General features: G+C 72.0%; 664 protein-coding genes, 2 tRNA genes, 15 pseudogenes and 2 riboswitches (1 of these 683 cut by a window edge). Of the genes and pseudogenes, 297 read left to right on the top strand and 384 right to left on the bottom strand.

From position 1 onward, the window contains the following. Nucleotides 1-425, top strand: a pseudogene (locus SACTE_RS32525) (alkene reductase); the annotation flags it as partial. A 484-nt stretch (nt 426-909) separates the two neighbouring features. After that, nucleotides 910-1,086, top strand: a pseudogene (locus SACTE_RS32520) (DinB family protein); the annotation flags it as partial. 240 nt (nt 1,087-1,326) lie between these two features. Here SACTE_RS32520 and SACTE_RS33615 read toward each other — a convergent pair. Next, a complete protein-coding gene (locus tag SACTE_RS33615) occupies nt 1,327-1,503 on the bottom strand; it encodes a hypothetical protein (protein ID WP_019993909.1) in 177 nt (58 codons plus the stop codon). Nucleotides 1,504-1,750: 247 nt separating this feature from the next. Between SACTE_RS33615 and SACTE_RS34725 the strand changes: the two genes are divergently transcribed. Both SACTE_RS34725 and SACTE_RS32515 read left to right on the top strand, forming a co-directional pair. Next, entirely contained in the window at nt 1,751-1,924 is a 174-nt protein-coding gene (locus SACTE_RS34725; protein ID WP_014050271.1) for a hypothetical protein, read from the top strand. A gap of 110 nt (nt 1,925-2,034) precedes the next feature. After that, nucleotides 2,035-3,525 carry a hypothetical protein gene (locus SACTE_RS32515; protein WP_014050270.1) on the top strand — a complete coding sequence of 497 codons (1,491 nt, stop codon included), beginning with the start codon at nt 2,035-2,037 and terminating at the stop codon, nt 3,523-3,525. Nucleotides 3,526-3,772: 247 nt separating this feature from the next. Here the strand turns inward: SACTE_RS32515 and SACTE_RS32505 are convergent, their stop codons facing one another. Beyond that, the gene (locus tag SACTE_RS32505) at nt 3,773-4,525 is read right to left on the bottom strand and encodes an MgtC/SapB family protein (RefSeq protein WP_014050268.1); all 753 of its coding nucleotides are present in this window, start codon (nt 4,523-4,525) and stop codon (nt 3,773-3,775) included. A gap of 1,202 nt (nt 4,526-5,727) precedes the next feature. Then, nucleotides 5,728-6,525: an SDR family oxidoreductase gene (locus SACTE_RS32495; protein ID WP_014050267.1), complete on the bottom strand. Its 798-nt coding sequence runs from the start codon at nt 6,523-6,525 to the stop codon at nt 5,728-5,730. Nucleotides 6,526-6,629: 104 nt separating this feature from the next. On the opposite strand from SACTE_RS32495, the gene SACTE_RS32490 reads away from it, so the two are divergent. Together SACTE_RS32490 and SACTE_RS32485 are read left to right on the top strand one after the other, a co-directional pair. Then, nucleotides 6,630-7,187, top strand: a complete 558-nt coding sequence (locus tag SACTE_RS32490) for a TetR/AcrR family transcriptional regulator (protein WP_014050266.1) — start codon at nt 6,630-6,632, stop codon at nt 7,185-7,187. Between the two features lie 322 nt (nt 7,188-7,509). Next, nucleotides 7,510-7,779 carry a GlsB/YeaQ/YmgE family stress response membrane protein gene (locus SACTE_RS32485; RefSeq protein ID WP_014050265.1) on the top strand — a complete coding sequence of 90 codons (270 nt, stop codon included), beginning with the start codon at nt 7,510-7,512 and terminating at the stop codon, nt 7,777-7,779. A gap of 322 nt (nt 7,780-8,101) precedes the next feature. Here SACTE_RS32485 and SACTE_RS32480 read toward each other — a convergent pair whose 3' ends face one another. Further along, entirely contained in the window at nt 8,102-8,581 is a 480-nt protein-coding gene (locus SACTE_RS32480; protein WP_014050264.1) for a carboxymuconolactone decarboxylase family protein, read from the bottom strand. 180 nt (nt 8,582-8,761) lie between these two features. On the opposite strand from SACTE_RS32480, the gene SACTE_RS32475 reads away from it, so the two are divergent. Further along, nucleotides 8,762-9,694: an RNA polymerase sigma-70 factor gene (locus tag SACTE_RS32475; protein WP_014050263.1), complete on the top strand. Its 933-nt coding sequence runs from the start codon at nt 8,762-8,764 to the stop codon at nt 9,692-9,694. 394 nt (nt 9,695-10,088) lie between these two features. Here SACTE_RS32475 and SACTE_RS32470 read toward each other — a convergent pair whose 3' ends face one another. The 4 genes from SACTE_RS32470 to SACTE_RS32455 all read right to left on the bottom strand — a co-directional run bounded on the left by SACTE_RS32470 (nt 10,089) and on the right by SACTE_RS32455 (nt 14,630). Continuing rightward, nucleotides 10,089-11,051, bottom strand: a complete 963-nt coding sequence (locus tag SACTE_RS32470) for a serine hydrolase (protein WP_014050262.1) — start codon at nt 11,049-11,051, stop codon at nt 10,089-10,091. Nucleotides 11,052-11,614: 563 nt separating this feature from the next. Beyond that, the gene (locus SACTE_RS32465) at nt 11,615-12,211 is read right to left on the bottom strand and encodes a transglycosylase SLT domain-containing protein (RefSeq protein WP_019993913.1); all 597 of its coding nucleotides are present in this window, start codon (nt 12,209-12,211) and stop codon (nt 11,615-11,617) included. A 629-nt stretch (nt 12,212-12,840) separates the two neighbouring features. After that, nucleotides 12,841-13,584: a 3-keto-5-aminohexanoate cleavage protein gene (locus SACTE_RS32460; protein WP_014050261.1), complete on the bottom strand. Its 744-nt coding sequence runs from the start codon at nt 13,582-13,584 to the stop codon at nt 12,841-12,843. A gap of 32 nt (nt 13,585-13,616) precedes the next feature. After that, nucleotides 13,617-14,630, bottom strand: a complete 1,014-nt coding sequence (locus SACTE_RS32455; protein WP_014050260.1) for a helix-turn-helix transcriptional regulator — start codon at nt 14,628-14,630, stop codon at nt 13,617-13,619. Nucleotides 14,631-14,751: 121 nt separating this feature from the next. Between SACTE_RS32455 and SACTE_RS34440 the strand changes: the two genes are divergently transcribed. From SACTE_RS34440 to SACTE_RS32405, 11 genes are all read left to right on the top strand, one after another. Then, entirely contained in the window at nt 14,752-14,901 is a 150-nt protein-coding gene (locus SACTE_RS34440) for a hypothetical protein (protein WP_014050259.1), read from the top strand. A gap of 3 nt (nt 14,902-14,904) precedes the next feature. Continuing rightward, entirely contained in the window at nt 14,905-16,134 is a 1,230-nt protein-coding gene (locus tag SACTE_RS32450) for a hypothetical protein (protein ID WP_014050258.1), read from the top strand. Nucleotides 16,135-16,291: 157 nt separating this feature from the next. Then, nucleotides 16,292-17,290 carry a hypothetical protein gene (locus tag SACTE_RS32445; protein WP_014050257.1) on the top strand — a complete coding sequence of 333 codons (999 nt, stop codon included), beginning with the start codon at nt 16,292-16,294 and terminating at the stop codon, nt 17,288-17,290. A gap of 5 nt (nt 17,291-17,295) precedes the next feature. After that, complete coding sequence (locus SACTE_RS32440; protein ID WP_014050256.1) at nt 17,296-18,033, top strand: SDR family oxidoreductase; 738 nt, start codon at nt 17,296-17,298, stop codon at nt 18,031-18,033. 40 nt (nt 18,034-18,073) lie between these two features. Then, nucleotides 18,074-19,414, top strand: coding sequence for an aminotransferase (locus SACTE_RS32435; protein WP_014050255.1), 1,341 nt, complete (start codon nt 18,074-18,076; stop codon nt 19,412-19,414). A 16-nt stretch (nt 19,415-19,430) separates the two neighbouring features. Continuing rightward, nucleotides 19,431-20,414, top strand: coding sequence for a beta-ketoacyl-ACP synthase III (locus tag SACTE_RS32430; RefSeq protein WP_014050254.1), 984 nt, complete (start codon nt 19,431-19,433; stop codon nt 20,412-20,414). Between the two features lie 34 nt (nt 20,415-20,448). Continuing rightward, complete coding sequence (locus SACTE_RS32425; protein ID WP_014050253.1) at nt 20,449-21,642, top strand: acyl-CoA dehydrogenase family protein; 1,194 nt, start codon at nt 20,449-20,451, stop codon at nt 21,640-21,642. A 48-nt stretch (nt 21,643-21,690) separates the two neighbouring features. Next, the gene (locus SACTE_RS32420) at nt 21,691-22,959 is read left to right on the top strand and encodes an MFS transporter (RefSeq protein ID WP_014050252.1); all 1,269 of its coding nucleotides are present in this window, start codon (nt 21,691-21,693) and stop codon (nt 22,957-22,959) included. Beyond that, nucleotides 22,956-24,095: a GNAT family N-acetyltransferase gene (locus SACTE_RS32415; RefSeq protein WP_014050251.1), complete on the top strand. Its 1,140-nt coding sequence runs from the start codon at nt 22,956-22,958 to the stop codon at nt 24,093-24,095. Before SACTE_RS32420 ends, SACTE_RS32415 begins: the two co-directional genes overlap by 4 nt. Before the next feature lie 9 nt (nt 24,096-24,104). After that, nucleotides 24,105-24,530: a hotdog domain-containing protein gene (locus SACTE_RS32410; RefSeq protein ID WP_014050250.1), complete on the top strand. Its 426-nt coding sequence runs from the start codon at nt 24,105-24,107 to the stop codon at nt 24,528-24,530. Between the two features lie 48 nt (nt 24,531-24,578). Continuing rightward, on the top strand, nt 24,579-24,923 hold the full coding sequence (locus SACTE_RS32405; protein WP_014050249.1) for a peptidase inhibitor family I36 protein: 345 nt from the start codon (nt 24,579-24,581) through the stop codon (nt 24,921-24,923). A 492-nt stretch (nt 24,924-25,415) separates the two neighbouring features. Here the strand turns inward: SACTE_RS32405 and SACTE_RS32395 are convergent, their stop codons facing one another. Next, nucleotides 25,416-26,879 carry an alpha/beta hydrolase gene (locus tag SACTE_RS32395; RefSeq protein ID WP_014050248.1) on the bottom strand — a complete coding sequence of 488 codons (1,464 nt, stop codon included), beginning with the start codon at nt 26,877-26,879 and terminating at the stop codon, nt 25,416-25,418. Nucleotides 26,880-27,079: 200 nt separating this feature from the next. Between SACTE_RS32395 and SACTE_RS32390 the strand changes: the two genes are divergently transcribed. Continuing rightward, on the top strand, nt 27,080-28,258 hold the full coding sequence (locus SACTE_RS32390; RefSeq protein ID WP_014050247.1) for a histidine kinase: 1,179 nt from the start codon (nt 27,080-27,082) through the stop codon (nt 28,256-28,258). Further along, nucleotides 28,259-28,936 carry a response regulator transcription factor gene (locus SACTE_RS32385; RefSeq protein ID WP_014050246.1) on the top strand — a complete coding sequence of 226 codons (678 nt, stop codon included), beginning with the start codon at nt 28,259-28,261 and terminating at the stop codon, nt 28,934-28,936. A 54-nt stretch (nt 28,937-28,990) separates the two neighbouring features. Here the strand turns inward: SACTE_RS32385 and SACTE_RS32380 are convergent, their stop codons facing one another. After that, the gene (locus SACTE_RS32380) at nt 28,991-30,352 is read right to left on the bottom strand and encodes a hydroxymethylglutaryl-CoA reductase (RefSeq protein WP_014050245.1); all 1,362 of its coding nucleotides are present in this window, start codon (nt 30,350-30,352) and stop codon (nt 28,991-28,993) included. A 609-nt stretch (nt 30,353-30,961) separates the two neighbouring features. On the opposite strand from SACTE_RS32380, the gene SACTE_RS32375 reads away from it, so the two are divergent. Then, a complete protein-coding gene (locus tag SACTE_RS32375; RefSeq protein ID WP_226995250.1) occupies nt 30,962-31,543 on the top strand; it encodes an NUDIX hydrolase in 582 nt (193 codons plus the stop codon). A 97-nt stretch (nt 31,544-31,640) separates the two neighbouring features. Then, complete coding sequence (locus SACTE_RS32370; protein ID WP_014050243.1) at nt 31,641-31,862, top strand: hypothetical protein; 222 nt, start codon at nt 31,641-31,643, stop codon at nt 31,860-31,862. Nucleotides 31,863-32,019: 157 nt separating this feature from the next. Here the strand turns inward: SACTE_RS32370 and SACTE_RS32365 are convergent, their stop codons facing one another. After that, nucleotides 32,020-32,526, bottom strand: a complete 507-nt coding sequence (locus SACTE_RS32365) for a DUF4232 domain-containing protein (RefSeq protein ID WP_014050242.1) — start codon at nt 32,524-32,526, stop codon at nt 32,020-32,022. A gap of 445 nt (nt 32,527-32,971) precedes the next feature. Between SACTE_RS32365 and SACTE_RS33605 the strand changes: the two genes are divergently transcribed. Beyond that, nucleotides 32,972-33,882 (top strand): IS5 family transposase gene (locus tag SACTE_RS33605; RefSeq protein WP_264371053.1). Its coding sequence is split into 2 segments (ribosomal slippage): nt 32,972-33,320 and nt 33,320-33,882, totalling 912 coding nucleotides; the frame shifts between segments, so codons are not numbered across the junction. On the opposite strand, the gene SACTE_RS32350 is transcribed toward SACTE_RS33605, so the two are convergent. After that, a complete protein-coding gene (locus SACTE_RS32350; RefSeq protein ID WP_014050240.1) occupies nt 33,879-34,481 on the bottom strand; it encodes a restriction endonuclease in 603 nt (200 codons plus the stop codon). The two genes, SACTE_RS33605 and SACTE_RS32350, sit on opposite strands and share 4 nt — an antisense overlap. A 404-nt stretch (nt 34,482-34,885) precedes the next feature. Here SACTE_RS32350 and SACTE_RS32345 point away from each other — a divergent pair, with 404 nt between their 5' ends. Further along, nucleotides 34,886-35,416, top strand: a complete 531-nt coding sequence (locus SACTE_RS32345) for a CrcB family protein (protein ID WP_014050239.1) — start codon at nt 34,886-34,888, stop codon at nt 35,414-35,416. Further along, nucleotides 35,413-35,787 carry a CrcB family protein gene (locus SACTE_RS32340; protein WP_014050238.1) on the top strand — a complete coding sequence of 125 codons (375 nt, stop codon included), beginning with the start codon at nt 35,413-35,415 and terminating at the stop codon, nt 35,785-35,787. Before SACTE_RS32345 ends, SACTE_RS32340 begins: the two co-directional genes overlap by 4 nt. Nucleotides 35,788-35,870: 83 nt before the next feature. On the opposite strand, the gene SACTE_RS32335 is transcribed toward SACTE_RS32340, so the two are convergent. The 3 genes from SACTE_RS32335 to SACTE_RS32325 all read right to left on the bottom strand — a co-directional run bounded on the left by SACTE_RS32335 (nt 35,871) and on the right by SACTE_RS32325 (nt 39,248). Continuing rightward, nucleotides 35,871-36,788 (bottom strand): hypothetical protein, encoded by a 918-nt coding sequence (locus tag SACTE_RS32335; protein WP_014050237.1) that lies wholly within the window; start codon nt 36,786-36,788, stop codon nt 35,871-35,873. A gap of 82 nt (nt 36,789-36,870) precedes the next feature. Then, nucleotides 36,871-37,563: a response regulator gene (locus tag SACTE_RS32330; protein ID WP_014050236.1), complete on the bottom strand. Its 693-nt coding sequence runs from the start codon at nt 37,561-37,563 to the stop codon at nt 36,871-36,873. After that, nucleotides 37,560-39,248, bottom strand: a complete 1,689-nt coding sequence (locus SACTE_RS32325) for a sensor histidine kinase (protein ID WP_014050235.1) — start codon at nt 39,246-39,248, stop codon at nt 37,560-37,562. Before SACTE_RS32325 ends, SACTE_RS32330 begins: the two co-directional genes overlap by 4 nt. Before the next feature lie 258 nt (nt 39,249-39,506). Here SACTE_RS32325 and SACTE_RS32320 point away from each other — a divergent pair, with 258 nt between their 5' ends. The 3 genes from SACTE_RS32320 to SACTE_RS32310 all read left to right on the top strand — a co-directional run bounded on the left by SACTE_RS32320 (nt 39,507) and on the right by SACTE_RS32310 (nt 42,315). Then, a complete protein-coding gene (locus SACTE_RS32320; RefSeq protein ID WP_014050234.1) occupies nt 39,507-40,322 on the top strand; it encodes an ABC transporter ATP-binding protein in 816 nt (271 codons plus the stop codon). Further along, nucleotides 40,312-41,214 (top strand): ABC transporter permease, encoded by a 903-nt coding sequence (locus SACTE_RS32315; protein WP_014050233.1) that lies wholly within the window; start codon nt 40,312-40,314, stop codon nt 41,212-41,214. The genes SACTE_RS32320 and SACTE_RS32315 overlap by 11 nt, the downstream gene beginning before the upstream one ends. 72 nt (nt 41,215-41,286) lie before the next feature. Next, the gene (locus SACTE_RS32310; RefSeq protein ID WP_014050232.1) at nt 41,287-42,315 is read left to right on the top strand and encodes an ABC transporter substrate-binding protein; all 1,029 of its coding nucleotides are present in this window, start codon (nt 41,287-41,289) and stop codon (nt 42,313-42,315) included. A gap of 96 nt (nt 42,316-42,411) precedes the next feature. Here SACTE_RS32310 and SACTE_RS32305 read toward each other — a convergent pair whose 3' ends face one another. The 4 genes from SACTE_RS32305 to SACTE_RS32290 form a co-directional block, all read right to left on the bottom strand. Further along, the gene (locus tag SACTE_RS32305; protein ID WP_014050231.1) at nt 42,412-44,220 is read right to left on the bottom strand and encodes a beta-galactosidase family protein; all 1,809 of its coding nucleotides are present in this window, start codon (nt 44,218-44,220) and stop codon (nt 42,412-42,414) included. Beyond that, nucleotides 44,217-45,098, bottom strand: coding sequence for a carbohydrate ABC transporter permease (locus tag SACTE_RS32300; protein ID WP_014050230.1), 882 nt, complete (start codon nt 45,096-45,098; stop codon nt 44,217-44,219). The genes SACTE_RS32305 and SACTE_RS32300 overlap by 4 nt, the downstream gene beginning before the upstream one ends. Continuing rightward, nucleotides 45,095-46,057: a sugar ABC transporter permease gene (locus SACTE_RS32295; RefSeq protein WP_019993702.1), complete on the bottom strand. Its 963-nt coding sequence runs from the start codon at nt 46,055-46,057 to the stop codon at nt 45,095-45,097. The genes SACTE_RS32300 and SACTE_RS32295 overlap by 4 nt, the downstream gene beginning before the upstream one ends. An 82-nt stretch (nt 46,058-46,139) precedes the next feature. After that, nucleotides 46,140-47,435 carry a sugar ABC transporter substrate-binding protein gene (locus SACTE_RS32290; RefSeq protein WP_014050228.1) on the bottom strand — a complete coding sequence of 432 codons (1,296 nt, stop codon included), beginning with the start codon at nt 47,433-47,435 and terminating at the stop codon, nt 46,140-46,142. A gap of 233 nt (nt 47,436-47,668) precedes the next feature. Between SACTE_RS32290 and SACTE_RS32285 the strand changes: the two genes are divergently transcribed. Next, nucleotides 47,669-48,718, top strand: a complete 1,050-nt coding sequence (locus SACTE_RS32285; protein ID WP_014050227.1) for a LacI family DNA-binding transcriptional regulator — start codon at nt 47,669-47,671, stop codon at nt 48,716-48,718. A gap of 137 nt (nt 48,719-48,855) precedes the next feature. Here the strand turns inward: SACTE_RS32285 and SACTE_RS32280 are convergent, their stop codons facing one another. The 4 genes and pseudogenes from SACTE_RS32280 to SACTE_RS32265 all read right to left on the bottom strand — a co-directional run bounded on the left by SACTE_RS32280 (nt 48,856) and on the right by SACTE_RS32265 (nt 53,403). Further along, the gene (locus SACTE_RS32280; RefSeq protein WP_014050226.1) at nt 48,856-51,339 is read right to left on the bottom strand and encodes an RICIN domain-containing protein; all 2,484 of its coding nucleotides are present in this window, start codon (nt 51,337-51,339) and stop codon (nt 48,856-48,858) included. A 702-nt stretch (nt 51,340-52,041) separates the two neighbouring features. After that, a pseudogene (locus tag SACTE_RS33845) lies at nt 52,042-52,191 on the bottom strand (sugar kinase); the annotation flags it as partial. Continuing rightward, nucleotides 52,188-53,165 (bottom strand): ROK family protein, encoded by a 978-nt coding sequence (locus tag SACTE_RS32270; RefSeq protein WP_014050225.1) that lies wholly within the window; start codon nt 53,163-53,165, stop codon nt 52,188-52,190. The pseudogene SACTE_RS33845 and the gene SACTE_RS32270, both read right to left, overlap by 4 nt. Then, nucleotides 53,158-53,403 carry a hypothetical protein gene (locus SACTE_RS32265; protein ID WP_014050224.1) on the bottom strand — a complete coding sequence of 82 codons (246 nt, stop codon included), beginning with the start codon at nt 53,401-53,403 and terminating at the stop codon, nt 53,158-53,160. The genes SACTE_RS32270 and SACTE_RS32265 overlap by 8 nt, the downstream gene beginning before the upstream one ends. Nucleotides 53,404-53,707: 304 nt before the next feature. Here SACTE_RS32265 and SACTE_RS32260 point away from each other — a divergent pair, with 304 nt between their 5' ends. Next, nucleotides 53,708-54,505: a DeoR/GlpR family DNA-binding transcription regulator gene (locus SACTE_RS32260; RefSeq protein ID WP_014050223.1), complete on the top strand. Its 798-nt coding sequence runs from the start codon at nt 53,708-53,710 to the stop codon at nt 54,503-54,505. Nucleotides 54,506-54,679: 174 nt separating this feature from the next. Further along, entirely contained in the window at nt 54,680-54,856 is a 177-nt protein-coding gene (locus SACTE_RS35315; RefSeq protein WP_226995200.1) for a hypothetical protein, read from the top strand. 158 nt (nt 54,857-55,014) lie between these two features. Here SACTE_RS35315 and SACTE_RS32250 read toward each other — a convergent pair whose 3' ends face one another. Both SACTE_RS32250 and SACTE_RS32245 read right to left on the bottom strand, forming a co-directional pair. Then, a complete protein-coding gene (locus tag SACTE_RS32250) occupies nt 55,015-55,992 on the bottom strand; it encodes a TIGR03557 family F420-dependent LLM class oxidoreductase (protein ID WP_014050222.1) in 978 nt (325 codons plus the stop codon). Nucleotides 55,993-56,520: 528 nt separating this feature from the next. Beyond that, complete coding sequence (locus SACTE_RS32245) at nt 56,521-57,054, bottom strand: DoxX family protein (protein ID WP_014050221.1); 534 nt, start codon at nt 57,052-57,054, stop codon at nt 56,521-56,523. On the opposite strand from SACTE_RS32245, the gene SACTE_RS35650 reads away from it, so the two are divergent. From SACTE_RS35650 to SACTE_RS35310, 3 genes and pseudogenes are all read left to right on the top strand, one after another. Continuing rightward, nucleotides 56,993-57,709, top strand: a complete 717-nt coding sequence (locus SACTE_RS35650; RefSeq protein ID WP_309251274.1) for a cupin domain-containing protein — start codon at nt 56,993-56,995, stop codon at nt 57,707-57,709. The two genes, SACTE_RS32245 and SACTE_RS35650, sit on opposite strands and share 62 nt — an antisense overlap. Beyond that, nucleotides 57,706-58,264 (top strand): annotated as a pseudogene (locus SACTE_RS32235) (GNAT family N-acetyltransferase). The gene SACTE_RS35650 and the pseudogene SACTE_RS32235 overlap by 4 nt, the downstream one beginning before the upstream one ends. 141 nt (nt 58,265-58,405) lie before the next feature. Further along, nucleotides 58,406-58,663, top strand: a pseudogene (locus tag SACTE_RS35310) (GNAT family N-acetyltransferase); the annotation flags it as partial. A 22-nt stretch (nt 58,664-58,685) separates the two neighbouring features. Here SACTE_RS35310 and SACTE_RS35305 read toward each other — a convergent pair. Beyond that, complete coding sequence (locus SACTE_RS35305) at nt 58,686-58,844, bottom strand: hypothetical protein (protein ID WP_226995249.1); 159 nt, start codon at nt 58,842-58,844, stop codon at nt 58,686-58,688. Nucleotides 58,845-59,404: 560 nt separating this feature from the next. Between SACTE_RS35305 and SACTE_RS32225 the strand changes: the two genes are divergently transcribed. Continuing rightward, nucleotides 59,405-60,124 carry a DinB family protein gene (locus SACTE_RS32225; protein ID WP_014050218.1) on the top strand — a complete coding sequence of 240 codons (720 nt, stop codon included), beginning with the start codon at nt 59,405-59,407 and terminating at the stop codon, nt 60,122-60,124. An 88-nt stretch (nt 60,125-60,212) separates the two neighbouring features. On the opposite strand, the gene SACTE_RS32220 is transcribed toward SACTE_RS32225, so the two are convergent. From SACTE_RS32220 to SACTE_RS32205, 4 genes are all read right to left on the bottom strand, one after another. Next, nucleotides 60,213-61,235, bottom strand: a complete 1,023-nt coding sequence (locus tag SACTE_RS32220) for a GNAT family N-acetyltransferase (protein ID WP_014050217.1) — start codon at nt 61,233-61,235, stop codon at nt 60,213-60,215. 212 nt (nt 61,236-61,447) lie between these two features. Next, on the bottom strand, nt 61,448-61,996 hold the full coding sequence (locus SACTE_RS32215; protein WP_014050216.1) for a hypothetical protein: 549 nt from the start codon (nt 61,994-61,996) through the stop codon (nt 61,448-61,450). Between the two features lie 12 nt (nt 61,997-62,008). Beyond that, a complete protein-coding gene (locus tag SACTE_RS32210; RefSeq protein WP_014050215.1) occupies nt 62,009-64,174 on the bottom strand; it encodes a helix-turn-helix transcriptional regulator in 2,166 nt (721 codons plus the stop codon). Between the two features lie 48 nt (nt 64,175-64,222). Then, entirely contained in the window at nt 64,223-65,041 is an 819-nt protein-coding gene (locus tag SACTE_RS32205; RefSeq protein WP_014050214.1) for a helix-turn-helix transcriptional regulator, read from the bottom strand. An 86-nt stretch (nt 65,042-65,127) separates the two neighbouring features. On the opposite strand from SACTE_RS32205, the gene SACTE_RS32200 reads away from it, so the two are divergent. Continuing rightward, nucleotides 65,128-65,925, top strand: coding sequence for a sulfite exporter TauE/SafE family protein (locus SACTE_RS32200; protein ID WP_019993709.1), 798 nt, complete (start codon nt 65,128-65,130; stop codon nt 65,923-65,925). Nucleotides 65,926-65,974: 49 nt separating this feature from the next. On the opposite strand, the gene SACTE_RS32195 is transcribed toward SACTE_RS32200, so the two are convergent. The 4 genes from SACTE_RS32195 to SACTE_RS32180 form a co-directional block, all read right to left on the bottom strand. Further along, nucleotides 65,975-66,502, bottom strand: a complete 528-nt coding sequence (locus SACTE_RS32195; RefSeq protein WP_014050212.1) for a hypothetical protein — start codon at nt 66,500-66,502, stop codon at nt 65,975-65,977. 107 nt (nt 66,503-66,609) lie between these two features. Continuing rightward, complete coding sequence (locus SACTE_RS32190) at nt 66,610-67,698, bottom strand: chitinase (protein WP_019993710.1); 1,089 nt, start codon at nt 67,696-67,698, stop codon at nt 66,610-66,612. A 210-nt stretch (nt 67,699-67,908) separates the two neighbouring features. Then, the gene (locus SACTE_RS32185) at nt 67,909-68,499 is read right to left on the bottom strand and encodes a lytic polysaccharide monooxygenase auxiliary activity family 9 protein (protein ID WP_014050210.1); all 591 of its coding nucleotides are present in this window, start codon (nt 68,497-68,499) and stop codon (nt 67,909-67,911) included. Nucleotides 68,500-68,732: 233 nt separating this feature from the next. Next, entirely contained in the window at nt 68,733-69,179 is a 447-nt protein-coding gene (locus SACTE_RS32180) for a hypothetical protein (protein ID WP_014050209.1), read from the bottom strand. Between the two features lie 245 nt (nt 69,180-69,424). On the opposite strand from SACTE_RS32180, the gene SACTE_RS32175 reads away from it, so the two are divergent. After that, nucleotides 69,425-70,000, top strand: a complete 576-nt coding sequence (locus tag SACTE_RS32175; RefSeq protein WP_014050208.1) for a hypothetical protein — start codon at nt 69,425-69,427, stop codon at nt 69,998-70,000. 269 nt (nt 70,001-70,269) lie between these two features. Further along, entirely contained in the window at nt 70,270-71,247 is a 978-nt protein-coding gene (locus SACTE_RS32170; RefSeq protein WP_014050207.1) for an aldo/keto reductase, read from the top strand. A gap of 34 nt (nt 71,248-71,281) precedes the next feature. Here SACTE_RS32170 and SACTE_RS32165 read toward each other — a convergent pair whose 3' ends face one another. The 3 genes from SACTE_RS32165 to SACTE_RS32155 all read right to left on the bottom strand — a co-directional run bounded on the left by SACTE_RS32165 (nt 71,282) and on the right by SACTE_RS32155 (nt 74,915). Next, nucleotides 71,282-72,712, bottom strand: coding sequence for a PLP-dependent aminotransferase family protein (locus tag SACTE_RS32165; protein WP_014050206.1), 1,431 nt, complete (start codon nt 72,710-72,712; stop codon nt 71,282-71,284). Nucleotides 72,713-72,983: 271 nt separating this feature from the next. Next, a complete protein-coding gene (locus SACTE_RS32160) occupies nt 72,984-74,102 on the bottom strand; it encodes an AI-2E family transporter (protein WP_014050205.1) in 1,119 nt (372 codons plus the stop codon). A 102-nt stretch (nt 74,103-74,204) separates the two neighbouring features. Then, nucleotides 74,205-74,915 (bottom strand): dienelactone hydrolase family protein, encoded by a 711-nt coding sequence (locus SACTE_RS32155; RefSeq protein WP_014050204.1) that lies wholly within the window; start codon nt 74,913-74,915, stop codon nt 74,205-74,207. Nucleotides 74,916-75,239: 324 nt separating this feature from the next. Between SACTE_RS32155 and SACTE_RS32150 the strand changes: the two genes are divergently transcribed. Then, nucleotides 75,240-76,058, top strand: coding sequence for a hypothetical protein (locus SACTE_RS32150; RefSeq protein ID WP_014050203.1), 819 nt, complete (start codon nt 75,240-75,242; stop codon nt 76,056-76,058). Between the two features lie 186 nt (nt 76,059-76,244). After that, the gene (locus SACTE_RS32145; RefSeq protein WP_014050202.1) at nt 76,245-76,463 is read left to right on the top strand and encodes a hypothetical protein; all 219 of its coding nucleotides are present in this window, start codon (nt 76,245-76,247) and stop codon (nt 76,461-76,463) included. 12 nt (nt 76,464-76,475) lie between these two features. Here SACTE_RS32145 and SACTE_RS32140 read toward each other — a convergent pair whose 3' ends face one another. The 4 genes from SACTE_RS32140 to SACTE_RS32120 form a co-directional block, all read right to left on the bottom strand. Further along, nucleotides 76,476-77,249, bottom strand: a complete 774-nt coding sequence (locus tag SACTE_RS32140; RefSeq protein ID WP_014050201.1) for a DUF4097 family beta strand repeat-containing protein — start codon at nt 77,247-77,249, stop codon at nt 76,476-76,478. A 533-nt stretch (nt 77,250-77,782) separates the two neighbouring features. Then, nucleotides 77,783-78,010: a DUF5133 domain-containing protein gene (locus SACTE_RS32130; RefSeq protein ID WP_014050199.1), complete on the bottom strand. Its 228-nt coding sequence runs from the start codon at nt 78,008-78,010 to the stop codon at nt 77,783-77,785. Nucleotides 78,011-78,975: 965 nt separating this feature from the next. After that, nucleotides 78,976-79,431 carry a hypothetical protein gene (locus tag SACTE_RS32125; RefSeq protein ID WP_019993714.1) on the bottom strand — a complete coding sequence of 152 codons (456 nt, stop codon included), beginning with the start codon at nt 79,429-79,431 and terminating at the stop codon, nt 78,976-78,978. Nucleotides 79,432-79,513: 82 nt separating this feature from the next. Next, entirely contained in the window at nt 79,514-80,218 is a 705-nt protein-coding gene (locus SACTE_RS32120; protein ID WP_014050197.1) for a TetR/AcrR family transcriptional regulator, read from the bottom strand. Nucleotides 80,219-80,316: 98 nt separating this feature from the next. Here SACTE_RS32120 and SACTE_RS32115 point away from each other — a divergent pair, with 98 nt between their 5' ends. The 3 genes from SACTE_RS32115 (at nt 80,317) to SACTE_RS32105 (ending at nt 85,157) form a co-directional block, all read left to right on the top strand. Continuing rightward, nucleotides 80,317-81,084: an SDR family NAD(P)-dependent oxidoreductase gene (locus SACTE_RS32115; RefSeq protein ID WP_014050196.1), complete on the top strand. Its 768-nt coding sequence runs from the start codon at nt 80,317-80,319 to the stop codon at nt 81,082-81,084. 489 nt (nt 81,085-81,573) lie between these two features. Further along, nucleotides 81,574-83,418, top strand: coding sequence for an NAD(P)/FAD-dependent oxidoreductase (locus SACTE_RS32110; RefSeq protein WP_014050195.1), 1,845 nt, complete (start codon nt 81,574-81,576; stop codon nt 83,416-83,418). Beyond that, the gene (locus SACTE_RS32105; protein WP_014050194.1) at nt 83,415-85,157 is read left to right on the top strand and encodes a hypothetical protein; all 1,743 of its coding nucleotides are present in this window, start codon (nt 83,415-83,417) and stop codon (nt 85,155-85,157) included. The genes SACTE_RS32110 and SACTE_RS32105 overlap by 4 nt, the downstream gene beginning before the upstream one ends. A gap of 52 nt (nt 85,158-85,209) precedes the next feature. Here SACTE_RS32105 and SACTE_RS32100 read toward each other — a convergent pair whose 3' ends face one another. Continuing rightward, on the bottom strand, nt 85,210-86,406 hold the full coding sequence (locus SACTE_RS32100; RefSeq protein ID WP_014050193.1) for an MFS transporter: 1,197 nt from the start codon (nt 86,404-86,406) through the stop codon (nt 85,210-85,212). A 416-nt stretch (nt 86,407-86,822) separates the two neighbouring features. Then, nucleotides 86,823-87,758, bottom strand: a complete 936-nt coding sequence (hemC, locus tag SACTE_RS32095) for a hydroxymethylbilane synthase (RefSeq protein ID WP_014050192.1) — start codon at nt 87,756-87,758, stop codon at nt 86,823-86,825. Nucleotides 87,759-88,144: 386 nt separating this feature from the next. Between hemC and SACTE_RS32090 the strand changes: the two genes are divergently transcribed. After that, complete coding sequence (locus SACTE_RS32090) at nt 88,145-88,960, top strand: SAM-dependent methyltransferase (RefSeq protein WP_014050191.1); 816 nt, start codon at nt 88,145-88,147, stop codon at nt 88,958-88,960. A gap of 39 nt (nt 88,961-88,999) precedes the next feature. On the opposite strand, the gene SACTE_RS32085 is transcribed toward SACTE_RS32090, so the two are convergent. Together SACTE_RS32085 and SACTE_RS32080 are read right to left on the bottom strand one after the other, a co-directional pair. After that, on the bottom strand, nt 89,000-89,908 hold the full coding sequence (locus SACTE_RS32085) for a helix-turn-helix transcriptional regulator (RefSeq protein WP_014050190.1): 909 nt from the start codon (nt 89,906-89,908) through the stop codon (nt 89,000-89,002). A gap of 88 nt (nt 89,909-89,996) precedes the next feature. Continuing rightward, nucleotides 89,997-90,233, bottom strand: coding sequence for a DUF397 domain-containing protein (locus SACTE_RS32080; protein ID WP_014050189.1), 237 nt, complete (start codon nt 90,231-90,233; stop codon nt 89,997-89,999). Between the two features lie 223 nt (nt 90,234-90,456). Between SACTE_RS32080 and SACTE_RS32075 the strand changes: the two genes are divergently transcribed. Further along, the gene (locus SACTE_RS32075; RefSeq protein WP_014050188.1) at nt 90,457-90,972 is read left to right on the top strand and encodes an ATP-binding protein; all 516 of its coding nucleotides are present in this window, start codon (nt 90,457-90,459) and stop codon (nt 90,970-90,972) included. 63 nt (nt 90,973-91,035) lie between these two features. Here SACTE_RS32075 and SACTE_RS32070 read toward each other — a convergent pair whose 3' ends face one another. The 3 genes from SACTE_RS32070 to SACTE_RS32060 form a co-directional block, all read right to left on the bottom strand. Further along, nucleotides 91,036-91,674, bottom strand: a complete 639-nt coding sequence (locus tag SACTE_RS32070) for an SGNH/GDSL hydrolase family protein (RefSeq protein WP_014050187.1) — start codon at nt 91,672-91,674, stop codon at nt 91,036-91,038. 78 nt (nt 91,675-91,752) lie between these two features. Beyond that, nucleotides 91,753-91,914, bottom strand: coding sequence for a hypothetical protein (locus SACTE_RS33835; protein ID WP_019993716.1), 162 nt, complete (start codon nt 91,912-91,914; stop codon nt 91,753-91,755). A gap of 215 nt (nt 91,915-92,129) precedes the next feature. Continuing rightward, nucleotides 92,130-92,540 (bottom strand): organic hydroperoxide resistance protein, encoded by a 411-nt coding sequence (locus SACTE_RS32060; protein ID WP_014050185.1) that lies wholly within the window; start codon nt 92,538-92,540, stop codon nt 92,130-92,132. Nucleotides 92,541-92,650: 110 nt separating this feature from the next. Here SACTE_RS32060 and SACTE_RS32055 point away from each other — a divergent pair, with 110 nt between their 5' ends. From SACTE_RS32055 to SACTE_RS32045, 3 genes are all read left to right on the top strand, one after another. Then, nucleotides 92,651-93,130: a MarR family transcriptional regulator gene (locus SACTE_RS32055; RefSeq protein WP_014050184.1), complete on the top strand. Its 480-nt coding sequence runs from the start codon at nt 92,651-92,653 to the stop codon at nt 93,128-93,130. A 72-nt stretch (nt 93,131-93,202) separates the two neighbouring features. Beyond that, complete coding sequence (locus SACTE_RS32050; protein ID WP_014050183.1) at nt 93,203-94,036, top strand: PP2C family protein-serine/threonine phosphatase; 834 nt, start codon at nt 93,203-93,205, stop codon at nt 94,034-94,036. Between the two features lie 69 nt (nt 94,037-94,105). Continuing rightward, the gene (locus SACTE_RS32045; RefSeq protein WP_106707983.1) at nt 94,106-95,095 is read left to right on the top strand and encodes an MASE1 domain-containing protein; all 990 of its coding nucleotides are present in this window, start codon (nt 94,106-94,108) and stop codon (nt 95,093-95,095) included. A 61-nt stretch (nt 95,096-95,156) separates the two neighbouring features. Here the strand turns inward: SACTE_RS32045 and SACTE_RS32040 are convergent, their stop codons facing one another. Continuing rightward, nucleotides 95,157-96,476 carry an FAD-binding protein gene (locus tag SACTE_RS32040; RefSeq protein WP_176724346.1) on the bottom strand — a complete coding sequence of 440 codons (1,320 nt, stop codon included), beginning with the start codon at nt 96,474-96,476 and terminating at the stop codon, nt 95,157-95,159. Nucleotides 96,477-96,874: 398 nt separating this feature from the next. Between SACTE_RS32040 and SACTE_RS32035 the strand changes: the two genes are divergently transcribed. The 3 genes from SACTE_RS32035 (at nt 96,875) to SACTE_RS32025 (ending at nt 100,874) form a co-directional block, all read left to right on the top strand. Continuing rightward, nucleotides 96,875-97,069: an antitoxin gene (locus SACTE_RS32035; RefSeq protein WP_014050180.1), complete on the top strand. Its 195-nt coding sequence runs from the start codon at nt 96,875-96,877 to the stop codon at nt 97,067-97,069. Between the two features lie 223 nt (nt 97,070-97,292). Further along, nucleotides 97,293-98,876 (top strand): sigma-70 family RNA polymerase sigma factor, encoded by a 1,584-nt coding sequence (locus SACTE_RS32030; protein ID WP_014050179.1) that lies wholly within the window; start codon nt 97,293-97,295, stop codon nt 98,874-98,876. A gap of 240 nt (nt 98,877-99,116) precedes the next feature. Continuing rightward, the gene (locus SACTE_RS32025; protein WP_014050178.1) at nt 99,117-100,874 is read left to right on the top strand and encodes an FUSC family protein; all 1,758 of its coding nucleotides are present in this window, start codon (nt 99,117-99,119) and stop codon (nt 100,872-100,874) included. 84 nt (nt 100,875-100,958) lie between these two features. On the opposite strand, the gene SACTE_RS32020 is transcribed toward SACTE_RS32025, so the two are convergent. The 3 genes from SACTE_RS32020 to SACTE_RS32010 all read right to left on the bottom strand — a co-directional run bounded on the left by SACTE_RS32020 (nt 100,959) and on the right by SACTE_RS32010 (nt 103,780). Continuing rightward, nucleotides 100,959-101,300: a hypothetical protein gene (locus tag SACTE_RS32020; protein ID WP_014050177.1), complete on the bottom strand. Its 342-nt coding sequence runs from the start codon at nt 101,298-101,300 to the stop codon at nt 100,959-100,961. 40 nt (nt 101,301-101,340) lie between these two features. After that, complete coding sequence (gene ctaD, locus SACTE_RS32015; protein ID WP_014050176.1) at nt 101,341-103,071, bottom strand: cytochrome c oxidase subunit I; 1,731 nt, start codon at nt 103,069-103,071, stop codon at nt 101,341-101,343. Between the two features lie 157 nt (nt 103,072-103,228). Further along, nucleotides 103,229-103,780, bottom strand: a complete 552-nt coding sequence (locus tag SACTE_RS32010) for a glycoside hydrolase family 25 protein (protein ID WP_014050175.1) — start codon at nt 103,778-103,780, stop codon at nt 103,229-103,231. Between the two features lie 161 nt (nt 103,781-103,941). On the opposite strand from SACTE_RS32010, the gene SACTE_RS32005 reads away from it, so the two are divergent. Beyond that, nucleotides 103,942-104,625 carry an NAD(P)-binding domain-containing protein gene (locus tag SACTE_RS32005; protein WP_226995247.1) on the top strand — a complete coding sequence of 228 codons (684 nt, stop codon included), beginning with the start codon at nt 103,942-103,944 and terminating at the stop codon, nt 104,623-104,625. Between the two features lie 246 nt (nt 104,626-104,871). Here the strand turns inward: SACTE_RS32005 and SACTE_RS32000 are convergent, their stop codons facing one another. Further along, a complete protein-coding gene (locus SACTE_RS32000; protein WP_014050173.1) occupies nt 104,872-106,248 on the bottom strand; it encodes a radical SAM protein in 1,377 nt (458 codons plus the stop codon). A gap of 155 nt (nt 106,249-106,403) precedes the next feature. Here SACTE_RS32000 and SACTE_RS31995 point away from each other — a divergent pair, with 155 nt between their 5' ends. After that, nucleotides 106,404-106,934 (top strand): SRPBCC family protein, encoded by a 531-nt coding sequence (locus SACTE_RS31995; protein WP_014050172.1) that lies wholly within the window; start codon nt 106,404-106,406, stop codon nt 106,932-106,934. 9 nt (nt 106,935-106,943) lie between these two features. Here the strand turns inward: SACTE_RS31995 and SACTE_RS31990 are convergent, their stop codons facing one another. Then, nucleotides 106,944-107,813 (bottom strand): pentapeptide repeat-containing protein, encoded by an 870-nt coding sequence (locus SACTE_RS31990; RefSeq protein WP_014050171.1) that lies wholly within the window; start codon nt 107,811-107,813, stop codon nt 106,944-106,946. Between the two features lie 130 nt (nt 107,814-107,943). Here SACTE_RS31990 and SACTE_RS31985 point away from each other — a divergent pair, with 130 nt between their 5' ends. The 5 genes from SACTE_RS31985 to SACTE_RS31965 all read left to right on the top strand — a co-directional run bounded on the left by SACTE_RS31985 (nt 107,944) and on the right by SACTE_RS31965 (nt 113,910). After that, complete coding sequence (locus SACTE_RS31985) at nt 107,944-108,435, top strand: hypothetical protein (protein WP_014050170.1); 492 nt, start codon at nt 107,944-107,946, stop codon at nt 108,433-108,435. A gap of 85 nt (nt 108,436-108,520) precedes the next feature. Continuing rightward, complete coding sequence (locus SACTE_RS31980; RefSeq protein ID WP_014050169.1) at nt 108,521-108,748, top strand: hypothetical protein; 228 nt, start codon at nt 108,521-108,523, stop codon at nt 108,746-108,748. Nucleotides 108,749-109,057: 309 nt separating this feature from the next. After that, the gene (gene rhaI / locus SACTE_RS31975) at nt 109,058-110,224 is read left to right on the top strand and encodes an L-rhamnose isomerase (protein WP_014050167.1); all 1,167 of its coding nucleotides are present in this window, start codon (nt 109,058-109,060) and stop codon (nt 110,222-110,224) included. A gap of 78 nt (nt 110,225-110,302) precedes the next feature. Beyond that, entirely contained in the window at nt 110,303-112,348 is a 2,046-nt protein-coding gene (locus tag SACTE_RS31970; RefSeq protein WP_014050166.1) for a bifunctional rhamnulose-1-phosphate aldolase/short-chain dehydrogenase, read from the top strand. Between the two features lie 77 nt (nt 112,349-112,425). Then, nucleotides 112,426-113,910: a rhamnulokinase family protein gene (locus SACTE_RS31965; RefSeq protein WP_014050165.1), complete on the top strand. Its 1,485-nt coding sequence runs from the start codon at nt 112,426-112,428 to the stop codon at nt 113,908-113,910. Between the two features lie 49 nt (nt 113,911-113,959). Here the strand turns inward: SACTE_RS31965 and SACTE_RS31960 are convergent, their stop codons facing one another. Then, nucleotides 113,960-115,024 (bottom strand): enoyl-CoA hydratase/isomerase family protein, encoded by a 1,065-nt coding sequence (locus tag SACTE_RS31960; RefSeq protein ID WP_014050164.1) that lies wholly within the window; start codon nt 115,022-115,024, stop codon nt 113,960-113,962. A gap of 77 nt (nt 115,025-115,101) precedes the next feature. Between SACTE_RS31960 and SACTE_RS35300 the strand changes: the two are divergent. After that, nucleotides 115,102-115,356, top strand: a pseudogene (locus SACTE_RS35300) (protein phosphatase); the annotation flags it as partial. 59 nt (nt 115,357-115,415) lie between these two features. Here SACTE_RS35300 and SACTE_RS31950 read toward each other — a convergent pair. The 4 genes from SACTE_RS31950 to SACTE_RS31935 form a co-directional block, all read right to left on the bottom strand. Further along, nucleotides 115,416-116,066, bottom strand: coding sequence for an LAETG motif-containing sortase-dependent surface protein (locus SACTE_RS31950; RefSeq protein ID WP_014050163.1), 651 nt, complete (start codon nt 116,064-116,066; stop codon nt 115,416-115,418). Between the two features lie 244 nt (nt 116,067-116,310). After that, nucleotides 116,311-116,799, bottom strand: a complete 489-nt coding sequence (locus SACTE_RS31945) for a GNAT family N-acetyltransferase (RefSeq protein ID WP_019993724.1) — start codon at nt 116,797-116,799, stop codon at nt 116,311-116,313. Between the two features lie 54 nt (nt 116,800-116,853). After that, nucleotides 116,854-117,876 (bottom strand): DUF6397 family protein, encoded by a 1,023-nt coding sequence (locus tag SACTE_RS31940; RefSeq protein ID WP_014050160.1) that lies wholly within the window; start codon nt 117,874-117,876, stop codon nt 116,854-116,856. A 123-nt stretch (nt 117,877-117,999) separates the two neighbouring features. After that, entirely contained in the window at nt 118,000-118,410 is a 411-nt protein-coding gene (locus tag SACTE_RS31935; RefSeq protein ID WP_014050159.1) for a roadblock/LC7 domain-containing protein, read from the bottom strand. A gap of 133 nt (nt 118,411-118,543) precedes the next feature. Here SACTE_RS31935 and SACTE_RS31930 point away from each other — a divergent pair, with 133 nt between their 5' ends. Next, on the top strand, nt 118,544-118,972 hold the full coding sequence (locus SACTE_RS31930; RefSeq protein WP_014050158.1) for a PPOX class F420-dependent oxidoreductase: 429 nt from the start codon (nt 118,544-118,546) through the stop codon (nt 118,970-118,972). 233 nt (nt 118,973-119,205) lie between these two features. Here the strand turns inward: SACTE_RS31930 and SACTE_RS31925 are convergent, their stop codons facing one another. Beyond that, nucleotides 119,206-120,276 carry a glycoside hydrolase family 43 protein gene (locus SACTE_RS31925; RefSeq protein ID WP_014050157.1) on the bottom strand — a complete coding sequence of 357 codons (1,071 nt, stop codon included), beginning with the start codon at nt 120,274-120,276 and terminating at the stop codon, nt 119,206-119,208. Between the two features lie 256 nt (nt 120,277-120,532). On the opposite strand from SACTE_RS31925, the gene SACTE_RS31920 reads away from it, so the two are divergent. Further along, nucleotides 120,533-121,132 (top strand): methyltransferase domain-containing protein, encoded by a 600-nt coding sequence (locus SACTE_RS31920; protein ID WP_014050156.1) that lies wholly within the window; start codon nt 120,533-120,535, stop codon nt 121,130-121,132. Nucleotides 121,133-121,182: 50 nt separating this feature from the next. On the opposite strand, the gene SACTE_RS31915 is transcribed toward SACTE_RS31920, so the two are convergent. Next, nucleotides 121,183-122,088, bottom strand: coding sequence for an oxygenase MpaB family protein (locus SACTE_RS31915; protein ID WP_014050155.1), 906 nt, complete (start codon nt 122,086-122,088; stop codon nt 121,183-121,185). Between the two features lie 224 nt (nt 122,089-122,312). On the opposite strand from SACTE_RS31915, the gene SACTE_RS31910 reads away from it, so the two are divergent. Further along, nucleotides 122,313-123,221 (top strand): hypothetical protein, encoded by a 909-nt coding sequence (locus SACTE_RS31910; protein WP_014050154.1) that lies wholly within the window; start codon nt 122,313-122,315, stop codon nt 123,219-123,221. Nucleotides 123,222-123,360: 139 nt separating this feature from the next. Here the strand turns inward: SACTE_RS31910 and SACTE_RS31905 are convergent, their stop codons facing one another. Both SACTE_RS31905 and SACTE_RS31900 read right to left on the bottom strand, forming a co-directional pair. Beyond that, nucleotides 123,361-123,543, bottom strand: coding sequence for a hypothetical protein (locus SACTE_RS31905; protein ID WP_014050153.1), 183 nt, complete (start codon nt 123,541-123,543; stop codon nt 123,361-123,363). A gap of 87 nt (nt 123,544-123,630) precedes the next feature. Next, nucleotides 123,631-124,692 carry an acyl-CoA desaturase gene (locus SACTE_RS31900; RefSeq protein ID WP_014050152.1) on the bottom strand — a complete coding sequence of 354 codons (1,062 nt, stop codon included), beginning with the start codon at nt 124,690-124,692 and terminating at the stop codon, nt 123,631-123,633. Between the two features lie 246 nt (nt 124,693-124,938). On the opposite strand from SACTE_RS31900, the gene SACTE_RS31895 reads away from it, so the two are divergent. From SACTE_RS31895 to SACTE_RS31880, 4 genes are all read left to right on the top strand, one after another. After that, nucleotides 124,939-127,812 (top strand): DEAD/DEAH box helicase, encoded by a 2,874-nt coding sequence (locus SACTE_RS31895; RefSeq protein WP_014050151.1) that lies wholly within the window; start codon nt 124,939-124,941, stop codon nt 127,810-127,812. Next, nucleotides 127,809-129,107: a hypothetical protein gene (locus SACTE_RS31890; protein WP_014050150.1), complete on the top strand. Its 1,299-nt coding sequence runs from the start codon at nt 127,809-127,811 to the stop codon at nt 129,105-129,107. Before SACTE_RS31895 ends, SACTE_RS31890 begins: the two co-directional genes overlap by 4 nt. 184 nt (nt 129,108-129,291) lie before the next feature. Continuing rightward, nucleotides 129,292-129,873 carry an N-acetylmuramoyl-L-alanine amidase gene (locus tag SACTE_RS31885; protein WP_014050149.1) on the top strand — a complete coding sequence of 194 codons (582 nt, stop codon included), beginning with the start codon at nt 129,292-129,294 and terminating at the stop codon, nt 129,871-129,873. A gap of 41 nt (nt 129,874-129,914) precedes the next feature. Then, a complete protein-coding gene (locus SACTE_RS31880) occupies nt 129,915-131,396 on the top strand; it encodes an ornithine decarboxylase (protein ID WP_014050148.1) in 1,482 nt (493 codons plus the stop codon). 13 nt (nt 131,397-131,409) lie between these two features. Here the strand turns inward: SACTE_RS31880 and SACTE_RS31875 are convergent, their stop codons facing one another. The 13 genes from SACTE_RS31875 to SACTE_RS31820 all read right to left on the bottom strand — a co-directional run bounded on the left by SACTE_RS31875 (nt 131,410) and on the right by SACTE_RS31820 (nt 140,058). Then, on the bottom strand, nt 131,410-133,077 hold the full coding sequence (locus SACTE_RS31875) for an MFS transporter (protein WP_014050147.1): 1,668 nt from the start codon (nt 133,075-133,077) through the stop codon (nt 131,410-131,412). 122 nt (nt 133,078-133,199) lie between these two features. Next, entirely contained in the window at nt 133,200-133,868 is a 669-nt protein-coding gene (locus tag SACTE_RS31870; RefSeq protein WP_014050146.1) for a lytic polysaccharide monooxygenase, read from the bottom strand. Between the two features lie 118 nt (nt 133,869-133,986). After that, nucleotides 133,987-134,142, bottom strand: a complete 156-nt coding sequence (locus tag SACTE_RS34715) for a DUF6131 family protein (RefSeq protein ID WP_014050145.1) — start codon at nt 134,140-134,142, stop codon at nt 133,987-133,989. A gap of 208 nt (nt 134,143-134,350) precedes the next feature. Next, nucleotides 134,351-134,632: a gas vesicle protein K gene (locus tag SACTE_RS31865; RefSeq protein ID WP_014050144.1), complete on the bottom strand. Its 282-nt coding sequence runs from the start codon at nt 134,630-134,632 to the stop codon at nt 134,351-134,353. Continuing rightward, nucleotides 134,629-134,856, bottom strand: coding sequence for a gas vesicle protein (locus SACTE_RS31860; protein WP_014050143.1), 228 nt, complete (start codon nt 134,854-134,856; stop codon nt 134,629-134,631). The genes SACTE_RS31865 and SACTE_RS31860 overlap by 4 nt, the downstream gene beginning before the upstream one ends. A 3-nt stretch (nt 134,857-134,859) precedes the next feature. After that, the gene (locus SACTE_RS31855) at nt 134,860-135,696 is read right to left on the bottom strand and encodes a GvpL/GvpF family gas vesicle protein (protein ID WP_014050142.1); all 837 of its coding nucleotides are present in this window, start codon (nt 135,694-135,696) and stop codon (nt 134,860-134,862) included. Further along, nucleotides 135,693-136,055: a gas vesicle protein gene (locus SACTE_RS31850; protein ID WP_014050141.1), complete on the bottom strand. Its 363-nt coding sequence runs from the start codon at nt 136,053-136,055 to the stop codon at nt 135,693-135,695. Before SACTE_RS31850 ends, SACTE_RS31855 begins: the two co-directional genes overlap by 4 nt. After that, nucleotides 136,048-137,220, bottom strand: a complete 1,173-nt coding sequence (locus tag SACTE_RS31845; protein ID WP_014050140.1) for an SRPBCC family protein — start codon at nt 137,218-137,220, stop codon at nt 136,048-136,050. The genes SACTE_RS31850 and SACTE_RS31845 overlap by 8 nt, the downstream gene beginning before the upstream one ends. A gap of 6 nt (nt 137,221-137,226) precedes the next feature. Further along, the gene (locus SACTE_RS31840; RefSeq protein WP_014050139.1) at nt 137,227-138,207 is read right to left on the bottom strand and encodes a histone H1-like repetitive region-containing protein; all 981 of its coding nucleotides are present in this window, start codon (nt 138,205-138,207) and stop codon (nt 137,227-137,229) included. An 8-nt stretch (nt 138,208-138,215) separates the two neighbouring features. Next, on the bottom strand, nt 138,216-138,488 hold the full coding sequence (locus tag SACTE_RS31835; protein WP_014050138.1) for a gas vesicle protein GvpG: 273 nt from the start codon (nt 138,486-138,488) through the stop codon (nt 138,216-138,218). Nucleotide 138,489: 1 nt separating this feature from the next. Continuing rightward, nucleotides 138,490-139,239, bottom strand: coding sequence for a GvpL/GvpF family gas vesicle protein (locus SACTE_RS31830; protein WP_014050137.1), 750 nt, complete (start codon nt 139,237-139,239; stop codon nt 138,490-138,492). A gap of 3 nt (nt 139,240-139,242) precedes the next feature. After that, on the bottom strand, nt 139,243-139,701 hold the full coding sequence (gene gvpJ, locus SACTE_RS31825) for a gas vesicle protein GvpJ (protein WP_014050136.1): 459 nt from the start codon (nt 139,699-139,701) through the stop codon (nt 139,243-139,245). Nucleotides 139,702-139,737: 36 nt separating this feature from the next. Beyond that, nucleotides 139,738-140,058: a gas vesicle protein gene (locus SACTE_RS31820; protein ID WP_014050135.1), complete on the bottom strand. Its 321-nt coding sequence runs from the start codon at nt 140,056-140,058 to the stop codon at nt 139,738-139,740. A 130-nt stretch (nt 140,059-140,188) separates the two neighbouring features. On the opposite strand from SACTE_RS31820, the gene SACTE_RS31815 reads away from it, so the two are divergent. From SACTE_RS31815 to SACTE_RS31780, 9 genes and pseudogenes are all read left to right on the top strand, one after another. Further along, nucleotides 140,189-140,632, top strand: a complete 444-nt coding sequence (locus tag SACTE_RS31815) for a hypothetical protein (RefSeq protein WP_014050134.1) — start codon at nt 140,189-140,191, stop codon at nt 140,630-140,632. 2 nt (nt 140,633-140,634) lie between these two features. Continuing rightward, nucleotides 140,635-141,654, top strand: coding sequence for a PHP domain-containing protein (locus tag SACTE_RS31810; RefSeq protein WP_014050133.1), 1,020 nt, complete (start codon nt 140,635-140,637; stop codon nt 141,652-141,654). A 93-nt stretch (nt 141,655-141,747) separates the two neighbouring features. Then, entirely contained in the window at nt 141,748-142,710 is a 963-nt protein-coding gene (locus SACTE_RS31805; protein ID WP_014050132.1) for an iron-containing redox enzyme family protein, read from the top strand. A 91-nt stretch (nt 142,711-142,801) separates the two neighbouring features. Further along, a complete protein-coding gene (locus SACTE_RS31800; RefSeq protein WP_014050131.1) occupies nt 142,802-143,488 on the top strand; it encodes a HemK2/MTQ2 family protein methyltransferase in 687 nt (228 codons plus the stop codon). Beyond that, a pseudogene (locus SACTE_RS33585) lies at nt 143,472-143,660 on the top strand (CDGSH iron-sulfur domain-containing protein); the annotation flags it as partial. The gene SACTE_RS31800 and the pseudogene SACTE_RS33585, both read left to right, overlap by 17 nt. A gap of 22 nt (nt 143,661-143,682) precedes the next feature. After that, nucleotides 143,683-144,573 (top strand): SDR family oxidoreductase, encoded by an 891-nt coding sequence (locus tag SACTE_RS31795; protein WP_014050130.1) that lies wholly within the window; start codon nt 143,683-143,685, stop codon nt 144,571-144,573. A 35-nt stretch (nt 144,574-144,608) separates the two neighbouring features. Further along, a complete protein-coding gene (locus tag SACTE_RS31790; protein ID WP_014050129.1) occupies nt 144,609-145,274 on the top strand; it encodes an HAD family hydrolase in 666 nt (221 codons plus the stop codon). Nucleotides 145,275-145,374: 100 nt separating this feature from the next. Further along, complete coding sequence (locus tag SACTE_RS31785; RefSeq protein WP_014050128.1) at nt 145,375-145,812, top strand: SRPBCC family protein; 438 nt, start codon at nt 145,375-145,377, stop codon at nt 145,810-145,812. A 3-nt stretch (nt 145,813-145,815) separates the two neighbouring features. Further along, the gene (locus SACTE_RS31780) at nt 145,816-147,432 is read left to right on the top strand and encodes an NAD(P)/FAD-dependent oxidoreductase (RefSeq protein ID WP_026359225.1); all 1,617 of its coding nucleotides are present in this window, start codon (nt 145,816-145,818) and stop codon (nt 147,430-147,432) included. Nucleotides 147,433-147,475: 43 nt separating this feature from the next. Here SACTE_RS31780 and SACTE_RS31775 read toward each other — a convergent pair whose 3' ends face one another. Continuing rightward, nucleotides 147,476-148,708, bottom strand: a complete 1,233-nt coding sequence (locus SACTE_RS31775; RefSeq protein WP_014050126.1) for an aromatic acid exporter family protein — start codon at nt 148,706-148,708, stop codon at nt 147,476-147,478. Nucleotides 148,709-148,835: 127 nt separating this feature from the next. On the opposite strand from SACTE_RS31775, the gene SACTE_RS31770 reads away from it, so the two are divergent. Further along, nucleotides 148,836-149,054, top strand: a complete 219-nt coding sequence (locus tag SACTE_RS31770; RefSeq protein WP_014050125.1) for a DUF6480 family protein — start codon at nt 148,836-148,838, stop codon at nt 149,052-149,054. Then, complete coding sequence (locus SACTE_RS31765; protein WP_014050124.1) at nt 149,051-149,692, top strand: endonuclease; 642 nt, start codon at nt 149,051-149,053, stop codon at nt 149,690-149,692. The genes SACTE_RS31770 and SACTE_RS31765 overlap by 4 nt, the downstream gene beginning before the upstream one ends. A 9-nt stretch (nt 149,693-149,701) precedes the next feature. Here the strand turns inward: SACTE_RS31765 and SACTE_RS31760 are convergent, their stop codons facing one another. From SACTE_RS31760 to SACTE_RS31725, 7 genes are all read right to left on the bottom strand, one after another. Next, nucleotides 149,702-150,451 (bottom strand): hypothetical protein, encoded by a 750-nt coding sequence (locus SACTE_RS31760; protein ID WP_014050123.1) that lies wholly within the window; start codon nt 150,449-150,451, stop codon nt 149,702-149,704. Between the two features lie 156 nt (nt 150,452-150,607). Further along, nucleotides 150,608-150,802: a hypothetical protein gene (locus SACTE_RS31755; RefSeq protein WP_014050122.1), complete on the bottom strand. Its 195-nt coding sequence runs from the start codon at nt 150,800-150,802 to the stop codon at nt 150,608-150,610. 390 nt (nt 150,803-151,192) lie between these two features. Next, nucleotides 151,193-152,326 carry an acyl-CoA dehydrogenase family protein gene (locus SACTE_RS31745; RefSeq protein WP_014050120.1) on the bottom strand — a complete coding sequence of 378 codons (1,134 nt, stop codon included), beginning with the start codon at nt 152,324-152,326 and terminating at the stop codon, nt 151,193-151,195. Next, nucleotides 152,323-153,513 carry an acyl-CoA dehydrogenase family protein gene (locus SACTE_RS31740; protein ID WP_014050119.1) on the bottom strand — a complete coding sequence of 397 codons (1,191 nt, stop codon included), beginning with the start codon at nt 153,511-153,513 and terminating at the stop codon, nt 152,323-152,325. Before SACTE_RS31740 ends, SACTE_RS31745 begins: the two co-directional genes overlap by 4 nt. Beyond that, entirely contained in the window at nt 153,510-154,478 is a 969-nt protein-coding gene (locus tag SACTE_RS31735) for an NADPH:quinone oxidoreductase family protein (protein ID WP_014050118.1), read from the bottom strand. The genes SACTE_RS31740 and SACTE_RS31735 overlap by 4 nt, the downstream gene beginning before the upstream one ends. Nucleotides 154,479-154,579: 101 nt before the next feature. Then, nucleotides 154,580-155,179, bottom strand: a complete 600-nt coding sequence (locus SACTE_RS31730) for an XRE family transcriptional regulator (protein ID WP_014050117.1) — start codon at nt 155,177-155,179, stop codon at nt 154,580-154,582. Continuing rightward, the gene (locus tag SACTE_RS31725) at nt 155,176-156,171 is read right to left on the bottom strand and encodes a helix-turn-helix domain-containing protein (RefSeq protein WP_014050116.1); all 996 of its coding nucleotides are present in this window, start codon (nt 156,169-156,171) and stop codon (nt 155,176-155,178) included. Before SACTE_RS31725 ends, SACTE_RS31730 begins: the two co-directional genes overlap by 4 nt. Before the next feature lie 300 nt (nt 156,172-156,471). Here SACTE_RS31725 and SACTE_RS31720 point away from each other — a divergent pair, with 300 nt between their 5' ends. Next, a complete protein-coding gene (locus SACTE_RS31720) occupies nt 156,472-156,927 on the top strand; it encodes a membrane protein (protein WP_014050115.1) in 456 nt (151 codons plus the stop codon). Beyond that, complete coding sequence (locus SACTE_RS31715) at nt 156,924-157,184, top strand: hypothetical protein (RefSeq protein WP_014050114.1); 261 nt, start codon at nt 156,924-156,926, stop codon at nt 157,182-157,184. The genes SACTE_RS31720 and SACTE_RS31715 overlap by 4 nt, the downstream gene beginning before the upstream one ends. 13 nt (nt 157,185-157,197) lie before the next feature. On the opposite strand, the gene SACTE_RS31710 is transcribed toward SACTE_RS31715, so the two are convergent. Then, nucleotides 157,198-157,929 carry a PIG-L deacetylase family protein gene (locus SACTE_RS31710; RefSeq protein ID WP_019993732.1) on the bottom strand — a complete coding sequence of 244 codons (732 nt, stop codon included), beginning with the start codon at nt 157,927-157,929 and terminating at the stop codon, nt 157,198-157,200. A 202-nt stretch (nt 157,930-158,131) separates the two neighbouring features. Between SACTE_RS31710 and SACTE_RS31705 the strand changes: the two genes are divergently transcribed. Then, nucleotides 158,132-158,704 (top strand): rhodanese-like domain-containing protein, encoded by a 573-nt coding sequence (locus SACTE_RS31705; RefSeq protein ID WP_014050112.1) that lies wholly within the window; start codon nt 158,132-158,134, stop codon nt 158,702-158,704. A 22-nt stretch (nt 158,705-158,726) separates the two neighbouring features. Here SACTE_RS31705 and SACTE_RS31700 read toward each other — a convergent pair whose 3' ends face one another. Continuing rightward, the gene (locus SACTE_RS31700) at nt 158,727-160,028 is read right to left on the bottom strand and encodes an alpha/beta fold hydrolase (protein ID WP_014050111.1); all 1,302 of its coding nucleotides are present in this window, start codon (nt 160,026-160,028) and stop codon (nt 158,727-158,729) included. 105 nt (nt 160,029-160,133) lie between these two features. On the opposite strand from SACTE_RS31700, the gene SACTE_RS31695 reads away from it, so the two are divergent. After that, nucleotides 160,134-161,297 carry an ATP-binding cassette domain-containing protein gene (locus SACTE_RS31695; protein ID WP_014050110.1) on the top strand — a complete coding sequence of 388 codons (1,164 nt, stop codon included), beginning with the start codon at nt 160,134-160,136 and terminating at the stop codon, nt 161,295-161,297. 120 nt (nt 161,298-161,417) lie between these two features. Beyond that, complete coding sequence (locus tag SACTE_RS31690) at nt 161,418-162,242, top strand: aldo/keto reductase (RefSeq protein WP_014050109.1); 825 nt, start codon at nt 161,418-161,420, stop codon at nt 162,240-162,242. Nucleotides 162,243-162,322: 80 nt separating this feature from the next. Here the strand turns inward: SACTE_RS31690 and SACTE_RS31685 are convergent, their stop codons facing one another. Continuing rightward, nucleotides 162,323-162,598 (bottom strand): DUF2087 domain-containing protein, encoded by a 276-nt coding sequence (locus SACTE_RS31685; protein ID WP_014050108.1) that lies wholly within the window; start codon nt 162,596-162,598, stop codon nt 162,323-162,325. Nucleotides 162,599-162,753: 155 nt separating this feature from the next. On the opposite strand from SACTE_RS31685, the gene SACTE_RS31680 reads away from it, so the two are divergent. Together SACTE_RS31680 and SACTE_RS31675 are read left to right on the top strand one after the other, a co-directional pair. Further along, nucleotides 162,754-163,905 carry a Gfo/Idh/MocA family oxidoreductase gene (locus SACTE_RS31680; protein WP_014050107.1) on the top strand — a complete coding sequence of 384 codons (1,152 nt, stop codon included), beginning with the start codon at nt 162,754-162,756 and terminating at the stop codon, nt 163,903-163,905. Then, nucleotides 163,902-164,828: a PmoA family protein gene (locus SACTE_RS31675; protein ID WP_014050106.1), complete on the top strand. Its 927-nt coding sequence runs from the start codon at nt 163,902-163,904 to the stop codon at nt 164,826-164,828. Before SACTE_RS31680 ends, SACTE_RS31675 begins: the two co-directional genes overlap by 4 nt. A gap of 4 nt (nt 164,829-164,832) precedes the next feature. On the opposite strand, the gene SACTE_RS31670 is transcribed toward SACTE_RS31675, so the two are convergent. From SACTE_RS31670 to SACTE_RS31650, 5 genes are all read right to left on the bottom strand, one after another. Beyond that, nucleotides 164,833-165,792 carry an ABC transporter substrate-binding protein gene (locus tag SACTE_RS31670; RefSeq protein WP_014050105.1) on the bottom strand — a complete coding sequence of 320 codons (960 nt, stop codon included), beginning with the start codon at nt 165,790-165,792 and terminating at the stop codon, nt 164,833-164,835. Next, nucleotides 165,789-166,466 carry an ABC transporter permease gene (locus tag SACTE_RS31665; protein WP_014050104.1) on the bottom strand — a complete coding sequence of 226 codons (678 nt, stop codon included), beginning with the start codon at nt 166,464-166,466 and terminating at the stop codon, nt 165,789-165,791. Before SACTE_RS31665 ends, SACTE_RS31670 begins: the two co-directional genes overlap by 4 nt. Further along, nucleotides 166,463-167,140 carry an ABC transporter permease gene (locus SACTE_RS31660; RefSeq protein WP_014050103.1) on the bottom strand — a complete coding sequence of 226 codons (678 nt, stop codon included), beginning with the start codon at nt 167,138-167,140 and terminating at the stop codon, nt 166,463-166,465. Before SACTE_RS31660 ends, SACTE_RS31665 begins: the two co-directional genes overlap by 4 nt. Nucleotides 167,141-167,258: 118 nt before the next feature. Next, nucleotides 167,259-167,603: a hypothetical protein gene (locus tag SACTE_RS31655; protein ID WP_014050102.1), complete on the bottom strand. Its 345-nt coding sequence runs from the start codon at nt 167,601-167,603 to the stop codon at nt 167,259-167,261. A 101-nt stretch (nt 167,604-167,704) separates the two neighbouring features. After that, nucleotides 167,705-168,148, bottom strand: a complete 444-nt coding sequence (locus SACTE_RS31650; RefSeq protein ID WP_014050101.1) for a nitroreductase family deazaflavin-dependent oxidoreductase — start codon at nt 168,146-168,148, stop codon at nt 167,705-167,707. Between the two features lie 298 nt (nt 168,149-168,446). On the opposite strand from SACTE_RS31650, the gene SACTE_RS31645 reads away from it, so the two are divergent. The 3 genes from SACTE_RS31645 to SACTE_RS31635 all read left to right on the top strand — a co-directional run bounded on the left by SACTE_RS31645 (nt 168,447) and on the right by SACTE_RS31635 (nt 170,829). Beyond that, entirely contained in the window at nt 168,447-169,808 is a 1,362-nt protein-coding gene (locus SACTE_RS31645) for an FAD-dependent oxidoreductase (protein ID WP_014050100.1), read from the top strand. Nucleotides 169,809-169,912: 104 nt separating this feature from the next. After that, nucleotides 169,913-170,533 carry an L-threonylcarbamoyladenylate synthase gene (locus tag SACTE_RS31640; protein ID WP_014050099.1) on the top strand — a complete coding sequence of 207 codons (621 nt, stop codon included), beginning with the start codon at nt 169,913-169,915 and terminating at the stop codon, nt 170,531-170,533. Between the two features lie 104 nt (nt 170,534-170,637). Next, nucleotides 170,638-170,829, top strand: a complete 192-nt coding sequence (locus tag SACTE_RS31635; protein WP_014050098.1) for a DUF6381 family protein — start codon at nt 170,638-170,640, stop codon at nt 170,827-170,829. Nucleotides 170,830-170,890: 61 nt separating this feature from the next. Here the strand turns inward: SACTE_RS31635 and SACTE_RS31630 are convergent, their stop codons facing one another. Together SACTE_RS31630 and SACTE_RS31625 are read right to left on the bottom strand one after the other, a co-directional pair. Continuing rightward, a complete protein-coding gene (locus SACTE_RS31630; RefSeq protein WP_014050097.1) occupies nt 170,891-171,898 on the bottom strand; it encodes an MsnO8 family LLM class oxidoreductase in 1,008 nt (335 codons plus the stop codon). 47 nt (nt 171,899-171,945) lie between these two features. Continuing rightward, entirely contained in the window at nt 171,946-173,094 is a 1,149-nt protein-coding gene (locus SACTE_RS31625) for a winged helix DNA-binding domain-containing protein (protein ID WP_014050096.1), read from the bottom strand. A gap of 152 nt (nt 173,095-173,246) precedes the next feature. Between SACTE_RS31625 and SACTE_RS31620 the strand changes: the two genes are divergently transcribed. After that, entirely contained in the window at nt 173,247-174,608 is a 1,362-nt protein-coding gene (locus SACTE_RS31620) for a GAF domain-containing SpoIIE family protein phosphatase (RefSeq protein WP_014050095.1), read from the top strand. A 159-nt stretch (nt 174,609-174,767) separates the two neighbouring features. Next, the gene (locus SACTE_RS31615) at nt 174,768-176,978 is read left to right on the top strand and encodes an AAA family ATPase (RefSeq protein ID WP_019993734.1); all 2,211 of its coding nucleotides are present in this window, start codon (nt 174,768-174,770) and stop codon (nt 176,976-176,978) included. A gap of 74 nt (nt 176,979-177,052) precedes the next feature. Here the strand turns inward: SACTE_RS31615 and bla are convergent, their stop codons facing one another. Next, a complete protein-coding gene (gene bla, locus SACTE_RS31610; protein WP_014050093.1) occupies nt 177,053-177,988 on the bottom strand; it encodes a class A beta-lactamase in 936 nt (311 codons plus the stop codon). A gap of 233 nt (nt 177,989-178,221) precedes the next feature. Between bla and SACTE_RS31605 the strand changes: the two genes are divergently transcribed. Both SACTE_RS31605 and SACTE_RS31600 read left to right on the top strand, forming a co-directional pair. Further along, a complete protein-coding gene (locus SACTE_RS31605) occupies nt 178,222-179,469 on the top strand; it encodes an arsenic transporter (protein WP_014050092.1) in 1,248 nt (415 codons plus the stop codon). A 107-nt stretch (nt 179,470-179,576) separates the two neighbouring features. After that, the gene (locus SACTE_RS31600; protein WP_014050091.1) at nt 179,577-180,020 is read left to right on the top strand and encodes an SRPBCC family protein; all 444 of its coding nucleotides are present in this window, start codon (nt 179,577-179,579) and stop codon (nt 180,018-180,020) included. 87 nt (nt 180,021-180,107) lie between these two features. On the opposite strand, the gene SACTE_RS34710 is transcribed toward SACTE_RS31600, so the two are convergent. After that, nucleotides 180,108-180,383 (bottom strand): hypothetical protein, encoded by a 276-nt coding sequence (locus SACTE_RS34710; protein ID WP_176724348.1) that lies wholly within the window; start codon nt 180,381-180,383, stop codon nt 180,108-180,110. 125 nt (nt 180,384-180,508) lie between these two features. On the opposite strand from SACTE_RS34710, the gene SACTE_RS31590 reads away from it, so the two are divergent. From SACTE_RS31590 to SACTE_RS31575, 4 genes are all read left to right on the top strand, one after another. Further along, the gene (locus SACTE_RS31590; RefSeq protein ID WP_014050089.1) at nt 180,509-180,949 is read left to right on the top strand and encodes a GNAT family N-acetyltransferase; all 441 of its coding nucleotides are present in this window, start codon (nt 180,509-180,511) and stop codon (nt 180,947-180,949) included. 99 nt (nt 180,950-181,048) lie between these two features. Beyond that, nucleotides 181,049-182,845: an ABC transporter ATP-binding protein gene (locus tag SACTE_RS31585; RefSeq protein WP_014050088.1), complete on the top strand. Its 1,797-nt coding sequence runs from the start codon at nt 181,049-181,051 to the stop codon at nt 182,843-182,845. 244 nt (nt 182,846-183,089) lie between these two features. Continuing rightward, nucleotides 183,090-184,190, top strand: coding sequence for a serine hydrolase domain-containing protein (locus tag SACTE_RS31580; protein WP_014050087.1), 1,101 nt, complete (start codon nt 183,090-183,092; stop codon nt 184,188-184,190). Between the two features lie 146 nt (nt 184,191-184,336). Beyond that, nucleotides 184,337-185,428, top strand: a complete 1,092-nt coding sequence (locus SACTE_RS31575) for a polyprenyl synthetase family protein (RefSeq protein ID WP_014050086.1) — start codon at nt 184,337-184,339, stop codon at nt 185,426-185,428. A 49-nt stretch (nt 185,429-185,477) separates the two neighbouring features. Here SACTE_RS31575 and SACTE_RS34705 read toward each other — a convergent pair whose 3' ends face one another. Continuing rightward, nucleotides 185,478-185,654: a hypothetical protein gene (locus SACTE_RS34705; RefSeq protein WP_014050085.1), complete on the bottom strand. Its 177-nt coding sequence runs from the start codon at nt 185,652-185,654 to the stop codon at nt 185,478-185,480. Between the two features lie 118 nt (nt 185,655-185,772). Continuing rightward, nucleotides 185,773-186,639: an isocitrate lyase/PEP mutase family protein gene (locus SACTE_RS31570; protein ID WP_014050084.1), complete on the bottom strand. Its 867-nt coding sequence runs from the start codon at nt 186,637-186,639 to the stop codon at nt 185,773-185,775. Nucleotides 186,640-187,032: 393 nt separating this feature from the next. On the opposite strand from SACTE_RS31570, the gene SACTE_RS31565 reads away from it, so the two are divergent. From SACTE_RS31565 to SACTE_RS31535, 7 genes and pseudogenes are all read left to right on the top strand, one after another. Then, on the top strand, nt 187,033-187,440 hold the full coding sequence (locus tag SACTE_RS31565) for a TOBE domain-containing protein (RefSeq protein ID WP_026359228.1): 408 nt from the start codon (nt 187,033-187,035) through the stop codon (nt 187,438-187,440). A 75-nt stretch (nt 187,441-187,515) separates the two neighbouring features. Then, a pseudogene (locus tag SACTE_RS33580) lies at nt 187,516-187,799 on the top strand (hypothetical protein); the annotation flags it as partial. Between the two features lie 133 nt (nt 187,800-187,932). Next, nucleotides 187,933-188,481 (top strand): molybdopterin-dependent oxidoreductase, encoded by a 549-nt coding sequence (locus SACTE_RS31555; RefSeq protein WP_014050082.1) that lies wholly within the window; start codon nt 187,933-187,935, stop codon nt 188,479-188,481. A gap of 31 nt (nt 188,482-188,512) precedes the next feature. Continuing rightward, a complete protein-coding gene (locus tag SACTE_RS31550) occupies nt 188,513-188,908 on the top strand; it encodes a helix-turn-helix transcriptional regulator (protein ID WP_014050081.1) in 396 nt (131 codons plus the stop codon). A gap of 98 nt (nt 188,909-189,006) precedes the next feature. Beyond that, nucleotides 189,007-189,813: a molybdate ABC transporter substrate-binding protein gene (modA, locus tag SACTE_RS31545; protein ID WP_014050080.1), complete on the top strand. Its 807-nt coding sequence runs from the start codon at nt 189,007-189,009 to the stop codon at nt 189,811-189,813. A 220-nt stretch (nt 189,814-190,033) separates the two neighbouring features. Beyond that, entirely contained in the window at nt 190,034-191,992 is a 1,959-nt protein-coding gene (locus tag SACTE_RS31540; protein ID WP_014050079.1) for an ABC transporter permease, read from the top strand. Between the two features lie 88 nt (nt 191,993-192,080). Continuing rightward, a complete protein-coding gene (locus tag SACTE_RS31535) occupies nt 192,081-192,848 on the top strand; it encodes a methyltransferase domain-containing protein (protein WP_014050078.1) in 768 nt (255 codons plus the stop codon). Nucleotides 192,849-192,938: 90 nt separating this feature from the next. Here the strand turns inward: SACTE_RS31535 and SACTE_RS31530 are convergent, their stop codons facing one another. The 30 genes from SACTE_RS31530 to SACTE_RS31390 all read right to left on the bottom strand — a co-directional run bounded on the left by SACTE_RS31530 (nt 192,939) and on the right by SACTE_RS31390 (nt 224,131). Next, nucleotides 192,939-194,405, bottom strand: a complete 1,467-nt coding sequence (locus tag SACTE_RS31530) for a multicopper oxidase domain-containing protein (RefSeq protein WP_014050077.1) — start codon at nt 194,403-194,405, stop codon at nt 192,939-192,941. A 235-nt stretch (nt 194,406-194,640) separates the two neighbouring features. Further along, nucleotides 194,641-195,561, bottom strand: a complete 921-nt coding sequence (locus tag SACTE_RS31525) for an alpha/beta hydrolase family protein (RefSeq protein WP_014050076.1) — start codon at nt 195,559-195,561, stop codon at nt 194,641-194,643. A 20-nt stretch (nt 195,562-195,581) separates the two neighbouring features. Continuing rightward, nucleotides 195,582-195,710, bottom strand: coding sequence for a hypothetical protein (locus SACTE_RS31520; protein WP_014050075.1), 129 nt, complete (start codon nt 195,708-195,710; stop codon nt 195,582-195,584). 26 nt (nt 195,711-195,736) lie between these two features. Then, the gene (locus tag SACTE_RS31515) at nt 195,737-195,994 is read right to left on the bottom strand and encodes an acyl-CoA carboxylase subunit epsilon (protein WP_014050074.1); all 258 of its coding nucleotides are present in this window, start codon (nt 195,992-195,994) and stop codon (nt 195,737-195,739) included. After that, nucleotides 195,991-197,595, bottom strand: a complete 1,605-nt coding sequence (locus SACTE_RS31510) for an acyl-CoA carboxylase subunit beta (protein ID WP_014050073.1) — start codon at nt 197,593-197,595, stop codon at nt 195,991-195,993. The genes SACTE_RS31515 and SACTE_RS31510 overlap by 4 nt, the downstream gene beginning before the upstream one ends. Nucleotides 197,596-197,600: 5 nt before the next feature. Beyond that, a complete protein-coding gene (locus SACTE_RS31505) occupies nt 197,601-199,121 on the bottom strand; it encodes an MFS transporter (protein WP_014050072.1) in 1,521 nt (506 codons plus the stop codon). A 43-nt stretch (nt 199,122-199,164) separates the two neighbouring features. Beyond that, complete coding sequence (locus SACTE_RS31500) at nt 199,165-201,471, bottom strand: SDR family oxidoreductase (RefSeq protein WP_014050071.1); 2,307 nt, start codon at nt 201,469-201,471, stop codon at nt 199,165-199,167. A 4-nt stretch (nt 201,472-201,475) separates the two neighbouring features. Further along, entirely contained in the window at nt 201,476-202,420 is a 945-nt protein-coding gene (locus SACTE_RS31495) for an aromatase/cyclase (RefSeq protein WP_014050070.1), read from the bottom strand. 31 nt (nt 202,421-202,451) lie between these two features. Then, nucleotides 202,452-203,237, bottom strand: a complete 786-nt coding sequence (fabG, locus tag SACTE_RS31490; RefSeq protein WP_014050069.1) for a 3-oxoacyl-ACP reductase FabG — start codon at nt 203,235-203,237, stop codon at nt 202,452-202,454. Nucleotides 203,238-203,303: 66 nt separating this feature from the next. Continuing rightward, complete coding sequence (locus SACTE_RS31485) at nt 203,304-203,582, bottom strand: acyl carrier protein (protein ID WP_014050068.1); 279 nt, start codon at nt 203,580-203,582, stop codon at nt 203,304-203,306. Between the two features lie 112 nt (nt 203,583-203,694). Then, a complete protein-coding gene (locus SACTE_RS31480; protein ID WP_014050067.1) occupies nt 203,695-204,909 on the bottom strand; it encodes a ketosynthase chain-length factor in 1,215 nt (404 codons plus the stop codon). Then, nucleotides 204,906-206,177: a beta-ketoacyl-[acyl-carrier-protein] synthase family protein gene (locus SACTE_RS31475; RefSeq protein ID WP_014050066.1), complete on the bottom strand. Its 1,272-nt coding sequence runs from the start codon at nt 206,175-206,177 to the stop codon at nt 204,906-204,908. The genes SACTE_RS31480 and SACTE_RS31475 overlap by 4 nt, the downstream gene beginning before the upstream one ends. Next, complete coding sequence (locus SACTE_RS31470) at nt 206,174-206,503, bottom strand: TcmI family type II polyketide cyclase (protein WP_014050065.1); 330 nt, start codon at nt 206,501-206,503, stop codon at nt 206,174-206,176. Before SACTE_RS31470 ends, SACTE_RS31475 begins: the two co-directional genes overlap by 4 nt. A 42-nt stretch (nt 206,504-206,545) precedes the next feature. Further along, the gene (locus SACTE_RS31465; protein ID WP_014050064.1) at nt 206,546-208,015 is read right to left on the bottom strand and encodes an FAD-dependent monooxygenase; all 1,470 of its coding nucleotides are present in this window, start codon (nt 208,013-208,015) and stop codon (nt 206,546-206,548) included. Nucleotides 208,016-208,051: 36 nt separating this feature from the next. Next, on the bottom strand, nt 208,052-209,002 hold the full coding sequence (locus SACTE_RS31460) for a questin oxidase family protein (RefSeq protein ID WP_014050063.1): 951 nt from the start codon (nt 209,000-209,002) through the stop codon (nt 208,052-208,054). A 6-nt stretch (nt 209,003-209,008) separates the two neighbouring features. Then, nucleotides 209,009-210,763, bottom strand: coding sequence for a biotin carboxylase N-terminal domain-containing protein (locus SACTE_RS31455; protein WP_014050062.1), 1,755 nt, complete (start codon nt 210,761-210,763; stop codon nt 209,009-209,011). A 1-nt stretch (nt 210,764) separates the two neighbouring features. After that, entirely contained in the window at nt 210,765-211,244 is a 480-nt protein-coding gene (locus tag SACTE_RS31450; protein WP_019993266.1) for a flavin reductase family protein, read from the bottom strand. Between the two features lie 170 nt (nt 211,245-211,414). After that, a complete protein-coding gene (locus SACTE_RS31445; RefSeq protein ID WP_014050060.1) occupies nt 211,415-213,100 on the bottom strand; it encodes an FAD-dependent monooxygenase in 1,686 nt (561 codons plus the stop codon). 40 nt (nt 213,101-213,140) lie between these two features. Then, on the bottom strand, nt 213,141-213,971 hold the full coding sequence (locus SACTE_RS31440) for an SAM-dependent methyltransferase (protein WP_014050059.1): 831 nt from the start codon (nt 213,969-213,971) through the stop codon (nt 213,141-213,143). A gap of 86 nt (nt 213,972-214,057) precedes the next feature. Then, nucleotides 214,058-215,248: an acyltransferase gene (locus tag SACTE_RS31435; protein WP_014050058.1), complete on the bottom strand. Its 1,191-nt coding sequence runs from the start codon at nt 215,246-215,248 to the stop codon at nt 214,058-214,060. A gap of 170 nt (nt 215,249-215,418) precedes the next feature. Further along, a complete protein-coding gene (locus SACTE_RS35495; protein ID WP_019993265.1) occupies nt 215,419-215,541 on the bottom strand; it encodes a hypothetical protein in 123 nt (40 codons plus the stop codon). Between the two features lie 617 nt (nt 215,542-216,158). Next, the gene (locus SACTE_RS31430) at nt 216,159-216,815 is read right to left on the bottom strand and encodes a hemerythrin domain-containing protein (RefSeq protein WP_014050057.1); all 657 of its coding nucleotides are present in this window, start codon (nt 216,813-216,815) and stop codon (nt 216,159-216,161) included. Nucleotides 216,816-216,922: 107 nt separating this feature from the next. Next, nucleotides 216,923-218,260, bottom strand: a complete 1,338-nt coding sequence (locus SACTE_RS31425; protein WP_014050056.1) for a cation:proton antiporter — start codon at nt 218,258-218,260, stop codon at nt 216,923-216,925. 181 nt (nt 218,261-218,441) lie between these two features. Continuing rightward, nucleotides 218,442-219,032, bottom strand: a complete 591-nt coding sequence (locus SACTE_RS31420; RefSeq protein WP_014050055.1) for an NAD(P)H-dependent oxidoreductase — start codon at nt 219,030-219,032, stop codon at nt 218,442-218,444. Nucleotides 219,033-219,041: 9 nt separating this feature from the next. Beyond that, nucleotides 219,042-219,443 (bottom strand): nitroreductase family deazaflavin-dependent oxidoreductase, encoded by a 402-nt coding sequence (locus SACTE_RS31415; protein ID WP_014050054.1) that lies wholly within the window; start codon nt 219,441-219,443, stop codon nt 219,042-219,044. Nucleotides 219,444-219,556: 113 nt separating this feature from the next. Further along, on the bottom strand, nt 219,557-220,027 hold the full coding sequence (locus SACTE_RS31410) for an ester cyclase (protein ID WP_014050053.1): 471 nt from the start codon (nt 220,025-220,027) through the stop codon (nt 219,557-219,559). Further along, nucleotides 220,024-220,617: a nuclear transport factor 2 family protein gene (locus SACTE_RS31405; protein ID WP_014050052.1), complete on the bottom strand. Its 594-nt coding sequence runs from the start codon at nt 220,615-220,617 to the stop codon at nt 220,024-220,026. The genes SACTE_RS31410 and SACTE_RS31405 overlap by 4 nt, the downstream gene beginning before the upstream one ends. Next, entirely contained in the window at nt 220,614-220,985 is a 372-nt protein-coding gene (locus tag SACTE_RS31400) for a hypothetical protein (RefSeq protein WP_014050051.1), read from the bottom strand. Before SACTE_RS31400 ends, SACTE_RS31405 begins: the two co-directional genes overlap by 4 nt. A gap of 207 nt (nt 220,986-221,192) precedes the next feature. Beyond that, a complete protein-coding gene (locus SACTE_RS31395) occupies nt 221,193-222,239 on the bottom strand; it encodes a methyltransferase (protein ID WP_014050050.1) in 1,047 nt (348 codons plus the stop codon). A 473-nt stretch (nt 222,240-222,712) separates the two neighbouring features. After that, nucleotides 222,713-224,131, bottom strand: coding sequence for an MFS transporter (locus SACTE_RS31390; protein WP_019993263.1), 1,419 nt, complete (start codon nt 224,129-224,131; stop codon nt 222,713-222,715). Nucleotides 224,132-224,329: 198 nt separating this feature from the next. Here SACTE_RS31390 and SACTE_RS31385 point away from each other — a divergent pair, with 198 nt between their 5' ends. Continuing rightward, nucleotides 224,330-225,199: a MarR family transcriptional regulator gene (locus tag SACTE_RS31385; protein WP_014050048.1), complete on the top strand. Its 870-nt coding sequence runs from the start codon at nt 224,330-224,332 to the stop codon at nt 225,197-225,199. Here the strand turns inward: SACTE_RS31385 and metF are convergent. The 3 genes from metF to metK are packed head-to-tail and all read right to left on the bottom strand — an operon-like array spanning nt 225,190 to nt 228,385. Next, on the bottom strand, nt 225,190-226,161 hold the full coding sequence (metF, locus tag SACTE_RS31380) for a methylenetetrahydrofolate reductase [NAD(P)H] (protein ID WP_014050047.1): 972 nt from the start codon (nt 226,159-226,161) through the stop codon (nt 225,190-225,192). The two genes, SACTE_RS31385 and metF, sit on opposite strands and share 10 nt — an antisense overlap. Further along, nucleotides 226,158-227,138 carry a carbohydrate kinase family protein gene (locus SACTE_RS31375; RefSeq protein WP_019993262.1) on the bottom strand — a complete coding sequence of 327 codons (981 nt, stop codon included), beginning with the start codon at nt 227,136-227,138 and terminating at the stop codon, nt 226,158-226,160. The genes metF and SACTE_RS31375 overlap by 4 nt, the downstream gene beginning before the upstream one ends. Before the next feature lie 35 nt (nt 227,139-227,173). Continuing rightward, nucleotides 227,174-228,385: a methionine adenosyltransferase gene (gene metK, locus SACTE_RS31370; protein ID WP_014050045.1), complete on the bottom strand. Its 1,212-nt coding sequence runs from the start codon at nt 228,383-228,385 to the stop codon at nt 227,174-227,176. Nucleotides 228,386-228,989: 604 nt separating this feature from the next. Between metK and SACTE_RS31365 the strand changes: the two genes are divergently transcribed. Beyond that, the gene (locus SACTE_RS31365; protein WP_014050044.1) at nt 228,990-229,652 is read left to right on the top strand and encodes a ScbR family autoregulator-binding transcription factor; all 663 of its coding nucleotides are present in this window, start codon (nt 228,990-228,992) and stop codon (nt 229,650-229,652) included. 58 nt (nt 229,653-229,710) lie between these two features. Here the strand turns inward: SACTE_RS31365 and SACTE_RS31360 are convergent, their stop codons facing one another. Continuing rightward, nucleotides 229,711-230,349 (bottom strand): ScbR family autoregulator-binding transcription factor, encoded by a 639-nt coding sequence (locus SACTE_RS31360; RefSeq protein WP_014050043.1) that lies wholly within the window; start codon nt 230,347-230,349, stop codon nt 229,711-229,713. A gap of 220 nt (nt 230,350-230,569) precedes the next feature. Between SACTE_RS31360 and SACTE_RS31355 the strand changes: the two genes are divergently transcribed. Both SACTE_RS31355 and SACTE_RS31350 read left to right on the top strand, forming a co-directional pair. Further along, nucleotides 230,570-231,523 carry a ScbA/BarX family gamma-butyrolactone biosynthesis protein gene (locus SACTE_RS31355; protein WP_014050042.1) on the top strand — a complete coding sequence of 318 codons (954 nt, stop codon included), beginning with the start codon at nt 230,570-230,572 and terminating at the stop codon, nt 231,521-231,523. Further along, nucleotides 231,520-232,524 (top strand): NAD-dependent epimerase/dehydratase family protein, encoded by a 1,005-nt coding sequence (locus tag SACTE_RS31350; RefSeq protein WP_014050041.1) that lies wholly within the window; start codon nt 231,520-231,522, stop codon nt 232,522-232,524. The genes SACTE_RS31355 and SACTE_RS31350 overlap by 4 nt, the downstream gene beginning before the upstream one ends. 7 nt (nt 232,525-232,531) lie before the next feature. On the opposite strand, the gene SACTE_RS31345 is transcribed toward SACTE_RS31350, so the two are convergent. Beyond that, the gene (locus SACTE_RS31345; protein ID WP_014050040.1) at nt 232,532-233,293 is read right to left on the bottom strand and encodes a response regulator transcription factor; all 762 of its coding nucleotides are present in this window, start codon (nt 233,291-233,293) and stop codon (nt 232,532-232,534) included. Between the two features lie 458 nt (nt 233,294-233,751). Here SACTE_RS31345 and SACTE_RS31340 point away from each other — a divergent pair, with 458 nt between their 5' ends. Together SACTE_RS31340 and SACTE_RS31335 are read left to right on the top strand one after the other, a co-directional pair. Further along, the gene (locus SACTE_RS31340) at nt 233,752-234,468 is read left to right on the top strand and encodes a hypothetical protein (RefSeq protein WP_226995198.1); all 717 of its coding nucleotides are present in this window, start codon (nt 233,752-233,754) and stop codon (nt 234,466-234,468) included. Next, nucleotides 234,465-234,704 carry a MerR family transcriptional regulator gene (locus SACTE_RS31335; protein ID WP_014050038.1) on the top strand — a complete coding sequence of 80 codons (240 nt, stop codon included), beginning with the start codon at nt 234,465-234,467 and terminating at the stop codon, nt 234,702-234,704. Before SACTE_RS31340 ends, SACTE_RS31335 begins: the two co-directional genes overlap by 4 nt. Nucleotides 234,705-234,950: 246 nt before the next feature. Here the strand turns inward: SACTE_RS31335 and SACTE_RS31330 are convergent, their stop codons facing one another. Then, on the bottom strand, nt 234,951-235,547 hold the full coding sequence (locus SACTE_RS31330) for a TetR family transcriptional regulator (protein WP_014050037.1): 597 nt from the start codon (nt 235,545-235,547) through the stop codon (nt 234,951-234,953). Nucleotides 235,548-235,610: 63 nt separating this feature from the next. Here SACTE_RS31330 and SACTE_RS31325 point away from each other — a divergent pair, with 63 nt between their 5' ends. Beyond that, nucleotides 235,611-236,489 carry an NAD(P)H-binding protein gene (locus SACTE_RS31325; RefSeq protein WP_019993259.1) on the top strand — a complete coding sequence of 293 codons (879 nt, stop codon included), beginning with the start codon at nt 235,611-235,613 and terminating at the stop codon, nt 236,487-236,489. A 35-nt stretch (nt 236,490-236,524) separates the two neighbouring features. On the opposite strand, the gene SACTE_RS31320 is transcribed toward SACTE_RS31325, so the two are convergent. The 9 genes from SACTE_RS31320 to SACTE_RS31280 form a co-directional block, all read right to left on the bottom strand. Then, a complete protein-coding gene (locus SACTE_RS31320; RefSeq protein ID WP_014050035.1) occupies nt 236,525-237,205 on the bottom strand; it encodes an SMI1/KNR4 family protein in 681 nt (226 codons plus the stop codon). A 55-nt stretch (nt 237,206-237,260) separates the two neighbouring features. Continuing rightward, complete coding sequence (locus tag SACTE_RS31315) at nt 237,261-238,745, bottom strand: MDR family MFS transporter (RefSeq protein ID WP_014050034.1); 1,485 nt, start codon at nt 238,743-238,745, stop codon at nt 237,261-237,263. Then, complete coding sequence (locus SACTE_RS31310; RefSeq protein ID WP_014050033.1) at nt 238,742-248,707, bottom strand: non-ribosomal peptide synthetase; 9,966 nt, start codon at nt 248,705-248,707, stop codon at nt 238,742-238,744. Before SACTE_RS31310 ends, SACTE_RS31315 begins: the two co-directional genes overlap by 4 nt. 1 nt (nt 248,708) lies before the next feature. Beyond that, nucleotides 248,709-249,494: an ABC transporter ATP-binding protein gene (locus SACTE_RS31305; protein WP_014050032.1), complete on the bottom strand. Its 786-nt coding sequence runs from the start codon at nt 249,492-249,494 to the stop codon at nt 248,709-248,711. Beyond that, complete coding sequence (locus SACTE_RS31300) at nt 249,491-250,465, bottom strand: iron chelate uptake ABC transporter family permease subunit (RefSeq protein ID WP_014050031.1); 975 nt, start codon at nt 250,463-250,465, stop codon at nt 249,491-249,493. Before SACTE_RS31300 ends, SACTE_RS31305 begins: the two co-directional genes overlap by 4 nt. Nucleotides 250,466-250,482: 17 nt before the next feature. Continuing rightward, nucleotides 250,483-251,508: an iron chelate uptake ABC transporter family permease subunit gene (locus tag SACTE_RS31295; RefSeq protein WP_014050030.1), complete on the bottom strand. Its 1,026-nt coding sequence runs from the start codon at nt 251,506-251,508 to the stop codon at nt 250,483-250,485. Further along, nucleotides 251,505-252,506 (bottom strand): ABC transporter substrate-binding protein, encoded by a 1,002-nt coding sequence (locus tag SACTE_RS31290; protein ID WP_014050029.1) that lies wholly within the window; start codon nt 252,504-252,506, stop codon nt 251,505-251,507. The genes SACTE_RS31295 and SACTE_RS31290 overlap by 4 nt, the downstream gene beginning before the upstream one ends. 102 nt (nt 252,507-252,608) lie before the next feature. After that, nucleotides 252,609-253,463: a siderophore-interacting protein gene (locus SACTE_RS31285; protein WP_014050028.1), complete on the bottom strand. Its 855-nt coding sequence runs from the start codon at nt 253,461-253,463 to the stop codon at nt 252,609-252,611. Beyond that, nucleotides 253,460-253,699 (bottom strand): phosphopantetheine-binding protein, encoded by a 240-nt coding sequence (locus SACTE_RS31280; RefSeq protein WP_014050027.1) that lies wholly within the window; start codon nt 253,697-253,699, stop codon nt 253,460-253,462. The genes SACTE_RS31285 and SACTE_RS31280 overlap by 4 nt, the downstream gene beginning before the upstream one ends. 529 nt (nt 253,700-254,228) lie before the next feature. Here SACTE_RS31280 and SACTE_RS31275 point away from each other — a divergent pair. The 4 genes from SACTE_RS31275 to SACTE_RS31260 all read left to right on the top strand — a co-directional run bounded on the left by SACTE_RS31275 (nt 254,229) and on the right by SACTE_RS31260 (nt 259,223). Further along, nucleotides 254,229-255,059, top strand: coding sequence for a 2,3-dihydro-2,3-dihydroxybenzoate dehydrogenase (locus SACTE_RS31275; RefSeq protein WP_014050026.1), 831 nt, complete (start codon nt 254,229-254,231; stop codon nt 255,057-255,059). Nucleotides 255,060-255,133: 74 nt separating this feature from the next. Next, entirely contained in the window at nt 255,134-256,339 is a 1,206-nt protein-coding gene (dhbC, locus tag SACTE_RS31270; RefSeq protein ID WP_019993256.1) for an isochorismate synthase DhbC, read from the top strand. Nucleotides 256,340-256,950: 611 nt separating this feature from the next. Continuing rightward, a complete protein-coding gene (locus SACTE_RS31265; RefSeq protein WP_014050024.1) occupies nt 256,951-258,156 on the top strand; it encodes a S1 family peptidase in 1,206 nt (401 codons plus the stop codon). Between the two features lie 191 nt (nt 258,157-258,347). Continuing rightward, nucleotides 258,348-259,223 (top strand): hypothetical protein, encoded by an 876-nt coding sequence (locus SACTE_RS31260; protein ID WP_019993255.1) that lies wholly within the window; start codon nt 258,348-258,350, stop codon nt 259,221-259,223. Between the two features lie 58 nt (nt 259,224-259,281). Here the strand turns inward: SACTE_RS31260 and SACTE_RS31255 are convergent, their stop codons facing one another. Together SACTE_RS31255 and SACTE_RS31250 are read right to left on the bottom strand one after the other, a co-directional pair. Continuing rightward, nucleotides 259,282-259,473 (bottom strand): (4Fe-4S)-binding protein, encoded by a 192-nt coding sequence (locus SACTE_RS31255; protein ID WP_014050022.1) that lies wholly within the window; start codon nt 259,471-259,473, stop codon nt 259,282-259,284. Between the two features lie 20 nt (nt 259,474-259,493). Then, the gene (locus SACTE_RS31250) at nt 259,494-260,711 is read right to left on the bottom strand and encodes a cytochrome P450 (protein ID WP_014050021.1); all 1,218 of its coding nucleotides are present in this window, start codon (nt 260,709-260,711) and stop codon (nt 259,494-259,496) included. A gap of 107 nt (nt 260,712-260,818) precedes the next feature. Here SACTE_RS31250 and SACTE_RS31245 point away from each other — a divergent pair, with 107 nt between their 5' ends. The 7 genes from SACTE_RS31245 to SACTE_RS31220 all read left to right on the top strand — a co-directional run bounded on the left by SACTE_RS31245 (nt 260,819) and on the right by SACTE_RS31220 (nt 268,349). Then, nucleotides 260,819-261,487: a TetR/AcrR family transcriptional regulator gene (locus SACTE_RS31245; protein ID WP_014050020.1), complete on the top strand. Its 669-nt coding sequence runs from the start codon at nt 260,819-260,821 to the stop codon at nt 261,485-261,487. Between the two features lie 337 nt (nt 261,488-261,824). Then, entirely contained in the window at nt 261,825-261,920 is a 96-nt protein-coding gene (locus SACTE_RS35645) for an Ms4533A family Cys-rich leader peptide (protein WP_311659627.1), read from the top strand. Nucleotides 261,921-262,150: 230 nt separating this feature from the next. Then, nucleotides 262,151-263,875 (top strand): ABC transporter substrate-binding protein, encoded by a 1,725-nt coding sequence (locus SACTE_RS31240; protein ID WP_014050019.1) that lies wholly within the window; start codon nt 262,151-262,153, stop codon nt 263,873-263,875. 2 nt (nt 263,876-263,877) lie between these two features. Next, nucleotides 263,878-264,861 carry an ABC transporter permease gene (locus SACTE_RS31235; RefSeq protein WP_014050018.1) on the top strand — a complete coding sequence of 328 codons (984 nt, stop codon included), beginning with the start codon at nt 263,878-263,880 and terminating at the stop codon, nt 264,859-264,861. After that, entirely contained in the window at nt 264,858-265,847 is a 990-nt protein-coding gene (locus tag SACTE_RS31230) for an ABC transporter permease (RefSeq protein ID WP_014050017.1), read from the top strand. The genes SACTE_RS31235 and SACTE_RS31230 overlap by 4 nt, the downstream gene beginning before the upstream one ends. After that, complete coding sequence (locus tag SACTE_RS31225; protein WP_014050016.1) at nt 265,844-267,463, top strand: ABC transporter ATP-binding protein; 1,620 nt, start codon at nt 265,844-265,846, stop codon at nt 267,461-267,463. The genes SACTE_RS31230 and SACTE_RS31225 overlap by 4 nt, the downstream gene beginning before the upstream one ends. Nucleotides 267,464-267,683: 220 nt before the next feature. Further along, nucleotides 267,684-268,349, top strand: a complete 666-nt coding sequence (locus SACTE_RS31220; protein WP_014050015.1) for a TetR/AcrR family transcriptional regulator — start codon at nt 267,684-267,686, stop codon at nt 268,347-268,349. 207 nt (nt 268,350-268,556) lie between these two features. Here SACTE_RS31220 and proP read toward each other — a convergent pair whose 3' ends face one another. Continuing rightward, nucleotides 268,557-270,062 (bottom strand): glycine betaine/L-proline transporter ProP, encoded by a 1,506-nt coding sequence (proP, locus tag SACTE_RS31215; RefSeq protein WP_019993252.1) that lies wholly within the window; start codon nt 270,060-270,062, stop codon nt 268,557-268,559. A 330-nt stretch (nt 270,063-270,392) separates the two neighbouring features. Next, entirely contained in the window at nt 270,393-270,863 is a 471-nt protein-coding gene (locus tag SACTE_RS31210; protein ID WP_014050013.1) for a hypothetical protein, read from the bottom strand. 182 nt (nt 270,864-271,045) lie between these two features. On the opposite strand from SACTE_RS31210, the gene SACTE_RS31205 reads away from it, so the two are divergent. Beyond that, a complete protein-coding gene (locus tag SACTE_RS31205) occupies nt 271,046-271,444 on the top strand; it encodes a VOC family protein (protein WP_014050012.1) in 399 nt (132 codons plus the stop codon). 65 nt (nt 271,445-271,509) lie between these two features. On the opposite strand, the gene SACTE_RS31200 is transcribed toward SACTE_RS31205, so the two are convergent. The 4 genes from SACTE_RS31200 to SACTE_RS31185 form a co-directional block, all read right to left on the bottom strand. Next, the gene (locus SACTE_RS31200; RefSeq protein WP_078492708.1) at nt 271,510-273,174 is read right to left on the bottom strand and encodes a DUF4157 domain-containing protein; all 1,665 of its coding nucleotides are present in this window, start codon (nt 273,172-273,174) and stop codon (nt 271,510-271,512) included. A gap of 288 nt (nt 273,175-273,462) precedes the next feature. Then, nucleotides 273,463-274,917 carry a glucose-6-phosphate dehydrogenase gene (gene zwf, locus SACTE_RS31195; RefSeq protein WP_014050010.1) on the bottom strand — a complete coding sequence of 485 codons (1,455 nt, stop codon included), beginning with the start codon at nt 274,915-274,917 and terminating at the stop codon, nt 273,463-273,465. A gap of 20 nt (nt 274,918-274,937) precedes the next feature. Next, nucleotides 274,938-276,404, bottom strand: a complete 1,467-nt coding sequence (locus SACTE_RS31190; RefSeq protein ID WP_014050009.1) for a sugar porter family MFS transporter — start codon at nt 276,402-276,404, stop codon at nt 274,938-274,940. A 203-nt stretch (nt 276,405-276,607) separates the two neighbouring features. Next, nucleotides 276,608-278,692 carry a SpoIIE family protein phosphatase gene (locus SACTE_RS31185; protein ID WP_014050008.1) on the bottom strand — a complete coding sequence of 695 codons (2,085 nt, stop codon included), beginning with the start codon at nt 278,690-278,692 and terminating at the stop codon, nt 276,608-276,610. Between the two features lie 255 nt (nt 278,693-278,947). On the opposite strand from SACTE_RS31185, the gene SACTE_RS31180 reads away from it, so the two are divergent. Beyond that, nucleotides 278,948-279,559 (top strand): YetF domain-containing protein, encoded by a 612-nt coding sequence (locus tag SACTE_RS31180; RefSeq protein WP_014050007.1) that lies wholly within the window; start codon nt 278,948-278,950, stop codon nt 279,557-279,559. A 72-nt stretch (nt 279,560-279,631) separates the two neighbouring features. Here the strand turns inward: SACTE_RS31180 and SACTE_RS31175 are convergent, their stop codons facing one another. Further along, on the bottom strand, nt 279,632-281,365 hold the full coding sequence (locus tag SACTE_RS31175) for an alpha-glucosidase (protein ID WP_014050006.1): 1,734 nt from the start codon (nt 281,363-281,365) through the stop codon (nt 279,632-279,634). Between the two features lie 453 nt (nt 281,366-281,818). Between SACTE_RS31175 and SACTE_RS31165 the strand changes: the two genes are divergently transcribed. Beyond that, entirely contained in the window at nt 281,819-282,667 is an 849-nt protein-coding gene (locus SACTE_RS31165) for a DUF3626 domain-containing protein (protein WP_014050005.1), read from the top strand. A gap of 194 nt (nt 282,668-282,861) precedes the next feature. Next, on the top strand, nt 282,862-285,750 hold the full coding sequence (locus SACTE_RS31160) for a phosphatase PAP2 family protein (RefSeq protein ID WP_014050004.1): 2,889 nt from the start codon (nt 282,862-282,864) through the stop codon (nt 285,748-285,750). Nucleotides 285,751-285,945: 195 nt separating this feature from the next. Here the strand turns inward: SACTE_RS31160 and SACTE_RS31155 are convergent, their stop codons facing one another. Then, nucleotides 285,946-286,890 carry a hypothetical protein gene (locus SACTE_RS31155; protein WP_014050003.1) on the bottom strand — a complete coding sequence of 315 codons (945 nt, stop codon included), beginning with the start codon at nt 286,888-286,890 and terminating at the stop codon, nt 285,946-285,948. Between the two features lie 169 nt (nt 286,891-287,059). On the opposite strand from SACTE_RS31155, the gene SACTE_RS31150 reads away from it, so the two are divergent. The 6 genes from SACTE_RS31150 (at nt 287,060) to SACTE_RS34700 (ending at nt 291,138) form a co-directional block, all read left to right on the top strand. Next, on the top strand, nt 287,060-287,458 hold the full coding sequence (locus SACTE_RS31150; RefSeq protein WP_037759018.1) for a MerR family transcriptional regulator: 399 nt from the start codon (nt 287,060-287,062) through the stop codon (nt 287,456-287,458). Between the two features lie 507 nt (nt 287,459-287,965). Beyond that, a complete protein-coding gene (locus SACTE_RS31145; RefSeq protein WP_019993248.1) occupies nt 287,966-288,574 on the top strand; it encodes a sporulation delaying protein family toxin in 609 nt (202 codons plus the stop codon). Nucleotides 288,575-288,681: 107 nt separating this feature from the next. Then, nucleotides 288,682-289,275 carry an SdpA family antimicrobial peptide system protein gene (locus tag SACTE_RS31140; RefSeq protein ID WP_014050000.1) on the top strand — a complete coding sequence of 198 codons (594 nt, stop codon included), beginning with the start codon at nt 288,682-288,684 and terminating at the stop codon, nt 289,273-289,275. Nucleotides 289,276-289,286: 11 nt separating this feature from the next. Beyond that, complete coding sequence (locus SACTE_RS31135) at nt 289,287-290,294, top strand: sporulation-delaying protein SdpB family protein (RefSeq protein WP_226995197.1); 1,008 nt, start codon at nt 289,287-289,289, stop codon at nt 290,292-290,294. Between the two features lie 287 nt (nt 290,295-290,581). Beyond that, on the top strand, nt 290,582-290,938 hold the full coding sequence (locus SACTE_RS31130; protein WP_014049998.1) for a PRC-barrel domain-containing protein: 357 nt from the start codon (nt 290,582-290,584) through the stop codon (nt 290,936-290,938). Between the two features lie 29 nt (nt 290,939-290,967). After that, nucleotides 290,968-291,138 (top strand): hypothetical protein, encoded by a 171-nt coding sequence (locus SACTE_RS34700; protein WP_014049997.1) that lies wholly within the window; start codon nt 290,968-290,970, stop codon nt 291,136-291,138. Between the two features lie 363 nt (nt 291,139-291,501). Here the strand turns inward: SACTE_RS34700 and SACTE_RS31125 are convergent, their stop codons facing one another. The 5 genes from SACTE_RS31125 to SACTE_RS31105 form a co-directional block, all read right to left on the bottom strand. Further along, the gene (locus tag SACTE_RS31125) at nt 291,502-292,401 is read right to left on the bottom strand and encodes a TauD/TfdA family dioxygenase (protein ID WP_014049996.1); all 900 of its coding nucleotides are present in this window, start codon (nt 292,399-292,401) and stop codon (nt 291,502-291,504) included. 60 nt (nt 292,402-292,461) lie between these two features. Next, a complete protein-coding gene (locus tag SACTE_RS31120; protein ID WP_014049995.1) occupies nt 292,462-293,280 on the bottom strand; it encodes an ABC transporter ATP-binding protein in 819 nt (272 codons plus the stop codon). Continuing rightward, nucleotides 293,267-294,316 (bottom strand): ABC transporter substrate-binding protein, encoded by a 1,050-nt coding sequence (locus SACTE_RS31115; protein ID WP_014049994.1) that lies wholly within the window; start codon nt 294,314-294,316, stop codon nt 293,267-293,269. The genes SACTE_RS31120 and SACTE_RS31115 overlap by 14 nt, the downstream gene beginning before the upstream one ends. Nucleotides 294,317-294,367: 51 nt before the next feature. Then, on the bottom strand, nt 294,368-295,228 hold the full coding sequence (locus SACTE_RS31110; protein WP_014049993.1) for an ABC transporter permease: 861 nt from the start codon (nt 295,226-295,228) through the stop codon (nt 294,368-294,370). 606 nt (nt 295,229-295,834) lie between these two features. After that, on the bottom strand, nt 295,835-296,677 hold the full coding sequence (locus SACTE_RS31105) for a helix-turn-helix transcriptional regulator (RefSeq protein ID WP_014049992.1): 843 nt from the start codon (nt 296,675-296,677) through the stop codon (nt 295,835-295,837). A 129-nt stretch (nt 296,678-296,806) separates the two neighbouring features. Here SACTE_RS31105 and SACTE_RS31100 point away from each other — a divergent pair, with 129 nt between their 5' ends. Both SACTE_RS31100 and SACTE_RS31095 read left to right on the top strand, forming a co-directional pair. Further along, nucleotides 296,807-297,097, top strand: a complete 291-nt coding sequence (locus tag SACTE_RS31100) for an Atu4866 domain-containing protein (RefSeq protein WP_014049991.1) — start codon at nt 296,807-296,809, stop codon at nt 297,095-297,097. Beyond that, nucleotides 297,094-297,954: an oxidoreductase gene (locus tag SACTE_RS31095; RefSeq protein ID WP_014049990.1), complete on the top strand. Its 861-nt coding sequence runs from the start codon at nt 297,094-297,096 to the stop codon at nt 297,952-297,954. The genes SACTE_RS31100 and SACTE_RS31095 overlap by 4 nt, the downstream gene beginning before the upstream one ends. A gap of 508 nt (nt 297,955-298,462) precedes the next feature. Here SACTE_RS31095 and SACTE_RS31090 read toward each other — a convergent pair. Then, complete coding sequence (locus SACTE_RS31090; protein ID WP_014049989.1) at nt 298,463-299,326, bottom strand: helix-turn-helix transcriptional regulator; 864 nt, start codon at nt 299,324-299,326, stop codon at nt 298,463-298,465. Between the two features lie 189 nt (nt 299,327-299,515). On the opposite strand from SACTE_RS31090, the gene SACTE_RS31085 reads away from it, so the two are divergent. The 8 genes from SACTE_RS31085 (at nt 299,516) to SACTE_RS35295 (ending at nt 307,344) form a co-directional block, all read left to right on the top strand. Further along, nucleotides 299,516-300,277, top strand: coding sequence for an SDR family NAD(P)-dependent oxidoreductase (locus tag SACTE_RS31085; protein WP_014049988.1), 762 nt, complete (start codon nt 299,516-299,518; stop codon nt 300,275-300,277). Nucleotides 300,278-300,444: 167 nt separating this feature from the next. Next, nucleotides 300,445-300,573, top strand: a riboswitch (cobalamin riboswitch). Nucleotides 300,574-300,715: 142 nt separating this feature from the next. Beyond that, nucleotides 300,716-301,759 carry an iron ABC transporter permease gene (locus tag SACTE_RS31080; RefSeq protein ID WP_026359121.1) on the top strand — a complete coding sequence of 348 codons (1,044 nt, stop codon included), beginning with the start codon at nt 300,716-300,718 and terminating at the stop codon, nt 301,757-301,759. A 64-nt stretch (nt 301,760-301,823) separates the two neighbouring features. Further along, nucleotides 301,824-302,585 carry an ABC transporter ATP-binding protein gene (locus SACTE_RS31075; protein ID WP_014049986.1) on the top strand — a complete coding sequence of 254 codons (762 nt, stop codon included), beginning with the start codon at nt 301,824-301,826 and terminating at the stop codon, nt 302,583-302,585. Nucleotides 302,586-302,603: 18 nt separating this feature from the next. Beyond that, the gene (locus SACTE_RS31070; RefSeq protein WP_014049985.1) at nt 302,604-303,611 is read left to right on the top strand and encodes an ABC transporter substrate-binding protein; all 1,008 of its coding nucleotides are present in this window, start codon (nt 302,604-302,606) and stop codon (nt 303,609-303,611) included. 576 nt (nt 303,612-304,187) lie between these two features. Then, the gene (locus tag SACTE_RS31065; RefSeq protein ID WP_014049984.1) at nt 304,188-305,234 is read left to right on the top strand and encodes an acyl-CoA/acyl-ACP dehydrogenase; all 1,047 of its coding nucleotides are present in this window, start codon (nt 304,188-304,190) and stop codon (nt 305,232-305,234) included. After that, nucleotides 305,231-306,001 carry a PIG-L family deacetylase gene (locus tag SACTE_RS31060; RefSeq protein ID WP_014049983.1) on the top strand — a complete coding sequence of 257 codons (771 nt, stop codon included), beginning with the start codon at nt 305,231-305,233 and terminating at the stop codon, nt 305,999-306,001. Before SACTE_RS31065 ends, SACTE_RS31060 begins: the two co-directional genes overlap by 4 nt. After that, the gene (locus tag SACTE_RS31055) at nt 305,998-306,615 is read left to right on the top strand and encodes an SAM-dependent methyltransferase (protein WP_014049982.1); all 618 of its coding nucleotides are present in this window, start codon (nt 305,998-306,000) and stop codon (nt 306,613-306,615) included. The genes SACTE_RS31060 and SACTE_RS31055 overlap by 4 nt, the downstream gene beginning before the upstream one ends. A gap of 279 nt (nt 306,616-306,894) precedes the next feature. Then, on the top strand, nt 306,895-307,344 hold the full coding sequence (locus tag SACTE_RS35295) for a hypothetical protein (protein WP_226995196.1): 450 nt from the start codon (nt 306,895-306,897) through the stop codon (nt 307,342-307,344). Between the two features lie 80 nt (nt 307,345-307,424). On the opposite strand, the gene SACTE_RS31045 is transcribed toward SACTE_RS35295, so the two are convergent. The 3 genes from SACTE_RS31045 to SACTE_RS31035 form a co-directional block, all read right to left on the bottom strand. Next, complete coding sequence (locus SACTE_RS31045; protein ID WP_014049981.1) at nt 307,425-307,742, bottom strand: transcriptional regulator; 318 nt, start codon at nt 307,740-307,742, stop codon at nt 307,425-307,427. Continuing rightward, nucleotides 307,742-308,206 (bottom strand): hypothetical protein, encoded by a 465-nt coding sequence (locus SACTE_RS31040; RefSeq protein WP_014049980.1) that lies wholly within the window; start codon nt 308,204-308,206, stop codon nt 307,742-307,744. The genes SACTE_RS31045 and SACTE_RS31040 overlap by 1 nt, the downstream gene beginning before the upstream one ends. Nucleotides 308,207-308,406: 200 nt before the next feature. Then, nucleotides 308,407-309,093 (bottom strand): TetR/AcrR family transcriptional regulator C-terminal domain-containing protein, encoded by a 687-nt coding sequence (locus SACTE_RS31035; RefSeq protein ID WP_014049979.1) that lies wholly within the window; start codon nt 309,091-309,093, stop codon nt 308,407-308,409. Nucleotides 309,094-309,215: 122 nt separating this feature from the next. On the opposite strand from SACTE_RS31035, the gene SACTE_RS31030 reads away from it, so the two are divergent. Both SACTE_RS31030 and SACTE_RS35290 read left to right on the top strand, forming a co-directional pair. Further along, the gene (locus tag SACTE_RS31030) at nt 309,216-310,349 is read left to right on the top strand and encodes an NAD(P)/FAD-dependent oxidoreductase (protein WP_014049978.1); all 1,134 of its coding nucleotides are present in this window, start codon (nt 309,216-309,218) and stop codon (nt 310,347-310,349) included. Between the two features lie 428 nt (nt 310,350-310,777). Beyond that, nucleotides 310,778-310,939 (top strand): annotated as a pseudogene (locus SACTE_RS35290) (YdcF family protein); the annotation flags it as partial. 408 nt (nt 310,940-311,347) lie between these two features. On the opposite strand, the gene SACTE_RS31025 reads toward SACTE_RS35290, so the two are convergent. The 6 genes from SACTE_RS31025 to SACTE_RS31000 all read right to left on the bottom strand — a co-directional run bounded on the left by SACTE_RS31025 (nt 311,348) and on the right by SACTE_RS31000 (nt 317,119). After that, nucleotides 311,348-311,854 carry a nuclear transport factor 2 family protein gene (locus SACTE_RS31025; RefSeq protein ID WP_014049976.1) on the bottom strand — a complete coding sequence of 169 codons (507 nt, stop codon included), beginning with the start codon at nt 311,852-311,854 and terminating at the stop codon, nt 311,348-311,350. Then, the gene (locus SACTE_RS31020) at nt 311,851-313,317 is read right to left on the bottom strand and encodes an FAD-dependent oxidoreductase (RefSeq protein WP_014049975.1); all 1,467 of its coding nucleotides are present in this window, start codon (nt 313,315-313,317) and stop codon (nt 311,851-311,853) included. The genes SACTE_RS31025 and SACTE_RS31020 overlap by 4 nt, the downstream gene beginning before the upstream one ends. Then, nucleotides 313,310-314,146: an SDR family oxidoreductase gene (locus tag SACTE_RS31015; protein ID WP_014049974.1), complete on the bottom strand. Its 837-nt coding sequence runs from the start codon at nt 314,144-314,146 to the stop codon at nt 313,310-313,312. Before SACTE_RS31015 ends, SACTE_RS31020 begins: the two co-directional genes overlap by 8 nt. A gap of 98 nt (nt 314,147-314,244) precedes the next feature. Then, complete coding sequence (locus tag SACTE_RS31010; RefSeq protein ID WP_014049973.1) at nt 314,245-315,060, bottom strand: SDR family oxidoreductase; 816 nt, start codon at nt 315,058-315,060, stop codon at nt 314,245-314,247. After that, nucleotides 315,057-316,400, bottom strand: coding sequence for an MFS transporter (locus SACTE_RS31005; protein WP_014049972.1), 1,344 nt, complete (start codon nt 316,398-316,400; stop codon nt 315,057-315,059). Before SACTE_RS31005 ends, SACTE_RS31010 begins: the two co-directional genes overlap by 4 nt. 263 nt (nt 316,401-316,663) lie before the next feature. Further along, complete coding sequence (locus SACTE_RS31000; RefSeq protein WP_014049971.1) at nt 316,664-317,119, bottom strand: nuclear transport factor 2 family protein; 456 nt, start codon at nt 317,117-317,119, stop codon at nt 316,664-316,666. Between the two features lie 203 nt (nt 317,120-317,322). On the opposite strand from SACTE_RS31000, the gene SACTE_RS30995 reads away from it, so the two are divergent. Further along, entirely contained in the window at nt 317,323-317,985 is a 663-nt protein-coding gene (locus SACTE_RS30995) for a helix-turn-helix domain-containing protein (RefSeq protein WP_014049970.1), read from the top strand. 94 nt (nt 317,986-318,079) lie between these two features. Here SACTE_RS30995 and SACTE_RS30990 read toward each other — a convergent pair whose 3' ends face one another. Further along, entirely contained in the window at nt 318,080-318,751 is a 672-nt protein-coding gene (locus SACTE_RS30990; protein WP_014049969.1) for a helix-turn-helix domain-containing protein, read from the bottom strand. A 436-nt stretch (nt 318,752-319,187) separates the two neighbouring features. Here SACTE_RS30990 and SACTE_RS30985 point away from each other — a divergent pair, with 436 nt between their 5' ends. From SACTE_RS30985 to SACTE_RS30965, 5 genes are read left to right on the top strand one after another with little or no spacing between them, the layout of a single operon-like run. Next, nucleotides 319,188-320,390 carry a homogentisate 1,2-dioxygenase gene (locus SACTE_RS30985; RefSeq protein ID WP_014049968.1) on the top strand — a complete coding sequence of 401 codons (1,203 nt, stop codon included), beginning with the start codon at nt 319,188-319,190 and terminating at the stop codon, nt 320,388-320,390. Beyond that, nucleotides 320,387-321,274: a hypothetical protein gene (locus SACTE_RS30980; RefSeq protein ID WP_014049967.1), complete on the top strand. Its 888-nt coding sequence runs from the start codon at nt 320,387-320,389 to the stop codon at nt 321,272-321,274. Before SACTE_RS30985 ends, SACTE_RS30980 begins: the two co-directional genes overlap by 4 nt. Further along, entirely contained in the window at nt 321,271-322,476 is a 1,206-nt protein-coding gene (fahA, locus tag SACTE_RS30975) for a fumarylacetoacetase (RefSeq protein ID WP_014049966.1), read from the top strand. Before SACTE_RS30980 ends, fahA begins: the two co-directional genes overlap by 4 nt. Then, the gene (locus SACTE_RS30970) at nt 322,476-323,228 is read left to right on the top strand and encodes a CoA transferase subunit A (RefSeq protein ID WP_014049965.1); all 753 of its coding nucleotides are present in this window, start codon (nt 322,476-322,478) and stop codon (nt 323,226-323,228) included. The genes fahA and SACTE_RS30970 overlap by 1 nt, the downstream gene beginning before the upstream one ends. Next, nucleotides 323,225-323,857 carry a CoA transferase subunit B gene (locus tag SACTE_RS30965; RefSeq protein WP_014049964.1) on the top strand — a complete coding sequence of 211 codons (633 nt, stop codon included), beginning with the start codon at nt 323,225-323,227 and terminating at the stop codon, nt 323,855-323,857. The genes SACTE_RS30970 and SACTE_RS30965 overlap by 4 nt, the downstream gene beginning before the upstream one ends. Before the next feature lie 138 nt (nt 323,858-323,995). Here SACTE_RS30965 and SACTE_RS30960 read toward each other — a convergent pair whose 3' ends face one another. Both SACTE_RS30960 and SACTE_RS30955 read right to left on the bottom strand, forming a co-directional pair. Beyond that, complete coding sequence (locus SACTE_RS30960; protein WP_014049963.1) at nt 323,996-325,516, bottom strand: sugar porter family MFS transporter; 1,521 nt, start codon at nt 325,514-325,516, stop codon at nt 323,996-323,998. Between the two features lie 631 nt (nt 325,517-326,147). After that, nucleotides 326,148-327,113, bottom strand: coding sequence for a pirin family protein (locus SACTE_RS30955; RefSeq protein ID WP_014049962.1), 966 nt, complete (start codon nt 327,111-327,113; stop codon nt 326,148-326,150). Between the two features lie 120 nt (nt 327,114-327,233). On the opposite strand from SACTE_RS30955, the gene SACTE_RS30950 reads away from it, so the two are divergent. Further along, nucleotides 327,234-327,611 carry a tetratricopeptide repeat protein gene (locus SACTE_RS30950; protein WP_014049961.1) on the top strand — a complete coding sequence of 126 codons (378 nt, stop codon included), beginning with the start codon at nt 327,234-327,236 and terminating at the stop codon, nt 327,609-327,611. A gap of 64 nt (nt 327,612-327,675) precedes the next feature. Here SACTE_RS30950 and SACTE_RS30945 read toward each other — a convergent pair whose 3' ends face one another. The 3 genes from SACTE_RS30945 to SACTE_RS30935 form a co-directional block, all read right to left on the bottom strand. Then, nucleotides 327,676-328,593 carry a metallophosphoesterase gene (locus SACTE_RS30945; protein WP_014049960.1) on the bottom strand — a complete coding sequence of 306 codons (918 nt, stop codon included), beginning with the start codon at nt 328,591-328,593 and terminating at the stop codon, nt 327,676-327,678. A gap of 212 nt (nt 328,594-328,805) precedes the next feature. After that, complete coding sequence (locus SACTE_RS30940; RefSeq protein ID WP_014049959.1) at nt 328,806-329,768, bottom strand: serine/threonine-protein kinase; 963 nt, start codon at nt 329,766-329,768, stop codon at nt 328,806-328,808. A 112-nt stretch (nt 329,769-329,880) separates the two neighbouring features. Continuing rightward, complete coding sequence (locus tag SACTE_RS30935) at nt 329,881-330,237, bottom strand: hypothetical protein (protein ID WP_014049958.1); 357 nt, start codon at nt 330,235-330,237, stop codon at nt 329,881-329,883. A 357-nt stretch (nt 330,238-330,594) separates the two neighbouring features. On the opposite strand from SACTE_RS30935, the gene SACTE_RS30930 reads away from it, so the two are divergent. Together SACTE_RS30930 and SACTE_RS30925 are read left to right on the top strand one after the other, a co-directional pair. Next, complete coding sequence (locus SACTE_RS30930) at nt 330,595-332,010, top strand: NAD-dependent succinate-semialdehyde dehydrogenase (RefSeq protein WP_014049957.1); 1,416 nt, start codon at nt 330,595-330,597, stop codon at nt 332,008-332,010. 82 nt (nt 332,011-332,092) lie between these two features. Further along, the gene (locus tag SACTE_RS30925; RefSeq protein ID WP_014049956.1) at nt 332,093-332,920 is read left to right on the top strand and encodes an aldo/keto reductase; all 828 of its coding nucleotides are present in this window, start codon (nt 332,093-332,095) and stop codon (nt 332,918-332,920) included. A 148-nt stretch (nt 332,921-333,068) separates the two neighbouring features. Here the strand turns inward: SACTE_RS30925 and SACTE_RS30920 are convergent, their stop codons facing one another. Further along, complete coding sequence (locus SACTE_RS30920) at nt 333,069-334,505, bottom strand: NAD(P)/FAD-dependent oxidoreductase (RefSeq protein WP_014049955.1); 1,437 nt, start codon at nt 334,503-334,505, stop codon at nt 333,069-333,071. 115 nt (nt 334,506-334,620) lie between these two features. Here SACTE_RS30920 and trxA point away from each other — a divergent pair, with 115 nt between their 5' ends. After that, nucleotides 334,621-335,010: a thioredoxin gene (gene trxA / locus SACTE_RS30915; RefSeq protein ID WP_014049954.1), complete on the top strand. Its 390-nt coding sequence runs from the start codon at nt 334,621-334,623 to the stop codon at nt 335,008-335,010. 103 nt (nt 335,011-335,113) lie between these two features. Here the strand turns inward: trxA and SACTE_RS30910 are convergent, their stop codons facing one another. Both SACTE_RS30910 and SACTE_RS30905 read right to left on the bottom strand, forming a co-directional pair. Continuing rightward, nucleotides 335,114-335,443, bottom strand: coding sequence for a hypothetical protein (locus tag SACTE_RS30910; protein WP_019993238.1), 330 nt, complete (start codon nt 335,441-335,443; stop codon nt 335,114-335,116). 56 nt (nt 335,444-335,499) lie between these two features. Further along, a complete protein-coding gene (locus SACTE_RS30905; RefSeq protein ID WP_014049952.1) occupies nt 335,500-336,528 on the bottom strand; it encodes a LacI family DNA-binding transcriptional regulator in 1,029 nt (342 codons plus the stop codon). A 197-nt stretch (nt 336,529-336,725) separates the two neighbouring features. On the opposite strand from SACTE_RS30905, the gene SACTE_RS30900 reads away from it, so the two are divergent. Next, entirely contained in the window at nt 336,726-337,190 is a 465-nt protein-coding gene (locus SACTE_RS30900) for a type II toxin-antitoxin system PemK/MazF family toxin (RefSeq protein ID WP_014049951.1), read from the top strand. Here the strand turns inward: SACTE_RS30900 and SACTE_RS30895 are convergent. Then, a complete protein-coding gene (locus SACTE_RS30895; RefSeq protein ID WP_014049950.1) occupies nt 337,175-338,011 on the bottom strand; it encodes a TIGR02452 family protein in 837 nt (278 codons plus the stop codon). The genes SACTE_RS30900 and SACTE_RS30895 overlap by 16 nt on opposite strands. Nucleotides 338,012-338,159: 148 nt before the next feature. Here SACTE_RS30895 and egtA point away from each other — a divergent pair, with 148 nt between their 5' ends. From egtA to egtD, 4 genes are read left to right on the top strand one after another with little or no spacing between them, the layout of a single operon-like run. Beyond that, nucleotides 338,160-339,461 carry an ergothioneine biosynthesis glutamate--cysteine ligase EgtA gene (egtA, locus tag SACTE_RS30890; protein WP_014049949.1) on the top strand — a complete coding sequence of 434 codons (1,302 nt, stop codon included), beginning with the start codon at nt 338,160-338,162 and terminating at the stop codon, nt 339,459-339,461. Further along, nucleotides 339,458-340,801 carry an ergothioneine biosynthesis protein EgtB gene (gene egtB, locus SACTE_RS30885; protein ID WP_014049948.1) on the top strand — a complete coding sequence of 448 codons (1,344 nt, stop codon included), beginning with the start codon at nt 339,458-339,460 and terminating at the stop codon, nt 340,799-340,801. The genes egtA and egtB overlap by 4 nt, the downstream gene beginning before the upstream one ends. Beyond that, nucleotides 340,801-341,556: an ergothioneine biosynthesis protein EgtC gene (gene egtC / locus SACTE_RS30880; RefSeq protein WP_014049947.1), complete on the top strand. Its 756-nt coding sequence runs from the start codon at nt 340,801-340,803 to the stop codon at nt 341,554-341,556. The genes egtB and egtC overlap by 1 nt, the downstream gene beginning before the upstream one ends. Then, the gene (egtD, locus tag SACTE_RS30875) at nt 341,553-342,515 is read left to right on the top strand and encodes an L-histidine N(alpha)-methyltransferase (RefSeq protein ID WP_014049946.1); all 963 of its coding nucleotides are present in this window, start codon (nt 341,553-341,555) and stop codon (nt 342,513-342,515) included. The genes egtC and egtD overlap by 4 nt, the downstream gene beginning before the upstream one ends. Before the next feature lie 106 nt (nt 342,516-342,621). Here the strand turns inward: egtD and SACTE_RS30870 are convergent, their stop codons facing one another. After that, the gene (locus SACTE_RS30870) at nt 342,622-343,875 is read right to left on the bottom strand and encodes an extracellular solute-binding protein (protein WP_014049945.1); all 1,254 of its coding nucleotides are present in this window, start codon (nt 343,873-343,875) and stop codon (nt 342,622-342,624) included. Between the two features lie 202 nt (nt 343,876-344,077). Here SACTE_RS30870 and SACTE_RS30865 point away from each other — a divergent pair, with 202 nt between their 5' ends. Then, the gene (locus SACTE_RS30865) at nt 344,078-344,293 is read left to right on the top strand and encodes a dodecin (protein WP_014049944.1); all 216 of its coding nucleotides are present in this window, start codon (nt 344,078-344,080) and stop codon (nt 344,291-344,293) included. 54 nt (nt 344,294-344,347) lie between these two features. Here SACTE_RS30865 and SACTE_RS30860 read toward each other — a convergent pair whose 3' ends face one another. Further along, nucleotides 344,348-344,836 (bottom strand): nucleotidase, encoded by a 489-nt coding sequence (locus SACTE_RS30860; RefSeq protein WP_014049943.1) that lies wholly within the window; start codon nt 344,834-344,836, stop codon nt 344,348-344,350. A 131-nt stretch (nt 344,837-344,967) separates the two neighbouring features. On the opposite strand from SACTE_RS30860, the gene SACTE_RS30855 reads away from it, so the two are divergent. Beyond that, a complete protein-coding gene (locus SACTE_RS30855; protein WP_014049942.1) occupies nt 344,968-345,540 on the top strand; it encodes a type 1 glutamine amidotransferase domain-containing protein in 573 nt (190 codons plus the stop codon). A 59-nt stretch (nt 345,541-345,599) separates the two neighbouring features. On the opposite strand, the gene SACTE_RS30850 is transcribed toward SACTE_RS30855, so the two are convergent. Beyond that, nucleotides 345,600-345,878 (bottom strand): hypothetical protein, encoded by a 279-nt coding sequence (locus SACTE_RS30850; protein WP_014049941.1) that lies wholly within the window; start codon nt 345,876-345,878, stop codon nt 345,600-345,602. 154 nt (nt 345,879-346,032) lie between these two features. Here SACTE_RS30850 and SACTE_RS30845 point away from each other — a divergent pair, with 154 nt between their 5' ends. Both SACTE_RS30845 and SACTE_RS30840 read left to right on the top strand, forming a co-directional pair. Continuing rightward, nucleotides 346,033-346,224, top strand: coding sequence for a DUF6381 family protein (locus tag SACTE_RS30845; RefSeq protein WP_014049940.1), 192 nt, complete (start codon nt 346,033-346,035; stop codon nt 346,222-346,224). 113 nt (nt 346,225-346,337) lie between these two features. Continuing rightward, a complete protein-coding gene (locus tag SACTE_RS30840; protein ID WP_014049939.1) occupies nt 346,338-348,767 on the top strand; it encodes an excinuclease ABC subunit UvrA in 2,430 nt (809 codons plus the stop codon). A gap of 36 nt (nt 348,768-348,803) precedes the next feature. Here the strand turns inward: SACTE_RS30840 and SACTE_RS30835 are convergent, their stop codons facing one another. Genes SACTE_RS30835 through SACTE_RS30825 form a run of 3 tightly spaced genes read right to left on the bottom strand, consistent with a single transcriptional unit; the run spans nt 348,804 to nt 352,205 of the window. Beyond that, nucleotides 348,804-349,550: a succinate dehydrogenase/fumarate reductase iron-sulfur subunit gene (locus SACTE_RS30835; RefSeq protein WP_014049938.1), complete on the bottom strand. Its 747-nt coding sequence runs from the start codon at nt 349,548-349,550 to the stop codon at nt 348,804-348,806. Beyond that, complete coding sequence (locus tag SACTE_RS30830; RefSeq protein ID WP_014049937.1) at nt 349,547-351,496, bottom strand: fumarate reductase/succinate dehydrogenase flavoprotein subunit; 1,950 nt, start codon at nt 351,494-351,496, stop codon at nt 349,547-349,549. The genes SACTE_RS30835 and SACTE_RS30830 overlap by 4 nt, the downstream gene beginning before the upstream one ends. Nucleotide 351,497: 1 nt before the next feature. Continuing rightward, nucleotides 351,498-352,205, bottom strand: a complete 708-nt coding sequence (locus SACTE_RS30825; RefSeq protein WP_078492673.1) for a succinate dehydrogenase — start codon at nt 352,203-352,205, stop codon at nt 351,498-351,500. A 95-nt stretch (nt 352,206-352,300) separates the two neighbouring features. Here SACTE_RS30825 and SACTE_RS30820 point away from each other — a divergent pair, with 95 nt between their 5' ends. Then, nucleotides 352,301-353,230, top strand: a complete 930-nt coding sequence (locus tag SACTE_RS30820; RefSeq protein WP_019993235.1) for a LysR substrate-binding domain-containing protein — start codon at nt 352,301-352,303, stop codon at nt 353,228-353,230. Nucleotides 353,231-353,250: 20 nt separating this feature from the next. Here SACTE_RS30820 and SACTE_RS30815 read toward each other — a convergent pair whose 3' ends face one another. Together SACTE_RS30815 and SACTE_RS30810 are read right to left on the bottom strand one after the other, a co-directional pair. Continuing rightward, the gene (locus SACTE_RS30815; RefSeq protein WP_014049934.1) at nt 353,251-355,425 is read right to left on the bottom strand and encodes an EAL domain-containing protein; all 2,175 of its coding nucleotides are present in this window, start codon (nt 355,423-355,425) and stop codon (nt 353,251-353,253) included. Further along, nucleotides 355,422-356,240 (bottom strand): SAM-dependent methyltransferase, encoded by an 819-nt coding sequence (locus SACTE_RS30810; RefSeq protein ID WP_014049933.1) that lies wholly within the window; start codon nt 356,238-356,240, stop codon nt 355,422-355,424. The genes SACTE_RS30815 and SACTE_RS30810 overlap by 4 nt, the downstream gene beginning before the upstream one ends. 706 nt (nt 356,241-356,946) lie before the next feature. On the opposite strand from SACTE_RS30810, the gene SACTE_RS34465 reads away from it, so the two are divergent. From SACTE_RS34465 to SACTE_RS30795, 3 genes are all read left to right on the top strand, one after another. Next, nucleotides 356,947-357,456 carry a hypothetical protein gene (locus SACTE_RS34465; RefSeq protein ID WP_162097914.1) on the top strand — a complete coding sequence of 170 codons (510 nt, stop codon included), beginning with the start codon at nt 356,947-356,949 and terminating at the stop codon, nt 357,454-357,456. Nucleotides 357,457-357,485: 29 nt separating this feature from the next. After that, a complete protein-coding gene (locus SACTE_RS30800) occupies nt 357,486-358,253 on the top strand; it encodes a DUF4239 domain-containing protein (protein WP_014049931.1) in 768 nt (255 codons plus the stop codon). A gap of 166 nt (nt 358,254-358,419) precedes the next feature. Next, nucleotides 358,420-358,956 (top strand): hypothetical protein, encoded by a 537-nt coding sequence (locus SACTE_RS30795; RefSeq protein ID WP_014049930.1) that lies wholly within the window; start codon nt 358,420-358,422, stop codon nt 358,954-358,956. Nucleotides 358,957-359,051: 95 nt separating this feature from the next. Here the strand turns inward: SACTE_RS30795 and SACTE_RS30790 are convergent, their stop codons facing one another. Continuing rightward, complete coding sequence (locus tag SACTE_RS30790) at nt 359,052-359,669, bottom strand: hypothetical protein (protein ID WP_014049929.1); 618 nt, start codon at nt 359,667-359,669, stop codon at nt 359,052-359,054. Between the two features lie 313 nt (nt 359,670-359,982). Here SACTE_RS30790 and SACTE_RS30785 point away from each other — a divergent pair, with 313 nt between their 5' ends. Then, entirely contained in the window at nt 359,983-360,645 is a 663-nt protein-coding gene (locus tag SACTE_RS30785) for a class F sortase (protein ID WP_014049928.1), read from the top strand. A 13-nt stretch (nt 360,646-360,658) separates the two neighbouring features. Here SACTE_RS30785 and SACTE_RS30780 read toward each other — a convergent pair whose 3' ends face one another. Continuing rightward, on the bottom strand, nt 360,659-361,504 hold the full coding sequence (locus SACTE_RS30780) for a polysaccharide deacetylase family protein (RefSeq protein ID WP_014049927.1): 846 nt from the start codon (nt 361,502-361,504) through the stop codon (nt 360,659-360,661). 168 nt (nt 361,505-361,672) lie between these two features. On the opposite strand from SACTE_RS30780, the gene SACTE_RS30775 reads away from it, so the two are divergent. Further along, nucleotides 361,673-362,134, top strand: a complete 462-nt coding sequence (locus tag SACTE_RS30775) for a universal stress protein (RefSeq protein WP_019993230.1) — start codon at nt 361,673-361,675, stop codon at nt 362,132-362,134. A gap of 15 nt (nt 362,135-362,149) precedes the next feature. On the opposite strand, the gene SACTE_RS30770 is transcribed toward SACTE_RS30775, so the two are convergent. Next, a complete protein-coding gene (locus SACTE_RS30770; RefSeq protein WP_014049925.1) occupies nt 362,150-363,361 on the bottom strand; it encodes a CapA family protein in 1,212 nt (403 codons plus the stop codon). Nucleotides 363,362-363,627: 266 nt separating this feature from the next. Between SACTE_RS30770 and SACTE_RS30765 the strand changes: the two genes are divergently transcribed. Continuing rightward, nucleotides 363,628-364,197 carry a sigma-70 family RNA polymerase sigma factor gene (locus SACTE_RS30765; protein ID WP_014049924.1) on the top strand — a complete coding sequence of 190 codons (570 nt, stop codon included), beginning with the start codon at nt 363,628-363,630 and terminating at the stop codon, nt 364,195-364,197. Here SACTE_RS30765 and SACTE_RS30760 read toward each other — a convergent pair. Next, on the bottom strand, nt 364,131-364,328 hold the full coding sequence (locus tag SACTE_RS30760; protein WP_014049923.1) for a zf-HC2 domain-containing protein: 198 nt from the start codon (nt 364,326-364,328) through the stop codon (nt 364,131-364,133). The genes SACTE_RS30765 and SACTE_RS30760 overlap by 67 nt on opposite strands. A gap of 113 nt (nt 364,329-364,441) precedes the next feature. On the opposite strand from SACTE_RS30760, the gene SACTE_RS30755 reads away from it, so the two are divergent. Continuing rightward, a complete protein-coding gene (locus SACTE_RS30755) occupies nt 364,442-364,951 on the top strand; it encodes a hypothetical protein (protein WP_014049922.1) in 510 nt (169 codons plus the stop codon). Nucleotides 364,952-364,969: 18 nt separating this feature from the next. On the opposite strand, the gene SACTE_RS30750 is transcribed toward SACTE_RS30755, so the two are convergent. The 9 genes and pseudogenes from SACTE_RS30750 to SACTE_RS30710 all read right to left on the bottom strand — a co-directional run bounded on the left by SACTE_RS30750 (nt 364,970) and on the right by SACTE_RS30710 (nt 374,381). Then, on the bottom strand, nt 364,970-366,157 hold the full coding sequence (locus SACTE_RS30750; RefSeq protein WP_014049921.1) for a histidine kinase: 1,188 nt from the start codon (nt 366,155-366,157) through the stop codon (nt 364,970-364,972). Further along, complete coding sequence (locus SACTE_RS30745; protein WP_014049920.1) at nt 366,154-367,644, bottom strand: cation acetate symporter; 1,491 nt, start codon at nt 367,642-367,644, stop codon at nt 366,154-366,156. Before SACTE_RS30745 ends, SACTE_RS30750 begins: the two co-directional genes overlap by 4 nt. Beyond that, nucleotides 367,641-368,003, bottom strand: coding sequence for a hypothetical protein (locus SACTE_RS30740; RefSeq protein WP_014049919.1), 363 nt, complete (start codon nt 368,001-368,003; stop codon nt 367,641-367,643). The genes SACTE_RS30745 and SACTE_RS30740 overlap by 4 nt, the downstream gene beginning before the upstream one ends. Nucleotides 368,004-368,066: 63 nt before the next feature. Beyond that, on the bottom strand, nt 368,067-368,819 hold the full coding sequence (locus tag SACTE_RS30735; RefSeq protein ID WP_014049918.1) for a LytTR family DNA-binding domain-containing protein: 753 nt from the start codon (nt 368,817-368,819) through the stop codon (nt 368,067-368,069). A gap of 42 nt (nt 368,820-368,861) precedes the next feature. Beyond that, nucleotides 368,862-369,722 carry a DNA-formamidopyrimidine glycosylase family protein gene (locus SACTE_RS30730; RefSeq protein ID WP_014049917.1) on the bottom strand — a complete coding sequence of 287 codons (861 nt, stop codon included), beginning with the start codon at nt 369,720-369,722 and terminating at the stop codon, nt 368,862-368,864. Between the two features lie 40 nt (nt 369,723-369,762). Then, nucleotides 369,763-370,644 (bottom strand): amidohydrolase family protein, encoded by an 882-nt coding sequence (locus SACTE_RS30725; RefSeq protein ID WP_014049916.1) that lies wholly within the window; start codon nt 370,642-370,644, stop codon nt 369,763-369,765. After that, a complete protein-coding gene (locus tag SACTE_RS30720; RefSeq protein ID WP_014049915.1) occupies nt 370,641-371,630 on the bottom strand; it encodes an aldo/keto reductase in 990 nt (329 codons plus the stop codon). The genes SACTE_RS30725 and SACTE_RS30720 overlap by 4 nt, the downstream gene beginning before the upstream one ends. Nucleotides 371,631-371,693: 63 nt before the next feature. Next, nucleotides 371,694-372,122: pseudogene (locus SACTE_RS30715) on the bottom strand (WS/DGAT domain-containing protein); the annotation flags it as partial. A 192-nt stretch (nt 372,123-372,314) separates the two neighbouring features. Next, nucleotides 372,315-374,381: a SpoIIE family protein phosphatase gene (locus tag SACTE_RS30710; protein ID WP_014049914.1), complete on the bottom strand. Its 2,067-nt coding sequence runs from the start codon at nt 374,379-374,381 to the stop codon at nt 372,315-372,317. Between the two features lie 130 nt (nt 374,382-374,511). On the opposite strand from SACTE_RS30710, the gene SACTE_RS30705 reads away from it, so the two are divergent. Genes SACTE_RS30705 through SACTE_RS30695 form a run of 3 tightly spaced genes read left to right on the top strand, consistent with a single transcriptional unit; the run spans nt 374,512 to nt 377,312 of the window. Continuing rightward, nucleotides 374,512-375,348, top strand: coding sequence for a YndJ family protein (locus SACTE_RS30705; RefSeq protein WP_014049913.1), 837 nt, complete (start codon nt 374,512-374,514; stop codon nt 375,346-375,348). Next, entirely contained in the window at nt 375,345-375,854 is a 510-nt protein-coding gene (locus SACTE_RS30700) for a DUF1990 domain-containing protein (RefSeq protein ID WP_014049912.1), read from the top strand. The genes SACTE_RS30705 and SACTE_RS30700 overlap by 4 nt, the downstream gene beginning before the upstream one ends. Nucleotides 375,855-375,875: 21 nt before the next feature. Continuing rightward, the gene (locus SACTE_RS30695) at nt 375,876-377,312 is read left to right on the top strand and encodes a lipase maturation factor family protein (protein WP_014049911.1); all 1,437 of its coding nucleotides are present in this window, start codon (nt 375,876-375,878) and stop codon (nt 377,310-377,312) included. A gap of 69 nt (nt 377,313-377,381) precedes the next feature. Here the strand turns inward: SACTE_RS30695 and SACTE_RS34425 are convergent, their stop codons facing one another. From SACTE_RS34425 to SACTE_RS30685, 3 genes are all read right to left on the bottom strand, one after another. Continuing rightward, nucleotides 377,382-377,555 carry a hypothetical protein gene (locus tag SACTE_RS34425; protein WP_014049910.1) on the bottom strand — a complete coding sequence of 58 codons (174 nt, stop codon included), beginning with the start codon at nt 377,553-377,555 and terminating at the stop codon, nt 377,382-377,384. A gap of 346 nt (nt 377,556-377,901) precedes the next feature. Beyond that, nucleotides 377,902-379,392: an SDR family NAD(P)-dependent oxidoreductase gene (locus SACTE_RS30690; RefSeq protein WP_014049909.1), complete on the bottom strand. Its 1,491-nt coding sequence runs from the start codon at nt 379,390-379,392 to the stop codon at nt 377,902-377,904. A 147-nt stretch (nt 379,393-379,539) separates the two neighbouring features. Beyond that, nucleotides 379,540-381,003, bottom strand: a complete 1,464-nt coding sequence (locus tag SACTE_RS30685) for an MFS transporter (RefSeq protein WP_014049908.1) — start codon at nt 381,001-381,003, stop codon at nt 379,540-379,542. 246 nt (nt 381,004-381,249) lie between these two features. Here SACTE_RS30685 and SACTE_RS30680 point away from each other — a divergent pair, with 246 nt between their 5' ends. From SACTE_RS30680 to SACTE_RS30655, 6 genes are all read left to right on the top strand, one after another. Beyond that, on the top strand, nt 381,250-382,146 hold the full coding sequence (locus SACTE_RS30680) for an RNA polymerase sigma factor SigF (RefSeq protein WP_014049907.1): 897 nt from the start codon (nt 381,250-381,252) through the stop codon (nt 382,144-382,146). 159 nt (nt 382,147-382,305) lie between these two features. Beyond that, nucleotides 382,306-383,532, top strand: a complete 1,227-nt coding sequence (locus SACTE_RS30675) for a SpoIIE family protein phosphatase (RefSeq protein ID WP_050986425.1) — start codon at nt 382,306-382,308, stop codon at nt 383,530-383,532. Beyond that, the gene (locus tag SACTE_RS30670) at nt 383,529-385,145 is read left to right on the top strand and encodes a sensor histidine kinase (RefSeq protein WP_014049905.1); all 1,617 of its coding nucleotides are present in this window, start codon (nt 383,529-383,531) and stop codon (nt 385,143-385,145) included. Before SACTE_RS30675 ends, SACTE_RS30670 begins: the two co-directional genes overlap by 4 nt. A 14-nt stretch (nt 385,146-385,159) precedes the next feature. After that, a complete protein-coding gene (locus SACTE_RS30665) occupies nt 385,160-385,603 on the top strand; it encodes a response regulator (protein WP_014049904.1) in 444 nt (147 codons plus the stop codon). Between the two features lie 100 nt (nt 385,604-385,703). Continuing rightward, a complete protein-coding gene (locus tag SACTE_RS30660; protein ID WP_014049903.1) occupies nt 385,704-386,159 on the top strand; it encodes an ATP-binding protein in 456 nt (151 codons plus the stop codon). Between the two features lie 238 nt (nt 386,160-386,397). Beyond that, a complete protein-coding gene (locus tag SACTE_RS30655) occupies nt 386,398-387,471 on the top strand; it encodes a DMT family transporter (protein WP_014049902.1) in 1,074 nt (357 codons plus the stop codon). On the opposite strand, the gene SACTE_RS30650 is transcribed toward SACTE_RS30655, so the two are convergent. Further along, on the bottom strand, nt 387,461-388,744 hold the full coding sequence (locus tag SACTE_RS30650) for a transglycosylase family protein (RefSeq protein WP_014049901.1): 1,284 nt from the start codon (nt 388,742-388,744) through the stop codon (nt 387,461-387,463). The two genes, SACTE_RS30655 and SACTE_RS30650, sit on opposite strands and share 11 nt — an antisense overlap. A 242-nt stretch (nt 388,745-388,986) precedes the next feature. Between SACTE_RS30650 and SACTE_RS30645 the strand changes: the two genes are divergently transcribed. Next, the gene (locus SACTE_RS30645) at nt 388,987-390,108 is read left to right on the top strand and encodes a LacI family DNA-binding transcriptional regulator (RefSeq protein WP_014049900.1); all 1,122 of its coding nucleotides are present in this window, start codon (nt 388,987-388,989) and stop codon (nt 390,106-390,108) included. A gap of 28 nt (nt 390,109-390,136) precedes the next feature. Here SACTE_RS30645 and SACTE_RS30640 read toward each other — a convergent pair whose 3' ends face one another. After that, nucleotides 390,137-391,471: an ROK family transcriptional regulator gene (locus SACTE_RS30640; protein WP_014049899.1), complete on the bottom strand. Its 1,335-nt coding sequence runs from the start codon at nt 391,469-391,471 to the stop codon at nt 390,137-390,139. A gap of 191 nt (nt 391,472-391,662) precedes the next feature. On the opposite strand from SACTE_RS30640, the gene SACTE_RS30635 reads away from it, so the two are divergent. Further along, on the top strand, nt 391,663-392,052 hold the full coding sequence (locus tag SACTE_RS30635; RefSeq protein ID WP_014049898.1) for a hypothetical protein: 390 nt from the start codon (nt 391,663-391,665) through the stop codon (nt 392,050-392,052). A gap of 12 nt (nt 392,053-392,064) precedes the next feature. On the opposite strand, the gene SACTE_RS30630 is transcribed toward SACTE_RS30635, so the two are convergent. The 6 genes from SACTE_RS30630 to SACTE_RS33565 form a co-directional block, all read right to left on the bottom strand. Then, a complete protein-coding gene (locus tag SACTE_RS30630; RefSeq protein ID WP_014049897.1) occupies nt 392,065-392,958 on the bottom strand; it encodes an alpha/beta hydrolase in 894 nt (297 codons plus the stop codon). Then, a complete protein-coding gene (locus SACTE_RS30625; protein ID WP_014049896.1) occupies nt 392,955-393,395 on the bottom strand; it encodes a TetR-like C-terminal domain-containing protein in 441 nt (146 codons plus the stop codon). Before SACTE_RS30625 ends, SACTE_RS30630 begins: the two co-directional genes overlap by 4 nt. A gap of 156 nt (nt 393,396-393,551) precedes the next feature. Then, complete coding sequence (locus SACTE_RS30620; protein WP_014049895.1) at nt 393,552-394,664, bottom strand: DUF1996 domain-containing protein; 1,113 nt, start codon at nt 394,662-394,664, stop codon at nt 393,552-393,554. Nucleotides 394,665-395,248: 584 nt separating this feature from the next. Continuing rightward, nucleotides 395,249-396,385: a S1 family peptidase gene (locus SACTE_RS30615; protein ID WP_014049894.1), complete on the bottom strand. Its 1,137-nt coding sequence runs from the start codon at nt 396,383-396,385 to the stop codon at nt 395,249-395,251. 650 nt (nt 396,386-397,035) lie between these two features. Beyond that, entirely contained in the window at nt 397,036-398,508 is a 1,473-nt protein-coding gene (locus SACTE_RS30610; RefSeq protein ID WP_014049893.1) for a UDP-N-acetylmuramoyl-L-alanyl-D-glutamate--2,6-diaminopimelate ligase, read from the bottom strand. 442 nt (nt 398,509-398,950) lie between these two features. After that, on the bottom strand, nt 398,951-399,709 hold the full coding sequence (locus SACTE_RS33565; protein WP_226995195.1) for an ATP-binding cassette domain-containing protein: 759 nt from the start codon (nt 399,707-399,709) through the stop codon (nt 398,951-398,953). A 158-nt stretch (nt 399,710-399,867) separates the two neighbouring features. Here SACTE_RS33565 and SACTE_RS30600 point away from each other — a divergent pair, with 158 nt between their 5' ends. The 3 genes from SACTE_RS30600 (at nt 399,868) to SACTE_RS30590 (ending at nt 403,855) form a co-directional block, all read left to right on the top strand. Beyond that, nucleotides 399,868-400,401, top strand: coding sequence for a DUF5709 domain-containing protein (locus SACTE_RS30600; protein WP_014049891.1), 534 nt, complete (start codon nt 399,868-399,870; stop codon nt 400,399-400,401). 179 nt (nt 400,402-400,580) lie between these two features. Continuing rightward, a complete protein-coding gene (gene gndA / locus SACTE_RS30595; protein WP_014049890.1) occupies nt 400,581-402,023 on the top strand; it encodes an NADP-dependent phosphogluconate dehydrogenase in 1,443 nt (480 codons plus the stop codon). Between the two features lie 422 nt (nt 402,024-402,445). Then, nucleotides 402,446-403,855 carry a hypothetical protein gene (locus SACTE_RS30590; RefSeq protein ID WP_014049889.1) on the top strand — a complete coding sequence of 470 codons (1,410 nt, stop codon included), beginning with the start codon at nt 402,446-402,448 and terminating at the stop codon, nt 403,853-403,855. 445 nt (nt 403,856-404,300) lie between these two features. On the opposite strand, the gene panD is transcribed toward SACTE_RS30590, so the two are convergent. The 5 genes and pseudogenes from panD to SACTE_RS30565 all read right to left on the bottom strand — a co-directional run bounded on the left by panD (nt 404,301) and on the right by SACTE_RS30565 (nt 407,729). Then, nucleotides 404,301-404,723, bottom strand: coding sequence for an aspartate 1-decarboxylase (gene panD, locus SACTE_RS30585; RefSeq protein ID WP_014049888.1), 423 nt, complete (start codon nt 404,721-404,723; stop codon nt 404,301-404,303). Between the two features lie 372 nt (nt 404,724-405,095). Further along, nucleotides 405,096-405,806, bottom strand: a complete 711-nt coding sequence (locus SACTE_RS30580) for a type 1 glutamine amidotransferase domain-containing protein (RefSeq protein ID WP_014049887.1) — start codon at nt 405,804-405,806, stop codon at nt 405,096-405,098. A gap of 69 nt (nt 405,807-405,875) precedes the next feature. Continuing rightward, nucleotides 405,876-406,061, bottom strand: a pseudogene (gene gabD2, locus SACTE_RS30575) (succinic semialdehyde dehydrogenase); the annotation flags it as partial. Between the two features lie 61 nt (nt 406,062-406,122). Next, nucleotides 406,123-407,049: an acetoacetate decarboxylase family protein gene (locus SACTE_RS30570; RefSeq protein ID WP_014049886.1), complete on the bottom strand. Its 927-nt coding sequence runs from the start codon at nt 407,047-407,049 to the stop codon at nt 406,123-406,125. Between the two features lie 104 nt (nt 407,050-407,153). Further along, complete coding sequence (locus tag SACTE_RS30565; RefSeq protein ID WP_014049885.1) at nt 407,154-407,729, bottom strand: TetR/AcrR family transcriptional regulator; 576 nt, start codon at nt 407,727-407,729, stop codon at nt 407,154-407,156. A 394-nt stretch (nt 407,730-408,123) separates the two neighbouring features. Here SACTE_RS30565 and SACTE_RS30560 point away from each other — a divergent pair, with 394 nt between their 5' ends. After that, nucleotides 408,124-409,044 (top strand): NAD-dependent epimerase/dehydratase family protein, encoded by a 921-nt coding sequence (locus tag SACTE_RS30560; protein WP_014049884.1) that lies wholly within the window; start codon nt 408,124-408,126, stop codon nt 409,042-409,044. Here the strand turns inward: SACTE_RS30560 and SACTE_RS34195 are convergent. Both SACTE_RS34195 and SACTE_RS35285 read right to left on the bottom strand, forming a co-directional pair. Next, nucleotides 409,008-409,157, bottom strand: coding sequence for a helix-turn-helix transcriptional regulator (locus SACTE_RS34195; protein WP_226995194.1), 150 nt, complete (start codon nt 409,155-409,157; stop codon nt 409,008-409,010). The two genes, SACTE_RS30560 and SACTE_RS34195, sit on opposite strands and share 37 nt — an antisense overlap. A 44-nt stretch (nt 409,158-409,201) precedes the next feature. Beyond that, nucleotides 409,202-409,434 (bottom strand): annotated as a pseudogene (locus SACTE_RS35285) (IS5/IS1182 family transposase); the annotation flags it as partial. Nucleotides 409,435-410,292: 858 nt separating this feature from the next. Between SACTE_RS35285 and SACTE_RS35640 the strand changes: the two are divergent. Beyond that, nucleotides 410,293-410,670 carry an AQJ64_40280 family protein gene (locus tag SACTE_RS35640; protein ID WP_014049883.1) on the top strand — a complete coding sequence of 126 codons (378 nt, stop codon included), beginning with the start codon at nt 410,293-410,295 and terminating at the stop codon, nt 410,668-410,670. 290 nt (nt 410,671-410,960) lie between these two features. Here SACTE_RS35640 and SACTE_RS30550 read toward each other — a convergent pair whose 3' ends face one another. Continuing rightward, nucleotides 410,961-411,725 carry an SDR family oxidoreductase gene (locus SACTE_RS30550; RefSeq protein WP_014049882.1) on the bottom strand — a complete coding sequence of 255 codons (765 nt, stop codon included), beginning with the start codon at nt 411,723-411,725 and terminating at the stop codon, nt 410,961-410,963. A gap of 127 nt (nt 411,726-411,852) precedes the next feature. On the opposite strand from SACTE_RS30550, the gene SACTE_RS30545 reads away from it, so the two are divergent. Both SACTE_RS30545 and SACTE_RS30540 read left to right on the top strand, forming a co-directional pair. Continuing rightward, the gene (locus SACTE_RS30545; protein WP_014049881.1) at nt 411,853-412,191 is read left to right on the top strand and encodes a helix-turn-helix domain-containing protein; all 339 of its coding nucleotides are present in this window, start codon (nt 411,853-411,855) and stop codon (nt 412,189-412,191) included. Nucleotides 412,192-412,789: 598 nt separating this feature from the next. Beyond that, nucleotides 412,790-414,298 carry an aldehyde dehydrogenase family protein gene (locus tag SACTE_RS30540; protein ID WP_014049880.1) on the top strand — a complete coding sequence of 503 codons (1,509 nt, stop codon included), beginning with the start codon at nt 412,790-412,792 and terminating at the stop codon, nt 414,296-414,298. 42 nt (nt 414,299-414,340) lie between these two features. On the opposite strand, the gene SACTE_RS30535 is transcribed toward SACTE_RS30540, so the two are convergent. Beyond that, the gene (locus SACTE_RS30535; protein ID WP_014049879.1) at nt 414,341-414,967 is read right to left on the bottom strand and encodes a TetR/AcrR family transcriptional regulator; all 627 of its coding nucleotides are present in this window, start codon (nt 414,965-414,967) and stop codon (nt 414,341-414,343) included. A gap of 102 nt (nt 414,968-415,069) precedes the next feature. On the opposite strand from SACTE_RS30535, the gene SACTE_RS30530 reads away from it, so the two are divergent. Further along, nucleotides 415,070-416,209 (top strand): acyl-CoA dehydrogenase family protein, encoded by a 1,140-nt coding sequence (locus SACTE_RS30530; protein ID WP_014049878.1) that lies wholly within the window; start codon nt 415,070-415,072, stop codon nt 416,207-416,209. Nucleotides 416,210-416,283: 74 nt separating this feature from the next. Here the strand turns inward: SACTE_RS30530 and SACTE_RS30525 are convergent, their stop codons facing one another. The 3 genes and pseudogenes from SACTE_RS30525 to SACTE_RS33550 all read right to left on the bottom strand — a co-directional run bounded on the left by SACTE_RS30525 (nt 416,284) and on the right by SACTE_RS33550 (nt 420,109). Next, entirely contained in the window at nt 416,284-418,116 is a 1,833-nt protein-coding gene (locus SACTE_RS30525; RefSeq protein WP_014049877.1) for an AMP-dependent synthetase/ligase, read from the bottom strand. A gap of 150 nt (nt 418,117-418,266) precedes the next feature. Beyond that, nucleotides 418,267-419,292, bottom strand: a complete 1,026-nt coding sequence (locus SACTE_RS30520; RefSeq protein WP_026359118.1) for an LLM class F420-dependent oxidoreductase — start codon at nt 419,290-419,292, stop codon at nt 418,267-418,269. Then, a pseudogene (locus SACTE_RS33550) lies at nt 419,292-420,109 on the bottom strand (CoA transferase). Before SACTE_RS33550 ends, SACTE_RS30520 begins: the two are co-directional and overlap by 1 nt. Nucleotides 420,110-420,360: 251 nt before the next feature. Between SACTE_RS33550 and SACTE_RS30515 the strand changes: the two are divergent. The 4 genes from SACTE_RS30515 (at nt 420,361) to SACTE_RS30500 (ending at nt 424,108) form a co-directional block, all read left to right on the top strand. Continuing rightward, entirely contained in the window at nt 420,361-421,098 is a 738-nt protein-coding gene (locus SACTE_RS30515) for a TetR/AcrR family transcriptional regulator (RefSeq protein WP_014049876.1), read from the top strand. Between the two features lie 123 nt (nt 421,099-421,221). Continuing rightward, the gene (locus SACTE_RS30510; protein WP_014049875.1) at nt 421,222-421,719 is read left to right on the top strand and encodes a DUF4334 domain-containing protein; all 498 of its coding nucleotides are present in this window, start codon (nt 421,222-421,224) and stop codon (nt 421,717-421,719) included. Further along, nucleotides 421,716-422,807 carry an NAD(P)-dependent alcohol dehydrogenase gene (locus SACTE_RS30505; RefSeq protein ID WP_014049874.1) on the top strand — a complete coding sequence of 364 codons (1,092 nt, stop codon included), beginning with the start codon at nt 421,716-421,718 and terminating at the stop codon, nt 422,805-422,807. Before SACTE_RS30510 ends, SACTE_RS30505 begins: the two co-directional genes overlap by 4 nt. A 116-nt stretch (nt 422,808-422,923) precedes the next feature. Beyond that, nucleotides 422,924-424,108: a TetR/AcrR family transcriptional regulator gene (locus SACTE_RS30500; RefSeq protein WP_014049873.1), complete on the top strand. Its 1,185-nt coding sequence runs from the start codon at nt 422,924-422,926 to the stop codon at nt 424,106-424,108. Nucleotides 424,109-424,220: 112 nt separating this feature from the next. Here SACTE_RS30500 and SACTE_RS30495 read toward each other — a convergent pair whose 3' ends face one another. Both SACTE_RS30495 and SACTE_RS30490 read right to left on the bottom strand, forming a co-directional pair. Beyond that, nucleotides 424,221-425,420: an oxygenase MpaB family protein gene (locus SACTE_RS30495; protein WP_014049872.1), complete on the bottom strand. Its 1,200-nt coding sequence runs from the start codon at nt 425,418-425,420 to the stop codon at nt 424,221-424,223. Between the two features lie 278 nt (nt 425,421-425,698). Further along, nucleotides 425,699-426,220 (bottom strand): GNAT family N-acetyltransferase, encoded by a 522-nt coding sequence (locus tag SACTE_RS30490; RefSeq protein WP_019993212.1) that lies wholly within the window; start codon nt 426,218-426,220, stop codon nt 425,699-425,701. Between the two features lie 118 nt (nt 426,221-426,338). On the opposite strand from SACTE_RS30490, the gene SACTE_RS30485 reads away from it, so the two are divergent. After that, nucleotides 426,339-426,854 carry a hypothetical protein gene (locus SACTE_RS30485; RefSeq protein WP_019993211.1) on the top strand — a complete coding sequence of 172 codons (516 nt, stop codon included), beginning with the start codon at nt 426,339-426,341 and terminating at the stop codon, nt 426,852-426,854. Between the two features lie 75 nt (nt 426,855-426,929). On the opposite strand, the gene SACTE_RS30480 is transcribed toward SACTE_RS30485, so the two are convergent. Further along, nucleotides 426,930-427,859 (bottom strand): NADP-dependent oxidoreductase, encoded by a 930-nt coding sequence (locus tag SACTE_RS30480; protein ID WP_176724300.1) that lies wholly within the window; start codon nt 427,857-427,859, stop codon nt 426,930-426,932. Nucleotides 427,860-428,147: 288 nt separating this feature from the next. Between SACTE_RS30480 and SACTE_RS30475 the strand changes: the two genes are divergently transcribed. The 3 genes from SACTE_RS30475 to SACTE_RS30465 all read left to right on the top strand — a co-directional run bounded on the left by SACTE_RS30475 (nt 428,148) and on the right by SACTE_RS30465 (nt 431,178). Beyond that, nucleotides 428,148-429,182 carry a helix-turn-helix domain-containing protein gene (locus tag SACTE_RS30475; RefSeq protein WP_014049868.1) on the top strand — a complete coding sequence of 345 codons (1,035 nt, stop codon included), beginning with the start codon at nt 428,148-428,150 and terminating at the stop codon, nt 429,180-429,182. A gap of 344 nt (nt 429,183-429,526) precedes the next feature. Continuing rightward, nucleotides 429,527-430,552 (top strand): NADP-dependent oxidoreductase, encoded by a 1,026-nt coding sequence (locus SACTE_RS30470; RefSeq protein WP_014049867.1) that lies wholly within the window; start codon nt 429,527-429,529, stop codon nt 430,550-430,552. Between the two features lie 236 nt (nt 430,553-430,788). After that, a complete protein-coding gene (locus tag SACTE_RS30465) occupies nt 430,789-431,178 on the top strand; it encodes a MerR family transcriptional regulator (protein WP_014049866.1) in 390 nt (129 codons plus the stop codon). A 63-nt stretch (nt 431,179-431,241) separates the two neighbouring features. Here SACTE_RS30465 and SACTE_RS30460 read toward each other — a convergent pair whose 3' ends face one another. Both SACTE_RS30460 and SACTE_RS30455 read right to left on the bottom strand, forming a co-directional pair. Beyond that, nucleotides 431,242-432,426, bottom strand: a complete 1,185-nt coding sequence (locus SACTE_RS30460; protein WP_014049865.1) for a zinc-dependent alcohol dehydrogenase — start codon at nt 432,424-432,426, stop codon at nt 431,242-431,244. 136 nt (nt 432,427-432,562) lie between these two features. Continuing rightward, nucleotides 432,563-432,784 (bottom strand): DUF6480 family protein, encoded by a 222-nt coding sequence (locus SACTE_RS30455; RefSeq protein WP_014049864.1) that lies wholly within the window; start codon nt 432,782-432,784, stop codon nt 432,563-432,565. A 508-nt stretch (nt 432,785-433,292) separates the two neighbouring features. Between SACTE_RS30455 and SACTE_RS30450 the strand changes: the two genes are divergently transcribed. From SACTE_RS30450 to SACTE_RS30440, 3 genes are all read left to right on the top strand, one after another. Next, nucleotides 433,293-434,519: a cytochrome P450 gene (locus SACTE_RS30450; RefSeq protein WP_014049863.1), complete on the top strand. Its 1,227-nt coding sequence runs from the start codon at nt 433,293-433,295 to the stop codon at nt 434,517-434,519. A 79-nt stretch (nt 434,520-434,598) separates the two neighbouring features. Next, on the top strand, nt 434,599-435,246 hold the full coding sequence (locus SACTE_RS30445) for a LysE family translocator (RefSeq protein WP_014049862.1): 648 nt from the start codon (nt 434,599-434,601) through the stop codon (nt 435,244-435,246). 173 nt (nt 435,247-435,419) lie between these two features. After that, on the top strand, nt 435,420-436,310 hold the full coding sequence (locus tag SACTE_RS30440) for an SDR family oxidoreductase (protein ID WP_014049861.1): 891 nt from the start codon (nt 435,420-435,422) through the stop codon (nt 436,308-436,310). 158 nt (nt 436,311-436,468) lie between these two features. Here the strand turns inward: SACTE_RS30440 and SACTE_RS30435 are convergent, their stop codons facing one another. The 3 genes from SACTE_RS30435 to SACTE_RS30425 form a co-directional block, all read right to left on the bottom strand. Beyond that, a complete protein-coding gene (locus tag SACTE_RS30435; protein ID WP_014049860.1) occupies nt 436,469-437,545 on the bottom strand; it encodes a DUF916 domain-containing protein in 1,077 nt (358 codons plus the stop codon). A 76-nt stretch (nt 437,546-437,621) separates the two neighbouring features. Then, the gene (locus tag SACTE_RS30430; protein ID WP_014049859.1) at nt 437,622-439,598 is read right to left on the bottom strand and encodes a metallophosphoesterase family protein; all 1,977 of its coding nucleotides are present in this window, start codon (nt 439,596-439,598) and stop codon (nt 437,622-437,624) included. A 138-nt stretch (nt 439,599-439,736) separates the two neighbouring features. Beyond that, nucleotides 439,737-440,948 carry a HupE/UreJ family protein gene (locus tag SACTE_RS30425; RefSeq protein ID WP_014049858.1) on the bottom strand — a complete coding sequence of 404 codons (1,212 nt, stop codon included), beginning with the start codon at nt 440,946-440,948 and terminating at the stop codon, nt 439,737-439,739. Between the two features lie 239 nt (nt 440,949-441,187). On the opposite strand from SACTE_RS30425, the gene SACTE_RS30420 reads away from it, so the two are divergent. From SACTE_RS30420 to SACTE_RS30390, 7 genes are all read left to right on the top strand, one after another. After that, on the top strand, nt 441,188-441,856 hold the full coding sequence (locus tag SACTE_RS30420) for a hypothetical protein (RefSeq protein WP_014049857.1): 669 nt from the start codon (nt 441,188-441,190) through the stop codon (nt 441,854-441,856). Between the two features lie 259 nt (nt 441,857-442,115). Continuing rightward, nucleotides 442,116-443,012, top strand: a complete 897-nt coding sequence (locus SACTE_RS30415) for a TIGR03619 family F420-dependent LLM class oxidoreductase (RefSeq protein ID WP_014049856.1) — start codon at nt 442,116-442,118, stop codon at nt 443,010-443,012. A 184-nt stretch (nt 443,013-443,196) separates the two neighbouring features. After that, complete coding sequence (locus tag SACTE_RS30410) at nt 443,197-444,726, top strand: ABC transporter substrate-binding protein (protein WP_014049855.1); 1,530 nt, start codon at nt 443,197-443,199, stop codon at nt 444,724-444,726. 1 nt (nt 444,727) lies between these two features. Next, nucleotides 444,728-445,672, top strand: a complete 945-nt coding sequence (locus tag SACTE_RS30405) for an ABC transporter permease (RefSeq protein ID WP_014049854.1) — start codon at nt 444,728-444,730, stop codon at nt 445,670-445,672. Continuing rightward, complete coding sequence (locus tag SACTE_RS30400; protein WP_014049853.1) at nt 445,669-446,517, top strand: ABC transporter permease subunit; 849 nt, start codon at nt 445,669-445,671, stop codon at nt 446,515-446,517. The genes SACTE_RS30405 and SACTE_RS30400 overlap by 4 nt, the downstream gene beginning before the upstream one ends. Next, nucleotides 446,505-448,109: an ATP-binding cassette domain-containing protein gene (locus SACTE_RS30395; RefSeq protein ID WP_014049852.1), complete on the top strand. Its 1,605-nt coding sequence runs from the start codon at nt 446,505-446,507 to the stop codon at nt 448,107-448,109. The genes SACTE_RS30400 and SACTE_RS30395 overlap by 13 nt, the downstream gene beginning before the upstream one ends. Then, nucleotides 448,106-448,888, top strand: a complete 783-nt coding sequence (locus SACTE_RS30390) for a class I SAM-dependent methyltransferase (protein WP_014049851.1) — start codon at nt 448,106-448,108, stop codon at nt 448,886-448,888. The genes SACTE_RS30395 and SACTE_RS30390 overlap by 4 nt, the downstream gene beginning before the upstream one ends. 49 nt (nt 448,889-448,937) lie before the next feature. Here SACTE_RS30390 and SACTE_RS30385 read toward each other — a convergent pair whose 3' ends face one another. The 3 genes from SACTE_RS30385 to rpmB form a co-directional block, all read right to left on the bottom strand. Beyond that, the gene (locus tag SACTE_RS30385; RefSeq protein ID WP_014049850.1) at nt 448,938-449,462 is read right to left on the bottom strand and encodes a DUF1648 domain-containing protein; all 525 of its coding nucleotides are present in this window, start codon (nt 449,460-449,462) and stop codon (nt 448,938-448,940) included. Nucleotides 449,463-449,700: 238 nt separating this feature from the next. Further along, complete coding sequence (gene rpsN, locus SACTE_RS30380) at nt 449,701-450,006, bottom strand: 30S ribosomal protein S14 (RefSeq protein ID WP_014049849.1); 306 nt, start codon at nt 450,004-450,006, stop codon at nt 449,701-449,703. Further along, nucleotides 450,006-450,242 carry a 50S ribosomal protein L28 gene (gene rpmB, locus SACTE_RS30375; RefSeq protein ID WP_014049848.1) on the bottom strand — a complete coding sequence of 79 codons (237 nt, stop codon included), beginning with the start codon at nt 450,240-450,242 and terminating at the stop codon, nt 450,006-450,008. The genes rpsN and rpmB overlap by 1 nt, the downstream gene beginning before the upstream one ends. A gap of 69 nt (nt 450,243-450,311) precedes the next feature. Between rpmB and rpmG the strand changes: the two genes are divergently transcribed. From rpmG to SACTE_RS30350, 5 genes are all read left to right on the top strand, one after another. After that, a complete protein-coding gene (gene rpmG, locus SACTE_RS30370) occupies nt 450,312-450,476 on the top strand; it encodes a 50S ribosomal protein L33 (protein ID WP_014049847.1) in 165 nt (54 codons plus the stop codon). 26 nt (nt 450,477-450,502) lie between these two features. Beyond that, nucleotides 450,503-450,757, top strand: a complete 255-nt coding sequence (locus SACTE_RS30365) for a type B 50S ribosomal protein L31 (RefSeq protein ID WP_014049846.1) — start codon at nt 450,503-450,505, stop codon at nt 450,755-450,757. Then, a complete protein-coding gene (locus tag SACTE_RS30360) occupies nt 450,754-451,911 on the top strand; it encodes a GTP-binding protein (protein ID WP_014049845.1) in 1,158 nt (385 codons plus the stop codon). The genes SACTE_RS30365 and SACTE_RS30360 overlap by 4 nt, the downstream gene beginning before the upstream one ends. 39 nt (nt 451,912-451,950) lie before the next feature. Further along, a complete protein-coding gene (rpsR, locus tag SACTE_RS30355) occupies nt 451,951-452,187 on the top strand; it encodes a 30S ribosomal protein S18 (RefSeq protein ID WP_014049844.1) in 237 nt (78 codons plus the stop codon). A gap of 129 nt (nt 452,188-452,316) precedes the next feature. Further along, nucleotides 452,317-453,180: an oxidoreductase gene (locus tag SACTE_RS30350; RefSeq protein ID WP_014049843.1), complete on the top strand. Its 864-nt coding sequence runs from the start codon at nt 452,317-452,319 to the stop codon at nt 453,178-453,180. Nucleotides 453,181-453,241: 61 nt separating this feature from the next. Here SACTE_RS30350 and SACTE_RS30345 read toward each other — a convergent pair whose 3' ends face one another. Then, nucleotides 453,242-454,108 (bottom strand): helix-turn-helix transcriptional regulator, encoded by an 867-nt coding sequence (locus SACTE_RS30345; protein WP_014049842.1) that lies wholly within the window; start codon nt 454,106-454,108, stop codon nt 453,242-453,244. 140 nt (nt 454,109-454,248) lie between these two features. Here SACTE_RS30345 and SACTE_RS30340 point away from each other — a divergent pair, with 140 nt between their 5' ends. The 3 genes from SACTE_RS30340 (at nt 454,249) to SACTE_RS30330 (ending at nt 456,829) form a co-directional block, all read left to right on the top strand. Beyond that, a complete protein-coding gene (locus tag SACTE_RS30340; RefSeq protein ID WP_014049841.1) occupies nt 454,249-454,662 on the top strand; it encodes a cupin domain-containing protein in 414 nt (137 codons plus the stop codon). Nucleotides 454,663-454,714: 52 nt separating this feature from the next. Continuing rightward, nucleotides 454,715-455,701: a zinc-binding dehydrogenase gene (locus tag SACTE_RS30335; RefSeq protein WP_014049840.1), complete on the top strand. Its 987-nt coding sequence runs from the start codon at nt 454,715-454,717 to the stop codon at nt 455,699-455,701. 90 nt (nt 455,702-455,791) lie between these two features. Then, a complete protein-coding gene (locus tag SACTE_RS30330) occupies nt 455,792-456,829 on the top strand; it encodes an alcohol dehydrogenase catalytic domain-containing protein (RefSeq protein ID WP_014049839.1) in 1,038 nt (345 codons plus the stop codon). Between the two features lie 70 nt (nt 456,830-456,899). Here SACTE_RS30330 and SACTE_RS30325 read toward each other — a convergent pair whose 3' ends face one another. The 9 genes from SACTE_RS30325 to SACTE_RS30285 form a co-directional block, all read right to left on the bottom strand. Then, a complete protein-coding gene (locus tag SACTE_RS30325) occupies nt 456,900-458,051 on the bottom strand; it encodes a cytochrome P450 (RefSeq protein WP_176732111.1) in 1,152 nt (383 codons plus the stop codon). 102 nt (nt 458,052-458,153) lie between these two features. Continuing rightward, complete coding sequence (locus SACTE_RS30320; protein WP_014049837.1) at nt 458,154-459,209, bottom strand: NADP-dependent oxidoreductase; 1,056 nt, start codon at nt 459,207-459,209, stop codon at nt 458,154-458,156. Next, nucleotides 459,206-460,975 (bottom strand): NAD(P)/FAD-dependent oxidoreductase, encoded by a 1,770-nt coding sequence (locus SACTE_RS30315; protein WP_014049836.1) that lies wholly within the window; start codon nt 460,973-460,975, stop codon nt 459,206-459,208. Before SACTE_RS30315 ends, SACTE_RS30320 begins: the two co-directional genes overlap by 4 nt. Next, nucleotides 460,972-462,660 (bottom strand): NAD(P)/FAD-dependent oxidoreductase, encoded by a 1,689-nt coding sequence (locus SACTE_RS30310; RefSeq protein ID WP_014049835.1) that lies wholly within the window; start codon nt 462,658-462,660, stop codon nt 460,972-460,974. The genes SACTE_RS30315 and SACTE_RS30310 overlap by 4 nt, the downstream gene beginning before the upstream one ends. Beyond that, nucleotides 462,650-472,105: a non-ribosomal peptide synthetase/type I polyketide synthase gene (locus SACTE_RS30305; protein ID WP_014049834.1), complete on the bottom strand. Its 9,456-nt coding sequence runs from the start codon at nt 472,103-472,105 to the stop codon at nt 462,650-462,652. The genes SACTE_RS30310 and SACTE_RS30305 overlap by 11 nt, the downstream gene beginning before the upstream one ends. 110 nt (nt 472,106-472,215) lie before the next feature. Further along, nucleotides 472,216-473,157 carry a sterol desaturase family protein gene (locus tag SACTE_RS30300; protein WP_014049833.1) on the bottom strand — a complete coding sequence of 314 codons (942 nt, stop codon included), beginning with the start codon at nt 473,155-473,157 and terminating at the stop codon, nt 472,216-472,218. A gap of 611 nt (nt 473,158-473,768) precedes the next feature. Then, nucleotides 473,769-475,373, bottom strand: a complete 1,605-nt coding sequence (locus SACTE_RS30295; protein WP_014049832.1) for an MDR family MFS transporter — start codon at nt 475,371-475,373, stop codon at nt 473,769-473,771. A gap of 56 nt (nt 475,374-475,429) precedes the next feature. Next, nucleotides 475,430-476,035, bottom strand: a complete 606-nt coding sequence (locus tag SACTE_RS30290; protein ID WP_014049831.1) for a TetR family transcriptional regulator — start codon at nt 476,033-476,035, stop codon at nt 475,430-475,432. Nucleotides 476,036-476,105: 70 nt separating this feature from the next. Next, the gene (locus SACTE_RS30285; protein ID WP_014049830.1) at nt 476,106-476,576 is read right to left on the bottom strand and encodes an MSMEG_6728 family protein; all 471 of its coding nucleotides are present in this window, start codon (nt 476,574-476,576) and stop codon (nt 476,106-476,108) included. A 353-nt stretch (nt 476,577-476,929) separates the two neighbouring features. Here SACTE_RS30285 and SACTE_RS30280 point away from each other — a divergent pair, with 353 nt between their 5' ends. Continuing rightward, nucleotides 476,930-477,325 carry a hypothetical protein gene (locus tag SACTE_RS30280; RefSeq protein WP_014049829.1) on the top strand — a complete coding sequence of 132 codons (396 nt, stop codon included), beginning with the start codon at nt 476,930-476,932 and terminating at the stop codon, nt 477,323-477,325. Between the two features lie 138 nt (nt 477,326-477,463). After that, nucleotides 477,464-478,951, top strand: coding sequence for a SulP family inorganic anion transporter (locus SACTE_RS30275; RefSeq protein ID WP_014049828.1), 1,488 nt, complete (start codon nt 477,464-477,466; stop codon nt 478,949-478,951). Between the two features lie 73 nt (nt 478,952-479,024). Here SACTE_RS30275 and SACTE_RS30270 read toward each other — a convergent pair whose 3' ends face one another. The 6 genes from SACTE_RS30270 to SACTE_RS30245 all read right to left on the bottom strand — a co-directional run bounded on the left by SACTE_RS30270 (nt 479,025) and on the right by SACTE_RS30245 (nt 485,812). Further along, entirely contained in the window at nt 479,025-480,065 is a 1,041-nt protein-coding gene (locus SACTE_RS30270; protein ID WP_014049827.1) for an NAD(P)-dependent alcohol dehydrogenase, read from the bottom strand. 153 nt (nt 480,066-480,218) lie between these two features. Continuing rightward, complete coding sequence (locus SACTE_RS30265) at nt 480,219-480,995, bottom strand: SDR family NAD(P)-dependent oxidoreductase (protein ID WP_014049826.1); 777 nt, start codon at nt 480,993-480,995, stop codon at nt 480,219-480,221. A gap of 15 nt (nt 480,996-481,010) precedes the next feature. Beyond that, a complete protein-coding gene (locus tag SACTE_RS30260; RefSeq protein WP_014049825.1) occupies nt 481,011-481,673 on the bottom strand; it encodes a TetR/AcrR family transcriptional regulator in 663 nt (220 codons plus the stop codon). Nucleotides 481,674-481,995: 322 nt separating this feature from the next. Beyond that, nucleotides 481,996-482,964 (bottom strand): adenosine deaminase, encoded by a 969-nt coding sequence (gene add / locus SACTE_RS30255; protein ID WP_014049824.1) that lies wholly within the window; start codon nt 482,962-482,964, stop codon nt 481,996-481,998. A gap of 9 nt (nt 482,965-482,973) precedes the next feature. Continuing rightward, complete coding sequence (locus SACTE_RS30250) at nt 482,974-485,091, bottom strand: MMPL family transporter (RefSeq protein WP_014049823.1); 2,118 nt, start codon at nt 485,089-485,091, stop codon at nt 482,974-482,976. A gap of 226 nt (nt 485,092-485,317) precedes the next feature. Further along, nucleotides 485,318-485,812, bottom strand: a complete 495-nt coding sequence (locus tag SACTE_RS30245; RefSeq protein ID WP_014049822.1) for a MarR family transcriptional regulator — start codon at nt 485,810-485,812, stop codon at nt 485,318-485,320. A 130-nt stretch (nt 485,813-485,942) separates the two neighbouring features. Here SACTE_RS30245 and SACTE_RS30240 point away from each other — a divergent pair, with 130 nt between their 5' ends. From SACTE_RS30240 to SACTE_RS30225, 4 genes are all read left to right on the top strand, one after another. Beyond that, nucleotides 485,943-486,947 carry a sporulation protein gene (locus SACTE_RS30240; protein ID WP_014049821.1) on the top strand — a complete coding sequence of 335 codons (1,005 nt, stop codon included), beginning with the start codon at nt 485,943-485,945 and terminating at the stop codon, nt 486,945-486,947. Between the two features lie 137 nt (nt 486,948-487,084). Continuing rightward, entirely contained in the window at nt 487,085-487,384 is a 300-nt protein-coding gene (gene tatA, locus SACTE_RS30235; RefSeq protein ID WP_014049820.1) for a Sec-independent protein translocase subunit TatA, read from the top strand. Between the two features lie 268 nt (nt 487,385-487,652). Then, on the top strand, nt 487,653-489,158 hold the full coding sequence (locus SACTE_RS30230; protein ID WP_014049819.1) for an SDR family oxidoreductase: 1,506 nt from the start codon (nt 487,653-487,655) through the stop codon (nt 489,156-489,158). After that, entirely contained in the window at nt 489,155-490,534 is a 1,380-nt protein-coding gene (locus SACTE_RS30225) for a deoxyribodipyrimidine photo-lyase (protein ID WP_014049818.1), read from the top strand. The genes SACTE_RS30230 and SACTE_RS30225 overlap by 4 nt, the downstream gene beginning before the upstream one ends. Before the next feature lie 46 nt (nt 490,535-490,580). Here SACTE_RS30225 and SACTE_RS30220 read toward each other — a convergent pair whose 3' ends face one another. Continuing rightward, a complete protein-coding gene (locus SACTE_RS30220) occupies nt 490,581-491,423 on the bottom strand; it encodes a DUF1206 domain-containing protein (RefSeq protein ID WP_078492670.1) in 843 nt (280 codons plus the stop codon). 153 nt (nt 491,424-491,576) lie between these two features. Beyond that, complete coding sequence (locus tag SACTE_RS30215; protein ID WP_014049816.1) at nt 491,577-492,110, bottom strand: DoxX family protein; 534 nt, start codon at nt 492,108-492,110, stop codon at nt 491,577-491,579. 269 nt (nt 492,111-492,379) lie between these two features. Here SACTE_RS30215 and SACTE_RS30210 point away from each other — a divergent pair, with 269 nt between their 5' ends. Continuing rightward, a complete protein-coding gene (locus tag SACTE_RS30210) occupies nt 492,380-494,395 on the top strand; it encodes an NADPH-dependent 2,4-dienoyl-CoA reductase (RefSeq protein ID WP_026359117.1) in 2,016 nt (671 codons plus the stop codon). 32 nt (nt 494,396-494,427) lie between these two features. Then, entirely contained in the window at nt 494,428-494,958 is a 531-nt protein-coding gene (locus tag SACTE_RS30205; protein ID WP_014049814.1) for a PadR family transcriptional regulator, read from the top strand. 60 nt (nt 494,959-495,018) lie between these two features. Here SACTE_RS30205 and SACTE_RS30200 read toward each other — a convergent pair whose 3' ends face one another. After that, the gene (locus tag SACTE_RS30200) at nt 495,019-495,972 is read right to left on the bottom strand and encodes a DMT family transporter (RefSeq protein ID WP_014049813.1); all 954 of its coding nucleotides are present in this window, start codon (nt 495,970-495,972) and stop codon (nt 495,019-495,021) included. Continuing rightward, complete coding sequence (locus SACTE_RS30195; RefSeq protein ID WP_019993203.1) at nt 495,969-496,868, bottom strand: phosphatase PAP2 family protein; 900 nt, start codon at nt 496,866-496,868, stop codon at nt 495,969-495,971. Before SACTE_RS30195 ends, SACTE_RS30200 begins: the two co-directional genes overlap by 4 nt. 162 nt (nt 496,869-497,030) lie before the next feature. On the opposite strand from SACTE_RS30195, the gene SACTE_RS30190 reads away from it, so the two are divergent. The 5 genes from SACTE_RS30190 to SACTE_RS30170 all read left to right on the top strand — a co-directional run bounded on the left by SACTE_RS30190 (nt 497,031) and on the right by SACTE_RS30170 (nt 500,873). Beyond that, complete coding sequence (locus SACTE_RS30190; RefSeq protein ID WP_014049811.1) at nt 497,031-497,657, top strand: TetR/AcrR family transcriptional regulator; 627 nt, start codon at nt 497,031-497,033, stop codon at nt 497,655-497,657. A 198-nt stretch (nt 497,658-497,855) separates the two neighbouring features. Further along, the gene (locus tag SACTE_RS30185; protein ID WP_014049810.1) at nt 497,856-498,863 is read left to right on the top strand and encodes a cadherin repeat domain-containing protein; all 1,008 of its coding nucleotides are present in this window, start codon (nt 497,856-497,858) and stop codon (nt 498,861-498,863) included. Continuing rightward, the gene (locus tag SACTE_RS30180; RefSeq protein ID WP_014049809.1) at nt 498,860-499,759 is read left to right on the top strand and encodes an inorganic polyphosphate/ATP-NAD kinase; all 900 of its coding nucleotides are present in this window, start codon (nt 498,860-498,862) and stop codon (nt 499,757-499,759) included. The genes SACTE_RS30185 and SACTE_RS30180 overlap by 4 nt, the downstream gene beginning before the upstream one ends. A 51-nt stretch (nt 499,760-499,810) precedes the next feature. Further along, entirely contained in the window at nt 499,811-500,299 is a 489-nt protein-coding gene (locus tag SACTE_RS30175; RefSeq protein ID WP_014049808.1) for an NUDIX domain-containing protein, read from the top strand. Nucleotides 500,300-500,378: 79 nt separating this feature from the next. After that, nucleotides 500,379-500,873 carry an FBP domain-containing protein gene (locus SACTE_RS30170; RefSeq protein WP_014049807.1) on the top strand — a complete coding sequence of 165 codons (495 nt, stop codon included), beginning with the start codon at nt 500,379-500,381 and terminating at the stop codon, nt 500,871-500,873. An 85-nt stretch (nt 500,874-500,958) separates the two neighbouring features. Here the strand turns inward: SACTE_RS30170 and SACTE_RS30165 are convergent, their stop codons facing one another. Genes SACTE_RS30165 through SACTE_RS30155 form a run of 3 tightly spaced genes read right to left on the bottom strand, consistent with a single transcriptional unit; the run spans nt 500,959 to nt 503,890 of the window. Beyond that, a complete protein-coding gene (locus tag SACTE_RS30165) occupies nt 500,959-501,783 on the bottom strand; it encodes an ABC transporter ATP-binding protein (RefSeq protein WP_014049806.1) in 825 nt (274 codons plus the stop codon). Nucleotides 501,784-501,788: 5 nt separating this feature from the next. Beyond that, nucleotides 501,789-502,883, bottom strand: coding sequence for an iron ABC transporter permease (locus tag SACTE_RS30160; RefSeq protein WP_014049805.1), 1,095 nt, complete (start codon nt 502,881-502,883; stop codon nt 501,789-501,791). Continuing rightward, nucleotides 502,880-503,890, bottom strand: coding sequence for an iron ABC transporter permease (locus SACTE_RS30155; protein WP_037759006.1), 1,011 nt, complete (start codon nt 503,888-503,890; stop codon nt 502,880-502,882). Before SACTE_RS30155 ends, SACTE_RS30160 begins: the two co-directional genes overlap by 4 nt. 234 nt (nt 503,891-504,124) lie before the next feature. Between SACTE_RS30155 and SACTE_RS30150 the strand changes: the two genes are divergently transcribed. From SACTE_RS30150 to SACTE_RS30135, 4 genes are all read left to right on the top strand, one after another. Further along, nucleotides 504,125-505,108, top strand: coding sequence for an iron-siderophore ABC transporter substrate-binding protein (locus SACTE_RS30150; RefSeq protein WP_014049803.1), 984 nt, complete (start codon nt 504,125-504,127; stop codon nt 505,106-505,108). A gap of 220 nt (nt 505,109-505,328) precedes the next feature. Next, a complete protein-coding gene (locus SACTE_RS30145; RefSeq protein ID WP_014049802.1) occupies nt 505,329-506,531 on the top strand; it encodes an isochorismate synthase in 1,203 nt (400 codons plus the stop codon). Then, nucleotides 506,528-508,198 carry a (2,3-dihydroxybenzoyl)adenylate synthase gene (locus SACTE_RS30140; protein ID WP_014049801.1) on the top strand — a complete coding sequence of 557 codons (1,671 nt, stop codon included), beginning with the start codon at nt 506,528-506,530 and terminating at the stop codon, nt 508,196-508,198. The genes SACTE_RS30145 and SACTE_RS30140 overlap by 4 nt, the downstream gene beginning before the upstream one ends. A 35-nt stretch (nt 508,199-508,233) precedes the next feature. After that, complete coding sequence (locus SACTE_RS30135; protein ID WP_014049800.1) at nt 508,234-508,866, top strand: isochorismatase family protein; 633 nt, start codon at nt 508,234-508,236, stop codon at nt 508,864-508,866. A 43-nt stretch (nt 508,867-508,909) separates the two neighbouring features. Here the strand turns inward: SACTE_RS30135 and fes are convergent, their stop codons facing one another. The 6 genes from fes to SACTE_RS30105 form a co-directional block, all read right to left on the bottom strand. After that, the gene (gene fes / locus SACTE_RS30130; protein WP_014049799.1) at nt 508,910-510,169 is read right to left on the bottom strand and encodes an enterochelin esterase; all 1,260 of its coding nucleotides are present in this window, start codon (nt 510,167-510,169) and stop codon (nt 508,910-508,912) included. Between the two features lie 146 nt (nt 510,170-510,315). Next, nucleotides 510,316-511,398, bottom strand: coding sequence for an Ldh family oxidoreductase (locus SACTE_RS30125; RefSeq protein ID WP_014049798.1), 1,083 nt, complete (start codon nt 511,396-511,398; stop codon nt 510,316-510,318). Between the two features lie 19 nt (nt 511,399-511,417). Further along, on the bottom strand, nt 511,418-513,127 hold the full coding sequence (locus tag SACTE_RS30120; protein ID WP_014049797.1) for a thiamine pyrophosphate-dependent enzyme: 1,710 nt from the start codon (nt 513,125-513,127) through the stop codon (nt 511,418-511,420). Nucleotides 513,128-513,140: 13 nt separating this feature from the next. After that, nucleotides 513,141-514,001, bottom strand: coding sequence for an amidohydrolase family protein (locus SACTE_RS30115; protein WP_014049796.1), 861 nt, complete (start codon nt 513,999-514,001; stop codon nt 513,141-513,143). A gap of 123 nt (nt 514,002-514,124) precedes the next feature. Then, nucleotides 514,125-515,336 carry an L-2-hydroxyglutarate oxidase gene (gene lhgO / locus SACTE_RS30110; RefSeq protein ID WP_014049795.1) on the bottom strand — a complete coding sequence of 404 codons (1,212 nt, stop codon included), beginning with the start codon at nt 515,334-515,336 and terminating at the stop codon, nt 514,125-514,127. Between the two features lie 42 nt (nt 515,337-515,378). Next, nucleotides 515,379-516,827, bottom strand: coding sequence for an aldehyde dehydrogenase family protein (locus tag SACTE_RS30105; protein WP_226995193.1), 1,449 nt, complete (start codon nt 516,825-516,827; stop codon nt 515,379-515,381). A gap of 202 nt (nt 516,828-517,029) precedes the next feature. Here SACTE_RS30105 and SACTE_RS30100 point away from each other — a divergent pair, with 202 nt between their 5' ends. Then, entirely contained in the window at nt 517,030-517,317 is a 288-nt protein-coding gene (locus tag SACTE_RS30100; protein ID WP_014049793.1) for a putative quinol monooxygenase, read from the top strand. A 59-nt stretch (nt 517,318-517,376) separates the two neighbouring features. Here SACTE_RS30100 and SACTE_RS30095 read toward each other — a convergent pair whose 3' ends face one another. From SACTE_RS30095 to SACTE_RS30040, 12 genes are all read right to left on the bottom strand, one after another. Then, entirely contained in the window at nt 517,377-518,426 is a 1,050-nt protein-coding gene (locus tag SACTE_RS30095; RefSeq protein WP_014049792.1) for a methionine synthase II (cobalamin-independent)-like protein, read from the bottom strand. Between the two features lie 3 nt (nt 518,427-518,429). Further along, nucleotides 518,430-518,900, bottom strand: coding sequence for a heme-binding protein (locus tag SACTE_RS30090; RefSeq protein WP_014049791.1), 471 nt, complete (start codon nt 518,898-518,900; stop codon nt 518,430-518,432). Next, nucleotides 518,897-519,688: an alpha/beta hydrolase gene (locus tag SACTE_RS30085; protein ID WP_014049790.1), complete on the bottom strand. Its 792-nt coding sequence runs from the start codon at nt 519,686-519,688 to the stop codon at nt 518,897-518,899. Before SACTE_RS30085 ends, SACTE_RS30090 begins: the two co-directional genes overlap by 4 nt. A gap of 31 nt (nt 519,689-519,719) precedes the next feature. Continuing rightward, nucleotides 519,720-520,091, bottom strand: a complete 372-nt coding sequence (locus tag SACTE_RS30080) for a VOC family protein (RefSeq protein WP_014049789.1) — start codon at nt 520,089-520,091, stop codon at nt 519,720-519,722. Nucleotides 520,092-520,120: 29 nt separating this feature from the next. Beyond that, on the bottom strand, nt 520,121-520,909 hold the full coding sequence (locus SACTE_RS30075; protein WP_014049788.1) for a fumarylacetoacetate hydrolase family protein: 789 nt from the start codon (nt 520,907-520,909) through the stop codon (nt 520,121-520,123). Nucleotides 520,910-520,915: 6 nt separating this feature from the next. After that, a complete protein-coding gene (locus tag SACTE_RS30070; protein ID WP_014049787.1) occupies nt 520,916-522,364 on the bottom strand; it encodes an NAD-dependent succinate-semialdehyde dehydrogenase in 1,449 nt (482 codons plus the stop codon). 36 nt (nt 522,365-522,400) lie between these two features. After that, entirely contained in the window at nt 522,401-523,327 is a 927-nt protein-coding gene (locus SACTE_RS30065; RefSeq protein WP_014049786.1) for a VOC family protein, read from the bottom strand. 165 nt (nt 523,328-523,492) lie between these two features. Then, a complete protein-coding gene (locus tag SACTE_RS30060) occupies nt 523,493-524,404 on the bottom strand; it encodes a LysR family transcriptional regulator (RefSeq protein ID WP_014049785.1) in 912 nt (303 codons plus the stop codon). Between the two features lie 149 nt (nt 524,405-524,553). Then, the gene (locus SACTE_RS30055) at nt 524,554-525,513 is read right to left on the bottom strand and encodes a sugar ABC transporter substrate-binding protein (protein WP_014049784.1); all 960 of its coding nucleotides are present in this window, start codon (nt 525,511-525,513) and stop codon (nt 524,554-524,556) included. A 32-nt stretch (nt 525,514-525,545) separates the two neighbouring features. Beyond that, the gene (locus SACTE_RS30050; RefSeq protein ID WP_014049783.1) at nt 525,546-526,556 is read right to left on the bottom strand and encodes an ABC transporter permease; all 1,011 of its coding nucleotides are present in this window, start codon (nt 526,554-526,556) and stop codon (nt 525,546-525,548) included. Continuing rightward, nucleotides 526,553-528,091: a sugar ABC transporter ATP-binding protein gene (locus SACTE_RS30045; protein WP_014049782.1), complete on the bottom strand. Its 1,539-nt coding sequence runs from the start codon at nt 528,089-528,091 to the stop codon at nt 526,553-526,555. Before SACTE_RS30045 ends, SACTE_RS30050 begins: the two co-directional genes overlap by 4 nt. Nucleotides 528,092-528,129: 38 nt before the next feature. Beyond that, nucleotides 528,130-528,723, bottom strand: a complete 594-nt coding sequence (locus SACTE_RS30040) for a carboxymuconolactone decarboxylase family protein (protein ID WP_014049781.1) — start codon at nt 528,721-528,723, stop codon at nt 528,130-528,132. Between the two features lie 185 nt (nt 528,724-528,908). On the opposite strand from SACTE_RS30040, the gene SACTE_RS30035 reads away from it, so the two are divergent. Next, nucleotides 528,909-529,313 carry a cupin domain-containing protein gene (locus SACTE_RS30035; RefSeq protein WP_014049780.1) on the top strand — a complete coding sequence of 135 codons (405 nt, stop codon included), beginning with the start codon at nt 528,909-528,911 and terminating at the stop codon, nt 529,311-529,313. A gap of 503 nt (nt 529,314-529,816) precedes the next feature. Here SACTE_RS30035 and SACTE_RS30030 read toward each other — a convergent pair. The 7 genes from SACTE_RS30030 to SACTE_RS30000 all read right to left on the bottom strand — a co-directional run bounded on the left by SACTE_RS30030 (nt 529,817) and on the right by SACTE_RS30000 (nt 540,363). Beyond that, nucleotides 529,817-531,988, bottom strand: a complete 2,172-nt coding sequence (locus tag SACTE_RS30030) for a catalase (protein ID WP_014049779.1) — start codon at nt 531,986-531,988, stop codon at nt 529,817-529,819. 249 nt (nt 531,989-532,237) lie between these two features. Continuing rightward, complete coding sequence (locus tag SACTE_RS30025; RefSeq protein WP_014049778.1) at nt 532,238-534,265, bottom strand: CocE/NonD family hydrolase; 2,028 nt, start codon at nt 534,263-534,265, stop codon at nt 532,238-532,240. Nucleotides 534,266-534,317: 52 nt separating this feature from the next. Further along, nucleotides 534,318-535,634, bottom strand: coding sequence for an ATP-grasp domain-containing protein (locus SACTE_RS30020; RefSeq protein ID WP_014049777.1), 1,317 nt, complete (start codon nt 535,632-535,634; stop codon nt 534,318-534,320). A gap of 454 nt (nt 535,635-536,088) precedes the next feature. After that, entirely contained in the window at nt 536,089-536,715 is a 627-nt protein-coding gene (locus SACTE_RS30015) for an alpha-ketoglutarate-dependent dioxygenase AlkB (protein WP_014049776.1), read from the bottom strand. Between the two features lie 56 nt (nt 536,716-536,771). Then, nucleotides 536,772-537,608 carry a phosphatase PAP2 family protein gene (locus SACTE_RS30010; protein WP_014049775.1) on the bottom strand — a complete coding sequence of 279 codons (837 nt, stop codon included), beginning with the start codon at nt 537,606-537,608 and terminating at the stop codon, nt 536,772-536,774. Continuing rightward, nucleotides 537,609-538,562, bottom strand: a complete 954-nt coding sequence (locus SACTE_RS30005; protein ID WP_014049774.1) for a YihY/virulence factor BrkB family protein — start codon at nt 538,560-538,562, stop codon at nt 537,609-537,611. Between the two features lies 1 nt (nt 538,563). Next, complete coding sequence (locus tag SACTE_RS30000; RefSeq protein ID WP_014049773.1) at nt 538,564-540,363, bottom strand: diacylglycerol kinase family protein; 1,800 nt, start codon at nt 540,361-540,363, stop codon at nt 538,564-538,566. A gap of 436 nt (nt 540,364-540,799) precedes the next feature. On the opposite strand from SACTE_RS30000, the gene SACTE_RS29995 reads away from it, so the two are divergent. Beyond that, on the top strand, nt 540,800-541,261 hold the full coding sequence (locus SACTE_RS29995; protein WP_014049772.1) for a DUF5709 domain-containing protein: 462 nt from the start codon (nt 540,800-540,802) through the stop codon (nt 541,259-541,261). Nucleotides 541,262-541,393: 132 nt separating this feature from the next. Here SACTE_RS29995 and SACTE_RS29990 read toward each other — a convergent pair whose 3' ends face one another. Genes SACTE_RS29990 through SACTE_RS29935 form a run of 12 tightly spaced genes read right to left on the bottom strand, consistent with a single transcriptional unit; the run spans nt 541,394 to nt 553,817 of the window. Further along, nucleotides 541,394-542,311, bottom strand: coding sequence for a glycosyltransferase (locus SACTE_RS29990; protein WP_014049771.1), 918 nt, complete (start codon nt 542,309-542,311; stop codon nt 541,394-541,396). Then, nucleotides 542,308-543,216, bottom strand: a complete 909-nt coding sequence (locus SACTE_RS29985; protein WP_014049770.1) for a glycosyltransferase — start codon at nt 543,214-543,216, stop codon at nt 542,308-542,310. The genes SACTE_RS29990 and SACTE_RS29985 overlap by 4 nt, the downstream gene beginning before the upstream one ends. Beyond that, the gene (locus SACTE_RS29980; protein WP_019993198.1) at nt 543,209-544,228 is read right to left on the bottom strand and encodes a glycosyltransferase family 9 protein; all 1,020 of its coding nucleotides are present in this window, start codon (nt 544,226-544,228) and stop codon (nt 543,209-543,211) included. The genes SACTE_RS29985 and SACTE_RS29980 overlap by 8 nt, the downstream gene beginning before the upstream one ends. Before the next feature lie 5 nt (nt 544,229-544,233). Next, nucleotides 544,234-545,670: a D-glycero-beta-D-manno-heptose 1-phosphate adenylyltransferase gene (gene rfaE2, locus SACTE_RS29975; protein ID WP_014049768.1), complete on the bottom strand. Its 1,437-nt coding sequence runs from the start codon at nt 545,668-545,670 to the stop codon at nt 544,234-544,236. Further along, nucleotides 545,667-546,317, bottom strand: coding sequence for an SIS domain-containing protein (locus SACTE_RS29970; RefSeq protein ID WP_014049767.1), 651 nt, complete (start codon nt 546,315-546,317; stop codon nt 545,667-545,669). The genes rfaE2 and SACTE_RS29970 overlap by 4 nt, the downstream gene beginning before the upstream one ends. After that, nucleotides 546,314-547,549, bottom strand: coding sequence for a glycosyltransferase (locus tag SACTE_RS29965; protein ID WP_014049766.1), 1,236 nt, complete (start codon nt 547,547-547,549; stop codon nt 546,314-546,316). Before SACTE_RS29965 ends, SACTE_RS29970 begins: the two co-directional genes overlap by 4 nt. Further along, nucleotides 547,546-548,508 (bottom strand): glycosyltransferase, encoded by a 963-nt coding sequence (locus SACTE_RS29960; protein ID WP_014049765.1) that lies wholly within the window; start codon nt 548,506-548,508, stop codon nt 547,546-547,548. The genes SACTE_RS29965 and SACTE_RS29960 overlap by 4 nt, the downstream gene beginning before the upstream one ends. After that, complete coding sequence (locus SACTE_RS29955) at nt 548,505-549,512, bottom strand: glycosyltransferase family 9 protein (protein ID WP_014049764.1); 1,008 nt, start codon at nt 549,510-549,512, stop codon at nt 548,505-548,507. Before SACTE_RS29955 ends, SACTE_RS29960 begins: the two co-directional genes overlap by 4 nt. Continuing rightward, entirely contained in the window at nt 549,509-550,117 is a 609-nt protein-coding gene (locus SACTE_RS29950; protein ID WP_014049763.1) for an HAD family hydrolase, read from the bottom strand. The genes SACTE_RS29955 and SACTE_RS29950 overlap by 4 nt, the downstream gene beginning before the upstream one ends. Continuing rightward, the gene (locus SACTE_RS29945; protein WP_019993197.1) at nt 550,114-551,142 is read right to left on the bottom strand and encodes a glycosyltransferase; all 1,029 of its coding nucleotides are present in this window, start codon (nt 551,140-551,142) and stop codon (nt 550,114-550,116) included. Before SACTE_RS29945 ends, SACTE_RS29950 begins: the two co-directional genes overlap by 4 nt. Before the next feature lie 20 nt (nt 551,143-551,162). After that, on the bottom strand, nt 551,163-552,797 hold the full coding sequence (locus SACTE_RS29940; RefSeq protein ID WP_014049761.1) for a carbamoyltransferase C-terminal domain-containing protein: 1,635 nt from the start codon (nt 552,795-552,797) through the stop codon (nt 551,163-551,165). A 12-nt stretch (nt 552,798-552,809) separates the two neighbouring features. Further along, the gene (locus tag SACTE_RS29935; protein WP_014049760.1) at nt 552,810-553,817 is read right to left on the bottom strand and encodes an NAD-dependent epimerase/dehydratase family protein; all 1,008 of its coding nucleotides are present in this window, start codon (nt 553,815-553,817) and stop codon (nt 552,810-552,812) included. A 168-nt stretch (nt 553,818-553,985) separates the two neighbouring features. On the opposite strand from SACTE_RS29935, the gene SACTE_RS29930 reads away from it, so the two are divergent. Next, nucleotides 553,986-554,930 carry a polysaccharide pyruvyl transferase family protein gene (locus SACTE_RS29930; RefSeq protein ID WP_014049759.1) on the top strand — a complete coding sequence of 315 codons (945 nt, stop codon included), beginning with the start codon at nt 553,986-553,988 and terminating at the stop codon, nt 554,928-554,930. A gap of 129 nt (nt 554,931-555,059) precedes the next feature. Further along, a complete protein-coding gene (locus tag SACTE_RS29925) occupies nt 555,060-556,304 on the top strand; it encodes a cytochrome P450 (protein WP_014049758.1) in 1,245 nt (414 codons plus the stop codon). Between the two features lie 25 nt (nt 556,305-556,329). Here SACTE_RS29925 and SACTE_RS29920 read toward each other — a convergent pair whose 3' ends face one another. After that, complete coding sequence (locus tag SACTE_RS29920; RefSeq protein WP_019993196.1) at nt 556,330-557,427, bottom strand: glutamate--cysteine ligase; 1,098 nt, start codon at nt 557,425-557,427, stop codon at nt 556,330-556,332. A 460-nt stretch (nt 557,428-557,887) separates the two neighbouring features. On the opposite strand from SACTE_RS29920, the gene SACTE_RS29915 reads away from it, so the two are divergent. From SACTE_RS29915 to SACTE_RS29905, 3 genes are all read left to right on the top strand, one after another. After that, a complete protein-coding gene (locus SACTE_RS29915; RefSeq protein ID WP_078492669.1) occupies nt 557,888-559,312 on the top strand; it encodes an MFS transporter in 1,425 nt (474 codons plus the stop codon). A gap of 112 nt (nt 559,313-559,424) precedes the next feature. After that, nucleotides 559,425-559,994 (top strand): type 1 glutamine amidotransferase domain-containing protein, encoded by a 570-nt coding sequence (locus tag SACTE_RS29910; RefSeq protein ID WP_014049755.1) that lies wholly within the window; start codon nt 559,425-559,427, stop codon nt 559,992-559,994. Nucleotides 559,995-560,374: 380 nt separating this feature from the next. Beyond that, nucleotides 560,375-561,574 (top strand): cytochrome P450, encoded by a 1,200-nt coding sequence (locus SACTE_RS29905; RefSeq protein ID WP_019993195.1) that lies wholly within the window; start codon nt 560,375-560,377, stop codon nt 561,572-561,574. A gap of 86 nt (nt 561,575-561,660) precedes the next feature. Here SACTE_RS29905 and SACTE_RS29900 read toward each other — a convergent pair whose 3' ends face one another. Further along, nucleotides 561,661-564,603, bottom strand: coding sequence for a LuxR family transcriptional regulator (locus SACTE_RS29900; RefSeq protein WP_014049753.1), 2,943 nt, complete (start codon nt 564,601-564,603; stop codon nt 561,661-561,663). 580 nt (nt 564,604-565,183) lie between these two features. Between SACTE_RS29900 and SACTE_RS29895 the strand changes: the two genes are divergently transcribed. After that, on the top strand, nt 565,184-566,791 hold the full coding sequence (locus tag SACTE_RS29895; RefSeq protein WP_014049752.1) for a S8 family peptidase: 1,608 nt from the start codon (nt 565,184-565,186) through the stop codon (nt 566,789-566,791). Between the two features lie 241 nt (nt 566,792-567,032). Here SACTE_RS29895 and SACTE_RS29890 read toward each other — a convergent pair whose 3' ends face one another. The 12 genes from SACTE_RS29890 to SACTE_RS29835 all read right to left on the bottom strand — a co-directional run bounded on the left by SACTE_RS29890 (nt 567,033) and on the right by SACTE_RS29835 (nt 580,652). Further along, nucleotides 567,033-568,031, bottom strand: coding sequence for a sugar kinase (locus SACTE_RS29890; protein ID WP_014049751.1), 999 nt, complete (start codon nt 568,029-568,031; stop codon nt 567,033-567,035). Further along, nucleotides 568,028-568,897 (bottom strand): SMP-30/gluconolactonase/LRE family protein, encoded by an 870-nt coding sequence (locus SACTE_RS29885; RefSeq protein WP_014049750.1) that lies wholly within the window; start codon nt 568,895-568,897, stop codon nt 568,028-568,030. Before SACTE_RS29885 ends, SACTE_RS29890 begins: the two co-directional genes overlap by 4 nt. Further along, a complete protein-coding gene (locus SACTE_RS29880; RefSeq protein ID WP_014049749.1) occupies nt 568,894-569,541 on the bottom strand; it encodes a bifunctional 4-hydroxy-2-oxoglutarate aldolase/2-dehydro-3-deoxy-phosphogluconate aldolase in 648 nt (215 codons plus the stop codon). Before SACTE_RS29880 ends, SACTE_RS29885 begins: the two co-directional genes overlap by 4 nt. Further along, nucleotides 569,454-570,398, bottom strand: a complete 945-nt coding sequence (locus tag SACTE_RS29875; protein WP_014049748.1) for a hypothetical protein — start codon at nt 570,396-570,398, stop codon at nt 569,454-569,456. Before SACTE_RS29875 ends, SACTE_RS29880 begins: the two co-directional genes overlap by 88 nt. Beyond that, complete coding sequence (dgoD, locus tag SACTE_RS29870) at nt 570,392-571,537, bottom strand: galactonate dehydratase (RefSeq protein ID WP_014049747.1); 1,146 nt, start codon at nt 571,535-571,537, stop codon at nt 570,392-570,394. Before dgoD ends, SACTE_RS29875 begins: the two co-directional genes overlap by 7 nt. Continuing rightward, on the bottom strand, nt 571,534-572,277 hold the full coding sequence (locus tag SACTE_RS29865; protein WP_014049746.1) for a FadR/GntR family transcriptional regulator: 744 nt from the start codon (nt 572,275-572,277) through the stop codon (nt 571,534-571,536). The genes dgoD and SACTE_RS29865 overlap by 4 nt, the downstream gene beginning before the upstream one ends. 42 nt (nt 572,278-572,319) lie before the next feature. Continuing rightward, nucleotides 572,320-573,078: an SDR family NAD(P)-dependent oxidoreductase gene (locus SACTE_RS29860; protein ID WP_014049745.1), complete on the bottom strand. Its 759-nt coding sequence runs from the start codon at nt 573,076-573,078 to the stop codon at nt 572,320-572,322. A 69-nt stretch (nt 573,079-573,147) separates the two neighbouring features. Further along, complete coding sequence (locus SACTE_RS29855; RefSeq protein ID WP_014049744.1) at nt 573,148-575,250, bottom strand: alpha-galactosidase; 2,103 nt, start codon at nt 575,248-575,250, stop codon at nt 573,148-573,150. Next, the gene (locus tag SACTE_RS29850) at nt 575,247-576,140 is read right to left on the bottom strand and encodes a carbohydrate ABC transporter permease (RefSeq protein WP_014049743.1); all 894 of its coding nucleotides are present in this window, start codon (nt 576,138-576,140) and stop codon (nt 575,247-575,249) included. The genes SACTE_RS29855 and SACTE_RS29850 overlap by 4 nt, the downstream gene beginning before the upstream one ends. Continuing rightward, nucleotides 576,137-577,075, bottom strand: a complete 939-nt coding sequence (locus SACTE_RS29845; protein ID WP_014049742.1) for a sugar ABC transporter permease — start codon at nt 577,073-577,075, stop codon at nt 576,137-576,139. Before SACTE_RS29845 ends, SACTE_RS29850 begins: the two co-directional genes overlap by 4 nt. A gap of 1 nt (nt 577,076) precedes the next feature. After that, a complete protein-coding gene (locus SACTE_RS29840; RefSeq protein ID WP_014049741.1) occupies nt 577,077-578,366 on the bottom strand; it encodes an extracellular solute-binding protein in 1,290 nt (429 codons plus the stop codon). Between the two features lie 174 nt (nt 578,367-578,540). Further along, the gene (locus SACTE_RS29835) at nt 578,541-580,652 is read right to left on the bottom strand and encodes a glycoside hydrolase family 27 protein (protein ID WP_014049740.1); all 2,112 of its coding nucleotides are present in this window, start codon (nt 580,650-580,652) and stop codon (nt 578,541-578,543) included. A gap of 352 nt (nt 580,653-581,004) precedes the next feature. On the opposite strand from SACTE_RS29835, the gene SACTE_RS29830 reads away from it, so the two are divergent. After that, entirely contained in the window at nt 581,005-582,822 is a 1,818-nt protein-coding gene (locus tag SACTE_RS29830; RefSeq protein WP_014049739.1) for a thiamine pyrophosphate-dependent enzyme, read from the top strand. Between the two features lie 73 nt (nt 582,823-582,895). On the opposite strand, the gene SACTE_RS35635 is transcribed toward SACTE_RS29830, so the two are convergent. Together SACTE_RS35635 and SACTE_RS29820 are read right to left on the bottom strand one after the other, a co-directional pair. Then, nucleotides 582,896-583,111, bottom strand: coding sequence for a hypothetical protein (locus SACTE_RS35635; RefSeq protein WP_019993192.1), 216 nt, complete (start codon nt 583,109-583,111; stop codon nt 582,896-582,898). A 199-nt stretch (nt 583,112-583,310) separates the two neighbouring features. Beyond that, the gene (locus SACTE_RS29820; RefSeq protein ID WP_014049738.1) at nt 583,311-584,588 is read right to left on the bottom strand and encodes an MFS transporter; all 1,278 of its coding nucleotides are present in this window, start codon (nt 584,586-584,588) and stop codon (nt 583,311-583,313) included. A 162-nt stretch (nt 584,589-584,750) separates the two neighbouring features. On the opposite strand from SACTE_RS29820, the gene SACTE_RS29815 reads away from it, so the two are divergent. Further along, nucleotides 584,751-585,539 (top strand): helix-turn-helix transcriptional regulator, encoded by a 789-nt coding sequence (locus SACTE_RS29815; protein WP_014049737.1) that lies wholly within the window; start codon nt 584,751-584,753, stop codon nt 585,537-585,539. Nucleotides 585,540-585,632: 93 nt separating this feature from the next. Here SACTE_RS29815 and asnB read toward each other — a convergent pair whose 3' ends face one another. The 4 genes and pseudogenes from asnB to SACTE_RS29795 form a co-directional block, all read right to left on the bottom strand. Further along, nucleotides 585,633-587,462, bottom strand: coding sequence for an asparagine synthase (glutamine-hydrolyzing) (asnB, locus tag SACTE_RS29810; protein ID WP_014049736.1), 1,830 nt, complete (start codon nt 587,460-587,462; stop codon nt 585,633-585,635). A gap of 274 nt (nt 587,463-587,736) precedes the next feature. After that, the gene (locus tag SACTE_RS29805; protein ID WP_014049735.1) at nt 587,737-588,873 is read right to left on the bottom strand and encodes a bifunctional 2-methylcitrate synthase/citrate synthase; all 1,137 of its coding nucleotides are present in this window, start codon (nt 588,871-588,873) and stop codon (nt 587,737-587,739) included. A gap of 28 nt (nt 588,874-588,901) precedes the next feature. Continuing rightward, nucleotides 588,902-589,801: pseudogene (prpB, locus tag SACTE_RS29800) on the bottom strand (methylisocitrate lyase); the annotation flags it as partial. After that, nucleotides 589,801-591,309 carry an MmgE/PrpD family protein gene (locus tag SACTE_RS29795; RefSeq protein ID WP_014049734.1) on the bottom strand — a complete coding sequence of 503 codons (1,509 nt, stop codon included), beginning with the start codon at nt 591,307-591,309 and terminating at the stop codon, nt 589,801-589,803. The pseudogene prpB and the gene SACTE_RS29795, both read right to left, overlap by 1 nt. Nucleotides 591,310-591,520: 211 nt before the next feature. Here SACTE_RS29795 and SACTE_RS29790 point away from each other — a divergent pair, with 211 nt between their 5' ends. After that, on the top strand, nt 591,521-592,954 hold the full coding sequence (locus tag SACTE_RS29790; RefSeq protein ID WP_014049733.1) for a short-chain fatty acyl-CoA regulator family protein: 1,434 nt from the start codon (nt 591,521-591,523) through the stop codon (nt 592,952-592,954). Between the two features lie 307 nt (nt 592,955-593,261). Here SACTE_RS29790 and SACTE_RS29785 read toward each other — a convergent pair. Next, nucleotides 593,262-593,335: transfer RNA gene (locus tag SACTE_RS29785), tRNA-Pro, on the bottom strand. 50 nt (nt 593,336-593,385) lie between these two features. After that, nucleotides 593,386-596,043, bottom strand: a complete 2,658-nt coding sequence (locus SACTE_RS29780) for a tetratricopeptide repeat protein (RefSeq protein WP_014049732.1) — start codon at nt 596,041-596,043, stop codon at nt 593,386-593,388. Between the two features lie 107 nt (nt 596,044-596,150). On the opposite strand from SACTE_RS29780, the gene SACTE_RS29775 reads away from it, so the two are divergent. Together SACTE_RS29775 and SACTE_RS29770 are read left to right on the top strand one after the other, a co-directional pair. Further along, entirely contained in the window at nt 596,151-596,684 is a 534-nt protein-coding gene (locus SACTE_RS29775; RefSeq protein WP_026359114.1) for a DUF309 domain-containing protein, read from the top strand. Between the two features lie 25 nt (nt 596,685-596,709). Further along, nucleotides 596,710-597,177, top strand: a complete 468-nt coding sequence (locus SACTE_RS29770; RefSeq protein ID WP_014049730.1) for a hypothetical protein — start codon at nt 596,710-596,712, stop codon at nt 597,175-597,177. 28 nt (nt 597,178-597,205) lie between these two features. Here SACTE_RS29770 and SACTE_RS29765 read toward each other — a convergent pair whose 3' ends face one another. Continuing rightward, the gene (locus SACTE_RS29765) at nt 597,206-598,051 is read right to left on the bottom strand and encodes a sulfite exporter TauE/SafE family protein (RefSeq protein ID WP_014049729.1); all 846 of its coding nucleotides are present in this window, start codon (nt 598,049-598,051) and stop codon (nt 597,206-597,208) included. A gap of 172 nt (nt 598,052-598,223) precedes the next feature. Between SACTE_RS29765 and SACTE_RS29760 the strand changes: the two genes are divergently transcribed. From SACTE_RS29760 to SACTE_RS29735, 6 genes are all read left to right on the top strand, one after another. After that, nucleotides 598,224-599,390 (top strand): substrate-binding domain-containing protein, encoded by a 1,167-nt coding sequence (locus tag SACTE_RS29760; RefSeq protein WP_014049728.1) that lies wholly within the window; start codon nt 598,224-598,226, stop codon nt 599,388-599,390. A gap of 102 nt (nt 599,391-599,492) precedes the next feature. Next, nucleotides 599,493-600,884, top strand: a complete 1,392-nt coding sequence (locus tag SACTE_RS29755) for an extracellular solute-binding protein (RefSeq protein ID WP_014049727.1) — start codon at nt 599,493-599,495, stop codon at nt 600,882-600,884. A gap of 48 nt (nt 600,885-600,932) precedes the next feature. Continuing rightward, nucleotides 600,933-601,928, top strand: a complete 996-nt coding sequence (locus SACTE_RS29750) for a sugar ABC transporter permease (protein ID WP_014049726.1) — start codon at nt 600,933-600,935, stop codon at nt 601,926-601,928. Beyond that, complete coding sequence (locus SACTE_RS29745) at nt 601,925-602,800, top strand: carbohydrate ABC transporter permease (RefSeq protein WP_014049725.1); 876 nt, start codon at nt 601,925-601,927, stop codon at nt 602,798-602,800. The genes SACTE_RS29750 and SACTE_RS29745 overlap by 4 nt, the downstream gene beginning before the upstream one ends. 71 nt (nt 602,801-602,871) lie before the next feature. After that, the gene (locus SACTE_RS29740; protein ID WP_014049724.1) at nt 602,872-603,900 is read left to right on the top strand and encodes a hydroxyacid dehydrogenase; all 1,029 of its coding nucleotides are present in this window, start codon (nt 602,872-602,874) and stop codon (nt 603,898-603,900) included. Next, on the top strand, nt 603,897-605,807 hold the full coding sequence (locus tag SACTE_RS29735; protein WP_014049723.1) for a DUF2264 domain-containing protein: 1,911 nt from the start codon (nt 603,897-603,899) through the stop codon (nt 605,805-605,807). Before SACTE_RS29740 ends, SACTE_RS29735 begins: the two co-directional genes overlap by 4 nt. Before the next feature lie 8 nt (nt 605,808-605,815). Here SACTE_RS29735 and SACTE_RS29730 read toward each other — a convergent pair whose 3' ends face one another. From SACTE_RS29730 to SACTE_RS29710, 5 genes are all read right to left on the bottom strand, one after another. Beyond that, complete coding sequence (locus SACTE_RS29730; RefSeq protein ID WP_014049722.1) at nt 605,816-606,451, bottom strand: LUD domain-containing protein; 636 nt, start codon at nt 606,449-606,451, stop codon at nt 605,816-605,818. Further along, a complete protein-coding gene (locus SACTE_RS29725) occupies nt 606,448-607,998 on the bottom strand; it encodes a lactate utilization protein B (protein WP_014049721.1) in 1,551 nt (516 codons plus the stop codon). The genes SACTE_RS29730 and SACTE_RS29725 overlap by 4 nt, the downstream gene beginning before the upstream one ends. After that, nucleotides 607,995-608,762 carry a (Fe-S)-binding protein gene (locus SACTE_RS29720; protein WP_014049720.1) on the bottom strand — a complete coding sequence of 256 codons (768 nt, stop codon included), beginning with the start codon at nt 608,760-608,762 and terminating at the stop codon, nt 607,995-607,997. Before SACTE_RS29720 ends, SACTE_RS29725 begins: the two co-directional genes overlap by 4 nt. 354 nt (nt 608,763-609,116) lie before the next feature. Then, entirely contained in the window at nt 609,117-609,878 is a 762-nt protein-coding gene (locus SACTE_RS29715) for an FCD domain-containing protein (protein WP_014049719.1), read from the bottom strand. A 138-nt stretch (nt 609,879-610,016) separates the two neighbouring features. Further along, nucleotides 610,017-610,316: a hypothetical protein gene (locus SACTE_RS29710; RefSeq protein ID WP_014049718.1), complete on the bottom strand. Its 300-nt coding sequence runs from the start codon at nt 610,314-610,316 to the stop codon at nt 610,017-610,019. 245 nt (nt 610,317-610,561) lie between these two features. Here SACTE_RS29710 and SACTE_RS29705 point away from each other — a divergent pair, with 245 nt between their 5' ends. The 3 genes from SACTE_RS29705 to SACTE_RS29695 all read left to right on the top strand — a co-directional run bounded on the left by SACTE_RS29705 (nt 610,562) and on the right by SACTE_RS29695 (nt 613,321). Beyond that, complete coding sequence (locus SACTE_RS29705) at nt 610,562-611,536, top strand: HAMP domain-containing sensor histidine kinase (RefSeq protein WP_014049717.1); 975 nt, start codon at nt 610,562-610,564, stop codon at nt 611,534-611,536. A gap of 2 nt (nt 611,537-611,538) precedes the next feature. Beyond that, nucleotides 611,539-612,216, top strand: a complete 678-nt coding sequence (locus tag SACTE_RS29700) for a response regulator transcription factor (RefSeq protein ID WP_014049716.1) — start codon at nt 611,539-611,541, stop codon at nt 612,214-612,216. A gap of 190 nt (nt 612,217-612,406) precedes the next feature. Beyond that, a complete protein-coding gene (locus tag SACTE_RS29695) occupies nt 612,407-613,321 on the top strand; it encodes a DUF2510 domain-containing protein (RefSeq protein ID WP_014049715.1) in 915 nt (304 codons plus the stop codon). A gap of 81 nt (nt 613,322-613,402) precedes the next feature. On the opposite strand, the gene SACTE_RS29690 is transcribed toward SACTE_RS29695, so the two are convergent. Further along, on the bottom strand, nt 613,403-614,848 hold the full coding sequence (locus SACTE_RS29690) for a glyceraldehyde-3-phosphate dehydrogenase (protein ID WP_014049714.1): 1,446 nt from the start codon (nt 614,846-614,848) through the stop codon (nt 613,403-613,405). Nucleotides 614,849-615,157: 309 nt separating this feature from the next. Between SACTE_RS29690 and SACTE_RS29685 the strand changes: the two genes are divergently transcribed. Beyond that, a complete protein-coding gene (locus SACTE_RS29685) occupies nt 615,158-615,961 on the top strand; it encodes a MerR family transcriptional regulator (RefSeq protein ID WP_014049713.1) in 804 nt (267 codons plus the stop codon). After that, nucleotides 615,958-617,172, top strand: a complete 1,215-nt coding sequence (locus tag SACTE_RS29680; RefSeq protein ID WP_014049712.1) for a glycosyltransferase — start codon at nt 615,958-615,960, stop codon at nt 617,170-617,172. Before SACTE_RS29685 ends, SACTE_RS29680 begins: the two co-directional genes overlap by 4 nt. A 37-nt stretch (nt 617,173-617,209) precedes the next feature. On the opposite strand, the gene SACTE_RS29675 is transcribed toward SACTE_RS29680, so the two are convergent. Then, nucleotides 617,210-618,715, bottom strand: a complete 1,506-nt coding sequence (locus SACTE_RS29675) for a SulP family inorganic anion transporter (protein WP_014049711.1) — start codon at nt 618,713-618,715, stop codon at nt 617,210-617,212. A gap of 283 nt (nt 618,716-618,998) precedes the next feature. On the opposite strand from SACTE_RS29675, the gene SACTE_RS29670 reads away from it, so the two are divergent. Then, on the top strand, nt 618,999-619,403 hold the full coding sequence (locus SACTE_RS29670; protein WP_014049710.1) for a MerR family transcriptional regulator: 405 nt from the start codon (nt 618,999-619,001) through the stop codon (nt 619,401-619,403). A gap of 664 nt (nt 619,404-620,067) precedes the next feature. Then, a complete protein-coding gene (locus SACTE_RS29665) occupies nt 620,068-621,612 on the top strand; it encodes a polysaccharide lyase family 1 protein (protein ID WP_014049709.1) in 1,545 nt (514 codons plus the stop codon). Nucleotides 621,613-621,835: 223 nt separating this feature from the next. On the opposite strand, the gene arsM is transcribed toward SACTE_RS29665, so the two are convergent. Then, nucleotides 621,836-622,678 (bottom strand): arsenite methyltransferase, encoded by an 843-nt coding sequence (gene arsM, locus SACTE_RS29660; protein ID WP_014049708.1) that lies wholly within the window; start codon nt 622,676-622,678, stop codon nt 621,836-621,838. 131 nt (nt 622,679-622,809) lie between these two features. On the opposite strand from arsM, the gene SACTE_RS29655 reads away from it, so the two are divergent. The 4 genes and pseudogenes from SACTE_RS29655 to SACTE_RS35630 all read left to right on the top strand — a co-directional run. Beyond that, complete coding sequence (locus tag SACTE_RS29655) at nt 622,810-623,190, top strand: metalloregulator ArsR/SmtB family transcription factor (protein WP_014049707.1); 381 nt, start codon at nt 622,810-622,812, stop codon at nt 623,188-623,190. After that, a complete protein-coding gene (arsB, locus tag SACTE_RS29650) occupies nt 623,187-624,263 on the top strand; it encodes an ACR3 family arsenite efflux transporter (RefSeq protein WP_014049706.1) in 1,077 nt (358 codons plus the stop codon). The genes SACTE_RS29655 and arsB overlap by 4 nt, the downstream gene beginning before the upstream one ends. Nucleotides 624,264-624,349: 86 nt before the next feature. After that, entirely contained in the window at nt 624,350-624,625 is a 276-nt protein-coding gene (locus SACTE_RS29645; RefSeq protein ID WP_063822193.1) for a YciI family protein, read from the top strand. After that, a pseudogene (locus SACTE_RS35630) lies at nt 624,541-624,714 on the top strand (hypothetical protein); the annotation flags it as partial. The gene SACTE_RS29645 and the pseudogene SACTE_RS35630, both read left to right, overlap by 85 nt. 172 nt (nt 624,715-624,886) lie before the next feature. Here SACTE_RS35630 and SACTE_RS29640 read toward each other — a convergent pair. After that, a complete protein-coding gene (locus SACTE_RS29640) occupies nt 624,887-626,191 on the bottom strand; it encodes a DUF3533 domain-containing protein (protein ID WP_014049705.1) in 1,305 nt (434 codons plus the stop codon). A gap of 313 nt (nt 626,192-626,504) precedes the next feature. On the opposite strand from SACTE_RS29640, the gene SACTE_RS29635 reads away from it, so the two are divergent. Both SACTE_RS29635 and SACTE_RS29630 read left to right on the top strand, forming a co-directional pair. Next, the gene (locus SACTE_RS29635; protein WP_014049704.1) at nt 626,505-627,551 is read left to right on the top strand and encodes a Gfo/Idh/MocA family oxidoreductase; all 1,047 of its coding nucleotides are present in this window, start codon (nt 626,505-626,507) and stop codon (nt 627,549-627,551) included. A gap of 1 nt (nt 627,552) precedes the next feature. Then, a complete protein-coding gene (locus SACTE_RS29630; protein WP_014049703.1) occupies nt 627,553-628,620 on the top strand; it encodes a Gfo/Idh/MocA family oxidoreductase in 1,068 nt (355 codons plus the stop codon). Nucleotides 628,621-628,678: 58 nt separating this feature from the next. Here the strand turns inward: SACTE_RS29630 and SACTE_RS29625 are convergent, their stop codons facing one another. Beyond that, complete coding sequence (locus SACTE_RS29625) at nt 628,679-629,185, bottom strand: potassium channel family protein (protein WP_014049702.1); 507 nt, start codon at nt 629,183-629,185, stop codon at nt 628,679-628,681. A gap of 282 nt (nt 629,186-629,467) precedes the next feature. Next, the gene (locus tag SACTE_RS29620) at nt 629,468-629,722 is read right to left on the bottom strand and encodes a hypothetical protein (RefSeq protein WP_014049701.1); all 255 of its coding nucleotides are present in this window, start codon (nt 629,720-629,722) and stop codon (nt 629,468-629,470) included. A gap of 340 nt (nt 629,723-630,062) precedes the next feature. Here SACTE_RS29620 and SACTE_RS29615 point away from each other — a divergent pair, with 340 nt between their 5' ends. From SACTE_RS29615 to SACTE_RS29605, 3 genes are all read left to right on the top strand, one after another. Continuing rightward, nucleotides 630,063-630,350 (top strand): chaplin, encoded by a 288-nt coding sequence (locus SACTE_RS29615; protein WP_014049700.1) that lies wholly within the window; start codon nt 630,063-630,065, stop codon nt 630,348-630,350. A 185-nt stretch (nt 630,351-630,535) separates the two neighbouring features. After that, nucleotides 630,536-631,972: a molybdopterin-dependent oxidoreductase gene (locus SACTE_RS29610; protein ID WP_014049698.1), complete on the top strand. Its 1,437-nt coding sequence runs from the start codon at nt 630,536-630,538 to the stop codon at nt 631,970-631,972. Beyond that, on the top strand, nt 631,969-632,460 hold the full coding sequence (locus SACTE_RS29605) for a hypothetical protein (protein ID WP_014049697.1): 492 nt from the start codon (nt 631,969-631,971) through the stop codon (nt 632,458-632,460). The genes SACTE_RS29610 and SACTE_RS29605 overlap by 4 nt, the downstream gene beginning before the upstream one ends. 22 nt (nt 632,461-632,482) lie before the next feature. Here SACTE_RS29605 and SACTE_RS29600 read toward each other — a convergent pair whose 3' ends face one another. From SACTE_RS29600 to SACTE_RS29575, 6 genes are all read right to left on the bottom strand, one after another. Continuing rightward, nucleotides 632,483-633,805: a hypothetical protein gene (locus tag SACTE_RS29600; RefSeq protein ID WP_202435317.1), complete on the bottom strand. Its 1,323-nt coding sequence runs from the start codon at nt 633,803-633,805 to the stop codon at nt 632,483-632,485. A 126-nt stretch (nt 633,806-633,931) separates the two neighbouring features. Then, nucleotides 633,932-634,690, bottom strand: a complete 759-nt coding sequence (locus tag SACTE_RS29595; RefSeq protein WP_014049695.1) for a class I SAM-dependent methyltransferase — start codon at nt 634,688-634,690, stop codon at nt 633,932-633,934. Then, nucleotides 634,687-635,346, bottom strand: a complete 660-nt coding sequence (locus SACTE_RS29590) for a DUF2064 domain-containing protein (protein ID WP_014049694.1) — start codon at nt 635,344-635,346, stop codon at nt 634,687-634,689. Before SACTE_RS29590 ends, SACTE_RS29595 begins: the two co-directional genes overlap by 4 nt. Next, nucleotides 635,343-636,062 carry a glycosyltransferase family 2 protein gene (locus SACTE_RS29585; RefSeq protein ID WP_014049693.1) on the bottom strand — a complete coding sequence of 240 codons (720 nt, stop codon included), beginning with the start codon at nt 636,060-636,062 and terminating at the stop codon, nt 635,343-635,345. Before SACTE_RS29585 ends, SACTE_RS29590 begins: the two co-directional genes overlap by 4 nt. A 107-nt stretch (nt 636,063-636,169) precedes the next feature. Continuing rightward, nucleotides 636,170-637,240 carry an NAD-dependent epimerase/dehydratase family protein gene (locus SACTE_RS29580; RefSeq protein WP_014049692.1) on the bottom strand — a complete coding sequence of 357 codons (1,071 nt, stop codon included), beginning with the start codon at nt 637,238-637,240 and terminating at the stop codon, nt 636,170-636,172. A gap of 258 nt (nt 637,241-637,498) precedes the next feature. Then, nucleotides 637,499-638,233: an alpha/beta fold hydrolase gene (locus SACTE_RS29575; protein WP_014049691.1), complete on the bottom strand. Its 735-nt coding sequence runs from the start codon at nt 638,231-638,233 to the stop codon at nt 637,499-637,501. A 168-nt stretch (nt 638,234-638,401) separates the two neighbouring features. Here SACTE_RS29575 and SACTE_RS29570 point away from each other — a divergent pair, with 168 nt between their 5' ends. Then, nucleotides 638,402-638,821 carry a helix-turn-helix domain-containing protein gene (locus SACTE_RS29570; protein WP_014049690.1) on the top strand — a complete coding sequence of 140 codons (420 nt, stop codon included), beginning with the start codon at nt 638,402-638,404 and terminating at the stop codon, nt 638,819-638,821. Nucleotides 638,822-639,316: 495 nt separating this feature from the next. Here SACTE_RS29570 and SACTE_RS29565 read toward each other — a convergent pair. Beyond that, nucleotides 639,317-639,390 (bottom strand) — tRNA-Pro (locus tag SACTE_RS29565). A 128-nt stretch (nt 639,391-639,518) separates the two neighbouring features. Here SACTE_RS29565 and SACTE_RS29560 point away from each other — a divergent pair. Beyond that, nucleotides 639,519-640,220 carry a hypothetical protein gene (locus tag SACTE_RS29560; protein ID WP_014049689.1) on the top strand — a complete coding sequence of 234 codons (702 nt, stop codon included), beginning with the start codon at nt 639,519-639,521 and terminating at the stop codon, nt 640,218-640,220. 40 nt (nt 640,221-640,260) lie between these two features. After that, nucleotides 640,261-641,160: a hypothetical protein gene (locus tag SACTE_RS29555; protein WP_014049688.1), complete on the top strand. Its 900-nt coding sequence runs from the start codon at nt 640,261-640,263 to the stop codon at nt 641,158-641,160. Between the two features lie 281 nt (nt 641,161-641,441). On the opposite strand, the gene SACTE_RS29550 is transcribed toward SACTE_RS29555, so the two are convergent. The 8 genes from SACTE_RS29550 to SACTE_RS29515 all read right to left on the bottom strand — a co-directional run bounded on the left by SACTE_RS29550 (nt 641,442) and on the right by SACTE_RS29515 (nt 648,217). Beyond that, nucleotides 641,442-642,029, bottom strand: coding sequence for a GAF domain-containing protein (locus SACTE_RS29550; RefSeq protein WP_014049687.1), 588 nt, complete (start codon nt 642,027-642,029; stop codon nt 641,442-641,444). Next, nucleotides 642,026-642,646 (bottom strand): ATP/GTP-binding protein, encoded by a 621-nt coding sequence (locus tag SACTE_RS29545; RefSeq protein WP_014049686.1) that lies wholly within the window; start codon nt 642,644-642,646, stop codon nt 642,026-642,028. Before SACTE_RS29545 ends, SACTE_RS29550 begins: the two co-directional genes overlap by 4 nt. Further along, entirely contained in the window at nt 642,624-642,995 is a 372-nt protein-coding gene (locus SACTE_RS29540) for a DUF742 domain-containing protein (protein ID WP_014049685.1), read from the bottom strand. Before SACTE_RS29540 ends, SACTE_RS29545 begins: the two co-directional genes overlap by 23 nt. Before the next feature lie 2 nt (nt 642,996-642,997). Continuing rightward, nucleotides 642,998-643,432 (bottom strand): roadblock/LC7 domain-containing protein, encoded by a 435-nt coding sequence (locus SACTE_RS29535; protein ID WP_014049684.1) that lies wholly within the window; start codon nt 643,430-643,432, stop codon nt 642,998-643,000. Between the two features lie 7 nt (nt 643,433-643,439). After that, nucleotides 643,440-645,371, bottom strand: coding sequence for an ATP-binding protein (locus SACTE_RS29530; RefSeq protein WP_014049683.1), 1,932 nt, complete (start codon nt 645,369-645,371; stop codon nt 643,440-643,442). A gap of 307 nt (nt 645,372-645,678) precedes the next feature. Further along, a complete protein-coding gene (locus tag SACTE_RS29525) occupies nt 645,679-646,410 on the bottom strand; it encodes a polysaccharide deacetylase family protein (RefSeq protein ID WP_019993180.1) in 732 nt (243 codons plus the stop codon). Between the two features lie 58 nt (nt 646,411-646,468). After that, on the bottom strand, nt 646,469-647,395 hold the full coding sequence (locus tag SACTE_RS29520) for a DMT family transporter (RefSeq protein ID WP_014049681.1): 927 nt from the start codon (nt 647,393-647,395) through the stop codon (nt 646,469-646,471). A gap of 6 nt (nt 647,396-647,401) precedes the next feature. Continuing rightward, nucleotides 647,402-648,217, bottom strand: a complete 816-nt coding sequence (locus SACTE_RS29515) for an SDR family NAD(P)-dependent oxidoreductase (RefSeq protein WP_014049680.1) — start codon at nt 648,215-648,217, stop codon at nt 647,402-647,404. A 202-nt stretch (nt 648,218-648,419) separates the two neighbouring features. Here SACTE_RS29515 and SACTE_RS29510 point away from each other — a divergent pair, with 202 nt between their 5' ends. Continuing rightward, the gene (locus SACTE_RS29510; RefSeq protein WP_014049679.1) at nt 648,420-649,532 is read left to right on the top strand and encodes a galactosyldiacylglycerol synthase; all 1,113 of its coding nucleotides are present in this window, start codon (nt 648,420-648,422) and stop codon (nt 649,530-649,532) included. Nucleotides 649,533-649,581: 49 nt separating this feature from the next. Here SACTE_RS29510 and SACTE_RS29505 read toward each other — a convergent pair whose 3' ends face one another. After that, on the bottom strand, nt 649,582-650,826 hold the full coding sequence (locus SACTE_RS29505; protein WP_014049678.1) for an MBL fold metallo-hydrolase: 1,245 nt from the start codon (nt 650,824-650,826) through the stop codon (nt 649,582-649,584). A gap of 93 nt (nt 650,827-650,919) precedes the next feature. Further along, a complete protein-coding gene (locus tag SACTE_RS29500) occupies nt 650,920-651,360 on the bottom strand; it encodes a PPOX class F420-dependent oxidoreductase (protein ID WP_014049677.1) in 441 nt (146 codons plus the stop codon). Between the two features lie 117 nt (nt 651,361-651,477). Here SACTE_RS29500 and SACTE_RS29495 point away from each other — a divergent pair, with 117 nt between their 5' ends. Continuing rightward, complete coding sequence (locus SACTE_RS29495; RefSeq protein ID WP_014049676.1) at nt 651,478-652,113, top strand: TetR/AcrR family transcriptional regulator; 636 nt, start codon at nt 651,478-651,480, stop codon at nt 652,111-652,113. Between the two features lie 138 nt (nt 652,114-652,251). Here the strand turns inward: SACTE_RS29495 and SACTE_RS29490 are convergent, their stop codons facing one another. Together SACTE_RS29490 and SACTE_RS29485 are read right to left on the bottom strand one after the other, a co-directional pair. Then, the gene (locus tag SACTE_RS29490) at nt 652,252-653,253 is read right to left on the bottom strand and encodes a DUF6745 domain-containing protein (RefSeq protein WP_014049675.1); all 1,002 of its coding nucleotides are present in this window, start codon (nt 653,251-653,253) and stop codon (nt 652,252-652,254) included. Nucleotides 653,254-653,351: 98 nt separating this feature from the next. Next, nucleotides 653,352-653,678: a hypothetical protein gene (locus SACTE_RS29485; RefSeq protein ID WP_014049674.1), complete on the bottom strand. Its 327-nt coding sequence runs from the start codon at nt 653,676-653,678 to the stop codon at nt 653,352-653,354. Nucleotides 653,679-653,896: 218 nt separating this feature from the next. On the opposite strand from SACTE_RS29485, the gene SACTE_RS29480 reads away from it, so the two are divergent. The 6 genes from SACTE_RS29480 to SACTE_RS29455 are packed head-to-tail and all read left to right on the top strand — an operon-like array spanning nt 653,897 to nt 660,206. Further along, nucleotides 653,897-654,853, top strand: a complete 957-nt coding sequence (locus SACTE_RS29480; protein ID WP_014049673.1) for an STM4015 family protein — start codon at nt 653,897-653,899, stop codon at nt 654,851-654,853. A 7-nt stretch (nt 654,854-654,860) separates the two neighbouring features. Continuing rightward, complete coding sequence (locus SACTE_RS29475) at nt 654,861-655,841, top strand: STM4015 family protein (RefSeq protein ID WP_014049672.1); 981 nt, start codon at nt 654,861-654,863, stop codon at nt 655,839-655,841. Then, complete coding sequence (locus tag SACTE_RS29470; RefSeq protein WP_014049671.1) at nt 655,822-657,033, top strand: STM4014 family protein; 1,212 nt, start codon at nt 655,822-655,824, stop codon at nt 657,031-657,033. Before SACTE_RS29475 ends, SACTE_RS29470 begins: the two co-directional genes overlap by 20 nt. Before the next feature lie 34 nt (nt 657,034-657,067). Then, nucleotides 657,068-657,880: an STM4013/SEN3800 family hydrolase gene (locus SACTE_RS29465; protein ID WP_093565227.1), complete on the top strand. Its 813-nt coding sequence runs from the start codon at nt 657,068-657,070 to the stop codon at nt 657,878-657,880. Continuing rightward, nucleotides 657,877-659,223 (top strand): STM4012 family radical SAM protein, encoded by a 1,347-nt coding sequence (locus SACTE_RS29460; RefSeq protein ID WP_014049669.1) that lies wholly within the window; start codon nt 657,877-657,879, stop codon nt 659,221-659,223. Before SACTE_RS29465 ends, SACTE_RS29460 begins: the two co-directional genes overlap by 4 nt. Before the next feature lie 47 nt (nt 659,224-659,270). Next, nucleotides 659,271-660,206 (top strand): STM4011 family radical SAM protein, encoded by a 936-nt coding sequence (locus tag SACTE_RS29455; protein ID WP_086021298.1) that lies wholly within the window; start codon nt 659,271-659,273, stop codon nt 660,204-660,206. A gap of 4 nt (nt 660,207-660,210) precedes the next feature. Here the strand turns inward: SACTE_RS29455 and SACTE_RS29450 are convergent, their stop codons facing one another. Together SACTE_RS29450 and SACTE_RS29445 are read right to left on the bottom strand one after the other, a co-directional pair. Then, a complete protein-coding gene (locus tag SACTE_RS29450) occupies nt 660,211-661,032 on the bottom strand; it encodes an SGNH/GDSL hydrolase family protein (RefSeq protein ID WP_026359111.1) in 822 nt (273 codons plus the stop codon). A gap of 172 nt (nt 661,033-661,204) precedes the next feature. Beyond that, nucleotides 661,205-662,125, bottom strand: coding sequence for a M23 family metallopeptidase (locus SACTE_RS29445; RefSeq protein ID WP_014049666.1), 921 nt, complete (start codon nt 662,123-662,125; stop codon nt 661,205-661,207). Between the two features lie 4 nt (nt 662,126-662,129). Beyond that, a riboswitch (cyclic di-AMP (ydaO/yuaA leader) is annotated at nt 662,130-662,301 on the bottom strand. Between the two features lie 409 nt (nt 662,302-662,710). On the opposite strand from SACTE_RS29445, the gene SACTE_RS29440 reads away from it, so the two are divergent. Continuing rightward, nucleotides 662,711-663,520 carry a tyrosine-protein phosphatase gene (locus SACTE_RS29440; RefSeq protein WP_014049665.1) on the top strand — a complete coding sequence of 270 codons (810 nt, stop codon included), beginning with the start codon at nt 662,711-662,713 and terminating at the stop codon, nt 663,518-663,520. A 68-nt stretch (nt 663,521-663,588) separates the two neighbouring features. Here the strand turns inward: SACTE_RS29440 and SACTE_RS34695 are convergent, their stop codons facing one another. The 17 genes from SACTE_RS34695 to SACTE_RS29360 all read right to left on the bottom strand — a co-directional run bounded on the left by SACTE_RS34695 (nt 663,589) and on the right by SACTE_RS29360 (nt 681,744). After that, nucleotides 663,589-663,762 carry a DUF6126 family protein gene (locus tag SACTE_RS34695; protein ID WP_014049664.1) on the bottom strand — a complete coding sequence of 58 codons (174 nt, stop codon included), beginning with the start codon at nt 663,760-663,762 and terminating at the stop codon, nt 663,589-663,591. A 94-nt stretch (nt 663,763-663,856) separates the two neighbouring features. Next, on the bottom strand, nt 663,857-664,468 hold the full coding sequence (locus SACTE_RS29435) for an XRE family transcriptional regulator (protein ID WP_026359110.1): 612 nt from the start codon (nt 664,466-664,468) through the stop codon (nt 663,857-663,859). Nucleotides 664,469-664,553: 85 nt separating this feature from the next. Further along, complete coding sequence (locus tag SACTE_RS29430; RefSeq protein ID WP_014049662.1) at nt 664,554-665,951, bottom strand: aspartate aminotransferase family protein; 1,398 nt, start codon at nt 665,949-665,951, stop codon at nt 664,554-664,556. 125 nt (nt 665,952-666,076) lie between these two features. After that, entirely contained in the window at nt 666,077-667,096 is a 1,020-nt protein-coding gene (hpnH, locus tag SACTE_RS29425) for an adenosyl-hopene transferase HpnH (protein ID WP_014049661.1), read from the bottom strand. Between the two features lie 6 nt (nt 667,097-667,102). Then, nucleotides 667,103-667,753 (bottom strand): hypothetical protein, encoded by a 651-nt coding sequence (locus tag SACTE_RS29420; protein WP_014049660.1) that lies wholly within the window; start codon nt 667,751-667,753, stop codon nt 667,103-667,105. A gap of 4 nt (nt 667,754-667,757) precedes the next feature. Further along, entirely contained in the window at nt 667,758-669,776 is a 2,019-nt protein-coding gene (shc, locus tag SACTE_RS29415; protein WP_014049659.1) for a squalene--hopene cyclase, read from the bottom strand. A gap of 100 nt (nt 669,777-669,876) precedes the next feature. After that, on the bottom strand, nt 669,877-670,980 hold the full coding sequence (locus SACTE_RS29410) for a polyprenyl synthetase family protein (RefSeq protein WP_014049658.1): 1,104 nt from the start codon (nt 670,978-670,980) through the stop codon (nt 669,877-669,879). Then, complete coding sequence (gene hpnE, locus SACTE_RS29405; RefSeq protein WP_014049657.1) at nt 670,977-672,365, bottom strand: hydroxysqualene dehydroxylase HpnE; 1,389 nt, start codon at nt 672,363-672,365, stop codon at nt 670,977-670,979. Before hpnE ends, SACTE_RS29410 begins: the two co-directional genes overlap by 4 nt. Nucleotides 672,366-672,474: 109 nt before the next feature. After that, nucleotides 672,475-673,395 carry a presqualene diphosphate synthase HpnD gene (gene hpnD, locus SACTE_RS29400; RefSeq protein ID WP_176724336.1) on the bottom strand — a complete coding sequence of 307 codons (921 nt, stop codon included), beginning with the start codon at nt 673,393-673,395 and terminating at the stop codon, nt 672,475-672,477. Nucleotides 673,396-673,424: 29 nt separating this feature from the next. After that, nucleotides 673,425-674,345 carry a squalene synthase HpnC gene (gene hpnC / locus SACTE_RS29395; RefSeq protein WP_014049655.1) on the bottom strand — a complete coding sequence of 307 codons (921 nt, stop codon included), beginning with the start codon at nt 674,343-674,345 and terminating at the stop codon, nt 673,425-673,427. Between the two features lie 414 nt (nt 674,346-674,759). Continuing rightward, nucleotides 674,760-675,545 (bottom strand): ABC transporter ATP-binding protein, encoded by a 786-nt coding sequence (locus SACTE_RS29390; protein ID WP_014049654.1) that lies wholly within the window; start codon nt 675,543-675,545, stop codon nt 674,760-674,762. Continuing rightward, the gene (locus SACTE_RS29385; RefSeq protein WP_014049653.1) at nt 675,538-676,467 is read right to left on the bottom strand and encodes an ABC transporter permease; all 930 of its coding nucleotides are present in this window, start codon (nt 676,465-676,467) and stop codon (nt 675,538-675,540) included. Before SACTE_RS29385 ends, SACTE_RS29390 begins: the two co-directional genes overlap by 8 nt. 107 nt (nt 676,468-676,574) lie before the next feature. Beyond that, entirely contained in the window at nt 676,575-677,447 is an 873-nt protein-coding gene (locus SACTE_RS29380) for a glycosyltransferase (RefSeq protein ID WP_019993174.1), read from the bottom strand. Between the two features lie 5 nt (nt 677,448-677,452). Further along, nucleotides 677,453-678,232, bottom strand: coding sequence for a CDP-alcohol phosphatidyltransferase family protein (locus SACTE_RS29375; protein WP_014049651.1), 780 nt, complete (start codon nt 678,230-678,232; stop codon nt 677,453-677,455). Continuing rightward, nucleotides 678,210-679,271, bottom strand: a complete 1,062-nt coding sequence (locus tag SACTE_RS29370) for an iron-containing alcohol dehydrogenase family protein (protein WP_014049650.1) — start codon at nt 679,269-679,271, stop codon at nt 678,210-678,212. The genes SACTE_RS29375 and SACTE_RS29370 overlap by 23 nt, the downstream gene beginning before the upstream one ends. Then, nucleotides 679,259-679,996: a phosphocholine cytidylyltransferase family protein gene (locus SACTE_RS29365; protein ID WP_014049649.1), complete on the bottom strand. Its 738-nt coding sequence runs from the start codon at nt 679,994-679,996 to the stop codon at nt 679,259-679,261. Before SACTE_RS29365 ends, SACTE_RS29370 begins: the two co-directional genes overlap by 13 nt. Further along, nucleotides 679,993-681,744: a DUF5941 domain-containing protein gene (locus tag SACTE_RS29360; protein WP_014049648.1), complete on the bottom strand. Its 1,752-nt coding sequence runs from the start codon at nt 681,742-681,744 to the stop codon at nt 679,993-679,995. The genes SACTE_RS29365 and SACTE_RS29360 overlap by 4 nt, the downstream gene beginning before the upstream one ends. Nucleotides 681,745-682,280: 536 nt before the next feature. Here SACTE_RS29360 and galE point away from each other — a divergent pair. The 3 genes from galE to idi all read left to right on the top strand — a co-directional run bounded on the left by galE (nt 682,281) and on the right by idi (nt 685,413). Next, nucleotides 682,281-683,264, top strand: a complete 984-nt coding sequence (galE, locus tag SACTE_RS29355) for a UDP-glucose 4-epimerase GalE (protein ID WP_014049647.1) — start codon at nt 682,281-682,283, stop codon at nt 683,262-683,264. Between the two features lie 173 nt (nt 683,265-683,437). Next, the gene (locus tag SACTE_RS29350) at nt 683,438-684,379 is read left to right on the top strand and encodes a cation diffusion facilitator family transporter (protein ID WP_014049646.1); all 942 of its coding nucleotides are present in this window, start codon (nt 683,438-683,440) and stop codon (nt 684,377-684,379) included. A 440-nt stretch (nt 684,380-684,819) separates the two neighbouring features. Then, nucleotides 684,820-685,413: an isopentenyl-diphosphate Delta-isomerase gene (gene idi / locus SACTE_RS29345; protein ID WP_014049645.1), complete on the top strand. Its 594-nt coding sequence runs from the start codon at nt 684,820-684,822 to the stop codon at nt 685,411-685,413. A 24-nt stretch (nt 685,414-685,437) separates the two neighbouring features. Here idi and SACTE_RS29340 read toward each other — a convergent pair whose 3' ends face one another. Continuing rightward, nucleotides 685,438-685,893: an ATP-binding protein gene (locus tag SACTE_RS29340; protein ID WP_014049644.1), complete on the bottom strand. Its 456-nt coding sequence runs from the start codon at nt 685,891-685,893 to the stop codon at nt 685,438-685,440. A gap of 350 nt (nt 685,894-686,243) precedes the next feature. Here SACTE_RS29340 and SACTE_RS29335 point away from each other — a divergent pair, with 350 nt between their 5' ends. Further along, nucleotides 686,244-687,053 (top strand): enoyl-CoA hydratase/isomerase family protein, encoded by an 810-nt coding sequence (locus SACTE_RS29335; RefSeq protein WP_014049643.1) that lies wholly within the window; start codon nt 686,244-686,246, stop codon nt 687,051-687,053. Nucleotides 687,054-687,065: 12 nt separating this feature from the next. Here the strand turns inward: SACTE_RS29335 and SACTE_RS29330 are convergent, their stop codons facing one another. Further along, on the bottom strand, nt 687,066-687,701 hold the full coding sequence (locus tag SACTE_RS29330; protein WP_014049642.1) for a DJ-1/PfpI family protein: 636 nt from the start codon (nt 687,699-687,701) through the stop codon (nt 687,066-687,068). 57 nt (nt 687,702-687,758) lie between these two features. Next, nucleotides 687,759-688,715, bottom strand: coding sequence for a GlxA family transcriptional regulator (locus tag SACTE_RS29325; RefSeq protein ID WP_014049641.1), 957 nt, complete (start codon nt 688,713-688,715; stop codon nt 687,759-687,761). Nucleotides 688,716-688,875: 160 nt separating this feature from the next. Between SACTE_RS29325 and SACTE_RS29320 the strand changes: the two genes are divergently transcribed. The 3 genes from SACTE_RS29320 (at nt 688,876) to SACTE_RS29315 (ending at nt 692,593) form a co-directional block, all read left to right on the top strand. Beyond that, nucleotides 688,876-689,739 carry a hypothetical protein gene (locus SACTE_RS29320; protein ID WP_014049640.1) on the top strand — a complete coding sequence of 288 codons (864 nt, stop codon included), beginning with the start codon at nt 688,876-688,878 and terminating at the stop codon, nt 689,737-689,739. A 128-nt stretch (nt 689,740-689,867) separates the two neighbouring features. Beyond that, a complete protein-coding gene (locus SACTE_RS35485; protein WP_014049639.1) occupies nt 689,868-689,996 on the top strand; it encodes an LPFR motif small protein in 129 nt (42 codons plus the stop codon). Nucleotides 689,997-690,148: 152 nt separating this feature from the next. Continuing rightward, entirely contained in the window at nt 690,149-692,593 is a 2,445-nt protein-coding gene (locus tag SACTE_RS29315; protein ID WP_014049638.1) for a Tex family protein, read from the top strand. A gap of 71 nt (nt 692,594-692,664) precedes the next feature. Here the strand turns inward: SACTE_RS29315 and SACTE_RS29310 are convergent, their stop codons facing one another. Further along, nucleotides 692,665-694,305, bottom strand: coding sequence for an ABC-F family ATP-binding cassette domain-containing protein (locus SACTE_RS29310; protein WP_014049637.1), 1,641 nt, complete (start codon nt 694,303-694,305; stop codon nt 692,665-692,667). Between the two features lie 90 nt (nt 694,306-694,395). Between SACTE_RS29310 and SACTE_RS29305 the strand changes: the two genes are divergently transcribed. After that, on the top strand, nt 694,396-695,325 hold the full coding sequence (locus SACTE_RS29305; protein WP_014049636.1) for an FAD-dependent oxidoreductase: 930 nt from the start codon (nt 694,396-694,398) through the stop codon (nt 695,323-695,325). Nucleotides 695,326-695,382: 57 nt separating this feature from the next. On the opposite strand, the gene SACTE_RS29300 is transcribed toward SACTE_RS29305, so the two are convergent. Continuing rightward, nucleotides 695,383-697,122 (bottom strand): BCCT family transporter, encoded by a 1,740-nt coding sequence (locus tag SACTE_RS29300; RefSeq protein WP_014049635.1) that lies wholly within the window; start codon nt 697,120-697,122, stop codon nt 695,383-695,385. Nucleotides 697,123-697,355: 233 nt separating this feature from the next. Here SACTE_RS29300 and SACTE_RS29295 point away from each other — a divergent pair, with 233 nt between their 5' ends. Then, nucleotides 697,356-698,408 (top strand): LacI family DNA-binding transcriptional regulator, encoded by a 1,053-nt coding sequence (locus SACTE_RS29295; protein ID WP_014049634.1) that lies wholly within the window; start codon nt 697,356-697,358, stop codon nt 698,406-698,408. Here the strand turns inward: SACTE_RS29295 and SACTE_RS29290 are convergent. After that, nucleotides 698,371-699,285 carry an oxygenase MpaB family protein gene (locus SACTE_RS29290; RefSeq protein WP_014049633.1) on the bottom strand — a complete coding sequence of 305 codons (915 nt, stop codon included), beginning with the start codon at nt 699,283-699,285 and terminating at the stop codon, nt 698,371-698,373. The two genes, SACTE_RS29295 and SACTE_RS29290, sit on opposite strands and share 38 nt — an antisense overlap. Nucleotides 699,286-699,545: 260 nt before the next feature. Here SACTE_RS29290 and SACTE_RS29285 point away from each other — a divergent pair, with 260 nt between their 5' ends. Then, nucleotides 699,546-700,424, top strand: coding sequence for an oxygenase MpaB family protein (locus SACTE_RS29285; RefSeq protein ID WP_014049632.1), 879 nt, complete (start codon nt 699,546-699,548; stop codon nt 700,422-700,424). 45 nt (nt 700,425-700,469) lie between these two features. On the opposite strand, the gene SACTE_RS29280 is transcribed toward SACTE_RS29285, so the two are convergent. Then, complete coding sequence (locus SACTE_RS29280) at nt 700,470-701,102, bottom strand: TetR/AcrR family transcriptional regulator (protein WP_014049631.1); 633 nt, start codon at nt 701,100-701,102, stop codon at nt 700,470-700,472. A 275-nt stretch (nt 701,103-701,377) separates the two neighbouring features. Here SACTE_RS29280 and SACTE_RS29275 point away from each other — a divergent pair, with 275 nt between their 5' ends. Beyond that, nucleotides 701,378-702,106 (top strand): MerR family transcriptional regulator, encoded by a 729-nt coding sequence (locus SACTE_RS29275; protein ID WP_014049630.1) that lies wholly within the window; start codon nt 701,378-701,380, stop codon nt 702,104-702,106. A 33-nt stretch (nt 702,107-702,139) separates the two neighbouring features. On the opposite strand, the gene SACTE_RS29270 is transcribed toward SACTE_RS29275, so the two are convergent. The 4 genes from SACTE_RS29270 to SACTE_RS29255 all read right to left on the bottom strand — a co-directional run bounded on the left by SACTE_RS29270 (nt 702,140) and on the right by SACTE_RS29255 (nt 707,962). Further along, nucleotides 702,140-704,311 (bottom strand): 3-hydroxyacyl-CoA dehydrogenase NAD-binding domain-containing protein, encoded by a 2,172-nt coding sequence (locus tag SACTE_RS29270; RefSeq protein ID WP_014049629.1) that lies wholly within the window; start codon nt 704,309-704,311, stop codon nt 702,140-702,142. Between the two features lie 36 nt (nt 704,312-704,347). Next, the gene (locus tag SACTE_RS29265; RefSeq protein ID WP_014049628.1) at nt 704,348-705,562 is read right to left on the bottom strand and encodes an acetyl-CoA C-acetyltransferase; all 1,215 of its coding nucleotides are present in this window, start codon (nt 705,560-705,562) and stop codon (nt 704,348-704,350) included. Nucleotides 705,563-705,604: 42 nt separating this feature from the next. Further along, nucleotides 705,605-706,747 (bottom strand): acyl-CoA dehydrogenase family protein, encoded by a 1,143-nt coding sequence (locus SACTE_RS29260; RefSeq protein WP_014049627.1) that lies wholly within the window; start codon nt 706,745-706,747, stop codon nt 705,605-705,607. Between the two features lie 63 nt (nt 706,748-706,810). After that, a complete protein-coding gene (locus tag SACTE_RS29255) occupies nt 706,811-707,962 on the bottom strand; it encodes a CaiB/BaiF CoA-transferase family protein (protein WP_014049626.1) in 1,152 nt (383 codons plus the stop codon). A gap of 260 nt (nt 707,963-708,222) precedes the next feature. Between SACTE_RS29255 and SACTE_RS29250 the strand changes: the two genes are divergently transcribed. Beyond that, the gene (locus SACTE_RS29250) at nt 708,223-709,413 is read left to right on the top strand and encodes a saccharopine dehydrogenase NADP-binding domain-containing protein (RefSeq protein WP_014049625.1); all 1,191 of its coding nucleotides are present in this window, start codon (nt 708,223-708,225) and stop codon (nt 709,411-709,413) included. 58 nt (nt 709,414-709,471) lie between these two features. Here SACTE_RS29250 and SACTE_RS35480 read toward each other — a convergent pair whose 3' ends face one another. Both SACTE_RS35480 and SACTE_RS29245 read right to left on the bottom strand, forming a co-directional pair. Continuing rightward, nucleotides 709,472-709,594: a hypothetical protein gene (locus tag SACTE_RS35480; RefSeq protein ID WP_255310577.1), complete on the bottom strand. Its 123-nt coding sequence runs from the start codon at nt 709,592-709,594 to the stop codon at nt 709,472-709,474. A gap of 106 nt (nt 709,595-709,700) precedes the next feature. Further along, a complete protein-coding gene (locus SACTE_RS29245; protein ID WP_014049623.1) occupies nt 709,701-710,378 on the bottom strand; it encodes an endonuclease V in 678 nt (225 codons plus the stop codon). A gap of 346 nt (nt 710,379-710,724) precedes the next feature. Between SACTE_RS29245 and SACTE_RS29240 the strand changes: the two genes are divergently transcribed. From SACTE_RS29240 to SACTE_RS29230, 3 genes are all read left to right on the top strand, one after another. Next, nucleotides 710,725-711,141 carry an SsgA family sporulation/cell division regulator gene (locus SACTE_RS29240; RefSeq protein WP_014049622.1) on the top strand — a complete coding sequence of 139 codons (417 nt, stop codon included), beginning with the start codon at nt 710,725-710,727 and terminating at the stop codon, nt 711,139-711,141. A gap of 806 nt (nt 711,142-711,947) precedes the next feature. Then, on the top strand, nt 711,948-712,922 hold the full coding sequence (locus SACTE_RS29235; protein ID WP_014049621.1) for an acyl-ACP desaturase: 975 nt from the start codon (nt 711,948-711,950) through the stop codon (nt 712,920-712,922). A 110-nt stretch (nt 712,923-713,032) separates the two neighbouring features. Beyond that, complete coding sequence (locus SACTE_RS29230; protein ID WP_019993166.1) at nt 713,033-713,923, top strand: chitosanase; 891 nt, start codon at nt 713,033-713,035, stop codon at nt 713,921-713,923. A 25-nt stretch (nt 713,924-713,948) separates the two neighbouring features. Here SACTE_RS29230 and SACTE_RS29225 read toward each other — a convergent pair whose 3' ends face one another. From SACTE_RS29225 to SACTE_RS29215, 3 genes are all read right to left on the bottom strand, one after another. Next, complete coding sequence (locus SACTE_RS29225) at nt 713,949-714,203, bottom strand: WhiB family transcriptional regulator (RefSeq protein WP_014049619.1); 255 nt, start codon at nt 714,201-714,203, stop codon at nt 713,949-713,951. 66 nt (nt 714,204-714,269) lie between these two features. Then, nucleotides 714,270-715,067: a VOC family protein gene (locus SACTE_RS29220; RefSeq protein ID WP_014049618.1), complete on the bottom strand. Its 798-nt coding sequence runs from the start codon at nt 715,065-715,067 to the stop codon at nt 714,270-714,272. A 150-nt stretch (nt 715,068-715,217) separates the two neighbouring features. Then, the gene (locus SACTE_RS29215; RefSeq protein ID WP_014049617.1) at nt 715,218-716,099 is read right to left on the bottom strand and encodes a class I SAM-dependent methyltransferase; all 882 of its coding nucleotides are present in this window, start codon (nt 716,097-716,099) and stop codon (nt 715,218-715,220) included. 47 nt (nt 716,100-716,146) lie between these two features. On the opposite strand from SACTE_RS29215, the gene SACTE_RS29210 reads away from it, so the two are divergent. Then, complete coding sequence (locus tag SACTE_RS29210; protein ID WP_014049616.1) at nt 716,147-716,722, top strand: XRE family transcriptional regulator; 576 nt, start codon at nt 716,147-716,149, stop codon at nt 716,720-716,722. A gap of 375 nt (nt 716,723-717,097) precedes the next feature. Here the strand turns inward: SACTE_RS29210 and SACTE_RS29205 are convergent, their stop codons facing one another. Continuing rightward, complete coding sequence (locus tag SACTE_RS29205) at nt 717,098-718,099, bottom strand: multicopper oxidase domain-containing protein (protein WP_014049615.1); 1,002 nt, start codon at nt 718,097-718,099, stop codon at nt 717,098-717,100. 274 nt (nt 718,100-718,373) lie between these two features. On the opposite strand from SACTE_RS29205, the gene SACTE_RS29200 reads away from it, so the two are divergent. Together SACTE_RS29200 and SACTE_RS29195 are read left to right on the top strand one after the other, a co-directional pair. Continuing rightward, a complete protein-coding gene (locus SACTE_RS29200) occupies nt 718,374-720,818 on the top strand; it encodes a ThuA domain-containing protein (RefSeq protein WP_026359106.1) in 2,445 nt (814 codons plus the stop codon). Beyond that, entirely contained in the window at nt 720,815-723,049 is a 2,235-nt protein-coding gene (locus SACTE_RS29195; RefSeq protein WP_014049613.1) for a family 16 glycoside hydrolase, read from the top strand. Before SACTE_RS29200 ends, SACTE_RS29195 begins: the two co-directional genes overlap by 4 nt. 11 nt (nt 723,050-723,060) lie before the next feature. Here the strand turns inward: SACTE_RS29195 and SACTE_RS29190 are convergent, their stop codons facing one another. After that, nucleotides 723,061-724,140: an ABC transporter permease gene (locus SACTE_RS29190; RefSeq protein WP_014049612.1), complete on the bottom strand. Its 1,080-nt coding sequence runs from the start codon at nt 724,138-724,140 to the stop codon at nt 723,061-723,063. Beyond that, nucleotides 724,137-724,598 carry the end of a non-homologous end-joining DNA ligase gene (gene ligD / locus SACTE_RS29185; protein ID WP_014049611.1) on the bottom strand. Its footprint extends 552 nt past the window's final position, so the window shows 462 of its 1,014 coding nt (coding positions 553-1,014); its start codon lies off the right edge, out of view; the stop codon is at nt 724,137-724,139. Before ligD ends, SACTE_RS29190 begins: the two co-directional genes overlap by 4 nt.

Genomic DNA, 724,598 nt, shown 5'->3' with positions numbered 1-724,598 from the left:
TCACCGCGTTCACCCGCTACCGCGCCCATTACCGCGGCGCCGTCATCGCCAACCTCGGCTTCACGCAAGCGAGCGGCAACGAGCTGCTCGAACGGCAACTGGCCGACGCGGTTTCCTTCGGCGCCCCCTTCATCGCCAACCCGGACCTCGTCGATCGGTTCACCCACGGCCATCCTCTCGCCGCCGACAACCGCGACACGCGCTTCGCGGGTGGCGCGGAGGGATACACGGACTACGCCACAATGATCGGCTCCTATGAGGAGTGCTTCGTTAGGTTGGGGTGTGGCACGCACTTTTGCGGCGTTGCCGGCGTCCCCCAGCCTTCGGCCGGGGCGCCCCCAGCGCAGTACCAGCGGCAGGGGTGGTCCGACTCCGGGTCGATGAAGGGTAGCCGCGCCGCGTGCGTCATACCCTCGGCGTCATGAACGACCGAGTTCAAGATCTCCTCCGCCGCAAGGACGGAACGATCAGCCCTCAGCTCGATCCCCTCGTCCAGGCCCTCGCCGGCATCGACAACCTCTGACCCACGACACGGTGGACAACCCGCCCCAGGACGCGGCCGCCCGTCACGTCCGCGAGATCCTCGTCGCCTCCGGTGTCCTGCCCGCCGACAAGAGAACTTCGCCCGTCTCCGACTCTGGCTGGACGCCGCGCTAAAGCCGCTGCCGCCGCACCAGAAGAAGATCATTCGCCCGTTCGCCGAGTGGCACGTGGTCCGCGACGCACGACGTCGCGCCGACCGCGGTCACTACACCTTCTCTGCCGCGGCCGCCGACCGAACCGACATCCGCGTCGCCGACAGAGGGGCTGTCGCGCGTGCGGGCTCGGTGTTCTCGGCGCCTGCGGTATGGATGGGGTAGAGGACGTCGGCGGGCTACTGGGTGTCGGCGAGCGGGCCGTTCACGGGTGGTCCGCGAGCTCTCGGACGCCGACCTGGACAATCCGCCCACCGTGGGTCCCGAGCCGTTTCCCATGGAGAACAGGGTTCTGCACGTCAACAGGGAGCTGATCCATCACGGCGCCGAGATTTCCCTGCTGCGCGACCTCTACCGCTGGCAGGACGGGGCCGTACCGCGCCGAGTGTGACTGATCATCTGTCAGCGTGAGAGCTCGAGGTGGTGAGGATGCGCTCGGCTGCGGGAACCGATCTTCTTCAGGCGGCGGCTCAGCAGATCGGTGCAGTATTCGTTGGTTCTTCGGGACACCGGCAGGCGGCACTGGTAGACAGGGCAGCCGGTGTCCACAGCGAGCTCGTCGATCCCCTTCATGTACACGTCGAGCCAACGGCCGCCGGGGGCATGCCCGTTACGGGCACGGCCCTCGTCCCTACGGTGCGATCTGGAAGCGTCCGTCAGGCAGTTCGCGCAGCCGGCCCCGCCCGGCGAGCTTGCTCAACTTGCCGTGCAGCGGCTCCAGTCCGCCCTTCACCTCGGCCTCGATGCCAAGCTCGACGCCGACGTCCATGGCCCGGACGGGGCCACCGGCGTCCCACTCGATCTTCATGAGCCGCTGGTAGTCCCAGCGCGACAGGGCCTCATCGCCCGCGCCCGCCTCCCGGCGCCACCCCCTCCGCCTGGCGCCGCACGGCTCACTGCGCCCTCACCTGTTCACGGAGGGGAGGCTGGTGCGGTCGAACGGGCCGCGGTGCGCGGTGCGCGGTGCGTACGAGACAGCGTCGACGACAGGCTCGAGGCGGAACGACCGGACTCGTTCAGGGACCAGATCCAGAGCACCCGAGGCCAGGAGTTGGATGGTGCCGACTTTGGCTGTGCGCGGATATATCCACTGCCCGCGCATGGTGATCGATTCGCGCCTGATCCATGGGCACGGGAGCCGCGAGGTCGTCGCCATCGAGCATGTCGACGCCACCCATGAGCACCACGCGGCCGTGCTTGACAACAAACGGCTTGTGAAAGCTCGTTGACGACGCTTTCGTATCCACATGAGTGCCGCCCGACCCGTGGCGGCGAGCCGACATCAGGGGTGGGATCAGCGTTGAGGAACACGTTGGGAAGAGGACGCAGGCTAACGGCGGTGCTGGTGGCCGGCGCACTGGCCGGGTCGGCGCTGACGACGGTGACCGGCACCGCATCCGCGGCCCAGAGGTCCGCCGCTCCGGACACCGCTGCGACGGCCGTGGTGCCGTCGGGCCCGGGCACGGAGTTGTCTGCCGCGTCGTTCACCCAAATGACGGTGGACGACGTCGGCCAGCGCGTGTGGATCGCCGGCGACCGGGTCTATCCGGACGGGTCGCGGGACGGCGAGCTGGTCGGCGTGCTCTACGGGGGCGCCGGACCCGCAGTCGCGAGCGCCCACATGGCCGCTCCCCTGTCCGGCGTCGCGGTGGAGCCGGACAGCACGAAGGTCTATGCCGGGCAGGCGGACCACATCGCGAACTTCTCCCACCGGAACGGGTCCTTGTACCCCCTCGACCCGATTCCGGCGCCGGCCGACGGCTGTGGGCGGGAACTGGTACACACCGGCGGGCGGTTGTTCTTCACCAGCCGGCCGGCCGCGTCGCCAGAGGGCTGCGCCGACGCGCTGGGCAGTGTAGGTGTCGCCGCGACGACCGAGGGCGGCCAGGCCGGGGAGGTCATGTACTCGAGCACCCCCATGCATCTCGAGGGAGGGCCCGGAGGTCTGCTGGTGACCGCTCCGGAGCGCTGGTCCCCGACCGCCGATCCCGACCTGGGGATCTACCGGGTGACGGACGGGGCGGACGGGAGCCTGCTGGAGTTCCTGGGCGAGCGCCGGTTCACCGAGGACGGCACGGACCGGGGCATGGACTTCCGGGACGCCGACTTCTCCGCGGACGGCTCCGTCCTCGCGGTCGCCGACGGGGTCCGGGGGACCGTGCTGCTCAGCGGCCACGACGCCCGCTTCCTCGAGAATCACTACGCGCCGCTGCCGGAGGGCGTGGCGCCCACCGCCGTCGCCTTCAGCCCCGACGGCAAGTGGTTCGCCCAAGGCGGCGCCGCATCGGGCGATACAGCCGACCTCACCCTGGCGTTCGCCGACCCGTCTGTCGAGCGGCAGCCGCTACGCATCAGCTTCGAGGACGAGACCGCGGGCCAACGCGTGGTCCCGCGGGGCATGGAGTTCTCCGGGGACGGACAACAGCTCTTCGTCGTGACCTCCGACCAGGAGGGCACGCGGTTCTGGCTGCACACGATCCAGACCCGGGAGGCCCTGGCCCCGTCGCGCTTCGTGGACGTGACGCACGGCCCGGCCGTCGCCGGGGGGCCGTTCAGGGTGACCGGACGACTGGACCTGGACGGACTGGCACCTACCGAGGCACCGCGGATCACGGTGCAGCGGCTGAATGGCCTGGAGGTCGCCGACCTGCCACCGGTCCCGGTCGCCGAGGACGGAACGTTCGTCCTGGAGGATGTCCTGCCCGACCAGGTCGGGAACGTCCAGTACGTGCTCGGTTACGCGGGTGACGAGGTCCACTACCTCTCGGAGCACTGGCTTGTGGTGGACACGGTCGAGGCGTCGAGCACGGTGACCCGCGGCAACCGGTAGCCGGAGCGCGGCGCTGCGGGCTTCCTCGGCGGCCTGGCGGATCATGTCGAAGGGTGACCCGGAGGTCGGTCCGCGCATGCTCGTCGAGGGCGTGCCCGCTGCGGCCTTGCTGCCCGGCTCCGGGGACACCACCTGGCCGGAGTACAGGCTGTCCCCCGGGCCTCCCAGCCTCCGTTCCGTCACTGACGTCGGCGGCTGGATGCCGCGCCTGCTGCACCGTGGTCCGTGACCGCGGAACACGGCCAAGTCATTCGTCGGCCAGGTCATTTCTGCTGCAGGCCAGCACCCCGGACGTACCGGCGAGTCGAGCGGTGAGAGCGTCCACATCGCCACGCCCCTGGACGTTGAGTGCGATCTCTACCGTCCCTTCGACCGAGTGTGCCACCTCCCGCCTTCGTCGACGGAATGTCCCCGTGCCCTCGGCGGTCAAGGTGGTCAGCTCCGAGATGGCGAACCCGGCGCCGGTGCAGTGGTTGACCAACTCCCGCAAGGTGCCCGTTCCCTCCGTGTAGGTGATCCGGTATCCGATGGAGACGTTGCGCAGGGCTGGAAGCCTATGGGCGAGCGGTCGGACACCATAGGAGACCAGGAAATACGAGAGGGTGGCCAACGCCGCGAGAACAGGAAGACCGGCCCCGGCAGCCGCTCCGATCGCTGCGGTGAGCCAGATGGAAGCCGCCGTGGTCAGGCCCCGGACAGAACCCCGGTGGACGAAGATGACGCCACCGCCGATGAAGCCGAGCCCGGAGACGATTTGCGCCGCCACCCGCGAAGGGTCGAGCACCACACGTCCCTCGAGCAGGACGTCGCTGAACCCGTACTTGCTGACCAGAGTGAACAGGGCCGCGCCCAGCCCGACGATCGTGTACGTGCGCAGGCCGGCTGCCTTCTGGCGGATCTCCCGCTCCAGCCCGATCGCACAGGACAGAACGAACGCGATGCCGAACTGGGCGGCGTGTGTCCAGTTCTGTCCGAACGGTTCATTGATGTCGAGTGCCACCGTCCCTCCCTCTCTGTCCTGTGCCGTCCGATGTAGTGCGCAACGACGGAGATGCGGGCGGAAAAGCTCGCCATCGCGTATACGGCCGCATTGCACCTCGCCGCCATCCTGATCTGGTCCCGCGGGCGACTGGCAGCCGACCTGAGCCCACCTACTGGAGGCGTCTGCTCGTTCGGCGACGCGATTCCCAGCCGGGATGACGGTCTACCAGTGTAAGGAACTCGCTCGTCGGCAAGATCTCGAAATGGTTGGTGTCGACAAGACCGCCGAAGCCAAGACCGTCGAAGCCAGGAAGTACGACGCGGAGGCATGCCCGGGGCCGCGGCGAGACACGCTCCGAGAACTTCCGACGAAATGATCTCCGACGTGGCTGGAACCCTCTGGGACTGGTGATCCGGTGGCGCGGAGCGTCGCGGACGGAACCATGGGAAGCCGACGATGAGCTGTGAGCGGTGATCGAGCCGCTACCGCCCAAGGTCGGGCACCGGGCCCGGCATCGACCTAATGGCGCCGTCCGGCCGAGCGGGCCGAGACTGCTCGGCTACCACTCCGAGACGCGCCGGCTGCGCTACGCGAACAAACACCTGCCGGACATGTTCCCGTACCTGCCGCAGCGCGCGGGCTGCGTCAAACGCCTCTCCTCCGCGCTCGGGCTGGTCAAGCGCATGGGCCGGGAACCGACGATGGACAGCGACTTCTGGTTCGGCAACCTCTGGATCACCGGCTCGACCCCGGCGCCGTGCGGAATGCCGCGCCCGACCGTGCAGCGCTCCAATATCGCGGACTGGGCAGGCTATGGCTACTGCGCCTCCCACACCCGGTTTTTGTCGCGTCCGAGCCCCGACCGGAATTCCGGTTACCTGGGCGCTGGCCAACCGGAAGACGGGGTCGCCGACCATGAGGGCATCGCGCTGATCTCGGACAAGGGCTTCACGTCCAAGCCGTTCGAGAAGGCCTTCGTCGGGCATGTCATCGATCTGCTGCGCCCTCACGCACGCGGGAGAAGCAGCGGTACGGCGAGCCGGTCCTCAAGAAGGTCCCAACTGATCGAGTCGGTCAACGACATCCGCGAGAGTCACTCAGCGCGTCCCGACCCTGGCCCTCGCCGCGGCGATCCGGCGCGACAGCAAAAGGAGTGCGACCCTCACGCGACCACTGCTCGTCTACGCCCACTGAACCGATCAGGCGTTTTTCTCCCCCGGCTAAACCGTCGGAATGCTGCCACCGTCGACCGCATACTGGCTGCCGGTGGTGAACGCCGCGCGGTCGGAGGCGAGGAAGGCGACGAGTTCGGCGACATCGGCGGGCCGACCGGGGCGCCCGAGCGGGATGCCGACCCGGTCGATCAGTTGTCGGCGGGCCGTTTCGGCGTCCTGGCCGCTGTCGGCAGTGATCTGGTCCAGACGCCGGGTGACGGCCGGGGTCTGGATGAGTCCGGGGACGACGGTGTTCACCCTGATCCCGTGCTTGCCGACCTCGTTGGCCAGGCCCTTGCTGTAGACGGTCGTCGCGGCCTTCGCCGCCGCGTACGGGAGCGATGCGGCGCCGGGCAGACGGGCTTGGCCCGACGTGATGTGGATGATGACTCCGCGGTTTTGCGCAATCATCCCCGGCAACAAGGCCCGGTCCAGGCGGACGGCGGACATCAGGTTGGTGTCGAGGTCGTGGTACCAGTCGTCGTCGGCCGCGTCGAGCGCCCCGCCGGGGATGTGCGTCTGGCTGCCGGCGTTGTTGATCAGGACGTCGACTCCTCCGAGCATGTGCGTCACCTGGGCGGCGAGGGTGGCGGTCCCGTCGGCGGTGGAAATGTCGGCGGCGACGAACCTGCCGGTCGACGGTTCGTCGACCGGCGTACGGGCCGCGACGACGACGTCGGCCCCGGCCTCGGCGAACCGGAGCGCGACAGCCGCGCCGATTCCCTTCGTGCCGCCGGTGACCAGGACTCGAACGCCGGCAAACTCGTCGGCCGGCCCGGAGGCGGATACCACGGTGGATGTCATGAGACACAACTCCCTCGTCGAGACGGCGCCGCCTTCCGAGAGTCGGCGGCGGCCGGGCTAGGATGAGCCTCACCCTATAATAAAAACGAGAGGTCGCTCTTTTTATGCCCAAGGTCACCCAGGAACACCGCGCCGCCCGGCGCCGACAGATCCTGGCCGCCGCCCGCGAGGTGTTCACGGACAAGGGCTTCGCCCAGACCTCCACCGGTGAGATCGTCGCTGCCAGCGGACTGTCCACCGGAGCGGTCTACAGCTACTTCCCGAGCAAGAACGACCTGGTGGCGGCCGTCTGCGAGGATGCTGTGGACAACCTCATCGACCTCGCCAGCATCCGTGACGCGGCCGAAATGCTCGACCGGCTCCGCGCCCGCCACGCCGGCCACGCCCGGCTGATGGCGCAGGTCTGGGCCGAGGCCGCCGTCTCGCCCGACCTCGCTGTCCAGGTCCGGGCGCAACTGGCCAAAGACCAGGAGAAGGTCGCCGGGCTCATCCGCCAGGATCGCTGTGCCCGCGGCCTGCCCGACTCGCCGGACCCTTTCGGCGTGGCCGGCTCGCTCCTTGCCATGCTCACGGGCTATTCACAGCGCCTGGCCATCGGCCAGGACATCGACACCGCCGCCTTCCGGCAGGCCGTCCGAACGCTGCTTGGTGACACGACCTGAGCAGATCTGGTCCGACGGCACGCCGTTCCAGCTGCTGGTGGCCAAGGCTGAGGCGGAGCGGATCAGCCCTTTCGCTCCGGCGGCATCAAGGAACAACTCGTCTGGTTGACCGTCGCCAGCCGGTTGAGACTTTCCTTCGGGGGAAGAGCTCCGGCCGACCAGGCGCGGTCCGCTCCAGCTGACACCGCCGGAGCACGGTCGGCTCAGGCCGCCGGACCGTTGTGCCGAGCCCGACGCCACCCGGGCGAGAGGTTTGAAAGCTGCCGGACCGCGCATACGCCGTGTTAACGCAGACTTTATACCAGCAGGCAGGAGACGCATCATGGGCATCATCGCGTGGATTCTTATCGGCCTCATCGCCGGTTTCATCGCCAAGGCCATCATGCCCGGCAAGGATCCGGGCGGCGTCATCATCACGATCCTGATCGGTATCGTGGGCGGCCTTCTGGGCGGATGGCTCGGCAAGGTCATCTTCGGCGTCGACTCCATCAACGGCTTCTTCCACCTCTCCACCTGGATCGCGGCCATCGTCGGCTCCGTCATCCTCCTGGCCCTCTACCGCCTCGTCACCGGCAACCGACGACACACCTGAGCAGCTCTCCCTCCCGGGAGACGCGGCGCGCGAACGGCTCCGACCTTTTCGAAGGCCGGAGCCGTTCGCTGTGGGGAGGTTGTTCCGGGTTGTCGGGTTCAGTCCGTCCCAGGCGATGGTGGGCGATCTGCGGGAGCAGCGTGTTCGTGTCGATGCCTGAGTGTCGGGGGGCGGCGAACCGGAGTGCGTCCGTCACCGGAGCGGGCGCGGGAACGGAAGTGGGCGTGGCTGGGGGTGTGGAGGCTGGGGCGAACGGGCGTCTGTCACGTGCGGCCCGGCCCGGATCGAGCGATCCCGGGCCATGCCGCGTTGCGCCTGTCGGTCAGCTCGACGTACTGGCGAACATGCCGGGCTCGTACGAGCCCCCCGGGTTGTGCACGATCACGTTCATCCGGGTGGCAGCGTTGATCAGGGAGACCAGGCAGACCAGTGCACCGACCTGGTCGTCGTCGTAGTGCTCCCGCACCTGGGTCCAGGTCTCGTCGGACACGCCGTGGTCGCCGAGCCGGGTGCCTTCCTCGGCGAGCGCCAGCGCTGCCCGCTCCGCCTGGGTGAACACGGTGCTGTGTCGCCAGGCAGCGACCAGGTTGAGGCGGAGCGCGGTTTCACCGGCGGCCGCGGCCTCCTTGGTATGGACGTCGACGCAGAAACCGCAGCCGTTGATCTGGCCGACCCGCAACTCCACCAGTTCCCGCAGGGCTTTCGGCAGCGTCGAGCCTTCCAGGGCCAACGAGGCGTTGTAGAACCGCTTGGCGACCTTCGCGGCGGTCGGGCTGTCGAACAGGTTGAAACGGGGTTCCATGGCGTCGTCCTCACTCGTGGTGTTGCGTGGTGCTGTACGGGACGAACACAAGACGCCGGCCGCCCGATCCTTGTGACGGCGCGGTGATGTGGTGTGCGTCACCGGTCGCGGATGTCACAGTCCGGCGGAGCCCGACGTCTGGTGTACGGCGTAGTCGGGAGCGAACGGTAGGAGCCGGCGATGAGCGATCGGACCACGAGCGGCTGGACGAGGGACACATTTGAGCCGAGCGCTCCTGGCGGGCGGATGGACAGCGTCACCCAGGCGTTCGTCGCCCACCGCAACCTGCTGTTCACCGTCGCCTACGAGATGCTCGGCTCGGCCGCCGACGCCGAGGACGTCCTGCAGGAGACCTGGTTGCGGTGGGTGGGCGTCGATCCCGGCATGGTGCGAGATCAGCGTGCGTATCTCGTCCGGATCACCACCCGGCAGGCGCTGAGCCATCTGCGCACGCTCGGCAGGCGCAAGGAGTCCTACGTCGGCCCCTGGCTGCCCGAGCCGCTGCTGACCGCGCCCGACGTGGCCGAGGACGTCGAGTTGGCCGACAGCGTCTCGATGGCGATGCTGCTGGTGCTGGAGACGCTCGCGCCGACCGAGCGGGCGGTGTTCGTGCTGCGCGAGGTGTTCGACCTCGGGTACGACGAGATCGCTGGGGCCGTCGACAAGAGTCCGGCCGCGGTCCGCCAGATCGCCCACCGGGCGCGGGCCCACGTCGCCGCCCGCCGACCGCGCGAGGCCGCCTCCGCTGCCGAGACTCGCCGCACCGTCGAGGCGTTCCGAAGGGCGGTCGAAACGGGCGACCTGCAGTGCCTGCTCGACGTCCTCGCGCCGGACGTCGTCCTGCTGACCGACGGGGGCGGCCTCGTGCGGGCCGCACTGGCGCCCGTCGTGGGGGCCGGCCAGGTGGCCCGCGTGCTGGGCGGGATCGCCGCCGCGATGTCCGTGCAGCCTGCCCAGGTCAACGGCGACCCGGCGCTGATCGTCCGGCTGGACGGCAAGATCGACACCGTCATGACGATGCGCATCGACGACGGTCTCGTCACCGGGCTCTACGCCGTACGCAACCCCCAGAAGCTGTCTCATCTGGCACGGGAGACCGCCTTGCGCCGCTGAGTCCGAGTCCTTCTCGGAAACAGGGACGCCCTACGACCGACAAGCCCGTTTCCAGGTCACGGCGACTGGACCGGACCCATCCCGCATCGTGTATGCCGGAGGGCGGACGCGCGGAAGTGGGCAGCGGGCGGACCTGGCGGCCGAGCAGCTGGCGGACGCCATGGAGCACCTCGCCGCATCGTGTGTCGCCCGGTGAACGCCGAACCCGACGCCCTCACGGGCGCCCTGGGGCCGTCGGCGTACGTTCCGAGCGATCCGCTCACGACCTGTGCGGCTGCGTGGTCCCGGCCCGGCCCACAGGCCGCCCCCCCCACACGTCAAACCGCTTGTCCGCCCTCGCCCGCGGTGGAACTCACCGGTCACAGCACCGGCGGACCGGCCCGACCGGCAACGGTCAGTGGGTGAAGCCCCAGTCGAGCATCTTGGCGGCGTCGGCGAAGACCTCCTGGTCGGCGCCGACGATCGCACCGACCAAGGTGCGGTTGTCCCGCTCGGCGGCGAAGACGAGCGAGTAGCCGGCCTCGGAGCCGCTGCCCGTCTTGACACCGAGAGCACCGTCGTAGGTGCTCAGCAGGTCGTTGGTGGTGTTCCACGTGTAGTACCGGGTACGGCCGTTGGCCGCCGGGGCCTCCGTCTCGTACTGCTCGAGCTTCACGATGTCGGCGAAGACCGGCTTCAGCATCGCGCGCTGGCCGAGCTTGGCGAGGTCGCGCGCGGTGCTGCGGTTGTCGCCGTGCGAGATGCCGTCGAAGGAGTCGAAGTGCGTGCCGGTCAGGCCCAACTGCTGGGCATGCGTGTTCATCTGGTCCTGGAAGTCGGCGATCCGCGCCTCCTGCGTGTCCCCGTTGCCGAAGCTGTCGGCGAGGGCCATCGCGGCGTCGCCGCCCGAGGGGATCAGCATGGCGTGCAGCAGCTGGCGGGCGGTCAGCTTGTCGCCTGTCTGGAGGTCGGCGGTGCTGGCCCCGTTCGCGGTGACGTAGTCCCGGTACTCCTGCTTCACCGTGATCTGCCGGTCCAGCCACTCCGGGTGCTGGAGCACCACGAGCGCAGTCATGATCTTGGTGGTGCTGGCCATCGAGACGCTCTCGTCGGCCTTGGTCCCGGCCCACATGGGCCGCTCCTGGCTGCCGTCGCGGGCGTCGAGCAGGAAGGCGTTCTCGATGGCGACGTCGGGCGTGGCCTGGTCCCCGGTGGCGGGCGCACCCTGGCTCTGGTCGTCCGCGGAGTGCGTGACGGTGGAGGTCGCCGCTTCGGCGAGGCCTCCGGCGGTGATCGGCAGGACGGCGCCGACCAGCGCGACGGTCGCGATGCGGGCTCCGGTGCGGTGGATACGGTTGGGACGGGCGTGCGAACCCACGGGCCTCCCCCTTCTCCCGGCGCGAGGCGCCGGCTCGTGACGAAAATCGGTGTGTAGCGAACCTACTTGCGCACGAACATCCGTTGTCAAGATCGACATGTCATAGCCTGGTAACAGGAACGACAGCCGTGGAGATGCCGTGCAGACCCCTTGTGGAGCCCATGACCTCGGTCGCGCACAGCATCCGGAAGACCTCAAGGCGTCACGGCCCGGGAGGTGCGGTCAGCCACCTCGATGCGGCACGGAGCGTCGCGGATCGGTGGCCGGTCCGGTCGGCAGCGGCCCGTGGGCCTCGTAGGCGCTCACCCAGGAACTCGGGCCCCGGCCGTTGTCGGTGACATCGCCGGTCGGCCGGCAGCGGGCTGCTCAGTCGGGCCGGGCCCGGCGTGGCTGGTGAAGCGGGGAGGGCTGCGGACACGGGAAAGGCCGGTGGCCGGGAAGGACTCGTGGTGAGTCCTTCCCGGCCACCGGCCGTCGGGGGCGCCTGAGTCCCCCTTCCCGCGTCCCCGTTGTGTACGGGTGCGCGGTGGTTCCCCGGAACTCAGGCGGTTCGTGGGGCCGCCTCAGTACGCGGAGTGGACGAGGTCGATGGTGCCGTAGCGGTGGGCGGCGTAGTTCGCGGAGGCGACGATGTTGGCGACCGGGTCGTACTGGTCGTTCTTCGTGCCGGCCACGTGGAACCGCTCGAAGGTGGGCTTGATGATCTGCAGCAGGCCCTTCGAAGGCACCCCGGCGCGGGCGTTGACGTCCCAGTTGTTGATGGCGCGGGGGTTCCCGGAGGACTCGCGCATGATGTTGGAGTGCAGGCCCTTGTAGCTGCCGGGGATGCCCTTGGCGTGCATGATGTCCAGCGATGTGCGGATCCACCCGTCGAGCTGGTTGCCGTACTTCTTGACACCGTTCTTCTGGATGTCGGCCACGGACATGGCCTTGGTCTCGCCGGAGGGCTTGGTCTTGGCGGCGGACTTGGCCTTGGCCGCGAGGTGATCGGCCTGGGCGGCGACGGCCGCAGCAGCGGTGGCGGGCTGGGCGGGCTTGGCCTGCTCGTCGGCGTGGGCCTGGGGCACGAGAGTCAGGGCGATGGCGGCGGCACCGGTGGTGGCGATCGCGGCGGTGGTGGTGGTGGTGCGGAGGTTCAGGGCACGGCGGATGGCAGTCATGGGGTACCTCTCCAAGGGGGGAACGGCATGGGGAGGCCGACTACAGGGTGTGTGTCGGCGACACGGTGCTGTGCGGACCACTACGTCCGCCGCGTGTCATTGGGGCCGGTGTCTGGAGGCGGGCACTGGGCTTCCTGCTCTGGTCGCCCGTGGCCCGGTCCGGCGCTCGGCTCCCCGGTACGTCCACCACCATGAGGAACGGCTCCCCGCCCCCGCAACCATGTGACCTGCGAAGACGCTTCGTAGAGGAGCGACGTGACGGCGTCGGGGCCCCGCGCTGGCGGGCATCCACGCGTCCGGCCACTACTACCCGGCCCGGCTTGTGACCCAGGCCCTATGCATCACTTCACAGAATCGTGGCGTTCTCAGCGTTCCGGACATGCCGGAACGCGACGCGTAGCAGCGGCTTCCGCACTCTGTGTTCCCCTTCCGCAGGCCTCAGGAGCACAGGAGGCGGGCGGATCGGCACCGGGCGGATGCGCGGAACGCGCTGCCCGCCAAGTCCAGGTGACCGCCTCGCCGTCCCACCAGCACGCCGTCCACGACAACGAGGAGTGCGGACTCGCCCACTGCCGGTTCCTGTGCTCCGGGGCCGGACCGGGCCCATGACGCGGCCCGGCGCCTGCGCATCAGGCCGTACGGGACAGCGCGAGGCGGATCAGGGCGTCGTTGTCCGCCACCGGATCGCCGTCCGGATCCGTGAGGGTGTCCTCCAGACCGATACGGGTCTCCAGGCCCAGCGCCAGGGCTTTGTCGAGGACGGGCCAGGTGGACACTCCCTCCCCGTGCAGCAGGACCGGCGGGGCGGAACCGGCTCGCCGCAGCAGGTCCAGGATCCGGTCGGCGCGGTGCAGCGCCTCCGCGGGCGGCAGGTCGATCAGTTCCACCAGGACCCGGATGCAGGAGTCCCCGTGGGAGCCGCCCAGCAGGGTGTGCGCGTCGCGTTCCGACCAGACCCCCGCCTCGACCCCGACGTTCATCTCCGTCAGGATCTCCGCCAGGTCCTCGAAACCGGCCTCACTGAGGTTGACGGACGCGAAGTCGGGCCGGTCCTGCGCCGTGGCCCACTTCAGCACCGTGTCCCGGCGGGCCGCCGCATCGCCTCCGCACATCCACAGGCCGGTCGACACCCCGACCGGCAGCCCGGGGCAGGCCTGCCGCACCGCGCGGACCGCCCGCTCCACCCAGAGGACGTCCAGGCTCTCTTGTCCCTCTTCGTCCCGGGGGTGCATGTGTACGCTGCCGGCTCCGGCTGCCACGGCGGAGCGCGCGGCGGCGGCCAGCTGGTGCGGCGTGAGCGGCACGGCCGAGTGGTCCGCCGTGGTGCGGCGGCCGTTCAGACATGCCTGGATGGGTTCACGGTCGTGGCGCATGGGATGTTCCGCCTCAGGAGGTGTGGACGCTGTCAGGCCCGCGGGGAAGACGTCGTCTCCTGCGAGGCGGGCCGTGGTGCGATCCACCCGTGGGCGACGGCTCTGACCCCGGCCTGGAAACGGCTGTTCGCGCCCAGACGTCGCGTCAGACCGCTGATGATGCGCCGGGTGGTGCGGACCGACATACCGACCTGACGGGAGATGGCCTCGTCCAGCTGGCCCGCCGCCATCATACGGAGAATGGCCTGCTCCGTGCTGCTGAGCTGGTCCTCGTGTCGCGGAGCGGCGTCCGAGGCGGCCTGCCCCCAGTAGAGGTCGAACAGATGGACCAGAAGGGCGACCAGGGGAGGGTCGTGAACCACCACGGCACCCCGGGCGGTGTCCTGCGCGTCCAGCGGTACGACGGCGGTTCTTCGGTCGTAGAGCACCAGACGGGTGGGCAGCAGACCGGTCGTGCGGACCTCGGCGCCGGCCTCGCGCAGCTCGTTCAGATACCGCTGGGTGCCGGGATGGGAGCGCGCCGAGTCGAGGAACAGGCTCCGCAGCGCGACGCCCCGGGCCAACTGTGCCTTGTCCAGCGGGAGAGCCGCCCGGACGGCCGAATCGCTCTGCGCCCCGCCGGGGACCATGGAGTCCACCGAGGTGGTGCACAGGGCGGCGAGCTCGGTCAGGGCGGCCCGTACCGTCTCCAGGCCGTGCAGGGTCTCGACGTGGGCGGCACTGGAGCGCAGACTGCGGGCTTCGAGGTATTCGGCCGTCAGCGCCGTCAGTTCCTCCCTGCGGCGCGCGAGCTCCGTCCGCCGCCGTTCGAGTTCCTTCTCCTCGTCGCCGAGTAAGGCGTCGGCCGCCGCGTGCGGGCTGACGGCCACCCAGGTGTCCTCGTCCACCTGCCTCAACAGCCTCAGCTCCGCCAGGTGTTCCCGTCGGCGTCGCACCTCGGCCGGATCCAGCCCCAGTCCCTGCGCCAGCTCCTCGTCCGTGTACCGGGGTTTCTGCAGCTCAGCTCGGTAGAGCTCGATGTCCAGCGGGTCATAGCTCGAACTCACGCGCTCACGCTCCCCTGTCCAGTAGTGGCCTGACCACTTGCTGTCACACAGGGGTGCGCATGCCCTTCGCGCCTATGGATAACCGTCGGTTGGTCAGACACCGAACACCTAGGAGCAGTTGATGCAACGCATAGGTACGACGGGCGCCGGATCGGTCATCGGCACGGTTCCGCCACCCGCCCCCGTGTTCGTCGGTGACTTGGCGGCGACGAGGGCGTACGTCGGGGACGAGGGCAACATCTGGGACCTCGTCCCGCGGGACGAGGGCTGAGACGTGCGTACCGACATCGTCGTCCAGGACGTCGCCTCGTTCCGCATCGACCCTGCGGTGCTGGTGCGTCCGCACAGGCGTACGTGGCTGATCGCCAGTCCCGCTCAGCACCAGAAGCTGGTCAAGCGCCGCCGCGAGGACGCCTTCTCCCGCGTCGCGGTGCTGGAGGAGTTCACCGCCGACGCGCTCACGGCGTGCGTCGAATCCCTGCGGGCGGCACTGCCCGCGGCCGACCGGGAGGACGTGGCCCTGCTCTGCCACGACGAGTACTCCCTGGGGACGGTGGCCGAGGTGCGGCGCCGGCTGGGGCTGGCGGGCGATCTGCCGGCCCAGCTGGCGCCGTTCGTCGACAAGATCGCCATGAAACGCGCCCTCGACGGGGCCGGCGTCCGTCTGCCGCGCCACCGGGAGTGGGATTCCCGCGCCTATGCCGCCGACCCGGACCGCTGCACGGCCGACCTGGAGGAGACGCTCGGCTGGCCGATGTTCGTCAAGCCGCTGGACGAGTCCGGCAGTGTGGGGGCCCGGCGACTGGACGACGCCGCGGAGCTTGGGGCCTGGGCGGCGACGGCCGACGACCGCAGGTACGAGGTGGACGAGTTCCTGCGGGGCACCCTCTACCACGTGGACACCGCCGTCCAGGACCAAGTCGTCGTGCACGAGGAGGTCAACGCCTACCTCCACCCCTGCTACGACTACGTGCACGGGAAGGTGTGCGCGAGCCACACCCTGCCCGAGGACCACCCCGCCCGTTCCGCGCTCCTCGCATTCAACCGCCGGGTCCTGGAGGCCCTTCCGGACAAGCCCCCGAACGGCGTCTACCACCACGAGATCTACCGGCGTCCCGACGGCGAGCTGGTGTTCCTGGAGATCGCCGCCCGGGCGCCGGCCGCCCTCGTGCCCTCCACGAGCCGCATCCGCCGGGGAGTGGACATCGAGGAGGCGCACTTCCGCCTCCAGCGCGGCGAGGACCTGCCCGGCAGCGAGGGCCTGGGGCCGCACGCGGCCTGGGTCTACTTCCCCAAGGTCGAAGGACGCGTCCGCGAACTACGACGGGCCACCCTGCTCAGCGACCACCACTGGCAGTGGAACGTGGAGACCGGGCAGACCACGACCGCCCCGGAGGACATCCGCGACTTCGCCGCCAGTGTGCTGCTGTGGAACGAGGACTACGAGCTCCTGCTCCAGGACCTGGCGACCCTCGACTCCCACACCGCCGTCATGACCGACTGAACCTCCCGGAGCCGGCCCGGCCGGCTCCGCCCCACGTCGTCGGACCCCCGCACGTCACGGGGGCGTCCGCCGCCGTCCCGTGGCACTCCCTCCGGCGTGCCACTCACCGTTCCCGCCCGTGCCACGGCACCGGCATGCCCTGACGGAAGGACGCACCATGCGACAGATCGACTACGACTTCGTCTTCACCGACGCCGAGCGCGACGGGCTGCGCGAGGTCCTCCTGGAGATCGCCACCAACCCGTACAGCGACTTCGAGAGCTACATGGCCGACATGTCCCGGCTGCGCGGCGACCAGCGGCTCGGCTCCCGTTTCACCGACTTCTGCGAGATGTCGATGCTCCGGGACTTCTCCAAGGCACCGCTGGTGGTCATCGGCAACGCGCCCATCGACCTCGACCTGCCCCGGTTCGGGTCGACGAACCCGGTGGACGAGAAGTACCGGCTGAAGAAGACCTTCGTCGCCGAGGGATTCCTCGCGGCCTACGGAGTCCTGACCGGCACGGAGATCATCGGCCACCTCAGCGTCAACCAGGGCGACTTCTTCCACGACATCTATCCCAAGGAGTCGATGTTCGACTCCCAGTCGCAGAAGACGCTGGGCACCCTGAAGTTCCACCGGGACTTCGCCAACCACTTCGTCAGCCCCGACTTCGTCAACACGCTGACGCTTCGGGACACGCCCACCAACGAGGTGTACTCCACCTTCACCGTCACCGTCCACGCCCTGGACGAGCTCAGCGACGGTGACCGCGAGATCCTGGCCCAGCCCCGGTTCCACACCCCGTTCGACGACGTCTCCACCCGGCAGGGCGACGTCCTCGGCAACCGCCGCGCGCAGGACCACGCCGTTATCAACATGGACGAGGGCGCCCGCGTGTTCGAGGACCGCACCCGCGGCCTCGACGACGAGGCGCAGCAGGTACTGGACCGTTTCGTCGCCGCCCTGCACAGCCGCAAGCAGATGCGGGTGTCCAAGCCCGGCGACTCGGTCACCTTCTCCAACCGGGACGTCATCCACGGGCGGGAGGTGCACGCCATCCACGACCTCGACGGCCTGAAGCAGCGCTGGCTGCTGAAGACCCACAACGTCTACACCCGCAAGGCGTTCGAGGAATTCTTCCTCGGCGACCGCTACGGCGTGGTCAACGGCTGAATCACATGATCATCGTCACGGGTGCGGGCCAAGGCATCGGGGCCGCCATCGCCCGTCGTGCCGCGGTACTGGACCGGCCGGTGTGCGTGAACTACCGGTCCAGTGCCGCGGGCGCCGAACAGGTCGTCCAGGACCTCAGGGAAGCCGGCGTCGAAGCCCTGGCCGTCAAGGCCGACGTCACGGAGGAGGACGAGGTGGAACGCCTCTTCGCCACTGCCGTCGAGAAGCTCGGCCCACTCACCGCCGTCGTCAACAACGCGGGCGTCACCGGCGGACTGGGCCGGGTCGTCGACCTGGACATCCGGCAACTCGACACCGCCTACCGCGCCGTCCTGCGCAGCGTCGTGCTGTGTACCCGCCAAGGACTGCGGCACATGTCCCGCAGTCGCGGTGGCTCGGGAGGCTGCGTCCTCAACGTCTCCTCCACCGGCGCCCGCACCGGCGGCGGCCACGAGTGGGTGCACTACGCCGCACTCAAGGCCGCCGTCAACACCCACACCTGGGGCGCCGCACAGGAGGTGGCCGCGGACGGCGTACGGATCAACGCGGTCGCCCCCGGTCTGATCGAGACCGGTCTGCACCGGGCCAACGGGGTCCCCGACCGTCCCGAGCGGCTGAGGACCTCCGTCCCCATGGGCCGGATCGGCACCCCCGAGGAGGTCGCCGAAGCAGCCGTCTTCCTGCTCTCCCCCAGCGCCTCGTACATCACCGGTTCCGTCCTGGAGGTGGGCGGCGGCCGCTGAGCCCTGCCCACCCCGCCCCGCACACGGAAGAAGCCCTTTCATGCCTGAAGCAATCTCGCACATGCTCGAACCGCACAGCGCCCTCTACCTCGACACCCGGCCGCATGTGATCACCGAGGGGTCCGGCATAGAAGTACGCGACGAGGACGGGCAGTCGTTCGTCGACGGCGTGGCCGGCCTGTGGAGCGTCACCCTCGGCTACAGCGAGCCGCGCCTGGTGGAAGCGGCCACCCGGCAGATGAACAAGCTCCCCTTCTACGGTTCGTTCAACCACCGCACCAACGACGTGGCGCTCGCGCTGGCCGCCGACCTCGTGGACATCGCCCCCATCCCCATGGGCAAGGTCTTCTTCGGCAACTCCGGTTCGGACGCCAACGACAGCGCGATCAAGTTCGCCCGCTACTACCACTGGTCCCAGGGCCGCCCGGAGCGTCGCAAGATCATCTCGCACAGCTGCGGCTACCACGGCACCACCCTCGCCGCCGGCTCGGCCACCGGACTCCCCCACATCCACCACGGCTTCGGCCTGGACACCGGCGACTTCCTCTCTGCCCACTGCCCCAACCCCCTGCACCCCTCCTCGCGGGGCATGAGCGAGTCCGAGCAGGTCGACTGGCTGATGGAGGACTTCGAGAACCTCATCGAGGAGGCGGGCCCGGAGACGGTGGCGGCCTTCATCTCCGAACCCGTCCTGGGTGCGGGCGGCCTCATCATCCCGCCGGCCGGGTACTTCGCCCGCCTCCAGGAGATCCTGGCGCGGCACGACATCCTCTTCATCGCGGACGAGGTCATCACGGGCTACGGCCGCACCGGATCGATGTTCGCCACCACGGAGTTCGGCCTGGCCCCGGACATCATCACCACCGCCAAGGGGCTGTCCTCCTCCTACCTGCCGATCTCCGCCACGTTCGTCGGTGAGCGCGTCAGCGCCGCTCTCGCCGAAGGCAGCAAGCAGATCGGCACCTTCGGCCACGGCTTCACCTACTCCGGCCACCCCGTCCCGGCCGCGGTCGCCCGCGAAACCCTCGCCATCGTGCGCGAACGCGACATCCCGGGCCACGTGCGGGACGTCGCTCCCCGCCTCGCCCGCGGCCTGGACAAGTTCCGGGGCAGCGAGGCGGTCCGCGACGTGCGGGGCCACGGGCTGCTGGGCGGCGTCGAGTTCGACGCGGCGGCCGTCGGACGGGAACCGGGGCAGCTCGGCCAGGCCGTCCTCCGGGCGGCGAAGGAGCGCGGACTCCTCCTGCGGGCCATGGGGGACACCGTGGTCTTCGCGCCCCCGCTGATCATCACCGGCGAGCAGATCGACGACCTGATGGAGCGCTTCACCGCCGCCTACCACGACGTGGTCGACTCACCCCGCCCGCAGCAGGCGGCCTGACACCAAGGAGCGCTCGATGGCCATCGGTATCGTCGCCACCGGCTCGTACCTGCCCGACCACATCGTCACCAACGACGACCTCGCCAGGACCGTGGAGACCTCGGACGCCTGGGTCACCTCCCGGACGGGCATCCGCCGGCGCCGCCGGGCGCACGCGGAGCAGACCACCTCCGACCTCGGGCACCGGGCCGCTCTGGCCGCCCTACGCGACCACGACATCACGGCGGAGCAGCTGGACGCCCTCGTCGTGGCCACCAGTTCGCCCGACCAGATCCAGCCGTCCACGGCCTGCAACCTGCACGCCAGGATGGGCCTGACCCAGATACCGGCGTTCGACGTCGGCGCCGTGTGCAGCGGCTTCATCTACGCCACCGCCGCCGCCGCGGGACTGATGAACACCTTCTCCCAGTACAGCCACGTCATGGTCGTCGGCTGCGAGGCGTACAGCCGTGTACTGGACTACCAGGACCGCGGCACCTGCGTCTTCTTCGGGGACGGCGCCGGAGCCGCGGTCCTCGGCAAGCTGCCCGACGGATACGGCATCCTCGGCTGCGACCTCATGGCCGACAGCACCCAGCTCGACGTCGTCGGCATTCCGGCCGGCGGCGCCCTCGAACCCACCAGCGAACGCACGGTCCGGGAACGACGCCACTACTTCCGCATGGACGGCCGCCGGGTGTGGGACTTCGCCACCCAGGCCGTCCCGCAGGTGGTCAAGGGAGCCCTCGCCTCCGCCGGGCTGGACGTCGGCGACGTCGACCTCCTCATCACGCACCAGGCCAACGCCCGCCTCATCGAGGAGTGCGCCGACCGTTGCGGCGTACCGATGGACCGCGTCCCGATGACGGTGGACCGCTACGGCAACACCGCCGCCGCCTCCGTGCCCATCACGCTGGACGAGGCCGCCGCCGCGGGAAGGCTGCGCCGCGGCGACGTCGTCGTCCTGGCCGCCGTCGGCGGCGGCATGACCGCAGGCGCCCTCGTCATGCGCTGGTACTGACCCACCCACCCCCTCACCTTGGAGACCACCTCACATGACCGCGCCCACCATGGCCCGCACCGGCCAAGTCACCCAGCCGCACACCGGCGCCCCCGCCCGCACGGGCCTCGCGCACGACGACTCGTTCGCCGCGTTCGCACGGACCCACATCGCCCGTCGGGCGGACGCCGCCTACGAGGCCGAGATCCTCGACCGCCTGTCCTGGCAGCGCCTGGCCGACCTCGGTCTGTGGCGCATAGGCGTCCCCGAGGGTCTGGGCGGCATCGGAGGGACCTGGGCGGACCTGGCCGAACACGTCGCCGACATCGCCCGCACGGGTGAGGACCTGGGCTTCGTGCTCTCCCTCATCGCCCACGCCGGCCTCGTACGGGCCCTGGTGGAGCACGGCAACGACTACCACCACCGCTCGGTGCTCCCGCAGTTGATGAACGGCGCCGTCGGCGCGACCGCACTGACCGAACCCCACGGCGGCTCCGACGTCGCCCGCACCCGCACCCTCGCCACCCGCACCTCCGACGGCTGGAGCCTGACCGGCAAGAAGGACCACATCACCAACGCCCCGGTCGCCGACCGGGCGCTGGTCCTCGGCCGCGTGCCCGACCTCGGACGACGCGACATCACCCTGTTCCTGGTCAACCTGCACAGCCCGGGCGTCCGGCGGGGCCCCGCAGAGGAGCTCCTGGGCCTGCGGTCCAGTCCCACCGGTGCCATCGAGCTGCGGGAGGTCGCCCTGCCCGAGCCGGCGGTACTCGGCGCACCCGGCGAAGGCCTGCGCACCCTCTACGACATCATCAGTTTCGACCGCGCCCTCTACGGCCTGGTCATCGCGGCCTTCCTCGAACCGCAGCTCGACAAGGCGGTCGGCTTCGCCCGGCGGCGCGAGGCGTTCGGCACGCCGATCCTCGACCACCAGTACGTCCAGGGACGCGTCACCGACATCCGGATCACCATCGAGATCGCCCGAGCCACCGCCCGGGCGGGCATCGACGCTCTGGTGGCCGGCGATCCCGAGGCCTCCCTGCGGTGCTCCGTCGCCAAGCTCGTGGGATCGGAGGGACTGGTCGAGGCGGCCCAGAACCTGATGCGTCTGCATGGCCACGCGGGGTACATGCGTGGCGCCCAGACACGCATCGTCCAGGACGCGCTCGGCACCCTCATCGCCGGCGGCACCAGCGAAATGCAACGCAAGAACATCCTCAACCAGATGCTGGCCGGCCACCCGGGATGACCCGGCGACGACGCGCTCCCCGTGGACGTTTTCCCGAGTGAGGAAGACATGACCGCAACGCCGACGGCGCCCACCGCCCCGTCCTCGCCCCGCCTCGGGCGGCCGTTCCTCTGGTTGTGGAACGCCTGCGCGGGATCGAATCTGGCGGACGGCATCTACCAGGTGGCCCTGCCGGTCACCGCCGTCCATCTGGGCGGCGGGGCCGGCGGCGTGGCCGTGGTGGCCGCCATGGCGCGCCTCCCCTGGCTCCTGTTCGCCCTCTTCTCCGGGGTCCTCGTCGACCGCTTGGACGAGCGGCGCCTGATGCGGATCGTCAACTCCGCCCGCGTCGTCGTCCTCGGCGCGACCGCACTGGCGCTGATGACGGACCGGGCAGGCATCGCGCTGCTCGCCGCTGCGGCCTTCCTCCTCGGCATCGGCGAGACCGTCTTCGACACCGCCTTCCACACCACCACCCCGAGTCTCGTCCCGCCCTCCTTGCTGGAACGCGCCAACTCACGCCTCCAAGCGGCGGAGATCACCACCAACCAGATGGCAGGCCCCTCCGTCGCCGGCCTTCTGCTGGGACTGTCCGCCAGTATCGCCTTCGGCACCACGGCCGCCCTCTACCTCGCCACCGTGTTCCTCCTCATGGCCCTGCCGGCCGCGCCGAGCCCGCCGGGACACGACGGGGCGGCCACCGCCGCCCACGGCGGAGGCAGTGTCCTTGCCGACGTCCGGACCGGACTGCGCTTCCTCTTCGGCGACACCACGCTGACCGTCTATGCCGTGGGTGTGGGCGCCCTGAACCTCGCCTGGGCCGCCGTCTACGCCGCGCTCCCTCTCCTGGCCCTGCCGCCCGGGCCGCTGGGGCTGAGCAGCACCGCCTACGGGGCCCTCCTGATGGTGGCCGGAGTCAGCGGGCTCGCCGTGGGGCTCCTGGCACCGCTCGCCACCACCCGGCTCGGCAACCGTGTCTGCATGGCCCTGGGGCTGGCGGGCATGGCCATCGGCTTCGCGCTGCCGGGAATCAGCCCCACGCCGCTCGTCCTGGGCATCGGACTCGGCTGCACGGGCCTGCTCATCCTCGTCAACGTGATCACGGTCTCCTACCGTCAGCGCACCGTTCCCCGCGAACTCCTCGGCCGGGTCACCTCCGCGTACCGGCTGATCGCCTTCGGCTGCCTCCCCGTGGGGTCCGCCCTCGCGGGCGTCGTCGGCACCCATCACGGCCCCCGGGCCGTTCTCGTCCTCGCCGGCGGCATCGTGCTCGCCGCCGCCGTCCCCATGACCCTGTCCGCACGTTCCCTCGCGCCTCATGCCCCGGAGACCACGTGACCCTCACCCAGTCGGCCGCCGGCCCCATCGGCACGCACATCACTCCTGGCCCGACGCCCCACACGCTCGACCACCCCCTCGTGCGCCGCTGCCCCCATCTGTACTGCGGCCCCCGGTGGCTGCGGGTGGAGGACCAGGCCCACCCCGGTCCGTCCTTCCACACCTGGATCCACGGTGACGACCTGGCCGCGTACGCCCCCGCCTACGGATTCGACGCCACCAGCAACCCCTGGCCCTTCGCCCGCCCCGACCTGTTCCTGGCGGAAGCCACGGGGGCCGAAGAGGGCCATGACTCGCTGCTGCCCGCCTTCACCATCGGTGGTCGCCGCCCCGGACACAGCAGGTTCTGCACGGCCGGCCCGACCTGGCAACGCCTTCCGGCGCTCACCCGGCTCCTGGGCGCCGCAGCCGAACACAGCGCGGACCGGGGTGCCTCCTGCCTCGCCGCTCTCTACTGCTCGCCCAAGGACGCCGACCTCGCGGAGGCGTTCCGAGCCCACGGAGGCGTCCGGTTCCCCTCCCACGGGACCAACCTCCTCGGCCTGCCCGGCGGCAGCACCGAGGACTGGATGGCGTCGCTCCCCCGCAAGCAACGGGCGAAGGAGAAGGCGGATCTGCGCAAACTCCGCGACGCGGGAGTCGACTTCGAGGTCTCCCCCCTCCGGGAGGCCGACCTCGAACGGATCGTCCCGCTGGAACTGGGCCTGTACAGCAAGCACGGCCATACGTACGCCCTCCAGGAGGCCACCGACCTGCACCGCGCCTACCTCGACCACCTCGGCGACGACGCCGTGCTCGTACGAGCCCTGCGCGACGGCGTACTCGTCGGCTTCACCTCCCTGGTGCGCCACGGCTCGCACGCGTACGTCCGCCAGGCCGGCTTCGACCCCGAGGGCTGTGGTGACGCTCCGGTGTACTTCGGCGCCGCCCTGCACGAGCCCATCCGGTGGGCCTACGACCACGGCGTGCGCTGCCTCGACCTGTCCATCACCGCGGACGCCACCAAGCAGCGACGCGGCGCACGGACCCAGCCGCGTGACGCCTGGTTCATCCCGCTCGACGACGCCGCGCGGCACCACCTGCGCGGCCTCCGGGAACGACACGACCGAGCGGCTTCCACCCCCTCCCCCGCGTAAGGAACCCCCATGACCGCGCCCTCCGCACCCGAACCCCTCGTCGCAGGCATCGACTCCCTCGTGGGAACGAGCGCACAGCTCGTCCACCGAGTCACCGAGCGGGACGCCGCCACCAACTGGGGCAACGACCTGCCGGTGCTCGCCACTCCCGTCCTGTTGTGGCTCAGCGAGATCGCCGCGATGAAAGTCCTCGGAACCGCTGTCCCGGAAGGAGACATGACGGTCGGCCTGGCCCACGACTCGGCGCACCTCGCACCGACGCCCGTCGGCGACGACGTCACCGTCTCCGCCACGTTGAGCCGGGCCGACGACCGCAAGCTCACCTTCGACGTGGAAGCCCGCGACTCCCACGGATCCGTACTGCGCGGACGCCACACCCGGGCCCTGATCGACAGGAAGAGGTTCACCGACAAGCTCAGCCGGCGCACGGCCTGAAATTCCGCTTCCGGGCCCTCCACGGCCCGACGACCTCAAGGAGACCCCGTGTTCCCCACCTTCCGCGCGGCCCGGGCCGGCGTACTCGCCTCGTCGGCGGCGCTCGCCGCCGCGCTGACGGGCGCCGTCCCGGCCACCGCCGCGACCGCCGCCGCCTGCCCCGACAACATGGTGTGTCTCTACAGCGACACCGATTTCCAGGGGCGGGTCCAGATCAGGAACATCTCTCATACCCCCGGCTGCAAGCCGGCCGGCACGGCCCGCTCCGTGGTGAACAACACCGCTCTGCCGGTCCACCTGTACGTCGACGGGGAGTGCACCCAGTACCTCGACCGCCTGGAGCCCGGGGACACCCGCACCGGCCTGGCCGCGGACCCGGCCGCGTTCGAGTGATGCCGCGGCTGCCTCGGGCACGCGTGCCCGAGGCGGCCCGCGCCGCGTCTGGGTGAGCTCTCGCGGGAGACGTCCCGGGGCCCCACGGCTGTGTCCGCGATCGGCCGGTCAGGCAGCTTGAGGTCCCCTGGTGTGGATCTGTGCCGTCGGGGCCGATGTCCGGACGTACGCGGGCACGGCCGAGGCCGCACCCCGACCGTGCCCGCCGGGGACCGGGAAGGCGGCGAGGAGCCTCGACCGGGCGTGGTGCCTGCCGTCGAGGTGCTGGTCCGCCTCGGCTTCCGCGGACGTCCGGTCCTGACCGCGCTCGACGTCCACGGCGTAGACCGGCTGCCCGCCGCCTCCGTCGGGCAGCCGGAGGTAGAACGGGGAGTGGTAGGGCAGCTGCCACCAGCGAAATCGCTTGAGCGGTCGTCAGTCCCCCGGGGAAGCCGCCGGGCGGCCCGCCTGCGTCGCATCTCCTCGAACACGTCCGGCGCCTCCGTCACCCGCTCACTTGCTCGGTTCCGCCGCACAGGCGAGGTCCCGCGCGGGGCGTTCCCCGGTGGTCAGGAACGTCGTCGCCGCGTCGTTGGCGCACGTGTTGCGGCCGTACGGGTAGACGCCGTGGCCGCCTTGGTCTGCCGTCACCATCGTGGCCCGCCCGCCGAGGGCCTGCCTCAGCTTCCGGGCGCCGGCCAGCGGCGTGCCCGGGTCCCGCTCGTTCTGCACCATCAGCACGTTCGACGGGCCCCGGTCGGTGATGCGCACCGGCGGTTCGGTCCGCTCCCTGGGCCAGAAGGCGCAGGGGTTGATGCTCGCCGTGGAGCCGCCCAGCATCGGGTACTTCAGCCGGTCGACCGCGACGTTGCGCTGGTACTCCCGGATCGTCCCCGGCCAGCGCGAGTCACCGCAGACCACGGCGAATCGTGAGGCCAGGAGGTTCTCGATGTCCGTGGTCAGCTTCGGGAGCGGCAACTCCGCGCCGGTGTCGACCGCCTGCCAGAACTCGGCGAGCGCGGGCATGGAGCCGTCGGCGTAGAGCTGTTCGAAGGTGTACCCGCGGAAGGCGATCCCGTCGACGTCCTGGACCGGCTTCGCGTCCAGCCGCTCCACCAGCTCGTAGAACTTGGCGGTGATCTGCCTCGGCGTGGAGCCCAGGCCGTATTCGGGGTGCTCGGCGGCGAACGCGGCGAAGTCGGGGAAGCGGTCCTCCATCCCCCGGGCGAACAACCGCATGGCCGTGACGTCGTAGCCACCGGGGCCCATGTTGCTGTCGAGCACCATCCGGTCGCCGCGCCGTGGGAACAGCGTCGTGTAGACCGCGCCGAGGTAACTGCCGTAGGAGGCACCGAGGTACGACAGTTTCGGCTCGCCCAGGGCTGCCCGGAGACGGTCCATGTCACGGGCGGTTTCGGCGGTGGTGGTGTGCGGCAGCATCCACGCCGTTCGCGAGCGCTCGCACTGTTCGGCGATCTTCCGCGCGTACTCGGCCTCCCGCGTGACGTCGGCCGCGGTGTGCGCGTACGGCGGGAAGTTGCCGCGCCGCTGCTGCGCCTCCGTCAGGTCGCAGGTCACCGGCGTACTGCGGCCGACACCGCGTGGGTCGAAGCCGATGATGTCGTAGGAGTCGAGCACCTCCTGCGGCAGTCCCGAGGCGGCGAGGACGGCCGGGTACGTCAGGCCGGAGCCGCCCGGGCCTCCGGGGTTGGTCAGCAGGATGCCGCGCCGCCGCGCCGGCTTCTGGCTCGCCAGCCGCGAGACGGCGACCTCGATCTGCCGGCCGTCCGGATCGCGGTGGTCCAGCGGGACTTGGAGGGTCGCGCACTCCAGGCGGGGTACGGGGACCTCCCCGGCGCACGGGCCCCACCGGAGGGCGCCGGGCGCCGGTGTCGTCGTCGGCGTTGACGCCGTCGCGGGCAGCGCGGTCATCGCCAACGCGGTGGCGGTGAGAGCGAGGGACAGACTTCTGCGCATGAGGTGTCCTTCTGTGGGGGCTTTTCCGGCACGTGAGCGAGTCTGTTCCTCAGAGGCGGTCGGCACATCGGCCCGGTGGACCGACCCGGCTCCGACCGCGGGTGAGGTGCCTGTCAGACCTGGGTCCAAGGCGTATCGGTCCCCGGCAGGATCCACCGGTCGCACGATGCGGCCACAATGGCCTGGTGAACACGGACGTTATGCCGCGGCTCGGGGTGTGGCAGCAGGCCTGGCGGCTGATGGTGGCCGTGGCCGTCGGCCTGCCGATCTGGCTCTCGACCCTCGCGCTGATGCGGGCCCGGTCCGGCGGCGCGGGCTCCTGGATCCTCGTGGGTGATCCGCTGGTGGCCCTGGGCTGCCTGACGTTGCTCCTGTGGCGGCGGCGGTGGCCGCTCGCGGTCGCTGTCGCGGTCACGGTCGCCTCGACCGTGTCGGCGCTCGCCACCGGTGCCGCCCTGCTGGCACTGTGCTCGGTCGCCACCCGCCGCCGCCCGGTGGAGATCGGGGCCGTCGTCCTGGCCTACGTGACCGCGTCGCAGTTCGCCGTCGAGGTGTACCGGGTGCAGGGTTCGGCCGAGGCGCTGTGGTGGGTCGAGGTCGCGGTGCCGGCGCTGACCGCGGGGATCGCGGTGGCCACCGGCATGGCGGTCGGGGCGCGGCGGGTCGAGGTGTGGTCCCTGCGGGAGCGGGCGGAGAGCGCGGAGCGGGAGCAGAGTGCGCGGGAGGCGCAGGCCCGGGCCCTGGAGCGCAACCGGATCGCCCGCGAGATGCACGACGTACTCGCGCACCGCATCTCCCTGGTCGCCATGCAGGCCGGGGTGCTCGACCACCGCGGTGACCTCTCGGCCGACGAGAACCGCGTCCTGGTCCGCGGTATCGCCGAGGGCTCCCACCAGGCTCTGGAAGAGCTGCGGGAGGTCCTCGGCGTGCTCCGCGCCGACCCCGGCCGCCCGGACCCTCCGCAGCCCTCCCTCGACCGGGTCCCCGACCTGGTGGCCGATGCCCGCGCCTCGGGTCTCGACGTCAGGCTTGCCGACGCCGTGACCGCGACCCCGCCCGACGGCGTCGGGCGGACCTGCTACCGGATCGTCCAGGAGGCGCTGACCAACGCCGCCAAGCACGCCCCCGGCGCGGTCGTACGGGTCACCCTCGGCGGTGCCGCGGGCGGCACCCTGGACGTCGGCGTCCGCAACGGGCCGGCCCCCCGGCGCACCGCACGGCCACCGGACTCCGGCTTCGGCCTGCTGGGCCTCGGCGAACGGATCACCCTCGCCGGCGGCGAACTCGACCACCGTCCCACGCCCGAGGGCGGGTACGTTCTCACCGCACGGCTGCCCTGGCCGGACGACCCCGCCCACATCCACGAAAAGAGCGCATGAATGGAAGCCCGACACGGTCCCGTACGGGTCGTCGTCGTCGACGACGAACAACTGGTGCGCATGGCCCTGCGGCTCGTCATCGACGGCGAACCGGACCTGACCGTCGTGGCGGAGGCGGCCGACGGGGAAGCCGCGCTCGCCGTGGTGGACGAGCAGCGGCCCGACGTGGTGCTGATGGACGTACGGATGCCGGGCCGGGACGGTCTGGACACGACCCGGGAACTGCTCACCCGGCCCGCGCCGCCCCGGGTCCTGATGCTGACCACCTTCGACTCCGGCGACCTGGTGCTCGGGGCGCTGCGCGCCGGAGCGCTCGGCTTCGTCCTCAAGGACACCCCGCCCTCACGCATCCTCGACGCGGTGCGGACCGTCGCGGACGGCAATCCGGTCCTGTCCCCGACGGCCACGGCACGGTTGATCGCCGCGGCCACCGGCCCGGACTCCTCGCACGCCCGGGACCGCTCGCGCGAGGCCGCGCGCGAACGCCTGTCCGTGCTGACCGAGCGGGAGCGGGAGACCGCCCAGGCCATCGCGGACGGGCTGGGCAACCCACAGATCGCCGAGCGGCTGCGCATCACCGTCGCGACGGTCAAGGCCCACACCGGCAGCCTGTTCGCCAAGCTGGCGGTCGAGAACCGGGTACAGATCGCGCTCCTGGTCCGCGACGCGCAGGACTGAGCGGGAGGCTGAGGCGGCCCCGTCGCTCAGTCAGCGGGCCGTGGACGCGACCGTTCAGCTGCTGCCGGTCCGGTCCGGGGCGAGGCCGGGCACGGGTGCGGGTCGAGGGGCGCGGACCGTCGGGGGCGAGGGGCAGTCCACCCGGGATTCGCTGCCTGTTGCCGGTGTGGTGTCCTGTTCGGTGACTTCCCGGGCGGGCGGCCTGTTACGACCGAGGCGTTCGTGAGCGCTGGCGAAGTGGCCCGCGACGGCTGCGGAGACTGTCGAGAGGTCCAGGGCCAGGGCGAAGCCCGCGATGATCTCCGCCAGTCGTGCGGCGCTCCCCGGGCCGGTACAACCCATCATCTTCAGGAGTTCGTGCTGCGCGGGCAGGTGGGTGCCGCCCCCGACCGTGCCAAGTGCCAGACCGGGCAGGGTCATGCTCGCGTAGACACCGTCCCCGGTGCGTTCGAGGATGAACTGCCCCACGCTCGACTCGTGGACGCAGGCGATGTCCTGGCCTGTCGCCGTGAAGATCGCGGCCACGATGTTGGCCGTGTTCGCGTTGGACCCCAGCACCGCGCTGTGGACCGCTCCGGCGGCGATGTGCTGGTACCCCCTGACCAGCTCGTCGGGCGTCGTTCTGAGGACTCGTTCGACGATGCCCGCCGGCAGGTGGCAGTCGGCGGCCACCCTGATGCCGCGGCCTTCCGCCATGGCGAGGGCTGACGCCTTCTTGTCGCCGGATGTGTTTCCTTCGATGATGAAGGATTCGAGTTTCTCGTCCGTGACCAGGTGGGGCTGTCGCAGGATCCACTGGCACGCCTGCCAGGTGCAGACGGTCGTCATGTTCTGCCCTGCCGCGTCCCCGGTGCTGTACCTGAATCGCAGATGAACGGTCCTGCCCAGAACCACGGGCTCGATCGAGTCGAGTACGGCGTGGTCGGACACCTGGCGGATGACCGTGCGCAAAGCACTCAGGTGCCGGCAGATCGCCTCGGCGAAGCGGCTGGCGTCGGCCAGTCGACAGAACGCGAAGACAGGGGCCCGCGTCATCGCCTGCGAGACGGCGTGGGTGCTGACGCCGCCCGCCATCGTGGCGGCCAAGGCTCCCCGTGTCGCGGATGAGACCAGGGCTCCTTCCGTGGTCGCCATCGGGGCGTAGACCTCGCCCTGTACATGCGTCCCGCAGAACAGCAGGGGCCCGGCCACGCCGATCGGGATCTCGACGGTGCCGACGAACCCCTCGATGTTGCCGGTCAGCCTGCCGGCGTCGAGCCGGGTGTGCTGCAAGGAGTCCAACGCCGCTCCGGTCCTGGCGCGAAGCCAGCTCAGCCGTCGCAGTCGCGCCGCCTCCGTGTAGAGCCCCCGGGCGGGTACGTACCTCCCCTGAGGCCGCGACGGACCGGACCGGTCGGGGCTGTCTCCAGAGTTCATACGTCATCACCCTTCTTCTGTGACGGGCACTGTCCCGCTGGGCCGTTTCGAAGGTGTGAGTCCCCAGCCCCCGTGGAAACGCAGGCAAGCGCAGCGCTGGTCACAGGGAAGTCGAACCGTGCCGTCGGGTTCCGCGACAGCGTCCGCGACGGACACCGCCGCCGTCAGCCATCGCCCCACGCTCTGTGTCGAACACGGTCGAACCACTCCCCCACCCCGATGCCGTACGGCAGTCCCGGTCCCAGCTCAACGACGAACCGGCCCCACGGTTACGCACACTCCGGCTTTGCCGGGCGCCGCCATGATCGGTCCTGTGACAGACGGGCGGCGGGTGGCAGCGGTGATCGTCAGGGACCGGCATGTCCTCATGGTGCGTGAGCGGGGCAAGGGCCCATGGGCCGCCACGACGGCCAGGAGTACTGGACGCTGCCAGGAGGCGGGACCGAGCCCGGCCGGTCGCCGGAGGACGCGGTCATCCGCGAGGTGGCCGAAGGGACCGTGCCGGAGGAAGCCGTCCTCGCGCCGCGCGCACCCTACCTGGGTATGACGAGCGAGTTGGCTCCCCGGTATGTCGTGGAAGCTGATGGTCTTCACTTAGCGTCATGGCTCGTGAGCACTTCACGTATGCCCGCTCCTGCGCCCGGCGCGACCGCCCCTCCGCCCTCCGGGAGCCGGCGGTTCGTGGGCCGCCTCTGCGCGGCGGTCACCTTGCTGCCGGGCGGAATTCTGGCGTTCGGCGCGGCCGCCGCGGGGCGCGCGGACACCGGGCGTGCGTTTCTGGGGGCCGGTACGGGCTCCGGAGGCCGGAAGGAGTCGACGCGGCCGGGCGGGGCGCGGGTGATGGGGCATGCCGTACTGACCGTACTGATGGGTGCGCTGTCGCTCGTCCTGGCCGCCTTGTTCGTCCTGGCCGTGGCCCGGGGCGCGCTGTACGGCTTCGTGGATCAGGGGCCCTACGACACGTCGTGGGGCGGTCCGAGCCGAGCCGGGGCCTGGCTCGTGCACTTCGCCGCCGCTACGCCCGCCGGTTGCGCGGCATTGGCCGCGATGTACGGCATCGCGGGTCTGCAGAGGCGGATGACAGCGCCCCTGCGCGGAGAGCGCGGAGTCCGTTGGGCGCTGCCGACGGTTCTCGTGTGCGCGCTGGCCGGGACTCTGTTCGTCATCGCTTTCGTCCGGCAGCTGCCCTGACCCCGCCCTGGCGCACCGAACCGCTTCGAACGTCCCCCTTGCGTCCCGGGGGGCGGACCGGTGGCGCGAGGCGTGCGAGCGGAGGCACCGTGGAGAGATGAACCCGCCTGTCACCGTCCATCACCTCAGCCAGGACGGCGGCCGCCGCGTCTCCGTGCGGAGCTCCGCCGACACCCACATTCTCGGGATCGCCTACAGCGATCACGACGTCATCGAGTTCCTGCGCCGTGCCGGGATGGAGGACCCCGACCTTCTGCTCGATGATCCGGCTTGGGTCCGGTGGGCCGGCGGCAGGCCGCACGAATGGGCCGCGGCGTGAGCGCCCCGGCACTGCGCGGACGTACGACAACGGCGCCGGCGAGAACCGGGCCTTCCCGGCGGGTACGGGCTGTGCCGGTGGGCGGGCGACGGACACGCGGCGCGGTGGCGTTCCGCAGCTGTGGCTCTGCTGCGGAACGCCACCGGGCGCAGGAAGGTCAGGCGCCCTGCCGGACCGGACCGATGAGGGTGCCGGCGGCCACCTTGAGGGTGCCCTCGGCGACAGACGTGCCAGGGATCTCCCCACCCGGAGCCTGGAGCGTGAACGATGCCTCGTCCACAGGCACACCGCGGCCGTCGTTGGGAACCTGGATGTCGAAGTGCACCGGATGGCCCGGGCCGAAGGTCACAGCGGTCTTCTGGTCGCCGTAGCGGCCCGCGCGGATTCCACTGTCCGAGCCGTGGTCCGAGAACCGCACGGCGGTGGGCGAACCGGCCAGCTCACACGGCGCGTAGCCGCGCGGTGCGGTCAGGGTGACGCGGTAGTGACGGTGCCCCGCGCTGTTGTCCGCGTCGGTGACCTTCGCGAGGTGGTTGGCCGGCCGACAGGCGGACGAGGCCGCGTCACCGGCCGCCGACGACGCCTGCGCGGCCCCCGTACCAGCCGCACCCGCCAGCACAGCGGTGGCCAGAACAGCCGCGATCTTACGATTCGTACGCATCATGAACGCTCCTTGCCTTGCTCAATGGACCTGCCGCGTTTCCTCCGTCAGGACCATGGTCGACTCCATCCCTGCCCGCCCGTCCACGCGGGAAATGTCTCAGGACCGCCACAGCCGGGTCACCGGCACTGTGGCGTAGCCGATCCGCCATGCCCGGTGGGTGGCCGCCTGGCATCGGACGAGATACCGACCAGCAAGACAACGGCCGTGTCCTCCACGGCCTGCGCCCTGTGCGTGACTCCGCGCCCCGTCAGGCACCGCTGAACGCTGCGTACCCGGCGTTCACGAGATCCCGGCACGACCGGTGGCGGACCGCCGTCTCCCGCCCCCTGGCGGCTCCGGGCGACAGGCGAGCACCTCGTCCGCCTTCACCGTAAGGGGCCGCGCCCGTAAGACCTGTTGCTGCGTCAGCCGGGGTTGTCCTAGGTCCTGTCTGATAATTGAACTTGTGGTGGGTCGTGGTGAGCTGACGAATGCGGCGTGGGAACGGATCGAGCCCCTGCTGCCGGGTATTGACGGTCGTGGGCGGCCGTGGCGAGATCACCGGCAGGTGATCAACGGGGTGTTGTGGCGGTTGCGGACCGGTGCCCCGTGGCGTGACCTGCCGGAACGCTACGGGCCGTGGCAGACGGCCTATGAACGGTTCGCCCGCTGGGAAGCGGACGGCACCTGGGCCCGTCTGCTCGAACAGGTCCAGGTCCGCGACGACTCCGTCGGAGCCGTGGAGTGGACGGTGTCGGTGGACTCCACGATCAACCGGGCCCATCAGCACGCCGCCGGCGCCCGCAAAAAGGGGCGACGGCGGGGGACGAACTGGAAAATCCGGCACGCGCGTCGGCTGGTCAGGCGCTGGGCCGGTCCCGCGGCGGGGTGACCACGAAAATTCATCTCGCCTGCGACGGCCGGGGCCTGCCCCTGGCCGTCGTCGTCACGCCCGGCAACGTCAACGACTCCACCGTCTTCGACACGGTCATGGACGAGTTGCGGGTGCCCCGGGGCGGTGCCGGGCGGCCCCGCCGCAGGCCCGACGCGGTCATCGCGGACAAGGCTTACTCGTCCCGGGCAATCCGCCGGGTCCTGCGCAGGCGAGGCATCCGGGCCGTGATCCCGGAACGGGCCGACCAGAAGGCCAACCGCCTGCGGCGAGGGAAGGCCGGGGGCAGACCGCCGGCCTTCGATCGCGAGCTCTACAAGGCACGCAACGTGGTCGAACGCTGCTTCAACCGTCTCAAGCAGTTCCGCGCGATCGCCACCCGCTTCGACAAACTCGCCGCCCGCTACAAGGCCGGAGTCCACCTCGCCGCACTCATCCTCTGGCTCCGCGAACCCGCCCAAGATCCTTTGTCAGACAGGACCTAGGGGCGGTCGGCGGGACGTTGCTCCTGCCGGTCGGGGCGGAGCTTGCGGTTCGTGCCGGAGCGGGCGATGTCCAGGTCCAGGAAGGAGGTCAGCGCGGTGCCGTCGTTCCAGAAGCCGAGCAGGTCGATGTCGATGAGCGTCAGGTGGTGGCGGTCGGCGAACGCGCGGGCCGGTTTCGTGAAGACGCAGGAAGCGACGAAGACGGGGACATCGGCGTGGTGTTCGGCGCGGGCGGTGCCGTTGAACGTCTGGATGTCACGGCTGCCGACCGTGCGGTGCTTGGCATAACGCTTGCACTGGATGACGATCTTCCGTCCGTCGGGCAGGCGGCCGATCACGTCGGCCCCCAGATCGCCGGCACCGCCGACCCGTCGCACCTCGGTGCAGCCGTCACGGCGGCACAGTTGGGCGACGTACTCCTCGAACTGGCGGCCGTCCATCGCCCACACCGCCTCCAGCGACCGGCGCGCCCGGCGCTGTGCTTCTTCGGCGATCCGGACCCTCTCGGCGTGCGCTTCACGCCGTCCGGCGCGTACCAGGCCCGTGAGCACGATCGCCGTGACCATGGCGGTCGGCACCACCAGCAGCACTGTCCCCATGCGTGTCCGCTCCTCCCCCACTTCGGTCGTGTGCCGCCTATGTACTCCCCACTCGGCAGGCGCTCCATCCGGCTGACGGGCATCGGGCTCGGGGGTGGCGGGCCGGGGCGGGGGCACTCCCCTCGTCCTGCGGACCGGCGCGTTGCCGCCTCGCCCCCCCTGACGGCCGTTCCCGCTCGGTGCCCGCGTCCGGGCCCGGGCGGCCGGGGGCCCGTCCAACGGCACACCGGCCGCACCGGCGGGCGGGGCATTGTTTATCCTGGTCAGGCAGCCACCTCGTGACGGGCGGCTGTACGGCGGTGGGGCCCGCCGTACCCAACCGCGGCAGCAGCGCCGCCAACGGTCCCTACCTGAACCGCGCGTCCATACCCGCGCACAGCACCTGTTTCAGGTAGGAGAGCTCCGTGACCAGCGAACACGAACACCCCAGCCCCCGGCCGACCGGCTGGCCGGCCGAGCCCGCAGACCCGGACACCGCCGTCGACCCGTGGCCGCCCCGGGCGGGACGGACGCCCGCACGCGAGCGTGCCGGGGTCCTCACCGCGATCGCCGCCGGCGGGGTCATCGGCGCCTGTGCCCGCTACGGCGCCACGCTGATCTGGCCCGTCGCGTCCACCGCGTTCCCCTGGACGACGTTCTGGATCAACGTCACCGGCTGCGCCGCCATGGGCGTGCTGATGGTCCTGGTCACCGAACGTTTCAGCGCTCACCCCCTCGTGCGGCCGTTCCTGGGCACCGGTGTGCTGGGCGGCTACACCACGTTCTCCACCGCCACGCTCGACACCCAGCGGCTCCTCGACGCCGGGCGCCCCGGCACCGGGCTGCTGTACGCGGCCGCCACCCTGACGGCCGCCTTCGCCGCCGTGTGGGCCGCCGCCGCGCTCACCCGCCGCATCGTTCTCCCGCAGGCGGGCGTGGAAGGGGGGCGGCCGTGAACTGGCTGATGGTCATCGTCGGAGCGGTCGTCGGCGCGCCGCTGCGCTACCTCAGCGACCGCGCCGTCCAGGCCCGTCACGACACCGTCTTCCCCTGGGGCACCTTCGGCGTCAACATCGCCGCCTGCGCCGGCCTCGGCTTCCTCACCGGTGCCGCGACCGCCACCACCGTGCCCCAGGCTCTCCAGCACCTCGTCGGCCCCGGTCTGTGCGCGACGCTCAGCACCTACTCCACCTTCTCCTTCGAGAGCCTTCGCCTGGCCGAGACCGGCGCGAAGTACTTCGCCGCCGCCAACGCGGTCGTCAGCGTCGTCGCCGGTCTCGGCACCGCCTATCTCGCCACCGCGCTCGCCACGGCCGTCCTCGGGTGACCCCTTCGGCCGGGGGCCGGTAGGCGGGCACCGGGCGGTCGCGCGTCCGGACGGAGCGGCCACGGATCCTCGGCCCTCCTGGCTCAGGTCCTGTGGTCGATCTTCTTCTCCCGCATCAGTTCCTCCAATTCCGTGTCCGACAGCGGATGCAGGGTGTTCAGGAGACGGCGCAGCCCTGACTCGTCGACGGTCTGGCTGGTGACCTCGGCCTCCGCGCCGCCGTGAAGGCGGGTGAGGGTGACGGCGCGACCGCCGTCGGCCAACTCTCGGACCGTGCGCACCTCGCCGTGGGCGTCCACCGTGCAGGTCACTCCCTTCTCCTCGAACTCCGGGCATCGGGGCGTCGGTGTGAGCGGCGGGCGCACCAGGAGGGACGCGAACGCGTCCTGTCGGACCGTGCGGTAGTCGACGCCGAAGTAGGCGGGGCCGACCTCGGCGCGGGACACCTCCATCCCGGGTGGCACGGCCCCGAGGTACAGCAGCTCCGCGTGCTCCTGGTACCACGCGACCTCCGCCTCGTGCCGGCGGACCTCCGACCGCGCCGGGCCGACGAAGCCTCCGTAGGCCACCGCCACGCCCAGCGCTGCCACCGCTCCCAGCCGTACCCACCGGTTCGGCACGAAGAATGCCGCGGCCACGGCGTACGGCACCCCCGTGAGCACGATCCGGGTGGTGGCGCTCCCCAGGTCGACGTCCCCTCCGTAGGCGGCCAGACCCGCCAGGACGCCGAGCGTGCCGAGGACGAAGACCAGTGCCGCCCAGCCGAACCGCTGCCGTGCGGAGCCGCACAGCGGCACCACGGTCCGTACCGGCAGGCCCGCCGCGGCCAGCAGGCCCACCATCAGCGGAACGCCGACCGCGAAGACCGGGACCGCCGCGCCGGCCCCACCGCTCCAGGCCGACACCAGCAGCCCGAAGCCGAGCGTCGGGACCGCGACCGCCGTCACGGCCCAGACCAGAAGGAGATGCAGGGCCGTCAGCGCCCCTCTGCCACTCGTCATGCCGCGCATCCTGTCAGGCGGCGACCAGCTCGTACATGAGTTCCCGTACGCAGCGAGGAACGACGGCCGTCGCCACGGGACTTCAGGCGGCTCCCGTCCAGGAGTAGAGGTGTTCGGGCCGCCCCGTGTCGCCGTACTTCAGCGTCAGCCTGACGTGTCCGACACCCTCCAGGTACTTCAGGTACCGCTGTGCGGTGGACCGGCTGACTCCGGTCCGCGCCGCGACCTCGTGTGCCGAGAGGGGCAGGGCGCTGCGTGTCAGGGCCCCGCGGATGAGACCGACGGTGGCGGTCGAGTGGCCCTTGGGCAGTGCGGGGCGGACCGGCTCGGCCGTCCTGAACGCGCTGAAGATCCGGTCGATCTGGTCCTGTCCCGCCTCCCTGGCCCGGGCCGTTTCGTCGAGTGAGCGGCGCAGGGCCGCGTAGCCTTCGAGCCGGGCGCGCAGGCCCGAGAAGGTGAACGGCTTGACCAGGTACTGGAGCGCGCCGTAGCGCTGCGCCATCTGTACGGTCGCCAGGTCGCGGGCGGCCGTCACCATGATCACGTCCGTGTGATGGCCGAGCTGCCGCAGCCGGCGGATCAGTGTCACCCCGGTCTCGTCCGGCAGGTAGTGGTCGAGCAGGAGGAGGTCCACGTCGGTGCGTTCCACGCCGAGCAGCGCCTGGGCGGCGTTGTGCGCGCGGCCCACCACGGTGAACCCGGGCACTCGGGCCACATAGGCGGAGTTGATCTCGGCCACGTGGAAGTCGTCGTCCACGACCAGGACGTTGATCATCGCGCCTCACCGGCCGTCGTGAGCACGGCGTCGGCGTGCTCCCCCGTCTCCGGACCCGGGATGATCATCTCGGGCAGGGTCACGGTGAACACCGCGCCGCCTCCCGGGCGGGCGGCCACCCTTGCCGTACCGCCGTAGCGCTCGGCCAGCCGGCGCACCAGGGAGAGCCCGATCCCCCGGCCGTGCGCGGGTGCGCCCCGGCCGCCTGTCGGCTGCGAGGGAAGCACCGAGCCGACCGGGCGTTTGGTGCTGTACCCCTCGGTGAAAATGGCCTCGCGTGAGGCGGGAGGCACCCCGGGGCCGGTGTCGCAGACCTGGAGCAGCACGGTGGCGCCCTCGGCCCACAGCTCCACCTCCACGAAGGGGGCCGGGCCACGCTTCTCCGCGGCGGCGTCGAGCGCGTTGTCGATGAGGTTGCCGAGCACCGTGACGAGGTCGCGTGGGGCGACCAGACGGTCGGGCAGCCGTGTGCGGGAGCAGACGCGCAGTTCGACGGCGCGTTCCGCGGCCACTACGGCCTTCCCGACGAGCAGTGCGGAGACCAGGGGGTCCTGGACCCGTTCGGCGATCTCCTCCGCGGAGCTCCGGTGGTCTCCCACCGCGTGCGTGACGAAGTCGGCCGCCTGGTCGTACCTGCGCAGTTCCAGCAGTCCGAGCACGGTGTGCAGCCGGTTCGCGTGTTCGTGTCCCTGGGCACGCAGAGCCTCCAGAAGTCCCTGCGTACTGTCGAGTTCGCGGCCCAGCAGTTCCAGCTCCGTGCGGTCCCGGAGGGACACGACGGCGCCGCCGTCGGCGGTCGGCATCCGGTTGACCACCAGCACGCGGCCGCCGCTCACGGTGAGGAGGTCGGTGCCCTCGACCCTGCCGGCCAGCACGTCCGCCGTACGGCCGGTCGGGATGACCGTGTCGAGGTCGTCGTCGGTCATGTCGGTGTCCAGCCCCAGCAGCCTGGCCGCCTCGTCGTTGACCAGCCGGATCCTGCCTCGGGGGTCGAAGGCGATCACCCCCTCACGGATCCCGTGCAGCATCGCCTCCCGTTCGTCGAGCAGCGCGGAGATGTCGGAGAAGGCGATGCCGTGGGTGCGCCGGCGCAGGCGCCGGGAGACCGCGACCGCCACACCGGCCCCCACCGCCAGGGCCGCCGCCGCACAGAGCAGGAGCGCGGGGAGTGCTCCGACGAGACGGTGGCGCACGCTGTCGTAGGCGATGCCGACGGACACGGCTCCGACGACGTCTCCGGAGCTGTCGTACAGCGGGACCTTCGCGCGGGCGGAGCGGCCCAGGGTGCCGCTGTCGATCTGTTTGACCTCGTGGCCCGACAGCGGGTCGCTCGGGTCGGTGGACACGTGCCTGCCGATCTCTGCTTCCGTGGTGTGCGACCAGCGCACTCCGTACACGTCCATGGTCACCACGTAGAGGGCCCCGGTGGCGCGGCGGATGCGCTCGGTCTCCTGCTGGACGGGGCCGTCCGGTGTCGGCCGGGTGGTCTGCAGTCCTCGGACGATGGCCGGGTCCGCCGCGGTCGTCTGGGCTATCGCCAGAGCGCGGTGCATGGCCTCCGCGTCGAGCTCCCGGGCGAGGGGCGCGGTGAAAAGGCTGATGGCCAGGACCACGACTCCGGTCGTGATGGCCAGTTGCACCATCAGGACCTGTCCGGAGAGCCGCTGGGGCCAGTGTGGTCGCATCGTCTCCTCCTCTCTTCTTCCGCGGCCGCCCCGGAACTGACGACTCCGTCCCCGTGGGGATCACGTCCGTGCGACGGGCATGTCCTCGCGACACCTGTGTAGCCGCAAGGTAAACGGCTCACGGCCCGCTGCCCAGCCCTGTGCCCCGGAACGCGCTTCCGGGGTGAGCACAACGAGCAGAACAGGTACTACGGGCACAAGGACGGGTTGTGCCCACAAGGGTGCCGCCGTGCCGCGGCCGCTCCTACGGTCCCGGTCATGAGCATTCAGAAACGTCCGGTCATCGAGTTGCGGGGGGCCAGCAAGGTCTTCCGCACCCCCTCAGGTGGCCTGCACACTGCCGTACGCGATCTGAACCTGACCGTCGAGCAGGGTGAGTTCGTCGCCGTGGTCGGGCCCACCGGGTGCGGGAAGTCCACCACGCTGACCCTGGTCAGCGGGTTGGAGGAGGCCACCGAGGGCGAGGTCCTCGTCGCCGGGGCCCCGGTCTCCGGTATCGGCGACAAGGTCGGCTTCGTCTTCCAGCAGGACGCCGTGTTCCCCTGGCGGTCGGTGCTCTCCAACGTGATGGCGGGGCCCCGGTTCCGTGGTGTGCCCAAGGCGGAGGCCAGGGAACGTGCCCGTTCCTGGCTGGCGCGTGTGGGACTCGGCGCGTTCGAGGACCGGTTCCCGCACCAGCTGTCGGGAGGGCAGCGCAAGCGCGTCGCGCTCGCGGCCACCTTCGTGAACGACCCCGAGCTCCTCCTCATGGACGAGCCGTTCTCCGCGCTCGACGTGCAGACCCGGGCGTTGATGTCGGACGAGCTGCTGGACCTGTGGGCCGGGACCGGTGCCTCCGTCGTCTTCGTGACCCACGACCTGGAGGAGTCCATCGCGCTGGCGGACAAGGTCGTCGTCATGACGGCCGGGCCGGCGACCGTGAAGGAGATCTTCACCATCGACCTGCCGCGTCCGCGCCAGGTCGAGGCGGTGCGGCTGGAGCCGCGCTTCGTGGAGATCTACCGCGAGATCTGGTCCTCGCTCGGTGAAGAGGTCCGCATCACCCGTGAACGGAGCGCGTCCGATGCCGCTTGAGAGCACCTCGGCGCCGGCCGGGAAAGCACAGGTCGCGGTCGAGGGTACGGCCACGGCCGGGTCGGCGGGCGGTACACGCGCGCAGGCCCGGGCACGGGCCGCACGCAATCGCCGTATCACCGTCTACAGCACCCGCGTCCTCCTGCTGATCGCGCTGCTGGGCCTGTGGGAGTGGCTGGCCCGCTCCGCCGTGATCGATCCGTTCAACTTCTCGATGCCTTCGAAGATCTGGGACCAGATCGTCCGGTGGGCGACGGACGGCACCCCGCAGGGAACTCTGTGGGAGCAGATCTGGTACACCCTGTACGAGGCCCTGGTCGGCTGGATCATCGGTGTCGTCGCCGGTGTGATCCTGGGGATCGCGCTGGGCAGGGTCCGCTTCCTCTCCGACGTCCTCGGGCCCTACATCAAGGTGCTCAACGCGCTGCCTCGCATCGTCCTCGCACCGATCTTCCTGATCTGGTTCGGTCTCGGCCCGGCGTCGAAGATCGCGTCGGCGGTGGTACTCGTCTTCTTCCCGGTCTTCTTCAACGCCTTCCAGGGCGCCCGTGAGGTGGACCGGAACCTGGTCGCCAACGCGCGCATCCTCGGCGCGAGCAACCGGCAGGTCACCTTCCAGGTGGTCATCCCCTCCGCGACCTCGTGGATCTTCACCAGCCTGCACGTGAGTTTCGGCTTCGCGCTGATCGGCGCGATCGTCGGCGAGTACATCGGTGCCACGAAGGGCCTCGGACTGCTCGTCTCCGCCTCGCAGGGCACCTTCAACGCCGCCGGGGTCTACGCCGCCATGGTGATCCTCGCTGTCGTCGCCCTGCTCGCCGAGGCGCTGCTGTCCTTCCTCGAACGCAGCCTCTTCCGGTGGAAGCCGGCCGACGCCGGCGACGGCCGCTGACCCTCTCGTACTGCCCCGCCCGCACCGCCCTCCCGGCCGGGGAGACCCGACTCTCAGCACAAGGACGTGATCATGCGTAGCCATCTCAAGGCCCCCGCCGCCGCTGCCGCGGCGCTGCTGGCCCTGTGCTCCCTCAGCGCCTGCGGCGGGGACTCCTCCTCGGGGGCGAACGGCGGCCAGATCAAGATCATGGTCGGCGGCCTGGACAAGGTCATCTACATGCCGGCGATGCTCACCCAGAAGCTCGGTCACTTCGAGGCCGAGGGCCTGGACGTCCAGTTGCTGACCGAACCCGCCGGCGTGCAGGCCACCACCTCGCTCATCTCGGGTGACGTGCAGGGCGTCGTCGGCTTCTACGACCACACCCTCGACCTCCAGGTGAAGGGGAAGGAGGTCGAGTCGGTCGTACAGCTCTCGCACACCTCGGGCGAGGTGGAGGTGGTGTCCAACGCCGCGGCGGACGAGATCAAGTCGCCGAAGGACTTCTCCGGCAAGAAGCTGGGCGTCACCGGTCTCGGTTCCTCCACGGACTTCCTCACCAAGTACCTCGCCGTGAAGAACGGCGTGCGGACCGACCGGATCACCCCCGTGGCCGTCGGCGCGGGCCAGACGTTCATCTCCGCTCTCCAGCAGAACTCGATCCAGGCGGGGATGACCACGGACCCGACGGTCACCCAGATCCTCGACAAGAAGGTCGGCAAGGTGCTGGTCGACATGCGTACGCCCGAGGGCTCGCAGGAGGCGCTCGGCGGCCCCTACCCCTCCTCCAGTCTGTACATGAACACGAGCTGGGTGAACGGCAACAAGGAGACGGTCCAGAAGCTGGCCAACGCCTTCGTCAGGACACTGAGGTGGATGGACGGCCACTCGCCCGAGGAGATCGCTGCGAAGATGCCGGCCGACTACGCGCAGGGCGGCAAGGAGCTGTACGCCGAGGCGATCAGGAGCACGCTGCCGATGTTCACCACCGACGGCGTCATGCCGAAGGACGGTCCGGAGACCGTCGAGCGTGTCCTGAAGGCGTTCAATCCCAACCTCAAGGACGCCGAGGTCGATCTGGGCAAGACCTACACCACGGAGTTCGTCGAGAAGGTGGGCTGACGGTCACCGTCGTGCGTCCGGCGCGCTTCCCCGGCACGGTGGTGCCGGGGAAGCGCGTCAAGGTGGTCCGTGCGGCGGGGCGTCCCTTCCGGGTGGTCAGGAGAAGGTCTCGATGTACTCCTCGGGCGGGCCCAGCTCCGGGCCGGTGCGGAGCTCCACGTGGTCGCCGAAGCCTTCCAGTTCGAGCAGGGTCAGGCGGTTGGCGCCGGGGGTGACGAGGGGCGCCGGCACATAGAGCGTGGTCTGGGGGCCGATGTTCCAGTACCGCCCGAGCAGGAAGTCGTTGATCCATACGAAACCCTTGCCGGAGCCCGGGAAGGCCAGGAAGGTGTCGCCGCTCCCCTCCGCGTCGAACTGCGCGGTGGCGAAGCCGGATGCCGCCTCCCCCAAGGGTGCCGCCTCCCCCACGGCCGCCGTCGCCCGTGCGAGGTCGTCGGCCGTCCATTCGTCGAGCGGCAGGGAGCGCATCGTCCAGTGGTGGACCAGCCGGCGCTCGACGCGCACCCCGCCGAGGATGCCCTTGCCCTGTCCCAGGAGCGGCCCGTAGTTGATGCGGCCTTGGTTCTCCACCAGGAGCTCCAGGCGGACCGCCCGCCCGGTGCCCTCCACGGTCAGTGAGGCGGTCTCGCGTTCCAGCACGCCGACGGCGGCGCCGTCGACGAAGACCTGCGCCCGGTCGTGCAGGCCGGTCACGGTCAGCTCGCTCGCTCCGGGCGGGAGCACGGGGTGGGCACGGTAGAGGACGAGCCCGGAGGACTGGCCGAGCTGTCCGAAGGACAGGGGGTGGGGTGAGGCGACGGTGTCGGAGACGGCTTCCAGAGCCGTGAGCAGTCGGGCCCCCCGGGTCAGGGGCAGCGAGCGGGGGGCCAGGAGGGGTCGTGAGCGGGGCAGTTCACGCTCAGCGGCGCCCGTGGCGGCCAGCAGTCTGTCGCGGAAGGCGTGGAACTTGGGGGTGGGAGCGCCGTGTTCCGCGATCGGTGCGTCCGAGTCGTAGCTGGTGACGGTGGGCTGGAGCGCGCCGTCCGCATGGTTGGCGCCCGCCCAGAGACCGAAGTTGGTGCCGCCGTGCGCGGGGTAGAGGCTGACCGAGCCGCCCTTGGCGAGGATCTCGTCCAGGGCCGCGGCGGCGCTCCCCACGGAGCGGGTGTGGTGCTTCTCGCCCCAGTGGTCGAACCATCCGTTCCAGAATTCCGCGCACAGGAACGGCTCACCGCTCCGGCGCGTGCGCAGCAGTTGTGCGGCCTGGTCGGCGCGGGACCCGAGAGTGGCGGTGGCGAGGACGCCCGGCAGGCTGCCTCCGTCGAGCATCAGCTCGGTGGGTCCGTCGGCGGTGTAGAGCAGCTCGGTGACGCCCCGTCCGGCGAGGGCGTCGTGCACCCACCGCATGTAGGCGTGGTCGTCGCCGTAGCTTCCGTACTCGTTCTCCACCTGGACGGCGACGACGGGGCCGCCGCGTGCCGCCTGGAGGTCGGCGATCCTGGGGATGAGGACGTCGAACCAGCGGGCGACCTCGTCCAGGTAGGGGGCGTACGACGAACGTGGCCGCATGCCGGGGCGGTCGGTGAGCCAGGCGGGCAGGCCGCCGTTGTCCCACTCGGCGCAGATGTAGGGGCCGGGCCGGACGATCACGTCGAGGCCGGTCCGCTGGGCCGTGCGCACGAAGCGCTCGATGTCCCGCCAGCCGTCGAAGCGGTGCTCCCCCGTGCGCCGTTCGTGGAAGTTCCAGGCGATGTAGGTGTCCACCGTGTTCAGGCCCATGGCCGCCAGGCGTTCCAGCCTGTCGTGCCACTGATCGGGGTGGACGCGGAAGTAGTGCAGGGTACCGGCGAGGACCTGGTGCGGGCGGCCGGCCCGTAGCAACGTGCCCTCTGAGTAGGTCAGCAGGGCCTGCGGGGTGGGGGTCATTTGACGGCCCCCGCGGTCATTCCCGCGCGCCAGAAACGCTGGAGGGCGACGAAGGCCACGATCAGGGGGACGACGGAGACCAGCGAGCCGATGACGACGAGCGGTGCCGGTACGGCGACGCCGTGGCTGGCGTTCCAGCCGACGAGGCCGACGGTGACGGGCTGGAGCCGGTCGTCGCTGAGAACCATGGCGGGCAGCAGGTAGTTGTTCCAGATGTCGACGAACTGGAAGAGGAAGATCGTCACCAGGGCGGGCAGCATCATGGGCAGGGCGACCGTGCGGAAGATGCGGAATTCGCTCGCCCCGTCCAGGCGGCCGGCCTCGATGACCTCGTCCGGCACGGACTGGGCGGCGAAGATGCGTGCGAGGTAGACCCCGAAGGGGCTGACGATGCTCGGGAGCAGCACCGCGAGCGGGTTGTCGATCAGGCCGATGCCGGAGAACATCAGGTACAGCGGGAGCGTGAAGAGGATCTTCGGGATCAGGACGGCGGCGAGCACCGTGCCGAACAGCGCGTTCCTGCCACGGAAGCGGTATTTGGCCAGGAGATAGCCGGCCATGGCGGACAGCAGGGTGCCCGCGAGTGCGCCGATGCCGCAGTAGAGGACGCTGTTGAGCATCCAGCGCCAGAAGATGCCGTCGTTCTGCTCGGTCAGCCGGCTGATGTTCTCGAAGAGGCCGAAACCGTCGAACCACAGCCCGTTGCCGCTGAACTGCCGTCCGAAGGGCTTGGTGACGGAGACCAGCAGCCACCACAGCGGGAAGAGGAAGTAGACCGTGGAGACCAGTAGGAGGGACAGCGTGACGGCGCGGCTCGCCATGGTCGTCTCCCGCCCGGCTCCGGGGCGGGAGGTGTCCGGTATGTCGGCGGCGGTCATGCGTTCTCACCCCGGCTGGTCAGCTTGAAGAAGACGAAGGACAGAACGCCCACCGTGAGGGCCAGCACGACGGACTGCGCCGCGGCGTACGGGTAGTTGCCGGCGGCGACGGCTGCCTGGGCGGACATGATCGGGGTGAAGGCCGAGGAGATGGCGCCGCCGGAGATGGGCTGCAGCACCGCGGGTTCGTTGAACAGCTGCGCGGAGCCGATGATGGAGAACACGGTGGTCAGGACGAGGGAGCTGCGTACGGCGGGGATCTTGACGCTCCACGCGATCCGCAGCGCGGACGCGCCGTCCATCTTGGCGGCTTCCAGGACCTCGGCGGGGATCGTCTGCAGCGCGCTGTAGATGATGATCATGTTGTAGCCGGTCCAGCTCCACGTGACGATGTTCGCCACGGACCACAGGACCGCGCCGTCCGCGAAGAACGGGATCCGCACGCCGAGCGGTTCCAGCAGATGGTTGATCGGGCTGGACTCGGAGGAGTACATGAAGGACCAGACCAGGGCCGCGCTGACGCCCGGGATGGCGTAGGGCAGGAAGGCACCGAGACGGAAGAAGCCCTTGGCCCGGGCCGACCTGGAGTCCAGGAGCAGGGCGAGGCCCAGGGCGACGCCGAGCATGAGCGGTACCTGGACGACGGCGAAGAGTCCCACGCGTGCGAGGGCGCCGAGGAAGTCGTGGTCGCCGAAGGCCTGCGCGAAATTGTGCAGCGGTTCGAACTCCCTGGTCGGCGGGGCCAGGCCGAGACCGGACCGCTTGACGACGAAGAGGCTGCTCACGGTCGCGTAGAGGAGCGGGGCGATGTACATCGCTGCGAAGAGGACGGCGAACGGGCCGCCGAACAGCAGCAGGGTGCGTAGGCCGAGTGCCGTTTCGCGTCCGCGCCGCCTGCCGGGCGGTGCGGCGCGCTTCGGTGCTGCGGCGGTCTGCTCCGCCGTACCGGTTGGTCTCACGGGTTCTCTTCCCATTCGGGGCTGTGCGGGGACCGGCGGCCGGCCGGCTCGTCCTGACGCGGCCGCCGTTTGCGGTGTGTGGCTACTCGGCGACCTTCAAGCCCTGGTTCTTCAGCTCGGTGACCGTCTTCGCCCGGGTGGTCACCAGCGCGTTCGCGAGGGTGCCCTTGCCGGCCCAGGCCTTGCTCAGTGCGTCGTCCAGGTCGGTGGTGGTCTTGGTCATGATCGGGCCCCAGGTCCAACCGGGTGTGACCTCGGGAGCCGCTTCGGCGAAGACGTCGTAGATCGGCTGCCCTCCGAAGTAGGCGTCCTTCACCTGGAGTTGCGGCAGGTCGAGCAGTCCGACGGCGGCCGGGTACAGCGACGCCTTGGTGACCAGGTCGCCGTAGGCGGTGCGGTCGGTGCCGAGCCAGTGGGCGAACGTCCACGCCGCCTCGGTGGATCCGCAGCCCTTGAGGACGGCGGTGGCCGAGCCGCCCGCGTTGCCCACGGCCTTCTCCCCGGCCTTCCACTGCGGCATCGGGGCGACGGCCCAGTCCCCCGCGCCGTCCTTCGCGCCGCCCTTGATCACGCCGGCCTGCCAGACGGCGCCGACGACGGTCGCGATGTTACCGCTGCCAATTCCCGCGTACCACGCCTGGTCGTACATGGGGGCGCCACTGATCAGACCCTCGTCCACGAGGCCCTGCCAGTAGCCGGCCACCTTCTGGTTGGCCGCTGAGGCGAGGTCGACCTTCCACGAGTCGTCCTTGACCCCGAACCAACTGGCGCCCGCCTGCCAGGACATGCCCGCGTAGTCGTAGTTCAGGTAGGGCGAGGAGATGTAGCGGTCCGGGTCGGACGCGTGGATCCTCTTCGCCTGCTCCTTGTACTCGTCCCAGGTGGCCGGCGGCTTCAGCCCGAGTGAGTCGTAGACCTTCTTGTTGTAGAACAGCGCCATCGGGGCGGTGTCGACCGGCGCCCCGTAGACGGCGCCCCCCAGGCTGACCGACTGCCAGGCGGCCGGCTGGAAGTCCCGCTCGGCCCCCTCGGCCTGCTTCCGCACGTCCTGGAGGGCGCCTTGGGCGGCGAAGCTCGAGAGGGTCTCGTACCCGACCTGGGCCAGGCAGGGCGCGTTGCCGGCCTGGACCGCGTTCAGCATCTTCTGGTACCCGCCCTTGGCGCCGGGCTGCACCTCCTGGTAGGTGACCTGGATGTCGGGGTGGGTCTTGTTGAACGCCTTGACCGCGTCGGCGTAACCGGGCGACCAGCCCCAGAACGTGAGCTCCTTCGACGAACCGCTGCCGGAGCCCTCCCCGGCCGACGAGCAGCCGGTGAGCGCCAGCGCGAGAGCTGCGACCGCAGCTGTTCCGGCGGCATGGGTACGGGATGCCTTCATGGCCCCTCCTTGTGTGCGTGGGCAGGCCGGACCCCTGAAGACGTCGGGGGGTCAGCTGCGTGATCGCTCCGCAACGAGGGCGGCCCAGGCCGTCGTCCTCGCGTTCATGGCCGGAACTATGGCAGAGAATGTTATCGATGCCAACAGTTCAAAACAGTTTTGTTGCACCGCATGGCACGGCGCATGGTGGCGCTATCATTCGCCCAGACATCCAGCGGGAGGAGGCAGGACGCATGGGCACAGCCATGGGCGAGGCGGAGGCCAGGAAGCCGCCGGGCATGACCGACGTGGCGCAGGCGGCGGGAGTCTCGCCGCAGACCGTCTCGCGGGTGCTCTCCGGCCATGCCAACGTGCGTGCGGAGACCCGTGCGCGCGTGCTCGCCGCCGTGGACCGGCTCGGTTACCGCAAGAACAGCGCGGCCCAGATCCTGTCGTCGGGGCGCAGCCGGACGATCGGCGTCGTCAACCTGCAGACGGCGTTCTACTCACGCCTCAACCTGACCTTCGGCATCGAGAACGCCGCGCGTGCGGCCGGGTACTCGGTCTCCATCGCCTCCACCGCGTCGCTGGACACCTCAGCCGTCGAGGCGGCGCTGTCGCGGCTGGCCGACCAGAGCGTCGACGGCATCATCCTCGCCATCCCGCTGATCCACGTGAGCCCGCGCATCGAGCAGCTGACCGGTTCGCTGCCCACCGTGACCGTCGACGGATCGCGCACGCCCGCTTCGGAGGTCGTGGCGATCGACCAGTCGCAGGCGGCCCGGCTCGCCACACGGCATCTGCTCGACCTCGGCCATGAGACGGTCTGGCACGTGTCGGGCCCCGGCGAGTGGCTCGACGCCGTCAACAGGATCGACGGCTGGCGCGAGACGCTGGAAGCGCAGGGCCGTACCGTTCCGCCGATCCTGAAGGGCGACTGGTCGCCCTCCTCCGGCTACCGCAACGGCCTGATCCTGGGCCGCATCCCGGAAGTGACCGCGGTGTTCGCCGCGAGTGACGAGATGGCGTTCGGCGTGATCCGGGCCCTGCACGAGCTGGGGCGGCGGGTCCCGCAGGACATCTCCGTCATCGGTGTCGACGACATCGCGCTGGCCGAGTACTGCTCGCCGTCGCTCACCACGGTGGCTCAGCCCTTCGAGGAGATGGGGGCGCTCGCGGTCAGCCATCTGCTGCGGCACATCAACGATCCGGGAGCGGCGCGTGAGCCCGCCTCCGTCGAGCCGAAGCTCGTCGTCCGCGCCAGCACCGCCCCCGTGGGCGAGCGTGCCGAGGGCAGCAGCTGACGGCTCGTGAGGTGTTGCCGGCCCTTTCCGCACGCCGTTTCGCGGCAAGCCCGCTCGGCGCGGCCGAACGCCGGGGGTCCGGGAGCAGTGGCCGGGGCCCCGGCGTTCAGCCGTGTGTGGCGCTGTGAGCGGCTCGATCAGTTGATCGTCCACTCCTGGAGCGGTGAGCCGGTGTCGGCCTGCTGGGTCACCCGGGCTCCGTCGGTGGAGGAGCCGGTGGTCATGAGGAGTCCGCCGCCGACGGACGCGAGGGCATAGGTGCCGTTCGCCCGCGGGGCGACGGTCCAGCGCTGATTGACGCCTTCCGTGCAGGTCCACTGGATCACCTCGGCGCCCGCCGCGGTGGAGCCCCCGTCGACGTCGGCGCAGAGGCCGGACTCGGCGTTTGCGATCCGGTAGGAGCCGTCGGGCTGCTGGGTGAACGTCCAGTCCTGGTTGGCGCCACCGCTCGGGCTCCAGGTGATGAGCTGGGCGCCCGGGGTGGTGCTGTGGTCGGGACCGTCGAGCGCCTTGCCGCCGGCGACGAGCGTGTGGGTGCCGGTGAGGACGGGAGCCACCGACCATGTGAAGGAGGCCGATCCGCTGGTCGTACCGGAGGAGGCGGTGACCGTGACGGCGTACCGCCCGGGGGCGGTGGGTGTCCCGGAGACGAGGCCCCCGGCGCTGATCGAGAGGCCGGCCGGCAGACCGGCGGCGGTGTAGGTCAGCGGCTTCCCGGCGGAGTCGGTGCCGTCGATCTGCAGGCTGACTGCCTTGCCGACGGTTGCGGCCTGGTCACCGGGCTGGACCACCGTGACCTGTTTCGGCGCGGGGCCGGTGGGCGTGAGGGTCAGGAGCTGCTCGCCCGCGGTACGCGAGCCACCGACGGAATTGCCGGTGGTGTCGGTCCAGCTGCGGGTCGGGGTGGTCTCGGCGAGCCGGCCGGGGGTACCGGACATCCCGATGACGAGGCCGCTGTACCGATTGACGATCTTGTACGAACCGGTGGCGCCGCCGTCGGAGGCCGAGACTCCGGGGATGACGAACCACTGCTGTCCGACGCCGGGGCCGCCGGAGCCGACCGCGGTCACCGTGGGCTCGGTGCCCCAGGCACGGGCGGTGGTGGATGTGGAGGGGACGCCGAGCAGTTGTCCGGTCTCGGCGTTGGTGATGCGGTGCGAGCCGTCGCCGTTGGGGGTGAAGACCCACGACTCGCGGCCGGAGCCGGTGGCCGACGCCAGGGAGGTGGTGGCCGAGCCGCCGGAGGCCTGGGCCAGGACGCGGCCGCCGGCGGAGGAGATCCGGTAGGCCTTGGTGGTGTCGAGGGGCGCGGCGGCCTCGGAGGTGTTGACGGTGAGGTTCGTGTACTCGCCGGAGGAGCCGCCCGAGCAGCCGAAGGAACAGTAGGAGCGGAAGTTCTTTCCGACGATCCCGGAACTCGTCCTGTTCACTCCGTCGAGGAACCAGCGGTACCACGAGGCGTTGGTGTGGGTGCCGGTGTCCCCGAGAAGGAACCACTTCTGCTCGGCGAGGTTGTCGGTGGCGTAGATCTGCTGCGGTGCCGACCCGCTCTGGTCCACCGCCTGGGGCTGGCCGATGTACAGGCCCAGGTGCGCGTTGTAGGTGATGTCCATGACGAACAGGGGCGACGTCGGGGGCATCTTCCCGGCCTCGACCTGCTGGCTCACCGTGCCGCTGTTGAGCGGGTCGTACTCACCCGACACCGGGGTGTACCCCGTGGTGTCGGACGACCCGACGGGCACCATGTTGCTCTCGCGGCCGCCGGTACCGGGTTCGGACCAGGCGCCGTCGTACCACTTCTGCCAGGTGCCGGGCGCCATCTTGCCCGACATCGGGGCGCGGGCCACATGGGCGTGGAAGGCCTTCCATCCGCCGTTCTTGTCGACGACCCGCGAACCGTAGAAGGCGTAGAAGTAGCCCGAGGCGGTGTCCGCGAACAGGCGTGGGTCCCCGTCGCCGTAGTGGTAGGTCTGCTGCGGGAAGGCCGCGGTGTCGCCCCGCTCGGTGCTGTAGGGCGAGGTGATCACATGGTCCTTGATCGCCCAGGTGCGGCCCTGGTCCTTGGAGACGGCGTAGTCGATGCCGTCGTAGTGGACTCCGTCGCCGAAGGGCTGCGGGCTGAACTCGTTGTGCACCAGGCCGTACCAGTCGCCGGTGTCGGGGTCGACCCAGACACCCGCGAGGTCGCAGTAGTTCTTGTGCGCGTAGCTCGAATCGGTCGGCGGCTGGGTGGACTCGAGGCCGGTGGGGCTGTTGTTGCAGCGCCACGTGGTGTCGTTGTTGCGGTCGTTGGAGTTCGCGGGATCGACCGCGTCACTGATCGCGGCGGAGCGGGTGGCCGTGTCGAAGTTCGTACCGGTGAAGAATTCCCATGTGCGGGAGTCCTGCGCACCGTAGAGGGCGTGGGCCTGCTGGAAGTAGAACGTGCCGTCCTTGTCGACGTAACCGGCGGCCGGGGTGTCGTCCGGATGGGTCCAGGGCCCCTTCGACCCGACGGACACGGTGTAGGTGGCGTCGGGCGAGGCCGCCGACGCGGGTAGGGCTGACAGTTGGCCGACGCCGGCCGCAGCCAGAGCCGTGGTGGCGAGCGCGCCGACCAGCCTGTTCTTCAGGGTTGTCACGGATACTCCGTTTCTTGGTGGAGCCGCAGCCGGGTGAGGCGGGGGCCCATGGGGGGCACCTCCCGCGGCACGGGATGCCCGGGCGCGGGCGTCCGGACCGCCGAGGGGGCGAGGTGCGGTGCGGGCGGAGACCCGGTCCGGGGATTCGGGGGCGGAGGGCACGGCCCGGCGCCCTCCGCGGTGCCGCCCCGTCTTCCCAGGGGCGTACGGGGTGCAGCCTCTTCGTCCTCGTCGTGCCGCGCCGGGCTCGTCGGACAGCTGAAGGTACGGCGTCTTCGACCGGCAAAACAAGGGGTGAGTGCAATATAATGCGCGAAGAGTCTGACAAAATTTCTTCTTCAAGCATGACCGTTGACGTGTTGCGTTCTGTTCTCGTGTGCGACTGAGGTAGGGAAGTAATCTGCGGGCCGTCGGCGGCGAGGGGGCCGCCGGAGCGGTGGGGTGCGCATCACCGGCCTTGAGGTGACCGGCGGTCCGGCGCTCTCCGCCCCGGCGTCGACGGCCACGGCACGCCGTTCCGTGCGACGCGCCTCGGTCGTACGGCCCCGAAGGCGTCGGCGCCCACGGTTGCGGCGTACGCGGGTCTCCTGAGCTGGTCAGTGGGGGGGCAGGAGCTCACTTCTCGGCAACGGACGTACGGAACTGCTCGTGGAGGCCGACGTCGAAGTCGCCGGCCAGGGGGCAGGGCACGGCGGCGGGGGCCCCGAGTGCCGACAGGACTCGGGCCGCCTCGACGCCCTTGCCTCCCGCTCGCGAGAACGGCCTGTCGACCCGGTGCGATCCGTACGGAACCAGGGCGTCGACATTGCAGGTGACGTCCAGGGCCGCGTTGAGCGTAACGGTGAGGATCATGACGCGGCCTCCGGCCGCTCCGGTGGAGGACTCCCCAGGGGCATCGCCCCGTCCGCGGTCCGCCACGCGGCGAGTCCGGCGCCCAGGCATCCCGCCATGTCACCGAGCGCGGCGGGGACCAGCTCGGGTCTCCGCTGGAACGTGAGCCGCCGCGCGAGGGAGGCGCGCAGCGGATCGAGCAGCAGAGCGCCGGCTTCGGCGAGCCCGCCGCCGAGCACGACGACCTCGGGCGCGAGCAGGGCCGTAACGGTGGCGAACGCGGTGGCCAGGGCGTCGACGGCCCGGTCCCACACGGCCCGGGCGTCGGGGTCGTCCCGCGCGAGCAGCGCCGCGACCTTGGCGGCGCCGTCGACATGGCGCCCGGAGCGCGCGCTGTAGGTGGCGGCGATCGCCGCGGCCGAGGCGACCGTCTCCAGGCAGCCCCGGGCGCCGCAGGAGCACGGCTCGCCGTCGGGCTCGACGACGACGTGGCCGAGCTCGCCCGCGTAGCCGTGGGCGCGGACCGGGCGCCCGTCACAGAAGACGGCCGCGGATATGCCGGTACCGACGGGCACGAACCAGACGTCCCGCGCACCCCTGGCCGCACCGAGCCGGCATTCGGCGGCTCCCCCGGCCCGGACGTCGTGGCCGAGCGAGACGGGAAGGCCCGAGGCGTCCTCGATCAGGGCGGCGAGCGGCAGATCGCGCCAGCCGAGGTTGGCCGAGTAGACGGCCGTCCGGTTCTCCTCGTCGACGACGCCCGGCACGACCACTCCGGCGCCGTGCACGGTCAGCTCGCGCGTGGCGGCACTCCTGTGGAGGTCGCGCAGCACGGCAGCGGTCTCGGCGATCACCGCGTCCGGGCCCGACCGGCGGGGCGTCGCCCTGCGTACGGTCCTCAGCGGCTTCAGCTCGCGGTCGAGCAGAGCACCCTTCATTGCCGTCCCGCCCACGTCCAGCGCGATGACGCAGTCGCCCACGAAGTCGTCAGGCATGGTGGTTCCCGGGACTGTCGCAGCGGGTCGGGTCGAACGCCCCCGCCGCGCGGCCCGGCCCGGTGACGCCGCTGGTGCCGTGCCGGTACTCCGTGGCCGGATACGCCCCGGCCGCCTCGTCCACGGCACCGAGGGGCAGGACTTCGGCGATGCGGCCGAGGGAGCCCCGGGCCCGCGGCCAGGTGTCCGGTTGGGAGGTGATCTCGACGGCGGTGCGGGGCGGCGCTGCGTCGGACATGGGAAGAGCTCCTTGGGGGGACGGGCGCATGGCAGGAAGACCCGGGCACGCAATGAGTGAAGTGGCACACTAGCCGCTCATTTCGAGCACATTCAAGCATTATTCTTGCGTGAAAGGCGAGGGAGGGCAGCCTGGCGTCCGGGGCCCGGGTGAGGGCGGCCTGCCGTCGGGGAGCCCGGCGCTGCGGATCTTCCCGTTCACGCGTTACGCTCCCCATTCGTCAGTGAGACGGTCCGGCGGAGAGCGCGACGGGCGCACCTGGCGGCACTCACGTGCGTGGATCGAGGTCAAGGAGCTCCGACACATGTCCAAACATGAGCGGTGGAACGCGCTGCTGGAGCTGCTGGCGGCCGAGGGCAGGCTGGATGTCGACGAGACCGCCGCGACCCTGCGGGTCTCCCCCGCGACCGTCCGGCGCGACTTCGACGAACTCGCGGAACAGAAGATGCTCGTCCGGACGCGCGGCGGAGCCATCTCGCACGGCGTCTCCTACGAACTGCCGCTGCGGTACAAGTCCTCCCGGCACGCCTCCGAGAAGCAGCGCATCGCCGCGGCCGCCGCCGAACTCGTCGGTGACGGAAACGTCGTGGGCCTCAACGGCGGGACGACCACCACCGAGGTGGCCCGCTCGCTGGCACTGCGGGCGGGTGGAGGGCGCCGCGGCACGGTCGAGGCCACTGCTCCCGCTCTGACCGTCGTCACCAACGCGCTCAACATCGCGGGTGAGCTTGCCGTGCGGCCCCAGATCAAGATCGTGGTCACCGGCGGCGTGGCCCGGCCCCAGTCGTACGAGCTGGTGGGCCCCTTGACGGCGGGTGTGCTGAAGGAGGTCGTGCTGGACGTCGCCGTCCTCGGGATCGACGGGCTCGACCCCCAGCTCGGTGTGATGGCCCATCAGGAGGACGAGGCGAGTATCAGCAGGCTGTTCGCCGAGCGCGCTCAGCGTGTCGTCGTGGTCACCGACTCGTCGAAGATGGGGAAACGGGCCTTCGCCCGTATCTGCGGGCTCGACGGCATCGACGTCATCGTCACCGATTCGGCCGTGCCCGCCGACATGGTCGCCCGTCTCCACGACATCGGCATCAAGGTGATCACCGTCTGAACGTCCGCCGATCGGCCAGGCCTCGGCGCCGGGGCGGAGTCCTGAGGCCGCTACTTCGCGGGCATCGGGCGGCCGGGAGCACCTGGGCGTGCCCTGTCCGCGCGGCAGGCCGCCAGGGCGCTCGGTTCCGCCCCCAACCGGATGGCGCGCTCGCTGCGCAAGCAGCAGTCCCATGTGACAGCGCTGATCCCCCCGGACATGGAGAACCCGTTCTTCAGCTCACTCGCCCTCGGCTTCGAGGACGCGGCCCAACGCACCAGCCTCTCCGTGGTGTTGTGCAACTCCGACGAGGACACCGAGAAGGAGCGACACAAACCGGAGGTTCCGCTCGGCGACCAGATGGCGGCGTGATCGTGGCGGCCGCCTCTCAGGACGAGACGGATCCGGGGCCGGCAGACGGATCCATGGCCTTCACCTCCGCCCCCGGACTGGAGACCTCCGACGGATAGTCGTGGACAGGCCCCGGCCTGCCGTGCAGCACGGCAGGCCGGTGGCTCGCGGCGTCGCCGTCACCCGGCCTGCCGGGGCTTGAGGGCGCGCAGACGTGTGTCGAGCTCACGGGTGTAGAAGTCGATGAAGCCGTCCGGGTCAGGGCCCGCGTTCTGCATGACGAGCCGGTCGAACCCGGCGTCGACGTAGCTCTGCACGGCGTCGACGTACGGGGCTGCGTCGGGTCCGCAGGCGAACTTCTCCTTGACGTCTTCCAGCCGGACCGTGGAGGTGGCCGCGTCGAAGTTCACCGGATTGGGCAGCTCGCTCATCACCTTCCATCCGGTGAGCGCCCACCGGGAGGTCTCCAGAACGGCTTGCGCGGCGCTCTCCTCGTCGGGCGCCCAGGCGACGGGGACCTCGGCGTACCGGGGCCCGGTACCGCCGGCCTCCCGGTAGTGCCGGACCAGCTCGGCCCTGTCCTCGGTGGCGAACAGCCCGTCGCCGAGCTCGGCGGCGAGTGCCGCCGCGTCACGGCCTCCGGCGGCCACGGCGAGGAGGGGAAGGGAGTCGGGCAGATCGAAGACACGGGCGTCCGAGAGGTGGAGGTACTTGCCCTCGTACGACTGGTAGCCGCCGCTCCACAGGAGCCTGATGATCTCCAGGGCCTCCCGCAGCATGGCCTGCCGGGTGCTGACGGCGTCGGGGAAGCCCCGGCCGACGACGTGCTCGTTGAGTCGCTCGCCGGATCCCAGGCCGAGGGTGAACCGTCCGTCCGACAGAAGGGCGAGGGTGGCGGCCGCCTGGGCGATGATCGCGGGGTGGTAGCGCACCGTCGGACACGTCACGCCGGTGGCCAGCCCGATCCGTTCGGTGCGCGCCGCGATGGATCCCAGCACCGTCCAGGCGAAGGGCGAGTGCCCCTGGTTGTCCAACCACGGATGGTAGTGGTCGCTGATCTCCACGAAATCGAATCCGGCGCGCTCGGCGAGGACCGCCTGGCGCACCAGTTCTCCCGGACCGAAAGCCTCGGCGGCCAGCTTGTACCCGATCTGCATATCTCTCCACTCCTCGTTCTTCTCCGGTCCGTGTCCGCACACGCGTGCCCGCTTTTCGGGGAGGTATCAACCCTTTCGTATCGGCGCGCCCAGGGGGTGCGGCCCGTCGAACCCGGCACATCGGACACCCGGGGCACGGCTCACGCGTGGAGGGTCCGCAGCGTTCGACGACAGGTGCGTACATCGGCAGATACGTACGTCGGTCGGGGAAGGTCGCGTACGGGATCCGGCCGGCCGCAGCGGGTGCTCCGACAGGCGGATGCACAGTCCGGCACACGGCCACAGCGCCAGCTGCGATTCGGTGACGTCCCCCGTGGCCTCACGGAGCCGCCTTGTGCCGCTTTCCCAGCCTCCCACACCCGGTCCCGGGCCGCCGCCGGTGCGGTGTTCGCCGGGGCAGCGGCTCAAACGGGCACTGCGTCCTCTTCGGCCGTATGGGGGAAGAGGCACGTGATGGTCCGTGCGGCCGATGCGGTCCGGACGCCCTCCGGCCGGGGGCGGCGCGAGGTGGTCACGGCGTCATGGCGCTCAGACGCCCAGCTTGGACCGGACGCCACCGGCTGCCGCCGCGGAGCGCGCCGTGGCCCGCACCGAGCGGCGCACGACGCGGGCGTCGTGCCGGACCCCTTGTGCGGCGTGACGGCCACGCCACAGCAGCGAGGGGGAGCCGCCGGTGTCGTCGGCGGCGATCAGGAGGCCGCCCAGCATCGACAGGTTCTTGAGGAAGTGGATGCGCTGCTGGGCCCTGTCGGAGTCGTCCTCCGCCTCCCAGAAGCGGTGGCCCGCCACGGTGGTGGGGACCAGCGTCGCGGCGAGGGCCAGGGCGGAGAGTCGCGGGAAACGGCCGAGGCCGAGCAGGACGCCGCCCGCCACCTGCACGGCGCCGTTGAGTCGGACGAGCTGCTCGGTGCGCTCCGGCAGCACGGCCACGCGGTCGGTCACCGGCCGGACGACGGGTTCGGCCGCCGTGGCCACGTCCTGGGGCCTGCGTACGGAGTTCATGCCGCCGGCGATGAACATCGAAGCGAGGAACGGGCGGCCGACGATACGCAGAAGACTCATGACACTGCCTCCGTGGATTGGGGTGGGGCCTACTGGGATCATCGGGTGCCCCGCCAGGCCTGCGCCATTCGGCGCCCGGCGGAACCGGACAGCCGATGAGGCCGTACCGGGTGGGCCGGACGTGACTCCAGGGGCGGAACGGGCGCCAGGCTTTACCGAACGGTCTCCCACCTCTTCCTCCTGGTCGGATAGGTTTCGAGGCATCCATTGCTCTTTGTGTGCGGCCCCGTTCGGCTCGACCGGCCGGGGCCGTGTGGAGGGGTGTGCCATGCATGGGATCGATCTTGCGGTGACTGCCGCCGCGCTGCCGGAGGCGTGGAGTTCCCGGAGGCTGGGTCTGGTGGACCCGGCCCGCGAGAAGGTGCTGCGCATGGACGGGTCGCCGGTCGAGGAGGAGTGCCACGGCACCACCGAGGCGCTCCTGGTACTCGACGGCCGGCTGGAGCCGGAGGTGGACGGCGTGCCGGTGCCGGTGGGGGCGGGCGAGCTGTTCTTGGTGCCGGCGGGAACCGCGCACGCGGTCCGCCCCAGGGAGCCGGGGCACGCTGATGATCGTGGAACTGCCCGAGGGGTGACGAGCCCCTGCATCCGTTCGCGGAGAATGCCGTCTGCCCGGGTGGACGGCACGTGTGATCCGGGGCCTCCGATAGGTTGACCGCCACGACCGGACTCGCACCCGTCGCCTGGCCCCCCCGCCCCGATACGGACCGAACGCCTCGTCCTGCGCCCGAGCGAGGCCCGAGACCGAACGGCGTTCATCGAGTTGTTCGCATCGGCAGAGGTCGGCGCCTACCTCGGTGGCGCCCGCCCACGAGCTGAGCTCGAACGCATGGTGCCTGAAGTCCCCGGACGGCGCCCTGGCTTGTTCGTGATCGACCTCGACGACACGATGATCGGCATGGTCACTCTCGATCGGCGGGACGCGGAGCGTCCGGGTCACGTCCGTCCGGATGCCGGGGAGGCCGAGCTCGGCTACATGCTCCTCCCGGAGGCCTGGGGTCGCGGGTACGCCGCCGAGGCCTGTGCGGCCGCACTCGACTGGTTCCCCGACGCGCTTCCCGGCGAGCCGGTGGTGCTCTGCACCCGGACGGCCAACGACCGCGCGATGCGCCTCGCGACGAAGCTGGGGTTCACCGAGGTGGAGCGGTTCGAGGAGTACGGTGCCGAGCAGTGGTTCGGCGTGTGGCGCCCGCTCACGCCGTCCCGATGAGTCCGGCGGGTGCGCCGATGCTGCGAGACGCGACCAAGGCCCGGCGCGCAACCGCCGGAGAGGGGCCCCCGGTTGGCCGGACGAGTCGGCCGGACGAATCCACGTGCGGCCCGATCACCCCTCGTGATGATCCTCCCTGCTATGGGCGATCTTGAGACAGCGCGGCTCGTGCTTCATCCGATGTCCGTCGGCGAGGCCGAGCGAGTGGTGGCGGGCGATACGGACGGCGGTGACCGCTGGGTGCCGGGATACCCCTCCGACGGCGACGTGTCCGCCGCCGAACGCCTCCTGAGAGCTTGTGCGGACACAGGCGACCCCCGGCCGTTCGGCAACTACGAGATCCGACGCCGCGAGGACGGTCGGGTGATCGGCGGCGTCGGCTTTCACGCACCCGCCGACGGCCTCGGGAGCGTCGGCGCGGTCAGCGGCCGCAGAGGTGGAACAGCTCGGGGTCACCCTCGTCCAGACCATGCAGCAGCCCCACCGGGCTCCATCCGGCTCGTAGGAGCCGTCGCTGCATCGGCTGGTCGGACACGTTGGTCGAGGTGAGCAGCTTCGGGCTCGTGCAGGAGGCCGCCACCGCGTCCAGCAGGCGACGGCCGACCTCTCTCCACGCACCGCTGGAGCCGCCATCAGCATCGTGACGAAGCCCTGTTCCAAGAAGGTGTGCTCCACCACGCAGTAGCCGAGCCGGCCGGACGCGCCCTCCGCCACCCGCGCCAGGCCGTCCCGGCACCACTTCCCGATGCCTGCCCGGCGGTGGGCGTCGCCTTCGACCGCGACGGCATCGATCCCCACCAGAGCGTCCGACTCCGGCTCTCTCGCACGACGCACAACGACGTCGCCGAGGTCCGATGCGTCCTGGGGCCGTGGGGCCATGGGGCGGCCATGCTGTCAGGTCGCACCGGACGCCCGCCCCGCACTTGGCCTTGGTCGCCCAGGTGTTCGGTGCTCTCGACCGGTGGTGCCATCCGACTCATGCGCACCACTCTTCTCCGGCACGAGGAAGTGAGCCAAGCAGGCGCGCGGCACTCGGAGGCCGGACAGGCCGAGGAAATCGGTCGCGCTCCGCAGGGCGAGCGGTTAACTTCCGTCCGGGCACGAAGAGACATGAAGCGTAACGGCGAAGAGAGGCCATGCATGGAGACCGAGGGCGCGCGGACCGGCCGCCTGGGCCTGCTGCTCGAACAGTTCGACCAGGCCAGGGAGATGGCCCAGGTGCGGCTGGCGGGCCTCGGTGACGAGGAGTACCTGTGGGAGCCGGTGGCCGGGTGCTGGTCGATCCGGCGCCGGGGCGAGGCGGTCACGCCCAAGGCGTACGGGCCCGGCGAATGGGTGCTCGACAAGGGTGCTGCGGACATCCCCGCGAGCGAGTACACCGAGGTCGCCCGGCAGGCTGCCGACGGCATGACGATCGCCAAGATCGCCGAGGACTGGAGTGTGAGCGTCGAGCGGGTCGAGCAGGTCCTCGCCCACACCGGCACGCCGGAGCCCGACGAAACGCCGGTCACCACCATCGCGTGGCGGCTGGGGCACCTGCACTCCGGGCTCGCGGGCCGATGGGAGTGGACCTTCGGTGAACGCCGGCAGGAACCGAGATCGCTGGTCGACTTCACCCCTTCCGCGACCGTGGCGCTCGAAAGGTACTGGGCACTGGTCGACCGGTGGCGCGACAGTGTCGCCGCCGTCACCGAGGAGCAGCTCGACACGGTCGGCTTCTCGCAGTACCCGTACGGCTCGGACCCCGGCGACCGGTTCGCCGGCGTGCTGGCCGGGGAGAACCTCGAGCTCATTCACCACATGGCCGAGATCGCGGTGCTCCGTGACCTGTGGCGGACCCGCTTCACCACGTCCCGGTAGGCCGGGGCGCGCCACGAGGTCCACCGGGCCGTCGCCTGTCAGCCGAGTCGGCAATGCCGGCGGGCTCCGCCTCCGGGGATCCGCTGCGTCAAGGCCGTTGCGGAGCTGCCTCTGTCGGTCGGACGGTGACCGGCTTGCGGTAGCGGACGTGCTCGTTCCGGCGCCGGAACCCTACGCTTTCGTAGAGATCGTAGGACCGGTGCGGATTCGCGGTGCCGGTGTACAGGCGGGCGGTCTCCGCACCGTGCTCGCGAAGGCATCGCAATCCGTCCAGCAACAGGGCCCGCCCAAGTCCCAGGCGCCTCGATCCACTTCGGACGCTCAGTTCTTCGACTTCACCCGCAGTGGGATTCTGCCGACGGATGGAGCACAGGGCGACACCTGCCATGTGTCCCCCGTCCCAGGCGGCCCGCCAGCAGGTCGGGTCGGCCGTGGCGAGGAAGCTCTCGAACGTCCACCTCTCGGTGAAGGCGGCACCCGCATATGAGTCGACGACCGTCTTCCAGGCGGCGCGGTAGCTGCTCGGGGCGATGGCACCGACTCGGGTGCCGGCCGGTAGCGGCCTGTCGGGGAGCTGTCGGAGATCGGCCAGCTCCAGCTCTACCAGGCTGAAGACACGCCGGTATCCAGAGGCGACCAGCAGTGCCGTCGCATCCTGCTCAGAGGCCGTGGCGTTCGCGCCGAGCACGGCCGTCCGTGCGGTTCCATGCCGATGCACGAGTCGGCGGATGCGGCTTTCCGCCCAGTCGAGCATGGCCGAGCCGATGCCCTGACCGCGGTGCTCGGGCAGCAGGTAGCCACGGTGCAGGTACAACCACGTCTCGTCCCGCTCCTGCCACCACCTGATCGTCGAGTAACCGACGATTCCACCGTTGTGCTCCACCAGAACCTGGTTCCGGTACGGGTCGTCCAGCTCGGCGGTGGCTTCGCCGATCTCCGCTGCCGTCGGGAGACCTTCCACGATCGACCGGGCGTCGGTCCGGTCCCGCTCTGCGCAGCCGAGCCGTACAGCGGCCATGGCGCCGTGGTCTTCGTGCCCGTGATACGGCCGGAAGGCGTAGCCAGGCATCCGGGCCGTCGACGCAAGGCCGTCGTCACCGTTCACGCCCATACCAAGGCCCCCCGATTCGTCGGATATGCGGTACCACCGGTCCTGGCAGCCTAGGCCGTGCCGATCGGACGGCGGAACTCGTTTTCCCGCGGGCCTCGGGCCGGCGCATCCCAACACGTTCCGGTCCTCCGGGGTGTCGATACTGCCGATGAGCACTGCGGGAACATGACCGGCCGCCACGGAGGACTTGCCGCTGACGTGCGCCTGCGCGCCTACAGGTCGAATTCGATGTGTTCCAGGTCTGTGTACTCGACGAGGAGTCCCGCGGCGCGGCGGCCGCCTTCCTTGAAGTAGATCTCCTGGAGGCCTTCGGCGGCGATGTTCTGGAGCTGCCGGTCGTCGGCGCCTTGGTCGCGGGCTTCGAAGAGACGTGCGGCGTAGGCGGGCGGGAGGGCGACGGTGAGGTGGCGCAGGCGGGCGTCGTCGGTGGTGCCGGGGGCGGCGGTGTAGCCGAAGCGGGCACGGGTGTCGATGACGATGCCGGTGCTGGTGGCCGCCGCCTGTTTGGCCCTGGCGCGGATCTGGGGCTGCCACCGCTTCTTGACCTCGTTCTCCAGGCGGAGGGCGAGATCCCTGCGGGGCTTCTTGATCTGGTCCTTCACGTAGCGTTCGACGGTGCGCTGGGACACCCGCAGCATCTGCGCGACGGCCCGGGTGCCCTTGTACTGCTTGACGAGGTAACGCATCTGCGCGCCGGCCGACTTCGGGATGGGGCGGGTGAAGGCCCGCTGCACCGCCTTGTCGAGTCCTTCTCCGACCATGCTGCTCACGGTCTACTCCCCCGTGTCCGGTGCGGCGACGTTGCCGTCCTTGATGTAACGGGCGAGGTTGAGCTCGTGGCCGTGCTCCTCGCGTACGCCTTCGGCCCAGAGCACGGTCTGCGTCCCCTCGTGCTTGACCATTCCCGGGCTCACACCGAGGCGGAACCCTCCCGGCAGCGGCTTGCCCTGACGGTAGGGCAGGAAGTCCAGCGGGGACGGCCCGTCGGTGGCGTAGACGGCGCAGTCGGAGAGGACCGCGACCGGGTACGCGCCGGTGAACGCCGCGTGCTTGGCCATCTTGCGGTGCATGTTGACGCGGGTCTTGGCGATGACCGCGGCGCGGATGTCGGGCCGCCAGGTGGGGCGGGACAGGGCGCGCCACGGCTCGCCCGGTTTCCATCCCTCGCCGCGGGGGCGCTCGCGGAGCTTGCCGATGCCGCCCTTGACGGTGGCCTTCACCGCGGACAGGACGACGGCCATCTGCGGATCGCGCTGCCGGTATCCCTCCATCGCCGTCAGGAAGTCGGCCGGTGACAGGTCGCCGGTGACACCGAGGTCGGCCATGGTGGCGACGTAGGCGTCGCGGAGGCGGTTGTACCAGCCGTCGAGGTAACGGCCTTTCTCGTGGCGCACGTAGGCCTCGACCGGGGACACCGGGTGACCGAGCTCCACCGCGTAGGCCACGGTCGGTGTCGCGTACCAGGCCGGGCCCGCCGGGCGGTCGCCCTTCGGCGTGAACGGGGAGGGGAGCCGCTCGTCCAGCTCGATGTGGGAGAGGTCCACCAGCCAGGCCCCGGGGAGCTTCGGGTCGAACTCGGGGCGCCGGACGTGTGTGGGTGCCCCGAGCCCGACGACGGTGCCGTTGGCACCGGCCGCGAAGGCCATGTTGACGTCGATGCCCACCAGGTACCGCTTGGTGTACTCGTCGTCGGTGAGCGGGCGGGCCCAGTCGTACGCCTCTTCCATCAGCATCTCGGCCGGGGTCCGCTGGTGGAACCGGGGCAGGTCCTTGAGCAGGGGGTGGCCGTCGGGGGCCTCGCACGGGGCGCAGTCGACCGGCTCGTCACCGAGCGAGCCCGGGTTGTGCTCCCGATGCCGCTTCCCGTCGGCGTCCGGTTCGGACGCGCGGGTCGGCGGGTGCAGCGCGGTCATCAGCTCCAGGCCCGTCACCGCCGTCGAGCCACGCGGGGTCATCACCCGCGTCGCGTACGTGCCGAGCACCCGGGCGAGGTCGGCCGCCGGGAGGTGCGCGGCGTCGCCCCAGTGCCGGGTGTCGAGGGCGCCCCAGGAGGGGACGCACAGCTGCACACAGGCACGGCGGCCGCCTTGGGCCGGGCGGTAGACGCGGGCCCAGGGGCCGAGCCCGCGCTTGGTCAGCTTCCAGTCGGCGCGGGCCAGTTGCCCGACGGCCTTGTGTCCGTCCGGCAGGCGGCCCGACAGGCGCTCCTCCTGGCTGAGGTGGACCGGCAGTCCGTAGCGCTCGCACGCCGCTTCGGTGAGCACGAGCAGCGGGTCGGCGTCCTTGCCGGGACCGCTCAGCCGGGGCGCGCCGAGCTTCCCCTCGGCCAAGGCCCACTCGATGAGGGACGGGACGGACCTGGCGGGTACGTCGAGGACGAGGCCGCCGACGCAGTAGGCCAGGGTGTGTCCGTCCTCGACGTCGACGACCGCCAGCGGGCCGTTCTCGAAGCGCGGGTCGTGGGTGTCCTTCGGAGCGGCCTTCCTGGCGGCCGGGCGGCGCGACGCCGACGGCCTGGACCCGGTCGACGGCCGGGCGGCGACGGCCTGCCGGGGTGGGTGCTCGACGGTCGGGGCCCCGGTGCCTTCCGGTGCCGGAGGTGGCGTGAACGGGGCGTGCGGCGCGGTGGTCGAGGCGGGGACACCGGACGTCTGAGGCGCCTCCGCCTCGTGCGTGTCCTCCGCGTCGTCGGCCGCTCGGGCGGGGTAGAGCTCGGCGAGCTTCTCCAGCAGCCTCGCGTAGGCCTCGCGCTGCGGCGGTCGCGGCTCCGTCCGTCCGTTCTCCCAGGAGACGACGGTCGGCCGCCGCACCTTGAGCGCGGCCGCCACCTGCTCCTGAGTCAGCCCGTGGGCCTTGCGCAGCCGTTCACGCTCGGCCGGCGGGGGCAACGGTGACGCGGACGCGATCAGGGCGTCGACCGCTTCGAACAAATCGGACATGGAGCACCTCCTACGCCCGATCGTAGCGCGAAAAAGACTTCTTCCCTATCATCCTGCGCACTTTTCGCGTACTTCCGCGTTGCGGAGGTCGGAGCGATGCCCCTGCCGGTTCTCGCCGAAGCGCGAGGGCGGCAGGCCGAAGGCGCGCGTGAAGGCGGCGGTGAAGGCGGCCGGAGAGGCGTAGCCGAGACGGCCGGCGACCTCGCTGACGGACGCGGTGCGCAGCAGCGGAACGGCTGCCAGGAGACGGGCGCGGCTGCGCCATACGGCCGGGCTGTCACCGGTCTCGGCCCGGAAGCGCCGGGTGAAGGCCCGCTCGCTCATGGCCGTCCGCGCCGCCCAGGCGGCGTTGGTGACGCCTGCGTCCGGGGCGGCCAGATACGCACGGCAGAGCCCCGCCAGGTCGGCGGAGACGGGGATCGCCACGTGGAACGGAAGCGGTGCGCGCTCCGCGATCTCGTGGAGGAGGAGCTCGACGATGCTTCCCTCCCGCCCCGCCAGGCTGTAGTCGAGGGGGAGATCCACGGCGACCAGCAGCAGTTCGCGCAGCAGAGGGGGCACCTCCACGACCGTGCAGGTGCCGGGCCACCAGGGAACGGCGCCCGGCTCGATGTAGAGGCTTCTGGTGCTCACCCCCAGCATGCGGACCCTGTGCCGGGTGGCCGCCGGAATCAGCACGGCGCGCTCGGGCGGGACGGTCCAGGTCCCCTCGGCGGTGTCGACGACCATGACGCCGGTGGCGCCGTAGAGGAACTGCGCGCGCCGGTGTCGGTGCCAGTCCAGCACATGGCCGGGCGGGTAGTCGGTGCCGATCGGCAGGACGGCCCGGTCGACATGGTCCACATCGGCCAGCGAGACGTTCTTCACGATGCCCACCTTACGGGCCGAGACTCGAAGGAAGTGTGCCGACCATCGAATGCGGGACAGCGATGCGGGCTGGTGGGGTGGGGAGCATGGATGTCGTGCTGTTGATCGGGGTCGGGCTCCTCACCGGAGTGACGACGGTGTTGTTCGGGTTCGGCGGCGGGTTCGTCGCGGTCCCGGTGGTGGTGTGGGCGGACGCCGGGCTCGGCGCGGACGCGATGAGGGTGGCGACGGCCACCTCGGCGCTGGTGATGGTGGTCAACGCGGGGTTCGCCACGGCGGTCACACCGAGGCGGGTACTCGTCGCACTGCGCGGAAGCGGCCTGCTGCTGATCCTGCTGGCGGTCGGCGCCTGGGCCGGTGCGCTGGCCACGCGTCTCGCCCCGTCCGGCCTGGTGCGCTGGGCGTTCATCGGCTACGTCGCCCTGACCATCGCCGACGTACTCCTGCGGCCCGGCTTCCTGCGTCCGCACAGCCAGGAAGGGACGGCCCCCGGTACCTCACGGCCGCTGCCGGCCGTGGTGGGCGCGCCGGTCGGTGCGGTGGCCGCCTTCCTCGGCGTCGGGGGCAGCGTCATGACCGTCCCCGCGATGCGGCGGGCCGGGCACTCGATGCACACGGCGGCCGCGCTGGCCAACCCGCTCACCCTCGCCATCGCGGTCCCGGCCACCGCCGTGGCCCTGGCCGGGACCGCGATCCCCGCCGCCGCGGACGCGCACCTGGCGGGTCTTGTCGATCTCCGCGCCGCCTCGGCACTGCTCCTCGGGGCCCTGCCGGTGATCGCGGTGCTGCGGCGGCGCCCCCCTCGCATCCCCGATCACGTGTACGCCTGGTCGTACGTCGGGCTGCTCGCCTCGGTGACGGTCGCCATGCTGCCGATGGCCTGACGGACGCCGGGTGGACACAGACGGGGCCCGTCAGGAGTCCGACGGGACGTCAGGAGTCCGGGCAGACGCCTTCGTCGACGGAGAAGCTCACGGATTCGTAGCCCATCTCCAGCTCGCGCTTCAGCGCGTGGACGTCGAGGCAGAAAGCGGTGTCCGTGCCGTCGGCGGTGACGGTGTACCTGGCCTGTTCCGCGCCGCCCTCGAGGACGGCGGACCGGGGCTGCTCGGAGGCGAGCGCGACGCTCAGCCCGTCCGGCGAGCGGTGGCCCGCCTCCGCGATACCGGACCGCAGGATGTCGTCGTACATTCCGCCTCCGCTCCCCGGCCCCAACTGGGCGTCCCTCGACAGTTCGACGGTCGCCGTCGTCACGGCGTCCCGCAGTTCGCTTCCGTTCCAGTCGTGGGAGGCTTCGAAGAGATCAGGGTGGTACAGCAGGTACATGCCCCCGGCGACGAACAGCAGGGACCCGACGATGAGGGCGCGACCGGCAGGGTTGTGCGGGTTGTAGACGTAACGGTTGGTGCCCCACTTGCTGCGTATGAAGATGCGGTCCGCGTCGTCGCTGCTGTTGGTCATGTACCGATTCTCACCCCCCGGCGGCCGTACACGGGTGGGCAGCCCCCGCCGCCGGGGCCGGCGTGGGGCCCGGCGGCGGGGAGAAGGAGTGGCGGACGGACACCGGCTCAACGGCCCTGGAGGTTCTTGACGTTGTCACCGAAGGTCCAGTCGCGTGAACCGTCCCAGTTGATGGACCAGGTCATCAGGCCCTTGAGCCCGCTGTAGGTGTTCCACGCCTGGGCCACCTGGGCGGGTGACATGTGGCCGCCTCCCGCACCCGGCTGGGCGGGCAGGCCCGGGACCTGCTTGTCGTAGGGGACCTTGACTGTGGTGCCCTGCACGACGAGCCCCTTGTCCAGGCAGTCCGTCTGGGCGGTGAATCCCTGGACGGTGCCGGCCTCGTACGAGTCGCCGGAGCAGCCGTACATGCTGCCGTTGTAGTACTGCATGTTCAGCCACCACAGCCGGCCGTTGTCGGCGTACTTCTTGATGACCGGCAGGTAGGCACCCCAGATGGAGCCGTAGACGACGCTGCCGCCGGTGACGTACGCGGTCTCGGGGGCCATGGTCAGGCCGAAGCCGGGCGGCATGGCGGCGAGCACGCCGTCGATGATCCGGATGAGGTTGGACTGGGACGGCGAGAGCTGACCGATGTCGCCGCTGCCGGCGAGACCGGTCTCGATGTCGATGTCGATGCCGTCGAAGTTGTTCGCCTTGAGGATCGGGACCACGGTCTCCACGAACCGGTCGGCCACGGCCGTGGAGTTGAGGTCGATCCCGGCCGTCGCGCCGCCGATGGACAGCAGCACGGTGAGGCCGGACGCCTTGGCCTGGCACATCTCGGCCGGCGTGGGCACCCGCACGGTGGCGTCCATGCCGTCCTCCCACAGCACCGTTCCGTCGGAACGGATGACCGGGAAGGCGGCGTTGACGACGTTGTAGCCGTGGGCGGGAATGAGCGGGTCGGCGATCGAGGTCCAGCCGAAGGGCGGGTGGACGCCGTTGGCGGCTCCGTCCCAGTTCTCCCAGTACCCCTGGAGCACCTTGCCCTGCGGCCGGGGCTTCACGGCGCAGGTGTCGGCCGCGGTCGTGGAGGTGGTGCGGGCGAGCGGGGCGTCCGCCCGTGCGGACGCGGTCGGCACCGTACCGAGCAGGGCCTGCGTCGCGGTCGCGGCGACCGCCAGCGCGACGGCCAGGAACGATGCCTTCCGCATGCTTCTCGTCATGGGTCGGGGCATGGGGGGATCCCTTCTGCGGGCTGCGCCCGGGGGTGAAGAGGGGGCGCACCGGGGGTGCGCCTGGTGGTTGCCGCGGCAACCGGCTCGGCTGCCGTGTGAACGGCGGTGGCCGGGGACGGCGTTGGCCCCTCCCGGCCCGGCACACGTGGGGCGGCACCGGACCGGGAGGGCGTCGGGTCGAGCGGGTCAGAACCGCACGTCGGAGCAGGCGTAGAAGGCGTTACCGGTGTCGGCCACGGTCCAGACGCCGAGGATGATGTGCTTGCCGGTCTTCTGCGGCAGGACTCCCTCGTGGCTGACCGTGGAACCGGGGAGGCGACCGCCGAAGGGCACGGTCAGGAACGGCTGCGGGTCCAGGTCGGCCCTGGTCAACGGCTTGGTGGGGTCGTAGCCGTCCTTCGTGACGTAGTAGCGGAAGTCGGTGGTGGCGTGACGTGCGCTGATACGCCAGACGAAGGTGTGGCTCCGACCCGCGGTGAGCGTGGTGGCGGGCCAGTTCCCTCCGCGCGGGTCGTCCAGCTCGGAGAAGCGGCCGTTGCCGCCCGCGCAGATCTGCCCGTCGGCGGGCCCGCGGGTGGGGAACCCCTTGGGGCCTTCCACGCTCGGCGGCTCCCACTGGATCTGCCCGCAGTTGCGGACGGTGCCGTTGCCGCACAGTTGCTGGCGGCTGACGGGCGAGTCGGTGTAGCCGTGACCCTGGGCACTGCCGGCGGTGGCGACGAACGCGCCTCCGACCAGCCCGAGGCCGAGGAGTAACGACGTGATCTTTCTACGCATGGTGCGCTCCCGTGGTCCTGGGTTCCGGATGTCTGGGCGGACACGCGGCCTCCGGTGCGCCTGCCGGGTGGAGCGGCGGGGACGAGCGCGGCAGGGCAGCGGTGACCGGAGGCAACGCGTCCGCTGCGGTCTAGACCAAGTTCGAGGCTAGACCCACCAGTTGGACATGTCCATACCAATGAAGCGTGACGGGGAGTGCACTGCCCCCGAGCCCGGAAACCGTCGCGTCTGCGTCAAAGAGCCCACCAGCAGTACAGGCGGTGACCGGCCGCCCGTGCGCGTACGGCCACCCCGGACAGCAGCTCCAGGGCCTCGACGGCCGTCTCCGACGTGACTCCCGAAGCCCGGAGTTCTTCGGTCCCGGCCCACGGGCCCGCCGCTTCGACGAGGTCCTCGGGCGAGGCCGACGCCAGCGCCTCGCGCAGCGTGTCGGACACACTCACGACAAAAGCGCTCTCCGCGTCCGGGGACGACAGCAGGCGGCCCGCCCGGGGGCGCCGGGACGCCTCCTCGTAGGTGCAGCCGGTCAGAACCGTCTCGAGTCGAGCCGTCGCCACGACCGGATCCATCCCCTTCAGGGAAACCACGTCGAAGGCCGAGGCGTCCGGCCCTCCGTACTCGTCCAGCACCCGGACCGCCGCGTCGTCGTCGGGCGCCGAGAAGTAGTCACAGATCACCATGAGGTGATCCTCGCAGCCGGGTCCGACAGTGCGGGGCCGCCGACCGCCGCGCACCGGGAGGACGGCCGCGATCTGCGTCAACGCCCCGCCTCTCCTTACCGGTCCGGGTGACTCGGCAGAGGTTCGCGGGCGTGTTGATCTTCCCTCTCGCCATCATCTTGGCCGTGGCAGCCGTGCCGTACGGCCGGACGGCACGGCTGTGCCCCGTGTCAGCACCGTGCTGTCCGAACCCACCAGGAGCACCCATGGCGAACGAACTGAAGTACGGCGACAAGATCTACCTGCAGAACGCCTTCAACGACTACAAGGGCGGCTACCTGGACACCAACGGGCACGCCGACGCGTCCGGCGCCAAGTACGGGGTGTCGACCGCCGAATCACCCACCCGGGGCCAGGGCACGGGAACGTGGGAGATCCTCTCGGCCGGCGGCAAGGCCGTCGGCACCCCGGTCATCAGCGGTGACCTCGTCCAACTGCGCAACCTCTACGGCGGCGACGGCGGCTACCTCGACACCAACGGGCACGCCGCCGCCGCGCAGAAGCAGTCCGGGGCCCAGTACGACGTACTGACCTCGACGGCCAGGGAGCGCGCCGCCGGTTCCGGCACCGGGAACTGGCACATCTTCGCCCGCGCCTCCGCCCCCTCCGACCGGAGTGTCCGCATCGGTGACGTCGTGCACCTGTGGAACACCTACGCCGGCAACGGCGGGTTCCTGGAGACCAACGGCAACGGGCACGTCGCCGGGCAGTACAAGGTGTGCACCAACGTCTACTACAACCGGGCCGCGGACGTCGCCGACTGGAAGATCCACCGCGCCTGACCACGGCGGGGAAGCCGGCGCTCGGCCGGTACCCGCACCCGGCTTCCCCGCCGCGGTCACCGGCGCCTCCCGTCCGGCAGGGCGCCGACGGGCCCGAAAGCCGCCGCTCCACCACCCACGGGTGCGACGACGGGCCACATCGGTCCGGGAAATCCGCTCCTCATCGGACCGGTAGACCGGCCCGTTCCGTACGTAGGTTGCGGTTCCGGGCCGCGGACCACCTGCCGCGGACCGGACGTCAGGATTCACCCGTGGGAAAGGAACGTGCCATGCTGCACCGCCGAATCGCAGGACCGGACGGCCCGGAAGCAAGCGTCCTGGCACTGGGAGCGCTCCCGTTCGGCAGCACGGTGGACGAACGGACCTCGTTCGCGATCCTCGACCGCTTCGTCGAGGCGGGGGGCACCGTGATCGACACCGCGAACAACTACGCCTTCTGGGCCCCGGGCGGGACCGGCGACGAGAGCGAGACCACCGTCGGACGGTGGCTGGCCGCCCGCCCCGGCGTACGGGACGAGGTCATCCTCTCCACCAAGTTCGGGGCCCGGCCGTCGGTCGCGGGCGCGGGGCTGGAGTCGGCCGAGGGGCTCTCCGCCCCGGTCGTGCGGAAGGCCTCGGCGGAGAGCCTCCGCCGCCTGGGCACCGACCGCATCGACGTGTACTGGACCCACATCGAGGACAGGTCGATACCTCTGGAAGAAACCCTCGGGGCGCTCGACGACCTCGTGACGGGCGGAGACGTCCGGGCGCTCGGCTGCTCCAACCACACCACCTGGCGCACCGAACGGGCCCGCGCCGTCTCACGCGCGAACAACTGGACCGGCTACAGCTGTGTCCAGCTGCGCTACTCCTACCTCCAGCCGCGCACCGACGTCCCCTTCCCGGAGTCCGGGCACACGCACGTCTCGCCGGAACTGCTCGACTACGTGCGCGCGGAGGGCGACCTGACCCTCATGGCGTACTCGACGCTTCTGTCGGGCGCCTACGCCCGCCCGGGCAAGCCGCTCTCGGCCCCCTACGACCACCCCGGCACGCAGGCGCGGCTGAAGGCACTGGCGGAGGTGGCGGACGAGCTCGGCGCCACGCCCAACCAGGTCGTCCTGTGCTGGCTGCTGGGCGCGGACCCCGGTGTGCTACCCATCGTCGGCGTCAGCTCGGTCACCCAGCTCGACGAAGCGCTCGCCGCGCTGGACGTGCGGCTCTCCTCCCCGCAGCGGGCGCGGCTGGACCGGGCGGGCAGCATCTGAGGACGGCGGGGCGAAGGGTCCGGAGAGACCGGCCTCATGCCGGAGGGCGCCGGGGAGCCCGCCCGCGCTCCGGGGCCCCGACGGCTTCCGCCAGTGCGCGGACGGCCCCCGGGACCGCGGCGTCGGCGAGGTTGCCGTACCCCAGGACGAGGGCACCGCCCGTGTGACCGTCCGTCACGCGGTATTCGCCGAGCCCGGCCAGCCGTACACCCCGGGCCTCCGCCCGACGCACGGTCCCGGCCTCGTCGTCGTCCGGCAGGTGCAAGAGGAGATGGAAACCGGCCGCCTCCCCGGAGATCCGGCATCCGGGCAGGCTCTTGCCCAGCTCCTCGACCAGGAGATCCCGCCTGCGGCGGTACCGCAGGCGGGACGCCCGTATGTGGCGGTCGTACGCACCGGACCGGAGGAACGAGGCGTACGCCAACTGCTCGACGACGGGAGGCGGGAAGCCGGGCACGGCCCCGGCGATCGCGTCGGCCCACCGGCGCGGCGCACACATCCAGCCGAGGCGCAGGGCCGGCGCGAGTGTCTTGCTCACCGATCCCAGCAGCGCGACCCGGTCGTGGTCCATCCCCTGCACCACGCCCACGGGCCGGCGGCCGTGGCGGAACTCCGCGTCGTAGTCGTCCTCGACGACCAGTCCGTCCACCCGGCGCGCCCAGTCGACCAGTTCGGCCCGCCTGGGCGGGGAGAGCACGGATCCGGTCGGGAACTGATGGGCCGGTGCCACCACGACCGCCCGTACGCCCGCCAGTGCGGCCAGCCGGTCGACCTGGAGCCCTCCGTCGTCGACCGGAACGGGCACGGCCTCCAGCCCGACCGTCTCGATCGCCGACCGCAGCCGTGTCCACCCGGGGTCCTCGACCGCCACCCGTGTGTGTCCTTCGTGGCGCAGCGCCGTGCACAGCCGCACCACGGCGTCCTGGGTGCCGCCGCACACGACCACGCTCTCCGGTGTGGCGGACGCGGCCCTGCCGCGGACGAGATAGGCGGCCAGTTCCCGGCGAAGGAGCGCGTGGCCGGACGCGTCCGGGTAGCCCAGATCGGCCGTTCCCATGGCCGCGACGGCGTCACGTACGGCGTCGGCCCATCGCTTCCGGGGGAAGGCTCTCAGGTCGGGCACGCCGGGCATCATGTCGAACTCCGCCGGCCTGGGCTCCTTCGGCCGCGCGGGCCCGGCACCGGGGGGCGGGACGGCGCCGGCCCGGACCCTGGTGCCCGAGCCGCTCCGTGCCTCGAGATAGCCCTCGGCGATCAGCTGTGCGTAGGCCTCGGTGACGACCCATCGGGAACACCCGAGATCCGCCGCGAGGGTTCTGCTGGGCGGCAGCACGCTTCCCGCCGCCAGCCGGCCGCTCACCACCGCCGAGCGCAGCGCGCGCCGCAGCACGGTGTGCAGGGGCCCGCCGGGCTCCCTGTCGAGGTCCAGCGACGTCGCCCAGGCGAGGCTCCCGTGATCCACCACAGCGCCGAATGCTAGCCGGGGCCGCCGCCCGGCCCAACTCGCTCTGGGGCGGCAGCCGCAGTGGTCCGTCAGGGGCCGGGGTCAGACACAGGTGCTAGGGCTTGTTGCGAAAGTAGCGCCGTCCGCCCGGAGGGCGGGTCCGGCGGCGTCTGGTGCGTGCGATCGCAAGGCGGAGGGTCGCCCCGATACTGGATGTATCGGGGCGATACCGACAACGCAGCGAGCGTGCGTGCCAGGCGTCGCCGGACAGGCGGGACTTTCGAAACAAGCCCTAGGACTGAACGACCGCGTCACCGGGCGGACCGTCGTCGGTCTCCGGCTCCTGCGGCTGGTCGCTCAGCTGCTCACGTACGTAGCTCCACACCACCGCGATCAGTCCGGCGGCCGGTACCGCGAGCAGGCTGCCCACGATGCCGGCGAGGCTGCCGCCCAGCGTCACGGCGAGCAGGACCACGGCGGCGTGGAGTCCGAGCCCTCGGCTCTGGATCATGGGCTGGAACACGTTGCCCTCCAGCTGCTGCACCACGATGATGATCACGAGCACGATGATCGCGTCGGTCAGGCCGTTGGACACCAACGCGATCAGGACCGCGACGAAGCCTGCGAACAGGGCACCGATGATCGGCACGAACGCCGACACGAAGGTCAGGACGGCCAGCGGGAGCACGAGGGGCACTCCCAGGATCCACAGGCCGAGACCGATGAAGACCGCGTCGAGCATGCCGACGAACGCCTGGGAGCGTACGAACGAACCGAGGGTGTCCCAGCCGCGCTCCGCCACGGTGGGGATGTCGGTGGCGAGCCTGCCGGGCAGCTGACGGGTGAGCCACGGCAGGAACCGCGGCCCGTCCTTGAGGAAGAAGAACATCAGGAAGACGGACAGGACGGCGGTGACGACTCCGTTGACCACGGTGCTCAGCCCCGTGACGACGGTGGTGACCGTGCTTCCCAGACTGTTCTGGATGCGGTCGATCCCGGCGTCGAGAGCGTGAGAGATCTGGGCGTCGTCGATGTTCAGAGGAGGTCCTGCGGCCCATTCCCGGAGTTTCTGGATGCCTGCGATCACCCCGTCGGTCAGCTGGCCGGACTGGGACGCCACCGGCACGGCGATCAGCGCCACGATCCCCCCGACCACCAGGAGGAACAGCACGGTCACGACCGAGGCGGCGAGGGCCGGAGGCCAGCCACGCTTACGGAGGAACCGGGCCAGGGGCCAGGTCAGCGTGGTGAGGAACAGGCCGACCACGAGCGGCCAGACGACCGGCCACATCCGGCCCAGGATCCACAGCGTCACCCCGGCCATCACAAGAACCAGCAGCAGTTCGGCGGAGAGGCGCGCCGATGTGCGAAGCGTTGTGCGGGTTTTCGTGGCGTTCAACCTGGCAGACATGGAGTCACCTTATTGGCTCCCCCGGTGCGCTACGACGGCGCGTCCCCGGCGCCCGGGCCGGGGACGCGCCGCACGGGCGGCACGCGGGACGGGCGTGCCGACTCAGGTCAGCCGGCGGTGGAGGAATTCCACGGTGCTGCTCCACGCCTCCTCGGAGGCGTGCGGGTCGTGGGCCTCCGGCCGGCCGTCGTTGAAGAACGCGTGCCCGGCCGGATAGGTGCGCAGGTCGGCGTCGATGCCGGACTGCTCCTTGATCTTCTGGCGGAGTTCACCGAGCGACTCCAGGGGGATCGACTCGTCCCGTTCCCCGTAGTGGCCGAGGATCTCCGCGCGGAGGCCGGAGAAGTCGGGCAGGTCCCCCTGGATGACCCCGTAGAAGGGCACCGCGGCGCCGACCCTGGGTTCGGCCGCTGCCAGGTACAGCACGAAGCCACCCCCCATGCAGAAGCCGACGGCGCCGACGGAGTCGGAGGTGACCTCGGGGCGGTCCAGGAGGTAGTCGACCGCTCCGGAAAGCAGTTCCACGCCTCGCCGGACCGGCAGATCCCGCATCAGGCGGAGGGACTCCTGCGAGTCGTGTGCGACGTTTCCGCCGTAGAGGTCCGGGGCCAGGGCGACGAAACCCTCTTCGGCCAGGCGCCTGGTGACATCGGCGATGTGGTCGGTCAGGCCCCACCACTCCTGGATGACGATGACCCCGGGCCCCCGGCCCGCAGGCGGGAGCGCGAGGTATCCGTGGGCGGTGGCCGCCGAGCTGGGAAACGTGACGTTCTGGTGGACCGGGTTGCCGGTGGACCGAGGTGACTCGGACAAGACGGTTCCTTCCTGGGCTGTGCGCGGGCCTGAACGGTGCCGGACGGGTCCGGCACCCTGCTTCCCCCTCCCCCAACCCTGCCATCTCCGTCGGACCCCGCGAGACGTGGTCCCCGGGTGTCGTCCGCCGCGTCCTCGCGACGGTCCGGAACCGTGCGCGGTGCACACCGTTACCCCGGGCCACGCCGGAAGTTGTTCGGATCGACAGTCGATCAGACCAATCCATACGTCTCTGGCCGCCGAATCCCTGTCGGGAGTCGCAGGGATCACCACCTGACGGGACGCCGGCCTCACGGGCCGATACCAGCGGAGGAACGAACGGATATGCGCGGCGTGACAGCGGGCCGGGACGGCGCGCGGAAGGACCAGGACGCAGGCGCCGACGAGGCGCGGGCCGGGAGAGCCGGCGACGCGGCACCCCGTCACGTCGTGGAGGCCGGGGGCGAGGCCGTCGGCACGATGGCGTCCACGCCGCATGTCCTCGTGCCGTCCCGGAAGGGCCGTACCCGGCCGGCCGGCCCGGTGTTCGTTGACGTCACCGGCAGGCGCGGCCGCACCTGGCGGCGGGCCGGCTTCGTCGCGGGACTCGCGTGTGCCTGCTACGCCGCCGCGGTGGCCGCCGCCCTGGTCGGCGGGGATTCCGGCGCGCCCTTCCTCCAACTCCCGCGTGCCATGGGCGCCGACCGTCCGACGGAGGCACGGCCGTCCCCGACGTCGGGGGGAAGCCGGGAGGTACCGCCCTCGGCGTCCGGGGCCGCGTCCGCCTCCGGGGTACCCGGGGCCGACCGGCCGTCGGTGGCGTCCTGGAGCGGTGTGCCCGACGCGCCCGGAGCCTCGCCCCGGACCACGGACGACGCCCGCGACGAGGTGACACCCACGAGGTCCCTGCCGGGCGGACAGGCCGCCGACGGAACTGCGGACACACCACCGGGCGGCGGGAGCGGCGAAGCACCCGCACCGGCCCCCACCACCACATCCGCGCCCACGCAGGAGACCGGAGGCATAGCACAGCCGACGACCGCGCCCCCGGGGAGCGGGAGCGGATCCGTGGACGAACCGCAGACCGAAGAGGCGGCTCCCTCCGGCGGGCCGCTCGGAAACCTGGTGGGCGGACTGCTGGGCGGGCTGCTGGGCGCCCCCTGACCCGTCGGCGGCGGGGAAAAGCGCACCCGGGGGCCCGAGTCGGCGCGTCACGCCCGGACAGGGTCTCCGCGGAGCGCGGGGCCGACGTAGCCGGTCCTTCCCCGCACACTTCGCCCACCGTACGGCTAATCTCTTGGCAGGAACGGTAGTTCGGTATCCGTGCCGAGTGTCTGCCCAGGGGGGCCCATGATCGCGCTGCTGGTGTTGTTCGGGGTGTTGGTCGCGGTGGCCGTCTCGCTCGTCGTCGTGCTCCTACGACGGAAGCACGCTCCTACCGAGACGGCGGAGGGCCTGCTGATCGAGCAGGAGGCCCGGCTTCGGGCGCACCACTCGCGCGTCTCCTTCAACTCCCGGGTGGCGCACAACTCCACGCCCACCATGGGTGACAGCCACCACCGGCAGTAGTGCACCGCACGATCAGCGGGGCCGGTCGCGGACCGCGTCGACGTCTCCGTTGACGGTGGTCAGGGTCATGCTGTGCCGGGGCTGTTCCCCGGCACCGGGCCCGGGGACCGTGACCGAGGTCCGGCCGTTGCGGGTGGTGGCCTCGGTCCGGTAGAGGGGTGCGTCGTCGGGAAGCGTCACCCGGACCGAGCCGTTGGTCGTGGCGGCGACGAGACGTATCGGCGAGGTGTCGGCAGTGAGCGTCACGTCTCCGTTGACCGTCTCGGCGTGCAGGTTCGCCGAGTCCACGGCGTCGGCGCGCACGGAGCCGTTGCGGGTGGTGAGCCGTACGTCGGCGTCCCGCAGTCCGGAGCCTACGACCGTCACATCGCCGTTGACCGTGGCCAGGTCCATCGCCCCGGCGACCCCTGCCGCGTCGATGCCCGCGTTCCTCGCCTGGACGGTGACGGAGAGGTGGGCCGGGACGTGGACCACCGGCATGCGGGGGCACTCCCGGTCGTGGTCGGGGTGTTCCGGGCAGGACAGGTCCAGAGTCCAGCCGTCGCCGTCGCGGGACCAGCCACCGGTGACGAGACGGTCGACACCGACCCGGTCCGAGTCCGCCGGCCTCAGGCGGACCCCGTTGTCCGTGGTGATCACCAGGTGGGACCGGCCGGACAGGGCAGGCGGGGTGGCCGGGCCCCCGGCGGACTCCCCGCCGCGGGCGGAGCCGCACGCCGCGACGAGGGGAGCGACGGCCAGCAGGACGGCCAGCCGCCGTACGGGGACACGGGAGGCGGAGTTCATGTTCGCTCAGCTGCCCACAAGCGACCGGTTCATGACACCTCGGGGCGGTGCGGGCCGGATCACGCCGCGTCCCGGCGATCCGGGTTCCGGCTCACGGCCCGCGACACCGCGCTCTTCGCCGGCCGGGCCGGCTCCACGGCGCTCCTCGACGAGACGAGTGTGAGGTGCCGGCGGCCGCGAGCGTGGCGTGGTTTCTCGGCCGCGGTGAGCATGCGGTCCTCGTAGCGCCCGAGAAGGACGACGGAGACCAGCAGGAAAGGCGGAAGGAGAAAGACGACAACGATCACAGCAGGCTCCCCGGGATGTATGGGTTCCTTGTTCGCGTTGCCCGCCTGCGCGTCTCCAGTGCCCCGTTACGTGAGGATCGTGTGACCGTCCGTCGATCACCGACCGTTCCCCCGGGGCCTTGCCCCAGGCTCTGCGGCCGGGGGCTGTGTGCCCGGGGCCGCAGTGGCCCAGGACTCCCCGGACCGCTGACAGGCCCCGGGCGAACCCGGGGCCTGTCAGCGCGTCACACGATCAGCGGGGAGGTCTCACGCGGTCAGGAGGGAGTCGTCCTCGGGGCGGGCCCCGGGGAGCTGGTGGCGGGCCGCGATCAGGGCGGCGTCGATGTCCCGGGTGCCGGTGGCCACGCACAGCGTGTAGGAGATGTCGTCCATGCGCTGCCGGACCTCCCCGTCGCTGTTACCGGCGTCCAGGATCCGGAGCGTGTCGTACTCCTGGACCAGGTTCCGGAGGATCGCGGGGTGTGCCATCAGCATCGGGGGTCTCCTTCCACGGGACTCACAAGATCGTGTCTCCGCCCCACTACCCCGGGTCCCCGACGCCATACGTTCCCCGGAGGCCGGGGTGCGACAGGAACGTCACCAAGACCCGGAACGGACGTCCGGTGGCGCTCCGCGCTCCGACGTGATCCCGGACAAGGGGAGGTACGCGCATGAGGGGCGCCCTGCGCCGAGTGCTGTTCACCGCGCTGGTCGCACTGATGACGGCAGGGTGTTTCGCACCGCAGCCATCCACGGTCGGCGACGGTGACGCGGTGCCGCCCGAGGTGTCCCGAGGCCCCCTGTCCGTATGTCCGGGACCGGACGGCACCTGGACGCTCGGCGCGCCCGGCGCCGGGCTCTTCGGCGAAGGCCGCCATGTCGCGCGACTGCGCGACGGGGACCGGCCCGGGTGGCGCGCGGAACCCCCGGCGGAGTTCGACCTGACTTCACGTCAGCCCGGCGAACCGCATTCCGCGCTCGTCCACCGGGGTACGACGGTGCTCGTGGGAGGACGCGAGGGGCGCACAGGGCCGGCCTCGGTCGGCGGCCGGCGCCCGGTGAGTACCTCGTCTCCGAGGGAGCGGGGCAGGAGAACGTCCGCCCAGGGACGCCCCGATCGGCCCCTGTCCGAACACGGCGGGCTCCCCCACCGCCCCGAAGCGGCGACCCCGAAGCGGTCGATCCCGCCACGCGCGCCGTCGGTCCCGGCTTCTGGCAGGACGGACGCCGAGTGGTCCACGTCGCCCGAGGCGACGACGTGCCGGGGCGGGCCGGTCGGACCGCCGGGCCTTCGTGCAGCCGGTGAAGGGCTCGACGGTCAGCCACCGCGCCGAGCGGGCAGTCGGTGCGGCTGGGAGCGGTGCGCAAGGGCTGATCGTCGACGGGCCCTACCGACGCACCGGCACGTGAGGACCCCGGCCGGCCGTTCTCGACAGCCGACCGGGTTCGGTGACACCTCGTCAGCGGCCGTACGTACTGCGGCACAGGTCGAGGATGTCGGTGGAGGCCACTCCGCGGCCCGCCGCACAGACGGTGCGCATGTCGTAGGTCCGCTGCGGAGCGGCCGTACGCGAGGCGGGGCCCGTGCGAGGCGGCGTGCCCGTGCGACGCGCGTCCGGGCGCACCGTGACGGGGTGGCGCGGTCGGCCGGGGGCCTCGGGGCGGGCCGGGGCGACGGGGGCGGCCTGCCGGTCCGGCGCGCGATTCTGCTTACGCCTCTTCCCGCTCCTCTCTTCCGGCTCCCCCTCGGCCTTCCCCAGGGCGTCGTGCACGGGCGGGGGCGCGGTGGCTGTGGACGCCTGTGCGGCGGGCATGTTGCGGGAGTGCCCGGAGGGGCCCGGGGCCGGTCCGTCCGGGCCGGCCGGCACGGACACGCAGCCCGCCGTGCTCAGCAGGGCGACGAGTGCGAGGGACATCGACCGCAGGTTCATGCCCTGGTCAACGACGGTCGGCTCAGCCGGACACGTCCCGTTCGCGCAGGCGGGTGGTGGCCGTCGCTCAGCCGGGCAGGCCGCCCTGGGCGACGCCCAGGGCACGGGCGATGGCACGGGCCGGGGTCGCCTCCGCGGTGTGCGCGCTCCACGCCCACTCCTCGACGGCGACGCGCAGCGCACCGTTGAGCACGGTCGCCTGGACCCGCGGTTCCAAATCGTCGGGGTGGTGGCCGGTGCGCTCGGCGATGACCGCGGCGAAGACCGGCTCGGCGTCGTGGTGGACCTGGAGCCAGACCGTGCGCAGTCCGGGCTCGGTCCGGGTGAGCCGGACCAGGTCGCGCAGCGCGTCCGTATCGGTGGCGGCCGGCTCCTCGTTCGCCGGGGAGCGGGTTGAGGCGACGGCCTCCGCCAGTGGACGGTCACGGGGCCACGACCGCATCAGCTCGGTGGCCGCGTCGAGGGCGTAGGTCAGAAGCGGACGGACGCACAGCTCCTTCGACGGGGTGTAGCGCCACAGGGTGCGCTGCGAGATGCCCACGGCGGCGGCGATGTCGTCGGCCGTCGTCCCGGTGACGCCCTGGTCGGCGAAGAGGCGCACCGCCTCGCGGGCGATTTCCAGCCGGGTGGCGGCCTTGCGGCGCTCGGTCAGCGGAGGGCGGCCGAGGCGGGGCCGGTCGGCGGGGGCGGCGGCTGCGGGGGCGGCGCCCTCGCCCTCGCTCGTGCGCGTGGTCTCCACGGTCCTGGCCACCTTCCGTCCGGCTGCGCCCATGGTATCGACCTCTTTTTATGGCCGGAAAAGCCATCTTGGCAGTGCCCGCCACAAAAGAGTAGCGTGGCCGCCGTACCACCGACAGCTAGGAGCACTTCATGAGCAACGCCACCCGCGGCCTCGGCCGCAGCGTCGTCGTCACCGGGGCCGGGTCGGGGATCGGCCGGGCGACCGCCCTGCGGTTCGCGAAGGAGGGCGCGCGCATCGTGATCGCGGACATCGACGGCGAGGCGGCACAGGCCGTCGCCGAGGAGGTGGCGCAGGCCGGTGGCGCCGCGGTGGCCGTGGCCGGGGACCTGCGGGAGCAGACCGTGGTCGACCGGGTCGTGGCGACGGCCGTGGGAGAGTTCGGCGGGATAGACGTCCTGGTCAACAACGCCGGGATCATGGACAGGATGTCGGCGGCGGCCGATACCGAAGACGACGAGTGGGAGCGCGTCATCGGTATCAATCTCACGGCCCCGTTCCGGCTGACCCGCGCCGCGCTGCCGCACATGCTCGCCGCCGGGAAGGGCGCGGTGGTGTTCACCGCCTCGGAGGCGTCCCTGCGGGGCAGCGCCGCGGGCGCCGCGTACACGGCGTCCAAGCACGGCGTCGCCGGGCTGACCAAGTCCTTGGCCGTCATGTACCGGGACAAGGGGATACGCACCAACGCCATCGCGCCCGGCGGCACCGTCACCAACATCCAGGTCGAGGCGGAGCGGGGCGCGCACGGACCCACCACCCTCGCCGCCTACATGGGGAACGTCGGCACCCCGGCCCAGGCGGACGAGCAGGCGGCGGCCATCGTCTTCCTGGCGTCCGACGCGGCCAGCAACATCAACGGCGTGATCCTCCCCGTGGACAACGGCTGGTCGGCGGTCTGAGACCCCGGCTCGCAGATTGATCCACCCCACCCGCCGAATCCCCTGGGCGCCACTTCCAGCCAACCTTCCGGCCCCGCGCCTCCGCCGGAACTCCCGCGCACCGGCAGAGGTACGAGCGCGGGAGCCGCGCGACCCCTAGGCCCGCACCCCCCGGCCGCACCCTTACCCCGATCCGCACGCCGGTCGTTTCACGACACCTCCTCCATATCTCCCCCTCCGCCACAATATGCATGCACCACATGATGTGTAGCCTGCACGAAAGCGCGCCCAGGGACACCGCGAAAGCCGCAGACGCGAGGGGAGTTGTCCGTCCCCCCTCGCGCCGTCCAGCACCCCGTCACCGACAGCGGGGCAACGACCCGGCGCGCCCGTACCGGTTCCGTGCGACGCGGCCGCCCTCCCGGCGACCGCCCGTCCCACCGGCAGGAACCGGCATCCGGCCGGACAACCGCCCACCCCACCCCACTCCCGAGAGGAACGAGGCCACGTATGCCCGCCCCCCGCACCTCCCCCACCTCCCCCACCCCCACCGGTCCGGACACGCCGGACCTCGGCTTCGACCTCGACGCCGTCCGAACGAAGTACCGCATCGAACGCGACCGCAGGATCCGGCCCGACGGCAGCGCCCAGTACCTGTCCGCCAGCGGTGAGTTCGGCTACTACGACGCCGACCCCCACGCCGACGCGGACTTCACCCGGGAGCCCCTGCACGACCGGGTCGACGCGGTCATCATCGGAGGCGGGTTCGGGGGGCTCCTCGCCGGGGCCCGACTGCGCCAGGCCGGCGTCGAGTCGGTCCGGGTGATCGAGAAGGGCGGGGACTTCGGCGGGACCTGGTACTGGAACCGCTACCCGGGCATCCACTGCGACATCGATTCCTACACCTACATGCCCCTGCTGGAGGAGGTCGGTTACGTCCCGAAGTGGAAGTACGCCCCGGGCGAGGAGATCCGCGAGCACGCCCGGGCCGTCGCGGAGCACTTCGGCCTGTACCGCGACGCCTGCTTCCAGACCGAGGCCACCGAACTGCGCTGGGACGACGCCGCGAATCAGTGGACGGTGAGCACCGACCGGGGGGACCGCATACGGGCACGCTACGTGGTGATCTCCAGCGGGACGCTCAGCCAGGCGAAGCTGCCGGGCATTCCGGGCATCGAGAGCTTCAAGGGCCACACCTTCCACACCAGCCGGTGGGACTACGACTACACCGGCGGCGACCAGAACGGCGGCCTCACCGGACTGGCGGACAAGCGTGTGGCGCTCATCGGCACCGGCGCGACCGCCATCCAGGTCGTCCCGCACCTCGGCGCAGACGCCCAGCACCTGTACGTGTTCCAGCGCACCCCCTCGTCCGTGGACGTACGCGCCAACCGCCCCACCGACCCCGAGTGGGCGGCGTCCCTGAAGCCGGGCTGGCAGCGCCGCCGGATGGACAACTTCCTGAAGGTCGTCACCGGCGGCACCGTCGACGAGGACCTGGTGGACGACGCCTGGACGAGCACGGCCCGCCTCCAGGAGAAGCTCATCCCCACCAACAGCTACGCCGACGTCCCCGCCGAGGAGCGGGAACGCGCCTACGAGCTGGCCGACTTCCAGAAGATGAACGAGATCCGCTCCCGCGTGGACACCTTGGTGGAGGACCCCGCGACCGCCGAGAAGCTCAAGCCCTGGTACCGCTACATGTGCAAGCGGCCCACCTTCAGCGACACCTATCTGCAGACCTTCAACAGGCCCGACGTGACCCTCGTCGACACCGCGGACAGCCACGGCGTCGAACGCATCACGCACAACGCCGTCGTGGTGGGCGGAGTGGAGTACGAGGTCGACTGCATCATCTTCGCCACCGGGTTCGAGGTCGGCGTCTCCGGTGTGCTGGCCGGGAAACTCCCGGTGTACGGCCGGGGCGGTGTCTCCCTGCTGGAGTCCTGGAGCGGCGGCCCGAAAACGCTGCACGGGTTCTACAGCCACGGCTTCCCGAACTTCTTCCAGCTCGGACCGCTGCAGAACGCCAGCTCCGTCAACTACGTGCACATCCTGGACGAGCAGGCCACACACGTCGCCGAGGTCGTCGCCCGGTCGCACGAGCGCAACGCCCGGTGGATCGAGCCGACGACCGAGGCGCAGGAGGAGTGGGTGGCGACCATCCGCCGTAAGGCGGCGAGCCTGCACACGTTCCACGCGGAGTGCACCCCGGGTTACTACAACAACGAGGGCAAGCCCCGGGCTCGCAGCGAGTCGTTCGGCGACGGCCCCGTGGCCTTCCACGAACTGCTGAGGAACTGGCGCGCGGGCAAGGGCCTGGACGACGTCCTGGTCCAGGCGGAGTCGGAGTGAGCGGGCTCGGCGAGGCGATCGGGCAGGCGGCCACGTACCCCAGCAGGTACGACGACGGTACCGGGCACCTGTCCGGTCCCGGCCCCTCGAAGGAGCGCCTGCCCGGTGTCCCGGCCGACCGCCGGGCGGTCGAGCGGCTCAATCCGGCCAACCCTCTCTGGGGGTCCAACGGCATCGCGTTCGGTCCGGACGGGCGGCTGTACGTCGCGGAGTTCCTGGGCGGACGGATCAGCGCGGTCGATCTGGCCGGGGGCGACCTCGACGTGGTCGTGGCCTCGGACGGGCCGGTCCGGTCACCGGACGACCTGGCGTTCGGCGCGGACGGTTCGATGTACATCGCCGATCTGGTCCCGGGACGCGTCTGGCGGCGCAGCCCCCAGGGCGCGTACTCACTGGTGTGCGACGGGCTGAAGAACCCCAACGGCATCACCTGTATCGGCGACCGGCTGTTCGTCAACGAGATGAAGGCCGACGGCAGGCTGCTGGAACTCTTCCCGGACGGCGGTGCACCGGTCGTCCTCACCGAGGGACTCGCCCTGGGCAACGCGATGCAGCGGGGCCCGGACGGCTATCTGTACTACCCGCACATGGTCACCGGTCAGGTCTGGCGCATCCCGCCGGACGGCGGGGTGCCCGAGATGGTCGCTGACCGGGTGGACCGGCCGGTCGCGGTCCGCTTCGACCGGGGCGGTGTGCTGCATGTGCTGTCCATGGGCCCGGAGGGCATCGTGACCCGTGTGGATCTGCACGGCTCGGGTTCCCGTACCCAGGTCGTCAGCGGTGTGGTCGGGCTGGACAACGCCGCGTTCGACGCGGAGAACCGGATGTTCGTCTCCAGCTACGCCAGTGGCGGCATCACCGAGATGAGTCCGGACGGACGGACCCGGTCGATCCTGCCCCGCGGGTTCGACGGCCCGTACGGGATCACGGTCGACCTCGGCGGCACGGTGTACGCGGCCGACCACTACCGCGTCGCCGGCCCGCCGGTGTCCGCCCCGGCCGCGCACGCGAGCGCACCGGTGGAGGACCGTGGCGAGGTCTCCGGGCAGGAAGAGGTGACGAGCCATCTCCTGGCGCCCTTCGTCCACGGCATCGTGGCGGACGGCGAGGTCCTGCACCTCACCTCGCAGTTCGGGGACGTCCGCACCTACGACCCGGGGCCCAGGAGCCTGCGCACGCGGGTGAGCGGGCTGAGTCGGCCCATGGGTGTCACGGTGGATCCGGCCGGATCGCTCGTCGTCGCCGAGACGGGGGGCGGCCGTGTCCTGGCCGTCGGGAAGGACGACACGGTCACCGTGCTCGCCGAGAGTCTCGACCGCCCGGTGGACGTGGCCCTCGACGCGGAGGGCCGGGTCTACGTCAGTGACGAGCGGGCGGGCACGGTGCTCCGGGTCGAGGCGGACGGGACGACGACCGTGATCGCCGACGGACTCGACGCGCCGCAGGGCCTGGCGGTCCTCGGGGACGTGCTGTACGTGGTGGAGACGGGGCGACGCAGGCTGCGCGCGCTCTCCCCGCACACGTCGGCGAGCTGGACCGAGGCCGAGGATCTCCCGGTCGGGGCGCCTCCCGGACTCGGGGCCGGTCTGCCGGAGGAGGAGGCCGAACTGTTCACGCACGGTCTGCCCGGACTGGCCCGCCGGTTCGCGGGAATCGCCGCCGCACCGGACGGTTCTCTCGTCCTCTCGGGCAACGGCGAGGGGACGGTGCTGCGGGTCATCCCCTCCGGGCCCCGCTGACGGGCGTCCCACCGACGGCCGGGCGCGCCTGTACGGGCGCGCCCGGCCACGCTCACGTGTCCGTGCTCGCGGGACGCCGGAGCAGGTAGACGGCGGCGGAGGTCACCAGGGCGGCCATGCAGGCGATGAACACCAGTCCGGCGCCTTCGAGACCCATCGGGCCGGAGAGGACTCCGACACCGATGACGGGCAGGGAGATGCCGACGTACGCCACGACGAACAGTGTGGAGATGACCGCCGCACGCCGGTCCGCGGGGGACGCCGCCGCCACCGCGGACAGCGCCCCGCGGAACGCCAGCCCTTGGCCCGTACCGCCGACGACCGCGCTCAGCACGACCAGCCACAGCTGTTCCCACCCCAGTGCCCCCGCGAGCAGCGCCAGCCCGGCCAGCAGGCAGACGCAGCCCAGCGGCAGCGAGTGTCGCACGCCGAACCGGCCGACCGCCGACTGCCCGGCGATGGAGGCGAAGAAGGCGAGCGCGACGACCAGCCCGCTCACGGCGTGGTCCCCCACGTCCAGGGACTCCGTCAGGAACGTGGGGCTGACCGAGGTGAACACGCCGAACAGGGCGAACCCTACGAACGAGGCGAGGGCGGCGGGGCGGAACACCGCACGTACCTCGGGTGGCAGCGCGGGCCGCTGCGGTCGGACGGTCTTCAGGGGCCTCCGCTCCCGGACCGTCTCCCGCAGGCCCAGCAGGACGACGGCGGAACCGGCCAGGAGGGCGAGGTGCACGGCGAAGGGCAGGTACAGCGGCCAGGGGGCGTACTGCGCGAGGATGCCTGCGAGCAGCGGACCGCAGCCCAGGCCGCCCATGTTGGCGGCTGTCGCGACGAGTGAGGCCCGGGACGACCCCTTGCCGGGTGCCAGCTCCATGACGTACGCGGTGGCCGCCCCGGTGAACAGTCCGGCGGACAGGCCCGACAGCAGTCGGCCCGCGTACAGCCAGCCCAGCGAGGTGGCGCACAGGAAACAGATGGCACTCAGCGCCGCGCATCCGAGGCCCCACAGGAGCACGGGGCGCCGGCCCACGGCGTCGGAGGCGTTGCCGGCCAGCAGCAGCACACCGATGACGCCGAAGGCGTACACGGCGTACACGACGGTCACCATGAGTTCGGAGAAGCCGAACGCGTCCTGGTAGAGGCCGTAGAGGGGGGTCGGCAGGGTGGTTCCGGCCATGCACACGGCGAAGACCGCTCCGGCGAGACAACTGGGGAGCCACCCTCGGCGATCGCGGTCACCGTTCATGCGGTCGACCGTAACCCGCCGGTGCCGTGTCAGGCCGGTCCGGCGTGCCGGAGCAGCCCGGGTGGCGGCGGTGCCGCTCGCCGCCTGCCCGCCTCGGCGCTTCCGCGGTCGGCGAGGTGATCCGCCACGCAGGCGGAGGGCCGTGACCTCGGAGTCATCGCTACGAGGGTGGCGGCACGCCGTCCATGCCGACATCCTCCGGGAGCTCAGGGACGGACCGTGGGGATGAACAGGGGCAACGACGGTAGGCCGCCGGGTGACTCGGCGTGGTGGGCGGCGTACCGTGCCCGGCTGGAGCGCGTGGCCCGGGAGGCAGGGCGGCGGGCGTGACACCGGCGGCGGGGACGTCTCCACCCCGGACGCGCACCGTGCCCTTGATCCCACAAGGAGCGTTCCCGCGCCCGGTGCCCGCCCGTTCAGTGGGCGATGCCGTCGATCAGTTCGCGGGCGCCCTGCCGGAGGAGGGTGACGGCCACCGAGGTGCCGAGGGTCGCCGGGTCGAGGGGCCCCGCCCACTCGTGTGCGTTGAGGACCGTCTTGCCGTCCGGAGTGAACACGCAGCCGCGCAGCGAGAGGTCCCCGTTGCGGTGCGACGTGGCGTAACCGGCGATCGGGGAGTTGCAGTGGCCCTGGAGCACGTGCAGGAACATGCGCTCGGCCGTGATCTCCCGGTAGGTCGCCGGGTGGTTGAGGGCGGCGACGGCGTCGATGGTGGCGGTGTCGTCTTGGCGGCACTGCAGGGCGAGGACCCCGGCCCCGATGGGCGGGATCATCGTCTCGGGGCCGAGGATGTCGCTGATGACGTCGGGGCGCCCGATGCGCCGGAGCCCCGACACGGCGAGCAGCAGGGCGTCGACCTCACCCGCGGCGAGCTTGGCGAGCCGCCGGTTGGCGTTGCCCCGGAACGGGACGCACCGCAGCTCAGGGTGGGAGGCGGCGAGTTGCGCGGTCCGGCGGACGGAAGAGGTGCCGATGCGGGAGCCCGGGGGCAGTTCGTCGAGGGTCAGGCCGTCCGGGTGGACGAGCGCGTCGCGGATGTCGTCCCGCTCCAGGAAGGCGGCGAACGTCGTACCGGCAGGCAGCGGCCGGTCCGCGGGGATGTCCTTGACGCAGTGCACGGCCAGATCGGCCTCCCCCGCGAGGAGGGCGGCGTCGACCTCCTTGGTGAAGGCCCCCTTGCCCTCGACCTGGGAGAGGTCGCCCAGCCAGGTGTCGCCGGTCGTCCTGACCGGGACCACCTCCGTGCGGAGGGCCGGGTACCGGGCCGCCAGTTCGTTCCGGACGCGCTCCACCTGCGCCAGTGCCATGGGCGAGTCACGGGAGACGATGCGGATCAGCTCAGGGACGGACATGGTTCCCACGATAGTGCGCCGGGCCCGCGGGCCGGTCGTGTGCCACGCGGAACGGGCGGCTCCCGCCGGATGTCAGTCGATTTCCGGCCGCTTTGAACGGGGGCCTGCCGGGCGGTCGTTCCCCACCCTGAGCACCGGCACGGCCGGAAGAGGGTCCGCCACCGGCCGTCCACCCCGTGGACCAGCTCCTTTCCCGGAAGAACCGGGACATCGGCGTCCACGCAGAACCGCGCGTGCCCCGTGTCGGGCCCACGGCAGCCGTCCTGCCGAGGTGGCCGATTCACCGCCGTAGGCCCGGCCTCACCCCTTGGAGGGCTGTCCGCTCCACGATCAGGTCCCTAGCATGGCCCCTCACGGCTACGAATCTTTGAACGGGCGAGGGCTGGATGAGCAACGGGGACACCTCCATTCCGAAGAACATCGACGTGAACGTGCCGAGCGTGGCGCGGATGTACGACTACTACCTGGGCGGCAAGGACAACTACCCCTCCGACCGAGTCGCCAGCGAGCAGCTGCTGGAGCGTGTGCCGAGTACGAAGGTCCTGGCGGTGAACAACCGCCGGTTCCTGCGCCGTGTCGTGCGCCATCTCGCGTCCGAGTACGGGATCCGCCAGTTCATCGACCACGGATCCGGCCTGCCGACCCAGGACAACGTCCACGAGGTCGCCCAGCGCGTCGATCCCGAAGCCCGGGTCGTCTACATCGACAACGACCCCATCGTCCTGGCGCACGGCAAGGCGATACTCGAGGAGAACGACAGGACCGCGGTCATCCAGGCCGACATGCGCGACACGGACGGGATCCTCGGGCACCCGGAGACGGTCCGGCTCATCGACTTCGACGAGCCGGTGGCGGCGCTGTTCGTCTCGGTGCTGCACTGCATCCCCGACAAGGACGATCCCGCCGGGCTGGTGCGCCGGGTCGCGGACCGGCTGGCGCCCGGGAGCTTCCTGGTCGTGTGCCAGCTCGTCAGCGAGGACAAGGAAACCCGTGACTTCGTCACCGACTTCATGGCGAAGAGCACCAACGACCAGTGGGGGCGGGTGCGCCGGCCTGAGGACGTGCACGTCTTCCTGGAAGGGCTCGAAGTGCTGGAGCCCGGCCTGGTCGAGGTCTCCACGTGGCGGCCGGACTCGGACCTGACGCCGAAGCAGGCCACCCGTGAGTGGATCGAGTACGGCGGCGTCGGCCGCAAGTGGTGAAGAAGGCCCGCGCGTCGTGAGGGCGGCCCGCGCCGGCGCTCAGCTGTAACGCTCGAGCGCCTGTCTCAGCAGCTTCCTGCTCGCGACGGGGCTCGGGGACTGGGCGCTGAGCGAGTCGAGGATCCAGCGGTACTCGTCCGTGCTCTCCTGCTTGTTCACGGACGTGGCGTTGGTCAGGTGCTCGATGTAGGCGACGTCGGGGAGCTGGCTCATCGCGAACCGCAGATAGGTGATGCCGTTGCCCGGTGACGTGTGGGCGGTGACCTCGAAGGGTGCCACCTGCACGATCACGTGGGGCAGTTCGGTCATGTCCAGCAGGTGGGCGAGCTGCTCACTCATCACCCGGGCACCGCCCGTCGGGCGCATCAGGACCGCTTCGTCCAGCAGGACCCAGAGCTTGGGCGCGTCGCTGCGGCTCAGCAGCTCCTGGCGCTTCATGCGCAGCTCCACCCGTCGCCGGGTGGTCTCCTCCGGTTCGAGGGCGTGCCCGGAACGCACCACGGCGTGGGCGTAGTCGTACGTCTGCAGAAGACCCGGGATGTAGTGGCTCTCGTAGGTCCGGATGGACGCGGCGGCCTCCTCCAGACCTACGAGGGGCTCGAACCAGTCCGGCAGGACGTCGGCGTACGAACGCCACCAGCCGCGCTCCCCCGCCTTGCGCACCAGGTCGATGAACTCGGCCGTCCGGTCCGGTTCGGTGACACCGTAGAGCGCGAGCAGGTCCGCCGCATCGCGTTCCTTGCACGGTGAGTGACCTGTCTCCATCCGGCTGATCTTCGCCGTGGAGCAGCGGATGCGGGTGGCCGCGACATCGGGTGTGATGCCCGCCTCCGTACGCATCCTCCGGAGCTGGGCGCCCAGAACGAGCCGCAGCGCGGTGGGACTTGCCCCGGTGGCCGGGGCGAGCGTGGGCTTCCGTGACGGCTGCAGCGGTTCGATGCCGGGCATGCGGGCTCCTGATGGCGGGCGTCAGGACGCCAGTGTGCCATCAGGAGCCGCCGAGAGGTGCGCTCACGCACGCACGTGCGGTCCGCTTTCAGCCGATCATGCGGTCGAAGTCACCGTCCCTGACCCCGGCGAGGAAGGCGCTCACCTCCGCGCTCGTGTACACGAGCGCCGGGCCCTCTGGGTACCGGGAGTTGCGTACGGCCACGTCTCCGCCGGGGAGGAGCGCCATCTCGACGCAGTTCCCGCTCGGATTGCTGTGATGGCTCTTCACCCACTCGACTCCCGGCAGGGAGCCGGCGGGGACACCGTTGTCGATGTGCTGCATGCGGTCCATTCCTTCGAGGCAGTTGACAGGAACATCCCCCGGCGCGCGGGCCGGGGACCGTGCCGGGGTGTGAACAGGTGTTTCCTGCTCACACCACAGGGTGCAATTCCGGATGCAATTGCACGGATGCGCGGACGGCGAGGATACTAGTGCCCGTCCGGCCGCCACGGCACACGAACTCGGCACCACCAACCGGTCTTTCACCGAAGGGTGAGCAGCGCTCATGCACGCGGAGAACGCATCCCGTCCCGGAGCAGCGACCCGCTGCGCGGATCTGGCCGAAAACGACGGCGTACCGCGGGAGAGATGGGCGCGGGATCTCGGCATCGCCTCCGCCGGGTTCGCCACGCACGGCCTGGACGGGGATCCGGAGACGCTGCGGCGGGCCCGGGCGTTCGTCCGCGCCTCGCTGGAACGGTGGGGGCTGGAGTCCGCCTCCTGTGCGGACGACATGACGCTGGTCGCGGACGAATTGGCGAGCAACGCGGTCTGCCACGCGCTACCGACGGCCGGACGGCCCGTGAGCCGACCGACGGCGTGGCTGGGTCTCGCCCGTCAGGAAGGCGCGCTCGTCTGCGCGGTGAACGATCCGAGTCCGGACGCGCCGGTGCTGCGCACGGACGAGGGGTTCCTGGAACGCGGCCGGGGACTCCGCATCATCGACGCACTGAGCAGTTCATGGGGATGGGCCCCCGCCGGCCCGGGCAAGACCGTGTGGGCCAGGGTGCCCGTGATCTGAGGACCCGGGACAGCGGAGGCGGCCGGAAGCGGTTCACCGCTCCGGCGGGCTCCGCGGCCACTCCTACGCCTTCGTCAGCGCCAGCCAGGCCTGAGCCAGCAGCGTGTGCCCCAACGGAGTCGGGTGGATCCCGTCACCTGCGATGTGCTCGGGCCCGCCCGCGGCGCGTGCGGCCTGGTTGAGCAGCCCGTCCGCCGCCAGCAGCGCGGCGTCGAACTCCTCTGCCAGCCGGCGGACGGCGTGGATGCGCGGGTCGAGGTCCTCGCGCCACGTCCACTGCTCGGCCGTCACGGGGACCAGGAAGGGCTCGACGAGCACCAGCTGGGCGTCCAGACGGTCGCGGACCTGGGCCAGCAGGTCGCGGTAGCCGTCCTCGTAGGCGCGCGGCGAGGTGGTCTCGCCCGCCTCGTAGTGGAACCAGGTGTCGTTCACACCGACGAGGACGGACACCACGTCCGGCGCGGGCTCCACTCCGAGGGTGTCCGCCTGCCACCGGTCGCGGAGGTCCGCCACCCGGTCACCACCGACGGCCCGGTTGACGAACGTGATGCCGCTGCCGGACCGGCCTCCACGCACCAGGTCGGCCACCATCGAGGGGTAGCCGTTGCCCAGCGGTTTCCGGGGGTCCGAGAGGCGGCCGCCTTCGGTGATGCTGTCCCCCTGGAAGAGGACGGTCTCCACGCCACGCAGGGTGAGGGTCACGCGGTGCTCCTGAACGTGAGGGCGCCTGCCGGACCCGGGTGCCCGGCGGCCAGGACGTGACGGTGGCGGGCTCCGCGACTACCGGAGGGTGGCCGGGGGGCGCACCGCGCTGAAGTCGAGTGCGCGGTCCACCTCCCGCAGGGTCTCCTCGGCCACCCGCCGCACCTCGGCCGGGACGTCTCCCTGCTCCTCCACGAGGCCGGCGTAGATCGGTGCTTCGGTTTTGTCTGCGAAACTCACGTCGAAATGCCCATCCATCGGTCCATGCCCGCCAATCAGCGGAAACGGGAGCCGAGTGTACGCGTTGACCGACCGTCCAGGAGGGGCGGACCGGAAAAAGGGTCCGCCCCTCCTCCGGAGAGCCGGAAGCCGGGGCGCCGGTCACCGAATGGGGCACCGCGGGTCCGGGGCGCGTTCGCCCCGACTCCTCCACCTCGGGCCGGGACGGGCAGCGGCTATTCGATCACGAGCTCGACGTCGATGTTGCCACGAGTGGCCTTGGAGTAGGGGCAGTAGGCGTGCGTGGCCTCGACGAGCCGGAGGCCCGTCTCGCCCTCGAGCTCCTGCGGCAGCTCGACCCGCATGACGACGGCCAGACCGAAGCCGTCGCCGTCCTTGCCGATCGAGACCTCCGCCGTCACGGCGACGTCCTTGGTGTCGACCTTCATCTCCCGGGCGACCGAGCTCATCGCACTGGCGAAACAGGCCGCGTACCCGGCGGCGAAGAGCTGCTCCGGGTTGGTCCCCTCGCCGTTGCCGCCCAGGGCGGGCGGCAGGGCGAGCGCGAGGTCGATCCGGCCGTCCGAGCTCACGGCCCGGCCCTCGCGGCCGTTCGCGGTGGCGGCAGCGGTGTACAGCGCGTCCATGTCATTGACCTTCCCGTCAGGGTGACCGCCGAGTCGGCCACCACCAGAAGCATTGCACACAACTTAGTTGCACACAACCAAATGAGGGGTCACCCGCTACGCTGGTTCGTATGACGTCATCACCGGCCCCCTCCCCCGAGCCCGCGGAGCTGCCCGACACCGAGCTCCTGCGCCTGGACCACCAGGTCTGCTTCTCCCTGCAGGCGGCCTCGCGCGCGTTCGGCGGCGTCTACCGCGAGGCACTGCGGGACCTGGGCCTCACCTACCCCCAGTACCTCGCGATGATGGTGCTGTGGGAGCACGGCCCGCTGCCGGTCAAGACCATCGGGGCACAGCTGCACCTGGACTCCGGCACCCTGTCCCCGCTGCTCAAGAGGCTCGAGTCGGCGGGCCTGGTCCGACGCGAGCGGAGCACCCAGGACGAACGGTCGGTCACCGTCCACCTCACGGACTCCGGTACGGAGCTGCGGGTGCGCGCCCTGCCCGTACCGCGCGCGATCCTCCGGGCCACCGGCATGTCGGTCGAGGAGGTCCTGGCCCTCCAGGAGACCCTCGGGCGGCTCACCGAGTCCCTGTCCCGGGCGGTCTGAGGGACCGCAGCACTCGCCCCGCGCACCGGCCCGAAATACGATGCCAGGAACGAACGCACCGCGGAGCGGCCCATGAACCGGCGTCGAACACCCCGGTCGGCGAGCGCCGAGGAACTGCTCAGCACCTTGCAGCACCTCACGGCACGCGCCAGGCAGGAAGTGGGGCTGCACCAGGCCCGCGTCGAGCTGGCCCAGGCCCTGCAGGGAAAGATGCTGCCCGCCGCGCTGCCCTCCTTCCCCGGCATCCGGACCGCCGCCCGCTACGCCCCCGCGCGCGACGGGCTGGACATCGGCGGCGACTGGTACGACGCGTTCCTGCTGCCCGACGGAGCACTCGGCCTCGCCATCGGCGACGTCCAGGGCCACGACGTCGAGGCGGCCGCCTTCATGGGGCAGATCCGGATCGCGATGCGGGCAGTCGCCAGTACGGCGGCCGATCCCGGCGAGGTGATGGCCCGCACCAACGACCTGATCCTCTCGATGGACTCCAGCCTCTTCGCCACCTCCTCCTTCTTCCGGCTGGACCCGGTGACACGGGAACTGGCCGGTGCGCGCGCCGGCCATGTGGCCGGTGTGTGGGCGACGGCCGACGGCCGCTCGGGCATCACCTCGGACGCCGGGGGCCTTCCTCTCGGCATCGAGACCGGGCAGCGCTATCCGGTCACCCGGCGAACCCTGGACGTCGACGGCGTGTTCGTGCTGCTCACCGACGGGGTGATCGAAGGGCCCTCGCTGTCGATCGGCGACGGGCTCGAAGAGGTCCGGCGTCTGGTCAGCGCCCACACCGGTGCCACCGCCGAGGAGCTGGCCGACAGGGTGCTCCGGGCGGCCGTGCTGACCGGGCACGAGGACGACGCCGCCGTGCTGGTCCTGTGCCACGAGGTGACGCCCCGCGACCACGGGTGACGCGTGCCGCGGGGCCCGGCCGCGCGTGTCACGTCCGCCCGCTCCCGCGGGCGGTGTCTGATGAGACGCGTGATCCGCAGCCAGGAAACCAGACACCGGGCCGCCGTAGCCGTGCTGCGGATGCTGGGCATCACCGCCGCCTACTACCTCTCCGGACGGCTCGGCCTGCTCAGACAGGTGAGCGTGGAGGGCTCGGTCGTCACACCGCTCTGGCCGCCCACGGGGATCTCGCTGGCGGCCCTGTTGTACCTGGGCGCCTGTGTCTGGCCGGGCATCGCGCTGGGCGCGCTGCTCACCGTCGTCACCCTCGGCGGCAGCCTCAGCGCTTCCGGCGCCGGAATCGCCGCGGCCAACACGCTGGCCCCGCTGTGCGCCTATCTCGCCCTGCGGGCGGTGGGTTTCCGGCGAGAGCTCGACCGCCTTCGCGACGGCGTCGTGCTGGTCTTCCTGGGCGCGATGGGAGGCATGCTGGTCAGCGCGACGGTCGGTGCGCTCACGCTGGTACTCAGCGGCGACCTCGACTCGCGCCATTTCTGGCAGGTCTGGTCGGCGTGGTGGGCCGGTGACGCCATGGGGGTCCTCATGGTCACCCCCCTGCTGCTCGTGCTGCGCAAGGCCCGGCTGCCCCGGGTCGGCGACCGGTGGATGGAGGCATCGGCCCTCGCCGTCGTCGCGGTGGGGGTCGCGATCGTGGCCACCAGGAGCCCGCTCTCCATGATCTATCTGCTCTTCCCCGTGCTCGTCTGGGCAGCCCTGCGCTTCCAGCTGGCCGGCAGCGCACCCTGCGCGCTGCTGATGTCGGTGATGGCGATCATCGCCGGGACGGGCCGGGTGGGGCCGTTCGCCGGCCACACCGTGCTGGAGGTGATGCTCAACCTCAGCATCCTCAACGGCTGTGTGGCGCTCACCGCGCTGCTGCTCGGCGCGATCGTCACCGAGCACAACAACATCCGGCGGGAGACCGAGCTGGCGTGCGAGGAACTCGCGGCCCTGGTCGAGGAACTCGCGCCACGCCCGGACGCCGAGGGCCGGGCCGACGGCTCGGCCGGGCCGGGGTGAACGAACCGGGTCGAACGGCCCGGGGTGGACGGCCGGGTGACCCTCTGAACTCCCGCGAGGCTCAGCCGGCGGCCCCGTCGTCCTCCGGTCCACCGGCGGCACGCGGGAAGTGGCGCGCCAGGAAGTCGTTGCGGAAGGTCCCCCTGGGATCCCAGCGCTCGGTCAGCCGCTCGAAGTCGGCGTAGTGGTCGTACAGACCGCGCAGGGTGCCGGGCGGAGTGCTGAAGACCTTGCCCCAGTGCGGCCGGGCCGCGAACGGCGCCAGCGCCTCCTCGACCGCGGCGACGACGGGGGCGACGGCCGCACCGTCGGGCACCCAGGTGAAGTGGAACGCCACGCTGTCGCGTCCCTGGGCCGGGCTCAGCCACAGGTCGTCGGCGGCCACCGTACGGATCTCACCGATCTGCAGCAGCGGCGCGATCTGCTCGCGGATGCGGTCCAGGGCCTGGTACGCGGCCGCGGCGTCACTCCGGTCGACGAAGTACTCGGACTGCAGCTCGTCGCCGTTGCTCGGGGTGAACTCGAGGCGGAAGTGGGGCAGCCTGGCGTGCCAGGGACCCGGGGTGCCCTCCTGCTCGGTGCAGTGCCGGGCCGGCATCCCGGGGACGGGGTGCCTCGGTCCCTCGGCGAGCGTCGCCCCGAGCCATCTGCGTGGTGCTGTGCCGGGGGCGCTCGCGCCGGTCCGCCGCTTGAGCCAGACCTGGTCGATCGGGTCGTCGCGCCAGCTGGTGAAGAGGCTGACGCTGTAGGCCTCGGACATCACCTCGTCGAACCGGCCCAGGAGCTGGTCCTGCGGCAGGCCCTCGTACACCCATTGCCGGATCTCGAAGGCGGGCACGAGGTCCAGGGTGACCCTGGTCACCACGCCCAGCGCTCCCAGGGAGACCACGGCTCCGGGGAAGTCCGCGTCGCCGCGGCCGACCTTCGCCAGGGCGCCGTCCGCCGTGACGATTTCCAGGGCACGGACGGCACCGGCCAGGGCTCGGTTGGTCACGCCTGATCCGTGGGTGCCGGTGGCACAGGCGCCGGCCACCGAGATGTGGGGCAGTGAGCCCAGGTTGTGCAGGGCCAACCCGTTGCGGTGCAGTTCGCCGGTGAACTCCCCGAAGCGGAGCCCGGCGCTGACCGTGGCGGTGCGCGCGGACGGGTCGATCTCGACGACTCGGGGCAGTCCGGCGACCGAGACCAGTTCACCCTCGGTGTCGGCCACCGTGTTGAAGGAGTGTCCGGTGCCCAGGGCCCGTATCGCGCTCCCGGTCGCCACGATCTCCTGGAGTTCGGCGACCGAGGCCGGCGTGTGGAGCCGCCGGGCGGCGAAGGTGATGTTGCGGGCCCAGTTCTGTCCGACGGCCGACGGGGCGTGCGCCGAGTGATCGATCATGTCCACCGAGCTTACGCTCCGCGGGGCGGTCCTCCCCAGGGCCCGTGCGCCACCGGCCACACGGCCACACGGCCCCGCGGGCTGCCCCGGCCCGGCTGGACGGGGCCGGGACCGGCCCGCGGGGCCGTCTCGTGGGTGCTGGTCGCCGTGGACTCAGTACGGCAGGGGACGTCCCGACGGTGTGCGCAGGTCGAGCGGAGGCGGCCCCGTGGGAGGCTGCGGACGTCGGACGATCTGGATGCGGCCCATGGCCACCACCCCCTCCTGTGTCATGCGGTATCTGCCCATCCGGACGCCCTTCACACATCCCTTCCGCGGAAGGGGCCGGGCGCGGATGCGGAGTCGGCCGTGTGCGGTGACCCTGGACTGAGGGGGACGCCGAGCCGAGGAGGACATCCATGTCCGCGATGGACAAGATCAAGAGCATGCTCAAGGGCCATGAGGACAAGGCCGGGAAGGGCGTCGACAAGGCCGGTGACATGGTCGACGACCGGACGCACGGCAAGTACGGCAAGCAGGTCAAGACCGGTCAGGACAAGCTCAAGCAGCAGTTCGGTGCGGACGGGGACCAGGACAGGCGACCGCGTTCCTGAGACCGCGTGGCACCCGGCGGCACCTGGGCCGCCGGGTGCCGCCTTTCCCGCGTGCGGAGCCCGTGGCAGCGACCGCTGCCACGGGCTCCGGCGCGTCGCCCGCCTCGATGCTCCCCGGGCCTGACCGGTGGTGACCCGGCCGATTCCTGTTATCGTCCCCGCCGCACCACGTCTCCCGAGTGTGGGAAGTGACGGAACAGGACCCCGGAAGAGTGAGCACAGCATGGGCGAGACACGCGAGACGGCGTTGATCAAGGCGGCGCAGCAGGGGGACGAGCAGGCCCAGGAGCGGCTTGTCTCGTCGTACCTTCCGCTGGCCTACAACATCGTCGGCCGGGCGCTGAACGGTCACGCGGACGTCGACGACGTGGTGCAGGAGAGTGTGCTGCGCATGCTCCGGGGGCTGCCCGGCCTGCGCGCCCCGGAGAGCTTCCGGTCCTGGTTCGTGGCCATCACGATGAACGAGATACGCCGTCACTGGCGTGAGCGCCGGACCGGCGAGATATCCGCCGACCGGATACCGGAGGCGCAGGACGTGGTCGATCCGTCGGCCGACTTCGTCGAGCTGACCATCGTCCGGCTCGGTCTGACGGGACAGCGCCGTGAGACCGCCGAGGCCACCCGGTGGCTGGACGACGACGACCGCGACCTGCTGTCGCTGTGGTGGCTGGAGACTGCCGGGGAACTGACCCGCAACGAGGTCGCCCGAGCGCTGGAGCTGTCCCCGCAGCACACCGCGGTGCGGGTGCAGCGGATGAAGGCGCAGCTGGACGCGTCACGTGTGGTGGTGCGGGCGCTGGCGGCGCATCCACGCTGTGTCCTGCTGGAGGACCTCACCGCTTCCTGGGACGGCGTTCCGTCGGCGCTCTGGCGCAAGCGCCTGGCCCGTCACGCCCGGGACTGCACGGTCTGTTCCGGACACCGGTCCGGCCTGGTCCCCGCGGAGGGCCTGCTCGCGGGTCTCGTCCTGGTTCCGCCCGTGGCGTCGGCGTCCGTCCGGCCGGCGGACTTCCTCCCGGTGTCCGACGTGACGCACACCTCCGGTCCCGGCCGGGCCGAGCGGCGCCGGGGCCGGGCACGCCGGCGCCGCCGGAACACCGTGGTGGCCGCGCTGGTCGCGGTCGGGACGCTGGGCGGCGGCGGTACGGCGGTGCACCTCTACACGGACGACACGGACGAGGGCCCGGCCTCGGCCGTGGAGTCCCTCGCCGGCCCGGCGGACGCGGCGGCCCCGCCCGTGTCCCCGTCGATCTCCGCCTCGGCCTCGCCGTCACCGGCGCCCACGTCCGCCTCCCCGTCGCCGAGTGCGTCCCCGCCGAGGTCCCGCAGCGCCTCCCCCACACCCGAGGCGACCCCGACGAGGCGGCCGCCGTCCTCCCGGCCGTCGGCCCCATCGGTACCCTCGCCCACGAAGCAGGCTCCCGCCTCGGTGGCCGAGGAGGTCACGGCGCTGGTCAACTCCGAGCGTGCCAAGGAGGGCTGCGAGCCGGTGAGTGGTAACAGCCTTCTGGACACGGCGGCTTCCCGGCACTCGGCGGACATGGCGGAACGGGACTACTTCTCGCACACCTCGCCGGACGGCACCGACCCCGGGGACCGCATCACCGCGGCCGGGTACCGCTGGAGCACGTACGGAGAGAACATCGCGAAGGGGCAGACCACCCCGGCCGCGGTGATGGAGTCCTGGATGAACAGCCCCGGCCACCGCGCGAACATCCTCAACTGCGCGTTCAAGGAGATCGGTGTGGGCAGGCAGGACTCCTCCGGTGGCCCGGTCTGGACCCAGAACTTCGGTGCCGCCCTGTGACCGGACCGGACCGGCCGGACCGTCACGCGGCGGAAATGATCGGGTAGCACTGCCTCCATGTACGGGGACTAGGCTGGGGCCACGCCCACAGGCCGAAGGCGTCCGCCGGCGAGAAGACGACTTCCCTGCGCGGACGGGAGCCCGGTGCCACCACCCGCTTTCCTCACAGCCCTGCCTTCCCCTCCCCCGTGGCTCGCTCATGTACTGCGGGCCCAGCGCGGCCCTGTTCCGTGGAACGCGGTGCTGCGCGGGGCCCTGGCCTCGCTGCCCCTGCTGGTGGCGGTGGCCGCCGACCGCCCGGCGTCGGGTGTCCCCGCCGCGCTGGGTGCGATGCTGGCCGGCATCAACGACCGTCCGGGCGGCAGGCGCGCGGCGGTCGCCCGGCTGGGTGCTCCGGCGCTGGCCGGTGGTGCGGGTCTGCTGTTCGGCTCCCTGCTCGCCGCGGCGGCCGGGCCCGGCCGTTCCCTGCTGCTGCTTCCGCTGGTGTTCGGGGTGCTGGGGCTGGCCGCCGGGGCGGTGAGCTCGACGGGGCCGGTCGCCTCGGCGTGCGGTACCCAGGTGCTGGTCGCCGCCGTGATAGGGGCGGGCATGCCGTCACCCGACCCGGGCCCGGTGCGCGCGCTGCTCTTCCTTGCCGGTGCGGGCTGGCTGCTGCTGATCCGTCTGGTGCTGCCGTCCCCGGGGCGGCGGGGCACGGGCCCGTTCCGGCTCGACGGGGAGCGCGAGGCGGTCGCCGCGGTGTACGAGGCGGTCGGCCGTCTGCTGGGGGCGGCGGGCGGCCCGGGGGCTCTGGGTGCGCGGTCGGCGCTGAGCGCCGCCCTGGACCGGGCGCAGGACGCGCTGTCGGGCCCTTGGTTGCGGCGCCACGCGAGCTCCGCGGCGGAACGGCGGCTGCACGCGCGGTATGCGGCGGCCTTCCCGCTGGCGGAGGCGGCGACCGCGCTGGCGTGGGCGGGTGCCCCGTTGCCGGACCGGGTCGTGGAAGGGCCGCGCAGGCTTGCGGACGCTGTCCGCGCGGGCGGCCCCTGCGGGGCGCTGCCCGCCCCGGCGCGTACGGATGCCGGGCTGCGCGCCCTGGACGACGCGCTGCTGGGTGCCGCCGCGGTCTTCGACCGCCCGTCGGGGGTGATACGTCGTCCGCACCGGACGCCCGGTCACATCTCGCTGCCGGCCGGGGCCCTGAGCGCCGCGGGGCGGGAGTACGGCCTGCGGGTCGCGGTGTGCTGTGCGGCGAGTACGTTCGTGGCTCAGTGGCTGCACCACACGCACTGGTACTGGCTGCCGGCGACCACCGTGTTCCTGGTCAAGCCGGATCTGGGGCCGTTGGCGTCCCGGGTGCTGTGCCGGGCGGCGGGCACGGTGGCGGGTGCGGCGGTCTTCGCCGTGCTGGTGCTGTTGCCGGCCGGTTCGGTGCTGCCGGCCGGGGCGGTCGTGCTGTGCGGGGCCCTGCTGCCGGTGGCCACCCGTCACTTCGCGGTGCAGACGGCGGTCGTGACCGTCCTCGTGCTGAGCCTGGTCGTGCTGGGCGGGGAGCCTTCCGCCACCTGGGGGCGGGTCGTGGAGTCGCTGCTGGCCTGTGCGACGGTGCTGCTGGTGGGCCATCTTCCGTTGCCCGGTCGGCGCGGCCACCGCGTACGGGCGGCTCTGGACGTGGCGGTGGCGGCCGCGCACCGCTACCTGGGGCATGTGCTGAACGCCCCGGGGGACGACACGGGCCGGGGCGAGCTGCGGCGTGACGCCTACCGTTCGCTGGCCGCGGCCCGAACGGCGATCGAGGTGTCGGCCGCGGAGCTGCCCGCGGTGGCGCGGCACTCGGCGGGTGCCGAGGGCGTGGCATGTGCCGTGGAACGGCTCGTCGACACGACGACGGCTTGCGCGGTGGAGCTGGACCACCGGTCCGCTCGGTTGCCCGCGTCGCACGCGGAGCGGCTCGCCGCGCAGCTGTCCGAGCTCGACCGGGCCCGCGCGGCGGTCCGCCTCGCCGTGCCGGCCGGATGAGGCCGGCCGACACGCCCCCGGGGGCGGCGAGGTGCACGGCCGCCCCGGGGCCACGGACGGCTTCCGAGTGCCCCGGGGCGACGGTCAGCGGCTGATCAGGGTGAGGGCGGTGCAGGTGCCGCTCACCGCTCCGACGGTCAGGACGGAGGCCGCCACGCAGCGGGCCCTGAGCCGTTCGTAGCGCTCGGTGTATTCGCCCCGCAGTTCGACGGCACGGTCGGCGATCCTGGTGAGCGACTCCCGGCAGAGGTCAACCCGGTCCTTCACGTAGACGCGTTCGACGTCCTCACGCTGGGCGGTGGTGAGCCAGGGCAGCTGTTCGGTGAAGCGGCCCGCCCGGCGGCGGGCCTCCTCGACCTCGGCGTTCCAGAGCAGATAGCCCTCCACCTGGGCCAGGCCGCGGGCACTCTCGTTGTCGGGTTTCACGCAGTCCTCCTCTCCTGGGTCCGTCGTCCCGGCTCGGATCTCACGCCTGCTTGTCCCCGGGGGCCACCGTCACGGACTCGTGCGGGCGGGTGGCCGCGTCGTCGAGGGCGCGAACCGAGGGGTAGTGCAGATCGAACGCGGGGGATTCCGAGCGGATGCGCGGCAGCGTGAGGAAGTTGTGCCGCGGGGGCGGGCAGGACGTCGCCCATTCGAGCGAACGGCCGTAGCCCCACGGGTCGTCCACCTCGACCTTCTTGCCGTACTTGCCGGTCTTCCACACGTTGTACAGGAAGGGGAGCATCGACAGGCCGAGCAGGAACGAGGAGATCGAGGAGACGGTGTTCAGTGCGGTGAAGCCGTCGGCGGCCAGGTAGTCCGCGTATCGGCGGGGCATGCCTTCGGCGCCCAGCCAGTGCTGTACGAGGAACGTGCCGTGGAAGCCCACGAACAGCGTCCAGAAGGTCATCTTGCCGAGCCGCTCGTCCAGCATCTTGCCGGTGAACTTCGGCCACCAGAAGTGGAATCCGGCGAACATCGCGAAGACCACGGTGCCGAACACCACGTAGTGGAAGTGCGCCACGACGAAGTACGAGTCGGACACCTGGAAGTCGAGCGGCGGCGAGGCCAGGATCACGCCGGTCAGACCACCGAAGAGGAAGGTGACCAGGAAGCCGACGGACCAGAGCATCGGTGTCTCGAAGGACAACGACCCCTTCCACATCGTGCCGATCCAGTTGAAGAACTTCACACCGGTCGGTACCGCGATCAGGAAGGTCATGAACGAGAAGAACGGTAGGAGTACCCCGCCCGTCACATACATGTGGTGCGCCCAGACGGTCACGGAAAGACCGGCGATGGCGATCGTGGCACTGATGAGACCCACATAACCGAAGATCGGCTTCCGGCTGAAGACCGGAATGATCTCCGAGACGATTCCGAAGAACGGCAGCGCGATGATGTACACCTCCGGGTGACCGAAGAACCAGAAGAGGTGTTGCCACAGCAATGCGCCGCCGTTCGACGCGTCGAAGATGTGTGCGCCGAACTTACGGTCGACCTCCAGCGCGAGCAGCGCGCCGGCCAGGACGGGGAAGGCGAGCAGGACCAGGACACCGGTCAGCAGCACGTTCCAGGTGAAGATCGGCATGCGGAACATCGTCATGCCGGGGGCGCGCATGCAGATGATCGTGGTGATGAAGTTGACCGAGCCGAGGATCGTGCCGAAGCCGGAGAAGGCCAGACCCATGATCCACAGGTCGCTTCCGACGCCGGGCGAGTGGACGACGTCGGTGAGCGGGGAGTAGGCGAACCAGCCGAAGTCGGCCGCACCCTGCGGGGTGAGGAAGCCGGCCACCGCGATGAGCGAGCCGAAGAGGTACAGCCAGTAGGCGAACATGTTCAGCCGCGGGAACGCCACGTCGGGCGCGCCGATCTGGAGCGGCATGATCCAGTTCGCGAAGCCGTTGAACAGCGGCGTCGCGAACATCAGCAGCATGATCGTGCCGTGGATCGTGAACGCCTGGTTGAACTGCTCGTTCGACACGATCTGCGTGCCGGGGCGGGCCAGCTCGGCGCGCATCACGAGGGCCAGTACACCGCCGAGAAGGAAGAACGCGAACGACGTGGACAGGTAGAGCGTCCCGATCGTCTTGTGGTCGGTGGTGGTGAGCCACTTGATGACCACGTTCCCCGGCTGCCTCGCCCGAACGGGCATCTCGTCCTGGTAGGCGTCATCGGCTTCCACCGATTCTGAGGGGCCCCTCGTCGTCACTGCGGCACTCCTTCGGTCGACGGCCGTTGCTGACTCGCCGACCAGGATGGACTCCCCCACGGCACTACCGCGCGACATCTCCGAGGACTCCGCACCCGTGGCTGGCAAAGGACACTCCATTGGCCGATGCCGGCCGCCCGCGTGTTGACGCCCCTCCTCAGTCCTCGGCCCAGTCGCGCATCGCCTGTTTCGAGGAGAAGTCGGCCACGTTCTTGTCGAGCGGGCTGTCGGTGTACTGGTGGATGCGCCAGGGCGCCTCGATGCGCGGTTTGCCCTTGGACACGTAGTCGGCGATCCAGAGCCCGTCTCCCGCGTACGAGGACGTGTCGTGGGTCCGCCAGAAGGTGCGGTTGCAGTAGAGCAGCACGCGGTGGTGGGGCCGCAGCCGTTTCACCTCGCGGATGAAGCGGTCCTTGTCCTTGCTGCTCGCCCATGTGCCGTCACCGGTCTGTTCCCAGTCGGCCGCGAGGAGGTCACCCGCCTTCTCCGGAGTCCGGGAGACGAAGTACTTCGCCTGGTCCTTCGCGTCCCCCGGCCACAGGAAGTGGTAGAAGCCGACGACGCAGCCCGCGTCCCTGGCGCGTTTGACCTGCCCGTCGAGTTTCGGATTGACATAGGAGCGGCCCTCGGTGGCCTTGATGAAGACGAAGTCCACCCCGTCCGTGTCGAAGTCCGTCTGGTGGGAACTGACATCGATGCCGTGCAGCACGGGCACCACCTCCGACTGAGCACTGTGATTCCGTTCGCTGTCCCATATGTGCCCGCGTGGTCGGCAGCCATCCGCACGCACACAACAGAACCGTTTCTCCACCCCGGAATAGTCACCGCGCGAGCGGAGTTGGTGATCCGGCGAGAGCCTTTACCCAACGCATTCGGTACCGGAAGGTCGGATCCATGAAGATCGGCATCATCGGGGCGGGCAACATCGGCGGCAATCTCACCCGGCGTCTCAGCGCGCTGGGTCATGACGTGTCCGTAGCCAATTCGCGCGGCCCCCACACGCTCAAGGACCTGGCCGAGGAGACGGGCGCCACCCCGGTCACCGCGGACCGTGCCGCCGACGGCGCTCAGGTCGTCGTGGTGACGGTCCCCCTCAAGGCCGTCCCCGACCTGCCGTCGGGGCTCTTCGACCGGGCGGCGGAGGGCGTCGCCGTCATCGACACGGGCAACTACTACCCGCAGCAGCGTGACGGCCGGATCGCCGCGATCGAGGAAGGACTGACGGAGAGCCGGTGGACCGAACAGCGGATCGGTCATCCGGTGGTCAAGGCGTTCAACGGGACGTATGCCCAGGACATCCTCGACAAGGGGCTCCCCCGGGGGACGGCCGGCAGGCAGGCCCTCCCGGTCGCGGGCGACGACGCGGCCGCCAAGCAGGTCGTACGCGAACTCATCGACGAGCTGGGCTTCGACACCGTGGACGCGGGCGGTCTGGACGAGTCGTGGCGCCAGCAGCCGGGGACGCCCGTGTACGGCAACCGGGGTGACGCGGACGCCATCGCCGAGGCACTGGCCAAGGCGTCGCGGGAACGGACCGCGGAGTGGCGCGCCTGACCGTTCCACCGGCCACCGGGCCCGTGCGACCGCGCCGAGACAGCCGCACGGGGCCCGGTGGCCCTGTCGCAGGCCGCTTCCGGCGCGCGATCGGGCGGGCGGGCGCCCGGGGCGTCACGTGCCGTGCCCCGGGCGCCCGGCGTCAGACGGGTTGGCCGACCGGCCGGACCACCACGGTGTCGACGTCCGTGCTCCGCGACGACTGCGGGCACGCCGGGGATTCCATCATTTCGAGCGGGCTCCAAGTCAAGGGCGCCCGGAAGCCGCAGGCGTCCCGGGGGCGAGGCTGTCCATGAAGGAGCTGACGGAGAACACCGCGCGCCCGGGGCCGGCAGGACCGTAACCGGGGGGCGAGGACAGCCCGTACTCCTCCATGGTGGAGCGGTAGGCGTCGAGCAGCCTGATGTGGTATTCGAGCGGTGCCCCGTCGGGGTTGGTCCTGCCGAGCGGCGTGGTGGGTTCGGGACACCAGGTGGTGAAGCGCGGTGTGATGCCGTTCGACATGAAGAACCTCAGGCCTTCTGTCGTGGAGGCGATGGCCTCGTCGACGGTGGTGAAGCCGGCGGGCTGGGCCATCTCCACACCGGCGACGAAGTTGGGGATGACGTTGCGGGCGCCGAAGACGTCCGCGGAGTCGAGGATGCGGCGGTGCCACTCGTCGCGGCCGACGTAGCGCTCCTTGCCCGGGCAGTACAGCTCGAACAGCCTGCGGTCCCACACCTCGTAGTTGGGGTGATAGATCTGCACGCCGTAGTCGTGGAAACGCTGGACGTCGGCCTTGGGCAGCGCCTGGGCGACGACCTTGCCGATCCACCGGCCGGGGAAGCGCTCCTCGATCGCCTTGGCGTACTGACCGTAGAAGTCCGCCTCGTCACGGCCCTGGATGTGCGAGGTGATCGCCCCGCCGGTGAGGGTGTAGGCCGTGGTCGTCCTCGCCGTGTCGTGGCGGTCGATGATCGCGAGGGCCTCCAGGACCTCCTCGACGTCCTTCACGCCCGTGTAGGGGCGGCCCGCCGCCTTGTGCTGGCGCCAGTTGTGGTTGATGTCGCAGTACTGGCACTCCTCCTTGGCGCCGAAGTACTGGCAGACCCGGAAGACCGTGAGATAGACCAGGTAGCCCCACTGGATGGTGGGCGCCACCTCCATCACGGACTTGCCGTTGTCCAGGGTGTGGCGGTAGTAGTCCGGCATCGGAGGCAGGCCGACGTCGCAGATCCGCACCCCGTCGAGGTACAGGCCGAGGACCCCGTCCTCCCCGGCCGCCACCCGGTACGGCGAGGCGGGGTTGACCCGCACCGACACCACCGTGCGGCGCAGGTCGTAGGAGCCACCGGTGAGGACGATCTCCTCGGGGGGCCGGCGCAGCGCGGCAGCGCCCAGCTCCGGCAGGGTGCCGTGGTCGAAGGAGAAGATGAAGTACGACTTCGGCTTGACGTCCCCGTGCTCGTTGTCGCTCAGCGCGGACTCGTCGAAGGCCATACCCCCGCGCAGCAGGTCTTCCTTGATCACCGCTTCACGTGGCACGTGCGGATACCGCTCCATGAGTCCTTCGACCAGGCGCGTGCGGTCGCCCGTGCCCGCACGGGCGGTGCGGGCGGGGCCGGTCTCGGTGGGACGTGCCATGTGCGGGCTCCTCTGGTCCGGTGTGCTGGACACTCCTGCGTGTACGCCACACTGTCCAACGAACCAGCACCGTCAACCGTTCGCACGTGATCCGTCCGGCCTGCCCGCCCGATTCCCGTCGGGGCCGGTCCGGGCGTGGACAGGGAGTGACCCCGATGCCGCGCACCATGTCCGTCTCGGACAGCATTCTGATCGACGCAGCTCCGTCGGTCGTCTACGAACACGTCAGCGATCCCACCGCGATGGGGCGCTGGAGCCCGGAGAACCAGGGGGCACGGGTGCTCGGCGGTCAGCGGGAGACGCACGTCGGCATGGTCTTCGAGGGCCGCAACAAGCGCGGCGCCTTCCGCTGGACCACGAGGTGCACGGTGACCGCCGCCGACCCGGGTGTGCGGTTCGCCTTCCGGGTACACGCGATCGGTGCCCGGCAGCCTCGGCTCCGGGGCGCCATCGCCCAGTGGGAGTACCGCTTCGAGGAGGCCGACGGCGGCACCCGGGTCACCGAGACGTGGACCGACGACCGCCGGACGTGGCCGGACGTCCTCGCCAACGCGTTCGACCGGGTCGCGACGCGCGGCCGCACGTTCGCGGAGTTCCAGCGGGGCAACATCCGTACGACGCTGGAGCGGCTCAAGGCGGCGCTGGAGGAGGCGGAGAGCGGGGGCCGGCCTGCGACGGACGGCTGACCCGGGGCGTCAGGCCTTTCCGGCGCCACCGTCTCCCCGGACGCCCGCCCAGTGCGAGGGCCGGGTCAGCGCCCCGGGGAGCCTGGTGCCGGTGTCGCCCTTCGCCGCGTTCAGCTGGGCCTGGGTGAGGAAGAGGGCGTCGGTGAGGTCGGCGCCGGACAGTTCGGCGTCCCGGAAGTCGGCGCCGATGACGTCGGCCAGCCGCAGGTCGGCGCCGCGCAGGTCCGCCGCGATCAGGAAGGCACCACGCAGGTCGGCGCCCCGCAGGTCGGCGCCGCGCAGCCGGGCGCCGATGAGATCGGCCCCCCGGTGGTTGCGCTTCTTGCGACGGTGGCCGCCGGCACGGACGAGCTCACTGGCACGCAGCAGCAGCGCGGCGATCCGCTCGCGGTGTGCCGACACGTCCAGTTCCGCGAGTTCCCCGGCCGGGGACGAGGTGAGGGCTTCGGTGGTCGCGAGTGCGGCGCGCAGCTGGGGGCGGAGGGGTACGGCGGCGGGCAGGGTGAGGGCTTCGGTGAGGTACCAGAGCAGTTCGTGGAGCTGCCGCATCACCGGGAAGGCCCGGAACATCTGCCGGGCGGTGTCCGGCCGGCGCCGCCAGTCCTCGCCCTGGTAGGTGTGCTGGGAGATCTTCTGACCCGCGCCGAAGCAGTCGTACACCGTGCACCCGGGGAACCCTTCCGTCCTGAGCCGGGTGTGGATGCCGCAGCGGAAGTCGTCCCGAAGGTTGCGGCACGGCGTACCCGCGTCCTTGTCGACGGCGAAGTCCGCCGACGCGGTCAGGGTCAGCGCGACACAGCACAGCCCGAAGCAGTTCGCGCAGTCGGCTCGCAGATCCGCCCGCTCGATGGCGGGCACTGTCGGGTCGGTGTCGGGCACGTGCTGGTTCCTCCGGGTGCGTCGCTGGAGGCAAACCCTATCGGGCGGTCGCCGTGCCTGTGTTCCGGTCGCTGTCAGTGGGCCGGCGCAGACTGGGAGGCGGAGTACCGGACCGGCGAGGGGACAGGATGTGGACGACTCGCGGGAGGCGTCGTTCGAGCCGTCCACCGGGGACGGCCCGCCGCTGTCGGAGCCGCCCGAGAAGCGGGCCGCGGCGGTGCGGACGGCGTTCGAGGGGCTGTTGCAGATCCGGCGGCTCACCCGGGCGGGGCATCCGGACCCCGAAGGCGTGCCGGCCGAGTGGGAGTTGCACAGGCCGGTGCGTGCGGTGGCGCTCGCCCTGGAGGCGGCGGGGATTCCCGCGTCGGCGACCGGGCCGTCCGGTGAGCGCACGGCCGCCGGGTACCGCGTGTGCGCGGGCGAGGCGCCCGGCTCGGTGCGGGTGGAGTGGGCCGGTCCGCCGGGAAGCGGGGCGGCGCACGACGAGGAGGAGGCCTTGGGCCGGTGTCTCACGGTACTGCGGGCGGCGGGCTGGACGCCGTTGCTGTACCGGGGCCCGAAGCGACGGCGCTTCCTCGAGGTCGAGCCCCCGGCCGGAACAGGGCGTGCGCGGGGGCGTTGAGCCGCTCTCCGTACCGTTCACGGGGCATTGTCAGACCGCTGGGGGATGCTTGACGGTCCGACACCTTCGACCGGGAGATGCTGAGATGCGCCATGACGAAGTGATCGCGGCCCAGGCGTACGTGCGGTTACTGGAGGCGACCCGCGCGGTGCTCGCGGATCCGGCCGACGCGCCGTTGTACATGCCGCTGCTGGCCTCGCCGATCGAGGAGGCCGACGAGGCCCTGGGACGCGCGGGCCTCGCGGGGAACGAGGACCGGTTGTTCGCCCTGGTGCGGACGCTCGTACCGGGTGCGGCGGCGCCGGGCCGCTGAGTCCGGCGCGTGACCGCGGCGGCACCGGTTACCGGGGGGGTGGTTAGGCGGCCGCTCGGATCCCGGCAGCGCCCGCCGCGGTCGCGGCGTGCTGCCGGGAGGCGCCCCCTCGCCCCGGTCCGAGGTCACCGGTGTTTTCGCACGCCTCGGTGAATTGATTCAAATCCTGCGGAAACTTGGCCAGCGGCTTGACGGACATGCTGACGAAACCTAGCGTACGTCCCGGATGAAACGATTCATGCTCCCGTTCACGCAGCTCACGTCCTCGATCGCGACCGGTCGCCGGACGGCTCTGATCACGAGGTGTTCATGTCTGATGTGTCGGCCGTCAAGGCGGCTCTGAAGTCGCAGGTCATCGAGACCCCGTCCTGGGGCTACGGCAACTCGGGGACGCGGTTCAAGGTGTTCGCGCAGGCCGGCGTACCCAGGGACCCGTACGAGAAACTGGCGGACGCCGCGCAGGTCCACAGGTACACCGGTGTCGCCCCGAAGGTGTCGCTGCACATCCCGTGGGACAGGGTCGAGGACTATCCGGCGCTGACCCGGCACGCGCGGGACCTCGGACTGCGGATCGGCACGATCAACTCCAACGTCTTCCAGGACGACGACTTCAAGCTCGGCTCGGTGACCCACCCGGACCCCACTGTGCGGCGCAAGGCCGTCGACCACCTGCTGGAGTGCGTCGACATCATGGACGCCACCGGTTCCCCGGACCTCAAGCTGTGGTTCTCGGACGGCACCAACTACCCGGGCCAGGACAGCATCACGGGGCGTCAGGACCGGCTGGCCGAGGCCTTGGCGGAGGTCTACGAACGGCTCGGCGACGACCAGCGGATGCTGTTGGAGTACAAGCTCTTCGAGCCTGCGTTCTACACCACCGACGTCCCGGACTGGGGCACCTCCTACGCCCACTGCCTCAAGCTCGGCCCCAAGGCCAAGGTGGTGGTGGACACCGGTCACCACGCACCTGGGACCAACATCGAGTTCATCGTGGCGTTCCTGCTCCGCGAGGGGAAGCTGGGCGCCTTCGACTTCAATTCGCGTTTCTACGCCGACGACGACCTGATGGCAGGCGCCGCCGACCCGTTCCAGCTGTTCCGCATCATGCACGAGGTGGTCGCGGGCGGCGGGCTGGAGGCACGTACCGGCGTCAACTTCATGCTCGACCAGTGCCACAACATCGAGGCCAAGATCCCGGCGGTCATCCGCTCGGTCACCAACGTGCAGGAGGCGACCGCCAAGGCCCTGCTGATCGACGCCGACGCACTGGCCGCCGCCCAGCGCTCCGGAGACGTCCTCGCCGCCAACGGCGTGCTGATGGACGCCTACAACACCGATGTGCGACCGCTGCTCGCCGAGGTACGCGAGGAGATCGGCCTGGACCGCGACCCGTTCGGCGCCTATCTCGCCTCGGGCAACCAGGAGCGCATCGCCGCGGACCGGGTCGGCGGCGAGCAGGCCGGCTGGGGTGCCTGAACGCCCCTCCCCCGTTCACCCCGCGCGTCCCGCCCCTTCCCGCCCCCGCCCCCGTCCCCGTCCCGCGAAGGAACCCTCATGACGTCCGCGACGCACGCCGAGGTCGCCGCCCTCCTGGAGCGCGCGCACCGGATCGGCGCCGATCCGCGCAACACCAATTACGCCGGTGGCAACACCTCCGCCAAGGCGACGGAGAGGGACCCCGTCACCGGAGGCGAGACCGAGCTCCTCTGGGTCAAGGGGTCGGGAGGCGACCTCGGCACCCTCACCGAGGCGGGGCTCGCGGTGCTCCGGCTGGACCGGGTGCGCGCGCTCAAGGACGTCTACGCGGGGGTGGACCGCGAGGACGAGATGGTCTCCGCGTTCGACTACTGCCTGCACGGCAAGGGGGGTGCCGCCCCCTCGATCGACACCGCGATGCACGCCCTGGTCGGGGCGGCCCACGTGGACCATCTGCATCCGGACTCCGGCATCGCACTGGCCTGTGCGGCGGACGGCGAGAAGCTCACGGCCGAGTGCTTCGGTGACAAGGTGGCCTGGGTGAGCTGGCGCCGGCCGGGATTCCAGCTCGGGCTCGACATCGCCGCCGTCAAGGAGGCCAACCCGCGGGCGGTCGGGGTGATCCTCGGCGGTCACGGCATCACCGCCTGGGGGGACACCTCCGAGGAGTGCGAGCGCAACGCGCTGTGGATGATCCGCACCGCCGAGACCTTCCTGACCGAACACGGCAGGGCGGAGCCGTTCGGCGCCGTGCTGCCCGGCCGGGAGCCGCTGGCCGAGGAGGCGCGGCGGGAGAGGGCCGCGGCGCTCGCACCGGTGATCCGCGCCCTGGCGTCCACGGACCGCCCGCAGGTGGGACACTTCACCGACGCTGAACCGGTGCTGGACTTCCTCTCCCGCTCCGGGCACCCCCGTCTCGCCGCCCTGGGGACGTCCTGTCCGGACCACTTCCTCCGTACGAAGATCCGCCCGCTGGTCCTGGACCTGCCGTCCGACGCGCCGCTGGACGAGGTGACCGACCGGCTCGGGGTGCTCCACGAGGAGTACCGCCGGGCTTACCGCGCCTACTACGAACGGCACGCCCTCCCTGACTCTCCCCCGATGCGCGGGGCGGACCCGGCCGTGGTGCTGGTACCGGGGGTCGGCATGTTCTCCTTCGGCAAGGACAAGCAGACGGCGCGGGTCGCCGGAGAGTTCTACCTCAACGCGATCAACGTGATGCGGGGTGCCGAGGCGGTGTCCTCGTACGCGCCGATCGAGGAGGCGGAGAAGTTCCGCATCGAGTACTGGGAGCTGGAGGAGGCCAAGCTCCGCAGGATGCCTCCGCCGAAGGCCCTGGCCACCAGGGTCGCGCTGGTCACCGGTGCGGGCTCGGGCATCGGCAGGGCCGTGGCGCGGCGGCTCGTCGCGGAGGGGGCCTGTGTCGTCGTCGCGGACCTGAACGGCGAGAGCGCGGCGGCCGTCGCCGAGGAGCTCGGCGGACCCGACAAGGCCGTCGCCGTGACCGTGGACGTGACCGGCGAGGAGCAGATCGTCGACGCGTTCAAGGCCGCCGCGCTCGCATTCGGCGGGGTGGACCTCGTCGTGAACAACGCGGGGATCTCCATCTCCAAGCCGTTGCTGGAGACCACGGCCGAGGACTGGGACCTCCAGCACGACATCATGGCGCGCGGTTCCTTCCTGGTGTCGCGGGAGGCGGCACGGATGATGCGGGCACAGGGGCTCGGCGGTGACATCGTCTACATCACCTCCAAGAACGCCGTGTTCGCGGGCCCGAACAACATCGCGTACTCGGCGACCAAGGCCGACCAGGCGCACCAGGTGCGGCTCCTCGCCGCCGAGCTCGGTGAGCACGGTATCCGGGTCAACGGTGTCAACCCGGACGGTGTGGTGCGGGGTTCGGGGATCTTCGCCGCGGGGTGGGGCGCCCAGCGCGCGGCGACGTACGGCATCGAGGAGGAGAAGCTCGGCGAGTTCTACGCCCAGCGCACGCTCCTCAAGCGTGAGGTGCTGCCCGAGCACGTCGCCAACGCAGTGTTCGCGCTGACCGGTGGCGACCTGACCCACACCACGGGCCTCCACATCCCCGTCGACGCCGGTGTGGCGGCGGCCTTCCTGCGCTGAGCGCACGTGGCGCCGCCCCCGGACGCGGTTCACCGGACCGCTTCCCAGGACGGCGCCGCCTGAACGGATGAGTTCTCATGTCTGCGACTTCACGAGAGGACCCGGTGTTCGCCGCGGTGGACCTCGGTGCCACCAGCGGGCGGGTCATCACGGGCAGGGTCGGTCCCGGCGAGCTGGTCCTGACCGAGGCGCACCGCTTCGCCAACGTCCCGGTGCGGCTCCCGGACGGCCTCCGCTGGGACGTGCTCGCGCTGTACCAGGGGATGCTGGACGGTCTGCGCGCGGCGGCGCGGAGCGGGCCCGTCGCCTCTGTCGGCATCGACACCTGGGCGGTGGACTACGGTCTGCTGGACGCGGACGGGGCGTTGCTCGGTATGCCGTTCCACTATCGCGACGACCGCAACGGCCCGGCCGCCGCGCAGGTGCTGGCCGGTGTCGGCGCCCGCGAGCTGTACGAGGTCACCGGGCTCCAGCACCTGCCCTTCAACACCGTCTTCCAGTTGGCCGCCCATCGCTCCACGGCGCAGTGGGGGGCGGCACGGACGCTGCTGCTCATGCCCGATCTGCTGGTGTACTGGCTGACCGGGACGGTGGGGGCGGAGGTGACCAACGCGTCGACCACGGGCCTGTTCGACACACGGGCCGGACGCTGGTCCGACGCGCTGATCGGCCGGCTGGGGCTGGAGCGCACGCTCTTCCCGGCGCTGCGGGAACCGGGTTCCCGGGCGGGGACCCTGCTGGCGCAGGCCGCCGACTTCACCGGTCTCGCCCCGGACACGCCGGTGACGACGGTCGCCTCGCACGACACCGCGTCCGCCGTCGCCGCGGTGCCGGCGCGGGAGCCCGGTTTCGCCTACGTGTCGTGCGGCACCTGGTCGTTGGCGGGTCTGGAGCTGGACGCCCCGGTGCTGACCGAGGAGTCACGTGCCGCGAACTTCACCAACGAGCGCGGGGTGGACGGTACCGTCCGCTATCTCCGTAACATCATGGGGATGTGGCTCCTGGAGGAGTGCCGTCGCACCTGGGCCCGGCAGGGGCACTCCCCCGGCCTCGGCGCACTGCTCGCGGAGGCGGCGCGCGCACGGCCGTTCGCCGCGGTGGTCGATCCCGACGATCCGGTGTTCCTGGCCCCGGGGGACATGCCGTCGCGGATCGACTCGGTGCTGGCCCGTACGGGTCAGGCGGTGCCGGACGGGCCGGGAGGGTATGTGCGGTGTGTGCTGGAGAGCCTGGCGCTGGCCCATCGAAGGACGCTGCGCCGGGCGGCGGCACTGGCGGGCCGCGAGCTGACCCACGTCCATCTGGTCGGGGGTGGCTCGCGCAACGAACTGCTGTGCCGGTGGACCGCGGATGCGACCGGTCTGCCGGTCACCGCCGGGCCCGCCGAGGCGACCGCGCTCGGCAATGTCCTGCTGCAGGCCCGGGCCCACGGGCTGGTGGGCGACCTCGGCGGCCTGCGTCGGCTGGTCGCCTCCACGCAGGAGTTGCGCCACTACGCGCCCCGGGGAGACCTGGGTGCCTGGGACCGGGCGGCGGAACGCCTGGAGGCGGCACGGGGCTGAGCACTCCGGCACCCGCGCCGCCTCCCTGCGATGACGCCTCACGGCAGGGTCAGGAGGCGGCGGCGTGCAGACCGAGTTCTCCCGCTCCGAGCGGTTCGAAGTGACGGGCGACATCGGCCTCGGTGACGTCACCGAGCTGCGCGGGGTTCCATTTGGGGGCACGGTCCTTGTCGATGATGCGGGCCCGCACCCCTTCCACCAGGTCGTGGCCCTCGAAGGCGCGGCAGGAGACGCGGAACTCCTGGTCCAGTGCCGCTTCCAGCCCTCCGAGCCGCCGGGCCCGGCGCACGGCTTCGAGGGTGACCTTGAGCGAGGTGGGTGACAGGGTCCGGAGTGAGCGCGCGGTCTCCTCGGCCGCCGGCAACCCGGTGTGTGCGAGCCGGTCGATGATCTCCTCGACCGTGTCCGCGGCGTAGCAGTCGTCGATCCACGCGCGGTGCTCCGCGAGTTCCGGGGCGGGTGCCGTACCCCCGTACCGCCGGACCGTCTCCGGCACATCCGCGGGTGCGGTGCACCGGGAGAGCGCCTCGACGAGGTCGGACAGCCGGGCGGAGGGGACGAAGTGGTCGGCGAGCCCGCACGCGAGGGCGTCGGCGGCGTTCACCGGCCTGCCGGTGAGGGCGAGGTGGGTACCGAGCTCCCCGGGCGCGGCGCCGAGCAGATGGGTGCCGCCGACGTCGGGGACGAAGCCGATGCCGGTCTCGGGCATGGCGACGCGGGAGCGTTCGGTGACGACGCGGACGTCACCGTGGGCCGAGACGCCGACGCCGCCGCCCATCACGATGCCGTCCATGAGCGCCACGTACGGCTTGGGGAACCGGGCGATCCGCGCGTTCAGCAGGTACTCGTCGCGCCAGAAGTCCACGGAGGCGCGCCGGCCCGCACGGGCGTCCTGGTAGATCGAGCGGATGTCGCCTCCCGCGCAGAGTCCTCGTTCGCCGGCGCCGCTGATCACGACGGCGACGACCGAGGCGTCGGCCTCGGCCTGGGTGAGGGCCTCGTCGATGCTCCGGACCATGGTGTGGGTGAGGGCGTTCAGTGCCCTGGGGCGGTTGAGGGTGATGTGCAGGGTGTGGCCCTCGGTGTGCAGCAGGACGGACTCGTCGTCGTTCATGTGGTGCGCTCCGGTCAGCCGTGGGTGGTCTCCGTGGGCCATTCTGCGATGCCCGTCCCGGCCTCCCGGAGCCGGGTACGCCGGAGGTCCTGCCGGAGCCGGTGCGGCGTATCCGACTGTCGGTCCAGGACCGTTCCGGTGTCCGGCCGCGACGGTGTGCTCCCGGCGAGACGTCGACGTCCGGACGCGGTCTGCCGCTGCTCGACGCGGTCACCGCACGGTGGGGCGTCGAACCGCGTGGGGAGGGCAAGGCCGTGCGGTGCGAGATCGGCCCGGTGCCGGGGCGGCAGGCCAGGGGGGAACGCGACGGGGGCGTACCGCATCCCATGTGATGCGGTACGCCCCCTCACGGCCTGCCGTCATGTGCCCGGCCGGCCGGTGTGCCGTGACGTCAGTGCTGTGTGGCGCGGCGCTTGCGGACGGACCACAGGATGCCGGCGCCCGCGAGCAGGACCGCTACTGCGGCTCCGCCGATGACGGGCGTGGCCGACGAGGAGCCGGTCTCGGCCAGGTCGCCCTCGCCGGTGCTGGGCTCGGCCGGGGCGGGTGCGGCCTCCGAGGCGGTCTCACTCGGCGTGGCGCTCGGCTCGGGCGTCTCGGTCGCCGGAGGCTCGGTCGCCGGGGGCTCCGTGCTGGGGGCCGGGGAGGACGGCTCCTCGGACGGAGGGAGGTTCTCGTCGCACACCGGGGACGTCTTGGTGCCCTTGAACGAGTACCGGTCGCTGTCGCCCGCCTTGACGACGAGGCTGACGGTCAGTTCCTTGTCGTGCGGCGGCAGCTTGAGAGGCGTCTGGGTGCGGTACTCCCGACCGAACTTCGTGGTGGGAAGCAGCTCGTCACCGCCCTCGATGGAGACGGTCACCTCGTTCTCGGCGGAGGCCGAGTAAGCCGTGAGGTTGAGCGTCACTTCGGTGCAGGTCACGGCCCAGGTGGGGGTATGAGCTGCGGCCGGTGAGGCGAACACGATTCCGCCTGCCAGGCCGGCAACCGCGGCGGCCGCGAACACGCCCGCGCCACGCCGCGATCTCCTGGGTATGGTCATGGATTCTTCCTCCGTACGGATTCACCGCCCAGATGGCGGTGGAGCGCACAGTACTGCCCCCGCTCCCCGGGACCCCACCCGCCCCGGGCGCCTCCGTCGGGACCAACCAGCCGCAGAACACCCCGACTTACGACATGACGGACACCCAGACTTCCGGCGGCGCGCGGCCCCGCGGCCCGAAGATGGCCGGAAGGTGCCGCTGGCATGAGGACGTCGCGGGGGCATGAAGGTCCGAAGACGGCTCTCAGAGCGCCTTGTGCATGATGTGCAGTCCGACATAGCCGTGTGTGGGGTGCTTGAAACCTTCGGGCAGGGTGCCCAGCACCTCGAAGCCGAGTGAGCGGTAGAGCCCCACGGCACGGGTGTTGGTCTCCACGACGGCGTTGAACTGCATGGCGCGGTACCCCTGCGCACGGGCCCACTTCACGGTGTACTCGCACAGCGCCCGGCCCACGCCGCGACCCGAGTGGTCGGGGTCCACCATGTAGCTGGCGCTGGCGATGTGCGAGCCGTTGCCCATGTGGTTGCGGTTCATCTTGGCGGTGCCGAGGACGGTGCCCGTGTCATCGACCGCGACGACCACACGGCTCGGCTCGGGGACGAGCCACCAGCCACGCGCATCGTCCTTCCCGAGCCGCAGGGGGTAGGTGAAGGTCTCCCCGGCGCGGACGATGTCCCGGAAGAAGGGCCAGATGGCAGGCCAGTCGTCCTGGGTGGCTTCTCTGATCAACATGGACGCCAACATGATGCCCCTGCGTGGCCGTTCGCAAGGGATTTACGGTTGGGCTCAGCGGGCGCGGTCGCGTGGCCGGCCCCCGACGAGCCGGGTGAGCAGCCGGAGCCCTGGGCGTCGGCGTCGCGGAGCGGTGCCGCGCCCCGGTCCCCGGCCGACCGCACCGTCGGACGGCCGGCCCGGCACCACGAGCTGACCGGCGGTCACCGAGGCCGCCCCGTACGGTTCGCCGACGCCACCCGGGCGCGGGGCGGCCCGGGACTCCCGAGCGCGGTCCAGCTCCATGGCCAGGTTGACCCGGCACCACAGGATCTCGTCCGGTTCGTCGGCCAGCATCAGCTGCTCCATCGCCTCCCTGCCGGACACGGAGCCCGGGCGCCCGAATCCGGCGGCGGGTCGCATCCGGGCGAGGTAGGCCCGCTCGTAGGGGTCGTCCACCACCTCGGCGAGCTGGACGGGGTCAAGGGCCGCCGCCTGCACGGCGGCCCGCACCCATGGGTCAGCCGTCCGGCCCAGCAGCCGGTCCGTCCTGCGCGCACGCCAGTTTCGCGCCCGCAGGTCTCTGCCGGCCTCCAGCATGGTCCGCATCCCGGCCGGGGCCCTGCCGGTGAGCAGCTCCGGTTCTCTGGCCGCGAATCCGGTGAGCTCCTCCACGAGGTACAGCCAGACCACCGCCCGGTAGCGGTTCAGGTAGAAGGCGACCGGTGCGACACAGCCGATCCGTGCCAGTCCGGTGAACCGGACGGGGCTGATGCCGAGCAGGGAGGCCGCCTCGGCCGTACCCGCCGTACGCATCTTGTCCCGCAGGGACTCGGGGAACCCTGCCGTGGTGCGGAGCCGGTCGATCTCCGCCCGGCGGACCCTCGGAACCCCGCCGCCCGGAGATTCCTCGGTACCGATCAGGCCGAGGAGGACGGCGAGGTCGAATTCTCCGCGCTTCAGTTCGAGTTCCTGTGCGGCTCGTCCGGTGGCGACCGTACCCCTCACGCCGTCCGTGCTCCCGCCGCCGTCGGGGCGGGACTTGCCGGGATGCGTCAGGGTGGTGCGCCCACAGGTGGTGGCTTGCGAAGCGGTCATGGCTGTCTTCCCCGTCAGGTCGGATACTCTCTGTGATCAGAGTAGTCCGGACGGCGATAGCCGCGGCAAGCCTGTGGACAACTCCTCGGATCGAGGCGAATCCGCAGGTCGCAGACGTGTGCGTCAGGGGCGGCCGAAGTGCTCGGCGCTCTGCCGGTCGGTCACGCCGAGGTGCTCCCCCACGCGGTTGACCATCAGCGTCATCTCGTAGGCGACCTGGCCGACGTCGGCCTCCGCCGCACTCAGCACGCACAGGCAGCTGCCGTCGCCCGCGGCGGTGACGAAGAGCATCGCCTCGTCGAACTCCACCATGGTCTGGCGTGCGCGTCCCGCACCGAAGTGCCGCCCCGATCCTCTGGCCAGGCTCTGCAGCCCGGACGAGACGGCCGCCAGATGCTCCGCGTCCTCGCGGGCCAGGCCGGTACTCGCGCCGGTCACCAGCCCGTCGTTCGACAGGACGAGCGCGTGCCGTATGTACTCCACCCGGGTGGTGAGATCGTCAAGGAGCCAGTCAAGTCCCCGGTCCAGCGCCATGTACGCGTCCTCCCCGTTCGTCCGTTCCCCACGTCGTGCGCAAGCCTTGCGCACGCAATCGCCACGGGCAAGCGCCTACCGGTCATCGGGGCGTCGCTTCGCGCCACGGCCGTCCGCGCCCGAGGATGGGCCCATGGCACACCACATGACTCAGGACGAATGGCGGGCGTTCCTCTCGGAGGGGACCCGCACCGGCAAGGTGGCGACCGTGCGGGCGGACGGCAGCCCCCACATCGCCCCCGTCTGGTTTCTGCTCGACGGGGACGATCTGGTCTTCAACACCGGCAAGGAGACCGTGAAGGGCCGCAATCTCGCCCGCGACGGCCGACTGTCGATCTGCGTGGACGACGACCGCCCGCCGTTCGCCTACGCCGTGGTCCAAGGGCGCGCGGAGCTCAGCGAGGACCTCGGCGAGGTCCGTGAGTGGGCGACCGCAATCGCGTCGCGGTACATGGGCCAGGAGGCGGCCGCGGAGTTCGGGGCACGCAACGGTGTGGCCGGGGAGCTCCTCGTACGCGTACACGTCGACAAGGTGCTCGCGATGGCGGACGTCGCCGACTGAGGGCGGTTGCGCACGGCCCGGCGGACCGGCGGCGCGGCCTCACAGCCAGGGACCGGCTTTTCGGGCGCCGGGGCATCGCAGGACAGAGCGACCGCCCCGCATACCGGATGTATGCGGGCGTTACGACGGTGCGGTGAGGGAGACTCCGTGACTGTCGCCGCGCGTCCACCGGGCAGCACGGCGGACGCCGCCGGGAAGCGGTCCGTGCGCGGCGCGGACCGCTTCACCGCCCGCTACTCGAAGAACTTCAGACTCCAGCCGGTGTCGGTGTCCGGACCGGGAACGTTCGCCCGGCTGTAGGTGGTGTCACCCCACCAGCAGAACGTCCCGGTGTACCAGTACCGGTTCTCCCACGCGTACGGCGTCCCCTTCGGGACTCCGTGGAACATCAGGGGAAACGCCGGGCCGGCGGGCGGACTCGTGGCGATGTCGCCGTCGAGCAGGACCATGCTGTGGTGGCCGGGGCCGTCGACGTGCAGCGTCGGGTCCCAGCCGGGCATCATCGTCGCGCGGTCGGACCCGAAGAGGCAGCCGTTCGACTTGTACCAGTCCCACACGTACGTCGGGTCGCCGCCGGACCGCAGCCTCAGGTCGGCCAGGCAGTACCGGTCGCTCCAGCTGCCGTTGGCCGAGTACGTGATGTGCAGCTGCCCGTTCGGGTCCTTGACGGCCTCGGGTCCCTCGTTGATGAAGGGGTCGCCCACCACCCGCTCCCAGCTCTCCCGGGGCTGCGAGATGACGTACCGCGCGCCGGTCGGCGTGGTGGGACTGCTCATCCGGGTGATGTAGAGGTTCTGCTCGACGTTCGTCTCGCCCGCCCATCCCGACCAGACGAACCAGCGCTGCCCCTCGAAGGTGAACAGGGTCCCGTCGATGGCCCACTTGTCGTCCGGCAGCGCGAGCTTGGTCTCGGCGGTGTACCCGCTGTCCGGGGCGGCGGAGCTGATCACGTACATCCGGTGGGCCGCTCCCACGCCGGCCGAGAAGTAGATGTGGTACCGGCCGCCGTCCCTCACGATCTCCGGCGCCCAGACCTCGCCGAGGCCGCGGGTGTCCGACCAGACCTGCCGGGCGGGCGCCGAGGCCAGGGCGGCCGTCGACGGAGCCTGCCGCACGGCGATGCCCCCACCGGTCGACTGCACCGCGACATAGGTCTCCCCCACCCGGATGACGCTCGGGTCCGCCGCCCGCAGGCCTGTCCGGTCCGCCCGTGCGGGCCCCGCGGCGAGCAGGGTCGTCACCGCGACGAGCACACCGGTCAGGGCGAGGACGGCGACACCGGAAAGACGACGGACAAGGTTCATGGTCCCGCTCCGTGCTCGGCCTCCGCTTCGACGCCGCGCCGACGAGGGGCCGGAGGGGAGGGCGTCAGGCCGGGATCGCGTCGGAGGACGCTGTGGGGGGCGACCCAGGCCGCCGGGAACTCCCGGACCACGACCGAGACTTACCGGCTTTACATCGATGGAAGAGCGCTCTCCCAGCATTGCGATGTGCGCGGGACATGTCAATACTCCGGAGGGGTGGCGACAGGGCCACGCCCCGGTACGCGATCATGGCCGTATGGCCGACACACGTAGGCAGGTCCAGGAATTCTTCTCCGCGCGGGCCCCGGGCTGGGACAGCCGCTTCCCCGGGGACGGGCCCGCCTTCGCCACGGCTGTGTCCGCTCTGGGACTGCGCCCCGGGGACGCCGTGCTCGACATCGGCTGCGGGACGGGGCGCGCCTTGCCGGCTCTGCGCGCGGCCGTGGGCGCCGGAGGAACGGTGCTCGGGGCCGACCTGACACCCGCGATGATCGATGCCGCGGTACGGGCCGGCCGGGACTCGGACGGAGCGCTCCTGCTGGCCGATGCCGCGCGGCTGCCGCTGCGTGACGCGGTACTCGACGCGGTGTTCGCGGCCGGGCTGCTCTCGCATCTCGCGCGCCCGGCGGAGGACCTGTGCGAAGTCGCCCGGGTGGTACGCCCGGGAGGCCTGCTGGCCCTGTTCCACCCGGTCGGCCGAGCGGCTCTGGCCGCTCGCCACGGTCGCCCTCTCACCGACGACGACCTGCGGGCGGAGCCCAACCTCACCCCGTTGTTCGCGCGTTCGGGGTGGCGGGTCCGGTCGTTCGCCGACGAGGACGACCGCTACCTGGTCCTCGCCGTCCGGGACTCCTGAGGCGCGCGGTCAGGACCTCCGGCGGCGGGCCGGACCCACGGCTTTCGAGGTCACTCGCCCGGGGTACCGACAGGCCGGCCGTGCGGGACCGGGCAGCCGCGGGCCCCGGGGGTGGGGAACGTGCCGAGTCCGGCGATGTCGTACCCGTCGGGATAGCCCTTGATCTCGGGGTTCTGGCGGGCGTAGTGGGCGGTGGTCCGGGGCGGCAGCAGTCGCACCGCACGGCCTCGCAGGCGCAGGACACCGCGGGTCAGCCCACGGGCGACGGGTCCGGGTCGCTCGTAACGGAAGGCGCGCAGCAGCGAGTCGTCGAGCAGGGCGAGGCCCGCCTTGCGTACGACGGGGGCGAGCGCGGCCGGGTACCAGGAGCCCATGAGGGCGAAGGTGGCGTCGGAGACCTGGCGACCCCCTTGGTCCCAGCCGAAGTTCTCGGCCTCGTAGGAGTCGAGGGTGCGTTCGAAGTCGCCGTACGTCTGCGGCACGTCGCTGATACCCATGTGCGCGCCGAGGGCGCGGTAGTACGCGGCGAAGGCCCGCAGTTCGTGGTCGGAGAGCTTGCGCCAGCCGTAGGCGTCGAGCCAGCGCTTGGGGGTGACCACGAAGGTGCACAGCACGTAGCGCATGTCGTCGTTGCTGATGTCGTAGCTGCGGTGCATCCGGTTGATCCGCCGGATCGCCGTGCGGCCCATCTCGCTGTCGAAGCCGTGCTCGACGACGGCGTCGAGGAGGAGTGCGGTGTCGTCGTACCGCTTCTGTGGACGTTCCGTCAGTTCCGCCGTCTGCGCCAGGAGTCGGCCGATGCTGGGGACGGCATAGGTGCGGTACAGGGCGAATTCGAGAGCGCGGGTGATGTCCCACGGGAACTCGTACGTGACGGTGAGCCGGTAGATCTCCAGGAAGTCCCGCTCCGGGTCGAGTCTCTGGATCTGCTTGAGCCTGTCGTACCGCGTCACCATGCTCGTCCCCTCGTCGGCCGGAACGTCCAACCCTACTGGCGCCGGGCTTCCGGACACCACGGCACGACGGCTCTTCCGGCGTGCCCGGGGGCACGGACAACGGCGGCACCTCACCGTAGGTGACCAGTTGTCAGGGCCTCGACGGCGAGGTTACCGAGTGGTTAAGGTGCGCCGACGCGACCGAGCGGCGAGGGACGAAGCGGACGACGGACGAGGAGGGTGCTGTGGCCGGGACGGACGACACGGTCGCCGACGACGACGCGCTGTACGTGCTGACCGCGGTACTGCTGACCCCCGCCCAGTTCCCGGGCGTGCTGGGGGACGACTACGTGGCCGCGTGCTCCGTGCTGGGGCTCGAGCCGTACGCCGAGGGGTACGGTCTCGTGCTCGGCCAGGACGGCGGCGGCGCCCGGTGGACCGTGGTGGTCGATGACGTGTCGCTGGTAGCCGTCGCCATCGCCTCCTGGGACTGCGGCATGGAGTACGACCTCTCCCCCGACGGCGGTTCGGTGGTGAGCGCGCTGCCCGGCTGGCCGCTGTCGCTGGCGGTCGCCGCGCCGGGCGTGCCCGAGCCGCACGATCCGTCCCCCGAGCCCGGGGCCGAGGGGCCCGCGCCGCTGACACCGCCGGACCCGGCACTGTGGGGCCCGGCACAGCGCCGCCTGGGCGCCGACGAGGTCGCCTCCCAGTGGGCCACGTGGCGCGGGCAGATCGCGGAGAGCGAATTCGCCCAGGGGTCGGCTCCGGTCTCAGGAGCGTCCACGTCCTCCCCCGACCCTGACACTTCTCCGGACCAGGGGCGCTCGGCCGGGACGCCGCCCGGGGAGTCGCCGGGCGGCGACAAGAGGCGTACTTCCGGGCCTCACCCCGGCGTCCGCAGGGCGCTCGCCGAGGCCCGCGCATACGTCACCGAACCGCCCCCGCCCGGCCGGGTACGCTCGGCCTTCGCCCCGGGCGGTGCCAGGACCCTGCGGGCCGACGGTCCCGGCTGGTCGCTGGTCGCCAGGACCGACGACATCGCCTTCGTGCTGCTGGACGAGGAACCAGGGGAGGTCCTGCCGGTCGGCCGTGGTCCGGAACTGCCCGGGCTGCTCCGGTCGCTCGACGAGTTGGCCGTCCGGCCTCTGAGCTGAGAGGCGCTTCCGGCCCGGCGGGACGCCCGCTCCGCCGGGCAGCTAGGGAGGCGAGACAGTCGGTCACCTCGGCCACCGCCCCGGCGCCGGAGCGAACTCCCACGCGCCGGCCCGGCTCACCGGGCGGTGACCGTGCCGGTCAGCGCCCTATCTCCCTGCGGTTGATCCTGCGGAGCCTGCGCCGCTGGGACGGGTCGAGCATCAGGTATCCCACGGCGGGCACTCCGACGAGGACCAGCAGCGACCACCAGAATCCGATGAACGGAATCAGGACGACTGCCGCGACGACTCCCCCGATGGCGATCTTTGCACCGTTCGACATGATCCGTGCCTCCTCCGCGGCCGGAGCCGCTCCTGTAGATGACAACGCCTGGACACGTCCGCCGGTTCCACGGCCCCTGCCCGGCTTCTACCGCAGCGGTTCACCGACGTCGTGCATGTGCCGCAGTGCCTGGCGGTAGGACTCGATCAGACCGGTCTCCGTGTACGGCATCCCGATCTCCGCGCAGTGGGCCTTCACCAGGGGCTGGGCCAGTCGCAGGTGGGGACGGGGCATGCTCGGGAAGAGGTGGTGCTCGATCTGGTAGTTGAGGCCCCCCAGGAACCAGTCGGTGAGCACCGCACCGCGTACGTTGCGCGAGGTGAGGACCTGCCTCTGCAGATGGCCCCAGCGGTCGCCGTCCGGGTCGGGCATCTCCATGCCCTTGTGGTTCGGTGCGAAGGCCATGCCCAGGTGGAGGCCGAACAGCGCGTGGTGGACGAGGGCGAACACGACCGCCTTGCCGGGCGACATCACGGTGAGCAGCAGGGTCGCGTACAGCCCGATGTGGGCGACCAGCAGAAAGCCGGAGAGCAGGCTTTCACGGAGGGGCTGGCGGCGCAGGTACTGGAAGCCGTAGATCTTCAGCGCGATGCCTTCGAGGAGCAGCATCGGGAAGAAGAGCCGCGCCTGGTTGCGGGTGAGCCAGCGGGCGAAGCCCTCCCGCTGGGCGGCCTGCTTCTGGGTCCACACGAGGGCGCCGACCCCGACGTCGGGGTCCTTGTCGATGTGGTTGGGGTTGGCGTGGTGGCGTACGTGCTTGTCGTTCCACCAGGCCTCGTTCATCCCCAGGAGGACGTTGGCGTGGAGGAGCCCGATGGTGCGGGCCGCCGTGCGGCCGCCGGTTATCTGGGAGTGGCCCGCGTCGTGGCTGACGAAGGCCGTCCGGGCCCACCACAGGGCCAGCGGCAGGGCCGACAACAGGTTCCACCAGGTGTCCCCGACGAACACCATCGCGGTGACGACCCCTGCCAGGGCGGCCAGGTTGGCGGCGATGCTCAGGGCGTACCAGCCGGTGCGGCGTTCCAGGAGGCCCTGCCCCTTCACGGTCCTCAGGAGCGGGGCGAAATCACTTCCCAAGGACGCGGGGCGCCCCGGGTTCTCCACTCCGTCGCGTGGGAGTTGTGCGACGGTGGTTACTGCCTGGGGCATGGCGTCTCCGGTCTTCTGGGCAACGGGGGCTGGCCTGGTCAAACGTACGGACAGCGACCGGGGTCCCACCATGGCACTTCCGCCCCGTTCGTAGGGGGGACAACCCCCCTCTCCGAGGTGGTGCCGACTGAACCCAGGGCGAGGAGCGACGGATACATCCCGCGTTTCTCCACACCTGGGCCACCGGTGAGGTACCCTCGGCGCCCTCGACCCTGACTAGTCAAATTTGAGGAATGCGATATCGCTGTGCACACGTTTCCCGCGGCAACGCTCGCCGAGATCGACGAACTGGCCCGCTACTCCGCGGTATTCCTGCCCGCGGATCCGACGCGGACGGGTCTGGTCGCCTTCTGGGACACGGACGGCGGCTCTCCGCCTCATGGTCCGGGCAGCACGCACGAGCTGACCGTCGTCGGCGGCGACGCCCGCCCCCGCACAGTAACAGCGTTGCTGATGTCCCCGGGTGCCGCGCTGCCCGTCCTGACGCGGGCCCGCACGCACCCGGACGCCTCCCCCGCGACCGCCTTCTGGGGTACCGCGGCGCTCATGGCCCTGCAGTTCGCCGCACGCGGGCTGCTGCTCCCGGGGCTGAGCCCCGACGCCCACGACGCGTGGCGCGTCGGCCCGCTGACGGCGGACGACCTGGAGCGTGTCCGAGTCCTGGCGGCGTCGATGCCGCCGACCGCCCACGCGGTGCCGCTCGACGCGACGGCGGATCCGGTCCTGCTGCCCCTGCCGGAGTCCGTACTGCGGTCCTTCGTGGACGCGGTCGCCGACGGGTTGCCGAGGTCCCCCGGTGCCGCCCGGGTCACCGGGGGGCCGGCGTACGCGGTCGCGGCACCGCAGCACCTGCCCGCGCTGCGGCCGTGGGCCACCGATGTGGCGGCGGGCCACGACGCGGGCGTACGGCTGTCGCTGCGCGTCGAGGTGTCCGGCCTCACGCCCCTGGAGGAGGACGGCGCCGCGTTCCGTGCCGTGCTGCAGATCCACAGCGTCCAGGACCCCACACTGGTCGCCGACGCGGCTGACGTCTGGGACGACCACTCCCCCGCGGCTCCGCTGTTCGGCCCCCGGGCCAGGATGGACGCCCTGCTGGCCCTTCGCCGGGCCGCGAGGGCCTGGCCGCCGCTGGCTCCGCTGCTGTCGGCCGCGGTGCCGGACGCCGTGGAACCGGCCGACGAGGAGATCGCGGAACTGCTCGGCCCTGCCGCGCGGGCACTCGCCGCGACGGGTGTGCAGGTCCACTGGCCCAGGGAACTGGCCAGGACGCTCACCGCGCGTGCCGTGATCGGCCCTGCCGACGAGCCGGACGAGGCCGGGGGCAGGGGAAGCGCGCGCCACGACGGCTCCCAGGGGCCTTCCTTCCTGTCGGCGGACGCGCTGCTCGCCTTCGACTGGTGGTTCGCGCTCGGCGACCACAAGCTCAGCCGCGAGGAGCTCGACCGGCTCGCCGAGGCGGGCAGGCCGCTGGTGCGGCTGCGCGACCAGTGGGTCCTGATCGACCCGGAGGAGGCCCGCCGCGCCCAGCGGGCACGGGACCGCAAGGTCACCCCCGTCGACGCCCTGGGGGCCGTGCTCACCGGCACCACCGATGTGGACGGGCGGCGGGTGGAGGTGGCCGCGACCGGCTGGCTGGAACAGCTGCGCTCCCGCATCGCCGACCCGGAGTCCGGGGAGGGGCAGACGGTGGGCCAGCCCCCGGCGCTCGCCGCGGACCTGCGCGACTACCAGCTGCGCGGGCTGAACTGGCTGCACACCATGACGTCGCTGGGGCTCGGCGGCTGCCTCGCGGACGACATGGGGCTCGGCAAGACCATCACCCTGATCGCCCTGCATCTGCACCGCCAAGGCGTCGAGTCGGCAGCGGGCCCGACCCTCGTGGTCTGCCCGACGTCTCTGATTGGCCACTGGCAGCGGGAGATCGAGAAGTTCGCCCCCGGGACACCCGTACGCCGCTTCCACGGCGCGTCCCGCACCCTGGAGGACATCGCGGACGGCGAGTTCGTCCTCACCACGTACGGCACCATGCGGCTGGACGCGGCCCGGCTCGCGCGGACACCCTGGGGCCTTGTCGTCGCGGACGAGGCGCAGCACGTCAAGAACCCGCACTCGGCCACCGCGAAACAGCTGCGAACGATCGGCGGGCGGGCGCGGGTCGCGCTCACCGGCACCCCCGTGGAGAACAACCTCTCCGAGCTGTGGGCGATCCTCGACTGGACCACCCCCGGGCTGCTCGGCCGTCTGGGGACCTTCCGCACCCGGTACGCGAGCGTGGTGGAGGGCGGCGACGACCCGGCCGCCGCCGCGCGACTGGCCTCGCTGGTCCGCCCGTTCCTGCTCCGCCGCCGCAAGTCGGACCCGGGGATCGCCCCGGAGCTGCCGCCCAAGACGGAGACGGACCGCGCGGTCTCCCTCACCCCGGAGCAGACGGGCCTGTACGAGGCGGTGGTACGCGAGACGATGGCCGAGATCTCCGGCGCGGACGGTTTCGCTCGCCGCGGGCTCGTCGTGAAGCTGCTGACCGCGCTCAAGCAGATCTGCAACCACCCGGCGCAGTACCTCAAGGAGGAGGAGCCCCGGATCGCTGACCGGTCGGGCAAGGTCGAGCTGCTGGACGAGCTGCTCGACACGATCCTGGCCGAGGGCGCGAGCGTCCTGGTGTTCACCCAGTACGTGCGGATGGGGCGGCTGTTGGAGCAGCACCTGGCCGTACGCGGGGTACGGACCCAGTTCCTTCACGGAGGCACACCGGTCGCCGAACGGGAGGCCATGGTGAACCGCTTCCAGGCAGGCGATGCCCCGGTGTTCCTGCTCTCCCTGAAGGCAGCGGGCACGGGGCTCAACCTGACCCGGGCCGGTCATGTGGTGCACTTCGACCGCTGGTGGAACCCGGCGGTCGAGGCCCAGGCCACCGACCGGGCGTACCGGATCGGTCAGACACAGCCGGTCCAGGTGCACCGGCTGATCGCGGAGGGAACCATCGAGGACCGGATCGCCGGGATGCTGGCACGCAAGCAGGGACTCGCGGACGCCGTGCTCGGTGGGGGCGAGAGCGCGCTGACGGAACTGACGGACGCGGAGCTGGCCGACCTGGTCGAGCTGCGAGGGGGCGCACGATGAACGACACGAGTGACGAGCCGGAGCGCACGTTCGCGGCGATGCCCCCCGCCCGGGGGCGGGGCTTCGCGTCCTCGTGGTGGGGACGGGCGTGGCTGGAGGCGCTGGAGGGAACCGCACTGGACGGCCGGCAGCTCAAGCAGGGCCGCAGGCTGGCCCGGGAGGGCCGGGTGGGCGCGGTCTCGGTCCGGCCCGGCCGGATCACCGCCATCGTGCAGGACCCCGACTCGACGGCGTACCGGAGCGATGTGCTGCTCCAGCGGCTGAGCGAGGAGGAGTGGGACCGGTTTCTGGACATGGCGTCCGAACGGTCCGGGCACATCGCTGCGTTGCTCGACCGGGAGATGCCCACCCACCTGGTGGAGGACGCGGCGGCGGCCGGGGTCCATCTGCTGCCCGGGATCGGGGACCTCGAGCCCGAGTGCGGCTGCGAGGCATGGGACCACTGCCCTCATTCGGGAGCTCTGTGCTACCAGGTGGCGCGGCTGCTGGACCAGGATCCGTTCGTCCTGCTGCTGGTGCGTGGCCGGTCGGAGCGGCGGCTGCTCGACGAGTTGCAGGCGCGCACCGCCGCCCGGGCCGTCCGTGTTCCCCAGGAGGAGGACCGGGCGATGCCCGCAGGTCCGCCGGCCGGTGTCCGGGCGGACGAGGCCTTCGCCGCCCGGGACATCCTGCCGCCGCTGCCCGCCCCGCCTCCGCTTCCCCAGGCGCCGGGCCCTCCACCGTCGCTGGACACGGAGACCGGTCCGGGGGCCGATGTGGACCCTGCGGCGCTGGAAGTGCTGGCGGCCGACAGCGCGGTACGCGCCTTCGCGATGCTGGTCGACGCCCTGTCCGACGGGCACACGCTGCGTGCGCCCGCCGCGGAGCTGACCGCGGACCAGGACGCGGTGCGGCTGGCCGCGGCGACCCGGCCCGGCCACCACGTCCTGGCCCGCATCGCCGCCGCCTCGGGGCGGCAGCGCGCCGACCTCGACGCCGCGGTGTCGGCCTGGCGGTACGGCGGGACCGCGGCGCTGGCCGTGTACGACGAGGAGTGGACGCCCGGCCCGCAGGAGCTCGCGCGGGCCCGGGCGGATATCGCCGCCGCCTGGGACGACGGCGAGGCCCCGCCGCTGAGGCCGGCGCACAACCGCTGGACGCTGATGGGTGCCGACGCGCAACTGCGGTACGGACGGGACGGCCGCTGGTGGCCCTACCGCAAGGAGCGTGGCCGTTGGGTCCCGGCCGGGCCGGCGGACGACGATCCGGCGGCCGCGCTGGCCGGCGTACCGGCCGATCCGGCGGCGGACGCCTGACAGGCCGGCCCCGACCGGAATGCCGGGCTCCGCGGCAATGCGCGGGCCCGGCGGCCGTCGGTGTCTTCCGCCGACCGCGTCACGGCCGTACGGTGGGGCGGCCCGGAACCGGACGACGCGGTCCGGAGTACGGACACGCTGCCGCAGACGCGACCACGGTCGCCCTCCCATGTCAGGAGCACCGATGAACCGCAGGAGAATCCTTCAGGGCGCCGCGGTCGCGGCCACCGGGGCGCTGTTACCCGCCTCGGTCCGCGCCGTGGCCGCCCCCACGGCCGGGACGGACTACGCCCTGGCGCACTCGGCCCCGGCGTCCACCTCCAACTACACGGTGTCGGACCGGCCTTCCGTCTACCCGGTCGACTTCGTCGTCATCCATGTCGCCCAGGAGACGTTCACGGACACGGTGAACATCTTCAAGAACCCGGCCAAGCAGGTGTCCGCCCATTACGTGGTGCGCTCGGGAGACGGGTACGTCGCCCAGTGCGTGCGCGAGAAGGACGTCGCCTGGCACGCCGGGAACTGGGACTACAACACCCGCAGCATCGGTATCGAGCACGAGGGCTGGGTGGACCAGCCCTCGTTCTTCACCCACGCCATGTACGAGCAGTCGGCCAGGCTCACGGCGGACGTCTGCGACCGGCACGGTCTGCCCAAGGACCGCGCCCACATCATCGGCCACCACGAGGTCCCCGGCAGCGACCACACCGACCCGGGGGTGAACTGGGACTGGGTGCGCTACATACGCCTGGTGAACCTGCTCTGACGCCCTGATTGGCCGGGGGGCGTCGGGGGAAGGCGTCGCACATGCGCATGGATCACACGCAAGCGCCCGTACTGGACGCACTCGCCGCTTACCAGGACGCGAAGCAGCTCGGCTTCTCGCCGCCGGGGCACAAACACGCCCGGGGAGCCGCGCCGGAGGTGCGCGCCGTCCTCGGTGACGCGGTGTTCCTCGGCGATGTGCTGGCCAGTGGCGGCCTGGACGACCGCAGGACGCGGTCCGGAGTCCTTCAGCGGGCCGAGGACCTGATGGCGGACGCCGTCCACGCGGAGCACACCTTCTTCTCCACCTGCGGCAGCTCTCTCTCCGTCAAGGCCGCGATGCTCAGTGTGGCCTGGCACGGGGAGAAGCTCCTGATCGGCCGGGACGCGCACAAGTCGGTGGTGGCGGGGCTGATCCTGTCGGGGATCGAGCCGGTCTGGATCGACCCGCAGTGGGACGCCGGACGTCACCTCGCCCACCCGCCGTCGGCGGAAGCGTTCGAGAGGGCGTTCCAGGAGCACCCCGACGCCCGGGGCGCCCTGGTGACGAGCCCCACCCCGTACGGTTCCGCCGCCGACCTGGCCGCCATCGCCGAGGTGTGTCACCGACGTGGCCGTCCTCTGGTCGTCGACGAGGCGTGGGGAGCACATCTGCCCTTCCACCCCGACCTGCCGTCCTGGGCCATGGACGCGGGAGCGGACGTCTGCGTCACCAGCATCCACAAGATGGGAAGCGGCCTGGAGCAGGGGTCGGTGTTCCACCTCCAGGGCGACCTCGTCGACCATGACACGCTGGCCTCGCGCGCGGATCTGCTGGGCACCACGAGCCCCTCCGTGCTGCTGTACGCCGGGATCGACGGCTGGCGCCGCCAGATGGTGTCGGACGGCCGTGACCTGCTGGCCGAGGCGCTGGATCTCGCGTCCCGGGTGCGGCAGGAGATCGAGGACATCGACGGCATGCACGTCAACGACCGCGCCGACTTCTGCGGGCCCGGCACCGGGGCGGAGTTCGACCCGCTGCCGGTCGTCGTCGACATCACCGGTCTCGGGACGTCCGGGTTCCGGGCGGCCGACTGGCTGCGCGAGAACCACCACATCGACCTGCATCTGGTCGACCACCGCCGGATCAGCGCACAGCTCACCCACGCCGACGACGCGGAGACGGCCGGACGTCTCCTGACGGCCCTGCGCGACCTCGCCCGCACCGCGCACACGCTCGGCCCCGGCCCGGAGATGGTGATCCCCTCCCCCGCAGAGCTGCGGCAGCCCCAGGTGTGCCTGCCGCGCGACGCCTACTTCTCGGCCACCGAGGACGTCCCCGTCGAGGAGGCCGTGGGGCGGGTCGCCGCGGAGATGATGACCCCCTATCCGCCGGGCATCCCGGCGGTCCTGCCCGGCGAGCGGCTGACCGAGCCGGTCCTGGACTACCTGCGTACGGGCATCGAGGCCGGGATGAACGTCCCGGACCCCGCCGACCCCCTGCTGCGTACGGTCCGGGTCTGCGCCGACGGCGAAGGCCCCTGAGACCCGGTCACCGTCACGACCCCGGCGGCTCCTTCCCGCCGCCCTGGTCACCCCCCGGGGCATCACCGGCGGACCTCGAGCCGCCCGGCCCGGCCGCACCAGGGGTCTCCTGCGGGCGTTCGGCCGTGGCCTGCTCGGCCGCCGGCTTCACGGCTCCGCCCCGCAGACGTTCCAGGTCCGAGGCGCGCACCTGGACGACGAAGAGGGCGACCAGGGCGGCGACGACCGCGAAGACGACGGAGACGACGAAGGCGGTAGAGACCCCCGAGGCGAGCACCTGGTCACTCCACGGGGGCGGGAGCTGCCCGGTCCGGCGGAATCGCAGCTGTTGCGCCGGAGTCGCCTCGGACAGGAACCGGGGGATCTGGTCGGTGGCCTCGTTGCGGCTGGCCGTGCCGAACACGGTGACCAGGATCGACAGCCCGAGGGAACCGCCCACCTGCTGAGTGGCGTTGAGGACTCCGGACGCCGCGCCCGCCTCCCGGGGCGCCACGCCCGAGACGGCCATCAGGGTCAACGACACGAACTGCATGCCCATACCGGTTCCGAAGACCAGGATCGGCCCCAGGATGCTCCCGGCGTACGAGCTGTGGACATCGGTGCGCGAGAGCCACGCGAGTCCTCCCGCGACCAGGAGCGCACCCGTCACCATGAAGGGTTTCGGTCCCCACCTCGGCAGCAGCCGTGAGGCGAAGCCCGCGCTGACGGCGATGACCACACTCACGGGCAGGAAGGCGAGGCCTGCACGCAACGGGCTGAAGTCCAGGACGTTCTGCACGAACAGGGTGAGGAAGAAGAACATCCCGAACATCGCCGCGGCGAGGCTCAGCATCATCCCGTAGGCGCCGGCGCGATTGCGGTCACGGAACATCCGCAGGGGCGTGATGGGTTGCTTCGACCGGCGCTCCACCATGAGGAAGAGGGCGAGGAAGACCACGGACCCGGCGAAGGCCGCGACGGTCAATAGATCGCTCCAGCCGTCCTCGGACGCGCGGATGAACCCGTAGACCAGCAGCACCATGCCGAGCGTGGACGTGAGGGCGCCCAGGAGGTCGAAGTGTCCCGGGTGGCGTTCGGACTCTCGGATGTAGCGCGGCGTCGCCAGAGCGATCAGCAGTCCGATGGGCACGTTGACGAACAGGACCCAGCGCCAGTCGAGCCACTCCACGAGCAGCCCGCCCGCCAGCAGGCCGATCGCACTGCCGCCCGCCGACACGGCGGCGAACACCCCGAACGCCTTGTTCCGCTCGGGGCCTTCCCGGAAGTTGGTGGTGATCAGCGAGAGGGCCGTCGGGGACGCGATCGCGCCGCCGACTCCTTGGAGGGCCCGCGCCGCGAGCAACTGCCAGGATTCCTGGGAGAGTCCGCCGAGCAGTGAGGCGAACACGAAGAGCAGGACTCCGAAGATGAAGACTCTCCGGCGCCCGAGGATGTCCCCCAGCCGTCCGCCGAGCAGGAGCAGACCGCCGAACGTCAGGGTGTAGGCGTTGACCACCCAGGACAGGTTCTCGGTCGAGAACCCCAGGGCTCTCTGCATGTGCGGCAGGGCGATGTTCACGATGGTGACGTCGAGGACCACCATCAGCTGGCACGAGGCGATGACGAGCAGCGTCATACCCTTGCCGTGGCCCCGCTCCGGGCTTCCGGCGGTCTTCTGGGATGCCGCGTGGGATTCGGTCATGGCATGCACGCGATTCCGCGGATGAGGGGAAGGGTGTTTTTCCGCTCATCCGACGGTAGGTCCCGCCCGACCACCCCGCCAATCGATCAACGTGGGCCGGCGGAAGGACGGGACCGCGCGGTTCAGCCGAAGTTCACGTCACTGCACAGGAAGTACGTCTGGTCCATGTGCGAGGCCTGCCAGATCGTGTAGACGACATGGCGGCCGGTGTACCCCGACGTACTCACGGGGATCTCGTAGCTCGTACTGGGACCGTAACGTCCGGTCTCCGCCACCAGGTCGAGTGCGCCCCAGGTCAGGGGCTGAGCAGTGGGGTCGAAGCCCTGCTCGGTGACGTACACCCGGAAGTAGTCGGCGCCGTGGCTGGCCTGGTCCTCCAGCCTCACGGTGAAGTCGTCCGTGATGTCCGTGGCCTGCCAGGCGCCCACGGTGTCCAGCGCGTTGTACCGGCCGCCCTCGGTCCGGCCGCCGCTGCACAGCTGCCCGTCGGGGATCACTGCCGGGAAGTTGCCGGCGGACTCGTTGCGGTACAGGCCGTTCCAGTTCCACATGGCGTTCGGGTCGGCCTGCCATGCCTGCCAGCACATGGGGTCTTCCTGCGCCATGGCGGGGTTCTGGAAGTCGCTGCCCCAGCGGAGCCAGCAGCCGTAGTTGCGGGACGCGGGGTCGACGACCGAGCCGTGGGCCTCGGCCGTGCCCGTCCACGGGAGCAGACAGAGCACGGCGGCGACGAACAGACCGCTCAGCCGTGTCGTCCAGCCGCGTAAGTTGATGCGATCATGACAATTCATGCGCGATCTCCAACTCTCGGAGTGGGGGGAATCACCGGCGTGGGAGCGCTCCCGCGCCATCTGGGCTTTGCCCCCCTCACGCGCGTGTCAAACTTCCCGGCGCCGCGCGGCCCGACGGTCACCAGTAGTGCCGACGGCCTCCGATCGCGTGCCCCAGGGTGCCCAGGAGCCACAAGGCGGCCCCGATGACCAACAGAATGATGCCGATCGTCCACAGAAAGCCGATACCGGCCACCAGGCCGATGACGAGGAGGATCGCTCCAACAATGATCATGACTTCCTCCACCTGTACACCCTCAGCAATCCAAGGGTATTTACGAGGATAGTCCCGTTGTGCCCACGCGGCCCGGGATACTGTTCCCCCTGCGCCGGTGCCCGCGCGCCGGTTTCGGGGCGAGCGCCCGCCACACGGCACGGCCGTCGTCGCCGTGCGGTGTGGCGGAAGCGCCGCCACGACGGGACGGACATGCCGCTGTCGGCCGTCAGTCTCGCGGCAACAGGGTCCCCAGGGGGCCGAGGTCGAGGTTGAGGTCTTCCGGACGCACTCCGTGCTGCTCACACAGTTCGGCCATCCGCTGGTCGAGCAGCATGAGCGTGGTCCCGATCTCGTCGACCTGCTGGTCGGTGAGATCGCCTTGGTCGATACGGCGGATGGCCTGACGCTCCATCAGCTGACGCAGGAGCTCCACCACGGTCAGGACCAGGGCGACCAGATCCCGTCCGAGCTCTTCCCGGTCCACGTCGAGTCGGGAGGGCGTTGTCACAAGGGGCCTCCGTCCGCCCACGGTGCGGGGATGCGCTCGCTGACCGACGACAGCAGTGCGTGGAGCGAGAGCCGTACGAGCGGTACGTCCGCGATGGCGATCACCAGATCGCCGCTGACCACCACACCGGTCGCCAGGACCCGGTCGAGCAGATCGACCAGCGGCACCCCGATGGGGCCGGTGAGGGGCTCCGGGTTGTCCCAGGGGACGATGTCGCGGTCCATCGTCTACCCCTCGCCCACGAAGGAGTACGGCACCCAGGGGCCGGACAGTTCGACCTGCGCCCCGGTGCTCTCCTCGAGCGTGCGGGCCAGCCTGCCGAGTTCGTCCGTTCTGTCCTTCGCCACCAGATAGGTCGCGTTGAGGACCTGCACCCGGCGGTCCCCGGCGAGCTCGGGGGCGTGTGACCGCAGTCTGCGAGCCGCGGCGGCGACCTTCTGGAACTCCGCGTCCACCGTCTCGGCGGCACGGATCGCGGCGTCCTGCCGCTGCTCCCGTTCCGCCCGCAGCCCCCGCTTGCGTTCCAGGTAGGCGAGACCCGCTCCCGGAGCGGGACGGCTGGTCCGCTCGGCGGGACGACCGGTGATCACGGCCGGGCCGGAGGGAGGATCCGGTCTGTCCGCGCCTCCGGAACCGGTCGAATAGACCTTGACGCCCCACTCGGCGTGGTCCGCGGTCCGCTCCAGGGCTGCGCGAAAGCGCGCCGTCTCGGCGGCAAGCGCCGAACGGGCCCGCTGCTCGTCGTGGTAAAGGGTGGCCAGCGGCAAGGGCACCACGGGTCCGGCCACTGCGGCTGCCGAGACGACGTGGTGGTGCGCGCGCGCGTACCGCTCGAGTTGCTGTCGGTCTGACAGCCGGGCCTGCCAGGCTTCCTCGGTGAAATCCGCGGCCCGGACGGTCTGGACGACGGCGGTCAGCTCGCCGAACGGCAGAGTTCCTACGGCGTCACCGCCGGGGACCCCCGGCAGGCCCTCGACACCCACCGGGGTGCGTGTGCCGCAGACGGCGAAGACGTAGACGGCGTCGACGTCGGACGATGAAGGTTCGGCGCCCCGCTGCGTCATGTGGTTCGTCTCCCCTTCTCCATCAGGTCCGGTACGGCGTCCGTGTGCCTCTCCTCGAACACCGCCAGGCGCTCGCGCAGTTCACGGTTCTCGTCCTGGAGGGCATTGCGGGCGGCGTGGGAACTCAGCGCCGGGTCGGTCTCCCACCAGTCGATGCCGGCCTTCTTCGCCGTGTCGACGGACGCCACGAACAGGCGTAGCCGAATGGTGAGCAGCTCGATGTCGAGCAGGTCGATCTTGATGTCACCGGCGATGACGATGCCCTTGTCCAGGACACGTTCGAGGATGTCGGCGAGATTGGAGGCCGGCGGTCCGGGGACCGCGTGGGCGGGCTCCGTGAGGTAGGCCGAGTCAGCCACGGCCACGCCTCCTGCTGCTGCGGCGAGAACGAGGTTCGGGCTCTTCTTCCTCTTCCTCTTCCTCCGGCTCCTCCTCTTCCTCCTCCGGCTCTTCGTCCTCGTCCTCGTCCTCGTCCTCGTCCTCCTCCTCAGGCTCTTCCTCGTCCTCCTCCTCTTCTTCGTCCGGCTCCTCCTCGTCCTCCTCGCCCTCTTCGTCCTCCTCCTCTTCGTCGCCCTCAGGCTCCTCCTCGCCCTCCTCGTATTCCTCCTCGCCCTCCTCCGGCTGCTCTTCTTCGTCTGAGCCTTCCGAGTCCTCGGCCTCCTCCCTCTCCATCGCCTCTTCGTGCGTCACCACGACTTCTCCGTCGCGGATCTCGCCACGCCAGCCTTCGGGCTCGTCCTCGGTGAGGGTGACGTAGCGCTGGAAGTGCTTGAAGTCCAGTCGCATGCGCCGGCCCTGGGCTCGCCACAGATTGCCGGTCTTCTCGAAGAACCCCGACGGGTAGTACTCGACGACGAGCACGATCCGCGTCAGGCTCGGCGCCAGTTCGTGGAAGCTGACGACGCCCTTGGTACTACCTTTGGCGCCTTCGGACGTCCAGATGATCCGGTCGTCCGGGACCTGCTCCTGCACGGTGGCCTTGAAGCTGCGAGAGGAGAAAGCGATCTTGACCTTCCAGTCGCTCTCCATGTCGTCGCTCTTCGAGACATTGTTGACGCCCTTGGCGAACCCGCTGAACTGGTCGTACTGCGTCCAGTAGTCGTAGGCCACCCGCAAGGGCACGCCTACGTCGAGCACCTCGATGATGCTCGTGACCTTGGGGCCGCCGGGCTTGCGGCTTCCTCCGCCACCGCCGCCTCCGCCGCCTCCCCCGCCACCGCCTTCTTGCCCCCCGCCGACCGCATCCTTGGCTTTGCCCATGACGCTGTCCTTCAGCCCTTTCGTCTTCTCCGAGATGAAGGCTTTCGCCGGCGATTCCCCTTTGAGGAGACGGGAAGCGATCGCAGGCAGCTGGCCGCCGTTCTCCGCGACGTCCGTCAACTGGCCCGTCAAGTCGGTGAGTTTGCTACCAGCTTTCTCCGTCAGCTTCTCCACCTGCGCGCTGAGGAAATTGGACGCTTCCTCGCGCAGCCGGTCCATGCCCGACTCCGCCGCTTCCGGCTCGTCCTTCTCTGTCTTGGCCATGACTGACTACCTCCGGCGTTCGGAGCGCTTGGACGCTGCTCGCTTGGATGACGTCGACTTCTTGGCCGAAGAGGTCTTCTTGGCCGCGGACTTCTTTGTGGGGGCCGCCTTCTTCGCAGGGGCCTTCTTGGCAGGGGTTTTCTTCGCGGGGGCCTTCTTCGCGGGGGCCTTCTTCGCAGGGGCCTTCTTGGCGGGAGCCTTCTTGGCGGGAGCCTTCTTGGCGGGAGCCTTCTTGGCCGCCTGCTTCCGGGCCGCAGTCCTCTTCTCCGCAGGTGCCTTCTGCGCCGTCTTCTTGGCGGGGGCCTTCTTCGCGGGCGGTTTCTTGGCCGCGGCCTTCTCAGCCGCGCCCTTCTCGGCCGAGGGCGCCTTCTTCGCGGGTGACTTCCGTCCTCGCGCACCACGGTCTTCGGATTCGCCGGAGGGCTCCGAGCCCGAGCGCCGGCGTGACTCCGGCTTCTTCGGCTCCTCTTCCTCGTCCTCGTCCGGCTCCTCCTCGTCCTCGTCCTCTTCCTCGGGCTCTTCCTCGGGCCCCTCTTCCTCCTCGCCCTCTCCCTCCCCCTCCTCTTCCGGCTCTTCCTCCCCCTCAGGCTCGTCTTCCTCCTCGTACTCCTCGTCCTCGTCCTCCGACTCCTCGTCCTCGCCCTCCTCCGGCTCCTCTTCGTCCTCCTCGCCCCCGCCGGAGAGCCGGGCCGTACGGTCACTGAGGGCCTCGGCCAGTGAGTTCATGCCACGATCGGCCGCCGCGGTCAGCGCCTTGCGGCCGGTGTCGAGCACCTCGCCCTTCAGCTGCTCCTGCAAGGCGGCGAACTGCGGCATCTCCCCGAGCCTGCGCATTCCCTCGGCGGCGAGCTGACGCGGCTCCAGGCCGAACCGCCTGCCCGCCAGATAGGTCGCGAGGGTGAGGGCCATCCGACCTTTCTTGGTGCGGCCCAGCACGTATCCGCCGACCACCGCGGCCGCCAGCGTCACCTTGGTCTGATCTTCCATGAGTCCAGTCACCTTCGTTCGTTCGGTGCGGAGCGCCCGCGGGCAGCGGAGCGGAGCTGGGCGACGTGCAGCCTTTCGAGCAGCTCCTCCTCTTCCCGCTCGAACTCCTCCGCGCTGACGTTTCCACTCTCGAACTCCTGGTTGAGGGCGACGAGTTGCGCCCTGAGTGCGCCCGGGTCGTACAGCTCCCGGTCTGCGCAGTCGTTCACCTTCTCGGCCACCCACGCCACGCCTCTGACGGGCGCGAGGGGAAGCAGGAGGATGCCGCTGATCAGTCCCATGTCAGGCACCCGCCGCTGGTGTCCGTACGCGCTTCGGGGTGACGAAGCTGTAGCAGGGCAGCGGCCCGGCGATACGCAGCTCGACGTGCCCGCGATGCGAATCCGCGAGCTTCTGTGCCTCTGTCCTGAAGTGGTCGCCGGCGTGCCGGTCGACGAGGAAGGACACGTTCAGCGCGCACCCCTGGACCTCGGGCCCAGGCACGACCTCGCGGGCCAGCGGTGTGAGCGCGTGCAGGATCTTCTGTCCGGCCTCCGCCGCTCTGCGTGCGAGCGCGGCGGCGACGGCCTCGCCCAGCCGGACGTTCGCCTCGTAACCGGGGCGGCGGCGTACCTCGTCCCGCAGCCTCCGCACCTGCTTCTCCTCGGCGACGACGGCGGCGAGCGCGTCCTGCGACGGGAGGGCCTTGAGGTTGATCTCGACACCGTCGGAGAGGTGCCGTAGAGCGGCGAGGTGGCTCTTCCTCGCTCCAGTCAGCTCACCGCGCACCGTCTCCTCGTCCGGCGCCACCACCCCGAATCGCATGGGCAGCACCGGACGGGTGTCCGTGAGGCGTACGAGCAATTCCTGATGTGCCATCAGGTCCCGGCGTTTGGCCCGTAGTTGTGGCGGTGCTTCACTCACCACAGCGGCGACCGGGCCTTCGCTGAGCAGCCGCAGCGGAGCGGGCGGGGCGCCCACCCCTACGGCCTCGGACGGGAGCGGCCGGCCCGAGGGGATGATCGCGTAGACGTAGACTCCGCCGGCGGCCACGCCTCACGCCTCCACGCGGCGGCGCTTGGCAGCCGTGCCTTGGCGGGCCGGTGCCCGGCGCTTCCTGGGCCGTTCCTCCTGCTCGTCGGCGTCTTCGTCGGCCTCGTCACCGGCGCCGACGACGCTGCGGACGGTGTCACCGACGGACTCGGCGGCCTTGCGCACCTTCCGCTTGCCGACGGCCCTGGCGGCGCCCCCGCCGAACAGCTCGGGGACGGTCGTGCTGCGCGAGTCCTGCTCCAGGTCGAGGCGGTTGCACGCCTCGGCGAAACGCAGATAGGTGTCGACACTCGCCACCACGATGCGGGCGTCTATCTTGAGGATCTCGATGCCTACCAACGAAACCCGGATGAACACATCGATGACCATGCCCCGGTCGAGGATGAGTTCGAGAACGTCGTAGAGGGTGCCGGCCCTCGGAGCGCACGGGACGACTTCGTCGGCATACATGGTCGGGGTCATGGAGCGTCCTTCCGGAAGATGGGGCGACGGCAGGGATCACTCGTCGGCGGCGCCGCGCCGGTACCGGCGGACCCTGCTGTACTCCAGGAGCTCACCGTCCCCGTCCAGCTGCACCTCGTAGGACGCGAGGAGGCTGGTGGTGTCCGGGATACGCGGGACTTCGAGCACGTCCACCACGACATGCCAGCCGTCCTCGCCGCGCCGCACCGAGGAGACGCCCTCCGTGTGGTGGCCGATGAGCTTTTCCAGGCTCTGGCAGGCCGCACGGGCGGCGTGTTCGGGGCCTTGCCGGGACGGGCGGCGGGAGGGGGCCACCTTCTTCGCGTGCCCGGTGCGGGCGCGTGTTTTCTCTGCCATGGGATCCAGTCTGGTGACGGCTGGGTTCCGCGCATCTCGAGCGGACCCGACCGACCGCGGTGGGCGCCGCTCACCCCTTCGGCCCGTCGGCGGGACGCGATCGCCCTTCGCCGGGTGCACAGTCGTAGGCATGGCTGAGACACGTGACGAGAGCGGGGCCGGGGCCGGACACGAGCGCCCGCCGGGGGTCGGCGACACCACCGTGGAGGCCGTCGGCGCGTTGACGGAGGCGCTGGAGACGGTGGAGCGGGCCAGGGGCCACCTGTACGCGTTCCATCAACTGACGGGCCACGCCGACCTGGCGCTGGACCGGGCCGTGGAGCTCCTCCGCATGGCCGGGCACGCGGGCCAGGCGGACCTGGTGCAGCACGAGATCCTGGGCCGCAACGTCATTCCGGGCTGCTGGACCTATCAGGTCGTGGAGGCGTACAACTCGACCTACTACCAACCGTTCGTGGATGTGGAGGCCGGGGTGCGGCGGGATCTCGTGGCAGGGCGGCGGCATCTGTACGAGGCCGAGATGAAGGAGGCCCGGCGGACCCACGGGCACCCCGACCACACCTCCCGGCCCTGACGGTGGACTCCGTCACGGCGCTGCGGCGTATCGCTTTCCTGCTGGAGCGGGCACAGGCGGCCACGTACCGGGTGAAGGCGTTCCGCACGGCCGCGGCCGCCGTCGAGGAGATGGGCGACGGCGAGCTCGCGGACCGGGTGGCGCACGGTTCGCTGGAGGCGGTACGGGGGATCGGTCCGCGCACCGCGGAGGTGATCCGGGAAGCGGCGTCCGGGGCGACACCGCGGTACCTGGAGCGGCTGGAGCGGGAAGCGTCTACGCCGCTCGCCCAGGGGGGTGAGTCGTTGCTGGCCGCGCTGCGCGGTGACTGCCACACACACTCCGACTGGTCGGACGGGGGGAGCCCGATCGAGGAGATGGGCAGGGCGGCGGCGGAGCTCGGTCACGCGTGGACGGTTCTCACCGACCACTCCCCCCGGCTGACGGTCGCGAACGGGCTGTCGCCCGAGAGGCTGCGCCGTCAGCTGGACGTCGTGGCGGAGCTGAACGAGCGGTGGGCACCGTTCCGTCTGCTCACGGGGATCGAGTGCGACATCAACCTGGACGGGTCGCTGGACCAGGAACCCGAACTCCTGGAACGCCTTGACGTGGTCGTCGTCTCCGTCCACTCGAAGCTGCGCATGGACCGGGCGCAGATGACGAAACGACTGCTCGCCGCCGTGCGCGATCCGCACGCGGACATCCTCGGCCACTGCACCGGGCGGCTGGTGAGCGGGCGGGGGCGTCCGGAATCGCAGTTCGACGCGGACGAGGTGTTCGCCGCGTGCGCCCGGTCGGGGACCGCGGTGGAGATCAACTGCCGGCCCGAGCGGCTCGACCCGCCGCGCACGCTCATCCGACAGGCGCTCTCCGCCGGGGCTCTCTTCTCGATCGACACCGACGCGCACGCCCCGGGGCAGCTGGACTGGCAGGTCTACGGCTGTGCGCGGGCCGAGGAATGCGACGTCCCGGCGGAACGGGTCATCACCACATGGACCGCGGACCGGCTGCTGGCCTGGACCCGGGACAAGGCGGTGTCGTAGAGATTCGCTCCGAAGGGCCCGCTCCCGGCCACCGGCGTAGAGTCGGTCCCGATGCCTGTGTGGTTTCCGCAGTTCACGGGGCAGGAGTGGCCCATGTCCGATGAACCCAACGGCCCTTCCCTTCCGAAGGAGCGCGGAGCACTCTCCGCAGGTGTGATCGCCTACCTGCGGGGTGACGGAGCTCTGCCCGATCCCGCCGAGGCCCGGGACGCCGATCCCTACGGCGACGACCTCCAGCTCGCGCTCTATGTGTGTTACGAGCTGCACTACCGGGGTTTCGCCGGTGTGCGGCCGGAGCTGGAATGGGACCCGCCGCTGCTCGCCGTACGCGCGGCGCTGGAGCAGCGCTTCCTCGATGCCCTGCGGCGTGACGCCACGACGACGGAGCCGCTGGACGACGTACTGGCGGATCTGCAGGTGGAGCCGGTGCACGGGACCGGGGTGTCGTGGTTCCTTCAGGAGCGGGGCGAGCTGCGGCACCTGCGCGCGTACGCCGTCCAGCGTTCCCTGTACCACCTCAAGGAGGCCGATCCGCATGCCTGGGTGCTGCCGAGGCTGAGCGGGCGGGCCAAGGCGGGGATGGCGGCGATCGAGTACGACGAGTTCGGGGCTGGACGGGCCGACCGCGTCCACGCGCAGCTGTTCGCGGACCTGATGTCCGATCTGGGCCTGGACGCCACCTACGGCCGGTATCTCGACGAGGGCTGCGCCCCGATGCTGGCGCTGGTCAATCTGATGTCGCTGTTCGGTCTGCACCGGCGGCTGCGCGGTGCGCTCGTGGGCCACTTCGCCGCCGTCGAGATCACCTCCTCGCCCGCTTCCCGGCGCCTGGCCCGGGCCATGAAGCGGACGGGGGCGGGGCCCGCGGCGGAGTTCTTCTACACCGAACACGTCGAGGCGGACGCCGTGCACGAGCAGGTGGTGCGCCGTGAGGTCGTCGGCGGGCTGCTCGAACAGGAACCCGAACTGGCGCCCGACATCGCGTTCGGCGTGACGGCGACCGCCTTCGTGGAGGACCGGTTGGGCGACCGCCTGCTGGCCGACTGGCGGGCCTGACCGCCGAGGGCACCCCGGAAGTGGTGGCCGGACCCGGTCCGGCGGAGTCTTGAACCAGACGTGTGCACCCACCCGTCGCGAGGAGTAGCGGATGTCCGCAGAAGTGATCGAGGAATCAACCCGTCCGGCCCGGCTGGTGACCCTGCCCGGCGTCTACGCACCCCAGCACGACACACACCTGCTGATGGCGGCCGTGAACCGCGAGGAGATCGGGCCGGGCACCGACGTCCTGGACCTCGGGACCGGCAGCGGGGCGCTCGCCCTGCACGCCGCGCAACGCGGCGCGCGCGTCACGGCCGTGGACGTCGCCCGGCGGGCGGTGATGACCGCGCGGCTGAACGCGCTGATCCGCAGGCGGCGGATCAGCGTGCACCGCAGTGATCTGCTCTCGGCCCTGCCCGGCAGGTCCTACGACCTGGTCATCTGCAACCCGCCCTACGTCCCCTCCCCGCTCGGCAGGCTCCCCGCACACGGCGCCGCACGGGCCTGGGACGCGGGCTGCGACGGACGGGCGGTCCTGGACCGTGTCTGCGAGGCGGCTCCGGCGGCCCTGCGCCCGGGCGGCCGTCTGCTGATGGTCCACTCCGGCCTGTGCGACAGCGGCACGACGGTGCGCCGGCTGTCGGAGGCCGGGCTGCTCGCCGAAGTCACCGAACGCGCCCGTGTGCCGCTGGGCCCCGTCCTGCGGTCCCGGCTGCGGTGGCTGAGGGAGACGGGGCTGATGGACGAGGCCGACACGACCGAGGAGCTGGTGGTCATCCGTGCCGAACAGCCCTGAACGGCCTCGTCGGATCCAACTGGCCGACGAAGGGCCGCTACTGGTCGAAGGACCGGTGGAGGTCGTGTGTGCCGACGGTCGGGTGGCCGTCTCGGACCGGTTCGTCGTGGCCCTGTGCACCTGCCGGCGGAGCCGGATGTACCCGTGGTGCGACACCAGCCACCGACGACGTACCCAGCGTGAGGAGAACAGCGATGCCGAACGAAGCCGGACGGCCGAACGATCCGACGACCGCACACCCCCGGCCCGACTTCCCCGGTCAGGAACAGGATCCGCCGGGCCGGACGGAAGCGATGGACCCGCGACCCGATCACGGTGAGGACAGCTACCGGGGCAGCGGGCTGCTCGACGGCCGCCGGGCCGTGATCACCGGTGGCGACTCCGGCATCGGCCGGGCCGTGGCGCTGGCCTACGCCCGCGAGGGCGCGGACGTCCTGTTCAGCCACCTGCCCGACGAGGAGGAGGACGCGCAGGAGACGACGCGGCTGATCGAGTCGGCGGGCAGGCGCGCGGTGCCCGTGACGTGTGACATCCGGGACGAGCGGGAGTGCCGTGCCCTGGTGGAGAGGGCCGTGTCGGAGTTCGGGCGGATCGATGTCCTGGTCAACAACGCCGCGTACCAGATGTCCCGGCCGGAGGGCATCGCGGCCATCTCCACCGAACAGTTCGACCGGGTCGTCCACACGAACCTGTACGGGATGTTCTGGCTGTGCAAGATGGGGCTGCCGCACATCCCGTCCGGTGGCTCCATCATCAACACCACCTCGGTGCAGGCCTACAAGCCGAGTCCGCACCTGCTGGACTACGCGATGACGAAGGGCGCCATCGTCACGTTCACGCAGGGGCTCGCGCAGACGCTCGCCTCGGACGGCATCCGGGTGAACGCCGTCGCCCCGGGCCCGGTGTGGACCCCCCTCATCCCGGCGACCATGCCCGACACCACGGAGTTCGGGAAGCAGAGCCCCCTCGGACGTCCGGCCCAGCCGGCCGAGCTGGCTCCCGCGTACGTGTTCCTCGCCTCCTCCCGGGCGAGTTACATCACCGGCGAGATCATGAACGCCACCGGCGGCACGCCGCTTCCCTGAGCCGGCACCAGCAGAGAGACGGAAGGCGGAACCACATGCCGCACGCGGCCCTGTTCGACGTCGACGGCACCCTCGCCGACACGAATCACCTCCATGTCACCTGCTGGTGGGAAGCCTTCCGCCAGGCGGGGCACCGGGTGGCGATGCGTGACATCCACCAGGCCATCGGGCTGGGTTCCGGCGACCTCATCACCCATCTCCTCGGTGCGGACGTGGACGAGGAGGAGGTCGAGCGGATCGGCGCCGCGCACAAGACCCTGTACGCCACCTACTTCGACCGGCTGGCCGCCTTCGAGGGCGCCGGGGACCTGTTGCGCGCCCTGGCGGGACGCGGTCGGCGCATCGTGCTGGCGACATCCGCGAGCGGGGGCGAGCTGGACGCGCTGCGGGCCGCCGTCGACGCGGACGACGTCATCGCGGGCACGGCGAGTTCGGACGACGTCTCCGAAGGCAAACCCGCGCCGGAACCCGTGGAGAACGCGTTGGACATCGCGGGCTGTTCCGCCGCCGAGGCCGTGTTCGTGGGCGACTCCGTGTGGGACATGCGGGCGGCGACACGGGCCGGGGTACCGGCCGTCGCCGTGCTCTCGGGCGGTATCTGCCGCAGCGACCTGGAGGAGGCCGGAGCGGTGGCGGTCTACCAGGACGTGGCCGATCTGCTGGCCCGCCTCGACAGCAGTCCGTTCGCCCGGACGGAGTAGCGCACCCCCTCTCCCACCACGGCGCGCCGGTCCCGGCGGGCCGTCCTACGCTGGCAGGCGCGGGAGGCATCCGCCCCGCCGCCCGAAGCCGGAGGAGCCCATGGCTGTACGGCAGAAGCTGATCAGGAAGAGCCCGGAGGCCGTCTGGGCGGTCCTTTCCGACGGTGACAGTTACGAGCACTGGGTCGTCGGTCCCTCGGAGTCCGAGCCCGCGGACGGCCGGTGGCCCGAGGTCGGTTCGACCCTCGTCTACACGGTGCGGATCGGACCCTACGAGCTCCACAACAAGACGGTCGTCCGCCGCTGCGAACCACCCCGGATCCTGGAACTCGAGGTGGACAGCGGGCACCTGGGCACCGCGAGGGTCGCCTTCGAGGTCCGCCCCTGGGGCGAGAACACCCTGCTCCTCGTCGACGAACACCCCCTGCGGGGCGCGGGGGCGGCGCTGCACAACGTCGCCGTGGACGCGGTCATCCAGCTGCGTCACCGGGCCATGCTGAACCGGCTGGCCAAGTATTGCGAAACCGGGGGGTGTTGAGCCGTGCCGGATGCCGTGGTGATCGGAGCGGGGCCCAACGGGCTGGTCGCGGCCAACCTCCTGGCCGACGCGGGCTGGAGCGTGGAGGTCCTGGAGGCACAGGACGTCCCCGGTGGCGCCGTACGCCATGACCGGGGGGTCGATCCGGCGTACGTCAGCGACGTGTTCAGTGCGTTCTATCCGCTGGCCGCCGCCTCGCCCGTACTCGCCGGGCTGCGCCTGCACGAGCACGGGCTGCGGTGGAGCCACGCGCCCCAGGTGCTGGCCCATCCGCTGCTCGACGGCCGGTGCGCCGTGCTGAGCCGGAACGTCGAGGAGACCGCGCGGTCCCTGGAGGCGTTCGCCCCAGGGGACGGCGATGCGTGGCGGGCCCAGGTCGACGTCTGGGAGAAGGTGCGGGCCCCGCTGCTTGACGCGCTGTTCACTCCGTTCCCGCCGGTGCGCGCCGGAGCGCGGCTCGCCGCCGCCGTGCGAGGAGCGGGCGGTCTGCGTCTGGCCCGGACCATGCTGCTGCCGGTGCGGCGGCTGGGCGAGGAGGAGTTCGCCGGGGAGGGCGGGCGGCTGCTGCTCGCCGGCAACGCCCTGCACGCGGACCTGGCGCCGGAGGCCGCGGGCAGCGGGGGGTTCGGCTGGCTGATGACGATGCTCGGCCAGACGTACGGCTTCCCGGTCCCGCTCGGCGGTTCCGGGGAGCTCTCGTCCGCGCTGGTGCGGAGGCTGGAGAGCCGCGGCGGGACGCTGCGGTGCGGTGAGCGGGTGACCGGAGTCGTCGTACGCGGCGACCGGGCCGTGGCCGTACGCACCGCCGGCGGGGAGACCGTGCCCGCACACCGGGCCGTGCTGGCCGACGTGTCCGCTCCCGCCTTGTACGGCGAGCTGGTCGATCAGCGGCACCTGCCCGGCCAGCTCCTGGCGGACCTGCGCAGGTTCCAGTGGGACTTCGCCACCTTCAAGGTCGACTGGGCGCTGGACGGGCCGGTGCCCTGGTCCGCCGAGGGGGCGGCCTCCGCCGGAACCGTGCACGTCGCGGACGGGGTCGACGCGCTCACCCGGTTCGCCTCGCAGCTCTCCATGGGACAGGTGCCCGACCGCCCGTTCGCGCTGTTCGGGCAGATGACCACCGCCGACCGCACCCGCTCCCCGGCGGGTACCGAGTCGGCGTGGGCGTACACCCATGTGCCCGGCCGGGTCCGGGGTGACGCGGGGGACGACGGCCTGACCGGGTCCTGGGACCGGCGGGAGGAGGAAGCGATGGCCGACCGGGTGGAGGCCCAGGTCGAACGGATCGCCCCCGGCTTCCGGGCCCGTGTCAAGGCCCGCCGTGTCCTGTCCCCCACGACGATGGAGAACATGGACGCCAATCTCCGGGCCGGGGCGATCAACGGCGGGACGACCGCACTCCACCAGCAGCTGGTGTTCCGGCCGACACCGGGCGCGGGGCGACCGGAGACTCCGCTGAAGGGGCTGTTCCTCGCTTCGGCCGCAGCGCATCCCGGCGGGGGCGTGCACGGTGCTCCCGGCGCCAACGCGGCGCGGGCGGCGCTGCGAGGTCATCGGCGGGGGCTCGTGCCGCGGGTGCAGCGCGCCCTCGCCCGGCCCCCCGAGCACTCCTCCCCCTGACCGTCCGGACGCGGCCGCGTCGTCGCGGCCGCGTCCGGTTCCCTCAGCCCTCGGTCCGCGGCCGGCTCCGCGTCGCCCCGCGCAGCCGGCGCAGCGCGGCCTGCAGGCGCGGGTGGCGCTCGTGCAACTGCGCCGAACGGCGGTCGAGCTCCTCGAAGATGCGTTCGGTTCGCTTGTCGATGTCGAGTTCGTCCAGGATGCGGTCCACCTCGGCGAGCAGGGCCCCGTGGAGCTGCCACTGCCTGGGGTGTTCCTGCACGTCCTCCAGCAGCAGGTCGGCCACCCGGTCGCGTGTCTCGCGGCTGCGGACGAGAGCTTCGGCGAGCCGTTCCTCGGCCTCCTCGCCGCTCGCGGCGATCGGGGTCGTGATCATCACCGCGAAGCCCTCGACGGCGTCGGACATGTGGCCGAACAGTTCCCGCAAGGACACGGCCACGTCCTGCGGGAAGAGCTCCTCCTCGGTACGCGCCTTGGCCAGGTCGGTCAGGGTGCGGGTCAGCACCCGCAGCACCACGGCGCAGATCTCCAGCGTGTCGAGTCCGGTCCGCAGGACCACCCGGTGCAGTACCCGCTGGCGGACACGGGGATTGAGCGTCAGGCTCTCCTCGGCCTGCCGCAGCGAGGCGTCGACCTCCACGATGTCGTGGTCCAGCCGCCGGGCCTCGTGCAGACGTGCGGCGGCCTCCCCGACCGGCTGGTTGCCCTCGATCTCCTCACCCAGCGCCTGGAACATCCTCCCCATCCGCTTCCCGAGACCGCCGATGGAGGCACCGGCCGTCTGGACCCAGACCGGCGGCGCGAACAGGAGATTGAACAGCAGTCCGACCCCCGCACCGATGAGCGTTTCGTACACCCGCTCCAAGGCGGTGTCGGCGACCTGGGAGACGCCGAGGACGAGCATCGCGCTGATGGCCACCTCCGGCACGAACTCGTTGACCCTGACGAGGCGCCCGATGAGCAGCGAGGTGAAGATCGTCAGGCCCAGGCTCCACCAGCTCAGCCCTACCAGGGAGCTGAACCCACTGGCGATCAGTACGCCGACGACGACCGCGTTGACTCGTCGGATCCCCGTGGTGAGGGTCGCGTAGAGGGTCACCTGCACGACGAGCAGGGCGGTGAGGGGCGCGGTCAGTGGCGCCGGGTGCGGATCGGGCAGGGCCCACTCGGCCACCACGAACGAGATGACGGCCGCGGTGGTGGATCTCAGCACCTGCGCCGCGGCCGGCTCGGTGGTGCGTTGTACGAGTTTGACGACGGGGGCGGATACTCCAGGCATTCCTTGACCGTGCCCCGATCCGCGCGACCCCACCGCATCTCGGCCGGTCAAACTCCGTACGGACGTACGCGCACGCGCCTCGCGCACCTGCGATGCGGACGAGGCGGTTCAGGAGGATGGTGGAGGTATGGCTATCTCACCCACCACCCCGATCACACCGCCCCTCAGGCGCGGACTCACTCCCCCGGGCGAGACACCTCCGGCCGAGGGCTCCATCAGCGAGGCGCACGTCGAACGCGCGGACGGCGGCATCTGGGAGCATCCCGTCTTCTGGGCGGCCTTGGTGCTGTTCGGCTCGCTGATCGTCGCCGGCTACTTCGTGGCCCGCGTCTTCGGGTTCACGTGAGCAGCCGCGAGACGCTGGACGCGCTGCTGGAGGAACACGGCACCACGTACGCCGAGGAGGCGGGAATCCGGTTGCGGGACACCCCGCAGCCCCTGTACCAGCTCTTGGTGCTCAGCCACCTGTTGAGTGCGCGGATCCGTGCCTCGGTGGCCGTGGCGTCGGCGCGGGCGCTCTTCTCCCACGGGATGCGCTCGCCGCGCCGGATGGCCGACGCCACCTGGCAGCAACGGGTCGACGCGCTCGGCGAGGGCGGGTACCGCAGGTACGACGAACGGACCGCGACCCAGCTGGGCGACGGCGCCGAGCTGCTGCTCGACGCGTACGGCGGCGACCTGCGGCGGCTGCGCGGGGACGCCGACGGGGACACGGACGCGCTGCGCTCGGGCCTCCGGCGCTTCCCGGGGATGGGTCCGGCGGGCGCGGACATCTTCCTGCGTGAGGTGCAGGCCGTGTGGCCGGAGGCCGCCCCGTATCTCGACTCGAAGGCTCTCCAGGGCGCGGAACGGCTGGGGCTTCCCACCTCGCCGACCGGGTTGCGTCGGCTGGCCGACGGCCGGGAGCCGGCGGTGCTCGCCGCCGCGCTCGTGCGGGCGGCGTTGGACAAGGACGTCGTGGACTCCGTCCGTCCAACCGGCTGAGCGGGTCGGTCAGCGCGGAGGCCTCGGCCTGCCGGGCTTCGTCGAGCGTCCCTCCACCAGGGCACGCCTGATCTGGGCGGCACTTGCCCGTGCGTGGTCGGAGGCGGCGGTGCGGTCGGCCGTCGCCGGGACGAAGCGGTGGGTGGGGTGCATGCAGTGCCGGCACGGGGTGTCGGTGGAGATCAGGTATCCGTCCTCGCACTGCGGCTCGGTGCAGCGCCCGGGACCCACGAGGGCCTCGGCGATCTCCTCCGGCGCCCAGCGGCGGCGGCCGTCCTCGTCCTTCTCGTGGAGGGCGTGGGACCAGCGGACGTTCCATCGGCGCTCCACCCGCTCCAGGAGCTGGTCGGCGGTGCGGCGGCCGAGCTCCTGGTGGACCAGGTCGGGCACGGACCGCGGGGTGCGGTGCCCGAGCGCCTGGAGCAGAGGTTGCGGAAGGGCCTGGAGCACATAGCCGACCGGATCGCGGCCGGCGCGCTCCTTCCACCTGCGGCACGAACAGGGACCTTCCGCGGGGGAGAGCTTCCCGCAACGGCCGCAACGGCCGCGGCACTCGCCGCAGAGCCCTTCGTCGAGGCCGTCCAGGTGGGGCGCGGGGGCCCGGCCGCACTCACGGCAGCAGGAGGCGCAGTACCCGCAGAGACGCTCGTCGCCCTGCCTCGTCGACCACTGGCGCTGCTGGCAGCGGCAGCACAGGGCGCTGTTGCAGTACTCGTGGTGGGCGGCGCCCGAATGCCGTCCGGGGGGCGGGAATGACATCGCTGCGTTCTCCAGGTGCGTGGCGGGGACGTTCGGCTCCCCGCCCGGTCGACGTGGGCCGCTCGGGCCCCGCGCTCGACGTTACCGCTCCGCGCGGCCGGGCGCGGTGCGCCCCGTGCACACCCGTCATTTTCGCGCACTCCTGGGTGCGCGGGGTCAGGGGTGGAGGCCGCTGACCACGTCCGCGGTGGCGGCGATCCCCTCGTGGATGGTAGGCGCCATGCTCGTGCTCGCGAGGAGGAAACCCAGCATGGCGCAGACGATCGCGTGCGAGAGCTTGAGGCCTCCGTTCCGCAGGAAAACCGCTGCGAGGAACAGCAGAAGCAGCACGAGCGAGATCGAGACAACCATGGCCAGCCTCCTCTGCCGCGCCGAATTTGCGGCATTTGGCCGCCAGTGTGGCGTAGCGGGGAGGCCGTCCGGCGCACTGGCGCGTGCGCCGAACGGGTGTTGACGCACGGTGACGGGCCACGCGTCTCCCGCGCGGGTCGGTGGAGATCGCGGCCGTGCCGTTCCCGGCGGCGCAGGAACGTTTCGGGGGCCGTCGGGTCGTCGGTGTCGAGACGGTCATCGCCCGCCACGAGCAGTTCGGTCCGTACGGCGTCCCGCTCCGGCCCCGGTGTGTCGGGAATGCCCTGGACCCTGGCGGCCGGCGGGTCGAGGTACCCCTGGACACGCCGGAGCCGGGGGCGCGCCTCGTGGCGGCGTACCCCCGGCTCCCGTCGCGGTGACGGACGGCCGCTACGGGGCGGGCAGCTCCACCAGCGCGGCGACGGCCTCCCGGTGGCGCCCCGCGCTCCCGTACGCGAGCGAGTCCGCCTTGGCCCGCTTCAGGTAGAGGTGGGCCGGGTGCTCCCAGGTCATGCCGATGCCGCCGTGCAGCTGGACGCACTCCTCTGCCGCGTGGACCGCGACCTTCGAGCAGTAGGCCTGGGCCACCGCCACCGCGAGCGGTGCGTCGGGGCTGCCGGTCGCCAGCGCGTCGGCCGCGTTGCGGGCGGCGGCCCGGGCGGAGACGACCTCGAGCCAGAGCTGGGCCATCCGGTGCTTGAGCGACTGGAAGGAGCCCACCGGCCGGTTGAACTGGTGGCGTTCGCGGGTGTGGCGGACGGTCTCGGTCAGGCACCATTCGGCGAGACCGAGCTGCTCGGAGGCGAGCAGTCCGGCGCCGGTCAGCAGTCCGCGGGCGACAGCGGTCGCCGCGGGCCCGGACTCCGCGAGGAGGGCGCCGGAGGCGCCGCCGAGAGTGACCGTGGCGAGCGGACGGGTCAGGTCGAGCGGGACGAGCGGTTCGACGGTGACGCCCGGACCGGCGCTCTCCACCGCGTACAGACCCTCGGCCGTGGGGACCAGCAGCACATCGGCCGCCGCCGCGTCGGCGACCCCGGTCACCGTCCGTTCGAGGGTTCCGGTCAGGGCGGCCGTGGCGTCGGCGGCGGGTGTGGCGAACGGCAGGGCGAGAACGGCGGTCCTGCGTCCGGCCGCCAGATCCGCGAGGAGCCCGGCCGCCGGGCCCTCCCGCACGTCGAGGGCGAGCAGGACCTCGGTGGCGACCACCGCACTGGTCAGATAGGGGGCCGGCGCGACGCTGCGGCCCAGCTCCTCCAGCACCACGGCGGCCTCACGGTGGCTCGCGCCCTGCCCCCCGAACTCCTCCGGGACCAGCAGCCCCGCCGCCCCGATGCCACCGGCGAGGGACTCCCAGAGCTGCTGGTCGTACGGCGTGTCGGACTCGGTGGCGGCGATCACGGTGGGCGCGTCGGCCCGGGCGGCGAGCAGCGCCCGGACCGCCGAGCGGAGGTCCTCCTCAGCCTCGGAGTAGAGCAGGTCGGGGGCCTGGGCCTGCGGTGCCGCGGGTCCGGTCTGTGTGCTCATCGGGCGAGGTCCTTCCAGGCGACGTCCTTGTCGTTGCGCGGTTCGGCGGGCAGTCCGAGGACGCGCTCGGCGACGATGTTCAGCAGGATCTCGCTCGTGCCGCCCTCGATGGAATTGCCCTTGGAGCGCAGATAGCGGTACCCGGCGTCGCGTCCGGTGAAGTCAACGGTCTCCGGACGGCGCATGGTCCAGTCGCTGTACAACAGACCTTCGTCACCCAGGAGTTCGACCTCCAGACCGCTGATCTCCTGGTTGAGGCGGGCGAACGCCAGCTTCATGCCCGAGCCTTCGGGGCCGGGCTGCCCGGCGACGAGCTGCTGGCGCAGCCGTTCGCCGGTGAGGCGGGCGACCTCGGCCTCCACCCAGAGGGTGAGCAGCCGCTGGTGGAGGTCGTGGGTGCGCAGGGCGGGCCGCTCGCGCCAGGTCCTGGCGACGGTGCCGATCATGCCGCCCTCACGCGGGATGCGGGCACCGCCGATCGAGACGCGCTCGTTCATCAGGGTCGTCCGGGCGACCTTCCAGCCCTCGCCGACCGGACCGAGTCGCCTGCTGTCGGGGATGCGCACGCCGGTGAGGAAGACCTCGTTGAACTCGGCCTCGCCGGTGATCTGGCGCAACGGCCGCACCTCGACGCCCGGGTCGGTCATGTCGCAGATGAAGTAACTGATGCCGCGGTGCTTGGGGACGTCCGGGTCGGTACGGGCGATGAGGATCGCCCAACGGGCCAGGTGGGCGCTGGAGGTCCACACCTTCTGTCCGTCCACCACCCAGTCGTCGCCGTCGCGCACGGCACGGGTGCCGAGCGCCGCGAGGTCGGACCCGGCGCCGGGCTCACTGAACAGCTGGCACCAGACCTCCTCCCCCACCCACAGGGGGCGCAGGAAGCGCTGCTTCTGCTCGTCGGTTCCGTAGCCGAGGACGGTCGGCGCGGCCATGCCGAGACCGATGCCGATGCGGCGGGGGTCGTTGTCCGGCGCCTGGGCGGCGGCCAGTTCGGTGTCCACGACCACTTGCAGGGAGCGGGGTGCGTCGAGACCGCCGAGACCGACGGGGTAGTGCACCCAGGCCAGTCCTGCGTCGAAGCGTGCCCGGAGGAAGGCGGTGCGCCCGGTGGTGGCCGGCGGATGGGCGGCCAGCAGTTCCCGGGTGCGCCGGCGGACGTCGGCCGCGTCGGTCGTCGCGCTCACCGGTCACCTCCTTCCGGCAGGACGACGATCCGTCCGGTGCTGGTGCCGTCGGCGACCCGCTGGACGGCGTTCGCGGCTTCGGCCATCGGGACGCGCTCGCTGACCAGGGGCTTGACGACGCCTTGGGCGGCGAGCCGGGTGAGCTCGTCGTGACAGGCGCGGACCGCGGCCGGGTCCTTCGTGTTGTACAGGCCCCAGTGGAGGCCGACGATCGAGTAGTTCTTCACCAGGGCGTGGTTGAGGCCCGGGGCGGGGATGTCCCCGCTCGCGAAGCCGACGACCACCACCCGTCCCTCGAACGCGATGCACTTCACGGACTTGGCGTAGGCGTCCCCGCCGACGGGGTCGTAGACGACGTCCGCGCCGCGTCCGCCGGTGGCCTCCTTCACCGTCGCGACGATGTCCTCGCTGCGGCGGTCGATGACCAGGTCGCAGCCCAGCCTGCCGGCGATGGCGGCCTTCTCCGGTCCGCCGACGACTCCGATCACCGTGGCGCCGGCGGCCTTGCCGAGCTGGACGGCCGCGCTGCCCACACCGCCCGCCGCCGCGTGGACGAGGAGCGTCTCCCCCGGCTGGAGGCGGGCCCGGCGGTGCAGTCCGAACCAGCCGGTCTGGTAGCCGATGTGCAGGGCGGCGGCCTCGGCGTCGTCCAGGGCGTCGGGCGCGGGCAGCAGTGCCGCCTCGTCGGCCACGACGTACTGGGCGAGTCCGCCCGCGGGCAGGGCCGGCGTGGCGAGCACCCGGCGGCCGTCCTCGCTCTCGCCGCAGATCTCCACGCCGGGGGTGAACGGGAGCGGGGGCCTGACCTGGTACTGGCCCCGGCAGAGCAGCGCGTCGGGGAAGTTGATGTTCGCCGCGCGCACCTTGAGCAGCACCTGCCCCGCGCCCGGGGTGGGCCGGTCCGTCTCCTCGAGCACCATCACCTCGCCCGGCTCGCCGTTCCGGTGCACTCGCCATGCCTGCATGAGGGGCCTCCAAGACCGTCGGCATTACCACTGCTCCGGCGCATACTAAGCGGTCGCTTGCTCCTGTGGGAACACTTTCGGCGCGGTCGGCCGGTGTGCGTTCAGGACCGCTTCGGCCTGGCCCGCACGTGCATGCGCTCCCCCTGGGGCCCGAAGAGACTCAGGTATTCCGCCGGCTCGTCACCCGCGGGTCCGAACCAGTGCGGCAGCCTGGTGTCGAACTCGGCGGCCTCTCCCGGCCCCAGCACCAGGTCGTGGTCGGCGAGGCGCAGCCGCAGCCGTCCCGAGAGCACGTAGAGCCATTCGTATCCCTCATGGGTGCGCTGTTCACAGGGCGCCTCGTCCTTCTTCTCGTGGACGACCTTGTACGCCTGGAGCCCGCCGGGCCTGCCGGTCAGCGGGAGCGACGTCTTCCCGCCGTGCACGATGGGCTTGGCCCTGACCCGCGGGTCGCCGGGGGGCGGCGCCCCCACCAGGTCGTCGAGCGGCACCTCATGGGCGCGGGCGATGGGGAGCAGCAGTTCGAGACTGGGGCGCCGGCCGCCGGACTCCAGCCGGGAGAGCGTGGACACGGAGATGCCGGTGGCCTCGGCGAGCGCGGCGAGCGTCACACCCCGGTCCTTGCGCAGTCGGCGCAGCCGGGGGCCGACCCCGGTGAGTACGGCGTCGAGCTCGGGGTCTTCCTGACTCTTTTCCTTCATCCGCCCATTGCAGAATCGGCAAAGGGCTTTGTCAATTCCGGGCGTTCGGCCGTGCCCCGGAAGGCCCGGCGGTACGCGTGCGGGCTGGTGCCCACCACCCGCTTGAAGCGGTCCCGGAAGGCGGTCGGCGAGCCGAAGCCGACCTGCCCGGCGATACGGTCCACGGAGTGCGGCGTCGTCTCCAGAAGGTGCTGGGCCCGGCGGATCCGCGCCCGGTGGAGCCACTGGAGCGGGGTGGTCCCGAGCTGGTCCCGGAATCGGCGGTTCAGGGTCCGGGTGCTCATGCCGGCCCGGTCCGCGATGTCGTCCAGGCAGAGCTCCCGGCCGGCGTTCTCCTCCAGCCACCGCAGGAGCGGTTCGAGGCCGGCGCCGCCCGGCGCGGGTGGCTGGGTGTGCACGATGAACTGGGCCTGGCCGCCCTCGCGTTCCAGCGGCATGACGGAGAGCCGGGCGGCGTCGGCGGCCACCGCGGAGCCGTGGTCGCGGCGGATCATGTACAGGCAGAGGTCGAGCCCGGCGGCGGCTCCGGCGGAGGTGAGGAACTGGCCGTTGTCGACGTACAGCACGTCGGGGTCGACGTCGACGTGCGGGTGGCGGGCCGCCAGCAGTCCGGCGGCGGCCCAGTGGGTGGTGGCGCGCAGACCGTCGAGCAGTCCGGTGGCGGCCAGCACGAGTGCCCCGGCGCAGACGGAGGCGATGCGGGTCCCGGCGGCGGCGGCCCGGCGCAGCCCTTCGAGGATTTCGGGCGGGACCGGTCGGGTGGGGTCGGCGACGCCGGGGACGATCACGGTGTCGGCGTCGGCGAGCGCGTCGAGCCCGTACGGAGCGCGCAGGGCGAACGCGCCCGCGTCCACCTCGGCCGCGGCGGCGCAGACCCGCACCCGGTAGGCGGGGCGGCCGTCCGGCAGCCGGGCCCGCCCGAAGACCTCGACCGGCGTCGACAGGTCGAAGGCGATGACGCCGTCGAGAGCGAGTACGGCCACGGTGTGCATGACGTCATCCCCTCAGATGCCCGGATCCGGCCGTCGGCCCCGACCTGGCACCCGGCGCCGCGGGACAAGGCTATGCGCAGGTCGGACGGGCCATGACGGCCCTGGCGGGAATCCGTTGGAAGCTGTCACTTTCGCCACTCCCCGGGGGCTGGCGAGCCGCTTAGCGTCGGTGGCGGCCGCATCCGGACCCGATGGACGCGGCATCGCGCACCGCGGGACCGCTGCCCGCCCCGACCGTGCGGCGGGCACCGGCCGCCACCTCCGTGCCGCTCCGCCCACCCGACCTGAAAGTCCTGTCCCGTGACCAAGTTCCTCCTGGCCGTGCACGTACTGGCGGCGATCGTCGCCGTCGGCCCCGTGACCGTGGCGGCCAGCATGTTCCCGCCCGCCGCCCGGCGGGCCCTCGCCCACCCACAGGACGCCCGGGCGACCGCCGTCCTGGAGACCCTGTACCGCATCTGCCGCGTCTACGCGGGCGTCGGCATCGCCGTCCCCGTCTTCGGCTTCGCCACGGCGAGCGGTCTCGGAGTCCTGGGCGACGCCTGGCTCATCACCTCCGTGGTGCTCACCGCGTCGGCGGCCGCCGTGCTGGCCCTGCTGGTCCTGCCGCGCCAGCACACACTGCTGTCGGCCACCGGCCCGGACGCCCCGGCGCTGACGCGTCGGCTCGGCATGTACACCGGCCTGTTCAATCTGCTCTGGGCGACGGTCACCGTGCTCATGATCGTCCGCCCCGGCTCCACGACGGGGGCATGACCGTGCGTGCGCTGCGGATCGCGGCTCGCGCCGAGCTCCTGTCCCTCCTCGTCCTGCTGGCCAACCTGGTGACGGTGCACCTGCCGGCGGTCTCCTCGCTCGCCGGGCCGGTGCACGGCTGCGCCTACCTCCTCGTGGTCGTCCTGGTCTTCCGCACGCCCGGCGCGAGCGGTGCGGCGAAGGGTTGCGCGCTGCTGCCGGGCGTGGGCGGGCTGCTCGCGCTCCGTTCGCTCGGGCGGCCTCCCGCGCGGGCCTGACACCCGCCCGGCGTCATCGCGCGAAGACCTCGAAGGTGACGGCCGGGCGACCACCGAAGCGTTCGGCGGCCGCCTCGGTCATACCGGTCAGAAGGGTCCGGCAGTACGCCTCGGGGTCCTCGTCCGTCAGGACCTCGATGTACGTCCGGTGGGAGAGCAGCGAGCGCACCGACCGTTCGAACCCGGCGGTCGCGTCGACCGCGTGGGTGGGCCGGTCGGTGCCCGCGACGGCGACCCAGCGCACCCCGTCCCACGGTTCCAGCCCCTGCTCGGTCAGCTCGGGGAAGATCCAGCGGTTGCCCGCGTCACCCGCGGCGTCCAGGGTGGCGCGGCCGACCGCACGGTGGTCGGGGGTGTTCCAGGTGGCACCGCCCCAGGTGTCACGGTGGTTGAGGGTGATGACCAGCTCGGGCCGGTGGCGGCGGACGGCCGCCGCGATGTCGCGGCGCAGCGCCGTACCGTATTCGATCACCCCGTCGCGGTGGTCGAGGAACTCCACGGTGCCAACGCCCACGGCGGCGGCGCTCGCGCGCTGTTCCCGCTCCCGCAAGGGGGCGCACTCCTGGGGGGCGATGGTGTCGATCCCTGCCTCTCCGCGGCTCGCGAGGAGGTAGGTGACCTCGCGGCCTTCGTCTGTCCAGCCGGCGACGGCCGCCGCGCAGCCGTACTCCAGGTCGTCGGGGTGGGCAACGACCGCGAGCGCCCGCTGCCAGTCGGTGGGCATGGGTTCCAGCTGCTGTGTCATACCCCGCAGGTTATCGAGGGGGGTGTGCCGCATTCCGGAGGCGGATCAGGGCAGGGGAGCCGGAGGACCCTGCGGTCGGGCCGCCACGCGCGAGCCACCGCCGGGGGACATACCCCTAGGGGTATTCTTCAGGTCCGGGGCGGACGGACCGACGGCAGAGTTCCGGCCCTCTCCCGCCCCGGCGAACGAAAGGAACCCGCTCGTGACAAGCCCCGCCACTCTCTCCCCCGCCCAGGCCGCAGCCCGTCTGGAGGAGTTCACCGTCATCGACGTGCGGGGGCCCGGCGAGTACGCCTCCGGGCATGTGCCCGGCGCCCTGAACGTCCCGCTCGACCGCCTCCCGGAGGCGGTACCCGCTCTGAAGTCCGCCTCGGCCCGAGGTTCCCTGCTGGTGGTGTGCGCCTCCGGCGTGCGCTCCACCCGGGCCTGCGAGATCCTCGCCGACGCCGACATCGAGGCCACCACGCTGGCCGGTGGGACCTCCGCCTGGGAGAGCGACGGGCACGGCCTGGACCGGCCGGAGGGTGCCCGGGCCACCTGGCCGTTGGAGCGCCAGGTGCGGCTGGCCGCCGGTTCACTGGTGGTGGCCGGGCTGCTGGCGGGCCGGCGCCTGCCCGCCGCGCGCTGGCTCTCGGCGGGCATCGGCGCGGGCCTGGTCTACTCCGCGGTGAGCGACACCTGCGGCATGGCGGCGGCACTGTCCAGGCTCCCGTACAACCGCGCGCCGCATGCCGAAGCGGACCTGGACGCGACGCTGGACGCCCTCCAGCGCTGACGCCCCGTCGGTGCGAAGGCGGCTACCGGTCGCTCTCGCCCCGCACGAGGGCGAGCAGCCGGTCCAGCACACGGGGGCCGCCCGCGCGCAGCCCGTCGTGCTCGAACTCGCTGGTCACCCAGGTGCGCAGGCCCCGGATCGAGGCGGCGGTGCGCAGCGCGTGACCCGTGTCCACGTACATGTCGTCGTGGTAGACGGCCGCGGCGACGGGCACCTCGTTGGCCGCGAGCCGGGCGGTGTCGTACAGGGCGGGCCAGTCGGTGCGGGCGGCGAGCAGCTCGGCGGTCTCGCGCAGCGGGCGCAGGGCGGGGTCGACCTCGAAGTGCCAGGGGTGGATGCTCTCGCCGGTGAACAGGACGGGCCCTCGGCCGGCCAGTGAGGCGGCGGCGTCGAACTGCGGGAACTCGGCGCGGACCCGTTCGGCGGACCAGCCGGTGGGCCGCTCGCCCTGGCCGTAGATCGCCTCGTGCATCAGGGCGTACAGCGGGTGGCCGGCGAACGAGGTGGCCGTCCGCACGGCCTCCTGGAAGGTGTCGGAGAGCTCGGTGCCGTGCGGCCCGGTGACGAAGGCGTTCTCCAGGAGGTGGTGGAGCTGATGGCTGCCGGTGCCGCCGCCCAGCAGGATGCCGAGCGACTGGAAGCCCTCGGGGGTCAGACGGTGGCCCGCGCTGTCGGAGCGGTGCTCGGCGAGGTACGCGGTGATCGCGCGGGCCCGCTCGACGTCCTGCGGGTAGTGGGCGTAGTGCGCGGCGACCTTGCGTTCGATCCGGGGGTACGCCGCCCGGTAGACGTCGTCGGCGTGCGCGTCCAGGGACGGCAGTCCGCCCGTGATCAGGACCTGTTCCAGCCCCTCGGGGGCGGCCGAGAGGTAGCGGACGGCACAGAAGCCGCCGAAGGACTGCCCGAGGACGGTCCAGGGCGCGCCCCCGGTGAGCTGCGGGCGGATCAGCTCGCAGTCGCGGACGATGCTGTCCGAACGGAAGTGGGCCAGGTAGTCGGCCTGCTCGCGGGGGCCGCCGCGCAGTGGCAGGGTCTGGCGGTTGGCCGGGGTGGACAGTCCCGTCCCGCGCTGGTCCAGGAGCAGCACCCGGAACTCCTGCACGGCCCGGCCGAGCCAGGCCTCGGTGCCGACGAAACGGCGGGCGCCGAATCCGGGGCCGCCCTCCAGGTAGACCAGCCAGGGCAGGCTCTCGTCCGCCTTGGACGCCGCGACGGCTTCCCGGGCGAAGATCTCGATCTCCTCGCCGCCCGGGTCGTCGTGGTCGAGCGGGACCGTGAACCGGTGGTCGGTGAGGACGAGGCCGGGGTGGCGAAAGCTGTGCAAGGGGGCTCCTGTTTCCGATGGTTCCCGGACAGTTCAGCACACCGCCGTGACCCGGTCGGTCCCGGCCCGTGTGCACGGGGCTCCGGCGACTCCTACCGTGCACACATGATCCGGTTCGAGCAGGTCGGCAAGGTCTATCCGGACGGGACCAGCGCGGTCGACGGGCTGACCTTCGAGGTCGAGAAGGGCGAGCTGGTCACGCTCGTCGGCCCGTCGGGCTGCGGGAAGACCACCACGATGATGATGGTGAACCGGTTGATCGAGCCGACGTCGGGCCGGATCCTGGTGGACGGCGAGGACATCTCCACGGTCGACCCGGTGCGGTTGCGCCGCCGGATCGGCTATGTGATCCAGCAGGTCGGCCTCTTCCCCCACCGGACCGTGCTGGACAACACCGCGACCGTGCCGGCCCTCGTCGGCTGGAAGCGCGACCGGGCGCGCCGACGGGCGGCGGAGCTGCTGGACCTGGTGGGCCTGGACCCGAAGACGTACGGCCCGCGCTATCCCTCCCAGCTCTCCGGCGGGGAGCGCCAGCGGGTGGGCGTGGCCCGGGCGCTGGCCGCGGACCCGCCGGTGCTGCTGATGGACGAACCGTTCGGCGCGGTGGACCCGGTGGTGCGCGAGCGCCTGCAGAACGAGTTCCTGAGGCTCCAGTCGACGGTCAGGAAGACCGTCCTGCTGGTGACGCACGACATCGAGGAAGCGGTCCGGATGGGAGACCGTATCGCGGTGTACGGGAAGGGGCGGATCGAGCAGTACGACCGTCCGGGCGCGGTCCTCGGCACCCCGGCGACACCGTATGTGGCCCAGTTCGTCGGCGCCGACCGCGGCCTGAAGCGGCTCTCGGTCACCGCGATCGAGCCGGAGGACCTGGAGGAGCCGCCGACCGCGCACGTGGGCGAGCCCGCGCGGGCCGCCGCCGAACGGCTCACCGGCCTGGGGGCGCGCTGGGCCGTCGTCCTGAACGAGGAGGGTGACCTGCACGGCTGGGTGGCGGCGGACGCCCTGCACGGTGCCGGGGGCGGCGGGACGGTGGGTGACCTGGCCCGGCGCATGGACGCGTGGGTCCCCGTCGGCGCCCCGTTGAAGCAGGCCTTCAGCGAGATGCTCCAGCACGACGCCGGATGGGTGGCGGTGCTCGACGGGGCACGCTTCCTCGGAGTGCTCACCCCGGCGAAGCTGCACGAGGCTCTCCGGCGGTCGGTCGACGCGGACGCGCGGGGCGTGGGCCGCGGCGAGGTCAGCTTCGACTCGGTCGCCGACGCCTGAGCGTCCCGTCACAGGCACAACAGTGAGCAGCGCTTGCCTTTAACCCGCGCTTGCAACTATTGTCTACGCCTGTAACCACCGCACGCAGATCGGTTCGGCCGATCCCAGGAAGGACGCACCATGCCCTCCTCCCCCACCGTCACGCTCAACAACGGCACGACCGTCCCGCAGCTCGGATTCGGCGTCTTCCAGGTCCCCGACGAGGAGACCACGGCCGTGGTGACCAGTGCACTGGAAGCGGGCTACCGCTCCATCGACACCGCCGCCGTCTACGGCAACGAGGCCGGCGTCGGCCGCGCGCTGGCCCAGTCCGGGATACCCCGCGACGAGCTGTTCGTCACCACCAAGCTGTGGAACGACGACCAGGGCCACGACGCGACGCTCGCCGCCTTCGACGCGAGCCTGGACAAGCTCGGCCTCGACCACGTCGACCTCTACCTCATCCACTGGCCCACGCCCGCCCGCGACCTCTACCTCGACACCTGGCGCGCCTTGGAGAAGCTGGCGGCCGACGGCCGGATCCGGGCGGCCGGCGTCTCCAACTTCCAGCCGGCCCATCTGCGGAGGCTGATCGACGCGTCATCCCTCCTACCGGCCGTCAACCAGATCGAGCTGCACCCGGGCCTCCAGCAGAACGAACTGCGCGCCCTGCACGCCGAGCACGGCATCGCCACCGAGGCGTGGAGCCCGCTCGCCCAGGGCGCGCTGCTCGACGACGAGGTGCTGGTCTCCCTCGCGGAACGCCACGGGAAGACGCCGGCCCAGGTGGTCCTGCGCTGGCACCTCCAGCTCGGCAACGTCGTGATCCCCAAGTCGGTCACGCCCGCCCGCATCCGGCAGAACATCGACGTCTTCGACTTCGAGCTGTCGGACGCCGACATGGCGGCGATCGCGGGCCTGGACCGCGGCATGCGCACCGGACCGGACCCCGACACGCTCAACTGAGCGAGTCGACCGGGCCACTGACACGCCGTCGGGCGCACCCGCGAGGCCGGGCGGCATCCCCCGCGCAGGACGACTGCCACTCATCTGCCGCGCCGGTAACTGCTTCCGTCCCTGGGGCGTACGAGGAAGCCGGCGACCACCAGATAGCGGCGCAGCGCCGAGCAGTCCTCGTGCACGGTACGCAGCGCGTCGTTCACCTCGCGCTCGGTGTAGGCGCGGTCGCGCTCGAACAGGGTCTCGGCCAGGTGCGCCAGCAGCTGTTCACGCCGGGCGGGCTTGCGCGGGATCGCCGTCAGGCGCCCTCGCGAGAAGAGCGCGGCCACCTGGTGCGAACCGCGGGTATCGGTGTCGGACATGCCGGAAGCGTGGCAGGGCCGGGGTGGCGGGGCAACCCGATTTCCCCGGCCCGCCCACCCTCTTGACCGGCCTCTCCCCCGAAGCCTAGGTTTCCGTGGGAAAGCGCTTGCTATCCGGTGGGCGCCACCTCTCTCCGCCTCAGGGGGTGTTCGTCATGCCCGGCCAGGGTTCCGGCCGTGGGCCGGTACGGGTCGCGATCGTCGGTACGGGCGCGATCGCTCGCGTCGGCCATCTGCCCGCGCTGACCGCGCTCGCCGCCGAACAGCCGCTGGAGATCGTCGCCGCGGTCGACGTGGCCCAGGCCGCGGTCGATGCCTTCTGTGCGGAGGCGGGCATCCCCCACCCGTACACCGACCTCGACCGGATGCTCGCCGAGCAGCGGCCGGACCTGGTCTCGCTCTGCACCCCGCCGAGGTTCCACCGCGACCAGGCCGTGGCCGCGCTGCGCGCCGGGGCGTGGGTGTGGTGCGAGAAGCCTCCGTGCCCGTCGCTGGAGGACTTCGACGCGATCGAGGCGGCGGAGGGTCCAGGGGGCGGTGGCCCGTACGCGGCGATCGTCTTCCAGCACCGCTTCGGCTCTGGCGCCGGGCATGTGCGGGAGCTGCTGGCGCGACAGGCTTTGGGACGACCGCTGGTGGCCCACTGCCAGACCACCTGGTACCGCGACGAGGCGTACTACTCCGTCCCCTGGCGCGGGGGTTGGGACAGCGAGGGCGGCGGTCCCGCGATGGGGCACGGCATCCACCAGATGGATCTGCTGCTCGATCTGCTGGGGCCGTGGGCGGAGATCCACGCGATGGCCGGGCGGCTGGTGCACGACGTCGAGACGGAGGACGTCTCCACCGCGCTGGTCCGCTTCCGGAGCGGGGCGATGGCCACGGTCGTCAACAGTGTGCTCAGCCCGGACGAGGTCAGCCGGATCCGCATCGACTGCGAGCGCGCCACGGTCGAGCTCACCCACCTGTACGGACACCGCAACGCGGACTGGCGGATCACCCCGGCCCCCGGCGTGCCTGACGGACTCGCCTCGTCCTGGACGGATTTCGGCGCCGACGTGCCCAGCTCGCACGAGGCGCAGCTGCGCGGCCTTCTCGCGGACCTGCGGGCCGGCCGTCGGCCGCGCAGCAGCGGTGGTGACGGCCGGAAGAGCCTCGAACTGGTCGCCGCCCTCTACAAGGCGGCCTTCACCGGCGCCACGGTGCGGGCCGGCGAGATCGTCCCCGGTGATCCGTACTACAGCGCCCTGCACGGCGACGCCCCCGGCTGGGCGCCCGCACCGCCGCCGACCGCGGAGGCCACGGCGTGACGGACCAACTGGAGCTCGTCCACCATCACGGTGACCACCTGGCGGTGTCGGTCGCGGGCGGGACGGAACTGCTGCGCTACGTCTACCGGCCGGAGGCCGCCTGGGAGGCTCCGAAGCCGTACGTCCACCCGCTGCGCACCCTGGCCGGCCAGGTGGTGACGGACTACCGGCCCCACGACCACCGCTGGCACAAGGGCCTGCAGATGACCGCCTCGCATCTGTCGGGCCAGAACCTCTGGGGCGGCAACACCTACGTCCACGGCGAGGGGTATCTCGCGCTGCCGGAGCGCGTCGGTTCGATGGCGCACGCGGGCTTCGACGAGGTGTCCGTGGACGACGTCGGGGCCCGCTTCACCGAGCGGCTGACCTGGCATCCGTACGGTGGCGGCCTCTGGGCCGTGGAGACGCGCCGGATCGAGGTGCACGACGTCGACCCGGCGGACGGCAGCTGGGCACTGACCTGGTCGACCGCCGTCACGAACCGGCGCGCGGAACCGCTGCGCTTCGGCAGTCCGACGACGCACGGCCGTCCCGACGCGGGGTACACCGGGCTGTTCTGGCGGGGGCCCCGGGCCTTTCGTGACGGGCGGATCCTGGGGCCGGACGCGGAGGGGCCGGAGCTGATGGGACGTCAGGCGCCGTGGTTGGCGTACTGCGGGGAGACGGACGGGGCCGACGGACACGCGACGCTGGTCTTCGCCCATTCCCCCGGCAACGACCACACCGGCGAGGGCGGCGGGCACCCGGCGCACTGGTTCGTGCGTGACTCCCCGTTCGCGGCCGTCGCGCCCTCGCTCGCCTTCCACGAGGAGCTGGTCCTGGAGCCGGGCGCCACGCTGGCCCGCCGCTACCGGGTGCTGGTGGCGGACGGGGTCTGGGACCGCGAACGCGTCGCGTCCCGGGTCGGCGCGTTCCTCTGGTAGGCGGTCAGCCCTTCGGGACGAGTCCCTTGTTCTCCAGGTAGGTGCGGGCGACGTCCTCGGGGAGCCTGCGCCAGCTGTCGACCTGCTCGTTCATCCGGGCCAGGTCGGCGGTGGTCAGGACGGTGTTGAGCTTCCCCAGGGCGTCGCGGACGCCGCCGCTGCCCGCGCGCGCCCGGTTGACGACGGGGACGAGGTAGTCGGCGTTCTGGAGGTGTCGGTCGTCGGCCAGCAGCACCAGGCCGAAGTCGTCGAGGGTGGCGTCGGTGGTGGTGGTCAGGACCATCTGGTCCTGACCGTTCTGGACGGCCTGCTTGGCCTGGGTGGTGCCGACGCCCCTGGGGTCGACGGCGGTGATGTCGATGCCGTACACCTTCTTCAACCCGGGTTCGCAGTAGGGCCGTTTCACGCATTCGTCCCCGGCCGCCAGCCGTACCGGCAGACCGGACCTCCCGAGGTCGCTGAGCGTTTCGAGGCGGTGCTTCGCCGCGTATGCCGCCGCGACCGCGAAGGCGTTCTGGTCGACGGCCCGGCCGGGCGGGAGCACGGTGAGGCCCCGGGGTGCGGCGAGGGCGCGCAGGGCCTTCATGGTGGTGCCCAGGTCGGGCGAGCCGACCGGGTCCGCGTCGGCCCCGTCGGCCTTGGTCTTCAGCCAGTCGGCGAACGTGGCCGCGTACTCCGGGACGACGTCGATCTGGCCGCTCTCCAGGGCCGGTTCGTAGATCTCCCGGTTGGTGACGGACAGGATCCGTGTGGAGTAGCCGGCCTGCTCCAGCAGGAGGGCGTACATCTGGGCGAGCAGGTCGCTCTCGGTGAAGCCCGCGGAGCCGATGGTCAGGTGCTTGCTGTCGCCGGGCGGTGCGGTGACGTCGCCCTGGTTCTCCAGGCTGGGCCCGGTGGTGCAGGCGGTGACGAGCAGCAGGAGCAGCGCGGGCAGGGCCCGGACGCCCGGGTGCCGGCTCGTCATGCCGTCTCCCGCCGACGGAAGCGGGCGGGGGCGAGCCGCTGTCCCGCTTCGAACAGTCCCTCGACCAGCAGGGCGAAGACGGCGACGAGGACGGCTCCGGCGACGACCTGCGGGGTCGAGGCCAGGTTGAAGCCGGCCGTGATGATCCGGCCGAGCCCACCGCCGCCGACCAGGGCGGCGAGGGTGGCGGTGGCGACGAGCTGCACGGCGGCGATCCGTACGCCGGTCAGGACGAGGGGCAGGGCCAGCGGCAGCTCGACCCGGCGCAGCATCTGCCATCCCGTCATGCCCATGCCCCGGGCGGCGCGGACGACGTCGGGGTCGACCTCGCGCATCCCGACGTACGCGTTGGTCAGCAGGGGCGGGATCGAGAAGAGGACGAGGGCGATCACGGTCGGCCACTGGCCGGACGATCCGATCGGGGTGAGCAGCAGGAGGACCAGGACGGCGAAGGTGGGGACGGCCCGGCCGATGTTGGAGATGTTGACGGCGAGTGCGCCTCCCTTGCCGAGATGGCCGAGGACGAGCGCCACGGGGAGGGCGAGGGCGCAGCTGATCAGCAGGCATACGACGGTGAGGAAGAGGTGCTGCCCCAGCCGGGTCCAGATCCCGTCGGCGCCGTACCAGTGGGCGGAGGTGGTGAGCCAGGACCAGGTGTCTCCGAGGACGTTCACGGGGTTCTCCTCGTCCAGGGGGTCAGCAGCCGCTGTGCGCCGAGCAGCAGCAGATCCGCGGCGACGGCGATGACCACGCACAGCACGGAGGCGGTGAGCACCTGGGCCTTGAAGTAGGTGTTCATGCCGGAGTAGATGAGGTTGCCCAGCCCGCCGAAGCCGACGATCGCGCCGACGGTGACCAGTGAGACGGCGGAGACGGTGGCGATGCGCAGTCCGGCCATGGCGGCGGGGAGCGCGAGGGGCAGTTCGACGGTGAGCAGGAGGCGGAGGGGTCCGTAGCCCAGACCGCGCGCGGCCTGCCGTGTCTCCTCGGGCACGGAGCGGAGCCCGGCGAGGATGTTGCGGACGAGCAGCGTGAGCGAGTAGAGGACGAGGCCGGCGACGACGAGCGTGGCCGAGAGCCCGTAGACCGGGAGCAGCAGCGAGAACATCGCGAGCGAGGGGATGGTGTAGAGGACGGTCGTCACGCCGAGCACGGGTGCGGCCGCCCAGCGCCGGTGGCGGGCCGCCAGGGCGAGGGGCAGCGCGATGACGAGGCCGATCAGGACGGAGACGGCGGTCAGCTGGAGGTGCTGGACCGTGGCGTCCATCAGGATGCCGCGCCGGCTGGTGAGGTAGTCGCCGCAGATCCACTCGTTGCGCGCGAGGCAGTCGTCGGGGGGTGCGGTCACCCGTCCATTGGAGCCGGGGTGTGGGCCGGTCGCGCGTACTGTTCGCCTGTTCGGGGCCGGTGGGCGGTCCTGGGGCGTGTGGTGGAAGTCCCGCCCGTCCGGGGCGGGGTGCGCGAGGTCAGGGGGTGTCCGGCAGCCGTCCTCCCAGTCGGAGCTCGGCCCCGTCCTCCCGGTCGGTGACGCCTGCCACGAGCCAGGACCGGGCGGGCAGCGGGGTGCCGGCCGCCGTGCGGTAGCTCTCGACCGCGAGCATCCACGGGTCGTCCGGGCGGACGGGCGCGAGCAGTTCGGCCGAGGCCTGTACGCCGTCGGAGAACTCCAGCTCCAGCGCCCGGGGCCGCAGGGCGGGCGCGGCACCGTGCAGCAGCAGCCGGGCCCCCGGGAACAGATGGGTGTGCCCGGTGCGGACCGCCGCCGGCCCTTCGTCGGCGGCTCCGCCGGTTCCCGGGGTGGACGTGCTCATGGCCGACTCCTGCCGTCCTCGGATCCGCCGACGGGCCTCACGTGTCCGGCACGTGAGGCCCGCTTTGCGTGTGCGACCGCCGAAGCAGGCTCGCCAACGGGTCAGCGGCCGGGCTCGGGGCTGAGCACGAAGACGGGGATCTCGCGGTCGGTCTTCTTCTGGTAGTCGGCGTAGTCCGGGAACGCCTCGACGGCGCGGCCCCACCACACGGCCTTCTCCTCGCCGGTGACCTCGCGCGCGACCATGTCCTGCTTCTTGGTGCCGTCACGCAGCTCCACGTGCGGGTCGGCCCGCACGTTGAAGTACCAGACGGGGTGCTTGGGGGCACCTCCGAGGGAGGCCACCACGGCGTACTCCCCGTCGTGCTCGACGCGCATGAGCGGTGACTTGCGGACCTTGCCGCTCCTGGCCCCGCGCGTCGTCAGCAGGATGACGGGCATGTCCCGCATGGTCATGCCCTCGGTACCGCCGGAGCTCTCGATGAGTTCGACCTGTTCACGGACCCACGGGGTCGGGCTCGGCTCGTACTCGCCTTCGATCGGCATGGGTGCCTGTCCTCTCGTCACGGTCCTGCGGTGTGGGTCCATCATGGTCCCGTCTGCCCCGCAGGGCACGGAAGGACACCCGGATAGCGGCCGCAGCGGTGCCCGCGTGGGATTCCGGTGACTGATTCCGGCACTTTTCCGTTGCCCCTTAAGGCGTTACGTCCCCTTATTTCCGGTATATGGGCCCGCCCCGCTCCCAAGCCTCTTCCGCGCAGGGCATACCGTGGGGGCAGCGGAGTAAGCCAAGCCTTACCGCTGCACTCTGTCCGTGCTCGTTCGCCCGAAGGAACAACACGCCATGACACGCCCCGTCCGCGTCGCCATCGTCGGAGCCGGCCCCGCCGGGATCTACGCAGCGGACGCGCTGCTCAAATCCGAGGTCGCACAGGAGCCGGGTGTCTCGATCGACCTGTTCGAGCGCATGCCCGCCCCCTTCGGTCTGATCCGGTACGGCGTCGCCCCGGACCACCCGCGGATCAAGGGGATCGTCAAGGCGCTGCACCAGGTGCTGGACAAGCCGCAGCTGCGACTGTTCGGCAATGTCGACTACCCGCGTGACATCAACCTGGACGACCTGCGGTCCTTCTACGACGCGGTGATCTTCTCCACCGGCGCCGAGGCCGACCGGGCCCTCGACATACCCGGCATCGACCTCGACGGCTCCTACGGCGCGGCGGACTTCGTGTCCTGGTACGACGGCCACCCCGAGGTGCCGCGCACCTGGCCCCTGGAGGCCGAGAAGGTCGCCGTGCTCGGCGTGGGCAACGTGGCCCTGGACGTGGCCCGCATCCTCGCCAAGACGGCGGACGAGCTGCTCCCCACCGAGATCCCGGCGAACGTGTACGACGGCCTCAAGGCGAACAAGGCGCTCGAGGTGCACGTCTTCGGGCGGCGCGGACCGGCCCAGGCCAAGTTCAGCCCGATGGAGCTGCGCGAGCTGGACCACTCGCCGAACATCGAGGTCATCGTCAACCCCGAGGACATCGACTACGACGAGGGCTCGATCGCCACCCGGCGCGAGAACAAGCAGGCCAACATGGTGGCCTCCACGCTGGAGAACTGGGCGATCCGCGACGTGGGCGACCGCCCGCACAAGCTGTTCCTGCACTTCTTCGAGTCCCCCGTCGAGGTCGTCGGTGAGGACGGCCGTGTCACCGCCCTGCGGACCGAGCGCACGGAGCTGGACGGCACGGGCAACGTCAAGGGCACCGGCCGGTTCACCGACTGGGACGTGCAGAGCGTCTACCGCGCGGTGGGCTACTACTCGGACGAGCTGCCCAAGCTCCCCTTCGACGTCTCCTCCGGCACCGTCCCGCACGAGGCGGGCCGCGTCGTCGCCGGCGGCGAGCACATGGCCTCGGTGTACGTCACCGGCTGGATCAAGCGGGGCCCGATCGGCCTCATCGGCCACACCAAGGGCGACGCCAACGAGACGGTGGCCTGCCTGCTGGAGGACCACGCGGCCGGCCGGCTGCCCGCTCCCGCGGAGCCCGGCCCGGACGCGGTCGTCGACTTCCTGGAGCAGCGCGGCGTCCGGTACACCACCCGGGACGGCTGGCACCGTCTGGACGCCCACGAGCAGGCACTCGGTGCCGAGCAGGGGCGCGAGCGGATCAAGGTCGTCGAGCGCGACGGCATGCTGGACGCGTCCGGAGCCTGACCGACCGCACGGTTCCCGCGCCCCCGCACCCCTTCCAGGGGCCGCGGGGGCGCGGTGGCGTCCGGGGCGTCCGCGTGTCGGCGGCCGACCCGTAGACTCGGCGGATGGCGAAGTATTTCGACGTACATCCCGAGAACCCGCAGCGCCGCACCATCAGCAACGTGGCCGACAGCATCCGGTCCGACGCGCTGATCGCGTATCCGACCGACTCCTGCTACGCCCTGGGGACCCGGCTGGGCAGTCGGGACGGCATCGACCGGATCCGGTCCATCCGCGATCTCGACGACCGCCACCACTTCACCCTCATGTGCCAGAACTTCGCACAGCTGGGGCAGTTCGTGCAGATCGACAACGACGTGTTCCGCACCGTGAAGGCGGCGACCCCGGGCAGCTACACCTTCATCCTCCCCGCCACCAAGGAGGTGCCGAAGCAGCTGCTGCACCCGAAGAAGAAGACGGTCGGCGTCCGGATCCCCGATCACACCGTCACGCAGGCGCTGCTGGAGGAGTTGGGTGAGCCGCTGCTCTCCAGCACGCTGCTCCTGCCCGACGAGGAGGAGCCGCTGACTCAGGGCTGGGAGATCAAGGAGCGCCTCGACCACGTCGTCGACATCGTTCTGGACTCCGGTGACTGCGGCACCGAACCGACCACGGTCATCGACTTCTCCAACGGCGACCTGGAGATCGTGCGGCGCGGTGCCGGGGACGTCTCACGGTTCGAGTGACGGCGGGGGTCCCCCGGCGCTCCGTGCGTGCCCTGCCGAGATGCGCGCACCCCCGTCGGCCTGGTTCCGTGGAGGTGCCGGCCCCGACAGCCCAGGGAGTGATCATGAGCGAGTCAGACGACCTGCACGGACGTGCCCGTCAGATGCGTGACAAGGCCAAGGATCTCCAGGAGTCCGCCGAACAGGCCGCCGACCCCGGGGAGCGCAAGCGCCTCCAGGACAAGGCGCGTCGGCTCGAGGCGGAGAGCGAGCAGGTCAGCGGAATGGCCAGCGGAGACATCTACCCGATGGAGTAGCCGGGCACCGGTGCGGTGCGGATCCTGGGCCTGGCGGGCTCCGGATCCGCACCGCACCGTCTCAGCCCAGGCCGGCGATCCGGGCGAGCCGGGTCATGGAATCGACGAGGGCAGCACGGTCGTACGTGCTGGTGGTGACCAGGAGCTCGTCGGCCCCGGTCTCCTCGACGACCCGGTCGAGTGCGGCGGCCACCGTGTCCTCGGTCCCCGCGAGCTGCCCGCGCAGCCCGTCCTCGAAGAGTCTCCTTTCCCTGGCCGTCATCGTCAGCCCTTCGATCTCCTCGGCGGGCGGGAGCGGCGGGAACGTGCCGTGGGTGCGGGCGTACGCCATGGACCATGCCTCGGGGACGAGCAGGCGGCGGGCCGCGTCGGGCGTGCCGGCCACGGCTACGGTGCCCGCCACGATCACATAAGGTCTCTCGGCCCACGCGGAGGGCACGAAGGCGTCCCGGTAGTCCTCGACGGCACCGGTCAGCCGTTCGCGGTCGCGAAGATCACCGATGACCAGGGGAAGCCCCGCGGCCGCCGCGATCGCGGCCCCCTTCCCGGTCGCCAGGACGTACGGCGGGATGTGCAGCCCCTCCGCGGGCCGGGCGTGCACCTGGGGGTGCCCCTGCTGGCTTCCGTCCAGCCAGCCGAGCAGCTCGGCGAGCTGCCCGGCGAAGCCGTCCGCGTCCCGCTTGTCGCGGCCCAGCGCCCTGCGGACACCGTCCGTGAAGCCGACGGATCGCCCCAGCCCCATGTCGATCCGGCCGGGAAACAGGGAGGCGAGCACCCCGAACTGTTCGGCCACGACGAACGGCTGGTGGTTGGGGAGCATCACCCCACCCGTCCCGACCCTGATGGTGGAGGTCGCGGCCGCGACGGCGGCGGCCAGTACGGTCGGTGCCGAGCCGGCCACTCCGGGCACGCTGTGGTGCTCGGACACCCAGAAGCGGTGGTAGCCGAGCTCCTCCGCCGTACGGGCCAGCCGGACGGTGTCCCGCAGCGCCTGCGGGGCGTCGTGTCCCTTTCTGGTCCGGGAGCGGTCGAGGAAGGAGAGGCGGGGCGGTGCGACGAGAGGGCTCACTTCCTTGTCAACGTCCTGGGCCCGTTGGGATTCCCGGCCGAGGCGGCTCAGGTGCCGGGGAGCAGTCTGGTGTCGACGGCGGGTACCCCCTTGGCCCACCAGTGGTCGTAGCGGCGGTAGGCCGCGGGGTCGCGGTCGGCGAGCAGGGCGGCCAGCGAACTCGCCTCGTCGGCCAGTTCGTCCCAGACGCGCTCCGGCAGCGGGTGGAACGCGCTCACCTCGACGCCCGGACCGAGAGGGCGCCACACCCCCGCGACCCGGCCGTCGACCAGCAGGGTGGGCAGTACGTCGCCGTTCACCCGGATCACCTCCCTGCGGTAGGCGGGCGGGACGACACGGCTCCGGTCGGCGTACGCGAGCAGGACGCTGTCCCACATCGCCATCAGCCGCGGCGGCGCCGGGGTGTCGGCGTCCGGGCGGGGTGCGCCGGGTACGTCGTACAGCACGGTGCCGTCGGGGCCGTCCAGCCGCTCCAGGCGGTCGGCGAGCGTCTGCACTGCGGTGCGCAACCGGGCCCGCCGGACCAGCGTGAACTGCGCCATGTCGGCGAGGGTCGCCGGGCCGAAGCCTTCGAGGTACCGGAGGATCAGGGAGGCGAGGCCGGCGGCGGCCGCGTCGTCGGTCCGGCGGACGGGCGGCGTGCCGGGCGCGACGTATCTCTGCCGGGCGCCGAACGACCACGGCCCCCCGACGGGGGCGTGCCACCAGGGCACGTACTGCCGCAGCATGCGCCAGGCCGCCGGTTCGAGCGGCGTCCCCCGGAGTTCGCCGAGCAGGAGGTGCAACTCCTTCGCGTCGAAGGGACGTTCGGCGTGACGCAGCAGGTCCGGGAGGAGCGCCTCGGCGTCTGCCACGGTGAGCCCCGACTCCCTGAAGCGCCGGTCGCCGAGCCGGGAGCCCCGCAGGGTGGGTTCCATGGCCTCGCGGAAGGCCCGGTAGTCGTCGGCGTGGACCATGTGCAGGGTGATCCGCATCAGCGTCGACCTGACCGCGCGCAGGTGGGCCAGGGCCTCGTCGAGGCTCGCGGGATCGAAGCCGGCGACGCGGTTCCACAGCGCGATGTACGGCGAGGCGGGCTGCTGCGCCTGGAGGGCGACCACGCGCCGCACGGCGTCGGCGGCGTCGAGGTGCTCGCGACGCAGCAGCAACTGCCGGGCGAGCGTGGACCGGTTGAGAGTCGATGCGGAGATGACCATGCGGCGATTGTCCGCGGGTCCACCATCGAGTCGCACCTGTGCGCCAAGTGGCCCACCGGGGTGGGTCCGTCGAAGGGGCGGGGCCGCTCCCGTGGTCCGATGGCCGCAGGCGTACGCCGGACGGTCGGTCCCGGGCGGAAAGGAAACAGCCGGTGGACGAGGACGGGGAGGCGGAGTCATCGCCCCAGGTGCCCTACGAGTCGCTGCTGAACCTGCCGCTGAGCTCGGACCTGGACCGCATCGCCGAGCAGATGCACGCCTTGGCCCGCGCCCAACGCAGCCTCCAGGGACTGCTCGAAGCGGTCCTGGGCATCAGCAGCGACCTCGACCTCCCGACGGTGCTGCGGCGGGTCGTACGGACCTCGATGGATCTGGTGGGCGCGCGTTACGGGGCGCTGGGGGTGCTGGACGACAGCGGTGAGTTCCTGTCGGAGTTCATCCCCCTCGGTCTCGACTCGCAGGAACTGAACGACCTGGCGGGCGTGGAACTTCCCCGGGGCCGCGGCCTGCTGGGCCACCTGATCCGCCATCCGGAACCGCTCCGGGTGCCCGACATCGGCCGGCACCCCGAGTCGGCGGGCTTCCCGCCGGGCCATCCCCCGATGCGGACGCTGCTCGGGGTGGCGATCTCGGGACGCGATCGGATCTACGGCAACCTGTACCTGTCGGACCGGCGGGACGGGAAGCCGTTCGACGCACAGGACGAAGGCGTGATCCGCGCGCTCGCCGGGACTGCGGGCGTGGCGATCGAGAACGCGCGGCTGTTCCTCCAGGTGCAGCGGAGCAGCGAGCGGTTCCAGCGACTGCTGCTGCCACGGCTGCTGGACCTCGGGCCGTTCCGGTCGTGCACGGTCTACCGGCCGGCCAGCGCCCCGGGGCATCTGGGCGGCGACTGGTACGACGCGTTCAAGCTGGACGACGGGTCGTGTGTGGCGGTCATCGGGGACGTCATCGGCCATGACCTCGAGGCCGCCGCCGCGATGTCGCAGATCCGCAGCATGCTGCGGGCCCTGTCGTTCGACGGACCGGCCTCGCCGGGCGCCACGCTGGGCCGGCTGGACCGCATCATGCTGGCGACCGGTGGGCACGCCGTCACCACGGCCTGCGTGTGCCGTTTCGAGCCGGTGCACGACGGGTGGCTGATGCGCTGGAGCAACGCGGGCCATCCCCCGCCGCTGGTGCTGCTGCCCGACGGCGACGCGTGCTACCTGGAGGCGGAGCCCGGTGTCCCGCTCGGGGTGGACGCGGACCTCGGGAGGCCGGACCACACCTACGCCCTGGCCCCCGGCAGCACCGTGATCATGTACACCGACGGGGTGGTGGAGCGCCACGACCAGCCGTTGCAGCGCGGGCTGGACTCGCTCGCGGCGACCGCGCGGCAACTCGTCGGCAAACCGCTGGAGCGGTTGTGCGGCGCGCTGGCCGACCACTACCCCGGTGACGGGCACGACGACATGGCCGTACTCGTCCTCCGCGTCCCCGGGGCGGGCGGTGCGGACGGCAGCCGCTCCTGACCGTACGGAAAAGCCCCGGTCCCGCACATGGCGGACCGGGGCTTTTCTCGCGTATATTGGATGTTTCTGTGTGCCCACAGAAAAGGCCCCGCACCGGGGGCCTACAAGAAACACCATATCCGGCAGGGAGCCGTTTTGTCAACTCGGGAAAGCACCGAATTGCAGCAGGAGCAGGAATTCATCGGCCGGCTCTACGACCGGGTCGACGTGCTGCGCGGGGTCGCCGCCCAAGGCGTGGAGAAGGCGCTGACCCCGGTGGGGAACGGTTTGCAGGCCCGGCTCGAGCGCGATGTGCTCGTCGCCGAACGTTCGGGGCTGCTGGCCGCCCTGAATGCCGTGGACGGCTCGCTGTGTTTCGGCCGCATCGATCTGAGTGACGGCACCGCGCACCATATCGGCCGTGTCGGAATTCGCGAGGACGACACCGACCGCACACCGTTGCTGATCGACTGGCGGGCGCCGGTCGCGCGTCCTTTCTATCTCGCCACCGGGCACACGCCCATGGGGCTGCGGCGGCGCAGGCACATCACCACCGAGGGCCGCACGGTGACGGAGCTGCACGACGAGGTCCTCGACCTCTCGGACGCCGGACGCAGCGGTTTCGAGGACCCGAGCGGCGACGCCGTGCTGCTCGCCGCGCTGAACTCCGCCCGCACCGGCCGCATGGGCGACATCGTGCGGACCATCCAGGCGGAGCAGGACCGCATCATCCGTGCCCCGCACCGGGGTGTTCTCGTCGTCGAGGGGGGTCCCGGGACGGGCAAGACGGCTGTCGCGCTGCACCGGGCGGCCTTCCTGCTGTACGAACACCGCGAGCTGCTCGCGAAGCGGGCGGTCCTGATCGTGGGGCCCAACCCGGCCTTCCTGCGGTACATCGGCGAGGTGCTGCCCGCGCTCGGTGAGACCGGCGTCATGCTGGCCACCCAGGCCGAGCTCTTCCCCGGCGTCCACGCGCGCGGCACCGACACGCCCCGCGCCGCGGCCGTCAAGGGCGCCGAGCTCATGGCCGAGGCCTTGGCCCTGGCCGTGCGCGACCGGCAGCAGCTGCCCGAGCCCGGCGCCCCGCTCGTCATCCCGCACGACGACGGCGACCTGATCCTGGACTGGGAGATCGCCTACGAGGCCCGGGACGCCGCCCGGGAGACCCGGCTGCCGCACAACCTCGCCCGACCGGTCTTCGCCTTCCGGATCATCGACGCGCTCACCGCACAGCTCACCGAGCGGATCGGCGCGGACCCCTACGGGGGCCCCAACTTCCTCGGTCCCGACGACATCGCGCAGCTCGGCAAGGGTGTCGCCGCGAGCGGGGAGGTGCACGCGGCGATCGGTGAGCTGTGGCCCGTGCTGACCCCCGAGGGGTTCCTCGCCGACTACCTGGCCGAGCCCGTGTACCTGCCGGACGAGGACGCCGAGGCGATCCGGCGGGCGCCCGGCGACGGGGAATGGACCCCCGCCGACGTGCCGTTGCTGGACGAGGCGGCCGAGCTGCTCGGCGCGGACGACAGTGCGGAGCGGGCCGCCGCCGAGGCCGAGCGCCAGGAACGGATCGCGTACGCGCAGGGTGTGCTGGAGCTGTCGCGGGGCTCGGAGACCTACGAGTTCGAGGACGAGGAGTCCGAGGTGCTGGCCGCGCACGACATCGTCGACGCCGAGCGGATGGCGGAGCGGCACGAGGAGGCCGACCACCGCAGTGCGGCCGAGCGGGCCGCCGCCGACCGGACGTGGGCGTTCGGCCACATCATCGTCGACGAGGCGCAGGAGCTCTCGCCGATGGCCTGGCGGCTGCTGATGCGCCGTTCGCCGACCCGCTCGCTGACCCTGGTCGGTGACCCGGCGCAGACCTCCGAGGAGGCGGGTGTCGGCTCGTGGGACCGCATCCTGGAGCCGTACGTCGGCGACCGCTTCGAGCATGTGCGGCTCGGGGTCAACTACCGTACGCCCGCCGAGATCATGGAGCTGGCCGCCAGGGTCGTGCGGGCCGAGGACCCCTCGTTCGAGCCGCCCGGCTCGGTGCGTTCCACCGGTGAGACGCCCTGGACGCGGGAGTCCGGTGCGGACCTGGCGGGCGCGGTGGCCCGGGCCGTCGGCGAACTGACCCCCGAGGAGGGGCGGTTGGCGGTGATCGCGCCGCGTGCGCTGCACGAGGAGATCGCCGCTCCGCTCGACGGTGTCACGGCCGGCGCCGAGCCCGACCTCACCCACCCGGTGGTGCTGCTCGACCCGCGCCAGGCCAAGGGGCTGGAATTCGACCACGTGCTGGTCGTGGAGCCCGGCAGGTACGGCACCAGTGACCTCTACGTGGCGCTCACGCGCGCCACCCAGCGTCTGGGCATCGTCCACCGGGAGCCGCTGCCCGCGTCGTTGCGCTGAGGTCACCGGCCCGCCCGGTGCGACGCGCACCGGGCGGACGTACGCCCGCCGGTCAGGCCGCGGCGGCAGGCGCGTCAGGAGAGCGCGCCGGTCACGACGGACGCCGCTTCCGCGAGCAGCCGGTTGTCGTGGGTGTCGTCCTCGCGGTCACGGCTCGTCATGACCGCCACGACGACGGGTGCGCGGTCCGGGGGCCACAGGACGGCGATGTCGTTGCGGACGCCGTACCCGATCCCGGTGCCGGTCTTGTCGCCGACGGTCCAGCCCTTCGGTACCCCGGCCCTGATGACCTCGTCCCCGGTGGTGTTTGTCCGGAGCCAGTGCGTGAGCCGGGCCCGTTCGGCGTCGCCGAGGACGTCACCGAGCACGAACGCGCGCAGGTTCTCGGCGAAGGCCCGGGGAGTGGAGGTGTCCCGGGTGGAGTCCGGGTCCCAGCGGCTCAGATCGGGTTCCAGGCGTTCCATGCGGGTGACGTCGTCGCCCAGTCGCTTCAGCAGGGCGTTCAACGCCTCGGGGCCGCCGAGCTGTCCGAGGAGAAGGTTGGCGGCGGTGTTGTCGCTGTAGCGCACGGCGGCGTCGCACAGGGCGTCCAGGGTCATCCCGGTGTCGACGTGCTTCTCGGCGACGGGTGAGTCGGGGACGACGTCGTCCCCGGAGTAGGTGATCAGCCGGTCCGTCCCGCCCACCGTGTACGTGCGCAGCACGGCTCCCGCGAGCAGCGCCTTGAAGGTGGACACGTAGGCGAACCGCTCGTCGGCGCGGTGCGTCACCTCACGGCCGGTGCCGGTGTCGAGGGCGTACACCCCCAACCGCGCGTCGTACTTGTCCTCCAGCTCCTCGAACGCGCCGGCGGTGTCCGGCACGGCCGGCTCCGCGCCCGGTAACGCCGTGCCCGGTGAGGCACTCACCGGCGGCGCCTCGGCACCTCCCCGGCCGCAGGCCGTGAGCGGGGCGAGGGCGAGGGCGGCGAGTACGCCGGCCACGGCGCGTCGGGCTCGGACGGGGTACATGGTCCAACCTCCTGGGCGCCCCTTCGGACAGGGCGCGTCGGCGCGGGTGCGAGCGGCACGGTCCCGTCCCGGTCCGCGGCCACGCTTCCGGTGTCCGACATGCCGTCAGAATCTGTGCCGCCTCTTCGACACGCACTGTTTCATGTCGTGGCGGCTCGGACGGCCGGGCGCCACACCCTCTGCCCACCAGGGCCGAGAGGCCCGCGCGGGTCCGGGTCGGGGATCATCGGGGCATGATCAGCGAGTTCCTGTCCGTCGCCATGCTGGCCCTGGTGCTGTTCGGTGCGGTGGTGCGCCCCTTCCGCCTGCCCGAGGCGGCGTTCGCCGTTCCGGCCGCCGGAGTGGTGGTCCTGTGCGGTGCCGTCCCGTGGGACCACGTGCGGGAGGAGGCCGGGCGGCTCGGCCCCGTGATCGGGTTCCTCGCGGCCGTCCTCGTCCTGGCCAGGCTCTGCGCGGACGAGGGGCTCTTCCACGCGTGCGGCGGCTGGATGGCCCGCTGGGCCGGTGCGAGCCCCCCACGGCTGCTGGGTGCGGTCTTCGTGCTCGCCTCGGCGGTCACCGCGGTCCTGAGTCTGGACGCCACCGTGGTCCTGCTGACCCCGGTGGTCTTCGCCACGGCCGCCCGGATGGGGGTGCGGCCCAAGCCGCACGTCTACGCCGGCGCCCACCTGTCCAACACGGCTTCGCTGCTGCTGCCCGTCTCGAACCTGACGAACCTGCTCGCGTTCGCCGCGACCGGCCTGTCCTTCACCCGGTTCGCCGTGCTGATGCTGCTGCCCTGGCTGGTGGCGATCGCCGTCGAGTACGCGGTGTTCCGCCGCTTCTTCGCCGCCGACCTGAGCGCGCCGCCTGCCGGGAGCGCACCGGAACGGCGACCGGAGACACCACTGTTCGCCGTGGTGACGGTCGCCGCCACCCTCGTCGGGTTCCCCGTGGCCTCCGTCTTCGACGTGGACCCGGCCTGGGTCGCCACCGCGGGGGCCCTCGTCATGGCCGTACGGGCGCTCTCCCGTCGCCGCACCACCGTGCCCGACATCGTGCGGGCCGCGTCGGTGCCGTTCCTGGCCTTCGTCCTCGCCCTGGGCGTCGTCGTCCGGGCCGTCGTGGACAACGGGCTCGGCGAGGCCCTCGGTCATGTGCTGCCGGACGGGACGTCGCTGCCCGCGCTGCTCGCCACGGCCGGTGTGGCCGCGCTGCTCGCCAATCTCATCAACAATCTGCCGGCCGTACTGGCGCTCGTGCCGCTGGCCTCCGCCTCGGGCCCTGGCTCGGTCCTCGCGGTGCTCGTCGGCGTGAACATCGGCCCCAACCTGACGTACGCCGGTTCGCTGGCCACCCTGTTGTGGCGCCGCATCGCGCACCAGCACGACCACGACATCGGGCTGCGGGAGTTCAGCCGCCTCGGCCTGCTCACCACCCCCGCCGCCCTCGTCCTGGCCACCGCGGCCCTGTGGGCGTCGCTCCGGCTCGTGGGTGCCTGAGGCTCCGGACGTCCGGCCGGCACGGATGGCCGGGCTTGCGTCGCCGGTCACCGGGTACCCGGCAGCGCAAGCACTCCCGTAACCGAATGGAAGCAAGGTGGTTCGCCATGTCCTCCTCCCTCGTCGAGACCGTCGACATCAAGGCTCCCGTCGCCGTCACCTGGGCCCTGTGGAGCGACGTGACGCAGTGGCCGAAGTTCCTGAGCCATGTGCGGCGGGTCGACCCGATGGACGAGCGCCGCTTCTCCTGGCAGCTCGCCCTGCCGGGCGCGGACAAGGCCTTCGTCGCGGAGCTCACCGAGGTCGTTCCGCAGGACCGGATCGCCTGGAAGACGATCGAGGGCGTGCACCACGCCGGTGTCGTGACGTTCCACCGGCTGGACGACACCTCCAGCCGGGTCGCCCTCCAGATCGAGTACGACCCGAAGGGGTTCGTGGAGCGCCTGGGCGCTCTGACCAACCTCGATTCGGTGCTGGCCTCCTACGACCTGGGCGAGTTCCAGAAGCTGGCCGAGTCGACGGCCGCGGGTGACGGCCCCCGGGGGCTCTGACCACCGCACTCGCCGGGTCCCGCAGAACGCCGACGGCCCGTGCACACCGTGGAGGTGTGCACGGGCCGTCGGCGTGCGGACGGGCCGTCAGCGGTGTGACGGCGTCGAGGAGTTCCGCGGGTGCGGATGCGGGTCCGGGTCCTCCACGGCTCCGTGTCGGCGCCGGGCACCGTCCCCCGGCGCGCCGCGCCGGGCCCGGCGCGCGGTGCGCACGGGCGCCTGCGTCCACTCCGCGAACCACCAGACACCGGCCACCACGCAGGCCCACAGCAACCCGGCCGGCACGGCCCTCGGCCACGGCGCCTGTTCCGCCCGGTGCTCCACCGAGGCCAGCACCACCCAGCCGATGAGCAGAACGGTCACCACTCGTACACGCCTATGCCTGAACATGCACGTCCGCTACCCGGTCGGGAAACGATCACGCGATATACCCCGGAGATTCCCCGGGAGGGTTGACGTACAGGGGATGATCAGGCTTCCCTACTACGATGTTCGATCTTCGCTTCGTCGAGCCCGACGGTGGCAGCGCCCTCGAGGACTGGCTGCACGTACACAACTCCGTCATCCCCACACACCTCCTCTCGCTCGACGACGCACGGGACCGCGCCCGGCGCCACAGGCTGGAGGTCGCCTACCTCGGTGACGTCCTGGTGGGGTGCGGCACCGTCCGTCCGCCCGCCGACGGCACGCGAACGGCGACCGTGATCGCCCGTGTGCTCGCCGGCCACCGTGGACAGGGGTACGGCGAGGCGCTGTACGCTCGCGGGCTCGCCCGGGCACGCGAGATGGGCGCCGAGGTGATCGAGACCGTCGCCCTCGCCGCCAACGAGGCGGGACTCCGGTTCGCACACCGGCACGGGTTCGTGGAGACCGAGCGCTATCGGCTGCCCGGGGAGACCGTCGAGTGGGTCGACCTGCGGCTGGCCTGAGAGCGGTGGCCCCGGGCCCGTGGGCGCGGGGCCCGCGGCGGCGTCTCCCCCCGTGGACGGGGGTTGTCGGCGAAGGGCGTGACCGGGTGGGATGACCCTATGGAGAAAGCGCTTTCCCATCGTTTCGGCGAGCCCCTGCCACCCTTCGACCACCTGGATCACCGCTATCGCGGCGAGAACCCGGTCCGCACACTCGGTCATCTCTTCCGCCCCGACCGTGGCCGTCTGGCGCTGGCGGTCTGCATCTTCGTCGTGAAGCACAGCCCCATCTGGCTGCTGCCCCTGATCACCGCCACGGTCCTGGACGTGGTCGTCCAGCACGGTCCCGAGTCGGGGATCTGGAAGGCCACCGGCGTCCTGCTGTTCATCCTCGTGATCAACTACCCGCTCCACCAGTGGTACGTGCGGTTCCTGGGCGGCAGCATCCGGCGCATGGGCACGACCCTGCGCTCGGCGCTGTGCCGCCGCATGCAGCAGTTGTCCATCGGCTACCACGCACGGGTCAGTTCGAGCGTGCTTCAGGCCAAGGTGGTCCGCGACGTCGAGGCCGTGGAGCAGATGGTGCAGCAGAGCTCCGACATGGGTCTGGGCGCGGTCGTCACGCTGGTCGGCGGGCTCGTGGTCATCGGTGTGCGCGTACCGGAGTTCCTGCCGGTCTTCCTCGTGGTGGTGCCGGCGGCCGGCTTCCTGGTGATGAAGCTGCGCGGGCGGCTGCGCAGCCACAACGAGTCCTTCCGCCGCGAGGTCGAGCAGCTCTCCTCCCGGGTCGGCGAGATGACCACCCTGATCCCGATCACCCGCGCCCACGGCCTGGAGTGGACCGCGCTGGTCCGGGTCGACGGCTCACTGCGCCAGGTGTTCGCGGCCGGGCTGCGCCTGGACATGATCAACGGTCGCTTCGGGTCTCTGGCCTGGGTCATCCTCAACACGCTCGGGGTGCTGTGTCTGACCGGGTCGGCGCTGGTGGCGTACCACGGCTGGATGGCCATCACCCCCGGTGACGTGGTGATGCTGAGCTCCTTCTTCACCGTGCTGACGGGGTCCGTGACGACCCTGCTCGGACTGGCACCCGTCCTCACCAAGGGCCTCGAATCGGTGCGTTCGGCGGGCGAGGTGCTCCAGGCGCCCGATCTGGAGAACAACGCCGGCAAGACCCAGGTGGAGCACGTCGTGGGCCGCATCGACTTCGAGGACGTCCGGTTCGACTACGAGGACGGGGAGCCGGCGGTCGAGGGGTTCACCCTCTCGGCGCGGCCGGGCGAGACCATCGCGCTGGTCGGGGCCTCGGGCGCGGGCAAGTCGACGGTGCTCAATCTGCTGATCGGTTTCATCCGGCCCACTTCGGGCCGGATCCTGCTCGACGGCACCGACATGGCGGGGCTCGACCTGCGCACCTACCGGCGCTTCCTGTCGGTGGTCCCGCAGGAGTCGATCCTGTTCGAGGGCAGCATCCGCGACAACGTCACGTACGGCATGGGGGACACCGACGAGGAGACGCTGATGCGGGCCCTGCGGGACGCGAACGCGCTGGGGTTCGTGAACGGACTGCCGCACGGTCTCGACACGGTCGTCGGGGAGCGGGGCGCGCAGCTGTCGGGCGGCCAGAGGCAGCGGCTGGCCATCGCCCGGGCGCTGATCCGCGACCCCCGGGTGCTGGTGCTCGACGAGGCGACCTCCGCGCTCGACAACCGTTCCGAGGCGCTCGTCCAGGAGGCCCTGAGCCGGCTCGTCCACGGCCGGACCGTCTTCGTCGTGGCGCACCGGCTGTCCACGATCCAGGGGGCCGACCGCATCGTGGCGATGGAGGACGGCCGGATCGCCGAGGTGGGGACCCACGCGGAACTCCTCCGGACGGGCGGTGTGTACGCGGGGTTGCAGCCCACGCCTCCGGCGTGACCTCGGGGAGCGGCGGGCGCATACGTGCGCCGGGCGGGAGCACCGCGCCCGCTCCTCCCCGGTCGTGCCGCCCTGCCCTGGCACCGGGCGCCCTGTCAAGGGGGCTGGGAACACTGTCGGTTCGGGGGGCGGGCCGTACTGCCGTCGGGGGGCGGGCCGTACTGCCCCGGCGCCGCAGTCCTGCGAGGCTCGTCGGCGAGCGCACGACCGGCCCGAACCGGGCCACGAACAAGGGGGAACATCTATGCGGCACAAGCGCCTCGCAGCCTCGGTCCTGCTCGCCGTGACTCTGACCGGGGTGGCCGCCCCGGCCGCCTTCGCCCAACGGCCCGACCCGCTCCAGCGGCAGCTGGACCTGCTCGTCGGCCAGGACGGGGTCCCGGGCGCCCTCGCCCACGACGGCGAGGTGACGCGTACCGCCGGGGTGGCGGACCTGGCATCGGGCCGGCCGATGGTGGGCGCGCGGGGACGCTTCCGGCTGGCGAGCAACACCAAGGCGTTCACGGCCACCGCGGTGATGCGCCTGGTCGCGGAAGGCCGCATCGGGCTCGACGACCGGGCGGGCGACCACGTGCCGCAGCTCGCCGAACGGCCGATCACCATCAGGCAGTTGCTCAAGCAGACCAGCGGGCTCCCGGAGTACTCCGCGCTGGTCGACTGGACACACGCCGGGACGCCCCAGGAGTACCTGGCCCTCGCGCTCGACCAGGACCCGGTCTTCCCGCCCGGCACCGGCTGGGGCTACTCCAACACCAACTACCTGGTGCTCGGCATGGTGATCGACGAGGTGACGGGGGTCGGTTTCCGCACCTACGTCGAGCGCACGATCCTGCGCCCGCTCCGGCTGGACGACACGTACTGGCCCTCCCCCGGTGAGTTCAGCCTGCGCGGCGAGCACGCCCGCAACTACGGGGTCCACCCGGCGGATCCGGAGGCGGGGCGGGTGGACGTCACCGAGCTTCCCGGGTACGAGTTCGGTGCGTCCGGCGGGCTCGTCTCCACGCCGAAGGATCTCAACGCCTTCTGGGACGGGCTCTTCGGGGGGCGCCTCCTGCCGGCCTGGGCGGTGCGCCGGATGACCGAGGACACCACCGATGTGGGCGGAACCGACGTCTACCCGGCGGGCAGCCGCTACGGCTACGGTGTCGCGTCGGTCCCGCTCAGTTGCGGTGGCGTCTACTGGGGGCACGGCGGGGATCTGCCCGGTGACTCGGTGGGCGGCGGCCGGGCCACGGGCGGCCGCGGCACCGTGACGGTCTACACCACGACATGGGCGGCACAGGGCGACGGCCTGCGCCACCTCCAGGGGGCGGTGGACGCGGCCCTGTGCGCCGGGCGGCGCTGAGACCCGCCGGGCTCCGTGCGCGTCGGCGGGGCGGTCTGCCCTCGCCCCGGCCGTCCCGGAGGGGGAACCCCGCCCTCCCTCCGGGAGGGTGACCCGCGTCAGGGATGATCTCCTCGACCGATGCGGCGCGAGCAGGAAGTTCCCAGATGACCCACACCACCGGTCCCGTCGAGCGGATGCTGAAGCGTGCCGCCGCGCACGAGCGGCGGTTCAACGCGCTGTTCGAGGAGTACTTCGACACCTTGGACAGGACGCTGGACGCCCCCTCCTTCAGCCGATACGCCCCGGAGTGCGTCCAGCTGCTGCGGGAGCTGTCCATGCGTGGCGGCAAGCGGATGCGGGTCGTGCTGCTCCACGAGGCGGCCGGACTGGTGAGCGCCGAGCCGGCCGAAGGTCTGGACGCCGCGGCCCTGAGCATCGAGCTGCTGCACACCCACGGGCTGGTGCACGACGACCTCATCGACGACAGCCCGACGCGCCGGGGCGGCCCGTCGACGTACTACGCCTACCGCGAGCGCTTCCCGCGGCTCCCCCAGGCGGCGCTCGGTCTCACCGTGCTCGCGGGGGACCTGGCGCTGGGCCTGTCCCTGCGGGTGCTCCTGGAGGCACGGCTGCCCGTCGCGCTGCGTCAGGCGATGGCCGAGGCGCAGACGCGGGCGGCTGCCGACACCTTCGTCGGCCAGATCGTCGACCTGGAGCGTGATTTCACCGGCGCCGTGCCCGGCGAGGACGTCCTGCACTCCGTGGCCGACTTCAAGTCCGCCCGCTATTCCGTCCTCGCGCCGATGCGGCTGGGGCTGCTGGCGGCGGGCGGGCAGCCGGAGGCGTTCGATCAGGAACTACGGCGCTACGCACGGCTGGTCGGGATCTGCGGGCAGATGCGCGACGACTACCTGGACCTGTACGGCGACGCGGAGGTCACGGGCAAGCCGACCGGGACCGACCTCCGCGACGGCAGGCGCAGTTACACGGTCAGTGCCCTGCTGTCGGTCACCGAGGGCGCCGAGCGCGCCGTGGTGGAGTCGGCGCTCGGCGACCCGGCGTGCACGCCCGAGGTCATCGACGCCGTGCGGGAGATCGGTGAGCGCCACGGGGTCGCGGACACGGCGCGCGCCGAGATGCGGCGCCGTGCCGAGGAGGCGTCCCTGGTGGCGGCGGGGTGGCGGTCGCGCTGGCGTGCGGAGGCGGTCACCTTCTTCGAGCACCTGCCGTTGTGGAGCGTCGAGCGGAGCAGGTGACCGTCCCGTGCGGCCGGGCGGGGCGCCGCCCGGCCGCGCGGGACGGCGGTCACGCCATGCGGTCGGCCGCCTGCGACAGGAAGACGTCCAGGACGCCGTGGGTCGTTCCCGTGCCTCCGTCGGGGGCGTCGGACCACGCGGCACTGTCGGTCGACTGCGTTGCGCACAGCACGCCGACCGCGACCGTCCACTCGGCCCGGGTCCCGCGCCCGGTGGACCCCGTCATGCTGTTCCCGCTTCTCCGGCGCGTTCCGCGGTGCGGCTGCCCGCTCTCGTGAGGGACGTGCCGCCACAGGGGGTCGGCCCGGACCCGCTCGCCGGGCCCGGGTCCGCCCGGGTGCGCCTCAGGCCGGAAGGAGACGGGCGCCGGCCGGGTGGTGGCGGCTGATGTTCCGCTCCAGCAGTTCGGTGGAGGCCCGAACCCCCACCGAGGTTGCGGGCGAGAACTCCGGGAGGCGTCCGTCGGCCTCCTTCAGCTCGCTGAGCGCGGTGTCGATGGCGGCGTGCGCGGCGAACAGACAGGGCGTGCTGTAGATGGCCACCTGGCATTCCAGATCGGTGAGTTCGGAGAGCGAGAGCCTCGGGGACCTGCCGCCCGCGATCTGGTTGAAGAGCAGGGGCTTGTCGTCGATGACCTTCCGGATCCGGCGGATCCACTCGACGTCCCGGACACCGTCGACCAGCACCACGTCGGCGTCGGTCTCCGCGAGCGCCTGGGCGCGGCGCAGGATCTCGCTCTCCTCCGTGGCGTCGGTACGGGCCACGACGACCAGGTCCCGCCGGCTCTCCAGGACGAGGTTCAGCTTCTCGAGGTACTCCTCCAGGGGCAGCACCGTCTTGCCGTCGGCGTGACCGCACCGGCGTGGACGCTTCTGGTCCTCGAGGATGACCCCGGAGGCACCGGTCCGCTCCAGCCGCTGCACGACGTGGCACGCCACCTCCGGGTCGACGTATCCGTCGTCGATGTCCACCAGCAGGTGGTGGGCGGGGAAGGCATGCCGGAGCCGTTCGACGAAGGCGACCATGTCCGGCCAGGCGATGAAGCCGATGTCCGGCAACCCGTAGTGGGAGGCGGCGAATCCGAATCCGGAGACGAAGAAGCCGTCGTAGTGGCGGGCCGCGACCGATGCCGAGTACATGTCGTAGATGCCGACGAGCGGAGTGGTCCCGGGGGTGTGGATCTGCTCGCGCAGTGCGCTTCCGTAGCGCATGTCTGTCTCCTTGAGTGCGGCCGTGGGCCGGCCGGGGGCGGGGGTGTGTGCGCACAGTGCGCAGTCGGGTCTGCGCGCGGGTCGGTGCGGGGACGCCGTGGTCCGGGAAGCCCTCGGCGGTACGGGGGCCGCACAGGGTGACGGCGTGCCACTCGCGGGACGTTCTTGATCTCTTTGCAAGTGCTCGCATACATATACCGGCGTTGCCATCGCTTCACCCGCCGACACGCGGCGGTTCGGCCGGCGCCGTGAGGGGCCGTCCAGGCGGCCCCCCGACGCCGACGCCCGGGGCGGCGGAGCGGGTCAACTTCCGTATACGGCAGGAGTGGTGGAAGGTTGAACGAATCGCGCGCCGGCCTGTGCCCGGGGGCGGCGCGCCGTAGAGTTCCCGGGGTGCCCTCGTACAGCATTGGCCAGGCCGCGGAGCTGCTGGCCGTGAGTCCGGAAACCGTTCGCCGGTGGGCGGACGGCGGTCATCTCGCGATGGACCGGGGCGGGTCCGGTCATCGGATGATCGACGGCGTCAGCCTGGCGGGTTTCGCGGCGGAGCGCGCGGCGGGCCTGCACCCGGTGCCGGGTGGGGTCACCACGTCGGTGCGCAATTCGTTCGCCGGGATCGTCACCGCCGTGAGGGTCGACGACATCGTGGCTCAGGTGGAGATCCAGTCGGGGCCGCACCGGCTGGTGTCGTTGATCAGCCGTGAGTCGGTGGAGGAACTGGGCCTGGAGGTAGGGGTTCTGGCGACGGCACGGGTCAAGTCGACCGACGTGCACATCGACCGTCCGGACGGCCGCGGCTGAGCCTCACGCAAGCCCGTACGGGTTCGGCCCCCGCAGATGCCAGGCGATGTGAGCGATGAACCTCTTGGCTGATCCGGCGCGGTCACCACCACCGCGTTCCGGCGGTACCGGTTGCCCGGTACGCCGACATCCCCCGCACCGAGGCGCACTTCGTGGAGACCGAGGACGCGATCGGGCCGCTCGGCGCCAAGTCGATGGGTGAGAGCCCTTTCGACCCGGTCGCCCCTGCCTTCGCGAACGCCCTGCGAGACGCCACCGGCATCCGGTTCACCGAACTGCCGCTGACGCGCGACCGCGTCTGGCCGGCTGTGGACCGGCACGCGAAGGACCGGTCCGGTCCGGCTCCCGGGCGGATGTGACCCCGCGTCCCGTCTACGGGTCACAGACGCCAGGTGAAGACCGGGTACCGCCTCGCAGTCACGGTTCCGCGGGGCCGCTTCTGGGCATACCTTCCGACAGCCGCCCAGCGGACCGTCCGACCGGTGGATTCCCATGGACCCGATCAGCACGCAGCACGGCCTGCCTGCCCGGCGGTCGGCCTCGTTGGCCGTGTCCGGGGACGTCGCGCGACCGGCCACGCTGACCGTGGGCGATCTGCGGAACGGCTGGGAACAGCACCGGGTCGAGGTGGTGTTCGACTGTGCCACCAGCGGCCCCCGCCGGCACCGGTTCGAGGGGCCGCTGCTTCGCGAGGTGGTCCTCGACGCGCAGCCGCTGTTCGACGCCCGCCGGCGCAAGGAGCGGTCCCGCTTCGTGCTGTCGGTCTCCGGCGGGGACGGGCACCACACCGTACTGGCCTGGGCGGAGATCGACGCCGACTTCGGCGGCGCCCCCGTCCTGCTGGCGACCCGGATGGACGACGCGCATCTGGACTTCGCGGGAAGCCAGTTGGTGGTGCCCGTCGACCGGTGCGGCGCGCGCTACGTCAGCGCCGTCACCCGGGTGTGGGTGGGTGCGTGGCCACAGGGGGGACAGACGGGCTTCGGACCATCCTCCAAGGAGGAGCGCATATACCATGGAGCATCCACTAAAACCTTGTAGATGCGAGCAACATCCCCCTATTGTGTCGCACATGCAGTCCTACACCATTGGGCAGGCGGCTCGTCTGCTCGGCGTCAGCCCCGACACGGCCCGCCGCTGGGCGGATGCCGGACGCGTCGCCACCCATCGCGAGGAGAGCGGGCGCCGTCTCATCGACGGCCGGGACCTGGCCGCGTTCTCCGTCGAGGTCGCGCAGAGCGGCACCGGCGAGGACGACCCGTCCTACACGTCGGCCCGCAACGCGTTCCCGGGCATCGTCACCGCGGTCAAGCTCGGTGACGTCGCCGCCCAGGTCGAGATCCAGGCCGGCCCGCACCGCCTCGTCTCACTCCTGACCCGGGAAGCGGTCGAGGAGCTGGGGCTGGAGGTCGGCATGGAGGCCACCGCCCGCGTCAAGTCGACCAGCGTGCACATCGACCGCACCTGATCCAGCGCTCCCCAGCGGCGTCGCCCGTCATCGGCGCGGCTCGTCCCATCCGCTCGGGCGGCATCAGCCGGCCGTGTCCCCAAGGAGTTCCCACCCTCATGTCCCTCACCTTCACCGGCCGCCGCCGTACGGCGGCCGCGATCCTGACCGCGGCCCTCCTCGTTCCGCTGGCCGCCTGCGGCAGCGACGACACGAAGGACTCGGGCGAGAAGGCCACCGCCTCCGCGTCCGGGGCGCCGAAGGCCGACCTGACGGTTCTGGCCGCGTCCTCGCTCACCGACGTCTTCAAGACCGCCGGTACGGCGTACGAGAGGGAACACCCGGGAACGAAGGTGACGTTCTCGTTCGCCGGCTCGCAGGAACTGGCCGCCCAGGTCAAGCAGGGCGCACCCGCCGACGCCCTGGTCACGGCGGACACCAAGACGATGGACGGGCTCAGCTCCGACACCGGGACGCCCACCGTCATCGCCAAGAACCGTCTGGTCATCGCCACGGCCAAGGGCAACCCGGAGAGGGTCGAGAACCTCGAGGACCTCGCCGACCCCGGGCTGAAGGTCGTCCTCGCGGCACCCGAGGTCCCGGTCGGGCGTTACGGCCAGCAGATCCTGGACGCGCAGAAGGTCGACGTGAAGCCGGTCTCCCAGGAGCCCAACGTCCGCGCCGTCCTCAGCAAGGTCGAGCTCGGCGAGGCCGACGCCGGTCTCGTGTACAAGACGGACGCGGCCACGGCCACCGACAAGGTCGACGCCGTCGACATCCCGGACGCGCAGAACGCCGTCGCCTCCTACCCGGCGGCGACCCTGAAGACCTCGAAGCACAGCGAGGCGGCGGCCGCGTTCGTGACGTGGCTGTCGACGCCCGAGGCGCAGAAGATCCTCGCGGACGCCGGCTTCCAGCAGCCGTAGGACGTGTTGCGGAAGCAGCGCCGTCCGCCCGGCGGACAGGCGGCGTCCGGTACGCACGATCTCCCGACAACACGGACGGGAGTCCTCCGGCCCTCGGGGATACGTGCCGGACGCGGCCGGGCAGGCCGGACTTCCGAGACACGCCCCCACAGGCCGTCATCCGTGCGGGCGTCCCGTCTCCGGGCCGCCCGCACGGATCCTCCAGCATCAGGGACCTTCGATGAGACGCCTCCGCAGCCGCACCACCGGCCCCCGCGCGCCGATCGCCCTGGCGATCCCCGCGCTGCTGGCCATCGCCTTCCTGCTGCTCCCGCTGCTCGGGGTCCTGGCCCGCACCTCGTGGCACGACCTGGGCACACATCTGACCAGGCCCGAGACGACCGGGGCGCTCAAGCTGTCCCTGATCGTGTCCGCCTGGGCGCTGGGCCTCTCGGTCGTCCTCGGTGTCCCGCTCGCCTGGCTGCTGGCCCGTGTCGACTTCCCCGGCAAGGCCTTCGTCCGCTCCCTCGTCCTCCTGCCGATGGTGCTGCCGCCGACCGTCGGTGGCGTCGCCCTCCTCCTGGCCTTCGGCCGGCGCGGGCTGCTGGGGCCGTGGCTGGAGGACACCTTCGGGCTGACGCTGCCGTTCCACACCTCCGGTGCCGTCCTCGCCGCGACCTTCGTGGCGATGCCCTTCCTGGTCATCAGTCTCGAAGGGGCGCTGGGCGGACTGCGCCCCCGCTACGAGGAGACCGCGGCCTCCCTGGGGGCCTCACCGGTCCGGGTGTTCTTCACCGTGACCCTGCCCATGGTCGCCCCCGGGCTCGCCGCGGGCGCGGCGCTGACCTGGGCCCGGGCGCTCGGTGAGTTCGGCGCGACCATCACCTTCGCCGGAAACCTCCCCGGTACCACGCAGACCCTTCCGCTCCAGGTCTATCTGCTGCTCCAGGACGACGCGGAGGCCGCCACCTCCGTCTCCCTGCTCCTCCTGGCCATCGCCATGGTGGTGCTCGTCGCACTGCGCGGACGCTGGACCGGCACCCCGGACACCGCCGCCGCGCAGCCCCGGGCCACGGCGAAGGACCCGGGTCCCGGGCCGGCGAAGGACGACCGCCCCGCCCCCGGGGAGCCGTCCGGCCCGGACGGCGGCGACAGCACCGAGGAGAGCTGGCCGCTGCACGCCGCCGTCACCGGTTTCAACCGCCTCACGCTCGACGCGGACGCCGGAACGACCATCGCCGTCGTGGGCCCCAACGGCGCCGGGAAGACGACGCTTCTGCGCGCGCTGCTCGGCCTCACGCCTCGCGCGCACGCCGAACTCCGGCTGGGCGACACGGATGTCACCGCACTGCCCCCGCACCGCAGGGGCGTGGCCTGGGTCCCCCAGGACGGTGCCCTCTTCCCGCACATGAACGCGCTCGCCAACACGGCGTACGGGCTGCGCGCCCACGGTGTGCCGCGCGCGGAGGCCCGTGACAGCGCCCGGCGGTGGCTGGACCGGCTCGGAGTGGGCCATCTCGCGCACCGCAGGCCGGCCGAGATCTCCGGGGGCCAGGCCCAGCGTGTCGCGCTCGCCCGGGCGCTGGCCGCCCGGCCCCGGCTGCTCCTGCTCGACGAACCGCTCGCCGCCCTCGACCAGACCACCCGTGCCCACGTGCGGCACACCTTGCGCCGTCATCTCGACGGCTTCGGCGGCGTGTGCCTGATCGTGACGCACGACCCCGTCGAAGCCGTGGCGCTCGCCGACCGGGTACTCGTCCTGGAGGACGGCCGGGCCCTCCAGGACGCCCCGCCGGCCGAGGTCACCCGTCATCCCCGCTCCCCCTGGGTCGCCCGCATGCTCGGCCGCAACGCCTGGCCCGGCACCGCGACCGCCGACGGCCTCCGGCTCGCCGGCGGCGGCACCCTGGTCGCGGCGGAGCCGGTCCCGCCCGGCACGGACTCCCTCGCGATCATCGCCCCGGAGGCCGTCGCCGTGCACCGGGACAGGCCCAGCGGCAGCCCCCGCAACGTCTGGCCCGGCACCGTACGGGAGATCACCACCAGCGGCAGCCGGCTGCGCGTCCTGATCACCTCGGACGAGGCGCCGGACCTGGTCGCCGAGATCACCCCGCAGGCTGTCGCCGAGCTCCGCCTCGCCGAGGGCGCCGATGTCTGGACGAGCGTCAAGGCGACCGAGGCTACCGTCGTGGCGCTCTGATCGGGTGCCGCCCCCACCGGTCCGGCAGAGACCCGCGAGTGCGGCATCTCCCTCCCCGTTCCCGCTCACGAGGCAAGGCCAAGGCCCCATGGACGCACGCACCCAGGACGGCACCGCCGCGGACGTCGGCCCCGGCCCCATCGCGCGGCGGCCGCGCCCCGACCCCCGTATCGCCCGGTTCGTCGCCGAGGCCCTCGACGGCGCGCGTACCGTCCTCGACGTCGGCGCCGGGGTGAATTCCCAGGAGGGCGCCGCCGACGGCGCGGTGACGGCGGTCGGAGGGTCCGGGCCCGGGCGCGCCCGGCGTCCCGCCCTGCCCGCCCGGGCCGTCGACGCCGTTGCCGGGGATCTGCCATACGCGGACGGGGAGTTCGACGCGTCGATGACCCTCTTCGACGTCCACCAGTGGAGCGACGTCACCGCGGGCCTGCGCGAGATGCGGCGCGTCACCCGGGGCCCGGTCGTCGTCCTGGCCCGTGCCCCGGAGCTGGTACGGGACTTCTGGCTGGGCGCGTACGCGCCCGAGGTCCTGGAGACGGAGGCCCGGCGTCATCCGCCCGTCCGGGACCTGACCGCCGCGCTCGGCGGCACCGGGCGGGTCCGGGCCGTGCCGATCCCGCTGGACTGCACCGACGGCTTCGACGAGGCGTACTACGGTCGCCCCGAGATGCTGCTCGACCCCGCCGCCCGTCAGGCCTGCTCCGCCTGGAGCTTCGTCGGCGACGAGGTCAGGGAACACTTCGACCGGACCCTGCGCCGCGACCTCGCCTCCGGGGCCTGGGACCGGCGCTTCGGCCATCTGCGGACCGAGCCCGTGTACGAGGGGTCCCTCGTCCTCGTACGTGCGATCCCTTGAGTACGGTGTGCGGCCGGGCACGGGAGAAGGCCCGCGTCCGGGGACGCGGGCCTTGGGTCACGCACCGTCCGCCGGCGGTTTCCGGGCCACCTAGGCGATCTTCATGGTGGCCATCATGCCCATGGCGGAGTGATCGAGCATGTGGCAGTGGTAGACGTAGGTGCCCCGGTATCGGTCGAAGGTGGCCTGGAGCTTGACCGTCTCCCCCGGCATCAGGTTGACGGTGTCCTTCAGCCCGGCGTCGGAGGGGGGCGGGGTTCGGCCGTCGCGTTCCAGGATCCTGAACTGCACCAGGTGCATGTGGAAGTTGTGCGGGAACACCTCGTTGGCGTTGACGACGGTCCACACCTCGCTGGCGCCGTACCGCACGAAGGCGTCGATCCGGCCGGGGTCGTACACCTTGTCGTCCATGAACGCCTGCGGCGGCGCCATGGTGAGCTTGACCGTGCGCTCCCCGGTGGGCTCGGGCAGGCGGGGCAGGGAGCGCAGGACGGACGGGACCCGGCTGGCGTCGGGCGCCGTGCGGTCGACGTCGAACCTGAGCACCTGCCCGATCTCCGCCAGGTCCCCGGGAGGCGCGCTGTTCTCCAGGACGATCTCGGTGCCCACCGGGTACCGGGAGAAGTCGATCACCACGTCGGCACGCTCGCCCGACGACAGGAAGATGCGGTCGGTGGTGTGCGGACGCGGCAGCAGCCCGCCGTCGGAGCCGATCCGGATGATGTCCGAACCGTCCGAGAGGCGCAGGTCGAAGGCCCTGATGTTGGACGAGTTCAGCAGCCGGAAGCGGTATTTCCGGGCGGCCACCCTGAAGTACGGATAGGCCTTGCCGTTGGCGACGATCGTCGTCCGCTCCGGGTCGCCCATCGAGAAGGCGAGGTCGCCCGCGCCGTCGATGTGCACGTCCCGCAGGGCGACGGGGACGTCGTACGCCCCGGAGGGCAGGGGCAGTGCCTGCTCGACGGAGTCGGTGAGCAGGTAGGAGCCGGACAGTCCGCGGTAGACGTGCTCGGCCTCCATGTGGTGGGCGTGGTCGTGGTACCAGAGCGAGGCGTGCGGCTGCCGGTTCGGGTAGTGGTAGGTGCGGTCGGCGCCGGGCGCGATCGTGTCCATCGGGCCGCCGTCGTTCTCCTGGGTGACGGCCGCCCCGTGCAGATGGACGGAGGTGGGCATCGTCAGCCGGTTGCGCTGGCGCACGACCACGGGCCGCCCGGACCGTGCCCTGATGGTCGGACCGGGGAAACTGCCGTTGTACGTGAGCACGCCGGTGCGCACCCCGGGGAGGATCTCGCACTCGGCGGGGCGCATCGTGATGTCGTACACGTCCCGCCCTCCTCGGGTCGAGACCGGCCGGAGCACGGGCGGAACGGGCATGGGTACGCGGAACCGGTCGGTCTCGGAGACGGTCAAGGCGCGGGCCGGCGCCTTCGTCCCGGCGCGCGCCGGCTCGCCCTCCGCCCGGTGACGCAGGGCGGTCGGGAGCAGCGCGGCGCCGGTCGTCAGGGTCGCTCCGAGCACGCCCAGTCCGGCACCGAGCGCGGTGCGTCGAGTGGCCACGTGTGTCCTCCAAAAGGGGCGGGGTCGAGACGCGCGGCTCGTGGCGGCGCGGGTTCGGGCGGGGTGCGGCGCGCGGCCGTCGGCGCAGCCGGAAGCCGCACGCGCGAGGGCTGGGCCGAGGGGAAGGGGCGCCCTGGGCCGGGGTGGCGGCCGACGACGGGGGCGCACCCGCCAAAGACGCACCCGTGCCGCCGGCAGAAGCGGGACGGTCGGAGACCGACTCTTCGACTCCCCCTCACACCGCGGCGGTTGGTAACGCCGGTCGGGGCGGCGGAGAGGCTGTCCCGGACCGGGCGAGGCACTCCTCCAGGAAGGCCAGGACCCGCAGGTGGTACGTGCGGGCCGACCACCCCAGACTGATGTTGTGGCCCGCGCCCGGCAGGCGGTCCACGGTGTGCGGCACGGCGAGCGGGCCCGTCAGATCCGCGATGGCCGCGTCGTCGTGGCGCCACCAGGCCTCGTGCTCGGCGAAGGTCAGGCGTACGGGCAGTCGCAGGCGGGAGGCGAGCCGTCCGTAGCGATCCGGCCAGCTGCTCCAGTCGAGGCGTTCGCGGGCCGGCATGGGCGCGACGACGGCCGCGCTCGCGCGGAACGTGCCCGGTGGATAGAGGTGCAGCGGGCCCCAGTTCAGCCGGTGCCCGACCCGGCCGCCGGGCGCCGCGACGTAGCGCGCCGCCTCGGTGACGTACCGCTTCCCGCAGCCGGAGACGTCCAGGCCGATCAGCTCGCCCTCGTCCGTGCCGGCGGCCATGGTGAGGGCCACCTTGCCGCCGTAGGAGTGCGCCAGGAGGAACAGTCCCGCCCCGACGTCGTGCCCGGCGGCGAAGCCGCGCAGCGCGGCGCGCAGGATCACGGACTGCTCGGCCGGTGTCTGCCCGTACGGGACCGCGGCGGCCGACGCCCCGTAGCCGGGGCGGTCCAGGGCGAGGACCGTGTAGCCGAGGCGGGCACCGAGCGCGAGGAGGGAGACGTCGGGGTGGGCCTGGCCGTCGAAGTAGGCGGCGCTCATCCCGCCGCCGTGCAGGCACACCACCACCGCGCGGGTCCGGGCGTCCCGCGGTTCGATCAGCAGTCCCGACAGCGGGACGCCCCCGTGGGCGAGCGTGACGGGACGTACGCCGGCGGAGACAGGGTGCGGATGCGTCGGCACGGTCACGGCCGGTCCCCCAGGGTGTGTCAGTCGATGCCGCGGACGATGTGCGATTCGGCGGTGTCCTCCTGCTCACCGGCCAGCAGCAGCACGGGCGGTGCCGAGCCGGCGCCGCCCGGCGCTGCCGGGGATGGGACGGGGGGTTCGGTGTCCATCGGTGCTCCCCTCTCTCGGCTCCGGGTCAGCGCCTTCCGTCAGGCGCCCACCGGCCGCGCGGGTCGCGGTGGTGGGGTATGCGTTCGGGGCGGCTCCAGCCCGCGGTGGCCGGAGCCGGCTCCCCGTCCGTCCGGGCCCAAATGGCGGCACGGGCGAGCAGCACCGCGGTCAGCGCGGCTATCTCTCCCGCGTCCGCCCGGCCCCTGACGACCCTGATGACCGGACGGGCGCCGTCCTCCCCGGGGCCGGCCGGGGCGTCGGCGGGGCCCTGGTCCGCGCTCACTGCGGGGGGTTGCCGTGTTTGCGGCACGGCAGGTCGACGTGTTTGGCGCGCAGCATGGACAGCGACTTGATCATGATCCGGCGTGTGTCACGCGGGTCGATCACGTCGTCCACCAGCCCGCGCTCGGCCGCGTAGTAAGGGTGCATCAGCTCCGCCTGGTACTCCTTGATCTTCTGCTGCCGCATCTCCTCGGGATTCGGGGCGGCGTTGATCTCCCGGCGGAAGATGACGTTGGCCGCTCCCTCGGCGCCCATCACCGCGATCTCGTTGCTCGGCCAGGCCAGCGCGAGGTCGGTGCCGATGGAGAGCGAGTCCATGACGATGTAGGCGCCGCCGTAGGCCTTGCGCAGTACCAGGGAGATGCGGGGCACCGTCGCGTTGCAGTAGGCGTAGAGCAGTTTGGCCCCGTGCCGGATGATGCCGTCGTGCTCCTGAGCCACGCCCGGCAGGAAGCCGGGCACGTCGATCAGGGTCACCAGCGGGATGTTGAAGGCGTCGCAGAACTGTACGAAACGGGCGGCCTTCTCGCTCGCGTCGATGTCGAGCACACCCGCCAGGGAAGACGGCTGGTTGGCCACGATGCCCACCACCTCGCCGCCCAGGCGCGCGAGCGCGCAGACCACGTTGGTCGCCCAGGCCGCGTGCACCTCGAAGTAGTCTCCGTCGTCGACGATCTCCTCGATGACCCCACGGACGTCGTAGACGGCACTCGGGTCGTCCGGGACCAGGTCGAGCAGTGCGTCGCAACTGCGGTCGACGGGGTCGTCGCAGAGGACGGTGGGGGGCAGTTCGCGGTTGCTGGAGGGCAGCAGGGTGATCAGGTAGCGGACGTCCTCGACGCAGCTGCGGACGTCGGGGTAGACGAAGTGCGACACACCGGAGACGCCGGCGTGCACGTCCGCACCGCCCAGTGCGTCCTGGGTGATCTCCTCACCGGTCACGGCTCGGACGACGTCGGGTCCCGTGATGAACATCTGCGAGATGCCGCGCACCATGAAGACGAAGTCGGTGAGCGCGGGGCTGTAGGACGCACCGCCCGCGCACGGGCCGAGCATGACGCTGATCTGCGGGATGACGCCGGAGGCCTTGGTGTTGCGGCGGAAGATGCCGCCGTAGCCCGCCAGCGCGCTGACGCCCTCCTGGATGCGGGCGCCGGCGCCGTCGTTGAGCGACACCAGGGGCGCGCCGGCGGCGAGCGCCATGTCCATCACCTTGTGGATCTTGGAGGCGTGCGCCTCGCCCAGCGCGCCTCCGAAGATCCGGAAGTCGTGGGCGTAGACGAACACGGTGCGGCCGAAGACCGTGCCCCAGCCGGTGACCACGCCGTCGGTGTAGGGGCGGTTGGCCTGGAGGCCGAAGCCCGTCGCGCGGTGCCGCCGCAGGGGCTCCACCTCGGTGAAGGAGTCCTCGTCGAGCAGCAGGTCGATGCGTTCACGCGCGGTGAGTTTCCCGCGGGCGTGCTGGCGCTCGGTGGCCTCCGGGCCGGGCCCCTGGAGGACCTCCTTCTTGATCAGGCGCAGCTCCTCCAACCGCTCGTCGGTGGTCCATCCGGACCTGTTGCCGTCGGTGGGGCCGGTCAGGGTCCTCTCCCGTGCCGACATGGACGTCACTCTCCTGACTTGGGTTCGGGACGTGCTCCGGGCGTTGCCGCGGCGGCCACCGGTGCGGCCCCGCCTCGGTCGCGACGCGGCCGTACCCCCGCCGCTCCCGCGAGCAGGCCGAGCGCTCCGACGGCGGCCACCAGGACGAGGGCGGGGCGGCAGGCCGCCAGGTACTGCTCCGGTGACGCACCGACGGCGGGGCGGTGGGCGACGAGCAGGGCCGCGACGAGTGCCGGCACGAGTGCCGCTCCGGCCTGGACGGCGCTCTGGTAGAGACCGGACCCCGCGCCCCGGTCCGGCGGCGCCAGCCGCGCCGTCGCCTGTGTGTTCAGCGCGGCGAAGGAGAGTACGAAACCGGCTCCGACCATCAGCGTCGTCGGCAGGACGGCGGTCGCGTAGTCGAGCGGCCACGACTGGCGTAGCTGCCAGAGGTACCCGGCCAGGGGGAAGACGGCCCCCACGGCGATGAGCCGTGCGGTGCCGAAGGCGGCGACCATCCGCCCCGACAGCAGCGCGGTGGCCGCGAGGGGCACGGCCGCCGGCAGGAGGGCGAGCGCGGCTCGCAGCGGGTGCCAGCCGTGCAGCGTCTGCAACTCGTAGGTGAGCACGAAGAGCAGGCCCAGGTACGAGCCGTTCAGCGCGGCGGCGCCCAGGGCCGAGCGGGCCAGTGGACCGTCGGTGAGGAACGCGAACCGCACCAGGGGGTACGGGGTACGCCGTTCGACGCGGACGAAGGCGGCGAACAGCAGCACCGACGCGGCCAGCAGCCCGCCGGAGCGAAGGCCGGTCCAGCCGTGCGCCGGTACGGAGACGATGCCGCCGACCAGGGTGAGCAGCCCCGCGGTGCAGGTGGCGGCCCCCGCCACGTCGTACCGGCGGGGCTCACCGCGGGACCGCCGGCCGGTTCCCGGGTCCGAACCCGGGATCAGCCGCAGGCCGAAGAGGAAGAGCACCAGGACGACGGGGGCGGGGAAGGCGAGCGTCAGCCGCCAGTCGACCGCCGTGAGCACGCCGGACAGCAGGAGACCGGCGGTGAAACCGCTCGCGCCGAACAGGGTGTAGACGGACAGGGCGCGGTCGCGCAACGGGCCCGCCGGGTAGGCGGTCTGGATGATCGCCAGGCCGGTCGGGGCGGTCAGCGCGGCACAGAGGCCCTTCACGACGCGGGTCGCCACCAGCAGCCACAGGCCGTCGGCGAACGCGCCGGCCACCGAGGCCGCGGCGAAGCCGAGGAGCGCGGCGAGATACACCTCGCGGCGGCCCAGGAGCGCGACGACCCGGCCGCCGAACAGCATCAGTCCGCCGAACCCGATGGCGAACCCGGTCATCATCCACTGGGCCGAGGTCAGCGGCAGGCCGAGATCCGCGCCGATCGACGGCAGGGCGACGACCGTCACCGACACTTCGAGCGCGTCGATGAGCATGTTCCCGGCGAGGACGAAGAGCAGCCCCCACAGCCGGAGCGCCGATGCCCCGGCCGGTGCCGCCGTCGGCGAGGGAGTGGAGGCGGAGGACGAACTGCGCACGATGCTCCTTCACTTCGGGCGGGCGAGGCCGCGCCGGGGGCGGTCAGCCGAGGAGGGTTCCGCCGCTGGCGTCGATGAAGGCACCCGTGACCCAGCGGGCGTCGTCCGAGGCGAGGAAGGCGACCACGTCGGCGACGTCCTGGGGCTCGCCGACCCTGTTGAACGTGGACAGGGCCGCCATCTGCTCGACCGCCTCGGGGATGTCGAACACCGGGTTGCCGTTGCGCGTGATGCCCGGTGCCACGCTGTTGACGGTGATGCCGCGCGGCCCGAGGTACTTGGCGTAGTGCAGGGCGAGCATCTCGACGGCGCCCTTGGTCATGGCGTACGCGATCTCGTCGGGGTTGGCGAACCTGGTGAGCCCCGAGGAGATGTTGATGATCCGGCCGCCGTCGGGCATGTTCGGCAGGGCGCGCTGGATGACGAAGAACGGCGCCTTGGCGTTGACGGCGACGAGCCGGTCGAACTGCTCGGGCGTGGTGTCCTCCGGTTTCACGCCGCCCATCACCCCGGCGTTGTTGACCACGATGTCCAGCTCGGTGGAGCCGGTGCGTTCCTTGAGCCCCTGCTCCAGTCCGAGGAACAGCTCGTGGACGCCGCCCGGCGCGCCGAGTTCGGACCGCACCGCGAAGGCCCGGCCGCCGTCGCTCTCGATGCCGGAGACGACCTCTTCGGCGGCCGCCTTGCCGGTCGCGTAGTGCACGGCGACGAGTGCGCCTTCGCGGGCGAGGCGTTCGGCGGTCGCCCGGCCCATGCCCCGGCTCGACCCGGTGACGAGCGCCGTCCTGCCGGTGAGGTTGCCCATGGTGCTTCTCCTGTGGTGTCGACGGTCGGATGAGGTGGTGTGCGCGCCGGGGCGCCGGGCGCCGTGCCGCCGTGCGCCGGCGGTGTCCGCCGGGCTCCCGAACCAGCGGTCCAGCGCGGCGAGCAGGCCTTCTTGGTCGGACCCGGCCCAGGCCACGTGGCCGTCGGGCCGCACCAGGACGGTGGTCCCGCCCGCGGTCGGTCCGGTCGAGGCGGCGTCCGTGACGACGGCGTCGACCCGGTCCGCCCAGGGGGCGGCGGCGTCGGTCAGGCCCGGGCCGGCGGACGCCGGGTGGAGCAGGAGCCCCCGCGCCCGGCGCAGCGTCACGAGGGTGGAGGTGGTCGTCGTGTCCGGGGCCGGTGCGGCGGGCGGCAGGCGTGTCCCGCACAGCGGGTGCCCCCGGCCGGAGCCGTAACGGATGCCGAGGCCGCTGATCGTGCCCGCGAGGTGCCCGCGTACGTCCTCGTAGGCGATCAGTTCGCCCATGACGGAGCGCAGGGACTCGACCTCGGGTCCGCCGAGCAGCAGGCGTGCCTGCGCCCGGATGCCGGACAGCACCTCCCGGCCCACGGCGTGACGCTCCTCGTGGTAGCTCTCCAGGAGCGCGTCGTGGGCGCGGCCGAGCACGACGGCCGCCAGCTTCCAGCCCAGGTTCACGGCGTCCTGGAGCCCGAGGTTCAGCGCCTGGCCGCCGATCGGCATCTGCTGGTGGGCCGCGTCCCCGGCGAGCAGGACGCGCCCCGCGCGGTAGCGGTCGGCCTGACGTGAGGCGTCCCCGAAGGAGTTGACCCACAGCGGCACGCCCGCCGTGATGTCCTCGCCGGTCACCGTGCGCCAGACGTCGGCCAGTTCGGCGTAGTCCGGCTCGGCGGTGCGGTGCCCGGGCGGCCGGCCGAACCGGTGGACCATGACCCGGGTGACTCCGCCGGCTCCGCGCGCGGCGATGGCGAGGCCCTTCTCCAGCCGCTGGAAGCGCCGGTCCTGGATGTCGAGCCCGTCGACGTCGGCCCGGATCAGCTCACGCCCGGCGGAGGTGCCGGGAAAGGGGATGCCGGCCAGCTCCCGCACCGTGCTGCGCTCCCCGTCGCAGCCGACGACGTAGCGTGCCGAGAGGCGTACCGGGCCGTGCGGCCCGTCGGCCCCGACCTCGATCCGGTCGTGGTGCTGTCGGAGGGACCGCACCCGGTGCCCGCCGCGCAGCTCGGCGCCGAGCCCGCGCGACCAGGCGCCGAGCAGTTCCTCGGTCCGCGTCTGCGGGACCTTCCACTGTCCCGCGAAGGGGCTGTCCAGGCGCAGGTCGAGGGGGATGCCGCCGAAGTGGCCCATGGGCACGTGCGGCGGCGTGCCGAGGTCGTCGAGCAGTCCGCGCTGGTCGAACAGCTCCATGGTCCGTGCGTGCAGCGTCGAGGCGCGGGACTCGGTGGTGGGGCCGTCCCGCTGTTCCAGGACGGTCACCTCGGCGCCGCCCAGTCTCAGTTCGCCGGCGAGCATGAGCCCCACGGGCCCCGCGCCGACGACGACCACATCGGTGTCGACGGCCGCCATGGGATCAGCGCCGGGCTTCGGCGTAGTCCTTGGCGTGGCCGAGCGTCGCCCGGCTGTTGGTGCTCAGCGCCGCCCGGACGTAGGCCTTGGCGTCGGCGACCTCGGCCTCCGGCCCCAGCACGGCCGTGATGTTCTCGGGGCGGATGACGACGGTGTGCTGCGAGGAGGCGGCGACCCCGTCCGCCGTCTCCCGGAACGTCCAGTAGCCGGTGTGCAGACTCATCAGCGCCGGGAGGGTGGTCTGCTTGTACGCGATCTTCTCGTGCGGCAGGCACACCCGGTACGACTTGGTGGTGTGCACCGATCCGTCCTTGGCCCGGGTGTCCATCTCCAGCGTCTGGAGTCCCGGGACGTCCTCGGTCAGCCGTACGGTGGCCACGTGCGGCAGCCGCTCGGACCACAGGCCCGCCTCGTTGATGAAGTCGTAGACGTCCTTGGCGGAGCCGGCGATCTCCACGGTGTCCTCGAAGGAGAACGTCAGTTCCTGGGAGGCGGCGACGAATTCGAGGTTGTCCTTGAGGCCGGCCAGTTCGCTGCGCGAATTGCGGTCGACGGCCTCGTCGATCCACTTCAGCTTCTCCGGGTCGTCGTCGACCGCCCGGTAGTCGTGGAGCAGCCGCAGCCGTGACGTCGAGGCGGAGAGCGGCTCGACGATCCAGGTCCCGCCCATCTCCGCCACCGGCGGTGTGGTCACTTCCTGGCGGAATCCGATGCGCAGCCGCTCCGGGTCCAGCACGCGGCGCGACGTCCAGTTCTTGGCCTCGCCGTTGGCGGTGGCCCAGATCCGGATCACCTCCTCGGTGCCGGTGCGTTCCACGTGGTCGACGTAGATGGACGGCGGGAAGAGCCGGGGCCAGTTCTCCACCTCGGCGATGAGCCGGTACACGTCGGCGGCCGGGGCCGAGACCGTGATCTCGTGCTCCACCTCGCGCGGTCCGGACTGAGACATACTCGTGGCTCCTAGGTCGGGGGTGGGCGGCTCAGAAGTTGCCGAGTCCGCCGCAGACGTTGAGCGCCTGCGCGGTGATGGAGGCGGCGGTGTCCGACGCGAGGTAGCCGACCAGCCCGGCCACCTCTTCCGGCGTCGAGTACCGGCCCAGCGGGATCTTGGCGGTGAACCTGTCGAGGATGGTCTCCTCGGTCGTGTCGTACGCGGCGGCGTAGCCCTGCCTCACGCGCTGCGCCATCGGCGTCTCCACGTACCCGGGGCAGACCGCGTTGACGGTGATGCCCGTCGGAGCGAGCTCGTTGCCGAGGGCCTTGGTGAAGCCGACGACCCCGTGCTTGGAGGCCGAGTACGGGGCGCCGAGCACCACGCCCTGCTTGCCCGCGGTGGAGGCGATGTTGATGATCCTGCCGTGGTCCTTGGCGCGCATGCGGCCGGTGTTGAGCACGGCGCGGGTCATCCGGAAGACGCTGTTCAGATTCGTCTCGATGACGTCGTTCCACAGGTCGTCGTCGATGTCGGCGGTGACGCCGCCGCCGCTGCGGCCCGCGTTGTTGACCAGGACGTCGACCGCTCCGAAGCGGGCGGCGGCGGCACGGACGAACTCCTCCGTGCTCTCGGGCGAGCGCACGTCGAGCGGAGCGCCCTCGACGTCGAGCCCTTCGTTTTTCAGCAGTTTGACCGTCGATGCCACGTTCTCGGCGTTCCGCGCGCCGATGAAGACCTGGTGGCCCTGCTGGGCCAGGAGCCGGGCGACGGCCAGGCCTATCCCGCTCGTGGCTCCGGTGACGACGGCCACACGTCGGTTGTGCTCGGACATCTGGTTCCTCCCCTGGGTGAGGTGCCCGTGGGCGGGGCGGCCGGGCCTGCCCCCGCGACGGACGGGTCAGGCCGCGACCTCCGCGGCGGCGGTGATGTGCTCGTTGACGACGGCGATGAGCTGCCGCGGCGTGACGGCGTCCGTCAGGGCCGAGTCGTCGAGCGTGATGCCGTACTCGCGCTCGATGCGGCCGCCGGTCTCCAGCAGGGCCAGGGACTCGTAACCCAGCTCGTCGAAGTACGTGTCGAGGATGTCGCCGTCGAGGTCGACGCCCTCTTCGGCGCCGGCCCCTTCCAGCAGGATGCGTCTGAGGTCGTCGAGGGCGAAGGTGCGCGTGGTGCTCACGTCGGTGCCTTTCGATCGGAGGCCCGTGGCCTCGGTCCGTGTAGGGGGTGCGGGCGCGCCCGTCACCGCCTGCACGGGGGGCGAGGGCGGTGAGGGGCGCGCGTGGTCCGGCTCAGCGGCCGGACGACTCGAGGACCACCGCGGAGTTGAAGCCGCCCTGGCCGCGTGCCAGCACCAGTGCCGTGCGCAGCGTGGCGGGGCGCGGCTGGGCGAGGACCAGGTCCAGCTCGTAGTCGGGCGAGGGCACGACGTTCACGGTGGGCGGGATCAGCCCGTCGTTCATGGACAGCAGGGCGGCGGCCACGTCCAGCGGGCCGGCGCCGGCGTACAGCCGGCCGGTCATGGTCTTGGGCGCGGTGACGGGGACACCGTGCGGGCCGAACACGGCGCCGATGGCCTCCGCCTCGGTCCGGTCGAGATCGGGAAGGCCCGCGGCGTCCGCGAAGACGACGTCCACGTCGCCCGGCGCGAGGCCGGCGTCCTCCAGGGCCAGTTCGACGGTGCGCCGCAGCCCGGGGGCCCGGTCGCTGCCCGGTCGGGGGTCGAAGGTCGCCGCGTAACCGCTGAGCTCTCCGTACGTCCTGGCGCCGCGCCGGCGCGCGGTCTCGGCGTCCTCCAGGACCAGGATCGCCCCGCCCTCGCCGGGCACGTGTCCGCGTGCCTCGGCGTCGAACGGCAGGTACGCGCGGGCCGGCTCGTTGCTGGTGCTGATCCGGCCTCCCGCCAGCTGCGCGACCCAGCCCCAGGGGCAGATCGCGCCGTCGACACCGCCTGAGACGACGAGCGGTGTGCCCTTGCGGATCTGGCGGCGTGCCTGTGCCAGCGCGTCGAGCCCGCCGGCCTGGTCGCTCACCAGGACGCCGGAGGGCCCCTTCAGGCCGTTGCGGATGGAGATCTGACCGCTGTTGACGGCGTAGAACCAGGCGAAGGACTGGTACGCGCTCACGTACTGGCTGCCCTGGCTCCACAGTTTCCGCAGCTCGCCCTGGCCGAACTCGAATCCGCCGGCGGAACTGGCCGTGACCACGCCCATGTCGAACTCGGGCAGTTCCGCCGGGCGTACCCCGGCGTCGGCCAGGGCCCAGTCCGCGGCGGTCAGCGCGAGCCGCGTCATGTGGTCGGTCTGCGGCAGAAGCCTGCTCGGCAGGTGCTCCTCCGCCCGGAATCCCGGTACCTCGCCCGCGAGTTGGGCCGGGTAGCGTGCGGGGTCGAACCGGGTGACGCGCCCGATGCCGCTCTTGCCGCCGCGGGTGGCGGACCAGAAGTCCTGGGTGCCCAGGCCGTTCGGCGAGACGACTCCCATCCCCGTCACGGCCACCGACGTCATGCCAGGCTCCTCTCGGGACGGGCCAGCACCATGGCGCTCTGGAAACCTCCGAACCCGCTTCCCACCGTGAGCACCGTGTCCGTGGTCCACTCACGTGCCGCCAGGGGCACGTAGTCCAGGTCGCACTCGGGGTCGGGGGTGTGCAGGTTCGCCGTCGGCGGCACGACGTTGTGCCGCATGGCGAGGGCCGACGCGGCGATCTCGATCGACCCGATCGCCCCCAGCGAGTGGCCGACCATCGACTTGATGGAGCTCACCGGCACCCGGTAGGCGTGGTCCTTCAGACTCCGCTTGAAGGCGGCCGTCTCGTGCCGGTCGTTCTGCTTGGTGCCCGAGCCGTGCGCGTTGATGTAGTCGACGTCCTGCGGGGCGATCCGGGCCTCGTCGAGCGCCGAGCGGATCGCCTCTGCCATCTCGGCGCCGTCGGGACGCAGCCCGGTCATGTGGTAGGCGTTGCTGCGGGTGGCATAGCCGGCGATCTCCGCGTAGACACGGGCGCCGCGGCGGCGGGCCGCCTCCAGCTCCTCCAGTACGAAGACCGCCGCGCCCTCGCCGAGCACGAAGCCGTTGCGGCTGCCGTCGAAGGGCCGCGAGGCGTGTTCGGGGTCGTCGTGGCGCGGTGTGGTCGCCTTGATGGCGTCGAAGCAGGCCATGGTGATCGGTGAGATCGGCGCGTCCGACGAGCCCGCGATCATGACGTCGGCGCTGCCCTCGCGGATCAGCTCGACGGCGTACCCCACCGAGTCGATGCCGGAGGTGCAGCCGGTGGAGACCACCGTGCTCGGACCTTCGGCGCCGACGGCCCACGCGACCTCGGCCGCGAAGGAGCTGGGGACCAGGTAGTCGTACAGGTGCGGTACCGCGTACGTGTGGTCCACGCAGTCCAGTCGGCCGCCGTCGCTGACGACCCGGTACTCCTGGTCGAGGCCCATGGTGGCGCCCACCGCGCTGCCGACGGTGACCCCCACCCTGTGGGGCGCGTGGGCGTCCAGGGCGATACCGCTGTCGGTGAGTGCCTCCCGGGTGGCGACGACGGCGAACTGCGCGGCCCGGTCCATACGCCGGGTCTCCTGCGGGGTCAGGCCGTGCGCCTCGGCGTCGAAGTCGATCTCGGCGGCGACACGTGAGCGGAAGGAAGAGGGGTCGAAGAAGGTGATGCCCCGGGTGGCGGTGCGGCCCGCGCTGAGCAGGTCCCAGAAGTTCTCTGTCCCCACGCCCCCGGGGGCCAGTACACCGATGCCGGTGACGGCCACGCGCCGCCCGGTCACGCGCCGGTCCCCCACGCGTAGAAGCGCTGGGCGAGCGCGTCGGCGGGCGACCGCCAGGTGGCGGGGTCGTAGGCCTCGACGAACGGCTTCAGGTCGTCGCTGATCCGCACGAACCGCGGGTCGGTCCTGGCCTCTTCGATCAGCCGGCCGCCGTCGTCCGTGTCGAAGTCCTGGAGGTGGAAGTACAGGCCGCGGTAGGCGAAGAGCTGGCGCCGCCGCGTCCCCATCAGGTGCGGCATCTCCGTCCGGTCGAACTCGCCGAACAGGCGGGCCACCTCGTGCTGCGACGCCCCGTCCATACGGGCGACGATCAGTGAGCTGTGCATGGTCTCTCTCCCTGTGAGGGTGCCCGCGGGTGCGAGCGGGCGTCAGATGGCCGGGCCGAACCAGCGCTCCAGGGCCATGGGCAGGTCGCCGTGGCTCCCCGGGGCGGCCCAGGCGACGTATCCGTCGGGCCGGACGAGTACGGCCGAGGTACCCGCGAGCGGGCTGGTCCCGGACAGTTCGCGTGGTCGTGCGGTGATCAGGTCCACCCGGTCGCGCCAGGGCAGGGCCCTGCGGCGGAGCCGCGCGTTGTCGGTGAGGTCGAGGAGCACGCCGCGCGCCGGGCGGAGCGCCTCGATGCTCCGGCCGATCAGCGCGTGGCCGGTCAGCTCCACGTCGGGCATCCGCCGGCCCAGCAGCGGGTGGCTCCCGCCGTCGATGTCGTAGCGGATCTCCAGACCGCTCACCATCGCGGCGAAGTGCCGGCTGACGTCCCCGTACCGGATGAGTTCGGAGATGACGTCGCGCAGCGGCTGCACCTCCGAGCCGCTGAGGAACAGCAGGCCCTGGGCCTGGGTGTTCATCAGCAGCCGTCTGCCCACCGGGTGCCGTTCGGCGTGGTAGGTGTCCAGCAGCGACACGGGGGCGCGGCCCCGCACGACCGCGCCGAGCTTCCAGCCGAGGTTCACCGCGTCCTGGATGCTCGTGTTCATGCCCTGGCCGCCGGCGGGCAGATGGATGTGCGCCGCGTCGCCGGCCAGGATCACCCGGTCGCGGCGGTACTCGGTGGCCTGGCGCGTGGCGTCGCCGAAGGCGCTCACCCACACCGGTTCGGCGTGCGCGATGTCGTCGCCGGTGAGGCGCTGCCAGGCCGCGGCCACCTCCTCCCAGGCCGGCGGCTTCTCCCGGCGCTGCGGCGGGGTGCCGCGCTCGCAGACGATGAGGCGGGTCACGCCGCCGGGCAGCGGTCCCACCATCACCATGCCGCCGGGGAGCGTCTCGCCGATCATCCGGGGTTCGAGGGTGATCCCCCTGACGTCGGCCAGGAACATCTCCATGGTCGCGGCGGTGCCGGGGAAGTCGAAGCCCGCGGCCTTGCGGACCGTGCTGCGGCCGCCGTCGCACCCGACCACGTACTCGGCGCGGGCGGTCCGCACGCCGGAGGGGCCGCGGATCTCGACCTCGACGCTGTCCTCCTTGCCGGTGACGGACAGCACCTCGTGGCCTCGGCGGATGTCGGCGCCGAGGCCGGTCGCCCACTCCTCCAGGACCGTCTCGGTGGCCGACTGCGGCACCGTCTTGGCCGCCTGGTGCGCCCCTTCGAGCACGCCGAAGTCGACCGGCAGGCCGCCGAAATGGCCGACGTCGCTGGTCTCGATGTCTCCGAACCGGGACAGCAGCCCCCGCTGGTCGAAGATCTCCATGGTGCGCGCCGTGAAGCCCAGGCCGCGCGACTCACCGGTGCGCGCGGCCAGCCGCTCCACGACCATGACGTCGACGCCGGCGAGCCTCAGCTCACCGGCGAGCATCATGCCCGCGGGCCCGGCGCCCACGACTATCACTGCGGCGTCCATCTGCCTCTCCTCGGTGTCCGTCGTGTACTTCGGGGTTCATCGCCTGAACCGGGCGATCGCACGGTTCGCCGTGTGGGACGCGGCCGCGTACCGGTGGTCCGGTGCCCGCGAGTCGAGCCGTACGGCGACCTCCGCCAGCTTGATGGCGTGCTCGTCACCGATTTCCACGGCGGTCGCGAAGGCCTCGGCCGCCGAGGGGGCGTCCGCCGGCGGCTCCGGGCGCGTGATCGCGGACCCCGCGGCGAACGTGGACCGCATGACCCGGGTGGCTTCGGCGGTGGCGAGGTAGGACGGCCACCGCTGCCGGGCCGGCACGTACGCGCTCACCAGCCGCACGGCCGCCGGGGTCGTGACGGCGTGGACCAGCGGGACCGGGAAGCGCGGGCGCGCCGTCGCGTAGACGCCCGCGTTGTCCGCGGTCAGCCGGTCGAGCGCCTCCATCGCGTCACCGGCCTCTTCCGTTGCGGCCCCTCCGGTGGCGTCCGGACCCGCCTGGTACCGCGCCGCCCAGTAGCCGAGGCCGTGGGCGAGTTCGCCCCGTTGCAGCCGGTCTTCCTCGCCGGCCCGCTCCAGGGCCCGTACGGCGTGCGCGGTGCGGATCACGCCGTGGCCCAGCATGGACAGGACGCCGGGGATCAGCCGGGGCCACCAGAGGGCCAGTACGTCACGCCAGGGTTCCTCCTCCAGCCTCCGGGCGAACAGGGCGGTCCAGTCCCCCACCCGGCTGAAGTCGCCGAGTGCCGCGCGCCATTCGGCGGGGTCGTCCGGCGACAGCCGCCATCGGGGTTCGGGCGCCTCGTGGTAAACGTGCCTGGTCAGCGTCCGGTCCAGCCACGGGGACACGGCCTCCGTGTAGCCCATGTGTGCCAGTGCCTCGGCGGCCATCGGGGCGTGGTTCACCAGGGTGCGCGTCCCGTGCTCGTAGCCGACGGTGCTCAGCCGCTCCAGCGCCTCGGCCATCGCGTCGTTGTACGTCGGTGCTGCCAACGCCGGTCAGTCCTTGATCTCGCAGATGGTCGCGCCGGTGCCGAGCAAGGCGCCGATGTCGACAGCGAGTCCCTTGACGGTGCCGGAGCGGTGGGCGTTGAGGGGTTGTTCCATCTTCATGGCCTCCAGGACGACGACGAGGTCGCCTTCCTTGACCTCCTGGCCCTCCTCGACCGCGATCTTGACGATCGTGCCCTGCATGGGCGAGGCGAGGGTGTCGCCGGAAGCGGCCGATCCGGCCTTCTTCGCGGCGCGGCGCTTGGGTTTGGCGCCGGCGGCGAGGCCGGTGCGGGCCAGGCTCATGCCGAGCGAGGAGGGCAGGGAGACCTCCAGGCGCTTGCCGCCGACCTCGACGACGACGGTCTCACGGCCGGAGTCCTCGTCCGCCTCCGCTTCCGCGGGGACGGTGAAGGGCTTGATGTCGTTGACGAACTCGGTCTCGATCCACCGGGTGTGGATACGGAAGGGGTCCGAGGTGAACGCCGGATCGACGACGACGGCACGGTGGAAGGGGATGGCGGTGGCCATGCCCTCGACCGTGAACTCGCCCAGCGCCCGCGCCGCCCGCTGAAGGGCCTGCTCACGCGTCGCCCCGGTCACCACCAGCTTGGCCAGCAGCGAGTCCCACGCCGGACCGATGACACTGCCCGACTCCACACCCGCGTCCAGCCGGACACCGGGACCGGACGGCGGGGCGAACAGGGTGACGGTGCCCGGCGCGGGCAGGAAGCCACGGCCCGGGTCCTCACCGTTGATACGGAACTCGAAGGAGTGCCCGCGCACGGCCGGGTCCCCGTAACCCAGCTCCTCACCGTCCGCGATCCGGAACATCTCCCGCACCAGGTCCAGGCCCGTGACCTCCTCGGTGACCGGGTGCTCCACCTGCAGACGGGTGTTGACCTCCAGGAACGAGATCGTGCCGTCCAGACCGACGAGGAACTCCACCGTGCCGGCGCCGACGTAGCCGGCCTCCTTCAGGATCGCCTTCGACGCCCGGTACAGCTCCGCGTTCTGTTCCTGGGTCAAAAACGGTGCGGGCGCCTCCTCCACCAGCTTCTGGTGGCGGCGCTGCAGCGAGCAGTCACGGGTGGAGACCACGACCACGTTGCCGTGGGTGTCGGCCAGGCACTGCGTCTCCACGTGCCGGGGCTTGTCGAGGTAGCGCTCCACGAAGCACTCGCCGCGCCCGAAGGCCGCCACCGCCTCACGGACCGCCGAGTCGTACAGCTCGGGGATCTCCTCCAGGGTGCGGGCCACCTTCAGCCCGCGCCCGCCACCACCGAACGCCGCCTTGATCGCGATCGGGAGGCCGTTCCGCTCGGCGAACTCCACGACCTCCGCCGAGCCGGACACCGGGTCCGGGGTGCCGGCCACCAGCGGTGCTCCGGCGCGCTGGGCGATGTGGCGGGCCGCGACCTTGTCACCGAGGTCGCGGATGGCCTGCGGCGGCGGACCGATCCACGTCAGGCCCGCGTCCAGCACCGCCTGGGCGAACTCGGCGTTCTCCGAGAGGAAGCCGTAACCCGGGTGGATCGCGTCCGCCCCGGAGTCCTTGGCGGCCTGGAGCACCTTGGCCATGTCCAGATAGCTGGCGGCCGGGGTGTCACCGCCCAGAGCGAACGCCTCGTCGGCCGCGCGGACGTGCGACGCATCCCGGTCCGGATCGGCGTAGACGGCTACGCTCGCGATTCCGGCATCCCGGCAAGCCCGAGCGACGCGGACAGCGATTTCGCCACGGTTGGCGATGAGCACCTTGCGCACGTCAGGATGCCTGCCGAGGCGCCAGGGCGAGCTCGCCGTCGAGAGCTCCGAGCGCACCGGCGTAGAAGATGAGCGGGTCCTCGCCCTGTTGCGGTACGCCGAGCTCCACCACCTCACCGACGATGATGTCGTGGTCGCCGCCGGCGTGGACGTCGACGGTCGTACAGGTGAGGAAGGCCAGTGCCTCGCTCAGCACCGGGAGGCCCGTCGACCCCTCGTGGTAGGGCGTGTCCTGGAACCCCTCCGGCCGGCGTCCGGCGAAGGCACGGGCGAGCTTCTCCTGTCGGCCGGAGAGGAAGTTGACGGTGAATCCGCCGCTCACGGTCAGCATCTCGTGCAGACGCGAGCGCCGGTGCAGGCAGAACAGCACCAGGGGCGGGTCCAGGGACACGGAGGTGAACGAGTTGACCGTCGTGCCGTCGGCCTCGCCGTCGGCCGACGTCGTGATGACCGTCACCCCGGTCACGAAGAGCCCGCACACACGACGCAGGGTTCGCGTATCGATCGGGTGTGTCTGGTGTTCGTGCATCAACGTGCGCGCTGCGGACATGTGCTTCCCCTTCACGGGTGGAATCGATGAGAGCGAGGCACGCGTGGCCGGGCCGGGCGGGTGCCACGGCACGCCCGGCCGCGGCCCCCGTCCGGCCTCGCTCAGAGCAGCTTCCTGACCTTCGCTCCGGCCTTCAGAATCCCCATCAGGAACTCCTTGCCCACGTTGTTCATCTCCTCCGGGGCCTGGAACGAGGCCCAGTAGAGGAAGCGGGCCATCGTCAGGGTGGAGGGCGAGACGAACCGCTGGTTCTCGTTCTTCCAGCCGAAGGCGGGGTTGACGATGTCGCAGTCCTTGATCATCTGGAAGACGATGTCGGCCGCCTCGTCGCCCGTCAGGGCACCCGCCTCGTACTTCTCACAGGTCTCGGCGGTCGATTCGAGCAGCGTCTTGAACTTCTCGCTCTCCGGCCACCACAGTCCCGGGAACCGGGTGTCCTCCAGATCCCGGAAGTGCCGCTCGTCGCCGTCCTTCACATGGTTCAGACGGGCACGCGTCAGTCGCATCGTGCCCGGGCTGATGAAGGAGCCCCAGATCCGGAACACCGCGTTCCAGAGGCGGAAGTGGGAGAACGAGATGAAGGAGCTGTTGACGATGTCGTCGTTGTACTTGAGCAGCCCCTGCTCCAGCCGTTCGACGTACTCGAAGCGCTCGGCGGAGAAGTCACCGTCCCCGAGCGCCTCGATCAGCCGCGAGGTCAGGGCGTCCACCACCTCGAAGGTGTTGGACAGACCGCGGGAGAACAGCGGGTCCAGGAAGCCGGCCGCGTGGGACATCAGGCACCAGCGGTCGCCGATCGTCTGCTTCGACGAGTACTGCAACCGGTCGGTGGACACCCACTCCCGTACGCGTGAGGCACCGTCGAACTGCCGCTTGACGGCCGGGTACCGGTCGAGGAACTGGCTGAACTCCTCGTCGGGCGTGAGGTTTTTGGGCTTGGGATACGTGCGCTCGTCCATGGTCAGGCCGACGCTGCACAGCGGGTTGCGCGACTTCTTGTGGTTGTCGAAGGCGATGATCCAGAACCATCCCCGCTCGATGAGGTGGTGCATCGTCCCGGTGTGCCAGTCGGCGGGCGGGCGGAGCTCCTTGGGGTGTCCGCTCACGTCGTCGAAGGGCTTGATCCCGACGTAGTGCGTGAACATCGAGCGCGAGTGGTGCTTGAACCGGGCCGGCTTGTCCCGCAGATCGAACTTCTCCGCGAGCGGGGAACGGAATCCGCTCGCGTCGATCAGGTACTTGCCCCGGAACGCCTCGCCGTCCTGTCCCGTGACGGTCACACCGTCGTCGTCGAAGTCGACATCGGCGGCACGCCAGTTCTGCTTCGCCGTACAGCCGTACTTGACTGCGACGTAGAACATGAAGGCGTCGCTGTCCTGCCGGAACATGTGGCTGTTGTTCAGGAAGATCTTCGGCAGGGCGAGCTGGGTCGCCTCCCTCGGGTCGGGCTCCCGGCCGGGCTCGTGCTTCATGAAGCCGAAGTGGGCCTTCGTACCGAACGTGGGGGCGATGTCGCGGGTGCTGGCGTTGACGCTGGCCAGGCTCTTGAGCTCCGGAATGCGGTGCCGCTCGGCCAGGATGTGGATCCATTCCACCAGTTGCGGTGTCATGGATTCGCCTATCGCGAAGCGCGGGTGGGACGTCGCGTCGATGAGCAGGACCTTGGCGCCGTGCCGCGCCATGATCGTCCCGGCCACCGAGCCGGCCAGTCCGGTCCCCAGGATGATGACGTCGTAGTGCGCCTTCTCGGGAATCTCCGTGGCGTGTGCGGCCGTCTTCGTGTCCATGAGCTGTCTCCCGTCGTTGGGTGCGGTCCGATGGGCGGCGTCAGCTCTTCGTGGCGACGGCGGCGTAGCCCGCGGCGTCCTCGCGCGTGGTGGCCCGGTCGTCGTCGGTCGCCGGCTCCTGCTCGGTCTCCCACTCGTTGGTGGAGACGACTCCGGGGGCGGCCACCGTCCAGCCGGGGGTGGCGAGGAACCGCTCGATCCCCTCGCGGGAGCGCTGGGCCAGCGGCACCCGCAGCTTGGTGTAGATGTCGTCGACGACGACCCTGACCTCGGGCGAGACGTAGTCCGGGCTGGAGTGCGTGAGGAGCACCATGCTGCCGGGGGCCAGCGCCTCCTTGTACCGCTCGACCATGGCGTACGGGTCCTCGTCGTCCAGGACGAAGTGCAGCAGCGCTCCGAAGATCACGCCCACCGGCTGCGAGAAGTCGAGCAGCTCCTTGGTCTCCGGGGCCGAGAGGATGGCGTCGGGGTTGCGGACGTCCTCGGTGACGAAGGCGGTCCGGCCGTCCGAGGTGTCGCCGAGGATCCGGTGCGCGTACTCGGCCACCACCGGGTCGTTGTCGACATAGAGGACGAGGGCGTCGGGTGCGACCTCGTGGGTGGCCTGTGCCGACGGGATGCCGCTGCCCACGTCCAGGAACTGGCGGACGCCGTTCCGGGTGGCGTAGCGCACGGCCCGGTTCAGGACGCGGCGGTTGGCCCGCGCGCCCACCGGGCTGCCCGGCATCTGCTTCACGAATCCCTCGGCCGCCGCGCGGTCGACCGGGAGGTTGTCGTTCCCGCCCAGGTAGAAGTCGTAGATACGGGCCGGGTGGGGACGCTCTTCGGCGGCGGCGCCGGTGTTCCGGGCGGGGTTGGCGGAGTCAGACATGTCCACATCCTTGGTCAGCGGTCGGGTGCACTCGGGCAACGGGCCGGTCCCTGGAACGGTGGACCGGGCCGGGTCGTGCGGAGGGGTCAGCTGGTGCCGACGCGGTCGACAGCGGCGTCCTGGACGGGCGGGGCTGTCCGGGCGCCGTGGCGGCCGGCGGCCCGCGGCCTGCTCCAGTGCCTCATCGCCGGCCGTTCGACGAGCAGGTGCAGTACGTGGGCGGACGCCAGGATCAGGGCCCAGGCCAGCAGGCAGAGGCCGAGGGCGGCCATCGTGCCGAAGGGCCTGTGGTCCGCCAGGAGGACGGCACCACCGGTGAGCACCGAGGCCTGCAACAGGTAGAAGGCGAAGGACACTTCACCGAGCCATGTCATGACCCGGCCCCGGAAGGGGGACCTGCGGCCCTGGACGTCGGCGACGGCGACCGCGGGGATCAGCAGCGCGATCGGGATCGCCCAGGTCGCGGAGAGGGTGTAGAGGAACGGTACGTGGAGGGCCACCACGTAGCCGACGGCGCAGAGGGCGAGTGCGTGGTGGATGCGCACTCCGATCCAGCGGTCGGTGAGCACGATCCGGGCCATCAGCATGCCGAGAACGAACTCCAGCATCCGTACGGGCGGCAGCTGGTAGACGAACCAGCTCTGCACCGCGTTGACCGGCAGGCCCGGCATCGTCGGGCCCCCGGCCAGCGCCGCGTAGGCGAGGGCGGGCAGTGCCATGACGGCGGCGAGGAACGCGCAGGCCCATGCCCACAGGCGCCTGGGTCCGATGCTCCGGATCCAGCGGTACAGCAGGGGGAAGCAGAGGTAGAAGACGAGTTCGCACCCCAGCGACCAGCTCGGTCCGTTGACGCCGAAGGAGACGGCGGGATCCCAGGACCACGTCTGCACCAGGAGGATGTTCGGCAGCCAGGTCTTCCAGCCGGTGGCGCCGGCGAAGACCACGAGGGCCAGGACGAACGTGACGAGGTGGTTGGGGTAGAGCTTGACCAGCCGGCGGCGCAGGAAGCGGCGGGGCGCGTCGTCCGGGCGGGCGGACCAGGTGAGGATGAAGCCGCTGAGGATGAAGAAGAAGGCGACTCCGAGCCCGCCCGCCACTCCCAGGATGCGGCCCGCCTGCTGCGCGGTCCCGCCGCCGAACGGCGTGAGCTGCGAAGAGGTCACGTGGTAGAGGAACACCGCCATGGCGGCGAAGAACCGCAGACCGGTGAGCGAGGGCAGGCCCGACACCCGTGGGGCCCGGTCCTCCTTCGGCCGCGGGGCCGACTGCACGTTCATGGGCGTCTCCTCGCCGATTGGATGCTCGCGTGGGCATGGCGGAGCGCGGCAGGCCTGAGGCGGCCGGCTGCGCGGTGACCGGGTGGTCCCCAGCTACGGGACAAAGGCGGCGCACGGCCGGGCGCCTCGGCGTCACGCCGCGGAGTTCGGGGCTGTTCCGGTGGGCCGGCTCACCCCGCGTGCGCGGCGGGGTGCAGCAGACGGAGCGGGAGAGGGCGCATTCCGTCCGCGCCACCCGGACCGAGCAGTGCGGCGGTCAGCGCCTCCAGCAGGTTCAGGGCGTCCGCCGCCACCGCCGGGTGCCCGCGTCCCGTCTCCGTGAGCTCCAGCGCGTGGCGGGGTCGTGGGTGTCTTGGCCCCGGCGGCGTACGGACCCGGGGTCCACCATTCCCGGACGGGCTGGGACGCGGTGGGCCCGGTGATCGCGAGAGGCGCGACGAGCCGCTGCTGGGCACACGGCCCGAGGTCCCGGAGCCCGCGGAGCGGCCCGTGGTGCCGGATCCGCAGCCCGGTGCCGGCCAGCTTCTCGTCGCCGAGCCGGCCCAGCCGGTGGTGGACCTGAGCCATGAGGTACGCCGGGTGCCGGACGAGGAGCGGCTCCGCGCCCGGCGGCAGCCGGGGCAGCGGGACCTGGTGTTCTCGACCGGGGTCAGGGCGGCGGTCAGGCGGCGTTCCCGGTCGGCGGCCGCGCGGCGCCGGACGGCCAGGGCGCGGTGGCCCTGGGCGGTGAGGGAGAGGACGTGGGAACGCCGGAGGGGCCGGGTGGCACGCCGGAGACGTCCGACGGTCGCCGTACGTCCGTCTCACGGCTGTCCTCCGGCACCGCCGCGCCTCCCCCGCGCACACGCCACCGGTGTGCGGACGCCTGTCCGCACACCGGTCCGGCCGTCCGCGGCCACCGCGCGACCCCTCAGGCCGCGGGCGTGCCCTTCCTCGGGCCCCACAGGTCCAACGCGGCGTACGCCTCCCGCCATTCGGCTTCGTACGCCGCCCTCAGCGGGTCGGGGATGTGGGCGAGGATGGACGCGGCGCGGGCCGCGTCCATCTCGTCGAGGATCCAGGGCAGGTACCGGTGCGCGTAGTCGCCGATGCCGTCGCGCTGGGTGGCGCTGAACGTCATCCACTCCTCCTGCGTCATGGTCCTGTCCATCAGCTCCAGGGCCTCCGCCTCCTCGTGCTTGAGGTGGCCGGAGAGCCCGGTGTGGAGGGTGTCGACGAGTCCGCCGAGCCTTTCGAGGCCCGACGCGCGATCGGCGAGTGCCGCGTCGATGTCGTCGAGCAACGGGTCTATGACCGCGTGCTCGGCCTCCATCGCGTCGAGGAGGGCGAGCTCGTCGGGGCGGCCGGCCAGCTCCCGCTGCATGACGGGCCAGACGGTCACGTCCTCGGACCTGTGGTGGACCTGGAGGAACTTCTTGAAGAGCTCCCAGCCGACTGCCGTGCTCAGGACGTGCCGGGGGTCCTCGTCGACCCGGGCCGTGACCCGTGCGATCCGTTCCAGTTCCCGGCGCAGGGCGTCGTGGATGGCGAACATCATCGTCATGTCGAGCTTGTACTGGTAGCTCATGGCAGTCTCCCTACTTCCACCGACCGTGACACCCAGATTATCGTCACTCAGCCAAACCATCAACTAGCCGAACCATCTCGACACCCGTACACCTTGGCGGGCCACGCCTACGCGGTCTCCGCCGGTTCCTTGGAACGGGCGGTCCGGGCCGCCCCGTCGGGGCCGGAGAGGGTTTCGGCCCCGGACACCGGCGGAACGCCTGACTGGGGCTGGGGCCCGAGGATCCGGGTCAGCAGCGGAGAGGTCATGGCGGTGGTCACGAGCGCCATCACGACGAGGATCGTGAACAGGTCCGTGCCGATGACCCCGAGGCTCAGTCCGATGTTCAGCACCACCAGCTCCGTGAGTCCCCGGCAGTTCATCAGGGCGCCGATGGCCAGGGATTCCCGCCAGCGCTGGCCGGAGAGCCGGGCCGCGACGCTGCCGCCGCCCCACTTGCCGGTCACCGCCACCGCCATCACCGCGAGGGCCCACAGCCACTGCTCCCCGGAGCGGACCAGCACCGCCAGGTCCGTCTTCAGGCCGGTGCTGACGAAGAACAGGGGCAGCAGGATCGGTACGGCCACCGCCTGGAGGCGGGCGGCGGCCCGCTCGACCGCCGGCGAGTCCCTCGGCACCATCGTGCCGAACACGAACGCGCCGAACAGCGCGTGCACCCCGATCTCCTCCGTCGCCAGCGCGGACAGGCACAGGCCGGTGAAGAGCACGATCAGCACCGCGCTGTCCGACCACTTCCGCTCGGCACGGGCGACCCAGCGGGCGAGCAGCGGACGCACCACGTACAGCATGACGAGCATGTAGAGGACCGACAGCCCGACGGTCACGAGGGCCGCCATCGGGGAGCTGCTGCTGGTCACCGCGACGACCACGGCCAGCAGGCACCAGGCCGTCACGTCGTCCACCGCGGCGCACGCCATCGCCACCGCACCCGTCCGCGTGCGGTACAGGTCGCGTTCGGTCAGGATGCGGGCGAGCACGGGAAAGGCCGTGATGCTCATCGAGACGGCGATGAACAGCACGAACGGCAGCTTGTCCACGCCGGCGGGCGCGAAGGTCCCGTACATGCCGAGCGCGAGCGCCGATCCGAGCACCAGGGGCAGCGCGATGCTCATCTGGCTGACGGCGACCGCGGTACGGCTGTGCCCCCGCAGCAGCCCGAGGTTGAGAGCGAGGCCGACCAGGAACATGAACGCCAGCAGCCCCAGGTCACCGAGGGCGCCGATGAACGGCAGGATGCCGGCGGGAAAGAGGCGGTGCTGGAGGCCGGGCCAGACGAGGCCGAGGAGCGACGGGCCGAGGCAGATCCCGACGGCTATCTCTCCGACGACGGCGGGCTGACCGAACCTGCGCACCGCCCACGCGCCGAGCCCCGAAGCCAGTATCACCACGGGGACGACGATGAGCAGTTGGGAGAGCGGATTGCTCGCAGCGGCTGCGATGACCATCGGTACTCCTGCTTGGGTGGTGGCGGGCGCGACCGTCGAGGGCCCGCCGATCGGATCGGCGGGCCCTCGGCGGATCAGGCCGGCCGGGAAGGCCGCGGTGGTCGCGGTGGCGGGTGCGGCGCGAGGTCGCGGGTCGGTACGCCTGGGGGCTGTCCCGTGACACCTGGCGGGACAGCAGCCCTCAGGAGCGGTAGGGGTGCAGCCTCTTGGCGTCGCGCAGGACCCGGCCCCACCAGACGAGTTGGTCGAGCATCACCTTGGCGGCGGCACCGGCCGCCTCCGGGTCGGCCGGGAAACGGCCCTCGGCGTCGTAGTGCTCCAGGACGCGCGGGAAGCTGACGGTGTCCTTGACCCCGACGCAGTGGAACTCGGCGAAGACCTGGCGCAGATGCTCCACCGCCCGCACCCCGCCGGCCATGCCCAGTCCGTAGCCGACGAAGGCCACCGGCTTGGCCTCCCACTCCGCGTCGAAGGAGTCGATGAGGGTCTTCAGCGGGCCGGGGACGCCGCGGTTGTACTCGGGGACGACGATGACGAACGCTTCGGCGGCGGCCAGCCGGGGCCGGAGCGCGACCGTCTGCGGCGCGTCCGGGGCGAGGCTCGCGGGCAGCGGTGCGTCGGCGAGGTCGACGACGTCGGTGACCAGGTCGTCACGCCGGTCGGTCCGGCCCACCAGCCACCGCGCGATGTCGGGCGCGAGCCGACCGTCGCGGGCGGATCCGACGACGACCACCACGCGTACGGGCTCAGGGGAAGCCGGTGCGACGGCCATGGCTCCCCCTCAGCCCTTCGTGCGGGCGGACGCGCTCGCCGGGGTCAGGGCGAGGAACTCCGTGGCCCCCACCCGCGACAGGACGGCCCGGGTGAGCGCCGGCATCGCGGTGCGGCCGTCGTCCGTGAAGACGACCGGGTTGTCCAGGTGGATGCGGTGTCCGCGCGTGGTGATCTCGCAACCCCCCGCCGCCAGCACGTTCTTGACCCAGTCCGACCCGGGTCCGTACGGCAGCGTCACGACGATGTCCGCTCCGCGCCGGAACAGCTTCACCGGGGTGCTGTAGACGCGCCCCGACTTCCTGCCTCGGTGGTGGACCCTGCCGAAGCCGGGCATCCGGCTCAGGACAGGGCCGACGAAGCGGTTCGCCACCCGGCGATTGAAGCGTGCCACCCGCCTGGGGATCGGCATGGTTTCCTCCTTGTGCAGGTGTCCGGAGTTCACGCCCGCGCGGGCGCCGGGCGGCCGCCGGGCCGGGGAGGGCCGGGCGGCCGGCCGGCACCGGGGCCGGGTCGCCGTGCGCGTCAGGCGGCGGGCTTCGCGCCGCCGGGGCCGCCCGGGGTGAGGGGGCCGGCCGGCTTGCCACCGGACTTGAGGAAGCGCTGGAGGGAGAAGTTGTCGACGAGGCCCCACCGCTCGGCGACCTTCTCCCCCTCGAACCGGAAGAAGATCATCCCGTGGTGCTCGATCTGGAGGCCGGTCGCCGGTATCCCGATGAAGGGGCCGGTGTGCCGGCCGTGCATCACCCAGCGGATGGCCGCCTTGTCGCCGTCCGACATGAAGTCGAGGATCTCGTACTTGATGTCGCTGAAGGCACCGCGCTGGATCTTGATCGTGTGCTTGAACGCCTCGGGCCCGCTCATCGCGTCGTCGTGGCTTCCGTTGTTGCGGAAGTCGGGGGTCAGATAGCGGTCGGCGGCGGTGAGGTCCCCGTCGTTGAGGCCTTCGCTGTAGATCCGCTCGATCACTTCACGCTGCTTCTCTGCGGTGGTCATGCCGTACTGCCCTCCAGATGGGTGTCTGTGTACGAACCGGGGTCGCCCGCGTCGAGGCCTGCGGGGAGCGCGCCCGTGCCGAGCGTCTCCTCGTCGACCGATGTGACGGCCGCGGGGGCGGACCCGGTGCTCCAGGTGATCCGCAGCCTCATGCGAGCGAAGCGCCAGCCGTCCGGGGTGCGCCGGACGGACGTGTCGAACCGGCCGCCCAGCTGGAAGTGGTGCGAGGCCGCCGGGGGCCGGGGGGAGCCGAAGTGCAGATGGGAGGCGATCAGGCTCCACGCCACGGTCGCCCGGTCTCCGTCGAGCTCGACCAGGGCGGGAGAGCCGTGGTGGTGCGTGCCGTCCCAGCGTTCCATGATCTGCCGGGTGAACGCCACGGCCCCGGCGCGACCCTGATGGCTGCCCACCGGGAAGACGAGTTCGACGTCCTCCGTGAACAGCGAACGGGCCCACGCGTCGTCGAACGTCCCCGCGTCGAGCGAGGCGAGGTAGCGCTCGGCGAGGTCGCCCAGATCCGCGCGATCGGTCAGGTGGGCGATCCGGGCGTCGGAACCGGCCGTCCGCGCTCCCCCGGGTGCGTCCGTCATGACACCAGCCGGGCGGTCGTCTGCGCGTCCGTGGCGTAGATCACGACCCCGTCGGGACCGTGGACGACGGCCCTGCCGGCACCCGTGAACGTGTCGCCGGTCAGCTCCGCCGTGATGTCGATCTGGATGTAGGCGGCGTGATGACCGTTCGGACTGATCTGCCCGACATCCGGATTGAACACCTCACGGAAGGAGAATTCGAGTGTGTTCTCATCCGTCGCGGTCCACGTGCCGGAACCGCCACTCTTCTTCGTGACGACGGAAAGCGATCCGTCTTCTTCGAAAACGACGGCGTAGTCGTCCGTCTCACCGTCGTGCGAGACCGTCCCCTCCCATTTCCCCGAGAGGCGGGCAGCAGAAATGGACATCGGCTTCACTCCCATGAAAGTAATGACGGGCCTGACTGATGTGCGCGTGCGACGACGGTGCGGCCCGCCGGGAAAAGAAGCCCGGAAAGGAAGGAACGGCCGGCATTCGCGCGGCCGTTCCGTATGGAGCTCCCTCGATTCCGTCCGCGCGCCCGGTGGCCGGTTCCTCGTCCCCGGGCCGCTCGGAGCCGGTCCGTCGTCCCCGGCTCACGTGCGGCCGGCCCTTCCTCCGTCTCGGACGGCGCGGAGCTCGATCACCGAGCGGGTGGCCACCCGCCCGGGGGCCTGGTGCACCTCCACGACCGACAGGCCCGCGGCACGGGCCAGTTCGATGTTGTCCGCCAGTTCGCGCTCCTTGCCGCCGTAGTAGGCGAGCATGCGGACGTTCATCCCGGTGTCGGGCGACTGACCGTCCGCCCCGGTCTCCTCGATGACGAAGACCCGGCCGTCCTCACCCGCCGCCTCGGCGCAGCGCTTGAGGATCGCGACGGAGGACTCGTCGTCCCAGTCGTGGATGACGGAGGAGAGGACGTAGGCGTCGGCCTCGGGCAGCGGGTCGAAGAAGCTGCCGCCGAGCACGGAGGTGCGGTCGGCCAGACCGGCGGCCGCCAGGTACTTCTCGGCGCGCTCGACCGTGCCCGGCAGGTCGAGGACCGAACCGCGCAGCGTCGGGTGCGCCTTGAGCACGGCGCTGAGCAGCACCCCGTTGCCGCCGCCGAGGTCCATGAGGTGCGAGAACTTCGACCAGTCGTAGACCGTGGCGATCTTGTCGGCGTCCTCGCCGATGTTCCCGGCCATCAGGGAGTTGAAGGACTCGGCCAGCGCCTTGTCCGAGGCGAGCTCGTCCCAGAAGGGGACCCCGTAGCGGACGGGGTGGGAGGGCTGTCCGGTGCGCACCACGTGTGCCAGCTCGACGAAGCTCAGGTCGGCCCGGCCGATGGCGCCTTCGAGGTCGATCAGGGCGCGCTGCGGTCCGGGGTGGTCGGAGCGCAACGCCTGGCCCTTGTCGGTCAGCTCGTACTCCGAGTCGCCACCGCTCAGCAGGCCCGCCGTCACCAGGTGGCGCAGGATGTGGTCCAGGGCGACGGCGTCCAGTCCGGCGGCCTCGGCGATGGCCTCCGGCGTCTTCCGTCCGGCCGCGATGTGGTCCCCCACCCGGAAGGTCGCGGCCACCCGCACGGACATCGGGGTGACCAGGTCGGCCATCCGCCAGAGCTCGAGGTCCGGGACGCCGCCGTCGTGGTTCTCTGACATGTGATCTGTCCTCTCTCAGTGCCGGTACCGGTACGACTCCGGGTCGTCCCGAGGTGGTGACGGTGCCCGCTCGGCCGGGAGACGCGCATACGCCCGGGAATGCGGCGCATGCCTCCCGTCCCTCCGATCCTCCACAGGCCGATGCGGCGGCTGCGGAAAACATCTCGGAGGGGCTCATGAAAATGAGCGGAATCATTCAGGAAACACTGCGGTAAAGAAAAGGGCCGCAACTCGGGCGGCCGGCGGGGATTTGACGGGAGCCGCCCGGACTTGGGCACGGCTCGTCCCCCACAAGAAGCGTGACAGACTCGCGAATGAGCGTCAAGGCCCTTTTACGGCACGGGCGTCGGGGAATTGCGAGACCCTTGCTCCCGGCCGCCGAAATGCGATGAGCCGCCCAACCACCCGCCCGGGGCGCGGATACACCACGGGCGGATTCGGCTGGACGGCTCATACGTGCGGGGCGCGAGCGATCACGCCGGCTGAGGCTCCCGCTCCGCGGGCCTGACGCACACGGCCCAGGCGATCGCGGAGAGCAGGTAGAGCAGGGCGGCGCCGATGAGCCCCACGGTGTAGGAGTCGGTCAGCGGCCCGGGCGTCCGCTCGCCGCCGTCGAGCGTGGCCAGGGCGACGGCGGCGAGCGCCGACAGGCCGAGCGCGCCACCGACCTGCTGCCCCGTGTTGATGAGGCCCGCGGCGATGCCGGTGTCCTGCGGGGCGACCCCGCGCACACCGACGATCGTCGCCGTGACGAAGGAGAGCCCGAGGCCGAAGCCGGCGACCAGCTGTGCGGGCAGCAGCACGGCCCAGGCGTTGGTGGTCGGTTCGAGCGCGGCGAACCAGAAGGTGCCGAGGGTGGCGAGCCCGAGCCCCAGCAGCGCCACCGAGCGCTCGGAGGTCCTGGCCAGCAGTTGCGGGCCGACCGCGCCCGCCGAGATCACCATGCCGATCGCGAACGGGAGGTAGGCCAGGGCGCATTCCATCGGCGTGTAGCCCTTCACCACCTGCATGTACAGGGTGAGGAAGTAGAAGGTGGCGGCCATGCCACCCCCCACGAGCAGCATCACGGTGATCGCGCCGATCCGGCCGCGGTCCTGGAAGAGCCGCCCCGGAAGCATCGCGGAGGTGCTGCGGCGCTGGATGACGAGGAACGCGATCAGCAGCACGGCCGCGACGGCGAGCAGCCCGACGGTGCGCCCGCCGGTCCAGCCCTCGGTGTCCGCCTCGTTGATGGCGAAGATCAGCGAGCCGAGGCCGAGCGTGACGGCGATCGCGCCGGGGATGTCGATGCCGCCCTTCTCGCGTTCGCCCTCCCTCAGGGCGGAGACCCCGAACAGCACCAGCACGGCGATCGGGATGTTGACGTAGAGCACCCAGCGCCAGCTCAGGTACTCGGTCAGCACACCGCCGAGCATCAGGCCCACGACGGAGCCGAGCCCGCCGACCGCGCCGTACACGCCCATCGCCTTGTTGCGCGCCGGCCCCGCCGGGAACGTCGAGGCGAGCAGGGACAGGGCGGTGGGCGCGGTCAGCGCGGCTCCCACGCCCTGGAGGGCGCGAGCCCCGATCAGCACGGGTCCGGTCGTGGCCAGACCGCCGATGAGCGAGGCGACCGTGAAGACGACCAGGCCGACGGAGAAGACCTTCCTGCGGCCGAAGATGTCGCCCGACCTGCCGCCGACGAGCAGCAGACCGCCGAAGGCGAGCAGGTACGCGCTCATCACCCAGCTCAGGTCTCCGGCCGCCAGGCCGAGGGAGTTCTGGATGCTCGGCAGGGCGACACCGACGATGGTGGCGTCCAGCACGAGCATGAGCTGGGCCGTGGCGATGACCAGCAGGGCGAGCCCCAGTTTGGGTTCGTCCCTGGGCGGCGCCTGGGCCGCTGAGATCACTTCGGGTCCTTCACTCAGAGTCATGGACTCCTCCACTGTTTCGACGAGGCCAGCCCACTCCCCCGGCCCTCCGCTTTACTCAGGCGAAAGTACCGTGCACCCACCAAACCGTCAACCTTCCAATTAATCACTAGCCCAACTATCACCCTTGATAGACTGAGGGGCTGATCAGGACGCCGACCAGGAATCGAGGCACAGGTGAGCGTCACCAAGGCGACGGAGGCCCAGGGCCGCGACGGGCGGACCCCGGCGAACGGATACTTCGGCGATCTCCTGCGCCGGGTGTTCTCCCGGTTCGCCGCCGACGCGATGGACGACGCCCCGCAGTCACGTGACTTCGTCCTCCTGGACGTGCTGGCGGACGGGGACGCCCGCTCGCAGAAGGACCTCGCCGAGCGACTGGGCATCAACCGGACGGTCATGGTCCGGCTCATCGACCGGCTGGAGGAGCTGGGCCACGTGTCCAGGACCAGGAACCCGGCCAACCGCCGGTCGTACGTCCTGTCGCTGACCGACGCCGGACGCGCCGCACTCGACGAGATGCGCGAGTCCATGGCCCTGCGGAACGCGCGGATCGCCGCGGCCCTGACGCCCCCCGAACAGCGACGGCTGGTGACGCTGCTCGGCCGGCTGCTGCCCGAGACGGAGCAGCCGGCGACACAGAGCATCGAGTACCTCATCACCCAGGCCCACCTCAACCAGCGGCGCACCTTCGACGCCCTGCTCGGCGACCTCGGGCTGCGGGTCAGGCACTTCGGCCCGCTGACGGCGATCGACGAGCTCGGCCCCTGCCCGCAGCAGCGGCTGGCGCAGCACCTGTCGATCACCGAGCCCGCCGCCGCCGAGGTGGTCGACGAGCTGGTGCAGGCGGGGATGGTCTCCCGTGGCAAGGACCCGCACGACCGCCGCCGTTACGCCCTGGAGCTCACCGACCGGGGCCGGGCGCTCAGGCCTTCCCTGTACGAGGCGGGAGAGCGCATGCAGTCGGACACCCGGGAAGCTCTCGGCGCCGATGGCGAGGACGAACTGCGGTCGCTCCTGGGCAGGTTGCTGGAGGCTCAGGCCTGACCGGGGAGCCCCACCGGCGCGCCGCCCGCCGGTAGGGCGCCACGTACGGCGCCGGTTCCGGCCGGAGGCACGGGCCGTGCCGGGGCGACGGTGCGGTGGATGTCCGTGGCCGCGGTGGAGCTGTTGAGGGTGATGAAGTGCAGCCCGGGCGCCCCCTCGGCGAGCAGCCGCTCCGCCATGGCGGTGGCGTGCTCCACCCCGACGCGGTGACCGGCCGCGGGATCGTCACGGGCGGCCTCCAGGGCGTGCGCCAGGTCTTCGGGGAAGGCGCAGCCGCTCAGCTCGACGAACCGGCTGATCCGGCGTACGTCGGTGGCGGGCATGATCTCCGGGATGATCGGGATGTCGCAGCCCGCAGCGGTCACCCGGTCCCGCAGCCGCAGGTAGTCCTCGACGTCGAAGAACATCTGGGTGATGGCGTAGTCGGCCCCCGCCCGGCACTTGGCCACGAAGTGCCGGATGTCGCTCTCCCAGTCGGTCGACCGCGGGTGGCGTTCGGGGAAGGCCGCCACCCCGATGGTGAAGTCCCCCAGTGAACGGATGAGTTCGACCAGCTCGTAGGCGTGGGTGAAGCCGTCCGGATGCGCGGACCAGGCGCCCCGCGGGTCCCCCGGAGGGTCGCCGCGCACGGCCAGCACGTCACGCACCCCTGCGTCCGCGTACCGGCCGACGACGCGGCGCAGTTCGGCGGCGGAGTGCCCGACCGCCGTCAGGTGGGCCACGGGCCGCAACGTCGTCTCGGTGACGACGCGTCGGACAACCTCCACCGTGCGGTCGCGTGAGCTGCCCCCGGCGCCGTAGGTGATCGACACGAAGTCCGGGGCCAGCGGTTCGATCCGGCGGATCGCGTTCCACAGCGCACGGCTGCCGGCCGCCGTCCTCGGTGGGAAGAACTCGAACGAGAACGTGGGCGTGGAGCGCGTGAGCGCCGCCCGCAGCCCCTCGTCGGCCGCCCCGGTCATCCCGTGGCCGCCAGGATCGACTCCAGCTCCCCGGCGACCTCAGGGCCGTAGGCGCGCGCCGCGCGGCCCGCCACGTCGGCGGCGACGATCTTGTACTCCTGCGTCCCGACGGACTCCAGGACGGTGGTGGCCACGACGCAGCCCAGCTGGGCCGCGCGCACCTGGGACCGTCCCCGGGCGACACCCGCGAGGAATCCGGCGCGGAAGGCGTCGCCGGCGCCCGTCGGGTCGACGACGTGGTCCGTCGGTGCGGCCGGCACGCCGACCGGGGTCCGACCGGCTCCGGACAGCAGTACCCCGTCGGCCCCACGGGTGGTGATCCAGGTGCCGACCCGCTCCAGGACCTGCCGCTCGGTCCAGCCCGTACGCTCCCGCAACAGGTCGGCCTCGTACTCGTTGGTGAACAGGAGGTGGGCGCCGTCCACCAGCAGGCGGACCTCGTCCTTCTCCAGCCGCGCCAGTTGCTGGGAGGGATCGGCGGCCACGGGGACGCCCAGTCCGTGAGCGGCGGCGGTGTGCCGCAGCATGGCCTGGGGGTCGTCGGCGCCGACCAGGACGAGTCCGAGGGCCGCCTCCCGTGCCACCCGGCGCAGATCGATGTGCCGGGCCTCGGCCATGGCGCCGGCGTAGAAGGTGGCGATCTGGTTCTGGTCGGCGTCGGTGGTGCAGACGAACCGGGCGGTGTGCAAGGTCTCGCTCACCCGCACCCACGCGGTGTCCACGCCGGCCGCGCGCAGCCAGGCGTCGTACGGGGCGAAGTCCAGGCCGGCCGAGCCCACGAGCACGGGGCGCAGCCCGAGCAGTCCGAGCCCGAAGGCGATGTTCGCCCCCACCCCGCCTCTCCTCACCTCCAGGTGGTCGGCGAGGAAGGAGAGCGACACACGCTCGAGGCTTCCTGGCAGAAGCTGGTCCGCGAAGCGTCCGGGAAAGACCATCAAGTGGTCGGACGCCAGCGAACCGGTGATGGCCATGTCCACAGCGGTCACATCCCCTCTCGGCTGACGGTCGGTGCCTACAGCCCGGCGGCCCGGCGCAACGCCGGCACACGGTCGGTGCGCTCCCACGTGAAGTCGGGGAGCTCACGGCCGAAGTGGCCGTACGCGGCGGTCAGGGCGTAGATCGGGCGGAGCAGGTCGAGGTCGCGGATGATCGCGGCCGGACGCAGGTCGAAGACCTCGGCGACGGCCCGTTCGATCGTGTCGGTGCCCACGGTCGCCGTGCCGAAGGTCTCGATGAAGAGTCCGACCGGCTCGGCCTTGCCGATCGCGTAGGCGACCTGTGCCTCGCACCGGGACGCCAGACCGGCCGCGACGACGTTCTTGGCGACCCACCGCATCGCGTAGGCCGCCGACCGGTCCACCTTGGAGGGGTCCTTCCCGGAGAACGCCCCACCGCCGTGGCGGGCCGTTCCGCCGTACGTATCGATGATGATCTTGCGGCCGGTCAGCCCCGCGTCGCCCATCGGGCCGCCGACCTCGAAGCGGCCGGTCGGGTTGACGAGCAGGCGGTATCCGTCGGTCTCCAGCTTGATCCCGTCCTCCAGCAGCGCCTTCAGTTCCGGTTCCACCACGTACCGGCGGATGTCCGGGGTCAGCAGGGAGTCGAGGTCGATGTCGCTCGCGTGCTGCGAGGAGACGACGACGGTGTCGAGGCGCACCGCCCGGTCACCGTCGTACTCGATGGTCACCTGCGTCTTGCCGTCGGGTCGGAGATAGGGGACGGTGCCGTCCTTGCGGACCCGCGTCAGGCGGTACGAGAGCCGGTGGGCGAGCCGGATCGGGAGCGGCATCAGCTCCGGCGTCTCGTCGCAGGCATAGCCGAACATCAGGCCCTGGTCGCCGGCGCCCTGCCGGTCCAGCTCGTCACGGTCCTCGCCCTCGACACGCGACTCGTACGCGGTGTCGACGCCTTGGGCGATGTCCGGTGACTGCGCGCCGATCGACACCGAGACACCGCAGGAGGCTCCGTCGAACCCCTTGCGCGAGGAGTCGTAGCCGATCTCCAGTATCTTCTGCCGCACCAGCTGCGCGATCGGCACGTAGGCCTTGGTGGTGACCTCTCCGGCGATGTGCACCAGGCCGGTGGTGATCAGAGTCTCCACGGCGACCCGGGACCGCGGGTCGTCCCGGAGCAGCGCGTCCAGGATGGTGTCGCTGATCTGGTCGGCGATCTTGTCGGGATGACCCTCGGTCACTGACTCCGAGGTGAACAGGCGTCGGGACACAGCACTCCTTACCGTTCGTCGCAGGGGGGTGGTGCGTGGTGGCGGCGCGCACATGTCGCCGGAGGGGACGCCGCGCGGAAGGCGAAGCGGCGGGACACGGCCCGCGGGTGCGTGCGGCGCTGCCGGCCGGGGGGAAGAACGGGCCGCCGCGGACAACGGCGTCCCTGGTCGCGGCACTTCCCGCGCCTCCTCAAGGGGGCTCTCCCGGTGTCCGGGCAGGGAAGGACCGGCACGAGTGTGACACGGGCGAGGACGAGGGAGCAATGGCCGGCTGCCCTCCTGCGGGCCGCGCCGATCACCTACGGAGAAGCGGAGTCGACCGTTCTGGGGTACGACCGCCCCACCGGACGTTCAACTACCGGACAAATATTTGCAGTTCAAGCCTATGTTCACCGATTCACGGCGTCTCCGGTCACAGTCATTGACAAGCCGTTCGACCGGTTTCTAACTTCGGTTGCACAAGCAGTCCGTCATGACCACGTACCCGTGCCGTGGAGACGAGCGAGGTCCCGCACCTCGTCGGCGTTCCCTCGACGAGCCGACACGAAGTGGGACGCCGTCCGCAGACCGGGCCCGGCCGGTTCATGCCTACGCGAGGGCGGATATGGGCAAGCACACGCGATCGGAGCACACCCTGGAACTCCTGCTGGTCTCGGCCGCCGAGCAGTTCGCGACGCACGGCTTCGCCAAGGCCACCCTCGCCGACGTCAGCCACGCGGCAGGGGTGACCAAAGGGGCGCTCTTCTTCCACTTCCCGACGAAGGACGCCCTCGCGGACGCCGTGCAGCTGCGTGGACTGGAGCTGGTGGAACAGACCCTGGCGCGACTGCGGGCCGACGAGACGTCCTGCCTGCAGGTGATCGTCGACGTGACACACACCCTCAACCGGCTCCTCCGGGAGGACCTGTTCCTGCGCGCGAGCGTCCGCATCACCCGGGAACTGCCCCGGACCGGGGCGACGGACGGCGGCCGCGCCCACGACTTCTACCTGGCGTGGCTCAGCCGCCTGTGGCCCCTGGTGGACGAGGCGTGCAGGAACGGCGAACTGCCCCCAGGCCGTTCCGTACCGGCCCGGACGGTGGTCACCGCCGCGGTGTCCGGTGTCGAGACGCTCGTCTGGATCGGCCTTCCGCCCCCGGACGTCGAGAAGTGGCTCAGCCATCTGTGGCAGCTGGCGTACGCGGGTACGCCGAGGCGGATCAGGACGACGCCCGCCCGCCCCGAGGCGACGCGCGTACGCGGGGAGAGCCCGGCCGGACACTCCTGACCCCGGGGGGCCGCCCCGTCGCTCCGGGCGGTCCGGCCCCGGGGTCAGCGGGGTCCGCTCATCCCCAGGACTCCAGCTCCTGCGAGCCCGCCGGATCGAACCGGCCCAGACGGCGGGGCGGGACGATCGCGGGGAGGAGGAAGCGCCACATGTCGGTGACCCGGTCGGAGAGATCGGCGCGCCGGGTACGGACGTCGGAGGTGATCTGGATGCCCGTGAACGCGCCGACCAGATAGGTAGCGACGTCGTAGGCGTCGACCTCGGGTCTCACGTCCCCCCGGCCCTGGCCGAACGCCAGTGACACCCGGGACTGTTCGATCCACTCCTCGTACGGGCTGGGGTCGCCGCCGTCGAGCAGGCCGCGCTCCAGAACCAGTCGCACACCCGCTCTCACCCGCACCTCACGGCAGAGCGCGCGGCCCAGGTAGTGGGAGCGGTCGATGACGTTCTGCACGCCGAGCTGTTCGGCGGCCCCCGCCGGATTCACCGCGGCGAACTGCTCCTGCACCAGCGCCTGGGCCAAGGACTCCTTGGACTTGAAGTGGAAGTACAGGGCCCCCTTGGTCACCCCCGCCTGCTGGGCGATGTCGGTCAGGCTTGCGCTTCCGTAGCCGAGGCGGTCGAACGCGGCCGCCGCTCCGTCGAGGATCGCCTGCCGTGTCACCTCGGCCCGTTCCTGTCGCACTCTCGTCGTCATCACCCTTGGTCCGCCCGTGCGCCGGCCCGTGTCCAGCGCCTATTCCGCGGTTCTGCACCCGCGTAACCATGCACTCTACGTATGTGCCGCAGCTCCACCAAAAAAACCAGTCGCCTAGTATGCTTCGTCTCGACGCCATGGGGGGACGCGTGACTTGGCACCTTCGGTGCTGCCCGTCCCCCTTCGTTTGTTGGTGCGCCTCACAGGGGGGACCCCAGAAATGAGTGCACGTCGGCAGGCCTATCTTTCAGACGACACCCGAAGACGAGGCAGCGCGGAGCTGTTCCAGCAGACCGTTCCGCGCGCCCTCGTCCACCGCTCGGCGGTGTCCGAAGTACTGGTGACGGGTGTCAGACACGGCAGTGACGGAGTCCACCAGGTCGGCGCCCAGTGGTCACGGGCGCACAGCTACTACGGACCGGTGGCCGGCCGCTGGCACGACCCGATGCTCTTCGCGGAAACGATCCGCCAGGCGTGCATACTCCTGGCCCATCAGACGCTCGACATCCCTCTCGCCCATCCCTTCCTCACCACCACCCACGCGTTCACCATTCTCACGGGCGGCGCGCGGCTGACGGATCAGCCGGCCGACGTGCTGCTGGAGATATCGCTGCACGACGTCGTCCGGCGCGGCCCACGGGTCTCGGCGTTCGCCTGCTCCATCGACGCCTACCGCGAGGGCGAACCCATCGGCATCGGGAGGAGCAGCGCGAACTGTGTGAGCCCTTCCGTGTACAAGCGGCTGCGGGGCCACCGCTTCGGAGCCGCGTGCCCCGGCCAGGTGCCCGCGCCGCTGCCGCACGAACTGGTCGGCAGGGGCAGGGCGTCCGACGTCGTACTCGGCCGCTCGCCGGAAGCGGGGACGTGGCTGCTGCGGGCGGACACGTCCCATCCGATCCTCTTCGACCACCCCGTGGACCATGTGCCCGGCATGGTCCTGATGGAGGCCGCGCGGCAGGCCGCGCTGCTCACGGTGGGCTGCCCGGACGGCCTCCTCGTCTCCTGCGCGGCCACCTTCCACAAGTACGTCGAGTTCGACGTACCGTGCGTCGTCTCCTCCTCCCCCGTGCGCGAGCTCGCACCCGGCAGGCACGAGCTGACCGTCACGTTCACCCAGGCCGATTCCCTGGTCGGCGCATGCGAGTTGACCGTCCTCGACGGCATGTCGCTGTGAACGCTCCCACGCCGTCCGGGCCCTCGTCCCGGTCCGGCGGTGCGGACGTCCTGGTGGCGGGCGGGACGGGATTCATCGGCGGTGCGATCGTACGGGCGCTGGTCGACCGGTCCGGAGCCACGGCGCCCCGGATCGGGGTCCTGTGCCGACGCCCTCCGCCACCCGGGAGCCGGGCCGCCCGTGTGCGGTACCTGAGGGGAGACCTCGCCGACCCCCGAACACTCGACGGCACGTGCGAGGGCGTGACCACCGTGGTGCACGCCGCCTCGTACGTGGGCGGCGACGCCCGGACGTGCCGACGCGTCAACCACCTGGGATCCCTGGCCCTGCTCGACGAGGCGCGCCGGGCGGGCGTCCGCCGCCTCCTCTACGTCAGCACGGCCTCGGTCTACGGTCCCGGCCCGCACCGCGGCCTCGCCGAGGGCGAGGCGGAGCCGGCGCCCCGGTCGGCCGCCAGCGCGTCGCGCCTGCGGGCCGAGCACGCGGTGCGGCGGGCGGGGGGTGTCGTCCTGCGCCCCCACCTGGTGTACGGCCCGGGTGACCGGTGGTTCGTACCCGCCCTCGCCCTGCTCGCACGGCGGGTGCCGACCTGGTCCCGGGGGCCGTCCGCGCTCGGCTCGGTGGTGCACGTGGACGATCTGGCACGCGCGGTGTCGGCGCTGGCCGTCCCGGACGGGCCGTCCGGGACGGACGGGGTCTACCACGTGGCCCACCCCCGGCCGGAACCCATGCGGGAGGTGGTGGCCACCGTGTGCCGCGAGCTGGGTACACCTCCGCCGGACGGCGCCGTCCCTGTCGAGGAGTTCCGCTCCCTGACGGCACGGGCGCTTCCCGGGCTGTCGGAGCACCAGGTGGACCTGATCGTCCAGGACCACTGGTACGACACCAGCCGGGTCTGGCGTGATGCCGGTGTCACCCCCGGTGCGGGTTTCCGCGAGCGGTTCACGGACTGCTCGGACTGGTACAGGGACCATCTGTCCGGACTGCCGGCCCGGGAATGAGGAGGCCTCAGTCCGCCCGGGGGCCGGGGGCGGTCAGCTTGTATCCGACGCCGCGCACCGTCTGTATCCACTCCGGACAGCCGAGCTTCCCGCGGAGCGAACCCACGTGGACGTCGATGGTGCGGGTGGACCCGAACCAGTTCTCACCCCATACGCGCGAGATGATGTCGCGGCGCTCCAGAACCACGCCCGGATTGGCCACCAGGGCGGCCAGCAGGTCGAACTCCCTGCGGGTGACGCGTACTTCCCTTCCTCCGAGCAGGACCAGGCGTGCGGCCGGGTCCAGGCGTAACTCCCCCACCCGGAGCGCCTGGGTGACCACCGTCCTCGTGGGCGGCGGGGCGTGCTCCGCGTCCCGGACCGCGCCCGTGCCCGTGCCCGTGTGCGTCGCACGTCGTGCGGCGCACACGGCACAGGAGGCGCTGCGCCGCATGAGGGCCTGGATGCGTGCCAGCAACTCGTAGTGGCCGTCGGGCCGTCGCACGATGTCGTCCGCCCCCATGTGGAGGGCCAGCACCCGGTCGAGTTCACTGCCGTCGTCGCTCATCACGATGACCGGGACGCTCGAACTCTCCCTGATGCGGCGGCACACTTCGTGGCCCGCCAGGTCCGGCAGGCCGAGGGCCAGCAGCACGAGGGTCGCACCCGGGAGCTCCCGCAGCGCGGCTCCTCCGGTACTGACCCGCCGGGTGGCGTAACCGTGGCTGGCCAGGGCCTGTTCGAGCAGCTCGGCCGCCTCGTCATTGTCGTCGACGATCAGAACGTTCATGGTTCCGATACCTTCCACATGGGAAGCGCGTTCAACGTGCGGCAGACGCCACATACCAGTTGACCCGTCCTTTTCATTTTTATAATACAAGCCGGTCGACCGGTTATCAACGCATCGCCCCGCCTGCGGGACGGGCGCCGGCCGGGGACCCGGCCGCCGCCCCCACGCCACGACTTTACGTAGTGCTTACCAAATCCGTGCGCAACCGCCAGTTCTGCACAGAGCTCTGATGGGCCCCTGGCATGTGACCGGTTGATGGTCCGGCTCCCGCACGCCGACAATGGCGCTACGGCCGTCCCCCGCCCCCGTCACGGCGCGCCGTCGGCCGGAGCCCACGCACATCGCAGGTCAGCCGCACAGCCATGAGTGCGGCGCTGGTCCCAGGAAAGCATCCGTCTCTCCACACATCAGGACTGATCTCCATGTCGATCGACAAGTCGGGGCATCACACCAGACCTATGGCCGAGCGATTCGGCCGGCCACCACGCACACCGGCGTCACCCACCTGCGCCTCCTCCCGTTGCACACCCTCTCGTCCCGCGGTCCGGCGGGCGGCGTCCACCGCCGCGCGGCTCTGCGCGAACTGCGTCGACCTGCTCCGCGCCGATCTGCGCCGACTGCTGGACGCCTACCGCGAGAGCGACCACGCGCTGACCCCCACGGCACCCCGCCCGGGCGTGCGGGTCAGCGGCACGAAGACGGCGAAGGGCATCGTCCTCGACCAGAGGGCCATGGACCTGCGCACGCGCATGACGGAGACACTCGCCTCATGGGCCCGGCTCGTCGTCGACGAGGCACGCACACCCAGGCCCCGCCGGTGCGAGGTCGGTCCGCTGATCGACTTCCTGTGCCGTCACCTCGAATGGCTGGCCGCCCATCCGGCGGCCGCGGACTTCGACGAGGAGGTCCGCCACCTGCTCGACTCCTGCCGGACGCTGCTCGGTCCGGTACCCGCGCAGCGCACGCCCATCGGCACCTGCCCGGAAGCGGGTTGCCGCAGCACGCTGCACCTCGTCCGGCAGGCGGAGACCGCTACCACGCACACCCGGCACGTCACCTGCGAGGCCGGCCACGCCCTTCCCCCGCAGGAGTGGCTGCGCCACATGAGCGGCTGGAACGCCGCGACGCCGCAGGACGGCAGGGGTCCGCTGGCCGTCGCGGAGGTCGGCCCGTGAGCATCCCCGGTCACTCCGGCCGGCGTTCCGGCCCGCGCACCGTCCCCACGGAGCTCGCCGCACTCGCCGCCGGCGTCTCCCCCGCGACCATCAGGAAGTGGGCCAGCCGCGGAAAGCTGACCCGCCACGGGACGCCCCGGCGGGCCGAGTACGACCTGGAGGAACTGCGCGCCCTGGCGGCCGGGTCGTCCCGCGCCCCTCGGCCCGAGCGGTCTCCCGGGCCCGCGCAGCGATGAGACACGGGACCGGGTCCCCGGGCCGTGTCCGCCCGGACCGAGCCGGGGACCCGGTCCCGACGGCCGCCCCACTCCTTCCCCGCTCCGCACTCACCCGCCCACCGTCCGAGTTCAGCGCGGAGGATGGTGGATCAGCTGCGGCAACACGGCCCGGACGCGATCGGCGCGCACGACACCGCACCTGCCGAACGGTTCCGGCGGAGGGCCCTGACCCCGATGACCGGATCCGCCCGGAGGCACGACCTGTCACCGGAGCCGGTCGAACGCCCGGTCGGCGTCGGCCACCGCCTCGGGGTGGACGTCGTGGGCGGTCCTGCCGTCGGCGACCTTCTGCCAGTTGGTCCGGGCGAGCACCCGCTGGACCGCGAGCACCTGGGCGGCCAGCAGGCGCGCCTGGACGCCTTCGCCCAGGGCGTCCGCCAACGCCTCCTCGTCATCGGCCTGGTACCGCGCGAGCCGTCCCGCCAGGCTCGGCGTGGTGAACACCAGCCGATGGAACGCCACCACCTCGGGGTGATCGCTGAGGCCGGTGACGGGGTCGTGCCGATCGAGTCCGGCCCGGAAGTGCCGGTGCAGCGCCGTCACCGGCTCGATGCCGGACCCGCGGTCACGTACGACCCGTGCCGCCTCGCCCTGGTGGTCCGCGAACCGGTGCAGCACCAGGTCTTCCTTGGTCGGGAAGTACCGGAAGAGAGTCGGCTTGGAGATCTCGGCCGCCGCGGCGACGTCGTTGACCGAGACGCGGTCGAAGCCACGCTCCAGGAACAGCGAGACGGCCGCGTCGCCGATGGCGTCGCGCGTGCGCTCCTTCTTGCGGGCCCGCAGCCCCGTCGTCTCGCTCATCCACCCACCGTAACATTCGTTACCGAGTTGCTTTTATGATCGGGTAACGTTTTTATGAGCGGCATGAACCGGACAGACATCTCTCCCGTACTCGTCACCGGGGCGACCGGCCGGGTCGGCCGCGTCGTCATCGACCGACTCCTCGACGCGGACGTGCCGGTCCGCGCCCTCGTCCGCCGCCCCGAGGCGGCGGCGACACTTCCGCCGCAGGCAGAGGTCTTCGTCGGCGACCTCACCGTGCCCGCGTCGCTCGGTCCCGCGTTGACCGGCGCCGGTGCGGTCCTCCTCATCTGGACCGCCCCGCCTCGGACCGCTGCGGCCGTCGTCGAGCGGCTGGCAGCCCACGTGCGACGGGTCGTCCTGCTCTCCTCCCCGCACCGGACGCCGCACCCCTTCTTCCGGCAGCCCAATCCCGCGGCGGCGCTGCACGCCGACATCGAGCGGCTGCTCGCGGCCACCGGACTCGAGTCGACGATCCTCCGGCCGGGGATGTTCGCGTCGAACTCGCTGGCCTGGTGGGGGCCGGCGCTCCGGGCCGGCGGCATCGTCCGGTGGCCTCACGGCGCCGCCGAGTCGGCACCGGTCGACGACCGCGACGTCGCGGCCGTCGCGGCGCGGACGCTCCGTCAGGACGGGCACGTCGGTGGCGACTACGTCCTCACGGGCCCCGAACCACTGACCCTGGCGGCGCAGGTGGACGTCATCGGTGACGCCCTGGGGCGCCGCATCGCGTTCGAGGAGATGACGCCGGACGAGTTCCGGAGCCGGTCGAAGGGCACGGTGCCCGACGCGGTCGTCGACATGCTGCTCGACGCCTGGAGCGCGGCGGTGGGACGGCCCGCGTACGTCACGACGGCGGTGGCCGACATCCTCGGGACGGCGCCGCGAACGTTTCGCCGCTGGGCCGCCGACCACGCCACCGCGTTCACGGAGCAGCCGTGACCTCGACGGCCGCCGCGGCCCCGGCGGGTGGCGCCCTACGGTGCCGACAGGGCGGTGTGCTCGGCCTTCTCCAGCCAGTCGGTGTACCAGCGGTCGAACCGCACAGGCGTCCCGTCGTCGTGGAGGAGCGGCGCGAGATCCACGTCGTCCGCCCGGCAGTCGGACCAGACCGTGCCGCGGTGGCTGCCGCTGAGGATCAGCCACTCCCTCTGGGCGCAGCCCAGGTGGCAGATCGCGATGGCGCCGACGGTGCGCTCCGGGGCGAACAGGACGGCGTCCCCTCGCTCGTCCCACGCCTCGATCGCGTCGTCGAAGTCCTCGATGTCGTCGAAGCACTCCTCCTCGGGACACTGGGCAAGGAGGTCGTCGAGCAGCTTCGGGTCCGGGCCCCGGTCGGGGAACGGTTCGACGAGCCTCGACAGGTCGGCCAGGTCCGCGCCGTCGCCCTCCCAGCGCCAGCCGCCCCGCACACGCCGGACCGGGAACAGGCCGTACGCGGGGCCGGCGCCACCCGCGCCGACGTGGAGCAGGAAGTCCCGGTACTCCTCCGGCAGCCGCACGCCCGTCTGAGCCTCCAGTTCGGCGAGCTCGCCCAAGGTGAGCGGCTCCTCGACCACCCATCGGTGCCCGAACGCCCCGAACACCTCGCCGCCCCCCGGACCCGCGCCCGCCGCCTCGACCCGCCGGCGCAGGCCCGCCCACCACCGATCAGTCATGCGCAGACGATACGTGCGGCCGCCAACGGCACCGACGGGGGTCCGGGCAGCGGGCTCATCCAGGCTTCCGGGCCTGGGTTCCGGGCAGCCTCGTGGCCCCGGCGGCGGCGAGCAGGCAGAAGCCGAGCACCCACCAGAAGGTGTCGGCGAACGCCGAGGAGATCTCCGGGGCACGCGCGGTCAGCCGTCCCTGGAGGACCACGGCGAGGGCAGCCGTTCCCACCGAACCGCCCACGGTGTTCAGCAGGTTGAGCGCTCCTGCGGCGCGCGGGAGCTGTTCGGGCTCGATGCGGCTGTAGACGATGTTCATCACGGGCGCGCCGACCATCGCCATCCCGAGGCCGCGGACCGCGAGCGACACGGCGATCACGGCGTCCGGGATGCCGTGGCCGAGCTGGGTGAACGGGACCGTGCCCACGAGGATGAGGACGATGCCGGTCACCACCAGGGTCCGTGGCGCCACCTTGTCGATGGTCCGGTTGACCAGTACCGATCCGGCGGCCGCGCCCAGTCCCTGGGGGGCGAGCAGCAGTCCGGCCTGCCATGCCGTCAGGCCCCGGCCGGTCTGGAAGTAGAGCGGCAGCAGGAACATCGTCCCGAACACCGACGCCCCCAGGACCAGCAGCGCGAGGGCGGCGGCCCCGAAGGGCGGCCGGGCGAACAGCCGGGGGTCGACCAGCGGGACGGCGCGGGTGCGCAGCCCGTGCACGGTGAAGCCGGCCAGCATGGCGAGCCCCGCGGTCACACCGACGGCGGCCGGGAGGGTCCGGCCGTGGGCGACCTCGGTCAGCCCGTACACCAGCACGGCCAGGCCGGGTGAGAGCAGTACGGCCCCGCGCAGGTCGAACGCCGTGCGCCGGGTCGCCGGGGGCACCGCGGGCACGTGACGGCGTGCCAGCACGGCGGCGACCGCCCCGATCGGCAGGTTGACCAGGAACAGCCACGGCCAGGGCGCCACGCCGAGGATGGAGCCGCCCACGAGCGGGCCGAACACCGGTGACAGCAGCGGGACGACCGCGACGACGCTGATCACCCGGCCGGTGCGGTTCGGGCCCGCGACGCGTGCCAGCAGGGCCTGCCCGGTGGCGGGCAGGAGTCCGCCACCGAGTCCCTGGATCACCCGGAAGACGATCAGGCTGGTCGCCGACCAGGCCAGCGCGCACAGCACCGAGCCGAGCAGGAAGACGCCGACGGCGGCGAGCCATGTCCGCTTGCCGCCGAACCGGCCGGCCAGCCAGCCGGAGGCGGGTACGGCGGCGACGACGGCCAGCAGATACGCGGTGGTGACCCACTGGATCTCCGCGACCGTGGCGCCGAACTCCTCGGTCAGGGCGTCGATGCCGACGCTGACGATGGTGGCGTCCAGCGTGGCCATGAACGTGCCGAGCACCAGGATGAACGCGACCCGCAGGAGCTGCCGGTCCACCTGCCGGTCTGGCGGTGCCGCCTCCTCGGTCGCCGCTCCCCCGGGGGCGTCGGCGCTTCCCGGCCCTCCCGGGACGTCCCCGCTCGTCGGCCCCCCGGGGGCGTCGGCGCTCATCGGTCCTCCAGGAGTTCGAGCACGTCGGCGTCGAGGTGCTTGTCCAGGGTGCGGAGCAGTTCGAGGAGTTCCTCGGCGAGCCCGTCGACGTCGACACCGGCCCGGTGGGCGAGCACACCGGTCCAGCCGTCGCCGTCCGGCATGACCGTCAGGGTCACCGGGTGGTGGGTGGCCTCACGGAAGCGGGTTCCGACGACCGTGAGTCCGGGGGCCGGTTCGCGGAGGCGGTCCGGGTCGACCGGGTAGTTCTCGAACACCACCATGCTGTCGAACAGCCTGCTGCGCCCGGTCAGCCGTTCCAGGTCGGACAGGGCGGCGTGCTGGTGTTCCACCAGTCCCCGCTGCCGGGCCTGGAGGTCGGTCAGGGTCTCGGCGAGAGTGCCGCCGAGCCGGGCCCGTACGGGGACGGTGTTGGCCAGCAGCCCGATGATCTCCTCGACGCCGTCCAGCTCCGGAGGGCGGCAGGCGACCATGGCGCCGAAGCACACGTCCGTGCGGCCCGAGCGCCGGGCGAGGAGCACGGCCCAGGCGCCCTGCACCAGCGTGTTCCGGGTCAGCCCGCGCCGTGCGGCCAGCGTGCCGAGCTCGGCGACCAGGGCCGCGTCGAACGCGATGATCTCGGGTTCCTGCCAAGCGGGGCCGGGTTCGCCGGCACCAAGGTGGTCGCCCTCGGGCAGCCCGTCGAGCTCGGCCGCCCACGCGGTGAGGTCGGGCTCGTGGTCGGCGCACCAGCGGAGGTAGTCGGCGAACGGCACGGGTGCGGGCAGGCCCGGGGCCTCGGCGTTCACCCGGGCGGTGTAGAGGGCGAACAGTTCGGTGAGGATGCGCGGGGCCGACCAGCCGTCGGAGAGCACGTGATGGGTGGTCAGGACCAGGTCGGCGAGGTCGGGGCCGCGACGGATCACGGTCAGCCGGACGAGCGGGCCGGCCGCGAGGTCGAAGGGCTCGGCCAGGTCCGCGGCCAGCGCCTCCTCGGCCGGCCGGTCGGTCACCCGGAAGTCCGGCCGGGGCGATGCGGGGATCACCCCCAGGTCGGCGGGGAACACGGCGCCCAGGTTCGGGTGGCGGGCCAGCAGGTCGGCGCCTGCGGCGCGCAGGGCGTCGGCGTCGAGCGGACCGGCCAGGGTGAACGCCGACTGCACGGTGTACGGGTCGGGCCGCTCGGTGCGCGAGTGCCGCAGCATCACCTCCTGCAAGGGGGTGAGCGGCTGCACCTCGGCGACGTGGCGGCCCGGGCCGAGGGCCCTGATCTCCGGTGCCGCGGCGGTGCGCAGGAGCGCGGTCCGCAGGTGCTCGGACAGGTCCCCGATCTCGTCGGGGGTGAACAGCGCGGACGGCCAGGTGATCCGCACCCCGAGCGCGTCGTCGCGTACGAGGGCGTTGACCATCAGGCTGTGCGGCAGGGGCATCGCGTCCGAGCCGCCGGAGCCGAGCGGGTCGGCGTCCGGGGGTGCCTGCCACGGCGTCTCCTGGGCCGGGGCGCCGGGGTACTGGCCGAGGTAGTTCCAGGCGACCTCCGGTTCGACGGGCTCCAGCAGGCCCGCCGCGGTGAGGATGCCGTGGCCGAGGCCGTCGCCCTGGGCGCGCAGCCGCTCCCTGACCGCCCGCACGTCGTCGTCCGCGTCGAGCAGTACGGGGTGGACGGCGGTGAACCAGCCGACGGTCTGGGAGAGGTCGACCTCCCGGGGGCGGCCGTGGCTCTCCAGGGCGACCAGCAGCCGCGTCGTCCCGCGCCAGTCCCGTACCGCCTGGGCGAGTGCCGTGAGCAGGACGGCGTCCGGGGTGGTGCGGTAGGCGGCGGGGAGGGTCGTGATCAGGGCGCGCGTCGCGTCGGTGTCGAGCCGTATCTCGTGGTGCCGCGCGGTGGCCACGGTGTCCCGGGCGGGGTCGAGCGGGCGGGTCAGTGTCTGCGTGGTCCGCGTCTCCTGCCAGTGCGGAAGCTCGGCGCGCCGGTCGGCGTCGTGCAGGGTGCGCGCCCAGCCGAGGAAGGACTGGCCGTGCCGGGCCAGTTCCCCGCCCGCGTAGGCGTGCTCCAGGTCGTCCAGCAGGACGCGCCAGGACACCCCGTCGACCACCAGGTGGTGGGCGACCAGGACGAGGCGGCCCGGCCGGTCCGGCCCGGCGTCCACCCATACCGCGCGCAGCAGCGGGCCGGTGCGCGGGTCCATGGCCGCGCGTGCCGCTTCGGTCCCGGAGTCGGCGGCGGCCCGCGGGTCGCCGTCCGCCGGTACGCGGGTCAGTACGCCGGCCCCGGTGACCGTGCCGGCGGGCGGGATGCGCAGGACGTCGCCGGCCAGGTGGGCCCGGAGCACGTCGTGGCGGGCCAGGAGGGCGTCGAACACCGCCTGCCAGGCCGCCTCGTCGCCGCCGGGCGGGACGCAGACCTCCACCCACTGGCAGAATCCGTCCGCGGCGGCCCCCGCACGGCGCAGCAGGTCGCGCATGACCGGGGTGAGCGGGGCGTCCCCGACCGCGGGCACGTCACCGCCGTCGAGGTCCCGGGCGCGCGCGGCGATCCCGGCGACCGTCTCGCCTTCGAACACGTCGCGGGCGGTCAGGCCGAGCCCTTGGCGCCGGGCCCGCGAGACCACTTGGAGCGACACGATGCTGTCCCCGCCGACGGCGAAGAAGTCGTCGTCGAGGCCGACGTCGTCGGTGCCCAGGACATCCCGGAACACCCCGAGCAGCACTGCTTCGGCCTCGGTGGCGGGTTCACGCCGGGCGGCGGCCGTGATCTCGGGTGCGGGCAGCGCGGTGGCGTCGAGCTTGCCGCTGGGGCTCAGCGGGAGCCGGTCGATCGGTACGAGCGCCGTCGGCACCATGTGGTCGGGCAACTCCTGGGCCAGGTACGCCCGCAGCCGCGCGGTGTCCAGGTCGGCGCCGTCGGTCGGGATGACGTAGCCGACGAGCCTGCCCTCCCGCACGATCACGGCGCAGGCGCGCACGTCGGGGTGGCCGGTCAGCGTGGTCTCGATCTCGCCGAGCTCGACGCGGAAGCCGCGGATCTTCACCTGGTGGTCGGCGCGGCCGAGGAACACCAGCTGTCCGTCCGGCCGCCACCGCACCAGGTCGCCCGTGCGGTAGAGCCGCTCCCCCGGCGGGCCGAACGGGTCGGCGACGAAGGTCGCGGCGGTCAGTGAGGGGCGGCCGAGGTAGCCGCGGGCCAGACTGGGTCCGCCGAGGTACAGCTCGCCCGTGACGCCGACGCCGACGGGCTGGAGTCCGCCGTCCAGGACGTAGGCGCGGACGTCGGGGTCGGGGCGGCCGATGGGCAGCGGTCCGGCGTCGTCCGGGTCGTACCGCCATGTCGTGGAGTTGATCGTGACCTCGGTCGGGCCGTAGGCGTTGAAGAGCGCCCGGCGGCCCTGGCCCCAGCGCCGTGCGAGTTCCGGGTCGAGGCGCTCGGCGCCGACGACGAAGAAGACGTCGGGGTCGACGGTGCGGTCGTCCGGCATCGCGGCCAGGAAGGAGGGGAGCAGGTTCACTCCGGTCACCCGCTGCTCGGCGATGTAGTCGAGGAGCTCGTCGCCGGGGACGCGTACCTCCTCGGGCGCGATGACGGACGTTCCCCCGGACAGCAGCGGCACCATGGTCTGCCAGAACGCGACGTCGAAGCTGGTCGACGCGAAGTGCAGGTACCGGTCGCGCTCGGTGACGCCGACGACCTCCTCCTGAAGGGCGATCAGGTCGGGTACGCCCCGGTGGGTGACGCCGACGCCCTTCGGGCGCCCGGTGGTGCCGGACGTGTAGATGACGTAGGCGAGCGCGTCGTCGGTGAGCCGGGCGCGGGCCTCGGCCGGGTCGGTGTCCGGTACGGCGGCGAGGGTGGCCGGGTCGTCGAGACGCAGGACGGGGATCTCGCGGTCGACGGGCAGTTCGGCGCCGGTCGTCACGGCGGCGGCCGGAGCGATGTCCTCGAACATGTAGGCGAGCCGCTCACGCGGGTAGCTCGCGTCCATCGGTACGTACACCGCACCGGCCTTGATCACGCCGAACAGGGCGACGGTCATCTCGACGTCGCGTCCGAGCAGGACGGCGACGGGGTCCTGGGGGCGGACCCCGCGCGCGATCAGCGCGTGGGCCAGCCGGTTGGCCTGCCGGTCCAGCTCGGCGTAGCTGAGGCTGCGGTCCCGGCAGACCAGGGCCTCGGCGTCGGGCCTGCGGCGGACCTGGCCGGCGAACTCGTCCAGCCAGTGGCCGCGTGCCCTGGCGGCGACGACGGCGGTGCCGGTGCCCAGCATCCGCTCCCGCTCGTCGGGGGCGAGCGCGGGCAGCCGGACCGCGGGCCGCGCCGGGTCGTCGACGATCTCCCGCAGGAGGTTGTGCAGCCAGCGGCCGTAGTCGCGGACGGTCGCCTCGGTGAAGGCGCGCGGCTGGTAGCCGAGGCCGATCGTGATCGCGTCGTCGGGGATCACGATGACGGTCAGCGCGTAGTGGGTGGCGTCGGTGATGTCCACGCCGGCCAGGTCGAGTCCGGGGGCGAGCGGGGTGCGCTTCCGGCTGGAGAGCGGGAAGTTCTCCATCACCAGCATCGTGTCGAACAGTTCGCCGATGCCGGTCGCCCGCTGGATCTCGGGCAGACCGACGTGGTGGTGCTCGGCCAGGGCGACGCTCTCGGCGTGCACCCGGGCCATCAGCTCACGGGCCGTCATGTCCCGGCTGTGCCGGACCCGTACGGGGATCGTGGTGCCGAGCTGGCCGATCATCGACTCGACCCCGTCGACCTCGGCGGGCCGCCCGGAGACGGGGCAGCCGAACACGACGTCCAGACGCCCGGTGAGCCTGCCCAGCAGCAGTCCCCACGCCGTCTGGAGCACCGTCGTCAGGGTGACGCCCTCCTCGCGGGCGAACGCGCGCAGCCGGTCGCTGAACTCTCGTCCGAGGCCGACGGTCTCGCGGCCCGGCCGTTCGACGGCGGTGCCGGTGCTCGGGGGCGCCAGCCGGGTGGCGTCGTCGACGCCCGCCAGTGCGTCCCGCCACGCGGCGAGCGACGCCTCCCGGTCCCGGCCGGCCAGCCACCGGAAGTACTCCGACAGCGGCGGGGCGGCGGGCGCGGCGGGTCCGCCGCTCAGCTCGGCGTAGAGGGCGAGCAGGGTGCGGCCGACCAGGGGCATCGACCAGCCGTCGAGCAGGGCGTGGTGGTTGGTGATCACCAGTTTGTGCTCGGCGGGCCCGACCCGGGACAGCAGGAAGCGGATCAGCGGTGGCCGGCTCGGGTCGAAGGGACGCTCCAGGTCGGCGCGCGCCGCTTCGGGGAAGTGGTCGTCCACCCGGAAGTCCAGGGCGACGGCGTCGGGGATCACCTGCACCACGTCGTCGCCCGCCGTGCCCAGGTACACGCGCAGGGCGGGGTGGCGGCGCAGCAGTTCGCGGGCGGCCTCGGCCATCCGGTCCGGGTCGAGTTCGCCGACCAGGGTGGTGACGGCCTGGACGACGTAGACGTCGGTCTCGTCGTCGTCGCGGAGCTGGGTGTGGAAGGAGAGCCCGACCTGGAGCGGGGTGGCGGGCAGGACGTCGGCGATACGGCCGGTGCGTTCGAGGGTGTCGATGGCCCGCTGGTCGAGGCCGACCAGCGGGAGGTCGGACGGGGTGAGGCCGCCCGGGGTGTGGAGCGCGTGCTCGGCCAGGGCCTCCAGTGCCTGGGCCCAGGCACTCTGCAGCGCCGCCACGACGTCGGCGCCGAGCACCTCGGTGGCGGCGGTCCACTCGACGGCGAGCCGGGGCGCGCCCTCCTCGTGGACGAAGCAGTTGAGGGCCAGCACCTGTTCCAGCGCCTTGCCGTCCGGTTCGGTCACGGAGAAGGCGTCGCGCTCGGGCAGCCGCCATCCACTGGCCGTCAGCGGGGCGAAGCGGCCCAGGTAGTTCAGCAGGACGTCCGGGGGCGGGGTGGCCGAGAGTTCGGCGGCGGCCCGGGGGTCGAGGTGGCGCAGCACGCCGTATCCGACACCGCCGTCCGGGACGGCGCGCCGGGCCTCCTTGGCGGCGCGCAGCACCCGCCCCGCGTCGTCGGACGCGGGAACGCGGACCGGGTATTCGCTGGTGAACCAGCCGACCGTGCGGGACAGGTCGAGGTGTTCACGGCCGTGGCCCTCCATGGTGACGGTCACCGCGTCGTCGGACAGCCCCCAGCTCCGCAGGGCGAGCACGAGCGCGGCCAGCAGCACCTCGTCCACCCCGGCCCGGTAGGCGGCGGGCAGGATGGTCAGCAGGGCCTCGGTGACCTCGGGCGAGGCCACGGTGACCGAACGGTGGGCGGTCGAGACGGTGTCCCGGGCCGTGTCCAGCGGCCGGCTGCCCAGCCGGGAGGCCGAGGCGAGCGCGGTGCGCCAGTGGTCGAGTTCGCCGCGGCGCGCGCCGGACGTGCCCTGCTCGGCGAGGAGCAGCGCGTGCCGTCGCCAGGAGGCTCCGACCGGTTCGAGGGTGCCGCCGGTGCAGGCGGTGTGCAGGTCGGGGAGGAGGACGCGCCAGGACACGCCGTCCATGGCGAGGTGGTGGACGACGACGACCAGCCGGTCCGCCGTGCCGTCGCCGGTGCGGAGCAGCGCGGCACGCAGCAGGTCGCCCGTCCTCGGGTCGAGTTCCGCCGCCAGCCGCCGGGCCAGGACGGTCGCGTCCTCGCCGCGCACCTCGTCAACGACGGCCCGTACGGTGCCCCGGGGCAGCACCTCCAGGCCGTCGGCCGCCCGCAGCCGCAGGGCGTCGTGGTGGTCGAGCACGGTCTGCACGCCGGTGACCAGGGCGTCGCGATCCAGGGCGTCGACGCTCAGCGCGGTCCACTGCGCGTATCCGGCGACGGTGTCCACGTCCGGGTGCGGGTCGAGCAGTCCGCGCACGATCGGCGGGGCGGGTACCGGCCCGGTGGGGTCGTCCACCGGCTCGGGCGCGTCGTCCAGCAGTTCGGCGGAGGCGGCCAGGGCGGCGAAGCTGCGGCGCGCCAGCAGGTCACGCGGCCTCAGGCCGAGGCCGGCGGCCCGGAGCCTGCTGCTGATGGTGATCGCGGTGATGCTGTCCCCGCCGAGGGCGAAGAAGTCGTCGTCCACCCCGACGCGTTCGACGTCGAACGCGTCGGCGAGCACGGCGCACAGCACGCGCTCCCGTTCGGTTCCCGGCTCCCGGCCTCCGCCGGTCGATGCGGGCGCGGGCAGGGCGGCGCGGTCGAGCTTGCCGTTGGGGGTGAGGGGCAGTTCGGCCAGCACCACGACCGCCGAGGGCACCATGTGGTCGGGCAGCCGCTCGGCGAGGTACGTCCGCACGGCGTCCCCGGTGACCGAGGCGGACACGACGTATCCGACCAGCCGGGACGACAGCACCCGGGCGGCGGCCGCGGTGACCCCGGGCACGGCGGCGAGGGCCGCCTCGACCTCGCCGGTCTCCACCCGGTGGCCGCGGATCTTGATCTGGCCGTCGCCCCGGCCGCCGTACGCGAGGCCGTGGCCGGGCACCCACCGGGCGAGGTCGCCGGTGCGGTACATCCGCTCGCCGGGTGCGCCGAAGGGGTCGGCGACGAAGCGTTCGGCGGTGGCGCCGGGCCTGCCGAGGTAGCCGCGGGCCAGATGCGGCCCGGCGAGGTACAGCTCGCCCGTGGTGCCGTGCGGTACGGGCTGGAGCGCGCTGTCCAGCACATAGGTGCGGGTGCCGGCGAGCGGGTGGCCGATCGTGGGCTCGCCGTCCTCGATCCGGGCGGTGGTGCTGTCCACGGTCGCCTCGGTCGGGCCGTAGATGTTGCGCGCGTTCGTGCCCGACTCGGCGACCCTGCGCCACAGCGCGGGCGGGGTGGCCTCCCCGCCGAGGACCAGCAGCGCGGGCCGCCGGTCGAGCAGGCCGCCCTCGATCAGCGGCGCGGCCATCGACGGCGTGGTGTCGACGACGTCGATGCCGTCACGGGCGTACGCGCCGAGCAGGGCGTCGGCGTCGCGGATGGTCTCGGCGTCGTAGACGTGCAGTTCGTGGCCGCACAGCAGCCACACCAGGTGGTCGAAGGCGGAGTCGAAGGCGAACGAGTAGGTGTGGGCGGCGCGCAGGCGTCGCCCCGCGGCCTGCTCGGCCTCCGCGACGACGGTGTGGCGCTGGTGGTGCAGCAGCGCGGCGAGTCCGCCGGTCCGGCCGAGTACGCCCTTGGGGCGTCCGGTGGACCCGGAGGTGTGGATCACGTAGGCGAGGTGCTCGGGGTGCCGGGGCGCGGAGAGTTCACCGGCCGTCAGGGGCGCGCCGGACAGGCCGGCGGCCTCGTCGAGCAGGGTGGCCCAGGGCAGCCCGTCGACCGCACCGGCGGTCAGGACCAGCGCGGGGCGGGTGTCGTCGATCAGTCCGCGCAGCCGCTCGGGCGGGTACGCGGCGTCCAGCGGCAGGAAGGCGGCGCCCGCGTCCAGCACCGCGAGCAGGGCGACCACCGAGTCGGCCGAGCGCGGCAGCGCGAGCGCCACGACGTCGTCGGCCCCGATCCCGCGGGCCCGCAGCGCGCGGGCCAGCCGGTGCACCCGGTCCGCCAGCCCGGCCGCGGACAGCCGGTCGTCCCCGCAGACCAGGGCCGTGTTCCCGGGGCCGGCGGCCACCATCGCGTCGAACGCGGCCGGAACGTCGAGGGGGGTGCCGGGGAGCGCGGGCGGGCACCATCCGTCGGGCAGCCGGTCCGCGTCGCCGGTCAGGGGGATCCGCCCGACCGGCAGGCCGTCGGTCAGCCCGGACAGCAGCGCCCGGAGCCCGGACAGCAGGCCGTCGACCCCGGCCTGATCGTTGGTCCGGGCGTCGACCTCGAAGCCGAGCAGGAGTCCGCCGTCCCGGGTCGGCAGGACGCTCAGGCCCATGTCCTCGGGCGGCCCGCCCGCGACGTTGCGCATCACACCGCCCGACCCGGCGAAGTCGATGGCCAGGTCGAACGCCTTGAGGTTGATGCCGCGTCCGTGCAGCAGCGCGCCCGCGCCGGGTACGCCGAGGTCCCTGGGCAGGTCCTCGCCCCTGTACCGCTGGTGCTCGCGCATCTCGCGCATGGCCGAGGCCACCCGACGGCTCAGCTCGCCGAGCCGGTCGCCGCCGCGCACGGTCACCCGCAGCGGCAGCACGTTGACCGCCATGGCGGGGGTGCGGAGCTCGACGGAGCCGGCCCGGCACATCAGCGGCAGGGCGAACACCACGTCGGTGCGGCCCAGCATGCGGTGCAGGAAGGCGGCGTACCCGGAGATCAGCACCTCGCCCCAGGTGACGCCCTCCTCGTCGGCGAACGCGCGCAGCCGGGCCGTCTCCTCGGGCGTGAGGACGGCACGGGCGGTCAGGGTGCGGTCGGGCGTGCCGGCCGCGGTCTCGGGATCGCCGAGGTCGGGCAGCGGGGTGAACCGCTCGACCCAGTACGCGCGGTCCTCGGTGAACCGGTCGCCGTCCCGGTAGGCCTGATCGGCGGCGACGAGGGCGGCGAAGCTGCCGAAGGTGCACTTCGCGGGCTCGGTCCCGCGCACCAGGGCGGTGTAGCGGGCGCCGGTGCGGCGGGCGAGCATCGCGGCGGTGTAGCCGTCGAAGACCAGGTGGTGGCCGAGCTGGGTGTACCAGACCTCACGGTCGGAGAGCCGGATGACGGTACGGGAGTAGAGCGGCCGGTCCACCATCACCCGGCAGTGCTCGGCAGCCCGCGCCCGCTCGGCGTCGACCAGCGCCTGGGCGGCGGCCACGGGGTCGGCCGCCTCCCTGACGTCGAGCACCTCGGGTGGCTCGACCGGGTCGTCACTGATCGCCTGGCGCGGCCCCTGGGGGGTGTCGTACACCCGCAACCGCAGCGTCTCGGCCTCCTGGGTGGTGGCCCGGACCGCCTCCACCAGCGCGTCGACGTCGACCGGCTCGTCGCCGGATATCTCGACCACGTCGCCGACCACGTAGTACGGCGAGTCCGGCTCCAGGCGCTGTGCGTTCCAGATTCCCAACTGGGCGCGGGTCAGGGCGAGAAGGCCGTCCGAGGACACGCTGGCGGTGCTCAACTTACTCTCCTTGAAGTGTGGGAACGACCATCGGTGTGCCGGTCACCGGGTCGGGGACGATGACGCTCGGCAGGTCGAAGACGTCCTTGATCAGCGCGGCGTCCACGACGTCCCCCGGCACGCCCTCGGCGACCACCCGGCCGTCCCTCATGGCGACGAGGTGGTCGGCGAACCGGCACGCCTGGTTGATGTCGTGCAGGACGGCGATCACCGTGCGGCCCTCGTCACGGAGCCTGGCGAGCAGGCCGAGCAACTGGTACTGGTGGGTGATGTCCAGGAACGACGTCGGTTCGTCGAGCAGCAGGTAGGGCGTCCGCTGGGCCAGCACCATGGCCATCCAGACCCGTTGCCGCTGCCCGCCGGACAGCTCCTGCACCGGCCGGCCGGCCAGGTCGCCGACACCGGCGGCGGCCATCGCCTCGGTGACGGCCTCCTCGTCCTCCGGCGACCACAGGGCCAGCAGTGACTGGTGCGGGAACCGTCCCCGGCTCACGAGCTGGCGGACCTTGATGTCGTCGGGGGCCAACGGGTCCTGCGGCAGGAAGCCGAGTTGCTTGGCCAGTGCCTTCGGCGCGTAGTCGCCGACCTCGCGGCCGTCGAGTTCCACGTGCCCGGAGTCCGGGCGCAGCAGCCTCACCAGCGCGCGCAGCAGGGTCGATTTCCCGCAGGCGTTGGGGCCCACGATGGCGGTGAACGCACCGTCGGGGACGTCGAGGTCGAGCCGTGTGGACACGACCCGGTCTCCGTAGCGCAGGGTGATGTCCCGCGCGGTCAGGCGTGCGTTCACGCGCGCCTCACCTCCTTGGTCAGCAGCCAGATCAGATAGCAACCGCCGATCGCGGTACTCACCACTCCCACGGGCAGCGCGACGGGCGCCAGCAGCATCTGGGCGAGCAGGTCGGCGCCTTGGAGCAGAACGGCCCCGGTCAGCGCGGCCGGGAGCAGCGGCACACCGGCCGCGCCGGCGAGCCTGCGGCCGATCTGCGGGGCGGCCAGGGCGATGAAAGCGATCGGTCCGGCCACCGCGGTCACCGTGGCCGTGCAACCGACGCCGACGAGCACCATCAGCAGTCGCAGCCGGTTGAGTCCGACGCCGGTGGTCGTCGCGATCGCGTCACCGAGCGAGGCCTGGTGCATGGCGTGCGCCCGGGTGGTCATGAGGAGGAGGAGTACGGCGATCAACGCGAAGGGGATCCCCACGTCGCCCCAGCCGACACCGTTGAGCGAGCCGGCGCTCCAGCCGACGGCGGCGATGGCCACCTCCAGTTCGGCACGCAGCACGATCCACGAGTTGATCGCGGTCACCATCGCGTTGACGGCGATGCCGATGACCACCAACCGCAGTCCTGAGAAGCCCCGTTGGTAGGCCAGCAGGTAGATCGCGGCGGCGACGAGCAGTCCGCCGAGCACGGATCCCGTGGCCAGTTGCGCGGACGTGCCGGACAGCACGGTGATGGCGACCAGGGCACCGGTGTAGGCACCCGCGTCCAGGCCGATCACGTCCGGGCTGCCCATCGGGTTCCGGGTGAGGTTCTGGAAGATCGCTCCCGCGACGCCGAGCGCGGCACCGAAGACGAGTCCGGCCAGTACGCGCGGCAGTCGCCAGTCGCGGATCACCACGGAGTTCTCCGTGCCGGTCAGGACGGCGAACACCTTGCCCGGGGAGGCCCAGGAGGCCCCGTAGCACAGCCCGAGCAGGCCGAGGCCGAGCATCAGGGCGACCATGACCGCGACCAGTACCGCTGTACGGCGTTCCATCGTGAGTCCATGTGTCTTCACAGCGCCCCCGCCCCGTAGCGGCGGACGGCCCAGATGAGCATGGGGCCGCCGAGGAAGGCGGTCACGATGCCCACGGGTACCTCTCCGGTGGGCAGCAGGACCCGTGACCCGATGTCGGCGACCAGCATGAGGACGGGACCCAGCACCATCGTGTAGAGGACGAGCCAGGGCACCGAGCCCGCGGCCGGCTTGCGCACCAGGTGCGGCACGATGAGGCCGACGAACAGGATCGGACCGGCCACCGCCGTCGCCGCCGCGCAGAGCACGGTGATCAGCACGAGCGCAACGGCCCGTACGCGTCCGACCCCCGCCCCCAGGGTGTGCGCCACGCTCTCGCCCAGCGTCAGCGCGTTGAGCGCCCTGCTCAGCAGCAGCGCGCCGCACAGGCACACCACGATCGCGGTCAACGGCAGTGCCAGCGAAGCCTGTTCACGGGCCGCCAGCGATCCGACCGACCAGAACCGGTAGGTGTCGAAGACGTCCGGGAGCATCAGCCGCAGGCCCAGCGCGACACCGCTCAGCACGGCGGTCAGTGCGACGCCGGTGAGCACCAGGCGCAGCGGTGAGCGCCGCCCGACGGCGGCCACCAGCAGCGCCGCGAGTACGGATCCGATGACGGCGAAGCCGAGTTGGCCCGTCTGCCCGGCGGCCAGTCCCAGCGCGGAGCCGACGGTGACGGCGAACCCGGCACCCGCGGTGACCCCGAGGATGCCGGGCTCGGCCAGCGGGTTGCGGGCGAGCGTCTGGATGAGGGCGCCCGCCACCGCGAGGGCGGCGCCCACCGCGATGGCCAGCAGCGAGCGGGGTCCCCGGACGTCACGCACGATCACGTGGTCGTCGGTGCCCTGGTAGTCGAACAACGCGCGCACGACCTCGGACGGCGGGACCGGGCGGGCGCCGATGCCCATGCTGAGCACGGTGACGACCGCCAGCAGCACCAGTCCCCCGACGAGCAGACCGATCTGCCCCGCGGCGGCCCGCTTGTCCCCCGCCCGTCCCGACGCGCGACCCGCGACGGTCACCGCTTCAGCAGCGGAGCGAACGACGTGTCGATCGCGTCCAGGGTCTTCATGGCCTGCCCGTAGGTCGCGGCCTCGGTGTAGCGGAGCGGGAAGGTCTTGCCCGCCTTGACTGCGGGGAGGTTCTTCCACAGCTTGGAGTCGAGGACGTACTGCACCGCCTCGGGGACGCTGCCGTCGGCGTTGACCGAGTACGTCAGGACGTCGGCCTCGCCGAACGCCTCGGGGAGCTCCTCGACGGACGGGTACTCGCTGACCGCGCTCGAACCGGAGCCGGCCTTCTTGACCTTGCCGTAGTACTTCGCGCCCAGGTCCTCGGCGATGTTGGTGCCCCACGAGCCGCCGAACTCGCGCTGGAAGGTGCCCTTGGCGACTTCGCCGTACGCGCCGACGTGTCCGAGCTTGAGCTGCGGCAGCACGTCCTTGTACTTCGTCGCCAGCTCGGCGGCCTTGGCCTCGTACGCCTTCTGTCCGGCGTCGAACTTCTCGAGGGCGCCCGCGGCGTCGGCCTGCTTGCGGGACAGGTCGCGCCAGGCGGACGGCAGGGTGGGGCCGATCGCCACGACGGGGGCGATGGACTCCAGCCGCTTGACGTCGATGTCGCCGAGCACGGGGGCGGGCACACCGATGACGATCAGGTCGGGCTCGGCCTCGGCGATGGCCTCGTAGTTGGTCTCGGCCGCCTGCTCGCCCGCCACCTTGGTGAGCTTCTTGTACTCGGCGAGGTCCTCGTCGCTCATCATCGGCTCACCGCGCTTCCACGACGAGATCCCGACCAGGGGTGCGTCGGCCTCGATCAGAGCGGGTACGGCGTAGCCGGTTGCCACCACACGCTTCGGGTCGACCGGGATGGTGATCTTGCCGTTGTCCGCGGCGAACACCCGGGTCTTGTCCTTCTCGGAGGCGGCGTCCGAGCCGCCGTCCGACGAGGACCCGCATCCGGCCAGGATCAGGGCCAGCGACACGGCGCCGATCAGGCCGGACGATCTGCGTATGGACATGAAATGCTCCTTGCTCATTAGGTAAGGCTTACCTTAGTTGACGATTTCGCGTCAGGACAACCAGGCAGTGGCGTCACGCCAGTTCCCCGGTCGGCCCGCCGGTCAGTGGTGGTCGTCCTCGTCGAAGTCGGCGACGCCGCGCTTCCAGTAACCGGTGATGTCGTGGTCGGCCTTCTCCAGCCGCAGTTCGTCACGGACCCAGCGGCGCAGCGGCTTGATCTGGCCCGCCTCGCCCGCGACCCACACGTACAGCCGCTCCCCCTCGGGAACGGTCACCCCGGTCACGGCCCGCACCAGCGCGTCGCCGTCTCCCGCCGGCAGGTCACCGCGGTGCAGCCAGCGCACCTCGACACCCTCGGGCGCGGACAGCTCGATCTCCTGTGCCGTGTCCACGACTTCGATGAACGCCCAGCCCTTGGCGGTGCCGGGCAGTTCCTCCAGCCATCGCGCGATCGCCGGCAGGGCCGTGAGGTCGCCCGCGAGCAGATAGCGGTCGTAGGAGTGCGGGACGATCAGCCCGCCGGGCGGCCCCGCTACATGGATGACGGCGCCCGGCCGGGCCTCGCGTGCCCAGTCGGAGGCGAGGCCGCCGTCGTGCAGGGCGATGTCGATGTCGATCTCCCGGGCGTCCGGGTCGTAGCGCCGCACCGTGTACTCCCGGGAGACGACCGCGGGCCGCGGCCAGCGCAGCATCGCCCCGTTCCGCTCCGGCAGCCGCAGCGTGCCGTCCGGGTCCGGGAAGATCAGCTTCACGTGTTCGTCCGGGGCGTGGGCCTCGAACCCCTCGGCGCCCGGCCCGCCCAGCGTCAGGCGCAGCAGTCCGGCGCCGACCATGGCGGTACGCACGACCTCGGTCTCCCGGATGCCGATCGGATAGCCCACCTTCTCGGCGGCCAGACCCGCCCGGACCTCCGCGATCCGGTCCAGGTGACGGCCCCGGTGGTCGACCCGGCTCACGAGGTCCGGCCGGTCAGGAGCTCGGTCCAGTGGCCCAGTTCGGGCTGCTCCGCCAGGTCGGGGAACTCCAGCGCGGCCGCCCCCGCGGCACGCCAGCGGTCGACCAGGACCATCATGCGCACCGAGTCCAGGCCGAGATCGACCAGGTTCTCCTCAGGTGCGATCGAGGCGGGATCGCAGTCGAGCAGTTCCGCGACGTCGGCACGGACACGTTCGGGCGACAGGGTCTGATTCATCGGGCGGCTCCTGCGGGGATGGACGCCGACAGCACGGTCGGCGCGTCGGTGGTGATGGGTACGGCGCCACGGCACGGGGCGACGGACACCTGGTCGCGATGTTCACGGGAGAGAGCCGGCACCGCCGGACGGCCGGCGCTCACGCACCGCCCCGCGCCGTGCCGAACCCGGCCGCCGTGCGGAACGGTTCGGCCTGGCGGTCCGGCCGGTGCGGCGCCTACGCCCCCGCCGGACGGGCGGGCCGTCCGGTCGCACACCGGGGCTCGGGCGCTCCAGCGCGGTACGGGCACGTCTGCGAATCCTTTCTCCGGCACGCAGAGTCGCGCCGTCGTCGATCGCTCCGGACCGACACGCACTCCCCCGCCTAAGACCAGGCAAGGCTAACCTAACTTAATACTTATCCCTACTGGATACGCAAAAGTGGATCAGCGCGCCCACCCGCCCCGAAGTGGCCTTCCGTGACCGGCACCCCACCGAGTGACACCTTGATTTAGGTTACCCTTACCTAACTTCTCGTAGGAGGTTGCTCATGCCTGATCACATACCGGACAGAAGTGGCGAGTTCGAGGGCCGCACCGTCCTGGTGACCGGTGCCGCACAGGGCATCGGGGCCGCCGTAGCCGAGCTGTTCGCCAGCCTCGGCGCCCGGGTGGCCGCCACCGACCGCTCACGGGACGGCATCGACGCCCTGGCCGCGGAGTGGAACCGACGACAGGCGAAGACACCGGAAGGCGAACGCTCGGCCGGCCGCCTGGAGCCATACTGCATGGACGTCACCGACCGGCCCTCGGTGCGGAGCACCGTGGCGCGCGCCGAGCGCGAACTCGGCCCCGTCGACGTGCTCGTGAACGTCGCGGGCATCCTGCGCACCGGCCCCGCGACCGAACTCTCGGCCGAGGACTGGTCGGACACCTTCCATGTGAACACCGACGGTGTCTTCCACGTCTCGCAGGCCGTCGCCCCGCTGATGGCCGAACGGGGCGGCGGCTGCATCGTCACCGTCGGCTCCAACGCCGCCGGGGTCCCCCGCACCGGGATGGCCGCCTACGCCGCGTCGAAGGCGGCGGCCCTGATGTTCACCAAGTGCCTGGGCCTCGAACTCGCGCGCAGCGGCGTACGGTGCAACGTCGTCGCCCCCGGTTCCACCGACACCGCGATGCAGCGCGCCCTGTGGACGGACCCGGGCGCCGAGCAGCGCGTCATCGACGGCGACCCCGCGACCTACCGCACCGGCATACCGCTGGGCCGGATCGCCGATCCCCGGGACATCGCCGACGCCGTCGCGTTCCTCGCCTCGGACCGCGCCCGCCACATCACCATGCAGGAGCTGTACGTCGACGGCGGCGCGACCCTGCGCTGAGCCGCCCGCAGCTCTTCCGTACCCGCCCGCACCCGCCCGCACCCGCCGACGGAACCATCGAGAACGGAGTCCCCGTGTCGACGACATCCCAGGTCGCCACGTCCATGCCCCCGGCCGACCCGGCCCACCCCGTCATAGGGGCGGCCACCTCGCTCCTGGACGCCTACACACCGGGCGCCCGCTTCCTCGCCACCCCCGGCCGCACCCTGCTGGCTCAAGGGGACGCACGCCAGGTGCCGCACGACGAGAGGCCCTTGGACCAGCGGGTGAGGGCCACCCTGGCCGAAGCCGGTGCGGCCGGGCAGGAATCGCCCGTGGTCATCGGCGCCATCCCCTTCGACCACGAGGCGCCGGCCGCTCTGAGCGTGCCGACGGCACTGCGCACCGCCCCGCCGCTCGCCTCCGATCCGCTGATCGCCCTGCCCGTCGGCGTCCCTGATTCGGCCAACTGGCGGATACGCCCGGTGCCCGAGCCCGAGGTGTACGGAGCGGGCGTCGCCTCGGCCGTGGAGCGCATGTGGCGCGGGGAGTTCAGCAAGGTGGTGCTGGCCCGAACCCTCGAACTCACCTCTCCCGCCCCGCTCGATCTGCCGGCGATGCTCCAGCGCCTGGCCCGGCGCGACCCCGTCGGCTACACCTTCGCGCTGCCGACCGGCCCCGGCCGTACCCTGATCGGCGCCAGCCCCGAACTACTGGTCTCCCGCAAGGGGAACCAGGTGACCGCCAATCCGCTCGCCGGGTCCACCCCACGCAGCACCGACCTCGCCGAGGACGTGCGCCGGGCCGCGACGCTGTTGCAGTCCGCGAAGGACCTGCACGAGCACGCCGTCGTCGTGGACGCCGTCCACCAGGCGCTCGCCCCGCACTGCTCGCGGCTGACCGTACCGGCCCGGCCCACGCTGATCCGCACGGCCACCATGTGGCACCTGTCCACCACGGTCACCGGCACGCTCGCGGCCCCGGACACCTCGGCGCTCGCGCTCGCCTGCGCGCTGCACCCCACCCCCGCCGTCTGCGGCACACCGACCACGACGGCCCGCCGGGTCATCGCCGAGACCGAGCCGTTCGACCGCGGCTTCTTCACCGGCGTCGTGGGCTGGGGGAACGCCCAGGGGGACGGCGAATGGGTCGTCACCATCCGCTGTGCCGAGGCCGAGGAGCGCACGCTGCGGCTGTACGCGGGAGCGGGCGTCGTCTCGGCGTCCGAGCCGGAGGCCGAGACCGCCGAGACCGCGGCGAAGTTCCGCACCTTCCTCAACGCGGTGGGCGCCGAGCTGTAGGACCCGGCCTCCTGAGCAGGCGGGGCACACCAGGATCCCGCGCGTTCACCGGCTGTCGCGTACGTCACCGGTGCACGGGCCCGGCCTCACGGCCGGGCCCGAACGCTGTTGCCACGAGACTTCTTCGTTGCTCGGGTGGACGCCGTTGGCAGACCAGGACCTGGAAGACCTGGGCAAGGCGACACTCCCCGAACCGCGTCCTGCCCGACGGGGCACGGCTGTCCAGGTCGACGACGGGCGCGGGTGCCGGCGGCCGAAGGCCCCGATGGCTTCGAAGGAAAGGGAACGGAAAAGGCAAAGGGACCGGATACGTCCTGAACCGCCGGGTGGTGAATCCCCGGTGAGCCTGTTCCGAAGCCGGGGTGACGACCCCTGGAGCGCCCTGCCCTCACCGTTTCACCGACGGTCTTTTTTTACAGTTTCCCCGCCGTTCTGTAAAAAGCTGACGCCTCCGAACTCCTTGTACGTCACCGAGCGTTGGGCCAGGGTTCATTCCGCGGCGAGCCTCACTCTCGCCGCCGGGCAGGAACTCACCCTTCGGCGGTACGCCACCCACGTGTGCCCCGATACACCCCCCGCGAGTTCCTGCCCGCCATTCGGAAGGAATCAGTGTGCGTCATTTCCGTCAGTACAGATTCGCCGCTGTGGCCGCTCTTCTCTCCGCCTCCGCGGTCGTGGGAACCCACACCACGGCCCAGGCCCAGGACGTCGCGCCCTCCTCGCGCTACCAGCCGGAGATGGTGCGGGCGCTCGCCGCGTCGCTCGGTGTGAGCGAGAAGGCCGCGGTCGACCGCCTGGACCGCCAGGACGTCCAGCAGACCCGGCTCGCCGAGCTGGAGAGGAGCGGGATATCCGACGACGGGGCCTTCTTCGACGCAGGCGGCCGGCTGACCGTCAACGCCGGAGACGCCACCGGAGCCGCCAGGATCGAGAAGGCCGGCCTCGTCGCCCGGGTGCCCGCACGCGGCGAGAAGGCACTCGACGACATCAAGGCGGAGCTGGACGCCGCTGCCGCCGAACGCGCCCCCGTCGGCGTGGTCGACTGGTCCGTGGACCTGGCCGCGGACCAGGTCACCGTCAAGGTCAGCAGCGACCGCGGGGCCCCCGCCAAGGCGTTCCTGGCCAAGGCGGCGTCGTACGGTTCCGCCGTCGCGATCGTCCGCGGGCAGGAGAAGCCCGCGGCCCAGGCCGCGATCGCCCCGGGCAGCAAGATGACGATCAACAGCACCACCGGCTGGTGTTCCGTCGGATACGGCGCCCGCGACCGGGCCGGCAACCAGTACCTGGTCAGCGCCGGGCACTGCATCGCCGGTCTGCCCACCCTGCGCTTCGACGGCACCGCCTTCGCCAAGGGCGTCAAGACCCGCTACGCGCTCGGCGCCCGCAGTGTGGACATGGGCATCGCCTCCGTCAACAGCGGCCATTCGATCACCAAGGCCGTCGGCACCTGGAACCAGAGCGGCGACGTGGCGATCAAGGGCAGCAGCCGGGCTGCGGCCGGCAGCGCGATCTGCAAGTCAGGCGCCACCACCGGCTGGACGTGCGGCACGATCGGCTCGTACAACGTCACCGTGACGTACGTCGACCAGAACGGCGGGCCCGACACGGTCATCACGGGCCTGGCCACCTCCAGTGTCTGCACCGAGGGCGGTGACAGCGGTGGCGCGTACATCTCCGGCAACCAGGCCCAGGGCATGACCTCCGGCGGTCCGGTCGGCCAGCGGTGCACCGGTGGCGTCAACTCCCGCGGCTCGTCGTACTTCCAGCCGCTCGACGACGCCCTCGCCTATTACGGGCTGACGCTCGACACCGCCTGAGCAGCCTACGGGGCACGATCGAGGGGGCCGTCCACCGGATAGGGTGGGCGGCCCCTGCCCGCCTGTACGGCCCGAACCCGCCTTCGGGCCCCGTCACCGGAGCGCCGGGCCACCGGCCGAAAGCCGTCGACGGTGTCTTGCGCCCGCTGAAAGACGAAATGCCGAACGCCCCCCACCCCGCAGATCCCGGCGTGACCTTCGCGACCGTGTTCCGCGACGCCCTGCGGCAGCGCGGGCTGCCGCTGGAACGCGTACGCGATCATCTGCGGGCCCAGCAGATCACCGTCAGCCTCGCCACCCTCAGCCACTGGCAGCGCGGGCGCAGCCAGCCCGAGAAGGCCCAGTCGCTGCGCGCCGTCGATGCCCTGGAGCCCCTGCTCAACCTCCCTGCGGGCACCCTGCGCTCGCTGCTGGGCCCCCACCGGCCACGCGGTGGGACCCCGCCGCACGACCCGGCGGCCGTCCGCCACGTCTACGGCGAGGACTCCGACGTGGAGCAGGCGCTCGGCGACGCCTTTCCGCACTTCAACGCCGGGCTCCGGCAGCTGGTGGTCCACGAGTCGGTGAGCCTGGACGAGCACCGCTCCATCGACGAGACGTCCGTCACCACCGTGGTGCGGGCCGTCCGCGACGACGTCCGGCACCTGTCCGTCGTCCACTTCCTGGACGCACCGAAGGCCGGGACGGTCGACCTCACCGTCCGCGACGGGCCGACGCCACGCATCCGGTTCCTGCCGGAGCTGGGATGCGTGGCCGCCGACATCCCGCTCGGCCGTCAGCTGGCCAGGACCGAGACCGCGGTGGTCGGCTACACGCTCCGGTCCAGCGCGGGCGTCTCCCACCAGCACGAGCGGCGCATCACCGCGCCGCTGCGGACCTATCTGCTCCACGTGCGCTTCCATCCACTGGCGGTCCCCTCGAACTGCTGGGGCTACCACCGCACACAGATCGGCGCCGAGCCCCGGCACCGCCACCGCGTCGCCCTCGACGCCTCCCACACGACGCACCTGCTGCCGGCGCAGTGCACGCCGGGTGTGTACGGGCTCGAGTGGTCATGGCCGGACTGAACGGGGCCCGGGCGAGCTGTCGCGAGGTCAGGCACCGGTGTCCCCGGCCCCGCGAGGCCTACTCGACGACGCGTACCGCGCCGGACGGGCACAGCGTGCCGGCTTCGAGCGCCGCCGCACGGCCCGCCTCGCCGGGTTCCGCGGCAAGCACCGTCACCACACCGTCGTCGTCCTGGTCGAAGACCTCCGGCGCCGTCAAGGCGCACAGGCCCGCTCCCACACAGACCTCCCGGTCGGCCGTCACACGCATGGCTGCTCCTTTCGCCGCGGTCACCAGGTGACCGGGAGTTCGTTCACGCCCTGGATCGTCGTGCCCGGGCGCAGGGTCAGCCGGTCCACCGGCACCGCCAGCCGCAGACCGGGCAGCCGCTCGAACAGCGCCGTGAGGATGACCTCCAGTTCGAGGCGGGCCAGGTTCTGGCCGAGGCACTGATGCACCCCGTAGCCGAACGCCAGGTGGTGGCGGGCCTCGCGCCGGACGTCGAAGGCGTCCGGGTCGGCGAAGACGGAGCCGTCGCGGTTGGCGATCGAGTTGGTGACGATGACCCCCTCCCCCGCCCGGATGCGCTGCCCGTCGATCTCGATGTCCGCCGTCGCGATCCGCCCGCCGGCGATGTCGGCGATGGCCAGATAGCGCAGCAGTTCCTCCACCGCGCCGGGCACCAGAGACGGATCGGCGCGCAACGCGGCGTACTGGTCGGGATGTTCGAGGAGGGTGATGACGCTGAGCGACGTCATCGACGCCGTCGTCTCGTGTCCGGCGACCAGCAGCAGGATCGCCGTCGACACCAGCTCCTCCCGGTCGATCGCGCCCTTCTCCAGCTGCTCCCTGACGAGCGTGCTCAGCAGGCCCGGCCGGGCCTCGCCTCGCAGGCTGTCCACCAGAGCGCCCAGATAGCTCTCCAGGTCGTCCCGGGCGGCACGCGCACCCGCCGCGTCCGGGGACTGGATCAGCCGTGCGCTGGCGTCCTGGAAGAAGTCGTGGTCGGCGTAGGGCACACCGAGCAGACGGCAGATCACCAGGGACGGGACGGGCAGCGCGAACTGGCTGACCAGGTCGGCGGGCGGGCCGCCTGCGATCATCTCGTCCAGGAAGCCGTGCACGATCTGCTCGACGTCGGCCCGCATGCCCTTGATGCGCCGGACGGTGAACTCGCTGATGGTCATGCGCCGTTTCGGCCCGTGCTCGGGCGGGTCCAGGCCGATGAACGCCGGCCGGCGGTCCCGGAAGCTCTCCACCCGCCCGGAGGTGGCGGGGAAGTCGGCGTGTGTCCGGTCGGACGAGAGCCGGGGGTCGGCCAGCAGCTTGCGTGCCGTGTCGTACCCGGTCACCAGCCAGGCCTGCCGGCCGTCGTAGAGGGTGACCCGCTGCAGCGAACCCTCCCGGTCCCGGAGGTCGTTGTACCGGTCGGGGAGGTGGTAGGGGCAGGTGCGGTCACTGGGGAAGGCGGGGGCGCCTGATGTGGGCGTCGTAACGGTCTCGGTCATCGGTCCCTCGATGCACTCGACGCTTAAAGAACGGTCAGTTCTCTAACGGAAGGCTAGGCTTGCCCACCCGACGCTCACAACGGGTGCTCGACAAATGGCTGGGAGTCATGCCTCCAACCCACGGGGACGCGCCGGACCGGACGACCGGCGACCATCGAAGAAACCCTCGCCGCCGAGGCGAGGAACTGGAGAGGGCCATCCTGGCCGCGACCCTCGAGGAACTGGCCGAGGTCGGCTACGCGGGACTGACGATGGAGCGTGTGGCCGCCCGGGCCCGTACCGGCAAGGCCACCCTGTACCGGAGGTGGCCCGGCCGTGCCGAACTCGTCGTCGACGCCTGCGCGGCCCACCGGCTTTCCGACGCCGACCTGCCCGACACCGGTGCCCTGCGTACCGATGTCATCACCGCGCTACGGCGACTCTCCGCCAGGTTGGCCGCCTCGCACGGCGACATACTCCGCGGCCTGCTCACCGAGGTCATGCACGACCCCGAATTCGCCCGGCTGGTCCGCGAACGGGTCCACACCGCCGGGCCCGGGGCGATCCAGGCCGTCCTGTGGCGTGCCGTCGCACGCGGCGAGATCGAGCCGTGGGTCCCCGCCTCGCGTCGCGCCACGGTGGCGGTCGACCTGCTCCGCAACCACTATCTGCTCCACGGGGCGCCGATCCCGGAGGAGGTCGTCACCGAGATCGTCGACGACGTCTACCTCCCCCTGCTCCTGGCCCCGCCTGCCGCGCCCCCGCTCCCGTCGCACGGCACCGCCGGGGACACATAGCCGGGCGGCCGGGCGGCCCCGCCGCGGCGGGCCGGCCGTCGGGAAAGGCCGGGATGTGACGTGCCGCACGTCCGGCACCCCGCCCCGGGTCCTGCGAAGAGCCCACGCGTCGCCGATCACCGGCCGCGTCACCCGGTGCCCCAACCAGCCTCACAGGCGCTTCAGTTGGCGTGATCAGGCCCGTTCACCGAGCGGCGCGAGCGCCTCTCCGGGCGACCACGCACAGGCGTCGGAGAGCGGTACCGGAGTCGCCGCCCGCAGCATGCCGTCCACATCCTGAGATAGCGGTCTCAGTCCTTGTTGACACCCTCACACCGGCCCTACGTATATTCCTCGCATGCCGCACAGCCCCGTCATCCCTGAGCACGCCGCCATCGAGCTGGCGCTCATCGGCGTGACCGGGCACTGTGTCTGCGACATCCACTGTTGCTGACGCCTGCCCGAGCGCACTGTCGGCCCACTCCGCCCCCGCCCTGATCCGGCCGGGACGGTCCCTGGAAACACCGTGCGCGGGCGCGCTCCGTCCGCAGGCGCGGCAGTTCCAGTGTTTCCGGTCCTCTCATGCCCCATGGTTCGACCGGTTGTTCCCCACTCCCTCTCGCCGCCTGCCCGGACCCATTTCTTCCGTTCTTCTTCAGGCAGTACTCCGAGAGGTCTCTTCCGATGCGTCAACCGTCCGTCATATCGCGCCGCGTGGCCGCGGCCGCCGTCGTACTCGTCGTGGTCGGGGGAGCCGCGGCCTGCGGCCCCGCCGACAGCAAGGACGCCGACGGCGACTCCGGCGCGGCGGGCAAGCCCCACAAGGGCGGCACCCTCACCGTCCTCAACAGCAGCCCGCAGGAGGACTTCGACCCCGCCCGGCTCTACACCTCCGGCGGCGGCAACGTCCCCTCCCTCGTCTTCCGCACGCTGACCACCCGCAACCGTGAGGACGGCGCGGCCGGTGCGAAGGTCGTCCCCGACCTCGCCACCGACCTGGGCACCCCGAGCAAGGACGCCACCGTCTGGACGTACACGCTCAAGGACGGCCTGAAGTACGAGGACGGCAGCGCCATCACGAGCGCCGACATCAAGTACGGCATCGAGCGCTCCTTCGCCGCCGAGCTCTCCGGCGGGGCGCCCTACCTGCGTGACTGGCTGGTCGGCGGGGCCGACTACGAGGGGCCCTACAAGGGCGGGAAGGGCCTCGACTCGATCGAGACGCCCGACGCGAAGACGATCGTCTTCCATCTCGTCAAGCCCGAGGGCGAGTTCCCCTACCTGGCCACCCAGACCCAGACGACACCGGTCCCGAAGGCCAAGGACACGGGCACCAAGTACGAGGAGCACCCGCTCTCCTCGGGGCCGTACAAGGTCGTCGAGAACGAGGGCGACGGCGAACGGCTCGTCCTGGAGCGCAACCCCCACTGGTCCCAGGCGACCGACGAGGAACGCAAGGCCTACCCGGACCGCATCGACGTGCGCTCCGGACTCGACTCCGCCGTCATCAACCAGCGGCTCTCCGCCTCGCAGGGCACCGACGCCGCGGCCGTCACCACCGACACGAACCTCGGCCCGGCGGAACTCGCCAAGGTCGCCGGTGACAAGAAGCTCTCGGCCCGTGTGGGCACCGGACACTTCGGCTACACCAACTACATCGCCTTCAACCCGAAGGTGAAGCCGTTCGACGACCCGAAGGTGCGCCAGGCGATCTCGTACGCCGTCGACCGCTCCTCCGTCGTCAACGCCGCCGGCGGATCGGCACTCGCCGAGCCCGCCACCACCTTCCTGCCGAACCAGAAGTCCTTCGGATACACGCCCTACGACGCCTTCCCGGCCGGCAGGACCGGCGACCCGGCCAAGGCCAAGGAACTGCTGAAGGAGGCCGGCTACCCGAACGGGCTGACCGTCACCCTGACGCACAACAACGAGAAGAACTTCGCGACCAGCCCGGAGATCGCCACCGCCCTCCAGGAAGCGCTGAAGAAGGCCGGCATCACCGTCAAGCTCCAGGGCCTCGAGGACAACGCCTACTCGGACACCGTCTACAACATCAAGAGCGAGCCCGGCTTCTTCCTCGGCGGCTGGGGCGCCGACTGGCCGTCCGGCGGTCCGTTCTTCGCACCGGTCTTCGACGGACGCCAGATCGTGAAGTCCGGCTACAACTTCAACTCGGCCCAGCTCGACGACCCCGCGGTCAACAAGGAGATCGACGAGATCAACAAGCTGACCGACCTGAGCGCGGCCGCCGAGCGCTGGGGCGCCCTCGACAAGAAGGTCGGCGAGCAGGCGCTGACCGTGCCGCTCTTCCACCCGGTGTACAAGCGGCTGTACGGCAAGTCCGTCAAGAACGTCGTCATCAGCGACTGGACCGGCGTGCTCGACATCTCGCAGGTCGCGGTCAAGTAGTCATGGCTGAGGCACTGCTGGTCAAGGAGGCGGGGAGCGTCACGGTCCCCGCCTCCGGGGCCCGTCCGTTCTGGCGCCGGCTGCGCAGGCGGCGCTCCGCCCTGGTCGCGGCCGTCGTCGTCGCGCTTCTCGTCCTGGTCGCCCTCGCCGCGCCGCTGCTGTCCGGCATCGAGGGCCAGAACCCCACCGCGTACCACCCCGATCTGGTCGACTCGGCCACCGGCGGTGTGCCGCTCGGCTCCTTCGGCGGTATCAGCGGCGACCACTGGCTCGGGGTCGAACCGCTCACCGGGCGCGACCTCTTCGCCCGTGTCGCCTACGGCGCCCGCGTCTCGCTCGGCGTCGCTCTCGGGGCGACCCTGCTCCAGGTGGTCATCGGCGTCGGTATCGGGCTGTCGGCCGGTCTCGGCAACCGCTTCGTCGACCAGGCGCTGAGCCGTCTCACCGATGTCGTGGTCGCCCTGCCCGTCATGGTGATCGCGCTCGGCGCGCTCGCCGTCGTCCCGGCCGGGTTCCCTCGTCCGGTGCTGATCGCCCTGATCGTCGGACTCGTCGGCTGGTCCGGCATCTCCAAGATCGTGCGCGCCCAGACCCTGGCGCTCAAATCGCTCGACCACGTCGCGGCCGCCCGGCTCAGCGGCTGGGGCCCCTGGCAGATCGCCCGCCGCGAACTGCTGCCCGCGCTCGCCGCGCCCGTCATCACGTACGCCGTGCTGCTCTTCCCGAGCAACATCGTCGTCGAGGCGGCCCTGTCCTTCCTCGGCGTCGGCATCAAACCGCCGACGCCCTCCTGGGGACAGATGCTCAGCGACGCCGACACCTGGTACCAGGCGGCCCCCACCTATCTCCTCGTCCCCGCGCTGCTGCTCTTCGTCACCGTGCTGGCGCTGACCGTCCTGGGCGAAGGCGTCCGTACCGCGCTCGACCCGCGTGCCGAGTCCCGGCTGCGGATCGGCACCCGGAGCAAGAAGGAGGCGGGCGCATGAGCTCGTTCCTGCTGCGGCGGCTCGGCGGCGCGGTGTTCGTGCTGCTCGCGCTCAGCATCGTCGTCTACGTCACCTTCTACGTGGCTCCGGGCGACGTCGCCCAGATCGCCTGCGGGCCGCGCTGCTCCCCGGTACAGGTGGCCCAGGTCAGGGAACAACTGCACCTGGGGGACCCGCTGTACACGCAGTACGCGCACTTCGTCCAGGGCCTCTTCGCCGGCCGCGACTACTCGACCGGCACCGGAGTCCTGCACTGCCAGGCGCCGTGCCTGGGGCTCTCCTACCAGAGCGACCAGCAGGTGACCCAGCTGATCCTGGCCAAGCTCCCGGCCACCGCCTCGCTCGCCGCGGGCGCCTTCGTGCTCTGGATGCTGCTCGGTGTGGGCACCGGGCTGCTGTCGGTCTGGCGGCGCGGCCGCGCGACCGAACGCGTCCTCACGGGCATCACCCTGGCGGGCATGGCCACACCGGTCTTCGTCATCGGCCTGCTGCTGATCATCGTCCTGGTCACGGCGCTCCAGATCCTGCCGTTCCCGGACTACGTCCCCCTCACCGACGACCCGGAGCAGTGGGCCTGGAACCTGCTGCTGCCGTGGATCTCGCTCGCCCTCGTCTCAGCGGCCCCCTACGCGCGGATGACCAGGGCTTCCATGCTGGAGACGCTGGCCGAGGACCATGTCCGAACCTTCCGGGCGTACGGGGTGGGCGAGCGCACCATCATCGGCCGGCACGCCCTGCGCGGGGCGCTCGCGCCGGTGATCGCGCTCGGCGCACTCGACATCGGTTCGATGTTCGGGGGCGCCGTGCTCACCGAATCGCTCTTCGGTATCCCGGGTGTCGGCCGTGAACTGGTCGACGCCGTCAAGCACGTGGACCTTCCGGTGGTCGTCGGCCTGGTGCTCGTCACCGGGTTCTTCGTCGTCCTCGCCAATGCCGTCGCCGACATCCTCCAGGCGGCGGCCGACCGACGGGTGGTACTGGCATGAGCCTCGTCGAGGTCTCGGACCTTTCGATCACCTTTGGGGACGTCCGGGCCGTGCGCGGCCTGTCCTTCTCGTTGGAGGCGGGCGGAGCGCTCGGTGTCGTCGGCGAGTCCGGCTCCGGCAAGAGCGCCTCCGCGTACGCCCTGCTCGGCCTGCACCGGGGCACGGGGGCCGAGGTCGGCGGCTCGATCACGGTCGCCGGGGTGGACGTACGGGCCGCGAGCGACGCCCGGTTGCGCGAGCTGCGCGGGGCGAAGGCGGCGATGGTCTTCCAGGACCCGCTGTCCTCGCTCGACCCGTACTACGCCGTGGGCGACCAGATCGCCCAGGTCCACCGCGTCCACCGCCGCGTGAGCCGGCGGGCGGCGCGGGCCCGTGCCGTCGAGGTGCTGGACCGCGTCGGGATCCCGGACGCGGCCCGCAGGTCGCGGTCCCGGCCGCACGAGTTCTCCGGCGGGATGCGCCAGCGCGCTCTCATCGCGATGGCGCTCGCCTGCGAGCCCGAGCTGCTGATCGCTGACGAACCCACGACCGCGCTGGACGTGACGGTCCAGGCGCAGATCCTCGACCTGCTGCACGGGCTGCGCCGCGAGACCGGCATGGGGCTGCTGCTCGTCACCCATGACGTGGGCGTGGCGGCGGAGTCGGTGGACGACGTGCTGGTCATGCGGGCGGGACAGGCGGTGGAACGCGGCCCGGTCGCCGAGGTGCTGGGCACACCGCGCGATCCCTACACCAAGGCGCTGCTGTCGGCGGTCCCGAGGATTCCGGAGGTGGGCGCGGCCGCCCCGTCCGCTCCCGGCGTTCCGAAGAGCGCGGCGTCCGCCGCGAAAGCGAGCGGGGTGGGCGGCACACCGCTCGTCGAAGCCGTCGGTCTGCGGCAGGTGTTCGGCAGGGGGAAGACGGCGCTGACGGCCGTCGACTCGGTCTCGCTCACCGTCAGGGCCGGCGAGACGCTCGGCATCGTCGGGGAGAGCGGCAGCGGCAAGACCACCCTGGGGCGGATGCTCGTCGGCCTCCTGGCGCCCACGTCCGGGCGGCTGACCCGCGCGGGCCGGGTCCAGATGGTCTTCCAGGACCCGGTCTCCTCGCTCAACCCGCGCCGCTCCGTCGGCGAGTCGGTGGCCGATCCGCTGCGGGCGCGCGGCGAGCGCGAAGAGGGGGCGATCCGGGCGCGGGTCGGCGAACTGCTGGGCCGGGTGGGCCTGGACCCGGACCAGTACGACCGCTACCCGCACGAGTTCAGCGGCGGCCAGCGTCAGCGTGTCGGCATCGCACGGGCGCTGGCGGCCGATCCGGAGCTGATCGTGTGCGACGAGGCCGTCTCGGCCCTCGACGTGACCACCCAGGCCCAGGTGATCGCGCTCCTGGCCGAGCTGCAACGCGAACTCGGCCTCGCGCTGGTCTTCATCGCCCACGACCTGGCCGTCGTCCGGCAGGTCAGCGACCGGGTCGCCGTGATGCGGCGGGGCCGAATCGTCGAGGAGGGGCCGGTGGACGAGGTGTACGACCACCCGCGGGACCCGTACACCCGGCAGCTCCTGGCCGCCGTTCCGGCGCTCGACCCGGCGCTCGCGGCGGCGCGGCGGGCGGCCCGCGCCGAACTGGCCGCGGCCTGAGCGTACGCGCACACGGAGGGCGTGCCCTGGGGGGCCGGGACCACGGCGAGGGTCCCGGCCCCTTCGGCGGGGCGTGCCTTTCGAAGCGTGCGGCGCGTCGGTGGCGCGCGGCACCGTCAGAAGCCATGAGGCAGCACGAACCGAGAGGCCGACAGGCGCCGTGATAGCTTCTAACGAAACCTGGACGGCGTATCCACGCGGACGGAGAAAAGGGGCGGGCGTGCCGGAGAAGGACCCCACGACCCCGCGCGAGCGCTATCGCACCCAGGTGCGTGCGGAGGTCAAGGAGCACGCGTGGGAGCAGATCGCCGAGTCGGGGGCGTCCGCGCTCTCCCTCAACGCGATCGCCAAGCGGATGGGCATGAGCGGCCCCGCGCTCTACCGCTACTTCGCCGGCCGCGACGAGCTGATCACCGAGCTCATCCACGACGCGTACCGAAGCCTCGCCGACGCCCTCGGCGCGGCCTCCGCGTCCGGCGCCGACGTGCCGGGACTCGCACACGCCCTGCGCGGCTGGGCCCTGGAGGACCCGCATCGGTACTTCCTCGTCTACGGGACCCCGGTCCCCGGGTACCACGCGCCCGACGAGATCACCGCCATCGCCTCCGAGATGATGGCGCTCCTCCTCGACGCGTACGCGGCACTCGTCCCGGACGGTGCCGCGACACCGTTCGGCACCCACCTGGAGGAGCACCGGGGCTGGGCCGACGGCCACGCCGCTCCGCCCGCGGCCCTCCACCGGGCCCTGAGCTTCTGGACCCGGCTGCACGGCGTCCTCTCCCTGGAGCTCGCCGGCCACTTCACCGGGATGGGCTTCGACCCGGCCCTGCTCTTCGCAGCCGAGTTGGACGACTTGCTGGAGCGGGGCGGCCGGAGCACCACGTGAGGTACCGGCTCGGCCGGCGACGTCCATCCGGCCTTCGCCCACAGCCCTCGACCGGGTGCTCCACGGTGTGGATCCGCGCCGGCGCGGCCCGCCCGCCTCCGAACACCGGCCCTACGCTCGCACGGCCGGAACGGCACGGCCTGCCTTCGCGCGCCGCGGGAGGCTCTTGGAGCTGAACGGCACGCCGGGCCCGTACCGCGTCGGCCCTCATTCCTTCTTGTGGCCTCCGCCCCACGGGTGGCGCCTGCGGATCCACAGATCGCGTGCCTGCCGGCCCGCCCTCGTCCTGCTGCGTGCGACGAGCGTCCGGGCCTGCTCCTGGCTCTCCACCATGGGGCCGGAACCGCGCAGCGGCTTGCCCGCCGTCTCGTGCAGGAAGAAGGTCGCGACGAGACCGATGGCGCCCGCGACCATCAGGTAGTACGCCGGGAGCATGTCGTTGCCGGTCAGCTCCACGAGGGCGGAGGTGAACAGCGGAGTGGTCCCGCCGAACAGCGACACGGAGATGTTGAAGGCGATCGACAGGGCGCCGTAGCGCATGCGGGTCGGGAACAGCGCGGGAAGCGTCGAGGCGGATGTGCCCGCGAAGCAGACCAGCAGCAGTCCGAGGATCCCGCAGCCGATCGCCGGCATCAGGATGCCGCCTTCCCGGATGAGCAGGAAGGCCGGGATCGCGAACACGATGAGCGCGACGCTCCCGGCCATGAACACGGGGCGCCGGCCCCAGCGGTCCGACGACCTGCCGACCACCGTGATGGTCAGCACCACGAGGAGCATCGTGCCGAGGACCAGGAGCTGGGAACTCGTCTCCGGCTCGCCGAGTGTCTCGGACATGTACGTCGGCAGGTAGGACGTCACCATGTAGTTGGTGACGTTGTAGAGCAGCACCAGGCCCATGCAGATGAGCACCGCTTCCCAGTGCCCCGTGAAGATCTCCTTGAGCCGGCCCTTGCCGGACTGCCGTGCCTGCTCGACGGGGTCGCCCTCGGCCAGGGCCGCGGCCTGCGCCTCCTCCTCGCGCTGGAAGACAGGGGTCTCCTCCAGCTTCAGCCGCATGTACAGGCCGATCAGGCCGAGCGGCCCCGCGACGAAGAACGGAATGCGCCACCCCCAGTCCGTCAGCCCGTCCGTGCCGAGTGTCGCGGTCAGCACGGTCACGAGGCCGGAGCCGAGCGAATAGCCGACGAAGGTACCGAAGTCCAGCCAACTGCCCAGGAACCCGCGGCGCTTGTCCGGGGCGTACTCCGCGATGTACGTCGTCGCCCCCGCGTACTCGCCGCCGGTCGAGAAGCCCTGCACCAGACGGCACACGAGGAGCAGCAGCGGCGCGGCGAAACCGATCGCGCCGTAGGTGGGGAGGAAGCCGACGGCGAAGGTGCTCGCCGCCATCATGATCATGGTGAGCGCCAGCACCTTCTGCCGTCCCACCCGGTCGCCGAGCGGCCCGAAGACCAGTCCGCCGAGCGGCCGCACCACGAAGGCGGCGGCGAAGGTCGCGAAGGTGGCCACCACCTGCGCGCCGGGCGAGCTCGACGGGAAGAAGACCTTCCCCAGGGTTCCCGCCAGATAGGCGTAGACGCCGAAGTCGAACCACTCCATGGTGTTGCCGAGCGCCGCAGCCGTCACGGCGCGGCGCACCTTCGGCGGATCGGTGACGGTCACGTCCTCGGCGGCCAGTGCCTTCTTGCGGCGCCGGAGCAACGTCCGCACCATCTGGTCCGTCGCCGACCGCTCCCGCTGGCTCCGGAGAACGCGCGGTTGTCGCTTCGGTCCCGGCATCAGAGTCCTGCCCTCCGCTGTAGCTCCGGCCCCTCCGCCGTACCGCGTAGCGCCGGCCTCTGTCGTCTTCCGGCAGGCCCACCTTCCCCGCCCGCGCCTCTGTATGCCGCATGGCTGGGCCGTGGGGGTGGTCCAAGGAACCCGTACGGGCGAAGCCGGGTGGTGTCCGGACGGTGACGGACGTCTGGGCTCGGACGCCGCGACCTTGACCGTGGGGGACGGCCCGGACGCTCCTCCACGTCACCGGCCGGCGCCGGGCCGGCGTCACTCGTCGTCGTCCTGGGCGGGGCGCCTGGTCAGGACGAGGAGGCTGCCGGCGACGCCGATCACGATGAGCGCGAGGGCGATGCTGATGCCCCCCTCGTCGTCCCAGTACACGTCCTCCAGGCTCAGCAGCAGCGCGGCCTCGTCGATGATCAGGGCCGCGCCCACTCCGTAGCCGAGACCGAGCCAGGACCGCACACGGGGCGACCGCTCCACCACACCCACCCCGCCGACCACGAGCAGGAGCACGATGCCCCAGACGTAATGGTGGATGTGCACACCTCCGGCACTGACGTCGCCCACACCGGCGACATCGATGTGGATCAGCCAGGTCAGCAGTCTCATCAGTCCGAAGGTGACGGTGAAGCCGAACCACGCGAGGACCAGGCCTCTGCGCCCCGGCGTGACGTCGCGCAGCCTTCGGGGCCGGCCGTCGCGTGACGGTGTGGGTGCTCTTGTCGCGGGTGTCATAGCCACATGTTCGAGGACGACACGCCCAGGAGGGGCCCTGACACCCGGGAGCGGCGGGAACACATACCCGGCCCCGGGGGGACACAGCGCGTCGAAGCCGGACGGCGTGTGCGCACGGTCAGGCCGGGGACGGCGCCGTTCCGCCCGCCACCGCCCCGCGCCCGGCCCCTAGGCTGGCCCGCATGCTGAGGATCGGAATTCCCGTCGTCGGAGTCACAGACCTTCCCCGCGCGGTCGCCTTCTGGACACAGGCCCTGGACCTGGTGGTCGCCGAGGAGTGGAAGAGCGAGACGTGGCGGACACTCGACCATGCCGACGGCTCAGGCAGGGCTCTCGGGTTGCTTCGCAGCACCTCGCCCGTGGAACCACGCCCCCGGCTGCACCTGGACCTCTTCACCGATACGACGGAGGAACAGCAGGCCGAGGTCCGACGTCTGGTCGGGCTCGGTGCGCGGACCGTGGACTGGGACCTCTACCCGCCCGAACCGGACTTCGTCGTTCTCGCCGACCCGGACGGCAACATCTTCTGCGTCGTCGACCTGAGCCGCGCCCCCAGTGGCGGCGACCGACCGGCGTCCTGAGGCAGCCGCCGCCCGCCGATCCGGGGTGCCGGGGGTGCCGAAGGAGGAACCCCCGGCACCCCGGGTCAGGACAGGACGATCTCCAGCCAGGGACTCATCATGGTCCCGGAGGCACCGCGGGGCTGCTGGGCCAGCTCCGCCTGCGCCGCCTGCAGGTTCTGTCCCGGCCCCTGCCAGAACGTGTACGGTCCCTCCCCGTTCGCCGGGGGGATCAGCGCCCAGTACTGATAGTGCGTCAGGGTGAGGTAGACGCGCTTGTTGATGTAGTCCAGCACCACCTTGACGTTGTGCTCCCAGTCGCTTCCGGTGCCGGTGTACTCGGCGAAGCCCCGGGGTGCCGTGGCCGCGTTCTGCACCGAGGAACCCGCACCGGACTGCGAGTGAGCGGTGTAGTGGGCGTGCAGCCCTTGGGCGTGCGCGGGGACCGCGGCGGCGTCGAACTGGTTGTCAGGCAGTCTGCCGTAGTCGTCCTGGTGCCAACTACGCAGCGTTCCCGGCTGGTTGGGGCTCTTGTCACGGGCCGCCTTCTGCGCCTCGGTCCGCTCGTCGATCACGGGCTGCTGCTCCCCCGGGCCGGGCGTCTCCAACTGGTAGCGGACGTCGAAGACGAGGTTGAACAGCGGGCGCGGCAGCATGTCGGCGGCCTGGTTCCGCGTGAGCCGGGTGAGCGGCAGGTTCGCACCGCCCCGGGGATGGGCCGCGAGCCTCGGTTGCTCCTGGGGCGCTCCCTCGGCGACGGCCGTGCCGATTGCCTGGCCGGCCTTCTCGCGCATCGTGTCGTCGTCTCCCCAGTACGGCTCGGACTTCCGGGAGAGGGACGTGTGGAAATAGCCGGTGCTCTCGGTGTCCGGCGCCGTCGCGTACCGGGTCTGCGCGTTCGGCACCGGGACCATGGCGCCCGGACCTTCCGGGTGCCCCGGCGGGTTGTGGTCGGGGACGTAGGTCTGCCGCTCCCCGAGGAAGGTGTTCACCGCGCCGACGAGCGTGGCGGTCAGCCGGAGGGCACCTCCCACATCGTCAGGGGAGGCCTTGAGCCTCCGCCTGATGTTCTTGAGGTCCGCCTCGAAGCTGCCTCCGGGGTCGATCGTCTGGGCACGGTTGACCTCGTCCTGCACCGCGATCGCCAGATACCGCATGAGCGCGGGGGCGGTGAGGGTCTGTTCGGTGGCGTCCACTCCCCGCATGTACATGTGGGGAGTGACCTTGACGATCCGCTGCACGGCGGCCGGTCCGTCGGCCCCCGCGTACGCCTCGGAACCGGGGCCCTGCGTCCCGGCCGAGGTTGCCGGGTACCCCGTCATGGCGCGCTGTGCGGTGGCCTCGGCCTCCCGCTCGAACCGGTCGAGGGGGTCCGAGACCTTCAGGCCGTCCCCGTGGTCGGTCCCGGCGACGGCGCCTCGGCGCTGCTGGATCACGTGTACGAGTTCGTGGGCCAGGGTGTGCCGGTCGGCGCCGCCCTCCCCGATGACGACATGACTGCCGGAGGTGTACGCCCGGGCACCCACCTCGGCGGCGGAGGACCGGGCCGCGGCGTCGCTGTGGATCCGTACGTCGGAGAAGTCGGCACCGAGCCGGGACTCCATGTCGGTGCGGGTGGCCTCGTCCAGGGGGCGTCCGGAGGCTCGTAGCACGTCGTGGACGGCGGAGCGCTGTACCTCGGGCCGCTCGTGCCCGCAGTCGGCACCGTGCTCGTGCGGCTCGGCGGGCAGGTGGCCGGCCTGGCGCAGCATCTGCACCACGGCGTCGTTCCCGGCGGCCGCCTGAAGGGCCGCGAGGCTCCGCGGAGCCGCCCGTGGCCCTGCCGCGGCCTGTCCGTCCGGTACTCGGCTCGTACCGGCCCCGGTCGTTCTCGTCCTGGAGTGATCGTGCACGTGTCCTCATCTGGCGGCGAAGCGCGACTCCCTTCTGGATACAGGGCGGGCCGCACGCGCACCAGAGGCGTCAGGGCAGCCCGCGGGGCCGCACGGGCACCTCGGTGTGCCCTCCGAGGCGGAAGGCGCCGGGCGCGGGACGTGGCGTCAGGGAGCGGGGTCCGCACGTCGCGAGCCGCCCTGGTCGTCGTCGAACAGTCGGCGGCCCAACTCGTGCCAGCCCCGCGGGCCGGGAAGCTCGTCGGCCGTCTCCGGGCCCCACGTCCCCGGTGCGTACGCCAAGGGCGGCTCGGCCGGATCGAGCACCGGTCCGACGATGCGCCAGCACTCCAGGACGGCGGGGAAGAAGGCGAAGCATTCGGGATCGCCCTCCACGGCACCGTGGAGGATGTTCTCGTAGGGGAGCTCCTGCCGTCCCAGGACCTGCGCGAAGTCGACCCCGATGGGGACGGTCATCGGTCCGGTGCCGTTCTCGGGCTTGCTCAGCACCAGGTCCGCCCTGATCCCGGTGTCGCCGTCGACGCGGAAGCGGATGAGGTTCGGTGGCGTCTGCGTGTCCTCGCCGCCGAAGAGTTCCAGGGGCGGCTTGCGCAGTTCGACCACGACCTCGGTGGCGGTGACGGCCAGCGCCTTCCCGCTGCGGAGGTGGAAGGGCACGCCTGCCCAGCGCCAGTTGTCGACGAACATGCGGGTCGCGAAGTACGTCTCGGTCGTGGAGTCCGCATCGACGCCCTCGACGTCCCGGTAGCCGTCGTACTGGCCGCGGACGGTGTCGGCGGGGTCCATCGTGCGCGTCGCGTGCAGCACCCGCCACTTCTCCAGCCCCTGCGCCCGGGCGTTGGTGGCGCTCGGCGGTTCCATCGCCAGGAAGGCCAGAACCTGCAGCATGTGGTTCTGGACCACGTCACGCAGGCAGCCCACGGCATCGTAGAAGGACCCCCGGTCGGCGACGTCGAAGTCCTCGGCGAGGGTGATCTGGACGTTGTCCACGTAGGAGCGGTGCCAGATCGGCGCGAGCAGCGTGTTGGCGAACCGGGAGACCATCAGGCTCTCGACCGCGCGGTTGCCCAGGAAGTGGTCGACGCGCAGGAGATGGTCGTCGTCGAAGTGGGTGGACAGCTCGTCCTGCAGCTTCCGCGCGGAGTCGAGGTCGTGTCCGAACGGCTTCTCCACCACCAGGCGGGCGTTGCGGTTCAGGCCTGCCCCGGCCAGGGACGCGGCGACCCGGGTGAACAGCGACGGCGGGATCGCCAGGTAGTGGGTCACGAAGGCGAACCCGGCCACGGCGTCGCGCAGCCGGGCGAAGGTGGCGTCGTCGGTGAAGTCCCCGGTGACGATGGACAGGCCCGCCGCGAACCGGCCGAAGACGGCGTCGTCGATGTCCATGCCCGCGGCGACGACCGCCTCTCTCGCGTGCCCGCGCAGCGTGTCGTCGTCCCAGTCGGTGGCCGCCACCCCGACGACGGGCACGGTCAGCTTGCCGGACTCGGTGAGCCGGTACAGCGCGGGCAGCAGCATCTTCCCGGCGAGGTCGCCGGAGATGCCGAAGATCACCAGGGCGTCGGAGCGTTCGAGGTCGGGAGGGTTGAGCAAGTCGCTCATCCTGGCGTCCTTTCTCGGCCTCAGACGGCCTTCGTGGGCTGTCGGCCGGACGGGTGGCCGAAACGGGACTGCAGGGCGGCCTCGATCTGCTCGGGGTCACGGCCACGGGTCTCGGGCAGGTAGCGGCTGACGAAGAAGAAGGCGAGCACACAGATCCCGGCGAAGATCCAGAACGTCTCGCCCTGGCCGATGGCGGCCGCCAGGGGCAGGAAGGCGAGGCTGACGGCGAAGTTGGCCACCCAGTTGACCGCCGTCGCGACACTCGACCCCTCGGCCCGGACGGACGGCGGGAAGATCTCGCCGAGCAGTGTCCAGAACACCGGGCCGAGGCCGCCCGCGTACGCGGCGATGTAGATGACCATGAACAGCAGCGTCAGTACCGAGTTCATGCCGACCACGAACGCCAGGCCCAGCAGGAAGATCGAGACCGCCATGAGGGCGAGCGAGACGAGGACCATGATCCGGCGGCCCGCCCGGTCGACCAGACGGATCGCCACCAGCGTCATGAGGAGGTTGATCGCGCCGATGAAGACGGAGTAGAAGATGGAGTTCGACGCGTTCAGGCCGGTCTGCTGGATGATGGTCGGCGCGTAGTAGATGATCGTGTTGATGCCGCCGCACTGCTGTACGGCGGCGAGCGTGAGTCCGACGACGAGGGCGGGACGCACGTCGGGGACGAGAAGCCTCTTGATCCCTCCGTCGGCCGCCCCGGAGTCGTGGGGGTCCTTGTCGCCCTGCTCCTTCGCGCGCTCCGCTTCGATGCGGTGCCTGGCCCGCGCGATCAGTTCGTCCGCCGTGGCCTCGTCGGTGAGCGCGGCGATTCCTCTACGCGCCCTGTCGACCTGGCCGTGGGAGATGAGCCACTGCGGCGACTCGGGGAGGAACCAGAGGCTGGCCGCCACCATGAGGGCGGCGGGGACGGCGCCGACGGCGAACATGGCCCGCCACATCCCGCTGCTCGAGAAGGCGAGGTTGACGAGGTAGGCGACCAGGATCCCGACGGTGATCATCAACTGGTTCATCGTGAGCAGCCGTCCGCGGATCTTCGTCGGCGAGATCTCGGACAGGTACACCGGCACGGTCGCCGACGCCGCTCCGACGGCGAGACCAAGAATCACACGGCCCGCCATGAGGACCAGGTAACCGTTCGCCGCGCACGCGATCGCCGTGCCGATGATGAACACCACGCCGATCGCGCCCAGGGCCCTGCGCCGGCCGAACTTCTCGGAGATCCGGCCGGCCGAGGTGGCACCGACCACCGCGCCGATGAGCAGGACGCTGACCACGCTCCCCTGCTCGAAGGAGTTCAGGTCGAAGTCCTGCTTGATGTAGAGGAGAGCGCCCGACACGACCCCCGTGTCGAAGCCGAAGAGGAAACCGCCGAGAGCGATGGCGGCCGCCCACCGGGTGATCTTCCGCCTGCCCTCCGGGGCCACCTCGGCGAGCGGTCCGTGGGTGCCTGGTTCTCTGGAGAAGCCCTGAACCATGTCACTTCCTCGTGTCTCGACGGCCCGTCCGGTCAACATCAGCACTCTTCGGGTGATACCGGTAAAAATGGGAGCAATCGAGTGATGCACACATCACGGAAAGTGACGTGCGCGGTCGCCGTGGCGGATCAGGGCGCCCGACTTCGCCGTGCGAGGCGGCCACCGCTGTCGCGGGGACCGCGGGGCCGTCGGACGGGAGGGCCTCAGGGCACGGCGAGGGGTATCTCGCACCACACGGTCTTGCCGTTGCCGCGTGGTTCGATCCCCCAGGCGTCGGCGAGCTCCTCGACGAGCATGAGGCCCCGGCCGGACGTGTGCAGTTCCGTGGCGGCACGGCGTCGCGGCGAGGCGGGCGACGTGTCGCTGACGGTCAGACGCAGGGCGCGCCCGCCGTTCCGGACCGGCCGGGCCGTCAGGGTGGTGGCGCCGCCCGTGTAGAGGAGGGCGTTGGTGACGAGTTCGCAGGCGAGCAGCTCGGCGGTGTCGCTGAGCGCCTCCAGTGACCAGCCGCTCAGTGCTGTACGCAGCGCGAGCCGGGCGGCCCGCAGCGCGTCGGGGTCGTTGGGCGCGATGTCGGTCTCCCATTGCGGGGCCGGGGAGGGTCTGCTTCGGGAGCGTCGCAGGATCAGCAGCGCCACATCGTCCTCCTCCCCCGTGTAGGCGGCCATGCTGTGCAGCAGGTGGTCGGCCAGGCCGTCGGGGCGCCCCGGTCCTGTGCGCAGGGCACCGAGGAGCCGGCTGCGCCCCTCGTCGATGTCTTCGGTGCGGGCCTCGATGAGTCCGTCCGTACACAGCACCAGCGTCGAGCCGGGCTCCAGGACCGTCTCCGAGGCCGGATACACGGGCTGGGCGCCCGGGGCCGCGAGACCGAGCGGAAGCCCGCCGGGGATGTCGAGCCACGCGCTGGTCCCGTCCGGGCGCCGAAGCACGGGTTCCGGGTGCCCGGCGCGCACGATCGAGGTCATTCCGGTCCGGGGATCGAGCACGGCGATGAGGCAGGTGGCGAAGCGGTCGGTACCGAGTTCCGTCAGGAAGACGGAGGTGCGTGCCATGACGGTGGTCGGCGGGTGGCCCTCGGCGGCGTAGGCGCGCAGGGCGACGCGGATCTGCCCCATGACGGCGGCGGCCGTCACGTCGTGGCCCTGTACGTCACCGATGACCGCGGCGATCCTGCCGTCGGACAGCGTGAGGGCGTCGTACCAGTCGCCGCCGATGCCTCCCCGGGCCCGCGTGGGCTGGTACCGGGTCGCGAGGGTCAGGCCGGGGGCGTCCGGGAGGTGTCCGGGGAGCATCGCCGTCTGCAGTCCGGCGGCGAGCTCGTGCTCCTGGTCGTACAGGAGTGCCCGTTGCAGGGACTGGGCGATGACCTTGCCCAGCGCGGTCAGCACGGTCCGCTCGTCCTGCGGGAAGCCGGCCCTGCCCTCGTAGGTGAGCCCGACGGCTCCGATCGGGGTGTCGTGGGCGATCAGCGGGAGGAAGACCGCCGCTGCGGCCTGCGGGAACTTCGACAGGTAGGGCTCGAGGGCCGGGTACCGGCGGACGAAGTCCGTACGGTCGGTCAGGAAGACCGCCTCGCGGGTGCGGGCCGCGTCGGTGAGGGGCAGGGGATCGTTCAGACGGGACAGGTGGAAGTCGCGGATGAGGTCGTCGGCCACGCCGTTCGCGCCGACCAGTCCCATACGGCCGTTGTCCACCAGGCCCAGGATGATGCTGGAGGCGCCGATCCGGTCCAGAAGCCGGGTGGTGGTCAGCGCCTCGGCGACGTCCTCGACGGTGAGGGTCGGGACGAGGGCGTCGCTGACGTGGCCGACGATGTCGGCCTGGCGGCGCCGGTCGCTCCTGGCGACGCGCAGTTGTTCGGTCTGGTCGACGGCACGCAGTTCCTGGCTGGCGTCCCGGATGATCCCTATGACGCGGACCGGGCGCCCCTGCGGGTCGCAGACGACGTGGCCTTGGGTGTGCGTCCATCGCAGCGCGCCGCCCGGGCGGCGGCGGATCCGGAAGTACAGGCTGAAGCCGGAACGTTCCCTCAGCGCCCGTTCCACCTGCTCCTCGATCGCGGGCAGCTCCACCGGCAGCATCCGCTCTCCGAGTGTGCTGAGACGGCCGTCGAACTCGCCCGGTCCGAACCCCATCACGGCGAGGCCGCCGCGGTCGTAACGCATCTCGCCGCCGACCAGGTCCCAGGTGAAGCTGCCCATGCCGTTGACCGCCAGGGCGACACGGGCGGCGGCCTGCGGACGGCCCTGCGGATCGAGTCCGCCGTTCGGTTCGAAGGAATAGCTCATGGACCTCCTCCCGGCCGGCTCCGCGGTGCTCTCGGAGCGCCGGAACGACGGCCGCGCACCAGGTGGTCGATATGCCCATTCTGCTCGGAAACGCTGAGCAACGCCTGTCCTGGCGCGGACACCCGGGGAGCGGGGGACCGATGACTCCCCCCGGGTCGACCGGCTGCCGGCGGCTCGGTACGCGCGCCCGCAGATACGAAGCGTTCCCCCCGCGGCCGCATATGTTTACGGCACCGACCTCCTCAAGGAGTAGCCGTGTGGCACGACATGCTGACGGTCCAGCTACCGATCGCGGAGAAGGTGCTGCGCACCGTCTTCGTCTACGCGGCGATGGTGGCTCTGTTTCGATTCAGTGGAAAACGCGGTCTGGCCAACCTCAACACCTTCGATTTCGTCGTCATCTTCCTCCTGTCCAACGTGGTGCAGAACGCGATCATCGGCCAGGACAACAGCCTGTTGGGCGGCCTCGTCGGCGCTGTCACGCTCGTCGCCGTGAACGCGCTGATGAACCGGTGGGCAGTGGCCGACACGCGAGTGGCCCGGCTCCTCGAAGGCACACCGACGACGGTGATCGAGGACGGCTCGGTGCTGGAGAACGCGACCAGGCGCCTCGCCGTGCGGCCCACCGAGATCGAACACGCCGTCCGGATACAGAACGGGGAGCGGATCTCCGATGTCGCTTCGGCACGCCTGGAACCGGACGGTCAGCTCATCGTGGAACTCAAACCGTCCGCCGGGAACGCGAGCCGCGGCGACATCCAGCGGCTGGAAGAGCGCCTGGCGTCGATCGAGGGCCTTTTGCGCGCCGCGGCGGACCGGCCTTCGGGCCGAGGAGGCGCACACGACGGGAGGCGCCCCCCGGGGTGACCCTCCGCTCGGCGGTGTCCCGCCCGGGACTCGCCGCCCGTGCGGCCGCGCACGCGACGGTGACGGGGAGGATCAGAGGGTGCGGCGGTGGACGTGCGCCTCCCAGGGCCGCAGGGTGTGCGAGGCGGTGAGGGGCGCGGGGGCGGGGAGATTGGCGATGAGCGTCTCGCTGTCCTCCCATCCGCCGGGCAGCTCGACGGTGAGGTCCGTCGCGCCGAAATTCGCGAGGACCAGCAGTTCGGTGCCGGAAGCGCTGTCACGGCGGGTGAAGGCGTAGAGCTGCTCGTGGTCGGGGTGGAGCATGCGGAAGTCGCCGTGGGTGACGGCGGGTTCGGTGTGCCGCAGGGCGATGAGGCGGCGGTAGTGGTGGAAGACGGAGTCCGGGTCGGCGAGCTGGGCCTCGGCGTTGACGTGGACGTGGTCGGGGTTCACCGCGATCCACGGCGTTCCGGTGGTGAAACCCGCGTGCCGGGTGGCGTCCCACTGCATGGGGGTACGGGCGTTGTCCCGGCCGCGGTCGCGCAACCCCGCCAGGATCTGCTCCTCGTCGACTCCGAGAGCGGTCCGCTCACGGTAATGGTTGAGTGACTCGATGTCGCGGAAGTCCTCGATGGAGGCGAAGGGGGCGTTGGCCATACCGAGCTCTTCGCCCTGGTACACGTAGGGCGTGCCGCGGTGGAGGTGGAGCACGGTGGCGAGGAGTTCGGCGGAGCGGTCCCGGTGGGCGGGGCTGTCGTCGCCGAATCGGGAGACGACGCGGGCCTGGTCGTGGTTGTTCCAGTACAGGCTGTTCCAGCCGGTGTCGCCGAGCCCGGTCTGCCAGCGTCCCAGGCTCGCCTTGAGGTCGGTCAGCCGCAGCGGGCGTACGTCGAACTTCCCGCCGGGCCCCTGGTCGAGGCCGACGTGCTCGAACTGGAAGACCATGTCGAGTTCACGGCGGGCGGGATCGGTGAAGAGCCTGGCTTCCTCGACGGTGACACCGGGCATCTCACCGACCGTCAGCAGCCTGCGCGGGCACGGTGCGATGACCTCGCGGTGCAACTCGGCCAGGTACTCGTGGATGCGGGGGCCGCAGACGTAGAAGGGGCTGCCGTCTCCGTAGCGGCTGCCCTCGGGGACGTGGCCGTCCGGCAGGGCCGGGTCCTTGGAGACGAGGTTGATGACGTCCATGCGGAAGCCGTCGACGCCCCGGTCGAGCCACCAGCGCATCATCGCCTGGACCGCCTGGCGGACCTCGGGGTTCTCCCAGTTGAGGTCGGGCTGCTTGCGGGAGAACGTATGCAGGTAGTACTCACCGCCGGCCTCGTCGTACGTCCACGCGGACCCGGAGAACCACGACTCCCAGTTGTTGGGTTCGGCGCCGGGCGTACCCGGCTCCCTGCCGTCGCGGGCCGGGCGCCAGATGTACCAGTCCCGTCTGCTTCCTTGCCGGCCGCCGTCGCGGGACTCAGTGAACCAGGGGTGCTCGTCGGAGGTGTGGTTGACCACCAGGTCCATGACGAGCTTCATGCCGCGCCCGTGGACGGCCTCCAGTAGCCGGTCGAAGTCGGCGAGGGTGCCGAAGAGCGGGTCGATGTCCTGGTAGTCGCTGATGTCGTAGCCGTTGTCGTCGTGCGGGGACGGTTGGACCGGAGAGAGCCACAGGACGTCGACACCGAGCAGGGAGAGGTGGTCGAGACGCTCGACGACGCCTTGCAGGTCTCCGACGCCGTCCGCGTTCGAGTCGGCGAAGCTGCGTGGGTAGATCTGGTAGACCACCGCCTCGCTCCACCAGGAGTCGGCGGGGGCTCCTTCGTCCAGGGGCATGTCGGACCTCACGATGTGCCGATTGCGGAGCCGGACGCCGGTCGGGGGCGCGCGGCTCGGTCCCGCGTGCCGTGCCCGGGGGCGGCCTGAGGGCGGTCACGACCTGGGGGTCACGCCCAGTCCCTCCGCGAGTCCGTGTGCCGCCGCGCCCTGCTCCAGAGCCCCGGCTTGTCCCGAGCCGCCTCTGCGCCTGAGTGCCGCCGAGCACGCCCCGACCGCGACCGCGAGTACGGCCACGACGGAAAGAACGACGATCATGGGTCCCCCGTTCGTCCGGCGGGACATCCTGTGGCGCCCCGTCATTCCGCATTGTCGCCTGCCCGCCGCTTCCTGGGGAAGCCCCCGCACCCCCGCGCGGCTCCGCGACATTCCTCATGCCCTTCTCCCGTCCCGGGGTTCACCGGCCCGCAAATGCGCGTGCACCGGTCGACCGGCTTGCGGAAGACTGCGCGGATGACCTACGCGGGCTCCCTTAAGGCTCCGGAGCAGGCCCTTCGTCACGTCGCGGGACTGGCGTCGGGCCTTCCGGTGGATCCGATGCTGCGGGTGACCCTCAACTTCCACCCGGACCGTCTGCTGCGCGGCACGCTGCTGCTGGACGCCTTGGCCGAGGACGGCGTCTACCACTCGCAGTTCGTCACGGGCATCGGCAACGGCGGGCTGAGCGCGTATCCCGGTGGTGACAGGTGGCGCTGGGAGAGCCGGATCTTCGGCGGGGCGTACGACGACGCGCCCGCGCACGAGCGGCCGGTCTACGGGGCGCTGGACTTCCGCCGCAAGCCGCTCGGCGGGGCGCCGCGCTTCGGCTCCGCCCACTTCCGGCTGACGGCCGGGACCATGGCGCGGACCACGTTCTGCTACCCGGACAGCTGCCTGGAGCCGTCGGATTTCGCCGTGGCGGACCGCATGGGCCTCATCGGCCTCGCCCTCGACGATCGTCAGGACGACCTCGACGACTACATCGAGGCGCAGATACACGGGCCGGTACGGCTGGACCGCCACGTAGAGGCGCTGGTTCTGGACCCCTGTTACCGAGGCACGGCCGTCGAGGCAGCCTCCCGGCGTCTCGGCTGCCCCGTGGAATGGCACACGGGTGTCCGTCTCACTGTCGGCGAGCTCCGCCGTCATCCCGGCTACCGCGGTCAGGAGTACGTCGACCTGGGCACGCGGATCGCGGTCGACGGCGTGCTCGATCCCCGCGCCATCGGGGACGCGGACCGGACCGGACGCCACGACCCCCAGGCGGTCAAGAAGGTGTGGCACTACCTGGCGCGGTACGGGACGCCCGTGGACGACGGGTGACCGGCCGTCGAGGGCCGCACCGGTGAAGAGCGCGGCCAGGCGGCCCCCACCGGCCGAACGGGACACGCGGACACCGGGTCATTGACATGCTCCCTGCAACCCCTCAGGCTCACTGAGTGATGACAACGTTGTCTGACGGGAAGAGGTGAGTCGTGCGGGTGTTCACCAGACGTGGACGAGGTACGGGAGCCGGTGTGGTCGTGGCCGTGCTCCTGGCGGGCTCACTCGGAGCCGGGTCGGCCACGGCCGACACCGGCCACCGAGCCGGCGCGCCACCGGAGGTGGGCGGGTTCTGGGCCACGTCCTACGAGCCCGGGACGCCCCGGCCCGCCGGATTCCCGGCCCAGGGACACCCCCGGAATCTGCGCGGCGAGACCGCCCGTGTCACCACCACCGTGAGCGGCGTACGCTCCGATCACCCCAACGACACGAGCGCGACGGAAGGCGTCAGGAGCCTCGCCGATCAGGACCCCGGCACCAAGTGGTACGCGCGTGACAGCGGACGGCCCACCGCGGCCGGACCCGTCCACGCGATCTACTCCCTCCGCACTCCGGCGGCCGTCACGGGCTACTCGCTCACCTCCGCGAACGACGCGCCACCACGCGATCCCGCCGCCTGGACCGTGCTCGGCAGCGACAGCGACCTCGCCGCGAAGGACGCGGACCACTCCTCGTGGAAGGTCCTGGACCAGGAGAAGGGACAGCGCTTCGGCGCCCGCGGGCAGAGCAACTTCTACCCGCTCGGCACCGTGCACGCGTACCGCCACTACCAGCTCCGCATCACCGACAACTGCTCCGACCGGTGCGAGGGTCCGGCCGCCGACCGCGAGAAGCTCCAGCTCGCCGACTGGACCCTGCGCAGCTCCGCGGGGTCATCTGCCTCGGCACTGGGGGTAGAGGTCGAGAGCGCCGATGCGGTGGGCGCGGCCGACGGCTCCGCCGCGTTGCGGTACGCGGGCCGCGTCCTCGCGTCCGGACCGGCCTCCTCCACGGTGGTCCTGCGCTCCGGGCTCGACGTCCCGCTCGTGCCCACCTCCCGTCTGAGCTATGCGATCCGCCCGGACGACGCCGCCTCCGCCCACGTCGCGCTCGACGTCGTCCTCACCGACCGGGACGGCCGGCACCCGCGCACCCACCGGGCGGGGTCCGGTGGCACGACGGTCGTCCCGGGTGAGTGGACCACCGTGTCGGCCGACCTCGGTGCCCTCGCCGGTCAGCGCGTCAGTGAGATCCGGCTGCGCTACGAGGACCCGCACGCCACGTCGGGAGCGAAGCCCACCGGCTGGATCGACGACCTCCGCATCGGCAAGGCGGTCGTCGACGAATCGACCACCTGGAGCTACCTCGACACCCCGGATGTCGACCCGGCACGCGGAGGCGGGGACCGCACGGCGTGGACCCGCACCGGCTTCGACCCGGGAGACGTCCCCTGGAAGGAGGCGGCCGGCCCCTTCGGTGCGAAGAACGACGGCACCGACCTCGGCGCCGACTTCCCCGTCCGTACCGGACTGACGCTCCGTAAGGACGCGGGCGACAGCCTCGAGGCGTACTTCTTCCGGACCTCCTTCTCGATGGACCGCACCTCCCTCGACGCGATCACCGGGCTGCTCGGCACGGTCGTCTACGACGACACCGTGACCGTCTATCTCAACGGCCGCCGCGTCGCCGGCCACGGGGACGGCCAGATCGAGAAGAACCTCCAGTACGAGACCCCGGACGGCACGTCCGGCGAGGGCGACCCGGTCACCGCCCACTTCGGCGTCCCGGTCACCGCCCTGCGCGAGGGGACCAACACGCTGGCCGTCGAGGTCCACCAGTGCAACGGCACGAGCTCAGACGCCTACTTCGGGCTCCGCTCACTCGCACAGACCGCCGACTCCCTGCCCTTCACCGACGAACAGCTCGGCACGTCCTACCCCTCCGACACACAGCCCACCGCGCCGGGCGGCGAAGACTACTTCACCTGGCTGCTGCGCTCGTTCGACACCGCCCGGGACACCCCCGCGGTCATGGGGGCCAACGAGACGCTGCCGAAGGGCACGACGTACGAGGAGCTGACCGCGCTCAACGACCGGACGGTCGTCGACATCAACAACGCCCCTTCCGGGCCCACCGATCCCCAGGTGCACAAGGCGCTCGTGGACGGTGCGGGCCGGCCGTACCGGACGATGGCGGACGGACTGGGCGGCACTCTCGGCCGCCTCTACGAACAGGCGCTGAAGAACGGCGAACTGCCCAAGACCGAAGCCCTGTTGTCCGGCCGCGTCGAACACACCCCGGACTCCTCCGCCGACTGGTACCAGACCGCCAAGAACAACTACCGTTACAAGCGCCCCTTCGTCCGCATGGGCTTCCGCAACGACCAGGGCCTCATCGAGCAGTGGGACAGTCCCGGCGGCTACGCCGGTCTCGCGGGCGACGGCTCCTTCCCGAGCGGACACACCAGCCACGGCTATGCGCAGGGCATCGTCCTCGCCACCCTGCTGCCCGAACTGGCGCCGCAGATCCTCGCGCGCGCCTCGGAGTACGGCAACAACCGCATCCTGCTGGCCTTCCACTATCCGACCGACATCATGGGCGGCCGCGTCGTCGGCGAGAAGACCGCTCAACTGCGGTGGTCCGACCCGGGGTTCCGGACGCTCCTGGAGCAGTCGAAGGAGGAGCTGGAGACGGTCCTCGCGCAGAAGTGCCGGGAGGTCGGGGCGGGCGGTCCACCGGCGCGCTGCGCCGCCGCCGGGAAGCCGTACCTGCCCACGGCCGACGCGCTCGGTACGTACAAGCAGCGGTTGACCTACGGCTACCCGCGCGTCGGCGCGGAGGGCCTGCCACCGGCCGTTCCGGACGGGGCGGAGGACCTGCTGCGCACGGCCCACCCGAAGCTCAGCGACAACCAGCGCCGCACGGTCCTCGCCGCCACCCAGCTTCCTTCCGGCTCCGTGCTGGACGAGCAGGGCGACGGGGGAAGCTGGCAGCGGATCGACCTCGCGGCGGCGATGGCCGCCGAGGTCACGGCGCACCGTGACGGCACGCTCACCGTCGACGGAGTACGGGTGAATGCCGAGGGAGTACGCGTCGGACGGTAGAGACCCGCCCGTGGGGTCCGGCGGCCGGCGCCGTCCTCGGGCCGGACGTGGTGGTGGGAGGCCTCGCTGGTCCGACCGGCGGGGCCTCCGCCGGCGTGGTCGTGTGCGGCTTCCGGCGGCTGCGCGGGGCGCTCTCGGCCCCCGCGTCTCCACCGGCCGGTACGACGGGGCCCACCGGGCGGCTTCTCCCGTGCGTCACCTGGATTCGAGCCGGCCCAGCGGATGGTCAACGGCGAGGGCCCGCTGTGCCGCCGTCCAGGCGGCGCTGTCGACGCCGAGAGCGTGGCGGAGGTAGGCCCAGGTGACCTGCTGGACCAGGGCGACGCGGGCGGGGTTCTCGTCGGTGGTCTCCGTGACCTCGTGGCCGGAGATTCCGCCGAGGAAGTGCTCTGCCCCGAAGAGGGTGAGCAGGCTCTTCTCGCCGGGGCTCAGGACGTACGGGTCCGCCGTCCAGTCCGCTCCCCGGACGGTCAGCGCCGAGTCGTCCCGGTCCCCGGCGACCACGAGGGCCGGGGCGGTCATGTGCGTGAAGTCCGGCTTCCTCAGCCACGGCAGGTTCTCCGCCGCGAAGGGGGTCAGGTCGCGTCCGCCCCTGCCCGCGGTGGCGAGCAGCACGCCCGCCCTGACTCGCGCGTCGGAGAGGTCTTCCGCCGCGCCGGTCTCCGGGTCGTGGACGCGCAGTCCCAGCAGGACGCCCGCCGTCTGGCCACCGAAGGAGTGTCCGGCGACGGCGACGCGGCTCCGGTCGGGACGGCCGGCCAGACCGGGGACCGCCGCCTCCAGCGTGTCGAGGTGGTCGAGTACACACCGCATGTCCTCGACGCGGTACCGCCACATCCGCGGCCTGCGGGGGTCGTCCGCGGCAAGGCCCACCGTCCTGGAGTCGAGGTGGGTGGGCTGGATCACGACGAAGCCGTGGGCGGCCCAGTGGTCGGCCAGGGGGCCGTAGCCCTCCAGCGACGAGCCGAATCCGTGTGCGAGGAGGACGATCGGCAGGTCGCGCCCCGTGGCGGGCGCGGAGACCCGTACGCGCAGGTCCTGCCCGCGGTCCGGCGCGGGCAGGACGAGCGGCTTGACCGAGATGACGGGGGTGGCGGCGGTGACGGGAATGCCGGTCGACGCCGTGTCCGCGATCGCCATGAGGTACCTCTTCCTGTTTGCTGCACGTCCGTGCCGTTGGTGGGGATGCCGGGCGGCCCGCGCTGTGGCTTGCGGTGGGGCCTCCCGCGTCACGGGTTACGCTAAAACCTCACACTGACGTCAGGGGCAAGGCGTACGGTCCATCTCGCACAGGAGGCGCGTGATCATGATGCGGATCGGCGAGCTCGCCGGCAGGACGGATGTCAGCGTCCGGGCGCTGCGGTACTACGAGGAGCAAGGCCTGCTCACCTCGGAGCGCAGCCCCAGCGGCCAACGGCACTACGCGGAGAGCGCGGTGGACCGCGTCCGGCTGGTCCAGCAGCTCTACGCCGCCGGTTTGTCCAGCAAAGTGATCACCGAACTGCTGCCGTGCGTCGTCGAGGGCGACGCCACACCGGAGCTGCTGGAACGCCTGGCGGCGGAACGGGACCGCATCGACGGCAAGGTCGCGGAACTGCTCGATGTCCGAAGCAGGCTCGATTCCGTCATCACCGGGGCCACCACCAACCTCCTCACCGGCCGCCCCTGCCGGAACGAGGCCGCCCCGGAGACCGCCCCAGGAGACTGATCGAGCCTTGTACCTCCGCGGGCGGCCCCGCATGTGCCGAGACTGTTGCAGTGGCCGCCCTGTTGGTCTTCTGCCGTACGAGGGGGATGAACGCCCCATGTACCGATCGGGCCGCCGTCCCCGGGCCCGGCGGCGAAGCGGGATGTGACCGCGGCGGATTCGGCACACATGTGGAGCCGCGCGCCCTCCCCCACACCGGCGACGGACAGGGCGCGGCCTCGACCCCCTCCCCGGCCGCAGGCCGTATACCGCCCCCAGCATTGCCGACAAATCATCCCTCGACGGCAGCAAAGCCCCAGACAGTGACCCGTTCTCAAGCCTTTGTTCCGCCCGTGGAGAGCGCATGAGATGTGGCTGAAACAGGTCAGTTCCGACTCAGATGCACCTTGTCCTGACGGCACATCAGCCGCCAGGATTGCGCCGTCTCGCACAAGGTCAACACAACTTCCTCCGAAAGGGGAACGATCTGTGAAGCACTATGGGCGAATAGTGAGCATCGTTGCGGCTGTGGCTGTAACCGGCGCGGCGGCGTTCACCACCATCGGCAGCGCGAACGCGGCACCCACGAGCGTGAACACCACGGCCGAGAGAGCCGGTTCGGCGGCGACGGAGAGACCGAAGCTCTCGGCCACCGAGGACGGCCACCAGCTCTTCGCCGGGCTCTTCTTCGGCCAGGGGCCGGTCGCCGCGAAGCTCGCGGCCGACGGAAATCTCAACGGCATCGAACCGGGTGTGAACGACAACCCCAAGGCCGTCCGTGCCGTGGCGGAGCTGGTCAAGAAGATCGAGCTGAAGTCCCCCGGCATCTTCGCCGACTTCTCGGCCAAGTCACGCAGCGGCGATCCCAGGCTCGTGGACCAGGCCATGACCGCCGTCTCCCAGGTCCTGATCGACGTCTCCGACTCGAACGGATCCGTCCCCGGCGACACGGGAGCCTGCGTGGTCCTGGTCGTCTCCGTGGCGGTAGCCGCGGTGGCCGTCGCCGTGGCGACCGGAGGCTTCTTCATCAACGCCGCCGCCGTCATCAATGTGGTGGTCGACAGCGAGGCACCGATGGAGAACCTGACGAGGGACGAACTCGTGGCGGGGCTGACCAAGGTACTGCGCACCGTCTGACGGAGAGCACCACGTCCACCAGCACGTGCTGGCTCCGGGTACCGGCGCGCCGCCGGCCGGGCCCGGAGCCGGCGCGTACGTCCGGAACCCATGGAGAGACGAACAGTATGTGGTGGAAGGATTCCCCGCCCAGGGCGAGCGGCCGTGTCACCGTGTCCGCCCGGCACGCCGTGGAGGTACCCCGGGCGTGGATCACCGGGACCGCCGCTGTGTGCGTCGTCGTCGCCCTGTACGTGGCGCAGACGCAGCTGCCGAAGAACGTCCTGTCGCTGCCCGGCCAGAAGTCCGTCAAGCCCGTCGCGGTCACCGTCGCACCGCAGGGCTGGGCGTTCTTCACGAAGTCGGCACGGAGCCCGGAATTCGAGCCATTCCGCTGGTCCGGCTCGACCTGGTCGAGTGCCTCGCTCGGCCGCCACTCCGAACATGGATTCAACCGGGTCTCGCGCTCCCAGGGCATCGAGACGGCGCTGCTCCTTCATGAGGCGGGCAAGGCCACCCGTACCGCTTGCGAACTGAGTCCGGTCCCGGAGTGCCTGGAGAAGGCCCGGGCAGCCACCCCGGTCACCAACAGGACACCGGACCCGACTCTGTGCGGGCGGATAGCGGTGATCGAGCAGAAACCCACGCCGTGGGCCTGGCGCGACCTCCTGCCCGCCGCCCACACGCCGGAGAGCGCCATCCTGCTGGACGTCTCGTGCTGAGGGCGATACCGGTGCCCTGGACGAACGTGTACGGGCTGGCCCGCACGCTCCTGGCGCTGGGCACGCTGGGCACCATGGCGTTCAGCAGCACGGGGACCCTGTTCCGTCCCGTGGCGACGCAGGGCGATTATCCCATCTGCACGGGGCCGATGCGGGCCGGAGTGTTCTGTCTGGCGCCCGAGGACGGTCTGACCGCGACCCGATGGCTGTGCGTCCTCGTCCTCCTCGTCGTGGCCTCCGGATGGCGTCCCAGGTGGACCGCGCTTCCGCATGCCTGGGTCTCCTTCAGCTTCTTCTCCGGGATCGCCATCGCCGACGGCGGCGACCAGGTCACCGTGGTCCTGTCCTCTCTGCTCGCCCTCACCGCACTCGGCGACCCCCGGCGCTGGCACTGGCAGGCACTCCAGGAGGGGGCCGCCTCGCGCCACCGCCGGGCCGTACTGCTCGGGGCGACGGGCCTGGTGCTCGTACGCGTCCAGATGTCCTTCCTCTATTTCCAATCCTGTGTCGCCAAACTGCCCCACGCGGAGTGGGCCGACGGCACCGCGATGTGGTACTGGGGGCACAGCCTTGCCTTCGGCGCACCCGGCCCACTCCGGCCCTTGGTCGACCCGGTACTCGCGTCCCCCCTGGGTGTCGCACTGCTCACCTGGGTCCCGCTGCTGATCGAAATCGGTCTGGCGGCGAGCCTGCTGCTCGCGCAGCGCTGGCGCTGGCGTCTGTTCGCCGCGGGAGTCCTCCTCCACCTCTCCATCGCCGTGATGATGGGTCTGTGGAGTTTCGCCCTGGCCATGATCGGCGGACTGGTGGTGCTCTGCTTCCCCCTCGGCTCGCATCTGCACGTCACTCCGCCCGAGGCCGTCCGCGAATTGCTCCGGCGGGGCACCGCCGCCCCCGCCCTCGCGGCAGTGAAGGACGACGCCGTGGAACCGGAGGCGAGGGACGAGCAGGAGCCCCCGCGACACGCCTCGCCCTCAGCGCCTCCAGGACCGTCAGCGCCCGTCGGCTCCGAGCGGTAGGGACCACGTCCTGCTCGCGAACCCGCATCCGCCCTACGCCCCCGTGCGCAGCGCGATGCGATCGCCCGCAAGAAGGCGCCCAGGACGACCGACTACGCTGACAACAGATGCATGACCCGTGATCAGGATCGGCGTACGTGCGCGTGGACGCCTTGACGGCGGGCATTTCTCCGCCTCGTGAACACCGCGAGGCGAAGGGTCCCCGATAGCATGGCGCGATGAGCGGCTGCGCAGTTCAACGGACTGCGGACCCTGCCCGCGCCGGAGCACCTTGGAAAGGCCGAATCGTGATTCGTGCAGCTGACATTCGTGAGTGGCGCAACTACAGTGTCGTCGATGCGAAGGACCGCAAGATCGGCCTGCTCGAGGCGATCTACGTGGACACCAGCACCGACGAGCCGGCCATGGCCACGGTACGCATCGGCCTGCCCACCCGTCACCAGCTGGCCTTCGTGCCGCTCGACGAGGTGACCCTCGGTCCGGACTACGTCCGGGTCTCCTACGACAAGTCGCTGGTGAAGAAAGCGCCGTCCATCGGAATGGACGATGTTCTGCCCGCCGAGGCGGAGGAGGAGATCTTCAAGCACTACGGACTGGACTACCAGCCGGGTGCGGGCGGTGAGCGTCAGCTCGCCCGCCGCTGACCGTCGCGCATCTGAGGAGTTGTCTGTTCGTGGCGATTTTCCTGTTCCTCGTTCTGGTCGCCGTCGTACTCGGGATCGTCGGTGTGGCCGCGGAAGGGCTGGGTTACCTGCTCTTCATCGGCATCGCCGTCCTCGTGGTCGCGGTGGTCTTCATCGCCGTGCGCTGGTCCCAGCGCTCCGGTCGCCGCCCCGTCCGGTAACCGGACCGGTGCGCTGCCGACGGCACTCGTCGCCGACGGGGTGGCGGCCGTCCCCGCCACGGGATCGACGCCGGGCCGGCGAACGGCACCAACTTCCGGGGAACGTGCCGCCTGGTGGCGCGGATGAGCGAGGTGGGGATGCGGGGCAGCGTCGTCACGCTCATCGCGCCCCGCGCCCTACGAGGCCGTCATCGAGCGTTTCGCCCGCACCGGGGACTGGCCGGCCGGACGGCGCGGGTGAGACTCCGGAAAGGCCGTCGGACAAGGCCCTTCCGGAGGACCCCGCCGCGGACCACGCGAAGCGTCCGGAGGCGGAGCCGGCGGTGTCCTTCGAGCGGGATCAGCCCGGACCGGGAGCGGTGTCTACGCGGCTCCGCCTTCACCCGGTACACCGTCCGGGCCCACGGGGATGTCTCCGCGCAGCGTGATCCGGTGCATGACCCGGTGCTGGTCGCCGTAGTCGCGGTTGGCGTAGTGGGCCGTGCTCCGGTTGTCCCACAGGGTGACGTCGCCGGGCTGCCAGCGGTGGCGTACGACGTGTTCCGGCTTGGTGAGGTGGGCGTAGAGGATGTCGAGAATGCCGCGGCTCTCGTGCTCCGACACGCCGACGATGTGCGAGGTGAAGCCGGGGTTCACGAACAGGCCCTTGCGTCCGCTCTCGGGGTGCACCCGTACCACCGGGTGCTCGACGGGGGCCAGTTCGGTGAAGACCTCACCCTCCCACAGGTTGCCCCGGCCCTGCCGGTGCTGGGCCAGGTAGTAGCCGAACTCGCGCGTGCCGTCGTGGACGGCGGTGAGCGTATCGACGTAGGCACGCAGGCCCGGCGAGAGCGACGCGTAGGCCAGCTGGCTGTCGGCCCAGTTGGTGTCGCCGCCGGTGGGCGGCAGCACCACGGCCCGCAGTACGGAGATCGCGGGCGGCCGCCGTACGAACGTCACGTCCGTGTGCCACACGTCGGCGAACCCGTTGTCCTGACTGTCCAGTGAGTACACCTCGGGCGCCACGTCCCGGGAGTCGTGCACCGGGTGTCCGACGGTGACCTCCCCGAGGCGCCTGCCGAACTCGATCTGCGCGGCGTCGTCCAGGCCGTCCTGGCCGCGGACGAACAGCACCTTGTACCGCACGAGCGCCTCGCGGAGCGCGAGGACCTGGTCGTCGTCGAGGCGGCCCAGGTCGATGCCGCGGATCTCGGCGCCGAAGCTCGGGCCCAACGGGGTGAGCGGAAGCTGCTCGACCTCGGGGCGAACGCTGAGGATGCTCATGATGCGTGTTCCTTCCTTCGATTCTCGGGTGGACACGGAGGGTGCGGCAAGGGGGTGGTTTCAGTCCGCGGCCGCGGACTTCACCGCGTGGGCGACCCGGGCTCGCAGTTCCGCGAACTCCCGCGACGTCCGCAGCTCCTCGGCGTCGACGTCACCACGCGGCAGGTCGATCGGCAGGTCCAGGGCGACGGTGCCGGGCCCCTTGGTCAGTACGACGATGCGGGAGCCGAGAAACACCGCCTCCTCGGCCGAGTGGGTCACGAAGACCGTGGTCCGCCCGGTCTGCGCCGCCACCAGGCGGACGTCCTCCTGGAGCCGCTCCCGGGTCAGCGCGTCCAGCGCCGCGAACGGCTCGTCGAGCAGGAGGAGGGGTCTTTCGGCGGCCAGTGCCCGGGCGATCGCGACGCGTTGCTGCTGTCCGCCGGAGATCTCCCAGGTGCGGCGCTTCTCCGTGCCCTCCAGGCCGACCCGGGCCAGCAGCCGCTCCCGGTGCTCGGGCCATCGGGCGCGGTCGACACCTGCGTACCGAAGCGCCAGGTCGATGTTGCCCCGCACGGTCCGCCACGGGAACAGCCGCGGCGTCTGGAAGACGACGCCGGCCGACGAACCGGGGTGCGGTGCGGCGCCGGACACCCGCACGCTGCCGTGGGTGGGCTGTTCGAATCCGGCGATCAGCCGGAGCAGCGTGCTCTTGCCGCATCCGGAGGCACCCACCAGGACGACGAACTCTCCGGCGGGGACGGTCAGGTCGACGGGCCCCACGGCGGTGACGGTCTCGCGGCCCCGACCGTAACGGTGGACGACGTCCTCGATCCTTACGGCGCCGTCGTGTCCGACCGTCGTGCGCTCGGCGGCCGTCGTCGTCTCACTTGAGGACATCGGGCAGTCCCTTGAGGTAGAAGGCCTTGCGGACGGCGTCGGCCGACGGCACGGTGTCGATCTGCTTCTGGCCGGCCAGGAACTTGGCGGTGTCGGTGACGTAGGACAGCAGCTTGCCGGGGTTGCCGTCGGTGCCCAGCCAGTCGGCGGAGGTCACCTGCTCCGGTGTGAGGAACACGCCTTGTGCGAGCTGGGCCCGGGCGTCGTCCGCGCTGATGCCGAGTTCGGCCGAGACGGCCTTGACCGAGCCCTCCGGGTCGGACTTGAGCTGCTGTAGCGCCTCGGCCTGGACCTTCCGCCAGGCGTCGATGGCCTTCGGGTCCCTGGCGATCAGGTCGTCCGACACCACGGCCAGGTCGAGGGTCGGCTTGCCCGCAGCACCGATCTGCTTGCTGCTGGTGAGCTGTGTTCCCGTCTTGCGCAGTTCGTCCAGGGTCGGCAGCCAGACATAGGCGGCGTCGATGTCGCTCCGCTGCCAGGCGGCGAGGATCGCCTGCGGTTGCAGGTCCACGAGCTTGACGTCGGAGGGCTTCAGCCCCGCACCCTCCAGCGCCGCGAGCAGGCTGTAGTGCGAGGTGGAGGCGAAGGGCGTGGCGACGGTCTTGCCCTTGAGTCCGGCCACCTCGGAGACACCGGTGTCCTTCCGGACGACCAGCGCCTCGTTCTCCCCGGCGACATCGAGTATCCAGGCGACCTTGTAGGGGATCGGCGAGGCATCCGAGACGCCCCGGGCGAAAGGACTCGATCCGAGGGCGGCGATGTCGAGGGACTTGCCGAGGAACGCCTGGTTGACGCTGGCTCCGGAGTCGAACTTGACCCATGTGATCGTGTGGTCGGGCAGCGCCTTCTCCAGCAGTTTCCCGTTCTTCACGATCAGGTCGCCGCTCGGGAACGCGAAGTAACCGATGGTCAGCTTCTTGGCGTCACCGGATGATCCGCCACCGTCCGACGAGCAGCCGGCGACGGCCGCCGAGGCGGCGGCGAGGGCGCCGGCGAGCAGCAGTCGACGGGAGGGACCTTGGGGGACTCGGGACATCACGGGGCCGTTTCTGTGCGGGGGACGGGAGTTCGGGACAGCGGGGGGCGGTCAGACGCGGCCGCGCCAGGGGACGCCGGTGCGTTCCAGCCACAGCAGCAGACCGTCGATGACCAGACCGGATACGCCGATGGCGATGATGCCGACGAGCACGACCGGCGTGTTGTTGTAGTTGGCGGCGTCCCGGACCATGCCGCCGATGCCGGGCAGCCCGTTGACCAACTCGGCGGCCACGAGGGAGGAGTAGGCGACGCCGACGGCCAGCCGTACACCGGTGAGCGTCTCCGGCAGAGCGGACGGGACGAGGACGTCCCTGACGACGTCCCATCGCGAGGCGCCGAGGGCACGGGCCGCCTCGACCAGGCTGCTCGGCACGGCGGCGACGGCCGTGGTGGTGGAGACCGCCACCGGCGGGAAGGCCGCGACGGCCAGCAGGGTGATCTTCGGTTCCTCGTTGATGCCGAGCCAGATGATGAGAAGCGAGAAGTACGCCAGCGGCGGCAGCGTCCGCAGGAAGGTGATCCAGGGCTCGAACAGCGAACGCACCCAGCGGACGGTCCCCATGAGCAGGCCGAACACCACCCCGGCGGCGATGCCGATCCCGGCTCCGAGCGCGATGCGCCGCAGACTGATGCCGAGGTGCTCCAGAAGGTAGGTGCCGTTGTAGCCCCGTACACCGTCGTGCGTGGTGGACACGGCGACGAACGCGTCCCAGACCTTGGCCGGCGGCGGGACCAGCGTCTGGCTCCACGTCCCGCTCACGGCAAGCAGTTGCCACAGGACGAGGAAGAGCAGGAGCGATCCGAGCGGAAGTGCGGCTCGGCGTATTCGGGACGGGGCGCCCGGGTGTCGCCGCGCCAGGTCCTTACCGGCGCCGGTACCGGCTTCTCGCAGACGTGTTGCCGAGGACATGGGACGGCCTCCAAGGGGCGCCGGGAACGGTGGTCGAGGTGCCGACCGGCGTGAGCGGGACAGCCCTGGGCGGGAGCGGATCAGGGCGGGGAGAACTGCCCCGTCACTGATGACGGGTGCGGTGCCACAGCGGCTCGGGCGAGATCACCGGCCGGCGGGGAGCGTCAGGAACGCGGGTTCAGCAACAACACGAAGCCGGGCGTCGGCACAGGTCGATGACCAGGCGTCGCACCAAGGGCTCGTCGTTCATAGGGCCCATTTCTACAGCAGCCCCGGCGGCCCACCAAGACTCGTCCCACGTTCTGGACAGGGGCGGGGAGTCGCTGTGCGCCGAGTCCGTAGCCGTCAACGACCGTCCACCCACCGCGAGATGCCGGCTTGCCGTGGGCTCTGCGCGAGCGGGTGGGGGCGGGCTACCCCGGAACCGGGTCCCTTGACGCCGTCCCGCGGGGCGCACGCGGACGGTCGAGAACCTCCACGCGGCACCGGAGACCGGGCCGCCGGTATCCGGGATCACCCGGCGGGGCCCCAGTCCGGCGGTGGCGGTCGATCCGGGCATGTCCGGCGTGTCCAGGGGCGGACGGTGGTCACCAGGGCGAAAGCGTCCTACCGCTCCGCGGAGGGCTCCCTGTGCCGGGTGGCGTGGAGGCTACCGAGCAGGGACAGCGCCTGGGCGCTCGGGCTTCCCGGTTCGGCGTGGTAGATCACCAGCTGCTGGCCCGGCGCTCCACGGACGTCGAAGGTCTGGTAGGTGAGTTCGAGGGGCCCGACGTCGGGGTGCACAAGCTCCTTGCCGTCGCGGGTCTTGCCGTGGACGGTGTGAGAGGCCCACAGGGCGGCGAACTCCTCACTCGCCTCGGTCAGGGAGCGGACGAGGTCGTGCAGGCGCCGATAGTGCGGGTCCACGCCGGTCGCGTGGCGCAGTCCGGCCACGACGGCCTCGGCCGCCCGCCCCCACTGTGCGAAGAAGCTCCGCGCGGCCGGGTCGAGGAAGGTCATGCGGGCCATGTTGTCCATCGTGCCGAACGCCGAGAACAGGGCGACGGCCAGGGCGTTCGAGGCCAGGAAGTCGGTTGCCGGGTTCAGGACGAACGCCGCGGCGCCCGGGTGTCCGTCCAGCAGCTGGCGCAGCGCGGGAGTGACCGTCTCGCGAGGCTGCGGCCGCTGACCTTCCGGGGCGGTGCCCGCCAGCCGGTACAGATGCTCCCGGGTTTCCTCGTCCATGCGCAGCGCGCTGCTGATCGCTTCGACGATCTGCGGCGAGGGGCTGCGTTCGCGGCCCTGTTCCAGGCGGGCGTAGTAGTCGCTGTTCATGCCGGCCAGGACGGCGACCTCCTCCCGCCGCAGCCCGGCCACCCGGCGCGCGCCGAAGGAGGCGAGCCCGACGTCGTCGGGCCGCAGGCGGGCTCGGTGGGCGCGCAGGAAATCTCCGAGGTCGTTGCTGGTCACCTCTCCAGGCTAAGGCGCCCCCTGGCCGCCTGCCTGGGTGCGCCGTACCCAGGCACGACTCGTCCTGGCACCTGCCCCCCGGCCCGCCCACGCTGGTGGTCAGCACCCGCGAGGAGAGAGGAACGCACGATGAGCAACCGGCCGAGCCGGCAGGAGGAAGCCCCCGGGCAAGGGACCGGCGACGTGGACGTGGTCGGGATGTGGGTGACCGCGGACGGACACATCCGGCAGGAGCTGCGCGCCGACGGCCGCTACGACGAGGCACGCGGCAACCGCCCCAGTGCCTACACCGGCCGCTACACCGTGACCGGCAGCCACCTCGACTACGTCGACGACACCGGCTTCACCGCCACCGGCGACATCCGGGACGGTGTGCTCTTCCACGAACACCTCGTCCTGCGCAAGGAGCAAGCAGCGTGACCCGCACGGCCAAGACCTTCCTGATCACCGGCGTCAGCAGCGGCCTCGGCCGCGCCTTCGCCATCGCGGCCCTGGACGCCGGTCACACCGTCGTGGGCACCGTCCGCAACGAGGCCGATGCGGCCGTTTTCACCGCCCTTTGTCCCGAGCGTGCTCACGCACGCGTCCTGGACGTCACCGACGACGAAGCCGTCCTGGCCGTGGTGGGCGAGGTGGAGGAGTCCGTCGGCCCCGTCGACGTGCTGATCGCGAACGCCGGCTACGGCCTGGAGGGGACCTTCGAGGAGACGCCCCTGGCCGCCCTGCGCGCCCAGTTCGACGTCAACGTCTTCGGCGCGGCAGCCACCGTCCAGGCCGTCCTGCCCTTCATGCGCGGGCGCCGACGCGGACACATCCTGGCGGTCACCTCCATGGGTGGTCTGGCGGCCTTCCCCGGGGTGTCCGCCTACTGCGGCAGCAAGTACGCGCTCGAAGGCATCCTCGAAGCCGTCGGCAAGGAAGTCGCCGCCTTCCACATCCACGTCACCGCCGTCGAACCCGGGTCCTTCCGCACCGACTGGGCCGGACGCTCGATGATCCGCGCGCCGCGCCGCATCCCCGACTACGACGCTCTCTTCGAGCCCATCCGCGCCGCCCGCCGACAGGCCGACGGGCAGCAGCTCGGCGATCCGTCCCGTGCGGCCGCCGCCCTTCTGCACATCCTCGACACGCCTGATCCGCCCGCCCACCTCGTCCTCGGCTCCGACGCGCTGCGTCTGGTCCGCGCCGGACGCGACGCCGTCGACGGCGACCTGGATGCCTGGGAGGACCTCTCCCGCTCGACCGATTTCCCCCGGAAAGAGGATACGGGCGAGTAGGCGCCCGGCGGGGACGTAGGGACGGCTCCCTGGGGCGGAGCTGTCCCCTGGCGACTGGCTCGCGGTCGTCGACGGCCGGGCGGTGGGCAGCGGGAAGTCGCCCGGTCAGGCACGCCGGGACGCCCGGCTGTGCGTCGGTGCCCGTCGTGCGCCGGAGCTGATCCGACCTGTGCGGCCGGGGCGACGACCGGCAAGGCCGACGGCGCCGTGCGGTACGCGTGCGACTCTGGGCTATAGTGGATCTTGAGAGCGGCGGACCGTTTCGGCGGTGCGGTTGCCCGTGCGTTGGTCGTCCAAGGAAAGACGTCCCGCTTCCCGCGGGGAGATGCAGGTGCAAGGCCTGCCCAGCGCTCCACGAGAAGACCCGTTCCTGCGATGACAGGAGCGGGTCTTCTTGACGTCGTGGTTCATCGGTTCGAGGCCGGCTTGTTCGTCCGTCACACGACGGACCGTGCACGCACCGGCGGCTCACCGCGCGCGTTCGGACGGCCGGTACGCGCCATGACGTCTACGGGTGCGGGGTGTCCGGCGACTCGCTGTGCGCCGCGCCGGTGGGCCCGGAGTGTGAGAGTGCGGCGAGAAGGCGCAGCTTCTCGTCGCTGCCGCTGTCCTTGTCGGGGTAGTAGACGACGAGGATGACGTCGTCGATGGGGAGTTTGTCGCGGTGCAGCCGTAGGTCTCCGACGACGGGGTGGTGGACGGTGGTCGTGCCTCCGTCGAGGTTGCGGACGTCGTGCCGGGCCCAGAGGGTACGGAACCGCTGGCTGGCCAGCGCGAGTTCTCCGACGAGTTCCACGAACCGGGGGTCGTCGGTGTCGTCCCCGATGGCGGTGCGAAGACCTGCGACGAAGCCGGCCGCAGCTTTCGTCCAGTCCTGGTGGAAGGCCTGTTCCTCCGGATCGAGGAAGAAGGAACGAAGCCGGTTCAGGCCGGGCCGCAGGCGCGGGGAGAGCGCGACGGCCATGGCGTTGGAAGCCAGGACGTCGAAAGCGCGACCTTCGACGAACGCGGGGATCTGCAGGTGGGCGAGGAGCTGGTGCACCCGCGCCGGTACGTGCTCGGGGCGCTTGCGGCGCGGCGGCCTGGGGCGTGCTGCCACGAGGCCGAGCAGGTACGTCCGCTCGACGTCGTCGAGGCGCAGGACCCGTGCGAGTGATTCGAGTACCTGCGGCGAGGGGTTCCTGTCGCGGCCCCGCTCCAGGCGCAGGTAGTAGTCGGGGCTGATGCCGGCGAGAAGGGCCACTTCCTCGCGGCGCAGTCCGGGCACCCGGCGGTTGCCGCCGGGCGGGATGCCCGCCTGCGCAGGGGAGACCAGCTCACGCCGGGCACGCAGATAGCTGCCGAGCCGGTTGCCGGATTCCTCGTCCTTCATACCGACACCGTAATGCGGTGCGCGTGTCTCAGCGGGGGCCCTGACAGGACCAGGGAAGACGGCGGCCCTGCCGCACCCGGCGGATGCCTCCGAGACTGAGGGAACAGCGTTCTGCGAAAGACCGCAGAACATCACCGTGGGCGCCGCAGGCCCGAACCCGCGAGCGCTCTGGACCGAAGGGAAGACCTCATGGATCTCTCCGACCGCACCGTTCTCGTCGTCGGTGGAACCTCGGGTATCGGGCGGGAGCTGGCCCGCAGGTTTTCGGCGGCGGGGAGCACAGTGGCCGTCGGCGGCCGCAGCACGGAGGCACTCTCGGAACTCGCCGGAGAGGGCTTCGGCACCATCCGTATCGATGTCACCGACAGTGACTCCGTCGCGTCCGCCCGTGACACCGTGCTCGCGCGGTATCCCGACCTGGACACCGTGGTGACGATGCCGGGCGTCATGCTCCTGGAGGACCTGCGCGATCCCGCGCACTTCGAGGCGGCAGAGATGACGGTCGACACCAACCTGATGGGCACCATCCGGGTCATCGACGCGTTCACCCCGCATCTGGTCGGGCGAGGCGCCGGCACGTTCGTCACCGTCACGTCCGGGATCGCCTTCCTGCCCTTCCCGCCCATGCCCACCTACGCCGCCTCGAAGGCCGCCGTGCACGCCTACTCCGAGGCACTGCGCGCGCAGCTCGACGGCACCGGCGTCGGTGTCGTCGAACTCGTTCCCCCGGCCGTCGCCACGGCAGGCCAGGAGAAGGTGAACCCGCACGCGCTGCCGCTCGACGACTTCGCCACCGAGGTCATGCACCTGCTCTCGGCTGACCCCACCCCCCGCGAGATCGTCGTGAAGGCCGCACTCATGCACCGCTGGGCGGAGCGCGACGGCAGCTACGACGACCTCGTCGCGCAACGCTCGCAGGCCCTGGCCATGCTGCCCGGCCGCGACAGCTGACTCCCCGGGGCCCAGCGATCGCCGAGCTCGGGCGAGCGGGGCCGGGCGCCCAGGCTCGCGCCGGGGCACCCGCGCACCCAGCCCGGAGGAAGCGGGATACGTCTTCTGGCTCCTGACACGGGAGGGGCGGCATCGGTAAGCGGCATCCGCCTGTCCGGCCCCTGACTCCGGCTTGTTACGCTTCCCGTGCCTCCCGCGGGGGAAGCCGGTGAGAGTCCGGCGCTGTCCCGCAACGGTGTGCGTGGCCCGTGCCGGCCACGCGAGTCCGATCACCCGCGGCAGGTAGGCAACCCGTCAACCGCTCGCCGCGGACTGCGAGCAGGGACCCCTCAGAGCCTTCGGGCCCTCCTGGTGCCCTGTGCGTTCCCCCGGTGACACCGACCCGGAGGATGTGCGCCCGCCTTGCCCCGCACTGCCGTTCCCTCTCCCCCCGCCGACGTGTCGCGCGGGCGCGTACCGACCCCGCCACTGGTCGTCGGACTCGCCCTCGTGTTGGCCCTCTCGCTCGTGTGCGGGGTCGGCCTCGGGGCGACGGGGATGGGCTGGGGCCAGGTGCTGCGGCTCATGTGGGCCGGCCTCAGCGGCGGGAGTCTCGGTGCCGGCGACGTGGGGGCGTACACCATCGTGTGGGAGATCCGCTTCCCGCGCGTCGTGCTCGCGGCCGTGGTCGGCGCGGGGCTCGCAGCGGTCGGTGTCGCGGTGCAGGCGCTGGTCCGTAACGCGCTGGCCGACCCCTTCGTGCTCGGTATCTCCTCGGGCGCGGCCGTCGGCGCCAACGCGGTCATCCTGTTCGGCGCGCTCGCCGGTCTCGGCGTCTGGGCGCTCTCCTTCTCCGCCTTCGTGTCGGCGCTCGCCGCGACCCTGCTCGTCTACGCGGTGGCCCGTTCCCCGCTCGGCCTCAGTCCACTGCGGCTCGTCCTGACCGGCACAGCGCTCGCCTACGGTTTCCAGGCCGTCACCACCGTCATGGTCTTCGGCGCCGAGCGAGGCGAGGCGGCCCGTGCGGCGATGATGTGGCTGCTCGGCAGCCTGGGCGGGGCGACCTGGCCGAAGGTGCCGCTGGCGGCCACGACGGTGCTGGCGGGCTGGCTGTGGCTCAAGCTGCGGGCAGGCGCCCTGGACGCTCTCTCCATGGGGGACGAGACGTCGGCGGCGCTGGGCGTGCCACCCCACCGGCTGCGGCGGGAGCTGTTCGTCGTCACGGCAGCCGTGACGGGCACGGTCGTCGCCGTGAGCGGGGCGATCGGTTTCGTCGGACTGATGGTTCCGCACCTCGTGCGGATGCTCGTGGGCGCCTCGCACACGCGCGTACTCGCGGTCGCGCCGCTCACCGGGGCGGTCCTGCTCGTGTGGGCCGACATCCTGTCGCGGGTGCTGCTGGCGCCCACCGAGCTGCCCGTCGGCGTGGTCACTGCCGCCCTCGGCGTGCCCGCGTTCCTGCTACTGATGCGGCGCGGCGGACACGCGCTCACGGGGCGCTGAACTCGGACGTCCCGCAGCACCACGTGTTGTACCCCGTATCAAGGCCCCATGTGAAGGAGGAGACGTGCGGCTCGACATCGAAGGCGTTTCGGTCGAGGTGGCCGGCACGCGGCTCGTGGACGAGGTCACCCTCGGCGCGGCCACCGGAACCTTCGTGGGACTGGTCGGGCCCAACGGCAGCGGGAAGTCGACGCTGCTGCGGTGCGTCTACCGGGCGCGACGTCCCGACGCGGGAGTCGTCAGGGTCGAGAGCGAGGACGTGCACCGCATGGCGCCCCGGGCCGCGGCGCGCCTGCTCGCCGCGCTGCCGCAGGAGTCGGCCGCGGACTTCGACTTCACGGTCACCGAGGTCGTCGCGATGGGCCGCCTGCCGCACCGCGAGCGCACCGCCGCAGGCGACCGGCAGATCGTCCTGCGGTCCTTGGAGCAGGCAGGGGTGGCGCACCTCGCCACGCGCGGCTTCCTGTCGCTCTCCGGCGGGGAGAAGCAGCGGGTGCTCATCGCCCGCGCGCTCACCCAGCAGCCGCGCGTCCTCGTCCTGGACGAACCCACGAACCACCTCGACATAGCCCACCAGCTCGACGTGCTGCGCCGGGTCCGCACCAGCGGCCCGACCGTGCTCGCCGCCCTGCACGACCTCAACCTCGCCGCCGCCCACTGCGACCGGCTGCACGTCCTGCACGGCGGCCGCGTCGTCGCCTCGGGCCCTCCGGCCGAGGTCCTGTCCCCCGCGCTGCTCGCCGAGGTCTTCGGCGTGAGGGCGCACCGGGTGCGCCACCCCGGAACGGGCGCCACCCAGTTCCTCTTCGATCCGCTGACTCCCTGACACCCCCGGAAGGCCCCTGTGCACAAGCTCGTGTCCACCGCCTCGCTCGGCCTCGCCGCCGTCCTCACCCTGACCGGCTGCGGCGCGAAAGTCGTACCCGCCGACAAGAACACCGAGCCGCAGGCCGTGACCGTCACCAACTGCGGCGAGAAGGTCACTTACGACAAGCGCCCCGAGCGGGTGGTGACCAACGACGTCGGCATCACCGAGCTCATGTTCGCGCTCGGCCTGGAGGACCACATGGCGGGCTACGTCATGCCCGCCGACAAAGGCTCCGTCGACGGCCTGCCCTACGGGGACGCGTACGACAAGGTGAAGTGGCTCTCCAAGGACCGCGTCACCAAGGAGATGGCCCTCTCCGCACACGCGGACCTCGTCTTCGCGGGCTGGAACTACGGCTTCAACGAGAACGCGCTGACGCCGGAGGAGCTGCACGAGGCGGGCATCGACACGTATCTGCTCACGGAGTCCTGCCGCAACGCCCGCACCGGCACCTCGCGCGGCATCATGCCGCCGCTCGACGCGCTCTACACGGACCTGGAGAACCTCGGCAGGATCTTCGGCGTCGAGGAGCGCGCGCAGAAGCTGATCACGCAGTACAAGGCAACGGTTGCCGACGTCCACGCGAAGGCCCCCAAGGACGCGGACAGGCCCTCGGTGTTCCTCTACGACAGCGGCCAGGACCAGCCCTTCACCTCGGGGCGCTATGCCGCACCCGAGCAGATCATCAGCGAGGCCGGGGGCGTCAACCTCCTGCACGACCTCAAGGACTCATGGACGACGGTCGGCTGGGAGACGGTCGTGAAGAGGAACCCGGACGTCATCGTGATCAACGACTACGGCTCGACGAGCGGGCAGCAGAAGAAGGATTTCCTGCTCTCCTACCCGCCGCTGCGCAACGTCTCCGCGGTCAAGCACAAGCGGATCTACACGCTGGACTACGCCGATCTCGTCGAGAGCCCCCGCAACCCTTCGGCCATCGAGCGGCTCGGCGCGTATCTGCGCCAGGTGGCCGACGGTTCCTGAGCGCACGGGCCGGGGCGGGTCCGCCCCGGACAACGCCCCTCGCGTAGTCGGTGCCGGGCCACCGACTACGCGAGGGCACGAGGACGAGGTTGGTCGGCACGGCACCGCTCCGAGCGCCGTAGGCGGCCGGGCCGGCAGCACACCGGCCGGTCGCCGGGAGGGCGGGAGGTGAGCGCGCCTGCCGCACGCCGGGGGGACGGGCCGGCTCGCGATCCCGTCCACTCTGCCTCGCCCGGCCGTGCCCGTCCGGGCTCCTCCGCGTGCCGCCCACGCGCGGAGAGGAGAACGTGGACGCATGGCCGGCACGGCAGTCACCGTCACGGCGGGCACGGGTGAGCGCACGGGCACCCCCCGCTCCGTCCGGACGCCGCGGTGCGCCGGCCAGGATGCGGGCCGCGCGTCCGTGCGGGCCCGGTCCGCTGACGGATCCGCTGTGCCGCCGGGGCCCGGTGGCGCCGCGCGGTGTGAGGCCGTCGTCTCAGCTGGTGGAGCTTCATCCGCGCGTAACCGGGCACTGGTGCGAGGGCGGCCGGCCGAGCAGAGGACGCGACCGGCCCCATGGATGAAGGACATGTGATGACTGAGGACCCCGTACGACGCCCCGTCGTGCCCGAGGCCACGCCCCGGCCCGGCGCAGCCGACGAGTTCGACGCCCGTTCCCTGCGCGCCGAGACCGCGGCGCGCTTCACCGCGGCGGCCGCCGCGATCGACGCGGGCGATCTGAGCTTCCCGCTGCCGGGCGGCGGGGCGACCGCCGAGCGTTTCGCCGCGCTACGGGCCGTGGCCGAGGACGATCTGTGCCTCGCCCGGCTGGTGGAGGGCCACGTCGACGCGTTGGCCGTGCTCGCCGAACTGGGCGGGCCCGCCCCCGCGCCCGGCCGGCGCTGGGGGGTATGGGCGGCCGAGCCCCCGGGCGAGGGACTCACCGCCGTCCGGGACCGGGACGGGCGGTGGAGCCTGAGCGGGCTCAAGCAGTACTGCTCCGGAGCGCACAGCTGCACGCACGCGCTGGTCACCGCCCGCGCCGAGGACGGCCGCCGCCTCTTCGCCGTCGCCTTGACACGAGGGACGTACGAGCCGGTGGAGGGCACCTGGCAGGCGCTCGGTATGGCCGGCTCGGACACGCCGGACGTACGGTTCCACGCGGCCGCGGCCGAACCGGTCGGGGACGTCGAGGGATATGTGAACCGGCCCGGCTTCCAGCACGGCGGCATCGGGGTGGCCGCCTGCTGGCTCGGCGGAGCGCACGCCGTGGCCCGCTCGCTGCGCGCGGCCGGCCGCCGAGGCAGCGGTCCGCACACCGACGCCCACCTCGGTGCCGTCGACATCGACCTGCACACGGCGGGTCTGGTCCTGGAGGACGCGGCGGCCGGGATCGACGCCGACCCGATGGACCGCAAGGGCGGGGCACGGCTGCGCGGCCTGCGTGCACGGGCGTTCGTCGAGGCCGTCTGCGAGCGCACCCTCAGCCATGTGGGCCGGGCCACCGGGGCGGGGCCGCTCTGTCACGACCGGCGGCACGCGCGCGACGTCGCCGACCTCACCGTGTACATCCGCCAGCACCACGCCGAGCGCGACCTCGCCGACATCGGCGCCCTCGTCAGCGGCAGGGACGAACGATGACCGATCTCACCGACGGCACACCTCCGTACGCGGACGCCATTCAGGCTCCCGGTACCGACGAGGGCGTATGGGAGACGTGGCCGGGCTGGGAGAGCCTGCCTGAGTTCACGCTTCCGCCCCCGGGCAGGGTCGTCGTGGTGGCCGCCCACCCCGACGACGAGGTCCTCGGTCTCGGCGGTACGATCGCCCGGCTCGCCGCCGCCGGGCACGGCCTCACCGTGGTCTCAGTGACGGACGGGGAGGGCTCCCACCCTCACAGCAGAGTCCTGCGCCCCCACGACCTCTCCCGTGTCCGCGCCGAGGAGATCCGCACCGCCCTGGACCGGCTCGGCGCCCCTGACGCGGAGATCGCGCGGCTGCACGTCCCCGACTCCGGCGTGGGCCGCCACGAGGAAGAGGTACGACGGGCTCTCGTCCCGCTCTGTTCCGGCGCCGCCCTGGTCGCTGCGCCGTGGACGGCCGATGTGCACAGCGACCACGAGGCGGCCGGTCGTGCGGCACGGGCAGCGGCAGCCGAGAGCGGCGTCCCGTTCGTGGAGTACCCCGTGTGGCTGTGGCACTGGGGGCGACCGGAGGACCCCCGGGTGCCCTGGGACCGGGCCGCACGGCTCCCCCTGTCCGCGGAGGTCCAGGCCCGGAAACGGCACGCCGTCGCTGCCTTCGTCTCGCAGATCCGGCCCCTGGGCCCAGGGCCGGAGGAAGCGGCCGTCCTGCCTCCCGAGGAGCTCGCCCACCACCTGCGACCCCGTGAGGTGGTGTTCCTGTGAGCACCCCCGCCGGATACTTCGAGGACATGTACCAGGGCGTGGACGATCCCTGGCATCTCAAGGAGCGCTGGTACGAGCAGCGCAAATACGCACTGACCCTCGCCTCGCTGCCCAAGCCCCTGTTCCGTAGCGCCTTCGAACCCGGCTGCTCGGTGGGCCAGTTGACCCGGCTTCTGGCTCCGCGCTGCGAGCGCCTGCTCGCCGCCGACCGGATCGCCTCCGCCGTGGACACCACGCGGCGGCGCACCGCGGACCTCGCCCAGGTGGAGGTTGCCCGGCTCGCCGTGCCCGAGGAGTGGCCGGAGGGACGCTTCGACCTCATCGTGCTGTCCGAACTGCTCTACTACTTCGACGAGCCGCAGCTGGCCGAGCTGCTGTCACGGACCACCGGCTCGCTGGAACCGGGCGGGACGCTGGTCACGGTGCACTGGAACCACCCGGTTCCTGAACACCTCTACACCGGAACACAGTTGGCCGACCGGCTCACACAGGAGCCCGGTCTGCTGCTGCGGGCCGAGCACATGGAGGAGGACTTCGTCCTGCAGACCTTCAGCCGCGTCCTGCCCGGTGGGGCCGCACCCCTCTCACCCGCCGCCGCCGAGGGGCTCGTATGACGGACATCGCGGGCATGGCGGTGGTGATACCCGCGCACAACGAGCAGACGCTCCTTCCCGCGGCGCTCTCCGCCGTGTCCCGGGCCGCCCGGCACCCCGCCCTCGCGTCCACCCGGCTGCTCGTGGTGGTCGCCGCGGACGCCTGCACCGACGGGACGCGAACCGTCGCACGGCGGGCCGGCGCTCTGGTCGTCCCGCTGCACGCCCGCAACCCCGGGCGTGCCAGAGCCGCCGGCGTCGCACTGGCGCTCCGCACCCTCCGCCTGGACCCCCGGGAATGTGTGGATCGCGTCCACCGACGCCGACAGCGAGGTCCCGCCCGGTTGGCTCGCCCATCAGCGGGCCCGCGCCGAGCAGGGCTGGGACGCGGTGGTGGGCACCGTCCGCCCCCAGGGGTGGCCTCCCGCGCTCGCCGACGTGATCCGCGCCCACCTACGGGAGTACGAGGCCGCCGGGCGCCACCCTGGAGGCGCGTCGGACCTCCACCCGCATGTCCACGGAGCCAACCTCGGGGTGCGAGCCGACGCCTACCTGCGGTGCGGGGGCTACCCTGCGCTCACCGCCGGAGAGGACCACGCATTGGTCAGCGCCCTCGAGACGGGCGGCCACCGCGTGCTGCGCACCAGGCGCCACCCGGTCCTCACCTCGGCGCGCCTGACGGCACGCGCCCAGGGCGGCTACGGCGACCACCTCGGCCGGCTCGCGGAGCGCGTCCACCTGCCGGGCTGAGGGCGTGACGGGGAGCGCGCCCGGCCGGTGCGTCGCCGGTATGCCGGTGAACCCGTCGCGGCGGCTCCGCCCTCCTCGGGTCAGCCGTCCGGCTCGCCGCCCTGCGGGGCGCGAGCCGTCGCGACGATCCGCTCCAACGCCGCGGCGTGGCGTCGGAACTCCTGCCGGCCGTCAGGCGTGAGCCGTATCAGGGTGCGGCGCCCGCCGGCGTGCTTGTCCTTGCGGACCTCTACGTACCCCTTGGCCGCAAGGGAGGAAAGGTGCTTGGAGAGCGCCGAGTCGCTGGTGGGGATCGCGTCCCGCAGGAAACCGAACTCCGTCCAGCTCGTCGGTGCCAGCAGCGCGACGATCGCAAGGCGCGCGGGGACATGCAGGAACTCGTTGAAGCCGTCATCCATCAGCGACGCCTGCTCCCGTCGATTCCACGCAGTTCACGCGCCACGACCGTGGCTCCCCACCTGTGCGCGGTCAGCACACCCGCCACGCACAGAGCCGCGGCCGACACCATGTGCGGGGCCGGTACGCCGACGGCGCCCGCAACGTCCGAAAGCAACCGGAACAGTCCCACCAGCCCCAGCCCGGCCGCTGCCCCGAGGAGCGCGCCCCTGTAGGTGAGGGGCATGCGGACGGGTGCTCTGCGCAGGTAGACCGCGATCGTGCCCATGGCCAGTAGCAGCGAGGGGAGAAGTACCGCCCCGCCCCATGGATTCGGCAGGTCGTAGGAGGCGAACGCCATGAACACAAGCAGCGCCTCGGCAAGAAGGTAGGGCCAGGAGAGTCCGTGGCGCACGTGCTCGGCACGGGCCTGCGCGCCTCGGCGCCGGACATCGTCCAGTGCGTCCTGCACCTCGTGAAACGTCATGCGACTCCCCCGCCCTCGCCCGGCCGTGTTCTTTCCTCTCGGGAAAGTACCACGTACTTTCCCAAGAGGAAAGAACACGGCGCGCGGCCGCTTCGGCTCACGCGAGCCCGCGTGGCCGGCGATCACCCAGGGATCGTCGCCTGAACCCGCGGACCAGGGTGCCGACCGCCAGCCGCGCGGGGTGCGACGACCGGATCACCTCAGCGCAGGGCCGCCATGCCGGCCAAGAAGATGTCGACGCCGGCGATGAACTGGTCGCGGTCGCTGTGCTCGCGCAACCGTGTTGTCGCCGCGTGCACGAACGGGTACCGGTCGGGGTCCAGTTGCGCCCATCGTTCGGCGGCGTCGTCCAGGAAGGCCGCCCGATCCGTATCGCCACCGGCAAGGCGCCGAGCGTTCTCGGCGTTCTGCCCGGCAACGCCCATGACGTAGTTCACGAGCGCGCCGGCCGCGTCGAAGCGCGCCGACTCGGGGACGTCGAGGGCGTCCAGGAGCCTGCCGATGCTCTCGTAGAAGTCCAGCATCGCGGGCCGCCACGGCTGCCGGGACAGCTCGGCGCCCACCCAGGGGTGCGCGTCGATCGCGTCGAACAGACCCAGCGCGAGACGGCGCAGAGCCTTCTGCGGGTCCGCGTCGCCGACCACGCCGGCCAGCACCCGGACGACGACGTCATCAGTGGCCGCCGCGAGGACGTCGCCCTTGTCCGCGACGTGGTGGTAGATCGCCCCGTAACCCGTGCGCAGACGAACGGTGAGGGCGCGCAACGTCAGCGCGCTCTCGCCGCCACCGTCCAGGAGCTCGGTCGCCGCCTGGACGATCACATCCCTGGACAGGCCCTCCGTACGCCGCGGGGCCCGCGCCGACCCCTTCGCAGTCTTCTTCACCATGCCCCGAGTATCGCATGCATGGATCGGCACTCCAAAGCCGTGCTAGCTTTATTGGAGCGGCGATCCAAAGCGCATCCGGTGCGGATCGACAGGCTTTATCGACAAGCTTTCGGAGGAAGACCATGACGACACCGGTCACGATCATCGGAGCGGGTCTGGGCGGCCTGGTGCTGGCCCGCGTGCTGCACGTGCACGGCATCGAGGCCACGGTCCACGAGGCGGATCCCTCGCCGGACGCCCGCCGCCAGGGCGGCCTGCTCGACCTCCACCCCGGAAGCGGGCAGGCGGCGCTGAAGTCCGCGGGCCTGTTCGAGGGGTTCCGCAAGCTGGTCCTGCCCGGCCGTGAGACGTACCGGGTCCTGGATCAGGCGGGAAACGTGCTGCTCGACCTGCCCGACGACGGCACGGGCGAGCGCCCCGAGGCGCCGCGCGGCGAGCTGCGGCAGCTGCTGCTCGACTCGCTGCCCGACGGTACCGTCCGATGGGGGCACAAGGTCACCGCGGTGCGAGCACTCGGCGAGGGCCGCCACGAGGTGAGCTTCGCCGACGGCACCACCGTCGTCGCGGGCCTGCTCGTCGGCGCCGACGGGGCATGGTCGCGGGTACGCTCGCTGCTCTCCGAAGCGCCTCCCCAGTACGTCGGCGTCTGCAGTGTGGAAACGTTTCTTTTCGACTGCGACACCCGCCACCCCGCCTCCGCGGAGGCGGTCGGAGCCGGGTCGCTGTTCGCGCTCGCTCCCGGGAGGGGACTGCTGGCCCACCGCGAGGGCGGCGGAACCCTGCACACCTACGCGCAGCTGAGGAAGCCCCAGGAATGGTTCGCCCACCTCGACACCGCCGATGCCGCGGCCCTGACCGCCAGGATGGCGAGGGAGTTCGACGGCTGGGCCCCTGAGCTCACCGCCCTGATCACCGACAGCGACACCCCGCCGGTCCTGCGCCCCGTCTTCACGCTGCCCGCCGGACACCGGTGGGACCGCGTACCGGGGGTGACCCTGCTCGGCGACGCCGCCCACCTGAGGGCGCCCAACGGCGAAGGCGCCAACCTGGCCATGCAGGACGGCGCCGAGCTCGGCCAAGCCCTCGCCGCCCACCCTGACGCGGTGGAAGCCGCGCTCACCGCGCACGAACAGAGCATGTTCGCCCGCGTCGCCGCCGCAGAAGCGGACGACGACGACTTCTACACGATCATGATCGATGACCACGCACCCCACAGCCTGCTCGCCCTCATGACCGGAACTGAGCTTGCTTCGTGACTCACGCCACGGATCTACCACGGCTGGGTCATCACGCCTACGGACGAGGGCTGCCACGTCCTGACCGACAAGAACCCCGGAACCCTCCACCGCCACCCACCAGCACCGGGGCGGGGCCTGGCAGAAGCCGCCGAGGCGCAGGCAGCACACGGCCCGCACCCGGGAAGGTAGAGGCGCGGCACAGACCGAGCAGCAACCCCGCGCCGCAGGGTCCTTCGGCACCGGCGGCCCTCCGTCGGCCAGACGGTCCTTCGAGCCCCCGGCATCGCAAACGTTCAGCGCACCGAAGGGCCTTCATGATCTTGGTGACCGCCGCCCGGCAAGGATGGTGCGCCCGCCGCTCGACTGCTCCCCGCTGTGCGCCGGCCCGCGCATGTCCTGCACGGGAGCGCGGAGAAGGCGGAGGGGCGCAGGCGCGGACCATGCCCCGCGCGTACCTGCGGCGACAGCGCCCTGATCCGGCCGAGAAGCTGGTGCGCGCGGAGGACCACCGACCTGGCGAATGGATGGTCGCCAAGCCCCTGTTGGCTCTGTACGGCCTCTGCACGCTCCGCGGGCTCGATGCCGACGAACGGAGGACTTCGCCGTAAACGGCTGCTGTCGCTTCGAACGGTCTCTGCTGCCGTGACGGCGCGGCGCCCTCACGGCAGCAGCGTGACGGCTGTTTGATCGGGTGCAGAGCTTGGGCGCGGGGGGCCGACATACTTGCGGCCGCGGTGCTGTCTGCGACCGGTGCTCCCCCAGAGCTTCGCCTCGGAGGTGCCTCCATGCGTATGCGGACGTCCCTACGCCTTGCGACGCACCGCATCTGACGCCGCACGCCGATCCACCAGGTATGGCGGGATGACGGGACAGCCCCTCAGGGGTATTGACCCGCGGGCCGTATCACCGCGATGGCCCTTCGCCGATACGGCCCGCGACGAAAGTCGGCCGGGACCCGCGCTCCCCCGCGTACCGGGCACCGGGCACCGACGGCGCTACGACCCTGCCGTCACGTCCTACGCGTGGCTCCGGTGCCCCCAGCTGTACACGGGGTCGGATCCGTCACGTCGCGACGCGACCCAGTCGGGGGCCAGGCCCTCGAGCATGCGGACGACGCGCGACTCGTCGAATACGACGACCCGGTCGGCGATGCCCCAGGCACCGTCGCGGCGCTCGAACCGGTCGACGTATCGGCAGCGGATGATCGCCAGGTCCTGATCCCCGCCGGGTTCGGTGGGTGCCTGCCGCAGGAAGCACAGACAGTACGACTCGACGTCGGCGCTGTGCTCCCCCGTGAACTCCACCAGCACGTTGGAGATGAAGTGCTGGGAGGAGTCGATGGTGCGGTGCCGGGCGCGGATGTCCTCGATGAGCCCGGCGGCGTCCCCCGTGTACCCGCCGTGGACATCGACCGCGTCGTCGAAGTAGCAGGCCGCGATGGCGTCGTAGTCCAGTCGGTCCACCGCCCGTGCGTAGCGGAACAGGACGTTCTGGATCTCGAATCGGTCGTCTGCGCGGCTCATGCGGGGCCCTCCTCGGTCCGGGATGCCGACTCGGCCGCACGGGCGGCCGCCTCGCGGCCGGCGACCCGGCCGAGCACCAGTGCGTGGGCGACGGAGTTGCCACCGCCGACGTAGCGTTCGCCGAGGATTCCGCCGGCGGCCTCGCCTGCCGCGTACAGCCCTGGCAGGGCCCGGCCGTCGGTGCCCAGCACTCGGGTCCGGGCGTCCACCTCGAGGCCGGTGTGGGTGCAGACCAGCTCGGCGGGGAGCATCCGCACCGCGAAGAACGGTCCGTGCGCGATGGGGGCGAGGTACGGGTCGGCGCCCTTGGCGGCGAGGGATTCGTGGCGCAGGTAGTCCTCGTCGGTGCCGTCGGCGAACAGGGCGTTGAAGCGGGTGACGCTTGCGCTCAGGTGATCCGGGGGTACGTCCATCAGGCCGGCGAGTTCCTCAAGGGTGTCGGCGCGCAGGACGGTGCCCTTGGCGACCTCCTCCAGGATCCGGTCGGCGTCCCAGTCGGCGTAGCCGGGGGGCAGCGACGTGCGGGCGTCGTCGTCGAACACGGACCAGACCCAGCCGCCGTGGTCCTTGAGGATGCCCGGACTGACGGCGTACGGGGCGTCCTCGTCCATGCAGCGTCGGCCGTCGAGGCCGACATGGATGCGGGAGGCGGGCGGGAATCCGCTCTGCCAGTGGTGGTATCGCTGGAATTCGGCGGTCACCAGGAGCAGGCCCCACCCCTGGCCGAACAGTGCGAGGCCGTGCCGCTCGGCGATGCCGACGTGGTCGCCCCGTGAGCCGGGCGCGGCCACCACGAACAGCGCGTCCCCGGCGGTCTCGGCGTCGGGGAGGAACCGGCGGACCAGGTCGGCGTCGGCCGCGAGGCCGCCGCTGGCGATGACGACGGCCGGTGCGGTCGCCTCCTCACCGTCCAGGAGGACGCCGCGGACGGCGCCGTCCCGTACCACCAGGTCCTCCACCCGGCTGCCGAGGGCCAGGTCCACGTGGAGACGTGCGCGGGCCTTGTCGAGTACCTGCACCAGTCCGTAGCCCTGGTCCTTGGGGACGTGGCCTCGCCAGACGTCCTCCACGCCGGCCCGGGTGAGGCCCGGCTCGTGGGCGCTGCGCGAGACCTGGGCGGGTATTTCGACGCCCAGTTCGAGCAGCCACTCGACGGTGCTGCTGGATTCCTCGCAGAACATCCTGACGGGGCCGGGACGGACCCGCCAGCCGTTGAGATCCATGTAGTGCTGGAACATGCGGAGCGGCGAGTCGTCGACGCCGAGGCTGTTCTGGACGCTGGTGGCCGAGGCGGTCAGCAGCCCGGCGGAGAGCTGGGTGGATCCGCCGATCTCGTCCTCGGCCTCCAGCAGCAGCACGCGTGCGCCCGCCTGGGCGGCCGAGACGGAGGCCGCCAGGCCGGCGCCGCCGGCGCCGACCACGATGACGTCGTAGTCGTGTGCGGTGTCGTGGGGCTCAGACATGCTGCGACCCGCCGTCCACCGGGATGCTGATGCCGGTGATGTACCGGGCGCTGTCGGAGAGGAGGAAGTACAGGGCGGCGAAGACCTCCATGGGCGCGCCGATCCGGCGCAGCGGAACCGTGGTGAGCGCGCGGTCCATCGCTGCCCGGTCCTCGCGGATCCAGCGGGTCATCTCGGTGTCGATGTAGCCCGGTGCGATGGAGTTGACGCGGATGTTGTCGGGGCCGAGTTCGACGGCCATGCAGGTGGTGAGGTGCCGTACGGCGGCCTTCGAGGAGTTGTACGTGGCGCGGGTGGGCCGTGCGCGGACGGCGGCGACCGAGGACATGTTGACGATCGCGCCGCCCCCGACGGTGCGGAAGTGGCGGGCGGCCGCCTGCCCGCCGTACACGACGCCGTTGACGTTGACGCCGTAGGTGAGCGCGAGCTGCTGGGGTGTGATGTCGGTGAACTCGGCCTGCGGGAAGACGCCGGCGTTGTTGACCCACAGGTCGAGCCGGCCGAACTCACGCAGGGCGGTGGCCACCAGTTCGTCGCCGGCGGCCGGGTCGGTGACGTCGGCGCCGACGCCGACCACGCGGCCCGCGCCGCTGGTGCCGGCGAGGCGTGCGTTGATCTTCTCGGCGACGGAGGCCATCTCCTCCTGGTCGAGGTCACCGCCGACGCCGTTGACGCCTCGGCGTGCCAGCTCCTCCAGGAAGAGTGCGCCCATGCCTCGGCCGGCGCCGGTCACGACGACGGTGCGGCCGACCAGTTCGGGGTTGATCGCGGGGAGGGCGTCGTGGTTGACACGGCCGGGGTTGTCGTCGGGTGCCTGGGTGGTGCTCATGGGAGATCCTTCAGGTGGGGTGGGGTGGGTTGCGGACCGGTGCCGACGCGCGTCGGTCGTCGGCGCGCCGGTCTCGGGCCGGTCTCGGTGGGGGCGGTTCACGGCTTGTCGGCCAGTCCCGCGAGGATGCGGTGGTAGAGCCCGCCGGACGTCAGTCCGCCGTCGACGACGACTTCCTCGCCCGTGATGTACGTGGAGTCGTCGGACAGCAGGAACGCGACCACGCGCGCGATCTCCTGGGGAGTCGCGAGTCGGCCGGCCGGGACCGACCGCAGGCTCTCGTCCACGAAGGAGGTGTCGGGGGCCTGGTGGAGCAGGGGGGTAGAGGTGAGGCCCGGGTGCAGCGAGTTCACGCGGATGCCGTGCGCGGCGAGTTCGAGCGCGCCGACCTTCGACAGCCCGCGGACGCCCCATTTGCTGGTGCCGTACGTGGCGGAGAAGTAGCCGACCATCCCGGCGACGGACGAGACGTTCACGACTGCGGCCCCGCCGTCCTGGGCCCCTCGCGCGAGTGCGGGGGTGAGTGTCTTGAGACCGTAGAAGACGCTGGAGAGGTTGATGTCCATGACGCGCTGCCACTGTTCGACGGTGGTGTCGGCGATGCCGGCGCGCAGGCTGACGCCGGCGTTGTTGACCAGGCCGTGGAGCGGCCCGGCGGCCTCCACCTCGTCGGCCAGCGCACTCCAGGAGTCGGCGTCGGCGACGTCCAGGTGGACGGCCTGCCCCGACCCGCCGACCGCCGCGAGTTCGGCGACGAGCGCCTCGGCGGCGGCCACGTCGATGTCGGCGGCCCAGAGGTGCGCCCCCTCGGAGGCCAGTGCCAGGCAGTCGGCCCGTCCCAGGCCCCCGGCGGCTCCGGTGACCAGGACCGCGCGGCCTTCGAACCTGCGTCGGCCGGTCTGTGCGCGGTTCACAGTTCCAGCTCCGTTCCGCGGGTCTCCTTGAGGAAGAAGGTGGCGACGAAGGTCATGAGCGCGGTGGCGATCAGGTATCCCGCCGGCGCCAGGTTGTTGTCGGTGGTGTTGATCAGGAGCGTGGCGATGAAGGGCGCCGTGCCTCCCAGTGCCATGTTGGTGACGTTGTTGCTCATCGCGATGCCGCTGTAGCGGTAGCGCGCCCGGAAGATCTCGGCGTAGGCGGCGAACGAGACGCCGTTGACCAGGCCGATGAAGAAGGTCAGAGAGCACTGGGCGAGGACGGCGGCCACCGGGCTGCCGTCGCGCATCACCATGAAGGCCGGGAGGGAGACGAGGGCGGTGACGCCGCTTCCGAAGAAGAACACGGGCCGGCGGCCGATGCGGTCGCCGACGTATCCGGCGATGGGCAGGCTGATCACCGCGGCGACCATGGCGATGCAGGTGGAGGTGAACGCGAAGTCGGCCGAGCGCCCCCCTTCGGTCTGGAGGTAGCTGGCGGCGTACACGCCGGCCACGTAGTAGCCGCCGACGATCAGCGCCCCGAGGAAGGTGACCAGCACGATCTGGCGCCACGCGTGGGTGAACACGTCGGCGATGGGGTACTTCGCCACCTCGACCGAGTCGCTCTCCTGGACGGCCTCGAACTGCTCGGTCTCGGGCAGTTGCCTGCGGATGTAGAGGCCGATCAGGCCGATCACCGCGCTGAGGAGGAAGGGGATGCGCCAGGCCCAGTCGTGCAGGGTGTCCTCGCTGACGGCCGAGGTCAGCACCAGGGCGACCAGCGAGGCGACCAGCGAGCCGAGGTAGGTGCCGGTGTTGACGAACGAGGTGTGGAACGCCCGCCGGTGGGCCGGGGCGTGCTCGGACACGAAGGCGTTCGCACCGCCGAGTTCGCCGCCGGCCGCGAAGCCCTGGAGGCAGCGGCACAGCACCAGGAGGCAGGTCGCCCAGATGCCGAGCGTGGCGTACGAGGGGATCAGCCCGATGCCGGTGGTGGCGACGGCCATCAGCAGGATGGTCCAGGTGAGCGCCTTCTTGCGGCCGTACTTGTCGCCCATGTGTCCGAAGAGGATGCCTCCGGGCGCCCGGAGGAAGAAGGCGACCGCGAACGCGGCGAAGGTGGAGAGCAGCGCCGAGTTCGGGTCGCTCTCGACGAAGAAGTGCGCCGCGAGCAGGGTGGCCATGTAGCCGTAGATGCCGAAGTCGTAGTACTCGACGACGGTCCCGAGGATCGCCGCTCGGATGACTTTCAGTGTGGCGGCGGGGTTCGTGCCGTCCTTGGACGACGCCTCCCCTGGTCGGTTCGTCGGCGTCGGTTCGGCTGCCAGGTCTGCCATGGATCGGTCCTTAGAACGCGCGAAAGCTTGAGTGGGCACTGAATGCCATGGGGACCGTCGGAGCGCGGTCGCTGTCACATGTCTGAGGCAGTGCGGGGCGGGACGGGTACCGGTGGGCTCGGCCGGAGGGAGTGCCGGTCGTCGCCCGCTTCCCTCGCCGACACTCCGGGGCCGTCGGGCCGGAAGGCGTCGATCCGGCCGGGCGTCGCCGTGGGAGTGTCGTGACACGTGCGGGCACGGCCCGGGTCGTTCAGGCCGCGGCGTCAGGCCTGGGGGTCGGCAGGGGCTCCGTCGCGGCGTACCACGCGGGCGACGATCCGCCAGCCGCTGCCGTCGTGGACGACCCGGTCGGTGAGTGTGGTGAACCGTTCGGTGTGCGGTGTACCGCCGCCGGGTGTCGCGACGATCTGCAGATACGCCTCCACCCGCACGGTTCCGGCTCCGTCGTCGCCGGTCAGGGCCACATTGCTGACCACGTGCCGTCGTACCACGCCGTCGGCGGCGCAGTCGGCGGCGAACCGTTCCGCGAACGCGGTCAGCGCGGCGGTGCCGGTCACCGGGGCGGGATAGGAGGGCGAGGTGAAACTGCCGTCCGCGGTGAAGGTCGCTGCCCATTCCGCGGCGCGACCACCGTCGATGAGGTGACTCTGGAGGTGGTACAGCTGGTGGATTTCGGCCAGCCGGGCGCTGGCGGCAGGCGCGGGCGCATTGGGGTTCATACGAAGATCCGTTCGGCTCGTGTCCTACTCCGGCAGTCGTCCAGCCGCTGAAGAGGAGAGCTTGCGACACATCGAGATTGTGTGCGATATTCGCACCGCCTGTGCGAATAATGGGAGCATAGGTAGCTGGCTGAAACCCGTCAAGGGATGAATTCGTGACTTCACCTTCGCCGACCCGGTCGGTCCCCGAACTCGATGCGGGTATGTCCAAGACGCTCCACCACGGACTGCTGCTGCTCAGAGTCCTCTCGGAGCATCCGCAGGGCCTGACCGTCAGCGAGCTGGCGGACGCCATCTCGGTGCACCGCACAGTCGCGCACCGCCTGGTGCGGACCCTCGAGGCACACCAGCTGTGCCGCCGCGACCACCAGCGCCGGATCGTCCTGGGTACGGGCCTGGTGTCGCTGGCCGAACCCGTACAGCAGGATCTACGCGCGCTGGCCCGTCCGATCCTGGACGAGCTGGCCGAAAGCACCCGGGCCACCGCACACCTGCTGGTCCAGGAGGGCGACGCCCAGATGCGCGCCCTCATGGTGGTGGAACCGCGCGGCGCCCTGGTCCACGTGTCCTTCCGGCCCGGTCAGACCCACTCCATCGAGCAGGGTTCCGGCGGCGTCGCCGTACTCGCCCACGGCCCGTACCGGGAGGGCGAGCGCCTGGAGGTCACCGAGGCCCGCGCCAAGGGGTACGCGGTGACCACGGGCGAAGTCATCCCCGCCGTGACCGGCGTCTCCGCCGCCGTTCCGTCGGGCAACGGGACGGCGGCGGCCAGCATCGGCGTCTCGGTCTTCGAGTACACCGACCTCGACCAGCTCGGCACCATGGTCTCCCGTGCCGCGAGGAGCCTGGGCGAACTGCTCGACTGAAGGTCCTGACCGATCGGCGCCGGTGGGCGCCGCCCGCGGAGGCCGTGAACGCCGTACCCCAGGGCACGGCGTTCGCGGCGTAGACGAGGCGGGTTCAGGCGCGGCTGAGCCGTGCGAGCCGGGCGGCCGCCTCCCTCACCAGCTCCCCCAGGCGATCGACGTCGACCTCCCCCATGGCGACCGTGCCGACGGACGCGCCGAGCAGGTGCGGCACCTCGAAGCCCGCGGCCACCCCGACGGCTCCGTGCTGAAGCTCCCCGGCGGTCACGCTGTACCCGACGTCCCGTGCCTGTTCGACAGCTTCGGAGTCGTTCTCCGCCGGCGGCTGGAGCGCCAGGATGGCGATGCCGTTGGCTCCCCGGTCCAGCGGGTGACCGGCCCCGATGCGGTAGCTGACCTGGAAGATCGTCTGCCGGGCGGGTTCCGCGGACAGCACGGGGACGCACGCGTCCCCTCCCTGGGCCAGGGAGAGGAAGGCGGCCACCCCGGCGGCGTCGGCGAGTTCCTGGAGAACGGGTCCGGCCGCGCGGATCAGCTGCGGTTGGAAGCGGCTCGCGAAGACGACCGCGCCGGCCCCGAGCCTGATCCTCTTTCCCGGGCCCCGGGTCACCAGCGCGTGCTGTTCGAGCGTGTCGACGACGCGGTACGCGGTCGCCCGGTCGGTGCCGAGCCGTGTCGCGATCTCGGCGACCGTGAGCCCCTCGGGGGCGAGGGAGACGAGGCTGAGGGCACGCAGGCCACGGTCCAGACTCTGCAAGGTGGCCACGTGGGCTTCCTCCTGTGTTCGCTCCGCGGGTCGTAGCGCACCGCGGCTCCGAGCATGGAGTGCGGCCACTCGAAGGTTAATCACCCCCGCCGCCCGGCCTGCCGACGGCTCCCGCGTTCGTCGGCACCGCGGTCGCGCGTACACGGCTCCCACCTCGCGGGAGCAGCGGCACAGCAGCTCTTGACCGCGCTCGGGACGCGAACTATGTTGCATCCAGGTTGCGGACACCGCACACAAATGTGCGCCAGGCGCACACTCGGTCGAAGCGCCTTCAGGACACCTTGCTGGGCGTGTCCTCAGGCCGCACAGCCTGCGCGCACGGCCCGGCGCGGCTCGCGGGCCCTCCCCGCGTCGACACCTGCTCCGGCGCCACCGGCGTCCGCCGCCCCGGGTGTTCACCGCCACAGGGCGAACTGCCGACAGGAGATGGACAGGCATGCCGTACTACCGCATGGCGGGGAACGTCCCGCCCAAGCGCCACACTCAGCACCGCGCACCCGACGGGTCGCTGTACTTCGAGGAGCTGATGGGCGAGGAGGGCTTCTCCTCCGACTCCTCGCTGCTCTACCACGTGAACATCCCGTCCGCGATCGCCGCGTACCGGAGCTGGGAGCTGCCGGACCAGTCGCTCGTCCCGAACCATCCGCTGACACCACGCCACCTCTCCACGCACGACCTCTTCGACGAGGGCGTTTCGGGGGTCGACGCGGTGACCGGCCGGAGGTTGCTGCTGGGCAACGGGGACGTCCGGCTCTCCTACGTCGTCGCCGACGCGACCAGCCCGTACTACCGCAACGCGATCGGCGACGAATGCCTCTACGTCGAGGCCGGAGCGGCTCGGGTCGAGACCGTCTTCGGAGACCTGCCGGTGAATGACGGCGACTACGTCGTCATCCCCCGCGCGACGACGTACCGGATCGTCCCGGACGGTCCGGTACGGCTGTACGCCATCGAGGCCAACTCCCACATCACCCCCGCCAAGCGCTATCTCTCCCGTTACGGGCAGTTCCTGGAGCACGCCCCGTTCTGCGAGAGGGACCTCCGCGGCCCCGAGAACCTCGGGGCCGTGGCGGGGCGGGATGTCGAGGTGTACATCAAGCACCGCGGCAACGGGCCGGGGGGAATCGCGGGCACGGTGCACACGCTGCCGCACCATCCCTTCGACGTCGTCGGCTGGGACGGCTGCCTCTACCCGTACGTCTTCAGCATCCACGACTTCGAGCCCCTCACGGGCCGGGTCCACCAGCCGCCGCCGGCCCACCAGGTGTTCGAGGGCGACAACTTCGTCATCTGCAACTTCGTGCCGCGCAAGGTCGACTACCATCCCCTCGCCATCCCGGTGCCGTACTACCACTCGAACGTGGACTCGGACGAGGTGATGTTCTACTGCGGCGGTGACTACGAGGCCCGCAAGGGGTCCGGGATCGGGCAGGGCTCGATCAGTCTGCACCCCGGCGGCCACCCGCACGGACCGCAGCCCGGCGCCTACGAGCGTGCCATCGGAGCGGAGTTCTTCGACGAGCTGGCGGTCATGGTGGACACCTTCCGGCCGCTGGAACTCGGTGAGGCGGCACGCGACTGCGACGACGGCGTCTACGCGTACTCCTGGGCCAAGGGCGGCAAGGAGGCCGGGAAGTGACGGGCGGTCCTCGCGGCGCCGGAACGGTCCCGCCCGAGCTGTTCGCCTCGTTCTGCGACGACGCCGCGGTGTTTCCGCCCGGTGAGATGCCGCTGGCCGAGGCGGTGCCCGCGCACCTCCGGCACGTCACCGCCGCCCACGCATCGCTCGTGGGGCCCCTCGTGGTTCCGCAGGCACGGCTGGCCGAACTGGCAGAGCTGACGACCGCATACGACGCGGGGTCCCTGGAGCTCGCGGTGACGGTGCCCTCACCCGAGGAGGCGGCCAGGGCACTGGCGTCGGTCAGCACGCTGCGGGCGGCTCGGCCGCGATCCCTCGAAGTCGCCGTTCCCGACGGCATGTCCGCCGCGGAGATCGTGCCCCGGCTGTCCACCGCTTTGTCGGGCTCGGACGACCGCGCCCGGGTGACCGTGTACGTGGAGGTGCCGCGCGACGGACGCCGCGCCGAGCTGATCGCCTCACTGGCGGACTCCCCGTACCTGGCGAAGTTCCGCACCGGCGGCGTGCGGGCCGAGCTGTATCCCGACGAGAGGGAGCTCGCGCGCGCCGTGCGCCTCGCGGTGGGCGCCGAGGTCCCGTTCAAGGCGACGGCGGGGCTGCATCACGCGGTACGCAACACCGATCCGCGGACCCTGTTCGAGCAGCACGGCCACCTCAACCTGCTCGCGGCCACCGGCGCCGCGCTCGACGGCGCCGACGAAGGGGAGATCGCCGCGGTCCTGGCCGAACGCGACGCCGCCGCGGTCGCCGGTCTCGTCGGCGCCCTGTCCCCGGAGGTCCGCAAGGCCTTCCGCTCTTTCGGCACCTGTTCTCTCGCCGAGCCCGTCGGTGAGCTCGCGGCTCTCGGCCTGCTCGGCCCGGACCTGACCAAGGACCTCCTGTGACCGCATCCACCACCGTCCGCCTCGACGTGCCCATAGACGACCTGTTCGGCATCCACAACCTGCCCTACGGGGTGTACTCGCTGCCCGGACGCGCCCCCCGCGTCGGCACGCGTTACGGCGAGCACGTCGTCGACCTGGCGACGCTCCTGGGCGACGACGTGTTCGCGGGCCCGTCGCTCAACCCGTTCATGGCCCAGGGCCACGACCGCTGGGTCCAGGTGCGATCCGCCGTCACCGCCGCGCTGAGCGAGGACGTCCCCCGGGCGGCGGTGCACTCCGCCTCCGACGTCTCCCTTCATCTGCCGTTCGACGTGGCCGACTACGTCGACTTCTACGCATCGGAGCACCACGCCGCCAACCTCGGACGGCTGTTCCGCCCGGACAACCCCGAGCCGCTCATGCCGAACTGGAAGCACCTCCCGGTCGGCTACCACGGCCGGTCCGCCTCGATCGTCGTCTCCGGGACCGACATCATCCGCCCCGCCGGACAGCGCAAGGGCCCGAACGACCCGGCACCGGTCTTCGGACCGTCGGTACGCCTGGACATCGAGGCCGAGCTCGGCTTCGTCGTGGGCACCGGCAGCGCGCTCGGTGAGCCCGTCGCGGCCGGGCGGGCGGAGAAGCACCTCTTCGGCGTCGTCCTCTTCAACGACTGGTCCGCCCGGGACATCCAGGCGTGGGAGTACGTGCCACTCGGACCCAACCTGGGCAAGTCGTTCGCCTCGACCGTCTCCCCCTGGGTCGTTCCGCTGCTGGCCCTGGAGGAAGCCAAGGTGCGCACCCCGGTCCAGGAACCGGAGGTCCTCCCCTACCTCGCGCTCGACGAGCCCTGGGGCCTGGACATCGACCTGGAGGTCGAGTGGAACGGCGAGGTGGTCTCCCGGCCGCCGTACGCCGCCATGTACTGGTCGCCCGCCCAGATGCTGGCCCATCTCACGGTCAACGGAGCACCCACCCGCACCGGGGACCTCTTCGCCTCGGGCACCGTCTCGGGGCCGGCCAAGGAGCAGCGCGGCGCCTTCATCGAGCTGACCTGGGGCGGGGCGGAGCCGGTGACGGTCGCCGGGGAGCGGCGGACGTTCCTGGAAGACGGTGACGAGGTGGTGCTGCGCGCCACCGCCCCCGGAGCGGGCGGCACCCGCATCGGCTTCGGTGAGGCGCGTGGGCGCGTCGTCGCCGCGCGACACGGCCGGGAGGTCTGATGGACAAGGTGGTTCCCTCCGCCGCCGAGGCGGTCGAGGACATCGGTCGCGGAGCGACGCTGGCGGTGGGCGGCTTCGGCCTGTGCGGCATTCCCGCCGTGCTGATCGACGCCGTTCTCCGGTCGGGCGCCGACCGGCTCCAGGTCGTCTCCAACAACGCCGGCGTCGACGACTGGGGACTCGGTCTCCTGCTCGCCGCGGGCCGCATCCGCCGCATCGTCGCCTCCTACGTGGGAGAGAACAAGGAGTTCGCCCGGCAGTATCTCGCCGGTGAACTGGAGGTCGAGCTCACACCCCAGGGAACGCTGGCCGAACGGCTCCGCGCCGGCGGCTCCGGCATTCCCGCGTTCTTCACCGCGACCGGTGTCGGCACGCAGGTGGCCGAGGGCGGCCTGCCCTGGAAGTACGACGGCGCGGGCGGCGTCGAGATCGCCTCACCGGCCAAGCAGACCCAGGAGTTCGACGGCGGCACCTATGTGCTGGAGCACGCCGTGGTGGCGGACGCCGCACTGGTACGGGCCGCCCGTGGAGACCGGCACGGCAACCTGGTGTTCGACAAGGCCGCCCGCAATTTCAACCCCCTGGCCGCCATGGCGGGCCGGATCTGCGTCGCGGAGGTCGAGGAACTGGTCGAGCCCGGCGAACTCGACCCCGACCAGGTGCACCTGCCCGGCGTCTACGTACACCGTGTCGTCGCGCTGTCGCCCGAACAGGCCGCCGACAAGCGGATCGAGAAGAGGACGGTGCGATGAGCTGGACCCGCGAGCAGATGGCAGCGCGTGCCGCGGCGGAACTGTCCGACGGTGACTACGTCAACCTCGGTATCGGTCTGCCCACGCTGGTGCCCAACCACATCCCGGCGGGCGTGGAACTGGTGCTCCAGTCCGAGAACGGCATCCTCGGCACCGGTCCGTACCCGACCGAGGAAGAGGTCGATCCCGACCTGATCAACGCCGGCAAGGAGACCGTCACCGTCCGCGCCGGTGCCTCGTTCTTCGACTCCGCGACCAGCTTCGGCATGATCCGGTCAGGCAAGATCGACGCCGCGATCCTGGGAGCCATGCAGGTATCGGCGAAGGGGGACATCGCGAACTGGATGATCCCCGGAAAGATGGTCAAGGGGATGGGCGGGGCGATGGACCTGGTGCACGGTGCCAGGCGAGTGGTCGTCCTGATGGAGCACGTGGCCCGGGACGGGAGCTTCAAGATCGTCGAGGAGTGTTCCCTGCCCCTCACCGGAAAGAGGGTCGTCCAGCGGATCATCACCGACCTGTGCGTCCTGGACGTCACCGCCACGGGCCTGCACCTGGTCGAACTGGCACCGAACGTCTCCGTCGAGGACGTCAGGGCCAAAACGCAGTGCGAAATCAGTTGCGGGTAGCGAAACCCGTGCGACGGGACAGGCCGTCAGGGGCGGGTCAGGAGACAAGTCGTGGCTTGCATCCATGGAGATCGTCGCTCCGATACGGGTCCCGGTCCGCGCATGTGGCCGGCGATCGCGCACCCGGCTCCGTCGATCTCATGACCTGTTCCCTGCCGGCTTGGGCAAAAAGGTGCCGCGCCTCAGGCTCTGCTCGATGGCCTCCAGGGAACGCCCCTTGGTCTCTGGCACGCGGAAGAAGATGACGATCCAGGCGATGACGTTCACCATGGCGTACACCAACATCGCTCCGCCCAGGCTGAGCGTGCTGACGAGGGTGAGTGCGGTGGAGGTGACGAGCAGGTTCGATCCCCACAGTGCGGCTGCGTGCAGGCCGGTGGCCGCGGGGCGGATCTTCAGCGGGTACACCTCCGACCCGATCAGCCAGCCGACGACCTGGATGCCCCCGGTCTGGAAGAACATGAACGCCAGCAGCATGGCCAGTGCGAGCCCCGGGTCGGGCTGATCGTCAGAGACGATGAACAGCAGACCGAACAGCGCGATCGAGATCGCCGAGCCGGGCAGCATGGTCAGCATCAGGCGTCGGCGGCCGATCCGGTCAACCAGCAGCTTGCCGACCAGGGTCATCACCACGTAGACGACGCCGACATAGACATTGGCCTGCAGCGAGAACGTCGACGGGAATCCCACGTCGGTCAGGATGATCGGCGTGTAGTAGATCATCATTTCAAGTCCTGTGAGCTGAGTGAAGATCGCCACCGCGATTCCCGCAGTCAGTGCCGGACGCAGCCACTTCTCGCCCAAGGCCCGCCACGGCCCCTCCTCCGCCTCGCTCTCACGACGCATGACGTCCTGGATGTCCCGCACCTCTCGGTCAGCGGTCCGTCCGTCGGGCCTGACCCACCGCAGCACCCTCCGCGCGGGGTTGATGTAGTTGCGGTGCACCAGCCAACGTGGGCTCTCCGGCAGCAGGAGGATCCCGATGACCAGGATCACCGCGGGGACCACGGCGACCATGATCTTCCAGTGCCAGGCGACGTCACTGAACGCCATGTTCACCAGTGCCGCGCTCAGAATGCCGATGCCGATCGCGACGTTGAAGAACGTGACGAAACCACCGCGACGGTCCGGTGGGGACAGCTCGGCGATGTAGGTCGGGATGGCCTGGGTGCTGCCGCCCACCGCCAACCCCAGGAACAGTCGGCTGCCGATCAGCGTGAGAGGTTCGGGAGACAGACCGGCCAGAATCACCCCTACGGCGAAAATCACAGCGACCGTGACGATCGTGCTCCGCCGCCCGAACCGCACCGTGAAGGGTCCCGCCGTGAGCGCGCCGATCAGGGCGCCGAGCAGGATCGAGGAGGTGATCATCTGCTCGATGCTGTTCCTGGGGATGCTGTTGCCGAACAGCTCGTAGGATTTCGTGATCCCGAAGTCCTGGGCAATCTGGTCCAAGGTGCCGGAGATGATTCCGGTGTCATAGCCGTACAGCAGTCCGCCCAGCGCGGACACGAAGGCCACATAATAGATGTTCCGCGTCGAGGAATTGGAAGTCTCGGAAGGAATTCCCCGAAGCTTCTGCTCCTCCGGCGACAGCTCTGGCTCATCGTCGAATGCTCCGTCCCCGGAATCCTCGGGCTGACCGCCTCGTTCGGGCATACGTGCTCCTCACCGTGGACTGAGCGAAGTGACGACGGATGAAACGATAGCGAGCAGCGCAGCTGGTCACATCGAGGTTCCTCGGCGAGTTGGACAGCTGACCGATGGATGGTTGCTGGGGTATTCGTATCGGGCCTTGTCGACGCGTGAGACAGGCGGAGTCGTTTGCTACGTCAATGACGTGCCATGTATATGCGCAGCTTTGCGACAGTGCGGGATTTTCGTTTTCTGACGTCATCGCGCGGGAAAGGCTGACCGGTCATCCGCTGCGGTATCCCCGAGGCATGCGGCAGGGCGCGCGAACACCGCTGGTGCGTAGCGGCTGGTCGTGCCAGGTCTCGGGCCACGTCGAGGATGCCGCTGTAGCTATCGCCGCCCGTGAGCGCGGTCGGAGAAACGGCCGCGCCCAGCGTGGAGTTGAGCACGCGGGGCCCGACGAAGACCGCCGAGCGGCCGCCATCGGGGGGCACGGCTCCATCGCGCTGACCGGCTCACCACAGTCAGCCACCTGTGGAATGCCGGGCACATGAAACGGGAGCCTCCCTCGTGAGGAAGGACCGATTTCGCTTCTACCCGCAGGACTCGGCTGCCGTGACCAGGAGCGCACCGCCCACATTCAGATCATTGCAGGTCAACGCACCCTTCCTCGTGGCTTCAGCGCCACCGGCGGGAGGTGGGGAGCGGACAGCCGGCCTCCGTCATAGCCCTCCACTTCGCCGAACCGGGCGCTGGTCATCCAGTCCGCACGCGCCTGTGCGATCTCCTCGTGAGACCGTCCGACGAAGTTCCACCACATGACGATCTCCTCCTCGAACGGCTCGCCGCCCAGGAGCATCAACCCCGCGTCCGACGCCGCCCGCAGGGGAAGTTCGGTCCGGCCGCAGCCGAGATAGAGCATCGAGCCCGGCAGTACCGGCACACCGTCGACCTCCACCTCCCCGGACATCGACAGCACCGCGTACTCGAAGTCGGGGTCGAGGGGCAGCCGGGCGTCGGCGCCCTGGGCGAGGGAGAGGTCCGCCCCGACGATCGGGGTGTACGCCGTGCCGGGTGACCTGGCACCGTCCAGTTCGCCCAGGATCACGGTCGCGGTGAGGCCCGGTGCCGTGACGGTGGGCAGGTCGGCGTGGTGCTGGAAATGCGGTTCCACGTTCCGGTGGGCGTCGGGCAGGGCGACCCAGAGCTGGGCGCCGTGCAGGAATGCGGCGTGCGCTTTCGGGCTCTCCTCGGAGTGACTGATGGCCCTGCCCGACGTCATCAGCCCCAGCTCCCTCGGCCGGATCGTCCGTAGGCTGCCCAGGCTGTCGCGGTGCAGGACCTCGCCCTCGTGCAGCCAGCTGACCGTCTGCAGTCCCATATGAGGGTGCGGGGGGACCTGCATCCCGGGCTCGTCGGCGATGTCGTCGGGTCCGTAGTGGTCGACGAAGGCCCAGGCCCCGACCATGCGACGGCCCAGGTTGGGCAGCAGCCGGCGGACCTCCGTCGACTCACCGAGTTGCACGCGGCGCGGGGAGAGAAGCTCCCGCACCGGTTCGGCGACGACGAAACCCCGCCCTCCGCAGACGGTGGGTGTGGCCTGGCGATCGAGATTGCTCATGGCGCTCAACCTATTCCCGCGCGGCGACGGAGCGCCCGTCTCCACGCCGATAATTTAGTGGAATGTTAAACTACTGCACGGTGTTGCACCGTCGTGAGCCGTTCCGGTCAAGGAGGAGAAGTGGACGAGACCTACTACGAGTTCGGTACGCCCGCCGACCGCTGGGACCGGGCGAAGCTGTTCTTCGAAGCGAAGGAGTACGTGACCGCCGCGCGGATCCTCGGCGGGCTCGTCGAGGAGATGCCCGAGCAGGTCGCCCCGCGACTGCTGCTGGCGCGCGCCTACTACCACGCCGCGCGGCTCACCAAGGCGGAGGACGAACTGCGCGAGGTGCTGGAGCGCGACCCGGTCGAGCACTACGCGCGCCTCATGCTCGGCCGCACCCTGGAGCGCCAGGGCCGGCAGACCGAGGCGGCCACCCACCTGCGCCTGGCCGCCGCGCTGGCCGGGGAGTTCGAGCCGCCGGAGCGTAGACCTCAGGGCGCGTTGCGACCCTAGGACGTGTGTCGGGCCTGGGGCCTCATCGAAAGTCCCCACGCGTACGGGAAAGCGGCCCGTCCGGTCATTCCGAACCGTCCGGCACGGCGGGTGCCTCCGCCGTGCCGTCGTACGGGAGGATCTGCCGCAGAAGTCCGCGCGGATGCCCTCTCTTCCGCCACTCACGCGGATAGCCGATGGACACCTCCTCGAACCGCACCCCGTCGTACCACGTGGTGCGGGGGATGTGGAGATGGCCGTAGACGACTGCGGCGACGTTGAAGCGCCGGTGCCAGTCCGCGGTGAGTTCGGTGCCGCACCACTGTGCGAACTCCGGGTACCACATCACGGAAGTGGGCTCGCGGACCAGCGGCCAGTGGCCCGCGATCACCAGCGGGACGTCGGCGTCGTGGGCGGCCAGCCGCCGTTCGGTGAGTGCCACCCGCGCCCGGCACCAGGCGTCCCGGGACGGGTACGGGTCGGAGTGCAGCAGGTACTCGTCGGTGCAGACGACACCGGCCTCGTGCGCACGCTCCAGGGATTCCTCCTTGGTGGACGTGCCCGGCACTCTGAACGTGTAGTCGTACAGGAGGAACACCGGGGCGATCGCCACGGGACCGTCCGTCCCCTCCCACCGGGGGTACGGATCCTCGGGGCTCGTCACGCCGATTTCACGGCAGATCCGGACGAGGTGTTCGTAGCGTGCCTGTCCGCGTAGCCGTACGGGGTCCTTGTCCACGGTCCACAGTTCGTGGTTGCCGGGTGTCCACACCACGTGGGCGAACCGTCCGGCCAGCACCTCCAGCGCACGCGCGACCTCGTCGGCCTGCTCCGCCACGTCGCCCGCCACGATGAGCCAGTCCGCGTCGGACGTCGGGCGCAGCCGGTCGGCGACGGGGCGGTTGTCGGCGATTCCGACGTGGAGGTCGCTCACGGCGAGGAGCCGTCCCCCGTCGACGCGCGGTCGAGGTGCGGGCGGGCTCGGTGGGCTCGGCGGGCTCATGGGCCGAATCTACCCGTCCCGTCCCCCTGCCAGGCGGTTCCCCTCAGCTCCGCCGGGCTGTCGCCTCTCTGCCGACGGAGCCTCCCGGCCGGTCGGGCCGGCGGCCCCCGGTGCCTCGGGGATCCGGTGCCGGTCGGTCGGTCGGGCGACGCCGTCCGGGCGGGGAGGTCCGGTCGAGGCGGTTCGGGGCGGGGCACTGCCCCGGGAGGCGGTCAGCGAGGCTCGGGGCACGGCCGGCGCCGCAGCGCCGTCAGCAGTGCCCGACCGGCGCGCCGGGCCGCCCCCGGGGTACCGGTCCGGTCGGTGGCAGTCTCCGGAACGGGTCCGGCGTGCCCCTCCTCCGCCACGGCGGCCAGCATCCGGAAGCAGTGCGGGGCGTCCGGACGGCTGTGCTCGTCCGGGTCGGTCATGGCGTGCAGCAACTCGGCCAGGCCCGGCGAGAGGTGGGCCGGTATGGCCGGAGGGCGGTGCAGCCGCGCTATGGCGGACTCCAGCGGCGCTCCCCCGTATTCCATCTCCCCCTTGAGGGACTCGATCAGCACCAGACCGAGGCTGTAGACGTCCGAGGCCGGCCCCGCTCCCCTGCCCCGCACCTGCTCCGGTGCCAGGTACGCGGCGGTGCCCACCAGCGGGCCGGTGGCGGTGCGTGCGGCTGCGTCGAGCAGCTTGGAGATCCCGAAGTCGGTCAGGTGCGGACGCCCCGTCTCGTCCATGAGTATGTTCGACGGTTTCACATCACGGTGTACGACTCCGGCCGCGTGCACATGCGCCAGGGCCGAGGCCAGCGCGGACCCGGCCCGGCCGACCTCGGCCGGTGTCATACGGGCCGCCGCGATCCGGCGTCGTAGGGTCGCTCCCCTGATCAGCTGCATCACCAGGTAGGGGCACCCGTCCTCCTCGCCGGAGTCGTACACGGCGACCAGCCCGGGATGTTGGAGCTGTGCCAGCAGGCGGCCTTCGTCGTGGAACCGTTCCTCGGTGCGAAGACCGCTCTCCGGGCGGACGACCTTGATCGCCACCGGTCGCCGCATCCGCAGGTCGAGCCCCTCGTACACGTCGGCCGCGCCTCCGCGTCCCAGCAGGTCACCGAGCCGGTAGCGGTCCGCGAGCACACGGGTGGTCAGCCGGAACTCCGGTCGCGTCGGTGGTCTGGCCGACCACTGCGGGACCTTCATGTGCACCTCCTGTGCTCAGCGGTCACTGACCCGGCCCGTGCGGCCGTCCGTGCGTCCGCGCCCGCCGGGGCGCCGCGGAGACGCTCACGGCCGCGGCCCGGGGGCTTCGCTCTCACTCCGAAGGCGCGGCCATGAGCGACTCGTAGTACGCGCCCAGTCTGCTCAGGTAGAAGAGGTCGCTCGTGTCGTGGTCACGCTCGAACCGCGGCGCCCCCTTGATCTCGTCCTTGGTGCACCTGACCTTGACGGTCCGGGCGGCATGGTCGACAGCGGTCACCAGCCCCGCGGGTACGACCACGCTGCGGCCGAACTTCCACACACCCGCGTCGACCACCAGATGGTCGAAGCCCGGTGTCTGCGACAGCCTGACGACGGAGCCGAGGCTTCCGTCCTCCGCCTCCACGCTGTAATCGATCACGTCCGTGCCCAGCTCGGACGCCGGGCCTTGCCAGATCCATGTCGCATCCATGTTCTTAGTCCTCCGTGCTCTCGGCTTCCGGTACAGGGGCCGGGACCGTCCGTATGCCCCGGGAAGACGGAACGAAAGCAGCGCGCCCGCAGGAGTCCGCGGACGAGAGGCGTGGACCGGCGCGACGGGTCCGCGCGGAGTCCGAATCCGGATCCTTCAGATCAGGGCGGCGGGGCAGGAGCGGAGGAACCGGGTCGCGGTTCCACCCTCCCCGCACATGGCCCCGCCTTTCCGTGGGACCGAAAAAGCCCTTTTGTATGCACTCATACTGTTTTCAGCTCTTCATGCCGGGTACCACGCAGGGAGGAGCGGAACGAAGCATTCCGCCATGCCCTCACCCGTCGCACTGGAGATTCCATGTCGGCTCAGCGCAAGAGTTCGTTCGCCACCGTCAGCCCGTACACCGGGGACACCCTCGCGGAGTTTCCGCAGATCGAAGGCGAGGAGGTCGACTCCGTCCTTGAAACCGCAGGTCACGCGTTCGACGCGTGGCGAAAGCGGCCGATCGGGGAACGGGCCGCGGTGCTCGGACGCGCCGCCGAGCTGATGAGGGAGCGCAGGGAGCCACTGGCCCAGCTCCTCACGCAGGAGATGGGCAAGCTGATCTCCGAGGCCCGCGGTGAGGTGGATCTCGCGGCCTCGATCCTCTCGTACTACGCCGAACACGGCCCCGCCTTCGCCGCCGACGAGCCCCTCGATGTCGAGGAGGGAGAGGCCTACCTCGTCAGCGAGCCGCTGGGCGTGCTGCTCGGCGTCATGCCGTGGAACTTCCCGTACTACCAGGTGGTGCGCTTCGCGGGCCCGAACGTGGTCATGGGCAACACCGTCCTCGTCAAGCACGCCGGGATCTGTCCGCAGTCGGCGCTCGCCCTGGAGACGCTGTTCCGGGACGCGGGAGCGCCCGAGGGCGTGTACACGAACCTGTTCGTGAGCCACGACGAGGTCTCGCGCATCATCGACAGCCCCGTCGTACGGGGCGCCTCGCTGACGGGCAGCGAGCGGGCGGGCGCCCAGGTCGCCGAACGGGCCGGGCGCAACATGAAGCCGAGCCTCCTGGAGCTGGGCGGCAGCGACGTCTTCATCGTCCTGGACGGCGAGGGGCTGGAGCGTACGGTCGGCGCCGCCGTGGCCGGCCGGATGGCGAACACCGGGCAGAGCTGCGTCGCGTCGAAGCGGTTCATCGTGCTGGAGGACGTCTACGACGACTTCGTCGCCGGGATGCGCCGCGCGTTCGAGGCGCTGGAGCCGGGCGACCCGTCGGACGAGGCGACCACCCTGGGGCCCCTCTCCTCCGAGCAGGCGGCGGCGGACCTGGCCGACCAGATCCGCGAGACGGTCGACCAAGGGGCCGAGCTCGTCATCGGAGGCAACCGGATCGACCGCCCGGGCGCCTTCGTCGAACCGACCATCCTCACCGGCGTCAAGCCCGGAATGCGTGCCTACGCGGAGGAACTCTTCGGGCCCGCGGCGGTGATCTACCGGGTGGCCGACGAGGACGAGGCGATCGCCCTCGCCAACGACAGTCAGTACGGCCTCGGCGGCTCCGTCTTCTGCTCGGACGTGGAACGCGCCCGCCGGGTCGCCGAGCGGGTCGAGACCGGCATGATCTGGATCAACCACCCGACCTCGACGCAGGCCGACCTGCCGTTCGGCGGGATCAAGCGCTCCGGCTACGGGCGTGAGCTCTCGAAGCTCGGCATGCGGGAGTTCGTCAACCGCAAGCTCGTACGCGTCCTGCCGCCCGACGCGGAGCTGCACGGCATCGCGGGCTGAGCCGCCCCGCAGGGGGCCGCGTGCCACGGACGGCGCCGACGCCCCCGCCCCTCGACACAACCGACACCAGCAAGGAGCCACCGTGCCCGCAGTACCGGACGTGACCCTCAACAACGGCGTGCGCATTCCCCAGCTCGGCTTCGGGACCTTCCAGATCCCCCCGGAGCAGACCCGCGAGACGACCTCGGCGGCCCTGGAGGCCGGCTACCGCCACATCGACACGGCGCAGATGTACGGCAACGAGAAGGAGGTCGGACAGGCGGTCCGTGACTCCGGGCTCGACCGCACCGACGTCTTCGTGACCAGCAAGCTGAACAACGACGCCCACGCGCGCGACGACGCACTCAAGGCGTTCGACCGGAGCATGGAGGAGCTGGACCTGGACTACCTGGACCTCTTCCTCATCCACTGGCCCCTGCCCGGCAAGGGGGACTTCGTGGAGACCTGGAACGTCCTGGAGGAGATCTACCGTTCCGGCCGGGTCAAGGCCATCGGGGTGTCCAACTTCCAGCCGCATCACCTGCGTCGGCTGCTGGAGGGCAGCGTGGTGGTGCCCGCCGTCAACCAGGTCGAGGTGCACCCCTACCTCACCCAGGACGCCGTCCGGTCCTTCGGGGCCGAGCACGGCATCGCCACGGAGGCCTGGTCCCCCATCGCGCAGGGCAAGGTCCTCGGCGACCCGGTGATCGCGAGGATCGCCGAGCGGGTCGGCAAGTCGACGGCGCAGGTCGCTCTGCGCTGGCACCTCCAGCGCGGGGACATCGTCTTCCCCAAGTCGGCGACCCGGAAGCGCATCGTGGAGAACTTCGACCTGTTCGACTTCGAACTCACCGAAGGCGACATCGGTGAGATCTCCGCGCTGAACCGGGACGAGCGGACCGGGCTGGACCCCGACAGCTTCAACGGCTGAGCGGTCCGCGACGGCCGAGCGGTCCGTCGCACTGAGGGCCCGACCAACCGGTCGGGCCCTCAGTGGCGCCGGGGGCTGAAACGGCCCCAGGTGCACCCGGCAGCGGGCACGATGCCGACTGGAGTGCCGGCCGCGCTCCTGCGGCTGATCAGCCTCGGTAGGTCTCCAGCAGCCGCAACCAGACCTCGCTGATCGTCGGGTACGACGGAACCGCGTGCCAGAGCCGCTCGACGGGGACCTCACCGGCGACCGCGATCGTGGCGGAGTGCAGCAGTTCACCGATGCCCGGCCCCACGAACGTCACGCCGAGCAGCACCTCGCGGTCCAGGTCCACCACCATCCGCGCCTGTCCCTTGTACCCCTGGGCGTACAGCCCGGAGCCGGCGACGGAGGCCAGGTCGTAGTCGACGGCCCGCACCCGGTGGCCCGCCTCCTCCGCCTCGGCCAGGGTGAGGCCGACCGAGGCGGCCTCCGGGTCGGTGAAGACGACCTGCGGGACCGCGGCGTGGTCGGCGGTGGCCGCGTGCGCGCCCCACCGGTCGGTCTCCGGCAGGGTTCCCCGTGCGCGGGCGGCGATCACGTCTCCCGCGATACGGGCCTGGTACTTGCCCTGATGTGTGAGGAGGGCACGGTGGTTGACGTCGCCGACGGCGTACAGCCAGTCGCTGCCCTCCACCCGGCAGCTGTCGTCGACGGTCAGCCACGAGCCGGGCTCGACACCCACGGTGTCGAGGCCGAGGTCGTCGGTGCGCGGCGCGCGACCGGTGGCGAAGAGGATCTCGTCGGCCTCGACGGTGGTGCCGTCGTCCAGTTCCACGGTGACGGGTCCGTCGTGTCCGGCCCGGCTCACCGAGGCCGCCGAGACCCCGGTGAGGATCCGGGCGCCGGCCTCGGTCAGCGCCTCGCCGACCAGTTCCCCGGCGAACGGTTCCATCTTGGGCAGCAGCCCCTTGCCGCGGACCAGCATCGTCACCTGGGCGCCGAGCCCCTGCCAGGCGGTGGCCATCTCCACACCGACCACTCCCCCGCCGACGACGACGAGGCGGCCCGGCACCTCCTTGGCGCCGGTCGCCTCGCGGCTGGTCCAGGGGCGTACGTCGGCGACGCCGGGCAGGGAGGGGACGACGGCTTTGCTGCCCGTGCACACGGCGACGGCGTGCCGGGCGGTGAGCAGCGTCTCCTCGCCGTCGGGGCCGGTGACGGTGACCTCCCTGACCCCTGTCAGCCGGCCCTTGCCGCGGTGGACGACCGCACCGATCCCGTCCAGCCAGGACACCTGGCCGTCGTCCTTCCAGTGGGAGGTCTCCTCGTCGCGGAAGGCGAGGACGGCGTCCGCGTCGAGCGGGCCCCGCACCGCGCCGCTCAGGCCGGGGACCTTGCGGGCGTCGGCGCGGGCCACGACCGGCCGCAGCAGCGCCTTGCTGGGCATACAGGCCCAGTACGAGCACTCCCCGCCGACGAGTTCGGACTCCACCACGGCCGTGCTCAGCCCGGCCGCCCTGGTGCGGTCCGCCACGTTCTCGCCGACGGGCCCCGCACCGATCACCACGACGTCGTATTCGGTCTTCTTCACTGCGTCAGTCATGGGGCCAGTGTGATCGTGAGTGTGCGCTGCGGCCACATGGGCAGGCGGAATAGCGCAAGCGACGTCGCCGTTGTGCGGGACAGGTCCGAACGGACCCAGGAAGAGGTATCAGCGTATGAGCACCGTAGAGCTCACCAAGGAAAACTTCGATCAGGTCGTGACGGACAACGACTTTCTGCTGATCGACTTCTGGGCTTCCTGGTGCGGTCCGTGTCGGCAGTTCGCGCCGGTCTACGACGCGGCGTCCGAGCGCCATCCCGACCTGGTCTTCGCCAAGGTGGACACGGAGGCGCAGCAGGAGCTGGCGGCCGCTTTCGAGATCCGTTCCATTCCCACGCTGATGATCGTCCGTGACAACGTGGCGGTCTTCTCGCAGCCCGGGGCGCTTCCGGAGGCGGCGCTCGAAGATGTCATCGGGCAGGCGCGGAAGCTGGACATGGACGAGGTACGCAAGTCCGTCGAGGAACAGCAGCAGGCCCAGCAGTCCCAGCAGGAGAACCCGTAGGTCCTCCGGACCCGTACGGCGACAGGGGCCGGGCCACATGGCCCGGCCCCTCGTCCGTCCCCGGCCCGGGCGCCCGTCTTCGCGGGCCTGCCCGGCGGGAGCGTCAGCCGGTCTGCCCCGGCTCACCCGCCGCCGCGTCCCCCTGTGCGGCGCGGCGCTCTTCCCGCGTCCCGCCGATGTGTTCCGCGATGCGGACCGTGAGGCCGTAGTCCAGCTCGACGCCGTCCACCAGGAGCGCCTCCACGGTGTGCGTGGCCGGATCGATGTCCGCCTCCACGCCCTCGCCCGTGTAACGCGGGTAGCCCGACGCCCCCGTGTCGCCGGTGGCCGCGACGACCGCCGAGCGCAGGGCGGTACCGGGCTCGGGTGTCCCGGTGGCGTTCTCCTTGTGTTCCGGGACCAGCAGGATCTCGTAACTCTGCGGATGGCTCATGGTGCCGACGCTAGACATACGCCGTCGGCCGCGCACGTCGTGACGCGGCGGCCCGTTCAGCTGGACTCACGCGCCACGGTCTCGGCCCGCAGCAGGTCGTGGCGCTCGGGCGCGCCGCCGGGGTGCCTGACCAGCCGGTCGATCATCTCGGCCGGTGGCTGCGCGGTGGCCAGCTCCATCCTGACGGTGCTGAGCCGGGGTCTGAGCAGTCTGCCGAGCAGCAGGTCCCCGGCTCCGACGACGGCCGTCTCGGCGGGCACCTCGACGCCCGCGTCCTGCAGGGCCCTCATCAGCAGCATCGCGTACTCGTCGTCGTAGGCGAAGACGGAGTCCAGTCCCAGGGCCCGCCACCGCGCGGCGAGTTCGGCGGCCGAGGACTCCTCGTACCGCAGGGGCAGCGGCTGGATCCGGGCACCCGTGGCGGACGTCTCGGCCGCGTGGAGCGCTCCCGCCAGACGCGGCTCGGAGAACAGTGCGAGACCGGCCTCCTGGGGCATGACCACCCCGATCCGCCGGCGGCCGCGGCCGAGCAGATGCCGTACGGCGCCGGCGCCGACCCCCCGCTGGTCCAGGACCAGGGCATGGGCGCCCTCCACGGGCTGCGGGCCGAGGGTGATCACCGCCTTGGCGCCGGAACGTGTCAGCACGGATATGCCCTGGGGGGTGAGCCGCACGCCACCGGGTGCGACGACGGCGACGGGCCGGAGTTCGGCCCAGGCCCGCACGGCCTCGTCGGCGTCGAGACCGGCGCTGCCGTACTGCACGACGGTGTAGTCCAACCGCCGCAGGTCGGACTGCAGATCCGTGAGGAAGCGCTGCTGGAGGGGGACGGCCGGAAGGTGGACGGCGGGCAGCAGCACCATTCTGCTGTGCCCGGCCCGTAGGCTGCGGGCCGCCGCGTGCGGGACGTAACCGAGGCCGGACGCGGCTTCCCTGACCCGTCGGCGGGTCGCGTCGCTGATCCGCACGGTGGTGTTGTCGTTCAGTACATAGGACACGGTGGCCCGCGACACCCCGGCGGCCCGCGCCACATCGGCGCTGGTCGGGACGGAGGTACGGGCGGACTGCTCGGGTAACTGGCTCATGGCGTCGGGCAGTCTTCCAGACCCGGTGAGCGGTCACTCGGACCGGGGCCACCACTTCCGCACCCTGACTCTCACGCTGGAGTCGAGGTCGACGGTTCACCGTGGGGAGACCGCTCGGCCACTCTCCGTACAGGATCCGGCGGAGCGTCACCGGCCCCGCTCCACAGGCCCGTTCCGGCTGGCAATACGGTATTGCGATGACGTTTCACCAGGACCACAGCAGCGACAGCTCCACCGACTTCCCCGGCCGGACCGGCCGGGGTGCCACCACCCAGGCCGACCCCCTCGACGTAGGCCCCGTACGCACCTCGTATGCCCCCGACCGGGACGGCGACCCCGACCCGGGGGAGATCGTGTGGACCTGGGTGCCGTTCGAGGAGAACGACGGGCGCGGCAAGGACCGGCCGGTGCTCGTGGTGGCCCGGGAGGCGACGGGCACGGTCCTGGCGGTGCAGCTGTCGAGCAAGCGGCACGACGAGGAGCATGAGTGGGTGTCGCTCGGGGCCGGGCCGTGGGACAGCTCGGGGCGGCCCTCCTGGGTGGACCTGGACCGGGTGCTGCGGGTGCACGAGGACGGGATGCGGCGCGAGGCCTGCGCCCTGGACCGGGGCAGGTTCGACCTGGTCGCGGGGCGGCTGCGGGAGCGCTACGGCTGGAGCTGAGCGGCGAACACCCGGGTGAACGCGGACCGGACGGGGGCCTGGGGGCCGCGCTCCAGAACGGCGAGAACGACCTGTTCGAAGTGGCCGGCGAACCGTCCCCCGTCGGCCAGCAGGGCGTGGAACGCGCCGGCCACCTCGGCCGGGTCGTTGCGGAACACCCCGCACCCCCAGGCGCCGAGCACCAGCCGGCGGTAGCCGCACACCGCCGCGACCTCGAGCACCCGTTCGGCCCGGCTCGCGAGCGCGGCGGGGACGAGGTGGGCCCGGTGCGGCTCCTGCCGGCGGATGACCCCCGCGTTGGGCGCGGGAGAGGTCAGGAAACCGGCCGTGTACGGGGTGTCGAGGAGACGGCCCCGGTCGTCCCGGAAGACCGGGACCCCGGGCGAGTGGACGACCCGGTCGCTGTAGAACGCGCTGCGCTCGGCGCGGTGGTGGGCGTAGTACTCCGGGGCGCGCAGCAGTGTCGCGTACAGCGCCGAACCGCGGCACAGGGACTCCTCCTGGGCCTGCGCGCCGTTGAGGTAGCCGCCGCCGGGGTTGCGGGCGGAGGCGTAGTTCAGCACGGCCACCTTGCCGGGTGAGGCGGCGGTCATGCGCCGGGCCGCCTGCAGACTGCTCTCGCCCGTCACCTCGAACACCGGGGCGCGGTCGGTGTCCAGGACGGCGACGGGGACCGGTTCGGGCCCGTACATCCGGGTCCCGGAGAGCGCGGCGGACAACGCGCACCCGATCGTCACCTGCCGCCCGGCCTGCGTGCGGTAGTGCCCGGCCTCGACGACGGCCTCCGTCTCGCGCGCGATGCCGCGCAGCCGTGCGCTCATCGACGCTCCCCCGTGTGGTGCATACGGGGCATGCTGGACGCCCGGACGGCATGGACGCAACCGGTTTTCCGTCCTCCAGGGGCACCCTTGCGCGAACTCCGGTTACGAGTTTGGGTGGTAAGGACGCACCCCAAGAGGAGGCCCCAGCATGCCCCTGGACACTCCCGGCGCGCACGGTCCGGCCGTTGAGGCCGAGCCCCTCGACGAGGACGAGGCGCAGGACCGGCTGCGCGGCATATGTTTCAAGACGGGACCGCCGCGGACCGTCGGTGTGGAACTCGAATGGCTCATCCATGACCGCGAGCGCCCCGAGGCCGCCGTCTCCCACGAGCGCCTGACCGCCGCCGCCGACGCGGTGCGCGCCACTCCACTGGACTCGGCTCTGACGTTCGAGCCGGGCGGACAGCTGGAGCTCAGCTCCCGGCCCGCCGGATCCCTGACGGCATGTGTGGACGCCGTGTCCGCCGACATGGCCGCCGTCCGTACCGTCCTCGCCCGGTCCGGGCTCGAACCGGTCGGTCTCGGGGTCGATCCGTGGCAGCCACCCCGTCGGCTGCTGAAGGAACCGCGTTACGCCGCCATGGAGGCGGCGCTCGACCGTTCGGGAGACTCCGGACGCGCCATGATGTGCACGTCCGCCTCCGTCCAGGTCTGCGTGGACGCCGGTGAGGAGGAACCCGGCCCGCTGGGGTTCGGGCGGCGGTGGCAGCTCGGGCACCTGCTGGGCGCGGTGCTCGTGGCGGCCTTCGCCAACTCGCCCTTCCGGCAGGGTGTGCGCACCGGCTGGCGTTCCACCCGGCAGGCGCTGTGGGCCGACCTCGATCCGGCCAGGTCGCTGGCCCCGCCGGTCCGCCGCTCCCCTCGGGACGACTGGGCCGGATATGTGCTGGACACACCGGTGATGTGCATCCGCAGTGATGACGGCACCCCCTGGGCCGTTCCCGAGGGCCTGACGTTCCGGGACTGGATCAGGGGCGGCGGGCCCCGGCCCGCGGTGCGTGCCGATCTCGACTACCACGTGACGACGCTGTTCCCGCCGGTGCGTCCGCGCGGGCACCTGGAACTGCGCATGATCGACGCCCAGTCGGGCCCCGACGGCTGGCTGGTGCCGCTGGCCGTCACCACTGCTCTCTTCGACGACCCGGAGGCGGCCGAAACCGTGTACCGCACCGTGAAACCTCTGGCCGAGACGGCGGGCCCGTCTCCCGCGCCCCGCAATCCGCTGTGGACGACGGCCGCCCGGGACGGGCTCGCCGATCCGGAACTGGCCGCCGCCGCGAAGGTGTGCTTCGCCGCCGCCTCCCGGGCGCTGCCCGGACTCGGCGCGAGCGGTCGTGTGCAGGACGCCGTCGCCGCGTTCACCGACCGCTATGTGGTGCGGGGCCGATGTCCCGCCGACGACCTGACCGACCCGACCCCGATGCGGCACGGAAGGGGACCGGCCCGATGACCGACCACGCACCCGGTCTCCCGCACGGACCGGAACTCGACGCGGAGGCCCTGCGCGAGCGTGCCCTCACCGCTCTCGTCACCGCGCGGGCACGCACCGCCCTACTCACCGACAGCGTCGACGACCACGACCTCACCGCCCAGCACTCCCCGCTGATGTCGCCCCTGGTCTGGGACCTGGCGCACATCGGCAACCAGGAGGAGCTGTGGCTGCTGCGCGCCGTGGGCGGGCTGGAGGCGATCCGCCCGGAGATCGACGGACTGTACGACGCGTTCGAGCACTCCCGGGCCAGCCGGCCCTCACTGCCGCTGCTGCCGCCCGCCGAGGCGCGGATCTACGCCGCCGACGTACGCGGCAGGGCCCTGGACATCCTCGAAGGTGCCCCGCTGCACGGTGCGGGCCGCCCCCTGGAACGTGCGGGTTTCGCCTTCGGCATGATCGCCCAGCACGAGCAGCAGCACGACGAGACGATGCTGATCACCCATCAGCTGCGGTCGGGACCGGCGGTGCTGGACGCGCCGGAACCGCCGCGGCAGACGGACGCGGTCGCGCTCCCGGCGGAAGTCCTGGTCGAGGGCGGTCCGTTCACCATGGGCACCTCCACCGAACCGTGGGCACTGGACAACGAACGGCCCGCGCACCGACGGGACGTGGGCGCGTTCTTCATCGACACCGCCCCGGTGACCTGCGGCGCCTACCAGCGTTTCATCGAGGCGGGCGGCTACGGCGACGAGCGCTGGTGGGCGCCCGAGGGCTGGGCGATGGTCCGCGAGCACGAGCTGTCGGCGCCGCTGTTCTGGCACAAGGACGCCGGACAGTGGCTGCGCCGCCGGTTCGGGGTGACCGAGCCGGTGCCCTCCGACGAGCCGGTGCTGCACGTGAGCTGGTACGAGGCGGACGCGTACGCCCGGTGGGCGGGCCGGCGGCTGCCGACCGAGGCGGAGTGGGAGAAGGCGGCCCGGCACGACCCCGCGTCGGACCGTTCACGGCGCTATCCCTGGGGCGACGGTGATCCGACCCCCGAACACGCCAACCTGGGACAGCGCCATCTGCGTCCGGCGGCCGCCGGGGCGTACCCGGCGGGGCGGTCACCGTCGGGCGCCGGACAGCTGATCGGTGACGTGTGGGAGTGGACGTCGAGTGACTTCCTGCCCTACCCGGGGTTCGTCGCGTTCCCGTACCGGGAGTATTCGGAGGTGTTCTTCGGGCCGGGCCACAAGGTGCTGCGCGGGGGTTCGTTCGCGGTGGACGCGGTGGCGTGCCGCGGCACGTTCCGCAACTGGGACCTGCCGGTGCGCCGCCAGATCTTCTCGGGCTTCAGGACCGCGAGGGACGCCTGATGTGCCGTCATATCGCCTACCTGGGGCCGCCGGTCACCTTGGGCGAGATACTCACCGCCCCGGAGCACTCGCTCGTGCGCCAGTCCTGGGAGCCGCGCCACCAGCGGTCCGGCACGGTCAACGCGGACGGTTTCGGGGTCGGCTGGTACGCGGACGGGGACCCGGTGCCCGGCCGCTATCGCCGGAGCGGACCCGTCTGGGGCGACGAGACGTTCGCCGATCTGGCCCGGGTGGTGCGCAGCACGGCACTGCTCGGCGCCGTGCGGGACGCCACCTGGGCGGGTGCCGACGGCGAGGCCGCCGCCGCGCCGTTCGCCTCGGGCCCTCTGCTGTTCAGCCACAACGGGGCGGTGCGGGGATGGCCCGCTTCCCTGACGCGGCTGGCCGGCACCCTGCCCCCGGAGCGGCTGCTCGACCTGGCGGCGCGCAGTGATTCGGCGCTGGTCTGGGCGCTCGTGCTCCGCCGGGTCGCGGAGGGCGACGAGCTCTCCGGCGCACTGGCGGACACCGTGATCGACATCGCCGCGGCGGCTCCCGGCTCCCGGCTCAATCTGCTGCTCACCGACGGTGCGGTGATCGCGGCGACCGCGTGGGGCGACTCGCTCTGGTATCTGCACGAACCGGGTGTGCGCACGGTGGTGGCCTCCGAGCCGTACGACGACACCCCGTACTGGCACGAGGTCCCCGACCGCACGCTGCTGGCCGCGACCCGTGACGACGTCCTGCTGACCCCGCTCAAGGAGCCCCCCGAGTGAGTCCCTTCCTGCTGACCCGCACCCTTCCGCTGGACGCGACGGACGCGGCGCTGCGCGCCGATGTGCTCGACGGCCTGACCCGGAAGCCGAAGTCGCTGCCGCCGAAGTGGTTCTACGACGCCCACGGCAGCGACCTGTTCGAGGAGATCACCCGCCTGGAGGAGTACTACCCGACCCGCGCCGAACGCGAGATCCTGCGTGCCCGCGCCGGCGACATCGCGGCGGCGTCCGGGGCCCGCACCCTGGTCGAGCTGGGCTCGGGCTCCTCGGAGAAGACCCGGTACCTGCTGGACGCGCTGCCGGACCTGCACACGTATGTGCCGGTCGACGTCAGCGAGAGCGCCCTGACGAACGCGGCCGAGGCGCTGCCGGCCGAGCGCCCCGGGCTCGCCGTGCACGCCCTGATCGCCGACTTCACCCAGACCCTTGAGCTTCCGGACACCCCGGGGCCCCGGCTGGTGGCGTTCCTGGGCGGGACGCTGGGCAATCTGCTGCCGGGCGAGCGCGCCGAGTTCCTGCGGGACCTGCGTGCCCGGCTCTCACCCGGTGACAGTCTGCTGCTGGGGACGGACCTGGTGAAGGACGAGGCGACGCTCGTCGCGGCGTACGACGACGCGGCCGGGGTGACGGCGGCGTTCAACAAGAACGTGCTGTCGGTGGTGGACCGCGAGCTGGGGGCGGACTTCGAGCTCGATGACTTCGACCACGTCGCCCTGTGGGACGCGGAGCACGAGTGGATCGAGATGCGGCTGCGCGCCCGCCGGGCGCTGACGGTGAAGATCCCGGAACTGGACCTGGTCGTGCCGTTCGAGGCGGGCGAGGAACTGCGGACGGAGATCTCGGCGAAGTTCCGTGAGGAGGGGGTGCGCAGGGAGCTGGCCGTGGCGGGGCTGCGGCTGGACGAGTGGTGGACGGACACGGCCGGCCGGTTCGCCCTCTCCCTCTCGACGGCCCGCTGACCGGCCCGTGCACGGGCGGGGTACGGCACGAGCCCCTGAGTTCTCGTGCCGCACCTCTCGGCCGCCCGTGGGACGGGGCGGCCCGTGACGCCGGTGCCGTGCCGGGTCAGCCCGTGATGAGTGTGGACGTGATGCGTTCGGACGCCTCCTTGGCCTCCTCGGCCGGGTCGCCGCCCATCAGCACCGCGGTCATGTACGGCTTGATCGGGTTGACCGCCTCGACGGCCGCCCAGTGCGGCGAGTTGGGGGTGGCGCGGCCCTGGGCGGCGCCTTCGGCCATCGCGGCGGTGCCCTCCTGTCCGTCGATGACGTGCGCGAGGGAGGGCTTGTTGGGGACGTAGCTCATCGTGCGGGCGAGCTCCTTCTGCCACTTCTCCCCCGCCAGCGCCTTGACGACCTCGATGCCCTCTCCGCGCTCCTTGCTCTTCTCCGGGACGATCAGGTCCGAGCCGCCGGTGAAGACGGCCCCCGGCTTGTCGGCACGCTTGCCGGGGATGGGGAAGAAGCCGAGCTTGCCCTTGAGTTCCGGGTTCTTCTGCTCGATGGCCGCGGCCTCGCCCGGAGTGGTGATGATCTGGGCGACGTCGCCCTTGGCGAACACGTCGGTCTGCGGGGGTGTCTCCTCGTCGGCGTCCTTGGGCCCGTCACCGTGCTGCTGGAGCTGCTTGTAGAACTCCATGCCCTTGAGCGCGGCGGGTGTGTCCAGCGCCCCCTGCCAGTCGCCGCCGTTGTCGTCGGCCAGCTCCCCGCCCTCGTCCCAGATGAACCCGGACAGGACGTACCAGTTCTGTCCCGCGAGGTAGATGCCCTGCCGGCCCGAGGTGTTCAGCTTCTCGCTGATCTCCAGCCACTCCTTGCGGGTCCGGGGTGTCTCGGTGATGCCGGCCTGTTCGAAGAGGTCCTTGTTGTAGATGACGACGCGGTTGGCCGCGTACCAGGGGATCCCGTACTGCCCGCCGTTGACGCTGCCGGGCTGTGCGAGACCGGGAAGCCAGTCCTCACCGCCGAGGTCCCGCATCGACTCCAGGGTCAGATCGCGCAGGGCCCCGCTCTGCGCGTACTGGGCGACCTGGGTGTTACCGACCTCGATCACGTCCGGTGCGTCGTTCCCGTCCAGCACCTTCATGACCTTGGGGCCGATGCCGCCCCACTCCTGGATGACGAACTCCAGTTCGACCGAGGGGTGCTCCTCCTCGTACGACTTCGTGAAGCGGTCCAGGAAGTCCTGGGAGACGCTGCCCTTCATCAGCCACACCGTCACCGTGCGGCCGTCGCCGCCCAGGCCGGGAAGGTATCCGCAGCCGCTCAGCGCGAGGGAGGAAACGAGCACGACGGCTCCGGCCAGAATGCGGTTCTTCACGAGGGTCACCTTCTGCGAAACGGCACGACGGAACACAGGACCCGGGTGGGGGGCTGCGGGCGGCGCTCGCACGGGCGTGTGGCTGGATTTTGGTATGGACCAATAGAGAGGTCAAGCCCCGCCGACCGAGGGGGCGACGGCTCCGCAGCCTCGCGCCGCAACGCGGAGTAAGGCACCGTGGAAGGACGAAAGGAGACATTAGATGTCCAATCACACCTACCGGGTCACCGAGATCGTAGGAACCTCCGAGGAGGGCATCGACGCGGCGATTCGCAACGGCGTCGCAAGGGCCTCCGAAACGTTGCACAATCTCGACTGGTTCGAAATGAGACAAGTGCGCGGCCACATCGAGAACGGCCGGATCGCCCACTTCCAGGTGGGCCTCAAAGTCGGCTTCCGGCTCGACGGCGACGGCTGACAGGGGCACGCGATGGCCGGCCCGGATACGCGCCCCGCGCCCGGCGCGAAGCGTTCAGGTACGCCCCTCGCGCTCCTGGGCGTCCCTCATCCGAGGCGAGGGGGCGGCCCAGCGGGCCCGCACGACGGTGAATCCGGAGCGTTCCGCCGCGTCGCAGACCTGTTCGTCGTCGTCGACGAGGAACAGGACGTCGCGGTGCCCGGCCAGCCGTTCCAGGATCTCCAGCTTGGTGTGACGGGCCGGGCGGCGATCGTCGTCGCGGCGCATGTGGACGGCGCCCTTCGGCAGCCCATGGCTCTCCAGCCAGTCCAGTGTGTCCCGCCGGCAGCGCTCGGGCCGGCCGGTGAGGTAGACGACCTCGCACTCCCCGGCACTGGCCAGGGCCAGCTCCACTCCTTCGGCCAGCGGCGGGTCGTCGGTGGCCGCCGAGAAGAACGCCGCCCAGTCGCGGCGCCCTTTCTCCAGGAAGCGCTGCCGATGTCCGGCGTCCGCGAGCGTCCCGTCCAGATCGAACACGGCCAGCGGCCGAGCGTCGTCTCTCACACCGCCCACCCTAAGGGCTGTCCCGTAATCCCTGGCGGGCGCGCGACGGGACTTCACGGACACGACGCTCAAGAGCCCCGGCCCCGCACGTGACCCGAAAGACCGGTCGGAACATCGGAGAGGACAAGAACATGACGGACACCGACCTCGACGGACGCCGCGTTCTGGCGATCGTCACCAACTACGGCGTCGAGCAGGACGAACTCGTCGTCCCGGTCCGGCACCTGCGGGACGCGGGTGCCACCGTGGACATCGCGGCGGTCTCGACGGACGCGATCCGCACACTCGTCGGCGACAAGGACCCCGGGGAGAGCGTGCAGCCCTCCCTGTCACTGGCGGACGCCGATCCGGACGGCTACGACCTGCTGCTCGTCCCCGGCGGCACCCTCAACGCCGACACACTGCGGCTCCAGGACGACGCCCTGGAGATCGTACGGACCTTCACGTCGTCCGGTCGGCCCGTGGCCGCCATCTGCCACGGCCCGTGGATGCTCGTCGAGACCGGGGCCGCCAAGGGCAAGACCCTCACCTCGTACGCCTCGTTGCGGACGGACATCGAGAACGCCGGCGGCAGCTGGGTGGACCGGCCGGTGGTGGCCGACCGGGCCGGGGACTGGCTGCTGATCACCTCGCGCGACCCCGGCGACCTGGAGGACTTCCTCCGCGAGATCGACAAGGAACTGGCCGGCCTGTCCGGTTCCTGAGAGCGCGTGAAGCCCCCGCCGGTCGGAACCGGCGGGGGCTTCGTCGGCCTCCCGGCGCGTCAGCCGGACTGCTCGTCGGGCACCGGGTGTTCGGGGTGGGCCCCGGCCTGCCGCGCCTCTCCGCGGCCCGCCCCCGACTCGTCCAGGCTCGGCAGCCCTTCCGTAGGGTCGGCCGAGCCGCTGCTGCCGCTGTTCCACGCGCCGTCCTCCGGCGGAGGCAGCACGTCGAGGGGATCCTCACCGCGTTGCACCTGCTGGTCGGGCATGTCCCGGGGCAGGGGCGCTCCGACGCCGTACGTCCCTGCGGCCGCGCTCCTACCGGACCGTCGGTCGGTCATGGCGTGCCTCCTGTCGCCCTGCTTGTCGCCGTCGCCGGTCGCCTACCCGGCTGCGCCCCCGCAAACATGTTCGGCCATGCCCGCTCGAGATGCACGCCGGCCCCCGCGCTGCTTCGCTGGGGCTGTCCGCTCCCCCACGGATCCAGGAGGGATCATGAGCGTTGCAGGTGAGTCCGGCGGCCGCGTCCGGCAGATGCGCGCCAAGGCGCAGGAACTGAAGGAGGCCGCGGAGCGCGCCACCGACCCGGAGCAGCGCCGGCGGCTCCAGGACAAGGCCCGTCGCCTGCGGGAGCAGAGCGAGCAGGAGAGCAGCATGCAGGACCGTGGCATGGACCCCATGGTGTAGCCCGCCCCGCATGCCCCGCACTCTGCCGGTGAGCGCCCCGCGGTCGACGCGTGCGGGATGATCACCGGCAGCAGCACGTCCGCGTCACCGATCCGTACGGAGTCCTACCGCCCATGTCCACCACCGACGATCCGTACGTCCGGGTGCGCGGCGCCCGGGAACACAATCTGCGCGATGTCGACGTCGACATCCCCCGTGACACCCTCACGGTCTTCACGGGCGTCTCCGGCTCGGGGAAGTCCTCGCTCGCGTTCGGGACGGTCTACGCCGAGGCGCAGCGCCGCTACTTCGAGTCGGTCGCCCCCTACGCCCGTCGCCTGATCCACCAGGTGGGGGCGCCGGATGTCGGGGAGATCACCGGTCTGCCGCCCGCCGTGTCCCTGGAGCAGCGCAGGTCGGCGCCGGGCTCACGCTCGTCGGTGGGGACCGTGACCACGCTCTCCAACTCGCTGCGCATGCTCTTCTCGCGTGCCGGCGACTACCCGGCGGGCGCCGGACGGCTGGACTCGGACGCCTTCTCCCCCAATACGGCGGCAGGTGCGTGCCCGGAGTGCCACGGGCTGGGGCGGATCCACCGTACGACCGAGGAACTGCTGGTCCCGGACCCGTCGTTGTCGATCCGGGACGGGGCGATCGCGGCCTGGCCGGGAGCCTGGCAGGGCAAGAACCTGCGCGATGTGCTGGATGCCCTCGGGTACGACGTGGACCGGCCGTGGCGGGAGCTGTCGTCCGCGGACCGGGAGTGGATCCTGTTCACCGACGAGCAGCCGGTGGTGACGGTGCACCCGGTGCGCGAGGCGGGCCGTATCCAACGCCCGTACCAGGGCACGTACATGAGCGCCCGGCGGTACGTGATGCACACCTTCGCCGATTCCCGGAGCCGTGCGCTGCGGGCCAAGGCGGAGTCCTTCCTGACCAGCGAGCCGTGTCCGGTGTGCGGGGGGAGCCGGCTGCGGCCGGAGGCCATGGCGGTCACCTTCGCGGGCCGTACGATCGCCGAGCTGGTCGCGCTGCCGCTGGCGTCCCTGGCGGAACTGCTGCTCGCGTCGGGCGGGGCGAGCGGGACGGCCCGGGTGCTCACCGCCGATCTGCTGGCCCGGATCGAGCCGGTGACGGAGCTCGGCCTCGGCTATCTCAGCCTGGACCGTACGGCGCCGACGCTGTCCTCGGGCGAGCTGCAGCGGCTGCGGCTGGCCACGCAGCTGCGGTCGGGGCTGTTCGGCGTGGTCTATGTGCTGGACGAGCCGTCGGCCGGGCTCCATCCGGCGGACACCGAGTCACTGCTCCTGGTGCTCGGCGGGCTGAAGGAGGCGGGGAACTCGGTGTTCGTGGTGGAGCACCAGCTGGAGGTGATGCGGCGGGCGGACTGGCTGGTGGACGTGGGGCCGCTGGCCGGAGAGCACGGGGGCCGGGTGCTCCACAGCGGGCCCCCGGCGGAGCTCGCGGGGGTGGCGGAGTCCGCGACGCGGCGTTTCCTCTTCGACGAGGAACCGGTGCCGTGGCATCGGCCGCGCACCCCGTCGGGGTGGATCCGGCTGCGCGGAGTGGACCGGCACAACGTGCGCGGGGTGGACGCGGACTTCCCGCTGGGGGTGCTGACGGCGGTCACCGGAGTCTCCGGGTCCGGCAAGTCGACCCTCGTGGGTCAGGTCCTGGCCGGGCTGCTGGCGGACCGTCAGGCACCGGAGACGGCCGACGCGGACCGGGTCCGGGCGGCGCGGGGCTGCGCCTCGGCGGAGGGGCTGGAGGCGGTGGACCGGCTGGTGCAGGTGGACCAGAGGCCCATCGGCCGTACCCCTCGGTCCAACCTGGCCACGTACACCGGGCTGTTCGACGTCGTACGGAAGCTGTTCGCGGCGACGGACACCGCGCGGGCCCGTGGCTACCGGGCCGGGCGGTTCTCGTTCAACGTGGCGGGCGGGCGGTGCGAGACGTGCCAGGGCGAGGGATTCGTCTCCGTGGAGCTGCTCTTCCTGCCCAGCACGTACGCCCCCTGCCCGGACTGCCACGGGGCGCGCTACAACCCGCAGACGCTCGAGGTCACGCTCGACGGCCTGGACATCGCGGAGGTGCTGGGCCTCACGGTCGAGGCGGCGGCCGGGTTCTTCGAGGGCACCCCGGCGGCGGAGCGCCCTCTGCGGACGCTGCTGGACGTGGGGCTGGGGTATCTGCGCCTCGGCCAGCCGGCGACGGAGCTGTCGGGCGGCGAGGCCCAGCGGATCAAGCTGGCCACGGAGCTCCAGCGGGCCCGGCGCGGGCACACCCTGTATCTGCTGGACGAGCCGACGACGGGCCTGCATCCGGCGGACGTCGAGGTGTTGATGCGGCAGTTGCACGGTCTGGTGGACGCGGGTGACACCGTGGTGGTCGTGGAGCACGACATGGCGGTGGTGGCGGGCGCGGACCGTGTGATCGACCTGGGTCCGGGCGGCGGCGACCGGGGTGGCCGGATCGTCGCCACCGGGACGCCCCGGGAGGTGGCACGGGCGGCGGACAGCCGTACGGCCCCGTATCTGGCGAAGGCGCTGCGGACGGACGGCTGATCCGCCCGCTCCCGGAGGAGCGGGCGGATCCGTGGATCAGCGGCGGACCTTGCGGGTGGCCCGCAGCCACTCCTTGTTCATCGCGGCGATCGACGGCAGCGGGATGCCCTTGGGGCAGGCCGTGGCGCACTCACCGGTCAGGGTGCACCCGCCGAAGCCCTCGTCGTCCATGGTGGCGACCATGTCCAGGACCCGGGTCTCTCGCTCCGGCGCGCCCTGCGGCAGGACGTTGAGGTGGTTGACCTTCGCCGAGGTGAAGAGCATCGCGGAGCCGTTGGGGCAGGCCGCGACGCAGGCACCGCAGCCGATGCACTCGGCGTGCTCGAAGGCGAAGTCGGCGTCCGGCTTGGGCACCGGGGTGGCGTGGGCGTCGGGCGCGGTGCCGGTGGGGGCGGAGACGTAACCGCCGGCCTGGATGATCCGGTCGAACGCCGAACGGTCGACGACCAGGTCCTTGACCACCGGGAAGGCGGAGGCGCGCCAGGGTTCGATGTCGATCGTGTCGCCGTCCTGGAAGGACCGCATGTGGAGCTGGCAGGTGGTGGTGCGCTCCGGACCGTGGGCGTCGCCGTTGATGACGAGGCTGCACGCGCCGCAGATGCCTTCGCGGCAGTCGTGGTCGAAGGCGACGGGCTCGTCACCGGCGAGGATGAGCTCCTCGTTGAGTGTGTCGAGCATCTCCAGGAACGACATGTCCTGCGAGATGCGGTCGACTTCGTAGGTGGCCATGGCGCCGGGCGTCTCGGCGTTCTGCTGGCGCCAGACGCGCAGGGTGAGCTTCATGCGTAGCTCCGCTGGGTGGGGTGGACGTACTCGAAGACAAGGTCTTCCTTGTGCAGGACGGGGGCCTCGCCGGTGGCGCTGAACTCCCAGGTGGCGGCGTAGGAGAACTCCTCGTCCCGGCGGGCGGCCTCGCCCTCCGGGGTCTGGGACTCCTCGCGGAAGTGGCCGCCGCAGGATTCCGCGCGGTGCAGGGCGTCGAGGCACATGAGCTCGGCGAGTTCGAGGTAGTCGACGATGCGGTTGGCCTTCTCCAGCGACTGGTTGAGCTGTTCGCCGGTGCCGGGGACCTTGATGCGGCGCCAGAACTCCTCACGGATGACCGGAATACGCTCCAGGGCCTTGCGCAGCCCCTGCTCGGTGCGCGCCATGCCGCAGTACTCCCACATGAGTTCGCCGAGCTCCCGGTGGAAGGAGTCCGGGGTGCGGTCGCCGTCGACGGCGAGCAGCAGGCTGAGCCGGTCCTCGGTCTCGGCGAGCGCCTCGGCGACGGCCGGGTGGTCGGCGTCGAGGTCGTCGGTGTGCGGGTTGCGGGCCAGGTAGTCGTTGATGGTCGACGGGAGGACGAAGTAGCCGTCGGCGAGGCCCTGCATGAGAGCGGAGGCGCCGAGCCGGTTGGCGCCGTGGTCGGAGAAGTTGGCCTCGCCGATGGCGAAGAGGCCGGGGATCGTGGTCTGGAGGTCGTAGTCGACCCAGAGCCCGCCCATGGTGTAGTGCACGGCGGGGTAGATCCGCATCGGGGTCTCGTACGGGTCCTCGGCGGTGATCCGGGCGTACATGTCGAAGAGGTTGCCGTACTTCTCCTCGACCTCGGCCCGGCCCATGCGCTCGATCGCCTCGGCGAAGTCGAGGTAGACGCCCTGGCCGCCGGGGCCGACGCCGCGTCCTTCGTCGCAGACGTTCTTGGCGGCGCGGGAGGCGATGTCGCGGGGCACCAGGTTGCCGAAGGCCGGGTAGATCCGCTCCAGGTAGTAGTCGCGCTCGTCCTCGGGGATCTCGCCGGCGGGGCGGTCGTCGCCCTTGGCCTTGGGGACCCAGATGCGTCCGTCGTTGCGCAGCGACTCGCTCATCAGGGTCAGCTTGGACTGGTGGTCGCCGGTGCGCGGGATGCAGGTGGGGTGGATCTGGGTGAAGCAGGGGTTGGCGAACCAGGCGCCCCGGCGGTGGGCCCGCCAGATCGCGGTGGCGTTGGAGTTCATGGCGTTGGTCGACAGGTAGAAGACGTTGCCGTAGCCGCCGCTGGCGAGGACCACGGCGTCGGCGAAGTAGGTGTCGATCCTGCCCGTGATCAGGTCGCGGGCGACGATGCCGCGGGCCTTGCCGTCGACGACGATCAGGTCGAGCATCTCGGTGCGCGCGTGCATCTCGACGTTGCCCGCGGCGATCTGGCGGGAGAGGGCCTGGTAGGCGCCGAGCAGCAGTTGCTGCCCCGTCTGGCCACGGGCGTAGAAGGTGCGCGAGACCTGGACGCCGCCGAAGGAACGGTTGTCGAGGAGGCCGCCGTACTCGCGGGCGAAGGGGACGCCCTGGGCGACGCACTGGTCGATGATCTCGACGGAGATCTCGGCCAGCCGGTGGACGTTGGACTCACGGGCGCGGAAGTCGCCGCCCTTGACGGTGTCGTAGAAGAGCCGGTGGACGGAGTCGCCGTCGTTGCGGTAGTTCTTCGCCGCGTTGATGCCGCCCTGGGCGGCGACGGAGTGGGCGCGCCGCGGCGAGTCCTGGAAGCAGAACTGGACCACGTGGTAGCCCTGTTCGGCGAGGGTCGCGCCGGCCGATCCGCCGGCCAGCCCGGTGCCGACCACGATGACGGTGTGCTTGCGGCGGTTGGCCGGGTTGACGAGCTTGGCCTCGAAGCGCCGGGTGTTCCAGCGTTCGGCGACCGGTCCCGAGGGCGCCTTGGTGTCGGTGACGGGCTCCCCCGTCGTGTACGTCGTGTAGTCGGCCATGTCAGCTCACCAATCCGGTCATGACGGCGACGGGTACGGAGACGAAGCCCGCCGTCAGCACCGCGGCGAGGAGGTTGGCGAGGGTCTTCAGCACCCGGTCGCGGGTCGCGTTGCCCACGCCGAGCGTCTGCGCGGCGCTCCAGAAGCCGTGCTGGACGTGCAGGCCCATCGCGAGCATCGCGACGATGTAGATGACGTTGCCGTACCAGGTCGAGAAGGTGTCGACCACGTTCTGGTAGGGGTGGCCCTCCTGGAAGCCGCCGCTGTGCACGGTGCCGGTCGTCAGGTCCAGGATGTGCCAGACGATGAACAGGGCGAGGATGACTCCGCCCCAGCGCATGGTCCGGGTGGCGTAGCTGGTCCGGGCCCTCTTGTGGACGTACTTCGTGGGGCGCGCCTTGATGTCGCGGCGGCTGAGCTGGTACGCGGAGACCCCGTGCAGCACGACGGCGGCGACCAGCACCACCCTCACGAGCCACAGCCCCCACGAGTAGTGCAGGACGGGCTCGCCCATGGTGCGCAGCCAGTGGGCGTACCGGTCGAACTCGCCGGGCCCGAAGAAGATCTTCAGGTTGCCCACCATGTGGGCGACCAGGTAACCGAGCATGACGAGGCCGCTCACGGCCATGATCGTCTTCTTGCCGACGGACGAGTCCCAGAGCGTACGCGTCATGGACGGCCGTCGGTCCGTCCGCGTTGCCAATGCCATGGACACGACGCTAGGGCCGAAGGGCATCATCAGTCCAAGACATGAACGGACTCATCTCCATAGGGGCTACCTATGGAGGCGGCTATGCTGGCGGTATGCACTTCCAGCAGCTCGCCTACTTCGTCGCCGTCGCCGAGACCAGGCACTTCACCCGGGCCGCCGAGACCGTGCACGTGTCGCAGCCCTCTCTCTCCCAGCAGATCAAGGCCCTGGAGGGCGAGCTGGGCGCCGAGCTCTTCAGCCGGGCCCGGGGCAACATCACCCTCACCGACGCGGGCGAGGCACTGCTGCCGCTGGCCCGCCGGATCCTGGCGGACGCGGACACCGCCCGGCACGAGGTACAGGAACTGGTGCAACTGCGCCGGGGGCGGATCAGGCTCGGCGCCACTCCGAGCGTGTGCACCGGGCTGCTGCCCGACGTCCTGCGCGCCTTCCACGACCTGCACCCCGGGGTCCAGCTCCTGATCGAGGAGGGCGGCTCCCACGACCTGGTACGGCAGTTGGCCCGGGGCGTGCTCGACCTCGCGCTGCTGGTGCTGCCGCTGCCCGCGGCCTCCCCGGTGCTGACGACGGTGGAACTGCTCCAGGAGGACCTGGTGGTCCTCTCGTCGACGGCGCGGCCGGCCCCCGGGGCGGAGGGCACCGTGCGGATCGCCGATCTGCAGGACGAGCCGATGGTGATGTTCCGGCACGGCTACGACCTGCGGGAGCTGACGGTGGCCGCCTGCCGTGCGCAGGGATTCGAACCGCAGTTCACGGTGGAGGGCGGCGAGATGGACGCCGTACTCGGCTTCGTACGGGCGGGTCTGGGGATCGCGGTGATGCCCAGGATGGTCGCCGCCCGGGCGGGCCAGGACCTGCGGGTCACGCCGCTGGCACCGCCCGGGCTGCGGCGCACCATCGCCCTGGCGCACCGCAGCGACGTGGCGCCGCCCCGGGCGGCGCGTGAGCTGCAGAGGCTGCTCCTGGCCCACCGGCCGGACGTCCCCGTCACCGGCGGCGAAGGGGAGCGGGCCGACGGCTGAGGGCCCGTCGGCCGGGGACCTCAGACGGCGTCGGCCAGCAGCAGCGAGTGGATCCGGTCCGGAGCCCCGGGCCGTGCGTAGTACCACCCCTGGGCCGTGTCGCAGCCGATCTGCCTCAGCTGCTCGGCCTGGGCCCCGGTCTCCACGCCCTCGACCGTGACCGCGAGGTCGAGGCTGTGGGCGAGCGAGACGATGCCCTCGACGATCTTCAGGTCGACGGGGTCAACCGGGTGCTGCTGCATCCCCTGCGTGAAGGAACGATCCAGCTTGAGCACGCTCACCGGCAGCCTGCGCAGATTGGCCAGGTTCGAGTAGCCGGTCCCGAAGTCGTCGAGCGCGATGTCCACGCCCATCTCCGCCAGTTGCCGCAGCGGCTTGAGCAGGTCGTCGTCGGCACCGATCAGCGCGGACTCGGTGACCTCCAGGCAGAGGGCGCCGGGCTCCAGCCCCGAGCGCTCCAGCACGTCGACGGTCTCGGCGACCAGCCTGGGGTGGTGCAGCTGGGTCGGCGAGAGGTTGACGTTGATCCGCAACGGGCCGCCGTCGGTGTGCCGTTCCTGCCAGAAGTTGGCCTGGCGTACCGATTCCTCCAGCACCCAGCGGCCGAGCGGCACGATCAGACCGGTGTGCTCGGCGAGCGGGATGAACCGGTCGGGGCCGAGCACACCGTGCTGCGGATGGCACCAGCGCACCAGCGCCTCGGCACCGTGCACGCTGCCGTCGCCGAGGTGGACCAGCGGCTGGTACTCGATGAAGAACTCACCGCGGTCCAGCGCCGTCGGCAGGGCGGTGGTCAGCCCGTGCCGGGTGATGGCCCGGGCATCGGCCTCCGCGTCGGCGAGCGCGAAGCGGTTGCCGCCCGCCGCCTTCGCCCGGTACATCGTGATGTCGGCGCTGCGCAGCACCTCGGCCGCCGTACGTTCGCCCGAGGGCCCTTCGACGACGCCGATGGATCCGCGTACGGTCAGCTCCCGGCCGTCGAGGCGGATGGGGGTGGCGAGCGCGGACAGGATGCGTCCGGCCAGTTCGTGGACCTCCTCCTGGGTGCGTTGCCCCGTGGTCAGGGCCACGAACTCGTCCCCGCCGAGCCGGGCGACCATCTCGCCGGGGGCGGTCGCGCAGCTCTGCAGCCGGTCGGCGACCTCGACGAGCAGCCGGTCCCCCGCCGCGTGCCCCAGGCTGTCGTTGATCGCCTTGAAACCGTCGAGGTCGAGGTAGCAGAGCCCGAAGCGCATGCCCTCCCGGTGGGTGAGCGCCTTCTCCAGCCGTTCGAAGAAGAGCGTCCGGTTCGGCAGCCCGGTGAGCGCGTCGTGCGTGGCCTCGTAGCGCAGCCGCAGGTTGAGCAGCCGTCGCTCGGTGGTGTCCTCCATGAGCGCCAGCTGGTACTCCGGACGCCCCTCGGCGTCGCGCAGCAGCGACACCGTGAGGTTGGTCCAGAGCACGGTGCCGTCGTTGCGGTAGTAGGGCTTCTCGACGCTGTAGTGCTCGCGTTCGCCCCGTACGAGCTCGTCGTAGTACTTCCAGACGTGCGGCGAGTCCTCGGGGTGGACCCACTCGTTGACCCGGTGGCTGCGGACGTGGTTCTCCAGGCCGCCGAACATCCGGGTGAGGGTGTCGTTGATCTCCAGGATGTTGCCCTCGAGGTCGGCTATCCCGATCCCGATGGCCGCGTCCTTGAACACCGCGCGGAAGCGCGCCTCGGTGGCGTGCAGGGCCTGCTCGGCCTGCGAGCGGGCGGCGAGGGCCGAACGGGCGATGGCCTCCTGCTCGGCCAGCGTGCGCTCTCTCAGTGCCTGGGTGAATCCGCCGGCGAGGGCGTGCTGGATCCGCGCGCAGCGGGCCCGGCTGTCCTCCGTCGACAGCTCCACCGGCCCGTTGCCGCCGCAGTAGAGCACGAGGTACGAGTCCACCACGCCGAGGGTGGAGCTCAGCGCGTCGGGGTCGGTGCAGTGCGCCTCGACCAGCGCCGCTCCCACCCGTTGGGCGGGCGTCGCGTCGAAGGGCCGAGCGTGGAGGATACCGCTGAGATCCCGGGCCAGCGGCAGCAGGTGCTTCTCGAACTCGGGCCGGGTCATCGACGTCGCCGTGGACGGGAAGATGGCCCGGCTCCAGATGGTGGCGAATCTTCGGAGCCGGCCCTCGGGCCCGTCCGGTTCCGCGTCCGGGGCGCCGGACGCCTGGGCGGGAATGCTCACGCCTTGCGTCCAACCCCGGCGAAGCCCGAGAAGGCGTACGGGTCTTCCTGGGCCCTCACCTCGGGCGACTCCGGACGCCAGTCGGGCATAGAGACCAGCCCGGGCTCGACCATCTCGTAGCCCTCGAAGAAGCGGCTCGTCTCCGCACGCGACCTCATGATCAGCGGGTTGCGGATGGTGCGGTAGACACCGACCGCTCCCCCGGCCTCCTCCTGGGAGCGCGGGATCCCCTCGTACGAGGCGTGGGTCAGGACGAGGAGGCTGCCGGGGGCGAGCGCCTCGCGCAGCTCGGCGACCGCCGCGTAGGGCTCGTCGGCGTCCTCGATGAAGTGCAGGACCGCCACGAGCAGCAGCGCCACCGGCTTGTCCAGGTCGAGGAGGGCGCGGATGTCCGGGTGCTCCAGGATCTCCTTCGGCCGGCGCAGGTCGGCGGCGGCGACCACGGTCCGGTCGTTGCCTTCGAGCACCGCCTGGCTGTGCGCCACCGCGACCGGATCGTGGTCGACGTAGGCGACCCGGGCCTCGGGGTCGGCGGCCTGGGCGACCTCGTGCACGTTGCCGAACGTCGGTATGCCGGAGCCTATGTCCAGGAACTGGGTGACCCCCGAGGCCACCGCGAAGTTCACGGCCCGCCGCATGAAGGCGCGATTGGCCTGCATGGTCTTGGGAAGCCCCGGCAGGAACTCCATGACCTTGCGGGCCGCTTCCCGGTCCACCTCGAAGTTGTGCGAGCCGCCCAGGTAGAAGTCGTACATGCGAGACACGCTCGGCACCGAGATGTCAATGCCCTGCGGTGCCCAGGCGGGACGCTCCATCGATGTCTCCAACAAGTCGCCACGGCGATCCGGCCATGTTCATGGTCAGTGTGGACCAGAGGCTACTGACCGACCGCCAAGAGAGCGAGTGGAAACGGAAATTAGAGATCCGTTATTGGTCACACACCTGTGGCATGTGCATCCGGCCGTCGCTGCGTGTGCACACGGCGCGACGGACCGACACCACGCTACTCATTTCACCTTGCCGCGAAGGCGTCGGCCGGATTCACGCCGAGCGACGCCGCAGGCCATCTCCCCTTGCTGTCAGGGCTGTTGGGAGCCCGTGAACGGGAACCCGGCACTTCCGGCGAACGCCTTGGCGCCCGGCATTTCCGCGGGCCGCAGCGACTAGTTGGTGAAGCGTTAAACCTTTTTCGCGTCGAAGACGATATCTGCGATTTCGGGGTCGCACGGGCCGAAAAGTCCGGCAGCCGCCTCCTGTTCGGCAGCGGCTGGAACCCTCTCCGTTCGACGGGCCGTTTTCCGTTCCGGCCGCACCGCGGGCGAGCGGCGCCCGACCGCGAACCGGCCCACGCCCCGCCACCCCGCCACGGGACACCCGGCACCGACCGCTCGCGCACCTGTTCCAGTCCCTCCGCGAAGCCGTCCCGGCCCCGCAAACACACCTCCCCCGACGTCCCCTCCATCAGGCGAATCGGGGCCCGTCCTGGCGTGTCGCCCACCGCCGGGGAACATGCTCCCCGGCGTGAACGGATCACGCATACGGCGGCTCGCGGCCGTCGCCGCCCTGCTCTGGCTGCTCGCCGCACCGGCGTCCGCCGCCGGCGACGACTGCGCCGTCGCCTCCATCGGGCAGGGGGGCGGGGGGTCCTCCGTCGCCGTGTCGGGCGGAGGGCGGTGCGAGGCGGTCATAGGCGAACCAGAACCCGCCCCGCCGCCTCCTCCCGCACCACCGCCACCACCACCCCCGCCCCCGCCTCCTCCCCCGCCGGCCCCCGAACCGGAACCGCCGGCGCCCGCACCGGCGCCACCCGCACCGCCGCCGCCCCCCTCACCCTCACCCTCGCCGTCGCCGTCGCCGTCGCCCACGGTGCGTCCCGCCCCGCCCACAGCCCGGCCGGTCGCCATCCCCACCTACCGCAAGGCGTCCCGCAAGGCTCCGCGTTCGGGCCCTTCGCTGGTCTCGACCACGCTGCTCATCACCGCGCCCGCCGTGTTCGCCGTGGCCGTTCTGCGGCCCCGCTCGTCCCGCTGACCGCGCCCCGCCACCCGCGAAGGAGACCCATGTCGGAATGGCTCGTTCTGACCATCGCCATGGCCTCGGCCTGTGCCGTGGTCCTGACCATCGCCATCCTCAACAACCGGCGCGTCGGGGAGGACGACGACCCTTCCCAGACGCCCGACGTCATCGAGTACATGACGATGATGATCGGCGTGGTGTACGCCATCGTGCTCGGCCTGGCCATCGCCGGCGTCTGGGAGGGCCGCAGCGCCGCCCAGGAGTCCGTGCGCCTGGAGGCCCAGGCCCTGCACGAGGTGAGCGCGCGCTCCGCTGTCTATCCGGCCGAGGTCCGCGACCGCATCCGCGCCGACGTCGACGCGTACGTGACCTACGTCGTCGACGACGAATGGCGCACGATGACGAAGCACGGCAACCTCACCGACGAGGGCACCCGTCTGCTGGACAAGGTACGGGCCGACGTCACGCAGTACCGGCCGCGCAACGACCACGAAGGGCAGGCCTACCAGCCCCTGGTGGACCAGGTCGCCGCCGCCGACGACGCCCGGGGGGCCCGGGGACAGAACGCGGGCGCGACCATGCCCGGGGTCGTCTGGTTCGGCCTGATCATCGGGGCGCTGGTCACGGTCGGGCTGATCTTCACGCTCCAGATCCGCAGGACCTTCCGCGAACTGCTGCTGGCCGGCCTCTTCAGCGTCCTCATCGCGTTCCTGCTCTTCCTGATCTGGGACTTCGACGCCCCGTTCGGCCGGGCCATCTCGGCGACGACGGCGCCCTTCGTGGACCTCTTCCCGCACGCCACGGGCGGGTAGTCCGCAGGCCGGACGGGTGAGCCGGGCGGGGGACAACGCTGCCCCATTCGCCTGACCCCGATCGCGGGTGGTATGTGGCGCTTCTAGCGTTTCGCGCATCGAGGTGCATGTCCCATTCCCGCGGAACCGTTCCGCGGCTGCTCCTCGGGGACCCGGAGGATTCACCATGCGCGCGATACGTGTCGCACCCGTCGCCCTGCTGGGCGCAGCTCTGTGCGCCCTGATGGCACCGGCCGCGTCGGCCACCGTGCTCACCGGCGGCACGTCCACCTCGTTCACGCCGACCATCACTCCGTCGGCGGTCGCGCCGGGGGGCCAGGTCACCCTCGGCGCCGTGGGGTGCACCAGTGACGCCACCGCGTTCTCGGGTGTGTTCGACACCATCACCATCCCCCGGGGCAGGTCGGCCACTGTCAGCATCGACCGGGACGCCCGCCGGGGCGCCTCCTACGCGGTGACGTTCCGCTGCGGAACCAGTACGAAGACCGCGAACCTCTCCATCACGGGCGGCGCCACCAGCACGCCCACGACGGCACCCACCACCAGTTCCACCGTCGCCCCCAACGGTGTCCAGGGCGGCCTCGGCGGCAGCGTGGACACGATGGACCCCACCCGGATCGCGGCCGGATCCGCGCTGGTGACCGTAGCGGCCGCCGGCGCCTTCTACGCGTTGCGCAGGCGGCGTACCGCGCACCGGCACTGACCGCCGGACACCTCCCCGCACACGACAGTCGCCCCGGGTCCTGACACAGGACTCGGGGCGACGGGCGTATCGGGCCGGGCGGGAGGTTCGACGCCTCAGGCCGCCGCATTGCTCATCCGGCGCCGGACGACGAGGACGGCACCGCCGAGGGCCGCCGCGGCCACGAGACCGCCACCCACCTGCGTCTCGGTGGAGCTGGGACCCATGGAGCCGCCGAGACCGCCCTGCGCGCCCCGGCTGGGGAGCACGGTGAAGCGTGCGGTCGCGACCGGGTCGTTCCCGTTCCCTCCCTGGTTGCCGCGGTCACCGCCGTTCCCACGGTCACCCGCGTTGCCGCCGTTCCCCCCGTTTCCGCCATTGCCACCGTTGCCGCCGCCGTAGTGGTTGTCGCTCTCGTTGCACTTCACGGACAGGCTGTACTGGCCGGGCGTGGCGTTGTCCCGGATGTGGGCGGTGGCGTAGCCGACCCGGCCCGGCGAGAGGTTCACCGTCGGGAACGCGTTCGACCAGACCTTGCCGCCGGAACGGCCGCAGCCCTCGGCGCTGACCTGCAGGGTGGCGCCCTGGTGGACGCGGGACGGGTTGACGGTGACGTTGGTCGGAGCGTTGACGGGTTCGGTGCCCGGGCCACCGCCCGCGGCGGCCAACGGGGCAGCGAGCCCGACCGCCGCGAATGCGGTCGCGGTCACCGCGAGAGCGCGTGAAGCACGCATCTTTGAACCTCCTGCGGGAAGCGCCCCGGAGTCCTGTCCTCCGGGATCGATCGATGAGGACGCATCCCATGACGAACCATCACCACATGCGCCATATGCTGCATGTCGGCGCTGGTCCAGCCCGGTGAGCCGACACGCCGCAGGACGCCTTTCGGAGCTGACGGAGCCGCAGGTCACGATCCGTCAGAATTTTTATCCGTTCATTACTCCGAACAGCACGGCTGCCGTGCGCACGTCCCCCGTTCGCCTTTCCCTGATCGCCGCCGCCCGGCCTCGCGCCTAGCGTGACGATGTCGCGACGAAGGGAAGAGCCATGGGCCGGGACCAGTGGGACGCCGCACCGAGCAGACGGACGCCGTGGGGCGCGATCGCCTTGGTGATGCTCACCGGGCTCGCCCTGATGCGCAACGGCGTCGATGCCTCCGCCGGACCGCCGCAGCCTGCCGCCGCGGCCTCCGTCGCGGGGCCCCGCGACACGGCGGCCGCCGCACCGGTCGTCGACGAGCCCGTCCAGCCGCTCCCCTACGCCCCCGCCTCCCGGGTGCAGATCCCGTCGATCGAGGTGGACGCGCCGCTGGTGGACGTGAACCTCGACCCGGCCGGCTGGATCGAGGCACCGCCCGCCCAGGACCCGAACCTCGCGGGCTGGTACCAGAACGGCATCGCCCCCGGCCAGCGGGGGACGGCCGTGGTGGTCGGTCACGTCGACAACCTCGCGGGCCCCGCGGTCTTCTACGGCCTGGGCTCCCTCAAGAAGGGCAAGCAGATCGAGGTCGCCCGGTACGACGACCGGGTCGCCGTGTTCGAGGTGTACGGGGTGGAGGTCTTCCCCAAGGACGACTTCCCCGGCCCCCGCGTCTACGGCGACACCGGCTACGCCGAGCTGAGGGTCATCACCTGCGGCGGCGGCTACTCGAAGGCCGACGGCTACGACGGGAACGTGGTCGTCTTCGCCCGGCTCGTGGAGACCCGGTAGCCGCCGCGCGGCCTCAACTGCGGCGCGGCACCGTCGGCCGGTAGCCCTCCTCGATCAGCGCGGGCAGGTATCTCCGCAGGGCGGCGACGGACTGGGACCGGTCGCCGCCCGCGTCGTGCGAGAGCACGATCACCCCCGGCCCCGCGCCCTTCCCCACCCGGCGGACGATGGTGTCGGTGCCCGGGGTCGTCCAGTCCAGGCTGTCGACCGTCCAGGCCAGGGGTTCCATGCCCATCGCGGCCCCGATCTCGAAGGAGTTCCGGTTCCAGGCGCCGTACGGGGCCCGGTACCAGAGCGGCGGCGCTCCGAGCGTCTTCTCGATGACCTCGCTGGTGCTCCCCAGCTCGTCGCGGATCCGGCTCCTGGGCAACGGCGGGATCAGCGGGTGGGACCAGGAGTGGTTGCCCACCACGTGCCCGTCGTCCGCCATCTCTCGCAGCAGGTCCCGGTTGCCGTCGGCCATCTCGCCGCAGACGAAGAACATCGCCCGCACCTCGTACCTGCGCAAGGTGGCCAGGATGTCCGGGGTGTGGAGGGGGTCGGGGCCGTCGTCGAAGGTCAGCACCATGGCGTCCCGCCCCAGCTCGGGCATCTCCTCGAACGGGCGGGTGCGCACCGGTGGAGGCGCGGGGTGGAAGCGGTGCGGGGCCTGCCCCGTCATGGGCCGCAGCCGGTGGGCCGCGGGGCCCGCTCCGGCGTGTGCCGGGGCACCGGCTGCCGGAGGGGCGGGCTCGCCGCCCGGCCGGACAGGCGTGCCGGCCGGGTCGGCGGCGATCAGGCGGACGGCGGTGGCGGCTCCCAGGCCGAGAGCGAGGCGCAGAGCGGTGCGCCGGCTCGTATAAATCTGATGATCTTTCATACTTAACTGCTCGCACGGAGTTCTCCGCGTGCCCGCCGACCACACCGCGCGGACGCCGAGGTGCACCCGATGGATGGAGCGCACCCGCCCTGTCCAGGGACGAAGCGTCGGGCGGTGGGGTGGGACCGGGCGACGGGGCCCGAACGGGGAGGGACTAACCTCGGGGCCGTGACAGAGCAGCAGCACCACCGTTTCGAGCGCGGCACGGACGGCCCCAAGGTGATCGTCGCGGGTATCGACGGGTCCGATTCCTCGATGCGGGCCGCGGCGTACGCGGCGGGGCTCGCCCGCCGCCAGAACGCCATGCTCACCCTGGTCTACGTACAGCCGGTGATGCCGGCCGGTGCGGCCATCGGGGTCTCCATCGCGGAGACGACCGGTGAGGTCGCCGAGGGTCTGGTGAACGAGATCAGGGACGCGACCGAGCGGCTCAAGGACATATGGGACGTCCGCTGGGAGTTCCACACCTTCCACGGTGATCCGTACAACGGCCTGGTGACGGCGGCCGACGAGCTGAAGGCGGACGCCGTCGTGGTAGGTGCCTCCGAGTCCGCGGGCCATCGGTTCATCGGCTCCGTGGCGGTCCGACTGGTCAAGGCCGGGCGCTGGCCGGTCACCGTCGTCCCGTGACGGTGACCCCGCCCGTCACTTCCCTCGTACCAGGCCGGTCTCGGCACCACCGCGGCTGAGGACGACGCCGCTGATCCGGTCGCGGATCTCGCGGAGCCGGCCGGCGGCCTCGGCGGCCGGACCGCCGAGGCCGGTCACCCGCCCGGCGGCGGGGTCGAACCACTGGGGCAGGAACTCGGCCTTGCGCACCGTCCAGCGCTCGCCGGTCCGGGCGGGCGGCGCGAAGGTGAAGCGGGCCATGGAACTCTCGTTGCCGCGCGGCTGCCGGACACCCTCGTCGTCGACCATGGCGCCGGCGATCTGGTCGCCCATCCCGTAGACGACCCAGGTGCCGTTGACCTTCTCGTACGCCTGCGGGACGTGGGCGTGGGTGCCGATGATCAGGTCGATGTCCGGGCGCCCCCCGGTGGCCGAGGCGGTGAGGGCGTGGGCCAGTTCGACCTGGTTCTCGTCGGGGGCCTCCTGCCACTCCGTGCCCCAGTGCAGGGAGGCGACCACCACGTCGGCACCGGCCCGGCGGGCCGCCCGGGCGTCGGCGACGATCGTGTCCTGGTCGAGCACGCCGACGGCCCAGGGCTGTCCGGCGGGTGGCTCGTCGACGTTGGTGCCGTAGGTGTACGCGAGGTGGGCGACCTTCGCGGCGCCCTTCGCCCTTCCGGCCTTCAGGAGGGTGGGGCGGTTCGCCTCGGCGGCGGTGCGGGCCGACCCGGCGTGGGCGACGCCCGCCTTGTCCAGGGCGTCCAGGGTGCGGCGGATGCCGTCGGCGCCGTCGTCCAGGGTGTGGTTGGAGGCGGTGGAGCAGGAGTCGTAGCCGGTGGCCCGCAGGGCCTCGGCCACCTCGGGCGGTGACTTGAAGGAGGGGTAGCCCGTGTAGGGCCCGCCCTGCTGCCCGTACACCGTCTCCATGTGGCAGATCGCCAGGTCCGCGCCCGAGACCGCCGGGGCGGCGCCCTTGAGCATGGGCCGGAAGTCGTAGCCCCGGCCCTTGGCGTCGGTGGCGGCGCGGTCGATGACGGAGGAGTGGGGCAGGACGTCCCCCGACGCCAGCAGGGTGAAGGCGCGTGCGTCCTTCGCCCCTTCGCCGCCCGCCCCGTTCGCGCCCGGGCTCGCGCCCAGCTGGCGCCCGGCGAATCCGGGCGGGGTGGTCTGCGGTCCGGTGCAGGCGGTCGCGGCGGCCATCAGGGCGGCGACGGCGGTCACCGCACCGTGTCGGAGGCGCTTCGTCATCTGCAGGACTCCCGGTTCGGACGATGTCGGCCATCCGAATAGATATATGTTCATACCGGCGAGTTAAGGACAAAGGTAGCAAAGCACCTGAACTACCTGAATCGGCCGTATCGCCGCCTGTCGACCGTTCACCGCACCACTCGTCGCTCCGTGCGACCGCTCGGCGCACGCCTCGGCGCACCGCCTGTTCCCCCGCGCCCCGATGCGTTCGTATACGCCAGGCGGGAGCGACGCGGCAGAGGCCGCTTCGGGAAAGGACGTTCACGATGACCACGGCGACGACCGATGAGCGGACGCTCGCGGAGTTGCAGCGGGAGCACGGACCGGCGCTCCTCCATTTCCTGCTGGGGCTCACCTTCGGCGACCGGCAGCGGGCGGAGGACCTGTCGCAGGAGACGCTGGTGCGGGCGTGGCAGCACCCGGAGGCGTTCGACGCGCCGTACGAGTCGATGCGTCCCTGGCTCTTCACCGTCGCCCGGCGTCTGGCCATCGACGCCCGCAGGTCTCGTCAGGCCCGGCCCACCGAGGTCAGCGACGTGGTGCTGGAGAGCGCACCGGCCCAGGAGAACACCGCCGAGTCGGCGGTCCGGGCGCTCGACGTGCGCGAGGCGGTCAGGACGCTCAGCCCCGAACACCGGGCGGTGCTGGTGCAGATCTACTTCCGCGGGCTGAGCGTGGGCGAGACGGCCGAAGCCCTCGGCATTCCGGCGGGCACGGTCAAGTCCCGTTCGTACTACGCGCTGCGGCTGCTGTCGCGCAACCTGCCCGGCTACTCCAGCAGGTCGCTCTCGTCCAGCAGCGCCAGCAGACAGACGGCGTCGGCCACCTCCACATAGGCCGCGGCGCAGGCGTCGCAGCGCTGGAGGTGCCGGGCGACCGAGCCGCTCTCGGCCTCGGACAGGGCGTCGAGCACGTACGCGCCCAGCTGCTGCCGCACATGCGGGTCGGCACCGCGTTCGGCTGCCATCGCACCTCCTGTCTCCCGACGGATCCTGCCCTTTGGCCCACGCGAGTCACGCGCCCCCGGTTCAATGCTGCGTGAAGCCCGGTGTGCCGAGTCCAAGAAAGAGGCGAGACGGGATGCGTCCCGAAGATCATGACGAGACCGGCGGGGGCGGGCTGCTGGTCCCGATGGCCTGGTTGTACGCGCAGTACGTCGCGGACGGGCTGCTGGAGACCGGCGACCTGATGGAGCCGACGACGCTGGAGTACCGGGCGGGACGCGATGCCCTCGCCCTGACGCTCTTCCTCTCCGAGGGGCCCGTGGCCGACGCGCTGCCGGCCGCCCGGGTGGACGAGCTGCGGCTGCTCACGGCCTACGGGGCCGCGTGGCGGCGATGGGTCTGCGCACGGCTGGAGGCGCGGCGGCGGACGGCGGCCGCCTCGGGGGGCACCGACCCCGATCTGGCGCTGGCGGCCGGGGCGTGGCGGTGGCTGGAGGAGACCGAGCTGCTGGCAGCCGATCCGGAGGCGATCGGCCCTCCGCCCCGGGAGCGGTCCGGGTACGAGGACGACGGCGAGACCCGGGTGTGGACGCCCGCCTGGCAGCTGGGGCTGCCGCTGGGCCATCTGGCGATCCACCTGTACTGACCGGCGTGTGCCCGCGCTTCACGAACCGTGGACGCCGGCACGGTACTTGGGGAGCCGCAGGGTGATCCGCATCCCCGCGCCGACGCCCGTCTCGATGACCAGCCCGTAGGCGTCGCCGTAGACCTGTCTCAGCCGTTCGTCCACGTTCAGCAGCCCGATGCCCGTCGAGGTGCCACCCTCCCCGCGCAGGATCTTCCGCAGCCGCTCGGGTTCCATGCCGATGCCGTCGTCCTCGATGACGACCTCGGCCTCCGCGCCCGCGTCCAGGGCGCTGATCGTGATGCGGCTGGTACGCACGGCCCCTTCGAGTCCGTGTTTGACGGCGTTCTCGACGAGCGGCTGGAGGCAGAGGAACGGCAGGGCGACGGGCAGCACCTCCGGGGCCACCTGGAGGGTGACGGAGAGGCGTGCACCGAAGCGTGCCCGGACCAGCGCCAAGTACTGGTCGATGGAGTGCAGTTCGTCGGCCAGCGTGGTGAACTCACCGTGCCTGCGGAACGAGTAGCGGGTGAAGTCGGCGAACTCCAGCAGCAGTTCACGTGCCCGCTCCGGGTCGGTACGGACGAACGAGGCGATGGCGGCGAGGGAGTTGAAGATGAAGTGCGGCGAGATCTGGGCCCGCAGCGCCTTGATCTCGGCCTCGATCAGCTGCGTCCGGGAGCGGTCGAGCTCGGCCAGTTCCAGCTGGACGCAGACCCAGCGGGCCACCTCCCCCGCCGCCCTGGCCAGCACCGCCGACTCGCGCGGTGCCCAGGCGACGAGCGTGCCCAGCACCCGGTGGTCGACCGTGAGGGGCACGGCGACGGCCCAGCGCAGCGGGCAGTCCAGGTCGCCGCAGTCCGTGCGGAAGGCGGTGTCCCGGCCGCTGTCGAGAAGGCCTCGGACGTGGTCCATCACCTCCCTTCCGTGGTGGTCGCCCTCGCCGTCCCAGACCAGCACCCGGTCCCGGTCGGTGAGGCACAGCGCGTCGGTGCCCAGCAGCGAGCGCAGCCGGCGGGCCGATCGCCGGGCGCTCTCCTCGGTGAGGCCGGCCCGTAGCGGAGGCGCGGCGAGGGACGCGGTGTGCAGGGTCTCGAAGGTGGCGTGCTCGACGGGTGTGCCCACGTCGCTGGTGCGCTGGGGACGGGCGGCGCGGCCCAGCAGGAAGCCGGTGCCCAGGAGCAGTGCGGCGAGCACGGTGACGACGGCGACCCCCGCTCCGGTCATCGCGCCCGCCCCGACGTCAGCGCCTCCGGCAGGTGGAAGCGGGACATCGCTGCGTTGGTGCCCGGCGGGACGCGGCCCGGGGTGGCGAGCGACACCAGGATCATCGCCAGGAAGCCGACCGGCACGGACCAGACCGCGGGCCAGGCGAGCAGGGCGTGCGGCCAGCCCGGCGGGCGCACGGCCCCGCTGACGGTGATGGCGACGGACAGCAGCGCGGAGCCGCCCCCGAGCAGCAGCCCCGCGATGGCCCCGGGCGGGGTGAGCCGCCGCCACCAGATGCCGAGGACCAGCAGCGGACAGAAGGACGAGGCGGAGACGGCGAACGCCATGCCGACCGCGTCGGCCACCGGCACCCGGCCGACCAGGAGCGATCCGCCGAGCGGCACGGCGATGGCGAGGACGGTGGCCAGACGGAAGTGCCGTACGCCGCGCGAGGGCAGGACATCCTGGGTGAGGACCCCGGCGACGGCCATGGTGAGCCCGGAGGCGGTCGAGAGGAACGCGGCGAACGCCCCGCCCGCGATCAGCGCGCCCAGCAGGTCGCCGCCCAGACCGCCGATCATCCGGGCGGGCAGCAGCAGGACGGCGGCGTCGGCGTCGCCGTCGTGGATCAGCTCGGGTGCGTACAGCCGGCCGAGGGCGCCGTAGACGGGCGGCAGCAGGTAGAACAGGCCGATCAGGGCGAGGACGGCGACCGTGGTGCGGCGGGCGTCGCGGCCGTTGGGGCTGGTGTAGAAGCGGACGACGACGTGCGGGAGGCCCATGGTGCCGAGGAAGGTGGCCACGATCAGTCCGTACGTCGCGTACAGCGGGTGGTCGGCGCGGAAGGCGGAGACCTGGTCGTCGAAGCTGACGCGGGGCGCGCCGTCGCTCTGCCAGGCCAGCACCAGGAAGATCGCCGGGACCAGGAGCGCGGTGAGTTTCAGCCAGTACTGGAAGACCTGGACGAAGGTGATGGAACGCATGCCGCCGGCCGCGACGGCGAGCACCACCACCGAGGCGACGAGCACGTCCCCGGCCCAGCCCGGAGCACCGGTGAGAATCGTCAGCGTCAGCCCCGCGCCCTGGAGTTGGGGTACGAGATAGACCCATCCCGCGCCGACGACGAACACGCTGACGAGCCGGCGCACCTGCCGTGACTCCAGGCGTCCTTCGGCGAAGTCGGGCAGGGTGTACGCGCCCGAGCGGCGCAGCGGGGCGGCGACGAACACCAGCAGCACGAGGTATCCGGCGGTGTAGCCGACCGGGTACCAGAGCATGTCGGGGCCGTGCACGAGGACCAGGCCCGCGATGCCGAGGAAGGAGGCGGCGGACAGGTACTCGCCGCTGATGGCCGCCGCGTTGAGGCGGGGCCGCACGGTGCGGGAGGCGACGTAGAAATCCGAGGTGGTACGGGATATCCGCAGCCCGAAGCCGCCGACGAGGACGGTGGCGAGGACGACGAGGGCGACCGCGGCCATCGACGCCGGGTGGTCGGGTGTGCTCACGGGGCGGGGCGGCCTTCCACGAGCCGGGCGAAGTCGCGTTCGTTGCGCTCGGCCCTGCGTACGTACCACCAGGCGGCCAGGGCCAGCGGCGGGTAGGTGGCGAAGCCGAGCACCGCCCAGACGACGGCGTTGCTGTGCAGGGCTTCGAAGACGAGCGGCAGGGTTCCGGCGACGAGTGCGAGCACGGCGAAGGCCGTGAGACCGGCCCGGAGCTGACTGCGCATCAGCGAGCGGACGTAGGCACCGCCGAGCGCGGTCTGCTCGTCTATCTCGGCCTGGGGGCGGTAGCGGGGCAGCGGGCGTACCCGTCGGGGCTCGCCCGTGACCACTTCGCGCCGGGGCGTGCTCTCGTGGGACATGGGCCCGGAGTGTAGGCGTCCGGGGCCCGGCTGGGAAGGGGCGTGGGCGGGAGGGTGCCCAGGTCAGCGGCCGGTCTGCCGCATCAGGAGGTCGCGCAGGGCGCGGGTGTGGCGGCGGCTGACGGCGAGTTCGGCCTCCCCGATGCGCACGCTCATGCTCCCGGCGTCGAGCCGCAGTTCGTCGATCCGGCCCAGTGCGACGAGGTGGCGGCGGTGGATGCGGACGAAGCCCCGGGAGCGCCAGCGCTCCTCCAGGGTGGTCAGCGGGATGCGGACGAGGTGGCTGCCGGTGGGGGTGTGCAGCCGGGCGTAGTCGCCCTGCGCCTCGGCGTACGCGATGTCCTCGACGGGGACGAAGCGGATCACCCCGCCGAGTTCGACCGCGATCTGGTCGGCCGCCGCGTCGTGCACGGGCGCGGAGCGTTCGCCGACCTGTTCGGCGACGCGTCGTACGGCTTCGGCCAGGCGTTCACGGCGGACCGGTTTCAGGACGTAGTCGACGGCCTTGAGGTCGAAGGCGTGCACGGCGAAGCCCTCGTGGGCGGTGACGAACACGATCAGCGGGGGCGCGGCGAACCCCGCCAGCAGTTGTGCCACGTCGAGCCCGGTCAGGCCCGCCATGTGGATGTCCAGGAAGACGACGTCGATGGCCGAGGGGTCGTCCGGCCCGGCGTCGACGGCGCCGCCGATGCGGCGCAGCGCCTCGGTGGCTCCGGTGGCCCCTTCGGCGCTGCGGATCCGGGGATCGGCGCGCAGCAGGTAGAGGAGTTCCTCCAGGGCGGGTTCTTCGTCGTCGACGGCGAGTACGCGCAGCATGGCGGGAGTGTAGATGCTCCACTCGGGGCGGAGGCCGTCACGCTACTTCAGCAGGCGGGACATGCGCCGGTCGGCCAGCGGTTTGCCGCCGGTCTGGCAGGTGGGGCAGTACTGGAGGGCGGAGTCGCTGAAGGACACCTCCAGGATGGTGTCGCCGCACACCGGGCAGGCCTGGCCGGCGCGGCCGTGGACCCGCATGCCGCTCTTCTTCTCCGCCTTGAGGCGTCCGGCGGCGACGCCCCGGGAGCGTTCGACTGCGTCCTTCAGAGTGGCGCGCATCGCCGTGTAGAGGTGGGTGAGGTCGTTGTCGCTCAGGCTCGTCGTGAGCTTGAACGGGGACATCCGGGCGACGTGCAGGATCTCGTCGCTGTAGGCGTTGCCGATTCCGGCGATCAGGGACTGGTCGCGCAGGGCCCCCTTGATCTGCCGCCGCTGGCCGCCGAGCAGCAGGGCGAAGGCGTCCCGGTCGAAGGAGTCGGCCAGCGGGTCCGGCCCCAGACGCGCGACCCCGGGCACGTCGGCCGGGTCGCGCACCAGGTGGACCGAGAGACGCTTGGTGGTCCCCATCTCGGTCAGGTCGAAGCCCTCGCCGTCGGTCAGGACCGTGCGGAGGGCGAGCGGCCCCTTGCCCGGCCGGGTCGGGGCCGCGGGAACGCCGTCCTGCCAGCGCAGCCAGCCGGCCCGCGCCAGGTGGATGAGCAGGTGGAGCCCCCCTGCCGTGATGTCCAGGAACTTGCCGTGCCGGTCCACGGCTGTGACGGTGGTGTCCTGCAGGGCGGTGAGCGGCGGGTCGTACGTCTTCAGGACGCTGATCGCGACCGGCAGGACGCGGGCGATCTCCTTGCCGACCAGATGGTCGCCGAGGAAGTCCCGCAGGGCTTCGACTTCCGGCAGTTCGGGCATGACACCAGCCTGCCTCAGCCGTCCGGCGGATGCCCACCCGTCAGACGCCCGGGTCCGGCAGACCGTAGACGCGTCGCGCGGTGGAGGCGAACACGTCCCGCTGGGCCTTCTGCCCCAGGTGCGCGGTGAGCGCGTGGGCCGCGTCGACGACCTCGGCGTACGAGGCGGCGAGCCGGCAGACCGGCCAGTCGGAGCCGAACATCACCCGGCCGGGTCCGAACGCCTCGACGACGGTGTCGGTGTACGGGCGCAGATCCTCCACCGTCCAGGACCGCGGGTCGGCCTCGGTGACCAGGCCGGAGAGCTTGCAGACGGTGTGGGGCAGCGCCGCCAGCTCCCGCAGCCCGTCGGCCCACGGCACGGTCCGCCGCCCGGCGATCGGCGGTTTGCCGGCGTGGTCGAGCACGAAGGTGAGCCCGGGGAGCAGAGCGGCGGCCCGGACGGCGGCGGGAAGCTGGTGCGGCCGGACGACCAGGTCGTAGACGAGTCCGGCGTCGGCGACGGCGGTGAGTCCGCGCCGGACGTCGGGGCGCAGCAGCCACTCGGGATCGGGCTCGTCCTGGACCTGGTGGCGGATGCCGACGAGCCGGTCGCCGCCGGGCAGGGCGGCGAGCCGGGCCAGGGTGTCGGCCACGTCGGGCGCGGTGAGGTCGGTCCAGCCGACGACGCCCGCGACGAGGGTGTGGCCCTCGGCGAGCGCGAGGAGTTCGGGCGTCTCCTCCGCGACGGTGACGGTCTGGACGACGACGGTGGCGCCGATCCCCGCCGCGCGGGCCTCGGGTTCCAGGTCGGCCAGGGCGAAGGTGCGGCGGAGGGGGGCGAGATCCTCGCCGGTGATCCACGCCTGGTCCCGCACGGAGAGGTCCCAGACGTGGTGGTGCGCGTCGACGGCCGGCGGCCGCTGCTCTCCGCCGGTGCTCATGCCGCCTCCCCGTCCGGTGTGCCCAGCAGCCCTTCGGCGCGCAGCTCATCCCAGAGGGCGTCGGGGACCGGCGTACGGAACAGGGCGGCCGCGTCCCGTACCTCCTCGGGCGAGCGGGCGCCGAGGAGGACGCCGGCGACCGCCGGGTGGCCCAGCGGGTGGTGGAGGGCCGCCGCCCGCAGGGGGACGCCGTGCCGGTGGGCCACCGCCTCCATGCGCAGGGCACGGTCGAGGAGGTGTGCGGGGGCCGCCGCGTAGTCGTACGTGGCACCGGGGCGCGGGTCGGCCAGGAGCCCGGAGTTGAAGACCCCGCCGACGACGACGGCACGGCCGCGGGCGGCGGCCTCCGGCAGGAGCTCGGCGAGGGCGCTGCTGTCGAGGAGGGTGAAGCGGCCGGCGCACAGGACGGCGTCGACGTCCGTGTCGCGCAGGAAGCGGGTGAGCATCGCGGTCTGGTTCATCCCGGCGCCGATCGCGCGGACCACGCCCTCGGCGCGCAGCTTCTCCAGGGCCGGGTAGGCCTCCCGGAAGGCGGCTTCCTCGTGGTCGTCGGGGTCGTGCAGATAGACGGTGTCGACGCGGTCGAGGCCGAGCCGCCCGAGGCTGTCCTCGATGCTGCGGCGGACGCCGTCGGCGCTGAAGTCCCAGCGGCGGCGGTGGGTGGGCGCCACGGCGAACCCCTCGGACAGCGCATCGGCGCCGGCCGCTCCCGGCGGCAGCGGTTCGAGCAGCCGGCCGGCCTTCGTCGACACGGTGTACGCGTCGCGGGGACGGCCGCGCAGGGCTTCGCCGAGTCTGCGCTCGGACAGGCCGAGGCCGTAGTGGGGGGCGGTGTCGAAGGAGCGGACGCCTTCGTCCCAGGCGGCGTCGACGGTGGCGGCCGCCTGCGCCGGGGTCACCTCGGTGAAGAGGTTGGCGATGGCCGCGGCCCCGAAGGAGAGTTCCGTGATCTCGACCGCACTGCGTCCGAGTCTGCTCCGCCGCATTTCCTGCCGCCCCCTGGTGGTCGCTCGGGTGCCGTATCGCCCCGCAAGCGAATATTCATCGGATCACTGAGCGGCGTCAACCGCCTCGGCGGCGCCTGTATCGCGATTTCCGCCACACCTGTCCGATCTATCAGGGCACACGGGTGCGGAGGCGACCGGCACGAGCGCCTGGAGGGCCTCAAGTTCGTCGTGCACCGCCGGTGCCGACCGGTCGAGATCGGGCAGCGCCTCGCCGTCGGTCACCAGCCCGACCTGGACCCGGTCGCCGTACGTGGACAGGGCGACGGCGAGCGACTGCCCCCGGGCGAGGGGCGCCATCGGGTAGACGGCCCGCAGCGGGCAGCCGCCCAGGGAGAGCGCCGAACGCGGCAGGGGCACGCTCGTGACCAGGATGCCGAAGAGCATCCGCGCCGCGTTCCCGGCGAGGGGCGCGCCGAACCGATGGGCCGGGGCGGGGAGCTGGTCGGCCAGGACGGCGACGGCCCCCGCACCCCCGATCCGGTCCAGCGCCGGGCCGGCCGCTTCGTACGGGCCGGGCAGCCGGGAGCGCGGGGGCCCGGTGGCGGGCCGCACCGGTGTCGTCGGCGGCAGACTGCGGGAACACCGTCAGCCCTTGGCGGTCGGTTACGTTCGAGCACGGACACGTCATGTGCTGTCACGGCCGTGCGCGGTCCGCGACGGGGCTCAGCGGTGTTCGACGACGGCGAATTCGCACCACACGCACTTGCCGCCCCCGCGGGCCTCCACCCCCCAGACGTCCGCCAGCAGGTCGACCAGCATCAGCCCGCGCCCCGAGACGCCCGACTCCCCCGCGTCCCTGCGCCGGGGCAGCGCGCTGGACCGGTCCTCCACATCGACCCGGAGGCGCCGCTCGGGTCCGGCCAGTATCCGGATGGTGACGATGGCCCCGCCGTCGGTGTGCATCAGCGCGTTGGTGACCAGTTCGTCGGCCGCCAGTTCCACCTCGTCCGCCCGGTCCCTGGCCCCCCACGCCCGTACCGCCGCCCTGATCATGTGGCGGCAGGAGGTCAGCGCCTCCGGGTCGTTCTGGGCGACGTGCTGCTGGAGCCTCCCGCCGGGGTGCCGGGCGTGCGCGGAGTCGCGGCGCAGGAGCAGCACGGCCACGTCGTCCTGTCCGCCGCGCTCGTCGACGACCTCGCAGAGCCGGTCGGCGAGCCGCTGGAGGTCCTGCGGTCCGTCGCGCACCATCGATTCCAGCAACCGCATACCCTGATCGAAGTCGGCGCCCGGCAGTTCCACCAGCCCGTCGGTGTACAGGACCATGGTCTGGCCGGGGTCAAGGTCGATGGTGCTGACGGGATAGTCCAGCTGCCCGAACTCCGCCGAGAGCCCCAGTGGCAGACCGCCGTCGGACGCCAGCTTGCGACAGCTCCCGTCGACGTCCCGGACGAGCGGGTCGACATGGCCGGCCCGCACCAGCTGCACCACTCCGGTGACGGGGTCGACCTCGGCGTAGGAGCAGGTGGCGAAACGGTCGGTGTCCAGTTCGTGGAGGAAGACGGAGGCCCGCGCCATCACGGTGGCGGGCCGGTGCCCCTCGGCTGCGTAGGCGCGCAGCACGATGCGCAGCTGGCCCATGACGGCCGCGGCGTGTGTGTCGTGGCCCTGCACGTCACCGATGACGGCGCCGACCCGGCCGCCGGGCAGCGGGATGATGTCGTACCAGTCGCCGCCGATGTCCTGGCCCAGCCGTGCGGAGCGGTAGCGGACGGCGACCTGGGCGCCGGCCACCTCGGGGATCCGGCGGGGCAGCATCGCCTGCTGGAGGCCCTCGGCGAGATCGTGCTCCTGCTCGTAGAGCATGGCCCGCTGGAGACTCTGGGCGATGGAGGTGCCGAGGGCGACCAGCAGGTTCCGCTCGTCCCCCGGGAAGCCCTCCCGGTCGCCGTAGAGGAGACCCAGCGCACCGATCGGGCGCGCCTGGGCGATGAGCGGCAGATAGGCGGCCGCGGTGATACCGAGGTGGCTGATGTGCGGCCACAGGATCGGGTAGGAGGCCGCGAAGTCCTCGGCGCTCTCGATGAAACGGGGCTTGAGCGTGCGGATCACCTCGCCCATGGGATAGGGCTCGTCCACCCGCGTGTAGCGGGTACCCGTCACGTAGGCGCCCTCGGGCCCGTCGGCGACGAGGTGGATGCGCGAGCCCTCCAGCAGGCCCATGACCAGGCTGGTGGCGCCGAGGTGCGCGAGCCCCTGGGAGTTCTTCAGTACGTCCGTGACGTCCTTGACGGTCCGGGCGTGGGCCAGGGCCGCCGTCGTGCTCTGCACCAGGCTGGTGCGGCGGCGCCGTTCCTCGTCGACCGTCCGGCGGGCGGCGGAGGCGGCCAGTTCCTGGGTGGCGTCGCGGACGATACCGATGATCCGCCGCGGCCTGCCCTCCGCGTCCCGGCGGATGAAGCCCTGGGTGTGGGTCCATCGGAGCGTCCCGTCACGCCGTCTCCTGCGGAAGTAGGCGCCGTAGTTCTCGCGGCCGCTCTTGAGCGCCTGGGAGACCATGGCGTCGAGCCGGGTCCCCTCCTCGGCCGGGACGCGCGAGGAGAGTGAGCCGGGGCGGTTGTCGTACTCCTCGGCGCTCAGGTCGAACATCTCGAGCGCGGGCTCGTCCATGTGCATGAGTCCGCTGTCCAGATCCCAGTCGAAGCTGCCCATTCGGTTCAGGGCGAGACTGAGATCCGGGTGGGCGGGCCAGTCGTCCGGGAGTGACAGGGCACCCGCAACCCGATCATCCATGTGCGCCACTCTGCCATTATTTGTCCGATTTCTCGACTGAAACTTGCGTCTTGAACGCGTTCAAGAAAGGCCCTAAGGTCTGATCGACAGAACTTGAACGTGTTCAATTCCTCTCGGAACCGGGGGCGTCATGTCCGTACTGGTCGGTCTCGTCGTCACGCTGGGGATGCTGGTGATCGTGCCGGCGGGTCTGGGGCTGGTCGCCGACCCGGCGCTCGAACGGATTCGCCGGCTGTGGCCCCTGTTCGCGGTGCCCGGGGCCCTGTCGCTCTGGCTGCCGCGCGGTGCCGCCGCGACGGCACCGGCCGCCTGCTACGCGCTGGGGACACTGCTGCTGGCCGCTCACGCGCCGCGGCGCCTCGCGCGGACCCGGAGCGCACGCCCGGCGGAGATCGCCCTGCTCACGGCGCTGGTGACCCCGTCGGTGGCCGCACTGGCACTGGTCGCCGAGCGCTGGGGGCACGAGCTGTTCGGCTTCGGGCTCGGCATCCTGGCGCTCACCGTGCCGCACTTCCACTTCGCCGGATTCGCCGCGGCACTCGTCGCGGGCCTGGTCTGCCGGGCCGACGACGGGAGGGCGGGGCGGTTCGCCGCGCTGAGCGTCCCCCTGGGCACCCTGCTCGTCCTGGCCGGATACTTCGTCGGCGACCTGGCCGAGCTGGGCGGAGCACTCGTACTGACCGCCGGGATGTGGGCGGTCGCCCTGCTGACCCGGCGCACCGCTCGCCGCCCGGGCCCGGACCGCACGACCCGGGCCCTGCTCACCGCCTCGGCCGTCGTCCTCGTGGCCACCATGCTGCTCGCCCTGAGCTGGGCGCTCGGCGAGGCCACCGGGCTGCCCCACCCCAGCCTGACCTGGATGGCCGCCACCCACGGAGTGGGCAACGCGCTGGGCTTCGCCCTCTGCACACTGCTCGCCCTGCGCCGTCTCAACGACCGCACACACCCGGAAGGCAGGACCGCATGACCACCCTGACGTACCCCGAGGTCGGAGCCACCCGTCTGGGACCGCTGCCGGAGGGCTACCACCATCTGCACCATCGGGCTGCCGTCGGCCACGGCCGGGCTGACTTCGAGACTGCGGCCGCCGCCGTCACCGAGTGGCGGATGCACCGGGGCGCCGGCGCCGGGGTGCGCGCCACCGCCGCTCGGGCCGACACCGGTGTCGGCGTCGTCGTGTCGCTCGGCGTCGGCCCCCTCCGCCTCAGGGCACACTGCGAGGTCGTCTGGGCGGAGTACGGCGAGACCCGCACCGGCTTCGCCTACGGGACCACCGAGCGGCACCCGGAACAGGGCGAGGAGTCCTTCGTGGTCGAACTGGCCGACGACGCCACCGTGTGGTTCACCGTCACGGCGTTCTCCCGCCCCGCGTGCTGGTACGCCCGGCTCGGCGGCCCCGTGGTGCCCGTCCTCCAGCACTGGTACGCCCGCCGGCTGGGCGACACGCTGCGGCGGAGCTGGTCCGCCGGTTGATCCGGGCCAATACTGGGCCCGGTGCAGTGGTTCACCGCAGACGGGTACTGGCTCAGCCGGCTGGTCTTCCAGCGGGCCCTCGCCGCCGTCTACCTGGTCGCCTTCGTCTCCGCCGCGCTCCAGTTCCGGGCGCTGATCGGCGAACGGGGCATGCTCCCCGTGCCCGAGCTGCTGCGCCGCACCCCTTGGCGGGCCGCTCCCGGCCTCTTCCGCCTCCACTACTCCGACCGCTTCTTCGCGGCGGTCGCCTGGACAGGGGCCGCACTCTCGCTCGCCCTCCTCGCCGGCGTCGACGGGTACGTACCGCTGTGGGCCGCGATGGCGCTGTGGGCGGTGCCCTGGGCGCTCTACCTCTCCATCGTCCAGGTGGGCCAGGTCTGGTACGGCTTCGGCTGGGAATCACTCCTGCTGGAGACCGGTTTCCTGGCCGTCTTCCTCGGCAACGGGGACACGGCCGCGCCGGTGCTCGTGCTGTGGCTGCTGCGCTGGCTGCTCTTCCGGCTGGAGTTCGGTGCCGGGATGATCAAGATGCGGGGCGACGAGTGCTGGCGCCGGCTGACCTGCCTGGAGTTCCACCACGAGACCCAGCCGATGCCGGGGCCGCTGAGCTGGTTCTTCCACCACCTGCCGAAACCGGTGCACCGGGCGGAGGTGGCGGCCAACCACGTCACCCAGCTCGTGGTGCCCTTCCTGCTGTTCACCCCCCAGCCCGTGGCGAGCGTCGCCGCCGGACTGATGGTCCTCACCCAGCTGTGGCTGGTGCTGTCGGGCAACTTCGCCTGGCTCAACTGGTTGACGATCGTCATCGCGCTCTCCGCGATCGACTGGACCCCCCTGGCCGGGCCCGCACCCGCGCAGGCCGCTCCGCCCCTCTGGTACGAGGTGGTGGTCATCACGGCCACCGTGCTCGTGGTGGCCCTCAGCTACCGCCCGGCGCGCAACCTCGTCTCCCGCGGGCAGGTGATGAACCGGTCCTTCGACCCGCTGCACCTGGTCAACACCTACGGGGCGTTCGGGAGCATCAGCCGGATGCGCCTGGAGGTGGTCGTCGAGGGCACGGACGAACCGGTGGTCCACGAGGGCACCCGGTGGCGCGAGTACGGCTTCCGGGGCAAGCCGGGCGACCCGCGCAGGCTGCCGCGGCAGTTCGCGCCGTACCACCTGCGGCTCGACTGGATGATGTGGTTCGCGGCGCTCTCCCCCGCGTACGCGCGCTCCTGGTTCGAGCCGTTCGTCGAGCGGCTGCTGCGAGGCGACCGGGACACCCTGCGGCTGCTGCGCCGCAACCCGTTCCCGGACGGCCCTCCGGCCCACATCCGCGCCAGGGTCTTCCACTACGAGTTCACCGACCGGGACGAGCTGCGGACGACCGGCCGCTGGTGGCGGCGCACCTACGTACGGGACTTCATGCGGCCCGTGGCCCGGCCGGCGCCGCTCCGGCCGCCGGAGCGGCACTGACACGACGAGAACCGGGCCCCGAGGAAGGGGACCCGGTGTCCGCGCCGTACACGTGGGTGGGGGCGAGCGTCAGTCGATGCCGGGCAGGATGTGGGGCTCGGCCAGGTCCTCTTCGTAGCCGGCCAGTCTGATGGGTGCGGACCTGGCCCAGACCTCGATGTTGCGTAGCTTCTCCGGCCGGGCGGCCCGCTGTCCGGTGTGATCGGCCGGGCGCTGCTCGCTCTTGGTCATTTCAGGTGTCACCGCGGACTCCTTTGTGTCGCGTAACCCCGGGGCGGTGGCGACGCTGCGGCTGTGAGAACCGTGTCGACCGCCCTCTGCGGGGCAGGGGCAGAAACAGTTCGGTCGCGGTGGCGCCGTTGCGGGGCGGGGACGGCGGTCTGCTTGAAGACCTGTCCCAGGACGGCCTAGGAAGTTTCGTGGATCCCTTGGTGGCGTCCGTTCGCTCCAGCGTAACCAAATGAGCGGCGTCCCGCTCGACAGAACGTGTGGCCTGGATCACTTTCAGCCAACGGGCGTGTCGGGCGGGACGGCGCACGGCGGCGCGCCCGGGATTCCGGGCGCGCCGCCGTGCGAGTGTCCGCGTCCGTCACCAGCCGGCCGGCGCGTAGTCCTTCAGGAAGCAGCCGTACAGTTCCTCGCCCGCCTCACCGCGCACGATCGGGTCGTAGACCCGGGCCGCGCCGTCGATCAGGTCGAGGGGGGCGTGGAAGCCCTCCTCGGCGAGGCGCATCTTGTCGGGGTGGGGCCGCTCGTCCGTGATCCAGCCGGTGTCGACGGCCGTCATCAGGATGTGGTCCTTCTCGAACATCTCCTGGGCGCTGGTGCGGGTGAGCATGTTGAGCGCGGCCTTGGCCATGTTGGTGTGCGGGTGCCCCGCACCCTTGTAGCCGCGGCCGAAAACACCCTCCATCGCGGAGACGTTCACCACGTAGGCCCGCTCGGCCGCCGTCGCCGCCATCGCCGGGCGGAGCCGGCTGATGAGGATGAAGGGGGCCGTGGAGTTGCAGAGCTGGACCTCGAGGAGCTCGATCGGCTCGACCTCGTCGACGGTCTGGATCCAGCTGTTGGTGTCGTGCAGGTCGGGCACAAGACCGCCCGCGTCGATCGCGGTTCCGGCGGCGATGCGGGCCGGCGAGGCGGATCCGGTGACCAGCGCGAGGCCGGTGACGTCGTGCGCCGTCAGTCCCTGACCCTCCGCGCGGGCGGCCGGGATGGCGGCGACCCGGTCGACGGTGCCGCTGTTGAAGGTGCCGATCACCTGGGCGGCGGGCAGCTCGCCGGCCGGCAGCGGGGCGGACTCGGCGTTCACCAGCTCGCGGTAGGCCTGCGGGGAACGGCGCACCGTCTGCGCGGCGTTGTTGATCAGGATGTCCAGCGGTCCTTCGGCGGCGACCGAGTCGGCGAGCGCGACGACCTGGGCGGGGTCGCGCAGGTCGATGCCGACGATCTTGAGCCGGTGGATCCACTCGTCGCTGTCCGGCATCGCCTTGAAGCGGCGGATCGCGTCGTTGGGGAAGCGGGTGGTGACGGTGGTGTGCGCGCCGTCGCGGAGCAGCCGCAGGGCGATGTACATGCCGATCTTGGCCCGGCCGCCGGTGAGCAGGGCCCGGCGGCCGGTGAGGTCCGTACGGGCGTCGCGGCGGGACCGGTTCTCCTGGGCGCACGGCGGGCAGAGCTGGTGGTAGAAGGCGTCCACCTCGACGTACCGGGTCTTGCAGATGTAGCAGGACCTCGGGCGCTGGAGGATGCCCGCGATCTCGGCGGTCGTGGAGGAGGAGGGGAGCACGCCCTGCGTCTCGTCGTCGATGCGCTCGGCGGAGCCGGTCGCGGTGGCCTCGGTGACGGCCTTGTCGTGCGCGGTCTTGGCGGCACGGCGCTCCTGGCGGCGGCGCTGCTTGACCGTGCGGTAGATGCCCGCGGTGGCCCGGCGCACGGCGATGGCGTCGGGGTGGTCGACCTCGATGGTGTCGAGCTCGTCGAGCACGCTCAGGCAGACGGCCAGCCGCTCGGGGTCGATGCCGGGACCGAACTCGTCGGTACCGGGAGCGAGCTCCGGGCTGTCCTTGGTCACCGTCATGGCCGTTCCTCTGTCACTCGTCACTCGTGCCGCTTGTCGGGCTTCGGTGGGCAGGAGTCCGGCCGGGAGCCGGCGAGGGCAGGCGCGCACGGGCCGGATGCCCCGGTCAAGTCTGCCATGAGTCGGATGCTGCTCCGTTCGGGCCCGTCAGGCGTTCTTCCCCTGCGCGGAGAGGGGGGTGGCGATGCTTTCGAGGGACTTCTGCTCGGCGGAGACCGCGAAGAAGAGGGCGATCAGCCCGCCCGCCACCATCAGGGAGGCACCGATACAGAACGCGACGACGGTGTCGCCCACGACGCCGCTCTGGGTGAGGTCCGCGAAGACCAGCGGGCCGGTGATGCCTCCGGCGGCGGTGCCCACCGCGTAGAAGAAGGCGATGGCCATGGCCCTCGTCTCCATCGGGAAGATCTCGCTGACGGTCAGATACGCGGAGCTGGCACCGGCGGAGGCGAAGAAGAGGACCACGCACCAGCAGGCGGTCATGGTGACGGCGGTCAGCGTCCCGGCGCCGAACAGCGCGGCGGTACCGAAGAGCAGCACGCCGGAGAGGATGTAGGTGCCGGCGATCATCGGCTTGCGGCCCGCTGTGTCGAAGAGCTTGCCGAGGAAGAGGGGGCCCAGGAAGTTGCAGAAGGCGATGACGGCGAAGTAGTAGCCGGTGGCGCCGCTGGAGACGTCGAAGAACTTCACCAGGATCGAGCCGAAGCCGAAGGTGACCGCGTTGTAGAGGAAGGCCTGCCCGATGAAGAGCGCCAGTCCGAGAACGGCCCGCTTGGGGTAGGAGCGGAAGACGGTACGGGCGATCAGCCCGAAGCCGATGCTGTGACGCTGCCGCACGGTGATCTCCTGCTCGGCGGGCGGCAGGGAGCGGCCGGTGTCCTTCTCGACCTCCTGCTCCACCTGCTCGACGAGTTCCTCCGCCGCCTCGTCGTGTCCGTGGATGAACATCCACCGCGGGCTCTCCGGCACGTGGCGGCGCACCAGCAGGATCACGAGTCCGAGGACCACGCCCAGCGCGAAGGTGAGCCGCCAGCCGATGTCCTTGGGGAAGATGTCGGTGTTCAGGGCGAGCACGGAGAGCAGCGAGCCGGCCATCGCCCCGAGCCAGAAGCTGCCGTTGATGATGAGGTCGACGCGGCCCCGGTACTTGCTGGGGATCAGCTCGTCGATGGCCGAGTTGATCGCCGCGTACTCCCCGCCGATCCCGAAGCCGGTCAGGAAGCGGAAGAGGAAGAACCACCACGCCGAGAAGGAGATCGCGGTGAGCGCGGTGGCCGCCAGATAGACGGCGAGGGTGATCAGGAAGAGCTTCTTGCGGCCGAAGCGGTCGGTGAGCCATCCGAAGACCAGCGCGCCGGAACAGGCGCCCGCCACATACAGCGCGGCGGCGATCCCGGTGACCTGGGCGTCGCTGATGGGCAGTCCGCTGCCGTCCTCGGAGAGCCGGCTGGCGATGTTGCCGACGACCGTGACCTCCAGGCCGTCCAGGATCCACACCGTGCCGAGGCCGATCACGATCATCCAGTGCCACCGCGACCATGGCAGTCGGTCCAGGCGTGCCGGGATCCTGGTCGTGACGGTCCGCCCGTTCGCCGTACCGGTGCCGCTCATGGGGCCTCCTCAGCTCTCCGGAAACTCCACAGGTGCCCGGAACGAGGCGTGACTCACACATCCTTCGCCGCCCCCACCGGACAAATGAACACGAAATATGACGAAGCATTACGTCTGTTGGCCGATCGAGGTGTCCACGGCCCGATGAATTCGCCCGGAAGAAGAACACCTTGACTTTCGGTGGCATGACTTCGGTGAGTCAGGGAAGGTGCCGGTCGATACACCGGATCCAGGGAGGGTGACACCATGACGGCCATGTCAGTGCGGACCACCGAAGCGATCGGCACAGCGACCCCGCGGTGCGACGAGGCGGACGCGGATTCCCACGAGGCCGTACTTCCGTGGATCGAGGACGCCGGGAAGGTCGCCCCGCAGGACGCGCGGGCGATGTCGAAGCTCTTCTTCGACCGGCTCCAGACCCTCGAAGAGGGCACCCACGAATACCAGTACGCGCGCAACACCCTCATCGAGATGAACCTCTCACTGGTGCGCTACGCCGCCTCGCGGTTCCGCAACCGGGGCGGGGACGACACCGAGGACATCATCCAGGTGGGCACGATCGGCCTGATCAAGGCGATCGACCGGTTCGACCTGTCCCGTGAGGTGGAGTTCGCCACCTTCGCGGTGCCCTACATCGTCGGTGAGATCAAGCGCTTCTTCCGCGACACCACCTGGTCCGTCCATGTGCCGCGCCGCCTCCAGGAGCTTCGGGTGGAGCTCGCGAAGGCGAAGGAGACCCTGTCGGCACAGCTCGACCGCGACCCGACGGTCGCCGAGCTCGCCACGCACCTGGATCTCCCCGAGGAGGAGATCATCGAGGGCCTGGTCGCCGCCAACGGCTACTCGGCGGGATCGCTGGACACCCCGAGCGCCGACAGCGAGTCCGGCAACGAGCAGCGCGCGTACGCGGACCTGCTCGGCGAGGACGACCCGGGCATGGAGAGCGTCGAGAACCTCCACGCGCTGGCCCCGCTGCTCCGGCAGCTGGACGACCGCGAGCGGACCATCGTCCGCATGCGGTTCGGCCAGGAGATGACGCAGGCCCAGATCGGCGCCGAGCTGGGCGTCTCCCAGATGCACGTCTCGCGGCTGCTCAGCAGGATCGTGCAGCGGCTGCGTACGGGAATGTGCGTCGAGGCCTGAGCGAAAAAGCTCACATTCCGGAAACCTGATGCCCGGCGGACCGCCGGGCATCCTTCACATATGCTTCCAGGCGTTGCGGCGCGGGGTGTCCCCGTGCCGTCCGTCCGTCAAAGGGGATCGAGCGTGATCGAGCTGCCGTTGGGCGCGTCCGCGCGTCTGATGGGGCCCACCGGGATTCCGGCGCAGTACGCGGGCTCCGCCGGCGTGGCCGAATCGTCCGTGTGGGACCTCGGCGCGGCCATTCTCCTGGTCGAGGACGACTCGGGCGACGCTCTCCTCGTCGAGGAGATGCTGGCCGACAGCGAGCTGGACTCCACCCTCACGTGGTGCAAGACGCTGGCGGAGGCGCAGCGGTTCCTGCGTTCCTGCCGCACTCCTGTCTGTGTGCTGCTGGACCTGCACCTGCCCGACTCGCACGGCATCGACGCGGTCAGGCAGCTCGTCGACTCCTTCCCCGACGCGGCCGTGGTGGTCCTCACCGGGCTGGCCGAGACCGAGACCGGGCTGTCGGCCGTGGCACACGGCGCTCAGGACTACCTGCTCAAGGGGCGGATCGACCCCCAGGCACTGAGCCGCGCCATCCGCTACGCCTTGCAGCGCAAGAACGCCGAGCGCGTGGCCTCCGCGATCAGGACGAGCCAGCTCATCGCCCAGGAGAACGCCCGCCTGGAACGTGCGCTGCTGCCCATCCCGCTGCTGCACGGCCACGGCTTCGGTGTCGCGGCCCGCTACGAGGCGGGCCGGGCCCACGGACTGCTGAGCGGCGACTTCTACGACGTGGTCGAGACCGCCGACGGCGCGGTGCACGCCGTGATCGGCGACGTGTCCGGGCACGGGGCCGCGGAGGCGGCGCTGGGCGTCTGTCTGCGGGTGGCCTGGCGCACGGCGGTGCTGACCGGTGTCACGCAGCTCGAGAAGATCGGCCTGCTGGAGGAGATACTCGTCGCCGAGCGGTCCGATCCGCATGTCTTCGCGACAGTGACCACCCTCGTCTTCCCTCCGGAGCGGGACCGCGTCCGCGTCGCCCGGGCCGGGCACCCCGGCATGCTGCTGCGCCGCGGCACGGACGTCAGCTGGGTCGAACCGGACACCGGCATGGCGCTGGGGCTGCTGCCCGGGGCCGGGCGCTGGACCATCACGGAGCTGGACCTCCACCAGGACAGTGAACTGGTCCTCTTCACCGACGGACTGTTCGAGGGCCGCACGGGGCCGCACTCCCGACTGGGCGAGGAGGGGCTGCTGGAGATCGCCCGTGGACACGGGACCCTCGCGCCCCAGGCTTTCATCGACGCACTGGTCGCCGAGGCCACCGAGAGTGCGGCCCCCTACGGCGGCCTCGCCGACGACGTCGCCGTACTGCATCTGGGCTGGGAGAAGAACGTATGAGTTCCGTGAACGACGCTCCGCGGCAAGAGGGAGAGCCGGGATGGCCGACACGACTGTCGGTGCAGAACTGGGTCCACCTGATCCTGGCCGGCTTCGTGCTCGTCATCTGCGGGTGCGTGGCGGTCGCCGGGCTCACGCTGTCCCGGATGTCGGACCGCACCGAGGAACTGGTGGACCGCGTCCAGCCGGCCCGTTCGGCCTCCTACCAGTTGCAGATGTCGCTGCTGGACCAGGAGACGGGCGTGCGCGGTTTCGCGCTGACCGGTGACGAGTCCTTCCTGAGCCCCTACGAACAGGGCATGAAGGACGAGCAGGCCAGGCTGGACCGGGTGCGCGCGCTCGTCGGCGACGACCAGGGGCTCGCCGGTGATCTCGACCGGATCGAACAGTCCGCCGCGCGTTGGCGCACCGAGCAGGCCGGACCGCTCATCGAGGCGGCGCGGGCCGAGGGGCCGGCCGGTGCGTCCTCCGCGCCGATCCTGCGCAGCAAGGAGGCGTTCGACGAACTGCGGCAACTGAACGGCGTCCTGCAGAAGGACCTCGACATCGCGCGCGACCACGCGCGTGCCGAGCTCGACGCCGCGCGCACCACCCGCGACCGGGTGCTGGGCGCGCTCATGGTCGGTGCCCTGCTGGTGGTCATCGCCCTGAGCCTGCTGCTGCACCGTGTGGTCGGACGGCCGCTGAACGCGCTGGCCGCCGCTTCGAGCAGGGTGCGGGCCGGTGCGTTCGCGCGCCGGATCGACGTCACCGGTCCCGCCGACGTCATGGCCGTGGCCGCGGCGGTCGAGAACATGCGCGCGCGGCTCGTGGAGGAACTCGACGCGGCGACGGACCGGGAGAAGCTGCTGGCCGAACAGACGACGGAGCTGCGCCGGTCGAACTCGGAGCTGGAGCAGTTCGCGTACGTCGCCTCCCACGACCTCCAGGAGCCGCTGCGCAAGGTCGCGTCCTTCTGCCAGTTGCTGGAGAAGCGGTACGGCACGGAGCTGGACGCCCGGGGCAAGCAGTACATCGCCTTCGCGGTCGACGGAGCCAAGCGGATGCAGGTCCTCATCAACGACCTGCTGACCTTCTCCCGGGTGGGCCGGGTCCACGACAGCTGGAAGCCGGTGGACCTCGAACGTTCGCTGGACCGTGCGCTCACCAACCTCTCCGCCTCCCTGGAGGACTCGGGCGCCGTCGTCGTTCGCGAGGGGACCCTGCCGGAACTCCAGGGGGACGCGACCTCTCTGGGCATGGTCTGGCAGAACCTGATCGGCAACGCGATCAAGTTCCGTCGCCCGGACGTCCCCTGCCGGATCACGGTGCGCTGTGAACAAGAGGACGACCAGTGGCACATCTCGGTCGCCGACAACGGAATCGGCATCGCGCCGGAGTTCTCCGACAAGGTCTTCGTCATCTTCCAGCGTCTGCACGCCCGCGACGAGTACGAGGGCACCGGTATCGGCCTCTCGCTGTGCCGTAAGATTGTGGAGTTCCACGGTGGCCGCATCTGGCTGGACACCGCACCCGAGGAGGGCACTGTGGTTCACTTCACTCTGCCCGTCGTCACCGACGCACCGACGCGTACCACGGCGGAACTGCTCGATCCCGTCGTACTCACGTCCTAGCCGGGAGGCGCCTCATGAACGAACCCGTCAAGCCCATCGAGGTCCTGCTCGTCGAGGACGACCCGGGCGACGAGCTGATGACCCGTGAGGCGTTCGAGGACAACAAGATCCGCAACACGCTGCACGTGGTGCGCGACGGCCAGGAGGCGCTGGACTTCCTCTACCGCCAGGGCGAGCACACCGACGCTCCGCGGCCGGATTTGGTCCTCCTCGACCTCAACCTGCCGAGGTACGACGGGCGGCAGGTGCTGGAGAAGATCAAGACCGATCCGGAACTGGCGCTGATCCCGGTGGTGGTGCTCACCACGTCCTCCGCCGAGGAGGACATCCTGCGCAGCTACAAACTCCACGCCAACGCCTATGTCACCAAGCCGGTCGACCTGGAGCAGTTCATCGGCGCGGTGCGCCAGATCGACGATTTCTTCGTCAGTGTGGTCCGGCTGCCCGGCCGTGCGTAAGATCTTGCCGATCCCCTGGAGTGGGATCTCTCGACGCGGGTAGACGAACGGCGAGAAAGAGGTCGTGAGACCTCACCCTGCGGCGCCTTGGCTGGAGCACATGAACGAACAGGCCACCTCCCGGCCGGACGCCCCCTGCGCGGGGGCGCCGTCCACGGACGTTCTGCTCACGGCCGAGGTCTTCGCCGGTGAGCCGGGATGCATCGCGCAGGCTCGTGCCCTGGCCGACCGTTTCCTGACGCGGCTCGTGGCGGAGTGGCTGGCGGTCATCGGCGAGCACACCCGCAGCGATCTGATGCTGGCGGTGAGCGAGCTGGTCACCAACGCGGACCGCTACAGCCACGGCCCGTACATGCTGGAGCTGGAGGGCAACGCCGAGCGCATCTGCGTCACGGTGTACGACAGCAGCACGGCGCTCCCGGTCCTCTACTCCCCCGACCCGTCGCGCCTGGGCGGTCACGGCATGGAGATCGTGGTCGCCCTCTGCGACCGGGTCACGGCGGAGCGCGTGCCGGTGGGCAAGCGGATCCGGGCGGAGTTCCAGCTCAGCACCTGAAGAAACCTCACGGCGCCCGTCCCGGACACCTCGTCCCGGGGCGGGCGTCGGCGTCTTCCCGTCCGTTCCCCCGGTACGTCGCCCGTGATCCGGCCGTCCGTCGTGCTGAGCACCGGAGCGGTGAGGACTACCGTCAGGAGGAGGACGTGGGAACGATGGACGTACTACCGGAGCAGTACGCGGAAATGCCGTCTCACGGACGACGACACGGCTGCTCGGACGGGACATCGTGGTGTACATGAGCTCCCTTGCGTTGTCGGTGCTGTTGTCACTGGTCTCCGCGGTCGCCTACGCGGCCGGGGCGATCGTCCAGGAGCGGGTGGCCGCGACCGGTGACCCGCGCGCCTTCGCACCGCTGCGCAGCGGGGTGTGGTGGTGGGCTGTGGCGCTCAACGGCGCCGGGGCGGTGCTGCATGTGGTGGCGCTCGCGTACGGGCCGCTCAGCCTCGTGCAGCCGCTCGGTGCCCTGACGATCGTCTTCGTCCTGCCGATGGCGGCCCTGTTCGTCGGCCGCCGGGCGGGGCGGACGGCCTGGCGCGGTGCGTTGATGGCCACGGTCGGTCTGGGCGGGCTGCTCGCGCTCACCGGAGGTGCGGGGTCGCACGCCCTGTCCGGGACGGACAGATTCGCGCTGACCGTCGGGTCGTTCGGCGCGGTGGTGGCGCTGCTCCTGCTCTCCGCGAGCGTGCGCCGGCGGATGCCCCGCAGCATGGTGCTGGCCACGGGTGCCGGGGTCGCGTTCGGCATGGCCTCCGTGTTCACCAAGACCGTGGCGGTGGAGTGGACGAGTGGCACGGTGGGTTCGGGACTGCCGACGCTGCTGGTCATCGCGGGGCTGGCCACGGCTGGGCTGCTGCTCTCCCAGGCGGCCTACCGGGGCGCCGGGCTGACGGCCCCGCTCGCGACCGTCACCGTCGTCAATCCGGTGGTGGCCGCCGCGGTGGGCATCACCTTCTTCGGTGAGCAGTTCCGCTTCGCGACGACCGGCGCGCTGGTCGCGTCGGGCTGCGGTGCGCTGGCAGCCGCCGGGCTGGTGCTGCTCACCCGCGAGCGGGCGGGGAACGACCACGCTCCTGACCCGGTGGACGCCGCACGGAGGCGTGCGACGGGGCCGGCCGACGCCGCCGGGGGACGTGCGGGCGTGGTGCTGCCCGGGCCCGGGACACCGCTGATCTCCCCGGTGCCGGGACCGTCGGGAACGGTCCCGGCACCGTCACTGCCGCCCGCCGTGCCACTGGAGCACGGCGGGGGACGCGTGGAATGCGGGGCGTCCCCCGCCGGTCCGGTGGCCGGTGGGCTGGTCAGACGCTGACGCCGCCTGCCCGAAGATAGGCCAGCGGGTCGACGTCGGAGCCGTATCCCGGGCCGGTGCGGATCTCGAAGTGCAGGTGCGGACCGGTGCTGTTGCCGGTGGTGCCCGAGCGCGCGATCCGCTGGCCGCTTCCCACCTGCTGTCCCGCGCGGACGTGGAGCGAGGACAGGTGCGCGTACTGGCTGTACTTGCCGTCGGCGTGCCGGATGACGATCTCGTAGCCGTACGCCCCCGCCCAGCCTGCCGAGACGACCTTGCCGGAGGCCACGGCCTTCACCGACGTGCCGGTGGGGACGGGGAAGTCGACGCCCGTGTGGTAGCCGCTCGCCCAGGATCCGGACTGGTGGTACGGGGTGCCGGTGCGGGCGGAGACGGGGGCGCTGAGCCCGGAGCGCTGTTCGGCGGCGGGCTTGCGCTCGGTCTTCTCGGCCTGCTTCGGGGCGGTCTTCTTCGGTGCCGCCCTCTGGGGCGCCGTCTGCTTGGGCACCGCCTCCTTCCGGGCCGCCTGCTCCGCGGGCTTCCGGTCGGTCTTCGGCGTGGCCTTCTGGGTGGACTTCTTGGCGGCCTGCCGCTGGGGGGCGCCGGTCACGTCCAGGGTGAGCCGCTGCCCGGGGATGATGAGGTCGGGGTCGGAGCCGACGACCGTGCGGTTGGCCGCGTACAGCCGCTCCCAGCCGCCCTTGACCCGCTCGGTGGACGCTATGCCGGAGAGCGAGTCGCCTCGGGCCACCGTGTAGGACTCGCGCGCGCCCGGTACGGAGGTCGGGGAAGCGGCCTCGGCCGTCCGTGGGGCGGACTTCGCGGCCCGCGGGGCGGCGGACTTCGACGCGGCCGTCTTCGCGCCGTCCACGGGTCTGCTGCGCTGCGTCTGCGGCGCGATGTCGGGGGCGTCGCCGCCCCGTGCCAGGCCGGCCCGCACCGAGCAGGCCGGCCAGGCGCCCGGCCCCTGCCCGTCCAGCACCTTCTCGGCGACGGCGATCTGCTGGTCCTTGGTGGCCAGGTCGGCTCGTGCGGCGTAGGCGGTCCCGCCGTACGCCGCCCACGTCGACCGGGTGAACTGCAGGCCGCCGTAGTAGCCGTTGCCGGTGTTGATGTGCCAGTTGCTCGTCGACTCGCAGGCGGCGACCTTCTCCCACACATCGGTCGAGGCCGCCCCGGCGGAGGCCGCCGTGAGCAGCGGGAGCGCGATGCCCGCGCCTCCCGCCGTCACCGTGAGCGAGGCACGGTTGATCCGGCTGGGCTGGTATCTGCGGTGCCGTCCGTTCGCGGCCATGACTTGGCTCCCCCACAGGCAGTAGGACACGTCGCAAGCGGCCAACTTATGGGCAGGCAAAGGGCGATGACAAGGGAGCGGCCACCCCTTGACACGCGCGCCCCGGCGCACGCGCGGTGCGACACGGGCACCGCGGAACGGGAAGCAACGCGGGCCAGGGCGGGAGAGCGCAGGGGACAGAGAGGCCGGGACCTGAGGGAGAGCGCTCTCCGTGACGGTTCCCTGATGCTATAAATGCGCTCATGACGGATGCTCTGCGATCGGCCGGTGCGGCGCCCACCCTGGAGGACGTCGCGCGGGCCGCCGGCGTCTCGCGTGCCACGGTCTCGCGGGTCATCAACGGGGTGCGCAACGTGGATCCGACGATCCAGGAGGCCGTACGAGAGGCCGTCTCCGTCACGGGATACACACCCAACCGCGCGGCCCGTTCCCTGGTCACCCGCCGCACGGACGCCGTCGCCCTCGTGGTGTCGGGCACCGGGGTCGAGCCGGCGGAGGGGGCGGACGGGGCGGACGGGGAGCCGCACACGGCGGACGGCGGGGAGCCGCCGGAGGGGGCCGGGGAGGGGTCGTTCACCGCGCGGGTGTTCGCGGACCCGTTCTTCGGCCGGGTGGTCACGGGGGTCGTCGACTACCTGCGGCCGCGCGGGATCCACCCGGTCCTCATGTTCGCCGAGAGCGCCTGGGCCCGGGACGAGGTCGTGGCGTACCTGCGCCAGGGCAGTGCCGACGGCGCCCTGATCGTGTCGACCCACGCGGAGGACCCGTTGCCCGCGCTGGTCGCGGAGGCCGGGCTGCCGGCCGTGCTGTACGCACGTCCCACCCGGCCCGCCCGGATCAGTTACGTCGATCTGGCCCACCGGGACGGCGCCCGGCTGGCGGCCGAACACCTGCTGGCCCGGGGCTGCCGACGGATCGCCACGATCAGCGGGCCGCTGGACGTACCGGCCGGGCAGGACCGGCTCGCCGGATTCCAGGAGACGATGGCCCGGCACGGCCATCCGTACATCCCGGTCGCCGAGGGCGGGTTCACCCAGGAGAGCGGTGAGGCCGCGATGGAGCGGCTGTTGACCGAGCACCCCGGCCTGGACGGGGTGTTCGCGGGGAACGACCTGATGGCGACGGGCGCCTGCCATGTGCTGCGGGACCACGGCCGGAAGGTGCCGGAGGACGTCGCCGTGATCGGGTTCGACGACAGCGGGGCCGCCGCGGCGTGCCGGCCGCCGCTGACGACGGTACGGCAGCCGGTGGAGGACATGGCCGCGGAGATGGCCCGGCTGCTGCTCGACCGCCTGGCGGAGCCGGACCGGCCGGCGACCTCCGTGATCTTCGAGCCGACGCTGGTGGTACGGGCGTCGGCGTAGCACGTACGGCCGCGGTCGCGCCGCCGGCTCACCCCGTCGCGGCGCGGCTGTAGTGGTGGGCGGGCAGGCGTCCCGGGCCGGGAGTGGTGGCGGGGCCGGGGTCCGGTACGGGCCGGGTGCCGCCGCGGGCCAGGAAGTCCGAGAGGGGCAGCGTCGCGGCACCGACCGTCACCGCGTCCGGGCCCAGGTGTCCGAGGTCGATCGTGGTGCGGGCAGCCGCGTGTCCGAGGGCGTACTCCTGGGCGTACGCCCGGATCTGCGGGAGCAGGTGGGGGCCGATCAGCAGGCCCGCCCAGCCGCCGAGCAGGATCCGTTCGGGCAGGAAGAGGTTGATGAGGTCGGCCAGGGCGGCTCCCAGGCATTCGGCCGTCTCGTCCAGGATCGTGGCGGCCACCGGGTCGGGGTCGGGGCCGCCGGGGGCGGGGCGGGCGGCCTCCAGGAGCGCGGCGAGGGCCGTCTCGTCGTCGGTGTCCTCGGGCAGCGGCCCCCCGGCCTCGTACCACCGCTCGCGCATGGCCTCGGCCCCGGCGTACGCCTCCAGGCACCCGATGGACCCGCACCGGCAGCGGCGGCCGCGCAGCTGCACCGTGGTGTGCCCCCATTCCAGGGCCGCGTTGGAGAGGTCCTGGTCGAGCATGTCGCCCCGGTTCACGCTGGCGCCCACGCCCGAGCCGATGAGCGCCACGGCGGCGGACTGGGCCCCCCGGCCGCCGCCGAACCACATCTCGGCCTGCCCCAGGGTCCGGGCGCCGTTGTCGATGAAGAACGGCACCTGTGGCGGCACGTCCACGGCGGCACGGAGGAGGCGTTCGAAGGGGACGGCGCTCCAGCCGATGGTCGGGCCGTGCACGACGGCGCCCGGTTCTCCCACGGCGTCCGGAGCGTCGCGCTCTATGATTCCGGGGACGCCGATACCGATCCCGAGCAGGCGTCCGGGGTCGGCGCCCGCGTCGCGCAGGACGTCCGACACGCCGGTACGGACGTGGCCGACGATGCGCTCGACGTCGTAGCCGTGCTGGGCCAGCAGCCGGTCGGTGCGGGCGAGTTCCGTGAGGGAGAGGTCGAACAGCTCGATGCGGACCCGGGTCTCCCCGATGTCGATGCCGACGAACAGCCCGCCGTCCGGGGCGACCCGCAGCAGCGTACGCGGACGCCCGCCGTCGGAGTCGACGATCCCCGCCTCCTGCAGGAGGCCCTCCGCGGCGAGTTCCGCGACCACGTTGCTGATCGAACCCGAGCTCAGGCCCGTCGCGGGGCCCAGCTCCTGCCGGCTCAGCGGGCCGTCGAAGTACAACCGCTGCAAGACCCTCGCCCGGTTCCCCCTTCGCAGGTCTCGCACGGTCCTTCTGCTGCGCTCAGCCATGATGCTCCCTTCGTACAGGCAACATACCCTGGCCCGGCGGCGCCGCGCGCCCTTCTTTCAGTACTTAAATTGCAGCATAATTTAATGACCGGACCCGCAGACCTCGTGACGGGTGGCGTCGCCCGGCCCGCGACCGGGACACCGCCTTCCCGCGATCCGGTGCACAGGCCCCCGGCGCATATGCTCACCGTATGGAGCAGAGCGAAGTCCTCAAGCGAGTGATCGGCATCCTCACGGAGGCCGGGGAGATGCAGCGCCAGGCGGAGCAGGAGGCGAGCGGGGGCGATGCGGACGCGGGCGGGAGCATCGTGACCACCCTCCTCAACGAGACGATGCCGCACATCGCCATCTCCGCCGACGCGTCCGTCGAGGAGGTGGCCCTCCTGGTCGGACGCGAGGTGGGCGGCGCCGTCGAACAGCTGGTCGGCGCCTTCACCCTGGCGTTCATCGCCCTCGCGCAGGTGCACGACTCCGGGGAGCAGGAGGTCACCTCGGCCGACGTCCTTCAGGACCTGGCCCTGCGCGCGGAGGAGCTGAGCGCCGGCGGTGACGGCGAGAACGGGCCGGAGGAGTCCCTGTAGCCCGGGAGCACGTCACCCGCCCAGCACCTTGCGGAGCATCACCGCGAACGCGGCGGGGTGTTCGACGACTCCGACGTGCCCGCCGGGGAACGCCACCAGCTCGCGTCCGAGCCGCTCCGCGAGGACGCGGACGGGCCGGGCGGTCAACTGGCGGCCGGAGTTCTCCCCCACCGCGGGCACCAGCCGGTCGGACACCGCGGCGAGGGCCGCCTCGTCCGGGACGTACGCCGTGAACGGGCACAGCACGTGCTCCACGAAGACCGGGAAATTGGCCTGCATCCTGGCCAGCGCCTCGGGGCCGATCGGTGGCGGCCCCGACGACTCGGGGGCGTCCTGGGGGTTGTCCTGCCGGGTGGACCCGGAAGTCTCCTCGGGCGTCGGCGGTTCCGGGTCGCCGATCCCCGCACTCATCGTCGCTGCCGCCGCCTCCGCCCCGTCGCGCCGGAACGCCGCACGCACCTCGGTGAACAGGGCGTGGGCGGCCTCCGCGTCGGGCAGCACGTCCACCACCGGCGGCTCGTGCGCCACGACCCGGTCGAGCCGCTCGGGGTGGCGGCCGAGCAGGTCCAGGGCGACGACGGCGCTCGCGCTGGTACCGAAGACCGAGGCCCGCTCGCCGTCCGGGCAGACCTCTTCGATGAGCAGGTGGACGTCCTCGCTGTGGTCCTCCACCCGCTGGTCGGCGACCGGGGCGTCGAGTCGGCTGCGCGAGTAGCAGCGCGGGTCGTAGCTGACCACCGTCCAGGCGTCCGCGAGTTCCTCCGCCAGTACGTCGTAGAGACCGGCGTCGGCGCTGCCGCCCGGCATCAGCACGAGGACCGGGCCCGAGCCGCGGACCTCGTAGTGGAGGGTCGCGCCCGTGACCTCCAGGGTGCCGGGGCGGACTTTCGTGGGCTGTTCGGTCATCGTTCTTGCCTTCCGTGTGTTCCGAGCGCGTCGGGGCCCTCGTGGGCCGGTGCCGCAGGGTGGTGTGCAGGCCTCGACCGTCTGTTTCCAGGACGCCTCCACATCGCGGGGGCGTCGAATCCACCCAGCGCCTCCAGGCTGCCGAAGCCGTGGAAGGTGCTGGGCAACAGGCGTACGGCGTCCGCGAGGTCGGGCTCGCCCTTGCCGGCCCGCCCGGCGACCGCCGCGCCGACCCGGTCGGCGCATTCCTCCCCCGCCGGCAGCGCGAGCCGCGTCCGCAGGTCCCCCAGGTTCTTCACGTGTGAGTGGAGACCGGCGTCCCTGACGCCGAATCCGCAGGCCGGTGCGGAGAGGGTCACGTGGTCGAAGCCGACGGTGTCAGCCGGTTCGGCCGCCGCCCTCACGACGTGTTCGGTGGTGAGCCCGGCCCTGGCCATGCGTCCTCCCCCTCGGCAGCTTCCTGGACCCTCCGGGCGGCGACCTGGAGTACACAGCAGGAATCCGCGGCGGGCAACGGAATTTCCGTGGCCCGCCGCGGACTTCCCGCACCGTCAGCGGGGTCAGGGACGGCGCGGGAGGTACGGGTGTGCCGTTCAGGGCAGCTCGTAGTTCTCGTCCAGGGCGGCGCCCTCGCCGGGATTGTTCTCGTCGTAGCCCCGGGCGTCGCACTGGAGGCCGCCGATGATGCAGTGGTCGACCATGGCGTCCAGCGTGGCGTCGTCCCAGGCGTTGAAGAAGTCGTAGTGGAAGGAGTGACCGGTCCCGCTGGCCAGCCTGACCTGCGACATGTCACCGTTGACCGGCCAGGCCATCTTGAACTCGATCATCGGCAGGGCGACCGGGTGCGTGGCCGGGCAGACGTCCTGGTTGGCTCCCTGGGCCCCCGGGTACGCCATGTGGGACTGGTGGTCGGGGGTGTCCAGGTGGATGCCGTCCCAGCAACTGGGCGCCTGCATGCGCAGGTTGAGCTGGACGTCGGGGCGGGTCGGGCAGGTCGCCGGGATCTCGACGTTGTGGTAGCTCTCGCCGCACTCCCAGCCCTCGACCATGCCGGGGTGGTCGCGGAACTCCTCGGCGGTCTGCATCGGGTTGCCGACGACGAACCGCAGCCCCTTGGGGAACGGGCGGACGCTGGTGTAGTCCGTCACCCCCGACTTGTAGTAGATGGTCTGCGGTCCGACGGGGCGGACCTCCTGGTCCCCGTTGTAGAGGGTCGGCATCCAGTACGCGGACAGGTCACCCGGCGCCTTGCACGCGGTGCCACCCGTGCCGAGGGAGGCCGTGGTGCTGTTCTCGTCCGTGGTGTCGTTGCCCATGAACGTGTGGTTGTGCGACTTGTTCAGCTGACCGGGGAAGACGATCGGGTCGACCGAACCGGTGTGGGTGACCGAGCAGTTCGCCTGGAACTCGTGGAAGTACCGGTGCGGCGGAATGTCGGTGGAGGGCTGTACGCCCGTGACCGGCGGGTTCGCCGGTATGTAGCCGTCGCCGTCGGGGTCGTCCCCCGAGGGGACGGGGGCCGCGGCCATGACGTGTCCCTGCATGGCGTGCGCCGCGTTGGCGGGCTCGGCGGCCGTGCGCGGGGCCGCGTCGGCGGTCGTTCCGCCGGCACCGGTGATCGCGGTGAAACCCAGGAAGACCAGGGCGAGGGACGTGAAGACGATCAGGGCGGACACCACGGTGCTTCTGCTGATTCTTTCGGCCATGCGGACCTCCATGCCGCTCTGCGTCCGCGCACATCGGGTACGCGGTGGGGGGAGAGTGGAGCTGGTGACGCACCGCGGAGGCCACCGCCCGCTGACGCCCGGGGCACGGTACGGACCGGGCCGGGAAACGGTGGGAGAGCGCTCTCCGAAGCGGTGTCAGTGTTGCGCCGTCGTTGAGACCGTGTCAATGGGTGGTGAACGACGCGTGGTCGCGGGGCGAGGGCGAGGGCGCGCCGGACCGGCCGGAGAGAGCCCCCGGGTGCGCTACGGAGCCCGTGGGCGCGGGAGGCGGCGGGTAGGGCCAGGGTCGCGCCGAGGAGCGCGTACAGGCCGGGGTCGTCGGGGAGCCTGCGGAACGGGCCCCTCCCCTGTGCGAGAGGGGCCCGTTCCGCAGGCTCCCGGGCGGTGTGGACCGCCGAAGTGGGCCGGGGCGCCCCGGCCGCCCGCGTTCGGCACACCGGCGCGTGCCGCGGGCCGGTCCGCCGAGGCGGCAAACCGCCCTGCTGCCACGGCGGACCGGCATCGTGCCCCCGCCGGAGCCGGGAGGGCGCCGACGGGGTGGTGGGAGGTGGTGACCGTCGCCGTCAGGCGGTGTGCAGGGTCAGCCCGTAACGGTTGAGGATCTCGTTGATGGGCTGGTACCAGGTCTCACCGCCTCCGCTGCAGTTGCCCCAGCCGCCCGAGGTGACGCCCTGCGCCTGGTCGCCGCTGATGAACGAGCCGCCCGAGTCGCCCGGTTCGGCGCAGACGCTGGTCTTCGTCATCTGATGGACGGCGCCCTCGCTGTAGTTGACGGTCTCGTTCTTGGCCAGGACGTTGCCGCAGTGCCAGTGGCTCGTCGAGCCGGAGCGGCAGATCGAGGCACCGATCGGTGCCTCGTTGGAGCCGCGGACGAGCTGGTCGGAGACCGTGCCCCAGCCGAGGACGACGGGGACGGTCCACCAGCCGCTGCCGACGTTCACCCACGCGTAGTCGTTGTCGGGGAACGACGAGCCCTGGATGTTGCCGATGCCCGAGCCGTCCCAGCCACGGACCTCCTGGCCCGCGCGACCGCAGTGGCCTGCGGTGACGAAGCCGCCGTGGACGGAGAAGCCGATGGAGCAGCGGACGTTGCCCGTGTAGAAGGGGTCGCCGCCGACGGTTCCGGCGGCGAAGGTCCGGGGGGCCTGAGCGGTCTGCCGTACGGTGACCGGGCCCGTCTGCCGCGCCTTGGCCAGGAAGGCGCGGACATCGTTGTCATCACGTTCCGGCGCGACCACGTTCACGACGACGCTGTTCGCCTGCGGGTCGACGTACCAGCTGCTGACGCCGCGCGGTGCCGTGAGTGCGTCGATCCGGGCCTTGGCCGCGTCGAGCTGCCGGGCCGTGTGCGTGACGAGCCGGGTCTGTGCGCCGGTCGCCCGGACGGAGCGGGCGCTCGCGTCGTCCGTGACGGCGACCGTCAGCTTCCCGCTGCCCGCGTCGAACCAGGCCCCGCCGAACGAGGCTCCGGCCGCCTTGCGTGCCGTGCTCTCGAGTGCGGTCGCCGACTTCTCGGCGGTGAGCCGGGCCTCGGCCTCGGTCTTCGTCAGCCCGAGGTCCTTCTGCATCGCCGTGAGGAGGCCCGCCGAGGCCGGGGCTTCGGTGGCTGTGGTGGAGGGATCCGCCGCGGACGCCTGGGTCAGGCCGGCGGTCGCCCAGGTGCCGATGATGAGCAGTGCGGACAGACCGGTCCGCACCATCGTCTTTGGTCTCAAGGGAGGTGCCCCTTCTGTTGTTCCAGCATGTGGGGGTGGAACAGGAAGCGGCCGAGAGCATCTGAGAGCGCTCTCAGGCTGCGCCGTGACCGGACTGTAGCCCAGTTACTCTAGGCAGGTCCATGCCAATGACCGAGGTGGTAAAGCGACCCCGTTCGACCGACGGCCCGTCAGGGGCCCTACCGACAAGAGGAATCGGCGACCGGCGGCGGCTGGGCGCAGGTGATCTTGGCCGGATCACGCCGTGGACGACCGAGACCACGTTCAGGGGGTGCCGTCGCGGGCTCGCTGGGACGACCGTTCGAGACCCGCGGCACACCGGACACCGACGGTGTCCGTCGGTCTGCCGGGGAACTGGCCGAGAAGCGCAGCCCGGACCGGTCAGAACCGGAGGTCCCACCGAGGCACCCGAACCGAAGGTACCGAACCGATGGGACCGAGCCGAGGAGGGCCGCTACGGCGGCGGGGGCGGTCTCGTGGCCCCGGCCATGGGCGGCGGAGTGCACCGCTACGCCCCGGTCGGGACCCTGCCGGGCCCCTCTCCCCGCCCGGCCCGGTTGCCGAGGTCCCCACGGCGGGCCGACGCGGAACTCCGGCCCCGGGCCGCATCACCCCCGGGTCGCGTCGGCCGTGGCTCAGGAGCCGGTGAGCTCGCGCACGGTGGCCATGTCGCTGAACGGGATCAGGGTGTCGCCGACGGTCTGGTGGGGCTCGCTTCCCTTGCCCGCGATCAGGATGATGTCGTCGGGACCCGCCGCCGAGAGGGCGAAGGCGATCGCCGCGTGCCGGTCGGCGATGCGCTCGTAGGGGGTGCCGGTCACGGCGATGCCCGGTGCCACCTGGTCCATGATGTCCTCCGGGTCCTCGTGGCGCGGGTTGTCCGAGGTGAGGACGCACAGGTCCGAGTGCGTCCCGGCGATCGTCCCCATCTCGGCGCGCTTGGTGGTGTCACGGTCCCCTCCGCAGCCGAAGACCGTGACGACCCTGCCCCGCGCGAAGCCGCGAACGGTCCCCAGCACCTTGTTCAGCGAGTCCGGGGAGTGGGCGTAGTCCACGATCACCGAGGTCCCCGCGGCGGTCGTCAGACGTTCGAACCGGCCGGGGATCTGCGGCATCCGTTCGAGCGCCGCGACCAGCCCGGTCAGGTCGTGCCCCAGGACATGGCACGCCGCCACGGTGGCCAGCGCGTTGGCCACCGAGAACCGCCCGGGCGAGGGGATCGCCGCCGGGTACTTGCGGCCCTCGTGGTGCAGCGTGAACCGGCTGCCCGCCGCGTCCACGACCAGATCGGTGGCCCGGTAGTCGGCCTCGGCGTCCAGGGCGTACGTGGTCACCGCGCCCGGCATCATCGCCTGGATCCCCGCCCCCACCGGGTCGTCGACGTTGACCACGGCGTGCCGGCACAGCCCCTGGAACAGCCGGAGCTTGGCGTCCCGGTAGTTCTCCATCGTGCCGTGGTCGTCCAGGTGGTCCTGGCTCAGGTTGGTGAAGACCCCGACATCGACGAAGGTGCGGTCGACCCGGTGCGTCAGCAGGCCCATGGACGTCGCCTCCAGCACCACACTCCGTACGCCCCGGTCGCGCATGCACCCCAGGAGGTACTGGAGGTCGGGCGTCTCCGGGGTCGTCAGGACCGACGGGGGCATCGGGATCGGCTCGTCGCCGATGCGGCTGCCGGCCGTACCGATGACCCCGGCCCTCGTGCCCTCGGAGATGCGGAGCACCGACTCGACCATGTAGGAGACCGAGGTCTTCCCGTTGGTGCCGGTGATCGCCACCACGTCCATCTGCCGGCCCGGCTCCCCGAAGTAGCGTGCGGTGACGAGCGCGGCCGCGGTGCGGGTGTCCGCGACGCGTACGACGCAGGCGTCCCGTGCCGCCGCGGGCAGGACGCAGTCCGCGTCCACCATGACCGCGGCGGCACCCCGGGCCAGGGCGGGGGCGACCGCGCCCGGACCGCCCTCCACGTGTCCCGGCACCGCGATGAAGAGGGACCCCGGGGTGACCCGGTCCGCGTCGAAGGCCGTTCCGGCGGAGATCCATGCCCGCTCGGGGTCACCCTGGAGGACGTGGTGGTCGTGCCCGGCCAGCAGCTCGCTCAGCTTCAAGATATTCCCTTCGAGGGTGGCTCGGGCCGTGGTGGGGCCGTCGCCGGAGCGCGGCGCCGGCGGTGTGCCGGGACCACGGTGGTGAAGTCGGGCTCGCGCGGCGCGCCTGGTGCGGCACGCGGAGCGCGGTACGAAACCTGCGGTACGAGGCGTGCGGCGCGGTGATCGCGGTCCGGCGCGCGGGGAAGGGCCAGCGGGACGGGGCCGTGCCCCGGTCGGGAACCGCTGAGGATCGCTAGCCGTGTCCGGGCGGGACGGTACGGCAGCTCGCCGGCGCGCCGGAAACAGGCCTTCGCAGGCCCTGCCGCGCGACGCCGGTGCGATCCATGAGGCCGAGTGTACGTCCGGGAGGGCCCGCCGGGTCCCCGTCAGCGGTGCGCGGCGGCTCCGCCCCTGGCCGAGGCCGCGCTCAGGGAGACGGTGAACGGGTGGCGCGGCGCGGTCAGGATCTGCTCCCGGTCCCACGGTTCGACCGCCTCGCGCCGTCCATCACCGCGAGCCGCGTGGCCGGGGCCGCGGTGGAGAGGTCGTGGGTGATCAGGACGAGACAGAGCCCGCTCCGCCGCCGGATCCGCGCCGCGAGCAGGTCCAGCAGCGCACGGCGGCCGACCGGGTCGAGGCCCGAGGTGATCTCGTCGCAGACCAGCACCCGGGGCCGGACCAGGAGGGCCCGGGCGAGGGCGGCGCGCCGGGGCTCGCCGCCGGAGAGCTCACCGGGGCGCCGGCGGACGTGCGCCTCCCCAGCCCCAGTCCGGTCAGCGTCCGCCGGGCCTCGGCCGGCGCCTCGGGGCGGGCGACGCCCCGAAGCCGCGTCGCCGTAGGCGCCACCTGGGCCAGGACGGGCCGGTGTTCGTCGAACGCGGCTCAGGCGTCCTGGAAGACGTACCGCACGGCGGCGAGCTGGACCCGGTCCGGTGGCGGAGACTGCGGGCAGGGCCGTCCCGTCGAGCAGGATCAGCCCTTCGTGGTCGGTCGCGAGGGCGGGTTCCTCGTTCATGGGCGCCGGCCCTTTCCGGAGCGGGGTGCGGCCGGAGGTCCCACGGCCGGGCGGCGTGCGGTGTTCCGTGGCGGCGTCGACCAGCAGATCGCTGCCCCTGGTGAGTGCGACGACGAGCAGCGCGGGCACCACGACGGCCCAGGGCCGGACGAGGAGCCCGGTCCTGTTGCGGACCGCACGCACGTTATCGACACTCGTTCTCATGGTCATATGAGTAGGCGTCAGGCCGGGCGGACCTCCGCTTCCGTTGCGCCCCCCGCCGGACCGGAGTGGAATTGCTTACAGGCACCCGGATGGGCGCGACGACCCCGGCGCCCGACGCGGCGGCAGCTCGGGCCCCGGCCGGGCGGAGAGGACACGCGATGACGGACACCGACCGGGAGACCGAAGGGACGACGTGGACCGGCCTGGCCGCCGACGAGTGGGCTGACGACGTCTACCAGCCCCAGCAGCCGGACCAGGCCTCCGACCCCGACGAGCAGCTCGACGCGGACGAGACCCTGGACGACTCGGGACTCGACGACCTCCTCGACCGGGGGTACTCCCCGGTCGAGCGGCCGCTGGCAGTCGACGACCGGGGCACCACGGCGGCGGAGCAGCGCGCCGGGGAGACTCTGGACGACCGCCTGGAGCGGGAGGCGCCCGAGACCCCCGAGGCGCCGGCGGACGGCCCCGGCGACCTGACGGGCGGTGACGGCGAGTTGTACGACGAAGAGGTCGGCACCGACCGGGCGGGGCGGCTCACCCAGGGCGGCGACGGTCACGTGCCGGCCGCGCTCACCGCCCAGGACGTCGGTATCGACGGAGCGGCGGCCTCGGCCGAGGAGGCCGCGATGCACGTGGTCCCGGAGGCGGAGGACCTGCCGCACGACGAACGGCCGCCGTGGATGTCCTGAGCGGCCCGGCCCCGGTACGCCTGGACGCGCCGGTACGGAATCACCGGCCTCCGGCGGCCCGCGCGTCGCGGCGACGGCGACGGGCGGCCTCGGCGGGGCACGCGTAGGAACGGCAATCCGTGGCAGCCGCAGAGACGGCACCACGCATCACATCCCCGACCGGATCGCAGGGAGCACACATGAGCGCCACCGCCCAGATCGGCGTCACAGGGCTCGCGGTGATGGGCCGCAACCTGGCCCGTAACTTCGCCCGCAACGGCTACACCGTGGCCGTGCACAACCGCACCACCGCCAAGACGGACGCGCTGGTCGACGAGTTCGGCGACGAGGGGACCTTCGTGGCCGCGCACACCCCCGAGGAGTTCGTCGCCGCCCTGGAGCGCCCCCGACGCCTGGTGATCATGGTGAAGGCCGGGGATCCGACCGACGCCGTCATCCGGGAGTTCGCCCCGCTGCTGGAGGAGGGCGACGTCGTCATCGACGGCGGCAACGCCCACTTCGAGGACACCCGCCGACGCGAGAAGGAGCTGCGGGAGCACGGGATCCACTTCGTCGGCGTGGGCATCTCGGGCGGCGAGGAGGGTGCCCTCGAAGGGCCCAGCATCATGCCGGGCGGTTCGAAGGAGTCGTACGAGTCCCTCGGGCCGATGCTGGAGAAGATCGCCGCGAAGGCGAAGGACGGCACCCCCTGCACGACCCACATCGGCCCGGACGCCGCCGGGCACTTCGTGAAGATGGTGCACAACGGCATCGAGTACGCGGACATGCAGCTCATCGCGGAGGCGTACGACCTGCTGCGGAGGGTCGCGGGCTACTCCCCCGCGAAGATCGCCGAGACGTTCCGCGGCTGGAACACCGGCCGCCTGGACTCGTACCTCATCGAGATCACGGCCGAGGTCCTGGCCCACACGGACGCCGCGACGGGCAAGCCGTTCGTCGACATCGTGCAGGACCGGGCCGAGCAGAAGGGCACGGGCCGCTGGACGGTGCAGATCGCGCTCGACCTGGGCGTCCCGGTGTCCGGGATCGCCGAAGCCGTCTTCGCCCGCTCCCTGTCCGGCCACGCGGACCTGCGCGAGGCCGCCCGCGAGCTGCCGGGCCCGTCGGCGACCCCGCTGGCAGAGGCCGAGGCTGCCGCTTTCGCCGACCGGGTCGAGCAGGCCCTGTACGCGTCGAAGATCGTGTCGTACACGCAGGGCTTCCACCAGATCAGGGCCGGCAGCGAGGCGTACGACTGGGACATCGACCTGGGCGCCGTCGCCTCGATCTGGCGGGCCGGCTGCATCATCCGGGCGGCGTTCCTGGACCGGATCCGGGCGGCGTACGACAACCGCCCCGGCCTCGTGAGCCTGCTGTCCGACGACGAGTTCGCCCAGGAGATCGGTGCGGCGCAGGACGACTGGCGCGCCGTCGTAGCGGAGGCCGCCCGGCAGGGGGTACCGACCCCGGGGTTCGCCGCGGCGCTCTCGTACTACGACGGGCTGCGCGCCGACCGCCTGCCCGCGGCGCTCACGCAGGGGCAGCGGGACTACTTCGGGGCGCACACCTACCGCCGCACCGACCGTGAAGGGACGTTCCACACGCTGTGGGGCGGCGACCGGTCGGAGACCGTCGCCGAGTGAGCCATGGCGGCGGGTGGAGAGCCCCTCGCGGCAGCGCCCGCGCCGAGGTGCCCGCCCACCCGTCCGGTGCGGGGCCTTCCCCACCCCCTCCTGCCGGGCGCCGCGACCACGCTCGACCGGTACGGCCGTGGCCGAGCCGTGCGTCCCCGTGGCGCGGTGCTCGTATGCTCGGCGCGTGACCAGCAGCCCTCCCCGTGAGCCGGATCGGGTGCTCGGGACCACGCTCCGCGGGGTCCTCGCTACGGCGTCGACCTGGACGGCCCGGACACCCGGCTGCTGATCACCTGGCCGTGCGCCTGACGGGTGATGTCCGACGGCCTCCCCCGACATCCACGGGCGGTTCGTCCGCGCGGCCGCTGATTGCCGTCAGTCTTGTTCCACGCGCCGAAGACCTGGGGGCCGCCATCACCGACTTTCGCCGTATGACCGCGACGCCTTCCGCCCTGTCCACGGATCCGCTTCCGACTGCGCGCTCCGCCCGGTTCGCCGAGGCCCTCCGGCAGGCGGTCGCGGACGGGCTGCTCGGCGAGGACCAGCCCGTCGCCGGCTTCCTGGACGCGCAGGGCGTGCGGCACTCGGTGGCCGCCCTGCGGGACGCCTTCGAGGCGGTGCCCGGCGTGAGTGTGCTCCACACGTTCGCAGCGAAGGCCGCCTCCCTGGTGCCCGTACTGCGCCTGCTCGCCGCGTGCGGCATGGGGTGCGAGGTGGCGAGCCCCGGTGAGCTGCGACTGGCGGTGGAGGCCGGGTTCGCACCCGAGACGATCGTCCTGGACTCGCCCGCGAAGACCCTGGACGAGCTGCGACTGGCGCTGGCGCTCGGGGTGGCCGTGAACGCGGACAGCTTCGACGAACTGCGCCGCATCGGCGAACTGCGTTCGCCGGAATCGGCGTCGGTCCTCGGGCTGCGGATCAATCCGCAGGTGGGAGGCGGCTCCATCGGCGCGATGAGCACGGCGACGGCGGCCTCGAAGTTCGGTGTGCCGCTGCGCGACCCCGGGGTCCGCGAACAGGTCGTACGCTCCTTCGCCGAGCGCCCGTGGCTGACCCGGCTGCACGCGCACGTGGGCTCCCAGGGCTGTCCGCTGGAACTCATCGCGGAGGGCGTCGCCGAGACGTACCGGCTGGCCGAGGAGATCAACGAGGCGGTGGGCGCCCGGCGGATCACGGGCATCGACATCGGCGGCGGCCTCCCGGTCAACTTCGCCGACGAGGAGGACCGGCCCGCCTTCTCCGACTACGTGAACGTGCTCAGGGCGGCGGCGCCGGGACTGTTCGAAGGCCGGTACGGCCTGGTCACCGAGTTCGGCCGGTCCCTGCTGGCCAAGAACGGCTTCATCGGGGCGCGGGTGGAGTACACCAAGGACGCGGGCGGCCGACGTATCGCGCTCACCCACGCGGGCGCGCAGGTCGCCACCAGGACCGTCTTCATGCCCGACGCCTGGCCGCTGCGGATCGGGGCCTTCGACGGGCAGGGCCGCCCCCGCGGTGGTCCGCCGATGGTCCAGGACATCGCGGGGCCGTGCTGCTTCGCCGGGGACGTCGTGGCGCACGCCCGGGAGCTGCCCGAACTGCGGGAGGGCGACTTCGTGGCCCTCTACGACACCGGCGCGTACTACTTCTCGACACCCTGGGCCTACAACAGCCTGCCGCGCCCCGCCGTGTACGGCTTCACCGTCGGCCCCGGCGGGAGCGGGGTGCGGTTCGCCCGGGTCCGGGACGCCCAGTCGCTGGACTCGGTGGCGGCCGAGAGCGGGCTGGCCCACGCCGACGCCCTCACGGGCCTCGGCACAGGCCGCCCGGCCACTCGCCGCGGCCAAGGCCAGGGCCTGTAGGCAGACCCCGCCGGGTCGCGCGTCCCCGCGCCCTGCCGCGCCGTTCGCGGCTCATCCGGCCGGCGAGGGCTCCGGTTCCGGCTCCGGTACGGGGTCGGGGCTGGGCCCGGGCGGCTGCGGAATGGGATCCGGAGCAGGGCCGGGCGGCACGGGCCCCGGCGGTACGGGCGGCGGGGAGGGCACCGGCGTCGGCGGCCCGGGCACGGGCGGGGGCGTCGGCGCGGGCGGTACGGGGTCGGGGTAGGGCTGGGTCATCTCGTCCTCCAACAGCGACGGAACGTACGCGTGGATCTCGTCTCCACCGTCTCTCCGTGCGGCTGCCCTCGCCTGCCGAGTCCATACGTCCGGCGCGGCCGGGTCCCCGGATCAGAGCAGCTCGGGGTGCGACTCGACCTGCCGCACCCCTTCCACCAGCTTCTCCTTGTCCGGTGGCCGGGCCGGCGCGCTACGACGCGGGAACGGCGTGCGGGCTCCGCTCGGTACGACTGCCCGGCACGGGCGCCGAGGCGTCGGCCCCCAGTGCCACGATGCGGTTGTCGGCGTCGACGTGCACGACGCTCGGGACGAGCGCGCGGGCCTCTGCGTCGTCGACCTGGGCGTAGCTGATGAGAATGACCAGGTCACCGGGGTGTACGAGGTGCGCGGCGGCTCCGTTGATACCGATGACGCCGGAACCGCGCTTCCCCTCGATGACGTACGTCTCGAGCCGGGCGCCGTTGTCGATGTCGACGATGTGGACGAGCTCGCCGGGCAGAAGGTCGGCGGCGTCCATGAGATCCGCGTCAATGGTCACGGAACCGACGTAGTGCAGGTCGGCCTGGGTGACGGTGGCCCGGTGGATCTTGGATTTGAACATTGTACGCAGCATCTGGGCACTCCCACAAGTAGGCTCCCTGCCTGCGTTCTTGCAGGTCAAGGGCTGTTTCACCACCCTACAACGAGTCGTATGTCCGGGCGGCTGTCCCCAGCTTCTTCCGGACCGTGCTGACCACCTGCCGACGTCTTCCTACACCCGTCAGGTGGTAGAGGAAGGGCTTCGCCCACTCTCGCGCGGAGCCCACCGTGGCGACGGCCCAAGCCTACTCAGCACCCTAACGGGCGCCCCACCCCTGGTCCCGGACCTCCCGTGACCAGGAGACGGACGCATCCCCGTCATGACCTGTCCCATCGCTGACGTGGAGCGCGGCCTTCGGCGACACCGATCCGGTGTCCTTCCGTCATGGATGGACCGCGTCTCGACTCAGCCTCGCTCCTTCGACGCGTTGCCCTCGACGGCGTCGACGACCTTCTCCGCTGTGGCCTTGGCCGAACCCGGGTTCTGGCCGGTGACGAGGTTGCCGTCGGTCACGACGTAGGAGACGAACGGCAGTGTCGCCTTCTCGTAGAGCGCGCCGCGCTCCTTGGCCTTCTCCTCGGCGTTGTAGGGGACCAGCTTGTCGACGCGGGCGAGGACCTCCTCGGTCCAGGCGAACCCCGTGATCCTGCGACCGGCGATGAGACAGGAGTCGTCGGAGAGCCGCGTGTTGAGCAGGCCGCAGTAGCCATGGCAGACCGAGGAGACGACGCCACCGCGCTCGTAGATCTCGCGGGTGATGCGCTGCAGGCCCTCGCTGTCGGGGAAGTCGTACATCACCGCGTGACCGCCGGTGAAGTAGATCGCGTCGTACTCGGACGCGTCGATCCGGTCCGGGCTCGCCGTGTTCTCGAGCAGCGCCATCTTCCCGGGGTCGGCGCGCCATGCCTTGGCGGTCTTGTCGTAGTTCGGGAACTTCAGCGCACGCGGCTCGAGAGGCACCGCGCCGCCGGCCGGGCTGACGAGCGTCTGCTCGTAGCCGTGCTCCTCGAAGACGTGCCAGGCATGCGTGAGCTCGGACAGCCACAGGCCAGTGGCGTGGGAAGGGTCGTCGTAGTGGCCGACGTTCGTGACGACGTTGAGGACGCGCTTGGTCATGGCTGATCTTCCTTCATGCGGACCGGGATGGCGAGGTGACGGGCCGTCGTAGCCGGAGCCAGAGGACTGTCAGCGGATGCCCAGGGCACGCAGCGTCTTGAACGCCCGCGTCAGGATCCGCGCCCACTGCTCGTGCTTCACCCCGCCGCGCGGGGCGAAGCCCTGGAGGCGCTGATGGGCGACGGCCGAGGCTTCGGTGCGCTTGAGCAGCCCGTCGGCGCCGTGACGGCGGCCGAGGCCCGAGTCGCCCATGCCGTCAGCGATGTCGGGAGGGCGGCCTCGACGCGGCCGGTGTCCGTGGGTGGTCGTCTCGCCCTCAGCTCCGGTCCTGGATGGAGGTGGGCACTGGCATGTGCAGCGCCAACTGGCCCTCGGTGGTGACGTCGAGCTGGATCGTCCGGATCGGCTTCAGCGAGCGCAGGTCGTCGCTCGTCCGGCCTTCGCCGAGCCGCAGGTCCAGGCCGCGGGGGAACCGCGCGGTTCCCGAGGAGAGCAGGTTGATCTGGCTGGTCGTGGAGTGCCAGGCGCCGTCGATCGTGGTGTAGGAGGTCAGGGTCGAGACGTGTTCGCCGGTGGGCCGGGCGGTCTGCTTCGGGGTGGGCGCCGACAGCGCGAGGTCAAGGCCGCCCTGGTCGTTGGCGACCCTGATGGAGGTGCGCGCGGTGTCGATGTCGACGTCGAGTTCGGCGACCCACTTGGGGAACCCGTAGCCGTCGTGGCCGCGCACCTGCGCGATCTCGGTGTTGACCGGGAGCGAGAGGACGTAGGAGTGCAGGGAGTCGTTCTTGAGCCCGGTGACCAGGTCGAGCAGGCCCAGTCCACCGTGCCGGGCCGGCTTCACGGCGATGCCGACCGCGGCCTCGGTGTAGAAGTCGATGTCGCAGACGTCGTACCGAAAGGCCATCACGGAGACGATCCCGAGCCCCGGGACGATCTCGAGTGGGTCCAGCTCCCGGGGCAGACGGGCCCGGATCGTCTTGGTCGGCGCGAGCATCGTGAGCCGGGTCGTGGAGATGCGGTAGTAGAAGTTCGGCGTCAGCGTGGGCCCGATGCGGGAATCAACGCGGCTCTTCGGCATCCGGCGGAAGAAGTCGACGCTGCTGACCCGCGGGTCCCGCTCGACCTCGTCGAGGTCGGTGTCCATGCGGAACCGGTCGTAGAGACCGCCTTCAGGGACGGTGACGAGACGCCCTCCGAGATCGACCTCTACGGTCCGGTCGTTCAGCTTGCCGGTCGATGCCATGGACCGCCCTCCAATGTGAGCACTGCTAACGTCGAGGGTCGCACGGGATGTGAGCACCGTCAACAAGGAGGGATGCGGGGCGTCCGACGGGCGGGTGGCACCCGTCAGGAGCCGACCGACGCGATGGCGAGGAAGGCGTCGCGCACCCGGTCGGCGACCTCCTCGCCCGACGCGGCCTGCAGCTTGCCGTCGAGGTACAGGCAGGCGAGCCCGTGGGCGAGCCCCCACCCGGCCACGGCCAGGGCCGAGGCGTCCGCGTCGGGGAAGAGGCGATGGAGCGCGTCGGCCAGCAGCCGGTGCAGAGCGTCGGCGGCCTTGACCCTCTCGTCGCCGGCGTCGTCGCACGGCTTGCCGAACATCACGCGGAACAGGGCCGGGCGCCGCAGCGCGAAGGCAACGTAGGCGACGGCGAACTCAGCCAGGTCCGGGAGCGAGGCGGGCAGGTCACGCCCGCCACCCAGGTCGGCCAGCAGGTCCCGGAACCCCTCGACGGCCAGCGCGGACTCCAGGGCGTCGCGGTCCCTGAAGTGGCGATACGGCGCGGTCGGCGACACGCCCGCCTGGCGCGCGACGGCGCGCAGCGAGAAGGGCTCGCCACCCTCCAGCATCTCCATCGCGGTCGACAGCAGGGCCGCCCGCAGGTCGCCGTGGTGGTAGCCGCTCTTCCCTGATGTTGACATTGCTTACTTAGCCCTCCTATGCTTGGTTAGCACTGTGAACATAGCGTACGCCCGACGGCCCCGAGCCCTGCGGGAATGGGCCGCATCGCGCTCGACGGGCCGACCGGCGTAGGCGGTCGAGCAGCCGATCACACACCGGCCCTCGCCATCAGCCTGGGCGACGACACGCTGACGCCCGGTCGGGTCAGTCGACGACCTCGCTCATCGCCCCTTCTCGTGCACCTCGGTGGCACGCTGGCACCACACCAGCGACCAGGTGCCCGAAGGTTCGGCCAACGACGACGTCGGCTGGGTCCGCACCCGGCCGCGCTGGTCGACCGCATCCCTGGTGGCACGACGCCACCCGCAGCGGGGCGGTCGTCGGCACCCGCACCATCCACCTCAAGGAGACCCCATGCAGACTGTTCTCGGCGCCGGCGGGCCGATCGCCGACGAGCTCGTGAACGAGCTCCACCGCAACCACACCAAGGACATCCGCCTCGTCAGCCGAAAGCCGTCAAGGGTGAACGACACCGACGAGCTCGTGGCCGCAGACCTCACCGACGCCGACGCCACCAGCCGTGCCGTCGCGGGCAGCGGCATCGCCTACCTCACCGTCGGCCTGCCCCTGGACTCGGAGCTGTGGGAGCGACAGTTCCCCGTCATGATGCGCAACGTCATCGACGCCTGCGCCGAACACGGCACGAAGCTCGTCTTCTTCGACAACACCTACATGTATCCCGGAACGTCGACGCCCCAGACCGAGTCGACGGCATTCGCACCGGGCGGACGCAAGGGACGGGTCCGCGCGGAGCTCGCCACCATGCTGCTCGAGGCCATGCGGGCCGAACGGGTCGAAGCCCTCATCGGACGAGCGCCCGAGTTCTACGGTCCCGGCCGGACGAAGAGCTACACGAACTCGTTGGTGTTCGACCGGATCAAGGCGGGCAAGCGGCCGTTCGTCCCGGTCGACGCCCATGCCGAGCGTTCCCTGATCTGGACCCCCGACGCGAGCCGGGCTCTCGCCCTGCTCGGCAACACGCCCGATGCCTACGGACAGACGTGGCACCTGCCGGTCGATCCGGACCGGCAGTCCTACGCCCAGCTCATCGAGATCGCCGGCGAGGTCACCGGCCGAAAGGTCGGCTACACGGTGCTGCCGATGCTCGCTTTTGGCCTCGGGCGCCGCTTCGTGAAGCCCCTCGACGAGATGTTCGAGCTGCTCGTCCGCTACCGCGACGACAACATCTTCGACAGCTCGAAGTTCACGGCACGCTTTCCCGACTTCCAGGTCACGAGCTATCGGGAGGGAGTGGAGCGGATCCTCGCCGGCTGACCCGTCGAGAGGTCGCCCTGTCGGCCGGCTCGTGCCGCGATGCCGTAGCGGCTCCGGTACTCCGACGGCGTGACCCCCGTGGCGCGCTGGAAGAGCCGACGGAGGTTCGACACGTCGCGCAAGTGCAGTCAGAGTGCAATACGCCGGGTCTTCTGGATCACCCTGACCCGATGAGGATGGCGGCGAGGTAGATGGTGGCGGTCTTGTCGGAGCGGTTGGCCAGGCCGCGCGCCATTGCTTGAGCCTGTCGACGCAGCACTCGACGGTGTGTCGCTGCTTGTGGGCGGTGCGGTCGAAGGCTGGAGGTCGTCCGCCGCGGTTGCCGAGCCGCTTGCGGTTCGCGGCCTGGTCGGCTGGCTGCGGGATTGCCGCCCGGATCCGGCGGCGACGCCCCAGTCGAGGTGTCCGGTCCGGCAGCAACAGCTCGACGCATGCACACTGGGCGTCAGTCAACGGCACGCCCGGACCAACCATCAGATGTTCGGAAGGCTGCCTCTCAACTGCCTTGGATATGTTGACGCTCCCAAAGACGTCGCACATGCCTGGCGTACTGCCCGGCCCGCGACCTCTGGAGCGCGATCGATTGAAAGCGCTTGGGGGTCCGCCGCGCGCTCGTACAGCTCGACTTCGCAGGAGTCCGCGTCAACCTCGACAAGCTGTGCCAAGGCGTCTCGATCCTGCTCAGCCGTCGGACGCACGCGAACCTCGCCCCTTCACACCCACGTTGGCGGCGCGGATGGCGACCGGCGACGACCAGGTGGACGGGTGGACCTTCTGGTCGTTGACGGTGCACGGCAAGCGGCGGTCCACTCCCTCGCAAACTCACGCAACGTTACGAGCGTGGCAGCCGCCAGGACGGTGGGCTGACTTGGTCCCTAAGTGATCCAACGTGAGGGTCTGATCGCGCGGCGCTTCGAACGCACCTTCACCACCTTCGCCTGGAACGTGGGCTCGCAGCCGGGCACCCTCCTGCGCCGGTGGCCGCACCACCACGGGTTTTCGGGTCCGCCCGCCCGGGCAGGGTCGGCGACATGGCCGGCCGCCTCTCGCCGGCTGCTCCTGGCACCCGGTGGGCGCTCGGCGCTCGAACACCCCCGACTTCCTGTTCGGCCACCGCCGCTTGCATACGCTCGAAAGCAACCTTCGCAAGCGCCAAGCGGTCCTGTCAGATGGTCTCTGCCGGGAGGGTCCGTGCAGAGCAGACCTGTCTGCGTTTCGGCGGGCGGAAAGGATGCGGTGAGGGCGGAGATGGCTGATCTCAAAGCCACAGTGACCTGGACAGATGTGCGTGAGGCGCTTCCGCGGGAAGGGGTCCCGGTTGCGGCGGCGATCACCGGGAGATACCCAGCCGGAAGCGGGGATGGTGACGCGGCACCGGGTGAGGAGTTCTGGCTGGTAGCGACGATGTACTTCACCCCCCGTCACTTCGACAACGGTGAAGTGACGCGCGACTGCTTCGTCGACTCCGACGGTGTCATCCGCTTCCCCTGCACCCCCGGCAGCGACGGCGGTGTGACTCACTGGGCCGAGCTTCCCACGCTGCCCGGCACGAGGACGCACTTCCTCGGTGGGGAAGAAGTGGGACCTGCCCTGCGCAACGCCTGGCGTACGGCGAGCGATACCTGATGGGCCCTCAGCTCACTCCGGCACGGTCCGCGATCGCTGAGCCAAGGCCTGAGCCGTCGCGCGACGGCGTGACCAGCCTTCCAGCACAGCCGGCTGGGCAGCAGTGACCGACAACGGCGGATTCTTCGGCCCCGGACGACTCGTGTCCGACCAGCGGCGGATCTCCGACTCAGGTCACTGGACGCCTCCACCGCACACACGGAGGTCTTCGCCTTTGATCGAAACCTCCGCGTCAACGACGCCGCGGTTCGATACACCCAGGCCGTTCGATCCGATCCGGTCGTGAGTACTCAGCCGGCCGGGCCGCCGACGAGGACCGACCAGCCGCCGTCGACCCGCAGAGTCGTGCCGGTGGCCGCGTGGAGTGCGGGGTCGGCGGCCAGCGCCACCGCGGCGGCGACGTCTTCGGGCTCGAGCACCCGTCCCAGCACGGACTCGCGGGCGAGGACAGCGCCGCGCTCGCCGGTCAGGACTTCCGTGGTGGCTGGCGTCCGGACCGTCCCGGGCGCTACGACGAGCACGCTGACGCCGTCGCGCGCGCTCTCCGCAGCGACGTGGCGGGCGAAGGTGGCCAACGCGGATTTCGCTGTGCCGTGCGCGAGCCGGCCTTCGCCGACGTAGTCCGCAGCGGTGCTTCCGATGTAGATGATCCGACCCGCGCCCTGGTCCCGCATGGGCGCGAGGACGCGCTTGGTGATGTGGAAGGCACCGGCAAGCTCGCCGGTGACCTTGGCCGCGAATGCCGACCACGACAAGTCGGCCAGCGCAGCGAACGGCGGCGGAGCGGTATTGGCGTTGACGACGACCGTGTCGATTCGCCCGTGAGTGGCGAGGATCCCGGTCACCAGCTCATCGACGGCGGACGGCTCGGTGACGTCGGCCCTGGCGCTCGACGCGCTGCCGCCGGTGGCCTCGATGTCACGCACGACTTCGGCCGCGTCGGCGCCACCGGTCCGGTAGTTGACGATCACGTGATGTCCGCACGTTCCGAGTTGCCGCGCGATGGCCGCCCCCAGGCCACGGGCGGCGCCGGTGATGAGCGTGGTCTGTGGCATGCTTCCTCCTCGGTCGTAAGCAGGTCACCAACCTACGGAGAGCGCGGGTGTCCCGGAAGGCGCTCACCACGCGGTGGGGTGCTCACCCGGCGGTGAGCCCGCACTCCAGGAGCCCGGGAGAGGTGTGATGGGTGACGTGTTCCACAAGGACTGCCCGGCACGCGAGGTGCTGGGGCACCTCGCCGGCCGGTGGACGATCCTGGTCCTCACGGCGCTGCTGTCCGAACCGCTCCGCTATCACGAGCTACGCACGGTGGTCGCGGGAATCAGCGACAAGAGCCTCGCGGCCACGCTCCGCTCACTCCAGCAGGACGGTCTGGTGCACCGCCAGGTCGGCACAGGACAGCCGCCATCGGTGACGTATTCCGTCACCGGGCTGGGCCGCGGCGCGGCAGCGGCACTGGACCCGCTGCTGCAATGGATCCGCGCCAACGCGGTGGAGATCACGGCACGCCGCGATAAGTGACCGAGCCGTCGAAGCCGCCTGAGGCGACGGAACAACGGACTCACGCGAACCTCCGCAGACGAACACTGCGGTGACTCTCCGCGGCTACTCCCCGAGATCTGCGCCGGAGCCCGTATCGCGTCGCCTTCGCGCAGTCACATCGCTGCGGCTGCCGTCGCATCCGTACAGCCGTCCTCGCGCAGGACGTGGTCGGCCATCCATGCGTTCGTCTCACACGCAGGCGATGTCGCAATGAGGAGCCGGTCCGCCAGGTTCCACCGAATCCGGCACGACGTGGGCGCAGGTGTCGCGGGATCTGGATCCGCCCGAGGGCGCCGCTGGTGTGTCCGGGGTATTGACGCGCCATGAAACAGTTCAATAGTTTCAGTATCTTCGACTCACAGAGGCGCTCCCCCAGGCGTTCGGAGACGACACGGTGCTGATCGCGCGCCAGACGGGCCACCGCGGCCGGAGGCCCTCCGGTCCGCGGCTTCACCTCGGCGGTCCGCGGGCTCGCTCGACGCCGTGGGCGAACCGCCTTGGGGCTCCCGCCCTGCCGCCGGGCGCCGCGTCGGCTGCGGGCCGTCGTCCACCCCCGTGTTCCCCGTCAGGAGACCCGATGACCGACGCCGGCACCCCAGCCGCAGCACCACGCCCCGCCACCTTCACCACGCTCTCCCCCGCGACCCGCGAGCCGATCGCCGAGCACCCGGTCAACGGGCCGGAAGACGTCTCCCGCGCAGTGATCCGGGCCCGGGCCGCCCAGGCCGGTTGGGCGGCACTGCCCGCCGCCCGGCGGCGTGAACACCTGCTGCGCTGGAAGAAGGCCCTCGCCACCGATCTGGACGCCGTGGTCCGCACCATCTCCGAGGAGACCGGGAAGCCGGCCGGCGACGCGGCGCTGGAGGTGGTGCTGACGCTGGAACATCTGAACTGGGCGTCCCGCAACGCGGGACGTGTGCTGCGCAGACGGAAGGTGGGCACCGGACTGTTAACCGTCCATCAGCGGGCCTCACTGGTGCACCGGCCGCTCGGGGTGGTCGGAGTGATCGGCCCCTGGAACTACCCCCTGTACACCCCGATGGGCTCCATCGGCTACGCCCTTGCGGCGGGGAACGCCGTGGTCTTCAAGCCGTCCGAGCTGACCCCGGGCACCGGGGTCCTGCTGGCCGAACTCTTCGACGCCGCCGTACCCGGCCACGCCGGGCTGCTCACCACCGTCACCGGGGCGGCGTCCACCGGGAACGCCCTGGCCCGCTCCGGGGTCGACAAGCTGGCGTTCACCGGATCGCCGGGGACGGCCCGCAAGGTGATGGCGGTGTGCGCCGAGACGCTGACGCCGTTCCTCGCCGAGTGCGGTGGGAAGGACGCGGTGATCGTCACCGCGGACGCGGATCTGTCCGCGGCCGCCGACGCGATCGTGTGGGGCGGGCTCAGCAACGCGGGGCAGACCTGCGCGGGAGTGGAACGCGTCTACGCGGTGCGTGAGGTCCACGCGGCGCTGTGCGAGCAGGTGGTCCAGCGGGCCCGGACACTGCGCCCGGGGACCGAGGCCGACGCCGCCTACGGCCCGATGACGCTGCCGGGCCAGGTGGCGGTCGTCGAGCGGCATGTGACCGGTGCGATCTCGGCGGGCGCCCGGGCCCTGCTGGGCGGGCCCGAGTCGGTCCGCGCCCCGTACGTCGCGCCGGTCGTGCTGACCGGTGTTCCGGAGGGCGCGGCGGCGGTGACGGAGGAGACGTTCGGGCCGGTCGTGGTGATCGAACCGGTCGCAGACGTGGACGAGGCGGTGGAGCGGGCCAACGCCTCGCGGTACGCCCTGGGAGCGGCGGTGTTCTGCCGTGACGGACGCGCGGGTGCGGCGATCGCGGCGCGGCTGTGCGCGGGGGCGGTTTCGGTGAACTCGGTACTGGGCTTCGCGGCGGTGCCGGCGCTGCCGTTCGGCGGCTCGCGGGACTCCGGTTTCGGGCGGATCCACGGCGAGGAAGGGCTGCGCGCCTTCACCTCCGTGCAGTCGACGACGGTGCAGCGGTTCACCCCGCCGATCGCCCTGACGTCCTTCGACGTTCCGGCCGCCACACGGGAACGCGCGGTGCGGCTGGCGCGGGCGCTGCACCGGCGCCGCTGAACGGCCGCTCGGCGCCACCGACCTGACCGGCCGATCGGACGGTCAGGCGTCCAGCAGCGGGGCGAGGTAGCGGCGGGCGAAGGCCCGGGCCTGGTCCTCGTCCTCCATCTCGATGCAGCTGGCGGGGTTCAGCAGGAAGGACACGGCGACGCGCACCATGAGCTCGGCCACCGGCCGCGGGTCCTCGTCACGACGGCCTTCGGCCTGCTGGGCCCGGCGCAGATGGCCCGTCAGATAGGCGACGGTGGCGGAGAGCGAGGAGCCGCCGTCCACGGTCATGTAGGGCAGGACGACCTCGGGTTCGAGGCGCAGCAGACCGCCGAAGAGCGGGTGGGCGCGGGTGTGGCGCAGGGCGACCACGAAGCCCTCGACGACCCGCTCCTCCATGGTCGGCAGCGCTGCCACGGTGGAGTCCAGGCGCTCGAAGAACCGGCTGAGTTCGCGCAGCAGGGTGGCCTCGACCAGCTTGTCCTTGCTCTGGAAGCGCCGGAAGACGGTGACACGGGAGACCCCGGCGCGCTTGGCGACGTCGTCCACGGAGGAGCGGCGCAGGCCCAGGAGGCTGAACTGATCCAGTGCGGCGTCGAGGATCCTCCGCGCCGTACGGTCCTCCGTCTCCGGCCGGGCGAGGGCCTCGGCGAACGCCGAGTCGTTCGTGTCGGTTCTCATGACGCCCACCCTACCGGCGGACATCCCGCGAAGAGACAATGAAACGACTAACATCTCTCAGTAACACTTCTTAGTGGCACCATCCGAATTCCGGAGGATCTGATGGGCAGTCGCCTCACCGAAGAGCAGGCCGATTTCGTCGCGGCCATCCGTGCTTTCGCCAAGCGGGAGTGCGGCACCCGGGAGCAGCGCGACGCGCTGACCGCGGGCGGCCGCGAGGCCCACGACGCCGCGCTGTACGGCAGGCTCGCCGACCTGGGCTGGCTCGGGGTGTGCCTGCCCGAGGAGTACGGAGGCTCCGGCGGCGGACTGGCCGACGCCTGCCTCTTCCTGGAGGAGACCTCGTACGGGATGGTCCCGGCCGGGGGTTTCGTCACCACCGTCATCGCGGCGAAGGCGTACGAGAAGTTCGGCACGGAGCGGCAGCGGCACGACGTGCTCTCCGGCGCTGTGCGCGGCGACGTGCTGTCCATCGCCATGTCGGAGCCGGGGGCCGGGTCGGACGTCGGCGCGCTGCGCTGCCAGGCCCGCCGCGAGGCGGACGGCACGTGGGTGATCGACGGGCAGAAGACCTGGATCTCCAACGCCCACTGCGCGAAGTACGTCCTGCTGGTGGCCCGCACCGGCGAGGACAAGCACGGCGGCCTGACCATGTTCCATCTGCCCGCCGCCACCGCCGGTGTGGAGACCCGGCGCATCGACACCATGGGCGGCCGGGAGGTCAACGACGTCTTCCTGACCGATGTGCGGCTGCCCGCGGACGCGGTCGTCGGCCAGGTGGACCACGGCTGGCGGCAGTTGATGGCCGGTCTCGACCACGAGCGGCTCTTCCTCGCCGCGAACATGCTGGGGCTCGCGCGCCGCGCGTTCGACGACGCGGTCGGCTACGTCCGTGAACGCGAGCAGTTCGGCCGGCCCGTGGGCTCCTTCCAGGCGCTGAGGCACCGGATCGCCGATCTCGCCACCGAGATCGAGTGCACCCGGCTGCTGGTGCGTGAGGTCGCTCTGGACTGCGACGCCCAGCCGGACAAGCCGTTCCCGCGCGAGGCGTCGATGGCCAAGCTGAAGGCGACCGAGATCGCCAAGCGCGCCGCCCTGGAGGGCATGCAGATGATGGGCGGCTACGGCTACACCACGGAGTTCGACATGGAGCGCCATCTGCGGGCCGCCGTGATCTCCACGGTCTACGGCGGGACCAGCGAGATCCAGCGGGACGTCATCGGCAAGACCTACGGCCTCTGAGAGGTGCCCGGACGTGACGGGGAGGCCCACCGGGTGGCTTCCCCGTCACGTCCGGGCAGAGGGGAGCGCCCGGCTCAGTCCTGGTAGAGCCCGGTCAGCGAGTCGGCGTACTTGTCCCGGATGACACCGCGCCGCATCTTCAGCGACGGCGTCAGCTCGCCGGTCGCCGGGCCCCACTCCTCGGCCAGCAGCTCGTACCGCTTGACCTGCTCGCTGCGGTTGAGCCGGGCGTTGGCGGCGGCGACCGCCCGGTCCACCTCCGCACGGACGGCGGGGTGCTCCGCCAGACCGGCCGGTCCCCCCGTCGCCTCGACGCCGTTGGCCGCGGCCCAGGCGGGGGCGGCCTCCGCGTCGAGCACCAGCAGGGCGACCAGGTAGGAGTGGTTGTCGCCGTGCACCATCGCCTGGCCGATCAGCGGGTGTTCCTTGAGGGCGTTCTCCACCAGGGCCGGTGAGACGTTCTTGCCGGTGGAGGTGATGATCATCTCCTTCTTCCGGTCGGTGAGCCAGAGGTAGCCGTCCTCGTCCATCCGGCCGATGTCGCCGGTGGCCAGCCAGCCGTCGGCGTCCAGGGCGGACGCCACCGAGCCGTCCGGCCGGAGGTAGCCGGAGAAGACGGACGAGCCCCGCACCAGGATCTCGCCGTCCTCGGCGACGCGGACCTCGACGGACTCCACCGGGCGTCCCACGGAGCCGAGTCGGAACCCGGTCCGCGGACTGTTGCTGGTGGCCACGCCGCTGGTCTCGGTCAGCCCCCAGGCGTCCATGATGACGACGCCGAAACCGGCCCAGAAGTTCACCACGTCGACCGACATCGGCGCCGACGCGCTGGCCGACCAGGTCACCCGGTCCAGACCGCCCGCGGCCAGCATGGGCAGCAGCACGTCCTCGCGGACGCGGGCGTAGCGTTCCTCCAGTTCGGCGGGCGGCGTCTCGCCGCGCTCGCGGTGTCCGACATGCTCACGGGCGACGTCGAATGCCCGGTCGATGACCTCCCGCTGCTCCGCCGGCATCAGCGAGAGGACGCCCCGCACACCCGCGGACAGCTTCTCCCAGATCCTCGGCACACCGAAGAACTGCGCGGGGCGCACCATGCGCACCACGGCGGCGACGCCCGCCGGGTCGGCACAGAGGTAGACGTGCGAGGCCCGGTGGCAGGGCAGATAGATGCCCAGCATCCGCTCGGCGATGTGGGCGAAGGGCAGGTAGCAGATGTGCTCGACGTGCGGGGGCAGTTCCACCACGGCGTCAAGCGCCAGGGCGTTGGACATCACCTGGCGGTGGGTCAGGACGACTCCCTTGGGCTCGCCGCTGGTGCCGGAGGTGTAGACGACGGTCAGTGGGTCCTCGGGGCGGGCGGCGTCCAGTTCCTCGGCGAACCGCGCCGGCACCGGTTCGCGGAGCAGGGCGGCGTACGGGAAGTGGCTGCCCTCCGCGCCCGCCTCGGCCACCACCAGCCGTTCCAGCGGGGTGTCGGCGTCGGCCAGGATCGGCTCCCACACCACCACCTGCGCCGCACCCTCCACCACGGCGAGGCGGGCCCGGCAGTTCCTGGCGATGTGGGTGATCTGCTCGGGGGCCGCGGTGCCGTAGACGCTGACCGGGACCGCGCCGAGGCGGACCAGCGCCAGGTCGGACAGCCAGTGTTCGGGCCGGTTGGCCATCATCAGCAGGACGCGGTCGCCACGCCCCACGCCGAGGGCTCTGTAGCCCGCGGCGAGGTTCCGGGTCTGCTGGTGGATCTCCGCCCAGCTGGACGTCCTCCAGCCACCGTCCGAGTCCTTCGACTGCCAGGAGAGTGCGGGGAGCTGCGGGTACGCACGCGCGTTGTGGGCCAGCAGTTGCGGCAGGGTCCGGTCGGCCGGGGCGTCGGGCAGGTCGCCGTCGGGGCGGGGGGCTGATGTCATCGGGGCCTCCTTGCGGGGCGGAAGGGACCGGGGCGGTGGGGCCCCGGCGGGCGTGCCGGGCTCGTGGCGGTGGTGCGGGCTCAGCGCCGGGATACGCCGACGGTCGGCCGGACGGTTCGTGGCCGGGGCCGCTGTGACCTCGCCCCGACGTCACAGCCAACTCCTCACGCGTTCGACCAGCCGGGCGGGGTCCGGACCGACGGGGGTGACGTTGAGCATGGTCACCCCCGCCTCGCGGAAGACCTCGATGCGGTCGCGGACGTAGCCCTCGGGCCCGGCGAGGCAGAGCAGCTCCAGCAGCTCGGCCGGTACGGCGGCCTCGGCCTCCTTCTTTCGGCCGGCGAGGTAGTGCTCCTGGATTGCGGCCGCGGCGTCCTCGTAGCCGTAGGAGCAGACCAGGTCGTGGTAGAAGTTGCGGCCGGGCGCGCCCATGCCGCCGACGTAGAGGGCGACGGTGGGGCGCATCAGGTCACGGACCGCCTCGGCGTCGTCGCCGATGGCCAGCAGACCGCCCGCCACGACCGAGAGCGGGCCGAGAGCGGGGTCACGCTCGGCGGTGCCCTCGGTCAGCGGCCGGCCCCAGACCTTGGCGGCGTGCTCGGGGACGTACAGGAACGGCAGCCATCCGTCGGCGATCTCGGCGGCCATCCGGACATTGGCAGGGCCGAGCGCCGCGAGGAAGATGGGGATGGCGTCGCGGACCGGGTGGTTCAGCAGCTTCAGCGGCTTGCCGAGGGTGCCTCCCTTCTCGGGCGGCAGGGGCAGGTCGGTGATGCCGTGGTGCTCGATCACCTCGCGCCGCCAGATCCGCCGGGACAGCTCGATCACCTCGCGGGTGCGGCCCAGCGGGCGGTCGTAACGGCGGCCGTGCCAGCCCTCGACGACCTGCGGTCCGGAGGCGCCGACGCCGAGGACGGCCCTGCCGCCGCTGACGGCGTCGAGTCCGGCCGCGGTCTGGGCGATCAGTGCGGGGGTGCGCGAGTAGACGTTCAGGACGGCCGAGCCGATCCGCATCCGTTCGGTGCTCGCGGCGAGGTATCCCATGACCGTCGGGGAGTCGAAGCCGTATGCCTCGGCCACCCAGACGGCGTCGAGGCCCGCGGACTCCAGGGCGGCGGCGCGGTCCGCGGCGGCGCGCGGGTCACCGGCGTACGTCAGGGGTGAGGACAGTTCCATCAGCGGTGATCCTTCAGCAGTTCGGGCACGTCCCGGTCGCGGGCCACGTCGGGGGTGTGCGCGCCGGGGAGGGCGGGGGGCAGCCGGAGATCCCGGAGAAGCGGGGGGCGGGAGCGGGCTGGGTGATGCCGTACGCCTCGGTGTAGGTGCCACGGCCGGTGAGATGCGGGTGGCCGGCCGCCTGTGCAGCGAGAGCACCGGCACGACGCAGGCGTCGGTACCTGCGAAGACGGTCGCCCACTCCTCGCGTGTGGCGGTCTTGAACCGGGTGGCGGACCCGGCCCGCAGCTCGGGCCGGTTGTGCGGGTCGGCGCGGTCGGGCAGGCCGTCACCGCCCAGGCCCAGCAGGGAGACGAACGCCGCGTAGAACTGGGGTTCCAGGGCGCCGACGGCCATCCCGCCACCGTCGGCGGTCTCGTACCCGCCGTAGTAGGGGCAGCCGCCGTCGAGCAGATTGCGGCCGCGGGCATCCCGCCAGGTGCCTTCGGCGAGCCTGCCCCAGAACATGGTGGTGAGGTGTGGGGCCCCGTCCACGATCTCGGCGCGCTCCGCCAACGCCCGTACCGCAGCGGGCCCTTCGGTCGACTTGAGGTTCGACCAGGACGGAGCGCCTGTTGCGGCTGGTGACGTCGAAGGCGGGATCGCCGCCGAGTGGCGAGGGGCCGGGGCGGTCCACGCGCACCACGTCGGCGCCCAGGTCGGCGAGGAGCGTCGCGGCGAAGGGGCCGGTACCGATTCCCGCCAGTTCGGCCACGCGTACACCGTCCAGCGGGCCCGCCGCGGTGCGGCCGGGAGGGTCGGGAGTGTCATGGCTCATGGGGTTCCTCTCTCGGCGCAGGGCGGACTCGCCACCACTCGACCGGGACCTTACTGAGCGTTCGCTAAGAAGATAGGAGCGCCATGACGGGCGGTCAACTGCCCGTACGGCGTGAGTTTTCACGGGCCGCCATCGGGGAAGTGAACACCGGCAACCAGCTTCACTGATCGAACGCTAAGCACATGGAAGGAGATGATCCGCAGCTACGGCCGTACGATGTCGCCGATCGCCGCACGTCCCGAGGAGAGTCGTTGAGCACCGAGCCGAGCCAAGACACCGCGCCCCCGGCGGAGCACTGGCGCTCCTACGGACCGCTCGACCTGCACCCGATCCTGGTGCACGCCATGGAGGCGTTCAACGAGCACGGCTATCACGGCACTTCGGTCCGGGACATCGCCGGCCGGGTCGGCGTCACGGTGCCCGCACTGTACTACCACTACGAGAACAAGCAGGCCTTGCTGGCCACGCTGCTGGAGACGTCCATCAAGGACGTCCTGGACCGCTGCCGGGCCGCGGCCGGGGAGGCCGGGGACGATCCACTGGCGCGGCTGTGCGGCATGGTCGAGTCGATCGTGCTCTCCATGGCCCACCGCCGGCAGCTGGCCTTCCTCGACACCGAGATCCGCAGCCTGGAACCGCAGAACCGGGCCCGCTACGTCGCCCTGCGCGACTACCTCGAGCACATGCTGCTGAACGCGGTCGAGGCGGGCCGCGCCCAGGGTGTGTTCACCACGCCGATCCCGGCCGACGCGGTGCGTTCGGTGCTCACCATGTGCCAGGGGGTCGCCAACTGGTTCCGCGCGGACGGTCCGCTCACCGCGGAGGAGGTCGCCGAACGTCACGTGCTGCTGTGTCTCGGTACCGTGGGTCACCCCGGCACCGTCACCGGCGACCCCGCGCTTCCGTTCCCACGGCGCTCCGCCCTCAGGTCTTCCTCCCCCGGGCGGACTCCCGTATCCCGCCGCTCCGTTCCGCCCGCCGCCCGGTGACGCCCCCTCCCGGCTCCACCGGTCGGCGGCGACCGGGCCGGCCGCCTCCCGCTGATCCCGCACCGGCGGGATCGTGACGTTGCCCCCCCTGTGGCAGCAGCACCGACGAAAGGACACCCCCGCATGGACGTGATCGTGGCCCGCGCCCGGTTCCAGGAGCTCCGGGAGCGGAGCGGTCCGGTCGTCCCGTCCGAACTGGACGAGATCTGGGCGGCGTTGGACACCGTCCGCCCCGAGGACATACTCGGAGAGTGGAAGGGCGGCGAGTTCCGCACCGGTCATCCCCTGGACGGCACGCTCGCGACAGTCGGCTGGTACGGCAAGACCTTCACCTCCGTGCACGACGCCAAGCCGCTGATCTGCCGGAACTCGGCAGGCGAGCTGTACTCCAACCGCGAACTGGGCAAGGGCGAGGCCAGTCTGTGGACCGTCGAGTTCCGCGGCGAGCCGACGGCCACCATGGTCTACGACGGACGGCCGGTCCTCGACCACTTCAAGCGGGTGGACGGCTCCACACTGATGGGGATCATGAACGTCAAGGGGGTGCCCGCAGAGGGGCCCTTCTTCTACTTCTTCCTGGAGCGCGTCTCCGAGGGCCCACGCGCCGGAGAGGGTTCGTGAGGCGCGTCCGCGCCATGGTCGTCGAGGCGCCCGGCGGACCGTTCACCGTCCGGGACGCGGACCTGGAGGATCCGCGGCCGCGCGAGGTGCTGGTGAGAATGAGCGCGGTCGGCGTCTGTCACACCGACCTGGGGATGCGGGACACCTGGCCCCCGAAGCTCACCCCGATGGTCTTCGGCCACGAGGGCGCGGGCCGGGTCGAGGCCGTGGGCACGGAGGTGACGGGCGTCGCACCGGGGGATCATGTCTGCCTCACCTTCGCCAGTTGCGGCGTCTGCGCGCTGTGCGCGGCCGACCACCCGGCGTACTGCCGCTCCGCGCGGACCCTGAACCTCTCCGGTGCCCGCGACGACGGCACCTCTCCGCTCTCTCTCGACGGGACCCCGCTCCACGCCGCCTTCTTCGGTCAGTCCAGCTTCGCCACGCACGCCGTCGTCCACGAACGCGGCGTGGTCAAGGTGCCCTCGGACCTGCCGGCCGCGGTCGCCGCACCGCTCGGCTGCGGCGGCCAGACGGGCGCGGGCACCGTGCTCAACCGGCTGCGTCCCGAGCCGGGTTCCTCGCTCGTCGTCCTGGGCGCGGGCGGGGTCGGCCTGAGCGCGCTGATGGCCGCGGTGGCCGTGGGCTGCGACCCGGTGGTGGCCGTCGACCCGGTCGCCTCCCGCCGAACCCTGGCCATCGAACTCGGCGCCACGGCGGCCCTGCCTCCCGGCGACGGTCTGGTGACGGCGCTGCGCGACCTCACCGACGGCGGTGCGCACCACGTCGTCGAGACCACCGGCCGTCCGGAGACGGTCCGCCGGGCCGTCGGCGCGTTGCGTCCGCTCGGCCGGCTCGCCCTCGTCGGACTCGGCGGCGAGGTGACGTTCGACGTGATGGGCCTGCTCGCCAAAGGTGTCCGTATCCACGGGGTGATCGAGGGGGACTCCGACCCCGGCCGCTTCATCCCGGAACTCGTCGGCCTGTACGGACGGGGTCTCTTCCCGCTCGACCGGCTGGTCACCACGTTCCCGTTCGAGGACATCGGCGCGGCCGTGGCCGCCATGAGGGACGGCAGCGCGGTCAAGCCCGTCCTCACTTTCGCCTGACCGGCGGACCGTGTCACGGACGGAGGAACCGCCCGGGAAGCGGTGCGGGTCACCCGCGCTGCGCGGCTCCCGTCGGGCGCTCCGGCCGCGTGACAGCGTGTGATTGACTGATCCGCATGGCCTCCGCCTCACCGCCCACCCGTTCGGATACGACCGCGGCCGCTCGGCCCCGCAACCGCAAGCAGCTCATCGTCGACGCGGCCGGGCGGGTCTTCAGTGAGCGCGGCTACCACTCCGCCTCCATGGAGGAGGTGGCCGCCGCCGTGGGCATCACCGCGACCGCCTTGTACCGGCACTTCCCCAACAAGTACGCGCTGTTCGCCGAGTGCGCCGACGTCATGGTGGACGGGCTGGTCGCCGCGCTCGACGAGGTACCGGCCGGGGCGCCCCTGAAGGACGTGCTCACCGCCGTCACCCGGATCACCGTCACGCATCGCGCGTCGGGCGGCGTGTACCGGTGGGAGTCCCGCTACCTCAACCGCGAGGACCTCCGGCGTCTCGGGGCGAAGTTCGGGCGCCTCGTCGCACGGGTCGACGAGGCGGTGCGGCGCGAACACCCGTTGCCCGACGAGCGCCTGCGAGCCGTGGCGGCCCTGGGTGCGATCGGGTCCATCACGATGCACCGCACCTCCATCGCCCAACGCCGGGCCGAGGAACTGCTGTCGGCGTCCGCGCTGCGCGTGGCCGTGACCGATCCCGCGAAAGGCCGGCCGAGCGTCCGCCCCGTCCAGCTGCCCGCCCGGCCGGTGCCGCGTACCCGGCGCGCGGAGATCCTCGCCGCCGCCGTCCCGCTGTTCGCGCGCGACGGGTTCGCTGGTGTCACGAACGGACAGATGGCGGAGGCGGTCGGACTGACCCCGTCCGCGCTCTACCGCCACTACCCCGGGAAGGTCGACATCCTGGCGGCGGCGTGCCTCCAGGCGGCGGGGCTGCTCGCCCAGGGGGTGGAGCAGAGTCTGCGCGGGATTTCCCGTCCGCATGACGCCGTCGTCGCTCTGGCAGCGACGTATGTGGCCTACAGCTTCGAATACACCGAGCTCAACAGTGTCGCCGAGGCCGAGCTCGCCGGCTTGCCGACCGACCTGCGGCGGCCCTTGGTCCTCGCACAGCGGGAGCACATAGCCGTCTGGGAGCAGCAGTTGCGGCTGGCCCGTCCGGAGCTGGACCCGCGCCAGGCCAGGGTGCTGGTGCACGCGGGGTTCGGCGTGGTGGTCGAGGCGGGACGCCGACTGGGGTGGCGGGACAGCCCTGACCACCGCGAGGCCGTGACCGCTCTGGTCGTGGGCTCGCTGGGTCTCTGAGCCCCCGTCAGAACAGGCACGCGACGAGACCCCGCGCCTCTCGCGACGTCACGTGTGGGCCCGCCCCTCAGGCTTCTCCGCCGGGAGGCGGGCCACAGGTCGCGGCGGCGGCTCAGCCCGCCCTGTTTCCGGTGGGGATCGTGATGGGGGTGGTGGACCCGGAGGAACCCTTGTTGAGGAACAGCATGCCCAGGGCGCGCACGAACTGGTCGAACATGTAGAAGGTGCCGGGCATGACGGGCGACAGCCCTTCACGGAACAGGATGTACGCCGGCCAGGCCGTGCGGACCAGGGCCGCCGACACGTAGTCGCGCTTCAGTCCCAGCCAATCGCCGACCTCGTCGCTGAGGACGTAGCGCACGAACTCGTTCAGGAACCCTCGCGTGACGCCGAGGTCGATCTGGGCGGTCAGGCCGAGCAGTTCCTCGGCCAGCGCGATGCCCTCCGTCGACGGGCTGAGGATCGGGGTGAGCACCTGCGCCGACTGCTTCTCGGCGGCCGCCCACGTCCTGGGGATGTGCTCGTAGGGCACGCCGAGCAGGTGGACCGCGACCTGCCACGAGTGCAGGAACGCCTCCTGGTCCGCCACCGGGTACGGGATCTTCCAGTCGAGCAGCTTCCTGTGCACGTAGGTGCCGAGGCTGTGGAAGGTGACCAGGATGTCGGCGGCGCTGATCGGGACGGTCTCGTCGGCGACCGCCCGCCAGTGCGGCGACTGCGGCAGGAGGTGACGCACCGCGGCGTGCACCACGCGCGTCTTGTTGGCGGTGACGACGAACTGCCCCGTCGGCTTGAACGCCCCCAGCTGGGACAGGTCGTAGCCGAACGTGAACGTCTTGGCCGCGCGGTCCTGCATCTGGGCGCCGCCCGCGGACCAGTAGACGCTCTTGGCCTCGCGCGGGATCACGGTGCTCATGATTCCGCTGCCGAGGCCGTAGAGCATGAAGAGGTACATGTCCCTGCGCCGGTTGAAGTCGGCGGCGCGGGTCAGCTTGGCGGGGTCGGCCCAGGAGGGCAGCTGGTTGACCTGCCGCAGGTATGCGGTGAACTCGGCGGGCAGGCCGCCGGGCAGCGGATCGCCGTTGTTCACCCACGACGCCCACGCGGTGTTGATCGCGGGTACGTGCCCGTTGTCGAGCATCGAGACCATCAGAGGATCCGCCACGTCGTCCCAGATCCACTCCGGGCCTGTCCCCTCGTCGGCTCCGGCGGCCGAGCCCGTCGACGCCCATGCCTGGACGGGGTTCGTCACGCCCACGAGGCCGAGAGCGACACCGAGGGACAAGGCTTTTCGTCTGCTGAGATTCTCCATTGACTTTCCTGCTTCCCTGACGAGACGGATGCCCCTAGATGCTTCCAGATACCGCCTGTTGCGTGCCCGAGACCTGGTGGGTCCTGTCATGACGATGTGATTTCTCATTAACATAGCGAGGTGTGTTCCCGTGGGCAATGGTCGTGACCGCAGGGGCAACCGCGACGTGGGCCCGGCCGGTTGCAGACCTGGCCCCCACCAGGCAGGCCGAGACGGGAAACAGCTGAGCGGCGGCCGTCCGGCCGCCGCTCGTCGGGAATCCGCCCCCGGGCAGGGGCTCAGAGGTCTCTTGCCATGAGTACGCACATCGTCTCGTGGCGGCGGACCGACCCTTCGGGCCCTTCCTCGTCCCAGGCGTCGGGTTCGCGGCCGTACGCGACATATCCCAGGCGCTCGTACAGCGCGCGAGCCCGGGGGTTGTCCTCCTCCACGGCCAGTTCGGCCCTGCGCAGTCCGCGGTGCCGCACCCGCTGTTCGGCGGCTCGTACGAGCAGCGTCCCCAGGCCGCGCCCCTGCAGCGCCGGAAGCACGGCCAGCTGCCACAGGGTTCCGGCTCCTTCCCGGGCCTGGTAGTCGATGCCGCCGATCGCCACCGGCAGATCCACCGGCGTGCACACGGCGAGGTAGTCCACCTCACCGAGTGCAGCGCGCGCCAGCTCTCGTTCCACACTGCGCAGGTGCGTGGCCGAGCCGGACCAGGTGCAGGCCGGCAGGTCCCGGGGCGACAGATCGCGCACGCCGACGGGCAGGGTGACGGCGGCGTCGGCAAGGTCGTGTCCAGTGCTCACAGCCTGGAGCATGCCGAGCCCGGCGGTGGCACGCCACCGAATTGTCCCGACGCGGCCATCCGTGGGGACGCCGCCCGTCGATTCCCGGAGGCGCGGTGAGAACGCGCCCCGCCCCGCATAGGCTTCGCGGGTGATCATCAAGCATGCCTCCCGCCTCACCGTCATGGCCGCCCTCTTACTGACAGGGATCGGTGTCTCAGGGTGCACCGGCGACACCGACGACCACCGCCCCTCCGACGCCGCATCGGAAGCCTCCGCGCCCGCCCTCGGTGGAAGTACACCGGCGGCAGGATCGTCCTCCGCGGTGAAACCGGCGTCCACCGCCACCGCCGCCGCGCAGCAGTTCGCCCAGGCCCTCGCCCGAGGTGACGCGGAGCTGGCCTGCGGGCTGGCCGACGCCCGGCTCCGTGCAGTCGCGCCCGGCAACTCCTGCGCCGCGGCCTTCGCCGAGCTCGCGGCGGACGACCGGTACGTCTTCACCCAGGCCGCCTGCGTCGACGCGTCGGCCAGCTACAAGGCCGACGGCGACCCGCAGGACACCGCGGACTCCGTCCGTGTCGACATCGACTGCGCACAGGGCTACACGTGGCTCCGTGTCCACCGCGTCGGTTCCGTCTGGCGCGTCACCGACATCAACAGTCCGTGATCGCCGGGCCGGCCCGCCACGCGTGCTCGCCGACCGGGCGACGCCGCAGCGGGCCGGCCTCCGCATCACTGCGCCTCAGCGAACGGTGATGACGAGCTTCCCCGTCGTACGGCCCGTCTCCCCCTGCGCGTGGGCCCGGGCGCCCTCGGCGAGGGGGAAGGTGCCGGAGACGTGGGCGAGGAGCTTGCCCCGGTCGACGAGATCGGCGACGGCACGCATCCCGGCCTGGTCGTGCTCGACCAGCAGGGTGACGGCGCGGACCCGCGCCCTCTCCGCGGCGGCCTCGGTGTCCTCGGCCCCCGGCAGCAGGGAGACGAGGACGCCTCCGGGCCGGAGCACGCCCACGGAGCGGGTGGCGGTCTCCCCGCCGAGGCTGTCGAGGACGACGTCGTAGCGCTCCTCGGTTCCGGCGAAATCCTCGGAGCGGTGGTCGACGCAGGCATCCGCGCCGAGCTCACGCAGGAAGTCGTGCTTCGGGGCGCTCGCCGTCCCGGTGACGTGCGCGCCGCGCTCCTTGGCGATCTGCACGGCGAGGTGGCCGACTCCGCCGGCCGCAGCGTGGATCAGCACCCGCTGCCCGGCGCGGAGGTCCGCGGTCTCGACGAGGGCCTGCCAGGCGGTGAGCGCGGCCAGCGGCAGAGCGGCCGCCTGGACGTGGTCGATCCCGGCGGGCTTGGCGACGAAGGCGCGGGTGGGGCCGGTCACGTACTCGGCGTGGGAGCCGGCTCCGTACGGGTAGGGCAGCATGCCGAACACCTCGTCACCGGGCCGGAAGAGGGTGACGCCGTAGCCGGTCTCCACCACGGTGCCGGAGACGTCCCAGCCGAGGGTCATCGGCGGGGGCGGCAGGAAGACCTTCTGGGCACGGTGCTTGAAGTCCGTGGGGTTGAGTCCGGCCGCGTGTACGGCGACGAGGATCTGCCCGGGACCGGGGGCGGGCCGCGGAAGCTCGGTCAGCCGCAGGACCTCGGGGCCGCCGAGGTCCGTCTGGTGCAGGGCGAGCATCACGGGGGCGCTGTGCGGGGCCGCGGAGGCCGGGGGTTGCGTGGCGGCCGCCGGGTCCGGGGAATGGGGGGTCTCGGAGGTGTGCGTCGGAGTCATGCCTCGATCCTCGCCGCAGGTCCGCCCCGGGGCGATGGCAAGAAGGTCAGCTTCCGATACATTCTTGCCATGCCTGTCCACCTTACCGCCCACCGCCCTGCCGACACCGACACTCCCGCCGGCCGCCCGTCGTCCGCCGCGCCCTCGCGGGCCCCCGACCCCGCCGGACGCGCTGCCGAACTGGACCGGCTGATGCGGCCGGACCCGCGGCCCGGTGCCCACAAGGTCGTCGTCCTCGCCCTCGACGGCGTCTACCCCTTCGAACTCGGCATTCCGCACCGGGTCCTGGGCTCCGCCGACGGCCGCTACGAGGTGCTGTCCGCGAGTGTGGACGGGCAGCCCGTGCGGACCGACTCGGACCTGACCGTGACCCCCGGGAACGGCCCCGAGGTACTGGCCGAGGCGGACACCGTGGTCATCCCCCCGTACGCGATCTCCCGTGCCTCGGCCGCCGTCCCGGACCCGCAGGCCCTCGCCGCCCTCTCCCGTGTCCGGCCCGGCGCCCGTCTGGTGTCCATCTGCACCGGCGCATTCCTCCTGGCCGCCGCCGGTCTCCTGGACGGGCGCCGGGCCACCACCCATTGGGCGCTCACCGACCACTTCCAGGAACTGTTCCCCCGGGTCGAGCTCGACGCCGGAGTGCTCTTCGTCGACCACGGCGACGTGCTGACCTCAGCCGGGGCCGCGAGCGGTGTGGACGTCTGCCTGCACCTGGTGCGCCAGGACCACGGCAGCGAGGTGGCCAACCAGGTCGCCCGCCGCTGCGTCGTGCCGCCGTACCGGGACGGCGGGCAGGCGCAGTACATCGAGCGGCCACTGCCGCCGACCGGCGGAACAGGCACCGGGCCGACCCGTGACTGGGCACTGCAGCGGCTGGAACTGCCCCTGCTGTTGGAGGAGTTGGCCGCACATGCGGCGATGAGCACCCGTACGTTCGCCCGGCGCTTCCGTGAGGAGACCGGGCTGAGCCCCGGCCGCTGGCTGACCCAGCAGCGGCTGCGGCGGGCGCGGCACCTGCTGGAGTCCAGCGATCTGTCGGTGGAGCGGGTCGCCCACGAGGTCGGCTTCGCCACAGCCACCTCACTGCGGCGGCACCTGGCGGCGGAGGCGGGGGTCGCCCCGTCCGCGTACCGGCGCACCTTCCGCGCCTCGGGTCCGGCCTCCGTGCGCGAATCAGCGGCCGCAACCGGACAGGGCCCGCGCGGACGCCGCCTCACAGGGGCCTGACGACGGCGTGGGTCGAGAATCCGCCCGTCGTGACGCTTCCCACGCTGGGTCACCCTGGGCCTTCACACCGCTCCTGCTGACAGCGGCGGCCCTGGTGGCGATACGGCGCCGGACGTCGCTGAGGGAAGGGAAACAGGGCGAAGGGGAACAGGGCGCACTCGCCTGAGGTGGGACTCGCCGGTGCCGCCGACGGTTCTTCTCCGGCCGTCTCGGCCCGTCCGGTCAGGAAGACCACGCCGGGGTTCCGGCTTGACCCTGACGTGCGCGTCAGGGGTTAGCGTCACCGCACCCGGCGGCCGAGGCACGCCGGGACGCTGCCCCCGTACGTGCCGAGGAGGCCGACCATGACCGCAGCACCGCCCCGCACCGCCCGTGAGGTCCGGCTCGCCGCCGTCCCCGAGGGACTGCCCTCGTCCGAACACTTCGCCGTCGTCGAGACGCCGCTGCCCGAGCCCGGTCCGGACCAGGTTCTCGTCAGGAACCGGTACTTCCTGGTCTTCCCCGGTCTGCGCACATTGGTCGGCAAAGAGGCCGACGGCCTGCCGCTGCCGCCACTGCGCGAGGGGGATACGCTGTTCGGTCCTGCCGTCGGCGAGGTCGTGACCGCACCGGCCGGCAGCCCGCTGCGCACCGGTGACACCGTCGTCCACCTGCTCGGCTGGCGGGAGTACGCCCTGGTGCCCGCCGCCGGGTGTGCCCGCGCGGACGACACCCTCCCCGACCCGGTCGCCCACCTGTCCCCGGGGTCGGCAGCCTACGGAGCGCTGACCCGCCTCGCCGAAGTCCGTCCCGGGGACACCGTCTTCGTCACCGGGGCAGCGGGGGCCGTGGGTTCCCTGGCCGGGCAGATCGCCCGGCTGCTGGGCGCGACGAGGGTGATCGGCAGTACCGGCTCACCGGAGAAGGCCGGACGGCTGGTCGCCGAACTCGGCTACGACGCGGTCGTCCTGCGAGGAGCCGGGCCCGTCGCGGACCAGCTGGCACAGGCGGCCCCCGAGGGCATCGACGTCCTGGTGGACACCGTCGCCGGGGAGCAACTGGTCGCGGCGCTCGGCGCGGCACGGCAGGGCGCGCGGTTCGCCCTGGTCGGAACCCTGTCGGGGCAGATGTCGGCGGAACGGACCGACGGCGGAGCACCGGTGGAGATCGACGCCTTCCGCGTCGTCCTCAAGGGCGTCTCGCTGCGCGGGTACAGCGGCGCGGACCACCCCGACGTGGACGGGGAGTGGACCGGTCGCTTCGGCGCGTGGCTGCGCTCCGGTGAGATCTCCTTCCCGCACACACGGATCTCGGGCATCGACCGCGCACCGGGGGCGTTGCGGGACATGATCGAGGGCAGACATTTCGGGGCGGTCGTCGTGGAGCTCTAGGGCTTGTTTCGAAAGTAGCGCCGTCCGCCCGGAGGGCGGGGCCGGCGGCGTCTGGTGCGTGCGATCGCAAGGCGGAGGGTCGCCCCGATACTGGATGTATCGGGGTGATCCCGACAACGCCGCGAGGGTGCGTGCCAGGCGTCGCCGGACAGGCGGGACTTTCGAAACAAGCCCTAGGACGGCCCGACGACCCGCCACGCGGCTTCGGGCGGACAGAGGGCGGGGAGCGGTTCAGGATGCGGATCGGTGACGCGGCGGCGGCGGTCGGCACGACGCCCAGGGCGCTGCGGTTCTACGAGGAGCGCGGGTTGCTGCCCCCGCCGGCCCGTACCGCCTCCGGTCAGCGTGCTTACGGACCGGAGGAGTTGGCACGAGTCCGTGTCATCCGCGAGCTGCTGGCTCTCGGGTTCACCGTCGAGGACCTGCGCGGCTGCGCCGACCGTCTGCATCTGCTCACCCAGGACCCGCCGCCGCGGTGCGGGTCCGACGCCTCGGGCGCGTCCTCGTCCGGGATCGTCCGGCGCAGACTCGCGGCCCTCGACGCGGAGATCGACAGGCTGGTCGGACTGCGCGAGCGCCTGGCGCGGCGTACGTCCGGGGAGGGCCGACCGTCCGGGGAGGGCTGACCGAAAGTGCTGCCGTGACCACCCGGCACGGGGCGATCACGGCAGCGGGACCTTCCTCGGCGCTCAGGGCACCAGCAGGGTCTTGATCATCCCGTCCTGCTTGTCCTGGAAGGTCTTGTACGCCTGGGGGCCTTCTTCGAGCGGCAGCCGGTGCGTGGCGAAGTCGTCGACGCCCAGCGGGTCCTCGTCGGTGAGCAGCGGCAGGATGTCCTCGACCCACCGCCAGACGTTGGCCTGGCCCATCCGGAGCTGGATCTGCTTGTCGAACATGGTCAGCATCGGCAGCGGGTCGGCCGCTCCCCCGTAGACGCCGGACACCGAGATCGTGCCACCCCGGCGCACCACGTCGATCGCCGCCCGGAGTGCCGCCAGCCGGTCGACGCCCATGGTCTCCATGAGGCGTTCCCCGAGGGCGTCGGGCAGCAGCCCCACCGCGCCGTGCGCGGCCTTGGCGACGGGGGCGCCGTGCGCCTCCATGCCCACCGCGTCGATGACCGCGTCGGTGCCCCGTCCGTCCGTCAGATCGCGGATGGCGTCGCCGATGTCCTTGCCGTGCCGACGGAGATCGAGGCACTTCGCTCCGTGCGCGGCGGCGCGGGTCAGGCGCTCGGGCACGAGGTCGACGCCCACCACCAGACCGGCGCCCCGGTGCCGGGCGATCCGGGCGGCCATCGCACCGATCGGGCCGAGACCGAGGACGGTCACCGTGCCGCCGGGCGGGATCGCCGCGTACTCCACGGCCTGCCAGGCGGTGGGCAGTACGTCCGACAGGTAGACGAAACGGTCGTCGGCCGGTCCGTGCGGAACCTTGATCGGAAGGCTGTTCCCGAACGGGACCCGCAGCAGCTCCGCCTGTCCGCCGGGCACTTGGCCGTAGAGCTTGGTGTAGCCGAAGAGAGAGGCCCCGGTGCCGCGTGCGCGGACCTGTGTGGTCTCGCACTGGGACTGCAGGCCCCGGTCGCACATGTAGCAGTGCCCGCACGAGACGTTGAAGGGGATGACCACGCGGTCCCCGGGGGCGAGGGCCGTCACCTCGGGGCCGACCTCCTCCACGATGCCCATGGGCTCGTGGCCGAGGATGTCCCCCGGGTCGAGGTAGGGGCCGAGGACCTCGTACAGGTGGAGGTCCGAGCCGCAGATCCCGGTGGAGGTGATCCTGACGATGATGTCCGTCGGGTCTTCGATCCGGGGATCGGGAACGGTCTCCACCCGGACGTCCCTCTTGCCTTGCCAGGTCAGTGCGCGCATGATCCGACTCCTTTCAGGAGGTATATCGCGATATTTCGAAATCTCTCGCCACGCGGCTGACCGCCCGCCCCCGGTCGGCGTGTCCGCCTGTCCGCCCTCTCCGGCGGCCGGGCGGGGGCGTGCCCCGCCGAGGGGCTCAGAGGAGCAGGGCGTAGGCGAGGAAGAAGGCGGCCACCAGGACGACGACCACGAGGATGGCGGTCAGCGGCCCCTTGCTCCACCCACCGGGGGACGCGTGCCGGGGCCCCGCCTCCGAGGTGCTTCCCTCGGCCGGCGGCGTCTCGCCCGGGGGGACGCCTCCACCGGGCTCGAGACCGGGTGTGTTGCGCGGGTCGGGGTCGGGATTGCCTGTGCTCATACAGGTGCACGTACCCGATCAATACGGGGCCTACCGGAGTACCCCCGTCCAGACGCGCCGCCTTGGTCTCGGCGGACCCGGTGACGATCTTGTCCTTGCCCGCGAAAAGGGGTCCAGGGCCTGTCGCGCGACCCGGGCGGGGTCGTCCTTGTCCTGCTGTCCGATACGGGTGTCGTCCATGTCGGCGCGGTGGGAGAAGTCGGCCTCGGTGGGGCCCGGCACGGGACGGACGTGCTCGGCCACCCACCTGCCCGGCTTCCCACGGATCACCCCCGCCCGGCACGAGGATCCGGCTGGTCCGCGTCGGCGAGACCGGTCACGAACCATGATGCGCACTCCATCGGCAAGCGGCCAACGATGGACCTGCTCCCCACCGTGTACGGCACCGGTCCGACGTGTGGGGCCGGCCGCCCGAGTTTCGCCTCCGGGGCCGAGGGCACCCGCCGTGACGCGCCCGCAGTGTGCGGCGCGATCGGTACACGGACGACATCTGAGGCACGGAGGCACCATGCGCGACAGTTCGCTCGCCCTGCTGACCAAGGGATACGCCTGGCTTCCCGACCGGCGGCGCAGGAGCGGCTTCGCCCCGGTCCGGACCCGCCTCCTGGGCAAGCCGGCGATCGTCCTGCACGGACCGGAAGCGGTCTCCTTCTTCTACGACGAAGCTCATGTGCTTCGTCGGTCGGCCTTGCCGGAGCCGGTCATCGACACCTTGTTCGGCCGCGGGGCGGTCCACACCCTCGACGGCGAGCAGCACCGGGCGCGCAAGGCACTGTTCGTCTCCCTGCTCAAGGACCGTGGCCGGGTCGCCTCGCTGGCCCGCCACGCCGAGGAGGAGTGGGAGGGTGCGCGGTCCGAGTGGGCGGGCCGGGAGGAGGTCGTGCTCTTCGACGAGATGAGCAAGGTGCTGACCCGGGCCGTCTGTTCCTGGGCGGGCCTACCCGGTGAGATCGGGCGGGACGACGCCTTGGCGGAGGACCTCGTGGCGATGGTGGACGGCTTCGCCACCGCGGGACCCCGGCACTGGCGCGCCCGCCGGGCCCGCGACCGCCAGGAGGACCGTCTGGGTCGGCTGATCAGCACATACCGGTCGCCGGAAGCTCTTGAGGGCGTGCCCGACGGCTCGGTTCTGACAAGCGTGGCCTCCCACCGGGACGACGACGGCGCCCTCCTTCACGTCCGTACGGCCGCCGTCGAGCTCCTCAACGTCATCCGGCCGACCGTGGCCGTGTCCTGGTTCCTCACCTTCGGCGCCCACGCGATGCACCGGTGGCCGTCCGTCCGTGAACGGCTGGCCGCGGGTGACGCCTCCTACGCGCTCGCGTTCGCCCAGGAGGTCCGCCGGTTCTATCCCTTCGCACCGTTCCTCGGCGGCCTGGCCTCCGCGGATCTGCGGTGGCAGGGCGAGGAGATCCCTGCCGGGACCATGGTGCTGCTCGACGTCTACGGCCAGAACCACGACCCGGAGCTGTGGGAGGCCCCGTACGTCTTCTCGCCCGAGCGGTTCGTCGGCCGCGAGCCCGGCCGGGACGAGCTGATTCCGCAAGGCGGGGGCGAGGCCGAGTCCGGCCACCGGTGCCCCGGGGAGGACATCACGCTGGCTCTCCTGTGCGCCCTGGGCCCGAAGCTGGCCCGGCTGGAGTACGACGTTCCCGAGCAGGACCTGCGCATTCCGCTGCGGCGCGTGCCGACCCGGCCCCGTAGCGGTTTCGTGATGAGCGGCGTCCAGGCCTGACAGCAGGCCCAGCGGCAGGCCACGCGTGGCCCGGACGACGCCCCGTCAGACCGACGAGCGGGGGGACGGAGGCGGTGAGATGTCGGTCGATCTCGTGGGATTCCTCGGTGTGGTGCTCGTGGCCTACCTGGTCCCCGGCCCGGATTTCCTCCTCGTCGTGAGATCGGCCGCCGAGCACCCCTCGAATGGGCGCGCGGCGGCGCTGGGCGCGCAGAGCGGCCTGTGCGTGCACATGCTGGCCGCCGCACTCGGGCTGTCCTTCGTCGCCGCCCGCTCCCCCGCCGTCTACGACGCGGTCGCGTACTGCGGGGCGGCCTACCTCGTGTACCTCGGTGTCCGTGCGGTCCTCACCGCCCGGCGGCGGACTGCCGAGAGGGCGGACGGGGCCACAGCGCACGAGGAGGCCGGATCCGGCGGCAACCGTGAGAGAGGTCCGCGCACCGGCTTCGCCCAGGGCTTCCTGACCAATGTGCTCAACCCCAAGGCGGCGCTGTTCTTCCTCGGCGTCCTGCCGCAGTTCGTCGACGGCGGCGGTTCGATGACCCGGGGGATCTTCTTCCTCGGCACCCTCGACGTCCTGATCGGGGTCGCCTACTGGTTCGCCGTGGTCGGCGTCGCCGCCCGACTGCGGGCCCTCCTCGCGCGGCCCGCCGTGCGTCGCCGCTGGGAACTGACCACCGGCTGGCTGTTCATCGCCATCGGCGTCGCCGTCGCCACCGCTGCCTGATCGTCGGGGCCGCCCGCGCACGTGCGGGCGAGGCCCCCGGAGCGAACGGGAGCCGCCCCCCGTGTGCGCCTCTCCGCCCGACGGCGGAGGGGCGCGGGTGCTTAGGTGGGAACACCGCCCGCCGGCCGTCGGCGTGCGGCGCCGCCGGGGGGCAGATCCTTCAGGAGGTACACATGGCGGGTACAACTGATCCGCTGCGGGGCCGCGTCGCCGTGGTGACCGGCGCGGCACGCGGTCTGGGTGCGGCGATGGCGCGGGACCTCGCACGCCGGGGCGCCACGGTGGCGCTGCTCGGGCGCGAGGAGTCCACGCTGGCCGAGGTGCGGGACTCCATCCCGGGTCCGGCGGGCTGCTGGGAGGCCGATATCACCGACGAGGCGCGCATGGCGCGGGTGGCCGACGAGGTGCGGGCCCGTTTCGGTCCGGCGTCGGTCCTCGTCGCGAACGCGGGCGTGGCGGAGGGCGGCCCCTTCGCCGAGTCCGATCCGGTGAGCTGGCGGCGTGTCATCGAGGTGAACCTGATCGGCAGCGCGATCAGCGCGCGTGCCTTCCTGCCCCATCTGCGGGCGACGCACGGCTACTACCTGCAGATCGCGTCCCTGGCGTCCATCGGTGCCGCACCCATGATGAGCGCCTACTGCGCCTCGAAGGCGGGCGTCGAGTCGTTCGCGCACGCGCTGCGCGCCGAACTCGCCCACGAGGGCGTAGGGGTGGGCATCGCCTACCTGAACTGGACCGACACCGACATGATCCGTGACGCCGACCAGCATCCCGTGCTGCGGGAACTGCGGGGCCACATGCCCCGGCCCGCGCGCAAGGTCTATCCCGTGGAGGTGGTGGCGGCGCGCATGGTGCGGGCGGTCGAGCACCGCAGCGCCGCCGTGTACGCGCCCGCCTGGCTCCGTGCCACGCAGTTGGTCAGGGCCGCCATGCCACCAGTGGTCACGATGCTCTCCGAGCGGGAGCTGCCGAGGCTGAAGAAGAAGGCGGCGTTCGAGGCGACGGGGCTGCTGGGCGCGGGCGGACGTGCCGACTTCGACGCGCACGGTGGCGCGAAGGGCTGAAGCTCGTTGTCCGTCGGCGCGCCCCGGCAGACGGAGGGCCGTACCGGGCCGCCGTACAGGAGACCGTCGGGCGGACCGCCCGCGTCCATGAGGCGTTCCGGTCCTCGGCCGCAGGCGCACGGGCGGGCCCCGTAAGCACACCGGGCGTCGGGGCCCGGTCAGGTCTGTCGGCCGGTCTTCTCCCGCAGGGCCTGGTCCACCGCCTCGCGCACCCGCTCGTCCTCGCGCCGTGCGCGGCGGGCGCGGGCCCGCCGGACGAGTACGACCGCCGTGACGGCCGCGGCCAGGAGGAGGAGCAGGAGCAGCAGGAGCGTCCAGGGGACGGCCCAGCCGTGGGCGGTGGCCCGGACGGGATCGAGGGCGGTGGTGGAGCCGGCGGCGTCGGTGATGAGCGGGGTGACGGTGACCGCGGCTTCGAGCCGGAAGGCCGGGGTGACGTCGTGGACCGGGACCGTGACCTTCCAGCGCTCGCCGGGCAGCAGCTCCGGCGGTGCGGCGATGTCGCCGGCGTCCGTGCTCAGCGTTCCGAAGGGGCCCGTGAGGGTGACCTTCTGGGTGCCGGAGAGCAGGGCGTTGCCGGTGTTGTGGAGGGTGTAGGTCACCGTGGCGTCGCCCTGGGCGAACGGGTCGGCGGAGCCCTCGTAGCCGACGCGCAGGTCCTCGACGGCGAGTGCGGGCCGCAGGGCTCCGCTGACGCGCAGCTTGATCCGGATGCCGAGGCGGCGGTCGACCGCGATGCCCTCGGTGTCGCCGGGCTGCTTGAGGGAGGTCAGGATGCCGCCCACGTAGTCGCCGGGGGTGGCGTTGCGCGGGACCTCCACCGTGAACGGGATCTCGGCGCTCTTGCCGGGGGCTATCTCGACGCTGTCACCGGTGGCGTGGACCCAGGTGCCGATGGAGGGAGACTTCTTCTCCTGGGTGAGGAGGTCGAGCTGCCCCTTCTCGGTCGTGTAGCCGTCGGCGGCGTAGACCGCGAGACGCAGCGGGTCGGTGCCGTGGTTGGCGACGACCATGGCGTCCTCGACCTTGCCCCCCGGGTTGACGCCGTAGCTGAAGCTCGGCCGGTCGTCACCGAATCCGTTGGCCGCCGTCCGGACCGTCCAGGTGACCTCGCCCTCGGCCGCCCGGGCCTGCCCGGTGGACGTGCCGGCGAGCGCCAGGGCGGTGAGCAGGGTGAGGAGGACGACGCCCAGGAGGGCGGGGGTGGTACGGCGAGGGGGTGCCACTGCGTGCATCTCGGGTCTCTCTCGGAACGGGGGCGTGGCAGGCTCCGGCGGACCGGAGCCTGCCACGCCGGTGGAGCGGGGACGGTCAGCTGCTCAGCGCGGTGATCGTGAGGGTCGCGCGGTAGCCGCCCTTCTGGACGGAGTCCGGGATCTTCAGGTCCAGGTCGGCGCCCAGCCTGGCCGTGCCGCGGGCGTGCCCCTGGGGGGCGGAGCCGAGGCCGCGGGAGACGGCCAGGCCCTCGCCCTTGCCGTCGTAGCCGGAGGGGACCTGCGCACCGGCCTTGGCACCGGCACCCTGGTCGAGGACGTACGGCGTCCAGCCGAGGTAGGAGCCCGCGAACGTCTTGTCGGCGTCCTTGAAGGCGCTCACGTCCGCCGAGACCGCCCACGGGGAGAGCGAGCGGCGGGTGTCCGACACCAGGATGGGGTTGATCTTGCCGGAGGCGGTGAAGTGGTCGCCGTTCTCCTCCTTGGCGGTGCCGAGGTCCACCAGGCCGTTGTAGCCGTCGATGGTCCAGCCGAACTCGCCCGGAGCCGCCTTGGGCACGTTGACCTGGAGGGACTGGCCGTCACCGTTGTACGGGTGGACGCTCACCTTGTCGACGACCGAGCCGACCGGCTGGGCGGCGGTGGTGTTCTTGCACCAGTCGCCCTGCGAGACCTGGGAGTTGGGGGCGTCGCAGTTGCCGCTGCGGATGTTCTCCACGACGAGCTTCTCGTCGCGTACCTGGACCTTGACGTAGGTGCGGACGTGCTCCTGGTTCTGGACCGAGTTGTACCAGTAGCGGTCCGGGTTCAGCGGGTCGGCGCCGTTGCCCGCGCCGCTGGTGCCGCTGGAGTCGGGCGCGGTGATGTCGTAGTACTTCGAGCCCGAGGCGGAGTTGGCCGTGACGTAGAGGACGCCGCCGGGGCCGGGGTAGACGTCGGCCGCGCCGGGCTGCTCCTCGGGGTCGGCCTTCTCCCCGTTCTTGATGAGGTAGCTGCGCGAGTAGCTGTGGTCATGGCCCTGGAGGACCAGGTCGACGCCCAGCTTGGAGAAGGTGGTGGGGAAGTCGACCCGGCGGGCCTTGTTGTCCTTGTCCTTGGCGTGCGAGGCGGGTGAGTAGATCGAGTGGTGGTAGACGAGCACCTTCCACTTGGCCTCGGAACCGTGCTGGTTGATGACGTCCGTGACGTACTTGGTGTGCGCCTCGTCGCCCCCGCCGCCCTGGGAGGTGGCGTAGCTGTTGCTGTTGAGGTCGATGAACAGCACATCCTTGTAGATGTACCAGTAGTTGCCGCCGGAGGTGTTGGAGGCCGGGTCGCCGTTGGCGTACAGACCGCCCGAGCGGTCCGTGTTCGGCGTCGAGAAGTGCTGCTCGTACGCCTTGCCGCCGACGTCGTGGTTGCCGATGGTGGCCGCCCACGGGTACTGGCGCAGCTGGTCGGGTGCCAGGAAGGAGTTCCACTGGGACTCGTTGTTGGCGCTCTCGACCTGGTCGCCGCCGGAGACCAGGATCTCGGCCTTCGGGTTGGCCTTGGTGGCCACGTCCAGGGTGTCCTGCCAACCGGCCTGGTCCTGTGCCAGGTCACCGGAGGAGCCGATCTGCGGGTCGCCGAGGAACAGGAAGTCGTACTCGCCCTCGAAGTCCTGCGTCGTGAAGGAGTACGCCGGGGACCAGTTGCCCTCGGTGCCGACACGGTAGGAGTAAGCGGTGTTCTCCTTGAGGCCGGTGAGGGTGGCGCGGTGGTTGTAACCGCCGCTGGTGGCGATGTTCTTGGCGCCCAGGGCGTCGAAGGTGGCGGAGTCGGCCGGGAACGCGCCACCGGTGAGCTGCGCGGTGGGGGCGAGCTGGACCTTCTGGGCGGTGTCGGCGGCGGAGTACCAGCTGACGGTGCGCTGGGTCTCGTCGGCACCGACGCCCAGGACGATGCCGGAGGCGGTGGTGGACTCGGCCGCACCGGCGGGCGTGGTCTGCCCGCCCGCGAAGGCGACGGTCAGACCGAGGAGAGCGGCGGTGGCACCGGTGGCCACACGGCGCCGGACGGGCCCGTGGGCCTGTCGGGAGGAGTTCGATCTCATGAAGTGTCGTTTCTTCTATGGGCAAACGGTGCACATGCGGTGCACATGCGTGGAGGACGCCACGGTCTCCGCGCCAGGTGAACGCCGCGCGAATGCGATCTTGGCTGAGGCTGAACATCGCTGTCCGACCTGCGGTTCCTACGCCCCGGTCACCCGCTGCGCGAACCAGACGAGCCCCATGGCGGCCACTCCCGCCGACAAGGCGCCCGTGGCCCACAGCGCCGCCTTCGGGGAGCGGCGCCCGAGGAGCAGCAGGAGGGGGAACAGCACGGCGATGACGGCGAGTTGGACGGTTTCGATGCCGATGTTGAAGACCAGCAGGGACCACAGCAGAGTCCATGACCAGGCGGCCTCGATGCCGAGCGCGCCGGCGAAGCCCAGGCCGTGGACGAGGCCGAAGCAGAACACGACACAGAGCCGGGTCCAGCCCGCCCGGTCGAGGGCGAAGCGGTTTCCGTCGGGCGCCCGGAGGTCCGTGGCCTGGGTGCCGCGCCCGCGGATGCGCCACAGGTGCCAGCCGGCGACCACGGCGATGGACAGCGCGATGACGGGTTCCACCAGCCCCGCCGGGACGTCGACCAGGCCCAGTGCGGCCAGCAGGAACGTCACGGAGTGGGCCAGCGTGAAACCGGTGGCGGCGAGGACGACCTCGCGGGGCCGACGGGAGCCGGCGATGAGGGCGAGCAGGAACAGGATGTGGTCGGTCCCGGTGAGCAGGTGCTCGGCTCCCAGGCGGAAGAACTCCCAGAAGCGCTGCGTCCAGGACTGGCTGATCGAGAAGGACGGGTGACCGGCGTCGAGGGCGGCGCTGCCGGTGTGACCGTCTACGGCGTAGGTGACGATCGTCTTGGTGCCCTTGACGTAGCCCTCGGATTCGGGGAAGAGGCCGCTGCGGACCTCGTACTCCCCGGTGCCGTGTTCGGGGCAGGTCCAGTCGAGGGCCAGCAGCGCGTAGGGCACGTCCTCTTCGCGCCCCGTCCGGAACGCGCCGGAGGGGGCGGGTTCGCAGGTGGTGCCGCCCGCGGTGACCGAGAAGCGCTCGGTGACGTAGCGGACGGCGGCCGTGCGGTGGGCGCCGAGGGCCGCGGCCTGGGCTTCGGCGTCCCCGGCTTCGAACGCGTCGGTCCCGGCGCGGAAGAGCGGGTCGTCCGATCCGGCGTCGGCGGCCGAGACGACGAAGAGGTCGTACTCCAGCTCGAGCTCGGTCCGGAGCGAGCCGTCGCCGCCGGTGGTGACGTGCGCGTAGACGGTCGAGGTGAAGCCATGGGCGGCGGCGGGCCGGACCAGGCCGAGAAGGATGAGAACCGCCGCGGCGAGTGCGAGCAGGGGGCGGCGGACACGAGGTGACATGGGGCTCCTTGAGGTTGCCCGTGCACCGTGCTGGTCGCGGATGAACCGGTGACGACGGATCAGCGAATCATGGGAAAACAAACGTTCGATGACGGGCGGACCGATGGAGATCGCGTGGAGCGAGGGAGCAGGATGGCCCGAAAGCCGCTCCGTACCGGCTCTCCGCCCCGCATCCCGCCGGGTGTCGGTACCACGCCGGCCGCGGTCTCGCCGCGGCCCCTTCCCGGAGGACGATCGTCTTGCACCGCCCGCTCCTGGCCGCCGCTCTGGTGACGGCCGCCGCCCTGCTCACCGGATGCGCCTCGGGTGACGACTGGTCGAAGCCGCGCCCCAGCCCTTCCGCCGTCGGCGTCCTGGACGCGGGATTCATCGGCACGGACGCGCCACCGGCCCCGGAGTCGACCGTCACGCCGAGCCCCGGGTCGTGGTCGGGGGTCCGCCCCTCGCCCGGCACACGCGTCGTCCTGCTCACCGCGGGCCACGACGAGCCGACGAAGACGCTGGTGACGGCGGTGAAGGAGTGGGCGGAGGACGAGGACGTGGACCTGCGGACGGTGACCGCGTCCGGCTCCGCCGATCTGCTCCCCGCCGTCACCAGGGCAGTGGACATGCGTCCGGACCTCGTCGTCAGCGCGGGCAACGACCTCATCGACCCCCTGGCGGCGGTCACACCGAGCCATCTCGCCCAGCGGTTCCTGGTCGTGGGGGCGGAACTCGCCGAACCCACCGAGAACGTGACGGCGGTCGACTGGTCGGGGGCGTCCTTCCGGGGGGAAGGGCTCGGCATGTCCTCGACGTACGATCCCGCCTCCTTCACCGGCGCACGGTGCGCGGCCGCCGTACGCGCGGGAGCGGCGGCGGTGCTGAGCGGGCACACCGGGATCGTGGTGTGGCTGGACGAGTTCTGAGGGCTGTCCCGCGGGGCGGGTTCGCACGTGGCGCCGTCCGCCCGGAGGGTGGGGCCGACGGCGTCCGCGGCCCGGGTGCGCGGCCGGTGCCGGGCCCTGTGCACGGATGAGGAACACGCGGGGCAACTCGGCCGGTCTCGGCGTGGAGCGGCATCCTTCCACGGCTCGGCGGGCACCCTGGTAGCGGCCGGACCGGACCGGCGCCCTCGCCGGTCCGACGGTGTGAGGACCGCTCCCCCGTCTACCCCTGGAGAGCAGCATGCGTATCGGATTCACCCTCCCCCAGATCGGTGCCCTGGCCCACCAGGCCCATGAGGTCGGCCGTTTCGCGAAGGAGGCGGAGGCGCTGGGCGCCGACAGCCTCTGGGTCGGCGACCGGATCCTGGCCCCGGTCGAACCCACCGTCGGCTACGGAGGCGGCGACGGGATCCCGGACACCTTCCGGACCGTCCTCGACCCGTTCGCCGTCATGGCCGTGGCCGCCGCCGCCACGGAACGGGCCGGGATCGGCGCCAACGTCCTTCAGGCCCCCTGCTACGCGCCCGCCCTGCTGGCCCGCTCGCTCACCAGCATCGACCTCATCAGCCAGGGGCGCCTGCTGCCCGGCTTCGGGATCGGCTGGTCCCCGGAGGAGTACCAGGCCGCGGGTGTGCCGATGAAGGAGCGCGGCGCCCGGCTGGACGAGACCCTGGACGCACTGGAGGCATGGTGGTCCACCGATCCGGTGGAGTTCGAGGGGACGCACACGCGGATCCCGGCCACCTATGTGGGCCTCAAGCCCGCCCGTCGCCCCCGCCCTCCCGTTTATCTCGCCGGGTACGCTCCGGCCGCGCTGCGACGCGCCGCCCGCAGGGCCGACGGCTGGCTCCCCGTCGTCCGGCCGGGCTCGGAGCCCTTCGCTCCCGACTCCGTCAACGTACCCATGGCGGAAGTCCGGCGGCTGGCCTCCGAGGCAGGCCGGGACCCGTCCGAACTCGGCCTGATCCTGCGGGTGTACCCGACCCCGGAGACGACCCTCGACGAGGTGGTGGGGACGATCCGGGACGCCGGGCGGGAGACGGACGTCGCCCACTGCTTCGTGGAACTGATGAACGTCGCGCACGACGTCGACCACGCGCTGGAGTGGGTGCGGAAGGTGCTCGACACAGCCCGTTGACCTCCCCGGGGCCGCTCCGGTTCGGCAGCGCGGGACAGGGTGGGCCGCGGGAGGCGAACGGACACCCGCCGCCCACCCCTCCACCCGCGAGGTGTGACCCACGCCACTAGCGGCACTCTTGCACATCACTCGCAACAACACATTGGATGCATATGTAAGGGAAACTCATCAGGAAGGTGCTCCGGTGCCGGTCGTCCCCACCCGCCGAGACGTCCTCCTCGCGGCAGCCGCCGTGGGAACCGGCCTGGTCACCGGCTGCTCCTCGGCCACCTCCGCCTCCTCCCCCACGAAGGGCGGGAGCCTGCGTGCCGCCTTCCCGGGTGCGGGCATCAAGGAGACGATGGACCCGCACGCACAGCGGCAGTTCGTCGACATCGCCCGGCACAAGGCCGTCTTCGACAAGCTCGTCGACCTGGACGCCTCCCTGCGCCCCGTCCCGAGACTGGCCCGCGCCTGGTCCAGTGACGCCTCGGCGCGCGTCTGGCGGTTCGAGCTGAGGTCGGCCCGCTTCCACGACGGGCACCTCCTCGACGCCGACGACGTCCTTTACAGCCTCTCGCGGATCCTCGACCCCAAAGCCGCCGACCACTTGGCGCAGAAGTCCCTCTCCCATGTGGACCTCGCCAACTCCCGCGCCCTGGGCGGGCGGAGTGTGGAGATCCGGCTCACCCGGCCCAACGCCGAGTTCCCCGCCCTGCTGGCGATGACGGGGACCGCGATCGTCCGCGACGGCTGGGACGATCCGAGGCGTCCCGTGGGAACAGGACCGTTCACGTTCACCTCCTTCACCGCGGGACGCTCGTTCGTCGCCCGCCGCTTCGACGACCACTGGAACGGCGCCCCGCACCTGGACGAGGTGCGCATCCTGTCCGCGGAGAGTGAGGCACGGGCCGCCGCCGTACGCAGTGGCGAGATCCACTACGCGCACGAGATGACGCCCACCTTCGCCCGCACGGTCGAGCACGACAGCCGGGTGCGGGTGGTGGCCACCGCGCGCAGCGGCGTCCAGGGTTTCGTCCTGAAGACGGACCGGCCGCCCTTCGACGACCCGGACGCGGCGATGGCGATCAAGCTGCTCGTCGACCGGAGACAACTGGTGGACGTGGTCTGCGCCGGCCGCGCCGAGATCGGCAACGACCTCTACGGCAAGGGCTACACGTACTACCCGGAAGGCCTGGAACAGCGAGAGCGGGATGTGGCGGAAGCGAGGCGCCTGCTGCGGCGGTCGGGACTGATCCACAAGACGGTGCCCTTCTACACGTCCACGGCCTCGGACAGCTTCGCCCAGGCCGCCCACCTCTTCGCCGAGCAGGCGGGCGAGGCGGGGTTGCGGGTGAAGATCACCAACGGGCCGCCCGAGTCGTACTTCACCGATGTGCTGACCACCGGGGCCGTGGCCAACCACCGCTGCGGGGCCATGCCGATCCCCACGTACATCAGCGAGCGGCTGCTGACCGACTCGCCGCAGAACGCCACCGCCTGGCAGCGCCGCGACTTCGACGACGCCTTCGCTGCGGCGCAGGCCGTCACGGACGACGAGCGGCGCGAGGAGCGCTACCGGTCCATGCAGGAGACGCTCCGGGATCGTGGTGGGCTCGTCCTGTGGGCCCACCCCCAGTGGCTGAACGCCGTCTCCCGGGCTGTGCACGGCGTGAAGGAGGCCCAGCCGAACACCGTGGACTGGGCCAGGTTCGACACGGTGTGGCTGGACTGAGGTGCTGCGGTACGCCCTGCGCCGGAGCGGCTGGACCGTCGTACAGCTCGCCGTCCTCAGCGTCCTCGTCTTCCTGCTGACCGACCTGCTGCCGGGCGACGCGGCGACCGTCGGCTTCAACGAGCAGGCCGACCTTGACCAGGTGGCCCGGCTGCGCGAACAGATGGGCCTCGACCGGCCGTTGGCCACACGCTTCGCCGACTGGGCCCACGGGCTGCTCACCGGCGACCTCGGCACCTCACTGGTCGGCGGGGGCCCGGTGGGTGATGTGCTGGCGCACTCCGTCGCGGCGACGGCCGCGCTCGCCGCCGTCACGATCCTGTTGCTGGTCCCGCTGGCGGTGGCCGTCGGCCTGGTGACGGGGCTGCGGGCCGGCAGTCGTACCGACCGCGTGGTCTCCGCCGTGACGCTGACGCTGACCTCCGTGCCGGACTTCGTCCTGGCACTGCTGCTGGTGGCGCTGTTCTCCCTGCGCCTGGGATGGCTTCCCTCCACCTGGGTGGGGGCCGACGACCTGTGGTGGCAGCGCCCGGAGCTGTTCGTGCTGCCGGTGGTGGTCCTGCTGGCCCGGACGGTGTGCGTGCTGTCCCGGCAGATCCGGGCCGGCACCATCACGTCGCTGGGCGCCGGCTACACGGTGCAGGCCCGTCGCCTGGGGGTGCCTCCCGTCCGGCTGGTGCTGCGGCATCTGCTGCCCAACGCGGCGGTCCCGGGCGTGCAGGAACTGGCGCGCACCGGTGACCAGTTGCTGGGCGGGGTGCTCGTGGTCGAGGCCGTGTTCGCCATTCCCGGCACCGCGACGGCGCTGGTCGACGCCGTACAGAACCGCGACGTGCCCACCGTCCAGGCGCTCACCCTCACCCTGGCCGCCGTGGCCTGCCTGCTGAACCTCGCCGCCGACCTGGTCAGCCGGAGGCTGGCCCCGCGTACGGAGGTACTGCGATGAGCGACCGGCGGTCCGGACGTGGCCGGCGCGCGACGCTCGGGGCGCTGCTCCTGCTCCCGCCGGTCGCCGCCGCCCTGATCGGCCCGTTCGTCACGGACGCCGCCGTCCCCTCGAACGGCATGCCGTACGCCATGGGCGACGGGCACCTGCTGGGCACGGACGTCCTGGGACGCGACGTCGTCGCACTGCTCCTGCGGGGCGGGGTCAGCGCGCTGGGGGTGGCGTGCGCCGCCGTGGCCCTGGCCGTCGCCGTCGGCGCCGTACTCGGCCTGACGGCCGCGGCGTCCCGCAGCAGGTGGCTAGACGATCTGCTGATGCGGCCCGTCGAGCTGCTGCTGCCGCTCCCCTCGCTACTGGTGATCAGCGTCGTCGGAATCGGCTGGCGCGGGCATCCGGTCGCTGTGGCGCTGGCGGTGGCCGCTCTCAACGTACCGGCCGTGGCGCGCCTGTTGCGGGCTGCGGCGCTGGACGCGGCCAGCGGTCCCGTCGCGGAGGCGATGCGGCTCCAGGGCGAGTCGTCGGCGCGGATCCTGGTCGGGCACGTGGGACGCGCGGTCCTGCCGGTCGCGGTCGCCGACGCCGGGACCAGGGTCGGGTCCGCGGTCTTCACCGTCGCCGCCGCCAACTTCCTGGGGCTCGGCCTGGACCCGACCTCGCCGGACTGGGGCGTGTCGATCGCCGCGAGCAGGGATGCGCTGTTCGTGCAGCCCTGGGCGGTCTGCGCTCCGGCGCTGATGCTGGTGATGTTCACCGTCGGCGTCAATCTGCTGGCCGACGGGCTGCTGCCGCGCGGGGCCGGACACCGCGAGGGCTCCCAGGGGAAGGCGACGGCATGGAACCGGTGATCGAGGTCCGTGGACTGACGGCGCGTGCGGGGACGGCCGTCCTGCTGGACGACGTCGATCTGGCCGTCGCCCCGGGCGAGGTGACCGCACTCGTCGGGCCCTCCGGCAGCGGCAAGACCACCGTCGCCCTGGCCCTGCTGGGCGAGTCGGCTCCCGGCGTACGGCTCACCGGGACGGTGGGGGTCGCGGGCACCGCGGTCGTGTCCGCCGACGGTCCGACACCCCTCGCTCCGGCCGTGCGCGGCCGGGTGGTCGCCTACATGCCGCAGCACCCGGCCCATGCCCTGAATCCGGCCCGGCGGATCGGGTCGGTCCTGACCGAACTCGCCCGGCTGCACCGGCCGGAAGCCCACCGACGTCAGGCCGCCGCGGAGTACGCGGCCGGAGCCCTGCGTACCGCCGGGATGCCGGACGGCCCCGCGACCCTCCGCCGCTTCCCGCACCAGTTCTCCGGCGGGCAGCGGCAACGGGTGGCACTGGCCCAGGTGCTGGTCTGCGGGCCGCGCGCCGTGGTCCTCGACGAGCCCAGCACGGGGCTGGACACGGTGGCACGACTGCGGCTGGCGGGCGAGCTGGCCCGGCTCGCCGCGCAAGGCATCGCGGTCCTGCTGCTGAGCCACGACCACGACCTGGTACGGGCGGTCGCCGCCCGCACGATTCTGCTGGACCGGGGGCGGGTGACGGACATGGGCGGCACGGCGGCCCTCCTGCCCGTACGTCCCCCCGCCGCTCTCCCGGCTCCCGCGACCGGGCCGTCCCCCTCCTCCGGCGGCAGGAACGCCCTGGAGGCACACGGCCTGTCGGCGTGGCTGCGGCCCGGACGCCGGGGCGAGGTACTCCACGACGTGACGGTGCGGGTGCCGGAGGCCGGCTGCACCGGGGTGGTGGGCCCCTCGGGCAGCGGCAAGACGGTCCTCGCACGGTGCCTCGCCGGACTCCACGAACGCCACGACGGGCGGCTGGCCCTGTTCGGCGAGCCGCTGCCCGTCCTCCGCCACCGGACGCCCCGGCAGATCCGGGCGGTGCAGTACGTGTGGCAGGAGGTACGGAACTCCTTCGACGAGCGGCGCACCGTACTGGACCAGGTGGCCCGCACCGCGGTTCGGTTGCGCGGGCTGTCGCCGCAGGAGGCCGTACGGCGGGCGAGGCAGGTGTGGGAGCGGCTCGGGCTCTCCTCGGAGCAGGCGGCGCGGCACGCCGGAGCGCTCTCCGGCGGTGAGCTGCAACGCGCCGCGCTGGCCCGGGCCCTGCTCGCCGAACCCGACGTGCTGATCTGCGACGAGATCACCACCGCGTTGGACGCCGTCAGCACCCGGCTGGTGACGGAGGAGATCGCCCGGCTGCGCGGGGAGAGCCGGACAGCCGTGCTGTGGATCGGCCACGACCTGCGTCTCGTCGAGCAGTTGGCCGACGACCTGGTGGTCCTCGACCGGGGCGGCGTCGTGGACAGCGGCGACCGCCGTGCCGTCCTCGCCTCTCCGCGCTCGGAGACCACCCGCCTGCTGCTGCGCTCCCGGGATCTGGGATCCGCGGCCGTCACGGGCCCCTCGACGCCGCACGGCGTACAAGGAAAGGAACAACCGCAATCATGACAGCAACGGCCACCACCGACTGGCAGAGCTGGCAAACCAGTTGGGACCGCCAGCAGGAGTGGTACATGCCGGACCGGGAGGAACGCTTCCGGGTCATGCTCGACACGGTCGAGGCCGTGGCGGGCCCCACCCCGCGCGTCCTCGACCTGGCCTGCGGCACGGGCAGCATCTCCGACCGGCTGCTGCGACGGCTGCCCGGCGCGGCCAGCACCTGCGTGGACATCGACCCGGCACTCCTGACCATCGCGCGCGGGCATTTCGCCGGCGACGGCCGCGTCACCTTCGTCGAGGCCGACCTCACCGCCCCCGCCTGGACGGAGCGCCTCCCCCACCCCTCCTACGACGCCGTGGTGACGGCCACCGCCCTGCACTGGCTGGACACCGAACCGCTGCGCCGCCTCTACGGGGACCTGGCCGGGCTGGTGCGAGAGGGTGGGGTGTTCCTCAACGCCGACCATATGGGCGACGACCGCGCACCCCGCATCGACGCGGCCCTCCAGGCCCTGCACACACGGCGCAAGGAACAGCAGCGGCGGCAAGGAGCGCTGGACTGGGCGGACTGGTGGGACGCGGTGGCCCGCGACCCCTCCCTCACCGACGCCGCGGCCAGGCGTTTCGCCCTGCTGGGCGACCCGCGGCAGCCGGCGCCCGAGGCCGGGCGGCGCGACCGCCCGACCCTCACCCGCTGGCACGTCGAGACGCTGCTGGAGCAGGGGTTCGGCGAGGCGCGGCAGGTGTGGTGCTCCGCGAGCGACGCGCTGGTGGCCGCCCTGCGCTGACAAGCGCGTGCGGCACCGGGCGGTGAGGGCGCCCGGCGGCGACGACGGCTCAGCGCTTCCGGTCGCCGAGCGCCGCGACGACCGTCAGGACGGTGCCGGCGAGGATCGGCACCGTCATCGCGGCCAACAGCCAGGCGGACACCTCCGGATCGGGCGTGGAACGCCAGAGGATTCCGCAGCCGATGAGCAGGGATATGCCGACGGACATGTTGAGCAGCAGCAGGGACCGCGCGATCCGGCGGGCGGATTCCCGGCTGCAGGGGCGGTTGACGGACGAGGACGCGCCGACGGCGAACGGAGCGGCGTCCGTGGCGGGCATCTCGTCGCGCGGGGTCACGCGCAGGGTCAGTTCGGCCGTGCCGGCCATCAGCAGCGTGACGGCCGCGTACACGAAGACCAGCAGGAACGCGCTGCCGACGGACCGTTCCGTCCATGCGTCCACTCCGCCGGCGCCGATGTGCTTCGGTATGCGCTCCGGCAGGTGGCTGTAGCGGAGGGAGCCCCACACGCCCATGGCGGCGAGGACGACGGCGCTGGGGAGCAGCCACAGCCGGATCGGAGACGTGAAGACCATGGCACCGATCCTGCGGTGTGGGCGCGCGATTGGAAAGGGGCCGGGGCCGGTCTCCGCGCCGGGAGCAGGCCGGTACGGAGAGCCGGAACCCTGCGGCCCGGCCGCGGGCGCGCCACCGCGTACGGTGACGCGCCCCGCCCACCGGCCCGGGGGCGGGCACGGGGGCGGGGGTGCGAGGTGTGCGGCGGCGCCGGTCTTCCGGTGAACCGCCGCCCGCCCCAGTGCTGTTCCGCAGCGGTCACCAGGACGACTTGGTCACCCCGGGCAGCAGACCGGCGTGCGCCTGCTCCCGCATCCGTACCCGGGACAGCCCGAACTTCCGCAGGTGTCCGCGCGGGCGGCCGTCCACACCGTCGCGGTTGCGGACCCGCGTGGCACTGGCGTCGCGCGGCTGGCGCCGCAGCTCGTCGACGGCCGCGGACCTCTGCGCGTCCGGGGTGCCGGGGCGGCGGATGATCTCCTTCAGCTCGGCCCGACGGGCCGCGTAGCGCTCGACGACCGCCTTGCGCTTCTCGTTCTTCGCGATCTTGCTCTTCTTCGCCATCAGACCTTGCCCCCTCGCGCCCGGATGCGGGCCACCGCTGCCTCGACGCCGATGGTGTCGATCGTCCTGATCGCCCTGGCGCTCAGCGTCAGGCGCACATGGCGCCCCTCACTGGGCAGCCAGTAGCGCTTGCGCTGGATGTTCGGGTCGAACCGACGGGAGGTGCGCCGGTGGGAGTGGGAGATGTGGTTGCCGAAGCCCGGCTGAGCGCCGGTCAGTTGGCAGTGGGCGGACACGGTGTTACCTGCCTCTCATCGATGGGGTTCCGTTATTGAACATGGAAACCATTGCCATATAGTAGCGTCATGGCTCGCAACGAACTACGCCCGGTCGTCAAGCTCCGCTCCACCGCAGGCACCGGCTACACCTACGTGACCCGCAAGAACCGGCGGAACGACCCCGACCGGCTCGTGCTGCGGAAGTTCGATCCGCTGGTCCGCCGCCACGTGGACTTCCGCGAAGAACGCTGACCCGCCCCGACCCGAAGGACACCGCCATGAAGCCCGGAATCCACCCCGCGTACGGTCCCGTCGTCTTCCGCGACAAGGCCGCCGACTTCGCCTTCCTGACCCGCTCCACCCTCACCGGCGAACACACCGTCGAGTGGGAGGACGGCAACACCTACCCGGTGGTCGACGTGGAGATCTCCTCCGCGAGCCACCCCTTCTACACCGGCACCGCCCGTGTCCTGGACACGGCGGGCCGGGTGGAGCGGTTCGAGCGCCGCTACGGCAACCGGGAGAGCCGGTGACGGAGGACGACGGGAAGCTGCCCGTCGTCATCGTCGGCGGACTGCACTCCGAGGCACGCCGCGAGGTGGTGGAGGGACTGCTCGACGACGTCCCCCACAGCGTCGCGCTGCACCACGACCTGGCGACCGCGCGGGGAGGGACCGTGCGCCGTACGGTCCGCGACACCGCGGGCGAGAGGGCGGGCGGTGAGGTACCGCTGGTGAACGACTGCGCCTGCTGTGCCCTGCGGGAGGACCTGATCCCGGAGCTGGAAAGGCTCGCCTCGGACGGGATCACCCGCCTCGCCGTCCTCGAACTCTGGGACTCCGTGGAGCCGAAGGCCATGGCCGAGGTCATCGCCGCCCACGGCGGGGAGTGGGCCGAGGTCAGGGGCGTGGTCACCGCGGTCGATCCGGCCCTCGTCCTGCCGTACCTCGCCAACGGCGACGACCTGGCGGAAGCCGGGCTGGCGGCCGCCGCCTCGGACCAGCGCACCGTCTCGGACACCTGGGCCCGGCAGCTTGAGTACGCCTCGGTGCTGGCCCTCGTCGACAGCGAGACGGCGGACGAGGAGGACCGCGCGCTCATCAGGCAGCTGCACCCCACGGCCCGGCGGGCCGAAGCACGGTCGGACGCCCTGACGAGGCTGGCCCTGGCCGGCTTCGACGTGGAGGCGGCCAGTGCCGCCCAGCACCCCGCCTGCGCGCTCCTCCCCCAGGAGGCCGACGAGTCCGGGGTCAGCACCCTCGTCTGGCGCAGGCACCGCCCCTTCCACCCCGAGCGCCTCTACGAGGCACTGGAGGACCTGTGCTGCGCGGCGGCCCGCAGCCGCGGCCGGTTCTGGCTCGCCGACCGGCCCGACACGCTGCTCTCCTGGGACGCGGCAGGCGGTGCCCTGTGCGTCGAGGACACCGGCCCCTGGCTGGCGTCCCTGCCGGACGCGGCCTGGGAGACGGTGCCGCCCTTCCGCCGGGCGGCCGCCGCCCTCGACTGGCATCCCGAGCACGGCGACCGCTGCCAGCACCTCGTCTTCGTCTCCCCCGGTCTCGACCGCGACGGACTCACCGCACTGCTGGACTCCTGCCTGCTCACCGACGCGGAGTACGAGGCCGGGCACGAGGCGTGGAAGAGCCTCCCGCCGGCCTTCGACTCCCTCCTCGACCCGGTCAGCTGACCACCGCCCACCGCCCACCGCCCACCGCGAGGAAATCCGATGACACGCCGTACCGACCCCCGCAAGCCCCGCCCCAACCCGCTCGACGCGGCCGGGATCACGTACATCGACTACAAGGACACCGATCTGCTGCGGAAGTTCGTCTCCGACCGGGGCAAGATCCGCAGCCGCCGCGTGACCCGCGTCAGCGCGCGGCAGCAGCGACACATCGCCACCGCCGTCAAGAACGCACGGGAGATGGCTCTTCTCCCCTGCTCCGGCCCGTGGAGGGGATGAGACGCCGGGGGGGGCTGTTCCTAGGTACATCCTTCCCTGGTCGAGCGACCCCGACGCGATCAGCATGAGAGGCACCGCACCACACATGCCGGGGGCGCCGTGCCGGGCCCCCTTGTCGGAGGAGTTCACATGACCACGTGGTTCATCACCGGTGCTTCGCGCGGCTTCGGCCGGGAGATCGCACGCCAGGCGCTCGACCGGGGCGACGGCGTCGTGGCGACCGCCCGGAACCCCGAGGCCGTCACGCGGGCGCTGCCCGGGTACGGGGACCGGCTGCTCGCGCTCGCACTCGACGTCACCGACGAGGAGCAGGTCCGTACGGCGGTCGCCGCCGCCGTGGAGGCGTTCGGGACGATCGACGTCCTGGTCAACAACGCCGGGCGCGGCCTGCTGGGTGCCGTGGAGGAGGCGTCGGACGCCGCGGTCCGCGCGGTGTACGACACGAACGTCTTCGGTCTGCTCGCCGTCAGCCGCGCCGTGCTCCCGGTGATGCGCCGGCAGCGGTCCGGGCGGGTGCTCAACTTCAGCTCCCTGGGCGGGTTCAGCAGTTCCGCGGGCTTCGGGATCTACTGCTCCACCAAGTTCGCCGTGGAGGGGATCTCCGAGGCGATGCACGCGGAGCTGGCCCCCTTGGGCATCGGGGTGACGCTCGTCGAGCCCGGGTATTTCCGCACCGACTTCCTCGACGCGGGCAGCCTGCACACCGAGGACACCGTCATCGCCGACTACGCGGCGACATCGGGAGCCGTACGCGGGGCGGTCCCCGGTCTCAACCACGCGCAGCCCGGGGACCCCGTCAAGGGAGCCGCCGCCGTCCTCGCCCTCGCCGACGCGGGCACGCCGCCGGTGCGCGCCCAGCTGGGCAGCGACTGCGTGGCGGAGCTCGAGCGCAAGATCGCGCAGCTCCGCGAGGAGTCCGCCGTGTGGCGGCACCTGGCTCTGTCCACCGACCACGACGACGCCCCTGCCCGGGTCCGGTCGCCCGGAGCGTGACCGTCTCGACGGCGGTCGCCGCGTGGCCGTGACCGTGTACGTGCCCGGCGGTCGGGGGACCTCAGCCGGCCGGCATCGCCGTCAGGGGCTGGTCGGCGGCCCAGGAGGCGAGGATGCGCAGGCCGTCGTGGGTGGGGCCGCCGACCTCGGCGGTCCAGATGACGAGCTGCTGATCGGGGTCGGTCGTGGCGGTGAGGGTGTCCCAGTCCAGGGCCAGTTCGCCGGCCACGGGGTGGTGCAGGGTCTTGGTGCCGACGTTGAGGGCCGCGACGTGGTGACCGGCCCACCAGGTACGGAAGTCCGGGTCCTGCACGGAGAGTTCACCGACAAGCGCGGTCAGGCGGGGGTCGTCGGGGTACTTCGCGGCCTCCATGCGCAGCTGGGCGACGCAGGTGCGGGCCACGGTCTTCCAGTCGGCGTACAGGGTGCGCATGGCCGGGTCGGTGAAGAGGACGCGGACGTAGTTGCGGTCCTTCTCCGGGAGCTTCCCGAAGTCGGTGATGAGCGCCGCGGCGAGCTGGTTCCAGGCGATGACGTCCATGCGGCGGCCCATGACGACGGCCGGGGTGACGGTGAGGTCGTCCAGCAGGCGCCGCAGCTGCGGCTGGACCTTCTGCCGTGTCCGCCGCCTGGGACGGGCGATCTCCTTCCCGGCGAGACCGAACAGGTATCCGCGCTGGTCGTCATCGAGGTGGAGGGCCTGGGCGAGGGAGTCCAGCACGGGGGCGGAGGCCTGCATGCGGCCCTGCTCCAGGCGCGTGTAGTAGTCCGTGGAGATGGCCGCGAGCCGGGCCACCTCCTCCCGGCGCAGGCCGGCGACGCGGCGCGGGCCAGGACTGTCGGGCAGCCCGACGGTACGGGGGCTGAGTTCGGCCCGGCGGGCCTTGAGGAACTCGCCCAGTTCGTTGAGGTGCGCGTCGGGACTCATGGATTCCAGTGTGGCACCGGACGCGTGTCCCTCAGGGGGAGAGTTCTGTCCCAGGATGTTCTGCTCCCCCGAGGAAACTGTCCCCTTTGCGCCTTTGCCCGGTGGTGTGAGCCTGGAGAGGAGCGAAGGAGAGGGACGCGATGGAATTCGTCAAGCCCGGCCCCACCACGAGGGCACCCCGGGACTGGTTCACGGGGGATGTCTGGTTCGATGTCATCTGCGCAGGTCAGGCGCCCTCGCGCATGCGGGTGAACATGGTGCGCTTCTCCCCGGGTGCCCGGACGGCGTGGCATCACCACGCGGTCGGGCAGACCCTCCACGTGGTCGAGGGCGTCGCCCTGATCGGGACGCGCGACGGCACCGTCTTCGAGGCGTACCCCGGCGAGACGGTGGCCTGTCCGCCCGGCGAGGAGCACTGGCACGGCGCCACCGGCGACCGCTTCATGCAGCATCTGGCCATGTGGGAGGGCCCGGACGACGACCGGCCGGAGACCACCTGGCTGGAGAAGGTCACCGACGGGCAGTACGGCGGGCCCCGCACCCGGAACCGCTGATCCCCGCGCCCCGGCGGCGCCCGGCGCCCCGCACGTACGTGAAGGAGTCCCCATGCCCGCGACGATGACCGCGCTGTTCGGCGGCACCGGCCCCGACTGGGAGGCCCGTGAGATCCCGGTCCCGCGGCCCGGCCCGGGGCAGGTGCTGGTGCGCGCCCGGGCGGTGTCGGTGAACAACGCCGATCCCGTCATGCTGGCGGCCGCCGATCCGACGGCCGGGGGCACGGGCCGCGAGTACCGGGCGGGGTACGAGTGTGCCGGTGAGGTCGCTGCCGTCGGGGACGGTGTGCGGTCCGTCGCCGTGGGGGCGCGGGTGATGGGGACCAGCCCCGCCTCGTTCGCCCAGTACGTCGTCGCCGACCACCGGCACGTGCTTCCCGTGCCCGACGAGCTCGGCTACGAGGAGGCCTGCGCCCTGCCGACCGGCCTGCTGACCGAGCACGGCGCCCTGATGGCCGGCGGCTACGAACCGGGACAGGCGGTGCTGATCACGGCGGCGACCTCGGGCATCGGTCTGATCGGCGTGCAGACCGCCCGGGCCCTCGGCGCCGGCCGCATCGTCGCCACCACCCGCAACGCCGCCAAGGCCCCGCTGCTGGAACGGGCCGGGGCGGACACGGTCGCGGTCACCTCGGAGCAGGACCTCACCCGGGCAGTGCTGGACGCCACCGGCGGCCAGGGCGCGGACGTGGTCCTGGACCACGTCGGCGGCCGGACGTTCGCCGCGTGTCTGCCGGCCACCCGCGTGGACGGGGCGGTGGTCAACATCGGCCGCCTGGACACCGCGTCCTCGACCATCGACCTGGACGCCCTCTCCTACCGGCATCTGCGGGTGCGCGGGGTGTCCTTCGGTTTCACCCGCCCCGCGGAGCTCGGTGCGGTGATCGCCGCCGCCGGTGAGCAGCTCCTGCCCGCGGTCGCCGACGGGAGGATCCGCCCCTTGGTCGACAGCACCTACTCGTTCGCCACCGCGGCCGAGGCAGGGCAGCGGCTCCGCTCCCACCGTCCCCACGGAAAGATCATCCTGACCGTCCCCTGACGGGGACCTCGTACATCCGCCCGCCCCCCGCCCGGCCGCGGCCCGGGGCGGGCCCCTCGTTTCGAACGCGACAGAGAGCGAGCCGTCCCCATGCGGGCAGCATTCCTGTACGAAGCCGGAGACATACGCGTCCAGGACGCGCCGGACCCGGTGATCGAGAAGCCGACCGACGCCGTCGTGCGCATCCTGCGCTCCTGTGTGTGCGGCAGCGACCTGCACCCCTTCCACGCGATGGCCGCTGCCGACGGCCCGGCGCCGATGGGGCACGAGTTCCTCGGCGTCGTGGAGGAGCTCGGTTCCGAGGTGTCCGGGCTGAGCCGGGGCGACCTGGTGGTCTCCCCCTTCGCCTTCGCGGACAACACCTGCCCGTACTGCCGTGAGGGCCTGCACACCTCCTGCCCCCAGGGCGGCTTCTTCGCCGCCGGGGGTACCGGCGGGTGCCAGGCCGAGGCCGTACGCGTGCCGCAGGCACAGGGCACACTGGTGAGGCTGCCGGCAGGTGTGGACGCGGCGCTGCTGCCGTCGCTGCTGACCCTGGCCGATGTCTACGGCACCGGCCACCACGCGGCGAAGCAGGCCGGCGTCCGGCCCGGTGACAGCGTGACCGTCATCGGCGACGGGGCTGTGGGCCTCCTGGCGGTGCTGTCGGCGAAGCAGCTCGGCGCGGAACGGATCATCCTCATGGGCCGCCACAAGGACCGCACCGACCTCGGCCGCGAGTTCGGCGCCACCGACGTCGTCGCCGAGCGCGGTGACGAGGGCGTCGCGAAGGTCCGGGACCTGACCGGCGGCCACGGCACCCGCGCGGTCCTGGAGGCCGTCGGGCACATGCCGGCGTACGAGACGGCCGTCGGCGCCGTCCGCCCCGGTGGAGTGATCAGCCGGGTCGGCGTGCCGCAGTACGAGGACGCCCCGGTGGGCTTCGGCAGCCTCTTCGGGCCGAACGTCACCCTGACCGGAGGGCCCGCGCCGGTACGGGCGTACATCGACGAGCTGCTGCCCGCCGTCCTGGACGGCACGGTCGATCCCGGCCGGGTCTTCGACCGCGCCGTGCCGCTGGAGCGGGTTGCGGACGGCTACCGGGCGATGGACGAGCGCCGGGCGCTGAAGGTCCTGGTCACCCCCTGATCCCGCGCGCTCCCGGTGGGCCTGTCCACCGGGAGCGCCGTGCGCGGGGCGACGGTCGGGCGGTGGGCGGCTACCAGGTCACCCTGAGGCTCTGCGGGCTCCGGGAGGTGCTGCCGGTACGCCACGTGACGGCGTCCACCGGTTCCGCGAGGCGCAGGTCCGGGAAGCGGGCGGCCAGGCGGTGCAGGGCGATCTGGAGCTCTACCCGGGCCAGCCACGCGCCGAGGCAGTAGTGGGCTCCCGCCCCGAAGGAGAGGGTGGGCGCCTCCAGCGGGGTGAAGAGCCCGTCGGCCAGGCGGCTCGGGAAGACGTCCGGGTCGCGGTTGGCCATGCCGCAGTCCGCGAGGACGACGGCTCCGGCCGGGATCGTCACCCCGCCGATCACCGCCTGCGCCGAGGCGTGACGTGCCGAGCCCCGGTCGTCCCCCAGCGGGACGAGGTGGATCAGCCGGTCCGCCACCGTCCCGGCCGCCTCCTCGTCGGTGCCCAGCCGGCGCCAGGCGTCGGGCCGTTCTCCCAGGAGGTAGAGGAGTCCGTTGCCGAGCATGGTCATCGTGCTGTCGTGGCCGCCGACGACCAGGCCGCACACCAGGCTCACCAGTTGTGCCTCGGGGATGTCGCCCTCTTCGTCGGCCGCGCGGACGAGGCCGCTGATCAGGTCGTCACCGGGAGCCCGGCGCCGCTCGTCGAGGAGTGCGGCTCCGAACGCGCTGAACTCCCGCAGGACCGACTCCACCTGCTCCCCTTCGTGGGAGCCGTCCGAGAAGGCGTGTTCGGTCCAGTGGCGCAGCCGGCCCCGGACGGACGGGTCGAGCCCCATCAGCCGGCTGATGACGGCCACCGGCAGCGGGAAGGTGAACGTCTCCACCACGTCGGCCGGCCGCGGCTCCCGCGCCATTCCGTCGAGGAGCTGCTCCACGATCTCGGTGATCCACGGCCGCCAGCGGGCGACCGCCCGCGGGGTGAAGGCGCGGCGCAGGGTGCGGCGCAGCCTCAGGTGGTCGGGCCCGTCCTGGTTGAACATCAGGTCGGGGTTGTTCACGATGTCGGGCGCGTCGAAGAGGGAGGGGGCCTCGTCCGCGTACAGCCGCGCCCGGCCGAAGCGGGGGTCGGAGAGCACCTGCCGGACGTCGGGGTAGCGGCTGACCAGCCAGGCGGGGGATCCGTCGGGGAGTTCGGTGGGGCGGGGCGGGCCCGGTTTTTCGAAGTGCAGGCAGTGCATCGGGACGTGAGCCGGGGCTGCGGAGCCGGGGGGCGGGTGTTCGGCGGTGGTCACTGTGCCTCCTTGGCCGTGCCGGTGGGGTTCGTCGAGGGGGCGTGGCGGTCAGAGTTCGACGAGCACCTTTCCGCGGTTGACCTCGCGGTCGCGGTAGAGGCTGTCGTAGGCGGTGGGGATGGCGTCGAAGCCGTGGTGGACGGTGTGGTCGAAGACGACCTCGCCGCGCCGGACCAGGCCGCCCAGCTCGGTGTGGAGGGCCTGCCAGTTCTGTTCGGTGAACCACTCCAGCGAGAAGATCCCCCGTACGGTCGCGCGCGGGAACATGAGGTACGGCAGGAGCCGCGGCCCGACGCCCTCGTTGCCGACCTGGGTCGCCCACTGCCAGCACACGGCCACCTGGCTGCCGATGTTGAGCATCGGGAACACCGCGTCGGTGACGGTGCCGCCCAGGTTGTCGAAGTACCGGTCGATGCCGTCCGGGGCGGCGCGCGCGAGCGCCTTCCCGACGGTGTCGGCGCTGTCTCCGTGCCGGTAGGTGAGGACCGTGTCGAAGCCGAGTCCCGTGAGGTAGTCCGCCTTCTGCGGGGAGGAGGTGGTCCCGACGACCCGGGCGCCCGCGAGGGCGGCCAGCTGGCCGACGAGCGCGCCCACCGCGCCGGACGCCCCGCTGATGACGAAGGTGTCGCCGGGCCTGACCGTCATGTACTTGGTGAGGGTCCCCCAGGCCGTCATCCCGGGGCCTCCCATCACGCTCAGGGCGGTCTCGAGCGGCAGGGCGTCGTCGTACCGGCCGGGGTCCAGCCTGCGGTAGGCGGGGAAGACCATGGGAAAGGTGCCGGTCTGCCAGAGCTCGGCGGCGCCCGTGCTGACCACATGGGAGCGCCAGCCGCCGAATCCCTGGACCAGGTCGCCGGCGCGGTGGGCGGCGAGCGGCCCGGCCTCCAACACCTCCATGACCGAGTCGGCCCCCATGTGGGCACCGAGCGGGGTGTCCAGGGCGATGCCCTGGAGGTAGGGGTCGACCGACACGTAGAGCGTGCGCAGGAGCATCTCGTCGGGGGCCAGGTCCACGTCGAGGTCCTCGACGACCTTCTCGTAGACGCGGTCCACGTCGGGCACGCCCTCGACGTGCTCGCGGACCACCCACTTCTTGATCTTCATGTCGTCTTTCCTGCTTTCCCTGTCGTCCGTGCGCTGGTGGTCCGCCGCCCGTCCGTGGAGCGGGGGTCGGGGCGTGCCGGTACGGGGATGACGCGGTGGGTCGGCGGGGGCGCGGTGCGGTCCACCGACGCGGTGAAAGGCCGGCCGTCGTCGCGGCAGACGAACTGCATGACGTGGCGTCCGGCGGCGGCGGCCCGGATCAGCCCGCCGGTGGTGGCCCATACGCCGGACTGGTAGAAGTTGCGCAGTCCGGGCAGGGTGGGGCCGTTCTTCTTGATCAGCTCCTCCAGTGTCTCCCCGCTCTCCACGAACGGCTGCCAGCCGAGGACCGTGCCGTCGTAGTTGCCCGTGTAGCGGACCTGGGTGAGGGGGCTGGAGACGTCGCGGACGACGATCGCGTCCCGGATGCCGGGGAATCGCTCTTCCAGGAAGTCCACGAGCGCTTCCCTCGCCCGTCGTTTGGCGGCGTAGTAGCCGCGTCCGTGCCGCACGGGCAGGGTGTGGAGTTCCTCGCCGCCGCGGGTCCGGGTGAGCTGCTCCGGGCCTTCGTCCAGGGCCCGCCACGGGGCGATGTCGCAGAAGTAGGTGGCGTAGACGACGGTGGTCCCGCTGGGTGAGAGCTCCGGGTAATGGCGGCTGCGGAACTGGACGTTGATGCTCGCGTGGCGGATGCCGGTGAGTTCGGCCGCCGTGGCCTCGTCGAGCAGGTAGGTCGTGCAGGGATCGCCCTCGGGGAACGGCCGGGAGAGGCCGAGGAAGAGGGTGAAGTAGCCGGGGAAGACCATGCCGGGTTCCTGGATGGTCCGGGTGTAGAGGCGCCGGTAGGTGTCGTCGAGATAGCGGCCGCCCAGGAACTTCATGGTCGTGGTGTATCCGTCGCAGGCCGACACCACGATGTCCGCGCGCAGCTCCCGTCCGTCGCTGAGCCTGACGCCCACGGCGCGGTCGTCCTCGACGATCACGGTCTCGACCTTCGTGTTGTACGAGACCTCGCCGCCGAGACGTCGGTAGCGGCGCTCGATCGACTCGGCCAGCCCCAGCGAGCCGCCCTCGGGCACGCCGGCCGAGAGATTGGCGTGCGAGGCGAGCTGGAAGTGGAACGGCAGTACCGGGAAGGCCGGGTGCTTCTCGTACAGAATGAAGTTGAACGCCTCGCGCAGCAGCGGGTCCTTGAAGCGGGCCGAGAAGTCGGTCATCAGGACGCTGATGGTGGTGCGGACGGCGTTGAAGTAGGGGAGGAACGACGCGAGCATCCGCCAGCGCTCCGTACGGCTCATCAGGCCGACGGGCTTGAGGAAGGGGTAGACGGCCAGCGCCTTGCGGAAGGTGCGCAGCTGGGAGCAGAACGTGCGCACCGTCCTGGCGTCGGCCGGTGAGAGTTCGATGAGGTGCGCCTCCAGCCGGTCGGGGTCGGAGTAGAAGTGGACGGCCCTGCCGTCCTGGCCGCGCACGATGTTGAACACGTCGAAGTGGCGCACCTCCTTGCCCTGCAGTGCGCCCAGTTCCAGCCAGATCTGGTGCATCTCGTTGCCGGGACCGCTTCCGAGGAGCCAGCTGACGCAGCAGTCGAGGGTGAAGCCGCCGCGGTCCCAGGCCGTGCAGCAGCCGCCGGGCAGTTCGTGCATCTCCAGGACCTGGGTGCGGTAGCCGTTCATCTGCGCGTAGCACCCCGTGGACAGTCCTCCGAGACCCGCGCCGATGATGATCATCGTCTCTCTGGGGCTGCCGGAGCCCCCCGGCTCGGTGCTGCTCTTCTCCTCGGTCATGAGCCGGTTCCCTCCCGTGCGGACCAGCGGTCGAGCTGAGGCAGATGCCCCAGCTTCCCCGGATGCCAGGGTTCGGCGGCGGTGCCGTCGCTCTCCCACGCGCGGAACTCCAGGCCCAGTTCGCGGCAGAGGTACTGGGTGGCGAAGCGGCCCGTGGACGCGGCGCGGATCAGGCCGCCCATGCCGACCCACTGGCCGGCCATGGAGAAGCCGCTCAGCCCGGGCAGGCGCATGCGGTCCTTGCCGACCAGCCGGGCCGCGACGTCGTCGGCGTCGGAGAAGGCCTTCCAGGCCAGGATCGAACCGTCGTGGTTGCCGGTGTACCGGTGCGTGGTGGCGGGCGAGGCCACGTCGACGAGTTCGACGCGGCCGGCGAGCCCGGGGGTACGGCGCTCCAGGAAGCGGCGGACGAAGGCGGCCACCTGGCGTTTGCGGGCCCGGTACTCCTTGCGGTCCCTGGTGCGCAGCTCCTTCCAGTAGGCGAAGTCGCTGAAGTAGGTGCAGTGCACGACGCTGTGGCCGGGCGGCGCGAATCCGTCGGAGTAGCGGGACCGCACCTGCACGACCAGGCTGTTCTGCAGGGCGCCGGGCAGCTCGGCCGCGTCCTCGGCGGACAGCAGGTGGGTGGTGCTGTGCGCCTCCTCCTCGCCGAACGGGCCCCGGATGCCGACGAAGGCGGACACGACCGCCGGGAAGAGGGTGCCGGGGCGTTCGATCAGGTCGCCGTACAGCTTCTCGATCCGGGGCCCGGTGTACCGGCCGCCCAGCAGCTTGTACACCGTGGTGTGGCCGTCGCAGGCCGACACGATGTGCTCGGCGAAGTAGCGCCTGCCGTTCCTGAGCTCGACGCCGATCGCCCGGCCGTTCTCCACCAGGACCTTCTCCGCGCGGGCCCGGTAGGTGACCGTGCCGCCGAGGCCCAGGTAGCGCTCCTCGACGGACCGGGCCAGGCCCAGCGAACCGCCCTGCGGGAAGCCGGCGTTGCCGTGGTGGGCGGCTGCCATGTTGAAGAGGTACGGCAGGAGGGGGAAGCCTTCCGGGTCCTGGAAGAAGATGTTGCGGAAGGCCTGGCGCAGGAGCGGGTCCTGGAAGGTGTCGGCGAAGGTGTGCATCGGGGTCGCGGCGGTGCGCCAGAACAGCCGGAAGGCGGGCAGGACCGTGCGCAGCAGAGCGGCCCTCTCCCGTACGGTGCGCAGCGGGGGCGCGGTCAGGAACGGGTACAGGTCGATCCCGGTGAACCGCCTCAGGTCGCGGGTGAACGCCCGGACGGGCGCGGAGTCGGCGGGCGAGACCTCCAGGAGATGGGCTTCGAGGCGGTCCGGGTCGTTGTAGAACGTCACCGACCGGCCGCTCGCGTCCTCGACCTTGTTGAAGAGCTCGAAGTTGGTCATCGTCTTGCCGTCGAACGCGCCCAGTTCACGCCACACCTGGTGGGCGTCGTTGCCGGGAGCGGTACCGATCAGCCATTCGATGCAGTAGTCGAAGAGGTAGCCGTCGCGCGACCAGGCGGTGCAGCAGCCGCCGGGCAGCACGTGCTTCTCGAGGATCCGGGTCCGGGCGCCGCTCATCTGGGCGTAGCAGCCGGTGGACAGGCCGGCCACGCCCGCGCCGATGACGATGACCCGTGGGGGCGTGCCCGGTGCGCGCTCGCGGTCGTTCCAGTCGGTGGGGCCGTCATCCGCCATGGGCCACGTCCCCCGTCAGCAGGGCCCGTACCAGCTCGGCGTTGCGGGCGAGGTGCTTGGGGTCGAGCATGTCGGCGTGGGTGCCCGAGCCGCGCAGCACGGTGGTGGGGCCGGTGGAGCTGCCGTGCCAGGTGCCGCGCTCGCCGGCGGCGTAGAGGGACGCCTTCTCCTCGTCGGTGATGACGCTGACCGCCGCGGTGACGGTGCCGGTGTTGGGGGTGCGTCCGCAGAAGGTCAGGTACTCCGCCGCGTGGGCGAGGGTCTCGCGGGCGACGGCCTCGGACCCGGTGTGTTTGCGCAGGTGCTCGGCGAGCTCTGCCTCGAAGACCCGGATCCCTTCGTCCCCCGGGGCGTACGGCTCCAGGATCCGGCGGGAGTCCAGGACGACGACGTGGGCGACGTGACGGCCGCGGCGTTCCAGCTCCTTGGCCGTCTCGAAGGCGAGGTTGCCGCCGAGGGAGTAGCCGAGGAGCAGGCAAGGGCCTTCGGGCTGGGCCGACTCGATCAGATCGGCGTACCGGACCACCTTGTCGTCGCCCGGGAGGTAGTTGAAGCCTATGACGGCGTACTCCGGGAGGTGGGAGGCGAGGCCGCGGTAGACGAGCCCGTGGCCGCCGGCGGGCGGGAAGGCGAAGACGAGCGGGGACCGACCGCCGTTGAAGGCCAGGAAGGGCAGTTCGTCGGCCGTCGTACCGTGCAGGACCTCCTCCACCGTCGCCGCCATACCGTGCAGGGTGGTCGTGCGGTAGAGCCGGCTGACGGGGACGGTGACGCCGAATTCGGTGCGCAGGTGGTGGAGGAGTTCGATGAGCTTGATCGAACTGCCCCCGGACTCGAAGAAGTCGTCCTCCAGGCCCACCTGTTCGAGTCCGAGCAGCTCCTTCCAGTGCCTGGCCACGCTGACCTCGTAGAGGGTGGCCGGTGGTTCGTGCGGCCGCTCCCGCGTCTCGGCACTCGGAGCGGGCAGGGAGGCGAGGTCGACCTTGCCGTTGGCCGTGAGCGGCAGCGCGGGCACCTGGACGATGTACGACGGGATCATGTACGAGGGCAGGGAGGCGGCCAGGTGGCGCCGCAGCGCCCGCCTGTCCAGCGCGGAGCCGGGGGTCGGCACGCAGTAGGCGCAGAGCGCCGCGTCCCCCCGGCTGTCGGTGCGCACCGTGACCACGGCCCGGATGAGCGCGGGCCACCGGTCCAGGTGCGCCTCGATCTCGCCGATCTCGATGCGGTGGCCGCGCAGCTTCACCTGCCCGTCCGTGCGGCCCAGCAGATGGACCCGGCCGTGTGCGTCCCAGCGGGCGATGTCACCGGTCCGGTAGAGCCGTTCGGGCGCCGCGTCCGGGCGGCGGCTCAGGGTGCGGGTCACGAAGCGCCGGCCGGTCTCCTCCGGGTCGCCCGCGTATCCGAGGGCCACTCCGTCGCCGCCGATCCACAGTTCGCCGGGGACCCCGGGCGGGACGGGCTCGCCGTGCGTGTCGAGGACGTGGAGCGTGCTGTTGGGCAGGGGGCGGCCGATCGGGACCATCAGGCCCGGCTCCAGATCGTCGACGGGGCCCTCGAAGAACGCGCTGTCGACGGTCGCCTCGGTCAGACCGTAGGAGTTGACGAGCCGGGTGGCCGGGCCGCACAGCTCGCTCAGCCGGCGGTACTCCCCCACGTTCCAGCCGTCCGAGCCGACCACCAGCAGCCGCAGGAAGTCCAGCCGCAGCCCTTCCCTGACGCAGTGGTCCATCAGGCCCCGCACCACCGCCGGCACGAACTCGGCGCAGTCCACACCTTCCTGGCGCATCGTGCGGTACAGCCGCGGGGTGTCGAAGAGCAGGTCGCGGTCGGCCAGAACGAGGTTCCCGCCCGAGCACAGCGCGCGGACCAGGTCGCCGGTGAACACGTCGAACGACGGTCCGGCCATCTGGAGGTGCACCCGGACGTCCCGCTCCAGGCGGTAGGTGTCGCGCCACGCGGCGTACGCCGAGGCGAGGTTGCCGTGGCCGACCCGGACCGCCTTGGGCCGGCCGGTGGATCCCGAGGTGGTGATGACATACGCGGGAGAGTCGGGGCGGACCTCCTCGGCGGGGTCGCTCCCCTGTTCCGGCGAGGTGTCCGGCCGGGCCGCGTGCAGCACGTCCAGGGTCACCGTCGCCACGGGCAGTGCGTCGGCGGGCTCCGGCCTCGCGGCGCCGTCGACGACGAGCACCGCGCCCGTGGTCCGCAGGAGGTGCGCCAGCCTGTCGGCCGGCTGGTCGGGCTGGACCGGGAGATAGGCTCCGCCCGCCTTCAGCACGGCGAGGAGGGTGACGATCATCTCGGGCGACTTGTCGAGCCGGAGCGCGACCACCGAACCGTGCGTGACGCCGAGCGCGCGCAGCCGGCGGGCGCACTCGGTCGCCCGGCGCTCCAGCTCCCCGTAGGTCAGCCGCCGGGCGACGCCGTCCGGGGCGGGCGCGGTGACGGCGACGGCCTCGGGGCGGGCGGCGGCGATCCGGCCGATCAGGGTGTGGACGGGCAGGAAGGGCGCTTCGCCCTCGCCGCCGGGGGGCAGGGCGGGCCTGCTCCACAGCCCGGTCAGCCGCTCCCGTTCGCCGTCGTCGAGCATCTCCAGCCGGGACGTGGTCTCCTCGCCCTCCGCCCGGGTCATCCGGTCGAGCAGCCGGGTGTAGTGGGAGGCCATCCGCCGTACGGTCTGCGGGAGGAAGAGGTCGGTGTTGTACTTGAACACGCAGTGGAAGCGGTGCTCCGACTCGTCCTCGTAGGCCGACAGGGTGAGGTCGAACTGGCCCTCCTCTTCGGGAAGTTCGATGTAGTTCAGCCGGTACCCGTACTGCTCGGTGGCCACCTTGTGGGTCAGCAGGATGAACATCGCCTGGAACACGGCCGAGCGGCTGGGGTCGTGCTGGAGGCCCAGCTCCTCGACGAGGAGGACGAAGGGGTACTCCTGGTTGTCGAGGCCGCCGAGCACGGTCCGGCGGACCTGTTCCAGCAGTTCGGTGACGGTCGGGTCGCCCGAGAGGTCGGCGTGCAGCGGGAGCGGGTTGACGAAGTAGCCGTAGACGGAGGCGAAGTCCTGCCGGGTGCGGCCGGTCACGGGGCTGCCGACGACGATGTGGTCCTGCCCGGAGTAGCGGTGGAGCAGGAGGTAGTACGCGCTCAGCAGCACCATGAACGGGGTGACGTGGTGGGCGCGGGCCAGCGCGTGGACGCGGGCGCTGAGCTCGGTGTCGAGCTCGAAGAACTCCGAGGCTCCGTTGTGGGTCTGGACGGCCGGGCGGGGCTTGTCGACGGGCAGGTCGAGGAGCGGGACCTCGGCGGGCAGGTGGGAGCGCCAGTAGTCGAGCATCCCCGCGGCCTCACGGCCTGCCAGGAACTCGTTCTGCTGGTTCAGGAAGTCCAGGTAGCGTGCGCCCACCGGTTCGAGCCGCGGTTCCTGCCCCTGCCGCAGCGCCTCGTACACCTCGAAGAGTTCCTCGATGAAGGTGAACGTGGAGATGGCGTCGGAGACGATGTGGTGGACGGCCTTCATGATGACCCAGCGCTCGGGCCCGCGCTTGAAGAGGCGGAAGCGGACCAGCGGGTCCTGTGCGAGGTCGTACGGCTTGCGGTACTCGGCGACGATCGTCCGGTGGATGGTCTCCCAGTCCTGGTCCTGCACGTCGAAGAGGGCGAGGTCGGGTTCCACGTCCGGGGAGACCCGCTGCACGGCCCGGCCGTCCTCCAGGAGGAAGTTGGTGCGCAGCGACGGGTGCCGTGCGATCAGCCGGCGGACGGCCTCGAACATCAGCTCCGGTTCGAGCGGGACGGTCACCTCGACGGCTCCCCCGATGTTGTAGGCGTAGCCGTCGGGGTTGAGGTGCTTGAGGAACCACAGAGCCTTCTGGTTCTGGGTCAGGGGGTACTGGCGCTCGTCGTGGTGCAGTTCGACGGCGCCGGCGGCCCCGTCGGAGTCGTCGGCGGCGACCAGGGCGGTCAACCCCTCGTGGAGCTGGGCGGCCAGCTCGCCGGCCGAGGTGCCGCTCAGCAGGGCGACCACGGGCAGGGCCACGCCCAGCTCGGCGTGGATCCGGGCACGCAGCTCCATGGCGAGCAGCGAGTCGAGGCCGAGCGTGCCGAGGCCGCTCGCCATGTCGACGCGGTCCGCTCCGGTGCGCAGGACGGCGGCGGCCAGCTCGGCGAACCGGTCGGCCACCATGGAGCGGCGGGTGTCCTCGTCGGCGGCGCCGAAGACGTCGAGGAAGGCGTTGCCCGATCCGGTGGCCGCCTGGGGGGCGGATGCCGCGGCCAGCTCGGTGACCAAGGGCGGCGGGGCCGGGTACCAGGCCAGGAAGACGGGCCAGTCGACGACGGTGGCGACGATCAGCTGTGCGTGGTCCTGGCCGATGACGCGCTCCAGGACGCCCATGCCGGCCGCCGGGGCGAGGGAGCTCATACCGCGGCTGTGCAGGTAGTGGTCGGCCAGGCCGAGTTCTTCGATCATTCCGGTGGCCCAGGGGCCCCAGTCCAGGCTCAGTGCGGGCAGGCCCTGGGCGCGGCGGTGGTGGGCCAGGGCGTCCAGGAAGGCGTTGCCCGCGGCGTAGTTGGTCTGGCCCGCGGTGGTCAGCAGGGAGGCGATCGAGGCGAACAGGACGAAGTGGTCGAGGGGTTCGTCCCGCAGGTGCCGGTGCAGGAGGTAGGCGCCGACGGTCTTGGGACCGTGGACGGCGTCGAAGGTGGCCCGGTCCAGATCGGTGACCAGGGTGTCGCGCACCTGTCCGGCGAGATGGAACACGCCGCGTACCGGCGGCGGACCGGTGCGCCGGTAGGCGTCGAGCCAGCCGGTCAGGGCGTCCTCGTCGGTGATGTCGAGGGGGGCCAGGACGGTCTGGGCGCCGAGGTCCTCCAGCTCCCGCAGGAGGGCGACGGCGCGGCCCTCGGCGGTGGCGGGGTCGGTGCCGCCCCACTTCTCACGGGCGGGGACCGGTGTGCGGCCCACGAGGATGAGCCTGCGGGCCCCTCTGCGGACGAGCGTGCGGCACAGGAGACGGCCCAGCGCGCCGAAGGCACCGGTCACCAGGTAGCTGCCGTCGGCCCGCAGCCTGAGCGGCAGGGGCCGGGTCAGGTCTTCGGCGGGGCGCAGGCGGCTGGTGCGGCGTGCCCCCGCGCGCAGCGCGATCTCCTCCTCGTCGTCGCTCAGCACCTCCCGCAGCAGCGCCTCGGCGTCGGCGCGTACGCCCGGGGGGTCTGGCGGTGTCAGGGGGTCGAGGTCGATCAGCTTTCCCGGGTGGCCGACGAGTTCCTGGTGGCGCAGCACCCGGCCGACGCCCCACGCGGGCGCCCCGAGCGGTTCGACTGTCTCGCCGGGCAGGACGGGCTGGGCGCCCCGGGTCACGATGTGCAGGCGGCCGCCGGTGCCGCGGGCGAGCAGGGTCCGGGCGAGCGCGATCAGTGAGTAAGAGCCCGGGCCGGTGTGGTCGGCGAGTGCCTGCCGGTCGCACCGGGCGAGGTCCGGCCGGTCGAGGTTCCACAAGTGCAGGACGGCTCCGCGGAAGGGGCCGCCCTCCCGGTCCAGGTCGGCGAAGAGGCGCTGCAGATCGGCCGCGGACCCGGGGTCGACGGTGTACGTGCCGCCGGTCCCCGCCGCCGTGTACCGGTCGCCCCGGCGCACCAGACGGCAGCGTTCGCCCCGGGCCTCGGCGAGGGCGGCGAAGGCGTCGGCGACCCCGTGGCCGTCGGCGAGGAGCAGCCAGCCGTGGTCCCGTGCCGCGGCGGCCGGGCCGTCGGCCTCGGCCGGCTCCGACGGGCTCTCGGTCCAGACGGTCTCGGCGAGCCAGGAGTCGATGGTGGTGCGTGCGACGGTGGTCGCCGCCTTCTCCACGTCGGCGGCCCGGAATCCGCTGATCCGGCCCAGCGGCGCTCCGTCGTCGGCGTACAGGGCGATGTCCCCGAGGGTGGTGTCCTCGTCACCGGGGAGCACCGTGGCGTGTACCCAGAGCGGTTGGTCGCCGACGGGTCCCAGCGCCACCTCGCCCACCGAGAGCGGCAGCCTGATGCCGGTGCCCGGCACGGTGCCGTCCTCCAGGATCTGCGGGGTCAGCAGCGACTGGAAGCAGGCGTCGAGCAGGACCGGGTGGAGGTGGTGGCGGGCCGCGTCGTCGCCGATGGCCCGGGGTGGGCGGATCCGGGCGAGCACCTCCCGGGTGCCGACCCAGACCTCCTCGATGGCCTGGAAGGCGGGTCCGTAGTGGTAGCCGAGCCCGGCGAGCGCGGCGTAGCAGGCGGGTTTGTCGAGGTGCCGGTCGGTGCGTGCCAGGATCGCCGGGGCGTCGAGCGGCGGGCCGGCGTCGCGGCGCTGCCCGCTGCGGACCACGCCGCTCGCGTGCACGGTCCGCTCTCCGTCGGGTCCGGCCGGGGAGGCGACGGTGAAGGCGGCGTCCTCCAGGGAGAGCGAGAGCTGAACGGTCCTGTCCTCGGCGTCGGGGAGGAAGAGTGCCTTGCGCAGGTCGATGTCGGCGAGGACGGTGTGGGTGCCTCCGGTGAGCCGCAGGACGGCCTGGGAGGCCATCTCCAGATAGCCGGCGGCGGGGAACACCACGGTGTCCTGGATGCGGTGGTCGGCCAGGTACGGCAGGGTCTCGGTGTCCAGCCGGGCCTGCCAGGTCGGCTCCGCGTGGTCGGTGCGGCGGCCGAGGAGCGGGTGGTCGAGGAGGCCCAGGCGTACCTGGGCGACCGGCGGCGGCTCGGTCCAGTGGCGGTCGCGCTTCCAGGGGTAGCGGGGCAGGGTGACCGGCCTGCCGGTGGGCTGGAGGGCGTTCCAGTCGATGCCGGTGCCGAGGTTGTGGAGGGCGGCGAGTGAGGCGGCGAACCGCTCGCTCTCGTTCTCCTTGCGGCGGATCGAGGACAGGGTGAGGCCGGACGCCCCCTGGGCGTCGAGGCATTCACGGATCGAGTGGCCGAGCACCGGGTGCGGGCCGATCTCCAGGAACACCTGGTGCCCGTCGTCGGCCAGGCGGTCCACGGCCGCCCGGAAGCGCACCCGCTCGCGCACGTTCTTCCACCAGTACGCCGCGTCGAGCTCGGGGCCGTCCGCGGTCCCCTCCTGGCCGGTGAGGTACAGCGGGACCCGGGCCCGGCGCGGGGCGAGCGGGGCCAGCGCCTCGAACAGCTCGTCCTTGATCCGTTCCATGCCGACGCTGTGGTAGGGGACTTCGACGGTGAGGAACTTGGCGAAGAGCTGATCGGCCTTCAGCTCTTCGGCCAGCAGGGCCAGCGCCTCCTCCTCGCCCGCGAGCGTGAGGGAGGTGGGGCTGTTGACCGCGGCGATCGAGACCCGGTCCCGGTAGGGGCGCACCCGGCGCTCGGCCTCGTCCTCCGACAGGCTCACGGCGAGCATGGTGCCCGTGCCGGCCAGGGTCTGCTGGAGCCGGCTGCGGTGCACCACGATCCTGACCGCGTCCTCGAGGGAGTAGACGCCCGCCTCGTAGAAGGCGGCGATCTCCCCGGTGCTGTGTCCCACCACGGCGTCAGGCCGCACCCCGTACGACCGCCACATGGCGGCCAGGCCGATCTGCAGGGCGAAGTTGGCGGGTTGCGCGAGCCAGGTCTCGCTCATGCGCGAGGCGGATTCGCCGGCGGTCATCTCCGCCAGCAGGGACCAGCCGGTGAAGTCCCGCAGGACGCGGTCGCACTCGGTCACGGCTGCCCGGAACGCCGCCTCGTCCCGGAGGAGTTCGCGGCCCATCCCCCACCACTGGGGCCCCATGCCGGTGAAGACCCAGACCAGCCGGCGTTCGTCGGCGGCACGCAGGCGGCCCTGGACGACCCGGGGGTGGGGCTCACCCCGCCGGTACGCGGTGAGCGCCTCCTCCAGACAGGCGCGTGAGGAGTACACGACGGACAACCGCTCGGGCAGGTGCTGGCGGCGGTGTGCCAGTGTGTGGCCGAGGTCGGGCAGCGACACCCCCGGGCTGCCGTCACGGCCGGCCAGTTCGCTCGCGATGTGGCCGGCCATCTCGCCGAGGGCCTCCGGATGGCGGGCGCTCAGCGGCAGGATGCTCCAGCCACGTCCGTCGAGCACGGCGGTCTCCCGGGGCTCCCCCGGCTCGGCCCTCTCGAGGGGAAGCGTCCTCACGGCCGCCAGGGCGGGGGCGTCGGGTGTGCCGGGTGGCGCCTCCTCCAGCACGACGTGTGCGTTGGTGCCGCCGAATCCGAACGAGTTGACCCCTGCCCGGGCGGGCCCCTCGTGCTCCGGCCAGGCGGTCGGTCGCCTGGGGATCTCGTACGGCAGTGCGGCCGCGTCGATGGCGGGGTTGAGGCGCTCCAGGTTGATGTGGGGCGGGATGTGCCGGTGCTTGAGGCACAGCACGGTCTTGATGAGACCGGCGATCCCGGCGGCGGACTCGGTGTGCCCGATGTTGGTCTTCACCGAACCCACGTAGCAGCGGTCGCCCGGGGCGCGTCCGACGGCCAGGGCCCGGGCCAGCGCGTTGGCCTCGATGGGGTCGCCGACGGGGGTCGAGGTGCCGTGCGCCTCCATGTACTGGAGCGCGCCGGGCGTGATCCCGGCCTCGGCGCAGACGCGCCGGATGAGGGAGACCTGCGCCTCGGGATTGGGCACGGTGATGCCGTTGGTACGGCCGTCCTGGTTGACTCCGCTGCCGAGGATCACCGCGTGGATCCGGTCGCCGTCGCGGAGGGCGTCCTCCAGGCGTTTCAGCGCGACCAGACCGACGCCTTCCGCCCGCACGTAGCCGTCGGCGTCCGCGTCGAACGTCCGTGAGCGGCCACCGGGTGACAGGAAGCCGCCCTTCGTCTCGGCGACGGTGTACTGCGGGGCCATGTGCAGGAGCGTCCCTCCGGCGAGCGCGAGGTCGCTCTCCCCCCGGTCCAGCGCCTGGCAGGCGAGGTGCACGGCCACCAGGGAGGAACTGCACGCGGTGTCGATGGAGAGGCTGGGCCCCCGGAAGTCGAAGCAGTGCGAGATGCGGTTCGACACCATCGTCATCATGGTGCCGGTCGCGGTGTGCGCGGCCAGCGAGGTGAAGCCGAGGTCGGCGAACTGGAGGATCTTGTAGTCCAGGGTGAACGCGCCGACGTAGACGGCGACGTCGCTGCCCGCGAGGTCGGCGGGGCGCTGACCGCCGTCCTCCAGGGCCTCCCAGGCCACCTCCAGCAGTTTGCGCTGCTGGGGGTCCATGTGGTCGGCCTCGCGCGGACTGATGCCGAAGAACTCGGGGTCGAACTCGTCGAATCCGTCGATGTATCCGCCGCGGCCGCCGACGAGCCGTCCCGGCTTGTCCCGGTGGCGGCTGCCGAGCGTGGTGACGTCGTAGCGGTCGGGGGGTGTGGGCGTGATGCAGTCCTTGCCCTCCATGAGGTTCCGCCAGAACGTCCGGTGGTCCGAGGCCCCGCCGGGCAGGCGGCAGCCCATACCGATGATCGCCACCTTGCTCCGTAACGGGTTGTTGTTCGCGTCGGCCATGTCGAACCTCTCAAGTCGTCGTGGCGGTACAGGAGATGGGTACGGCGGACGGCGGGCCCGGCCCGGGCGGCACCCGCTCGTGCCCGCGCCCGTGCCGTAGGAGCCGGCGCTCAGTTGGGCCCGCGGTCGGTGGCCGGACGCCGTCTCCAGGGGTGCAGAAGGCTGGCGAGGATCTCCCCGGTGCCGGGGAACGAGGCGGGGTCGACGAGGCCGACCGAGGCCGGTTCGCGGCCGGGGTACCAGGTGAAGCTGCCGAAGAAGTGGTCCCAGCACGACAGGTCGGAGCCGTAGTGGCCGGCCTCGGACAGGTCGGTGCTGTGGTGCAGGCGGTGCTGCTCGGGGCTGGCCAGCAGATGGTTGAACCGCCCGATGCGCACGTCGATGTTGGCGTGGACGAAGTAGCCCTGGGCGGCGACGAAGAGACCCACCACCAGCACGGCCGGGCGCGAGAACCCGATCAGTGCCACGGTCAGCTGGACGAGGCTCTGGGCCAGGACGATGTCCAGCACGTGGTTCACCCCGTTGTTGGCCACGTTCACCTTCTCCGGCACGTGGTGCACGCCGTGCAGCCGCCACAGGATCGGGTTGCTGTGCCCCAGCCGGTGCACCACGTAACCGACGAACGATCCGGTCAGCAGGGCCCCGGGGATCTCGATGCCGAGGTGGTGGGCCGGCTCGGCGGGTGAGATCCAGCCGACGGCGGCCGTGACCAGGAACTGTGCCAGCCCGCTCCCGGCCATGGTGAGCACGAAGTAGGCGCCGTACCAGCGCCACTCGGCGCCTCCCGGGTGCCATTCCCGTTCGTACGGGATGAGCCGTTCGAGGACTCCGAGATAGACGAGGGTGCCGACCAGGAAAAGCGGACTGACCCGCGCCGGATCCCAGTCCAGGCGCAATGCGGCCGCACCGACCAGAACAACGGCCAGCAGAAGAACCGGATAGGCAGTCGTACGGAGAAGCGGGGCCAGTGAATTCCTGACCGTACGCCTCCCCCCGCCCGAAAGGGGAACCGAAGGATTCCCGCCGTCGGCCGGCCGTTCACACTCGTCCACCAGCAACCCTCCGCACGAGATGGTGACCCAGGAGAGAAGACGCATCGGCACAGTTCAAGAGGGCCCGAGGGGGCTATGGGCACCCCAGGGCGTCAGCAGCTCACGCACCGATTGATTTCGGGCGCCCGGTTCCGACGAATCGGGCCCCGTCCAGCTGATGCCCCCCAGTCCCATCAGCCCAGATCATTTATTTCCGATCCCCACTGCTTTAACCACCGGCCGACTCCCGAAATCCGTGACGGACTGGGGTGGCCGGTCATCCGCCCGCCCATTCAAGCGCGTTTCTCCGTGCCGACGGAATAGCGGAAGACCTCGCATCGCCGATGTGAGCTAAATAGTACGAGCAATACGTTCAAGCGGTAATCACACTGCCCCCCGAAAAGCCCCTCGCCATGCGCCACGGCGTACGCCCGCACCTGGAAAAGCTCCGCCGTGGGACGTCTCGCGCCCTGGACCGTGACACAAGCCGGGGCGGAGTACCGGGACACGAGGGGGTCTCCGTGTGCGCCCCCCGGCAGGGCGGGGGAGGCGCATGCGGAACGGGGCCCCGGCTGTACAGCCGGGGCCCCGTTCGATGCGGTGGACCGTGCCGGTCCGTCGCCGTGGATCGCTCAGTGCGTCGGCGTCACCGCCGCCTTGGCCGCATTCTCCTCGGCGAGGCGCTCCATGCCGCTCTGGGTCTTGAGCGGCTTCTCCTTGATGAACAGGACCGCGATCAGCGCGAGGAACGCGAAGGGCGCGCCGACCAGGAAGACGTCCGCGGTCGCGACTCCGTACGCCTGCTCGACCACCTGGCGGGCCGGTTCCGGGAGGGTGGAGAGATCGGGGACGGTGTGTCCGCCGCCGCCCCCGCCGGCCGCCGCGCCGCCGAAGCCCTTCTCCAGTTCGTCGGCCACCCGGTGGCCGAGCACCGCGCCCAGGGCGCTCGTGCCGATGGCACCACCGAGGCTGCGGAAGAAGGACAACACCGAGGTGGCCGCGCCGAGTTCCGAGGCGGGCACATCGTTCTGAGCCGCCAGGACCAGGTTCTGCATCAGCATGCCGACGCCGACGCCGAGCACCACCATGTAGACGCTGAGCAGCCCGAACGAGGAGTCCGCGCTGATGGTGGACAGCAGCCCCATGCCCGCGGTCATGATGACGCCGCCCGCGATCAGGAAGCCCTTCCACTTGCCCCGGGCGGAGATGATCTGCCCGGCGATGGTGGTGGACAGCATCAGACCGAGGATCATCGGAAGGCTCATCAGGCCGGCCGCGGTCGGCGACTTGCCCAGCGAGATCTGGAAGTACTGGGAGAGGAACACCGTGCCGCCGAACATGGCGACGCCGACCAGCATGCTCGCGACGGTCGTCAGGGCCACCGTGCGGTTGCGGAAGATGTCCAGCGGGATCATCGGTTCCGGGACTCGGGACTCGACCACGACCGCGGTGCCCAGCAGGACGACACCGGCGCCGACCAGGGCGGCGGTCTGCCACGACACCCAGTCGAAGTTGTTGCCCGCGAGGGTCACCCAGAGCAGCAGTGCGCTGACGCCGCTCATGATGAGGACGGCACCGACGTAGTCGATCTTCACCTCACGCCGGACCGTGGGCAGTTTCAGCGTCAGCTGGAGCAGCACGATGGCGAGCAGGGCGAACGGCACGCCGATGAAGAAGCACCAGCGCCAGCCCAGCCAGGAGGTGTCCACGAGGACACCGCCGATGAGCGGTCCGGCGACGGTGCCGACGGCGAAGACGGCTCCGAAGATGCCGGAGTAGCGGCCCAGTTCGCGCGGCGGGATGATGGCCGCCATCACGACCTGGGCGAGCGCGGTCAGACCGCCCGCGCCGATGCCCTGGAGCACACGGCTCACGATGAGCAGGGTCACGCTGTGGGAGAACCCGGCGACGAGCGAGCCGACGACGAACATCCCGAGGGAGAGCTGGATCAGCAGCTTCTTGTCGTACAGGTCGGACAGCTTGCCCCAGATCGGGACGGTCGCGGTCATCGCCAGGAGTTCAGCGGTGACGACCCAGGTGTAGGAGGACTGGGTGCCGTGCAGGTCGGCGATGATCCTGGGCAGGGCGTTGGCGACCACGGTGGAGGCCAGGATGGCCACGAACATGCCGGCCATGAGCCCCGACATGGCCTGGAGTATGTGTCTGCGCGTCATGGTCGGTGCGGCCCCCTCGAGCGCACCGGCGGCATCGCTTTCGGGTATGGGAGCAGCGGTCATCGGCTAACGTTCCTCGTTCTCTGCGGACAGGCCCCGGTGCGGGGCTCGGGTGTGCTTCAGCCGCTCAGACCGGCGGCGAGCGAGGCGAACGCCTCGCGGTAGATGCTCAGGAAGGAGCGGGTCCGTCCGGACGCCACCCAGAGCTCGGCGGACGCGCGCACCGCGGCGATCGACGCGTGGGCGAGAAGCCTCGGGCGGAGATCGGACTCGGGATCCTGGCCGAGCCGTTCGGCCAGGACGGCGACCATCGCGCGCTCGTCCGCCCCTTGGGCGGCCAGGAAGCCGGGCAGCAACGAAGGGCTCTTCGTCAGTGCGGCCGTCTGGAGCTCCCAGCGCTCCTGGTCCTCCTCGATGTCGGCGAGTTCCTGGCCGAGCGCCTCGCGCAGGGCGTCGAGCGCCGACAGGTGTGCCGGTGCGTCGAGCACCGCCTGTCGCAGACGGGCGGCGCAACCCCGGTCGGGGCGGGTGATCGCGTCCTCCAGACACGGGAAGTAGTTGAAGAACGTTCTTACGGAGACGCCGACTTCGTCGGTGACCGCCTCCACCGTCACGTTCTCGATTCCCCGCTCGGCGGCGCTGCGCAGTGCCGCGTTCGCCAGGGCGTCACGCGTCGCGCGCTTCTTGCGTTCGCGCAGCCCGAGAGACGACTCTTCGGCACTCATGGGGATGCATACTATGCAAGTTTGCACGGTGTGCAAAACTCTGGTGGTCGCAGGCTCGCGCCGCTCAGCCCTACCCCCGGTCCGAGGCGGGCCAGACGTACGGCAGATCGGGGGGAACGTCCGGGAACAGCGGCCGATAGTACCCGGGATCCTTGCGCACCAGCGCGGAGCGGTGGCTCAGGTGGAACGCCTCGTCACCCAGCCACGGGGGCACTTCGCCCGCGGCGGTGAGATCGGCCTCCGGCCGGACGGTGACCGTCGGGCGGCCGGTCGAGGCGGCGAGGTCCTGGATCAGGGTCGCCGCACAGGTGTCCGCTCTGCCCTCCTCCGTCCAGACGGCACACATCTCCAGGCCGTACCGCACGAGCGCCTCCTGGTATCCGGCCCACATGCGGACCGCCGGATGACGGCGCCACCCGTAGCCCGGAACGGTGAGTCCCCTCAGGACCTGAATCGTCTCGACCCGCTGCTTGCCCAGCCGCCTCGGGTCCAGCGCGAGGGCACTCCGGCGGAAATCGGCGTACGGCAGGAATGTCTGCATGGCTCCTGCCTACCGCATGTGCGCGGATATCGATCCCGACCGGGCCAGGGCGCACCACTCACACGGCGGCTGCATTTCTCGCCGAAAGACGGCGAACTCCTCACCACCGAACCGGTGTGCGAGTGTTCTGATCGGCGTCCGAACAGATGCGCGCAGAAGCCACACGCGCACGCACACCCCCATGCGTCGGTATGTTTCGGGGTGCGCGTCTGCGGGCCGCGGCATTTCCGCCATCTGTTCCCGCGTTCACCCGGCGTCGACTTTCGGACTCTTCACAAGGCGTCAACTCCATAAGTCCTTCGGCCTGTTAGCGTCCCTGGGGAAGCGGGTGAATAGCGGGAGGAGGCGAAAGGGTGCGGGAGACGACGGTCCGGTTCGTCCTCACCCTTCTGGCAGGCCTTCTCCTCGTCGTGCAGTCGCCCCTTCCCGACCGGTCGGCCACCGGCCTCCAGGTGTTCGCCTCCGTCATTCCGGCAGCCGCTTCCCCGGCCGAGACGGCCCGGGAGTCCGAGCGGACGTACGGGGCGTGCGGCACCTCGGAACGGAGCGGCGAGACCAACGGCCTCGCGCATCCACGCGACCGGCGGCGTTCCGCCGCCTCCCCGCTCGATCCGCCTCGGCGCTCCCCCGCGTACGACACCCACGGCGCGCTCCGGCCGGCCGGTGTCCCGGTGCCAGGAGCCGCCCACGACGCGGGCAGACCCGTGCGCACCCCCTCCTGCCCCGTCCTGCAGGTCTTCCGCTGCTGAGCTGACCCGCGGCGCCCGACGGACCGGCTCTCGCCCTCGCACCGAGACGACGTGAGGCCATGTCCTCGTGCCCGCCCGAGCCCGCTCTCGTACGCACGCCGACGCGCCGGGTCCGGCGCGCCAGGAGGAACCGCTGGTATGGAACCCCTCACCGATCCACAGCAATCGAAATTCCCTTTTCTGCGGCAGGATTTCGCCGCCTCACTCGTCGTCTTCCTCGTCGCTCTGCCCCTGTGTGTGGGCATCGCGGTCGCCTCCGGAGTCCCGGCCGAGCTGGGACTGATCACCGGCATCGTGGGTGGTCTCGTCACCGGCGCGATGCGTGGCAGCAGTCTCCAGGTGTCCGGGCCGGCCGCCGGTCTCACGGTCCTGGTCTTCGAGGCCGTCCAGTCCTTCGGGCTGCCCGCTCTCGGGGTGCTCGTGCTGACCGCGGGGCTGCTCCAGCTCGTCATGGGCGCCTTGCGGCTGGGCCGCTGGTTCCGTGCCATCTCCCTCTCGGTGGTCGAGGGCATGCTCGCGGGCATCGGCCTGGTGCTCGTCGCGGGCCAGCTGTACTCGGCGGCCGGTATGGAGGCCCCCGCGTCGGGGACCGGCAAGGTGGCCGGGCTCCCGGGGGCACTCGCCGAGGCCGTCACCAGCACCCAGGCGCTCGCCTCGCTAGGGGTCGGGGCCGGGACCGTCGCGCTGATGGTGGTGTGGAAGGGGGCGCCGAAGCGTGTGCGGATGGTCCCGGGCGCGCTCGCCGCGGTCGTCGTGGCCACGGCCGTCTCGGCCGCCTTCGCCCTGCCCGTCGCCACGGTCCGGGTGGAGGGGCTGCTGGACGCCGTCCAGATGCCGGGCCTCTCCGAGTTCGGCGGGCTGGCGAGCCTGAGCATGCTCGGCACCGTGCTGGCCTTCACCCTGATCGCCTCCGCGGAGAGCCTGTTCAGCGCGGCGGCGGTCGACCGGCTCCACGACGGGCCGCGTACCGAGTACGACAGGGAGCTGATGGCCCAGGGCGTGGGCAACACCGTCTGCGGGGCACTGGGGGCGCTGCCGATGACCGCGGTCATCGTCCGCAGCGCGGCCAACGTGCAGGCGGGCGCCAGGACCAAGGCCTCGCGGGTGCTGCACGGGTTGTGGCTGCTCCTGTTCGCGGCGCTGCTGCCGTCCGCGCTCGAACTGATCCCGCTGCCCGCACTGGCCGGCATCCTGGTGCACGCGGGCTGGAAGCTGATCCCGCTGCGCACGGTCGTGGCCCTGTGGCGGGAGCACCGCGGAGAGGCGCTGATCCTGGTCGTCACCGCCGTCTCGATCGTCGCGGTGAACATGTTCGAGGGTGTCCTGATCGGCCTGGCCCTGTCGGTGGCCAAGGCGGCCTGGGACGCCTCGCACATCCGGCTGGAGGCGGACGACAGCGGTACCGGCTGCGTCCGGGCCCGGCTGTCGGGCAACGCGACCTTCCTGCGGCTGCCGAAAATACTCGACAGCCTGGAGGCCCTGCCGCAGGACCGGCCCGTCGAACTGGACCTGTCCGGCCTGCACCATCTGGACCACGCCTGTCGCACGGCACTGGAGACCTGGGCGCAGCGGCACAGTGCCCCGGGCACCGATCCCGTGCAGCTGACGGGTACGGCGGCGCGGTGACCGGCGCGGCCTGACGTACGACGGCCGCGGGCCGCCGCTCCGACGGGCGGCCCGCGGTCGGGGGGTGCGGCGGTCAGCCGTTGGGCAGGATGACGGCGCGGCCGTTGATCTTGCCGTCGTGCAGCCGTTCGTAGGCGAGGGGGGCCTCGTCGATCGAGTACGTCTCGACGTGGACGTCGACGGCACCGGCGTGAGCGAGTTCGATCACTTCGGCGAGCTCCCGGCGGGTGCCCCAGTACGGTGCGGAGACCGATGTCGAGAACGGCAGGACGCCGAACCCGACGGGGAGCGTTCCGCCACCGATGCCGACGATGGTGACGTCGCTGTCGACAGAGGCGGACGCACCGGCCGTCTTCACGGTCGGCGGGGCTCCGACGAAGTCGAGGACGACCTGGGCTCCGATGCCTCCGGTGAGCTCGCGGACCTCGGCGGCCGCGTTCTCGTCGGAGATCACCGTGTCGTGGGCGCCGACGGACCGGGCGAGGGCCAGCTTCTCCTCGGAGACGTCGAGCGCGATGACGCGGACGGAGGTCATGGCGCGGAGCAGCTGGATGGCCACGTGCCCGAGCCCCCCGGTGCCGATGACCACGGCTGTGGCGCCGGGCACCAGCTTGGGCAGGGAGCGCTTGATGGCGTGGTACGGCGTGAGGCCCGCGTCGGTCAGCGAGACCGTCTTGACGGGGTCCAGGTCGCCGATCGGGACCAGATGGCGGGCATCGTCGACGATCATGTACTCGGCCATGGCACCCGGACTGCCCAGACCCGGCGGGTTGATGCCGAGGTCGGCGGCGCGCAGGCAGTAGTTCTCCCGGCCGTCCGCGCAGTTCACGCAGGTGCCGCAGCCCCAGGGGCCGTAGACCGCGACGGAGTCGCCCACCGCGAAGCCGTGGGCGCCGTCACCGAGCGCGGCGACGGTGCCGACGCCCTCGTGTCCGAGCGTCAGCGGCAGCTCGTAGGGGAATCCTTCGGCGGGCCAGCTCATCACGGCGATGTCCGAGTGGCAGACACCGGCGGCGCTGACCTTCAGCAGGATCTGCCCCGGGCCCGGTACGGGCTCCGGTATGTCGACGACCTCGGGGGCGGCGCCGACGGTGCGGTACTGGACGGCTTTCATGGCTCTCCTTCGTTCTCCTTTACTACCTTTGTGAACCGGGCGGGGGCCTTGCGCCACTCGGGGGCTCTCGCGCCCCCGGGGTTGTTGCGCCCCCGGGGGCGCGAGAGGCCCCCGGGGTCACTTGCGCCCTCAGGGTCGCTCGGGCCCTCCGGTTCAGGAGGCCGAGTAGCCGCCGTCCACCAGGTGGTAGCTGCCGTGGATGAACGACGCGCGGTCGGAGAGCAGGAAGGCGGCGAGCTCTGCGACCTCCTCCGACGTACCGAGGCGGCCGGCCGGGTGCAGGGAGATCAGGTGGTCGCGGGCCGGCCCGTCGGTGTCGCGGAGCAGCGGGGTGTCGATGAAGCCGGGGCCGACCGCGTTGATACGGATGTTGCGGTCCGCGTACTCGAGTGCGGCGGTCTTGGTGAGGCCCACGACGCCGTGCTTGGCGGCGACGTACGCCGGGGAGCCCGCGAAGCCGTTGGTGCCGAGGATCGACGAGATGTTGACGATGGCGCCACCGCCCGCTTCGAGGAGGGCCGGGAGCTCGTAGCGCATCGAGTAGAAGACACCGCTGAGGTTGGTGGCGACGACCCTGTCCCAGTCCTCGACGCCGTACGCGCCGGTGGGCTGCGAGGGGCCGCCGATGCCGGCGTTGTTCACGGCGAGATGCAGGACGCCGAAGGCGTCGACGGCGGAACGCACGCCCGCCTCCACGGAGGCGGGGTCGGTGACGTCAAGGGCGACGGCGGTGGCCTGTGCACCGGTCGCCCGCAGTTCGTCGGCGGCCTTGCGGGCGCTGTCCGCGTGGTAGTCGGCGACGACGACGCTCGCGCCGCTCGCGGCGAGCCGCCGGGAGAGGGCCAGGCCTATGCCGGACGCGCCGCCGGTGACGAGTGCGACCTTGCCGGCGAACTCCGCCTCGTAGGCGGTGGGAAGGGGAGTGCTCATGATGGTGTGCTCTTTTCAGTGCTTTTCAGCGGTGCTGTGGTGCGCCTCCCGCTCCGCCGGGGTTTCCAGCAGTTCCGCGGAGAGGGCGTCGAATGCCTGGCCGACGAACTCGGGCAGGGCGGCCGGCCGGCCGCTCCGCACCCATGCCGCCTGGGCCGCGAGGAGCGCTCCGGCTCCCGCGGCGACGGCCACGGCCGGGCGGAGGTCCCGCCGTGGGTCGACCGCGAGCCGTGCCGCGAGAATCGCGACAGACTCCTCCTGGGCGTCCACCCGGATGTGGTGGAACGCCGCGTACAGGGTGGGCTCCTCCTCGGCCATGACCAGCAGGTCGAAGATGCGCGGCCGTGTGTGCCAGGGCTCGGCCGCCGGATCGCGCAGCCAGTCGAAGACGGCCCCGCGGTAGGCGGTGAGGGGCGGCTCGGCGGCGGGCCGTGCCCGCAGCGCCCGGTTGATCCTGTCGCCGTCGCCCCGTACCGAGTCGAGGACGGCGGCCTCCTTGTTGGGGAAGTGACGACTGAAGGTGCGCCGGTCGACGTCGGCCGCCTGCGCGATCTCCTCGACCGTCACGCTCCGCAGTCCGCGGTCGAGCACCAGCTCGAACGCACACCGCGCAAGCGCGTCCCGGGTCCTGCGCACCTTGCGGCCGCGCCGTTCCGGGGCCTTCTCCGTCGCATCCATAGCTGTAGCTTACACCTTTAAATGTCCCGATGGGACTTCTGTCACCATGAGACACGGAGGCCCGGAGACGCGGCGTGTGCGGAGGCGGCGCGCGGGACTCCCTCCCCGCTCCCCCGGCAGAGGGAGAACGATCACTCGGGCGAGGGAGGGCGCCGGCCTGGCCGGCTGCCATGTTGGACACATGAGCGACAGCACACGGACAGTTCACGGGCCGAGCCGAACCCCAGTGGCCGGCGGGCCCGCCTCGGAGGCGGCCGGAGTCCGCCCGGCGGCCTCCGGCGGCGACCGTCGTCCCTTGACGCCGCGTCAGCGGTTCGCGGAGTCAGACGGGGCGGGCCGTCTCCTGAAGACGCGTCAGCACCTCGTCCTCGCACAGCGCCCCGGCGAGGCCCGCGGCGTAGGCGTGGTCAGCCGTGACTCCGAACCGCGCGGCCAGCTCGTGCTCCTGCCCGAGGTCGGTGCCGAACATCGCCGGGTCGTCCGTGTTGACCGAACAGCGCACACCGGCCGCGTGCAGCAACGGCAGCGGGTGGGCGGCGATATCCTTGACGACACCGGTACGGAGGTTGGACGTCGGACAGACGTCGAGCACCACACCACGGCCCGCGATCTCTTCGAGCAGCCCGGGCTCCTCGACCGCCCGGATGCCGTGCCGCAGCCTGACGGCACCGAGGTCGAGGGCTTCCCTGACGCATTCCGGACCGCCGACCTCGCCCGCGTGCGGCACGAAGGCGAGACCGCCCTCCTGCGCGATGCGGATCGCCTTACCGTAGGGGGCGAGGGTGCTCCGCCGCTCGTCACCCCCGATACCGAGGCCTACGACCCCCCTGTCCCGGTACCGTACGGACACCCGGGCGCACTCCTCGGCCAGCTCCACCGGGCAGCCGCGGTAGAGGTCCGGGGTGAAGCGCACGGCCACACCGAACCTCTCCTGCGCCTCGACGGCTCCCTCGGTGTACCCCGTGAACATCTCGTCCCAGTCGATGGCGTGGCTCTCCACGCGCTCGGCCGGCGAGAAGATCGCCTCGAGATAGACGGCGCCGTGCTCCCGGGCCTCCTGTGCGTAGTTCACCACCACGCGTCGGAAGTCGTCCGCCGTGCGCAGGCAGTTGGTGGTCATGCGCCACACCGAGAGGAAGTGCCGGAAGTCGGTGAAGCGGTACAGCGCCTCGAGTCCTTCGACCGTGTCGGCGGGGAGCACCTCGCCGTTGCGCCGGGCGATCTCCAGCAGCGTTGCCGGGCGTATCGCGCCTTCCAGATGGACATGCAGTTCGATCTTCGCGCTCACCATGGGCTCAGGCTACGGGAGGGGGTTTCGCCGCTCGGCCGATGTGCCGGAGTCCCGGCTCAGGGCGCCCGGCCACCAGGCGACGCGTCCGATGTCCCTCACCAGCGCGGGTACCAGGAGCGAGCGCACGACCAGGGTGTCCAGCAGGACACCGAAGGCGACGATGAACGCGATCTGCACCAGGAACGCCAGGGGGATGACGCTCAGGGCCGCGAAGGTGGCAGCCAGGACGACACCGGCCGAGGTGATGACCCCGCCCGTGGTCGTCAGTCCGCGCAGCACACCTTCCCGGGGGCCGTGGAGCAGGGACTCCTCCCGGACCCGGGACATCAGGAAGATGTTGTAGTCGACGCCGAGGGCGACCAGGAACACGAATCCGTACAGCGGTACGGACGAGTCGGTGCCGCTGAAGCCGAAGACGTGCTGGAAGACCAGCGAGGAGATGCCGAGGGTGGCCAGGAAGTTGAGTGCCACGGTGGCGACGAGGAGCAGCGGCATCAGCAGGGACCGGAGCAGCCCGATCAGGATGACCAGGATGATCACGAGCACCACGGGCACGATGATGTTGCGGTCGTGCTCGGCCGTCTTCTGCGTGTCGTACTGCTGCGCGGTGTAGCCGCCGACCAGCGCGTCCGCTCCGGGCACCGCGTGGACCGCGGCACGCAACCGGGCGACGGTCTCCTTGGCGGCGTCGCTGTCGGCCGCGGACTTCAAGGTGGCATCGACGCGTACGCGGCCGTCCACGACGAGCGGCGTGCCCTGGCCGGGCCGGCCGGACTCCGTCACCACGGAGGCGCTCGAGACGCCGTCCACACCCTTGGCAGCGTCGGCGACCTGTTCGGCGCGGTCGGCGCTCGCGATGACCACGGCGGGGTTGCCCGATCCACCGGGGAAGTGCTTGCTCAGGGTCTGCTGGGCGGCGACGGACGGTGCGTCGTTGACGAAGATCTCCTCCAGGGGGACGCCCTTGGAGTTCAGTGTGGGCATGAAGGCGGCACAGGCGAGGAGCCCGATCAGGGTGAAGGCCCAGACCTTGCGGGGGGCTCGGTCGACCAGGGCGGCGACCTTCGCCCAGATCCCCTTGGAACCGGAGGCCGCGTCGCCCTCCTTCGGCTTGGCGGGCCAGTAGGCGGTCCTGCCGAGCAGGACGAGAACCGCGGGAAGGAAGGTGAGTGCGCTCAGGACGGAACAGACGATACCGATGGCGCCGACCGGCCCGAGTGCCCGGTTGTTGGTCAGGTCGCTGATCAGCAGCGCGAGCAGGCCCAGGGCCACGGTGGCGGCGCTGGCCCCGATCGGCCCGGCCGACTCGCGCAGTGCCGCGCGCATCGCGGTCCACCGGTCGGCGTGCCTGCCCAGTTCCTCCCGGAAGCGCGCGGTGAGCAGGAGGGCGTAGTCGGTGGCGGCACCGATGACGAGGATCGACAGGATGCCCTGCACCTGGCCGTCGACACGGACGACGTCGTGATCCGCGAGGACGTAGACGACCGCGCAGGCCACGGCGAGCGCGAAGACCGCGCCGATGATGATGACCAGCGGCAGCAGGACACTGCGGTACACCAGCAGCAGGATGACCAGCACGGCCACCAGGGCGACTCCGAGGAGCAGCCCGTCGATTCCGGAGAAGGCGTCGGAGAGGTCGGCCTGACTGGCCGCGGGGCCCGCGATCCGGGCCTGGGTGCCGGGCACCCGGTCGGCCGCCTTCTGGATGCCCGCGAGGGCGTCGGGGAGTTCGTCACCGAGGTCGGACCGCAACTGCACGACGCCTTCCAGCGCCTGACCGTCCTTCGACGGCAGCGCGGGAGACACCTCACCCGTCACGCCGGGCGCGCCCTTGAGGCCGGCGAGCGCCGACGTCGCGGCCTCCCGCTGCTCGGAGCCCAGGTCCCCACCGTCCTCGTCGGACGTCCAGACGACGATCGCGGGCACCGTCTCCTGTCGGCTGAAGGCCTTCTGCGCGTCGATGACCTGGGTGGACTCCGCGCTCTGCGGCAGGAAGGAGGCCTGGTCGTTGGTGGCCACCTCGCCGAGCTTCCCCGCGTACGAACCGAACGCCCCGCCGACGGCCAGCCAGACGACGACGAGGAAAACGGGAATCAGCCAGCGAACCGGCCTGGATGCGGTGGACATGGCTCTCCCGGATCGAACGAGTTCACTCAAGCATTGAGTATCTTAATCATTGAGATACAGCGCTCCGTAGCGTGCCCCGCCATCGCCTCCGCATGCCCCCGCGGTCCGTCTCCGACACGCCACGCCACGACGCCGATCCAGCGGCACCCGCGTCACCGCGCGATGCCCGCACCCACCACTGTCAGGTCCCGCGCCCGGGGACGGACCCCTGGAGCGACGAAGGCCTTCAGCGCCGGGGAGACTCCGTACGGGCCAGTGCCCCGTTCATACGGGTGAGAAGGCTGAGCGCGGCGGCCACTTCACCGGGCTCCGACAGCGCTTGGGCCGTGGCGGCGGCCTCGGCCAGGGGCATGAAGAAGGAACGGGCCACCGACTTGGCCGCCGGTTCGTAGTGCAGGTGCACGACACGCCGGTCCGCGCTGTCGCGTGCGCGCCGGACATGCCCGGCGCGCTCCAGACGGTCGAGACAAGCGGTGACGGCGCCGGAGGTCAGGCCGAGGTGTTCACGCAGACGCCCCGGGGTGAGGGGGGCGTCCGCGTCGAGTATCGCCGCGAGGGCCTGCACATCCGTGGCGTGCAGCCCTTGGGCGTGCGCGAAGGCGTGCACCAGGCGGTTGACCTCGCCGTTCATTCGCCGGAGCTGCACAGCGAGCGCCTGGAGCTCGAGGGCGGCGCGCTCGTCGCCGAGCGGCCCGCCGGGGGCGCCGTCCGTACTTTCCACCGGCTCATAGTAGAGCCGCCCGGCTCAGCCACCGGGACCCCGTCTCGGCTCTATGCTTCTACAGTTGTGTAGAAACGCGACCGAACGCGTCACCGTGTTCCCGCGTACGGAAGAAGGAGTGAACGCCACGATGGTGTTCAAGAAGCTGCTCGGTTCCCTCGGTGTGGGCGCCCCGACCGTGGACACGGTACTGGCCGGCGGCGCCGCCGTTCCCGGAGGTTCCCTGAGCGGACAGGTCCGTCTGCGAGGCGGCAGTGCCGACTTCACGGTCGAGAGCATCACGCTCGAACTCGTCGCCCGGGTCGAGGCCGAGCACGAGGAGGGCGAGTCCGAAGGCACGGTCAGCTTCGGCCGCTTCACCGTATCGGGTGGTTTCGTCCTTACGGAGGGCGCGGAGCACAGTATCCCGTTCGACGTGGCCCTGCCCTGGGAGACGCCGATCACGGAGCTGTACGGCCAGGATCTCGGCATCGTGCTCGGCGTACGTACCGAGCTCGCCGTGGCGGGCGCTCGGGACAAGGGGGACCTCGACCGGCTGTCCGTCGCACCGCTTCCCGCCCAGGAGGCCCTCCTCGAAGCACTGGGGCAGCTCGGCTTCGGGTTCAAGTCCGCCGATCTGGAGCTCGGCCACATCCGGGGTACGGGGCAGCAGCTGCCCTTCTACCAGGAGATCGAACTCTCGCCCGCGCCGCAGTACGCCCACGAGGTGAACGAGATCGAGCTGACCTTCCTGGCCGGCCCCGGCGGCCTGGAGGTCGTCCTGGAGGCGGACAAGCGCAGCGGCTTCTTCACCGAGGGGAGCGACTCACTCGGCCGCTTCACGGTCGGTCACCAGGACTACCAGGGGCGGGACTGGAGCGCGGAGCTCGACTCCTGGATCCGCTCGCTGGTGGCGGTCCGCTCGGCCCACGGCACCCCGCCCGCCTACGGACACGGCGACGAGCACGGGCACGCGTACGGGCACGGCGAGAGCCACGGGCACGGCTCCGGTCCCGGGATGGGGACGGCCGTCGCGGCCGGAGCGGCCGGGCTGGCCGTCGGCGTGGCCGGCGGACTGGTGGCGGCGGAAGTCGTCGACGAGGTGGGCGACTTCTTCGAGGACGAGGAGGACGAAGGCGACGGCGGGGAGGGCTGACCACCGGTCGGCGTGCGGCAGGCGGCCAGGAGAAACGGACGCCTGCCGCACCGCTCTACAGTGCTGTAGATTCGTCATGACCGGGGGAAGCGGGCCGTCCGAGGCGGACAGGCCGATCAGGGGAGCAGACAGTCGTCATGTTCGGCATCAGCGAGATCGCGATCCTTCTCATCATCGTCGTCCTGATCTTCGGCGCCAAGAAGCTCCCCGAACTCGCCCGTTCCATGGGTAAGTCGGCCCGCATCCTGAAGAGCGAGGCGCGTGCCCTGAAGGGTGACGGAGACTCCTCGGCGGCACCGCGGGCCGCCTCGCCCACGGTCCGGCGCAACGACTCCCCCGCGAGCCCGCACACCCCCACGCACGAGGACCTGGGCACCGACGCGGACGGTCACCGTGTCATCCGGGGCACGGCCACCGAGCGGCCCGGCACGCTCTGAGCGCCTGACGGGCCCGGGCCCGAGCCCGAGCGCTCAACCCATAGCCCCCAGCCCGCAGCCCTCAGCCCTCAGCCCTCAGCATCCGACTCCCTGAGTCCCTCGGCCACCGCCCCCCGGCGCCCGGCCAGGGCCTCCCGGCTCCCGGGCCGGGGGCCCCCGGGCCAGACGCCCCCAGGCCAGACGCTCCGGGCCAGACGCTCCCGACAAGCGGAACGGTCGCGAGCACGACACCGTGGACGCAGGAGAAGCCACTGAGAACGGAGCGGCCATGGAGACCGGCGACGACCGAAGCGGGCTGCGGTGCCTGGTGACGGGTGCCACGGGGTACATCGGAGGCCGGCTCGTACCCGAACTCCTGGGCGCCGGCCACCGTGTGCGCTGCCTTGCGCGCAACCCCAAGAAGCTGCGGGACCATCCCTGGGCCGACGAGGTGGAGATCGCCCAGGGAGACGTGACCGACCCCGAGTCCCTGGGCGCCGCGATGCGGGACACGGACGTGGCCTACTACCTGGTCCACGCCCTGGGCAGCGGGTCCGGCTTCGAGGCGACCGACCGCAAGGCGGCCCGGGTCTTCGGAGAGCAGGCGAGGGCCGCCGGGGTACGGCGCATCGTGTACCTGGGCGGTCTCACCCCGGCCGACGTCCCCGAGCAGGATCTGTCGCCCCATCTGCGTTCGCGGGCGGAGGTCGGCCACATCCTCCTCGCCTCGGGCGTGCCCACGACCGTACTCCGTGCGGCGATCATCATCGGTTCCGGATCGGCGTCCTTCGAGATGCTGCGCTACCTCACGGAGCGGCTGCCGGTCATGCTCACCCCGAGCTGGGTGTCCACCCGTATCCAGCCGGTCGCGGTGCGCGACGTGCTCCGCTACCTGGTCGGCAGCGCGCTGATGCCCACGGAGGTGAACCGTACGTTCGACGTCGGGGGCCCCGACGTCATGACCTACCGGGACATGATGCAGGAGTACGCGAAGGTCGCCGGGCTCCCCCACCGGCTGATCGTGCCCGTGCCGATGCTGTCCCCGGGGCTGTCCAGCCACTGGGTCGGTCTGATCACGCCGGTGCCGGCCTCGATCGCCCGACCGCTCGCGGAGTCCCTGCGCTACGAGGTCGTGTGCCACGAGCACGACATCGCCCGGTACGTCCCGGACGGCCCGGGCCAGCCGTTCTCCTTCGCCACCGCCCTCTCCCTCGCCCTGCAGCGGGTGCGTGAGGCGAAGGTGATGACCCGGTGGTCCTCCGCGTCGACACCCGGCATCCCCAGCGATTCGCTGCCCACCGACCCCGACTGGGCGGGTGGGAGCCTGTACACGGATGTGCGCGAGATGGACGTGGACGCCTCGCCGCAGGCCCTGTGGAGGGTCGTCGAGGGCATCGGTGGTGACCACGGCTGGTACTCGTTCCCGCTGGCCTGGGCGGTCAGAGGGTGGCTGGACCGGCTGATCGGCGGCGTGGGGCTGCGGCGGGGCAGGCGGGACGCGGAGCGACTGCGGGTCGGGGACTCGCTGGACTTCTGGCGGGTCGAGGAGATCGAGCCCGGCCGGCTGCTCCGGCTGCGCGCGGAGATGCGCCTGCCCGGACTGGCCTGGCTGGAGATGTACGCCGAGGACGGCCCGGACGGCGACGGCCGCTCGCACTACCGGCAGCGTGCGGTCTTCCATCCGGCCGGACTGCTGGGCCACGCCTACTGGTGGAGTGTGTCACCCTTCCACGCGGTGGTCTTCGGCGGCATGGCACGCAACATCGCCCGGGCGGCGGACGGGAGAACGGCATGAGTGTGGCGGTGGTCCTGTTCACCTCCGATCTGAGGCTGCACGACCATCCGCCGCTGCACGCGGCTCTGGCCTCCGCCGACGAGGTGGTACCGCTGTTCGTACGGGACGACGCCGTGGCGCGGGCCGGGTTCTGTGCCCCGAACCGGGAGGCGTTCCTCGCCGACTGTCTCCGCGACCTGGACGCCGGTCTCCGTGACCGGGGCGGCCGCCTTGTCATCCGTTCGGGTGAGATCGTCGACGAGGTCCGCCGGGTCGTCACGGAGACGGGCGCGGGCGAGGTGCACCTGGCCGCGGACGTCAGCGGACACGCGCAGCGCCGCGAGGAACGTCTGCGCGAGGCCCTCGCGTCCGCGGGCTGCCGGCTGCGCGTCCACGACGCGGTGGTCACCGCGGTCGCTCCGGGGGCGGTGGTCCCCTCCGGGTCGGGCAAGGACCACTTCGCGGTGTTCACCCCGTACTTCCGCAGTTGGTCGCAGGTGGGGCTGCGGACGCCGTTCGGTGCGCCACGGGCCGTGCGGATGCCGGACGGCCCGGCGTCCGAGCCGGTGCCCGAGCGGTCGCGGGTGAGCGGGGTGTCGCGCGGGGTGGCCGAGGGCGGCGAGCGGGAGGGCCGCCGGCGTATGACCGCCTGGCGCCGCCAGGGCCTGGGGCGTTACGAGGACCGCCACGACGACCTGGCCGGTGACGCGACGTCCCGGCTCTCCCCGCACCTGCACTTCGGCACGCTGTCCCCCACCGAACTGATCCACCGGGCGCGTTCGGCGGGCGGCGCCGGCGCCGAGGCGTTCGTGCGGCAGCTGTGCTGGCGGGACTTCCACCACCAGGTCCTGGCCGCCCGCCCGGCCGCGTCCCACGCCGACTACCGCACACGGGACGACCGGTGGCGTACGGAACGTACGGCGGCGGGCGACATCGAGGCATGGAAGGAGGGCCGCACCGGCTATCCGCTGGTCGACGCCGCCATGCGCCAGCTGCGCCACGAGGGATGGATGCACAACCGCGGACGGCTGCTGACCGCGTCCTTCCTCGTCAAGACGCTGTACGTGGACTGGCGTATCGGCGCCCGCCACTTCCTGGAGCTGCTGGTGGACGGGGACATCGCCAACAATCAGCTCAACTGGCAGTGGATGGCGGGGACCGGCACCGACAGCCGGCCGAACCGGGTGCTGAATCCGGTGGTGCAGGCGAAGCGGTACGACACGGACGGCGCCTACGTACGCCGTTGGGTGCCGGAGCTGGAGAAGCTCGGCGCTCCCGCCGTCCACGAGCCGTGGAGGCTCACGGGGCGGGAGCGGGCCGCACTGGACTATCCGGAGCCCCTGCTCGACCTGTCCGAGGGGCTGGCCCGCTTCAAGGACGCGCGCGGCCTGGAATGAGCGGCCGGGCGCGGGTGCGGGCGGGACCGGGTAGGCGGACGGCGGTTCAGACCTTGCGGTAGCGGGCGTTGGCCCAGGAGAAGAGGCCGAAGGCCGCCAGCCCCACGGCGACCAGTACCAGCAGCCACGGGCCCACCGGCGTCTGGGTGAACGAGCGCAGGGTGTCGTCCATCCCCTTGGCCTTGCCCGGTTCGTGCTGGACGGCGGCGGCGATGGCGAAGCCGCCCGCCGTGGCGAAGACCCCGCCTCGGACGGCGCCACCGAAAACTCCGACGACGTCCACGGCCTGACGGGTCCGCCTCGTCATCTCGGCCGTCTTCAGGTGCTTGTGGTACTTGCGTGCGATGGCCCGGAAGGCGATCCACAGACCGGCGCCGACCACGACGACTCCGGCGATGCCGACGATCCACTGCCCGCCGGTCCAGCCGAGGGCCTTCGCGGTGACGTCGGCCGTCCGACGGTCGCTCGATCCGCTGCCGCTGCCCTGGACACCGACGGCGTAGGACAGGACGGAGTACGCGACGAAGCCGTAGAAGACGAAGCGCCCGGCGGCGACGGCCCGCTTGCTCGCGTCCCGTCCGTCCGGACCGGCCTGCCCGAACAGCGCCTCGGACAGCCGCCACAGGGCCATGCCGACGAGGGCGATGCCGAGCGCCCACAGCAGGACCTTCCCGAACGGCTGCTCGGCTATCTCCGCGATGGCGCCTCCGCGGTCCGCCTGCTTCCCCGATCCCCCGGCGAAGGCGATCCGGGCCGCCAGCAGGCCGACCAGGAGGTAGATCACCCCCCGGGCGACGAAACCCGCTCGGGCTCCCATGTCCACGGCCCTGCTGTTCGCCGCTCGTCTCGCCTGGGCCTGACCGTTCGCCGACAACGCATTCATATTCATGAAGGCCCGGTTGCCCCTGAAGCGGCGATCAATGCGCGCGCTCTGCGGGGGTGGCCTCCGGGTGGCCCCGGGTCAGGGCCCGTACGAGGAGGCGCTCCTCCTCCGCCCGGACGAGGAGGGCCTACTCCGAGGAGGGCCTACTCCGAGGAGGGCCTACTCCGCCTCCGCGCCGTCCGCGCTCTCCGCCTGCCCTTTCGCGCGGCGGCCGACGACCGTCGCGGCTGCCAGGGCGCTGCCCGCGAAGGCCAGGGCGACCACCCACGGCCGGTCCAGGACGTGGCAGGTGACGTGGTCGAGGGAGTACTCCCCGGGCCCGGTCAGACCGATCGCGGCAGCGGCGAAGCCGAGGAAGGCCGGGTACTCGTAGCCGCCTCCCATGGCGAAGAAGCCCGCCGGCACGTGCACGGCGACGGCACCCGCCATCGTGCCGGCGGCCGCGGCTCCGGCCGCCGGGGTGGCCAGTCCGAGGGCGAGCAGGACGCCGCCGCCCGTCTCGCCGAGCCCGGCGGCCAGGGCGCTGTGCTTGGGCGGGTGGAAGCCCATGGCCTCCATGGCGGCGGTGGTCCCCTTGATGCCGCCGCCCCCGAACCAGCCGGCCAGCTTCTGGGTGCCGTGGGCGGTGAGGACCGCCCCGGTTCCCACCCGGAGCACGAGGAGACCGAGATCGCGTCGGTTGAAGGTGGTCATGGCTGTCTCCCGTCGACGGGAACGAGCGGACGATTCCGTACGGACCCACTGTGTGCTCACCCGGGTGGCGGGGTGCGGTGGTGTTGGGCCATTCGTGGACCGGCCGTGCGGGAGCGGGCCCGGACCGGGTCGGGCGACCGCGCCGGGGATGCGTCGGGCGGTGCGTCAGGGGGCGTCGGGTGCGACGAAGGTCATTGTGCAACTTGTTGCATAAACGAGGGCGGCTGTTCTACAACTGGCACGACGACACCGTGCGCGAGGAGATCCGGATGAGCCCCTACCCGACCCTGCTGAGCCCGCTCGACCTCGGCTTCACCACCCTGCCCAACCGGGTGCTGATGGGTTCGATGCACACCGGCCTGGAAGAGGTCGAGGGTGGCTTCGAGCGGATGGCCGCCTTCTACGCGGCCCGCGCGCGGGGCGGGGTGGGCCTCATGGTCACCGGCGGCATCGCCCCCGACGAGCGGGGCTGCGCCTTCCCGGGCGGCGCCAAGATGACCACCGAGGCGGAGGCGGCGCAGCACGCCGAGGTGACCGCCGCCGTGCACGCGGCCGGCGGGCGGATCGCGATGCAGATACTGCACTTCGGCCGTTACGCGCACCATCCGGACCTGGTGGCGCCGAGCGCGCTCAAGGCCCCGATCAGCGCCTTCACCCCGCATGCCCTCACCGACGACGAGGTCGAGGAGACCGTCGAAAGCTTCGTGCGGGCCGCTGAGCTGGCCCGGTGCGCCGGCTACGACGGAGTCGAGATCATGGGCTCCGAGGGCTATCTGGTCAACGAGTTCGTCGTGGCGGCGACCAACCACCGTGTGGACCGCTGGGGCGGGAGTTACGAGAACCGCGTCCGCTTCCCCGTCGAGATCGTGCGCCGGGTCCGCGAGCGCGTAGGCAGCGACTTCATCGTGATCTACCGGCTGTCCATGCTCGATCTGGTGCCCGGCGGTTCCACGCTGGAGGAGGTGGTGCTTCTGGCCCGTGAGATCGAGGCGGCCGGCGCGACACTCATCAACACCGGCATCGGCTGGCACGAGGCCCGCATCCCCACGATCGCCACCTCGGTGCCGCGCGGCGCCTTCACCTGGGTGACCGAGAAGGTGCGGGGCGCTGTGTCCGTACCGCTGGTGACCGGAAACCGCGTCAACACACCGGAACTGGCCGAGGAGATCCTCGCGTCGGGCCGGGCGGACATGGTCTCGATGGCACGGCCCTTCCTCGCCGACCCCGACTTCGTCGCCAAGGCGGCCGCGGGCCGCGCCGACGCGATCAACACCTGCATCGGCTGCAACCAGGCCTGCCTCGACCACGCGTTCGACCTGAAGATCACCTCCTGCCTGGTGAACCCGCGCGCCTGCCACGAGACCGAGATGGTGCTCTCCGCGACCCGTAGGCGCCGGCGCGTCGCCGTGGTGGGCGCGGGTCCGGCCGGGCTGGCGTGTGCGGTCACGGCCGCCGAGCGCGGGCACACGGTGACCCTGTTCGAGTCGGCCGACCGGATCGGCGGCCAGCTGAACGTGGCACGCCGTGTCCCCGGCAAGGAGGAGTTCGACGAGACGCTGCGCTATTTCCGTACGCGGCTGGCCGAGGAGGGTGTCGAGGTCAGGCTCGGCACCCCGGCCACGGCGGCGGTCCTCACCGGCTACGACGAGGTCGTCCTGGCCACCGGGGTCGAGCCCCGCTCCCCCGCGATCCCCGGTGTCGGCCACCCCTCGGTCGTCAGCTATCCGGACGTCCTGCGTGACGGTGCGCCGGTCGGCGACCGGGTCGCGATCGTCGGGGCGGGTGGGATCGGCTTCGACGTCGCCGAGTGGCTGACGGACGGCGGCGAAGGGGCGAGCCGCGACCCGGAGGTGTTCGCCCGGACGTGGGGCGTGGACACCGCGTACGCGGGCCGGGGCGGGCTGCGCACGCCGAAGCGCCCCGAGCCGCCGCGCTCCGTCTTCCTGGTCCAGCGCAGGACGACCAAGGTCGGGGCCGGGCTCGGCAGGACCACCGGCTGGATCCACCGGACGGAGTTGCGCCGCCGCGGCGTGACGATGATCGCGGGCGCCACCTACGACCTGATCGACGACGCGGGTCTGCACCTCACCGTCGACGGCGAGCGGCGGACCCTGGCGGTCGACACGGTCATTCTCTGCACGGGCCAGGAACCGCGCCGCGAGCTCTACGAAGGACTGCGCGCCGCCGGACGGCCGGTGCGTCTGGTCGGCGGCGCCGACGTGGCCGCCGAACTGGACGCCAAGCGTGCGATCCGGCAGGGCACCGAGGTCGCCGCACGGCTGTGACCAGCACCCGGGCCGTCCCTAGGATGCACTCCATGTCACTCCCGCACGCGATCCTCACCGCCCTGCTCGAGAAGCCGTCGTCGGGGCTGGAGCTGACCCGCAGGTTCGACCGGTCGATCGGCTACTTCTGGCCGTCCACGCATCAGCAGATCTACCGCGAGCTGGGAAAGCTGGAGCGGGCAGGGCACATCCGGGTCCTGCCGGCCGCCCAGCCGGCCCGTGGGCAGAGGAAGGAGTACGAGGTGCTGCCCGCGGGCCGCGAGGAGTTGGCCGCCTGGGTGTCACTGGCCGAGGACCCGCGGCCGGTGCGCGATCCGCTGCTGCTGCGGACGCGGGCGGCGGCGGTGGTCGGGGCACCCGGCCTGGTCGTGGAGCTGCGCAGGCATCTCGCCCTGCACCAGGAGCGGCTGGCGGAGTACCTGGAGATCGAGGAACGGGACTTCCCGCCGGAGCGGACCTCCGAGGAGGACCGCCTGCGGCATCTGGTGCTGCGCGGAGGGATCGATCTGGAGACCTTCTGGACCGGCTGGCTCTCCAGGGCGGTCGACGACCTGGAGGGGTGACGGCCCCGGCCGCCGCGTCGGCGGAACCCGGCGGGGCCGCCGGGCCGCTCTGAACCGGGCTCAGGGCCCCGGGACCGGCTCGGCGCGCAACGGCAGCGTGTCGGTGGCGCGGGTCACGCCGACGGCCTGAGCGGTGACGCCCCGGGACGACGGACGTTCCTCGGGGGCGCGCGGTGCGGCGGCGGAAGCGGTACGGTCCTGCGCGCGGCTGAGCAGGATCACGCCCCGCACGGCCGCCGCGGCTCCGACCAGGGCCGGGACCAGCCCGGCCGCCCCGCCCTGCAGGTGTTCGCCGAGCAGCGCGACGCCGATCGCGGCGGCGGCGACCGGGTTGGCGAGCGTGACCACGGCGAGTGGCGCGCCCAGGCCGCCCCGGTAGGCGGTCTGGGAGAGCAGCAAACCGCCCAGGGCGAAGGCGGAGACCAGCAGGGCCACGGTGACGAGCCGCCAGCTGAGCAGCGGACCGGAACGGTCGGTCGTGGCGACGGTCAGGGTCTGGGTGAGCGCCGAGGCGACTCCGGAGGCGAGGCCGGACGCCGCCGCGTGCCGGAGGCCGGGGCGGGCGCCGGGGCGGCTCAGGACGGCGACGAGTGCCATGGTCACGGCGCCCACGGCAAGGGCCTCGGCGAGGCTGAGCGTGTCGTGCGGGGCGGCGCCGCCCGCGGCCAGCAGCAGGGCACCCAGCCCGAGCAGGGTGAGCACGGTGCCGCGCCACTCGGTCCGGCTGACCCTGCGGCCGGCTGCGCGGGCACCGAGCGGCACGGCGGCGACGAGGGTGAGCGCGCCGAGTGGCTGTACCAGGGTGAGTGGCCCGTACTTCAGCGCGGCGACGTGGAGCAGCGCCCCGGCCGCGTTCAGGCCCACCGCCGACCACCAGGCACCGCGGCCCAGCAGCCGCAGCACTCCCGTGGAGGCCTCGGTACGGCCCGCGAGCCGGGCCTGGGCCACGGCGGCGGCCGCGTAGGCACCGGCCGACACGAGGGACAGCGCGACGGCTGTGAGGGTGGCGTTCATCGGCGTGCTCCGGACCGTGCGTAGGCGCGGGGGGCCTGCGTCGGGAACGCGCGCCCCGGCGGTGTGCGCGTTCCGGGCACCAGGGCCTGGGACGCGTACGCCCCGGCTCCGGCCGGTACGGCCGTTTCCCTCGCCACGGCCGGCCAGGGCAGGTGCCGCCTGGCGGGTGCGTGACCCGGCAGCCGGAGGCCGGCGTACGCGACGGAGATCAGCGCGGTGACCACGATCGCGTCGAGCCAGTAGTGGTTGGCCGTACCCACGATGACGAGCAGGGTGACGAGCGGGTGCAGCAGCCACAGCAGGCGCCACCGGGAGCGGGTCGCGACGACGAGCCCGACGGCGACCGCGAGGGCCCAGCCGAAGTGCAGGGAGGGCATCGCGGCGAACTGGTTCGCCATCGAGTCGGTGGCGGGGGTGTCCCCGTACACCGAAGGCCCGTAGACGCGACCGGTGTCGACGAGGCCCGCGACGGGCAGCATCCGCGGCGGCGCGAGCGGGAAGAGCAGGTGGAGAGCGAGTGCGGCGCCGGTGAGGACGGCCAGGACACGGCGGGACCACACGTAGTGGCGCGGGCGGCGCCAGTACAGCCAGACCAGGAAGAGCAGGGTGGCCGGGAAGTGCACGGTGGCGTAGTAGGTGTTGGCCGCCTGGACCAGCGTGTGGCTGTGCAGCAGGAGGCTCTGTACGGCCCCCTCGCCCGGCAGGCGCAGGGCGCGTTCGAGGTCCCAGACGTGTCCGGCGTTGCGGAATGCTTCCTCGACGTGCCCGTTCGCGGCCAGCCGGCCGAGTTTGTACACGAGGAAGAGTCCCGCGACCAGAAGGAGCTCGCGGACGAGGGGCGGCCGGGCAGAGGTGTCCGGGTCCCGGTCGGCGGGCCCACTGCGGGTGTGCATCACCCCGTGCCCCTTCGCTGACGAAACGCTGTCACGACGTGGGCATGGTCGGTTCCTGCCACATCGATACGCCAGTGTACCGATACGTTCGCGTATCGGTACACGCGCGTATCGGTACACTGGCGTATCGAAGGCCGTCGAGCCAGATCCCAGAGAGGCAGGCAGATGTCGTCGCCCGGTTCCGCACAGGAGTCAGCCCCCGCTTCCCGCCGGTCGAAGATCACACCGGAGCGGGCACAGGAGCTCTACACGGCCGTGCTGGACCTGCTCCGGGAGAGCGGCTACGACTCCCTGACGATGGAGGGTGTCGCCGCCCGCACCCGGTGCGGCAAGTCGACCCTGTACCGCCAGTGGGGATCGAAGCCGGAGCTGGTCGTGGCCGCCCTGCACGCCACGAGCAGGACGCTGCCCTCCACCATCGACACCGGCAGCCTGCGCGGGGACCTGTACGCGGTAGCGGCGACCTTCGACGACACCGACCGCGACACCGCGCTCATGCACGCGCTCACCCACGCCGCACTGCAGAGCCCCGAGCTGCTGTGCGCCCTGCGCGAGACCCTGATCGCACCGTCGATCGCGGCGATCGACACCATGGTCAAACGGGCGATCGAACGCGGCGAGATCGCGGCGGACAACCCGGCGGCCCCGTACGTGGCCGCCCAGCTGCTCGGCATCATGCGGGCCAGGCCGCTGCTGCCGGGGCGGTACGCGGGCGAGGGCTTCCTCGTCCGCTTCATCGAGTGCGCGGTCCTGCCCGCTCTCGGCCTCCCGGCTCCCCCGCCCGGGCCCTGATGAACGTGGGCCGTCGCCGTAGCGGATGACGGCGGCCCGCCGCGCCGCACCGTGGGGACGGGGACGGCGCGATCGACAGTCGGCCGGCGGTTTCCACGGAAACCGCCGGCCGACTGCGTTCCCCACCTTCCTTTTCGTCCTCTTGACGATATCCATCGGCCTGGTTATCGTCATAGCGACGAGAAAGAGGGGTCCGACATGGCCGACATCACCCGGCGTTTCGGCCGGCGGCATCTGCGCTCCGCGCCCACCGCCCACATCCGCCACCACAAGCGCGGCCGGCTCACCCATGACGGTCCGGGGATCAGCTTCTGGTACCGGTCACTGTCCGCCGCGCTCTCAGAGATCCCGGTGGACGACCGCGAGCTGGCGATGGCCTTCCACGCCCGGACGGCCGACTTCCAGGACGTCACCGTGCAGGCCACGGTCACCTACCGCATCAGCGACCCGGCCGAGGCCGCCGCCCGCATCGACTTCTCGGTCGACCCCGACACCGGGGTCTGGCGGGGCGCCCCGCTGGAACAGATCGCCACACTGCTCACCGAGACGGCGCAGCAGCACACCCTGGACGTGCTGGCCCGCACCCCGCTGGCAGCCGCCCTGGTGGACGGCGTCGCCTCGGTGCGCACGAGTGTCGCCACCGGGCTGGCCGCCGAACCGCGACTGCCCGCCACCGGCATCGACGTGGTGGCCGTCCGCGTCGTCGCGATCCGCCCCGAGGCGGAGGTGGAGCGCGCCCTGCGCACCCCGGCCAGGGAGCAGATCCAGCAGGAGGCCGACCGGGCCACCTACGAACGCCGGGCCGTCGCGGTCGAGCGCGAGCGCACGATCGCCGAGAACGAACTCGCCAGCAAGATCGAACTGGCCCGCCGCGAGGAACAGCTGGTGGACCAGCGGGGCACCAACGCCCGCCGCGAGGCCGAGGAGAAGTCCGCGGCCGACGGCGTCCGCACGGAGGCCGAGGCCGCACGCACCGTACGCCTTTCCCGTGCCGAGGCGGAGGCCGCCCGGGACGTCGGGGCGGCGCGCGCCGAGGCCCAGGCGGCATGGCTGCGGGTGCACGCCGAGGTGGACCCGGGCACGCTGCACGCCCTGGCGGTGACCCGGCTGGCGGACAACCTGCCCCGCATCGACAGCCTCACCCTCTCCCCCGACGTCCTCACCGGCCTGCTCGCCAAGCTCGGCAGGCCGGAGGCCGGGGCGTGAGCCTGGCCCCCCGGGCGGTCATCGTCCACCGCAGGACCGAGTACGAGGAGCTCCTGGCCCGGCACGGGACGCACGGGCAGGCCGCGTTCTTCCTCTCCAGCCGCGGCCGGTCCGTCGAGGAGGTGGCCGCGCGGCACCACCGCCATCAGCGGGCCCTCACCGAGGTGGCCGCCGCGGTGCCGTTGCGGTGGCGGCGGACCCGGGTGGAGCGGGCCGACCTGGACCGTTTCCTCTTCGGCCCGGAGGACGTGGTCGTGGTGGTGGGCCAGGACGGCCTGGTCGCCAACGCGGCCAAGTACCTGGCGGGCCAGCCGGTGGTGGGCATCGACACCGACCCGGGCCGCAACCCCGGCGTCCTCGTGCGCCATCGCCCCCGGGACACGGCGGCCCTGTGCCGGGCGGCCACCTCGGCGGGCGGCCGGACGGACGCGCTCACCATGGTGGAGGCCGTCGCCGACGACACCCAGCGGCTGCTCGCCCTGAACGAGATCTGCCTCGCCCCTCCCGGTCACGGCACCGTCCGCTACCGCGTCGGCACCGCCGGAGCGCCCCCGGACGGGGAGCCGCAGGCCTCCTCCGGCGTCCTGGTCGGCACCGGTACGGGCGCCACCGGCTGGCTGCGCTCCCTGTGGACGGAGCGCGCCAGTGCCCTGCCGCTGCCCGCTCCGTCCGATCGGCGGCTGCTCTGGTTCGTACGCGAGGCGTGGCCGTCGCCCGCGACCGGCACCGCGCTGACCTCGGGCGAGCTCGGGCGGACGGAGAGCCTGGCGCTCACCGTGGAGTCGGACCGGATGGTGGTCTTCGGCGACGGGATGGAGGCCGACGCGCTGGAGCTGACGTGGGGCCAGAGCGTGCGGCTGGGAATATCGGAGACCGTGCTCCGCCTGGTCGTGTGAGGATTGACCACCTTCGTACACCGGCCCACGACCCGCAGGGAGAAGCCGCACATGACCACCGGTACCGGGGATTCCCTCACCCGCAACACCCGCCCGCCGCTCGCCCAGGCCGCGTTCGGGGTGGGCGTCGTCGTCCGGGACGGGCAGGGGCGGATCCTGCTGGGCAGGCACCGGGACGGCACCTGGGAACTGCCCGGCGGCAAGGTCGACCCGACGCACGAGTCGGTCGCGGCCGCCGCGGCGCGCGAGCTGCGTGAGGAGACCGGGCTGGACGTCCCCGAGAGCGCGGTGACGGTCTTCGCGATGCTGCACGACGTCGTCGGGGGCATCAACCGCATCAGCATGGGCGCGCTGGTCACGGTGGAGTCCGGCGACGCGGAGGTGACCGAGCCGCACCTCGTCTCCACCTGGCGGTGGTGCGAGGCCGAGTCGCTGCCCGGCGTCCTCTTCGATCCCTCCGCGCAGATCCTGGCCGTCTGGCGGCCGGACCTCGGTATCACGCATCCGCCGGCGCACCACCTGCCCATCGCGGCTCCGTGACACACCGGCACCCCCACCTCCGGGCCTACAGATATTAACTATTTGCCTAAAGCCTATAGGCAGTTTTAGCCTCGTGTTCATGAGAGCCCTCGGTGAGCAGGACATCCGCACGTCGTTCGTCAATTGTTCGAAAGGGGAGGCGAAGCGCCTGCCCCTCCCCCGTGACCTGGAGGAACAGCCCTGGGACGACCTGGATTTCCTGGGGTGGCGGGACCTCTCGGCACCGGACAGGAGCTACATCGTCACGGAGCTGCACGGAGAGCTCATGGGCATCACCCTCCGCTTCCCGTCGCAGCAGCGGGGCTTCCTGCACCGCAGCATGTGCTCGGTGTGCCTCACCACCCATCCGGGCAACGGGGTCTCGCTGATGACCGCCCGCAAGCGGGGCCAGGCGGGCCGGGACGGGAACTCGGTGGGCATCTACGTCTGCACCGACCTGGACTGCTCGCTCTACGTACGCGGCAAGAAGCTGCCGGGGTCGGGCAGGCGCTTCGAGGAGTCGCTGACCGTGGAGCAGCAGATCGAGCGGACCAGGAACAAGCTGGCCGCCTTCCTGGACACCCTGGCCGCCTGAGGCCGGGCCCCGCTCGCCGGGAGCTGTCCGGGCCTGCCCGCCGCACGGCCGCGCGCCGGGTGCGGCAGGGTCTCGGCACAGCGCCTCATGTCGTCGCGGGCCGGCCGCCGCGGGGCACCACGACCGGCGAGCCGTCGCCGGGGGCGCTCAGGATGTCGGCGTCCAGCGCGTAGACCTCCTTCACCAAGGCTTCGTCCACGGTCTCGGCCGGGACACCGCGGGCGACGACACGGCCGTCCTTCATGGCGACGAGGATGTCGGCGTAGCGGGCGGCCGCCGCCAGGTCGTGCTGGACCATGACGACGGTCCGCCCCGTCCCGGCGATCTCGCGGACCAGCTCCATGACGTCCACGGCGTGCCCGAGGTCGAGTGCGCTGGTGGGTTCGTCGAGCAGGACGACCGGGGTGTGCTGGGCCAGGACCATCGCGAGCCAGCAGCGCTGGCGCTGGCCGCCGGAGAGCCGGTCGAGGCGTTCGCCGGCGAGCCCCGTCGTCCCGGTGGCCTCCAGCGCCCCGCGTACGGCCCGCTCGTCCTCCCGCGACCACTGACGCAGCAGGCCCTGGCGGGGGTGGCGGCCGTAGCGGACGAGTCCGGCCACCGTGACCGCCTCGGGCGCGCGTGGTGACTGCGGCAGCAGGGCGACCCGGTGTGCGGCCCTGCGCCGGTTCATCTCCCAGATGTCCTCGCCGCCGACGTGGACGGTACCGGCGTCGGGCCGGTGCAGCCGGGCGATCGTCCGCAACAGGGTGGACTTGCCGCAGCCGTTGGGGCCGACGATCGCGACCACCTGTCCCGCGGGCACGGTGAGGTCGACGTCCTCGACGACGGGGCGTCCGGGGTATCCGGAGCGCAGTGCGCGGACCTCGATGCCGCACGGCGCCGCGCCGGGGACCTGGAGGGTGTCGGTCATGGGGGTCACGCCTTTCCGGTGGCACGGTCCGGGCGGAACAGGACCCAGAGCAGGAAGGGGCCGCCGAGGACGCTCGTGACGACACCGACGGGCAGTTCGACGGGGGCGGCGACGCGTCCCAGCGCGTCGGCCGCGGCGATCAGCACGGCCCCGGTCAGAGCGGAACCGGTGACCGGGACCCGGGTGGGCCCGGCGAGCCGCTGGGCCAGGATCGGGGCGGCGAGGGCGACGAAGGCGATGGGCCCGCCGACGCCGACGGCCGTACCGGCGAGCGCGACGGCGAGCACCAGGGCGCCCGCGCGCAGCCTGCGCAGGTCGACGCCGAGCGAGGCGGCCATGTCGTCGTCGAAGCGCAGCAGTTGCAGCCGGTGCCCGACGGCCAGGGAGAGCGGGACCAGGAGGAGCAGGACGAGCGCGAGGGGCGTACCGGCGCTCCAGTCACGCCCGTTGAGGCTGCCCACGGCCCAGAGGAACACGCCGCCCGCGGTGTTGTCGTTCTGGCGGGACATGATCAGGTCGCTCACGGCGCCGATGAAGGTCGAGACGCCGATGCCGGCGACGAGGACGCGGTAGCCCGCGCCGCCCGCCCCGCCCGCGCACAGGACGACGATCACGGCGGCCACGACGGCGCCGATCGGGCCGAGCCACCAGGCGCCGACCATGCCGGTGGTGGAGCCGGCCGCGGCGGCCACGACGGCTGCCGCGGCACCGTCGTCGACACCGAGAAGGTCGGGGGTGGCGAGACGGTTGCCGGCGAGGGTCTGGGTGAGGCATCCGGCGATGCCGAGAGCGGCACCGACCAGCAACCCCACGGCGATGCGGGGCAGCCGGAAGTCCCGCACGATCATGACGGTGCCGGGATCCCCGGTGCCGAGGAGCCCTCCGATCGTCTCGGACAGTCCCATTCCGGTGGAACTGGCCGTCACCGCCAGGGCGATGACGGTCACCAGGACAGGGATCAGGAGCAGGGCGGCGAGCGCACTGCGGCGCGGCAGCAGCCAGGAAAGCGTCCCGGTACGCAGCACGGTGCTGTCGGGAGGCGTCACATCGGCCGTGCCCTCGGGCGGGACGGCGTCGTGGGGCGAGTGCGGCGCGGTCATGCCCGCGCCCCCGCGGTGGAGAGGCGTGAGGAGCGGGCGATCCAGACCAGCAGCGGGCCGCCCACGAAGGCCAGCAGCACACTGACCGGTGTCTCCCAGGGGCGGATGACGACCCGGGCGAGGATGTCCGCCACGATCATGATGTCGGCGGCGATCAGTGCGGACAGGACGAGTTGGGCCGTCATGCGCGGTCCGGTCAGCGCGCGGGCGGCGTACGGCGCCAGCAGCCCCAGGAAGGCGATGGGCCCGGCCACGGCGACCGCGCAGCCGGCGAGCAGGGAGACCGCTCCCGCGACGACGAGCCGGATCCGGCCGGGGTGGTGGCCGAGCGAGCGGGCGGCGTCGTCCCCGAGGCCGAGCGCCGAGAGGGGGCGCGCACAGCCGAGCGCGGTGATCAGGCCGACCGCGACGAGTGGGAGCAGCGGAAGGAGGTCGGACGTCCCGATCCCGGCGAGCGAGCCGATCGTCCAGTACCGGTAGGTGTCGAAGGTGGAACGCGTCCCGAGCAGCACGTACGAGGTGCAGCCGTGGAAGGTGGCACTCAGCGCGGACCCGGCCAGGACGAGGCGCAGCGGTGAGCCCGCGGTGCGGCCGGACGCGGCGAAGAGCAGGACGACCGCGCTGGCGGCCGTTCCACCGGCGAGCGCCCAGACCAGGACGGCTCCCGGCGAGCGCACACCGAAGAAGGTGAGCCCGAGGACGACGGCGAAGGCGGCCCCGGAGTTGACGCCGAGCAGTCCGGTCTCGGCCAACGGGTTGCGGGTGGCGGCCTGGAGGAGACAGCCCGCCGCGCCGAGGCAGGTGCCGACGAGCACGGCGGCGAGCGTGCGCGGGAGCCGTACGTCCATGACGGCGAGCCGGATCCGGGCGTCGGCGCGGGCGGCCGTGTCACCGGTGAGGAAGTGCCAGGCGCTGCCGACGGAGCTGGTGCCGGTGCCGACGAGGAGGGAGAGCAGCGCGAGACCGAGGAGGAGGACGAGGAGTCCCGCGGCCGCCCACGGGACGATCCGCCCTTCCACCGGCGGTCTTTCGTACGGGCGGCTTTCGGCTGTTCTCGGCCGCCCCCCTTGCACTATCGACATAAGGGTAGCCTAACCTAATCACGAAAGCCCGGTTCCGGTGGGCCCCGGGACTTCGTCATGCCCTGAAACGGCGTCATGTGCGCGGCGTTCTCCGGCATTCCGCCCGAGAGCCCCACCGGAACGGACAACGACATGCAACACAGACGGAGATTTCAGGCCATGGTGCCCAGCTCGCCTCTTTCCCCCGGCCGTCACGCGCGCCCCGTCGCCGCGGCGTCCCTGCTCGCACTCTGCGCCCTGGCGCTGAGCGCGTGCGGGTCCTCCGAGCCGGCCGCGGCCCTTGACGACGCCGGCGGGGCGAGCACCACACGGATCACCGACGCGACCGGCACGAAGGTGGACGTCCCCGGTGAGCCGAAGCGGGTCGTGGCACTCAGCGAGATGGACCTGGACTCCGCACTCACCCTGGGGATACAGCCGGTGGGCCTGACCGCGGGACGTGGCCAGAAGGGCGCCCCCGCCTACCTCGCCGACCGGGCGGAGAGCATTCCGGTGGTCGGTGCGGTCACCGGGCCGGACATCGAGAAGGTCGTCCAGGCAAAGCCGGACGTGATCCTGGCCGGCCAGACGGCCGACGAGCAGGTGCTGGCCCAGCTGCGGAAGATCGCTCCCACGGTCGTCACCATCGACGACACCAAGGACTGGAAGAAGTCCCTGACGCTGACCGGCAAGGCGCTCGGCAGGAGCGACGAGGCCGGGAAGTTCCTCGCCGACTACGACGCCGAGGCGGCGGCCCTCAGGACGGACCTCGGTGACCAGGCCGGTGCGAGCGTCTCCGTCGCCCGCTACTCCGCCAAGGGCACCGCACTCATGCAGCAGGGCGTGTTCATCAGCGACGTCCTGAAGGACCTCGGTTTCGAACGGCCCGGCATCCAGAACGACAAGGGCGAGGGACACTCGACGCCGATCAGCGACGAGAACCTCGACGAGATCGACGGCGACTGGCTCTTCATCGGCACGCTGGACGCCGGGACCGACGCCGACCTGCTCACCGAGCTGGCCGGGAAGCCCGCCTACGCGCAGCTGGGTGCGGTGAAGGACGGACACGCGACGGTGATCGACGGATCGAAGTGGACCAGCCTGGGCGGTGCGCAGGCAGCCGTCTCGGTGCTCGACGACATCCGGAAGGCCATGGTCGGGTGAGCGGCTTCCAGGAGCGCCCGGGGCGTACGGCCTCCGTGACGGGAAACGTCCGGGGCGTCGGCGAGGCAGCGGTCCACGCGCCGGCCGAGCGAGCAGCCCGCGTCCACGTCACCGCGCACGACCTGTACAGGGACGGCGGCCACCGTCCCGCGCGCCTGAGGCGCGCCGTCCCGGAGCCCTTCCCCGGCCCAGTCCGAGTCCACCCACACGGGAGCCCACCATGTCCGCCTCTCCGAGTGTCCCCGCCGACTCCCCTCCGATCGTTTCGCCCGGCGCGGCCACCGCTCTGCTGGAGGCCTACCGCCCCGGCTCGGACCGGTTCCTCGCCACTCCCCGGCACACCTTCCTCGGCAGCGGGACCGCTGCCGAAGTGCCGCACGACGCCCGCCCGGTGGCCCTGCGCGTGCGCGAGGTCCTCGACGCGCGGCGGCGCGCGGGCGACCCCGCGCCCGTGGTCGTCGGCGCGCTGCCCTTCGCCCCGGACGGCGTTCCCGCGCTGGCGGTGCCGCGGTCCGTCCGCCGGGCGCCCGCCCTCCGCGAGGACCCGCTGATCGCCCTGCGCGGGCCGGACGCGGGGCACCCCTCCGACTGGCGCATACGCGAGGTGCCGGCCGCCGGCCGGTACGGCGAGGCGGTGGCCGCGGCGGTCCGGCGCATGAGGGCCGGGGAGTTCGACAAGGTCGTCCTCGCCCGCACCCTGGAACTCACCTCGCCGCACCCCCTCGATCTGCCCGGCATGCTGAACCGGCTGGCGCGCCGGGACCCTGGGGGTTACACGTTCGCGGTGCCCAGCGGTCCGGGCCGCACACTCATCGGGGCCAGCCCCGAACTCCTCGTCGCACGCCGGGGCGGACAGCTCGTCGCCAACCCGCTGGCCGGCTCCGCGCCCCGCAGCGGCGAACTGGCCGAGGACGTACGGCGGGCGGCGGCCCTGCTGGAGTCACCGAAGGACCTGCACGAGCACGCCGTCGTCGTCGACGCCGTCCGGGAGGCACTCGCACCGTTCTGTACGCGCCTGGAGGCACCGGAACGCCCCACGCTGATACGCACGGCGACGATGTGGCACCTGTCCACGACCCTCACCGGGGACCTCACCGATCCGGCCGCCGCCTCCGCCCTGGATCTGGCCTCCGCCCTGCATCCCACGCCCGCGGTCTGCGGCACCCCGACCGAGGCCGCCCGTGCGGTCATCGCCGAGTCGGAGCCCTTCGACCGGGGCGCGTACACCGGCATGCTCGGCTGGCAGGACGCCGAGGGCGACGGCGAGTGGGTCGTGACGATCCGCTGTGCCGAGGCCGAGGGCACCACCCTGCGGCTCTTCGCCGGGGCCGGTGTGGTGGCCCAGTCCTCACCCGACGCCGAGACGGCGGAGACCGGCGCCAAGTTCCGTACTTTCCTCAACGCTGTGGGAGCGACCCTGTGACCCTCACCCCGACGCCCGGCACCGACGCCCCGGAGCCCGACGCGCCTACCTGGCCCGCCGAGTTCGCCGAGCGCTACCGCGCGGCCGGCCACTGGCGCGGCGAGACCTTCGGCTCCGTGCTCGCCGAGCGCGCCGCCGCCCACCCCGACCGGATCGCGGTCGTGGACCCGGCCCCCGAACGCCGGACGTGGACCTACCGTGAGCTGGAGGAGCGCTCGGCCCGGCTGGCCGCCGGATTCGCCGCGCGCGGCATATCCAAGGGCGACCGGGTCGTCCTGCAACTGCCCAACGTCGGCGAGTTCGTCGAGGTCGCCTTCGCGCTGTTCCGCCTCGGCGCCCTGCCCGTGTACGCGCTGCCCGCGCACCGGGAGACGGAGATCGCGTACTTCTGCTCGTTCACCGAGGCCGTCGCCTATGTGATCCCCGACAGGCACGCCGGCTTCGACCACCGCGACCTCGCCTCGAAGGTCAAGGCGGACACCCCGACGCTGCGGCACGTGTTCGTCGTCGGCGATCCGGGCGAGCACACCCCGCTGTCCGACGTTCCGCGCGAGGCGGACGGCCTGCCCGAGGGGCCCGCCCCGGACGACCTGGCGTTCCTCCAGCTGTCGGGCGGCACGACGGGCGTGCCCAAGCTGATCCCCCGTACGCACGACGACTACATCTACTCGCTGCGCGGGTCCGACGAGATCTGCGGGGTCGACGCGGACACCCGGTACCTGGTCGTCCTGCCCGCCGCGCACAACTTCCCGATGAGCTCGCCGGGCTGGCTGGGCACGCTCTACGCCGGCGGCACGGTCGTGCTCTGCCCCCGTCCCGACGCCGCGACGGCCTTCCCCCTCGTGGCCGCCGAGCGCGTCACCATGACCGGCATGGTGCCGCCGCTCGCCCTGCTGTGGACCCAGGCCGCAGAGGACACCGAGCACGACCTCTCCAGCCTCCGCCTGGTCCTCGTCGGCGGCGCCAAGTACAGCGAGGCCGCGGCCCGGCGGCTGGAACCCGCCCTGGGCTGCCGGCTGATGCAGGTCTTCGGCATGGCCGAGGGGCTCGTCAACTACACGCGCCTGGACGACGACGACGAGACGGTCGTCACCACCCAGGGCCTGCCGATCTCCCCGGACGACGAGATCCGCGTCGTCGACGACGCGGACCAGGAGGTTCCGGACGGCGCCTACGGGCACCTGCTGACCCGGGGCCCGTACACGATCCGCGGCTACTGGCGTGCCCCCGAGCACAACGCCCGGTCGTTCACGTCCGACGGCTTCTACCGCACGGGTGACATCGTGCGCCGCACCCCGACCGGTCATCTCGTCGTCGAGGGCCGGGCCAAGGACCAGATCAACCGGGGCGGCGAGAAGATCGCCCCCGAGGAGATCGAGAACATCATCCTCTCCCACCCGTCCGTCCACGACGTGTCGCTGGTGGGCGTCGCCGACGAGTACCTCGGGGAACGCTCCCTGGCCTACGTCATCCTGCGCGAGGGCGCCGAGCCCCTGAAGGCGCCCGCCGTCAGGCGGCTGGTCCGCGAGCGCGGTGTCGCCGCCTACAAGGTTCCCGATCTCGTCGAGTTCGTCGACGCCTTCCCGCAGACCGGCATCGGCAAGGTCAGCAAGAAGGGGCTGCGTTCCGACGCGGCCCCCGGCCCGGCCGCCCCGCTCCAGCACTGAGTCCGCCCCGCGCGGCACGAAAGGTCTTCCCTCCCATGGCACTTCCCGCCATCGCTCCCTACGCCCTGCCGACCGGGGCCGAACTGCCCGCCAACCGCGTCGACTGGGCCGTGGACCCCGCACGCGCCGTGCTCCTCGTCCACGATCTGCAGAACCACTTCCTCGGCGCCTATCCGGCCGGTGAGCAGCCGCTGACCGGGATGCTCGACAACACCGCCCGCATCATCGGGCAGTGCCGCCGGGCCGGCGTCCCGGTGGTCTACTCGGCCCAGAAGGGCGGCCAGACACCCGAGGAACGCGGCCTCCAGCTCGACTTCTGGGGGCCCGGGGCGGCGGACGACCCCACGGCCCTGGCCGTTCCGCCGGCGGTCGCGCCCGCCGACGGGGACATCGTCCTGACGAAGTGGAAGTACAGCGCCTTCGTGCGCACCCGGCTGGAGGACGTGCTCCGCGAGTCGGGCCGCGACCAGCTGGTGGTCACCGGGGTCTACGCGCACATCGGTGTCCTGATGAGCGCCGCGGACGCGTGGATGCGGGACATCCAGGCGTTCGTCGTGGCCGACGCGGTGGCCGACTTCTCGCGTGAGGACCACGACATGGCCCTGCGTTACGCCGCGGGCCGGTGCGCCCGTGTCGTCACCACGGACACCCTGCTCGACGAGATCTGACCCGCCCCGGGGGGCGAGCCGGGCCACCGGACCCGCCCCCCCGTCAGGTCCGGGACAGCAGCTCCACCAGGCCGTCCGCGAGTTCGGTGCGCCAGCACAGGTAGTCGTGCCCGCCGTTGAACTCGTGGTACGAGACGTCGTAGCCCACCGCCGCGAGCGTGTCCCGCAGTCGGCGGGCGGCGGGCAGCGCCACCCACTCCTGCGCGCCGAAGGAGAGCCGGAAGCGGACCGGGAGACGCGGTCCGCGTGCGATCCGTCCGGTCAGCCACTCGGACTCCGGACCGTCGGGCCACCAGAAGGAACCCGACTGGGCCAGGACGCCGCCGAACCGGCCGGGGGCCGAGAGCGCCGCGTGGGCGGCGCACAGCCCGCCCAGGCTCTGCCCGGCCACGACGGTACGGGCCGGGTCGTCCGTGACCGGCAGGGCCGTGGCCGCCCAGGGCAGCAGCTCCTCGGCGAGGAAGACGGCGTACTCCTGACGGCAGGTCATCTCCGCCCAGCGGGTACCGGCGTCCACCGAGTCCGGCAGCAGGGCGACGAGCGGCGGGACGCGCCCGTCCGCGATGAGGTTGTCGAGCAGGTGGGCGAGGCCCAGGTGCTCGTGCCAGTGCTCGCCGTCGAGGAGGACCAGCACCGGAAGATCGCCGGTGTGCCCGGCGGGCAGGGGCGGTTCGTACGCCCACACGCGGCGGGCCCCGTCGCCGAAGGCGCGGGCCGGGACGTCGTGGACGGCGACGCGCCCCCGGGCCACGCCCCGGCGGGGCGCCCAGTCCGTGGCCCGGGGCGCCGCCGGGAGTCCGGCGTAGGAGACCGGGTCCCCGCTCCACCGGCGCGGCAGCGTCCGCGGATTGAGCGGGTCGGGCCGACGACGGGTCCGCAGCCACTGCCAGTACGCGGGGGTCCCCGCCTCGGGGCCGCCCCCCTCGTCGACGTAGAAGTCGTAGGTACCGCGCCAGTCGTGGCGCAGGCGCAGCGTCCAGTGCCAGATGTCGGTGCCGGGATGCCGCTCCATCATGTTGCCCTCGGGGGCCCGGGGGTCGCCGAGCTTGTTGGGGAGGACCTGGACGGCTCGGGTCGCCTCGGTGCCGCGCCACAGAAACGTCACGGCGCGATGGTCGGCACTGCCTCGGGGATCCGGCGAGACGAGCGGACCGCCTCCGTCGCGCACGGCCGCCCAGAACTCCTCGACCCCCTCGGGTGGGGGCAGCGGCCGTGCGGGGACGGCGAGCCGGGGCACACCGTCCGGGCGCGCGGTCCGCGGAGGCCGGCGCGGGGCGTCCTGGGGCGGCGGGAACGTGATCACGGGGGCTCCGAGTGACAGACAGAGACGACTTAGGGTTACCTTACCTCTCACGTCCGGGCCGTCTGTCACCCGCCTTTCGTCCCGGGCCCCCGCGCGGTGCGGGGCCAGGTCCGCACCGCCGGGCCCCGCACCGCGTGCCGGGTCCGTCAGCCGGCGCCACCGAGGGCCCTCGGTGGCGTGACGCCGAACTCCTCTGCCTTCACCAGGAGTTCGCGCCACACCTTCGGCGCCACCGGTATCCCGGTACGGCCGCGTTCGGCCGACAGGGCCGCCGAGCGCTCGCCCGGGTAGAAGACACCGGAGGCATCGTCCGCCACCGGAAGGGCCTTGAGGGTGCTCAGCGTGGTGTCCACCGCCTCGGTGAACGCCTCGGCACCGCCGAACGCGGCCGGGTCCACCGCGATCAGAAGGGCGTTCTGGCGGTGGGTGCGGCCTTGCGGGTCGTCCGAGTGGAAGGACGAGAAGATGGGCGCCCCGACCAGCACGCTGGTGAGCAGTTCGAAGGCGAGCGACATGCCCGAACCCTTGACGCCGCCGAGCGGCAGCGGCATGACCGCCCGTTCCGGGTCGGTCGTCGGCGTGCCGTCCCTGGTGGCCGCGGCGCCCTCCGGCAGCGGTGTGCCGTCGGCCTTCGCCTGGCGGATCTTCCCCAGTGCGATGGTGGCGGTCGCCATGTCGAGGAGCAGGGGGGCGTGGCCGGTCGCGGGTACGGCGACGGCCAGCGGGCTGGTCGCCACGGCCGCGCCCTTGGCACCGGTGTAGCCCATGTTGGGCATACCGGAGACGAAACCGATGCCGACCAGGCCCTGTTCGGCGATCCTGGACACGTAGTAGCCGATGGCGCCGGTGTGGACGGTGCGGCGCACACCCACGGTGGCGATGCCGTACGTCCTGGCCCGGTCCACCGCCTCCCGTGCCGCCCGGGTGAGGGCCACCGGGCCCGGCGCGCGGTCGGCGTCCAGGACGGCGGCGGCCGGCGTCGTGGACTCGACCGTGATCTCGGGCCGGGCGTTCGCCACGCCCTTGGCCAGCAGCTCCAGATAGGCCGGGACACGGGCGGTGCCGTGCGAGTCGACGCCGCGTCGCGCGGCCCAGACGAAGACGTCGGCGGTGGTGCGGGCGTCCTCGGCGCACAGACCTCCCTTCTCGAGGAGGGCCGCGGCGAAGTCCAGCAGGTCGCCGGCGGCGACCAGGGTCGTACCCGGCTTGGAAACGGGGGTGTCGGTCATGGTGGCTGATGCCTCCTGTTCAGCGGGTGACGAGGACGTCGACGACGGCGGTGGTGCCGTCCGCCACCGCCTTGAGCGCGCGCTCCAGGGCGGGGGCGAGCGCGTCGGGCGTGTCGACGGTCTCGGTGTGCATGCCGAACGGCTCGGCGAACGCCGCGAGCCGGGGCAGCCGGTGCAGATCCGTGCCCAGCCATTCACCGGTCTCGGCGGCCGCGCCCTCGGGGTAGAACCTCCGGTGGTTGAGGTTCATCGATCTGTAGACACGGTTGTTGAAGACGACGATCAGCACCGGAAGGCCGTACGTCCGGGCGGCGTCGTACGACGGAATCACCGGGTTGTACGTGAAGGCCCCGTCGCCGACGGTGAAGACCACCGGGCGGTCCCGTGCGGCGAGTTTGGCGCCCAGGGCGACGGCGATGCCCTGTCCGAGCCCGCCCTGCACGTAGAAGTAGGAGTCGGGGCCGGAGGTCTTCAGGTGGCGCTTGACGGTACGGCTGTGCGTGATGGTCTCGTCGACCACGATGGCGTCCGAGCCGTCGAGCAGACGGCGCAGGGTGGCGGCGACCAGGACCGGGTCGGTCCCCTCGGCCCGTTCCGCCCTGGACTCCGCTTCGGCGACGGCGGACTGCTCCGCCGCGTACCGCTCCTCCTGGGCGGCCCGGCGCCGGGCGACGGCCGCCCCGTCGAGGTCTGTCGCCCGCCTGGCCAGCTGGCGCAGGGTGTGGGCGACACCGCCTTCCAGATACCGGTCGGCGAACAGCACCTGGTAGGCGAGGTGCGGGCGCTGCGGCACCTCGTCGATGACGACGACCTTCGCCTTGGCGGGGCGGCGGCTCGGCGGGTAGAAGGGGACGCGGCAGTTGACCAGGAGGATCAGGTCCGCCTCGTCCATCCACGGGCCGATGTCCCCGCCACCGTGCAGCGGATGGGTCCGCGGGAAGTTGCCGCAGACGGCGGAGTCGGGCTCGACGACGGGGATGTCCCACGCCTCGGCGAAGGCGACGAGCGCCTCGAAGCCGCCCGCCTCACGGCCGGCCGTCTCCGTCACGATCACGGGGTTCTCCGCCTCGCGGATCATCCGGGCGACCGAGTCGGCCTCGTCGGGCGAGCTGTGCGTGGAGCCGGGTGCCACGACCGGCTTGGCCTCCCGGCCGTCCCACTCCTCCAGGAGGATCTCCAGCGGGATGTTGAGGTACGCGGGGCCGGCCGGTGCCCGCCGGGCCAGCTCCGCCGACCTGGTGATCATCGTGGGCAGGGTGTGGACGTCGGCGGCCTCGTTGGACCACTTGGTGAAGGGCCGGGCGACGCCGTGCGGGCCGCCCACGATCGAGAGGTTGCGGTACCACTGGCCACCCGGGTCCTGCCCCGGGCCGTCGCCGTAGGTGCTGGACTCCGAGGAGGCGACCACCATGGGGACTCCGGTGAGCAGCGCCCCGTGGATCGCCATCGAGCCCTGGAGCAGGCCGGGGGCGGCGTGCAGGAGGACCCCTTGCGGGCGGCGGGTGACCAGGCCGTACCCGGTCGCCATGCCGACCGCGACGGTCTCGTGGGTGAGGTCGAGGTAGCCCGGCGCCGGTTCGCCGTCGCGGTGGCGCCGGGCCAGGGACTCCCACACGGGGGCCCATTCGGACCCCGACGAGCAGAAGAGGTAGTCGGCGCCCACCGCCTCGAAGGCGGAGACGACCGCGTCACCGCCGTCGGCACCTGGCGTCTGCGTGCTGTCCGTCATCGCAGGGGTGTCCTCAGCCCTCGACCGGCCAGTCCAGGACCTCGCTGATGCCTCGGCCCAGCATCCACTCCAGCTCCTCCGGGGTGAAGTCCCAGTGCTTGGTGAACTGTTCGATGGTGTCGGTGTAGGTGATGCCGTGGCCGAGCAGGCGGGTGATGTCGGTGCCGTAGAAGCAGCGCTGCGGGCCCATCCTGTCGACCATCTCGCGCACGTACTTCTCGATGTTCCTGTTCGGGAAGGGCTCCGTCGAGTACCCGGGCAGGGCCGAGAGCTTGACGTAGATGTTGGGGTGCTTGTGCAGATCGGCGGTCTCGGAGACCCAGTAGCCGATGGCGTCGTCCACGCAGCGGGCCATGATGCCCATGTGGTCGATGATGATCTTCAGCTCCGGGTGCCCGGCCGCGATCTCGCCGAGCTCCTTCTTCCAGATCGGCGCGTGGACCATGGTGGGGATGCGCAGTTCTTCGGCGATCGGCCAGTACCAGTCGTTGGTGCCGTCGATCATCCAGTTGCGGTCCTGCGGCCGGTGGAAGGTCAGGCGCGTCCCCTTGATGTGCGGGTTCTGCGCGAAGTCCTTGAGCAGGGCGGTGCCTTCGGCCTCGTCGTCCTGCGGGACGCGGGCCATGACGCCGAAGCGGTCGGGGTGGGCCTCGCACGCCTCCAGGGCGTAGTCGATGCGGTTGCCCTCCCACGAGGGCGGGAGGATCAGGGCCCGGTTGACGCCGGCCTCGTCCATCAGCTCCAGGGCCTCCTCGTAGGAGAAGGCCTCCTCGCGGTGACCGTTGAGGCGGATGCGCTCGCGGGCCCCGGGGACCCAGGGGCGATCCGGGGTCTCTTCCTTCCAGATGTGGATCTGGGTGTCGACCACGAACATGGTGAGCCTCTTTCGTTTCGAGGGGTGGGGGTGGTGTGCGTCAGACGTTAGGGCCGCGAGGCGGTGTTCGCGCAGAGCCGGGCGTGCAAGCAGTTGTTGCGCGAACAGCCAGGTGGGGCGCGATCAGGGAGCGTCGCCGGCGCCCGCGAAGACGGCGTCGCAGATGTGCTCGGCGATCGCCATGGAGGCGGTGGCGGCCGGGGAGGGGGCGTTGCGTACGGCGGTGACGCGTCCGACGCGGTGGATGCGGAAGTCGTCCACCAGCGAGCCGTCGCGGTCCAGCGCCTGGGCGCGCACACCGGCGCCGCCGCGGACCACGTCGTCGGTGCCCACGCCGGGTACGTAGTCGCCCGCGGCCCGCATGAAGGCGGTGACGGAGAGGGAGCCCCGGTACTCCTTCACGCCGGTCCGCCAGTGCCGGGCGGCCATCTTCCACACCCCGGGGTAGGCCGCGAGCCGGGCGAGGTCCCTCACGGACACGTCGGACAGCTTGTAGCCCTCTCTGGCGAGGGCCAGGACGGCGTTCGGGCCGACTTCCACAGAGCCGTCCACCCGGGGCGTGAAGTGCACCCCGAGGAAGGGGTAACGCGGGTCGGGTACGGGGTAGATCAGGCCCCGGACCAGGTCGGTCCGGTCCGGCTTGAGGAGCATGTACTCCCCCCGGAAGGGCACGATCCGCGGGTCCTTCCGGTCCCGGGCGAGACCGGCGACGGTGTCCGACTGGAGTCCCGCGCAGAGGACGAGCCGGTCGACGCGGACCCGCCGCTCCCCCGAGGCCACCTCGATCCCGCCGGGCACGTCGGTGAGGGAGGACACCGGGAAGCCGAGCTTCACCTCGCCGCCCTGTGCCGCGATGTCCTCGGCGAACCGCCGGGCGACCGCCCGGTAGTCGGTGATGGCGGTACGGGGCGAGTGCAGGGCCGCGATGCCGCCGGCGTTGGGCTCGATCTCCCTGATCTCGTCCCTGGAGATCCGGCGCAGATCGGGTACGTGGTTGTTCCTGGCCCGCTCGTAGAGGTTCTCCATGCGGCCCAGCTCGTCCTCGCGCACGGCCACGACCAGTTTGCCGATCTCCTGGTAGGGCAGCTGCCGGTCCCGGCAGTACGCGCGCAGCAGCGACACGCCCCGTACGCACAGGTCGGCCTTGAGGCTCCCGGGCGCGTAGTAGATACCGGCGTGCACCACACCCGAGTTGTGTCCGGTCTGGTGGGCGGCGACCTGCTGTTCCTTGTCGAACACCACGACCCGGGTGCCCGGACGGCGCAGCGCGATCTCCCGGCCGGTGGCCAGGCCCACGATGCCGGCGCCGACGATGCCGATCGTGTCGTCAGCCATCGGCGTCCTCCTTTCTCGCTGTTCCTGTCGGTCGGCCCGGCGTCACGTGCCGAAGTGGAAGGCGACGGTCTTGACCCGGGTGTAGAAGCGCAGGGCTTCGGTGCCCTGCTCCTTGAAGGCGGAGCCGGAGTCGCGGAAGCCACCGAAGGGATGGTGCACGTCCCAGCCCGAGGTCGTGGTGTTCACCGCGATCTGGCCGCAGTCCGCCTCCTGGGCGAAGCGGTGGGCGGCCCGCAGGTCACGGGTGAACAGGGCGGCCGCCAGACCGAAGTCCGAGTCGTTGACCTCTTCGACGGCCTCGTCGAGTCCGTCGACGGGGCGCAGCACGAGGACCGGTCCGAAGACCTCCTCGCGCCAGACGGCCATCTCCCGGGTCACGTCCCCCAGCACGGTCGGGTTGACGTAGCAGCCGTGGGCGAGTTCCTCGTCGACGGGGACGTCACCGCCCGCCAGGACGGTGGCGCCCTCCCCCACGGCCCGCTCGATGTGGGCCAGGACCCCGCGCCGCTGTCCGGTGCTGACGAGGGGGCCGACGACCGTCTTCCCGGAGGCGCCGGGGCCCGGCCGCAGTGCGGACACCGCCTCCAGCAGCAGACGCGTGAAGTCCTCGTACACGGAGCGCTCGACCAGGACCCGGCTGGTGGCGGTGCAGCGCTGGCCGGTCTGTCCGAACGCGGCGGTCATCAGCGCGGTGACGGCGGCAGGAAGGTCGGCGTCGGCGAGGACGACGGTGGCGTTCTTGCCGCCGAGCTCGCCCTGGAAGCGGACGTTGCGGTCGGCGAGCGCGGCGCGCAGCCCCTCGCCGACGGAGTTGCTGCCGGTGAAGGTGACGGCGGCCAGGCGCGGGTCGTCGAGCAGCGGGCCGGAGATGTCCCGGCCGCGGCCGGTGACCACCCCGAGCACCCCTGCGGGCAGGCCCGCGTCGTGCAGGGCGCGGGCCAGGTGGAGCCCGGACATCGGGGTCTCGGAGGCCGGCTTGAGGACGACGGCGTTGCCGGCGGCCAGGGCGGGCGCCAGCTTGCGGGCGGGCGTCAGCAGCGGGTCGTTCCACGGGGTGACGGCCAGGACGATCCCGACCGGCACGCTCTCGGAGCTCGTACGGGTGTCGGGGCGGGCGTCGTGCAGGAGGGTGCCGTAACCGCTGCGGGCCAGGCCGGCGTAGTACTCGAAGAAGTCGGCGGCCTTCTGGACCTCGCCCCCCGCCTCGGCGACGTTCTTCCCGTTCTCGGTGACCACGTCCGCCGCGACGGCGGCGGCCCGCTCGCGGAGCAGCCGGGCCGTCCCGTGGAAGATCCGGGCCCTCTCGAAGGGGCTGGTGCGCCGCCAGACCTCGAACCCCTTCTCGGCCTCGTCGTACGCGCGGGCGACCTCCCGGGCGTCCAGCGCCGGTACCCGGACGACGAGGGCGCGGGTGTCGGACGGGTCATGGACGGTCAGCCACGCGTCGGCCGCCACCCACTGTCCGCCGAGAAGGGTTTCCATGGTGCGCATCTGGATCATTGCTCCCGTCCGACCGCGGCCACTGCGCGGTGTACAGATGAAACGGTGGGGTCACGACAACACAGGAAGTCCCGGGACGTGACCAGGCCCGCGGCGGCAGACATTGGTTGCGCGCCACGCACGGCCCCGGGCGTGCGAACCGTGCTGGAATCGGCACCGCCCGACGCCGTACCGGAACGAGGAGAGCATCCGCATGGCATTCGCCGTCATCGCCCACTACCGCTGCGCCCCCGAGGACGAGGCCACCGTGCGTGCCGCGCTGCTGAGGACGCGTGAGCACACGCGGGCCGAGCCGGGGAACCTCGGCTACGAGGTGCACGCGGAGGTGGACCGTCCGGGCTCCTTCGTCCTGTACGAGCGGTACGCGGACCGGTCCGGCTTCGACGCGCACGCGGCGGCCGGCTACTTCGACGAGCTGATCGTCCGGACGGTACGGCCGCTGCTGACCGAGCGGACGGTCACGTTCGCCGAGGTCCTGTAGGGAGCTCGCGGCCGGGGCCGAGGGGCGCGCGGGCGCCCGCCGGCCCCGGCCTCGGCCGGTCAGAACTCGTTCCCCCAGCAGTAGCGGGCCAGCGTCTCGACCTGGATCAGCTTGCGGTGCTGGTCCTCGGCGCTCAGCAGCGGCCGGCCGGCCACGTCCTCGAACCCTCGGGACGGGGCCAGGGCCATGTCCTCCAGGTCCTTGGCCTCGGCGGCGGCGTCGATGCGGACCATGACCGCGTCGATCTCCTCGATCTCCGGCACGGTCGCGTCGACCGCGCCCAGGCACACGTCCCGGTCCTCGGGCACCGCCCGGAGCAGGTCGAGTTCGGCTCCGGTGCCCTGGTCGTACGGGAGCACCCAGCGGTCGGCGGGTATCTGCGCGTACAGCCGCTCGGCCCTGGCCCGGTCCACTTCCGTGGGTGCTGCCCAGCCGGGGCAGACGGCGATCCGGACGCCTTCGGGGCGCTCCGATTGCGGCAGGGCCAGTGCCTCGACGGCCAGGGCGTCGTCGAAGGTGAGGGCCCCGACGGCACCGGGTTCGGCGGCCGTGTGGCCGAGCAGGAGCGGGTTGTTCAGCTGGACGAGACGCACGCCCCGGGAGATCAGCAACTCGATCTCCGCACGGACGATCTCCGCCAGGGCCTCACCGAGCTCGCGGGCCGAGGCGGGGCCGCCGGACCCGGTCAGGGCCGGGTCGAAGCAGGTGGCGGCGAGGTGGGCGGGCGAGGGCAGGGACGCCTTGGGCGCGATCTGTGTGAGTTCGCCGAGCCGCGTGGCCCAGTCGGCGAGCAGCGGGCCGTCGGCCTTGGGCAGGGACTCTGCCACCCAGCCGGCCAGGCCGCCGGTCTCCCGGCCGGTGCGCCGGAAGCCGGAGACGTTGTCGAGGACGGCGCTGCGGAAGTCCTCGCGGGGGAAGTCGCCGTCGGTGACGACCGTGGAGCGCAGTCTGCGCTGGAAGGCCACGGCCTCCTTGACCGAGGCGAGTTCGGCGGCGCGCAGCGGATCGGCGTCCCCGTCCCGGGCGGCGCGCTCGCGGGCGGCCGTCAGGGCGGCGGGCCGCACGAGGCTGCCGTGGTGGTCGATGCGGTAGTTGAAGGTGTCGGCCATGGCTCAGGCTTCCTTTCCTGCGGGCGTGCCGGAGACGCCCCAGGCGGCGAACTCCATCTCGTAGCCGAGGGACCGCAGGACGGCGTCGGCGATCCGCTGGTCCTCGTCGGCGGTGCCTCCGGCGATACCGAGGCCCCCGATGACCTCGCCGTCCTTCTTGATCGTGACGCTGCCCTCGGTGGCGAGGATGGGCATGGCCGCGCCGGGCAGCTGGGAGAGCTGGGAGAAGAAGACCGGCTGGCTCTCCTGCCACTTCTTCAGCATGGCGCCGGGCCGCTGCATGATCGCCGCGGTGTACGCCTTGGCCCGGGCGATGTCCGGGGTGAGCGGACGTGCTCCGTCGGCCCGGCGGATGGCGACGGGGAATCCGCCCGCGTCCACGACGGCCACGCTCACCGCCTTGCCGACCTCCTGGGCGTGCCGGTGTGCGGCGTCGGCGATCTCTTCGGCGGCGGCGAGGGTGAGGGTGCTCATGCGGCTTCCTTCGGGGCGGTGAGGGTGCGGCGCAGGCGGGCGACGGCCGCGTTGTACTGCTGGGGGGCCTCCCAGTACATCGAGTGCGGGGCGCCGGGGACGATCTCCAGGTGGGACCCCGCCACCAGCTCGTGGGCGCGGGTCACGGTCTTCACGCCGAGGACCGCGTCCTTCTCGCCGGCGAGGAAGGCGACCGTGACGCCGGACTCCCGGATCTCGTCCAGGCCGGGGCCGTCGGTGTCGAGGTTGCGCAGATCCTGCATGGTGGCGGTGTTGAACGTGCCCATCTGCTGGAAGAGGAAGGTGAGGTCGGCCCGCTCCCGCTGGAACCCCTTGGTGAGCAACCGGTCGATGACGGGCAGCTTGACGGCCTCGGCACGGTCGGCCGCGGCCAGTTCCCTCAGCTCGGGGTGGCTGATGCCTCCGAGGGAGTGGCCGAGGACGACCGAGCCGACGCGGTCCGGGCGCTCCAGGCCTGCGCGCAGCGCGGCGATCGAGCCGATGGACTGGCCGACGAGCATCGCGTCGGTCAGATCCTCCCGGTCGAGGACGGCGACGACGTCCGTGTGGAAGGTTCGGCTGTCGAACTCGTTACGGGGCGCGGCCAGGCGGGTCCTGCCGAAGCCGCGCAGGTCGAGGGTGACGACGGTGAACGCGTCGCGCAGCGCGGCCACCTGCTGCCACCAGATGGCGTGGTGGCCTCCGGAGCCGTGCACGAACACGATCGCGGGGCCGGTGCCGTGGCGCTCGTAGTAGAGGGAGGCTCCGTCGGAATCGACGTAGGGCATGGGAACTCTTCTCCTTGACGGACGCGACGGCTCAGTTCGGGCGCTTGCCGTGGAAGACCAGCTCGATCATGGTGTGGTCGGGGTCGTGGATGTAGCAGAACTTCGACTGGTTCTCGGGGCGTTCGATCGGCCGGGTGTGGCGGATGCCCAGGTCGGTGAGGTGTTCCAGGAAGTCGTCCCAGTCGTCTACCTCGACGGCGAAGTGGTAGGGCGCCATCCGGTCCATCTCCTCGACCGGGGTGAAGTGCAGGTCGAAGTTGCCGCGGGTCATCAGCACGACCCGGGTGTTGGACCTGGGCATGATCCTCTTCATCCCGAAGACCTTGCTGTACCACTCGGCGGTCCGGTCGGGGTCGGTGGTGGGGAAGTTGACGTGGTGGATGTAGCGGGGTTCCTTGCTCACGGCTTGCTGCCTTTCGGGGTGGGGACGGCTCAGGGGCGGACGTTCTCCGCCCGTACGGGGTTCGACAGGACGCCGATCCCGCTGATCTCGATCTCGACGGTGTCGCCGGCGTCGATCTGCGTGGCGGACTCGGCGCCCATCCACAGCACGTCGCCGGGGTGCAGGGTGATGTGCCTGGTGATCTCGACGATGTGGTCGAAGGGGTCGAAGACCATGTCGCCGGTCGGGAACAGGGCGCGTACCTCACCGTTGACCCGCAGCGTCGTGGTCTGCGCGAGGGCGTCGACGTCGGTCTCGATCCAGGGGCCCATCGGCTTGAAGGTGTCGCTGTTCTTGCTGCGCCAGAACGAGCGGTCCGCGTGCTGCCAGGCGCGGGCGCTGACGTCGTTGCCGATCGTCCAGCCGAAGACCGCGTCCTGGGCCTCCTGGTACGTGGCGTGCCTCAGGGTCCGGCCGATGACCGCGACCAGCTCGGGTTCGGCCTCGAACCTGCCCTGGACCCCGGCGGGCTTCACGATCGCCGTGCCGTGACCGGTGAGCGCGCTGTTGGCCCGGTATCCGGGCTCCGGCCGCTCGGGCATGACCCCCGCCCTGTCGCCCAGCAGCCGGGCGTGCTCGATGTGGCGCGGGTAGTTCATGCCGACGGCGTAGAAGACGGGCGGCACGACGGGGGGCAGCCAGCGCGCCTCTTCGAGCGGGACCGTCCCGATGACCGTGGGATCGCCCTCCAGAGGTGATTCGGACAGGAGGAGGACGGCGTCGTCCTCGACGCGTCCCCACACCCCCCGCCCGCCCATCGAGACCCGGGTGTATCTCATCGTGGCTCAGTCCGTCAGCAGGTGGGAGACGCGTGTGGTGACCAGGTAGCCGTCCAGGCCCTCCGGGCCGCCTTCGCGGCCGTAGCCGCTGGCCTTGACTCCCCCGGACGGCGCCTCGTGGACGGACCCTCCGCAGTGGTTGATGGAGAGGATCCCGGCCTCGAACTCGCGGGTGAGGCGCTCGGCGGTGGCGGTGGAGCGGGTGAAGCCGTACGCGGCGAGCCCGTAGGGCAGCGCGTTGGCGATGCGCAGGGCGTCGTCGAGGGAGGTGAAGGGGACGACGGGAGCGAGCGGCCCGAAGGGCTCCTCGGTCATCAGCGCGGCGTCGCCGGGGACGCCGGTGAGGACGGTGGGCGGGAAGAAGTTGCCCGGGCGGGAGAGGCGTCCGCCGCCGGTGAGTACCTCGGCGCCCCGGGACACGGCGTCGGCGACCAGCGACTCCATGGCCCGCAGTCGGCGCTCGTTGGCGAGCGGGCCCATGGTCACGCCCTCGTCGAGGCCGTCGCCGACGACGACGGCCTCGGCAGCCCGGACGAACTCCTCGGTGAACGCCTCGACGAGGCTCTCGTGAACCAGGAAGCGGCTGGGCGAGGTGCAGACCTGTCCGGCGTTGGCGAACTTCGCGACGGCGGCCCGGCGGGCGGCGGTCACCGGGTCGGCGTCCTCGCACACGATCACCGGGGCGTGTCCGCCCAGTTCCATGAGGGACGGCTTCATCTCGGCGCCGGCGGCTGAGGCCAGCAGTCTCCCGACGGGCACGGAGCCGGTGAAGGCGATCAGCCGGGTCACCGGGTGCGCGATGAGGTGGCGGGAGACCTCGGCGGGGTCTCCGAACACGAGGTTGAGGGCTCCCGCCGGCACTCCGGCGTCCTCGAAGCAGCGGACCAGCTCGACGGCGGTGCCGGGGGTCTCCTCGGAGGCCTTGATGACGAGGGAGCACCCGGCCGAGAGCGCTGCGGCGATCTTGCGCATCGGCCCGCCGGCGGGGAAGTTCCACGGGGTGAAGGCGGCGACCGGGCCGACCGGCCGGCGGCGGACGGTCAGCAGCGTGCCCTGCTCGGAGGGGATCACCCGGCCGTAGGCGCGGCGTGCGTCGTCGGCGTCCCAGCGCAGCGCCCCGGCGACGCGCCTGGCCTCGCCGCTCGCCTCGCGCAGCGGCTTGCCCTGTTCCAGGGTCATGGTCCGGCCGACCTCGTCGGCCCGGGAGACCAGCAGGTCGGCGGCCTGGTGGAGGATCGCGGTGCGCTCGGCGACCGGGGTGTCGCGCCAGGTCGCGAAGCCCGTGGCCGCCGCCTCGGCTGCACGGTCGAGGTCCGCGGTGGTGGCGAGCGGCACCTGGCCGATCACCTCCTCGGTGGCGGGGTTCACGACGGGCGCGGTCCGCCCGGTCCCGCTCTCGCACCACTCACCCGCTATGTACATGCGGACGGCGGGATATTCCTGATGGGTCGTCATGGGTGCGTGTGCCCTCTCACGCTCGTCGGATGGGTGTCAGGAGGCGGGGTGGTCTGCCGGTGCGTCGCGGGAGGTGCGCAGGGTCCAGATGTGGTGCGGCGGGGTGGTCTCGTGGACGCGCGTCCCGTAGGAGCCGTCGACCCGGTCCATGTCCGCGGCGTACTCCACACGGCCTCCGCACGGGGCGTGGATGAACCGGAAGACGTTGGAGCCGACGGTGTGCCGGCCGAGTCTGCGGGCCTCCGTCCACCCCTGGGCGATCATGTGGTTGCCGCCCTCGACGACGTCGTCGAAGCCGGGGACCTCGTAGGACACGTGGTTGACACCGGCCCGGTCGGGGCGGTGGCACAGCAGGAAGTTGTGCTGGTCGTCGTCACCCTCGCACTGCATGAAGGTGCCCATCGGCTTGACGACGTCGGTGGGCCGGAAGCCGAGTCGGTCCGTGTAGAAGGCGACGGCCTCCTCCCGGCCGGCCTTGGGGATGTTCAGGGCGACGTGGCACATGCGCAGCGGGCGTACCCGGCCGACGGGGGCGAGCGACTCGTTCCAGCGGTGCACGCTGCCCGTGACGTTCGGCCGGCGCGCCTCGGCCGCGGGGAGCGGGCGGGGCCGGGCGAGCGCCAGGCCCACACCGAAGCCCGTCTCGTCCACGCTGTGGTGGGTGCCGTCGGCGGTGGTGGTGACGTCGCGGTCGGCGGCGACGGCGGCCACCAGCGTCTCCAGCCGCTCGGGGGTGTCCACGCCCCAGACGACCTCCCGCACGGTGGGCCGGTCCTCGAGTGGGGCCGGCAGCGACGGGGCAGGGGCGGTGTCGAGGTGCAGGGTCTGCCCCACGAGCGTCTCGAACGAGGCGCGTGCGCGGGTACGGTCCACGAGCGCGAGACCGAAATCCTCGAAGAAACGCACGCACTGATCGAGATCGGCGACCTCATAGGTCACCGATTCGATTCTCTGGATTCCCATGAACTCCTCATTTCGCGGGCCGTTTCCGTTTCCGTGGAATCCCACGGCCACCGGCCGAGTCGATCGTATTTTTCGGTTCCGCCGGCCTCGACGGACCCGGCGCCCCGGATACCGCAATCGTTTGTTGCGCACCCGGTCGCGTTCACCCGTCATGGCACCCTGCGGTCATCGTGTGATCGCGGGGATGGGATTTCCGGTGAACCACCGGGTGAGGAAGTCCAGGAACACCGTGACCTTGCGCGGGGTGTCCTGGCCGGGGCCGTAGATCGCGTACAGGGGCCTGTCGGGTACGGCGAGTTCGGGCAGCAGGACCTGGAGGGCACCGGACACCAGGTCGTCGTACGCGGACCGCTGGGGCAGCAGGGCGACGCCCCGTCCGTGGACGGCGGCCTTCTGCAGGGCGATGTAGGAGTTGGACGAGAAGGCCACGTTGCGGATCTTGTGCAGGGTGCTGGCGTGTCCGTGGCCGATGCGCCAGACCGGGTCGTTCACATGGACCAGGCAGTCGTGCGCCGCGATGTCGTTGGGGTGGCCGAGGGTGCCGTGGCGCTCCAGGTACTCCTTGGACGCGCACAGGACGAACGGCAGCGAGGAGACCTTCTTGAGGCGGACGCTGGAGTCCCGCAGGTCCCGGGTGTGGAAGGCGATGTCGAAGCCGCTGTCGAGGAAGTCGTAGGTCCGGTCGGACATCCCGCCCAGTTCGAAGCGCACGACGATCTTCGGGTGCGCCGCGGAGAAGGCCGCGATGGCGTCCCCGAGGTCCAGGCTGCCGATCCACTTGGGGCAGATGATGCTGAGGGTGCCCTCCGCCCGGTCGTGGCGCCGCGCGAGGGTGGCGTCCTCCGCATCGATCTCGTCGAGGATGCGGGCGGCGAACTCCGCGTACCGCCGGCCTGGTTCCGTGAGACTGACGGAGCGGGCCGTGCGGTTGACCAGCCGCACACCGATCTGCCGCTCCAGTTCGGCGACGTGGCGCGAGACGAGCGACCCCGAGGAGCTCAGTTGCTTGGCGGCCCCGCTGAAGCTGCCGATGTGGGCGACGGTCACGAAGCTGCGCATGAGGAGCAGACGGTCCATGGGTTCCTCCGGCCCCGTCACGGCCGAAGGCGCCTTGGGCCGTGACAGGTGGGTGGGTGCGGTCGAGCCGTGGGGCCCGTGCGGATCGCGAGGGCGGCAGGGGCGGGGGCCCGGTCGCGGGGTGCGGAGCCGTTCCGGGGGAACGGGTGTCAGGACTTCTTCGCCCCGGCGGAGCAGTACTGGGGGGCGCTGCTGACGTTGTCGGCGGTGATGAGGCTGATCGGCGTCATGGCGATCTTGTCGGTCTTCTTCCTGTCGAGCAGGCTGATCGTGTTGGTGACGGCGATCTTCCCGGTCGTCATCGCGGAGTTGGCGACGGTCGCGGCGAAACGCCCGTCCTTGACCGCGGCGAGACCGTGGTCGGTCCCGTTGACCGTCACGATCCTCACGTCGGCACCGGCGGCCTGGAAGGCCTTGAGCGCGCCGAAGGCCATCTCCTCGTTCGCCACGAAGGCGTAACGCAGCTTCGGGTGGGCCTGGATCATGTTCTCCGCGACGTCCTGCGCCTTGGCCGCGTTGAACATCCCCGGCTGGTTCGCCACGACCTTCGCGTTGTCCGGCAGTGCCTCGGTGAAGCCGTTGACCAGCAGGTCGGACGCGGCGCCGGGTGCTCCGGCGATGACCCCGACCTCGACCCGCCCGCCCGCCGCGTCCTTCTCGACGAAGCCGGCGTCGAGCTCGCCGACCTGCCGCAGGTCGACCACCACCGCGCCCAGGATGTCGCTCGGGTCGTCGGTCACGACGGACGTCAGGAAGATGGGTATGTTCGCGCTCCTGGCCTTGGCGATGTCTCCCTTGAGCGCGTCGACGTTGACCGTCTGCACGATCAGGGCGTCGACGTCGCGCGCGATCATGTCCTCGATGTTGGACAGCTCCGTCCCCGGGTTCTGGTGGGAGTTGGCCGTGTAGAGCTTGGCGTCCCGCGCGTCGGCGGTGTCCTTGACGGATGCCTGGAGACAGGTGTGGAACTCGGTGTCGCCGCCGTTGACGAATCCGAGGGAGACCGCGCCGTCGCCGGAACCGGCACCGGCGCCGCAGCCGCTCAGTGCGAGGGCGAGTCCGGCCGCACAGGCGGCGGTGGCTCTGCGCGAACGGGCAGAAACGTTCATGGAGGGGCCTTTCGAAACGTGCGGGCTGGTGGTCAGTGCGGGGAGGACTTCTTGTGGAGCTGGTTGGCGATCGCGGCGACGAGGAGGACGGCACCGACCGAGATCTGCTGGAAGTAGCTGGAGACCTGGAGGAGGTTGAGCGCGTTGGCCACGACTCCGAGGAGGACCACGCCGAGGCAGGTGCCGACGACGGTGCCGAAGCCGCCGGCGAGCATGGTGCCGCCGATCACGACCGAGGCGACCGCGGTGAGTTGCAGTTGCAGTCCGCCGGTCCCCGGGCTGCTCGCTCCGAGCCGGGACAGCAGCATCAGTCCGGCGAGGCCCGACAGGGCGCCGGCCAGGCTGTAGAGCACCAGCTTCCGCCGGTTGACGTCGATGCCGCTGAGCCGGGCGACGTGCTCGTTGCCGCCGATGGCGAAGGCGTCCCGGCCGAAGACGGTGAACTTCATGACCAGGCCGACCACGAGGAGGACCAGGACCGCCACGATCAGCAGGTTCGGCAGGCCGAGCGTCTTCCCGCCCCCGAGGGCGGACAGGTGGTCCCCGATGGAGACGCTGAGCCCGTCGAGCACCAGCAGCGCGACACCGTCCAGGAGGGTCGCGGTGGCGAGGGTGGCCACGAAGGGCGCCACATCGGTGTAGGTCACGACCAGGCCGTTGACGAGCCCGACGGCGGTGGCGAGGAGCAGCGACACGATCACGGTGAAGGCGGTGGACCTTCCGTCCGCCAGGAACTGGGCGGCGACGGCGGTGGTGACCGCCGCGTTGCTGCCCATCGAGAAGTCCATGCCGCCGGCGGTCATCAGCAGGGTGAGAGCGGCGGCGAGGACGGCGACGACGCTGACCTGCCGAAGGACGTTGACCAGGTTGGTGGAGGTGGCGAAGGAGTCGGTCTCCACACCGGCGAACACGATGACGGCGATCAGGACGGCGATCAGACCGGCGTGCGGCACGCCGCTCAGCCTGCGGAAGGGCCCTGCCGTCCGGGCGCCGTCCGTCGGGTTCTTGGTCGCGGGTGTCTCCGGCGGAGCCGTGATGCTCATCGGGCATGTCCTTTGAGGGCGGTGGCGACGAGTTCGTCGTGGGTGATGGCGCTGACCTCGTGCTCGGCGACCACGCGGCCGGCGCTGACGACGATCACGCGGTCCGACAGGCGCATGACCTCCTCGGCGGACGAGGAGGCGAGCAGCACGGCCACGCCCCGGGAGGCGAGTTGGTCGATCAGCGCGTGGATGTCGGCCATCGCCGCCACGTCGACGCCGTTGGTGGGGTCTTCGAGGAAGCAGGCGACCGGTGAGGTCTCCAGCCACTTGGCCAGCAGGACCTTCTGCTGGTTGCCGCCCGAGAGGCTGCCGACCGCGGGGTTGCGGGTCAGGGAGACGACGCCGTAGCTCTCCCGGCGGGGGGCGGCGCGGCGGGTCGTGTCGGAACGGCGCTGCAACCGCCGCCCGCCGAGCCGGTCGGTGGCGAGCATGAGGTTCTCGTCCAGCGAGAGTCCCGGGATCAGCCCGAGGGCGCGGCGGTCACCGGTGACGCAGCGCAGCCCACTGGCCAGGGAGCGGGGGATACGGCCGAAGGGCACGGCGGTCCCGCCCACCTCCAGCTCTCCGGTGTCGGGCCGCCGCCTTCCGGACAGCAGGTCGAACAGCCGGGACTGGGCGTCACCGGCCGGGCCGAGGACGCCGACGATCTCGCCCGCCCGCACCTGGACGCCGAAGTCGCTGATGTCCCGGCCGTGGGACAGGCCCCGCACGGTGAGCGCGACCGCCGGGGAGGGCGCCGGGCGTTCGGGCCGCCGGGACACCACTTCGCGGCCCACCATGTGCCGGACCAGCCCGGCGGCGTCCGTCGCCGCGGCGGGACCGCTGTGCACGACGGACCCGTCGCGGAGCACGGTGATGCGGTCCGCGACCGACAGCACCTCGTCGATGTAGTGCGAGATGTAGACGACGGCCACGCCCTCGTCCCGCAGCGTCCGCACCAGGGCCCTGATCCGGTCGGCTGCCGCCGCGCCGAGGCAGGCGGTGGGCTCGTCCAGGATCAGGACCTTGCCGCCCCGCCGTACTTCACGGGCCACCTCCACCATCGTCTGTTCGGCGACGGTGAGTTCACCGGCGGTCCGCTTCACGTCGATGTCGATGTCCAGGCGGCGCAGGGCCTGACGGGCCTGGCGCTCGACGGACTTCCACGACACGAGGGACCGGGAGGCGGGAAGGTCCCCGAGCAGGATGTTCTCGGCGACGGTCAGTGCCATGACCAGTTCGCGGCGCTGCGGGACGGTGCAGACACCGAGCCGGCGGGCCCGGCGCGGGGTCAGTCCCGGCCGGTCGCTCCCCTCGATCTCGATCGTGCCGCCGTCCGCCTGGTACGCGCCGGACAGGAGCTGGACCAGGGTGGACTTGCCGGCGCCGTTCATGCCCATCAGGGCGTGCACCTCACCGGGGCGGATGTCCAGCGAGACGCCCCGGAGCGCCACGGCTCCGCCGAAGCGCTTGGTGAGGTCGCGGATGCGGACGACCGGCTCCGCCGTCGCGCGGGCCACGGGACGGGCGGTCCCGAGAGCGGTCGTGGTGGTCACGTCCGTGCTCCCTTTCGTACGTGGCTCGGGGCGGGCTGTCACGGCTGCGACCGGTCCCCGTCACCGGTGACGTGCTCGAAACCGCGGATGTCGGGGAACGGGGGCCTGTGGTCGGCCTGGAGATCGACCTGGAAGGCGTTCAGGCACATGCCGAGCATCGTGAAGTTGCCCAGGGACCCGACGGTGTCGACCAGGGCCTGCGAGCCGAAGATCGCGTGGGCGCGGGCGAAGGTGTCGTCCGAGACGAAGTGGGTCTCCAGCAGTTCCCGGCAGAACGTGTGGAACACGGTGTCCGCCTCGTCGGTGAAGACGGGCTCCCGGCGTTCGGCGATGGCCTCGACCGCCTGGGCGGGGACACCGGCCTCGACCGCGGCTGCCACATGGGCGTTCCAGGAGTACTGCGCGTCGAAATGGCGCGCGGCCATCAGCAGGGTGAGTTCCCGCAGATGCTTCGGCAGGCTCGATTCGAACCGTACGAAGGCACCGAGCGATTCGACCCGCTCACACAGTCCGGGGCTCTGCAGCCATACCCGGAAGGGGCCTCGGACCCCGCCCCGGCGCGCCGTGATCCTCGCGTGGAGTTCCTGCTGATGGTCGTTCATCTCGTCGGCTGCGAGTACGGGAAGTCTCATGGCGCGGCCTGCCTTTCTTCGGTGACACGCATGGTTCGACCGTGTGACGGGAGCCGACCGTACCCCCGAGTCGCCGAGGCTCACCCCTCCCGGAATGCAAGGTAAAACTGCACGCCGGACGCCTCTCGTTTCACGGATCCGGCACCTAACGTCGGACGACGCACCGACGTCGAGAGGGATCGCGCATGACCGTCATCATCAAGTCCGCCACCGTCCGCCTGCTGGACCGGGGAGGTTCGGTCGTGACGACTCCCCTGGTCACGACTGGGGCGGCGAACGGCGAGAACCGGATCACCAGCGGAATGAGCGTGTATCCGGTGGGTTCCGGGGCGCCGATGCACTCGCACAACTGCGACGAGCACGTGACGGTCCTGGAAGGGGAGGCCGAGGTGCTGGTGGAGGGCGAGGTGACCCGCCTGGAGCGCTTCGACACCACCTACATCCCCTCGCCCCTGCCGCACCTCTTCCGGAACGTGGGCGACACCCCCTTGCGCATCCTCTGGGTCTACACCTCGGGGACGGTGACCCGGACGTTCACCGGGACCGGCGTGACGGTGGAACACCTGTCGGCGGCGGACCAGATGGGGTGAGGCGGCGTCCCGCCCGCCCGGCGGGTAAGCGCCGGTCCGGATGAATCCCCCCGAGGGCGCGGTCACTCGGCCGGGGCGGGGAGCCGTTCCCGTGGAGCCGGCGGCCCGTCGCGCGGGACGGTGCGGGAGGCAGCGGGTCGTCCATGTCCGGCTCCTCGGTCGTGCCGGCGGTGGCCCGGACCACGCGGAGGTGCCGGCCGGGACCGGGCCTCGCGCGGCTGCCGGGACCGGCCGCACAGCGGTACGCCCACGGGCGCCGGCACCGCACACGGCCGGGCGGGAGCCCTGCCCGGTGCGGGCGGCGTCAGCTTCTTGGCGGCGACCGTAACCGCATCCGCCGGACGTCGGCAAGATGCCGAACGAGATGGTCACCTGTGAATCCCGGGTGCTCCGGCGGTGCGCCGTGCACGGGGAACCGCCCAGCTCAGCCGGTCCTCACAAGCACGCCGAAGGCGGCGCCGGACATCTCCGGCGCCGCCTTCGTCCTGTGCCGTCGTCGGGGATCAGACCGCGGACGGGAAGCGGTCCCAGACCCGGTGGCCGCCCAGGAGTTCGGTGACCGTCTCCAGCACCTCGGTGCCGGCACCTCCGTCCACCACGCCCGGGGCGTCCAGCGGAACACCGGCGGAGGAGAGCAGCCGCTCGCCTCCGGCCCAGCTCCCGATCGCCTTGCCGTGCCGGAACGCCTCGTCGAGGAGGACCACGAGCCGCGGGTCGACGGCCGGGCTCGCGTCGCCGGGGGCACCGGCGATCAGGACGGCGTCGAACTCGACGGACCGCGCGGTGGCGTAGGTGCGCTGCACGGTGACCGGGTCGCCGTCCTCGCCGATGACGCCCCCGGTGGGGGCGATGACCAGGGGCACCATGCCGGAGTCCTGGACCGCGCCGCACACCGCGCGGACGCCTTCCAGGTCCGCGTCCTTGTCGGCGACGATGCCGATGACGCGGCCGTCGACCGGCCAGACCTTGCCGATCTGCGAGAGGGCGGGGCTCGGCTCCGGGTCGGCGAGCGGTCCGTCCGGCTCGGGGGCGGGGAGGCCGAGACCGGCGGCGACCTGCGCGCACAGCTCGCCGTCGATCCGGGCGAGCACCTTGAGGCCGCGTTCCTTGACGGCCTGCTCGTAGCACTTGCCCAGCTCGAAGGTGTAGGCGGCGATGATGTGCTCGCGCTCCACCGGGCTCATGCTGAGCCAGAAGAGGCGGGGCTGGCTGAAGTGGTCGTCGAACGACTCCGCGGCCTCGCGCACCTTGCGGCTCGCGGCGACCTCGACCGGTACCTCGATGAAGGCGCCGGTGTCGGCGCCCGCGAGGAAGGGACAGCCGCCGTCGAGGGAGTTGGGCCGGTAGGGCGCCACTCCCCGGTGGACGGCGGTCTGGTGCATGCCGTCCCGCAGCATGTCGTTGACCGGGGCGTGCGTCCGGTTGATCGGCAGCTGCGCGAAGTTGGGGCCGCCGAGCCGGGTGAGCTGGGTGTCGATGTAGCTGAACAGCCGGCCCTGGAGCAGCGCGTCGTTGGTGACGTCGATGCCCGGCACCATGTTGCCGACGTGGAAGGCGACCTGCTCGGTCTCGGCGAAGTAGTTCGACGGGTTCGCGTCGAGCGTCATCAGGCCGATCGGCTGGACCGGTGCGAGCTCCTCCGGCACGATCTTGGTCGGGTCCAGCAGGTCGATCCCCTGGAACATCTGCTCGGGGTTGTCGGGGAAGGTCTGGACCCCCAGCTCCCACTGGGGGAAGGCGCCCGACTCGATGGCGTCGGCGAGGTCCCGGCGGTGGAAGTCGGGGTCCACGCCGCAGGCGATCTGGGCCTCTTCCCAGACCTGGGAGTGGACGCCGAGCTTGGGCTTCCAGTGGAACTTGACGAGGGTGGAAACGCCCTCGTCGTTGACGAACCGGAAGGTGTGGACGCCGAAGCCCTCCATCGTCCGGTACGAGCGCGGGATACCGCGGTCGGACATGTTCCACAGGGTGTGGTGGGTCGCCTCGGAGTGGAGCGTCACGAAGTCCCAGAACGTGTCGTGTGCGCTCTGCGCCTGCGGGATCTCGCGGTCGGGGTGCGGTTTGCCGGCGTGGATGACGTCGGGGAACTTGATGGCGTCCTGGATGAAGAACACCGGGATGTTGTTGCCGACGAGGTCGAAGACGCCCTCCTCGGTGTAGAACTTCGTGGCGAAGCCCCGGGTGTCGCGCACGGTGTCGGCCGAGCCGCGGGAGCCGAGCACGGTGGAGAAACGGACGAAGACCGGGGTCTCCACGTCCTTGGCCAGGAAGGCCGCCTTGGAGATCTTCGCCGCGGATCCGTATCCCCGGAAGACACCGTGGGCGGCGGCTCCACGGGCGTGCACCACGCGCTCCGGGATGCGCTCGTGGTCGAAGTGGGTGATCTTCTCCCGCAGATGGTGGTCCTGGAGCAGGACCGGACCGCGCGGACCCGCCTTCAGCGAGTGGTCGCTGTCGTAGAGCCGCGCGCCCTGCGCGGTGGTCAGGTAGGCGCCGCTCTGGGCGTTGCGCGCGGGGTCGTTCCCGGTGGGCTGGCCGGTGGGGCCGACCGTCTCGGGGCCGCTCTGGTCGGGCTTGGGCGGCAGCGGCTCGTGCGGCTCCGTCGGCTCCTCGAGGGTCGGCGGGACGCTGCTCGGCGTGCCCGGGATCGGCTGGGTCTCTCGGTTGTCCGTCATTCGTTCTCCTCCTGAGGTGTCGCCGGTCACCGACCGGCCTGCCGTGCGTGCGATGACACCGGCCCGTGTCGAACCACCCGGTGCGGCCCGGGCCCCGGGCGTGCGTCCGGCCCGCACGACGCCGCGACGGCGCGGGGGCTCCCCTGCCCGGCCACGCGTATACCTGCCGCCGCCGGGGCCCCGTGCCACGGGGCGCGCCGAGCCGTCACTCCTTCGGCAGCGCCCATCGGTGGGCGCCGCCCGGGACGGTCAGACGTTCTCCCTGGGGATCTGTTCGTTCCAGGTACGGGAGAAGACCCGGCGCCCGTCCTCGTAGCCGTCGAGCGTGGCGTCCACGTGGAAGGTGTCCTCGTCCGAGGTCAGGACGGTGCGTGTCTCGACCCGGACGTCCCAGTCGGGGCGCCGGAACCGCATCTCCCAGGCGGTCTCGCCGCGCACGGACCCGAAGTCCTCGCCGACCCAGCTGTAGTTCTCACAGGCCCGCAGCCCGGTCTCGATGCCGTTCTCGTACCGCTGGAGCCCTCGGTCCTTCACGATGTCGAGCACCGACCGGTAGTCGACCAGGTCCCTGGACACGGTCCATGCCTGCTCCGGCTCGCTGAGCCGGGTGACCTCGGGGGGAGCGCAGCCCTCGGGCTCGCCGAAGACCGGCAGCCGGGTGTCGTCCGTCCCTCCGGCGGGGCGGACCGGCAGGGTGAGGGTGCTGCCCTCCTCGTAGACGCTGAGCAGGACCGGCCGCGGGGTCGGCCACACCAGGGGCCAGTACGAGGTGGACAGCGACAGCCGTACGCGGTGCCCGGGCGGGAAGACCTGGGCGACTCCGTGCAGCGGCACACGCACCTGGTAGCGCCTGCCCGGTTCGAGCGGCTCGGGGGTCTCCTCGCTGTCGCGGTGGACCAGGTTGAGCACGCCGTACGTCACCCGGGTCGAGCGCCCGTCCGGGGCGACGTCGGAGAGCCTGACGTTCAGCTGGGCGACGGGGGCGTCCGCCGACACCTCGATCACGGCGACGGGCGAGCCGAGGATCTCGATGCGGTCGTCCAGCGGCGCGGTCTCGAAGACGAGCGAGCCGCCGTCCTCCTCGCGCTGGTCGTAGGGCAGGTCCGGCGGCGCGTTGTACGAGGCCCACTTGCCGGCGAACTGGCCCACCGACAGCGGGGACTGCACGGTGTGCGTCCGCTCCCCCCGCCCGCCGCCGTCCTGCGGAGTGCCCAGGGCGTGGTCGCGCAGCGGGAAGACGGCCTCGCCGACGTTCGGTGAGGGCCAGGACGGCTCGCCGACCCAGCGGCCGGGTCGCTCCTCGTAGGAGGTGGAGGGCGGCACGCTCTCCTGCATCCAGGCCTGGAGCATGGGGCCGTCCATGACCCCGTTGTCGACGCCCTTGAGCCAGTGGTCCCACCAGCGCACGACCTCCTGGAGGTACCCGATGGCCGGGCCCGGCTCGCCGAGGTGCGGCAGCTTGTGCGACCAGGGGCCGATGAGCCCCTTGCGGGGCACGTCGACGTGGCTGAGCAGCCGGGTGACGGCGTTGGAGTAGCCGTCCGCCCAGCCGCTGGAGGCGAGCACCGGGCAGTTCAGGGCGCTGTAGTCCTCGCTGAGGGAGGCGTGGCGCCAGTAGTCGTCCCGCTGCTGGTGGCGCAGCCACTCCAGGACCCAGGGGCGCGCCGCGTCCAGCCTTTCCCGCCACATCTCGCGCCAGCGTTCACCGACGACGGCCGGGTCGGGCGGGCAGGTGGCGTAGGCGAACATGGTGCCGGCCTCGGCCAGGTTGTCGGAGAGCATCGCGCCGCCGAGGTAGTGCATGTCGTCCGCGTACCGGTCGTCGGTGAACGAGGCGATACAGATGGCGCGCAGGCTCGGCGGCCGGCGCGCGGCGACCTGGAGGGCGGCGAAGGCGCCCCAGGAGATGCCCATCATCCCGGTCGTTCCGTCGCACCAGGGCTGCTCGGCGATCCAGGCCAGCACCTCTTCGGCGTCGCGCTGCTCCTGTTCCAGGTATTCGTCGAGCAGCACCCCCTCCGATTCACCGGTCCCCCGCAGGTCGACCCGGACGCAGGCGTAGCCGTGTCCGGCGATGTAGGGGTGGTGGATGGCGTCCCGGGTGGAGGTCAGGTCGTTCTTCCGGTACGGGATGTACTCCAGCACCGCCGGTACGGGTTCGTCGTCGGAGGCGGTGGGGCGCCAGATCCGTGCCGAGAGCCGGGTGCCGTCGCTCATCGGGATCGTGACGTGCTTGTCTTCCTGGGTCGCGTAGGGCAGCTGGTCCACATGGCGCATGCCTGTGCGACCTCCTTTCGTCGTACGGGTCCGGCGTACGGAGCCGCTGTGCTCAGCGGGGGTTCTTGCCGCGCCCGCCGGGCTCCGTGTGGTCGAAGGTGAGGCCGAGCGCGGCCACGCACCGGTCGAACTTGCGGCGGAGGTCGTCCTCGTCGTCGCCGCCGGTGAAGATGTGCGCCACCTCGTAGCTGTAGCTGTCCTGCTGGGAGACCGTGGACAGCTTCTGGCCCTCCTCGGGCACCACGTCCACGCGCACCCCGGGTATCTCGCGCTCGATCTCGGCGATCCGCTCGGCCGACGGCACCTCGTGCACCGTGCCGTCGCCGAACCAGCGGTAGTACCACTTGGCGGCCGTCTTGTACGGCCCCTGGCCGCCGGGCAGCGCCGGGTCGACGCCCTGGGAGAGGCTGAGCATCCGGTGGTGGTTGGGCGCGCCGTCGACGTAGTCGAACAGCTCGGCGTGGGACTGGGAGTGTCGGGGGTTGATCTCCAGGAGGCTGATGTCGCCGGTCTTCGGGTCGTAGAAGTACTCGATGCTGAAGGTGGCCGACTCCATGCCGATCTGCCGCATGGTCCGCTCGCTGACGTCGTGCAGTTTGCGGATCACCGGCGCCGGCAGGGTGCTCGGGTACTGGTGGCGCAGGAAGCAGGACGAGTTGGGGTAGTTGATGGAGTCCAGTACGCCGTAGACGGTCACCTCCCCCTCGTAGACGTAGCCCTCGACCGCGACCTGGATCCCGGTCATCGCCTCTTCGGCCAGGCAGACCTGTCCGCCGACGCCCTCCATCTCCGGAGGCAGGTCCAGCAGGTCCAGCACGGTGTCGAACGGCCGGCCGACCCGGGCGATGCCCTCGCGTATCGCCGCGACGGCCTCCCTGAACTCCTTCATGTCCGAGACTCCGAAGGCGAGCTCGGACGAGTAGGCGAGGGCCGGCTTGAGCCACATCGGGAAGTTGACGCCCTCGGGCGGCTGCGGGTCGTCGGTGTCGAGGTCCACCCGGCCGAAGCGGGGGTACTCGTCGATGACCTTCTGCTGTTCGAGCCGGCTCCAGTACTTGTGCTCGCACTTGACGACGGATTCGAGGCCGGTCGTGCGCACCCCGTACTCCTTGCCGAGCAGGGGTACGAGGATGCTCACCGGGAAGTCCCAGTAGCCGACGATCGCGTCGACGCTGCCGTCGTGCGCGTCCAGGACGGCCCGGGCCCGGTTCAGCAGGTCGGGCACGGAGACCTCGCCCTCCTGGAGCTCCTCGATGCTCAGCAGGCGGTGGAAACGGTACGAGTCGGCCTGCGGGACGGCTTGCAGCGTCGGCAGGTTCGCGTCGTCGAGGCCGATGACGAAGATGTTCTTGGGCTGCCCTTGGGGCACAGGAAGGTCCTTTCGGAAGGGGACGCCCCCGGGCGTGCCGGGGGCCGGTGGGCGGTCGGACGCCGGGCCGGGCGTCTGCGGTCACCGCCGTGGAGCGGGTCGGGCGGCCGGGGTCCGGGGCGGCCGGTGTCAGGATCGCCGGGGCGCTCCCGGGGACGTGGCAGCCGCGCCGGGGAGGAGGCGCCGTGCACGTCCGGGGTAGGCCGTGTCGCCTACGCGGGGTCGGGACCCGGGGGCGTCGCCGGACGAGGCGTGCGCCCCCGGCCGAGGCGTGCGGCGGACGGCCGTACGTCCGGGCCTGGGAGCGCCGGCGAACCGGTGCCCGGGGTGCTGGGGTCGCGGGGGAATTTGTGCATGCCGCTCGCGTGCCCCGTGTCGGCCGCGCAATGCGTGCGCGTCCCCGTGGCCACGGATGATCCCCGGCCGAGGCCGCGCTGACGCCGCCCGGGACCGGTCAGCGCACTCCGTGCGGCCGGTACTGGACGCTGATCCGCGGGCCCCGGGCGTGCGCGGTCTTGGGGACGGCGTGCTGCCAGGTCCGCTGGCAGGATCCGCCCATGACGATCAGGTCGCCGTGGCCCAGCGGCCGACGGACCGTGGCGCCGCCCCGGAGGGGCCGCAGGAGCAGGTCGCGCGGGGCACCGAGGGAGAGGATCGCCACCATCGTGTCCTCGTGCGAGCTGCGCCCGTGTGTGTCGCCGTGCCAGGCCACGCTGTCCCGTCCGTCCCGGTAGTGGCACAGCCCCGCCGTGGTGAAGGGCTCCCCCAGCTCCTCGGCGTAGTGCGCGGACAGCGCGTCGCGGGCCTCGTCCAGCACGGGGCTCGGCAGCGCATCGCCGTCCCGGTAGAAGGCGAGCAGCCGGGGGACGTCGACCGTCCGGTCGTACATCTGACGGCGTTCGGCCCGCCAGGGGACCTCGTCCGCGAGCGCCGTGAAGAGCGCGTCGCCCCCGCTCAGCCAGCCCGGCAGGACGTCGATCCAGGCGCCGTCGCCGAGGACGGTTCTGCGCAGGCCGGTCAGAGAGCCCAGGGCCGGGCGGTCGGCCTGGTCGAAGAGCGAACCCTGGAGATGCGCGGACATGGGCACAGTCTACCGTCGAATAGAACATGCGTTCCCTTGTCGAGCTCCCTGGGTCGTCACCCCTCCGGTCCCTTGCCGGTGTCCTCGCCGACGCGGCCGGGCGGCCCGGGCTCCGCGGCCGGGGACTCGGGGGCGTCGCCGCCCAGTTCGGGCTCCAGGCCCTCTTCGGCCACCTCGGTCCGGCCCAGGCCCGCGTCGGCGCGCCAGGCCTCGAAGGACCAGCCGGTCAGCGCGACCACGGCCAGGCCGAGCGTCCAGCCCCCGACGACGTCGCTGAACCAGTGCACGCCCAGCGCGATCCGGGTGAAGCCGACGCCGACCACCGAGACGGCCGCCACGGCCCAGCACACGGGGCGCAGGCCACGGCGGACCATCGGCAGCAGGACGAGCAGCAGGATGCCGAACGAGGTCACGGCCGTCATCGCGTGGCCGGACGGGAACGAGAAGCCCGGGGCGTGCGCCACCGGGTCCTGGAGGGACGGCCTCGCCCGCTCGACCACCGTCTTGACGAGCAGCCCCGTCAGCCCTCCGGCCACCGCGGTGACGGCCGACCAGGCGGCGAGCCGCCAGGCGCGGCGGTACACCAGCCACAGCGTGAGCAGCGCGACCGCCACGCGCAGGGTGAAGGGGTCCCACACCCCCTCGGAGAGGAAGCGCAGGGTGCCGGTCCACGCCGGATGGTCGAGGGCGGTCCGGTTCAGCCATCGGGCGGCGCCCGCGTCGAGGTGCCGCAGCGGGCCCCAGCCGCTCTCCACCAGGACGAGCAGGAGCCCGAAGAGCACGGCGGCGACCGCGGCGACGGCCGCCGAGGCGAACAGCCGGACGCCGAACCTCCGGTCGGCGTCACGGCGGCGCCGGGTGCGTACGGAACGGTCGGCGGGGCGAGCTGACATTCAGGCTCCCGGATCGGGTTGTACGGGCCCCGGCCGCCTGGCCCGGACCGCTTCCAGCTGGGCGGCGAACGAGAGGCCGAGGAACAGTGCGATGGAGGTGAGGTACGCCCACAGCAGCAGCGACATGAACGCGGTGAGCGGTCCGTAGACGGTGTCGAAGGAGCCACTGACCTCCAGGTAGAGGCTGAGCAGCCAGGTGAGCGTCGTCCACAGCACCAGGTACACGGCGGCGCCGAAGGCCAGCCATGTGTAGCCGGGCTGCCGTCGGCGCGGCGAGCGGCGGAAGATCGCGCTCGCGGAGAGCAGCACCAGGAGCACGCCCGCGGGCCAGCGCAGCAGGTCCCACGCGGACTCGGCGCGGGCCCCGAGGCCGTACACGTCCACGACCGCCGCCACCAGGTCGCCTCCGGCCACCATGGCGACGAAGCCGATGCCGAGCGGGATCCCGGCGGTCACGGACATCACCAGGCCCCGCAGGTACTTGCGGTGGAAGTCCCGGTCGCGCTCGACCCCGTATATCCGGTTGGCACCGCGCTCGATCTGGCACATGGCGGTGGTGGTGTTGGTCAGCGAGAAGACCAGCCCGAACCAGAGGGCGACCTTGGCCCCGTCGTCGGCGTGCCGGCGACTGCGCTCCAGCGCGTCGTCGACCACCTCGGCGCTGGGGCCCTCGGTGATCCGGTGGATCGTCAGTTCCGCAACCCTGCCCAGGTCCTCGGTGTGCATGGCCGAGGACAGCCCGACGAAGGCGATGACCAGCGGGACCACCGCCAGCACCGTCTGCAGGGCGAGCGCCCGGGAGTGGCTGAAGCCGTCCGCGTACCGGAAGCGGACGAAGGAGTCGCGCAGCAGCGGCCAGCGTCCGTAGCGCCGCAGGGTGGCGAGCGCCTCGTCGCCGGAGAGTTCGGTGCCGAGCATGTCCCGGGTCTGCGGGACCCTGGTGGCGGTTCCCATCTCACTCCCCCCGCCCGGGCACGAGCACGGTCAGTGCGCCGGGCCTGACCTCGGCGGTGAGCCGTCGGCCGACGGCCACGGGGTCACCGTCCAGTTCACGCGGCTGCGGCGCGTCGAAACGGAGGTCCGCACGGCGGAACGTGAAGTACTCCACGGAGCGGTGGGCGCCGCCGTCCACGCCCGGCGCCGGTCCCCCGGCCGGCCGGGGGCGCAGCAGCGATCCGACGGCGCTCAGCCAGCCGCCGGGGCCGCGCGGGTCGAGGATCATGAGGTCGAGCAGGCCGTCGTCGGGCCGGGCCGCGGGGACGAGCGCGGCCCCGCCCTGCACCGTTCCGGCGTTGGCGAGCAGCACCATCCGGGCGTCACGGCGCAGCGGCGGTGCCCCGTCGAGCCCGACCGTCAGCCGCATCCGGGGGGCCCGCAGCTCCCGCAGGCCCGCCACGACGTAGGCGGGCCAGCCCCACCGGGCCTTGGCCCGGTCACTGGTGCTCTCCAGCATGGCGGCGTCCAGCCCGGCCCCGGACATCACGGTGAAGTGCGCGGGCGGCAGGCCGTCTCCTTCGATCCTGCCGAGGTCGATCGGGTGCGGTGTACCGCGCAGCGCGGCGGCCAGTGCCTTCTCCGGTTCCACGGGCAGGCCCAGGTTGCGGGCGAGGAGGTTGCCGGTGCCGCACGGCACCACCGCGAGCGGTATACCGGTACCGGCCAGCGCCTCCGCCGCCGCGCGGACGGTTCCGTCGCCGCCGCAGACCACGACGAGCGTGGCCCCGTCCCGCACCGCGCCCCTGGTCTGCCCCTCCCCCGGATCGTCGGCCGTGGTCTCCACGAAATCCGCCCCGTGGTGGCCGTGCCGCTCCAGGACCCGGCGGACGGCCTCGCGGGCCGGTCCGTCGGTGACGGTGGGGTTGAAGACCACCGCGGTACGGCCGGACGCCGGGCCGGTGGACACCGCACCGGCCGCCCCGGGAAGCGCCGCGGCCTCGGACGGGAGCGGGGCCGGCACGTGCGGTCCGGTCAGCAGGGCGCGGCCGACGATCAGCAGGGACAGTCCGCCGTTGAGCAGGCCGCCCGCCACATCGGTCGGATGGTGCATGCCCCGGTACATCCGGCCGACCGCCACCAGGAGGGGCAGGAGGAGCAGCGGTATCGCCAGGGCTCTGCGCCAGGGCCCCTTCACCCGGTGCAGGACGAGGACGGCGAGGCCCGCGTAGAGGGCGGTGGCCGCGCCGGTGTGCCCGGAGGTGTAGCTGGAGGTGGGAGGCGAGGCGTCGAGCCGGTCGACGTCCGGCCGGTTGCGGTCCACCCCCTCGGTGATGACCAGGAAGACCAGCGACTGGAGGGACACGGCGACGGCCAGGAAGACCGCGTCGCGCCACCGGGGCAACCGGGGGACCAGCAGGAGGAGCAGGCAGCTGATCAGGGTGCCGATGACGACCGTGCCCGTGTTGCCCGCCTCGGACACGACGGACGACACCGTGTCGAGGGTGTCCGTACGGACCCGTACCAGCGCGTCGATGACCGCGTCCTCGGACGACACCGGCCATACACGGGCGGCCGGGCCGGTGACCAGGAGTCCCAGCCCCACCATCAGCCCGGCCTGGCAGACGGCCGTCGCCACGATGATCCCGGCCGCGCGGGCGCCGCCGCCCACGCCCCACGCGGCGCGCCCCGGCCCTCCGGCGGTGCCCGTCCGCCCGGCCGGGGCCTGTACCGAGAGGCCAGCGGCCCCGGCCGGGGCGGGCGCGGCCAGGGCCGGCTCGCCGGTGCGGGTCTCGCGTCTCTCCGGTATGTCGGTCGGCATCTCTTCTGGTCCCTTCGCTACCCCGCGGTCACGGGGGACCGGGAGAAGCTCTCCCCCGGCGTCTCGCCGTCTTCCCCCTCCCGGGCCCGCCAGACCTGCCGGATCCACGGACCCCGGGCCCGGCACGCGGCGCGACCGCCTTGCTCCGCAGCCCCGGACGTACGGCGTTGCGCGGTCGCACCGGCCCGGGATCGGCCATAAGCTGCCGGGGCCGTCGGATGGTGGCCGCGATGGCGCTGACCAGGCCTTCCACCCCGCCCGGCGGTCGCACCGCCGCGACAGGGGCACCGACGGGGACCGGACCGGCCGCCTGCGGGAAACCGGCCTCCTGGCATCACTGACCCGCGCTCACGTGGGCAGGAGAGCGACGACGCCGTACGGCCCGTGGATACGGGCGGCGGCGGACACGGCATACCTCAAGGGAAGGAACAGGCACATGTCCGGAGAAGGACGCGGTGACGACGTCTACCAGCCGGATGGTTCGGACGCGGACAACCGGCCGACGGACGAGCTCGATCCGGAGAACGTGATCGACGAGCCCGACCTCGACGACGTGCTGGACACGGGCTACTCCCCGCCGGAGAAGCCCCTGGGGGTGTCGAAGTACGGCACGACCGGCGAGGAGCAGCGCGAAGGCGAGTCCCTCGACCGGCGGCTCGCCCAGGAGGTGCCCGAGGAGGACCCCCTCCAGGAACCCGAGGACGATGACGAGCCGCAGGACAACGGCCCGACGGAGGAGGAGGCCGGCGACGAGCGCGCCGGACGCGTCGCCGCTCCGGAGGAACCCGGCGACGAGCGCCACAACAGGGTGCTCGGCCGCGACGTGGGCATCGACGGAGGCGCGGCGTCGGCGGAGGAGGCCGCGGTGCACATCCAGGACGACGAGTCCGGGGCCTGACCGAAGGCCCGACACGCCCGAAGGCTCTTCCGTGACACCTCGCGGGCGCCGGTGACACCACCGGCGCCCGCGCCTCACGCCTGGATACCGGCCGTCCGGACCGGGCGTCCCCCGGGGATGGAGGCGGGGCCCTCACCCCACGTACCGTCGCGCGCTCCCCCGCCGCTGGGCCCGCTCCAGCGCCGCCAGTCGCGCCTCGACGTCCGGGGGCACCGGGCGCCGCTGCCGCAGGACCCACGGCAGCCCCCGCAACGCCTGTCCGAGCGCCCGCAGCGAGGCCAGGTCCCTGGGGACCGTGGCCAGCAGGTACAGGGTGCGCCGCACCGCCGGTCCGGCCGGGCGCCGCAACCAGGTGAACCACAGCGTGTTGCGCAGCCCGGTCACCCGCCGGGCCGTGCTGTCGCGGACCGCCGAGGCGGCGTGGTGGATCACGGCCTCGGGGAGGTACGCCATCCACCAGCCCGACCGCATCAGGTCCGTGGCCAGCAGCTCCTCCTCGCCGCCGAGCCAGATCCCGGGGTGGAAGCCGCCGGCCTCGCGGAAGGCCCGTGTCCGCATCACCGTCGCCGCCGCGAGGAAGGAGCCGATGGCCGGCCCGGGGAGCCAGTCGGGGCCGGTGAGCGGCGAGTCGCGGAGCTCCGCGACCACCGGGTCGTCCTCGCCCCCCGGTTCGACGACGATCCGTGCCGTCACGGCGGCCAGCCGGGGATGCGCGTCCAGCCGGTCGGCGGCCGTGCGCAGGGAGCCCGGCTCCCACCAGGTGTCGTCGTCGCAGAAGGCCACGTACGGGGTGCGGACCTGGCGGACGGCGAGGTTGCGGCCCACCGCACCGAGGTTCTCCCCGGGGGTGAGCAGCCGGACGCCGGGGAAGTCGTCGGCCACGGCCCGGGCCGTGCCGTCGTCCGAGCCGTTGTCCGTCACGATGACGTCCGGGCGTTCGGGCAGCTGCTCCAGGAGCCTCAGGGTGCGCATGAGTTCGGTGCGGCGGTTGCGGGTGATGACCACGACGGTGGTGCGCGGGTCGGGGCCCGCGGGGGCGGCGGCCGTCATCGGTCCCGCCCTCCCCGCGCGTCGCTCTCCAGCAGGGCGATCTGGCCCTCCACCCAGGCGGGCAGCGGCCGGCGCAGCCGCAGCGCCGCCGGGAATCTGACGAGCGCCTCCCGCAGGGCCCGGCCCGCGTCCGTCCCGCCGTGCGCCCACTCCCCCAGCAGGCGTCCCGTCTCTCGCAGGGCGATCCGAAGGGGCCGCCGGAGCCAGGCCGTCAGCAGGGCGTTACGCCGCAGGGCGACCGCCCGGCCGGGCCGGGGCCCGGTGTCGGGGCCGTGGTGCGAAAGCAGGGACGGCTCGTGGACGACTCCCCACCCGGCCGCCGTCAGGTCGTAGGCGAGCAGGGCCTCCTCGGCCCCGAAGAACAGGAGCGGGTGGTAGCCGCCGGCCGCCAGGAACGCGGACCGGCGCACCACGGCCGCGCAGCCCAGGAATCCGAGCACCGGGGTGCCGGGCAGGTCCGCGCGGGTCGGCAGCGGCGAGTTCGCGAGCAGCGCGTCGATCGGGTCGTCCGTCCCGTCGGGCTCCACCACCGTACGGGCGGCGAGCAGGCCGAGCCGAGGGTAGGTGTCGAAGAGCGCCGCCGCCGCTTTCAGGGATCCGGGCTCCCACCAGGAGTCGTCGTCGCTGAAGGCGACGTACGGCGTCGAGGCCTGACGTACCGCCAGGTTCCGTCCGACGGCCCCGGTGTTGCGGCCGGGCAGCAGCAGCCGGGCCCCGCACGGGTGGGCGCGTACGGCGTCCGGGGTGCCGTCCGCCGATCCGTTGTCGACCACGATGACGGGGGGCCGCTCGGGCAGCGCCGCCAGGTGGTCCAGGGTGCGCAGCAGGCTCTCCCGGCGGTCGCGGGTGATGATGACGACCGTGGTGCGGGCGTCCGCACCGTCCTCACGCCGGCGGTCAGGCATGCGCGGTCACTTCCTCCGTGGTGCCTCCGTGGTCCAGTGCGCCGAGTGCCCGCTCCAGCACCCGGCGGGCGTCGAGCCTCAGCAGCAGCGGGTCCGGCTCCGCCGCGTGCGGGTCTCCCGGGGGGCCCGGGTGCCACAGGGCGGTGTGGCACCGGCCCGGAGGCGGGCCCCAGAGCTCGGGGGAGACGGGCCCGAAGAGGGTGACCGAGGGGGTGCCGTGGGCGAAGGCCAGATGGGCGGGCCCGGTGTCACCGCTGACGAAGAGCCTGGCCCCGGCGATGAGCGCGGACAGCTGGTCGAAGGTCAGCGTGCCGGCGAAGACGTCCCGGCCTCCCATCCCCGCGCCCTCGGCCACCTCGGCGCAGAGCTGCTTCTCCCCCGGGCCTCCGGTGACGACGACCCTCCGCCCGGCAGCCCGCAGTCCCGCGGCGACGGCGGCGTAGCGGCCGGTAGGCCAGCGGCGGGCCCCGGAGTCGGCCCCCGGGTGCAGCACGACGGCTCCCGGGGCCGGCGACGGTACGGCCGGCGGTGCGATCCGCAGCTCCCCGGGGTCCGCCGGGATGCCGTGGGACCGGAGGAAACGGCACCAGCGGTGCCGTTCGTGTTCGTCGGCCCGCCAGCGCGGTGGCGCGGGGTGCCCCGGCTCCGGCCGCGCGTAGGACAGGAGCCGGCCGGGTGCCAGCTCGGCCAGGGCGTCGTGGCTTTCCGGGCCGTTTCCGTGCAGGTCGACGGCGACGTCCGGCGCGGCGTGCCGCCAGTGGACGAGCGAGGGGACGCGGCGTCCGTTCTCCTCGGTCGGGAAGTGGGCGTCGACCGCCCCGGTCGCCCGTACGGCGGGGCCCAGCGAGGCCGGTGCCGCGAGGACGGTCTCGTGGCCGGGGAACGCCCGTCGCACAGCGCGCAGGGCCGGTACCCCCGCGAGCAGGTCACCGAGGCCCAGGGCGCGCAGGATCAGTACGGTGGGCCGACTCCCCGTGGGCCGTGGGAGGGGGGCGGGTCCGAGGTGGGCCACCGCCCTCACCGCCGCGACGAGGGGGCGGAGCGGGGCGCCGCGCCGGGCCCGCGGGAGGCCCGTTCCACCAGCCGGGTGCTGGAGCGGCCGTCCAGGTAGGGCAGGAGGACCACCTGCCCTCCCCAGCTCTCCAGGAGACCGGCCTCGGGGAGGTCGGAGAGCGCGTAGTCGCCGCCCTTCGCCCAGACGTCGGGGCGCAGTTCGCCCAGGAGGCGTTCGGGGGTGTCCTCGTCGAAGACGACGACCGCGTCGACACAGTCCAGGGCCTCCAGCACCCGGACCCGGTCGGCGGCGGTCACCACGGGGCGGCCGCCACCCTTGCGGCGCCGTACGGAGGCGTCGGAGTTGACGCACACGACCAGGCAGTCACCCACCCGGCGGGCGGCCTGGAGGAGTTCGACGTGTCCGGCGTGCAGCAGGTCGAAGCAGCCGCCCGCCGCGACCACGGTGCCGCCGCGTGCGCGGACCCGGCGGACGAGCTCCTGCGCCCCGTGGGCCGGTGCCGCGTCCTGGCCGCCGGGGGCCGACTCGCGCAGGACGCCGTGGGCTCCGCCGTCGGCCACGAACCGGGTCGCGGTCTCGACCGCCTCCCGCAGGGCGGTCTCGGTCAGTTCGCCGTCGGCGAGCCGGCCCGCGGCCGTGGCGGCGAATCTGTCGCCGGCACCGCAGCAGTCGCCGCCCGCCCGGTAGGGCGCGGGCATCAGCAGCGGGGTGCCCCCCTGGTACAGCAGGGCGCCGTCCTCGCCCAGGGTGACGGCGACCGAGGCGACGTCCCACAGTTCCAGCAGCCGCCGGGCGTCGGCGGCCGCCGCCCGCAGTCCGGTGCGCGGGCCCTTGGCGCCGTCCTCGTCCGGCCCGGCCGTCTCGCGCCCCGCGAAGCGCCGGGCCTCCGCGGCGGCGGGGGTGACCAGACGCGTGCCCGGTACCGGCGGCCCTCCCGCGGGGTGCGGGTCCCAGACCACCGGCGCGTGGGCGGCCCGCGCGGTCAGGGCGGCCCGCAGGGCGTCCGCCGTGCCCCGCCCGTAGTCCGCGACCAGAACGGCCGGGGCCCCGGCCACCGCCTCCTCGGCCTCGGGGGTGGCGGCCGCCGCGCGCCCGTCCCCGTCGTCGAGGCGGAGCAGGGGGCGCGCGTCGGCCATCAGCCTCGTCTTGCAGGCGAGTGCCCCCGTGAGCGGGATCTCGACGAGTCGCACCCGGTCCTGGAGCATCCCGCGGACCGTGCGGGAGGACTCGTCGTCGCCGAGTGCGGTGACGAAGGTGACCTCCCGGCCGTCGCCCGCCGCGAGGCAGGCGGCCAGAGCGGCTCCGCCCGGCCGCGCGGAACGCTCGGGCCGGCTGAGAACGGGGACGGGGGCGTCGGGGGCGAGCCGTTCCGCGTGGCCCGTCACGTCACGGTCGAGCAGGGCGTCGCCCACGACCACCAGGGGTGTGCGGGACTTCATGCGCGCTCCTCCCCGGCCGGTGTGCCGTCGGCCGCCTGCGGCCGCTCCGCCCGCACCCGGCGGGTCTCTCGGGCCGTCCGGGCGGCGATCTCGCGGTCGAAGGCCTCGCAGACCATGTGGACGGCGACCAGGTGCAGTTCCTGGACCGTGGCGGACACCTCGGCCTCGACGCACAGCGCCTCGTCGCTCGCCGCGGCCAGCGGGTTGGGCTCGGGGCCGGTCAGGGCCCAGACGGGCATCCCGATCCGCCGGGCCTCCCTCGCCGCGGCCAGCAGGTTGGCACTGGCCCCGCTGGTCGACAGGAGCATCAGCACGTCCCCGCGGCGGCCGTGCGCGCAGGTCTGCCGGGCGAACACCTCCTGGACGCCGTAGTCGTTGGCGATGGCGGTGGTGGAGGAGGTGTCGGCGTGCAGGGCGAGCGCCGAGTACGCGGGCCGGTCGTCCTTGTAGCGGCCGACGAGTTCGGCGGTCAGGTGCTGGGCCTGGGCGGCGCTGCCGCCGTTGCCCGCCACGAGCAGCCGTCCGCCGCCGGGCAGGACGCGGGCCAGTGCGGCGCCCCACCGTTCGGTGACCGACGCGGCGGTGCGGAAGGCCGGAAGTGCGCGGGCCAGGTCGTCACAGTGCCGGCCGGGAGCGATGAGCTTCATCGTGCCACCTCTGAGAGCAGGGGAACGGGACTGAGCCGGGAGTAGACGCGCGCGACACCGTCGGCCACCTCGTCCCAGGTGAAACGGGCGAGCGCGTGCGTGCGGCCGGCCGCCCCGTAGCGGGCGCGCCGGGCCGGGTCGTCGAGCAGGGCGCGGATGACGCCGGCGAGTTCGTGATCGTCGCCCTCGGGAGGCACGTGGATGCCGGTCACCCCGTCGACGACGGTGTCGAGCTGGCCTCCCACGGCCGTGGCGACGACCGGTGTGCCGCAGGCCATGGCCTCGATGGGCACGATGCCGAACGGCTCGTACCTCGGCAGGGAGAGCAGCAGGTCGGCGCTGGAGAGGAGGCCCGGCATGAGGTGCTGCGGGACGCAGCCGAGCATCCGGACGCGTTCGGTCACCCCGTGCTCGGAGGCGACCTTGCGGAGCCGTTCGGCTTCCGGGTCGGCGAACAGCAGCGGTGCCTCGGGTCCTCCGGCGATGACCAGTTCGGCGTCCGGGACCCCGGCCAGGGCCCTGATCGCGCGGTCGAACCCCTTGCGGGGGACGAGCCGCCCCACGGCCAGGAGCCGTCGGGGAGCGTCCGGCCTGCGGGCGGCGGGCCTCGGCGAGAACTGGCCGGTGTCCACCCCGCACGGCACGACCCCGATCCGTGAGCGGTCGACCCCCATGGCGACGAGTTCGTCCACCTCGTCGGCGCAGGTCGCGATGATCGCGTCCGCCTCGGCCCCGATGCGGGCCTCGATCTCGACGCGTTCACGCGGACTGGTGTCCTCGGTGCCCTGGTAGCGCCGCTTCACGGTACCCAGCGCGTGGTACGTCTGGACGACCGGGACACCGGTGTCCCGGGCCCCGGCGAGGGCCGCCAGCCCGGACATCCAGAAGTGCGCGTGGACGACGTCGGGCCGGGTGCGCCGCCACATTCCGGCCAGGTGCGCGCCGAACTCGGGCATCCAGGCGAACAGTTCGTCCTTCGGTACGACGGTGGGCGGCCCGGCCGGCACATGGACGACCTTCACCCCGTGCGGGGTCCGCACGGTGGCCGGGACGTCGGGGCTGTCGCGGCGGGTGTAGACGGTGACGTCGTGTCCGCGCCGGACCAGGTGCCGGGCCAGCTGCGCGACGTAGACGTTCTGACCGCCCGCGTCCGGACCGCCCAGCTCCGCAAGGGGACTCGCGTGCTCGGACACCAGGGCGATCCGGCCGGGGCGCGGCTTGGGCTGCGTCATCGCGTGACCTCTTTCATCAGTCGTTCCCAGTCGTCCAGGAACCGTTGGACGCCGTACCTGGCGCGGGCGGCGGCCCGCGCGCGGTTCCCGGTCCGCTCGGCGTACGCGGCGTCCGCGAGGAAGTGCCGCAGGGCGTCGTCGAGTACGTCGGGCCGGTTGGAGACGACCCCGGCGTCCGGTGGCACCGCTTCGCGGACCTCCGTCGTCCCCAGGGCGACGACGGGCATGCCGAGGAACATCGCCTCCAGGAGGGAGAGCCCGAGCGAGGTCCACCGCACGGGGTGCAGGTAGACCCGGCAGCGGGCCATGGCCGGGTGGAGCCCGCTCTGCGGGAGTTCGGAGGTCCGGCACAGCTCCGGCGGGAGGTCCAGGTGCCGGGCGAGCCCCTCGGTGCCCATGCCGAACACGTGCAGGGGTGCGGCCCTGGCCAGGTGGGGAAGCAGGTCGGTGCCGGTCGTCCGTCCGCGCCGTACGGGTTCGTTGACGACCACGGCGGCTCTCGGCTCGGTCCCCGTCCACAGCTGCCCGGGGTCGATGATCCCGTGTTCGACGACGCTGGTGGGCGCCCGCCCGTTGTCCCACATGAGCCGGTTGAAGTGGGTGACGTGGACGAGCGGGATGTCCGTGCGGCCCGCGACCGGGTGCACGGTGTCCACGGGCGTGTCGTGGGGGCTGTTGTGCTCCACGTACACGGCGGGGACGTCGCGCCCGGGCCGTCGGCCGGTCCACGCGTGGGTGAGTTCGATCTCGTGGGGTCGTTGCAGGACGACGAGGTCGATCTCGCTGTCGCGCAGTTCCTCGGGGGTGCGTTCGACCGCCGACGCGGGCCAGGTCCAGGTCCGGGCGCGGCCCAGGCCGTCGGGTCCGCGGTCGGGAGTCACCGGTACCAGGTAGGTGTGCGGCCCCTGGACGAAGGAGGTCAGCCACGAGCCGTGCACGTGCCAGATGAGGATGTTCATGCGCTCTCCTTCAGGAGCTTGTGCACCGCGCCCACGACGTCGTGGGCGGTGACGCCGTTCAGGCAGGGGTGCCCGGGCACCGGACAGTGCCGGGCCCGGGTCCCGGCGCAGTCGGCGCGCTGGTCGCCCAGGAGCACGGTGGGCACGCCGTAGGGCGCCCAGCGCGAGGCGGGCACGACGGGCGCGAACAGCGAGACGACGGGCGTGCCGACGGCGGCGGCCAGATGGGCGGGCCCGGTGTTGGCGCTGACCAGCGCGTCGGCGCCGCGCAGCACCCCGGCCAGCTCCCGGGGCCCGGTGCGGCCACCGAGGTCGACGGCGTCGTCGCCGCTCACCATGCGGGTCAGGGCCTTCTCGGCGGGGCCGCCGGTGACGACGACGCGGTGTCCGGCGTCGGCGAGCATCCGTACGGCCTCGGCGTGCCGTTCGGCGTCCCAGGAGCGGGCCGGCGCGCTGGCCCCCGGGTGGACGACCACGTAGGGGCCGTTGCCGGTGAGCGCGGCGGTGTCGGGCGCGGGCAGCACGCGCAGCCGGCCGTCGTCTCCGGCGCGCAGCCGGAACCCCATGGCCAGCGCGGTGTCCAGGGCCGCCTCGGCCTCGTGCCGGTCCGGTAGGCGCCGGTGGCGTACGTCGAGCAGCCGGCCGGGGTGGTCGACGCTGTCGGCGCCGATCCTGCCGACGCCCGCGAGGCGGAGCAGCAGGGCGGCCGGCAGCGGGCTCTGGTGGAAGGAGGTGAGGACGAGGGCGGTGTCGAACGACCGTTCGCGCAGTCCGGCGACGAGACCGGGTACGTCGGCCTCCTCCACGTCCGGTGGGTGGACGCCCTCCCACGGCGCACGCCAGACGATGACGTCGTCCACACCGGGGAGCATCCGGGCGGCGGGTTCGCCCAGGGGACCGCAGAGCACGGTGAGGTGTGCGGCCTGTGCGGCGGCCGCCCGTACGGCGGGCCCGGCGAGCAGCACGTCGCCGAAGCTGTCGAGTCGCACGACGAGGACGTTCACGCCGGCCCTCCGCCCGCCGGGACGGCCCGTGCGGCGGGACGGGCCATCAGCCGCCGTACCGCGGTCAGGATGTCGGGGGCCCGCCCCGGCTCGGCCTCGGTCTCCTCCGGCAGGGTCGCCGCGTTGGGGACCAGGATCCCTTCGGCTCCCGCGGCCCGGGCGGCGAGCACGTCCGCCCGGATGTCGCCGATCACCGCGCAGTCCTCGGGGCGCAGCCCGAGCCGTACGGCCGCGTCGACGACCAGGCCGGGGAGCGGCTTGCGGCAGGGGCAGCCCGCCTCGGGCAGGTGCGGGCAGTAGACCCAGACGTCCAGCGGCCCGATCAGTTCGTCGATCCGGGTGTTGACGCGCCGTACGTCCTCGTGGGAGAGCAGACCGCGGCCGATGCCGGACTGGTTGGTGACGACCCCGGTCGGTAGCCCGGCCTCCCGCACCAGCCGTACGGCCTCGGCGGCCCCGGGGACCGGTCGGACGAGGGCGGGGTCGCCGTTGTACGGGACGTCGTGGACCAGCGTCCCGTCGCGGTCGAACAGGACGGCGGTGGGCCGGAAGGCCCGGGGGGCCGTGGGTGTGTCGGGGGTACGTCGTCGTCGGCGTGCTGTCATGACCGGCCTCCCCACGGGGCCGCGCCCCGGTGCCTGAGGTGTCCCGCGAGCCAGTGGCCGACCGCGAGGGGCGGGATGGCGGCACTGGTGGCGAGCATCGTGGTGATCTCGGTGGCGGTGCGGGGGCCCGGAGCGATACGGGCCCACGCGAACTCCGCGGTGCCGGCGGCCCACAGTCCGGCCGCGACCGCCGCGGTACGCCGTCGCCCGGCGAGGGCCAGGACGAGGGCGGCGAGTCCGGCCGCGGTGGTCGCGGCGTGTCCGGGCAGGCGGCCCCGGGGGGCCTCGGCCCTGAACCACCAGTCGGAGCCGTGCAGCCGGCTCATCAGGACGTCGTCGGCGTTGCCGCGCTGGGTGCGCAGGGAGATCCAGCGGTCCGCCGGGCGTACGGGGTGCACGGTGGCGCGGCTTCCGCGCACGAGGCCCCATCCTTCGCCCATCATCCGCAGGGCGAGGTCGGCGTCCTCGCGGAAGGCGCGGGGGAACCGCTCGTCGAAACCGCCGGCCGCGCGCACCGTCCGGGTGCGGTAGGCCATGTCCGCGGTGGCCCAGGCCGCCTCCGCCAGGCCCGCCGTACAGCGTTCCCAGTCGGTGGGCCTGCGGTCGTCGGGCAGCGGCACGGTCAGCCGCCCCTGCACGCCCACCGTCCCGGGGCCGGCTTCGGCCAGGTCCCGGGCGAGGCGGGCGCCCCAGTCGGGCCGCACCGTCACGTCGTCGTCGAGGAAGACCACCCAGGGCGCGGCGACCTCGCGCAGACCCGCGTTGCGGGCGGCGGCCGGGCCGCGGCCGTGCGTGGCGAGGACCCGGACGCGGTCGGCCAGCGGGCCCGCGCCGCTCACGTCCAGCGGGCCGTCGGGGTCCGGACGGTCGTCCACGACGAGTACCTCGTGCGGCGGCGGGTCCGCCGCGGCGGCGAGGGCGCTCAGGCAGTCGTCGAGGCAGCGGCGGCCGATGGTGGGGACGACCACGGAGTAGACCTCCGCGGGGTACGGCCGCTCGCCCTCGGAGCGGGCGTCTCCGGTCATCGGTCCCGGGGCCCCGGCCGTCATGTGAACGCCTTGGAACGGCGGACCAGGAACGGCCCGATGGCCAGCAGGTCGACGGGCGCCGACCCGAAGCACTCAAGTGCTTCGCGGGGATGGTCGACCATGGGCCGGCCCGCGGTGTTCAGGCTGGTGTTGACGACGACGGGCAGCCCGGTGCGCCGTTCGAACGCGGTGAGCATCCTGGCCACGAGGGGTTCGGCGGCGCTGTCGACGGTCTGGATCCTGGCGGTGCCGTCCACGTGGACCACCGCGGGGACGCGGGACCGCCAGGCCTCGGCCACGTCGTGGACGAAGAGCATGTACGGGCTGGGCAGGGGCCCGTCGAAGAGTTCGGCGGCCCGTTCCGCGAGGACCATGGGGGCGACGGGCCTGAACTCCTCCCGCCCCTTAACCGCGTTCAGCCGTTCCAGGTTCTCGGCCCGGCCGGGGTGGGCGAGGAGCGAGCGGTGGCCGAGGGCCCGGGGGCCGAACTCGCTGCGGCCCTGGAACCACGCGACGACGCCGTCCTGGGCCAGCTCCTCCGCCACGGCGACGGCGACGTCCTCCGGTTCCTCGTAGGGCAGTGCCGCCGCCTCCAGCATGCGGCGCAACTCCTCGTCGCTCCACCCCCTGCCGAGCGCCGCCGTGTCCATCGGGCGCACCGGCCCCTGCTCGGCCGCGAGGTGCAGGGCCGCGCCCAGCGCGGTTCCGGCGTCCCCGGCGGCGGGCTGGACCCAGACCTCGTCGAACAGGCCCTCCCGGTGCAGCCGGGTGTTGGCCACGCAGTTGAGTGCCACTCCCCCGGCGAGTGCCAGGCGGGGCGCACCGGTCCGTCCATGGAGCCATCGGGCGATGTCCAGGACCGTCTCCTCCAGGCACCGTTGGGCACTGGCGGCGAGGTCCGCGTGCGCCTCGGTGTAGGGGCCTCCGGGTTCCCTGCGGGGGGCGAAGCGCTCCCACTCGACTCCGGAGGACCGGAACCCTCCGTCGCCCAGCCCGTGCACCTGCTCGGCGATGCGGTCGGCGAAGCGTGGCGTGCCGTAGGAGGCGAGGGCCATCACCTTGAACTCGTCGCTGCTGCGCAGGAATCCGAGGTGGTCGGTGAGGTCCTCGTAGAACAGGCCGAGGGACTGCGGCAGTCGCTGGGTGCCGAGGACGTCCAGCCTGCCGCCGGTGTAGTTGCCGGCGAGCTGGGAGGCGCACTCCCCGCGCCCGTCGAGCACCAGCACCGCGCAGTCGCCCAGCGGGGAGGCTAGCCCGGCGGAGGCGGCGTGCGCCACGTGGTGGGCGACGAAGCGGACCTTGGCCGGGTCGAGGCCGGGCAGCGCCCCGGCCAGGAACTCCGGCGCCCGTCGGGCGTACTCCTGGCGCAGGTGGTCGAAGGGGTCGTCGAGCCCCAGCTGCTGCGCGGGTTCGGCCAGGGCCGGGTCGTAGGAGTACGCGACGGCGTCCAGGTCGGCCGGGGTGAGCCCGGCGCTGCGAAGGCACCAGCGGGCGGCGAGCTCCGGAAGTTCCCACGCCGAGAACGGCACGGGGCGTTTGCCGTGCTTGCGCCTGCTGAAACGTTCCTCCTCAGCGGCGGCGACGGTTCGGCCGTCGATCACGAGGGCGGCCGAGGGGTCGTGGAACAGGGCGTTGATACCGAGCACACGCATGCACAGGCTCCTTCAGAGACTCTCGGCCGGGCGTTCGCCCTGGGTGGCGAGCAGCTCGGAGAAGTACGCGATGGTGCGCTCCAGCCCCTCTTCCCAGGACACGCTCGGCTCCCAGCCGAACATCTCGCGTACGAGTGTGGTGTCGGGCCGTCGCCGCTCGGGGTCGTCGACGGGCCGGTCGATGGAGACGATCCGGGAGGCGGAGTTGGTCAGCTTGACGACCCGGCGGGCGATCTCCCGGACCGTGGTCTCGTCGCTCCCGCCGATGTTGACGGGGCGTACGGACCGGCTGGCGGCCACCCGCATGACGCCGTCGAGGGTGTCGTCGACGTAACACAGCGACCTGGTCTGGCTGCCGTCGCCCGCGATGGTCAGAGGCTCGCCCGCGAGTGCCTGGCAGATGAAGGTGGGGACCGCCCGGCCGTCGTGTGCGCGCATGCGCGGGCCGTAGGTGTTGAAGAGCCGGACGATCCCGGCGTTCGTCCCCCGGGCACCGGCGTGGGCGGTGACGAGGGCTTCGGAGAACCGCTTCGACTCGTCGTAGACGCTGCGCGGGCCGACCGGGTTGACGTTGCCCCAGTAGTCCTCCCGCTGCGGGTGGACCAACGGGTCGCCGTACACCTCGGAGGTGGACGCCAGCAGCAGACGCGCGTCGTCCCTCTCGGCGACGGCCAGCAGGTTGCGGGTACCGAGGCTCCCGACGTCCAGCGTCTCCAGAGGCATCCGCAGGTAGTCGGCCGGGGACGCCGGACAGGCGAAGTGCAGCACGAGGTCGTAGGGCCCGGTGAGCTCCTGGGCACAGGCGGGGTCCGACACGTCGCAGTTCAGGAATCGGAATCCGGCTCTGCCGACGAGGTGCGCCACGTTGCGGGCCGAGCCCGACGAAAGGTTGTCGGCGCAGTCCACCCCGACCCCGCCCTCCAGCAGGCGTTCGCAGAGGTGGGAGCCGAGGAATCCGGCTCCGCCGGTCACCAGTGCGCGTCGCCAGGGCAGGCGTTCGGCTGCTACCGAAGGCGTCATGTGCTGGCTCTCCCTTCCTGTCGGGGCGCGGGGTGGGAACTGCCCTGTCGGCGGCGCCCGGCCGGGCGTGTTCCCGCGCTCGGTTCTCACCTATGGATCCTGCCGAAGGACGGCTCCACTGCATCTCGGGGCATACCGTGGGACCGAACCGAGGAAGGGCAATCGACGATGCGCCACGGTCTTCCCTCCGCACTCGACTCGCTGCTGCGCCCCCGCAGTGCGTCGGGGCGAGCGCTGGTCACCGGTTGGTTCAGCTTCCGCGACGGGGAGGTGACCGCCGGTGACGCGCTCGCGGAACGCGCCGTATCGGACGCGCTCGGCCGTTTGGGTGTCGCCCATGATTCGGCGTGGAGCCCGGTCTTCGCGCCGGGTGAGCTGACGCTGGAGGAGGCGCGGCCGGAATCCTACGAACAGCTGCTGTTCGTCTGCGGGCCGCTGCACGGCGACCAGATCCTCCGGTTGCACGAGCGGTACGCCGCGTGCCGGCGCACGGCGGTCGGGGTGAGCGTCGTGGACGAGCGGGCCCCCGAGGTCACCGGCTTCCACCGCGTCCTGGCCCGTGACCGGGCGGGGGCGGGGCTGATGGCGGACCTGGCGGGTGCCGCCCGGTCCGGACCCGCCCGGCCCCTCGTGGGTGTCGCCCTGACCCATGGCCAGGGCGAGTACGGCGCCCGGCGCGACCACGACCGGGCCGCGGAGGTGCTGGGTTCCTGGCTGGCCGGCCAGGACTGCGCGCGGGTGGAGGCCGACACCCGGCTGGCCCGGGACACCTGGCGGCAGTGCCGGACCGCTGACCAGTACCTCTCCCTGGTCGGCCGGCTGGACCTGATGGTGACCGACCGCCTGCACGGCATGGTGCTGGCCCTGCGGACGGGCGTACCGGCGCTGGTGGTGGATCCGGTCCGGGGCGGCGCCAAGGTGTCGGCCCAGGCCTCCGTGGTGCGCTGGCCCGCGGTGGTCCCCTGCGAGGACCTGTCCCCGGAGGTGCTGGACGACTGGTGGGCCTGGTGCCTTTCGCCCGCCGGGAAGGCGGCGGCCGAGCGGCGTCGGGCGCTGCTGCTGCGGGGCGCGGGCGGTGCCCTCGGCCTCCGGGACCTGGACAGCGGGCACTGACTCGCGCGGCACCGCCCGTACGCGCAGGATCGGCTGCGGGACCCCGCCCGGACGGGCCGGGCGGAGGGGTCCTGCGGGCGGCGCCTCCGTGGGCGGCCCGGATCCGGCTCCCGACCGACGGAGACCCTGATGGCCGACAGCACCCTGCCCCTCCTCCTCAAGGGCTACTCATGGCTGCCCGACCGCCGGCGCGGGAGCGGTGGGGCTCCGGTGCGCACCCGCCTCCTCGGAAAGCGCGTGATCGCGCTGCACGGCCCCGCCGCCGCGCGCTTCTTCTACGACGGGAACCGTGTCCACCGCCGTACGGCGTTGCCTGAGCCCGTGATCGACACGCTCTTCGGGCAGGGGGCCGTGCACACCCTGGACGGGGAGGCGCACCGGGTGCGCAAGGCGATGTTCATGCGGCTGCTGACCGACCCCGTCCGGGTGCGGGCCCTGACGGAGGAGGTCGCCGCCGCGTGGGACCGGGACACCGACGTCTGGGCGGGCCGCTCCCGGGTGGTCCTCTTCGACGCGGTCGCCCTGCTGCTGACCCGTGCCGTCCACGCCTGGGCGGGGGTGCCGCTGCCCGAGGCCGGGGCGGAGCGCACCGCACGGGATCTGGTGGCGATGGTGGACGGCTTCGCGACGCCGGGCCCGCGGCACTTCCGGGCCCGGCGGGCGCGGCACCGGCAGGAGGCCAGGGTGGCGCGGCTGGTCGAGCGGGAGCGTGCCGACGCGGGAGCCGGGCGGACCGGGGCGGCACCGTCCGGCCTGACGCCGTTCCGCGCCGTGGCCCTGCACCGTGAGGCGGACGGCACCCTGCTGGATCCGCGTACGGCCGCGGTCGAGGTGCTGAACATCCTGCGGCCGACCGTGGCCGTCAGCTGGTTCGTGACCTTCGCTGCCCACGCCCTGCACCGGCACCCCGGGCACCGCGCGCCGCTGGCCGCGGACGAACCGGGGTACTCCTACCGGTTCGCCCAGGAGGTCCGCCGTCTCTATCCGTTCGCCCCGTTCATCGGCGGGCTGGCGGCGGAGCCACTCGAATGGCTGGGCAGACCGATCGCACCGGGCACCCTCGTGCTGCTGGACCTGTACGGCCAGAACCACGACCCTGACTTCTGGCCCCGTCCGTACACGTTCGACCCGTCACGCTTCGAGGACGGGCCGCCGCGCCGTGACGAGCTGGTCCCGCAGGGCGGTGGTGACCCCTGGACGGGGCATCGCTGCCCGGGTGAGGACATCACCCTCGCGGTGCTGGCCACCGTGTCGGTCCTGCTGGCGAGGCTGTCGTACCGGACGGTCGAGCAGGACCTGCGGATTCCGCTGAACCGGATCCCGACCGCCCCGCGCAGCGGATTCGTCGTCACCGGCGTCCGCCGACCGGTGTAGGCCCTGCGCGGGGTTCGCGGGACGCTCAGCCGCGGGTCCGGGCGGCGCACTCGGCGACGACCTTGCGCAGGCTGCCGGTCCGCTCCAGCAGCTCCCGCTGGGCATGGGCGCCCGTCCCCCGGGACAGGAGGGTCTTGACGCCCTCTTCGGCCGCGGCGAGGTCGCCGCTGTCCTCCAGGGCGTCCCGTACGTGGGCGAGCAGTGCCTGGACCACCTCGGCCGCGGGCCGGGGGCGCATGGTCGGCGGGTGGAGCAGGCTCTCCTCCAGTCCCGACCGTCCGGCCTGCCAGGCGGCCATCCGCAGCGTGCTGACCGCGACCGGGTCCGGCGCTTCCCCGGCGCGCCAGGCGCGGGCGGCCGTCTCGACCAGGCCCCGCACCAGGGTGGCCATCAGGGCGGTGTCGGCGGCCTCGAGGCAGACGTCGGCCACCCGGACCTCGACGGTGGGGTAGCGGTCGGAGAGCCGCGCGTCGAAGTAGATCATCCCCACGTCGCGCAGCACCTCCGTGTCCAGCAGGGCCTGCACGTGGTCGTGGTAGCCCTGTGCGGAGCCGAAGAGCTCGACCGGGCCCGACGAGGGCCACCGGCCCCAGACCCTGCTGCGGTAGCTGCCGTAGCAGGTGTCCTGGCCCTGCCAGTACGGCGAGTTCGCGCTCAGCGCGAGGAGGACGGAGAGCCATGGGCGGATCCGGTCCAGGACCGCGACGCCCTCCTCGTCCGATTCCACCGAGACGTGGACGTGGCAGCCGCACGTCAGCTGCTCCTGGGTGGTCAGGCCGAAGCGGTCGGCCAGCCACCGGTACCTCTCGCCGGTGCCGATGGTGGGACTGACGGGCAGCGGCGAGGTCGCCAGCGCCACCACCGTGGCCCCGGCCTCCGCCGCGCTCGCGGCGGCCTCGGCCCGCCACCGCAGGATCTCGGCCCGTAGCTCACTCATCGAGCTGCGGGGCTCGGTGGCGAATTCCAGTTGCTGGCGGTGGAGCTCCGCCTCGAAGGCGGAGTCCCCTTCCGCGCGGCGCTCGGCGAGGGCCAGCACCGCTGTCGAGAGCGCCTGGGGCTCGCCGCTCTCCTCGTCCACGAGCAGGAGTTCTTCCTCGACACCGACGGTTCGCACGATGCGCATCCTTTCTGCCGTCGGCGGGTTCCGGCGGCGAGGCGGACCGTCACGACAAACCCGATCGCAGTCGCTCGCATGGGTACATACGAGCGTACGGCGAGTGAGGTCGTCGAGCACGGACCGCCGTCGGCCGGCTGGAGCCGACCGCCGCCCCACCGGTGCGGGGCGGCCGTGACCGTTCTGCTGCCCTGTGAGGCCCCGGCCATGCCTCGCGCCGCCGGCATCCGTGTGAGCAACGACACCGCGTTGCCGACACCCCGCGAAAGATGGGGAGTTGGGGCCCTGGAGGGGCCGAGGGGGCGCGCACACCCTGCCGTCCGTTTCACGGCACTCGCTACCGTTTGTGAAGATGTACGGCGCCGGCACGGCAGGCCCGACCGCGAGGAGGCCGCCCTCCCGGCACCCAAGACTCCGCTCTCCGCTCCTCCGGGGACCGCCGGGTGTCTTGTCCCCGGTCCCGTCCGAAATGTGCTGCGCTGTGCCTCTCCCCCGTGTTCCCGTCCTGCCCTCCGTCCGCTCCGCCGCGCCCCGCCGGAAGCGTGGGGGCAGCCCCTGGCGCTGTCTGCGCACCCCGAGCATGCGCCGGTGGTCCCTGGCCAATCTGGTGTCCAACGCCGGCACCTGGATGCAGCTGACCGTGCAGAACCTGCTGGTCCTCCAGGTGACGGGTTCGGCTGCCGCCACCGGCCTCTCGCTGGCCGTCCAGGCGGGGCCGGGCCTGCTGCTCGGGGTCGTCGGCGGCGCCGCGGTCGACCGGTGGCCCCGCAAGGTCACCGCGGCCGTGAGCCAGGCGGTACTCGGGCTGGTCGCCTTCTCCACGGCCGCCCTGATCGGGCTGGATCTGCTGAGCATGCCCGTCCTGCTCCTGCTGGCCGCGGTCACCGGCATCGTGAACACCATCGACGGGCCCGCCACGGCCCTGCTGGGCAACGATCTGGTGCCGGCCGGGGACGTCCCCTCGGCCATCGCGCTCGGCTCGATGGTGCACAGCGCGGGCCGGCTCATCGGGACGGCGCTGGCCGCGGTGGCGGTCGGCACACTGGGCGCCTCCTCGGCCTACCTGGCGAACGGCGTCTCCTTCCTCTTCGTGGCCGCGATCATCCCCACGCTCAGGCCCGCCGCCCACGCGCTGCGGCAGGCCTCCGCGTCCACCCGCCCGGCCGCCCGGGAGCGGGGACGTCCGGCACCGGCTCCGCACGGCACGGCGTCCACGGGGGCGCGGGCCGGGCTGAGCTACTTCCTGAGCCGTCCCCGGCTGGTCGCGCTGGCCGGGATCACCGGTCTCAGCTCCCTCTTCGGACGCAACTACCAGCTGACCCTGGCCGTCCTGGTCGTCGGGCCGCTGGGTGCCCAGGAGAGCGATTTCGGCGTCGTCTCCACCGTGCTGGCCGTGGGCGGTGTGCTCGGCGCGCTGCTCGCCGGGCGGCTGCTCAGGCCCACGGTCCGGTTGGTGGGCACGCTCGCCGCCTGCGGCGGGCTGCTCCAGGCCGCGGCCGGGCTGTCCCCCGGTCTCGTCGTGCTGGTCCTGCTGGTCGTCCCCATGGCGGTGGTGGAGTCCGTCTCCGACACGGCGGGCGCGACGGTGCTGCAGACCGACCCGGCGCCGGAGATGCGCGGCCGCGTCCTCGGGGTCTGGCGCAGTGCGGGTACGGCGTGGGGGCTGGCCGGCCCGCCCCTGCTGGGGCTTCTGCTGGAGTTCGCGGGGGTCCGTGTGACCCTCGTGTCGGGCGGGCTGCTGATCGCCGGCGCGATCGCCTGCGGCGGCCTGCGCCACCGTGTCCTCGCCCGGCCCGGGGCGGCCTCCCCGCCGGTGGCGGCCTCCGCGCAGGTGTCGGTACCGGTGGCGGCCACGGCCCTCGCTCCGTCGGCGGCGCTCGGCCAGGCGTCCTGACCGCGCCGGGTGGCGGCGAGGACGCATACCCGTGCCGATCAGGGGCACCTCAGGGGCGCGGCCCCGCACCCCGGCGGGCCCGTTCCGAGACATCCGAGGAAAGGTGGCAGCGATGACCGACCACGACCTGAACGGGCGCAAGGTACTGGCCGTCGTCACCAATTACGGCGTGGAGCAGGACGAACTCGTGGTCCCCGTGGAGCACCTCCGTGGTGCGGGTGCCCGGGTCGACGTCGCCGCCGTGACGACGGACGACATCGTGACCCTGGTGGGCGACAAGGACCCCGGCAGGACCGTGCGCCCCGACCTCACGCTGGCCGACGCCGACCCGGCCGACTACGACCTGCTGCTCATCCCCGGCGGCACCCTGAACGCCGACACCCTGCGCCTGCAGAGCTCCGCCGGCACGATCGTCCGCTCCTTCACGGACTCCGGCCGTCCGGTCGCGGCGATCTGCCACGGGCCGTGGGCGCTGGTCGAGGCGGGTGTCGTCGCGGGCAAGCGGCTCACCTCGTACGCCTCCCTGCGGACGGACATCCGCAACGCGGGCGGCACGTGGGCCGACGAGCCGGTGGTGACGGACACCGACGGCGGCTGGCTCCTGATCACCTCACGCAATCCGGGAGACCTGGATCCCTTCATCCGGGAGATGGACACGGCACTCGCCGCCGTACGGTCCTGACCGCCGTCCGGCCGCGCCCGGCACGGCGTCCCGGTCCCGCGGCGCCGCGTGGCCGGGACGCACGGCTCTTCGGCCGGTGAGGCGCTCGGCGGCGGGGTCCCGCCGCGGGACACCGGTGAGAGATTCCGTGGGACGCCTGCGGGGACGGACCGCGTCGGGAAGAATGCCGACCGGCCGACGGGACAAGGGGCTCGGCGGGGGTGAACCGTGCAGGGACCCGACGGACCGTACGCGTGCCGCGCGAAGGGCCACGCCCCGACGTGCGTAGGACGACCCGCGCACGGGCACCCGGGGCCACCCGCCGTCACACCCGCACTCCCGTCTGGAGAGTCCTGTTGCCCACGTCACCGGTGGACCCCGCAGCCGACCGACCTCACCGCATGGACCCGGCGGGCGGCTGCCCGCACGCCGCCAATGCCCGGCTGCTCGCCCGGGGCGCCGTCACACCGGTGGTCCTCCCGGGCGAGGTGGAAGGCATGGCGGTCCTGGGCCATGACGCGCTCAAGGAGTTCCTCGCGCACCCCGACGTCGCGAAGAGCGCCCAGCACTTCGCGGCACTCCAGGCCGGGGAGATCGCCGACGGCTGGCCGCTGAGGACGTTCGCCACGGTGCCGGGAATGACCACCGCCGACGGCGCCGACCACCGGCGGCTGCGGTCCCTGACGAGCAAGGCGTTCACCGCGCGCCGCGTCGAGGAACTGCGGCCCCGCGTCGAGACGTTGACCGCCACGCTCCTGGACGCTCTCGAGGCCGCCGCCGACGGCGGTGTCGTCGATCTGCGCAGACACTTCGCGTTGCCGCTGCCGATGGGGGTGATCTGCGAACTGCTGGGCGTGGACGACCGGCACCAGGACCGGCTGCACCACCTGTCCGACCGGATCGTCGCCACGGACATCGGCCCCGCGGAGGCGACGGCGGCCGACCAGGAGATGGTGCGGGTCCTGAGCGCTGTCGCCGCCGCCCGGGCGGCGGACCCCGGGGACGACCTCACCAGTGCGCTGATCGCGGCCCGTGACGAGGACGGCGACCGGCTCGGTCCGCAGGAGCTGATCGGCACCCTGATGCTCACGATCGTCGCCGGTCACGAGACGACGCTCAATCTGATCACCAACGCCGTCCGGGCCCTGTGCGCCCACCGCGACCAGCTCGCCCTGGTCCGGTCGGGCGGTGCGAGCTGGGCCGACGTGGTCGAGGAGACCCTGCGCTGGGACAGCCCGGTCAGCTACTTCCCGTTCCGCTACCCGACCCGCGATCTGACGGTCGGCGGCACCGTGATCCCCAAGGGGACCCCGGTGCTCGCCGGTTACTCCGCGGCGGGCCGCGACACGCAGGCCCACGGCCCGGACGCCGCACGCTTCGACGTCACCCGTGACAGCACGACCCGGCACCTCTCGCTGGGCCACGGCGCGCACTACTGCGTGGGCGCACCGCTGGCCCGGACGGAGGCCACGGTGGCCTTGGAACAGCTGTTCACGCGCTTCCCCGATCTCGATCTCGCCGTACCCGAGTCCGAACTGCCCCGGCACGCCTCCTTCGTGGGCAACAGCGTGCGGGAGCTGCCCGTACGGCTGCGCCGCTGATCCCGGCGCTGCGCCGACGCGGTCACTCGTGCCGTGCGGTGCCGTCCCGGACCTGCCCGTTCATGTGCCCGTGACGGCGGCCCGCCCTACCGTCCGCCGGTTCCCGCACCGGCCTCGTCCCACCCCACCAGGGCGATGTCCGTCCTGGAGGTCGCGTTCAACTTCCGCATGATCCGCGCCACATGGTGCTCCACGGTCCGGGTCGACAGCACCAGGCTCTCGGCGATGTCCCGGTTGGCCCGTCCCTGGACGACCAGCCGGGCCACCTCCTGCTCGCGCGGGGACAGCTGGTCGCCGTAGCCCAGGCGGCCGCGGCGGTGGGTGGTCACGATGTCGTGGCGGCGCAGCAGTCTCTGGCAACGGGCCACGTCCCAGCGGGCGCCCAGCTCGCGGTAGACCTCGATCACCTCCTGGACGCCACCGGCCGCCGCCTCCCCGCGCAGGCCGAGCAGGCAACGCCCCCGGGCCTCCGCCGCCCGGGCCGCGTCGAAGGGGCGGCCGAGCCGCCGCCACCGCGCCTCCGCCTCGTCCAGCAGGCCGACGGCATCCTCGGGCCGGTCCTCGGCCTCGGCGAGCAGCGCGCGGCACACGGTCAGCGCGGCTCGGGCGGCGGGCGCGTCGCGGTCCGCGGTCCCCGCCGCGAAGTCGGCGACGAGCCGGTGGGCACGCGCGGTCCGCCCGCTGCCGCGCAGTGCCTCCACAGCGGTGGGCAGCACCTCACCGGCCCAGACCCAGCCACCGGTCCGTTCCAGCTGACGCAGGGTCTCCTCGACGGCCTCGCACGCCTGGCCTGGCCGTCCGGCCTCCAGGTGGATACGGGCGGTGGCGGCGGCTGACGCGGTGAGGATGACGCCGGTGTCGTAGCAGGTGACCCGGGCGGCCTCGGCGAGGTCGCGGCGGGCGCGGGGGACGTCGCCGAGCACGTGCAGCGCGGTGAGCCCGCGGACCAGCATGGCCTCGGCCCTCAGGTCGGGGATCTCCTGGTAGAGCCGGGTGGTGCGGTCCGCGGCCGCGTGCAGATTCCGCCAGCCGCCCTCGTGCCAGGTGAGCACGAGGCGGGCGGTCTGGGTGAGCCCTTCCAGGTAGGGGCTGCTGGTGTCGGCGAGCCCGTCGGCGGCCCGGTCGAGGAACGCGCGGGCCCGTACGCCGTATCCGAGGGCGCTGGACGCGTGGGCCAGGTTGGTCCAGCCCCGGGCGTGGTGCGCGCCCTCCATCGCCGTCCCGGCCGGGCCGGCGAGCGCCTCGGCGGCCGCCCAGGCCCGGGGATCGCCGAGCAGCATCAGGGCGGTGGCGCGGTTGGCGGCGATCGCGGCGCGGGCGACCGGGTCGGTGACCCGTCCGGCGAGCGTCTCGGCGCGGTCCAGCCAGGCCCGGTGGCGGTCGACGGGCCAGCCCTTGATGGACGGGATGGCGGCGACCGCCATGGCGCGGGCGGCGGTCTGCGGGTCGGACGCCTCCAGGTCGGGTATGGCGCGGGCGACCTCGTCGAGGCTGTCCAGCGCCCCTCCGCTCTGGTTGCGCAGGACGACGCTCAGGTGCAGCCGGATCTCGCCGCGCAGCCGGGGCGGCGGGTCGTCCTCGTCCAGTACCTGCCGCACGGCGGCCACCACCTGGTCGCCGGCGCGCGACAGTTGGGCGGTGCGGGCCAGCTTCGCGGCGGTGCGGATACGGCCACCGGCGCCCGGGTCGTCGGCGACGGCCTGGGTGTAGAGGCGGGTGGCGGTGGTGTAGTCGCCGCCGTCGGCGGCCCGGTCGGCCGCCGCGACGAGGCAGCGCAGACCTTCCCGTGCCCGTCCGGCCGCCCTGTACAGCCGGGCGAGATCGGCCAGCGGCAGCGGGCCGGCGCCGCCCCGGTGCAGTGCCCGGGCGGCGCGCAGGCTCAGCCGGGCCAGCCGGGGCCCGGGCACCCGTGCCAGCGCGGCCCTGCGGTCCAACGGGTGCCGGAAGACGGGGTGCGGGCCGTCGGCCCGCAGCACGGACCGGCGTACGCACGCGTCGACCGCCGCCTCGGCCCGCCCGGGTGCGACCTGAGCCACCTCGGCGAGCAGGCCGACGGGCACCGCCCGGTCGAGGACGGCCGCCGCCTCCACGATCCGCCACGCGTCCTCGCCGAGCGGCGCGCATCGCCGGGCCATCTCCCGGCGTACACGCGCGGGGACCCCGGCCTCCCGTACGGCGGCGAGGACGGAACCCGCCCACGGGCCGTCCTCCCCCTCGGTGTGCGGGCCGGTCTCTTCGGCCGCCCGCAGCAGTGCCTCGGCCGCCCCGGGCAGTCCGCCGGTCAGTTCGTGCACGAGCGCGGCGAGCTCCTGCCGCTCCTCCGCCCGCTCCGGCCGGGGCGTACCCGGCCACCGCCGGACGAACTCCTCCGTCTCCTCCGGGGTCCAGGGCCGGACGCGGACCTCCGCGAGGCGCGTTGGTCCCGGGACACGGACACCGAGGACGGGCAGCCCGGGCGCGGCGTCCTCGGTGACGACCAGCCGCAGCCGGGGCGGCATCGCTCGCAGCAGACGGTGGAGCAGGCCGAGGGTCGCCGGATCGGCGCGGTGGATGTCCTCCAGGACCAGCACGGCGTCCCCGAAGGCCTCCAGGAGTGTCCCGACCGCGCGGGGCAGCAGTCCGCGCCGGGTCTCCGGGTCGGCCGCCGACGCGGGCGGCGGCGGCAGCAGGCCGGCCAGTTCGGGTACGACGAGTCCCACGGTCCCGGTCACCGGCGGCAGCGGTCTGCGGAGCAGCCCGGGCCGGTGCGGCAGTGCGGCCAGCGCGTCGACGACGGGCCCGAGCGGCGCCGCGTCGGGCGTGTCGGGGCACGCCCCGCGCACCTGCGTCCATCCCGCGAACTCCGCCGCGCCGAGCACCTCGTCCACCAGCCGGGACAGCCCTGCGCCCGCCTCCCCGCGCACCACCGCGAGGGCGGGCCCCGCCCGCAGGACGTCCCGCAGCCGCCGTGCTTCCTCGCCCCGCCCGACGAATCCGCCCTCGTCGGCCGGCCGCGGGTCGTACTCCGCAGCGAAGGAACCTCGCTCCACAGCTCCACCTCCCACCGACCGCTCACATCCGCAGGCCGCCGCGCACCACGGCGGGGCCGTCGGCGGGGCACCGTGGCCCGGTCCGTTCCTCGGCCGGGGCACGGCGCCCGTCGAACAGGTGGTCTACCTGCCGGACGGCCGCGGCCGCAATAGGGGTCCACCACCTACGGAATGCCGGCGGGCCGCCCGGTTCGGCGGTCGTGGGGCACGGCGCCCGTGCTTCCCGCTCTTTGGGTAGCGCTACGGATTGCTGGGCTCCCGCGCCGTGGCCCAAGCTCTGGGCGGTCCGGCCACGCCTTCCCCGTACACCCCGGCCCCCGGCCGACGGGACCGGATGTGCGGGGGCGGCTGCACCCCACGCAGCCGTCCGGTGCGACCGCACCCGTGCCGCACGGAGCCCCCGCTCCGTGCGGCGCGCACCCCTCAGCCCATCGCCCCGGGCACCTGGTCCGAAGGCGGCCTCAGAACCGCCGCTCGCATTGTCATGATCCCGACAGGCAGAGGATGTCCCGGCCGCCGGGGCGACGGGTGCAGCCCTCCGGGCCCGAGCCGGGCCCGGACAGAACTCGGAGGAGAAACCATGGAGTTCGACGTTCGCGTCGTCAGACGCGTGCTCGCCCTCGGCGCCGGTGCCGCCCTGCTCGTCGGGGCCGCCTCCACCGCCGGGGCCGCGTCGGCCCCCGTACCGCCGGTCGGCGGTGAGGGCCGCATCGTCGGCGCGGACCGCCCCGGTGCGGTCGAGGGCTCCTACATCGTCACGTTCGAGGACTCGGTCGCCCGCGCCGACGTCCCCGCCTCCGCGAAGGCGTTGACCGCACGGCACGCGGGCAGCCTGCGGTACACCTACACCGCGGCCCTGCGCGGCTTCGCCGTGCGGATGACACCGAGCGAGGCGAAGGAACTGGCCGCCGACCCGTCGGTGGCCCGGGTGGAGGCCGACGCCGCGGCGTACGCGGTGGACACCCAGACCGATCCGCCGTCCTGGGGGCTGGACCGCGTCGACCAGCGTGACCTCCCGGTGGACAGGAAGTACACCTACGGCACCACCGCGTCGAACGTGAACGCGTACATCGTGGACACCGGCATCCGCATGAGCCACCGCGACTTCGGCGGCCGTGCGGTCAGCGGGTACGACTTCGTCGACAACGACTCCGACGCCTCCGACTGCCAGGGGCACGGCACCCATGTCGCCGGAACCGTCGGCGGCGGTGCGTACGGAGTCGCCAAGGGCGTCAAGCTGGTCGGCGTCCGGGTGCTGAACTGCCAGGGCACCTCGGGTGACACCTGGGCCCCGGTCCTCGCCGGCATCGACTGGGTCACCAGGAACGCCGTGAAGCCGGCCGTGGCCAACATGAGCATCGGCGGCGGCAAGACGCAGTCGGTCAACGACGCGGTGGCGGCCTCCATAGCCTCCGGCGTCACCTGGGTCGTGGCGGCCGGCAACAACAACGCCGACTCCTGTGCCTACTCCCCCTCCTCCACCCCGGCGGCCATCACGGTCGGCGCCACCAACAGCCGGGACGCCCGCGCCACCGGCTGGAGCAACGGACAGGGCTCCAACTACGGCTCCTGCCTGGACATCTTCGCCCCGGGCGACAGCATCACCTCCACCTCCAACTCCGGCGACACCGCCTCCCAGTCGATGAGCGGCACCTCCATGGCCTCCCCCCACGTCGCCGGCGCCGCCGCCCTCCTCCTCTCCGCCAACCCCACCTGGACCCCCGCCCAGGTCCGCGACGAACTCGTCGCGGACGCCTCGTCCGGCAAGGTCACCGACGCCCGCACCGGCTCCCCGAACAAACTGCTCCACACGGGCACCGGAGGCACCACCCCGCCCCCGACCGGCAAGAGGTTCGAGAACACCGACGACTACCGGATCCGTGACAACGCCACCGTCGAGTCGCCCCTGACCGTCACCGGCGTCACCGGCGACGCCCCCGCGAACCTGTCCGTCACCGTGGACATCCGCCACACCTTCCGCGGCGACCTGAAGGTCGAACTGGTCGCCCCCGACGGCACCGCCCACCTGCTGAAGAACTACGACAGCAACGACAGCGCCGACCACGTCCAGGCCACGTACACGGTCAACGCCTCCGGCAGGCCCGCGGCCGGCACCTGGAAGCTCCGCGTGACCGACAACTGGGTCAACGACACCGGGTACGTCAACGCCTGGTCGCTCCAGTTCTGACCCGCACCAGCTGACCGTACGGCCCACGGCACCGGCCCCCTCGCTCCCCCGAGGACGGGCCGGTGTCCCGTCGGATCCGGCCCACGGGCCCCGCCGCCACCCGCTCATCGACACGCGGTCCAGGCCGTACCCCGGTGTCATCGCGGCGCGGACGTCGAGGGAGGCGTGAACTCGCCCCCTCACTCGGCGCGTACACCCCCGTGGCGCGGGCGGGACCGACCGTGGTGCCCCGTCGCCGGGTTCACCACCCGCCTTCCGCCCACCCCTCGGGGGTCCTGTCCAGCAGCTCGGCGAGTCGGGCCCGGTCCGGCAAGGGGCCGTGGTCGCCGGTGACGCGCAGCGCGGCGCCTGCCGTGAGGTGCCCCAGCCGCAGCGCCCGCACGGGTTCCTCGCCGCGGAGCAGCCCGGCGAGGAACCCGGCCGCGAACGCGTCGCCCGCGCCCACCGGTTCGACGACGTCGACCCTGGGGGCGGGCACGGTGTGGACCTCGGAGCCGACGAAGGCGGTCGCCTCCCGTGCTCCGTCCTTGACGACGAGGATCCGCGGTCGCGGCAGCAGGTCCCGCACTGCGGCGGGGTCGGCCGCCGCGTCCCCCCAGAGGTCCTGCGCCTCGTCGAGGCCGACGAACGTGAGGTCCGCCCGCCGGGCCAGCCGGAGCAGGACGTCGGCGGCCGTACCGTCCGGCCACAGCGCGGCCCGGTGGTTGACGTCGAAGCTGACAGGGCGGGGGCGCTCGCCGGGGTCTGCCTCCAGCAGCGCGGTGACCAGGTCCCGGCAGCCTGTGGAGAGCGCCGGGGTGATGCCGCTGAGGTGGACGAGCCCGGCGGTGCGCACCGCGTCGTCGTCCAGGAGGGCGGGGCCCAGGGCCGAGGCGGCGGAGCCGCGGCGGTAGTAGTGGACCCGGGTGCCGTCGGTGCCGGGGTCCTTGACGAGGAGCCCGGTCGGGCGGTGCGGATCGGTCCGTACGCCGCTGACGTCGACGCCCGCCGCGGCCACCTCGGCGCGGATCCGGCGTCCGAACGGGTCGTCGCCCAGCGCGGACACCCAACGGGCGGGTACCCCGTGGTCGGCGAGGTACATCGCCACGTTGGACTCGGCGCCCGCGATCCGTATCCCCAGCACCCCGGCGCCGTCCAGCGGGCCGGCGGGATCCGGGACGAGCGCGGCCATGGTCTCACCGATGCAGGTCACCGGGGGCCGGGCGGCCCACCGGTCCCCCGGGTTCTCGGCCGGCTTCACGCGGAACCCCCTTGCCGGTAGGCGGCGGTGGGCAGGCCCGGGACGTCGACCCGCACGGAGAACACCGCGCCGTCCAGCGGCCCGGGCGCGGCGAGGCCGTGCCGGGCGGTGGTGACGTAGAGCGTGTCCCCGTCGAGGCACAGCCCGGCGGGCTGCTCCGCCGGGAGCCGGACGCACCGGTCCGGGGTGCCGTCGGCGCGGTAGCGGTGGACGGTGCCGGTGCCCCAGACCGCGGTCCACAGGGCGCCCTCGGCGTCCACCGTCATGCCGTCGGGGCTGCCCCGGTCGAAGACGGCGAAGGTCTCCGGCGCACCCGGCAGCCCGGTGTCCGGGTCGACCGGGTAGCGGCGGATGACGCCCTTGGCGCTGTCGGCGAGGTACAGCACGGTGCCGTCCGCGCCGAACGCCGGGCCGTTGGGCACGGTGAGGCCGTCCAGGACGCGGGTCACCGTGCCGTCGTGGTCGACACGGTAGAGCGAGCCCGCGCCGTCCCTGGTGTCGTAGGCCATGCTGCCCGCCCAGAACCTGCCGTGCGGATCGGCGGCCGCGTCGTTCATCCGCATGGGCGTGGCCGCCCCGTCCTCGGGGTGTGCGAGCCACTCGGTCCGCCCGTGCGGGCCGATCAGGCAGACACCGGTCCCGGCGGCGGCGATCCAGGTGCCGGGGCGACCGTGGACGGGGGCGACCGCGCCGAGGGGGACGGACAGCCGGGCGAGTGGCCTCAGCGGGGCCGTGCGGTCCTCGGGGCCGGCCAGCAGCCGCCCGGTGAGGATGTCGACCAGGACGATGCCGCCGTCGACGGGGCGTATGCCTTCGCCGAGCGCCAGCCGGTCCTGCCAGCACACGGCCGGTGCGGCGGCGGTCATCGCCCGGTGTCCGCGGCCGCGGTGGCCCGTACGGCGCCGAGGAAGGCGCGGGCCCGTTCGCGCAGCCCGTCGAGGTCACCGCCGTCCGCCGCGTCGCCGATCAGCGGAGAGCCGACGCCCACCGCGGCGGCGCCGTGCGCGAGATAGGTACGGGCCGCGTCGGCGTCCACTCCCCCGACCGGCACGAACGGCGCGTCGGGGAAGGGGCCGTGCAGCGCCTTCAGATATCCGGGGCCGCCGGCCTGTGCCGCGGGGAAGAGCTTGAAGGCGTCCGCGCCGAGCCGCTGCGCGGCGACGACGTCGGTAGGGGTCATCACCCCCGCCAGCACGGGCAGTCCGAGGCGTTTGGCCTCCGTGACGCTCTCGCAGACGGCGGGGGTGACCACGAAGTCGGCTCCCGCGTCGTGCGCCGCCCGGGCGTCCTGCGCGGTGAGGACGGTGCCCGCGCCGAGCGGCGCACCGGGCCCGAGGGCTGCGCGGGCCCGGCGGATGACGCCGAGCGCGTCCTGTCCGCTGAGGGAGACCTCGATGAGCGCGAGGCGCTCCTCGGCCAGGGTCAGTACGGTCCTGAGTGCGGCGTCCGGGTCCGCGCCGCGCACGATGGCGACGATCCGGTGGGTACGCAGCGCGGGCAGCAGATCCACGTGCGGGCTCCCTTCCCTGTCTGGTTCTTCGGTGATGTTGCGGTTCCTGTCGCCGAGTGCGGTGCCACTCGCGCGCTCACGGTGAGACGCCAGCGGACCTCACCGGCGTGGGGCACGCACGCGGCGTCCCCGTCCCGGGCGGCCGCCAGGTCGAAGACCCGGCCGAGCATGGGCTCGACGCCGACGGACCGGTAGGGCCGCTGCTCGGGGAAGCCGCCGAGGTTGCGCCAGAGCGCGACGGACACCGGCTGGCCCTCGGCCTCGACGGCCATCCGCAGCGTGGCCGTGCCGTCGTGGACGTCGACCCGCCGGGTGTCCACGATCGCGCCGACGGCCGTACCGTCGTCGGGTCCGAGCCGGTCGAGGCCGTCCGTGCGCCCGGGAGGCGACGGCCAGGAGCACGGGGTCCACCGCGCGCCGCCGTCCGGGTAGAAGCGGGCCGGCGTGCCGTCCGCGATCCCGACGCGGGCCTCCTCGGAGAGGTCGAGCAGCGCGTGGGCGGCCCACAGGAAGCGGTAGCCGGGTTCGGCCGTGAGCCGGTAGTCGACCACCGCCCGGTCCCCGTCGGCGCGTATCCGCCGGCTGAGCCGGAAGTCCGCGCAGTCGACGGACTCGGTGCCACAGGCCCGCTGCCAGGGCCGGGCCCAGGCGTCGCCGTGGTCGGGTGTGCCGCGCACGGTCGGTACGCACTCCTCCACCCCGCCGGCGTCGGCGAACGCGTCGCCGGGTACGACGCCGGGGCGGCGCGGCTCGTCGCGGTGCCAGAGCCATTCCCGGCCGCCCGCCCGCAGGGACGTCCAGCGTCCGCCGTGGGCCGGGTCGGTCTCGACGGCGGGCGGGCTCGTCGTGCTCACCATTCGGCGAAGGCGCCGTCGTCGTGCCGCCACACCGGGTTGCGCCAGGCGTGTCCGGTGCGGTCGGCGGCGCGTACGGCGTTCTCGTCGACGGTGACGCCGAGCCCCGGCAGGGCCGTGCGCCGTGCCCGGCCGCCGACGAAGTGGAACGGCTCGGTGTCGACGACGTACGACAGCAGGTCGGCGTCCTTGTTGTAGTGGATGCCCCGGCTCTGCTCCTGGATGAGGAAGTTCGGGGTGGAGAAGGCGACCTGGAGGCTGGCGGCGAGCGCGATGGGGCCCAGCGGGCAGTGCGGGGCGAGCTGCGCGCCGTAGGTCTCGGCGAGCGAGGCGATGCGGTGGACCTCGGATATGCCCCCGGCGTGCGAGAGGTCCGGCTGGGCGACGGCGATGCCGGCGGTCAGGGCGGGCAGGAACTCCGACCGCCCGTAGAGCCGTTCGCCGGTGGCGATGGGTACGCAGGTGGCGCCGACGAGCGCGGGCAGCAGGTGCCCCTGTTCGGGGAGGAGGGGTTCCTCCACGAAGAGGGGGTGCAGGGACTCGACGGCGTGCAGGATCCGGCGGGCGCCGGCCGGGCCGAAGCGGCCGTGCATGTCGATGGCCACGTCGCGGCCGGGGCCCAGGACGTCGCGGGCCGCGGCCACCCGTTCGACCACGGCGGCGGTCTCGGCGGGGGTGGCCAGCGGTGAGGTGCGGCCGGCCGCGTTCATCTTGACCGCGGTGAAGCCGGCTTCGACCTGGGCGGTGATCTCGTCGGCGAGCCGGGCGGGCTCGTCGCCGCCCACCCAGGCGTAGACCCTGACCTCGTCGCGGACCGGGCCGCCGAGCAGGGCGTGGACGGGAGCGCCGTACGCCTTTCCGGCGATGTCCCACAGGGCCTGGTCGATGCCGGCGACGGCGCTGGAGAGTACCGGGCCGCCCCGGTAGAAGCCGCCCTTGCTGAGCACCTGCCAGTGGTCCTCGACGCGCAGCGGGTCCCGGCCGAGCAGGTACTCGGCGAGGACGTCGACGGCGGCGCGGACGACCTCGGCCCGGCCCTCGACGACGGGTTCGCCCCAGCCGACGATCCCGTCGTCGGTCTCGATCCGGCAGAACAGCCAGCGCGGCGGCACGAGGAAGGTCTCGATGCGGGTGATCTTCACCGGGGCCCGGCCTCCCCGTCGGCGGCCGGTGCGGTGCCGTGGACCCGGTCGAGGTCGCGTACGGCCTGGTCGAGCAGGGCGCGCATGGCTCGTTCGGCGGCGTCGGCGTCCTGCTCGCGGACGGCGTCCAGGACGGCGCGGTGGCTGGGTACCGGGTTCTCACCGTGCGGTGAGCTGTGCACGATCTCGTCGCGGCGCGCGAGGCCGGACTCGATGACCATCTCCATGCGTTCGAGCAGTTCGTTGTGGGTGGCCGCCAGGAGCGCGCGGTGGAAGGCGAGGTCCGCCTCGACCGCGTGGGCGGCGCCGCCCTCCTGCTCGCCCATCGCGGTGAGGGCCGCCTCGAGGGCGTCGAGGTCGGCGTCGGTGCGGCGGGCGGCGGCCAGCCGGACGGCGGCCGGTTCGATGATGCCGCGGACCTCGCCGAGGTTGCGCAGCAGTGTCGGGTCGGTACCGGAGTCGGTGCCGACCGCGAACTGCCAGCGCAGGACGTCCGCGTCGAGGAGGTTCCAGTCGGCGCGGGCCCTGACGAAGGTGCCGCGCTTCTGGCGGGCGTCGACGATCCCCTTGGCCGCGAGGACCTTCAGGGACTCCCGCAGCGCGGTCAGGCTGACGTCCAGCTCGCCCTGGAGCGCCACGAGGTCGAGTGTCGCCCCTTCGGGGATCTCGCCGCTCAGTACCCGGCGCGCGAGGGTCTCGACGGTCTGGCCGTGCACTCCGCGGCGCGCGTATGGCGTCATGTCTGTGTGTGCCTTTCTGCTGTGCGATGGGTACGGCGGCGGTCAGGCCGAGGCCTTGACGACGGACCAGCCGCCGTCCACGAGCAGGCTCGATCCGGTGATGTAGGACGCCTCGTCCGCGGCCAGGAACGCGATGGCCGCCGCGGCCTCCTGGGGAGTGCCGAAGCGCTGTGCGGCGGTCTCGGTGACGCTCCTGTCGCGGTCCTCCTCCGAGACCCGGTCCCAGGCCGCGGTGAGGATGGGGCCGGGCAGTACGGCGTTGACCCGTACCTCCGGCCCGTACTCCACCGCCAGCTGTCCGCACAGGGAGAGCAGTGCGCCCTTGGAGGCCGCGTACGCGGGGTGGCCGGGGATGCCCTTGTGGGCGTGGACCGATGAGGTGAGCACCACGGCGCCGCGCCGCTCGCGCAGGTCGGGCAGGACCGCGCGGAAGCCGAGGAAGGCTCCGGTGAGGTTGACCGCCAGCTGACGCTCCCAGGAGGCGACGGACATCTCGTGCGCGGCGGTGACGTCGACCGTGTAGGCGTTGCTCACCAGCACACCGACGGGTCCGAAGGTGCGCGCCGCGGCGACGATCCGCTCCCAGTCCCCCTCGTCCGCGACGTCCGCGCGGACGAAGAGGGCCCGGCCGCCCTGGGCGCGGATGCCGGCGGCGGCGCTCTCGCCGGGGCCCTCGGCGATGTCCGCGAGGATCACCGCCGCGCCTTCCGCCGCGAGCCGCTCGGCGGTGGCCGCGCCGATGCCCGACGCGGCTCCGGTGACCACGGCCACCTTGTCGGCGAAGCGGGTGGTTCCGTTCATGGGGTGGTCGACTCCTCGGGGTTCGTGCACGCTGTCGGCGGCTTCGGTGACGGTACGTCGGGCGGTTGCCTACTGTCTGACCAGGACGACCAGTTCCGCGTCGTACTGCGCGGTCCAGGCGAAGGGCAGGCCGTAGTGGAGCAGATGGGCGCCGCCGTGGACGGTCCCGGTCCGCTCGTCGGCGTAGCGGGCGGCCGGGTCCAGACCGCGCAGCCGCAGCCGGGCGGCGCGCCCGGGGACGAGCGGCGCCCCGTCCAGGCGTCCGGTGTTCCAGGCGGTGACGACGGTCCGGGCACCGTCCTGCTCGTCGTACTGGACGCCGCAGGTGGCGTCGGCCGGGCTGCCCAGCAGCCGGACCTCGCCGCGGTGGACGACGTCGCGGATCTCCTTGTAGCGGCTCACCCACCGGGCCGCCTCGGCGCGCTGTCCGGCGGACCAGTGGCGGATGTCGGCGCCGATGCCGAGGACTCCGGCCATGGCCGTGACGAAACGGAAGGCGAGGGACCGGGGCCGCGGGTCGAAGACGCCGGGCGAGTCGGTGACCCAGGAGCTCATGGTGTGCGGGGCGTGCGCGTGCAGATAGCCGTACTGGATGGCGAGGCGGTCCAGCGGGGCGGTGTTGTCGCTGGGCCACACCACGTCGGTACGGGCGAGGGTGGCGTGTTCGATCCGGCCGCCGCCCCCGGCGCAGCCCTCGACGGTGACGTGGGGGTGGCGGGCGCGCAGATGGTCGAGCACCCGGAGGTATCCGGCGACGTGTGCGGCGTCCAGGTCCTGTTCCTCCACGGGGCCGCCGCCGGGCCGGCCTCGTTCGGTGGGCGGACGGTTCATGTCCCACTTGAGGTAGCTGATCGCGTGGTCGCCCAGGAGCCGGTCGAGGGTGGCGACGACGAAGTCCTGGACGTCCCTGCGGCCGAGGTCGAGCAGGAGCTGCTCGCGCACCAGCGTGGCGGGGCGGCCGTCGATCCGGTAGACCCATTCCGGGTGTTCGGCGTAGAGCCGGGAGGCCGGGCTGACGGCTTCGGGTTCGACCCAGAGGCCGAAGTCCATGCCGGTGGCGCGCACCTCGTCGATGAAGTGGTCGAAGCCGTCGGGGAAGTTCGCCGGGTCAGGGAACCAGTCGCCCAGTCCGCCGGTCTCGTCGTGCCGCCCGGTGAACCAGCCGTCGTCGACGACGAAGAGCTCCGCGCCCATGTCAGCGGCGATGCGGGCGAGTTCGAGCTGGGCGGCGGCGTCGACGTCGAAGCCGGTCGCCTCCCAGGAGTTGTAGAGGACCTTGCGGGTCCTGTCGAGTCGCTCGCCGCTGAGCCGGCGTTCGTAGCGGTGCCAGACCCTGGCCAGCCCGTCGAGGCCGTCCGGGCTGAACGCGCAGGCCAGGCGTGGTGTGGTGAGGGTGGCGCCGGGGGCGAGCCGGACGGCGCCCTCGTGCGGCACCCGGCCGGCCCTGATCCGTACCGCGCCCCCGGGTTCGGCGTCGGCGGCCATGTGCCAGTTCCCGGACCACTCCAGGGCGACGCCGTACGTCGGGGTGGCGCCCTCGGCCGGCTCGGCGGCGTCCTGCACGGCCAGCCAGGGCGCGTAGGCGTGGCCGGGGACGCCCTGGGTGGAGGCCATCTCGAAGCGGCCGCGGGTCAGTTCGAGCTGGGTGCGCCGGAACTCCTGGGACCACTGGCCGGTGAGGTAGGTGAGCCGGGCGCCGTCCGTGACGGGGATGCTGACGGCGGCGGAGTCGAGTCGTTCCAGGCGCAGTTCCTCCTCGCCGGTACAGCTCAGTTCGGTCCAGCGCAGGATGACGTCGGTGCCGGGCACGGTCTCGTAGCAGAGCGCCGCGCGCAGTCCCTGTTCCTCGTCGGCGAAGGTGAGGCGCAGGGCCCGGTCGCCGTCCTGGGTGGCGGAGTCGAAGGTCCACCAGGTGCCGCGTTCCCGGCCGGGACGCCGGACGACCAGGTCGGCGCCGGAGAAGGGGCGCAGCCCGTGGGGGAGGTACTCGGCGGGGGCCGCGTCGGCCGGGGTGACGAAATGTGTGCGGTGCGGCACGGCGAAGGGGGACGGGCCCGTCTCGGTGCCGTGCGGGCCCCAGGAGGCGAGTTCGGCCCACCGGCCCTCGCCCGCGATCCGTACCGCGTAGGTGGTGTTCTCGGTGCGCAGCAGCCACCGGTCGTACGAGCTCACTTCACTGCTCCCAGGTTGAGTCCGGCCACGAAGTGGCGCTGAAATTTGAGGAATACCATGACGGTCGGGGCCGCGGCGATGACGGAGCCCGCGGCGATGACGTTCCACATGGAGACGTACTGGCCCTGGAGGCCGATGAGCGAGGCGGTGATGGGCATCTGGCTGTCCGTGCGCAGGACGGTGATGGCCCACAGCAGGTCGTTGAAGATCCAGGTGAACGACAGGGCGCTGAGCGCGGCCATGGCGGGCTTGGCGAGCGGCAGGACGATCCGTGTGAAGATCTGCCAGGGACCGGCGCCGTCGATGACCGCGGCCTGCTGGATCTCGGGCGGGATGGACCGCATGAAGCCGTGCAGGACGAAGACGTAGAAGCCGATGCCGAAGCCGACCTGGACACCGATGAGCGCGTACAGCGTGTCGTACAGGCCGAGCATCTCGCTGAGTTTGGAGACCGGGACCAGCAGGATCTGCGGGGGCAGCAGGTTTCCGCCGAGCATCAGCAGCAGCAGGGTGCGGCGCAGCGGGACGTCGTAGCGGCTCAGGGCGAACGCGGCCGTCGAGGCGAGCAGCAGTGACAGGAGTACGGCCGGCACGGTGACGAGGAGGCTGTTGATCAGTGCGCGCTGCTGTCCGCCGTCGACCCAGGCCTGGCGGAAGCCGTCCAGGGTGAAGGAGTGCGGCAGGCTGCCGACTCCGTGGGCGGCGACGTCGTCGAACGAGCGCAGGCTGGTGACGAGGACCAGCGCGATGGGCAGCAGCCACAGCGCGGACAGCAGCCCCGCGCTCAGGTGGAAGCCCGCGGTGCCCCAGATCCGCCTGCGCTCGCGCCGCACGGCCGGGACGGGGGCCCGCTCCTCGGTGCGGGGGCTCGGGGCGTGGGTGGCGGTCATGCGTCGGCCTCCCGGAAGGCTCGGACGAGATAGGACGCGATCACTCCGAAGGCCAGCACGAAGATGACGACCGCGAGGGCGGAGCCGTAGCCCAGTCGCAGCGACTGGAACGCGGTGGAGTACATGTACGTGCTGAGGAGTTCGGACGAGTGGTACGGCCCACCGCGGGTGAGCGCCCACACCACGTCGAACGAGCGCAGCGAGTCGATGACGATCACGGACAGGACGACGGCGTTGACACTGCTGAGCTGCGGCAGGGTGATGTGCCGGAACTGTTGCAGGCGGGTGGCGCCGTCCACCTTCGCCGCTTCGTAGAGCACCGGGTCGATGCCCTTGAGCCCGGCCAGGTACAGCACCATCACATAGCCGATCTGGCGCCACAGCGCGGGGACGATCACGGCGTACAGGGCGGTGTCCTGGTCGGCGAGCCAGGCGTGGGTGAGGCCGGAGAGCCCGATCGCTTCGAGGAACTGGTTGATCAGTCCGTCCGGCTGGTACATCGCCTGCCACACCAGGGCGGTCGCGACGAGCGAGAACACCACGGGCAGGAAGAGCGCGGCACGGTAGAAGCCGACGCCCCTGCGTTCCTGCTGGAGCAGGAGCGCCGCCCCGAGGCCGAGGGCCGCGGAGAGTCCGCCGAAGAGCAGCAGCCACAGGACCGTGTCCAGGGCGGCGGTCCGGAAGACGGCGTCGCCGAACATCTCCTTGAAGTTGGCCAGTCCGACGAACTCGGGGGCGGAGACCCCGTCCCACTTGGTGAAGGCCAGGTAGAAGCCCTGGAGCGCCGGCCAGAACACCCAGAAGGCCTCGGCGAGCAGCGGTACGAGGACGAACGCCAGGACGAGGGGCGGGACCCGGGTCGCCCGCTTGCGGGCGGGCGGCCTGCCCGTGGTGTGCTCGCGCCTCTCCTTCCGGGGCGCGGTGAGTACCGCCATGTCACTGGCTCCAGATCTTCTGCGCGTCACGCTGCCATGTGGTGAGGATCGAGCCGATCTCCTTGGGCTTGGCCAGGTAGCGGGTGAGCGCGGTGTCGGCGGTGGGGGCGAGGGCGTCGCTGGAGTCGCGGTTGAAGAACTGGGTGAGGTCCGCGGCGTCCTCGATCAGCTTGCGGCCCTTGGCGACCAGGGGAGTTCCGCTGTCCTTCGCGTCCGGGTGGGCGGGCAGCGAGGTGCCGGATGAGCCCTTGAGGTAGATCTCCTGGGCCTCGGCGGTGGCGAGGTAGCGCAGCAGCTCCTCGGTGGCGTCCTTGCGGCCGGTCCGGGCGCTGGCGAAGTAGCCGTCGGTCGGGGCCTCTTCGGCGAGCGGGATCTTGGGGTCGATGACGGGGAACCGGAAGAAGTCGATGTCGTCGAGCTGGTCCTTGGGAGCGGCGTCGGCGAAGAAGGTGCCGATGAGCATCATGCCGGTGCGGCCCTGGAGCAGGGCCGTGGTCGCGTCCTGGAAGGGCAGCGCGGTCCCGTCGGGGTCGAAGTAGGGCAGGGCCTCGCCCCACCGGTCGAAGACCTTGCGGACCTCGGGGTCGTCGAAGCGGTGCTTGCCGGCGAGCAGGTCACGGTGGTACGCCGCCCCGTTGATCCGGATGTCGAGGTAGTCGAACCACGACGAGGCCACCCAGGGGGTGTTGCCCCCCGCGCCGAGGCCGATCGGTGCGACGCCCTTGCTCTTGAGCTTGTCGCACAGGTCGAGGAACTCGTCCCAGGTCGTGGGCTCCTTGACGTCCCACTTGGCGAAGTGGGACTTCCGGTAGAAGACGCCCCACCAGTAGTAGGTGGTCGGGACGAAGACCTTCCTGCCCGCGGAGTCGGTGCACAGCTTCCTCATCGCGTCGGAGTAGCCCGCGAGTTCGGGCTTCTCCCACAGATCGCTGACGTCGAGCAGCAGGTCCTTGCTCGCGTAGGACTCCGCGACCGATCCCGGGTACCAGGTGTAGAGGTCCGGCGGGTTGGCCGAGGTGAGGTAGGTCGGCAGCTGGGTACGGAAGGTCTCCGAGGCGACGGTGTTGAGCGAACCCTTCGCCCCGCCGCGCTTGTTGAAGGCGTCGACGACCTCCTGCATCGCCGACTTGGCCTGCGGGGAGGAGAGGTTGGACTGCAGGGTGACGGCGCCGCCCGAGGCACCCTCTTTGCCGGTCGACGACGAGGCGACGCAGCCGCTCGTCAGCGCCGCGGCGCCGGCCGCCGCGGCGCCCGCGAGGAAGGTGCGGCGGCTGTGTGCTGTGGTGTTCATGGGACTCCCTATGCGCCCACGGAACGGGGCCCGGCCCCCTGACGACCGGGCCCTCGTTCGGCTGGTACAGATTGACGTGGCGACCGCGCCGCCGTCAAGATTAATTACTAATTTATGTTCTAACGGATCGAGCGGGGCCCTCCTGCCGCGCGGCCACCGCCTCCCGGCCCGGCGTCAGAGCCGGCCCTGGCGGACGACTCCGGCCACACCGCGGAAGGCTGTGAGCACGGCGCCGTCGGGCCCGGCCACGGCGGCGAGTTCGCCGTCGAAGGCCCCGCTGGCGAAGCGCTTCTCCTGCGACCAGTCGCCCCAGCCGGTGCCGGTGGCGTAGGTCCGCCCCCAGAGCGTGTAGTCACCGGCACGTGCGTACAGCCGCACCTGCTGCCCGTCGGCGACGAGGGTGGGGCTGCCGCTCACCGTCCCGCCCAGCGACGACCAGTCCGACCAGGCGCCGGAGGGGTCCTGCACCCGGGTACGGACCGAGTCGTCGTCGGCGCGGACGGCGAGGTGGGTGCGCCCCGCCCCGTCGGTGGCCACCGACGGCCGTCCGTACAACGACGCGTCCTCCGGCCCGTCGAACGAGGTCCAGCCGGTCCGCGGCCCGCGCACCTGGATGCGTCCGTCCGCTCCCCGGGCGAAGAGGGTCCAGCTCCCCGGGTTCTCGTAGGCGACGGCGGGGCTGTCCGCGAGCCGTCCGCCGAGCTTCTGCCACCGGCCCCACCGGCCGCCGGCGTAGGAGAGCCGGTAGGCGGCGTCGTCGGTGCCCCGGACGAAGACGTCGATGCGTCCGTGCCCGTCCGTGTGGGCGACGGGCGCTCCCACGATCCGCCCGTGCGTGGGACCGCCGAGACCGGTGGTCCGCGCGTCCCCCCGCCCCTCGTGCCCGGTCCGCTGCCGCAGCGAACCGTCCGCGCCACGGGTGAACACGCTGACCCTGTCACCGTCCCGCACCAGGGCCGGGCTCGCGTCCGAGCGCACCCCGAGCGAGGCGCCCGGGGCGTCGTCCCGGCCGGTCAGCGTGAGGAACGCGGTGCCGTGGGCGGGGACTTCGACGGTGTACGAGCCGGTGTGCTTCCCGCGGTCCTTCCTGGCCCGCAGGTCCCGCACCCCGACCTTCCCCGCCAGTCCGGCGTCGGCGAAGTCCACCGTGCGCTCGGCGGGCCGGTCGGAGCGGTTGAGCAGCACCACCGCCCGGCGGCCGGAACCCTGGAGCACCTTGCTGTAGACGTCACCGGTCGCGTCCGTGGCGACGCGCACTCCCTGGATCGCGAGGGGGTCCTGGTCGACGGCGATGATCTCCGGGTTGCGCAGGGTGTCGATCATCTGCCGGGGCAGGGTGCGCGGGTCCGAGCCGATGACCAGCGGGGAGCCCATCTCGGCCCACATCACCAGCTGGGTGGTCGACTCCTCGGCGGTCAACTCGTACGAGCCGTCCTGGAGCGTACGCATCGGGATCAGGTAGTCGGGGTCGTTGTAGTGACCCGGCCCCTGTGCCTCGGGGTGCCAGGCGTTGGCGTCCATGTTGCGCAGCACGTTCGGCCACTGGCCGGCGGACGGGGTGCCCCACGCGATGTCGGTGCCCGTCCGCCAGGAGTCGGCGGTCGTCGGCCCGTACACGTAGGCGTTGTGGGCGTCCTGCGCCGGTGTGTGCGGGATCCCCCAGTCGTCGGTCAGCGGGTTGCACAGGTTGAGCAGCATGCGCCGGCCGGACTTGGCGACGGCGTCGCCGAACTCCTTGAACGCGGGTCCCGGATCGAGCTTCTCGGTGATCCCGCAGAGGAAGTCGACCTTGATCGCGTCGACCTTCCAGCCGGCGAACTGCCGCGCGTCCTCCTGATAGTGGCCACGGCTGCCGAGGCCACAGGTCTCGCCGCCGTCGTAGGTCCCGGCGTCGGTGTAGATACCGGCGCGCAGCCCGCGCTCGTGGAGGTAGTCCACCAGGGCGGGGATGCCGGAGGGGAAGCGGTCCGGGTGCGCGACGAGCCGCCCCCGGCCGTCCCGCGGATCGTCGGCCTGCCAGCCGCCGTCGAGCCAGACGATGTCGTAACCGCTGCTCTTCAGGCCGCTGCCGACCAGGAAGTCGGCGATCTCCCTGACCTCGGTCTCCGTCGGGGCGCCGAGGCCGTAGTAGGTGTTCCAGCCCATGTACGGCGTGGCCGCCGGGTTGCTGCCGTGGGACGGCGGCGCGCCCTGGTCGGGCCGCTGGCCGGCGTGTGCGGCAGGCACCGGGACGGCGAGCAGTGCGGCCGCCCCCACAGCGACCGCGGCGCGCCGGGCAGGCGTCATCCTTGCACCGTGCGAAATCAACTGTCTCTCCCAGAGGTTGGGGATGTCCGGCGCCGACCTCCCGTCACCACGGGGCGGCGCCACGGACCGACTGTGACGGCTCGCCCGACCCCTCGTCAATATTTATTACTAATTAAGTGAAACTCGATCTCTCCTCGGTCCTCGCGGACGCCGTCAGGCCTCCCGGACCGGAACCGCCGCGCTCGATCCGCCGGCGTGGACGATGCGTGTCGCTCGTTCCGGTGGATGTACGACGCGCGGCCGTGCCGCACGGAGCCAGGTGGGAGCCATCAGGTGGAACGGTGAGTCTCCGTCTCATGGCGGTGAGGACAGCAAGGGAAAGGGTCTGCACATGAGTGCTCGGTCCGATGCGGGCAGTGGCTCGAAGACCACGTCCGACCTGGTGGTGGAGCGGCTGCTGGAGTGGGGTGTCGACACCTGCTTCGGGATCTGCGGGGATCAGATCAACGGTTTCTTCGAGGCGCTGCGCACCCATCCGCAGATGCGGTTCGTGCACGTGCGGCACGAGGAGGCGGCCGCGCTGGCCTGTGTGGGATACGCCAAGTTCACCGGCCGTCCGGCCGCGTGCGTGGCCACCGCGGGACCCGGGGCGGTCCATCTCCTGAACGGTCTGTACGACGCCCGGATCGACGGCGCACCGGTGATCGCCGTCACCGGACTGTCGTACCACGACACGATCGGGGCGCACTTCCTCCAGGACCTCCCCTCGGACCGGATGCTCGAGCACGCCTGCCTGTTCTCCGAGCGCGTCATGGGACCGGCCCACGCCGTGCCCGCCACGGACCTGGCGGTTCGCAGTGCCCTGATGAACCGCACGCCCTCGCATCTGGCGATCCCCATCGACGTGCAGTCCTTCACCCTGGAGCAGGACACGCCCTCGCCGAAGAACGTGCCGGGCCACCTGTCCCTGGCCGGGCAGCGCTTCACGGTCGTCCCGCCCGAGGACCAGCTGCGCCGGGCGGCGGAGGTCCTGAACGGGTGCCGGCGGGTGGCGATCTGCGCGGGAGCCGGCGCGCGCGGTGCCGGTGATCTTCTCGAACAGGTCGCGGACGTGCTGGGCGCACCCATCGTCAAGGCGGGGCTGGGCAAGGACTGCGTGCCGGACGACAGCCCGTACACCACGGGCGGCATGGGCCTGATCGGTACCCGCGCCTCCCACGAGGCGTTCGAGCGGTGCGACGGGTTCCTCGTCGTCGGCTCCTCCACCCCGTACTACGAGTTCTGGCCGGAGCCCGGGCAGGCGCGGGGGGTGCAGATCGACCTCAACGCCGACCGGATCGGGATGCGGTATCCCGTCGAAGTCGGGCTGGTGGGTCATGCCGACGCCGTGCTGGCGTCCCTGCTGCCGCTGCTCAGGCGGAAGAGCGACCGGTCCTTCCTGGAGCAGGCACAGGACACCTACCGGCGGTGGTGGGACCTGATCGGTGAGCAGGCCGCCGGTTCCGGTACACCGATGCGTCCCCAGGTGGTGACCTGGGAGCTCTCCAAGGCCCTGCCGGACAACGCGATCGTGACGGGGGACGCCGGTACCGTCACCGCTTGGGGCGGCAGGCTCCGGCTGCGCCGGGGTATGCAGTACTCCTTCTCGGGCACCCTGTGCACCATGGGCTCCGCCCTGCCCTACGCGATCGGCGCCCAATGCGCCCACCCCGACCGGCCGGTGATCGCCTTCACCGGTGACGGCTCCATGAGCATGGGCATGGGCGAGCTGGCCACCCTCGCCCAGTACGGCCTGCCCGTCAAGGTCGTCGTACTGCGCAACAACGCCCTCGCCCTGGAGGTGTGGGAGCAGACCGCGCTCCTGGGCAACCCCCAGATGGGCTGCGAACTGCACCCCGTCGACTTCGCCGCCGTCGCCCGCGCCTGCGGGCTGAAAGCCTTCCGCATCGACGCACCGGCAGAGGCCGCCGGCGTGTTCGCCGAAGCGATGGCGTTCGACGGGCCGTGCCTGGTCGAAGCCGTCACCGACCCCGACGAGGCGCCCTTCGGTGAAAGCCTGCAGCCCGCTCATGCCGCACACCTCGCAGAGGCCTTCGGCAAGGGAGAGCCCGCGGCCCGCGACATGGCCCGGAACCTCCTGCAGGAGAAGCGCGTCGCCCTCTCACCCGCGCTGCAGCAGCACTACGACGACCTCGCCCGCTACCGCTGACGCGCCCTTGTCGCAGGTTCTCGCCGTACGCGGTGCGGGTGAGCCGCCCGTCACGTTCCGACGCGTACGGCGTTCAGAGCCACCGCTGGGCCGCCTCGACGCTGACCCCGCCACTGCTGTCGAACGCGACGGCGCCCTGGGGTGCATGACGGCGGATCAGGTTGGCGATCTGCTCGGGGAGCGGCGGCAACCGCTCGGTCCTGCGGATCCCGACGCCGACGACCCCGCCGTCCCACGGGCGCCTGGTCAGCGATGCGACGCGGGCGGGCTCGGCCGACGCGCCGAACACCAGGAGGTCGTCGCCGCGTCGACGCCGTGCCCGGCGAACCGGGCCAACTCCGCGTCGAAGGCGGCGCGAAGGGCTCCGCTGTCGACGCCGGGTACCCCTTGGGGGTCGTAACCGACCACGAATACGGAGGACATGCGGGACAACCCGCCGGGGCCCGTCCGAACGTGAGCCGTCGGACGGGCCGGGGTGCGTGCACGGGTCAGCGCCCGGTCACCGGCGCCCGGCCGGCGAGCACGTGGCGTTCACGGCTCGCGAGCGCTCCGGCCCACATCTGGAGGACGAGCAGGCCGATGAGCGCCATGAGCGGGACGCTCCAGCCCCGCGTCGCGGTGTGGAGTGCGCCGAGGCCGATGGGGCCGAGACCGGCCAGCAGGTAGCCGAATCCCTGGGCCATCATGGAGACGTGGCCGGTGTGCCTGGCATCGGGCGAGCGCCGGACGATGTAGGTGAGGGACAGACTGAGGGAAGCCCCTTGGCCGAGCCCGAGCAGCGTCATCCAGACGTACACCGCCGACGTGGGGGCGGCCGCCAGACCGACGAAGGCGGCACCGGTCGACACGACGGCGACCGCGACGGGGAACCACGTCGGGCGGGCCCGCCTGGCGAGCGCGGGCGTCACGAGTGAGGCGGCGATGGCGGGAAAGGCCGAGTAGGAGAGCATCCAGCCGGCCGTGTGCGCGTCCGTGCCCGCGTCCTGGAGCAGGGTCGGGACCCAGGTGAGGGCCGCGTAGTAGCTCATGCTCTGGAGGCCCATGAGCGCGGTGACGGCGATGGCGACCGGGTCGCGTGTGAGCGCGCGGACGGAGGGCTCGCCGGCATCGGACGGGGCGTCGGCGACCTCATGGGTCAGGGGGTCGCGGACAGGGGGACGCCGCAGCTGCGGGAGGAGGACGAGGAAGGCGACGAGGGCGGGGATCGACCACAGGGCCAGTGTGGTCCGCCAGCCACCACCGGCCGCCGACAGCAACGGCACCGTGGCGCCCGAGGCGAGGGCGGCGCCGGCGGAGAGCGCGGTCGAGTACAGGCCCGTCATCAGGCCGACACGGTGGGAGAAGTCCCGCTTGATCGCGGCCGGCATGACGACGTTGGCGATCGCGATCGACGCCCCGATGACGACGGTGCCGACGAAGAGGCCCGCCAGACCGGGCTGGAGGCGCAGGGCGATGCCGGCGGCGAGCGCGATCATCGTCGCTCCGAGGAGTCGGTGCAGGCCCAGGCGGCGGCTCAGGGCCGGGGCGACGAACGCGAAGGCCCCGAAGGCGACGACGGGAATGCTGGTGAGGAGGCCGACGACGACTTCGGAGAGGCCGAGATCCGCCTGGATCTCCGAGAGCACCGGGCTGATCGAGGCGACCCCGATGCGCAGATTGAACGCGGTCATCAGGAGGCCGACTGCCAGCACGGCCGTACCGAGCCTGCCGGGGGTGCCTCTGCCGCGCCGGGTTCGCGGCTTCGGTTCTTGGAGGAGATCGGTCATTGTCGGACGTCCTTTCGATCCCCGCTCGGCCTGGGTGGTCCCTCCGCCTGGCCGGGTCGTCGCCAGGCATGCGGCGCTGAGCAGGGCCACAGTCCATCCGACGGCGACCAGGGCGGCCAACTGATAATCTGACCGATGATGCCCGAAACCCGCCATACGTCGATGCAGCCCGGACAGTCCCTCCGCGAACACGTCGTCCTGCTCGGGCACGACGAGCGCACTCCCGAGCACAAGCACACGCGCGGACACCTGGTGTACCCGGCTACCGGCGTGCTCTCGCTCGTCACCTCGGTGGGTTCATGGATCGCCCCGTCGAACCGGGTCGTCTGGATTCCCGCGGGCTTCGAGCACCGGCACCGCGCTCACGGCCGGACCGACATGCGCATCGTCTTCATGGCGCCGAGCCTGGCCGCACTGCTGCCCGCACACCCTGCGGTGCTCGTCATGACACCGCTCGCGCGCGAGGCCACCCTGACCCTGACCGGCGCCGAGCGCCGTCCCGCCGGCGCGCGCTCACGTCTGCGCCGGGTGATCATCGACGACATCACCACCGCGCCCGAACAGCCGCTGCATCTTCCCGAGCCCCGCGACGACCGACTCCGCGCCGTCGTGGCGCTGGTGGAGGAGGGGATGTCGGACCCTCTCACGCTCGGCCGGCTCGGACATGAAGTCGGCGCCGGCGAACGCACACTCAGCAGGCTCTTCCAGCGGGAGACCGGGATGAGCTTCCCCCAGTGGCGCACCCAGCTCCGCGTCCACCACGCCCTCCTGCTGCTCGCCGACGGGGGCTCGGTGATCAACACGGCGACCGCCTGCGGGTGGGCGAACCCGAGCGCCTTCATCGACGCGTTCACGGCGCTCGTCGGGCAGACACCCGGCCAGTACCGGCGCTCGCTCCGGGAGGAAGTGGCCCGGCCCGGTGACGACCCCCACGCCGGTCAGGGGCGGTAGCTGACGGAGCCGCCGGCCGGGCACCGCGGGGCGGTCCACGGCCGCCGTGTCCGGCGGGCGGTGGAGCGGGCCGAAGCCCGCTCCACGTCGCGGTCAGACCCGGACGGTCGGGTTGTGGATGTCGAACCACGCCCCCAGGTCGAGGGTCCGCTCCAGCAGCATGCGCTGCTGCTGGTCGAGGTCGGCGGCGGGCCGGGTGGTGGCCTCCGTGAGGCGCTCACGGTTGACCAGCTCCGTCGCCGCGTGCCCGGCTCGCAGCAGGTCGGCCCCCTGGGACTGGATGGCCTCGACATAGGCGGGATCGAACGTGCCCGGATATCCGCTCTTCTTGCGGTTGGCGACCGCCTCGGGCAGAACGTCCCGGGTGGCGGCGCGCAGCAGACTCTTCTCACGGCCGTCGAAGGTCTTCAGGGACCAGGGTGCGTTGAAGACGTACTGCACCAGGCGGTGGTCGCAGAACGGGACGCGGACCTCCAGGCCGACAGCCATGCTCATCCGGTCCTTGCGGTCCAGGAGGCTCTGCACCATCCGGGTCAGATGGAGGTAGCTGACCACCCGCATGCGCTGGTCCAGGCCGGTCTCACCGTCCAGGGCGGGCGCCTCCGCGACAGCCGTGCGGTAGCTCTCGGCGATGTGGTCGCCGAGGCCGAGCGCGGGCTTGAGGTCCTCGCTGATCTGGCTGCCCGAGTCGACCAGCGAGTGCCGGCCGGCGAGCCAGGGGAAGGTCTCGGCGTACCGCCGTTCGTCGTGGAACCACGGGTAGCCGCCGAACACCTCGTCCGCCGACTCGCCGGACAGTGCCACGGTGGAGTGGCGGCGGACCGCGGCGAAGAGCAGATAGAGGGAGTTGTCGCGGTCGCCGATGCCGACCGGCAGGTCGCGGGCGCCGACGGCCGCGCGGCGGACCTCGGGGGCGGCCAGGGCCGCCCCGTCCAGGATGATGTCCTGGTGGTCGCAGCCCACGTGTTCGGCGACGGCGTGGACGTAGGGGGTGTCCTGGGTGGGTGAGACGTCGATGGCCTGGAAGTGCTTGTCCTGGTCGGGGAAGTCGACGGCGAAGCTGCGCACCGTCTCGCCCTGGGGTGCGAGGTGGATCTGCGACAGCGAGGTGAGCGCGGAGGAGTCCAGGCCGCCGGACAGCAGCGTGCAGCGGGGCACGTCGGCGACGAGCTGGCGCCGGACGATGTCGTCGAGCAACGCGCGTACGTGCGCGACGGTCTCGTCCTTGCTGTCGGTGTGCGGTTCGGAACGCAGCTGCCAGTAGGTGCGGCGGCGCATTCCACCGCGGTCGAGGACGATGAGCTCCCCGGGCCGCACCTCGCGCATGCCCTCCCACACCGCGGCGCCGGGGGTCTTGGCGCCGGCGAAGAGCTCACGCAGTCCGTCGAGGCCGACGACGGGGGCGACGGTGGGGTTGGCCAGGATCGCCTTGGGCTCCGAGCCGAAGACGACGCCGTCCTCGGTCTCGAAGTAGTAGAACGGCTTGATGCCCATGCGGTCGCGGACCATCACCAGGCGCTCGGTGCGGGCGTCCCAGATGGCGAAGGCGTACATGCCGTTGAGGTGTTCGACGAGCTTCTCGCCCCACACGACGTAACCGCGCAGCACCACCTCCGTGTCGGAGTCGGTGTCGAACCGCTGTCCGGCGCGGCGCAGTTCCGAGCGCAGCTCGGTGAAGTTGTACGCCTCGCCGGAGTAGACCATGCTGACCGCTCCGTCGGGAGTCTCCACGGTCATCGGCTGAGCACCGCCCGGCAGGTCGATCACGGCGAGCCGCCTGTGCCCCAGGGCGACGTGGGGCGCCACCCACACGCCCGCCGCGTCGGGGCCTCGGCATGACATGGTCTGTGTCATGACATCGATGTCGCTCTGATGTTCCGTCAGGTCACGCCGGTAGGAGACCCAGCCGGTGATTCCGCACATGCGAACCTCGATCCACTCGAAGAGGGCTACTTCGAGGGATTGTTGCCCTGTACACGCAGTTAATCCACGCCAAGTCGCCGATCGCCTGTGTGGTATTTCCGACAGGTAAATTGATGTTAAGTACAGGTTTCATGCGAGGCCGAAAACTTTGAGCCACGCATACGATCTCGTCGGAGTGCGGGCTGCACCGGTTCGTGCGGCGGCCCTGCGCTCAGGCCCGGAAAGGGCGAGGAGGTGCCGGAGACCGGCGGGACTCGGCACCTGTCCGACGGGGCTACGCGGCGCCCGGCACCGCCCGCTGCTCCTGGCCGTCGTACGAGGCCAGCGGGCGGATCAGGGCGTTGTGCGCCAGTTGTTCGGTGATGTGGGCGGTCCAGCCGGTGATGCGGCTCATCACGAAGATCGGCGTGAAAGCGGGAATGTCGAAGCCCATCAGGTGGTAGGCGAGAGCGGCGGGATAGTCCAGGTTCGGATGGATGCCCTTACGAGTGATCATCGCGTGTCGCAGGGCCGCGTGCAGGGTGGCCAGCCGGGTCACCTCGGGGTCGGCGGCACGCGCCACCAGCCGGTCGAGGGCCTCCTGCATGATCGGGACCCGGGAGTCGCCGTGCTTGTACACCCGGTGGCCGAAGCCCATGATCTTCCGCTCGGACGCCAGCGCCTCGTCCAGCCACTCCTCGGCACGCCGCGGGTCGCCGATCTCCAGCAGCATGCGCATCACTGCCTCGTTGGCACCCCCGTGCAGCGGGCCCTTGAGGGCGCCGACGGCCGCGGTGACCGCACTGTAGAGGTCGGAGAGGGTGGAGGTGACCACGCGGGCGGTGAATGTCGAGGCGTTGAAGCTGTGTTCGGCGTACAGCGTGAGGGAGATCTCGAAGCAGCGGACGACGTCGGGGCCGGGCACGCTGCCGAAGCACATGTGGAAGAAGTTCTCCGCGTACCCGAGGGAGGGGTCGGGCGGGATCGGGGCCAGGCCCCGGCGACGGCGCCGGTCGACCGCCACGACGGTGGGCAGCTTGGCCAGCAGGGTGAGGGACTTGGCGCGGTTGGCGGCGAGGCTGCCGTCGTCCTCCGTCGGGTCCTCGGCACCGAAGAAGCTGACGGCCGTGCGGAGCACGTCCATCGGATGGCAGGTCTCGGGCAGCCGGGCCAGCAGTTCCAGCGTCGTGCGGTCCAACGCGCGCAGAGCGCGTTCACGGGCCTGGAAGTCGCGGAGCTGCCCGGCGTCGGGGAGTTCGCCGTGCCAGAGGAGGTGGGCGACCTCTTCGAAGGAGCGGCGCGCGGCGAGGTCCTGGACCGGGTAGCCGCGGTAGGTGAGGGAGTTGGTCTCCTGGATGACGGTGGAGATCTCGGTCGTGTCGACGACGACACCGGCGAGGCCGCGGTGGATCCCGGATGCGGTGGTGGTCATGGGGTGCCCGCCTTCGTGGGTCAGGTGCCGGGGGAAGGGTGAAGTCGAAGACGGCCGAGTCGAAGGCCGAGTAGTCCTCGTAGCCGAGGAGCTCGTACAGGCGGGAGCGGGTCTGCATGCGCGGCAGCAGGGACTCCTGGGTGCCCTCCGCGGCGATCGTACGCAGTCCTTCCTCGACGGCGCCCATGGCGATGCGCAGCAACGTCACCGGGTAGAGGGCGATGTTGTAGCCGAGGCTCTCCAGGGTTGCCGTGTCGAGCAGGGGGGTCCTGCCGAACTCGGTGAGGTTCGCGAGCAGCGGCACGTCCACCGCCCTGCGCATCGCCTCGTACTCGGAGACGTCGGCGAGCGCCTCGGGGAAGATCGCGTCGGCGCCCGCGTCGACGTACGCCTTCGCCCGGTCGATCGCCGCGTCCAGGCCCTCGACCGAGCGGGCGTCGGTACGGGCCATCAGCAGGAAGTCCGGGTCGCGGCGGGCGTCGACGGCGGCGCGGACGCGGCGGACCATCTCCGCGCGGGGCGTGACGGTCTTGCCGTCGAGGTGGCCGCAGCGCTTGGGGGCGACCTGGTCCTCCAGGTGCAGCCCGGCCAGGCCGGCGTCCTCCAGGAGCTGGACGGTGCGGGCCGCGTTCATGGGCTCGCCGAAGCCGGTGTCGGCGTCGATGAGGACCGGCAGGTCGGTGACGCGGGTCGTCTGCTGGGCGCGGGCCGCGATCTCGGTGGCGGTGGTCAGACCGATGTCGGGCAGGCCCAGGTCCGCGGCGAGGACCGCTCCCGACAGGTAGACGGCGTCGAAGCCGGTGTCCTGGATCAGGCGGGCGGACAGCGGATTGATCGCGCCGGGCATCCGCAGCAGCCGTCCGGAGGCGAGTTGCCCACGGAACGCCCTGCGGCGCTCGGCGGGCGTGGTCCGGGTGTGCAGCACCATCAGAACAGTCCCTTCGGCAGGCTCGCGTCGTACGCGGCGACCGCCTCCGTGTCGACGGCCGGGAAGAGACCGCCGAGGTCGTCCGCCGACAGTTCCGCGAGGTGCTCGGCGGCGTCCAGGAAGGCGTCCTGCGCGGCCGGAGTGGCGACGCCCTCGGCGAGGGTGCGGAACTTTCCGGCGTAGGCGGGTCGATCGAAGGGGCGGGCGCCGGCCGGGTGGGCGTCGGCCAGGGCGAGTTCGTCCTCGATCACCGTGCCGTCGTCGAGGGTGATCACGGCGCGTCCGCCGAAGGCGCGGCGGTCCGGGTCGGGGTCGTGGTACCGGCGGGTCCAGGCCGGGTCCTCGACCGTGGTGATCTTCTGCCACAGCTCGACCGTCTCCGGACGGGCGGCGCGCTCGGGGGCGTAGGAGCGCTCGTGGTGCCAGGTGCCGTCCTCCAGGGCGACGGCGAAGATGTACGGCACCGAGTGGTCGAGCGTCTCCCTGCTGGCCGTCGGGTCGTACTTCTGCGGATCGTTCGCACCGGAACCGATCACGTTGTGGGTGTGGTGACTGGTGTGCAGGACGATCGAGCGCACGTTCCCGAGCGGTCCGGACCTCTCCCGCAGCCGCCGGGCGAGGTCGATGACCGCCTGCGCCTGGTACTCGGCCGAGTGCTCCTTGGTGTACGTGTCGAGGATCGCGCGACGCGCCTCACCGGGCTCCGGCAGCAGGACCGTATAGTCCGACTCCGGACCGTCCAGCAGCCAGGCCAGGAAGCCGTCTTCGCCCTCGTAGACCGGCGACGGGGAGGTCTCGCCCCGCATCGCCCGGTCCACCGCCTCGACGGCCGCCTTGCCGGCGAAGGCGGGTGCGTACGCCTTCCAGCTGGAGATCTCGCCCTTGCGGGACTGCCGGGTCGCGGTCGTGGTGTGCACGGCCTGCTGGACGGCCTGGTACACCGTCTCCGTCGGCAGCCGCAGCAGGGCCCCCAGACCGCCGGCGGCGGCCGCGCCGAGGTGAGCCACGTGGTCGATGCGGTGCTCGTGCAGGCAGATGCCCCTGACGAGGGCGACGTGGATCTCGTACGCGGCGACGACGCCGCGCAGCACGTCGGCGCCGGTGCGGCCGGTGTGCTGGGCGACCGCGAGCAGCGGCGGGATGTTGTCGCCGGGGTGGGAGTAGTCGGCCGCCAGGTAGGTGTCGTGGAAGTCGAGCTCGCGTACCGCGGTGCCGTTGGCCCAGGCGGCCCACTCGGGGGAGACTCGCGCCGTGGTCCCGAGGACGGAGGCGCCTGGGGCGGCCCCGCGGTGGGCGGTGGCCTGGGCGCGCGCCACGGCGACCGGGCGGCGCAGCAGGGACGCGACGGCCACCGAGGCGTTGTCGATCAGCCGGTTGATCGCCATGGCGGCACTGTCGGCGTCCAGTTCCTCGGTGCCGGTGGCCACAGCGGCCAGCTTCCAGGCGAGCTGCTCCTCGCGCGGCAGCCGGGCGGCGCTGGGGTGGACACGGACGTGGTGCTCGATCACGGGACTCCTCGCGGGGTGCGGACCATCCTGGTCAGTGCTGACGTGATCGACAGTGCCCGCTCCGGGACCGCCCGGCCACCTCTCCACTCTGCGGAATCCGTACATCCCTGAGCTGCGAATCTGCGAAATCTGCGAAGAACGCGGATGCTATGTTCGCAAGCAGCCTCCACCGGAAACGCCCACTTCCCGGCCTGCGACAAGGATGTGCGCCATGCCACGAGGAGCGGCCGACCGCAAGGTCTACGCCTACGCGAAGCTGCGACGGCTGCGCCGTGAGCACGGCATGAACCAGGTCGACATGGCCCGTGCCCTGGGCATCTCCACCAGTTACGCCAACCAGATCGAGCAGAGCCGGCGTCCGCTGACCGCGTCCGTGCTGCTGCGGATCGCGGAGGTCTTCGGGGTCGACGCGGCGTTCTTCTCCGAGGCCGACGAGGACCGGCTCGCCGCCGATCTGCGGGCCGCGATCGCCGACGAGGCGTGCGGAGTGGCGCCGATCGCCCCCGACGAGATCAGCGAGGCCGCCCGCGATCACCCGGACGTGGCGCGTGCCCTGGTCGCACTGCACCGCCGCTACCGCGACACGGTCGAACAGGCCGCCGCCCTCGGCTCCCCCGGCGGTCCGCTTCCTCCGGCCGAGCCGCACGACGAGGTACGGGACTTCTTCTACGCCCACCACAACCACTTCGAGCCGCTGGACACCGAAGCCGAACGGACCGCCGGCGCACTCGGCCTCCGTCCGGGCAAAGCGGCCGACCCGCTCACCGCGCTGCTCGCCGAACGCCACCACGTCCGCGTCGTCCAGGCCGCACCGGGGCGGACCGGGGACGTGCGGCGCTTCGCTCCCGGGAGCGGGCTCCTCTTCCTGGCCCCCTGGCTCAGCGACGGCCGGCGCGCCTTCCAACTCGCCACTCAGCTCGCCCTGCTGGAGCACGGGCCGCTCCTCGACCAACCGGCGGACAGCGCCACGCAGCTGACCTCACCGGAGTCACGGGCGCTGGCCCGTATCGGGCTGGCGAACTACTTCGCGGGCGCGCTCCTCATGCCGTACACCGCCTTCCACACGGTGGCCGAAGAGGTGGGGTACGACATCGAGTTGTTGTCCGCCCGCTTCGGCGTCGGCTTCGAGACCGTCTGCCACCGCCTGAGCACCCTCCAGCGCACCGGACGGCGGGGCGTACCCTTCTCCTTCCTACGGGTCGACCGGGCCGGCAACATCTCCAAGCGGCAGTCCGCGACCGACTTCCACTTCTCCCGGCTCGGCGGGACCTGCCCCCTGTGGACGGTGTACGAGGCGTTCTCCGCACCCGGCAGGATCCTGACCCAGGTCGCCGAGATGCCCGACGGGAAGCGGTACTTCTGGGTCGCGCGCACCATCACGCGAGGGGGCTTCGGCCATCACTCCCCGCGTGCCGAGTTCGCCGTCGCCCTCGGCTGCGAGCTGCGCCACGCCCATCGGCTCGTCTACGCCGAAGGCGTCGCCCTCGACGACCCCCGGGCCGCCACCCCGATCGGACTCGGCTGCCGGATCTGTGAGCGCCGTGACTGCGCGCAGCGGACCCGTCCACCGGCGGGCGGGCGGCTGGCCGTCGATCCCGACCGGCGGACCTACGTGCCGTATCCGGTGGAGAGCGGTGCTGTGTGAGGGAGGCGGATTCTTCGGGCAGGCGTCCCGCGGTGCCGACGCGACAGCCCGGCGAGGCCCGGCGCAGGTGGTCGGCGCCGTCCTTCGCAGCCGCTCGCCCGGGGCCCGATGCCCGCCGCCGTGCGGAGCACGGCCGGTCCGTGCACAGGATCACCGCCGCGGGGGCGGCCGCCGCTCTCCGCCGGACCCGGTCGTCATGACCCGCTGACACCGGTCAAGGAGGCTGGTTCCCAGCTGGTCCCCGGAAACGACTCAGGGCCGCTCTCGGATTTCTCCGAAACCGGCCCTGATCTGCGACTGTCTCCAGTCGGGACGACAGGATTTGAACCTGCGACCCCTTGACCCCCAGTCAAGTGCGCTACCAAGCTGCGCCACGTCCCGATGCGTTCCCCCCGGTGTTCCCGAGCGGCTCGCGCAGGACAAACATTACCTCACTCCGAGGACCGGATCGACGTCCGTACCTGTTGGGCGCGGGTCGCCAGCATCTCGGCGCCGCACGCCGTGGCCAGTTTCTGGGCGCGGGTGAGCTCCTGCGTGGACCGGATCGCCTTGCCGTACTCGAAGCGGGCCAGCGCGTGCTCGTATGCGGAGGACGAGGACTCCAGGTGTCGGACCGCTTCGGCCAGCAGCCGGACCGCCTCCTCGGGAGGTGAGAACAGGGCGACGCAGCGCAGGGCTTCGCCGATGGCGGTGCCCGTGCCGAAGCGCTCGGCGTGGACACGCGCCGAGGCGGCGATGCGGGCGGCCCTGGCCGGATCGGTGTCGGCCAGGGCGCGGGCGAGGTCGCCGGCCCAGGGTGCCCAGACGCCGTTGAACCTGCCGCGCGGTTCCAGCGCCGCGCCCGCCGCCTCCAGCTCGGCGACGGCCTCCTCGGTGCGGCCTTCGGCCAGCAGCAGCTTCCCGTGGACGCACGGGGCGTCGGGCAGCACCATGGCACCGCTCGGGTAGGGCGGGCCGAAGTCGTACCGGTCGGCGATCCGCCTGGCCTCGGCCGTGCGCCCGCGGGCCAGCAGGGTGTCGACCAGCAGACAGGTCGCGTCCCAGTGGACGGGCAGACCGCTGCCCGCGCGGTCGGCCAGCCGCAGGCCCTCGCGCAGGAAGCCCTCGGCCTCGGCGAGGCGTCCGCGCCGTCGGTGGACCAGGCCCAGCAGGGTGTGGGCGAACGCCAGGTGGGCGCCGCTCCAGCCGGAGATCTCGAAGGCGCGCACCGCCTCGCCGAAGAGTTCCTCGGCCCGGTCCAGACGGTCGGTGAAGGCGTAGGTGATGCCGATCATGGCGGGGAGCTCGAAGCCCCACTCGGTGTCGGTCCAGCCGAGTCCGCGGGCGGGGCGTCCGTCCACCAGGGCGCGGTCGAGGAAGTCGACGACGAGTTCGGCGTTCTCACCGCGGAGCATGGCGTCGAAGGCCCGCAGGGTGAGCATCGCGCGCTCGGCGTTGTCGCGGCCCTTGAGGTGGTCGGCGTTGCGGGCGAGCCCGGCCGAGCGCGCCGGTCCGTCGTCCTCGGTGGCCTGCATGCCCTCCCAGAGGAAGTGGGCCGCCTGCAGGCGCATCAGGCCGGGGCCGGGTGCCGTACGGGCGGCTTCGGCGGCCAGCGAGAGGGCCGCGTCCTTCAGCTGGTTGTTGTGGGACAGCGCGGCCGCCAGCCGGAACGTGGCGTCGATCCGCAGCGGCTCGTCCAGGCCGGGTGTGTCGAGTGCGGCGCGCAGGTGCTGCACCGTGGTGGACGGTGAACTCAGCAGGGTGGCGCAGCCGAGTTCGTACAGGAGGGCGGCCCGTTCGTGCGGACGGGGCGGTTCCGCGAGGGCGCGTTCCAGGCAGCGGCGGGCGGCTTCCGGGGCGCCGACCGCGAGGTGCTGCGACGCCGCCGCACGCAGCTGCGCGACCACTTCCTGGTCGTCGTCCGGGTGGACTTCGAGGAGGTGCCGGGAGGCGGCCGCGGGGCCCATGCCCGCGTTGGTGATGGCCCACGCCGCCCGGCCGTGCATGGCGGTACGGGTGGCCGGCGGGATGGAGCGGTAGACCGCGCTGGCGATCAGCGGGTGGACGAACTCCAGCGGGTCGAAGCCGCTGACGATGCGGGCCTCGCGCAGCCGTGCCGTGCAGTCGGCCGCCTCCGCCGGACTCATCCCGGCCAGCCTCGCGGCGAGTTCCTGGGAGATCTCGGTACCGAGGACGGCGGCCGCCCAGGCGAAGCGGTTGGCGTTGGTGCCGAGCCGTTCGAGGCGGGTTATCAGGCCGCTGCCCCGGGCGGAGGCGCCCAGCTCACGCAGAAGTCCGGCCGAGTCCTCCACCGGCGCCAGCTCGCGGTCCTGCGCCTTGGCGACGAGCTCGACCGCCTCGTACGGATTGCCGCCGGTGACGGCCCACACCTCGCGGCAGAACGGGTCGTCGGCGTGCTCGCCCAGGGCCGCCCGGACCAGCTCGGCGGTGGCGTCCGGGGTGAGCGGGCGCAGGGCCACCCTGGTCAGCGCCGTCCGGCCGCCGCCGCCGGTCTCCGGGTCGCGGGCGTGGGCCCAGTCGGCGTTGCGGTCGGCGAGCTCCTGCGGGCGGTGGGCCTGGACGACGAGGACCGGCAGTTCGGACAGGCGGGCGGTGAACCCGGCGAGCCAGGCGAGGGATTCGCCGTCCGCCCAGTGCGCGTCGTCCACTATGAGCAGTAAAGGGCGATGGCTGAGACGGGAGGCGAGGCGGGACACGAGGAAGTCCAGGCCGTCCCTGACCCCTTGGGGGTCGGGCTGGGGTCCGCTGGGCACGGCGAGGCCCAGGGCGGGCGCGGTGATCTCGAACCAGTCGCCGAACAGGGCCCGGGTCTCGTCCGCGGGGAACTGGTTCAGCGCGGGCTGCAGGAGCTGGCGTACGACGTGGAACGGTACGGAGGTCACGGTCTCCCCGCCGCGTGCCGACCAGACGGTGCAGCGGTCGGCGGCCATGGTGCGGATCTCGTCGAGGAGTGCGGTCTTGCCGATGCCCGCCTCGCCGGTGAAGACCAGCAGCCCGCCGGCTGCTTGCCCGCCGCAGAGGGCGTCCACCGCCTCTGCTGCGGCGGCGAGTTCCGGTTCGCGCTCGTACAACGGCCGGGACGGCTTCATGCCTCCCCTTCCCAAGGTGGTTGCGGAGAGGTCCGAGCCTAGTCGTGCGCGGGTGCCCGCGGACAGGGTTCCCGTGGTTATCCGCAGGTGCGGGGCACAATCGTGGGGTGGACGAAGCACGCAGGGACCGCGACGAGGAAGGGCGGGCGCGCAATGCGCGCCCCCGGGACGGGCTGGGGCGCCCCCTGCCGTACGGGACTCCGGGGGTGGAGCGGCAGCCGGAGGGTGTGGTGCGCTCCCCTCAGGAGACGGTGCGGGAGGCGCAGCGGCTGCTGGACGCGGGCATGCCCTTCCACGCGCACGAGGTGTTCGAGGATGCCTGGAAGTCGGGTCCGGACGCGGAGCGGGAGTTGTGGCGGGGTCTCGCGCAGATGGCGGTGGGGCTGACCCATGCCGCCCGGGGCAACAGCGCGGGCGGGGCACGTCTGTTGCGGCGTGGCGCGTCGGCTGTGGAGGCGTTCGGGGGCCGGGATCCGCACGGGATCGGGGTGGGCCCGCTGGCCGCCTGGGCACGGGAGCTGGCCGGGCGGGTGGAGGCGGCGGGACGGGAGGCGGCGGGTCCCGGCGGTGACGGGGGCGGGGTGGACGCGGCGGCGGAGGCGCCCCGGCTGCGACCGGGCCCGCGGGAGGACGGCCGTTGAGGCCGGTCGGTTACGATCGCGCACCATGACCAACTCTGACCACGCCCCGGGCCACGGAGACGGCCCCACCGCCGAGGCCACCGAGGAGCCCGCCCAGGGCCGCGCCGGGGGCCCGCCCGAAGGGGCCGTACGGGACGGGGAACGGGGCCGGGACCACGACGGGGCCGCCGCCCCGCACCAGGCACCGGCCCCTTCCGAGGACGCCGAGGAGATAGCCGGACCCGCTGTCGGTGACAGCAGACTGACCCCACGTCAGGCACGGCGGCTGCGGATCGTCCTGTCCTCGGTGGGCATGGCGGCGATGGCCGTCGTCCTGGCGCTGCGGATCGCGAGCCGCTCCTCGGTCCTGGTCGTCGGGGTGTACGGGCTCGCGCTCATCCTCTGCGGCGTGGTGATCGAGCTCAGCCGGAACGGCCGGACCCGCCTGGGCAGCTGGCTGCTGGGCATCGGCCTGGTGGCGGCGGTGGCCGCGGACCAGCTGCTCATCCCCTGACCCGGGCGGCGCCGGCCGGAGCGGGCCGTCAGCGCAGCAGCAGCTGGAGGCCGCCCAGCACGGTGGCACCGATCACGATCCGGTCGAACACCTTCTGGTTGATGCGGCCGACGCAGGCCCGGCCCAGGTAGGCGCCCGGGAGGACGAAGAGCACCAGGACGGCGTCCAGCAGGAGCGACGGGCCGTCGATGAGCCCGAGGCCGACGCTGAACGGCACCTTCGACGTGTTGACGATCAGGAAGAACCACGCCGAAGTGCCCAGGAAGCCGAGCTTGCGGAAGCCGGCGGAGAGCAGGTAGAGCGACAGCACGGGACCGCCCGCGTTGGCGACCATGGTGGTGAACCCGCCGAGCGCGCCGTACGAACGGGCCTTGATCCGTCCGGTCCGCGAGGGGGCGCCCCCGGCGGTCGACGACGCATCCCCGTCGGGCGCGGTTCCGTCCGCCGCGCGCACGGCTGCGTCCCCGGCCGGCGCGGCGCCGCTCCCGTCCGGCTTCTCCGCGCGGGCCGCGCCGCGCCGGCGCCACAGGGTGACCGCCGACATGAACAGCAGGACGGCGCCGATCGAGGTGCGCACCGCGTCGTCGCCGGCCCACATCATGAAGACGGTGCCGGCCACCACCCCGGCGGCTACGGCGGGGAAGAGCCGGAGCAGGGTCGGCCAGTGGGCGTGGCGCCGGTAGACCAGTACGGCGAGGATGTCGCCGGCGATCAGGATCGGGAGCAGTACCCCGGTGGATTCGCGGGCCGGGAGTACGGCCGCGAACACCGCGAGGCTGATCGTGTTGGCACCGCTGACGGCCGTCTTGGAGAAGCCGACGAGCAGGGATGCCGCCGCGAGTGCGGCCAGTTGCCAGAGGGTGAGGGTGTCCATCGCAGATCAGATGGTAGACAGACCTTGCGTTCGGCGGATGATCACCCCGGACGCTCGGCGAACCCCTGGCCCCGGTGCCACCCGCCACGCGCCGCGCCCTCGCTATGCTGCGATCGCTCACGAAAACGTTCAAACGAACACAGCACGCCGGTACGGCAAGGGGGCCAGCAGCATGCGGGAGCCGGTTGAACTGAGGCGCAAGCGCATTCTCGCCGTGGTGCACGCACGCGGTTCCGTCAAGGTCAGCGCGCTCGCCGAGGAGTTGGAGGTCTCGGTCGTCACGCTCCGGCGGGACGTGGAGGAGCTGTCCCAGGAGGGGAAGCTCCGCCGTGGCCACGGTGTGGTCCGCCCGGTGGGCGGGAGCGCCGTCCCCGGGGCCCGGGACGGCACGGCCGCCGGGAGCGCGCGCCGCGTCACCAAGGGCCGGGGCGCCCCCGCCGGGGAGTCGGCGGGGGACGGCGGGGCGATCGGCCTGGTCGTGCCCGAGCGGCATTCGTACCTCTACGAGACGCTGCACGGCGCCCGTACCGCCCTGGAGGAGGCGGGCATGCGGATCACGCTGCACATCACGCCCCAGTCGGCCGGTGCCGAGCGCCCGCAGGTGGAACAGGCCCTGGCGGGCGGGGCGCGGGGTCTGCTGATCGCCCCGCGGTGGCGCAGCGCCGCCGGGGAGGAGGCGGATTACGGCTGGCTCTCCGAGGTGGGCGTGCCGACCGTCCTGATGGAGCGGCGGCCGAGACCCGGCAGCGCCCTGCACGCCCTGGACTCGGTCTGCTCCGACCACTGGTACGGCGTCCATCTGGCGGTGGACCACCTGGTCTCGCTGGGCCACCGCCGGATCGTGCTGGCGGCCCGCGACGACAGTCCCACGGCCCGCTCGGTCCGTGCGGCGTTCGCCGAGATCGCCGCCGGCCGGCCGGAGGTGGAGGACTGGACCGTCGTGATCAGCTCCCCGAACGCGGGCCCCGGGGAGCCCGGTTCGCCTCCCCAGGACGCCCCCGACCTCGCCGTGCTGCTCCGGGAGCGGAGGGCGACGGGGGCCGTGCTGCACGGGGACGAGGATGCCCTGATGCTGGTGCAGCGGCTGGCCGAGAGTGGGGTGCGGGTGCCGCAGGACTGCTCGGTGGTGGCGTACGACGACGTGGTGGCCGCGCTGGGCAGCACCCCGCTGACGGCGGTCGCCCCGCCGAGGGGGGAGATCGGCCGGGCCGCGGCCGAGCTGCTGCTGCACCGGCTGGCGCACCCGGTGGGTGCGGGCGGTGCGGTGCGCCGGGTGCAGCTGCTGCCCTCGCTGGAAGTGCGGGGTTCCGCGCAGGAGTTGCCCGGCCCGACAAAGTGAGCGTTTGACCGCTTCAAGCTTCTTTTGATCGATCTATTGACCGCTATCGATCAGCCGATCAGTATTCCCCGTGTCTCGAATCAGGAGCCGCGGGAGGCATCCATGCCTGATCGACAGAGCCGTCGATCCGTGCTCGCCACGATCGCCGCACTGCCCCTGACAGGCGCGCTCAGCGCCTGCGGGGGCGGTGGCGGAGACACACGACCGGGCAGCAGCACGAGCAGTACCGGCAGTACAGGCACGACCGGCAGGACGAGCGGCACCGGCAGGACCGGCCGCAGGACACGCATCACCTTCTGGTCCGCCCTGCGGGGCAGCCAGGAGGTCGTGGACGCGTTCAACGCCGGGCACGACACCATCCACGTCGACTACCAGCAGATCCCTTCGGGAGGCCAGGGCGGTTACGCCAAGCTCAGCAACGCGGCCCGGGCCGGCAACGCCCCGGACGTCGCCACCATCGAGTACCCCCAGGTCCCCGGCTTCGCCATCGACGGGGTCTGCCGCGACCTCACGGACCTGATCAGCGACAGGCTGCGCGCCGCGCTGCTGCCTCAGGCGCTGGGGCTGACCACCTTCGAGAAGCGGGTGTTCAGCATCCCGCTCGACATCGAACCGATGGTGCTGCACTACCGCACCGACCTCTTCGAGCGGTACGGCCTGGACGTCCCGCGCACCTGGGAGGAGTTCGAGGAAGGGGCCAGGACCGTACGCCGCGAGGGCGGGCAGCGGCGCTTCGTCCTGTTCCCCACGGACGGGGCCACCCAGCTCGCCGCGTACGCCTGGCAGGCGGGCGCCCAGTGGTTCGACACCGCGGGCGGCGCCTGGAACGTCTCGCTCGCGGACGCCCCGACGCGGCGTGTGGCGGCGTACTGGCAGCGGATGATCGACGACGACCTGGTCCACATGAACGCGGTGGAGAGCCGGCAGAGCGACGCCCAGATCGCGGGCGGCCTGGTGCTCACCCGGCTCACCGGCGCCTGGGACGCCGGGGCGCAGATCCAGGCCCGGCCGGGGCAGAAGAACCGGTGGGCGATCGCCCCGCTCCCCCAGTGGGACCCGGCCCGCCCCGCCGTCGGCACCCACGGCGGCTCGACGTTCGCGGTCACCAAGGACAGCACGGCTCCCGAGGCCGCGATGGAGTTCATCGAGTGGCAGGTCTCCCACCCGGACGCGCTGCGCGCCCGGCTCTCCAGCGGCACCAGCAGCCAGTACCCGGCCGTACCGGGACTGGTGGACGTGGGCCGCGAGGCCTTCGACCGCGGCTACTACGGGGGCCAGGACATCTACACCCTCTTCGAGGAACAGGCCCGCACGATCCGCGAGGGCTGGATCTGGGGTCCCCGGATGTCGGCCACCGGCAAGGTCATGCAGGACGGATTCGCCCGGGCGAGCGGGGGCCAGAGCTCCCTGATCGACGCGATCCGGGCCGCCCAGGACGGCACCATGCCGGACCTCAAGGCGCTCGGCCTGTCCACCACACAGCGCTCCACCTGAGCCACGACCGCGACCCACTGTCCAGCCGCAGAGAGGCAGGTGACCCCCATGACCAGCGCCACCCCCGTGTCCGTCCCGGCGGACGTGACCGCCCGTCCGGCGCCGAAACGTCCCGCCGCACCACCGGCGCGCGCCACCCGCGCGTCCTCCCGACGGCGTGAACTCGGCGCCTGCGGCGTCCTGATGACGCCGTTCTTCGCCCTTCTGGTGACCGTCTTCCTGATACCGGTCGGCACCGCCGTGTACCTGAGCTTCTTCAGCGACGACCAGCCCGGCCTCGGCTTCGGCCCGGAGCGCACGGTCTTCGCCGGGCTCCGCAACTACACCGCGGTCGTGACCGACCCGACGTTCCTCGGCGGTCTGGGCGTCGTCGCCCTGTACTGCCTGATCTACATCCCGCTGATGGTGGTCGGCGCCCTCGCGCTGGCCCTGCTGCTGGACTCCGGTGTGGTGCGGCTGCGCGGCACGGCACAGCTCGCGCTGTTCCTGCCGCACGCGGTGCCCGGCATCATCGCCGCCCTGATCTGGCTCTACCTGTACACCCCGGGGATCAGCCCGGTCATCGACGTGCTGGCCAAGGCGGACATCACCGTCGACTTCCTGGGGGTGCACACCGTGCTCCCCTCGATCGTGAACATCGCGCTGTGGAGCAACCTCGGTTACAACATGGTGGTGTTCTACGCGGCGCTGCAGGCCGTGCCCCGCGAGGTGATCGAGGCCGCGGTCGTCGACGGCGCCGGGCCGGTACGCACCGCGCTCCAGGTCAAGACACCGCTGGTGCGGCCGTCGATCCTGATGGTCTCGATGTTCACGCTGATCTTCGCGCTCCAGCTCTTCACCGAGCCGATGCTGCTCAGCCAGTCGTCCCAGATGATCAGCTCGCGCTTCTCGCCCAGCATGTACATCTACGACGCCGCGTTCACCAGGAACAACTACGGACTCGCGGCCGCCGCCTCCGTCGTCCTGCTCCTGTGCACGATCGTCCTCTCCTACGGCGTCACCCGCTGGACCAACCGCGCTTCCGCCGAGGAGGCCACCCGATGAGCGCGCCGACCACGCCCCGCTCCGCCTCGCCCCTGCGCCCCCGCCTGCTGGGCCGCTCGGTCGTCAACCTCGTCGTCGGCGTCTCGGTGCTGTACACCCTGCTGCCGGTGCTGTGGCTGGTCCTGGCCTCGTCCAAGGACCGGGACGCCCTGTTCAGCAGCGACATCCTGTCGCTGGGCGACTTCTCCTTCGTGCAGAACCTGAAGGACCTCTTCGCCATGGACGGCGGCCTGTACGCGCGCTGGTACGGCAACAGCCTGCTGTACGCGGTGCTCGGCGCGGCGATCGGCGCGCTGGTCAGCATCGCCTGCGGGTACGCCTTCGACAAGTACCGCTTCGCGCACAAGGAGAAGCTCTTCGGCCTGGTGCTCGCCGCGGTGATGGTGCCGCAGACCGTCCTCGCCCTGCCGCTGTACCTGATGGCATCCGGCACCGGTCTGGTCAACACGTTCTGGGCGGTGTTCGTCCCCGTGCTCTTCAACCCGTTCGGGGTGTACCTCGGCCGGATCTTCAGCCAGGGGTACGTCCCCGACGAGGTGCTGGAAGCGGCGCGGATGGACGGCGCGGGCGAACTGGCGGCCTACTTCCGGGTGTCGCTGCGCATGCTCGGGCCGGGGCTGGTCACCGTGTTCCTCTTCCAGCTCACGACCATCTGGAACAACTTCCTGCTGCCCATGGTGATGCTGTCCGACCAGGACCTGTATCCCGTCAGCCTCGGGCTGTACACGTGGAACAGCGCGGCGTCCGTCTCACCCGAGTACTACCCGGCCGTCATCATGGGCTCGCTGCTGGCCGTGGTGCCGCTGGTCCTCGCCTTCGCCCTGCTCCAGCGCTTCTGGCGGTCCGGTCTGACGGCGGGTGCCGTCAAGTAGCCGGACGCGTAGTCCCGTACAGGAGAACCGGTCCCCCGCCCGGGGGGACCGGACCACCGCACAGGAGAACCATGCCCAGCACTCCCCCCGTACGCCGCCTGCCGCGCGCCGCGCTCGCGATGGGGCCGGACGCCGCAGCCGCGGTGCTCTCCCCCGAGACCCTGGCCGCCCTGGACGCGGTGTGCGCGCGCGGTCCGCATCCCGTCGTCACCGACTTCGACTCCCCGGCGGCCCGGGCCGCCCTCGCCGACGCCGAGGTGCTGATCACCGGCTGGGGCTGCCCGCCCGTCCACGCCGGCGTCCTGGCCGCCGCGCCCGCGCTGCGGGCCATCGTGCACACCGCCGGCTCCGTCCGCGGCCATGTCACGGACGCCTGCTGGGAGCGGGGCATCGAGGTGTCCTCGGCGGCGGCGGCCAACGCGCTGCCGGTGGCGGAGTACACCGTCGCGATGATCCTGCTCTCCGGCAAGCGGGTGCTGGAGCGCGCCCGCGATCTGAGGGCCGCCCGGGTACGCGACGACTGGCTGGCCGTCCCGTCCGACGTCGGCAACTACGGCCGCACGGTGGGCATCCTGTCCGCCTCCCTGATCGGCCGCCGGGTGATCGAGCTGCTGCGCCCGTACGACCTGCGGGTGCTGCTGCACGATCCGTACGTGTCCGACGCCGAGGCCACCGCGCTCGGCGTCCGGCCCGTCACCCTGGACGCCCTGTTCGCCGAGAGCGACGTGGTCAGCGTCCACACCCCGCTGCTGCCCGAGACGACGGGCCTCGTCAGCGGTGAACTGCTCGCCTCCATGCGGCCGGACGCTGTCCTCGTCAACACCTCCCGGGGGGCGGTCGTCGACCAGGACGCACTCGTCGGCGTCCTGCGCCGGGGGCACATCCGGGCCGTCCTCGACGTCACCGACCCCGACCCGCTGCCGCCCGCCCACCCGCTGTGGGACTGCGACAACGCGCTCATCACCCCGCACCTGGCCGGGTCCCAGGGCAACGAGCTGCGCCGGCTGGCCGATCTGGCCGTCGGCGAGGTCGCCCGCTGGGCCGCCGACGACGGTTTCGCCCATCCCGTACGACGCGAAAGGCTGGCATACCTCGCATGAGCACCACGTCCACCGCATCCCCGTACCCCTTCGAACTCCCCGCCGAGGACCGCGAAGCGAGCCCGTACACCGGCTTCACCCGGGCGCACTGGGAGGCGGCGGCGGACGGGCTGCTGCACGCCGCCTGGAAGTGGGCCACCCCCGGCCGGGCCCTGCTCGACCTGCCGGGCCGCCCCTCGCGCTCCGGCGTGCGCTCCGACGGTCTGGAGGGCTACGCCCGTACGTTCCTGGCCGCCGCGTTCCGGGTGGCGGGCGCGGAGGGCGCGGACCCGCACAACTGGCTGGAGCGGTACGCCGACGGGCTGACCGCCGGGACGCGTACGGCCGGCCGGGACGACGCCGAGTCCTGGCCGCTGATCCTGGACCACACGGTCTTCGGCCAGCCCATGGTGGAGTCGGCGTCCGTGGCGATCGGGCTGCGGCTGACCCGCCCGTGGCTCTGGGACCGGCTCGACGCGGCCACCCAGGACCGGGCGGAGGAGTGGCTGCGGGGCGCCCTGCGCCACACACCCGCCCCCAACAACTGGTACCTCTTCCCCTTCTCCGTCGCCGGATTCCTGGAGTCCGTCGGCCGGGGCGACGCGGAGACCGCCCGTGCCCGGCAGCGCGCGCTGGACCTGCTGGAGGTCTGGTACCGCGGCCAGGGCTGGTACGCCGACGGGGACGGACGCGCCTTCGACCACTACAACGGCTGGGCGCTGCACCTGTATCCGGTGCTGGACGCCTACCTGTCCGGCGAGAAGGAGCTGTCCGCGCACCACGGCGGCCGGCTGAGCGAACACCTGGAGGGCTTCTCGCTGATGTTCGGCGCGGACGGGGCGCCCCTGCACTTCGGCCGGTCCCTGACCTACCGGTTCGCGGCGGGCGCGGCGGTCGCGATGGGCGCGGTGTCCGGGCACACCCCGCTCTCCCCGGGCGTCTCTCGGCGGCTGGTCAGCGGATCACTGCGGTACTTCCTGGAGCGCGGCGGGGCGGGGCGGGACGGGCTGCTGAGCCTGGGCTGGCACGGCCCGCACGAGGCGACGCTCCAGACGTACTCCGGTCCGTCGTCGCCGTACTGGGCGTCGAAGGCGTTCGTCGCGCTGCTCGCTCCGGAGGGGCATCCGCTGTGGACGGCGAAGGAGGAGCCCGCCCCCGCCGAGGGCTCCGACCGGGTGCTGTCGCTGCCCGCCCCGGGGCTGCTGGTGCAGTCGACCCGGGACGACGGTGTCGTGCGGCTGCACAACCACGGCAGCGACCACGTGCGGCCGCACGAGGGCGAGACGGCGGCGGTGTCGGACCCGCATTACGCGCGCCTCGCGTACTCGACGGCCACCGGTCCCACGGCGTCCGCGAACACGGCGGACAACCACCTCTCGCTCCGGATCGCGGGGTCGCGCAGCAGCCGGGTCCGCATCCACCCGCTGGGCGCCGGGCACGGGGACGGCTGGGGGTGGGCCGCGTCCTGGCACACGCCGGTCTTCGCCGAGGGCGCGCCGACCGTCCCGGGACTGCGGGTGAAGAGCGTGACGGTGGTCCGGGGCCGGTACGAGCTGCGGGTGCACCGGGTCGTGGGCGCCCCGGCCGGGGCACGGGCGGAGCAGACGGGGTGGGCGACGGCCCCGGACGGCGAGGTGCGCTCCGAGCTGCACGGGCTGTACGGCTGGGACGGGCAGGAGGAGGTCCGGGCCCCGCAGGGCACGGCGTTCGCCCGGTGGGCGGTGCTGCCCCGGCTGGGCGCGGACGTGGAGGGGACGGTGGTGCTGGTGGCGCTGGCCTCACTGACCGGTCGGCCGGACGCCGCCCCGCTCGCGGCGGCGGTGAGCGGGGTGGACGTGGCCGGGGACACGGTCCGGGTCGGCTGGGCGGACGACGGCGCGACGACCCGTATCGCCTTCGCGCCCCTGGAGGTCGACCACACCCGTTGACGGAGCGGTCAGGCGTCGGTGCGGATCACCACCGCGAGGGTGCGGGGGCCGTGCACGCCCTCCACCCGCTCCAGTTCGATGTCGGAGGTCGCCGACGGCCCGCTGATCAGGGTCGTCGGCCGCTCCGGCACCAGGCGGGCGACCGCCTCCGGCACGCCGACGACGACCGTGGAGAGGTCGACGACGCAGACGTGCAGGTCGGGCACGAGGGACAGGGCGCGGCGGCCCTGGTCGGGTGAGCCGTCCAGGAAGATCGTGCCGGTCTCCGCGCAGCTGACGGCCGAGGAGGTCACCACGCCGTCCAGCTCGCCCAGACTCGGCGCCGGGATGTCCGCGGAGTCGGGCCGGACCTCGCCGTCGTAGGCGCCGAGCCACCGCTCGTCCAGCCCGGCGGGCACTCCGACGCGGCGTGCGCCGTGCTCGCGGAGCACCTCGGCGATCACCTCGGCCGTACGGTCGCGGGTGCAGGGGTGGACCCGCGCCTTGTAGTCGAGGAGCCGGTGGGTCAGCAGGGCGAGGCGTTCGGCGTCGGGCAGGGTGCGGCCGGTGCGGTAGGCGCGGGGGACGGCGGGTGCGGGCGCGGGGGCCAGGGCCAGGGCGTCCCTGATCCGGCCGAGCACCGTGTCGCGGGCGGTCGTGGTCACTGCTCCTCCTGGTGGTCGTCGTCGGTGCGGCGGGCGCCCTCTTCGGCGGCGGCCCGCATGGTGGCGGCGCCTTCGGCCGAGGCCAGCCAGGAGCGGAAGGACTGCCGGGGCGGGGCGGCGGTGTCGCGGCTGTCACTCCAGCCGTCGAGCGGGGCGGGCAGGTGCGAGATCGTGCGGTCGCGCCCGCCCACGCCGACCGCCCTGCTGAGAGAGGCGGCCTTCTGCGCTGCCGTGTACAGCGTCGGCCTCTTCATCACGGCGGCGGCGGCCTTCATGGCCAGCTTCTCCGCCGTGGTACCGGCCTGTTCGGTGTTCTGGTGGCGCAGTTCGACGAGCAGGGACGGGATGTCGATCTTGACGGGGCAGGCGTCGAAGCAGGCCCCGCAGAGGCTGGAGGCGTACGGCAGCGAGCTGTTGGGGTCGTCCTTGGCCGCGTGCATCCCGGCGAGCTGCGGGGTGAGGACCGCGCCGATGGGTCCGGGGTAGGTCGATCCGTAGGCGTGGCCGCCGGCCCGTTCGTAGACGGGGCAGACGTTGAGGCAGGCGGAGCAGCGGATGCAGTTGAGGGCAGTCCGGCCGATCGCGTCGGCGAGCGCGGCGGTGCGTCCGTTGTCCAGGAGGACGAGGTGGAAGTCCTGCGGCCCGTCGCCGGGCGTCACCCCGGTCCACATCGAGGTGTACGGGTTCATGCGTTCACCGGTCGAGGAGCGCGGCAGCAACTGGAGGAAGACCTCCAGGTCCTGGTAGCGCGGCAGGACCTTCTCGATGCCCATCACGGTGATGAGGGTGTCGGGCAGGGTGAGGCACATCCGGCCGTTGCCCTCCGACTCGACGACGGACAGGGTGCCGGTCTCGGCGATGGCGAAGTTGGCGCCGGAGACGGCCACCTTGGTCGTCATGAACTTCTCGCGCAGATAGGCGCGGGCGGCGGCGGCCAGGTGGGCGGGCACGTTGTCGAGCCCGGGGTCGACGCCGGGGATGCCGTCGAGGAAGATCTGCCGGATCTCGTCGCGGTTGCGGTGGATCGCGGGGACCAGGATGTGCGAGGGCTTGTCGTGGGCGAGCTGCACGATGAGCTCGGCGAGGTCGGTCTCGTACGGGGTGATGCCCGCGGCCTCGAGGTGTTCGTTGAGGCCGATCTCCTGGGTGGCCATCGACTTGACCTTGATGACGTCGCGGCTGCCGGTCGCCCTGACCAGCCGGGTCACGATCTCGTTGGCCTCCACGCCGTCGCGCGCCCAGTGGACGGTGCCGCCGCACTCGGTGACCTTGCGTTCCAGTTCCTCCAGAAGTTCGGGCAACCGGTGCATCGTGTCGGTCTTGACGGCCGACCCGGCGTCGCGCAGTTCCTCCCAGTCGGGGAGTTCGCCGGTGACGGCGATGCGTTTGGCGCGGATGGTGTGGGTGGCCCGGCCGAGGTTGCGGCGCAGCTGCTCGTTGCGCAGTTCGTCGTGGGCGGCCTTCGGGAACTTCCGCTCGCCGCGCAGGTTTCCCGTCCCGTACGGGGAGCGGGGCGGGGTGGCGGGCATGCCGAGGAACGTGCTCATCGGGCGGCCTCCGTCAGGGCGTACGGCGCGGTGCGGGTGGATCCGAGGATCTGGGCGAGGTGCAGCGTGCGCGTGCCGGACCTGATGCGGGAGAGCCCGCCCCCGATGTGCATCAGGCAGGAGGAGTCGCCGGCGGTGCACACCTGGGCCTTGGTGGCCGTGACGTTGCGCATCTTGTCCTGGAGCATCGCGGTGGACGTGTCGGCGTTCTTGACGGCGAAGGTGCCGCCGAAGCCGCAGCAGGCGTCCGCCTCGGGGAGTTCGACGAGGTCGATCCCCTCGACGGCGCGCAGCAGCCGCAGCGGTTTGTCGCCGACCCGGAGCATCCGCAGGGAGTGGCAGGTGGGGTGGTAGGTGACGCGGTGCGGGAAGTAGGCGCCGACCTCGGTGACGTCGAGGACGTCGACGAGGAGTTCGGAGAGCTCGTACGTCTTGGCCTTGACCGTGGCGACCCCGGCGCGCAGCGCGGCGTCGCCGTAGCGTGCGGCGACGATCTCGTGCTGGTGGCGGACCGAGCCGGCGCACGAACCGGACGGCATGACGACGGCGTCGATCGACGCGTCACCGAACTGTTCGGCGAAGTTCCGCACCAGCGGGACGGGCTCGCGCTGGTAGCCGGTGTTGACGTGCATCTGGCCGCAGCAGGTCTGGCCCGGCGGGAACACCACGTCGTGGCCCAGCCGGGCGAGCAGGACGGCGGTGGATTTCACCGCCTCGGGGAAGAGTGTGTCTCCCAGACAGGTGGCGAAGAGTCCGATGCGCATGGGGTCTCCCCGATCGATTGTTTGGTCGGACCATACTACTCTCAGTCCATTCCAGGAAGCATCGAGCGGCTTTCGGGGGCGAGTGTCTTCCGGGGGGGGCACGGCCGGGTGCACGGGGGGCGGGCGCGCAGGGGGACCGCCCCTGGTGGCTCCGGTGGGCGCCTCGGGTACGCCTGCGTCTCGGCGCGAGGGCGCGGGCACCGCTCGTTCCGCGGGCGCGTGGGCGCTGCCGCGGTAGATGTTCGGCCAGGGCGGGGGCGGTGACGCAGAGGTAGGGCGTGTTCCGAGAAGCCGGCCGGTCCGACGGATCGCGCAACACGCCCTGAGGGCTGCCCGGCCCTCACGGCAGGGTCGTCAGCGTTCCCCGATATGCCCCTCGTCGCCGTCCTCCGGGCGGGGCTCGTCGACCAGGGTGCCGTGGAAGCCCCGGATGTGCGCCTCCGCCAGGTCGGCGGCCTCCTCGCCGCGGCCGGCCCGGACCAGCTCCAGCAACTCCGTGTGCTGGGCGTTGAGTCCGGCGGTGGTCGCCGCCCAGTCGTCCGCCTCTTCGAGCGCCCGCAGGATCAGCGGCCGTACGGACTCGCGCACCGCCGACGTCAGCGTCGAGGTGAGGGCGTTGCCCGAACTGTGGGCGATCTGGACGTGGAACCTGGTGTCCAGGTCGTTGAACTCCTCCGGCCGGACGCCGGGTCGCACCATGCGGGCGAGCAGCGCCTCCGCCTCGTCCAGGTCCGCCGGCTCGGCGTGCCGCGCGGCGGCGGCGAAGCTGGAGCGCTCCAGCGCGACCCGGGCCTCCAGCACGTCGTGCAGGCCGTAGCTGCCGAGCGCGAAGTGCAGGCGGAGCAGGCGGCCCAGCGCGTCGTCCGGGTTGCGGACGATGCGCGCCCCGGCGTCCGGGCCGCGGCCGGGCTGGGCGACCAGCACACCGATCGTCTCCAGCACCCGCAGCGCCTCGCGCAACGCGGAGCGGCTCACCCCGAAGACAGGTGCGAGCTCCCGCTCGGGCGGGAGCCGGTCACCCGCTCTGAGCTTTCCCGCGAACACCTGCTCCTCGATGCTCCGGAGCACGAGCTCATGGGTCCGCGACTGCCGCACGGGCTGCCACTCGACGGGCATCCGCTACTCCCTGGTCCGGCCGATACGCATGGTGCGACTATGTCACACATGACATGTGGTCGGACCAAACAGGACGGAGCGCGCGGGGCCCTTGGACAGGCCCGCCGGGGAGCGGTCGTGCGGGGCGGCGCGGTGCGGTCAAGGCGCGGGCAGGCGGCGGGCGCCACCACCGCGGCGCCCTTCGCGACGGCGGTCCGGGTCGAACAGCTGGGCGGCCGCACCCGCCACCACGAGACCGGCGGCGATGAGCAGTCCGTGGCCGACGGCGATGCCGACCCCCAGCGCGGTGAGTCCCGCGACGAGCCACAGCCAGAGGTGACCGGTGCGGCGCGGGCGTGAGGCGCGTGGGGCGGTACGGGTCGTACGGCCCGCGTCCACCGGGACCTCCCGTTCGGGCAGGTCCTCGTGCGTGCGCAGCCTCTCGTCCTGGTAGGTCATGGTGCCTCTCCTTCCCTTCGGGAAACCGCCGGGGGCCACCGGACTCCCATCCTCCTTCGGAACGCCCGTCGCGGAACATCGGGGTCAACACCCACTTACGGGGGTGTTGACCATGTACGCGGGCGCACCGGCGGGCGTGGGGCGGAGTGGAGGCGCACGCACCGGCCATAGTGGAGGCAGCCGGCCCGCCCGCACAACCGTCCCGACCGTCCGTTCGCACACCCTCTGAAGGAGGCCACGCGGCCTTGTCCCTGTTCTGGCGGATTTTCCTGCTCAACGCCGCGGTCCTGGTCGCGGCGGGGGCCCTGCTGCTGCTCGGCCCGATCACCGTGTCGGCGCCGGTGGTGCTGACCGAGGCTCTGATCCTGGCCGGCGGCATGGCCGCGATGCTGGGTGCCAACGCCCTGTTGCTGAGGCTCGGTCTCGCCCCGCTCCAGCGGGTCACCCGGGCGATGACGACCACCGACCTGTTGAGCCCACGCCCGCGCCCCGAGGTCGCCGGGCACGGCGAGATCGCGGACCTGATCGAGACGTTCAACAGCATGCTCGACCGGCTGGAGGCGGAGCGCGCGACCAGCAGCGCCCGCGCCCTGTGGGCGCAGGAGGCCGAACGGCGCCGGGTCGCGCAGGAGTTGCACGACGAGGTCGGCCAGACCCTGACCGCCGTACTGCTCGAGCTGAAGCGGGTGACCGGCCACGCCCCCGAGCCGCTGCGGGAGGAACTGGCCCACGTCCAGGAGATCACCCGCGGCAGCCTGGACGAGATCCGCCGGATCGCCCGCCGGCTGCGCCCGGGTGTACTCGAGGAGCTGGGGCTGGTCAGTGCCCTGCGGGCGCTCACCACCGAGACCCCCACACCGGGCGGCCTCACGATCAGGCGGTCCATGGACAAGGATCTGCCCGAACTCGGCGAGGAGGCCGAGCTGGTGGTCTACCGCATCGCCCAGGAGTGCCTCACCAACACCGTCCGGCACGCCGGGGCCACCCTGGTCGAGCTCTCCCTGCGCCACGGCCCCGGCGGCGTGGAGCTGCGGATCCACGACGACGGCCGCGGCCTCGGCGACGCCCCCGAGGGCGCGGGGCTGCGCGGTATGCGTGAACGGGCCCTGCTCATCGGGGCGGGTCTCACCTTCGGCACCGGCCCCGCGGGCGGCACGGACGTACGCCTCGTCGTGCCCGTACCCGACATCGATGTGCCCGCAGAGAACGGAAGCGCCTGACCATGCCCGACACGCCGACCACCACCCCGGCCCGCAAGACCCGCATCCTCCTCGCCGACGACCACGCCCTCGTCCGGCGAGGGGTGCGGCTCATCCTCGACGGCGAACCCGACCTCCAGGTCGTCGCCGAGGCGGGTGACGGGGCCGAGGCCATCGAGATGGCCCGCTCCGAGCGGCCGGACCTGGCCGTGCTCGACATCGCGATGCCACGGCTGACGGGACTCCAGGCGGCCCGGGAGCTCTCCCGGACCATGCCGGAACTGCGCATACTGATGCTGACCATGTACGACAACGAGCAGTACTTCTTCGAGGCCCTGAAGGCGGGCGCCTCCGGATTCGTGCTGAAGTCCGTGGCCGACCGGGACCTCGTCGAGGCCTGCCGGGCGGCCATGCGCGACGAGCCGTTCCTCTATCCCGGCGCGGTCACCGCGCTGATCCGGAACTACCTGGACCGGGTCAGGGAGGGCGGCGACGTCCCGGCCCGGGCCATCACCGAGCGCGAGGAGGAGATCCTCAAACTGGTCGCCGAGGGACACTCGTCGAAGGAGATCGCGGGCATGCTCGTGATCAGCGTCAAGACGGTGGAGCGGCACCGGGCCAACCTGCTCCAGAAGCTGGGGCTCAGGGACCGCTTGGAGCTGACCCGGTACGCGATCCGGGCCGGCCTGATCGAGCCGTGACACACACCCGCCGCGACCGGCCCCGGCGGCCCGGCTGAGTGAGAACGTCCGACAAGCGCTCACAGAAACGACGCAACTCGACACATGGCGCCCCATGTCGAACGGTTTCGACAGCAAGAGCGCCCTGATGTGAACGCGAACAGGCTGTGCGTTTCATACGATTCTCACCGAGTGCGCCTACGGTTCTCCCGTGACCCAGACGAGCCCGCCCGGATGGCACCCAGACCCCGGGCATTCAGGAATCGGCCCCGCGCAGGAACGCTGGTGGGACGGGAGCCGATGGACGGACCAGCTCCGCATACCTCCCGCGACCGTGCGGCGCCGCCGGATACGCATCGGCGCCGGCATCGCCGCCGGTGTCGTCCTCCTCGCCGCCGTCGGTGGCGGCGCGTACCTGCTGGGGTCCAGCAACTCCGGTGACGGGCCCGGCAATTCGACCGCGCGCTCGGCCCCTTCGGGCGCACCGGACCGCCCCGGCACACCGGACCGCGGCCAGGACGGCGGCGGTGACGGCCGAGGTGACGAGGGAGGCGAGGGCGGACAGGGCCAGGAGATGCCGCAGAGCGAGGACGGGTACGCCACCGACTTCGCCAGCGGCATCAGCATCCCGGTCCCCGACGGCTGGACCGGCCGCTCCGGGGCCATCGGCGCCGGCGTGACCACCGGCGAGTACGCCTGCCCGGGTGACGAGAGCCAGAGCTGCGTCCGCGGCGGGGTGTTCTCCGCACCGGCCCAGGCCCTGGAGGTCACCGCCACGACGCCGAAGGCGGCGGCGCAGGCCGACATCAAGACCAACGCCGAGGAGGCGTACGGCGAGGAGATCTACGGCGGGATCACCTCGCACGAGCAGCTGAAGTCCGAGTCGGTCACGGTGGCCGGCCAGGAGGGCTACCGGGTGCGTTGGAAGGTGGTGACGAAGAACGGCGACGACGGCTACGTCGAGTCGCTCGCCTTCCCCTCCCCCAACGCCTCGGACACGCTGGTCGTGATCCGCTCCGGTTTCGACGTCAACGACAAGGCGCCGAAGCTCTCCGTGCTGGACGACATCACCAAGGGCGTCAAGAAGGCGGCCGGTTCGGCCGCGGGCCCGGGCCGCACCGCCTGAGCCGACGCGGACACACGCCACGACGGGCGCACCAGGCCGAAGAGGCCGGGTGCGCCCGTCGTGGTCGCGGGCCGCGTCGGCTCAGGCCACCGGCACCGGGAAGGTCGGGTACTCGACGCCGGAGACGTGCTGGACGACCCGGACGACCTGGCAGGAGTAGCCGAACTCGTTGTCGTACCAGAGGTAGAGGATCGCGTCGTCGCCCTCCACCTTGGTGGCGCCCGCGTCGATGATCGAGGCGTGGCGTGAGCCGATGAAGTCGCTGGAGACCGCGTCGGGGGCGTTGGTGAAGTCGATCTGCCGCTTGAGCGGCGAGGTCAGCGACACGTTCCGCAGGTACTCCAGCACTTCGTCGCGGGTGGTCTCACGGGCGAGGCGCAGGCTGAGGATGGCGATCGAGACGTCCGGGACCGGCACCCGGATCGAGCTGCCGGTGATCCGCGCGTCGAGGTCGGGCAGCGCCTTGGCCACGGCGGAGGCGGCGCCGGTCTCGGTGATGACCATGTTGAGCGGCGCGGAGCGGCCGCGACGGTCGGACTTGTGGTAATTGTCCAGCAGGTTCTGGTCGTTGGTGAACGAGTGGACGGTCTCGACGTGGCCGCGCAGCACGCCGTACTCGTCCGCCATCGCCTTCAGCGGCGGGACGATCGCGTTGGTGGTGCAGGACGCGCAGGACAGGATCTGCTCGTCCGGCTTGATCGTCTCGTGGTTCACCCCGTGGACGACGTTGAGGACGTCACCCTTTCCGGGCGCGGTCAGGACGACCTTGTCGATACCGGGGCGCAGGTGCTGGGAGAGCCCGGCGCGGTCGCGCCACCGGCCGGTGTTGTCGATGAGGATGGCGTCCTTGATGCCGTACGCCGTGTAGTCGACCTCGGAGGGGTCGTCGGCGTAGATCATCTTGATCTCGTTGCCGTTGGCGACGATCGTGCCGTTCGCCTCGTCCACGGTGATCGTGCCCTGGAACTGACCGTGGATGGAGTCGCGCCGCAGCAGCGAGGCGCGCTTGACGATGTCCTGGGCGCCGCCCTTGCGTACGACGATGGCACGGAGCCGCAGGCCGTTGCCGGAGCCGGCCTTCTCGATGAGCAGACGGGCCAGGAGGCGGCCGATACGGCCGAATCCGTACAGGACGACGTCGCGGGCCTCACGGCGCTCGATCTTGTTGTCCCCGGTGGCCCCGGCCACGGCCTCGGCGGTGAACTCCTCGACCGTCAGGCCGCGCCCGTCGGTCCGGTGGGTCGCGGCGAGCATGCCGATGTCGATCTGGGAGGGGCCGAGATCGAGGGTGGTCAGGGTCTTCAGGTACGGCAGCGTCTCGGTGACCGAGAGCTCCTCCCCGGCTATCTGCCGGGCGAACCGGTGGGTCTTGAGGATGCTCACCACCGACTTGTTCACCAAGGAGCGGCTGTGCAGCAGGATCGTCACATCCCGCTCACGGTGAAGGTTCCCGATGATCGGAATCATCGATTCCGCGATCTCCTCGCGGTTCTTCCAGTCAGTGAACGAGTCGTCGTTGACAGTCACAGGATTCTCTTTCGAGCTAGGCGGCGCTCATATGCTAACCCGCCCGAAAATGTGGTCGGCCGAAGGGGCGCCCTGGCCCGGACCAGTGGGGGGGAACTCCGCAGGGGCGAGAAGCGGAGCGGCTCGGCGGTACCTCCGTCAGACCCTCGGGTGCGGTCCTGACGGCCCTCGTCGTGGGAGCCGCCCCGGTCACCGCGTCACCGGTCCCGGACGGACGACCGCCGCCTCCCCGCCGGAGGGGTCCGATGCCGGTTTGACCCTCTCCTTACGTCAGGCTCAAGACTGACGGCCGGAAGGAAGGGACAGATCATGGGCTACTCCGTGGGGCAGGTCGCGGCGTTCGCCGGGGTGACCGTGCGTACGCTGCACCACTACGACAGGGCGGGGCTCCTCTCCCCCGGCGACCGCAGCCCCGCCGGCTACCGCCGCTACGGCGACGCGGACCTGGTCCGGCTCCAGCAGATCCTCTTCTACCGCGAACTGGGCTTCCCCCTCGACGAGATCGCCGGGATCCTCGACGGCCCGCAGGCGGACGCCGTGGAGCACCTGCGGTCGCGGCAGCGGCAGCTCCACGAGGAGATCGCCCGGCTCCGGCACCTGGCCGAGGTGGCGGAGCGGGCCATCGAGGTCCAGCGGACCGGGGTGTCCATGACCCCCGAGGAACGCTCCGACGTCTTCGGGGAGATCACCTTCGACCTCAGCTACGCCACCGAGGCCCAGCTGAGGTGGCAGCACTCCCCGACGCACGGCGAGGCGATGGCCCGCGCGTCCGGCCACTCCAAGGAGGACTGGCGCCGCCTCATGGCCGAGGCCGCCGCCTGGCGCGGGGAACTGCTCGCGGCCTTCGACTCCGCGGAACCCGCCGACGGCGAGCGCGCCATGGACATCGCCGAGGCGCACCGCGCCCACCTCACCCGCTGGTTCACTCCCTGCCCGCCCGATGTGCACCGGCGCATCGCGGACGACTTCGCCGCCGACCCGCGGGCCTTCGCCCTCGTCGTACCGGCCTCGGAGCAGCGGCCGGGGCTCGCCGGTTACCTGCGCGAGGCGGTCCACGCCAACGCGGAGCGCCCTGCCCGCCTCCGTACCGACACGAAGAAGGACGACCGATGAGAATCCTGATCGCCACGGCCGGATCGCGCGGTGACGTCGCGCCCTACACCGGGCTGGGGGCGGCCCTGCGCCGCGCCGGGTACGACGTCGCGGTGGCCACCACGGACACGTTCGCGCCCATGGTCCGGGACGCCGGGCTGGGCTTCCGCAGGCTTCCGGCGGACACCCGGGGGCACGCGGGCGTCCGGAGCAACCGCGAGGTCATGCGCGCCGCCGCCGCGTTCACCGCCGAGCTCGGCCAGGGCTTCGCCGACGCCGTGTCCGAGGGGACGGACCTGCTTCTGCTGTCCACCACCACCGCGCCGCTCGGCTGGCACATCGGTGAGGCCACCGGCATACCGAGCCTCGGCGTGTACCTCCAGCCCACCGCGCCCACCGGCGACTTCCCGCCGGTGGTCACCGGTGCGCGCTCACTGGGCAGGCTCGGCAACCGTACGGCGGGGCGCCTCGCCCTGCGCATGGCCGACCGGATCTACGCGGAGGCGGTCGCCGGGCTGCGCGAGCGGCTCCGGCTGCCCCCGCTGAGCGCCGCCGCGATGCGCGCGCGGCAGGAGCGCGCCGGCTGGCCCGTCCTGCACGGCTTCGGCACCGCGCTCGTCCCTCGGCCCGCCGACTGGCGTCCGGGGCTGGAGGTCGTGGGCCCGTGGTGGCCCCACCACGACGCCGGCGAACGCCTGCCGTCCGAGCTGGAGGACTTCCTCGATGCGGGACCCCGCCCCGTGCTCGTCGGTTTCGGCAGCATGGCGGCCGGGGACGGCGAACGCCTGAGCGAGCTCGCCGTACGCGCGCTGCGGCGGGCCGGCCTACGCGGCATCCTCCAGTCCGGCAACGCCGGGCTCGCCGCCGAAGGGGACGACGTCCTCACCGTCGGGGACGTCCCGCACGCGCTGCTGTTCCCCCGGCTCGCCGCCGTGGTCCACCACGCGGGGGCGGGCACCTCGGCGGCCACCCTGCGCGCCGCGGTGCCCTCGGTCGCCGTGCCGGTGACGGCCGACCAGCCCTTCTGGGCCGGGCGCCTGGCCCGCATCGGGGCGGCGCCCGCACCGGTCCCCTTCACGACGCTCACCGCGGACGGCCTCGCCGGGGCGCTCGGCCGGGTCGTGGGCGACGAGGCGTACGCGCGGGCCGCGGAGAAGGCGGCCCGGCACCTGGCGGCGGAGGACGGGGCCGCCCGCGTGGTCGAGGCCGTCCGGCGGCTGACCCGGGCGTGAGCGGCGGGGCCGCGCACGGCCCGGGGCGGCCGCCCGGTCAGTGGCTTCCCGTGAGCTCGCCGCTGAGCTTGTCGTGGATCCGGGCGCTCGGCCCGTTCAGGCCGACGATCTCGACCGTCTTGCCGCGCTGTGCGTACTTGGCCGCGATCGCGTCGAGGGCGGCGACGGACGAGGCGTCCCAGATGTGCGCGGCGGTCAGGTCGATGACGACGGAGTCCGGGTCGGTGGCGTACGCGAACCGGCCGACCAGGTCGTTGGAGGAGGCGAAGAACAGCTCACCCGTGACGGAGTGGACGACCTGGGTGCCGTCGGGATCGATGACGGAGGTGACATCGGCGAGGTGGGCGACGCGCCGGGCGAAGACCACCATGGCCGTGACGGAGCCGACCACGACACCGATCGCGAGGTTGCTGGTGGCCACCACGCAGGCGACGGTGACGAGCATGACGGCGGTCTCCCCGGCCGGCATCCGCCTGAGCGTCTTCGGGGCGACGGAGTGCCAGTCGAAGGTGGCGAAGGACACCATGACCATCACGGCGACCAGCGCGGCCATCGGGATGTCGGAGACGACGGGACCGAAGACGATGCACAGCACCATCAGGAACGCGCCCGCGAGGAACGTGGAGAGCCGGGTCCGGGCGCCGGAGACCTTCACGTTGATCATCGTCTGGCCGATCATGGCGCAGCCGCCCATGCCGCCGAAGAACCCGGTGACGATGTTGGCGATGCCCTGCCCGATCGACTCACGGGTCTTGGAGGAATGGGTGTCGGTGATCTCGTCGACCAGTTTGGCCGTCATCAGCGACTCCATCAGTCCCACCAGTGCCATCGCGAGGGCGTAGGGGGCCACGATCTTCAGGGTGTCCGCGGTGAAGGGCACATCGGGCAGGCCCGGTACGGGCAGAGAGGACGGCAGCTCGCCCTTGTCACCCACGGTGGGCACGGCGATCCCCGCCGCGACCGTGATCGCGGTGAGGACGACGATGGACACGAGCGGGGCCGGGACCACGGTGGTGATCTTCGGGAAGAAGACCATGAGGGCGAGGGCGGCGGCGATCAGCGGGTAGACCGGCCACGGCACGTCCCGCATCTCGGGGACCTGCGCCATGAAGATCAGGATGGCGAGGGCGTTGACGAAGCCGACCATCACACTGCGCGGGACGAACCGCATGAGCTTCGCCACGCCCAGCGCGCCGAGCACGATCTGGAAGACGCCGGCGAGGATCACCGCGGCGATCAGGTAGCCCAGACCGTGTTCGCGGTTGAGGGGTCCGATGACCAGGGCGACAGCGCCGGTGGCGGCGGAGATCATCGCGCGGCGTCCGCCGACGACCGAGAGCGTCACCGCCATGGTGACGGAGGCGAACAGGCCGATCGCCGGATCGACCCCGGCGATGACGGAGAACGAGATCGCCTCCGGGATGAGCGCCAGCGCGACCACCAGGCCGGCCAGCACCTCGGTGCGCCAGACCTTGGGGTCGGACAGCCAGTCGGGTCGCAGACCACGCAGGAGCGCGGCCGGAGTCGGTGAGGACGTGGACAAGGAAGTACCTGTCGGGCTCGGGCACACCTGGCATCACCCAGGGCGTGCGGGGAGGATCGCCGGGCGGCCGGGCGTGCGTACGCGCCCTGCTGCGGGCAGCGGTTCCCGCCGGCGGCGACATCGACTCCGGCAAGGTCGGCGGTCACGGGTGCGGGCGGTCCCGCACCATGGGAGCGGGACACGACGGACGTGCCCCGGAGGGTCCGTACTCTACCCTAACGTTAGAGTAGAGATGGAGGGTGGCCGACGGCGGCCCCCGGATTCGGACAGGAAGGGCGCCCGCGTGAGCAGCGAGCACATGCAGATCGGCGAGGTCGCCACGCGGACCGAGCTGTCGCTGCGCACCATCCGGCACTACGAGGACACCGGCCTGGTCACCCCCTCCGCGCGCTCCCAGGGCGGATTCCGGCTCTACACCGAGGCCGACGTCGCCCGGCTGATGGTCATCCGCCGTATGAAGCCGCTCGGTTTCAGCCTGGACGAGATGCGCGGACTGCTGGAGGCCACCGATCGCCTGGACTCCGGCGAGGAGCTGCCCGAGGCCGAGCGCGAGGCCCTGCTGGACCGCGTGCGCGGGTACGAACGGGCCGCCGCCGAGCAGACGGAGAAGATCCGCGTCCAGCTGGCGCGGGCCGAGGAGTTCGCCGCCGCTCTGCGGGCACGCCTGACGCGCGGGCCGGCGTCCTGATCTGACACCTCATCAGGAGGCCGCCCCGTCCGCGTTTCGGCAGCGTTCCGGCCCCACGGCCCGGCCCCGTCGACCCAGTAGCCCTCGCAACGCCCCACGCGTCCGCGACGGAGCTCGGGCCGCACACGTCACGAGCCTTGCCAGCTCTACGGGGCGGCTCTATTCTCACGGGGAGAAAGCGCTTTCTGAACCCAAGGCCCCGCTCCGGTGAAGGCGAAGTCACCCACCCCCCGCGACTTCGCGCACGAGCCGCCACCGATCCGGTCAGGGCTTCATCAAGGATGCCGACGCGCCGTGGAACGAAGAGGGACTCCACGACGAGGTGACATCATGCCGCCCCCATGGTCTCCACCGGGGGACGGTCTCCCGCGACAGACGGCCGGTCACGCCACCGGCCCCTGCCGCGCCGCCCGGACGGCACCGACGCCCGGGCAGCCGCACGACGACCGGCACAGCGGAAGGGCACGGCCGCGGAGACCCCGCGGCCCACGCCGGCACACCCGCGGAGCCGGCCCGCACGCCCCGGCCGCGACGGAACGCCCGACCCGACGGCACCGAGGAGAGCACCCCGCCCCGGCCAGGACCCGCCCGGCACCCCAGGACTTTGAATGTCATGCCCATGATCAACGCAGCCGTATTCGGCCACGAACGAGGAGAGACGAGCATGAGGAGACCAGTCGCCCTGCGACTCAGCGCGGCGGGGGCCACCCTGGCCCTGGCTGCCGCGACCGGCGCACTGATGGCGATGCCCGAGGCGGCGTCGGCAGCGACCGGCGGCGTCACCGGATACGCGACCCAGAACGGCGGCACCACCGGCGGCGCCGGCGGGCAGACGGTGCGGGCCACCACCGGGACCGCGATCCACGCCGCCCTGTGCGGGCGGGCCAGCAGCTCCACCCCGCTCACCATCCAGGTCGAGGGGACCATCAACCACGGCAACACCGACAAGGTCTCGGGCAGCAGCTGCAACACCGCCGCCGGAGTCATCGAGCTGAAGCAGATCAGCAACGTCACGATCGTCGGCGTGGGCGGCGGCGCCGTCTTCGACCAAGTAGGCATCCACGTCCGCGAGTCCAGCAACATCATCATCCAGAACGTCACCGTCAAGAACGTCAAGAAGTCCGGCTCGCCCACGTCCAACGGCGGTGACGCCATCGGCATGGAGAAGGACGTCCGCAACGTCTGGGTGGACCACACCACCCTGGAGGCCTCGGGCGGCGAGTCGGAGGGCTTCGACGGCCTCTTCGACATGAAGGCCGGCACCCAGTACGTGACGCTGTCCTACAGCATCCTGCGCAACTCCGGCCGGGGAGGCCTCGTCGGCTCCAGCGAGAGCGACCTCTCGAACGGCTTCATCACCTACCACCACAACCTGTACGAGAACATCGACTCCCGCGCCCCTCTGCTGCGGGGCGGCGTCGCCCACATCTACAACAACCACTACGTGGGACTCAGCAAGTCGGGCATCAACTCCCGGGCCGGCGCCCGCGCCAAGGTGGACAACAACTACTTCGAGGACTCCAAGGACGTCCTGGGCACCTTCTACACCGACGCGGCCGGCTACTGGCAGGTCAGCGGCAACGTCTTCGACAACGTGACGTGGTCCGGCCGCAGCAGCGACAACAACCCCGCGGGCCCGGACCCGCAGTCCAACACCTCGGTCAGCATCCCCTACGCCTACACCCTCGACGGGGCGAACTGCGTACCGTCCGTCGTGAGCCGGACGGCGGGCGCGAACACGGGGCTGAAGGTGTCGGACGGCAGCTGCTCGCCGCAGACGCCGGACCCGACCGACCCCACCCCCGACCCGACGCCGGACCCGACCGACCCCACTCCGCCCACCGGGACCAACCTCAGCCTCGGGGCCGGCTCGGACGGCTCCAGCAAGGCGAGCGGGACCAGCTACGGCGACGTGCGGGACGGTGACATGAGCACCTACTGGTCACCGTCCGGCTCGACCGGTTCCGTCTCGATCAAGTGGAGCTCCGCCACCACCGTCTCCAAGATCAACGTGCGCGAGGCGGCGGGCTCCACGGGCTCCATCACCTCCTGGAAGGTCGGCAACGCCGACACCGGCGCCGTCCTGGCCTCCGGCAGCGGGGCGGGCGTCATCACGTTCCCGCAGACCTCGCTGCGCAAGATCACGTTCGAGATCACGGGCTCGACGGGCACGCCGAAGGTCGCCGAGTTCGAGACGTACGCCGGCTGACCGCACGGTCCCGCCGCCACCCGGCGGGACCGTCACCCGCCCGTCTCGCGGCACCTCCGCCGCGCCGTCCCGACCTGTGGGCCCGGGGGGGGGGGGGGACGACCTGTGGGCCCGGGGGGACGACCGCCGCCGTCCCGACCCGTGGGTCCGGGGAGCCGGCCTCCGGTGTCCCGACCGCGAACGCACCTCGCCGCACGTCCGGACGCCTCCTGATCAGCCCGGACTACGGGCGAACACCCGTGCGGCAGGCGGAGGCGGCGTGGTCCGTACTCCCAGACGTCTCGGCCGCCTCGGCCGCCTCGACCGCCTCGGTGGGGGCGGTCCGGGGCTTGACGGCGCGGACCGCGGCCGAGTGCATCCCGTCGGCGACCGGGTGCGCCGGGGCGATCTGCACCTCGGTGAATCCCGCCGCCTCCAGGCCACGGCGGTACTCGGTGAACGAGAGGGCTCCGGCGACGCAGCCGACGTGGTCGCCGCGCTCGGCCCGCTGGTCGGGGGTCAGCGCGTCGTCGGAGACGACGTCGAAGACGCCGAGGCGGCCGCCCGGGGCGAGCACCCGGAAGATCTCGGCGAAGACGGCGGGCTTGTCGGTGGACAGGTTGATCACGCAGTTCGAGATCACGACGTCGATCGTGCCCGCCGGCAGGGGGATCGCCTCGATGGTGCCCTTGAGGAACTCGGCGTTGGTGACGCCCGCCTTCTTCCGGTTGGCGGAAGCGAGGGCGAGCATCTCCTCGGTCATGTCCAGCCCGTAAACCTTGCCGGCGGGGCCGACCCGGCGTGCGGAGAGCAGGACGTCGATGCCGCCGCCGGAGCCGAGGTCGAGCACCCGCTCCCCCGGGCCCAGGTCGGCGACCGCGGTGGGGTTGCCGCAGCCGAGGGAGGCGGCGACGGCTTCGGCGGGCAGTCGCTCGCGCTCGTCGGCGGTGTAGAGGGCACCGCCGAAGCCTTCGTCGACCTCGATCGCGGCCGGTCCGCAACAGGCGGTGCCGCCTTCGGTGACCTGCACGGCGGCGGCGTAACGCATGCGGACGGTTTCGCGCAGATCGGTGGACGGTTCGGTCATGGTCTTCACCCTTCGAAGGCACGGCACGGCACGGCACAGCAAGGCACGGCAAGACACGGCTCTGATCAGCCTGGATCGACGTTTCTCGATGCAAGCTTGCGACGTGGATCGAAAAACGTCAACATAGAAGCATGTCGAAACAAGAACCGGTGACGCTCGCCCAGGGCGGCGCCGAGGGCTGCTGTCCGACCCTGTCGGCCGCCCCTATGTCCGAGGACCGGGCTGTGGGGCTGGCGAAGGTGTTCAAGGCCCTGGGTGACCCCGTACGGCTGCGTCTGCTGTCGATGATCGCGTCGCGGGAGGGCGGGGAGATCTGCGTCTGCGACCTCACCCCGGCCTTCGACCTGTCCCAGCCGACGATCTCCCACCACCTCAAACTGCTGAAGCAGGCCGGGCTGATCGGCTCCGAGCGACGCGGGACGTGGGTGTACTACCGGCTCGTCCCCGAGACCACGGACAAGCTGGCATCGGTCCTGGCCCGCCCCGCCGCGTCCGTCCCGTCGACCTCGTGACGGCCGCCTCTGCCCCGGTCGCGTCCCGCCTGTCGTTCCTGGACCGCTACCTCGCCGTCTGGATCCTGGCGGCGATGGCCGCGGGCCTCGGGCTCGGACGGCTGGCGCCGGGCCTCGGTGACCTGCTGGCCGGGATGACCGTCGCCGGTGTGTCGCTGCCCATCGCGATCGGGCTGCTGGTGATGATGTACCCGGTCCTGGCCAAGGTCCGTTACGACCGGCTCGGCACCGTGACCCGCGATCGGCGGCTGCTGCTGCCCTCCCTGCTGCTGAACTGGGTGCTCGGCCCCGCGCTGATGTTCGCCCTCGCCTGGCTGTTCCTGCCGGACCTGCCCGAGTACCGCACCGGGCTGGTCATCGTCGGGCTCGCCCGCTGCATCGCCATGGTCATCATCTGGAACGACCTGGCCTGCGGCGACCGCGAAGCCGCCGCCGTCCTGGTGGCTCTCAACTCCGTGTTCCAGGTCCTCACGTTCGGGCTGCTCGGCTGGTTCTACCTGACCGTGCTGCCCGGATGGCTCGGCCTGGAACAGTCGGCACTCGACGTGTCGGCGGCGGAGATCGCCCGCAGCGTGCTCATCTTCCTCGGTCTCCCCCTGCTCGCCGGGTTCCTCACCCGCAAGCTGGGCGAGAGGACCAAGGGGCGGACCTGGTACGAGGACCGGCTCCTCCCGAAGACCGGCCCGTTCGCCCTCTACGGCCTGCTGTTCACCATCGTCCTGCTGTTCGCCCTCCAGGGCTACGCGATCGCCTCCCGGCCGTTGGACGTGGCACGGATCGCGCTGCCGCTGCTGGTGTACTTCGGCCTCATGTGGGGCGGATCCATGGCCCTCGGCCGCGCCGTCGGTCTCGGCCACCCGCGCGCCACGACTCTGGCGTTCACCGCCGCCGGCAACAACTTCGAGCTCGCCATCGCGGTCGCCGTCGCCACCTTCGGCGCCACCAGCGGACAGGCCCTCGCCGGAGTCGTCGGCCCACTCATCGAGGTGCCCGTCCTCATCGGCCTCGTCCACGTGGCGCTCGCGGTGCGCCGTCGCTTCCCCCGTACCGAGGAAGGTCCCGCCACCGCCTGACCGTCCGGAGCGGCGCCGTCGCTCCGACTCGGTACGCCGTGGGCCCTGTCGCCGACGGGCGGCACCTGATGAGGAACACCGCGCACGTGGAGTTCTTCTGCTACCACGGCGACCGGTCCGGGTCCCTGGCCCTGCGTCACGAGCTGCTGGAGGAGCACTGGTCCTACATGGACCGGTACACGGCGGAGATGATCGCGCGCGGCCCGACCCTCGCCGTGCCGCCGGGCCGTGACGATCCGATCGCCTACGGGCCGTTGCTCTCCGACGACGGCAGCGCGTGGCTGGGCACGGCCGCGCTGGTCCGGGCACCGGCCCCGGACACCGCGCGCTCCGTCCTGCCCCGCACCCGATCACGCACCTGACCGTGCGCGGCGCCTGGACCGGTCCCGCCCGTCTCGGATTCTTCGCCCACGCGCTCGCGCCGCCGGCCGATCCGCCGGTCCGGGAGACCGTGTCGGCCTCTCACCTGCTCAGCGATCTCCCTCCGGGGCAGCCCGAGGTGGTCCACGACCACCCGGCACGCCGATCCCGCCGGATGCGCGCGGTCGTCCGTCCCGGCGTCCGCGGGCGAGCTCGCCGCCGAGCGCGGCCCGTGCGGCGAAGTCGCGCGGGCCCACGGTGCCTCACCCGGGTTGCGGGACCATGCGGTGCAGGCCCTTGCGGTCGTAGTAGCGGGTCATCGCGAAGCCGAAGACGAGCGCGACGACGAATCCGACCGCGATCATGGTCCATCCCCGGGCCAGACCCGCGTCCCCCCGGGCGTCGAAGTAGAGGATCGCCCGCACACCGTCGGCGACCTGCCGGATGGGTTCGAAGGTGCCGAGGAACCGGTAGAAGCCCGGGACCGCTTCGAGGGGCACGGTGGCCCCGGACGACGGGAGCGCCAGCGCGATGAAGACGAACATGGCCACCAGCTGGCCGATGCCCCCGAAGGCGGCGTTGACGGCCTGGACTCCGAGCCCGACCGTGAGGCACGCGCAGAAGGAGAACATCCACAGCAGCACGAGATGGGGGGCGTCCATGCCCAGGACGCCGATCGTCGCGACCATGATCAGTGTGGTGGTCAGCACGGACAGGCCGGCGGTCATGCCCATCTTGACCAGCAGCGTGCGGGTGCGGTCGATGGGCACGGTGGGGCGACGGGTGTGCCAGGGCCCGATCTCACTGTCCGCGTAACCGAGAGAGGTGTCCACGCCGTTGTGGACGACGTTGGCGCTGATGAACCCGGCGAGCACCAGCAGCAGTGTGTAGTAGAACGCGCTCAGCCCCAGTCCGCTGTGGCCGCCGATGGGGTGGCCCGCCTGGACCCGTACGGCGACCGGGTCGGCGAGCAGGAGCCGGAACCCCGGGGGCTGCCCCGCCGCGGCCTGCGACCCGGTCAGCTCCCGTCCGATGGACGCGGATGCCTCGTTCGCCGCCCGCTGGGTGATCCGCTGGGCCAGGGAGGAGCCGAGGCTGCCCATGCCGGGGTTGGTCAGGACGGTCAGGGCGGGGCGTTCGGTGGCCTCGCCGGTGGTCAGCCGGTCGACGTCGGCGGTGAAGCCGGACGGGATCACCAGCGCGCCGAAGACCTTGCCGGACGCCAGTTCGCCCCGCATCCGGCCCTGGCTCATCCGCCGCCACCGCACCTGGTCGTCCGGGGTGGAGGAGACCACGGCGGCACTGACCCGCGCCCCGAGGTTCTCGCCCCGGCCCGGCGGCGGCGCGCCGGTGTCCGCGTCGACCAGCGCGATGGGCAGCCGGTGCAGGCTGCCGGTCGGGGTGAGGATGCCCCCCATGTACAGGAGCGAGAGCACCAGGGCGACCAGGGCGCTCAGCGCGGCCGGTACGATCCACAGCTTCCACCGCCGCAGCACGCGTCCGGCCGACGCCGGTGCCCCCGGCGCCGGTCCTGCTCCCGGATCGCGTGCGGTGCTCCCGGTCGTCATCTCACTCCACCGAAGTCGCCGACGGCGGTCCCGTCGCTGAACGGATCGCGGCGCGGGGCTGGTTCCTCGCCTCACCCGTGCGTGCGGCGCCGCTGATGTGCGCAGGTCGACCTTAGGCCCGGTGCGAGCAAAGGGGACGAAACGACACCGGACGTACGGACACTGCGTACCCCTCCGCGGGCGCGGCCACGCGCCGCCCCGCTCTTCCGCGATGCCGCCGCCCGGCGGATCACCCACGGCGGCGCGGACACTCAGGCCGGGACATAAGATGTCTGATGTCCTAAGTATGGAAGGTCGCGTGTGAGGAGTCGTGTTGAACCCTGACCCTGTACCTGAGAAGAAGGGGCCGCGCGGTCCCGGGCAGCGGGCCGGTGACCATCGCGTCGCCCTCGTCGGCGCCGGGGCCATCGCCCGCGATCACGTCGCCGCGCTCACAGACGTCCCGCGGATGCGGCTGGCCCACGTCGTCGACCGGCATCCCGAACGGGCCGCCGCGCTGGCGGCCCTCGTCGAGGGCGCCACCTGGTCCACCGACCCGGCGACCGCGTGGTCCGAGGGCATCGACGTCACCGCCGTGTGCACCTCACCCGAGTCCCACGCCGATCTCTCCGTGGCCGCGCTCGGCGCCGGAAAGGCGGTCCTGCTGGAGAAGCCCGCCGCGTTGGGGGTCGCGGACGTCGACCGGATCCTCTCGGCCGCGAAGAGCGCCGGCCGGCCGCTGCTCGTCGCCCAGACCGCCCGCTTCCAGCCCGTCCACCTGGAGATCGCCCAGGCGGTCGCCGACGGCGCCGTCGGCACTCCCCGGCTGGCCCACCTCACCTGGTACACCGGGCACGTCTGGCCCGGTGGCTGGCGGGGCTGGCAGCTGGACCCGGCCCGCTCCGGAGGCCATGTCGCCCACAACGGCGTGCACGCCCTCGACCTGCTGACCTGGCTCATGGACGACGAACCGGTCCGGGTCTTCGCCCGCCCCTGCCGTACGTGGGCGCCCGGGATGCCGACCCCGGACAGCTTCCAGATCCTCGTACGCTTCGCCGGTGGTGCCCTCGCCACCGTCGAGCTCTGCTACGCCCTCGCCGCACGGGGCACGTTCGTCCGCCGTCTGATGCTCTCCGGCACCGCCGGAACCCTGCACCACAGCAGCGAGGACGAGCCACGCGCGCACGCCGCGTCGCCCGTCGCCCCCGCCTCGATCGACGGTGCGATGACCGAGCAGACCAGGCATCTGCGCGACGTGCTCGACGGTTCTGCGGCACCGCTGACCGCGCCCCACCAGATACGTGCCGCACTCGCCGCCGCCCTGGCGGCACAGCTCAGCGCGGACGAAGGACGTCCCGTCGACGTGAAGGAGGTCTGCTGAGATGAGGATCCTCATCGTGTCCGGGGTCCGGCACGCCCGTGACTACGTGCCGTTGCTGCGGTCCCTGCCCGGCGTCGAGGTCATCGGCTGCGCCGACACCGCCGACAGCCCCTTCACCGAGGACAGCGCCGACCTCGCGAGCACGACGGGCCTTCCGCTCCTGGACCTGGACCAGGGGCTCGCCTCCTGCGACGTCGCGCTCGTGTGCAGTGAGCCCACGCGCCACGTCGACCTCGCGGTGAGAGCCCTCGAAGCGGGCCGCCACGTGCTCGTCGACAAGCCCGCCGCCACCGACACGCGTGGCGCACAGCGTCTGTGGGAGGCCGCCGACCGCTCCCCCGGACTGCTGTCCGCCGTCCACCGCCTCCACTCCCCGCAGATCGTCCGCGCCCGGCGCCTCGTGGACTCCGGCGCGATCGGTCTGCCCCTGGCCGTCGACGCGGAGTGGATCGCGGCCGGCGGACTCGACGGAACCACCGTCGAGCGCCCCGAGCTGGTCTGCGACCCCGCGCTGTCCGGAGGCGGCGAACTGGTGAACTTCGGGTGGTATCCGGCCCTGGCGATCCGTCACCTGACCGGTCTGGAGGTCGAGGAGGTCGTCGCCTTCAGCAGCGCCGCGCCCCACGCACCGCTCTTCGGCGGCCCGCACGGCACCTACGGCGTCGAGGACGCGGCCGTCCTCTCGCTCCGCCTGCGCAACGGGGTGGTGGCGACCGCCACCGTGGCCCGCGCGCCCGCCGGAGTCGGCCCCGCTCCCGTCTCCTCCAGCCTGCGCGTGCTCGGTTCGCACGGCCATGTGCTCGCCGACGAGGACGCCCCCTCGGTCACCGTGCGCGCGGCGGACGGCGGCCGTCTCTCCCGTCGGATCGGCGGGCCCGCCGGAGTGACGGCGTTGCGGCGGCTGTTCACCGAGTTCGGTGACGACATCCGCCTCGGACGCACGCCGTCGGTGTCGGCGGCCGACATCTACGCGGCCGTCGCGGTGGTCGAGGCCGCGCTCTCCTCCGCACGCCAGGACGGTGCACCCGTCGTCCCCGCCGCCCGCACGGCGGACACCACCGTGGCCTGACGCGGCCGCCTCGCCCCGGGGGCCGCTTCGGTCTCCCCGGGGCGGCGGCGACCCCGGGTCAGCGGCGCACTCCGGGGCCGGCCCCGCCCTCGCCGCCGATCAGATCCTCGAGCCGGTCGAAGCGGGCGTGCAACGCGCGCAGTTCCTGGTCGGCGTCCGCCCTGCCCCGGGCCCCGGCGTGCTCGACCGCCCGCGCCACCTGGCGGGCGCGGTGCGCGGCACTGCCGACGAACCAGGTGGCCAGGGATGCGGTGACGATGCTGAACACGGAGATCCCGACGAGCATCACGATCCCGGCGATGACACGTCCGGCGGTCGTGACCGGATAGAGGTCCCCGTATCCGACGGTCGTCGCCGTTTCGACGGACCACCACAGCGCGAGCGGGAACGAGGTGATGGTCGCCCGGTGCGCCGGAGCCTCGAACGGGACGATGATCCAGGAACCGACCAGCATGACCAGGACCAGCCCCAGGGCCGCCCACACCGACGCCCGCACGTGATGCTGCCGCCAGCGTTCGTTGCCCAGCAGCTTGCGGAGGAGATAGACGGGCGAAAGTGGAGGCATGGACCGAACGTAACGAGGGAGGCGCCCGCTTCGCGGCAGGACACGGCTCACCGTGTCACCGCGAACGGGGCCGTACGGACACCGACCGGTACGGACGCCGACCGTACGGACACCGGCGCACGAGCGGGACCCCGGGCACTCATGGCCCGGGGTCCCGTGTGGTCAGCCGACTGTTGCCCGACAGGTGCCCGGCCGCGGCACCATGGCGCACACACGCTCACGGTTCCGGTCGGACGGGCCCTTCAGCAGGCCGGGCAACGGCGGCGCCGTTGTGTCAGCCGATCAGTTGCGGCCCTGCAGGTACTGGGCGTAGATCAGGCCGCTCTCGCCCGCGAAGTGGGCCTTGTGGCCCTTGCCGTAGGTGATCCCGTACGGACCGCCCAGGTTGAGGAACTCCCCGGCCTCGTGGGAGCCTTCGACCGCCTCGTAACCGGCGCCCACCTGGCCGCCTTCCCATTCGTCGGCGACGGCCGGGCCGGCGGCGACGAAGCCGGCGGCGGCGACGGTGGCAAGAGTGATGGCAATACGACGAAGCATGAGGGCTTCCTCTCTGGAACGCGGATTGTGCGTAGCCCTCACTGTCACCGCCGACGACGCCGTGCCATGGACACCGCGCCCTCGCAGGTCGAGGAATCCACCTGTTCGGCGTAAGCCAGGACGTCCAGGAGTCCGGCCGCTCAGGCCGCCGGGGGCCCGAGGGCCGTCAGGAAGCGCGCGGACGAGTGGGGCGCGCCTGGGCCGACCGTGTCACCGGTTCGGCTGTTCAGGCGAGCAGGTGGGCGTCGGTCGGGCGCGTCGAACGGCTGGGCGATGGTGCGGCCGCATGGTGGTCCGAGCCGTCGCATCGGGCGACGGCACTCACACTGCGGGAGATTTCATGTTCAAGCTGGGAAGTGCGGCAGTCCTGACCGTCGCCGCGGGCAGCCTGGTGTTCGCCGGTGCGGGTGTCGCCGCCGCCGACGCCGGCGCGAGTGGCGCCGCCTTCGGTTCGCCGGGTGTGCTGTCCGGCAACGTCGTCCAGATCCCCGTCAGCGTTCCCGTCAACGCGTGCGGCAACTCGGTGAACATCATCGCTCTGCTCAACCCCACCGCCGGCAACGCCTGCGTCAACGGCGGCCAGCAGGGCGGGCACGACGACGGCAAGGGCGAGCACGACAGCTACTGAGCCGGCCGTAGCACCTAGGGGTGCCGGGAGATGACGTGCTCCCGGCGGAAGCAGGCGGCGACCGCACTCCGGTCGACGTCCGCGCAACCGGCCTTCGGGGCCGACGAGATGTCACCGGTGTCGCCGGCCTCCGTCCGGCCGGTCGGCGACACCGGGGGCCCTCGCATCTCTTCGCAGGGGGTCCGATGAGCGACGGGGACAGCAAGGACGACGGCCGCGGTTCCGGTCGGGGCGGAGCCGACCGCGCCCCCCGGCGACGCACCGGCGGCGGTGTTCCGCCCCCGGTGGGACGGGGCTCGACGCTCCAGGAACCGGCGCCCTCGTCTCGGGGGTTCAGGGGCTTCCTGCGCACCGGACCGCCCGTCGGACCGACGCGTCCGGAGTTCTGGCGCAGCCCGCTGCGCGGACCGTGGCTGACCTCCGCGTTCGGTGCCGTCCTCCTGATCGGCATTCCGGTGCTGTTCGTGACGGGGCTGCTCTCGTACGCGGCCTACAACCCCGATCTGGGCGCCAACGACAAGACGCCGGACCGAGGTTGGCTGGGCTTCTACCTGTTCGCCTGGCCGACCGACCCGCACTGGCTGTACCGGCTCACCCAGGGGGTCCACGTCACGCTCGGTATCGTGCTGGTCCCGGTGCTGCTGGCGAAGCTCTGGTCCGTCGTCCCGCGCCTCTTCACCTGGCCACCGGTCAGGTCGGTGAGCCATGCGCTCGAACGTCTCTCCGTGCTGCTGCTCGTCGGCGGGGCCCTCTTCGAGTTCGCCACCGGCGTCCTGAACATCCAGCTCGACTACGTCTTCCCCGGCTCCTTCTACCCGCTGCACTTCTACGGCGCCTGGGTGTTCATCGGCGCCTTCGTCGTCCATGTCGCCTTCCGGATCCCCCTCATGGTCCGGATGCTCCGGGGCGGCGGCCTGCGCGAGGAGTTGCGCCACCCCGCCGGACGGGCCGCCCGGCCGGTCCCGGACGGAGGCGGCCTGGTGGCTCCGGACCCCGCCCCGCCGTCGATCTCACGGCGGGGCGCCCTGTCCATGGTGGGCGCCGGGTCGCTGGCCCTGCTCGTGGTGAACGCGGGTCAGAGCATCGGCGGATCCTGGCGCGTCACGGCTCTGCTCGCCCCGCGGGGACAGGACCCCGGGCCGGGCCCCAACGGCTTCCAGGTCAACAAGACCGCGGCCGGCGTGGGCATCCGCGCCCGTGACGTCGGTCCGGCCTGGCGTCTGGTCCTGCGGGGCGCGGGTCAGGAGAGGGTCCTCAGCCGCGCCCAGCTGCTGGCGTTGCCCCAACACCGTGCGGCGCTTCCCATCGCCTGCGTCGAAGGCTGGTCCACCGAGGACCAGTTGTGGAGCGGGGTGCGCCTCCGGGACCTGGCCGCCCTGGTGGGTCATCCCCACCTGCCACCGGGCGTGTTCGTCCAGTCCGCGCAGCGCAGCGGATCGTTCCGGTCGACCACCCTGCGCGACAACCAGGTCCGGGACCCTCGTTCGCTGCTCGCGCTGCGGGTCAACGGCGCCGACCTGTCCCCCGACCACGGTTACCCGGCACGGGTCATCGTCCCGGCCAACCCGGGCGTGCACAACACCAAGTGGGTCACGCGGCTCACCTTCGGGGACGGCACATGAGCTCGTTCGCCACGCGCTACGGCGCCTCACCCCTGCACCTGCTGCTCGTCCTGTGCTCGTTCGCCCTGACCGGATACGCCGGGATCAGGCTGCTGGCCGGTGACCGGCCATGGGCGGTCGTCCTGTGGTTCGTCGGAGCCGCCCTCCTCCACGACCTGGTCCTGCTGCCCCTGTACACCGTCACCGACCGTGCTCTGCGGACCGTGCTGGACGGCCGACCCCGGCACCGGGCCGACGACGCCGGTTCCCGCCCGTCCCGGGGCCGGATCAACTACGTCCGTGTGCCGGCCTTCGTCTCGGGCGTCCTGTTCCTCGTCCACTTCCCGCTCGTCCTGGGCCGGGTCGATCACTTCACCGCGTACACCACTCTTCCCGGCGACGTGTTCCTGGGGCGCTGGCTCCTGATCACCGCCGCCCTGTTCGGGCTGTCCGCACTGGTGCTCCTGCTGCGTCTGTGGCGCTCGGGACCGAGGGCGCGTCACCGCTGACGACCGGGGGCGGGCGCCCGGGTCACCAGCCCGTCCACAGCAGGTGGTTGACCAACAGGGCCACCAGCGCCTGTGCGGCCAGCCAGCCGCGACGGTTCCTGGCGGGCAGCAGGGCGGCCGCGGGCAGGAGCCAGAGGAGGAAGGGCTGCCAGATGCGTTCCGTCTCCGCCTTGCTCATACCGGACAGGTCCGCGACGAGGAGGGCCAGGAGAGCGGCCAGGACGAGCAGCGCCGTCCGCTGGGCCGGGCTCGGGGTGCCGGCCCGCAGCGCGCGTACGGCGGAGGGAACGGTCACGGCGACGCGGCGCATCCCCGCGACGGTGGCGAGGCCGGCGGCGAGCGTGGCGCAGGCGAGGTTTCCCCAGACCCAGTAGGAGAACGGGCGGGTGCCGCCCGCACCCTGGTAGTAGCGCTCAACCAGCAGGTGGTAGCCCTCCCACCAGTTGAACCCGGCGAGGGTGAAGGCGGCGGGGACGACCAGCGCGCCCAGCAGGAAGGGCCCGGCGGGTCGGGCGGTGCGGGCGAGTACGAGCACGGCGAGGAGCGGAGCGGCGATGAGCGTCAGCCCGTAGCTCAGGTAGCACGTCAGCCCGAACAGCAGGCCCGCGCCCAGCGCGGCGGCCGACGGGAACCTCGTCGTACGCGTCGCGGCGAGCGCCAGCAGGGCGACGGACCACGCGGCGACCGCGGCGAAGTACGCGTCGGCGGAGGTGCCGGCCCACACCGCGAAGGGGGCGAGGACGAGGAACGGGGCCGCGCGCCGCGCGATCTCCACGCCCGCCAGGGCGCGCAGGGCGATCAGGGCCGCCACCGCGGCCGAACCGCCGAGCACGATGCACCAGGCGCCCGCCCAGGCCCCGCCCCCGAGTCCGGCCCGGTCCAGGCCGACGAAGGTGAGGGTGGCGCCCGGCGGATGCCCGGCGACGTGGGCGGGCCAGTTGCCCGGAGGTCCGATGACGATGTGGTCGGTGAAGCCGCGCAGGGCGGCCCCTACGTCGTCGAAACGGTCGACGGCACGCAGGTATTCGTGCTTGGTGGTCAGCCTGCGGGCGACACCCCGGTACCAGCCTTCGATCAGCGCCAGCGAGAGGATCCAGGCGAGGGAGGCGGTCCAGCAGGTGAGCAGCAGCCGCCGCCAGGGAAGCCGGGCGGCGAGTCCGGGTCCGTAGGCGATCACGGCCACCGCGACGGCCACGGCGGCGGGTGTGCCGGGGCCCGTGTGGGGGTCCCAGGACGCGAGGAGGGGCGGCCACTGGACCTGGAGGCTGCCGTCGCGGTCCTGGACCGCCCTCCCGACGAGGACGGCCGCGACGATCAGGAGGACTCCCCCTCCTGCGGCGATCAGATCCCGGCGGCGGGCGACACGTTCGCCCGGGCCGGCGGGGTGGGCGGGGCCGGTGGCTTCTGGTGCACGGGGGTCTTCAACGCGTTCCTCGGTCGTCACGCGGGAACGCTACGCACATCCGGCCCGCTACCGGTGGTGCGACGCGGGCGCGTCGCACCACGGCGAGAGGTCGCGAGGGCGCCGGCCCGCCAGGTTCGGGCCCCTGAGCGTACGGGCGTGACGCAGGGCCAGGAAGGGGCGCCCGTCCGCCTCCCACTCGTCGACGGGCTGCCAGTCGCACGACCGTGCGTATCTGAGCAGGGCGGGGGCGCCGACGCGGGCCCAGCGGAAGTGCGGGGCGGTCGCGGCGGCCCCCCGGCCGTCGTCCAGGCGGACCTGGACCCGCTCGTCGACGTCCTGTGGCGTGGCCTCGGCGACGAGGAGTCCCCTCGGAGCCAGCAGCACGGCGACGCGGCGGAGCAGCGCCCCGGGGTCACCGCCGATCCCGATGTTGCCGTCGATGAGCAGGGCGGTGCCCCAACGGCCCTCGGCCGGCAGCGGATCGAAGACGCTGCGGCGCAGCGCCGAGCCGCCCAGTCGCTGGGTGTGGTCGACGGCGGCGTCGCTGACGTCGATGCCGAGCGCGCGGTGTCCGCGTGCGGCGAGTGCCGCGACCAGCCGGCCGGGGCCGCAGCCGATGTCGATGACGGGGCCTTCGCAGCGGTGCAGTGCCGACAGATCGGCGGCGTCGGCGTCCGCGCACCACCGTTCGACGTCCAGGGGCAGCAGCCAGCCGTCCGGCCTGCGCAGGAAGAGCGGACCGCGACCGTTACGCAGCGCGTTCGCGTACGGGTCGGTGGTCCAGGGTGCGTGGCCCGGCCCCGGCGGGGGCAGTGTCGTGCTCATCGGACGGCCGACCTGGTCAGTCGGGTGTGGGTCGCGGCGAACCGTCCGTGCGGTGCCGCGGCGGCGACGTGTGCCGCGTCCTCGGCCGTGTCCACGTCGCGCATCGACGGCAGGTCGCGCACGGTGAGACCGGCCTCGGTCAGGCGCGCCCGTTGCCGTTCACCCGTCGAGGGGAGGGACATCGGCACGCCCCGTACGAGGCGGGGGTCGGGATGGGCCAGGCCCAGGGCCCAGAAGCCGCCGTCCTCGGCCGGGCCGAACCAGGCGTCGCATCCGTCCCAGCCGCCCGGCGTCAGCGCGGGGGCCAGTGCGGCGGCGGTGAGCTGGGGGGTGTCCATCCCGACGAGGAGGGCGGGTCCCGTACAGGCGGCGAAGGCGGCCGCGATGCGTTCGTCGAGGGTGCCGGTTCCTTGGGGGCGTACATGGATGCCCGCGGGGAGCCAGGGCCCCGGCCGGCCGTCGAGGACGACGAAGCGCCGCAGGGCGGGCAGGGTGAGCACGGTCCGCAGCGTGTCGTGGAGAGCGGCGGCGGCGAGCCGGGCGGCTTCGTCCGGGCTGAAGGGAGGCGTGAGCCGTGTCTTGACCCGGCCGGGCACCGGCTCCTTGGCGATGACCAGCAGGGTGGTGGGCCCGGTGGGCGGTGCCGGGACGCTCATCGGGAGACCTCCGCCCGCGCGGCCCGTACGGTCTCCACGGGCGGCTCCCGGAGCACCGCACTCATGTCGCGTACGGCCTGCCAGGTGCCCCGCCAGGTGCCGGTGACCTTGGACTTCCCGGTGCGGGGCAGATACGGCACGTCGGTCTCGGCGATGCGCAGTCCGGCGTCCGACGCGCGGACCACCATCTGGAGCGGATAGCCGCTGCGGCGGTCGGTGAGCCCCAGTTCCAGCAGTGCCTCCCGGCGTGCCGCCCGCATCGGCCCGAGGTCGTGCAGGCGCAGACCGGTGCGTCGGCGGAGCATCAGGGCGAGGGCGAGGTTGCCGGCGCGCGCGTGTGCGGGCCAGGCTCCGGGGCCCTGGGGGCGTCGGCGCCCGAGGAGCAGATCGGTGTCTCCGGCGGCGATCCGGCGGACGAAGGCGGTGAGGAGTGCGGGGTCGAGCGAGCCGTCGCAGTCGCAGAAGCAGACGTACTCCGCGTCGGCGGCGAGCAGTCCCGCGTGGCAGGCGGCGCCGAACCCGCGCCGCGGCTCGTGGACGACGGTCGCCCCCAGCGAGCGCGCGAGCTCCGCGGAGCCGTCGGTGGAACCGTTGTCGACGACGATGGCGCGCCAGCCGTCCGGGACGCGGGCGAGCACCCGGGGCAGGGCGGCCGCCTCGTCGAGGCAGGGCAGGACGATGTCGGCGCGGGCGGGCAGGGCTGCGTCACAAGGCATCTGGTCGGTCACGGCAATCACCCTACGAAGAAGAAACCGACATTTCGTGCTTCATGGCGCGAAGAAATGCGGACGGATCCACCGCGCGCCTCACCCTCGCGCCCGCCTCACGGCGTCCCGCCCCGCAGTGCCGACGTGGCGAACTCCCGCATACCCGCGACGAATTCCGTCTCGGGTTTCCAGCCGAGCTCGTCGCGCAGCCGCCGTGAGTCCGCCGTGACGTGCCGGACGTCGCCGAGCCGGTACTCACCGGTGACCACCGGCGCCGGGCCCCCGTGGGCCGAGGCCAGGGCGCGGGCCATCTCGCCGATGGTGTGCGGCTGTCCGCTTCCGGTGTTGTACGCGTCGAACGTGCCCGGCCCGCGCTCCCGCAGCGCGGCGAGGGCCACGGCGTTGGCCGCCGCCACGTCCCGTACATGCACGAAGTCGCGCCGCTGGCCGCCGTCCTCGAAGACCCGGGGCGCTTCGCCGCGGGCCAGCGCCGAGCGGAAGAGGGAGGCGACCCCGGCGTACGGGGTGTCACGCGGCATGCCCGGGCCGTAGACGTTGTGGTAGCGCAGCGACACGGCCCGGCCTCCGGTGGCACGCGCCCAGGACGCGGCGAGGTGCTCCTGGGCGAGCTTGGTGGCCGCGTAGACGTTGCGGGGATCGGCCGCCGCCTCCTCCGCGACCAGCCCCGGGGTCAGCTCCGACCCGCAGTCGGGGCAGCGCGGTTCGAACCTGCCCGCGTCCAGATCGCTGACCGCCCTCGGCCCCGGCCGGACCCGGCCGTGCCGGGGACAGTCGTAGCGGCCCTCGCCGTAGACCACCATCGACCCGGCCAGTACGAGGTCCCGCACCCCGGCGTCCGCCATCCCGGCGAGCAGTACGGCCGTACCGAGGTCGTTGCAGCCGACGTACTCCGGCGCGTCGGCGAAGTCCTTGCCCAGCCCCACCATCGCCGCCTGGTGGCACACCGCGTCGACCCCGGACAGCGCCGCGGCGACGGCCTCGCGGTCCCGCACATCCGCGATGACGGTCCGCACGCCCGGGACACAGTCGGCGCTCCACGGCTTCTCCCCGCCGTACGCGGTCGGAAGCAGGGCGTCGAAGATCACCGCCTCGTGGCCGCCGGAGGCGAGCGCGCGGACGATGTGTGACCCGATGAATCCGGCTCCGCCGGTGACCAGTACGCGCATGGCCGCCACGCTAGGGGCCGCGCCCCCGGACACCGGCGCGGCACGCCCGGCACGGGGCTGTACGGGGCAGGGCGGCGGAGGACCACACGGCCCGCCGACCCCGTACCCTGAGCGGCACCCGCCGGCCCGCGCGAGAGGGATCGACCCGCGACCGGCGCGGTCACCGGGACGGGCTCTCGCGCAGCCGTGGACGGGGGCAGCGTGGGCAACGGTGCCGCGCGAGGACTTTCCAGGCCGACAGGAAGTCGCCTGCACATGTCAGGGACTGACGGCGGCCTCGAGAAGCAACTCGCTCAGCTCGACGGGCATCGTGATCATGCAGTCGTGGCCGGTCGGCAGTTCCCGCACCCGCGCCGGAGAACCGTTGGGCTGTACCGCGGGGACGGGCGGCAGGGTGAAGCCTTCGGCGTTCCCGCCGTCACAGCGGATGTGGGTGCGCGAAATCGCGTGCGCGGCCGGGTTGTCCAGTCGGGCCGGTTGCTGGAGGCAGCGCACCGGGTGATCCGAGATCACCGTGCGCAGCCACGCGACGTCGGCCGGGTCGGTGACTCCGAACAAGCCGTGCGGGGGCGGCTGTTCGGGGGGCGGCGGAATGAGCCACGGGCTCTCGGTCTTCGCGGCCAGGTCGATCAGGCCCTGCAGTTCGGGCAGGGCGTCGACCGAGGTCTCGCCGTCCTTCGGGGCCGTCGAGTCGACGTACACCAGATGCGCGATCCGGTCCGGCACCTGGTTGGCCGCGGACGAGATGACCGCCCCCGCGTAGCTGTGCCCCACGAGCACCACGCCGGTGAGGTCCGCTTCGTCGATCAGCCGGACGAGATCGTCGACGTGCGTGTCGAGCCCTACTTCCGGGCTGAGCAGATGCGCCTTGTCGCCGTAGCCGGTCAGCGACGGAGCGAGCACACGATGGCCGGCCGACTCGAGCAGCGGAACCACTCGCTCCCAGGACCGTCCACTGTGCCAAGCACCGTGGACCAGGAGAAATACAGACATGACAGAACGATCTTCCTGCTCAAGACGTCGAAGCCACGAGGTACGCGGAACAGGCAGTGGTTACCGTCCGCACCTCGGTACCCTTCGGGAACCGCCATCATCATGGTGCGCCCGACACGGCCCGGGCAATAAGGCACATTTCGGTGCCATGGTTCCCTGGAGGTAACGGTGACCGCGACGGACAGTGAGCCGGAGCCGGTGCGGCAGGACGCGAGTCGGTTCCGCGCCGTCCTCGGCATGGTCGGGGACAAGTGGTCGCTTCTGGTCGTGTGCAACCTCGAAGAAGGGCCGCGGCGCTTCTCCGAACTCAAGCGCAGTGTCGAGGGAATCAGTCAGCGCATGCTCACCGCCACCCTGCGCAATCTGGAACGGGACGGCATCCTGACCCGCACCGTCCACAACGTCATGCCGCCCCACGTCAGCTACGCGCTCACCCCGATGGGCAGCACGCTTCGCGAGGCCACCTTGCCCCTCCTGGAGTGGAGCGCCGAGCACCTGGCGCTCATCGACGATGCCCGCGCGCAATACGACACTCGCGCCGACACGCGCCCGCCGGGTCCGTCGGGAAGCACACCTGATTCCAGGTAGGCCCCAAGGAGACGTGGCGCTCGGTGCGGCGGAGGGTGCGAACCGTCTACTGGCCCCCTTGAGCTCACGGCCGCATGGCAGGGCCGTGGTGCGCGTCGTGGCTGCAGCGGGGTCACAGCCCGGGTGTGCGGGGGGCGATGCCGATGACGAGGATGTCGCGCCGGCCGCTGTGCTTGCCGTCGGCCAGGTGGACGGGGGCGACGTAGTGGCTGACGCGCCCGTGCTACGGCGCCTGCCGCTTCGGCTCCCCGGCCGAACGGCCGAGCCGCGCGGAAACGGCGCCCTCAAGGGCCGCCGTCCTTCGCTCGCGGCCCCCTTCTGTCGCGCTCCCCCGACCGCCGGTTCGCACCGGTGCCGGTGCGCGCCAGCATGTCGACCTCGCCGTCACCCGCTGACGCCGGTCAAGGGCACCGGGCCCCGGCTGATCCCCGAAAAAGATCGAGGGCCGGTTTCGGATGCCTCCGAAACCGGCCCTCGATCTGCGACTGTCTCCAGTCGGGACGACAGGATTTGAACCTGCGACCCCTTGACCCCCAGTCAAGTGCGCTACCAAGCTGCGCCACGTCCCGATGCCCGTCTGACCTGGGGTTTCCCCTGGCCGAACGCGCATGAGAACAATACCGCACTCGGGCGGGTGGTCACGAATCCCCATCGCGCGCTTGACCTGGACCTTGCTTGATGTTCAACGCTGAGCCACATGACGCACACGACCGAAGCACCGGTGTACGGGTACGACGACCTGCGCCGGCTGATGAGCCTGATGACCGGCGACGAGAAGCACGGCCCCGCCGCCCTCTCCACCCTGGACGCGCTGTGGGTGCTGTACGACCGGGTGCTGAGGGTGTCGCCCGGTGCGGCCGACGCGCCCGGGCGCGACCGCTTCCTGCTGTCGAAGGGGCACGGCCCGATGGCGTACTACGCCGTACTGGCCTCCCGCGGCTTCTTCGGCGAGGAACTGCTCCCCGGGTTCGGTTCGTACGACTCACCGCTCGGACACCACCCGGACCGGCTGCTCGTGCCGGGCGTGGAGATCGGCAGCGGCTCCCTCGGGCACGGGCTGCCGCTGGCGGTGGGCAGCGTGCTCGGGCTCCGGGCCCAGGGACTGACCGGACCGCGTGTCTGGGTGCTGACCGGGGACGCCGAACTGGACGAGGGCAGCAACCACGAGGCGATCGCCTACGCGGGCCCCGCCGGTCTGGAGCAACTGCACACCGTGGTGATCGACAACGCCTCCGCGACGTACGCCAGGCCCGGAGGCATCGCCGCACGGTTCGAGGCCGCCGGGTGGTCGGCCTGGACCGTCGACGGCACGGACCACGAGGCGCTCCATGGCGCCTTCGCCGCCCCTCACCCCGGGCAGCCGCACGCGGTGATCGCCCGCGTCGCGTCCAAGCACTGAACACCGCCCCGCCCCGTCACCACACGCCCGGAGGTTTCCCATGGACACCATGCGCGACCGTTTCATCACCACCACCTCACGCCTGCTGGACGAGGACCCGCGCCTCGCCCTGGTCCTCGCGGAGATCAGCCGCGACGGCTTCGACACGGCCGCGCGGGCCCACCCGGACCGGGTGGTCAACGTGGGGATCAGGGAGCAGCTGCTCATCGGTGTGGGAGCCGGGATGGCGCTCACCGGCCTGCGCCCCGTCATGCACACGTTCGCCAGCTTCCTGGTGGAGCGGCCGTTCGAGCAGGTGAAGCTCGACCTGGGGCACCAGGGAGTGGGGGGCGTGCTCGTCAGCTCCGGTGCCTCCTACGACTGGCCGGCCGGGGGGTTCACGCACATGGCACCGGGCGATGTCGCCCTCCTGGACACCCTCGACGGCTGGACCGTCCACGTCCCGGGCCACCCCGACGAGGCGGAGACGCTGCTGCGGCGGGCCGTCGCGACGGACGAGCGCGTCTACGTCCGCCTCTCCGTCCAGGCGAACCGCACGGCGCGCCCCGCGACCGGCGACGCGTTCGTCCCGTTGCGCCGGGGCACGGCCGGGGTGGTGGTCGCCGTCGGCCCGGTGCTCGACGACGTACTCGCGGCGACGGAGGGCCTGGACCTCACCGTGCTGTACGCGACCACCGTGCGGCCGTTCGACGCCGCGGGGCTGCGTCGCGCGGCCGGGGCGGTCACGGCGGCCGACGTGGTGGTCGTCGAGCCGTACCTGGCCGGCACCTCGACGGGTGCGGCCAACGACGCCCTCGCCGACCTCCCCCACCGAGTGCTCGGCCTCGGGGTGTCCCGCACGGAGCTGCGCCGGTACGGAGGGCTGGAGGAGCACCTCGTCGCGCACGGCCTGGACCCGGAGGGGCTGCGCGGGCGGATCACCGGGTTCCTGCGGCGCTGAGGCGTCCGCGGCGGTCACCGAGTGGCGAGGAAGTCGCCGTGCCAGGCGAGGTCCCGTCCAGGGCGCCCCCGAGAGTGTGGGAGCCCGGACGAGCGGCATGACCTCCAGCTGAAGCCCGGGCGGACCTCGTGCCCTCGCCCGGCGAGCGCGGTCCCGGCCGGACCGGCGCCCAGCACGGTGTGCGGGACGGGCGCGGGGGTGGGTGTGGTGGTCACGGTGACTCCCCTTCCGGGTCCGGACGCACCGCTCCGACACCCGTCGCGGCAGCCGGTTGGTCCCGGTCAGCCGTAGAAAGGCCCCGCGTACGCCTCCCGCCCCCCGATGTGCCCGACCAGTTCGCCCGCCAGCAGCTTGATGGTGTGCAGCCCTTCCCTGCCCCAGGCGCGCGGCACGGTGTCCACGGCGCAGACGGTGCCGAGCGCCACCCCCGTCCCGTCGATGAGCGGGGCCCCGAGGTAGGAGCGGATCCCTATGCCGTCGACCACCGGATTGCCGGCGAACCGCGGATAGTCGCAGACGTCGTCCAGCACCAGTGCCTTGCGCCGCGCGAGAACGTGCGGGCAGTAGCCGTGGTCCCGGGCGAGATGACGGAGGTGGGAGCCCGCCGCCGCCCCTCCGGGGCCGTGCCCGCCCCGGGCCCCGGACGGGGTGTGCAGCCCGGCGAAGAACTGCCGTTCCTCGTCGATGAAGTTGACCATCGAGAACGGCGCCGACGTCACCGCGGCCACCCGGTCGGCGAAGGCGTCGAAGCTGTCGAACGAGGCGTCGGGCCGTCGGCCCAGGCCGAGACTGCGCAGCCGCGCTCCCCGGACGGACGCGTCCCGGTCGGCCGGGGTGACCAGGGGCCGCCCCGGGCCGTGAGGGATCACGTACGGGCTCCGTACCCGGAGAGGGACGCCGGGGCCGTGGCGTTGATGAGGTGCTGCACCAGGGTGACCAGCGCACCCGTCCCGGAACTGGCGATCCGGGCGTCACAGAGGACGACCGGCACCTCGGGACCGAGGTCGAGCGCCCCCCGCACCTCGTCGGGTTCGTAGCGGTAGGCGCCGTCGAACTCGTTGACCGCGACGATGAATCCGATACCACGCCGCTCGAAGTAGTCGACGGCGGCGAAGCATTCGGTGAGACGGCGGGTGTCGGCGATGACGACGGCCCCCAGCGCCCCCTTGGAGAGCTCGTCCCACATGAACCAGAAACGCTCCTGCCCGGGGGTCCCGAACAGGTAGAGCACATGCTGGTCGGAGAGGGTGATCCGGCCGAAGTCCATGGCCACGGTGGTCGCCGTCTTGGACTCGACGCCCTCCAGGTTGTCCGTCCCGACACCGACCTGGGTCAGGAGTTCCTCGGTACTCAGCGGAGCGATCTCGCTGACGGCGCCCACGAATGTCGTTTTCCCGACGCCGAAACCGCCCGCGACCAGGACCTTGAGGGCCACGGGGAAGTATCCGGAGCTTCGGGTGCTGTCAGAGCTGTCGTCGTAGACCATCGAGCACTGCCTCCAGCAGGGATCGGTCGGTGGGCATGTCGTGGAAGGCGGGGGCGTGCGCGGTGACCGCGCCGCAGTCGACCAGGTCGCACAGGAGGATCTTGGTGATGGTCGCGGGGAGCCGGAGGTGGGCGGCGACCTCGGCCACGGAGGTCGGGCCCTCGCACAGCTCCAGAGCCACCGTGTGCTCCGGACCCAGCGGGGTGTCGGGCTCGATGCCCGTGGCCATCACCAGGGAGAGCAGGTCGAGTTCGGCGTTCGGCCGCGTCCGGCCGTTGCTGACGGTGTACGGGCGGATGAGCCGGCCGGCCGCGTCGTCGAGCAGGGGCCCGTCCTGCGGGGCCGGCATCCTCACGGCCCCGGGGTGAACGGTGCTCCGGCCGTCTGCCGGACGGGCGTCATCAGATAGGGCCGGACGCTCTTGACCAGCATGGCCATCTCGTAGCCCAGCACGGCGGCGTCCGCCTCCCGGCCGGCGAGCACCGCGAGGCATGTACCCGACCCGGCGGTCGAGACGAACAGCAGCGTCGAGTCGAGCTCGACGACGACCTGGCGTACGTCACCGTTGTCGCCGAAGCGGGCGCCCGCGCTGCGGCCCAGCGAGTACAGTCCCGCGGCCAGGGCCGCCATGTGGTCGGCGCTGTCGGCGTCCATGCCGTGGACGGACTTCACCAGGCCGTCGGCCGAGAGCAGCACGGCACTGCGCGTGTAGGGAACGCGCTGGACCAGCCCGCTCAACAGCCAGTCGAGGTCCGAGACCTGACCGGACGGCATTTCGCTCGTCATGGTGCATCTACTCCTTGAACGTGTTCTCGGTTCTGGGGCCGGGTTCGGTCGGCCGCGGGCCGCCGTAGCCGGATTCGGTCGGCTGCGGCCCGCCGTAGCCCGGTTCGGGCATCGCGCCGGAGGTGGCGGCGGTGGGGCCGCGGACCGGCAGCGGTGCCAGGCCGGAGCGCTGGGCCCCGATCGCCACCGCGGGGCCCGGTGCCGCCTCCTGCGCACCGGGGTGCGGGGCGCCCGCCCGGGTGTACGCCACGGGCTCGGGCTCCTCGGCCGTCTGTGCCTCTGCGAGGTCGACCCCACGGCGGAAGGCGGCCATCAGCCCGGGATCGTGAAGGATGTCGGTGCCCTCGGCCCGGGGCGCGGGCGCGTCCCGGAGCTGTGGCACCAGGTGTTCCTGGTTGCTGCGCCGGGGCAGTCGAGGACGGCCGGCGGCCTCCGTCGCCGCCTGGCCGTCACCGTCCGGTACGGCGGCGGGCTCCTGCCCGGAACCGGGCGGAGCTGTGGCGGAGGCAGGTGCGTCGACCCGCTCGGGGCGCGGCGGCGGCTCTTCCGCCGTCCGCCGGGCCTGACGCGGCGGCAGGTCGGGCCGGACGGCCGCCTGCTCCGCCGGCACGGCCGGGGGGCCCGGGGCGTCCGCCCGTGCGGGAGGCCGGTCCATGCCACCGGCCGGCGGCGCGGGCGCCGTGCCGGGCTGCGCCTCCGGCTGGGCGTCGAGGCCCAGAAGGGCCTGCGGCAGCACCAGGACGGCCTGCGTACCGCCGTAGATGTTGCTCTGGAGTCGTACGGCGATGCCGTGCCGGCGGGCCAGGGAGGCGACGACGAACAGGCCGATCCGGCCGTCCTGGAGCAGATGGGCGACGTTGACCTGGTCGGGGTCGGCGAGCAGGGTGTTCATCCGCTTCTGCTCCGGGCCCGGCATCCCGAGTCCTCGGTCCTCGACCTCCAGGGCGAGCCCGGCGGTCACGCGCTGGGCGCGCAGCAGGACCTGCGTGTGCGGGGAGGAGAACACCGTGGCGTTCTCGACCAGTTCGGCGAGCAGGTGGATGACGTCGGCGACGGCGTGTCCGCGCAGGGTGCCGTCGACGGGCGGGACCAGCTTGACCCTGGGGTACTGCTCGACCTCCGCGACCGCGGAGCGGAGTACCTCGGTCATGCTGACCGGGCTGCTCCACTGCCGCCGCGAGACGGCTCCGCCGAGCACCGCGAGGTTCTCGGCGTGCCTGCGGATGCGGGTGGCCAGGTGGTCGACGTGGAAGAGGCCCTTGAGCAGGTCGGGGTCCTCCACCTCGTGTTCCAGTTCGTCCAGGATCTGGATCTCCCGGTGCACGAGGGACTGGAGCCGCCGCGCGAGGTTGACGAACACCTCGACCTTCTGTTCGTTCCCGGCGCTGCTGAAGAGCTGCGACGCCTCGACGACGGCGCCCACGGCCGCGTCGTGCGCCCGGCCCATGTCCTGTGCGAGCAGGTCGAAGGCGTCCGCCCCGGGGGGCGCGTCCCGCGTGGCCTGCCGGGGCGTGACGGGGACTTCGGCGCGGAGCTGCTCCACGATCCTCTGCAACTCGGCCTGGTGCTCCGCACCGGTACGCCGCAGGGCGAGACAGCGGTCGAGGACGCCGGCGGAGACACGGTGCGCACCGAGGAAGGCCGCGGCCACCGCCGCGACGGCCAGCGCCCCCGAACCGCCGAGCGCCGCCAGGAGGCTGCCGGACGGGCGCACTCCGGAGGACCGGATGGTGAAGATCACGGCCGCGGCCCCGCTCAGCGCGGCGGCGACGGCCGGCAGCAGTGCCGTGCGCAGCAGTTGGGGCCGCAGAGGGGCGTCGGGAGCGGGCTGCGCGGTACGCGGCCGGCTCGCGGCCGAGTGCGAACGGCCACCCGGACGGCCGTGCCGTCCGCCTTCTCGTCGTTCCGGTCGCGCGGTGGGTGCGCGAAGTTGAGACATCATCATCCTCGGTACGTGGGGCACGGGCACCAGGAATCGGCATTCGTGTGGTGACGCCCACGGTGGTCGGTCAGGCCGGGGTCAACGGCTGGGCGGGCTCGGCCGACATGAGCCCACGGTTGACCACCGGCCACACACGGTAGTCGCGAATCGCCCGGCCCCGATGCGCAGTTGTCGAACTTGCCCGCCAGGCGTCCCGCTCTGGTATGAGGCTTCGCATGGGTGGTCGAATACACCCCTGCGTCGGCCCGTCGAGGCGATCGACAAGCGAACAGGTGAGGCATTCACGCGGGCTCCGCCGTCGTCCTCACCCCGGTCGCCGCGCCGGCGCGAGCCCGTGGTCGGCGAGCGGTCCGACGGTCAGGGCCTCCGCCCGGAGGCCGCTCACGAGGTCCGGCAGCATGCCGAGAGCGGGCCGCCAGCGGTCCTCGCCGGACAGGTCGGCGTCGTGCAGCAGGATGGTGTCCCCCACCCCGTGGAGCTGGCCGCGCACGGTCCGCAGGACGCCCTCGGGGGTCGCGTCGGCGGCCCAGTCGCGGCCCCAGGCCGACCACAGCACCGGCCGCAGCCCGCAGCGGAGCGCGCCGGCCCAGCGGCCACCGGTCAGGATCCCGTAGGGCGGCCGGTACCACTGCGGGCGGACCCCCGAGATCCGGCGCACCTCCTCGGCGGCACGGGAGATCTCACGCAGATCCCGGCCGGGGGCGGGCAGCCAGGGCCGGCTGTGGGTCCATCCGTGCACGGCGAGCTCGTGCCCGCGCCGGACGATGTCGTGGCCGAGTTCGGGGTACCGCCTCAGGCTCTCCCCCAGCACGAAGAACGTCGCGCGTACGGAGAGCCGGTCCAGCAGGTCCAGGTAGTGCGGGGTGGAGCGGGGGTCGGGGCCGTCGTCGAAGGTCAGGGCGACGTGGTCGGGGTCGCCGAGGCCCGCCAGGGCGGGCAGGAACGTCCGGCGCACCCCCGGCAGCCAGGTGCCCGCGGGGGCGATGTGCGCGGTGAGCGCCAGGGCGGTGGCGGCCAGCGGGGCTCGGAGCGCCACGGGCGTCCTCAGGTGTCCGGAATGCATCGGGATCAGGTCTCCCCTCGGTCGTCGTCCGTCATCGGCGGCCGCCCCGGGCCGGGCGCCCGGGCGGTGTCGTCGTCGCGTCCCAGCTGCCCGCGACCGCCGGGGAGAGCGAGAGGCCCACCGTGCCCGCGACCAGCAGGCAGCCGCCGAGCACGGCCTGCACCGGGTAGGAGCCCAGGGCGACCCGTTCGTCGAAGAGCACCTTTCCCAGCACCACGCTCACCAGGGCGTCCCCGAGGGTGAGAGCGGGCTGCGAGGCCGCCAGGGAACCGGCGCGCAAGGTGCTCTGGAGCAGCAGCAGGCTCAGCAGTCCGGCGGCGCACGCGGCGTAGAAGTAGCCCGTGGCGAGGACAGCGACGACCCCCTCCGGGATCCGGCCGGTCACCTCTTTGATGAGAGCCGCGGTGCAGGCGAAGCAGACGGAGGTCGCGAGGCCGAGCACCGCTGCGGACGCCGCGCCGCGCAGCACCTGGCCCAGTCCGAACAGGGCGGCCACGGCGCCCGCCACGCAGAGACCGGCGGGCAGCCAGGTGCCCGCCTGTCCCGTCGTGCTGCCGGTCGACGCGCCGGCGGCGCCGAGGAAGAGCCCCAGTCCGACCGCGAGCATGAGGAACGAGAGCCAGGTGAGCCCGCCCGGACGGTGCCGGAAGACGGCTGTCCCCAGCAACAGGGTGAACAGCAGTTCGGAGGCCATCAGCGGCTGGACCACGGACAGACTGCCGACCGCCAGCGCCCCCGCCTGGAATCCCGCGGAGAACCCCAGTGCCGCCGCCCCGGCCAGCCAGTACGGGCGCCGCAGGAGGCGTACCAGCCAGGCGGCCGCCTGCCGTACCTGCCACCGGCGCGGGGGTTCGTCGTGATCCTCGGTCTGCTCCATGACGGCCCGCCGCTGCAGGACGGACGCGGCACCGTTGGCGAGTGCGGCCAGCAGTGCCAGCACCACGGCCAGTGAGTTCATCCCCGGTCAGCCGAAGCGGCCGGCGAGTCGGCGGTAGAGACCCGGGGCGACGGCCCGCACCATGCCGGGCACACGCAGCCAGCCGGGTACGTACACGTCGTCACGCCCGGAGACGACGGCCCTCCAGACGGCGTCCGCGACGCGCTCCGGCGCCATCGGCCGGGGCCACGCACGTACGTACGACATCCCGCGGGTCTCGAAGAACGGGGTGTCGACCACGGCCGGGACCACCAGGGTGACGCGCACGCCCGTCCCCTCGAGTTCCTGGCGCAGCGCGTCCGCGAAGGTGGCGACCGCCGCCTTGGCCGCCGAGTAGACCGCCTCCCCGCGGACGGCCGTGGAGCCCGCCACCGATCCGACCAGCACGATGTGGCCGCGCCCGGCCGCGACCATGTGCGGCAGCAGGAGCCGGACGAGGTGGACGACGGACGCCAGGTCCACGGTGAGGACGCGGTCGACGGCGGCCGCCGGCATGGACAGGAACGGTCCCGCCCAGCCGATTCCCGCCGACGCCACCACCAGATCGACCCGTCCGGCCGCCTCCAGGGCCTCGTCGACCATGCGTTCCATGGCGTCGAGGGACATCAGGTCGGCGTGCAGCGGTGTCGAGCGCGTCGACGCGGCGACCTCCGCGAGCCGGGCGCGGTCGCGCCCGCTGGCCAGGAGCCGCCAGCCCTCCTCTGCCGCGATCCGGCGGCAGACGGCGGCACCGATACCCGAGGAGGCGCCGGTCACCAGAGCCACACCGGCCGGGCTCCTGTGGCCGTCCACCGCGTCGGCGCCCTGCGCGTCCCGGTGGGCGATGCCCGGTACACGTGACATGTCCTCTCCCTGTGTCGGCTCTGTGCGGCGCGGTTCCGCGTTCACGAGGTCAGACATGCGGGACATAACGGCAGGGGGCGGGTAAGGAGTACCCCGGGACCCGCCGAACCCACATCCGAGGTGATCGCATGCGCCGGCCACCACCGCAGACCGACCTCACAACTGGACCCACTCTCTGCCGACGCCCGGGAGCACGCAACCGATGAACGCAGCACAGGGACGCTTCCTGATCCTCAGCGCCGGCATGGGGTCCGGCCACCACGCGGTCGCGGCCGAACTGACCCGCCGTCTGGAGGCCGGCGGCGGACGGACGAGGACCGTCGACGTCCTCGACCTGCTGCCACCCGGTGTCGGGCGGGGGCTGAGCACGTTCTACCGGACGGTCATCTGCCACGCCCCGGCCGTCTACGCGGGGCTGTACGCGGCGTTCTTCCGTGCCGGTGACGGGCCGAGACCGGGCAGCGCCCCGCTGGCCGCGCTCGCGGAGCGCCGGCTCCTGGAGCTCGTCGGACGGTTGCGGCCGGACGTGGTCGTGCCGGTCTTCCATCTGGCCGCCCAGCTGACGGGCAGGCTCCGCGCACGGGGGGCGCTCACCGTGCCGAGCGCGGTGGTCGTCACCGATTTCGCCGTCCACCGGCAGTGGCTGCATCCGGGTAACGACACGTATCTGTGCCTCACGCCGGACCTCGCCGGTGAGGTCGCCCGCGCCGTGGGGCGCCCGGCGGTCGCCTCCGGGGCCTTGGTGGCACCCCGGTTCCGGGGCCCGGCGGGCACGGTGCGGGACTGGCGGCGGCGCCTGGGGCCACCGGACCGCCCGCCGGTGCTGATCTCGACGGGGGCCTGGGGCGCCGGGGCGGGCGTCGCGGGGACCGCGCGGCTGGTGGCTTCGGCGGGTTACCGGCCGGTCGTGCTGTGCGGGCACAACGCCCGGCTGCGGCGGGAGGCGTCACGCGGTGCGCCCGAACACGCCATGGGCTGGGTCGAGGACATGCCGGGGCTGCTGTCGGCCTGCCGCGCGCTCGTCGACAACGCCGCGGGCCAGACCGCCCTTGAGGCCATGGCCGTCGGGGTACCGGTCGTGAGCTTCCGCACCATTCCGGGGCACGGCAGGGAGGGGTCCCTGCGGATGGCGGAGCACGGCTTCGCCGACTACGCGCCGGACGCCGGTGCGCTGATCCGGTCCCTGGACGCCCTGACCCGGCCGGGAGCGGCGCGCGAGCGACGGGTCGAGGCGGCCTCCGGCCTCTTCTCGGGCGAAGGGGTGAGGCCGCTGGAAGCGCTTCTGCGGACGGCGGGGCGGTCCGGTACGGCCTGAAAAACCCGACCGTCTGCGGCCGCCCCGTGACGGGCGGCCGCCGTACCTCTCAGACGTCCGCCACCAGGTCGCCGCTCTCGGCGGCGCGGGGAAGCGGCACGTGCACCGGCGGCCAGTGGCCCCAGCCGGCGGCGGGCTCCTCGGCGACGGCGCGCCACCACGGCTCGACCGGCCGGGGGTCCGCGGGCTCGAAGGGCTCGCCCGGCCGGGGGGCCGCCATCGTCGCTCCGACGGCCTCCATGGCCCGCATGGACCATTCGGCGGGCTCGGCCCACGGGTGGAGGGCGAGATTGAAGGTGCCCCAGTGGATCGGCAGCATGACGCCCGCGGCCGGATCGCCGCCCTGGAGGTCGAGGTGCGCCAGGACCCCCTCGTCCGGACTCATGTGGATGTCGGGCCAGGCACCCGGATCGGGTTTGCCGTGCATCCGGTCCTGAGGCCAGTTGGTCGAGTACGCGCCGATCTGGATCATCGTCGCGTCGAACGGGCCGTGCTCCGCCCCGATCTCCCGGAAGCCGGAGAAGTAGCCGGTGTCGCCGCTGTGGTAGACACGGTGCTCCGGCCCGGCGGCGACCCAGGACGCCCAGAGGGTGTGCTGCTGGTTGCGCAGGGCGCGTCCGCAGAAGTGGCGGGCCGGGGTGGCGGTCAGGGTGATCCCGGCGATGTGCGCGGTCTCGTTCCAGTCGAGCTCGTGGATCCGGTCGGGCGCGACCCCCCAGTGCTCCAGATGGGCACCGATCCCGAGCGGCACCGCGAAGACCGTGCCGGTGCCCGCCAGGGCCTTGACCGTGGGCAGGTCGAGGTGGTCGTAGTGGTCGTGCGAGATGACGACGACATCGACGGAACCGAGCGCGGCCAGCGGTAGGGGCACGGGGTGCAGGCGTTTGGGCCCGGCGAAGGGGAACGGCGAACAGCGCTCGCCCCACACCGGGTCGAACAGCACCCGGGCGCCGTCGATCTCGGCGAGCACGCTGGAGTGACCGAGCCACGTCAGCCGCAGGCCCGTGGCGGGCGGCTCGGCCAGGTCGGCCACGGTGGTGGCGTGGACCGGCACGACTCCGGTCGGTGCCCTGCGGGCCCTTTCCTCCTTGCGGAAATAGGCCCTGGCGAAGTCGAGCATCGAGCCGGACGGGACGGTCCGTGCTTCTTCCGGGTTCTGGAAGACCCCGTCGGCGAAGTGGGGCGAATTGCGGATGCGCTCCATCCGCGCGCCCGCCGGATCGGCACCGAAGGCCGCGGGGCGGATCGAACGGAGTCTCGCACGGAGGGAAGGCTGTTTGTCGGCGCCGGTCACAGCAGCTCCTGGGTGGGTCGGTGTCGGTCGGTCGTGGGGGGTGCGGGGCACATCGGGGTGGCGGAGCCTGACCCGCCCCCGTACGGCCCCGGGTCAGGCACGCGGCTGACCGTACACATGCTCGATCCGCAGGGTGAGGAGGACCCTGCGGTCCCGCACCATCGCCCGACGGTAGTCGTCCCAGTCAGGGTGCTCGCCCTGCACGTCCCGGTAGAGCGTGATCAGCCGCTCCACCGTGTCGTCATGGAGGTCGGCGGCAGGAGGGGAGAGCTCGGCGGTGGCGTCCGCCGCGGTCCACGCCCAGCGGTCGTCGCTGGTCACGTGGTAGGTCGCGCGGGGGTCCCGGCGGAGGTTCCGGGTCTTGGCCCTGTCCTCGGTGATCGACACCCGGATCACCCCTTCGTCGGGGTAGTAGGCGTGGTTCACGTTGGAGAGCTGCGGTCTGCCGTCGCGTTTGAGGGTGACGAGCACACCTCCGTCGTGTTCGCCGATGAGGCGGAGCAGTGCTTCACGTCCGGGTTCGTTGTCGGTCATGCCGACTCCAACGTCCGTGCAGGCCACAGGATTCCGCGTCCGGGGGTCCGGATGGCGTCCGGGCCGCAGCGGATGGGCGGCCGATGATCGTACCGGCCCATTGGTTAGGGTGGCCGGGTGGCAAGAGTCCGGCTGAGCGTGGCGGAGCGGCGCGAGGAGCTCCTGCGCGCTGCCGTCGAACAGATCGAGGTGCGGGGCGTCTCCTCGGTGCGGATCGCCGACGTCGCCTCCGTCCTCGGCGTGAGCAACGCCCTGGTGCTCTACCACTTCTCGACCAAGGAGAAGCTGGTGGCCGCCGCCTTCGCCTACGCGGCCGAGGCCGACCTCGCCCACCTGCGCAGGCTGCTGGCCCGCCGCACCAGCGCGCTGCGACGGCTGCGGGCCGCTGTCCGCTGGTACGCCCCGACCGGTCAGGCCAAGGGCTGGAGGCTGTGGATCGAGGGCTGGGCCGCCTCGCTGCGCGACCCCGCGCTGCGGGAGGTGGCGGGCGACCTCGACCAGCAGTGGAAGGCCGAGCTGGCCGAGGTCATCGAAGAGGGCGCGGCGGCCGGTGAGTTCCTCTGTGACGACCCGGTGTCCGTGGCCTGGCGGCTGACCGCTCTGCTGGACGGCCTGGCCGTGCAGATGACGTCGTACGCGGGTCCGCTCTCGCAGGCCACCATGCTGCGGTGGACCGACGAGGCGCTCGCCCGCGAACTCGGCATCGAGCGCACGGCTCTGACGGCTGACACCCTGCCCGGCCGGTCGGCCTGACACCCCGGCCAGCCGGCGGCGGTGCGTGCCCGGTCCTTCGGCCCGCGGTCGGGCGGCCCCCTCCCCGCACCGGCGCTCCCGGCTGCACCGCCCGCTCCGCGTCCCCCGGGTGCCGGCCACCGCCGACCGGGTCGGCCCTCAGGTCTGACGCAGCGGCGCGTAGGCCTGACCGTCGAGGCCGAACGTCCAGGCGACACCCTCCTTCGCCGTCATCGTCGCGGGCGGCACCCGCAGCCAGTACGTGCGGTGGCTGCCGTCGGGCTCCGGCGTCGAGTTGACCACTTCGACCATGACGACGTCCTCGTCGCCCTCCAGCGCGATCCGCCAGAGGATGCCGGTCTCGTCCCGGTGCACCGGCTCGGCGCCCGATTCGGCGAGGTAGCGGTCGTAGCCGTAGTACTCCAGCATCACGCGCCGCAGTTCGGCGTTCTCCTCGGCACGTATCCGCTCGGGAGTGAGGCTCGCCAGCCCGTCGAGGAATTCCGCCGCTACGGGCATCCCGCGCCAGGCGTGCAGCGCGAAGCCGTCGCGGTAGGCGAGCGCGGGGCCGTCTCCCCGGTCGAGCCGTCCCGCCTCGTCGCGATGGAGGGCGACGGGCCGTTCGCTGATCACCACGGTCCGCTCGTAGGGCCACCACCAGCCGGCGTGCCTGGCGACCTCCGCCAGGCCGGCCAGCCGGTCGCCGCGGCCGTCGAAGGCGGCGAGCCAGGCCGCGTCGTGCTGGCCGAGCACCGCGTCGAGCAGCACGAGCCGTACGTCGGACTCGTCCTCGGGCGCGTGGGCGAGTTCCGCGACGACCCCCGTCCGTATGCGCTCGGCCAGAGCGGCCGTGGTCTCCCACAGCTGGGCCCCGGTCGCGGACCACAGGGCGGACCAGCCGGCCGGGCCCAGTTCGTCGTACATCCGGCGTCGCTCCTCGGCCCAGGGCCGGGTGCGGACCTCCTCGCGCACCGAGCGTCCCGCGTCGGTCAGCTTCTCCACCGCCTCGACGGCCGCCGGCGGCGAGTCCGCCCAGATGATCTGCTCCGGTTCGGCGAGCCCGGCGGCGCGATAGGCCAACCGCACCCCTTCCTCGGCCGCGCCCCGGTCCGCCGGGCCCGTCGCCGCCGCCACGGCCCGCCAGTCCTTCACGTACTGCATCGTTCCCGTCCCCATTCGCTCTCTGCCGACCACACATCACCCGCACGGCACGTCGCCCTGCCGGCGCCCCGCCGTGTCACCTCGTCCGTCCGCTCCGGTCAGTCGGCGACGACGCGCACGGCGCCCGGCGCGTACTCCCGCTGCCGCACCACGCGGAACCAGCCCTTGGGAAGGGGTATGACGGCATGCTCCTCGTGCACGACGCGGCCGCCCTCGGGGAGATGGAGCAGCATCGGCCCGAACGGACCGGCCTCACGCAGGAGCCGGCCGGGTCCCTGCACCGCGTGCGCGTGCCCGGTGACCTCGCCGAGCGCGAGGACCAACCTCCCCCGTCCGTCGCGCAGTTCGCCCGGAGCCTCCAGGAGCTGGGACGGCACCGCCGACTCCTCCAGAGGCATGATCAGCACATCTCCCTGCCGGTACACAGACGTCTCCCCTCCACGGCGGCACCCGCTGTGCCGACCACGCTCCGAACGCTACGACGGGGGTCTGACAACGGCCCCCGGCCGAGGCCCGATCCCGGTCCGTACGCCGCTCGGACCGCTGCGGGGTGCGGTGGGACCGGCCCGGCCACGGCGTTGTCAGTGGGGCTTGATAAACCTGGCCGCACATCAATCGTCTGCATTGTCAGGAGCTCAGTGCCATGTCCGGTGTGGAACACCTGCACGAGTTGCTCGGCCTCCCGGCCGTCGACTTCGACTCCGGGGCCGAGAAGCCCTCGTGGCCGGCCGCCGGAGACGCCGCGTGGCGCATTCGCGTCGACCCGTACGACGACGAGCGCGACCGATCCTGGGAAGAGGAGTTCGCGGAATTCCTGGACACCGTCGACCCCGCCGGGGTCCGTGCGCTGATCATCGGACAGTGGGGGGAGTCGTACGAGGAGGACTCCTCGTACCCCATCGGACTGCTGACGGCGGCGGCCGGCCGGTTCACGTCGCTGGAGGCCGTGTTCGTCGGCGATCTGGAGATGGAGGAGGCCGAGATCTCCTGGATCCAGCAGTCGGACGTGACCGCGCTGCTGACCGCGTTCCCGGGTCTGGTCGAGCTGGGTGTGCGGGGCGGCAGCGAGCTGGTGTTCCCGCCGCTGAAGCACGCGTCGTTGCGGTCGCTGGTCATCGAGAGCGGCGGCCTCCCGGCGCAGGTGGTGCGCGGGGTGCTGGACAGCGAACTGCCCGCGCTGGAGCGCCTGGACCTCTGGCTGGGCGTCTCCGCGTACGGCGGCGACGCGACGTTGCACGACCTCGCGCCCTTGCTGTCCGGCACCCGTTTCCCCCGGCTGCACCACCTCGGCCTGTGCAACAGCGAGCTGGCGAACGAGATCGCGGCCGCCGTCGCCTCCGCGCCGGTCGTGGCCCGGCTGCGGACGCTGGACCTCTCGTCCGGCACCCTCGGCGACGAGGGTGCGGCCGCACTGCTGGAGGGCCAGCCGCTCACGCATCTGACGACGCTGGACCTGCACCACCACTTCCTGACCCCACCGGTGGAGCGCCGGGTCACCGAGGCCCTGGAACCGCACGGCGTGCGGGTCGACCTTTCCGAGCGCTGCGAACCCTGGGACGACCGAGGGGCCGCGGGGCGCTACACCACGGTTGCGGAGTGACGCGGCGATGACCGAGAACGAACACCTCGACACGGATCACCCCGAGTCGTTCCACGGCCTGCGGGTCCACACCCTGCCGCCGCCGGACGACGCGGAGCTCAAGGACCTCCCCGAGCCCGACGCGGTCGCCTGGCGGCTGGAGTCCGGCTGGGAGCGGCCCCCGTTCCCTGAGATGTGGCGGCATTTCCTGGACACGGTGGACCCCGCCCGGGTGCGTGCCCTGCTGATCGGGCCCTGGTGGGAGGACGAGTACGGCCCTCTCGCCCCCGCGCTGGAGCTGATCACCTCCGACGCCGACCGGTTCCCCGCGCTGCGCGGCCTGTTCCTCGCCGATGTGACCGGTGAGGAGTGCGAGGTCTCCTGGCTGCGGATGTGTGACGTCACCCCGGCGCTGGAGGCGTATCCGTTGCTGGAGGAGCTGGTCGTACGGGGTGGCGGTGCCAACGGGCCGCAGGAGGATCTGCGGCTGCGGCCGGTCACCCACCGGTCGTTGAGAGCGCTGCGGTTCGAGTCGGGCGGACTGCCCGGCGAGGTCGTACGCGCGCTCGCCGCGTCCGAACTGCCCGCACTGGAGCGGCTGGAGCTGTGGTTCGGCAGCCAGTGGTACGGGGGTGACGCCACCGTCGAGGACATGCGCCCCCTGCTCTCCGGCGGCGCTCTCCCCCGTTTGCGCCATCTCGGCCTCCAGAACAGCGAGATACAGGACGAGATCGCCGCGGCGGTCGCCTCCGCCCCCGTCGTGGCCCGGCTGGAGTCGCTGGCGCTGTCGATGGGCACGCTCAGCGACACGGGCGCCCGCGCCCTGCTCGAAGGCCAGCCGCTCACGCATCTGTCCCGGCTGGACCTGCACCACCACTACATCGGTGAGCCCCTGGCGGAGCGCATCCGCGAGGTCTGCGCCCGGGCCGGCGTCCATGTCGACCTCGACGAGGCGGACGACGACTGGGACCCCGAGGACGACGAGCGTTATGTCGTTGTCAGCGAATAGCACGGGGCCGCGCCTCGCGGTCGTCGGCAACCCCGGCAACCGCAGGGTCGCCCTCTTCCAGGACGCGGTGCGTGCCGCCGGGCTGCCGCCGGCACGCACCGTGTCCTGGCGTCAGGTGCTGCGGGGCGAGGCGGCCTTCCTGCCCGGGGAGCGGGTCCGGATCGACTCGCCCGGCGAGGACGCCGAGATCGAACGGCTGCTGCGCGGAGTGGACGACCCGACCCGCGTCGAGGGCTCGGCCCTCTGGTACGCCCGATTCACCTCCGCCGTACGGGAGGTGGCGCGGACGGCCGCCGAGGCGGGGGCGGTCCTGCTGGACGGCCCGCGGGACATCGAGGTGCTCTTCGACAAGCGCCTGTGCCACGGTGTCCTGGGCGCCGCCGGGGTGCGCGTCCCGGACTCGCCGACCTCCGGTCCTGCCGCACCGGCGGTGCGGGACTGGGCGGACGTGCGCGGGCTGATGTCGGATCACCGGATGCCGAGGGCGTTCGTGAAGCTCGCCCACGGCTCGTCGGCGTCCGGGGTGCTGGCCGTCGAGACGGCCGGTCCCGGCCGTGTGCGGGCGATGACGTCCGTGGAGCGGGACGCGGCGGGCCGTCTCTTCAACTCGCTGCGGGTGCGCAGGTGTACGACCGAGCGCGAGGTGGCGGCGGTCGTCGACACCCTGGCACCGGACGGCCTGCACGTCGAGCGCTGGCTTCCGAAGGCCTCGGTGCACGGCGGCCGGGTCGCCGACCTCCGAGTGGTCGTGGTCGCGGGCCGGGCCACGCACGCCGTCGTGCGGACCAGTCGCTCCCCCATGACCAATCTGCACCTGGGCGGGGCGCGCGGCGATCTCGACGAGGTGCGGGCCGCGGTCGGGGCGGCGGGCGGCAGCTGGGAGGAGGCGCTCGCCCTGTGCGAGCAGGCGGCCTCGTGTTTCCCGGACACCTCGTGCGTGGGTGTCGATCTGCTCCCGGCCACCGGCTGGCGGCGTTTCGCCGTCGGGGAGGTCAACGCCTTCGGGGACCTTCTGCCGCGTCTGACCGGGCTGCCGGGCAGCGGTGCGGAGGGGCTCGACACCTATGCGGCCCAGGTCGCCGCCGTCCTGCGGTCCGAGACCGAACAGGCCGGCCGGCCGCGGCCGGACGCGATGGACCGGCCCCCGAGAACACGACAGGCAAGGAACCCCCGTGTCACCCCTCTCCCCTGACCCCGCCCGCGTCCAGGACGCCCGCGACCCCGACATGAACACGGTGGTGGGCAGCGACGACCTGCTGCTGGTCACCCTGGACACCCTGCGCTTCGACGTCGCCGAAGAGCTCGCCGCCGCCGGCCGCATCCCGAACCTCGTCCGTCATCTGCCGGGCGGCGTCTGGGAGAAGAGGCACGCCCCGGGCAGCTTCACCTACGCCTCCCATCAGGCGATGTTCGCGGGTTTCCTGCCGACACCGGCCTCTCCCGGCCCGCATCCGCGGCTGTTCGCCGCGCGTTTCGCGGGCAGCGAGTCCACTGCGGACGGCACGTTCGTCCACGACACCGCCGACCTGCCCTCCGGTCTCGCCGGTGCCGGCTACCGCACGGTGTGCGTCGGCGGTGTCGGTTTCTTCAACCGCCGCCCTCCGCTCGGCTCGGTGCTGCCCGCGCTGTTCCAGGAGAGCCACTGGGAACCGGAGTTCGGGGTCGCCTCCCCCACCTCCTTCGAGGAGCAGGTGGCCTGCGCCGAGCGGGTCGTGGCCCGGCTGCCGCCCGAGCAGCGGCTGTTCCTCTTCGTCAACGTGTCGGCCCTGCACCAGCCCAACTGGTTCCACCTGCCGGGCGCCACGGCCGACGCGGGCGACTCCAGGCAGACCCACGCCGCCGCCCTGGAGTACGTGGACCGGCACATCGGGCGCCTCTTCGCCGCGATGAGCAGCCGCCGCAGGTGTTTCGCGATCGTCTGCTCCGACCACGGCACGGCGTACGGGGACGACGGCTACACCGGTCACCGGCTGGGCCACGAGGCCGTCTGGACCGTGCCGTACGCCCAATTCTTCCTCGATCCGGAGGCATCTCGATGACCAGCACCAGGCCGTACCAGAGCTATGTCTACGCCTATCCGCACAAGACGGCCTACCGCCCGCTCGGTGAGCACCCCGCCGGGCGGCCGCCGCTGAGCGAGCTGTGGGCGGACGAGCCCAAGGACGCGCTCTCCCTCTACCTGCACATACCGTTCTGCGAGGTCCGCTGCGGATTCTGCAACCTGTTCACCCGGATCGGGGCGCCGGACGAGCTGACCACGCGTTACCTCGACGCCCTGGACCGGCAGGCCACGGCGGTCCGGGACGCGCTGGGCGACGAGGAACCGGTGCGTTTCGCCGCCGCCGCGTTCGGCGGCGGCACCCCCACCTTCCTGACCGCCGGTGAGCTGGAGCGGCTCTGCGACATCACGGAGAAGCGCATGGGCGCCGATCTGCGGGCCGTCCCCCTGTCGGTGGAGACCTCCCCCTCGACCGCGACCGCGGACCGGCTGGCGGTGCTCGCCGACCGGGGCGCGACCCGCGTCAGCATCGGTGTCCAGAGCTTCGTCGACGCCGAGGCCCGGGCCGCAGTCCGTCCGCAGCACCGCTCCGAGGTGGAGGACGCCTTGGGCCGGATCCGCGACGCCCGGATCCCCGTCCTCAACATCGACCTGATCTACGGCATCGACGGGCAGACCGAGGAGAGCTGGCGCTTCTCGCTGGACGCCGCCCTGGCCTGGCGCCCGGAGGAGCTCTACCTCTACCCCCTGTACGTACGCCCGCTGACGGGCCTCGGCCGGCACCGGACCGCCGCCGACGCCCCGGACCACGCCTGGGACGAACAGCGGCTGCGGCTGTACCGGGCGGGCCGCGACCACCTCCTGGCCCACGGCTACGAGCAGGTGTCGATGCGCATGTTCCGCCGCGCCGGCGTCCCGCAGGCGGGCCCCGAGGACTACGCCTGCCAGACCGACGGCATGATCGGCCTGGGCTGCGGTGCCCGCTCGTACACCTCCTCGCTGCACTACTCCTTCGACTACGCGGTGGAGATGCGGGAGATCCGGGGCATCATCGACGGCTTCACCGCCACCGAGGACTTCTCCCGGGCCGAGGTCGGACGGTACGTCACGGGCGACGAGGCACGCAGACGCCACCTGCTGCAGTCGCTGCTCCAGGCGGAGGGCCTGGTGTCGGCCGACTACCGCGAGCGGTTCGGTACCGACCCGCGGGCCGACTTCCCGTCCGAGCTGGACCGCTTCGCGGAGCGCGGCTGGCTGGACGGTTCGGCGGATCCCGGCCGGCTCCGGCTCTCGCCGGAGGGGCTGGCCCACTCCGACGCGCTGGGCCCGGAGCTGTTCTCCCCCGCCGTACGGGCCGCGATGGCCGCGTACGAGGCGAAGTGAGCCGCCCGATGAACACGGATCCGGCCTCCACGGCCCCGGCGGCCGCCATGACGGCCGCGCCCGGCACCGGCCTGACGGTCCTCTACCGCGGCCCGCTGGCCTCGTGCGACTACGACTGCCCCTACTGCCCGTTCGCCAAGCGCCGGGACAGCGGGGAGCAACTGCGCGCCGACCGCGCGGCCTTGGAGCGCTTCACCGCCTGGGCCGCCGCCCAGGAGGGCGAGCGGCTCTCGGTGCTGTTCACCCCGTGGGGCGAGGGCCTGGTGCGGTCCTGGTACCGGCGGGCGGTGGTCGAGCTGTCCCGGCTGCCGCACGTCGGCCGGGTCGCCGTCCAGACGAACCTCAGCTGTCGCACCGACTGGCTGGCCGGCGCCGACCGGGAGAAGGCCGCCCTCTGGTGCACCTACCACCCGGGGCAGACGCCGTACGAGCGGTTCCTGGGCCGGTGCCGGGAGCTGTCGGATCTGGGTGTGCGCTTCAGCGTCGGGGTGGTGGGTCTCGAGGCCCATCTGGAGGAGGCGAGGCGGCTCAGGGCCGCGCTGCCGTCCGAGGTGTATCTCTGGGTCAACGCGGCCGAGGGCCATACCTATACGGACGAGGAGGCGGACCTGTGGACCGCGCTGGATCCGCTGTTCCCCTACAGCAGGCATCCGCACGCGTCGGCCGGGCTGCCCTGCCGGACCGGCGAGTCGGTCATCTCGGTCGACGGTGACGGGACGGTGCGCCGCTGCCACTTCGTCCGGGCCGAGCTCGGCAATCTCTACGACGGCAGCTACCGGCGTTCACTGGGCCCGCGCGGCTGCCCGCTCGAGGTGTGCGACTGCCACATCGGCTATGTGCACCTGGAGTCCCTGCCGTTGTACGACGTCTTCGCCGGAGGCGTCCTGGAGCGGATACCCGCCCGCCCGGTACGGGCACCCGCGCCTAACGGGCTCGCCGGCGGGGCACCTCACCGGCGGCCACTCCCCCTCGTCACCGGCTGAGCACTCAGAGAGGCAGCAGGTCCGGCCGCTTGGCCGCGACATGGTCCCCGGAGGACTCGCCGCGCAGTCGCCGCCCGATCCACGGGACGAGGTACTCGCGCGCCCAGTGGATGTCGTCGCGCCGCACCTCGAGCGTGCCGCGCTGCGCCTGCGGCGGCCAGGCCTGGTCGGGGTCGGCCGGCACCTCGATACCGAGGACCTGGGCGGCCCGCAGCGCCACCCGGGTGTGCCCCTCGGGCGAGAGGTGCAGCCGGTCGCCGTCCCAGGCGCGCCGGTCCTGCACGGACCGCAGCGACCAGAGGTCCAGGACCGGGCAGTCGTACCGGTCGGCGATGGCCCGGACGTGGGCGGTGTACGTGGCGATCTTGCCGCGCAGATGCCGGAGCACCGGTACACCCCGGGTGTCGAATCCGGTGGTGACCATGACGGTGCCGACCGAACGCGTCAGGTCGGCCACCGCACGCTCGAAGCGTTCGGCCACGTCGTCGGGGTCGGTGCCGGGGCGGATGATGTCGTTGCCGCCCGCGCAGAAGCTCACCAGGTCCGGTGCCAGCTCCTTGGCGCGGGGGACCTGCTCCTCGACGATCTGGTCGAGGAGGCGTCCGCGTACGGCGAGATTGGCGTACCGGAAGTGGGTGTCGCCCGCGGGGCCGGTCGCCGCATCGAGGACGGGGAGCTGGTCCGCGAGGAGGACCGCGAACCGGTCCGCCCAGCCGACGAACGTCCCGTCGGGGCCAGGGTCTCCGACTCCCTCGGTGAAGCTGTCGCCTATCGCCGCGTACGACCCGATGATGCTGTGCTGTCTGTTTCTCGAATCGTCTGCCACGAGCACATATCTTGCACCTACGAATGTGACCTACGCGACCGTAATAAGGGGTTGACGGGTGGTGAGATAAACCACCCGGTCAGATTTTGGTAAAGCAGGAATAAGGAGAGGGGCGGTGCGCAGCCGCGCACCGCCCCTCTCCTTCGGGGGACCGTCGGGTCCGCCCGGTGCGTCAGATGGAGACGCCGTGCGAGCGCAGGTAGGCGATCGGGTCGACGTCCGAGCCGTAGCTCGGGCCGGTGCGGACCTCGAAGTGGAGGTGCGGGCCGGTCGAGTTGCCGGTGGAGCCGGAGAGGCCGATCTGCTCGCCGCCGGTGACGGTCTGGCCGGCCGAGACGCCGAGCGAGGACAGGTGGGCGTACTGGGAGTACATGCCGTCGCTGTGCTGGATGACGATCTCGTTGCCGTACGAACCGCTCCAGCCGGCCGAGACCACGGTGCCCGCTCCGATGGCCCGGACGCTGGTGCCGGAGGCGGCCTGGAAGTCGGAGCCGGTGTGGTAGCCGCTGGACCAGCTGGCACCGGAGGCGCGGTACTGGGTGGTGACGTTCGCGGCGGCCACCGGGGTGGTCCAGCCGGAGCTGTCGCCCTCGGAGGCGGACTCGGAGGTGTCGGCGGCGGTGTTCTGGGCCGGGGCCGAAGCCTTGGGAGCGGGCTCGGTCTCGGGAGCCTGCTCGGTCTTCGACGGGGCGGCCTCGGTCGGAGCGGCCTGGCCGGCCGCCTTCGCGCCGAGGGTGAGCTTCATGCCCGGGAAGATCAGGCTCGGGTTGTCGCCGACGACGTCCCGGTTGTCCTGGTACAGCTTCTGCCAGCCGCCCTTGACGTTCTGGTCGGCCGCGATCTTCGAGAGGTAGTCACCGGAGACCACGGAGTAGGTCTTCGGGGTGCTCGCCTTCTTGGCGACGGCAGCGGCGGGCGCGCTCTGCGCGGCGGCGGCCGCGGGCTTGGCGGCCGGGGCGGCCTGCTCCGCCGCGTGCGCGCCGGTGGCGCCGAGCAGCGGGAGGGCGAGGACGGCGCCGCCGGTCCCGGCGGCCAGGACGCCGCGGGCGATCGGACCGGACGTGGTACGGCGGTGCTTACCCTTTGCGGGCATGGGGAATTCCTCTCCGGCGCCTACGAGGTGAGCTGTCGGGTTCGGGCTGGAGATGCCCGGCCGCGCGGGACGCGACTTGACCCCGAGCCGTTCCGGATGTCTCCGGTCGGCGGCTTACCTGGTTCCCCCGCTCCTGCCACACGTGGGTCGATGCGGATTCCGGGCGGCGGCAGGATTAGGCGTTCCGTCCGGATTGACGGTGACCGTAAGCGAGCCGGAAGGCCGGGAACAAGCCGCCGACCACGGCGGGGAATGCACCGCTCGATTCCGTGCGGGAATTCCGGTCACACTCCGTGGATTACGGATCTTTGCATTCCGCACGGCATACGGAATGGCCGTCGGGATCTCCGCCACACACCGTCACGGATATGATCCCGCTCACCCGCTCCCGACCTTCCCTGCACATGCAGGGCATGTTCTGCTAAATGCACCAATACGGACACACGTCGCCGTCCGATCCGCCTGTCCGCCGATGCGGGCACCGGCCCCGGGACCGAACCGATTGCCCGATGAACCCATGTCGTATCGTCGCGAGCGTGCCCTCGTCGGCGAGCGGCGCCGACGCCAGACACCCCAGGAGTCCTTGTGACGCAGCTGCCAGAGGTTCCGTCGACCGACACCGAACTGACCGGTGTCCGTAACTTCCGCGACGTGGGCGGGCTCGCGACCGTCGACGGCCGCAGGGTGCGGTACGGGCGCCTCTACCGCAGCGGACACCTGGCCCATGCCACCGAATCCGACACCGCCTTCCTGGCCGGCCTCGGCCTGCACACGGTCTTCGACTTCCGCAACGCGGCCGACCACAAGCTCGACGGGTACGACGTGGAGCTGCCCGGCGTCCGCAACGTCAGCATCCCGCTCTCCGACCCGGCGGACGGCGCCGAGTTCTGGCGGCTCGTGCGGGACGGGAACATCCAGCAGCTGCGTTCGATCCTGGCGGGCGACAAGGGGACGGAACGCATGATCGCCTCCTACCGTTCGATCATCACGGACCGCACCGCCGAGCACAGCCGGGTCCTGCACGCGCTGGCCGAGGACAGCGTTCCGGCACTGATGCACTGCGCCGCGGGCAAGGACCGGGCCGGCCTGTCGATCGCCGTCACCCTGCTCGCCGTCGGTGTGGAGCGGGAGGCCGTCGAGGCGGACTACCTCAAGTCCAACGACGCGCACCGCCGGTACAAGGTGCGGCGTAGCGACACCTCGGCGGCGGGCATGTCGGACGAGGTCATGGAACTGCTCAACCCGCTCTTCGGCGCGCGCCCCGAGTACCTCGCCGCCGCGTTCGCCACGATCGAGGAGACCTGGGGCGGCACGGACCGCTATCTCGCCGAGGGGCTGGGGCTCGCCCCGGAGACCCGCGAGAAGCTGCGCGAGCGACTGGTCGAGGACGCCTGAGGCGCGGACCGGTCGCGCACCGGCCGGAGGTACCGGCGCGCCCGCCGTCCCCACCCCCTCCTGAGCGGTCAGCCCTTCCCGGCGACGGTGAACAGGAGGTAGAGGAAGGCGGCGATGAGGTGTCCGGCGACCAGGTAGGCGAAGAGCCGGATGACGACTCCGCGCGGCATCCGGCGCTCCTGCGTGTCCTTGCCGTCCGGACGGTACGGGGTGAGCGGGTCGTAGTTCTCTGAATCGGACATGACAGTCCTCTCTTCCGCCCGCAGGGGGCCGGAGGCTTCCGCCCGCATGGGGTCGGAGGATGGCGAAGGTTTCGGCGGGGCCGCGGGGCGGGCGTCAGAGCCGATGGATCCCGTTGCCCAGGCACAGCTCGGCGGCGGAGCTCTGCAGCAGCGTGTGGACGAAGAGCAGCTGGGCGCCCTCGCGGTCCAGCGCGGCGATCCGGTGCGGGGTGAGCGAGTCGAAGTGCGCGCTGTCCCCGGCCTCCAGGTCGTGCAGCGACTCCCCCAGGGCGACCCGCAGGCGGCCCTCCAGGACGTACAGCCACTCCTCGCCGGGATGGACCCGTACGAGTTCGCTCTCGGTGCCGTGGGGCACGTGGACGCGCAGGGCCTGCATCGCGCGGCCCGATCCGCCCGCCTGCCGGTAGCGCCAGCCGTCGGCCTCGGCGCCCGCGCCGAGGGGGCCGCCGCGGACGATCGCGTCACGTTCGGGCGGCATCTCGCCGAGGAGCTCGGAGACCGTCGTACCGTAGATACGCGCGAGCCCGAGCAGCATCGGGAGCGAAGGCTGCCTGCGGCCCGTCTCGAGCCGGGAGAGGTGTGCCGGGGAGAGTTCTGCCCGGCGGGCCGCGGTCTCCAGGGTGAGACCCCGGTTGCGGCGCAGGTCCCGCAGGCGGGGCGCGACTCCCGGCACCTCGTCGGCCGCCGCTCCTTCAGGGAGGTTCATGTCCTCCATTGAGCCAAAACCTTTCCTCTCAGGCAAATTCCTTACCTGAGAGGCAAAAGTTCTGGCCGGACGGCGAGGACCCGCTTCAGCGGTTGGCCACGGCCTGCTTCACCAGGGTCCTGCCGAAGTCCCACATCAGTCCGCCCCCGCTGTGCGCGTCGTCCATGACGGCCGTGAAGGCGGTCACGAAACGGTCCACCTCCGGCTCGCCGATGATCAGGGGCGGAATCAGCTTGATCACTTCCAGGTGGTCACCGGACACCTGCGTCAGGATGCGGTGCTTCTGCAGCAGCGGCACGACGACCATCTGTGCGAACAGTCCCTTGCGGGCTGCCTGGAGCATCGTCCAGCGGCTGCGCAGCTTCAGCGACGTGGGCCGGCCGAACTCGATGCCGATCATCAGTCCCCGGCCGCGCACCTCGTGCAGCAGTTCGTAGCGGTCGACGAGCGCGGCGAGCCGCTCGCGCAGCAGGTCCCCGGTCCGGCGGGCGTTCGCGACGGTCTCCTCGTCCTCCATCACCGCGAGCACCGCGAGCCCCGCCGCCATGGCCTGGGCGTTGGAGCCGAAGCTCGCCGAGTGGACGAGGACGCGGTCCATGGAGGAGAAGACACGTTTGAAGACCGCGTCCTTGCCGAGCGTCGCGCCGACCGGGACGTAGCCGCCGGAGAGCGCCTTGGCCACACAGACCAGGTCGGGCTCGACGCCCTCCTCGTGCTGGTACGCGTAGAAGTCGCCGGTCCGGCCGAGACCGGTCTGTACCTCGTCGGCGATGAGCAGCGCCTTGTGCCGGTGGAGCAGCTCCTGGGCCTCCCGCAGGAAACCGGGCGGCGGTGTGTGGACGCCCTTGCCCTGGACGGGTTCCACGATCAGGGCGGCCACGTCACCGCGCTTCAGCTCGCGCCGCAGGGCGTCGAGGTCGCCCAGGGGGATCGCGGTGTCGGGCAGGAGAGGGGCGAAACCGTCCCGGAAGCCGTCCTCCCCGTTGACCGAGAGGGAGCCGGTCGTCAGCCCGTGGAAGGCGTGGGCGCAGTAGAGGACGCGCGGCTTCCCGGTGGCGTACCGGGCGAACTTCAGCGCCGTCTCGACCGCCTCGGTTCCGCTGTTGCCGAAGAACACCCGGTCCAGGTGCGGGGTGTGCGCCAGCAGCTTCTCGGCCAGCAGCCCCGGCAGCGGCTGGCAGTCGAAGCGGGTGAGGTCGGCCAGCGACGCGTCCAGCACGTCGTGCAGGGCCTGGCGTACGACGGGGTGGTGCCGGCCGAGCCCCATCACCCCGAAGCCCGCCAGCATGTCGAGGTAGTCGTTGCCGTCCGCGTCCCAGAAGTACGCGCCCTGGGCCCGCTCGTAGACCTTGTCGAAGCCGAGGGTACGGAGCATGCGCGGCAGCTGGTGGTTGAGGTGCCGGGCGTGCAGCTCGTACCGCTCGTCGCCGCGTTCCGCCAGGAGTTTCGCCAGGTCGAAGCCCCCCGGCCCGTTGTCCTTCATTCCCCGCTCTCCTTCGGCATCGTCCGCTCCCCCTGTCCTCTTGTGCCCCTCGGGGCCGCCCGTGTCCGGCCTGCGGCACGGGGGCCGGACGCACCCGGTGCGCCCGGCCCCCGTCACCCGTCACGTCACTTGCTGGGCACGATCGTCTCCCGTGCCGCCCGCAGCGACTCCTTCAGGGACGCCGTGGTGGCGAGCACGGCCGTCGGCTCGTAGCCGCAGTGCGCCATGCAGTTGGCGCAGCGCGGGTCCTTGCCCCGGCCGTACTTCTCCCAGTCGGTGTCCTCGATGAGCTGCCGGTAGGTGGGGACGTATCCGTCGCTCATCAGGTAGCAGGGACGCTGCCAGCCGAAGAGGGAGTAGTTCGGGATCGCCCAGGCGGTGCACGGGAAGTCCGCCTTGCCTTCCAGGAAGTCCAGGAAGAGCGGTGAGTGGTTGAGCCTCCAGCGGGCCCGGTTGCCGCCCGCGAAGGCCTTCTTGAAGAGCTCGCGGGTCTGTTCGACGCCCAGGAAGTGCTCCTGGTCGGGCGCCTTCTCGTAGGCGTAGGCGGGCGAGATCATCATCTCGTCGACCTTCAGTTCGTCGTTGAGGTAGTTGAGGACCTCGATGACCGTCTGCGGGGTGTCGGTGTTGAAGAAGGTGGAGTTGGTGGTGACCCGGAAGCCGCGCCGCTTGGCCTCCTTCATCGCCGCCACCGCCTCGTCGAAGACGCCTTCCTTGGCGACGGACTCGTCGTGCCGCTCCCGCAGCCCGTCGATGTGCACCGCGAAGGCGAAATAGGGCGAGGGGGTGAACTTCTCCAGCTTCTTACGCATCAGCATGGCGTTGGTGCAGAGGAAGACGTATTTCTTCTTGGCCACCAACTGACGCACGATCTCGTCGATCTGCGGGTGCATCAGCGGCTCGCCGCCGGCGATGGACACCATCGGGGCGCCCGATTCGAGCACCGCCCCGACCGCCTGGGCGACGGGCATGCGCTGCTTGAGCACACCGGCCGGGTGCTGGATCTTCCCGCAGCCCTCGCACGCCAGGTTGCAGGCGAACAAGGGCTCCAGCTCGACGATCAACGGGAACTTGTCCCGCTTGCGGAGCTTCTGTTCGAAGAGATACGTCGCAACCTTGATGGACTGACGGAGCGGCATGGCCATCTGGGCTCACCTCCTGGGGAGCAGCAAAGATCGGTGCCATTCGTGAAAAGCCGGAAGGACAGCACGGAGAACGCGGAATGCCGATATTCCACCGCGGACCGTGCCGATGCGGACGAGCTCATGCTCTGGAGCGTCCACGACCACCCGTACGGCCGCAACCGGGCGCGGGCCCGTGCGGACGGCGGTGCGGAGTGTGGCGGCGGACTCCATGTCCACCGCGATGGCGCCGGCCGCCCTGAGGCCGGCGCGTTCGGTTCCCCGGACGACATGGTCGGAGCCGGTCATCGGGCCGGTGTGGACGGTGCGTCCGGGCACCGCCCTGACCAGGGCGTCCACCAGCGCGCCGGTGCCCGTGCAGGGGGTGGTACCGCCGTGGTCCCTGGTCTCCTCGGCGACGACGACGTCCCCGGGGTGCATCCCGGGGACGAGGCCGGCGCAGAAACCGGAGGCCAGTACCGCGGCGTCGCGGGAACCGTCCCGGGCCAGCGCCCGCATGACCGCCGTCTCGGCGGCCCGGGGGCCCATCCCGGTCCGGACGACGGTCACCGGACCCGAGGCGCCGCCCGCCCGGCCCGTGCGCAGGGCGAACAGCTCGATGCCCAGCGCACAGGCGATGACCAGCGGCGGGGAGGCAGGCGGCCTTCGGGGATCGCCCATCGGGTCAGGCCCCCTTGCCCGACGCCGCGCCCGGACCCGTCCCCGCGCCCTTGGCGAACGGATCGCCGTGGACGTAGCGACCGAGTGCGGTCAGCGGGAAGACCTGGCGGTAGAGGTGGTAGTTGATGGAGAAGTCCCACGGGAAGCCGGTCCCGGTGAAGTACGGCTCGTCCCAGGAGCCGTCGGCCTGCTGGGTCTCGGCCAGCCAGGTGACGCCCCGCTGCACCGCCCTGCCCTCACGCTCCCCGGCGGCGAGCAGCGCCAGAAGCGCCCACGCGGTCTGGGAAGCGGTCGAGGAACCGTGGCCGATCCACTTCTCCTCCCGGTAGGAACGCAGGTCCTCGCCCCAGCCGCCGTCGTCGTTCTGCACGGACTCCAGCCAGGCGACCGCCCGGCGGACCGCGTCGTGACCGGTGGGCAGTCCGGCGGCGATCAGCGCGGGCACCACGGAGCCGGTCCCGTAGATGTAGTTGACGCCCCAGCGGCCGAACCAGGCCCCGCACGCCTCCTGTTCGTCCAGCAGCCACCGGATGCCCCGGCGGGTGCGCGGGTCGTCGGCCCGGCCCTCGACGGCGAGCATCTCCACCACGTGCCCGGTGACGTCGGCGGACGGCGGGTCGATGACCTCACCGAAGTCGCAGAACGGCAGCCGGTTGGGGAAGGGGCTGGTGTTGTCGGCGTCGAAGGCGCCCCAGGCCCCGTTGCGGGACTGCATGCCGAGGTTCCAGCGCACTCCGCGCTCGATGGCGGCGTCGACCCGGGGCTGGTCCGGGTGACGGACCCGGCGCAGGGCGAGCGCCACCTCGGCGGTGTCGTCGATGTCCGGGTAGTTGTCGTTGTGGAACTCGAACGCCCAGCCACCGGGCGCCAGTTGCGGTCGGCGTACGGACCAGTCGCCGGGCCGTACGATCTCCTCGCCGAGCATCCAGTCCGCCGCCCGCACCAGGGCGGGGTGGTCGGAGGGCACCCCGGCGTCGGCGAGCGCGATGGTGGCGAGGCAGGTGTCCCAGACCGGCGACTGACAGGCCTCGACCATGCGCGAGCCGTCCTCGCGCCAGACGGTGAAGCGGTCGAGCGAGGCGAGCCCGGCCCGCATCACCGGGTGGTCGAGGTCGTAGCCGAGCAGGTGGAGTGCGATGATCGAATACACCGCGGGCGGCTGGATACCGCCCCAGCAGCCGTCGTTCTCCTGCCGCTCGATGATCCACCGGGCGGCCGCGTTCATCGCGATACGGCGCAGTCGGCGCGGGGCGACCTTGTGGTAGACGTGCAGCGCCTTGTCGAGCCGCTGGAAGACCCCGTCCCAGCTGGCGACGGGCGCGAGCGGCCGGGGCGGGTTCGGCTGCTCCGGGTCGGTGTGCAGCTCGTCCAGCGTGAAGGGCGCGGGGCGTACGGGCCGCTTCGCGGAGACGACGGTGAGCGGCACGATGGTCTGGCGGGCCCAGCAGCCGAAGTCGTAGATGTTGAGCGGTACCCAGGTGGGGAAGAACATCAGCTCCGGCGGGAGCTCCGGCAGGTCGTCCCACTTCCACCAGCCGAAGAGCGCCAGCCAGATCCGGGTGAAGACCCGGGAGGCCGCGATGCCGCCCTGTTCCCTGACCCAGCCGGCCGCCCGGATCATGTGCGGGTCGTCCGGCCGGTCGCCGGCCAGCCTGAGGGCGACGTACGCCTCGATGGTGGCGGAGAGGTCGGCCGGTCCTTCGTGGAAGGTGTTCCAGGTGCCGTCGCCGAGCTGCTCACCCCGGATGAAGCGGGCTGCCGCCTGGACGGTGGCCGGGTCCTGGATCCCGAGGAACTGACGGAGCAGCAGGTCCTCGGCGTCCATGGTGACGTTGGTGGCGAGGTCCCCCTTCCACCAGCCCTGTTCGTCCTGCCTGCCGAGGAGGTGCTCCACCGAGCGCTCCGCGGCCCTGCGCGCGGCGGCGAGGACGTCGTCCGTGTCAATGGTCGGTTCGATCGGATCGCCGAACGGGACCGCGCGAAGGTTCGCGGCCCCGGTGCTTCCGTCGGTCGTCGCTGTCATGGCTTCCCCTTCGTGCAGTTGGTCCTCTGCTGTGCTGGGGTCTCCGTCGGCGGGCGCCCCTCAGGGCACCCGCCGGCGACGCGTCATATCTGAATGGTCATCATCTCTTTCGTACGACAACGAAGTCGGCGAGCGCCGTGAGCTGCGCCCGCACCTGTTCCGGCATGTCGACACCGTGCAGCGCCTCGATGGCGACCGCGTGCTGACGACGGGCTTCCTGAGCGGTCCACTCGCGGCCGCCCGCCTCCTCGATGAGTGCCGCACGGGCGGCGAACTCCTCTTCGGAGAAGCTGTCGAAGTCGTTGCTCTTGGCGTCGGCGGCGAGCAGCTCGCCCAGACGCTCGGAGGCCGGCCCGCCCGCGGCGAGCGCGGCGACGACCGGCAGGGACTTCTTGCGCTGACGCAGATCGCTCCAGGTCTGCTTGCCCGTGGACTCCGGGTCGCCCCAGATGCCCAGCAGGTCGTCGACGGCCTGGAAGGCGAGGCCGAGGTGGTAGCCGTACGCCTCCAGGACGTCGGCGGTACGGTCGTCGGCGCCGCCGAGCACGGCCCCGATGGAGACGGCGCAGGCGAGCAGGGCGCCCGTCTTGTTGCCCTCCATCTCCAGGCACTCCTCGACGGTGACCCGCTCGCGGTGCTCGTAGGAGATGTCCTGGGCCTGCCCGTCGATGAGCTTGCGGGTGGCCGAGGTCAGCCGGCGGGCCGCCCGGCCCGCCTCGACGGTGCCGAGTTCCAGCAGCACCTCGTTGGCCAGGGCGAACAGGGCGTCGCCGACGAGGATCGCCTGGGCCGGCCCGTGCACCTTCCATACGGTGTCGCGGTGGCGGCGCTGTTCGTCGCCGTCCATCAGGTCGTCGTGCAGCAGCGAGAAGTTGTGCACGAGCTCGACGGCGACCGCGCCGGGGATCCCGGCCTCGGCCGGAGCGCCGGCCGCCTCGGCGGACAGCAGCGCCAGCGCCGGGCGGACGGCCTTGCCGCCGTCACCGTCGGCGGGACGGCCGTGGGCGTCGATCCAGCCGAAGTGGTAGGCGGCCACGGTGTCCATGGGCGGCGCCAGCCGGTCCACCGCGGCTCGCAGCACCGGCGCTGACAGGGCCCTGCCGCGCTCCAGAAGCGCGGTGACGTCCGTGGTGTCCGCCACGGTGTCGAAAGCCGGGTTCGCCGGGGTCACAGACTCTCCTTTTGTTCCGGTGGTACTGCTCATGCCGCCTCCTGCAGCGGATGTCGGTGGGGCCTGCCGAGGACGTGGAGCGAGGCGTCCGCGGCGGCGAAACCGCTGCGGACCGCGCCCTCCATCGTGGCGGGCCAGCCGGTGGCGGTCCATGCGCCTGCGAGATGGAGTCCGGGGGCACGGGTGTGCGGACCCGGCCTCAGGCGTCCCACCCCCGGTGCGGGCGCGAAGGTCGCGGTGCGCTCGCGGGTGACGAAGAAGTCGCGGATCCCCGCACCGCGGGCGGCCGGGAGGAGCCGCTCCAGCTCGGGCAGGTAGCGTCCGCGCAGCTCGGCGACGGGCAGGTCGATCTCGTCCTGGGCCGCGGACTGGGACACCGCGAGGTACTGCCCGCCGCCCTGGAGGCCGGAGGACTCGGTGCGGTCGAACACCCACTGGACGGGCGAGCCGAGCGCCGCGAAGAACGGCCTGCGCAGCACCTTGCGGTCGTAGACCACGTGGACGTTCAGGATCGGCGAGTCGGTCATCTCCAGCAGCCGGCCCGGATCCTCCAGCGCGCCCTCGGGCAGCAGGGCGTGGGCCTGGCCCTGCGGGACGGCGAGGACGACCGTGTCCGCCTCGAAGCGCTCGCCGTCGGCCTCGACCGCCCAGCGGCCGTCCTCGGTGCGGGTCAGGCCGGTGGCCCGGCTGCGCACCCGGATGTCGACGCCGGCGGATTCGAGGGCCTTGCGGGCGAGCGTGTCGTGGAGGTCGCCGAGCGGTACGGCGGCCCAGCCGATGTCGGCGGCGCCGGGGTCGGAGAGCAGACCGGTCTTGAAGACCATGGCGGCGAGCGCCATGGAGGCGTCCGGTGCCCGCGCGTTGAGGGTGGCGACGCCGACGAGGTCCCAGAGGGCCTCGACGGTCCGCTCGGACTGTCCGTGCCGGCGCAGCCAGGTCGCGAAGTCGATGCCGTCGAGTGCGGGGTCGGCCGGGTCGAGGCGTCCCAGTGCCAGTGCGGCGCGGGCGACGCCCGCCTTCTCGGCGAGCGAGAGGTGCGGATAGGCGGCCAGCCCGCCGGCCAGGTGGAGCGGTACCGGGAGCCCGGTGCGGCGCAGCCGCCCGAGCCGGGGCCCGGAGTCCCGCCCCACGTCCAGGACGGGTACGTCGAGCCGGCTCTGCAGCGGGGCGAGCGCGGTGCCCTCGATCCGGTCGAGGAACCAGCGGTAGGCGGTGCAGCAGCGCAGGTAGACGTGCTGCCCGTTGTCGACGGACAGACCGCCGCGACGGAAGGAGAAGGCCAGTCCGCCCAGCCGGGGGCGGCCTTCGAGGAGGGTCACCCGGACACCGGCGTCGGCGAGGCGGAGGGCGCCGGTGACTCCGGCGAGTCCGCCGCCGACGACGACCGCTCGGGAGGGGTGCGGGCTCCGGCCGTTCATCCGTCTCCCCTTCGCGGTGTCGTCGTGATCGTCGTGGTCAGGGACGCACAAGGCGGGTGCGGGGTTGCCCGCTCCGCCCCGCCGTCCGGCAGGCCTGTACGCCACGGCATCACACGCGCCCCCTGGCCGTACGGCGCGAGATGTGACGCGCGTCGAGACCCGACAGGCCGCGCACCGCGACATAGGCCTTCTCGTGGCCGGGCAACGAGACGCGGCCGCGCAGCACGGCCTCGGGGTCGCGCTCGATGCGGTCCAGGAGGCGGCGGTAGATACCGGCCATCGCGGCCACACAGGCACCGCTGCGGCGGTCCAGCATCGGCAGCAGCCGGTAGCCCTCGGCGAACAGCGCCCGGGCGCGCCGGACCTCGTAGTGCACCAGGCCCGCGAAGTCGGACCCGGCGGGCGGGGTGGCCCGGTGGAAGCCCTCGGAGCAGCCGAACTTGGCGAGGTCGTCGGCGGGCAGGTAGGTGCGCCCGTTGCCCGCGTCCTCCCTGACGTCGCGCAGGATGTTGGTGAGCTGGAGGGCGAGGCCGAGGGTGTCGGCGTACTCGGCGGCGCGGTCGGCGCCCGGCACTCCGGGTTCCGTACCGAAGACGCCGAGGCTCAGCCGTCCGATGGCGCCGGCCACGCACCGGCAGTACGTCCTCAGGTCGTCCCAGGTCTCGTAGTGCTCGCCGCGCACGTCCATCAGGACGCCGTCGATGAGCTCGTCCAGACCGCCCAGCGGCAGCGGGAACCTGCGGGCGGCGTCGGCGAGCGCGACGGCCACCGGGTCGGTGTCGTCCTCGTCGACGGCTCCTTCGCGGATCCGGTCGAGCAGCTCGCGGGTGCCCTCCAGCCGGGTCCGCTTGGTCTCCGGTTCGAGTGCTCCGTCGCCGATGTCGTCGACCCGACGGGAGAAGGCGTACAGCGCCGACATGGCCTGCCGCTTCGCGTACGGCAGCAGCCTGATGCCGTACGCGAAGTTACGGGCCTGCTGTCCGGTGACGGCCTCGCAGTAGCTGTACGCGGCCTGTACCGGTGCCGACATGTACGTCGTCTGTCCCTCCACGGTCCGGCTCACCTCTCTCTGTGCGCTCTTCGCAGGACTGCTCCCACATCGCGCAGCAGACGGGGCGCGGTGGGCTTGGGCGGTCCGGGCAGTACGTCGAAACCGGCGGCCGAGACGGCGCCGAGGGCGGCCCGGCCTCCGGCCACGAATCCCGCGAGCAGCAGCCGGAGTCTGCCGTGGACGCTGCCCACGAGTGCGGTGCCCTCGTCCAGGAGTTCGTGCGCGCGCTGCGACTCGAAGGCGATCAGCGCGCGCACCGAGGCTCCCGCGGTCGCCGCGGCCAGGTCGTCCTCGCCGACGTGGAAGCGGGCCATGTCCTCGGCGGGCAGGTAGATACGGTCGCGGGCGAGGTCCTCGGCGACGTCCTGGAGGTGCTCGACGATCTGCAGCGCGGTGCACACGGCGTCGGACCGGCGGATGCGCTCGGGGCTCGCGGTGCCGGTGATCTGCAGGACGAGGCGGCCCACCGGGTTGGCGGAGAGCTCGCAGTAGGCCACCAGCTCGTCGTAGGTGGCGTAGCGGCGGACCTTCTGGTCCTGCCGGTTGGCCTCGATGAGCCCGAGGAAGGGGTCGGGGGTGAGCGCGCAGCGCCGCACGGTGGGGCGCAGTGCGCGTAGCAGGGGGTGGTGCGGGCCGTCGCCGGTGTACGCGAAGACGCGGTGCAGGTCGGCCTCGAAGGCGTCCAGCACGGCGAGCCGGTCCTCGCTCCGCTCTGGGTCCACGCCGAGGTGGCGGGCGTCGGCGCCGCCGGGCGCGAGGTCCCCGTCACCGATGTCGTCGACGAGGCGGGCGAAACCGTAGACGGCCATGAGGTCGTCGCGCCAGGCCCGGGGCAGGAAGAAGGGGGCGACGGGGAAGTTCTCGTCAGCTGCCTTGTCGAGGGTGCCGGTCGCGGCGGCGTCGGCGCGCGCCTTCGGGGTACGGGTCACCGCGTACCGCCCGACGCGGGGACGGCGAAACCACGTCGGAGCTGGAGATTTCCCATCATTGCCGTCATATCTCCCGTTCTACACTGCCGACCCAAAACATCCCTTTTCGGACACGCCGCTCACGCTCCCCCGTGCGACTGGCACAAACGATCGACACACCAGGGCGTATCACCGCGAACAGCCGCGAATCAGCACCGGTACAGCTTACGTTGTACGGCTCGCACGGCATCGCCGGGGTGCGGCGCGCCCCGGTACAACGCCCTGCGCCCCGTCAACCTTCCCCGCCCCGGCGCCGATTGGCGTCATCCGCCGGAAGGAGATGACTCATGAACCTCTCCCGCACCCGCTGTATCCGGGGCGGCACGCCGTGGCCCCCGCCGCGTCGGTGCGACGGGGGCCACGGGAAGGCACGTCCTACTTGCCGGTCTCCCGCTCGTAGGCCTTGAGCACCTCGTCGGTGGGGCCGTCCATCAGGAGCTCGCCCTTCTCCAGCCACAGGACCCGGTCGCAGGTGTCGCGGATCGTCTTGTTGTTGTGGCTGACGAGGAAGACGGTCCCGGCCTCCTTGCGCAGCTCACGGATCCGCTCCTCGGAGCGCACCCGGAACTTGCGGTCACCGGTCGCCAGCGCCTCGTCGATCATGAGGACGTCGTGGTTCTTGGCCGCGGCGATGGAGAAGCGCAGCCGGGCCGCCATGCCGGAGGAGTACGTCCGCATCGGCAGCGTGATGAAGTCGCCCTTCTCGTTGATCCCGGAGAAGTCCACGATGCCCTGGTAGCGCTCGCGGATCTCCTCACGGCTCATGCCCATCGCGAGACCGCCGAGCACGACGTTGCGCTCACCGGTCAGGTCGCTCATCAGGGCGGCGTTGACCCCCAGCAGGGAGGGCTGGCCGTCCGTGTACACCTTGCCGCTCTCGGTCGGCAGGAGTCCGGCGATGGCCCGCAGCAGGGTGGACTTGCCCGAGCCGTTGGTGCCGATGAGCCCGATCGCCTGGCCCCGGTAGGCGGTGAAGGAGACCCCGCGCACCGCGTGCACCTTGCGTACGCCGCGCGGCTCCCCCTTGCCCCGGCCGAGCATCCGGCTGAGCGCGGCGGTGGCGCCGCCCTTGCCCGCACTCGTCCCGTTGACGCGGTACACGATGTGTACGTCGTCGGCGATCACGGTCGGGATGTGTCCCTCGGACGTTTCCTCAGCCACGGCCGTACCGCTCCTCTGCCTTCCAGAAGTACACGAAGCCCACGGCGCCCACCACGAGCGCCCAGGCGAGCGCGACGGCCCACACGTGGCTCGGCAGGTTCTCCGAGCCGTAGCCGTCGATCAGGGCGAAGCGGATCAGGTCCATGTAGATGGCCACCGGGTTGTACTGCAGCACGTTGGCGATCCACTGCGGCTTGTCCGCCAGCATCACCGGGATGGAGAACATGACGCCCGAGGCGTACATCCAGGTGCGCATGATGAACGGCATCAGCTGGGCCAGGTCGGGGGTCTTGCTTCCCATCCTGGCCATGATCAGCGCGAGACCGCTGTTGAACACGAACTGCATGGCCAGTGCCGGGATCACCAGCAGCCAGGACAGCGCGGGATAGCTGCCGAAGCCCATCGCGACGGCCAGCAGCACGATCATCGAGAACAGCAGCTGCTGGAGCTGCTGGAGCGAGAACGAGATCGGCAGGGAGGCGCGCGGGAAGTGCAGCGCGCGGACCAGGCCGAGATTGCCGGAGATGGACTTGACCCCGGCCATGACCGAGCTCTGGGTGAAGGTGAAGACGAAGACGCCGGTCACCAGGAAGGGGATGAAGACGTCCTGCGTCATCCCTCGCTTGGTGTTCAGGATCAGCCCGAAGATCAGGAAGTAGACCATGGCGTTCAGCAGGGGGGTGACCACCTGCCACACCTGGCCGAGCTTGGCCTGGCTGTACTGGGCGGTCAGCTTCGCCCGTGAGAACGCCAGGATGAAGTGCCGGCGGCCCCAGAGCTGCCGGATGTACGCGAAGAGCCCGGGCCTGGCACCGCTCACGTCCAGGCCGTACTTGGCGGCCAGCTGGGACGCGCTCAGCCCGTCGTCGGCGGACGGCGGGGTGCTCAGCGCGAGCCCGCCGTCATGGGTCGTGTCACTCACAGTTAAGAACTCTCGTCTTCACGTGCGCAGCGGGAGCGGGCGCGGTCAAGGCGGACAGGGGGTGCCCGTACATATGTCTACGGCTCATGATCTCAGAGGCGAGCCTCTCAGATCACAGGCGGCCGGCCCAGTCTGGTCAGCCGCCACACCGTACGCCACCTCATGGGACGCCGAGGCCCGCAGGGCGTGGTCCAGCCCTCCCGGAAGCCGCCGAACCACGCCTTGAGGGCGGGGCCGGAGGGCCTGCGCACCAGGGTGAGCAGCAGCCAGACCCCGACGTAGACGGGGACCAGTGGCGCGGGCAGGTTCCGACGGGCGAGCCAGACCCGGTTGCGGGCCACCATGCGGTGGTAGACCGCGTGCCGGGAGGGCGCGGTGGTGGGGTGGTTGAGCACCATGTCCGCGCGGTAGTCGATCATCCAGCCGGCGTCCAGGGCCCGCCAGGCGAGGTCCGTCTCCTCGTGCGCGTAGAAGAAGGCGTCGGGGAGCCCGCCGACCTCGGCGATCACCTGGGTGCGGACCGCGTTGGCGCCGCCGAGGAAGGTCGTCACCCGGGACGAGCGCATCGGGTCCGAGGCGCGCAGCCGCGGCACGTGCCGGCGCTGGGTGGCCCCGGTCTCCGGGTCGGCGATCCGGAAGGTGATGATGCCGAGCTTCGGGTCCGCGTCGAACGCCTGCCGGCACAGCTCGGCGGTGTCGGTGTTCGGCAGCAGCCCGTCGTCGTCGAGGAAGAGCAGGGCGTCCACCTCTGCCCCGGACGGCCCGAACGCCTCGATGCCGACGTTCCGGCCGCCCGGGATGCCCAGGTTCTCGGGCAGTTCGACGGTGCGGACGCCCGGGGGGACCTCCGGTACCGGGGCGCCGTTGCCGACGACGACCACCTCGATCCGGTCGCCGTCCTGCGCGGCGACCGAATCGAGGAGGGCACGCAGTTCGTCGGGGCGGTTGCCCATGGTGATGATGACCGCGCCGAGTTTCATCGAGCTCACTTCAGCCTGCTGGACGCCAGGATCGACACGAGGTGCAGGACGGTCTGGAGCAGGGCGATGCCGGCCAGGACCGCGACCGCGAGACGGCTGAAGAAGAGGTCGTCCCTGACCGTGTCGAGGACGGCGACGACCAGGATGACCAGCGACGCCTCGATGCCGAGGATCAGCCGGTGGAACTTGAGCGCACCGGCGGCCCGGCGGGCGAACGCCATACCCGAGGAGCGCGGCTCGGACGCGGACTCCTTGACGGGCGGCAGCCCGCCCTGGTGACGGGCGACCCCGACGAGGTCGGTCTCGGCCTTGATCAGGATGGCGCCCAGCGCGGCGAGCGTGCCCAGGAAGGCCCACAGCCAGTCGATGCGCCCCGGGCCCCACAGGTCGGCGGCGCGCAGGCCGAAGCCCACGAGCACCGCCGCGTCGCACAGGTAGGCGGCCACCCGGTCCAGATAGACCCCGCCCAGCGAGTACTGCTTCTTCCAGCGGGCCACCTCGCCGTCGACGCAGTCGAACAGCAGGTAGAGCTGGACCGCGACCACACCGAGCAGGGCACCGGGGATGCCCGGGACCAGCAGGGCGGGAGCCGCGAGCACACCGGCGACGGTCATCACGTAGGTCAGCTGGTTCGGCGTGATCTTCGTGGTCACCAGGCGCCGGGTGATGCGCAGGGAGACCTCGCGCATGTAGAGCCGACCCGCCCAGTGCTCGCCACTGCGCCGGTCCTTCACGCCCGGAGGGTGAACGACGGGGCGGAGTTCAGCTATGGATGGCTTTTGCATAGTCGGCGTACGCGTCCCTGATCTGGTCGGTGGACAGGTTGAGGTGTTCCAGGATCGTGAAGCGTCCCGGGCGCGTCTGCGGGGCGTACTCGACGGCCCGTACGAATTCGTCGGCGCTGAAGCCGATCTCTTCGGCCAGTACCGGCAGACCGTGCCTGCGCAGGACGGACGCCATGTGCCGTGCCTCCTCGCGGGCTCCCCGCAGATGCATGGCGAAGCAGGCACCGAGTCCGACCTGCTCGCCGTGGCTGGCGGCACGCTTCGGGTACAGCAGGTCGAAGGCGTGGTTGATCTCGTGGCAGCCGCCCGAGGCGGGACGGGAGTCACCGGCGATCGACATCGAGATACCGGTCAGGACCAGTCCCTCGGCGAGGACCTTGAGGAAGGCGTCGTCGCCCACCCCGCCGGGGTGGCGCAGCACGGCCTCGCCGGCCTGCCGGGCCATGGCGGCCGCGAGCCCGTCGATGCCCTCGCCCCGAACCGCGTGTGCGAGTTCCCAGTCGGCGACGCAGGAGATGTTGGACACCGCGTCGCCGATGCCGGAGCGCACGTAACGGGCGGGGGCCTCCCGGATCACGTCGAGGTCGATGACCACGGCGATCGGGGTGGGCACGCCGTAGGAACCGCGTCCGTTGTCGTTGTCCAGGGTCGCGACCGGGGAGCAGAGACCGTCGTGGGAGAGGTTCGTCGCGACGGCGACCATGGGCATGCCCACGCGTGCTGCCGCGTACTTCGCCACGTCGATGATCTTGCCGCCGCCGAGGCCGACCACGGCGTCGTACCGGTTGCCCTTGATGCCGTCGGCGAGGCGCACCGCGGAGTCGATCGTGCCGTCGGCCACCGGATACCAGTCGGCACCCGCCAGCGCCGGGGCGAGCCGTTCGCGCAGCGCCCGCCCGGAGCCCTCGCTGATCGCGACGGCGAGCTTCCCGGAGGCGGAGATCCGCTGGTCGGCCAGGAGGCCGGCCAGGTCGTCCATGGCACCGGGACGGATGTCGACGACGACCGGGGAGGGGATGAGGCGGGTCAGTACCGGCACGCGATCTCCCTGCCCCGGGCGAGGTCGTCGTGGTTGTCGATCTCGACCCAGGTGACCTCACCGATGGGGGCGACGTCCACGGTGAAGCCGCGGTCGACGAGCTCCTGGTAGCCGTCCTCGTAGTAGAGGTCGGGGTCGCGCTCGAAGGTGGTCCTCAGCGCGTCGGCGAGCTCCTCGGCGGCCTCCGGCTCGATCAGCGTGACGCCGATGTACTCGCCGGTCGCCGTGGCGGGGTCCATCAGCTTGGTGATGCGCCGTACGCCCGTCCCGTCCTCGGAGACGACCTTCATCTCCTCGTCGGCGAGGTGCTTGACGGTGTCCAGGGCGAGGATGATCTTCCGGCCCTCGCCGCGCGCGTCCAGGAGGGTCCTCTCGACGGAGACGGGGTGCACGGTGTCGCCGTTGGCGAGGATGACGCCCTGCCCGAGGACCTCACGGGCGCACCACAGGGAGTAGGCGTTGTTCCACTCCTCGGCCTTGTCGTTGTCGATGAGCGTCAGCTTCACGCCGTACGTCGCCTCGAACTCGGCCTTGCGGGCGTAGACGGCCTCCTTGCGGTAGCCGACGACGACGGCGACCTCGGTGAGACCGACCTCGGCGAAGTTCGCCAGCGTCAGGTCCAGGACCGTCTTCTCGCCGTCCACGGGCACCAGGGCCTTGGGCAGGGTGTCCGTGTAGGGACGCAGTCGGCGGCCGGCACCTGCAGCCAGTACGAGGCCGATCATGCGAGTTCTCCTTCGTCGTGTACGGCGGGGGCCGAGGAGGACACCCAGAAGCGGATGGACTCCACGAGCACCACGAGAGCCACGGCGGCCGCGAGCACGGTGAGGGCCGTGGTGAAACCTGAACCTGTGGTGAACAGGGCGGCGAGTACGGCCACGACCAGGGTCCGGCCCTCGTGCCCGCCGACGGCGCGCACCAGCCACCGCGGTGGGGCGCCGGTACCGCCTCGGATGCGGTACACCGTGTCGTAGTGATGGTAGGCGACGGCCGAGACCAGCCCGAACGCCGCGGGAACGGCGTGCGGGGCGTCACTGCGGGCCGCCAGCGCGAGGATCGCGCAGTACTCCGCGGCCCGGAAGGCCGGCGGCACCAGCCAGTCGAGCGCGCCCCCCAGCGGCCGGGAGACGGCGAGGCCCGCGAGGACGGCGTACAGGACCGCGGCGCCGACGACGAGCCATCCGCCGAAGGGTGCGAACACGGCCGCTGCCACCATCAGCGCCCCGGCGACGAGCGCCAGCAGGGGGGCGGTGTAGCCGCCCTTCGGACGCCGGAGCACCGCGGCGACGCCCTGGGCGAGCGGCCCGGAGTCGGCGAGGTCGGCCAGGGCCCGCATGGCACGGTCGGTGCGCCGGGCCTTGCGGGTCAGCGAGCGCAGCAGCCGGCCCGCCGTGGTGTAGCAGGCGGCGAGCGCGCAGCCGACGAGCAGGGCGTAGAAGACGATGCGCGGGGTCGTGAGCGCGGTCAGCACGGCGATCATGGCCCAGCGCTCACCGATGGGCAGGACTATCATCCGGCGCGCCCACACGGTCCAGCCGACGCTGTCGAGGCGGTCGGAGAGGGCTGCGGTGGGGCTGGTGTTGGAGACCGCGTCGTGGTTGGCCTCGTTGAACGAGAAGTCGACGACGTGGCGGCAGGCCTGGAGGACCATCGCCCCCAGCGCGAGCACCCACACGTCGTCGCCGCCGCGCGCGGCGCCGAGGGCCAGGCCCGCGTAGTAGGCGTACTCCTTGGCCCGGTCGAAGGTGGCGTCCAGCCAGGCGCCCATCGTGGAGTACTGGAGCGAGTAACGGGCGAGCTGCCCGTCGGTGCAGTCCAGGACGAACGACAGGAGTAGGAGCACCCCGGCCGCCACATAGCCGCCACGGGTGCCGGTCGCCGCGCTGCCGGCCGCGATCAGGGCGGTGATCAGCGAGGCGGTGGTGACCTGGTTCGGGGTGAGCCCCCGGCGGGCGCACCAGCGCGCGATGTAGCGGGAGTACGGGCTGATGAAGAAGGTGGTAAAGAAGCCGTCGTGGGCCTTGACCGCGCTGCGCAGCCGGACCGCCTCGTCGTCGACGGCGGCGAGTGAGGCCTGCGCGGCGGCCCGCTCGTCGGGGCCGGTGGGCACCGCGGCGGTGAGCGACCCGAGCTCGGGGCGCTGTACGGGGGTGCCCTCGGCGTCCAGGGCCACGGCCAGCCGGCCGGGCACCGTGCGGTCCCCGGCGGCGGACTCGGTTCCGGGTGCCACGGGACTGCCGGACCCGACAGCGACCACGGCCCGCCGCAGGGCGCGGAGCAGCGCGCCCCGGGCCGCGGGCCGGGCGGTGAGGGCGCCGGGGAGGGCGGCGGCGTCGAAGCGGGGGTCGGTCAGTCCGAGCCTGAGGGCGTGGACGTGGCCGACGAAACGGGGGTCCACCAGGGCGACACGCTGGTCGGCGGGGACCGTGGCGAGCAACTCGGCGGCCTGGCCGGCGTCGGCGGCGGCGGTCACGTCGAAGCCGAGCGACCTCAGATCGTCCTCGAGCGACGATCCGGGTACCGGCGCACCGGTGAGGATGGCGGTCGACAGACGAACTCACTCCTTGGCGGTGAACGGGAACGGCGCGCCACGGTGCGACCCTGTGGGCGGGCCGGCGGCTCGTCGGCTGAGAGCCTGCCGGGTGACCTTCGACCGAAAGACGGACGCCGTTTCGGTACCTGCGGTTCCAAGGCGCCGGAACGCCCTCGTAGCGGAGCTACCAGGGCATTTCGGCAACGCGGGAAGCGTACGCACCAGGGCGTGGCCGCCCGGTCAGAGATCACCGACAGGCTCTGAGGCTATCGGATGAACGGGAGGCCGATTTCACCGCCCGTTTGTGCTTCGTTCGGGTGAACCGGCCATCGGTGTTCGAATGAGGCGGACATCCTCCGGCGGCGTTGGTGATCATCATCGTCGATCCGCGTCCGGTCCCACAAACCGCCCCCGCCCCCGCTCCCGGGGGACCCGTCGATCCCGGACATCGGGGGCGGAAGCCTAAGCTGACGCCCATGACGTGGCTGATCACAGGCGGGGCGGGATACATCGGGGCACACGTGGCGCAGGCCATGACCGGGGCCGGGGAGCGGGTCGTCGTGCTCGACGACCTCTCCACGGGCATCGCGGAGCGGCTGGGCGCGGACGTCCCGCTGGTGCGCGGCTCGGCGGCGGACCGGGGGCTGCTGGACCGGGTGCTGGCCGAGCACGGCGTCACGGGGGTGGTGCACCTCGCGGCGAAGAAGCAGGTCGGTGAATCCGTCGAGCGACCGCTGCTCTACTACCGGGAGAACGTGGGCGGCCTCACCGTGCTCCTGGAGGCCGTGGCCGCGGCCGGGGTCCGGCGCTTCGTGCTCTCGTCGTCGGCCGCGGTCTACGGCGTCCCGGACGTCGAGCACATCACGGAGCTGACCCCCTGCGCCCCGATCAACCCGTACGGCGAGACCAAGCTCGCCGGGGAGTGGCTGGTACGGGCGACGGGGCGGGCGCACGGCATCTCCACGGCCTGCCTGCGGTACTTCAACGTGGCGGGGGCCTCGGAGCCCCGGCTCTCGGACACCGGGGTCTCCAACGTCGTACCGATGTTCTTCGACCGGCTCACCCGGGGGGAGGCGCCGCGGATCTTCGGCGACGACTACCCGACACCGGACGGCACCTGTGTCCGCGACTACATCCACGTCACCGACCTCGCCGAGGCGCATCTGGCCGTGGCCCAGGGCCTCTCCGCGCAGGAGGCGGGCCAGGACCTGACGGTGAACGTCGGCCGCGGCGAGGGCGTCTCGGTGCGCGAGCTGGCCGTGATGGTGGGCGAGGTCACCGGCCGGTCCGTCGAGCCCGTGGTCGGACCGCGCCGGCCCGGCGACGCGGCCCGGGCCGTGGCGTCGGTGGAGCGGATGACGCGGGAGCTGGGCTGGACGGCCCGGCTCGGGGTGCGGGACATGGTCGAGTCCGCCTGGGCGGGCTGGTGCCTGAGCCACCCGGAGGCCGCCGCGAGGTGACGGGCTACCCGCACACATCGTGGACCTGCGAACATTTGCGCAGGTCAGAGCACATGACAACGGTGTTCACTGCCGTGTTGCCCGCAACCTGGGAGACGTAGTTCACTGGCCGCATCGGGCGGCCGGTGCCCGAGGTCTACAACCGTGTACGACGGTGTTCGGGAGGCATTCTCATGGGGGCTGGCCACGACCACGGGCACACGCACGCGGGGCCGGCCCCGACTGGGACGGCGGCCGCGGCGTACCGGGGGCGCCTGCGGGTCGCGCTGGTCATCACGCTCGGCGTCATGGTCATGGAGATCGTCGGCGGGCTGCTCGCCGACTCACTGGCGCTGATCGCGGACGCGGCCCACATGGCGACCGACGCTCTGGGCCTGGGAATGGCACTGCTGGCGATCCACTTCGCCAACCGTCCGGCGGGACCCAACCGCACCTTCGGTTTCGCCCGCGCCGAGATCCTCGCGGCGCTGGCCAACTGCCTGCTGCTGCTCGGGGTCGGCGGCTACCTGGTCGTCGAGGCCGTCGAACGCTTCATCACCCCGGCCGAGACCCGGGGCGGGCTGGCCATCGCGTTCGCAGCCGTCGGCCTGGTCGCCAACGTCGTCTCGCTCTGTCTGCTGCTGCGCGGACAGCGCGACAGCCTCAATGTGCGGGGCGCCTACCTCGAAGTCCTCGCGGACACCCTCGGCTCGGTGACGGTGCTGGTGGCGGCGGGCGTCATCATGGCGACCGGCTGGCAGGCCGCGGACCCGATCGCCTCGCTCGTGATCGGCCTGATGATCGTGCCGCGCACGGTGAAGCTGCTGCGCGAGACGCTCGACGTGCTGCTGGAGGCGGCGCCCAAGGGCGTCGACATGGCGGAGGTCCGCGCCCACATCATGGCGCTGGCCGGGGTGCTGGACGTCCACGACCTGCACGCCTGGACGATCACCTCCGGAATGCCGGTGCTGTCCGCCCATGTGGTCGTGCACCAGGAGATACTGGACTCGATCGGGCGCGAGAAGCTGCTGCACGAACTCCAGGGCTGCCTGGGCGACCACTTCGACGTGGAACACTGCACTTTCCAGCTGGAGCCGACCGGGCACGCGGAGCACGAGGCGAGGCTCTGCCATTAGGGCGTGTTTCGAACGCGGCGCCGTCCGCCCGGAGGGCGGGCCCGGCGGCGTCCGGTGCGTGCGATCGCACGGCGGAGGGTCGCCCCGGTACCGGATGTACCGGGGTGATCCCGACAACGCGGCGAGGGTGCGTGCCAGGCGTCGCCGGACAGGCGGGACTCCGGAACACGCCCTCCTGGGAAGCGGTCGGTGTCGGGGTCCGCGCCGAGCCCGGCACCGCGGCTCCTTCGACCTGGTCCGGGCCGAGGGCTCGGCGTACCTCGGGTCGCCCGGCCGGGGGCCTTCGGGGCCTGCGTGACGCCCGCCCCGCCGTGACCGCCCGGTGCGGCGGGACGGACATGCCAGCACCCGAAGTGCGGACAAGCGGCTTTTGTGCGGCAGACTTGACCGGACTCGAGGGGTCCGGCGCACGAGGCCGGTAACCAAAGCGAAGGATGGGTATGCCGACCACACCAGCCACCGCGACGCACAGCTCGTCGAACGGCACAGCAGAAGCGATCATGCTCGAACTGGTCGACGAGAGCGGTACCACGATCGGCACCGCGGAGAAGCTCGCGGCCCACCAGGCCCCCGGTCAGCTGCACCGGGCGTTCTCCGTCTTCCTCTTCGACGAACAGGGGCGGCTGCTGCTGCAGCGCCGGGCGCTCGGCAAGTACCACTCCCCCGGCGTGTGGTCGAACACCTGCTGCGGTCACCCCTACCCGGGCGAGGCGCCCTTCGCGGCCGCCGCCCGGCGTACGTACGAGGAGCTGGGTGCTTCGCCCTCGCTGCTCGCAGCGGCGGGCACGGTCCGCTACAACCACCCCGACCCGGCGTCGGGGCTGGTGGAGCAGGAGTTCAACCACCTCTTCGTCGGGATGGTGCAGGAGCGGGTGCGGCCGGATGCGGAGGAGGTGGGCGAGACGGCGTTCGTGACCGCGGCCGAGCTCGCCGAGCGGCATGCCGCCGCTCCGTTCTCGGCGTGGTTCATGACGGTGCTGGACGCGGCGCGGCCCGCGATCAGGGAGCTGACCGGTCCGGCGGCCGGCTGGTGAACCGGCGCGGCGGGCCGGGGGTGGTCAGAGCCCTGTCCTGAGCGGCAGCGCCGCCCAGATGATCTTGCCACCGCCCGCCGTGTGCTCCACGTCGCAGGCACCGCCCGCCTCCGCGGTGATCTCGCGGACCAGCAGCAGCCCACGGCCGCCCGTCTGTCCGTGGTCGGTGACCAGGGCGGTGGGGCGGTAGGGGTGGTCGTCCTCGACGCAGACGCGGACCCACTCGGCGCCGACGGCCACCTCCACGGCGAGTTCGGGTGAGAGCAGGGCCGCGTGCTTGACGGCGTTGGTGACGAGCTCCGACACGATCAGCAGCAGTCCCTGCATGATGTCGTCCTGGACGGGTACGCCCTGCCTCTTCAGCAGGTCACGGACGGCGTGCCGGGCCTGCGGCACCGAGGCGTCGACGGCGGGGGCGGTGAAGCGCCACACCCCTTCGTAGGGCACGGCGTGGTCCGGGACTCTTTCGCGGCTCTCCATGGACCGGCCACCCGCTCTCGACTCGCCTGCCACCGACCATCGAGTAACGAGTGTCAGGAACTGCGTGGTCCGGCTCCGGTGGCTGACCGGAAGTGCCCACTGATAGCGATGATGCGATCGAGATTGCACAGTGGCGCCCGGTGCGGGGCTACTTCTTGTCCTGTTGCGGGGACCTCTGGTCCGTCCTCGGGCTGACGATGCGTCGGCCGCCGATACCGGTCGCCAGCCCCGGCAGCAGGGGGTCGGTCCGGGCTCGGTCGTGGGTCCGGTCATCGGCGACTCCTCGGGGGCCCGTCCTTCGCGGCCCCTTCCCGATCGTAGGTTCGGCCCCTGGGGATAGCATCCGGCCCATGGGACTCAGGGAGCAGGCGCCGTGCGCGACGCCGGCCGGGCCGCGGCTGGAGCACGGTGTCGCCGACGGCGTGGCCACCGTCGTCATCAGCAATCCCGCCAAGCGCAACGCGATGACCGCGGACATGTGGGAGGCGCTACCCGGGCTGGTGGAGTCGCTGGCCGCCGATCCGGCGGTGCGGGTGCTCGTCCTCACCGGCGCCGGTGACACCTTCTGCGCCGGCGCGGACATCTCCTCGCTCCGGGATCCCGCCGGACGCCCGCAGGAGCTGGCGGTGCGGGCCGAGGAGGCGCTGGCCGCCTTCCCCCGGCCGACGCTGGCGGCGGTGCGCGGGTACTGCGTGGGCGGCGGCAGCCAGCTCGCGGCCGCCTGTGATCTGCGGTTCGCCGATCAGGGGGCGTCGTTCGGCGTCACCCCGGCCAAGCTGGGGATCGTCTACCCGTCCTCCTCGACCCGGCGCCTGGTGGCTCTGGTCGGTCCGGCCACGGCGAAGTACCTGCTGTTCTCCGGTGAGCTGATCGGTGCCGAGCGCGCCCTGCGCACCGGGCTGGTGGACGAGGTGCTGCCACCGGACGGGCTGGAGGAGCGGGTGCGGGACTTCGCGCGGGTGCTGGCGTCACGCTCGCAGCTGACCCAGGGCGCGGCGAAGGAGTTCGCGGCCGGCCGGACGGACCGGGACGCGTACTGGTCGGCGCAGGCGCGCGGCAGCGGCGACACCGCGGAGGGGGTCGCCGCCTTCCTGGAACGCCGCGCGCCCCGCTTCACCTACACGACGGGGCCGGCCGGCCCCTCGCCCACGTCAGGATGAGGCGGCTCCCCGTCACGTCAGGGTGAAGCGGCTCCCCGTACGGAACTCCTCCACCAGCTCGGCCGGTGCCTTCAGCGGCGAGCCCGCGTCGTAGGGCGGCTGGGGGTCGTACTCGGTCAGCAGCTGCACGGCCTGGGCGTGGGTGTCCCCCGCGATCCGCCCGAGCAGGGTCAGCCCCATGTCGATGCCGGAGGAGACGCCGGCGGCGGTGACGTACTTGCCGTCGGTGACGACGCGTTCGCCGGTCGGGTCGGCCCCGTACGTCCTGAGGAGGTCGAGGGCGAGCCAGTGCGAGGTGGCTCGGCGGCCGGTGAGGAGGCCGGCGGCGGCCAGCAGCAGGGAGCCGCTGCACACGGAGGTGGTCCAGGTGCTGGTGGTGTCGGCCGTGCGCAGCCAGTCGAGCAGCACCTCGTTGTCCATCTGCGCGCTCTGCCCGGGCCCGCCGGGCACGATCACCACGTCCGGTGCGGGCAGGTCGGCCAGGGCGCGGTCGGCGGTGAGGGCGAGGCTGCCGGTCTCGTTGCGTACGGGGCCGGGGCGTTCGGCGACGAGGACGGTCTCGGCGCCGGGGGTGCGGCTGAGCATCTCGTAGGGGCCGACCGCGTCGAGTGCGGTGAAGCGGTCGAAGAGGACGATGGCGATCTGCATGGGTGTCCGTCCGTGAGTGGTCGTTGGTTGACGGTTCGTCAGTCGGTCCGGGTCTCGTCAGGCGGGCTGGGTACGGAAGCGGCGGCGGTACTCGGCGGGCGCGGTGCCGAGTGCCTTGACGAAGGCGCGGCGCATGGCCTCCGGGGTGCCGTAGCCGCTGGCCCGGGCGATCCCGGTGATGCCGTCCGTGGTGTCCTCCAGGAGCCGGCGGGCCTGTTCGAGGCGTACACGCTCGACGTAGCGGCCGGGGGTGAGCCCGGTCTCGGCCTGGAAGGCGCGGGCGAAGTGGCGGGGCGAGAGCCGGGCCCTGGCCGCCAGCGCCTCCACGCAGAGGTCCGCGTCCGGGTGCTCGGTGATCCAGTGCTGGACCTCCCGCAGGGGTTCGCGGGCGGCGGTCTGGGCGGTGAGCTGGGCACTGAACTGGGCCTGGTTGCCGGGGCGGCGCAGGAAGACCACGAGGTGCCGGGCGACGGCGAGCGCGACCTCCCGGCCGTGGTCCTCCTCGACCAGGGCCAGCGCGAGGTCGATGCCGGCGGTGACCCCGGCCGAGGTGGCAAGCCGTCCGTCGCGTACGAAGATCGGGTCGGGGTCCACCTCCACCGCCGGGTGTTCCCGGGCGAGCCGGTCGCAGACGGCCCAGTGGGTGGTCACCCGGTGTCCGTCGAGCTGCCCGGCCTCGGCGAGCAGCAGCGCTCCGGAGCAGACCGAGACCAACCGTCCTGCCCGCGGCGCGTGTTCGCGCAGCCATTCGATCAGCTCCGGGTCGGGGGCCCGGGTGCCCCGGCCGCCCGGCACGAGCAGCATGTCCGGCACCGCCGCGTCCTCCAGCGCCCCGTCGGGGACGAGGGTGAGCCCGCTGGTGCAGCGGACGGGTACCCCGCCCGGTGAGGCGGTGCGCAGCTCGTAGGAGACGGCGGGGAATCGGGAGGCGCCCGCGAAGACCTCCATCGGGCCGCTCACATCGAGGCTCTGGACGCCGTCGAAGAGGACGACGAGTACGGTGCGCTGCTTCATGGACGCCATCCTGGGCGGGCCGGCGCGATGGCCGCAATGACGGGCTCCCCACCTTTCCTGCCATCGTGCTCGGGCGGCGGGCTGCGGGCTGCGGGCTGCGGTACATGTCACGTCCGCCCCGGGGTTACGACTCGTACCGACCAGTCGGTAACGTGCTGCCATGAGTACTCTCGCGCCGCGCGCCGGACGCCGCTGCCACAACGCCCTCAACCCGCTGCACTCCTGCGTCTACTTCTCCCCCGATCTGGGCAAGGAGTTCGGCGAGCTGGGCCTCGACGAGCCCGGTGCCGTCTACTTCGCCGCCCGTGGCGCCGCGCTGGGCGCGGTGGGGCCGGGCACGGTCACGGCCACCTTCTACAACTTCAACCACGAGCTGGTGGCCCGCCATCTGCCGGCCGTGTGGTCCGTGGTCACGCCCTCGGCGGCGCTCGAAGCGCGGCTGCGGGCCGCCGACTCGACGCTGCGCCGGGTCCTCGGCGAGGAGGTCCTCGCCTCCCCGGAGATGGCCGAGGCGGCACGGCTCGCCCTGCGCGCCGCCGAGGGCTGCACCCGGCCCGCCAAGCCGCTGTACGCCGCGCACGCCGACCTGCCGGTGCCCGAGGAGCCGCACATGGCGTACTGGCACGCGGCGACACTCCTGCGCGAGCACCGCGGGGACGCCCACCTCGCCGCGCTGCTCTCTGCCGGCCTCGATCCGGTGGAGGCCCTGGTCAGCCACACCGCGACGGGCAAGGGCATGGCTCCCCGGTGGGTCATGGCGACCCGGGGCTGGCGGTCCGACGACTGGGACGCCGCGGTGGAGCGGCTGCGCGTGCGCGGCGTGCTCGACGAGACGGGCGAGCTGGCCGACGCCGGCACGGCGCTCCGGGCCGAGCTGGAGGAGGCCACGGACCGGATGGACGCGGCGCCCTACGAACACCTGGGCGCGGAGGGCGTGGAACGGCTGACGGAGCTGGGCCGGGGCTTCCTGTTCACCGCGGCCGCGGCCGGGGCGTTCCCGGACGACCTGGTCGGAAGGGGCTGACCGGAGCGGTCGCCGGCCGCCGGCCCGGGTTGGCGGCCGGCGGGTCCGGGCGGCCCGGGGGTGTGTTTACGGCGCGCGGATCGGGCCATGCGACCACGCACACACATCCTCACAGAAGGAGACGGACCATGCGTACGCTCGCGGACATCCTCCGTTCCATCGGCTCGGCCGTGGCCACCGTGGTGACGCTGCCCTTCCGTCTGGTGGCCAAGCTCCTCGGCGGCGCGTCGCGCGGCGGCCGGGCCCGCCGCGCCTGACCCACCCGGATCTGCGGGCCCGCGTTCGAGGAGGTCGCGCGACACGGCACCCGGCCACCCGGCACAATGCAGGCGAAGGGGATCACCCGGGTGTGAACCACCCCCGTGGCACAGCCAGCACAGCCAGTACGAGAAGGCGAGTCGGGAAAACCGTGACGACGTCCATCGAAGGCAGGATCGCCGAGGAACTCGGCGTACACGAGCGTCAGGTGAAGGCGGCGGTCGAGCTGCTCGACGGCGGGTCGACCGTGCCGTTCATCGCGCGCTACCGCAAGGAAGCGACCCAGATGCTCGACGATGCGCAGCTGCGCACGCTCGAGGAACGGCTGCGGTACCTGCGGGAGCTGGAGGACCGTCGTACGGCGGTCCTCGACTCCGTACGCGAACAGGGCAAGCTCGACGACGCGCTGGAGGCGCGGATCCGGGCGGCCGACACCAAGGCGCGGCTCGAGGACATCTATCTGCCCTTCAAGCCGAAGCGCCGGACGAAGGCGCAGATCGCACGCGAGGCGGGGCTGGAACCGCTGGCCGACGGGCTGCTCGGCGACCCGTCCGTGGACCCGCTCACCGCGGCGGCCGCGTTCGTCGACGCGGACAAGGGCGTGGCGGACGCGGCGGCGGCGCTGGAGGGCGCCCGCGCGATCCTGACCGAGCGGTTCTCGGAGGACGCCGACCTCACCGGCGAACTGCGCGAACGCATGTGGACCCAGGGCCGCGTCGTGGCGAAGGTGCGGGACGGCAAGGAGGAGGCGGGCGCCAAGTTCGCCGACTACTTCGACTTCGCGGAGCCGTTCACCGCGCTGCCCTCGCACCGGGTGCTGGCGATGCTCCGGGGCGAGAAGGAGGACGTCCTCGACCTGGTGCTGGACCCGGAGGGCCCCGACGCCGCGGAGCGGCCGGGCCCCTCGGTGTACGAGAACATGATCGCCCGCCGGTTCGGGGTCGCGGACCGCGGCCGGCCCGGTGACAAGTGGCTCGGCGACACGGTGCGCTGGGCGTGGCGCACCCGGGTCCTCGTCCACCTGGGGATCGACCTGCGGCTGCGGCTGCGTACGGCTGCCGAGGACGAGGCGGTCCGGGTCTTCGCGTCGAACCTGCGCGACCTGCTGCTCGCGGCGCCTGCCGGGACCCGGGCGACGCTGGGGCTCGACCCCGGTTTCCGTACGGGCGTGAAGGTCGCCGTGGTGGACGCGACCGGGAAGGTCGTCGCCACCGACGTGATCCACCCGCACGTGCCGGCCAACAAGTGGGAGCAGTCCCTGGCGACGCTGGAGCGGCTGGCCCGGGAGCACCGGGTCGAGCTGATCGCCATCGGCAACGGCACGGCGTCCCGGGAGACCGACAAGCTCGCCGGTGAGCTGTGCGAGCGCCACCCGGAGCTGAAGCTGACCAAGGTGATGGTGTCGGAGGCGGGCGCGTCCGTGTACTCCGCCTCGGCCTTCGCTTCGCAGGAACTGCCCGACATGGACGTCTCGTTGCGTGGCGCCGTCTCGATCGCCCGGCGGCTCCAGGACCCCTTGGCGGAGCTGGTGAAGATCGACCCGAAGTCGATCGGCGTGGGCCAGTACCAGCACGACCTGTCCGAGGTGAAGCTGTCGCGTTCGCTGGACGCGGTGGTCGAGGACTGTGTGAACGGGGTCGGCGTCGACGTGAACACCGCCTCGGCGCCGCTGCTTTCGCGGGTGTCGGGCATCGGGGCGACGCTCGCCGAGAACATCGTCACGCACCGCGACACCAACGGCCCGTTCCCCTCCCGCCGGGCGCTGAAGGACGTGGCGCGCCTCGGTCCGAAGGCGTACGAGCAGTGCGCGGGCTTCCTGCGGATCCGGGGCGGCGACCCGCTGGACGCGTCGAGCGTGCACCCGGAGGCGTATCCGGTGGTGCGGACGATGGTGAAGCGGACGGGCGGCGACGTCGCCTCGCTGATCGGTAACACCGGTGTCCTGCGCTCGCTGCGGCCGGACGACTTCGTGGACGAGAAGTTCGGTCTGCCGACGGTCACGGACATCCTCAAGGAGCTGGAGAAGCCGGGCCGCGACCCGCGCCCGGCCTTCCGGACGGCCACCTTCAAGGAGGGCGTCGAGAAGATCGGCGACCTGGCCCCGGAGATGGTGCTGGAGGGGGTCGTCACCAACGTCGCGGCCTTCGGAGCGTTCGTGGACATCGGCGTCCACCAGGACGGTCTGGTCCATGTGTCGGCGATGTCGCGGACGTTCGTCAAGGATCCGCGCGATGTCGTGAAGCCGGGCGACATCGTCAAGGTGAAGGTGAGGGAGGTCGACATCCCGCGCAAGCGGATCTCGCTGACGCTGCGGCTGGACGACGAGGCCGCCACGTCCGGCGACGGTCAGGGGTCCCGGCGCGAGCGCGGCGGCGAGCGCCCGCCGCGGCAGCGGCAGAGCGGCCAGGGGCAGGGCGGCCAGGGACAGTCCGGCCAGGCGCAGCGGCAGGGCGGAGGGGGACAGGGCCGTGACCGTCGTGGAGGCGGCGGTGGCGGTGCTTCCCGACCGGCCGCCGCTCCTGCCAACAGTGCGATGGCGGACGCCCTGCGCCGCGCGGGGCTGACGGGCTCCGACCGAGGCGGCCGCAAGCGCTGAGCGACGACGAGGGCGGACCGGGACGATGTGTCCCGGTCCGCCGTCGGCTTCCCGGCCGCGGAACCGCCGGGTCAGCCGGCCTCGACGACCTTGCCGTCGGTGACCGCGACGCGGCGGGTGGTGCGGACGGCTTCGAGCATGCGACGGTCGTGCGTCACCAGCAGCAGGGTGCCGGTGTAGGCGTCGAGCGCCGACTCCAGCTGTTCGATCGCCGGCAGGTCCAGGTGGTTGGTCGGCTCGTCCAGCACCAGCAGGTTGACGCCTCTGCCCTGGAGGAGGGCCAGGGCGGCACGGGTGCGTTCGCCCGGCGAGAGGGTCGTGGCGGGGCGCAGTACGTGCGCCGCGCGCAGCCCGAACTTGGCGAGCAGGGTGCGGACCTCGGCCGGTTCGGTGTCCGGGACGGCCGCGCAGAAGGCGTCCAGCAGGCTCTCCGTGCCGTGGAACAGCTGCCGCGCCTGGTCGACCTCGCCGACCACGACGCCGGAACCGAGCGAGGCGTGGCCGGAGTCGAGCGGCAGCCGCCCGAGCAGGGCGGCCAGCAGGGTCGACTTGCCCGAGCCGTTGGCGCCGGTGATGGCGACCCGGTCCGCCCAGTCGATCTGGAGGGTGGCCGGACCGAAGGAGAAGTCGCCGCGGACGACGGCGGCGTCCCGGAGGATGGCGACCACGGAGCCGGAGCGCGGGGCGGAGGCGATCTCCATCCGCAGCTCCCACTCCTTGCGGGGCTCCTCCACGACGTCGAGGCGCTCGATCATGCGCTGTGTCTGCTTGGCCTTGGCGGCCTGCTTCTCGCTGGCCTCGCTGCGGAACTTGCGGCCGATCTTGTCGTTGTCGGTGGCCTTGCGGCGGGCGTTCTTGACGCCCTTCTCCATCCAGCCGCGCTGCGTCTGGGCGCGGCTCTCCAGGGCGGAGCGCTTGTCGGCGTACTCCTCGAACTCCTCGCGGGCATGGGAGCGGGCCCGTTCGCGTTCCTCCAGGTAGGAGGCGTATCCACCGCCGTAGAGGTGGATCTCCTGCTGGGCGAGGTCCAGTTCGAGCACCTTGGTGACCGTACGCATGAGGAACTCGCGGTCGTGGCTGACGACGACGGTGCCGGCCCGGAGCCCGGACACGAAGCGCTCCAGGCGTTCCAGGCCGTCCAGGTCCAGGTCGTTGGTGGGCTCGTCGAGCAGGAAGACGTCGTAGCGCGACAGCAGCAGCGAGGCCAGCCCGGCGCGGGCTGCCTGGCCGCCGGAGAGGGCCGTCATCGGCTGGTCGAGGCCGACGGTCAGCCCGAGTTCGGCGGCGACACCCTCGGCGCGTTCGTCCAGGTCGGCGCCGCCGAGGGCGAGCCAGCGCTCCAGGGTCTCGGCGTAGGCGTCGTCCGCGCCGGGCGCCTGGTCGACCAGGGCCTGGGTCGCGGCGTCCATCGCCCGCTGGGCGTCGGCGACCCCGGTACGGCGGGCGAGGAAGTCCCGTACGGACTCGCCTTCGCGGCGCTCGGGCTCCTGGGGCAGGTGTCCGACGGTGGCGCCGGGCGGGGAGAGCCGCAGCTCGCCGTCCTCCGGGCGGTCGAGTCCGGCCAGGAGGCGGAGCAGCGAGGATTTGCCGGCGCCGTTGGCTCCGACGAGCCCGATCACGTCCCCGGGCGCGACGACGAGGTCGAGTCCGGTGAAGAGGGTGCGGTCGCCGTGCCCGGCGGCGAGGTCCTTGGCGACGAGGGTGGCAGTCATCAGGGTGCGATCCTAAGCGAACCGGCGGGCCACCGGGGACCGGCCCCGGGCCGGACGTACAGGGCCCGCGCGGCGACGGGAGTGGTGGGGATGGGTACGAGGGCGGACGTGGTCGTGGTGGGCGGCGGGGTCAGCGGGCTGGCCACGGCGCTGGTGCTGACGGAACGCGGCCACCGGGTGCGGGTGTGGTCGAGGGACGCGGCGGCGGACACCACGTCGGCGGTGGCCGGTGGGCTCTGGTGGCCGTACCGGATCGAGCCCGAGGCGCTGGTCGGCGACTGGTCGCTGGAGACCCTGCGGGTGTACGAGGAGTGGGCGGGGTCGCCCGGGACCGGCGTGAGGGTGGCGACCGGTACGCACGGGGGTGAGCGGCTCGCGTCGCTGGGGCCGTGGGCGGCCCGTCTGGCGGGGGCGACGGAGGTGGCCGAGGGGCTGCGGGTGACGTTGCCCCTGATCGACATGCCGGTGCACCTGGGGTGGCTGGAGCGGCGGCTGACGGCGGCGGGCGGTGTCCTGGAGCGGCGGGAGGTCCGCGGCTTCGCGGAGGCCGCCGCCGAGGCGCCGGTGGTGGTCAACTGCACCGGTCTCGGCGCTCGCACCCTGGTCCCGGACCCCGCGGTGCGGCCGGTGCGGGGCCAGTTGGTGGTGGTGGAGAACCCGGGCGTCGAGGAGTGGTTCGCCGAGGCGGACCCGGCGTCGAGCGCGACGACGTACTTCTTCCCGCAGCCGGGCGGCCTGGTGCTCGGGGGCACGGCGGAGGCGGGCGACTGGCGTACGGAGCCCGACCCGCGGACGGCCGAGGCGATCGTGGCGCGCTGTGCGCGGGTGCGGCCTGAGATCGCCCGGGCCCGGGTCGTGGCACACCGGGTGGGGCTGCGGCCGGCCCGGGACGGCGGGGTGCGGATCGAGGCCGAGGGGCTGCCGGGCGGGGGTCTGCTGGTGCACAACTACGGGCACGGCGGGGCCGGGGTCACGGTGGCGTGGGGGTGCGCCGAGGCCGCGGCCCGGCTGGTCGGCTGAGGGGCGGCCTCCGCCGGGGCCGCCGCCCGGCCCTCCGGGTCGGGCGGCGGCCCGCGCTCAGGCGGAGGGGCCGGGTCTGTGCCGTTCGTCGCTGGTGACCTCGGTGGCGCCGGGCCCGATCCGGATCTCGAAGTCGCCGTCGTACTTGGCGTGGCCCTGGATCACCGCGGACTCCACGGCCTCCACACCGAACTCCCGGCGCACGATCAGGGGGTCGTGCCGCAGGTCGCGCATCAGGGAGACGCACATGCCGATCATCACGACGGTGAACGGCGCGGCCACCAGGATCGTCAGGTTCTGCAGCCCCGCCAGCGCGTCGTCCTGCCCGTTGCCGATGAGCAGCATGACCGCCGCCACGGCGCCGGTGACGACGCCCCAGAAGATCACGACCCACCGGGCGGGTTCGAGGACACCCTTCTGGGAGAGCGTGCCCATCACGATCGAGGCCGCGTCGGCGCCGGAGACGAAGAAGATGCCGACCAGGACCATGACGAGGATGCTCATGAGCGTGGCGGCAGGGAACTGCTGGAGGACGCCGAAGAGCTGCGCCTCCTGGGTGTCGCCGACCCCGCTGAGCCGGCCGGCCTGGTCGAGCCTGATCGAGGAACCGCCGAACACGGCGAACCAGATGAGGCTGACCGTGCTGGGCACCAGGATCACACCGCCGACGAACTGACGGATCGTACGGCCGCGGCTGATCCTCGCGATGAACATGCCGACGAAGGGCGTCCAGGAGATCCACCACGCCCAGTAGAAGACCGTCCAGCTGGCGAGCCAGTCGGCCACCTGCCCCTCCCCGGTGGCCTCGGTGCGCCCGGCGAGCTGGGCGAGGTTGCCGAAGTACGCGGCGATCGAGGTGGGGAGCAGGTCGAGCACGATGATGGTGGGGCCGACGACGAAGACGAAAACCGCCAGGATCAGGGCGAGCACCATGTTGATGTTGGACAGCCACTGGATGCCGCGCTCGACACCGGACACGGCGGAGGCGACGAAGGCGGCCGTGAGGACGGCGATGATCGCGACCAGCAGGCCCGTACCGGTCTTCTCCATCCAGTCGAGCTCCTGGAAACCGCTGCCGATCTGGAGCGCGCCGAGCCCCAGCGAGGCCGCGGAGCCGAAGAGGGTCGCGAAGATGGCCAGGATGTCGATGACCCGGCCGACGCCCCCGTGGGCGTGCCGGGAACCGATGAGCGGCTCGAACACCGCGCTGATGGTCTGCCGCCTGCGCCGCCGGTAGGTGCTGTACGCGATGGCGAGCCCGACGACGGCGTAGATCGCCCACGGGTGCAGCGTCCAGTGGAAGAGGGTGGTCGCCATCGCCGTCTGCATCGCCTCGGCGGATTCGGTGGGACGGGTGCCGGGCGGCGGGTTGCGGAAGTGGGCCAGCGGCTCGCTCACCCCGTAGAACATCAGGCCGATGCCCATGCCGGCGCTGAACATCATCGCCACCCAGGAGACCGTCCGGAACTCCGGCTCCTCGCCTTCCTGGCCGAGCGAGATCTTCCCGTACCGGCTGATCGCGAGCCAGAGGGCGAAGACCACGAAGCCGGAGGCGGCCAGCATGAAGCCCCAGCCACCGTTGTGGATGAGGCCGTTGAGCAGGGTGTTGGACACGTCCTCCAGCGACTTGGTGGCGGTGGAGCCCCAGATCACGAAGGCGACGGTGAGCACCGCCGTGACGCCGAAGACCACCCGGTCGGTCGTGGGCCGACGGCCGTGGCTCGGTTCGGCGGGTAGATCGGCCGTGACCGGGAGATGGTCCCCCCGGTCACCCGTTCTCTGCTCGTCATGCGACACAAATGGCACCTTTCAGGCAATGCGAATATATCGCTCTCCGTAGGCAGTACCACACACGGCGCGCGTCTCCGCGGACCAACAAGCCGGGGCCGCTTGACTGTTTACGAGGGGACATGCCGGGCGACCGGGCCGTCCGGCGGTGCCGAGCGGGCGGTTAGGCTGGCGGGCGTTCGTGCTGACCCCGCTCGTTCCGGCCCATCCCGGCCGGGGCACGCGCGCCCGAGGAGCGTCTCTTGCCCGACCCGATCCCCGATCCGCAGCGTGACGTCCGGCCCACCCTGGAGGCGGTCGCGTCCCGCGCGGGCGTGTCCAGGGCGACGGTGTCCCGGGTCGTCAACGGCGGCGCCGGGGTACGGCAGCCGCTGGTGGACCAGGTGCGCAAGGCGGTCGACGAGCTCGGGTACATCCCGAACCACGCGGCCAGGACCCTGGTCACCCGGCGCAACGGGGCGGTGGCGGTGATCATCGACGAGCCCGAGTTCCGGATCTTCTCCGACCCGTTCTTCTCCCGCCAGATCCGCGGGATCAGCCGCGAGCTCAACGCCCACGACGCGCAACTGGTGCTGCTGCTGGTGGAGGGCAGGGGCGACTTCGACCGGGTCACCCGCTATCTGGCGGGCGGGCACGTGGACGGCGTCCTGGCCTTCTCCCTGCACACCGACGACGAACTGCCCGCGATCATCCGCAGGTTCAGGGTGCCGACGGTCTACGGCGGGCGCCCGGAGCGCCCGGTGCGGGGCGACAGCGCCGGCGCCCCGGTGCCGTACGTCGACTGCGACAACCGGGGCGGCGCCCGTGAGGCCGTGCGCCATCTCGTCTCGCTCGGCCGGCGGCACATCGCGCACATCGCGGGCCCGCGCGACCAGACCTCCGCGCTCGACCGGATCGAGGGCTACCACGACGTGCTGCCGGACGCCGATCCCGCACTGACCGTGGTCGGCGACTTCACCGCCGACGGCGGGGCCCGGGCGATGACACGGTTGCTGGAGGTCCGCCCGGACCTGGACGCGGTCTTCGTGGCGAACGACCTGATGGCGTCGGGGGCCCTGCGCGTGCTGCGCGGGAGGGGGCTGCGGGTGCCGGAGGAGGTCGCGCTGGTCGGCTTCGACGACATGACCTCGGTCGCGGAGGCCACCGATCCCCCGCTGACGACGGTCCGTCAGGACGTGGAGGGCATGGGCCGGCTGATGGTGCGGCTGCTGATGGAGCGGCTGGACAGCGACACCGGCGAGTGGCCCGACTCCGTGGTCACCCCGACCGAACTGATCCGGCGGGCCTCGGCCTGATCGCCCGGGTGCCGCGCTCCGCGCGCCACGCGGCCCGTGCCCTGCGGGCGAGCGGGAGATAGCGCAGCCGCTCGGGCAGGACGGGCACGACGCAGCGCACGAGTGCGCAGAACCTCCGCAGCCGCCGCTCCTCGGCGTCGCTCCAGGCGAGCCCGATGGCCTCGCGGGCCTCCGGCGGCATCAGGCCGACCGTGACGAACCGCCGGAAGCGTGCCAGCGGCGGGAGCAGCAGCGGCCACAGCACCCGGAGCGTGAGCCGCACGGCCGACGGCCCCCGGTCGGGCGGCGGCACGGGGCGGTCGGTGGCCACCAGGTCCTCGACGACGGGAGTGCGTTCGATCTCGTCGGCGAGCACGGACCGGTAGTACGGCCAGAACTCCTCGATCGTCTGCGGCATGTCCCGGTCGTGGATGCCGAGGATCCGTCCGACCTGGAGCCATTCCCGGTACAGCGCCCGCTCCTGGGCCTCGCCGAGTGGGCGCACGAGATAGCGCGCCGCGTGCTGGTAGACGGGGAAACCGGTGGCGTGGACCCAGGCGTAGTTGGCGGGGGTGAGCGCGTGGTAGCGGCGGCCCCGGGTGTCGGTGCCCTGGATGGTGCGGTGCAACGTGCGGAGCCGGCGCCCCTCCTCGGCGGCCGCCTCTCCCCCGTACACCCAGAGCTGGAGCGAGCGCAGGGAGCGTTCGCCGCGCCCCCACGGGTCGGTGCGGAAGACCGAGTGCTCGTCCACCCCCGCGCCGACGGCGGGGTGGGCCACCTGGAGGGTGAGAGCGGCGGGCAGCATGAGCAGCCCCCTGACGTCACCGGCCAGGCTCCACAGGACGCCGCCCGGCGGGGGCGGGACGGGTCCGGTGCGGCCGGTGTCCGTGCTGCTCATCCAGGTGCTCCCAGCGGTATGCGGGCGCCGGCGAAGGCACCCGGCCCGTACGTGTTCCAGTATGCGAGCGCGTGCGCGCGACCGGGCCGCCGGGGCCCCACGCGGCCGTGTCCGCAGTGTTGACGCCCTCGGTGAAACAAGTCAATAGTATTTGTAACTTTGACTCTCCGGGGGCGGGGGAGCCGCTGCGCGCCCCGCACGGGCCTGGCGCCGCGCCCGGAGGGCTTTCCCGCACACCCGAGCTTCAGGAGGTGGCACGGATGGGCCGTTACAGCCGCTTACGCGAGATCCGGCGCATGGATCCCGCACGTGACTGCGCCGAGATCCTCCGGCTGATGGCGCAGTACGAATTCCCCTGGGACTACCGGCAGGGCATCGGCCTCGCCTTCCTCCGCGACTACGGCGTACCCCGGATCTCCGTCCTCCTCGACCGCACCCAGGAGTTCGAACGCCACGGCCAGAAGCGGTACGACGACACCGTCCTGTTCGGCTACGAGATGACGGCCGAGGGCTTCGAGTCGGAGCGGGCCCGAGCGGCGGCCCGCCGTCTCAACCGGATCCACGGCAGGTACCGCATCCCCAACGAGGACTACCTCTACGTCCTGGCCACCACGGTGGTCGGTCCCAGACGGTGGATCGACCGGTTCGGCTGGCGTCCTCTGTGTCCGCAGGAGGTGCAGGCGCTGGCGGAGGCGGGCAGGAGGACGGCAGCCATGATGGGGATAGCGGGTGCGCCGGACACCTATGCCGGTTTCGAGGAGCTGATGGACTCCTACGAGAGGGCGATGTTCGCCTACGACCCGGCGAACCGGCGCGTGGCGACCGCCACCTTCCGGGTCATGGCCCACTGGTACCCGGCCCCGTTGCGCCCGCTGGTGGCCCGCCTCTCGCTGGCGCTGCTGGACGAGCCCCTCCTGCGCGCGCTGGGCTTCCGGCCGCAGCCGCGCTGGGTGCGGCTGGCCGCCGAACACCTGCTGCGCGCCCGGGCGCTCGGCGTGGGGCTGCTGCCGGCCCGCCCCCGGTGGCTGCCGTCCAGGCCCCGGCCGCGGAGCTATCCCTTCGGCTACCACCTCGACGACCTGGGCCCGCACTGGGCCGGGTCTCGGCCGCTGGAGCCCCTGCCCCAGGAGCGCTCCTGAGCGCGGGGCGTACGCCTCGCGAACGGCCCGCGACGCCCGGCGCGGTCACTCGGTGCCGAGCAGCGGCAGCAGGTAGGTACGGGCGAAGGCGCGCACCTGGTCGTCGTCGTCGAGCGCGAAGCAGCTCACGGGGTTGAGGAGGAAGGAGACGGTGATCCGCACCATGAGCTCGGCCACCGGCGTCGGGTCCGTCTCCGGGCGCCCCTCGGCCCGCTGGGCGTCGCGCAGCCGGTCGGCCAGGTAGCCGCGCATGGCGAGGAAGGCGGGGGCGCTCTCCAGGGTGAGGAAGGGGAGCATGATCTCCGGTTCCAGCCGCAGCAGGCCGCCCACCAGCGGGTGTTCACGGATGTGCTTGAGCACGGCCACGAAGCCTTCGACGAGGCGGTCCTGCGTGGTGGGCAGGGCGGCGACCGCCTCGTCCACGTCCACGACGAAGCGCCGGTACTCGCGCAGCAGGCAGGCCGAGACCAGGCTGTCCTTGTTGCCGATCCGCCGGTAGACCGTGACCCGGGAGACCTTGGCGCGCTTGGCCACGTCGTCGACGGTCGAGCGGCGCAGCCCGAAGGTCATGAACTGCTCGCGTGCCGCGTCCAGGATCTGCTCGCTCAGCGCGTCCGGGGACGGCGTCTCCACGAGCGCCCGGGCCAGCAGGGCCGCCTCGGTGTCCTGTGCCGCCATGAGCCTCCCCGTCCGCCGTGACGCTCCCACTCAACCACAGGCCTGCGGGGGCCCGGCTGCGCGGGACTCCGGCGGACGGCGCCACTTCCGGAACGCGCCCCGGCCGGACGGTGCGGTGGCGTCCCCCCGCGGATACGTGATCCCCCTCATGTCCTCACCGTACGGCCCACCACCGACGACGGCCGGACGCTTTCTCAACAGTGGTGAGACAGCAATACTGTTGCACCTGATCGATTCGGGCCCGCACCGCGGGCCGTCGGCGACAAGGAGCAGTCATGGCCACCGGGGACGAGGAGCCGACGCTCACCGTCGACGAACTCGCCGCACGCGCGGGTGTCACCGTACGCACCGTGCGTTTCTACGGCACCCGGGGGCTGTTGCCTCCCCCGGTGATCGGCCCGCGCCGGGTCGGGCACTACGGTCCGGCCCATCTCTCGCGTCTGGCGCTGATCGAGGAGCTCCAGCACCAGGGCATGACGCTCGCCGCCATCGAGCGGTACCTGGAGCAGCTGCCGCCCGATCTGAGCGCGCACGACCTGGCCATCCACCGGGCACTGGTGGCGTCCTGGGCGCCGGACGCGGCCGAGGACATGGAGCGGACGGAGCTGGAGCGGCGCGCGGGGCGGGCGCTCACGGAGCCGGATGTGGACCGGCTGGCGGCGATGGGCGTCCTGGACCGCTCGGCGGACACCGGCGGCTACCGGGTCGATGTGGGGCTGCTGCGGCTCGGGGTGGAGCTGCTGGACGTGCCGATCGAGCACGAGACGATCCTGGCCGCGCGCACGGTGCTGCTGGAGCACACCCGCTCGGCCGCCCAGGAGCTGAGCCGGCTGTTCCGGGACGAGGTGTGGAGCCCGTACCGGGAGCGGGAGGAGGACCCGGAGCACCTGAAGGCCATGAAGTCGCTGTCGGCCCATATGCAGCCGATGGTGCTCCAGGCCCTGCTGACGGCGTTCCAGCGGTCGCTCAAGGAGGAGTTGCGGGCCGCGTTCACCACGGAGTGAGCCGCCGGGTGCGCACGGCCCGCGAGGCCGCCGTCAGTCGTGGAAGGTCTCGCCCTTCTCCGCCTTCTCCAGCAGCAGCGGCGACGGCAGGAAGCGGTCGCCGTAGCGCTCGGCGAGCTGCCGGGCGCGGGCCACGAAGCCGGGCAGGCCGCCCTCGTAGCCGTTGATGTACTGGAGTACGCCGCCGGTCCAGGGCGGGAAGCCGATCCCCATGATCGAGCCGATGTTGGCGTCGGCGACGGTCGTCAGGACGTTCTCCTCCAGACAGCGGACGCTGTCCAGCGCCTCGGAGAAGAGCATCCGCTCCTGCATGTCCTCGAACGGGATCTCGGCGCCGGGCCGGGTGAAGTGCTCGCGCAGCCCCGGCCACAGCAGGCCCCGCCGGCCGTCCTCGCCGTACTCGTAGAAGCCCGCTCCCCCACTGCGTCCGGGCCGCCCGAACTCGTCGACCATCCGGTCGACGACCGCGTCGGCGGGGTGTGCGGGCCAGGTGCCGCCCGCCTCCTCGATCGCGCGCCGGGTCTCGTCGCGGATCTTGCGCGGGAGGGTGAGGGTCAGCTCGTCCATCAGGCTGAGGACCTTGGCCGGGTAGCCGGCCTGCGCCGCCGCCTGCTCGACGGACGCGGGCTCGATGCCCTCGCCGACCATGGCGACGCCCTCGTTGATGAAGTGGCCGATGACACGCGAGGTGAAGAAGCCGCGGGAGTCGTTGACGACGATCGGGGTCTTCTTGATCCGGCGCACCAGGTCGAAGGCGCGGGCCAGCGCCTCGTCACCGGTCTTGTCGCCCTTGATGATCTCCACCAGCGGCATCTTGTCGACCGGCGAGAAGAAGTGCAGCCCGATGAAGTCGGCGGGCCGCTCCACGCCCTCGGCGAGGACCGTGATGGGCAGGGTGGAGGTGTTGGAGCAGAGCAGCGCGTCGGGCTCGACGACGTCCTGGATCTCCTGGAACACCTTGTGCTTGAGCGCGGTGTCCTCGAAGACGGCCTCGATCACCGCGTCGCAGCCGGCCAGATCCGCCGGGTCGCCGGTAGGGGTGATGCGGGCGAGCAGTTCGTCGCGCTTCGCCTCGGTCGTACGGCCCCGGGAGAGCGCCTTGGCGAGCAGCTTCTCGCTGTAGGCCTTGCCCTTCTCGGCCGCCTCGGTGGAGACGTCCTTGAGGACGACGTCGAGGCCGGCGCGGGCGCAGGAGTAGGCGATGCCCGCACCCATCATCCCGGCGCCGAGGACGGCGACCTTGCGGACCTGGCGTTCCTCCACTCCCCCCGGGCGGCTGGCCCCGGAGTTGACGGCCTGGAGGTCGAAGAAGAAGGCCTGGATCATGTTCTTCGCGACCTGGCCGGTGACCAGTTCGGTGAAGTAGCGGGCCTCGATGGTCAGAGCGGTCTCGAAGTCGACCTGCGATCCCTCGACCGCCGCGGCCATGATGTTGCGGGGCGCGGGCATGGGCGCGCCCGCAAGCTGCTTCCTCAGGTTGGCGGGGAAGGCGGGCAGGTTGGCGGCGAACTTCGGATGGGACGGGGTGCCGCCGGGGATGCGGTAGCCCTTGACGTCCCAGGGCTGCCGCGATTCCGGGTGGGTGTCGATGAAGGCGCGCGCCTTGGCGAGCATCTCCTCGCGCGTGGCGGCGATCTCGTGGACCAGGCCGTTCTCCAGCGCCCGGGCGGGGGTGTACTGGGTGCCCTGGAGGAGGACCTTGAGCAGCGCGTCGGTGATGCCCATGAGGCGTACGGTGCGGGTGACGCCGCCGCCCGCGGGCAGCAGGCCGAGGGTGACCTCGGGCAGGCCGATGCGGGAGCCCGGGGCGTCCAGGGCGACGCGGTGGTGGGAGGCGAGGGCGATCTCGTAACCGCCGCCGAGCGCGGCACCGTTGATCGCGGCGACGACCGGCTTGCCGAGCGTCTCGATGCGGCGCAGCGAGTTCTTGATCGCGGTACCGGTGTCGAAGGCGGCCTGGGCGTCCTCGGGGCCGACCTTGATCATGTCCTTGAGGTCGCCGCCCGCGAAGAAGGTCTTCTTGGCGGAGGTGTAGATGATGCCCCGGATGGAGTCCTTCTCGGCCTCGGCCCGGTCGGCGACGGCGGCGATCGAGTCCTTGAACGCCTGGTTCATCGTGTTGGCGGACTGGCCGGGATCGTCCAGGACGAGGGTGACGATGCCGGTCTCGTCCTGTTCCCAGCGGATGGTCGTGCTCTCGGTCATGGGTGGTGTTCTCCGTAAGAGAGGGGCCGGGGACGGTCAGAGACGCTCGATGACGGTGGCGATGCCCATACCGCCGCCGACGCAGAGGGTGGCGAGGCCGTACCGCTTGTCCTGGCGCTCCAGTTCGTCGACGAGCGTGCCGAGGATCATCGCGCCGGTGGCGCCGAGGGGGTGGCCGAGTGCGATGGCGCCGCCGTTGACGTTGATCTTGTCGAGGGTCAGGCCCATGTCCCGGGCGAAGCGCAGGACGACGCCGGCGAAGGCCTCGTTGATCTCGACGAGGTCGATGTCGTCGATGGTGAGTCCGGCCTTGGCGAGTGCCTTGCGGGTGGCGGGTGCGGGGCCGGTCAGCATGATGGTCGGCTCGGAGCCGGAGACGGCGGCGGAGACGATCCGGGCGCGTGGGGTGAGTCCGTAGCGCTCGCCGACCTCCTTCGAGCCGATCGCGACGAGGGCGGCGCCGTCCACGATGCCGGAGGAGTTGCCCGCGTGGTGGACGTGGTCGATCTTCTCGACCCAGTGGTACTTCTGCAGGGCGACGGCGTCGAAGCCGCCCATCTCGCCGATGGTGGCGAACGACGGCTTGAGGGAGGCCAGCGAGTCGGCGGTGGTCCCGGGACGCATGTGCTCGTCGTGGTCGAGGACGAGCAGGCCGTTGCGGTCCCTGACGGGGACGACGGAGCGGGCGAACCGCTCCTCCTTCCACGCCGCGGCGGCGCGCTCCTGGGACAGCGCGGCGTACTCGTCGACGTCGCGGCGGCTGAAGCCCTCGATGGTGGCGATGAGGTCGGCGCCGATGCCCTGCGGGGCGAAGCCCGTCTCGAAGCTGGTCATCGGGTCCATCGCCCAGGCGCCACCGTCGGAGCCCATCGGGACCCGGGACATCGATTCGACCCCGCCGGCCAGGACCAGGTCCTCCCAGCCCGAACGGACCTTGGCGGCGGCCAGGTTGACCGCCTCCAGGCCGGAGGCACAGAAGCGGTTCTCCTGGACACCGGCGACGGAGTCCGGGAGTCCGGCCGCGATGGCGGCGATCCGCGCGATGTCGGAGCCCTGGTCGCCGAGCGGGCTGACGACGCCGAGGACGATGTCGTCGATGGCGGCCGGGTCCAGGTCCGGGAAGCGGCCCCGGATCTCGTGGATGAGGCCGACGACGAGGTCGATCGGCTTGGTGCCGTGCAGGGCGCCGTTGGCCTTGCCGCGGCCGCGCGGGGTGCGGATCGCGTCGTAGACGTACGCTTCGGTGCTCAAGTCAGCTGCCTTTCGGGAGGGTTGCGCGGGGAGGGGTGCGGGTCAGGCGAGCAGTGAACGGCCGATGATCTCCTTCATGATCTCGGTCGTTCCGCCGTAGATGGTCTGGATGCGGCCGTCCGTGAAGGCCCTGGCGACCCGGTACTCCGTCATGTAGCCGTATCCGCCGTGGAGTTGGAGGCAGCGGTCGGCGACCCGCTTCTGGAGTTCGGTGGCCCACCACTTGGCCATCGAGGCGTGCACGGCGTCGAGCGTCCCGTCCGAGTGGTCGGCGATGCACCGGTCCAGGAAGGTCCGGGTCACGGCGCACTCGGTGGCCATCTCGGCGATCTCGAACCGGATGTGCTGGAGCTTGGCCAGGGGCCGCCCGAAGGCCTCGCGCTCCTTGACGTACCGGGTGGTGATCTCCAGGAGGTGTTCGGCGGCGGCGATCCCGGCGACCGCTATGCCCATCCGTTCCTGGGCCAGGTTGGTCATGAGGTGCAGGAAGGCGCCGTCGCGCTCGCCGAGGAGGTTCTCCTTGGGGACGCGGACGTCGTGGAAGAACAGTTCGGCGGTGTCCTGGGACTTCTGGCCGATCTTGTCGAGGTTGCGGCCGCGTTCGAAGCCCTCGGCACCGCGTTCCACGACGATCAGCGAGAGGCCCTTCGCGCCGCCCTCCGGGGAGGTCCTGGCGACGACGATCACCAGGTCGGCGAGGATGCCGTTGGAGATGAAGGTCTTCGACCCGTTGAGCAGCCAGTGATCGCCCTTGTCCTCGGCGGTGGTGCGGATGGCCTGGAGGTCGGACCCGGCGCCGGGTTCCGTCATGGCGATGGCGGTGATCGTCTCGCCGCTGCAGAAGCCGGGCAGCCAGCGGCGCTTCTGCTCGTCGGTGGCGAGCGAGGTCAGATAGGGGCCGATGATGTCGTTGTGCAGGCCGAGGGCGAGGCCGGGCACACCGGCCCTGGTGAACTCCTCGGCCAGCACGGCGCTGTACCGGAAGTCGTCGTTGCCGCCGCCTCCGTACTCCTCCGGTACGGCGAGGCCGAGCAGCCCCTGCCGGCCGGCCGCGAGCCAGGCGTCGCGTGCGACGATCCCGTCCTGCTCCCACTGCTCGTAGTACGGGAGCACCTCCTTGTCCAGGAAGGTGCGGACGGTCCGGCGGAACGCGTCGTGTTCTTCGGTGAAGATCTGCCGCTGCACTTCAGACTCCCTGGGGCCGGTCGGTGGGGACGGGGACGATGACGGGACGAGCCGGGAGGGCCATCAGCCCGCGGGCCCCGTCCCGGTGGTGCGCAGGCCCGGCACGTCCCAGTCCGCCGCGACCTCGTCGGTGTCCGCGCCGGGCAGGGCGGGCGGGCGGCGCACCCCGGAGGGCGTCGCGGAGAAGCGGGGCGCGGGGGCGGGCTGGGTGAGGCCGCCGTGCTCCACGAAGGTGGCGCGGGCGGCGAGGTGGGGGTGGCCGGGCGCCTCGCGGAGCGAGAGGACCGGGGCCACGCAGGCGTCCGTACCCTCGAACACCTCGGTCCACTCGGCGCGGGTGCGGGCCGAGAAGCGCTCGGCGACGGCGGCGCGCAGCTGTGGCCAGCGGGTGAGGTCGTCGCGGGCCGCGGCGACCTCACCGAGGCCGAGCAGCGCGGCGAACCGCTCGTAGAAGCGCGCTTCGAGCGGCCCGACCGCCATGTAACCGCCGTCGGACGTCTCGTAGCAGCCGTAGAAGGGGCAGCCGCCGTCCAGGAGGTTGGAGCCGCGCCGGTCCTGCCAGCTGCCGGCCGCCAGCATGCCGTGGATCATCGTGGCGAGGTGGGCGGCGCCGTCGACGACGGCCGCGTCCACGACCTGCCCGGTGCCGCCGGGCGTACGGGCGTGCTGGAGGGCCGCGAGCACGCCGACGACGAGGTAGAGCGAGCCGCCCGCGTAGTCGCCGACCAGGTTGGCGGGGACCGTCGGCGGCTCACCGGGCGCGCCGATCATGGAGAGGGTGCCGGTGAGGGCGATGTAGGCGACATCGTGTCCCGCCCGGTCGGCGAGCGGACCGTCCTGGCCCCAGCCGGTCATCCGTCCGTAGACGAGCCGGGGGTTGCGCTCCAGGCAGACGTCGGGGCCCACGCCGAGGCGTTCGGCGACCCCCGGGCGGTAGCCCTCGATCAGGACGTCGGCCCGTGCGACGAGGTCCAGCACCCGCGCGGCACCGCCCTCGGCCTTGAGGTCGACGAGGACGGACCGCTTGTTCCGGTTGGTGAGGTCGTACGCCGGGTCGATGCCCAGCCCCGGCCCGCCCGGGCGGTCGACGCGCACCACGTCGGCGCCCAGATCGGCCAGCAGCATCGCGGCGAACGGGCCCGGGCCGATGCCCGCCAGCTCGACGACGCGCACCCCCGCCAGCGGGCCGTCCGATCGGTGCCCTGTCGTTGCCATCAAGCCCCCAGCGGTGTGACACAACTGATGTAACATCGATGATGCTAAGAACCGAGGCCGCTCCGCACAACCCTTTCGGCCGAGCAAGCGCTTAGGGCGGGCCCCGGAAGTCACGCCCGTCCTCCGGGCGGGCGGCGCCACGTCCCGAACACGCCCTGGCCGGATCCTCTCGTACCGGAGCCCGCCCGGCCGTACGGCGCCACGCACGCTCCGCTAGCCTCTGGCTGCTCACATCGGCGCCGGCCCCAGCGGAGGCACGCATGAACAGGCAGCACGGGGCACAGCGCCCCTTGGACATCGTCCTTTTCGGTGCCACGGGCTTCGTGGGGTCGCTGACGGCCGCCTGTCTCGCGGCGCACGCGCCGGACGGCTGCCGCTGGGCCCTGGCCGGACGCAGCCTGCCCAAGCTGGAGCGGCTGCGCGAGCGGCTGGCCGCGACCGATCCCCGGTGCGCGGACCTGCCGCTGATCCCGGCGGACGCGGACGACGCCGGCGCACTGCGCGAACTCGCCGCGTCCGCACACGTGGTGGCGTCGACGGTCGGGCCGTACGTCCACCACGGCGAGAAGCTCGTCGCGGCCTGCGCCGAGGAAGGGACGGACTACGCCGACCTCACCGGCGAGCCGGAGTTCGTCGACACGATGTATTTGCGCCACGACACCCGGGCCAGGGAGACCGGCGCCCGGATCGTGCACGCCTGCGGCTTCGACTCGGTCCCTCATGACCTGGGCGCCTACTTCACCGTCCAGCAGCTCCCCGAGGGCGTGCCGCTGACCGTGGACGGCTTCGTGCGCACCGGCGCGGTCTTCTCCGGCGGCACGTTCGCCTCGGCGCTCACCGCGCTCGGGCGCGGGCGGCAGACGGTGCGGGCCGCACGCGAACGCAGGCTGCACGAACCCCGCCAGGTCGGCCGCCGGGCCCGCGCACCGCAGGGCTCCCCCCACTTCAGCGCGGCGACCGGCACCTGGGCGCTGCCGCTGCCGACCCTGGACCCGCGCGTGGTGGAGCGCTCGGCGCGGGCGCTGGAACGTTACGGCCCCGATTTCCGCTACCGGCACTTCGCCTCGGTGAAGCACCTGCCGGTGGCGCTCGGGGGCACCGCCGCACTCGGCGCACTGGCCGGAGCCGCACAGGTGCCCCCGGTGCGCGACTGGCTGACGAGTCGTTACGAGGCGGGCTCCGGCCCCGACGAGGCGCGCAGGCGGCGCAGCTGGTTCACGGTCCGCTTCGTCGGCGAGGGCGGCGGCCGACGGGTCTTCACGGAGGTCTCGGGCGGCGACCCGGGCTACGACGAGACCGCGAAGATGCTGGCCCATGCGGCGCTGTGCCTGGCCCTGGACGAACTGCCCGCGACCTCGGGGCAGGTCACCACGGTCACGGCGATGGGCGACGCGCTGCTGGAACGGTTGCGGTCGGCGGGGATCCGCTTCCGGGTCGCGGCGACGCTCTGAGCCCTCGCACCGGGTCGTGGGCTCTACGGCTCATCCGGGGCGAACCAGGGGGACGGGGTCAGAGCATCCAGGACGCGAGCGTGCAGACCATGGAGACGGTCCAGGCGGCTCCCGCGACGACGCCGAGGGTCATGCCCACGGCGACGCCACGCTGGGAGAGGCGTACGGTTCCGGTGCTCATGCGAGGCGTGTTGTGGTCGATCATGTGTACCAGCCTGCCCCGGATGTTCGACGAACAACATCCGGTCATGTACTCAGTCGGCAACAATCGCCGCGCGCCCTCGTGCTCAGGCGAGCGCTTCCCGCAGCGCGGACCGGCACAGGGCGTCGGCCCTGCGGGTGGTCTCCGGCTGACGGAAGTCGCGGGCCAGCGCGAGGGTGTGGGCGCAGGCGTTGTCCAGGTCGGTGCGGTGGCCCACGGAGACGAAGACGGGCTTGATGCCGTCCTGGGTCCGCAACGCCCGCCCCACCTCCTCGCCTTCGTCGAGCAGCGGGCTGGAGTCGCCGCGGCGGGGCCCCGGTTGTTCGTAGTGGAAGGTGAACGGGTTCTTCGCGACGCCGACGGCGGGCAGGCCGGTGAGCACGCCGAGGTGGCTGGCGAGACCGAACCGGCGCGGGTGGGCCAGCCCGTACCCGTCGCAGACGACCAGTCCCGGGTCGACGGGGAGCGCCTCCAGGGCGGCGAGCACGGTGGGGATCTCCCGGAAGGCCAGCAGCCCGGGGATGTACGGGAAGCTCACCGTGCCGCGCGCGGTGGACTCGGCGACCACACCGAGCGTCGCCGCGTCCAGCACGACGGCCGCCGCGACGACGACGTCCCGCTCCTCGTCGTAGGCGACGTCGACCCCGGTGACGTGGCCCGTCCCGGGCGGAGGCCCGGTCTCGTCGCGCACCACACGGGTGCGCAACGCGTCCTGTGCGGCACGGGCTTCGGCCTCGTCGGCGGGCATCGGGAAGGTCGTCATGAGGGCCTCAGTCTAAGACGCCGCTTCGGACGTCGCTTCAGGCGGTGAGGACGCCGAGACGGAGGCGGGACCGGACGAAGGGCCTGTTGCGAGCACGAGCACCATTCGTCCGGCACCAACCGCTGAACCGGACCCGCCACGCACTGCTCCACGCACAATCACGCCATAAGGGACGACGTCCAGGGGCCGCCCCACCACCCCGGGTGCGGTGGCCGAAACGGGGCAGGGGTCAGAGGGGAATCGGGCGGTGACGCAGCTCACGCCCCGCACCGGTGCACGGATCGAGGCGTTCCGTCGTCTACTCCGTTGCCGGGATCCGTTCGTCCGACGAGTCAGGGAGCAGGTCTTGTCCAGCGTTATCGAGCAGTCCGTGCAGGCCCGCATGGTGGCGTCCGCTCCGCGGATGGAGACCCTGCCCGCCACCCTGCACTACGACCGCGGGGACCCCTTCGCCGTGCGCATGGCCTTCCCCGGGCCCGCGACCCTGGAAGGCACCGAGGTGTCCTGGGAGTTCTCCCGCGAACTGCTGGCAACCGGGATGGAGACGCCGGCCGGGATGGGCGACGTACGCGTACGGCCCTTCGGGTACGACCGCACGGTGCTGGAGTTCCACGCCGTCGAGGGCATCGCCATGGTGCACGTCCGCACCGCCGAACTGCGCCGCTTCCTGGACCGGGCCCAGGAACTGGTGCCGGTGGGCGACGAGTTCCGCTTCCTGGACCTGGACCGTGATCTCACGGAACTGCTCGACGGACCCGGCTGACAGCCGCCTCCGGGGACTTCGGCTGCCGAGCGGCGCGCAGCGTTCGTAGCGTGAGTGTCCCCGCCGTCGTCGGACCGGAGAGGGACGTTGCTCCACATCCGGGGGTGTCCGATAACACCGCCCGCGTCGCCGTGCGCCGCGCGTATGCGTCCGTCCGCACGCCGGGCGCCGCACGCCATCGAGGCGGGTGACACCCGGGAGGAGCCCCTCGATGCCGTCGGCGACGACCGGGACGCCGAGGACACGCCCGTGCCACGCCCGGCGAACCGGGCCTGGCTCCCGTAGGACTCGACCGGGCGATCGGCGACATGCCGGAGGGCGAGCGCGTCCCACTGCGGCCGGCGCCCCTGCTGCCGCCCGCCCCTGCGTCCCGCTGCCGGACGAGCCCACCGACGACCTCGACGTGTACGCCGGCGGGCGGCTGTACGACGTGGTCCCCGCCTGGACCGGGGCGCAGGTCGCGGCAAGCCCCGACCTGCCTTTCCTCGAAGCGCTGAGCATGACACGCTGGCTGCTGCCGCACGAGGGCGGACTGCTTCCCGTCACCCCCGGGACCGTCGCCCCCACGCCTCACAAGGCCCCGACACCCCCACCGTTCCAGGCCGTTCGGGCCCTCCGGAAGGCCTTGGCGACCCGGCCGCCAGAGTCTGAACGACTCCATGCACACCGCCTTCCACCTGCGCCGATAACGGTACGCAATCGGGCACAGCGAGGTCCGGGCTTGGATATGAGCTTACCGCCGCCTTAACCTACGGTCACGTAACCTACGTACCCGTAGGTAAATTCTCCCGTCCCCAGGAGTACCCGTGACGATCACCTCTCCCCATCTCGGCAGTGCGAAGGCGTGGACCGACGCCCAGCTGCTCCACGCCCTGGAAGAGGTGGTCGAGAAGGAGCTCAACCGCCATCTCAAGGTCGCCAAGGACTGGATGCCCCACGAGTACGTGCCGTTCTCCGACGGCCGTAACTTCCCCGGCCTCTTCGACGACGGCGAGGCGTGGCGGAACGACCAGTCCAAGGTCACCGACATCGGCAAGATCGCCCTCGTGGTGAACCTGCTGACCGAGGACAACCTCCCCAGCTACCACCACGAGATCGCCTCGCTCTTCGGCCGCGACGGCGCCTGGGGCACCTGGGTGCACCGCTGGACGGCCGAGGAGGGCCGGCACGGCATCGTGATGCGCGACTATCTGCTCACCTCGCGCGCGGTGGACCCTGACAAGCTGGAGCAGTTCCGCATGGCGCACATGGCGGAGGGCTTCGAGTCCGACAACCGCCACTCCATGCTGCACTCGGTGGCGTACGTCGCCTTCCAGGAGCTGGCCACCCGCGTCTCCCACCGCAACACCGGCCACCAGTCCGGCGACCCCGTGTGCGACCGGATGCTGGCCCGCATCGCGACCGACGAGAACCTGCACATGGTCTTCTACCGGAACCTGCTCGGCGCGGCCTTCGAGCTCGCCCCCGACCTGACCATGCAGGCCGTGCGGGACGTCGTCGTCAACTTCCGGATGCCCGGCCACGGGATGCCCGGCTTCGAGCGGGCCGCCGCGCAGATGGCGATCGGCGAGATCTACAACATGCGGATCCACCACGACGACGTGATCCAGCCCGTACTGCGCTACCTCAAGGTGCTCGACATCGACGGCCTCGGCCCGGAGGGCCTCAAGGCGCAGGAGGAGCTCGGGCTGTACATGGGCGGACTCGACAGCGAGGCGTCGAAGTTCGACGAGAAGCTGGCCGCCCGCAAGGCCCGTATGGCGGCCCGCGCGGAAGCCTGATTCCCCGGGGGTGACGACCCGCGCACCCGCGCGGGCCGTCACCCCCGCAGCGTTGTTCCGGCAGGCTGACCGGACAGGCGTGCGGAACGTACTCTGTGCCGGTGAAGCCAGTGACCCGTCTTGTTCTCTTCGGCGCGCCGATAGCCATCGCCGCTTCGATCCTGTTCAGCAGGGGCGATTCCGAGCCTCCGAAACTCACTCCGCAGGCCGCCGCTCCGGCACCGTCGGACCAGGAGGAGCCGGAGGCCGTCGCGCGGGCCGAGGAACACGCCGAGGAGATCGACGCCCTGCCGCCCGGGCTCGCCGCGCCCGAGATGAAGGAGATCGCCTCCCGGCTGGTGTCCAGTGCCGACGCCTCCACCCTGGACTGGCGCAGCCGGTACGGCGCGGTCGAGGACCTGGGCGACGGCAACGGCTACACCGCCGGGATCGTCGGCTTCTGCTCGGGTACGAACGACATGCTGCAACTGGTCGAGGCCTACACCGAGGAGCAGCCGGACAATCCGCTCGCCCCCTACCTTCCGGCACTGCGCGAGGTGGACGGCTCCGACTCGCACGAGGGGCTGGACCCCGGATTCACCCGGGCCTGGCGGGAGGCGGCCGAGGACGAGACCTTCCGGTCCGCGCAGGACCGGCTGCGGGACCGGCTGTACTTCGACCCCGCGGTGCGGCTGGCGAAGCTGGACGGGCTGGGCACGCTCGGCCAGTTCGTCTACTACGACGCCATGGTCCTGCACGGCCCCGGGGTGGAGGCGAACGGCTTCTACGGCATCCGCGACGCGGCGATGGCACAGGCGGACACGGCCGCGGAGGGCGGCGACGAGACGGCGTACCTCGACGCGTTCCTCGACGCGGGCCGGACCGCCATCAGGGCCCGCACGGTGCAGCGCGACACCAGCCGCATCGACACCGCCCAGCGGGTGTTCCTCCGCGACGGCAATCTGGAGCTGCGCACCCCGCTGGTGTGGCGGATGTACGGGGAGGACTTCCGCATCCCCTGACCGCGCCCCGAGGGCACGGTGCCGGTCAGCGCCGGGTCCCGCCGTTTCTGCGCAGCCGCTCCCGCTCCTTCTCGGAGAGCCCTCCCCACACGCCGAACCGCTCGTCGTGGGCGAGGGCGTATTCCAGGCAGGCCATCCTTCCCTCGCAGGCGCCGCACAGCTGCTTCGCCTCACGGGTCGAGCTGCCCGGCGCCGGGAAGAAGAACTCGGGCCCGGCCTGGGCGCAGAGCGCGGTCTCCTGCCAGGCGAGCGGGTCTTCGGTCACGGTGTTGATCGGCATGGGCCCACGGTGCCCGCCCGGGATAAACAGGTGATCAACGAACGGTCGACGACCGGTCCCCCGTGGTCAGCTCTGCCCCATCGGAGCGGGCTTGATGACCGCGAACGCGGCACCCGCGGGGTCGGCGAGGACGGCGATCCTGCCGACCTCCGGGATGTCCGTGGCCGGCTGTGACGCCGTGCCGCCGAGCCGTTCGGCGTCGGCCACCGCCGTGTCGCAGTCCTCGACGGCGAAGTACGGCAGCCAGTGCGGGCCCGCGGCGGCCTCACTCGGTACGGAGTCGAGGGGCACCAGCCCGCCGAAGGTGGAGTCGGCGCCCTTGCTGCCCGCCGGGCGGACCATCGTGTAGGAGCCGCTGGGGAAGTCCATGGACTCTGTCTGCCAGCCGAAGACCGTCTCGAAGAAGGCTGCTGCGGCGGGCACGTCCGGGGTGTACAGCTCGGACCAGATCAGCGCGCCCGGTTCCATGATCATGCCGAGTCCGGTGTTCGTCCCCGGCTGCCAGACCCCGAAGTAGGCCCCGGAGTTGTCCGTGAAGCCGCCCATGCGGCCGTACTCCAGGACGTCCACCGGCGGGAAGGCCGCGGTGCCGCCGGCCTGTTCGACCGTCCTGGCGGTGGCGTCCGCGTCGGGGGTCTGGAAGTAGACCGACCACGCGGGCTTCCCCTGGTCCTCGGGCACGGCCATGACACCGGCGACCGTCCTGCCGCGCAGCTGGTACATGCCGTACCCGCCGGTCTCCGGTCCGCCGGGCACCAGTTCCCAGCCGAAGAGGCCGTGGTAGAAGTCCGTGGCGGCCTCGACGTCGGGGGTGCCGAGGTCCGTCCAGTTGGGGGCGCCGGTCTCGAAGGCTGGGTCGAGCATGGTGTGCTCCTTCGGCGAGCTCGGCCGGCGAGCGGTGTGTCCCTCGCCCGTCCCGCTCTGCTGATAGGCATGGTCAGTCCCTTGTCTTCGAGTCTTGCACCGGGCACCGGCGGCCGCAGTTCGCGCGGGGCGGCCTCCCCGGTGATCCGGTCAGGGGCCGTCCACCGGGCGGCGGGCCAGCCACAGTTCGCGCCCGGACCGCACGAGGAGGTCCTCGCGGTGGCGTACGTCGAGCGGGCCGCCGTCCAGGAGGAGGTCGAGCGCGGCCAGGTCGGCGGGGTCGATCCGCCCGTCGAGCGCACCGCGGACCCGGGCGAGCGTGAGATGGGCGTACCGCCCGGCGCCCTCGGGCAGCGGGGCGCGCAGCTCCAGGTCCGTGGCCTGCTCCCGCTCGACGGTGAAGCCGGCCTCGGTCAGCCGGGCGCCCCAGTCGGCGCCGAGGTGCGGCACCGCCCCGGCGTGCAGCTCGTCCAGGGCCGTGCGCAGGCGGTCCTCCAGGCCGGGCCGGTCCGGGACGGCGTCGTGGGGCAGGAAGCGCGGGACCCCGTCCATCTCGGCGACGGCCAGCAGCCCGCCGGGGCGCAGTGCCGCGCGGATCGCCGCGAGCGCTCCCGCGGGGTCCTCCAGGTGGTGCAGGGAGGCCGACGCCCAGACGAGGTCGGTGTCCACGAGGCCGGTCAGCGCTTCGTCGGCGTCGGCGTGCAGGGTGTGCACGCGCTCGGCCAGGCCCCGCAGACGGGCGGTCCCGGCGAGCCTGGCCAGCATGTCCGGGGAGCTGTCGACGGCGGTCACGCGCGCGGCGGGGAACCGTTCCAGCAGGGCGAACGTGCCGGTGCCGGTGCCCGCGCCCAGGTCGACGATCCGGGTGACTCCGTCGCCCGCCAGGCGGGCGAGCCGGTCGGTCACCGTGGCCAGATAGGGGCCGAACACCACGGCGTCGAGGTCGAGCATCTGGGCGAGAGGGTCCTGGGCGCCACCGTCGGCGGTGCCCGGCCGAGGGGTGTGGACGTGGGTGGAGGTGGAGTGTGCCATGCGTCCGACCGTACGAGACTTTGCGGAAGAGGCATAAGCTCTTGCTCATGACGCAAGAAGGTGGCGACCTCGACAGCCTCGTACGCAAGCGCATCCGGGCCCTGCGCGCCGCTCACGGCTGGTCGCTCGACGACCTCGCCGCCCGGTGCCACCTCAGCCCGTCCACGCTCAGCCGGATCGAGACCGGGCACCGCAGGATCGCGCTCGACCAGCTCACGGTGATCGCCCGGGCCCTGAGCACCTCGCTGGACCAGCTCGTCGAGGCCGCCCCCGACGACGTCGTCTCCCATCCCTCCTACGACCACGCACGCGGGCTGACCCTGTGGTCCCTGCGCCACGAGCCGGGCGTCTCCGTGGCCCGGATGCGCCTGACCGCTCCGCCGCCCGAGGGCCCCTCGGCCCTGAAGGCGCACCCCGGGCGGGAGTGGTTCACGGTGCTCTCCGGCACGGTCGAACTGCTGCTCGGGGAGCGCCGGCTGCGGGTCGAGGAGGGCCAGGCTGCGGAGTTCCTGACGATGCTCCCGCACGCGGTGGGTGCCGTCGGCGGCCCTGCCGACATGCTGGGCATCTTCGACCGGGAGGCCCGGCGCTCCCACCTGGACGCGACCGCCCGGAAGCGTTAGGGCGTGTTTCGAGAGTGGCGCCGTCCGCCCGGAGGGCGGGTCCGGCGGCGTCCGGTCCGTGCGATCGCACGGCGGAGGGTCGCCCCGGTACTGGATGTGTCGGGGCGATCCCGACAACACGGCGAGCGTGCGTGCCGGGCGTCGCCGGACACGCGGGACTTCCGGACACGCCCTAGGGCTTGTTTCGAAAGTAGCGCCGTCCGCCCGGAGGGCGGGTCCGACGGCGTCTGGTGCGTGCGATCGCAAGGCGGAGGGTCGCCCCGATACTGGATGTATCGGGGCGATACCGACAACGCAGCGAGCGTGCGTGCCGGGCGTCGCCGGACAGGCGGGACTTTCGAAACAAGCCCTAGTTGCATGGACCCGCTCGCCGCGTCAGTGGGCGTGCTCCCCCGCCGCGCCGGCCGCGTGGTGGGGCGGGTCGTAGCCGGGGACCGTGCCGTCCGGCTTGGCGACCAGCAGCAGCCCGGCCATGCCCTGGTCCGAGTGGCTCTGCACATGGCAGTGGTACATCCAGGCGCCGGCTCCCACGTGCTCGCCCGCGATGATCTGGAAGCCGAAGGAGTCGGCCGGTCCGCAGATCTTCGTGTCGACCACCCGGCTCGGGTCGTCCGGCCCGGTGAGCAGGCCGGTACGGTTGTCCGCCCAGCGATGTCCGTGGATGTGGAACGTGTGGTAGTACTCGCCGTGCGTGATCATCACGACCTCGACCCGGTCGCCGACCGTGGCCTCGAAGTTCGGGCTCGCGTCGGCGGGCTTGTTGTTGATGTTCATGTCGTTGAAGACGATCGTGATCGTCCGGTCCGGCAGGATGTCGCCCTTGCGCCGGACGACGAGCGGCCCGTAGAGCCCCTTGCGGATGCCGCCCGTCCCGTGGTCGGTGCCGACGACGTGGTCGTGGTAGTGCCAGTAACCGGCGCTGCCCGCCTGCCAGGTGCCGTCCTTCCGACGGCCGGGGGCGTGGGTGCGCCAGGTGTAGGTACGGGTGCCGCCCGGCTCGACGTGGCTCCGGTTCATCCGGGTGCCGTCGCTGGCGATGTCGTAGTCGACACCGTGGACGTGGAGGCTGGCGTCGGCGTCGGTGAGGTTGTGGAACTCGATGTGCAGGGTGTCGCCCTCGTTGATCTCGATGAGGGGCCCGGGGACCGACGCCTTGCCCTTCTCCAGCCCGTAGCCCAGTGAGCCGTCCGGCAGCTTCTCGGCGTACATCGTGAGGTGGCGCACCACGCCGCCCGCGGGAGCGGTCTTCGGCGGGTCGGCCACCGCCGCCTGCGCCGGGGCGGCCTGGACCGCGCCGAGCGACATCGATGTCACCCCGGTCGCCGCCGCCACCCCGCCGCCCACCAGCATCCGCCGGTTGAAGGTCCTTCGGTCCATGTCGAACTCCCCACTGCGCTACGGAAACTGACGGGCTCTCCTCGGGACGGCCCACACCGTAGCCGGGTGATCTTCGTTTATCCACACTCAGGACAAAGTTCGTCGGATTGCTGCCGTACCTATTGGCGTGCCATGAAAAGAGGTCTAGCTTCGTGCGCTGTCGCAGTGAGCACGAAGGCGCCGTGACGTAAGAAGCGACCAAGGAGGGGTGGGTGACCACATGCAGCGCACACCGCATCACAGGTCCAGATCACGACGCGGCCTCGCGTCGGCCGTGGCGGTCGGAGCACTGACCGCGTCTTTGCTGGGCGGCGGCAACGCCGCCAGTGCCAGGCCCTATCCGGACCCGGGGCTCAAGGAACGGATGGCGACAACGTTGTCCCTTCCCTCGCCGCCGGGCGGGGAGAACGTGAAGGTGCTCGTCTTCCACGCGTCGGCGGGCGAGGAACCGCCCACCGTGGACGCGGGCATCGCGGCCATCGAGAAGATCGGGCTCAGCGGTCCGGCCGAGGGGCGGTTCTCGACGGTCGCCACCGACGACGCCTCGGTCTTCACCAAGAAGAAGCTCGGGACCTACAACGCGGTCGTCTTCCTGACCGGCGGGGGCGACGTCCTGGACCCGGAGCAGGAAGCGGGCCTGGAGGCGTACATGGAGGCCGGCGGCGGCTTCCTCGGCATCCACGACGCGGCGCGTACCGAGCCGTACTCCGACTGGTTCACCGGCCTGGTGGGGGCACGTCCGGCGGCGGACAGCCCGACCGCCGTCCAGCGCGCCACGGTGGAGATCGGCGACCGGCAGCACCCGGCGACGAAGAACCTGCCGCTGGAGTGGAAGCGCCCCGACACCTGGCTGAACTGGAAGGACAACCCTTCCGGCGACGTCCACACCGTGGCCCGGGTCCGCGAGCTCACCTACTCCCCGGGCAAGAGCGCCAACGGCTGGGACCACCCGGTCTCCTGGTGCCGCGACTACGACGGCGGCCGGTCCTTCTACACGGCCATGGGCGGTACGGCGGCGAGCTACGCCGAGACCGACTTCCGCGACCACCTGCGCGGCGCGCTGGCCTGGACGAGCCGCATCTCGCAGGCCGACTGCAAGGCCACCATCGACTCCAACTACACGGCCGAGCGCCTCACCCAGCCCAACCAGCCCGGGCAGAACGACCAGATCGGCGAGCCGCACGGCCTGGTGACCGCGGACGACGGGCGGGTCTTCTACATCGGGCGCGGCGGCACGGACAGCAGCGTCCCGGTCGTCACCGACTGGAACGACCCGGACATCGGCCGGGGCAAGGGCGAGATCCACGTCTACGACCCGGCGACGAAGAAGGTGACCCTCGCCGGCACGCTGGACGTCTTCGGCAACAAGGGCGGCGGCGACGAGCTGGTCAAGGTCGAGGAGGGACTGCTCGGCATCGAGCTGGACCCCGGCTTCGCCACCAACGGCTGGGTGTACCTGCACTACACGCCGCACTCCGAGATCAACCGCGACACCCACATGGCGGTGCGCCGGGTCTCCCGCTTCACCTTCGACCACGCGACGGGCAAGCTGGACGTGGCCTCCGAGAAGGTGCTGCTGCACTGGCCGGTCCAGATCCACAGCTGCTGCCACGCGGGCGGCGGCATGGCCTGGGACTCGAAGGACAACCTGTACATCGCCACCGGTGACAACAACTCCTCCCAGTTCAGCGACGGTTACTCCGGCAACAACCCGGAGCCGAACTTCAAGGGCGTCTCCTTCTCCGACGCCCGCCGCACCGCGGGCAACACCAACAACCTCAACGGCAAGATCCTGCGGATCCACCCGGAGGACGACGGTACCTACACCCTGCCGAAGGGCAACCTCTTCACCGGCAAGGAGCCGGACGAGGGCGGCGGCAAGACCCGCGGCGAGATCTACGTGATGGGCGTGCGCAACCCGGCCCGGATCTCCGTCGACCCGGCGACGGACACCCTGTACGCGGGCTGGGTCGGCCCGGACGCCGGTGAGCCCAGCACCACCTGGGGGCCCGCCAAGTACGACACGTTCGCCGCGATCACCCAGGCCGGCAACCAGGGCTGGCCGTACTGCATGGGCAACAAGCAGCCCTACCGCGACCGCAATCTGCCCGACCCGTCCAAGCCGCTGGGCTGGTACGACTGCGACGCGCCGAAGAACGAGTCGCCGAACAACGACGGCCTGGTCAAGCTGCCGCCGGTGACCGGCAACACCATCTGGTACTCGCCCCAGGGCGGCGGCGTGGACTACCCGCGCGACGAGAACGGCGTCCCGAGCTACAAGGTGGAGGAACAGAAGGAACTCCTGCCCTGGCTCAAGGGCGGCGGCCAGGCCACCATGAACGGCCCGGTCTACCGCTACGACGCGGACAGCGACAGCGCCGCCAAGTGGCCCGCGTACTGGGACGGCAAGTGGTTCGTCGGCGACTTCTACGACGACACCCAGCCGCGCCACGCGGTGCTCACCGACCCGAGGACGGCCGGCAAGGGGGGTCTGCCCACCCACGCCGAGTCGCTGAAGAAGATCATCCCGGTGGGCGCCGACGGCATCCGCAACCTCATGGACTGGAAGTTCGCCCCGGACGGTTCGCTCTACGTCCTGGACTACGGGCGCGGCTTCTTCACCTCCGACTCCAAGTCCGCGCTGTGGCGCGTGACGTACAAGGGCGGCGGCCCCACCCCGGCCGCCGCCGATCTGGCCAGGAAGGCGGTAGCGCAGTGAGACACCCTTCGCTCCTCGCGCGCCGGCGGCACGGGCCCGCCCGCTGGTGGCTCGCCCTGCTCGGCTCGTTCCTGATGGTCCTCGGGCTCACCTCGACGGCCGCGTACGGACAGGGCGGCTCGCCCAAGGCAGCCGACCAGGTCCTCACCTGGACCGCGGGCGATCCCATCGACCACTATCTGACGGCCCCGACGACCGCGGTGGCCGGCGCCGCGACCATCGTCTTCGAGAACAGCGAGGCCACCGGCAACACGACGAGCATGCCGCACACGCTGACCTTCAGCGTCTCGGACCCCGAGTACAACAACGACGTCCAGGTGAACATCCTGGCCAACCCCGGGGACAGCGAGGGCGGCAGGCACAGCGTCGAGGTCACCCTGACGCCGGGCACGTACTTCTACCACTGCACAATCCCCGGCCACACGGCCATGAAGGGCGTCCTGACCGTGACCGAGGACGGCGGCGGCGGTGAGGACACCACCGCCCCGGAGACCTCGGCGACGGTGGACGGCGACCAGGACGCCGACGGCGCGTACATCGGCCAGGCGACCGTCGCCGTGGCCGCGACCGACGCCGGTTCGGGCGTGGACACCGTCGAGTACGCGCTCGGGGCGGACGGTGCCTGGCAGCCGTACACCACGCCCGTCGTGGTGGACGAGGTCGGCACGCACACGGTCCGCTACCGGGCCACCGACAAGGCCGGCAACGCGGCCGACGAGAAGTCGGTGGACTTCGCGGTCGCCGCGCCGCCCACCGACGACGGGACCCCGCCGGAGACCTCGGCGACGGTCTCGGGCGAGCAGGACGAGGCGGGTGCCTACCTCGGTATGGCCACCGTCACCGTGACCGCGTCCGACACCGGGTCCGGCGTCAACAGCATCGAGTACGCACTCGGCGCGGACGGCGCCTGGCAGCCGTACACCGCTCCGGTGATGGTGCACGAGGTGGGCGCGCACACGGTCCGCTACCGCGCCACCGACCGGGCCGGCAACGCGGCGGACGCGAAGACGGTGGAGTTCACCGTCGTGGAGCCGCCGTCGCAGGACAAGACGCCCCCCGAGACCTCGGTGAAGGTCACGGGCGACAAGAACTCGGACGGCGCGTTCATCACCAGTGCCAGGGCGACGGTCACCGCGACCGACGACGACTCCGGGGTCGACAAGGTCGAGTACTCCCTGGACGGCGGCCCGTACCTGGCCTACTCCTCACCGGTGATCGTCGACCGGGTCGGCCACCACACCGTCGCCCACCGGGCGACCGACAAGGCGGGCAACACCTCCGAGGCGAAGCGGGTCTCCTTCACGGTCGCCACCAGCGGCGGTGTCCCGGCGCCCAACTGCCCTGAGTTCGACGAACGCCTCACGGTGATCGTCGGCACGGTCGACACCGGGGTGCCCAACCGGCTCACCGGCAACCGCTGCACGGTCAACGAGCTGATCGAGGACGAGAAGGACTGGTCCTCGCACGCCCTGTTCCTCAAGCACGTCGACACCGTGCTCGACAAGCTGCTCGCCGACGGGGTCATCGACACCCGTGAGCACAAGAAGATCTACAAGGCGGCCAAGGAGTCCGGCATCGGCACCCCGGGCCAGGACGAGGGCTATCGCAAGCTCTTCGACGGAACTCCGGGCTCCCTCGCGAAGTGGGAGCAGGTCGGCGGCGGACAGTTCGCCCTGAACGAGGAGGAGGGCTCGATCACCAGCTCGACCACGGTGGACGGCATGGGCATGCTGTGGCTCCCGTCCCGTCAGTACGGGGACTTCTCGCTGAAGCTCCAGTGGCGGGACGACGCCCCCGGCACCGGCAACGCCAACGGCGGGGTCTTCGTCCGCTTCCCCTACGTCCACGACCACCCGGAGGAGCCGAACCCGGAGTGGGTCGCCATCAAGTACGGCCATGAGATCCAGGTCAACGACCGGCCGGACGGCGACATCTACAAGACGGGGTCGGTCTACGGCTTCGACCGGGTGGGCCTCGGCGGCGCCGGGGTCACCCCGAAGGGCACCTGGAACGACTACGAGATCCGGGTCGTGGACCAGCACTACGAGGTCTACCGCAACGGTGTCCTGATCAACGAGTTCGACAACAACGGCGGCCAGCAGTTCGAGCCGCCGCGCGACGACGACCCGGGGACCGACGGCAGGCGTTACGCCTCCGGCTACATCGGGCTCCAGGTCCACAGCACCACGGACGTCATCTCCTACCGGGACATCCGTATCAAGGAGCTGTGAGGCGCCGAAGGTCAGGTGGCCGTGGCCGCATGCTCCGGCATGTGGTCACGGCCTCCCGGGTGCCGGTGCCGCCACACCCAGAAGACGGTGCAGGACACCAGCGACCAGGCGGCCAGCACCAGGTAGGGGAAGACGTACTGGTGGCCCTGGTAGTAGACCGCCGTGTGCTGGGCGTTGACCGAGGCCCCCGGCGGCAGCCAGCGGCCGATGTGCCCGAGCACCGAGGGCAGCAGCGGCCAGGACACCGCGCCGCCCGAGGACGGGTTGCCGAGCAGCACCATGAGACCCCAGGTGGGGATCATCGCCCAGCGGCCGATGAGGGTGTTGAACATGGTGAAGACCATGCCCGAGGTGAACATCGTGAGGGCCAGGATCAGCCAGGACTCGACGAACGGCAGATGGAGCGCGCCGAGCACCCAGTCCACGACGGCCGCGATGGTGAAACCGCCGAGCAGGGCGTAGGCCAGGATGAACAGGATCCGTTCCAGCGGGAGCAGCGACCGGGCGTGCACGCTCAGCTGGATCGCCCCGACGAAGCCGATGATGACGGCGGCGAGCGAGATGTAGAAGAGGGCCAGCCCGCGCGGATCGCCCTTCTGGAGGGGTTTGAGGTCCGTGACGGTGAGGGGGACGCCGATGCCTTCGGCGACCTTCGCCCCGGTGTCGGCGAGGAGTTCGGCGACGGTCGCCCCGGACGCCGCGGCGAGTTCCATCATCACGCCGTCGCCCTCGCTCCGAAGGATCACGAAGACCTTCTGCTCCTCCATGGCGGCGCGGGCCTGCTTCTGGTCGGGGTAGCGGTGGAGTTCGAGCGAGGCGTCGAGCGCCTTCTCCATGCCGGTGACGAACTGGGTCGCGTAGGGCGTCCTGGGGCCCTCGACGACCGCGGCGGGGATCCGGTGCGGGGTGGGGTTGGCCATGGCGTAGGTGTACGAGCCCGCGAAGAGCCCGGCCGCGGCGGCGAGGATGAAGAGCAGCACCACGGCCGGGACGTAGGGAGACTTCTTGTACGTCTCCCACTTCTCGCGCCGGGTCGGGGCCCTGCCGTGCGCGCCGTGCTCCCCGTGCCCGTCGGTGGCGTCGTGGCTCATGCGGTGCCGCCCTCGTCCTCTTTCCTGGCACGACTGGGCTGCACCCGCTTGGGTTCGCCGGGCATCTTGGGGTACTCCGGGGGGTAGGGCAGGTCGCCGAGCTCGTGCTCGTGCTCGTCGCGGCGGGCCAGCTCCAGCAGACCGTCGAGCCGGAAGGCGTGCTCGTCCATGTCGGCGTGCAGATCGCCCACCTCGGCGAACCGCCGGGGCATGGTCCGGATGTCGAAGTCGCGGGGCTCCACGTCGTCGACCTCGTCCCAGCGCAGCGGGGCGGAGACGGGGGCGTGCGGGAAGGGGCGTACGGAGTAGGCGGAGGCGATGGTGCGGTCGCGGGCCGTCTGGTTGTAGTCCACGAAGATCCGCTCGCCGCGTTCCTCCTTCCACCACGCGGTGGTCACCCGGTCCGGCATCCGGCGCTCCAGCTCGCGTCCCGCGGCGATGGCGGCCCGCCGGACCTG

The organism is Streptomyces sp. SirexAA-E (assembly GCF_000177195.2).
Lineage (GTDB): Bacteria > Actinomycetota > Actinomycetes > Streptomycetales > Streptomycetaceae > Streptomyces > Streptomyces flavovirens.
The sequence above is the reverse complement of the archived record's forward strand: the minus strand, read 5'-3'. Positions and strand labels throughout refer to the sequence as shown.

Coding starts and splice junctions, on each gene's coding strand:
- SACTE_RS33615 (WP_019993909.1), bottom strand. CDS start 1,503: ATGAAGATCGAGTGGGACGCCGGTGGCCCCGTCCGGGCCATGGACGTC.
- SACTE_RS34725 (WP_014050271.1), top strand. CDS start 1,751: ATGGTGCCGACTTTGGCTGTGCGCGGATATATCCACTGCCCGCGCATG.
- SACTE_RS32495 (WP_014050267.1), bottom strand. CDS start 6,525: ATGACATCCACCGTGGTATCCGCCTCCGGGCCGGCCGACGAGTTTGCC.
- SACTE_RS32490 (WP_014050266.1), top strand. CDS start 6,630: ATGCCCAAGGTCACCCAGGAACACCGCGCCGCCCGGCGCCGACAGATC.
- SACTE_RS32485 (WP_014050265.1), top strand. CDS start 7,510: ATGGGCATCATCGCGTGGATTCTTATCGGCCTCATCGCCGGTTTCATC.
- SACTE_RS32480 (WP_014050264.1), bottom strand. CDS start 8,581: ATGGAACCCCGTTTCAACCTGTTCGACAGCCCGACCGCCGCGAAGGTC.
- SACTE_RS32475 (WP_014050263.1), top strand. CDS start 8,762: ATGAGCGATCGGACCACGAGCGGCTGGACGAGGGACACATTTGAGCCG.
- SACTE_RS32465 (WP_019993913.1), bottom strand. CDS start 12,211: ATGACTGCCATCCGCCGTGCCCTGAACCTCCGCACCACCACCACCACC.
- SACTE_RS32460 (WP_014050261.1), bottom strand. CDS start 13,584: ATGCGCCACGACCGTGAACCCATCCAGGCATGTCTGAACGGCCGCCGC.
- SACTE_RS34440 (WP_014050259.1), top strand. CDS start 14,752: ATGCAACGCATAGGTACGACGGGCGCCGGATCGGTCATCGGCACGGTT.
- SACTE_RS32445 (WP_014050257.1), top strand. CDS start 16,292: ATGCGACAGATCGACTACGACTTCGTCTTCACCGACGCCGAGCGCGAC.
- SACTE_RS32440 (WP_014050256.1), top strand. CDS start 17,296: ATGATCATCGTCACGGGTGCGGGCCAAGGCATCGGGGCCGCCATCGCC.
- SACTE_RS32435 (WP_014050255.1), top strand. CDS start 18,074: ATGCCTGAAGCAATCTCGCACATGCTCGAACCGCACAGCGCCCTCTAC.
- SACTE_RS32430 (WP_014050254.1), top strand. CDS start 19,431: ATGGCCATCGGTATCGTCGCCACCGGCTCGTACCTGCCCGACCACATC.
- SACTE_RS32425 (WP_014050253.1), top strand. CDS start 20,449: ATGACCGCGCCCACCATGGCCCGCACCGGCCAAGTCACCCAGCCGCAC.
- SACTE_RS32420 (WP_014050252.1), top strand. CDS start 21,691: ATGACCGCAACGCCGACGGCGCCCACCGCCCCGTCCTCGCCCCGCCTC.
- SACTE_RS32410 (WP_014050250.1), top strand. CDS start 24,105: ATGACCGCGCCCTCCGCACCCGAACCCCTCGTCGCAGGCATCGACTCC.
- SACTE_RS32395 (WP_014050248.1), bottom strand. CDS start 26,879: ATGCGCAGAAGTCTGTCCCTCGCTCTCACCGCCACCGCGTTGGCGATG.
- SACTE_RS32390 (WP_014050247.1), top strand. CDS start 27,080: ATGCCGCGGCTCGGGGTGTGGCAGCAGGCCTGGCGGCTGATGGTGGCC.
- SACTE_RS32385 (WP_014050246.1), top strand. CDS start 28,259: ATGGAAGCCCGACACGGTCCCGTACGGGTCGTCGTCGTCGACGACGAA.
- SACTE_RS32380 (WP_014050245.1), bottom strand. CDS start 30,352: ATGAACTCTGGAGACAGCCCCGACCGGTCCGGTCCGTCGCGGCCTCAG.
- SACTE_RS32370 (WP_014050243.1), top strand. CDS start 31,641: ATGAACCCGCCTGTCACCGTCCATCACCTCAGCCAGGACGGCGGCCGC.
- SACTE_RS32365 (WP_014050242.1), bottom strand. CDS start 32,526: ATGATGCGTACGAATCGTAAGATCGCGGCTGTTCTGGCCACCGCTGTG.
- SACTE_RS32350 (WP_014050240.1), bottom strand. CDS start 34,481: ATGGGGACAGTGCTGCTGGTGGTGCCGACCGCCATGGTCACGGCGATC.
- SACTE_RS32335 (WP_014050237.1), bottom strand. CDS start 36,788: ATGACGAGTGGCAGAGGGGCGCTGACGGCCCTGCATCTCCTTCTGGTC.
- SACTE_RS32330 (WP_014050236.1), bottom strand. CDS start 37,563: ATGATCAACGTCCTGGTCGTGGACGACGACTTCCACGTGGCCGAGATC.
- SACTE_RS32325 (WP_014050235.1), bottom strand. CDS start 39,248: ATGCGACCACACTGGCCCCAGCGGCTCTCCGGACAGGTCCTGATGGTG.
- SACTE_RS32320 (WP_014050234.1), top strand. CDS start 39,507: ATGAGCATTCAGAAACGTCCGGTCATCGAGTTGCGGGGGGCCAGCAAG.
- SACTE_RS32315 (WP_014050233.1), top strand. CDS start 40,312: ATGCCGCTTGAGAGCACCTCGGCGCCGGCCGGGAAAGCACAGGTCGCG.
- SACTE_RS32310 (WP_014050232.1), top strand. CDS start 41,287: ATGCGTAGCCATCTCAAGGCCCCCGCCGCCGCTGCCGCGGCGCTGCTG.
- SACTE_RS32305 (WP_014050231.1), bottom strand. CDS start 44,220: ATGACCCCCACCCCGCAGGCCCTGCTGACCTACTCAGAGGGCACGTTG.
- SACTE_RS32300 (WP_014050230.1), bottom strand. CDS start 45,098: ATGACCGCCGCCGACATACCGGACACCTCCCGCCCCGGAGCCGGGCGG.
- SACTE_RS32290 (WP_014050228.1), bottom strand. CDS start 47,435: ATGAAGGCATCCCGTACCCATGCCGCCGGAACAGCTGCGGTCGCAGCT.
- SACTE_RS32285 (WP_014050227.1), top strand. CDS start 47,669: ATGGGCACAGCCATGGGCGAGGCGGAGGCCAGGAAGCCGCCGGGCATG.
- SACTE_RS32270 (WP_014050225.1), bottom strand. CDS start 53,165: ATGCCTGACGACTTCGTGGGCGACTGCGTCATCGCGCTGGACGTGGGC.
- SACTE_RS32265 (WP_014050224.1), bottom strand. CDS start 53,403: ATGTCCGACGCAGCGCCGCCCCGCACCGCCGTCGAGATCACCTCCCAA.
- SACTE_RS32260 (WP_014050223.1), top strand. CDS start 53,708: ATGTCCAAACATGAGCGGTGGAACGCGCTGCTGGAGCTGCTGGCGGCC.
- SACTE_RS32250 (WP_014050222.1), bottom strand. CDS start 55,992: ATGCAGATCGGGTACAAGCTGGCCGCCGAGGCTTTCGGTCCGGGAGAA.
- SACTE_RS35650 (WP_309251274.1), top strand. CDS start 56,993: ATGCCGCCGGCGATGAACATCGAAGCGAGGAACGGGCGGCCGACGATA.
- SACTE_RS32245 (WP_014050221.1), bottom strand. CDS start 57,054: ATGAGTCTTCTGCGTATCGTCGGCCGCCCGTTCCTCGCTTCGATGTTC.
- SACTE_RS32225 (WP_014050218.1), top strand. CDS start 59,405: ATGGAGACCGAGGGCGCGCGGACCGGCCGCCTGGGCCTGCTGCTCGAA.
- SACTE_RS32220 (WP_014050217.1), bottom strand. CDS start 61,235: ATGGGCGTGAACGGTGACGACGGCCTTGCGTCGACGGCCCGGATGCCT.
- SACTE_RS32215 (WP_014050216.1), bottom strand. CDS start 61,996: ATGGTCGGAGAAGGACTCGACAAGGCGGTGCAGCGGGCCTTCACCCGC.
- SACTE_RS32210 (WP_014050215.1), bottom strand. CDS start 64,174: ATGTCCGATTTGTTCGAAGCGGTCGACGCCCTGATCGCGTCCGCGTCA.
- SACTE_RS32200 (WP_019993709.1), top strand. CDS start 65,128: ATGGATGTCGTGCTGTTGATCGGGGTCGGGCTCCTCACCGGAGTGACG.
- SACTE_RS32195 (WP_014050212.1), bottom strand. CDS start 66,502: ATGACCAACAGCAGCGACGACGCGGACCGCATCTTCATACGCAGCAAG.
- SACTE_RS32190 (WP_019993710.1), bottom strand. CDS start 67,698: ATGCGGAAGGCATCGTTCCTGGCCGTCGCGCTGGCGGTCGCCGCGACC.
- SACTE_RS32185 (WP_014050210.1), bottom strand. CDS start 68,499: ATGCGTAGAAAGATCACGTCGTTACTCCTCGGCCTCGGGCTGGTCGGA.
- SACTE_RS32180 (WP_014050209.1), bottom strand. CDS start 69,179: ATGGTGATCTGTGACTACTTCTCGGCGCCCGACGACGACGCGGCGGTC.
- SACTE_RS32175 (WP_014050208.1), top strand. CDS start 69,425: ATGGCGAACGAACTGAAGTACGGCGACAAGATCTACCTGCAGAACGCC.
- SACTE_RS32170 (WP_014050207.1), top strand. CDS start 70,270: ATGCTGCACCGCCGAATCGCAGGACCGGACGGCCCGGAAGCAAGCGTC.
- SACTE_RS32160 (WP_014050205.1), bottom strand. CDS start 74,102: ATGTCTGCCAGGTTGAACGCCACGAAAACCCGCACAACGCTTCGCACA.
- SACTE_RS32150 (WP_014050203.1), top strand. CDS start 75,240: ATGCGCGGCGTGACAGCGGGCCGGGACGGCGCGCGGAAGGACCAGGAC.
- SACTE_RS32145 (WP_014050202.1), top strand. CDS start 76,245: ATGATCGCGCTGCTGGTGTTGTTCGGGGTGTTGGTCGCGGTGGCCGTC.
- SACTE_RS32140 (WP_014050201.1), bottom strand. CDS start 77,249: ATGAACTCCGCCTCCCGTGTCCCCGTACGGCGGCTGGCCGTCCTGCTG.
- SACTE_RS32130 (WP_014050199.1), bottom strand. CDS start 78,010: ATGCTGATGGCACACCCCGCGATCCTCCGGAACCTGGTCCAGGAGTAC.
- SACTE_RS32125 (WP_019993714.1), bottom strand. CDS start 79,431: ATGTCCCTCGCACTCGTCGCCCTGCTGAGCACGGCGGGCTGCGTGTCC.
- SACTE_RS32120 (WP_014050197.1), bottom strand. CDS start 80,218: ATGGGCGCAGCCGGACGGAAGGTGGCCAGGACCGTGGAGACCACGCGC.
- SACTE_RS32115 (WP_014050196.1), top strand. CDS start 80,317: ATGAGCAACGCCACCCGCGGCCTCGGCCGCAGCGTCGTCGTCACCGGG.
- SACTE_RS32110 (WP_014050195.1), top strand. CDS start 81,574: ATGCCCGCCCCCCGCACCTCCCCCACCTCCCCCACCCCCACCGGTCCG.
- SACTE_RS32100 (WP_014050193.1), bottom strand. CDS start 86,406: ATGAACGGTGACCGCGATCGCCGAGGGTGGCTCCCCAGTTGTCTCGCC.
- hemC (WP_014050192.1), bottom strand. CDS start 87,758: ATGTCCGTCCCTGAGCTGATCCGCATCGTCTCCCGTGACTCGCCCATG.
- SACTE_RS32090 (WP_014050191.1), top strand. CDS start 88,145: ATGAGCAACGGGGACACCTCCATTCCGAAGAACATCGACGTGAACGTG.
- SACTE_RS32085 (WP_014050190.1), bottom strand. CDS start 89,908: ATGCCCGGCATCGAACCGCTGCAGCCGTCACGGAAGCCCACGCTCGCC.
- SACTE_RS32080 (WP_014050189.1), bottom strand. CDS start 90,233: ATGCAGCACATCGACAACGGTGTCCCCGCCGGCTCCCTGCCGGGAGTC.
- SACTE_RS32075 (WP_014050188.1), top strand. CDS start 90,457: ATGCACGCGGAGAACGCATCCCGTCCCGGAGCAGCGACCCGCTGCGCG.
- SACTE_RS32060 (WP_014050185.1), bottom strand. CDS start 92,540: ATGGACGCGCTGTACACCGCTGCCGCCACCGCGAACGGCCGCGAGGGC.
- SACTE_RS32055 (WP_014050184.1), top strand. CDS start 92,651: ATGACGTCATCACCGGCCCCCTCCCCCGAGCCCGCGGAGCTGCCCGAC.
- SACTE_RS32050 (WP_014050183.1), top strand. CDS start 93,203: ATGAACCGGCGTCGAACACCCCGGTCGGCGAGCGCCGAGGAACTGCTC.
- SACTE_RS32040 (WP_176724346.1), bottom strand. CDS start 96,476: ATGATCGATCACTCGGCGCACGCCCCGTCGGCCGTCGGACAGAACTGG.
- SACTE_RS32035 (WP_014050180.1), top strand. CDS start 96,875: ATGTCCGCGATGGACAAGATCAAGAGCATGCTCAAGGGCCATGAGGAC.
- SACTE_RS32030 (WP_014050179.1), top strand. CDS start 97,293: ATGGGCGAGACACGCGAGACGGCGTTGATCAAGGCGGCGCAGCAGGGG.
- SACTE_RS32000 (WP_014050173.1), bottom strand. CDS start 106,248: ATGGCACGTCCCACCGAGACCGGCCCCGCCCGCACCGCCCGTGCGGGC.
- SACTE_RS31995 (WP_014050172.1), top strand. CDS start 106,404: ATGCCGCGCACCATGTCCGTCTCGGACAGCATTCTGATCGACGCAGCT.
- SACTE_RS31980 (WP_014050169.1), top strand. CDS start 108,521: ATGCGCCATGACGAAGTGATCGCGGCCCAGGCGTACGTGCGGTTACTG.
- rhaI (WP_014050167.1), top strand. CDS start 109,058: ATGTCTGATGTGTCGGCCGTCAAGGCGGCTCTGAAGTCGCAGGTCATC.
- SACTE_RS31970 (WP_014050166.1), top strand. CDS start 110,303: ATGACGTCCGCGACGCACGCCGAGGTCGCCGCCCTCCTGGAGCGCGCG.
- SACTE_RS31965 (WP_014050165.1), top strand. CDS start 112,426: ATGTCTGCGACTTCACGAGAGGACCCGGTGTTCGCCGCGGTGGACCTC.
- SACTE_RS31960 (WP_014050164.1), bottom strand. CDS start 115,024: ATGAACGACGACGAGTCCGTCCTGCTGCACACCGAGGGCCACACCCTG.
- SACTE_RS31950 (WP_014050163.1), bottom strand. CDS start 116,066: ATGACCATACCCAGGAGATCGCGGCGTGGCGCGGGCGTGTTCGCGGCC.
- SACTE_RS31945 (WP_019993724.1), bottom strand. CDS start 116,799: ATGTTGATCAGAGAAGCCACCCAGGACGACTGGCCTGCCATCTGGCCC.
- SACTE_RS31940 (WP_014050160.1), bottom strand. CDS start 117,876: ATGACCGCTTCGCAAGCCACCACCTGTGGGCGCACCACCCTGACGCAT.
- SACTE_RS31935 (WP_014050159.1), bottom strand. CDS start 118,410: ATGGCGCTGGACCGGGGACTTGACTGGCTCCTTGACGATCTCACCACC.
- SACTE_RS31930 (WP_014050158.1), top strand. CDS start 118,544: ATGGCACACCACATGACTCAGGACGAATGGCGGGCGTTCCTCTCGGAG.
- SACTE_RS31925 (WP_014050157.1), bottom strand. CDS start 120,276: ATGAACCTTGTCCGTCGTCTTTCCGGTGTCGCCGTCCTCGCCCTGACC.
- SACTE_RS31920 (WP_014050156.1), top strand. CDS start 120,533: ATGGCCGACACACGTAGGCAGGTCCAGGAATTCTTCTCCGCGCGGGCC.
- SACTE_RS31915 (WP_014050155.1), bottom strand. CDS start 122,088: ATGGTGACGCGGTACGACAGGCTCAAGCAGATCCAGAGACTCGACCCG.
- SACTE_RS31905 (WP_014050153.1), bottom strand. CDS start 123,543: ATGTCGAACGGTGCAAAGATCGCCATCGGGGGAGTCGTCGCGGCAGTC.
- SACTE_RS31900 (WP_014050152.1), bottom strand. CDS start 124,692: ATGCCCCAGGCAGTAACCACCGTCGCACAACTCCCACGCGACGGAGTG.
- SACTE_RS31890 (WP_014050150.1), top strand. CDS start 127,809: ATGAACGACACGAGTGACGAGCCGGAGCGCACGTTCGCGGCGATGCCC.
- SACTE_RS31885 (WP_014050149.1), top strand. CDS start 129,292: ATGAACCGCAGGAGAATCCTTCAGGGCGCCGCGGTCGCGGCCACCGGG.
- SACTE_RS31880 (WP_014050148.1), top strand. CDS start 129,915: ATGCGCATGGATCACACGCAAGCGCCCGTACTGGACGCACTCGCCGCT.
- SACTE_RS31875 (WP_014050147.1), bottom strand. CDS start 133,077: ATGACCGAATCCCACGCGGCATCCCAGAAGACCGCCGGAAGCCCGGAG.
- SACTE_RS31870 (WP_014050146.1), bottom strand. CDS start 133,868: ATGAATTGTCATGATCGCATCAACTTACGCGGCTGGACGACACGGCTG.
- SACTE_RS34715 (WP_014050145.1), bottom strand. CDS start 134,142: ATGATCATTGTTGGAGCGATCCTCCTCGTCATCGGCCTGGTGGCCGGT.
- SACTE_RS31860 (WP_014050143.1), bottom strand. CDS start 134,856: ATGGACCGCGACATCGTCCCCTGGGACAACCCGGAGCCCCTCACCGGC.
- SACTE_RS31855 (WP_014050142.1), bottom strand. CDS start 135,696: ATGACGCAGCGGGGCGCCGAACCTTCATCGTCCGACGTCGACGCCGTC.
- SACTE_RS31845 (WP_014050140.1), bottom strand. CDS start 137,220: ATGGCCAAGACAGAGAAGGACGAGCCGGAAGCGGCGGAGTCGGGCATG.
- SACTE_RS31840 (WP_014050139.1), bottom strand. CDS start 138,207: ATGGAAGATCAGACCAAGGTGACGCTGGCGGCCGCGGTGGTCGGCGGA.
- SACTE_RS31835 (WP_014050138.1), bottom strand. CDS start 138,488: ATGGGACTGATCAGCGGCATCCTCCTGCTTCCCCTCGCGCCCGTCAGA.
- gvpJ (WP_014050136.1), bottom strand. CDS start 139,701: ATGACCCCGACCATGTATGCCGACGAAGTCGTCCCGTGCGCTCCGAGG.
- SACTE_RS31820 (WP_014050135.1), bottom strand. CDS start 140,058: ATGGCAGAGAAAACACGCGCCCGCACCGGGCACGCGAAGAAGGTGGCC.
- SACTE_RS31815 (WP_014050134.1), top strand. CDS start 140,189: ATGGCTGAGACACGTGACGAGAGCGGGGCCGGGGCCGGACACGAGCGC.
- SACTE_RS31805 (WP_014050132.1), top strand. CDS start 141,748: ATGTCCGATGAACCCAACGGCCCTTCCCTTCCGAAGGAGCGCGGAGCA.
- SACTE_RS31800 (WP_014050131.1), top strand. CDS start 142,802: ATGTCCGCAGAAGTGATCGAGGAATCAACCCGTCCGGCCCGGCTGGTG.
- SACTE_RS31795 (WP_014050130.1), top strand. CDS start 143,683: ATGCCGAACGAAGCCGGACGGCCGAACGATCCGACGACCGCACACCCC.
- SACTE_RS31790 (WP_014050129.1), top strand. CDS start 144,609: ATGCCGCACGCGGCCCTGTTCGACGTCGACGGCACCCTCGCCGACACG.
- SACTE_RS31785 (WP_014050128.1), top strand. CDS start 145,375: ATGGCTGTACGGCAGAAGCTGATCAGGAAGAGCCCGGAGGCCGTCTGG.
- SACTE_RS31775 (WP_014050126.1), bottom strand. CDS start 148,708: ATGCCTGGAGTATCCGCCCCCGTCGTCAAACTCGTACAACGCACCACC.
- SACTE_RS31770 (WP_014050125.1), top strand. CDS start 148,836: ATGGCTATCTCACCCACCACCCCGATCACACCGCCCCTCAGGCGCGGA.
- SACTE_RS31760 (WP_014050123.1), bottom strand. CDS start 150,451: ATGTCATTCCCGCCCCCCGGACGGCATTCGGGCGCCGCCCACCACGAG.
- SACTE_RS31755 (WP_014050122.1), bottom strand. CDS start 150,802: ATGGTTGTCTCGATCTCGCTCGTGCTGCTTCTGCTGTTCCTCGCAGCG.
- SACTE_RS31745 (WP_014050120.1), bottom strand. CDS start 152,326: ATGAGCACACAGACCGGACCCGCGGCACCGCAGGCCCAGGCCCCCGAC.
- SACTE_RS31735 (WP_014050118.1), bottom strand. CDS start 154,478: ATGCAGGCATGGCGAGTGCACCGGAACGGCGAGCCGGGCGAGGTGATG.
- SACTE_RS31730 (WP_014050117.1), bottom strand. CDS start 155,179: ATGAAGGAAAAGAGTCAGGAAGACCCCGAGCTCGACGCCGTACTCACC.
- SACTE_RS31725 (WP_014050116.1), bottom strand. CDS start 156,171: ATGCACACCGTGGCCGTACTCGCTCTCGACGGCGTCATCGCCTTCGAC.
- SACTE_RS31715 (WP_014050114.1), top strand. CDS start 156,924: ATGACCGTGCGTGCGCTGCGGATCGCGGCTCGCGCCGAGCTCCTGTCC.
- SACTE_RS31710 (WP_019993732.1), bottom strand. CDS start 157,929: ATGACACAGCAGCTGGAACCCATGCCCACCGACTGGCAGCGGGCGCTC.
- SACTE_RS31695 (WP_014050110.1), top strand. CDS start 160,134: ATGATCCGGTTCGAGCAGGTCGGCAAGGTCTATCCGGACGGGACCAGC.
- SACTE_RS31690 (WP_014050109.1), top strand. CDS start 161,418: ATGCCCTCCTCCCCCACCGTCACGCTCAACAACGGCACGACCGTCCCG.
- SACTE_RS31685 (WP_014050108.1), bottom strand. CDS start 162,598: ATGTCCGACACCGATACCCGCGGTTCGCACCAGGTGGCCGCGCTCTTC.
- SACTE_RS31680 (WP_014050107.1), top strand. CDS start 162,754: ATGCCCGGCCAGGGTTCCGGCCGTGGGCCGGTACGGGTCGCGATCGTC.
- SACTE_RS31670 (WP_014050105.1), bottom strand. CDS start 165,792: ATGACGAGCCGGCACCCGGGCGTCCGGGCCCTGCCCGCGCTGCTCCTG.
- SACTE_RS31655 (WP_014050102.1), bottom strand. CDS start 167,603: ATGAGCACGTCCACCCCGGGAACCGGCGGAGCCGCCGACGAAGGGCCG.
- SACTE_RS31650 (WP_014050101.1), bottom strand. CDS start 168,148: ATGCCGATCGAAGGCGAGTACGAGCCGAGCCCGACCCCGTGGGTCCGT.
- SACTE_RS31645 (WP_014050100.1), top strand. CDS start 168,447: ATGACACGCCCCGTCCGCGTCGCCATCGTCGGAGCCGGCCCCGCCGGG.
- SACTE_RS31640 (WP_014050099.1), top strand. CDS start 169,913: ATGGCGAAGTATTTCGACGTACATCCCGAGAACCCGCAGCGCCGCACC.
- SACTE_RS31635 (WP_014050098.1), top strand. CDS start 170,638: ATGAGCGAGTCAGACGACCTGCACGGACGTGCCCGTCAGATGCGTGAC.
- SACTE_RS31625 (WP_014050096.1), bottom strand. CDS start 173,094: ATGGTCATCTCCGCATCGACTCTCAACCGGTCCACGCTCGCCCGGCAG.
- bla (WP_014050093.1), bottom strand. CDS start 177,988: ATGTACCCCGTCCGAGCCCGACGCGCCGTGGCCGGCGTACTCGCCGCC.
- SACTE_RS31605 (WP_014050092.1), top strand. CDS start 178,222: ATGATCAGCGAGTTCCTGTCCGTCGCCATGCTGGCCCTGGTGCTGTTC.
- SACTE_RS31600 (WP_014050091.1), top strand. CDS start 179,577: ATGTCCTCCTCCCTCGTCGAGACCGTCGACATCAAGGCTCCCGTCGCC.
- SACTE_RS31590 (WP_014050089.1), top strand. CDS start 180,509: ATGTTCGATCTTCGCTTCGTCGAGCCCGACGGTGGCAGCGCCCTCGAG.
- SACTE_RS31585 (WP_014050088.1), top strand. CDS start 181,049: ATGGAGAAAGCGCTTTCCCATCGTTTCGGCGAGCCCCTGCCACCCTTC.
- SACTE_RS31580 (WP_014050087.1), top strand. CDS start 183,090: ATGCGGCACAAGCGCCTCGCAGCCTCGGTCCTGCTCGCCGTGACTCTG.
- SACTE_RS31575 (WP_014050086.1), top strand. CDS start 184,337: ATGACCCACACCACCGGTCCCGTCGAGCGGATGCTGAAGCGTGCCGCC.
- SACTE_RS34705 (WP_014050085.1), bottom strand. CDS start 185,654: ATGACGGGGTCCACCGGGCGCGGGACCCGGGCCGAGTGGACGGTCGCG.
- SACTE_RS31570 (WP_014050084.1), bottom strand. CDS start 186,639: ATGCGCTACGGAAGCGCACTGCGCGAGCAGATCCACACCCCCGGGACC.
- SACTE_RS31555 (WP_014050082.1), top strand. CDS start 187,933: ATGGACCCGATCAGCACGCAGCACGGCCTGCCTGCCCGGCGGTCGGCC.
- SACTE_RS31550 (WP_014050081.1), top strand. CDS start 188,513: ATGCAGTCCTACACCATTGGGCAGGCGGCTCGTCTGCTCGGCGTCAGC.
- modA (WP_014050080.1), top strand. CDS start 189,007: ATGTCCCTCACCTTCACCGGCCGCCGCCGTACGGCGGCCGCGATCCTG.
- SACTE_RS31540 (WP_014050079.1), top strand. CDS start 190,034: ATGAGACGCCTCCGCAGCCGCACCACCGGCCCCCGCGCGCCGATCGCC.
- SACTE_RS31535 (WP_014050078.1), top strand. CDS start 192,081: ATGGACGCACGCACCCAGGACGGCACCGCCGCGGACGTCGGCCCCGGC.
- SACTE_RS31520 (WP_014050075.1), bottom strand. CDS start 195,710: ATGGACACCGAACCCCCCGTCCCATCCCCGGCAGCGCCGGGCGGCGCC.
- SACTE_RS31510 (WP_014050073.1), bottom strand. CDS start 197,595: ATGTCGGCACGGGAGAGGACCCTGACCGGCCCCACCGACGGCAACAGG.
- SACTE_RS31500 (WP_014050071.1), bottom strand. CDS start 201,471: ATGGCGGCCGTCGACACCGATGTGGTCGTCGTCGGCGCGGGGCCCGTG.
- SACTE_RS31495 (WP_014050070.1), bottom strand. CDS start 202,420: ATGTCTCAGTCCGGACCGCGCGAGGTGGAGCACGAGATCACGGTCTCG.
- fabG (WP_014050069.1), bottom strand. CDS start 203,237: ATGTCCGAGCACAACCGACGTGTGGCCGTCGTCACCGGAGCCACGAGC.
- SACTE_RS31480 (WP_014050067.1), bottom strand. CDS start 204,909: ATGACGTCGGTGGCCGTGACGGGGATGGGAGTCGTCTCGCCGAACGGC.
- SACTE_RS31470 (WP_014050065.1), bottom strand. CDS start 206,503: ATGCACAGCTCACTGATCGTCGCCCGTATGGACGGGGCGTCGCAGCAC.
- SACTE_RS31465 (WP_014050064.1), bottom strand. CDS start 208,015: ATGGACGCCGCAGTGATAGTCGTGGGCGCCGGGCCCGCGGGCATGATG.
- SACTE_RS31445 (WP_014050060.1), bottom strand. CDS start 213,100: ATGGACACGAAGACGGCCGCACACGCCACGGAGATTCCCGAGAAGGCG.
- SACTE_RS31440 (WP_014050059.1), bottom strand. CDS start 213,971: ATGTCTGACTCCGCCAACCCCGCCCGGAACACCGGCGCCGCCGCCGAA.
- SACTE_RS31435 (WP_014050058.1), bottom strand. CDS start 215,248: ATGAACGTGCAGTCGGCCCCGCGGCCGAAGGAGGACCGGGCCCCACGG.
- SACTE_RS31430 (WP_014050057.1), bottom strand. CDS start 216,815: ATGAGCTACCAGTACAAGCTCGACATGACGATGATGTTCGCCATCCAC.
- SACTE_RS31425 (WP_014050056.1), bottom strand. CDS start 218,260: ATGGTCATCGCAGCCGCTGCGAGCAATCCGCTCTCCCAACTGCTCATC.
- SACTE_RS31420 (WP_014050055.1), bottom strand. CDS start 219,032: ATGGCCGTCGCACCGGCTTCCCCTGAGCCCGTACGCGTGGTGGTCGTC.
- SACTE_RS31415 (WP_014050054.1), bottom strand. CDS start 219,443: ATGCCGATCCCCAGGCGGGTGGCACGCTTCAATCGCCGGGTGGCGAAC.
- SACTE_RS31410 (WP_014050053.1), bottom strand. CDS start 220,027: ATGACCACCGCAGAGAAGCAGCGTGAAGTGATCGAGCGGATCTACAGC.
- SACTE_RS31405 (WP_014050052.1), bottom strand. CDS start 220,617: ATGACGGACGCACCCGGGGGAGCGCGGACGGCCGGTTCCGACGCCCGG.
- SACTE_RS31400 (WP_014050051.1), bottom strand. CDS start 220,985: ATGTCCATTTCTGCTGCCCGCCTCTCGGGGAAATGGGAGGGGACGGTC.
- SACTE_RS31395 (WP_014050050.1), bottom strand. CDS start 222,239: ATGTCAGAGAACCACGACGGCGGCGTCCCGGACCTCGAGCTCTGGCGG.
- metF (WP_014050047.1), bottom strand. CDS start 226,161: ATGACCGGGGCGGCCGACGAGGGGCTGCGGGCGGCGCTCACGCGCTCC.
- SACTE_RS31365 (WP_014050044.1), top strand. CDS start 228,990: ATGGGCAAGCACACGCGATCGGAGCACACCCTGGAACTCCTGCTGGTC.
- SACTE_RS31360 (WP_014050043.1), bottom strand. CDS start 230,349: ATGACGACGAGAGTGCGACAGGAACGGGCCGAGGTGACACGGCAGGCG.
- SACTE_RS31355 (WP_014050042.1), top strand. CDS start 230,570: ATGAGTGCACGTCGGCAGGCCTATCTTTCAGACGACACCCGAAGACGA.
- SACTE_RS31345 (WP_014050040.1), bottom strand. CDS start 233,293: ATGAACGTTCTGATCGTCGACGACAATGACGAGGCGGCCGAGCTGCTC.
- SACTE_RS31340 (WP_226995198.1), top strand. CDS start 233,752: ATGGCCGAGCGATTCGGCCGGCCACCACGCACACCGGCGTCACCCACC.
- SACTE_RS31330 (WP_014050037.1), bottom strand. CDS start 235,547: ATGAGCGAGACGACGGGGCTGCGGGCCCGCAAGAAGGAGCGCACGCGC.
- SACTE_RS31325 (WP_019993259.1), top strand. CDS start 235,611: ATGAACCGGACAGACATCTCTCCCGTACTCGTCACCGGGGCGACCGGC.
- SACTE_RS31320 (WP_014050035.1), bottom strand. CDS start 237,205: ATGACTGATCGGTGGTGGGCGGGCCTGCGCCGGCGGGTCGAGGCGGCG.
- SACTE_RS31315 (WP_014050034.1), bottom strand. CDS start 238,745: ATGAGCGCCGACGCCCCCGGGGGGCCGACGAGCGGGGACGTCCCGGGA.
- SACTE_RS31300 (WP_014050031.1), bottom strand. CDS start 250,465: ATGGAACGCCGTACAGCGGTACTGGTCGCGGTCATGGTCGCCCTGATG.
- SACTE_RS31290 (WP_014050029.1), bottom strand. CDS start 252,506: ATGTCCATACGCAGATCGTCCGGCCTGATCGGCGCCGTGTCGCTGGCC.
- SACTE_RS31280 (WP_014050027.1), bottom strand. CDS start 253,699: ATGAATCAGACCCTGTCGCCCGAACGTGTCCGTGCCGACGTCGCGGAA.
- SACTE_RS31275 (WP_014050026.1), top strand. CDS start 254,229: ATGCCTGATCACATACCGGACAGAAGTGGCGAGTTCGAGGGCCGCACC.
- SACTE_RS31255 (WP_014050022.1), bottom strand. CDS start 259,473: ATGCGTGTGACGGCCGACCGGGAGGTCTGTGTGGGAGCGGGCCTGTGC.
- SACTE_RS31250 (WP_014050021.1), bottom strand. CDS start 260,711: ATGACCGAGACCGTTACGACGCCCACATCAGGCGCCCCCGCCTTCCCC.
- SACTE_RS31245 (WP_014050020.1), top strand. CDS start 260,819: ATGCCTCCAACCCACGGGGACGCGCCGGACCGGACGACCGGCGACCAT.
- SACTE_RS35645 (WP_311659627.1), top strand. CDS start 261,825: ATGCCGCACAGCCCCGTCATCCCTGAGCACGCCGCCATCGAGCTGGCG.
- SACTE_RS31240 (WP_014050019.1), top strand. CDS start 262,151: ATGCGTCAACCGTCCGTCATATCGCGCCGCGTGGCCGCGGCCGCCGTC.
- SACTE_RS31235 (WP_014050018.1), top strand. CDS start 263,878: ATGGCTGAGGCACTGCTGGTCAAGGAGGCGGGGAGCGTCACGGTCCCC.
- SACTE_RS31230 (WP_014050017.1), top strand. CDS start 264,858: ATGAGCTCGTTCCTGCTGCGGCGGCTCGGCGGCGCGGTGTTCGTGCTG.
- SACTE_RS31225 (WP_014050016.1), top strand. CDS start 265,844: ATGAGCCTCGTCGAGGTCTCGGACCTTTCGATCACCTTTGGGGACGTC.
- proP (WP_019993252.1), bottom strand. CDS start 270,062: ATGGTGCGGACGTTGCTCCGGCGCCGCAAGAAGGCACTGGCCGCCGAG.
- SACTE_RS31210 (WP_014050013.1), bottom strand. CDS start 270,863: ATGACACCCGCGACAAGAGCACCCACACCGTCACGCGACGGCCGGCCC.
- SACTE_RS31205 (WP_014050012.1), top strand. CDS start 271,046: ATGCTGAGGATCGGAATTCCCGTCGTCGGAGTCACAGACCTTCCCCGC.
- SACTE_RS31200 (WP_078492708.1), bottom strand. CDS start 273,174: ATGCTGCGCCAGGCCGGCCACCTGCCCGCCGAGCCGCACGAGCACGGT.
- zwf (WP_014050010.1), bottom strand. CDS start 274,917: ATGAGCGACTTGCTCAACCCTCCCGACCTCGAACGCTCCGACGCCCTG.
- SACTE_RS31190 (WP_014050009.1), bottom strand. CDS start 276,404: ATGGTTCAGGGCTTCTCCAGAGAACCAGGCACCCACGGACCGCTCGCC.
- SACTE_RS31185 (WP_014050008.1), bottom strand. CDS start 278,692: ATGAGCTATTCCTTCGAACCGAACGGCGGACTCGATCCGCAGGGCCGT.
- SACTE_RS31175 (WP_014050006.1), bottom strand. CDS start 281,365: ATGCCCCTGGACGAAGGAGCCCCCGCCGACTCCTGGTGGAGCGAGGCG.
- SACTE_RS31165 (WP_014050005.1), top strand. CDS start 281,819: ATGACCTACGCGGGCTCCCTTAAGGCTCCGGAGCAGGCCCTTCGTCAC.
- SACTE_RS31155 (WP_014050003.1), bottom strand. CDS start 286,890: ATGGCGATCGCGGACACGGCGTCGACCGGCATTCCCGTCACCGCCGCC.
- SACTE_RS31150 (WP_037759018.1), top strand. CDS start 287,060: ATGCGGATCGGCGAGCTCGCCGGCAGGACGGATGTCAGCGTCCGGGCG.
- SACTE_RS31140 (WP_014050000.1), top strand. CDS start 288,682: ATGTGGTGGAAGGATTCCCCGCCCAGGGCGAGCGGCCGTGTCACCGTG.
- SACTE_RS31125 (WP_014049996.1), bottom strand. CDS start 292,401: ATGAGCATCCTCAGCGTTCGCCCCGAGGTCGAGCAGCTTCCGCTCACC.
- SACTE_RS31120 (WP_014049995.1), bottom strand. CDS start 293,280: ATGTCCTCAAGTGAGACGACGACGGCCGCCGAGCGCACGACGGTCGGA.
- SACTE_RS31115 (WP_014049994.1), bottom strand. CDS start 294,316: ATGTCCCGAGTCCCCCAAGGTCCCTCCCGTCGACTGCTGCTCGCCGGC.
- SACTE_RS31110 (WP_014049993.1), bottom strand. CDS start 295,228: ATGTCCTCGGCAACACGTCTGCGAGAAGCCGGTACCGGCGCCGGTAAG.
- SACTE_RS31100 (WP_014049991.1), top strand. CDS start 296,807: ATGAGCAACCGGCCGAGCCGGCAGGAGGAAGCCCCCGGGCAAGGGACC.
- SACTE_RS31090 (WP_014049989.1), bottom strand. CDS start 299,326: ATGAAGGACGAGGAATCCGGCAACCGGCTCGGCAGCTATCTGCGTGCC.
- SACTE_RS31085 (WP_014049988.1), top strand. CDS start 299,516: ATGGATCTCTCCGACCGCACCGTTCTCGTCGTCGGTGGAACCTCGGGT.
- SACTE_RS31065 (WP_014049984.1), top strand. CDS start 304,188: ATGACTGAGGACCCCGTACGACGCCCCGTCGTGCCCGAGGCCACGCCC.
- SACTE_RS31060 (WP_014049983.1), top strand. CDS start 305,231: ATGACCGATCTCACCGACGGCACACCTCCGTACGCGGACGCCATTCAG.
- SACTE_RS31045 (WP_014049981.1), bottom strand. CDS start 307,742: ATGGATGACGGCTTCAACGAGTTCCTGCATGTCCCCGCGCGCCTTGCG.
- SACTE_RS31040 (WP_014049980.1), bottom strand. CDS start 308,206: ATGACGTTTCACGAGGTGCAGGACGCACTGGACGATGTCCGGCGCCGA.
- SACTE_RS31035 (WP_014049979.1), bottom strand. CDS start 309,093: ATGGTGAAGAAGACTGCGAAGGGGTCGGCGCGGGCCCCGCGGCGTACG.
- SACTE_RS31030 (WP_014049978.1), top strand. CDS start 309,216: ATGACGACACCGGTCACGATCATCGGAGCGGGTCTGGGCGGCCTGGTG.
- SACTE_RS31025 (WP_014049976.1), bottom strand. CDS start 311,854: ATGAGCCGCGCAGACGACCGATTCGAGATCCAGAACGTCCTGTTCCGC.
- SACTE_RS31020 (WP_014049975.1), bottom strand. CDS start 313,317: ATGTCTGAGCCCCACGACACCGCACACGACTACGACGTCATCGTGGTC.
- SACTE_RS31015 (WP_014049974.1), bottom strand. CDS start 314,146: ATGAGCACCACCCAGGCACCCGACGACAACCCCGGCCGTGTCAACCAC.
- SACTE_RS31005 (WP_014049972.1), bottom strand. CDS start 316,400: ATGGCAGACCTGGCAGCCGAACCGACGCCGACGAACCGACCAGGGGAG.
- SACTE_RS31000 (WP_014049971.1), bottom strand. CDS start 317,119: ATGAACCCCAATGCGCCCGCGCCTGCCGCCAGCGCCCGGCTGGCCGAA.
- SACTE_RS30995 (WP_014049970.1), top strand. CDS start 317,323: ATGTCCAAGACGCTCCACCACGGACTGCTGCTGCTCAGAGTCCTCTCG.
- SACTE_RS30985 (WP_014049968.1), top strand. CDS start 319,188: ATGCCGTACTACCGCATGGCGGGGAACGTCCCGCCCAAGCGCCACACT.
- SACTE_RS30970 (WP_014049965.1), top strand. CDS start 322,476: ATGGACAAGGTGGTTCCCTCCGCCGCCGAGGCGGTCGAGGACATCGGT.
- SACTE_RS30965 (WP_014049964.1), top strand. CDS start 323,225: ATGAGCTGGACCCGCGAGCAGATGGCAGCGCGTGCCGCGGCGGAACTG.
- SACTE_RS30960 (WP_014049963.1), bottom strand. CDS start 325,516: ATGCCCGAACGAGGCGGTCAGCCCGAGGATTCCGGGGACGGAGCATTC.
- SACTE_RS30955 (WP_014049962.1), bottom strand. CDS start 327,113: ATGAGCAATCTCGATCGCCAGGCCACACCCACCGTCTGCGGAGGGCGG.
- SACTE_RS30945 (WP_014049960.1), bottom strand. CDS start 328,593: ATGAGCCCGCCGAGCCCACCGAGCCCGCCCGCACCTCGACCGCGCGTC.
- SACTE_RS30940 (WP_014049959.1), bottom strand. CDS start 329,768: ATGAAGGTCCCGCAGTGGTCGGCCAGACCACCGACGCGACCGGAGTTC.
- SACTE_RS30935 (WP_014049958.1), bottom strand. CDS start 330,237: ATGGATGCGACATGGATCTGGCAAGGCCCGGCGTCCGAGCTGGGCACG.
- SACTE_RS30930 (WP_014049957.1), top strand. CDS start 330,595: ATGTCGGCTCAGCGCAAGAGTTCGTTCGCCACCGTCAGCCCGTACACC.
- SACTE_RS30920 (WP_014049955.1), bottom strand. CDS start 334,505: ATGACTGACGCAGTGAAGAAGACCGAATACGACGTCGTGGTGATCGGT.
- trxA (WP_014049954.1), top strand. CDS start 334,621: ATGAGCACCGTAGAGCTCACCAAGGAAAACTTCGATCAGGTCGTGACG.
- SACTE_RS30910 (WP_019993238.1), bottom strand. CDS start 335,443: ATGAGCCATCCGCAGAGTTACGAGATCCTGCTGGTCCCGGAACACAAG.
- SACTE_RS30905 (WP_014049952.1), bottom strand. CDS start 336,528: ATGAGCCAGTTACCCGAGCAGTCCGCCCGTACCTCCGTCCCGACCAGC.
- SACTE_RS30900 (WP_014049951.1), top strand. CDS start 336,726: ATGACGTTTCACCAGGACCACAGCAGCGACAGCTCCACCGACTTCCCC.
- SACTE_RS30895 (WP_014049950.1), bottom strand. CDS start 338,011: ATGAGCGCACGGCTGCGCGGCATCGCGCGCGAGACGGAGGCCGTCGTC.
- egtA (WP_014049949.1), top strand. CDS start 338,160: ATGCCCCTGGACACTCCCGGCGCGCACGGTCCGGCCGTTGAGGCCGAG.
- egtB (WP_014049948.1), top strand. CDS start 339,458: ATGACCGACCACGCACCCGGTCTCCCGCACGGACCGGAACTCGACGCG.
- egtC (WP_014049947.1), top strand. CDS start 340,801: ATGTGCCGTCATATCGCCTACCTGGGGCCGCCGGTCACCTTGGGCGAG.
- SACTE_RS30865 (WP_014049944.1), top strand. CDS start 344,078: ATGTCCAATCACACCTACCGGGTCACCGAGATCGTAGGAACCTCCGAG.
- SACTE_RS30855 (WP_014049942.1), top strand. CDS start 344,968: ATGACGGACACCGACCTCGACGGACGCCGCGTTCTGGCGATCGTCACC.
- SACTE_RS30850 (WP_014049941.1), bottom strand. CDS start 345,878: ATGACCGACCGACGGTCCGGTAGGAGCGCGGCCGCAGGGACGTACGGC.
- SACTE_RS30845 (WP_014049940.1), top strand. CDS start 346,033: ATGAGCGTTGCAGGTGAGTCCGGCGGCCGCGTCCGGCAGATGCGCGCC.
- SACTE_RS30840 (WP_014049939.1), top strand. CDS start 346,338: ATGTCCACCACCGACGATCCGTACGTCCGGGTGCGCGGCGCCCGGGAA.
- SACTE_RS30835 (WP_014049938.1), bottom strand. CDS start 349,550: ATGAAGCTCACCCTGCGCGTCTGGCGCCAGCAGAACGCCGAGACGCCC.
- SACTE_RS30830 (WP_014049937.1), bottom strand. CDS start 351,496: ATGGCCGACTACACGACGTACACGACGGGGGAGCCCGTCACCGACACC.
- SACTE_RS30825 (WP_078492673.1), bottom strand. CDS start 352,205: ATGGCATTGGCAACGCGGACGGACCGACGGCCGTCCATGACGCGTACG.
- SACTE_RS30820 (WP_019993235.1), top strand. CDS start 352,301: ATGCACTTCCAGCAGCTCGCCTACTTCGTCGCCGTCGCCGAGACCAGG.
- SACTE_RS30810 (WP_014049933.1), bottom strand. CDS start 356,240: ATGGAGCGTCCCGCCTGGGCACCGCAGGGCATTGACATCTCGGTGCCG.
- SACTE_RS30800 (WP_014049931.1), top strand. CDS start 357,486: ATGTCGGAATGGCTCGTTCTGACCATCGCCATGGCCTCGGCCTGTGCC.
- SACTE_RS30795 (WP_014049930.1), top strand. CDS start 358,420: ATGCGCGCGATACGTGTCGCACCCGTCGCCCTGCTGGGCGCAGCTCTG.
- SACTE_RS30790 (WP_014049929.1), bottom strand. CDS start 359,669: ATGCGTGCTTCACGCGCTCTCGCGGTGACCGCGACCGCATTCGCGGCG.
- SACTE_RS30785 (WP_014049928.1), top strand. CDS start 359,983: ATGGGCCGGGACCAGTGGGACGCCGCACCGAGCAGACGGACGCCGTGG.
- SACTE_RS30780 (WP_014049927.1), bottom strand. CDS start 361,504: ATGAAAGATCATCAGATTTATACGAGCCGGCGCACCGCTCTGCGCCTC.
- SACTE_RS30770 (WP_014049925.1), bottom strand. CDS start 363,361: ATGACGAAGCGCCTCCGACACGGTGCGGTGACCGCCGTCGCCGCCCTG.
- SACTE_RS30765 (WP_014049924.1), top strand. CDS start 363,628: ATGACCACGGCGACGACCGATGAGCGGACGCTCGCGGAGTTGCAGCGG.
- SACTE_RS30760 (WP_014049923.1), bottom strand. CDS start 364,328: ATGGCAGCCGAACGCGGTGCCGACCCGCATGTGCGGCAGCAGCTGGGC.
- SACTE_RS30755 (WP_014049922.1), top strand. CDS start 364,442: ATGCGTCCCGAAGATCATGACGAGACCGGCGGGGGCGGGCTGCTGGTC.
- SACTE_RS30750 (WP_014049921.1), bottom strand. CDS start 366,157: ATGACCGGAGCGGGGGTCGCCGTCGTCACCGTGCTCGCCGCACTGCTC.
- SACTE_RS30740 (WP_014049919.1), bottom strand. CDS start 368,003: ATGTCCCACGAGAGCACGCCCCGGCGCGAAGTGGTCACGGGCGAGCCC.
- SACTE_RS30735 (WP_014049918.1), bottom strand. CDS start 368,819: ATGCTGCGCGTACTCGCCGTCGACGACGAAGAACCCGCCCTGGAGGAA.
- SACTE_RS30730 (WP_014049917.1), bottom strand. CDS start 369,722: ATGCCCGAACTGCCGGAAGTCGAAGCCCTGCGGGACTTCCTCGGCGAC.
- SACTE_RS30725 (WP_014049916.1), bottom strand. CDS start 370,644: ATGAGCACCGGCGGAGAGCAGCGGCCGCCGGCCGTCGACGCGCACCAC.
- SACTE_RS30720 (WP_014049915.1), bottom strand. CDS start 371,630: ATGCGGCGGAGCAGACTCGGACGCAGTGCGGTCGAGATCACGGAACTC.
- SACTE_RS30710 (WP_014049914.1), bottom strand. CDS start 374,381: ATGGATGATCGGGTTGCGGGTGCCCTGTCACTCCCGGACGACTGGCCC.
- SACTE_RS30705 (WP_014049913.1), top strand. CDS start 374,512: ATGTCCGTACTGGTCGGTCTCGTCGTCACGCTGGGGATGCTGGTGATC.
- SACTE_RS30700 (WP_014049912.1), top strand. CDS start 375,345: ATGACCACCCTGACGTACCCCGAGGTCGGAGCCACCCGTCTGGGACCG.
- SACTE_RS30690 (WP_014049909.1), bottom strand. CDS start 379,392: ATGACGGTGACCAAGGACAGCCCGGAGCTCGCTCCCGGTACCGACGAG.
- SACTE_RS30685 (WP_014049908.1), bottom strand. CDS start 381,003: ATGAGCGGCACCGGTACGGCGAACGGGCGGACCGTCACGACCAGGATC.
- SACTE_RS30680 (WP_014049907.1), top strand. CDS start 381,250: ATGACGGCCATGTCAGTGCGGACCACCGAAGCGATCGGCACAGCGACC.
- SACTE_RS30675 (WP_050986425.1), top strand. CDS start 382,306: ATGGGGCCCACCGGGATTCCGGCGCAGTACGCGGGCTCCGCCGGCGTG.
- SACTE_RS30670 (WP_014049905.1), top strand. CDS start 383,529: ATGAGTTCCGTGAACGACGCTCCGCGGCAAGAGGGAGAGCCGGGATGG.
- SACTE_RS30665 (WP_014049904.1), top strand. CDS start 385,160: ATGAACGAACCCGTCAAGCCCATCGAGGTCCTGCTCGTCGAGGACGAC.
- SACTE_RS30660 (WP_014049903.1), top strand. CDS start 385,704: ATGAACGAACAGGCCACCTCCCGGCCGGACGCCCCCTGCGCGGGGGCG.
- SACTE_RS30655 (WP_014049902.1), top strand. CDS start 386,398: ATGAGCTCCCTTGCGTTGTCGGTGCTGTTGTCACTGGTCTCCGCGGTC.
- SACTE_RS30650 (WP_014049901.1), bottom strand. CDS start 388,744: ATGGCCGCGAACGGACGGCACCGCAGATACCAGCCCAGCCGGATCAAC.
- SACTE_RS30645 (WP_014049900.1), top strand. CDS start 388,987: ATGACGGATGCTCTGCGATCGGCCGGTGCGGCGCCCACCCTGGAGGAC.
- SACTE_RS30640 (WP_014049899.1), bottom strand. CDS start 391,471: ATGGCTGAGCGCAGCAGAAGGACCGTGCGAGACCTGCGAAGGGGGAAC.
- SACTE_RS30635 (WP_014049898.1), top strand. CDS start 391,663: ATGGAGCAGAGCGAAGTCCTCAAGCGAGTGATCGGCATCCTCACGGAG.
- SACTE_RS30630 (WP_014049897.1), bottom strand. CDS start 392,958: ATGACCGAACAGCCCACGAAAGTCCGCCCCGGCACCCTGGAGGTCACG.
- SACTE_RS30625 (WP_014049896.1), bottom strand. CDS start 393,395: ATGGCCAGGGCCGGGCTCACCACCGAACACGTCGTGAGGGCGGCGGCC.
- SACTE_RS30620 (WP_014049895.1), bottom strand. CDS start 394,664: ATGGCCGAAAGAATCAGCAGAAGCACCGTGGTGTCCGCCCTGATCGTC.
- SACTE_RS30615 (WP_014049894.1), bottom strand. CDS start 396,385: ATGGTGCGGACCGGTCTGTCCGCACTGCTCATCATCGGCACCTGGGCG.
- SACTE_RS33565 (WP_226995195.1), bottom strand. CDS start 399,709: ATGAGAACGAGTGTCGATAACGTGCGTGCGGTCCGCAACAGGACCGGG.
- SACTE_RS30600 (WP_014049891.1), top strand. CDS start 399,868: ATGACGGACACCGACCGGGAGACCGAAGGGACGACGTGGACCGGCCTG.
- gndA (WP_014049890.1), top strand. CDS start 400,581: ATGAGCGCCACCGCCCAGATCGGCGTCACAGGGCTCGCGGTGATGGGC.
- SACTE_RS30590 (WP_014049889.1), top strand. CDS start 402,446: ATGACCGCGACGCCTTCCGCCCTGTCCACGGATCCGCTTCCGACTGCG.
- panD (WP_014049888.1), bottom strand. CDS start 404,723: ATGCTGCGTACAATGTTCAAATCCAAGATCCACCGGGCCACCGTCACC.
- SACTE_RS30580 (WP_014049887.1), bottom strand. CDS start 405,806: ATGACCAAGCGCGTCCTCAACGTCGTCACGAACGTCGGCCACTACGAC.
- SACTE_RS30570 (WP_014049886.1), bottom strand. CDS start 407,049: ATGGCATCGACCGGCAAGCTGAACGACCGGACCGTAGAGGTCGATCTC.
- SACTE_RS30565 (WP_014049885.1), bottom strand. CDS start 407,729: ATGTCAACATCAGGGAAGAGCGGCTACCACCACGGCGACCTGCGGGCG.
- SACTE_RS30560 (WP_014049884.1), top strand. CDS start 408,124: ATGCAGACTGTTCTCGGCGCCGGCGGGCCGATCGCCGACGAGCTCGTG.
- SACTE_RS35640 (WP_014049883.1), top strand. CDS start 410,293: ATGGCTGATCTCAAAGCCACAGTGACCTGGACAGATGTGCGTGAGGCG.
- SACTE_RS30550 (WP_014049882.1), bottom strand. CDS start 411,725: ATGCCACAGACCACGCTCATCACCGGCGCCGCCCGTGGCCTGGGGGCG.
- SACTE_RS30545 (WP_014049881.1), top strand. CDS start 411,853: ATGGGTGACGTGTTCCACAAGGACTGCCCGGCACGCGAGGTGCTGGGG.
- SACTE_RS30540 (WP_014049880.1), top strand. CDS start 412,790: ATGACCGACGCCGGCACCCCAGCCGCAGCACCACGCCCCGCCACCTTC.
- SACTE_RS30535 (WP_014049879.1), bottom strand. CDS start 414,967: ATGAGAACCGACACGAACGACTCGGCGTTCGCCGAGGCCCTCGCCCGG.
- SACTE_RS30530 (WP_014049878.1), top strand. CDS start 415,070: ATGGGCAGTCGCCTCACCGAAGAGCAGGCCGATTTCGTCGCGGCCATC.
- SACTE_RS30525 (WP_014049877.1), bottom strand. CDS start 418,116: ATGACATCAGCCCCCCGCCCCGACGGCGACCTGCCCGACGCCCCGGCC.
- SACTE_RS30520 (WP_026359118.1), bottom strand. CDS start 419,292: ATGGAACTGTCCTCACCCCTGACGTACGCCGGTGACCCGCGCGCCGCC.
- SACTE_RS30510 (WP_014049875.1), top strand. CDS start 421,222: ATGGACGTGATCGTGGCCCGCGCCCGGTTCCAGGAGCTCCGGGAGCGG.
- SACTE_RS30500 (WP_014049873.1), top strand. CDS start 422,924: ATGGCCTCCGCCTCACCGCCCACCCGTTCGGATACGACCGCGGCCGCT.
- SACTE_RS30495 (WP_014049872.1), bottom strand. CDS start 425,420: ATGGAGAATCTCAGCAGACGAAAAGCCTTGTCCCTCGGTGTCGCTCTC.
- SACTE_RS30490 (WP_019993212.1), bottom strand. CDS start 426,220: ATGCTCCAGGCTGTGAGCACTGGACACGACCTTGCCGACGCCGCCGTC.
- SACTE_RS30480 (WP_176724300.1), bottom strand. CDS start 427,859: ATGCTCGCCCTGCACCAGACGGACCTCGGCGGCCCCGAGGTCCTGCGG.
- SACTE_RS30475 (WP_014049868.1), top strand. CDS start 428,148: ATGCGGCCGGACCCGCGGCCCGGTGCCCACAAGGTCGTCGTCCTCGCC.
- SACTE_RS30470 (WP_014049867.1), top strand. CDS start 429,527: ATGACCGCAGCACCGCCCCGCACCGCCCGTGAGGTCCGGCTCGCCGCC.
- SACTE_RS30465 (WP_014049866.1), top strand. CDS start 430,789: ATGCGGATCGGTGACGCGGCGGCGGCGGTCGGCACGACGCCCAGGGCG.
- SACTE_RS30460 (WP_014049865.1), bottom strand. CDS start 432,426: ATGCGCGCACTGACCTGGCAAGGCAAGAGGGACGTCCGGGTGGAGACC.
- SACTE_RS30455 (WP_014049864.1), bottom strand. CDS start 432,784: ATGAGCACAGGCAATCCCGACCCCGACCCGCGCAACACACCCGGTCTC.
- SACTE_RS30450 (WP_014049863.1), top strand. CDS start 433,293: ATGCGCGACAGTTCGCTCGCCCTGCTGACCAAGGGATACGCCTGGCTT.
- SACTE_RS30445 (WP_014049862.1), top strand. CDS start 434,599: ATGTCGGTCGATCTCGTGGGATTCCTCGGTGTGGTGCTCGTGGCCTAC.
- SACTE_RS30440 (WP_014049861.1), top strand. CDS start 435,420: ATGGCGGGTACAACTGATCCGCTGCGGGGCCGCGTCGCCGTGGTGACC.
- SACTE_RS30435 (WP_014049860.1), bottom strand. CDS start 437,545: ATGCACGCAGTGGCACCCCCTCGCCGTACCACCCCCGCCCTCCTGGGC.
- SACTE_RS30430 (WP_014049859.1), bottom strand. CDS start 439,598: ATGAGATCGAACTCCTCCCGACAGGCCCACGGGCCCGTCCGGCGCCGT.
- SACTE_RS30425 (WP_014049858.1), bottom strand. CDS start 440,948: ATGTCACCTCGTGTCCGCCGCCCCCTGCTCGCACTCGCCGCGGCGGTT.
- SACTE_RS30415 (WP_014049856.1), top strand. CDS start 442,116: ATGCGTATCGGATTCACCCTCCCCCAGATCGGTGCCCTGGCCCACCAG.
- SACTE_RS30400 (WP_014049853.1), top strand. CDS start 445,669: ATGAGCGACCGGCGGTCCGGACGTGGCCGGCGCGCGACGCTCGGGGCG.
- SACTE_RS30395 (WP_014049852.1), top strand. CDS start 446,505: ATGGAACCGGTGATCGAGGTCCGTGGACTGACGGCGCGTGCGGGGACG.
- SACTE_RS30390 (WP_014049851.1), top strand. CDS start 448,106: ATGACAGCAACGGCCACCACCGACTGGCAGAGCTGGCAAACCAGTTGG.
- SACTE_RS30385 (WP_014049850.1), bottom strand. CDS start 449,462: ATGGTCTTCACGTCTCCGATCCGGCTGTGGCTGCTCCCCAGCGCCGTC.
- rpsN (WP_014049849.1), bottom strand. CDS start 450,006: ATGGCGAAGAAGAGCAAGATCGCGAAGAACGAGAAGCGCAAGGCGGTC.
- rpmG (WP_014049847.1), top strand. CDS start 450,312: ATGGCTCGCAACGAACTACGCCCGGTCGTCAAGCTCCGCTCCACCGCA.
- SACTE_RS30365 (WP_014049846.1), top strand. CDS start 450,503: ATGAAGCCCGGAATCCACCCCGCGTACGGTCCCGTCGTCTTCCGCGAC.
- rpsR (WP_014049844.1), top strand. CDS start 451,951: ATGACACGCCGTACCGACCCCCGCAAGCCCCGCCCCAACCCGCTCGAC.
- SACTE_RS30350 (WP_014049843.1), top strand. CDS start 452,317: ATGACCACGTGGTTCATCACCGGTGCTTCGCGCGGCTTCGGCCGGGAG.
- SACTE_RS30345 (WP_014049842.1), bottom strand. CDS start 454,108: ATGAGTCCCGACGCGCACCTCAACGAACTGGGCGAGTTCCTCAAGGCC.
- SACTE_RS30340 (WP_014049841.1), top strand. CDS start 454,249: ATGGAATTCGTCAAGCCCGGCCCCACCACGAGGGCACCCCGGGACTGG.
- SACTE_RS30335 (WP_014049840.1), top strand. CDS start 454,715: ATGCCCGCGACGATGACCGCGCTGTTCGGCGGCACCGGCCCCGACTGG.
- SACTE_RS30330 (WP_014049839.1), top strand. CDS start 455,792: ATGCGGGCAGCATTCCTGTACGAAGCCGGAGACATACGCGTCCAGGAC.
- SACTE_RS30325 (WP_176732111.1), bottom strand. CDS start 458,051: ATGCACTGCCTGCACTTCGAAAAACCGGGCCCGCCCCGCCCCACCGAA.
- SACTE_RS30320 (WP_014049837.1), bottom strand. CDS start 459,209: ATGAAGATCAAGAAGTGGGTGGTCCGCGAGCACGTCGAGGGCGTGCCC.
- SACTE_RS30315 (WP_014049836.1), bottom strand. CDS start 460,975: ATGACCGAGGAGAAGAGCAGCACCGAGCCGGGGGGCTCCGGCAGCCCC.
- SACTE_RS30310 (WP_014049835.1), bottom strand. CDS start 462,660: ATGGCGGATGACGGCCCCACCGACTGGAACGACCGCGAGCGCGCACCG.
- SACTE_RS30305 (WP_014049834.1), bottom strand. CDS start 472,105: ATGGCCGACGCGAACAACAACCCGTTACGGAGCAAGGTGGCGATCATC.
- SACTE_RS30295 (WP_014049832.1), bottom strand. CDS start 475,373: ATGACCGCTGCTCCCATACCCGAAAGCGATGCCGCCGGTGCGCTCGAG.
- SACTE_RS30290 (WP_014049831.1), bottom strand. CDS start 476,035: ATGAGTGCCGAAGAGTCGTCTCTCGGGCTGCGCGAACGCAAGAAGCGC.
- SACTE_RS30285 (WP_014049830.1), bottom strand. CDS start 476,576: ATGCAGACATTCCTGCCGTACGCCGATTTCCGCCGGAGTGCCCTCGCG.
- SACTE_RS30275 (WP_014049828.1), top strand. CDS start 477,464: ATGGAACCCCTCACCGATCCACAGCAATCGAAATTCCCTTTTCTGCGG.
- SACTE_RS30270 (WP_014049827.1), bottom strand. CDS start 480,065: ATGAAAGCCGTCCAGTACCGCACCGTCGGCGCCGCCCCCGAGGTCGTC.
- SACTE_RS30265 (WP_014049826.1), bottom strand. CDS start 480,995: ATGAGCACTCCCCTTCCCACCGCCTACGAGGCGGAGTTCGCCGGCAAG.
- SACTE_RS30260 (WP_014049825.1), bottom strand. CDS start 481,673: ATGGATGCGACGGAGAAGGCCCCGGAACGGCGCGGCCGCAAGGTGCGC.
- add (WP_014049824.1), bottom strand. CDS start 482,964: ATGGTGAGCGCGAAGATCGAACTGCATGTCCATCTGGAAGGCGCGATA.
- SACTE_RS30250 (WP_014049823.1), bottom strand. CDS start 485,091: ATGTCCACCGCATCCAGGCCGGTTCGCTGGCTGATTCCCGTTTTCCTC.
- SACTE_RS30240 (WP_014049821.1), top strand. CDS start 485,943: ATGGTGTTCAAGAAGCTGCTCGGTTCCCTCGGTGTGGGCGCCCCGACC.
- tatA (WP_014049820.1), top strand. CDS start 487,085: ATGTTCGGCATCAGCGAGATCGCGATCCTTCTCATCATCGTCGTCCTG.
- SACTE_RS30230 (WP_014049819.1), top strand. CDS start 487,653: ATGGAGACCGGCGACGACCGAAGCGGGCTGCGGTGCCTGGTGACGGGT.
- SACTE_RS30225 (WP_014049818.1), top strand. CDS start 489,155: ATGAGTGTGGCGGTGGTCCTGTTCACCTCCGATCTGAGGCTGCACGAC.
- SACTE_RS30220 (WP_078492670.1), bottom strand. CDS start 491,423: ATGAATATGAATGCGTTGTCGGCGAACGGTCAGGCCCAGGCGAGACGA.
- SACTE_RS30215 (WP_014049816.1), bottom strand. CDS start 492,110: ATGACCACCTTCAACCGACGCGATCTCGGTCTCCTCGTGCTCCGGGTG.
- SACTE_RS30210 (WP_026359117.1), top strand. CDS start 492,380: ATGAGCCCCTACCCGACCCTGCTGAGCCCGCTCGACCTCGGCTTCACC.
- SACTE_RS30205 (WP_014049814.1), top strand. CDS start 494,428: ATGTCACTCCCGCACGCGATCCTCACCGCCCTGCTCGAGAAGCCGTCG.
- SACTE_RS30200 (WP_014049813.1), bottom strand. CDS start 495,972: ATGAACGCCACCCTCACAGCCGTCGCGCTGTCCCTCGTGTCGGCCGGT.
- SACTE_RS30190 (WP_014049811.1), top strand. CDS start 497,031: ATGTCGTCGCCCGGTTCCGCACAGGAGTCAGCCCCCGCTTCCCGCCGG.
- SACTE_RS30185 (WP_014049810.1), top strand. CDS start 497,856: ATGGCCGACATCACCCGGCGTTTCGGCCGGCGGCATCTGCGCTCCGCG.
- SACTE_RS30175 (WP_014049808.1), top strand. CDS start 499,811: ATGACCACCGGTACCGGGGATTCCCTCACCCGCAACACCCGCCCGCCG.
- SACTE_RS30170 (WP_014049807.1), top strand. CDS start 500,379: ATGAGAGCCCTCGGTGAGCAGGACATCCGCACGTCGTTCGTCAATTGT.
- SACTE_RS30165 (WP_014049806.1), bottom strand. CDS start 501,783: ATGACCGACACCCTCCAGGTCCCCGGCGCGGCGCCGTGCGGCATCGAG.
- SACTE_RS30160 (WP_014049805.1), bottom strand. CDS start 502,883: ATGACCGCGCCGCACTCGCCCCACGACGCCGTCCCGCCCGAGGGCACG.
- SACTE_RS30150 (WP_014049803.1), top strand. CDS start 504,125: ATGGTGCCCAGCTCGCCTCTTTCCCCCGGCCGTCACGCGCGCCCCGTC.
- SACTE_RS30145 (WP_014049802.1), top strand. CDS start 505,329: ATGTCCGCCTCTCCGAGTGTCCCCGCCGACTCCCCTCCGATCGTTTCG.
- SACTE_RS30135 (WP_014049800.1), top strand. CDS start 508,234: ATGGCACTTCCCGCCATCGCTCCCTACGCCCTGCCGACCGGGGCCGAA.
- SACTE_RS30125 (WP_014049798.1), bottom strand. CDS start 511,398: ATGACCGACACCCCCGTTTCCAAGCCGGGTACGACCCTGGTCGCCGCC.
- SACTE_RS30120 (WP_014049797.1), bottom strand. CDS start 513,127: ATGACGGACAGCACGCAGACGCCAGGTGCCGACGGCGGTGACGCGGTC.
- SACTE_RS30115 (WP_014049796.1), bottom strand. CDS start 514,001: ATGTTCGTGGTCGACACCCAGATCCACATCTGGAAGGAAGAGACCCCG.
- lhgO (WP_014049795.1), bottom strand. CDS start 515,336: ATGGCTGACGACACGATCGGCATCGTCGGCGCCGGCATCGTGGGCCTG.
- SACTE_RS30105 (WP_226995193.1), bottom strand. CDS start 516,827: ATGCGCACCATGGAAACCCTTCTCGGCGGACAGTGGGTGGCGGCCGAC.
- SACTE_RS30100 (WP_014049793.1), top strand. CDS start 517,030: ATGGCATTCGCCGTCATCGCCCACTACCGCTGCGCCCCCGAGGACGAG.
- SACTE_RS30095 (WP_014049792.1), bottom strand. CDS start 518,426: ATGGCCGACACCTTCAACTACCGCATCGACCACCACGGCAGCCTCGTG.
- SACTE_RS30090 (WP_014049791.1), bottom strand. CDS start 518,900: ATGAGCACCCTCACCCTCGCCGCCGCCGAAGAGATCGCCGACGCCGCA.
- SACTE_RS30085 (WP_014049790.1), bottom strand. CDS start 519,688: ATGCCCTACGTCGATTCCGACGGAGCCTCCCTCTACTACGAGCGCCAC.
- SACTE_RS30075 (WP_014049788.1), bottom strand. CDS start 520,909: ATGAGATACACCCGGGTCTCGATGGGCGGGCGGGGGGTGTGGGGACGC.
- SACTE_RS30070 (WP_014049787.1), bottom strand. CDS start 522,364: ATGACGACCCATCAGGAATATCCCGCCGTCCGCATGTACATAGCGGGT.
- SACTE_RS30065 (WP_014049786.1), bottom strand. CDS start 523,327: ATGGGAATCCAGAGAATCGAATCGGTGACCTATGAGGTCGCCGATCTC.
- SACTE_RS30060 (WP_014049785.1), bottom strand. CDS start 524,404: ATGGACCGTCTGCTCCTCATGCGCAGCTTCGTGACCGTCGCCCACATC.
- SACTE_RS30055 (WP_014049784.1), bottom strand. CDS start 525,513: ATGAACGTTTCTGCCCGTTCGCGCAGAGCCACCGCCGCCTGTGCGGCC.
- SACTE_RS30050 (WP_014049783.1), bottom strand. CDS start 526,556: ATGAGCATCACGGCTCCGCCGGAGACACCCGCGACCAAGAACCCGACG.
- SACTE_RS30040 (WP_014049781.1), bottom strand. CDS start 528,723: ATGAGACTTCCCGTACTCGCAGCCGACGAGATGAACGACCATCAGCAG.
- SACTE_RS30035 (WP_014049780.1), top strand. CDS start 528,909: ATGACCGTCATCATCAAGTCCGCCACCGTCCGCCTGCTGGACCGGGGA.
- SACTE_RS30030 (WP_014049779.1), bottom strand. CDS start 531,988: ATGACGGACAACCGAGAGACCCAGCCGATCCCGGGCACGCCGAGCAGC.
- SACTE_RS30025 (WP_014049778.1), bottom strand. CDS start 534,265: ATGCGCCATGTGGACCAGCTGCCCTACGCGACCCAGGAAGACAAGCAC.
- SACTE_RS30015 (WP_014049776.1), bottom strand. CDS start 536,715: ATGTCCGCGCATCTCCAGGGTTCGCTCTTCGACCAGGCCGACCGCCCG.
- SACTE_RS30010 (WP_014049775.1), bottom strand. CDS start 537,608: ATGTCAGCTCGCCCCGCCGACCGTTCCGTACGCACCCGGCGCCGCCGT.
- SACTE_RS30005 (WP_014049774.1), bottom strand. CDS start 538,562: ATGGGAACCGCCACCAGGGTCCCGCAGACCCGGGACATGCTCGGCACC.
- SACTE_RS30000 (WP_014049773.1), bottom strand. CDS start 540,363: ATGCCGACCGACATACCGGAGAGACGCGAGACCCGCACCGGCGAGCCG.
- SACTE_RS29995 (WP_014049772.1), top strand. CDS start 540,800: ATGTCCGGAGAAGGACGCGGTGACGACGTCTACCAGCCGGATGGTTCG.
- SACTE_RS29990 (WP_014049771.1), bottom strand. CDS start 542,311: ATGACGGCCGCCGCCCCCGCGGGCCCCGACCCGCGCACCACCGTCGTG.
- SACTE_RS29985 (WP_014049770.1), bottom strand. CDS start 543,216: ATGCCTGACCGCCGGCGTGAGGACGGTGCGGACGCCCGCACCACGGTC.
- rfaE2 (WP_014049768.1), bottom strand. CDS start 545,670: ATGAAGTCCCGCACACCCCTGGTGGTCGTGGGCGACGCCCTGCTCGAC.
- SACTE_RS29970 (WP_014049767.1), bottom strand. CDS start 546,317: ATGAAGCTCATCGCTCCCGGCCGGCACTGTGACGACCTGGCCCGCGCA.
- SACTE_RS29965 (WP_014049766.1), bottom strand. CDS start 547,549: ATGACGCAGCCCAAGCCGCGCCCCGGCCGGATCGCCCTGGTGTCCGAG.
- SACTE_RS29960 (WP_014049765.1), bottom strand. CDS start 548,508: ATGAACATCCTCATCTGGCACGTGCACGGCTCGTGGCTGACCTCCTTC.
- SACTE_RS29950 (WP_014049763.1), bottom strand. CDS start 550,117: ATGACAGCACGCCGACGACGACGTACCCCCGACACACCCACGGCCCCC.
- SACTE_RS29945 (WP_019993197.1), bottom strand. CDS start 551,142: ATGACCGGAGACGCCCGCTCCGAGGGCGAGCGGCCGTACCCCGCGGAG.
- SACTE_RS29940 (WP_014049761.1), bottom strand. CDS start 552,797: ATGCGTGTGCTCGGTATCAACGCCCTGTTCCACGACCCCTCGGCCGCC.
- SACTE_RS29935 (WP_014049760.1), bottom strand. CDS start 553,817: ATGACGCCTTCGGTAGCAGCCGAACGCCTGCCCTGGCGACGCGCACTG.
- SACTE_RS29930 (WP_014049759.1), top strand. CDS start 553,986: ATGCGCCACGGTCTTCCCTCCGCACTCGACTCGCTGCTGCGCCCCCGC.
- SACTE_RS29925 (WP_014049758.1), top strand. CDS start 555,060: ATGGCCGACAGCACCCTGCCCCTCCTCCTCAAGGGCTACTCATGGCTG.
- SACTE_RS29920 (WP_019993196.1), bottom strand. CDS start 557,427: ATGCGCATCGTGCGAACCGTCGGTGTCGAGGAAGAACTCCTGCTCGTG.
- SACTE_RS29915 (WP_078492669.1), top strand. CDS start 557,888: ATGTGCTGCGCTGTGCCTCTCCCCCGTGTTCCCGTCCTGCCCTCCGTC.
- SACTE_RS29910 (WP_014049755.1), top strand. CDS start 559,425: ATGACCGACCACGACCTGAACGGGCGCAAGGTACTGGCCGTCGTCACC.
- SACTE_RS29905 (WP_019993195.1), top strand. CDS start 560,375: ATGGACCCGGCGGGCGGCTGCCCGCACGCCGCCAATGCCCGGCTGCTC.
- SACTE_RS29895 (WP_014049752.1), top strand. CDS start 565,184: ATGGAGTTCGACGTTCGCGTCGTCAGACGCGTGCTCGCCCTCGGCGCC.
- SACTE_RS29885 (WP_014049750.1), bottom strand. CDS start 568,897: ATGACCGCCGCCGCACCGGCCGTGTGCTGGCAGGACCGGCTGGCGCTC.
- SACTE_RS29875 (WP_014049748.1), bottom strand. CDS start 570,398: ATGGTGAGCACGACGAGCCCGCCCGCCGTCGAGACCGACCCGGCCCAC.
- SACTE_RS29865 (WP_014049746.1), bottom strand. CDS start 572,277: ATGACGCCATACGCGCGCCGCGGAGTGCACGGCCAGACCGTCGAGACC.
- SACTE_RS29860 (WP_014049745.1), bottom strand. CDS start 573,078: ATGAACGGAACCACCCGCTTCGCCGACAAGGTGGCCGTGGTCACCGGA.
- SACTE_RS29850 (WP_014049743.1), bottom strand. CDS start 576,140: ATGACCGCCACCCACGCCCCGAGCCCCCGCACCGAGGAGCGGGCCCCC.
- SACTE_RS29845 (WP_014049742.1), bottom strand. CDS start 577,075: ATGGCGGTACTCACCGCGCCCCGGAAGGAGAGGCGCGAGCACACCACG.
- SACTE_RS29840 (WP_014049741.1), bottom strand. CDS start 578,366: ATGAACACCACAGCACACAGCCGCCGCACCTTCCTCGCGGGCGCCGCG.
- SACTE_RS29835 (WP_014049740.1), bottom strand. CDS start 580,652: ATGACGCCTGCCCGGCGCGCCGCGGTCGCTGTGGGGGCGGCCGCACTG.
- SACTE_RS29830 (WP_014049739.1), top strand. CDS start 581,005: ATGAGTGCTCGGTCCGATGCGGGCAGTGGCTCGAAGACCACGTCCGAC.
- SACTE_RS29820 (WP_014049738.1), bottom strand. CDS start 584,588: ATGACCGATCTCCTCCAAGAACCGAAGCCGCGAACCCGGCGCGGCAGA.
- SACTE_RS29815 (WP_014049737.1), top strand. CDS start 584,751: ATGCAGCCCGGACAGTCCCTCCGCGAACACGTCGTCCTGCTCGGGCAC.
- asnB (WP_014049736.1), bottom strand. CDS start 587,462: ATGTGCGGAATCACCGGCTGGGTCTCCTACCGGCGTGACCTGACGGAA.
- SACTE_RS29805 (WP_014049735.1), bottom strand. CDS start 588,873: ATGACCACCACCGCATCCGGGATCCACCGCGGCCTCGCCGGTGTCGTC.
- SACTE_RS29790 (WP_014049733.1), top strand. CDS start 591,521: ATGCCACGAGGAGCGGCCGACCGCAAGGTCTACGCCTACGCGAAGCTG.
- SACTE_RS29780 (WP_014049732.1), bottom strand. CDS start 596,043: ATGAAGCCGTCCCGGCCGTTGTACGAGCGCGAACCGGAACTCGCCGCC.
- SACTE_RS29770 (WP_014049730.1), top strand. CDS start 596,710: ATGACCAACTCTGACCACGCCCCGGGCCACGGAGACGGCCCCACCGCC.
- SACTE_RS29765 (WP_014049729.1), bottom strand. CDS start 598,051: ATGGACACCCTCACCCTCTGGCAACTGGCCGCACTCGCGGCGGCATCC.
- SACTE_RS29760 (WP_014049728.1), top strand. CDS start 598,224: ATGCGGGAGCCGGTTGAACTGAGGCGCAAGCGCATTCTCGCCGTGGTG.
- SACTE_RS29755 (WP_014049727.1), top strand. CDS start 599,493: ATGCCTGATCGACAGAGCCGTCGATCCGTGCTCGCCACGATCGCCGCA.
- SACTE_RS29750 (WP_014049726.1), top strand. CDS start 600,933: ATGACCAGCGCCACCCCCGTGTCCGTCCCGGCGGACGTGACCGCCCGT.
- SACTE_RS29745 (WP_014049725.1), top strand. CDS start 601,925: ATGAGCGCGCCGACCACGCCCCGCTCCGCCTCGCCCCTGCGCCCCCGC.
- SACTE_RS29740 (WP_014049724.1), top strand. CDS start 602,872: ATGCCCAGCACTCCCCCCGTACGCCGCCTGCCGCGCGCCGCGCTCGCG.
- SACTE_RS29735 (WP_014049723.1), top strand. CDS start 603,897: ATGAGCACCACGTCCACCGCATCCCCGTACCCCTTCGAACTCCCCGCC.
- SACTE_RS29725 (WP_014049721.1), bottom strand. CDS start 607,998: ATGAGCACGTTCCTCGGCATGCCCGCCACCCCGCCCCGCTCCCCGTAC.
- SACTE_RS29720 (WP_014049720.1), bottom strand. CDS start 608,762: ATGCGCATCGGACTCTTCGCCACCTGTCTGGGAGACACACTCTTCCCC.
- SACTE_RS29715 (WP_014049719.1), bottom strand. CDS start 609,878: ATGCCCGTCGAGTGGCAGCCCGTGCGGCAGTCGCGGACCCATGAGCTC.
- SACTE_RS29710 (WP_014049718.1), bottom strand. CDS start 610,316: ATGACCTACCAGGACGAGAGGCTGCGCACGCACGAGGACCTGCCCGAA.
- SACTE_RS29700 (WP_014049716.1), top strand. CDS start 611,539: ATGCCCGACACGCCGACCACCACCCCGGCCCGCAAGACCCGCATCCTC.
- SACTE_RS29685 (WP_014049713.1), top strand. CDS start 615,158: ATGGGCTACTCCGTGGGGCAGGTCGCGGCGTTCGCCGGGGTGACCGTG.
- SACTE_RS29680 (WP_014049712.1), top strand. CDS start 615,958: ATGAGAATCCTGATCGCCACGGCCGGATCGCGCGGTGACGTCGCGCCC.
- SACTE_RS29665 (WP_014049709.1), top strand. CDS start 620,068: ATGAGGAGACCAGTCGCCCTGCGACTCAGCGCGGCGGGGGCCACCCTG.
- arsM (WP_014049708.1), bottom strand. CDS start 622,678: ATGACCGAACCGTCCACCGATCTGCGCGAAACCGTCCGCATGCGTTAC.
- SACTE_RS29655 (WP_014049707.1), top strand. CDS start 622,810: ATGTCGAAACAAGAACCGGTGACGCTCGCCCAGGGCGGCGCCGAGGGC.
- SACTE_RS29640 (WP_014049705.1), bottom strand. CDS start 626,191: ATGACGACCGGGAGCACCGCACGCGATCCGGGAGCAGGACCGGCGCCG.
- SACTE_RS29630 (WP_014049703.1), top strand. CDS start 627,553: ATGAGGATCCTCATCGTGTCCGGGGTCCGGCACGCCCGTGACTACGTG.
- SACTE_RS29625 (WP_014049702.1), bottom strand. CDS start 629,185: ATGCCTCCACTTTCGCCCGTCTATCTCCTCCGCAAGCTGCTGGGCAAC.
- SACTE_RS29620 (WP_014049701.1), bottom strand. CDS start 629,722: ATGCTTCGTCGTATTGCCATCACTCTTGCCACCGTCGCCGCCGCCGGC.
- SACTE_RS29615 (WP_014049700.1), top strand. CDS start 630,063: ATGTTCAAGCTGGGAAGTGCGGCAGTCCTGACCGTCGCCGCGGGCAGC.
- SACTE_RS29610 (WP_014049698.1), top strand. CDS start 630,536: ATGAGCGACGGGGACAGCAAGGACGACGGCCGCGGTTCCGGTCGGGGC.
- SACTE_RS29605 (WP_014049697.1), top strand. CDS start 631,969: ATGAGCTCGTTCGCCACGCGCTACGGCGCCTCACCCCTGCACCTGCTG.
- SACTE_RS29595 (WP_014049695.1), bottom strand. CDS start 634,690: ATGAGCACGACACTGCCCCCGCCGGGGCCGGGCCACGCACCCTGGACC.
- SACTE_RS29590 (WP_014049694.1), bottom strand. CDS start 635,346: ATGAGCGTCCCGGCACCGCCCACCGGGCCCACCACCCTGCTGGTCATC.
- SACTE_RS29585 (WP_014049693.1), bottom strand. CDS start 636,062: ATGCCTTGTGACGCAGCCCTGCCCGCCCGCGCCGACATCGTCCTGCCC.
- SACTE_RS29580 (WP_014049692.1), bottom strand. CDS start 637,240: ATGCGCGTACTGGTCACCGGCGGAGCCGGATTCATCGGGTCACACATC.
- SACTE_RS29575 (WP_014049691.1), bottom strand. CDS start 638,233: ATGTCTGTATTTCTCCTGGTCCACGGTGCTTGGCACAGTGGACGGTCC.
- SACTE_RS29560 (WP_014049689.1), top strand. CDS start 639,519: ATGACGCACACGACCGAAGCACCGGTGTACGGGTACGACGACCTGCGC.
- SACTE_RS29555 (WP_014049688.1), top strand. CDS start 640,261: ATGGACACCATGCGCGACCGTTTCATCACCACCACCTCACGCCTGCTG.
- SACTE_RS29545 (WP_014049686.1), bottom strand. CDS start 642,646: ATGGTCTACGACGACAGCTCTGACAGCACCCGAAGCTCCGGATACTTC.
- SACTE_RS29540 (WP_014049685.1), bottom strand. CDS start 642,995: ATGCCGGCCCCGCAGGACGGGCCCCTGCTCGACGACGCGGCCGGCCGG.
- SACTE_RS29535 (WP_014049684.1), bottom strand. CDS start 643,432: ATGACGAGCGAAATGCCGTCCGGTCAGGTCTCGGACCTCGACTGGCTG.
- SACTE_RS29530 (WP_014049683.1), bottom strand. CDS start 645,371: ATGTCTCAACTTCGCGCACCCACCGCGCGACCGGAACGACGAGAAGGC.
- SACTE_RS29520 (WP_014049681.1), bottom strand. CDS start 647,395: ATGAACTCACTGGCCGTGGTGCTGGCACTGCTGGCCGCACTCGCCAAC.
- SACTE_RS29515 (WP_014049680.1), bottom strand. CDS start 648,217: ATGTCACGTGTACCGGGCATCGCCCACCGGGACGCGCAGGGCGCCGAC.
- SACTE_RS29510 (WP_014049679.1), top strand. CDS start 648,420: ATGAACGCAGCACAGGGACGCTTCCTGATCCTCAGCGCCGGCATGGGG.
- SACTE_RS29500 (WP_014049677.1), bottom strand. CDS start 651,360: ATGACCGACAACGAACCCGGACGTGAAGCACTGCTCCGCCTCATCGGC.
- SACTE_RS29490 (WP_014049675.1), bottom strand. CDS start 653,253: ATGCAGTACGTGAAGGACTGGCGGGCCGTGGCGGCGGCGACGGGCCCG.
- SACTE_RS29480 (WP_014049673.1), top strand. CDS start 653,897: ATGTCCGGTGTGGAACACCTGCACGAGTTGCTCGGCCTCCCGGCCGTC.
- SACTE_RS29475 (WP_014049672.1), top strand. CDS start 654,861: ATGACCGAGAACGAACACCTCGACACGGATCACCCCGAGTCGTTCCAC.
- SACTE_RS29470 (WP_014049671.1), top strand. CDS start 655,822: ATGTCGTTGTCAGCGAATAGCACGGGGCCGCGCCTCGCGGTCGTCGGC.
- SACTE_RS29465 (WP_093565227.1), top strand. CDS start 657,068: ATGAACACGGTGGTGGGCAGCGACGACCTGCTGCTGGTCACCCTGGAC.
- SACTE_RS29460 (WP_014049669.1), top strand. CDS start 657,877: ATGACCAGCACCAGGCCGTACCAGAGCTATGTCTACGCCTATCCGCAC.
- SACTE_RS29455 (WP_086021298.1), top strand. CDS start 659,271: ATGACGGCCGCGCCCGGCACCGGCCTGACGGTCCTCTACCGCGGCCCG.
- SACTE_RS29445 (WP_014049666.1), bottom strand. CDS start 662,125: ATGCCCGCAAAGGGTAAGCACCGCCGTACCACGTCCGGTCCGATCGCC.
- SACTE_RS34695 (WP_014049664.1), bottom strand. CDS start 663,762: ATGTCCGATTCAGAGAACTACGACCCGCTCACCCCGTACCGTCCGGAC.
- SACTE_RS29435 (WP_026359110.1), bottom strand. CDS start 664,468: ATGAACCTCCCTGAAGGAGCGGCGGCCGACGAGGTGCCGGGAGTCGCG.
- SACTE_RS29430 (WP_014049662.1), bottom strand. CDS start 665,951: ATGAAGGACAACGGGCCGGGGGGCTTCGACCTGGCGAAACTCCTGGCG.
- hpnH (WP_014049661.1), bottom strand. CDS start 667,096: ATGGCCATGCCGCTCCGTCAGTCCATCAAGGTTGCGACGTATCTCTTC.
- SACTE_RS29420 (WP_014049660.1), bottom strand. CDS start 667,753: ATGGGCGATCCCCGAAGGCCGCCTGCCTCCCCGCCGCTGGTCATCGCC.
- shc (WP_014049659.1), bottom strand. CDS start 669,776: ATGACAGCGACGACCGACGGAAGCACCGGGGCCGCGAACCTTCGCGCG.
- SACTE_RS29410 (WP_014049658.1), bottom strand. CDS start 670,980: ATGAGCAGTACCACCGGAACAAAAGGAGAGTCTGTGACCCCGGCGAAC.
- hpnE (WP_014049657.1), bottom strand. CDS start 672,365: ATGAACGGCCGGAGCCCGCACCCCTCCCGAGCGGTCGTCGTCGGCGGC.
- hpnD (WP_176724336.1), bottom strand. CDS start 673,395: ATGTCGGCACCGGTACAGGCCGCGTACAGCTACTGCGAGGCCGTCACC.
- SACTE_RS29380 (WP_019993174.1), bottom strand. CDS start 677,447: ATGAAACTCGGCGCGGTCATCATCACCATGGGCAACCGCCCCGACGAA.
- SACTE_RS29375 (WP_014049651.1), bottom strand. CDS start 678,232: ATGCAAAAGCCATCCATAGCTGAACTCCGCCCCGTCGTTCACCCTCCG.
- SACTE_RS29365 (WP_014049649.1), bottom strand. CDS start 679,996: ATGATCGGCCTCGTACTGGCTGCAGGTGCCGGCCGCCGACTGCGTCCC.
- galE (WP_014049647.1), top strand. CDS start 682,281: ATGACGTGGCTGATCACAGGCGGGGCGGGATACATCGGGGCACACGTG.
- SACTE_RS29350 (WP_014049646.1), top strand. CDS start 683,438: ATGGGGGCTGGCCACGACCACGGGCACACGCACGCGGGGCCGGCCCCG.
- idi (WP_014049645.1), top strand. CDS start 684,820: ATGCCGACCACACCAGCCACCGCGACGCACAGCTCGTCGAACGGCACA.
- SACTE_RS29340 (WP_014049644.1), bottom strand. CDS start 685,893: ATGGAGAGCCGCGAAAGAGTCCCGGACCACGCCGTGCCCTACGAAGGG.
- SACTE_RS29335 (WP_014049643.1), top strand. CDS start 686,244: ATGGGACTCAGGGAGCAGGCGCCGTGCGCGACGCCGGCCGGGCCGCGG.
- SACTE_RS29330 (WP_014049642.1), bottom strand. CDS start 687,701: ATGCAGATCGCCATCGTCCTCTTCGACCGCTTCACCGCACTCGACGCG.
- SACTE_RS29325 (WP_014049641.1), bottom strand. CDS start 688,715: ATGAAGCAGCGCACCGTACTCGTCGTCCTCTTCGACGGCGTCCAGAGC.
- SACTE_RS29320 (WP_014049640.1), top strand. CDS start 688,876: ATGAGTACTCTCGCGCCGCGCGCCGGACGCCGCTGCCACAACGCCCTC.
- SACTE_RS35485 (WP_014049639.1), top strand. CDS start 689,868: ATGCGTACGCTCGCGGACATCCTCCGTTCCATCGGCTCGGCCGTGGCC.
- SACTE_RS29310 (WP_014049637.1), bottom strand. CDS start 694,305: ATGACTGCCACCCTCGTCGCCAAGGACCTCGCCGCCGGGCACGGCGAC.
- SACTE_RS29305 (WP_014049636.1), top strand. CDS start 694,396: ATGGGTACGAGGGCGGACGTGGTCGTGGTGGGCGGCGGGGTCAGCGGG.
- SACTE_RS29290 (WP_014049633.1), bottom strand. CDS start 699,285: ATGAGCAGCACGGACACCGGCCGCACCGGACCCGTCCCGCCCCCGCCG.
- SACTE_RS29285 (WP_014049632.1), top strand. CDS start 699,546: ATGGGCCGTTACAGCCGCTTACGCGAGATCCGGCGCATGGATCCCGCA.
- SACTE_RS29280 (WP_014049631.1), bottom strand. CDS start 701,102: ATGGCGGCACAGGACACCGAGGCGGCCCTGCTGGCCCGGGCGCTCGTG.
- SACTE_RS29275 (WP_014049630.1), top strand. CDS start 701,378: ATGGCCACCGGGGACGAGGAGCCGACGCTCACCGTCGACGAACTCGCC.
- SACTE_RS29270 (WP_014049629.1), bottom strand. CDS start 704,311: ATGACCGAGAGCACGACCATCCGCTGGGAACAGGACGAGACCGGCATC.
- SACTE_RS29255 (WP_014049626.1), bottom strand. CDS start 707,962: ATGGCAACGACAGGGCACCGATCGGACGGCCCGCTGGCGGGGGTGCGC.
- SACTE_RS29250 (WP_014049625.1), top strand. CDS start 708,223: ATGAACAGGCAGCACGGGGCACAGCGCCCCTTGGACATCGTCCTTTTC.
- SACTE_RS35480 (WP_255310577.1), bottom strand. CDS start 709,594: ATGAGCACCGGAACCGTACGCCTCTCCCAGCGTGGCGTCGCCGTGGGC.
- SACTE_RS29245 (WP_014049623.1), bottom strand. CDS start 710,378: ATGACGACCTTCCCGATGCCCGCCGACGAGGCCGAAGCCCGTGCCGCA.
- SACTE_RS29225 (WP_014049619.1), bottom strand. CDS start 714,203: ATGCCGATCAACACCGTGACCGAAGACCCGCTCGCCTGGCAGGAGACC.
- SACTE_RS29220 (WP_014049618.1), bottom strand. CDS start 715,067: ATGCTCGACCCAGCCTTCGAGACCGGCGCCCCCAACTGGACGGACCTC.
- SACTE_RS29215 (WP_014049617.1), bottom strand. CDS start 716,099: ATGGCACACTCCACCTCCACCCACGTCCACACCCCTCGGCCGGGCACC.
- SACTE_RS29210 (WP_014049616.1), top strand. CDS start 716,147: ATGACGCAAGAAGGTGGCGACCTCGACAGCCTCGTACGCAAGCGCATC.
- SACTE_RS29205 (WP_014049615.1), bottom strand. CDS start 718,099: ATGGACCGAAGGACCTTCAACCGGCGGATGCTGGTGGGCGGCGGGGTG.
- SACTE_RS29190 (WP_014049612.1), bottom strand. CDS start 724,140: ATGAGCCACGACGCCACCGACGGGCACGGGGAGCACGGCGCGCACGGC.